Raw genomic sequence first — 904880 nt, 5'->3', positions numbered from 1 at the left:
GGGAGATCAAGCTCTGGTTCCCGGCTCTCTGAGCTCTGTCGGCAGCACCGTGAACTCCGTCCCGGACCCGGCCGCCGGCACGTCGTCGGTGACCGGGCCGCACCCGGTGCCGGACCCGGCCCCGGACATCGCACACGACCTGGGGTCGCTCTGGGTCGCGGTCACCGCGGCCGGCGGCGCCGTCGACTTCGTGGCCGGCGACCCGGAGGACGGGATCCGGGCCCTGGCCGCGACGACGGTCGCCGACGTCCGGGCCGGACGCGCCCGGATGCTGGCGCTCACCGACGACGCGGGCCTCGCGGGGACGGTGTTCCTCACGCCCGGCAGCGGGATCATGGCGCACCGGGCCGAGGTCGGACGGCTGATGGTCCGTCCCGACCTGCGGGGGCGCGGCTGGGGGACCGTCCTGCTGGACGCGGCCGTCGCCGAGGGCACGGCACTGGGCCTGGCGCAGCTGACGCTGGGCTGCCGCGGCGGGACGTCGTTGCCGGCGTTCTACGCCGCGCGCGGCTGGGAGGAGTACGGCGTGCTCACCGACGGCGTGCGCCTGTCCGCCGACGACGCCCGGTCCGTGCATCTGTTCCGGCGCCGCCTGTCCTGACGCACGTCTCTGAGCGGCCAAGATCGGATTCACCCCGTCCGCCGGATGGCCGATCGGGCCGCGGGGGGTCACCATTTCTCCATGACGGTGCTCACCCCGCGCCCCACCTCGCGCGATCTCGTCCGCAGCGTGGTGGTGGCGGTTCTCGCCGTCCTGCAGATCGTGGTCTCCGCCTTCGGGGGCCAGGACATCGGGACGGTCGCGCGGCAGTACGACACACCGCTCCTGGCGGCCGGATGGGCGTTCTCCATCTGGGGACTGATCTACCTGGGCTTCCTGGCCTACGCGATCTTCGCGCTGTTGCCGTCGCAGCGCGGGCGCGAGATCCACCGGCGCTGCGGCTGGTGGCTCGCCGTCTCCGCGGTGGCGAACCCGCTGTGGATCGTCGCGTTCGGCAACGACAACCCACTGGCGGCCCAGATCCTGCTGATCGCGCTGACGGTGGTGCTGGGCGTGGTGTTCGGGCGCCTGTCCCGCGAGCCCGCGCAGAACCGCCTGGAGCGGATCGTGTTCCGGCTGCCGGTGTCGATCTACACCGGCTGGGTGTCGGTCGCGGTCGTGCTGGGCACCCTGGCCACCGGCGTGTGGGCGGGCATCCCCGGTGACGGGGTGCTGGCGCAGGTCGCGGCCGTCGTCGTGCTCGCGGCGCTGATCGTCGTCGTGCTCTCGGTCGTCAGCTCGGCCACCGGCATCGCCGGGTTCGCCGGTGCCGTGGCCTGGGCGCTGGCCGGGATCGCGACGAACGACCGCCCGGTCGCGGTGACGCTCGTCGCCGTCATCGCGCTGCTCACCGTCCTGGTGACGGCCGTGCGCCGGATCACGCGTTCGGTGCAGCCGGGCCTGGTCGCGCTGGGCTGAGGCGCTCGGACGGGCGGGTGAGGGCCGCACGAGCCGTCGAATCCCGGTGGTGCGGCTTGCTACGGTCGCCGCACCAGCGGAAGGACGGAACATCACCATGATCACCGGAAGCATCGTCGCGATCGTCACCCCCATGCGCGAGGACGGCGAGGTCGACCACAAGGCGCTCGGTGAGCTGGTCGAACGGCAGGTCGCCGCGGGGACGTCGGCGATCGTCTCGGTCGGCACCACCGGCGAGTCGTCGACGCTGTCGGTGCTCGAGCACACCGAGGTCATGCGCCGCACCATCGAGGTCGCCTCCGGGCGGGTCCCGGTGATCGCCGGTACCGGCGCGAACTCCACCTCCGAGGCGATCCACCTGACCCGGGCCGCCCGCGCGGCCGGTGCGGACGGCGCCCTGCTGGTCACGCCGTACTACAACAAGCCCCCGCAGGAGGGCCTCTACCGGCACTTCCGCACGATCGCCGAGGCCGTGGACATCCCGCAGTACCTCTACAACGTCCCGGGCCGCACGGCCTGCGACATGCTGCCCTCCACCGTCGCCCGGCTCGCCGAGATCCCGAACATCGTCGGGCTCAAGGAGGCGAAGGGTGACCTGGACCGGGTCCGCGAGCTGGTCGCGCTCGAGCTGCCCGACTTCGCGCTCTACTCCGGCGACGACGGCACCGCCCGGGCCAGCATGCTCGCCGGGTTCCACGGCGACATCTCGGTGACCGCGAACGTCGCCCCGGAGACGATGGCGCGGATGTGCAAGGCCGCCGTCGCCGGGGACTCGGAGGACGCCTCCGCCCTCGACGCCGACCTGGCCGGGCTGCACAGTGCGCTGTTCGTCGAGCCGAACCCGATCCCGGTGAAGTGGGCCCTGGCCGAGATGGGCCTGATGCCCGGCGGGATCCGGCTCCCGCTGGTGCCGCTGGACGAGTGGCACCACGAGGACGTCCGCTCCGCCCTGCGCAGCGCCGGTCTGCTGAGCTGAGACGCACCGGGGCCTTCACCGCGGAGTGGGCCCGACGTCGTCCGCCGGCCACCCCGCGCGCCTAGCGTCGGTGGCCGTGCGCACCGCCTGGTTCCTCGTCGTCTGCCTGCTCGCCTCCGTGCTGCTCCCGGGCGTCGCGGCGGCCGGACCGGGCAGGCCGTTCGACCTGCAGGCCCACCGCGGCGGGATGGGCCTGTCGGTGGAGAGCTCACTGCTGTCCTTCGGGACGGCGCTCGACGTGGGTGTGCGCACGCTGGAGCTGGACGTGCAGATCACCCGCGACGGACGGGCGGTGGTCACCCACGACCGTCGCACCAACCCGCAGGTGTGCCGCGACACCGCGCCCGTCGCGGCGGGCGACCCGGCGTTCCCCTACGTCGGGAAGCTGGTCAAGGACCTGACCCTGGCGCAGGCCCGGACGCTGGACTGCGGCTCGGTCCGCCGTCCGGACATGCCCGCGCAGCGGCTCTCCCCGGGCGCCCGGATGCTCGAGCTGCACGAGGTGTTCGACCTCGCGAGGGCCCGCCGAGCCGACGACGTCCGGTTCAACGTCGAGACGAAGGTCGAGGCCGGGAGCCCGGACGAGACCGCGCCGCGCGAACAGTTCGTGCGGGTCGTGGCGTCCGAGGTGCGACGGGCCGGGGTCGGGCGCCGGACGTCGGTCCAGAGCTTCGACCTCGGTGCGTTGATCCGGATGCGTCAGGTCGCGCCGGAGCTGCCGACCGTGGCGCTGATGAACGAGAGCTTCCTGCAGCTCGGGAGGCCGGGAGCCTCACCGTGGCTGGGCGGGCTCGACGCCGACTCCTACGGGTCCGACCCGGCCACCGCGCTGGTCGGGGTGGCCCGGGCGGTCGGTGCGTCGGCCATCTCGCCGGTGCAGGGCACCCCGCAGTCCGGCGGGGTCACCCAGCCCGGCTTCGTCGCGTTCACCACGGCGGAGATGATCCGGCGCGCCCACGCCGCGGGGCTGCTCGTGATTCCGTGGACGGTCGACGACGTCCCCACCATGGCGGCGATGATCGACGCCGGGGCGGACGGGCTGATCACGAACCACCCGGACCGCCTCCGGTGGCTCCTGGCGCGCGAGGGACGCCCGCTGCCGGCGCCGCACCCCGCCGGGTGACGGGCGAGGGTCAGGACTCCGACGAGGTGTCGTCGGGATCCGCGTCCGCCGCCGGTTTCTCCCCGGGGGGTGGGGCACCGGGGGTCTTGACGTTGCGGGCGATGTCGCGGCCGAACGTCACGTCCAGTCGCTCGGACACGGCCAGCTCCAGCACCGCGAGCATGGCCTCGCCGGAGATCCGGCGGAGCGCCTCGATCGTCTCGTAGACCCGGGGCCACTGGTCCGAGGGACGTCCGGACGCGTCGAAGGGCTGCCAGATCTCGCCGAGGAACAGGTCGACGTAGGTCTTGGCGATCCCGTCGGCGTGCTTGCGCATCTGCTCGACGACGTCGAGGGACCGCTCGATCGGGATGCCGAGCCCGGTCAGGTCCGCCGCGGCGTTCATCAGACGCGGGCTGACCTCCTCGTACTGGTCGTCACCGAGCTCGCGCAGCAGGCCCATCTTCTGGCCGCGTTTGAGGATCGCGGTGTCGGTGGCCTGGAAGCGCTCGATCAGCTCGGCGAGGCTGACGATCTGGCGCTCCTCGGAGCCGAACAGACCGCGCACGGTGCGGATGAAGTGCACGACCTGCTCGGTCGACCCGCCCGTGGTGTCGAGCAGCTTCTTGATCGTGTCGAGCTTGACGCCCTCGTCCTGCAGGTCCTTGATCAGCTCCAGGCGGGCCTCGTGGCCGGGACCGTAGTAGCCGGTGCGGGCCTGGACCTGGGGCGGGGGGAGCAGGCCGCGTGCCTGGTAGGCGCGGATGTTGCGCACCGTGACGCCGCTGGCCCGGGCCAGCTCGTCGATCGTCCGCCATCCGTCATGCGCGAGCTCCTCCGACATGTGACACAGCTTAGCAAGAACCCATGTGACACACGATACCGGTGATCGTGACTTGCTATGTGACATCAATCTGTGCAGACTCGATGTCATGTTCAGAGTCGCTCCGCTGCGGCCGGGCCGCCGGTTGCTGGCCGCCGCCACCGCCATGACCACCCCGCTGCTGCCCGAGGACTTCCTCGGCCTGATCGACCCCCTGTGGTCGACGACCCAGCTGCGCGGCCGGGTCGTCGCCCGCCGCCGGGAGACCGACCGTGCCGTCTCGGTGACGATCGAACCGGGACGGGACTGGGACGGGCACCGCGCCGGGCAGTACGTCCGCGTCGGGATCGACGTCGACGGCGTCCGGCACTGGCGCTCGTACTCCCTGTCCGGACCGCAGGACGCCGACCACCTGACGATCACCGTGCAGGCCGTGCCGGACGGGATCGTCTCGCAGAAGCTCGTCCGTGACCTGCCGATCGGCACGATCGTGCAGCTCGAGCAGGCACAGGGCGACTTCGTCCTCCCGGACGCGCCCTCGCCGCTGCTGATGGTCACCGCGGGCAGCGGGATCACCCCGGTGATGGGCATGCTGCGCACCCTGGACGCGGCCGGCGCCGTGCCGGACGTCGTCGTCGTGCACAGCGCGCCGTCGGCCGAGGACTCGATCTTCGCCGCCGAGCTGGCCGCGATGGCCGAGCGCCGCAGCGGGCTGCGGGTGATCACCCGGCACACCGGCGAGCAGGGCCGTCTCGACCTGGCCGAGCTCGACGAGCTGGTCCCCGACTGGCGCGACCGCGACGCCTACGTCTGCGGGCCGTCCGAGCTCCTCGACGCGGCCGGGACGCACTGGGCCGCGACGCCGGACAGGCTGCGCGTGGAGCGGTTCACCGCCCCGGCCCGCAGCACCGGCGGGTCCGGTGGACGCGTCGAGTACGGCGACCGGGCCGTCGACGTCGAGCCCGGCACCAGCCTGCTGGAGGCCGGTGAGGCCGCGGGCGTGCTGATGCCCAGCGGCTGCCGGATGGGCATCTGCTTCGGCTGCGTGCTCCCGCTGCGCGACGGCCAGGTCCGCGACCTGCGCACCGGTGACGTGCACGGCGAGCCCGGCGACCTGGTCCAGACCTGCATCTCCGGGGCGAGCGGCACCGCTCGTCTCGACACCCCCTGATCACGCACCACTCACGCACAGCGCAGATGCTCGCTCCGCGAGCTCCGCTCGAGAACGAGGAGGAACCGCCATGACCGCGACCCTCGACCGTCCCGTCATCGACACCGCGACCGTGACCGACGACGTCGACCGGCACCCGGTCCGTCCGTCGCTGCAGCTCGTCCCCTCCTCCCGCCGCGAGGACGTCGAGGCGACGACGTCGCTGACGCCCGAGCAGATCGAGGAGCTGGGCCGGCGACTGGACGCGATCCGCGACCGGGTGCTCGCCGAGCGCGGCGAGTCCGACGCCGCCTACATCCGCAAGGTGATCAGCTCGCAGCGCGCCCTGGAGATCGGCGGGCGTGCCCTGCTGTTCGCCGGTGTGCTGCCGCCGGCCTGGATCGCCGGCACCGCCATGCTCTCCATCGCCAAGATCATGGAGAACATGGAGATCGGCCACAACGTCATGCACGGCCAGTGGGACTGGATGCGTGACCCGAAGATCCACTCCAGCACGTGGGAGTGGGACAACGTGAGCTTGTCGGCCGAGTGGAGGAACTCGCACAACTACATGCACCACACCTACACCAACGTCGTCGGCAAGGACCGCGACGTCGGGTACGGGATCCTGCGCCTGTCCGAGGAGCAGAAGTGGAACCCGTACTACCTGGGCAACCCGGTCTACAACTTCCTGCTCTCGCTGTTCTTCCAGTGGGGCGTCGCGCTGCACGACCTCGAGGTGGAGAAGGTCGTGCAGGGGCAGAAGCCGCTGTCGCGGGTGTGGGAGCAGGTGAAGTCGATCGGTCGCAAGGCCGCGAAGCAGTTCACCAAGGACTACGTGGTGTTCCCGGCGCTGGCCGGCCCGTTCTTCCTGCCGGTCCTGGCCGGCAACCTCACCGCGAACCTGGTGCGCAACGTCTGGTCGCACGCGGTGATCTTCTGCGGGCACTTCCCGACGGGCGCGGTGCAGTTCACCGAGGAGCAGCTCGAGGGCGAGACCCGCGGGCAGTGGTACGTCCGGCAGATGCTCGGCTCGGCGAACCTGGAGGGTGGGACGTTCTTCCACCTGATGACCGGGCAGCTCAGCTTCCAGATCGAGCACCACCTGTTCCCGGACCTGCCCAGCAACCGCTACGCCGAGGTCGCCCCCGAGGTGCGTGAGCTCTGCCGCGAGTACGGCCTGGAGTACACGACGGGCTCGCTCGGCAAGCAGTACCTGCAGGTCCTGCGCACGATCAACCGCCTGGCCCTGCCGGGCGGCAAGCGCTGACACCCCTCGTGCGCTGACGCGCCCGTGCGCGGATATCGCTGCTCCGGCGACGATGTCCGCGCACGAGGGTGTGCGGGCTCAGCTCGCGGCCGGGCCGAAGACGGTGTGCAGCACCCCGGTGCTCAGCGCCGACGAGCGCAGCAGCGTCAGCCCGACGCCGTCGGTGCCGTCCGGGAACAGCTTCGCGCCCTTGCCGACGACGAGCGGGTGCACCATCAGGTGCAGCTCGTCGAGCAGGCCGTGGGCCGGCAGCGCCCGGACGAGCGTGAGGCTGCCGGAGACGCCGATGTCCGGGCCGTCGGAGGCCTTGATGTCGCGCAGGCGCTGCACCCAGTCGCCGCCCAGCAGCGTCGAGTTCTGCCAGGCGTCGGCGGAGTCGAGCGTCGTGGACACGACGTACTTCGGGGTGTTGTTCATGCCGTCGGCCATCGGGTCGTCGGTCAGGGAGCCGAAGTGCTCCCCGAGGCCCACCCCGCCCGGCCCGCGGAACTCGTGAGTCACGACGTGCGCGTCGCGCTCGTCCTGGTTCACGAGTGGCGGCCCGGGTGGGGTGGGCCGGATCGGGGTCAGGCGGGGGAGCGGTCCAGGAAGCCGTGTACCTGTGTCAGGCGGCCGTCGGCGTCGGTGACGACGACATCGAAGCCGACCACGGGGGCTTCGGATCCGTTGCCGAGAGTGCCGGCGGGGCCGGCCTCCCAGCGGAAGCGGGCCTGGTCGTGGTGGGCGTCGACGGGGCCGAGCAGCCGGAACTCGAACCCGGCGAGCTGGGACTGGGCCGCGGCCACGAACCCGTCGATCCCGTCGTGCCCGGCGACGTCGGCGAGCGGGTCGGTGTAGGTGCCGCCGGTCGTCCACAGCGCGGCGACCTTCTCCTTGCGGGCGGCGGGGTCGGTCTCGTTCCAGACGTCGATGTAGCGGCGGGCGACGTCGTCGAAGTCGGTCATCTCGGGCTCCTTCTCGGTGTTCTTCGTGGTGACGTCGTCGAGACTGGCCGGGCCGGTGCGGCGTAGCGATTACCCGCGACGTAGGCGGATCCCGTTACCTGCGAGGTAGTCGTCGCGCCGTGCGCGGCTCGCTAGCGTGGCCATCGTGACCAGTGCGGACGCGCGCCGGAGCCGCCCCGGCGGGCCGGGGGAGATGCTGCGGTTCTGGCGGGCCCGGCGACGGGTGAGCCAGATGGACCTGGCGCTGGCCGCGGGTGTGTCGACGCGGCACCTGAGCTTCGTCGAGACCGGCCGGTCCGGGGCCAGCCGGGAGCTGCTCGGCGCGCTGGCCGAGGAGCTGGAGATCCCGCTGCGCGAACGCAACGCGCTGCTGCTCGCCGCCGGGTTCGCCCCGGCCTACACCGAGCGCCCGCTCGACGACGACGCCCACGCGCCCGTCCGCGGGGCCCTGGAACAGCTGATGGCCGCCCACGACCCGAACCCGGCACTCGTCGTCGACCGCTGGGGCGACGTGGTGCTCGCCGGCGCGGCGGTCGCGCCGTTGCTCGACGGCGTCGATCCGGACGTCCTGGGCCCGCCGACGAACGTCTACCGCCTGAGCCTGCACCCCCGCGGCCTCGCCCCGCGGATCCGGAACCTGGCGCAGTGGCGCGAGCACCTGCTGCACCGCCTGGAACGCCAGGTCCGGGTCACCGCCGACCCACGCCTGACCGCCCTGCTCACCGAGGTCCGCGCCTATCCGTCACCGGACGCGGCGAGCCTGCCCGTCCCCGGCGGTGACGTGCTCCTGCCGCTGCAGCTCGACCACCCCGCCGGCGCGCTGTCGTTCCACTCGACGATGACGACGTTCGGCGCCCCGCACGACGTCACCCTCGCCGAGCTGGCCGTCGAGACGTTCCTCCCCGCCGACGACGCCACACGTGAGGCCCTGCGCCACTTGGCCGCCTCCCGCTCCGGGCGGCCGTGAACCGCGACATCCGGCCCCACCGTCCCCGGCTCGCTCATGGAGCCTTCGTGCGGCGAGCCGGCACCGAAGCGCCACGAGTGCGACCCGCGGCCCGTCGGCCCGGCCGACCCGTGGGGTTTTCGTGCGGTGGGACGACACGGAAGCTCCATGAGTGCGGCAGTCAGCCGGCGGCAGGTCTCGTCGCCCGGTCGGCCGTGCGGTGGATGGCCTCGATGAGGTCCGGCCAGATGCGTTGCGGCAGGTCGTGGCCCATGCCGGGGACCTCGACCAGCTCCGCGGCGGGGATCGCGGCGGCGGTGGCGCGCCCGCCGGAGGGCTGGATGACACGGTCGGCGAGGCCGTGGAACACCAGCGCCGGGCAGGTCAGACGGCCCAGGTCGGCGGTGCGGTCGCGCTCGCCGACACAGGCCGCGAGCTGACGTCCGCCGCCCGTGCCGTCACCGGTCTCGCGGGCCGACGAGCGGCGCATCGTGACGCGCACGTCCTCGTCGTCGGCTGCGGTGCGTCCCTCGGAGCCGATCCGGCGGAACGAGGCGACCATGCTCTCCACCGGGTCCGACGAGGGCGGGCGCAGGAACTCCGGCACCATCCGCCAGGAGACCTTGCCGGTCCGCCCGTCCCCGGGCCGTCCCATGATCGAGGTCAGCGACAGCGTGAGCGACGGGTGCCGGATCGCGACCTCCTGGGCGACCATCGAGCCCAGCGATGCGCCGACCACGTGCGCCCCGCGCGGGTCGAGCGCGGCGATCAGCCCGCCGACGTCGTCGGCCATGTCCCCGAGGGTGTAGACCGGCGTCGCCCGCCGCGTCACGAAACCCCACGCGCTGATCCCCGGCCCGCGGACGTGGGTGGAGCGGCCGACGTCGCGGTTGTCGAACCGCACGACGTGGAACCCGCGCCCGGCCAGGGCACGGCAGAACCCCTCGCGCCACCAGTCCAGCGACAGGCCCAGGCCCATGACCAGCACGACCATCGGATCCTCGGGTGAGCCGAACGACTCGTGACAGATCCGGATGTCGCCGACGGTGGTGAAGTCCTCGCTCATCACCTTCTCGTTCGCGCCACGGCGGTCGCCCGGTTCGGCCCGAGCGGGAAGCAGGCGGGAAACGGACGGGCGGACTGTCGGGGGTGCCGGTTAGCGTTCTTCGGTGTGGGGGACGGACCGGTGTGGGCACGGGGTCTGCGCAAGCGCTTCGGCGAGTTCGAGGCGGTGCGCGGGATCGACGTCGACGTGGCGCCGGGGGAGGTGTTCGGCTTCCTCGGGCCCAACGGCGCGGGCAAGTCCTCGGCGATGCGGATGATCGCCTGCGTGTCGCCGCGCTCCGGCGGTGAGCTGTCCGTGCTGGGCATGGACCCCGACGTCGACGGCCCGCGGATCCGGGCGCGGATCGGCGTCGTCCCGCAGCTGGACAACCTCGACACCGAGCTGTCGGTCCGGCAGAACCTGCAGATGTACGGGCGCTACTTCGGCCTGTCCCGCTGCCAGGTCCGGGACAAGGCCACCGAGCTGCTGGAGTTCGCCCGTCTCACCGACCGCGCCGACGAGCCGGTCGAACCGCTCTCGGGCGGCATGAAACGGCGTCTGACGATCGCCCGGGCCCTGGTCAACGACCCGGAGCTGCTCCTGCTCGACGAGCCGACCACCGGTCTGGACCCGCAGGCCCGGCACCTGCTGTGGGAGCGCCTCTACCGGCTCAAGAGCGAGGGCGTCACCCAGATCATCACCACCCACTACATGGACGAGGCCGAGCAGCTCTGCGACCGCCTCGTCGTCATGGACGGCGGCGTCATCGTCGCCGAGGGCGCGCCGTCGGAGCTGATCGCGCGCTGGTCGACCCGGGAGGTGCTGGAGCTGCGTTTCGCCCCGGAGGACCGCCCCGCCGCGGGCGACTTCGACGGCGTCGTGGAGCGGGTGGAGGACCTGCCGGACCGGCTGCTGCTCTACACCGGCGACGGGGAACGGGCCCAGGCCGAGATCGTCCGGCGGGGGCACCGGCCGCTGTCCACACTGGTGCGCCGGTCCTCGCTGGAGGACGTGTTCCTGCGCCTGACCGGGCGGAGGCTGATCGAGTGAGCACGCTCGCGCCGCCCGGGTACGGGCGGGGGATCGCGCTGGTCGTCGAGCACTTCTGGACCTGGTACCGCCGCAACTGGCGGGCCAGCGTCGTGTCCTCGGTGCTGCAGCCGCTGCTGTTCCTGCTCGCGTTCGGGGTGGGCTTCGGGTCACTGGTCGACGCGCGCGCGGCCGGCGCCGTCGGCGGGGTGTCCTACCTCGTGTGGCTTGCCCCGGCACTGCTGGCGGTCTCGGCGGTGCAGAGTGCGGCGTTCGAGTCGACCTACCCGGTGCTCTCGGGGTTCAAGTGGCAGCGGATCTACCTCGCGATGACCGCCGGCCCGATCTCGCCGGGGCAGGTCGCGCTCGGGCACCTGGGCTGGGTGGCGGTCAAGCTCGCCGGCACCGGCGCGGTGTTCACCGTGGTCGTGGCGCTGCTGGGCGGGGCCGGTGGCCCGGGGATCGTCGTCGCGCTGCTGGTCGCGGTGCTGACCGGCTCGGCCGTGGCCGCGCTGATCACCGCGTTCGCGGCCACCGTGCAGACCGACGGCGGGGCGTTCAACGCGATCTTCCGCTTCGTGATCATCCCGATGACGCTGTTCTCCGGCACGTTCTTCCCCGTCGACCGGCTGCCCGGCTGGGTGCAGCCCCTGGCGTGGGTGTCGCCGCTGTGGCACGGCACCGAGCTGGCCCGCGCCGCGGCCGTCGGGGGCACGACGACCACCGTCGCGGTGGTGGGGCACCTGGCCTACCTGCTCGTGCTGCTCGTCGTCGGAACGGTGCTGGCGATGCGGCTGTTCACGCGGAGGCTGGCCCGGTGAGCCGGGCGGGCGTGCGCCGGGAGGCGCCGGCGATCTGGCGGCTGCTGCCGGCGGGAAGCTACGCCGGGCGGTCGAGCGCGCTGCTCCTGCGCTCGGCGACGGCGTCGAAGCGGGCCTGGCTGGCGTTCGCGTCCGGGTTCTTCGAGCCGGTGTTCTACCTGGTCGCCATGGGTCAAGGGCTGGGGTCGCTGGTCGGCGCGCTGCCCGGCCCGGACGGGACGCCGATCAGCTACGCGGCGTTCATCGCGCCGGGCCTGCTCGCGGCGTCGGCGATGAACGGTGCGGTGTTCGACTCGACCTTCAACGTGTTCTTCAAGCTGCGCTACGTCCGCCTCTACGACGCGATGCTGGCCACCCCGCTCGGTCCGGTCGACGTCGCGCTCGGCGAGATCGGATGGGCGCTGGTCCGCGGCGGGCTCTACGCGCTGGGGTTCCTCGCCGTGATGGCCGGGTTCGGGCTGCTCACCTCGCCGTGGGCACTGCTCGCGCTGCCGGCGGCGCTGATCGTGGCGTGCGCGTTCGCCGCGGTCGGGATGGCGGCGACGTCCTACATGCGCTCCTGGCAGGACTTCGACCTGGTCACGCTCGTGATCCTGCCGATGTTCCTGTTCTCGACGACGTTCTACCCGCTCTCGGTCTACCCGCGGTGGCTGCAGATCGTGGTGGAGGTGCTGCCGCTCTACCACGCCGTCGAGCTGATGCGCGGGCTCACGACGGGCGTGGTCGGGCCCGGCCTGCTGGGGCACCTGGCGTACTTCCTGGTGATGGGCGCCGTCGGGGTGGTGCTGGCCGCGCGACGCCTGGATGCACTGCTGCTGAGGTGATCACAGCCGGGCCGCACCGGCCCACGCCGACCGGACGAAAGGGGCAACCCCGGGGCGCCCGCGGGACAGGGCTACCCTGGGCCAGCGTGAGTGCCTCCGTGTTTCCCGCCCTGGAAGCCCTGCTGCCGCAGGTGTCCAAACCCGTGCAGTATGTCGGCGGTGAGGGGAACTCCCAGATCAAGGACTGGGACGCCGCGACCGTCCGGTGGGCCCTGCTCTACCCGGACGCCTACGAGGTCGGTCTGCCCAACCAGGGCGTCCAGATCCTCTACGAGGTCCTGAACGAGCGCGCCGACGCCCTGGCCGAGCGCTGCTACTCGGTGTGGCCGGACCTCGAGGCCAAGATGCGCGACGCGGGCGTCCCGGCGTTCACCGTCGACTCGCACCGTCCCGTCGGGGCCTTCGACGTCCTCGGCGTCTCCTTCTCCACCGAGCTCGGCTACACGAACCTGCTCACGACGCTGGACCTGGCCGGGACCCCGCTGCACGCCGCCGACCGCGACGAGACGCACCCGGTCGTCGTCGCCGGCGGGCACGCCGCGTTCAACCCGGAGCCGGTCTCGGACTTCGTCGACGTGGCCGCCCTCGGTGACGGCGAGGATGTCGTCGGCGACATCACCGACGTCGTCGCCGCGTGGAAGCGCGAGGGACGCCCCGGCGGGCGCCGCGAGCTGCTGCTGCGCCTGGCCGCGACGCCGGGCTGCTACGTGCCCGTCCTCTACGACGTCACCTACGGCGACGACGGCGCGATCACGGCCGTCACCCCCGTCGACGAGCGGGTGCCGGCGACGGTGCAGAAGCGCACCACGATCGAGCTCGACGAGTGGCCCTACCCGAAGGCGCCGCTGGTCCCGCTGGCCGAGACCGTGCACGAGCGGGCCAGCGTCGAGATCTTCCGTGGCTGCACCCGCGGCTGCCGGTTCTGCCAGGCCGGGATGATCACCCGTCCGGTCCGCGAACGGTCCCTGCAGGGGATCGGCGAGATGGTGGACAGCTCGGTGCGGGCCTCCGGCTTCGACGAGGTCGGCCTGCTGTCCCTGTCGAGCGCGGACCACTCCGAGATCGCCGAGATCACCAAGGGCCTCGCCGACCGCTACGAGGGCTCGAACACCTCGCTGAGCCTGCCCTCGACGCGGGTCGACGCGTTCAACATCGACCTGGCCAAGGAGATCTCGCGCAACGGCCGCCGCTCGGGGCTGACGTTCGCCCCCGAGGGCGGCTCCGAGCGGATCCGCCGGGTGATCAACAAGATGGTCTCCGAGGAGGACCTGATCCGGACCGTCTCCGAGGCGTTCGCGCAGGGATGGCGGCAGGTCAAGCTCTACTTCATGGTCGGCCTGCCGACCGAGGAGGACGAGGACGTCCTGGAGATCGCCGGGATGGCGCACCGGGTGATCAAGGCCGGTCGCGAGGCGTCCGGGCGCAATGACGTCCGGTGCACGATCTCCATCGGCGGGTTCGTGCCCAAGCCGCACACCCCGTTCCAGTGGGCCGCGCAGTGCCACCCCGACGTCGTCGACGATCGGCTGCGCAAGCTGCGCGCGGCCGTCAACACCGACCGCAAGATCGGCCGCAACATCGGCATGCGCTACCACGATGGGCAGCCCTCGCTGATCGAGGGACTGCTCGCTCGCGGCGACCGCCGGGTCGGCGCGGTCATCGAGCGGGTGTGGCGCGAGGGCGGCCGCTTCGACGGCTGGTCCGAGCACTTCTCCTACGAGCGCTGGTGCGGCGCCGCCGCGGCCGAGCTGGAGCCGAAGGGCGTCTCGCTGGCCTGGTTCACCACCCGCGACCGCGGGCGCGACGAGGTCCTGCCCTGGGACCACCTCGACTCCGGCCTGGAGCGCGACTGGCTCTGGGACGACTGGCAGGAGGCTCTCGAGGGCCGCGAGCAGGACGACTGCCGCTGGACCCCGTGCTTCGACTGCGGCGTGTGCCCGTCCACCGGCACCGACATCGAGGTGGGGCCGAGCGGCACCACGCTGATCCCGCTGAGCGTCGTGAACCCGACCGCCCAGGCGGACCTCCCCGCGCAGGGCTGAAGGTGGCGCAGAACTCCTCCTCCATCCCCGACCCGTCCACGGGCGGCGACCCGACGACCTGGGAGTCCGGCGGGCGCCGCCTGCGTGTCCGCGTGGCCGACGAACGCGACGTCGAAGGCCTGGCCGCGCTGCGCCGTCAGTGGCTCGAGGAGCGGGCCGGACGTCCCGTGCCCGACCCCGGGTTCGAGGAGGCGTTCGCGCAGTGGTGGCGGGTCGAGCAGCCGCGCCGCGCGTTCTGGGTCGCCGAGGTCGGCAGCGAACGGGCCGGGCACACCCCGGTCGGGTCGATCAACGTCGTGGAGACCGTGCACATGCCGCGCCCGGGCGGTCGCGCCGCCCGGGCCGGGCAGGTCGGCAACGCGTTCGTGCTCGCCTCCTTCGCCGAGGCAGGGGTCCCGCGGGCCCTGCTCACCGCCGTCATCACGCACGCCCGCGACCGTGCCTACCGCCGCCTGATCCTCGCCCCGACGGCCGGGAGCGCGGCCTTCTACCGGCGCGCCGGGTTCACCCCGGCCGGGGAGTCCCTGCTGGTGCTGGATCCACACGTGGTCCTGGGGGACTAGCGGCCCGCCGTGGTTCACGGCGATCTGTTCCACGACGTAACTCAAGCTTGACCGGAGTTGACGGGCCGGATCCGGACCCGTCGGTTAGCGTCCCCCGTCACGGGGGGCCGGGGGCTCGCGCACGTCTCCCACCAGGGGAAAACGGACATAATGGGGGAGCGGCGTGGCGAAGCCCGATGTGCCGACCGAGGTGCAGAACCACCAGCAGGACTTCTCCCACGAGGAGGAGGGCTACAGCAAGGGGCTCGGCAAGCGCCAGCTCCAGATGATCGCCATCGGGGGCGCGATCGGCACCGGTCTGTTCCTCGGTGCCGGTGGCCGGCTGGCGTCGGCGGGACCGGCGCTGGCCGTCGTCTACGCGATCTGCGGGTTCTTCGTCTTCCTGATCCTGCGGGCGCTCGGGGAGCTGGTGCTGCACCGGCCGTCGTCGGGGTCGTTCGTCTCCTACGCCCGGGAGTTCTTCGGCGAGAAGGCCGCGTTCGTCGCGGGCTGGCTCTACTTCCTGAACTGGGCGTTCACCTCGATCGTCGACACCACCGCGATCGCGCTCTACATGAAGTACTGGGGCACGTTCTCCTCGGTGCCGCAGTGGTCGATCGCGCTGGTCGCCCTCGTCGTGGTGCTCGGGGCGAACCTGGTCTCGGTGAAGCTGTTCGGTGAGCTGGAGTTCTGGTTCGCCATGGTCAAGGTGATCGCGCTGGTCGCGTTCCTGGTCGTCGGGACGATCTTCCTGGCCGCCCGGTTCCCGATCAACGGCCAGGAGACCGGCTTCTCGGTGATCACCGACAACGGTGGTTTCCTGCCGACCGGGCTGCTGCCGGTCGTCGTCATCACCCAGGGCGTCGTGTTCGCCTACGCCGCGACCGAGCTGGTCGGCACGGCGGCGGGGGAGACGCAGAACCCGGAGAAGGTGATGCCGCGGGCGGTGAACTCGGTGATCGCCCGGATCGCGCTGTTCTACGTCGGCTCGCTGGTCCTGCTCGCGCTGCTGCTCCCCTACACCGCCTACGAGGAGGGCACGAGCCCGTTCGTCACGTTCTTCGCCAGCATCGGGGTCCCCGGGGCCGGCACGCTGATGAACCTGGTCGTGCTCACCGCGGCGCTGTCCAGCCTCAACGCCGGGCTCTACTCGACCGGTCGGATCCTGCGGTCGATGGCGATGAACGGCTCCGCACCGAAGTTCACCGGGCGGATGAACGCCCAGGGCGTGCCCTACGGCGGCATCGCGCTCACCGCGATCATCACGCTGATCGGCGTCGGGCTGAACGCCGTCGTGCCCGACCAGGCGTTCGAGATCGTGCTGAACATCGCCTCGATCGGCATCCTGGCCAGCTGGGCGACGATCGTGCTCTGCCAGATGCGGTTCGTGAAGCTGACCCGGGCCGGGGTCCTGCAGCGGCCGAGCTTCCAGCTGCCGTTCTCGCCCTACACCGGCGGGGCGGTACTGGTGTTCCTGTTCGTCGTGCTGGTGCTGATGGGGTTCGACTACCCGGTGGGGACCTACACCGTCGCGGCGATCCCGCTGCTGGCGCTGATGCTCGTGGTCGGCTGGTACGCCGTCCGCGGGCGGGTCATGGCGGCGGCGAACGAGCGGATGGGCTTCACCGGGGAGTACCCGCTTAAGGCCAACCGACCCAACCGCGACGACCGTCGCGACGGCTGAGGCGACGGTTGGGGAAGGCACCGGCCGGGCGGGCCCGACGGGGTCCGTCCGGCCGCTCCCTAGACTGACCCCATGGCCAGAGTCCGTCCCGGCGCGGCAGCGAACCCGGCACCACCGACGGTGCAGCGGGTCCGACTGCGCTTCGCCAAGCGGGGACGGCTGCGCTTCCTGTCCCATCGCGACGTCGCCCGCAGCTTCGAACGGGCGGTGCGACGCGCCGGCATCCCGGTGTCGCACTCGCACGGCTTCAGCCCGCACCCGCGGCTGTCCTGGGTCGGGGCGGCGCCCACCGGCTCCGCGAGCGAGGCCGAGTACCTCGAGATCGGCCTGACCCGCGAGCTCGACCCCGAGACGGTCCGCGCGGCCCTGGACGCCGCGCTGCCCGACGGCCTCGACGTGCTCGAAGCCGTCGTCGCATCGCCCCCCGGCCTGCCGGAACGCATCGACGCGGGGCTCTGGCGCCTCGTCGTCGCCGGCCTGCCGGTCGCCGAGGTCACCGACGCCGTCGCACGCCTGATGGCGGAGGAGACGCTCGTCGTGGTCCGGATCACACCGTCGGGTCGGCGCGAGATCGACGTGCGCGCCGCGCTGGTCGCGCTGTCGGTCGAGGCCGGTGACGGCGCCACGCCGGACGGGGCGGCGCCTCGGACGGCGGGCGCGGCCGACGACTGTGCGATACTGACCGCGGTCGTTCGGCAGACGACACCGACCGTTCGACCCGATGACGTGCTGAGTGCGCTCACCGTTGTCGCAGGTCTGACCCCGCCGGTCCCGGTCAAGGCGACACGGCTGGCCCAGGGCCTGCTCGACGACGGGGGCAATCTCGCGGATCCGCTCGGTGCAGCTCCGGTGACCCGGGTCTGACCGACGATGTCCGGCTCACCGGCCGGCTGTCGGAGCACCCGCCACGGCGTCGGAGCACGACCCGGTGACACAAGGATTCAGCGACACCAGATGTGCCGCACCGCGCAACCGCGCGGCACGCGGAACGAGAACGCGCAAGGTCCCTGCGCGGCCGCCTTCCCCACGAGGGCGCCCGGGGGCGAAGGAGCTCAATGTCGATCAACGATGGGCCCGCCGGAAAAACCGGTGGGCAGTCCGGGGTGTCCGCGGCCGACCTCCCGGAGAGGCTGCGGGTGCACGCCCTGGCCAAGTTCGTCGGGCGGACCAGCAAGGAGGTCCTGTCCGCACTCGGTGACCTCGGCCAGGAGATCCGCAGCGCCCAGTCCAGCATCACCCGGGCCACCGCCGAGCAGGTGATCTCCGCCCTCGGTGGCGCCACCCAGACCCCGGCCGCCCCCGAGGCCCCGGCCGCTGCCGACGCGCCTGCCCCAGCCGACGTGCCCGGCGCGGCGGTGGTCGACGAGTCGGCGTCGGAGGCGCTCTCCACGGCCGCCGCCGACGCGCTCCTCCCGGTGTCCTCCGACACCTCCCCGGACGACGCCGCCGTCCCGGACCTGCAGATCACCGACCGTCCGGCCCGCAGGGCCGCGCCGGCCAGGGCCCCGCTGTTCGCCGCCCCGATGTTCCAGGCCCCGACCGCGCCCGCCGCCGCGGCGGCCGCTCCGGCCCCGGCGGCCGCCGAGCCCGCGGCCGCCTCCGAGGACGAGGACTCCGACGACACCTCCGGCGGCCGGGCGAAGCCGTCCGGGAAGTCCGGTCGGGGCCGTCGCGGCCGCAAGAAGGACGCCGAGTCCGAGGTCCCGGCGGACGAGCAGACCACCGAGGCCGAGACCTCCGGGTCGGAGCAGGAGTCGGCCGACGACTCCGACGACGGTGACGACTCCGACGGCGCGCGCCGCCGCCGTCGTCGTGGACGCCGTGGCCGTGGCCGCGGGCGTGGCGCCGACGGTGAGTACGACGGCGAGGACGGTGACGACTCCGACGAGTCCGACACCCCGGCCGGCGACTCGTCCTCCGAGGACTCCGCGTCCGGTGACGCGGGCTCCGACGACGACTCCGAGGACTCGTCCGAGTCCGACGACTCGTCCGACGACACCTCCGACTCCGCCGACGAGAGCGGTTCCGGCTCGCGCCGCCGTCGCCGTCGCCGCCGTCGCGGGGGCTCGGACGGCGGTGCCGAGGACCGCACCGAGGACGACCCGCCCAACACCGTCACCAAGGTCCGCCAGCCGCGTGAGCGGGAGCGGGACCGCGAGCGGGACTCCGGCCACGAGTCGTCCTCGGACGACCAGGTGCAGAGCGTCCGCGGCTCCACCCGCCTGGAGGCCAAGCGCCAGCGCCGTCGCGACGGCCGCGACGCCGGTCGCCGCCGCCCGCCGATCCTGTCCGAGTCGGAGTTCCTGGCCCGCCGCGAGTCCGTCGAGCGGACGATGGTGATCCGCCAGCTGTCCGACCGCAACGAGATCGGCGTGCTGGAGGACGACGTCCTGGTCGAGCACTTCATCACCGGCGGCCAGGCCGGCGGCAACTCGATGGTCGGCAACATCTACCTGGGCCGCGTGCAGAACGTGCTGCCCTCGATGGAGGCGGCGTTCGTCGACATCGGGCGCGGCCGCAACGCCGTGCTCTACGCCGGTGAGGTCAACTGGGACGCGGCCGGGCTCAACGGCAAGGCCCGCCGGATCGAGCAGGCCCTGTCCTCCGGCGACCCGGTGCTGGTCCAGGTCACGAAGGACCCGGTCGGCCACAAGGGCGCCCGCCTGACCACCCAGATCAGCCTGGCCGGGCGTTTCCTGGTCTACGTGCCCTCCGGCAGCGCCGCAGGGATCAGCCGCAAGCTGCCCGACAACGAGCGCAAGCGGCTCAAGGACATGCTCAAGGAGATCGTCCCGAGCGAGGCCGGGGTGATCATCCGCACCGCGTCCGAGGGCGTCAGCCACGAGGCGCTGGAGCGCGACGTCCGCCGGCTGCAGGCGCAGTGGGAGGTCGTGAAGGAGAAGTCGGAGAAGACCGGCCCGAAGGCGCCCAAGGCGCCGACCCTGCTCTACGAAGAGCCGGACATGCTGGTCAAGGTCGTGCGCGACCAGTTCAACGAGGACTTCTCGAAGCTCATCATCTCCGGCGACGACGCGTGGGACACGGTGTCGGACTACGTGGACCACGTCGCGCCGGAGCTCGGCGACCGGATGCACCGCCACGTCGGCCCGTCCGACGTGTTCACCGAGCACCGGATCGACGAGCAGCTGCTCAAGGCGCTCGACCGCAAGGTCTGGCTGCCCTCGGGCGGCACGCTGGTGATCGACCGCACCGAGGCGATGACCGTCGTCGACGTCAACACCGGCAAGTTCACCGGCTCCGGGGGCAACCTCGAGGAGACGGTCACCCGGAACAACCTCGAGGCCGCCGAGGAGGTCGTGCGCCAGCTGCGGCTGCGCGACATCGGCGGGATCATCGTCGTCGACTTCATCGACATGGTGCTCGAGGCCAACCGTGACCTGGTGCTGCGACGGCTCACCGAGTGCCTGGCCCGCGACCGCACGCGCCACCAGGTGGCCGAGGTGACGTCGCTGGGCCTGGTCCAGATGACCCGCAAGCGGGTCGGGGGCGGGCTGCTCGAGCACTTCTCCGTCCCGTGCGAGGCGTGCCGCGGACGCGGCGTGATCGTCTCGGCCGACGGGCCGGCGCCGGAGAGCAACGGCAACGGCCACCATCACGGCAACGGCTCGTCGAACGGGCAGCAGAACGGCCGCGGGAACAACGGCAACGGCAGCAACGGCAACGGGAACGGCGGCAACGGGGACGGCAACGGCTCCGAGGGCGGCAGCCGTCGCTCCCGCGGCCGGGGCGGTCGCCGGGGTGGCCAGGACAAGGCCGCCACCCCCGAGGTGGACACCAGCTCGGCCGCGGCCGGGGTGGCACTGGTCGGCGCCGCGACGCTGGGGTCCTCCGCCTCGGGCGCCGCGACGTCGGGGGCCGACTCCGAGGCCGCCCCGGACTCGACACCGACCTCGACCGTCACCGACGCGGGCCCCGCGCCCGAGCCGGGTCCCGGCGCCGGGCACGTCCCGGAGCTGGTGGCCGAGCCGGTCTCCGCGACAGCGCCGGTGACCACCTCACCGGACGAGGAGCAGGCCGCCACGGCGGCGTCCGACCCGGCTCCGGTGGAGGAGGCTCCTGCTCCCGGGCAGGCGCAGGCGCAGGCTCCGGTGGAGACACCGGCGTCGGTGCCGGCCGAGGAGGAGACCCCGGCCCCCGCGCCACGTCGCAAGCGTGGCCGGGTCAGCCGTTCGGCCGGAGCGCCGTCGACGTCGGCGGAGCCGGTCGTCATCACGACGACCGCCGCTCCCGAGGCGGCGTCGTCGCCGGCCGGGAGTCCGGCCGTCGAGACCCCTGCAGCGCAGGAGACGGCCCCGGTGATCCCGCCGGTGCCGCCGCAGCCCGAGCCGGTGGCCGTGACCACCCGGCCCCGCCGGACCAGGCGGGCCGCGTCGCGTCCGGCCGGCCCGCCGGTCGACGCCCCCGCCGACGGCGCGGGATCCGACGGCGGGACCCCGACCAGCACCGACACGGGGGACTGAGCCGGGGGCGACCCGGTTTGACCCTCCAGAAATCCGTTCCGTACCCTGGGACAACAGGAGCCACGCCTGCGAGTGAATTTCGGGTGATGGCGTGCGCGCTCTCACGAGTGCGCCAGTGTCCCCCGATATCCAGGAGTCGTGCGTCAGCGATGTACGCGATCGTCAAGACCGGTGGCAAGCAGTACAAGGTGGCCGTGGACGACACGGTCACCGTCGAGAAGATCGACGGTGAGCCGGGCGCCAAGATCGTCCTGCCCGCCGTCATGCTCGTCGACGGTGACCAGGTGTCCACGGACGTGTCCGGCCTCACCTCCGCGGTGGCCGCGACGATCGTCGAGCACACCAAGGGCCCCAAGATCCGCATTCACAAGTTCAAGAACAAGACCGGGTACCACAAGCGTCAGGGGCACCGTCAGCCCCTGACGACGGTCCAGGTCACGAGCATCGGCAAGTAGGGAGACGCATTCATGGCACACAAGAAGGGTGCGTCCAGCTCCCGTAACGGCCGCGACTCCAACGCCCAGTACCTGGGCGTCAAGCGCTTCGGCGGCCAGACCGTCAAGGCCGGTGAGATCATCATCCGCCAGCGTGGCACCGCGACCCACCCGGGCGTCGGCGTCGGCCGCGGCAAGGACGACACGCTGTACGCCCTGATCGAGGGCTCGGTGCAGTTCGGGCACAAGTCCGGTCGCAAGACCGTGAACATCGTGCCGGTCGAGGCCTGAGGGTTCTCGCCACCAGCTACGTACGCCGACGGCGGGTCACCCTTCGGGTGGCCCGCCGTTCGTCGTGTCAGACCAGTTCGTGTTCGACCCAGTTCGTCCAGATGAGGAGGTACCGCTGATGTCCCGGTTCGTCGATCGGGTCGTGCTGCACGCGACCGCGGGGGCCGGGGGCAACGGCTGTGCCTCGGTGCACAAGGAGAAGTTCAAGCCGCTCGGTGGCCCCGACGGCGGCAACGGCGGCCGGGGAGGGTCGATCATCCTGGTCGTCGACCCCGGCGTGCACACGCTGCTCGACTTCCACCACCGCCCGCACGCCAGCGCCCGCAACGGCACCCAGGGCCAGGGCTCGTTCAAGGCCGGGGCCAGCGCGCCGGACATGGAGATGCTCGTCCCCGACGGCACCGTGGTGTTCGACCAATTCGGCGAGATCGTCGCCGACCTGGTCGGCGCCGGGACCCGGTTCGTCGCCGCCCAGGGCGGCCGCGGTGGGCTCGGCAACGCCGCACTCGCCTCACCGGCCCGCAAGGCCCCCGGGTTCGCGCTGCTCGGAGAGCCCGGCGAGCAGGTCGAGCTGACCCTCGAGCTGCGGTCCCTCGCCGACGTCGGGCTCGTCGGGTTCCCGTCGGCCGGCAAGTCCTCGCTGGTCGCGGCGCTGTCCGCGGCCCGCCCGAAGATCGCCGACTACCCGTTCACCACCCTGGTGCCCCAGCTCGGCGTCGTCAGCGCCGGCGACGAGACCTACACCGTCGCCGACGTCCCCGGCCTGATCCCCGGTGCCTCCGACGGCCGCGGGCTGGGCCTGGAGTTCCTCCGCCACATCGAGCGCTGCTCGGTGCTGGTGCACGTCGTGGACTGCGCGACGTTCGAGACCGACCGCGACCCGGTCGCCGACGTCGTCGCGCTGGAGGAGGAGCTCGCCCGCTACACCCCGGCGCTGGGCGGCAGCCTCGACGAGCGACCGCGCCTGATCGCCCTGAACAAGGTCGACGTGCCGGACGCGGCCGACCTGGTCGACATCGTGCGCGCCGACCTGGCCGAACGCTTCGGCTGGCCGATCTACTCGATCTCCACCGCCACCCGTGCCGGGCTGCGCGAGCTGTCGTTCGCGATGGCCGAGCGGGTCGCCGCGGAGCGTGCCGCCACACCGGCGCCCGAGCCGACCCGGATCGTGCTCCGGCCCAAGGGCGTCGGCGACACCGGCTTCACGATCGAGACCGACCACGAGAACGAGGGCGGGTTCATCGTCCGCGGCGAGCGCCCGGAGCGCTGGATCCGCCAGACCTCGTTCGACAACGACGAGGCCGTCGGCTACCTCGGCGACCGGCTGGCCCGGCTCGGGGTGGAGGAGGCGCTGGCCAAGGCCGGTGCGGTCCCCGGCTGCCCGGTCACCATCGGCGAGGTGACGTTCGACTGGGAGCCCAGCACCCCGGCCGGCATGGCCGTGCTGATGTCCGGGCGCGGCACCGACCGTCGTCTCGACGACCCCGACCGCGTGGGCGCCGACGAGCGCAAGCGGGCCCGTGCGGCCCGCCGGGCGCACCTGTCCGACGCCGAGCTCGGGGCGGGAGCGCGCTACTCGTCCGATCACGATCTGGACGCACCGGAGCGATGACCGCCGCCGACCGCCCCGCCGCCGGCCCGGCTCCGACCGCATCGCAGCCGGGGGCACCGTCGTCCACGCGGGTGTCCCTGGGGACGGCCCGGCGGATCGTGGTGAAGGTCGGCTCGTCGTCGTTGACCAGCCTGGGCGGCGGGCTCGACCCGGCGCGGCTGGACTCCCTGGTGGACGCGCTGATGGCGCGCCGGGAGGCGGGGGCGCAGGTCGTGCTCGTCTCGTCCGGGGCGATCGCGGCCGGGCTCGCGCCGCTGTCGCTGCGTCGCCGTCCCCGGGACCTGGCCACCCAGCAGGCCGCGGCCGCGGTCGGGCAGCTGCTGCTCGCGCACGCCTACTCGGCGTCGTTCGCCCGGCACGGCCAGGGCATCGGGCAGGTCCTGCTCACCGCCGACGACATGATCCGCCGCGCGAACTACCGCAACGCGCAGCGGACGCTGGAACGCCTGCTCGGCCTCGGCTCGGTGCCGGTGGTCAACGAGAACGACACCGTGGCCACCGACGAGATCCGGGTCGGTGACAACGACCGGCTCGCCGCCCTCGTCGCCCACATCGTCGGCGCGGACGCGCTGGTGCTGCTCTCCGACGTCGACGGGCTCTACGACGGCGACCCGCGCGGCCCGGACGCGCGCCTGCTCTCCGAGGTCGCCGACCCCGCCGATCTGGGGGCGGTCGGCGTCGCCCGGCCCGGATCCGGCCTGGGCACCGGCGGGATGGCCACGAAGATCACGGCGGCGGCGATGGCGTCGGCGGCCGGGATCCCGGTGCTCCTCGCCGCGGCCGAGGACGCCGCCGCGGCGCTCGACGCGGGTCCGGACGGGCCGAAGGTAGGCACGGCGTTCCACTCGTCGGGGCGCCGGATGTCGGCGCGCCGGTTCTGGCTGCGCCACGCCGCCGACGTCCGCGGCGCACTGGACATCGACGCCGGCGCCGTCGAGGCCGTCCGCAAGCGCCGTCGCTCCCTGCTGGCCGCCGGGATCCACGGCGTGTCCGGGGACTTCGACGCCGGCGACGTCGTGGAGCTCCTCGGCCCGCACGGACGCCCGGTCGGCCGGGGAGTCGTCGGCTACGACGCGACCGAGCTCCCGGCCATGATCGGCCGCCGCACCCACGAGCTCCCGCCGGAGCAACGCCGCGAGATCGTCCACGCCGACGACCTGGTCCTGCTCTGATCTCGGTCCGCCGGGTTGTCGCGGGGGACCGGGTGCCGACATGATGCGCGCATGTCGCAGGCCGACCGGGCGCGTGCGCGGCTGGTCAGCGACCTGCTGCGCGACGGCCGGGTGCGCACGCCCGCGGTGCGCGACGCGCTCGCGTCGGTGCCGCGGCACCTGTTCCTGCCCGACCTGACGCCCGCCGAGGCCTACGCCGACGAGGCGGTCGCGATCAAGGTCGTCGACGGCGCGACGATCAGCTCGGTGTCCCAGCCGTCGATGGTGGCGATCATGCTTGAGCAGCTCGCCGCCGCGCCCGGTCACCGCGTGCTCGAGATCGGGGCCGGGGCGGGCTGGAACGCGGGGCTGCTCGCCCGGATCGTCGGCCCCTCCGGTGCGGTGACGACGGTCGACATCGACGACGACCTGGTCCGTGACACCGTCCGGAACCTGGACGCCGCCGGGGTGCCGGGCGTCCGGGCGGTGACCGCGGACGGCGCCGCCGGGCACCCACCGGACGCGCCCTACGACCGGATCGAGCTCACCGTCGGCAGCACCGACATCCGTCCGGAGTGGGTGGAGCAGCTCGTCCCCGGTGGACGGCTGCTGCTTCCGCTCGCGGTCCGTGGCAGCCAGCTGTCGGTCGCGTTCGAGCTGACCGCGCCGGGACGGCTGGACTCGGTGTCGGTCCGCAGCTGCGCGTTCATCCGGCTGCGCGGGGAGGGGGCGGACGCGGCCCCGGCCGCGGTGGCGCTGGCGGGCACCGGCTGGGCGGTGCAGGTCGCCGAGTGCGGGGGACCGGACCCGGCCGTGATCGGGCGGGCGCTGGCCGGCCCCGGTGCGACGGCCGACCCGTCCCCGGAGCCGGGGACGGTCACCGACGTCTGGGACGGGCTCGGCCTCTGGTGCGCGCTGGCCGACACCGCGGTGTTCCGGCTGCTGGCGATCGAGGAGCCGGCCACGGAGTCCGACACCGGGCGGGCGATGTTCGGGTCGGGGCCGAACCGGGTGGCGGTCGGCGTCGCCGCGGGGGACGGCGTCGCGGTGCTGATGGCGGAGCCGAGCGGGGGCATCGCGACGTTCGGCCCGGCCGGGGGCGTCGCCGCGGCCCGGCTCGTGGGGCTGGTCCGCGGCTGGGTCGCCGCGGGCCGACCGCACGCCGCCGACCTGCGGATCCGTGCCGAGATGCCAGCGCCGGGCCCGCGCCCTGACGACCGGCATGGGGACGACCGGCATGGGGACGACCGGCACGGGGACGACCGGCACGGGGACGACCGGCATGGGGACGGCGTCGTGGTGCGGACCGAGCACGCACGTCTCGTGCTGAGCTGGCCGCCGCACGCCGCTGAACAAACGGACGCGAGAGTCTGACGCGACCGGCGGGCGACCGCGGGCGCCGGCGGCGCGGACCGGTGTCAGGCCCGCGGTTCGAGGAGCACCAGCGGGATCTCCCGCTCGGTGCGGCGCTGGTAGCCGGCGTAGTTCTTGTAGCGGTCCGCGATCGTCGGCCACATCCGGGCGCGGGTCTCGGCGTCGGCGATCCGGGCCCGCATCGGCTGCCGGGGCCCGCCCTTGACCGCGACCTCGACGTCGGGCTCGTCGCGCAGGTTCAGGAACCACGCCGGGTGCGTGTCGTCCCCGCCGCGGGAGGCGACGACGACGTAGGCGTCACCCTCCTGCAGGGGCGCGGTGAGCATCACCGACCGGGCCTGACCGGTCTTGCGGCCGATCGTGGTCAGCTCCAGGACGGGCATGCCCATCGCGTCGTGACCGAGGCGCCCACCGGTCGCGGAGATCATCAGCCGATGGGCGGAGTTCATGGTCTTGAGCAGGAAGTCGGACGGCATGACCCGAGCCTATGCCTCAGCCGGCCACGGCCAGCGCCAGCGGCAGGACCTCCGGCGCCCCGGCCCGCCGCACGGCGCGGGCGGCGACCGTCATCGTCCAGCCGGAGTCGACGAGGTCGTCGACCAGCAGGACCGGACCGTCCAGGCCGGACAGGTCCGGCAGCGCCGAGGTGTCGAAGCCCTCCCACACCGCCGCGAGACGCTGGGCGGAGTTGGCCCGCTGTCCGGGGCGCTCACCGGCCGGGGGCAGTGTGCCGAGCAGCGGCAGCCGCCCGATCTCCGAGATCCTCCGGGCCAGGTGCTCCAGCTGGTGCGGGCGGGTGCGCGACCCGATCCCGACGACCCCGACCGGGCGGCGTTCCCAGCCCCACCCGGCCAGCACCGTCACCACGGCGTCGAGCACGTCCTTCGGTACCGGGACGTCCTCGGCGGGGGAGTCGGGCGAGCCGAGCAGCTCGCGCAGCCGGGTGCCCCAGCCGATGTCGGACAGGCGCCCGATGGCCCGCCCGGTGCCCGCCAGCTCGCCCGCCGCGATCCTGCCCGACGCCGGGACGTCGAGCTCCTTCATCCCGCTGGGCCACTGCTTGCGCGGCGCGACCTCGACGCCCGGCCGGGCCAGCCGCTCGGTCGCCGCGGCCTCGCTGTCCCCGGTGACCTCGTCGGACCACACGGTGCCGGTGCAGGTGTCGCAACGCCCGCACGGCGTCGGGTCGGGATCGTCGAGCTGGCGGCGCAGGAACACCAGGCGGCACTCGGTGGTGGCGATGTAGTCGAGCATCGCCTGCTGCTCCTCCTTGCGGGCGGCGGCGACCCGCTGGTGGCGGTCGGCGTCGTAGAACCACTCCTCGCCGGTCGCGACCCAGCCGCCCTTGACCCGCTTCGCGGCACCGTCGGAGTCGAGGACCTTGAGCAGCATCTCCAGCCGGGTCCGGGACAGGTCCACCCGCGTCTCGATCGACGCCGTCGACTGCGGCACCGGCGACAGCACGTCGAGGGTCTGGCGGACCACCGGCTCCGGCGGGAAGGCCAGCGAGGCGAAGTAGGCCCAGATGTCGCGGTCCTCCCGGCCGGGCAGCAGCACCACCTCGGCCCGGTCCAGCGCGCGGCCCGCACGGCCGATCTGCTGGTAGTAGGACACCGGCGAGCCGGGCGCGCCCAGGTGCACGACGAACCCGAGGTCCGGCTTGTCGAAGCCCATGCCCAGCGCGCTCGTCGCCACCAGGGCCTTGACCCGGTTGCCGAGCAGGTCCGACTCGGCGTCCAGGCGGGCCTGCTGGTCGGTCTTGCCGGAGTAGGAGCGCACCGCGAACCCGCGGTCGGTGAGGAACGCGGCCACCTCGTCGGTGGCCGCCACGGTGAGCGTGTAGATGATCCCGGCGCCGGGCAGCTCCTCCAGGCGCGAGGCGAGCCAGGCCAGGCGCCGGGCCGGCGTCGGCAGAGCGACGACCGACAGGCGCAGGCTCTCCCGGTCCAGCGAGCCGCGCAGGACGAGCGTGCCACCGTCGTCGGAGGACTCCCGGCCGATGCCGAGCTGCTCGGTGACGTCGCGGACCACCCGGTCGTTCGCCGTCGCCGTCGTGGCCAGCACGGGGATGCCCGACGGCAGGTCCGAGATCAGGGTGCGCAGACGGCGGTAGTCCGGGCGGAAGTCGTGGCCCCAGTCGGAGACACAGTGCGCCTCGTCGACCACGAGCATCCCGGCCGTCGCGGCGAGCTCGGGCAGCACGCGGTCGCGGAAGTCGGGGTTGTTCAGCCGCTCCGGGCTGACCAGCAGGACGTCGACGTCGCCGGCCTGGATCTCGGAGTAGACCGAGTCCCACTCGTCGCTGTTCGCCGAGTTCACGGTGACCGCGACGATCCCGGCCCGGATCGCGGCGTCGATCTGGTTCCGCATCAGCGCCAGCAGCGGCGAGACGATCACCGTCGGCCCGGCGCCCTGCTCGCGCAGCAGCGCCGTGGCCACGAAGTAGACCGCGGACTTGCCCCACCCGGTCCGCTGCACGACCAGCGCACGACGGTGCTGCGCGACCAGCGCCTCGATCGCGGTCCACTGGTCCTCACGCAGCCGGGCGTCGCCCCCGGCCAGGGTGCCGAGGATCTCCTCGGCCCGGGTGCGCAGATCCTGCTCGGTGGTCGTCACGGGAACCATGGTGGCCCCCACCCCCGACAATTCGCGCCCGCCCCCGTCGATCGGGAGCGGGGAACCGCGGTGGTGACCCGGGTCACCCGCGGGCGGCCACGGTGCGGCGGATCCGGGGGCCGCAGGGCAGGATGATCGGCGTGAGTGCTTTGCAGTCTCCGCAGTTCGGGTCGGTCGACGACGTCGTCGAGCGCTTGGGAGGCGTCGGCTACCTCGCGTCCACGGGCGTCGCCACGACCGTCTACCTGGCCGACAAGCTGGGCAAACCGCTGCTCGTGGAGGGTCCCGCCGGCGTCGGCAAGACCGAGCTGGCCAAGGCCGTGGCCGAGGCGACGGGCTCCGGCCTCGTCCGCCTGCAGTGCTACGAGGGCATCGACGAGGCCCGCGCGCTCTACGAGTGGAACCACGCCAAGCAGCTCCTGCGGATCACCGCCGGGCAGGGGACCGAGGGCTGGGACGCCACCCGCGACGACGTGTTCTCCGAGGAGTTCCTGCTCCCGCGCCCGCTGCTCACCGCGATCCGGCGCAGCGACCCGACCGTCCTGCTGATCGACGAGATCGACAAGGCCGACGTCGAGGTCGAGGGCCTGTTGCTCGAGGTGCTCTCGGACTACCAGGTCTCGATCCCGGAGATGGGCACGGTCACCGCGACCCGGCGCCCGTTCGCGCTGCTGACCTCGAACTCCACGCGCGAGCTGTCCGAGGCGCTCAAGCGTCGCTGCCTGTTCCTGCACCTGGACTTCCCGGACGCCGACCTGGAACGGCGCATCGTCGCCTCGCGCGTCCCGGAGCTCACCGAGAGCCTCACCGACGCCCTCGTCCGCACCGTCCGCGTGCTGCGCGCGATGGAGCTGCGCAAGGCCCCGAGCGTCGCCGAGACGATCGACTGGGGCCGCACGATCCTGGCGCTGGGCCTGGACACGCTCGACGACGACACGGTCCGCGCGACCCTCGGCGTCGTCCTCAAGCACCAGTCCGATGCGGAGAAGGCCGCCGCGGAGCTGCGGCTCAACTGAGGAGCCTGCGACGGGCCGGTCGGACCGGGTCGGCCGACGGTTCACTCGCGTTAGCCCGTACGGCCGTGTCTGTCGTCACAGACCGCTGGTAGTTGCACGGGTAACGATTGCCGGGGCAGTGGCGACCTCTGTCGCATGACGACCTTGGCGGTGCCGGAAAGGCCTTCTGAGCTGCAACGATCGCTCCGTGTGCGGTCGGTTGCGTTCCGTCGCGGTGATCACCGGCGGCGGCCGATGGTGTCACTCGGTGTGATTGTCGCTCTCGTGACCGTCGGCTCCGCGCAGGCCGTCGCCGCGATCCTGGCGGGCTCGCCCGAGCTGCTCGTCGCGCCGGTGCTCGCCCTCGTCGCGGCGGCGCTGCTCCTCCGGGAGCGCCCGTCCGGACCGGCGATCCACGACCGCGAGCTCGACCAGATCCTCGCCGCCGGCGCCGCGGTCGCCGCGGTCGCGTTGCTGATCGGACAGGTCGTCGAGCCGGCCCGTGCCCTCGGAGTGCTGGCGGCCGCACCCGCGGCGGTCGTGGTGCTGGCGCTCGGCGTCGGGGCGCGACGGCTCTGGCACGCCCGCGCCGTGCCGGCCCTGCTGGTGCTCGGCTGGCCGGCTCCCTGGCAGCTGCTGCCCGACACCCCCGCGGTGCACGCGACCGCCGTGGCCCTCGTCGCGGGTCCGGTGCTGGTCCTCCTCGCCCGCCGGCTGCGTCCCGGCGTCCGTCCGCTGCCCGCCGTCTGAGACCCGGAGGCCACCGTGCGCGCCCGTCCGGCCCTGCTGCCGATCCCGTCCGTGCCGCCCGCGGTCGCCGACGCCCGTTCCGGACCCGAGCTGTCCGCCCGGGTCCGGCTGGCCACCGACGGCCTGGCCGATCACGACCCGATGCTCTCCGCCCGCCCACGCCCGGAGCGTCCGGCCCGCGTGGTCGCGCTGGTGGTGGCCCTGCTGCTGGTGCTCGGGCTGGTGCTCGCCCCCCGGACGACCGGGGTGTGGCTGGCCGGGTTCTTCGTCGTGGTCTATGCCGCCGCGACCGTGCACCGGCTGCTGCTGATCCGGTGCGCCGTCGCCGACGACCCGACGATCGAGATCGACGATGCCGCCGCCCACGCGATCGCCGACGCCGACCTGCCCGTCTACACCGTGCTGGTGCCCGCCTACCGGGAGCCGGAGGTGATCCCGCGCCTCGTGGACGGTCTGCGCGGGCTGGACTACCCGGCCGACCGGCTCGAGGTCATGCTCCTGCTCGAGGAGGACGACGAGCCGACGATCGCGGCCGCGCACCGGGCCTGCCCGGGTACCCCGGTGCAGATCGTGCTGGTGCCGCCGTCGGAGCCGCGGACCAAACCGAAGGCCTGCAACTTCGGGCTCACCCGCGCGACCGGGGAGTTCGTCACGATCTACGACGCCGAGGACCGCCCGGAGCCGCTGCAGCTGCGCCGTGCCGTCGTCGCGTTCCGCCGCGCCGAGGCCGCGGCGGGACCGGGGCGTGGTTCCGATCTGGCCTGCCTGCAGGCACGGCTGAGCTACCACAACGCCGAGCAGAACCTGCTCACCCGCTGGTTCACCCTGGAGTACGACGTCTGGTTCCGCTGGTTCCTGCCCGGCCTGATGGCGACGCGCGCTCCGATCCCGCTGGGCGGCACGTCCAACCACATCCGCCGCGACGTGCTCGTCGGGATGGGGGCCTGGGACGCCTGGAACGTCACCGAGGACGCCGATCTCGGCATCCGGCTGGCGCGGCACGGCTGGCGCACGGCGATGCTGGGCAGCACCACGCTGGAGGAGGCCAACAGCGACGCGATCAACTGGGTCAAGCAGCGTTCCCGCTGGTACAAGGGTTACCTGCAGAGCGTCCTGGTGGCCCTGCGACGCCCGCGCGAGCTGCACCGCGCGATCGGCACCCGCGGTGTCGGTGGCCTGCTGCTGTTCGTCCTGGCGACGCCGGTCCTGGCGCTGCTCAACCCGGTCTTCTGGGGCCTGACGGCGTTGTGGTGGCTGGGGGAGCCCGCGTTCGTCGCGGCCCTGTTCCCGGCACCGACCTACTACCTCGGGACGGCGGCCTGGATGCTCGGCACGCTGGCCGCGGTCCACTCCGGTGTGGCCGTCGCCCGTGCCGCCGGCAAGCCGCAGCTCGCCCCGGCCGCGCTGGTGGTGCCCGCCTACTGGGTGCTGATGTCGCTGGCCGCGGCGAAGGCCGTGCTCCAGCTGGTCCGCCGGCCGTCCTACTGGGAGAAGACCACCCACGGCCTGGACGCGCCGGCCACCGTCTCCGGAGGTGTCTCGTGACCACCGTCCTTGACCGCTCGCGGGTGACGCCCGCGTCCGCGCCGCCCCGTCGTCCGACGCGCACCGGCGCCGTGTTCGCCGCCGCGCTGCTGGGCTACCTGCTGATCGGGACCGTGCTGGTGTTCGGCTTCGACTCGATCATGGAGGACGCCCTGGCGCGGGTCTCCGCGGCGAGCTCGGTGACCTCGGCGTCCGACCCCAAGCTGGCCGCGGTCGGGTTCGTGTGGACGCCGTTGCCGGCGCTGCTGATGGTGCCGTTCGCACCGCTGCGGGCCCTGTTCCCCGGCCTGGTGTCCACGGGATACCTGGCGGTGCTGCTCTCGGCGGTGTCGATGGCCGGTGCGGTGGCGGCGCTGCACGGGATCGTGTCCGATCTGCGCGTCCGGGCCGGTGCACGGGTGCTCGTCGTGGGGCTGTTCGCGCTGTCGCCGCTGGTGCTGATCTACGGCACGAACGGCATGACCGAGGCCCTGCTGATGCTGTTCCTGCTGCTCGCGGTGCGCGCGCTGCTGCGGTGGGTCCGTGACGGCGGGCGCACGAACGACCTCGTCGCCGCCGGGCTGTTCCTCGGTCTGGGCTACCTGGCCCGCTACGAGGCGATCGTGCCCGCCGCCGCGGTGACCGTCCTGGTCGCCGTCGTGACCGCGGTACGCACCCGGGACCGGCACGCCGTCCTGGTCGACGTGCTGCTGGCCGGGCTCCCGGCGGCCGCGGCGTTCGTGGTCTGGGCGGTGCTCAGCGCGGTGATCGTCGGATCGCCGTTCGAGCAGTTCACCTCGGCCTACGGCAATGCCGCGCTGGTCTCCGCGGCCGGCTCCGGCGGTCTCGCCGACGTCGCCCGCCAGCTCGCCGCGCTGGCCCCGCTCGGGCTCCCGGTGCTCCTCGCCGCCGGCTGGGTGACGTGGCGCCGGCGTGACGTCTCCGCGCCGGTCCCGGTGACCGTGCTCGGCTCGGTGCTCGCCCTGGAGTGGCTGTTGCGCGCGAGCGGGAACCTGTTCGGCTTCCTGCGCTACCAGATCATGGTGCTGCCGCTGCTCGCCGTGCTGGTGGCGGTCCTGCTGGCCGGGGCACCGCGACGGCGCGGGTGGCGCTCGGTGGGAGCGGCGGCGCTGGCCGTACTCGTGCTGGGCGGCTCCACGGTCACGTCGGCGGTGCTCGTGACGAACGCACCCGTCCTCGCGAGCCAGGAGTACCTGCGCGTCCGGCCGGTCGTCGACACCGCGCTGGGACGTGCCGTCACCGACACCGGGGCGAACGGCATGTGGGCCGACGACCGCGCGATCGCCGCCCGTCTCGACGCGATGGACCTGCCCGAGGGCGGCGTCCTGGCCGACTCCGGGGCGGCGTTCGCGGTCGTCGCCGCCTCCGCACACCCGGAGCGGTTCCTGATCACCTCCGACGACGGGTTCGCCGCGGCCCTGGCCGACCCCGCCGCGCACGGGATCCGCTACGTCCTGCGCAACGACCGCGGCGGTGTCGACGCCGTGCGCTCGACCCATCCGGACCCGGCCGCGACCGGCTGGGCACGGGAGGTGGCTCGGTGGCCGGGGAGCACACGGTGGTCCTACGGCTGGTCGCTGTGGCAGGTCACGTGACGGTGACGAGCTACGGCCTCGCTCCCGGCGGACACGAAAGCCGCACGCCCCCGAGGAGGTCACGGGCCCGGTCACGGCTCACGTTCGTGCTGCGCCACCCACCGGCCTCGGCGGGACCGAGACGGTCCGCGATCGGGGCCAGCACGCAGGACCGGATCGGCTCGGGGAGCGCGACCAGCGCCGGGACCGCGTCGGCGGAGAGCCCGGAGAGGTACCCGACGTCGATCTCCCCGGTGGCCGCGTAGCGGGCGACGTCCTGCTCGGCGACGAACCGTTCCGGGTTCAGCACGGCCAGCGCCAGCAGCGCCGCCGCTCCCGCCGCGGCCATCCCGCGCAGCGGCCGGTCCGGGCGCAGGCGCAGCACCGAGACGAGCATCAGCGCCAAGCACAGGGCCAGCCACAGCTCACAGAGAAGCACCAGCAGCCGCAGCACGGTGAACCCGTAGGCCTGCTGGTAGAGCCACATCCGGTGCAGCGCGGAGGCGACGATCACCAGCGTCAGCGCGCTCAGCCCGCCGAGCAGGAGTCGGGTGCGGAACCGGTCGGCGGGGGTGCGCAGCGGTGCGTGCCGGGCACCGGCGACGACCACCACCAGGGTCAGCACGGACACCGCCAGCAGCTGCCAGAACCCGCTGCGCGCGTACTCGGCGTAGGTCAGCCCGGTGGTGGCGCGGACGTGGTCGTCGGACCCGAACAGCGTCGTCAGCGACACGGCGACGAACAGGGCGAACAGCACGACGAGCATCGCCACCGGCAGCGTCCACTCGGCACTGCGCAGCCGCGACGGCCGGGCGGGGCCCATGTCCGGTACCGGGCGCCGAGCCAGCAGGAACGCCGAGCCGAGCACGGCGGCGGCCCCGCCCACGAACCGCACCACGCCACTGACGAGGGTGTCGCCGTCGACGGTCGGGACCAGGGCGTCGAGCACCCGGCCGAACACCGGGTCGGCCGAGCCGAGCAGGGGCGCGAACACCGCCAGCAGGCCGATCCCGACCAGCAGTGCGGCGAGCAGCCGGAACCCGCCACCGGTCCGGCGCAGCCCGGTGGCCGAGCGACCCAGCCAGGCCGGCGACCGCAGGGCCGCCACCGGGACGGCCGTCGCACCGCGCAGCACCGACCGGAACGCCCGCCCCGCCATGGCCAGCGACCCCGCCCCGACGGCGGCGAGCAGGCACAGCACGACGAGCCAGTCGGCGTCGCGCAGCAGCGGGACCGCGGCGAGGGCGACCGCGGCCGGCAGCCACAGCGACTCGGCGACCGCGACCCACTGCGGCAGCACGGCCCCGACCGCGCGGTGCGGCCGCCAGCCGACGACGACCACGGCGGCCGCGACCGCCAGGGCCGCGAGCAGGAAGCCCAGCCCGGGATCGTCATCGCCCCCGGGGAGCGTGACGGCGCCGGCCAGACCGGCCAGGGCGGTGGCCTGCAGGACCCGCGACGACGGGGGACCGCCGGGTGCGGGCCAGCTCGGCCACAGCGGTGGGCCGGGCTCGCGCATCGCGGCGGCCGGTCCCGGAGCGGGGGGCGCCGGGGCGCGTGCGGCGGGCCGTGACGGTGCCGGCGAGGGCCCGATCACGACCGGACCTCGCCCGCGTCGCGGACGGGGGACGGGTCCGCGGGCAGCGTCACGCGGATCCGGCACCCGGGGTCGGCGTCGGACCCGACGACGGCGATCCGGCCGCCGTGCAGCTCCACGGCCCACCGCGCGATGGACAGGCCCAGCCCGGTCCCGCCCCCGCGCGCCCGCTCACCCCGGGTGAAGCGGTGGAACACCGTGTCCCGGTCGGCGTCGGCGATCCCGTCGCCGTGGTCGGTCACCTCGATTTTCAGATCCCCCTCGGACGTGTGCGCGTGCAGGTGCACGTCGGTGTAGGGCGGCGCGTGCCGCGCGGCGTTGTCGAGGAGGTTGACCAGCACCTGGTGCAGCCGGGCTCGGTCCGCCGTCGCCGTCAGCTCCGGTGGCTCCACCTCGACCCGGAACCCGACCCGTCGTCCTGTCGCCTGGGCCGCGACGGCCGTCTCGGCGACCGCGGAGTCCAGCAGCGGGCGCACCGCGAGCTCCTCGACCTGCAGCGCGACCGCGCCGGCGTCGATCCGGGACAGGTCGAGCAGCTCGTCGACCAGGCGCCCGAGGCGTTCGGTCTGGGCCAGTGCGGTGTGCAGCGTCTCCGGGTCGGGCTCGGCGACGCCGTCGACGACGTTCTCCAGCACCGCCCGCAGCGCCGTGATCGGCGTGCGCAGCTCGTGCGAGACGTTCGCGACCAGCTCGCGGCGCTGCCGGTCGGCGGTCTCGAGGTCGGCGGCCATCCGGTTGAACGCCTCGGCCAGACGGCCCACCTCGTCCCGTGACGTCGCCCGGACCCGCCGGGAGTAGTCGCCGCGGGCCATCTCCTGGGCCGCCGAGGTCATCTCGCGCAGCGGCCGGGTCATGCCGTGCGCCAGCACCTGCGCGGTGACCAGCACGATCCCGACCGTGACGATGGTGATCGAGGCGGGCGGCACCCAGCGGTAGGCGTTCCACAGGTAGCCCACCCCGACGCCGCCGGAGACCAGCAGCAGCAGGCTCAGCTTGACCTTGATCGAGCGGATCGGGTCCAGCGGGCGCGGCAGCAGGTCGGTCAGCACCCCCGTACGGGGGACGGTCGCGGTCATCGGGGGACCTCCAGGGCGTAGCCGACACCGTGCACGGTGCGGATCAGGTCGGCGCCGAGCTTGCGTCGCAGAGCCTTGACGTGGCTGTCGACGGTCCGGGTGGTCGGGGCGTCCGGGCCCGACGCCCACCCCCACACCCGCTCCAGCAGCGCCTCGCGCGGGTGGACGTCGCGCGGACGCCCGGCCAGGTGGACGAGCAGGTCGAACTCGATCGGCGTCAGGTGCGCGGGCTCGCCGGCGCGCGAGACCCGTCGTTGTGCCGTGTCGATCTCCAGGTCGCCGAGCCGGATCGCCGGGTCGGGGACCTGCTGCGAGGCCCGGTCCACACGCCGCAGCAGTGCGTGCACCCGCGCGGCCAGCTCCCGCGGCGAGAACGGCTTGCGCAGGTAGTCGTCGGCGCCGACCCCGAGACCGACGAGCATGTCGTTCTCGTCGGTGCGGGCGGTGAGCATCAGGACCGGCACCGGACGCTCGGCCTGGATCCGCCGGCACGCCTCCAGACCATCGAACCCGGGGAGCATGACGTCGAGGACGACCAGGTCGGGACGTCCGTCCGCGGCGCGCGCGACGGCTTCCGGGCCGTCCCGGGCGATGTCGACGTCGAACCCCTCGGCGCGCAGCCGGTCGGCCACCGACTCCGCGATCGCCGGCTCGTCGTCGACGACCAGCACCCGCCGTCGGGCATCCGCGCTGTCCAGGGCCATGACGAGGACCCTAGGGCCGGGATGTGGAGAGACCGGGCGTCAACGGTGAAGGTTCTGTGCAGACGCGACCGGTGATCCTGCGCTGGCCGGTCGCCGGGGTCGTCGCGCATGATGGATCCATGACCAGCGCACCGTCCCAGCCCCTCTCCGGGCAGGGCAGGCCCCCGGAGCACGGGATCCCCGGGCACCTGGTCGACTTCGTCGCGGCCCTGCGCCGCAGCGGGGTCGCGGTCGGGCCGGGGGAGACGATCGACGCCGCGCAGGTGATCGGTGCGATCGACCTGCTGCGACGTGACCACCTGCGTGAGGGCCTCGCGGCGGCGCTGCTGCGCCGCTCCGGGCAGCGCGACACGTTCGACGCCCTGTTCGACCTGTGGTTCCCGGCCGTGATGGGCGCAGGGTCGAGCGAGGTCGACGTCCCCCGCATCGACGACGGCGAGGACGGCTCCGGCGACGGGCCGGTCGACGTCGACGCCCTGCGCGAGATCCTCGCCGACCTGCTGCGCGACGGCGACGAGGAGACCCTGCGCGACCTCGCCCGGGCCGCGGTCGAGGCGATGGGCACCTCCGGCGCGGCCGGTCAGGGCGTGCGCGGGCAGACGGCGAAGCCGAACTGGTCGGCCTACCAGGCGCTCAACGCGCTGAGCCCGGACACGCTGCTGGCCCAGATCCTGGACGGTCTGCGGCGCGACGACGACACCGACTTCGTCTCCGAGGTCCGCCGCCGCGAGATCCGGGACCGGATCGCCCGCTTCCGCCAGATGATCCGCGACGAGGTGCGCCGCCGGACCGCCGAGCAGCGCGGCCGCGAGCAGATCGCCAAGTCCTCGGTACCCAAGCAGACCGAGCAGATCGAGTTCCTCACCGCCTACGCCGAGCAGCTCTCCCAGCTCCGGCGCACCGTGCACCCGCTCGCGCGGCGGCTGGCGTCACGTCTCGCGGTCCGTCGCAAGCGGGCACGTCGCGGCACCCTGGACATGCGCCGCACGCTGCGCCGCTCGATGTCCACCGGCGGCGTCCCGATGGACCCGGCCTACCGCACCCGCCGTCCCGGACGTCCGGAGCTGGTGATCCTCTGCGACGTCTCCGGGTCCGTCGCGGGGTTCAGCCACTTCACGTTGCTGCTGGTCCAGGCGCTGCGCGAACAGTTCTCGAAGGTGCGGGTGTTCGCGTTCGTCGAGTGCACCGACGAGGTGACGCACCTGTTCACCCCCGGCGCGGAGCTGTCCGGGGTGATGCAGCGGGTGCTGCGCGAGGCGGAGCTGACCCAGTTCGACGGGCATTCCGACTACGGCAACGCCCTCGGCGGGTTCGCCGAGCACTGGGGCGAGTCGATCACGTCGAAGACGTCGTTGCTGATCCTCGGCGACGGGCGCACGAACTACCGCGACCCGAACCTGCGCATCCTCAAGCGGCTGGCCTCGCAGGCCCGGCACGCGCACTGGCTCAACCCGGAGCCACGCCGGCAGTGGGGCACCGGCGACTCCGCGGCGCTGCGCTACGCCGACGTCCTGCCGATGCACGAGTGCCGCACGGTCGGGCAGCTCACCGACGTCGTCGAGGGGCTCCTGCCGGTCTAGGCGCGGCCGTGCGCGTCCAGCGCGCGGCGCAGCTCGAGCACGTTGGTGTAGTCGGTGAACTCGGTGATCAGGCCGGCGCGCCAGCGCGCGACGTGGGCGAAGGGCAGGTCGACCCGGGTGGGTCCGATCCGGTAGCGCTCGACGCCCTCGACCAGCACCCGGTCGGTCCCGGCGGGCAGGATCCGCGCGAGGTCGATCGCGGCCTCGTCGACGGCGCCGGCGAGGGCGGCGAAGAACTCCCGCACCTGGTCCGTACCGCGGTGCTCCCCGCCCCAGGGCACGCCCTCGGGTGCCCGCCAGACGACGTCCGGGTCGAGCATCGCGAGCAGGGCCGGCACGTCGCCGCGGGCGAACGCGTCGTAGGCGTCGCGTGCCACCGAGATCGGTCCGGAGGAGATGTCGCTGCCCGTCGTGCTCATGGCGCTCCTCTCGGCCGGAGGAACGACGATAGAACGGACGGAGCCGCTCCGCATCGGGCGTTTCCCCAGACCCCTCCCCGCGCCGGGCCGATCGGTTGGGACGAGAAGGCGCCCGCACGGCCGGCGGCCTCCGACCTCAGCCGAACACGATCCGCTCCCGACGCCGGTGACCCGGACGCAGGACGGCGGCCAGGACGACCAGCCCGATCCCGGCCTCCGCGCGGATGACCGCCCACTCCTCGTCGGTGACGACGGCGGCGATGCGCGGCAGCACGAACCGCAGCCCGGGTCCGCCGTTGCGCACCCGCTTCTCCACCTCGTCCCACTCCGCGCGCGGCACGTAGCGCTCGATCACGGGGAACAGGCCCGCCTCCTCGGCGTCGAGGTGCTCGTCGATCTCGTCGCGGACCCGGCCCAGCCGTGCCGCGAGCTCCCCGGCGGGCACCGCGCGGACCTCGACGGGGGCCTGCGCGAACGCCGCCGCGGCGGAGCGGACCCGGTCGAGCAGCGGGTCGAGCGCGGCGTGGTCGTCGGTCAGGACGCTCAGGTCGACCGCGTGCCCGGCGTGCCGCGCGATCACCGGCCAGGCGATCTCGTCCTCGACGGTGTGGTGGTGGTGGATCTCGTCGCAGAGCGTGCCGACCCACCGGGTCAGGGCGGCGGCGCGACGGTCTCCGCAGGTGTCGCCGTCGGCGATCGCCTGTGCGGCGTCGGTGAGGCGGCGCAGGTCGGTGCGCATCATGCGGTGCGCCAGGGACATGCCGAGCAGGTCGGGGACGTCGGCGCTGCGGGCGGTGGTCATGGTGGGTTCCTCTCGTCGGGAACCACACCGTGCGCCGGGGGACTTGCGGTGCACTTGCGGTCGTCGTGAGGAGGTCGCCGCGGCGTCGACCAGCGGCACTCTCGTCGGAACCTTGTCGACGAGCGTGCCGCTCGTACCGCGCCCGGGGAGGGGGCGGCAGCGGCGTCGTCGTCACCCGTCGCGGAGAAATCGATGACGCGACGGGCATCGTCCTGTGCCGCACCGTGACGAGTCGCCGGATCGGTCATCGGACGGGCGAAACATGAGTCACACGATCGAGTGAGAGGTCGTCGCGCTGAGCAACCTCCCCTCGTTGGGGCGTCGAGGTCACTTTGCGATGACCTGTCGAATGCACGAGAAGGAGCTGTTCATGCGCAAGTCTCTCCGCGCCACCCTGCTCGGTGCGGCGGCCCTGCCGCTCGCCGTCGCCGCTCCGGGCGTCGCGCTGGCCGGCGACGCCGGCCACGACGGCGGTCACGAGGACTCCGGCAAGGGCGGGCACGACTGCCCCGACGACCACGGCAAGGGTCACCACCCCGACGGTCACGGGGGCGACTGGTCGCACGGCGGCGACTGGTCCCACGGCGACTGGTCCCACGGTGGCGACGACGGCCCCGGCCCGTCGCCGCTGCCGCCCCCGCTGGACACGGGCGGTGTGCTGCCCGAGCTGCCGGGCCTCCCTCCGGTGCCGGGTACCCCGTCGACGCCCGAGATCCCGATCGCGCCCGGAACCCCGGAGGCGCCGGACGCCGGCGCTCCTGAGGCGCCCGAGGCCGGGACCCCCGAGGTGCCCGGCACGGAGGCGCCCGACACGGAGGTGCCCGACACGGAGGCGCCCGACACGGAGGCGCCCGACGCCGGTGCTCCCGGCGACGTGATCCCCGACGACGAGACCCCGGTCGAGGACGTCCCGGACGGCGAGACTCCGGGCGACGTCGCGCCGGACGCCGGCGACACGGACGACGGGGATCCCGGCCTCGAGATCCCCGGTGCCGAGGCGCCCGAAGATGGGGCACCCGAGGCAGAGGCGCCGGGTGCCGACGTCCCGGACGAGTCGGCTCCGGAAGGCGTGGACCCGGGCGAGCAGTCCCCGATCGACGAGAGCGGGGGCGACGAGGCGACCGGCGACGAATCCACGGACGACCAGGCTCCCGTCGAGGAGATCGCCGACGAGACACCGGACGTCGGCGCTCCCGTCGATCAGGGACCGGCGGAGGAGGGAACGTCCGAGGAGGGCTCGGACGAGTCCCCGGCGGAGCCGGAGGCGACCGCTCCCGAGGTCGAGGCGCCGCAGGATGCTTCCGAGGCACCGGAGGCGGACGGCCCCGAGGCGGGTACCCCGGACGAGGACGCCCCCGACGAGGACACCGCCGACCCCGCTCCGGCGAGCTCGACCGGCGCCGTCCCGGCGATGGCGATGATGTCCGGCACCTGGACGCCGACGGTCTGACGGTGTCCGTCCCGCCGGTCCGGACACGCGGGGGTGGGTCCGGGCCGGCGGTTCCGGCCGGCGGAGGAGGGTCAGGGGAGGAAGGGCACCTCGCTGCCCTCGACCGAGGGCAGGGCCTCGGCGCGCTGGGCGTCGCGGTGCACGCGACGCACCGAACGGACCTGCCAGGCCAGCCCGATCAGGATCAGTAGGACCACCCCGGCGGTCGCCGGCCCCAGCCACGGGATCGGATGGTCGGTGTTCGGGGTGCCCGTCACGACCGGCCCGAGCAGCGCGAACGCCCCCGCGACCACGACCGGCACCCGTGCCCCCGCGGCCACCTCGACCGCGACCAGCCGTCGCTGCTCGGCGCCGAGCCGTCCGCCGGCGAGCAGCGTCCGCCGTGCCCGCCGCCGGTCGGACTCGGTGCCCGACGCCGGACCGGGGCGGGGCAGTATCCGCTTCGGTGCGCGCGAGGCGGCGAACCACAGTCCGACGACGCCGGCCAGGTGCACCAGCCCGCCGCCGACGATCGCGACCCACAGCCACACCGAGCGCGTCACGTCACCGAGGGCGAGCAGGACGATCGAGACGCCGTAGCCCAGCGCCAGCAACGCGAACAGCCGGCACGACACCACGAAGCGTCCCGACGCGCGGCGCACCACCGGCCAGGACGACGGGTCGACGGGCGGGGCGAGGTCGGTCTCGTCGGCGGAGTCCTCACCGGAGTCCGGGGCGTCGGTGTCCGCGGAGCGCATGACGTCGGACGCTACCCCGGGTGCTCGGGCTGCCGGACAGCGCCGGAAGACAGTGTGGACAGTCTTGACCGGGCGGCCAATCAAGAGTAGACCGGAGGTATCCCACAGGGAGCTCACAGAGAAGGTGTTCGAGATGGTCGAGAGGTCATGGCAGCGCTGGCAGGACTGGGCGGCGCTGGTGATCGGGGTTCTCACGGCTCTTTCGCCCCTCGTGACGACGACTGATGCCGCCGCCGCGTGGACGATGGTCGTACTCGGCGTGGTGCTCGCCGCCACGTCCCTCTGGTCGCTGGGCGCGCCGCGCTCGGTCTCCAGCGAGTACGTGCACGGAGTGCTCGGTGTCCTGCTGTTCATCGCACCCTGGGTGATGGGCTACAGCGCCCTCGCCGGGGCGTCGTGGACGTCCTGGATCGCCGGCGTGCTGACGGTGGTGGTCGCCGCGACGGCGATCCCGGCCGCGAACGCCGCCCACCGCGGGGCGGTGGCCGCCCACTGACCCACGACGAGACGGCCGCGAGGGCCGCGACCCGCACCGGGTCGCGGCCCTCGCCGCGTGGGAGGAACCTGACCGTCGTGGACACCCCCGTTCCCGAGGAGCCGACCGGCGAGCCCGCCCGCGAGCGGATCCTCGCCGCCGCCGAGTCGCTGTTCGCCGAGCACGGCTTCGACGCCACGCCGACCTCGAAGGTCGCCGAGCGCGCCGCCGTCCCCAAGGGCCTGGTGCACTACTACTTCCGGCGCAAGCCCGACCTGCTCGAGGCCCTGGTCGACCGGCTCCCGCACGACGTCGTCCGGTGCTCCGAGGTGATCGTCCCCGGCGACCTGACGGCCAGCCTGCGCCGGCTCGTCGCCGCCCTCGACACCGCTCTGGACGACTCCGCCGTGCTCTCGCACCTGCTCTGGCGCGAGGCCGACACGCTCCCGGTCGTCCGCGACGCGCTGCAGCGCCGGTTCGACGAGCTGGTGACGGCGGTCCAGGACGTGATCGTCGGCGCGACCGGGCTGGAGCTCTCGGACACCGTCCGCGGCGCCTCGCTCCTGCTGGCCTCCGCGATCGGGCACCGGCACGCGATGGCCCGCCACGCCGCCGACGACACCGGCGAGATGGAACGCGAGCTGGCGTTCGTGGTCGGTGCGCTCGATCCGGGCACGCGCAGGTCGCAGCCATGATCATGTGACCGCCATCACCCACATGGACGACTTCTCGTCTCCCCGACGTGCCCGGGTTCGTTGACCGGTCAGCCCCATCCCCCGGGGCATTCCAGGAGATGGAGAACCACATGCGGAAGACCACCCGGTTCGCGCTGATCGGCGCCACCGCCCTGCCCCTCGCCCTCTCGACCACCGGTCTCGCCTTCGCCGGCGACATGGGTTACACCGAGAAGGACTCGCACGACGACGGCCACAAGGTCCACCACGAGGACAAGGGCCACGACGACCACCACAAGAAGGGCCACGACGGCCACGACTGGAAGCACGACGACGGCAAGCACAAGGACAAGCACGAGGACAAGCACGAGGACAAGGGCGGCCTGCTGCCGTCGCTGCCCGAGCTGCCCATCGAGCTGCCGGGCATCCCCGCGCCGTGATGCGGTCGTAGAACGTGCGCGTCGGCGCCGGTCGGGTCACCCGGCCGGCGCCGTCGTGTGCCCGGGCCCGTGTCTAGACCGCGGCGGGCCGGTCGCGCAGCACGGTGTCGCCCTTGACGAACCAGGCGATCCCGAACGCCACGATCGCCGCGGCCTCCAGCCAGAACAGCACGTGCCACGCGGTGGCGATCTCGTCCGGCACGAACGCCGCGTTCACCGCGGCCAGCACGAGGCAGACGACGATCACGATCCCGCACGTCCGGTAGACCGCGTTGCGCATCGACTTCCGCGCGGTCGGCGCTCCGTCGTCGCGGGTGAACAGGACCAGGCAGAACCACGCGAGCGAGGCGAAGAACGCGACGGCGAACGCCAGGTGCAGCCATCCGACGACGGTCTGTGCCGTGCTGACCGTCCCCTCCGGGCGCGTCGGGAAGAGTGCGACGCCGATCGCCGCCACCCCGGCCAGGTTGCCCAGCCGGTCGTCGGGCTGCTCGTAGCGGTAGCAGAACAGGAACACCCCGACCGCGCACAGGCTGCCGACGAACACGTCGCGCATCCCGGTGTAGTAGTAGCTGCTGATCGACGACCGCAGCCCCTCGCCGGTGAGCAGCAGGTTCCCGATCGCGAGGACGAACGGCAGCGCGATCCCGATGATCCCGACGCTGCGGCGCAGGCCGATGTAGGACAGCACCGCGCCGCGTGCGCTGGTGCCGGACGGCGAGGTCATGCCGGGCTCCCTCTCGGGGTCGACGGGCGTACGTCGTGATCTTCGCACCGGTGGGACCGCGAGGCCCCACGGACGGAGTATCGAACTGGTGTTCGATGACGGGTAGCGTCGCCCGGGTGACGATGGACCTGAGCTGGCAATCCTCGCTGTTCGACGTCGCGCCGGACGACGGCGGCGGGCCCGGTGGGTTCGACGGGGTGTGCCGGCACGAGCTCGCACACGGCGCCTGGGTCGACGTCGTGCCCGGCTGGTGCCGCGGTGCCGACGAGCTGTTCGTCCGGCTGCTGGAGACGACGCCGTGGCGCGGGCACGAGCTGTGGATGTACGACCGGACGGTTCCCGAGCCGCGCGTCACGCACCGCTGGAGGACCGACGCCGACGACCCGGCCGAGCGTCCCGAGCCGCTGCTGACGGAGATGGCGGCGACGCTGGGGGAGCGCTACGACGTCGTGTTCACCCAGGTCGGGGCCAACCTCTACCGCGACGGCGACGACAGCGTCGCCTGGCACGGGGACCGGGTGGCCCGGGAGCTGGCGACGTCGACCGTCGCGCTGGTCTCGCTCGGCGCGACCCGTCCGTTGCGGCTGCGGCCCACCGGTGGCGGCGAGTCGCGGTCGTTCCCGCTCGCGTCCGGGGACCTGCTGGTGATGGGCGGGACGTGCCAGCGCACGTGGCAGCACAGCGTGCCGAAGGTCCGCGGGAGCGGACCGCGGATCAGCGTGCAGTTCCGGCACGCCTACCCGTCCGGGGTGGACGTGCGGCGGCGCCGGATCTGATCGGTCGGCTACACGTTCTCGACGAGCTGGCGGGTGTGCCGCGGCCGCGTTCCTCGTCGTCCGCGTGAGCCCGGGGACGCGGAGAGCTGTGATCGGCGGTTCGGTGGCGGTACGCGACAGTCGTGTCGCCGATCGCCGCCGAGGTGCCGATCATGGGCGGCCCGGGTGTGCTCGCGCTCGACCGGGTCACCACCTCCCGCGGCGCCGACTCGGGTGACGGTCAGCACCTGCGTCGTAGCGGCGCGACCGCATAGTCTGCGCCGATGCACCGCAAGATCGGCGTGATGGGCGGGACGTTCGATCCGATCCACCACGGCCACCTGGTCGCGGCCTCGGAGGTCGCCGACCGCTTCGCCCTGGACGAGGTCATCTTCGTACCGACCGGTCAGCCGTGGCAGAAGTCCTCGCGCGTGGTCAGTGCCGCGGAGGACCGGTACCTGATGACGGTCGTGGCGACGGCGTCGAACCCGCGCTTCTCCGTCAGCCGGGTCGACGTCGACCGCCACGGCCCGACCTACACGGCGGACACCCTCGCCGACCTGCACGCCGCGATGCCCGACGACCAGCTGTTCTTCATCACCGGCGCCGACGCCCTGCAGCAGATCCTGTCCTGGCGCAAGGTCGACGAGCTCTTCCGCTACGCGCACTTCGTCGGCGTCACCCGCCCCGGCTACGAACTCGGCGACGAGCACCTGCCGGACGGGTCGGTCACCCTCGTCGAGGTCCCGGCGCTGTCGATCTCCTCCAGTGACTGCCGCGAGCGCGTCACGTCCGGGCGTCCGGTCTGGTACCTCGTGCCCGACGGGGTGGTCCAGTACATCTCCAAGCGCAGCCTCTACGTCGATCCGGAGCCCTGAACTCCGGTTCCCCGACGACCGCCCTCAGAACGTCGCGATCGGGTTGACCGGGCTCCCGGACGTCCCGGCGAAGCGGACCGGCGCCACCGAGAGGTGGAAGTCCCACTGGCGCAGCTCGGCGGCCGTGGTCGCACACGCCTCCAGATCGCAGTTGTCGAGCAGCCACAGCCCCATCGCGACGAGACCCACGGCGTGCACCGGCATCAGCACGTCGTCGTAGCCCGACGGCTGCACGTCCTGCGGGGTGTCGGCACCGATGAGCGCGACACCCCGTTCCTGCAGCCACGGCAGGCAGGACGCGTGCCAGCCGGCCTGCGTGAACCCGCCGTCGTCGGCGGCCTGGTGCCGGGCGCGGCCGTGACCGGTCCGCAGGAGCACCGCGTCGCCGGGGCGGACCTGCACGCCCTGGCGACGTTCGGCCTCCTCCAGATCGTCGGGGAACACTCCCTGGCCCGGCTCCAGCCACGGCACGTCACGGACCGCTGCCACGTCCAGCAGGACGCCGCGCGTGATGATCCCGTCCGCCGCCGCCGTGACGGCCGCCCACGCCGATCCCGTCTCGGGGTCGACCAGCGAGTGCGACCGCCCGTTGTACATCCGGCCGTCCCAGAAGAGGTGGCAGGGCGAGTCGACGTGGGTGAGCGTGTTGCCGTGGAAGGTGAGGCCGAGCCGCTCGGAGGAGAAGCCCCAGCTCCGGTCGGCGTGGAACGCGGCCGGCATGTTCTCTGCACCCGGCATGTCGGCGGCGCACGGGCACGTCGTCGTCGAGCGCTCCGTGTCTCCCGGCACGGAGACCTCCCACGCACACGACACGCTTCGGCCGTGGCGCACGACCCGCGCCGCCGCCAGCCGGACGTCGTCGGTGATGTGGTTCAGCGTGCCGCGTTCGTCGTCGTCGCCCCAGCGTCCCCAGTTCGACAGCGTGTCGAAGTAGCCGAGCACATCGTCCTGCGTGGGCATCGGCCGATCTGTCGTCATCCGAGCATCGACTCCTCCGGTCACGCCGTCGCCGGAGTTCGGTCCGAACGCAGCCGGTGCGGCACTATTCGGCTTCGGTGTTCTCTCCCGATCGAGGCAGTAGATCGAGCAGTCCAGGGAGATCGACGGTGACGGTCGCCCACAGTACGTCCCGGTCGATGTCGAAATAGTGGTGGACGAGCCGATCGCGCATCCGCGCAGCCGCTGACCAGGGAACGTCAGGATGCGCATCCCTCCATTCCGGGCTGACGTGCTTCGCTGCCTCGCCCACGATCTCGACCAGTTTCGTCAAGGCGAGTCTCAGCAGCTCGTCTCGATCGAGATCGATGCGAGTCCGGTCTCTGCTGTAGCCCACGGCCTTCTCCGCCGCTTCACGAAGGTGGTGCAGGCGGACCCGATCCTCAGGCAGCATGAAGCGGCCGCGCACTGCGAACGACGTCGTCGCGGAACTGCCGGCTGAGATCGTCGTAGGTCCTCAGCTCGACCTGACGCCCGACGAGGTGCTCGAGCTCCAGCTCCATCGCGGCGATCTGGAGAAGCCCGGGAATGCGGTCGGGTTCGAACTCGACCAGTAGGTCGACGTCGCTGTCCGGGCCGAAGTCGTCGCGGAGGGCGGAGCCGAACAGCGACAGCCGCCGGATTCCGTTGCGAACGGCGAACTCCGCGAGCGCCTCGTCGTCGAGGTGCAGTCCGGGCCGCAGATCCATCGGCTCATCATGCCCCACTCGTGAGGTGGGGTGCATCGAGCCGGAAGCCACGCCACATGACGGGCGGCCCGGATGATCAACGGGACACCACGGTCGTCAGAGCATGATCGAACAGCACTGACGTCCCGTTGACCATGGTCGAGCCGCGTGGCCGTCGCCGGGCCCGTTCGGCCGGCGAGGTCGGGGTCAGGCCGGCGGGGCGTCGATCGCCGCGGTCACCCGTTCCAGGAACCCGGCGACGACGCGTCGTTCGTCCTCGGGGAGTGAGCGCCCGACCTCGTCGATGGCCAGGATCGAGGGCAGCCACAGGGCCAGGTTGGCCTCGCGGGCCGAGGGGCGGGTGGCGATCGTGACGCGACGGCGGTCGGTGTCGCTGCGGACGCGCTCGACGTGCCCGGCGGCCTCGAGACGGTCGACGAGCACCGTCGCCGAGGCCGACCGGATGCCGAGCCGGCGCGCGAGCTCGGCGGCGCCCATCGGACCGTGGATGTCGAGCAGGTCCAGGGCGGTCATGTCGGTGGCGTTCATCCCGGCCTCGCGCGACAGGCGCGCGGTGAGCTCGCGGGCGGCGTTCATCAGCGCCCGGATGCGCAGTGTGGTCCCGTCGAGATCGGGCACCTCGTCGGTCATGTGCACCACCTCGTCTCGTTCCGACTGGTCGCTAGAGAAACTAGCAGTTAGAGTGGCGAGAGTGTCCGCACCCACCATCCTGATCTCCGGAGCCAGCATCGCCGGCCCCGCCCTGGCCCACTGGCTCAACGTCCAGGGCTGGAGGACCACGATCGTCGAACGCTTCGACGAGCTCCGCGACGAGGGCCAGAACATCGACGTCCGCGGCGCCGGTCGCGAGGTCGCCCGCCGGATGGGCATCGAGGACGCCATCCGGGCCGCGACCACCGGTGAGACCGGCACCGAGTTCGTCGACGGGGACGGGAAGCGCGTCGCGTACTTCCCGGCGGGGGAGTCCGACTCCGGCGGCGCGACCGCGGAGCTGGAGATCCTGCGCGGGCAGCTGTCGCGGATCATCGTCGACCGCACCCGCCCCGACACCGAGTACGTCTTCGGCGACCAGATCACCGCTCTGGACGAGCGCGACGACGGCGTCACCGTCGCCTTCGCCCACGGCCCGGAGCGCACGTTCGACCTGGTCGTCGTGGCCGAGGGGCTGCGGTCGCGGACCCGGGCGCTCGCCCTGCCCGGTGTCGACGCGGTCCGCGAGCTCGGCTTCTACGTCGCCTACACGACCATTCCCCGGACCGCGGAGGACACCGATCTCTGGCGCTGGCAGAGCGCCGGCCGCGGCCGCAGCGTCACCCTGCGCCCGGACAACCGGGGCACCATCCGGGCCTCGCTGGGCTTCCTCGCCGACGTCCGCGGTCTCGACGAGCTCGGCCGCGACGACCAGATCACGATCCTGCGCCGCACGTTCGCCGACGTCGGCTGGGTCGCCCCGCGCGTGCTCGACGCCCTCGGCGACGCCCCGCTCTACTTCGACGCCGTCGGCCAGACCCGCCTGCCTGCCTGGAGCAACGGACGGACGGGCCTGGTCGGCGACGCGGCCTACTGCTCGTCGCCAATCAGCGGGATGAGCACGAGCCTGGCGCTGACCGGCGCCTACGTCCTGGCCGGCGAGCTCGCGACCAACCCCGACCACCGCACGGCGTTCGCCCGCTACGAGAGCGTCATGCGTCCCTACGTCGACAAGGCGCAGAAGCTCCCGCCGGGTGCGCCGCGCATCGCCAACCCGCGCAGCCGCGCCGGGCTCGCGGTCATGAACACCGTGCTGCGGTTCGCCGCGAGCCCGGTCGCCGAGCGTCTGGGCGCGCTGTCGTCCGGGCTGTTCTCGCCGCCGGCCGAGGCGATCGACCTGCCGACCTACCCGGTTCCGGGGGCCGCCGCGCTCCGTCCCTAGGGGTGGTCGTGCAGGTGCGCGCGCTCGCCGTCGGAGTCGAACATCGTCAGGATCTCCACCGGCCCGCCCTCGGCGGTGATCGCGTGCGGCACCATCGTCGAGAACTCGGCGGCCTCGCCGGGGCGCACGGTCAGCCGGCGTTCGCCCAGGTAGAGGCGGGCGACGCCGGACAGCACGGTGAACCACTCCCGGCCCGGGTGCACCGGGAGGTCGTCCGGGTCGACCGGTCGCTCCGGGGTGATCCGCATCTTGGCCACGACCGCGCCGTTCATCGCGCGGTCGCGGGAGAGCATCCACACCGTCATGCCCGGCTGGCGCGCGGGCTCGGGGCGGATCACGACGTCGCCGTCGTCGGCCGGCTCGACGAGTGCGTCGAGGGTGGTGCCCAGGGCCCGGGCGATCGGGACGAGCTGGTCGAGGGCCATGCGGCGGTGGCCGGTCTCGATCCGGCTGAGCGTGGACGGGCTGAGGTGACAGCGCGCGGCCAGCGAGTCCAGCGACCAGCCCCGGGACAGGCGCAGCCCACGGATCCGCTGCCGGACGACCGCGTCCACGGCGACTTCTTGCGTCATGGGCAAGAGTGTATGCGCAACACGCAGGTGGGGTCCTAGGCTCGTGGCATGACGACGAACCAGACCCACGGACACGGACACGCGCAGGGCCACGGGCACGGCCACTCCCACGACCCCTTCGCCGACGCGGCGCTGGCGGACCTGATCGACCTCGACGGCGACGTGGTCTCCGACTACCTCGACGAGCTCACCGCGTGGGTCGCCGGCTTCCCGACGGGCCCCGTCCGCTCGATCGTCGATCTCGGCGCCGGGACGGGGACCGGCACGTTCGCGCTGGCCCGCCGCTTCCCGGACGCCTCGGTCCTCGCCCTCGACGCGTCGGAGGCCATGCTCGGCCGGGTGCGCGCGAAGGCCCGCGAGCGCGGTCTCGACGGGCGGGTGCGCGCCGAGCCCGCCGACGTCGACGCACGATGGCCCGACGCCGGGACGCCCGACCTCCTGTGGACGGCCTCGACGCTGCACCACCTCGCCGACCCGGAACGGACGCTGCGCGACGCCTACTCGGCTCCGGCGCCGGGTGGGATCCTGGTCGCGGTCGAGATGGACGACCAGCCGCGCTTCCTCACCGACGACGCCGGGACCGCCCTCGAGGACCGGGCCCTGGCCGCGATGGCCGACGCCGGCTGGAACGCCCACTCCGACTACGGCCCGGTGCTGACGCGGGCCGGGTTCGAGGTCACGCAGCGGGTCTTCACCATCGACGTCGCCCCGCCGACCGACGACGTCCGGCGCTACGCCCACATGTTCCTGAGCCGTCTGCGCGGGGCGATGGCCGAGAGGCTGGGGCCCGACGACGTCGCGCTGCTCGACCGGCTCGTGGCCGACGACGGCCCGGACTCGGTGTGGGTCCGCGACGACCTCGCGGTCCAGGGCACCCGCACCGCGTGGGTCGGCCGGAAGGCCTGAGCCCTCAGCCGCGCCGGACGTCGTAGCTGCAGAACACGACGCCGCCGGCGAAGCGGCGCTCCTCGCGCAGCCGCAGGTCCAGGTGCACGTCGCCGGGCAGGTAGGGACTCCCGCCTCCGACGACGACCGGGCACAGGTAGACGTCGAGCACGTCGACCAGTCCGGCCCGCAGGGCGTGCGCGGCCAGGGTCGGGCCGCCGATCCCGACGTCACCGGCCGAGGACGCGACCACCTCCCGCACGGCGTCCTGGTCGAACCGCCGTTCCAGCCGGGTCCGCGCGGTGGTCACCGTGTCCAGGGTCGTCGAGTAGACGATCTTGTCGGCGGCCTGCCAGATCGCGGCGAAGTCGGCCGTCGGACCGGGGGTGTCGGTGAGCCGGGGGTCGGTCTCCCAGGCGGTCATCATCTCGTACATGCGACGCCCGTAGAGGTAGGTCGTCGCGGACTTCTCCCGGTCGTTGACGAATGAGTGCACCTCCTCGTCGGGCTCGGCCCAGGCGAAGCTGCCGTCGCGGTCGCTGTGGAAGCCGTCGAGGGACACGATCACGGGATAGACGAGGCGTGGCGTCACACCGTGTTGACCGCCGGCGGGTCGGAAAGTCATCGGTCAGGCCCGCCGGGCCCGCACCAGCCAGATCGCGGAGTCGAACAGCACGCCGCGGTCGGTCAGGTGCGCGGCCATGACGGCGTGCAGAGCCTCGACGGCGCGGGCCCGGGCGTCGTCGTCGAGGCCGTCGACCATCCCGCCGAACTGGCCCAGGATGAACCGCGTCGCGTCGTCGGCGTCCGGGCCGACGTACATCGGTTCGCGCACCCCGGTCAGCTCGACGTCGGCGAACCCGGCCCTGCCGAGCAGGTCCCGGACGTGCCCGGGCTCGTCGAGCGCGAGCGGCCCGGGTGCCCCGGACGGCGGGGGTGCGAGATCGCGCCCGGCCGAGAGGGCGGCGAAGTAGCTGCGCAGCCACTCCTGCTGCGCCAGCGGCTGCCAGGTCATCAGCACCAGTCGTCCGTCCGGGCGCAGCGCGCGGGCGATGTTGGCGAACGCGGCGGCGGGGTCGCCGAAGAACATCGCACCGGTCCGGCTGATCGCGACGTCGAACGAGTCCGGAGCGAACGGGTACGTCTGCGCGTCGGCCTGGCGGAACGTCGCGTTCGCCACGCCCTCCTGCTCGGCGAGGCGGCGGGCGACGTCGAGCATCCGCGACGACAGGTCCACCCCGAGCGCCGACCCGCCGGTCGCCGCGCGGGCCGCGTCGCGGGTGGTCTGCCCGGCGCCGCAGCCGATGTCGAGCACCGTGTCGGCCGGCCGGACGGCGGTGGCGGCGACGAAGTGCGGCCGGTACGCGGCGACGCCCTCGTCGTAGCGCGTCGCGTGCTCGGCCCAGTACGCGCCGCCGTCACCGTCCCAGCTCCGCAGTTGATCCCTGTTGGACGGGGCGATCGCATCGGTCATGCGAGCAGTCTGGACCCCGTCACTCTGCCCTGATCGAGTGGTCACGGCCGGTGAGAAGTGACAGTAGGTGATGAATCACTGCGCTGATCGGGCTACCGTGAGTCGTGCCCGAGTTCGTGACGCCGGCCTTCGCCGGCCTGCTCCTGCGGTCCGTGCCGCAGGTCGTGCGCCGGGACGCGCACGTCGCCATGGGTGCCCTCGCGCCCTGGGGGTTCGTCTCGCCCCAGCTCGTCCAGGACACCAACGGCGGCGTCGCCGACCACGAGCTGCACGTCGACGGGGAACTGGTCCAGATCCCGTACCGGGTCTCGTTCCCCTGGCCGTCGACGCCGTTCGCGGCGCGCCTGCACCCGCGCCGCAAGGCCGTGCTGTCGGCGTGGATGACCCGCAGCGACCGGGCCGGGACGCGGCAGCGCGCGCTGCGCGAGCTGGTGACCTGCCGGGAGCCGTGGATCGTGCCGTTCGTGGTGCAGCTGTGCGGTGAGTACGTGCACGAGATCGGCGCCGACGTGGCGCGCTTCGTCACCGTCGAGCTGCCGCGGCACACCGAGCTGCGCAACGCGTTCGCGCGGTTCGTCCGGGACAACCCGCGCTACCTCGCGACGACCCGGCACCGGGCCGTCGGCTTCCGGGACCTCGACCACCGCTGGACGTTCCGCGACGATCTCGACCGGCCGTATCCGCAGATCGCCGCCCTCGACGCGCTGGCCGTGCTCGCCTATGGCGGCGGGCACGCCTACCCGGGGGAGCCGCCGGCCCGTCGCCCGGAGTACTCCTCCGGCGTCGCGGGCGCCTGACGCCCGGTCCCGGCGCGCAGCTCCGACCGCACGACGGGGTGGGCGCCGGTTCGGCGCGCCACCGGCCGGGTAGAAGATCCACATGGGAAGCAGGATCACGACGGCTCTGGACGGCGCGCTCGCGCGGGGGCGGATCAACGCGCCGGCGGTGCTCCTGGCCGCGCTCGCGGCCGGGGTCGCCTGGCTGCTGGCGAGCTCGCTGCTGCACCAGCCGCAGACGTTCTTCGCCCCGATCGCGGCGATCGTGGTGCTGCTCGGTGGCGTCGGGGCGCGGGCGGGACGGGCGCTGCACGTCGTGCTCGGCGTCTCGGTGGGCGTCGTGGTCGGCGAGCTGGTGGCGCTGCTCGACTGGCCGGACCCGCTGAAGGTGCTGGTCGCGGCCGGTGTCGCGATGCTGGTGATGTCGCTGCTCTACACCGACGCGCTGCCGCTGATCCAGAGCGGCGTCGGGGCCGTGCTGGTGATCGTCATGCACCAGCCGGCGACGGCGGTCGGACGGCTGTCGGCGGCACTGCTCGGCGCGGCGGTGGCGCTGGTGTTCACCCTCGTGCTGTTCACCCCCAGCCCCTCGCGGCTGCTCGCCGACGCGATCGGCCGGGTCCTCGACGCGTGCGCGGCCGCGCTGCGAGCCGGTGCGGAGTCGCTGCGCGCACCCGAGGACGGCGGCCGCGACCACGACGGCGAGGCGGAGCGCACGGCCGTCGACGCGCTGTCCACGCTCGACTCCACCCGGGGCTCCGCGCGGTACCTCGGCCGCTGGTCGGTCCGGGGACGCCGCGAGACCGCGCGGCGCGAGGAGATGGACGCGCTCGCCGCCCGGCTGGTCACCTTCGCCGTCGACGTCACCGCGTTGAGCCGCGCTGCGAGCACCGGCCGTCTCGAACTCGGGGCCGCCGAGGTCCTGGACGGGCTCGCCGACGCCGTCACGCACTTCTCGTCCGATCCGCGTTCGCCGGACCGGGCCCGCGCCACCCGCAACGCGACCGACGGCGTGCTCGCCACCGACGCCACGGCCCGCTGCGGAGCGGGTGCCGACCAGATGCTCCTGGTGGCCGACGGGCTGCGCGCTCTCACCGGCGGCCGGGACCGCGTCGGCCGTCGCTAGCGGGGTCGTGCGCGGACAGCGTCGTCAGGGCGGTGGTGTCCGCGCACCGGTGTACTCGTCGCGCAGGGTGCGTTTGTAGAGCTTGCCGTTGTCGGCGCGGGGGAGTCGGTCGCGGAACTCGATCCGGCGGGGGCACTTCTGCCGGCTCAGGCGTTCGGTGCACCAGGCGAGGATCTCCGCCCCCGAGTCCGGCCCGACCGTCGCGCCCTCGACCGGTTCGACGACGGCGATCAGCACTTCGCCGAGGTCGTCGTCCGGGATCCCGAACGCGGCCACGTCGGAGACGAGCGGGTGTCCGATGAGGACGTTCTCGGCCTCCTGCGGGTAGATGTTCACCCCGCCGCTGATCACTGTGAAGGACTTGCGGTCGGACAGGTACAGGTAGCCGTCGCCGTCGAGACGCCCGATGTCGCCGAGGGTGCTCCAGCCGTTCGGGCCGTAGGCGCCGGCGGTCTTGGCGTCGTCACCGTGGTAGCGGAACGCCACGCCGCCGGAGAAGTAGACCGCGCCGGTCTCCCCGGTCGGGAGCTCCTCGCCGCTCGCCTCGTCGACGATGTGCACCGCACCCGAGACCGGTCGTCCGACCGAGCCCGGGTGGTCGAGCCACTGCTGCGAGTCGAGCAGCGTCATGCCCGCGCCCTCGGTGCCCGCGTAGTACTCGACGATCACCGGGCCCCACCAGTCGATCATCTCCCGCTTGACCGACGGCGGGCACGGCGCGGCCCCGTGTGCGGCCGTGACCAGCGACGACAGGTCGTAGCGCTCCTTGTCCGGCACGCGCAGCATCCGGACGAAGTGGGTCGGGACGAACAGCCCGTGCGTGGCCCGGTGGCGCTGCATCGACTCCAGGCACTGCTCGGCGTCGAACCGTCCGGAGATCAGGACGGTGCCGCCGAGGCGGTGCACGCCGAACCCGTAGCCCAGCGGCGCGGAGTGGTAGAGCGGCGCCGGGTTCATCAGCACCGTGTCCCGGTCGAAGCCCATGCCGAGCATCAGCGGGCGGATCAGGAACACCGATCCGGGCTCGCCGTCGGTCAGCGGGCGGGCGACGCCCTTCGGCGTCCCGGTGGTTCCCGAGGTGTAGAGCATCTTCTCGCCCTCCCCCTCGTGCGGGAGCGGGCCGGTGCCGGCACTCGCGAGCACCTCGTAGTCCTCGTGGCCGGGCCGCGGGCCACCGACCGCGATCCGGTGTGTCACACGGTCCACACCGGACTCCAGCGCGTCGGCCAGCTCCGGCAGCGAGGAGTCGACGAGCAGCGCGCGGGCCCCGCAGTCGTTCACCACGAACCGCGCCTCGTCGGGCGCGAGGTGGGTGTTGACCGCGGTGTAGTAGAGCCCGATCCGGTGCGCGGCCCAGCAGAACTCGTAGAACTCGATCCGGTTCGCCACCGCCAGCGCGACGTGGTCACCCGGGCGCAGGCCCCAGCCCCACAGCACGTGTGCGAGCGCCCGGGACCGCTCCTCGAGCCGGCCGTAGGTCAGCGTGGAGCCGTCCCGGACGTCGATCACCGCGGGATGGTCGGGCCGTTCCCGCGCGTGGGTCGTGGGGTACTCGACCACCGGCGTCGTCCTACTTGTTCCGCGACGCCTGGTCGGCGAACAGCGACGGCGGCAGCCCGTCGGCCTGCGGGCGGACGTTGCTCTCCATCTGCGACGCGAGGTCGTCGAACGACCACGGGCCGTCGCTCGTCGCCTCCCCGATCACCGTCGGGTTCTGGTAGACGCCGATCGTGAAGCCCATCGAGCCCAGCACCCGGCCGGAGAGCCAGTCCGAGCGCTCGCTGGCGATGTAGAGGACGAGCTCGGCGATGTTGTCCGGGCTGCGGCTCGGGTCGTCGTCGGCCGGGCGGTCCTGGATCGCTCGCTTGGACGGGTCCACGGTCGCGACCAGGCGCGTCGCGGCGGCGGGCGCGATCGCGTTAGCGGTGACGCCGTAGCGCGCCAGGCCCTGGGCCAGCGAGTACGTCAGGCCGACGATGCCCATCTTCGCCGCGGCGTAGTTGGCCTGGCCGGGCGAGCCCTCCAGCCCGGAGTGCGAGCCGAAGTTGATGATGCGGAAGTGGCCGTCGGGGTTGCGCTGGGCGCGGAAGTGCGCGGCCGCGGCGCGGCTGAGGACGAAGTGCCCGCGCAGGTGCACGCGGATCACGGTGTCCCACTCCTCGTCGGACATGTTGAAGATCATCCGGTCGCGGAGCACCCCGGCCGAGTTGACCAGGATGTCCAGGCCGCCGAACTCGGACACGGCCTTCTCCACCAGGGCGGCGCCGGTCGCGGAGTCGGCGACGTCGCTCCCGTCGGCGACGGCGCGCCCACCGGCGTCGCGGATCTCCTTCGCCAGCGTCTCGGCGGCCGAGGCGTCGCTGCCGCTGCCGTCGGGCGCGCCGCCCAGGTCGTTGACGACGACCGCCGCGCCCTCGGCGGCCAGGCGTCGCGACACCGACGCCCCGATGCCGCGCGCCCCACCGGTGACGATGGCGGTCTTCCCGTCGAGCAGTCCCACAGTCGTGCAGTCCTTCCGATCGTCCCCGGCGAGGGTTCAGGCCAGGGTGAGGGTGCCGCGGTCCAGCACGACGGCGTCGCCGCTGCTGGTGCGGAAGTAGGCGGTGCCGTCCTCGAGCCAGATCGCGACGGTCAGCTCGTCGCCGGGCAGGACGGGCTTGGTGAACCGGGCGTCCATCCCCAGCAGGCGGGCGGTGTCGCCGTCGCAGACGGTGTGCAGCAGGGCGCGGGCGGTGAAGCCGTAGGTGCACATGCCGTGCAGGATCGGGCGGTCGAAGCCGCCGCGGGCGGCGAACGCCGGGTCGGTGTGCAGCGGGTTGCGGTCCCCGGTGAGGCGGTAGAGCAGCGCCTGCTCCGGGCGGGTCCGGTAGGTGACCTCGTGGTCGGGGGCCCGGTCCGGGATCGGCGACGGCGTCGACTCCCCGCGGGGCCCGCCGAAGCCGCCCTCGCCGGAGATGAACACGGTCTGCGCGGTGGTGACCAGCGGCGCACCGGTCTCGGTGTCGACGGCCCGGGCCTCGGTGCGCACCAGCGCGCCCTTGCCCTTGTCGAACACGTCGGTGACGGTCGCGGTGACCCGGGCACGCCCCTCGACCGGGATCGGGCGGTGCACCAGGAACGACTGCTCGGCGTGCACGAGCTTGGCCTTGTCGTAGTCGCCGAGGTCGGGGCGCGCGCCCCGGGTGATGATGTTGGCGTAGGTCGGGAGCACCGCCGTCTTCACGCCCTCGGTGTTCTCCGTGGTAAGCGCCAGCTCGGCGGTCGGGTCCTCCTGACCGGCGCCGACCGACAGGGCGTAGAGCAGCACGTCGTCGCGGCCCCACGCGTAGCTCACCGGTTCGCTCTGCGTTCCGACCAGGTCGGGGGCCAGGGCCATCTCGATCTCCTTCGACCATCGTCGGCGTTGCCGGGAACCTATCCCGAGAGAAGCGATGCGCGCAGCAACGAGAGCGTGGCAGTGTGATCGACGTGGACGAGCTGGTCTTCGCACGCGAGTTCGAGCGGGTCGCGCGGTGGGCGGGCGACCGCACCGCGCTGACCGACCTCGGCACCGGGTTGCGCCGCACGTTCGCCGGGCACCGCGACGCCGTCGCGCGGCTGTCCGGGGCACTGCGCGACCGCCTGGACCTGACGCCCGGCGACCGCTACTCCGCGCTGCTCGACAACCGCGCCGTCTACGCCGAGCTCTGGCACGCCGGGCTGTGCGGGGCGGGTGTGTTCACCAGTCTCAACGCCCGGATCAACCGCGACGAGCTGCGCCACACCCTGCGCGACGCGGGCTCGTCGGTGCTGTTCACCTCGGCGCCGTTCGCGGAGATGGTCGACGAGGTGCGGGCCGACCTGCCGTCGCTGCGCTCCGTGGTCCTGGTGGGCGAGGGCGACGTGCCGCACGACCTCACCCTCGACGCGCTGCTCGACGGCGCCGAGGAGCGGATGCCCGAACCGCCCCGCGAGGACGACCCGGCGATGCTGCTCTACACCGGCGGCACGACCGGCCTGCCCCGCGGCGTCGTCCTCGACCAGCGCGCGGTGATGCTCAACCGGCACCGCTCGGTCGAGGTGATGGCCCCGACCCGGGACTGGACGTTCCTGCAGGTCGTGCCCATGTACCACGTCGCCGCCCTGATGCCGCTGGTCAAGGTGCACCTGGCCGGGGCGGGGGTGGTCGTGCAGCCGCGCTGGGACCCGGGCGCCGCCCTGGAGGTGATCGAGCGCGAGGAGATCGGCGCGCTGTCGATCGTCCCGACGATGGCGGTGCAGATGCTCGAGCACCCCGACTTCGCCCCGGAGCGCGTGGCATCGCTGCGCTTCCTCGGCTACGGCACCGCGCCGATGCCGCTGGGGCTGCTGAACCGGCTGATCGACGTCCTTCCGCGGGAGTGCCGGATCAACCAGTCCTACGGCATGACCGAGTCCTGCGGGACCGTCACGATGCTCGACGACGACGACCACCGCCACGGCGACCCGTCGCTGCTCAGCTCGGCCGGGCGGGCGTTGTCCGGGGTGGAGCTGAGCATCCGTGACGGGCTCGGGGACACACTGCCGGAGGGGGAGACCGGGGAGATCTGGCTGCGCTGCGGGAGCGTCCTGCGCGAGTACCGGGGCCAGCCGGAGGCGACGGCCGCGGTCCTCGACGGGGGCTGGTACCACTCCGGCGACGTCGGGCGGCTCGACGACCGCGGCTACCTGTGGGTCGTCGACCGGGTGAAGGACATGATCGTCTCCGGCGGCGAGAACGTGTACTCGGTCGAGGTGGAGAACGCGATCTCGACGCTCCCGGGGGTGGCGCGGGTCGCCGTCCTCGGCGTCCCGCACGAGCTGTGGGGCGAGGCCGTGCACGCCGTCGTCCAGCTCTCGGAGGGCTCGGCACTGACCGAGGACGACGTCCTCGCCCACGCCGCCGGGCGCCTGGCGCGCTACAAGATGCCCCGCAGCGTGGAACTGCGGCGTGAGGAGCTGCCGGTGTCGCCGGCCGGGAAGGTGCTCAAGCGGCAGCTGCGGGTCGAGTTCGACCGCGGCTAATCGAGAGAGGGCATTCATTCGGACCGGCTCGAACGATAGAGTCGCACGATGAATCAAGGCTGCTAGCATTCTGCAACATGCGCACGCTCTACCTGCGGAACGTTCCCGACGACGTCGTCGACCGACTGGAGCGTCTGGCAGCCCGGGAGGGATCCTCCGTGGGCGCCGTCGCGGTTCGAGAACTTGCCGAGGTCAGCCGGCGAGCCGATAATCCGGCGCTTCTCGGTGCCCTCCCCGACCTGGGGGTGAGCATGGCGTCCATCATCGAGGACCTCGACGCGGACCGGGGCGAACGGTGATCGTGGTCGATGCTTCCCTGGCTCTCTCCGCGTTGCTGTCCGACGGCCCGGCTCGTCGCGTACTGGCGACGGAACGACTTCATGCCCCGCATCTCGTCGACCACGAGGTCGCTAGTGGCTTACGCCGTAAGTCCCTGGCCGGGCAGATCGAGGACAGTTCCGCGGTGGCCGCTCTGAGAACCTGGCAGCGTATGGGCATCAACCGTTACCCGGGCTTTCCTCTGCTCGAACGAGTCTGGGAGCTTCGGCAGAACGTGTCCGCGTACGACGCTTCGTATGTCGCGTTGGCGGAGTTGCTCGACTGTGCGCTCGTCACGGGGGATGCGCGACTCGCGCGGGCACCAGGCATCAGGTGCGTCACCACCGTTGTACCGGGATGACCGGCCGCACGGGCCGATGACCTGGACTGAGACACTGACACCTGCGGGCGATCCGGTCCGCGTTCTTCTCGGATCAGCGGAAAGACGTGAGGCGTGTGACGGCGACACCGGAGGCGGTCGAGCTCGCGAAGGTGGCGGTGGCCGCGGCGGCCGACAAGAAGGCCGTGGACGTCGTCGTGCTCGACGTGTCCGAGCAGCTGGTGATCACCGACTGCTTCGTGCTCGCCTCGGCGCCCAACGAGCGCCAGGTGCAGTCGATCGTCGACGAGATCGAGGAGAAGCTGCGCGAGCACGGCGCCAAGCCGACGCGGCGCGAGGGCGCCCGCGAGGGACGCTGGGTGCTGCTCGACTTCACCGACGTCGTGGTGCACGTGCAGCACACCGAGGAGCGCAGCTTCTACGGCCTGGACCGGCTGTGGAAGGACTGCCCGCGGATCGACTTCCCCGAGGCCGCGCTCACCGCGTCGGCCGACGGACCCTCGCACCCCCTGCCGGAGGGGGACGGGTGACCCTGCGCAGGCTGCTGCTCCTGCGTCACGGACAGACCGAGTACAACCTCGCCGGACGGCTGCAGGGCCACCTCGACACCAAGCTCACCGAGCGGGGCCAGGAGCAGGCCGCGGCCGCCGCGAAGCGCCTCGGCGAGGACGCGTTCGACCGGATCATCTCCTCGGACCTGTCCCGCGCCCACGAGACGGCGCTGGCCGTCGCCGAGGTGGCCGGGATGCCGGTGACGGTCGACCCCCGCCTGCGCGAGACGCACCTGGGGGACTGGCAGGGCGCCTCCGTCGACGAGGTCGAGACCGACGACCCGGGCGCCATCGCCGCCTGGCGCGCGGACCCGACGTGGGCCCCGCCCGGCGGGGAGTCCCGCGTGCACGTGGTGGCCCGGTCGATGCCGGTCGTCGACGAGCTCGACGCCGAGTTCGCCGACGACCCGGACGAGCGCAACGTGCTGCTCGTGGCGCACGGCGGGCTGATCGCCGGGCTGGTGTGCGGGCTGCTGGACCTGCCGCAGTCGGCGTGGCCGGTGATCGGCGGGATGGGCAACACCAAGTGGGCCGTCGTCGCGCGACGCGACGACCACCCCCGCTGGCGGTTGTCCGGGTACAACATCGGGGTCTGAGAGCGTGCGGAACGACATGAGCACCGAGGGGCCGCTCCTCCTCGTGCTGGGGGACTCGCTCGCCTACCACGGCCCGGACCGGCCCGAACCCGCCGACGAACCGCGGCTGTGGCCCAACGTCGCCGCCGCGGCCCTCGGCGGCCGCGCCGAGCTCGTCGCGCGCAGCGGGTGGACGGCCCGGCACGCCTGGCAGGCGCTCGCCGACGACCCGCGGATCTGGGCGCTGCTCCCGCGGATCGACGCGCTGGTCCTCGGCACCGGCGGGATGGACTCGCTGCCCTCCCCGTTGCCGACCTCGGTGCGTGAGCTGCTCCCCGCCCTGCGCCCCGAGCCGCTGCGACGCGCCGTGCGCGGCGGCTACCTGCGCGCACAGCCCCGGCTGTCGCGGGCGTTCGCCGCGACCCTGCCCGGCGGTGGACCGGCCACCCTGCCGGCTCGCCTGACGGCCGCCTACCTGGAACGGTGCCGCGCCGCGGTGCACTCCCTGCGGCCCGGCCTGCCGGTGCTGACGTTGCTGCCCTCGGTGCACCGGGCCGGCGCCTACGGCGGCGTCCACCCGCATCGTGCGGCCGCCGAGCGCGCGACGAGGGAGTGGGCGACGGCGCACGGTGTCGGCCTGCTCGACGTCGCCGCGCTGGTCGCCGACCATGTCCTCGGCGGGCACGGCAACGTCGACGGGATGCACTGGGGCTGGGACGGTCACCGCCGCGTCGGGGAGGCCCTGGGTGCGGCGCTGGCGCCGATGCTGACGGTCTCGCGGTGACGCTGCTGGGCATCGACCTGGGCACCACGTCGGTGAAGGCCGCCGTGTACCGCGACGACGGCACGCGCGTGGCCGGTGCCGCGCGGGGGCACACCACCCGCCGTCCGGCGCCGGGGTGGGCGGAGCAGGACCCGTCGGACTGGTGGGGCGGGCTGTGCGGCGTCGTCGCCGAGCTCGACGCCGCCGGCGCGCTCGGTGGCCTGGACGGGATCGGGGTGTGCAGCCAGGTCAACACCCACGTCGTCACCGACGCCGGCGGTGCCGCGCTGCACCCCGCGATCACCTGGCAGGACCGGCGCTGCGCGGACGTCGCCGCGGGTCTGACCGCACGTCTCGACGACGCCACGCGGGCTGCCGTCCGCGGCGGGCTGGGCACCGTCGACCCCACGCACCCCGCGGCCCGCGCGGCCTGGCTCGCGGCGCACGCGCCCGGGGTGTGGGAACGGTCGCGCTGGGTGCTGGCGCCGAAGGATCAGCTGCTGCTGCGGCTGACCGGCGTCGCGGTCGCCGACCCGATCTCCTCGATCGGGCTGGTCGACGCCGGTGGCACCTATCCGGCCTGGCTCGACGCCGTCGTGCCGGGCCTGACCGGTCGTCTCGCGCCGCTCGGGGACCCCGCCGCGCTCGTCGGGGAGACGACCGGGGCGGGCGGGCTCCCGCCGGGCGTGCCGGTCGCGCACGGGACGATGGACGCCTGGTCGAGTCTGCTCGGCGGCGGGATCGCCGCTCCCGGCGACGCGATCGACGTGGCCGGGACCTCCGAGGTGCTGGCGATGGCGGCCGGGCCCGGTGGCGGTGCGCCCGGGATCGTCACGTTCCCGACGTGGCGGGGCCTGCACGTGCACGCCGGTCCGACGCAGGCCGGTGGCGACGCCCTGGCCTGGGCGTCGCGGATGCTCGGGCTCGACCTCCCTTCCGCCCTCACCACCGCGGCCGGCGCCGGACCCGGCTGCGGCGGCGTGCTGTTCCTGCCCCAGCTCTCCGGCGAGCGCGCCCCGCTGTGGGACCCGCACCTGCGGGCGCACTGGCTCGGCGCCACGTTCGACACCGGCCCCGCCGAGCTCGCCCGGGCCGGGATGGAGGGCGTCGCGCACGCCGCGCGGCACGTCCTCGAGGTACTGGAACAGGCCGCGGGGACGACGGCCGGGTCGCTCGCCGTCTGCGGCGGCGGGTCGGCCAGCGATCTCTGGTGCCAGATCAAGGCCGACGTCCTGGACCGCCCGCTGCGCCGCACCGCCGAACGCGACGCCGGTGTCCTGGGCGCCGCGGTGCTGGCCGGGCTGGCGGTCGGCGGCGGTTCCCTCGCCGACCTGACCGACCGCATGGTCGCGGTCGAGCGGGAGTTCACCCCCGACCCGTCGACGCGGGGTGTGTACGACGACGCCCACGGGCGCTACCGCGGCGCACAACGAGACCTCGCGGCGATGTTCGTGCCGTAATGTCCGGCGCCGTGCTCCCCTCCACCACCTCGCCGGACACCGATACGCCGGTGGCGGTGGTGACCGACTCGACCTCCGACCTGCCGCCCGGCGTCGCCGGGAACCGGGGGATCCACACCGTCCCGCTCGAGGTGCGCGTCGGCGACCGGATCGGCCGCGACGGGATCGACGTCGGCCCGGCCGAGCTCGTCGCGGCCCTGGCCGACCGCAACCTCGAGGTCCAGACGTCGCGGCCCAGCCCGGCCGCGTTCGCCCACACCTACCGCGAGCTGCTCGACGGCGGCGCCCGGGAGATCGTCTCGGTGCACCTGTCCCGCGAGCTGTCGGGTACCTGGGACGCCGCCGTCCTGGCCGCGGAGGAGGTCGACCCGGCGCGGGTGCGGGTCGTCGACTCGCGCGCGGTCGCGATGGGCCTGGGCTACGCCGTGCTCGCCGCCTGCGACGCCGCGCGCGCCGGGCTGCCCGGGGCGGCCGTCGAGGACGCCGCGGCCGGGGTCGCCGCGCGGTGCCGGGTGCTGTTCAGCGTGGAGAACCTGGAACGTCTGCGCCGAGGTGGCCGGATCGGGGCGGCCGCGGCTCTGTTCGGGACGGCGCTCTCGGTCAAGCCGCTGCTGCACCTGACCGAGGGCCGGATCACCGCACTGGAGAAGGTCCGCACGACCGGACGCGCCGTGCAGCGTCTGGTGGACCTGGCCGTCGAGGCGGCGGGGGAGGGAGCCCAGCTCGCGGTGCACCACCTCGGCGCCCCGGAGCGGGCCGAGGACCTCGCCGACCGCCTGCGCGAACGCCTTCCCGGAGCGGCCCGCCTGCTGGTCAGCGAGGTGGGCGCGGTGATCGGCGCGCACGCCGGGCCGGGGATGCTCGGCGTGGTCGTGGTGCCGCGGGAGGCGAACGATCCTGGCACCGCGTGAGCTACTGCCTGGTCCAGACGCAGTCTCCGGACAGATCCAGGAACTCCCCATCTTTCGCTGTGACCGAGCCCTGGCCCTTGTTGATGATTCCGTTCGCAATGATCGAGTCGAATTCGCCGGAGTCGTCCTTGTTCCGTGACCAGGTGCACGCGTCGATGATGTTGGTCCCCTGAGCACCACTCGTCTTGTACCGGCCGGCCGGTATGTCTTTGCCGACGAGATAGGAACCCTCGGTGAGGTTGTTGACATCGATGGCAGCCGCGGCCGGCTTCTCGACGGCCGGAGCCGTATACGTCGGCGCCGCTGCGGAGTAGGTCGGAGCGGACGCCTGTGATCGGCTGGCGCTGTCGGCCGCCGACGAGAACAGCGCGACCCACGCGAAGCACAACATGAGCCCGACCGCCGAGAGCACCACCCCGGCGATCGCCACCCCCTTATTGTCGGCCTCCCCCTTCTGTGCCCGAGTAACCCCGATGAGACCGAGCACAAGGCCGATGATCACCATCGGCCACGCGATCACACCAATGATCGGTAGCAGCGCAAAGATCGCCCCGAGGAGCCCCAGTACCAGCGACGCGGTTCCGAGACCGTTGTTCATCTGACGGGGAGCCGGCTGCTGCGGGTACCCCCACTGTTGCGGAGGGTAGTGCTGAGTCATGTCCGTCTCCAGGCGGTCGCTCCGACGATGATCGCTACATCGAGGTCGCCGATCCCGGCGTTACGGACATCGGTGCACGGTTATCCCCAACCTGTCGGGAGCATCCACAGATCTGAATCAGCGGGGCGAGTTGACCTCCGGCGGACCTAGCGTCCGATGGGTGTCCAGGACAGACGGGTGGGACCCGGCTCGGCGTCTGGCCGCGCTCGCCGCGCGGCCGCCGTCGCGCCCGTCGCGTGACGCCCGCCGGGATCCGGACACCGTTCCGCTGCCGATCCCCGGGCCCGGCGACCCGGCCGACGACGGTGAACAGGCCTCGTCCGTCGGGTGGGCCGGCCGGTCGACGGGCGCACCGAGGACCGTCGACCGGCCCGACCACCGAGACCACACCGCGCCCGGTGTTCCGTCCGCGCGGCCGACCGACCGTCCGTGGCCCGGACTCGCCTCGTGGAGCGACGTCGGTACCCGTGTGCCGGCTCCACGGAGCCGCTCCGGTGCCGGGACCGGGTCCGGTGGCGGGGCCGGGTCCGGTGGCGGGACCGGGATCGTCGGCGCGACCGGACGAGGCCGCACCCGGCATCTCGGACGCGCGGACCCGTGGACGGTCGAGCCCCGTCCCGACGGACCCGTGTCCGTGCCGGACGAACCCCCGCCGCGGGACGCGTTCACGGACGGCGGGACCGGTTGGGACGTCGACGACGAGGACGACCGTGGCCCGGCCGGCTCCGACGAGTCCGATCGGGCGGGCAGGGCCGGTCCGGCGGTCAGCGGTCGGGTGCGCCGGACGTTGCAGCGCTGGCTGCCCGCCTCCCTCGCGGACTCCCTGGTCGACCCGGGACGTCCGGGTGCGATCGCACTGGTCCTGGTCGTCGTGGCGGCCGCGGTGCTGGCCGGGTTCGGGGTGTGGTCGAGCCGTCCGCAGGCGCAGCCGATCGGGGACCTGCCCGCCGTCTCCGTCGGGCCCGGCTCGCCCGCATCGGGAGCGGCTCCCACGCCGGCGCCGGCGGCGCAGGCGGGACCGCTCGTGGTCAGCGTCGTCGGGAAGGTGGCGAAACCGGGGCTGGTGCGGGTGCCCGACGGATCGCGCGTCGCGGACGCGGTGGACGCGGCCGGTGGCGCACTGCCCGGCGTGGACCTGTCGGTGCTCAACCTCGCGCGTCGACTCGGTGACGGGGAGCAGGTCGCGATCGGGGTGAAGCCTGCTCCCGACGCGCAGTCCGGCGGTGGTGCTCCGGGAGGTGCCGCCGGCGGGGACGCCGCTCCCGGCGCAGCCTCGGGTGGCGGGGCCTCCGGTGGCGGGTCGTCGAGCGGCGGGGCGTCGGGCGGGGCGGCTGCGGGCGGGGCGGCTGCGAGTGGGGCGGCCGGGCCGAAGATCGACCTGAACCAGGCCACCGCCGAGCAGCTCGACGCACTGCCCGGCGTCGGTCCGGTGACGGCCAAGAAGATCCTCGACTGGCGCACGCAGAACGGGCGGTTCAGCCGCGTCGAGCAGCTGCGCGAGGTCGACGGCATCGGAGAACGCAAGTTCGCGCAGCTCCGCGAGGCGGTGACCGTATGAGCAGCGGGCGCCGCGGTCCCGATGCCGTCCTGGACGACACGGAGGCCGCCCCCGGGGCCCGGCCGGACCTGCGCCTCGTCCCGGCTGCGCTGGCGACGTGGGCCGCGCAGCTGGCCGGACTGCTCGGCGGACCGGCCGGAGGCATCGCCGCGGCCCTGCTCTCCGCGGTCGCCGTGCTGGTGGGACTGATCCGTTCCCGCCTCACCGGCCGTCCCACCCCGTCGAGGTACGGGCTCCTGGCCGCGGGCGGTTGCGCGTTCGCCGCCGCCGTCCTGATCACCGTGCACGCGACCGGGTTGCAGGCGAACCCGGTCCGCGCCGCGGCCGAACGCGGGGCTGCCGCCGAGGTCCGGGTCGTACTGACCGACGACCCGCGCCCGCTGCGCCAGGCCGGGTTCGGGGCCGAGCCCGGTGCGTCCCGGGTACTGGTGCCGGCCGAGCTGGTCTCGGCGACCGCGGGGGATGGGCGGTGGTCGCTCTCCGGTGACGTCCTGCTGCTCACCCCGGCCGAGGGATGGGACCGTCTCCTGCCCGGGCAGGAGGTCTCCGCGCAGGGGCTGCTCGCGCCGGCCCAGCGGTCCGACCTGACGGTGGCGGTCCTGCGGGTGCGCGGCTCCCCGGAGGCGGTCGCCCCGGCGCCGTGGTGGCAGACCGCCGCCGGGACGCTGCGCGACGGCCTGCGCGACGCGGCCGCGCGGGCACTGCCGACGGCCCCGGCCGGCCTGCTCCCGGGCCTCGCGGTGGGCGACGTCCGCAACCAGACCCCGGAGGTCGAGCAGGACTTCCGGACCGCAGGGCTGACCCACCTGACCGCCGTGTCCGGGTCGAATCTCGCGATCGTCGCCGGGGCGGTGCTGCTCCTGCTGCGGCTGTTCCGGGCCGACCCACGGATCGCCGCCGTCCTGGCGGCGCTGGCGATCGTCGGGTTCGTGATCCTGGCGCGGCCGTCACCGTCGGTGCTCCGAGCCGCCGTCATGGGCGGGGTGGTGCTGCTGGCGCTGGCTCTCGGCCGGGCCCGTTCCGCCGTGCCGGCGCTGTCGGCGGCCGTGCTGGTGCTGCTGCTCGTCGACCCCGCGCTCGCCCTCGACGCCGGGTTCGGGCTCTCCGTGCTGGCCACCGGTGCGCTGGTGCTGCTCGCACCGGTCTGGGCGGCGCGGCTGCGCGGACGGGGTGTACCGCCGGGTGCGGCGGAGGCGTTGGTCGTCCCGGCCGCGGCGGCGCTGGCGACGGCGCCGTTGATCGCCGGCCTGAGCGGGCAGGTCAGTCTCGTCTCGGTCGTGGCGAACCTGCTGGTCGTCCCGGCCGTCGCCCCGGCGACGGTGCTCGGCGTGCTGGGTGCGGTCGTCTCGCCGCTCAGCCCGGACGCGGCGCAGGCGTGCGCGTGGCTGGCCGGGCCCGCCGTGCGGTGGCTGGTGTTCGTCGCCGACCACGCGGCCGCCGTCCCGGGTGGCGCGCTGCCGTGGCCGGACGGGCTCGGTGGTGCGCTGCTGCTCACCGGGGTGCTGCTGGTCCTGCTCGCGCTGGGCCGGCGACCGCGGATCCGCGCGTTGCTGCTGGCGGTCCTGCTCGGCCTGCTGCTGGTGCTGGTCCCGACCCGGGTGGTCCCACCGGGGTGGCCACCGGCCGGGTGGAGCGCGGTCGCGTGCGACGTCGGTCAGGGCGACGCGCTGGTGCTCGCCACCGGGACGCCGGGCTGGGTCGTGATGGTCGACACCGGGCCGCAGGACGGTGCCACCGACGCTTGCCTGGACCGCCTCGGCGTGCAGGGGATCGCGCTGCTCGTGCTCAGCCACCTGCACGCCGACCACATCGGCGGCATCAACGGCGCCCTGCGCGACCGTCCGACCTCCGCCGTCGCCGTCGGGCCGGTCCGCGAGCCCCGCTGGGGCCTGCAGAAGGTGGCTGCAGCGGCGGCCACCGCCGGTGCGCCGCTGGTCGGGCTCGCGGCCGGGCGGTCACTGACCTGGCCGGCGCTGCGGATCGACGTACTCGGCCCGCTGCACCCCTCGGAGTACGTCGACCCCGACGACGGCACCGCGGTCAACGACGGCTCGCTGGTGCTGCGCGCGCAGACCCCGGCCGGGAGCGTGCTGCTCACCGGCGACGTGGAGCTGGAGTCGCAGGGCGACCTGCTGAACGCCGGCGTCCCGCTGCAGGCCGACGTTCTCAAGATGCCGCACCACGGCAGCCGCTACAGCTCCGTGCCGTTCCTCAACGCCGTGCGCCCGCGCGCTGCGCTGGTCAGCGTCGGTGCCGGCAACACCTACCGGCATCCGAACCCCGGGATGATGGACGCCCTGACCGGCGCCGGGGTCGTCGTCGCCCGCACCGACCAGTCCGGCGACGTCGCCGTCACCGCCGCGGAGGACTCCGACGGCGACGGCCGCCCGGAGATGGCCCTCGTCGCCCGCGGCGACCCGCAGCCCGCTCCCCGCCGGTCCGGTGGCAGATGACCGCCACCGGACGCGGGAGCGCCCGGCCGGAACGGGTCCGGCCGGGCGCTCCCGTGAGTCGTGCTCGGCGTGGCTCAGGCCAGGTGGGCCAGGGCCTCGCGGACGGCCTTGCTGGTCGACGGCACGGTCGCGGTCGGGCCGACCTCGCCGGACACGGCGTCGAGCGTCTTGAGTCCGTCACCGGTGATCAGCAGGACGGTCTCGGCGTCGGGGTCGATCTTCCCGGCCTCGATCAGCTTCTTCGCGGTCGCGACGGTGACCCCGCCCGCGGTCTCGGCGAACACGCCCTCGGTCTGCGCGAGCAGGCGGATGCCCTCGACCACCTCGGCGTCGGTCACGTGCCCGACCGAACCCCCGGTGCGGCGCACCGAGTCCAGCACGTACGGGCCGTCGGCCGGGTTGCCGATGGCCAGCGAGCGGGCGATCGTGTCCGGCTTGACCGGCTGGATCACGTCGTGACCGGCCTCGAACGCGGTCGCGACCGGCGAGCAGCCCGTGGCCTGTGCACCGAACACGGTGTAGGGGGTCGGCTCGACGAGCCCGAGCTTGCCGAACTCCTGGAAGCCCTTGTCGACCTTGGTCAGCTGCGACCCGGACGCCACCGGCACCACGATCTGCTGCGGCAGGCGCCAGCCGAGCTGCTCGGCGACCTCGTAGCCCAGCGTCTTGGAGCCCTCGGCGTAGTAGGGGCGGACGTTGACGTTGACGAACGCCCACTCCTCGTGCTCGGCCGCGAGCTCGGTGGCGAGGCGGTTGACGTCGTCGTAGTTGCCGTCGACGGCGAGCAGCGTGCCGCCGTACACGGCGGTCGTCGTGATCTTGGCCTGCTCCAGCGAGGACGGGATCAGCACGACCGAATCCCACCCGGCGCGGGCCGCGGCGGCGGCGACGGCGTTGGCCAGGTTCCCGGTCGAGGGGCAGCACAGGACCGTGAAGCCCAGCTCACGGGCAGCGGCCAGGGCGACGGCGACGACGCGGTCCTTGAACGAGTGCGTCGGGTTGCCGGTGTCGTCCTTGACCCAGAGCTTGCGCACGCCCAGCGCGGCGGCGAGCCGGTCGGCCTGGATCAGTCGGGTCAGGCCGGGCTCGGTGTTCGGGTGCTCGGCGACCGTGGTGGGCACCGGCAGCAGGTCCTTGTAGCGCCAGATCGACTTCGGGCCGGCCTCGATGGAGGCGCGGGTGACGTTCGGGAAGTCGTAGGCCACCTCGAGCGGGCCGAAACATCGCGGGCACGCGAACTCGGCGGCGAGGGGGACTTCGTGGCCGCATTCGCGGCAGCTGAGAGCACGAGCGGGGCCCAGGTCGTAGCTGGTGGCCGTCTCGTGGGCAGCAGTGAGTGTCACGTGATCTCCTCATCTGTCCCGCACTGTGCGGGCCGGAGTTGGCACCGTGTTCGTCGACGTCCGGTCACGTGGAGACGTGATCGGGCGGATCGTCGTGCGACGTCGGTTGCCGGGGCTTCAACGGGCCGTTCCCTCTGCCCCTCTGGATGAGCCATATGCAGTTGTGACCACCCGTGATCACACGGAGGCAGCTTGACACTACGACACCGCCGACGACGTTTTCCAGTCGAGAACACCGAACGGGATCCGGGTCACCCGATGTCGGTGTGGTGGGCCACCATGGTCACGTGAGCCCCGCGGCACGTGACGACGGCCCTCCCGCGCAGCTCCAGCTCGTCGTCGGCGAGGAGGAGCTGCTGGCCGAACGCGCCGTCGAGGACATCGTGCGGCGGTGCCGGACGCAGGACCCGGACGTCGAGCTGCGGCGGATCCGCACCTCCGACATCGCCCCGGGCGAGCTGGCCGGCCTGCTCAGCCCGTCGCTGTTCGCCGAGGCGCGGGTGATCGTGCTGATGGCCGCGCACGAGGCGAACAAGGACCTCACCGCGGCCATCGCCGCCTATGCGAAGGACCCCGCGCCGGGGATCGTGCTGGTCGCCCAGCACGCGGGCGGTGCGCGTGGCAAGGCCGTGGTCGACCTGATGCGCAAGGCCGGGGCGGAGACGACCGACTGCGCCCGGATCACCCGCCCCGAGCAGCGGGCGGACTTCGTGCGCGCGGAGGTGCGGAGGCACGGCGGCAGCATCACCCCGGACGCGGTCCCGGTGCTGGTCGAGGCCGTGGGGTCGGACCTGCGCGAGCTCGCCGCCGCGGCCGGTCAGCTGGTGGCCGACACCGGCGGACGGGTCGACGAGCACGGCGTGCGGCAGTACTACCGCGGGCGCGCCGAGTCGACCGGCTTCGCCGTCGCCGACGCCACGATCGCGGGGGACCGCCCGGGCGCGCTGGAGGCCCTGCGCTGGGCACTCGTGATCGGCACCCCGCACGTGCTGATCGCCGACGCCCTGGCCGACGCGGTCCGCACGCTGGCCAAGGTCGGCTCGGCCGGTCGCGGGGACCCGAACCGCCTCGCCGGGGAGCTGGGCATGCCGCCCTGGAAGATCCGCAAGGCCCAGGGCCAGGTCCGCGCCTGGCGTCCGGAGACCCTCGCGGTCGCCGTCGCCGCCACCGCGAGGGTCAACGCCGACGTGAAGGGCGCCTCCCCGGACCCCGCCTACGCCCTGGAACGCGCCGTCCTCGCCGTCCTGGACGCCCGCGCCACCCGCTGATCCGGGAGCTCGGCCCTCGCCTCCGGCGGACCGCCGGGTGCGCCTCGGTCGCGCATCCAGGATCGGCACCACGCCGTTCGCGCTCGGGCACCACGCCGCGCGCGCCCGTCATGCAGACGCGCGCCCGGCGTCGTCGAGCGATCGCGGCCGCGCCCGCGGAACGACGCGGAACGCGCAGTGGAAGACCCGGCGCGCGGCTGGGCAGGGGAACCGGCCGCATGTGCTGGGCAGGGGACCGTCCGCAGGTGGCGGCCCCGGAAACACGACGACGGCGCTGCCCCACGGGAGTGGGCAGCGCCGTCGTCGGGACGTGCGTGAGGGGTTACCTCAGGCGTCGACCTTGTTCAGCCGCTGGGCCATGGCCGACTTGCGGTTGGCGGCCTGGTTGCGGTGGATGACGCCCTTGCCGGCCGCCTTGTCCAGGGCCTTCGCGGCCTTGCGCTGCAGCTCCGGGGCGTTCTCGTCGCCCGAGGCGGCGGCCTCGCGGAAGCGGCGGATCGCGGTCTTGACCGACGACTTGACCGCCTTGTTGCGCTCGCGGCGCTTCTCGTTGGTCTTGACCCGCTTGATCTGGGACTTGATGTTGGCCACGCGTCTGCCTCTGGTCTTCCTGCCTGGTGAGTTCGGCTTTGCTCGAGTTCGTCGTCCGGCTCCGGCGAGGCCGAACGGACAACCGTTCCGGGCGAGCACGCCGAGCGCTCAGCGAGCAATGTTATCCCCCGCCACCGGGTCGTCTCGACCGGGGTGCGGCGGCACCGGGACGGAACCGTCGGGGGCCGTCCCTACGATCATCGCCATGACGGTGGTGTTCGTGCACGGCAACCCCGAGACCGCGGACGTCTGGGGTCCGCTCGTCGAACGTCTGGAGGGCCGCGACGTCGTCCTGCTCTCCCCACCCGGGTTCGGCGCGCCCGTCCCGGACGGCTTCTCCGCGACGATGGACGGCTACCGCGACTGGCTGGTCGCCGAGCTCGAGGAGCTGCGGGCGAGCAGCGGGGCGCCGGTGGACCTGGTCGGGCACGACTGGGGCGGCGGGCACGTCGTCAACGTCGCGATGGCCCGTCCGGACCTGCTGCGCAGCTGGGTCAGCGACATCGTCGGGGTGTTCGACGAGGACTACGTCTGGCACGACCTCGCGCAGGCCTGGCAGACCCCGGAGACCGGCGAGGCGGCGGTCGCGCAGATGGTCGGCGCGCCGGCGGCCGACGCGGCTGCGCGCCTGAGCAGCCGGGGCATGGAGGGCGGGGTGGCCGAGAAGGTCGCCGCCGGGATGAACGCCGCGATGGGGGAGTGCATCCTGACCCTCTACCGCTCGGCCGCGCAGCCCGCCGTCGCACGCCGCGGCGCGGAGCTGGAGAAGGCCGCCGCCCGGCCGGGCCTGTCGCTGCTGGCCACCGAGGACCACATGGTCGGCACCGACCCGCAGCGCCGCCGTGCGGCCGAGCGGGCAGGCGCCCGCACCGTGGTGCTGGAGGGCCTGGGCCACTGGTGGATGACCCAGGACCCGCAGCGTGGCGCGGACGTCCTCACCCGCTTCTGGGATGCGCTGTAGCGCTCAGAACACGCGGTAGGGCAGGAACTTCCCGTTGAGGGTGATCACGCAGCGGTCGCCCTTCGGGTCCTCGACGCGCTGGAGGTCCAGCTCGAAGTCGATCGCGGAGACGATGCCGTCGCCGAACTCCTCGCGGACCAGCTCGGAGATGGTGCCGCCGTAGACCTGCACCATCTCGGTGAGGCGGTAGACGAGCGGGTCGCTGGTGTCGACGGCGTCGGCGCCCCGCTGCGGGGGCAGGGTCAGGGCCTCCACGACGTCGGCGTCGAGGTCGAGCACGGACCCGGCGGACTCGGCCTGCTCCTGCGTGAGGGTCTGCTGCCCGAGCAGGGCCGAGGTCGTCCACTCGGTGGACTTCCCGACCGCTTCGGCGATCTTCTCCCAGCGCAGGCCGAGACGCTTCTTCGCCAGCAGGACGGTGCGGGCGGCCTGGGCGCGGTCGGGGGTCGGGAACGAGGCGACGGACACGGGAACCTCCGGAGGTGGACGCCGGCCGGGCCGGAACCGGGCCGGGCGCAAAGGGGTCGGGACGGGCTCGCGGCGACGCTGCCTCGACACCGACCGGCGGCACGTCCTCGACGTCCGGCCGGAGTCGTGGACCGATCGTGGCCCACCGGCGCGGACGCGACAACGGGAGCGGCCCGGCGACCTCCACACGGCCGGTGATCCCCGGTCCCACGGCTGACCCGGGCCCGTCCCGGCCGACGTGGGACGATGGGGTAGACCCCACGCGAATGGATTTCTGAGTGACGACGTACGCCGACCGCACGTTCACGCCGCCGGAGCGCATCCGGAACTTCTGCATCATCGCCCACATCGACCACGGCAAGTCGACGCTGGCCGACCGCATGTTGCAGGTGACCGGCGTGCTGGAGGCGCGCAACTACCGCGCTCAGTACCTCGACCGCATGGACATCGAGCGCGAGCGCGGCATCACGATCAAGGCGCAGAACGTCCGGCTGCCCTGGACGGTGAAGGACGAGAACGGCCGCGAGCAGGAGACCGTTCTGCACCTGATCGACACCCCCGGCCACGTCGACTTCACCTACGAGGTCTCGCGTGCGCTGGAGGCCTGCGAGGGCGCGATCCTGCTGGTCGACGCCGCGCAGGGGATCGAGGCGCAGACCCTGGCCAACCTCTACCTGGCCATGGAGAAGGACCTCACGATCATCCCGGTCCTGAACAAGATCGACCTGCCGGCCGCGGACCCGGACCGCTACGCGGCCGAGATCTCCCACATCATCGGGTGCGAGCCGACCGACGTCCTGCGCGTCAGCGCGAAGACCGGTGACGGCGTCGAGGCGCTGCTCGACGAGGTCGTCCGCCTGGTCCCGGCGCCGGTCGGCGACCCGGACGGCCCCGCTCGCGCGATGATCTTCGACTCGGTCTACGACACCTACCGCGGCGTCGTGACCTACGTCCGCGTCGTCGACGGCACCCTGAAGCCGCGCGAGCGGATCAAGATGATGTCCACCGGCGCGGTGCACGAGCTGCTCGAGATCGGCATCGTCTCCCCGGACCAGAAGCCCTCCGACGGCCTCGGCGTCGGCGAGGTGGGCTACCTGATCACCGGTGTGAAGGACGTCCGCCAGTCCAAGGTCGGCGACACGGTGACCTCGCAGCGCAACAGCGCCACGACGCCGCTCACCGGCTACCGCGAGCCCCGTCCGATGGTCTACTCCGGGCTGTTCCCGGTGGACGGCTCGCAGTACCCGGACCTGCGCGACGCGCTCGACAAGCTGCTGCTCAACGACGCCGCGCTCACCTACGAGCCGGAGACCTCGGCCGCGCTCGGGTTCGGCTTCCGCTGCGGCTTCCTGGGCCTGCTGCACATGGAGATCACCCGGGACCGCCTCGAGCGTGAGTACGACCTGGACCTGATCTCGACCGCGCCGAACGTCGTCTACCGGGTCGTCACCGACGACGGCAACGACCTGACCGTGACCAACCCGTCGGACTGGCCCGCGGGCAAGGTCGGCGAGGTCTACGAGCCGGTCGTCAAGATCACGATCTTGGCGCCGTCGGAGTTCGTCGGCACGATCATGGAGCTGTGCCAGAGCCGGCGCGGCGTGCTCGGCGGGATGGACTACCTGTCCGAGACCCGGGTCGAGCTGCGCTACACGATGCCGCTCGGTGAGATCATCTTCGACTTCTTCGACGCCCTGAAGTCGCGCACCCGCGGCTACGCCAGCCTCGACTACGAGGAGGCCGGCGACCAGGTGGCTGACCTGGTGAAGGTCGACATCCTGCTGCAGGGCGAGGCCGTGGACGCGTTCTCGGCGATCGTGCACAAGGACTTCGCCTACAACTACGGCACGACGATGGCCTCGAAGCTGCGTGAGCTGATCCCGCGTCAGAACTTCGAGGTGCCGATCCAGGCGGCGGTCGGTGCGCGGATCATCGCCCGGGAGACGATCCGGGCGATCCGCAAGGACGTGCTCGCCAAGTGCTACGGCGGCGACATCAGCCGGAAGCGCAAGCTGCTGGAGAAGCAGAAGGAGGGCAAGAAGCGGATGAAGACGATCGGGCGGGTCGACGTCCCGCAGGAGGCCTTCGTGGCCGCGCTGTCCACCGGTGGCGGACAGGCGAGCGAGAAGCCGAAGAAGTAGGGGAGGGGCGGGGGCCGGTCACGGCCGGTCCCCGCCGGGGTGTCAGCTGCGGTGCGAGCGCGGGCCGGGGATGCCCCCGCCGGGCACCGTGGAGACGTGCTCGGCCACCGGCCGGGTGCCGGTGCGCGGGCCGAGCATGCGCTGCACGCGGCCGCACACGGACTCGACGACGCCGCGGCCCTCGGCGGCGAGGTGCACCACCACCCGGCGTCGGTCCAGCGGGTCCGCGGACCGGTAGGCCAGCCGCAGGCTGACCAGGCGGTCGACGATCCGGGTGGCGGTCGGGGCGGGGAGCGCGGTGTGGCCGGCGATCTCGCCCATGCTGCGGCCGGTGCCGCGGGCGAGCATCAGCAGCACGCGCCAGCCGTCGCGGCTGACGTCCGCCGCGGCGGGGTTCGTGGACAGGGCGGTGGCCACAGCGTGGTCGACGCGATCCAGGAACTCGACGACACCTGCGGCTCCAGGCGCCGGCGCGGTCGAGACCGCACCCGGCGCCCGGCGACTGTAGGGCTCAGACACGATGACGGACTGTACTTGTCATCTGTCCGAAATCCGAAGGTGTCCTGCGGAAATCGTGCTGCAGCGCCGGACGGTCGTCACACTGCGCTGACGAACAGTGCGCCGACCAGCGATTTCGTGGACCGACACCGCCATCACGACTACATCACACCCCGATCTCGTAACGGATCAGTGCAGGTGCTCGATCCGCACGCTTCCTCTCAGCGGGTAAGGACGATCTTCCCGGCCGTCTTCCCGTCCAGCATCGCGGCGAAGGCGTCCTTGGCCTGGTCCATCGGCACCTCGGTCCCGATCTCCGGGGCGATCCCGGCGGTGGCGACGAACGACATCAGGTTGGCGAGCTCCTCGCGGGTGCCCATCGTCGACCCGACGACGCGCAGCTGCAGGAAGAACAGCCGCTGCAGGTCCGCACCGGGGTTCGGGCCGCTGGTGGAGCCGCAGATGACGATGATCCCGCCCGGCTTGAGGGCGCGCATCGAGTGCGACCAGGTGGCCTCGCCGACACTCTCGAACACCGCGTCGACCTTCTCGGGCAGCTTCTGGCCGGACTCGAACGTGGCGTGCGCGCCCAGCCGCTCGGCCAGCGCGCGCTTCTCCTCGTCGCGCCCGGTGACCCAGACCCGCATGCCGGCCGCGCGGCCGAGCTGGACCAGGGCGGTGGAGACGCCTCCGGAGGCGCCCTGCACGAGCATCGTCTGCCCGGGCGTCAGGCCGGACTTGGTGAACAGCATCCGGTAGGCGGTGAGCCACGCGGTGCCCAGCACGGCACCCTGGGCGGCCGTCATGCCCTCGGGTCGCGGGATCGCGTTGCGCTTCGGGACGACGACGGTGTCGGCCATCGCGCCCTGGTGGCGCTCGGTCAGCAGGGTGCGCTTCGGGTCGAGCGTCTCGTCACCCTTCCAGTCCGGGTCACCGATGATCGAGTGCAGGACGACGTCGGTGCCGTCGGCGGTCGTGCCGGCCCCGTCGCAGCCGAGGATCATCGGGAACTGGTCGGGCTTGATGCCGACGCCGCGCAGGGTCCAGAGGTCGTGCATGTTGAGGCTGGCGGCGTTGACGTTCACGCTGACCCAGCCCTCGGGGACCTCGGGTTCGGGGCGCTCGCCCACCACGAGGGAGTCGAGCGGGGCATCGGCGTTGGGCTCACTGGCATACACGGCGAACATGGGTCCGAACCTAGCCAATCCCGAGGATGGGTACCGTGTGGGACGTGCGCGGCATCGTCGACGGGTGGGACGCCTTCGAGCTGTGGGTCACCCAGCTCGCGTTCCCGTTCCAGGTGGTCCTGGTGATCGTCGTGCTGCTGCCGTTGTGCGCCGTCGTCGCGACGCTGGTGGACCGCGTCACCGAGAGGTTCGACACGTCCTCCGCGGAGCGTGCCCCCTCCACCCCGCCGCCGGGGGACGACATCTCCTAGGTCGTTCCGGCCAGGGCGCCCAGCACCTCCGACGTCCCGGCGTCGACCAGCACGGTGGCCAGCGGGTCACCGCGGGTCTCGCCCCGGTTCACGATGACGACCGGCACCCCGTGCTTGGCGGCGTGCTTGACGAACCGCAGCCCGGACATGACGGTCAGCGAGGAGCCGGCGACGAGCAGCGCGCCGTCGTCCGGGGCGAGCCCGTCGACGAGGGCGTAGGAGCGGGCGACCCGGTCGCGGGGCACGTTCTCGCCGAAGAACACGACGTGCGGCTTGAGCCGGCCGCCGCATCCGGAGCAGGGTGCGATCCGGAACCCGTCGGTGGCCTCCAGCGCGGCGTCGCCGTCGGGGGCGGACTCCACCTCGGCGCTGATCGACTCGGTGAAACCGGGGTTCAGGGCCGCGAGCCGGGTCTGCAGGTCGTCGCGATGACCGATGTCCCGGCAGTCGAGGCAGATCACCTCGTCGATCCGGCCGTGCAGGTCGATGACGTCGCGGTGCCCGGCCTCGGAGTGCAGGCCGTCGACGTTCTGGGTGATCAGCCCGTCCAGGACGCCCGCGCGTTCCAGGGCGGCGAGCGCGCGGTGCCCGGGGTTGGGCTCGGCCCGTCGCATCCGCGCCCAGCCGACGTGGCTGCGCGCCCAGTAGCGCCGCTGCGCCGCCTCGCCGGAGACGAACTCGGAGTAGGTCATCGGGCGCCGGGGCGGCGAGTCCGGGCCGCGGTAGTCGGGAATACCGGAGTCGGTGCTCAGCCCGGCCCCGGTGAGCGCGACGATCCGGCGGCCGGCGAGCAGGTCGAGCGCGCGCGTCCCTGCCGAGGTGTCGCCGAGGGTGGTCACGGCGTCCAGGGTAGGCGTGCCGGGCCGGTGTCGCGTTCCTTCAATATCCCGCGCGCGGGCGGCGGCAGGATCAGTGGCATGGATCACGACCAGCTTCTGTCCGACGGCGTCGACCTGGCCGTCTCGACCATCCGCGACACCCCGGTCGAGCGCTACGACGACCCGACCCCGTGCAGCGACTTCACCGTCGCGGACCTGATCAACCACCTCGTGTTCGGCCTGGTGCTCGCCCGGTGCAGCGGCACCCGAGAGCCGTGGGACCCGTCCTGGACCGCCGACTCCCCGGCCCCGGTGCTCGACGGCCTGCCGCGTTCGGAGTGGGCGCGGGCCGCGGCGCAGGAGGGCGCCCGCGTCGTCGAGGCCTGGCGGGGCCCGGCCGCATGGGCCGGTGACTCGCACATGGGCGGCGCGACCATGCCGGCCGCGGTCATCGGGTCGATGATGACCGGCGAGTTCGCCGTGCACGCCTGGGACCTGGCCACCGCCACCGGACGTCGGGCCGAGGTGACGCCCGGGCTGGGCGAGGTGGCGCTGGAGGCGATGACCGGGATGGCGTCGATGGGCCGCGAGGCGGGCTGGATCGGAGCCGAGGTCGCGGTGCCCGCCGACGCGCCGGCGTTCGACCGCGCGCTGGGCGTCGCCGGGCGGGACCCGGGCCGCTCCGCCTGAACGCGGTCCCGGTCGCGCCGGACCCCGATCCCGCCGGCGAGGGCCGGGCCCGGCGCGCCTCACCGGCCGGCGAACGGGTCCCCGGTCTGGACGGGGATGTGCAGGGCGGCCGCGGCCGTCGCGGTGAAGGTCGGGTACTCGGGGGTCCCGTCCCGCCGGTGTTCCGGCTCCGGGGCGGCGCGGGCCGCCGGCAGGTCCGCGGCGGCGCGGGCCGGGGGGACGTGGGCTGGGGGCAGGTGGGCCGGGGCGTGGTGCCGCCCGCGGACCGGTGCGGGCGGGACGGGCACGGGCAGTACCGGCACCGTTGGACCGGGCACGGACGGCCCGGGCACGGACGGGAACGGTCCGTCGGCGCCGGGCGCGCGGTGCCGGGCCCGGCGCCGCGGACCCACCGCCGGCAGGACGCGGGTGGGGGCGTCGTCGACGGCGGCCGTCGCGCCACCCGTCTCCCCGGTCCCGTCCGGCGCCGACCCGTCGCTCGCCTCGCTGCGGTGCAGGCGGTAGAGCTCGGCGTAGCCGGGGCTGTCGTGCAGCAGCTCGGTGTGCGTGCCGGCCGCGGCGATGCGGCCGTGCTCCATGTAGAGGATCTGGTCCGCGTCGGAGACCGTCAGCAGCTGGTGGGAGATGGTGACGGTCGTCCGCGAGTGGGACAGGCGCCGCAGCGGTGCCAGCACCCGCTCGGTCGAGGCGGCGTCCAGGCCGGTCGTCGGCTCGTCGAGGACGAGGACCGGGGCGTCGCGGATCATCGCCCGCGCGATGGCGAGGCGACGGCACTGCCCGCCGGAGAGCATCCGCCCGCGCTGCCCGACCCGCGTCCGGTAGCCGTCGGGGAACGCGACGACGGTGTCGTGCAGGTCCGCGGCACGGGCGGCGGCCTCGACCTGCTCGGCGCTCGCGTCCGGGTGGGCCCAGCGGATGTTCTCCGCGATCGTGCCGTCGAAGACCAGGACGTCCTGCAACACGGCGGTGACGTTGCGGCGCAGGTCGGCCAGCGGGAGCCGGCGCAGGTCGTGGCCGTCGAGGGTGATCCGGCCGCCGCCGGGGTCGTACTGGCGCAGCAGCAGCCGGGCCAGCGTGCTCTTCCCGGCCCCGCTCGCCCCGACGATCGCGACCCGCCCGCCCGGCGGGATCGCGAACGTCACCCCCTGCAGCGCGGGCCGCTCGGTGTCCGGGTAGCGGAAGTCCACCCCCTCGACGACGAGTGCGCCGGCCGCGCGCGGCAACGGCTGCGGGTCGTCGGGCTCGGTGACGTCCGGGCGGGTGTCGAGCACCTCGATGATGCGCTCCGCGCTGGCCCCGGCGGCGAACAGCGAGTTCGCCAGGGAACCGAACCCGGAGATCGGGCCGTAGAGCTGCGACAGGTAGGTCAGGAAGACGAGCAGCCCGCCGAGGGTGATCCGGCCGTCCGCGATCTGCGCGACCGCGACGCCGACGACGAGCAGCACCCCGATCGCCTGGACGAGGCTGCCGACGGGGGAGAAGAAGCTCTCCAGGCGGGTGGCGCGCATCTGCGCGCGGAAGCTCGCCTCGTTCTCGGAGCGGAAGCGCTCGGTCTCGGAGTCCTGGCGGTCGTAGGCCTGCACGAGTGCGGCGTTGCCGAGGCTCTCCTCCGCGACGGAGACGATCGATCCGGAGCGCCGTCGCTGCTCGCGGGCGGCCGCCGCGATGCGGCTGGTCAGGAACTTGCTGAGCAGCAGGAACGCCGGTGCGGCGACGAACGCGATGAGTGTGAGCTTCCAGTCCAGGATCGCCATGGCGGTCGCGTAGAACACGACCTGGAACGAGTAGGTGAGAAAGAGGTTCACCCCGGTGAGCACGAGCTGCTCGATCTCGGCGGTGTCGCCGCTGATCCGGGAGAGCACGTCGCCCAGCGGGCGCCGGTCCAGGTAGCCGGTGGACAGCCGGCCGAGGTGGTCGAAGAGCCGGACGCGCAGGCCGAGGACGAAGCGTTCGGCCGTCCAGGCGCTGAGGTACTCGTCGACGAAACCGACCAGGCCGATCAGGACGGTGAGCCCGAGGTAGGCCGCGGCGATGGTGGGGAACAGGCGGTAGTCGGCGGGGGTCAGCACGTCGTCGACGAGGACCTTGAACAGCCAGATGCTGACCGTCGTCAGCGCCGGCACCGCGCCGGTGAGGAGGAGACCGACGATCATCCGGCCGCGGAAGGGCCGGGTGTAGGGCCAGAACCGCCGGAAGATCGTGCGGATCGGGACCCGGGGCGCCTCGGCGGCCACCGGGCCACCCACGGCCTCACCGTCGGGTTCCGGGCCGTCGGGCTCCGGACCGTCCGGGGGCTCGTCGTCCGGCGCCGCCACATCCGTCCCGCGGAGCCCCGTCGTGTCGACGTCCGGGTCGGGATCGGATGTGGCGGGGATGGGGCGGGAGACGTCCGACGTGCTGCGGCCGGCACGGACGGAACCGTCCGTGGCGGTTGCTCCCCGCACGGCGACGGTGTCGCTGCCTGTCACGTCGGACGTCCCCCTTCCCCTGAACGTGGTCCCGCCCGCCCCCGGGGCGGAGACCACGTGTCAGCCGTTCACCATCAGTGGCAGTGGTGCTTGTGGTGCTTCTTCGGCTTCGGCGGCGGGCAGTCGTGCTTCTTCGGGGGCGGCGGCGGGCAGCCGTGCTTGCCCTTCGGCGGCTTCGGCGGGAACACGGGGATGATCTCGAACAGCATGAGGAGTTCCTCTCGTTGACGTACTCGGTCGCTTCGGTGACCGATACGGGATTCACGAGTGGGAACGTCGCAGGTGACGGGCTTTGTGAGAGTACAACCCGAACAGAGCATGACATCGCCCGACCGGAGCAGTCGTCGGCGGATCGGGACGTGCGTCCCGAATTCGTCCGGATTGCGATCTTAATTGGTTCAACGACCATTCGCGAGTCGTGATCGCGAATGATGCGTGTGCATTGTCCGGCAATGCATTCGAGCGCCACCGCTCGAACGACTAGATCAGCACCGGGGTGAGGCGACGGTCACACTCCGTGGCAGACGTGTGATCGACGGGACGGACCACTGGTCCGTACGGGTGACGACGAGGACGTCAGTCCTGCGGGACCCAGGAAGGCTTGCGCTTCTCGCCGAACGCGCGGATACCCTCCTGGCCCTCCTCGGAGGCGAAGAAGCCGGCCGAGAGCGTGTTCATCTCGGCGAAGTCCCGCTCCATCGACTCCGGGCGGGTGCGGCGCAGCATCTCCTTGGCCCCGGCCAGGGCGTTCGGGGCGCCGAGGGCGAGCATGCCGGTGTAGCGGGCGACCTCGGCGTCGAGTCCGTCGTCGGCGACGGCGCTGTTGACGAGCCCGATCTCCGCGGCGCGGGCGGCGTCGAACGTCTCGCCGGTGAGGAACAGCTCGTGCGCGGCGCGGGTGGACAGGCGCGGCAGCACCGTCACCGAGATGACGGCCGGGATCACCCCGATCCGGACCTCGGAGAACGCGAACGTCGCCGACTCCGCGGCCACCGCGATGTCGCAGGCGGCCACGATCCCGACGCCACCGGCGCGGGCCGGGCCGGACAGCCGCGCGACGATCGGCGTGGGGGAGTCCCAGATCGTGCTCAGGATCCGCGGGACCTCGGTGACGCCCTGCTGCTCGGCGCCCGCGCCGCGGGACTCCTTGAGGTCCATCCCGGCACAGAACACGGTCCCGGTGTGGGTCAGCACGATCACGCGCGCCGCGTCGTCGGCGATCGCGGTCTCCAGGTGCGCCAGCAGCTCCCGGCGCACCTGAGCCGACAGGGCGTTGCGGTTGGCCGGTGAGTCCAGCGTGATCGTGGCGATCCCGGGGGAGACGTCGAGGTGGACGAGTTCGGCGGCGTCGGTGCTCACGTGATCACCGTAACCCGGCCGGACCGGTGTACTCGTGCGTCACGAGGAGCGCGATACGCACCTCATGGCGCACGAGTGCCGCGGCGGGTGACTATCAGGCCTTGGTCCAGTTGCTGGTGACCTTCACACCGGCCTGGACGAACAGCTGGCTGACGGGGCAGCGACGCTCGGTCTCCTCGGCGAGCTTCGCGAGCTGCTCGTCGGTGGCGTCGGTGCGGATCTGCGCGTCGATCCGCAGGTTCTGGAACGTGGTCTCGCCCGGGCGGTCGGTGCCGGTCGTCATCGTGGTCGGGTTGAAGTCCGCCGCGACGTCGAACTTGACGTGCTCGATCGTGACGCCGAGCTCCTTGGCCACGATCGACGAGGTGACCTGGTTGCACGACGACAGCGAGGCCAGCGTGTAGGCCAGCGGGCTGGGGTGCTGGTCCTTGCCGCCGAACGCCTCGTAGGCGTCGGTCTCGATGGTGTAGTCGGCGCCGTCGACGGCGACGGTCTGCGCGACGCCGGTGCCCTGACCGCTGACGGCGAACGTGACGAGAGGCATGGATGTCTCCTGGTGATGCTCGGGCCCGGTGCGCGGGCGAGGTGAACCGGAGAGAGGAACGAGCACGCGTCCGGTGGCGCGGGAGAGCGGGATCTACCGGCCGGACGGACAGCAGGCGCTGCCGGTGCGGAGCAGGTCGACGTGCAGACGGCGCACGAGGACGGGGAAGATCACCGGACAAGTCAACCGCGTCCGGGTCAGCGGTGCCATCCGGGGCCGGGTGTGCCCGGTCTCAGCGGAGCGGTGACCCATTGTGCTGACGGGGCAGCGGGCGGCGCATGACGGCGATCTGCTGGGCCAGCTCGGCCGCGATCAGCTCGGCGTGGAGGGTGTCGTCCTCGCCCTCCCGGGCGGCCAGCGCGCGGTGCCGCCGGACGAGGTCGTCGAGGGAGTCGAGCATCCGCTGCACCGACGTCCGGCCGGTCGGTACCGGCTCGGGTCTGGTGAGTTCTGGTGTCATCGACGTTCTCCGTTGAACGTTGTCGGGGCCGGACTTGACGAGACCGTTGTACCCCCGAACAACGTCGCCCATACGCGGGAAAACACGCATGGGACGCAGGACACTGTGACCGGGCGCGGTCGGGCGCTGACCGGTCGTGGTCGGTGTTTCGTTGATGTTGCGCCTGCGACCAGCGGTCGAGTGGCCGGCGGTGTCCTACCGTCGCTCCGTGGAACCCGTCCGGATGGTGTTCGAGAAGTGGGATCGGCTCAGGGTGGGATCGGCCGTGAGGGTGGGATCGGCAGGGCCACGCTGAGCTGCGGCGACGGCCCCGGGGCGGCGATAGCGTCGACGACGACGCATTCATCGTCCGACGGGAGAGACCAGTGAAGATCGGACTGCACATCGCGGACTTCACCTACCCCAGCGGCCCGGCGGGCCTGGCCGACGACCTCAGCCGGATCGCCGCCGCCGCGGAGGAGGAGGGGTTCGCCCGCGTCAGTGTCATGGACCACGTCTGGCAGATCCGCCCGGTGGGGCCGATCGAAAACGACATGCTCGAGGCGTACACGACGCTGGGCTACCTCGCGGCCCGCACCGAGAAGGTCGACCTGCTGACCTGGGTCACCGGCGTCACCTACCGCGACCCGGGGATGCTGGCCAAGCTCGTCACCACCCTGGACGTCCTGTCCAAGGGTCGCGCATGGCTCGGTATCGGCGCCGCCTGGAACGACGAGGAGTCGGCCGGTCTGGGACTGTTCTTCCCGCCGACCGCGGAGCGTTTCGAGCGGCTGGAGGAGACGCTGCAGATCTGCCTGCAGATGTGGGGCGACGACGAGGGCCCGTACGAGGGGAAGCACTACACGCTGGGCCGGACCATGAACGTCCCGCAGTCGCTGACCCGGCCGCACCCGCCGATCCTGATCGGCGGCGGCGGGGAGAAGAAGACGCTGCGCCTGGTCGCGCAGTACGCGCAGGCCTGCAACCTGTTCGGCGGGCCGGACCTGGAGCGCAAGCTCGACGTCCTGCGCCGGCGCTGCGAGGAGGTCGGCCGCGACTACGGCGACGTCGAGAAGACGGTCATGGCCCCGCTCGACCCGAGCGACCCGAAGGCCCTGGTCGAGCAGCTGGCCGGCTACGCGAAGCTCGGCGTGCAGCACGTCCACGGCTGGGTGCCGGGCGTCTCGGAGATCGAGCCCCTGCGCGTCCTCGGCCGCGAGGTCATCCCCGCCGCCGCGCAGATGTGACCCGCACGCTCGTGGCGCTTTCGTGTCGTCGCAACGCACGAAAGCGCCACGAGTGCCGCGCGGAGTGGGGTCAGGCCGCGGCTGCGGCGGCGTCGCGACGGGCGACCTCCTGGCGGACCAGGGGGATCACCTCGCGTCCGAACTCCTTGGCGTCCTCGAGGAGGTCGTAGCCGCGGGCCGACAGGATCCGCACGCCGAGGTCGTAGTAGTCCAGCAGCGCCGCGGCCACGGTCTCCGGCGTCCCGACCAGGGCGGTGGAGTTGCCGGCGCCGCCGGTGGCCTCCGCGGTGACCGTCCAGAGTGCGCGGTCGTGCACCTCGCCCTTCTCGGCAACCGAGAGCAGGCGCTGCGAGCCGGCGTTCTCCGGGTTCGTGAGCTTGTGCCGGCGCGTCAGCTGCTGACCGTTCGCGGTGCGCTCGCGGATCGTGGCGACGGTGGCGTGCGCCTTCTCCCAGGCCTCGGACTCGGTGCGTCCGAGGATGGGCCGGAACGCGACCTGGAACGTCGGCGCCGGACGCCCGGCGGCGCGGGCCAACGAGGTGATCGTCTCGATCTGCTCGGCCGTCCCGGCCAGCGGCTCGCCCCACAGGGCGTAGATGTCGGCCTCCTGCGCGCCCACCTCGTAGGCCGCCGCGGAGGACCCGCCGAAGGAGATGCGCGGGCGCGGCTTCTGCGCCGGCTCGACGTCGAGGACGAAGTCGGAGAAGTCGTAGTGCTCGCCGTGGAAGTCGAACGGCTCCCGCTCCGTCCACGCCTTCTTGTAGATCTGGATCGCCTCACGGGTGCGGGCGTAGCGCTGGTCCTTGGACAGGGTGTCGCCCTCGCGCTGCTGCTCGTGGTCGTTGCCGCCGGTGATCACGTGCAGGGTCAGGCGCCCGCGGCTGATCTGGTCCAGCGTCGCGACGGTCTTCGCGGCGAACGTCGGGTACGAGACGTTCGGGCGGTGCGCGAGCAGGAGCTGCAGGTTCTCGGTGTGGTCGGCGATGTAGGCCGCGGCCTGCGCCGGGTCCGGGCTGCCGGAGCCGTAGGCGGTCAGGACGCGGTCCCAGCCGGTCTCCTCGTGGGCGCGGGCCAGGGCCAGGGTGTACTCGGGGTCGAACGCGGGGCCGGTGCGCGGCGTCGTCTCCGAGCCGTTGTGCGTGGCGCCGATGCCGAGGAACTCGACGGGCATGGGAATGGTCCTTCCGTGTGCGGTGGCGGGGGTCGGGGCGCTCAGGAACCCGGACACGCCGCGGACCACACCCGGCCCAGGTCGAGGTAGGCACGCCCCACCAGCGGGACCCGGACGGTCACACCGAGCACCGCGCGACGGCGGTGCGGTCGGTGGCCCATGCCCGGCACAACGCCGTGCCCGCACCCGTCCATTCCGCCGGGCGGGTCGGAGAACGGGGGATGACGGGTGGATGGCGAGTCGGTCGGAGTGCTGGAACCCGATCGGGTGAGGTGCCAGCGTGATCACGTGACCACCGACGTGTCCCGCGCTCCCGCCCGACGCACCGGCCTGAGGGTCCTGCTCGCGACCCTCGCCGCGCTGCTGCTCGCCGCCCTCCCGTCGACGGCGTTCGCGTCCACCCCGGCTCCCGCCGCGGCCGCCGCACCCGCCGCCGTCACCGCCCCGTCCGCGGTGCCGGGGGAGAGCTCCGGCCTCCCGGTCCGCGCGCTGAGCTCCCTGCCCGCCCAGGCCACCGACACCTACCGCCTGATCCAGCGCGGCGGCCCGTTCCCCTACTCCCGCGACGGCATCACGTTCCAGAACCGGGAGGGCATCCTCCCGGCGAGGTCGGGCGGCTACTACCGCGAGTACACGGTCCCGACGCCCGGTTCGAGTGACCGCGGCGCGCGGCGGATCGTCACCGGCTCGGCCGACGAGGTCTACTACACCGGTGACCACTACTCCAGCTTCGTCGTCGTGGACGTGAGCCGATGAGCGCGCTGACCCACGACTCCGGCACCGTCGACGAGATCGCCGCCCGCGCCCGCGGGCGCGCGACGACCGTCGGCGTCGTCGACGGGGCCCCCGACCGGTCCGCGCTGCTCACCGCGATCGGGCGGGAGCTGCGCTTCCCCGGCTACTACGGCCACAACCTCGACGCGCTCGACGAGTGCCTGGCCGACCTGTCGTGGCTGCCGGAGGGCCCGGTCGAGCTGGTCTGGGCGGACGCGGACCTGTTGGCCGCGGACCCGGCGACGCACGAGACGGTGCTCGCGATCCTGGAGACCGCGGTCGACGCCACGGCGTCCGGGCCGCGCCCGCTGCACGTCGTGCTGGCCGTCCATAGCTGAGTGACGCCGGACCGCATCGCTGGCCGGTGCGGTCCGGCGCGCTTACAGTCGGAGACATGGGAACCCGGCTCGTGCGACGCAGGCACGTGGACAACGGGCGCCTGCACGCGGATCTGTGAGGGGTCGACGCCACCCGTCCGCCCCCTCCGCGAGAGGTTTCGCCATGTCCCCCTCGACCACCCACCGCCGCACCGACGGTGCCACCGCGATCGCGATCGTCGGTGCCGGTCCACGCGGTGCCGGCATCCTGGAACGCCTGGTCGCGAGCGCTCCCGAGCTGCACGCCGACGCCCTCGCCGGACCGGGTCTCGACGTGCACCTGATCGACCCCTACCCGGCCGGTGCCGGGCGGATCTGGCGCCACGAGCAGTCGCCGCTGCTGGCGATGAACTCGATGGCCGCCGACGTCACGATGTACACCGACGACTCGGTCGTCTGCGACGGCCCGATCGTGCACGGCCCGTCGTTCTGGGACTGGGCACAGGACCTGCGCGACAACGGTGACCCCTCCGCCGAGCTCGGTGACGAGCTCGCGGCCGAGCTGCGCGAGGTCACCGCCGCGACGTTCCCGACCCGCCGCCTGCAGAGCCACTACCTCTGCCAGGTGCTGCGCGACGTGATCGCCCGCGCCCCGGACGGGATGCGGGTGCACCTGCACCGCACGAAGGCCACCGGCCTCGTCGACGACGGCGGGACGCAGGTCGTGACGCTGGCCGACGGTGCGCCGCTGCGCGTCGACTCGGTCGTGCTCGCCTCCGGCCACCTCGACGCCACCCCCACCGACGACGAGTGCGCGCTGCGGGATCGTGCGCACGACCTTGGCCTGCGCTACCTCGTCCCGGAGCAGACCACCGACTCGGACCTGTCGGTGATCGAGCCGGGGGAGACGGTGCTCGCCCGCGGTCTCGGGCTGGCGTTCGTCGACCTGCTGGTGCTGCTGTTCGAGGGCCGCGGCGGTCACTTCGAGCCGGCTCCGGACGAGCCGGGCGGGCTGCGCTACGAGCCGTCGGGCGCCGAGCCACGCCTGGTCGCCGGATCCCCGCGCGGCGCGACCTACCACTCCAAGACGCACTACCAGCTCCTCGCCGGGCGTCCGCCGCTGCCGCGGTTCCTGACCCCGGAGGTCACCGACGCCCTGATCGGCTCCGGCGAGCCGGTGGACATGGCGGGACAGGTCTGGCCGCTGATGGCCAAGGAGATCGGCTGGGGCTGGTACCACGAGCTCGTCAACGGCCATCCCGAGCAGGTCCGGCTGGGCTGGGAGGAGTTCTCGTCCCGCTACGCCGAGCTCGACTGGGACTCCTCGGAGATGCTGGCGTTGATCTCCGAGGCGGTCCCGGACCCGCTGGACCGGCTCGACCTCAACGCGCTCGACCGCCCGCTGGACGGCCTGAGCGCCCCGGACATGGAGACCCTGCAGCCGCTGGTGCGCGCCCGGATCGCCGAGGACCTGCGCCAGCACGTCGAGGAGCGCCACACCCCGCACCTGGGCGCGTTCGTCGCGATGCTGTCGGTGTACTCGGAGACGACGCGCCTCGCCGGATCGGGGACCCTGTCGGTCCGGTCCCGGGCGAAGGACATGGGCTGGTGGCAGAGCTTCTTCAACTCCGTCGCCTCCGGCCCGCCCGGCTTCCGGGTGCGGCAGATGCTCGCCCTGTCCCGCGCCGGGTTCGTGGAGTTCCTGGGCGCCGGGATGACGGTGGAGATCGAGGCCGACGGCCGGTTCCGGGCCACCAGCTCCACGCTCGGTCAGGCGGACACCGTGACCTCCACCGTGCTCGTCGACGCCCGGCTGCCCGACCCGAGCGCGTCGCGCAGCACGGACGCGCTCGTGTCGAGCCTGGTGGCGGCCGGCGACATCATCGAGGACGTGCTCGTCGACGACGACGGGACGGTCCTGCGCAACACCGGGCTGATCACCGTCCGGCCCGCCGACGGCGCCCTGGTGCAGTCCGACGGCACGGTGCACCCGCGCCGGTTCGCGGTCGGCCCGCACACCACCGTCAAGGTCGCGGGCGCCTTCACCCGTCCCGGGATGAACGCGCAGAGCCTGCGCTACAACGACGCCGTCGCCCGCGCCGTCCTGGAGTCGCTGCCCGCCACCGACGCGGCGCGGACCACCACCGCGGCCTGACGCCCGCACACGACGACGCCCACCTCCCGCGGGAGGTGGGCGTCGTCGTGCGTAGGGGATCTACTTGCCGATCGCCAGACCGCGGGCGCGCAGCACCCGGCGCTCGACCGGGCGGAACACCAGCAGCTCGATCGCGATCCCGACGAACAGGATCAGGAAGATCGCCGCGATCACCGTCGGCATGTCGTTGAGGTCGCTGCCCTGTTTGAGGTAGGCGCCCAGGCCGATCCCGAGCAGCGGCCCGGCGGCGATGATCTCCGCGGCCATCAGCGAGCGCCAGGAGAACGCCCAGCCCTGCTTGCACCCGGCGATGTAGCCGGGCAGCGCGGCCGGGAGCAGGATGTAGCGCGCGTTCGTCAGCCCGCGCGCGCCCAGCACCTGACCGACCCGGGGCAGGATCGGCGGGATCTGGTCGATGCCCGCGACGAGCCCGTTCGCGATCGACGGGACCGAGCCGAGGAGCACCACGAAGTAGATCGTGGCGTCGGTCAGCCCGAACCAGAGGATCGCGGCCGGCACCCAGGCCACCGACGGCAGGCTCTGCATCCCGGACAGCAGCGGCCCGATCGCGGCCCGCACGACCGGCACCTTCGCCACCAGCAGCCCGAGCGGGGTCGCGATCAGCAGGGCGACCAGGAAGCCGAGGAACGCGCGGCTGATCGAGGTCCAGAGGATCGAGAACACCGACCCGTCCACGACGACGGCGCCGAACGCGTCCCACACCGTCACCGGTGCCGGCACCTTGAACTCGTCGGTGATCGCCGAGGCCCAGACGAGCTGCCAGAGCGCGACGAACAGGATCAGCGCGACCAGCGGCGGGACCCCGACGGCGATCGCCCGGCGCCACCACGGCACCCGGCGCTCGGTCGGGGTGTCCAGGGCGTCCAGACCGGCCAGCGTGGAGGCGACGTCCTGATCGGGCGCCTCCGGCCGGGACCCGGTCGCGACGGGGCCCTGCTCAGGCATGGCTGGAGATGACGTGACGCAGCATCGCGGTGATCTCGTCGTGCAGCTGCTCGCCCTCGGCGGCGACGTCCCACTCGTCGACGATCGTGCCCGGACGCGACGACAACAGCACCACCCTCTGCCCGAGCCGCACCGCCTCGCGCACGTCGTGGGTGACGAACAGGATCGAGATCCCGGTCTCCTCCCAGACGCGGACGAGCTCGCCCTGCAGGACGTCACGGGTGATCGCGTCCAGGGCGGCGAACGGCTCGTCCATCAGCAGCAGTCCGGGGACGCCCTCGGCCTCGCCGGTCGCGGCGGCCAGGGCACGGGCCAGCGCGACCCGCTGGCGCATGCCGCCGGAGAGCTCGTGCGGACGCTTGTCCCCGAGACCGTCGAGACGGACCAGGCTCAGCAGCTCCTCGGCGCGGCGACGGCGGTCGCCCCGGGAGTACCCGGCGAGGCGCAGCGGCAGCTCGACGTTGCGCCCGGCCGTCAGCCAGGGCAGCAGCGCCGACTCCTGGAACATGAACGACGGCTGCCCGGTCGCGCGCTCGAGCGTGCCCGCGGTGGGCTCGTCGAGACCGGCGACGAGGTTGAGCAGCGTCGACTTCCCGCAGCCCGAGGCCCCGAGCAGGCAGACGAACTCGCCGGGCCGCACCTGCAGGTCGATCTCCCGCAGGGCGGTGACGGCGGACTCGCCGTGCCCGAACGTCTTACCGACGCCGGACAGCGTCACGGTCGGCGTCCCGGCCCGAGCCGTGCCGGACCGTTCCTGTGTCACGGTCATGGAAGCCGATCACCCCTGCTTCTTGTCGAGTCCGGCCGCGTCGACGGCCGGCTTCCCGTCCGCCTCGCGGACGGTGTTCAATGCGGTGACGTCGATGAATCCCTGCAGGTTCGCCTCGGTCTTGGACGCGCCCGCGGTGACGCTGTCCTTGGCCAGCTGCGGGAACGTGGCCGCGAGCGGGTCGTTGTCGAACTGCAGCTCGGAGAAGGCCCGGTCCAGCACGGCCGGGGCCAGGGCCGAGTTCGTCAGCTTCTTGATCGCGCCGTTGGCGACGGTCTTGGCCTCGTCGCGCCGGCTGTTCGCGAAGTCGATCGCCTTCTGCTCGCCGCGCAGCAGCGCCGCGACGGTGTCCGGGTGCTCCTGGAGGTACTGCGTGCGCACGATCAGCACCGTGGTGGGGAACTTGCCGTCGGGCCACAGGCTCTTCTCGTCGACGAGGACCTTCGCCCCGGCGTCGACCAGGCGCGAGCTCCACGGCTCGGGCAGCCACCCGCCGGCGACCTCGCCCTTCTTGAACAGATCGAGCGTGCGCGGGTTGTCGATGTTCTGGACGGTGACCTTGTCCGGTCCCTGCCCGATCTCGAGCTTCTGCTCGCCGAGCCACTTCTTCAGCGCGACGTCCTGGGTGTTGCCCAGCTGCGGGGTCGCGATGGTCTTGCCCTTGAGCTGCTGGGGCGAGGTGATGTCGGGCGAGGTGACGAGCTGCGCGCCGGCCGAGGTGGACCCGGCGATCAGGCGGACGGCCTCGCCGTTGGACTTGGCGAACGCGTTGATGGCCGGGCTGGAGCCGATGAACCCGGCGTCGAGCGACCCGCCGAGCAGCGCGTTGACCTCCTCCGGTCCGGCGTTGAACGTCTGGGTGGTGAGCTTGGTGCTGCCCAGCTCCTGGGCGAACAGGCCCTTGTCCACGCCGATCAGCGCGGGTGCGTGGGTGATGTTCGGGAAGTAGCCCAGGCGCAGCTCGGCGGCGGGGGAGGCGGACGCCGCGGGGGCCGATCCGCTCTCCTCGGCGCGCGAGCAGCCGGTGAGGACGGTCAGGGCGACCAGGGCGGTGGCGGTGGTGGCGGTGAGCAGACGGGAGAGGCGCATCGGCCCTGTCTTTCGGGGTGGGAACGGGTTCGGGGGAGGGTCAGGTCGTACGGACCCGGCGACAGAGGGCGCTGGAGAGGCGGCCGTGGTCACGGTCGCGCCGCCGGGTGAGCACCCGGCGTCGGTGCGGAGGGGTCGTCACGCCTTCTCGCCGGCGGCGACGGGGTCCCGGTCCTCGGGCAGAGCGGCACCCTCGGCCCTGCTGCGGCGCAGACGTGTCACCGCGACGGCGACGGCGGCCGCCCAGACCAGGGAGATCCCCACGTAGACGATCGTGGTGACGGTCGAGCTCGCGTCCAGGGCGCGCAGGATGGTCCGCGCGTTGGTGAACACGATGATGCCGCCGACGGCGGTGCCCAGCACCGGCGCCGGGACCTTCGTGACCAGCCACGCGGCCAGCGGCGCGGCGAGCACGCCGCCCAGGAGCAGGCCGCCGATCGTGTAGGGGTCGAGGACCTCCGAGCCCAGGCCGACCAGGAAGCCGATGCTCGCGGCGACCGCGACCATGAACTCCGATGTGTCGACCGACCCGATGACGGTCCGCGGCGCCGTCTTGCCCGCGGTCAGCAGCGCCGGGGTGGCGACCGGGCCCCACCCACCGCCGCCGGAGGCGTCGACGAAGCCGGCGACCAGGCCGAGCGGGGACAGGAACTTCGCGCGGTGCGGCGAGGTCCGGGCGGTGGAGACCTTCGGCGGGCGGAAGGAGAAGCGCAGGAGCACGTAGACGCCCAGCGCGAGCAGGATGCCGGACATGTAGGGCGCCGCGTCGTCGGTCGAGAGCGCCGACAGGGCCGTGGCCCCGAGGAACGCGCCGATCGCGCCGGGCACGCCCAGGCGCAGCACGAGCTTCCAGTCGACGTTGCCGAACCGCCAGTGCGACGCGCCCGCGGCGAGGGTGGTGCCGACCTCGGCGAGGTGCACCGAGGCACTGGCGGTCGCCGGGTTGACGCCGGCGATCAGCAGCAGCGACGTCGAGGTGACGCCGTAGGCCATGCCGAGGGCGCCGTCGACGAGCTGGGCGCCGAAACCCACGAGGGCGAAGACGATCAGGGTGCGCACGAGAGGTGTCTCCAGGTCGAACAGGATCGAGGCACACGGAACGGCCCGCGGGCTCGCGTCGGCGCGAGACGGGTCGGGGCGTGCGGGAAGAACGAGCGGGCTCGGGGAGCCGCGTGCTCAGGAGGCCGGGCGGGGCTCAGGAGGCCGGACAGAGCCCGTCGAAGTCATCGATCCGGCGCGAGGGCCAGAAGCACTCGAGGTGGGCGACCAGGTGCCAGGAGACCGACGGGTCCGCGGCACAGCGCGGCCCGGTACCGGTGTTCACGGACGTGGTCACCCGCTCATCCTCCGTCGAGTGACGCCGGAGGACAACCGGTCGTCCGAGGTGCGGGAGTGAGCCGAACCTGTCCGGACAACTCGACGGGCCGGGGCCCCGACCAGGGCCGGAACGGCGTCCGAACGGCGGTGTCCGGCCCACCTGGCGGACACGGGTGGCGGCGCTCACCGCCGACCACCCCGGCCTCCGGCGCGCGCGTCGCCGGGAAGCGCGCTCAGCGACGTGCGGCGGACGCGGCCGCGGTCGCGGAACGACCGGCGGCGCGCAGAGAGCCCGGAACGGAGTCGGACAGGGAGGCCGCGTAGCGGTCCAGCACCACACGCGCGACGGAGGGTTCGGCTCCCAGCGGCCCGGCCAGGACGGCGTCCGGGTCCGCGGCGCGGGCACCGTCGTACACCCGGTCCAGCAGCCGTCCCGGGGCCAGGAACCACGGCGCGACGGCGATCCGGTGAGCGCCACGGCGGCGCAGGTCCGCGATCGCGGCCGTGACGTCGGGCTCGGCGGCGGCCGCGAACGCCGCACCGGCCAGCGGCCAGCCCGCGGCGATCCGGTGCACGACGTCGTTGGCCCCGGGGCGTCCGGACCCGGCGGCGGCCAGCACGACCCCGAGGCCGGGGTCGTCGGGTGAGCAGCCCTGCTCGGCCAGCCGCCGGCGTGCCGCGCCGACGATCTGCGGGTCCGGGCCCAGGACGTCGGCCACGGTCACCCGCAGGTGGGGCAGGCGCCCGACGGCGGCGTCCACGGCGGCCGGGATGTCGACGCGCGCGTGGTAGGCCGACCCGAGCAGCAGCGGGACCACGACGACCGGCCCGGACCCGACCGAGGCGAGCACCTCGGGCAGCCGGGGCAGGTTGAGGTCCAGGAACGCCAGCCGGACGTCGAGGTCGGGCGCCAGGGCACGGGTGACGTCGACCAGGGCACTGACCGTCGCCGCGGACCGGAGGTCCCGGCTGCCGTGGGCGACGACGACCAGGACCGGCGCGCCGTCGGAGTGGGTCATCGCGGCGGTCAGCCCACCGCGGGGGTGAGCGCGAGGGGGTCGCCGACGAGCCCGGCGGCCAGCGTGTTGCCGGTCGGCGGGTCGATCAGCAGGAAGCCACCGGTCGTGCGGACGCGGGCGTACTCGTCGACCGGCAGCGGGTCGGCGGTGCGCAGCGAGACCCGGGCGATGTCATTGATCGCGAGCTTCTCCGGGGCGTCGACGTAGCTGACGGTGTCCGGGTCCAGCCGCGAGCCGAGCGCGCCGACGATCACCTGGGTGGTCCGGGTGCCGTGCTTGAGCAGCAGCCGCGCGCCCGGGACCAGCGGCTTCTCGGCCAGCCAGCACAGGGTCGCGTCGATCTCGTCGGTGACCTGCGGGGCGTCGCCCGCGGCGGCGATCATCGCGCCGCGCGGGGCGTCGATGTCGTCGGCGAGCAGCACGGTGACCGACAGGCCGGCGCCGGCGGAGGTCAGCGGCCCGTCCGCGGTGCGGACCTCGGCGACCGTGGTGCGGTGCCCCTCGGGCAGCACGACGACCTCGTCCCCGGCACGCACGGTGCCCGACGCGACCTGGCCGGCGTAGCCGCGGTAGTCGTGCAGCTCCTCGGTGCGGGGACGGATCACGTGCTGCACCGGCAGCCGGAACGGGGCCTCGGCGTCCGGGCCGACGACCGGCACCGACTCCAGGTGCTCGAGCAGTGTCGGGCCCTCGTACCAGGGGGTGTTCTCCCCGCGCTCGGCCACGTTGTCGCCGACCAGCGCGGAGACCGGGATGGTCTCCACGGTGTCGTCGGCGAAGCCCAGCGAGCGGGCCAGCTCGGCGAAGTCCTTGGCGATCGCGGTGATCGCGGACTCGTCGTAGCCCACGAGGTCGATCTTGTTGATGGCCAGCACCAGCCTCGGGACGCGCAGCAGCGCGAGCACCGCGGCGTGGCGGCGGGTCTGCTCGACGACGCCGTGCCGGGCGTCGACGAGCAGCACGGCCAGCTCCGCGGTCGACGCGCCGGTCACCGTGTTGCGGGTGTACTGCACGTGGCCGGGGGTGTCGGCGAGCACGAACTCGCGCGTCGGCGTGCCGAAGTAGCGGTAGGCGACGTCGATCGTGATGCCCTGCTCGCGCTCGGCGCGCAGGCCGTCGACGAGCAGCGACAGGTCCGGTGTGGTCAGGCCCTTGTCGACGGAGGCGCGCTGCACGGCCTCGATCTGGTCGGCCAGCACCGACTTGGTGTCGTAGAGCAGCCGTCCGACGAGGGTGGACTTGCCGTCGTCGACGGAGCCCGCCGTGGCGAAGCGCAGCAGGTCCCGGGGTCGGTCCGTGTCCACCATCAGAAGTAGCCCTCCTTCTTGCGGTCCTCCATGGCGGCCTCGGACATCCGGTCGTCGGCCCGGGTGGCGCCGCGCTCGGTGAGGCGGGACGCGGTCACCTCGGCGATGACCTCGTCCAGGGTCGTCGCGCTCGACTCGACGGCGCCGGTGCAGGAGCCGTCGCCGACGGTGCGGTAGCGGACCGTCTTCGACACCAGCTCCTCGCTGCCGCGGGGCCCGCCCCACGGGCCCTCGGCCAGCCACATGCCGTCGCGGGAGAAGACCTCGCGCTCGTGGGCGAAGTAGATGTCGGGCAGCTCGATGTTCTCGCGCTGGATGTAGCGCCAGACGTCGAGCTCGGTCCAGTTCGAGATCGGGAACACGCGCACGTGCTCGCCCGCGGCGTGCCGGCCGTTGTAGAGGTTCCACAGCTCCGGACGCTGCTTGCGCGGGTCCCAGCGGCCGAACGCGTCGCGGAGCGACATGATCCGCTCCTTGGCCCGGGCGCGTTCCTCGTCGCGGCGGCCGCCGCCGAACACGGCGTCGTGCCGGTTCTCGGTGATCGCGTCGAGCAGCGGCTGGGTCTGCAGCGGGTTGCGGGTGCCGTCGGCGCGCTCGACGAGACGGCCGTCGGCCAGGTAGTCCTCGACGTTCGCCACCTCGAGCCGCAGGCCCAGTCGCTCGACCAGGGAGTCCCGGAACGCGATGACCTCGGGGTAGTTGTGCCCGGTGTCGACGTGCAGCAGCGGGAACGGCACCGGCGCCGGCGCGAACGCCTTGACCGCCAGGTGCACCAGCAGCGTCGAGTCCTTGCCGCCGGAGAACAGGATCACCGGGCGGTCGAACTCGCCCGCGACCTCCCGGAAGATGTGGATGGCCTCGGACTCCAGCGCGTCGAGCGCGTCCAGGGCGGGCCGGGGTTCAACGGTGGTCATCGTGCGCCTTCCGCGCTGGTGGGGTGGATGCTCACGAGGCGTGCAGACCGCACTCGGTCTTGGCCCGCCCGGCCCAGCGCCCGGAGCGCGGGTCCTCGCCGGGGGCGGGCTTCACTGTGCACGGTGCGCAGCCGATGCTCGGGTAGCCGGCGTCGACGAGCGGGTTGACCAGGACCCCGTGGTCGCGGATGTAGGCGTCCATCTCCTCGTCGCTCCACGCCGCGATCGGGTTGATCTTCACCAGCCCGAACTTGTCGTCGTAGGTGACCAGCGGGGTGTTCGCCCGGGTCGGGGCCTCGACGCGGCGGACGCCGGTGACCCAGGCGTCGTAGCCGGCCAGGGTGCGCTGCAGGGGGACGACCTTGCGGAGCGCGCAACAGCGGTCGGGCTCGCGGGCGAACAGGTCCTTGCCCTCGATCGCGTCCTGCTCGGCGACGGTGTGGTCGGCCTCGGCGTTGACGATCCGGATCCCGTCGTAGACCGCGTCCACGGCGTCACGGGTGCCGATCGTCTCGGCGAAGTGGTAGCCGGTCTCCAGGAACAGGACGTCGACGTCCGGCTTGGCCTTCGTGGCCAGGTCCACCAGCACGGCGTCCTGCATGTTCGACGCGACGATCAGCCGGTCGCCGAACGTCTCGGCCGCCCACGCCAGCAGCTGTGCCGCCGTGGCGTCCGGGCCGAGCTGCGCCGCCCCGTGCTCGGCGACGGCCTTCAGGTCCTCGGTGACACTCACACTCACGGCTCAAGCTCCTGTTCTGTTCGACGTCCCCGTCGTGTCGGGAACCCCGAGTCCCACGAACGTCACGACGAACGTGCGCACGCATCCCGCACACCACCACGCCGCACCCGGCACCTTCTCGGAACGTTCGGCGGGGCGGAGATCTTCCTCGCCGCAGTACGGGCAGTAGAACGGGACGGCGCGCTCGCTCATGTCTCGATCACTCCGGGGGTCACTTCAGGTCGTTCTCGTCGGCGCGCTTGACCCACTGCGGGAAACGCTCGTCCTCGGTGCGCTGCTCGGCGAACCGGCGCACGACGCGCTCGACGTAGTCGCCCAGCTCGGCGCTGGTGACCTTGAGACCGCGGACCTTGCGACCGAACCCGGCGTCGAGGCCCAGCCCGCCGCCCAGGTGCACCTGGAAGCCCTCCGCCTGGTTGCCGGCGGCGTCGGTGACGATCTGGCCCTTGAGCCCGATGTCGGCGGTCTGGGTGCGGGCGCAGGCGTTCGGGCAGCCGTTGAGGTGGATCGACACCGGCGCGTCCGGGACGACGTCGGCCAGGCGCTTCTCCAGGTCCTCGACGAGGCGGATCGCGCGTTCCTTGGTCTCGACGATCGCGAGCTTGCAGTACTCGATGCCGGTGCACGCCATCGTGTTGCGGCGCCAGGTCGACGGCTCGGCCTGCAGCCCCAGCATGTTCAGGTCCGCGGTCAGGGTGTCGAGCTCCGCGTCGGCGACGTCGAGGACGACGATCTTCTGCTGGGCGGTGAAGCGGACCCGGGCGGACCCGGCGCGCTCGGCGGCGTCGGCGACCGCGACGAGCGTGGTGCCCGAGACCCGGCCGGACGCCGGCGCGACGCCGACGAAGTTGAGCCCGTCCTTCTGCCTGTGCACGCCGACGTGGTCGATCGCGCGCTCGACAGTGACCGGCGCCGGGCCGTCGATCAGCTTCCGGCCCAGGTACTCGTCCTCCATCACCTGGCGGAACTTCTCCGGGCCCCAGTCGGCGATCAGGAACTTGATCCGGGCGCGGTGACGCAGGCGGCGGTAGCCGTAGTCGCGGAACACCGACACGACGCCGGCCCAGACGTCGGGGACCTCGTCGAGCGGGATCCACGCGCCGAGGCGCTCGGCGATCCGCGGGTTGGTCGAGAGCCCGCCGCCGACCCACAGGTCGAAGCCCGGGCCGTGCTCGGGGTGGTTCACGCCGATGAACGAGATGTCGTTGATCTCGTGGCCGATGTCCTGCTGCCAGGAGATCGCCGACTTGAACTTGCGCGGCAGGTTGGAGAACTCGGTGCTGCCGATGTAGCGCTCGATGATGGTGTCGATCGCGGGGCGGGGGTCGATCTCCTCGTCCGCGGACACCCCGGCGACCGGCGAGCCCAGGATCACCCGGGGGCAGTCGCCGCACGCCTCGGTGGTGAGCACGCCGAGGCCTTCCAGCTTCTTCCAGATCGCCGGCATCGACTCGATCTCGATCCAGTGGTACTGGATGTTCTGCCGGTCGGTGACGTCGGCGGTGTCGCGGGCGTAGGTCTGCGAGACCTCGCCGATCGCGCGCAGCTGCTCGGTGGTGACAGCGCCGCCGTCGAGACGCACCCGCAACATGAAGTAGCGGTCGTCGAGCTCGTCGGGCTCCAGCGCGCCGGTGCGGCCGCCGTCGATCCCGGGGCGGCGCTGGGTGTAGAGCCCCCACCAGCGCATCCGCCCGCGCAGGTCGCTCGGGTCGATCGAGTCGAAGCCGCGCTTGGCGTAGATGTTCTCGATCCGGGTGCGGACGTTGAGCGCGTCGTCGTCGCGCTTGGCCCGCTCGTTCGGGTTCAGGGGCTCGCGGTGGCCGAGCTTCCACTGGCCCTGCCCTTTGACGCGGGCGGGTGCGGAGGAGGTGGGCGCCATGTGGTGGGTGCTCCCGGGTCGGGGATCGGCACAGCAAGGCCCCGGTTCAGATTCGGGGTGGGTGCGCCGGAAGGGCGTTCGAGTTCGCTTCTCGCGTCAGCGTAGACAGAGTGCGCTGTCGGTCCGCGCGAGGTCGACGTGGCGCCGGGCCACGAGACGCAGACGGAGAGCGGTCACGTTCTTACAGTGCCACGCTGTCCGGACCGTGGCCAACGGGTGCCCGCATGCTGGGAGGCGACTCACAGGCCACGATCGTGGCCCCGGGCCCCTGTGTGATCATCCTGGCTGCGGTCGGCGCCGGTGCCGGCCCGTGCCGGGAGGACCGAACAGTGCACTTCCATCGTCAGGGCTCCGGTGAGCCGCTCGTCCTGCTGCACGGCATCGGCCACCGCCACCAGGCGTGGCGCCCGGTCCAGGACCGGCTCGGCGACTTCGACACCATCGCGGTGGACTCGCCCGGGTTCGGCCGGTCCGCGCCACTGCCCGCCGGGGTGCGGCCGGACATCGCCGCCTACGCCGACGCCTTCGAGGCGTTCTTCCGGGCCCAGGGCCTGGACCGCCCGCACGTCGCCGGCAACTCCATGGGCGGGGCGATCGCACTGGAGCTGGCCCGCCGGGGCGCGGTCGCCTCGGCCACGGCCCTGGCGCCGGCCGGGTTCTGGACCCCGGGTGAGCGGCGGTACGCGTTGAGCGTGCTGTGGCCGCTGGCCCACATGCCGCGCCGCCTGCGGGGGCCGGTCGCACGCCTGGCGCGCACCGGAGGCGGTCGCGCCGCGTTGTTCGGCCTGCTCGTCGCCCGCCCGGCCGACGTTCCGGCCCAGGAGGCGGTGGACACGTTGCACGACGTGTTCGCCGCGCCCGCCTTCGCCGGGGCCCTGAGCACGTTCTCCGACTTCGCCTTCACCGCGGGGGAGGAGCTCGACTCCGCCCGGGTGACCGTGGCCTGGGGCGACAAGGACAAGCTGCTGTTGTTCCGCAAGCAGTCCGACCGGGCGCGCGCCGCCCTGCCGAAGGCCCGGCACCTGGTGCTCGACGCCGGACACCTGCCCTATACCGACGCACCGGACGCCACCGCCGACGCGATCCGCACCACGGCACGGGCGACGGTCTGACGGCGGCGCGTTCACCGGTGTGAAGAGGGCACCGGAAACCCCGTGCGGGATCGACGGCCGACCCGATCCTGTCCGGCATGACGCTTCCTCACACGCGGCCCTCGACGGAGGTCCGGCCGGCCCCTTCACTGCTCGCGACGGCGATCTATCCGGCTGTCGCCCTCGGCATCGGAGCGGTGTTCGTCTTCTACGGCGTGCGTACCCTCGTCGACGGGATACCGATGGAGTACGGGTCGATCGGGGCCATGGTCCTGCTCCTGGTGCTGACCGGGGCCGCGTTCGGCTACGCGCTGATCGCCGGGCACCGTCTGGCGCAGTTCCGGCAGTGCCGGGCGGTGGAGGCCGGGTCGTGGGGGATCGCGTTCACCCTGCCCGAACGCCCGGAACGTCCCGTCGTCGTCGCCGCGGCCGACGTCGTCGGCGTCCGGGTCCGGCGCGGCAACGGCTTCCGGCTGGGCTGGGCGCAGACGAACTCGCAGAACCGTCCGTGGCCGTTCACCCCGGCCCGCGTCCTCGACGTCCGGGTCCGCGACGACCGCGCCTACCTCCACGATCCGGCGATCGACCTCCTGCGCGACGACGCGGGGGAGCCCGGGGTGTGGTCCTACCCGCTGATCGGCTTCCGGCCCGCCGAGGTCGTGGAGCTGCTGGACCGGGTGGGTGCGCCGTCGTGGGGGTGAACGGCGGGTGGGTGCCGGGTGGGTCGGTGGAGCTCTCGCCCGCGTGGTGGCGGGCGGCGATCGCGTTGCTCGCCTGCGTGGCGTTCCTCGTGGGCGGCATCGCGCTGCTGGCGGTGGGCCTGACCGGCTGGCAGGTGATCGACGCCGGTGCGGCCGGTGACCTGCAGACCCGGGCCGTCTCCCTGGTCATCGGCGGGCTGTTCGCGTGCGGAGCCGCCATGATGGCAGCGAGGGCGGGTGGGGTGCGGCGACGCGCGCGGGTCGTCGTCTCCGGGGACGGCGTCGAGCTGGTGGCCCCGGGTGTGCCGGACCGTCCGGTGCGCATCCCCTGGCCGGCGATCGCGACGATCGGGGTCGAGGGGGACGGCGCCGGTGGCGGGGCGGCCCCGGTTCTTCCGGGCCGAGCACGACTGCTCATCACCCTGCGGTCCCGCCCCGCGTCGGACGCGGTGCTGGAGCTGCTGGAGTCCGAGCCGGGCCGGATCGTCTACCGTCTCGACGGCTTCGACATCCCGGCCGTGCGCCGGACCGTCAACGGCTTCGCCCTGCGCTGCCACGATCCGGTGACCTGACGCCCCTGTGATCCGACGCCGCGGGCGGACCGCCGGTTCGCGCCGGTGGCACACTCGGATGTCGTGCCACCTTCCATCGAGCCCCCGTTCGGCGTCTACGTCCACGTGCCGTTCTGCGCGAGCCGGTGCGGGTACTGCGACTTCAACACCTACACCGCCTCCGAGCTCGACGGCTCCGGCGCGTCCCCGGACGGCTGGCTCGAGGCCGTCCGGGCCGAGCTCGCCCTCGCCGCCCGGACGGTGGGACCGCGCCCGGTGGAGACGGTGTTCATCGGGGGCGGGACGCCGTCGCTGCTCGGAGCGGAGCGCCTCGGCCTGGTGATGGACGCGATCCGCGCCGAGTTCCCGCTCGCGCCCGGCGCCGAGGTGACGACGGAGTCGAACCCGGAGTCGACGTCGCCGGAGTTCTTCGCCGGGCTCGCCGCGGCCGGATTCACCCGCGTCTCGCTGGGTATGCAGTCCGCGGCGCAGCACGTGCTGGCCGTGCTGGACCGCCGGCACACCCCGGGTCGCGCCGTCGAGGCGGCGAAGGAGGCCCGGGCGGCCGGGATCGGCCACGTCAACCTGGACCTGATCTACGCCACCCCCGGCGAGACCGACGACGACCTGCACCGCTCCCTGGACGCCGTGCTCGACGGCGGGGTCGACCACGTCTCGGCCTACGCCCTGATCGTCGAGGACGGCACCGCGCTGGCCCGCCGGGTCCGCCGCGGCGAGCTGCCCGCCCCGGACGACGACGTCGCCGCCACCCGCTACGAGATCCTCGACTCCCGGCTGTCCGAGGCCGGTCTGCGCTGGTACGAGGTGTCCAACTGGGCCGTGCCCGACCGTGATGCCGCCTGCCGGCACAACCTCGGCTACTGGCGCGACGGCGACTGGTGGGGCGTCGGGCCCGGCGCGCACTCGCACGTCGACGGGGCGCGCTGGTGGAACGTCAAGCACCCGGCCCGCTACGCCGCCGCGCTGACGGCGGGACGGACCCCGGAGGCCGGGCGCGAGGAGCTGACCGACTCCGAGCGCTACACCGAGCGGGTCATGCTGCGCCTGCGCCTGGCCGAGGGACTGCCGCTGGACATGCTCGACGCCGCCGGGCGGGGCGCGGTGGCCGTCGCCGTCGACGACGGTCTGCTGGAGCCCGCCCCGTTCGACGCGGGCCGCGCCGTCCTGACCCCGCGCGGGCGTCTCCTGGCCGACCGCGTCATCACCGACGTCCTCACCGCCCCGGTGCCGAGGTGATCGGCTCGACCTCGCACAGGTTCGGGGGGCCTCGCACAGGTTCGAACCTGTGCGAGGACGCCATCCGGTGTGCGAAGTCGGAGGGGCGTCGTGCCGGGGGCCGGGGATGAGCCCGCGGCGGAAGCTGCTGCTGGGGCTGCTCGCGCTCGCCGTCGTGGCGGTGGTGGTGACGGTGCTGGTGCCGCTGGTCGGGTCGCGGGACTCCTCCGGCTCCGGGGCGGTCGCGCAGGACCGGCCCGGCACCGTGCTGCTGGTCCCGGGCTACGGCGGTAGCCGGGCCGGGTTGCTGCAGCTCGCGGGTCGGATCGAGTCCACCGGACGCCAGACGCAGGTGCTCACGCTGGAGGGCGACGGCACCGGGGACCTGAACCGCCAGGTCGACGTCCTCGACGCCGCCGTCGACACCGCGCTGCAGGGCGGCGCACCGTCGGTCGACGTCGTCGGCTACTCCGCCGGTGGTGTGGTCACCGGCCTGTGGGCGGCCCGCGACGACGGTGCGGCGAAGGCCCGCCGCGTCGTGACGCTCGGCTCGCCGCTGCACGGGACGACGCTGGCCACGCTCGGCTCGACGTTCGCCCCGGACGCCTGCCCGCAGGCCTGCCGCCAGCTCGCGCCGGGGTCGTCGCTGCTCGGCGAGCTCGACGCCGACCGCGTCGGGGCCGAGATCCCCTGGCTGTCGCTGTGGACGACCCGGGACGAGACCGTCACCCCACCGGACTCCGCCCGCCTCGACGGCGCCACGAACGTCGAGCTGCAGCAGCTGTGCGCCGGTGCGGAGGTCTCGCACTCCGGACTGCCCACCGACGAGGCCGTCACCGGCCTGGTGCTGCGGGCACTGTCCACGGCGCCGATCGGCCAGGCTCCCGCCGACTGCGGCACCCTGCGCGCCGCCGCCCGGGCCTGAGCCGCCCGGGCCGCGTGTGCCGCCCGACCTGCCGGGCCCGCGCCCGCTGCCGGACCGGACGGCTCAGCTCGTGACGTCCTTGGTGGCCAGGTTCGCCCAGGCCGCGCCGAACGCGACCACGATCCAGCCGAGCTGGACCAGGAGGCCCCGGTCGACGGCGTCGTAGAGGATCGGGTCCCGGAACAGGTCGATCCAGGCCAGCCAGTGGGCCGTCGGCAGGAACTGCTCGACCGCGCCGGCCGCCTCCAGGGGCTGCAGCGACGCGCTCGTCACCACCACGGCCAGCACGCCGAGCGCGGCGGCCAGCGGCGAGTCGGTGAGCGTGGAGAAGAACAGTCCGACCGCGCCGAGGGTGAGCATGCACAGCGCCAGGTAGCCGACCGTGAGCAGCGTGCGGGTGACGAGGTCGACCGGCTCGATCACCGCCCCGGACAGCGACGGCACCGCGCCGAACCCGGTCACCGCGGCCGTGCCGCCGGAGGTGGTGACGCCGCCGAACCCGAACGCGGCGATCCCCACGACGTAGGAGGTGACCGTCACGAACACGACCGCGAGCAGCACGAACGCCGCCACCGACACGAGCTTCGCGAACAGCATCCGCAGCCGTCCGACCGGGCGGACCAGCAGGTAGCGCAGCATCCCGGTCGCCGCCTCGCCCGCCACGGTGTCCCCGGCGACGACGGCGACGGTGATCGGCAGGAACACCGGCAGCACCAGGGCCAGCGCCGCGGCCGGGAAGATCTGGCCGTTCGTGGTGACCGCGGACAGGAACGCCGCGCCGCGACCGGGCGGCGGGGCCAGGCCCGTCGCGGACACCAGCACCGCGACCAGCGCCGGCAGCGCGCACAGCAGGGCCCAGCACATCCAGACGCGTCGCTTGCGCAGCATCAGGGCCAGCTCGACGCCGATCACCGGACGATCCTCTCGGTCGCGGGGCCGGCCAGGTCCCCGTCGTCGGAGCGGCGGGGGCCGGGGAGCCCGTTGCGGCGCGGGTCGAAGCGGTCGGCGCCGGAGCCGGAGCGTTGCAGCACCACCTGCTCCAGGGTCCGTCGTTCCACCTCGAGCCCCGTCACGGCGACGCCGTGCGCGACGAGGTGGGCGTTCAGGTCGGCCGGGTCGTCCGCCCGCACCTGCAGCGTCGTCGCGCCCGGCCGCTCCTCGACGGCGCGGCCGAGCAGCCGCGCGGCGCCGTCGGCGTCGGGGGTGCGCACGGTGATCCGTCCGGTCGGGGCGCGCAGCACGTCCATGTCCTCGGTGAGCACCAGCCGTCCGGCGTCCATCAGGCCGATCCGGGTGCACAGCGCCTCGACCTCGGAGAGCAGGTGGCTCGACAGCACGACGGTGGTGCCGCCGTCGTTCAGGGCGACCATCAGCGACCGGATCTCGCCGATGCCGCGCGGGTCCAGGCCGTTGGTCGGCTCGTCCAGGATCAGCAGCGGCGGGCGGCGCAGCAGGGCCGCGGCGATGCCCAGGCGCTGGCGCATGCCCAGCGAGTAGGCCTTCACCGGGCGCCGGTCGACCCCGGCCAGGCCGACCTGCTCCAGCGCCTCCTCGACGCGGCGGCGCCGGGCCCCCGGACGCACGACGAGTCCACCGCGGGACCCGGCGGCGTCGAGCATCCGCAGGTTCGACCGCCCGGACAGGGCCGGCCACGCGGCGGGGTTCTCGACCAGCGCACCGACCCGGGGCAGCACGCTCGCCGCGGCCCGGGGCATCGGCTCACCGAGCACGTGCGCGGTCCCGGACGTCGCGTGCACGAGGCCGAGCAGCATCCGGACCATCGTCGTCTTGCCGGAGCCGTTCGGTCCGAGCAGCCCGAAGCGGGACCCGGCCGGGACGTCCAGGTCGACCCGGTCGACGGCGGTGATCCGCCCGAAACGCTTGGTCAGGGCCTCGGTGTGGATCACCGGGCCGCCGTCGCCCGCGTCACGCGGGGCGTTCACGGCCGCACCGCCGGGACGAGCTCGGTCGCGGCCCGTTCGAGGACCTGCGGCGCCACGGTCCCGGCCAGCAGGAACCCGCCCCCGCGGCGGCGCACCACGACGAGGCTGAGCAGCGGCGTGGCCACCCGCACCGCGCGGTCGGGCGCGAGCCCGGCGACCGGCACCCCGCCCGCGGCGCTGCCCCCGCCGATGATCTGGCGGGCGACGTCGCGCCCGGTGGGGGCCAGCACGAACCGGCTCACCCCCGTCCCGTAGACGCCGACGCCGGGCAGGAAGCCTCCACCGGAGTCGGGCAGCTCCACCCGCGGCCGCCCGGCGAGGGTGTCCGGTGGCGGTGGCGCGTTCAGCCCGCGCAGCACGCCGGCCAGGTCGCCGGGCTGCGTGGCGACCGTCTCGGCCCCGGGCGGGGCGTCCGGGCGCAGCGCGAGCCCGGACGGCGGCGCCGTCTCGACGGAGGTGAACGCCGTCGTCAGCGCCGGTTCGGACGCGCCCTTCGCGGTGATCTCGACGGCCACCGGCAGCGCGGGCGTCCCCGACGGGCCGGGCAGCGCCCAGACGTCGACGGACGCGACCGTCCCGGCCGGGTCCGCCGGGGTCACGCGGAGCCCGGGGACGTCGTACCCGGCGACCCGGCGCGGCGCGACCGTGGACACCGGGTCGGCCGCGGTGAGCTGCAGCAGCCACCGCCCCAGGTCCGACGGCGAGAAGTCCGACGCGCGCGGCAGCCGCACCGGGGCGATCCCGCGGAGCGTGGTCAGCCGGTTGCCGCCGTAGTCCCACAGGTACTCGGTGCCCCCGAGCCGGTAGGTGTCGATCTCCCCGGCCGGGGTGAGCTGGTCGACCCGCCACCGGTCCTCGGCCGCGACCTGCACCCGGATCCGGGTCGTGGTGGACAGCAGCGCGGACGCGCTCTCCAGGCGGGGGATGTCGGGCAGGCCGAGCCGCCCGGTGCTCTCGGCGAGACCGGTGTGTGGCACGACACCGGACAGCACCGCGTCACGCAGCTGCGCCGGCGTCGGGCCCGCGGCGCCTGCGGCGGGGGAGACGGGGAGCCAGCCGTCGGCGGTCCCGGCCGCGACCAGCGCCGCGGCACCGGCACCGACCAGCAGCCAGCGGCGGCCGAAACGGCGCGGAGGAGGCACACGTCCCACCGTGCCACAGCCCGGGGCGGGTCTGTGGCGCTCCGGGACGGGCGTGCGCGGGCAGGACCATGACGCTCGACACGGCCTAGACTGGGGCCGGGTACGGGGGACGACCGGGGGAGGTGCCGCAGGGTGAACGCCGACGAGCGACGGTTCGCCGTCCTGCGCGCGATCGTCGCGGACTACGTCTCGACCCAGGAGCCGGTCGGGTCCCGGGCGATCGTGGACCGGCACAACCTGGGCGTGTCGAGCGCGACCGTGCGCAACGACATGGCCGTCCTGGAGGACGAAGGCCTGATCGCCCAGCCGCACACCAGCGCGGGCCGGATCCCCACCGACAAGGGCTACCGCCAGTTCGTGGACCGGATCGCCGCGGTCAAGCCGCTGTCGTCGGCCGAGCGGCGCGCGATCCAGACGTTCCTCGAGGGCGCGGTCGACCTCGACGACGTGCTGCGCCGCAGCGTCCGGCTCCTCGCCCAGCTCACCCGTCAGGTCGCCGTCGTGCAGTACCCGACGCTGACCCGCTCCACCGTGCGTCACCTCGAGGTCGTCGCGCTGACCCCGGCCCGGCTGATGCTGGTGCTGATCACCGACTCCGGACGCGTCGACCAGCGCGTCGTCGACCTCGGCGACGTCCTGTCCGACACCGACGTCGCCCGCCTGCGCGACCTGCTCAACGGTGCCCTGGCCGGTCAGCGACTCGGCGAGGCGTCGGCCGCGGTGGCCGACCTGGTCGAGGCCGGGCCGCCGGACCTGCAGGCCCCGCTCACCACGCTGGCCACGGTGCTGATCGAGACGCTCGTCGAGCACCCCGAGGAGCGACTGGTGCTGGGCGGGACGGGGAACCTGACCCGCAACCACGCCGACTTCCCGGGCTCGCTGCGCCAGGTCCTGGAGGCGCTCGAGGAGCAGGTCGTGGTGCTGCGGCTGCTCGCCTCGTCGCAGGACTCCGGCCTGGTCACGGTGCGGATCGGCGAGGAGAACGAGGCCGAGGACCTGCGCGGTGCCTCGGTCGTCACCGTCGGGTACGGCTCCGGGACGCCGCTGGGCGGAATGGGCGTCGTCGGACCGACGCGGATGGACTACCCCGGCACGATCTCGGCGGTGGATGCCGTCGCCCGATACGTGGGTGAGATCCTGACGGGACGCTAGGGGCGTTCCAGCCCGTCAAGGCCCGGCCGGGACTCCGCCGCGGCAGATCTACACGAAGGACCACGAGGGAACAGCCAGGTGGCACGCGACTACTACGGGATCCTGGGCGTCGACAGCGGCGCCGGGGCCGACGAGATCAAGCGGGCGTACCGGCGTCTGGCGCGGGAGCTGCACCCCGACGTCAACCCGGACCCGACGTCGCAGGAGCGCTTCCGGGAGGTCAGCACCGCCTACGAGGTGCTGTCCGACCCGGAGAAGCGCCGCGTCGTCGATCTCGGCGGCGACCCGATGGACCCCCGCGGCGGGGGCGGCGGAGGCGGCGACCCGTTCGGGGGTGGCTTCGGTGGCTTCGGCGACATCATGGACGCGTTCTTCGGCAACGCCGCCGGTGGCGGCCGTGGCCGGGGCCCGCGCAGCCGGGTCCAGCCCGGTGCGGACGCGCTGATCCGGATGGAGCTGAGCCTGCAGGAGTGCTCCACCGGCGTGCAGCGCGACCTGACCGTCGACACCGCCGTGCTGTGCACCGTGTGCACCGGCTCCGGCTGTGCCGAGGGCTCGAGCCCGACGATCTGCGACACCTGCGGCGGCAACGGCGAGATCCAGAGCGTGCAGCGCTCGTTCCTCGGCCAGGTCGTCACGTCGCGGCCGTGCCCGACCTGCCGCGGCTTCGGCGAGGTCATCCCCGACCCCTGCCGTCAGTGCGCCGGCGACGGACGGGTGCGCTCGCGTCGCTCGGTCGCCGTCCGGATCCCGGCCGGCGTGGCCGAGGGGATGCGGGTCCGGCTCGCCGGCCAGGGCGAGGTCGGCTCCGGCGGGGGACCGGCCGGGGACCTCTACGTCGAGGTCGAGGAGACCCCGCACGAGATCTTCACCCGCGACGGCGCGGACCTGCACTGCACGCTCCCGCTGCCGATGACCGCGGCCGCCCTGGGCGCGACGCTGCCGCTCAAGCTGCTCGACGACTCGATCGAGGAGCTGCGGATCGAGGGCGGCACCCAGTCCGGCACCGTCCGGACACTGCGCGGCAAGGGCATGCCCCGGCTGCGCTCCACCGGACGCGTGGACGGCGCGGGCGACCTGATGGTGCACGTCGAGGTCGCGGTGCCGACGAAGCTGGACAAGGAGCAGACCGAGCTCCTGCGCCAGCTGGCCAAGCTCCGCGGCGAGGAGCAGCCGGACCTGGTCGGCGGTGCCCGTAACGGCCACGGCCTGTTCTCCCGCCTGCGCGACACCTGGGGCCGCTGACCACCGTGAGCACGCTGCCGCTGTTCCTGGCCGAGGACCTGGGCTCGCTGCCCGCCGTCGGCGGGCCGCTGGAGCTGACCGGGCCCGAGGGCCGGCACGCGGCGACGGTCAAGCGGATCCGTCCCGGTGAGCACGTCTCGCTCTCCGACGGCCGCGGCGCCGTCGCCGAGGCCGTCGCGGGGGAGTCCGGGCGGGACTCGCTGATGGTCGACGTCGGCCCGGTGCGCCGGGTCGCCGTGCCCGCCGTGCGGGTCGCCGTGGCGCAGGCCCTCGTCAAGGGCGACCGCGGCGAGCTGGCCGTGGAGACGGCCACCGAGGCCGGTGCGGACGAGGTCCTTCCGTGGCGGGCCGCACGCTGCGTGGCCCGCTGGGAGTCCGGACCGCGCGGGGAGAAGGCCCTGGCCCGCTGGCGCACGACGGTCCGCGAGGCGGCCAAGCAGGCGCGGCGCCCCTGGATCCCGGACGTCGCCGAGCCGGTGGACACCGCGGCGCTCGCCCGGCGCATCGCGGACGCCGACCTGGCGCTGGTGCTGCACGAGTCCGCGGCCGAAGGGTTGCGCGACGTCGCGCTGCCCGCCGCCGGGACGGTCCTGCTCGTCGTCGGTCCGGAGGGCGGGATCGACGATCGGGAGCTCGACGCGCTAATCGCCGCCGGCGCCCGCACGGTGCGGATGGGACCGGAGGTGCTGCGCGCCTCCACCGCGGCCTGCGTCGCGCTCGGGGCGCTCGGCGTGCTGACCGGACGGTGGGCCCGCGACACCGAATCGGTCTCGACGACCCCCTCGACCGTTCCCGTCGTGCCATGATCCCGCCGTGCGTGACCTCGATCACCCGGCACCGGACGCGTCGACGACGACCGTGCGGAGCGCCCGCCCCGTCCCCGGGGAGCCCGCGATGAGCCGTCGCCGCTTCGGCGCGTCCCTGCTGTCGCTGGGTGCGCTCGCCGCCGTCCCGGTCCTGGCGTCCTGCGGCGGCTCCCCGCCGAGCGGCCGGCCGGGCACGTCGGCGACCGCCGAGCCCACCCCGGAGCGCCGGGCCTACGGCTCGGACGCCAGCCAGTTCGGCGAGTTCACCGCCCCGGCCGGGTCGGCCGCGGCGCGCGGCATCGTCGTGGTGATCCACGGCGGCTTCTGGCGCTCGGGCTACGACCTCTCGCTGGGCCGCCCGCTGGCCGCCGACCTGGCCCGGGCCGGCTGGGCGACCTGGAACATCGAGTACCGCCGGGTCGGCAGCGGCGGGGGCTGGACCTCGACCTTCGACGACGCCGCCCTCGCGGTCGACCACCTCACGACGCTCGGCAGCACCCGCCTGGACCTGAGCCGCGTCTACACGCTGGGGCATTCCGCGGGAGGGCACCTCGCGGCCTGGCTCGCGGCCCGGCCCGGTCTTCCGCCGGGCAGCCCCGGGGCGGCGCCGAAGGTCCGGGTGGCCGGCGTCGTGTCCCAGGCCGGCGTGCTGGACCTGATCGACGGCGCGACCCTCGGCGGCGGCGCGGTGGTGGACCTGATGGGCGGGCGGCCGTCCGACGTGCCCGACCGCTACGACGTCGGCTCCCCGGCCGAGCGGACGCCGCTGGGCGTCCCCTCGGTGTGCGTGCACGGCACCGCCGACGCGAACGTCCCGATCTCGCAGAGCGAACGCTTCGTGCAGCGCGCCGTCGCCGCCGGGGACCGGGCCGAGCTGGTCCGGATCGAGGGCGCGGACCACTTCGCCCCGATCGACGTCACGACGCCGGCGTGGAAGGCCTGCACCGCGGCCCTGGAGCGCGTCTCCGCGGGCTGAGCCGCGGGGAGGGCGTCACAGCCCCGAGAGATGCTCCAGCGACGCCCCGGTCTTGGTCCGCTGCCCGGCCCCGGGGTCGACACCCTGCTCGGTGAGGAAACGCCCGGCCGCCGCGGCGGTCGCGGCGACGCGGTCGACCCGGCAGCGCGCGGACACCTCGACCAGGCGGGCGCCGTCGGGGTAGGTCCAGTCCTCGACGACCAGCCCGGGTCCACCGTCGCGGGGCGCCGTGCGGCGGCGCACCACCTCGATCGGCCCGAGCCTGCTCAACCCGTCGAGGTCGATCCGGTGCTCGGCGTGGCCGCGGGCGAAGGCGCGCTGTTCGGCCGAGAACAGCGAGCTCAGCGGACGACGGCCACGCAGCGCCGCACGGATCGCGGCCGGGGCCAGCGAGCGCCCGAGCGCCGCGGACCACCAGGACATCCCGGGCAGCGCGTCCAGCTCCACCCGCAGGTTCGGCGAGCGCCGGATCCGTCCCGGCAGCGGGATCGGGCTCTCCCGGCGCAGCTTGACCACCGCGTCGTCGTCGCCGCGCTTGTTGCGCCGTGCGCGCAGGATCAACCCGCTGTCACGCAGCTCGAGGTCCGGGGTGTCGAAGAACCACACCTGCCGGGTGCGGACGTCACGGCGGGAGAGCTCGGGGGCCTTCAGGACGGCGTCGTGGCTCGACTCGGGTACGAGGAACTTGAGTTCCACGTGGCGGACGGTGCTCGCGCGCTTCTGCGCGTCGGCGAGGTCCGTCCACGGGTGACAGACGCCGGAACCCCCGGACGCGACGCTGCCCTTCTTCGACTTGTCCGACCCCATAGAGCTGTGCTGTTCCCCCTGTGTCGCCGACGAAACGCCGCGGTCACCGGGGGCCGGGGCGCTCGCGCGAGATGACCCGATCATAGGTCCCCGCCTACGATGACGCTCGTGCTCGTCGACGCGCCCGGTTCCCTGCTGCTGTTGGTCGACTTCCAGAAACGGCTGATGCCCGCGATCGCCGACGGCCCGGCCGTCGTCGCGAACGCCGTGCGCCTCGCCGAGGCCGCGGGGATGCTCGACGTGCCGGTCGCGGCCACCGAGCAGAACCCCGACGGGCTCGGCCCGACCGTCGACGAGCTGGCGGCCTACCCGCAGATGGTGCTGATGAAGACCGCGTTCGGGGCCACCTCCGAGCCCGGCTTCGAGACGGTGCTGCCGCCCAGCGGAGCCGAGCGGATCGTCGTGGCCGGCTGCGAGGCGCACGTCTGCGTGCTGCAGACCGTGATCGGGCTGCGTGAGCGCGGACACCGGGTCGTGCTGGTCGCCGACGCCGTCGGCTCCCGCACCCCGGCCAACCACCGGGCCGCGCTGGTCCGTGCCCGCGAGCACGGCGCCGAGGTCGTCACGACCGAGATGGTGCTGTTCGAGTGGCTCGCGAACTCGCACCACCCGCGTTTCCGCGACGTCCAGAAGCTGATCAAGTAGACGTCGCCGGGAGGACACCGGGGCCGGGGCCCGGGGAAAACGCGGGGGTGCGGTACCCCGTGGGATCGGTACCATCGCCGTCGTCCACCACGGGCGAGACCGAAGGCAGGCGATTGCACCCTTGACCGGAACCGAACCCGGCGGCCCCATCGACGCACGGGACGGCACGGTCCGGTCCCGCATGGTCGTGCCGGACGCCGCACTGCTCGCGCTCCTCGGTTCCAGTGACGAGAGCCTGCGCACCGCCGAGGACGCCCTGACCGCCGACGTGCACGTCCGCGGCAACGAGCTGACCCTCACCGGGCTGCCGGCCGACGTCGCGTTCGCCGAGCGCGTGTTCACCGAGCTGATCACCCTGGCCGAACGCGGTCAGCAGGTGACCGGCGACGCCGTGCGCCGGACCGTCGAGATGCTCTCCGACGAGGGCGCCGACGACCGCGAGCGCCTCGGCGAGTCCCCGGCGGAGGTGCTGAGCCTCGACATCCTGTCCCGGCGCGGCAAGACCATCCGCCCGAAGACGCTGAACCAGAAGCGCTATGTCGACTCCATCGACTCGAACACCATCGTGTTCGGTGTCGGCCCCGCCGGTACCGGCAAGACCTATCTCGCGATGGCCAAGGCCGTGCAGGCGCTGCAGGCCAAGACCGTGAACCGGATCATCCTGACCCGCCCCGCGGTCGAGGCCGGCGAGCGACTGGGCTACCTGCCCGGCACGCTCTACGAGAAGATCGACCCGTACCTGCGCCCGCTCTACGACGCCCTGCACGACATGCTGGACCCGGATTCCATTCCGAAACTCATGGCGGCCGGAACCATCGAGGTGGCGCCGCTCGCGTACATGCGGGGACGCGCACAGCCGGTCGATACCCCGGTGCTCACCCCGGACGGTTTCCGTCGGATCGGGAGCCTGCGTGTCGGCGACATGGTCACCGGCAGCGACGGGCGCCCGACGCCGGTGCTCGGGGTCCACCCCCAGGGGAACAAGGAGGTCTTCCGGCTGACGACCCAGGACGGGGCGTCGACACTCGCCTGTGGCGAGCACCTGTGGCACGTGAGGACCCCGGACGACCGCCGTCGGGGCAAGGACGGGCGTGTCCTGCAGACACGGGACATGCTCGGAAAGCTGCGTTGGTCGCACGCCCACCGGTACGAACTGCCGCTGGTCGGTGCCGTGCAGTCCCCCGAGCAGGACGTGCCGATGGACCCCTATGCACTGGGTCTGCTCCTGGGCGACGGGTGCCTCACGACGACCACTACGCCGGCGTTCGCCACGAAGGACCCCGAACTGGCCGAGGCCCTCGATGCGGCACTGCCCGACATCGAGCTCATCCGTAGGACCGAGGTCGACTACGTCCTGCGCCGCGTCGGTGGAGGGGGCCGCGGTGGTGTGATCACGGCCAACCCGGTGACGGCGATTCTGCGCGATCTCGGCCTGGCCGGGACGCGTTCGGACACGAAGTTCGTGCCCGCCGGCTATCTGAACAACAGCGCGGAGGTCCGGCTCGCCGTCCTGCAGGGACTGCTCGACAGCGACGGCGGACCGGTCCGGCAGCGTGGACGCACCTGCCGGATCCAGTACACCTCGTGCTCGGACCGCCTGCGTGACGACGTCATGTACCTCGTCCGCTCGCTCGGCGGGGTCGCCTACGCGAGGACCCGTACCGCCGAGGGCCGCAGGCCCGGACTCGCGAAGGGACGACCGGTGCACAACCGGTCCGACGCACACGTCCTCGACATCCGGCTGCCCGCAGGACTCGCCCCGTTCCGGTTGACACGCAAGGCCACGGCCTACGACGCCGACGGCGGCGGGCGGCCGATGCGGTTCGTCGAGTCGATCGAACCGGCGGGCGAGGCCGACTGTGTCTGTATCTCGGTCGCCGCAGCCGACTCGCTGTACGTGACCGAGGACTTCATCGTCACGCACAACACGCTCAACGACGCCTTCATCATTCTCGACGAGGCGCAGAACACCACTCCGGAACAGATGAAGATGTTCCTGACCCGCCTCGGGTTCGGGTCGCGGATCGTGGTCACCGGTGACGTCACCCAGATCGACCTGCCGGGCCACGCCAAGTCCGGCCTGCAGGTCGTGCGGGAGATCCTCGACGGCGTCGACGACGTGCACTTCGCGACGCTCGACAGCGCCGACGTGGTTCGCCACCGCCTGGTCGGCGACATCGTCGACGCCTACGCCCGGTGGGACGCGGCCGGTGAGCGCCGCGCCGCGATGTCGGCCGGCAACACCGCGCCGCGCAACGGCCCGCCGCAGACACGGCAGGCGGGCCGGCGACGGTGAGCGACACGGCGGCCGGTGGCGACGACGCCGCCGACCGCCCGGAACGGGTGCCGGCCGGGGTCGACATCACGGTGCCCAGCCCGGCGCGGATCTACGACTTCATGCTCGGCGGGTCGCACAACTTCGCGGTCGACCGCGAGGTGGCGGCCCGCGCGAGCGCGTCGAGCCCGGTCGCGGCCGAGATGGCCGTGGCCAACCGCGCCTTCCTCGCCCGCGCGGTACGGACGCTGCTCGACGCCGGGATCCGGCAGTTCCTCGACCTCGGCTCCGGCATCCCGACCGTCGGCAGCGTGCACGAGATCGCCCGGGCCGAGGACCCGGAGTCGCGGGTGGTCTACGTCGACCACGACCGGATCGCCGTCGCCCACGGCGAGCAGGTGCTGCGCGGTGACGACCGCGCCATCGCACTGCTCGCCGACGTCCGCGCCCCGGCGACGGTGCTGGCCAAGGCCGCCGCGACGGGCCTGCTCGACCTCGACCGGCCGCTAGGGCTGCTTCTGGTCACGACGCTGCACTACGTGGGCGACGACGCCGGGCCGGCGTCGATCATGCGTCGCTACCGCACGACCCTGGCGCCCGGCAGCCACCTGGTCCTGACGCACCTGACCGACGAGATCCGTGCGGACGAGGTGGCGCACACGGTCGAGCTGATGCGCCCGGGCCCGAGCCCGGTGTTCGCCCGGGACCGGGCCGCGATCACCGCGCTGTTCGGGGACTTCACGCTGCTCGGGCCCGGTCTGGTGCCCGCGACGCGGTGGCGCCCGGAGCCCGGGACCGACGTCGCGGACCCGCCGATCCTGGCCGGTGTCGCGGTGGCTCCGGGGACCTGAACGGGGAGCCGACCGGGCGGGTTCGTGCGGCGACTACGCTGGTGACGGGTCGTGTGTCCGTCCACGGCCCGTGTCCGGTCGTCGACAGCGGAAGTTCCAGGGGTCAGCCACCGTCGTGAGCATCGAGGTCGTCAACGAGTCCGGCGTCACGGTCGACGAGTCGCTGGTCGTCTCCGTCGCCCGTTTCACCCTGGACACCATGCGCGTCAACCCGGCCGCCGAGCTCGCGATCACCGCGGTCGGCCTGGACACCATGACCGAGCTGCACGAGCGGTGGATGGACGAGCCGGGTCCCACCGACGTGATGGCCTTCCCGATGGACTCCCTGGCCGACGACAGCCGCCGCCCGGACGCCCCGGACCTGGGCCCGGCGCTGCTCGGCGACGTCGTGCTGTGCCCGGCGTTCGCGAAGGACCAGGCCCGCAAGGCCGGTCACACCCTCGCCGACGAGCTGCACCTGCTGACCGTGCACGGCGTGCTGCACCTGCTCGGCTACGACCACCTGGAGCCGGCCGACGAGCGCGAGATGTTCGCGCTGCAGGACAAGCTGCTGGCGCAGTGGCGCGACGGCCGCGCCAAGGCGAAGGCGCAGCAGGCCCAGCGCCGCACCGACGACCGGCTGCTCGGCGCGGTCGGGCTCGAGGACGAGCAGCGACCGTGAACACCCTGACGCTGATCGTCATCGCAGTCATTCTGATCCCGCTGGCCGGGGTGTTCGCCGCGGCCGACGCCGCGCTGATGTCGATCTCGCGCGCCCGGGTGGACGCCGTCGTGCGGGCGAAGCGTTCCGGGGCGACGGCGCTGGCCGCCGTCGTCGCGGACCGTCCCCGCCACGTCAACCTGCTCCTGCTGCTGCGCCTGACCATGGAGACGGCGGCGACCGTCCTGCTGGCCTCGGCGCTCGCGCCGGAGTTCTCCTCGCCGTGGATCGGCGTGCTGCTCGCCGGCGTGATCATGGTGATCGTCAGCTACGTCCTGATCGGCGTCGGGCCGCGCACCCTGGGGCGCCAGCACCCGTACCGGATCGGGCTGCTGCTGGCCGGGCCGGTGCGCGCGCTGGGGGTGATCCTCTCGCCGCTGTCGAAGCTGCTGATCCTCATCGGCAACGCGATCACCCCGGGTCCCGGTTTCCGGGAGGGCCCGTTCTCCACCGAGGTCGAGCTGCGCGAGCTGGTCGACATGGCCAGCACCCGCGGCGTCGTCGACGAGGGCGAGCGCCGGATGATCCACTCGGTGTTCGAGCTGGGGGAGACCCCGGTCCGGGAGATCATGGTCCCGCGCCCGGACGTCGTGTGGGCCGAGCGCGACACGCCCGTCGACAAGGTCCTGCGGCTGGCCCTGAAGAGCGGCTACTCCCGGATCCCGGTGCTCGGCGAGAGCATCGACGACGTGATCGGGCTCGCCTACCTCAAGGACCTGGTCCGGGCCCGCGACGAGGCCGAGCGCGAGCAGCGCCCGCGCGCGTCGCTGGTCGAGATCATCCGCCCGGCGACGTTCGTCCCGGACTCCAAGCGCAGCGACGAGCTGATGCGCGAGATGCAGCGTCACCGCAACCACATGGCGATCGTCGTCGACGAGTACGGCGGCACCGCGGGCGTGGTGACGATCGAGGACATCCTCGAGGAGATCGTCGGTGAGATCGCCGACGAGTACGACGTCGAGGAGGTCCCCGACGTCGCCCCGGCCGAGGGCCGCACCCTGCGGGTGGCCGCCCGGCTGCCGGTGGAGGACCTGGAGGAGCTCTTCGCCTCCGAGTACACCGGCACCGCCCGGGAGGCCGAGCTGCGCGAGGCGCTGGAGGCCGCCGACGTCGACACCGTCGGCGGGCTGCTCGCCCAGCGCCTGGGCAAGGTTCCGTTGCCCGGCGCCGAGGCCGAGGTCGCCGGGCTGCACCTGCTCGGCGAGGGCGGCAAGGACGCACGTGGCCGCACCCGCATCACCTCGGTGCTCATCACCCCGATGGACCCCGAGGCCACCGGCACCGACGACGACACGAAGCGCCCGAGCCGCGTCTCCGACCGGCACGACACCGGGGAGCGCCTGCCCGAGACGGCGTCGAACGACGTGGCCTCGGTCGAGCCGGAGGCCCCCGGACCCGCCGTGAACGAACCCGCACCGGCCGGACCCGACGAGGTCCCCGCGCCGCAGGAAGGATCCGATGTCCGGCACTGAACGTCCCGACGCCCGGGGCCCCGCACTGCCCGCCACCCCGCGGTTCGACCTGGTCGTGATCGGCGGCGGGATCGTCGGTCTGGCCACCGCGCACGCCGCCGTCCGCACCGGCCGTTCGGTCGCGGTGATCGAGCGCGAGCCGCGCCTGGCCAACCACCAGACCGGCAACAACTCCAACGTCATCCACTCCGGGCTGTACTACGCCCCGGGCAGCTACAAGGCCCGCCTGGCCGTGGCCGGGTGCGCGGAGACCGTCGCGTTCTGCCGCGAGCACGACCTCCCGCACCGGGTGTCGGGCAAGCTCGTCGTGGCCACCGAGCCCGACGAGCTGCCGCGGATGGCCGAGCTGCAGCGCCGCGGCGACGCCAACGGCGTGGAGAACCACCGCCTCGACCCGGCCGGGATGCGCGAGCACGAGCCGAACGTCCGCGGCCTCGCCGCGCTGTGGGTGCCCTCGACCGGCATCTGCGACTACCGCTCGATCACCGAGAAGATCGGCGAGCTGGTCGAGAAGGGCGGCGGGGAGCTGCACCTGGGCCGCTCGGTCACCGGCATCGCCCGCCGGGTCGACGACGTCGTGGTGCGGACCGACCGCGGTGACGTGCTGGGCACCCAGGTCGTCGTGTGCGGCGGGCTGCGCTGCGACGAGCTCGCGACGATGGCCGGCGCCGACCCCGGCGTGCGGATCATCCCGTTCCGCGGCGAGTACACCGGCTTCTCCGAGCGGGCCGCGTCGCTGGTCAACGGCCTGATCTACCCGGTCCCGGACCCGGCGTTCCCGTTCCTCGGGGTGCACGCCACCCGCGGCGTCGACGGGCACGTGCACGCCGGCCCGAACGCGGTGCTGGCCCTGGCCCGCGAGGGCTACGACTGGCGCACGGTCAAGCCGAAGGAGCTCCTGGGCACGCTCACCTACCCGGGCATGATCAAGGTCGCCCGGAAGCACTGGCGCTACGGCGTCGGCGAGGTGCGGCGGTCGCTGTCGAAGTCGGCGATGGTGCGCCAGATCCAGCGGCTGCTCCCCGACGTCCGCGCCGAGGACCTCAGCCCGGCCGGCGCCGGCGTGCGTGCGCAGGCGGTGAAGGCCGACGGGACGCTCGTCGACGACTTCCTGTTCCTGGACCAGGGCAGCGGCGCGGGGTCCGTGCTGCACGTCCTCAACGCCCCGTCGCCGGCCGCGACCGCGGCGCTGCCGATCGGGCGCGAGATCCTCGAACGCCTCACCGGCGACACGCTCGGGCCCCTGACGAGCGCCGCGTGACCGGCGGGGGTTTCGCGGAGGTCCCCGAGGGCTTCCGGTCCGGGTTCGCCTGCTTCGTGGGACGGCCCAACGCCGGCAAGTCGACGCTGACGAACGCGCTGGTCGGCCAGAAGATCGCGATCACGTCCAGCCGCCCGCAGACCACCCGGCACGCGATCCGCGGCATCGTCCACCGCGACGACGCCCAGGTCGTGCTCGTCGACACCCCGGGCCTGCACAAGCCGCGCACGCTGCTCGGCTCGCGGCTCAACGACCTGGTCCGCACCACCTGGGCCGAGGTCGACGTGATCGGCTTCTGCGTCCCGGCGGACCAGCCGGTCGGGCGCGGTGACGAGTTCATCGTCAACGAGCTGCGCTCGGTCGCACAGCACACCCCGGTGTTCGGGATCGTCACCAAGACCGACCTGGTCGAGCCGCCGGTCGTGGCCGAGCGCCTGACCGAGGTCTCGAAGCTGATGGACTTCACCGAGGTCGTCCCGACGTCGTCGAAGTCGGGGTTCCAGGTCTCGCTGCTGTCGGACCTGCTGGTCGCCCGGCTGCCGGAGGGCCCGCCGCTCTACCCGGACGGCGACCTCACCGACGAGCCGGAGGAGACCCTCGTCGCGGAGCTGATCCGCGAGGCCGCGCTGGAGGGCGTGCGCGACGAGCTCCCGCACTCGATCGCCGTCGTGATCGAGGAGATGAACCAGCGGGAGAACGACAACCCGAAGGCCGCGCCGATGCTGGAGGTGCACGCGAACATCTACGTCGAGCGCTCCAGCCAGAAGGGCATCGTGATCGGCAAGAACGGCGCGCGCCTCAAGCACGTCGGCACCGAGTCGCGCCGCCAGATCGAGGCCCTGCTCGGCACCAAGATCTTCCTCGACCTGCACGTGAAGATCGCCGAGAACTGGCAGCAGGACCCCCGCCAGCTCCGCAAGCTGGGCTTCTGAGGCAGTCTTCCCGTCCCCGTCGTGGCGGCACGGCGGGCGACGGCACGCTGCGTAGGCTGGGGGCATGAGCCTGTACCGCGACACCGGAGTGGTGCTGCGCGTGCAGAAGCTCGGCGAGGCCGACCGGATCGTCACGCTCCTGACGCGGCGCTACGGCAAGGTCCGGGCCGTCGCGAAGGGCGTGCGACGCACCCGTTCCCGCTGGGGTGCACGGCTGGAGCCGTTCAACCACGTCGACGTGCAGTGCTACACCGGCCGCAGCCTGGACGTGATCACCCAGGCGCAGACGCTCGACGCGTTCGCCCCGCAGGTCGTCGCCGACTACGGCGCCTACAGCTGCGGCTGCGCGATCCTGGAGACCGCCGACCGGCTCGTCTCCGAGGAGGGTGAGCCGTCGCTGCGGGTCTACCTGCTCCTGGTCGGGGCGGTTCGGGCGCTGGCCGACCGGACGCGGGACTCCTCTCTGGTCCTCGACGCGTTCCTGCTGCGCGCGATGAGCCACGCCGGCTGGGCGCCGTCGCTGTCGGAGTGCGCCCGTTGTGCCGACCCCGGGCCGCACCGCGCGTTCAACGTCGCCGGCGGCGGGGCGATCTGCCCGCGCTGCCGTCCACCCGGGTCGGTGTACCCGGCGACGGAGACGTTCGGGCTGCTCGACGCGCTGCTGCACGGTGACTGGGACGTCGCGGACGCCGCGGTGCAGTCGGTCCGGCGGGAGGCCAGTGGCCTGGTCGCGGCGCACCTGCAGTGGCACCTGGAACGTCAGCTGCGGTCGCTGCCGCTGGTCGAGCGGCAGATGCGGGAGCAGCCCGTCCCGGACCCGGCTGTGCCCCTCCCGGACGGGGCCGGATAATCATCGGCGACGGATCTGACCGGGAGGCAGACGTGAACGCACGCGACGCTCGACCCGAACACGGTGACCGGCGCCCGGTCGCCGAGACCCAGCGGATCCCCGCCGCCCGCACGGAACGGCTGCCGATCCCGCCGACCGGAACGAGCAGCACCGAGCAGATGAGGTGTTCTCCCCGCCCCGCCGGCTCCGCCGTCGACCAACCCCCGGCCTCGCGCACCGAGAAGCTGCCCGAGACGCGCCCCGACAGCACCACGACGCCGATGCGCCAGGTCCGCCGACTCGCCGAGGACGGCCCGTGGCCGGCCATCCCGATGCTGCCGGTGATCAAGCCCGAGGACGTCCCGCTCTCCGAGGTCGACCGCGTCCGCGAGAACCGGGGTGTCGCGGCCCTGCAGCGCTACCTCGAGTGGGACCAGCGGCGCGGCCCCGACGAGCCGGCCTGGCCGGAACGCGACCACCCCGACGCCTGATCCCCCGGGTCACGCCGAGGGGAACTCGAAGAGCCGGTTGCGCGGGTCGCGCAGATCCGGCGTCGGCACGATGTGGTCGGCGGTCCGCACCCGCATGACCACCCCGAACGTCTCCGCCCCGGCCGCGCGGCGGCGCAGGTAGGCAGCGTTCTCGTCACCGAGGCCGCCGTCGGTCAGGCAGCGCACGGCCCCGTAGACGCCGCGGGTGTACGCGCCGCCGCAGACGGTCAGGGTCCGGGTGCTGAAGTACGGGTTCGACGTCCGGGCGAACAGCCCGAGGTCCTCGACCAGACGCTCCTCGGTGAACCGCGGGCGCAGCTGTGTCCCGGAGCCGTCGAGCAGCTCGAACACCTCGCCGTCGGGACCGCCGAGGCTGAGCTGGCGGACCGGGATGCTGTCCTGGTCGGCGACCAGCCCGGGCCCGCCGGTCTTGGTGGTGTTGCCGAGCAGGATGACGTGGGCCTGCAGGTCCTCGGCGTCGTACTGGTCGGCGCGCACGAACCGTACGTCCGAGGACGGGTTGCGCATCCGCAGGTGCCCGAACAGCTCGAACAGCGAGTCCAGGTCCGCGGTCGCGCCCAGCTCCACGTAGTCGGCGCTGGCGACGTCGGCCGAGGGGGAGCGGCGCTCCGGCTCCAGCACCCCGCAGATCACGCGGATCGGGCCGCCGTCCGGGAACGTCCAGAAGTCCCCGGCGAGCGACTCCTGCTCCTCGGCGCCGCTCGTCGCGGTCTCGTGCAGGGCGTAGAGCTCGCTGTAGAGGGCGGTCCGCAGCGTCGACTCGTCGTCGGTGAGCTCGTCGTCGTTCAGCAGCCGAGCGGTGGTCGCGACCGAGCGGCGGCTGGCGAAGAAGCGCGCGTACATGTCCAGGCGCGGCTCGGGTGGCAGCGTCGGCGCGTCGGTCTTCTCCCACGAGGAGATCGACGACGGGCTGACGTCGAACGCCGTGGCCAGCTCGATCTGGCGCACCAGCCGGTCCGGCCAGTGGCTGCGGCGCAACGCCCGCAGGCGTCCGGCCAGCTGGGACGAGGCGAGCGTGCCCGCATCCCCCGCGGCGATCCATCCCGTGACACTCATCGGCGACCCTCGTTCGACGATTCTTCCGTTCCGGACGAAACCCGCGTGTTCGAGTCTCCGGACGGGCACGGACAACGCTACGCCCCGGGCCACCGATGGTCACTGTGTTTCGCTGAATTTGACTAGAGTCCGCTGAAGTTCGCTGGTGGAGAGCCGGATCTTCAGCTGAATCCGGCTGAAGTCGGTGGTGACGGGCTGGCGCCGCATCGCGCCCGATGAATTCACATCGAATTCGCAAGACAATTCCCATTCGATGGCGACAGGGTGGCGAAAAGAATTCTTGACGGAGTCGTACCTCACCTATTCAATCAATTCATACACGAAATGCAGGGCATGCCCTCCGACGACGGGGTGCCCACCACGCCATCCGGCCGCGCGCCACCCGCCCCGGCCCGATCCCCCTGGAGTGCACCATGAACGGCACCCTCGTCCCGCTCGCCGCCGCCACCGCGACCGGTGACTCCTCCGCCCTGATCGGCGCGATCGCCGTGGTGGCCCTGCTCGTCGCCGGCGCCGCACTCCTGCGCTCGGTCGTGGCCATGGCCGCACTGGCGGCCACCGTCATCGCCGCCATGTTCGCCGGGGTACAGGCCCTGCTCGTGGTCGGCGCGGCCGCCGCGGCGATCGTCGCGCTGGTCTTCCAGGGTCCGGCGGAGACCGCCGGCCCGGCCGACACCTCCACCCCGTCGGTGGCGAGCTTCCTGCTGAACTCCGGGACGGACGACTGAGCGCGCAGCCTGCGGAGCCGCACCTCAGAACTGAGCTCACGGGCCGGGACGTAGGGTTCGATCCGTGCCCTTCCAGCCTCCCGCCCCGCACCCGTCGGGGGCGCGGCCCCCGGCCATCCCGCCGGAGCTGGTGCCCCGTCACGTGGCGCTGGTGATGGACGGCAACGGCCGCTGGGCCAACGCCCGCGGCCTGCCCCGCACGGAGGGCCACAAGCGCGGCGAGGCCTCGCTGATGGACGTCGCCCGCGGATGCATCGACGTCGGCGTCCGGTGGCTGTCGGCCTACGCGTTCTCCACCGAGAACTGGCGCCGCAGCCCCGACGAGGTCCGCTTCCTGATGGGCTTCAACCGCGACGTCATCCGGCGCCGGGTCGACGAGATGCACGAGATGGGCGTCCGGGTCCGCTGGGCCGGGCGCCGTCCGCGTCTGTGGCGGTCGGTGATCAAGGAGCTCGAGGTGGCGGAGGAGAAGACCCGCGCCAACGACGTCCTCACCCTCACCATGTGCGTGAACTACGGCGGCCGCGCGGAGATCGTCGACTCGGTCCGCGAGATCGCGAAGCTCGCGGCGGCCGGGAAGATCAAGCCGGACAAGATCGACGAGCGCACGATCCGCCGCTACCTCGACGAGCCGGACATGCCCGACGTGGACCTGTTCGTGCGCAGCTCCGGTGAGCAGCGGACGTCGAACTTCCTGCTCTGGCAGAGCGCCTACGCCGAGATGGTCTTCCTGGACACGCTGTTCCCGGACTTCGACCGTCGCCACATCTGGCAGGCGATCGAGATCTACGCGCGGCGGGACCGGCGCTTCGGTGGCGCCGTCGACGCGGCGGAGAAGGCGGCCGCGCGGGCCGCCGCCGAGGAAGGAACCGCATCGTGAACGACCCGGCGATCACCGGCATGCTCGACACCGCCCGTTCCGCACTGGAGCGGTTCCACGACGTCGAGGTCGACGACGACGGCGCCCTCACGTTCGCGCACGGCGGCGTGCTCTGCGTCGTGCAGGGCACCGAGCTGGAGGAGGGCCTGCCGGTCCTCAATCTCACCTGCGTCGTGGCCTGGGACCTGCCGTTCTCGTCCGACGTCCCGACCCACGTCGCGATGGGTGTGGGGGAGGGGCTGTTCGGCACCCCGCGGGTGATCCGCGGCGAGCACGGCTGGGACGTCACCCTGCGCTACGCGTTCCCCGCCGTCGGGCTGGACGAGCACCCGATGGGCACGCTGCTGATGCTGGTCGTGGCCAGCGCATCGAGCATGCGGGCGGAGCTGGTCGAGGCCCACCCGGCGTGAGCCCGCCGCCGGAGGGGCCCGCTCGCGTTCCCGTCCGCCGGATCCTCACCCTCGGCGGCCTGACGGCGTTCGGCCCGCTGTCGCTGGACCTGTACCTGCCGGCGCTGCCGCAGCTGACCGGCGCGCTGGACACGACGGAGTCGCTGGGCCAGGCGTCGATGTCGGTCTGCATGATCGGGCTCGCGGTCGGGCAGCTGTTGTTCGGCCCGCTGACCGACCGGCTGGGACGCCGGGTGCCGCTGCTGGTCGGGGTCGGCGTGTACGCGGTGACGGCCGGGCTGTGCGCCCTCGCGCCGTCGATCGAGGTCCTGCTGGTGCTACGGCTGCTCGGCGGGCTGGCCGGCGCCGTCGGCATCGTGACGGCGCGGGCGATCGTCCGCGACCTCTACTCCGGTGCCGAGGCGGCCCGGGTGTTCTCGTTGCTCATGCTCGTCAGCGGTGCGGCGCCGGTGATCGCGCCGGTACTGGGCAGCCAGCTGATGCGGGTCACCGACTGGCGGGGTCTGTTCGTCGCGCTGGCCGCGATCGGGCTCGTACTGTTCGGTGCGGCGCTGACCCAGCCGGAGACCCTGGCCCCGGATGCCCGGCGCGGCGGCGGGCTCGCGGCCACCCGCCGGGCGCTGGGCGGGGTGCTGGCCGACCGCTCGTTCCTCGGCCCGGTGCTCGTGCTGTCGCTGACGACGACCGGCATGTTCGTCTACATCGCGATGGGCAGCTACGTGCTGCAGGGAGGCTACGGGCTGGGCGCGCAGGCCTACGGGATCGTCTTCGCCGTCAACGCGCTCGGGATCGTCGCGGCCGGACGGGTCAACTCGGTGCTGGTGCCGCGGTTCGGTGCGTTGCGGCTGCTGCGCGCCGGGGTCGTGGTGGCGCTCGCCGGCGGGGTCGCACTCGTCGCCGGGGTGCTGCTCGGCGACTCGGTGTGGGCCGCGCTGGGGCCGCTGTTCTTCGTCGTGTCCGCGGTGGGGCTGCTGCTGCCCAACGGCACCGCGCTGGCCCTGGACTCCCAGGGCGCGGTCGCCGGGTCCGCGTCCGGGCTGCTGGGGCTGGCCCAGTTCTCGTTCGGCGCGATCATCCCGCCGCTGGTGTCGATCGGCGGGGTGACCGCGCTGTCGATGGCCGTGACGATCCTGGCCACCGGGGTCGCCGGAGCCCTGGCCGCGGTGCTGCTGCGACCAGGACATCCGGCGTGAGGCCTCAGCCCAGGGAGGGGGGCTCGGTCGGGCTGCCCTCCTCGCTCAGGTGCACCAGCGGCAGCTTCGCGAGCTCCGTCGCCGACATGCCCTGGGCCACGCCCAGCACGTCGTTCTGCGCCTTCGCCATCTTCGCGTCCACCAGAGCGGACAGGCCGTAGGCGACCCGGCCGAGCAGCCGCACCGTCGTCTCGTCGACGATCGGGCGCGGGGTGGACACGATCGCCACACCCTGCGGCGCGCCGTCGTTGGCCTGCGCCACGCCGATCGAGTACGACTCGCGCGGGTTGAGGTGCCGCGAGGCGTAGTGGTCACGCAGCTTCGTGACCATGTCGTGGAAGCCGCTGACGTCACCCTCGAGCTCGAGCGTGGCCAGGTCGTCGGTGGTCAGCGTCTTCGTGCGCCCGCTGAAGCAGCGCACGTAGCCGATCAGTGCGCCCGTCCACAGTGCCTCGACCAGCGCCGGGTCCGCGTCCACCCGCACCGGACCGGAGTCCGGCGTCCCGAGTGCGGTGACCAGGTGCTCGCAGCACCGCAGGACGTACTGCAGGTCCTCGAACACCGATGCCAGCTGGGCCAGCTCACCGGACTCGGGTACATCGATACTGCGGACCGAGGACGGCGCCGGGACCGGGGCCTCCTCGGTCGGGGTTCCTCCGCTGTCGGTCACGTGAAAGCCCGCCTCCTTGCGTATGCCGGCCCGGAGGTTAGCGCCGCTGCGCTGTGATCCCGATCTCGTTATGAGACGTCGCGCTCGGCGGCACAGCGACGGCACAGCCCGAAGATCTCGATCGTGTGGCTGAGCTCGACGAAACCGTGCTCGTCGGCGACCTTCTGCGCCCAGGCCTCGACGGCCTGGCCCTCGATCTCCTCGGCGGCTCCGCAGCGACGGCACACCAGGTGATGGTGGTGGTGCGCGGTGTCGCAGCGCCGGTAGACGGCCTCACCGCTGCCGGTACGCAGCATGTCGACCTCGCCGCCGTCGGCCAGGGTCTGCAGGGTGCGGTAGACCGTCGTCAGGCCGATGCCCTCGCCGACCCGCCGCAGCTCCTCGTGGATCTCCTGCGCGGACCGGAAGTCGTCGAGCCGGTCCAGCAGCGCCGACACCGCGGCGCGCTGCCGGGTCGCCCGCAACCCGCGAGGGCCCGCCGTGCTCTTCTCCACGGTGCTCGCCGGTTCGGTCACGCGTCCTCCTCGACGTGGGCGACGGCGTCGACGACGATGTGCGCGAGGTGGTCGTCGACCAGGGTGTAGAGCACCTCCCGGCCGCGCCGCTCGCCCTCGACGACGCCCGCCGCCTTGAGCACCCGCAGGTGCTGGCTGATCAGCGGCTGGGTCACCCCGAGGGCGTCGACCAGGTCGTGCACGCAACGCGCGTGCTCGAGCAGCTGCAGCACGATGGCGATCCGCACCGGCGCGGCGAGCGCCCGCAGCAGGTCACCCGCGGCGGCCAGGGTGCGCGGGGTGCGCACCGGCCCGGGCGCGGCGATGGGGCGTTCCTCGGGGTGCTCACCCTCCGAGTCGCGCCTGGTGTCCGGTGCGATCGACATCGTCGTTCCAGTCTCCGGGAGCGGCGGCCACGCCCCCGGCGGTTGTCTCGCCGAGCCGGCCGCGCCTCCATCGTAGGCGGGCGGCTATCGTCGCGTCCGTGCTGCTGGTCTGCCGGTTCTCCGTCGCGGCCGGCGAGGCGTCCCGTTTCACCTCCCGGGCGCACCGCGCACTCGACCTCCTGGGCTCCGCGACGGGCTTCCTCGACGGCCGGGTCGGCCGTTCGGTGGACGAGCCGGAGAGCTGGATCCTCACCGTCCGCTTCGCCTCGATCGACGCCTACCGCCGCGCGCTCTCCCCGTTCGAGGTCCGCGAGCACGTGATCCCCCTCCTCTCCGAGGCCGACACGGACGCCCCCAGCACCTACGAGACCCTCCTCTCCACGGAGAACGGCTCCACCACCCGTCACGAATCCCTCCTGGCCGACTGACCCCGCCGGCCCGCGCCACCCGCGGCCCCGCTCACCCGCCCGCCCGGGCCCCGCGCCACTCGCGCACCCGGCCCGTTGCCGCGCACTGCGGCCGTCGACGCGCGGTCCGTGTGGTGCGCGGCCGCCGGTCGAGTGCGCGGCGGCGGGCGGAATACGCGTGGGCGCGGTGCTCGAGAGGGTGGGTTGTCCACGTGGTGGGGGTGGGGCGGCTGTGGGTGGAGGGTTGTCCACAGCCGCTCGGAGCAGGGTGTTGTCGACGACGAGTGTGACGCCGAGCCTCGTGGCATGGACATCATCCCGGCACGGCCGATGTTGCGCGCCGACCTGCGTGCCCAGGGTGTCACCGGCGACGAGATCGACCGTGCGCGGCACGCCGGCCGGCTCACCAGCGTGCGACCGGGCGCCTATCTGCGATCGGACGACGAGCGGCTCGCCGATCCCGAAGCCCGCCACGCCCTCGCGGCCCGAGCTGCGGTGCGCCAGCACGGGGCGGTCGACGGGGCAGCCAGCCACACCTCCGCCGCGGCCCTGCACGGGCTGCCGTTGTGGCGCGTGCCGCTGGTGCGTAGCCACCTGACTCGGCCCGGTGACTCGGGCGGCCGCCGCACGACCTACCTGCATCTGCATCGGGCCGAGCTGGATGCGGACGAGATCGTGCTCGTCGACGGCGTCCGGGTGACCTCCCCGGCCCGCACCGTCGTCGACCTGGCCCGCACCCTTCCGTTCGAGCAGGCGGTCGCGATCGCGGACGCGGCACTGCACCAGAAGATCGTGACCACCGGTGAGCTCGAGCGCGCCGTGGCCCGAGCCGGCGGAGCCCGGGGCCTTCCTGCTGCCCGACGGGTGGTCGCGTTCGCCGACGGTGCCGCCGACGGGCCCGGCGAGTCGATCAGCCGGGTCCGCTTCGCCCGGGCCGGACTGCCCCGCCCCGAGCTACAGCACGTCGTACTCGACGCAGCGGGCCGGTTCATCGCTCAGGTGGACTTCTGGTGGCCGGGACGAGCCGTGGTCGGCGAGTTCGACGGGAAGGTCAAGTACGAACGCCTGCTCAAACCGGGCCAGAACGCCTCCGAGGTCGTCTACCGGGAGAAACGACGTGAGGACGCGGTCCGTGCCACGGGCTCACCGGTGATCCGCTGGGACTGGCGCGACCTCGACGACTTCGCCGACGTCGTCACCCGCCTCGCCGCCCTTCTGACGCCATGACGGACGGACGACGCCACGCCGAGCCGGCCCGACACCCCGGCCGACCCGCACTCCCGCGCACCAGACCTGTGTCCGCGCACCGAACCCGTGTCCGCGCACTCCGTGAGGCGCGCATCCGCAGGCTCGATGCGCGTCGACGTGCTCAGTGCGTCTCGACGTCGGGCGGAGCCGGGGCGCGGGGACGGGGGCGCGCGGATGGGGGCGCGGGCGGGCGGGCGGAAAGTCGCATGCGGGTGGCGGATAGTCTGGAGTGCCCATCCGGTCACCGCGGGTGGGGCCGATCCGCACCGCTTCAGGAGTACCTCCGTGGCCAGCAAGCCGACTTCCTCCACGATCGAGACCATCGTCGCGCTCACCAAGCGCCGGGGGTTCGTCTTCGCCTCGGGGGAGATCTACGGCGGTACCCGCTCCGCCTGGGACTACGGTCCCCTGGGCGTCGAGCTCAAGGACAACATCAAGCGTCAGTGGTGGCGCACGATGGTCACCGGCCGCGAGGACGTCGTGGGCCTGGACTCGTCGGTGATCCTGCCGCGGCAGGTCTGGACGGCGTCGGGTCACGTCGACGTGTTCACCGACCCGCTGGTCGAGTGCACGTCGTGCCACAAGCGCTTCCGGGCCGATCAGCTGGCCGAGGAGTTCGCCGAGCGCAAGGGCCGCGACCCCGAGGCCGCGGACCCGTCGCAGCTCGGCGAGGTGCCCTGCCCGAACTGCGGCACCCGCGGCCAGTACACCGAGCCGCGCGCGTTCTCCGGCCTGATGAAGACCTACCTCGGCCCGGTGGAGTCCGAGGAGGGCATGGCCTACCTGCGTCCGGAGACCGCGCAGGGCATCTTCGTCAACTTCCTCAACGTGCAGACGACCTCGCGCAAGAAGCCGCCGTTCGGCATCGGCCAGATCGGCAAGAGCTTCCGCAACGAGATCACGCCCGGCAACTTCATCTTCCGCACGCGCGAGTTCGAGCAGATGGAGATGGAGTACTTCGTCGAGCCGGGCAGCGACGAGGAGCTGCACCAGTACTGGATCGACGAGCGCACGCGCTGGTACACCGACCTGGGCATCGACCCGGAGAACCTGCGCCAGTACGAGCACCCGAAGGAGAAGCTCTCCCACTACTCGAAGCGCACCGTCGACATCGAGTACCGGTTCGGCTTCACCGGCCAGGAGTGGGGCGAGCTCGAGGGCATCGCCAACCGCACCGACTTCGACCTGACGACGCACTCGAACCACTCGGGCGTCGACCTGGCGTTCTACGACCAGGCCAACGACACGCGCTACAAGCCGTACGTGATCGAGCCGGCGGCCGGTGTCGGCCGGTCGATGATGGCGTTCCTGATCGAGGCCTACACCGAGGACGAGGCGCCGAACGCGAAGGGCGGCGTGGACAAGCGCGTCGTGCTCAAGCTCGACCGGCGCCTCGCCCCGGTCAAGGCCGCGGTGCTGCCGCTGAGCCGCAACTCCGACCTGTCGCCGAAGGCCCGCGACCTGGCCGCGACGCTGCGCAAGCACTGGAACATCGACTTCGACGACGCCGGCGCGATCGGGCGCCGCTACCGTCGTCAGGACGAGATCGGCACGCCGTTCTGCCTGACCGTCGACTTCGACACGCTCACCGACCAGGCCGTGACGGTCCGCGAGCGCGACAGCATGGCGCAGGAGCGCGTCGCCCTGGACCAGGTCGAGAGTTACCTCGCGGCACGCCTGATCGGCTCCTGAGCGGACGGCCCGGGCGGAGCGTCGACCGGCCGGGCTGCGGGGGAGCCGACCGCTGCGCCGCGCGGCGCGGGGTTCGGCAGGGTCGCTCCGGGGAACCGCTCGCCAACTCTCGGAGTCGGCGAGCGACTTCTCCGAGCGCCACCTCGGAGGGCGGCGTCAGGACCCGTAGGCCAGCAGCCGCACACCCAGCTCGCGCTCGGTGGCGCGCACGTCCTCGAGCTGCTCGGGCGTGAGCGTGGCGTAGGGCGACTCGGGCTCGTAGGCGACCAGCGGGCCGCCGAGACGTGCCTCCAGGTCGCGGATGCGGGACAGGGCCGACTCGTCCAGCTCGGCCGGACGCAGGGACGGGGCGCTCATGGTGACCTCCGTGGGTACTGGCGTGAGGCGAGCCAGAGTAGAACCGATCGGCAGGTCACGGCGCGTCGGAGCTCCGTCCCGACCCCCGATCGGGCGGGCCTCGTCGCCGACCGGCCCCGCGGCCTCGACCGGCGGTCGACGCGACCCGAGCGCTCCGGGCGGCTCCCGCGCGGCGTCGGCACGGCGTCGGCGCGACGGGGTGCCGGACGCACCGGGGCCCGGCCTGTGCGGCCGGGCCCCGGGACGATCCTGGACGAACGGTCCGGTCAGACCCCCGCCGGGAGCAGGCGGTCGACCAGGTCGGCGAGCGTGACCAGGCCGAGCTGCTGCCCGTCGGACTCGACCAGCGCGATGTGGCTGCGCCGTTCGCGCATCGCGGTCACCGCGGCGTAGGCCGGGGTGTCCGCGGGCAGGGTCAGGACCGGGCGCATGAGGTCGCGCGCGGTCGTCTCCGGCGGGCGGGTCAGGGTGTCGCGGACGTGCACGAACCCGACCGGCTTGCCGCCGTCGCGCACGATCAGGCGCAGGTGACCGGTCTCCCGGGCGACCCCGCGGATGCGCTCCACGACGTCGTCGGCGGCCACCCCACTGGGCTCGTGCATGAGCTCGCGCAGTGGCGTGCGCTCGAGCTCCAGGGCGGTGACGAGCTGGTCGCGCCGCTCCGGGTCGAGGTCACCGGTGCGCGCCGAGTGGTCGACGAGCTGGCGCAGATCGTCCGGGGTGCGCCCGGACGCCATCTCGTCCACCGGCTCGACGCCGACGGCGCGCAGGCAGCGGTTCGCGATCCCGTTCAGCGAGACCAGGATCGGCCGCGTCAGGACCATGAACCCGCGCATCGGCAGCGCCAGCAGCGTGGCCGACTTCTCCGGGTGCGAGATGGCCCAGGACTTCGGGGCCATCTCGCCGACGACCAGGTGCACGAACGTCACGACGATCAGCGAGAGCACGAACGAGAGCACCCCGGCGACCGTCGATCCCATGCCCCAGCCCTCGAACACCGGCGACAGCGCGGCGTCGACGGCGGGCTTGGCGACGGCACCGAGGCCGAGCGTGCACAGCGTGATGCCCAGCTGCGATCCGGCGAGCAGGAGCGAGAGGTCCTTCGCGCTGCGCAGCGCGGCACGGGCGGACGCGCTGTTCGGCGCGGCCTCCTCGAGCCGGTACTTCCGCGCGGCGACGAGGGCGAACTCCACGGCCACGAAGAACGCGCTCAGCGCGACCAGGCCGATGGACACGACGATCTCGACGGTACTCATGCCCGGGCCTCCTTCTCGTCGCTGCCGCCGGTGGTCGAGACGGGTTCGGCCCAGTCGAGCCGCACCGTCCCCGGAACCCGCCGGTCGATCTCCTGCACCGTGATCCGCAGCGTGCGGTCCGGCTCGTCCTCCTCGCCCGCGTCGGCCGGGACGGTCACCTCGACGGTGTCGCCGACCTCGGCCATCTTCTGCAGCTGCGCGATCACCAGGCCGCCGACGGTCTGGTACTCGCCCTCGGGCAGCTCGGCACCGATCAGGCGGCCGACCTCGTCGACGTGCCGGTCGCCGGGGACGACCCAGCCGCCGTCGGACTGCCGGGCCTGGTCCGAGCCCTCGGCGTCGTGCTCGTCGGTGATCTCGCCGACCAGCTCCTCGGCCACGTCCTCGACGGTGATCACGCCGGCCAGGCCGCCGTACTCGTCGAGCACGCAGGCCAGCTCCTCGCCGGCCTCGGTGAGCCGGTCGAGCACCGCGGGCAGCGGCAGCGACGACGGCACCAGCACGGCCTCGCGCATCAGCTCCGAGACCAGCAGCGAGCCCGGGGCACGACCACCGAGGTCGCGGTCCTCCAGCGCGAGCACGTCGCGCAGGCAGACGACGCCGACCAGGTCGTAGCCCGAGTCGCCGTCCTCGTCCGAGTCGGGCGCCGGGCCGAGCACCGGGTAGCGGGAGTGCTGCGAGGCCATCTTCGTGACCAGGGTGTCGACGGTGTCGTCGGCACGCACCCAGGACACCCGCGGCCGTGGGATCATCGCCGCGCGCGCCGTGCGGTCGGTGAAGTCCAGCACCCGGTCGAGCAGCGTCGACAGCTCGGGGCGCAGGTCACCGGAGTCCCGGGAGTCGTCGATGATCGCCTCCAGGTCGCGCGGCGTCGCCGAGTGCTCGACGTCGTGCACCGGCTCGATGCGCAGCGCCTTGAGCAGCAGGTTCGATGCGGCGTCGAAGATCCTGATCAGCCAGCCGAAGACCGAGAGGTAGATCCCGGTGGACAACGCCAGGCGCCGGGCGACCGGCTCCGGGCGGGCGATCGCGAGGTTCTTCGGGAACAGCTCGCCGAACACCATCTGCACGACGGTCGACAGCAGCAGCGCCAGCACGGTGCCGACCGCGATCCCGACGGCGGTGGGCACGCCCACGCCGCCGAGCAGGGTGCCGATGCCGTCACCGATCAGCGGCTCGGCCACGTACCCGACCAGCAGGCCGGTCACGGTGATGCCGAGCTGGGCGCCGGAGAGCATGAACGACGTGCGGTGGGTGATGCCGAGTGCGCGTTCGGCGCCGGCGTCACCTTCGGCCGCACGGGACTTGAGGCGGGCCCGGTCGACGGCCATGTAGCCGAATTCCTGGGCGACGAAGTAGCCGGTCAGTGCCGTGATCGCGACGACCACGACGATGCCGAGCAGGATGCCGAGCACGGTGGTGATCACGGGCGGCTCACCGCCGGCGTCTCAGCGGAGGGATGGTGCGGGGGAGAAGTGACACGCCGCCGGTGAAAGGCGGCGCCGGTACTGTCGGAAGGGTCCATGACTCCTGGCTCGTGGGCGGTTCCGGCGGATACACGATGAACGTGTGCCCGGATCGTACGGTTCCCGAGGGTCGTGGGTGGTTCCCGCGAGGGTGATCTCGGCGCCATCCGACGACCCCGGCGCGACCGGCGGACGTCCGGCGCGCCGCCGTTCGGGCGCAGCGCATCGGCCGGTCGGTGGGAGCCGTTCGCGGGGGCCGTCGTCCTGTCGGTGGTGATCGCTACCCTGGCGAACGTGACCACCCCCACCGCCCCGTCCGGGCCCGGCGCGACGCCGGGATCCGGCAGCGACCCCCGACGCGAGCTCGGCGCGGACCTGCGCCGATGGGCCGCCGGAGGTGACGGCGCCGTCGGGGCCGTCGGCATCGGTGTCGTGCGGGTGCTGGAACGGCACGGCTTCGGCTCGGTCGAGTCCGGCCAGCTGCTGGCCGGGACGTCCGGTGGGGACGTCAGCGGCCTGCTCTACCGGGGTGCGCTCGACGACACCGCACGCCCGCTCGTCACCTCCGTCGCCGGCGGCACGGCGCGCGTCGAGCAGGCGCACGTCGCCGAGACCCCGGCCGTCGCCGCCGGTCTGGCCTGCGCCGGCGGCGCGACCCTGCTGGGTCACACGCTGCCCGCCGACGCCGCGTCCGCCCTCGGCGAGGCGCTGGAGGCGGCCCGGCCGGTGGCCCTGCTCGCGACCGTCGACGGTGCGCACGCCCTGGTGCTGACCGGCCCGGAACTCGACGACGTCCACGGCTCGCTGGGCGACGCGACGACCCAGGACGAGGCCGTGACGGCGGCGCGCGGCCTGCTGCGCCGCGGCGCGACCGCCACCGAGCAGGTCACCGCGGCCGGCACGGACGTACTGGTGGACCTGTGGGTCCCGGTGCCGTCGGTGGTCGTGGTCGGTGAGGGCGCGCTCGGCGAGGCGCTGCACGGCCAGGCCCGGCTGCTGGGCTGGACCTCGCGGACCGTCACCGGCCTGGACGAGGCGCGCGCCGCGGTGCAGGCGTTCACCGACGCCGACGTCGTCGTGCTGCTCGACCACGACCCCGCGTTCGACGCGATGCTGCTCGACGGGCTGCGCCACGGACGCGGGTTCCTCGGCGCGCTCGGGTCGCGGCGCACCCAGTCCGCCCGCCGCGAGCGCCTGCTCGCCGCCGGTGTCACCGAGAGCGGGCTCGAGCAGATCCACGGCCCGGTCGGGCTGGACCTGGGCGCACGTACTCCGGCGGAGACGGCCGTGTCGATCGTCGCGCAGGTGATCGCCCTGCGGGCCGGTCGCTCCGCGTCGGCGCTGGCCGCCTCCGGCGGGCGGATCGGCGGATGAGTGCTCCCACCTCTCGTCGCCGTCCGTCGCCCGGCCGGGACACCCCGACCGAACCACTCGCCACACGCCGCCGTTCGGACCGCCGCCGGTCCGATCGCACGCCGCCGGCCGGTCCGGCCGTGCGGATGAACCGGATGAGCTGGCCCGCCCGGATCGTGATCGGCGCGGTGCTGATGGCCGTCGCCGTCGTCGGGACGACGGCGCTGCGGGTCTGGCAGGTCGCCCGGATCGACGACCAGCAGCCCGTCGACGCCGTCGTGGTGCTCGGGGCGGCGCAGTACAACGGCGAGCCCAGCTCGGTGCTGGCCGCGCGGCTGCGGCACGCCGCCCAGCTCTTCGACGACGGCGTGGCGCCGCGGATCGTCACCGTCGGCGGCAGCCAGAGCGGCGACCAGTTCACCGAGGCCGAGGCCAGCCGCAACTACCTGATCGGCCGCGGCGTCCCGGCGAGCTCGGTGATCGCGGTCAACGAGGGCGCCGACACCCTGCGCAGCGTGCAGGCCGTCGCGGCGAAGGCCTCCGAGCAGGGCTGGGAGTCCGCGCTGCTGGTCTCCGACCCCTGGCACAGCCTGCGGGCACGGACGATGGCACGTGACGCCGGCCTGGACGCGTGGACGTCGCCGACCCGCAGCGGGCCCATGGTGCAGACGCGCGAGGCGCAGTTCCGCTACATCTACCGGGAGACCGGGGCGCTGCTGTTCTACGAGCTGACCCACGCCCCGGTCGACACCGCGACCAGCGGTCTGGGCTGAGCGTCGTGTCCGCCGGAGCCGGATCGCTCGACGCCACGGGTACGCCCGGGTACTCGGGAGCGGACACCGAGCGGATGCTGCCCGAGGCCCCGAAGGGCTCCGGCCTGGGCGAGCGCGGACGCATCGAGCGGCGCAGCCCGTTCTCCCGGGACCGGGCCCGCGTGCTGCACTCCGCGGCCCTGCGACGGCTGGCGGGCAAGACGCAGGTCGTCGGGCCGGGGGAGGGCGCGGAGGTCAGCGGCATCCCGCGCACCCGGCTGACGCACTCGCTCGAGGTGGCCCAGATCGGGCGCGGGATGGCCGAGGAGCTCGGGTGCGACCCGGACGTCGTCGACGCCGCCGGCTTGGCCCACGACATCGGGCACCCGCCGTTCGGGCACAACGGCGAGCGGGCCCTCGACGAGGCGGGCGCGGCCTGCGGCGGGTTCGAGGGCAACGCCCAGACGCTGCGGATCCTGACCCGCCTGGAGCCGAAGTCGGAGTCGTCGGACGGGCGCAACGCGGGCGGGCTGAACCTGACCCGCGCCACCCTCGACGCGTCGGCGAAGTACCCGTGGGCCCGCCGGGGCGGGGAGCGCAAGTTCGGCGCCTACGCCGACGACGAGCCGACCCTGGCGTGGGTCCGGCTCGGCGCCCGGCCCGGCGAGCGCTGCATGGAGGCGCAGGTCATGGACTGGGCCGACGACGTCGCCTACTCCGTGCACGACGTCGAGGACGCGGTGCTGTCGGGCCGGATGGATCTCGCGGTGCTCTCGTCCCCCACCGAACGCGCCGAGCTGGCCCGGGCCGCGGCGCTGCAGTTCGGAGCCGACGCCGCCGCCTGCGAGGAGGCCGCCCGGGACCTGGACGCGCTCCCGGTGGTCCGGGCCGTGCGCGGCTTCGACGTCGCGGTGGCCGGCGGGGCCGACTACGCGGCGATGAAGCGGCTGACCAGCGAGCTGGTCGGGCGCTTCGCGCTGGCCGCCACCGACGCGACGCTGGACGCCCACGGCGACCGCCCGCTGCGCCGTCACGACGCCGACCTGCACGTCCCCGGCCCGGCCGCGGCGCAGGTCGTGCTGCTCAAGGCCCTGGCCACCCGTTACGTCATGAGCGACCGGCAGCGGCTGGCCATGCAGGCGAGCCAGCGCGAGCTGCTCGCCGAGCTGGTCGAGGCACTGCTCGACGGCGCCCCCGGGACACTCGACCCGGTGCGCGCCGAGGACTGGGCCGCCGCACCCGACGACCGGGCGCGGCTGCGCGTGGTGATCGACCAGGTCGCTCTGCTCACCGACCAGCAGGCGGTCGGCCGGCACGCCCGCCTCGTCCGGGGGCGCTGAGCGACACCGGTCAGCGGAAGGTGTTGGCGGGTGCGTTCGCGTCCGTCGGCAGGGCCTGGCCGGGGCAGGTGTCGAGGATCTTGCCGATCGCGTCGCGCTCGGCGGCGGTGACCCAGAGCTTGTAGCGGGCCTTCACCGCGACCTGCCGGGACACGTAGGCGCAGCGGTACTTCGTGTTCGGGACCAGCCACGTCGCGGCGTCGCCGTCACCCTTGCGGGCGTTCGTCGGACCGTCGACGGCGACGAGGTTCAGCGGGTCGTTGCCGATCCGCTGACGGGTGGCGGCGTCGAGCTGCTGGGCGCCCTTCTGCCACGCGTCGGACAGCGCGATGACGTGGTCGATCTGCACGTCGCTGCTGGAGTCGGCGCCGCGGGTGAAGGCGATCGTGCGCGCGGTGTAGGGGTCGCGCAGGGACCCGGTGAGCACGACGCAGTTCTTCGTCCCGGGCTTGAACGTCTCCTTGTCCATGTCCCGGGCCAGGACCTGGTTGCGCTGGTCGCAGCCGTCCTTGTCGATGTCGGCCCAGCGCTGGCCGAACTGCTCGCGGGTGTAGCCGGTCTTCGGCGCGCGGCCCTTGACCGGCAGCTTCGCGAGCGCGGCGGCGGCCGCCCCGGACCGTGCGGCGGCGGGCTCGACGGTGGGGTCGGAGCCCCCGGGCACGACGGTGTCGGCGCTGCTCGTGCCGACGGGTGTCGGCGGGTCGTACGGCACCCCGCACGCCGCCGCCGGCAGCAGAGCAGCAGAGACCGTCAGGGCCAGGAACGTCGAACGCCATCCGTGCACCTGTCGATGATCGGCGTCCGGGAACCGGGAACCGCGCCGGGACACGCCCTCTCGGCGATGACCGCCTCCTCGGGTGTGTCACAGGCACTTCGGCGTGTTGATGCGCGCTTCGCAGGCTGCGCTCAGGTATCCCACAGGTTGCCGACGCACGGTGGACTCATGAACCTCTCGGAGATCATGGCCCTCACCGGCGGATCCGCCGGGATCATCGTGCTGTTCGCGGTCGCGGTGGCTCCCTGGCTGGCCGCCCACGCCCAGACCGGTGCGCCCCGCCCGGCGCGCGCCACGCCGTTCGTCCCGTCCCCGCGCCGTCCCCTCCCGGTGGAGGACTCCGCGCGCACCGCCACGGTCTGACGGCTCTACGGCGCCATCGCCCCGTCGCGGACCGGCATCCCGGTCATCCGCAACCGGCTCACGAACACCACGCGACGGAAGTCGTCGGCGCTGTAGCTGCGGTGCCCGCTCGCGTCGCGCTCGACGGCGAGCAGCCGATCCGCTCGTAGTAGCGCAGCGTGTGGGCGGTGACGCCGGTCCGGGCGGCGACCTCGGCGATGTCGAGCCGTTCGCCCGGAGCCGGGGCGCCGGCGTCCTGCCGCTGCAGCCGCTCCCGCGCCGCGTCGACGGCGGTGCAGGTCACGGGCGTCTCGGCCGTCGTCGTCATGACGGTCACGCTCGGCCTTCGAGCGCACTCGAACTCGAGGCCCCGGCGCCGGTCCGGTCCCGGGAGACGTCGCTCACCAACGCCGTTCACCGTTGGCCTGGTGGTTAGCGATGCGATGAACTGTCCCGATGCGCAGCAGCCGGTGGACCGTCCCTCTGCTCAGCGTGCTGTTCGTCCCGTTGTGGGCGTCCGGGTTCATCGCGGGCAAGATCGCGACCCAGCACATGGAGGTCCCGACCGTCCTGCTGTGGCGGTTCGTGATCGCCGCCGTCGCGATGGGCGCGGTCGCGGCCGTCATGCGTCCCGCGCTGCCGCGCGGATCGGCCTGGATCCACCTCGCGGTGACGGCACTGCTGCTGCAGGTCGGGCAGTTCTCCGCCGTCTACACCGGTCTGGCGAACGGCGTCCCGGCCGGGCTGTCGAGCCTGATCCTGGGCATGGCGCCGCTGCTGGTCGGGCTGCTCACCCCGTTGCTGCTGTCGACGAAGCTGGGCCCGGCCCCGGTGTTCGGCCTAGTGATCGGCGCCGCCGGGGTCTACGTCGTGCTCTCCGACGAGCTCGGCGGCGGCATCAGCAGCGCGGTGGTCTTCCCGGTGCTCGGCATGCTGTCGCTGACCGCCGGGACGCTCTACCAGAAGAGGTTCAACGAGGACACGCCCGTCGTGACGAGCGTGATCGTGCAGATGCTGACCTCGCTCGTCGTCACCGCGGTCGCGATGCCGTTCCTCGGCGCGGCCTGGCTGCCCTCCGACGCCGGTGGCTGGGCGTCGGTGGTCTGGCTCGGGATCTTCAACTCCGCGGGCGCGTTCGCCCTGATGTTCCTGCTGCTGCGGTGGCGCTCGACGGTGCACGTCAGCGCCCTGCTCAACCTGGTCCCGGCGACCACGGCCCTGATCGCGGTCCCGGTGCTCGGCGAGGTCCTGACCGTCCAGGCGCTGCTCGGCCTCGGCATCGCGCTGGTCGGCATGTATGTCGGCCTGGGCATGGTGCGGCGCCGGAGGAAGAAGCCCGACCCGGAACCCGTCGCCACCGGCAGCTGACCCCCGTCACGTTCCGGCGCCCCGTCTCGTCCCCCGGGTGAGAACACGAACTCCAGGAGGACGAGATGGCACGAATCCCCGCCGTGGAACCCGCCGACGCCGGCGTCGGGGGACGGCTGGTCTACCGCATCGCCCGTCGCCGTTTCGGTTCGGTGCCCGAGCCGTTCGCGGTCGCCCGGCACCACCGCGGCATGTTCTGGGCCGGGCTGGTCTCCGAGCTGGCGTGGGAACGCGCGGTCGGCGTGCTGCCGGCGCGGGTGCGTGAGCTGGCGGTCTACCGGACGGCGACGGTCGTCGGCTGCTCGTGGTGCGTCGACTTCGGCACCATGCTGCAGCGCCTGGACGGCCTCGACGTCGAGCGCCTGCGCCACATCGACGACTACGCCACCGACCCGCTCTACCGCGACGACGAACGCCTCGCGATCGCCTACGCCGACGCCATGACGGCCCAGCCGATGACCGTCACCGACGCCCAGGTCGCCGCGCTGGAGGCCGAGTTCGGCCGGGCCGGGCTCGTGGAGCTGACCCAGATGATCGCGGTGGAGAACCTGCGCGCGCGGGCCAACCACGCCCTCGGCATCACCGACCAGGGTTTCGACGCGGCCTGCCGGGTCCGGCTCACGCCGGCAGCCGGGTCAGCTTCTCCGGGTTGAGCGTGGAGTAGACGCCGACGATCCGATCGTCGGCGAGCGCGAACACGGTGACCGAGGTGGAGACCGCGCCGGCTCCCGGCACGAGCCACCCCGGCTCGCCGTTGACCCGGACGGCGCGGCCGTCGAGCATCCCGTCGCCGTAGCGCGAGTGCAGGCCCAGCAGCAGGCGGGCGACCTTGTCCGCGCCGACGACGGGCCGGAGCGCGGCCTGCACCCGTCCGCCGCCGTCGTTGCGCAGGACGACGTCCGGATGCAGCAGCGCGACCAGCGCGGCGACGTCCCCGCGGCCGAGCGCGTCGGCGAACCGGCCCAGCACCGCCTGCTGGGCGGAGTCGGCGGCCCGCGGGGGCGGTGCGGCGTCGGCGAGGGCGCGTCGCGCCCGGCTCGCGTGCTGGCGCGCGGCGGCGGTCGAGCAGCCCAGCACCTCGGCGATCGAGTCGTAGGGTTCGGCGAGCGCCTCGTGCAGCACGAACGCGACGCGCTGGGCCGGGCTCAGCGCGTCGAGCACCACCATCGCGGCCATCCGCACGCCCTCGTCGCGGACGACGTGCGCCAGCGGCCCGTCGTCGTCGGAGGTGGTGACCAGCGGCTCCGGCAGCCACGGCCCGACGTAGCGCTCGCGCCGGGCGGCGGCCGAGCGCAGCCGGTCCAGGCACAGCCGCGCGACGACGGTGGTCAGCCATCCGCGCAGGTCACGGATCTGATCCGGGTCGTCGAGGGCGGCGAGCCGCAGCCAGGCCTCCTGGACGGCGTCCTCGGCGTCGGCGATGCTGCCGGTGATCCGGTAACCGACGCCCAGCAGGTGCGGGCGGTGGCTCTCGACGACGTCCCCGGACACGCTCCGCGACGCTACCGGCACCCGACCGCGGTGGAGTGCACCGGAATCCACGCCGCCCGGTCGCCGCGGGCCGGACGCGCCTAGAATCGGGTCCGTGGCAGGCCGGATCCGTGACTCAGACATCACCGAGGTCCGCGACCGCACCCGGATCGACGAGGTGATCGGCGAGTACATCAACCTCCGCAAGGCCGGTGCCGGTTCGCTCAAGGGCCTCTGCCCGTTCCACGACGAGAAGTCGCCGTCGTTCAACGTGCGTCCCTCGCACGGCACGTTCCACTGCTTCGGCTGTGGCGAGGGCGGCAGCGTCATCGACTTCGTCATGAAGATGGAGGTCATCGGCTTCCCGGAGGCGGTCGAGCGCCTCGCCGACCGGGTCGGGCTGCGACTGACCTACGAGGGCGGCGGCAGCTCCGTGCAGCGCGACCGGGGCACCCGCTCGCGGCTGCTGGAGGTCAACCGCAAGGCGGCCGAGTTCTACACAGCGCAGCTGCACACCCCGGCCGGCGCGCCCGCGATGCGGTTCCTCACCGAGCGCGGGTTCGACGCCGCGTCGGCCGAGAAGTTCGGCTGCGGCTACGCCCCGGCGGGCTGGGACACCGTCACCAAGCACCTGCTCGGACAGGGCTACACGCTCGACGAGCTGATCAAGTCCGGCGTGTCCAAGGAGGGCCGCCGCGGCGCGATCGACCGGTTCCACCGCCGCCTGCTCTGGCCGATCCGCGACCTCGGCGGCGACGTCGTCGGCTTCGGCGCGCGGCGGCTGTTCGACGACGACGGCATCGACGCCAAGTACCTCAACACCTCCGAGACGCCGGTCTACCGCAAGACCCACGTGCTGTTCGGCCTGGACCTGGCCAAGCGCGAGATCGCCAAGCGACGCCAGGTCGTCGTCGTCGAGGGCTACACCGACGTGATGGCGATGCACGAGGCCGGCGTGCACACCGCCGTCGCCTCCTGTGGCACGGCGTTCGGCTCCGAGCACGTCTCGGTGATCCGCCGCCTGATCGGTGACGACTCGTTCGACCTCGGCGAGGTCATCTACACCTTCGACGGCGACGCGGCGGGTCAGGCCGCCGCGATGAAGGCCTTCGACGGCGAGCAGAGCTTCGCCGCGCAGACGTTCGTCGCCGTCGCCCCGGACGGCCAGGACCCCTGCGACCTGCGCAACACCCACGGCGACACCGCCGTCCGCGACCTGGTGGCCCGCCGCGAGCCGCTGTTCGAGTTCGCGATCCGCTCGATGCTGCGCGAGCACGACCTGAACTCCGTCGAGGGCCGCGCCGCCGCTCTGCAGCGCACGGTGCCGCTGGTCGCGCGGATCAAGCGCGAGGACCTGCGTGACGAGTACGCGCGCCGCCTGGCCGGCTGGACCGGCTGGGAGGACATCGCCGTCGTCGTGCGCCGGGTGCGGGAGACGGCCGGGAGCCCGACGCCGCCCGGTCCGGGACAGGTCAAGGGCCGCAAGCCCGCCGACGGCGCGCGCGGCAACGGCCGCGAGGCACCGAAGGCCCCGCCGCGCGACGACCCCCGCCTGCACATCCAGCGCCAGGCGCTCAAGGCCGCGCTGCAGATCCCCGCGGTCGCCGGCCCCGGCTACGACGAGCTGCCCGAGGCCGCGTTCACCCACCCGGCCTTCGCCGCGGTGCACCGGGCGATCAGCGCCGCCGGCGGGGTCTGCGGCGGCATCGAGGGCGGCGCCTGGCTCGACGCGGTGAGCGCCGAGACCACGACCGACGAGATCCGCCACCTGGTCAGCGAGCTGGCCGTGGAGGCCCTGGAGCTGCCGCGGCGCAACACCGACGAGGGCCGCTACGTCTCCGGCCTGCTCGCCGGGGTGCGGATGTCGCTGGTCGACGCGCAGATCACCGAGATCAAGTCCCGGCTGCAGCGCACGAATTACGAGACCGACCCGGAGACCTACAACGAGCTCTTCGGCGACCTCGTCCCGCTGGAGCAGTACCGGATCGCGTTGCGCGAGCAGACCAGCGGGGTCGCGACATGAGCTTCTGGAAGCGGTTGCTCGGCCGGGAGAACGTGCCCGAGGGCGTCGCCGGGGGTCTGGCCGACGACGAGCACGTCGTCGCGCAGGCCGAGCTCGCCGGCGGTGGGCACCTCGTCGTCACGTCCTGGGGGCTGTGGCTGCCCGAGGAGCCGCCGCGTCGTCTGGGGTGGCACGAGATCGCGAAGGCGGCCTGGAACTCCGGCACGCTGGAGATCACGGCGTCGACGGCGCGCGAGGTGTCGGGTCCCGGGACGGTCGTGCTAACCGACGAGCGCCCGCGCCGCTACCGCCTCGACGAGCCGGGGAAGATCCCGCAGGCCGTGCACGAGCGAGTCACCGGCTCGATCCGCTCGCGCAGCCACCGCGACCTGCCCGGCGGGGGAGCGTGGGTGCTGCAGCGCAAGGTCCCCGGCCGCGACGGCCTGATCCTGCAGATCCGCCCCGACCCCGGCACCGACCCGGACGCGGTCGACCGCCTGGCGGAGGGGGTGGCGGCACGCATCGGCGGTAACGGTGGCGCCGCCCTCCCCGATGAGAGGCCATGATCACTTTCGGAGCCCGCGCCGGATGACCACGAGCTGGGACCCCGCGCTCTACCGGAACTTCGACGACCACCGCTCCCGCCCGTTCCACGACCTCGTCGCCCGCATCGGATCGCCGCCGACGGGTGACGGCGCCCCGCGGCGCGTCGTCGACGCCGGCTGCGGCCCCGGGCACCTGACGCCGGTGCTCGCCCGGCGCTGGCCGGAGGCGACGGTCGAGGCCTTCGACGCCTCACCGGACATGGTCGCGAGCGCGCGCGACAACGGCGTGGCGGCCGACCTCGTCGACGTCGCCGACTGGACCCCGGCGCCGGACACCGGCGTGGTCGTCTCGAACGCCATCCTGCAGTGGGTGCCCACGCACGCGGAGATCCTGACGCGCTGGGTGAAGGAGCTCGCGTCGGGCGCGTGGATCGCGGTGCAGGTCCCGGGCAACTTCGAGGCCCCGTCGCACGTGCTGACCCGCGAGGTCGCCACGCAGCCGCGCTGGCGGGACCGGATGTCGCTGCGCGGCGCAGTGACGGTTCTCGACCCGGCCGGTTACGCCGACCTGCTCACCGCCGCCGGCGCGGACGCCGACGTCTGGGAGACGACCTACCTGCAGCGCCTGACCGGTGACGACCCGGTGCTGCGCTGGATCAGCGGCACGGCCCTGCGCCCGGTCCGCGACGCGCTGGACGACGGCGAGTACGCCGCGTTCGTCGAGGAGCTCTCCGGGCACCTGCGGATGGCCTACCCGCCGTCCGCGGACGGGACGACGTGGTTCCCGTTCCGCCGGATCTTCGCCGTCGCGAGGGTGCGCTGACGGCTCACGTCACCGTGCTCGGGCGTCGGCCGCGCGAACACCTCGGCGAACCCGGCCTGGAACCCCTCGGGCACGAACCCGGGCGCCAGGTAGAGCCCCCTCAGCCGCAGCGACGCCGAGACGAGCTCGTCCCGGGCGCGCTCGACCTCGTCGGCCAGCGCGTCCCGGTCCGGCCCGCCGGCGACGGTGATCTCGAAGCCGTCGCCGAGCCGGCGGAGCCCGGGCACGACCGCGCCTAGTGGCTGCCGCCGTCGCGGCGCACGTTCGCCACCGCACCCTCGACTGTCGCGCGTGCGATCCCGGCCGCGCCCTGGACCGCGGGGTGATCGGCCGTGCGCTGGTAGGTCCGGACGAGCTGCTCGTACCGCTCCCGCCCGGCACGGGTCCCCAGCACGTATCCGACGCCGATCCCCAACAGGAACTTGAGCATGTCGTACCTCCTCGTCACCGGCGACCGTACCGCTTGCGCTGCAGAGATCTTCCCCAGGCCAGGGCTACCGTCCCGGGGCGTGGGGGCCCTCCGGTCGGGCACGGGGCGTGTGTTGTAGAGTTCTCAGCGTCGTCAGGTGATCGTGTGCCGACGATGCGAGACGGTCCTCCGTAGCTCAATGGCAGAGCACCCGACTGTTAATCGGGCGGTTATTGGTTCGAATCCAATCGGAGGAGCATTCACCGCAGGTCAGAGGGCATGTAAGGGATCAGCGTCAAGATCCCGTTTCGCACATACTCCGCACAAACCGCAGGCGGCTCTCAATCGTTGCTACCGCGCTCCGCATCCTCAAGGGCGCGTAGGGCTTCCGACGCTGGCGCGCGGCGGGCCATGTAGACGTCCTGGGTCATCGAGATCCGCGAGTGCCCGAGCTGGTCGGACACCACTCTGGTCGTCACGTTGGCCTGGTCCATCACCGTGGCGACGGTCTTGCGGAATACGTGCGAAGTGACCCAGTCGATCCCGGCCCGCTCCCGAGCTTCACGGATGCAGCGGGACGTGTTCGACGGATCCCGGTGCCCGCCCTTGGTGTTCGGGAACAAGGGTCCTTCCCCGTAGAGGACTAAGCGTTCCTCGACCATCGTCACCAACGAGTCGGTGAGCCCGATTGTGCGTACCGAGGACCGCGTCTTGACCGGGCCGCGGAGGAGCCCGCGGCCCTTCACGCGGGTGATGCCGTGGGAGATGGTCACTTCCCGCTCGAGCAGGTTCACGTCCTCGAACCGGATGGCCAGGCATTCGCCCATTCGCACGCCGGTCGACAGCATCCACCGCGTGAGGTCGGGGACGTCTTCGTCGATGGCCTTCTCATCCCGGTCGATGGCGAACAGCCACTCGCGTCGTTCCTTGGCGGTCATCGCGCGAGGCTCTCGTTTGGTGCCGCCGGAGATGCGGGACACCTCGCGCATCGGGTTGGCCGTCATCGCCCCGTGTCGCACCGCGTACCCGAGGATGCCGTTCAGGACCGTCCTGGCCGTCTTGGTGAGCGCAGGGCCTTGGTGGGTGCGCATGGAGACGATGAACGCGTCTAGGCGCGGCACGGTGGCCTCGTGGACCCGTAGCTGCCCGACGGCCTCTTTCACGTGGCTGTTCCAGATGGACGTGTAGAGCCGAGCCGTGTTGGGGGCCATGTCGCCGGCTTCGACTTGTCTCGCACAATGTTCAAGCCATGCCGTGGCGACGAGCTCTAGTTTTGCGTTGCGGTCGATGGCGGAGGTGGAGAACCCTGCGCGGTTCTCGAGCGCTGCCTGCAGCTTGAGGCCGGCCGCCGACTTAGACTTCGCTTCGCGTCGGATCTCGCGCCGCCGACCGTCCCCGTCGCGAACGTAGGTGGCTGCGACCCACGTCGTGCCGATCTTCTTCGTCCGGATGTTGCCGTGCGAGCCTGCGGGCAGTGGTGGCCGGCCCACCGGTCAGTCCCCGACCAGACGAAGGTGTGGCCCGCCGGGACCCTCGTCGAGGGCCATGTCGGGGGCTGCCTCCGGTCCGATCGCGCAGAGCCGCCAGCATTCGGTCAGAAAACAACATTGATCAGCGATGCAGCTGTCGACGTTGATGGTGACTGTACGAGCGTCCCCGTCCCAGATACCATGATCGTCTGGAAGCGACTCCCACAGGATCCGCGCGCCGAAATCGCAGATGAGCCGGCGTGCGGTCTCTGCCATCCCGTCGATCGCGTTGACCGGGTCTCTGGGGTCAAGAGTCGGGGCGCTCATCGGTCGACCTTCCCGAAGGATCGAGCCGACGGGGAGATCGGCTGTGCGGCATGGTTGGGCGCCCAGTGGCAGCTGGGTCTGGGCCGCAACCGGAGTCGATCAGCCTAACCACAATCTAGCCGGTCGTGTGAACTCCACTACACCGAGTGACCTGCTCACATGCTCTGTTCGCTGCCTGGTTCGTCCTGCTCACGGCCGTTATTGGCCCGCGCGGACGGACCCTTGCTCTTGGGGAATCTGTAACGGCCCGTAGGGACATCGGGTAGCCGACCGGTGTCCGGCCGTGGTGCACCCTCGATGCGCCGCGCGAGCTCGGCTAAGAGCTGTGCGTGCGATGCACTGCGTAACGGCGGGTCGTCCGGCACCCGGTGCACGGCTGCGGAGTCGTCGGATGCCAGCTCGCCGAAGATGTGGAGGAGCGCCGGAACGACCGACTGCGGGACGGCGTCTGCGGCTTCCCACCGACCGACGGTGCGCGGGTCGACTTCAAGTAGCTGCGCGAGTCTGCCTTGGGTCATGCGACGTGCACGCCGGGCGCGGCGTAGCTCTTCGCCCGGCAACGGCTCGTCTTCGGTCATGGCCCCAAAGAGTACGGGCATTTCCGGGCATGGCTGCCGTCGGGCACCCCTTATAACGGACACAGTTCTTCCCCGCTCCCCAGCAGTGTTGCCCTCATCAGATCATCGACAGGCCCCCAGTGCTACGTTCTGCCGCATCTTGTCCTTGACTGCCCGGACATTTAAGGGCATTATCGGACATATGAGAGGACGTCACGTAGATGGCAGGGCCATCCGGGCGCTTCGTGAGCGTCAGGGCATGCGCATCTCTGAGCTTGCGCGCCAAGCGAATATCTCTGTCCGGTACCTCCAGCACATCGAAGGACCGGTCAGTCGACCCCACGCCGACACACTGCAGCCGAGCGCGATCGTCGCCAACCGGATTGCCCGCGTTCTGAGGGTCGAACTCGAGGAGTTTTCGACTCCATCCGAGGATCCACACGAGGCCGCGGCATGAGCGCCCCGCCCCAGCGCCGCGGCAGAACACGCAGTGTCCGCGAGGCAGCAGAAGAGATCGGCGTTCCTCAGAAGAGGGTTCGCGCCTGGATCCACTCAGGAGAGCTTCCGGCCCGGTGGTGCGGCAACAAGTACCGCATGACCGACGTCGCCCTGCAGCACTTCATTGACTCGTTCGACCAGCAACCGCAGCACTAGCTCCACCCCAGACACGACGAAGCCCCTGCTTCCCGGCCAGGAACCACAGGGGCACGTCGAACCAATACAGCGGCTTCAGCTTACGGCCGCTCCCCACGGTTAGCGAGTATCGCCATGCCAGAAGTCCCGCACGTCACCCCTCCGCCGCCCGATGACGCCGCCGTCCCTGTCGCACCTGCGGTGTCCCGCGAGGCCGCGTACGGCGCCCTCGAGGACGTCTCCGGCTACCACCACCCGTTCACGGGCGCCCCGATGGATTTCGAGGTCGAGAAGGTCCGTGTGCGCGGCACGTGGATGAGCACGGTGCACGTGTCGCATCTGCGGCGCGCCCTGGACCAGGGCGTGGTGTCCCCGGACCGGGTGGTGCTGAAGCTGGCGCAGGCCCGCCTGCTGCTGCGTCCGGTGTCGTCGTGAGGGCGCGGTGTGGCCTGTCTGCCCGGCAGGCGGAGTGGGTGTGCCGGGACCGTGTCGCGTTCGACGTGGCCGGCTGGGAGCCGGTGAGCCGACTGCTGGACGTGCTGGATTCGGTCCGTGCGGGTTGGGCTGTGGACCGCGCCCGCCGCGCGGACCTCGAGGCCGAGAACGCCCGCCTGCGCGCTCAGCTCGCCGACGCCCTGTCCGCCCCTCCTGCGCTGTTCGTCTTCGAGTCGGGCGTGACGGATGCCCGCGTCGTGGCCGGCGCAGTGTCTGCGCCTTCCTGAATTGGCCGGGCTGGTGGTCGAGTCCCCGCCGCCGGCCCGGCATCCGTCTCTTCTCCCTAGACCTGATGGAGCAGTGGCTATGAGTGATCGATTCGTGTGGAACGGCCGGTACCAGAAGGGCGCGATGGCCGCGCGCAAGGAGCAGAAGCGCCAGGAGGCCGAGGACCGGCAGGCCCAGCCGATGTTGGACGACGGTTCGGGTCGCCGGATCCGGATCGGGCGGGTGTACCCGTGAGCGCCCCGGGTCGTCACCGCGCCGACCGTCAGCGTCCTGCCCTGACTCTCGTCCGCCCTCAGACGGATGTGGAGGCGACGATCCCGACCGGTATCCGCCGGCACCGTCACCGTTCCGCCCCGGTCCACGGCGCCGAGGTGGCCCGGTACGCGACTCCGGGGGAGCACACGCAGGCCCTGTGGTTTCTGCAGCCGGGTGGTGGTCGGCGATGACGACTCTCGCCGATCTGGCCCGCTGCCCGGAGTGCCAGCACAGCACGTTCGGTGACCCGTCGTGCGGCTGCCGGGAGTGCCCGTGCTGGACGTCGGCGCAGGATCCGTTCGACCTGCCGATCCCGGGTGTCTCGATCACCCCGGCCGTGGACCTCGACGCACTGCCCGAGGGTCAGTCATGACGGCCACGATCTCCCGCGCCTCCGACGTCCCCGCCCTTGCCCTGTCGTGGGGACTCACCGAGGTCGGCTCGTTCGGTAACACCGTCTGGATGGGCGACGGGGTGCAGCTCCTCGTCGACTCGACGGTGTGGGGCGGTGTCCGTCTCGTCGTGACCGCTCTGATGGCGGAGTGGGGCGACGGCCGCGACGAATGGACCGCCACTTTCACCAGTGATGTCCCGGTGACGACGGTCGCTGACGCGGTCGCCGATGCACGCCTCGGGTGGGTGCTGGGCAGGACCGCCGGCGAAGCAGACCGAGGCGGCCGGGCACGTCGGGCGTTGCGGCGGTGGGCCGCCGAGGGTCACGCGGGTGCTGAGGCCGCGGCCGTGGTGCTGGAAGAGGTCGCCGAGCTCGAAACCCGCCTCGCTCGTGTCGAGTCCGGTCGGGCGGTGGCGTGATGCGACACGAAGCGATCGTCGTGGAAGAGGCGGGTGTGACCACCCGCTGGGTCGTCCGGTGTCCGTGCGGCTTGTTCGAGGCATACGGGGACCAGGCCGACGCGCAGTCGGTAGCGGACGCCCACAACGCGGGGGTCGTCCCGTGACCGCCGAGATCACGCTGCTGGTCCGCGACGGCAGCAAGCACATGACCCGTTGGACGGCGACGACCAGTGACCCGTCGGGGTGGGTGTGCGACGACCCCGCCGCGCTGATCTTCAGCGTCCCCGTGGAGGGCTGGCGCCGCGTCCTGCTCATCGACCCGCTCGGGAGTGACGAGTGAAGACCGCACGAACCGTCGTCCTGGCCGCCCTGTGTGGCGCGCTCACCACGCTGGCTGCCGCGTACGTGGCGCTGGCGTGGGCCGCCGACGCGATGCTCGAAATCGAGGAGTCCCAGTGACGACCGCACTCGCACTCGCCTACGCGTGGCGAGTCACCGCCGCGCCGAGACGCGGGAAGACCCCGCTCGAGCACGCGGTGAGCTCCGACGGCTGGGCCTACTGCGGCCAGCCCGCGCCGAGTGGATGGGGAGTGACCCGCTGGCCTGCGCGCCGGTGCACTCGCTGCGAGGTGTCGGTCAGCACCGAGCGATTCACGCACGTCCAGATGGTCGACGCCTCCGGACTCACGTACCGGATGGCTGACCATTACGTGCGCGCTGGCTACCTGTCTCCTGACGTCCCTGCGATCGGGTCCGGCTCGCAGCGGGTGTTTTCCCGCGCGGAGGTCGAGGTCGCCTGCCGGCTGGCCCGTCTAGTCAGGGCTGGTGTTGCTCCTCGTGACGCGGCCCGTGTCGCCCGCGGTGGACCGCTCGGGCCGGGGATCTCCATCCGCTTCGACGACGAGGAAGGCACCCCGTGACCCCCGCTGACGTCCGCCGGTGCGCGAACGCCACCTGCAATGACCTTATCGAACGTCGGGACGGGGAGAAGCACGGTCGGTTCCTGTCCCGACGGTTCTGCTCCCGAACGTGTGCCAGCACCGTGAACTTGGCGCACCTCGAGCCGCCCGCCGGCGTGGTGGAGCTCGCCGAGTGGCGGCGCCCCGATTGGCACGATTCCGCGCCCTGCCGGTCCACCGATCCGGACGCGTGGTTCCCGCTGGTTGGCGACAACGACGCCGTCCTTATCGCGCAACGCATCTGCGGGGGCTGCCCGTACAAGGCGCCGTGCTTGTCGGAGGGCGTGCAGCTGGGGGAGCGGTACGGGATCCGCGGCGGGATATCGATGCGGTCTGTGAACCGGTCCCGGCTGGCGGTGGCGTCGTGAACACGTGCTTGCACTGCGACGACGAACCCCGGCCCGGTGAGGACCTGTGCCCGCGGCACTTGCAGCGGGAGATCGCCCGCCCATGCCTGCCGGTGGACCCCACACCCGCGAAGTGGCGGCCCGGGTACGTGAGGCCGCAGACCGAGGCGCTGAGAAGGAGGACAGCATGACCGCGCTCTGGTCACCCGACGGTTCCACGCTCGACGCGGCCCGGTCGTGGCTGCTCGACGACGAGCCCGTGGAGGAGCACCCGCTGTCGTGCGCGATCTGGCAGTTCGACGACGCGGATGTGTTGTGCGACTGCGATGAGGACGCGTCGTGAGCGGGTCCGGGTCGGGGATCGACGCAGCCAACGTGTCCCTCACCGGGGAACTCCCGCACGACGTGGAACGCCAAGCCGTGCTGGGGGCGCTGCACCGCATCGACCTGGGGTCGGACAGTCCCGCCCAGGTGTGGGAGGTGCTGCAGATGCTCGACCTCGACGGGCAGGCACGAGAGATGCAGGCCGAAAAGCAAGGGCGCCAGGAAGAGGGGGCGGCCTGATGTCACGAGGCTTCGTGCGCCCACTCGCTGTCCCAGTCGTCGTCGGAGATCCCGGAGCTGGGGTAGAGGGAGTCGGCGTCGCTACCGGAGTAGTGGTCGGTACTAGACCTCTCACTACTCGTCCTACTCCTAGCCTCTCCTGTCTCTGTCCTGTCCTTACTCGTAGCGGCGACGTCACGGAGACTGTCACGCCGGGGTCTATCGGACTCGCCCCTATCGCGGGCTCGCTTCCGGGCCTGCCGCTCCCGGTCCTGGAAGGTCTTCCGCTCGTAGGCGGCGAGCTGTGCGGCGCTGGTCTGCGTCGTTTGGAAGTCCGCGATGGTGTAGCCGGTGGTTCGCTCGGTCCACAGCTTCGCCCGCACGAGGACGTCGACGCTGTCCTGTCCTGCCGAGCAGGGGAGCAGGCGCAGGTGCTGCCGGTCGATCTCGCCGTCGGTGCGGTTGCTGGCGGACCAGGTCAGGGCGATGACGAACAGCCGGAACGCGTGGTGGGGGAGAGTCTGCACGCGCAGGTCGTGGAGCCAGCGGTCCGGGAATCTCGCGTCGGTCACGAGATCACCCACGTCTGGCAGGGCGCATACGGGCATGGGCTTGCTAGCCTTTTCACAGCGACTCCGTTGAAGTCGTCAGGGTCTCGGCGCGAACTGTCCAAGGAGCGCGCCGGGGCCCGTTTTATTGGGGGAGCGTACGGCCTCCATCCTACCGCTGATCCGGCTGTCGATCCACTAGATCCAGTCCCGGTTATCGCAGCTCAGGCGCAGTCCACTGCGATAGAATCGACGTATCGCGCTCACCTCCCCAAGCGCCTTTCGCTCAGGTCTCACTATCGGCCCCGACTGACAGTTCCACGGGCGTCTCGCCCGTTCGATCGGAGTGGTCTCTAATGACTGACGAGTTCAATCTGCGCGCACTGATCCGGGAAGTCGCAGAGAGCAGCACCACCCCTGACCCGGTCCAGTTGGCCGACGAGGTCGCTCGACGTATCGGTCCGAAGCAGCGCGCCGAAGCGTTGGCGCAGGCGCTCCCGATTGTCGTGCGGAACGTCGTGTCGCTGACCCGGTCCCCGATCACCCCGGACGGCCATACAAGAAGCGAGCGCCATGATCGTCCCGCCGCCCGGGGGTCCAGCAAGGTCGCGGGCATCCGCGACACGTGGCGGCGGATGCTGCGGGACCGGATCGCCGTCGGGCCGGATCAGTCCGACTGGAAGTTCCTCGGTGAGTGCACGGTGTCTGACCTGGAGTACGCGGCCACCATCCGCGAGGAGCACGCCCGGCAGAACGCAGCGCGTGCCGTCCAGTTCCGTGAGCTAGCGGAACGGATGCAGCGCAACGGCGTCGGAACGGTCGCCGATCTTCCCGCGCACGATCTTGACGACGCCCTCGGCAGGGCGGCATGACCTCCACCCAAGACTCTGCACCGACCATTGATCGCCCGGACCCCACCTCCTGGACGTCGGTGCAGCCCCACCTCCCCGCTGGCCAGTTTGATGTCGATACCCAACACATTTGCGCCAGCGGGGACCCCAACATCCACGGCAGCCAATCATTGAGCGGCGACCAGGCTTGCGCCGCTGCCGTGGAGCAGTCTTCTCACTCGACCAGAAAGCCACCGGCTGCCACGCATGCAGCGTCGAGTGAGGATCAAACTCCGCCAGCACCGGCCAGGACGGGCTTGGAGCCCAAACCGTTACCGCCGGTGCTGGCGGACCCCCTGTTAGCTCTCGCGGCCGACGTCCTGGACGACCTGGAGAGGGTCCGGATCGCGAACGAGAACCGGCTGCGCCAGCTCACTCGCGATGAGGCGGACGCGGACGGCGAAGAACGCGGGTTCGGTCTGACCTTGGACCACCCCGACGTGAAGCGGTTGGATGCTCTCGTGGCTGCGCTGGCGAAAGCAGAGCACGACGCCGAGCTAAACCTGAAGCGGCAGCTCCGGCAGCACCCACTCGGGCCGTGGGTGAAGCAGGCCCGCGGGGTCGGGGAGAAGCAGGCCGCCCGGCTGCTCGCGTCGATCGGCGACCCGTACTGGAACGACCTTCACCAGCGCCCGCGCACAGTCTCAGAGCTGTGGGCCTACGCGGGCTACCACGTTCTCTCCGCTCGCCCTACCACGTACGACGCCCAGGTTCGGAGCGCGAGCGGAGTCTCTACCGGCGGCGGCCCCAGTCAAGCTCCATCCGATCTCCAACGCAGCGACGCTGGGGTCGCCGCCTCCCGTGCTCGTGGCCAGCGAGCGAACTGGTCCGCCGACGCGAAGATGCGCGCCCACCTTGTCGCCGTCTCGATCGTCAAGGCGGGGGGCCCGTACCGCGAGGTCTACGACGAGGGCCGCGCCAAGTACGCAGACGCTGTTCACCAGGTCGAGTGCAAGCGGTGCGGACCGGCAGGCAAACCGGCGCTTCCCGGGAGCCTGATCTCTGCCGGGCACCAGCACGCCCGCGCTCTCCGGCTGGTCGCGAAGGCAGTCCTGAAGGACCTGTGGCGTGAGGCTCGCCGCCTGCACGGGGTGGAAGACGAAGAGGTCGTCCGCGATGACTCCTGACGAGCCTGGCTCAGCCCGCGAGGCAGCCGACCGGGGTCTATCCGTGTTCGGCCTCATTTTCGAGCGGGCTACGGCGGGCTTCTGATGGACCTATGGCGCGAGGCGAGACGCGTCCAGAAACTCCACGACGACCAGGTGATGTCCGGCGCCCATAACGCGCCCGTCGTCGTGGGCCTCCGTTCCCCCGGCGGCCAGGAACACCGCGAAACCCAAGCCATCCCCGCCGCCGGGGGAACGCCCCATTTTCGGGGTTCCTTCCTGACCGCTCTTTCCGCCCCTGGCCGCCTCCCCACGGCCCCAACGAAGGGACCCCCACCCTCATGGTCTTCGCTCCACCTGATCCACCGGTCGCCCCGACGACCGTTCTCGACCCGGCGTCGTTCCCCCACGAACCGGACCCCGCCTACGCCGTAACCGAGGCGAACTCGGGCGCCCCCGGTGTCCGGACGTCCAGGTGGACGGTGTGCGTGCACTGCCACCTCCGCTACCCGATCGCGCAGAACTGGTCGTGCAGCACCCGGGTCCGGAACGCCCGGGAGGTGGCGCGTGGCTGACAAGCCGACCATCGCCGCCGCTCTCGCCGCCGTCATGGAGGACGTCCGGGCGGTCAGGAAGGGCGACCGGAACACACAGCAGACCGCCAGCCAGCCTATGAGGTATGTGCGGGCCCCGTTCTGGTCCAAGGTCGGGACCGGCGACTCAGATGCCTGTTGGCCGTGGCTAGCAGGACGAGTTGGTTCGGGTTACGGCACGTGCGGCCCGGGGATCTACGCCCATCGGGTTGCCTACGAGATATCCGTCGGCCCCATTCCCGATGGCCTGACGATCGACCACCTCTGTTCTAACCGCATCTGCTGCAACCCTTCGCACCTAGAGCCAGTGACGCGCGAAGAGAACGCACGTCGAGGGGAGAAGAACCGGCGAACTCGATCTGGCGGCCGGTCGCTGGCTTCTCGGACAGAGTGCAAGAACGGTCATGCCTACGTCGAAGGCAGCTTCCGTTGGAGCGGCACCGCTCGAGTCTGTCGGCAATGCGCCCGTGATCGGCGCCGCACCTTTCGCGAGAGGACAGGGCGATGACGGACACGAAGCCCACTGTGGTTGAAGCCATGGCGGCGGTCATGGAAGACGTACGAGCCGTTGCAAAGAACGATCGCAACCAGCAGCAGCAGTACGCGTTTCGCGGCATCGACGCGGTCGTGAACGCTGTCGGCCCCATCTTTCGGAAGCACCAGGTGGTGCCGATGCCCGTGCTCGAGTCGGTGAACTACCGGGATGTGCAGACGTCCAATGGGAAACCGTCCCGCGAGTGCACGGTGACGGTGCGCTACCGGTTCTTCGGGCCCGCGGGGGACTCCATCGACGCGGTGACGCCCGGCGAGTCGATGGACTTCGGCGACAAGGGCGCGCCCAAGGCGATGAGTGTCGCTTACCGGATTGCTCTCCTCCAGGCGCTCTGTCTGCCGACTTCAGACACCGACCCCGACGCTGAGACCTACGAACGCGCGATCGGCAGCGGGCAGCCCCCGCCGCAGCGGGAGACGAAACAGCCGCCGGCGGACACGGTCGCTGCCGCCCGGGTGGTCCTGGCGAACCGAGCGAAGGCCGCGAAGATCCCCATCGAGACGGTCGCCGCCGAGTACTTGTCCCGCACGCAGACGGACATCACGAAGGAGACGGACCCGAAGCCGGTCCGGGCGTTCATCGCGGCGTGGGACAAGGGGCAGATCGAGTTCCCCGAACCGGCGGCCTCGTCATGACCGAGGTTCTCAACCCCGTCGACATCGAGCGGTCGATCAGGGACACCGCGAATGACATCGCCCGTGGAGTCCACGTGGTGTCGAACGCCGAGGCGAAAGCGCGGGAGGCGGTACGCGCCTACGACCGCGCGTTCGCTGCCGCCTATCTGGCCGCTGAGGGCCCACAGTACGAGAAGAAGTACCGGGCCGAGCTCGCCACGAAGACGGAGCGGGACGAGATGGACGTCGCCGAGCTCGCGTTCAAGCACGCGGAGCGCACCGCGAAGTCGTTGGAGGCGAAGCTGCGCGCGTTCCAGTCGGTGGGGGCGTCGGTGCGGTCCATGTACTCCGGGCAGCTGTCGGGGGTGGGCTCATGACCCGTGACCTGGAGGTCGGCGAGAACTTCGAGTCCTGGGAACACCGGATCGACCACCAGCTCGCGTTCGCGCACAGCCGGATCGACATCGTGAAGAAGCTGACCCACGGCAGCTACGCCAAGGCGGGTGCCCTGTCTGCACGATGCGACGACGGGGAGCGGCGCATCAAAGCGCTCGAGCATTCCGTCGCTCGCCTCCAGGCCGCTCTTTACCTGGTGCTCGTCGTAGCGCTGCTGGCCGCCTGTGTCGCCGTGTGGGCGGTGGTCGCGTGAGCCTGTCCCGCAAGCCGATGCCGCCGAGGAAGCAGCCTCTGCGGGCGAAGAAACGACTCGCCGGCACCAGCCTGTCCGAGGGCGCCCAGCCGCTGCGGAAGTCGCCGCTGAAGCGCACTGGGTTCGCACCCCAGCCGCCCGAGGTGAAGCTGGCCGCCAACCGTGTCCCGAAGCCACGACGAGCCCGCAGCATCCCCCCGCCGATCCGTGCCCTGGTCCTCGTCCGCGCTGACTACTGCTGCGACCTGTGCGGCTGCCCCATCGAGGACGGGTGCCGGTGGGAGTGCCACCACCGGAAGCTGCGCGCTCAGGGCGGCCTGGACGAGGTCGACAACCTGATCGCCCTGCACCACAAGTGTCATCGCCGCGTGCACGAGAACCGGGACGGCCGCTCCTACTCGGACGGGTTCCTGGTGCCCCGCGCGCAGGACCCCGCCGCGTGGCCGGTGCTGCGGTGGCGCGGAACCGGACGCCAGCAGTGGGTGTCCCCGGACCTGAACCGCTGGCTCCCGTCTGAGCCTTGCGCCCGCCAGATCGAGCTGGGCGCTACACCGATCGAAAGGAAGGCCGCATGAGCCTGCCGTCCATGTCCGGTACCGGGAACCTCGTCGAGGACCCCACGGTCCGGTTCACCGCCGCAGGGAAAGCGGTATGCGAGTTCCGGATCGCGTTCAACTCGCGGAAGTTCAACAAGAGCAGCCAGGAGTGGGAGGACGGAGCCAGCTGCTACCTGAAAGCCACCGCCTGGGACCAGCTCGCCGAGAACATCAGCGAGTCCCTCCGTAAGGGGGCCACGGTCAACGTGGTCGGCCGGCTGAAGACCGACGAGTGGGACGACAAGAACGGCGGCGGCAAGAGGTCGGCGACCGTCCTGGAGTTGGACTCGTGCGGGCCGGACCTCGGTAGGGCGACCGCCGCGGTGAACAAGGTGTCGCGGTCGACGTCCGGGGGCGGGTTCGGGACTCCACGGCCTACGGGGCCAGTGGTGGGAGCAGACGACGACCCGTGGGGGACCCCGCCTGCCGGAAAAGCAGGTCAGGACGACGAACCGCCGTTCTAGCCATGCGATCTACACGCGAACGCGACTTTCTGCACCCAGGCCAGAGACAACGGGGTGGCCTTGACGATCTGAGACTGCCGCACGCCCAGCTCAAGGGCCGCCTCGACCAAGGGCCGGTACTCGTCGGGCACCGGCCGGTTGCTGGGCTGATAGTTGCTGGTCGCCAACGCCAGTTCGGCCAGAGCGGCGGCCTTGCGCGCCGCATGGTCCGCCTTCCGCTGTGCCGACAGCAGCGATTCGGGGAGCTTCCAAAACGGGTTTGCGAGGTACGCCCGTTGCCGATCGTCAAGGACAAACTTTTCGTGCCGCCTGCCGGTCGCCTCGCAACGGCCGAGGCGGGTGTTGCAGTCGGAGTCCAGCAATCCTCGAACGCCGTGTTTGTCGTGATCGATATGCAGGCATGGCCATCGGGGATCCTCGACAGCAGGAGTCCGGCAGATTTCGCACGCGTCCCCGGCCCGCGCTCTGAGTCGCTCGAAGTCGTCACAGTCCAGCCCGTACGCCTCGTGGGTCTTGCACAGTCCGTGATCCACGAGGTCAGCCCTCGTGGTCGCTGGGGCGTGGCGGGAGTTGGGCGCCGGGCACGCCGACGTACCAGCGGACGAGTTGCCGGATCAGTGCCGACCTCTCCATCCCGACGTTCTGGGCGGCGATGCCCAAGTCCCGCCACACGTCGTCTTCCAGGCGAATTGTCCGTACGCCTCGCGCTCGCTCCCCAGCCACGTCTCCGCACGATACGGGGTGACCAGCGCTCCGACCCTTACCAACGCGCTCCACGCTTGCCGTCATGCTTCGATCGTAATACGATCGGTGGCGAAGCGCCAGTGAAACGAAGTGCGCAACGAGGCATTCGTTGCTTGGAGAACGGAGAGTCCCGATGAAGCGCTCGATCGTGCACCGCGAGGTGACGGTGCTACTGAACCTCGCCCCGGGGGAGATCCCGGACATGGTGAAGCGGTACGGCTCGACTGTGTTCTCCCCGGAGACGCTGACGATCACGTTCCAGTCGAGGGAGACCGTCCCGGAGTGGGTCGTGACGAGCGCGACGGCTACCGGCGGCCGCCGGCTGAAGTCCGGTGCGGTGTCGACCAGCGACGTTGGATTCGACTACCGGTGGACGACGGGCTCCGACTTCAAGAACGCTCCCGCCTGGGTGATGGACGCGATCCGCGCGAACACCCCCGCCCCTGTCGGTGACGACCTCCCGATCCAGCACGAGCACGTCGCCGACCTCCCCGGCGGTGCGTGATGAGCAAGAACTCGATCGGCACCGGCGCCAACTCGGCTGAACTGGCAATTCCGTCCGCTGCGCTCAACGCCCTCGACGCTGCCGTGGCGTTCCACGAGGACGAGGACGCGGACATGTTCGCTGACGCCCGCTCCATTGCGGCACCGGTCGTGGCCGCCGAACTGCGTCGCCTCGCTCGTCTGGCCGACGACCGCTACCGCCCGAGTGGCGTGGGCCGGTCCGTCGAGTCGAGTAGCGCCTACAAGCGGGAGGGCGTGGAGCTGGTCCTTCGAGACCTGTTCGCCCGCGCCGATGAGCTGGACGGCGGTGCCTGATGCCTTCCATGACTGTTTCCGAGTTCTGGACGGAGACGAACCGCGTGTGGCTGTCCCTCGACCGCTTCCGCTGGGGCCAGGCCGCGTCCCTGGTGCTGGCCCGTGTCCGCCCGGACCTGTCGGCTCCGCTGCGTGGCGGCCCGGCTGACCCGTTCTACGCGGTGGATTCCCGTGAGCCTCGTTCGGTGGCGTTCGCGGAGTACGTGAACCGGCGCTGGGAGGAGGCGTGATGACTGAGCTGGAGATCCCGCATGCCGCGCTGAACGTCCTGCACACGATCACTGACGTGGACGCCCGCGCAGACATGTCGGACGTAGACGTGCGTGTTGTGCGCGAGATCGCACTCCCGGTCGTGGCCGCCGAGCTCCGCCGTTTCGCCGCCGAGCTGATCCGGCCGTACGACGAGACCGGTGCGTGGTGGCCCGTCATCAAGGACGCGCACGACCGGATGCTGCGCCGAGCCGACGAGCTGGACGGCGGCGAGCAGTCGTGACCGCCATCCCCGCTCCGGTCGCCCGTGTCGTGGTGGACGTGAACGGTCACGACGTCAGCACCGACCCGCCGGCCGCGATGTCTTCGATGCGTCGCTGGACCTGCTCCCGCTGCTCCCGCGCCGTGCTGGTCCGCCCTAACGGCACCGCTTATGGCTCTGCCTACTCCGAGGTCTGCTCAGGAGGCGACCACTCATGACCGACACCGCCGGGCGCCTCGCGTTCCCCACCGGCGGCACTAACTCTGCCGCGATCACGACGAGCCCGTTCGACGCTCTCGGATCGAACCTGCGTTTCGGCCAGCTCTCCGACGAGACCCCGTTCGTCGTCGCCGAGGACTTCGGCCGCGCCATGGACTACAGCAGTGGGCGGGCAGCGACTCGACTCCTGGACGACGACGAGAAGGGCGTGCAGATCCTGCACACCCCTGGCGGGCCGCAGCCGATGACCGTCATCTACGAGGACGGCATCTGGGAGCTGATCTTCCGCTCGTCCAAGCCCGAGGCGAAGCTCCTGAAGAAGCGAGTCAAGGCGATCCTGGCCGAGATCCGTCGCACCGGCCGGTACGTCCCCGCCCAGCGTCAGCCGGAGGTCCCGTCCACGTTCGCTGAGGCTCTCCGCCTAGCCGCCGACAAGGCCGAGGAAGCGGAACGTCTCGCCGTCGAGAACGCCGCCCTGAAGCCCGCCGCCCACTCCTGGACCGAGCTGGCTTCCGCTGAGGGCGACTACTCGGTGGCGGACGCCGCGAAGATCCTGGACCGCGACCCCGTGATCCGAGGCGCCGGCGGGCTGGGCCGGAAGCGCCTGTTCGACCTCCTGGCCGAGCTGAAGTGGATCCACAAGGGCGGCGACAGGCGCTGGCACGCCTACCAGCGCCACGTCGACCTGGACCGCGTCGCCGAGCGCGCCCGCTACTTCACGGACCCGGACGGGGTGCGGCAGACCGCGACCCCGCAGATCCGGGTGACAGCTAAGGGGATTGCGGACCTGCATAGGCGGTTGGGCGGTTCCGAGCCTGTCGACTACGCGGCCGAGGACGCACCGGCCAGCCAACTCGAACTCACCGGAGGAACGCTGTGAAGGCACCGATCGGAGGGCTGGCCGCGACCGTCGTCGTGGTCGCCGCCTTCTTCCTGCTCGCCCCGTACTACAGCACCCAGCTGTGGTGGTTCTTCCGCCTCAACTGGTTCTGGTTCGTGCCCGTCGTCCTCGTCATCCTCATCGCCCTGGCCGCGATCTGGTGCATGGACGAAGGCAACGGACTCGGCGGCCCGCTCGCGCTCGTGGCGGTAGCCGGTCTGGTCGGGTGCGTGGGCTGGTTCTTCGCCTACAACTACATCCAGGCCAGCTACTACGCGCAGACCGTGGAGGTCACCGACGACCCGCTGCCGAAGCAGGCGGTCCGGCCACCGTTCACGGTCAGCCAGGCGCAGGTGCGGTCGAACCTCGGTGATGTACCCGGTGACACCCAGACCACCATGTACGTCCCCGAGGACGGCACGTTCTCCACGCTGGTCGAGCAGCGCGGCGTGTTCTCCGGCTACCAGACCCTGCTGGAACAGAAGTCCACGACCTCCGGGCGCTTGGACCCGTCGACGTGCGACTTCACCCCGGAGGCCGACCGGCGCCTCGACGGCGTGTTCGGGCACTCCCTGGAACGGGCCATCAACACCGAGCAGCGGTGGGTGAACTGGTCCTACGACGACGCCTACGGCTGGTGCGACCCCACCGGGACGCCTTACGTCGTGGTGCCGCTGGTGGAGCAGGACGGGTTCTGGGTTGTCACCGAGAAGCCCGCCGGCGTGGCGCTCTACAACGGCAAGACCGGGGAGCTGACCATCTCCGGTGACGGGCGGACCGCGGACGGGCGCGTCATCCCCGGCCCCACCTACCCGCTGTCGCTGGCCGCTGAGCAGCGAGCCAGCACCGAGGCGATGGGCTCCTACTTCGACTACGTGTTCGGCCGGGTCGGATGGGAGCTGCCCGACGAGGCCGACTCCATCAACTCGGCGGCGTCGTCGGAGTTCGTCCTGGGAGGACCGGACGGGCCGGACTTCGTGACGCCACTGTCGGGCCGGGGCTCAGCGACCGCCATCTCCGCGATCTCCTCTGTCGACGCCCACAACGTCGGCGCCCTGAACAAGGTCGTCATCCACAGGCTCGGCACCGACGCCCACCCTGTGTGGCAGTCCCCGACCGCGATCACCGACAACCTGCGGGCCACGTTCGGGGACGTGTTCGTCACGAACCCGGGCGCGGACCTGTCCGAGCTCGCCCCAACCGGATCGGACACGTTCGTCGCGACCCTCGGTCGGCCCCAGAACCTCGTCTACCGCATCACCGGCCGCGGGGACCTGTCAGAGCCGATGTGCCTCATCGGCCTGGACGGCGCCCAGATCCGCTGTGGCGGCACCGGAACGTCGGGGGTGTCCACCAGCCCCATCGCGGGCGGTCAGGGCGCGCAGGGCGTCTCACCGGCGCCGGCTAGCAGCGACCTGACGAAGCTGACCCCGCAGCAGTTGGCGGACCTGTCCCGCCGCGCCAATGAGGAACTGCTCCGCAAGTTGCAGACGGCGGGTGGCTGATGCGCACCCCCGCCGGAGCGATCGTCGGTCTCGCCGTGCTGATCCTCCTCGTCGCCTTGGTGTGGCTCGTGGTGGTCGCGGTTCAGAACCGTCCTGCCCGCCAGGCAGCGAAGCACGGTGAGTCCTGGTCCGACCGTCTGGTCACGTGGGTCGAGCGCAGGACCACCGAGCAGGCGGAGGCCGACAAACGGAAGGTCCGGGAGACGGCGCGCTGGCAGTCGTTCTCCCGGCAGAGCGACCGCGACCCGCAGCAGTGGGACGTCGGGATCGAGCTGGTCGCGGACGACGGCGTGACGGTCCTCGACTCCCGCGCCTTCAAGACGCTCTACGGCCGCGAGTTCATGTCTGACTTGCTGGACCTCGAGGGCCAGGCACAGGCGTGGGCCGAGCAACTGAACGCGCAGGTGCGGCGATGACCTCCGACCCCATCTGGGCTGTCCTCCGTGCCTCTGACGACCCGGCTGACGTTTTGGCCGGCGCCAACTTTGCGGGGGCTTGGTTCCCTCCGAACCCGCGCGACACCGACGAGCGAGGAGGAGTCGTGAGTAGCGACCCGCACTGCGAGCACTGCCAGCCTGAGAGCGACCGTGCGGCGTCCGCTCTGGACTGGATCCTGCGGTCTGTCCCGGAGCAGTACCGAGAGGACGCCGCCCAGGCTCTCCACGACGTCGGCGTCCCTATTGAGGACCTGCCCGCCGATCTGCGCGACGACGTCCGCGCGTTCACGTCGCACCACTACAGCAGGGGTCCGATGTGAGCGATACAGCGATGAAATCACTGTTGGCCATTGATGGAATCACTGATTCAACGCTGCGGGTCGGTTCCCGCGTCTGGTTCCGGTCCGGCCTATACGGCGACGGTCGCGACCGCACCATCTGGGGCCGCATCATCGCTGGCCCCCGCCGGAACCCGAACTCGGACATGGATTCGTGGCAGGTCGTCGGGGAGCGCTACCCGGGCTGCAGCTCGAGCTCGGCGCTATTCACAGACGGGGTGTGGATGGGGCGCGTCCACCCGTCCACCCTCCCGCCTCCTGCCCCGCGCGACACCGACGAGGACGAAGGAGACGACTCGTGACGGACACCGAGAACTGGGTCAAGCTCGACTCGATCGCAGAGGACAACGCTGATCTCGCTCGTGATGTCGCTGCCCGATGCTCGTTCCAGCTGCGCTACAGCCGCGCTGAGGAGGCCCGCCGGTTCACCCCGGAGGAGCTGACCGGAGAGCGCCTAGACGACGCGCAGACCCCGGGAGCGACTTTCACCGGCAACTGGTCGGCTGGCGACCACCCGGGGATGCAGTACATGACCTCCGAGATCCGTCGCCTGGACGAGCGCGACTGGTTGAACCACTACGCCCACCTTGCCGTTGGTGAGGCGATCCACGAGGCGTTGGAGTGGTTCCAGGTGGACGGCCAGCCGTGGCTAGACCCCCACGGGGACATGCAGTCCTACATCTACGACGAGGTCGAGCAGTTCGTGAAACGACTGGTAGGGGTGCGGGAACAGTGGGTCGCCGAGGAGGCGCAGCGGGCCTGCGACGTTTCCGGCGAGGTGTCTCAGTGAACGAGCGGGAGGTCGTGGAACCGGACCACGGCGGGATGGCCACTGCTGCTGTCGAGGACACCGACGTCGTCTGGATCGAGGCCGATGGCTGGTCCGTCGCTCACGCCATCGGTGGCGCGTACACGACTTGGATCAAGGCCCGGCGGACTCGCTGCGGGCGCCGTATCCCTCCAGGCCGTGACCCCGCGGGCGAGGTGCGGCACTGCCAGCGGTGCGAGACCGCCACACCGGCGTATCAGTCCTGACCTGTTCTTCCACCCCTTTTCCCCGATTGGAGGGTCTGCGATGGCCACGCTCCCCGGCACTAGGACAACGCGCCCAGCAAGTCAGGCGGTGCCGCCACACAGAGCGGCGCGGCCTCCCCGCTTCAAGTCAGGGGAGCTTGGCTGATGGCCCGCAGCATGCCCGCCGACTACCGCGAGTTCATCCGGCTCGCAGTCGACCTTCCGGACAACCCGAAGCTCGCCATGATCGACGACCCGGCCGCTAGTTGGGCCTATGTCGTGTCGCTCTGCTACTGCGGGCGGAACCTCACCGACGGCGCGTTCCCGTTGCCTCCGCTGCTCCGCCAGGCCGGCGTGAAGCGCGCCGTAGCGAAGCTCCTCATCGATGCTGGTTTGTGGCACGAACTGGGTCACGGCTGTGACCGCTGCCCGCAGCCGATGGCCGGGATGGCGGTGGTGCACGACTACCTCGAACACCAGCGTTCGGCTGGTGAGGCGAAGTCACTGCGGGATGCGCGACGTGAGGCAGGGCGACGCGGCGCGGCTAGCCGATGGTCTGGCAACAGTGATGTCAAAGGTGATGGCAACAGTCATAGCAAGTGCCATAGCAACGGTGAAGCAAGCGGCATGGCAACTGGTGTGGCCGACCTGTGGCACCCGGATGGCCGACCGATGCCAGAAGGAGAAGGAGAAGGAGAAGAAGAGAAAGAACAGAAGAAGACTCCGTCTTCTTCTGGGCGCAAGCGCCCCGAGATACGGCTCCCCGCGTCGTGGCAACCGACCGACAAGCACCGGGCCTACGCCGCCGAGCACAGCCTGGACCTCAACGCCCAACGCCAGCTGTTCACCGCCCACGCCGAAGAGAAGGACCGTCGCGCTGCGAGCTGGAACGGCGCCTTCTCCCGCTGGCTGATCAACGCCGTCGAGTACCGACGCCAACAGCCCCAGGCCCGCCCCGCGCTGCGTCTCGCCTCCGGCGGCTACCGGGCGTGGCAGAACCCGACCGACGACTCCGTCTACGACCAGGAGTTCTGATGACAACCGACCCGACGATCACCGGCGCATTCCTGGCCGCGACCGACGCCCCTGACCCGTTCCAGCGCGAGCAGTCGATCGACGCCGGCCGACGGTCCTGGGACCGGATCCCGGCTCACTACCGGGGCGCGGTGCTTGACCACCCAGACGCGCAAGAGTGGGTCCGGTCGCTGGTCGCGGCCGGTCTGTCCAGGGGAGCGATGGTGCCTCGGATCAGCCGCGGGCCGTCGTTGCTGCTGATCGGGAGCACAGGCACCGGGAAGACCCACACCGCCTACGGCGCCATCCGAGCTCTGACCTCGTCGGGGCTCTCGTGTTCATGGGAGGCGATCACCGCAGCAGACCTGTACGGGCGGCTCCGACCCCGACACCGGGTTGACTCTGAGGTCGAGTTCGAGCCGTTCCTCCGCTGCGGCGTGCTGGTCTTGGACGACCTAGGCGCCGCGAAGGGCTCGGAGTGGAACGAGGAGATCAACTATCGGCTGATCAACCACCGGTACGAGCACGAACAGCCCACCCTGATCACGTCCAACGTGCCGCCGAAAGACCTCGCGAGCGCTCTCGGAGAGCGCGTTTCCTCCCGACTTCGGGAGATGGCTCAGCGGGTCGTTCTCCGCGGTGGGGACCGGCGGAAGGCTGGTGCGGCATGAGCGCCGGCGACTCGATCGAGTTCTTGGCCGCGTGTAGCTACGCCGCTAAGCGGGACGTCATGGCTGTGGCGGAGGAATCGGCGCGCGTGCTGATCGAGGTCCGCGACCGCCTGCGGGTCCGTGAAGCGAACGGGCTGCCTCCGCTGGCCGCGTGGCAGGAGATCAACGACGCGGCGTTGGCCCGGAAGATTGTCGGCGCGTTGCTGGCCGCCGGGTGGTCGCCTCCGGACTCGGACGAGATCGCCGCGGCGGTCGCACGAGTTGAGCAGGATCGGGTCGAGACTGCGCGGCGGATGGACGCCCTGTCGGGCCCCGACCGAGCCGCCTTGATGGATTACTACAACGACCACGGCGAGATGCCGCCGTGGTGGCAGGACGAGTCGTGATCCGCCGGCGCCTGGCCCCCATTCCGCCGCTGCACGAGGCGTCGCCCCGGTCGGGTGCGGCGATGTGGGAGGCGTGCTGCGCGGGCCGTGAACCGGCGGAGTCGCTGCACTGGCGGGACCGCGAGGACCTGTTCGTGCGGCTCACCCAGGCGGGCTGGTCGGTGGAGGCGGTCGCCGAGCACACGCGAACAACGGTGTACACGGTGGATCGGATCTTGGACCGGCCGCGGATGGCGCTCGAGGACCGTGTCCGGGCGTCGTTCCGGGCTGGCCTGCCGGTGGAGCAGGTCGCCGTGTTGTTCGACGTCCCGGTGGGTGAGGTTCGGCGGCTGGTGCACGCGCCGTTGCGGGTGGCGTCGTGACGTGCCCGGTGTGCTGGCTGCCGTCGGTGGAGGACACCCACCCGGCGTGCCTGTTGGACCCGGCGGCCGGTGAGCGGTTCCGCCCGTCGGAGGGGTTGTGCATCAACTGCCGGGAGTTCCCGGCGCCGGAGAACTTCAAGACGTGCACGAGGTGCTTCTTCTTCCCGGAGAAGTTCCGCGCGGCCGAGGTGGAGCTCTCGTGACCGCCCTGGACGCCCGCCCCGCCATCTGGGTCGCCTGCGCGAGAGAACACCCCACCGACCCGGCCGAGCTTTGTCCCCGACCCCTGCACCACACCGGGGGATGCGGACGAGACGGGGACTGGACAGAGACCAACGACGAGGAGAGCGAACGATGAAGTACCGAGTGGAGCTGCGGGCGATCACCGAGAAGGTCGTCACGGTCGAAGCCGACAGCGAGGACACGGCCTGGGAGTTGGCGGCCGACGAGGCGTACGACTCGATCGACGAGGTGGACCGCGCCTCGTGGAAGGTCACGAAGGTCGCCCCGGTCGGTGCGAAGTGATGCCCGCCGCTGAGGCTGTTGCGGAGCTGATCCACGAGTGGTGCAACCGCCCCCACGAGTCGTGTGTATGCCAGTCCAACCCGAGGCGCGGCGGGAAAGTTCTGCCCGTGTCGGTGTCCGGGAGGGAACGGCAGCGGCTCATGGAGGCGGCACGGGTGATCCTGGGTCAGTCGGAGCGGACGGGGCGTGCGGCGTGACGGCCGGCGCGGGAGACGTCGTTCCCGGCCCCCAGGAAGGGCGAGGAGGGGACAGCGAGCCGGGAGTGGACGAAGGGGCGGGAGACGCGCACAGCGCCGCTCAGGGGCTCTCCCACCGATGTGTTCCGCCGACGAAGGACCCCGAGGACAGGTCGTCGTGGTCCGGCCGCCGCTGGGACTGCCCCGACTGTGGCACCCGATGGATCTACGTCCAGCGGATGATCAGCCGGAAGATCTACGGCGAGTGGCGTCCGATGCCCGGTCAGCCAACCGAGGTCGAACAACTGAGTCGGCGACTTCACGAAGCTGAGTCCCGGATCGCTGCCGTCGTGGCGTACCTGAACAGCGGCGAGGTGACGGAGTCCCGGCTCGATGAGGTCCCGTCGACCGTTCACTGGCTGCTCACTGGGAACTGGCCGAAATGACAACGACACCTGCGTCTGGGCGGGAGACGACCCACGCCCAACCCCTGACCCCAAATCTCGTAGGCGCGGGCACTCAGAGAGTCCAGGCGGTCCCGGACATCGGCGGTGTCGGCTGCGGTGGTGTCCACCCGAACCTCAGGGACAACAGCGTCTGGACGGGGAGTAGGCGCGGGGTCGGTCATGGCTGGTCCTCTTCAAGTCTCGTAGTTGTCGGCGGGGTAGCGGGGGTCGGGGAAGTCCACGAACTCGTCGTCAGTGGTGGTCCCGGTAGTTCTTCCTGTCCTAGCCGGTCCTTGCCTGTCCTTCACAGTCGCTCGGAATTCCGACGGAGCTTCCGGCGGAACGTCCGAACGGGTCGGCTTGGACTTGGCCTTCCGGAGACGGTCGGCGGCCAGCTTCTGCTCAGCGGCGGCGAGCTGCGCGGCCGTGGTCTGCACGTTGGCGAACCCGGCGATCACGTAGCCCCGCGTGTCCGCCTCCCACAGCCCGGTCTCGACCAGCAGGGAGCGGTCCGAGTCGTGCGCGGGGTCGGGCATCATCGACAGGTCGGTCAGGTCGATGCGCCCGTCGGTTCGGTTGGACACGGCCCATGCGTTGGCGATGACGAACAGCCGGAACGCGTCGGCGGGGAGTCCGAGGATCTGGCGGTTGGTGAGCCAGCGGTCGGGGAAGCGCGCGTCTGTCATGACGGCATCACCGTCGAGTCTGGGCAGCAGCGCAGGCATGGGTATAACCTCACAAACACGGCGACTCCGAGTCGTCGAGGGCTCCGGCGCACTTCCGCCAAGATCTGCGTCGGGGCCCGCTTAATGGGGGAGCGGTGCATCTCTGCACGCACCCAACATCTTACCGCTGATCCGGTCACAGATCCATTGCTTACAGGGCCGATCTGTGCTGCTCAGGCAACCTAATCGGCGCCCTTCCGCGGTAGAATCTGAGCTATGTCGAACGCACCCTGAAACTGACCGGAGAGTCGCGATGACAACCAGCATCGAATGGACCGAGGCGACGTGGAATCCGACCACCGGATGTGACCGTGTCTCGCCCGGCTGCGACAACTGCTACGCGATGACCATGGCTAAGCGACTCAAGGGCATGGGGAAGGCGAAGTATCAGAACGACGGCGACCCGAAGACCAGTGGTCCCGGTTTCGGAATCACCGAGCACCCGTCTGCACTGAACCTTCCGATGCGGTGGCGCAAGCCTCGCAAGGTGTTCGTGAACAGCATGTCGGACTTGTTCCACGCGGGTGTCTCGGATGAGTTCATCGCGCGGGTGTTCGCGACGATGGCTCTGGCCTCGCAGCACACGTATCAGATCCTTACGAAACGCCACGCTCGCATGCGCTCCCTCCTGTCGAGTCCGGCTTTTGAGGAGTCGGTCCGGCTGAAGGTGCGGCACTACGACGCGACCGAGGTCCATCACCGCGAGGTGGCGAATTGGCCGCTGCCGAATGTCTGGCTGGGCGTCTCCGTAGAGGACCAGAAGCGCGCTGATCTCCGGGTCCCCGCGCTGCTCAATACTCCGGCCGCCGTCCGCTTCCTGTCGTGTGAGCCGCTGCTCGGCTCCGTCGACTTAGCCGCCACGATGCGGCGGGTCGAGCCGGGTGAAGAGCATCCGTGGACTGGGGATCGGCTGCGTGTCGCTGATGTTCTTCATTGGGTGATCGTCGGCGGCGAGTCAGGGCCCGGGCATCGCCCGATGCACACCGCATGGGCCCGGCAGCTCCGCGACCAGTGCGTCGCGGCCGAGGTGCCGTTTCTGTTCAAGCAGTGGGGCGGCGCCACGCCTAAGGCGGACGGCCGCGAGTTGGACGGCCGCACTTGGGACGAGTACCCGACGGTCTCGTCGTGACTTCTTCTCCCTCTCCCGGAGGAACCTCTATGCCCTCTCCCACCGCCGTACCCGCCGCCACCGCCCGGCCGACGGTCGCCGACGCACTGACCTACTTCCGGCGGAACCCTGAATCGCTCGATGACATCGAGTACGGCGGGTCCGATGCAGGGCAACGCCAGCATGCCGCGACGTTGGTCCGCGCCGCCTTAGCAGCCGAACCCGCCCTGCCGCCTCACGGCCCGATCTCGTGCGAGCTCGTCGAGTCGTTCGGTGACGCCCTTGCGGTCTCGGCTGGTGCCGTCGTCGACCTTGTCCGGAAGTGGCACGACGGAGCGTTCGGCGAAGACGTGGCGGCAGCGGTCGACCAGCTTCGCCGAGACCTGCACAACTGGCGTTTCATCGGGACCCCCGTGACCCCGCTAGCTCAGGACGGCAACGACGTGGTGGCCTGCCATGCTCTCGGCAAGGTGTGTGAAGCCCTGAATCTCGCGATGGACACTCCGTCCGACGACATCGTGGCCGCGATCCGCGCCGTCTCGTCCCCTCCCGCAGGAGACGCCCGAACAGTCGCTCATCGCGCCCGCACCTGCCGCAACTGCGGGCTCCGAGTCACGTGCGAACTCTGCGGCACGGGCCGCGAGCACGATGGCCCGCACTGGATGCACATCGTCCAGGCTGGGCAGTCTCCGTGTCGTCGGCTGGTGCCGTGGTCGCACAACCCGGGCCCGATCCATCCCTCGAACCGGTTTCCGCCGGCAGGAGACACCACCACCGAGACGGTCCGAGAGCGCCGCGTCGCCGGGACCCACCCGGACGGGAACTCGCGCTTCCACGACGACGACCTGATCCGCCGGTTCGGTCTAGACATCTTTCTGGCGCACCTGTCGGCTGACGGCTACACCGATCTGCGCGTCGAGTCTCGCACTGTGTCGACCACCCGCACTGAGTCCCCGTGGGAGGAGGAGCAGTGAACGACGTCGAGTGGGAGCCCCTGCAGGTCCCGACGATGGATTCCATCCGCCGGCTCGTCTCCGCGCCTGGCGCCCCGCCGTGGCCGCCGAGAGGCGAGTGGGGTGCCAGCGAGGTGTTCCAGGTTGTGCAGACCCGATGGCGACGCGCGATCCGCGAGACCTGCACTCACCCGCACGGTTCCCGGGACAGCCTCGCGACGAATCTGTTCGGTGAGCCGCGCGTGGAGTGCCCGCGCTGCCACAAGCGCCCGGAGCACGTGGACGGTGACGAGTCGTGAGCGAAACGACGATATGCAAGGCAGGCGACCTGCGGGTCGGTGATCGGCTTGTGGCGGTCAACGGCCACCCGGCACCTGGGGGTTTACCGGTCGAGGTGCTGGATGTGGGCTGGAGTCTGGTCAACAACGTCCTGGACCTGACTCTTCTGCACGGCGCCGATACGGTTCACCAGCAGCTCCATGTCGAGGAGATGGTGGAGGCGCAGCGATGACCGCAGGAGACGAAACCGCACCGCCCGCCGACGACTTCATCCCCTGCCCTGAGTGCCGTCAGTCGGTCCGGCGGTGGGTCGTGGACCGCGCCGAGGCTTCCTTCGGTCAGTACCTGCCCGCTGACCCGGAGCACCCTGTCGTCGCGACTCTGATCGAGAACCAGGCGATGGGCGCGTGCCGCACGTGCGGATCTGTACCCGGCGCGGCTGCTGGTCCCCGGGCAGGGACAGCCGACGCCGAGCCGGTGTACGAGTTCGCGCGGTGGCTGGACAACCTGGACGCGCCGGACGCTCTCGAGACCCGTCGTTCGACCAGCCTCGACGACGTGATCCGGCGAGCCCGTCGCGCGTTGCTCGCAGCTACTGGTCCCCGGGCAGGAGGCACCGCACCGGACGACGAGACGGTGGGCTGGGATCAGCGCTGCTGCCGCTACGAAGGCCACGGGCAGGTGTGCGACGAACTTCTCGCTGGGGGCGGGGCAGACGCCTGCGGGTACCACCTGATGCAGGACATCGCCCGTCTCCGCTCCGAGGCTGCCGCGCTGCGGGCCGCCGGGGACGCGCTCGCAGACGGGATGACGCTGTGGCTGACACAGACCGATCCGTACTCGCCCCTCGGCCGCTCGACGCTGTGCCCGCTGGTCGACTTCTGGCGGTCCGCTGCCGGGCCACCCACCACCCAAGACCCGCCAGGCTATGTCGAGACGTCACCCGGGTTGTGCTCCGATTGCGGGCGCTACCGCGATCGGACTGGGCACCTCACAGGGTGGGACGCCGTCGATGGCAGCGCCCGGTTCTGGCCTCTGCCATCGGGACACGGGCCTCCGGGTTACACGGTGGACGCCTCTACCGGATGGGTGCCGCGCTACCGCCCGTGCGCTGCTGGGGCACCCACCACCGGCGGCGGTGACCTCTGATGTCGGAGTTCTACGGCGACCGCGAGTCCGCCCCTTCCACCGCGCCGGAGGACGACCCGATCGGCATTTGGCGGATGCAGCCACCCGATGACCAGCGCCGCCGCCTGGACCTGTCCACGCCCCGCGCAGTGAAGGTCGCCCCGAACTGCTGGGCGCCGACGAGCACCAAGCCGATCACCCCGGATCACGTGCGCGACTCGGACGTCGCCGACTGGCCGGTCGTGCACCCGGTGACGATCGGCGCCGCCCAGCTCCTGTCCCGTCCTGACGCTCGTCAGCGTTCCGCCGGCGGCCACGTCCGCGAGGTCGACGAGGACCAGCATCCGTTCAAGTCCCCGAAGGTGGAGAAGTCATGACGCCACGCATCAGCTCGTACTGCGCGGCGGGAGGCTGTGTCGCCGTCTCTGCGGACGGTCACGGGACGGGCGTGTACGTGCAGCACTCGGACCTGTCCCGCGGGCCCCGCCTGTGGTTCAGCCACGAGGAGTGGGCCGCTTTCCTCCTCGGTGCGGCCGAGGGCGAGTTCAGCCTGGACGCGCTCACCTCCGACCTCACCCCGACCGATCAGCTCCCCACCTGAACGGAGACCCGATTGACCACCACCGAGCACGTCCCCGAAAGCGCTGCTCCTGACTTCCTGGCCCGCCGTTTCCACGAGCTCTATGAGCGTCTGGCCCCGGACCACGGCTACGAGACCCGCCGTGACTCGGCCGTGCCGTGGAGCGAGGTGCCTGCTGCCAACAAGGCCCTGATGCAGGACGTCGCCCGGCACCTGCTGGCTGACTCTTCCGTGGCTTCCCTGTTCGGTCCTCGCGCGTGCCGGTGCAATCAGGGCGACCAGGCGCGTGAGCGCTCCCATGACCGTGGCGACGACGCTTTCTGCCGTGATGCGATTCAGCCGCGATCGGGAGAGGCACGATGACGGCAACGCAGGAACTAGCTGTCTCCTCTCAGCGTCCGCCGCAGGGTGGGCAAGAGAGGTGGCGGACCACAGTCCGGGACGACAAGTACGAGGTTTCGTCGCATGGTCGCGTCCGGAGCAAGACCCGTCTGATTGTTGACTACACCGGGCGTCGTCGCACTTTTAAAGGCGTCATCCTTAAGCCAAACTTCCACCCCCGAACTGGTTACAGCCACGTCAACATCTCCGGAGCCAGGACGGTGGCCGTTCACATCCTGGTACTGGAAGCGTTTGGCGGACCCCGGCCCGCTGGCTGCCAAGTTAGACACTATGATGGCGATCCAGGGAACAATCACGCAAGCAACTTGCTGTGGGGAACTCCTCTTGAGAATGCCGCAGACAGAATCCGTCATGGTCGGAACCGGCATGCGGACAAAGTCCGATGCTCGCGCGGACACTTATTAATTTTGCCGAATATCGACCGTTACAAGATGACCAAGTATGGGCATAGGCAGTGCCTCTCATGCAAGAACGCGGGGAGAACTCGTAGGAAGTCTCGGCACCCTGAGACTCTGCCGTCTTTACAAGAAGCTTCAGATCTAATCTACGACCGGATCATGGCGGGGGAGGTGGTCAAGTGACCGCGCTCGCTGAGCCTCTCCGTGGCGCTCTCCCCACCGAGCCGTGGTCCCGGCCGTGGCAGGACCCCAGCCCGGACCCACCGCCGATGGACCCGAACCCGCGCACCGCGGTCGTCGCGTCACCGGGGTCCCGGGACCCGCGACCGCTACGCCGCGCCCTGTGGGAGGTGTGGCGTGAGATCGGCCGGCCCATCACCGTCGTCCACGACCCGGCGTGCGTGTGGGCGTCGGAGTGGGTTCTTGAGCACAAGCCGTGCCAACTGAGGTCGGAGCCGGTCCGGTTGTGGTCCGGGACGGTGGTGGAGCGGGTGCGGGCAGTGCAGGCCATCGCACGGTCCCATCCGCCTCTCGTCGTGGCGTCCCTGGCCGGTCACGGGTTCTATGAGCGGCTGCTGGTGGACGAGTGCCGCCGTCACGGTGTCCCCGTCCGCGCGGTGGAGACGTCGTGAGTGAACAGATCGACCGGGACGAGATCCGCCGCGTCTCCGCAACCCTGACGTACCGGACCTACCAGCAGAAGTCCCTGGACCCGGCCAGGCTGATGCAGCTCGCCGAGCAGTGGCACACCCTGTCGTGCTCGGAGATGCCGGGCAGCCGGATCAAGTCGCTCAGCTACGACGGGGCGGAACTCACGGTGGTGTTCGAGCAGTGAGAGTCCTCGGAATCGACCTGTCCCTGACCCGTACCGGCGTCGGGATCATCGACCATGCCGAACCACAGTGCGTCGCCCGAGCGGAAATCGTTGAGTCCAGTGGCCGCCGCGCGGAGTCCCTGCTCGACCGGGATCGCCGCCTCTACCGCATCGCAGCCGGGGTCCTCGAGCACGCGACCGACGACACGACGCTGGTCGGGATCGAGATGGGCGTGACAGCGCGGGTCGCCGGCGGATCCCTGTGGGACCGTGCTGGCTGCTGGTGGCGGATCGTGCACGCCCTGCACCGTCGGAACGTGCGCGTGGTGAGCGTGAACCCGGCGACCCTGAAGAAGTGGGCGACCGGGCGGGGGAACGCCGACAAGTCCGACGTGTCGGTGGCGATGGCGCGGTTGTGGCCTGACGTCGACTCTCCGTCCAACGACGGCTGGGACGGGCTCGCTGCGGCCAGCATGTGCGCGCAGCACCTCGAGTGGCCTGTCCCGTCCCGAGCTCACCACGCGGAGTCCCTGGCGCGGGTGGACTGGCTGGACGGGAGGAAGGCGTCGTGAGCCGGAATCCCGTCGGTTCCGCCAAAGCAGTCCCAAAGCAACGACGTCGCGACCGAGCCGCTCACACCGCGACGGCGCCCTTGTCGAGCCACTTGTCCAGCGTCGGCCGGGAGCACCCCAGTTCACCGGCGAGAGCGATCTTCGTGGGCGCGTCGGCCGCGTCGAGCACCTGTCCCAGCCACGCTCCGCGTCGCGTGCGTAGGGCGGCTGCGGTCTGCTCTGCATAGTGGATCTCGGAGCGGTAGGCGTCGGCGCGGGCTGCCCGGTCGGGGATCATCGGGATCAGTTCCCACGGGCGGGCGGCCAGCGGGTGCCGCGCCACTGCCGGCCACGGGATGCCCCGGTTCACGGCCATGGCGACAAGGTCAGCGAGCGCTTTCCGGGTGCGGCTGTGCCCCCGTTCGAGGATGGCTTCTCCGTCGCGGATGGGGGCGTCCATGTCCAGGTTGCTCTGGGCTGCTACTCGGTGGACTACTTCGATCAGCTCTGCGTCTGCCAGTGCCCGGGCCGCACTGGTCTGGCCGTGGCGCAGCACGCTCTCCGTTGCCTGTTCGGCGGTGGTCACGCCTGCGCCTTGTGGGCGTCGATCTGCGCGGCCAGCGCGGCCTTGGCGTTGCGGGCGACCTCGGCCTGGGACTCGTACTGGTGCTCGGTGACGGTGCCGTCGCGGTGGAAAGCGAGGTGGGCGTTGCTGGGGGTCTGCTGGAACGAGGTCGCGGTCATACCGCGGGAATCGGTCCAGACGCGGACGGTGCGCTTGATCTGGCGGGCGATCTTGGCGTACTTCGCGGCCTCGGTGTCGGTCAGGGTGGGGAGGGTGTGCTTGTCGTTCATGGTGTTCTCCGTCCTCGTTGTGTAAACCCATAATTACACCTCCCGGGAGACACGTCAACACCTATTTACATGTGGTTCCTCTCGGACTCTCACCGACCGGGTCGCTAGTCCGATCAGGTGAGATACGGCGTAGCGAGCACGGATCAGGGGGTCGAGTGTCGTGGTGATAGTGAAAGCAAACCCGCCAAGAGGAGACGCGATGAACCAGCACCAGCAGCCCCGACTCATCACCCTCGCTGTGGACGATGACGACGTGGCCGACCTGATCCTGCGCTGGCTCCACGACGACCCGCGCATCGAGCTTCCGAACGGATCCGTGTACCGGCCCCGCCTCGCAGACGATGGGGATGTGTACCTGGCCGCGATGCACGGGCTAGACCTCAGAGACGTCACGAAGGTCGAGTGCTCCCGCCAAGAGGAACTGGTCGCCGACGAGAAGTAGACCGCCGGCTCACCCCGCGTCCTGCTCGCCCCACTCCTCACGGCGTTGACGCTCCTCCTCTTCCAACTCGGCGAAGTAAGGGCCGGTGATCTCGTCGGAGTCTGATCCGGAGTAGCGGTCGGGGGAGACAAGAGCAAGAGCGTCTGGACGAGGAGCCGGGTGGTCAGCCACGTCTGCTGGTCTGTCTCGTTCGTGTGTGTCTCCCGGTAGTACTTCCTCTCCTAGCCTCTCCTCGCCTTTCCTGTCCTGTGCTGTCCCCCGAAATGTCCCCGGGACTGTCCCCGGGACAGAGTGGTCAGCGTCGGTGGCGGCGGCCTTGGCTGCGCGCTGCCGGGACTTCTTATCCCGCTCGGCCTTCCGCATCCTGTCGAGCCGCCCCAGCTCGTCGCTTCCGGTCTGCGTGGTCTCGAAGTCGGCTATCAGCCACCTGTCCTTGCGCCTGGTCCACAGCCCGGCCTCGACCAGTTCGGGGATGGCCATGGTGTCGACGTACGGGATCATCGGCAGGCGCTTGTCCGTGATCTCGCCGTCGGTCCGGTTGCTCACGGACCACATCAGCGCGTTGCCGAACAGGCGGTATCCGGCGTCGGTGAGGGCCTGGACTCGGACGTCCATCAGCCACCGCTCGGGGAAGCGTGCGTCGGTCATCGGGCCACCCCCGTCCGGCTGTGGCGGGTCGGGGCATGGGTGTCTAGCCTGAACACAGCGACTCTCATTCAGTCGTCAGGGGTTCGGCGCCGATGCTGTCCAGGCGGGCGCCGGGCCCCGTTTTTCATGGGGAGCTAACGACTCCGATCTTACCGCTCATCCGGTCGCCGATCCATTGCTGCGACGCCTATTTTGTGCTGGTCAGCGCGGGATTCGGGCCGTTCGGCGCGGTAGAATCAGAGGCATGACGGAGACCGTCCGATCGCATCCGAACTGCTGGACCGGAGACGGTTACGCGCACAATTGCGCGACCCCTTCTGGAAAGTCTTGCATCGAGTGCGGAGAGCCAGCGGGGACGCCGTGGGGGCCGTACTTCTGCCCCGACTGTGACGTCATCCGGCTCGACCAGATCAGCGCGACAATGCACGAGATGCTGGACCGCTTTAAGGGACGGATCGCGTCGTGACCGGCCGGGACATCGCCTCTGGCTGGTGTGGCTGCCAGTACGACGCCAAAGGGGAAGTGTTTGTAGAGCACTGTGTATGTCCGTCCACGCGGGTCGTGACCTCAGGAGACGACACCGCACCGCCCGCTGCCCTCGCCCCGGATGGGGAACCGTACGACGATGAGCAGCCGCGAACCTGGGAAGAGCTGGCCGCGGAGTTCGACGGTCTGGCTGACGGCACCGACGCCGAGATGCGGCGCCGTCACACCGCGAACGAACGGCAGGATCTGTACGTTCTTGGTCGGGCCTGTGGCGAACGTACTGCTGCGGCCCGGATTCGTTACCTGCTTCCCCGCCTCACCAGTGCGTCTACGAGTCCCCGGTCAGGAGACACCGCGCCGGACGACCGGCGGACGGACGTGTTCCTGAGCTACCTCGACGTGATGGTCAACAACGACGCGCTCGACAACGACGTCTGCGCCACGCTCGACGAGGCGCAAGCGACCATCCGCCGTCTCCGCTCCGAGTCTGCCGCACTGCGGGCCGCCGGGGACGAGCTGGCCGCGGCGGCTGATCAAGTGACCGACGGTGTTCTGTCGTGGCCGCACGTCGAGGGGTCGCTCATCCGCGGCCGGGACGCCTGGCGGTCCGTTGCCAAGCCGCGATACCCGGAGGGACCGTGACCGATCTCCCGACCGGCGTCGTGAGCCCCATCTCCGCGCTCTCTGGGTACGCGACCACCTGCTACGACCGCCTGCGGACCCTGTCCCGGGTGAACTGGCCCGCGCCTCGGAGGGTCGAGCCTGCCCGCCGTCTCTCCGTCAAGAAGTTCCCCGGCCCTGACCCGTGGAAGGTCACCACCGTCTCCACTTTGACGGGTGCGGTGATGATCGTGTCCTCGTACGGCTCGCATCGGGACGCGTACCGGGCGGCGTGGCTGGCGACGCACCCGTGCCGAGCTCGTGCAGGGAGGGCGGCGTGACCGACGACCCCGCCGGCCGATCCCACGCCGTACTCGCCGAGGACGTCGCCGCGATCGCCGAGGCTCTCGTGATGCTGAGCGCGGACGAACCAGCCGCCACCCTCGTCGAAGCCGCCCGCCGTCTAGACGCCCTTCCCGCCTCCACGACACCACGCGGCCCGGAACACCTCGTCCTCGACGCAGAAAACCCGGAAGCGGTCGACGACCTCGTTCTGCGCGGCGTCGACATCCACCTGGAAGTCCTCGCGACCGGTTTGGCGCACCTCCGCATCACCCGAGGCTCGACGGCTTTAGCTCTGGACTTGGACGCGCACAACGGCCGCCTAGTGCTGCGTATCGCCGACGAGGAAGGCGGGGGATTCGTGGAGGCAGAGACGTGACGGACACCAGCCCCGGCATGCCCCCACTGCCCCGTATCGCCGCCGAACCGGAACCGCTGCCGGTGTGGAGGGCGGACCCGCACCGCTGGCGACGTCACCCCAACCGGGTGGTGGCCGCTCTTCTCGTCCTGGCGCTGTTGTTCGCCGTAACCTGGACCGTCGTCGACCTCGTCACCGCCACCATGCTCACCCTGTGCGCCGGCGTCCTGCTGTTCTTCCTGACGATCCCGTTCTGGACCGCCGACAACACCGAACGACTCGACGCGCAACGGCAGCAGCTCCGGGACTTGGAGGCGCGGGTGGCGATGAACGAATCCCAAGCCGGGGCCGACCACATGGCGTTGCAGGACCTGTCCCGGACAGTGCGGAACCAACGCTTGGACGAGGTAGCGGCGAAACGAGCACAGCGGCAGGGAGTGCCGGGGCAGAGGGCAGGGGAGGGGTCGTGACCGGTCAGCGTTTGCCGAGCCACGTCCGGATCGTCATGCGGTCGACTTTCCCGACAACTGCTAGTTCGTTCTCGCTGTAGCCGTCGTCAAGGGCGCGGAGGACGGCTTCTCGAAGCTCGGCGGTGTCGTCTACGACCTGCTGTTTGTGTCTATCTCGCCGTTTCCCGATGCGCTCGACTTCGGCCCTGGTGTGTTCGGCTCGCATGTAGAAAACACTACAGCATGAGGGCTTGCGAATGTGGTCCGACTAGCTGTAGAGTCATCTACAACAGAGACGGGCGAACCACCTCTGACCGCCCGCGACACCCTCTGACCGGAAGGAACTCCCGGCCATGACCACGACCGTCGACAACACGTTCCTCTACTCCGACTTGGACGCCGCTGGGCGGGTGTCCACCATCCGGCCCGGCCTGCGGGCGCCGTTCGAGACCGCCATCTTCGGCGGCCCCCTCGCCGGGCAGGCCGAGTACCACTTCACCGAGGACGAGGCCCGCGACGGGCACGCTCGGTGGGAGGAGAAGCTGCGCGAGGTCAAGCGGGGCCAGACCGAGTACGCCCGCTCTGTGCGGGCTGCCGCCGAGAAGCGGGAGGCGGTCCGCGCAGTCCGCGACGCCTACCGCAAGTTTGAGCTGCGGGAGGACGCGGAGACCCGGGACGCGCTGATCGCCGCCCTGACCAACGTTCCCGACTGACCCGGTGGTGCCGGCCCCCCCGACGCCCAGAAAGCGAGATCCAGATGCTTCTCCACGCCGGACACGCTGTGCTGCAGCGACTTCGCAACGGCGAGCAGCCTGACACACGAGGAGATTCCTTATGAGCGACCCGGCGAACGCCGACCAGCACGACGTGGAGGACGAGACCGACCCGGGCCAGTCCTGGGGCGAGATGAACGACAACGACGGCTGGTGACCCGGCCCAACCTGCACCGACCAGACACACGAGGAGAAGTCGTGAGAACTGCCGCTCAGATGTTCACCGTCGGAGACCGAGTCGTGGTCACCGCTGACTCGTCCTACTTCGTGCGCGGCGCCGTAGGGACGGTCACATACGTAGACCACGGCACGATGTTCAGGCCGGTCAAGGTCGAGTTCGGGGACGACCGGTTTGACTGGTTGAACCCCGGCGAGGTCCGAGTCCTGGACCGAAATCCCGATGAGACGCAGTGAGCACCAGCAAGCCGATGCTCGACGTCGACACCAGCGCCGCTGAACGGAAGGCTGCTGAGGTGAAGGAGCGTCTAGCCGAGATGGCCGCGGCACGTCCTCGCGCCGGGAAGTCGAACTGCCTGGACGATCACAGCGTCATGAAGCCGGTCCCGAATCGAGCTGACCGCCAGCGGATGAAGCGCACCAAGCCCTAACGGCGTCAGGACGGGGCTGTAGCGGCCCACACCGGGTCGTAAGCGGGATGGTGCGCGTTCATACAGTCACCTCGCTCGTTGGGTCGTGCACAGGGCAACCCGGTTCTGGAAAGTGATCGAGCCACCCCTCCAGGTCGGCTGCCTCCATCCAAGACGGGCAGATGCACCCGCGACCCCAGTCAAACAACTCAAGGGCGCAGGACTGGCAGTGCGACCCGTTCCAGCCGTCGACATGCTCCCACTGACCACACCGGGCGCACGGCCCTCGGAACTCGCGAAACCGCCATAACGCGAGAAAGAGCATCCCGCCGGGAAGTCGCACACCGAGATCGCGGCGACCCCACTCGTCCGACCCCCAAAGGAACAGACACCACGGGCTGTCCAGCTGATCTTGAGACCACCAGAACCAACGGGGCTCGCGCGGTGGCTCCGTCATGACGCCCTTCTCTCTCCGTCCGGACCGGACAGGCGAGGTCGCCCCACAGTGTCACCGCATGCGCCCAAAACGGTCCCCTGCGAACACCAGACGAAACCGGTCGCCCTCGTGGTGACCCCGCTCCATCAACGGCACCTCAGCAACACGGGCGTGCGGGACAGCCCACCGCGGACTCTCCCCGGCATCCAGCGCGTACAGCCGCATCCCCGTTGGGCCCGTGTCCGAGTTCGACCACCCAAGCGTCAAGTCCACGCCATCCCCGTCGCCGCAGTCGACCTGTCCGAACCCACGGCACCCAACGACCGTCCCGTCCATGTTCCGGACCTCGCGGGTCGGGAAAAGAAGGTCTCGACGGTCGGGCTGGTCCCGGGCCACGAGGAGCGGCACCACCAGCCACGTCCCTTCCTCCGGGTCGGGCAAGTTGTCGACCTGGCCGAAGCGGACGCGCCGAACAGGGGCAAGGTAGTTGGTGTTGTAGTCGTCCATCACGTCCCACGTGATCCCCACGTCCGACATCGCGAGACGGGCGGGAGCCTCCGTCGGGTCGATGCGGAACAGGAGACCTTCGTCAAGGTCGCGGATCCGGTCCGGGGTTTTCTCGTGGTAGACCCGAACAGGGTGAGGGGTCAGGTTCAACAGGCCCACGGTGCTGCCTCTCTTCTCGTCATGACGCCTTCCTCTGTGGCCATGTGCCGAGCCAGCCGTTGCGGTCGCCGGTACCTGCGGCCAGGACCCATGCCTGAGCCCGCTCGGACAGCTGGATGTTCGTCAGGGACTCGCACTTGTGGTCGAGCGTGAAGCCCATCGCGTCCTTGGCGTCCTCGCTGACTTCAAGACCGGCCGCTTCCATTGTCGCAACTGCGGCCCCGACGAGGTACTGCGACACCTTGCCTCGGTCCTCGCAGCGCTTCAACCAGTGCGGGATGAAGATCTTTCTATCCGTCGTTGAGCCTGCGAAATGACGGCCGCTCACAGCGTCGCTAGAAGTAACTTCGTCTGGATCTATACGTCTCGTTGCGTTCGTCTGGTTCTGGTCGTCCACAGCCGACAAGCCCTTGTCTCCTGCCGGGAACAAGCCTTGTGCGGTGGAGCGCACAAGGCCCCGATTCTGATTCCTGCGGAGGGCGTAGAAGTCGCCCAACGACCGGACGCCCGTGTAGTTCTCTTCCGGCGTCTCGTTGATCCGGTAGACGTTCCGGTTCCCGGTCGGCCCATCCTTCGTTCGCTGCACGGAGATCGCGCCGACCTCTTCAAGCTCCTGCACGTAGCGGTGCACGGACTGGTGTCGGCGGAACCCCATCATCCCGGCCAGAGTGCGGAGTCCCGGCCACGCGAGCCCGTCGCCCTCCTTGCGGTTCACGTGCGCCAGCAGGAGGGAGTAAAGCGTGACGGCCTGCGGGGTGAGCCCGCCGAGGAGGATCCACTCGGGCATGGGCACGAAGGTGTGTGACCGTCGCCCCCAACGGATGCTGTCGGGGGTATGGGTGTCCTGTGTATCGTGGGGCATATCGAGCCTGTCTCTCGATCGCGCCCCGGGCCTGTTGTCAGCAGGTAGTCCGGGGCACTTCTATGTGGGGGAGCGAGCCCGAAGGCTACGTCTCTGATCTTACCGCTCATCCGCCTGTCGATCCACCCGCTGAGGTGCCTATTCGGCCCACTCGCAGACGGTGCGGAATGGTATTCTTTAGGTGTGCAGACAGCCGCAGCGAACATCACCGATCTGTTCGGCGTGAATGACTTGGACGCCGCTATTGCGGCTGGTCACGTAAAGCGTCAGGAACACCCGACGCTGCCGCTGTCCATCTACAACTACACCGACACTTGCCAGTGGGATTCGGCGTGGACCCCCGTTACTCGCACATGCCGTGGACTGATCGTTGACGCACACGGCGGGATCGTCGCGCGACCGTTCCCGAAGGTGCACAACCACCACGAGCCGAACGCGCCCACCATCGACGGTCGCGAGGCAGTAGAGGTCACCGACAAGGTGGACGGGTCGCTCGGGATCCTGTACCCCGCCGACGGCGAGTACGGCATCGCGACCCGCGGCTCGTTCACTTCGGAGCAGGCTCAGCACGCGACCGCGCTGTGGGCACAGCGGTACACCCGCACGGTGTGCCCGATCCCGGGCGTCACGACGCTGTTCGAGATCGTCTATCCGGCCAACCGGATTGTCATCGACTACGCAGGGCAGGATGATCTGGTCTTGCTCGGAGGGGTTCGCGACCACGACGGGCAGCACGTACCTGCGTGGCGGCTCGCCAACGCAATCCAGTGGCCCGGCCCAGTCGTCGAAGCGTTCGCGTTCGGCAGCTACGCCGATGCCCTGGCCGCGGCTCCGCGGCCGGGCCGAGAGGGCTTCGTCGTCCGATCCATCGTGTCCGGCGCCGCGGTCAAGGTGAAGCAGGCCGACTACGTGGCCCTGCACCGCATCGTGACCGGCTTGAACGCCCGCACCGTGTGGGAGCGGCTCGGTGAGGGTGACGACATCGCGGACCTGATCTCCGGTCTCCCGGACGAGTTCCACGGCTGGGTGTCGATGGTCGCCCGCGACCTACAGCGCGACGCCGCAGCTATCGAGGACACGGCTGGCGAGGACCACACCGCGATCCTGAGGTTTCTCCCGGCGGGGTGGACGCGGAAGGACTACGCGATGGTCGCGAAGGACCGGCCGAACAAGGCGTACCTGTTCCGACTTCTCGACGGCCGGGGCGTGTCGGACCTGGCGTGGCGCGAGGTGAAGCCCTCCGCTGACCATCGCCCGTCGAACCTGCGATGCCAGACGGAGGACGCAGCATGACTGACCGCGTCTCCTCTCTCGCTGTAGTCCTCCTACGCAGCCCGGACGCCCGCCACTACAGCTACGACCTGTCGACGGAGACGGGCGTGGCCCAGCCGATCGTCTGCCGCGTCCTGACGCGTTTGATCACTGCAGGATGGCTGGTGGACGGCCACGAAACCGAGGAGGAGGCGGCTAACCCCGACTTCCCACGGCGCTACTACCGACTCACCCCGAAGGGCAAGGCGATGATGGCGGACCTCGCGGTGGTGTCGACGTGACCGCGCGAACCTGGGACGCGGACTTCCTGTCCGACCGCCCTGCTCTGGTCTGGACGCTGCTGGACGTCATGCAGACCCACGTCGGCGTCAGGTGGGGGATGCTGGCCGAGCACGTCGCCGACACGCTGCGCGCGGACCTGTCGATCCCCGGCGACGTGAAATCCGTCCACGACGGCACGGACGGCGATTGCGACGGCTGCTCTCCGAGCTGGGGCCGAACCCACCGTCCCGACGAGTGGAAGGGCTACAAGGACGGCGGGAAGTGCTACCTGAGCACCGCCGAGCTGTTACGCCGGTGGGGTCCGGTCACCGAGGTCCCGTCATGACCGAGTCCCGGGACCAAGTCGACCGTGCCCCCGACTGTCGACACTGCGGGGCCGTGGATCCACCGGTCCCGGTGGCTTGGTGCTGCCGCGAGCGGATGCTGGACGAGCAGCCGGCGAAACCAGTCGGGTTCCGCGTCGAGGCCGAGTGGTTCGTCGAGGACCAGGCCGAGGCTGAGCAGCTCGCCGAGTCTCTGATGCTGATGGGCGCGGAGACATCTAGCTCGTCCCCGGCCGAGGACTCGTGCGCGGGTCATGACTGCGACGAGATGCACACGTTCGTCCCGGGCCGGTGCGCCGCGGCGGTGACGACGTGAGCGCAGACGAACGTGCGGCGCTGAGGCAAGAGGTCCACGACGTAATCCGGACAACCACGATTGGCCGCGGCGCCGCCCTTGCCTCCACTCCGGACGAGATCGTGGAGATGACGGTCAAAGCTATCGCCGAGCGTCTGGACCGGTGGGTCGGCCAGGATCCCGCGTTCGAACACGGCTGGTACCCCAGGGCCTCGACCTTGGGCGTGGACATCTGCCGTCGATTGGATCAGACGACGTTGTCCCCGAAAGCGCTCGCTACTGCCAAGAAGGTCGTACGAGAGGTGGCGTCGTGACTGGACCCCACATGGAGATCAGCCCCAACCGTGTCGCGCTGGTTGACGGTGACGGCACGGTCATTCACACGATCGCAGAGGGCATGGCGGACAGGCCCCCGATGGGCGGCTCCTGCGAGTGCTGCGACCGCGCCGAGTCTCTGGCCGCCGAGAACTCCCGTCTCCGTTCCGACCTCGACACCTACCGCTCCACCCGCACTCTGGGTGGCCCTCCTCGCCCTGCTACTCCGGGTTGGCGGAATGCCGCGTCTCGGGGTCCCCGTCAGGCCGGCTGGGACGGAACCACCGAGGAGGAAACGTGACCGATCCGACGTACTGCTGCGACATGCTGCGGGAGAACGCGACGCTCTCCTGCGGCCAGCACACGACATCGCACACCTGCCCCGACGTGACCGTGGTCTGGTCCGACCAGCACCAGGAGTTCGGGCTGCCGGTTCGGGACGGCGGGTCGTCGTGGATCGCGATCGCGTTCTGCCCGTGGTGTTCTGCCGACCTTCCAGTCCTACCGTGTTCGTGCGGCGGGATCGGGTGGGTCGACGACAAGAACTGGTCTCCCGACTTTCGCGGCGACCGCCGACGTGTCGCTTCTGGCCGTGTCCCGTGCGGGTTCTGCAACGAGGGCGACTGGACGAAGCCGGACCCGATGACCGACCTGCCTGCTGCCTCTTCCTGACCGTTTTCCCCTGATAGGAGAACCATCCGATGGCCCGTGTAGCGACTGTCTCCCTCGTCGACGACTTGGACGGAGGGGAAGCAGCCGAGACCGTGACGTTCGGGCTGGACGGCCGGCAGCACGCGATCGACTTGTCCGAGTCGAACGCCGCCAAGCTCCGTGACCTCCTGGCCCCGTACATCGCTGCGGCACGGAAGACGGGCGGACCGGGACGCGGGAACCCGACGTCTCGCCGCTCGCCGACGGACCGTGCCGGGAACCGGGACCTGCGCGAGTGGGCTCGAGCCGCCGGGATCGAGATCGGCGACCGAGGCCGCATCCCGAATGACATCCAGGAGGCGTACCAGGCGGGCAATGCGTCGCTGGTCTCCCACCGTTTCCGTCGACCCGCCTTGGCCGGTTGATCCAGATCGAGTGCGGGTGCGAGGAGGAGGACGAGTGAGCGACGACATCGCATCGGGCGACCCGACCCCACGGCCTCTCCGCTACGTGATCGAGGTCTGGAACGCGCCCGGCCACAGCACCGCCGAGTCCGGCGTCGGGACCGTGGAGGAAGTCGCCGCGAAGCTTAGGGCGGAAGCAGACCTGCTGTGCCCGCCGCCTGCACAGCCCCTGTCCAGGCCCGACCTGAGCGCGACCGAATCGAAACTGGCGAACGACATCGCAACCGCCATCACGCGCTCCCGTCCTGATTCCCACGTCCTGTTCTCGACCCGCTTCCGCGCGGCCTACGCAGCGATCCAGTCACTCCGGGACCGTGATGCACGAGCGGCGGCGTACGACGCTCGTCAGGACGCGGGGCAGGAGCCGTGACTCGCTCCTGCTGCCCCTCTGGCGCCGGCTGCCGCCACCCACACCCAGCACGGGACATGACCGGCCCGGGGCTCAGGCGGGCTCTCAGGGGTACGGGGAAGGGGTAGGGAGCGATGAGCGAAGTACGACTGAGGTTCATCTTCTTGCACGGCGCTGAGGTCTGTACCCGCGTCGACGAGGACGTAGCAACGGGCATACAGGAGGCGGCGGCTGCGGTGTGGCGGGGTACCAAGGACGCCATGCCCAGCCAGATCATCAGGTCCACCGATGGCGGACCGACGGTGCACATCAACCTGCACGCGGTAGCGATGATCGAGTCTCGGGACCTGAGCGACTAATAAGGGCCAAGTGCAAGGGCGTCAGGACCGGCGCGCAGGCAGTGCCCGGCACCGGTCCCGACAGCGGCCCTAGCCCGTCACAACCCTCCGAGTGGGAGACTCCCAGCGTGGACCACATCAGCGACTACGAAGCATTCACCAGTGCCTACGGTCGTGCGTTCACCGACGCGCACATCTCCGCGGTCGGAGGCCAGCAGGACCAGCAAGAGCGGTCTGGACAGGAAGAGATCGTCTGGGGTGAGGTCCAGCCACGGACGAAGTCCACGGTTGCCGCGTGGGAGAAGGCGCGACGGGCTGTCTCCGACCCCGACAGCCTCCGTCACGACGCCTGATCTCTCGGTCCCCACGTCCGTTCCCAATCCTCGTCTTCCTCGTCGAGCCGGGACAGGTAGGGGGCGGACATGGGGTCTGCGTCTGAGCCCGAGTACCGCTCCTCGTGGAGGTTCATCAGTAGCTCCTCCTCTTCCTCTCGTCCAGACCAGTCCAGTCCCGTCCCTTTCGCCTAGCGGTTCGCTAACCGACTGGGTTTCTGGCTTCCTCAAGTCACGCACCTGTTCGCGTCCAGGCTTCCTAGGTCGGCCACCCTTCGCGCCGTTGCGGGCGTTCGCGGCCTGCTGCTTCACGACGTCGTCCCGGAGGCGTTGGTACTGGGCGTGGTGGTTGATCCGGTAGGTCCTGCCCGTGTCGGACCACCAGCCGACGTCGAGCAGCTCCGTCACCGCGGCCGTGTCCTTCGCGAACCGACGGAGGTCGTCCTTCGGGATGGCGAGGTCCAGCAACTTCCGGTTGGACCAGCACAGGCCCTCGACGTGGAGGCGGAACGCGGCGGCCGACAGGGTCCAGCAGTCGTCGCTGAAGTCGTCGGACAACTTGGTCCATGTCATCGGCCCCACCGCCCTGCTAGGCGGGTCCGGGTATGGCTGTCTAACCTGCACATGGCGACTCCTTGCAAGTCGTCAGGGGTTCGACGCCATCTGCTGTCCAGGCTGGGCGTCGGACCCCGTTTTCATGGGGGAGCGTGCACCTCGAATCTTACCGCTCATCCGCCTGTCGATCCATTGATCTGCGGGCAGTTTCGTGCTGGTCAGCGCACCAATGGGCACGCTTATCGCGGTAGTATGTAGGGCATGACGGAGACAGTCGGATCGCGCGATTCCGCACCATCATCCGGTGACTTCCGAAGTCGCATGAAGGCCGTACTCGCAGACGTCGACAACGACCCGAACCCGTCCCCGGCGCTCCTCTTTATGGCCGACGAACTGCGCGAAGCGATGATCGCGCTCGGCGCCGACAGTGAAGCTTTATCGGTCGTCCGCGAAGTCTGGGGTGGCGGACGTCCAGCGGGTCGCGGGTTCTTGCGATACCGCGACGGAAGTCGGTGGCCGAGACTCGCCGCTGCTCTAGACGTTCTTGCTGGCCTACCGCCAGAGCAGGTCGGACACGACGTCCTAGCGTTCCGTCAGTGGGAACTGGACACCGGGCATGACGACGATTCCGATCTCCCTCCCTCTCTCCGTTCCGTAGACGACGTACGGCAGGTGTGCGAGAGCGAAGGGCTGACCATCGCCGAAGACTTCGACGCCACGTGGGGCGGGCAAGGTCAGCCGTGGGTGTCCTGTAACCCCGACTTCGGCGGCGATGTGCTGGAGATCGTCTCGGTCGAGCGGGCTGACGACTCTGACGTAGCAACGATCTACGTCGGAGCCCTGTCGTCCCTACTCCTCGCTGCTATCCGTTCCGCCCGCGAGGAGACCCCGTGACCGCGACCCCAGACACGGCGCCCCAGCCGAGCGGTGACTGCGAGCTGACCTCCTACGCCGAGATCGTCGAGGTCATCACGAACCTGCGGTTCCTCGTACGGGAGAAGCGTCGCCGCGAGCGGCTGTCGATGCGGGCCGCGGCCGAGCAGATCGGGGTGGGCAACGCCTCCACGATCCATCGGTTCGAGCACGGGAACGACGTCTCGACGGAGAACCTCGTCGCGATGATCCGCTGGCTTGATCGGGGCGCGTCATGACCCAGCTCCGCATCCTCGTGACAGGTAGCCGTGAATGGCGCGACTACGCCACCATCCGCTCCGACCTCCTGGCGCTGTTGCAGTTGTCCACGACCGGCACACCCGTCCTGATTCAGGGCGGCCAGGTCTCCCGAGACAAGGGCACGGGGGAACGGTTCGGCGCCGACTACCTCGCGAAGAAGGCGTGGCAGGACATCTCCGACGAGTCCGGCTTTCAGTCGCTGCACGAGGAGGTGCGAGCGGACTGGACGGGCCCGTGCGACCTCACCTGCACCCGTAACCACCGCCGGCCATCCCGCGGCGGGGGAACGTACTGTCCGGCAGCAGGCCCCCGTAGGAACGCCCGGATGGTGACCGAGCACAAGCCGACGCACGCCCTCGCCTACCCACTCGGCGACAGCGCCGGAACCAACGACTGCCTCCGGCATCTGCGCGCTGCCGGTGTCCCCGTCAAGGTGTGGGAACCGTCCTCGCGTCCCACGCTGCGCCTAGTCCACGGAGGTGCGCTGTGACTGCACAGACGATTCCGGGCGTTGAGGCGCCGCAGAAGACCACCGCCTCGGATCTCCTGTCCGCCCTACGACGGCACTACATCCGCGACGAGACCGTCCCAGCAGGGATCTTCGCCGCCGAGATCGACGCGCCCGGGGGAGGCCGCCGAGCCGACCTCATCTGGCAGGGCGTCACTCGCGCGGCCGGCTCAGAACTGGTCGGCCACGAGATCAAGGTGTCTCGTGCAGACCTACAGGTCGAACTAGCCGACCTCACGAAGTCCGACCCGTGGCAGCGGTACTGCGACCGCTGGTGGCTCGTCGTTCCTTACGCCGCGCTCGTGGATGGGCTCGACTTGCCGCCGTCGTGGGGCGTCATGTGCCCGCCATCCCGCGCCCGGTCCCGCGCGATGACAGTGGTCCGTGAAGCCCCACAGCTGAAGCCCGATGAGCAGACGCCTGCTGTCCGTGCCTTGGCCGCGCGCCTGCACTGGACCGTGCGTGACGCCCAGGAGCAGGTGGCTCGCCTCGGTCGGGATGTGGAGCAGTGCCGGGACACGATCCGCGACCTGTCGAGCCAACTTCGCGAGCACGCCATGGACACCGCGAACGGTGTAGAGCGGGACATCGCCGCCCAGATAGTCCGCGAACTAGGCCCGACCTTCCACGACGCCAGCCGCATCGGCAACGGCGGCATCGGGTACGTCGACGTCGAGACCGTCATTGCCGCACTCCGCGACGTACAGGTTGCGAACAAGGCCGCTGATCTCGCGACCAAGCGTTCTCTTGACGCTGTCCGGTCGATCCAGAACGTGCACGCTGGTTTAGCGCGGTTCTTGGAGCAGCACGGAGGAGAGTCGTGATCGCCGCGTCGCGTCCCACGCTGCGTCTCGTACATGGGGGAGGGACATGACCGCCGATCTCAACGCGCTGGGGCCGCCTCCCTGCTACTGCCCGATGACCGCGGTCGAACCCGAGCTCATCTTCAAACCCGACATCGTCCCGCTGCCACACCCGGAGACCCCGCACTACGCGGAAGCCCTCGCCGCCGTTGACGCCGAGAACCAGTACCGGCAGCGACGCTGGGAACGGGAGTGTGAAGCGGACCGCCAGCGCGTGAAGGCCGAGGAAGCCAGCCGCCGCGAGATGCGACGGAACTGCCCAGCGTGCCGGGAGTGGTGGTCGTGAACGAGCCGTGCGAGAACTGCGGAACCCCGGTGATGGTCGACGACCTGATGGGCGCCATCCCGACTGGACCAACCACCGTGTCTCGCGTCGAGACGCCCTTGGGTTTGCTCACTTGCCGCACCACGCCGGTAGAGCCAAGCCCCCGCCTCTACGAGCGCGAGCCAGCCCACTTCACGGCCAGCGGCGGAGGCACTGTGGAGGGCGCGTTCCTCACCGAGCACACCCCTGACCGTTGCCAGTCCGCTCGACGACACCGACAGGAGACGCGATGACCGCCGGCGGTGATTCCGTATGCGTCAGGCCAGCAGACCTCCGGCTATGGAGGGACACGCTCCGGGGTGAGCGGTCAGCTGTAGCGGTCGGCGAGAAGCCGTTCCTGCACGACCCATGGCCCGGGACGCAAGTTTCGCTGGCCGACCGCATGATCGCCTCAATGGAGGCGTACATGATCTCCACTGGAACCGACTGGCCCGACGAACAGGACCGCGCATGACGACCAACGCTTGGATCCGTAGCCCAGTTGACGAAAGGCAAACGCACCGTCTGATCGGCTACGGCGTCCCTTACGACGACGCCGTGCTGATCGTGCCCTGCGGAGAGTGCAAGGCGGCCGAAGGTGTCGCGTGCGCGAAGCGAGGCGGAGGAACCCACGCCCGTCGCCGCGACCGGGCACGGCGGATGGTCCAAGGGGCGGCCTGGAAGCTGGCGATGAGGCACGAGAGGGAAGCGCTCCGCAAGAATCCAGACGGTCCGCTCTGGGCTGCGCAGTCGATTCCCCACCGTTGCGGAGCCAGCGGCCCGCATGTCATGACTGAGTGCACGGCATGACTGACCGTGACTCGACTGCCGCGCGGGTAGAACCCCGCGAGGAGAACGACCCGTTCTGCACCTGCCCGAGCTGCGGCCTGCTCGGCACCCACTACCTCCGCCACACCGAGTACCCGCCCAACGAGCGCGTCGAGGGCGGGTTCGTCGTCATGGTCATCGGCCGGCCCCCGGAAGGCACCCCAGCCGTCCAGCGCCAGTGCGTGTTCTGCGACCACCAATGGCTACGTAGGCGAGACGCCGAGGAGACCTCATGACCGACACCGACGGGCCGCGCTACACCCAGCCACTGCCACAGAGCGACCACGATGATCCCGTGCTCGACACCGCCTGGGACCTGACGCTGCCCTGGTGCAACACGCAGAGCGGCCAGAACCCGAGCGTGCCCACACCCCACGGCGCCGACGCCATCGTCATGACCGCTTTCGCTACCGCCTACCGGGACGCACAGAAAGCGGAGCAAGCCATCCGCAATCTGGAAAAGGACCTCGCGCACCAGCGGCAGGTGTTTGCCGCGAACCGTGAGTACCTGGAACGAGAGATCGAACGAGTCGGGCACATCCGCCGGTCCCTAGTGGACCGCGCCGAAGCGGGGGAGACGAGCTCCGCCTGAGCCCGACGACGCGGCCCCGCCCCTGTGCTGGGGAGCGAGAGGTGGAGCCGCGCCGATCTAACAGACGACCACGGGGACGAGACCGAGGCTGATCCGAGACTGTAGATCACGGAGGCCGCGCCATGTCAGACCCGTACGCCCTCACATGCCCTTGCCGTTGCCACGGGAGGGGCAGCATGGCCGACTGCGACCAGGACGGCGGCTGCGGCTCACTCCACGCCGAGCTCGACCGCCGAGGCAGCTCGAGTCGTGGCGCTGTGGCCGGCCAGATCGCCGCTGTCGCCAGAGCAGCATCCACCCGCACGGCCACAGCCAACGCGCTACACGCGCAGCCTGACACCACAGAGGACGAACCTCCGGAGATTGACCGCACCCGACGCTGCGCACGCGACCGACGCTGCGGAGACCGGCAACGAGTCCAAGGCCCCGACGGGCGCCCAATCAAAGCCAAGGGCCACCTCGTCTACGTCGGCGTCCCCATCAACACCGACCGCGGCCTGTGCACCATCTGCACCCAGACCGTCCGCAACGAAATCCCGCACCTCGCAGCCGACTGGCGCGAACTCGCCACCCTCATAGCCGCCGGCGGAGACACCACAGGCGAAGTCGTCTCCTCATCCCGAGACCTCCCCGTCCCCATCAGGCTATCCGTCGAAGCCCTCATGCGCGACATCGACGTCGAAACCACCCTCTGGGCCGAGCAGGTAGCCGAAGCACTAGGCCAGGACTGGGACATCGAAGCCGCCTGGACGTCCCGCGCCCGCATCCGAGTCGAACGAGCCGTGTCCGTCCTCACCAACACCACCGACACCCTTACCCAGCTCCCCGCCATCGACCGCGACGTCTACCGAGGCGGCGAACGAGTCCGCGTCTGGCGACCAGACCCCGAAGGCGGAGACGTCCTCAGCACCGGCGCCACCGGCTGGCACGAATACACCTACTGGGCGCAAGACGGCCTCGACGCAGCCCTACGGATGCTCGACCTCCACGACCGCACCCGCATCCTCGCCGGCCGCGGCGAGCTCGTGCACAAACTTCCCGCGCCCTGCCCCAACCCCAGATGCGGGCGCCTCACCCTTGTCCGACCCAACGGCAAAGACCACGTCGAATGCGAGACCTGCCACGAACGGTGGGCCGAAGAGGACTACAAGCGCCTCACCGACATCCTCGCCTCCGACGAGAACAGGCGGATCAAAGCATGCAACCAGTGCGACAAGATCGGACGGCTCCGAGACCGAACCGTGTGCGACCACTCGGCCCCCGTCCGGCGAGGAGCGGCATGACCTGGCCGTGGCCCGGAGACACCCGCACCGACCGGGCGCAACGCTGCGCGCGCTGGTACCGGGACCTTCTCGCCGAGTACGCACCAGAGGCCTGCGCCGAACTGGACGGGCAGCTCGTCGACCGCTACGGCCAGACGTGGCTCCGCCCAGTCCGCGGCGTCGAAGAACTCGACGACTGGGTGACCGTCGACATCGCAGCCGAACACACCGGGGTCTCAGTGCGAGCCGTTTACATGTGGGTCTACAGAGACAAGATCGACGGCGACGTCGGGAAAGATGGCCGTCTCCGGGTCGAGCTCCGAGCCGCGCTGGACTACAACGCCGAACTGCGCCGCACCCGCGCCCAACGTGCCAGTTAACGAGCGCGACTTGACCATGCGCCCGTTCTCAGAGAACATGGAACCCGGGCATTCTTATGTCCACTTCTTCCGAAGCCGCTCAGAGCGCGCGATCGTTCTTATCGGGCACGGACTGTCACGAGTCGTCGGTCTCAGCCCGGGGAATCCTGGCACCACCGCTACCGGGGGTGACGATGCCGCCACTCACGCGAGCTCAGCAGCAAGCCAGGGAAGCGGTCCTCGTCAGGTCGGCCCCGCACCGCGAGGCCTTCTCCTGTCCAGACATCCCTTCCGTGGATGAGCACCTTCGCGTCCTGTGTAAGCGACGCAAGGTCGACTCCCTCAGTCCCGCCGGTCGTACGCGCATCAACGACGATATCGAGGCGCTCTTGGACCGGCGCTTTTTCTTGTCCCGCACCACCTCCTGACCCACCTGCTCGGCCCCTAGGTCTCCGCTCCCCAGCGACATCTCGGGCCCTGCAGGTTCCGACAGTGGAGGCACCCGATGGCGAACGACTGGCTCCGAGCGGTGCACGAGCGCCTGGACGGCTGCGAGCCGCGCGAGCGTGTGCCAGCGACAGTGAAGCCGGGCGAGTGCGTGGTGCGCAGGTCGAGCCTGTACCCGCAGTTCCTGGACGCCGGGATCCCGCCTGTTGAAGACCACGAGGAAGATTGATGCCGCGGCCTCAGCCGGCCCACATCGAGATCCTCGAGTACACGCCAGCCCAGTCGGGTAGCGGTGCTACGGGCGTACTGAAAGCCAACGAGCTCCGCATCAACGGCACCCCGATCCTGTGCCCCAAAGGCGAGACCATCCGCGTCCACGCCATGGAGTTCAACCAGGCCGACGGATACCGCGACGACCAGGCTGACCTCGTCAAGGTCACCGTCACGATGTTCGCCCACCGCATCCTCATCGAGCAGCGCGGCAACCCTGAGGCACCGCCTGTCGAACCAATAGACCTGCAGCACCTCGACTTGCCCCAGGAGTAGCCATGCCAGCGAAGAAGACCAGCGGAGGCCGACCGAAGTCGCTCGGCAAGAAGAGCGGCGCCAAGGCTGGTACGCCGGAGGCTGCGCGGGGCAGCGCCGCAGGGGGCCGAAAGAGCCGTCGTAAGAAGTAGCGCAACCCGAAGTGCTGTCACCTCGGAGGTAAGACGCCATGGCTCGCAAGGGCAGCGGCAAGCGAGGCGGGAACCGCAAGGGCTACATCGCGCCCGGACGCAGGAATGTCTACGATGCCCTGCGCAGGCAAGGTGCTTCGAAGTCCAAGGCCGCGGCCATCGCGAACAGCGGAACCACGCACGCCAAGCGAAGTGCTAGCGCCCGCAAGGCAGCCAGGACCAGGGCAGCACGAGGGCGTAAGCGGTGACGCCGCGCGTTCCGGTTGAAGTGCTACCGGGCAGGATCCAGCACTTCCACCGTCCCCCTGCCGAAGTGCTACTCGCACAGCAGCCGAGCCACGATGCCTAGACCACGCATCCGTGTGTGCTCCACTCCAGGTTGCCCCGATCTCCATTCTCTCGGCGGTAAGTGCCCAGCCTGCAGGCGCACAGCGGACCAGGCCCGAGGCACGCCAGCCCAGCGAGGCTACGACCACGAGCACCGCACACGGTTCAGGCCAGGCGTCTTGGCCAAGCATCCGACATGCCAATGGCCTGAGGGTTGCATCGAGCCGAGCACAGTGGCCGACCATTGGCCATTGAGTAGACGTGACCTCGTTGCTCAAGGCCTTGATGCTAATGACCCTGATGCGGGTCGAGGCTTGTGCCATGTGCACCACGGCAAAGCGACAGCAGCCGAGCCGGCTCAGCGAGGCGGATGGAACGACCGCGAGCAGTACGCGTGACCCGAAGCGTGAGCCGAACCCGATGGCTTCGCGTCGATGGATGGCCTTTGTCGCACGTACGTGCCGGCCGCTGCGTAGTGGTTGAGCTCGCCGAGCGGGCTTGAGGCCAACCTCCGAATCGGCCGGCGGCCTCCGCTCTTGCCCGCCAGCCCGTCACTGCGAGTGACCGCAACCGGCACGCTTCTGACCTGCGGAAACGCAGCATGTGATCAACGATCAAGGGTCTGACCAGCGGTTCTTAGGGTACCCTGGCGGGGGACCCAAGGGGCGCCTGACCTGCCAGTCACCGGCGGGGAGAGCCGCCCTAGGCGCGCAGGGTTCACCCTTCGCGATCTTCCACCTGCCGCCACTTCCGGCCCGCAGGTAGACACACCCCTCCGCTGATCCCGGAGGGCTAGACAGGCCCGGAGTTCCCATGCTCCGGGCCTGTCGCATCTCATGGGAGCAGTGACAAATTGAAAACGCGCGTAGCACGTTGCGGTCACGAAGTGCCGAGCCATCCTGGCCGACAGCGGATGGCTTGCGAGTCCTGCTCTCCGGGGCAATCGTGGCCAAAGCAGGCTCGCCAGGCTCGGTGCGGCCACCTCGTGCCAGCACCGGCCGGAACGCCACCGCTGTATTGCGATAACTGCGACGCCCAGCGTTTATGCGTGCAATGCGGATCTAGCATCGCTGGCCGTCGTGGTAACACTAAGTTTTGCAGCCTGTTCTGCTCGCAAGTCCACGCCGGGGTGCGGTTCGCCGAACCGTTGCCAGACCGACCATGTGCACTAGGTACATGTAGCCTCCTGTTCCGCCCGCGCCGTCATACGCAACTGTGCTGCTGCGAGGATCACGGCAAGCGGTTCTGGCACGAGAATGCCAAAACGCGGGGGTACGTCGACCCGGGCTTGCGGGTCAAGCGGCAGTGCGAGGCCTGCGGCCAACTAGTTGAACGACGACGGCAGAGTCTTCGCGAAGGCGCTCGGGTTACCTGCCGCTCAGGACCGTGCCGAACACTCATATTCACGGGTCAGTGGCCGTCAAGTGCTGTTCCGGATGGACACCCAATCCGCAGCACCCCTGTGCCAGTCACCCATGAGTCACGTCGGCGGCACCGGGTTCGGTTCGTTGACAGTGAATGCCGTGAGTGCGGGGATCGATTCCTGTGGGACCGGACGATCCAGGGAGCGGATACGTGGTACTGCTCACGGCGGTGTAGTAGGCGCGCGGGCAACGGGCGCCGTCGGTTACGCAAACATCGCAGCGAGTGCGAACCGATCTGGCGGCGCAGGATCTACAAGAGAGACCAATACCGCTGCCATCTATGTCGAAGAAAAGTAGCAATCGACAAGGCGGTTCCGCATCCCCGTGCGCCGACACTGGATCACGTCATCCCGCTGGCCCGCGGCGGTAGTCATACCATGGCCAACTTGCGAACAGCGTGTTTCAGTTGCAACTGCCTCAAGTCCGATCGGGGCGGCGGTGAACAACTAAGCTTGATCGGCTAGACGGAGGTGAATCTATGGGAGGCGCGCGTAATAGATCCGGCCCGCAGCCCGACCCAACCTCCGGGCGCTCTGATCGCCGCGGCCTGTCTTTGACTGCTCTTCCCGCTGAAGGCTTCACAGGCGAGACTCCTGACTTCCCGCTGCCGGACCTCGCCGACCGCGAGCGTGAGGTGTGGGAGCAGGCGTGGCGGACTCCTCAGGCTGCCGCGTGGGCTGCCGAGCCGTGGCGTCAGCGCACCGTGGCGATGTGGGTTCGCTGGTCTGTTCGGATGGAAGCCAGCGACGCCTCGGCGGCTCTCGGCAACGTCGTGGTGCGTTTCGCCGACCAGATCGGCCTGACGCCGGCTGGGCTCAAGGAGAACGGCTGGAAGGTCGCGGCGGATGTGGTCAGCGAGAAGCGTGCGACCGCGAAGAAGCCCACTGCCACTGCTCGCCCCCGGTCGCGGTTCAAGGTCGTGAACGGTGACGACGCAGGCTGACGAGTACGTCGTCGACTTCCCGACACTGGGGCCGTTGGCGGAGCACTGGATCGAGCATCACTGTGTCGTCCCGGACGGTTTCCACAAGGGCGAGCCGTACGTCATGGCGGACTGGCAGGCGTGGTGCACCTACAACCACTACCGGGTACGTGAGGACGCCGTCTGGGTGCCAGAGAACCCGGTGCTGGCGCCCGCGTTCTTCTACCGCCGCTCTCAGATCGTGGCGCCCCAGAAAGCGTTGGCGCTCGATACGCTCATCGCTACCCCTACGGGGTGGACGACCATGGGCGACCTCGCCGTCGGCGACGCCGTGTTCGATCGCGATGGTGACCCCACGCGCGTCGTCTCGAAGTCGCCCGTTTGGGATGTGCAGACGTTCCGGGTCCTCTTCTCCGACGGCGCAGAGTTGATCGCTTGCGGCGATCACAGTTGGGTCGTGGACCGGCGGACCCCGTCAGGCACGTATGTAACCGAACGGGTCTCGACTCAGCAGATGCTCGACGCCGGCTTGGTCGACTCGCACGGCGCGCGACGGTTCCGAGTTCGGAATGCGTCGCCGCTTCAGCTTTCTAACGCGGACCTCCCGATTGACCCGTACGTACTTGGGGCATGGCTGGGGGATGGCCACAGCGGTGATGGCCGGATCACTGGCATCGACGACGGTGTCTTCGATGAGGTCGAGCTAGCTGGGTACGAGGTTCGCCGGACGAGGGTCGAGAAGCGACGTCAGACGATCGGGCTGTACGGCGATCTGCGTCAAGCGGGCCTTCTCGGCAACAAGCACATCCCGTCGAGCTACTTGCGAGCCTCGGAGAAGCAGCGCTGGTCGTTGCTGCAAGGGCTCATGGACACCGACGGGTACTGCGATGAGCGTGGCAGGTGCGAGTTCACGACGACGCTTCCGGCGTTACGTGACGGCGCTCTAGAGCTGATCAGGTCGCTCGGGATTCGTCCCGTCTGCTATGAGGGCGAAGCTAAGCTGGACGGCCGAGTGACCGGCCCGAAGTGGCGCATCGGTTTCGCAGCGCGGTCGGACATGCCGGTGTTTCGGCTCTCGCGTAAGCAGTCCCGGCTTAAGCCGCCGGGACGTAGTCACGCGCAGCACGAGCATCGACGAATCGTGTCGATTGATCCGATGCCTGCCGTCCCGACACAGTGCATCACCGTCGACTCAAGCTCGCACACGTTTCTCGCTGGCAAAGAGATGATCCCGACCGGCAACAGCGGTAAGGGGCCTTGGGCAGCGAGCGGTATCGCGCTCGAAGCTGCCGGCCCGGCGTTGTTCGCGGGGTGGGCCAAGTCGGGTGAGGCGTATGACTGCGCCGAGTTCGGCTGCGACTGCGGTTGGGGTTGGGATTACGAGCCGGGTGAGCCGAAGGGCATGCCGTGGCCGACTCCTCTGATCCAGTTGACGGCCTACAGCGACGAGCAGACCGCCAACACGTACCGCCCGCTGCAGTCGATGATCCGCAACGGTCGTCTGGGTGAGCTGTTGAAGATCCGCGAGAACTTCATCCGGCTCCCGAACGAGGGCAAGGTCGAAACGGTGACTTCGTCGGCGATGTCCCGGCTGGGTAACCCGATCTCGTACGCGGTGCAGGACGAGACGCAGCTCTACAACGACCGCAACAAGCTTCACTACGTCGCCCAGACGCAGCGGCGAGGCCTGGCTGGTATGGGTGGCCGCGCCCTGGAGACGACGAACTGCTGGAACCCGGCGGAGAACTCGACGGCGCAGAAGACGTTCGAGTCGCCGTCGCGGGACATCTTCCGCTTCTACCGGAAGCCGCCGGCGCACCTGTCGTACAAGAACAAGGCCGACCGCCGGCAGATCCACCGCTACGTCTACCAAGGTTCGTGGTGGGTGGACCTGGACGCGATCGAGGCCGAGGCGGCGGAGCTCATGGAGTCGGATCCGGCGCAGGCTGAGCGGTTTTACGGGAACCGTATCGTGCAGGGCTCTGGAGCCTGGCTTCCTGACGGCTTGTGGGACTCGGCTGAAGCGGGGTCGCGCGAGCTGGTCCCGGCGTGACTGTCGATGCGAGCACCCCGGTGTGCGCTGGGTTCGACGGCAGCGAGAACTCGGACTTCAGCGTCATCCGGCTCGAGACTCTGGCCGGTTTCCAGTTCACCCCGCGTTACGGCCCTGACCGTCTCCCGACGATCTGGGATCCCGCCGAGTGGGGCGGGCGCATCCCGCGCGATCAGGTGCTGGTGGCCTGGACGGAGATCGTCGACACGTTCACGCTCGAGCGGGCGTACTGCGACCCTGGCTTCCACGATGAGACGTCGTGGGAGACGGAGATCGAGCAGTGGGCCCGGATGTGGGGCGAGGAGCGGTTCTTGCCGTGGCCGACGAACCAGATCGGCCGCATGTACCCGGCTCTGACTCGGTTCGTGGCTGACTTGAAGACGGGCGAGCTTTCCCACGATGGGTGCCCGGTGACCGCGACGCATATGGGTAACGCGCGCAAGATCGCCAAGTCTGCGGACCGCTACATCCTCGGGAAACCAAGCCAGATGCAGAAGATCGACTGCGCGGTCACTTCCGTGATCTGCCACGAGGCCGCAGCTGATGCTCGCGCCGCCGGCTGGGGGAGAAAGCCTGTGGTCGCCTCAAAGATCTCCACTCGCATGTACGGCTTCAACTAGGACATTGGCTGGGGGTCTTGTGGACGAGGCCCAGGCGCGGGACCGGCTCGACATCGGGCTTGCCCGGATCAGCGCGAAGCAGCCCGGCTACGAGCGCCGCACCGCCTACTACAAGGGCAACCAGGACCTGCCGTACGCGCCCGAGGGCGTGAACGCGGAGTACTTGAAGCTGCGGGAGCAGGCGGTCGCTAACTGGCTCGCCTTGGCGATGGACACCCCCATCCAGCGGCTCCGCGCGGAGGGTTTCCGCACTGGCAGGGACGACGAGGCTGATGTTGCCACCTGGAACGAGGTGTGGCAGCCGAACAAGCTCGACAGCCGGCAGCGGATCCCGTACACGGACGCGTTCCTGCACGGGCGCGGCTTGATGAGCGTGTGGCCGAACCAGAAGGCGCGGAAGTCGCCGCTGATCCGGCCGGAGAACGGCAAGCGGGTACATCTCGAGCCGGACCCGGACGACCCGTGGACGACGTTGTGGTCTTGCAAGACGTACACGGTCGACGACCGGCCCCCGTCGCGGCTGATCCTGCCGGCCGGCGTGGACGGTCAGACGTCGCGGCAGGTGGGCGTGGTCTACGACGACGAGTCGTGGTTCCGGTTCGAGCGTGGCGGCATGTCCGGTTCGATCACCCCGGGCGCGTGGTCGCTGGTGAAGGCCGGGGCGAACCCGTTGGAGGACAACCCGTTCGTCGCGTTCGACAACCGTCAGGACGCGGACGGGGAACCGACGTCGGCGCTCGAGCAGCTGATGCCGCAGCAGGACGCGATCAACACGATCCGCTTCCAAACGCTGTTGGCGATGCAGTTCTCCGCCTACCGGCAGAGAGTGTTCACCGGCTACGACCCAGTCCTACGGGATGAGCACGGTGCGATTGTGCCGCAGCGCGCCGAGGACGGGACGGTGTTGCTGGACGCGAACGGGCAGCCGTTGCCGATCGTCACTTCCCCAGGGCGAGTCGGGGTAGACCGAGCGCTGGTGTTCCCGGGCGCGGACACCAAGGTGTTCGACATGCCCGAGAGCAACCTCAGCAACTACATCTCGGTGCTCACAGAGTTCCTCACGGACTTGTTCGCTACGGGGCAGGTGCCGCCGCAGTACTTGCTGAACCGGATGTCGAACCTGTCCAGCGACACCCTCACTGCGGCCGAGTCGACGTTGCAGTCCCTGATCTCGGACCTGAAGCGCTGGAACGGCGAGTCCGTGGAGCAGGTCATGCGCTTGGCGAACCGGGCCCGCGGCGAGCAGTTCGAGGATCTCGCGTCCGAGGTCATTTGGGCGGAGACGGAGACGAAGCAGTTTGCGGTCCTCGTCGACGGCATCGTCAAGCTGGTGTCGGGAGCGGAGTTCCCGGTGCAGGCCGGCTACGAGCTGCTGCCGGGCGCGACACCGCAGAAGGTGGAGCGGTGGTTGAAGCTCCGCGAGGACGAGCAGCGTAAGAAGCTCGAGGACGCGCAGGCGCAGGCCGCCACGGATCCGATCCTGCAGGCCGCCGATAGGTTCCGGGCGACACCGGAGCCTCCCGCAGCTACGGACTCGGTGACGCTTCCGCCGCAGGCGACCCAGACCCGCCCGACGACGGCGGCTTAGCCGGTGGCGACCGCAGAAGCAGTCGCGGAGACCGCCCGAGCGTTCTACGCGCTCTTGGCGACGTTGTCTCGCCGCGGGGAGCAGGAAGCCCGCAAGGTGTGGCGCGAGCTCGACCCCGCCGACCTCCGCGGGTCTTGGGATCGGATCGGCGCTTCAGATCGGCTCATGGCTGGCGTCGGCACCCTGCAGTTGGCGGCGATCGACCAGGCCGGCGAGTACGTCGACAGGGTTCTCCGCGCGCAGGGCGTCGACCCGTCGCCTCTGGGGGACCTGCTCCCGGACGCGCTGACTGGGATCGCCTCGGACGGGCGGGATCTCGACGACCTGATGTACGCCCCGATCTTCGCGACGTTGGCGGACATTGCGCGAGGTAAGCCAGCCGACGAGGCGATCGCGTCCGGTGAGGAGTCACTGGCGACGATCGTCAACACACAGATTTCCGACACCGGCCGGGCCGCAACCGACATCGAGATGGCGGTCGAACCGCAGGTCACAGGCTACGTCCGGATGCTAGTCCCTCCGTCGTGCGGTCGTTGCGCGATCCTCGCGGGACGGAGGTATCGGGTGTCGTCTGGTTTCCAGCGGCACCCGAGACAACCCCAAGTTGCGACTGCATCCACATCCCGGCCGCCGAAGACGCGGCCGACGACCTCGTCACGGACCCGCAGGCGTACTTCGAGTCTTTGACGGAGTCGGACCAGAACAAGTACTTCGGCAAGGCCACCGCTGAGGCGATCCGGCTGGGCGCCGACATGAACCAGGCCGTGAACGCCCGCCGCGGCGCCAAGGGCCTGTCCCGACCGGGGCGACTCACGAACGCGGAACAGCAGATGCTCCGCGGCGGTAAGTCCCGAGGGAAACTCGAACGGGTCGACGTGTACGGCCGCCAGCTGTACGTCACCGACGAGGGCACCACGCGGGGCGGTATCGCCGGCAAACGCTTGATCGCCCAGTACGGCTCCGAGAAGGGCCCGACCCGGTACAGCCGGGCGAAGGTGCCGCGGCTGATGCCGGAGAGCGTGCTTGAGATCGCTGACGGCGACCGGGACACGGCGGTCAAGCTGCTCCGGAAGTTCGGCTATATCACCGATTAGACCTGCGCTCTGCCCGGCGCTTAACGGGCGGAACACCTGCTCCTGGCGCGACGCCGGCACAGCAGGCATCAGTCATCTCGGCGCGACGCCCCGGTGACGTCCCAACACGGGCGCGACGCCCAAGAAGTGGACACCCCATGAAGAACAACAAGCGATTCTCCGCGCTGCTCCTGACCGCTCTCGCTGAGGGCGAGGGAGGCTCCGGCGGAGGCGCCGGAAACACTGCGGCAGCAACGACTAGTTCTGCCGAGCAGGCTGAGTCTGGCGACGAGAGCGGTGGCGGCTCCGAGACCGGCACCGCCGGTAAGCCCAGTGGGCCCGGTCAGAACCATGAGGGTCGGCGCGACGCCGACCCCGAAGGATCTGGCAAACCCGCCGAGCAGAAGCCTGGCGGCGACACCTCGAAGCTCGAGCGGACCCTCCAGAAGGAACGGGAAGACCGCAAGACAGCCGAGCAGGCGGTCAAGGACAAGCAGGCCGAGGTCGAACGTGCGGCGAAGGCCCACCAGGACCTGATGGACAACCTGGCTGTCGCACTCGGGGTCAAGAAGGGCGACGCTCCGCCCGACCCGGAGGCTCTGCAGCGGGCGGTGGCCGAGCGCGACGCCCGGCTCACAGAAGTCTCCGCGGAGAAGGACCGAGAGGTCCAGTCACGCGAGGACACGATCCGCCAGCAGCGGGTCGAGCTCGCCGCGTGGCGGATCGGTTCAGACCCGAAGCTCGGCGCGAACGTCGCCGCTGTCCTCGACTCCCGCCGCGTCGCCGACTCCATCAAGGACATGGACCCGGCCAGCGACAGCTTCGAGAAGGACCTGGCCGCGGTCATCAAGTCCGCGGTCGACGGCAACGAGGCGTACCGCTCCACCAAGACCGCGGCCCCCGCATCTGACGCGGGCATCGGCGCGACCGGAAACGGCACCCAGCCCGGCTCCGCGAACGCGACCCCGGGCGTCGGACGAATGGCCGCCGCCTTCTCGGAATCCAAGAAGTAGACCTACTCCCGGCTCGACACTCGACCGGGGCCATCCCCAAGGAGGGGAACCACTGTGGCAATGACCCTGGCCGAGGCTTCTCGGTACGCGCCCACGCCGCTGGCGCAGGGCATCATGGAGACGTTCGTAATCGAGTCTCCACTGCTCGACCGTCTCCCGCTGATGCCGATCGCCGGCAACGCCTACGCCTACAACATGGAACAGACCCTGCCCGGAGTGGCTTTCCGAGGGGTTAACGAGGCGTACATCGAGTCCACGGGCACCATCGTGCAGGCGACCGAGAAGCTGAGCATTCTCGGTGGCGACGCGGACGTGGACAAGTTCCTGGAGCAGACGACCCCGTCGGACCTGGGGAGCCTGCGGGCGAACCAGGCCCGCATGAAGGTGAAGTCGTCGTCCTACAAGTTCCAGGACACGTTCATCAACGGTGACGTGGCGGTCGACTCGAAGGCGTTCGACGGCCTGAAGAAGCGGATCGCCGGTTCGCAGGTCATCGACACGGCCACGAACGGTATGGGGCCGGTCGCGGGTGGGCACGACTTCTTCGACGCCCTCGACGCCCTCATGGCCGCTGTGGACGGTGGCGCTGACGCGCTCTACACGAACGCCGCGATCCGGGCCCGGATCCTGTCTGCCGGCCGCCGTCTGGGTGGCGCGGAGACGATCCGCGAGGACTCCACCGGTAAGCGGGTCGCGACCTGGCACGGCGTTCCGGTGCTGGACATCGGTACCCGCGCTGACGGCACCCCGATCATCCCGCAGACGGAGACGCAGGGCTCGAGCTCGGCCGCGTCGTCGATCTACGCGGTGAAGTTCGGCCAGGACGAGTCGGACGGCGGCACGACCGGTATCACCAACGGCGGCGTCCAGGTGTACGACCTCGGCGAGATCGACTCCAAGCCGGTCTACCGGACACGGATCGAGTTCTACGTGGGGCTGGCTTCGTTCGGTCCGAAGGCGAGCGCTCGTTTGCGCGGAGTTCTCAACAGCTGACCGTAGCCGCAACCCAGACCACCCCACACCCGCAGGAGATCATCATGGCCGCTACAGCAGCGGAGACCCCCGGACAGCAGCCGACCCGTCGGCGCCGGGAGCGTAAGCAGACCACGCTCGATCACCACATCGACCGGCCCAGCGTCGTCGAGCCGGGCGACGCCCCGCACGACACCACCGACCCGTACGAGCGGGCTACCTCGGTGGAGCCCGACAAGGCCGCAGCCGCGGCTGCCGGGTACCAGACGGTGAACGCCGTCATTCCGCTCCCGCAGCCGGAGGAGCCCGAGCACGACAAGGGCCCCGACCGGGTCGAGAAGTACCAGGTTCGTGGCCCTGACGGGAAGCTTGTGACCGTCACTCACAACCTGGACACCGGAGAGACCGAGACGGACTGACGGGGTAGGGGGCTGGTGTGGCGTTCGCCGACTTCAACGACGTCCTGATCTACGCCCCCGACCTGACTGTCGAGGACGACGCCGGCAAGGTGGCAACGCTCCTCGAGCAGGCCGAGGACCTGATCCTTGTTGAGTTCCCCGACCTGCAGGCCCGGGTCGGGGACGGCCGCACACCGGAGATCAGGGTGGTGCGGGTCGAGTCGGAGATGGTGGCGTCGGTGATGAACAATCCGCGGGCCCGCCAGTCCGAGTCTCAGACGGTGGGCGGGTTGTCGACGTCGCACACGATCAACGTCGCGGTCGCGTCTGGTCTGCTGCGTTTGACGGCGGACCAGCGGGCTCTGCTCAACGGCACCTCCACGGCAGTCGCCACCGGTAGTTCGACGGGACGCGGCTACAGCGTCTCCCTGTGGGGCTGACGTGGCGCGCAGCATCGGCGGCCAGACAGTCCGCGTGATCCGGCGTGAGCGCGTCGACGGGGCTCTGGTCGAGTCCGGGGTCGTGGACACGGTCGCCGGCTGCTTCGTCGAACCCCGCGGCACCACTGGCGGGGACGAGGCGACCGCCGGGAAGCCGGTTCGGGAGTTCCGCGTGTACGGCGGCGCGGTCCTCGGTCAGATCCGGACCCGGGACCTCGTCGAGGTGGACGGGTGGCTCGTCGGCGCGTCAGGCCGAACCCGCCTGGACGTTGCTGGGCAGCCTGCGGTGTGGCCGGACCTTCGCGGTCGGGTGGACCATGTCGAGCTCGACATCACCTATGCGGGAACCGGGTCGACCCTGGAGACGGTCATCGTGGTGCGGGCGGCGCGGGATAACGATGGCGACATCGTCGGGGCCCCCACCGAGCACGCCGTCACCGGCTGCACGGTCCGCCTCACGCCTGGTTCCGAGGATCTCACGACGGGGCAGCGGGTCACGACTAAAGCTGACCTGTACGTCGCGGACGCCTCAGCTGACATCCGTGCGACGGACCGGGTCCGACGGGCAAGCGACCCGGAACCGGCCGTTGGTTCGAGCTTGAAGGCGCTCGGCCCGTGGCGGGTCATCGGTTCACCCGAGACGTGGCCGTCAGCGAACTCGACGGGTGAACCAGGTCTGATCGTGCACCTCGAGCGGACTACCGGCTGACACGCCGAAACAACCGGGCCGCCACGTCGATACCGCGCGACAGCACCCACGCGAACACCGCTGCGAACCCGAACAGGCCGACGATGAACGCCACCATCGGCAAGTTGTTCGCAACAAGGTAGATCGGGCCGGCCACGAACAGGCCGAAAGCCACGAACAGGACAAACGCTGTCACGACACTGCGCAGCGACACGGTGACCACCATGCCCGCTATTCGTACACGGCCACCGTGATCGTTACCTGTGTCCGCCGCCGTCATCACAACTGTGGAGGTCGCGGTGGATGGTTTCCGGCCGAACCAGCGCAACGTTCGAGCTCTGCTGAAGTCCCGTCGCATCGAGCAGCAAGCCCTCCGGCCGGCTGCGGAGAAGTTCGCCCCGATCCTGGCCGGCTTCACCCCGAAGTCGAACAGGGCAGGCGGAGGCGGTACCGCACGATCGACTCGCGTGGAGGGCGGCCACAAGTCCGTCACCGGGGACCGGGTAGCCGTCCGTGTCGTGCAGGACTCCTACTCGGGGCGGAATCGTCCTCGCGGCGGTGCTGCTGTACCGCAGGACGTCGGCAACTCGGTCACCACCGAGCGGAACTACGTCGCGAAAGCACTCGGCGCGGCGAAGGCCACCTAGTGCCGGCCCCACTCGCCGTTACTGACCAGTTCCCTGACGTCGAAGCGCTCATCAAGGACATGGCTGCGGACGTCGAAGTCGCCGGGGAACGGTTGGGCCTCGAGCGGGTCGGCACACGGACCCCGGACGACCGGGACGAGCGCTACGTCCACGCCCAGCTCGCGCCCGGTGTCGGCGGGGTCAACGCGATCGGCGACCTCCTCGTCGGCGTCGTCTACGTCGCTTCGTGGGCGCCGTCCCGCGTCGAATCGCAGGAGATCACGCGCGAGCTCCGCCGGATTCTCCTGTCGTACCGCGACGGAGGATCACACAAGGGGATCGCGATTCACCGGATCACGGAGTCGTCAGCACCGGCACCGTTCCCGATCACCGATGAAGATGATCGGAGAACTGAGGGAGGCTACTTAATACGTCTCCGCCCTCACTGGGATAAGCCCACCGTCTACCCATAAAGTGGGTAGAATGAAAGGGCGTCGGAGGGTGCCTTCAACACCCCCCGACGCAGTGCAAGCACCTGGACTCTGATCTCCGGAGGTGCTCGCGTGAGCGAGCCTATATGTTCCACCCCCGATTGCGGTCGTCCCGTCCACGCCAAGGCCCTATGCCAGCGCCACTACGCACGGTCTCGCAGGATCGCGCGTGGGTCGACGACCCCTCCTCCACGCCCGACTAGCTGCCGAGTCCCTGGATGTGTCCAGGATCAGAAGCGTCTCTGTCGTGGGCTCTGCTACCCGCATTACAACCAGGCTCGACGATACGGCGTGGATCCAGTAGTGCCAGTTTTGTGCGGATCCTGCAAGGCGGCCCTTCCGGATTTGGTTCCGGGGACTACGCGGGTTGCTGAGCGTGGTGGTCGGACCAGATACTGCGCGGGTTGCGCTCGGCGACGAGATGACCGAGCGAAAGTGGAGCACGTCCGTCGTCTCCGCGCTTCAGTAAAGACGTCGACAGAACGGGCTGCCAAACGACGACGCAGGCTAGCTCCGTGTCTCGTTTGTGGCGCGACTGAGCAGGCCGACAACCGCAAGGGCGGTCTCACCGCGACGTGTTCGCTGGACTGTCACAAGCAGCGACTCCGCGACATCAAGGCTGTCTGGCGTAAGTCGAACCGAGAGTTCGTCGCTCAACTGCAGCACGCGAGGCGCGCGCGCCGTCACCAAGCGCCGTACGACGTGGTCGAGCGACGAGTTCTCATGGACCGCTTCGCAGGCCGCTGTGGTCTCTGTGACAGGGGGATCGATGAGGACCTGAAGCATCCCGACCCGATGTCGTTCTCGGTCGATCACATTATTCCACTTGCTCGCGGCGGTGAGCATACCTACGCGAATACGCAACCAGCACACTTGCGCTGCAATTTGTCTAAAGGCGTCAGGACGTCTGTAGACGTGGCGTAGCTAGGAAACCGGGCGCTCGACCACCCCGACCCGCACCGCGGTTCGGGGTGTTTGCCATGCACTGACCCGGCCGTACGACGGCCTGATCCCACAGGAAGGCCGCTCTATGAGCACCCCGGCTACCACCACGGCAAGCCTCGAGACCCACCTTGAGTTCGACGCCAAGAACATTAGGCGCGCGGTACTCGGTGGCGTGCTTCTCGCGCCCGAGTCCGCCCCCCTGATCACCACGCTGGTCGCAGCCAGCGGCCAGATCAAGATCCCGGACGTCTACGAGTCGGTCGGGCGCCTGAGCGATGAAGGCGTGTCCTTCACACTCGACCGCTCCATGCAGGAGGTCCGAGGGTGGGGCTCTTCCTCGGTGCTGCGTCGCGACGTCGAGTCGATCGATACGGATATGTCGTTCGGCATGCTGGAGACGAAGCGGAAGGCGTACGAGGTCTACCACGGTCTCGACCTGTCGGGCGTTCAGATGTCTGCGGCTGGCGAGTGGAAGTTCACCCAGCCGAGTCAGCCTGTCACAAAGTATTGGCGCGCTGTTGCTCTCGGCGCTGATGGCCAGGGCGCGTCCCGTTTCTACATGGCCCGCGTGTTCGGCCGAGTGAGCCTCTCGGAGAACGAGGACGAGCAATGGAATAATTCCGATGACGCTCCGAAGATGTTCGGAGTGACGCTCGCGGCTGACGAGGACGACGAGGCCGGCGGCCCTTACAGCGAGTACCTGTTCGGCCCCGGCGCTCTGGCCGCAGCCCAGCGCATGGGGATCACTGTGGCCTCCGCCTAGATCGTGGCGGGGTCGCGCCGTTTCCGCCCGGTTTCATCGCGGCCCCGTCACCCTGCGCGTGAAACCGGGACCCTCGCTCTACTCATCAGAGAGGCAGCTATGGCCGACGAACGTCTGGCGCTGACCCACAAGGAAACCGGTCAAGAGGTCGTGTTCGGCGACCGCGCAAGCTATCTCGCCGCCCTCTACGACGGGGGGCATGACATCGCCGAGGTTCCGCCGGAGCAGCCTCTCGCCGCTCCGCCGCCTCGTCCGGTGGTTTCCCCGACGTTGCGGCCGGAGCCACCAGCGCAGCAGTAACCCCAAGCAGCACCTTGAAACCGGGATGCAGGAGGCACCATGAAGCGCACGGCAGTGGACTTCCAGGATGAAGCCACGAAGGACGACCCGTACGAGTACACGATCAAGGGTCGGAAGACTCCTACTCGACCGAAAGCGTTCCGCCACTTCACGTTCGGCGAGAAGCAGCGACAGTTGAAGGCCGAGCTGTTGTGGAACAAGGCCCTGGACGCGATGGATGTGCAGGCGCTGATCGATACCCCGCCGATGGAGCAGCCGACCCTGGTGTCGCTGCAGATCCGGTTCGGTAAGGACTTCGATGCCTTCTGGACGACTGAGGGCGCTGAGATGGCCGATGACGCGCTCGCTGCGCTGATGCGGGACATCGATAAGTACTACGACCCCACGCCGGCGGACGACAAGGACGCCGACCCGGACAGTGATGCGGGAAAAGGGCGTCTGACCTCAGTTGGGTCGTAGACCGGTACGGGGACGCGCTTGAGGCCGACCTGCATGAGCGGTTCGGCCTGGACATCGTTGACTTCTGGCGGGGTCGGCACTCGTTCGCGAAGCTAGAGAATCTGGTCGCGATGCTGGACCGGAGGTCCGATTCGTATCTGCGGTGGGCAAAGCTGCGGGACGTCGAGGTGTACGAGGCCGCGGCCGAGGCTGGCCTGCTGCAGACGAAGCAACATCGCCCTGAGACGTTCGAGATGGGCGAGCAGACGCAGATCCTCGCGGCGCTGTTCCAGCTCTTGCAGCAGAACATCCATGTCACGTCTGGCAGTCGGAAGAAGTCCCGCGCGAAGCCGTGGCCGACTCCTGAGACTGCCGCTGACATTGTGAAGCGCCGCGCCGCACACCAGGCGTTTGACCAGCTCATGGAAGAACTGGTGTTCGTGCCTCAGGAAGAGTTCGACGCGCACATCGCGGAGCATGAATCAAAGCAAGCAATCATTCGTAACAACTTAGGGTCAATCGAAGTATCTCCGGGAGAATGAAAATCCCGACACTTCAATAGTAGTCGGGGGTGACATCGAATGCCCGATTACGAATTGGGGTCTGGATATGTCACGCTCTTACCGTCAGTTCGCGGCTTTTCTAAGAAAGCGGAATCTGAACTAAAGCGGATTGACCTCGAGAAGAGTGTCGATCTCGATGCGGATGCGTCGAAGGTCAAAGCGGCGATCGCCGAGGTCCAGCGTGAGCTGAAGGCGCTGGACAAGGAGAAGGCCAACCCTGGTGTCGAGTTCGACATCGCGGTTGCTGAGGCCCGCGCGAATGAGCTGATCGACAAGATCGATGAGCTCAACAAGAAGACCGCGTCGCCGAAGGTCAAGACTCAGATCGCTGAGGCGCAGCGTGACCTCAACAAGATCAATGGCGAGCTTGAACGGCTGAACGAGCGCAAGGCCAGCGTCAACGTCGACGCGATGATCGCCGAGGGCCAGGCGAAGCTCGAAAAGTTCAACGGGCTGTTGGACGAGATCGAGCGGAAGAAGACCGAGCCGAAGGTCACCGCTGACACGTCGCAGGCGATGGCGCGGCTGTCGGAGCTGGATAACCGGCTGGCTACCCTGTCTCAGCAGACGGCCACCCCCGAGGTTGAGCTGCAGATCGCGCGGGCGCAGCAGGAGGCGCTGCGGATCCGGGCGGAGCTTGAGCGCCTGGGCGCGATGAAGCCGTCCCCGCAGGTGGACGCGGATATCGCGGCGGCGTCGGCGAAGCTGGGTTTGGTCAACCAGCAGCTTGCGCAGGTTGATGCGGCGCGGGCGACGCCTGAGGTTGTCGCGGATGTTTCGCGCGCGCAGCTGCAGTTGTCGGCGTTGCAGTCGGAGCTGTCTCGCCTGGATCTGACTTCGGCGTCGCCGGATGTGCAGGTGAAGGCGGCGCAGGCGCAGCAGGAGATTCTGCGGCTGACCGCCGAGTTGACCCGTCTGGGGTCGTTGGCCCCGTCGGTTCAGGTGGACGCCGATATCGCGTCTGCGTCGGCGAAGATCGCCGCGCTGCGGGCTCAGGTCGCCGAACTGGGCGGTAAGCGCGTCAACGTCAATGTCGACGCGTCGGGGGCCGGTAACGCGGCGCTGATGCTGGGCGGCGTTGTCGCTGCCCTGGGGGCGATCGCTGCTGCCGCTCCGGCGGCTGCTGCTGCTTTGGCGGCTGTGGGTGGCGCCGCGGGTGCTCTCGGGCAGGGCGCTGCGGCCGGTATTGCTGGGTTCTCCGGTATCGGGGATGCGCTGAAGGCGCTCGAGGCGGATGAGAAGTCGGCGGCGACGTCGTCGGCTGCCGCGTCGGGGACTAGGTCTGCCGGCGCTAAGCAGGTCGCTTCGGCCCAGTCGGCTTTGGCGCAGGCTCAGACGCAGGCTGATCGGGCGGCGATCACGGGCGCCCAGCAGGTCGGATCCGCGATCGCCTCGCTGAATCAGTCGAGGACACAGCAGGCCCGGACCGCGATCACTGGCGCACAGCAGGTAGCGGCAGCGGTCCGAGCGGCCGGTCAGGCCGAGGTCGCAGCGTCCCGCCAAGCCATCCAGGCGGGCTGGCAGCGGGCGGCAGCGGCTCGTGCGGTCGCCGATGCTCAGGCCTCAGCGAACGCCCGCGTGGCCTCTGCTGAAGCCTCGTTGGCCAATAGTCAGCGGGCACGGCAGTACGCCCAAGAGGCGTTGACGCGTGCTACCCAAGATGCGGTCCGAGCGAACCGTGATCTGCAGCTCAGCGTTGCTGGGGCGGGTCTGTCTGAGGAGCGCGCGGCGCTTTCTCTGGCTCAGGCGCGTGACCGCCTGGCGAAGGCTGGTGCTGGGACCGATCCCCTCGCGATGGCTGATATGGCCTTGTCGGTTCGTGAGGCCGAGCAGAATCTGAAGGAGACTCAGGTCCGCTACGGGGACCTGACTCAGGAGCAGGCGAAGTGGGCGCGGACCGGGGTCCAGGGGTCTGACCAAGTCGTCGCGGCCACGCGCTCGCTGGAGGAAGCTCAGCGCGGAGTCGGCGCTGCCACGGCCGGGGTCACCGAGGCTCAGATTTCCGGAGCGAAAGCGGTTTCTGCAGCTCAAGAGGCGGCGGCCCAGCAGGCCATTCAGGCGAGTTGGCAGCAGTCGGATGCGGCAGCAGCCGTTAGCGATGCTTACGCCGGAATCGGCCGAGCGTCTCAGCAAGCGGCTTGGGCGAACGCCGATGCGGCCGACCAAGTCAGCGCTAGTCAAGCCGCTGTGGGACAGGCGATCCAGCAAGCGGCCTGGCAGCAGGAGGACTCGGCTCGCGCCGTCAGCGCAGCTCAGCGCCAGTTGGCTGAGGCCTACACGGCGGGCGGCGAAGCTGCGGCGGGTGGAGCGAAACAGGCCGAGTACGCCCTGTCGAAGCTGACCCCCGCTGGCCGATCCATGGTCAACTTCCTGCGTAACGAGTTCCAACCGGCGTGGAAGCGCGTCACTGGCGCGATCGCCGAGGAGATGCTGCCCGGCGTCGAGCGCGGCATGCGCAGTCTCCTGGCGGTGGAGCCGGTGCTGCGGCAGGGGCTTGCGGAGACCGGCAGCATCATCGGCGATCTGGCCGAGCGGGGCGGGAAGCTCGCGGCGTCTCCGCCGTTCCAGGCGTCTTTCGCTTCGATCATGTCGTCGAACAACAGGGCCCTGCAGTCGTACGGCGACGCGGGGCTGCACATGTTCGGCGCGCTCACCGACCTGACGGCTGCAGCTGGTCCGGTCACGGAGCGGTTCGCGAGGCTCGCCGAGAACTCGGCGCAGGCGTTCGAGTCGTGGGTGATCGGGGCCCGGCAGACGGGCGAGCTCACGAACTGGCTGCAGAAGGCCGGGGACACGCTCGAGTATCTGGGCGGGTGGCTGGCCGACGTCGGCTCCGACCTGGCGCAGTTCGCGGTGAGTTTGGCCCCCCTGGGTGGCGCGGTGCTCGAGGTGGTTCGCGGGATCACGGACTGGGTGTCGTGGCTGGCGCAGCTCAACCCTGGCCTGACTTCGGTCGTGGCAGGGGCGGGTCTCGCCGCGGCCGCGGCCTCCAAGCTGGGCACGGCGATGTCAGGGATGGCGATCGCGCAGAGCGTGGGTGGTCTGCGCGGGTTCGCAAATGTCTCGTCGACGCTCTTCAACCCGTCCGCGCTGGCGGCGACGACCGCGTTGACGAACATGCGGACGGGATTCGACCGAGCGGGCGCCGCCAGCGGCGGGTTTGTTCAGAAGATGACCGGCTCGGCCACCGCTGGCTATGCGGCCGGTCGCGGTATGCAGATGGCCGGTACGGCTGCGTCCGGCCTGGCTTCGGGGCTTCCGCTAGTCGGCGGCGCCGTACTGGCGCTGACTGCGATCGTCGATGCCAGCACGACAAGCACGAACGAACTTGCTGACGCTATGGAGAGGGGCGGCAAGTCCGCGCAGGAGGCGACGGCTGCCGTCGAGGCGCAGCGCTCTACAGGCGGCGTCATCGGGCCGAACTGGATCAGCGACCTCGACAACTGGATCAAATCCGAGATGGGCATCGCGACTTCCGTCGAGGAGGTCCGGGCCGAACTGGACAAGCGGCGCGCGTCCATGACGGACCTGCAGCGGGCCCAGTCAATCGCGACGGAGACCCAGGGCAACTACGAGAAGGCTGTCCGCGACTTCGGGGTGAACTCGCCTCAGGCAATCGAGGCACAGCGCCAGCTCGCGTCCTCCTCGGCGACTGTGGCTCGGGAGCAGGAGAACGCCCGGCGCGCCACGATGAACGCCACTCAGGCGCTCACGGACCAGCAGAACAAGATCTTGGGCAGCATCAACGCCCGCCTCGGTCTCGAGCAGTCGGTGCGGTCGACGAAGCAGGCCCAGGATGAGTACGCGGCTGCGGTCCGGAACTCGGGCGCGGGCTCGGATGAGGCGAAGGACGCCGAGCTCCGCTTGCAGCAGGCGCAGACCGCGCAGGCCGATGCTGCGATGCGTGCTGCGGCGGAGGAGGCGAAGAAGAAGGGCGTCGTCGACACGTCGGCGGCCTCGAACACCGCCTACGCGCAGTCGATCGGCGACATGGTCTCGAAGACCACCGGTCAGCTCACCCCTGCGTTGCAGCAGATGGTTCAGGGCCTCGACTATGCGGGCCTGTCGGCTGCAGGCGCGAAGGTGCAGATCGACAACGCGGGGAACGCTGTCGCGGTCTTCCCGAACGGTAAGACGGTCCAGCTTGACGCGAACGCTAGCCCCGTCTACCCGGCTCTCGCCGCTGTCAAGGCTGCTGTCGACTCGACCAAGGGCACTATCGGGGTCGACGCTGACCCCGGCCCGGCGACGGCGACAGTCGGCGGGTTCAAGCTCAACGTCGACGCCACCACCGGCACGGTCGGGATCAACGGCAACATCTCGCCCGCCGACCAGGCTCGCCTCGGCATCAAGGCCAAGACGGACGGCACGACGGGCACGATGTTCGTCGACGGCAACCCGGTCCCGTGCGACGGGAAGCTCAACGGCATGCGCGTCAAGGTCGACAAGACCACCGGCGTGATGACGGTCGACGGCAACCCGCAGCCCGCGAACAACAAGGTCGCCGGCGTTCAGGACAACGCGCGTAAGCCGCAGTCGTTCGACGTCGGCGCAAACGTCGGGCCCGCTGAGGAGGCATTCCGGCGGCTGATCGGGACGATGCTCGACGGGCTCGGCTCGATCCCGGTGATCGGCCCGCAGATCTCGGCGGCGCGCCGCCTTGTTGGGTGGGCGGAGGGCGGCTTGATTCCCGGCTACGCGGCCGGCGGCGCGATCTCGCACAAGCAGGTCATCCGCGGCTACGCGCAGGGTGCTCGCGGGTCGAAGCGGATCGCGAAGTCGGACACGGTCCCCGCGATGCTCACCCCGGGCGAGTTCGTGGTCCGGAAGCAGTCGGTGGAGGCTGTCGGCCTCAAGACGCTGACCGCGATCAATGGGATGGCGAAGGGTGGCCCGGTCGGGTTCGCCGCCGGCGGCGCCGCAAAGCCGATGCCTGCTGGCGGCGGCGCTTCCCCCTCTGCTGCCCCGAGTGCCGCGCCGGTCCCGGTGCCGACTGGTGACCCTGCCGCTACTACCGCAGCAGCCGGGGCGACGGGCGCCCTGTCGGCCCAGATGGCGTCGGCTACCGCTACGGCGGGGATGCTGGCTCCTGCCCTGGCCGCGGTGACGGCGGGGCAGCAGCAGATGACCACGGCCGGCGTGACCCCACTCGTGGGAGCCATGACCGGAGCTCTGTTCCCGGCGCTGTTGCAGTACGGGGTGCAGGTCGGGGTCCAGGCTCCCATGGCCAACGCGCAGCTGCAGGCGGCGCAGGTCGCTACTCAGGTGTCGACGGCCGCGACCGCGGCGAACACGGCTATCAACTCGGCGAGCATGGCCGCGACGACCACCGGTATGTCGCTGGCCGCGCAGGCTCAGCACGCCGGTCTCCGGGCCGGTCAGACGGCTACGCAGCTGTCGACGAACCTGACTGCGCAGAACGCGGCAGCGAACAACGCGAACGTCGCCGCCACTACCACCGGGATGAGCCTGCAGTCCCAGGCCCAGCACGCCGGGCTCCGCGCTGGCCAGGCCGCCACGCAGGTGAGCTCGAACATCACGGCCGCGAACTCGGCGGCCACGAACGCCGGCATGGCCGCGGCGACCACGGGCATGTCGCAGACGTCGCAGCTGCAGCACACCGGGCTCCGGCTGTCGCAGGGGCAGACGGTGATGGCGAACAACGCGCTCGCCCTGAACACGCAGGTCCAGACCGCGAACATGTCCGGTGCGACCACGAACATGTCGGGGGTTGTGCAGAACCACCTCGGGCAGGTGCGGGGCGCGCAAGGCGTCACGGCTGGTTCGACAACGGCGTTCGCGGATTCGTGGCGTGCCCAGTTGGCGCGGACGATGCCGGACTCGGGGAACCCACTGAAGTGGGTCATCAACTTCCCGATCCGGTCGATCACCGACGCCTGGAACCACCTCGACGGCCAGTTCTCGCTAGGCAAGCACGTCAACCCCTACATCCCGAACTTCGCGGCTGGTGGTCTCCTCCGCGGCCCGGGAACCGGCACCTCCGACTCCATTCTCGGGCTCGACTCGGGTGGGATGGCGACCGCGCGGGTGTCGAACGGCGAGTACGTGGTCCGGGAGAAGGTCGCGAAGCGGACCCTCCCGTTCCTCTCGGCTCTGAACTCGGGGGACGGCGAGGCGTTGCAGGCAGCCGGTGGGCTGCAGCGGGTCAGCCCGAAGAAATTCCACGGCCGGTCCGGGTTCGACCAGAACGTGCCCCGGCGGGCCGCCGGTGGCCCAGTAGACCAGCGGATCAACGCGGCCAAGCGGTACCTCTCGACAGAGGCGCGAGGGGCCCCCTACGTCTACGGTGGCGGCACTAACCCGCGCGCCGGCATGGACTGCAGCTCTCTCCAGAGCGCCATCACGCACATCCTTTCCGGTCGCCCGCCAAACTCCGGCCGAATTGGGACAACCGCGAGTATGCCCTGGGGCGGGTTCGCGCCAGGGCTTAAGAGTGCCTACGCAATCGGCAACAAGCCCAACGATCACATGGCGGCCACTCTTGGTGGGCAGAACGCGGAGCAGCACGGCCCGAATGGAACCCCGTTCTCTTTCCCGTCCCGCTGGGGCGCCGACAACGGCTATTTCACGCAGCAGTTCCACCTTCCGGTCGTCGGCGGGCAGTTCGTCTCGGGTGGGGCTGGCGGTGGTGGGTTCGACCCGACGCCGGCGGTGAACGAGGCGTTCGCGAAGGCGTACAAGGAGATCGGGGACGTCCCGAAGTTCTTCGGTCCGTCGGACCAGGTCGCTCGCGGCCAGGGCGTTGCGCGTTTCTCTGCTGACAAGGTGAAGGAGAAGGCGCTCACCCAGTTGATGGCGATGTTCGCGACCTCGGGTGGGGGCGTCGACATCTCGGGTATCTCCGGCGCTGTGGTCGAGCAGGTGAAGCAGGTCGCGGCCCGGTTCGGTGGGTGGGACAAGGGCCCGCAGTGGGACAACGGCATCTTCCCGCTGGTCGCGAAAGAGTCGTCGTGGGATCCGGGCGCGGCGAACCCGACCACATCGGCGCGCGGGCTGTTCCAGAAGATGACGTCGCTGTACGGCCCGGTCGAGCCGACGCCGGCCGGTCAGGCGAACTGGGGCCTCGGCTACATCCGGCAGCGCTACGGGGACCCGGTGAAGGCGTGGGCGTTCCACCGTGCCCGCGGGTTCTACGACAACGGCGGAATCATGGAGCCGGGTGAGGGCGGGTTCAACGGGACGAAGTACCCGGAGCGCGTCCTCAACAACGTCGAGACCCGCAGCTACGACACGCTGACGCAGCTGGTGGGGAAGAACGGCGTGAAGGTCGAGATGGCGCCGTACGAGCCGCTGCGGTCCGCGCCGGTTTTCGAGAACTTGAACGTGACCACCCCGCAGGGCGCCACGACGGCTGACGTCGCACGGGCGATCAACTTCGGGGTGAAGTCGGTGAAGCGGGGAGGGGTGCACGCCTGATGGCTGTGCTGCTCGACCGCCAGTGGGAGCTCGACGGGTCGTTGTTGATGGGTCGCGGCCAGTTCCGGGACGGCACGAAGTACATCGTCGGCACACCCGAGTTCGGTGAGGCCGATGTCCGGGACGACCCGACGAACGCACCCCGTGCTGATGGCCAGATCTGGGGTCGGGGCCATCGGGGGGGGCGGACGATCACCCTCGAGATCACGGTCGACTGTTACACGAAGGCTGAGGGTAGGGCCGCGGCGGCTGCGCTCGAGGCTGCTTGGGACGCGGAGTCTGTCCGCAGCGTCCCGGGCGCCGTCTCGGTTCTGCGCTGGAACTGGGCCGGCGAGCCGCGACGCGTCTACGGTCGCACGGGGAAGCTCGCTCCGACGTCGACGTTCGATCATCAGGGCCGGATCGACTACGTCGCCGAGTTCAACACGGTCGACAATCTCTACTACGGCGACAGCACTGCTCAGCTTGTGGTGCCGTTCGTGCCGGCCCAGTTGGGCGGGCTGATCGGCCCGCAGACCGGGGGATGGGCGGCTACCACTGCCGGGATCGCTTCGGGGCAGCTGAGTGTGTCCGGGTCGAAGCCTGCGTGGTTGTCGTGGACGGTGCGCGGCCCGATCCAGCAGCCCACGATCGAGCTCGTCGGCATGTGGTCGGCGACGTTGAACACGACGATCGCCTACGACCAGGCCATCACGGTCGAGCCGACGCCGTGGGCTCGAGGTGTTCGTCGGGTCAGTGACGGCGCGAACTTCGCCGGTGACTTCACTGCGACGTCGCAACGGCTCTCGCAGATGCGTGTCCCTCCGGGCACGGCCCAGGTCCTGCTCCGCGGGTTCGATCCGACTGGCACTTCTTCGGTGACGACGTCTGTCCGTCCCGCGCACTCCACGTACTAGCGCTCCTTTCGTTCTTGGCGCCTTCCGCCGTGCCGTGACCCGCTACTCCCAGGAGGTTCGGCGTGGCTTTGCCCAACCCGATCTACATCGGCCAGAACGCCCTGCACACTCCGGCGTCGATCCGGCTCCTCGCCTACGGGCTGACGACCGGGGTTCAGGGCGTTCTGGGGACCGCCGACTGCGCCATCAAGGCATTGGGTACGCCTGGGGCGGCGGTTCAGGCGATGCCTGGTGCATACATGGTCCGCGCGAAACACCTCGCCAGCAACTACGAGGGGTACGCGGGCAAGTTCGATGTGGCAGAGCAAGTGACGGTGTCCCCGACGACGTCGTCGGGCGGTCGGTCAGATCTCGTCATTCTCGTCATCAAAGACCCCTACGTGTCCGGGGCCGGGTCGTGGGCGACGCCCACGGGGCAGGCCGCCATCGACGGTCCGTACGCGTTCATCGAGGTCATTGAAGGGGTCGCCTCGACGACGTGGGACATCGCGCAGCGACCCACAGAGGGCGGCTGGTCGGCTATCACCCTGGCTCGGATCACTCGGCCAGCGAGCACCGGGATCGTGCAGCAGTCGCACATCACGGACCTGAGGTCTCTCGCAACGCTCGGCGGTACCCGCACAGTCATTATTGACAACCCGCCAGTGACCCCGCCCCCGATCGCGCAGTCGAGCTATGTGCAGTTCAAGCCGTCGGCGCGGGACGCGAACTATCCGTCGTCCGACACCGTTCACAACTACCTGAACGCGAACACCACGGCGACGCAGAGCTGGCCGGCCGCCGCCACGTGGGATGTGCCGATCCCGTCTTGGGCGACCAGCATGGACATCGACGCTGCGGTCTACGGCGCGCAGATCTTGAACGGCGACATCTTCGGCGAGATCTGGATGACGGTGAACGGGTCGGCGCAGGCTCCGCTGACGGTGGCGTTGGACTACGGGCAGGTCCCGGCCCGCCACACGATCCCCTATGGGGGCACGTTCGCTGTCCCCTCGAGCATCAGGGGGCGGGTCGTGACGTTCCGCCTGCAGATGCGGCACTACTACAACGGGCCGGGACGAATGGACGCGAAGGCCGGCACCACGTCTCGGCTGAATGTTTTCTTCCAGAGGTACCCGGACTAGCCGGTGCCGGAGTCGACGAGAGTCATCGCCCAGGACATCTTGACGAAGCGGTTCCTGCACTGGGACATCCGGGTCAGCGACTTGACTGTGCAGTGGAATCTGTCCGGGCCGACCGCGATCTCCGGAAACTTCCCGGCTGAGCTCCGCGACATCCGCGACATCGGGCTTGAGCCGTGGGCGACGTGGATTCACGTCGAGGAGGACGGGGTGATCCGGGCGTCGGGGATTTTGCAGCCCGCGCAGATCGACGCCGACGAGACGCTCACGTTGGATGCGGCCGGCCCGTCTGCGTACGCGAAGGGCATCCCCTACTTGGGGAAGTTCCTGCTTTCGGGTACGGACTCCGCGTCGGGGGAGACCGGTGTGGGGTTGGGCTTGGATCCGGCCGACATCGTCCGCGCTATCTGGGCTGAGTTGCAGTCCTACCCGGCGAGCAACCTCGGCGTCACCGTCGTCGGCGAGACCGATGCGCAGGTGGGGACACCGAAGAAGGAAGTTTCCTTCACCGCAAGCGCTGATGGCGCGACCACCGGAACCACTACGACCGACACGACGACGAGCCAGGTGGACTTCACCGCCGGCCCGTACTCGGCGCTGGACTGGTGGGAGCACAAGGACTGCCAGTCCGAGATCGAGTCGCTCGCGAAGGAGACCCCGTTCGATTTCGTGGAGCGGTGCGCCTGGAACGCGGCGAAGACCGACGTCATCCACTGGATCGAGTTGGGATACCCGCGGATCGGCACGACACCCACGGGTGTGCGGTTCGCGCAGGAGGAAAACATCATCGCCGCGATCGGGCCGGAAGAGCCCGACGACCGGTACGCCTCGCACGTCGTCGTCCTCGGTAAGGGCGAGGGGACGGCGCGGATCCGCGGTGAGGCGTCACGTCCGCTGAGGAACCGGCTGCGCCGTGTCGTGGTGGTCGAGGACAAGACGATCGACTCGATCCAGGCCGCGAACGCTATCGCCTTGGACGAGCTGAACCGTCGTCAGGCTTTGGCCGACGTCACTGAGGTGACCGTGCACGCGAGGCACCCGAACGCGTCGCTCGGCTCATACGACGTTGGGGATGACGTGCCGGTTGCGGCGGACATCCCGTGGCTGGGCTATCTGCAGTTGAAGCAGCGGGTCCTGTCGATCGTGTACACCCCGGCCTCCGAGTCGGTGAAGCTCGCGCTGCGGTCCAGTTCCACCTTCTAGACGCCCCCACTGCGACTCCCCCCGGCTGCGATGGATGCGAGGTGGCGGTGGTCGACGCGTCCCGAATCGCCGATCCGGCAACCCGGACCCTGGTCCGTGAACTCGCCGAGCTCCGCCGCGAGGTCGACACCCTCAAAGCAGGGCAGCGGGCCTCTCAGTTGGGGAACTCGAGCGTCGACAACGGAACGCTGTGGTTCACCGACAACGGTGTACAGCGGGTCGGTATCGGCGCTCAGGTCGATGGCAAGTTCGGCTGGTTCGCGGTCAACGGCACCGCCCCTCCTCGCCCGAACACCCCGCAGCTGACGGGCACGGTCAACGGTGTCGCGGTCACTTGGAACGGCGAGTTCGCCGGCCAGGCCCCGTCGGACTTCACGCACGTCAAGGTGTTCGTGTCTCCGGTCGGGCAGGCGTTCATCCCGTCGGACGGGAACGTCGTCGGCCACTTCCTGGGTGCGGCGACGATGCCGGTTGCGCCGTTGCCGGAGACGGACCACTGGTGCGTCCTGATCGCCTACAACACGTCGGGTGTGGCGTCGGAGCCGTCGTTTGTGGCCGGCCCTGCCCGTCCGCAGCCAGTGGTGGCGACGGAGATCCTGGACGGGCTTGTCACCGAGACGAAGCTAGCGGCGAATGCGGTCACGCAGGCGAAACTGGCCGCGGGGGCAGTCGGTACGGCGCAGCTCGGGAATCAGGTCGTGGACCTGTCGAAGCTGGCGAACGGCTCGGTGGACGCGACGAAGATCGTGGACGGGTCGATCACGCCGGCGAAAGTGACGTTCACGGCCGCGGACATCGGCTCGATCGCCACCTTCTACCAGGCTTCGGCGCCTACTGGGACGATTGCTCAGGGGTCTCTGTGGGCTGACTCCGACGACCAGAACAAGCTGTACCGCTACTCCGGGTCGGGTTGGGTCGCGGTCAACGACCAGGGCGTGGCTGCCGCTTTGGCGTCGGCTCAGCAGGCGCAGACGGATGCCGCGAACGCTCTGTCGGCGGCTGCGGGCGCTGAGGCCGCTGTCGACGGCAAGGTCACCGTCTACTACCAGGCGTCGTCACCGTCGGGTGCGAACACCGGCGATCTGTGGCTGGACACGGACGACGCGAACAAGTTGTACCGCTGGTCCGGGTCCACGTGGGTGCTGGTGTCGGACACTCGGATCGCGGCGGCGCTGGTCAACGCGCAGACGGCGCAGTCGACGGCGGACGGGAAGATCCAGGCGTTCTACCAGGCCGCCGCCCCTACGGGCGTGTCGGTGGGGGACTTGTGGTTCAACACGTCCGCCGGGAACGCGGTGTCCCGCTGGAACGGTTCGTCGTGGGTGTCGCTGCCGCTCGGGTCGGGGGCTATCGGGTCCGGGGCGATCGGGACGGCGCACATCCAGAACGGCGCTGTGACGGGAACGACGATCGCCGGTAGCGCGGTCGACACCAGCAAGCTCGCGTCTGGCGCGGTGGATGCCTCGAAGATCGCCGCGAACGCTGTCACGGCTCCGGCGATCCAGGATGGCGCTGTTGGGTCGGCGGAGTTGTCGGCGAACAGTGTGGTCGCAGGGAAGGTTGCGGCGAACGCCATCACTGCTGGGACGATCTCGGCGGGTGTGGTCGGGGCGACGGAGCTCGCCGCGAACTCGGTGGTGGCCGGGAAGATCGCAGCGAATGCGGTCACCGCCGGCACGGTCGCTGCGAACACGATCGGCGCGAACGAGATCATCTCGAACTCGATCGTTGCGGGGAAGCTCGCCGCGGATTCGGTGACGTCGACGAACATCGTCGCCGGCGGGGTGCAGGCCGCGAACCTGGCCGCTGGGTCGGTGTCGACGGAGAAGCTGGTCGCTGCGTCGGTGATCGCGGAGAAGATCGCGGCGCTGGCTGTGACGGCGGACAAGTTGGCCGCGAACTCGGTGACGGCGGGTGCGATCCAGGCCGGTTCGGTGACGGCGGACAAGCTCGAGGCCCTGCTGGTCTTGGTGAACACTCTGATTGCGGGCGACCCGAACGGGTGGCGCACGGAGATCGGCGACGCGGTCACGCCGCTGCTGTACTGGGACGGCGTCAACACAGGCTTCGCCCTGTCCCGGGATCCGGCGACGGGCCAGTCCAACGCGTACCTCTCTGGCCGGATCGAGTTCGGGAACGGCTCCCAGATCGAGTCCGACTACCTCGACCTGTGCGAGCAGCCCGCCACCGGTTTTCAGAAACCGACTCTGCGGCAGTCCCGTTCGTGGATCGACTCCGGGCCGGCGTCGGCGATCACCCCGAAGTGGACGTCGGCGACGAAGCCCGGGAACTTGCTCGTGATGTCGGTGTACGTGGTGGCGTCGTCGGGCGGGTCAGGCGCGCCGCAGGTCACCGTTCCATCGGGGTGGACTTATATCGACGGTGTCACATCGGGTACGTCGAAGCTGCTGCTCTACTACGTGTCGCCCGGGGCTGCTACCTCGAGATCGTCCGAGTCGTTTTCGGCGACCTTGTCCCCTCGGTGGGCTGTCGGCCTGTTCGAGTACTCGGGCATCGCGCCTGGCAGCACACTGGATGTTTCCGCGAACAACAGCGGCAGTGGGTCGACCGCGAACAGCGGCACCACGGGCACGACAGTCCAGGCGAACGAGCTACAGATCGCAGCGTGGGCGTCCCCGACGATCGGTTCAAGCGGGACGTGGAAGAACCCGACAAACGGGTTCATGATCGTTGCGTCCGGGAACGGCGCAGCGGGGCACGGTTACGCGGTCGCGTCGAAGGTAGCTACGGCGACTGGCGCTGTGTCGTCGGCGGTCACGATGTCGTCTGCGCAGGCGTGGCTGGGCACGGTGGCGACGTTCCGGACCGCTGTCGCCGACCCCATCCCGCGCACCCCGCCTACGGCTGTGTTGCGGAACTTCACGCTCCGCCGCGGCGGGAAGTCCACGCCGCACATCATCGACGACGCCGGCCAGGTCTACCCGATGGGCCGGGTTCCGTACTGCCGGATCCGGCTCAACGCCACGGTGTCTCTCACTGCTTCCACGGACGTCTACGCGCAGGGCGACTGGGTGGTCACCGCGGACATCTACGGGATGGCTGCGATCAGCACGAGCGCGGCGACGTTCACGAACATCACCATCCCGGTCAGCGGGAACTACCTGGTCGACTACAAGACGATCTTTCAAGCCTCGACGAACGCGACAGCGAACATCGTGGGGTTCGTGACGAAGAACGCGCGGACATCGGGATCGTCGGTGGCCCGCGACATCCGCCAGTTCAACGCCAACGGCACGGACGGATCCCCAACGCAGGCGAACCGGGTGGTCCCTCTTGTGGCCGGAGACATTCTCTATTTCGGCAATTGGAGTAACGCGTCCTGCACTTTCGCCCCCTCGGCGAACGGCATCCTCACCGAGATGTCGGTGCATTACCTCGGCCCGAACTTCTAGGAGGCGCACCGTGGCATCTTTGACGCTGGACGGCGCGGCCACGATCGCGCAGGACTCGACGTTCCAGCGGCGGGTGGCTCTGGCGTTCTACTTTGTAGCCCGCAAAGTCGTGACCGAGACGGGTACAACCGGCAAGGAACAGCGCGTCGCATTCGCCCGTTCGATCGTGCTACAGGGGCTGGACATGTTCACGCAGTACGCGGCGCTGGTTGTCACGGACCCCACGATCGTTGCCGCCGGCCCGACGGCGCAGGCCGGTATCACGGATGCGCAGATCATCGCGGCGGTCACGGGCATGTGGAACTCGTTGAGCAACGTGTGACCGTCACGGCGCGGGTTTGCGAGCGTTAGTCCCGTATGACCGTACGTGCCTACACGATCGCGATAGGTCTCTTCGGGGTTCTGTCCGCCGTCGCTCTGGCCATCCTGGCCGTAGCGCTGATCATGGCCCCGTCGGCGCTCGTCGCGGTGTTCGGCCTCGGTCCGTTCCTGTTCCTGGCCGGGATGACCGCCCTGGCGTGGCGTTGTCGTTCGGACCTCCTAGCAGAGCAGGAAGCCCGGGACCTCGAGGCAGCGAACGAGCGGGAAGACCACATCTCCCGGCAGTAGGAACGGCTGAAAGGTGACGGCGTGACGCTCTCTCTCGGCTACCAGCCTCAAGCGCTCACCGTCTACCTGAGCAAGGATTCGTGGTTCACGGCGTCGGTGGTGAACGACGACGACCTGTGGCCGCAGGGCTCGTCCGCGGAGCTGCGGCTGACGTCGTCTGGTAGTAACGCCCCGATCGTGTGGGCTGCCGCCGTGGATGGGGCGTCGTTCACGTGGTCGGTTTCCCCGTCGCAGGTGAACGCTGCGGTCGCTGCTGGCATGAAGCAGGCCCGCTTGTTCTACATCCGTGATGGCCGCCCGGAGCTGTGGGGGAAGGGCTCGGTTGTCTATGCGTGAGATGGGTTCTGGGTTGCCGCCGATCCACCTGGCTCCACCGTCCTCCACGTCGGTGACTGTGTCGTCTCCCGGCCCGCCCATGGCTGCGACTGCTGCCCCGGTCTTGGGTTCGGTTGCTGTGGTTCCCGTGGTGGGCGCTCCCGGCGTGTCGAGCACCCGCACCCTGAGCATGCAGGCCACCGCCGCTGTGGACTTGTCGGGGCATCGTGTGGTGACTCCGCTCCCGGACGGGTCGGTCCGCTACGCCGCGTCGAACCGGATGCTGGACCGGTGGGCGCCACTGTGGCTCACCGCTGGTGCTGCGTCGGCCGGCGGGCTGGTGGAGGTCGTGACCCGCGGCCCGATCGACGAGCCGTCGTGGTCGTGGACGGTCGGCCCCGTCTACCTCTCCGAGGAGGGGCGGCTGACTCAGGCGGCCCCGTCTCGTCCTCGGTTCATGTTCGTCGCGCAGGTCGGCACCGCTACGTCCCCGACGAGTGTGTTTGTGGACCGCTTCCAGTCCGTTGTTCTGGCGCCGTAAGGGAGATTCATCGTGCCCGACAAGTACATTCGCCTGGCCGCGTCCGGTGGTCTCGCCGAGACGGAGGCGATCGCATCGTCTGCTGGCTCGGGAGACGCGGGAAAGATCGTGGCTACGGACGGGTCTGGAAAGCTCGCCGCCAATCTGATGCCGACCGGTATCGGCGCGGACACGGCGCAGATCATCGCGTCGGAGGCTCTCGCGGCCGGGGACTTGGTGAACGTGTGGTCGTCGAGCGGTCAGTTCCGTGTCCGCAAGGCGGACGGGTCCACGGCAGGCAAGGAAGCGCACTGTTTCGTGCTGACGGCGGTGGCAGCCAACGCGACGGCCACCTGCTACTACGAAGGCAGCAACACCGCTGTCACCGGTCTCTCGCCGGGCGTCGCCTACCTTTCGCCGACGACTGCTGGCGGCAGCACTGCCACGGCCCCGACGGCGGCCGGTCAGCTCGTCCAGGTCGTCGGCCTCGCGGTCTCGGCGACCTGCCTGAACTTCAACTACGGCACCCCGGTTCTGCGGTCCTGACCAGTGGCTGCACGTAACCCGCTGGTGTTGATCGGCGGGCAGTTGCGGGAGATGCCGGTGGGGGACACGATCCCGGCCGACGACCTGCCGACGGGGGACGCCCCGGGCCTGACTCGGTACGTCGAGCTCGCGTCGCAGGCCGATGTGGTCGCGTCCACAACCCCGGTCAACGCGGCAGGGATGGCGTTCTCGGTGTCGGCCGGTGCGACGTATCTACTGGACGGCCTGATCCGCTACAACGGTCCGACGATCTCGGATGTGAAGATCGGGTTCACGGGCCCGGCGATGGCGTCGATCCTGTGGAGCGCCAACGGCATGGACGCTTCCGGTACGGCTATGACCACGGCCGGGTCTCTGCAGACCGTCGGTGTCACGGCGATCGGTGCGGGGAACACCATCGCGCTCGGGTGTTCGGGCGGCTTGGTGACCGTCGCCTGCCCGCGTGGCCTGTTCCGCCCGTCGGCTGCCGGAACGCTGCAGCTGGTGTGGGCGCAGAATTCGTCCAACATCCTCGCGTCGAGCCTGTATCCGCCGTCGTTCCTGACCTTGCAGAGGGTCGCGTAAACGAGCCAGGCCGTATCCGGTGACGACCGCTAGTCGTTAACCAACCAGAAGTGTGAACGACCGCAGTAGGCACGAGCACGAAGTACGGGGGTGAACGGTGAGGTTGCAGCGCACGGACATCACCCACCTGTGGCGGGGTTTCCCGGGTCTCGGCCGGGCCTATCTCGCCGCGACCGCTCTCGCCGCGGCCCTCGGCATCTCTCTGCTTCTCGGTGGGGACGCTCGGGCGTCGGCCGCGTCGTTCAGCACGATGCGCGAGGTCGGCGGGATCCGCTTGTGGGGCACCCTGCTGGTCCTCGGTGCCGTGGCTCTCCTCGTGTCAGCCGCGATCGGGCGGCGCACCGTGATGGTCGCCCTGTTCATCGGGGCTCTTATGCACGGCCTCGTGGCGCTGTGGTTCTTCCAGTCAGCCGAGGCCAACCCCGTCGCCTCCTACTGGGGTGCAGTCGTGTTCGCCGGTGTCGGCTTCTGGCACATCTCGCAGGCGCTCGAGTACGGATCGAAGTGACCCGGCCCGCGCTGGTCGTCCGGGACGGTAGGCACCCGTTCGAGGTCGCCGTCCTCATCGCGTGCGTCGTTATCGGGGTGTTCGGTCTCGTCGGCCCGCAGCTCCGGTCGGCGGCTATCGACCTGGCGTGGGGGAGTCTCGCGTCCGCGGCCTGGTATGCGCTGGTCGGCGGGTTCGCGCTGCTCGGGTTGTGGGCGGTGACGTGCCCGCGGCTTGGAGATTCCCGGCTGCGGCAGGTCGCGTTGCTGCGCGTCCACTTGTCCCCGCTGCTGCGCCCGATCTCGCTTCGCCGGTCGCTGCAGGTGGAGCGGGTCGCCATGTACGGCATGGGTTGGCCGCTGTGCGCGTTCCTCCCCGCCGCTCTCGCTTCGTCCGGTCCCGCTGGGGCGACGGCCGGCTCCGTGTTCCTGGGCCTGGCGATCGCCTCTGGTGTACGGATCCGTCAGATCCACGTCGATCTCCGAAAGTTGGACACCCTGGTCACGGTCGGCGTCGAGTCCACCCCGGTGATCTCTGACCCGGACGGGGAGTAGCCGTGTTCGCCGCCGTCATGGGCGTGGTGTCGCAGGTGATGGGCGTGGGTGGCGGGATTGTCGCGATCCTCGGCGGGATTCTGCTGTGGCGGAAGTTCCCGAACGAGAACAAGAAGCTCGCTGCGGAGGCCACGAAGACTGGGGCTGAGGCGGGGAAGACGGGCACGGAGGCGGCGATCGCCGTCGGTGGCCTGCACCTGCAGATGTCGCAGTCGGCGTTTGATCGGATGACGGCGGCGGAGAAGTCGGCGTCGGTGGCGAACGAGCGCGCGAACGCTGCGGACGAGAAGTTGCGGCAGGTGGTTGCTGACGCGGATCAGATCCGTCGTGACCGCGACAACGACCACGAGCTGATCCAGGACTTGCGCCGGGATTTCCAGCGGCTCCACGCCCTGATTTTGGGGTGCCCGACGGGCGGTAACTGCCCGGTGGTGACGGAGCTGCACCGGTTCCCTGACTTGTTGTCCGGCCATGACCCGGGAGGTTCTGCCGCCTGATGTCTTCGTACGCCACGCACTTCTCCCCGCCGTCTATGGGCCCGCTCCCTCCGCAGCCTGTGACGGCCGCGCAGGACCCGCCGACGGTTCTGGCCTACCACGACGCGATGCGGATCCGGGCCGCAGCGACGAGGGCGAAGACGGTGTTCCCGGACGTGGTGGGCGAGTACTTGCACGACGAGCTCGTGTTCTACGCCGAGGTGGGTTACCGGCTGGAACGGGGGAGCCGGATGGCTCGGCTGGTGGACCGCGTGATGACCGCCCCGATCCCGGGCTCGCCCTGAACCGTTTGCGCCGCCTGTTCGAGCGTCTCGTTCTACGACTGTCAGGAGGCGCCGTGATCCGTGCGCGTTGTGTCTGTGGGTGCGGTTGGGATGCGCACCAGCACCACCGCCGTGGCGAGGACTGCGGTGAACACGGCAGGTGGGTGTGCCCCAGGTATGTGCCGCTGGACCGTCGGGACAAGGCGGCTCTGACGCCGTCCCAGCGGGTCGCTCTCGCGGAGTCGGACGCGCACATGTGGCGGAACCTCGCCGCACTCGGGCCGTTCGCGTCGTCGACCCGGCCGAGGGCTCTGCCGGTCCCGAGGCAGCGGGGGAGTCTCATCCGCCGGCTGGACCTTCCGGCGCTGACCGAGGCGCACCGTGACCGTTTGAGGAAGGCGCGCCGATGAGCTGGCTCGACCGACTGTTCCTGCCCCGCCGTGTCCTCAGCGACGTGCAAGCCAAGACGTGGGCGACCCACGAGGTGGTCGTCGCGATTCGTAATCGACAGATGAAGATGGAGCAAGTCATGGCCGATTCGAGCCAGGTTCTGAACGATGTTGCGGCTGGCCTGCGGGACACTCTCGGCCCGAAGATCTCGGATCTTCTCGCGGAGAACTCGTCGCTGCGGTCGGAGAACGCGTCGCTGAAGGGCGAGGATGTCGCCGAGTCCGCTGCGGCTGTCGCGGTGAAGGACGCCTACGACGGTGTGGTGGGCCAGTTCGATCAGACCGATGAGGTGTCGACCCCGGACCCGCTGCCCGAGGTCCCGTCGGACCCGGCCCCGGTGGAGCCGGTCGCCGACCCCGCGCAGCCGGTGGAGACCCAGCCCGACGACGCAGCCTGATGCGCCGCAACCGGATCCTCTGCTCCCGAGTGAGCGAGGACGACTATGCGCGGATCGCTGAGGCCGCTGCACGTGAGGGGCTGAGCGTCTCCGCCTACGTGGCTTCCCGCGCCGCGACGGCTGCGTTCCGGGAGAACCCCAACACGGTGACGGTCGGAAACATCTCTGTGCAGATATCCAGTACCGAGGCGGTCGGTGAGGCTCAGCGGGCCGTCGCTCGCGCGATGACCCTTGGCGCCCGCTACGCCTAGGTCTGCCGTGCCCCTCCCGTGGCGGGGGTGAAGGTACGGCTCCGTCTCCCGGTCCCGGAGCTTCCCCGAAAAGACTGTCGGGACCGGGAAGACGGAGCGAGGGAGCGAGGGATCCAGCTAGACCTGGGATCTAGCAGTAGAGAGATCAAGGATCTCGACTCCCTTGGATCGCGGCGAGTAGTCGCAGTCCAGGCAGTGGACCGCGCAGGTCCCGTAGTCGTGACGGAATCCGTACGTGACGCGTTGGTGGTAGTGCCCGTGGAACCAGATGCGCGGTCGTAAAGCGCGGCCGATATCAGTCATCCGCTGCCTGTTGGCGGTGGAGTCCAGATCGGGCTTGAGCCCGCCCTCGGGAAAATCCGACGGGCCGTCGTGCGTGAATAGCACGTCTACCGTCCCAAACGCTTTGGCTTCGTCGACCTCCTCGGGGCTAAGGACCTCCTCGGGCCACCAGATGGCAGTCCGACGGGGACTCCTCCGCTGCTGCTGGACGCGCCACTCGCGGTCAATCGACACCGCGCCACCCACCGCGGCAAGACGGCGACCTTCCCAGACCCACGATGAGACACGTCCGGTGTAGGCGATCTGTGACCTGAGCACATAGTGCCCATCGTCATTCACTTTGGCGGTCTCAGTAAACCGCGCAAGTTTCGCGTGATCCTCGTGGTTGCCCGGCAGGAAGAGCAGCCGAAGACCTGCTCCATCTAGGAGACGGTTCAGCTTGCTCACCTGGTTCTCGTAGGCGCCCTGAGGCCAGACAAAGCCGAAATCGCCGACCTGCAAGATAAGGTCGCAGCCACTGTCGCGCGCGTACGGGATGACGTCGTTTCGTAACCACGTCATGTTTCCGTGCGTATCCCCGACGACGGCTATCTTCATCCTCTAAGTCTACCGCAACAATGTGCGCTCACCTGCGCGAATACCGCGCCAGACGGCTCGATCGGCAGCCGGATAAGCGGTAAGATCAAGGGGTCCGTTCCCCAAGAAAAAACGGGCCGAGGCGCAGACTTCTCACGGCATGCGCCCCGACCCTGACGACTAAGCGAGAGTCGCCATGACGAGGCTAGCAAGCCCATGCCCGAATGCCCTGCCGACGTGGCGGGTGGTCCGATGACCTGGACCCGCCTGGACGACGGCTGGACCGACCGACCCGTCTTCGATGACGTCCCCTACGACTGCCGCTGGCACTACCTGTGCCTCGTACAGTTCTGCTCCCGGACCTCCCGCTACGACGGCAAAATCCGCGCGGCTGATGCTCGACGGTGCTCCGATCTCCCCGACCCCGTGACCGCGATGAGCGTGCTCGCAGCAGCCGGGCTGATCGAGGTCGGCACAGATGGCGCCGTGACCCTGCCGAAGATCGAGGAGCACGTTCCACCGCCGTCGTTGCGCGACGAGGGCCGCAAGGAACGGCAGCGAGCCGAGAAGCGGCGGAGTCGCCTGCACATCCGGGGCGACCACACCGAGTGTCTACCGGAGAGGTGTCCGAAGGCAGTCAGTGAAGAGTCCGCTGAACCTTCTTCCCCGTCCAGACCCGTCCTGTCCCGTCTCCGTCCCGGTGTCAGTACTGACGTCAGCACTGACAGTCCGATGACTGAGTCGGAGTGGTGGGCCGACCAGTGGGACCGCGAGGACACCGTCTCCTCGGACAACTAGACCAGCGGCTCGCCCTCTCTCTTCGCGGATCGGGGGCGAGCCGTTGCCTATCCGCCGTTTCCCGGTCCCGGACCATCCCCGCTCCCAGATCGTGTGGGACGCCTCGACCGACCCGCCCACGCTCCCGCTTCCCACTGTCATCCCCCGTGATGTCCCGGACCCGATGACTCCTCTTCATGACGCTTTGTTCGCGGTGTTCGGGATGGGCGGGCGTCACGCTCTCAACCCCAGCAGGGAGGTCCCCGTGTCCCGGCACGCAGATTTCGACGGTGACGGCGTACTCGACCACCAGCAGGACCCGGCCCCCACCGAGTCCGCCGAGCCGCCGACCGACCACGGCTACGTCCACACCGACCCCGCCACCGACCCCCACTGGCCGCGCATCACCGACACCGACGACGCGCCCGACTGCTTCCCCGACGGGTGGGCGTCCGAACCCACCGAACGGGACCAGGCCGCGATCGACGCCGGGAACGCCTGATGGCCATCGACCTCACCGACTACTCCAAGACCGCGGCACAGCGAGGCTGGGGCGCCGGCTGGCCGTCCTGCAACGGCGCCAAGGCAGCCGGGACCGCCACCGTATCCGCCGACCTGTCCGGGGTCAGGGTGTCGGTCCACAAGCGCATCGCCCGCCTCGTCGACCTCCTCATGGACGCCACCGAGAAGCGCGGCTACCGGCTCAAGTCCGGGCATTGCGGCGGCTACAACTGCCGCGCCATCTCCGGCACGAACAGCCCGTCGAACCACTCGTGGGGCCTCGCCGTCGACCTGAACTGGCAGTCGAACCCCTACGTCCGGCCGCGCCGAACCGACATGCCCGTGTGGATGCCGCTGCTGTGGAACCGCTACGGCTTCGCGTGGGGCGGCAACTACGGCTCGAACGGGACCCGCGGCAAGGCCGACGCGATGCACTACGAATTCATGGGCTCCCCGGCTGATGCCGACGCGATGACCGCTCTCGCGCTCCGCGAACTCGCCGGGGGATCGGCCCCCGCCTCCGCCACTCCGCCTGTTTCCGCCCCCGCCATCCCGGAGGACATCGAAGTGCTCGACAACACGCCCCTCGCCGCGGGCCGCAACGACTTCCGGCTCATCGTCCCCACCGGCAGCGCATCCCAGCTCATCGCCCGCTCCTGGGTGTCGATCGTCGGGAACGGCGCCAACGTCACCGGCACCATCTACGCCCAGTCCGACACGGGCGGGCTGAAGAACTTCCCCGTGTCGGCGTCGTTCGCGAACGGGCACTCGCAGCGCTGGTGGACCGAGCTCCCGTCGGGCACCACGCAGATCGGGATCGTGCTCGACGCCCCTCGCGGCGGGACTCTCGCACTGGAAGCCAAGGCCAAGTAGTGGTCTGGTCGGCCGCCCTGTGGCTTCCCGCCCTCTGCGCCTGCCTCATCCCCACCGCTGTCGTCCTGGCCGTCCGTGACGCCGTGAACAAGCGCCGAACCGAACAGGCCCGGGTCCGGGAGCTGTAACCCGTGATCACCCTGCCCCTCGTCGTGACCGTCCTGGCCATCTTCGCCGCCGGGATCGCGGCCGGCGCCATGACCGGTGCCCTCATCCGATTCTGGCGGAACGTCTTCGCCTACCTCGTCCGGCGGGCGACTGCCGGGAACCACTCGAAAGGAACCCGCAGTGAAGCTGTTCGGCCGTGAACCCGCCCTCTGGTCTGCCCTGGCTGCCGCCGTCATCCAGGTCCTGTCGCTGTTCGTCTTCCCTCTCACCGTCGACCAGCAGGGCGTGCTCAACGCGTGCGTCGTCGCCGTGCTCGGCCTGGTGACTGCTGCGGTGCTCCGGTCGGACGGCATCTCCGCCGCCGCCCTCGGGCTGGTCAAGGCAGCAGTCGCGGTCGGGATCTCCTTCGGCCTGGGCTGGACCCCGGAACAGCAGGTTGTGGCGATCACTCTGGCCGCCGCTGTGTCGGCGATGTTCGTCCGGACGCAGGAGGTCCCGCCGGTGCAGGTTTCCTACCGCCCGACCGCCTCGGAGCCCAGCACCACCGTCACCACGGTCTAGGCCCGCCCTCTCCTGACCCGCTTTTTCCTCAAGCCCCCGCCACATCCCCGGCGGGGGCTTCCTCATGCCCGGAGGTAGCACGTTGCCGGATCCGATCTGGCCGGTGGAGTTCGTCGACGACACCGGCGCCACTCATCTCGCCCACGACATGGCCGGCGCGTGGGGGCTGGTGTACGGCGGCTGCCTTCTGAAGCGCGCCGTCCCAGAGCTGCCGTTCAAGGCTGCTGCCCCGTCCCGCGCCGAGTTCCCGCGCGAGGTGTCGACCCGCCGCGGCGAACCGGCCCCGAAACCGGCCGCTGAGGCGGCTGAGACGGCCGTGGAGCCCCCAGCGGACCCAACCCCGCCCGAGACGCCTGCCCGTCCCCGACGCACCATCAGGAAGGGCTGACCCGTGGTTCTGCCTGCCAACTGGTCCCGCTGCCGCGTCGTCGGTTACCTCACCGACGACGACAACGACCCGCTCCCCGTCGGCTACAAACTCCGCTTCATCTCCACCTCGTCCCGGCTGCAGGACTCGGTGTCACACCGACTCGTCCTCCCCGAAGTCGACGAAGTCATCCCCAACGTGACCGACGGCTACTTCTACGTCGACCGCCTCTCCGACACCGACACCGACTTCACGTCCGGCGGAACACAGCGGCAGACGAAAGTGACTCTCCTCAACGGGGCCACCGAGATCCAGTCGTGGTGGGTGACCGTCGACCACACCACGGCCGCGTCCATGAACTTCAACGTGGACGGCACCATCGCCTCGTCGGGTGGGTCGGCGATGCCCGCGCTGTGGCTGACGCAGCTCGAGGACTTCTCCGCTGCGCCGGTGCAGGGGTCGCCGACGATCGCCGCGCACGTCGCCCAGCCGGACCCGCACCCGCAGTACGTCCTCACCGACGAGCTCGCCAAGTACGCGGCCCGTGAGCCGCTGCGGATGGCGACCGGCTCCATCACCCGCAACGGCGCCGGAGCCGCCACCACCGCTCCTGTGGTGTGGCCGGACGGGACTGCGGGCGTCTACACGCTCGTCGCCGCCGACACCACCACCCCTTCAGCGGAGAACGCCTGGACGGTCACCTACGCGGCCAGCTCCGGGACGAAGACCTACACCCAGCCGGCGATGACCCGTGACTCCTCGGGCCGGATCACCGCACGCCCCGCGATCGGAGTCAGCTGACATGGCATATCCGGCGAACTGGTCGATCTGTCGCCTCGTGGCGTTCATGGTAGACGACGACGGCAACCCCGCCACTGGCTACACGTTGACCGTCCAGTCCTCCCAGTCCCGGCTGCAGGACAACACCTCGCGTCGGGTCATCTTCCCCGAACCGGACGTGCTAACCCCGTCGATCACGGACGGCTACGTGTGGGTGGACGTCGTCTCAGACACCGACACCGACCTGAGCCCCACCGGCCGGCAGCACAAGATTACGCTGAAGAAGGGCGCCACAGTCGTCCAGACGTGGTTCGTGTCCGTCGACCACGCCCAGGCCACCCAGCTGCGGTTCGACAACGTCACCCAGGCGATCGTCGGCTCGGGCGGGACGCAGCGCGACGCCGTCTACCTCACGTCGCTGCAGGACTTCTCCGACGCCCCCAACGTGTCCGGCGGCGGCACCGTCAACCTGACGAACTACTTCACCAAGACAGAGACCACCTCGGGGATCAGCGCGGCGGTCACCGCGCTGAAGGCAGAGTCCGACCCGTTCACCCAGTACGCCACCAACGACGAACTGACCGCCGCCGCGACCCCGGACGCCACGACGAGCGTGAAGGGTCGATCCCGGATCCTCGGTGGTACGGCTGACGCGCCGACGGTGCCGTGGGGGTCGGTGACGTCGAAGCCGACCATCCCGACGGGGAAGCTCGCCGACGCGACCGACCTTGATCAGACCGGCGCCGCCACAGGCCGGGATCATGCGGTACGGCTGGTCAGCGCGGGCCAGTACGCCCTGGTCTCCCTCGGCTCGCTGAACGTCAAGTCGTTCGGCGCGAAAGGCGACGACACCACCGACGACACAGCCGCGATCCAGGCCGCTTTCGCCGCCGTCCCCGCCGCTGGCGGGCAGGTGTTCTTCCCGGCCGGCACCTACCGGGTCACCTCCGGGCTGACGTGCGCGAACCAGGTGAAGCTGGTCGGTGTCGGCCACGGCTCCATGTACGGCCTGGGCGGATCCCGGATCAACTTCACCCCCACCACCGGCGTGGCACTGACCCTGTCCGGCGTCGGCTCCGTCGTCCAGGACCTCGCCGTCGAGCACGCCGCCTGGCAGACCTCCCGCGCGACCGCCGGCGCCGGGATCCGGCTCGCTGCGGTCACCCACTGCGCCCTGGACCGGGTCATGGTCATCGGGTTCTGGAACAACGTCGAGTGCCTCGAAGGCGAGTACTACACGATCACCGATTGCAAGATCCTGGAGTTCGCCCACTACGGACTGCTGCTGGCGCACGACAGCAGCAACGACCACGGCGACCAGGCGATCTACGGCAACCACATCGGGAAGTTCCGCGACACCACCCCGGGCGGGACGGCCGTGTACTGGCGGTCCGGCGGCGGGGTCCGCTTCCAGAACAACAAGATCAACGCGTTCGGGCAGACCGGGGAGCCGAACACCGCCCGCCTGGCCAAGGGCATCCACCTCGACATCGCCGACTTCACCAGCACCTCGGTGTTCCCGATCGTCGGCAACAGCATCGAGAACTTCACCGAGCACGGCATCCTCATCAGCGGCAACGCCGGGAACATCGACAAGGTCACGATCACCGCGAACGAGCTGGCCAGCTTCGTGCCCGGGTCCGTCGGCATCGAGACCGCGCAGAGCAGTTTCATCTACAGCTTCAACTGCTCAGCGAACACGATCAACGACGTGGGCACCGCGATCCGGCTCAAGCGGGTCCGCGAAGGCGCCGTGATCGGCAACTCCGGCACCAGCGTCTACGACTACGGCATCCGCTGCGGCGAGGCCGTCATCAAGATGGACTTCGGCCGGAACAAGTGGCCGTCGGAGACGACCTACCCGTGGTTCTTCGACAACTCCGGCTACCCGCCGCTGTCGGACAACACGTTCGAGACCACCCTGTTCATCAACTCGACCACCACCCCCATCGACTTGTTCGAGATCGGGTTCACCCAGTACGGCCGCGGGTTCGTCGAGGTCGAGATCACCGGTGGCGTCGACAGCGTCAGCGCGAACGCCTACCTGTTCAAGCGGCTCATCGAGGCCAACGCGAACGGGCAGGATCCCGGGCAGGTCACCATCGGCACCGACGTCGCGTCCGGCGGGAACATGACCGCCGCGATCGTCACGGCGGGGCAAGCCGATCCGAAGTGCGTCCTGCGAATCACCCGCTCCGGCGGCACGAACATCAACCTGACGGTGAAGGTCCGCGCCTACGGCCAGGGCCTCAAGCACGTGAAGCAGCTGGTCGCCTGATGTGGACGCCCTACTACCTGAACGGGTTCGGCGGGCAGGCGTTCCTGTCCGCGAACAACACCGCGTTGGGGAAGCTCCGCGCCGGGCTCGCCGCCCGCCGCGTGACACCCTGCCGAGTCGTGTTCGTCGGCTCCTCCACCACCGAGGGCTACCTGATCACGAACCCCGGCGCCCGCTACGTCAACCAGCTCGCCGCCCGCCTCCAGGCCGGCTACCAGTCCGGAATCCTCGCCGAGCCCGCCGTGCTCACCGTGAACGAGGCGTACGCCGCCCCATCCCCGGCGCCCGGGGTGCACGGCTACAACGCGGGCGCCTCCGGGACGGACTCATCGACCTACCTCGGCCAGACTGCGCGGGAACGGATCGGGTCGCTGAACCCGCGCGCCGTCATTCACATGATCGGGTCCAACGACTACGCCAACGGGATGGCGCTCGGTACGTACAAGGCGAACGTCGCGGCCCAGATCACCTCACTCAAGGGACTGATCACGGGGCCGTGCGTGCACGTGCTGGTCCACTCCTACAACCGGGGCGACGTCGCCTCACCGGCGAACCCGTGGGACCTGTACGGACAGGCGCTCTACGAGCTCGCCGCCGCCGACCCCGACAACGTCGCGTTCATCGACCTGTCCCGGACCATGCGCGCCGCCGGTACTCCCGCCGCGGACCCGCTGGACCTGTTCGCGTCCGACCTGGTGCACATGGAGGAAGCCGGGCACGCGTTCATGGCCGACACCATGATGACCGCGCTCGGGCTGCCTGGTGCAGCGCACCCGCGCCCGCAGGTCAGCGACTCGTTCAACCGCCCCGACAGCACCACCACCATGGGTGCCACCGAGGCCGGCGCCGCTACCTGGACCACCTCCAGCACGTGGGGTATCACCGGGAAGAAGGCAGCGCCGGTGTCGGGTGCGTCGGGAAACGTGTTCGTCGAGACCGGACTGGCCGACCTCGACGCCACCTGCGTCATCACCTACAACGGCACCGCAGGGCTGCTGTTCCGGGCCTCCGACGACTCGAACCGGCTGGGCGTGTTCCTCGACGCTGGCGGGGCCGCGATTGCCCTCTACAAGACCGACGGCGGCGCCACCTCCACCCTGACCAGCACGCCGTTCACCTTCACCAACGGGCAGGACTACGTGGTGCGGGTCGTCGCCCGCGGCAACCTGATCCTGGTCTACATCAACGGAGTGCTGCGGCTGACGCACACTCTGTCGGCCGGGGACCAGACCAAGTACGGCGCGCTCACGAAATGCGGATTCCGCAACACCGCGACGAACACCACGAACCGGTGGGACGGGTTCTCCGTCGCGGCGGCATAAGTTGTGTTATGCCGGGACCCGCAGGTACAGCGTGAACAACAGACGAGCCCCCACCGCCCATGTCGGGTGGTGGGGGCTCGTTTTCTATGCGCGCCCGCAGGTGCGTGACAACCTCGCGCGGGCGCACAGCCCGAGGCCAGAACGCAGGCTCAGCGGGTCTGCGTCCACACCGTGTTCGCGGGCGAGTAGATGACCCGGTACTCCCCGGACGCGGGTGCGCCGGTGAAGCACACCGTGCCCTCCGTGGTGCCGCCCGGGACGAGGGAACCGGAGTTGAGGGCGTCGCCGGAGCCGCCGATCCCCGGGGTGGCGGTGGCGCCGGTGGGGCCGAGGAGCTGCCAGTCGAACATGTTGAACGTTTTCGGTGAGCTGCTGGTGTTGTTGTAGGACACCGCGGTGCACAGCGATTCGGTGCCGTACGAGTCCTCCACCGTCAACGGTTCGGCGGTGAGCTGCAAACCGTCGGCGTCCTGCATCTGCCCGGCCGGTGCGACAGCGGCGGGCGCGGTGTTGGTGGGGGCGCCGAGGTCGGTGGCGAGCTGGTTGAGGCCCTGGAACAGGATCACCGCACCCCAGATACCCATCGCCACCGACAGCACGGACAGGACGACACCAGCAATGCTGGTCTTCTTGTTCGTGGCGACGCCCTTGCGGGTGCGGGAGAATCCGACCAGCCCGAGGATCAGGCCGATGACGCCGGCGATGAGCGCGAACCAGAAGAAGAACGGGATCAGCCCGGACAGGAACCCGCAGATGCCGAGAACGAGGGCGGCGATACCGAGCCCGTTGCGTGGGGCGGGCGCGTAGTGGGGCTGCTGGTAGTTGGGTGGCGGGCCCCACTGCTGGGGCGGCGGCTGGTTGTGGGGGTGGCCCGGGGGCGGCGAGGTCGTCACACCATGTGTGTCGTGTGCGCCGCCCAGTCGTTGCGGTGCCGGGTGTTGAATCATCAGAAGTGTGGAGGCGGTCGGTCCGCCGGTGTGGGAATGGCCCCGCTCTCGCCCTGACATGGGTGGGGGCGGGGCCGTTTTCTGTGTGTCTACGCTTCCCGCGTGACGATCATCGAACGCCTGACCGGGTCGATCGGCCTGTCCGACGAGCGCGCGCGCCAGCACCTCAAAGGCGGCTACGTGCGCGTCGACGGGGAAGTGGTGCGCGACCCCGGCCACGAGACCGCCGACGGGGCGAGGATCGTGCTGCAGCCCGAAGGGGTCACCGAACAGACCTAGTGCCCGTCCCCGCGGGTGATCGGGTCCACGTCGCCGCGTTTCGGGCCGTCGTCCAATAGCCGGCGCACAGCGTGCAGGACGTCCCGGTACATCTGGTCGGGGAGCTCCGACAGGCTCGTACCGGCCGAGTCGAGGACGGCGGCCAAATAGAGGAGGTCGTCGCCGTCCGAGTCCGGGAGGCTGCGGTAGCGGCCCTGCGCGATGCGGTGACGGAACCGTTGCGCTGCCTCCCGGCACCTGTCGCGGTCCTCCCGGAGTTGGCGGGAACGGCGCTGCTGGGGACTCTCGTTGGCCACCGAGGGAGCGTAGGCGGGGTGGTGGGCAAGGGCGTCAGGAGGAAGACGAGCGGCGCCACGACGGCTCAACGGCCTTATCGGTCGCCATGAACTCGTGTGCCCAGTGCTGCGTGTAGGGACACCACGGGCACCGCCACTCGGCGAACGCGAGCAGGGACGGGGACCCGTCGCAATGCGGGCACGTGAACGGGTGCATCACCCCGGCAAGCTGGTAGCGGTTCAGGGCGGCCTGCTGCTCGGGCGTGAACGGAGCGTGGACCGGTGGCGGCACCGTCCGGCCCTTTCGGCTGTACGTCGGGGCGTCGCTGTCGGTCACTGCTCCTCCTGGCATCTCTACTGCGGTTCGCGGTCCATGCTCGGGACAGACGGGGACGCGCTCATCGACCGGGAGGATGCAGACCCGTCTGAAGTCGCGGCGGGCCCAGTGCAGGTACTCCAACACCTTCTGCCCGCACAGGACCGCGCGCTCCACGGACGGTGTGGGGCCGACGACCATCACTGTCCCGTCGTCGCTCGGGTCGAGTCGCCTCGCGGTGCCGTTCACGTTTCGTCCTCCCCTGCCAGCCACCGCAACCCCCGGATCTCCCGCCACGCATCCCGGCGGCACACACACGCGGTACCGGACTCCACCTCGCGTCGAAGAACGTCCTCGGTGGGGGAGAGGGACGCCAGTACAGCGGAGACACGGGAGTCGACGTCAGCGGGGGAGAGGTGGCCTAGGTGGGCCTTCACGAGTTGGCCTCGGGCTCTGGTGTGCCGTCCACGATCATGCCGTCGCTGTCCTTGGTGAGGTAGCCGGACGCGGTCCATTGATCCTCGTCTGTGATCACGTCATTCAAGTAGTACCTCTGGGCTGAGATGCCGTTGAGAGGCGGGATCTCCTGCGTCTGCCAGACGCGCCATGCATGGACCTCGTCTCGGACCTTCCAGCCGTCGCCGTGAGGCTCGGTCCATCCGGTGTCGCTCATCGCTTGCTCCGTTCTTGGCCGCAGGGGCAGGTGGAGTTGTCCAGGATCACCGGTCGGTCCTCGCTAGCCAGGCCCGCCATAGAGCGGTCACGACGAACCAGTGACGATGACTGTCCCCGTCATGATCCCGCCACGCTCACGGGCCGCAGAGGTGACGGACGAGAGCATCGCGAGACCGGCCGGAGTCGGCCAGCACGTGCCGGCCGAAGTGCCCCGCTCCACAAAACCTCGCTCTGCTGCCCGCTCGACCGCCTCAGCGACCGCGCTGCGCGGTACGCCAGCGCGTTCAGCTAGCCACAGGTCCACGAGCAGGTCCGGGCTGGCTCGCCGCTTGTCTGCGGCGTAGACGACCATGCTGTCGCTAATCTCGGATGCGCTCATCGGATCCCGGTCTCCTGGCGTCGGTTCAGTTCCTGAGTGGCGAGGGCTTCGGCATCGGAGGCTGTTGCGACTGTCGGATCGTCAATGACCATGACCAGTTGGAGTCGGTCGCAATTGGTGAGTCTAGCCTCCGCTCGGACCCGTTCTGGCCCGTGCCCGGAGCCAAGTACGACGATTGTCGTGGGCCGCTCATCCATGCCCCGATTCTACCATCGAATGGTGCGCCGACCTGCGCGTTTGCCTTGCTGAACGGTTCGATCTCCGGGCGGTTAAGCGGTAGTATCCGGGGTAGCGGCAACGGTGCTGCGCTCCCCAATAAGAGATGCCCCGGACTACCTGTTGGTAGCAGGCCCGGGGCGCGGTCGAGTCGAGGTCGACAAGTGGATTCTAGCAATGCCCCCGTCGTAGAGCATCCGTCAGGAGGGGTGGCGTTCGGCATGGTCGAGACCGCCGTCTTCCGCGACCCGACGCTCCACCCCCACGTCAAGCTGGTCTACGTCGCCCTCACGACGTACGCCAGCAAGACCCGTTCCGTCTGGCCATCCCGCGCCACGCTGGCCCGCGACACCGGCCTCTCCGTCCGCACCGTCGCGTCCGCGATCAAGGCGGGGGCCGACGCGGGAGTCTGGAAGATCGAGCATCAGCGCGACGAGGAGTCGAACCGGCAGACGTCGAACCTTTATCACCTGCGCGACATGGGTCGTGGCTACGAACCAGCAAGAGTGCAGGAGGTGCACGGGGGGACCGTGCATGACATGCATGGGGACGGTGCAGGTGATGCACACGAACAAGACCAGCGAACGAGACCATCTTCTATCAAGACCAGTACTTCTAGTAACGCTGTGAGCGGCCGTCATTTCGCAGGCTCAACGACGGATAGAAAGATCTTCGTACCGCGATGGCTACCGGAGTCGGACGACCGAGGCGCCGTAGTGCAGTACCTCGTCTCGGCCGCTGTTGCCACTATGGAAGCCGCAGGTCTCGAAGTGGGCGACAAGGCTAAGGACGCGATGGGCTACACCCTCGGTCACAGGTGCGACAACCTGACTCCGCGCCAACTAGCCGACCGGGCACAGAAGTGGGTCCGAGAGGCTGGCACCGACCACCCCAACGGCTGGCTCGGGACACGAGCAGAGAGAAGGGCGTCTTGACGAAGACGGGGACACTAGGTAGCGCCGATGCCATCGCTCGGTTGAAGCACGTCCGCCGCATCCGCGGCCTATCGGCCGATGACCTGGCACGCCTCTGCGGTATGTCCCGGTCGGTCATTGCCAACATGGAAAGCGGTCGACGTGGCTACCTGACTGTGGACGATCTCAACGTCATGTGTGAAGCGCTGGGAGTGGACCCCATCGCAGTGTTGTCCGATGAGCCTCTGCCGGTGGTGGCGACCGCGTGATCGTCCACACCGCTGTCGCTCGTGACCATCTGTTCGCGTCGTGACCCGATGGACGTTGCTCCCCTGGCGGAGTAAGCTGGGTGGGTGCCAGACAAAGAGCCAGTCATGACCCGGGAAGAGGTCGCCGAACATCTCGGCATCCAGCCCGAGTCCGTCCGATCCACACTCCGTCGCTACGGAATCACCGAACGACGGGGCTACCTCCGGTCCGAGGTGGAGAACCTGCGGCGGCCGGGACAAGGCTGGCGTCGTGCGACCCCTACCGAGGAGACATCATGAACCTGCCTGAGGGTTCTGCCCTGACGTACTTCCTGCCCCAAGAGGCCTGGCACGCAAGCGTCACGCACAACGGCCAGGATGACTCCGTGATGGTCTCTGCCTCCTACGACGGCGGCGGAGCGGTCTGGGAGTTCAGCGTTGTGTGTCGTCGTTTCGATGGCGGGTCATCGGCTCTGCAGCTCCGCATCTTCGGAGACTCATGGGACGTCCTGAACCAGATGCCCGAGTTCTTCGACGCGTTGCGCCAGGAGAAGCCCCGCAGCATCTCCGAGGTGTGCGCAATCTTGGACCGAGCCGGTGCCGTCGATGAAACCGAACGCGTCAGCCCGCACGGCGGTCGGACGATGGACCAGGAGCGGGCTCTGGCACTTCGACGAGAGGCGGAGAATCTGCGTCGGCAGGCTGACGCGCTGGACCCGCCAGTGCCGGCCGAGCCGTGATGACGGCCGCCCACCGCCCGCCCTCCATCCCGGCCGGGAAAGCGCCATAACGCGACCGCTGGCCCGATCAGCGATGCATCGTCCCCATCTGGTCGTCTCTGGCGGAGAATCGTCAACGCAGCTCTCGCACAGGAAAGGGCAGCGGCATGACGTGCCGGAAGCAGCGCTTCGACTCGGAGCGCGCCGCCCTGGGCAGGGCGTACAAGGTCGGGAGGACTGTGCGGTCCTCGGCTCGCCCTCCGGTCGCTTACCGCTGCCAGGACGGCTGCAAGAAGGACAACGGCCAGCGGGCGTGGCATTGGGCGAACTTCCGCCCCCGGGTGAGGAGAGCGTCGTGACAGAGACCGGGAACAAGGCCGCCAAGGGGTGGCTGACAGCCTTCGCCGCCATGGCTGCCCTGTTCGCTCTGCCAGTGTTCCTGATCGGCTACCCAGTCCTGGCCAACCAAGAGCACCTGATGTGGATGCTCTATGTCGGGCTCCTGCTGTGCGCGCCCGCCATGCTCGGCTACTTGTGGTTCTGCATCGGGCCTCGCCGCAAGCAACGACCCGCAGCTGCGGCAACGCCCAAACTCGATCCACAAGCCGAAACGGTCGCTTACCTCGAACGTCAGGGCATGCGGGTCAACCATCTGAACCGTGACGGCTCCGAGTCTTACGGTCTACGCGGATCGCATGGAGCGATTCTGATGGTCGACAGCTACACCGCAGTCAGGAAACTGGTCTTGCCTGATGGCTGGATCCGCCCCGTATGGCCCGACGAGCGCGGAAACGTGGACTGGACGCAGGACGCCGGCGAGACGGGGAGGAGATGAGGATGACGGAGCACGCCAGAGGGCGATCTCAGAAGCACCCTCAGCGCCGTCTCGTCGCCCTCCCACATCCTGACGTCATTCCCGGGTTGTGGCGCCCTGACTCTGGCCGCACTGACCCGTTGATGCTGTCGGAGGTGGTGGACTTGCTGTGCCGTCACCTCGGGCCGAACTCGGTAGGGAAGGCGCCATGACCGGATACATCTGGCCGACGTGGGCTGATCTGCTCCCCTTGGCGTGGATGGCCGCTGCCGCGCTCGTGTTCGTGGTCGTCTACGCCGTCGTGGCTGAGATCGTCTGCAACGTCCAGTTCCGCCGCTACCGCCGTGAGCGGGCGGAGCCTCTGATGCGGATGCTGGACGCCCTGGTCGAGCAGGCGCGGGAACAGGAGGCGTCATGACCTCCCGCACCGCACTCGTCCTGACGATCGCCCTCGGTGTCCTCGTCATGGCCGTCTTCACGGTCCTCCTCTACGACGGTCAGAACGTCGCAGCCGTCCTCGTCTACGCGGTCGGTATGGCAGCGTTCACCGCTGGGCCGGTGAAGTGGGGTTCGCTCTGCGCCGATGAGCGGATGCGCGAGAGGTGGTCGCGAGAGCAGTTCGGCCCCCACCAGTGAGCCTGTGGCTCAAGGCAGGGGCCGACCGGAACCAACGGGGGTTCCTCACTGGCGGCTAGCGGTGCCCCGCAGAAACCCCTTGGGTCTCTTTCGCTACCAGCGTCCTCCGGGGGCGGACCGATTCAACGGAGACGGTGGCAGCACCGACGCGCGTACCCGGCAGGCACAACGATTCTACCGCCCACTCCTGCCGTCTAGACGCCGTTATCCCCGCTACCGCACACTCGACGCATGGACACCCGAGCCCACTCCATCCCCACGTGGGTTTCCCCCGACCACCAGCAGGTCCGGGACCTCCTCACCATCACCAAGCACCACCGCGACGACTACACCCGCGGGGTGTGGGACGGCGCTGATTGGGCGTGCGGCTGGCCCGTGTCCCGGGAAGCGGCCGGCGACGAAATGACCGACGCCCTCCCGGAGCGCAACACCGACCGGGAGAAGGCGGGCCGTGCGGATGTTCTGGCGTGGCTGATGGGCTTCGCCGCAGCGCCCATCGAGATCCCGCGCCGCAACTCCGACGGCACCGTGGTCACCGCCGAGCAGCTGTACGCGGAGATGGTCGACGACCACCCGCTCCCGCCCATCGCGGAAGAACGCCGGGACATGCAGGACAAGGCACGACGACAGGCCGCCCGCTGGGCCGCCCTCGCCGACCTCTCCTAGTCCCACACGTCCACCAAGTCCTGCTCGTCGACGTCCGGCTCGTACTCCACCGCGTCCGGCTCGTAGTCGGACTCGTCCAGGCTCTCCCGCTGCCGGATCTCGTCCAAAGCGTCCTGCGCCCGAGCTACCGCTTCCCGGGTCCGTTCCATCCCGGCCACGGTGTCGTCGTCGACGTCCTCGGACGGGTGCCGCTCCGACGTGTCCCGCACATCCGGGACCGCCGTCTCCACGATCGGCTGCGACTCGTCCAGCGGCACAACCTCGGTGACGTCGTCCTCGGCGAGACGGTCGATCGGCTTCCCCCGCTCGTCCGCCTCCTGCGCTTCCCGGTGCGCGTCCAGCCACTCCCGCGCCGTCACCTTCCCCGACTCGTCGTACACATCCACACCACGAGCCTTCAACTCGGCGGCAGCCCGCAGCGCGTGCTCCCGCGTCTCCGCGACGTGCTCAAACCACGCCTGCCGGGCACGATCCGCCTCATCCAGGCCCTTCGCCGACTCGGCCAGCACCAGAGACTCCGCCGCCGCATCCACCGCCGTGTCATCGCCGTGCGCCTCCCGCAGAACCCCGTCCACGTGACGATCCGCCGCAGCCCGCGACGTAGCCGCCAGAGCCTCCCGCACAACCGCCGGCGCCCAGTTCTGCTCCCGCTCGAACGCCGCCACCCGCTGCCGCAACAACCCGTCCGACAGCAGCCCCTCCTCCGGGCCCCGATCGGTCAGCCCAAGATGCTGGTGCGCGGTCCGCCAGATCGTGTGCTTCTCCGCCAACCCCGCAGGGGGAGCAGGACCCAACGGGTCGGTCTCCGAGTCATACCCGGAGATCTCCCGGGACGCGCCGGCCCACCCCGCCTTCGCCTCCCAACCCGCCCTCTCCAGCGGATCCTCCGGGACAGGCCCCAGCGCCTCCAACGCCCACACCGGCGGATCCTGGGCGATCTCAGCGCCGAGCTCGTGCCGCCGAACATCCGCGGCCTCCGCCCGATCCTCCAACCACGCCCGGTGATGGTCCTGCACCTGCCGAGGGATCAGGTCCCGGAACGAGCCGATCGTCGAATCCAACTGCAGGTCACGATGCAGGCGGTGGTGAAGCACCTGCCCCGGTGAACGCGCCCCCGCCAACGACCGACCGGCGAGAGCATCCGCCAGCAGATCCTGCCGGTCGTGCCCCGCCACCTCAGCGGACCGCAGCAGCCGCTCCACCGCGCCCATAGCGTCGTCCTGCGCCAAGTCCCGACGCTGTTCTTCCGTGATCGCGCCAGACGCCGTCAGGTGGTCCAGGAGCGTCGAAGTCTGGCCCGCCGTGGACCGGGACACCCCGTCGATCAACTGGCCGACGACCGTGAACTCTGACCGCGCCTCAGCCTCCAGCGAGTCCCGCTCCGCCAACGCCGACCGCTGAACCGAGTCCCGCTCCAAGATCTCCGCCAGGACGGCGCGAGCGGGCCGGTCGTGAACCTCCTGCGCCTGACCGGCAGGGGAATCCGTCGGGGTCGGGCGGGTCACCACCCAAGCGGTATTACTTTCCCGGCCGCGCGTCATCCCCACATACGTCAGCGCGGTCGACCACGCCTGCGACACCACCGAATGCGTCGAATGCACCGTCCGGCCCTGCGATGAATGCACCGTCGCCGCGTAGCCGAGACTCACGTGCTGGTTCACGTAGTCGGCCGGCAACTTCACCGGGTCCCCGAGCTTGTCGCCCAGCACCGGCGACACCACCAGCGATCCGTCCTCCTCCACTTCCTGCACGCGGTAGGTGGCCCGGTTGATCGGCACCCCCGACGACGACGCCAGATGCCACCCGTTCCGGCGGGCCTGCACCAGATCCCCCACCCCGCACGTGTTCCCGTCCCGGCCCAGCCGCACCCCTTCCTCCGGGAGCTTGCCGAGCCGCACCAGCTCCGCGCGGGCGGCACCCGCCATACGCTCCGATGCCTCGTTCGACCCGGCCATCAGCAGCGACTGCTTCCCCTCCAGCGTGTCCGCCAGCCACGCCCGGATCGCCGACGCCTCCGCCTGATCCTGCGTCCCCGACCCCCTGATCCGGCCGTGCCGGTCGTACTCGTCCAGACACGCCGCCGACCCGTCACGCAGCCCGAGCGACGCGTGCCGCTCCCACGGCTGCGAGAACCGCCGCACCTCCGCGAGCTCGTAGGTCTTCGCACGCTCCGTCATGTCCTGCAGCGCCCCACCCGGGCCGACGGCGCCCAACTGCTGCGGGTCACCGACGAGCAGCATCTTCGCCCCCGCCTCACGGCACCGCTCCCGAACCGCCACCAGATGCTGGGTCGACGCCATCCCCGCCTCGTCCACCACCACGACATCCCCGTGCCGAAGACCGGCATCCGCCGAGTGAAGCCACCGGTCGATGTTCACCGCCGGCACACCCTCGTCGGCCATCACGTCCGCGGCCACCTGACTCGGCGCCAAACCCAGGACCGCCCGGCCGTGCTCCGCCCACACCTGCGCGAGCGCCCCCGTCACCACAGTCTTACCGGCCCCCGCCGGTGCATTGATCGCCTCCACCATCGCGCCCGATGTCAACACGCCACGCAGCGCCGCCTCCTGGTCTGCGCCTAGGTCTACGCCGTGGTCGCGGTACCGCTGGATCAGCGCGTCCGCCTCCGCCGTCGACACGGCCATCGCGCCCCGTTCAACCGCCGCCTCTCTCAGCAGCTCCTCCGCCGGGATCTGCCCAGGGGCCGAGAACTTCGCGCTCCCCGGCCGCGCGTACACGTCACCACCATCCGCGAGGAGGTGCTCCGCCGGCCGCAGAGACAGGTCCGGGGTCGGGGTCAGACGCTGAGTCTCCGCCAGGGCGATATCGGTCAGTTCCTCGAGCAGCGGGCGCACCTCCGATGGGTCCAGCCCCAGATGCCCCGGCAACGAGTCCGACACTGCCCGCATCAGATCCGAACGCGTCCATGCCGCGTTCCCGACCGCGACCTTCGCGATCGCCCGCTGGACCACATCCTCCGACGACCACGTCGCGACCGGCCCAGCGTCCTGCCGTGCGGACAACACCGCGTCCGCCACACCCGCCAGCCCCGTCGACAACCGGTGCTGCGTCATCTGCTCCCACCGATCCAGCCGCTGCGCCAACGACTCGCCGTCATGCGATTTGGCCCGTCGGGTCGCCAACGTCGCCTGCTGCGACAAGTGCGTCCGCTGCAGGGGGCTCGGTTCAGTCCCGTAACGTTCACGGAACGCCTTCACGAGCTCGTCCACCTTCGGCCCGATCGCGCGGCGGCGGCTGGAGAACATCTCCATCACATCCTGGTCGATGCCCACGATCTCCCGGGCCTTCCCGTCCGGACGGGTTTCGAACCGGATCCCCAACGTCTGCGCAAGCATCGACTCGATGACCCGCTCCGAGATGGCGGACGCCCCGGCCCGGTGGAGCTTGATCGCCATGTTGTCCAGGCCCCGCCACTGGCCGTCCGCGCACAACTGCCGGTTCAGGATCGCGGCGTGCACATGGAGGTGCGGGTCGTGGTCACGGGTGTCGTGCTGCAGCCACAGGGACGCCACCCACTGGTGGGAGTCCTGCCAACGATCCGCCCCCGCCCCGTGCTTCCCCACCCGCCCGTAGCCGGCGACCTCCTCGAGGTAGTCGATCGCTGCGCGAGAGCCAGCAAGCACTGCCTCCTCCACCGCCTTGTGCTGGACCCTCCACCCCGCGGCCTCCTCCTCCCTGCCGCCGCGTTCCGCCTCCACCGCCGCACGTTCAAGCGCCACCCCCAACACGGAGATCGACTTCGGGCAGTTCAGGGTCACGTCCGTGAACGCCACCGCCTGCTTCGCCTGCCCCTCCGCCTGCAGCAGCAGCTCCTGCCGGCGCTCCGGGGTGACCGCCCCCTCCGCCTCCAACAGCTGTCGGTGGATCTCCACCGGGGTGCGGTAGTGCTTGTGCGCCGCCCCCAACGTGTTTTTCGGGTTTCGCGGGTCCTGGAGGCGGTGGTAGACGGCCTCCACCGCCTCGGTGCTGGCTTCACCGGTGAGCCCCAGAAGCGCGGCCCCAGAGCCGTACCACTGACCGGGCGGTTCACCACCGGCCTCGGTCGCTCCCGTGTAGTAAGACTCGCGACCCGTCGTGACGCTGGCAGTGAGGTAGTGGACGTCGTGGCCGAACCCCACACTCAGCATCTGCGTGATCCGATCTGAGTGGTCTCAATAGCTGTCACGGTGTGTGCCTCCCGGCCGCTGCCGCACAGCGGCACGCAGTACCTAGGGATCGGGATGCGAAGGTGTGTATCGGTCGTACTTGCAGTGCACTACAGGTAGTCAGCAGTCACACAGGGTGAGATACAGGGGTAGGAGGGCTCGGCGGCACGTCGGACTCGGGCCAGCGGCCAGCAACTGCGTCAACGTCAGACAGGCCAGGGACGGGCGGGTGCCTAGCCGGGTCAAGGTCGCCGCCAGGCTGGTGCTCGGTGATCTCGCAGGACGACGCGTACTTCCGGATCCGCTCAACAGCGGCCGGCCGCCAGGTCGCGTGCCACGTCTCCATCTGCTGGTACGAGCCGCCCTTCCGGAAACAGCCCCGGTGGACGTTCATCAGCACCCACAGCTCTTCGACGATGCCCGGGTGGTACAGCCAGCACGGCTGCAGCCGGCGCGCGTCGTCGTACTGGAACCACACTTTCTCGACCCACGCGCACAGGTCGGCCAGCATGAACCCGGCCGTCTCCTCGTCGTCCACGTACAGCCACGACCGCACCGCGGACGGGTCGTCCCGGGACTCGAGCTCCCCCACCTTGCGGGCGAGCGCCACCACCATCCCGGCGAGGCGCTCCACCTCCGCGTGAAGATCGGGCCCCTCCACCTCGGCTGGCGACTCAGACATCCGCCACCACCTCCTCCACCGGAACACGGCGAGAACGAGGAGGGGAGGAACGACGCCACACCCTCGGCACCTCCACCACGGGGGACTCCACCTCCTCCACGGAGGGGGGAGGGGGAGAGGCGACCGAAGGGTCCCGCTCCCACAGCGGCGTCGTCCGCCCCAGCGCGGGACGCATCTCGCCGTGGAACAACACCACTTCCATTCGTGCCTGGGAGGCGAGCTGGGAGGCGGGGAGGACCGGCACCGACCGCATCGCGGCAGCCGTCACCTTCCCCTGCGCGTCCGTGGTGGTGGTGCGGTCATCGCGGTCGCCGGCGAGGTCCCGCCACACGGCGAGGTCGTCGGGGTCTTTCGTCCCGCCGCCCAGCATGATCGGCCCGGCGTTGTTGAGGATGATCGCGGCGCCTTCCTTCCCCCACGCCCCGACCATCTGCGCGTACGACTGGAAGCAGGCGGCGATCGTGATGCCGGACCCGCCCATGTCCCGCGTCCAGTCCGGCAGCGGTGGGCGGAGGTCCCCGGCCTCGTCGAGCAGCAGACCCAGCGGGGGGTCGCAGCGACCGGACGGCATCCCCGCCGCCTGCTCCCGCGCAGCGCGGGCGACGTAGCCGGTGAGCGCCGACATAAGCGGGTAGGTGTGCCCAGCCCGCCGGCCCAGCACGTACAAGGTGGAGACCGACGTCAGGAGAGAAGCCGAGTCGAGAGGACGCGCCTGTGCTCCGTCCAGCCCCGCCGCGAGACGCGCCGTCTTGGACTGCAACCACCGCAGCGCCGGCATCACCGACGTCGTGATGGAGCTCCGGGTCTTGTCGTTGCACTCAAAGAACTGCCGGGCATCCTCCATCACCCCACCCGAGGTGGAGCGGCGGAGGATCCGGATCACCTCGTCCTGGTGCTCACCGGGCGCCGCCACCCACCGCTGCACCGTGTCCATGTCCCGGCCGTCCAAAGCCGCCGCATGCATCAGGGAGGACAGGGCGCCGCGGGCGAGGGACTGCCACCGCTCCTCCTCCCCGGTGGACTCTGGGATCATGTCCTCCGCTCGCTGCGTCGCGGTCTCCGCTTCCTCGCACCCCGTCAGCGGGTTGAAGGTGACCGCTACCTCGTCCACCCCGGGGAAGCCGCCGGCGTTGAACACCTGCACCCGTCCTCGAGCAGCACGGGCACGGTGGGTGGCGGTGAACACGTCGATCCGGGTGGAGGTGGTGACGACACTCCCCGGGTAGTCCACGACCCGGCAGTTCAGATATCCAGTTTTCCCGCGGCGAGGTCCGGCGAAGTACAGCACCACCTGCTCGATGGACGACCACACCTTCCGTTTCCCCACGGTGCACAGCTCGAGCGCCACCTCCTCCACCTTCACGTCCGATCGGTGGGCGAGGGAGGGACGGACGATGGGGGCGAGCGCAAGAACAGCGGCCTCCCCGCCGTGCTCCCGGATCTCGGCATCCGAGGCCAAGCCGTGCTGCCGCAGCGTCGTCTCCGACCGGTCCAGCACCGTCTGCGCGGAATGGGCCTGGGGCCGGAGGAAGTCCCGGAACTGATCCCACCGCGGGTGCGGCTGCCTGCGCAGCCAGCGACGCAACACCGCCGCCGCCAGCCCCGCCACAGCGAGACCGACCAGCGCCGTGAGCCAGCTCCGGTACTGAGACCACGCCACCACCGCGGTCGTCACGCCGACCACGATCGTCATGACCAGGTAGTGAGTCGTCCTCATCGCGTATCCACATCCCCGTCGGCTTGGTCGAACCACCGGAACGGGATCGGCGGCGAGTCAGGGGCGACCTCCACGCAGCACGGCCCCGTCCACTCGCCGGGCTCTGTGGGGCCGAAGAACCGCTCCCACCACGTCTCGTCGCTCACAGCACATCCACCTCGTCATCGGCGGACACCGAGTGGGCGGCCCACCAGTCCACCGGTGTCGGCGACGGGCCGACGTACTCGATCCGCTCCGCCCGGCCGTACGGGTTGCCGCTGATCCAGTTCCACTCCGCGTTCTCGAGCGCGTGGTCGCGGTCCGAACCGCGGATCCCGTCCTCACTCTTGGACCCGTCCGGCCACACCACCTCGACGTCGTGCCACGGCGCGGTCACTGGACGTCCACGTCCACGTCGGCGTCGACGTGGCCCATCGAGTCCAGCCACTCCTGGTGGGCGGCGTCTGTGCCGCTCGAGAACCAGTCATCGCTGTCGCGGGCCATGAGATAGAGATCCCACATCGCCTTGCTGTTCGCGGTCTCGGTCATGTCTGCACCTGCTCCTGTACGTGTTCGTCGGCAGCGGCGCGCTGCCCTGGCATGTCGAAGTCGTCGAAGTCCGGTGAGCCGGCGTAGTGGTCCTCCCGCGGCTCCACCGCCTGCTGCTCGAGCCACGCGTCGCGGTGGAGGTCGTCGTCCAAGGCGAGGCCGTAGCGCTCGGAGAAGTAGTGGCGCCACGATTCGTTCGCCGCATCCGCGAGCTCCCTGCCCCGCCCCGGGTAGTCGACGTCTCGCGGTCTACCAGCGGTCGCGATCTCCTGCCGCCGCTGCTCGCTGAGCGGGACGACCTGGCGCGGCTGCCAGTGAGGCCGTCGGGGCATGGCAGCAGAGATCGCCTGGGACGACTCCACGTGGTCCCGTTTCCCCAGCGCATCGGAAGCGAGACGGTCCGACACGTGCCGGCCCTGAACCCGCATCACGTCCGCAGCGCTCGGATCCAACCGGGCCAGAACCTCCCGTGCCCGACGCTCAATGTCAGCGGTGGACGGCTGGACCATGGGTCCGCCTGGGTTGTCCCAGGTCCGGCCCTGGGTGAACGACCCGCCCTTGTCGGACCAGTCCCGGCTCGGATGCGCGGTCACGACTTGCCACCCGCCAGCACCCGCCGTCTACGCCCAGACCCCCCGCAGCGCCCGCACCGGCGGTACGCCTTCGGCACGAACGGGGAGTAGCTGAGCTTCCCCTTCCGGCAAAACGGGTTCCAGCAGCCCTCGATATCGGGCCACATGTTCGCTTCTAGCCACCAGGCGGCCAGGCCAACGAGGAGTCCTGCGATGCCGCCAACCACGCCGTGTTCCGCCAGCGCGGCCCATACGAACAGGCCCGCGATTAGCCCGGCCTTCACGACCGCCCCTCCCCGTCGACGACGGTGTGGGTCCGCACCCCGGGCAGGCTCCGCTCAGACCACGGCTCGTAGGCGCCAGGAAGCGGGACCGGCGTTTGGTCGATCCGCAGCGTTGTCCGTCGTCGCCTCTCGTCACGGCGGTCGAGCCACCACGTCAGCCCGAACATGCACGGAAGTGCCGACATCCACCCGAGGACGTAGCCGGTAATCATGTGCCCACCAACCTCGGACGGGCCTCACGCTCGTGTGTCGCCTTCGCCGCTCGAGCTGCACGCCCGGCCGGCCCCTCGGTCAGCCCCGTCTGCGTCCGGACCTTCTTCCAGCCGACCGGACCATTGCCGGCGCGGAGCTCGCCCAACGCCCAGTCGGTCGCTGCCTCTACGGTCCACTCGTGGAACTGCTCCTGCGGCGGGGTCGCGTCCTCCGCCGCAGGAGCAGGATCGGGGGGCGCGGGAGGCGGCTGCTCTTGCCACGGAGTCGCGGGTTCGGTCACGCGCTCGCTGGCGAGCTCAGCGACCGTCCTTGGCGTCTCGACGTCCTGCGGTACCGACACCCCGCCCGGCCGCGCGGCCATCCCGCCGGCCACGTCGTAGCCCCACGCCAGGAACAGCGGATACAGGGCGCCGGTCAGGACAACCGTCCAGATGGACACCTCGACGGCCTGGAAATCCACCGCGTGCATCGCACCGTTCCCGACCGCCGACAAACCGGCAGATGCCCACGCGAACCGGGTCGCCTTACGCCGGCACGACTCGTCCCGCGGGTGCTTCGCCACCACGATCCCCAGCAGCGCCGACGCGTCAGCCAGTACCGGCAGCGTCCACGCCAACCCGACCGGGATCCGGTTCGCCAACCCCCACCGGGTCAGGTACCAGGCAGACACCGCGGCGAGGAGGACGACCAGGACGACGCGGAGAGCGTCACGAAGCAGCCACGGGCCGGACGGGCGCAGCGCGAGGAGCCGGGCTTTCATGTCGATCCCGCCCGTCGATCCTTCTCCTGTGTGACGTGACGGGCGTGATCCAGGGCGAACGTCTGCGCACCGGACACCGTCAGCGGGTGCGGGCGGGCCTTCGCGCAGCCAGGGCAGACGGTGGCGCATGCCGGCCCGAACTTCGTTTCGCGGACCACAACGGTCAGGCCGTCCCGGCTGCCGCACGCCTCGCAGTGAAGGCTTGGACCGTGGCATCCCGGCAGAACGCTCAGGTCGGGTGTTGAGCTCACAGGCGAGGCTCCTCGGGGTTTGACAAGGCGACGCTTGCTTGCAGAACTGCAAGGCGGCTAGTCTGGCCTGACTCTTGCAGAAATGCAAGGCGGGTTGATGGCCTAAGATCCCCGCCCGTGACGGGCCGTAAGTACGAGGTGACACATGCTCTGGTGCGGCTCATGACCGGAGAGATCGAAGTCGGCGACATGACCGAAGCTGAACTGGCTGATTCGTTCAGGGCGTTGAGCGAACGGAAAGCCATCGAGGGGCGGACAGCAGCCGAGTTGTACCGCCGCGGGTGGACCTGGCCGCGGATCGCGGCGCTTCGGAAGGTCGACCAGTCAACAGTGCACCGTTGGGCTCAGCCGTACCTGCGAGACGGGGAAACCTGATGCTGCTCGAAGGTGACCCCGCTACGCGGCTCGAGAGGTTCAAGTACCTGGTTGAGGTTGGCGAGTATCCGGACGTTGGGTCGGTCGTCGCAGCCCTGTCCGATCGGCAACTGGGCCCGTCGCGACGAGCCCAGGCCATCAAGGACTACCGCGCGGCTCAGGCCGACAGGGCCGTGCGAGCGAAGAGAGAGGCTCGAAGGATCCCCGCTGCAGTTCGTAGAGACGTCCTAGCGTCGGGTAATTGCGCTTACTGCGGTGACGAAGCGACTTGTGTCGATCACATCGTCCCGGTCAGCCAGGGAGGAACTCGCCGGCGCCGTAATCTTGCTCCTGCATGTAGGTCCTGCAATGAGAACAAGCTCGACTTCACGGTGGATGAGTGGATTCGGTACCGCGCCGAGAAGAACCTTCCCTGGCCTCCGCTGCCACGGACCGTGATGTTGCTGGAGGACACGCTCCGTAGGTACCGCGAGGATCCGGAGTTCGCCGCGTGGGTGGACGCGAAGTACGCGGCCTGCGCGGCTCCTCAGGTGGGGAGCAACGAGCCTCGCACTTACCGCGCATTTACTCCGGGAAACTAAGGGACGGCCCTGGACTGTCGCGGACAGCCAACGACGCGTCACGGCAGCTCAGAGGACGTTCCGGGCCACTCCGGGCGTGTCCGGGAAAGTCGGAGCGGTTTGTCGGGCGGTTATTGGTTCGAATCCAATCGGAGGAGCATTTCTCCAGGTCAGACCCCATCTCCCGGGTCGTGACCAAGATCGGCTCCCAGAGAACCCCCAGGAATGGATTCGGGCGACGGGTCATTGCCGAACACCTCCAAGACGTCCCGGGCGCCGGTCGAGGCGACCTTTCGGCCGAAGTAGAAGTCCTGCGTCATCGAGATCTTCGAGTGTCCGAGCTGGTCGGCCGCCTGACGGGCCGAGAGCCCCGCGTTGTCCATCAGGCCTACCGCGAGCAGCTGGGGCGGGGAAGCGGGTAGGACGAAGCCCACCGGCAGCGCCGCGTAGAGATCCAGAGCGAGGAAAGGTGTGAGCGCAACGTCGATGCCGGCTGCTGGATCGCCGAAGCCACCTGCCATGCCGCCATCACGCCACATCCCGCCACTTCACCATCGACGAACTCCGGTGGGGAGTGCTCGCCACCGACGGAGCGCAACGCGGCATCGACCATCGGCGCCTGTCCTGGCCGGGCATCGCGGGAAAATGCGACGACGAGCTCCTGGCCCTCTTTCACGATGTGCAGCGCGGGGAGCCCCTCAGGGCCCCGAGGGGTAAGGACTCCCGCGGACCAAGCGGCATCACGAGAAGACCGTCGCTACTTGGGTCGCTGACCAAGGCTGAAGACTCGTCCGGTCGACCGAGCGCCCGCTGTGTCTAGATCTTCCATTCAGTATCAAGCGGCGCCTACGGCGCCGGGTAGGCAGAGCTGCGCCCTCCGGGCGGTCTCTGCCTACCGTGTCACCCAACGCCTAGCGGCTCATCTCCGAGTTGAAGGAAAGACGTCGCTTCGGACGTCGTGGGAAGTTCGCCCACCTACCTTGAAAAGCCGAATCGTGAACATGTGCGAACCTCATTGGCTCTGGGGCATCGCGAAGTCTGGCCGATCGCACCATGATCTGATCTCCCGATCGTGTCGGGAATAGCGAAAGATCAAGCTGCGATGGCCGCTGCAAGCTGATCTCTACGCCGTCAGGGCTACGTAACTTGGTCCTCTCTCGACCCACATCATCCACGTCTGAGTTCACGAATCGGAAGATCGCTGGATAGAGACCTGAGGCTGCCAGTACCCCCAGGCGCGCGTCAATCTCGTTCAGGGCTTTCTGAATCTCCTCATTCCCAGGAAAGGCTTCCGAGTCATGCAAAAGGGCGTTTCTAACATTCAGTACCTTCTCTGTATGGAACCCGCTTGCGACTTTAGTCAGGGCATCGGTGATGTTCAGCTGCGAGGCAGAGTCGAAATCCAAGAAAGGGAGCGTGTGTCGAAACGGGAAAGAGAACGGGCTACCCCAGTCCCTGACGGCTCGTGGCATGTCAGAGGACGAGCGTTCGAACTCGACACCACGTCTCATCAGGTCACGAAGATGTTTACTGAGAATCCCAAAGCAAGACACCAAATCGGCCAGAGCCATCTCAGATGTACGACTTTTCTCCAAGTTTGAAGAGTACGGCTGAATCCAATCGTCGAAGAATGCTTCAGCGGCCGAGTCAGTAAATTCTAGAGTGCGCCCCAAGGCGTAGTGGTCCCTCAGCGCAGTCCACGCGACGAAGCGAACTACTCTTTTAAGTGCCGCCTCGACCGCTGGGAAGAGCTTTCCGGCAACACCTCGCACATCGTTCATCTGGTGACGATCTAACCCGTCAATGGGAAGCGCCTGGACTAGAGTACGAAGTTCATGGAGCATAGATCGGGCAGAGGTCAATTCTATCGACTGTTCATCGATTGAGAATCCAACGTGCCACGCGATGAGCTTTGCGAGGAACTCGTCCGATTTTTCATCGAACCGTCCGCTTGGTAATCCCAGGTGCTCAAGAGATGCTCTATATGCCCTCTCGTCAGATATAAGAAGCTTCTCAACAATGCGCACAGGGCTTTCGCTGGCGAGCGCTGACGTAAGCCTCTCGCGACCTGTTTCGCCGTCATGGCCCCTAAGGAGCCAGGATAGGCGAGCGTCATGCTCATCATTTTCCGGAGGAAACACTCCCCCAATCAAATCTCTGAGTCGAAGTTGCAAGAACACCGCTGGCGGATGGAAGCGGACACCGAGGTTCGATGCCTCCACTCGCATGCGAAACGGCCCAGTGCCGTGCGCCATAATCATGGCAGCACGCGTTTCGCCGTCTGGAATCTCGATATCACTGGACCATACGAGCTGATTCAGTGCCGTATGCAACTCCTCATCTGAAGCCAGTAGAGTCAATTGCATTATCTCGGCCTCAGATCTATTTTCAACCCATTCCTTCGCTGAGCGAACCTCATCGTCTGGAACGGCGGTCACGCAAGCTGAACGCATTCGATTACTAGTTTCGTCTAATAGGCGCACGAGCAGCATTCTCCGCTCTTCTAAGGAAAAGCAGTCCGCCAGAAAGAATGGAACGGTGTCCATGTTGTTCCAACGGTAGGGGGCCTGCTTCCTCACCTCAACGCGGTCCACAGCCTCAACTAGGCGATTACCAGATCGACGAGTCTTCTCATTGCGATCACGAATCGCATCCTGCGCCTTGGCTACCCCTGTCCTAAAAGAAGACAGATGGACGGAATGCACCGAATGACAGTCTGGCTCTTCACAGTGAAGAGCAGGCGCGGCCGTACGGGCTGGGATATAGCGCCATGCCGTAGATTCGAGGAGTCCGAGCGGCCCCGTCACATAGGGGCCGTGCTGGAATACGCCATGCGGGGCATCCTTCAGAAGATTCTCAGTCTCATCGGGTGTTGGAAACGGGTCCTCATTCAGGCCCGAGTCCGCAACCGCATCGTATAGACTTCTTCCATAGATCCACGGGTGGCGGATCTTTGTCCGCTTGATTTCACTAGAGACCGCGTCGTGGATCGGAACAAGATCGATTGCCTCGACGTCGACCAATAGAATGTCGCCTAGTGCAACTTCAATAAATACCGCAAGCTGCGCTTCGCGGAGGTCGACTCCGTCACCCTTGATCTGATTCGCCAACCGCGACCCTCGCGGGGTGAATTTCATCGCAGCAGTAAGCGGGAGCGCGGGCTTGTAGTCCTTCGCGACGATACTGTTTCCTAACAGCTCCGATAGGTGCATACATCGGGCCAAAGTCTCGCGATTCTCTTCAGACAGTTGGTCCCACTCACTACTGCTTGCACGTGACATGCGTTCTGCCCCCGGAACAGCGCCGATGCGAAGTTTCTGTACGCGGAACGTCGTCTCGCCGACGCGATGCGTTACCTGCGCGTCCTCGCCGGGCGGGCAAGTCTCCGGGAGGGAGGGCGTGCCATCCTGCCGATCTCCCTCCGGGCTACCACACGGACGACCGTGGGCGGAGCTTGACGAGATCGGCCGGCGGTTGCGTAGAGGGCCGCCCAAGGCCGCCCGCGCGGTCGGCTTGCAGCAGGTCGACGGGATGACACCCGGCAAGCACAGGGGAGCGGCTGGCGCCGGAGCACATCCAGGGGCACATCCGCCCCCGAATCGGCCCGGTACCCGTTGACACGACGTGGCAGCGGGTGGGCTGGTGAACGAGGGCGCCGAGCGAGACGTGTAGACAGGCAGCGAGCCTGGTTCGCGCTAGGAGAGCGGATCTCGGTCAGTGATCTTCGAAGGCAGGGTGAGTGTCGAGCTGAGTGACAACCAGCCGACGACATTCCGGACGCTTGTGGATCGCCTCGGACTGTTGACCAGTGCAGAGGCTGGCGCGAGCGCTCGTTGGGGGCGGCGTGCCAGTGCCTGGCAGTCAAAGAGTCAAACGACATTCCCTCGCCGGGCGGGCTGTCTCTGAGCTGGCCGGGGGTGTGGCATCCCGTCGACCTTCCCGGTGGGCTACCACACGACGGCCCGAGGGCGGAGCTCGCGCGGTTGGCCGGCGGTTGAGTCGAGGGCCGACCCGGGCCGTCGCGCTGCCGGGCGTTGCCAGGTCGATGGGATGCGACACGACCACCGGGTGTGGGCAGCAACGCGGCTAGGCCGTCACGGAGCTACCTCAGTTGGCATCGTCGAGACCGTCGATGTGCTGATCCTGGGTCAGGAGCCAGGCTGCTGGGCGGTGAGTTGCCTGTGATGTTGTCCTGGAGAATCGCACCGCCCACCGGCGTTGGTCAGCTCAGCGCCGTGGCGGGTACTCGGGCAGGAGCTCGGCGCGGTCAAAGGCCTGCGGTGTGTTGAACGTGGGACGGGTCTCCTTGGACTGCAAGTACGCAACAGCGGGCCCGCGACCACCTGAAGTACGACGCGACGCGACCTCCGAGAAGTTCCTCGATGAGGCCGACTACCTGATGGGCAAGCTGCGGCAGCTGGCGATCGTGTTCGCGTTCGGCGGCAAAGAGAACAAGTACAACCAGACGACGTTGCCCGAACCGCTGGCCGCCGACGTCCGCAACTACATGCCGGCAGCGCGGTCGCACTCGACAAGCACTTCGCCGCCGACAAGCAGGACGCGCAGGACCACGCCGACGACGTCATCAGCATGACCAGTGATGGTGCCGGAGGTCAGCGCGCCGGCGGCGAGCAGCTCCCTGACTTCGCGGCTGCACCGGGTCGCCGAGGAAGTCGAACGCGTGGCTGAACCGCTGATACCAGCCACGACTCGTATAAGTCAAGACTGGTGTCATGTCTTTGCTGGGCGGGGACTGTTTCTCTCGGCTCCTTCCCGTGTCACACCGTGGGGCTCATTCGGTCGCACCACGTGCGGCGGCGACGAATCTGATGATCTCGCGGTGGTCCTTCACTCCCGGCGACGACTCGACCCCGCTCGAGACGTCCACGCCCCACGGTCGTACCGCGCGGATCGACGCCGCCACGTTGTCCGGGTCCAGGCCGCCGGCCAGCAACCACGGCCCCGACGGTCGCTGTTCAGGGGGCAGGGAACCGAGGTCCCACGTCTCTCCCGACCCGGCGAGCGGGGAGTCGAGGAGCAGTACCTCCTCACCGAAGGCGCCGATGCGCAGGTCCGGCTCGAACGCCAGCGACGTCGCTCGCCACAGCCGCACTCCCGACGCGACCACCGCGGCGAAGTCAGGTCGTTCGGTGCCCTCGTGCAGCTGCAGGACGTCGGTGCCGACCTCCCGGGCCAGCGCGGTCGCTTCGGCAGCGCTGTAGTCGCGCGTGACCAGGACCGACGTCATCGAGTCGGGAACGTGTGCCGCGAGCGATCGTGCGCGGGCCGGGTCGAGGTGGCGCGAGCTGCTGGGGCTGACCACCAGCCCGATCGCGTCGACGCCGGCGTCGGCCGCCACCTCGATGTCGTCGAACGACGACAGTCCGCAGACCTTCACCACGACATCGCTCACCTGGTCAGGGTAGACACGCGCCGATCCGAACCGGCTCGGCGTACCGGCGTCGTGGGTGCGTCAGCGAGAGGTGGCCCGGGGTCACCGCAAGGTCAGGAGGAAGACCCTGGCGCCGGCGGCCCAGGCCGCCCGCAGGTCGTCCGGATTCGGTGTGCCGTCCTCGTCCCGGCCGATCTTGTTGATCTTCGCGAAGCCGGGGTTGTTCCGGGCGATCACCGCGTAGTGCTCGGTCACCGCCGCCTCGTCGGTGAGGACGCGGACGTCGGTGACGCGTCGTCGTCCCTTGTAGCGAACCTCCAGCGGCTCCCCGGTCCGCAGGTTCTTCCCCCAGGCGAACCCCGAACCCAGGAGCAGGACGCCCTCGTACGGGAGATACGCCATCGGGATGGTGTAGCGCTTCCCGGACTTGCGACCCACCACGTACAACGTGATCAGACCTCGTCCGACCAGCTGGGACAGGAGGGGTGCCCGCAGGAGTCCGCGAACGACGCGGTTCAGCACCTTTTGGATGGCGAAGGGCTTCACCCGATCACCGGGAGACGATCGGCCGGAAGGAACCTCCGGATGGGACGGCTCACTCGCCATGCACGGAGTCCTTCTGATCGTCGATCGCGGCCTTCTGCGCATTCTCCGATGTCATTTTCTCACGGCTCGCGGTGCACGGCCGCCTGTCGACCGGTCAGGTGAAGGGCGGTGATACCGGCGAGGACGAGGTCGATCCCGGCGAGGAACTGTTCGCGGTCGTCGTGGTCGCGCATCTGCCCTACGACGGCCCGGGTGAACGGGTAGTCGCCGGGGTCGAGCTCCGCCCACTCCGCCGCCATGGCGCCGAGGAGCTCGGCGCGGTTCGCGTCGGGCCCTACGTGGCGGGCGTTCGCGGCATTCTGGGCGGCGGCGCCGAGGATGTACTGCATCAGCACCGTGGTCGTGATGAACCAGTCGTCCTCGGGCACGCCGAGCGCGCCGACCTGTCGTCCGATGCTCTCGAGGATCCGCGGTGTCGTCGCCTGCCAGCCGCTGTCGGACAGTTGCGTCGCCACCCACGGGTGCGCGTCGATCGCGTCGAACAGGCCCAGTGCCACAGCGCGGATCCGATCCTGTGGAGAGGACGCCAGAGGCTCGACGGCCAGGGCTGCGGCGACGATCTCGTCGGTCGCGACCGTGAGCAGCTCGCCCTTGTTCGCCACGTGGTGGTAGATCGCCCCGGGGCCGGTGGCCAGGCGCTCGGTCAGGACGCGGAACGTCAGCCCACTCTCGCCGGTCGTGTCGAGCAGCTCGACGGCGGCCTCGACGATGCGCTCGCGGGAGAGCGCCTCCGTGCGTCGCGGGGATCGCTGTGTCCGGGTTGCCACGGCGCCATCTTGACACATCTGGAACGTCGTTCCAATATTGCTGTGGAACGACGTTCCAACATGACTGGAAGGAGCCACCATGACCACCACCGTCACGATCATCGGCGCAGGACTGGGCGGCCTCGTGCTGGCTCGCGTCCTGCACGTCAACGGCATCCCCGCCACGGTCTACGAGGCGGAGTCCTCACCGACCGCACGCACCCAGGGCGGGATGCTCGACATCCACGAGGACAACGGTCAGCCCGCCATCGAGGCCGCGGGACTGACCGACGAGTTCCGCGACCTCGTCCTGGAGGGCCGCCAGGCGATGCGGATCCTCGACCGGGACGGGACCGTCCTGGTCGACGAGCCCGACGACGGCACCGGCGGACGTCCCGAGGTGCAGCGCGGCGAGCTGCGGCAGCTCCTGCTCGACTCGCTCCCGGCCGGCACCGTCCGGTGGGGGCACAAGGTCAGTGGGGTCCGGGCCCTCGGCGGGGGCCGTCACGAGGTGTCCTTCGCCGACGGGACCACCGCCGTCACGGACCTGCTGGTCGGTGCGGACGGCGCGTGGTCGCGGGTCCGCCCGCTGCTCTCCGACGCGACGCCCGAGTACATCGGCAGCTCCTACGTCGAGACCTACCTCCTCGACAGCGACACCCGCCACCCCGCGACCGCGAAGGTCGTCGGCGGCGGTTCGCTGATGGCGCTCGCGCCGGGCCGGGGGATCCTGGCCCACCGGGAGAAGGGCGACACCGTGCACACCTACGTGGCGCTCGACGCGTCGCGGGAGTGGTTCGCCGCGCTCGACCTCACCGACCCCGGCGCAGTCGCCACGCGGGTCGCGCAGGAGTTCGACGGCTGGGCGCCCGACCTCATCGCCCTGATCACCGACAGCGACACCGCACCGATCCACCGGCCTCTCTTCGCTCTGCCGGTCGAGCTCCGCTGGGACCGGGTGCCGGGGGTGACCCTCGTCGGCGACGCCGCGCACCTCGCACCCCCGAACGGTGAGGGCGCCAACCTCGCGATGTACGACGGCGCCGAGCTCGGCCGGGCCATCGCCGCGCATCCCGGCGACGTGGAGGCCGCCCTCGGCGAGTACGAGCAGGCGATGTTCCCGCGCAGTGCCGAGGCCGCATCCGACGGCGGCCGGCTCCACGATCTCCTCTTCGGCGAAGACACCCCGCACGGTCTGATCGCCGCATTCGCCGAGGACCGGATGCCCTGAGCCCGGCTAGGGTCGCCGATCGTGCCTTCCCAGCGTGCGATCCGGACACTCGCCATGGCCGTCGTCCTCCGCGGTGCCGACATCCTGGTCTCCCAGGGCCGGGACCCTGTCAAGGGGGAGACGTTTCACCGGCTGCTCGGCGGTGGGATCGAGTTCGGGGAGCCCGCCGAGGAGGCCCTGCGCCGTGAGATGCGGGAGGAGATCGCGGTCGAGCTGACCGGGGTCGAGCGACTCGGCGTCGTCGAGAACATCTTCGTCTACGACGGCGAGCCGGGCCACGAGATCGTGTTCCTGTACTCGGCGACGGTCGCGGACCCGGCCTTCTACGACCGCGACGACCTCGGCACGGTCCTCGACGAGGGCAGCCCGGTCCTGTGGCTCCCGCTCCAGGACGTCGTGGACGGCCGGGCGATCCTCTACCCGACGGGCGTCATCGATCTGGTGCGGCCGGGGTGACGGGCTGGAACCGAACCGCGCAGGTCGGTGGCGACCACGGTGGCCTGCTCGACGAGAACGGGCGCGACGCGATGCCACATCAGGTGGGTCTTCGGGATGCCGTGCAGCAGGAGCACGGGAGGTCCGGTGTCTCCTGTGCGTCCATGGATCGCACCCTCCGCCGTGGTGATGGCGAACTCGGTGAGCCCCTCGAACATCGGACCGTCTCCTCCTTCGATCGGGTCACCATTCGTTCCCGTCGACGACGCGGCTGATCCGCGCTCGCAAGATGCGCTGCAGCAGTACCGGGTACAGGTGGAACACGACGACCGCGCCGCCGAACCACACTGCCGCGGGCACGTCGCGGCACAGCAGCGCGACCACGACGGCGACGGTCCCCGCCGAGCCCACGAGAAGATGGCAGAGCTCGGAGCTGCGGGTGTGCCGGTCGAGGGAGCGCAGCCCGGACCGCGTCGCGTCAAAGCCGCGACGGCGGGTCACCATCCGCTCCCAGCCGATCACGCGCAGAGCGGTCCCGAACACGCCCACCCCGAGCCGTCGCCACAGAGCGGGCTCCCAGGTGCGCACGGTGAACCACCGGGAGCCGAAGGCCGGCGAGTACGCGTCCACGGCCGCGCCGACCCAGAGCGTCACCAGCAGGTTCGCCACGAGGGCGAAGACCGGCCCCGACGGCACGGCGAGTACCGCCACCAGCGACAACGCGGTCACCACGCCGAGACCGCTCGCCGCCAGGACGGCGACCCGCGCCGCGACGGGTGCGTCGACGACGGGCCGGGTCACGACGTCGACAATGGAGGAGCACGATCACGACGACAAGGAGCCGACATGGCCATCTCCCTGGTGAACCCCGACGGACTGCCGGTGGGCGACCTGTACGCGCAGGTGTCGGTCGCGTCCGGGTCGAAGCTGGTGTTCGTCGCCGGGCAGGTCGCCCGTGACGCCGACGGCGGCAAGGTCGGCGACGGCGATCTCGCCGCCCAGGTCGAGCAGTGCTATCTCAACCTCGGCACCGCGCTGGCCGCGGCCGGCGCGACCTTCGACGACGTCGCGAAGCTGACCGCCTACTTCGTCGACTGGACGCCGGACAAGGCTCCGCAGCTGTTCGAAGGGATCGCCCGGGCGAAGGCGAAACTGGGCACCACCGCCAACCCGCCGTTGACCGGGATCGGGGTCGCGGTGCTGGCCGAGCCCGACCTCCTGGTGGAGGTCGAGGCCACCGCGGTCATCGAGTGAGGCGGGTGTGAACGGGGAGCGGGCCCGGCTCGTCGTGTTCGCGGGCCTGCCGGGGGTCGGGAAGTCGACGCTCGCGCGGGAGGTCGCGACGGCGTTGCGCGCGACGTTCCTGCGGATCGACACCGTCGAGGCCGCGATCGCGTCCACGCTGACGGCGTTCGACGACAGCCCGGTCGGCTACGTCGTCGGGGCGCGGGTGGCCGCCGACCAGCTCCGCGCGGGCCGGCCGGTCGTCGTCGACGCGGTCAACGCCGTCCAGGTCGCCCGGCAGGGGTGGGTCGACCTCGCCCGGGAGCACGCCGCGGCGCTGGACTTCGTCGAGGTGACCTGCGGCGACCCGGCCGAGCACCGCCGTCGGGTGGAGGGCCGCGTCGCCGAGATGCCCGGTCAGCACGTCCCGATGTGGGCCGAGGTGCAGCGACGGCGGTGGGAGCCCTTCACCGTCGACCGCATCGTGATCGACAACCGCGGCGACACGGCAGCGAGCGTCCGGCGCGTCCTGGACGGGTTGACCGGGTAGCGACGTCAGGCGTCCACTCCGTACACCTCAGGGCTGAGGGCGCGGGGGACGCCCGGGCTGCCCAGCGTGACGTCCCAGGTCCAGAACTCGACGACGTGCCCGTCCGGGTCGGCGACGTAGGCGGACCAGGCGTTTCCCGGTCCGAACTCCACCTCGTCGACGGTCGCGCCGCGGTCCCGCCGAGCACCCGGGCGGCTTCACGGCCTGCCCACTCCGGTCCCTCCCATCGGCCGATCACGGGAAATCCCAGGACCTGGGTGTAGAACCGCTCGGACGCTTCCAGGTCGGCGGTCTCGAGCACCAGCTCGTTCACCCCGGCCGCCGGTATCGCTGTCGTCATGTGGCGAGTCTCGGACCTGCGGTCGGCTCGAGGTCAAGCGCGCGTCGCCGTCCTCGCCGGGTGTGTGCGCCCCCGTTGACGGTGACGACCTACCGGTGAACTGGAGCGCTCCGGCTCCGGCCGGGAATCTCGCGGCGGCGATGTCGTCCGAGCGCCGGCCCGTTCGGTGAAGGACGCGTCGTCGAGCGCGCTCGGCGTTCGCGTCGGATGCCGGGGACGGCTCGGATCCCTGAGGCAAGGCGGGTAGCGCGACAGCGGACAGGTCGTTCTGTCGTGGAGCGCGTCGCGCCCGCTGGTTCCGTGGCAAGGCCTCGGGCGAGCGTCATCGCGGCATCCGTGAACCGCTTGAAACCTCTGGATCCAGGCTGATGGATGCGGTATTATCGAACGCATGTTCGCAGTCGTCGAGGATCTCCTCCCGGTCGAGGATCCGTGCCCGCACGGCATCCCCGCCTGGCTCTGCGGCGACCTGTGCCCCGAGTCCGGGGCCCTCGACGACGACCCCGCCACCGCGGTGGTCGACCTCGAACAGGCACCGGGGGCGCGGCTGGCGCTGCAGTGCCAGTCCGCCGGATCCCTGCCCGAGCTCCTCTCCGACGGCGAAGTCCTCGACGTCGTGCAGGGCACCGAAGCCATCCTGCGATGGGCAGCCGGACTCCGGACGCGAATGCTCGCCACCTACGCCGACCGCCACCCCGCCGGCACCACGGCCGCTCCACCCGGAGCGGACCCCGTCCTCGGTCTCGCCCCGGTGCAGCGGTGGCTACCCGACGAGGTCGGACTCACCCTCGGCATCCCGCGCCTGGAGGCATCGGGCGAGATCGCCCGCGCCCGCCGGTTCGCCCACGTGCTGCCCGACACCCTCGCCGCCCTCGAACAGGGCCGCATCGACGAACGCCGGGCGGATGCGATCGCCCGCGCCACCGCCGTCCTGCCCGACGAGAAAGCCCGCGAGATCGAAGCCGCGGTCCTGCCCAAGGCCTCCGATGCGACCCTGCGCCAACTCCGCGACCGGATCCGCCGCGCCATCGCGAAGATCGATCCCGACGGGGAGTACCGCCGCCACAAGACCGCGAACACCGAACGGCGGGTCTCCATCCGCTCCCTCGACGACGGCATGGCCTCACTCTGGTTCTACGGCTCCGCCGACGAGATCGAAGCCGCCTGGCAGATGGCCGACCGCCTCGCCCGCGCTCTGGGCCCCGAGGATCCGCGCACCCTGGACCAGCGCCGTTTCGACCTGGCCATGCAGGTCCTGCAGGGCCGGCTCACCGTCACCGACCTGCCCGACGTCGACACGGTCGTCACCGACATCCTCGCCACTGACAACGGCACCGGCACCGACAGCCGCACCGACGAGGGCACCGACACCGGCAGTCGCACCGCGGATGGCGACCACTCGGAGAACGCCAGCGGTATCGACACCGGCCACTCGTGCGGCGCCAGTGGTTCCGGCAGTGGTTCCGGCAGTGGTTCCGGCGGCGGTTTCAGCGGCACCGACACCGGCCCCGCACCGGACATCGACCCGGCCGAACCGCCTGCGCCGGATTCTCGACACGACCCACCCACCGAGCGGCCGAACGATCCACCGCCGGCCAGGGCACAGATCGACCCCGGCACACTCGCCGACGCCGTCGCCCACGCACTCAGCCGGCGCCCGGACCTCCACGCCACCGTGCGCAAACCGTTGATCCACGTCGTCGTCGGCCTCGGCACCCTGTTCATGGGCGATGACCGGCCCGCCGAGCTCGTCGGTCACGGCCCGATCGACGCAGACACCGCGCGGGCACTGGCCGCGGACGGACTCTGGAAACGCCTCGTCACCGACCCGCTCTCGGGAACCCTGCTCGATCTGGGCCGTACCACCTACACCCCGTCGGCCGGACTACGCGACCACGTCCTGGCCCGCGACCAGATCTGCCGCGGCCCTCACTGCGGGCGCAAGATCCGCGACCTCGACCACCACCAGGAATGGACCGCCCAACACGGCCCCACCGCCGAACACAACCTCCACGGCTACTGCCAACACCACCACCAACTCAAAGACGCACCGGGCTGGCAGGTCATCGCCCACCCCGACCGGACCCTGACCTGGATCAGCCCCACCGGACGCCGACACACCACCGAGCCCTACGACTACCGGCCCTTCACCGACCCACCGGTAGCCGCGAACCTCCCGGACCGGACCACCGCCGACCCGTCCGACGCCGGCTCGCGGGACACCGAGGACGACCCGCCGCCGTTCTGAGCGTCGAATCCCCGGCAGGGCTCAGCCGGGTTCGACGGTGACCTGAGGCGGTCAGCGAACCGGCTGCTATCTCGGCGACCATTTCATAGGACCGTCGCCGGTCGGCGTGGCCATGGATCGGCGCTTGGATCGCCAGCTCGTCGGCTCCGGTGGCGTCCAGGAGCGTCCGCAGTCCTGTCTCCACGGTGTCCTGCGAACCGATGACGTAGTGGGCGAACCTCTCGTCGACCATCATCCGTTCCTCGTCGGTCCAGTCCGAGGTCGCCGCGTCCTCGGGCGACGGAAGGAGGATCGAGGTACCGCGACTCCGGCTGACGACCTTCGCCTTGATCGGACCGGCCAGCCGTTCGGCCCGCCCGTCGGTGTCAGCGGCGATCACCGGGACGGCGACCATGACCCGCGGGCGGTCGCGGTCCCGTGACGGCCGGAAGCCCGACCGGTAGACATCCAGGGCCGCCACGGTGCCGGCCGGGTTGATGTGGTGCCCGAAGGAGTAGGGGAGCCCGAGCGACGCGGCCAGCCGGGCGCTGACCTCCGACGACCCGAGCAGCCAGATCGGAGGCCGGTTCCCGATCGCAGGAACGGCACGGATCGGGTCGTCCACGGCCTCGGGTTCGAAGTAGCGCATCAGCTCGGCCAGCTGCTCGGCGAACGGCGCCGGCGACGTGCCGCCCCGCACCCGCTCCACCGCGCCCGGACCCCCGCCGGACGCGCGGCCCAGTCCCAGATCGATGCGACCCGGGTGGAACGCCTCCAGCGTCCCGAACTGCTCGGCCAGCACGACCGCTGCGTGGTTGGAGAGCAGCGCCGCGCCCGAACCCACACGGATCCGGCTGGTCGCCGACGCGATCCGCTCCATCACCACCGCGGTGGCGCAGCTCGCGACGCCTTTCATACCGTGGTGTTCGGCCACCCAATGACGGTGGTAGCCCGACGACTCGGCGAACCGCGCCAGGTCGACCGTGCGGTTCAGGGCCTCGCGGGCATCCGACCCGGCGACGATCGGGGACGTGTCGAACACTGTGAGTCGCGGTGCGGCCGCAGGTCGGGGCACGTCCTCATGGCGGGTCATCGCGGCCAGCCTGCCAAGCGGCGGGATCCACGTCTCGGGGACGCCCACGGCAGCGATCATCGGTCGTCGCGACAGACCGCCGGCCACCGGAGTCCCTGGGCGTCGAGGGTCAGGGACTCCTGGCAGGGATCGGCGGCGGCGCGCTGAGCGCCGCGCCGACCCGCGCTCAGCGCTCCGCGACCGCGACCCCGGCACCCCAGGGCTCGGGGGCGAGCGCGGTGTCGCCCAGGATCATGTCCGCGGCGCGCTCGGCGATCATCATGACCGGGGCGTAGGTGTTCGCGTTCGTGATCGAGGGCATCACCGACGCGTCGACGACCCGCAGCCCGTCGACCCCGTGCACGCGCATGTCGCGGGGGTCGACGACGGCCCGGTCGTCGAGTCCCATCCGTGCGCTGCACGCCGGGTGCAGACCGGTCTGGGCGGTGCGCCGCACCCAGTCCATGATCTGGTCGTCGGTCTCCACCCCGGGCCCGGGCAGGACCTCACCGGCGTCGTAGGGCGCGAACGCGGGCTGGGCGCAGAGCTCCCGCGCGCCGTGCACGGCCGCGAGCCAGCGACGGCGGTCGTCCGGCGCGGACAGGTAGTTCAGGCGGATGGCGGGGTAGCGGCGCGGGTCGGTCGAGCCGATCGTGACCGACCCCCGGGCCGCGGAGCGCATCACGCCGACGTGGAGCTGGTAGCCGTGGTCGCGCTTGCCCAGCGCGTTCTCCTCGCTGGCCATCGCGATCGGGGCGAACATGAACATCAGGTCCGGCGACGGCTCGTCGGCCCGGCTGCGGGCGAACCCGCCGGCCTGCAACGGGTTGTGCGCACCCGGGCCGCTGCCGAGCAGCAGCGACTGGGAGACGATCTTCGGCCAGTTCCGCCTGCTCTTCGCCGGGGCCTCGGAGACGGGGACGGCGCAGGCGTGCTGCATGTGGACGGCCAGGTGGTCCTGCAGCTCCTGCCCGACGCCCGGCAGGTGCGTGGTGACCCGGATCCCCAGCGACTCCAGCAGTGCGGCGTCGCCGATGCCGGAGAGCTGCAGGACCTGTGGGGTGTTGATCGCGCCGCCGCACAGGACGACCTCGCGGGAGCGCACCCGGACCGGCGTCCCGTCGTGGTCGAGGTAGCGGACGCCGTCGACCCGCGTCCCGGTCGTCGTCAGGCCGGTGACGAGCGTGCGGCACCGCACCTCGAGGTTCGTGCGCCGCCGGACCGGGCGCAGGTAGGCGTCGGCGGCCGAGACCCGGCGGCCGTGGTGCACCGCCTGGTCGAGACGCGCGAAGCCCTCCTGCGGGACGTCGTTGACGTCCGGGACCACCGGGTGACCGGCCTGGCGGGCGGCCTGGAAGAACGCGGCGAACAGGGGACCGTTGGCCGGGGTGCGCTCCAGGCGGTGCGGGCCGCTGCGGCCGCGGGTCGTCCCGCCCGGCTCGTCGCGGCAGTTCTCCAGCTTGCGGAAGTAGGGCAGGCAGTGCGCGGCGTCCCAGCCGGACATGCCCTCGGCGGCGGCCCAGCGGTCGAAGTCGTCCGGGTTGCCGCGCTGGTAGACCATCCCGTTGATGCTGCTGGAGCCGCCGAGGACCTTGCCGCGCGGCTGTCGCAGGCGGCGGTCGTGCATGTGCGGTTCCGGCTCGGTCTCGTAGCACCAGTCGTGCGACGGGCTGCCGACCGGGAAGCCCATCGCGATCGGCAGGTGGACGGCGAGGTCCCACCAGTAGTCGGGGCGTCCGGCCTCGAGCACCAGGACACGCGTGCGGGGGTCCGCGCTGAGCCGGTTGGCCAGGACACTGCCGGCCGAACCGCCTCCGACGATGATGAAGTCGTACTCTGCGTCCGTCATGTCTCGCCTGTCCGTTTCCCCAGCGTACGGGTACCGCAATAGCTATTGCGGTGAACACTCTAGACGATGACCTCACCCGGTCGTGCAGGGTGTGGAGGGTGACCCCACCGGGCCTGGACCCGACGCGACGACGAGGAGCTGCCGTGCCCGACGACCCCGTCACCGACGATCTCCCGCCCTCCGGGTCCGGTGACCCCGGCGAGGACGACGTGGTGCGTGCGCTCGTCGACCTGCGGACCGAGCTCGAGCACACCGTCGCCGAGCTGACCGCGGCGGCGGAGCGGGCCGACGAGCTGATCGCGCTCCGCCGGGGCGGGCACCCCTGGCGCGAGATCGTCCCCGCCGAGGAGCCCCCGTTGATCATCGAACGGATCAGCCGGGCGCTCGACACCCTGGGCGGGGCGGGGAGCCGCTTCCGTCGCGAGGAGGCCCGGGCGCTGCAACGGGAGGGCGTCAGCATCACCGCGATCGGGAAGCTGTTCGGGGTCACCCGGCAACGGGCGTCGATGCTCGTCCAGGACCGTCCGGAACGGGATCAGGGGCCCGGCGACTGACCGCCTCGGCTCGTGGGCGGCGGGGCTGATCGGCGAGAGTCGACGTCGGACGGGGCGGGACGGGCGTACGCGGATCGCGTGCCCCGAGGCGTCGGGAGTCACGATCCGGTCATGTGCCCGACCATCTCGTGACGGCCGACGCTCACGCCTTCGGTGGGGGCCGATCGAGCGTCATGATGTGGTCGGCCCGGCCGCCGTTCCGTGACGCTCGCGCTCACGACGTGTCGGGATCGACCTCGCCCGGGATGGCAGCTCGCCGAGGCCGAGCGGGACCGGCTGATGCGTCCGGAGGACGAGCTGCGCGAGCGCGTCGTCGGGGGAGGACGCCGCGGTCGGTTCGGTTCGGTTCGGTTCGGTCACGGCGACGGGCGCGCCGGCTGGGCCGTGTCGTGAACGGCCGGACGCCGGGCCGGGTGCGCGGGCTCCGGTCGTCGGCGACGTGGTGGGGCCGGGTCCCGATCCGGATACCCTCCGGCCTTCGACGGTCGATCGGCGTCCATGATCGATCTGTGTGGAACGATAAGTGCCACCGATGGCACCGATCGTGACCCAGACATCGATCATGACCCAGACATCGATCATGACCGGCCGATCCTGCGAGCGCGGCGCCCGATCCGTCCCGCCGCGCCCCGCCCGCCCCGGAGAGGCGGCACCCGCCCGATCGGCGAGCGGGCGACGGGCGGCGGCGGTGATCAGCGGACGGTGCGTCCGGCCGGGGCGGGATCGGTGCTCAGGGCGGTGACGGTGACGTCGAGGTGGCGCACCTGCAGGCCGGTCGCCTGCGCGATCCGTGCCGCCGCTCGGGAGCGGGCCCGCCCGACGACGTCGGCGATCGGGGCCGGGTGGTGCACGCTCGCGCGGACGGCCAGGTCGACGTCCGTGCCGTGCACCGTGGCCGTGACGTGCGGCCGGTGGTCGGGGTCCTCGGACCCGACCGCGACCCCGAGGACGCGCGGGACCGGACCGCCGATCTCGGAGATCTCGCCGATGGCGGCCGCGGCGATCTTCTGCACGACGCGGTCCGCGATCTCGGTGGTGCCCCGGGACTCCGCGGCGCCGGCGGAGGCGGGCCCGGCCCCTGTGCAACCGTCGGCGGGGCGAGGCCGGGGCGCCGGCTCGCTGCCGGCCGTGGGCTCCGCGGCCCGCGGCGCCGGAACCGGGGCGTCCGAGGTCCTCGAGTCCGAGGCGGGCCCGGACGACCCGGACAGCCCGGACGACGGAGCGGATTCGGACGACGGAGCGGACCCGGACGGCGGAGCGGACGGGGAGGCCGGTGCGGACTGCTGCTCCGGAACCGCGTTCCGGCCGTGACGGTGGCGGCCGGTCGTCCAGGGTCGCGTCGCCGGGGACGGCCGCCCGTTCGGGTCACGGTCGGTGGTGGGCATCGTGCACGCTCCGGAGGCGGGGGATCGGGCCGGTCGTTCGGTGCCGATCGGGTATCACCCGATGGTGGGCGTGCACACCGTACGACGTGCGCGGGCGCGCCGTCGGTCTCGACGCGCGCGGGGCGGGTGGTGCCGGAGTGGTCCAGCTCGCGACCGCGCACCACGGGGCCCCGATCGGAGTAGTGTCGGGGGAGTCGAGCACCCTGCACACGGGCAGTCGCCCGGTCGTCCTCGATGACAGTCCACACCGGACGTCTCGTCGGCGTCCGGGGACGGAACGCCCTCCATGACGTCGTCGCTCGCCGAGGCATCGGCCCCTTCCACCGCCGGTCGCCGGCTCACGTTCAAGCCCGACTCCTCGACCGACACCGGGTACGTCGACGGTGCGTGGTGGCCGCGCTCGCGCGACCTCGCCGTCGAGCTGGAGGCGCTCGCGGCCGAACCGGGCGCCGGGCACGTCGACCGGGTCAGCTACTCCTTCCCCGACTGGGACGACACCCCGCGCCGGGCGCTCGTCGACGGCACCGTCGTCAAGCTCGGCGGGTACCGGACGCTGCCGGCGCACACGATGAACGTCCTCGACGGCAGCCGCTGGCGGACCCTGCTCGTCGTCCCGCCCGGCACCTCGGCGGCCGACGCGGAGCACGCGCTCGCCGCCGCCGGGTCGGCCGGCAACCTCGACTCGGTCGCCGACCTGCTCGCGCCCCGGAGCCCGTGACGCCGCAGAACCCGGTGCCGCCCCAGAACCCCGTGCCGACCCAGAACCCGGTGCCGACCCAGAACCCCGTGCCGACCCCGGACCCCGCGCCGGTCACGGACACCGTCCCGACCACAGACAAGGACGTCCGATGACGACCGTCGCCACCGCCCCCACGTACGTGACCCCCTACGAGCTGCGCCTCTCCCTCGTCGTCGCCGAACTCCGGCAGAGCGCCGACGTCCCCGAGGCCGCCGCGGCCACGCTCGCCGAGAAGATCCTGCGCGCGCTGGACCACATCCCGGAGAAGGTCCGCTGACCCGTCCTTCGATGAGGGAGATTCTGCGGAAGTTCTTGCAGGTGAATCGGTCCGGAGTGAGTAGTGTCGCACCGGTACGACATCGGCAGAACGCTCGAGGAGACACCCGGATGCCACAGGGAACGGTCAAGTGGTTCAACGCGGAGAAGGGCTACGGCTTCATCACGCCGGAGGGAGGCGGCCAGGACCTGTTCGTGCACTTCAGCGCGATCCAGTCCTCCGGCTACCGCTCTCTCGACGAAGGACAGGCCGTGACCTTCGAGGTCACGCAGGGTCAGAAGGGCCCGCAGGCGGACCAGGTCGTCCCGGGCTGACCGAGGTCATGCCCTGATCAGTGGTCCGATCGACGTGCCGCGGTCCGCTCCGGCGGGCCGCGGCACCGTCGTGTCCGGGCCCTGCCACTCCCCGGGTCCCGGTCACTCCTCGGGATCGGAGTCGAGCATGTACCAGGGCACCATGTGGATCGCGCCGTTCAGCCCCGGCATCGGGACGCCCTGCGCGGTGAGGTCCCGTGCCTCGTCGCGGGCCACGACCATCCAGCGCCCGGCGGTGTCGACGCTCATCTCGAGCTCGACGGTCTGGTCCTCACCGTCGGCCCGCCCCCGGTAGATCCGGCAGCGCTTCGCGATCTCCCAGATCTGCGCGTCTCCCAGCTGGGGGACCTTCTCCAGGATGTCCAGGACGTCGACGTCGTCGTTCGGCATGGAACCGGACCGTAGCGGCCGGGCCGCGGGCGTGGGGTCTCGATCTGAGAGCGCCCGCATGGCCGCTCCGTCGGGGGAACCGGTCAGGAACCGGACGTCGGACCGGCCGCCGTGGCCCGGTCGAGCCGCGCCTCCAGGCCCGCGATCAGGAGCTCCACCTTGCGCAGCGTCCACCGGCGCGGCGGATCGTCGACGACGCCGAGGCTCGCCGCCCGGACCGCGGGATCGAGCGGCTCGGCGGTGGAACCGATCTGCGACTCCCGCTCCTGGGCGTTCACACCCCCTTCGGAGGTGGTGAGCCACGGCATCATGACCACCTCGAGGATCGTGGTCGCACCGAGCACCGCCTCGTCCGCGTCGAACCCCGCTGCGACGAGACACTCGGTGAGGCGGCGGTAGGCCTCGAGCGTCCGCTCGGGGAGGGCGGGCAGCCGCAGCACGGTCAGGGCCAGGCCCGGGTGCTTCGCCAGCATCTCGGAGAGTGCGTCGGCCATCGCGACCACGTGGTCCTGCCACCGGTCGTGCTGCTCGGGGAACTCGGCCTCGGAGTAGATCTCGTCGACGACGGCCGTCAGCAGCGCCTCGAGGCTGGCGAAGTGCCGGTAGAACGTGGAGTACTTGACCCCCACCCGAGAGGTGACCGCGCCGACGGTGAGCGACGCGAGGCCGATCTCGCGGGCGGCGGTCAGCAGGGTCGCCCGGTCGGTCAGCGGCGGTCTGCCGGTCCGCCGGGCGGGCTTGCTCTCGGTCACGAATGGTCCTTCGGTCCGGGATCGTCACAGCCTTACGCATAGTCGCCCTGGCGGCGACGACTAGAGCCTAGCCCGGACAGCGTGTCCGCTCGTCGTCCTGTCCGTGCGGGTCGGCCCCGCAGCGGCGACAGCCGGTGTGACCTGGTCGACGACCGGTCCTCAGCCGGTCGGCGGGCGGCCCACGGAGATCCGTCCGAGCGCCTCCCAGGACCGCGATCCCTGGTCCCAGTATCGGCTGTGGGTCCCCGCGGACTCGTTCCCCGGTGTCGACGGGTCGTCCGGCCGGGGCAGCAGGGTCCCGGGGTCGGAGGCGAACACGCGGGCCCCGAACGCCGGGTGGGTCGGGTCGAGGCCGTGCGCGAGCGTCGCCCGCTGCGCGAAGGGCGCCGAGGTGCCCATCAGGTCGGTCCGCGCGAACTGGCGGATCGGGTCGTTCGCCGCCGTGGTCGCCCACACGTGCTCCGGGTCGGTGTTGAGGTCGGCGACCCCGCGCCGCGTGCCCGCCCCGGGGCTCGCGACCAGGACGAGGTCCTCGGCGACCGGGCCGTCGCGGCGCGCGGCGTACCCGGCGACGGTCGAGCCGTAGCTGTGGCCGACCAGCGTCCGGTGCACCGGCGCCCCCTGGTGGGACGCGCGCAGCCCCTCCTGGAAGCGGGCCAGCGGCTCGGCGGCGCGTTCGGCGTACCCGGTGGCCGCGGCACGGGCGATGTCGGGCGGCGCGTCGTAGCCGAGCCAGGTGACGGCGGCGGTGCCCGCCCGCGGGTCCGCGGCGCGGGCGGCGGAGACGGTCGCGTCGGCGCGGTGCAGGTCGGTCTCGATCGCCGCGAGACGGGCGGTCGTCCCGGGGACGTAGGTGACGACGTGCTCGGCGGTGTCCGGATTCCCCATCGCGACGATCGCGTGCCCGGGACCGTCGATGTCGAACCCCAGCAGCAGCGCCGGGGGCTCGCCCGCCCGCAGCCGGCGTCCGACGGCGTCGACGCCGCGCAGCAGCTCGTCGATCTGCCCGGCGGCCGCGGTGTCGCCCCGTTCCACCAGACGCGCGCGACGGCGCAGCAGCTGGTCGCGTCCGGCGTCGAGCCGCAGACGGTTGGCCGCGTCCCGGGCCACGGCCGGGACCCCGTCGAGCGCGCCCACCCGGTCCGGCTGCTCGGCGATCGCCCGGTCCCGCGCGGCCGGGGTGAGGGAGTCCCACCAGCCCCGGACGCCGGCCGGCGAGGTGCCCGGCCCCGGGGCCACGGTCGCCGGTGCGGGTCCCGCCGTCCCGGCGGGGACCAGCGCGGTCAGCGCCGCGGTCGTCTCCCGGTCCGAGCGCGCGGCGTCCTCCAGCGCGGCGGAGATCTCGCGGGTGATCCGGGCCAGGTCGGTCACGAACGACGTCAGCCCGAACGCCGGCGACGTGAACGGCGGCAGGATCATCCATTCGGCCGGGAGGACCGTGCCGTCCGCGCCGACGCGGGTGGTGGCGGGGTTGGCGCCGAGCACGGCGTCGGTCATCCGCTTCTGGGCCGCCAGCACCGCGCCGGCGTGGCGTCCGAGGATCTCCGACGCCGTCGCGCTGCGGTCGGCGGCCGCGGTCAGCTCGGCGCGCAGGCGGTCCCGGTCCGCGTGCGCGGCCCGGGCGTCCCCGCCGGTCCAGGTGCCGACCAGCGGCGCGAACGCGGCGTCGAGACCGTCGGCCTGCGCGGTGAGGTCGTGGCCCAGCCGCTCCCAGCCGCGCGCCTGGTGCAGCCACTGTGTCGGGTCGATCTCGGCGAGCTCGGCGAAGGTCGGCATCAGCCGGCCCGCAGCGAACGGGCCACGGCGTCGTCGGAGGCGGCCCACGCGGCCGCGCAGCCGTGCAGGGCCGCGGCGCAGACGTCGAGGTCGGAGCCGAGGCGACGGACCGCATCCAGGCCCGCGTCCGCGAGCGCGGCGCACGCGGCGACCGAGTCGAACCCCGGTGACCAGGCCGGCTGGGGGGTGATCGCCGGACCGCAGTGCCGCGCCGCGGCGGCGACGTCCGCGCCGACCCGTTCCAGCGCGGTCCCCGCCGCGTCCACCTCGCCCGGGTCCACCCGGACGTCGGGCTGCGCCATGCCCTCTCCCCACCGTCGACGTCGTCTCGCGGAGGTGAGGTTCCCAGCCGGTGCACGGCGCCGTGGGCGAACGCGGAGAACGGTCACGATCACGTACTCACTCCTGCTCGGCGCGAGGCGGGCATGAGATCATCTGGCCGGTCGCGCTCCTGCGCGTCATCATGTGTGCGGTCCGGTGACACCGGGGCCGACCGAGGGCCGGACGATCCGGCCGAGAGGAGCGCCGGTGGTCAGCGTGCAGCGCGTGATGTCGGTGTCGACGCCCGTCGAGACCGTCATCGGCTACCTCGCCGACTTCGGCCACTCCGAGGTCTGGGACCCGGGGACCAAGTCCTGCACCCGTTCCGACGACGGCGGGCCGGTCGACATCGGCAGCACCTGGCACAACGTGTCGGTGTTCAACGGCCGCGAGACCGAGCTGAACTACCGCCTCGTCAGCCGCACCCCGTCCCGCCTGACGTTCGTCGGCGAGAACTCGACGGTCACCGCGACCGACGACATCCGCGTCGAGCCCTCCGACGAGGGCGGCACGACCGTCACCTACCACGCGAACCTGCGGTTCAAGGGCCTGCTGAAGCTGGCCGCCCCGTTCCTGCGGCGCGAGTTCGAGCGTCTCGGCGACGAGGTGGAGCGGCTGCTCCCGCCGGTGCTCGAGAAGCTCTAGACCCCGCGCTGTTGCGCAGGGTGCGCGATCATCGCACGGCGGATCAGCGCACCCAGTGCCCCATCCGGCGGCTGATCTCGGCGGCCCCGGCGACGACGGCCGGCGTGATCGCCTCGATCCGGTCCGGCGGGAGCCGGTAGGCCGGCCCGGACACCGACAGCGCGGCGACGACCGAGCCCGAGTGGTCGCGGATCGGCGCGGCCACGGCGTTGAGCCCGACCTCGTACTCCTCCAGTGCCCAGGCGTAGCCCTGGGTCCGGACGTCGTCGAGCTCGGCGGTGAGCCTGGCCGGGGTGACGAGCGTGCGCGGGGTGGTGCGCTCGAGGTCGGTCAGCAACCGGTCCCGGTCCGCCGGCTCCGCCGCGGCCAGCAGGATCTTGCCGCTCGACGTGCTGTGCAGCGGTGTGATGCGCCCGAGCCAGTTGTAGGTGGTCACGGTCGACGGGCCGCGCGCCTGGTCCACGTTCACCGCGACGCCCTGGTCCAGGATCGCGATGTTCACGGTCTCGCCGAGCTCGGAGGCGAGCTCCTCGCACATCGACCGGCCCTGCTGGGTGACCTCGAGGCGCTCGGACACGCGGCCGGCCAGCGGGATCAGGCCGAAGCCGAGCCGGTACTTGCCGCGGTCGCCGATCTGCTCGGCCAGGCCACGCCCCTCCAGTGCCCCGAGGAGGCGGAACGCCGTGGACTTGTGCACCTCGAGCTCGGTGGCGAGCTCGCTCACCCCGGCCTCGCCGCGGCGCGCGAGGATCTCCAGCACGCTGATCGCCCGGTCCACCGACTGGACCCCGCTCTCCCGTGTGCGCTCCGGGTTGCTCATGGCGCAACCATAACGTGACGTCACCGTGTCGACCCGATGACGCCGCAGAGCCCCGGGTCCCGGTGACGTGTCCGGATCGGACACACCTCGGTGGCCGTCGCCACCCGACCCCGCACGTGCCTTGCGCTGCATCGTTGCCGGGTGGAGAGTTCCGGCGTGCCGAGTCTCTACATCGACGGATCCTGGACCACCGGGTCGGGCGGAACCGCGCCCGTCATCAACCCCTTCGACGCGAGCGTCGTGACCGACGTCGACCAGGCGGGCCCCGACGACGTCGAGCGCGCCGTCGCCGCGGCCCGCGCCGCGTTCGACTCCGGGCCGTGGCGTTCCACCTCGACCGGTGAGCGCGGCGCGATCCTGGGCCGGATCGCCGAGCTCCTGGTGCGCGACAAGGAGGAGATCGCGCGACTGGAGACCCTCGACACCGGCAAGACGCTGGCCGAGAGCCGGATCGACGTCGACGACGTCACCTCGGTGTTCCGCTACTACGCGGGCCTCGCCGACAAGGACGCCGGGCGGATCGTCGACACCGGGCAGCCGACCGTGGTCTCCCGGATCGTGCACGAGCCGGTCGGGGTGTGCGCCCTGATCACGCCGTGGAACTACCCGCTGCTGCAGCTGTCCTGGAAGGTCGCGCCCGCGGTCGCCGCCGGCAACACCATGGTGATCAAGCCCAGCGAGGTCACCCCGCTGACGTCGATCCACCTGGTGAAGCTCTGCGAGGAGGCCGGGATCCCGGCCGGCGTCGTGAACATCGTGCTCGGCGACGGCCCGACCGTCGGCGCCCCGCTGACCGAGCACACCGACGTCGACATGGTCAGCTTCACCGGCGGACTGACCACCGGGCAGGCGATCATCCGGGCCTCGGCCGAGACGGTGAAGCGCACCGCGGTCGAGCTCGGCGGCAAGAACCCCAACATCATCTTCGCCGACACCGACTTCGAGCTGGCCGTGGACTACGCGATGCTCGCGGTGTTCCTGCACTCCGGGCAGGTCTGCTCGGCCGGCGCGCGGCTGATCGTCGAGGACTCGCTGCACGACCGTCTCGTCGACGAGGTCGTGAGGCGCGCGGACCGGATCCGCCTGGGCAACGGCCTCGACGACGGCGTGGAGGTCGGCCCGCTGGTCTCCGCCGCGCACCTGGCGAAGATCGAGAACTTCGTGGAGTCGGCGCGCAGCGAGGGCGCCACCGTGCGCTGCGGCGGGCGCCGCCCGGACGACCCGGCCCTGCGAGACGGCTACTTCTACCGCCCGACCGTGCTCACCGGCGTCACCCGGGACATGCGCGTCATCCGCGAGGAGACGTTCGGCCCGATCATGACCGTGGAGCGCTTCACGACCGTCGACGAGGCCATCGCGCTCGGCAACGACACCGACTACGGCCTGGCCGGCGGGGTGTTCACCCGGGACATGACCGTCGCCCAGCGGGTGGCGTCCGGGCTGCGGCACGGCACCGTCTGGATCAACGACTTCCACCCCTACGTGCCCGGCGCGGAGTGGGGCGGCATGGGTCGCTCCGGCAACGGCCGCGAGCTCGGGCCGACCGGGCTGGCGGAGTACCAGGAGATCAAGCACGTCTGGACGAACACCGCGCCGGAGCCCCAGCGCTGGTTCACCGGACGCAGCTAGCGGAGTGAGATTCAGCGCATGTTGATCACGGGAGGTCTGTGATGAGCAGTACCGAGGCACCACCGCCGGATTCGAAGCAGAGCCCGGACGACGGGCTCGCCGACTTCGGCTACAGCCAGACGCTGGACCGCAGCATCGGCAAGTTCGCCAGCTTCGCGGCCGGGATCAGCTACATCTCGATCCTGACCGGCACGTTCCAGCTATTCTACTTCGGTTTCGGCACCGGCGGCGCGGCCTACTGGTGGTCGTGGCCGATGGTGTTCCTCGGCCAGTTCATGGTCGCGCTGTCCTTCGCCGAGCTGGCCGGGCGCTACCCGGTCGCGGGCTCGGTCTACAACTGGTCCAAGCGCCTGGCCGGGCCGACGGTGTCGTGGATGGCCGGCTGGATGATGTTCACCGCCTCGGTGGTCTCGCTGGCCGCGGTCGCGCTGGCCGCGCAGCTGACGTTCCCGCAGATCTGGTCGGGCTTCCAGCTGATCGGCGACGCCTCGGACGCGAACGACGCCGCCGTCAACGGCGTGCTGCTCGGCGCGATCCTGATCGTGTTCACCACGGTGATCAACGCGATCGGCGTCAAGCTGATGGCCCGGATCAACTCGACCGGCGTGTTCATCGAGCTCATCGCGGCCGTGGCGATCGTCGTCGCGCTGGCGTTCAACATCGTCAACCCGCCGTCGGTGCTGTTCGACACCCAGGGCCTGGGCGAGGGCGCGCCGGGCGGCTACTTCGGCATCTTCCTCGTCGCCGCGCTCGCCTCGGCCTACGTGATGTACGGCTTCGACACCGCGTCCTCGCTCGGCGAGGAGACGGTCGACCCGCGCCGCACGGCGCCGTCGGCGATCCTGCGCGCGGTCGTCGCGTCGTTCGTGATCGGCGGGCTGATCCTGCTGCTGATCATCCTGGCCGCCCCGAACCTGGCCGACCCGGCGCTGGGGGAGAAGAACGGCGGCGGGCAGATGGTGCTGCTGCAGGTGCTCGGCGGCACCGTCGGGCGGCTGTTCCTGATCACGATCAGCATCGCCGTCATCGTCTGCCTGCTCGCGGTACACACCGCCGCCATCCGGCTGATGTTCGCGATGGCCCGGGACAACGCGCTCCCGGCCGGCTCGACGCTGGCGCGGATCGACCCGGTCCGCAAGACGCCGGTGATCCCGGCGGTGATCGTCGGCATCGTCGCGATCCTCATCCTGGTCGCCAACATCGGCGTCCCCGAGGTGTTCACGGCCGTCACCAGCGTCGCGATCATCATGATCTACATCGCCTACCTGCTGGTCACCATCCCGATGCTTCTCAAGCGCCTGCGCGGGGAGTGGCCGGACCCGGACGGGACGGGCGTGAAGTACTTCTCGATGGGCCGGATCGGGCTGCCCGTGAACATACTGGCGGTGCTCTGGGGCGCCGGGATGGCGATCAACCTGGCGTGGCCCCGGGAGGACGTCTACGGCTCGGGCTGGCTGTCCTACATCGCGTTCATCTTCATCGGGATCATCGCGCTGGCCGGGCTGAGCTGGTTCCTGCTGCGCGGGCGTCACCACCTGGGCTGCCTGCCCGAGCACAAGGCGAAGGAGATGGAGCAGGGAATGGGAGGGACCGTATGACCCCGGATCCGGCGGCGCAGCGCTTCGACTACGTGATCGTCGGCGGCGGGTCCGGCGGCTGCGCGCTGGCCGCGCGGCTGTCCGAGGACCCGTCCGTGTCGGTGCTGCTGCTGGAGGCGGGGCCGTCCGATGTCGGTGACCCCGCCATCCTGCAGCTCTCGGACTGGATGAACCTGCTCGACTCCGGCTACGACTGGGACTATCCGATCGAGCCGCAGGAGCGCGGGAACTCCCACATGCGCCACGCCCGGGCCAAGGTGCTCGGCGGGTGCTCGTCGCACAACTCGTGCATCGCGTTCTGGACCCCGCGCGAGGACCTCGACGAGTGGGCGGCCTCCGGTCTGACCGGGTGGAGCGCCGACGAGTGCTGGCCGCTGATCGCGCGGCTGGAGACCAACGACGGGGAGTGGGAGGGCCACGGCCGCTCCGGCCCGGTCAACCTCATGCAGATCCCGCCGAACGACCCGTGCGGCGTCGCGCTGCTCGAGGCGGCGGCCGGGGCGGGCCTGCCGACGGTGCGGTTCAACGAGGGCACGACCGTCACCGAGGGCGCCGGGTTCTTCCAGGTCAACCGATTCCCGGACGGGACGCGCGCGTCGTCGTCGCACGCCTACCTGCACCCGGTCATGGACTCGCGTCCGAACCTGGAGGTCCGCACCGACTGCTGGGCCTCCCAGGTGCTGTTCGAGGGCACGAAGGCCACCGGTGTGGAGTACCAGCGGGGGATCGGGCCGGGCCGGGAGACCGTGACGGCCGACCGCGAGGTGATCCTCGCCGCGGGCGCGATCGACACCCCGAAGCTGCTGATGCTCTCGGGCATCGGGCCGGCGTCGCACCTGCGCGAGTTCGGGATCGACGTCCGGGTGGACTCCCCGGGCGTCGGGTCCAACCTCGACGACCACGTCGAGGGCCTGGTGATGTGGGACGCGGCGAAGCCGATGGTCACCGAGTCCACACAGTGGTGGGAGATCGGGCTGTTCCACCGCACCGACCCGTCACTGGACCGGCCGGACCTGATGATGCACTACGGCTCGGTGCCGTTCGACCTGAACACGGTCCGCCACGGCTACCCGACCACCGACAACGGGTTCTGTCTGACGCCGAACGTCACCCGTGGGCGCTCCCGCGGCACGGTCCGGCTGCGCACGCGGGACTTCCGTGACCGGGCCCGGGTCGACCCGCGGTACTTCACCGACCCCGAGGGCCACGACATGGCCGTCATGATCGAAGGGGTGCGCCTGGCCCGGCGGATCGCCGAGCAGCCCGCGCTCAAGGAGTGGATCGCCTCCGAGCTGGCCCCGGGTCCGGACGCCGTCACCGACGACGACCTGGCCGACTACCTGATGAAGACCCACAACACCGTCTACCACCCGGCCTGCACGGCCAAGATGGGCACCGACGACGACCCGACGGCCGTCCTGGACCCGCAGCTGCGCGTGCGTGGGGTGCAGAACCTGCGCGTCGCCGACGGGTCGGCCCTGCCGTTCCTGCCGGCGATCAACCCGAACATCACGACCATGATGATCGGGGAGAAGGCCTCCGACCTGCTGAAGGCCGCGCACTCCGGCTGATCCTCCCGTGGCACTCGTGAACCACGACGGGCGTACGACGCTCGTCGTGGTTCGCGAGTGGCCCGGTCGTCGGGCCGGGGCCGGGATCACCGGCCGCGGCGGGTGGTGAAGGTCAGCAGGGCGGCGAGCCCGCTCGTGGTGCGGTAGCGGGCGCAGTCGCAGGTCGCGCACTCACTGCCGGCGCGGAAGTGCTCGTGCGCGTCGGCGTCGTGCCCGCAGCGGCAGTAGTGCACGCCGGTGGCCGGAGCCCCGTCCGACGGGTCGTCGGTCCGCGGCGGGGCCGGGCTCCGCGGCGGGGCCGAGCGCTGTTCCGGGATTGTGACGGCCGGGATCGGCCGCGTGTCGTCTGCCGTGCCGGCACCCGTCGTCCGGGTGTCCGTGGTTCGGCCGAAGCTGTTGCCCATCGTGGTTCCCCGATCGTTTGCGTTGTCCGACAACAGTTGTGTCGGCGATCGGGGTCGAAATATGTCAGCTCGACACTATCTTCACCTGATCCGGTGACGTGTCGTTTCCGGCAGTCGCTCAGCGTCCTTCGAACACGGAGTGGCCTGGGCCGATCGTGAGGAAGGTCTGCACGGCGTTGCGCAGGTCCTCGGTGGCGAAGAGCTCTCCGGCGAGGGCGGGGACGTCGGCGTCGGCCTTGGCGACACCGCCGTCGAGATAGGAACGCAGGACGTTCTTGGTCACGGCGTGCGCGACCGTCGGGCCGGAGGAGAGCCGGTGTGCCAGGGCGCGGGCCTCGCCGTCGAACCCGTCGACCGGCAGCACGCGGTTGACCACGCCCCAGGAGTGCATCGTCGCGGCGTCGTAGAGGTCACCGGTCATCACGAACTCGCGCGCCCGTCCGGTGCCGGCGCGTTCGGCGAGGCGCTGGGTGCCGCCCATCGCGGGGGACAGCCCGACGGTGGCCTCGACGAGCCCGAACTTCGCCTTGTCCGTGGCCAGGATCAGGTCGCACGCCAGCGCCAGCTCGAAGCCCCAGGTCAGGGTCGTGCCGTGGGCGGCGAACACGGTGGGACAGGGCAGCGCGGCGACCCGCTGGGAGATCGTCACGAGTGCGGTGAACAGGCCGGTGGCCCCCGCCGCGTCGAGCGGCTCGAACACCCGCACGTCCACCCCGCCGGTGACCGTCTTCCCCTCGAACCGGAACAGCACCGCCCGCGGTGCGCTCCTCTCCAGCTCGTCGATCGCGGCGACGAGGCCGGTGCCCATCGGCCCGTCGAACAGGTTCAACGGCGGTGCGTCGACGGTGACGACGGCGAGCCCGTCGGTCCGCTCGACGGTGACGGGTGAGTCGGTGGCCATGGACGTCCTCCGGAGGATCGGCGCGGGCCCCGAGCCTGTCACGCGGCCCCGCGGCTCCGCCCACCCGTGGCACCCGTGGCGCCCGTGCGCCCCGGTACCGGGGGTCGTGCGCGGATATCGCTGCCAGGGCAGCGATATCCGCGCACGGGGGGCGTCAACCGCAGAGGATCTCGGCGGTGAGCGGGGTGTCGGCGACGGAGAAGCCGACGTGCAGCGTGAACGTGCCCGGTTCGGTGGCCCAGCCGACCGGGCTCCAGTGCTGGAAGGCGCGTGCTGAGATCGGCACGGTGACGGTCGTCGCGCCCGGCCCGGCGTCGACGACCGTCCAGCCGGCGAGCCACCGGGCGGGCCGGTCGACGTCACCGCCGTCACGGGAGAGGTAGGCCTGCACGACCTGACGTCCGGTGCGGGTGCCGGTGTTCGTCAGCGTGACCTCGGCGCTGACGCCGCCGTCGGACGTGGGCGCTCCGGCGGTCGCGGCGTCGAGGGTCCAGGTGGTGTAGCCCAGGCCGTGACCGAACGGGTAGGCCGGGGTCTCGCCGGTGCGCAGCCAGTTGCGGTGCCCGACGTGGACGCCCTCCTCGTAGCGCAGCGTCCCGTCGGCGGGGACCCCGGAGAGGACGGCCTTCTCGGTGCCGGTCGCCGGCCAGGTCGTGGGCAACCGGCCGCCGGGCTCGACGGCGCCGAGCAGCACGTCCGCGACGGCCTCGCCGAAGCGCTCCCCGCCGAACCAGCCCAGCAGCACCGCGGCGACATCGTCGCGCCACGGCAGCAGCACCGGCGAGCCGGAGTTGACCAGCACGACCGTTCGCGGGTTCGCCGCGGCGACGGCCCGGACCAGCGCGTCCTGGTGCCCGGGCAGGGCCAGCGACGTCCGGTCGAAGCCCTCGCTCTCGATGCGGTCGTTCGTGCCGACGACGACCAGCGCGACGTCGGACTCCGCGGCCAGCGCCGCCGCGGCGGCGATCTCGGCGTCCGGGTCGTGGACGACGAGCTCCTCGCCGAGGGTCACCGCGACGATCGCGAGCGTGCCGCCGCCGCGCGGGCGGAAGCGCAGCACCAGCTCGGCCGGCTCGCCGCCGACGGTCACCGGCGCGCTGACCGAGGGCGCCTCGAAGATCTCCGCGCCGGGGCCCTCGTCGCCGGTCAGGACGGCCTCGGTGTCGAGCACGGTCGCGCCGTCGACGTCGAGGGCCACGCCGCCGACCGCGGCCGCGCCGAGCCGGTGCGTCCCGGGCGTGGCGACCCAGCGCGCGTGCAGCTCGACGTGGTCGGTGCCGGCCGGGATCTCCGGGCCCATCCAGATCAGCGACGCCGCCGTCCGGTCCTCGGTGCGCAGCTCGGCGCCGCCGGCGTCGCGGAACACCGCGCGCAGACCGGGCTCGCCGGTGGCCGGGTTCGTGATCGACGCGGGGGCGAGGGGCTGCACGCCTTCGGCGACCTGCGCACCGAGCCGGTACCGCACGACGTCGTCACCGAGCGCGGCGCGCAACCCCTCCAGCGGGGAGACGATCGCGGCCGGCCGGACGGTGGCGCTCCCGCCGCCCTGCACCCGCGCCAGCGACGCGTTGTGCCCGATCACCGCGACCGAGCCGAGCCGGCCGGCGCCCCAGGGGAGCTCCCCTGCGCCGTGACGACCGTTGCGGACCATCACCATGCCCGCCGCCGACAGCGACCGGGCCAGCGCGCGCCCGTCCTCGGCGGGCGGGGCCTGGGCCACCGCGGGCTCGACGCCCTCGAGCGCGCCGACCCGCGCGGCCAGGCGCAGCAGGCGTCGCAGCTTCTCGTCGACGACGTCGGTCGGCACCCGACCGGCCCGGACGGCCTCGGCCAGCGCCGGGCCCCAGGTGCTCCGCGGTCCGGGCATGACCAGGTGCTGCGCGGCGTTCGCCGAGGCCTCGGTGGTCCGGACCGCGCCCCAGTCGGACATGACCAGCCCGTCGAAGCCCCACTCGTCGTGCAGAGGCGAGGTCAGCAACGGGTTCTCGCTCATCGTCGTGCCGTTGACGGAGTTGTAGGCCGACATCAGCGCCCAGGCGTGGGCGCGGGTGACCGCCGGCTCGAACGCGGCCAGGTAGAGCTCGCGCAGGGAACGCTCGTCGACCCGGTTGTCGACGGTGAACCGCTCCGACTCGGCGTCGTTGGCGACGTAGTGCTTCGGCGTGGCCGCGACGCCGTGGGCCTGCATCCCCTCGACGTAGCCCGCCGCGAGCTCCGCGGTGAGCAGCGGGTCCTCGGAGAACGACTCGAAGTGCCGCCCGCCGAACGGCGTGCGGTGCAGGTTGATCGTCGGGCCGAGGACGACGTCGGCGTGCTGGCGCCGCGCCTCGGCGCCCAGCGCGGAGCCGTAGCGCCGGGCCAGCTGCGGGTCCCAGGTCGCACCCAGCGCGGTCGACGACGGCAGCGACAGCGACGGGTCGCGCTCGTCGAAGCTGGTCCCGCGGACGCCCGCCGGGCCGTCGGAGAGCACCATCGCGCGCAGCCCGATCGCGGGCTCGGCGGCGGTCGACCAGAAGTCGGCGCCGGTCAGCAGCGCGACCTTGCGGTCCAGGTCGAGCCGGCCGATCAGGTCGGTCAGCAGGTTCTCGTCGACGGTGTGCGCGGGGGTGGCGGGCACGGTGTCCTCCTCGGGTGCGGTTGCCGCCACCGTACGAGCGTGACGCCACGCGTCGTCGTTCACGAGTTCCCGGGGATGACCGGGCTCAGACTCGGAGTGCGTCCGGGAGGGTGCGTGCGGCCTCGACGAGGCTCGGCCCGTACCAGGTCAGGAGACGTCCGCTGACCAGCGCCGACGGGGCGTCGAAGACCTCCGGGCCGTCGTCGGCGGTGAACAGGTAGGGCTCGTCGGGCAGGACCACCAGGTCGTGCTCGGGCAGGTCCGACGGGTCGAACCTCGGGTAGCGCTCCGGGCTGTCGCCGAGCACGTTGTCGATGCCGAGACGGTCGAGGACCGCGCCGGTGAACGTGTCCGAGCCGACCGCCATCCAGGGCTTGCGCCAGATCGGGACCACGGCGCGCCGGCGCGGCTGGGCGGGCGTGACGGCGGCCCAGAGGTCGCGGGCCTCGCGCAGCCACTCCGGCTCGTCGAGGCGGCAGGCGGCGAGCATCCGGGCCAGGGAGCCGAACGAGCCGTCGACGTCGCGGATGTCGGTGACGTAGACGGCCTGGCCGGCGTCGCGCAGGGCGTCGAGGTCGGGGAGGCGGTTCTCCTCCTGGTTCGCCAGGACGATGTCCGGCTCCAGCGCGACGATCGCGTCGACGTCCGGGTTCTTGGTGCCGCGGATCCGGGTGACGTGCAGGTCGCCGGGGTGGGTGCACCAGTCGGTCGCGCCGACGAGGAGCCCCGGCGCCGTCGCGGCGACCGCCTCGGTCAGTGAGGGGACCAGCGAGACCACCCGCCGGACCTCGGTCAGGACCGGAACCTCGCGCTTCTCGTCGTCGATCACCGGAGACATGCGCCCGACCGTATCCGGACCTACCGGTGCGGGGCGAGCAGGTGCGGGGCGTGGGCGGTGACGAACGCGCGCAGCTCGCGCACCGGCGGGGTCGGGCGGTCGTCGCGCGGGTGCACCATGCCCAGCGTGCGGACCGTCCGCGGCGTCCGGACCGGGAGCTGCACCACCCCGGGGACGTCCGGGGCCAGTGGCAGCAGCGCGACGCCCAGGCCCGCGCCGACCAGCCCGCGCAGGGTGGCCGCGTCGCCGCCCTCGAACGCGATGCGCGGACCGAACCCGGCCTGGCGGCACCACGCGTCGACGGTCCCGCGCAGCCCGTAGCCGGGGGCGAAGCCGATGAACGGCTCGTCGGCGGCCTCGGCCAGGTCGACGTCCGGCGTGCCCGCCCGCCGGTCGAGGCGGTGACCGGACGGGACGGCCAGGCGCAGCTCCTCCTCGGCCAGCGCGACCGCGGTCAGGCCCGGCTCGTCCGGCAGCGGTGAGGTGAGGACGAGGTCGGCCCCGCCCTCGCGGACCCGGTCGAGCAGCATCTCGTGCCGGCCCTGCAGCAACCCGATCCGGATGCCGGGATGGGCGTCGCGGAACCCGCGCAGCAGCCGCGGCACGGCCTCGGTCCCCAGCGTCGACAGGAAGCCGAGCGTGGCCCGGCCGTGCGTCCGGTCGGCGTCGCCGGCCAGCTCGTCGGCCGCGGCGGAGAGCTCGGCCAGCGCGGCCTCGGCGCGGCGCAGCAGGGTGCGCCCGGCCGGGGTGAGGCGCAGCGTCCGTCCGGTGCGGGTGAACAGCGCGACGCCGAGGTCGGCCTCCAGGCGCGCCATCGCCCGGCTCAGCGTGGGCTGCGGGACGCCGATCCGTTCCGCGGCCCGGGTCATGTGCTCGGTCCGCGCGACGGCGACGAACTGGGTCATCCGCGGCGCGAGCACGTCATGCATGACTGCATCGTAAACGGATCGAACATGCATTGGACGCATGAGCGATGGGCGTCGTACGGTCTTGTGCAATGACAACGACCGAGCGCCCCGCCGCCACCCCTGCCGCCCCTGCGGCGTCCGGCGCCCCGCACGAGCGCGGGACGCCGGGCTTCCGCCGTCTCGGCGCGGCGCTGTGGTGCTCGGGACTGGCGACGTTCGTGCTGGTCTACAGCGTGCAGGGGCTCCTGCCGACGCTGTCGCAGCAGTTCGGCGTCTCCTCCTCGGTGGCCAGCCTCGTGCTCTCGGCGACGACCGGGACGCTCGCGCTCGCGGTGCTGCCGCTCTCCGCGCTGCTCGAGTCCTGGGGGCGGGCGCGGGTGATGACGTGGGCGCTCGGCATCTCCGCGGTACTGGCGCTGATCGCCCCGCTCGCCCCGACGTTCGGGGTGCTGGTCGCGATCCGGGCGCTGCAGGGGATCACCCTCGCGGCGCTGCCGGCCCTGTCGATGGCGCACCTGACGAAGGAGGTCGCGCCGCGTCACCTCGGCGGTGCGGTCGGCCTGATGATCGCCGGCAACACGCTCGGCGGGCTCTCCGGGCGGCTCGTCGCGACCGTCGTCGCCGACGTCGGCGGCTGGCGCGCGGGCCTGGCCGCGGTCGGTGTGGTCTCGGTGGTCGCGGCGGTGGCGTTCCGCTGGCTGCTCCCGGCCGCGACGGCACCGGACCCGTCGCCGACCCGGCTGCGCGACCTGGGCGGCCCACTGCGCCTGCACCTGCGCGACCCCGGCCTGCTGTGCCTGTTCGGGATCGCGTTCCTGATCATGGGCGCGTTCGTGACGGTCTACAACTACCTCGGCTTCCGCCTGCTCGCGCCGCCGTTCTCGCTGCCCGCCGCGTTGACCGGGCTGATCTTCCTCGGCTACCTGGCCGGCGGCTGGGCCTCCACCGGCGCCGGACGCCTCGGCGACCGGTTCGGCCGCCGCCCGGTGCTGTGGATCTCCGCGACGCTCGCACTCGCCGGGATCTGGCTGACGCAACCGGACTCGCTGGTCGCGATCCTGGCCGGGTTGCTGCTGGTCACGGTCGGGTTCTTCGGTGCGCACTCGGTGGCCAGCAGCTGGGTCGGCCGCCGGTCGTCGATGTTGCAGGGTGGCGTCCCGGCGCAGGCGTCGTCGCTCTACCTGTTCGCCTACTACGCCGGCAGCAGCGCGGGTGGCGCGGCGGGCGGGATCGCCTTCGACCACCTCGGCTGGTTCGGCCTGGTCGGCTACGTCTCGGTGCTTCTGGTCGGAGCCCTGGCGCTGGCCCTGGTCCTGCGCCGCATCCCGGCCCCGGCCCCGGCCCCGGCACCCGCCACCGCATGACCGTTCGCCACGAGCGTGACGGTCGTAGCGCCTGACGCCATGAGGGTCCCGCTCGGTCGGGCCAGGAGTGTGTCGGTAGTGCGCCGGAGGCTGCGAACGGCGGGAACGGGACGAACGGGGCTCTCGCGCGGCAGGTGGCGGCCGCTGAGCGCACGATCACAGGGATCCGGTGGAACGGGCTACGCCGTCCGGACGTCCACTGATCACACCCGCTCCGGGAGGAGGACCCGTGACGACGCTCGACGCCTGCTCGTCGACGGGATGGTCCGCCGCCGTCAGCCGTTCCTACGGCGGCGGCGCCGTCCTCCGGCCGGCGGGGCAGGGTCGGGTACCGGTGCACTACGTGCGCACCGGCCCCACGGGCGGCGCGGCCCCGCCGATAGTGCTGGTCCCGGGCGGTCCGGGGATCGCCTCGGTGCTGCCCTACCGCGGTGTCCGCCGCCGGGCCGCCGCGCGCGGGCTGGACGTCGTGATGATGGAGCACCGCGGGGTCGGGCTCTCCCGCCGTGACGACACCGGGACCGATCTCGCGGTCGAGCAGGTCACCGTCGAGGCCACGGCCGACGACCTCGCCGCCGTCCTCGACGACGCCGGGATCGCGAAGGCGGTCGTCCTCGGTTCCTCCTACGGCACCTACCTGGCGCAGGCGTTCGGCGTCCGGCACCCGGACCGGGTCGCGGGGATGGTCCTGGACTCGCCGATCCTGTCCGTCGCCGACGACCTCCCGATGGTCCGCGCACACGCCCGCCGGCTGCTGTGGGACGGCGACGATCCGGCCACCGCGCGGTGCGCCGAGCTGCTGCGCGGCCTGGTCGCCGAGGGCACCGTGACCGTCGCCGAGACCGGGCGCGTCGTGCCGGTGGTCTACGAGTTCGGCGGCCCCGAGGTGCTGGAACGCCTGCTCTCGGCGCTGTCGCGGGGGCAGGGCCTGCGCTCGTGGCGGCTGATCGCGGGGCTCGGGGTCGAGGAGGTCGGCCCGGGTACGCCGTACGTCTACGAGCCCGATCTGGTCAGCGGGATCGCGTTCGGTGCCCTCGGCTACGGGCTCCCGCCGGACGGGCTCCCTCTCGACCCGCAGTCCGCGTTCACCGAGGCCGCGCGACACGCCCCGGCGTACGCGGGGGAGCCGTTCCACCTGCCCTCCGAGATCACCCGGTTCCGGTGGCCGACCGCCGTCGTGTCCGGGGACCGGGACCTGCGGACCCCGTCGCCGATCGCCGAGCGGGTCGCCTCACTGATCCCGGACTCCTGCGTCGTCGCGATCCCGGGCATGGGCCACAGCGCGCTCGACACCCACCCGATCGCCGCGCTGAACATCGTCGACCTGGTCGCCCGCGGCCACCACCGCGACCTGCCCGCGCTCGCCCCGCGCATCGCCGCGCTCCCGCGCAGGGGCGCGTCCCGGCTGATCGGCCCGGTGATCAGCGGCCTGCTGTCGCTGGACGTGCTGCTCCCGGGCTGACCGGCGGCACGACGGCCCGGGGTCAGCCGAGGAACAGGACCGCGAGCACGGCCAGGACCACGAGCACCAGCGCGATGCCGATCAGCGTGAACCCGATCCCGCGACGCCTCTCGCCCGACCGCCCCTGCTCGCTCTCGACGTCGGCCAGCGTGCTGTCCAGCGCCGTCGTGTGCTCGTCCGGCGGCCGGCCTCCCGACGCCGTCGCGGGAGCGTCTTGCGACGGGGCCGGCGACATGCCGTGCCGGGGCGTGACCGAACGCCGGGGTGCCGCGGCGTCCCGGGCGCCGGAGTCCGACCCGGCGGCCGTCGTCCGGCGCGTCACGGGCTCGGAGTCCGGGCCCGGCGCGGGGTCCCCGCCGGCGGAGCGGGGGAGCGGCTTGACCCACGGCGGGTCCGACGATCCCGTCTCGCCCGGGTTCGGCAGCTCGAGCGTGTGCCCGCGCGGCGTCGCGTCGCGGGCCCCGATCGACTCCCCGAGCGCGACGGCCATCGCCGCGGCGTCGGGATAGCGGCGGTTCGGGTCCTTGGACAGCACCCGCAGGATGACGGCCTCCAGCGCCTCCGGGATGTCGGCGCGCAGCCGCCGTGGCCGCGGCGGGTCGGAACGCATGTGGGCGAGCACTACGGCGAACGAGTCGTCGTCCTCGAACGGCGGGCGGCCGATCAGGGCGGTGAACAGGCAGCAGCCCAGCGCGTAGAGATCGGCGCGCCCGTCCAGGTCGCCGCCGTGGCCCTGCTCGGGGGCCAGATAGGACGGTGTCCCGACGATGTAGCCGGTGCGGGTGCGCCCCGCGCCCGGGCCCATCCGCGCGATCCCGAAGTCGGTGACGGTCACCGAACCGTCGCGGCCGAGCATGATGTTGCCCGGGGTGACGTCGCGGTGCACGACGCCGGCGCGGTGCGCGGCCTCCAGCGCGTCGCACACCGCCTGCCCGACGACGACGGCGTCGGCCGGGTCGAGCGTCCCGGAGCGTTTGAGGCGGTCGGCCAGCGACTCGCCGTCCACGTAGGCCATGACCACGAACAGGCCGTCGCGCGTGGTGCCGATGTCGTGCACCGTGACCACACCGGGATGGCTGATCGACGCCGCGGCGCGGGCCTCGTCGCGCAGCCGCTCGAGGTCCTCCGCGTCACGGTCGCCGCCGGTCGGGAGGATCTTCACCGCGACGTCGCGGCCCAGCTCGCGGTCGTGCGCGAGGTGGACCTGGGACATGCCGCCCTCGCCGAGGAGCCGGACGAGCTCGTAGCGTCCGGACAGCACGGTCGGGCCGGTGACCACCTCGGTCGTCTCCTCGCGGGGCCTGCCGTCGCTCACGGTGCCTGCATGCCCCGCTGCGTCCGCTCCGGGTGCCCGGCGCCGATCAGCTCGTCGAACAGGTAGCGGTAGTCCACCATGGCCTTGCGGAGCTGCTCGGTGTCCGCGTGGTCCTGGGTGTCGGCGACGGCCGTGCGGTGCGCCGCGCGGTAGTGCCCGACCAGGTCCGGGTGGTCGACCGAGACCATCTCCTCGCGCTCGGTGAAGTGCTCCACCGGGTACCCGCGGTCACGCATCACCTGCATCACGAGCAGGTCGGCGTCGCGCAGCCCGCTGCGCGGGGTCTCGACGAAGGAGTTCTGCGCCTGGTCCCACGCTGAGGAGAACCGCTCGCGCTCGTCGGCGTCGAGGTCGCGAACGTTGATCTCCCGGCGGTGGTTCAGCCGCCGCTGCAGCACGGACTCGCCCTCCGAGCGCCCTCCCGACTGCTCGATCACGTGGTCGTACTCCGGTCCGAAGTGACGGCGCAGCGCCGCGCTCCGGCGCCGTCCCCGGACCCGCCCGGCGATGATCAGTCCTATCCCGATCGCCACCAGCACCACGGCCGCGACCACGACCCAGATCAACACGTTCGTCGACACGACATCCCCACCCTCGTCGGCTTACCCCCGGAAGCATCGCCCTCCCGACCGGCCCATGCCCGAGGGCGCGCCCGAGTACATCCCAACGGACGTGTCCGATCGCGTGATCGACCTCATCACTGCTCCGATCAGCCCTTCGATCGCTAGGCCGATCACCGCCGATTGCTCCGAACAGGTGGACGCCTCCCGGACACCATCCGGCAACTTGCCCGATTCGTCACCTCAACGGCGCAGCAACCCCGTGCACGCGCGCGGCGGGCGTCTGAGAACGTGGAACGGCCCCCAGCAGCACGACACAGGAGGAATCCCGTGAAGAACTTCGGTCGCGCCGTCGCGAAAGCCGCCGAGTCGGTCGTCGAGGCCCTGAGCATCCTCGGCGGCTGGAACCGCGGGAAGCGCAAGCCCGCCCGGCGCTAGCCCGCCCGTCCCAGGCGGAGCTCGCTGACCTTCCGCCCGTCGAACGTGGCCCGTGCCTCGCACGGCGCGTCGACGCCGGGCGCGTGGACGGCCCAGGTCACGCTGTCGCCGGAGACCTGCCGGTGTGCCAGGTCCGGCCGCACGTCGCGTCCCAGGACCGCGTGCACCCCGACCTGTCCGGACCCGGAGAACGGGTCGTCGGTGACCAGCGAGGCCCCGGGCGTGCTGAGTCCGCGCACCGCGTCGGCGTCGCCGTCGGCCCAGGCGCGCTCGAAGGCCAGGGCGCCGAGGAACTTCTCCGCCTGCTCCCGGCCGGAGTCGATCAGGCGCTGCAGGAACGCCGGGCTGCGGTCGGCCTTCGACGCCGCGCCGAGGGCCCGCGGCAGGATCTCGCGCGGGAGCTCGATCACCCGGATCACCGTGCGGCCGATCTCTCCGCCGGGCTGCAGCCGGCCGTCGTCGATCAGGCGGTTGAGCGTCTCGACGAACGCCAGCTCCTGGTAGAGCGAGAGGTTCCCGGACAGCTCGCCGCGCCGGTCGACGATCTCGGTCAGCGTGCGCGGGAGCCGGTCGATCGCCGACGGCGTGATCTGGACGACCCACAGCTCGTCCGGCAGCGCGGCCAGCAGGTCGCGGACCGGCGGGTTCTGCGAGAACAGGCCGTCCCAGAACGTGCCGCCCGCGGTCTCGACGGCGCGGAACAGGTTCGGGATCGCGGCCGAGGCGGCGACGCTGTCGACGGTGATCCGCTCGCGGTAGCTGGAGAACGCGCGGAAGTCGCCCGACAGCACGTCGACGGCCCCGAGCGCCAGCAACGGGTCGAGGCGGTCCGGGTCGGCGGTGATGGCGTCGAAGTCGACGTGGCGCTCGAGCAGCGACCGGAACTGCGCGGCCGCGATCTCCGGGACCAGGTACGGGCTGACGCCTGGCAGCGCGTCGAGGTTCTGCAGGATCGACGCCCCGACGACGGTCGCGTTGAGCAGGGCCTGGAGCGGCCCGCTCGCGGCGTTGTCGGCCCAGAACGCATCGAGACGGTCCTTCGCCGAGGCCCGGTCGCCGTCGCGCAGGGCCGTCCAGGCCAGGAGCGCGTTGATCGCGCCCCCGGACGTCCCGGACAGCCCGGTGACCCGGTAGCCCTGCAGCTCGGGGGCCGCCAGCAGCGTGCCCAGCACGCCCGCGCCGAACGCGGAGTGGCTACCCCCGCCCTGGGAGGCGATGACGATGTTCGGGCCGGCGGGCTCGGGGGTGCTCACCCTGCCTGTGTACCCGGTCGTGCGCGCCCGTCGCCGCCAGGGCGGCGACGAGCGCGCACGGGTCGGTCACATGTTGCGACGGTACTGGCCGCCGACCTCGAAGAAGGCCGTCGTGAGCTGGCCCAGCGAGCAGACGCGGGCGGCCTTCATCAGCTCGTCGAAGACGTTGCCCTCACCGGTGGCGACGTCCTGCAGCCGGCGCAGGGCCTGCTCGGCCTCGGTCCGGTTGCGGGACTGGAAGTCCTCCAGGCGGTCGAGCTGGGACTTCTTCTCGTCCTCGGTCGCGCGCATCAGCTCGATCGTCACCGGCTCGGAGTCGTCGTCCTCCGGCTTGACGAACGTGTTGACGCCGATGATCGGCAGCGTGCCCTCGTGCTTGCGGTGCTCGTAGAGCATCGACTCGTCCTGGATCTTGCCGCGCTGGTAGCCGGTCTCCATCGCGCCCAGCACGCCGCCACGCTCGGCGATCGAGTCGAACTCGCGGAGGACGGCCTCCTCGACCAGGTCGGTGAGCTCGTCGATGACGTAGGAACCCTGGAGCGGGTTCTCGTTCATCGAGAGGCCCCACTCCTTGTTGATGATCATCTGGATGGCCATCGCGCGGCGCACCGAGCCCTCGGTCGGGGTCGTCACGGCCTCGTCGAAGGCGTTCGTGTGCAGCGAGTTCGCGTTGTCGTAGAGCGCGCACAGCGCCTGCAGCGTGGTGCGGATGTCGTTGAAGTTCATCTCCTGCGCGTGCAGCGACCGGCCGGAGGTCTGCACGTGGTACTTCAGCTTCTGCGCGCGCTCGTTGGCGCCGTAGCGCTCGCGCATGGCCACCGCCCAGATCCGGCGGGCGACCCGGCCGATCACCGAGTACTCGGCGTCCATGCCGTTGGAGAAGAAGAACGACAGGTTCGGCGCGAACTCGTTCACGTCCATCCCGCGCGCCAGGTAGCTCTCGACGAACGTGAAGCCGTTGGCGAGGGTGAACGCCAGCTGCGAGATGGGGTTCGCCCCGGCCTCGGCGATGTGGTAGCCGGAGATCGAGACGGAGTAGAAGTTGCGCACCTTGTGCGCGATGAACCACTCCTGGATGTCGGCCATCATCCGCAGCGAGAACTCGGTGGAGAAGATGCAGGTGTTCTGCCCCTGGTCCTCCTTGAGGATGTCGGCCTGCACCGTGCCCCGGACGTTGGCCAGGGCGTAGGCGGTCAGCTCCTCGTGCTCGGAGGCGTCGGGCTCACGGCCGTGCTCGTCGCGGAACCCGTCGACCTGCTGGTCGATCGCGGTGTTGAGGAAGTAGGCGAGGATCGTCGGCGCCGGGCCGTTGATCGTCATCGACACCGAGGTCGTCGGCGAGCAGAGGTCGAACCCGTCGTAGAGGGCCTTGAGGTCCTCCAGCGTCGCGATCGAGACACCCGAGGTGCCGACCTTGCCGTAGATGTCGGGACGGGTGTCCGGGTCGTGCCCGTAGAGCGTCACCGAGTCGAACGCCGTCGAGAGGCGCTTGGCCTCGGAGTCGGCCGAGAGCAGCTTGAACCGGCGGTTGGTGCGGAACGGGTCGCCCTCGCCGGCGAACATCCGGGCCGGGTCCTCGCCCTCGCGCTTGAACGGGAAGACGCCCGCGGTGAACGGGAAGTACCCGGGCAGGTTCTCCTTGCGCAGGAACCGGACGATCTCGGCGTCCTCGGTGACCTTGGGCAGCGACACCCGGCGCACCGGGTTGCCGGACAGCGTCTCCTTGGTCAGCTTCGTGCGGATCTCCTTGTCCCGGACGGTGAAGACCAGCTCGTCGCCGGAGTAGTCCTCGATCGTCCGGGGCCACTGCTCGAGCATCTCCGCGGTCTCGCCCGGCAGCGCCTTCTCGGCCTTGGCCAGCGCCTCGTCCACCGAGTCCCCGACCAGCTCGCGCGCGGTCCGCAGGTGCGCGCGGGTGCGCGCGGCGTCGGCCGCGGCGTCGGTGTCGGAGTGGTAGGAGCGCAGCGTCTCGGCGATGTCGGCGAGGTAGCGCGCCCGCTCCGGCGGGATCACCGCGGCGTACTCGGTGGAGGTCTTGCGGTCGGTGCGGGCCAGCCGGCCCTCGCCGGTGACCAGGCCGTTCTCGCCGAGGATGTCGCGCAGGTGGTGGTAGAGCGCGGTGACGCCGTCGTCGTTGAACGTCGCGGCCGAGGTGCCGTAGACCGGCATGTCCTCCCAGCTCGCGCCGAACTCCTCGCGGTTGCGCACCAGCTGGCGGCCGACGTCGCGGCGGGCGTCCTCGGCGCCGCGGCGCTCGAACTTGTTGATCGCGACGACGTCGGCGAAGTCCAGCATGTCGATCTTCTCGAGCTGCGACGCGGCGCCGAACTCCGGCGTCATCACGTACAGCGAGTTGTCGACGAAGGGCACGATGCCGGCGTCGCCCTGCCCGATGCCGGGGGTCTCGACGATCACCAGGTCGAACGACGCGGCCTTGAGCACGGCGATCGTGTCGCCGAGGCGCTCCGGCAGGCTGCCCTCGGTGCCGCGGGTGGCGAGCGAGCGGAAGAAGACGCGGTCACCGGAGAGGGAGTTCATCCGGATCCGGTCGCCGAGCAGCGCGCCGCCGCCCTTGCGACGGGTCGGGTCCACGGCGAGGACGGCGATCCGGAGCTTGTCCTCCTGGTCCAGGCGGAAGCGGCGGACGAGCTCGTCGGTCAGCGAGGACTTGCCGGAGCCGCCGGTGCCGGTGATGCCCAGGACGGGCACCGCCCGATCGGCGCTCTCGACCCGCGAGTGGACCTCGTCGGGGAGCTTGCCGGCCTCGGCCATGGTCAGCGCGCGGGCGAGGGTCGCGGGCTCGCCGGAGAACACCCCGTCGTAGGACGACGGCGGCTCGGCGGACAGGTCCACGTCGCACTCGCGGATCATCAGGTTGATCATCCCGGGCAGGCCGAGACGCTGGCCGTCCTCGGGGGAGAAGATCCGGGAGACGCCGCGCGAGTGCAGCAGCTCGATCTCCTCGGCCACGATCACGCCGCCGCCACCGCCGTAGACCTTGACGTGCCCGGCGCCGCGCTCGCGCAGCAGCTCCACCAGGTAGGAGAAGTACTCGACGTGCCCGCCCTGGTACGAGCTGATGGCGATGCCCTGCGCGTCCTCCTGGATCGCGGCGGTCACCACCTCGTCGACCGAGCGGTTGTGCCCGAGGTGGATGACCTCGGCTCCCTGGCGCTGCAGGATCCGGCGCATGATGTTGATGGCCGCGTCGTGCCCGTCGAACAGGCTGGCCGCGGTCACGAACCGGACCGGGTTCACCGGGACGTGCAGTCCCTGGTCGCGACCGGTGCTGACAGCGTTCGAGTCCGCCATGACCCGCTCCTCCCGCCGGGCCGAATGGGAGACGCCCGACGGATTTAGTTTGACATCCTAGTATCGGACATACAAGCAACGGCGCAGCGCGTCACAGGGACGCCGGTCGTGCGGCGGGCGGGTCGGTCTCAGGCCGCGCGGACGTCCGGCCCGTCGTCGTCGGGCTCGTCGGGCTCGTCGGGCTCGTCGGTCGAGATCGTGTCCGACGACGGCTTCTCGTCCTGGGCGGCTTCGGTCAGCGGAGTGGTCGACCCGTCGGCGACGGCACGGGGGATCGCCCCGACCGTGCGGCCGGCCTGCCGGAGCTTGCGGGCGCGCCACTGGCGGCCCAGCGCTCCGCCCACCAGCCCGACGACGACCAGGAACACGCCCGAGCCGACCATGGCCGGAACCGCGATGGCGGGGAACGCCGCCACCAGCAGGAAGGCCGTGAACGGCCACCACAGCAGGGCACGCCCCACTCCACGTCGCGTCCAATCGCGATGAGGCGGCATGTCGTGTTCCTACCCCGGGTCCATGATCGACATGCGGGGACTCGCGGATTCGCGTCGAGACGTTAGATTTCGTTCATGTCCGCGCCCGGATCCGTCGCCGCGTCCCTGACCGTCGAGAACGATCGGCTGGCGTCCGCCGTGGCCGCCGCCGAGGCGTCCACACCGGTCCCGACCTGTCCCGGTTGGGATCTCCGCTCGGTGCTCAAGCACGTCGGGCGCGGGGACCGGTGGGCCGCGCAGATGGTCGCCGGCCGGGCGACCGAGGTGCTGTCCCCGCGCGACGTCGTCGGCGGCCGTCCGCCGGAGGGTGGCCCGGACGCCGAGGCGGACTGGCTGCGCGGCGGGGTCCGCGAGCTGCTCGAGGCCGTGGAGTCGGTCGGCCCGGACACCCCGATCTGGACGTTCACCGGTCCGAAGCCCGCCGCGTGGTGGATCCGCCGGCGCCTGCACGAGGCCACGGTGCACCGCGCCGACGTGGTCCTGGCCCTCGGCGAGACGTTCGAGATCGCGCCCGACCTGGCTGCGGACGGCGTCTCGGAGTGGCTCGACCTCGTCGCCTCCCGCCCCGCCTCGGACGACGGGCCGCTGCCCGCGGGCGCGACCCTGCACCTGCACGCCACCGACGACGAGCTCGGCGCGGCAGGGGAGTGGCTGCTGCGCGGCGAGGCCGCCGACGGTGGGTCCGCCGTGGTCTGGGAGCACGGGCACGGCAAGGGCGACGCCGCCGTCCGCGGCACCGCGGCCGACCTCCTCCTGGGTGTGACCCGCCGGATCTCCTCGGACGCCGCGTCCCTGCAGGTGCTCGGCGACGCCGCCGTGTGGACGCGGTGGCTGGAGCGCACCGGTTTCTGACCCGCGTGCGCGGATGCCGTCGCTCCGGCAGCGGTATCCGCGCACGACCGTCGCCCGGCTACGGGATCACGGTGATCCGCCGTTCACCTCTGGCGTGCGGGCCGCCGGCGTCGCATGCTGGGGCCGAAAGTGGTTCGCGTCGCAAAGGAGCGCCCGTTGAGTCGTCCCAGTTCCCCCGACGTCGTCGTGGTCGGCGCCGGGTTCGCCGGTCTCTACCAGCTGCACCGCCTGCGTGGCCTGGGCCTGAGCGCCCGGGTGTTCGAGGCCGGGAGCGGCATCGGCGGCACCTGGTACTGGAACCGGTACCCCGGAGCACGCTGTGACGTCGAGAGCCTGGAGTACTCCTACTCGTTCTCCCCGGAGCTCGAGCAGGAGTGGGAGTGGACCGAGCGCTACCCGGCCCAGCCGGAGATCCTGCGCTACGCCGAGCACGTCGCCGAGCGCTTCGACCTGCGCCGCGACATCGAGCTCGACACCCGCGTCACCGCGGCGGTCTGGGACGAGGAGTCCGCGCGCTGGGCGGTCACGACGGAGCACGGCGAGACCGTCACGGCGCGGTTCTGCATCTTCGCGACCGGCTGCCTGTCCAAGCCCAAGGACCTGGAGATCCCCGGTCTGGACTCCTTCGCCGGGCCGGTCTACTCGACCGCCCGCTGGCCGCACGCCGGTGTCGACTTCACCGGGCGCCGCGTCGCCGTCATCGGCACCGGGTCCTCGGGCATCCAGTCGATCCCGGTGATCGCGTCGCAGGCCGCCGAGATGACCGTCTACCAGCGCACGGCGAACTACAGCATGCCCGCGCACAACGGTCCGCTCACCGCGCAGGCCCAGCGCGAGCGCAAGGCGAACTACGCCGCGTTCCGGGACGCGGCGCGGCACTCACCGGCCGGGCTCGTCGGGAAGCTGCCCACCGAGAACGCCCTGGACGTCACCGAGCAGGAGCGGCGGCGCGCCTTCTACAAGGCGTGGTCGGCCGGCAACCTCGGCGCGATGCGGCGCTCGTACGCCGACATCGGCGTCGACATCCGCGCCAACGACATGGCGGCGGACTTCATCCGGGACCGGATCCGGGACAAGGTCACCGACCCCGCCACCGCGGAGGCGCTGCTGCCGTCCGACCACCCGTTCGGCACCAAGCGGCCCTGCCTCGACACCGGCTACTACGAGACGTTCAACTCGCCGCACGTGCACCTGGTCGACCTGAAGAAGACACCGATCGAGGCGATCACCGCCACCGGCGTGGCCACCGCCGACGGAGAGGTCGAGGTCGACGACATCGTGCTCGCCACCGGCTTCGACGCGATGACCGGCGCGCTGCTCTCGATCGACATCCGCGGACGGGACGGGCGAACGCTCGCCGACGCCTGGGCCGACGGCCCGGTCACCTATCTGGGTCTGGGCGTGGCCGGGTTCCCGAACCTGTTCACGATCACCGGCCCGGGCAGCCCGTCGGTGCTGTCGAACATGCTGGTCTCGATCGAGCAGCACGTCGACTGGATCTCCGACTGCCTGGCCCGCCTGGAGCGCGACGGCGTCACCACGATCGAGCCGAACGCCGACGCGCAGGCCGGGTGGGTCGAGCACGTGGCCGAGGTCGGGCAGGCGACGCTCTACCCGCTGGCGAAGTCCTGGTACCTGGGCGCGAACGTGCCGGGCAAGCCCCGGGTGTTCATGCCTTACATCGGCGGGGTCGGGGCCTACCGCGAGATCTGCGACGACGTCGCGGCCGAGGACTACCGCGGCTTCGACCTGGAGAAGGCCTCCGCCTCGATGTCCTGACCGGCCGCGGTGCGCCGTCCCCTCCGGCGAGGGGCCGGGGGGTCAGCGCCCGGCGGGCGCGGCGGGGACCGGCTCGTCGACGGGCGGGGCCAGCGGGGTGAGGGCGACGTTGGCGACGTCGTCGAGGGTCGATGCGGACCGCGGGCGCTCGAACCGGACGCGGGCGGCCCGGCCGTTGAGCTCCAGGGTCGCGATCAGGTTCCCGAACAGCGGCCCGGCGCTCTTCTCCCAGGCCACGCCGGCGCGCTCGGCGCCGGTGTCGCGGGCCCACCGGGTGCTGGCCCGGGCGATCAGCCGCGACCACGTGATGGTGAACAGCACACGCATGAACCCCGGGACGACGTTGTGCACCGGGGAGCAGGTCAGCTGGTAGACCCCCGTCGCGCCGGGCTCGTGACCGTGGACGAACGCGCGGGCGGCGTAGCTGTGGTGGACGTCGCCGGAGAGCACGGTCGCCGTCGCCGGGGCGACCCGGCCGGAGTGCGCGCGCCCGATGTCGCGCAGCAGGTCGGCGAGGCGGTTGAACGAGTGCCCGAAGGCCGGCCAGTGCTCCATGTCCGCCTCCTGGCGCAGCCACTCCGCGGCGCGCGCGAGCCGTCCCCCGGAGTTGCCGGCCTTCTCGGTGGCGGCCTGCAGGTCGGAGATCACCTGCGGCAGCAGCCACGGGATCGACGTGCCGATCATGACGTGGTCGACGTCGCCCGGGGCCAGCGCACGGTCGGTGATCCAGTCGAACTCGGCGTCGGAGACGAGCTTGCGGGGCAGGGACTCCACGATCCGGCCGTTGCGGGAGTCGATGACGATCAGCCGGCTGCGCCCGAGCTCCCAGCAGAAGCTGAACCGGACGTCCTTGTGCGCGTCGTCGCCGGTGCCGACCTCGGCGTCGGCGTGGTCGGCCATGTCGACGAGCAGCGGCCAGACGTCGCCGTCGGCCGCCCGCACGGCCTGCCACGTGGTGTCGGCGGCCAGCTCGGCGGGGGAGAGGTTGCCCAGGTGCTGGTGCACCCAGTAGGCCGCCAGCCCGGACCGGATGCGGTCGCGCCACCAGGGTGTCTTCGCCATCTCCCGGCGCCACTCGCCGGAGGTGTTCCAGTCGTCGCGCACGTCGTGGTCGTCGAAGATCATCGCGGTGGGGACGGTGGAGAGCATCCACCGCACCTCCGGGTCCGACCAGGTGTCGCGGTAGAGGCCGGAGTACTCGTCGAAGCCGACGATCTCGTCGTCGGGCCACTCGGCGGGCCGCTCGGCACGTCCCGCGATCCGGCGGCGGCTCTGCGGGGTCAGCTCGTCGGCGTAGACCTGGTCGCCGAGCAGCAGCAGGACGCTCGGCCACAGCGACGGGTCGAGCTGGGTCATCCGCGTGGCGTAGGCGTCGAGCGCGTCGAGGCCGTACTGGCGGGCGAGCTTCGGGTCGGCGAGCTTGACGTAGCGGCACGACCCGAACACGACGCGCTGGTGACCCTCGGTCGCCGGGCCGCGGGTGGCGATGACGCTGCCCGGGAACGGCGAGTTCGGCAGCGGCCAGACCTGCTCGCCGTCGACGTGCACCTCGTACGGTGTGCGGCTGTCCGGCGCCAGGCCGGTGACCTCGACGATCGCGTAGTGCAGCCCGCTGACCTCGAACGTCTCCGCGCTGCAGCCCAGCACCTCGACCCGCGCCCTCCTGTCCACCTGCACCCAGACCAGGGCGGAGGTCTCGTCGACGTGGCGCAGCAGCGGGCCGAGCAGAAGGGTCACCGGCCCCACTCTATGGGGTGGACCTTTCCTCCCGCCGCCAGTGCTTCCCGGCGTCCTCCAGTGCGAGCAGCGCGGCACCGATCTTGCCCGCGTCGCCGCGGTAGGTGGCCGGGACGATCGGCGGGATCGGACGGGCCGTCGGAGCGTAGGCGAACTCGCGCGCGGCGCGGCGCGTCGGCTCCAGCAGCAGCTCGCCGGCGTCGACCAGACCGCCGCCGATGACGACCGCCTCCAGCTCGAAGATGGCGTTCATCGACGCGATGCCGATGCCCAGGGAACGGCCGAGCCGCGCGAACAGCGACGCCGCGGTGCGGTCCCCGGCCATCGCCGCCATCGTCACGATCTGGCCGGTGACCTCCGCGCCGGACTCCGCGGCGAGCGTGGCGATCATCCCGTCCGGGTCGCCCGCGGCGGCGCTGCGGCCCATCCGCGTCAGCGCGGTTCCCGAGGCCAGGGCCTCGAGGCAGCCGTAGTTGCCGCAGCCGCACTGCGGCCCGTCCGGGGTGACGTTCATGTGCCCGATCTCGGCGCCGAGCCCGTGCGGGCCGCGGTAGATGCGGCCGCCGAGCACGATCCCGGTGCCGATCCCGGTGCCCACGGTCACCAGGATCATCTCGTCGTAGCGGGTGGTGCCGAGCCGCGCCTCGGCCAGCCCGGCCACGTTCGCGTCGTTGTCGACGACGGCCGGCAGCCCGGTCGCCCGCTCCAGCTCGGCGCGGACGTTCCAGTCCCGGTACTCGTTGTTCGGCGCCCACCGGATCCGCCCCGTCGGCCACTCCACGGTGCCCGCCGCGCCGACCCCGATCGCGGCCACGCCGTCGTCGCCTTTGCGCAGCTCGTCGACCATCTCGAGGAGCAGCGCGGTCATGGTCGCGGAGTCCGAGGTTTCCGGGGTCCGGCGGAGTGTCTCCGCCGTCACTGTGCCATCCTCGGCGACGATCGCCCCCGCAACTTTCGTACCCCCAATGTCGAGCCCGATCGCCCGCCGTCCGTTCGTCACCCGCGCACTATTGCGACCTCACCGCCGCGATGCCAACTGCCGTGGGGGTTTGCGGTTCGGCGAATCGGGGAAAGGTGATCCATGCCAGTCTTGCGCCGAGTCGCCCGACCCATGCTTGCCGCCATCTTCATCACCGGCGGCATCAACGCACTGCGGTCACCCGGTGACCACGCCCAGGCCGCCAAGCCGCTGCTGGACCAGGCCGCTCCCGCGGTCGACCGCATCGTCGAGGCCGCCCCGATCGACCGTCGCCCGGACGACGAGACGCTGATCAAGATCGACGCCGGGGTGAAGATCGCCGCCGGTTCGCTGCTCGCCATCGGCAAGGCCCCGCGCCTGGCCTCGACCGCGCTGGCCGCCTCCCTGATCCCGACCACCCTGGCCGGGCACCGTTTCTGGGAGGAGACCGACCCGGAGGCCCGGGCCGCGCAGCAGATCCACTTCTTCAAGAACCTCAGCCTCCTGGGCGGTCTCCTGATCGCCGCCGCCGACACGCACGGCAAGCCTTCGGCCGCCTGGCGGACCCGCAAGGCCGCCGAGCAGGCGCAGAAGAAGCTCTCCGGTGCCTCCAACTCCGACACCGCCGAGCGCGTCGCCGCCGGTCTGGCCGGGGCCGGCACCTCGATCGCCGCCGTGGCCTCCACCGCGGGGACGGCGCTGGGCGAGCGTGCCCACGAGGCGTCGGGGAAGGTCAACGAGGCCATCGCCGAGCACGGCCCCGCGGTCCGCGAGCGGGCCGTCGAGCTGGGCGGTCTCGCCTCCGAGCGGGCGGCGACGCTGGGCACCGCGGTGTCCGAGCGGGCCTCCGTGCTCTCCGGCGAGCTCTCCACCCGCGCCGAGGCGGCCGCCAAGCAGGCGCAGAAGAACGCCAAGCTGGCCGAGAAGCGCGGCGCCAAGCTGCAGAAGACCGTGGACCGTCGCGGCGCGCAGTGGCAGAAGGCCGCCGGGCGCAACGGCGAGAAGTGGGTCAAGGCCGCCGAGAAGCGTCGCGCCGCCTGGGAGAAGCAGGCCCAGAAGGCGGCCCGCCGGGCCGAGAAGAAGGCTCCGGAGTACGCGGACCGCTTCACCACGCTGGCCACCCAGGCCCAGGCGCAGGCCGCGAAGTTCGGCTCGGACGTCGCGAGCCGGGCCTCCGACGTCGGTGCCGAGGCGGCCAAGGCCGCCAAGGGCGCCGCCAAGGACGCGAAGAAGCGCGCCAAGGCCGTCGGCTGAGCCGACACCGCACCCTCTGACACAGCACGGTTCGACACTGCCCGGCCCCGCCACCGGTGGGAGCCGGGCAGTGTCGTGTCCAGGGGTCGTGTCCAGGGGTCGTGTCCGGGGCCGTGACCCGGCGGGTCAGGGGGCCGGGCGGAGGACCTGCAGGTCGCCGGAGGCGCGGGTCTGGATCTCCACGTCGTAGGCGGCCTGGCCCGGGACCGGGGTCAGGGCCGTCGCCATCCTGGTGAACAGGGCCTGGGTGCGGGCGTTGTCGGCGGCCTGGTCGGCGATCAGGTTCGGCAGCATGGCGCCGGAGCGCTTGCGCACGGTCAGCGGGACGACCGAGAGCCGCGCGAGGAGCTTGCGCAGCCGCACGACGTCCGCCACACGGGCGGCCACGTCCGCCTCGACGAGCGGGCGCAGCGCCGTCAACGACCGCTCCGGCGACCGCAGGTGCTGCTCGGCGGCGACGACCAGCAGCCGACGGGCGTCGAGCACCAGCCCCTGGTAGGCGGCGTGCACGGCGCCGGGGAACCCGGTCCAGCCCAGCCGTCCGACCTCGCCCAACGCCTCGCGGACGGCGGTGCCGTGCGCCCCGGACGGGTCGAGCCCCTCGACCACCCGCTCCCACCCGGCGAGGTGCGCGACGGTCTGGTGACGCAGCACCGACAGGTTGGCCGACGCGGTGCCCAGCGCGACGTCGGTGGGGACCGCGCCGCTGGTGAGCAGCGCGGTCTGGGCGGTGCGCAGCGTCTCCTCGGCGGCGCGCAGGCGGGCGTCGAGACGGGTCGGGGCGGACGGCGCGAGGTCGTGCACCGCGGCCGTCAGGTCGGTGAGCACCCGGTTCTGGACGTCGGTGGTGGCGATCTCGACGAGCAGCGTCTGCGCCATCAGCCCGAGCGGTGCGCCGGGCACCGGCGAGGTCTGGCGCAGCCCGGACAGCGGGACCAGCACACCGCGGCCGGGCGGGTCGGTGCGTCGCGGCGAGCCGTCGGCAAGGTGTAACAGCTGTTCGGCACCGAACGCCTCGGACAGCGAGAGCCGGAACGTCAGGCCGCCGTCGAGGGTGGGGCGCTCCTGCGTCCTGCGGGCGGCGACCCGTCCCAGGTGGTGGGCGAGCTCGCTGCCCGCGGGCAGGACGTCGCCCCAGAAGCGGGCGGACGCGGCCGGCTCGGCCCACCATCCGACGACCATCACCGGGCCCCGCGTCGCGGCCCCGTTCGTCGGCGCCCCGTTCGTCGGCGCATGGTGCTCCCCGGATCGGGCGTCCATGGGGAGGACGACGCCGCTGGTGTGGTCCGGATGGCGCAGCATGACTACTCAACGACGTGATCATGAAAGAGGTCACTGCTCCGTGTGAGTGCGGTGCCCGGAGCGGACTGATCCCGGATCGGTGCCTGCTCCCTCTCGTCCCGCCCGGCGATCTGCGCTACAAAGCCCTGGTGGGCACCGCGTACGTGATCGGCACGCACGACACCAAGTCCGACGAGCTCGGCTACGTCGCCGATCTCATCGCGGCGGCCGGGGCGGCGGTGCGCCGCGTGGACGTCTCGACCGCCGGCGACGCGGCCGGCACCGGGGCCGACGTCCGGGCCGCGGAGGTCGCGGCGCACCACCCGGACGGCGCCGACGCCGTGTTCACCGGTGACCGGGGCAGCGGGGTCGGGGCGATGGCCGTCGCCCTGGAGCGGTACCTGCTCTCCCGCGACGACCTCGACGGCGTCATCGGGCTCGGCGGCTCCGGCGGGACGGCGATCGTCACCCCTGCCCTGCAGGCCCTGCCGGTCGGTGTGCCGAAGGTGATGGTCTCGACGGTGGCCTCGGGCGACACCGCTCCGTACGTCGGGGCGTCGGACATCGCGATGCTCTACTCGGTCACCGACGTGGCCGGGCTGAACCGGATCTCGCGGGTCGTCCTGGGCAACGCCGCGCACATGCTGGCCGGCGCCGTCGCCGCAACGGTCCCTGTGGCCGACGACCGTCCCGCGGCCGGGCTGACCATGTTCGGCGTCACCACCCCGTGCGTCACCGCCGTGCGCGAACGCCTCGGCGACGACGTCGACCCGCTCGTCTTCCACGCCACCGGCACCGGCGGCCGGGCGATGGAGAAGCTCGTCGACGACGGCCTCATCACCTCCGTGCTGGACCTGACCACGACCGAGATCGCGGACCTCGTCGTCGGCGGGATCATGGCCGCGGGGCCGGACCGTCTCGACGCGATCGCCCGGACCCGGGTGCCCTACGTCGGCTCCTGCGGCGCGCTCGACATGGTCAACTTCGGGTCGCGGGACTCGGTGCCCGAGCGCTTCGCCGGCCGCCTTCTCTACGAGCACAACGCCCAGGTCACGCTCATGCGCACGACGCCGGAGGAGAACGCGGAGATCGGCCGGTTCGTCGCCGGCAAGATCGACGCCTGCACCGGACCGCTGATGTTCCTGCTGCCCACCGGCGGGGTGTCCCTGCTGGACGCGCCGGACCAGCCGTTCTGGGACCCCGACGCCGACGAGGCACTGTTCACCGCGATCGAGCAGCACGTCCTGCGTCCTGAGCGGATCATGCGGGTACCGCACAACATCAACGACCCCGAGTTCGCCGACGCGGCCGTCGCCGCGTGGCGGGAGGTGCTTGCCCAGTGAGTTCGACACAGTGAGGTTCCGGCGCGCGGAACTGGTGGAACGTTTCACCGACATGGCTCGGCGCGGTGAGCCGATCGTCGGCGGTGGTGCCGGCACCGGGCTCTCGGCCAAGTGCGAGGAGGCCGGCGGGATCGACCTCATCGTCATCTACAACTCCGGCCGCTACCGGATGGCCGGGCGGGGGTCGCTGGCCGGGCTGCTGGCGTACGGCAACGCGAACGAGATCGTCGTCGAGATGGCGTCGGAGGTGCTGCCCGTCGTCGAGCGCACGCCGGTGCTGGCCGGCGTGAACGGCACCGACCCGTTCATGATCACCGACCGTTTCCTGCGGCAGCTCGACGACCTCGGCTTCGCCGGCATCCAGAACTTCCCCACCGTGGGCCTGTTCGACGGGACGTTCCGGGCGAACCTGGAGGAGACCGGGATGGGCTTCGCGCTGGAGGTCGACCTGGTCGCCGCGGCCCGCGCCCAGGACCTGTTCACCACGCCCTACGTGTTCTCCGCCGACGACGCCCGCGCGATGGCCGGGGCCGGCGCGGACGTCATCGTCTGCCACATGGGCCTGACCACCGGTGGCTCGATCGGCGCGGAGACGTCGAAGACCCTCGACGACTGCGTCGCGCTCGTCGACGAGTGGGCGGCGGCCGCGCTGGACGTGCGCGACGACGTCCTCGTGCTCTGCCACGGCGGCCCGATCGCGATGCCCGACGACGCCGCGCACGTGCTGTCGAAGGCGAAGCACTGCCACGGGTTCTACGGCGCGTCCTCGATGGAGCGCCTGCCCACCGAGAAGGCTCTCACCGAGCAGACCCGCCTGTTCAAGACCAGCCTGTCCCAGGCCCGCCTGTCCCCGATCGATCAGTCCCAGACCCCGCCGCCCGGCTCGTAGAAGGAGCTCCCGCAATGCCGCGTCCGTACTCCAGTGCCGTCATCCCCGCCCCGCTCGAGCAGGTGTGGCCGTCGATCCGCGACTTCGGCGGGCTCGATCGCTGGCACCCGGCGATCGAGGGATCCGAGCTGATCCGCGGCGCCACCGGTTTCGAGATCGGTGCGCAGCGACGCCTCACCCTCGGCGACGGGGGCGTCGTCGTCGAGCAGCTGCTCGCCCTCGACGACCGCTTCCACTCGCTGACCTACGAGATCCTCGAGTCGCCGTTCCCGGTCCGTCGCTACATCTCCACCGTGCGCCTGTCGCCGATCACCGCGACCGGGCAGACGTTCGGGGAGTGGTGGGTCGACTTCGACGCCGAGGCCGCCGACGAGGGATCGCTGGTGGACCTGTTCGCGAACGGGGTGTTCGGAGCGGGTCTCGCGGCATTGGGGGAGAAGTTCGGGAGCTGACCGGGGTTAGTCCCCCCGGGGTCCCTCACATGCGTGCCGGGAGCGCCGGGGCGGCACCGGTTCGGAGCTGTCCGAACCGGTAGGGCACATGCAGACTCGGTGGCAGGCGTCACATCGGGGTGACGCCCCGACGACGGAGTCAGCGCATCCATGACCGATACACGGAACGACGCCCCTGACCTCGACGCCCTGATCGTGGGGGCCGGCTTCTCCGGCCTCTACATGCTGCACCGGCTCCGGGACACGCTCGGGATGCGCGTGCAGGCGATCGAGTCCGCGGACGACGTCGGCGGCACCTGGTACTACAACCGGTATCCGGGTGCGCGCTGCGACTCGGAGAGCTACTTCTACAGCTTCTCCGACCGGCTCTCGGAGGAGCTGCTGCAGGAGTGGACCTGGAGCGAGCGGTTCGCCGGGCAGCCGGAGATCCTGAGCTATCTGCAGCACGTCGCGCAGCGCTACGACCTGCGGCGCGACATCCGGTTCTCCACCACCGTCACGTCGGCGACGTGGGACGAGGACGGGAACCGCTGGGTCGTCGAGACCGACGACGGCACCCGGACGAGCGCGCGGCACCTGATCACGGCGGTGGGCTGCCTGTCGACGACGAACCTGCCCGACTTCCCCGGCCGCGACGGGTTCCGGGGCGAGAGCTACCACACAGGGCGGTGGCCGCACGAGGGCGTGGACTTCACCGGCAAGCGGGTCGCGGTGATCGGCACCGGGGCGACGTCGGTGCAGGCCGTACCGGAGATCGCCGAGCAGGCCGAGCACCTCTACGTCCTGCAGCGGACGCCGAACTACGACATCTCCGGCGGCAACCGGCCGATGACCGAGGACGACGCCAAGGAGATCAAGGAGAACTACACCGACATCTGGGCGCGCACCCGGCAGACCGGTTTCGGCTTCCCCTACGACATCGCCGACCGCCCCGCGCTGTCGGTGAGCGAGGAGGAGCGGCAGGAGATCTTCGAGGAGGCCTGGGCGAAGGGCGGCTTCCGGCTGGGCACCACGTTCAACGACCTGCTGCTCGACGGCGCCGCCAACGAGACGGCCGCGGAGTTCCTGCGCGGCAAGATCCGGGAGAAGGTGCGCGACCCCGAGGTCGCGGAGAAGCTCAGCCCGCGCAACCACCCGTTCTTCACCAAGCGGCCGCCCCTGGAGAACGGCTACTACGACACGTTCAACCGGGACAACGTCACGCTGATCGGCGTGGCCGAGACGCCGATCGAGGGGATCACCGAGAACGGCGTGCGGGTGGACGGCACCGAGTACGAGGTGGACGCGATCGTCTACGCCACCGGCTTCGACGCCATGACCGGCACGCTGTTCCGCCTGGGCATCACCGGCCGCGACGGCGTCGGGCTGAAGGACAAGTGGGCCGAGGGCCCGAGCACGTACCTGGGCCTGACCACGCGCGGCTTCCCGAACCTGTTCATGCTCACCGGACCGCAGAGCCCGTCGGTCATGAGCAACATGCCGGTCTCGATCGAGCAGCACGTCGACTGGGTGACCGACTGCCTGCGCTGGATGTCCGAGCGGGGGCTGGACCGGATCGAGCCGACCGCCGAGGCCGAGGACGGCTGGGTCTCCCACCACACCGAGGTCGGCAACATGACCCTGCTGCCGCAGGCCGAGTCGTGGTGGATGGGCGCGAACATCCCCGGCAAGCAGCGCAGCGTCTACCCGTACATGGGCGGGGTCGGGGTGTACCGCGGGCTGTGCGACGACGTCGCGGCGAAGGGCTACGAGGGCTTCGAGACGGCGACGACGGGGGCGGCGTCGATGGCGTGACCCCTCGTCGGTGCGGCGGCGGGGCACCGCCGTCGCACCGGCTCACCACCCGCGCAGGTCCACGGCCCAGGTGTCGAGCACCTCGGCGTCCGGGCCGGTGCCGCGGACAAGGTGCATCCGCTCGTGCAGCGCGACGGTCGGGTCGACGTGCGCGGGCAGCACGGTGACGCGGTCACCGACCGCGACCGGTACCTCCGGGCCGAACGTCGTGTGCTCGTCGGAGCAGAACCACACCTGCCCGCCGACGACGGTCGGGTTCCCGTGGTCCATGCCGAGCGACTTGAGGCCGACGTCGGCGACGGCGAAGGCGGGCATGTCCGCGGTGGCGTCGGTGGCCGAGACGACGGTCGCGAGCACCGTCAGCGCCTGCCGGAACGGCAGCCCGGCTGCGGAGTAGGCGGTGTCCATCAGGGCGTAGGAGCCGGCCTGCAGCTCGGTGACCCAGGTGTTCATGTCCCACGTCCCGCTGCCGCCGCCGGAGACCACGTCCCCGCCGACGTCGGCGTGCGCGGCCAGTAGCCGCTCCATGCACTCCCGTGTCAGCCGGGCCCGCTCCGCCACGTCGGGCAGCATCATCAGGTGGCCCTCGTAGCCCATCACACCGCGCACCGTCAGCCCCGCGGCCCGCGCCCGGTCGGCCAGCCACCCGGTCCGCTCCGGTGCGATCCCGCAACGCGGCAGACCGACGTTGACGTCGACGAGCACCTCGCGCACCCCGCCGTCGACGGCGGCGCGCAGCGTGGGCTCGGAGTCGATCGCCACCGTCACCCGGGCGGAGCCGTCGCGCACGAGCCGTCCGAGGCGCCGGGTGTCGAGCACCTCGTTGGCCAGCAGCAGGTCCTCACCCAGCCCGGCGGCGGCCATGCCCTCCACCTCACGCACGGTCGCGCAGGTGAACCCGGGATGCCCGACGTCGGCCTGGCGCGCGGCGAGCGCGGTCGTCTTGTGCGCCTTGACGTGCGGGCGCATCCGCGGCCCGGGCAGTGCCGCGGCCATGTCGGCGAGGTTCGCGTCCACCGCATCGACGTCGACGAGCAGGGCGGGCGTGGGCAGGTCGGCGACGCGCATCCGGCCGGCACCTCCAGGATCGGTTCCGGGTGGGTGGTGCGGGCCGACGCTCCGGGGTGCGTCGGACGCACACACACGATCACACGTCGTCCCCCCGAAGGTCAGGGCCTGTCCGGGCGTGAGTCCTTCAGCGACACATCTCCTCGAGGAACTCCTGCGTCTCCGGGTCGGTGGAGAACATCGCCGTCCCCTTCATCCCGCGGGTGAGGAGCACCTTGTAGGTGTTGCGCACCAGAGCCGGGAACTCGTCCTCCGCCGCCCGCTTCACCAGGCCGTCGAAGGACCGCTCCCGGTTCGCGACCCACCCGCCCCCTCGGCGGACGAAGTCCTCGCCGACGATCACCCCGGACCAGTCGTACTCGAAGCCCTGCGCGGTGTAGATGCAGCCGACCTGGCCGAATCCGCGCTCGTCGCTGGCCCAGAAGTGCGAGGCGGGCACGCCGGGTACCGACTTGTCGGGCTTGGCGTTCCACGGCCGTCGCCAGCCGCCGATCTCGATGTCGTCGACGAGTCGGCGGGTGCCCTCGTCGTCGACGGGGTCGCTCCATCGCCAGCAGTAACCGGCCGCGATCCGGGCGGTGTCCGACGTCCCCGTGCTCTGCCCGGCGAGCCATCCCTCGAGCGCGGTCGGGCTCGGCAGCGCGGCGACGCGATACGTCTCGTCCGGGCCCTCGACGAGCTCGGACCAGGGGATCGGCGGCCGCGGGTCCAGTCCGAGCAGCCGTAACACCCACTGCTCGTAGAACTCCGAGCCACCGCACCGGTACTGACCGTGCAGCCGCACGACCTCGACGTGACAGCCGACCGACTCGGCGGCGTGGCGGATCTCGGCCTCGGTCCCCATCTCCCCGGGGCGCACCACCTGGTGCTCGTCGAGCAGGAACACCGGAGTCCGCGCGATGTCGATCAGCTCGTGGACCTGGCGCTTCGCCTTCGCTCGCTTGTCGGCCTTGGTGAAGCGGTTGACGCTCGTCTCCCGGATGCGGTGCGCCTCATCGCAGACGACGACGTCGAGCGAGTTCGGGGGCTCGCCGATGAAGCTGTTGAAGTAGGCGAACAGGTTCTGTGCCCGCGCCGACCGGGACCCGACGACGACCTTGCGCAGGGTCTGGGTGAACGAGCTCGACCCCGTCGCGTGCATGACCGTCTTCCCGCGGCGGGAGAGGCTCCCGATCAAGCTCAGCGCCAGCACGCTCTTGCCGGACCCGGGTCCGCCGAGCACGACGACGGCCGTCTTCGTGTTCGCCCGGTCCGCCTGGTCCACGGCGTGTTCGACGAGCTTGTAGGCGATCCGCTGCTCGTCGAGCAGGACGAACCGCTCCCGCTGCTTGATCTCCTCCGCGGCCACGGTGAGCAGCGGCCTCGACGGCCGGACCGCGGAGTTGAGCAGGTCCTCGGCGACCCGGCGGTTGTCCGGCGCCGACATCGGGTCGGGATCCAGGAGGCGGCGGAGCTCGTCGATCAGCTCGGCCCGCTGGTCGCGGACGAACAGCTGCCCGTGCTCGTCGACGGTGTAGCGGCTGAGCTTCCACCCCGCGGCCTCGGCGTTGTGCAGGTAGGCGATCCCGTACACGCCGGCCGAGTCGACCGAGAGGGACGGGACGAAGTCGACGAGGTAGTCGCAGTAGCCGCGGACCTGCTCGACGGGGTGCAGCACCGGGCGTCCGTACTGCGGGACGTCGATCAGCCCGTCCGGCCGCTGGGTCACCGTCGTCCACTGTTTGAGCTCGACGACGACGTAGCTCGCGCGCCGCGTCCGCGGGTGGACCCCGCAGAGGATGACGTCGACGCGCTTCGGTGAGAAGGGCAGCTTGTGCTCCAGGAGGACCTCGACGTGGTCCAGACCGGCGTCGCGCAGGTCGCCCAGCAACGCCGGGAGACTGTTCTGCCACGAGCGGATCTCCCCGACACCGACGCCGGCGTCGAAGAGCACCCGCGCCTGCTGCACCAGCAGATCGTGCAGCTCGCCGGCGTCCGCCTTCTTCAGCAGGGCGGACGCACTGTCCCGGACCAGAGCCACCAGAGAACCCCCACAAGGCACGCGTCATCGGCGTGCGGGTGTGGAGGTAGCAACGGGCCGGGGCCCGGTACCTGGCGGTCCGCGGGGGCGACCTTACGCAGACGCGGTGATCCGGAGGACAACCACCTGCCGGGGCCGCTCCGGGGATCCGTGGTGACCTCCATCGTCACCGGTTGCGTCGGAGTCCCACCTCTGTTGCTGTCGTCGGATGGGTGCGAGCGAGCTGACGCGTCGTCGCTGGCTCGATCTCGGACGACTGTCCTCACAGTCCTGTCACCGGTGACCACTCCCCGGTCCTGAGCCCGGTTCCCTCCCCGTCCACGGACGGCGTCCCGACCTGCCCGAAAGGCCTCATCCGTGTCCTCTGACAGTCCCCTGACCATGCACTGGTTCCTCCCGACGATGGGCGACAGCCGTCAGCTCGTCGGCGGTGGGCACGGTGTCGGCACCGGGTCGGCCGGTGCGATCCGCCCGGCGGACATCGGCTACCTGACCCAGGTCGCGCGTGCCGCCGAGCAGGTCGGTTTCACCGGCGCACTGACCCCGACCGGGGCCTGGTGCGAGGACGCCTGGCTGACGACGGCGATGCTCGTCGCGCACACCGAACGGCTGAAGTTCCTCGTCGCGTTCCGGCCGGGGTCGGTCTCGCCGACGCTGGCCGCACAGATGGCGGCGACCTACCAGCGCCACTCCGGGGGACGGCTGCTGGTCAACGTCGTCACCGGCGGCGAGAGCAGCGAGCAGCGCGCCTACGGCGACTTCCTCGACAAGGACGCCCGCTACACCCGGACCGGGGAGTTCCTGAAGGTCGTCCGCGCGATCTGGCGGGGCGAGACGATCGACCTCGACGGCGAGCACGTCCACGTCGAGAACGCGTTCCTCGACCGCCTGCCCGACCCGGTACCCGACGTCTACTTCGGCGGCTCCTCGCCGGCCGCGGGCGACATCGCCGCCGAGCACGCCGACGTCTACCTGACCTGGGGCGAGCCGCCCGCGGCCGTCGCGGAGAAGATCGCCTGGATCCGCAAGCTCGCCGACGAGCAGGGCCGCACCGTCCGGTTCGGCATCCGGCTGCACGTGATCACCCGCGACACCGCCGACGCGGCCTGGGCGCAGGCGCAGTCGCTGCTCGACGCGCTGGACCCCTCGACCATTGACAGCGTCCAGTCGGGGCTGTCGGCGAGCGAGTCGGAGGGGCAGCGGAGGATGCGCGCGCTGCACAACGGCTCCACCGACGACCTGGAGATCTCGCCGAACCTGTGGGCCGGCGTCGGGCTCGTCCGCGGCGGGGCGGGGACGGCCCTGGTCGGCAGCCACACCGAGGTCGCCGACCGGATCGCCGAGTACCACGAGCTCGGCATCGACGAGTTCGTGCTCTCGGGCTACCCGCATCTCGAGGAGGCCTGGCAGGTGGGCGAGGGCGTCTTCCCGATCCTGCGCGAGCGCGGCCTGTGGTCCCCGCCGGAGGGTGGCGGCATCGACCCGGACGCGGGCGTGTCGGTGCCGTTCGCGGCGATGCGGGGCGGGAAGTGAGCACCGGCGTCGACGAGCGGTCCACCGGAGCGGCACCGGCCGGACCGCGGACGGTGCTGGCGGCGAGCCTGATCGGCACGACCGTCGAGTGGTACGACTTCTTCCTCTACGCCACCGCCGCGGGCCTCGTCTTCCCGGCGCTGTTCTTCCCGGCCGGCGGCGACGAGGTCATCGGCACGCTCCTGGCCTTCGGCACGTTCGCGGTGGGCTTCGTCGCCCGGCCGGTCGGCGGGGTGATCTTCGGGCACATCGGGGACAGGCTCGGGCGCAAGCGCACGCTCGTCGCGACGATGGTGATGATGGGCGTGGCCACCGCGCTGATCGGGCTGCTGCCCTCCTACGCCGCGATCGGCGTCGCGGCGCCGTTGCTGCTGGTGCTGCTGCGCGTGCTGCAGGGCATCGCGGTCGGCGGTGAGTGGGGCGGAGCGGTGCTGCTCGCCGTGGAGAACGCGCCGCCCGGGCGTCGTGGGCTCTACGGCAGCGTCCCGCAGATCGGGCTCGGGCTCGGCCTGGCCCTGGGGACTGGTGTGTTCGCGCTGCTCGGGCAGGTGCTCGACCCGGAGACGTTCCTGAGCATCGGCTGGCGGATCGCGTTCCTGATCAGCGTCGTGCTCGTCGGGGTCGGGCTGGTCGTGCGGCTCAAGGTCCTCGAGACCTCGGAGTTCCGGGAGCTGCACGCCTCCGGCGCGACGGCGTCGGTGCCGGTCGTCGAGGTGTTCCGTACCCGCGCGCACCGGCGCGGCGTCGGCACCGGGATGCTCGCCCGCTGGGCGGAGGGCGCCGCGTTCAACACGTGGGGCGTCTTCGTCATCACCTACGCCACCGCGACGGTGCGGATGGACAAGACCACGATCCTGCTCGCCGTCACCGGCGGCGCCCTGCTGATGGCGGCGCTGACGCCGTTCGCGGGACGGCTCGCCGACCGCTACGGACGGCGGAGGATCTTCGGGATCGGGGCGGCCGGGTTCGGGCTGACGGTCGTCCCGTCGTTCCTGGCCGTGCAGTCGGGGATCCCGTGGCTGGCCGCGTCGGCGATCGTCGCGCAGCTCGGGGTCTTCTACGCCGCGATGACGGGCACCGAGTCCGCGCTGTTCGCGGAGCTGTTCGACACCGGCGTCCGCTACACCGGGATGTCGCTGGTCTACCAGGGCTCCGGCATCTGGGCCTCGGGCCTGACGCCGGTGTTCCTCACCGCGCTGCTCGCCTTCGGCGGGGGAGACCCGTGGTGGGCGGCGGGCTACCTGGTCCTCACCGCGGTGATCAGCCTCGTCGCCGTCGCCGTCATGCCGCGCTACATCGGGTGGCGGCCGGAGTGGGCACGGACCGATCCCTGGTAGCTACAACGTCGTGGCGCCCAGGTCGGCCGGGATCTGGGCGCCGGTGACGGTCCGGCCCAGGTCGCTGACCAGCCACATCACGGCGTTGGTGATGTCGTCGGTGTGCGCGGCGCGTTCGGGCAGCAGGGACGCGAAGCTGCGTGCGTACTGCGGGTGCGCCTCGATCTGCGGTTCGAAGCTCCGGTCGCGGCCCATTTCCGTGCGCACCGCCCACGGGTGGATCGAGTTGACCCGGATGTCGAACTCGGCCAGCTCGATCGCCGCGGTCTTCGTCAGCCCCACCACCCCGTGCTTGGACGCCGCGTAGTGCGCCTGCGCGGGCAGCGACTTGAGTCCCGCGACGGAGCTGGTGACGACGATCGATCCGCCGTTGCCCGCGGCAATCATCCGCGGCGCGGCGGCCTTCATGGTCCGCCAGACACCGGTCAGGTTGACGTCCACGACGGTCTGCCACTGCTCGTCGGAGATCTCCCAGAACCGGTTCCAGTTCGAGACGCCCGCGTTCGCGACGACGATGTCGAGCCGCGCCCCGAGTTCGGACGCCGCCTCGTCGAGTGCTGCGTCCAGGGCGGCGGAGTCGCGTACGTCGGCGACCCGCGCCACGATCCGGCGGTCCTGTTCCTCGACCAGCCGGGCCGTCTCGTCCAGGTCCTCGGGGACGGCCGCCGGGTAGCCGTTGTCGGCCGCGACCGGCGCCACGACGTCGACGGCGACGATGTCCGCGCCCTCGGCGGCCATCCGCACCGCGTGCGTGCGGCCCTGCCCGCGCGCCGCCCCGGTCACGAACGCCACCTTGCCGTCCAGAAGTCCCATGATCGTTGTCTACCAGCCGAATCCGGTGGCGGCCGGGCGGCCGTCCCCGCCAGGATCGGCCCTGTGGACGACGGTGGGATGACGGCGGCCGAGGTCGTCCGCGTGCTCGATGCCCTGGACGCGGCGGGGTGCCGGTACTGGGTGGAGGGCGGCTGGGGCGTCGACGCGCTCGTCGGCGCGCAGACCCGTCCGCACCGCGACCTGGACGTCGACGTCGACTCCCGGCACGAGGACCGCGTCCTCACCACGCTCGCGGAGCTGGGCTACGCGATCGAGACGGACTGGCGCCCGACCCGCGTCGAGCTCGCCGCGCCGGGCCGCGGGTGGGTGGACGTGCACCCCCTGCAGATCGCCGACGACGGCAGTGCGCGGCAGGCCGACCTCGACGGCGGGTTCTGGGAGTTCCCGGCCCGCTACTACACGACGGGGACGATCGCCGGACGTTCCGTTCCGTGCGTGTCGGTCGAGGCCCAGCTGTCCTTCCACGAGGGCTACGAGTTGCGCGGCGTCGATCACGTCGACCTCGCCCGTCTCCGCCGACTGTCCGGATGACGCGCGGTCCGGGTGGCCGGAGGGCGTCGCCCGCGCTGTGGTGGCCGCTACTATCTGGCCCCGCGGTGCCGTGACGACGATGATCGTCGCCGGCACCGTCTGGACGTCGGCCGACCACTACTCCGCCGTTCAGGGGGCGGTAGCTCAGCTGGTCAGAGCAGCGGACTCATAACCCGTCAGGTCGTCGGTTCGAACCCGACCCGCCCCACGTTGTCGCAGTTCAATGCCTTGTGCTCGCCGCTGCGGACCCCGTACGGTGATCGGATCCAACGGAAACCCAACGGAAACTCCGCGGGGTCGATCTAGCAACGAGGCGGGCGGATGGCGCGACCACCGCTACCGATGGGCACCCACGGCAGCATCCGCATCACCCAGCGGCTCAGCGCGGGCGGCAGCTACGTCGCCAAGTGCCGGTTCCGCGACTACGACGGCGTGACGCGGCTGCTGGAGCGCAGCGGCGCCTCGAAGGCGGCCGCGTCCCGTGCGCTCCAGGACGAGCTCCGGGCGCGCATTGGCACCACCATGGCGCCGCTCCGCCCGGAGCATACGTTCGAGCGGGCGGCGGAGATCTGGCTGAACAAGCTGGAGACGCAGGTGCGTGACGGCGCCCGCGCCGTGACGACGGCCGACACATACCGGCAGCGTCTGCGGGCCGTGATCCTCCCGGCCGTGGGGCAGTGGCGGCTGTACGAGTGCACTGTTCCCCGGTTCGACGGTTTCTTCAACACGCTGCCTGCGCGCCACAGCCCGGAGTCCCGGAAGACGATCCGGACCGTCGTGTCGCTCGTGCTCAGGGTCGCAGTCCAGCACGAGGCGTTGGCGGACAACCCGATCCGCCACCTCGACCCGATCGAGCGGGGACCGCGCAGGCCACGCGCCCTGACCACTGTGGAGAGACGACACTTCCTCGGCTGGATGGCCGGGACGTCTGACGACGAGGAGGAAGCACGCGCCCAGGTGCGTGCCCGTCGGCGCGACCTTCCGGACATCGTGACGTTCATGCTCGGCACGGGAGTTCGTATGGGCGAGGCGCTCGGCGTCCGCTGGTGTGATGTGGACCTGGAAGGGGTCCCCGTCGTCGAGCGTGACGAGATACGAGCCGTCCCGATCGTCGCGATTACCGGCAACGTCGTCCGGCATCGAGGGCGGGGACTCCATCGCCACGACGGAAAGACGGAAACGTCATTGCGGATCGTCCCGCTTCCGCAGTTTGTGGTGACAATGCTCCGTGCGCGTACGGTTCACGGACCGGAGATTCCAGTCTTTCCGGCGTCCTCGATGAAGGGCGGATTCAACTGGAAGGATCCGAACAACATCGTCGGCTACGTTCGCGAGGCAAGGAAATCGGCCGGGATGGACTGGCCGGTCACGAGCCACACCTTCCGCAAGACGGCCGCAACGATCTGGCACGACTCCGGAGTTCTCACCGATCGGCAGAAAGCGGATCTCACCGGTCACGCCAAGATCAGCACGCTCACCGACATCTACGTCGCGCGTGGCGAGCTGCATCCGGCCGGCGCCGCTGTCATGGACGCCGCGTGGATGGATTCGTGATGCCCGGACATCCGATTGTGCGAGGGTCGTTTCCGGGCGCCGGCGGCCGGTAGCCTGAGACCGTGCGTGGGGCTGGTGACGAGATGCAGATCGGTGAGCGGATCGCCTTCTACCGGCAGCGCCGTGGCTACACGCAGAGCCAGCTCGCCGGTCTCGTCGGCCGCAGTACCGACTGGCTCAGCAAGATCGAGCGCGGCGAGCGCCAGCTCCGGCGCGTCGACGTGCTGACCGAGCTGGCCGGGGCCCTGCGCGTCTCACTCGGCGACCTCATGGGCCAGCCCGTGCTCATGGAGGAGGACGACGAGCGGGACAACATCCCGGCGATCCGTGACGCGCTGATGGCTCCCGGCCGCCTGTCCCGCGTCCTGTTCGCGTCCGATGCGGCTGCGCCGCCGGACCTGCGCCAGGCCGAGCAGCTGGTCGAGTTCCTGTGGGCCGACTACCAGCGCGGGCGGATCGGCGAGGTCGTCGAGCGACTCCCGCGCCTGATCCACAGCGCCCAGCAGATCGAGGATGCGGCGACCGGGCAGGCGCCGGACGTGCGCCGACGATCCTGGGCGATGTCGGCGCGCACGCACCATCTGGCCGCGACGACGTTGAGCAAGGTCGGCGAGGCCGACCTGTCGTGGATCGCCGCCGAACGTGCGATGAAGGCGGCCGACGAGGCCGACGACCCGCTCGTGCTCGCCTCGGCGGCGCGGGCGGCGACCCACGCTCTGCTAGCAGTCGGTCGCTACGACGATGCACTGAGTCTCGGCGAGACCGCCGCGCGCTGGCTCGGCCCGCAGGTCGCGGCCGGCGACCCGGAGGCGCTGAGCCTGCTCGGCATGCTGCACCTGCGAACCGCGGTCGCGGCCGCCCGCCGGCAGGACCGCGCCGGCGCCGACGAGCTGCTCGGCCAGGCCGAGCGCTCGGCCGTACGGCTCGGTGAGGACGGAAACTACTGGCAGACGGGGTTCGGGCCGACGAACGTCGAGCTGCACCGACTGTCGGCCGGGCTCGACCTCGGAGACATGTCGTGGGTCGCGAAGCGCGGTGAGGACGTGGACGTCGCGCACCTCCCGGTGGAACGGCAGGTGACGCACATGATCGACCTCGCGCGAGCGCTCTCCTTCCTGGCCCGGGACGATGACGCCGTGGATCTGGTTGAACGCATCATCAGTAGTAGCTAGATTCTTGTAATCAGCCGCGATCTCTGAGGGACCCGGACAGTTTGTCCGGGTCCCTCGTGCATTCCGGGGTTCTCCTGTGATGGCGCCCACCCACGGGCGCGGATCACAGGAGGAGGCTCGATGTCTGTTCACGATCGCGAACGTTCTGACACGTCCGCGTCAACCGGCGGCGACCACACAGAGGGCGCCCTACGGACGGCTTTGCTCCTCACGGTTGAGGAGGTCGCCGAACTGTGGTTCGGCGAGGTGGGGTCTGGCGGCTCGGCCAGCTCGAACTGTCAGAAGATTCGCCGCCTGATTCCCCACGTTCTTCCTGCGCGGAGGAGCGGGAATCGGTGGTACATCAGCCGGGCGACCGCCGAAGAGTGGACGGTCGGCTCGGATCCGGCCTCCGTCATGGCGCACCCGGATACTCGGGAGATCGCCGAGCCCCGGTTGTCGGTCGCTCGTCGCGGGAGCGCCGACTGATGGGCAGCGTCGGGTTGTTGATTCTGTTCGCGATCGTGGGTGCCGCGATCTGCGCGAAGGCGCGGTCGGCGTTGGGCGCGATCCTGTTCGCGCTGCTGGCGCTGGTGTTCTTCGTGGCCACGCCGGTCGGCGACGGGCTGCCGGGTGCGGTGTCGACGTTCATGTCCTCATTCGACAACGCGGCGACGCCGGCGTTGAACGGGCAGCAGCAGCCGCAGCGGGCCGGGTCGTCCGGGAGTGGCTCGTGAGCCCGGCCGGCGGCAAGTCGGAGCGCGTGTTTGCCCTCAAGGCCGGGCGGGCCGACGACTCGGATGGTCCCGCCTGCGGCGGGGCGGTGCGGGCCGGTCGGCCCGAGTTCAGCACGACATCACTCACTGTCAAGGGTCGCTCCGCGATCGCCTCCGGCGACGGCCCAAGGGCCGCCCTTGACAGCGAGCCTCGGATGCCGTGCGCGCCTTTCGGCGCGGTGGCGGGGCAGGCGCCGCCACCCGGGGGCCGGGCCGACCGGCCCACACCGAGCATGCAGGAGGCCACGATGACCCTCAGTCACGTACAGGACGTGCCGGACCGGCTGGTGGACCCGGATGCGCTGGTCTGTCCCGGCTGCGCGGAGCCGGCGGTCGGGATGCCCCCGCTCGGCTGGCCCGCTGCCGCGGGGCGGGCTCCGGAGTTCTCGCACCGGGACGGCTCGGTTCTGTGCCCGGATCAGGCGGGCCGCATCGGTGAGCCGGTCGAGGCCGGCGGGCTGCGGTTCGCGCTGACCGACGCCGGAGCGGACGCGCTCGCCACGGACGCGGGCGCGATCGCCGACTGGTCGGCGGTGTGGTCGTGAACCGGCGGTGGGACGGCCGGGCGCGGGTGCGGCGGGCGGCGATTGAGTGGGACGTGCCTGTCGAGACCGCGCGGGCCGAGGACCTCGATGAGCGGCTGCGGTCCGGGCGCTGTGGGCGCACCGGCTGGATGCAGGTGCTGATCGACCACGACACCCCGGTAGGCCGGTGCCCGAGCTGCGGGTGGGCCACGACCAGCGAGCGACGCGACTGCCCGTCGCGGGTGATCGCCAAGTGCCTGTTGGAGCGGGCGCCATTGCCGGCGTGGCTGGCGCACCTGGCCGACCTGGTGCCGGGGGCCCGGCTGCGCTCCGGTCCGGAGTCGCGGGACCAGCAGCGGGCCGCACTCGACGATCTGCCGGGGCTGTTCGCGGCGCCGGCGCGGCAGCCGGAGCGTCGGCGATGACCGCCGCAGCGGTTGACACGGCCGTGTCACCACAGCACGCCGGGCCGGTTGTGTCCGGGGTGGACGGTTTGGCGATCAGTGCGCCGATGGTGGCAGCCCTGGAGGCCGCGTGGGCGGCGATCCGGGCCCGGAACCCGGAACTGCCGCCCGTGGTGATCGTGCTCGGCGCCGGGTCTGGCGACCGCGGCGGGCTGCGGCTGGGCCATTTCGCCGCGATGCGCTGGACCGCCACCGACAACGACGACCACCGGCACGAAGACGAGCGTGACGAGGACGGGCGGCGTCTGGCGGAGGTGTTCGTGGGCGGGGAGGGCCTCGCCCGCGGCCCGGTCGACGTGTTCGGCACGTTGTTGCATGAGGCGGCGCACGCCCTGGCCCACGTGCGCGGGGTGCAGGACACCTCGCGGCAGGGCCGCTGGCACAACGCCCGATTCAAGGCCTTCGCCGAGGAGATCGGGGTGGCGGTCGAGAAGGACCCGAAGCTGGGGTGGTCGCCGACGACCGTCCCGGATGCCACCCGCGCCGTGTACGCCGCGGCGATCGGCGAGCTCGGGCGGGCACTGCGGATGCGCCGGGCCAGCGAGACCACCGGCGGGGCGGAGAAGCCGAAGAAGCCGGGCCCGCCGGCGTGCGTGTGCGCCTGCGGGCGCCGGATCCGGGTGGCCGTGTCGGTGCGCGAGGCCGGCCCGATCCTCTGCGGGATCTGCGAGGCCGAGTTCCTGCCCGAGGACCTCGACGGCGGCCCGGATGACGGCAGCCCGGAGGACGGGGCGGACGCCGGATGAGCGCAGACCGGCCCGCCGCGTCCGGGACGACGCGGACGGCCATGCAGGACAACAGATCGAGTGGGGGGACGGCCCGGCGACGGGTTCTTGGCCGGACACAGCCGCCGGGCCGCTCTCTCCGCACCACTGAAGAGGACAGGAGAGGCAACGATGTTACGACGCGAGCACGACCGCGCGACCACGGCGCGGGATAACGCCGGTGACACGGCCGGTTCGGCGGGGCGGGACTGGCGGCGCCAGGCGGCGTGCCGGGACGACGGGGTGGATGCGGAGGTGTTCTTCCCGGTCGCGGAGCGCGGCCCGGAGTTGCGGGCGCAGGAGGCGCGGGCGAAGGCGGTGTGCGCCGGCTGCCCGGTGATCGACGCATGCCGGGCGTGGGCGCTCGACGCGCTCCCGGAGGGTGTGGCCGGTGGCCTCACGGCCGCCGAGCGGCGCCGCGTGCGGGTCGGATCCGCGCGGCCCATGACGCGACAGACGGCGCGGCACCCAGGGCCTGCCCGACGCAGCCGGGGCAGTTGGACGAGCCCGCAGCAGCGGGCTGCCGCGGTCGGGCAGGTCGAGGCGGGCCGCTCCTGCGCGGCGGTGGCGGCCGAGTTCGAGGTCAGCGACCGCACCGTGGCTCGCTGGCGCGCCGCCCACACGGCCGCACAGAGCGCGGCGACATCCGGGGGTGCGCGGTGAGTGTGTTCGGGGAACCGACCGAGGAGCAGGCGCGCCGCGAGCGGCTGGCCGCCCAGGTGCGCCAGATGGTGCGCCGCCTGGCCGTGGAGGGGTTCGACACCGAGCCGGTCGAGGTGGCGATCCCGGGGTTCGACCGGATCACCCGCCCTGGCCTGGCCGACCCCCTCGCCGGGGTGCGGGCCGGGGTGCTGGTTCGCGGCGTGGCCGAGCGGGAGATCCGCGAGTCGACGACCGACGCGCGCGGGCTGGGCCGGTCGTAGGACGAGGTCGCCGAGGCGCTCGGCCTGACCGACGCCGAGGACGAGCCGTCGGGCACGCGGGCGGAGCGGGCCTTCGAGCAGGTCGCCGGCCGCTCGGATCCGTACTGGGCCGCGTCGGGCGCTGGACGTGCGCGGCATGCGGGCAGCGGGTCACCGACCGGGGCCCGTTCGAGTCGCACCCGCACGACCGGGAGGACGGACACGCCGCCCACTGCGCCCGCCAGCTCGCCGCGCTCGCGGCGTGGCGGGCCGATACCGGGTGGGAGGACGACGAGTGATGGACCCGATTCTGATCGGATTCCTGCTGGTCACCGTCGCGACTATGGGGGTAGCGGTGGTCGCCTGGTGGTCGGGGCGGCCGTGGACGGCCGCCGCCATCGCGGTGGTGGCGCTGCTCGCGGCGACGCCGCTGACCCGGCTCCTGTCGGACCCGGTGATCGTGGCCGCCCTGGTGGTCCTGACCGGCCTGGCGGGCTGGGCGGCATGGCCGCACACCAGGACCGGGGCCACTCCGCGTGCCCGCCGCGGCGGGGCGCGACCCGGTCGTGGGGGTGCGCCGTGAGCGCCCGAATGGCGTTGGTCGGGTTGCTGGCAGTGGTCGCCGCCGCGGCAGCGGTGTTGTCGTTCGCCGCGCTGCGGGATCTGGCCCGCACGTGCGGGTTCGGCGCCGGATTGGCGTGGCTGCTGCCGGTGGTCGTGGATGCCGGGGCGGCGGCCGGGTCGCTGGTATGGCTCGGCGAGCGGGCCGCGCCGGCGGCGCGCCGATTCGCCCGCGCCCTGGCCCTGGCGCTGCTGGGGCTGTCGGTGGCGGCGAACGCGCTCGGGCACGGTCTGGCCGCGTTCGCGCTCGCCCCGCCGTGGTGGGTGGTGGTCGTCGTGTCGGCGATCGCACCGGCGGTACTGGGCGCGGTGGTGCACCTGTCCGTCCTGGTCGGACGACCGGACCCGGCCAGCGCCACGACACCGCGCTCTGCAGCGACCGTTCCCGCGGCCGCGGCGACCGACGCGGACGGGCCTGCGAGGACGGACGAGTCCGCCCGGGCCGCGGAGTTGATCGCGGCTGGGGCGGGCCGGCGGCGCCTGTCCCGCGAGCTGGAGATCACCGAACACGAGGCCCGACGGCTGCTCACCCGAGCCCGCCAGGACGCGAACCCCGGCGGCGAGATCGCCGCCGGTCGGGAACTGGCGTCGACCAACGGGCACGGAGGTGCGCGATGAACCTGGCAGCGCTGGGATTCCTGGCCGCGCTGGTCGGTGCCGCGGTGGTGGCGTGGCGACGGCGGGCGTGGGCGATCGCGGTCGGCTGCGCGGTGGCGGCGCTGCTGCCCGCGCTCACGTTGTGGCGCACCACCCACCCGCTGATCCTGACCGGCGCCGCGCTGGTGCTGGCCGGGGTGGGCTGGCAGCGGTGGGGCCGCTCGATGGCCACGGTGACACGGTGGGGCGCCCGGGTACGCCGCAAGGCCGGCGTCGCGTCCGGGATCGACATCGCCCGTTGCGCGTCGCCGTCGGCGATGCGCCGCCGTACCCGCCAAGTCCGGCCCACGCTGTCCGCGGCCGCGACGTCGCGGACGGGGCGGGTGTGGCGGCGAGTGGCGCTGCCGGTCGCCGAGGTCGGGGTGAAGCTGTGCCGCTGCGGCGCCCAACAGGTGTGGGCGACGATCGAGTGGGTCGTGATCGTGGTCGGCGGCCCCCGGGTCGGCAAGACCCAGTGGCTGGCCGGACGCGTGCTCGACGCCCCGGGCGCCGCGCTGGTCACCTCCACCCGCACGGATCTGTTGATGCAGACCGGGCCGCTGCGCGCCCAGGTCGGGCCGGTCCTGGTGTTCAACCCGGTCGGGCTCGGCGGGATCCGGTCGACGATCACGTTCGACCCGCTGACCGGCTGCTGCGATCCGGTGACCGCGAACGAGCGGGCCGCGGACATGCTCGGCACCGACACCGACACCGACACCGAGGCCGGCGCGGAGGCCGGGAGCGGGGACCGCGGGTGGTGGGAGGCCCAGACCCGCCGCAACCTCGCGGCGCTGCTGCACGCGGCCGCGCTGGGCGGTCTGACGATGTTGGAGGTTCAGGACTGGGTCGCGAACCTGGACCGCTCGCAGGCCGAGATCACCAACCTCCTTCGTAACCACAGCCCGGAGCCGGGGTTCGTCGCAGCGATCACCGCGTTCATCGAGACCAACACCCGCACGCGGACCTCGATCACGCAGTCGATCGTGCCCGCGCTGGAGTGGCTGACCCACGGGCCGGCGCGGGCGGCTGCGCGGCCGATCTCCCAGGGCGGGCGCCCGTTCGACGTGGAACGGCTGCTGGAGGCGCGCGCGACCGTCTACATGCTCGGCGGGGAAGAGGCCCAGGTCGCCCCTCTCGTCGCCGCGCTGACCGGGCACATCGCCCGGCAGGCGCGCCGGATCGCCGTCCGCCGCCCGGGCGGACGCCTGGACCCGCCACTTAGCTTGCGCCTGGACGAGGCGGCGCTGATCTGCCCGGTGCCGCTGCACCGCTGGACCGCAGACATGGGCGGACGCGGGGTGTCCATCGTGGCGTGCTTCCAGTCCTACGCCCAGATCGTCGAGCGCTACGGCCGTCACCGGGCTGCGGTGATCATGAACAACTCCGGGGCGAGGCTGCTGTTCGGCGGGACCGCCGACCGCGACGACCTCGCCTACTGGTCCTCCCTCGCGGGCGAGCGCGACGAGCCCACCGTCACCACCGACATGCACGGCCGACTCGCCTCCCGCACCACCCGGCGGGTGCCGGTGCTGACCCCGGCCCAGCTGGCGACGCTCCCGGCGCGGCGGGTGGTGGTGTTCCGGGCGGACATGGCGCCCGTGCTCGGCACCGTCGAGCAGGCCTACCGCCGCCGCGACGTCCGCGCCTACCACCAGCCCGGCGCCCTGACCGTCCGCGCCCGACGGTGGGCGCGGAGCGGGTGTCACGCCGCCGCACGGTGGGCGGTCGCCGTGGCCCGGCCGACCGCCCGGTGGGCGCGGGCGGGACACCGGGCGTGCTCGCGGTGGGTGCGGGTGGCGTACCGGGCGTGCACGGGTCGGGTCGCCGGCTTGCTGGGTGCCCTGCGGCTGCGGGTCACCGGCGTCGGCCCGGACACGCGCACCCCGCGCGTCGTGCCCGGCCAGGTCGTCGCCACCCGACCGACCCACCCGATGGCCGGCAGCACCCGGGGCGAGCCGATCACCCAGCCGATCCCGGTGGCGCCGGACGACGCCGGACCCCGGCCGAGGCCAGACCACCACGACCACGGCCCCGACGGCGATGGGCAGGCGTACGACGAACGAGACGAGCGTCCGGAGAGACCTGATCAGCGATGACCGACAACACCAACGACGACGGCGACCGGCTCGGCGGACGGCACTGGACCTACGGCCCCGGCGTCTCGGCGGGCGCGGACCGGCCCGGGCGGTGGCCCGAACGCAACGACGCCGACGGCTGGTACTCCAGCGGCGCCGACGGGGCCCACCAGCGCCACCTGGACGAGCTCGCCCACACCGAGGACGACGACCGCGCCGACCATGATGACGCGACGGGCGTCGACGACGCGGCCGAGGACGACGGGTGGCTGATCGTCGACCTTGCCGCGCCCGACGGAGTTCGGCCGCTCACCGCGGTCGAGTACGACGAGCTCCGTGACCACCCGCGAGCCGGGCTGGAACCGGCCGATGCGGGCGGGCCGGCCCGGCGGGTGAAGGAGGACACGGCGGCCGCGATCGAGCGCGCCCACCAGGCGGTGCGCGAGGCCACCGATGCCCCGGTGCGGCGGTCGCAACAGCTCGACAACGCGCGACGCGCCGACCTCGCCAGCACCGATTCCTACGCCTGTTGCCGCGAGATCGGGCGTGACGACGACGAGCAGACCGCGGAGTCCGATACCGCCGAGTTGGGGGAGGCCCGATGACCGACGCACCGGACCAGACCCGCAGGCACGACGACCCAGCGTGCAGCGAGCCGGCAGCCGGGCCGGAGGGCGACGGTGTGCGCGCGCTGGCTCGGGTGCTGGACCGGACCGGCCGCAAGGTGACCGCGCTGGGGAGCCACGTCCGACGGCTCGCCACCGACGTCGCCCGCCTCGCCTCGCTGACCGCCGGCAGCACGACGACCACATGCACCGACAGCCCGGGCAGTGCGCGCGGCGCAGCGGCCGACGGGGCCAGTGCGGGGGTGCGGTGCTGGCTTCTGGCCGGTGACCCGGACCAGGCGGTCGCCGATCTGGCGGATCTGGTCGAGTGGCTGGACCGGGTGTTCCTGCGCTACCCGGACGCCGTGCTCGGGTCGTGCTGGCTCTGGCACCCGCACGTGATCGAGGAACTGTGGTGGTGCCGCCAGGCGCACGCCGACGCCTACCACTCAGAGACCGGGTCGTGGCTGCGCGTGGGGGACTGGCACGAACGCCAGCGCCCCGGCGTCGCCCGCCGGGTCGGGTCGGTGCTGGCCAAGTGCGACCTGACCCTGCACGCCCCTGGCCGTCCGCAGGCGAGCCCACAGATGGTGGCGCCGCTGGCCGCGCACGTCGGCCAGATCGCCCACTACTGGGCCGCTGGCCAAGGCGCCCGCCCGGAGCCGTCCCCGGCCCAATACGCCGAGGCGGAGGCCTACCAGCGTTCGTTGCACCGGAGCCACCGATGACCACCAGCCCGGATCGGACCGAGTTGACGCTGCGGCGTCAACGCGCGGACCGCGGCGGACGCGGCTGCTCGGTCGTCGGGTGCCCGCGACCACACCGGGGACGCGGCTACTGCGGGCGCCACTACGGGCGCCTGCGCCGTCATGGCGACCCGCTCGGCGGCGGCCCGGCCCGGGCGCGCTCGGCGGTCGGCTACGCGGCCGCGCACCGGCGGGTCCGGGCCCAACGCGGCCCGGCCGCCGGTCGCGCGTGCGCAGCCTGCACAGGCCCGGCGACGCTGTGGTCCTACGACGGCACCGACCCCGACGAGCAGACCGAGACGGGACGCGGGCGCCGCTACAGCACTGACCCGGCCCGATACCGGCCCTTGTGCCGCTCCTGTCACCGCCGCGCCACCGTCCGCGGCGCTGAGGCCGGCGGCCTGGACCTCGAGCGCGCGGTGCGCCTGTACCGGGGCGGCGCGAGCGCGCGCGGCATCGCCGTGCTGCTCGACGTCAGCCCCGGGACCGTCCTGGCCGCACTACGGGCCCACGGCGTCGCGATCCGGCCCCGAGGCCGCGCACCGTCCACCGGGCGACCGGCCGTACCCGAGCGGCGGCCGTGCGAACAGCCGAGCGACGAAGCGCCGTGATCTCTCCGCGAGCCTCGACCACCGACCACCGAGCCGCACCCACGCGATCTTCCAGCGCCACGAGAACCGACGGCACCGACCCGAACAGCAGCACCAGTGAGAGCAACAGCAACGGCCAGAGCCAGATCAAGAGCCAGATCAAGAGAAACGACGCGAAACCCCCAACTGACAAAGCACACCCCTGCATCACGCGATCCGACGGGGTGGTGCGGGCCCTGCGGGCCCGCACCGGAGATCAACACCCGGCGATGTCCATGATCGTCTGCAAGATCGTTTCAGGAGGCTTCTGATGGTCGTGAGTCTGCAGACCGGCCACGACACCGACTACCTGACCGACGCCGTGGCGAAGGGCCGGGAGGGCTACTACACCGGCGCCGTGGTCGCCGGTGAACCGCCGGGCATCTGGTACGGCGCCGGCGCCGCCGAGCTCGGCCTTGACGGCGAGGTGGACGCCGACGTGATGAAGGCGCTCTACACCCACGGCCTGGACCCACGCGACCTGAACACCGCCTCGCGGGCGACGTGGGGGGAGGCCGGGCGGATCGGCAACGCCCCGCGCAACTACCGCAAGGCCGAGGACATCTACGCCGGTTTGCTCGACGCGCACCCGGACGCCGGGCCCGAGCAGCGCGCCGAGCTACGCGCTCAGGCCGCGCAGTCGGCGCGGCAGTCGGTGGCGTTCTACGACACGACCTTTTCGGCGCCGAAGTCGCTGACGGTGATGTGGGTGGCGTTCGAGCGCGCGGCGAACGAGGTCCGGGCCGCGGGCGACCACGACGCCGCCGAGCAGTGGGCGCGCAAGGCCGCGGTCGTGGAGGAGGCGGTGATGGTCGGGCACCGGGCGCTGTTGGACTTCTACGCAGACAAGGCCGGCTACGCCCGCGCCGGGCACCACGGCGGCGGCGCCGGGCAGTGGGTGGACGCCCATGGCCTGGTGGCGGCGTCGTTTCTGCAGCACGACTCCCGCGACGGGGACCCGCAGCTGCACGCGCACGGCACGATCCTGAACAAGGCCAAGTGCGCGGATGGGAAGTGGCGGGCGCTGGACGGGTCGTTGTTGTTCCAGTGGCAGGCCGCCGGCGGCGCGCACGCCGACCGCAGCGCGGAGGCGTGGTGCTGGCAGCAGCTCGGCGCGGTGTGGGAGTTCCGCCCGGACGGCAAGGCCCGCGAGCTCGCCGCGGTCGACCCGGCGTCCCGGGAGCTGTTCAGCCAGCGCCGTGCCGCGATCGAACCCGCGGCGGAGAAGTTGATCGCGGCGTTCACCGAGGCGAACGGCCGGGCGCCGTCCGGGCACGAGCGGGCCGCACTGATGGAACAGGCCACCCTGGCCACCCGGCGGGGCAAGTCCTACGAGGGTCTGCCCCGCAACGAGCAGCTTACCGAGTGGGCCGACCGGCACGCCGAGAAGCTCGGCCAAGATCTCGCCGAGGTCGCCCGGGCGGTCACCGAGCACACCGCGGGGCAGCCGGCGATGTGGTCGGAGCGCGACGTGATCACCCGCGCGTTGGAGCAGGTGAAGAACGCCAAGCAATCCTGGACCCGCTCGGATCTGACCCGCGCGATCTCCGATGCCCTCCCGGGCCACTTGGGGATCGGCCCGGAGCAGGTCGGGCCGCTCCTGGAAGGGCTCACGGACAAGGCCGTGGGCCAGGCGCGGATGGTGACCGATCCGGTGGGGCCGGCGGGGCTCGAGGAGCGCTACTACCGCGCCGACGGGACGAGCGTGTTCGTCAAACCCGGGACGCAACGCTTCGCCACGGACGACCAACTGCTGGGCGAGCAGTACCTGCGCGACGCCGCGATCCGGCGCGGCGCCCCCGCCTGGAGCTCCGAGCAGGCCGACGCCGTGCTGGCTCGCTTCGCCGACGCTGGCTGGGAGCTGGGCGCCGACCAGGCCGCGGCGCTGCGCGGGATCCTCACCTCCGGCGCCGCGGTGGAGGTGCTCGCCGCGCCGGCCGGGACCGGGAAGTCGTTCCTGGTCGGCACCGTGGCCGAGACCTGGCCCCAGACCGGCCAGGCCGCGGCGACCACGGCCGATGGCGGCAGCCCGGGTGACGGCCCGAGGGTGTTCGGGGTCGCCTACGGGCAGCGCCAAGCCGAGGTGCTCGCCGAGGAGGGGGTCACCGCCCGCAACATCCGCGCCTGGCTCGACGCCCAAAACCGCCTCGATGCCGGCACCGCCCGCCCCGGCGACGAGGCGCTGCGCCTGCGAGCGGGGGACATGCTGGTGGTCGACGAGGCGGGCGCGGCCGCCACCCCGGACCCTGGCGGCGATCACCCGCCGCTGCGAACAGGCCGGGGTGAAGCTGTTGCTGGTCGGGGACTCCCGCCAACTCGCCGCCGTCGGCGCCGGTGGCGCCCTGGCCGACGTCGCCGCCCGGGCCGGGAGCTACGAGCTGGCCGAGGTCCGCCGGTTCACCCACGAATGGGAGGGGCCGGCGTCGCTGCGGCTGCGCGACGGCGACCCCACGGTGATCCCCGAGTACGTGAAGAACGGGCGCCTGGTGCCGGGCGGCACGAGGGAGCAGGCCGAAACCGAGGCCGCCCGGCTGTGGCTGGACTCCACCCTGCGCGGCCGCGACGCGCTGTTGGTGGTCGGGTCGAACGCGGCCGCGGCGCGGACATCGCAGGCGCTACGCGCCGAGCTGGTCCGCCTCGGCCGCGTCACCGAGACCGGCGTCCCACTCGGGCGCGACGGCTGGGAGGGCACGGTGGCCGGGGTAGGCGACCTGGTGCAGGCCCGCAACAACGGCTGGCACCTCGACGGCTGGGAAGGCAACCACACGGTCCCGATCAACCGGTTCACCTACCGAGTCACCGGCATCCGCCCGGACGGGCACGGCCTGGTCGTCGCCCGCATCACCGGCCGCGACGACGCGGGCGACGAGATCCTGGACCAGCCGATCCAGCTCCCGGGCTTGTACGTGGCGCAGAACATCACGCTCGCGTACGCCTCCACAGTGCACGCTGCGCACGGGCGCACCGTCGATGCCGGGATCAGCGTCCTCGGCGCGGGCACCGACCGCGCCACCGCGTACACCCAGATGACCCGTGGCCGCGACACGAACCATGCCGTGGTGATCACCCGCCAGGTGGCCGAGGGCGCGGACACCGGCGAGACCTTCACCGTCGCGCCTCGCGACCCGGCCGCGGTCCTGGCCGACGTGATCCGCCCACCCGAGCAGGACCCAAACACCACCGCACTGGCCCAAGCCGAGGCCGCCGCCGACCACGACCGGCACATCGCCACCCATGTCGACCCGATGCTCGCGGTGATCGCCGACGCCACCGCGGGGCGGACCGGGCGCTGGCTCGACCAGCTCACCGCCGACGGCACCCTGCCCGAACAGCACCGGGTCGCGCTGGCCGCCGACCAGGCTCGCTCCAGCCTCGATCAACTCCTGCGCATCGCCGAGCTGGCCGGCCACGACCCCGCCCATGTGCTGCGCGACGCCATCACCGCCCGCCCGTTGGACGGGTCGACGTCGGTGGCGCAGGTGGTGCACTTCCGGATCCGCACCGCGCTGGACGGACACCTTGACCCGCACGTGTCCACGTTCGCCGACCTGCTCCCGTGTGATCTACCGGAGGCCTCCCTCGCCGGGCTGCAGGCGCTCGCCGACGCCGCCGACACCCGCCGCATTGAGCTTGGTGCCCAGCTTGCCGCGCAGCCGCCGCAGTGGGCGCGCGAAGCGCTTGGCCCGGTGCCCGACGACCCGGCCGGGCGGGCCGTGTGGCAGGACCAGGCCGGTCGGGCGGCCGCGTATCGGGAGTGGGTCGGCCACGACGACCCGGCGGACCCGCTCAGCCCGGCACCGGCGGCTGGACTGGTGGAAAAGCACGCGCTCTACCGGGACGCGCACGCCGCGCTCGACCTCCCGGACGCCGGCGCGGACGAGGAACAAGCCAGCGAGGGCCTGCTGCGCGCCCGGGTAGCGGCGTGGGAGCGCGAACAGCGGTGGGCGCCCCGCTACGTCGCCGACGAACTCGACGCCACCCACGAAGCCCTACGCCAGCGCCAAACCGACGCCACCCTCTACGGCGCGCACGCCGACGCCGCCACCGATTCTCAGGAAGCCGACCAGCTCCGGGCGGCGGCCGCCGCCGCCCGCGCCGAGGCCGACCAGCTGGCCGAGCTGATCCCGAAACTCGAACAGGCCGACGCCGCCCGAGCAGCATGGACCGCCGAAACCGCGGTCACCCGCGACAAGGCCGAACGCGGACGGGCCGCGCTCGGGCTGTGCGGCATCGACCTCGACGCCCCCTACGAGAAGGTCACCGCCCAAGAATGGATCGACGCCGAGCGCGCCGAGCGGCTCGCCGACGACGCGCACCGGCCCATCACCGAGCACGACCTCCGCGACCACGCCCACGACGAGCTCGACCACACGCGACCCGCGCCCGCGGACGAGACACACCTCGACGAGCCCACCGCTGACCACTCGCCCGAACCACCCGAGCGTCAGGACCGGCGACGCGACCACGACTTGGTCGCCGAACCGGCGCCCGACGACATCCGGGAGGCCTCCACCCCTGATCCAGGTGAGCGCGCCGATCCCGAGGAGCGGCGTCGGGTGCCGCTACCCGACGAGACAGACACCACGCTCGACCGCGCCTACATCGCGGTCGACGAGATCGAAGCCCGCTACCGTGCCGAGGCGGCACACGCCCGCGACGAGGACACCGCCGCCGAACCCGAAGACGACATCCGCCTCGACGAACTTCACCGTTGGGCCGGCCACGACGTCACCACCGTCAGCAGCGACGACCACGCCGACGCTGTCGAGGACGATGACCCCGTCCTCGATCGGGGCCTCCCCGGTGAGTAGGCGCCGCCGGCTACTGCCATCAGGTGACGGTGGCCCGCGACGACTTCGGAACTGTCAGACCTCGCGCGCATACTCGCCACCGTGGCGCAGGGTGTCGAGGTACTGGCGACGATCCCCGACTGGGTCGTGCCGACACACGAGCAGGTCGTCGCCATGCTGCGCTCCGACAGCCGCCGGACCAGCGGCGATCACGCATTCGGCCACCAGCAGGCCGCCAGCTGGGCCACCGACATCATCTCGGCGACTCCGATCAGCCGTCGATCCAGCGACCAACCCGTCAGCTGGAACGAAGCCCGGGCGGAGTGCTGGATGGCAGTCTGCGCTGCCGCCGAACAACCGCCCCCGACCGCACACGAGTTCGCGCTGCTCGGCGCGCCGGCCCGCCCCTCGGCAGCGACCGATCCGGACTACGCGCATGGCGTCTGGCAGGTACTGGCGTGGCTACTCGGAGAACGCTCCACGCCGCCCGACCCCGGTGTGGTGCTCGACCTCCGCCTCGCGCACCGCGAGTATCTGGAGCTGGAGCGCCTATCCCGGCAACGCGTCGAAGCAAGGCAGCGCTGCGAACAGGTACGCCAGCGCATCGCGGCTCGGTAGCCCACTATCGCCGCATCGTCGAACGGCTTGTCCATGCCGGTCAATCCGTGGGTCCGGCCGCGCTGGGGCGCGGCACGTCACGAGGCACGGGGCCCGTCCGTGCTGGCCGCTCTCGGTTCACGAACAACCGCTGATGCCCTCGCCGGTGGCAGTCCGCCCGCTCGGCCGGGTACGCGAGCACCAGCGGCGGCTCGACCGACAGCGAGCAGAACGAGGTCGCGGTGAACCCCCACCACCGGCCCTCGGAGTCGGCGGGAGCCACGATCGTCACGCCGCTCGGGAACGAGGCCCTGGCCTCCCGGAACCGCAGTGGCGCGGAGGCGCCCCGGGCGCTCATCCGACCTCCTGCGCCTGGAAGACCGACAACGCCGGGGCGGCGGGGGTCGCGACCGCCCTGCCGAGGTCGTGGTCCATCCGGGTGTGCTTGGCGGTCAGGTAGCGCACGTTCTCGGTCGTCACGGCGACGACCAGGGGCTCACGTCCCGAGATCGCGACGCCGTAGTCGGCCAGGCCAGCCTGCTTCGCCGGGTTGTTGGTCATCAGCCGGAGCGAGCCGACGCCCAGGTCGCGCAGGATGTGCGAGCCGACGGCGTAGTCGCGTGCGTCCACCGGCAGCCCGAGCGCGGTGTTGGCCTCGACCGTGTCCAGCCCCTCGTCCTGCAGCTTGTAGGCTCGCAGCTTGTGGCTCAGCCCGATGCCACGACCCTCGTGACCGCGCAGGTAGACGATCGCGCCGCAGCCCGCCGCGCTGATCTGCGCCAGCGCGGCGTCAAGCTGGTCGCCGCAGTCGCAGCGCAGCGATCCGAACACGTCTCCGGTCAGGCACTCCGAGTGCACCCGGACCAGCGGGTCCGGCCGGGCCGTGACCGGGCCCCGCACCAGCGCCATGTGCTCGACGCCGTCGATGACGGAGCGGTACGCGACGGCGTCGAACTCGCCGTGGCGGGTGGGCACCCGGCCGACCGCCTCGCGCACGACCAGCGCCTCGGTGCGCAGACGGTGCCGGACGAGGTCGGCGACGGTGATCGAGACCAGGCCGTGCCGCTGCGCGAACCGCTCCAGGTCGGGCCGGCGGGCCATCGTTCCGTCGTCGTTGGCGACCTCGGCGAGGACCCCGGCCGGCGCAAGACCGGCCAGTCGGCACAGGTCCACGGCGCTCTCGGTGTGCCCGGTGCGCTGCAGTACGCCGCCGTCGCGGGCACGCAGCGGGAACACGTGCCCGGGGCGGGACAAGTCCTCCGGCCGGGTGCTGGGGTCGGCGAGCGCGCGGATGGTCCGGGCGCGGTCCGCGGCGGAGATGCCCGTCGTGGTGCCCTCCTTGAGGTCGACCGAGACGGTGAACGCGGTTTCACGGGGGTCGTCACCGCGGGCCACCATCGGCGGCAGCGCCAGCTCGTCCACCCGCGCGCCGTCGATGCCGACATAGAGGACACCGCTGGTGTGCCGGATCATGAATGCGAGCGCGTCCGACGTCGCGTGCTCGGCCGCCATGACGAGGTCGCCCTCGTTCTCGCGATCCTCGTCGTCGACGACCAGCACCATGCCTCCGCGGCACAGCTCCTCGAGGGCCCGGTCGACCAGAACGGTCGACGGGTCATGGTCCGTCTCAGGCATGCGATCACCGTATGGCGCCGTGGGGCGCTCGCGTGTCCTGTTTCGCTACGCGCTGCGGGCAACGCTTGCCCGCGTACGTCCCGCGCCACCTCCCGGGCCCACCGGGACAGCCGCGCACGACCGGCTCATCTCGGACACCGGTCACCGGGCAGGCCCCGTCGCGCCCAAGCCACCGACGAGGACGGAGGACCAGCGTGAAGGTCACGTCGTTCAACTTCATGCCCTACCGCAACCTGCCCGACGACTTTGACACGAGATACCCCTCCGGTTGGGTGGACGCGCCGTGGTGGGAGCTGGGCGACTCGGAGCAGGCCGGCGAGTACGACAACCAGTCCATCGACGAGTTGATGTACGCCGCGAAGATGGGCTTCGACGGCCTCGGCACGAACGAGCACCACCAGAACGTCTACGGATTCATGTGCAACCCGAACCTGTTCGGCGCGATCCTGGCCAAGATGACAAAGGACGCAGGCTACGGCCACACCGCGCTCGTCCAGCTCGGCGCCACGGTGGCCTCGACCTCAACCTCGCGTCCGAGCCGGTCCGGGAGTTCCTCACGCTGCCGAGCGACCCGCAGGAGCTGGCCGTCGCGATGGCCGACTGCGTCTGGGCGCTGGGGCACGACCGGGAAGTTCGTCCGGCCGATTCCAGATCGTGGGGGTGCGGAGGACAAGCTGATCTCACCGGTGTGCGCGCCGGACTTCGCGGCCGCGATCCAGGCCGATACCCGCGTCGAGATCGTCCAGGGCGCCGGGCACGTCCCGCAGTGGGAGCAGCTGGACCTCGTCCGGCCACTGGTCCTCGACCACCTCAAGGGCTGAGCATGCCGACGCCCGCCCGACCGTCGAGCTCGACGGTCGGGCGGGCGTCCGCTGCGGCGGCGTCAGCCGGCCGTGCGCGTGGCTCCGACCAGCACGTAGACCATCGTGCAAGCCCGGTTACTGCGATTGTGCCAGGCGTGGCGGGTGCCCCGCTGCACGACGCAGGTACCGGGGGTCACGTGCACCTCGTCGCCGTCGTCGAGCTCGAGGTAGATCTCACCGTCGACGCAGACCCCGTAGTCGATGCTGTCCGTGGTGTGCATACCCGGCGTGTCCGGCTCGAACACCCCGGTCAGGCCGGGCTGCCGGCGCTCCGCGTCGGCCACGGCCTCCTCCGGGTCGCCGGCGGACGGCTCCGCCGACTCGGGCGGGAAGCGCACGACGATGAACCGCGTTCCGCCTGGTCCGGGAAAGAACGGGAACGGGACGGTCGCGGGGTTGTCCCCGGCCCCGACGACGGGTGTGCCGTCGTCGGTCCCCCAGATGTTGTGGATCTCCAGACCGAGCGCCGTGTCCGGCTCGGTCGCCTTCTCCGGGCCGAACACGGACCGGCCGTCGGCCGCTCGGTCCGTGACAACCTTCCTGACGTCGAATGTCATCGCTCCTCCTCGTCTGCGTCGACTAGGACAGCGGCGTCCAGCGCCGCCCGTTCGCCTGCACGATGCGGCCGAAAGCCGACCCGCTGAAGTGCCCCTCGCCCACGACGGCGCGGGGGTCGCCCTCGAGCTCGGCGGCGATCTTGTTCCGGGTCTCGCCCGCGGTCTCCGGGTCGACGTCGAAGATGATCTGCAGATCCCCGTCGGCCAGCTGGAGCGGGCAGTGGACGACGTCCCCGAGGATGATCGCGCGATCGGTTCCGGACGAGACCACCAGCGAGCAGTGGCCGGGGGTGTGCCCCGGACTCGCGAGGACGTTCACCCCGCTGGCGATCAGCGCGCCGTCTGAGGCCGACTCCGCGCGGCCCTGCAACGGCGCCTGCACCGCGTCCGGGTGCGGCCCAACCGCGAGCAGGCCCTCGTCGGTGACGCCCTGCCAGAACTCGAACTCTCCGTCCCCGATCAGGTGCCGGGCGTTCGGGAAGGTCAGCGAGCCGTTCTGCGAGGTCCACCCCACGTGGTCCAGGTGCAGGTGGGTGTAGAACACGAGGTCGACGTCGGCCGGCTGCACCCCGGCCCTGCGCAGGCTCGACAGCAGCTCCCCACCGCGGAACTCCCCGCCGACCGGCGCGAACGGCACGGTCATGTCCCCGAACCCGAGGTCGACGACGATCTTCTGGCCGCGGGTCTCGATGAGGAAGCCACCGAGGGTGAGCAGCAGCAGGCCATCGGCGTCGAACAGCTCGCGGTGGGCCGCCCACAGCTCCCTGCCGGCGGCCGGGAACACCGCCTCGGCCGAGACGGAGGCGTCACCGTCAGGCAGGTAGGTGATCCGGATGTCACCGACGGCGATCGACTCGAGCGGCGCCGGCCGTGCTGGCGCACTCATGCCAGCGCTCCGAGCACCGGCTTGAAGGGGTAGATCTGGGTGTTGACGACCACGCCTTGCGCCACGTACGGGTCACCCTCGAGTACGGACTTCAGCTGGGTCTGGTCGGCAACCTCGGCGACCAGGATCCCTCCGGTGCCGTCCTCGAACGGGCCAGCGACGCGGATGACGCCGTTCGCCACCTGCTCCTTCAGGTACGCGCCGTGCGGGCCGCGTTCCCGGTCGATCAGCTCCGTGTCCTCGGTGTAGCGCCAGACCACGGTGTAGAACGCCATGTCATGTCTCCTTCGGAGGTTGGGGTAAGTGCCATTCGCAGTGGGCCTGGATGCCGACCCGGTCGTCGGTCAGCCAGCCCTTGCTTCCCGCGTACGCGAGCATCGCGTCGAAGTCCGCGGGCCAGTCCTCACCGACCCGGCCCTTGGCCATCCGTCGCACGGCTTCGACCAGCGGACCTGCTTGAGCATCTGCTGCCATTTTTCGGTCCGGTGACCGATGGGACGCAGGGCTTCCCTCTCGCTTTCTGATGCCGGAAGCGCCGGAAGCATGAAATAGACGAACTTCACGTGCGGACTCCTCCACCTGCTCCTGTGCCGTGGGGCCCATTCCCGGACCTTCTTTCCACGGCTGTCCGGAAATCTTCGTGGCACACACGCTAGTCGGGCCGGCCGTAGCGGGGCTGTCCGAACTTGCAACACTCCGGGTGCAGTGTGACGCAGCCGGCGCCCGCTCGAACCACTCCCGACCTGTGCTTATGGGAGCAGAGGCGCGCGGTGCCCGTGGCGTGGCGGGCGCCTAGCTCGCATCATCATGCGCAGCTATTATGGGCGGGCCGTCCGGGCGGTCCCTCGTGCCACCGTCCCGACACGCCAGCGGGAGGTGCGCCGAGATGAGTACCGATGTGTGGGGAAAGAACCGGCGGAACCCGAAGATGTCCGAGGTGATCGCCCGCGAATTGGCGAACCACATCGTGAATGCGAAGCTCGCCGAGGGCAGCGTGCTGCCCACCGAGAAGGAGATGATCGAGAGTTTCGACGTCGGCCGGTCCACGATCCGGGAGGCGCTGCGGCTGCTCGAGGTGCGTAACGTCATCACGCTGCGGCCGGGGCCCGGGGGTGGCCCGGTGGTGCGCCGTCCCCTTCCGGAGGACCTCGGCGAGGCCCTCACGCTGATCCTGCAGTTCGAGGACGCCTCGCTGGAGGACGTGATGGAGGCCCGCCGCGCCCTCGAGCCCACGATCGCCCGGTTGGCGGCGACCCGGATCTCCGACGCCGACCTCGACGCGATGGAGGCGAGCATCGGCATCATCCTGGAGGACCCGAAACCCGAGGTCTTCCAGGAGCAGAATCAGGTCTTTCACTCCACCCTGTCCAAGGCGGCGCACAGCGTCGTGCTGCAGGTCTTCCTGTCCAGCCTGGGTAGCATCGCTGACGGGATCGCCGGCGGGGTCACCTACTCGTCGCGGCGCTACGTTGCGGCGGCGCACGCGCACGCCCGGATCGTCGAGGCGCTGCGCGTCGGGGACGGCTCGCTCGCCGAGCGGATGATGCGCGAGCATCTCGACGAGGCGTACCGCTACTGGCACAAGAAGCACCGCTACCTCGTCAGCCGGCCCGTGGTCTGGCGCCGCTGAGCATCTGCGGAGCATGCTCCACCTCGGCCCGTCGGATCAGGTCGGGCGGCACGTCGGCGCCGCCGCAGCCGAACATCCGCATCGAGCCCAGGTCGACCCACCACGGTGCCCCGCGGCGATCACCGGCAGCCGGCGCAGGAACTCGAACTCCGGCACCGCGCTACCGCGCGTCGAACGGGGCGGTGTTCAGCAGCCGGCGGCGCACGCAGGAGTTCAGGGGGCCGTCCCGCTCGCTCTCGGCCTTCACCCGCTGCCATTCGGGGTCGGCGAACATCCGTGCCCAGCCCTCCTGCATCTGCTGGTAGGACTCCCAGCGCACGGCGTACACGACCTCGCCGATGCTGTTCTCACCGAACTCGGTGTGCGAGATGAACTCCACCTCGATGCCGTGCTTCTCGAAGAGCCCGAGCGTGTGGTCGGTGAAGCGGGCGATCAGCGCCGGCAGCTTGCCCGGCACGACCGTGTACTCCCTGAGTTCGTACAGCACGTCGCTCCCCTCCTCAGCCGCTCAGCGAGCGGCTGTCGACGCCCAGGATTCTGATCTTGCGATAGAGCGTGGACCGCGCGATGCCGAGCTGCTCGGCCGCCGCTTGCTTGTTGCCGCGGCAGTCGTCCAGTGCGTTCAGGACGGCCTCGCGCTCGGCGCGCTGCAACGAGGTCAGCCGGTGCCGGATCGGCGCGGTGCGGTACTCGGGCGGGAGGTGTTTGATCGCGACGTCGCGCCCACGCGAGCGGATCAGCGCGCTGCCCAGGACGGCCCGCAGCTCGCGCACGTTGCCCGGCCACAGCTGGCCCATCAGGGTCTGCTGGGTGGCCGGTTCCAGCCGCGGTGCCGGCGTGCGGTCGGTGAGGTCACCGACCAGCGCCCGGGCGACGTCGGCGATGTCCTCGATCCGCCGGCGCAGCGGCGGCACGTGCAGCCGCGCGGCGAAGCAGTCCCGCAGCCGGGCGGCCGCCCCGGCCGCGATCGGCCCGGCCACCGCGTCGCCCTCGATCAGGCGCGCGGTGGCGATCACCCGCGCGGCCTGCTCGTCGGCCTGCTCGACCATGCTGACCGCACGCGCGGCCAGCTCGGGTGGCAGCGCGTCGATGTGTCGGAGCACGAGCGTTCCCGGGCCGGCGAGACCGGTGCGCAGGGCCTCGAACCACGTCCGCGGGTCGTCCGGACACTGCCCGGTGTCGAGCACCGTCAGGGGCCCGTCCCGGCCGTCGTGCTGGTGCAGGTGCCGGGCCAGGAACGACTTGCCGGTGCCGGTCTCACCGGAGATCAGTACCGGCCGCCGGGTCTCGGCCACGGACGCGAGCTCGCGACGGATCCGCTCCGCCGCCGCACCCCGGCCGGCGACGGCTCCGCCGGTGCCGCAGGCCCCGCGGGCCGGCGCGGATCCGGCTGGCGGGGCCGGCGCGACCGGCGCGACGGCGACCAGGCGCGCCGACATCTCGATCACGATCCCCGCCTCGCGCTCGTCGTCGCGCACCTGCGTGCACCGCGCCCGTACGACCGTGCCGTCGGCCAGCCGGAGCTCGCCGCAGTACTCGTCACGCCCGGCGAGCACCCGCGCGGCCCAGTCCCAGAGCACCGGTTGGTCGGCCGGCCCGACGAGCGGGCACGCCAGGGTGTTGCTCAGCAGCAGGTCCCGGTTCAGGCACACCACCGCCGTCGTGGTCCGCCGGGTGACCTGGACGAAGCGCTCCAACAGCAGCCTCTCCCGGCGGGTGGAGTCGTCGACGAGCTGGGCCTCGATCCGGGCCGCCGCCGCCTCGACCAGCGGCAGCAGCAGGACGCTGTCGTCCTCGGTCCGGCAGGCGAGCGTGAGTGCGCCCTTGAGCACGCCGGTGACCGGCTGTCGGATCGGCACCGCCCGCGCGCTCAGCCGCCACAGGTTGTCCCGATAGTGCTCCGCGCCGACCACCGCGAACGAGCGGCGCTCCTGCACCGCGCACCCGATGGCGTTCGTCCCGATCGCCTCCTCGGACAGCAGGGCACCGGGGACGATGCGCAGGCCGTCGAGCCAGTCCGCCACGTCCACGCGCCCCACGCGGCGGGCGAGGACGCGCGCCTCGGCGTCCGCGACGACGATCGCCAGCGGCTCCCCGTCCAGCCGGCCGGCGAGTCGGTCCACGACCGCCGCGGCGGCCCGGAGCAACCGGCAGGATCGTTCGTGCCCCTGCCCGCAGCCGTGCGGCACCTCGACGCCGTCGCGGTGCACACCGCTGCGTGCCGACCGCTGCCAGGACAGTGCGATCTCCGGTCGGAGGGGTCGGTGGGACGGGGAGCTCTCCGGGCGGCGCGGTATCCCGGTCGTGTCGGGTCGGGGTTGGTGGAGGTCCGGGTCTGGTTGGAAGGCCACTGTCACCTTCGGCACCTCGCTGCGACGACGGGACTTACTCGGACTCGACAACTCCTGACATGCTTGCATGTCAGCAAATGATGTGCAGCAATGTGCAGGAGGCCGTCGTGGCTGTCAAGAACCGTTCACGCCTGTGGAACGCGGCGACCCGGGAGCGGAGGCCCGTGCGCGCCGGGAGCGCTGCCTCGCGACCTGGACGGTGACGTTGACACCGCACACGACGAGCGCTCATATAATGCGCATCATTAGCAGGCTTGCCTGCTGCGGAACGAAGGGCCCGCCGATGACGACAACGACCGAAGCGACCCTCACCACGCTCCGCGCGGACGTGCGCCGCTTCCTGGCCGACTAGCTCGACGCGGGTACGTTCGCACCGTCCTGCGACTCCTGGATCCAGGGACACTCGGCGGAGTTCAGCCGCAGGCTGGGCGACCGCGGCTGGCTCGGGATGACCTGGCCGCGGCGCTACGGCGGGGCCGGCCGCTCGCCACGGGAGCGGTTCACGGTCGTCGAGGAGCTGCTCGCCGCCGGTGCGCCGATCGCCGCACACTGGATCGCCGACCGGCAGACGGGTCCGCTGCTGCTGCGGGTCGGGACCGAACGCCAGAAGCGGGCGTTCCTGCCGGAGATCGCCCGCGGACGGCTGTTCGTCGCTGCGGGGCTGAGCGAGGCGGACAGCGGCTCCGACCTCGCGTCGGTTCGGACCCGGGCCACCCCGACCGCGACCGGCTGGCGGGTGAGTCGGCGCAAGGTCTGGACCAGCCACGCGCATCGCAGCCACTACCTGCTCGCACTCGTGCGCACCGCGCCCCGGGAGGGCGACCGGCACACCGGCCTCTCCCAGCTGCTGATCCGACTCGACGCCCCCGGCGTGCACGTCCGTCCGATCGAGGTGATGACCGGCGAGGCGCACTTCACCGAGGTCACCCTGGACGACGTCGACGTGCCCGCCGACATGGTCGTCGGGACGGTGGGCGATGGGTGGCGTGGCGTGCTCGCGGAGCTCGCGTTCGAGCGCAGCGGCCCCGAGCGCTACCTGAGCACGTTCCCGCTGCTCGCCGAGTTGACGTCCGGGCAGGTCGGGCAGGACACAGCCGCGCTGGTCGACATCGGATCGGCGACGGCTCGGCTGTGGGCGCTGCGGATGCTCTCGCTGCGGGTGCAGGACCTCCTTGAGTGGGGGAAACCGACCGACACCGCGGCGGCGCTGGTGAAGGACGTCGGCACCCGGCTCGAGGGCGAGATCGTCGACATCGCCCGGCGGGCGGGCGGCCCGGCCGCGAGCGGCGCGCTGGCCGGGTTGCTCCGCGACGCCCAGCTGGCCGCACCGTCGTTCACGCTCCGTGGTGGAACGAACGAGATCCTGCGCGGCCTCGTCGCCCGCGGGCTGGAGGTTTGAGGTGGCAGAGCTGCTGCGGGACACGGTGTCCGCGCTACTGGCCGACGACGCCGATGACACGCGCGACGAGGCGGCCCGGTACGGCTGGAGCCCTGGTCTGTGGGACCGGCTCGCGGCGGCCGGCCTCACCCTGGTCGCGGTCCCGGACGCGGCCGGCGGCAGCGGCGGGACCCTGCGCGACCTGGCCGTCCTCCTGCACGCCTGCGGCTACCACGCCGCTCCGGTGCCGCTGCTGGAGAACGCGCTGGCCGCCGGGGCACTGGCGGCGGCCGGGCGACCCGTCCCGCCCGGCCCGCTCGTCGTGGTCCCGCGGGCCGCGGCGGCGGTGGCGATCGACGGCTCGGGACGGCGGGCGACCGGCCGGCTCCCCGACGTCGCGTGGGCCCGGGCCGGCCGGCAGGTCGTGCTGCTCACCGCGATGCCGGAGCCGCCGGGCCACCCGGTGCTCGCCATGATCGATCCGGGTGATTGCGTCGTCGAGCCCGGGACGAACATCGCCGGCGAGCCCCGCGACGCGCTCCTCCTGCCCGACGACGGGGTGGCGTGCACGCCGCTGACGACAGGTGACGGGCCGGAGGATCTCACCCTGCGCGGCACGCTCGGCCGCGCCCTGCTGATGAACGGATCGCTGCGACGAGTTCTCGACCTGACCGTGCGGTACGCCGGCGAGCGCGAACAGTTCGGCCGGCCGATCGGCCGGTTCCAGGCGGTGCAGCAGCAGCTCGCCGCGCTGGCCGGCACCGTCGAGCAGGCCGGCGCGATCGCCGACCTCGCCGTGTCCGCGGTCGAGCGGGACGAGCGCGCCGCCGAGGCGGTGATGGCGGCCAAGATCTGCGCGGGTCACGCGGCCGCCGTCGCGATCGCCGTCGGACACCAGGTGCACGGCGCGATCGGGTTCACCGTCGAGCACGAGCTGCACCGGCACACCCGCAGGCTGATGGCCTGGCGGGACGAGGACGGTTCGGAGTCGCAGCGGGCGGCGGAGCTGGGTGCGCGGGTCACCGGGGCCGGCCCCGGCGGCCTGTGGGAGCTGCTGACCGGCCGGCCCGCCGCGGGCGCCGCCCGATGACCGGGTCGGCCGCGGGCGACGAGCTCGTCCGGCGGCTGCGGCGCGCGATCCGCGCCCGACAGGGCGACGACGGACACGGTCCGCAGTCCCGCGCCGGCGCTCGGCGCGCACGCCACGAGGTGCTGGCCGACCTGGCCGAGGGGAGGGAGCCGTGGAGCCGGTGACCAAGGAGGGTCCGCTCACCGGAGTCCGGGTCGTGGATCTCACCACCACGTTCATGGGTCCGTACTGCACCCTGCTGCTCGCGCAGATGGGCGCCGACGTGATCAAGGTCGAGACGCCGGTCGGGGACGTGGTGCGGTACATCGCCGACGACCGCGGCACCGGAATGGGACCGGTGTTCCTCACGACGAACCAGGGCAAGCGCAGCATCGTCCTCGACCTGAAGGCCCCGGCCGGGCGCGCCGCGCTGCTCTGCCTGGTCGGCACGGCCGACGTGTTCGTGCACAACATACGGCCGGACGCCGTGCAACGCCTCGGCATCGGGTACGAGGCGGTCGCCACCACCAACCCGCGCACCGTCTACTGCGCGGTCCGCGGGTTCGGCACCGACGGGCCCTATCGCGACAAGGCCGCCTACGACGACGTGATCCAGGCGGGGTGTGGGATGGCCGCCGTACAGGGCGGACCGGTGAGCCCACCTACGTCCGGTCCCCGGTCGCCGACAAGACCACCGGGCTGATGGCGGTCGGCGCCATCACCGCCGCGCTCTACCAGCGGGAACGGACCGGTCGTGGCCAGGAGATCGAGGTGCCGATGCTCGAGACCATGGCCTCGTTCACGTTGCTCGACCAGCAGGGCGGCTACGTGTTCTCCCCGCCCCGGGGTCCGGCCGGGTACGCGCGGACGAACTCGCCCTACCGCAAGCCGTACCGCACCGCCGACGGCTACCTCAGCGTCACCGTCTACACCGACGCGCAGTGGCGCTCGTTCTTCGAGCTCGTCGGGCGCGCCGACCTGGCCGCCGACCCGAAATACCGCAGCATCACCGAGCGCACGCTGCACATCGACGAGCTGTACCGGCTCGTCGAGACGAGCTGCTGCGCCGCCCGACCGCGGACTGGCTGGGCGTGCTGGACGAGCGCGGCATCCCGGCGATGCCGGTCCGAACCGTGCCCGAGGTGCTCGACGACGAGCACGTGCGGGCCACCGGCATGTTCCAGGACCTGGAGCATCCCACCGAGGGGGCGCTGCGCCTGGCCCGGTTCCCGGTCGCGTTCTCCGAGGCCGCACCGCCCCGGGCCCGCCCGGCGCCGCGGCTCGGTGAGCATGGCGCCGAGGTGCTGGCCGAGCTGGGCTACCGGCCCGCGGAGATCCGCAAGCTCGCCGGGGAGGAGGCGTAGTGGACGAGGTCTGGCTGGAGATCGCGGACGGGATCGCGGTGGTCACCCTGCAGGCGCCGGAGCGGCGGAACGCGCTGACCGTGCCCATGGCCGACGAGCTGATGGCCGCGTTCGACGAGATCGACGCCCGGAAGGACGTCGGGGCGGCGGTGCTGCGCGGCTCGGGGGGTCGTTCTGCGCGGGGGCACATCGCGGCGTGCTGGGCGAGGCCGCCCAGGACCCGCTCGACGACGGCGCGCAACGCCGCATCGACGCCCTCTACGGATCGTTCGTGCGGGTGGGACGGTGCCGGGTGGCGACCGTCGCCGCCGTGCGCGGCGCAGCCGTCGGCGCCGGTCTCAACCTCGTGCTCGCCACCGACCTGCGCGTGGTGGCGCGGGACGCCCGGCTGATCCCGGGGTTCCTGCGGCTCGGGGTGCACCCCGGCGGCGGGCACTTCACCCTCCTCGGCCGGGCCGCGGGGCGGGACGCCGCTGCCGCGGTCGGGCTGTTCGACCGTGAGATCGACGGCGCGCGGGCGGCCGGGCTCGGCCTCGCCTGGGACGCCGTCGGCGACGCCGAGGTCGAGGACCTGGCACTGCGGATTGCCGCCCCGCTGGCGGCGGACCCGGCACTGGCCCGGCGGATGACGGCGTCCTTCCGCCGGGAGGCCGGCCCGCCCGCCACGTCCTGGGAGCTCGGGCTCGAGGTCGAGCGGGGCCCGCAGATGTGGTCGTTCCGCCGGCTCGGCGCGGGGTGAGGGCATGCCGGGCCTGGCCCCGATCGACTGCGACGTGCACCCGGCCGTGCCGGAGCTGTCCGCGTTGTTCCCGTTCCTGCCCGACCGGTGGGTGGACCAGTGCGTGGAGACCGGCGTCGAGGGTTTCGACCCCGCGTTCTACCCGCCGGGCGCCCCGCTGTCCGCCTCGCCGGAGTCCCGGCAGGGTGCCGCCCCGCCCGGTACCGACCCCGATCTCGTCCGGGCCCACGTGCTGGACCGTCCCGGCGCCGGCCACGCCGTCCTGAACTGCCTGTACGCGGTGCAGGCACTGCACGACCCGGAGTGGTCGACCGCGATGGCCGCCGCGCTCAACGACTGGCTGGCCGCGCGCTGGCTGGCCGCGGATCCGCGCTTCCGCGGGTCCATCGTGGTCGCGCTCCGGGACCCGGCCGCCGCGGCCGGGGAGATCGCCCGGCTGGCCGGCGACCCACGCTTCGTCCAGGTCCTGCTTCCGGCCGCCGCGCCGCCCTGCTGGGACAGCGCGCGTTCTGGCCGATCTACGCCGCGGCCGTGGCCGCGGGCCGGCCGGTGGCGATCCACCCCGGCGTGGGTGGCGCCGACCCGCTCTCGCCGGTCGGCTGGCCGTCGCACCACATCGAGGACTACGCGGGCGCGGCGCTCACCCTGCAGTCGCAGCTCACCAGCATGATCGCCGAGGGCGTGTTCGCCACGCACCCCGGGCTGCGGGTGGTGCTGCTGGAGAGTGGGGTCACCTGGCTGCCCTCGCTGCTGTGGCGGTTCGACAAGAACTGGAAGGCGCTGCGCCGCGAGGTGCCCTGGGTGGACCGGCCGCCGTCCCGGCTGATCCGGGAGCACGTGCTGCTGTCCGTGGCGCCGTTCGACGCCCCGCCCGGCGCCGACCGGGACTGGGTCGACCGCTTCCTTTCCCAGCTCGGCTCGGCGGGGATGCTCCTGCACGCCAGCGACTACCCGCACTGGCATCACGCGGACGGGCCGGGCACGCTGCTGGGTCAGCTGTCCCCGACCGAGCGGGCACAGGTACTGCACGGCAACGCCGCCGAGCTGTACGGCCTGCCGGAGGAGGTCGCATGATCGACTGCGACGTGCACAACGCCGTGGCGTCCGACTCGGCGCTGCTGCCCTACCTGTCGGCGCGGTGGCGACGGCACCTCGAACAGGTGGGCTCGCGGACGTTCTCCCCGTTCACGCGGGGCCACGCCTACCCGAAGGCAGCGCGATTCGCGAGCAGGCACGACGCCTGGCCGCCGTCTGGCGGGCTGCCGGGCTCGGACCTGGAGTTCATGCGCGCGCAGCTGCTCGACGCCTACGACGTCGAGTACGCGGTCCTGAACTGCCTGTACCGGGCACCCGAACAGCGCAACGCCGACTTCGGCGCCGCGCTCGCCGCCGCGGTCAACGACTGGCAGGTCGAGCACTGGTTGGGTCGCGACGCCAGGCTGCGGGCCTCGCTGACGGTCCCGTTCGAGTTCCCGGACCTGGCCGCGGCGGAGATCGAGCGAGCCGCGGCGCACCCCGGTTTCGTCCAGGTTCTGCTGTACCCGCGGACGTCGGCCCCGCTGGGCAGGCGGCACTACCGGCCGATCTTCGAGGCGGCCTGCCGGGCCGGGTTGCCGGTCGGGATCCACGCGGCGTCCACCACGCCCGGACCGATCACCGCGTCGGGCTGGCCGTCCTACTACATCGAGGACCACACCGGGCTCGCGGTCGCGTTTCAGGCCCAGCTGATCAGCCTGATCTTCGAGGGCGTGTTCGACCGGTTTCCCGACCTGCGTGTCGTGCTGATGGAGGGCGGGTTCGCCTGGGTGCCCGCGCTGATGGCCCGGCTCGACGCGCTGCAGGAACGGCTGGGAGACGAGGTCCCCGACCTGGCGCACCCGCCGTCGTACTACCTGCGCCACCACGTCCGGATCACCACACAGCCGATGGAGGAACCGGAGCGCCCCGGCGACCTGGTTCCGCTCCTGCGCGAGATCGGGCAGGAGGTGCTCATGTTCTCCAGCGACTACCCGCACTGGGACTTCGAGAACCCGCACCGTGCGTTCCGGACCCGGGTACCGGCGGACCTGCACCAGCGGATCATGGTCGACAACGCCCGGGCGCAGTACCGGTTCACGTCGTGAGTGGGCCACCGGGGTCGCGCGGGGTCGTCGTCGCCGCGGCGGACGAGATCCCGGTCGGGGGTCGCAAGATCGTCGAGGTCGACGGGCGGTCGATCGGCGTGTTCCACCTTCCGGACGGCTACGTCGCGCTGCGCACCACCTGCCCGCACGAGAGTGCGCCGCTGTGCGAGGGCATCCTGACCGGCGCGATCACCTCACCTGGCCCGGGCCGGTACCACTACGACCGGCGCGGGGAGATCCTGCGCTGCCCGTGGCACCGGTGGGAGTTCGATGTCCGCAACGGGCGGTCGTGGACCGACCCCGACCGCGTGCGAGTACGCAGCTATCCGGTGACCACCGACGGCGGGCCGGTCGTCGTCCACGTGTGAGTCCGCCGCCCGGCACGTCGGGCCCGGGTCGGAGGACGACCCGGGTCAGCGAACTGCGGCCGAGGCTCCCCGTGTGGCGCTCCGTTACGGCGATACACCGAGGATGTCGTCGGCCAGGCGCGCGAGCTCCGGCTGGAGACGCCGTTCGTTCTGCAGGTGTGGGATCCGGACGATTCCGTCGATGGTCGTTCGCGCGGCGTGCACCAGCGCGGCCACCTCGGGATCGGACAGGTCTGGGCGCGTCAGCCTCAGCCAGCGTGACCATTCGCCCGCGTGGTCGCCGGCCAGCCGGTCGTGGCGCTCTCCGACGTCCGCGGGCAAGTACAGCGGCTCGGTGACGGAGACGGAGGCCACGTCGGTCTCCTGGGCGTTGAGCCGGACGTAGCCGTCGACGAGTTCGTGGATGACCCGGCCGTCGGGGACGGGCCGGCGGAGCGCTCGGGCGGTCTCGAGCGCCAGCCACTCGTCGAACCGGGTGACGACGGCGACCAGGAGGTCCGCCTTCGTGTCGAAGTAGCGGTAGAGCGCGGGCCCGACCACGCCGGCCTCGCGCCCGATCTCGTCGATGCCCACGCCGCCGTAGCCGTGCCTGCGGAACGCGTGGGCCGCGGACCGGATGAGCAGCTCCCGACGCGCGGTCGGTGCGCGATCGACCGGCGGTTGCCGGTCGTGGCGCGGGCCCTCCACCGGTGTGCCTGCGACGATGCGCAGGCCCGCCTGGAGCAGGAGCTCCGCCAGGCGGGTGCGCGACAGGCTGGTGTCGAAGTGGCCCGGGCTGGTCACCAGGCCGACGACCGCCCAGCTACGCAGCTCGGACAGGAACGGGTCGAGGTCGGGCCTGGCCGGGGCGATGATGATGGCAGCGACCCGGTCCGCGATCCACCGGGTCCGCGCCCGCACCGCGACGTAGTCGTCGGTGCCGAGATGGCGGGCCTCACGCTGCCACAGCAACGAGAGGCGCCGGCTCTGCAGGGCGGCGTCGATCAGTGCTCGGAGTCCCGCCTCGGGATCGGGTGGCGGGTTCTCCCCGAGCAGGGTCAGGACGTCGACGAGGCGGGCCTGGTCGGAGTGCACGACGTGGGCCAGCAGCGCCTGCTTGTTCGTGTAGTGGCGGTACAGCGCCCGCGCCGTGATGCCGCTGGCCCGGGCGATGTCGTCCATCCGGACCGAGTGGAAGCCGCGGGCGGCGAACAGGTCGCTGGCGGCCTCGCCGATGTCGGCCCGTCGGGACTTGGGCCGCCTGGCACGCCCGTCACCCGCCGGGCGTGCGGTTGCGGTACTCATCGCTTCCCTCCCTGCGGCGGACCGGCCCATCGTAGGAGGTGGCGGTGGTCGGGGCGGGCCGCCGGGCCGACCCGACGGCCCCGGCCCCCGGAGTCAGCCCGCGCCCGCCGGCGTGACGCCGGTGCGGCCCACGGACGCCGTCGCGACCGATCCGGTCGACCGGCCCTCGTGGAAGTCCTCGAGGGTCGTCGTGTTGCACATCAGGTACAGGACGTCGAGCCCGGGACCTCCGAACGCGCAGGCGACCGCCCAGGTGCCCGGCGTGCTCACGCAGTCGGTGACGTCGCCGCCCTCGACCACGCGGTAGAAGCCGCTGTCGTCGCCCAGGGTGAGCGCGTTCCCGAACCAGACGCCGCCGTCGCCGTCCAGCGCGATGCCGTCCGGGTGGTAGGTGTCCGGCAGCTGAGCCCAGGTCCGCAGATTCGACAGCGACCCGTCCGCGGCGACGTCGAACGCGCTGATGCGGTGCGTGAACGTCTCGGCCAGCAGCAGCGTCCGCCCGTCCGCGGTCAGCGCGGCGCCGTTGGGGAACAGCACCTCGCCGGGGACCCGCTGCACACGGCCGGAGGGGTCGATGTGGGCCAGGTTGGTCGTCCTCGGATCCTCGGAGCCGAGGGCGAAGCCGAAGTTGCCGGCGTAGGCGTGGCCGGACGGCGACACGAGCATGTCGTTGCCGAGACCGGTCGCGATGTCACTGAAGTCCGCGTACTCGGTGGTCGTGCCGTCGGGCGCGATCCGCAGGACCGTGGCGGCCGCCTGCGCGACGACCAGCACCGAGCCGTCGGGGAGGAAGCCCAGTCCGGATGGAGACCCCTCGATCTTGGCGATCGACCGGTGCGAACCGTCCTCGTCGAACCGGACGACGTGCTGGGCGAAGAAGTCGCTGCCCCACAGGTGGCCGTCGTGCCAGCGCGGGGCTTCCAGAAACTGGTGTCCGGTCGAGAACGGACTGCTCGAGTGGATCTTCATCGTTCCTCCTGAGGCGAGACGGGACGGCGGGTGGGGACGGTTCGGGGCTACCGGTTCGGGGCGACGGCGACCCCCGAGCGGCGGAGCCGGTCGCGCAGCTTGAACTTCTGGACCTTCCCGCTGGCGGTGCGCGGCAGCTCGTCCACCAGTTCCAGGCGTTCCGGAAGCTTCTGCACGGCGATGCGGTGGCGCTCGACGAGCCAGGCCGTGAGCTCTCCGAGCTCCACCTCGGCACCCGGTCGCGGGACGACGACGGCGCAGGCCCGCTCCACGAGCACCGGGTCGGCCACCGCCACCACGGCGACGTCGGCCACCTTGGGGTGCTCGAACAGGTGATCCTCGATCTCCTTGGCGCTGATGTTCTCGCCGCCGCGGACGATGATGTCCTTCTGCCGACCGGTGATCTCGAGGTAGCCGTCGTCGTCGACGACGGCGCGGTCCCCGGTGCGGAACCAGCCGTCCGGGGTGAACGACTCCGCATCGAGCGACTCGTCCAGGTAGCCGACGAACAACTCCGGGCCCCGCACGAGCAGGTGACCCGGCTCCCCTGGCGGAACCGGGCGGTCCCGGTCGTCGACCACCGACACCTGCGCCGCGCCGATCACTCGCCCGTCGGTGCGGGCGCGCTTGACCGGCGGGTCGGACAGGTTGGTGCTGGTCGCGGTCGGGAACTCGGTGGACCCGTAGACGCGGCTGACGAGGCAGCCGAGGTCCTCGGCCGCCCGTCGGACGAGTTCGGGCGGCACGTCGGCACCCCCGCAGGCGAACGTTCGCAGCGTGCGCGTCGCCTCGGGCGTGCGGGACGGATGGTGGACCAGTCCGTGCAGGAACGGCGTGGCCGCCACCACGAACGTGCATCCGTGGCGCTCGATCAGCTCCAGGCCGACGCCGGGTTCCCAGACGTCCAGGAGGACCACCGCGCCACCGAGCATGAAGGGGAGCTGCAGGCCGTAGAGGACACCGGTGATGTGGGCGACCGGGGACGGCATGAACACCACGTCGGAGCTCGACAGACCGAAGAACTCGATCATGCTGCGGTTCTCGTAGTCGAGCGTGTCGTGGGTGTGCAGCGCACCCTTCGGGGCCGACGTCGTCCCCGAGGTGTACAGCAGCAGTGCTATCGCGTCGGCATCGGACGGCGGGTCACCCGCCCGCGGGTCGGCCTCGGTCGTGGCGAGGAATTCATCGACGCTGAGGGTCCCGTCCGGTGCCCGGCCACCCACGACGACGACCGTGGCGAGGTCCGGGAGCTCGGAACGGATGTCACCGACCATGGCCGGAAAGTCGAAGCCACGGAACGTCGCGGGCACGACGAGGATCTCCGAACGGGCCTGGCGCAGGATGAAGGCGACCTCGGAATGCCGGTAGATCGGGATGATCGGGTTGCTGACGGCGCCGAGCCGCAGCGTCGCCTGGTGCAGCACCACTGCCTCCCACCGGTTCGGCAGCTGCCAGGAGACGACATCGCCGGGCCCGACACCGTGCCGGAGCAGGGCGGCGGCCCATCGGTCCACCTCGCGGTCCAGGGCGCCGTAGGTCCACTCGCCGGCACGGTCGACGAGCGCCCGCCGGTCCGGGTGCCGTCGTGCCGCCGTACGCAGGTGGCTGTCGACGCGGGTGCCCTCCCACAGGCCGGTCGCGTCGTACGCGGCGGCGCGGTCGGGGTGGGGGCGGCGACGACCGAGGGCGCCGGTGCTCACGACACGTTCCGGGACTCGTGTACGTGTGACCCGGTGAGCAGGGCGTCGCCGATCCGGTGCGCGAGCTCCTCGTGGTCGCCGTACCAGGCCCGCAGCGCGAGGGCCCGCTTGTAGTAGAGATGCAGGTCGGTCTCGGTGGTGAACCCGGCGCCCCCGTGCATCTGGACCGCGCTCTCACAGACCTCGAGGGCGGCGTCCGCGGCGAAGGCCTTGGCGACGGCCGCGAGCATGGAGAGGTCGTCGGGGCAGGCCGAGACGGCATCGGCCAGCACGCTGTCGCACACGTTGCGCAACGAGCAGGCCAGCGCGTGCATGTCGGCGAGGACGTGTTTCACCGCCTGGAACGAGCCGATCGGGCGACCGAACTGCTCCCGGACCTGCACGAACGCCGTGGTGGTTTCGAGGAGCGCGGTGGCGATGCCGGAGAGCTCGCACGCCGCCAGGATCCGGGCCCACGCGCGCATCTCGGTCAGGAAACGCTCGGCCGCCCGACCGGCGAGCACCGGCTCGGCCGGCGCTCCGGCCTGCGGGACGAACGTGACCGTGGCGAGGCTCGCGGTGGGGTCAGCGCTCGCCGCTGGTTGGACGGTGACCGCGGCGCTGCGGGACCCGAGAAGGTGCACCTGCGGCCCGTCGGGCGAGTCGGCGACGGCCACCAGGAGATCGGCCTCCCGGCCGAACCGGACCGCCGTCAGGTCGCCGCTGAGATGCCCGTCCCGCACCCGCACCCGGTCGCCGTCCCGCGACCAGCTCCCGTGGGCTTCCGGGTCGACGAGCGCGACGACGGCACCGGCGAGCTCGGCGCGGCGCGCGTCACCCTCGTCGATGTGGCGCAGCAGCAGCGCGGGGAGGACGAGCTGCTCGATCATCGGACCCGGCACGAGATGCCGGCCGAGCGGCAGCATCGCCGCGCCCGCGGCGGACAGGGGCATCCCCAGGCCACCGGCACTCTCGGGAACGGCCAGCGCGAACCAGCCGAGGGCCTGCACTTCGTCGAGGAAGGTCGGGTCCCAGGCGCGCGCGTCGACGAGTGCGAGCCTGCGCTGCGCATCGAAGGACCGCGTCAGGTAGGCGTCGACCGTCTGCTCGACCTCGGTCGTCACGGAGTCAGTCACGAGGAAGCCCCAGTAGCCGTTCGGCGATGATGTTGCGCTGGATCTGCGAGGTTCCGCCGTAGATCGACGCTGCTCGCGAGTACAGGCGGTCGTGCGCCCAGCGGGTCGCATCGAGGCCGAGCGGACGGCTGTCCGGCGCGGCCCGCAGGGGCCCGAGCAGCTCGGCGATCGAGCCGTAGACCTGCTGCTCGACGTGGTTGAGCAGCAGTTTGTCGACCGAGTCGTCGGCCACCGGCCCGGTTCCCGCCGCCAGCCTGTCGACGGTCTTGCGGGTCTGTGCTCGCAGAACGCTCAGCGCCACGTGCGAGCGACCGACGGCGGCCCGGACCCGGTATGCCCGGGCGGGGTCGGCGTCGCGGGTCCGGCACGCGCCCAGCTCGTGGATCGCGTCCTGCAACGCGACCTCGTACTCCACACGGCGGCGCAGCGTGTAGGCGGCGCGCTCGGTTCCGAGCGTGTGCCGCGCGATCGCCCATCCGCCGTTCTGCTCACCGACCAGGTTCGCGCGCGGCACCCGCACCCGGTCAAGGAACACCTCACAGAACTCCTGGTCCCCGGTCATCTGGGTCAGCGGCCGGGTCGTGATGCCGGGGGAGGACATGTCGACCAGCAGGTAGCTGATGCCCCGGCTCTTCGGTGCGGTGGGGTCGGTGCGCACGAGCATGGCGCACCAGGAGGCCAGGTGACCCCAACTGGTCCACACCTTCTGCCCCGACACCACGAAGTCGTCGCCGTCGACCTCCGCGCGTGTGCGCAGCGACGCCAGATCCGATCCGGCGTCCGGCTCGGAGAAGCCCTGGCACCAGATGTCCTCCCCGGACAGCAACCGGGGGAGTAGCTCGGAGCGCTGGCTCGGGGTGCCGAACCGGTCGATGGACGGTCCCACCACCTCGAGCCCGATGAGCCCGATGGGCTGGGGCGCGCGTGCTCTCGCGAGTTCCTCGGCGAACACGAGCTGGTGCAGGTGGGACAGCCCCTGCCCGCCGGCGTCCGCGGACCAGGCGATGCCCAGCCAACCGGCGGCGTGGAGCGTGCGCTGCCACTCGCGCAGGACCCGGAAGCGCTCGGCGAGTGGCAACGGCGCCCGGGGGATGGACGTCCGGGCGAGCCAGGAGCGGCACCGATCGCGGTACTCCTCCAGCTCGGTGGCCGAAGCCGGCGCGGCGATCGCGGTCATCTCACCGCCCCGTGTACACGGGCGCGCGCCGCTCGACGAGCGCGTTGACGGCCTCCTTGGCGTCAGCGTACGCGGAGAGCTCGCCGGTCAGCCCCTGCTCGAGCTCGTACCCCTCCTTGAGGGGCAGGTACTCGATAGCGTTGAGGCTGCGCTTGGCGAACCGCAGCACGGCGGGGCTGTGCCGGGCGATCGACCGCGCGAGGTCGCGTGCCGCCCCGTCGAGCTGATCCTCGGGAACGATCTCGCAGATGCCTCCGTAGGGTTGCAGCTCCGCGGCCGGAACCGGATCGCCCTGCAGGTGGAGGCGGCGCACCACACCCTGCGGAACCAGCCGCGACAGGTGCTTGGCGCCGCCCATCACGCCGACGTTCACCTCGGGAAGCCCGAACCGGGCGCCCTCGGCGGCGACCACCAGGTCGCAGGACGCCGCGATGGCGAGACCCGTGCCGAGCGCGGCTCCGTGCACTGCGGCGATCACCGGGACGGGACAGTCGTAGATGGCCCAGAACGCCTCGCGTACCAGGCGCATCCGTTCCGCCGCGTTCCCCGGTGTCATCGTCTGGAACTCGGCGAGATCGTTCCCGCCGCAGAAGTGCCGTCCCCGGCCACGCAGAACGATCACCCGTGCCTGTGGGAGATGCGTCTCGACGTCGGAGAAGAACCGCTTGATCTCGAGGTACATCGCACCGTTCACGGCGTTGACCGGCGGTCTGTCCATCCAGACCTGACCGATCGTGTCCTCGACCGCGAAGTCGATGTGTTCCCAGTCCTGCACAACGCCACCCATCACCAGAGAGATCGACCGATCACCGATCGCGCCACGAGCGGGCGCGACGGTTCAGGACAGGACGAAACCCGCGTAGCCGTGGTCCGAGGACTCCCTGCACTTCTCCAGGTAGAGCGGCAGTCCGCCGGGATAGGCCAGCAGCTCGGTCTTCTTGCCGGGCACGTTGGCGTTCATGTACCAGGAGTTGGCCAGAGGGAAGGTCGTCGCCGCGGCCAGCGCCCCGAGGTGGTCGTTCCACTCCTGCTCGGCCTCCGGCGTGGCCTCGATCCGGGTCAGACCGTTGTCGCGCAGGTGCACCAGGCAGTCGACGACCCAGTCGCCTTCGAGCTCGGCGCAGGTGGGGCCGTTGCAGAACGCGGACGGGCTCTGCGGTCCGTAGACGTAGAGGATGTTCGGGAATCCGGCCGTCGCCCGGCCGAGAGCGGTCCGCGTGCCCTCGCGGAACGCGTCGCCGAACGACTCGCCCCCCGTGCCGCGGACGTCGATGTCGGTCAGGCCGCCGGTGAACGAGTCGAAGCCGGTGGCGAGAACGATCACGTCGAACTCGTGCTCCCGTCCGTCCGCGGTGCGGATCCCGTTCCGGGTGACCTCCTGGATGGGGGCCTCGTGAAGGTCGACGAGCTCGACGTTGTCCTGGTTGAACGCGTCGTAGTAGGTCCACTCCAGCGGGCAGCGCTTCGTCCCGAACGGGTAGGGCGGGACCGAAGGCACGAGCTTCTCCGCGAGAGCCGGGTCCTTGATCCGCGGGAGCGTCTTCTCGCGCCAGAACGCGTAGATCCGGTCGCCGACATCGGAGTTGAAGAACATGTCGGCGTAGCCGCCGAGCCAGATGTGCAGGCCGCCCTTCGACCAGAGGTCCTCGAGCGTCGCGGTGAACTCCTCGTCGGACACCTCCGCCGTCGGCGTGAAGATCACGTTGTACTCGAGTCCGGCGAACGTCGTCTCGCGGTACTCGAACAGGTGTGGATACCGCTGACGCAGCTCGTCGTTCGCCGCGGCGTCGAGCTTGCGGGAGTACATCGGGATGGCGGTGGCCGGCGTGCGCTGGAAGACGGTCAGGTGCGCCACGTCCGGCGCGATCGTCTGCACGACCTGGACGCCGCTGGCGCCGGTCCCGATGACGGCGACCCGCTTGCCCGTCATGTCGTAGTTCTTGGGCCACCGGGAGGTGTGGAACGAGTCGCCCTGGAAGTCCGCGAGCCCGGGGAAGTCCGGGTAGAGCGCCTTGGAGCCCGTGCCCAGCATCGGGAGGAGGAAGCGCGCCCGCGAGAGGAACGTCTCGCCGGTCCGTTCGTCGCGCGTTTCGACGGTCCACCGGTCGGTCTCCTCGTCGAACCGGGCCGCGATGACCCGGCTGCTGAACCGGATGTCGCCGGCGAGGTCGAGCCGGTCGATCACGAACCTGAAGTAGGCCTGCAGCTCCTCCTGACCGGGGTACATCTCGGACCAGTTCCACTCCCGCCAGATCCGCTCGTCGGAGAACTGGTAGAGCGTGGCCTCCGTGTCGACCCGGGCCCCCGGGTACTGGTTCCAGTGCCATACGCCGCCCGCGTCGGAGCCAGCCTCGTAGACCTTGACGGCGAAGCCCAGCGACCGGAGTCGCTCGAGCTGGTAGATGCCCGAGAATCCGCCTCCGACGACCAGGACGTCGAGGTCGTCCGTCACCGCGCGCCGGTCGGCCAGCAGGTTCGTCATGTCCATCTTCCCTCACGGTTGAGTGCTGAGAGTCGATCCGCGACCCGGATTGCGCGCCCACATCGCACATATGCGTCGGTCTACAAAGTCCACGTAAGACGCCATCAGGCGTTCAGTCTGTGTCGCGGATCACACTGGTGAGTATGCGTACGGAGCGCGTCGATGTCAACCATCGCTAATTCCAAGCGGCCTTAGCCGGGCACCGACCGCCCGCCTTCGGAGACAGTGCGGTCGACCCGGCGGGTGTCGTCGGCCTGGCGGCGGCGGGCCGGACCGGCGGCTGCGGGTTGCGGGCGCGGTGGCGCGGACACCCGCGCATCACGTCCACTAGGGACGGTTGTCAAGGGAACCCGCATCTAAGGGCGCACTCTCGGCCGCTCCCGACAACTGAACCCATAGGTCAGCGACTCTTGATCTTCGTGACGATCCACTCGTGAGCCAAGTCAGGTCGCATGGTCTCAGCTTCGCTCTCGGTGGTCGGCTGACCACCGGGTGAGCGGTCGGGCCTGGTCAGTGGTGGGCGCGGGACTCGACGGTGGTGAGCCCGAACCCGGCGATGAGTTCGCGGATCGGCCGGTAGTAGCTGTGCCGGACCTCGTAGGGGCCGGCGGCGGCGAGCGCGGCGTAGGCGGCGATCCAGGTGCGGACCTCGTGCGAGGAGTTCCCGGCGATCCGGGTCATCTCCTCCGGAGTCCACGCGTCCAGTGGCGACAGGTCCCCGGAGGCGAGGATCGCCATGAGCTCGCGGTCCCACTCGGGGGCCAGGTCCTGGATGGTCGCGGTCCCGGCGGCGAACTCCTTCGCGGTGTCGATGACCCGCTGCTGGCGCGCCTGGCGGGCCTCCGGGGTTATCGGGCCGCCCTGGCCGAGCAGCATCGTGCGCTGCTGAGCGGTGGCGGTGTCCAGGCGCGGCACCGGCGGGTCGTGCGAGAGCCCACCAGAAGCGATCAGCAGCACCTTGCGGTCCTGGCCGGCCAGGTACCGGCCGACGGCCTCGCCGAGCCGGCGCACCCGCGCGAGCGGGGTGAAGGGTGGCGCGACCGAGTTGACGAACACCGGCACGACCGGCTTGGCGCGGATGTCGCCGAACAGGATCTCCATCGGCTGCACCGCGCCGTGGTCGACCTGCATGTCCAGCGACACCGCGAGGTCGACCCCGTCACCGATGACCGCCTCGGCCAGTCCCTTGGCCAGGTCCTCGGGGACGTCGAGGCGGCCGGCCTGGCTGCCGTAGTCGCCGATGCTCTCGGCGCCGTAGCCCACGCAGAACGCCGGCATCAGGTTGTAGAAGAACCCGTTGTAGTGGTCCGGGCCGAAGCTGACCACGACGTCCGGGTCGAAGTCGGCCGCGAACCGGCGGGCCTGCTCGAAGGTCGCCTCGAGCTCGGCGCTGACCTCGGGGTCGAGGTCGGCGTGTGCGAGCAGCGGGCTGTGGCTGGTCGCCACCAGAGCGAGTGGCATCAGCGCTCGCCGCCGCGGCCGAGCAGGAAGTCCAGGTGGATCCGGTTGAACGTCGGGGTGTCCTCGTACTGCGGCCAGTGCCCGCACTCGTCCATCACCGCGAGGCGCCCGTTCGGGATCAGCGACGCGATCCGCTCGCCCTCGTCGACCGGGCCGGACGGGTCCTTCGTCGTCCAGATCACCAGCGCCTCGGCCTGGATTGCGCGCAGGTCGTCGTCGCTGATCATGTTCCGCTTGCGGGTCTCGAGGTCTTGGAGGGCCATGTTCGACTCGCACGCCTTGAGCCAGTCGGGCTGCTGGAAGATCGCCTGCCGGGTGCGGATCAGGTCGTCGGTGACCATGGTCGGGTCGGCCATCAGCCACTCCAGGCGGGCCTTGACCCGCTCCCAGGACGGGTCCTTGGCCGCCTCCATCGACAGCGTGTAGAGGCGCTCCATGACCTTCGGGTTGGCCATGGTGCCGCCCATCGTGTTCAGCACGATCTTCTCGACGCGCGCGGGGTGCTGCTGGGCAAACCGCGCGGTGACCCAGCCGCCGAGCGACTCCCCGGAGAAGTTCGCCTTCTGCACGCCGAGGGTGTCCAGGACATGGTTGAGCTGGTCGATGTAGTGCGGGATCTCCAGCGGGTGGTCGGGCTTGCTGGAGTAGCCGTGCCCGATGAAGTCGATCGCCCACACCGAGAAGTGCTCGGCGTGCGCGGCGAGGTTGCGGACGTAGGCCTCGGCGTGGCCGGTGATGCCGTGCAGGAACAGCAGCACCGGCTTCGACGTGTCACCGGCGTGCAGGTAGCGGGTGCGGTAGGGGCCGGCCTGCAGGAAGCCCTGGCTGAACTCGACCTGGTTGAGGTCGTTCCAGACACTGGTATACGGGCGGGTGCTCATCGCGCGGTCTCTCCCATCGTGGCGTCGTCCCGGTCGGTCGGGCTGGCCTGCGGCACAGTGATCGGCACCGGCCGAGTGCTGTAGGCGGGTCGGCGGGCTGCGGTCTCGATGAGGCTGCGCACCGGCGCGGCGAGTACCGCCTCGAGCGCGGCCTCGAGCGCGTCGAGGGCTTCGGCGTCGTCCCAGACGGCGGTCCTGTGTCGCCAGGCGACGTAGCCGTCCGGGCGGACCAGCAGCGCGCCGGCCTCGTCGATCTCGCGGATCCGGTGCCAGTTGCCGTACGGGTCGATCGTCCCGGGCTCACCGACGACCACCGGGCGCAGCAGCGGCAGGTCGAGCTTCTGTGCGGCGCGTTTCCACGCCTGCCCACCGATACCGGTGAGCAGCGTCAGCGCGCCCTTGCCGACGACGTCGAGAGTGGACACGCGGGTGCCGTCCGGCCCGACCAGCCAGGCGTGCGGCAGCTTCGCGCCCGGGCGGGTGGTGGCCTGCAGGTACACCTCCCGGTCGCGGAGCCACTGCTCCGGTTCGGCGCCGGGCTCGTCGACGACGGCGCCGGAGGCGTAGCGCTGGTTGAGCTCGACGCCGTGGGCGTTGAACTCGGTGTTCTTCAACTCGAGGGCCTCGTAGAGGCGTTCGCGCAGGGCGACGCCCTCGGGGCTTGCCTCCTTGAGTTTGACCAGGCCGTCGCGGACGGGGTCGTCGCTGCCGGTGGCGAACCACTCGCGCAGCCCGGCGTAGTCCTTGCGGGACTGGTTGGCGCGGGCGACGATCTGCTCGCCGACCGGAGCCCGCTCCGGGGTGTAGGAGTCGAGCAGGCCGGTGCCGGCGTGGCCCTTCACGACGAACGCGGTCTTCCAGGCGAGGTTGAACGCGTCCTGGATGGAGGTGTTCGAGCCGAGCCCGGACGACGGCGGGTGCCGGTGCACGGCGTCGCCTCCGCAGAACACCCGCCCGGACTGGTAGTTCAGTGCGTGCTGCTGGTTGACGTACCAGCAGGACTTGCTCAGCAGCTCGACCTCGAGGTCCGGGTCGCCGACCAGGGTGCGGATCTGCGCGAGGACGACGTCGTCGGACAGGTCGGGCTCACCGTTCGCCATGTCGAAGCCCCACCCGGCGATCCACTGCGTCCACGGCTTGATCGCGCGCAGCAGCCCCATGCCGATTTCGCCGAAGCCGGCCTTCGAGTTGAAGATCCAGTGCAGGATGCTCGGGCGGTGAGCGACGTAGCGCGACAGGTCGGCGTTGAACAGGATGTAGGCGGTGCCGGCGCGGGCGAGCTCGCCGTCGAACGGCAGCCCGACGTCCTCGGCGATCTTCGACTTGGCGCCGTCGAAGCCGAGCAGGTAGCGGGTGCGTTGGCTGAACACGTGCCCGGTGCGGGTGTCGCGGAAGCGGACGGTGACGCCGTCGTCGTCCTGGACGTGGTCGAGGTATTCGGTGTTGTAGCTGATGATCGCGCCGCGCTCGGTCGCGTTCTTGAGCAGGATGGGTTCCATCAGCGGCTGTGGGAGGTCGAGCATCCCGCATGGGCTGCCGTTGAGGTAGTCGCCGTAGCGGCGGTCACCGGTCCCCCAGGTCTGCAGGCGGATGATCTCCTCACCGGCCAGGCTGGTGGTGAACAGCGTGTCGCCCATCTGGTCCCACGGGGTGGCGTACTTGCGGGCCTCGGTCTCGATGCCGAGGTCGCGCAGGACCTCGACGGCGCGCTGGTTGGTGATGTGCGCGCGCGGCGAGTTCGCGACTCCCGGGAACATCGTGACCCCGTGCACCCGCACGCCGTAGGTCGCCAGGGCCAGCGCCGCGGTACCGCCGGCCGGGCCGAGACCGACGACGATCACATCCGTGTCGAAGCCCCCGCGCGGGGTGAACGGGGTGAACGCCGGTGGCGGAAGCGTCGTTGAGTCCATGGCACCTTCTCGAGGCGGGCCGGACGGAACCGGCACGACTGTCGTGTCACCCGCCCGTCAGCGAGCGAGCTGAGGCTGGTCAGTCAGGTCGAACAGGGGAAGTCGCGAGGCCGCGAGGCGCGGCCGGGCCGTGCCGGCGTCCGCGCGGCGGACACCAGCACGGCGGATCCCGGCGGTGCTCAGACACCGGCGCCGGCGGGCTGGGACAGCCCGGCCAGCACCTCGTCGGTGGTGGTGATCTCGGCGAGCAGGCCCAGCGACTCCAGCGAGGCGGTGTGCGGCCTCGGAGCCGGCCGAGCAGGCGTCGGCGACGACCACGGTGCGGTAGCCGAGGTCCGAAGCGTGCCGGGCGGTGCCCTCGACTCAGGCATTCGTGGCGACCCCGCAGAACACGACGGTGTCCACCCCGGCGGCCTTCAGGGTGGCGTCGAGGCCGCTGTCAGAGGACCCGCCGACCCGCTTGTGCGTGACGACCTGGTCGCTGTCGCGGGGGATGACCTCGTCGGTGATCGCGGCGCCGGTGCTGCCGTTCTGCAGGCACTGGGTCTGGGCGACCATCCCGAGCAGCGGGGAGTTCGCGTTCCGGTCGGCGTAGCCGGGCTTCCAGGCGACGGGGGTGTAGAGGACGGTGGCTCCGGCCGTGCGGGCGCCGCCGAGCAGCCGGGCAGCGGAGTCGATGACGCCGGTGCGCTCGACCTCGGCGCGGAAGAACCCGGCGAACGCGCCGTCCGGGCCGACGATGTCGTTCTGGAAGTGCACCGCGACCACCGCGGTACGGGAGGAGTCGAAACTCATGACGATCTCCCTTGAAGAGGGGAAGCTCAGTGACGGGGCCGCGGTGTGGGCGGCCGGTGGCCCGGTCTGGGCCGGGTCGCCGGTCAGGCGCGGGCGAGGATCGACGAGCCGATGTCGGCGATGTCGCGCTCGGTGGTGAACGGGTTGGACAGGAACACCGAGCACATGTCCACGCCGGACTCGCGCATCAGCTAGGTCTCGTCCAGCAGCTCGTCCGGGGTACCGTAGAGTCACCAGTAGTCGACGAGTTCCTTGGTGATCAGCGGGCGGTGCACCGGGTCCAGGCCGCGCAGGTACTTCGCCCCCACCTTGAGGTAGTGCGGCGCGTTCGGGTTGCTCGGGTCGCCGAGGTAGGCCATCGCGGCGTCGGTGGAGGCCTTCGCGATGCCCTCGCCGAGCTCGTCGACGTGCTCGTTCACCCAGGTACGAGCTTGATGCTGCTGGTCTGCTGTGAGGCCAGCGCCAGGTACTGATACGGGTCGCTGAACAACAGCGGCCCCTCCCCGACACCGAAGTGGCTGGCTCCGAGGTCCTCGGCCCGTCTCGCCAGACCGACCGAGTCGATCTTCGCGCAGGTCCCGACGCAGAACTCCATGACTGCTCCCTTGCGGATGGGTTCGTGCCGATCACGCGGTCCCCGCGGGCCCAGGGCGACCACCCTCGGCCGCCCACCTCCCCCGGCGCCACGTCGAGCCCGCCAACTTCTCGCCCAGATCGATCTGACTACGTTGAGTAGCTGACATGCTAGCGTGCTGGCAGCACAGTAGAGCTAGGGCTGGCAACACCACAAGGGGAGAACCTGATGAGTTCCGCGACCGCCCGCGCCGGCGACGATCCCGGCTACCCTCGGCGCGTGAGCCGCCCGCAGACCGTCCGCCTCGACCGGGGCGCGAGCCGTCTCAGCCACGCGGTCTACGACCAGCTCAAGGAGCGGCTGCTCGACGGCCGCTACGCCGCGGGCGAGCAACTCTCCGCGGCGGAGTTGCGGACCGAGTTCGACGTGAGCAAGCAGCCGATCATGGAGGCCCTGCGGCGACTGTCCGGCGACGGGTTGATCGACATCATTCCGCAGGTCGGGACCCGGGTGGCGACGTATCAGCCGCACGAGGTCGGCGACTTCTTCGTCATGTTCGGCGGGTTCGAGGGCAGCATCGCGGGGATCGCCGCGACGCGCCGGACCGCCGAGCAGCTCGCCGACCTGGACGCGATCAGCCGCCAGATCGACGAGCTGCGCTCCGAGACCGACGTCGCCACGCGCTCCCGGGGCTATCGGCTGTGGAACCGGCGCTTTCACGAGGCCATCCACCTGATGGCGCACTCCCGGGTCATGGCCGAGACCAGCCGCCGGATGTGGGACCTGTCCGACTTCCTGATCAACACCACCGGGTCGCCGAACCCGCTGAGCCCGGCCCTCGACGAGCGCCACGAGGACCACGAACGCATCCGCGCCGCCCTGCACGCCGGTGATCAGCAGACCGCGCGCGCAGAGATGGAATCCCATATCGTGCGCACCTTCGATGTCATTCAGGAAGCCGAAGATGCGCGCGGGGCGAGCTGAGGCGCCGGGACCCGACCAGGTCAAGTCGGCGAACGACCGGCGCACTCTCTTGCGGCTCTTCCGGATTTGGAGTGCGAGCGCGCCGCAGTGGAGTAGGGAGCGGATGCGGTAGTTGATCAGGTTGCGGAAGCCGAGGGCGTTGCGGCGAAGGGCCTCGAGCGGCCGTTGATGGCCTCGGTGGGCCCATTGGATGCGCGGTGGGAGAAGTAGGCCAGGACGTCGTCGCGGTGCCGGTGCAGGGGTGGGCGTAGGCGGCCCTGCGGACCAGGCTGGCGCTGCTCACCGACCGCCAGCGGTCGAGGTGACCTGGTGGGCCTACCCGCCGGCGGGCACGAGCGCGTCGAATCCGTGCTCGGTCTTGAGGGCGACCGCGTCCTCAAGCGTTTTGGGATCGCAATACAGGAAGCGAGGCGGCTTCATTGCCTGTCCCATCGTCGTGTCGAAAAGCGGCCGAATGGGACCCGACCGCCCGTGGTGGTGATGGCGCGCCGGCGCACCGGCTTGTCGGCACGCTACTGCCGCGACGAGGCCCTCGTACTGTCCGAGTACACAACAGTAATGCTGCAACGCAGTGGGTGTTCCCAGTACGGTGCCGTCGCCGGGTCTGATCGGGAGTCGGGCGAGGAGCGGGACTGTGCGGACTCAGAACGACCACGACATCCGTCATGGCTTGCCGGGGTCGGAAAGATCGCAGCTGCGGTAAATGCCAGCACTAGGCTTCCGCACCTGCTGGATCTGATTGCACGGACGGCTTGTGATCTGACCGGCTACGAGGGGAGCGGCGTCCTCCTCTCCGACGACGACCGGCGCAAGCTGGTGATCTCCGGAGTCCACGGGCTGTCGCCGGACTACGTCGCGGCGGTCAACGATCGCCACACCATTGCCCTGGGTTCCGGGCCGCCCGCCGACGGTCCGTCCAGCCGGGCGTTCGTGACTCAACAGCCGGTGCCGATCTCCGACATCCAGTCCGACCCGTCGTTCGAGCCCTGGGCTCACGAGGCGACACGGCACGGATACCGCGCGATCGTCGCCATTCCGATGCTCGTCCGGGGCGAGGCGGTCGGCACCCTCAATTGCTATCGGCGGGTCGTGCACGAGTTCGGCTCGGACGAGCTCGCGCTCTTGGCGACCCTCGCCAACCAGGCTGCCAGCGCGTTGCAGAGCACCCGGTTGATCGCGTCGCTGACCGAGCAGCGGCGGCTGCTCGAACAGGCTGAGGAGATCCACCGCGAGCTGACGGCCCTTGCGCTCCGGGCCGGTGGCGTTCAGGGGGTCGCGGACGCGCTGGCGCGGTTGCTGTCCCGTCCGGTCGCGGTCGCAGACCGCAACGGTGCCGTGGTGGCCCGGGCGGCGGTCGGCGATGCCGGGGTGGGCGACCCCCTCCCGGTCGAGGCGGACCTCGGTTCGACCGGGATCGCCGACGTGCCGGGCGCGGGTCTGCTGTCCGCGCCGGTGATGCTGGGGGAGGAGGTGATCGCGCGAGGGCTGCCTGGGGATGACGACGGGCTGAGCGAGCTGGACCGGCGGGCGGTGGAGCACGCGGCGATCGTCTGCGCCCTGGAATTCCTGCGCCGCAGGACCGCGACGGACGTCGAGTGGAGGCTGCGTGGCGACCCGCTGACCGATCTGCTGGCCGGCATCGACGCCGAGTCGGTCGCGGCGCGGGCCGTCCCTCTCGGCCACGACCTGACGTCACCGCACACGGTCGTCGTGGCGGCACCGGACGACGACCCGGACGCAGTCCGACACGTCCTCGGTGTCGCGCAGACGGTCGCCGACCGGTGTGACCCACGACCGCTGGTCACCACCTCGGGCGGCCACGTCGTGCTCCTCTGGCCGGATCCCGGTCGGGGACCGGCCGCACACGACGCTGCGGACCTGATTCGGACGAGCGCGCGCCGGGTGCTCGACGGCCGAACCGTGACGGCCGTTGTCGGTCATCGCCGGGATCGCGTCGACCAGTTGCGTCCGGCCGTCCGCACCGCTCGGGGCGCCCTCGATCTCGGACGCCTTCGCAGTCGCGACCGCACCATCGCGCTGCCGGAGCTCGGGGTCTACGGCCTGCTCCTGCAGCTCGACGACCCGCACGAGCTGCGCCGGTTCACCGAGCTCACGCTCGACCCGTTGCGCGAGCACGACGACCGGCGCAACGCGGAGCTCGTTCGGACCGTCCGCACCTATCTCGACAACGGCATGAACGTCGCCCGCACCGCGACCGAGCTGTACGTCCACCCGAACACCGTCGGCCTGCGACTCAAGCGCGTCGAGGAGCTGACCGGGCTGTCGATGCAGAACGCCGAGGCGCTCCTCCAGCTGACCGTCGCGTTGATGGCGGACGACGTTCTCGGCTCGACCGACACGTCCTGACTGTCGGAAAGCACCGCCCGCTGCGCGATCGCTGTGGCTCCCCACAGTGTCCTGGAGTCGTCCCCCGCTCACGATGGGCCTCTCACACCACGTCAGAGAGGACTGGCCCGTGATTCAGCACACCGGATCGCGCGCCATCGTGGTCGGCGGCTCGATCGGCGGCCTGACCACGGCGTTGTTGCTGCGACGGCACGGCTTCTCGGTCGACGTGTTCGAGCGCAACCCGGAGCAGCTCGACAACCGGGGCGGAGGCATCGTCCTCCAGCCGATCACGATGAAGTGGTTCGACGGGCACAGCGCCCGCCGCATCGACGAGCTCAGCACCAGCAGCCACCACCTGCGCTACCTCGGTCCGGGCAACGAGATCGTGCACGAGTCTCCCGCCGAGTGGCGCTACACCTCGTGGGGATCGGTCTACCGCGCGCTGCTCGGGGACTTCGACCGGGACCGCTACCACCTCGGCGAGTGCTTCTGCGGCTTCAGCCAGGACGCGGACAAGGTCGAGCTGCAGTTCGTGTCCGGCCGCCGCGAGATGGCTGACCTCGTGGTGTTCGCCGACGGCATCAGCTCGGCCGGCCGGCGTCGCTTGTTCCCCGACCTGGAGCGGGAGTACTCCGGCTACGTCGGCTGGCGAGGAACCGTCCGCGAGGACCAGGTCAGCCCGGAAACACACGCGCTACTCGACGACGCGCTGAACTACAGCATCGGCGACCGAACGCACGTCGTGCTCTACACGATCCCCGGCATGGACGGAGAGCTCGAGCCGGGCAGACGGTTGCTGAACTACGTCTGGTACCGCAATGTCGAGGCCGGAGCGCCGCTGCAGGAACTGACGACGGACATGCGCGGCTTTGAGTGCCCGGTCTCCGTCCCGGCGGGACAGGTGCAACCCCGGGTCATCGAGGAGCTCAAGGCCTCGGCCCCAGCCGAGCTCGCGCCCGCGGCGGCCGAGGTTATGACGCAGACCGAGAACCCATACGTGCAGGTCGTGTTCGACACGCGGATCCCCGGCATGGTCGACGGGCGCGTTGCGATCCTCGGTGACGCCGCGTTCGCCGCCCGCCCACACGCGGCTGCCGGCACCGCGAAGGCCGCCCACGACGCGTGGACCCTGCACGACCATCTCGCCGAGACCACCGACATCACCGAGGCGCTCAAGCGCTGGGAACCGGGCCAGCTCGAGGTCGGCAACCAGCTGATCGATCGCGTCTCGGCGATGGGACGTCGCTCGCAGCAGACCAACACCTGGACAACGGGCGATCCTGACCTGCAGTTCGGGCTTCTCGGTCCCGGCGCCTGACCACCCTGCCGCTGACAAGGCCGAACGAAGGAGTTCACGATCCGTGACCACCCGATGCCGGAGTTGCGCGCGGACACCGACATCGTCATGCGGATCTCGTAGTCGACGATCTGTGGCACCGACGCGCACATCGTCGAAGCCGGCGCCTTGAAATGCAAAGGGGCCGACTCGGCAGCCGGCGGCGGTGTCGTCCGTCGTCCGGATGATCGTCTCCAACGACTCCAACGAGAATGCCAACGCTTACGTTCGCCGTTGGCGGATCACACGAGATCGCCGCTCGACATCAACTTGGATGCTGACCAGCACTGATGCCGTCGGATGATCACAAGTCACTACCGCCGTCGAGCGAACTTGAGACCCGTCAGGTCGTCGGTTCGAACCCGACCCGCCCCACTTTGTGCAGATCGGCGCGTCGGGGCGCGATCATGAGACTCATAACCCCTTCAATGATCGCGCGGTGTCATCGGCCCTGTTCGGTGGTCCACCGTTGATCAGCACGCGATCGACGCGCGGGCGGGGTCGAACGGACGTGACCGCGACTCGGCCGCGATAAAGTGCACTGTATGAGCGCCGACCGGGACGAGTTGCGCGAGCTCGTCGAGCAACTTCCGGAAGACCAAGTTCCGACGGCCCTCGCCGACGTACGCCGGCATCTGGCCGAGGCGCGCGGCCGTTCCTGGCCGCCCGCGTTCTTCAGGGCCGGCCGCTCCGGTCGCGGCGACGTCGCCGCCCGCGCTGAAGAGATCTTGGACGAAGGTTTCGGCCGTCCGGCGTGATCGTCTGCGACACGGGACCGCTCGTCTCCGCAGCCCTGGCGGACGACGACCACCAGCACACCTGTGTTGAGTTGTTCACCGGGCTGCACCTCGCCGGGCGAGAGCTTCTCGTCCCGTCGACGGTCGTGGCGGAGGTCGGCTACCTACTTGCGCGGGAGGCCGGCGCCGAGGTCGAGGCGATGTTCCTCGGCTCGATCGCGGACGGCGACTTCCGCTCGGTCGATCTGATTCCGGAAGACTTCCGGCGTGCGGCCGACCTGGTACGCCGGCCTTCCGCTCGGCACGACCGACGCGACGGTGATCGCGCTGACCGAGAGACTCGGACTGACTGAGGTCGCCACGCTCGATCGTCGGCACTTCTCTGTCGTCCGCCCGCGGCACGTCGATGCGTTCGTTCTACTTCCCTGACTCGGACGACCAGGACCGCAGCGGCGGCGTCGGCACGTCCGGACCCACGAGCCTGTTCTGTCGGCTACTCCCTCGAACCGCCCGGCGCGCCGCTGTCCGGGGTGTGGTGGTGGGTCATCGTCCCGTCAGGCGGGCGACCACTGGGGCGAAGTCGTCGATGAAGGCCTCGTTGATGCTGATGTAGGAGACGCCGAGTCGATCGCGGCGGCGTTGCAGCTCGTCGACCATGTCGTCGACGCTGCCGCGGATCATGCTCAGCGAGTCGTGCTCGATGAGGGTCTGCGCGTCGGCGCCGATGAAGCCTTCCATCCATGGTGGGACGTGCTCGCCGACCACGAAGATGTTCATCGCCAGCTCGATGTCGCGGCCGTCGGCGGCGGAGCGGACGTCCTCGATGTGGCCGGCGAACTCGTCTCGGGTGATCAGGACGCTGCCGGTGAAGGTCACGATGTCGGCCTTCGCCCCCGCGAGACGTCGGGCCTTCGGGCCGCCGACGGCGAGCATCACGGGTGTGTGGGTGTCGCCGTCGAGGTGTCGTACGTGGTCGAGCGTCGCGGAGATGGAGTCGAGCCGGTCCTGGCCGGTGCCGTAGGGCAGGCCGAGCTCGTCGGCCTGCTGGCGCATCGAGGGCAACCCGGTGCCGAGACCGAGCTCGAACCGTCCGTCGGTCAGGGTGGTGAGGCTGTGGGCCTCCCACGCCGCCGCTCGTGCAGTGCGGAGTGGGACGGCGTAGACGTAGGTGCCGACGCGCAGCCGGGTGGTGACGGCGGCGGCCATGGCGAGTCCGGCGGTCGGGGTCGGCATGTTCAGGTTGTCCGGGGACAGCAGCGTCGAGTAGCCGAGCTCTTCGGCGCGGCGGGCGGTGTCCCGCCATGACGCGCCGTCCTGAGCTGCGGCCGCCACGCCGAACCGGAACGCCTTCATCAGGTCTACCTCTCTCGTCGTGGCCCGTGCCGGCCGCCGGGCCGACCGGTTCTCCGGCCGAGAGCGGCGACGTCGTACTCGATGCTGGCATCCGGGGATGGCACGCGCGCGCCGTCGATGTCGTCGTACTGCACCGGCGAGGTCCTCGCGGTGCTGGACTCCCCGAGTCCGACGGACGGCCGAGCGCAGGTCCTTCCGGTCGGTCCAGGGGAGGTCCCATCCCGTGGGCCGTGTCGATTGTCGGTGTGCCCCAGGCCGGATCCCGGGTTGAAGCCGATGTCGGTGTCGCCTACCGTCCCTGGTCCCGGTTGAGATGACAGCCGCCCCCCGAACGGCGCGACGAAGCGCGTTCGGCACGCGATCTGATGCGAGGTGGGCTGTGCTCCGGGTATGCCATGCCGTTCGGCCGTCGTCGGGTTCCTCGGGGGACCGCGTCGTCCATCGCCACCCCACGCCGGACCGGCGTGCACCGAGCGGGCCTTCGCCCGACGGCGGCCCTCCGGACCGGCCGCGGTGGTCGCCGTCGTCAGCGGGACCGGCGCCGTGCCGGGGAGGCGGGCATGCCTGAGAACCGGTTCCGGATGGCGGTCGAGGCACCGGACGACCACGTGCGAATGATCCGGGTCGCCGGGAACCTCGACCGTGCCGCGGCGGCGGGCCTGCTGCGGCTGATCGACGCGCAGGTGCGGCTGCACCGCTCGGGGCACCGCCGCCTCACCCACCTGCTCGTCGATCTCGAGGCCGTCCACAGCTTCGAACCCGGTGGTCTGCAGGTGCTCCGCCACGCCCGGCACAGCACCGCCGGACACGGTGTGGGGCTCCACATGGCCGGCTGTTCGGGACGTCTGCATCTGCTGCCGTTGCGGGCGCGGCAGGTACTCGGCGAGTTCAGTACCTTCCCCACCGTCGAGATCGCACTCACGGAGCTGACCGGGGTACCGCGGTCGTCCGACTCCGGTGATCTTCCCGCACCACGCCGCTCTCCCGAGCAGAGACCCGCCACGGGTGCACGACGGGGACCGGGCGACCTGCTGTCGTCAGGACGGGGGCCTCATGACCCGGCAGGTCGTGCACCGTTGACCGAGGAGCTGATGTAGGCGTCGACGGCGTCGCGGGACACGCGCAGGGACTTGCCGAACCGGTTGCTGCCCAGGGTGCCGTCGTGCAGGAGCCGGTAGACCGAGGCCCGGGAGATCCGCAGCTCGACGGCGACCTCGCTGACCGTCAGGAACCGGCGGGGGTCCTGGCTCGGGAGGTCGTGCTGGGTCATGGGCTCTCCGGTCGTGGATGGGAGGACCGTCCGGCGGGAGGGGTGCGTCAGGCCGGACCGGGTTCGTCGAGCTCGATCTCCTCGTGGCTGACGCGGTCGTGCAGGGTCTGCTCGGTCGTGACGACCCGGGTGACCATCCGGACCCGTTCGACCGGCACGACCTCGGTGACGAGGCGGACGCGCTCCTCGTACCGCACGACCTCGTGGACGTCGGGGGCCGGCCCGGTGGTGCTGGGCGGCTGCCGGTCGAGGGGGAAGGGGTCGTACTCGAGGTGGACCACCTGGCGGCGCACGGGGACCGTGAACGTGACGTTCTCGGTGATGACCGAGGTCACCATCCTGGCCCGTCCGGTCTCGACGAAGGCCCGGTCGATCCACAGCCGTTCCTCGGAGCGGACGAGGACGCCGTCGTCGTCCGGAGAGGGCTCGACCGGGGGAGCGGCCGGGCGGACGCCGTAGTGGCGCGTGAGCTCGGCGGCCTCGGCGGGGGCGATCGTCGTCCCCGGTGCGTGCGGGGGAGCGTCGCGGAGGTGGTCGGCCCCGTAGGGCAGGTGCAGGGTGGTGCCGTCGAAGGTGGATCCGTCGAGGGGGACGACGGCGGTGCCGCGCGCCCCGTCGACCCCGGCCCAGACCGGACGCCCGGTCCCGGCCTCGGTGTAGACCGTGGCCACGGCGCCCAGCGGCTCCCCGTGGGCTCCGGCGACCGGCGTGCCGATCGGGACCGTCGCGGTCATGGGTCGTCCTCGTCCCTGTCGGCCCGCACGGGGTGCGGCGCGTGTCGTGGCGTGGGGGCCGGTGGTCCGGGCGGGCGTACCGCCCGGACCACCGATCGGATCAGCGCCGGTCGCCGCCCGCGTCCCGGTCGGTACGGCCGGTCGTCGTGCGGTCGCCGGTCACGTCGACACCCTCGGTGCCCTCGACCTCGATCTGCTCCTTGCGCAGGGTCTCGTCGACCTGCTGCTGCTCGGTGACGGTCTCGGTGCCCAGCTTGACCCGCTCCACCGGAACGGTCTCCTTGCCGGCCACGGCGCGCTCGGCGGTCAGGGTGACCTCGTGGGTCTCCTCCGAGAGGTCCTTGCCGGCCAGCGCGTCGGCGCGGTTGGTCTCGGTGATCGGTTCACGCTCGAGGGTGACCTCCTCGTGCGAGACCGGGACCGTGGTCGAGACGTTCTCGGTGACGATGTGCTTGCGCAGCCGGGCCTTGCCCACCTCGCGCCGTTCGGTGCTCACGCGGAGCTGCTCCTCGGAGCGGGTCATCGCGTCGTCGGTCGTCGGGCCCGAGGTGTCGCGACCCTGGATCCCGGCGTCGCCGGAACGGTCGCGACGGTCGTCTACGGCGGACCGGTCACCGACGGCGGACTCGCCACGGCCGGTCGCCGAGGTCGTGCCGGCGTCCATCCCGTAGTGCCGGTAGAGGTCAGCCTCGTCGGTCTCGCTGATCGCGGTGTCCGGGTCGTGGTGCGGCGCGTTCTTGATGGCGGCCTTGTCGAACGGCACGGTCAGCGCGCGACCGTCCCAGCTGCCCTGCTGCAGCGGCACCAGGCTCACGTGGCTGCCGAACAGGCCGCTCGTGACCGCGACCCACTCCGGCTTGTCGGTGGCGTTGTCGAAGTAGACGGAGTCGACCTTGCCGAGGTCGCCGTCGGTGCCGTGGACCTGGGCCCCGGTCAGTACGTTCGGGTCGTCGATGCCGGCGATCGTCATGTGTGTCCGTCCCTGTCCGCCGGGGACGCGTCCCCGGCCGACGGTGTTGCGGTGTCCGCTCCCCGGTCGGGGAGGCGGGCGGTGTGCGCCACGGGCAGGAGAGCCGCGTGGCACGCTGCACCGGACGGCAGGGTCACTGCGCGCCCGGGAGATCAGGAGCGGTGCGTCCCGGTCGAGCTGCCGCGGCCGTCGGTGCCGTCGCGACCGATGCCGGAGGTGGCGAGGTCCTGGGTCTTCGCCTGGGCCAGGCGGGCCTGCTCGGCGACCGCGGGCGCGTTCGCGACCTGGTCGGCGACCCGGGGCTTCTCCTGGTCGTACGCGGCGAGGGTCTTCTCCCAGCGGCCACGCATCGGTGCGATGCCGCCACCACCGACGGCGACGATCGCGATACCCACCACGGCGGCCAGGAAGGCATAGAGAACGGCGTTGACGACGTTCGTCGCGATGCCGAGCTGGTCGAGGGCGGCGATCACGCCGAGGCCCAGGATGAGCCCGGACACGATGTTGGCCAGGAGGCGGCCGTAGGACAGGCCACCGAGGCTGTTCTGGATCAGGTTCTTGGCGGCAGCGGCCACGGCGGCGGCGATGACCACGATCAGGATCGCGACGAACACCAGCGGCAGGTAGGAGATGATCGCGGCCAGGTAGTTGCTGATCGGGTTGGGGCCGAACACGCCGAACGCCGTGGAGAGCACGAACAGCATCACGGCGTAGAACACGATCCGCGCCAGGATGTCGGAGGCGTCGTACTGGCTCTTGTCCAGCGCCTTCTTCACCCCGCCGCGCTCGACGAGGCGGTCGAAGCCGACCTTCGTCAGGATCTTGGAGAGGATCTTCTGCAGGAGCCGGGCCACGAAGTAGCCGATGATCAGGATCAGCAGGAAACCGACCAGCTGCGGCAGGAACGACAGAAAACTCGACAAAGCATTGTTCAGGGCTTGCATGAGACGCGCTCCACCTTTTCGTGGCAGGCCGAGGAGATCTGAGGCGGATGTCGCAGACCGTTGTCGACGTACAGGTCGTCGACCTGCACGTTCATGAGGGGGAAACGGCCGTCGAGCCTGCTCGTTGAACCTCGGCGGAGGACCGTCGCAGGTCCGAGTGTCGATCGTCGCAGCTCAGTGGTGTCGTCTGCGGGGTAGCGCGTCTCCATGAGCGCAGCTACGGAAGGCGTGGAGATCCATCGTCGGGATCAGATGTTGTGTGACGGCGACGCGATGGTCACATGATCTTCACCAGGCCGGACCGCACATCGAAGAGCGTTTTCCGGACCCACCGAGAACGGTAGGTGCACCTGCTCCACAACGCAACTCGTGAGACGCCTGAAACAGGATCGGCCCGCGGACTGGGCCGAATGCTGGAAATGCGCGGGAATCGTTCGCGAACGGCCGGGGCCGTCGTCGGCCCGGCCCGTTCCGGCGGGGCACGGTCAGCACCGGGGAACGGACGCGCCTCCGGGCGTCGTCGGGGCGGCGAACGCGCCGTAGACCCAGCCGGTGTACTCGTCCTGCGGTGTCGAGCTGAGGAAGTCCTTGCCGGGCTCGGGGCTAGGCCACCGGACCCGGTACCAGTTCGAGCCCTGCCCGGTGTCGGGGCGGGGGTCGAAGTCGGTGACGGCGCGGCACTCCGCCCAGAGGGTCTGCCCCTCTGCCGCGCTGCCGATCTGTTCCCCGTCACGCATCCCGGACGACCGCACGATCAGTCCCAGCGGACCGGCCCGTGTCACCACCAGGGGCTCGACGTCACCGCCGGTGGACCGCCGTGCATCGTCCCGGCCCCAGTCGGGGAGAAAGGCGATCGCGGCCGCGGCGAGAAGGGCGAGCACGGCGCCACCCGTGACCAGAACGGTGCGCCGGCTCGGTCCGTTCCCGGTCGGTCGTGAAGGGGAGACGGGCACGGATTCCGTCGGTGCCGGGCTCTTGTCCCTGTTCTTCGCATCGCGTTCCGCGCGGGCGGCCGTGAGAAGTGCCCGCCATTCCTCGTCGAAGGTTCCGCCGAGAGCTGTGACGATGCGATCCGCGGTGTCGTTGCTCGAGACCGCGGTGCCGCTGAAGGTGTTCGACACCGCCCCCATGGAACGGCCGGAGTGACGGGCGATCGCCTCGACGGTCGGTCGGCCCGCCTGCTCCCGGAGCTGCTCCAGACGTGCGATCAGGGTGCGCCCCTCGGTCGTGCCGCCAGGCCGTTCACCGTCGTCGACCCGGTCCTGTTCATGGTTCTTCACAGGGAGCTGCTCGCCTTCTTCACAGCTGAAGATCACCTCAGGGGCCGGACCTCCTGGTCGGGCAAGATCACCCTACCGCTGCCGTCGGCGGTGAAGGGGTGAAGCCGTGAAGCCCCTTGTCGGGCCGTGACAACCGCCTAGATTCGTCGTCGTCACAACGGATCGACGTGGGGTTCTCGCCCCGATCACGTCGCACAGGATCCGTTCCCGTCCTGGCCGCTCCGATCGCCTTCTGCGGCCTTTTCGATAAGGAGTGGAATGTGAAGAATCTGTTCAAGCGGGTTGCCGTCACGGTGGCCGCCGCCGGAATCCTGACGTCCGGAATGGCCGTCGTCGCCGCTTCGGAAGCGATGGCGGCGACGCCTCCCTGCGGACTCGACTATCAGGTGGGCGAGCTTCCCGGAGGTCCTCTGAAGATCGTGTACTACACCATTCGGAACTGCAACAACAGCACGGTCAAGCGCAAGCTCGACATCGCCGGCACCACGGACGGCGAGTGCGTCACCGTCGGGCCCGGCAAGACGGTGTCGAAGGAACGCGTCATCACGGGCTGGGCGAGCGTCAGGGGCATGAAGTCCTGCTGACGATCGGCCCCTCCGAACCGCGGTCCACCACCGGTGACCGCGGCTCGACCCCGGTAGAGGAACGGCGGTGGGCGGCTCCCGAGGGTGCCGCCCACCCCGCGCCGGACCCGCCCGGTCAGCCGGTCAGGCCCGAGGCGCGGCCGGGGTCGTCCGGGCCCCACAGGGTGGTCGTGATCTCCCGCCTCACCAGGGGCACGACCTCCTCGGCGAAGCGGGCGAGGACCTCCTGCTGCTGCGGGTAGGGCAGTACCGGGTTGATCGAGATCGACTGGACGTCGTGGCGATAGCTCTTGTGGTAGTCGATGATCTTCGCCGCGACCCGTTCCGGCGTCCCGACCAGCGCGGGGCCGTGTGCGACGGCCTCCTCGATCGTCGTGAACGCCATCGTCTTGCCCTTGCGGGTGTCCCCGGCGTGGGCGGCGGCGAGCTTGGCCGCCGTCGCCTCGTAGATCGGGCGGTACTGGGCGACCGCGTCGTCGTCGGTGTCGGCGAGGAACAGCCCGCCGGAACCGGACCCGACGTAGCCGACCGACGGGTCGTGGCCGTGCTCGGCGAGCTTCTCCCGGTAGCGGTCGATCAGCACCTGGTAGGCCTCGCGCGGCTGCAGGGCGTTCGCCGAGAACAGCGGGTCGCCCCACTTCGCGGCGAGGTCGACGGCCTGTGTCGACGTCGCGGAGCCGTGCCAGATCCGGAACGGTCCGTCGAACGGGCGGGGGAACGTGGTGACGCCGTGCAGGTCGGTGTGGTGGATGCCGTCCCAGTCCACCGAGGTCTCGCGCAGCAGTCGTCGGAGCAGCTCGTAGTTCTCGGTGAGGTACTCGTACTGCTTCGCCAGCTCCAGGCCGAACATCGGGAAGTGCTTGTCCTCGTTGCCCTTGCCGATGACGATCTCCAGCCGTCCGCCGGAGAGCTGGTCGACGGTCGCGTAGTCCTCGGCGACCCGGACCGGGTCGAGCAGCGAGAGCACGGTGACGCCGGTGGAGAGCAGGATCGTCTCGGTCGCCCGGGCGAGCGCGCCGAGCAGCACGGTCGGCGCGGAGGAGACGAACTCGCCCTGGTGGCGCTCACCGACGGCGTAGGAGTCGAAGCCCAGCTTCTCCGCGCGCACCGCCGTGTCCACGACGCGTGTCAGGCGCTCGTGCACCGAGACGATCTCGCCCGTGACCGGGTGCGGGGTGTGCGGGACGATGTCGAGTACCTGGAACCTCACGGCGAGACCTCCGTCGGGTCGGTGGTGGTCGGTGACGGCTTGAGGCCGAGGTGCTCCCGCAGCGTCGTGCCCTCGTAGTCGGCGCGGAACGAACCGCGCTCCTGCAGCAGCGGCACGACGGTGTCGGCGAACTCGTCGAGACCGCCGGGCGTGATGTGCGGGACCAGGACGAAGCCGTCGCTCGCGTCGGTCTGCACGGACTCGTCGATCGCCGCGGCGACGGTCGACGCCGACCCGACGAACGTGTGCCGCGCGGTCACCTCGACGATGACCTCGCGCAGCGAGAGTCCCTTGGCCTCGGCGACGGCGCGCCACTCGTTCGCGGTGGCGATCGGGTCCCGGTACATCCGGACGCTGGCCCGGCCCTTGGACACCGTGTTCTCCCCGACGATCGGGTCCTCGGCCGGCAGCGGGCCGTCGGGGTCGCGGTCGGAGAGGTCGCGGTTCCACAGCTGCTCCGCGAACTTGATCGCGGTCTGGCCGCTGACCTGCTGGTAGCGCACGACGTCGGCCTTCTCGGCGGCCTCGGCGTCGGTGTCACCGAGGACGAACGTCGCGGCCGGGAGGATCTTCAGGTCGGAGTGCTCGCGGCCGTAGCGGGCCAGGCGGCCCTTCACGTCGGCGTAGAACGCGCGGCCGGCCTCGAGCTCGGCGTGCCGGCTGAAGATCGCGTCCGAGGACGAGGCCGCGAACTCGCGTCCCTCCTCGGAGTCCCCGGCCTGCAGGATCACCGGGCGGCCCTGCGGGCTGCGCGGGACGGCGAACCGCCCGGTGACGTCGAACTGGTCGGAGCGGATCGCGAACCGCCCGGGGTCGCCGTCACGCAGGAACTCGCCCGAGTCCTTGTCGGCGACGATCTCGTCGCCGTCCCAGGAGTCCCAGAGCGTCCCGGTCGCGGACAGGAACTCCTTGGCCCGGGAGTAGCGCTTCTCCTGGGGCAGGAAGCCGCCGCGACGGAAGTTCTCCCCGGTGAACTCGTCCCAGCTGGTGACGACGTTCCACGCGGCGCGCCCGGCCGAGAGGTGGTCCAGCGACGCGAACTGCCGTGCCACCTCGTAGGGCTCGTTGAACGTCGAGTTGATCGTGCCGGCCAGGCCGAGGCGGTCGGTGACGGCGGCGACGGCGGCGAGGATCGCGAACGTGTCCGGGCGCCCGACGACGTCGAGGTCGTAGATCCGCCCGTTCTGCTCGCGCAGCCGCAGTCCCTCGGCGAGGAACAAGAAGTCGAACTTCGCGCGCTCGGCGGTGCGGGCGAAGTGGGCGAACGAGGAGAACTCGATGTGGCTCCCGGCGGCCGGGTCGCTCCAGACGGTCGTGTTGTTCACGCCCGGGAAGTGCGCGGCGAGATGGATCTGTTTGCGCGGCACGGTGAATCTCCCCTTTATCGAGCGGTCGCGTAGCGGTTGGCCGGTCGGGCGAGGCCGAGGTTCCCGCGCAGCGTGTCCGACGTGTAGGCGGTGCGGTAGGCGCCGCGGCGTTGCAGCTCCGGGACCAGGTCGCGGGTGATGCGTTCCAGGTCGTAGGGCAGCGCGCCCGGCCGCAGTCGGACACCGGAGAGCCCGGCCGCCCGCCAGCTGAGGATCAGATCGGCCAGCTCGCCCGGCGTCCCGACGAACACGTGCGCGTCGCTGATCAGCTCCCGGCCCAGCAGCCCGTCCAGGCGTGCCTTGCGCTCGCGCGCCGCGGACGCGTCGGAGTCGAGGAACACGACCACGTCGCCGAGGACGTGCACCGGCTCGGCGCCGCGCCCGGCCCGGTCCTGTTCGTCGCGGACCTCACCGAGGATCCCGGCGGCGTCGGCGTCGTCGCGCGGGGTCACGAACACCAGGTCGGCCGCCCGTCCGGCGAGGCGGTAGGCGACCGTGCGGTGGGCCAGGACGGCGATCGGCGGCTGTCCCTGCGGCGGGCGCGGGGTGATCGAGGGGCCGCGCACCGAGAACGAGGCGCCGTCGAAGTCGATGTAGTGCAGCTTGCCGATGTCGACGAACCGGCCGGTCGCGACGTCCCGGATCTCGGCGTCGTCCTCCCAGGAGTCCCACAGCCGTCGCAGGACCTCGGCGTAGTCCGCGGCCTCGTCGAACAGGTCGGCCAGCGGGCCGGTGTCGTCGGCGCCGGGGGCGTCGCGGTCGAACGCCGGGATCTCGCGGCGGCCGAACAGTGCGGCGTCCTCGGGGCGGGCGGAGGTCCGCAGCTGCACCCCGGCGCGGCCGGTGCTGACGTAGTCCAGCGTCGCGATCGCCTTGGACGCGTGGAACGGCTCGGTGTGGGTGACGATCTGGCTCGGCACGATCCCGATGTTGCGGGTCACCGGGCCCACCCGGTTCGCGATCAGCACCGCGTCGAGGCGGCCGCGCACCTGGTCGGTGCGCGAGTCCGGGCGGAACGGCGACGACGACTGCAGGCCGAGCGTGTCGTCGACGGTGACGAGGTCGGCCAGGCCGCGCTCGGCCTCGGAGACCAGGTCGGCCCAGTACCCGCCGGTCAGCAGGTCGTGCGGGCGCGCGCCGGGCTCCCGCCACGCGGCGGGGTGCCAGCCGCAGTCGGCGAGTGCGACGGCGAGATGCAGGTCCGGCGAGCCGGACGTGGGCCCGATGGCCATCGGGAGTCCTTCCGATGAGCGGGGACGACTGAGCGGTACGTCGAACAGCCTGGGAGAACGCGCCGGGAGAGGTCCCGGCGCCGGGGCGCGGACGCGCCGGGCGTCGTCAGCGACAGCCCTGGGCCGTGACCCGGTGCAGATCCACGTGACGGCGACGCGTCAGGGGGCAGCGGCAGGACACACCACCGAGAGTTCGCCGCTGCGGCCACGGTGTCAACACACCCGTGACCCGGTCCCTGTGGCGCGTGCCACGCCGGCCCATCCGCGCCGAGGCGTCACGGCGAGTGAGCGATCGCGCTCTTGACAACTCGATCGGACGACATGTTCAGTGCGTTCGAACCATCGGTGAGCGGTCGAGAGTCCCGGCTCGTCGACACCGCAGCAACCCACGCCACCGTGGCGAGGTGGGTGCTACCGCCGGGTTCGATGGGAGTCGGTCATGTCGAGCGGAGAGCGGCTCCTCGCCGTGCGCTGGACACGGCGGCGCCACGTCGACCTGTGCCGGACCGACGCCGCGCTCTGTCGGTAGAGCCCCCGCGCGGCCGGTAGAGCCGCCGCCGCGCGCCGTCCGTCCCCCTCTGTCGTGGTGCCGTCCACCGTGGACCCGAGCTGTCCCCGGGGTCGCTGCTGCACGTCCCCGTGGAGTACCCCCATGTCCGCCGTCCCGCTCGAGATCCGGAGCGTCGACTACAGCGACCCGCTGGTCGTGCCCATGCTCGTCGAGCTCGACCACGAGTACCGGCAGCGCTACGGGCACACCCTCGGCGACCTCGACGAGGAGATGGCCCGGGAGCGCGAGCGGTTCGCCCCGCCCGACGGCGGCCTGCTGCTGATCCTCGACGACGGGGTGCCGGTGGCCGGCGGTGCGTTCCGCCGCTGGGACCCCGGGACGGCCGAGCTCAAGCGCATCTGGACGGACTCGGCGCACCGCCGCCGCGGCCTGGCCCGGCGGGTGCTGGCCGAGCTCGAGGCGCAGATCGCGCAGCGGGGCTACCGGCGGATCTACCTGACGACCGGGCCGCGGCAGCCCGAGGCGCAGGGCCTCTACCTGAGCACCGGCTACACGCCGCTCTACGACAGGCGTCTCGACCCCGAGGAGGTCGGGAAGCATCCCTTCGAGAAGCACCTGCACGGGGGCACCCCATGACCGCGTCGTCCACCGACACCCGCACCACCTCGTCCGACCCGCCGTCGCCGGGCGACCCGGACGCCGCGCTGACGATCGTGCCCGCCCGGCACCCGTGGCGGTGGGCGTCGGCGGTCGTCGTGGCCGTCCTGGTCGCGATGGCGGTCAACGCGCTGGTGACCAACCCCGCCTGGGACTGGGGGACGGTCGGGCAGTACCTGTTCGCGCCGTCGATCGTGCGCGCGGTGCTGCTCACGCTGCAGCTGACGGTGCTCGGCATCGTGATCGGGTTCGTCCTGGGGACGGTGCTCGCGGTGATGCGCCTGTCGCCCAACCCCCTGCTGCGCTCGGTCAGCTGGACCTACATCTGGATCTTCCGTTCGGTCCCGCTGATCCTGCAGCTGCTGTTCTGGTACAACCTCGCGCTGCTCTACCGCTCGATCTCCTTCGGCATCCCGTTCGGGCCGGCGTTCTTCGAGATCGGCACGATGGACCTGGTCAGCCCGGTGACCGCGGCCGTGCTCGGTCTCGCCCTGCACCAGGCCGCCTACGCCGCCGAGGTCGTGCGGTCGGGGTTCATCGGCATCGACCCCGGACAGCTCGAGGCCGCCGCGGCGCTCGGCGTCCCGCGGTGGCGCCAGTTCCGTCGCATCCAGCTGCCGCAGGCGATGCGCACCATCGTCCCGACGGCCGCGAACGAGCTGATCGGCCTGGTCAAGGGCACGTCGGTGGTCTACATCATGGCGCTCTCGGAGCTCTTCTACCAGGTACAGGTGATCTACACCCGGACCGGACGGGTCATCCCGATGCTGCTGGTCGCGGCCGTCTGGTACCTCGTGCTGACCACCCTGCTCTCGGTCGGCCAGTTCTACGTCGAGCGCCACTACGCCAAGGGTGCCGCGCGGACGTTGCCGCCGACGCCGATCCAGAAGGTCCGGGCCGCGCTGCGACGGCGGCCCGTCCGTCCCGCGGGCGACCGGGAGGTGACGGCATGACCGCCACACAGCCGCAGACCGTGACGCCGATGGTCGACCTGCGCGGGGTGCGCAAGAGCTTCGGGGCACTGGAGGTCCTGCGCGGCATCGACCTCACCGTCGCCCCCGGGGAGGTGACGGTCCTGCTCGGGCCGTCCGGCTCGGGCAAGTCGACGCTGCTGCGCACGATCAACCACCTGGAGAAGGTCGACCGCGGTTTCGTCGGCGTCGACGGCGAGCTGATCGGCTACCGGCGCTCCGGCGACCGGCTGCACGAGCTGGCCGAACGCCACATCCTGCGCCAGCGTACCCACATCGGGTTCGTGTTCCAGAACTTCAACCTGTTCCCGCACCTCACGGCGCTGGACAACGTCGCCGAGGCGCCGATCTCCGCGCAGGGCCGGCCCCGGGCCGAGGCGCTGTCCGAGGCACGCGAGCTGCTGGGCCGGGTCGGGCTCGCGGACTTCGCCGAGCAGTACCCGCGGCGCCTGTCCGGCGGGCAGCAGCAGCGCGTCGCGATCGCCCGGGCGCTGGCCCTGCGGCCCAAGCTGCTGCTGTTCGACGAGCCGACCTCGGCGCTGGACCCCGAGCTCGTCGGCGAGGTCCTCGACGTCATGCGCGACCTCGCCCGCAGCGGCACGACGATGGTCGTCGTCACGCACGAGATCGGCTTCGCCCGCGAGGCCGCCGACACCGTCGTCTTCCTCGACGAGGGACGCATCGTCGAGCAGGGGCCACCGGACCAGGTGCTCGACGCCCCGAGGGAGGGCCGCACGGCGGCGTTCCTCGGCAAGGTCCTGCACTGACCCCCTGGCCCCGACCCCTGGCCCTGACCCACCGCCCCACCCGTCCACCGAAGAGAGGTTCCACCGTGTCCCGAATCCCCCGGCCGTTGCGCCACCTGCGGCTCGCCGCGGTCGTCGTCGCGGTCCCGCTCCTGGCCACCCTGGCCTGCGCGGGACCCGACCCCGACCAGGCGGCACAGCCCGCCTCCGGTGCGACCGTCAACACCAGCCCCGAGCAGAACCGCGTGCGTGCCGAGAAGGACGACGCGATCGCCGCGAAGGTCCCGCAGGCCGTCCGGGACAAGGGCACGCTCGTCGTCGGGACCACCGGCTCGGGCAGCCCGCCCCTGTCGTTCCGCGCCGACGACGACCGGACGGTGATCGGCACCGAGCCGGACATCGCCCAGCTCGTCGCGGACAAGCTCGGCCTGCGCCTGGACCTGCAGCCGACGTCCTGGGAGAACCTCTTCCTCTCCGTCGAGTCCGGGCAGTACGACGCCGCGCTGTCCAACGTGACGGTCACCGAGGAGCGCAAGGACAAGTACGACTTCGCGACCTACCGCGTCGACACCGTCTCGTTCGAGGGCCCCACCGCCGGCAAGGTCCAGAGGATCGAGAAGCCGGCCGACATCGCCGGTCTGGCGATCGGGGTGGGCTCGGGCACGAACCAGGAGCAGATCCTCCTCGACTGGGACGCGCAGAACAAGGCGGCCGGGCTGGCCCCGGCGAAGATCCAGTACTACCAGAACCAGGGCGACTACTACCTCGCCCTCGACTCCGGACGTCTCGACGCCTACTTCGGGCCCAACCCCGGCGTCGCCTACCACGTCGCGACCGGCGGGAAGACGAAGATCCTCGGGTCGGTCAACGGTGGCGGGGGATCGGTCCAGGCCGACATCGCCGTCATGACGAAGAAGGGCAACGGCCTCGTCGGGCCGGTTCACGAGGCGCTGAACTCGCTGATCGAGGACGGCAGGTACGGCGAGGTGCTCGAGCGCTGGAAGCTGACCAACGAGGCCGTGACGACCTCGGTGATCAACCCGCCGGGGCTTCCCCGCAAGGCCGCGTCGTGACCGTGCGCTGACCGGGGGAACTCCCCGGCCCGTCCCGACGACCCGGTGAGGGACACGGCGGGTCGGGGAGTCCACGGAACGGAGCTCGGCATGAACCACATCGGGATCGTCCTGTTCGACGACGTCGAGGAGCTCGACGCGATCGGCCCCTGGGAGGTGCTCGCGTTCTGGGCCGCGCGCCACCCGCAGGACGGCTGGGCCGTCTCCTGCCTGTCGCGCTCGGGGGAGCCGGTGCGGTGCGCGAAGGGACTCACCGTCTCGGCGCACCACTCGTTCGACGATGCGCCGCCGCTGCAGGTCCTGCTCCACCCCGGTGGCGCCGGCACCCGTCCCCAGCTCGACGACGCCGCACACCTCGACCGGGTGCGCGCCTGGCGGGCCGAGGTCCCGCTGATGACCAGCGTATGCACCGGCTCGCTGGTGTTCGCGGCCGCGGGACTGCTCGCGGGCCGCCCGGCGACCACGCACTGGGCCTCGCTGGAGCGGCTCGGGACGCTCGACCCGTCGATCGAGGTCCGGGCGGAGGACCGGTTCGTCGACGACGGCGACGTGATCACCTCCGCGGGGGTCTCCGCGGGGATCGACATGGCGCTGCACCTGGTGGCCCGGCTCGCCGGGACCGAGCGCGCCCGGGAGGTGCGGCGCGGGATCCAGTACGACCCGATGCCGCCCGTGTGACCTGCAGGACGGCCTGTCCGGACAGGTGAGTGGGCCGTCCCGTGTCGCGGACGGCCGCTTGTCCCGATCGGCCGGTCGGCTCACGATGGGTCGATGACCTCGCCCCGCCCGCCGTACCCCGCGGGTCCGGCGATGGCCCGGCGCCTGGTCACCCATCTCGAGGAGTTCTGGCCGTCACGGCGGTCGCACGCGTTCGACGAGCTCTGTCGCTGACCGCGGCCGTCCGGCCGCCCGACGACCACCGCCCGCCCCGGGACGGCCGTGCGCCCGCCGGCGTCCCGACGCGCCCTCGAAGGAACTCCCGTGTCATCTCGCACGACCACCGCCGCCCCCACGGCGGGAGCCCGGCGATGAGCCGTCCCGCCGACTCCGACCCGGGACCCGATGCCGTCCCGGCCCAGCGCCGTCTCGCGCTGAACGAGGACTGGGCGGCGACCGTCGTCGGTCTCGTCCTGCTGGCCCTGGTCCTGGCCGGCGTCTGGCCCGGGTGGCTGGTCCCGTGACCGACCAGCGGACCGCGCAGCGGAACACGACCGTCTGGGCGATCGGCGGCGTCGCCGTCGTCGTCGCGATCGGCGCGCTCGTCCGGTTCCTCGAACAGACCGTCCCCGACGCCGCCGAGGGCAGCGCGTTCGAGGGACTGGCCGGGGCCATCGAGTACCCGATCTACGCGATCGCGCTCGGCCTGCTCGGCAACGTCGTGCTCACCCTGCTCGGGGTGCGCGAGCGGCTCGCCGCCGGGTTCCGGACCGAGTTCTTCATCAAGACCGGCCTGGTGCTGCTCGGTGCGTCGATCAACTTCTCGGTGATCGTCGGCGCGGCCGGGCCGGCGGTGCTGCAGGCCCTCGTGCTGATCACCGTGGTGTTCGGCTTCACCTGGTGGCTGGCCGGGCGCCTGGGCGTCGACGACAAGCTCCGCGCGCTGCTGGCGTCGGCGGTGTCGATCTGTGGCGTCAGTGCCGCGATCGCCGCCGCCGGTGCGGTCCAGGCGAAGAAGGAACAGCTCGCCTACACCGCGAGCCTGGTGATCATCTTCGCGATCCCGTCGATCTTCTTCCTGCCCGCGGCCGTCGGCTGGCTGGGGCTCCCGGCTCCGGTGGCCGGGGCCTGGATCGGCGGCAACATCGACACCACCGCCGCCGTCAGCGCGGCCGGGGCGATCGTCGGCGAGGAGGCGCTGCAGATCGCCACCATCGTCAAGACCACCCAGAACGCGCTGCTCGGCGTCGTCGCGGTGGCGTTGACGGCGTACTTCGCGCTGAAGGTCGAGCGCTCCGGCTCGGCCGCCCGGCCCGGGCTGCGCGAGTTCTGGGAGCGGTTCCCGAAGTTCGTGCTCGGCTTCCTCGCCGCCTCGATCATCGCGACGATCTACGGCAGCGTCCTCGGCTCGGCCGCGGCGAAGCCGGCGATCGAGATCGTGAACGACTTCCGGACGATGTTCCTGATCCTGGCGTTCGTCTCGATCGGGCTGGAGTTCCGGGTGGCGCCGCTGCGCGAGGCCGGCTGGCGTCCGATCGCGGTGTTCGCCTCGGCGACCGTGGTCAACCTCGGCGTCGGGCTCGGGCTGGCGGTGCTGCTGTTCTCCGGAGTCACCGTCTGATCCCGCAGACCCGCCACGACCGTCCCCGCTGACGACCCGGAGGACCGCCGATGTCCGACACCACCATGTTCCATCCCGCCCCGTCCGCGCCCGTCACCCAGCGCGGCGCGACCGTCTGGCTGACCGGGCTCCCGAGCGCCGGGAAGTCGACGATCGCGCACGGCTGCGAGTCCGTCCTGCGCGCCGGCGGGCTGCGGGTCGAGGTGCTCGACGGGGACGCGGTACGCCCGCACCTCGCCGCCGCCCGCGGCTACTCCCGCGACGACCGGGCGATCAACATCCGGCGGATCGGGTGGGTGGCGGAGCTGCTGGCCCGCAACGGCGTCCTGGTGCTGGTGTCGGCGATCGCGCCGTTCCGCGACGTCCGCGACGAGGTCCGCGCCACGCACGCCGCCGGGGGCACCGTCTACCAGGAGGTGCACGTCTCCACCCCGGTGGACGTGGCCTCCGAGCGCGACGTCAAGGGCCTCTACGCCCGTCAGCGGGTCGGCGAGATCAGCGGGCTGACCGGCGTCGACGACCCCTACGAGATCCCGCTCGCCCCCGAGCTGGTGATCCCCGCCCACGAGCAGGCCGTCGACGAGTCGGTCTCGCTGCTGGTCACGCACCTGCGCCGGGCCGGGCTCGCCGGTCCGGCCGCACCCGAGGAGTCCTGACGTGAGCACACCGTCCCTGCTGCCGATCCCGCGCTGGACCGACGCCGCGGTGGCCGTCGAGCCCCCCGGTGCCGGCGCCGGCAACTGGGTCGGCGCCCCCACCGTCGTCCTCGCCGACGGCGGCTACGTCCTGGCCTACCGCACGCGTGCACCGCTCGGGGAGGGGCGCGGGCTCGCCACCGTCGTCGCCCGCTCCACCGACGGGATCCGGTTCACCGACGTCACGCGGGTGACCAAGCACCGCTTCGGCGCGGAGTCGCTGGAGCGCCCGGCGCTCGTCCGCACGCCGGAGGGCCGGTGGCGCCTCTACGTCAGCTGTGCCACCCCGGGCACCAAGCACTGGTGGGTCGACGTGCTCGAGGCCGACACCCCCGAGCAGCTCGCCGACGCGACGGCGCGGACCGTGCTGCCCGGCGACGACCTGCACGCGGTCAAGGACCCGGTGATCCTCCTGGAGGACGGCGTCTGGCACCTGTGGGCGTCGGTCCACCCGCTCGACGTCCCCGAGCACGAGGACCGGATGACCACCGAGCACTACACCAGCGACGACGGGCTCGCGTGGCGTCACGAGGGCACCGCCCTGTCCCCGCGCGCCGGGCAGTGGGACTCCCGCGGGGTCCGGGTCAGCGCGGTCTTCCCGGTCGACGGCCGGTGGGCCGCCACCTACGACGGCCGCGCCACCGCGGCGGAGAACTGGGAGGAGCGCACCGGCCTGGCCTACGCCGACGACATCGGCGGCGTGTTCACCGCGCAGGGGTCCGAGCCCGTCGCGCAGTCCCCGCACGGCGCGCACGGGCTGCGCTACCTGAGCGTGCTGCCCCTGGACGACGACGGCTACCGCCTCTACTACGAGGGCACCCGCGCCGACGGCGCCCACGAGCTGCGGACCGAGCTGCTGCTCCCGCCGGTGCGCTCGGCGGGCCGGCGGCCGACGGCGACGGTATGACGCCGCGCCCGCCCGACTTCCTGCTGCTCGGCGCGCCCAAGTGCGGCACCTCGGCGCTGCACAACGCGCTGAGCACGCACCCGGGCCTGTTCCTGTCCACACCGAAGGAGCCGAAGTTCTTCCTCACCGACGGCCCGCCGCCGAGCTCCGGGGGCGGACCGGGTGACGTCCCGACCTGGGGTGAGCACATCTGGCGCCGCGAGGACTACGAGGCGCTCTTCGACGCCGCCGCCCCGGACGCGCTCTGCGGCGAGTCGACGGTGTTCTACCTCTACGACCGCGACGCGCAGCGCAGGATCCGTGACCTCCTGCCCGCGGCCCGGCTGGTCGCGGTCCTGCGGGACCCGGTCGAGCGCGCGCACTCCAACTGGGCCCACCTGCGCGGTGCCGGCCTGGAACCGGAGGGGGACTTCGTCGCGGCACTGGAGCGGGAGAAGCAGCGGATCGCCGACGGCTGGGCGCACTTCTGGCACTACACCGCGCAGGGCCGCTACGGCGAGCAGCTCGAGCACCTGTTCTCGCTGTTCCCCCGCGAGCAGGTGCTGCTGCTGCGCTACCGCGAGCTGCGCGACGCCCCGGCCGGCACCGCGGACCGGGTGTGCGCGTTCCTCGGCGTCGGGACGGGCGTGGTGACCGGGGTGCCGCGGCACAACGTCCGCCCGGACGTGTCGGGCCGGACGTCGGGCCCGACGCCGTCCGAACGCGACGCGGCGCTGCCGTACTTCGCCGACGACGTGGCCCGGGTCGAGGCGCTCACCTCGTGGGACCTGGACGACTGGCGGCACCGAGGTGCTCCCTAGAATCGGCGGGTGCCACCGGTGATCGCGGGGGCGCGGTGACGGAGTGGAGTGTGGGAATGGCCCGAGTGGAGTCCGTGCAGCTGGTCGACGACCTCGACGGGGGAGTGGCCGACGAGACGGTGTCGTTCTCGCTCGAGGGCTCGACGTTCGAGATCGACCTGACGGCCGCGCACGCGGCGGAGCTGCGTGACGCCCTGGCCCCGTTCGTCGGCGCGGCCCGGCGCCCCACGGGCGGAGCCGTGACCGCTGCGAGCGCACCCCGGTCCGCCCCGGTCCGCTCGTCGGCGACGACGCGGCGCCAGACCGCCGAGATCCGGCAGTGGGCACTGGCCAACGGGTTCGAGCTCTCCGAGCGTGGACGGATCCCGAACGCCGTGGTGGAGGCCTACGACAACCGGGCCGACGACGGCGCACCGGCGGCCGAGCAGGACGGGAGTCCCGCTCCCGAGCCGGTGCGGACCACCGCCGGCCCGGTCGACGTGAGCGGCATGTTCAAGGAGGCCTCGGCGGGCTGACCGCCCTCGTCCGTCCGGGGCGGACGGCCGGGCCACGCCCGACCGCCCGGCGACGGCCGTGCCCGACCGGTCTCCGACCCGGTACGGTTGTGCGCAAGCGGTCCGGTCCCTCGCCGCTCGTCGGACACGGACCGGCGGTCGCCCCCGTGCGTCTCCGCCGGTCCCGTTCTCTCGCGAGGAATCGGGGCCACATCCATGCACGCCCACCAGCGGGATGACATCGTCACCGCTCTGCGTCACGCGGCACACGGCCTCATCGCCCGGCGGAGCATCGACGATCTCGACCACACGGTGACCCAGATCGTGGTCGCCGCCGTGCAGACGGTGCCCGGGGCGGACGCGGGCGGCATCTCACTGACCTACGGCAGCGGCCGGATCGACTCGCGCAGCCCGTCCGGTGACGACGTCCTCCGTCTGGACCGGCTCCAGACCGAGCTCCACGAAGGCCCGTGCATCACCGCGATCGACCAGCCCCCGGAGAACGGGGTCGTCGTCGCCCGGGACCTGGCCGCCGACCCCGACGCGTCGCGCTGGCCGGCCTTCGCGCCCCACGCCGTGGAGTACGGCTACCGGGCGATGATGTCGGTCGAGCTCTCGGTGAAGGGGATCACCCGGGCCGCGCTCAACCTCTACTCGTGCACCCCGGACGTCTTCGACGACTCCGCGCGGTTCCTGGCCGAGCTGTTCGGTGCCCAGGCCGCGCTGCTGCTCTACGGGGCCGGGCACGCCGCGAACCTCACCGACGCCCTGGAGACCCGCGACGTGATCGGGCAGGCGAAGGGGATCCTGATGGAGCGTTTCGGGGTCGACGAGGACCAGGCCTTCCGGATGCTCGTCAGCTCGTCGCAGGACACGAACGTCAAACTGATCTCCGTCGCCCGCTGGCTGGTCTCCGAGAGCAGGACCGGTACGCGTGCGGAACCGGCCGAGCGGACCGTCGGCGGGCGGACCGGGGCCCCGTCCCCGGCGGGGGTCGCTCCGCAGAACTCCCGCCGGTAGGAGTTGCGGGGCAGGTGTCGCGGGCGGGGAGTGCGCACCACGTGACGCGATGCGGCGGGCGAGCGAGACTGCCCACCCCGGTAACCACCGTGGTCGAACAAGCGGCCATGTGTCCCCTTCCGAGCCCCCACCCGCGAGGGGCCGACACATGGACCCTCACATGACACAGGACCGTTCCTGCCTGATCGTCCGTACCACCCGTCTGCGCCCCCACATCCGGCTGGTCACCGTGGGCGGTGAGATCGACCTGGCCACGACGCCGGACCTGGCCGCGGCACTGACCGGCGTGGCCGACCCCGTCACCCCCGGTGAGGCCGTGATCGACCTCGGCGCGGTGACATTCCTCGGCGCGTGCGGCGTGGGCGTCCTGGCCGAGGCCCGGGGCCGCGCCTCGGCGGCCGGGACGCCGGTGTGGATCGCGGCGGAACGGGGGACCGTCGCCGCGCGGTCCCTGGCGTGCTGCGGGTGGGCCGACGACGGGCCGGGGCGTGGTGTCGTGTCCGCGGCCGACGGGCCCGGGTGGGCGTTCGCGGAGGAGATGCGGCAGGAACGCGCCCGGGTGACGGCGTCGCTGGACCATCTCACCCTCGGTCCCCATCGCCGGTGCGGCGTGTGCGCCGTCCGGACGGCGGGTCGCCGGCTGCGGATCTCAGCGCCGGCGGTCCGCTGCCACGACCACCTCGTCAGCCCCGCATGAGGCTCGGGAGGTGCTCGGCCCAGTCGCCACCGTCGTCGTCGCCGGCACCGTCGTGGTCGATACCGCCGGCGCCGGTGTCCTCGGCCAGGCCGGTCGCCGAGAGGTCGACGACCTCGGGCCGATCGGTCCCGGACAGCTCGGACAGGGGCGTGCGCTGGTAGGAGCGTCGCAGGATGGTCTCCCGCTCGCGGGCGGTGAGGCCACCCCACACGCCGTAGGGCTCGTGCACGTCGAGCGCATGGCTGCGGCACTCCTCGAGAACGGGGCAGCCGGAGCACACGACCTTCGCCGCACGGTCTCGCGCGTTCGCGGCGGGGCCACGCTCGTTCGACGGGTGGAAGAACAGCTCGCTGTCGAGGTCGCGGCACGCCGCGCGCATCTGCCAGTCCCAGATCTGGGTCACGGGTAGGGGAAGTCGTCGGACGTCGGCCATGTCGGGCCCTCCATCGTCACGGTGTCGCGTCGTCCGGCGCGACACCGGTCTCGTGTTCCTCTGCCGCCGGGTCCGGGACGTCGACGACCGGGTGGGCGGACGGAACCACCGCACCGAATCCGGGCCCTGGGCGCTCGCGGTGCACCGCACCGCCCGCGTCCCGACCCGATCCATACCGTTGCACAAGCGGTGCACGGCGGCAACGTGGCGGCCGCGTGACCCCGGTCCCCTGATCACCGGCCGTACCCAAATCGCTTGTGACGGGCCGCGATGAGCGACACTTGTCTCCATGACGACGACCGCCGGCGAGACCGAGCAACCGGGGCCCCTGTGGTCGACCGCTGCGGTGGCGCGCCGGATGGGGGTGTCGCCGGCGACGCTGCGCAGCTGGAGCCGCCGCTACGGGATCGGTCCCGCCGGGCACGACCCGGGCCGGCACCGCCGCTACACCGCGACCGACGTCGCCGAGCTCGACGCGATACGCAGCCTGGTCGACAGCGGGGTCGTGCTGACCGCCGCCGCCGAGCTGGTCCGCAGCCAGCGCCGCACCGGACCTCCCGCCGCCGCGGTCGTACGGCCCGCCGCCGCGGCCTCACCGGTCGCGGCGCTGGTGGCGGCCGCGGTCCGGCTCGACTCCGTCGCCGCCACCGAGATCGTGACGGCCGGCCTGGACGAGCGCGGGGTGCTCGCCACCTGGGAGCAGCTCGGCCTCCCGGCCCTAGACGGTCTCGACCCGCTCGTCGCCGACGACGGCGGCTGCGCCGACTCGCAGCTGCTGCTGAGCTGGGTGCTGGCCACCTGTCTGCGCCGCCTCGGCGCCCCGCCGGACGCCCCGGGGGACCGTCCGGTCCTGCTCGCCTGCGCGGCCGACGAGCACCACACGCTCGGGTTCGACGTGTTGCACGCGGCGCTGGCCGAGCGCCGGGTCCCGGTCCGGATGCTCGGGGCGACAGTGCCGGACACGGCGTTGTTGCACGCCGCGGCCCGGCTGCGCCCCTCGGCGGTCGCGGTGTGGTCGCAACGGCCCGACACGGCCCGGTCCGAGCAGGTGTCCGGGCTGACCGAGCACACCGACGTCGTGCTCGCCGCCGGTCCGGGATGGAGCGCGGTGACCCTGCCGGGGACCGTCACCCGGGTCGACGACCTGCGCGCGGCACTGGCCCTGGTCAGCGCCGTCACCACCCCCGTCCCGGCCTGAGCGGGCGGATCCCGCCGGGCCCGTGGACGTCACGGCGCGATCCACTCTCGGCGGACCCGCTGCCGGTTTCAGACCGTCTTCTCGTGTTACTCGTGCTCTGTAGCCCGGATGAGTGCGCGCCTTGAGATGACAGGGCTGCCGCACGCGCACGGGCCGTCCCACCGCGCCGCTCCCCGCGGCGCACCTTGTCCGCCACGTCCGCAGCCTCCGCCGCGGACGACGCGATCACCCACCCCGGCCGTGCCGCTCCGCGGCGTCGGCCGTGAAGGGAACGCACATGTTCTTCCACGTACAGCGCATGATCAACGAGATCGTCGCCGACGAGCCGGACCCCGCCGCGGCGAACGCGCTCCAGGAGGGTCTGGGGGGTCAGTTCGGCGAGATGCGCACGATGATGCAGTACCTGTTCCAGAGCTTCAACTTCCGCGGACCCACCGGCAAGCCCTTCCGCGACCTGCTCTACGGCATCGGCACCGAGGAGATCGGGCACGTCGAGCTGATTGCCACCACGATCGCCCGCCTGGTCGACGGCTCGCCGCGCTACCAGGGCTCGGCGACCGACCCGCTGGACACCCCCGGCGCCGGCGGCGCGAACCCGTTGGAGATGGCGCTGAGCACCGGCAACATCCACCACTACCTGGTCGGCGCCCAGGGCGCACTGCCGGTGGACGCGGTGGGCAACCCGTGGTCGGGCTCCTACGTCTACAACAGCGGGAACCTGCCGCTGGACCTGCTCTACAACCTGATGCTGGAGTCCACCGGGCGCCTGCAGAAGTGCCGCATCTACGAGATGACGCAGAACAAGACCGCGCGCTCGACGGTCGCCTACCTGATCGTGCGCGACCAGGCCCACGAGAACGCCTACGCCAAGGCGCTCGAGGCGCTGGGCGTGGACTGGGGCAAGCTGCTCCCGATCCCGAAGACGAACGCCGAGAAGTTCCCCGAGGTCAAGACGCTGCTCGACCAGGGTCTGCAGTCCAAGCAGTACACGTTCAGCCTCGACCAGCTCTCCGAGGCCGGCCGGATCTTCCAGGGCGACTCGCCCTCGAAGGACGGCACCGAGCTGACCACCGAGCAGGCCCCGGTCGGCGTGCCCTACGACATCGCTGCCGAGCGTCCCGAGGAGTTCGGCCCCGGTCTCGACGCCGACCTGCTCGCGCTCGTGCAGGCCACCGCGGAGATGGAGATGGCCACCGCGCCCGGCGCGTGGGGCCCCGTCTCGTCCTGACGGCGTAGTCCAGATATCCGCACACGGCCCGCGCCGCGATCCGGCGCGGGCCCGCACACCTTCACGAGGAGAACCTTCATGGCAGGCAACAACACGGTCGTCCGCAGCTTGCACGACGTCGGGATGGGGGCCTGGTTCGGCGGCTCCCTGATGGGTGCGATCGGCGTGAACGGCGCCGCCGACGACGTCAAGACCCCGACCGAGCGGCTCCGGGTCGCGAACGCGGGCTGGGCACGCTGGACGCCGGTGAACGCGGCCGCGATCGGCATGCACCTCATCGGTGCGGTCGGGATGCTGCGCGCCAACCAGGACCGCGTGCGCGCCCAGCAGGGCGTCGCCACGGCCAGCATCGTCAAGACCGCGCTGACCGGCGCCGCCCTCGCGGCGACCGCCTACGCGGGCGTCCTCGGTCGCCAGACGGCGTCCGGTGTCGGTGAGCCGGCCGAGGGCGGCGTCACGCCCGGGCCCGGCACCCCGCCGGCCGCGGCCGCCGCGCAGCGGCGCCTCAAGGTCGTCCAGTGGGTCATCCCGGCCCTGACCGGCGCCCTGACGATCATCAGCGCCCAGCAGGGCGAGGCCCAGCGCCCGGCCAGCCAGCTCGGTGGGCTCGCCCGCCGTCTCGACGACTCGTTCGGCAAGCTCTCGCCGGCTGCGTGAGTCAGGGGTGAGATCGCGCGCGGCGGCGCCGGGAACGGTGTCCGCCCGCGCGATCACCTGCACGGCAACACGTCGACCCCATCCCGGGTGTGTGAACCCGCCGAGGGCGGGCATACGACGGTGGGCGGCGACGAGGCCGCCCGGTACCTCCAGGAGGCGCACGTGGTGCGACCCCACGACCGGACGGCCCTGTCCGTCCGGTCCCCGGACGACTCGCTGCGGCTGATCCGGGTCACCGGCCGGCTGGACGTCGGCGGCGCGGCGACCGTCCTGCGCATGGTGAGTGCCCAGCTGGAGCTCGTGGCCGCCGGCCACCGGTCGGTCACCGACCTGGTCCTCGACCTCACCGGTGTGACCGGCTTCGAGACCGCCGGCGTGACGTCGTTGCGACACGCCCGTTTCGCCGCCGGGCAACGGGGCGTCACGGTGCACCTGTGCGGGTTCGACGCCCGCCGTCACCTGCTCCCGGCGGCGGCCTACCGGGTGCTGCTGGACTTCCGCAGCTTCCCGTCCGCCGAGGTCGCGATCGAGACCCTGCTCGACGTGCCACCGATCGCCGTCCCGGCGCAGACCTTCATCCCGGTCGTGACCGCGGTCCCGCCGCCCGTCCCGCCCGCCCCGGTCCCGCGACCCGTCGCGGTCCCGCCTGCTCCGGACCCGGCGCCCACCCCCACCGTGACCCCGGCCTGACGGCCGGTCGTCCGGTCACGGACGCCGTGCGAACCAGCCGGCGAGGTCCCCGGCGTCGCCGGCCGCATCCACCGTCAGGTCGGTGTGCCCGAACGCGGCCCGCCCGACCGATCCCGGCGGCCATCCGGACCACCGGCGCGACCGACCGGCGGCGCGCGTGGACGTCGCGACGGCGGCCACCGAGCCGTCCCCGGTCACCGCGCGCACCGTGTCGAGGTCCCGGGTGACGAGGGCGTCGAGCATCCGCGCGACGACGTCCGGTGCGATCGGGCGGTGGACCGTCACGCGGGCCCGGGCCCGCCGGAGCTGGTCGGGCGTCCACGGGTCGTGCCGCACCACGCCGGCGTAGAGCTCGTCGACGGCGTCGCAGCGGGCGTCGACCCGGACCACGAGGTCGCGGTGGGACTGGCGCAGGACCGAGTGCACCGTGCGGGCGGTGGCCACCGGGTCCACCCCCGTGCCGGGGGCGCCGAGGTCGACCAGCACGTCGGGGACGGCGCCGGGCAGGGCCGCCCCGCGGGTGTGCGGCTCCGGGACCAGCGCGGCGACCCGCATCGCCTCCAGGTCCCGTCCGCGGTGGTCGGACTCGCGCCCGGCCCAGTCCGGGCCGTCGTGCCAGGCGACCGCGTCCGGCTCGTGGACCAGCACCGCCCCAGCGTTCCAGGCGCGGTAGGCCAGGTCCCAGTCCTCGCCGCCGTAGCCGACGAAACGCTCGTCGAAGCCGTCGAGGTCGGTGAACAGCGACGTCCGGCAGGCCATCACGGCGCTGATCACGAAGCGGAAGCTGCGCCCGTCGGCATCGAGGAGGTCGCGGCTGCCGGTGTAGCCGTCGCGCAGCCAGGCAGGCTCGGGCAGCCGCGGGGCCGTCGACGGGTCGGTGCCGGGCGGCAGTCCGGCCAGGTCGGCGTGGCGCCGGTGTCCGACGGCCAGGACGTCCGGGCAGAGCGCGACGCGGCGCGTCAGGCTCTCGACGAACCCCGGCTCCGGGACGACGTCGGCGTCGAGGAACACGAGCACCTCACCGAGCGCGTCACGGGCACCGGCGTTGCGGGCGGCCGCGGCGCGGAAGCCGAGGTCGGCCTGCCGCACCACCCGCACCGGGCAGCCGCCGGAGGGGAGCGCAGCCGGGACCGCCGGGGGCGTCGGTGACCCGTCGTCGGCCACGACGACCTCGACCGGTGCGAGGGTCTGCGCGCGCAGGGCGGGCCACATCCGGGTGAGCGCGCCGGGCTGGTCGTAGTGGCAGACGACGACGGTGACCCGCGGGCGGGGGACCGGGTAGGGCGCGAGCAGGTCCCAGCGGTTGTGCGGGACGAGGACGTCGGTCAGCACCGGGCGCGCTCCCGATCGGGGGACCGGTCGAGCACGTCGGCGTAGATCCGGGCGTGTGCCGCGCCCGCGTCCGGCCAGGGAGGGAGTGCCCCGGTGCGGGTCGTGCCCGGGGTGGCGAGGGCGTCGGTGATCGCCGCGTCGAGCTCGGCGTCGCCGGAGTGCAGGCGCAGCAGGCCCGGGTGCCGGGCGTCGATCTCGCGGGCGTAGACGCCGTCGGCGGCCAGCGGCCGTCGCCGGCACGCGACCCAGGCCAGCAGTGATCCGCTGGCGCTGACCCCGCTGTTCGGTGCGAGCGGCACCGTGACGGCCGCGGCGGCGTCGGCCAGTCCGGCGTCGGTGAGGTGCCCGGTGGCGGCCAGGTCCACGTGCAGCTCCCGGGCGCGCTCGACGAGCGACGACCACACCTCGTCGTGCCCGGGGCTCACCGCGCCGAGGGCGAGCACCCGGGGCGGGTCGGCGCGGCGCCCCGCGGCCTCGACCGCCTCCGCGTGGCCCTTGCCGGGGTAGACGAAGCCGAGCACGCCCAGCGTGGGTGGGCCCCCGCCCGGGACCACGCCCGGCTCGGGCAGATCGGGCAGCGGCAGCTCGACGACGTGCGCGCGACGCCCGGACCACGCCAGGACCTTCGCCGCCTCGTGCTCGGCGGCCACGACCACGGCGTCGGCGTGCCCGGTGACCACGCGGTAGGCCTCGATGCGCCGGGCGTCCCGGGCCGGGTCGGGGTCGGCCCCCGGGACGTCGTGCAGCGTGACGACCAGCGGCGACGGCGACGTCCCCGCCCACGCGCGGAAGCTCTCCGCGGCGTCGCCGGCCGTCCCGGCGTGCAGGGAGTCGGAGAAGTGTGCGTGCCGGACGTCGGGGTCGTCCGGCGTGCCGGGGACCCGCCGCACGCCGTGCGCGGCGGCGAGCCGGGCGACGAGGTCGGCGTGCCGGACGACGCCGTGCCCGGCCGGCGCGTCGGGGTGCACCGAGACCCTCATGCCGGGACCCTCACACCGGCCGCCCCGCCGTGGTGGCGGCGGCGCGCACCCGGGCGTAGAGCGCCGCGTGGGCCGCGGCGACGGCGCGGCGCTGGGCGATCCGCGCGGCCGGGTCGGCCCGCCACCGTGGACGGTCGGCGTGGGCGGTGCGCACCGCGGCGTGCAGCGACGCGGCGTCCAGCCCGGACTCGTCGTGGCCGTAGCTCAGGCACGGCGCCTGCTCGGCGTAGAAGCCGCAGGTCGGTGCCGCGACGGCGGTACCCAGGTCGTGGCAGGCCTCCAGCCAGCCCGAGTGGGTCCCGAACCGGTAGGGCAGGACCGAGAGGTCGAGGCCGGAGAGGTAGTCCCACAGCTCGTCGTCGGAGAACGGCGGGTGCACCCGGACGTCGATCCCGCCGATCCGTTCCGCCTCCGCCGCGGCGCCCCGGCCCGCGCCGTCGTCGTGGGCGTCGAACCGGACGGTCGCCAAGGGCAGGTCCGCGACGGCTCCGGCCAGTACCCGGGCGACGGCCACCGGGTCGGAGTTGGTGCGCACGCTCTTCGCGTGCACCCCGGCCACGAAACCCTCGTGGGCGGGGCGGGGCGATCGGAGCACCCGCTCCGGGACGACGTGCGGATGCGGGACCACCTGCGCCCGCCGTCCCCATCGGGCCGCGACCACCTCCGCCGCCCCCGGCGTGAGGGTGACGAGACCGTCCGCGGCCGGGACGAGGACGTCCAGGGCGGCGGCGTGCGGCGCCGGGTCGGCGTGGTGCGGGTTGCGCAGGTCGTGCACCGTCAGCACCAGCGGGCGCGACTCCGCACGCAGCGCGTCCACCAGCGCCCGCAGCTGCTCCGGCGTGCGGGCGTCGTAGCCGAAGTGCAGGTGGTAGACGTCGAACCCGCCCGCGTTCGCGTGGACCCAGTCCGGTTCCAGCATCGGCGGCGGCCACCACTGCGACGCCGGCGCCCCGGGCACGCGCGGGTCGGGCAGGCGTGTGACGCCGTCGGCGCCGTCCGGATCGGACAGGTGCCGGACGTAGTCGTGTCCGGCGGGGACCGACGCCACGCGCACGACTCCCGGGGTGGTGGACATCCCGGTCGTGTGCCCGTTCTGCGGCCGTTCAACCACGAAACGGCTGCCGGGCAGGACACACCGCCTTCGGGTTGTAGGGGCCCCCCGGGGGGCCCATGGTGGACGGACCCGGGTGCAGCCCCCGCCCGTCTCCTTCCTGACCCGGTCGCGTCCCCGCGTCGTGTTCCGGGGTGCCGACCGAACGAGAGGGGCTGACATGGATACGGCCGTCCGCGCCCGACCCCGCCCCGTGCTCGTCCCGCCGGGACCGGCCCGTGTCCCCGGCGTCGAGCCGCAGCCCGGACGCGCCGCGGTCCGGCGTCACGTCGCCCTGATCGCCTCGGCCCACCATCCGATCCGCGAGCCGTTCGCGGGTGGCCTGGAGGCCCACACCTGGGAGCTGACCCACCGGCTGCGCGAGCGCGGGCACCGCGTCGACGCCTACGCCGCCGCCGGGTCGGACCCGGGCCTGGACGTCCACGCGATGACGCCGGTGCCGATCGCGCGCTCCGGCGGGAGCGCGCCGGCGGGCTGGTTCATGGCCGAGCACCACGCCCACCTCGCGGTGATGCGCGAGCTCGCCGCGACCGGGTCGGGGATCGACCTGGTGCACAACAACTCGTTGCACTACCTGCCGCTGTCGTTGGCGGACACCCTGGCCGTGCCGGTGCTGACGACGCTGCACACACCCCCGATCCCGTGGCTGGAGACGGTGATCCGGGCCCGGCGCCCGGGACGCCGCACGTTCGCGGCGGTCAGCGAGTACACCGCCGCGCAGTGGCGGGCCTGCGGCGCCGAGGTCCGGGTGGTGCGCAACGGCGTGGACACCGCGAGGTGGACGCCGGGACCGGGCGGGGGGTCACCGGTCTGGTCGGGGCGGATCGTCCCGGAGAAGGGCCCGGTGGAGGCGATCCGCGCCGCCCGCCTGGCCGGGACCGGCCTGCGGTTGGCCGGGCCGGTGTCGGACCCGCGTTTCTTCGACGACGCCGTCGCGCCGTTGCTCGGTGACGGCGTGTCCTACGTCGGTCATCTCGGGCACCAGGAACTCGCCCGGCTCGTCGGGTCGGCGTCGGTCGCCGTCGTGTCGCCGTGCTGGGACGAGCCCTACGGCCTGGTCGTGGCCGAGGCACTGGCCTGCGGGACACCCGTCGCGGGCTTCGCACGCGGGGCGCTGCCGGAGATCGTCGACCGCCGCAGCGGCGTGCTCGCCGCGCCCGGCGACGTCGACGCGCTGGCCGTGGCGATCCGCCGTGCCGAGGAGCTGGACCGTGCCGACGCCCGGGACCGGGCCGTGACGAGCTGCTCGGCCGCGGCGATGATCGCCGGCTACGAGGCGCTCTACGCGGAGATGTGCGCGTGAGCATCGCCTTCTACGTCCACCACCACGGCAGCGGGCACTCCCACCGCGCCGCGGCCGTCGCCTCCCACCTGCGCAGCGACGCCGTCGGCCTGTCCTCGCGGGCCGCCCCGGCCGGCTGGGCCGGCCGCTGGGTGCACCTGCCCGACGACGCCGACGGTGACACCGAGCCCGTCGACGCCACGGCGGGTGGGGTCCTGCACTGGGCCCCGGAGCACCACCCCGGCCTGCGGGAACGCACCGCCGCGATCTCCGCCGAGCTCGCCGGCGGCGACGTCGCGCTCGTCGTCACCGACGTCTCGGCCGAGGTCTCCCTGCTCGCCCGCCTGCACGGCGTCCCGGTCGTGGTGATGGCTCAGCCCGGGGACCGCACCGACCGCACCCACCGGCTCGCCTTCGACCTGGCGACGCGCCTGCTCGCACCCTGGCCGGAGACGGTCGGGCCGCCGGCGGGCTGGCCGGACGCCTGGCACGCCAAGACGACGTACCTGACCTCGGTGTCCCGCTTCGACGGGCGCCCGCCCCCCGGCACCGGCCCCTGCACCGGCACGGAGGCGACCGGGGGACGGCGTGTCCTGGTGCTGTGGGGCTCCGGCGGCATCGACGTCTCCGCCACGCAGCTGCGCGGCGCCGCCGCGGCCGCACCGGGGTGGACGTGGGAGGTCGCCGGGCCGCCCGCGCCGTCCGGCGGCGACCCGCCGAACCTGACCTGGTGCGGCTGGACCGACGACGTCTGGGCGGCACTGCACCGCGCCGACGTCGTCGTGACCCACGCCGGGCAGAACGCCGTCGCCGAGGTCGCCGCCGCGCGCCGGCCCGCCGTCGTCGTCCCGCAGGACCGCCCGCACGACGAGCAGCGGGCGACCGGGCGGGCGCTCACGGGCCTGGCGACGGTGGTCACGTCCTGGCCGGAGCCCGCGTGCTGGCCGCGGCTGCTCGACGACGCCGCGCGCCGCGGTGGCGCGGGCTGGAGTGCCTGGTCCAGCGGGACCGGTGCGCGCCGCGCCGCCGCCGTACTCGACGCGCTGGTGGGCGCGTGACCCCGCGCACCGCGGTCGTCACCGTGACCCGCGGCCGCGACGAGCACCTCGCCCGGCAACGCCGCGGGCTGACCGGGTGCCTGCCGGGGGAGCACGTCGTGGTCGGGATGGGGGAGGAGCCGCGGATCGGCGACGGCCCGCCGGCGACCGTCGTCCGGGTGCCCGTCGGCGACGGCGGGCTCCCGCTGGCCGAGGCCCGCAACGCGGGGGCGGCGACGGCGATCGACGGCGGCGCGGAGCTGCTGGTGTTCCTCGACGTCGACTGCATCCCCGAGCCGGTGCTGCTCGACCGCTACGCCGCCGCGTCCGCCCGGGTGGACGGCCCGGCGCTGCTGTGCGGCCCCGTGCACTACCTGCCACCGCCCCCGCCCGGCGGGTACCCGGACACCGGGCTGGCGCGGCTCGCCGGCCCGCACCCGGCGCGTCCCGCGCCCCCGGACGGCGAGCTGTGGCCCGAGACCCGGTGGGAGCTGTTCTGGTCGCTGTCGTTCGCGGTCACGGTCCCGACGTGGCGCACGCTCGGCGGGTTCTGCACCGGCTACGCCGGCTACGGCGGCGAGGACACCGACCTCGCGCAGGTCGCGGCGTCGCACGGGGCGGGCCTGTACTGGGTAGGGGGAGCGGTGGCCCACCATCAGCACCACCCGCCGTCGGTGGCCGACCCGGCCCGTCTCGGCGAGATCGTCCGCAACGCGAACCTGTTCCACCGCCGCTGGGGCTGGTGGCCGATGGGCGGGTGGCTCGACGAGCTCGCCGCCCAGGACAAGGTCGCGTTCGACCGCGGCCGCGCGACATTGGAGGTGCTCACATGACGGACGACCCGAACACCGGTCCCGGGTACGGGGCCCGGGCCCTGCAGGACCGCTTCACCGACCTCTACGCCGACGGCGACCCCTGGCGGGCGGACTCGTTCTACGAGCGCCGCAAGCGCGCCGTCGTCCTGGCGTCGCTGCCGCAGGAGCACTACGGGACCGTGTTCGAGCCCGGCTGCGGGGCCGGGGAGCTGACCCTCGACCTCTCCGCCCGGGCGGAGGTCGTGCTGGCCTCGGACCCCGTCGCCGTGGCCGTGGACCGCGCCGTCGAGGCGACCCGGGACCTGCCCGGGGTGACCGTGACGGTGGGCGCCCTGCCCGACGCCGTCCCGGACGTGCGGCTCGACCTCGCGATGTTCAGCGAGGTGCTCTACTACCTCGACGACGCCACGGTGACGGCCACTCTGGACGCGACCCTCGCCGTCACCCCGTCGGGCGCCGACGTGGTCCTCGTGCACTGGCGGGGTGACGCCCCCGAGGCGCCCCGCGACGCCGAGGCGACCTACGCCATGGTCGCGGCCCGGCCGGAGCTGGAGACGATCGTCGCCCACGTCGACGAGCACTTCCTGCTGCACGTGCTGCGGCGCGCCTGACCCCCCCCCGTACGACCGGCCCGGCTCCTCACCCGTCGCCGAGCAGGTGTCCCGTCCCGGCCCACCGCAGGGTCCGCCGGACCGTGCCGCTGCACCCGACGAGCCGCAACGACGAGTCGCGGGTTCCGGCGACCTGTGCGGCGTGCACCAGCCGCCCGATGCCGGAGGCGTCGAGGAAGGTCACGCCGGACATGTCGACGACCACGGTGCCGCCGCCGGCGATCGTCTCGGCCAGGGCGTCGGTGAGTACGTCGACGGTGGCGAGGTCGATCTCGCCGGACACCTGGAGGTTCGGCTCCCCGGGCGTGGAACGGTGACGGATCGACAGCGTGGTCCCGGGGGATCCACCGGGGGGCCTGTCCGCGGGCATGAACGTCCCTGGTGCGCGGCCGGCGTGCGCTGTGGTCTCAGGCGGTGCCGGGCGTGGACGAGGTTACCGGTCGCGCCTGGGCGGCGCAGGTCACGGGGTGGGCGGTTCGCCCCGTCGCCCGTCAGGACTCCGCGGTCACCGCAGCCGGGTCGAGGTCGCGGGTCACGACCCGGCGCGCGACGTCGCTCAGCTTGAGGTTGCCGCGGCGCGCGTAGCCGCGCAGCCGCTCGAACGCGACCTCCAGCGCCAGCCCGGAGGACTGGGCCAGCACGCCCTTGGCCTGCTCGATCACGACCCGGCTGTTCAGCGCCGCCTGCAGCTGCTCGCTGAGCACCTCGCCGCGGCGGATGGCCCTCTCCTGCAGGATGCCGATCGTCGCGACGTCGGCCATCGCCTGCGCGAGGTCCAGGTCGTCCTCGGCCAGCGGTCCGGGTTCACGGTGGAACAGATTCAGGGCCCCGATGGCGTTCCCGCGCAGGCGCAGCGGCAACGCGTGCACCGACCGGAACCGGCCGTCGCGCTCCACCGCGGCGACGAACTCCGGCCACCGCTGCGCCTGCTCGGACAGGTCCGCGATGCTGACCCTGGCCCCGGTCTGGAAGCAGTCCAGGCAGGGGCCCTGGTCGTTCTGCAGCTGCAGGAGCTCCATCGACCGTGCCGCCTCGCTGGAGGAGGCGACGGCGCGCAGGTCGCGGCGGGCGTCGCCGAGGACGATCGCGGCGTCGTCGGCTCCCAGGAGCCCGACGCAGAAGGCGACCAGGCGGTCCAGCAGGTCGATGGTGTCGTAGTCGTCGACGAGGGTGTCGGCCAGCGTGACGAACGCGTTGGTCAACCCGGCCTCTCGCTCGGTCCTCTGCGGGCTCATCGGTTGCCTCTCGGTGGAACGGACCATCGCCTAGCGCGTTCCCTCGGTGAACACCAGCCTGCGGCTGATCACGTCCCGGGCGACCTCGATGAGCAGCCGGCCGTGCACGAACGCGTGTCCCCGCATCCGTGCCAGCGCCTCCGGGGCGTCGACCCCCAGCTGCACGAGCACCATACCGGTCGCCTGGTGGATCTCCGACCGGTTGCCGACGGCGGGGTCGAGCCAGCCGCGGCCGTCGCCGTCACCGGGGTCGGTGAGGTGGCCGAGCATCATCAGCGCCGCCGTGTCGGCCGAGCTCAGCGCCTCGCGCATCTGTTCCGGAGGCAGGACACCGGGCGCCAGCCGGTAGAGGTCGAGCACGCCGAGGTTGACCGCCCCCCACTGCAACGGCAGGGCGAACAGCGCGCGGACGTCGCTGCGCGCGGCGACCTCGGCGGCGAACACCGGCCAGCGCTGCACCTCGATGCTCTCCCGGACGTCGGCGACGATCACCGGCGCGCCGGTCGTGGCGGCCTCGACGCAGGCGCCCTCGTTCAGGGTGAACTGCAGCTCCTCGAGCAGGTCCGCCGTCGGGTCGGTCGAGGCCAGCGTCCGGCGGGTCGGGTGGGCGGTCAGCAGGGAGATGGCCGCCCCGTCGACGTCGAGCCCGTCGACGCAGGCCCGGCAGATCCGCAGGGCCAGCTCGTGGTCGGCGAACCCGTCCCGGGCGATCGCGAGCAGCGCCCGGACCACGTCGCCCCGGTCATTCACGAGGGCTCGTCGACCGGAGGACGACGAGGGTCGGGCACATGCTCACAAGAGGGTCCCGTCGCCGTCGGCCGGAGCGCGACGGTTGGGAGGTCCCGTGCACCGAGTACACCGGTGACCCTACCGCCCGCGGCTGTTCCGCTCAGGTCACGGGGGCCGTCGACCGGCCGGCCCTCCACGCCGCGATTGCTATGGCGCGCAACGCCGTCTCGACGTCGAGGTGTCCCTCGTCGAGGTCGTCGAGCGCCACCGTGACGAGGGCGTCGATCACGACGCCGGGCTCGTCACCCCCGGCGAGATCGGGGGCCGGGAGCATGGTCGTCGTCCTGGGTGGATCGGGGCACCGAGCGACGGTACCGACGCCGGCGGGCCGCCGCGTCCGCAATGATGGGGATATCCGCGAGATCGCGGCCGGGCTCACCAGGCGTCGGCCCGGGACTCGAACAGCATGGCGACGGCCTCGATCTGCGATCCCGCCCCGAGCACGGTCATCATCGACCGGACCTCGGCCCGGAGCGTGGCCGGTGGGGTCCCGAACAGGCCCGCGATCTCCGACGAGCGTCGCCCGGCCGCGAGAAGCCGGAGGATCTCCTGCTCGCGGGGTCGCAGACGCGCGAGCCGGTCGGCGACCCGGGACCGGCGCACGCTGCGTTCGTGGTGGCGGCTGAGCCAGAGGCCGTGCTCGGGGGCGCTCATCACCGGCAGCCCGGCCCCGGCCCGCACCACCGCGTTGACCAGGTCCGGCAGCGGGAGGTCCTTCGACAGCACGCCGACGGCCCCGGCCGCGACCGCGCCGGCCGCGGAGCTCTCGTCGCCGTGCCCGCTCACGGCCAGCACCGGGTTCCCGTTCGCGGTCAGCGCGGCGACGAACGGGCCGGTGCGGATCCGGCCCCCCACCTTCTCGGAGGCCGGAGCGAGCTCGAACAACACCACCCCGGTGCCGAGACCGGCGACCGCGGTGAGCATCACCTGCTCGTCGTCGAAACCGACCTCGTGGACGTCCATGCCCTCCTCGTGCAGGGCGGGCCCGAGCATCCGGCGGAACATGGGGTGCACGTCGAGGATCAGCACGCACCCGGTGCCGTTGCCACGTCCGGGACGACGTGCCCGCCCGTCGTACGCCCGGTCACGATGCAGGCGCGACACGCTCGCGTGGGTGCTCACGACGTACCCGGCGGGGGCGGCGGAACCACGGTCCTGCCCGGTGGGTACGGATGTCCGTCGCGTCGACTGTGCCCCATGTGCGACCTTCCCCGTGCACGCCCGGCTGGAGGGCGGACCACCGGGGGCTGGGGCGGTTCCGTGAGATGTGAAACCTACTCCCGCACCGGATCGCGGTCGAGTCGACAGCACATGGTGATGAGGTATCGCTTTCTCGGTCACCGGCCCCGGGGTCACAGGACGGTGAGCAGCCCCGCCCCGGCGAGGCCCCCGGCGACGACCAGCGCCGTGGTGGCCGCGGTCGCCCGCCAGCCCAGGGCTCGGCCGACCATGACGATCCCCGGGATGCTGACCGCGGGCAGCGTCACCAGCAGCGCCCCGACCGGCCCGGCGGCGGCGCCGGCGAGGGCGAGCCCCTGCAGGATCGGGATCTCCCCGGCCGTCGGGATCACCAGCAGGGTGCCGACCACGGCCGCCACCAGGACCGCGACGATCCCGGCGCTCAGCGCGCCGACCGGCAGCAGCCACCCGCGGAACGCCCCGAGCAGCAGCACGACCACCAGGTACTCGGGCACCAGGACGATCGACAGGCGCAGCAGCGCACGCAGGAAACGGCGGGGCGCTCCCGCGAGCCCACCGTCGTCGGGTCCCGGTGCGACCTCGGGCCCGGGGAGCTCCGGGCGGTCGGTCAGCCGCGCGACCAGCGCCGCCCCACCGACGACGACCAGGAGCGCGACGACGAGCCGCGTCACCGTCCACTCCCAGGGGGCGACGAGCGCGAGGAAGACCAGGACGGCCGGGTTGAGCAGCGGGTTGCCCAGCCAGTAGGCGACGACCGCGGACGTGGGGACGCCCTGGCGGCGCAGGGTCACCGCGACCGGTGCGGTGCAGCAGGTGCACATCATCGACGGCGTGCTGACGAGCCCGCCCGCCGCGGCCGAGCGCAGCCGTCCCGGCCGGTCCAGCACGCGCAGCAGCCAGGTACGGGGCACCAGCGCCTGGATCGCGGCACTGATCAGCAGGGCGGCGAGCAGCGCCTGCCACACCGCGGAGAGGTAGGCCCCGGTGAACGACGTCGCGGCGCGCAGGCTGGGCGGGTCCCCGGGACGCACCCCGCCGGCGCCGAGCACGTCGGTCCCGGTCCAGGTGCCGGTCCCGGACAGGGTCACGATCCGCTGCGCGTACGGGAACCACTTCGCCCAGGACAGCACGACCAGCGCGATCGCGACGGCGACGGCGACCCCGATCAGGGCCGATCGGCGGGACACGGGACCGGGGCCGGGCAGCACGGACGCCATCGGGGCAGGCTAGTCACGCCGTGGCCGGACCGCCCGTCCGTCGGCTCACCCCGGTCCGTCGGCCCACGCCCGTCCGTCGGCGCGGGCGCAGAATGGACGCGGGTTCGGACGGGGGTGGACACACATGGACGCGGTGGGGACGGCGTGGGCGCGATGGTCGCCCGGGGTGTCGCTGGTGTGCGCGGTGGCCGCGCCGTTCGTGGTGCTGGCCGGGGCCGGGTACGCCGCGTCCGTGCAGCCGCCCGGCTACGACCCGGTGCGCCAGACGTTCAGCGCGCTGGCCAACGCCGGTGCGACCGACGGCTGGATCATGGGCGCGACCCTGCTCGTCCTCGGGCTGGGGTACCTGCTCACCGCGGCGGGACTGCCCGGGATCGGGCGGCGCGCCCGGGTGGTGCTGGCCGTCGGCGGGGCCGGTGTCGCGATGGCGGCGCTGTGCCCGCAGCCGGCGTCCGGCACCAACCCCTGGCACATGGGCTCGGCCGCGGTCGGGTGGCTGGCGTTCACCGCGTGGCCGCTGGCGGTGTCACGGGCCCGGCCCTCGCCGGAGGTGACAGCGGACGACGGTGACGACCGCGGGGGCACGCCCGCCGTGCTCCGGCGCGGCCCGGCGTGGGCGGCGACCGCGGTGCTGGTGGGCCTGATGGCCTGGTTCGGGCTGGAGCTGCTGCTCGGGGGTGATCGGCTGGGGCTCGCCCAGCGGGTGCTGGTGGTGGCGCAGACGCTGTGGCCGATGGCCGTGGCGCTCGCAGCGTCCCGGCACCGGTGGGGGACCGCGTGGCCCCCGGACCTGCGGCGGGCGGGGACCGCGGTGTTCTGGGTGGTGGTCCTGGCCCCCGCGGTGATCCCGGTCGGGTCGACCGTGGCCGCCGCCGCCCAGCCGCCGGGCTACGACCCGTTGCGGCAGTCGCTGAGCACGCTCGCGCGGATCGGCGCCACCGACCGCTGGATCATGACCGGCACCCTGGTGCTGCTGGGCCTGGGCTACGTCGCCGGTGCGCTCGTGCTGACCCGGATCCCGTGGCCCGGGCGGATCGCCGTGGGCCTCGGCGGCGCCGGGACGCTGTTCGCCGGGCTGCTCCCGCAGCCGGAGACGGGCAGCTCCCCGTGGCACATGGGCGCCGCGACCGTCGGGTGGATCGCGTTCGTCGGCTTCCCGCTGGCGGTGAGCCGGCACCCGTCGGCGTCGCCGCTGCTCGGGCGGCGCGCCGCGTGGGTCGTGACCGGAACACTGCTCGCGCTGCTCGGCTGGTTCTTCGTGCAGCTGCAGACGGGCGGGCCGTACATCGGCCTGTCCGAGCGGGTGCTGATCATCGCGCAGACCCTGTGGCCTGCCGTCGTCGTGGCGGTCCTGCGCCGTGATCATCCGGGCGGGGATCACCTACGCGGGGGTCAGCGCCGGTCGACGAACGGCAGCTCCGGGGACGCGGTGTCCAGCGGCACGGCCTCGGGACGGACCAGCCCGAGCTGGACCCGCTGACGCGGCAGGACCTTCTCCAGCAGCCACTCCGCCCCGGTGCGGACGCGGTTCCCGGGCATCGCGGCGAGGTGGTAGCCGCTGGTCACGAGCCGGGCCAGGGGGCGCGGCAGCACGATCCCGAGCGGGTTCGCCGCGGCGTCGCGCCCACCGAGGTCGACCACGAACCCCATGTCCTTGTGCTGGTAGGGGGCCGGGGTGCCGTGCCCGAGCGACGCCGCGACGTTGCGGGCCACGGCCTTGCCGTGCCGCTGCGCGTGCTGGGCGGTCATCGCGGTGGGGAGGCCGGGGTTGGCCGGGTCCGGGACGGCGGCCGCGTCGCCGACGGCGAAGACGTCCGGGTGGTCGCGGACGGCCATCTCGGCGTCGACCACGATCCGGCCGCGTTCCACCGGCAGGCCCAGGTCCTGCACCAGCGGGTCCGGGCGGACGCCGACGCACCAGATCAGCGAGCGCGTCGGCAGGTACTCCCCGGTGCTGAGCTTCACGCCGTCGGCCGTCGCCTCGGTCACCGCGGTCCCGGTCCGGACCTCGACGCCGCGCTTGCGCAGCACCTTGTCCGCGGTGACCGAGAGCTTGCGGTCGAGCTCGGGCAGCACCCGGTCCTTGATGTCGAGCAGCAGCCAGCGGATCGGCTGGCCGGTCAGCTCCGGGCGGTCCTTCGCCAGGGCGGCGGCGAGCATCGCGCCCTGCGCGGCGACCTCGGTCCCGGTGTAACCGGCGCCGACGACGACGAACGTGCACCGCGCGGCCCGTTCCACCGGGTCGTCGGTGTCGGTGACCATCTCCAGCTCGGCCAGGATGTGGTCGCGCAGGTAGAGCGCCTCGGGCATGCCGCGGAAGCCGTGCGCGTGCTCGGCCACCCCGGGGATCGGCAGCAGCTTGTTGACGCTGCCGATCGCGACGACGAGCCGGTCGTAGCCGACGTCGTGCCCGCCGCCCTCGGGATCGGTGTAGTGCACGGTGCGCGACTCCAGGTCCACACCGCGGACCTCGCCGAGACGCACCCGCACCCCGGGCAGCGACGCCGCCAGCGGCACGGTGATCCGCCGGGCGTCGAGCACACCGGAGGTCACCTGCGGGAGCAGCGGGAGGTAGAGGAAGTAGTCGGTGGAGTTGATCAGCACGATCTCGGCGTCGCCGCGCAGGGTGCGGACGAGGTTCTTCGCGGCGTTGAAGCCGGAGAAGCCGCCGCCGAGAACGACGACGCGGGGAATGCGGTTCGCCACGGTGGTGAACCTCCGATCTGTCCCCGGTGGGCTACCCCGACGACGGCGTCCGACCCCTCGGACGGTGTACCGGTCGTGGACCGCGGGTAGAACGGTGCCATGAAGGCAGCCGGCTACACCAGGATCGGGACCGCCCGCGACGTCCTCACCGTCGGTGAGCAGGAGCGCCCGGAGCCCGGCCCCGGTCAGGTCCGCGTCCGGGTGCGGACCTCCGCGGTGAACCCCACCGACGTCAAGACCCGCGACGGCACCACGGACCGTCCGTTCGACGGCGTCCGGATCCCGCACCAGGACGGCGTCGGGGAGATCGACGCCGTCGGCGACGGGGTCGACGAGGCCCGGGTCGGGCAGCGGGTCTGGATCTGGCTGGCCTCGCCCGGCGGCGCCGGTGGTGACGCGCTCGCCGAGTGGGGGACGTGCGCGCAGTGGACCGTGGTGCCCGAGCACCAGGCCACGCCGCTGCCCGACGCCGCGTCCGACGACCTGGGCGCCTGCCTCGGCGTCCCGGCCATGACCGCCTACCACTGCCTGTTCGCCGACGGCTCCCCGACGGACCTCAACGTGCTGGTCTCCGGCGGTGCCGGCGCGGTCGGGCACTACGGGATCGAGCTGGCCCGGTGGGCCGGCGCGACCGTCGTGTCCACCGTCAGCGGCCCGGAGAAGGCCGAGCTGGCCCGCGCCGCCGGCGCCGACCACGTCCTGAACTACCGCGACGACGACATCGCCGAGCAGATCCGGGCCGCCGTGCCGCAGGTGGACCGGGTCGTCGAGGTGTCACTGGCGCAGAACCTGGCCCTCGACCTCGCCGTGGTCGGACGCGGGGCCTCGATCGTGAGCTACGCCGCGACCGCGACGGACCCGACGGTCCCGGTGCGGGCGTGCATGGGCGCGAACGTGAACCTGCGGTTCGTGCTGCTCTACGGCGTGCCCGCGGACGCGTTGCGCACCGCCGCGCAGGAGGTCACCGCCGCCGCGGCGGCCGGGAGCCTGAGCGCGCTGCCGATCCACCGCTTCTCCCTCGACGACGTCGCCGCCGCGCACGAGGCCGTCGAGTCCGGGGTGACGGGCAAGGTCGTCGTCGACATCGACTGACACGGCCGGCTCCGGCCGGTCAGGCTCCGGCGACCGGCCGGTCGGTGTCCGGCCGCTTGGTCTCGGGCAGGTCGGTCTCGGGCGGGTCGGTGTCGGGCAGGTCGTCGTCCGGCGCCGGTAGCGGGACCCCGGCCGCCCGCTCGCCGTCGGCGACGCCGGTCAGCGTCAGCTCGGACTCGACGCCGCAGATCCGCAGCACGCGGTGGAACGCGGGGTCCAGGCCGACGACGAGGAGCCGGGTCGTGACCGCGCGGGCGGCGCGGGCGCCGTCGAGCAGGGCGTGGATGCCGCCGGCGTCGAGGAACGTCACCCGGCGCATGTCCAGCACCAGGCACTCGCAGCATCCGACGAGCTCACGGACCCGGTCGGCGACGGCCGGTGCCCCGACGGAGTCCATCTCGCCCACCGGCGCCACGACGGCGACGTCCGGGCGGGGGTGGAGATGGGTGACCCGCAACCGGACGCCCCGGCCGGACGGGCGGCCGGGATCGGGCAGGCGGCTGGACTCGGGCACGAACCCTCCGGGCGGGGTGCGGGCACACGGATGCCCGGGACCGATGACGGACGGCGCGCTGGTGGCTCAACGTGCGGTGCACGTACTCTGCCGCACTCTCCGTGACCGGACAACTCATCCGGTGACCGTGCCGCGGCGGCTACCCGTCGGCGTCGTCGACCATCCGCCCGCGCAGCTCGGCGAGGGTCCGGGTGAGCAGCCGGGACACGTGCATCTGCGACACCCCGACGCGTTCGGCGATCTGGCTCTGGGTGTGCTCGCCGTAGAAGCGCAGGAGCAGGATGGTGCGCTCGCGCTCGGGCAGCTCGGAGACGAGCCGTCGCAGGTCACCGCGGTGGTCGATGACGTCGAGCGCCGGGTCGTCGTTGCCGAGCCGGTCGGCCGGGCCGAACCCGCTGTCCGGGTCGGTCTCGTCGAGCGAGGACGCCCGGTGCGAGTCCATCGCCCCGAGGGTGTCCACGATCTCGGAGACGCCGACGCCCAGCTCGGCGGCCAGCTCGCTCGGCCGGGGCGCGCGGCCCAGGCGCTGGGTGAGCGTCACCGTCGCCCGGTTGACGCCCACGCTGAGCTCCTTGAGGGCGCGCGGTACCCGCAGCGCCCAGGTGTGGTCGCGCAGGTGGCGCAGGATCTCCCCGCGCACGCTGGGCACGAGGTAGGCCAGCGGCCCGCCGGTGCTCGCGTCCGGGTCGTAGCGGTCGATCGCCTTGATCAGGCCGATCACGCCGGACTGTTCGAGGTCCTCGGCCGGGACCCGCCCGGCGTAGCGGTGCGACAGGTTGCGCACCAGCGGCAGGAACTCGGTGATGAGGCGGTCGCGCCGCACCTCGCGGCCCGGGTCGCCCGGCTCGCTCTCGGCGTGCCGGCGCAGGTCCGGTTCGAGGTCGTCGTAGGCGTCGGGGCCGTCGCGACGGCGGTCGATCTGGTCCACCACGGTCAACGGCCTCCTGAGCTCACGGTGCGCGGGTCGCAGGGGCTACCCGTGGGCGGACCGCCGAACCGTGCCCGGGGCGAACCGCCTCTGATCGGACCAGTGGCTCGCATTCGTGGCGCTCAGCTCCCGGTGCCCGCGGAGACGGCCGGGTCCGCGCGGTCGCCGCGGAGGACGGCCTGCCCGCCGCTCTCGTAGTCGTCGTCGGCGTCGTGGGTGGCCACGCCCACCAGCACGCCGTCGGTGGAGTACCAGACGGTGAACGCGCCGTCGCCGTGGTCGACGAGCTCGGCCCGGTCGTACCCGTCGCCCCAGGCCGCGTACTTGAGCGTGTGGTCGCCGATCACGGTCCAGAAGCCGGGAGGGGAGTCCCAGGACGCGTCGCCGCCGGCCGCGGTGGTGCCGGCGATCGTGCCCATCGCCTCGGCCTCGCCCCAGTGCTCGACGGCCAGGTGCCGTCCGGCGCCGGTGTTGTAGGCCATCGCGACGTCCCCGGCGGCGAACACCCGGGGCACCTCGGAGGCCATGTGCTCGTCGACGAGCACCCGTCCCTGCTCGGCCGGGATCCCGGCGGCGACGGCGAGGGTGGACCGCGGGGTCGCCCCGGCCGCGACGAGCACCAGGTCGGCCTCGAGCGGGCCGCCCTCGTCGAGCTCCACCCGGCGGCCGTCGGTGATCGCGGTGACCTCGACACCTCCGAGGAGCCGGACGCCCTCCTCGCGCAGCCAGCCGGCGATCCGCTCCCCGGCGTCGGTGCCGAGGCGTTGCGCCTGCGGGATCTCCTCGGTGCTGCACACGGTCACCTCGAGCCCGCGCCGGGCGAGCGTCACGGCGGCCTCGCAGCCGATGAACCCCGACCCGACGACGACCGCCGACCGGGCCGTCCCGGCCTCCTCGCGCAGGCGTCGTGCCTGCTCCAGCGAGCGCAGGTAGGCCACCCGCGGATCGTCGGCGCCGGGCACCGGCAGCGTCACCGGGGCGTTCCCGGTCGCGATGACGCACCGGTCGAAGGCGATCTGCGTGCCGTCGGAGAGGCGGGCGCGGCCCTCGTCGGCGGAGATCGCGGTGACCATCGTGTCCAGGCGCAGCGTGATCGACTTCTCCGCGTAGTCCGACTCCGGCGCGAGTGCCAGGTCGGGCTCCGCGGTCTCGCCCTGCAGGTAGTCCTTGGACAGCGGTGGACGCAGATAGGGGGCCGTGTCGTCGTCGGAGACCAGCACGACCTCGCCCTGCCCGCCGTGGTCGCGGTACGCGGTGGCCGCGGCGAGACCGGCGGGTCCGCCGCCGATGACGAGCAACGCGGCCCGGGTGGAGTCGTCGGTCGGGGAGGGGCCGGTGGTGTCCTGCGCTGCGTTCACCCTCCCCGCCTACCCGCCGTCCGCGGCGGGAACCTCGACGGCGGTCACCGGGCGCTCGGCGGCGCGCTCCCGCAACAGGTCCGCGAGCCCGCCCGCCGCTCGGCCCTGCGTGCGTGCGCTGGTCCGGACGACGATGTCGGCGCCGGTGACGAGCCGGTGCCCGGCCCGGCGCAGGAGGTCGAGCAGGGCGTGCTCCTCCCCGGACACGACGGCCGGGAAGCCCCCGACCTCGCCGAACGGGGCCGCCCGCACCCCGAGGTTCGCCGCGTAGAGGTCCGGCACCGGCGGGCGGGCGCAGCCGGACGGGTCGGGGTCGGCCCCGAGCCGGCCGGGGCCGTCCAGCTCGATACCGCCCGCGACGGCGTCGACGCCGGCGTCGGCCAGGTGCAGGTGCCGCACCGCCCAGTCCGGGCCGACCGTGGAGTCGGCGTCGGTGCTGAGCAGCCACGTCCGCTCCGGCGCGACCGGGTGCAGGCGGCGCAGCAGGGTCCGTGCGCCGAGGTTGCGTACCTCCCCGATGCGCAGCGGCGCCGCGTTGGCGATCACGTCGACGGTGGTGCGGGTGTGGCCGTGCGCGGCCACCGCGCGCCGGGCGACGGCGCCGGTGCCGTCACCGGAGCGGTCCACGACCAGGCACAACGCCGTGACGATCTCCGGGGGCAGGCGGGCCAGCGCGGTCAGCGCGGCGTCCAGGCAGGCCTCGACGTGGTCGCGTTCGTCGCGGGCCGGGACGAGCACCCCGACGGCGCGGACCGGCCCGTGCGCCGGTACCGGGGCGGGCCCGTCGGCACCGGTGACACGTCCCGGGGTGTGGTCGGCGGTCACCGGCGGTGCCGCGGCGCGCGGCCGGCCCCGGGCGAGCGGAAGAACAGCTCACCGTCGCCGCGGAAGTGCTCGAGGACCTCGGGCGGCAGCACCGCACGCCCACCGGTCGCCAGGGGGGTGGTCTGCGAGACGAAGGCGTCGATCGCGTGCCGCTTCGCCGCCCGGTCGCCGTCGTCGAGCACGTGCCGGTCGGCCTGCGGCCAGGGGATCGACGGGTGGTCCGGTTCGACCGCGGTGCACGCCCAGATCGGGTAGCCCCAGCCCCGGACGCCCTCCGGCGCGGCCGCGGCGGCGGCCCGCCCGGCGGCGGCGTGGTCGGGGTGCGGGTCGTGCTCCCACGGCGCGAGGCAGGCGTCGGCGTCGCGCAGGAACGGCCGCAGCGCTGCGGTCAGGTCGTCGGCGTCGAGGGCCGAGTCGGGCATGCCCAGCCAGGTCACCGGGGTGGTGCCCAGCCCGAGCCGGTCCAGGGCGGTGTGCAGCTCGGCGCGGCGGGTGCGGCCCAGCTCGGCGCGGTCCAGGCCGGTGACCTCGGGCAGCGCGGCCTCCCCGTCGGTGGCGACGACGAGCTCGACCCGGGCCCCGGCCGCGTGCGCGGCGCGCAGCAGCCCGGCTGCGGCCAGCGTCTCGTCGTCCGGGTGCGCGGCGACGACGACGAGGTGCCCGAGCGCGGACACCTCGACCGCCCCGGCCGCCCGTTCCCGGGCCGTGTCGCGCCATCGCTGCGGCGTGGGCGTCACCGGTCGCCGTCCAGCACGGCGCGGCCGAGCTCGGCGAGGTCACGGTCGCCGTGGTGCTGCCGCGAGTAGACCTGCAGGTCGGCGAGACGTGCGGCGAAGCGGTCGTCGCGGGTCAGGGTCGCGGCCCCGGCGATCCGCGGCGCGGCGTCGAGCACGGTGCGGCACAGGTGCTCCGCCGCGGCGCGGGCCGTCCACACGTCGTCGCGGTGCGGGGAGCCGGGGTCGGCGTCGATCCGCCGCGCGGTCCGCGCCAGCAGCGCGTCGGCCGTGGCCACCGCGGTGTGCACGGCCCCGAGCCCGGCGAGCTGGTGCGCGTCGGGCCGGCCGGCGCGCAGTGCCGCCGTCACGTCGTCGCACACCCCGGCGGCGCCGCCGAGCCAGACCGCGGCCACCCCGCCGCCGCCCCACCAGAACCCGGGCCGGTCGGTGTAGAAGCCGGGCGCGCCCAGCAGCTGGTCGTCGGTGACGGCTACGCCGTCGAGCTCGACGTCGGCGCTGTCGCTGCCGGCCATGCCGTGCGAGCGCCAGGTGCCGGGCACCGGACGGACCCGGGGGTCGTCCAGGGCGACGTCGACGATCCGGCTCCCGCCGGGCCCGGCGGCCACGACGAGCGCCCGGTCCAGCAGGTGGGCGCCGGAGCAGAAGCGGACGGTGCCGAACAGGCGCCGGCCGTGCCGCGGCCCGTCGCCGAGGTCGGCGCCGGTCCCGCCGGAGCGGGCGGCCCACACCCCGTACCGGGCTCCGGGCCGGGCGACGGCACCGCCCTCGTCGAGGATCGCCAGCGCGTCGGTGTGTCCCTCGGCCAGCCGGGCGAACGCGAGGTCGGAGCGACCCCAGCGGGCGAGCGTGGCCCAGCGACGCGGGGTGGCACCCCGTCCGGGGGAGGGCAGATCCAGCTCACCGCACCGTGCGGCCCGGGTGAAGCGGCTCGCCACGGGGTCGGGGCCGGGATCCGGTGCCGCCGTGTCGTACCGGGGGGCGTGCCCGGAGTCGTACGGGGAGCCGGGCGGGGAGCCGAGCAGGGAGTCGTCTCGATCCGCCGGCGACCGGGTCGAGGGGGACGGCGACCCGGGGGTGCGCACGTCGTCGCGCATGTGGTCCTTCCGTGGCGGGTGCGCCGGACGAGCCGCCCGGCGCCACGGCTGTACCTCCCGGGGGGCCCGGTAAACCCGGTTCGCCGAGACGGGCGTGTGACGGCCGCGGCGAACGGGTATCCCGTCACCGAGAGACGTGTAGAGCCACCTGCGCGTGCCCGCTTTGGCGTGCAGCCCGGAGGTTTCATGCGTATCGATCTCGTGTCCGTGCAGGTCAGTCCGTTCGCCGAGCCCGGTGACCCGGGATGGTCGGCGCAGGCGGTGCAGGTCGGGGAGCTGGCCGACGCACTGGCCGGCGCCGGTCACGAGGTGACCGTCCTCGCACGGCGTGACGATCCCTCCCGTCCGTCGACGGTCTCGCCCCGGCCCGGCCTGACGGTGCGTCACCTCGACGCGGGCCCGCCGTCGCCGCTGCCCGGGGAACGCCTGGTCGCCGCCGTCCCCGAGCTGGCACGGCAGCTCGACGAGCACTGGCGGGCGGACCGGCCGGACGTCGTGCACGCCCACCACTGGACGTCCGGTCTGGCCGCGGGCGCGGCGGCGCACGCCATCCCCCGGGTCCAGACGTTCCACGGTCTGTCCCGGCCCGGCTCCGGGCCGGCCGGCCGGGCCCCGGCCGAGCAGGCCGTCGCGCGGTCCGCGGACCGGGTCGTGGCGCTCAGCGAGGACGAGCTGTCGGCGCTGCTGCAGCGCGGCGCGCCGCGGGCGCGGCTGCGGGTCGTACCGGCCGGGATCGACACCGAGATCTGGCGCCCGGACGGCCCGTCGCTGCGCCGCGCCGACCGCCCCCGGATCGTCTCGCTGGGCTCGGTGGCCCCCGGCGGCGGGACGGACGAGGTGATCCAGGCGCTGCGCGCGGTCCCGGACGCCGAGCTGTTCGTCGCCGGCGGCCCGGCTCCGGAGCGGGCCGCGGACGACCCGGACCTCGCGCGGCTGCACGCGGCCGCGGCCCGCAACGGTGTCGCCAAGCGGGTGCGGTTCCTCGGGGCGGTCTCGCGCGCCGACGTCCCCCGGCTCCTGCGCTCCGCGGACGTGCTGGCCAGCACGCCCCCGAGGGAGTCGTCGGGGACGGCGGCGCTGGAGGCGATGGCCTGCGGGCGCGCCGTCGTCGCGACGGCGGTCGGCGGGCTGCGCGACACCGTCGTGGACCAGGTCACGGGCGTGCACGTGCTGCCCGGACGCCCGTCCGAGCTCGCGGCGGCACTGCGCGAGGTGATCGGCGACGCGGGCACCGTGACCGCCTTCGGGATCGCCGGACGCGACCGCGCGTCGTCGCGGTACGCGCGGTCGCGGATCGTGGAGGCGATGACGGAGGTGTACCGCGAGGCGATCTCCACCACGGTCGTCTCGACCACGCCGGTCTCCACCGCGGTGGTCGACGACGGGGAGGACACCGTCGCGGCGTCCGTCTGAGTCCGGCCGGCGCCCGGTCGGCCCACCGGGACCGGCTCCGGGAACCGCTCAGCGGATCCGGGAGGCGGCGGCGGGGTCGTCGTCCGGGGCGAGGGTGTCGTCGACCAGGGAGCCGAGATCGGCGAGGGCCAGCATGGCCCGTGCGACCGAGCCCTCCGGTGCCCGCACCGCGGGGGAGGGGTCGGCGAAACCGGCGAACTCGTGCAGGACCCGGACCGCCTCGGCACCGAGCTCGGTGACCTCCGCCAGGTCCAGCGTGATCGCGCGGGTGCCGCCCGCCGTCGTGTAGAGCAGGGCCGACCGCAGGTCCTCGGCGGCGGCGGGGCCGATCGGGCCGTGCACCCGCAGCCGGGTCGGTGGCTCCCCGCTGGTGAGCATGCCGAACCCGGGACCGGCGACGCGCAGGTGCGGCGCGTCGCCGTGGCGGACGACGACCGGCCGGGTCAGCCCGAACCGGGCGCGCACGGTCGTCCCGCGGGGCCCGGAGTCGATGTCGAGGGCGTCGGCGAGGTTCCGCGCCACGGCGAGCCCGAACCCGCGGCGCGGCTCCTGCTCGACCGGCGTCGGTGGGCCCCAGCTGCCGTCGTCGGAGACCGTGAGGACCAGGGCCGAGGGGCTCTCGTGGGCGGCGCGCACCCGGACCGGCCCGTCCACGCCGGGTGGGTAGGCGTGCTGCACGGCGTTGGTGACGAGCTCGGACGCGACGATCGGCACCGACGCCAGCACCTCGGACGGGACGCCGGTCTCGCGCAGCCAGGTCTCGAGCCGCTCCCGGACGCCGACGATCCGCCGCGGGTCGGCGGTGATCCGGGTGGCCATCGCCCGCGCTGTGCCGGCCGGGACCGTCGCCGCCATCAGCACGCCCTCGCAGCCGGCGGGCAGCGCGTCGAGCACCTGGGCGCAGAGCGCGTCCGCGGCGGCGGGGGCGTCGGTCGGGCGCCAGCTCCGGCGCAGCGCGGCGGCCAGCTCGTCGACGCCCGCGGTGACCGGACGGCCCGGGCGTTCGACGAGGTCGTTGGAGCACAGCACCAGGGCCGAACCGGGGGCCAGGGGCTCGACGTGCGGCACGGTCACGGGCGCACCGACGCCGAGCGGCCCGGACGAGGGGCCGGCGAGCGGGCGGACCACGCCGGGTCCCCGGGCGGAACCGAGGCACAGCAACGGCGGGCAGTGCCCGCAGGACACGTGCTCGACGGTTCCGGACCGCGGGTCGAGCACGGCCGCGGTCAGCGTGGCGCCGTGCCCGGCCGGCAGGCGAGCGGCCGCGGCGTCCGCGCGTCGCACCGCCTCGGTCAGCGGCTCGCCCGCGCGCAGCGCCTCGGAGAGCACCGCGCGCAGACCCCCGATGACGACGGGGGCACGGTCGCCGCCATCGCCGGGGTCCGGGGCGGGGTCCGGTACCCCACCGACCATGAGAACGAGGCGGCCGTCCTGCAGCGCGACGGCGCCGAACCAGTCGCCGGTGGCCTCGTCCGTCCCGGCCGCGGCGAGGCGGTGCACGGCCAGCCGGAAGGCACCCGGCACCGGCACCCGGGAGGGGTTGTGGGCGGGGGAGTCGTCGCCGTCCGGCCCGTTCGGACCGGTCTGCGGATCGGGCGAGGGACCGTCCCCTCCCGCCGGGACCAGGTGCACCGGCGCCGGGTCCGGGATCACCCGTGCCTGGGCGAGCACACCGCGGACCCGGCCGTCGTCGTCGAGGACCCGGACGAGGTCGACGGCGTGGTGCACTCCCGACAAGGTCCAGTCCAGCCCGCGGCGGGCGTGCCCGGAACGCAGCGTCGCGCGCAACGCGGTGAACGCCCCGGCCCGCGAGTCCGGCGCGATCGGGAGCTGCTCGACCCGGTCGCCGACCGCGATCCCGGTCGCGCGGGCGGCCGCGTTGGCCGCGCGCACCACGAGATCGTCCGCGCCGATCTCCCACGCAGGGTCGGGGAGGTCGTCGAACGCGTCGGCCGCGGAGTCGGTCCCGCCCATCGCGCGCACCTCCCGGTTGTGCTTGTGCCACAGGCCTACCCGATCGGTCCGCCGCTATTCACCCCATCGGCTGCCGGTCCGCGCTCCGGCGAGCCGCCCCCTCCACCCGCTCGTAGCTTCACGCGCATGCCGCCGACCTTCCGCCACGACCCGGCCGACCCCGACCTGACGCTGCACCTCGGCCACCGCGAGGTGGTGATCCGGGACCGCTACGAGACCGCGAGCATCATCAACGACGCGCTGATCGCGATCGAGTTCTTCATCGGCAGCTTCTACTTCTTCGCCCAGGACCACGACCCCGGCGTCTGGCTGTTCGTCGTCGGCAGCGCCCAGCTCGCCATCCGCCCGGCGATCCGGCTCTCCCGCCGGGTCACCCTGCGCCGCCTGGAGTCCGAGCGCGCCGGCGTGGGGAGCCGCCGCACGCACGAGGACCCCGAGGACTTCTGAGACGCGGCGCGGGAGAGCCGCCGGGGCTCACGACGTCCCGGTCGCGTCGGCCTCCCGGGCCCGCATCCGCTCGCGCTGCGGGACGACGATGTAGGCGGGGTCGCGGGCGGAGACCATCCCGGCCTCGAACACCCCGTACCGGGTGGCCGCCGACGCCCCGTTGAGCAGCAGAGCCGACGCGATGCCCAGCAGCCGCCCGCGGCGCCCGCGGACGAACCCGGACGCCGCCGCGACGATGCCGCCGGTGATCGTCGCGGCCCGCGCCGCGCGCAGGACCGTCCCGGCGCGGCCGGTGGTGTAGGCGCGCGCGGAGTAGCCGATCCGTCGTTCCATCACCGTGATCGCGGCGACCTCCAGCGCGGCCCCGGCCACGGCGACCCGGCGTGCCGGAGCGGCGTCGCGCCCGGTCAGCAGGCAGACCGAGCCGCCGGCGGCCATGGCGCTGCCGGCGAAGACGAACGGCAGCTCCTCGTAGGCGTCGTGCCAGGCCGGGACGGCGGTGTCGGAGAACAGCACCGCGGTGTAGGTGATCATCGCCGGGCCGAACACCCCGGCGGCGATCCCGGAGAGCCGTCCGAGCCGGGGGAACCAGCCGGTCAGCTCCAGGGCCGCGGTCGCTCCGGAGAACGTGCTGAACGTGGCCAGGATCCAGGACCCCATCGACAGCGGCGACGTCGGCTTGAACACCCGCATCATGTGCAGGAACCGCGCCGGGCGACCGAGGTCGTGGACGAGGAACACGACGCTGCTCACCGCCGCGCCGGCCGAGGTCAGCCGGCCGACCCGGCGCAGCGACGTCCGTCCGGTCAGGTCGCCGAGCGCGGCCAGCGACGACGAGACGCCGGCGACCCCGCCCAGGTAGAGGTAGGCGGGGACGTCCGGCTTCTTCCACACCGGCGGCTTGATGATCGGCCGGTCGTAGTACGAGCGGAACTCCGCGTCGGGCACCATCAGCTGCTCGCCGCGGCCGCCCTTGCGCCGGCGCCGTCCACCACCACCGCGGCCTCCGGCGTCGTCGGGCAGACGATCGCCGCGGGCGACGGTGTCGCGGGCACCGGCGTCCTGCGGCGCGGGCGCGACGTGCGGCGCCTCGAGCGGGGTGCTCGTCGTCGACGCGGTGTCGGTCGCCGGCGCCTGGGCACGGGTGGCCGGCCCGCCCATGCCCAGTACCCCGGCGGCGGTCCGCAGGCGTTCCCGGACGGTCATGACTCCGCCTCCGCGGGAGATAGCACGTCGGCGGTCACGACGCCACCTCCGCGGGAGAGAGTACGTCGGTGAGTGTCATCGGCGGGCCCCCAGGAACGCGAGCGCGACGGCCCCGGCCGCGGTCAGCGCGGCCGCTCCGGCGTGGCGCCACATCGACGGCAGGTCCTTGGTGGTGACGACCGGGTCCGGCGGCAGGCCGTAGACCTCCGGCTCGTCGAGGAGCAGGAAGAACGCCCCGTCGCCACCGACGCCGTCGTTCGGGTCGTGGCCGTAGAGCCGCGCCTCCGGCACGTTCTGCCCGTGCAGGGTCGCGAGACGGGCGTCGGCGCGCTCGCGCAGCTCGTCGAGGTTGCCGAACATGATCGACTCGGTCGGGCAGGCCGTCGCACACGCCGGCATCAGGCCGTCGCCGAGACGGTCCTGGCACATCGTGCACTTGAACGCGCCGCCGTCCCCCTTGCGCTGGTCGATCACGCCGTAGGGGCACGCGGGGATGCAGTAGCCGCAGCCGTTGCAGATGTCGTCCTGCACCAGCACGGTGCCGTGCTCGGTGCGGATCAGCGCCCCGGTCGGGCAGACGTCCAGGCAGGCGGCGTGCGTGCAGTGCTTGCAGACGTCGGAGGCCATCAGCCAGCGGACCTCGGTCGCGTCACCCTCCCGGTCCTCGCCGGGGTTCACCGCGCCGGGCAGCTGCGAGAGCGGCATGCCCAGCTCGACCGGCACCGACGTCTTCGCCGGCACCCGCTGTTCGACGAACGCGACGTGCCGGTAGGTCGAGGCGCCCAGCCCGCCGGAGTTGTCGTAGCTCATCCCGGTCAGGCCGAGCACGTCACCTTCGGCGCCGTGGTCGCCGACGCCGTCGGCGGGCAGCGCGTTCCACTCCTTGCACGCGACCTCGCAGGCCTTGCAGCCGATGCAGACGCTGGTGTCGGTGAAGAACCCGACCCGCGGCGGGTGGTCGGCGGCGTAGCCGGCGTTCGCGGTCGGGTCCGGGAGCGGGCCGGACAGCGAGTTGGTGGTCGGAGCGTTCACCATCGGTCAGTCCTTCAATCCGGCGCGGTGCCGGTAGTCGGAGAGGAACGTGACGAGGTCCGGTCCGCGCGGGCGTCGCCCGGGCCGGATGTCGCACGTCGCGGCCTTGGTCTCCATGATGTGGACGTTCGGGTCGAGCGCGACGGAGAGCAGCTCGTTCGCCGCGTCCCCGGTGGACAGGCCGTTCGGGCCCCAGTGCCAGGGCACACCGATCTGGTGGATCACGGTGTCCCCGTCGAGCCCGGAGCCGATTCTCAGAGGCTTGGCCCGCTCGGTCACCAGGACACGGCCCTCAATCGCCGAGCGCGCGGTGATCACGTGCGCCCAGCCGGTGTGGGTCAGTCCGCGCTCGCGGGCCAGCTCCGGGGAGATCTCCAGGAACATCTCCGGCATCAGCTCGTTGAGATGCGGCGTCCACCGGCTCATCCCGCCCGCGGTGTGGTGCTCGGTGACGCGGAACGTGGTGAACACGTACGGGAACACCGCCGCGCCGGGGGATCCCGGCTCGGGGTGGTAGCGGTTGTCGTGGCGGTCGATCTGCTCGCGCGCCGGGTTGGCCCGCTGCGACGGGTAGAGCGCGTTGCCGACCGGGGACTCCTGCGGCTCGTAGTGCGCCGGCATCGGTGCGTCGAGCAGCCCGGACGGCGCGTGCAGCCACGCCCGCCCGTCGGCCTGCATGACGAACGGCTCCGCCCCGCCGATGGCCTCGGCGGCCCGGGCCCCCTCCGGCGGGACGTAGCCCGGCGCCGTGGTGGCGGGGAAGTCCGGCACGTCGTCGCCGGTCCAGCGCTCGCCGTCCCACCACACGAGCTTCTTGCGCTCGCTCCACGGCTTGCCGTCCGGGTCGGCGGAGGCGCGGTTGTAGAGGACGCGGCGGTTCGCCGGCCATGCCCAGCCCCACTCCGGAGCGACGAGCGTCTGCTCGGAGCCGGGCTTGCGGCGCATGGACTGGTTGACCTCGTCGGCGTAGACGCCGGAGTAGATCCAGCACCCCGACGACGTCGACCCGTCGGCCTTGAGCTCGGTGTAGCCCGACAGCGCGTTGCCGTCGGCGTCGAGACCGCTGATCTCGCGCAGGATCGCGTCGGCGTCCGGGTCGCCGTTGTCCTCCAGCGGGTAGTCCCAGGTCAGGTCCAGCAACGGCCGGTCGCGCGGGTCGGTCGAGCCCGCCAGCTTCTCCCGCATCCGACGGCCGAGCTCGTAGTAGAACCACAGGTCGCTGCGGCAGTCACCCTTCGGTTCGACGGCCTTGTGGTGCCACTGCAGCAGGCGCTGGGTGTTGGTGAACGTGCCGCCCTTCTCGGTGTGCGAGGCGGCGGGCAGGAAGAACACCTCGGTGCCGATGTCGGAGGTGACCATCTCCCCGGTCTCGATCTCCGGGCCGTCCTTCCAGAACGTGGCCGTCTCGATCATGTTCAGGTCGCGGACCACCAGCCAGTCGAGCTTCGCCAGCCCCTTGCGCTGCATCCGCGAGTTCGCGGTGCCCACGGCCGGGTTCTCGCCGATCACGAAGTAGCCGGGGACCTTCCCGCGTGCCTGGTCGGCGACGGTCACGAAGCTGGAGTGGTCGCCGTCGAGGCGGGGGAGGTGACCGAAGTAGAAGTCGTTCTCCGGTGTCGCGGCGTCGCCGAACCACGCCTTGAGCAGGCTGACCATGTAGGCGTCCATCTCGCCCCAGTAGCCCTTGTCGCCGGAGTTGTTCTCGATGAACCCGGCCAGGTCCTGCTCGCGGTGCGCGTGCGGCATCGGGATGTAGCCCGGCAGCATGTCGAACAGCGTCGGGATGTCGGTGGAGCCCTGGATGCTGGCGTGCCCGCGCAGCGCGAGGATGCCGCCGCCGGGACGTCCGATGTTGCCCAGCAGCGACTGCAGGATCGACGCGGCGCGGATGTACTGCACGCCGACGGTGTGGTGGGTCCAGCCCACGGCGTAGCAGAACGCGCTGGTGCGCTCCGGCGTCGAGTTCCGCGTCAGGGCGTCGGCCAGGGCGAGGAAGGTCTCCTCCGGGATGCCGCAGACCTCGTGCACCATCGCCGGTGTGTAGCGGGCGTAGTGCCGGCGCAGGACCTGCAGCACGCACCGCGGGTCCTGCATGGTGTCGTCGCGGGTCGGGGTGCCGGAGAACACCGCGCTGCCCGCGCCGGACATGCCGGTGCGGTCCTCCCCGCGCAACGCCTGCTCCTCGTCACGCTGCCCCGCGGCCGCCTCGACGTCGGCGCCCTCGTACTGCCAGCTGCGGACGTCGTAGGTGCCCGACTCGGGGTCCCAGCCGGAGAACAGCCCGTCGGCGTCCTCGGTGTCGACGAAGTCCTCGCGCAGGATCATCGGCGCGTTCGTGTAGGCCCGGACGTACTCGGTGAAGTAGGCCTCGTTCTCGAGCACGTGGTGGATCAGCCCGCCGAGCAGCGCGATGTCGGTGCCGGCCCGGATCGGGACGTGCAGGTCAGCCACCGCGGAGGTGCGGGTGAACCGCGGGTCGACGTGGATCACCGTCGCGCCGCGCTTCTTGGCCTCCATCACCCACTGGAACCCGACCGGGTGCGCCTCGGCCATGTTCGAGCCCTGGATCACGATGCAGTCGGAGTTGATCAGGTCCTGCTGGTAGTTCGTGGCGCCGCCACGACCGAACGAGGTCCCCAGACCGGGGACGGTGGAGCTGTGTCAAATACGGGCCTGGTTCTCCACCTGGACCGCGCCCATCGCGGTGTAGAGCTTCTTCATGAGGTAGTTCTCCTCGTTGTCGAGGGTCGCTCCTCCGAGGCTCGCGATGCCCATGGTGCGGCGCAGGTGCCGCCCCTGGTCGTCGGTGTCCTGCCAGGTGTCCTTGCGGGTCTTCAGCACGCGGTCGACGATCATGTCGACGGCCGTGTCGAGGTCGAGGTCCTCCCACTCGGTGCCGTGCGGGCGGCGGTAGCGCACCGTCGTCACCCGGCTCGGTGCCGTCACGAGCGACAGCGACGACGAGCCCTTGGGGCAGAGCCGTCCGCGGCTGATCGGGGAGTCGGGGTCGCCCTCGATCTGGATGATCTCGCCGTCGCGGGTGTAAACGTCCTGCCCGCAGCCGACCGCGCAGAACGGGCAGATCGACTTGGTGACGGTGTCGGCGTCCCGGGTCCGGGCGTACCAGTTCTCCGTACCCTCCGCCCGCGACGCCGTGCCGCGCCCCAGAGGGTCGTCACCGGTCAGCTGGCGGTACACCGGCCACGACTCGATCCACTCACGTACTCCCACGAAAGCTGCTGTTCCCCGACCGGCGAGCGGCAAACCCTTCTCCCGGCACGGCCGGGGGGACCGGCCCGGGCGCACGGGGACGACCGGTGGGCCCGCGGGCGGCGGGGGAGGGTTTCGGCCGGTCGCGTTCGGGCACCCCATGGCGTTCCCGGCACGCGTCGAGCCCGAGCGCGTACCGATGCCCGCACCGCCACGTCACCACGGCGGTCACCACCACCGAGGAGGACTCGTGACGACTGCTTCGCAGCGCAACGTGACCACCACCGACTCCGGAAGCCCGGTCGAGAGTGACGAGCACTCCCTCACCGTCGGCCCCGGCGGACCGATCCTTCTGCAGGACAGCTACCTGATCGAGCAGATGGCGCAGTTCAACCGGGAGCGCATCCCGGAGCGCCAGCCGCACGCCAAGGGCAGCGGCGCGTTCGGCACCTTCGAGGTCACGAACGACGTCAGCGCCTACACCAAGGCCACGCTGTTCCAGCCCGGCGCGACGACCGACGTCGCCGCCCGGTTCTCCACCGTGGCCGGCGAGCGCGGCAGCCCCGACACCTGGCGTGACCCGCGCGGATTCTCGCTGAAGTTCTACACGCCCGAGGGCAACTACGATATGGTCGGGAACAACACCCCGGTCTTCTTCATCAAGGACCCGATGAAGTTCCAGCACTTCATCCGGTCCCAGAAGCGCCGCGCGGACAACAACCTGCGCGACCACGACATGCAGTGGGACTTCTGGACGCTCTCGCCGGAGTCGGCGCACCAGGTCACCTGGCTGATGGGCGACCGCGGCATCCCGCGCACCTGGCGCCACATGAACGGCTACACGTCGCACACCTACATGTGGATCAACGCCGAGGGGAAGGAGTCCTGGGTCAAGTACCACTTCAAGACCGACCAGGGCATCGAGACCTTCACCCAGCACGAGGCCGACCAGCTCGCCTCGGCCGACACCGACTACCACGTGCGGGACCTGTTCGAGCACATCGCCGACGGCGAGTACCCGAGCTGGACGCTGTACGTGCAGGTCATGCCGTACGAGGACGCGAAGGACTACCGGTTCAACCCGTTCGACCTGACCAAGGTGTGGCCGCACAGCGACTACCCGCTGATCGAGGTCGGCAAGCTGACGCTGAACCGCAACGCCACCGACAACCACGCCGAGATCGAGCAGCTGGCGTTCCAGCCGAACAACTTCGTGCCGGGCATCGGCCCGAGCCCGGACCGGATGCTGCTCGGACGGCTGTTCTCCTACGCCGACGCGCACCGCTACCGGATCGGCGCGAACTACCAGCAGCTCCCGGTGAACGCCCCGATCAACGAGGTGCACACCTACTCCAAGGACGGGGCGATGGCGTTCCGCAAGACGTCGGACCCCGTCTACGCGCCGAACTCCAAGGGCGCCGCGCACGCGGACACGTCGCAGAAGGTCCCGAGCTGGCAGGCCGACGGCGACATCACCCGCGCCGCCTACGTCTCGCACGCCGAGGACGACGACTGGGGCCAGGCCGGCACGCTGGTCCGCGACGTCTACGACGACGAGCAGCGTGAGCGCCTCGTCGACAACGTCGTCGGGCACCTGCTCAACGGCGTGACCGAGCCGATCCTCGAGCGCGCCTTCGAGTACTGGCGCAACATCGACAAGGGGATCGGCGACCGGATCGCCGCCGGCGTCGAGGAGAAGAAGAACGAGAAGGACCCGAAGGCCGGCCCGCAGGGCAACCCGGCCCGGGAGAGCATGCAGCGCAAGGCCTGATCACCCCCAGAGCCTGCGCGTGAGCGGCGGCGGCCCACCTCGGTGGACGCCGCCGCTCACCTGTGTTCCGGGGGCGGACGCCGATCCGGTGGCGTCCGCGGGCATGGTCGCGACCGCGCCGGGTAGCCCCGCTCCATGGGCGACTACGCGCACACCACCACGATCAACCAGGACCCCGACAAGGTCTTCACCTACCTCTCCGACGTCGCGAACCTGCCGGAGTACTTCGAGGCCATGCAGTCGGCCGAACAGGCCGAGGGCGAGGCCGTGTACGTCGTGGCGCTCGTCGAGGGCGTCGCGCGCAAGGGCGAGGCGTGGTTCCGCGTCGACGCCGGCTCCCGCTCGCTGGCCTGGGGCGCCGAGGGCTCCAACAACTACAACGGCGAGCTCTCGGTGGAGCCCGCCGACGACGGGTCCTCGGTCACCGTCACCCTGCACACCGAGAACGTCGACGGGCCGGGCATCACCGCCGGCCTGACCGGGACGCTGGCGAACATCAAGCGCATCCTGGACGGCAGCTCGACCGGGTCGGCCGCCTGATGGGGGACCTGGACGGAAAGACGATCCTGTTCATGGTGGCCTCCGAGGGCACCGAGCAGGTCGAGCTCACCGAGCCGTGGGACGCCGTGAAGCAGGCCGGCGGGACGCCGGTGCTGGCATCGGAGCACCTGGGGCAGATCCAGGCGTTCCACCACCTCGACCGCGGCGACACCTTCGAGGTCGACCAGATGCTCGGGGCGGCCCAGGCCGAGCAGTACGACGGCCTCGTGCTCCCCGGCGGCGTCGCCAACCCCGACTTCCTGCGCACCATCCCGAACGCGGTCCGCCTCGTCGGGGAGTTCATGGCGCTCGGCAAGCCGGTCGCGGCGATCTGCCACGCCCCCTGGCTGCTGGTCGAGGCCGGCGTCCTGACCGGGCGTCGCGTCACGTCCTACCCGAGCCTGGCCACCGACCTGCGCAACGCGGGCGCGGAGTGGGTGGACGAGGAGGTCGTCGTCGACCACGGTCTGGTCACCAGCCGTCGCCCCGGTGACCTGCCGGCGTTCAACGCCGCGCTCGTCGCCGAGTTCGCCAAGGGCCGGCAGGAGGATCAGGCCACCTCGGCCTGACCACTCCCGTCCCACCGTGGGTAGGCGGTCCGGGCGTTCGGTGCGCCCGTGTCCGGATCGCCTGGACCATGCGGGTGATCTTCGTCGGCGTGTCGTTAGCCTACCTAAGAACACGGGTAATCGTGGACATGCGACGCGACGACGACCAGTGGGACATCACGACGAGCGTGGGGGCCACGGCCCTCGCGGTGGCGGCCGGGCGGGCCGTGGAGACGAAGCGCTCCGACGGCCTGGTGAACGACCCGTACGCGCAGGCGTTCGTGGACGCGACCGGCAAAGACATGCCCGACCGTCCCTTCGACGACGAGGCCTGGGCCGCGCAGGCGACCTACCTGGGCGTGCGGTCGCGGTTCTTCGACGACTGCCTCTCCGGTGCCGCGCAGGCCGGCGCCGAGCAGGTCGTCATCCTCGCCGCGGGGCTCGACACCCGTGCGTTCCGCCTGAGCTGGCCGGCCGGGGTGACGGTCTACGAGATCGACCAGTCGGCCGTGCTCGACTTCAAGGACCGGATCCTCGACCAGGAGGGCGCGGACACCGCCGCGGGCCGGATCGTCGTCCCGGTCGACCTGCGCCACGACTGGCCCGCCGCCCTGACCGGCGCCGGGTTCGACCCGTCGCGACGCACCGTGTGGCTGGCCGAGGGACTGCTGCCCTACCTCCCCGCCGCCGCCGAGCACCTGTTGTTCGAGCGGGTGCAGGAGCTGTCGGCGCCGGGGAGCCGCATCGCCGTCGAGCACTTCGGCGGCAGCATCGACAAGATCACGTCGAGTCCCGAGTTCCAGACCATGTCGCAGCAGGTGATCGGGGCTGACGTCCGCACCCTGTTCTTCTCCGAGGATCGCGACGCCGCGCCCGACGTCTGGTTGTCCGGGCACGGGTGGACGGTCACCTCGTCCCTGGCCGGTGACCTCGCGCAGGAGTACGGCCGCCCGCTCCCGCCCGGGGTGGCGGAGGTGATGGGCGGCATCGAGCTGATGCGCGCCGACCTGACCGGCTGAGCGGTCCCGGTGGCCCGCACCGGCGTCGGTCCCGCACCGCCGCCGGTGTGTCGCCCGGTCCCCTGCCCGCGCCGAGCGCCCGGGCGTGGCACGGTTCCCCCATGCACGTCGACGAGACCTGTCCGCACTGCGGTTCGGCGTCCGTCGCTGCCGTCGGCCCCGCGCGGCCGTACGCCCCACCGCCCGGGCTCCCGGCCGAGGGACTGCGGGTCGACCGTCCCGACGACGAGCCCGACCGGCGGTGCCTGAGCTGCGCCTTCGCATGGCCCGTCTCCGACCCGTACCCGCGCTGGCCGCTCACAGCCGACCTCGCGTGGCTCACCCCGGACGACCGCCGCCGCGCGACCGCGCTGATCGACGAGCGGTTCCGGGTCACCACCGGTGTCTGCGACGCCGTGCGCGCCTCGTCCGCCGACGCCGAGGAGCCCCTCGCCGCCTACGCGGACCTGGGGGACTGGCTCTCCCAGCGCTACGCCGACGTCCTGGGCGACCCGGTCGGCGCCGGCATGGACCGGCTCGTAGTCCCCGCCGACCGGAGCGACGCCGTCCGCCTCCTGGAGTCGGCGAACCGGGTGTGCCGGGCGCTCGAGCTGGTGCGCTCGGCGTCGGTCGTGGAGTACGACCGCGACGTCAGGGAGGTCGGGTACCGGCTCGTCGAGTTCGACCGGCTCGAACGTGAGCTGGACCTTCCCTCCTCGCTCGGTCGCGACCTGCCGTCCGCCGTGGATCCGGTCCCGGACGACCCGGACTCCGACGAGGGCACGCTCGCCGCACTGCTCCGTGCCGGTGCGCCGGAGGCGGCCGCCGGTGTCGACGAGTCGTGGGAGTCGGTGGTGGACATGGCCACCGCGGTCTTCGCCCGGCACGGCTCGGCCCTGGCCTGGGCCCGCGAGGCGTGGCAGGTGCTGGGCGGCGCCGGGCTGACGTCGTTCGACACCCACGTCGACCGGGCCCGCGTCGCCTGCCGCCTGCTCTGCCTCGACGTCCTGCGCCAGGAGTTCGACGTCCGGATGTTCGACGGCGGCGCCCCCGGCTACTGGACCCTCGACGTCGACGCCCTCCTCGACACCGTCGACGGCGTCGACCCGGTGGTGCTGGGCATGCTGGCCGAGCGCGACGACCTCGGCCTCGACACGGAGGCCGACGCCGACCCCGAGGACGGCTGGTGCCGCGCCGTCGTCGACGAGGTGGTGCGGCAGGAGTGCTCGGAGGTCGTGTGGGCGTTGCGCGCGCACCAGCGCGACGCCGTCGTCTTCGCCTCGCTGTGGGCCGCCGCCCGCGACGACGTCGCCTATCCGCTCTCGGACGAGGCGGTGGCGTGGATCGTCGACTCGGACCTCTCGGCGGACAAGATGGTCGCCTACGAGTGGGTCGGCGACGGGATGCCGATCGACTGAGAGCGGCGCGTGGGACGCTCGTCCGCTCCCGGACCGGACGCGCCGGCCCGACACCTGTGGAGCGCGAGGAGCGTGCCGTGTCCCCGACCGAGACGTGTCCGCGCTGTGCCGCGGGGCCCGTCGTCCCGATCGAGTACGGCATGCCGGACGACGATCTGATGGAGGCCGCCGAGCGGGGAGAGGCGGTGATCGGTGGGTGCATCGTGAGACCGGGCCGGGACGACCGCTGCTGCCTCGGGTGCGGGCGGCGATGGTCGACGGTCCTCCTCGCCCTGCCACGCTGGCCGCGCACGGTGCCGCCGGAGAATCTGCCGGACGGCCTGCATCCCGCGGCGGTCGAGACGCTCCTGGAGCGTCACGACGTGACGAGCCGTGTCTGCCGGGCGCTGGAGGCGACCAACGGCCGGTACGACACCCCCGGCCCGCGTGCTGCCTACGCCGAGCTCCTGCAGTGGATCGGGCTCCGGTTCGAGATCGATCCGGTCTCTCCGCACCGTTCCGGGATCGATGAGCTCGTCGTTCCCGCCGACAGGGTGTGGCCCGCTCGGCTCCTCCTCGCTGCGACGGACGTCTGTGACGCGTTGACGATGCTGTGGTCGGCGTCGATCCGTGAGTACGACCAGGACCTGGACCGCATCACGCGGGCGGTGGAGCGGCACCAGCGGCTGGAGGCGCTGGTTCGGCTGTCGCCCGATGCCCCTCCGACGACGAGATCCGGAGAATGGCGCTCGTGCTGGGGCTGTCCGACGACGACCTCGGTGCGGCCGACGGGACCGTGTAGATCGCCCGACCGATGTCGGAATCCCGTGCGGTGAGTGGCCTCTGAGCTGCGCCGACAGGCCTTGATGCGAACATGCGTTCGAGTACGATGGAGGCATGTCCACCGGCCGGGTCGCCGCAGCGCACGACCGCCTCATCGAGGCCGTCGAAGACCTGCGCGCCGCCACCCTGGGCGCGAGTGACACCGAACAGATCACCGTCCTGATCGCCTGCGAGGCCGCCCGACGGCGCCTCGACCACCTCTCCGTCGACGTCCTCGCCACCGCCGAACGGCGCGACGTGTTCACCTCCCGCGGCTACAAGAACAGTGCCGCCGCCCTCGCCGACCTCCTCGGCTGGGAGCGGTTCGAGGCCCGCCGGCATGCGATGGCCGCCGAGAACGTGGTCGGCAAGACCGCCCTCGACGGCACTGCGTTGCCGCCGCGCCTGCCTGCTACCGCGGAGGTGTTCGACGCCGGCCGGACCAGCCTGCGCCATGTCGAGGTCGTGGCGAAGGTTCTCGGGACCCGCGCCGCGGAGCGGCTCTCTCCCGAGGTGTGGGCGGCCGCCGAAGCCGAGATCGGCGCCAAGACGTGTGAGTACACGCCGAACGAGCTGCAGGTGTGGGGCACGGCGCTGGTCGACAAGCTCGACCAGGACGGTCCCGAGCCCGACGACGACCGGCCCGAACCCGAGGTCAATGAGCTGCGGATCGTGCGGCACCGCAACCGGCCGGGCGGGAAGATCACCGGGCGTTTCGACGACGCGGCCATGTTCGACACCATCGCCACCGTGATCGACGCCAAGTCCAAGCCCACCTCCTCGGACGAGACGCGGGAACCGGCGCAGCGCCAGGCCGAGGCCCTCGCCGAGGTGTGCGCGTTCGCGCTGTCGCACGGTCCGACTGGCCTGGTTCCTGAGACAGGTGGGCGTCGCCCGCAGATCTCCATGATCATCTCCCTCGAAGACCTGGAGAAGCGCGCCAGCACCGGGATGCTCGACTTCGGCGGACGCACCTCACCCGAGACCCTGCGAATGATGGCCTGCGACTCGGCTGTCATCCCCATCGTGTTCGACGGCAAGGGCCAGCCCCTCGACGTCGGACGAGCCACCCGCACCATCCCCGACGGTCTGCGCCGCGCTGTCATTGCCAGAGACCGCGGGTGCGCGCATCCCGGCTGTGACCGGCCGCCGTCGTGGTGCGAGGTCCACCACGTCATCCCGTGGGAAGAACACGGCGAAACAAAGATCGACAACCTGGTCATGCTCTGCCGGCAACACCATCGGCTGATCCACCATCCCGGGTGGGACGTCCGGATCCGTGACGGGTTGCCGGAGTTCCTGCCTCCGGCCTGGATCGACCCGACGCGGGCTCCACGTCGGCGGCCGTCCGTGATCGACGTCCCGGACCAGCGGCGCAACACACCACCGGCAGAGGTGACCCGATCCGGTGTACGCATCGCCAACCTCGACGGCCTGTTCGGCGCGCCTGTCTCCTGAGCTCGCTCGGGAGCGGCGGGCGACGAACAGGTTCGGTGGACCCCGCGACGATGGGGGGTCCACCGGCACCAGCCCGCTGGGGTCCGCACCTCTCCGTGGCAAGGGCCCCGATGTCCTCCGCAGCAGATACGACGGGTGGTCCTTCGCGCATCGGGGCACGGCGCCGCAGCGGCACGGCACCGGAGCGGTGGGTACCGGAGCAGAGGGGACGGAGCGGTGGGGGCGAAGGGCCGGACAGCTGTCATCGAGAGCCGTTCCCCCTGGGGTCTCAGCCCTCGCTCAGGAACTCAGGCCAGTCTGGGAGGGTGCGCCCGGAACGTCGTGGGTCGTACCGGAGAGAACGGGGGAATCCATGACCTGGTTGGACATACTCGTCGTGGTGATCGTGATCGCCGCCGCGATCGGAGGGTTCCGCACCCTGGGAGGTGCGGCCCGCGGGGGACGGTTGCTCGGGCTGCTGGTCGGGGCGGGGATCGGGGCCGCGTTCAGCGGGCGCCTGTCCCAGTACGGCTCGACCGTGGGGTCGGTCTACGTACTGGTGCTGATCGGAGCGCTGATCGGGCTGCTGCTCGGTGTCCTGGTCGGCGGGTTCCTGGGCGGGCTGGTGTCGCGGGTGCTGGTCAAGGCCCGGTTGTCGTTCCTGGACCGGCTGGTCGGGGCCGTCACCGGCGCGGCGTCCGCGCTGCTGCTGATCTGGCTGGTGTCCTGGCTCGTGCCGGCCGTGGTGGGGCCCGGCCCGCTGGCCCCGGTCACCTCGATCGGGGACGCGCTGGGCGGGACGAGCGTGATCGTCGACTCGGTCGAGCAGGTGCTCCCCGACACGACCGAGACGGTGCGTGTGCTGGTCGGTGAGGTGGCGCCGCCGGCTCGGTGACCGAGTCGTGACCGGGTCGTCGTCGTACGGTCACCCGGCTTGTGCCGCAGCGCAGGAACGAAGTTGTTCTTGAGCGGCACGGCTACCGTGTGATGTGCGAAAGTGCCCATCGCGACGTCTCGGCGGCGTCGCGGCGGATCGGGGGCGGGATGACGGCAGACGGCAAGGACGCCGCGCAGGCGGTCGTGCTCACCCAGGCGCGCTCGGCCACCGAGCGGTCGTTGCTGGAGAAATGGGCGGCCGAGGAGTACCCGGGCGCTCCGGTCGTCGGCTACGGCGACGCCCCGGCGGCACCGCCCGGGCTGGAGACCCGGCTCGACTCCGACGACACGCTCGTCGTCCCGGTCCGGATCGCCTGGATCCCGCCGGAGCGCGACTCCGGAGCGGTCAACCGGGTCACCGAGCTGGCCTCCACGCTGGCGATGCGCCGGGCGCCGTGGCGGCTGCACGGGCAGATGGCCCGGCGCGTCCCCGAGTCCGCACGGGTGGTGGCCGGGGAGCCCGCGACCGTCGGCGACCTCGTCTCGCGGTTCGCCGCGCAGGAGGGCGGCCGGCCGTCCGACGGCGGCGGGCGTTCCGGCGCGTTCGCCCGGTTCGTCGTGCGGCAGGCGACGCTGGCGTGCGACCGCGGCGAGCGCCGTCTTCTCGGCGACCGCTACAAGGTGCCGCGCCGGATGGTCGAGCAGATCACCGCGTCCGCACGGTTCCGGGCGCTGGCTGAGCGCCTGAGCGGCGAGGTCGGCAAGCCGAGCGCCGAGGTCGCGCACGACCTGGAGTCCTGCCTGCACGAGATGGCCGCGGTGCAGAGTCCGCCGGCGATCGACACGTTCCGCACCCTGATGGGCCCGCTGCACACCAAGGCCTGGGACGTCAAGGTCGACGAGGCCGGGCTGGAGCGCCTGCGCGAGCTCAACAAGGAGCACGCGCTCGTCTTCCTGCCCTCGCACCGCTCCTACTCCGACCCGCTGCTGTTCGCCGAGGTCCTGCACGACCGCGACTTCCCCCGCAACCACGTCCTCGGCGGCAACAACCTGTCGTTCTGGCCGATGGGCGCGCTGGGCCGCCGGGCCGGGATCGTGTTCATCCGCCGCACGTTCGGCGGCGACACGATCTACAAAGCGGCGATCCAGGAGTACCTGGGCCACCTGATGTCCAAGCGGTTCAACCTCGAGTGGTACATCGAGGGCGGCCGCAGCCGCACCGGCAAGCTCCGCCGCCCGCGCTACGGGCTGCTGCGCTACCTGGCGGCCGCGCTGGAGGACCGACCCGAGCTCGACGCGATCCTGGTGCCGGTCTCGATCGTCTACGACCAGCTGCACGAGGTCGGCGCGATGGCCGCCGAGCAGCGCGGCGGGTCGAAGAAGGCCGAGGGACTGGGCTGGCTGGCCGGCTACTTCCGCGACCAGCGCCGTCACATCGGCACCGCGCAGGTGCGCTTCGCCGAGCCGTTCTCGCTGCGCGAGTCGCTCGCGGAGTCCGAGCAGGGATCGGCGCAGCTGGAGAAGGTCGCGTTCCGGGTGTGTGCCGGGATCAACCGCGTCAGCCCGGCGACGGCGACGTCGCTGGTCACGTTCGCGCTGCTCACCGCACGCGACCGGGCACTGACGTTGCAGCAGCTGCGTGACGTCGTCGCTCCGCTGGCCGACTACCTGGAGACGCGCGGGGTCCCCGTCCCGGTCGCGGAGCTGCGCACCCGGCACGGACTGCGGATGACGCTGGACAGCCTGGCCGAGGCGCACGTCGTCACGATCTACGAGGGCGGCACCGAGCCGGTCTTCTCGATCCGCTCCGGGCGTCACCACGTGGCCGCGTTCTACCGCAACGGCGCGCTGCACCACCTGCTCAACCGCGCGCTGACCGAGGTGGCGCTGCTGCGCGCCGGCGACGCGGGCGACGGCGCCGACCTGCTCGAGCTGGGCTGGCGGGAGCTCACGCGTCTGCGCGACCTTCTCAAGTTCGAGTTCTTCTTCTCCGACAAGCGCGAGTTCGCCGCCGAGGTCCGCAACGAGCTGACGATCCTGGACTCCCAGTGGCGTCTGAGCCGGGCCCGCCCGACCGACGCCCGCGCCGCACTGCGGCAGGCGTCGTTGCTGGTGGCGCCGGGCGTGCTGCGCTCGTTCCTGGACGCGCAGCTGGTGGTCGCCGAGCAGCTCGTCGCCCTCGACGCCGCCCCGCCGGCCGACCGGGACGAGTTCCTGGAGGTCTGCCTGGGCGTGGGCAGGCAGATGCTGCTGCAGCACCGGCTCGACCGCGCGGACTCGGTGTCGCGCGAGCTCTACGCCACGGCCCTGCGGCTGGCCGACAACCGCGACCTGGTGGAGCCGTCCGGGGGTGACGGGGCCCTGCCGGTGGAGGAGCGGCGCCGCGCCTGGCGCGACGAGCTCGCCGCACTGATCGACGATCTGACACGCATCGGGCGCCTGGAGCGGGCGCGACTGGAGGTGGTCCTGGGTGGCCGCGCCGAGGACAGAGGATCGAGCATCGGTGGCGAGAGGCAGGCCCCCGGCTCGGACGGGGAACGGGGCACGACCCCGGCCGGGAGCACCGGTGTCGCAAGCTGACCGCCTCCGCGCGATCCGCGCGGTCCCGCCGGGCCCGGACACCGTGGCCTACTTCGACTACGACGGCACGATCATCGAGGGCTACTCCGCCGGGGCGTTCTACCGCCGGCGGCTGTGGGAGTTCGACGTCGGTGCCGTCGAGCTGCTGCGCACGATCGCGTCCGGCCTGCGCGGCATCCGCACCAACGACGACTTCCGCGAGTTCCTCGCACTGACCCTGGCCACCTGGGAGGGGCGCACCGAGGAGGAGCTGTTCGCCCTGGGCCGGGAGCTGTTCGTCAACGAGATCGCCGGGCAGCTGCACCAGGAGGCGTGGGAGCTGGTCGCCACGCACAAGGAGTGCGGACACACCGTCGTCATGGCGTCCTCGGCCACCCGGTTCCAGGTGCAGCCGATGGCCGACGAGCTGGGCGCGGACAAGGTGCTGTGCACCGAGCTGGAGGTGCGCGACGGCGTGCTCACCGGCCGTCCGGAGGGGACGCCGCTGTGGGGGCCGGGCAAGGCGGCGGCCGTGGTCGCCGACGCGCAGGAGCGCGGCGTCGACCTCGAGGGCTGTTTCGCCTACGCCAACGGCACCGAGGACGTCGACTTCCTCTCCTCCGTCGGGCATCCGGTCGCGGTCTCGCCCACCGACTCCCTGCGCGCCGTGGCCACCGAGAACGGCTGGCCGATCCTGGACTGCGCGCCGCGCGGCGGGCTGCTCCCCGACGTCGCCGACGTGGCCCGCACCGCGATCTTCTACGGCGGCATGATCGGCGGGTTCGGTGCGGCGATGGGTGCCGGGCTGCTGCACGGGTCGCGCCGCAAGTTCATCGACCTGGCCTGCGGGGTCGGCGCCGACATCGGCTTCGGGATGGCCGGGATCGACGTCGAGGTGACCGGCGCCGAGCACCTGGTCTCCGCGCGTCCGTGCGTCTTCCTGTTCAACCACCAGTCGAAGTTCGACGTGCCGATCCTGATGAAGCTGCTGCGCGGCGGGTTCACCGGCGTCGCGAAGAAGGAGGCGGCGGCGATCCCGTTGTGGGGCCAGCTCTTCCAGGTCGCCGACGTCGCGTTCATCGACCGCAGCAACACCACCAAGGCCAAGGAGGCCCTCGAGCCCGCCGTGCGCACGCTGCGCGAGGACGGGATCTCGCTGGCCATGGCCCCGGAGGGGACGCGGTCGCCGACGCCGAAGCTCGGACCGTTCAAGAAGGGCGCGTTCCACATCGCCATGCAGGCCGGTGTCCCCGTCGTCCCGATCGTGATCCGCAACGCCGGCGAGATCATGTGGCGGGGCGCGCAGACGCTGCGCCCGGGCACCGTGGAGGTGGCCGTGCTGGAGCCGATCGACACCTCGGACTGGAAGCGCGAGACCGTCGCGCAGCACACCGACGACGTACGGGAGCGGTTCATGGAGACGCTGGCGCACTGGCCGGGGGACCGCTGATGGCGTCACGACTGGGGTGGGGCACAGCCCGGGAGATGTCGCCGTTCGAGGTCATGATGTGGCGCGCGGAGTCCGACCCGAGGCTGCGGGCGCCGGTGATGGCCCTGGAGATCCTGGACACCACGCCGGACTGGGACCGGATGCTCGACGCGCACGACTGGGCGTCGCGGATGGTGCCGCGGTTCCGGGAGCGGGTGCGCGACGCGCTCGGCGGGCTGGGCACGCCGTACTGGATCCAGGACAGTGCTTTCGACCTGCACTACCACCTGCGCCGGGTGCGCCTGCCCGGCGACGGCACCTGGGACGACCTGGCCGCGATCGCCGAGCGGGAGATGATGACCCCGTTCGACCGTGAGCGTCCGCCGTGGGAGGCGACGCTGGTCGAGGGCCTGTCCGGGGGACGGGCGGCCTACCTGCTGAAGATGCACCACGTGCTCACCGACGGGCTCGGCGCGATCCAGCTGCTGAGCCAGCTGCACTCGCGCCGCCGCGAGCACGACCCGGACAAGCCGCAGCCCAAGGCGCCCGAGCCGGAGCCGGTCGACCACTTCGGCGAGGTGGACCGGCTCGTCCGCCGCGAGATGGGGATCGTCCCGGCGGCGGCCCGCGCGACGCGCGACGTGCTGGGCGCGCTGACCCGGCCGATCAGCGCCGTCACCGAGTCCGTGCGCTACCTCGACTCGGCCGTGCGGGTGCTCTCGCCGCCGCCGGGGGACAGCTCGCACCTGCTGCGCCCGAGGGGGCTGTCCTGGCGTTTCGCCGCCATGGACGTCGACTTCGCCGACCTGCGCGCGGCCGGGAAGTCGGTGGGCGGGTCGTTCAACGACACCTACCTCGCCGCGCTGCTCGGTGCGTTCCGGCTCTACCACGTCGAGAACGGGCACGCGGTCGCCCCGGACGAGACGCTGCGGGTGTCGGTGCCGGTCTCGGTCCGCCGCTCCGGTGACGGCGACGGCGGGAACCGCTTCGCCCCGGCCCGGGTCGCCGGTCCGATGGGCATCGTCGACCCCGCCGAGCGGATCGGCGCGGTCTCCGCCCAGATGCGCGCCGCCCGGGCGGAACCGGCCCTGGAGAGCACCGACGTGGTCGCGCCGCTGCTGGCGCGTCTGCCCGGGCCACTGCTCACCCTCGTCGGCGGCCGGTCGACGATGGGCAACGACCTGCAGGCCAGCAACGTGCCCGGCCTGCCGTTCGACGCCTACCTGTGCGGGGCCCGGATCGAACGGGTCTACCCGTACGCCCCGCTGCCGGGCTGCGCCGCGATGATCACACTCGTCACGCACGGGGACGTCTGCTGCGTCGGGGCGAACCTGGACGCGACGGCGATCACCGACCGGGCGCTGTTCACCGACTGCCTGGTGCGGGGGTTCCAGGAGGTCCTCGCGTTGAACCCGGGGTCGGCCGACCCGGTGCTCCCGACATGAGCCCGACCGCGGCCACGCCGCCGTCGTACCACCGCGGCGGCGTGGGGACCCCGTTGGTGCTGCTGCACGGCATGACGTCGTCGTGGCGGGCGTGGCGCCCCATCCTGCCGATGCTCGAACGCCACCACGAGACCTACGCGGTCACCATGCCCGGGCATTTCGGCGGGCGTCCGATGCCCGAGGGCGAGCCGGTCACGATCGACGCCATCGTCGACGAGCTGTGCGTGACGCTCGACGAGCTCGGTCTCGACGCCCCGCACGTCGCCGGCAACTCGCTCGGCGGCTGGGTGGCCCTGGAGCTGGCCCGTCGCGGGCGGGCGTCGTCGGTGGTCGCGCTGTCGCCGGCCGGGGCGTGGGCGATGCCGCTGGACATGTACCGGCTGCTCTCGCTGTTCCGGGTGGGTGCCGTCGTCGCCGGCTGGGGGCCGATGCAACGCTTGGCCGCGACGGTGCCGTTCCTGCGCCGGATCCTGATGCGGTCGATCTCCGAGCACGGCGACCGCTACTCCGGCGACGAGGTCGAGATCCTCTTCGACGACATGGCCGGCTGCACGGTGCTCGGCCCCCTGCTGTCACGGGCCACGGTCGACGGGCCGATCCGGAACTTCGAGGCGGTGCCCTGCCCGGTCCGGATCGCGTGGGCCGGCTCGGACCGGACGATCCCGTTCCGCAGCTACGGCCGCCCGATGCTCGACGCCGTCCCGGACGCGGACTTCGTCGTGCTCCCGGGCGTCGGGCACGTGCCGATGGTGGACAACCCCGAGCTCGTCGCGTGGACGATCCTGCAGCACACGCGGTACGTGGCCGAGCACGCGTCCGGGTCCTCCTAGTCCGGAGACCGGGTGGCTCAGCCGCCGGTCAGCGGGGCGTCCGGGTCGATCACGATCTCCCGGGCGCGGAACCCGGCGTCGAGCGCCGCCCACACCCAGCGCGCGAGCTCTTCGGCGAGCTCGTCGAGCGGGAGCGGGTCGGCCGAGGACAGCCAGCGCCCGGTCGCGGCGTCGACCAGCCCGACCGCGCCGGCGGCCAGCGGCTCGGCGACCGCCGCCGGTAGCCCGCCACCGGGGATGTCCTCGCCGAGCAGGCCCACCATCCGGTCGGCGATGCGCTGGCGGACGTCGGTGATCGCGTCGGTCACCCGGGACGCCCGCAGGATGTAGCGGTAGAGGTCGGTGTGCCCGGCCAGCCACTGCACGTGCGCCGCGATCGCGGCGACGAGCATCTCCCGCGGCGTGCCGCGCGGCTTCCACACCGGCGCGAGCGCCTCCACGTAGAGCGTCAGGGCGTGTTCGGCGATCGCGCCCTGCAGGTCGTCCAGGCCGTCGAAGTGGCGGTAGAGGGCCGGCCGCGGGACGCCCGCGGCGGCCGCGATCTGCTCGGTCGTCGCCTCCGGGCCGTGCTCGGCGATGGCCGTGATCGCGGCGTGGACCACCTCGGCGCGCCGTCCGGCCCGCTGCCCGGCCCAGCGACGGGCGCGCCCGTCGGTCGGGGCCGCGACCCCCGCGGCGTCCGATCCGGTGCTGTTCACCCGCCCATCATCCCGGTCGGCGTTGACACCGGCACCGCGGCGCGGTCATGCTCCTGATCTAAGGGGTACGTGCTGTACGGGATACTCTGTGTTCACTTACCGCGGCCCCGCGACCGTGCCCGTTCCGCCGGCGCTGCTCTCGACGACCGAGGAGACCACCCGTGACCGACACCGCTCCCCGCCCCCGCCGCCTGCAGGGCGCCGACGTCGGCATCCCGCCGCGGCAGCTGGACTTCCGGCTCCCCGACGCGCTCGCGCCCTGGGCCTACGCCGACAACGCGACCGCGACGCTGTTCCTGGCCATGCTCTCGGCGATCTTCCCGCCGGGGGAGGACTTCTTCGTGCGCTCGGTCGTGGCGTTCCGGGACCGGGTCACCGACGAGGAGCTGCGCGCCAAGGTCGCCGGGTTCACCGCGCAGGAGGTGATCCACAGCCGCGAGCACGACCGGCTCAACGCCGCGTTCCGTGACCGCGGGTTCCCCGTCGGCGTGCCGGAGAAGGCCGTGGCCACCGCGCTGAAGATCCTGGAGCGCACGTCACCGCGCCAGCAGCTGGCCTGCACCGCGCTGATGGAGCACTTCACCGCCGTCCTGGCCGAGGACATCCTGGGTTCCGACGAGTTCGGCCGTCGCGTGCACGGCGACATCGCCGAGCTGTGGCTCTGGCACGCCCTCGAGGAGCTCGAGCACAAGTCGGTCACCTACGACGTCTACGAGGTGATCGGGACCGACCAGGCCGAGCGGGACCGTGCGGTGCCGCTGGTGCTGGCGACGGTGGGGGTCGCGGCGCTGTTCGGCTGGGGCTACCTGCTCGTCCAGCAGGGGATCTGGCGGCGACCGTCCGACCTGCGGGAGGGCTGGCGCCTGATGTTCGGGCCGGGGCAGTTCATGCGGCGCGTGCTGACCCGGATGCCGGTGTTCAACCACCCGCGCTTCCATCCCGACAAGCACGACACCCGGGCGTTGGAGCAGCAGTGGCGCGAGATCCTCTTCGGCGAGGACGGATCGCTCACCGAGCAGCTGCGGCGTCCGGCCCGCCGGGGATCGGCGTAGAGCACCGCACGGCCGTCACGACGCCGGGCGGGCGACGAGGACGGTCCACCGTCCGGGACCGGCCGGGGCGACGACGACCAGCGCGCCCGGCGTCTCGCCGGCCTCCGCCGTCGTTGTGACGGTGGAGGTGCGCACGGTCCAGCGTGTCGTGCGGCCGTCGGCGAGGGTGAGGGTGACCGTCGATCCCGGTGCGACGGTGGTGGGATCGGTCAGGCGGACGATCCGCCGGTCCTCGCCGGTCCACGCCCCGGGACGGGCGGGGAGGCCTGCCTCGTCGCGGGGGACGGCGACGAGCGCGACCGTGCGTCCACCGAGGGTGATCGAGCGTGTCGCCGCGGGTGTGGGCCGTGCGGGTGGGGCCGGAGTCGTCGAAGTGGGCGCCGGCGTGGTGGGCGCCGTCCTCGTGGGGGCGGGGGTGGTCGTCCTCGGGGGCGTGGTCGGCTTCGGCGTCGTCGGGGTGGGTCTCGACGACGGTGCGACGGGTGTGCTCGGGACGGGAACCACGGGCTGCGGCCGCGTGACCGGGGTCGGTGACGTGGGTCGGACCGCCGGGGTCGGCGACGCGGGCGAGACCGCCGGGGACAGCACCGTACTCGGGGGCGCGCCCTGCGCGGGCTTCGTCGGCGGGAGCTTGGGAGCGGCGGCGACCGGCGGGCCGGCCGGTGTGGTCCCGCCCGGGGTGGCGACCGATGCGGACGGAGTCGCCTGTGGCGCGGATGCGGACGGAGCCGTCTGCGGCGTGGGTGCGCCCGGGCCGGACGATCGCGGTGCGGCCGCGGACGGGGTCGTGACTGCGCGGCTGGACGGTGGCGGGGCGGTCGTGGCCCGGGCGGAGGGTGCGGCGGCCGGGCGTGGGGCGGGTACCTTCCCGGCGGCGATGTCGGCGTCGGAACCGGCGACGCTGGCCGCGGCCGAGTCGGGCTCCTCCGGCTGCGGCGCGACCGGGTCGGGCACGGCGGCCGGCCGGGGCGCGGCGGGAGCGTCGAAGAGCGGTGGGGCGTCTGGGACGTCGGGGTCCGGGGTCTCCGGGACCGCGGGCAGGGGCTCGGTCGCGTCGGGGGAGGACGCGGGGCGGGTGGCGCCGATGTAGTCGTCGCCGTTCCACCGGTAGTAGGCGGTCTGCACGGGCTCGCCGAACGTCGGCGCGTTCACCATCCGGCCGTCGCCGAGGTACATTCCGACGTGGTGGACCTTCGCCCACGTCCCGTAGAAGACCAGGTCACCGGGCTGCAGCGGCGCTGCGGCGGGGACGCGCGGGCCGGCGCGGAACTGGGTGTGGGCGGTGCGGGGCAGGTCGATCCCGGCCTCGCCGTAGGCGAACGTGGTCAGGCCGGAGCAGTCGAAGCCGGCGTCGCCCTCGGTGGGGCCGTCGCCGCCCCAGATGTAGGGCAGTCCGATCTGGTCCATCGCGACGCGGATCGCGGTGCGGGCGCGGGCGTCGGGGAGGGCGGTGGCGAGTGCGGCCGGCTCGACGGTCAGCGGCTCCGCGCCCGTCGAGACCGGGAGGGCCGGGTCCGGGAGCGGTGACGCCCCGGGAGCGCCGGTTCCCGCGATGGCCGTACCCGGTGCCGGGCCCGACGGCGTCGTGGATCCCGGCAGGGGCCCGGACTGCAGGTCGGCGAGGGGAGCCGCGTGGAACCCGGTCGCCCGGTCGCCGGTCGTCCCGGCGCCGACGGGTGCGTCGGCGGCCGCGACGCCGGTCAGGACGAGCAGGCTCGCCACCACCGCTCCGGCGGCCCACGGCCCCCGCGAACGCAGGGCCATCTCCGCACGGATGACGTCGGCCCTCGGCCGGTGGCGGACGGGCATCGCCGGTCGCTCCGCCCGGGTGGCCTCCCCGACGCTCGCCGTTCTGCCGGTCCCTGGCGTGTCCCCGGTCGCCGGCGTGTCCCCGGTTCCTGGCGTGCCGCCGGCCTCTGGCTTGTCCCCGGTTCCTGGCGCGTTCTTGGCCCCTGTCGCGTCCCCGGCGCCCGCCGTCTCGGTCGCCGTCGCGTGCCGGACGGGGTGCTTCTCCGCCGGCCCCTGTGTGTCGCCGACCGCCCCGTCCGGACCGGCGGCGCCGCGCCGTCGACGTCCGGTCGGCCAGGGTTCGGTCATCGTGCGGCCTCGTCCGTAGCGGGAAGTGGGGGCCGCCTGATCGTCTCACTCGTTCGAGTGGTAATGCACGGCGAATCGGAGCGGTTCGGTCACAGCTGGTCGGTCGTCGTCCCGGTCCGCGTCCCGGTCGATCAGGGGTGCTGGGCCATGTGGTGACGGCTGCGCCGGACGCGGGTGACGGGCCTCCCCGCCCGGCGCACCGGTCCGGGACCGGCGGGACCGGAGCCGTCGTCGTACGGTTCCGGGTGATCGACACGAGACGAGGAGCCGCCCGTTGACCGCGCCCGATCCCGCCCCCGGACCCCTGGACGACGTCCCGGGCTCGGCCGACGGCGTCCCCGGCCCGCTGGACGGCGTCCTCGTCGTCGCCGTCGAGCAGGCGGTGGCGGCGCCGTTCGCCACCCGCCAGCTCGCCGACCTCGGCGCCCGGGTGATCAAGGTGGAACGTCCCGGCGAGGGCGACTTCGCCCGCGGCTACGACACCACCGTGCTCGGCCAGTCCAGCCACTTCGTCTGGCTCAACCGCGGCAAGGAGTCGATCGCGCTCGACCTCAAGTCCGACGACGGCCGCGAGACCCTGGAGCGGCTGCTCGCCCGCGCCGACGTCCTCGTGCAGAACCTCGCCCCGGGCGCGGCCGGGCGACTCGGGATCCGCTCGGCACAGGCCGTGGAGCGCCATCCCCGGCTGGTGGCGTGCGAGATCTCCGGCTACGGCGAGGGCGGACCCTACTCCGACCGCAAGGCCTACGACCTGCTCATCCAGTGCGAGGCCGGCTTCGTCTCGGTCACCGGCACCCCGGAGCAGCCGGTCAAGGCGGGCATCTCGGTGGCCGACATCGCGGCCGGGATGTACGCCTACTCCGGCGTCCTCTCCGCGCTGCACCAGCGCCACCGCACCGGCGAGGGGCAGGCGCTGGAGGTGTCGATGCTGGAGGCGCTGGGGGAGTGGATGGGCTTTCCGTACCTCTACACGCGCTACGGCGGCACCGCCCCGGTGCGCGCCGGCGCCAGCCACGCGACGATCACGCCGTACGGCCCGGTCACCACCGCGACCGGTGAGGTGGTGAACCTCGCCGTGCAGAACGAACGCGAGTGGGTGCTGTTCTGCGAGATCGTCCTCGAGCAGCCGGAGCTGGCCACCGACCCGCGCTTCGCCGGTGGGTCCGCGCGGCAGGCCCACCGCGCCGAGCTCGACGTCATCGTCTCCGACGTGTTCGCCGGCCTCGACGTCGACACCGCACAGCGCCGCCTGGACGACGCCGGCATCGCCAACGCCCGCCAGCGCACGATGGACGGGTTCGCCGAACACCCGCAGCTCGCCGCCCGCGACCGCTGGCGTGACACCGACACCCCCGCGGGCCCGGTGCGGATGCCGCTCCCGCCGGTGACCGCCGGTTGGGCCGAGCCGACCGGCGCCGTACCCGCCGCGGGCGCGGACACCGGGTCGATCCTGCGCTGGCTCGACGAGTCCCCGCCGCACACCACGTCCTGACCGGGAGGTCGTCGAAGATGAGCATGCTCACCGAGGCACTGGACGGCTGGGCCCCCGGCCCGGTCACCGACACCGACGCGGTGCGCGCGTGGCAGGTCGCCGCGGTCTCCGGGATGTTCGACCTGCCCGGGCCGGTGGCCGGCGAGGGCGAGCCGATACCGGCGTTGTGGCACTGGTTCGCGTTCCTGGAGCACCCGGCGCAGGTCGAGCTGGGCGACGACGGCCACCCCGCCGACGGCCACTTCCTGCCGCCGATCCCGGACCGCCGCCGGATGTTCGCCGGGGGACGTCTGCGGATCGACGAGCCCGTACGCGTCGGCGAGCAGGTCCGGCGCAGCACCGCGCTCGGCGGGGTGCGGGTGAAGTCCGGGCGCAGCGGCGAGATGGCGTTCGTGACGTTGCGCCAGGAGTTCCACCGCGTCGCCGACGAGACGCTGCTGATGACCGAGGAGCAGGACTTCGTCTACCGGTCCCAGCCCGCCGGGACCGGCCGCGGCATGTCCGCACCCGAACCGGCCGACCCGCCGTCGCACGAGCACTCGTTCACCACCCCGACCGGCCCGGAGCTGCTGTTCCGGTTCAGCGCGCTGACCTACAACTCGCACCGCATCCACTACGACCACCCCTACGTCACCGGCGTCGAGGGCTACCCGGGCCTGGTCGTCCACGGCCCGTTGCTGGCGATGCTCGCGCTGGAGATCCCGCGCCGGCACCGCCCCGACGTGCGCGTGACGTCGTTCGACTACCGGCTCACCAGCCCCGCGTTCGCCGGGGCCGACCTGTGGGCGGGCGGCAGCGCGGCGGAGACCGGTTCCGGGATGGACATCGCCTGCGGGTCGGTGGGGGCGCCGGAGTCGGTGCGCGGTACGGTCGAGCTCGGGTAGCGGGTCCCGATCCCGTCCGCGTGTCGCCCGGGACGTGACGAGCTACTACATCGAGGCGAACGGCGGCTACGCGAACACCCGGCCCTGCTGACGACCTCCTACTCGTGCTCCGGGAGCAGCGGCACCGACAGGCCCTGGTCACGCCCGAGCTGGGTCGCCCGGTTCACCGAGGCCGCGCCGAACCGGCTGCGCACCGCGTCCAGCGCGACGTCGAGCGCCGGGCCGGAGTGCGCGTCGAGCGGGAGCTCGAGCTGGACGGCGTCGTCACCGTCGAGGTTGGCGAGCGAGAGCCCCAGCAGCGTCACGCCCTTCTCCTCGATCAGCGGCAGCGCCGTGGTGAGCAGCGTCCGTGCGGCGCCGAGCAGGGTCGGGGTGTGCGCCGTCGCGACCGGCAGTGTGTGCGAGCGCGTGGCCCGGGTGAAGTCGCCGAACCGCAGCCGCAGCACCACGGTCCGGCAGACCCGGCCGCGTCCGTCCTCCCGGCTGCTCCCGCGCAGCCGGCGGCCGAGCCGGTCCACCGTCCCGGCCAGGATCGTGTCCAGCTCCTCGGGGCTGCGGTAGCGACGGCCGAGTGCGCGCTGCGAGCCGATCGAGCGCCGGTGCGTCCCGGTCTGCACCGGCCGCGGGTCCAGCCCGTGCGCCAGTGCGTGCAGGTGCCGCCCGGCGGCCGGGCCGAGGAACGACACCAGCGGCGCCTCGCCCAGCCCGGCCACCTCACCGACGGTCCGCACCCCGAGCGCGTGCAGCTTCCCGGCCGTCACGGCACCGACGCCCCACAGCCGCTCGACCCGCAGCGGGTGCAGGAACGCCAGCTCGCGGTCCGGCGGGACCACGAGCAGACCGTCCGGCTTGCCCACCCCCGACGCGACCTTGGCCAGGAACTTCGTGCGCGCCACCCCGACGGTGATCGGCAGCCCGACGTCGGCGGCCACCTGGCGGCGCAGCGTCTCCGCGATCTCCGGGGGTGAGCCCGCGATCTTCTGCAGTCCGCCGACCTCGAGGAACGCCTCGTCGATGGAGATCGGCTCGACCAGCGGCGTGGTGTCCCGGAAGACGGCGAACACCGCCTTGCTCGCCTCGGAGTAGGCCTCCATCCGCGGCGGGACCACGCGCGCGGACGGGCACAGCGCCAGCGCCTGACGCCCGTTCATCGCCGTCCGGACCCCGCACGCCTTGGCCTCGTAGCTGCAGGCCAGCACCACCCCGCCGCCGACGATCACCGGACACCCGCGCAGACGCACGTCGTCACGCTGCTCGACGGACGCGTAGAACGCGTCCAGGTCGGCATGCAAAATGGTCGCCTCGCCTCGCACGAACAGATGTTCGCATCCACCCCCGACAGAAGCGAGCCCGACGGCTCGTCCGGGACGCGTCCTGGGCCCGACGATCCGCGCCTTCCCACCGGTGCCGTGACCCGCCGGTCACCTCCCGGTCGACTGCGGCGACGAGACGACGACGCTGACCGCCATCGGCGCCGGGACCAGCGGCCGGACCGCGTTCCGGACGGCCGTCACCACCTGCTCGGGCGGGATCCCGGGACGTGGGACGACGCCGACGATCAGGCACCGGCCCTGGACCAGGAGGCCGACGACCCGTCCGGTCGCCGTCGTACTCGCGATCCGCCCGGTCGGACCGGGATAGAGCGCCAGGATCTCCGGGCAGTCCCGCACCGCACGCGCCAGGCGCGCGAGGTGCTCGAGCTGATGGCGGGTGGGCGTCGTCACGCGGCGTCCTCCTTCTCCCCGGTGGTGGTGAACTTGTCGAAGAAGATGTTGTGCTCGGACACCCCGAGCCCGGTCAGCGTCGCGATCGCCGCGTCGACCATCGGTGGCGGGCCGCAGACATAGGCGTCGCGGCCGGTCAGGCTCGGCTCCCGGCGGTGCAGGACCTCGGTGATCAGCCCGGTCTCGCCCTGCCAGTCGTCGTCCGCGGATGCCTCCGACAGCGCCGGGACGAAGGTGAAGCCGGGAAGGTCGACCTCCAGCTGTGCGAGCTCCTTCTCGAAGCACAGGTCCTTCGCGGTGCGTGCGCCGTAGTAGAACGTGGCCCTGCGCTCGACGCCGCGCTCGGCCATCGACCGCAGGAGCCCCAGGATCGACGACAGGCCGGCGCCGCCGCCGACGAAGACCAGATCCGACGTGCGGTTCTCGCGCAGGGTGAACGTCCCGAACGGTGCCTCCACCTCGATCCGGTCGCCGACCGCCGCCTCCTGCGACAGCCAGGTGCCGAACCGGCCGTCCGGGTAGACCTTGATCACGAACTCGAACCGCCCGTCGCGGTTCGGCGTGGTGGCCATGGAGAACGAGCGCCACTCGTCGGACCCGGGGATCCGGAGGTCCATGTACTGGCCCGGGAAGAACTTGATCTCGGTCGGCTCGACGAGCCTGACCACCAGGTGCCGCATATCGTGCGTGACGGCCTCGTTGGAGACGATCTCGACCGTGCCCGGCCGCAGGGGCAGGCCGGACCGGATGACCTCCTCGTCGTAGTTCAGGAGCTCGATCGTGAGGTCCTCGTAGGCGTGTGCCCGGCAGAGCAGGGTCGAGCCCTCCTCCTTCTCGTAGTCGGGCAGGGCGAACGTCGAGTAGGAGTCGTACTCGATGTCCTCGCCCTCGAGAACGAAGGACTTGCACGCCGCGCACTGACCTTCCTTGCAGCCGTGCATGAGCTGCACGCCCTGTTCGGCCGCGGCCCGGAGGATGTTCTGGTCCTCGTCGACCTCGATCTCGATGCCGACCGGCTCGAACCGGACGGTGTGCTTCTCACCCACTGGACCTCTCCCTGCCTCCGTGTGCCGGCGCCGTGACCGGCCGACAGCGCGAATGACAGCGCACCGACGGCCCGTCGGGGGCCGACGTCTCATCCTGAGAACAAGTCGGCGAGACGCCGGTCATAGCCTGGATCGCATCGGCTCCGTCGCCGGTGGGCTCCGGCCGTGCGCTGTCGACGGCCGCACCGGTCGAGGGGAGCGCGCATGCGGGAGACGGGCGATTCCACCGGACGCCGCCGGCCCGCCGCGCTGTCCGGGTGCGACCCGTCGGGGCCCCAGGTGGCCCGTGCGCGGTCGGCGTTCTTCGTCGACGACGACGTCACCGACGGTCAGGTGCGCGCGCCGATCGCGGCGTCATGGCGGCGCGCCCGGGACTGGAACGTCGACGCCGAACGGATCGAGCTGTCCCGGCCGTCCGAGACCGAGGCCGACTCGCCGCTGCTGCGGGCCGCCCGCCCGATCCTGGACGAGATGTCGGACCACTTCACCAACGAGCCGGCGAGCCTGATCCTCTGCGACGCGCAGGGGGTGGTCCTGGACCGCCGCTCGGGGGACGCGGTCCTGAACCGGCGGATGGACGCGGTGTGCCTCGCGCCCGGGCACAGCTACGCCGAGCGCGCTGCCGGGACGAACGGGATCGGGACCGCCCTGGCCGAGAACCGTCCGGTACAGGTGTTCGGGCACGAGCACTACGCGGAGGACCTCGTGAGCCTCGCGTGCGCCGGCTCCCCGATCCGTCACCCGGTGCACGGGGGCCTGCTCGGAGTCCTCGACCTGACGTGCTGGCACCGGGACGCGAACCCGCTGATGGGTACCGTCGCCCTCACCCTGGGCCGGCGGATCGAGGACGCCCTGCTCAGCCAGGTCGGCCGGCGGGAGATGAGTCTCGTCGACGAGTTCCTGGCGGCCTGCGAACAGACCCGCAGCGCGATCTTCGCCGTCGACGACGACCTGCTGATGATGAACCGTCTGGCCCGTGAGCTGCTCGGCCCCGATGACCAGGCGGCGCTGCTCGCCGGGACGGCGGCGGTACTGGACTCGGCACCGGGCCCGGGCCGGGACCGCGAGTTCCTGGTCGACCTGCCCACCGGTGCCACCGCGCGGGTCCGGCGCCTGCCCGGCCCCGAGGGCGAGAGCCGGGGCCGGGGCGTCCTCAGGGTCCGGCTCGCCACCGACGCCCGCTCGCGGAGGCCGCGGCGGGGGACCGCCTCCTATCGGACGTTCGGCGTCGTCGGTTCCGCTCCGCTGTGGCGCCGGTGCGTCGAGTCGGTGGATCGGCATCTGGCCGAGCGCAACTGGATGATCCTGGACGGAGAGCCCGGCGTCGGGAAGACCGTACTGGCGGTCGCCGCGCACCGACTGCGCAAGCCCGCGTCGCATCTGTTCGTGGCCGATCTCGCGGAGCCTTCCGGCACCTGGTCGCACGAGGTGGCCGAGGCGTTGCAGGAGGACGGCGCGACCGTCGTACTGCGCCACCTCGAGGCGGTCGACCCGGTCGACGCGGCCGTTCTCGCCGACCTGATCGAGCCGTACTGGGAGCTCCCCGGACCGGACCGGCCCACGGTGGTCGCGACGTACACCGACCGGGACGTCCGGACGACCGATCTCGCGGCGCTGACCGGCATGCTGGCCGTCAGCGTGACGGTGCCTCCCCTGCGCCACCACGCCGACGACATCGAGGACCTGCTCGCGGTCCTCGTCGCGAGGCTGGGGCGAGGCGCGACCCCGAGCTTCAGCCCCGCTGCGATCCGGCACCTGCGGGGCAACCCGTGGCCGGGCAACGTCGCTCAGCTCCGCCACGTGGCCAGCAAGGTCCTCGCCCGGCGGCGGGCCGGAACGGTCGACGTCGACGACCTTCCGATCGAATGCCGCGCGACCGTCCGCCGCGTGCTCACCCCGCTCGAGTCCATCGAGTGCGACGCGATCGCCGGAGCACTCGTGGACGCCGGGGGCGACAAGGCCCGCGCCGCACGGCAGCTCGGGATGTCCCGCGCCACGATCTACCGGAAGATCCGCGAGTTCGGGATCACCCCGGCGTAGCGGCCGGGGGCGGCTCAGGGGACGCAGCCGGGCCGGGAACGGATCTCCAGGCTACGAAACTGCATCTGCGGTCACAGTTCGTCGAACTCCTCTCATCTGCGTCGAATCTGTGCTTATCATCCGGCCGTGCTCCGGGTGAGCGCGCTTGACGGCTGCTCGGTGGAGGACGGTGACCATGGGGTCGATGCAGGTTCGCGTCGCGCTCGCGACGGTGGGGGCGCTGACCGCGGCGCTGGTGGCCGGATGCGGGGCCACGCCCGACGCACAGGCCCCGGTCGCCGCGACCCGCGTCGTCACCGACGTCACTGGCGCGCAGGTCGCGGTGCCCACGACGATCACCCGCATCGCCGACGCCTGGCCCGCGCACAACGAGGTCGTCCAGATGCTCGGCGCCGGGGACGAGATCGCGGCCACGGTGCTCACCGAGAAGACCGCGCCCTGGCTCTACGTGGTCAACCCGGCGTTCCGGGACGCGCCGACGGTGTTCACCAACTCCACGGTCAGCACCGAGCGCCTCGCCCGGACCCGCCCGGACGTGCTGTTCACCGACAAGAGCACCCAGATCGCGGCCAAGACGACCGAGCTGGGCATCCCGACCGTGCAGCTGGGGTTCCAGAACTACCCCGACCTGAAGGAGATGGTCGCCACCACCGCGGAGGTCCTCGGGCCGGAGGCGCAGCAGCAGGCGGTCGCCTACAACGCCTACCTCGACGAGACGCTGGCGCAGGTCCGGGGCCGCACGTCGCCGCTGCCCGCGGAGAAGCGCCCGAGCGTCCTGCACGTCTACTCGCTCAACCCGCTGGTGGTCGACGGCACCGGCAGCATCATCGACGAATGGATCACCGCCGCGGGCGGGCGCAACGCCGCGCAGGTCACGGGCAACGTCCGGCCGGTGTCCACCGAGCAGGTCGCGCAGTGGAACCCGGACGTGGTGATCCTGGCCGGCAGCGCGTTCGTCGCCACCGACACCGGCGCGCAGACGCTGGACAAGTTGCGTGCCGACCCGTTCTGGAGCCGGCTCCCCGCGGTCCACGACGACCGGGCGGTGATCAACCCGACCGGCGGCTGGCACTGGGACCGCTACGGCGTCGAGACGGCGCTGCAGCTGCGCTGGGCCGGGAAGACCCTGCACCCGGAGCTGTTCGGCGACGTCGACATGGTCGCCGAGACCCGCTCGTTCTACGACCGCTTCCTGCACCACCCGCTGACCGAGGCGGAGGCCCGGACGATGCTGGCCGCCCAGGACCCGCAGTGATCCGGTGAGCGGTGTTCCGGTGAGCGCCGGGACCGAGCGGGAGACGCCCGCCGCGGCCGGCGTGGCCGCGGACCCGTGGCGTCGCAGCCGATGGCCGGTGGTCACGATCCTGTCGGTGGCGCTGGTGGTGGCCGTCGCGGTGTCGTTCGCGGTGGGCGTCACGTCGTACCCGCCGGCCACGATCGTCGAGGTGCTCGTCGCGCACCTGACCGGCCGTCCGAGCACCGTGCCCCGCGTCGACGACGTCACGATCTGGCTGGTGCGGATGCCGCGGATCGTCGCGGCGGTGCTGGTCGGGGGAGCGCTGGCCGCGGCGGGCGCGGCCTACCAGGCGCTGTTCCGCAACCCGATGGTCTCCCCGGATCTGCTCGGCGCCTCCGGGGGCGCCGGCGTCGGTGCGGCGCTGGGCATCCTGCTGTCCTGGAGCAGCGCCGGGGTGCAGCTCTCGGCGTTCGTGCTCGGCCTGGGCGCGGTGCTGGTGACCTACGCCGTGGGCACCGTGGTGGGCCGCGGCCACGAGTCCACGCTGACGCTGGTGCTCACCGGCATCGTCGTGTCGAGCCTGTGCTCGGCGCTGATCTCGCTCACCAAGTACGTCGCCGACCCGGACGACAAGCTGCCGCAGATCACGTTCTGGCTGCTGGGCGGCCTGGACACGGTGACCGTCCGCGGGCTGGTGCCGGTGCTCGTCCCGGTCCTGATCGGTCTCGTGCCGTTGATGGTGCTGCGCTGGCGGCTCAACGTGCTCGCCTTCGGCGACGAGGAGGCGGCCTCGCTCGGGGTGAACCCACGGGTGGTGAAGGGGTTCGTGATCGTCGGGGCGACGCTGATGACGGCGGCGTCGGTCTCGGCGGCCGGGATGGTCGGCTGGGTCGGCCTGGTGATCCCGCACGCCGCGCGGATGCTGGTCGGGCCGGACGCCCGGCGCGCGCTGCCCGTCTCCGCGCTGCTGGGCGCGATCTTCCTGCTCGTGGTCGACGACCTGGTCCGCACGCTGCTCACGACCGAGGTGCCGCTGGGAATCCTCACCGCGCTCGTCGGGGCACCGTTCTTCCTCCTGCTGCTGGCCAGGGGGCGGCGCGCGTGGACGTAGTTCTCGATGTCCAGGACCTGCGGTGCGGCTACGGCGACGTCGACGTGCTGGAGGAGCTCTCGTTCACCGTCGCGGCCTCGGAGGTGCTGTGCGTGCTCGGGCGCAACGGCGCCGGGAAGACGACCCTGTTCAAGTCGGTGCTCGGGTTCCTCCCGGCGCGCGGCGGGCGGGTGCTGGTCGACGGGCGCGCGCTGTCCGGGTGGGGGCGCCGGGAGCTGGCCCGCACCGTCGCCTACGTCCCGCAGGCGCACGCCGCGCCGTTCCCGTTCACGGTCGGCGAGGTGGTGCTGATGGGACGCACCCCGCACCTGGGCGTCGCCGGAGCGCCGGGACGGGCCGACCGGGCCGTGGCGGAGGAGAGCATGGACCGCCTCGGTGTCGGGCACCTGGCCACCCGCCCGTTCACCGAGATCAGCGGCGGCGAGCGGCAGCTGGCGCTGATCGCCCGGGCGCTCACCCAGCAGCCCCGCCTGCTGATGATGGACGAACCGACCTCGAACCTGGACCTGGGCAACCAGGCCCGGGTGCTGCACGAGATCCGCGACCTGGCCGCCGGCGGCCTGGCCATCGTGATGATCTCCCACACCCCCGACCACGCGTTCGCCGTCGCGAGCACCGCCGCGCTGCTGCGTCCCGACCGGACGCTGCGGGTCGGGACGCCGGAGCAGGTCCTCACCGAGGGGGCGCTGGGGGAGGCGTTCGGGCGTCCGGTGCGCGTCCTGACCGGGGTCGGCGAGGACGGCGCGACGGTCCGTGCCTGCCTCCCCGTGCCGTAGCCGGACCTCCGGCCGGGTGGGCCTGTGGCGCAGGGCACGGCCGTAGGCTGCGGGGCATGCGCCCCGGGCACGACCGTCCCTCCACCGCGGTCGAGGACTACCTGAAGGCCGTCTACGTGCTGGGCGAGCACGGGGGCGGCGAGGTCGGGACGTCGCTGGTCGCCGAGCGGATGGGGGTCCAGGCCTCGTCGGTGTCGGGCATGGTGCGCAAGCTGCGCGAGCTGGACCTGGTCGAGCACGCGCGGTACGGGACGATCGCGCTCACCGCCGAGGGCAGGCGCCTCGCGCTGGCCGTCGTCCGCCGGCACCGCCTGATCGAGCAGCTGTTGGTCACCGAGTTCGGCTACGGCTGGGACGAGGTGCACGCCGAGGCCGAGGCCCTCGAGCACGTCGTGTCCGACCGGCTGGTCGACGCCATCGCCGACCGTCTGGGCAACCCGGCGACCGACCCGCACGGCGACCCGATCCCGGACCGCGCCGGCGAGGTGGCGCGGTGGGACGCCCGCCGTCTGTCGGAGATGACGCCGGGCGCCGAGGGCGACCTCGTGCGCGTCGACGACGACACCGCCGTCCTGCAGCACCTGACCGCCCACGAGGTCGGGCTCGGTGACCGGATCGGCCTGATCCGCCGGGAGCCCTTCGGCGGGCCGTTCGTGGTGCGGGTGGGCGAGCGCGAGCTGCAGTTCGGCCCTGAGCTCGTCGACGCACTGTGGGTGCGCGTGTAGGTCGCCCGAATCGAGGTCTCTTGTCCGATTCATCGCACGCGTTCTAAAGTTCGGCATGACCAACTCTCGATGGCGAGTGTGGCGAAGTACAACGCTGTTCACGTCGACACTCGGCGTCGTGCTGCTCATCGCGGGGTGCGGAACGGGCGGCACGGGCGCCGCGGACGGGCCGCCGAAGGTCCTCACCACGTTCACCGTGATCGCCGACATGGCGCAGCGGGTGGCGGGCGATCGGCTCGTCGTCGAGTCGATCACCAAGCCCGGCTCGGAGATCCACGAGTACGAGCCGACGCCGGACGACCTGATCCGCGCCCAGGACGCCGACCTCGTCCTGGACAACGGTCTGGGCCTCGAGCGGTGGTTCGAGCGGTTCGTCGACCGGACCGGCGCGAGGACTGCGACGCTCAGCGACGGCGTAGCCCCGATCCCGATCGCCGTGGGCAACTACCAGGGCCAGCCCAACCCGCACGCGTGGATGTCGCCGCAGGCCGGGGAGATCTACGTCCGCAACATCGCCACCGCGCTGAGCGACCTGGACCCGCCGAACGCCGGCGTCTACCGGGCCAACGCCGACGCCTATGCCGCCGAGCTGCGCGGTGTCGGCGAGCAGCTCCGCCGCGAGCTCGCGGCCCTGCCCGCCGACCAGCGCGCGCTGGTGACCTGCGAGGGCGCGTTCTCCTACCTGGCCCGCGACGCGGGGCTGGCCGAGGGCTACCTGTGGCCGGTCAACGCCGACGCCGAGGGCACGCCGCAGCAGATCGCGGCGACCGTCGGGTTCGTCCGGGAGCGCGGCGTGCCGGCCGTGTTCTGCGAGTCGACGGTGAACGACGGCGCCCAGCGGCAGGTCGCCCGCGAGACCGGCGTCCGGATGGGCCCGCAGCTCTACGTCGACTCCCTGTCGCAGGCCGACGGCCCGGTGCCCACCTATCTCGACCTGCTGACCCACGACGCCCGGGCGATCGTCACCGGGCTGACCGGCCGGAGCCCGGCGTGAGCGCGCAGGCGGTCACCGTGCGCGGCCTGACCGTCCGCTACGGCGAGGTCCTCGCGCTCGACGACGTCGACCTCGACGTGGCGCCGGGGCGGGTCTGCGGGCTGCTCGGCGTGAACGGCTCGGGCAAGTCGTCGCTGTTCAAGGCCCTGATCGGCACCCTGCGACCGGACCGCGGCGAGATCACCCTGCTCGGCCGCACCCCGTCCGCGGCACGGAAGGACGGGTCGGTGTCCTACGTCCCGCAGGCCGACGCGGTCGACTGGGCGTTCCCGGTCGGCGTCACGGACGTGGTGATGATGGGCCGCTACGGGCGGATGGGCCCGATGCGCCGCCCGAGGCCCGACGACCGGACGGCGGTGGCCGAGGCGATCGAGCGGGTCGGGCTCACCTGCCTTGCCGGACGCCAGATCGGCGCCCTGTCCGGCGGGCAGCGCAAGCGGGCGTTCCTCGCCCGGGCGATCGCCCAGGACGCGTCGCTGCTGCTGCTCGACGAGCCGTTCTCCGGCGTCGACAAGGGTTCCGAGGCCACGATCGTCGATCTGCTGCACGCGCTGCGCGACGAGGGCCGCACCGTCCTGGTCTCCACCCACGACCTGGCGAGCGTCCCGGCACTCTGCGACGAGGCCGTGCTGCTGCAGCGACGCGTCGTCGCCCACGGGACCCCGGAGCACGTCCTGACCCCGGACGTCCTGGCCGGCGCGTTCGGCGCGCCCCCGCCACCGGACGGCACGTCCTCGGCACCGCACCGGGCCGCGTGATGGGCTTCGTCGAGTGGATCCTCGCGCCGCTGCAGTTCGACTTCATGCTCCGCGCGCTGCTGGTCGCGGTCGTGTCCGGCGGGATCTGCGCGATCCTGTCCTGCTGGCTGACGCTGATCGGCTGGTCGCTGCTGGGCGACGCGGTCTCGCACGCGGTGCTTCCCGGGGTGGTGCTGTCCTACATCATCGGGATCCCGTTCGCGGTCGGCGCGTTCGTGTTCGGCGTCGGCGCGGTGGGGCTGATCGGCGTCGTGCGGCGGACGTCGCGGGTCAAGGAGGACGCCGCGATCGGGGTGGTGTTCACCGGGCTGTTCGCGCTCGGGATCGTGCTGATCTCACGCACCCCGAGCGACACCGACCTGACCCACATCCTGTTCGGCAACCTGCTCGGCGTCTCCGACTCCGACATCGTGCAGGTACTCGTGATGAGCGCGGTGACGCTGGCGATCGTGCTCGTCAAGCGCCGTGACCTGACGCTGTTCGCGTTCGACCCGACGCACGCGCACGCCATCGGGCTGAGCCCCCGGCGGCTGGAGGCGCTGCTGCTCGGACTGCTCGCGCTGACCGTGGTGATCGCGCTGCAGGCGGTCGGGATCGTGCTGGTCGTCGCGATGCTGATCATCCCGGGTGCGACGGCGTACCTGCTCACCGACCGGTTCGGGTCGATGCTGGCGGTCGCGGCGGCGGTGTCGATCGGCTCCTCGGTCGTCGGCACCTACCTGAGCTTCCACGCCGACCTGTCCACCGGCGGCACGATCGTCGTCGCGCAGGCGAGCGCGTTCACGCTGGCTTATCTGTTCTCCCCGAGCCACGGCGTCCTCGGCCGTCTGATCACCCGGCGCACGGTGCGCGCCACGGAGGAACAGCCGATGTGACGACGGCGCGCTGCGCTGCCTCACAGCCCCTCAGCGGGCAGACTCGACGGGGACATGACGATCCTCGCCCTGCTCTTCGCCGTCGCCGCGATGGTGGGCAACACCGTCGCCGCCCTCTGGGAGGCCAAGGGCAGCCGGCTCGCCCGCTACGGGCGCGCGGTGTGGCTGCAGCCCTGGTTCCTCGCCGGTCTGTTCGCCGACATCGTGGCCTGGGTGTTCACCGTCGTCGCGCTGCGGTTCCTGCCGGTGTTCGCGGTGCAGGCGATCCTGGCCGGCGCGATCGCGTTCACCACCCTGGCCGACAACGGCTGGAGCGTCTGGAACCTCGTCCGCCGCGAGCGGATCGGGGTCGTGGCGGTGCTCGCGGGCCTGGTCCTGGTCGCCGGCAGCGCCGCACCGGAGCGGCCCGCGGAGCTGCCGGCCGTGGCGACGCCGATCCTGCTGGTCTCGTTCGTCCTGATCCTGGCCGCGGCGCCGTTCGTCTGGCGCGCCGGACGGCCGATGCTGCTCGCCTTCCTGGCCGGGCTGGGCTTCGGCGGGGTGGCGCTGGCCGTGCGGGCGATCCAGCCCGGCCCGCTCGGCTGGACCTCGGTCGGTGACCTGCTCCGCGACCCGCTGGTCTACGCCGTCGTCGTGATGGGGGTGCTCGGCGTGCTGGCGTTCGCCGCGGCCCTGCGCGACGGGGCGGTCGGCACGGCGACGGCGGTGCTCTCGGTCACCGAGGTCGTGGTGCCCGGACTGGTCGGCCTGTTCCTGCTCGGCGACCGGATCCGGTCGGGCTGGGAGCCGGCCGCGGTCCTCGGGCTGGCGCTGGCCCTGGCCGGGGTCGTCATGCTGACCCGCTCCGACCCGGACACCGAGAAGGCCGCCCGCGTCCACTGACGCCGCCCCGTAGCCCGGAAGGTCTCATCCCTGCGGTGGAGGCGGGCCGCCCGGAAATCGGTCTCCGGGCCGATCCGGGCGGGGCGGGCGCAGCAGAGGATCATGTCCATGACGACCTGCGCGGCAGCGGCACCCGAGCTCACCGAGGCCTACCGGCGGTACCGGCCCCGGCTGCTGCGTCTCGCGCTCGGGCTGGTCGACGACCCGGCCACCGCCGAGGACGTCGTGCAGGACGTGTTCGCCGGGCTGCACCGCCGTGGCGACGGCCTGCGCGACCCGGACGCGCTGCCCGGCTACCTGCGCACCGCGACGCTCAACCGGGCCCGCTCGGTGCTGCGGCGCCGCAGGACCGAGCGCGCCTACGTGCCCCCGCACGTCCCCGACGCCGGGTCCGCCGAGTCGATGGCGCTCACGGCGGGGGAGCGCCGCGGCGTGGCCGCCGCCCTGCACGCGCTGCCCCCGCGCCAGCGTCAGGTGCTGTTCCTGCGCTACTACGGCGACCTGTCCGAGGCCCAGATCGCCGAGACGACCGGGATCAGCCGGGGCAGCGTGAAGTCCGCGGCCAGCCGTGGCCTGCGCTCGGTGTCGACCATGCTCGCCTGAGGGATCCGACCTAGGGTCGATCCCGACGACGAGAGAGGCCCCACCGATGGACGAGCACGACGAGAAGAACCCGGCCCCGGGAGTCGACGCCGCGACCGGCTGGGAGGTCGACCAGCTGCTCTCCCGCTACGTGCACGCGATCGACAACGGCGCCTGGGACGAGCTGGACGCGCTGTTCACCCCGGACGCCGAGTTCGTCGCGCTGCGGGGGACCCTGCACGGGATCGGCGAGATCCGCGACTACCTGCGCACGGTGGAGCACCTGCCGTCGCACCACATCGTCAACACCGTGCTGCGTCCCGGCCCCGACGGCTCCGTGCACGCCTGGAGCCGGCTGATCACCGTCGGGTTCGACGCGGGCGCGGGCACCGGCGACTACACCGACCTGCTCGTCCCCACCGCCGACGGCCTGCGCATCGCCCGCCGTCGGGTGCGGCTGCGCAACCGCGCCGACACCGCACCGGACGGCTCGCCGTGGCCGACGGCGACGTTCGCGGTGTGGGAGTCCGACCGCGCCGCATTCGAGGGACGACGCGATGCCTGAGCTGGCCCCGGTCGGTGTCGAGGACGGCCGCGCGATCCTCGACGTCCTCGCCCGCTACGCCCAGGTGATCGACAACGGCGACTTCGACGAGCTCGGCTCCGTGTTCACCCCGGACGTCGTGTTCGGCGGGGTGCAGGGCTTCGACGCGATCGCCGAGCGGATCGGCGCGGTGACGCCGTACCACCCGCACCACACCACGAACAGCCTGCTCGGCCTCGCACCGGACGGCACCGTCCGGGCCTGGAGCAAGTACGTCATCGTCCGGACCGACGGCACCGCCGGCAGCGGCGACTACCTCGACACGCTCGTCCGGACGCCGCAGGGCTGGCGGATCTCCCGGCGCGACGTGCACCGCGGGAACCGGCGCGACGACGACCCGGGCGGCGCGTCCGTGCGCACCTGGACGTTCGACGACTGGCGGAAGGTCCCGGGAGCCGGCGGCGTTGCACCGGGGGAGTAACGCGGAACACGACGAGAGGCAGCACATGACGACCGTCGAGAGCACCGACCTGGCCACCGCCTGGCAGCAGTGGCACGACGAGCGCGAGCAGATGCTCACCGAACCGCACGGCTGGCTCAGCATCACCGCGCTGCACTGGCTCGACGAGCACCCGGCGCAGTACCCGGACCTGCCCGGTACGTGGCGGGTCCGCGACGCCGACACCGTCGAGATCACCGCCGCGGCCGCCGACGCCGTCGACGTCCCCGGGCACGGCGCGCTCGACGGCACGGCCACGATCGCCCCGGTCGACGGCGCCCCCGGCGTGATGGTCACCGTCGGTGGGCTCGTGGTCGAGATTGCCCGGCGCACCGACGGCTACGCGCTGCGCGTCCGCGACCCGCAGGCCGTCACCCTTACCGAGTTCTCCGGCGTGCCCGCGTTCCCGGTGCAGGAGCGCTGGGTCGTCGACGGCACGTTCACCGCCTACCCGCAGGCGCGCCGGATCACCGTCGACGCCGTCGTCGAGGGCCTGCAGCACTTCCCGACCGCGGTCGGCGAGGTGACGTTCGACGTCGACGGCGCGGCCCAGACACTCGTCGCGCTGGCGGGCAAGGAGTCCGGCCTGTCCCTGCACTTCCGGGACGCGACGTCGGGAGAGACCACCTACGGCGGCGGCCGCATCCTGCGCACCGCCGACCCGGCCGACGACGGCCGCGTGACGCTCGACCTGAACCGCACCGTCAACCTGCCGTGCGCGTTCATCGAGCACGCCACCTGCCCGCTCCCGCCGGCCGGCAACACCCTGGCCGTCGCCGTCGAGGCCGGCGAGCGCTCTCCGCTGCGCCCCGACCTGGGCTGAGCCGCCCCGAGCGGCACACCACGGCTGTCCGATCATGCGACGACAGCCGTGGTGTGCCGCTGGGTGCTCACCGGAGGTACGGCAGGCCGAGCATCGGCCACACGAGAAGGCTGAACGCCAGGACCAGCGCGGCCGACACCGGCGCCAGGACCGTGGACAGCCGGAGCAGGTCGCGCGGGGTGTAGGTGTCGGTGCCGGTGACGTTCGCGAACAACGCCACCGGCTTCGCCGACGAGGGCAGCGTGTGGCAGAACCCGGCCGCCGCCGTCGACGCCATGGCGGCGGCGACCGGGTCCACCCCGACCGCGGGTGACAGTGCCACCACGATCGGGACCAGCACCGAGGACCGGGCCGACCGCGACTGGACCAGCAGGTGCATCGCCGTCGAGGCCACGACGACGACGGCGAGGAACGCGACCGCCGCCCCGTCGCCGGAGAAGCCCCCGAACAGCCCTCCGGCGAACCACGCGGCCGCGCCGGAGGACGTGAGCGCGGTGCCCAGCGCCAGCGTGGCCGCGAGGAACAGCAGCAACGACCACGGTGCCGACCTCAGCGCGGCCGGCAGCGACACCGACCCGTACCGCGGCGACGTCGCCACCAGCGCCCCCACGAGCGCGACGATCGCCGGGTCGATCCCGTGCAGCGGCTCCGAGCACCACAGCACCACGACCGCCCCCAGCAGCAGCGCGGCACGCGACTCGGCCACCGACAGCGGGCCGGTCACCGGGGTCGGGGACTCGGCGGCGAAGTCGGCCGGGCCCACGCGCAGCGGTCGCCGGCGCTCGGCGCGCGAGCTGAACAGCAGCAGCACCACCTCGGCGGCGACGTGCGCGGACACCACCGCCAGCGGGAGCCCGAGCAGGAGCCAGCGCACGAAGCCGACGCCCTCGCCGGTCGCGGCGACCAGTACCTCGCTGGTGACCAGATGCGCTCCGGCCCCGAGCAGCGACCCGACCGCGGAGAGCAGGATGACGGTGGGGAACAGCAGGGCCAGCGTGCGCACCAGCGCGGGCCGGTCGGCGAACACCCGGGCCAGGCAGAGGAAGATCGGCAACGCCAGCGCCGCCCGCCCGGACGTCGACGGGATGGCGAACGTGGTGACGACCAGGGCGCCGGTCAGCAGGTGTGCCAGCGAGCGCGGGGTCCGGGCCGCGGACACGACATAGGCCGTGGCCCGGGTGGCCAGCCCGGAGCTCGTGACGCCGGCGGCGATCACGAACGCCGAGAGCAGCAGCCAGATCGTGTCGTCACCGAGGGCCTCGAACAGCCCGTCGGTCCCGAGCACCCCGGTCAGCACGAGAGCGACCGCCGCGCCGAGCGCGACGTAGGTGTCGTCGACCCGGGTGAACACCCACGCCGACACCGCGACGGTGAACACGACGACGGTGACCCGGCCGTCGTCGCTCAGCCCGGGACCGCCCGGGCCGGGGACGCGGTCGGCGGCCAGGCCGAGCCCGCCGACGAGCGCGGCCAGGGCGACGACGGCGACGACTCCCCGGCGCAGGGCGGGGGAGCGCAGCAGCGCCCGGCCGGTCGGCACCACCGGCGCGCTCTCCCGCGCCACCCGGCCCGGCGGGCGCGTCTCGAACCGCTCCGGTCGTGTCCCGGACGGGCCCGGCGCGGTCATCGGGCGGCCCGGGCCGGAACGGGCGCCGTCGTCGCGTCGCCGGCGGGGACCACCCGGCGCAGCGGTACGCGGAGTCCGAACAGGGCCCCGGCTCCGGGCGCCGTCTCCACCCAGGCGGAGCCCTCGTGGGCGTCGGCGACGGCCCGCACGACGGCGAGCCCGAGACCTCCGACCACGCCGCCGGCGTGGTCGGAGGTCTGGTCCTGGTAGCGGTTCAGCACCCGGGCGGCCTGCGCCGCGGTGAGGCCGGGGCCGTCGTCGGCGACCCAGATCTCCAGGTCGTCGCCGGTGGTCCGGGTGCCCAGGCGCAGGTCGGCGACGCCGGAGCAGTTCTCCAGGGCGTTGCGGGCCAGACGCGCGACGGCGTCGCGGAGCCGGTCCGGGTCGACGTCGGCGGTGCCGTGCGCGACGTCGGTGACAACCCAGCCGGGTCCGCCGAGGGCGCGTGCGTCCTCGGCGAAGGAGCCGGTGAGCCGGGTCAGGTCGGTCGGTCGCGGGTCGACGAAGTCCGGGGTCTGTCCGGCGGCCAGCACGTCGAGGTCGTCGAGGATCTGCCCGGCGCGACGGCCGGCCGCCCGCCGCTCCGGGGCCGGGCGGGTGTCGTCGCCCATCACGGCGACGGCGTCGCGCAGCCGGATGCCGGCGGCGGTGGAGAAGCCGCGCTGGACCCGGGACGCCTCCTGCAGCCGGTCCAGCATCGCGTTGAAGGTCAGGGCGAGGGCGGCGACGTCGTCGCGCCCGCGGACCTCGATCCGGGACCCGAGACGGGTCCGGGTGATCCGGCTCGCGGCCCGGGCCACCGTGCGGACCGGGGCCAGGATCCGGCCGGCCACGACGAACGCGATCGCCACGGTCAGGACGAGCCCGCCCAGGCACACGACGACCACGAGCTCGACGACCTCGGCGACCGCCTCGCGGCCGGGCTCGAGGAACACCGCCACGAGGAACGCGCCGCCGCCGGAGCCCGGCCCGCCGTCCACGTCGGTCCGGCCCCAGCGGAACTCCCGGCCGTCCACGGAGGCGGTACCGGAGCGCTCCGGGCCGTCGACGAGGCCGCGCACCAGGCCCTGGTCCTCGCGCAGCCCGAACCGGTCGTCGACGGTCTGGGCGAGCAGCGGGGACGTTCCGGTCCGCGCGGCGTCGCGGTCCCAGCCGAGGAGGACCTCGCCGCCGCTGGGGAACTGGCGTTCCAGGTAGAGCGGGAGCAGCCGGCCGGCCGAGCCGAACGGGGCTCCGGTGTCCGGGTCGACGCCGCGCTCGGCGAACGTCGCGAACTCGTCGATCTCCTGGACGATGTTCTCGTTGGCCTGGTTCTCGACGTCGGTGAGCAGGGCGCTGCGCACGGTGAGGACGACGGCGAGCAGCCCCAGGGCCACGGTCAGCATGATCCAGGCGACGATCCGGAGCCGGGCGGGGAACGCCGAGCCCGTCGGCGCGGTGGGCTCAGTCATCGTCGGGCCCCTCGGGTGCGTCGTCGCGCTGGTCCTCGGGGTCGTCGGTGTCGTCCTCACGCTCGACGCCGGGGGCGACGAGGCGGGGAGCGGCCGGTGCCGCACCGCGCCCGGTGGTGGGGCCCGGAGCGGTGGGACCCGGACCGGTGGCGTCCGGCGCGGTGCGGCCCGGGGCGGTCGTGCCCGGGGCGGTCGCCGGTGGCGCCGTCGCCGGGGTCCGGCCGGCCGCCGGGGCCGGGGTGGGGACGGGCCCCGGCAGGCTCACCGGGACGGTCGGCACCGCGGGTGCGTCCGGCCGGGCGGCCAGACCCTGGCTCGCCAGCGCCAGCGCCAGCGGGACCGCCAGGACGACGAGCAGCGCCGCGACCCGGCTCGCGAGCATCACGACCGGCTCCGGTGCTGCGGGTCCGACTCCTGCCAGGCGAGCCGGCGTCCGACGAGCAGCATCCGCATCGTCTGCTCGGCCGAGGAGACCAGCAGGTCGCGCGCGCCGTGCAGGGCCTCGTCGAGGCTGCCGGGACGGGTCAGGATGGAGGAGTACGCGTCGAGGCCGACGTCGAGGGCGGCCTGCACCCCCTCGCCGACGGTGCCGGTCAGGGCGATCACCGGCAGGTCCCGGGCGGCGGCCAGACGGGCGACCTCGGCCGGGACCTTCCCCCGGGACGTCTGCCGGTCGATCGCGCCCTCGGCCGTGATCACCAGGTCGGTGTCGGCGAGCAGGTGGTCGAAGGCGAGGTAGCGGGTGATGACGTCGAACCGGGAGTGCAGGGTGGCGCCCAGCAGCGCGGACAGGCCTGCACCGAGCCCGCCGGACGCGCCCGACCCGGGGGCGCTGCGCACGTCGACCCCCACGTCGCGGGCGATCACCTCGGCGTAGCGCTCGAGCCCGGCCTCCAGCCGTTCCACGGTCCCGGCGGACGCGCCCTTCTGGGGGCCGTAGATCCGGGCCACCCCGGCCGGGCCGGTGAGCACGTTCGTCCAGTTGCAGGCGACGTCGATCCTGGTCGTGCGCACCCGCGGGTCCAGCCCGGACAGGTCGATCGAGGCCAGGTCCGTCAGTGCCCCGCCTCCCTCGCCGATCCCGGCGCCGTGCTCGTCGAACAGCCGGACCCCGAGCGCGGCCGCCATGCCGGCGCCCCCGTCGTTGGTACCGGAGTCGCCGCAGCCGACCAGGAGACGGGTGGCGCCGGCGTCCAGCGCCGCCGCGATCAGCTCGCCGACGCCGCGGGTGGTGGTGGCGAGCGGGTCCCTCCGGCCGGCGGGGACGTGACGCAGCCCGGCGGCGGCCGCCATCTCCAGGACCGCCGTCGGCGCGTCCTCGCCGGCGAGCATGCCGAAGTGCGCCCGGACCGGGTCGCCGACCGGCCCGGTCACGGTCACCTCGTGCAACGACCCGCCGACCGCTCCGACGAGCGCGCGGGCGAAGCCCTCGCCGCCGTCGGCCAGCGGGGCCTTGCGCAGGTAGGCGTCCGGGACCGCGCGGCGCACGCCGCTGGCGATGCAGTCGGCGACCTCGTCGGCGCCGAGACTCTCCTTGAACCCCGAGGGGGCGATCAACACACGCAGTCTCACGGGGTGCTCCAACTGATGAACCGGGGGCGGTTGGCGAGCACACCGTGACACGGGACGAACCGGACGAACGGTTCGTTAACGGGCCTTATCCCTCACTTACGGGAACGTTAGAGAGTCGATCTCCGTCAGCGGTTCCGCCACCGCGGACGGCGCTTCTGCGCGAACGCGGTGACGCCCTCGATCGCGTCCGCCGAGAGCATCAGCTCGTCCAGGGCGGTGCTCGGGTGGTTCACCGCGTCCACCGTGTCGGCGATCCCGTCGGTCTCGTCCATGATCTGCAGCGACGTGCGGACCGACGTCGGCGAGCCGTCCAGGATCTCCGCGGCCAGCGCGCGGGCCCCGTCCAGGGCGGTGCCCGCGGGCACGACGCGGTTCACCAGCCCGGCGTCGAGGGCCTCGGCCGCGGAGAGCCGGCGTCCGGTCAGGATCATCTCGGTGGCCAGCGCCGGGCCGACGAGCCGCGGGAGCCGGACGAGCCCACCGGCGGCCGCGACCAGGCCGACCTTCACCTCGGACAGGGCGAACCGCGCGGTCTCGTCGGCGACGACGAGGTGGCACGCCATCGCGATCTCGCAGCCGCCGCCCATCGCGAACCCGTTCACCGCGGCGATCACCGGCTTGGTCATGCCGGCCCGGCCGGTCAGCCCGGCGAACCCGTTCTTCGGCACCCACATCGGCTTGCCCGACGCCGTCCAGCGCAGGTCGTTGCCCGCCGAGAACGCCTGTTCACCGGCACCGGTGAGGATCGCGACCCACAGCTCGGGGTCGGCGAAGAACGCGTCGAACACCTCGTCGAGCTCGTCGTTGGCGGGCGGGGTGAGCGCGTTGCGCGCGTCGGGACGGTCGATGGTCACCTCGAGCAGGTGCCCGTCGCGGTGCACGCGGACGTGCTCGTAGGACCCGCGCAGCCCCGGTGCCCGGCGCGGTGCGAGCTCGTCCATCCGTGACCGGGTGGTGGTGACCCGGTTCCCGACGCCGAACGAGCGCGCGTACACGGCCGCTCCCGCGGGCTCACCGGCGAGCAGGTCGAGCGTCTCGTCGTCGCCGTCGACGGTGCGGGCGAGGAACCGGCGGCCGCCGGCGTCGCGGCCGACGACGATCCCGGTCCGGTCACCGCCCTTCCCGTGCACGACCGTCCACGTCTCGACCGTGGCCGGGCCGTCGGCGTGCACGATCCGGTCCGGCACTCCGACGGCGTCGAGCCCGGCCTGGATCTCGGTGCTGCGGTCGGCCCGCCACCCGGTGGGCGTGGTCGAGTAGATCCCCACCGAGTACTTGCTCAGGACGCCGCCGTTCGCCCCGACCAGCCCGTAGCTGCCCGGCGTCGCGCGGGCGCGCGCCACGGTCTCGGCGATCGCGTGCAGCGAGTAGTCGTTGCCGGCGCCGCCGAAGAACGGCAGGCCGCCGGTGAGCGTCAGCCCGCGAGGGTCGTCCGGGGCGATCCCGAGCTGGTCGCAGACGTGCGAGACGGCGACCGGGAAGCAGCTGTAGAGGTCCAGCGTGGCCAGGTCGTCCAGGCCGATCCCGGCCACCTCCAGGGCGTGCCGCACGGCCGCGCCGGACGCGGGTCCGACGCCCAGGTCGGGGCGGTCGAGCAGGTCGCGTTCGCGCAGGTCGGCGTGCCCGTGCAGGTACACCCACCTCTCCTGCGGCACGCCGAGCCGCCGGGCCACCGCAACCGACGTCAGCACGGCGGCCGCGCCCTGGTTCACCTGGTCGCGGGAGACGAGGTAGCGCGGGTAGGGGTCGGCGATGGGGCGGTTGCGGTCGCCGGGTGTCACCAGCTCGTCGGCGGTGCGCGCGGTCGGCGCGGCGGCGTGCGGGTTCGCGGCCGCGACCCGGGTGAACGGGGCGAACAGCTCACCCATCTCCGTCGCGTACGTGCCGCGGTCCCGGCCCAGGCGGGCGCGGCGAGCGTTCTCGACCAGCGCGTACTGCGGCGGCATGCCGACCAGGCCGTGTGCGAGCTGCGCCCGTGTGGCCAGGCCCTCGAGACCGAACCCGCGGTCCTCGAGCTGCCCGTCGACGGTCTCGGTGAAGTCCGGGGCGTCGTCGGTGCCGGCCAGGTGCCGGGCGGTGGAGATCGCCTCGGCCCCGACGACGAGCGCCGCGTCGACCGTCCCCCCGGCGATCGCGGCGGCGAGCTCGGTGACCAGGTGCTGCGGCGACTGCCCGCCGGTCACGTCCAGGACGGCGCGGCCCGGGTCGGCGCCGACCCGGGCGGCGACCGAGCGCGGGAAGTTGGTGGAACGGCCCAGCGGGGCGTGCGACATCGGCGTCGAGATCTCGAACTGGCGCACCCCGGCGACCGTGTCGAGCGCCGCGGCCACCGCCGCGGGGTCGGCACCGGTGTCGTCCAGCGCCGCCCGGGCCGCCTCCGCGCCGAGCCCGACCGCCGACAGCCGCCGGTACCCGGGGGCGTCGATCGGGTCCGAGGCCTGCCCGACCCCGATCAGGACGGGGGTGCGGTCGGTCATGGGAGTACCTCCGGGTTTCTAGACGCAGACCGTCCGGAATGCGGCCCGACCGTATCCGGCGCCCGCAGGGGTCGTCGAGCGGACGGGTCAGGACGTGGTCAGCACCGCACGCATCAGGAAGTCGACGAGCCGCTCGGCGTAGTCGTCGAGGTCGGCGGCCAGGCGCTCCTGCAGGTGCGCCGGCGTCGAGGACACGTGCATGACGACCCCGCCGCACAGCGTGTCGAGCAGCAGGGTCACCGACGTGCCGGCCGGGATCTCGCCGCGCCGGATACCGCGGCGGACGATCGCCCGCGCCGCCAGGGCCTGCGACTCGCGCAGCGCGTCCCAGCGCTGGGCGACCTCGGGGATCGTCGGCGCCTCGGCCGCCATCCGCAGCGCGGCCTGGCGGCTCGGGCCCATGTAGAGGGCGAGCAGCTGGTGGGCCAGCTCGACCAGGTCGCCGCGCAGGGTGCCGCTGTCGGTGTCGGCGACGTCGAGCAGCCCGCTGCCGAGCGCCTCGGCGAGCAGCAGCTCCTTGGTCCGCCAGCGCAGGTAGATCGAGGCCTTGCCGACACCGGCCGCCCGTGCCACGGCCTCCAGGTTGAACCCCGCCCACCCGGCCCTCCCGAACAGCGCCACAGCGGCCTCGGTGATGCGCCGGTCGACCTCCGGGTCGCGCGGACGGCCGGATGCGCCGGTGATCGTCATCGCAGGGCTCCGGAGGAGGGCGGTCTTGCCGGGACGGGGGCGGTCAGCATAACGTCGCCCGCACTTACGGACGGTCTGCGTTCAGGATATCCCCTGCTGCCGGGAGGCGGCGCGGCCCGTCCCCACCGGGAGGACATCGGATGCGCACGGCCCTCACCGACCTGCTCGGCATCGATGCCCCGCTGGTCGGGTTCAACCGCTCACCCGGCGTCGTGGCGGAGGTGAGCCGGGCCGGTGGCCTGGGTGTGCTCGCCGCGACGATGTACTCACCGGAGGAGCTCGACGCCCAGCTGACCTGGATCGAGGAGCGCCTCGACGGCCGGCCCTACGGCGTGGACCTGCTGGTACCCGGGCACACCGCGCCCGCGGACCCGGCCGATCTGCTGGCCAGCCTGCAGTCCCAGATCCCGCCCGGGCACGTCCGCTTCGTCGAGGAGCTGCTCGAGCGCTACGACATCCCGAAGCCGTCCACACCGCGCGAGCAGAATCCGGAGATCCTGGCCAACCTCGACCCGAGCGGCGTGCCCGCACTGCTCGACGTCGTGTTCGCACACCCGATCGCGCTGGTCGCCAACGCGCTGGGTGCCCCGCCGCCGACACTGGTCGACCGAGCGAAGGACGCCGGCGTGGTGGTCGCGTCGCTGGTGGGCAAGCCCGAGCACGCCGCCCGCCAGCTCGACGCCGGCGTCGACGTCCTGGTCGCGCAGGGCACCGAGGCGGGCGGGCACACCGGCACGATCGCCACCACGGTGCTCACCCCGGAGATCGTCGAACGGGCCGGGGGACGGCCGGTGCTCGCCGCCGGCGGAATCGCGACCGGCGCGCAGATGGCCGCGGCACTCGCGCTCGGCGCGTCCGGCGTGTGGTGCGGATCGGTCTGGCTCTCCAGCCACGAGGACATCACCCCGGAGCCGGTGAAGCGCAAGTTCCTGGCCGCGTCCAGCTCGGACACGCTCCGCTCGCGGACCCGCACCGGCAAGCCCGCCCGCCAGCTGCGCAGCGCCTGGCACGACGAGTGGGAGGGCGAGGGTTCTCCGGGCGCCCTGCCGATGCCGTTGCAGCCGCTGCTCACCGCGGAGGCGTGGTCGCGGATCGACGACGCCGCCGAGGCCGGGCACACCGGCGCGACCGCCCTGGAGTCGTACTACATCGGGCAGGTCGTGGGCGGCTTCACCGCGCTGCGCCCGGCCGCGGAGATCACCCGCGAGATCGTCGACGACTGCACCGCGCGCCTGCGCGAGCTCGCGGGTCTGGTGGGGGATCCGTCGCGGACCCGACCTCAGACCGTCGAGTAGCCGGAGAAGTCGACCGGGCGCTTCTCGGCGAACGCGGCGGCGCCCTCCCGGCCCTCCTCGGACTCGACGAACAGGGCCAGTCCGCTGCCGGCCATCGCGCCGATCCCGGCCTGGTGCTCGGTGTCGGTGTTGAACGACTGCTTGAGGAACTTGATCGCGGTCGGGCTCATCTTCGCGATGTCGGCGGCCCAGCTCAGGGCCTCGGTCATCAGGTCGTCCGGCGCGACGACGGCGTTGACCAGGCCCCAGCGCTCGGCGGTCGCGGCGTCGTACTGGCGGCAGAGGTACCAGATCTCCCGGGCGCGCTTCTCGCCCACGACGCGGGCGAGGAAGTTCGTGCCGAACCCGGCGTCGAACGAGCCCACCCGCGGTCCGGCCTGGCCGAACTTCGCCGTCTCCGACGCGATCGTCAGGTCGCAGATCACGTGCAGGACGTGCCCGCCGCCGATCGCCAGGCCGTTGACGGCCGCGATCACCGGCTTCGGGATGTCGCGGATCATCCGGTGCAGGAGCTCGATCTCGAACAGACCGCTCTCGGTGGGGCCGTAGTCGCCGGTCTCGGCGCGCTGCTTGACGTCGCCGCCGGTGCAGAACGCCTTCTGCCCGGCCCCGGTCAGCACGACCACCCGCACGGAACGGTCGGCCCAGGCGCGCCGCAGCGCGTCGTTGAGCTCGTCGACGGTCCGCCCGCGGAACGCGTTGTAGCGCTCCGGCCGGTTCATCGTCAGCACCGCGGTGGTGCCCTCGACGGAGTAGGTGATGTCGGTGTAGTCCACGCTGACTTCTCCTCGGGAGTGATCGCTTACTCGGGGTCGGTTACTCGGGGACGGGTTCGAGCAGGTGCCGGTAGGCGGCGTGCCGCTCCGGGGCCAGGACCGAGCGCAGCATCGCGGCGGTCTGGGCGGCGACGTAGCGGTGCACGTCGACGTCGTCGCCGAAGTGCCAGTGCTTCAACGCCCAGCCGTGGGCGAGGATCATCATGTCGAAGACCAGCAGGTCCAGGTCCGCTCCGCGGACGAGCAGCCCGGCGGCCTCGGCGGCACCGGCGGCCTCGCGCAGCGGGACGAGCGTGGTCAGCTCGCCGGCCTTGAGCCGGTTGCGGGCGTCGGGGCCCAGCTCACCGGACTGGCGGTAGGTGAGCAGGCCGGCGTGCCGGTGGGTGTCGAGCACGCGGGCGTAGGCGCCGAAACCGGCGGCGAGACGCTCCACCGGGTCGTCACCGACGGTGTCCATCGCGGTCGTGGCGAGCGAGTTCAGCTCCTCGATCACGTCCAGGACGACGGCGACGACGACGTCCTCCTTGCCGCCGAAGTAGCTGTAGATCAGCCCGACGCTGACGCCGGCCTCCTTGGCCAGCGCCTGCATCGACACCGCCTCGAAGCTGCCGCCGTTCATCAGCCGGACCGCGGCGTCGAGCACCTGGCGGGTGCGCCACCGGGACCGGACGTCGCGGATCTCGCGCTGCAGCTCCTCCGGGACGGAACCGTCCTCGGCCGACGACGCCACCGCACCTCCCGAGGACCCTCGCCCGATCCGGATGAACCGTCGTTCTCTTGACACTGAAGCTACGTTCATTCCGGGCCGGCCGTCAACGGTGCCGGCCGCCCGACCGGTCTGGGGGAGTGGCGCGATGCAGGTGTCGGACGCGGGGTTCGGCGTGATGCTGCCGAGCTTCGACCCGTTCCGGAACGGGCCGCCGCCCCTGCTCGCCGGCGCGGCGCTGGCCGAGGAGCTGGGCTTCGACTCCGGCTGGGTCGGCGACCACCTGAGCTTCCACCCGCCGGTGCTTGACGCGATCGGTGCACTGTCCGGCGCGGCGGGAGCGACGACGAGACTGCTGCTCGGCACCGGCGTGCTGCTGCTGCCGATGCGGCACCCGGTCTGGACGGCCAAGCAGCTGGCCACCGTCGACGCGCTCGCCCCCGGTCGGCTCTGCGTCGGTGTCGGGGTCGGCGGGGAGAACCCGCAGGAGTGGGAGGCCGCCGGGGTACCGGTCGCCGGTCGCGGCAGGCGCCTCGACGAGTCGCTGGAGATCCTGCTCCCGCTGCTGCGCGGTGACTCCGTCGACCACCCCGGCCCGCTGCTCCCGACCCGCTCGCCGGTGCTCGAACCGGTCCCGGCGACCCCGCCGCCGCTCGTGGTCGGCGGGCGGTCCGACGCCGCCCTGCGCCGCGCCGCCCGGGTGGGCGACGGCTGGATGGGCGTCTGGATGTCGGCCGACCGCGCGGCCCGCGTCCGCGAACGCCTCGGCGAGCTCGCCGCGGAGCACGGTCGCCCGGTGCCGACGATGCTGATGATGGTGTTCGTGCACGTCACCGAGCCCGGAGGCGATGCCGGAGCGGCGCGCGACGAGGCCGCCGCGTTCGTCCGCGGCCAGTACGGCCTGCCCTACGAGGCGCTGGAGCGGTGGGCCCTCGTCGGCGGCGAGGAGCAGGTCGCCGAGGGACTCGACGCGCTGGCCGCGTCCGGCGTCGAGGGGTTCGTCCTCGTCCCGGCCGCCGCCGACCCGCTGGAGCAGTACCGGCGCCTGGCCGGGGTCCACGAGAAGGTCCGTCCGCGCGAACGTCCCGCGGCCGGTGGCAACCAGAAGGAGAACGTCAGATGAGCGACCGCATCGCCGTGGTGACCGGGGCCGGATCCGGGATCGGGCGGGCCATCGCGCTCGCGCTGGCCGCGGACGGCGACCGGGTGGTGGCCGCCGACCTCTCCGCCGAGGGCGCCGCCGCGACCGTCGCGCAGAACCCGGACCGGATCTCCGCGCACGAGGTCGACGTGGCCGACCCGGACTCGGTCGCGCACCTCGCCGCCGAGGTCGCCGAGAAGGTCGGCCCGGTGTCGGTGCTGGTCAACTGCGCCGGCTGGGACCGCACCGACGCGTTCCTGAACTCCACCCCCGAGTTCGCGGACAAGGTCGTCGCGATCAACTACCTCGGCCAGGTGCACGTGTGCCGGGCGTTCCTGCCCGCGATGGTCGAGGCCGGCGACGGCGGGAAGATCGTCAACATCGCCAGCGACGCCGGCCGGGTCGGCAGCTCCGGCGAGACGATCTACGCCGGAGCCAAGGGCGGCGTCATCGCGTTCTCGAAGTCGCTGGCCCGCGAGATGGCCCGCAACCAGATCAACGTCAACGTCGTGTGCCCTGGCCCGACCGACACGCCGCTGTTCACCACGCAGGTCGACGAGAAGCTGCAGCAGTCGCTGATCCGGGCCATCCCGTTCCGGCGCCTCGCGCAGCCCGAGGACGTCGCCGCCGCCGTCCGGTTCTTCGCCTCCGACGCCGCGTCCTACGTCACCGGCCAGGTCCTCAGCGTCAGCGGCGGGCTGACGATGGCCGGCTGACCCGGTGGGACCGGCGCGGTGCCGCCGGTCCCAGCGGAGCAGGTCAGCGGAAGAGCTTCTCCTGCTCGTCGCGGAGCTGGTCGATCAGCCGGCCCGGGGGCAGGGTGACGTCGCCGTAGGTGAGGACCTGGTCCTTGGCGACGTCGTGGTTGACGACGCAGCCCTCGGCGACGCCCATCGGGAGCAGGCGTTCGTCGCGGGTGACCGGGCTGGATTCGGCGACGCCGTAGGTGTCGTAGCCGCCGAGGCCGTCGAGGGTATGCCCGGCGGTGATGTCGTGCTTGGCGGTGGCCACGACGTCGACCCGCTGACCGGCGGGCGGGGTGAGTGCGGCGTCGGCGAAGTCCACGGCGCGGGCGATGGTGTTCGGGACCTCGAAGTGGCACAGGTGGTAGGGGGTGTAGAAGCTGTAGAGCGGGCCCTCACCGAGCTTGTAGAGGTTGAGGTAGTGGCGTTGCTTCGGGTTGTCGTGGGTGCCGAGCACGTAGACGCCGGGGCCGGGCTTGGCGCCGACGACGTAGTCGACGACCCCGCCGAGTGCCCGTAGCTCCTCGACGTCGTAGACGCCGGTGAGCTCGTCGACGTGGCCGTGGTGGTCGCGCCCGTACATGCCGCGCTCACCGACGGTGAGCCCGAACGCGTTGGCCACGATCGCCTGCTCGAACGACACCTTCGTGCCGTCGGCGAAGCTGGTGACCATGTAGGGGTCCTGGCCCCACTTCTCCGCGAACGCCGCCTGGGTGGTCGGGGTGCGGTACTCGTCCTGCAGGCCCTTGATGTTGCCCGCGACCAGCGGGGTGAGGCCGATGCCCTGCACGAACCGCAGCAGGTTGGCCTGCACGCCGGGCTGGTCGCCGTCGGCGCCGGTGAGCACGACGCCGGCGGCGCGGGCGCGGTGGGCCAGCAGCGGGCCGACGGTGCCGTCGAGCTCGGCGTTCATCGTCACCACCGGCAGCCCGCGTTCGATCGCGGCCAGGGTGACGTGCGCGCCGAACTCCACCGCGCCGGTCACGTCGACGACACAGTCCAGATGGGTGGCCTTGAGCAGCTCGAACGCATCCCCGAGCACGGCCGGCTCACCGGCGGCGATCGCGGTGTCCAGCGCGGTGGCCGAGTCGACCTCGCGCGGTGCGAGACCGGCCTCGGTGTAGGCGCGGCGGGCGTGGGAGACGGTGCGGTTGGCGATCGCGACCAGGTCCATGCCCGGCACCGAGTTGACGATCTGGTTGGCCAGCCCGCGTCCCATGAACCCGGCGCCGATCATGCCGACCCGGATCGGCTCCCCGCGCTGCGCGCGGGCCTTGAGGGCGTTGTCGACGATCAACATGTCAGCGACCACCCGTCGCGGCCGGGGCGGGCACGGTGAAGTCGGGGTTGTCGGCGAGCAGCGGCCACGAGGCGTCCTTGTCCGAGATCGTGGTGACCGCGACCGGCCACTCGATGCCCAGGGCGGGGTCGTCGTGGCGCAGGCCGCGCTCGGCGCCGGGGGTGTAGGGGGTGGAGACCTGGTACATCGTCTCCGCGTCGTCGGTCAGCGTCAGGTAGGCGTGGGCGAAGTTGCGCGGCACGTACATCGCCCGGCGGTTGTCCTGGGTCAGCTCCGCGCCGAAGTGCTGCAGGTAGGTCGGCGAGTCCGGGCGCAGGTCCACGATCACGTCGTAGATCGCGCCGCGCAGACAGCGGATGACCTTGACCTCGGCGTTCGGCTCGAGCTGGTAGTGGAACCCGCGCAACGTCCCGGCGACGTGGTTGAACGACATGTTGCACTGCGCGATCGCCGGGTCCAGACCGGCCTCGGTGAACTCCTGCTCGCAGAACGACCGGGCGAAGAACCCGCGGTCGTCGGTCAGGAGCTTGAGATCGATCAGGGCCGACCCGGGGAGCGGGGTCGTGTGGATCTGCATGGAGCACCAATCGGCTGGGGGCATGGCGTGTGGTCGACCCGGCCGTCCGCGGCACGAGCGACACTGCCCAGGGAGCTCCGCTCAGCACCGGCGACCGCCGATGGTATCCGCTCGTCCGGGCCCCGCCGGTGAGTCACCGGTCACGGCCCGGCGACCGCGGCGGCGCCCGATTAGGGTCGGTCGGCATGCGAGCGATCGGTGTGCGTGTCCTCGGAGGTCCCGACGCCCTGGAGGTCCTCGACCTCCCGGAGCCCCACGCCGGGCCCGGTGAGCTGCGGATACGGGTGCAGGCCGCGGCGGTGAACCCGACCGACACGCTGCAGCGTTCGACGCGACGCCAGGACGTCGACCCGCCGTGGGTGCCGGGGATGGACATCGCCGGTGTCGTCGACGAGGTGGGGGAGGGTGGCGGGGATCTGCTCGGTGTCGGTGACCCCGCGATGGCGATCGTGGTGCCGGCCGGGACGCACGGCGCCTACGCCGAGTACGTCGTCGTCCCGAAGGGCTCTGCGGTCGCCCTGCCCGACGGTGCCGACGCGGTCGCCGCGGCGACGCTGCCGATGAACGGTCTCACCGCCCGTCTCGCCCTGGACGAGCTGGCCGTCCCCGCCGGCGGGACGCTCGCCGTCACCGGGGCGGCCGGGGCGTTCGGCGGGTACGTCGTGCAGCTCGCGGTCGCGGCCGGGATCCGTGTCGTCGCCGACGCCTCCGACGCCGACCGTGACCTGGTCCGGGGACTGGGTGCCGACGTCGTCCTGGCCCGCGGCGACGGGTTCCCCGCGGCCGTCCGTGAGGTCGTCCCGGACGGCGTCGACGGGCTCGCCGACGGCTCCGTGCAGGGCGACGCGCTGCTGCCCGCGGTGCGCGACGGCGGCCGGATCGCGACCGTGCGGGGCTACCGCGGACCCTCCGGTGACGAGACGGCCGAACGCGGCATCACCTGGCACCCGGTGTGGGTGCGCACCATCGCCGAGCACCGCGACAAGCTCGACGAGCTGCGCGCTCTCGCCTCCTCCGGCGCGGTGACGCTGCGGGTCGCCGGCACCTACCCGGCCGAGCGCGCGCCGGACGCGCACCGCGCGCTGGAGGCCGGTGGGCAGCGTGGACGGGCCGTCCTGACCTTCTGAGGGGGCACCGGCGGTGCGGACCACGACGTCGGGTTGCAACCTTGCTCCAACGTGTGTGCCGGGCCACTCTGATCGTGTCTACTCCACGATGCACGCCCCGATGACCGCGGCACTCAGGGTGGTGAGCCCGTCGTGGTCGTCTCGATCCGCTCACCGCAGGAGGTAAGTCCGTGAGCCAGACGCTGCAACGGTCCGAGGCCAGGACCACCGCGGAGACCTGGGTCTCCGCGTTCGCCGACGCCCTGTCCGCCCGCGACGTCGACCGCGTCGTCGCGCTGTTCGCCGAGGACAGCTACTGGCGCGACCTCGTCTCGTTCACCTGGAACATCAAGACCGTCGAGGGCCGCGAGCAGATCGCGGACCTGCTGAACGCGACGCTGGAGCGGACCGCCCCGTCGAACTGGGAGATCACCGCCGAGCCCGCGACGGCCGACGGCGTCACCGAGGCCTGGCTGTCGTTCGAGACCGCCACCGGCCGCGGGACCGGGCACGTGCGTGTCGTCGACGGACGGGCGTGGACGCTGCTGACCACCCTCGACGAGCTCAAGGGACACGAGGAGCCCTCCGGCGACCGCCGTCCCAAGGGCGCCGAGCACGGGGCCAACCCGGACCGGGTGACCTGGCAGGAGAGCCGCGAGGCCGAGGCGAAGGAGCTGGGCTACACGCGCCAGCCCGAGGTCGTCGTCATCGGCGGCGGGCAGGGCGGCATCGCGCTCGGTGCGCGGCTGCGCCAGCTCGGTGTCCCGACGATCATCGTCGAGCGCAACGAGAAGGCCGGGGACTCGTGGCGGCGGCGCTACAAGAGCCTCGCCCTGCACGACCCGGTCTGGTACGACCACCTGCCCTACATCAAGTTCCCGGAGAACTGGCCGGTCTTCGCGCCGAAGGACAAGATCGGCGACTGGCTCGAGATGTACACGAAGGTCATGGAGCTCAACTACTGGGGCTCGACGACGGCGAAGTCCGCCACGTTCGACGAGGCCGCCGGGAAGTGGAAGGTCGTCGTCGACCGTGCCGGCAGCGAGGTCACGCTCGAGCCGACCCACCTGGTGATCGCGCTCGGCGTGTCCGGCAAGCCGAACGTGCCGTCGTTCCCGGGCGCGGAGACGTTCCAGGGGGAGCAGCAGCACTCCTCCGAGCACCCCGGACCGGACGCCTACGTGGGCAAGAAGGTCGTGGTCATCGGGTCGAACAACTCGGCGTTCGACATCTGCGGCTCGCTCTGGGAGGCCGGCGCCGACGTCACCATGGTGCAGCGGTCCTCGACCCACGTGATCCGCTCCGAGATGCTGATGGAGCACGGTCTCAAGCCGCTGTACTCCGAGGAGGCGGTGGCCAACGGCGTCGACACCCGCACCGCGGACCTGATCTTCGCGTCGCTCCCGTACAAGATCATGAACCAGTTCCAGAAGCCGACCTACGACACCGTCCGCGAGGTCGACGCCGACTACTACGACCGGCTGGAGAAGGCCGGGTTCGACCTGGACTTCGGCGACGACGACTCCGGCCTGTTCATGAAGTACCTGCGCCGCGGCTCGGGCTACTACATCGACGTCGGCGCCGGTGAGCTGATCGCGGACGGCAGCGTGAAGCTGGTGCGCGGCCAGGTGCAGGAGCTCGCCGAGAAGGAGGTCGTGCTGTCCGACGGCACCCGTCTCGAGGCCGACCTCGTCGTCTACGCCACCGGCTACCGGTCGATGAACGGCCTCGCCGCCGACATCGTCGGCCAGGAGGTCGCGGACAAGGTCGGCAAGGTGTGGGGCCTGGGCTCGGACACGACCAAGGACCCCGGTCCGTGGGAGGGCGAGCAGCGCAACATGTGGAAGCCCACGCAGCAGCAGAACCTGTGGTTCCACGGCGGCAACCTGCACCAGTCGCGGCACTACTCGCTCTACCTGGCGCTGCAGCTCAAGGCACGCCAGGAGGGCATCGACACCCCGGTCTACGCGTTGCAGGAGTCGCACCACCGGGCGTGAGCCTCTCCGGCGGAACGAACCCGCGCCGGTGGTGACACCCGTGAGCGGATATCGCTGCCAGGGCAGCGATATCCGCTCACGACTCAGGTGAGCAGCCGGGACCGGACGTCGGTCTTGAGGACCTTGCCGACCGTCGAACGGGGCAGGTCGGGCCAGAACTCGACCTGCTTCGGCGTCTTCACGCTGCCGATGCGCTCCTTGACGAACGCCGTCAGCTCCGCGGCGTCGACGTCGGCGCCCGGCTGCAGCTGCACGACGGCCGTGACGCGCTCGCCCCACTTGTCGTCGGGCAGCCCGACCACGGCGCAGTCGCGCACCGCGTCGTGGGCCATCAGCGCCTGCTCCACCTCGGCGGAGTACACGTTGAAGCCACCGGTGATCACCATGTCCTTGGCGCGGTCGACGATGAACAGGAAGTTCTCCGCGTCGAGGTAGCCGATGTCGCCGGTGTGGTGCCAGCCGTGCGCGGACACCTCGGCCGTGGCGCCCGGGTTCTTGTAGTAGCCCGCCATCACCAGCGAGGAGCGCACGACGATCTCACCCCGCTCGCCGGTGGGCAGCAGGTTCCCCTCGCCGTCCATGATCGCGACGGTGACCAGCGGCGACGGGCGCCCGGCCGAGGACAGCCGTTCCACCGCGGGCGACCCGTCGGGACGCAGGTGGTCGGCCGGCGACATCGTCGAGACCATCATCGGCGCCTCGGACTGCCCGAACAGCTGCGCCATCGGCCCGATCCGGGCCAGCGCCTCCTGCAGCCGGGTCGCCGACATCGGCGCCGCGCCGTACCAGAAGCACTGCAGCGCGGACAGGTCCGTGGCGTCGAGCGACTCGTGCCCGAGCACCATGTAGATCAGCGTCGGCGGCAGGAACGTGTGCGTGACGCCGTGGCGCTGCGCCAGCGCCAGGAACTCCGCGACGTCCGGCTTCGCCATCACCACGACCTCGCCGCCGAGCGCCATCACCGGGAAGCACAGCACCCCGGCCGCGTGCGTCAGCGGCGCCAGCGCCAGGTAGACGGGCCGCCCGTCGAACGGGTAGCTCATCAGCGTGATCGCCGACATCGTCTCGAGGTTGCGGTCGGTGAGCACGACGCCCTTGGGGCGCCCGGTCGTCCCGCCGGTGCCGACCAGCGCCACGATCTCCTCCGGCGGCGCCGCCTCGGCCGGCGGGTCGTCCGCGGCCGCGGCGAGCCAGGCGTCGAACGCCGCCGAGCCGGCCGGGGCGTCGGAGCCGTCGGGACCGAGCCGCACCAGAGTGCGCAGCTCCGGCAGCGACGGCGCGATCTCGGCGACGAGGTCGTCGAACGCCGGTTGGAAGATCAGCGCGGCGCAGTCGAAGAGCTCCAGCAGCTCCCGGTTCTCCGCCGCGCCGTTGCGCGGGTTGATCGGGCACCACACCGCGCCGGCGCGGGCGATGCCGAACACGCAGGAGAACGCCGTCGGGTCGTTCGCCGAGAGGATGCCGACCTTGTCACCGGGCGCGACGCCCGAGCGCCGCAGCGCCCGGGCGACCGCGTGGCTGGAGTCGACGACGTCGCCGTAGGACAGCGACGCCCCGTCGAGGGTCAGACAGGGTGCGTCGCGCCCGAGCGACGCACCCTTGTCCAGATAGGAGGTCAGCGCCACGGCCGGACCGCCCTCACATGCCCATCCCGCCGTCGACCGGCAGGCCGACCCCGTTGACGAACCGCGCGGCGTCCGACGCCAGGAAGACCGCGGCGTCGGCGATGTCGGAGACCTCGCCGAGGCGACCCGACGGCGTCAGCTCCACCACGGCGCCGACGGCGGCCTCCGGGCTCTCGAACAGCCCCAGCCCGGACGTCTCGACGGCGAGCTTCACGCCCATGTCGGTGGCCACCAGGCCGGGGTAGATGCAGTTCACCCGCACCCCGTAGCCGAGCTTGCCGGACTCCATCGCCGCCACCCGGGTCAGCCGGTCGACCGCGGACTTCGTGCCGGAGTACCCGGCGATGGCCGGGAACGCGATCGTCGCGGCGACCGAGGAGATGTTGATGACGGCGCCGCCGGACCCGGCCGCTCCACCCGGGCGCATCGCGCGGAACGCGTGCTTGATGCCGAGCATCGTGCCCAGGACGTTGACCCGCAGCATCGCGGTGATCTCGTCCGGGTCGGTGTCGACGAGCAGCTGGGTGACCTCGATGCCGGCGTTGTTGACGACCACGTCGAGGCCGCCGAGCTCGGCGACGGTGTGCGCGACGGCGGTCTCCCACTGCGCGTCGTCGGTGACGTCGAGCTCGACGAAACCGGCGCTGCCGCCGCCGTTCGCGGTGATCGTCGCGGCGGTCTGCTCTCCGATGTCCTTCGTGACGTCGGCGAGCATCACCGACGCGCCCGCGGCGGCCATCGCCGTCGCCATCCCGGCTCCGAGGCCGCGGGCTCCACCGGTGACGAGCACCTTCCGCCCCGAGAGTTCGAACGAGCTCATGAACTGTCCTTCCGTGACACGTCGATGTGGCCGGCAAACGCTCATCCAGTGAGGTGGGACACAACCTGCCATGATGTCTGGACACTCGTCAAGATTTCTCTGGACTACTGTCCAGGACGTGCCGACGGGTTATGGTGACCCGGCCGCACGCCGCGTGACGAGGACGGAGGACGCGCCCGTGACCAGCACGAACGAGCGATCCGACCGTATCTCGCGCCGCCAGGTCGACAAGTTCGAGGAGCGTCGCCACCAGCTCGCCGACGCCGCGCTGCAGACGTTGTCCGAGCTCGGTTACGCCCGCACCAGCCTGCGGGAGATCGCGCTGAACTCGGACTTCTCGCACGGGGTGCTGCACTACTACTTCCGCGACAAGGTCGAGCTGATCACCTACTGCGTCCGGCAGTACAAGGCGACGTGCGTGCTGCGCTACGACGCGATCGCGGCCACCGCGTCCGAGCCCGGCGCGCTCGCCGCGGAGTTCGGGGACGGCCTGGCCGCGACGCTCGACGAGGACACGCTGATGCACCGCCTCTGGTACGACCTGCGGTCGCAGTCGTTGTTCGAGGCCTCGTTCCGCGACGACGTCGCCGACATCGACGACAGCCTGGAGCGGATGATCTGGCGCGTGGTCACCGCGTACTCCGGACTCCTCGGCACGCCGCCGTCGTGCACGCCGGCGTTCGCCTACGCCGCGTTCGACGGTCTGTTCCAGCACGCGCTGCTGCGTCACCTCGCGGGCTCGGAGACCGCGCTCGACGATCTCCGCGAGGGCGCCCGCCACCTCCTCCCACGGCTCGTCTGACGTGGCCGCCGTCGAGTTCGGCCTGGCCGTGCACGAGCAGGTGCTGGCGCTGGGGCCGAAGGCCCGCCGCGGACTGCTGGCCCGGATCGCCGACGCCGGCATCGAGCGGGTGTGCCTGGGTGACCACGTGAGCTTCCACGGCGGCACCGGCTTCGACGGGCTCGTCGCGGCCACCGCGGCGCTGGCCACCGAGGACCGGCTCGGCGCACTGGTCGGGATCTACCAGGCGGCGCTGCGGCACCCGATGACGACCGCCCGCCAGCTCTCGTCCCTGGCGGAGATGGCGCCCGGGCGGGTCGTGCTCGGCGTCGGTGCGGGCGGTGAGGACCGGGCGGAGGTCGCGAACTGCGGCGTCGACCCGTCCACCCGCGGAGCCCGCCTGGACGAGACGCTGCAGGTCCTGCGCGCGCTCGGCACCGGCGAGCAGGTCGACCACGACGGCCGGTTCTTCACCCTCGACGCCGCGCGGATCCTGCCCGCGCCGACGCCCGCGGTGCCGCTGGTGGTCGGCGGGGCCTCGGACGCCGCGATCCGCCGCGCCGCCCGTCACGGCGACGGCTGGCTCGGCATCTTCTGCTCCGCCCGCCGGTTCGCCGCGACCGTGCAGGACGTCCGCGCGCAGGCCGCCGACCTCGGACGCGACGTCGGCTGGTTCGGCCTGCAGCTCTGGTGCGGCCTCGACGACGACCCCGCCGTCGCCCGCGACCTGCTGGCGCCCCGGATGGAGAGCCTCTACCGGCTGCCCTACGAGAAGTTCTCCCGCGTCGCGCCGGCCGGGACCCCGGAGCAGGTGGCGGCGTTCCTGGCCCCGTTCGTCGAGGCCGGCGCCGGGCACGTCTCGCTGATCCCCACCGCTCGCAGTCCCGAGGCCGCGGTCGACCACGCCGCCGCGGTGCGGGAGCTGCTGCTCCGTTCGTGAGGAGTTCAGTGGTCCAGCGACGGCGGGTCGACCGGGCCCCACTGGTTGACCGTCGCCGCGTCGACCTCCCACGTGCGCGGGTACATCGGGAACGTCTCGTGCCAGGGCCGCGGCTCCCAGTGGCCCTTGGCCTCGTCGTGCACGACGTCGATCTGGGTGAACAGCTCGACGACGTTGCCGTCCGGGTCCCGGTGGTAGGTGAACAGGTTGTGCCCCGGCCCGTGCCGTCCCGGGCCCCAGTGCAGCCGGTGGTCGTGTTTCGCGAGGTGGTCGAGCATCGAGATCAGGTGCGACGGGTCGCGCATCTCGTACGCGACGTGGTGCATGCCGTCGTACTTGGTGCTGGCCATGAAGTTCGCGGCGTGGTGGTCGGCGTTGCAGCGCAGGAACACGAAGAAGTCGCCCACGGTGTCGGACCAGCGGAAACCGAGGAGGTCCTGGTAGAAGTCCTGCAGCAGGCCCAGGTCGGCGGTGTAGGCGGCGACGTGCCCGAGCTTGGTCGGGCGCAGCGGCGGGTAGCCCGACACCCCGCTCGGGTCCTGGGCGGTGATCAGGTGCAGCGGGACGCCGGTGCCCGGCTCGGCCAGCACCAGGACGTCCGGGGTGCCGGGGCCGACGTCGGAGCGCCGCTGCGTCACGTAGCCCGCCTCGCCCAGCCGGCGTGCGGCGTCGTCGAGATCCTCGTGGATCTCGTAGCCGACGCTCGTGCGGGCGCGGCCCTCACCGCGGGTGATCGTCACGCAGTGGTGGTCGACGCCGGTGGTCAGGAACGCGCCGTCGGGCGAGGACTCGACGAGCTCGAAGTCCAGGACTCGGGTGTAGTACTCCACCAGCCGGTCGACGTCGGGGGTGGTGAACCCGACGTAGCCCAGCTTGGACACGCGGACGGCCGGTTGCTGATGATCCACGGATCCCGTGTCTACACCGCAGGGCTCAATGCCCGCCGCCGAGGTGCCCGGCCAGGGCGTCGTGGCGGGCGCGGCTGTTCGCGTTCATGCCGACGATCGTCACCTCGACCCCGCGGGCGGCGTAGCGCGCGGTGACGGCGTCGAGCGCGGCCACCGTCGAGGCGTCCCAGACGTGCGCGGAGCACAGGTCGATCACGACCGGACCGGTGTCGGTGAGGTCGAAGCGGAACTCCAGGTCGTTGCTGGAGGCGAAGAACAGCTGCCCGGTGACCCGGTAGACGGTCGTGTCGCCGTCGGCCTCGCGCGTCACGTCGACCAGGTGTGCGACCCGTCGTGCGAACAGCACCATCGCCACCAGCACGCCGACCCCGACGCCGTAGGCGAGGTTGTCGGTGGCCACGGTGACCGCGACGGTCGCCAGCATCACGACGGTCTCGCTGCGCGGCATCCGCCGCAGCGTCGAGGGCCGGATGCTGTGCCAGTCGAACGTACCGACCGCGACCATCACCATCACCCCGGCCAGCACCGCCATCGGGATCCGCCCGACGACCGGCCCCAGCACGACGACCAGGATCAGCAGGAACACCCCGGCCAGGAACGTGGACAGCCGGGTGCGGGCGCCGGCCCGGACGTTGATCATCGTCTGGCCGATCATGGCGCAGCCGCCCATGCCGCCGAACAGGCCGGTCACGATGTTCGCGACGCCCTGGCCCCACGACTCGCGGGTCTTGTCCGAGCGGGTGTCGGTGATGCCGTCGACGAGCTTGGCCGTCATCAACGACTCGATCAGCCCGACGGTCGCGATCGCCAGCGACGTCGGGCCGATGATCGCCAGCGTCGCCCAGGTGAGCGGCACCACGGGGAGCCCGAGCGACGGCAGCGTCTCCGGCAGGGCGCCCTGGTCGGCGACCGTGGGGACCGCGATCCCGGCCGCCACGGTGACGGCGGTGAGCACGACGATCGCCACCAGCGGCGCCGGGACGACGCTCGTCAGCCGGGGGAGGCCGACCATGATCGCCAGCGCGACGGCGAGCAGCGGGTACACCGGCCACGGGACGTCGACGAAGTACGGGATCTGGGCCGAGAAGATCAGGATCGCCAGCGCGTTGACGAACCCGACCATCACCATCCGCGGCAGGAACCGCATCAGCTTCGCGACCCCGGCGAGGGCGAGGACGATCTGCAGCGCCCCGCCGAGCAGGACCGCGGCGATCAGGTACTCCAGACCGTGCGACGCCACGAGCGGCGCGACCACGAGCGCGACGGCACCGGTCGCCGCCGAGATCATCGCCTTACGCCCGCCCGTGATCGCGATCGTGACGGCCATCGTGAACGACGCGAACAGCCCGACCCGCGGGTCCACCCCGGCGATGATCGAGAACGAGATCGCCTCGGGGATCAGGGCGAGCGCGACGACGAGGCCGGCGAGGACCTCGGTGCGCAGGACCTTCGGGGTCCAGCGGGCGGTGAAGGACGAGCGACGTGACGGGGAGGCGGGGGAGGTCATCGCTGCTTTCGCGAGAGGGGCGGGCCGGCCCGTTCGCGATGTGGCGCACCGCCCGGGCGGACCGAGACTACGGCCGCCGGGACGCCCGTCCGGCGTGTCGCGGCGGCGATGTCGGGGGCCTCACACCCGTCGCCGTCGTCCCTCCACCGGCCGCTGCGCCGGGTCCGTGCGCCGGCCCGGGGCGGACACACGGATAGCGGTGGGGGCGGACCGGTCCGCCCCCACCGCGGGATCCGTCGTCAGACGGGTGTCACTTCTTCTTCTTGCCCTTCTTGTCCTTCTTCTTCTTGCCCATGCTGTCACCTCCCCGATACCGTTCCGTGCCCATCGTCAATCGGTCATTGACTAGTGTCAACGTATCATTGACCAACGTGGTGTCAAGATAGGATTGACCGATGGCGGCACGGGGATCGATCAAGCGGGTGACGCAGGCGGTCGCCGACGTCGAGGCGGCGGACAACCCGGTCGCCGCGCTGGAGGCGGTACGACGTCTGCGGGAGGCGGCGGAGGATCTCGAGTTCGCCACCGTCGAGGAGTCCCGCCAGGCCGGGACGACCTGGACGCGCATCGGCGAGCTGTACGGCACGACCAAACAGGGTGTGCAGCAACGATTCGGCGGCGCGGCCCGTCGTCGGCGGTTCGCCGAGGTCACGGCCGAGTAGGCGCTCCCGGCGGGGTCGGGGAGCGGTCGGTGACCGTGCCGTCACCCGCGACACGGATGCCGTCCACCGACCCGCTCCCACATCGCACGCCGGAGTGTGGTTGGCTGATCGTGGTCGTTCGGTTTCGGTGTTCGTGTTCTTGCACGCCGCGGGGACAGCTCGGTGGTGTTGTGGACGAGGGCACAGAGTGCTTGTCCATCCCTCCGGGTTCGGCCGGCGGCCCGCACAGTGCGGGGCGCCACCACCTGCGAGGAGCAGAGAAGACATGACTCAGGGCACTGTGAAGTGGTTCAACGGCGAGAAGGGCTTCGGCTTCATCGCTCCCGACGACGGCTCCGCGGACGTTTTCGTCCACTACTCGGAGATCGACGCGTCGGGCTTCCGTAGCCTGGACGAGGGCCAGAAGGTCGAGTTCGAGGTGGGTCAGGGCCAGAAGGGCCCGCAGGCCCAGGGCGTTCGCGTCATCTGAGCTGACTAGCTCGCAGAGCCCGTCCTCCCTCCGGGGAGGGCGGGCTCTGTGCTGTTCGGGGTACCCCACCCGACCGGTCGCGGGTGGGTTCTCCTGTGCAACTCTGACCCGGTGAGCCGTCCCGCGATGCGCACCGCGACCACGATCGAGGCCTCCGGCGCCGACTGGCGGGAGACCGTCGACTTCGTCCGCGAGGCCGAGGCGATCGGCCTGGACGTCTGCTGGGTCGCCGAGGCGTGGGGCTCCGACGCCCCGTCCGCGCTGGGGTACCTCGCCGCGCGGACCGAGCGGATCCTGCTCGGGTCCGGGGTGATCCAGGTCGGCACCCGCAGCCCGGTCGCGGTCGCGCAGGCCGCGCTCACGCTGGCCGACATGTCCCAGGGCCGGTTCCTGCTCGGCCTCGGGCCGTCCGGCCCGCAGGTGATCGAGGGCCTGCACGGGGTGCCGTTCTCGAAGCCGTTGACCCGCACCCGGGAGACGGTCGAGGTGATCCGGTCGGCGATGGCGGGGGAGAAGATCTCCTACGACGGGGACACGGTCGCGATCCCGCTGCCCGGCGGCGCCGGCCGTCCGATGCGCCTGTCGTCCGCGCCGAACCCGGACGTCCCGATCTACCTGGCCACGATGTCGCCGAGGATGCTGGCCCTGACGGGCCGGGTCGCCGACGGCTGGCTGGGCACCAGCTTCGTGCCCGAGGGGTCCGACGCCTACTTCTCCCACCTCGACGCGGGACTGGCCGACGCCGGGCGCACCCGCGCGGACCTCGACGTCTGCCAGGGCGCGGAGGTCGCGTTCGCCGCCGACGACGACGAGCTCGCCGCGATGGTCGCGGAGCGGAGGAAGGGCCTCGCGTTCAGCCTCGGCGGCATGGGCACGGCGAGCACGAACTTCTACCACGACGCCTACTCCCGCCAGGGCTGGTCGGAGGTGGCCGACGCGGTCCGGGAGCGCTGGCAGGCCGGTGACCGCGACGGCGCCGCGTCGCTCGTCACCGACGAGATGGTGCTCGGGACGACGCTGATCGGCACCGAGGAGAGGGTCGCCGCGCGGCTGCGGACCTGGCGCGACGCCGGCGTCGACACCGTCCGCCTCTACCCGGCCGGCGACACCCTCGACGCCCGGCTGGAGACCCTCGCCCGGGCCGTCGACCTGGTCCGCGCGGTGCACTGACACCCAGGTCAGGCACCCAGGTCAGGCATGCCTTGGCGAGTGCGTGACCGGTCACGTCGGGGTGTGGAACGGGCCCCACCGGGAATGTCTGTGGGGCCATCGGACGCTGTACACGGTGTGCCGCGCCGCAGATCCGGTGCGCACCGAACGACGCTAGGAAGGAGCCACTCACCATGGCTGCACCCATCACGAGCCCGCTCGACGACGGAGCCCGCGACATCACCGGTCGCGCGCTGCAGGACACCGTCGTGGACCTGATCGACCTCTCCCTGGTCGCCAAGCAGGCGCACTGGAACCTGGTCGGCCGTCAGTTCCGCGACGTGCACCTGCACCTCGACGAGCTGGTCACCACCGCCCGCACCTACACCGACAGCGCGGCCGAGCGTGCCGCCGCGATCGGTGTCTCCCCGGACGGTCGCTCCACCACGGTCGCCAAGACCACCGGCATCCCGGAGTTCCCGCAGGGCTGGGTCTCCGACCGCGACACCGTCGTGACGATCTTCGAGGCCGTCGACGCCGCCGTGCAGCGCCTGCGCCCGCGAATCGACGAGACCGACAAGACCGACCCGGTCACGCAGGACCTCTTCATCGAGATCGCCCGCGTGCTGGAGCAGGACCGCTGGATGTGGCAGGCCCAGGCCTCGGGCTACGACGAGACCGCCTGACCATGATCACGCCCGTCACGGGCTGATCTCCCACGCGCACGGCCCCGGACCACGACCTGGTCCGGGGCCGTTCCGCGTTGTGATCACCGGCGCGGGCGCTGTACCCGTGACGGCGTGGCGGCGCATGATGCGCGGGGAGGGGGCCCGACGGTGGGCGCCCGGCGTCGGAAGGAGCCGCACGGTGCCGCTGCACCCGCAGGCCGAAGCGTTGCTCAAGCAGATGGCCGAGCAGGCGATGCCCGCTCCGGAGAGCATGACCGTCGCGCAGAACCGCGCCCTGATCGGCGACCTGGGTGAGCTGGGCGGCCCGCCCGAGGAGGTCGCGCGGGTGGAGAACACCACCGCGCCCGGGCCCGCCGGGGACATCCCGGTCCGGGTCTACGTGCCCGTGGGTGACGGTCCCTTCCCCGTGCTGGTGTTCTTCCACGGCGGGGGATGGGTGATCGGCGACCTGGACAGCCACGACGGCGTCTGCCGCTCGCTGGCCCGCCGCGCCGGTGCCGTCGTCGCGTCGGTGGACTACCGGCTCGCGCCGGAGCACAGGTTCCCGGCCGCGGTCGACGACGCCTACGCCGCGGTCGTCTGGGCCGCTGCGACGATCTCCGGGTACGGCGGGGACCCGGCGCGCCTGGCCGTCGGAGGGGACAGCGCCGGGGGGAACCTGGCCGCCGTCGTCTCGCAGATCGCCCGGGACTCTGGCGGGCCCGCGATCGGGTTCCAGCTGCTGCTCTACCCGGCCACCGACCGGCACGACGACAGCCCGTCGATGAAGCAGAACGCCAAGGGCCCGATGCTCTCGCGCGCCTGGATGGAGTGGTTCACCGGCTTCTACCAGTCCGGGCCCGACGACGGCATGGACCCGCGGATGTCGCCGCTGCGGGCGAAGGACCTCTCCGGCCTGCCGCCGGCGCTGGTCGTCACCGCCGAGTTCGACCCGCTGCGCGACCAGGGCGCCGCCTACGCCGCGAAGCTGGCCGAGGCCGGCGTCGCCGCCGAGCACCTGCCCGTCGACGGCCTGTTCCACGGCTTCATCCAGATGGCCGGGGTGCTCGACCCCGCCCGCGAGGTGCTCGACCACTCGGCGAAGGCCCTGCGCGCCGCGCTGGGGTGAGGCCCGTCGCCGGGGCGCGGGGGCTCAGCCGCGCCCGGCGAGCAGGCGCTCGACCAGGCCGCGGGCCCAGTCGGGCTCGCCGGGGCGCGAGGTGAACACCGCGCGGTAGTAGAGCGGGCCGAGCAGCGCGTCCGCGGTCTCCTCGGTGCTCGGGGTGCCGGTGCCGCCGCGGGCGCGCTCGCGGTCCAGCATCGCGGTGAGCTGGGCGTGCCGGTCGGCGACGCAGGCGTCGCCGCCGTCCGGTCCGGCCGCTCCGACGGCCGCGCGCATCAGTGCGAGGACGTCCGGGTCGGCGAGGTCGGTGGCGACGTCGGTGACCCACCGCTCCAGGTCCCCCCGCAGTGACCCGCTGTCGGGTACCACGATGTCGCCGCTGAACCGGCTGGCCGCGACGTCGGCGAGCAGCTCGGCCAGGGACGGCCAGCGGCGGTAGACCGTCGTCGGGTGCACCCCGGCGCGGGCCGCGACGACCGGGATCGTCAGCGCCTCGGCCGGGCCCTCGGTCAGCAGCTCGCCCACGGCGCGGTGTACCGACGCGCGGACCCGTGCCGACCGCCCGCCCGGGCGTTGCCGCGGACCGTGGGTCTCCTGCGTCGTCACACCGTGCTCCTCTCGCTCCTCGGGGAATAGCTCCGCTAACGCAGTGATTGTTGCGAAGAGGGTGCTACCGTGCCCTTAACGCAATGATACGTGCATCAAGGAGCTCCGATGTCCGCCCCAGCCCGGCTCTCCCGCCCGGTCGCGTTCGTCGCGGTGGCCGCGACGTTCGTGTGGTTCTTGGCCGCGTCCAGCGCGCCGTCCCCGCTCTACGTCGTCTACCAGGAGCGGTTCGCGTTCACCGAGTTCACGCTGACGCTCGTCTTCGCCGTGTACGTGCTCGCGCTCATCGCGGCACTGCTGGTCGTCGGGGCGCTCTCGGACCATGTCGGACGGCGCCCGGTGATCCTCGGCGCGATCGCGCTGGAGATCGTGGCGCTGCTGCTGTTCCTGCTCGCCGACGGCGTCGGGATGCTGCTGGTGGCCCGGATCGTGCAGGGCGTCGCGACCGGTGCGGCGACGGCGACGCTGCCCGCCACCCTCGTCGACCTCGACCCGCCGCACGCGCGCGGACGGGCCGGCCTGATCAACGGCGTCGCGCCGCTGGGCGGCCTCGGACTCGGTGCGCTGGGCTGCGGTGCGCTCGTGGAGCTCGCCCCGGCCCCGACGCAGCTGGTGTGGGCGATCCTGCTGGCCGGGATGGTGCTGGCCGGGCTGGTCGCGGCGCTCATGCCGGAGACGATCACGCGACGGCCGGGCGCGCTGGCGTCGCTGCGGCCGCGGGTCGGCGTGCCGGTGCGGATTCGCGCCGAGTTCCTCGCGATCGTGCCGGTACTGCTGGCCAGCTGGGCGCTCGGTGGGCTGTACCTCTCGCTCGGGCCGTCGGTGGCGGCCGGGCTGTTCGACCTGCGCAACCACCTCGTCGGTGGCCTCGTCGTGACGATGCTCTGCGGCACCGGTGCGCTGACCGCGTTCCTGCTACGGGGCCGTGAGCCGGGTCGGGTGCTGCCCGCCGCCGCGGCCGGGCTGGCGCTCGGGACGGCCGTCACCCTGGTCGGGATCGCGCTCGCGGGGCCGGGCTCCGGTGCCGCGGCGACGATCGTGGCCGGCGCCGGGACGCTCGTGGCCGGCGTCGGGTTCGGTGCGGCGGCCTTCGGGACGTTCGGCACGCTCGCCCGGATCGCCGCGCCGCACGAGCGCGGAGAGCTGTTCGCGGCCACCTACACGCTGGCCTACCTGGCGTTCAGTATCCCGGCCGTGATCGCGGGGGTGTCCGCGACGGCGGTCGGGCTGCGGATCACCGCGGAGGTCTACGGCCTGGTCGTGGTGCTGCTCGCCCTGTCCGCGCTGGTCCTGGGCCGGGTCGTCCCCAGCCGGACGGAGCGCCGGATCGAATCCGGGGCCGCAACCGGAGCGGCGACCCGTTCGTCGAGCTGAAGATCGCCCGCGACGGATGGTCACCCGGAACGGTGACGACGGCGCCACCGCCGTTCGGCCGAGCACCGTGCGGTAAGCGTTAGCCCGTTCGCCGCCGATCGCGGGCAAGTGACCACTCAGCGCGACTCTCCGGCAGTGGAGCAACACGACTTGTCACCGACGATCTCGGAATGGTTACGGTGCTCCGCGTCGTCGAACCGCTCCCCCTCGGGCTCGGCGAGAACTGCTCCCCTGACACGTTGGAGATCTCCTCATGGCTGGACGTCACCGCAAGCCCACGAACACCGGCCGCCGCGTCGCCCGCGCCGGTGCGCTGACCGCGATCGCCGCCGCACCGCTGGGTGTCGCCGGCACCGCGATGGCGGCGCCGTCCGCACCGGCCGCGCCGTCGGTCGAGAAGACGTCGACCTGGGACAAGCTCGCGCACTGCGAGAGCACCGGGAACTGGGACGCCGACACCGGCAACGGCTTCAAGGGCGGCCTGCAGTTCACCCCGTCCACCTGGAAGGAGTTCGGCGGCAAGGAGCATGCACCGTCGGCCGACCAGGCCACCCGCGCCGAGCAGATCGAGGTCGCGAAGAAGGTGCAGGACCAGCAGGGCTGGAAGGCCTGGCCGGCGTGCACCAAGAAGCTGGGCTGGCGCTGATCTCCTGTCCCGTGAGTGCCACACTCGCGGTGTGAGCACCGACCTCGACCCGGTCCGTCGCATCGTCCCCGCCGAGCACGGCCTGTGCTCGGTGAGCGTCGTGCGGGCCGACGGCACCCCGCACTCGTCCCTGGTCAACGCCGGGGTGCTGGAGCATCCGACCACCGGTGAGCCGGTCGTCGGATACGTGACCTACGGGCCGGTCAAGCTGCGCACACTCCGCGCGCGACCGGCCACGTCGATCCTCTTCCGCGCCGGATGGCGCTGGGTCGGCGTCGACGGCATCAGCGAGCTGATCGGCCCCGACGACCCCCACGACGGCATCGACGCCGAGGGCCTCCGGGTGCTCCTGCGCGACGTGTTCACCTCCGCCGGTGGCACGCATGACGACTGGGACGCCTACGACGCCGCCATGCGCGCCGAGGGCCGCGTCGCCGTCCTCGTCCGTCCGACGAAGGTCTACGGCAACCACTGAGCGCAGAGCGGAGCGGAGTCGCGCATCGGGGCTGAGCGCGGAGCGGAGCGGAGCCGCGCATCGGGACTGAGCGCGGAGCGGAGCAAAGCCGCGCATCGGGGCCGAACCGGCTTTCCCGGCGCACCGATGTTGCGTCGTGCAACGAACTGGTGTTTCCTGCTTCCTAGTTGATTAGCGTCAGTCAACTAGTGGAGGGGGAGTCGTGGCCGTCATCGACCGTGTCGCCGGCCCGTCGGAGCAGAGCTCCGGACCGGGCCCGAACTACAAGTGGATCGCGCTGTCGAACACCACGCTCGGCATGCTCATGGCCACGATCAACTCCTCGATCGTGCTGATCGCCCTGCCGGACATCTTCCGCGGCATCGGCATCAACCCCCTCGAGCCCGGCAACACCAGCTACCTGCTGTGGATGATCATGGGCTTCCTGGTCGTCACCGCGGTGCTGGTGGTGGGGTTCGGCCGCCTCGGCGACATGTACGGCCGGGTCAGGATGTACAACCTGGGCTTCGCGGTCTTCACCGTCGCGTCGATCTTCCTGTGGCTCACCTGGCAGCAGGGTGACGCGGCCGCGCTGTGGCTGATCGGCTGGCGGATCGTGCAGGGCATCGGCGGCGCGTTCCTGATGGCGAACTCCTCGGCGATCCTGACGGATGCGTTCCCCCAGCGTCAGCGCGGTCTGGCACTGGGCATCAACGGCGTCGCCGCGATCGCCGGCTCGTTCTTCGGCCTCGTCATCGGCGGCCTGCTCGGACCGATCGACTGGAAGCTCGTCTTCCTGGTCTCGGTGCCGTTCGGCCTGTTCGGGACCGTGTGGGCCTACCTCAAGCTCCGCGACACCGGCGAGCGCCGCCCGGCGAAGATGGACTGGTGGGGCAACATCACCTTCGCGGTGGGCCTGATCGCCGTGCTGGTGGGCATCACCTACGGCATCCAGCCCTACGGCACGTCGGTCATGGGCTGGGGGAGCCCGACCGTGCTGACCTGCCTGATCGGCGGCGTGATCGTGCTCGGCGCGTTCGTGCTGATCGAGCGCAGGGTCGCCAACCCGCTGTTCACGCTCTCGCTGTTCGCGAACCGCCGGTTCACCCTCGGCAACGTGGCCAACCTGCTGGCCTCGCTGGGACGCGGTGGCCTGCAGTTCGTCCTGATCATCTGGCTGCAGGGGATCTGGCTGCCCCAGCACGGCTACTCGTTCCAGGAGACCCCGCTCTGGGCCGGCATCTACATGCTGCCGCTGACGGTCGGGTTCCTCGTCGCGGCGCCGATCTCCGGCGTGCTGTGCGACCGCTACGGCGCCCGCTGGTTCGCCACCGGCGGCATGCTGATCTCCGCGGTCAGCTTCCTGCTGCTGGAGATCCTGCCGATCAATTTCGGCTACGTCCCGTTCGCCGCGATCCTGCTGGTCAACGGCCTGGGCATGGGCCTGTTCTCCTCACCCAACCGCGCCGACATCATGAACTCGCTCCCCGGTGACGCCCGCGGCGCGGGTGCCGGCATGACGGCCACGTTCCAGAACGCGGCGATGGTCCTGTCGATCGGTTTCTTCTTCAGCCTGATGATCGCCGGGCTGTCGCAGAACCTGCCGTCGGTGATGAAGCAGGGGCTGCTCGCCCACGCCGTCCCGGCCGCCGACGCGTCCCGGATCGCGAACCTGCCCCCGGTCGGCGTGCTGTTCGCGGCGTTCCTGGGCTACAACCCGATCCAGGAGCTGCTCGGCTCGACCGTGGGCACGCTGCCCCCGGACCAGGCCGCGATCCTGACCGGGCACAGCTTCTTCCCGGAGCTGATCTCCGGGCCCTTCGCCGACGGCCTGGCGGCCGCGTTCTGGTTCGCCGTGATCGCGTGCGTGGTCGCCGCCGTCGCGTCGTGGTTCGCCGGCGGTCGATCGGCGCCGTCCGGAGAGCACGAGTCGGTCGGTGGGGAGCTCGCCGCCGTCTCCGGTGAGGTCACCGGGATGTCCGAGGTCGTGACGGACGACGAGGTCCCGGACCGGTCGTCCTCCCGCGCCTCCGCCGCCGCGGTTCCCGTGGCCGGCCTCGCGGATGCCGCCGCGGTGCCCCGGGCCGGTCACCACGCCGCCGAGCCCGCCGGTCAGAACGCCGCGGCCGACGACGACCGCCGCCACGCCGAGGCCGGTGAGCTGCTCGGGCGGTTGCAGGCGGGCTCCGGCGCCGTGGGCGTCGACGGCGTCGTGACCGTGACCGACCGCAACGGCCGTCAGGTCGCGCGGACCTCGGCCGTCGGCGGCGAGTACGCCCTGCACGGCCTCCCGCCGGGTACCTACACCGCGGTGGCCAGCGCGCCCGGCTTCCGCCCGGCCGTCACCGCGGTGACGCTCAACGGCGTCGGCGTGGTCCGCGACTTCGCCCTCGACGGCAACGGACTGGTCACCGGCACGGTCACCGCCTCCGACGGCGGCGTCCCGATCCCGGAGGCGCTGGTGATCGCCACCGACGCGCGGGGCCAGGTCGTCGGACGCGTGCAGGCGGGCACCGACGGGACGTTCCGCCTCGCCGGCCTGCCGTCGGGCGCGACGACCGTCGCCGCGAGCGCCACCGACCACGAGCCGTCCGCGCTCACGCTGTCCGTGCAGCCGGGCGCGACGTCGGTCGCCGATCTGGTGCTGTCGTCGACGTCGGGTCTGCTGGCCGGGATCGTGACCGGTCCGGACGGTGCCGGGCTCGCCGGGGCGACGGTGACCGCGCTGAGCCCTGTCGGTGAGGTCGTCGGCACGGTGATGACCGACGGGGCGGGGAAGTACTCGTTCCTCGGGATCCCGGCGGGGGACTACACGGTCGTGGCGAGCACGTTCGCGCCGGTCACGACGTCGGTGGAGGTGCCGGCGGGGGAGGCGGCGCAACTCGATCTGCAGATGGGACGGCCGTCGGTGTCGCAGGCTTGACCTCCTGGTGGACTGCCAGCCCGGGCCTGCCCATCGGCAGACTCGGGTTTCAGCAGGAAGTCAGTGCACGTAGCTCGGTGAGGTGGGGTTCGCAGCGGTCGGTGACAGCGGGATCGAGGTCGTTGACGAGACGGCGCAGCTGAGCGAGCGTGGATGCGATGTCTGCGGTCGGTGTCCGTGTGCCGGCGGGGACGGCCCATTCGGAGTCGAAGATCAGCTGCTCGACGGTGTCGATGCGCTCGTCGAGTTGGTCGGCCCAGCATTGGAGAAGGTCGACATAGCGCTCGTAGTCTTTCGGACGCCAGCTGTCGATCTTCGGCGAGAACGGGGTGTGCTGGGAGAGCCAGTCGGCCACCACGCTGTCCAGAACCGGTGCGATGGCGCGATCGTCGCCGGACGCGAGACTGCAGAAATACAGAAACTTCGTCCCGAACGCGACGCCCAGATGCTTCAGCGGGGAGTTCGCTGCTTGCCGGAAGGCTCGCATGCGGTCACCTTCAACTGCCGGCTCGGCGATCTTCAGTAGACGTTCAGTAGCCTGCTCGTTCTCCTCGAGGATGCGCGCAGTGCGGTAGGGGCCGTAGCCGACAGGGCCGTAGCCCCAGACCATCGCCGCGACGAACGCCTCGCCGGCGCGGTGTGCGTTGTCGATGCCGACAGCCCACTCGGCCGCGTCGCTACGACAAACCTGGGAGGGAAGCTGATCGAGCACGGATCGGTAATCGACCAGCCGGTCACGCCAGGATCGCGGGTACCACCGCATGGCTATTTGCTCTTTCCGGCCGTCCGCAATCCATCGATCATGCGCCTCACGGAGGACGAGGGGTATGGCGATCTCAGGCATGAGCGCACCGTAGGGCGGACCGCGCCCGCACTATGGCGATGTCACCGGATCGGGTGGGCATTCTGATTAGCGGTGTACTGGCGTCCGTCCGAGACACGTCGCAGTTGATCAGTGGCCGGTCGGTCACTCGATCGGGTCTCCCATGACACGATCACGTCGCACGGTCGGCACGATGTGTGGCGGTCCACCGTCGGCGAGCGCGTAACGCAGCTTGATCGACTCTCGATGTGCGGTGAGGTATGGCCGCAAGGGGGAAATGAGACGAAGCTGGGCACGATCCTGGACCAGATCGACGCGGGATCGATGCTCCTGCCGGAGTTCCAGCGTGGGTACGTGTGGAACCGCGATCAGGTGCGCGGCCTGATGCGATCGCTCTACCACGGCTATCCCGTCGGGGCGTTGCTCGTGTAGGAGACCGAGGGAGTCGGTCAGGCCGTCCGCGGTAGCGCGTCCACCGCCGGGCAGAAGCAGCTCCTCCTGGACGGTCAGCAGCGCGTCACGACGCTCTACGGGATCATGCGTGGACGGGCGCCGTCCTTCTTCGAGGGCGACCCGGAGGCGTTCTCAGGCCTTCGTTTCAACGTCGAGACCGAGGCGTTCCAGTTCTACGCCCCGATGAAGATGAAGGACGACCCGCTCTGGATCGACGTCACGAAGCTGTACGCCGGTGGCTTCTCGGCGTCGTTCGGGCAGCTACGGGACCTGACCTGGGCCGCGGATCGCCTCGACCTCTACGTGGACCGGCTCCAGCAGCTGCGCAACATCGGGGACCGCGAGTTCCACATCGAGCAGATCACCGGTGCGGACAAGACCGTCGACGTGGTCGTCGACATCTTCAACCGGGTCAACTCCGGCGGAACGAAGCTGTCGAAGGGTGACCTGGCGCTGGCTCGGATCTGCTCCGAGTGGGGCGACGCGCGCCCGACGATGCGCCGCAACCTCGACCGCTGGGCCGAGCGGGACCTGAGCTTCACCCCGGACTGGCTGCTGCGCAACGTCAACGCCGTCGCGACCGGCCGCGCACCGTTCTCCGCCCTGGAGGACGTCTCGGCGTCCGATTTCGAGGACGCGCTCTACAAGACGCTGCACAACATCGACTACGTGCTCGGTCTGCTGTCCGGGCGGCTCGGGCTCGACCACGATCGCGTCCTGATGGGGCGGTACGCGGTCCCGGTGCTGTCGCGGCTCATGCACCGCACCGGCGGACGCTTCGCCGACAACGCCGAGACCGACCGCGCCCTGTACTGGTACGTCCACGCGGCCCTGCGCGGGCGGTTCGCCGGCTCGACTGAGACGTTCCTGGCCAAGGACCTGGAGACCGTCGAGGCGAGCGGGATCGACGGCGTGATCGCGAGCCTGAGCCGCACACGCAAGAACAACATGTCGATCGACGCCGAGGACTTCGAGGGCGTCGGGAAGGGCTCGCGCTCCTACCCGCTGCTTTACATGATCACCAGAGTCCGGGACGGGCGGGACCTCCTCACCGGCCGATCGCTGGGCCATGAGTCCGCCTCGGTCGAGGTGCACGAGATCTTCCCGAAGGCCGCGCTGGCCAAGCACGGCTACACACGGGCCGAGGTCAACGCGATCGCGAACTTCGCGTTCGTGAGCCCGTCGTCGGCGGTCGGGCTGTCCGGCGCGGATCCGGCGGCCTACCTGACCGGGCTTCAGCCACAGGTCCTGACCTCGCAGTGGATCCCGCAGGACCCGCGCCTCTGGGAGATCGAGAACTACCGGGAGTTCCTCACCGCACGGCGTGAGCTGCTTGCGGCTGCGACCGGGGAGTTTCTCGACGACCTGCTGGCCGGGCGACACCCGTGGGACCGCGAGCTGCAGGTGGTCCAGGTGTCTGAGGAGCCGGCCGAGTCCGATGTGCGCGTCGCGCAGATCTCGGCTCTGGTGGAGGAGTTCGCCGAGCTCGGGTTCTCTTCGGCGGCGCGGGACGCCGAGATCGCCGACCCCGAGACGGGACGGGTCCTGGCCGTGGCCGAGCTGTTCTGGTCCGACGGGTTGCAGGCCGGTCAGGGCAAGCCGGTCGTCCTGGAGCTCGACCCGGACGAGGCCGACCTGCCGCGGCTGATGGAGCTCGGCTACGAGGTCTTCTCCTCGGTGGACACCTTGCGGGGCTTCGTCCAGCGTCGTAGCGCCGTGGTCTCGGGGGACGAGGAGGACCAGGGCGTCGGTGCCCCGGTCGAGCCCGTCGTCGACATCCCCGAGGTGGAGGACGGTGCCTTCGACCGAGTCATGTTCGGGGTGATCGAGACCTGTCGCACCGAGCTTGGCTACAACCCGCAGTACCTGCGGGAGATGGTGCTGCAGCACGGGGCCGTCGGGGCGACCCGGCGGCTCCTCGCCTCGCCGACGGTCAGCGACGGGTTCGTGCGGCTCTGGGACGCCGGCCGACTCGATCTGACGGTCGAGGCGCTGGTCGTCGACCCGCGCTTCGTGTCGCTCTTCGGTGATCGCGAGCGCGCGGTCGCACAGGACCGTCTGGACCGTTCGCGTCAGGGTGTCGACCGGACGGCGTGAGCGCTTGATCGATCTGCCCGTTCGATAGGGTCGCATGACCCGTGCGCGTCACGAAGCAATCTCGAGGAGTGACAAGTGGGTCAGGGAACCGAGCCTCTCGCCAGTCAGGTGAACGCACTGCTGGACGGCAAGTTGGTGATTCCGTCCATCCAGCGCGGCTACGTCTGGCGGCGGCCGCAGGTGCCGTTCCTGCTGGACTCGCTCTACCGCGGCTACCCCGTGGGGGCCCTCCTCATCTGGAAGACGACCCTCGAGGTCCCGTTGCGTACGGCGGCGGTCCTGCAGGACACCCCGACCTACGACCACCCGGCGATGTTGCTCGACGGGCAGCAGCGTCTGACGTCGCTGGCGAAGATCATCCGTCCGGACGCGGTCAAGGTCGGACCCGCGCTCGACGTCCGGTTCGACCTTCGTGACGAGACGTTCGTGAATCCGAGTGCGGTCCAACGCAAGGATGCACTGCTCATCCCGGTCACCGATGTCCTGCAGGAGGCGCCCCAGTTCGCCACGCTCCTCCGCCAATCAGGTGTCGATCCGGATCATCCGGACTTCGACACGTACTACAGCCGGCTCAAGCGCGTGCACGACATCCGCAGGTACCCGACACCGATCCTGACCGTGGAGTCCGACGACTACGAAGAGGTCGCCGAGATCTTCGCCCGGGTCAACCAGGGCGGTCGACGGCTATCGAAGGGCGACCTCGTGTTCAGCGCCATCGCCGCGCGCTGGCCGGAGGGCCTCGACACCATCGACCAGTTCACCGACGAGCTCGACCGCGAGAACTTCGCTCTGGACCGGGAGGCGGTCCTCCGGCTCACCGGGCTGCTCGCCGGCGTCGGCGCGCACGCGATCAAGCTGATCGGCCCGCGGATCAGCGGCGACGACCTGAAGCGTGCCTGGGCCGAGACGGAGAGCGCTCTGCGATCGGCCGTCGACTTCCTCCGGAGCGAGTGCGGGATCCCGCGCTCCGCGGCGCTCACGTCCCCGAACGTCGTGGTGGTCCCGGCCTACCTGCTGCACCGCCGCAAGACTCGGCTCACGCCCGAGGAGGTGTCGGGTCTGCGGCGCTGGGTCTACACGGCGATGGCGTTCAGCCACTATTCCAGCCAGGTCGAGAGCAAGCTCGACGCCGAGGCACGGCTCATCAACTCCGAGGAGGGGCAGCGCCTGGTCGACGAGCTGATCCGGCGCGCGTCCGGACCGCGGTCGATGGACAGCCCGCTCTCGCCGGCCGATCTGGAGCGGCGTGGCGTCACCTCGTCGTTCTTCACCCTCCTCTACATCGCGGCACTCGGGGCAGGGGTGAAGGACTGGCACAGCCACATCGCGATGAGCGCCCAGCCGATGACGTCCACCAGCAAGATCGAGTACCACCATGTCTTCCCGAAGGCGAGGGTGTCCCGCCGCTACGGCAACGAGCTGACGAACAGCCTCGCCAACCTCGCGTTCATCTCGGGCAAGACGAACCGCGAGATCGGCGCGAAGGATCCCGCCGGATACCTGCCGAAGATCCATGCCGAGCGTCTGACCGAGCAGTGGATCCCGGGGGAGGAGACCTGGCACGTCGATCGCTTCGAGCAGTTCCTCGCCGCTCGGCGCGAGGCTCTGGCGGCGGTGCTGAACGACATGCTCGGCCTTCCGCCCTACACGCCGGGTGCTGCGCGGAGCCAGCTCGATGAGATGCCCGAAGACGACGAGCAGATTTCCGTCGAGGAGGTCTGAGGCGTGCCTGCACCCGTTCCGGGACCACCGCCGAGCTCGGTCCGCCGCTGGTTCCAGGAGCGTCCGTCCGACTACTCCTGGGAGCAGGACGGACTCGACCACGTCAAGCGCCTGCTCCCCGCCGCGGAACCCTTCCGCGCGTGGGCGACGTTCTCCTTCACCGCCCAGTCCGGCCGCATCCACGAGTGCGACCTGTTCATCGCCGTCCCCGGCGGTCTCTACCTGGTCGAGCTGAAGGCCCATCCGGGCACGGTCGGCAACCAGGGTGACGACTGGGTGTTCCACGAGCAGGGCCGCGACTGGCCCCGCACCCTGCGCAACCCCCTGCACTTCACCGACCTGAAGTCCAAGGAGCTGAAGGGGCGCCTGGAATGGGCGGCGAAGCGCAAGGGCATGCGCAACCTGCGCATCCCGCGCGTCGAGCCGGCCGTGTTCCTGACCCACCCCGGCCTGGTGTCGAAGCTCGACGACGTCCAGAGCACCCGGGTCTACGGACGCGACGAGGCATCCGAGGGACTGCCCTGGATCTGGCGTGACCTGCTGTCCCAGCCTCCACAGAGTGAGGGACGGAGGATCAATCCGGCGTTCTCCCGCGACATCCTGCCGACCCTGATGTCCGAGATCGGGATCCGTGCCGCCACGGCGCACCTGCGATTCGGCGACGACTGGCAGCTCGCTCCGTCGGTCCTCGACGCCGGCCCGGCGTGGGAGGACCGGCTCGCGCAGCGCTCCGGGATCGTCTCCGAGTCCGGGCGGGTCCGCATCTACCTCACCGAGGAGCAGGCCGGCGAGGAGCGCAAGGCGCAGGTCGAGCGGGCGGCGAGGCGCGAGTACCAGGTGCTGCAGGGCATCACGCACCGCGGGATCGCCCAACCGGTGCAGATCCGCGAGCATCAGGGTCGTCCGGCGATCCTGTTCCGGCACGACTCCGCCGACCTACGGCTGGACTCCTACCTCGGCCTGTTCGCGGCCCGGCTCACCCCGGAGTCACGGCTCGAGCTGGTCCGCCAGCTCGGCGAGGCCGTCCGCTACGCGCACAGCCGCTCGCTCTACCACCGCGCCCTGGCCGCCCGGTCGGTCTATGTCTCGGCCCGCCCGGACGGCCGCGAGCCCACGCTGCGGGTGATCGACTGGCAGACGGCGGCGCGGGACTTCGACCCGGGCGTCAACTCGTCGATCGGGGTGTCCTCGCTGGGGGACGACGTCGTCGCCGACTCCGCAGGCCCGTACCTCGCACCGGAGTTCGACTCGCCGTTCCCCGACCCGGTCGAGCTCGACCTGTTCGGGCTCGGGGCGATCGCCTACCTGATCCTCACCGGTCGTGCGCCCGCGGCGAACCGGGCCGAGATGATCGAGCGCGTCCGCAACGACGGCGGCCTGCACCCGCACGGCGTCGACGGCACCCTGCCCCAGGCGATCGACGAGCTGGTGTTCGCTGCGACCCGCTCGGCGGTCGACCATCGGCTGGAGTCGGCCGAGATGTTCCTGCTCGGACTCGACCGGACCGAGCGGGACTCGGCCCAGCCGGCCCAGCCCCAGGTGGACCCGCTGACCGCGACCGCGGGCCAGCGCGTCGACGGCGAGTGGACCGTCGAGCGCGTCCTGGGGACCGGCTCCACGTCGCGAGCGCTGCTCGTGCAGCGCATCCGCGAGTCCGACGACGGCGAGGAGCAGGCCGAGTACCGCGTCCTCAAGGTGGCGCTCGACGAGCAGAAGGCCGCGAGCCTGCGCACCGAGGCCGAGGTCCTGGAGCGGGTCGGCGGCGCGCAGATCGTGCGCAAGCTCGGTGGACCGCGCACGCTGGCCGAGCGCACCGTGATCGACCTGCAGTACGCCGGGGGCAGCGACCTCGACGGCGGGACACTCGGCTCGTTGCTTCGCGCCGAGGGGCGGCTCAGCTACCACGACCTGGAACGTTTCGGCCGGGACCTGTTCAACGCGCTCGACGTCCTCGCCGGCGAGGGTGTGTGGCACCGCGACATCAAGCCGGACAATCTCGCGATCTTCCGCCGCGCCGACCGGTCCCGGCAGCTGATGCTGCTCGACTTCTCGCTGGCCGGGTCGACCGAGAAGGACATCGGCGTCGGCACCCGCGGCTACCTGGACCCGTTGCTCGACTCGCCCCGGCGCCCGGTCTACGACGACCACGCCGAGCGCTACGCGGTCGCGGTGACGCTGCACGAGATGGCGTCGAAGCAGCGACCGCAGTGGGGCGACGGGCTCACCGACCCGCGCACCACCTCCGACGAGGTGCCGGAACTGGCGTCCGACCAGTTCGACCCGGCGCTGAAGGATGGGTTGATCACGTTCTTCCGACGGGCGCTTCACCGCGACGTCGGGCGGCGGTTCGACACGCTCAAGCAGATGGACGACGCGTGGCGCGCCGTCTTCACCGCCGCCGACCGCCGGCTCCCGGTCGAGACCGACGCGGAGGAAGAGCCGGAGGCGGTCCGCGACACCCTCGCGGCCTCGGCGTCGCCGGAGACGACCCTCGACCACGCCGGCCTCAGCCCGCGTGCCGTGTCCGTCGCCGCCGGCTTCGGAGCGGCCACGGTCGGTGAGCTGCTCAAGGTCCGAACCACCGAGATCGCCCGCGCCCGGGGCGCCGGCGCCGCGGTGCGCAAGGAACTGATCCGCCGGCACAAGCAGTGGGCGCCGCTGCTGCGCGCTCCGGAGCCGGACGTGACCGAACCGGCCGCCGACGCCCGGGTCACCGTCGAGGAGCTCGTCACGCTGCTCGCCAGGCCGTTCGCCACACAGCGGCGCTCGAAACAGGGCGACGTGGCACGGGCGACGCTGGGCCTCGACGTGAACCTGCCGCGATGGCCGAGCCAGACCGCGATCGCCAAGGCGGTCGGGACGACACAACCGACGGTGTCGAAGAACCAGCAGACGTTGTTCGAGAACTGGGCGGAGTCGCCGCAGCTGGCCGACGTCCGCGAGATCCTCGTCGACGTCCTCGGCGGCGCAGGGCGCGTCATGACCGCCCTGGAGCTCGCCACCGTCGTGCGTGCCCGGCTCGGTTCCTCCTCCGACGACGGTGCGACCGCAGCGCTCGCGGTGGTCCGCGCGGCCGTCGAGGCCGAGCTGTGGGCGGGGGAGCAGGCCGAGGACGGCGACGGCCCGCGGCTGGCGGTGTCGCGGCGCGGCGATGACGTCCTGGTCGCGCTCGAGTCGCTGCCCGGTACCGACGACCCCACGCCGTCGGAGCTGGCCGAGCTCGCCGGTGCGCTGGGAACCGCGGCCGACGAGCTCGCCGTGGAGGACCCCCTCCCCGGCCGTGCGGCCGTGCTCCGGCGCCTGCGGGAGATCCCGGTGCCGGAGGGTATGCCTGCGCTGCAGGACACCCGGTTGCTCGCGCTTGCTTCCGCGGCCTCGAAGGACGCTCTCGTCTCGCCGAGTGGTGAGTTGTACCCCCGAGGGCTCGACCTCGTCGCCGCGCTGCGGATCTCGCAGGCGGCGGCCGGCGTGCGCCGCAAGGACCCGAGCGCCCGGTTCCCGACCGGCATCACCGTCGACGCCCTGCTCGACCGGGTCCGTGCCCGGTTCCCGGAGATCCGGCTTGACGCCAGTCCCACCCACGTCCGCATCTCGGAGGCACTCGACGCCGCCGGGTTCGCACTGCGCTACGACACCCGCGACCAGCGCTTCTACCCGGAGGCCCCGCCTGCGCCGCTGGCGTCGTCGACCTCGCTGCCCGCGCGACCGTTCGAGCACTCGGGTCGGGATGGTGTGCGACGACAGCTCGACCGGGCCGTCGACCGCGGCGGTTTCGTCGCGCTCACCCTGCGCGGCAAGGACCTTCCCGGTACGGCCGAGATGGTGGCCGAGACGTGGCAGGTGCGCCCGCTCGACGTCGGCGCAGTGTTCCTCAACGAGTTGCGGGGTATTGCGTCCGAACGTGGCCGTGACTGGTCCGCGATTGTGAGGAGCGACCTGAAGTTCACCGAGACCGAGCAGATGTCGCGCGGCCTCGACTCCTGGGTGCGGCTGGCGTGGGAGCGGACCGGGAAGCGGATCGACGCCGAGTCCGACCCGGAGACCGTCGTGTTCCTGCACGACGCCGGACTGCTCGCGCGCTACGCCGAGTCCGGTGGCCGGGAGCTGCTCGTCCGGCTGCAGGCTGCGGCACGCAGCCCACACCGGGCGCCGCACGGGCTCTGGCTGTTGTGCCCGGCGGAGTCGGCGGTCGGGGCGGCGCAGCTGGACGGGATGGTCGTCGAGGTGGTGGACGGGTCCGAGCGGATCGTGCTGGACCGGGACTCGCTGGGGGAGCTACGGACGGTCGACGTTGTGGCGTGATTCAACGATGAATAAATGATCAACGACGATTGCATCGTTGACGACCATCGACGCAATCAGTGAATCAATGGTGGCGCCACGTCCGGTGGGGGCGTCGGGCGAGCGACAAGTACGAGAGCGGACGATGACGAGCACCGAGTCGACGGCGACGATCAACGCGCTGGTCAAGGACCTGCGCAAGCTGGCGCTTGACCTGGAGAAGGATCTTAAGGTCCGCGCACGGGACGACGAGGAGATCGCCACCCGGCTCGGGAAGGAGTACGAGGCGGCGCGATCCGCGGAACGCACCGCCGCGGGTTACACCGAGTGGCTCGGCGGCCGGGTCACGCAGGCCGCTGCGGCCTGGGTGCTGAGCACGGTGTTCGTACGGTACTGCGAGGACAACGGCCTGATCGACCGGCGGTTCCTGGCTGGGCCGGGGGAGCACCTGGCCGAGGCCGAGGACTACCAGAATGCGTTCATCACCGCGAACCCGACGCTGAACAACCGCAACTGGCTGGAGGCGTCGTTCCAGCACATCGCCGACGCGCACCCAACCGCGGCGGGACTGTTCGACCCAACGCACAACCCGCTGTGGGACATCACGATCTCGTACGAGTCCGCGAACGACCTCATCGCCTTCTGGCGGCGGCGCGACCACAGCGGAACCGCGATCCGGTACGACTTCACCGGGTGGGACACGCGATTTCTCGGCGACATCTATCAGGATCTGTCGGAGGCTGCTCGGAAGACCTACGCTCTATTGCAAACGCCGGAGTTCGTCGAGGAGTTCATCCTCGACCTGACTCTCGATCCGGCCATCGACGAGTTCGGGTTGGATGGACTTCGAACGATCGACCCGGCGTGTGGGTCCGGGCACTTCCTGTTGGGGATCTTCCGGCGGATCCTCACGAGGCTGCGTGCCGAGGAGTCGGGGTCCGACGACTGGTCCGCGATCCGACGAGCGCTCGAGTCCGTGCACGGCTGCGACAAGAACCCGTTCGCGGTGTCGATCGCGCGGTTCCGCCTGCTTGTGGCAGCCGTCATCGAGGGCGATGTGACTCGGCTCGATCGGGCTGGAGTGTTTCCGATCAACGTGGCAGTCGGTGACTCGCTTCTACATGGACGGGGAGTCACCGGGCGTCAGGGTGAGTTGGGTGACCCGACCGATTCGTACGTCTACTCGACCGAGGATATCAACCAGTTTATTCGACAGTGCGACCTTCTTGGTAGATCGAGCTATCAGGTGGTTGTCGGGAACCCACCCTACATCACGGTAAAGGATCGTCGAGACAGTCGAGCATACCGTGACCGGTATACTTCCTGCTCTGGAAAGTACGCGCTCTCAGCTCCCTTTACCGAGCGGCTATTTCAACTCGCGATCCGTGGCGGCAGCGCAAAACCAGCTGGCTTTGTCGGCCAAATTACGTCAAATTCCTTTATGAAACGCGAGTTCGGCGAGAAGCTCGTCCGAGATGTACTGCCGCAGGTTGACCTGACGCACATCGTAGACTGCTCTGGCGCGTATATCCCGAATCACGGAACGCCCACCGTAATTCTTGTCGGTCGCAATGCCGCTTTCCGGAAGGATGCCCCTGTCCGGATACTCCGACGAGTTGAGGGTGAGCCGGCGCCGCCGACGGACCCTGCCTTCGGGTTAGTATGGTCGAGTATTCGAAAGTCGGTAAACGCCCCTGGGTACAAGGATCGGTAGATCACCTCAGCGGATTTAGACCGAGAGCGCTACGTCCTTCGCTACCCGTGGATACTTGCTGACGGCGCCCTAGAGCTTGTCGAGGACATCGAGAACAACGCGAGTTCAAATCCTCTGGCAAGTATAGCGTTCAGGTTGGGATTTTTTGGCGTCATCGGGTCGGACGAGGTCATGGTCGCACCCCCATCGCATTTTGCGAGACTAGGACTTGTGGACGATTTCACGAGCGGTCTAGTCGTTGGCGACGGAGTACGTGACTGGTCGATCGCTGTGTCGGATTCCGTGTACTTCCCTTACGATTCGGACCGTAGTCTAATTGCAGTCGGTCGACTCCAGGGTCACTATAAGCGCCTATGGCCGTTTCGCTCTGTTCTCGAGGGGCGTGCCACTTTTGGAGGTGCGACATATCGCGAAGAGGGCCGACCGTGGTTCGAGTGGCATCAAATTCCGAAGGACGTCGGCTCCAGTAATCTGACCCTCGCCCTGGCTGAAGTGGCTACGCACAACCACTTCGTGCTCGATGATGCAGGGTTAACGTTCAAGCAGACTGCGCCAGTAGTAAAGCTTCGCGCTGGAGCCGTCGAGGACGATGCATTGCATCTATTAGCTGTACTGAATTCGTCAGTGGCTTGCTTCTGGCTTAAGCAGATGTGCCACAACAAGGGAAGTGCAGTAGATGATGAGGGCGCTCGTCAATCTGTAGTGCCGTGGGACGATTTCTATCAGTTCAACAGTCGGAAGCTGGCACACTTTCCAGTAGTGACCAGTTCCGTCCGGGGTCGGTTGATTAGGTACTCGCGTACCCTCCGTGATCTTGCACAGGAACGATTGAGTTGCGATCCCAAATCTGTGCTCGCTGATGGAATAGTTGATCGGCCCGGTCTGGATGCTGCTCGGGCACGGCAGGCTCGTCTTTGTCAGCGATCTGTCACGATGCAAGAAGAACTAGATTGGCTAACTTATGCTGAGTATGGCCTGATTTCTGAAGCCGAGGCCTTGACGCTGACGTCCGCAGCGCCTGAGCCGTTGGCGCTCGGTGAGCGGGCGTTCGAGATCGTGCTTGCGCGGAAGGTTCGGTCTGGAGACGCAGAGGTCGTGTGGTTCGATCGGCATCGATCCTCCCCCATCACCGAGCTTCCGAGGCACTGGAGCGACGCGTATCGGCGCGTGGTCGAAGCCAGGATCGGGGTCATCGAATCTCGTCCCGACATCGCACTTCTGGAAGGGCCGGAGTTCAAGCGTCGCTGGATGGAGGATCCCTGGGAGCGGAGAGAGAGCGAGTCGCTTCGTATCCAAATCCTCGACGTCGTCGACGGACCGGATACATGGTTTGTGATGCGCGACGGCTTCAAGCAGCCGCAACCGTTGACGATCAGTCAACTCTCCGATCGGTTTTCTCCAGACTCCGACGTCCACCGCCTCGCCATGCTCTACGCCGACGATCACCTGGGTCGGCGGGACATGACTTTGGCCCAGGTGTTCGAGGAGGTCGTTGGCGACGCGCACATTCCGTATCTTGCCGCTATGCGCTATCAGGAACCCGGCCTGGCGAAGCGGGAAGAGTGGGAGCGCATGTGGGCTGAACAGCGTGCAGAGGACAGCGGCGGTCGGCTCACAACCTTATCGCCCCCGGAATACAAGCGCGCCGACTTTCGGAAGAACAGCTACTGGTCGCACCGCGGCAAGCTCGACGTCCCCAAGGAGCGGTTCATCTCCTACCCCGAAGCGAGCCCGGACGCCGACCCGACGCTGCTGCTCGGCTGGGCCGGGTGGGATCACAAGGACCAGGCCCAGGCGCTGGTCAACCTCGTCAATGACCGCGCCGCTCAGGCCGGGTGGCCGACCGAGCGGGTCGTGCCGCTGCTCGCCGGGCTGGCCGAGGTCATGCCGTGGGTGCACCAGTGGCACGGTGAGTACGACCCGGAGTGGGACGGGAACCCGGCCGAGGAGTATCAGACCTTCCTCGACCAGCAGCGCGCCGAACGGCAGCTGACCGAGCAGATGTTGCGGGACTGGCGTCCCGCCGCCCCGACCCGCGGACGCCGACCGAGGAGCACCTCGTGACCGACACCTTCCTGCGCGACGTCCTGGACCTGCCGGACTCCGTGCACGCCGGCGATTACAAGATCGAGCTGACCGGCGGCTTCACCGAGGAGCAGACCGCCGCCCGCGTCCGCGAGTACGTCGTCACCCCGCAGCTCGCGACCGCGTTCGACGACGCGCTCGGCCTCGTCAGCGCCGGGGCCCGCAGCGGCAACTCCCATGCCGCCTACCTGCACGGGTCATTCGGTTCGGGCAAGAGCCACTTCCTGACCGTGCTGCACGCGATTCTGAACAACGACGAGGTCGCCCGGGGCAAGCCGAGCCTGCAACCGACCATCGCCAAGCACGACGACTGGTTGCGCGGCAAGCGGTTCCTGATGGTGCCCTATCACCTCATCGGTGCCGCCGACCTCGACTCCGCGCTGCTCGGCGGCTATGTCGCCACCGTCGCCGACCTGCACCCCGATGCACCGCCGCCGGCGGTCTACCGCTCCGACGCGATGCTCGACGACGCCCGCCGCATGCGGGCCACCCTCGGCGAGGACGGGTTCATCCGCCTGCTCGGGGACACCGCCGCGACCGACGACGAGGACGACGACCTCGACGTCATCGGCGAGGCCGAGGGCGGCGGCTGGACCTCGAGCGCCCTCGATGCCGCGTTCGCGGCGCCGCCCGGGGACCTGCGGCGCCGGGCCCTGGAGTCCGCCCTGCTCGGCGGCCCGCTCACCGCCTACGCACGCGGTGTCCGCGGCGACGCGGCTGCATTCCTCCCGCTGGAGGACGGCCTCGCGGTCATGACCGACCACGCGAAGAAGCTCGGTTACCAGGGTGTCGTCCTGTTCCTCGACGAGCTCATCCTCTGGCTGCAGGCGCACATGACGAACCGCGAGTTCGTCGACACCCAGGTCTCGAAGCTGGTCAAGCTGATCGAGTCCGGCGTCGCCGGGCGGTCGATCCCGATCGTCTCCTTCATCTCGCGGCAGCGGGACCTGTCCCAGCTCGTCGGCGAGGACGTCACCGGCGCCGACGTGAAGAACCTGGAAGCGCAGGTCGGTTACCTGGCGGAACGGTTCAGCGTCGTCTCGCTGGAGGACTCCAACCTGCCCGCGATCGTCCGCGAGCGCGTCCTCAAGCCGCGGCCGGGCAAGGAGCACCTGCTCGACGAGGCGTTCGCTGGCATCGAGTCCACCCGGGCCGGTGACCGGGACGTCCTGCTCGACGCCACCGGCGTCACCGAGGCGAGCTGGGACGACTTCAAACGCGTCTACCCGCTGTCCCCGGCGCTGCTCAACGTGCTCGTCGTCCTCGCCGGAGCGCTGCAGCGCGAGCGCACCGGGCTGAAGCTGCTCCAGGAGATGCTGCACCGGCGTCGCGACGACATGCGGGTCGGCCAGCTCATCCCGATCGGTGACCTATGGGACGTGCTCACCGACGGCGCCGGCGCCGCATTCAGCTCCACCCTGCGCAAGGAGGCCGACGCGGGAAAGCGGTTCCACGACCGCGTCCGCGCCCACCTGCTCGGGCTCTACAAGTCCGAGGACGACCCGCGCTACGTCGCCGCCGACCGGTTCGTGAAGACGATGCTGCTCGCGTCGCTGGCCCGTGAGGTCCCGGCGCTCAACCGGCTGACCGGTGCCCGGCTCGCGGCGCTCAACCTGGGGTCGATCAAATCACGCACCGTCGAGCCGGGGCAGGTCGTGGTCAACCGGCTCCGCGAGCTACAGGCCGAGTTCGGGGAGCTGCGCAGCGAGGGCGACAAGGACCCGGTCTTCGCGCTGCACCTGTCCGACCTCGACGTCGAGCCGATCCTGGACGCCGTCGGAGAGATCGACAACGTCGGCGCCCGCCGGATCTGGATCAAGGACCGGCTGTGGTCGGCGCTGGGTGTGCCCGACCAGCAGTCATTCGTCTCCGAGCGCGAGCACGTGTGGCGCGGCACCCGGCGCACGGTCGAGTTCGTCTTCGGGAACGTGCGGGATGCCGTCGACATGCCGGAGGCGCAGTTTCGCCCGAGCGTCGACGGCCGGGTCCGGTTCGCCTTCGACTACCCGTTCGACGAGCACGACTTCTACCCGTCCAGCGACATCCAGCGGGTCGATGCGCTGCGCCGGACCGGCGTCGAGGGCGCCACGCTCGTCTGGATCCCGCACTTCCTCACCGACCAGCGCTCCGCCCAGCTCGGACGCCTCATCAAGATCAATTTTCTGCTGGACAAGAACCGTCTCGACGAGTACGCGGCGCACCTGTCCAGCGACGACCGGATCCGGGTGCGCGTCCAGCTCCAGGCCCAGCGCGACAACCTGACCTCGCAGCTCAGCGCGGCCCTCGACCAGGCGTACGGGATCGCGAAGGCCGACACCACCAGCGTCCGGACCGACCTCGACGACGGGGTGGTCAGCACACTCACGCTGCTGCCCGGCCATCAGGCGCGGCTGGCAGGCGGGGCGTCGATGCTGCAGAACGTGGAGACGCTCGCCGACGGCCTGTTCGCCACCCTCTACCCGCAGCACCCCGACTTCGACACGGCGGGCAAGCGCAAGCCCATCACGACCGGTGAGTTGCGCACCGTGCTCCGGTGGATCACCGAGGCCATGTCGACCGGGGACCGACGGACCGAGGTCGCGAGCAAGGACCTGCAGCTCGTGCGCCGGGTCGTGCACGGTCTCAAGCTCGGCGAGGTCACCGACGGCCCGCTGTACCTGCACGTCGACTGGAAGCAGCGGATCGAGCAGCACGCAGCTGCGAAGGGCGTCACCGGCGACTTCGCCGTCGACGAGATGCGCGGGTGGATCGCCGAGCTGGCGGGCCCCGGGCTCGACCGGCCGGTGGCGAACCTGGTCGTCGCCACCTACGCGCTGCTCGCCGACCGTGCGTGGGTCCACCACGGCACGCCGACATCGGAAGCCCCCGACCTCGACCGGATGGGCGCCGGAGATGCACTGCGCGCCCAGGAGCTGCCGGACGCCGAGGAGTTCGCACGGGCTCGGAACCGGGCCGCGGACCTGTTCGGTGTCACTGTGCCCGAGCCGCTGTTCGCGCGGAACGTGCAGCAGCTCGCCGTGAAGGTGCGGGCGAGGATCGTGGAGCTGGAGGGCGACGTTGTCGCCGTGTGGCAGATCCTCGGCAAGCACACCGCCGATCTCGGGATCGACGCCGACGCGCGGCGCGTGACGAGTGCCCGTGCCGCCGCCGATCTGTTGGCGGCCCTGTCGGGGAACAAGGATGCGACGGCGTTCGTCCGCGCCCTCGCTACAATTGACGGTGACGGACCGTCCGATCCCGTGCTCGGTGCCGCGATCGTGTCGTCGCCGTCGGTGAAGCGGGCCCTGGACGGGATGCAGTGGCAGCTGCTGCGCTCGGCGCTCAACCTCCGAAATCACGCAAAGGTCGGGGAACGGGCTCAGCGACTGGCCGATCGGCTGGCAAGCGTCACCGCTGTCGACCAGTTCGAGGTGGATCTCGCCGCAGTCCTCGACGGTTCCGAGGCCGAGGTCATCGAGATCGTGTCCGGTGCGACGGACGATCCGCCGCCTCCGCCTCCGCTCCCGGACCCGCCGAACCCCCCGCCTCCTGGACCCGATCCGGACACCGGCGGTGGAGGGCCGCCGTTGCGCAGTGGCCACAAACAAGCGGTCGCCGCCGAGATCGGAACTTTCCTCGACGAGCTCCGCGATGAGATCCGGCAGCACCCTGGTGCCCGATACGAGGTGACCTGGCGGGTCGTCGACGAGGGGACGCAGTGACGCCACCCGAGCTTGACGACCGCACGGTCGGGCAGCTCCTGCGCAGTTATCTGCCGCTGGAACCCGGACGCCGGCTCGTCCTCGTGCACGGCCGGTACGCGTCGGCTGCTCGGGCGACGTTCACCGTCGAGATCGATGGCACCGCCCGCGCGGTGACCGTGCAGGACCAGCAGTCGGTGCTCGGGGTGCTCGGGGCCTGGCAGGAGCACCGGGAGTCGGGTGCCGAGGGCTCCCTGCTCGTCGTCACCACGGGCGTGCCCGACCGCAAACTCGGTTGGGACCTGCGCGGGCACGCGCTACGCCGCGGCACTCTCACCGTCGACCGGGCCGAGATCGTCGCGCAGCGTTTCGGCGCCGCCGAGGTCGAGCCGCGAGTGCGGCGCGAGCCGTGGCTGCTCGACGCCCTGCTCGCAGCAGAGCCACCGCAGGGATGGGCGAGGAGCGGCCCGGTCCTGACCTACGTGGCAGCCGTCCGCGCGCTCGTCGCGACCCGCTTCGGCCTGGCCGAGGCCGTCCCCGACGCCGGTGCGCTCCTCGAGTGGTCGCAGACCTCCGGGCCTGACCGGTTTGTCGCGCTCCCCGACGCCGAACAGGAAGGTCTCGGGGAATGGCTGACCGAGACCGTCGGGCCGTTCGCGGCGCTGTTCACCGGGCTCGTCCGGGCCGGCCGCGCAGCGGATGTCCTGCCGCTCGGGGTACTGGTGTCCCTCATCGACGAACCGGGTGTGCCCGCCCAGACCACGATGGCCGTCGGCAGTCTGCTGAGTGACGTGCGTAGCGACGCGCGCACCCGCGGTGCGTTCGTCACCGCCGTGTTGGGAACGCTGGAGCGGTGGATCAGCCACGCCGAGTCCGGCGGTGCCGGCGGAGGTGAGGCCCGTGACCGGGTGCTGGAGGTACTGAACCGTGCGGATGCGATCGCGGCCGACCGGGGCATCGAGGCCGGTGATCACCCCTTCCTGCCGTCGGGGTTCCGTAGGCGGCTGGACGCTGTCGCCACCGCCCTCACCCCAGAGCCCGACGACACCACCGTGTCCGTTGCGCTCGGCGCGCTCGACCGCCTGCGGGAGCACCGGGTCGCGCGGCTGCACCCCGAGCGGGTCGCGGCCGCCACGATGTCGGTCCGGCTCCTGCGCTGGCTTGCCATTCCGGACTCTCCGCAGGACTCCGTCGGCCACGCAGTGACCGCGCAGCTGCGGATCGGCGGCTGGGTCGACCGGGCCCTCACCGTCGTCTGGGCGGGGGAGAACTCGGCGACAGCCTCGGTCGGCCACGCGTTCGGACGCATCCACGACGCGGCCCGAGCCCGCCGTGACGATCTCGACGAGCGCTTCGCGGCACGTCTCCGGACCTGGACCGAGCACGCCGCCGCCACCGCGCCCGGTGGGGCAATGGTGGTCGAGAACGCCCTCGACGCCGTGGCCGCTCCGCTGCTCACCGGCGACACCGCACCGCTGATCATCGTCGTCGACGGGATGAGCGCCGCTGTCGCCACCGAGCTCGGCGAGCAGATCCTCGACCGCGGATGGACCGAGGTCAGCCGCGACGGCGCCGGGCGTGAGGCGGCCGTCGCCGTCGTCCCGTCGGTGACCCGGGCCTCGCGCACGAGCCTGCTCACCGGGAAGGCGGCGACCGGCGACCAGACGACCGAGCGCGACGGCTTCACCGCGCTGTGGAAGCGACACGGTCGCGGTGCGGACCTGCTGCACAAGGCCGATATCGCCGGCGCCGCGGGACGGCGGCTCTCCGAGCGCCTGGTCGGAGGGCTCGCCGACCCGTCGACCGTCGTCGGGGTCGTGCTGAACACCGTCGACGACGCCCTCGACCACGGCAGGGAAGGCGACCGCACCGGCTGGCGGCTGCACGACATCACGTATCTCCCCGACCTGCTCGACGCGGCACGCAGCTACGGGCGTCCGGTCATGGTCGTCTCCGACCACGGTCATGTGCTCGAACGGTCCACCGAGTCGGAGAAGTCCGCCAAACAGGCACCGTCGGCGCGGTGGCGCACCGGTACACCGGGGGAGGGCGAGGTCGAGCTGGTAGGGCCCCGGGTGCTGGAAGGCGACGGTCGCGTCGTCGTCCCCTGGAAGGAAGGCATCCGGTACGCCAACCGCCGTGCGGGCTACCACGGTGGCGCGTCTCTGGCCGAGATGACGGTGCCCGTCCTCGTCTTCGTCCCGGCGGGCGAGCACGTCCCTATGGGCTTCTCCGTTCTGGCGTCCGAGGCGACCCGCCCGGCGTGGTGGAACGGCCGTGGCGCGCCGATCGTCTCGTCCGTTTCCGTGGACAAGCCGTCCACGCCGTCGCGTCGACGTCCGAAGAAGCAGCTGGACGACGCACAACCGATGTTCGAGGACATGCCCGTCGTCGTACCGGCGAAGCCTGCTGTGGCCGCGGCGGTCACCCTCGGAGCCCGGGTGGTCAAGACGGCGACGTTCAAGGCGCAACATGCCACGGTCCGGCGCGCACACGAGCCCGCGAAGGTCGCGGCCCTACTCGACGCGCTCAACGACGCGGGCGGCGAGCTCACTGCGACCGCCGCCGTCGCCGAGCTGGGCCGCGCCGGACGTGAACCCGGGCCGGTGCTGGCGCACCTGCAGCGCCTGCTCAACCTGGAGGGTTACCCGGTGATCGCGTTCGACGGACGGACCGTCCGGCTCGACGTCGATGTCCTCAGCATCCAGTTCGGGCTGGACCGCACATGACCGGCCCGGTTAGCGAGGCCCGACGCCGCGACGTCATCGACGCATTGCGGCGCGGCACCGTCCCCGCCTCCGGACTCGACCTGCTCGCGGTCGGGCTGGACCGGTTCGCCGACGCACTGGACGACGACATCCGCACGGCGGCCCGCGGCGGTGCCGCGTTCCACGCCGTCCGCGGCGACTACGGATCCGGCAAGACCTTCTTCGCCCGCTGGCTCGCCGAACGAGCCAAGAGAGCCGGGCTGGCGACCTCGGAGATCCAGATCTCCGAGACCGAGACCCCGCTGCACAGGCTCGAGACCGTCTACCGGCGGCTCACCGAGCAGCTCACCACCAGCACGCACCCGCCGTCCGCGCTGCGAGCGGTGATCGACTCGTGGCTCTACACCCTGGAGGAGGAGATACTCGACGCCGGTGACGTCGACCCCGGCGACGCGGACGGTCTGGCCAGGGCCGTCGACGGGTTGATGGAGCAGCGGCTCGCGGACGTCGCCCGCACCACGCCGGCGTTCGCCGCCGCGATCCGCGGTTACCGGCGTGCTCAGCAGGCCGGCGACGTCGCCACTGCCGAGGGGCTGGTGGCCTGGCTCGGCGGCCAGAAGTCCGTCGCCGCGTCCGCCCGCCGCGCCGCCGGGGTCCGCGGCGACCTCGACCACTTCGGTGCGCTCGGGTTCCTGCAGGGGTTGCTCAGCGTTCTGCGCGACTCCGGGCATCCTGGCCTGCTCGTCGTGCTCGACGAGATCGAGACCCTCCAGCGCGTGCGGGGCGACGTCCGGGAGAAGGGCCTCAACGCGCTGCGCCAGCTGCTCGACGAGATCGACTCCGGACGGTTCCCCGGCCTCTTCCTCGTCATCACCGGGACACCGGCGTTCTTCGACGGGCAGCAGGGGGTGCAGCGACTCCCGCCGCTGGCCCAGCGTCTGGCTACCGACCTGTCGACCGATCCTCGGTTCGACTCGCCGCGGGCGGTGCAGCTGCGGCTCGTCGGCTTCGATCTCGAGCGACTGGGTTCGCTGGGACGGGCCGTGCGTGACCTCTATGCAGGCGCTGCCCGCAACCCGGACCGCGTCCGGTCGACCGTTGACGACGCCTACCTCGACGACCTCGCCCGTGCCCTAACCGGCGAGCTCGGCGGCAAGGTCGGGATCGCGCCGCGCCTCTACCTGCGCAAACTCGTGCAAGACGTGCTGGACCGCGTCGACGAACACGCCGACTTCGACCCGCGCAGCCACTACGCGCTCACCCTGTCCTCGAACGAGATGACCGACGTGGAACGCAACGCCGCCGCGCCGGGCAGTGCCGGGGACGTCTCGCTGGACCTACCGTGAGCGCAGCATGACCATCGACCGGCTCGCTCCGGGGCTCGCGCACCACATCGTGAACACGCTCGGCTGGCGGAGCCTGCGTCCGCTCCAGACTGACGCGATCGAGCCGCTGCTCCGCGGCGACGACGCGGTGCTGCTGGCACCCACCGCGGGCGGCAAGACCGAGGCCGCGATGTTCCCGCTGCTCTCGGCGATGGAGGAGCAGCGCTGGACCGGAGTATCAGTGCTCTACATCTGCCCGCTGAAGGCGTTGCTGAACAACCTGCTGCCACGGCTGCAGTCCTACGGGGCGTGGCTGGGCCGCCGGGTCGAGCTGTGGCACGGCGACGTCACGCCGTCGGCCCGGTCGCAGATCCTCCTCGACCGCCCCGACGTCCTGCTGACCACCCCCGAATCATTGGAGGCGATGCTGGTCGGCAACCGCGTCGACCACGACCGGTTCTTCGCCGGCCTGCGGACCGTCGTCGTCGACGAGGTGCACGCCTTCGCCGGGGACGACCGGGGCTGGCATCTCCTCGCGGTGCTGGAGCGTCTGTCGCGGGTGTGCGGGCGTCCGCTGCAGCGGGTCGGGCTGTCCGCCACGGTCGGGAACCCGGCGGAGCTGCTCGAGTGGCTGAAGGGCTCCGGTCGCGGGCATCGTCCCGGAACGGTTGTCGCGCCTCCGGCCGGCGGCGCGAGCGAAGCCGACATCGAGCTGGACTACGTCGGCTCCGTCGACAACGCGGCCACCGTGCTCTCCTCGCTGCACCGCGGGGAGAAACGGTTGGTCTTCTGCGACAGCCGGGCCCTGGTGGAGAAACTCGGATCGGCGCTGCGCGAACGAGGGGTCACCACGTTCCTGTCCCACGCGTCGCTGTCGGTGGACGAGCGGCGCCAGGCCGAGGCCGTGTTCGCCGAGGCCCGCGACTGCGTGATCGTCTCGACGTCCACGCTGGAGCTCGGGATCGACGTCGGCGACCTCGACCGGGTCGTCCAGATCAACGCGCCACACTCCGTCGCCTCGTTCCTGCAGCGTCTCGGACGGACGGGACGTCGTCCGGGGAGCGTCCGGAACTGCCTGTTCCTCGCGCTCGACCAGAACTCCCTGCTCTGGGCGGCGGGACTGCTACGCCTCTGGGGGACCGGGTACGTCGAACCCGTCACCGCGCCGCCCGAACCACGGCACATCGTCGCGCAGCAGCTCCTCGCCCTGTGCCTGCAGGAGGGCTCGGTCGGCACCCGGCTCGCCCTCGACGCCTGGAACGGTCTGCATCCCTTCGACCGCGGCGCCGAGCCGATCCTGACCCACCTGCTCGATGAGGGCTTCATCGACCGGGACGGCGAGCTGATGGGCATCGGGCCGCTCGCGGAACAGCGCTACGGTCGACGGCACTTCATGGGGATGACGGCGGTGTTCACCGCGCCCCCGCAGTTCCGGGTGTTCGAGGGACGACGCGAGATCGGGCTGCTCGACCCGTCGCTGCTCACCGACCAGATCGAGGGACCGCGCCTGATCCTGCTCGCCGGCCGGAGCTGGCGGGTGAGCTGGGTCGACTGGACACGTCAGCGGTGCTTCGTCGAGGCCGACGACCGTGGCGGCCGAGCACGGTGGAGCACCGGTGGTCTGGGGGGCGCGGGTTTCGCCCTGACCCGGTCCGTGCGGCAGGTCCTGCTCGGTGAGGACCCCCCGGTGCGGGTGACCGAGCGGGCGGAGAAGGTCCTGGCGGAGCAACGCGACACCGAGCGGCACACCGTGCACCCCGGCGGGACCATGGTGGTCCGTGAGGGATCCGACCTGCGGTGGTGGACGTGGGCCGGGTTCCGGACCAACGCGACGCTGGCCTCGACACTGTCCGACCTCGTCGACGGGACGCAGCGCGTGAACGACGTGTCGATCCGGATCCGCGGAGATGTCACCCGGGAGGTCTGGTCCTCGGCGACCGCGGATGCGGTCGACCGACTGTGTCTCCCGGCGATCGATGACCGGGCCCTCGACGGGCTGAAGTTTTCCGATGCGCTGCCGCGCCGGTTGGCGGTCGCGACGCTGGCGGCCCGGCTGGCTGATCTGGATGGGGCGGCCGCTGTCCTGGGGGAGCGGGTGCGCTTCGGGAACGTTACGAGCTGACGGTCCAGTCACGACAATCGGCCGGCCGGAGCACCTGCGACGTCATCTGTCCCCTCGGATCGAGACGTTAGGCTTCGGCTATGCCCTCCATCACAGCCGTGACCGGGGACCTCGCTGATCAGAACATCGATGTGATCGTCAACGCCGCGGACCGGGGCGTGCGGGGCGGGAGCGGCGTGGTCGACGCAGCCCTCCACCGCCGTGGCGGCCCCACGATCTTGGACGATTGCATCGCCCGTTTCCCCGGAGGTCTGCAGACCGGCGACGCCGGAGTGACGACGGCCGGCGACCTTCGCGCCCGATGGATCGTGCACGCGGTGGGGCCGGATCACACTGCTGCAGCGGACGGCCGGGCGTTCCTGGCGTCATGTTATCGACGAGCATTGCCTCTGGCAGACGGTCTCGACGCTGCCAGCGTCGCCTTTCCGCTGATCGGGTCCGGCGCTCGGGGCTGGCCACACGAGGTTGCCGCCGCGGTGGCCGTCGAGACGATCGCCGACACTGCAACCCACGTCGACGACGTACACATAGTGACAACCGACGGGTCGTCGGCCTACAGCGTTGAGGCCGCCTTGATGCAGGCGGTCCCGAGACGGATCCTGCAGGGAATCGGGGAATTGCACCGTCGAGGTTTCCACCAGGTACGCGTACTTCCGGGCATGAGCCCGTCCGGAGGCCATTGGCGGCTCCTCGTTACCGCCGGGGGTCGACCTCGTCACCCTGGACGACCATCCGGGTCAGGACGAGACCTGCATCGTCTACTCGTCGGGAGGCCTGAACGACTTCGCCGGTGGACACGTCGATGCGACCACCCGCCCGCGCCGGGTCGCGGATCTCGTTCTTTCTGCACTCCCTTCGCTCACGGCTCGGTCGGACGATCCGGCCTATGCTGCCTGGTTCGCCGGTCTCCTCGAGATCGTGGAGGAGACCGGGCAGGCGCCCGTCGCGTACGCCGACTATTTCGACGACGCCACCGGCTGGGAGATCGGCTGGGGTGGCAACAACCGATATCCAGGTCCGCCACGGCGCTCGGGGCCCAGCTAGCCGGGGATATCCGCATGGACGACAACGGCAGAAGATTGTCGGTGCTCTGAGGCATGCTCCGGTTGCCGGGTACACGGCATGAGTCGCCGGTCGGTCGAACGGATGTCATCAAAATTGATCATCTGTCGCCGTGCCGGAGTAATCGGTTCCGCCGCCTGTCACATACCGGATGTTCCGTGCGATAGCCCTGTGACGCAACGGGGAGCGCCGACCGAGAGGGAGCAGATGAACCCGGAGAACGATCCGACGATCCGTGACAAGGTCACCCGGCTCATGGGCGTGCTCCGGCAGCTCGCCGCGGCCAAGTTCTCCCCGGTCCGGCACACCGACAACTATTACTCAACCCTCTGGCTGCAGGACGCCCAGGAGCACTGCAGCATCGGCGCCCCGTCCGGCCCAGGCGAAGAGCTGCTGCGGATGTCACGCGTGCTGCTCGAGCCGGAGCCACCGCGTCCGTCCGAGCTCAAGCACTGGCTCCAGCCCCGGCGCGACGACCTCGGTGAGCCCCGTCTGCGGCCGGTCGGCTCGGTGGACGGCGTCGACACCCCCGTCGGCGATGCGACCGACGTCCTGCTCGCGTTCGACCGGTGGATGGAGGCTTGGCGTCGCTGGGCCCGGGAGGAGCGGGTCCGGCGGGAGCGCAAGCGGATCTACGACGCGCTGTTCGACGTCCACCGGCTGGCCTCCGAGCAGCCTGAGTCGGTCGAGCTGGTGCTGGCCTCCGGGCTGGTGCAGGTACCCGACGTCGGCCCCCGCGGCCTGCGGATCCACGTCGTCTCCCAGGCGCTCGAGGTCGAGCAGGACCTGGAGACCGGCGACATGGTCTGCTCGCTCGCCGCCGAGTCCGCCGTACGGCTGGAGGACGACGAGATCCTCTCCGGGCTGGACCGGTTCGACCTCTCGGCCAGCGCGATCCTGCGTGAGCGGCTGCTCGAGCGTGCCGAGAGCCCCGTCGACCCCGAGCTGCCGGAGTTCCTGAAGGAGTGGGCCGGCCGCGTCCTGCAGATGTCGCATTCGTGCAGCGACACCTGGGCGTCCGACGGCGCGACGACCCCGACGGTGACGTCGAGCCCGGCGATCGTGGCCCGGCGCCGGGGTGCGTATGCGATCCGCGCCTACTACGATGCGATCGCCCGGTCCCTGGCCGATCCGGGCCAGCCGGTCCCGCTCGGCCTGGCCCAGCTCGTGGAGGCGATCGAGCCGGATGACCGGGTCGCCTGGCTCGAGCGCAGTGGGGCGACGCCGCCCGGGAAGCTGACCGAGCAGCCGCTGTTCCCGTTGCCGGCCAACGAGGAGCAGGCGCAGATCTTCGACCGCCTCGGTCACGACAGCGGCGTCGTCGTGGAGGGCCCGCCCGGAACGGGCAAGACCCACACCATCGCCAACCTCGTCAGCGCGCTGCTGGCCCAGGGGCAGCGGGTGCTGGTGACCAGCGAGAAGTCCCAGGCGCTGCGCGTGCTGCGCGACAAGCTGCCGGAAGGGATGCAGGAGCTGTGTGTGTCGCTGACCGACGCCTCCGCCAAGGGCAACTCGGATCTGGCCCGCAGCGTTGCGACACTCGCCGGCCGTAAGTCGGACTTCATCGCGTCCCGTACGCAGCGCGAGATCGCCAATCTGAGCTACCAACGCGACAAGGTGGGCCGACGTCGCGCCAAGTTGCTGGAGGACATTCGCGCGGTCCGGGAGGCCGAGACCTACCGGCACCCGGAGGTCGCGCCGGGGTTCGCCGGGACCCTGGCGCAGATCGCCCAGCGGCTCAACGAGACGGCGGCCGAGGACGGCTGGCTCGGCACCGGCATTGACGGTGAGCTCCCGCTGACGGCCCAGCAGCTCGACGAGCTCCTCGAACTGCTACGCACCGAGACCGACGAGCGGATCGCACGTCGCACGCAGCGACTCCCGAAAACCGGTCTTGTCATGCCGGTCGAGCGCTTCGCGGAGCTGACGGCGGCAATCCGGCTCGGTGACAGCGCCCGCGCCGGTGAGCGGGGCGGGCTGGTCGGAGCTCTGGAGACACTGCCGGCCGACCGGCTCGCCGAACTGGACTCGGTCTGCCGCGACATCACCGAGGGCGGCGTTCACGCGCGCAACCTGCCGCAGAACCGGCAGTGGGCGCTGCACGTCGTCGACCGACTTCTGGGACAGGGTGAGCTGCACACCTGGCAGCGTGCGCTGGAGGAGCTGCCGCTCGTCGACGAGGTGGTCCACCATGACCACGCAGCCGGCTACGCCTCGGTCGTCCTCACGGGGCCGATCGAGATCGCGGGCGCTGCCTCCGCCCTCGGGGCCTGGGCGGGCCACCTGGAACAGGGCGGCACCGCGAAGAAGCTGTTCAAGAGCGCCGAGCAGAAGGCGGCCGAGCCCTACTTCGACGTCGTCCAGGTCGATGGGCGTCCGGCGAACACCGCTGCCGCCGCTCGAGCAGCCGAACACCACCTCCGGGCGGGGCTTCTCGCACAGCGGCTGCAGGCCGCGTTCGCGCCAGTGGACTACCAGCTCCAGCTCGACGCGCCGCGCGGTGCGATCGTCGAGCAGCTACTGGGACTTCGGCGGACCTGCGCCGCGATAGGCGATGTCCTGCGTGTCGTGGAGCGGGCGCGTGAGGTGGTTGCCGCGCTGCCACCGGCGAGCCGGCCGTGGATCACCTCGCTCGGTCAGGCCGAGGAGCTGGCAGCCCTCGCACTCGGGGTGGCGCACGCCCGCGCGGCTGCGCTGGCCCGCGTCGAGCTCGACACCACTCTGGAACGTCTGCGTGCGGCGGTTCCACCGGCGGAGCGCGCCCCGGAGATGGGGCGCCTGTTCGACGCGATCCGGGACGCCGACGACCACGAGTATGCCGAGGCCCTCCTCGCGTTGAACCGTGCCGCGACCCAACTCGTCGAACGGGCTCGCTGCGACGAGCTGTACGGACGCGCCCATCGGGCGTCGGCGTCGCTGGCGGTGGAGCTGCGGCGCGACGCCGCCGACGAGGCGTGGGCGGCGCGGCTGCGGCGCTGGCCGCAGGCCTGGGCGCGCTCGGTCGCGGATACCTGGTTCAGGCAGCAGGTCGCGCCCGGACGCGAGCAGCAGCTCGAGGCCGAGCTCGCGGTGGCGGTCGCCGACCTCTCGCAGCTGACGGCGTCGCTCGCCGCATCGAAGGCGTGGCTGGCGTGCCTGACCCGGATGAACGCCTCCCAGGTTCAGGCCCTGCAGGCCTACCGGAACAGTATGGCCAACGTCGGGAAGGGCACCGGCAAGTTCGCCGAGCGCTACCGGCAGGCGGCGCGCGAGGCGATGCACCACGCGCAGGACGCCGTGCCGGCGTGGGTGATGCCCATCCAGCAAGTCCTGGCCTCGATCCCGCCGTCGCCGAACGCGTTCGACGTCGTGATCGTCGACGAGGCGAGCCAGGCCGAGTTGACGAGTGCGTTCCTGCTGTGGCTCGCGCCCCGCGTGATCGTGGTCGGGGACGACAAGCAGTGCACGCCGTCCGAGATCTCCGGTGGCGCTCTCCAGCCGGTGTTCGACCGGATCGACTCCGAGCTGCACGACTTCTCGTCCTACCTGCGGAACTCCTTCACCCCGAAGGACAGCGTGTTCTCGGTCCTGCGCAGCCGGTTCGGGCAGGTCGTCCGGCTGCGAGAGCACTTCCGTTGCATGCCGGAGATCATCAATTGGTGCTCGCACATGTTCTACCGCGACGCCCCGCTGGTGCCGTTGCGGCAGTTCGGCGCCGACCGGCTCCCTCCTCTGCGCACGACCTACGTCAGCGGCGCCGTCGCCGAGGGCAAGAGCAGCGGGATGGCGAACCGCGCCGAGGCCGAGGCCATCGCCGCCTCGGTCGCGGCGTGCCTGGACGATCCCGACTACCGAGGCAAGACGTTCGGCGTCGTCGTTCTGCAGGGGCAGGCGCAGACCGACATCATCCGCACCGCGCTGATGAAGCACCCGGCGGTGGCCGAGCAGTGGGACGAGCGGCGCATCCGGGTCGGCACGCCCCCGGACTTCCAGGGCGACGAGCGCCACGTCGTCTGGCTGTCCCTGGTCTCGGCCCCGAACTCGCCGTTGACCGCGTTGACACGGCGTGAGTTCGAGCAGCGCTTCAATGTCGCGGTGTCGCGGGCCCAGGACCAGCTGTGGCTGTTCCACTCGGTGACGCTCGACCTGCTCCGCCCGGCCGACCTGCGCCGGGAGCTGCTCGACTACATGACCTCGACCGGTTCCGGTGTGCTGCCGCCGGTCCTCGGCGACGTGACACGGGACCGCCGGCACGAGAAGTTCGACTCCCTGTTCGAGCAGCGGGTATTCCTCGACCTCACCGCACGTGGGTTCCACGTGACCCCGCAGGTGGAGAGCAACGGCCGTCGTATCGACCTGGTCGTGACGGGCGCGGCCGGGACCCTCGCCGTCGAGTGTGACGGGGACGCATTCCACACCACCCCTGAACAGCAGATGGCCGACCTGCACCGCGAGCAGGAGCTCAAGAGATGCGGCTGGACCTTCGAGCGCATCCGTGGTTCGGAGTACACGCTGAACCCGCAGCACGCCCTCACCCCGGTCTGGGAGACTCTCGACCGGCTGGGGATCGGACCGTTGGGCGAGTACAACGACGGCTCGTGGACGCCTTTGCGGGCGACCGAGGACACCTCCGCCGAGACGGTGGACGCCGAGGCCTTCGTGACGATGACCATGCCGGCGGAGCCCACGTACGACGACGAGGCCTCACCGGTCGACGAGCAGCCCGCCGAGACGTCGGTGTACGAAGTGGCTGCACTGGCCACGGCCCCCGCGGTGACGATTCACGAACGGGTCGGGCCACCGGCCCCCGGGCCTGGGTCGGGCCACGGCTCCGGCCGCGATGACGAGTTCCTGCTCCGAGCCGCCCGGCAGCAGCCGCTGAGTTCGGTGTGGGTCGCCGAGCAGATGGCGATCGATGTCATCGAGGCACGGGCTGTCCTGCAGGGCCTCGTCGCCCGTGGACTGCTGGTCAAGGTGGGACAGACGCGAGGGACGCGATACGTCCTCCCGGACAGACCGCAGACGGCACCGTCGGAGGCGTCCGTACGACCGTCGGGATCAGCGCGTCAGCGAGACGGGTTCGTGCTGGATGCCGCGGCGCGGCAGGCCCTGCTCGATCTCGCCGGGCGGGACCGTCTGACGAACGGGATCGTCCGGGAGCAGCTCGGAGTCGACGCACGGATCGCTGAGGAGATCCTGGTCGGCCTTGTCGCCGAGAACGCACTGGTCAAGCGCGGAAGGACACGCGGAACCCACTACACCCTCCCGGGGGAGTGAGTTTTCGACCCCGTCACGCACCTCCTGCCGATTCGTTGGTCAATCCAGACGGTCGGAAGGAACTCCATGCCCAAGATGCCCGCATCGCTCTCGACTCTCGACACCACTCGGCTCAACGAACTCGGTCAACGGCTCGCCGACCAGGTGCTCGAGGTCGGTATCAACGGGAAGGGTCCGATCAAGGGCGCAACCCAGGTTGCCGACGAGCATCTCGCCGCCGCGGGCGGTGACGCGGACAAGGCGATCCGGAAACTGATCGCCACCCATGTCCGCCTCGCCGCCGTGTCCGGCTTCGTGACCGGTGCAGGTGGGCTGGTAACGCTCCCGATCGCGGTTCCCGCTGCCTTGACGGGCCTGTACGTGACGGCGACCCGCATGGTCGCGGGCATCGCACACCTGCGTGGACACGATCTTCACAGCGAGGAGGTGCGGAGCGCGGTTCTTGTCTGTCTGCTGGGCAGCAGTGCCTCGACGGCGCTGGGTAAGGCCGGGGTCGAGATCGGGCAGAAGTCTGCCCTGGCCGCCCTGCAGAAGGTGCCGGGGCGGGTTCTCATCGACATCAACAAGCGGATCGGGTTCCGACTCGTCACCAAGGCGGGGGAGAAGGGCGTCATCAACCTGACCAAGCTGGTCCCGCTGGTCGGTGCGCCCATCGGTGCCACGGTCGACGGAGTCGGGTGCAAGGCGATCTCGACCTATGCCCTGCGGACCTTCGAACCGGTGGGCGAGCGGGGCATCGTGATCGTCGACGCTGAGATCGTGCCGGAGTAGCTGCCTCTGTGGCATCTCGTTCGCCCTCGTGAACGGCGTCCGCGGTTGTCGGCGCCGAACCGGCCGTTCCGCCATCGGAACGCGATCGCGTCGAGCACGCTCGCGCGCATGACCACCTACGCACACCACTGGTCCGCCACCTCGATCGTCGGCACCTGGCCCACCGGGGCCGGCTCCGTCGCCCACCGCGTCACGCGCGTCCCCTCCACCTGCGACGGTGCGCGGGCCCGCCACCTCGCCCAGGCTTTGGATCGGCTCTCCGAACATCTTTGGTACGCCTACACCACGCCCGGCACCGACGACCCGGACGCCGCACGGCTCGTCTCGATCCTGCGCGCCCCGAACATGCCGGTCGGCGACATGCTGCGGATCGCCGAGGACCGGCGGGACGAGGCTGCGCACACGGTGGGCCGGCTGCTCGCCGAGATCGACGACCGTGGCTGCCGGGAAGCCGTCGTCCGCGAGGTCGAGGCCGAATGCCTCGCGATCCGGTCCGCGATCGCCGGCGACCTGACTGGCCGCGCGCAACAGGCGGTCACACGGCTCCGCCACGACGTGCTCGCCTGCCAGTCCGCCACGGCCCACGCGTTGCTGCACGCCGTCCCGATGGGCAGTGAGTCCCTGTTCACCGACGTCGAACCGCTGGCGGCGTCGGTCGCCGCGCTGGAGTGGCTCGGCGCCGCCGTTCTCCTCACCGCGCAGTTCGACCGAGACGCCTCGGCCGTCGACCTTCTCAACCATGCCCAGCTCGTGACCGAGCGGGACCTGAGGATCGCCATCGCGCTACTCGATCACCCGGTGGCGAACGCCGAAGGGGCAGTACGAGACCTCCTGCAGGAGGCCCTGCTCGCCGCGGCACGGTACTTCGTCGGGAGCGCGGACGAGCACCTCGACGAGGAGGGGGAGACCGACGGATACGGGAGCCGGCACGACCGGGAGATCTCGACGGTCCTCGACCCGCTGGAGCCCGGCCGGTCGTTGCTGGAAGGGATCATCACGGGGATCCAGAGCCTGTTCGAGGTCTACCTCGACGAGATCACCGTACGGGAGCGCCCGGACCCGGACCCGCGGCTCACCGGGCCGCACTGGGCCGAAGAGGTGCGACAGCGGTTCGACGCCGAGCTCCGCGACATCGTGCAGACGGCCCGGCTGTGAACGCGCCCTCGGGGTCCGGCCGGTCCCGGTCGGAGACGCCGGTTGCCCTGGATCGGTGACGTGTCGGCTTGCTCCGGATCTCGGAAAATGTCGGGGGTCGATGTCAGCCTCCGGCCATGACACTCGACGAGTTCCGCTGGACCGGTCCCACCGCATCCGGATATCGATCCCCCTGGGAGATCGACGACGGCCCCGACCTCTACGACGAAAGGTTCAACGACGACGAGGAGGAGTTTCCGCCCCCGGACGTCGGTCTCGATGCCGGGCGGCGCCGGGAGCTGGCCGCGCACATCGAGGCCACGATGGCCGGACAGGGCTGCGACGGCACACTGCGAGCGGCACAGCGATGGGCGACGACGGCCGGTGTGCCGTGGGTCGAGCTGAAGGGGAGGCTCCAGCAGAACGGGGGCTTCTGCGACTGCGAGGTGCTGTTCAACGTCCCCGGACTCGCCGACGGTGGCCCGGACTGAACGAGCACGTCAGGCGCGCTCGGCCTGCTTCTTCCGCTTCGGGATCACGTGCATGACCGCCACGATGATCGCGCCCACGACCAGCCCGACGATCGCCGATCCGACGGTGTTCGTGAGCCATCCGAGGAACCCGCCGAGCGCGCCGGTGGCGTCGGCGACGAGCACCTCGAGGTGGTGCACGAACGCGTACGGCGGGTGGAAGCCGAGCTCGTCGACGCCCACGAGAAGGATGTGCCCGCCGACCCACACCATCGCCGCGATCCCGACGGTCGAGAGCACCGACAGCACGATCGGCATCGCCCGCACGAGCCCGCGGCCGAACGCGCTCACCGCGCCCGAGTTCCGCTTCGCCAGCGCCAGACCGGCGTCGTCCATCTTCACGATCAGCGCGACCACGCCGTAGACGAGCGCGGTGATCGCGACGGCGACGACGGCCAGGATGATCGCGCGGGAGACGAGACCCTCGGAGGCGACCTCGTTGAGCGCGATGACCATGATCTCGGCGGAGAGGATGAAGTCGGTCCGGACCGCGCCCGAGACGACGGTCTTCTCGTGCTCGGCGGGGTCGGTGGCGGCCGCATCCTCGCGCTCGGAGGGGTCGGCCTCGTGCCCGGCGAGCTTCTCCCAGATCTTCTCCGCGCCCTCGTAGCAGAGGTACGCCCCACCGATCATCAGGATCGGCGTGAGCAGCCACGGCACGAACTGGCTCAGCAGCAGGATGACCGGGAGGATGATCAGCAGCTTGTTGCGCAGCGAGCCCTTGGTGATCCGCCAGATGATCGACAGCTCGCGCTCGGGCTTGAGCCCCTGCACGTAGCGGGGCGTGACCGCGGCGTCGTCGACGACCACTCCGGCCGCCTTCGCCCCGGCGCGCCCGGCCGCGCCGGCGACGTCGTCCAGGGACGACGTGGTCAGCCGCACCAGCGCCGCGACGTCGTCGAGCAACGCGAAGAGTCCGCTCACCGGGTCACCGTCCGCCACACGTCCTTCTGCACGGGCGAAGCGTACGGCGTGAGAGTTTCGTGTGGATACGGTCCGTTCATCCGGATCGGGATCCGGAGCGGCTCTCCGACACGCCGGCCCGCCGGCGGTGATCCGGCGACGCCGGGAATTGTCGGTGGTCCGCGGGATGCTTCACCTGTCCGAGATCAGCAGCCGAACGGGGACCCGTGTCCGAACCGCTCCGCGCCGGTGCCCACGAGAGCCTGCGCACCACCGGGCTCGACGCCGCGCTCGCCCGTGTCGCCGCCGACCTGACCCCGCGCTGGGACGGCGTCGCCGACGCGACGGCGCCGCGCGTGCTGGCCCGCCACGTCGCCGCCGTCGTCGAGCGGGCATTGGCCGAGCAGGACCCGGAGCAGCGGGTCGAGCTGGTCAACCGCCTGATCGACGTCGTCGACGGCGCCCGGGACGAACGCCTGCACGACGAGCTGCAGCAACTCATCGCCCTCACCCGCCAGATCGCGCCGGGCGTGCACGAGGTGCACCGCCCGCTCACCCCGCTCTCCGACGCCGCACTGCTCACCAACACCCGCGGCGAGCCGACCCTGCACGCGGAGCTGCGCTCCGAGCTGACCTCCGCGGACCGCGTCGACCTGCTGTGCGCGTTCATCCGCTGGCACGGCATCCGGCTGCTGGAGGCGGAGCTGGAGGTGCTGCACGAGCGGGAGGTCCCGTTCCGGGTGATCACCACGACCTACATGGGCGCCACCGAACAACGTGCGGTCGACGAGCTGGTGCGACGCCACGGCGCCGAGATGAAGATTAGCTACGCCAGCGCGACGACCCGGCTGCACGCCAAGGCGTGGCTGTTCCGGCGCGAGACCGGGTTCGACACCGCCTTCGTCGGCAGCTCGAACCTGTCGAGGTCCGCGTTGGTCGACGGCCTCGAGTGGAACGTGCGGCTGTCCTCGGTCGCGACGCCGGACCTGATCCGCAAGTTCACCTCGACGTTCGACACCTACTGGTCCGCGCCCGAGTTCACGCCCTACGCCCCGGACGTCCCCGCCGACTCCGAGCGGCTCGCCGATGCTCTGGGCGCCAACCGGGCGGACAAGGCCAGCACGACGCTGAGCGGCCTGGAGGTCCGCCCCTACCCGCACCAGGCCCAGATCCTGGAGGCCCTCGACGCGGAGCGGGTCGTGCACGACCGGCACCGCAACCTCGTCGTCGCCGCGACCGGTACCGGCAAGACGGTGGTCGCGGCACTGGACTACGCGCAGCTCGCGCGGACGCTCCCGCGGGCGCGGCTGCTGTTCGTCGCGCACCGCAAGGAGATCCTGGAGCAGTCCCGGCGCACGTACCGCGCCGTCCTCGCCGACGGCGCGTTCGGCGAGACCTACGTCGCCGGCGAACGGCCGCAGCGCTGGAACCACGTGTTCGCCAGCGTCCAGTCGCTCGCCGCGTACGGGGTCGAGAACATCCCGGCCGACCACTTCGACGTGGTCGTCGTCGACGAGTTCCACCACGCCGAGGCCGCGACCTACCAGCGTTTGCTCGCGCACCTGCGCCCCGTCGAGCTGCTGGGCCTGACCGCCACGCCCGAACGCGCCGACGGCGCCGACGTCCGCGACCGCTTCGACGGCCGCAGCGCGTTCGAGCTGCGCCTCTGGGACGCGCTCTCGGCGGACCTGCTGGTGCCGTTCCACTACTTCGGCATCGCCGACGACGTCGACCTGCGCGGCGTCGAGTGGAAGGCCGGCCGGTACGACGAGCAGGCCCTCGACGGCCTCTACACCGGCAACGACGCCCGCGCCGCGAAGATCGTCCGAGAGACCCGGGACAAGGTCACCGACGTGACGGGGATGCGGGCGCTGGGCTTCTGCGTCTCGGTCGCGCACGCCGAGTACATGGCGGAGGTGTTCACCCGCGCCGGGATCCCGAGCCTGGCGGTGTCCGGGCGGACCCCACAGGTCGAGCGCGACGAGGCCCTGCGGCGGTTGCGCGACGGCGAGCTGAACTGCCTGTTCGCCGTCGACGTGTTCAACGAGGGCCTCGACGTCCCGCAGGTCGACACGGTGTTGATGCTGCGCCCGACGCAGAGCGCGACGGTGTTCCTGCAGCAGCTCGGCCGCGGTCTGCGGCGCGCGCCGGGCAAGGCCGTGCTGACGGCGCTGGACTTCATCGGCCAGCACCGGCGCGAGTTCCGGTTCGACGTCCGCTACCGCGCCCTGACCGGGAGCACCCGCAAGGGCCTCGAACGCGACGTCGAGCAGGGGTTCCCGTTCCTGCCGTCCGGTTCGGCGATGGTGCTCGACGCGGTCGCGCAGCGGACCGTGCTCGACAGCGTCCGGTCCCAGCTGCGGTTCACCCGCCGCGACCTCGTCGCCGACGTCCGATCGCACGGTGACCTGACCCTCGCCGGGTACCTGCGCGAGTCCGGTACCGAGCTCGCCGACCTCTACAAGGGCAAGGGCTCGTGGACCGGGCTGCGCCGCGAGGCCGGGCTGCCCACGGCGCCGGTCGGGCCGAACGAGGTCGACCTGCTCAAGCGGGTCGCCTCCTTCACCCACGTCGACGACCCGGAGCGCGCCGAGGTCTACGGCCGCCTGGCCGACCCGGCCGGACCGGCCTACGGGGATCTCACTGAACGCGACCAGCGGCTGGCCCGGATGCTGTTCTTCACGCTCTGGCCCGACCGCGGTGGCTTCGACTCCTACGACGACGGCCTGTCCCGGCTGCGACGCCACCCGGCCGTCTGCGCGGAGCTGCGCGAACTCGTCGCCTACTCGCTCGACCGGGCCCGGCACCTGCCGAAACCGCTCGGTGAGGGCATGCAGCACGTCCCGCTGCGCAGCCACGCCCACTACCGTCGCGAGGAGATCCTGGCGGCACTGGACTGGGCGTCGATGACCCGCAAGGCCTACGGCCACGCGACTGGGGTGGCGTGGGCGCCGGAGACCGCGACGGACGCACTGCTGGTCAACCTCCGCAAGACCGAGCGGGACTTCTCGCCGACCACGATGTACCGCGACTTCGCGCTGCGCCCGGACCTGTTCCACTGGGAGTCGCAGAACGCGACGTCGATCGCGTCGGAGACCGGACGTCGCTACCTCGGCCACCGCGAGCGCGGATCGCACGTCACGCTGTTCGTGCGCGAGTCGCCGAAGGACGACGTCGGGGAGGGCGCGCCGTTCCTCTGTCTCGGGTTGTGCGACTACGACTCCCACCAGGGCGAACGGCCGATCGCGATCACCTGGAAGCTACGCCGGGACATGCCGGGGGAGACGTTCCGGTCAGCGAGCGTGGTGGCCTCATGACGCCGGCGAGCAGCGTGCGTCCGACCGTCCGGACAGCAGCAGCGTCGAGCCGACCAGCGGCAGGGCCAGCAGTACGAGCAGCGCACCCGCGGTCCCGATCACGCTCGCCAGACCGCCAACGACCGCCGTACCGATGCCTGCACCGGTGAGGAAGGCCAGGGTGGCGACTCCGATCGCGCCGCCACGACGGTCCGGAGCGACCGCTCCGCTCACCGCCGCGATCATCGCCGGCTGCCCGGTCACGAACGCGGCCGTCACGAGCAGAACCGCGCCGCCGAGCAGCCAGGCCGAGCCGAGAGCCGCCCCTCCGGCGGCCACGGCCAGTCCGGTCGCCGCGGCGGCGCAGGCGCCCAGCAGCGTGCGGCGGGGCCCGGCCCGGCTCATCAGGGCCGCGGACAGGTAGGGGGAGAACAGGCCCAGTGCGGCGGCCGGAAGCAGGACGAGCCCGGTCGTCAACGGGGTCCAGCCGAGCGCGGCCAGGGTCAGCGGGATGCCGAGCAGCAGGGCGAACCAGCTGGCCGGCAGCGCGGAGGCGCACAGCGCGCTCCGGATCACGATCCCGTTGCCGATCACCGCGAGCGGGAGGAAGCCCTCCGGGCGGACCCGGGTCCACGCCACCACCGCGGGCACACCGAGCACCAGCAGGATCGCGCCGGCGACCGCGGCGGCGACGCCGGTGGCGGGGGACTGGATGAGCAGGACCAGGCCGCTGGCCGCGACCGCGACGAACAGCGCGCCGAGCACGTCGACCCGTGCGCCGTCACCGGCGACGACCGAGCGTCGCCACAGGTAGGGCAGCGCCAGCAGGGCGAGGGCGGGGAGTGCGACCGCGGCGTGCCAGCCGCCGACGGCCTCGAGACCGCCCCCGATCAGCGGGCCGAGGGCGGACAGGACGGCGGCGGTCCCGGCGAGGCGGCCGAGCGCGGCCTGCCGGCGGTCGCCGTCCAGCCGGGCGGACAGCAGGGCCGAGGCCAGTACCGGGATCGCGGCCGCCCCGAGACCCTGGGCGACCCGGGCGACGAGCAGCACGGTCAGGTTCGGCGACACCGCCGAGGCGATCGCACCTGCCGCCATCAGCGTGGCGCCGCCGCAGAGCGGGATGCGGATCCCGACCGCGTCGGCCAGCCGGCCGTGCACCGGCGTCGCCACCGCCAGGGCCACGGCGTAGCTGGAGATCACCCAGGTCGCGGCACCCGTGCTGACCTCGAGATCGCCGGCGAGCTGCGGGAGCGCGACCGTCACCCCCGACGTGCTCGTGCCGGCCAGGCCGAACAGCAGGCCCAGCACGATCGCCAGCGCACCGATCCGCGGCGTCGCGGCCGGGTCGGCGGTACTGCTTCCGGCACTCACGCCGCGACTCGTCACCGCCCGAGCATCCCCGATCGGGTGGCGGTGTGCGTGGGTGATTTCCGTCGTGGGCGACCTCTACGGTGGGTTCGTGCTGATCCGCCCGGCCACCCGCGACGACGGGGCGGCGTGCGCCGCGATCTACGCGCCCTACGTCACCGACACCGTCATCTCGTTCGAGACCGAGCCGCCGACGGGCGCCGGGATGGCCGACAGGATCGAGCGGGCGAACCGCCGTCACGCGTGGCTCGTCGCCGTCGACGACGGCGGGGGTGCTCGGCTACGCCTACGGCGGCGAGTGGAAGCCCCGCGCGGCCTACCGGTGGACCTGCGAGGTGAGCGTCTACCTGCGCCCGGGCGTGCGCCGGACCGGCGCCGGGCGTGCGCTCTACGAGGCCCTGTTCGCACGGCTGGTCGAGCGCGGCTACCTGGTGGCCGTGGCCGGGATGACGCAGCCGAACGAGGCGAGCGGGGGCCTGCACCGCGCGCTGGGCTTCGAGGTCGTCGGGACATACCGGCGGGTCGGGTGGAAGTTCGGCGGCTGGCACGACGTCACATGGGTGCAGAGAACCCTCGCCTCCGGGACCGTCCCGCCGGTGGAGCCTGCGTAGGAACACCGTCCCGGGCTCCGGGCGCGGCCACTATCCTCGCGACGCCCGGGCCAACCGGGTGACGGTGCGGAGGTGCGGCGGTGCGGGTCTACTACGCGGTGGCGGCGGTTCTGGGGCTGTTGCACGGTCTGGCCTGCGCGCTCGGTGCCATGGGGATGGGTGCGACCGCCGACCAGGCCGATCCGATGACCACCGACGAGGCCCTCGGCGTCGCCGGGGTGGTCTTCGCCGTCGGGGTCGCGACGATCGTCGGCGCGGCACTGCTCCTGGTGGGCAAGAAGCCGACGACGATGGCGATCGGCCTGTCCGCCTCGCTCGTCGTGTCGGGCTACGTGGCCCTGCGCTGGATGGGCGAGATCGGCGGCTACCAGCTGCCCGCGATCTACGCCGTGCTCCCGGTCGTGGCCCTCGCAGCGGTCGCCGTCGGTGCCCGGACGTCGGTGACGGCCGCCCCGCCCGTCACCTCGTCGACGTGATCAGGCCTTCTCCAGCTCGCTGTGCAGCTTGAGCACGGTCTGCCCGTCGGACTGCTCCAGCACGTAGGCGGGGTTGTCCTCGGTGCCGTTGCGGCTCTGCTTCGTGCCCTTGATGGTGCGTTCGATCCGGTCGGTGGCGTGGTCGACGACCTTTGCCTCCGGACGGCCGTTGCCCCAGTTCCAGGCGACCCAGCTGCCCTTCGCGAACTTCTGCACCATGACGACGCTCCTCACCCTCGGTTGCCCGGACGAGCCGGGGTACCCGTCGCGGACGCGTTCACTCCTGTGAACTGTCAGGGGTGCCGGTCATCGTGTCCCCCATGAGCATCGACGACGTCCGCCGCCCCACCCCGTTCTCGGTCGACCACTGGCGCGCGGTCCTGCACGACGCGGTCGACCAGGTCCTCGACGAGATCCTCGACGCGGCCGAGAACGAGTGGTCCGACCGCCTCGACGACGACCACGGTCTCGGGAACGGCGTCGAGGGCGACGATCTCGACGACGACCTGTTCGACGACGACCCGCCGGGCGACCCGCCGTCCGCCGCGGAGATCACCGCGGCCGGTGCCTCCCTGCAGGAGAGCCTGGCGACCGCGATCGTGGACGGGACCCGGGTGTGGGGCTGCGACGGGACGTTGCGCTGCACGGGGGAGTGGGCAGAGCGGTACCGGCTGCCCGCGGACCGCGTCCTCGGCGAGTACCGCCGCGCCGGGATCACCTGCGACTGCGCGGTCCTGCACACCGTCCTCGGACGGACCGAGGTGTCCCTCCGATGCCGGCTCCGCGCGCCGACGTCGTCGCCGGCCGAACCGCGTCGGCCCGAGGACGGCGGCGACGGACACGCACCTCCGACCCGGCCGTGAACCGCGTCATCGCGGTCCTGGCCGGGACGGGGTCACCAGATACGGACGCGCTTGCCCGGCTCGGTGAACAGGGCGTCGGTCTCCTCCACGCCGAACGCCTCGTGGAACGAGTCCAGGTTCGTCACCACGGCGTTGCAGCGCAGGTCCGGCGGCGAGTGCGGGTCGGTCGTGAGCCGTCGGATCGCCTCGGCGTCACGGGTGGCCGCCCGCCAGACCTGGGCCCAGCCGAACAGCACCCGCTGCAGGCCGGTCAGACCGTCGATCACCGGAGGCTCGGTGTCGCCGCAGGCGATCCGATAGGCCCGCAGGGCGATCGTCAGACCGCCCAGGTCGCCGATGTTCTCGCCGACGGTCAGGTCGCCGTTGACCTTGTGGTCGGGCAGCCCGGCCGGCGACAGCGCGCTGTACTGGTCGATCAGCGCCTGGGCGCGGGTCTCGAACTCCTTGCGGTCTCCCGCCTCCCACCAGTCGGTGAGGTTGCCGTCGCCGTCGTAGCGCGAGCCCTGGTCGTCGAAGCCGTGCCCGATCTCGTGCCCGATCACGGCACCGATCCCGCCGTAGTTCGCGGCGTCGTCGGCGTCGGCGTCGAAGAACGGCGGCTGCAGGATCGCGGCCGGGAACACGATCTCGTTCATGCGGGGGTGGTAGTAGGCGTTGACCGTCTGAGGGGTCATCAGCCACTCGTCGTGGTCGACCGGTCCGCCGAGCTTGGCGTACTCGAAGTCGTTGCGCCACACACCGGCACGGGCGACGTTGCCGAGCAGGTCGTCGGGCCGGACCTCGAGCGTCGAGTAGTCCTTCCACTTGTCCGGGTAGCCGATCTTCGGCGTGAACCGGCCGAGCTTGTCCAGCGCCCGCTCCCGGGTCGCCGGGCTCATCCAGTCCAGCGTCGAGATCGACTGCCGGTAGGCCTCGACCAGGTTCGCGACCAGCTCGACCATCCGCTCCTTGGCCGCAGCCGGGAAGTGCCGCTCGACGTAGAGCTTGCCGACCGACTCGCCCAGCGCGCCCTCGACGATCGAGACGCCGCGCTTCCAGCGCTCCCGCAGCGTCGGGGTGCCGGACAGGGTGCGGCCGTAGAAGGCGAAGTCCTGCTCGACGATCTCGCCGTTGAGGTAGTCCGCGCAGGCGAACGCGACGTGGATCGCCAGCCACGCCTGCCACTGCTCCAGCGGTCGCTCGGCCCAGAGCCGGGCCGCGGCGGCGACGAAGCCGGGCTGGCGGACCACGACCTCGTCGAACGCACCGGCCGGGACGGCGAGCGCGTCGAGCCAGGCGTCCCAGTCGAACTCCGGGGCATGGGCGCGCAGCTCGGCGCCGGTCATCAGGGTGTAGGTCTTCTCCGCGTCGCGGTTGGTGACCCGGTCCCAGGACTCGGCGGCCAGTGCCGTCTCCAGCTCCATGACCTGCTCGGCGACCCGGACCGGCTCGGCCAGGCCGACCAGCTCGGCCATCGTCTGCAGGTGCTCGACGTAGGCGGCGCGGATCTCGGCCGAGCCCTCGTCGCGGTAGTACGACTCGTCGGGCAGCCCGAGGCCGGACTGGCTCAGGTGCACGATGTAGCGCGAGGAGTCCTTGGCGTCGGTGGAGATGAAGTCCCCGAAGAGCGACGCGCGCCCCTCACGCTGGCGACGGCCGAGCACCGCGGCCAGCGCGGCGCGGTCAGTTGCGGCATAGACCTCGTCGAGCAGCGGGCGCAGCGGCGCGGTCCCGAGCTCCTCGGCGCGATCGGTGTCCATGAACGAGGCGTACAGGTCGCCGATCTTCTGGGCGTCGGAGCCGGGCTCGGCGGACGAGCGGGCCGACTCCTCGATGATCTCGCGGACGTGGTCCTCGGAGCGGTCGCGCAGGACCCGGAAGGCCCCGTCCTGCGACCGGTCCTCGGGTATCTCGTGGGTGCTCAGCCACCGGCCGTTGACGTGGGCGAACAGGTCGTCCTGCGGTCGGACGTCCGGGTCGACCCAGTTGAGGTCCAGGCCGGAGGGTTTCGGCTCGGTGGTCGTCATCCCCCCATCCTGACACCGTCACGCCGTGTCTTCGAGGTACCGGCGGAACTGCTAGGCCGGACGAACCAGTTGGAGGTCGCCGTTGGGCCGTGCGTCGACGGTGATCGTGGAGGTGGTCGGGCTCACCGGCGCCTGGGCGGTCAAGGTCCAGTGCAACGTCGCGAACAGGGCTTGGGCGCGGGCGTTCTCGACCGCGCCGTCGGTCACCAGGTGCGGCAGTACCCCGCCACCCCAGGTCGAGATCGTGAGTGGGGTCCTGGACAGCCGCTCCAGCAACGTGCGGAGTCGGTCCAATTCGCGAGCCCGGGCCGCGAGATCCTCCTCCACCGCGGCGCGGAAGCTTGTCAACGACGAGCCGGGGTTGCGCAGTTGGGCCTCGGCGGCGGACAGCATGATCCGTCTGCTGTCCAACGCCAGCGAGTGGTACGCCGTCCGGACCGCAGCAGGAAAGGCCTCCCACCCCAGATCGCCGACCTGACCCAGCGCGGCACGCAGCGCGACGCCGGGTGTCTCTCCGTGGGGTAGGGCGGCCACGACCCGCTCCCATCCCACGAGCAGCGCCTCGGAGCGGTTGCGGATGACCTGCAGGTTGGTCATCGCCGACCCGAGCCCCACGCTCTCGGGAATCGACGCGCCGTCGAGCAGCGCTGCGTGTGCAGCGCGGATGGTCTGTTCGGCGGTACGCAGCCGGGCGTCGTCCTCCATGTCGAACCGGGTGTTCAGACGGTCGACACCACGCTCGATCGCGGCCAGGGTCCGGGCCTGCTCATCACCGCCGGCCATCTCACCGGCGATGGTGAGGGCGAGCAGGCCGAGGCCGATTGGGCTCACCCCCTTCACCAGATCCATGGGCTTGATCGGGATGAGCTTGGCCTGTCCGGCGAATCTGCCGTCGGGACGGGCGACTGCCGTACGCAGTCCGCCGCCCACGGCACGGAGGAGGTCGTCCTCCCCGTAGCCCTTCGGCATCTGAAGCTTGTATCGAGCCCCTCCGGGGCCTATCACATCTGCGCCGCGTCCTGCCATCTCCGCGAGGTGCTTCCCCAGTGCGCTGGTAGACCGCAACGTCGGTCCCCACGCACCCGTCCCGACGCTTCCGGCGGGCTCGCGTGTCAGCACGGCTCCCTCGCCTCGGGCCAGGAGCTCCCAAGGATCTGTGGCACCGCTGTCCCCCAGAGGGACGACGACGGCTTCGTCAGGCTCGGCGCTGTCCATAAGAGGTCAACGCGTCGGGGTTCGCGTGGAAACGGAGACTGCCTCGCTTACCCCGGATGGACCAGGCAGAAGAAGGAACGTGCAGGATCGACGCGACGGACCCAGGCTGCCGGGTAGCCGTTTCGCGACGTCGACCATCTAGGAGCACCGATGACCGACCCCTGGGCCGATGCTCTCGACGGGCCCGATCCGGACGAGGAGTTCGGCGATCTCGTCGAGGTCGTCCGGTCGGTGTTCGACGTCCGTCGCGACGGTTCCGAGGTCGAGTGGGCCGCGTGGGCGTGGCGGGTGCTCGGCGGGTCGAGGCTGACGGCGGCGGGGACCGAGATCGAGCGCGGCGTGGTGGTCCTGCGCCTGCTCGCGCTCAACGCCTTCTACCGGGAGTTCTGCGCGCTGGCGTTCGACGAGGGTGAGTCGGGGGAGTGGGCGGTCGACCCGGACCGGGCCGTCGGCGACTACCCGCGCCTGCACCCGGTGCTGGTCGGGGTGCTGGCCGAGCGCCGGAGCGTCGTCCTGGACGAGGAGCTGGGCCTGGACTTCGACCACGCGGTGACGGCGGCGGCGGTCGACGGGCTGGTGCGGACCGAGTACCGGACGGTCGTGGGGGCGCTGCGTGCCGACTCCGGCGGGCCGGCCGGGCTGTTCGCCTCGCTGGTGGCCACGCGCGAGTCCGACGTGCGCTACCCGCTGGACGACGCTACGGCCGCGGAGGTCCTCGGCGGCGAGCTCACGTTCGGGATGAACGCCGCCTGGCAGTGGCTGGGCAAGGGCGCTCCGCTCGTGTGACGGGAGGCCCCGGGGGCCCGGACGGTCCGGGACAAGGCCTGCCGAGGGTCCGCTGTGGTCGCCGGGGTGGACGGTCGCCCGCGAAAATCGACCCGAGTTCGAGTTGCCGAACCCCACCGAGCACCGATACTGGAAATAGAGCGGCGCGAGGAGGTTGTCGCTCAACGGTGCTGTCGGCGCCGGTTTTCGTCGACGGCACGCAGTGATCACGCACGGCGTCGCGACGCCGTGCACCGTCATTCCCGCGACATCGTCGACAGTTGTCCCGACACCGACCCCTCCGATTCCCGCGCACCATCGTTTTCCTACGCCACTCCCGTCCAGCCACGGGCGGAGGTGTCGTCAGACAACGCAGAACATCTCAGCCCGGACGCGTGAACGCGGACGCGGGCGGTTTTCTTGTGCCCATTTCATCTCTCCTGTTCGAGGAAGGGCCTCACCATGTCAGCCATTCTGTTCGGCTCCATCAGCACGATCGCCGACACGTCGGAGCTCCAGCGCACGGCGTTCAACCGCGCGTTCGCCGCGCACGGTCTCGACTGGAACTGGGACCGCGACACCTACCTGGGCATGCTCGAGTCGAGCGGTGGCGCCAAGCGCATCGCCGAGTACGCCGAGTCGGTCGGCGCGACCGTCGACGCCAAGGCGGTCCACGAGTCCAAGTCGGAGTTCTTCCGCGAGAGCCTCGCCGGGTCCGGGGTCCGGCCCCGGTCGGGCGTCATCGACACGATGAAGGCCGCGAAGGACAAGGGGTCGAAGGTCGCCCTGGTCACCACGACCTCGCCGGACAACGTCGGGGCGCTCGTCGCCGCGCTGGGCCCGGACATCACGGTCGGCGACTTCGACCTGATCGTCGACTCCTCCACCGTGGACCAGCCCAAGCCGGACCGCGCGGCCTACTCCTACGCGATCCGCACCCTCGACGAGACCGCCGAGTCGTGCGTCGCGATCGAGGACAACCTCAACGGTGTCGACGCCGCCGTCGCGTCCGGACTGTCGTGTGTGGCGTTCCCGAACGAGAACACCGCGGGCCACGACTTCGCCAAGGCGGCGCAGCGCGTCGACCGTCTGGACTTCGAGGAACTGCAGAAGGTCACCCGCACCGCATAGCCCGACACGCGGGACGCCCCCGGACCCTCCGGGCGTCCCGCTGTCCGCCGAAGGGCACACCCGACAGCCCTCACCAAATCACATCAACAGCCGGGAATCTGCGCCCTGCGCAGGAACGGAGAGAGCAGTTCATGAGCAACCCTCGCGCAGCGCTGACGGCCACGGAGACGGCGTTCCACGTCGAGAGCTGGGAGAAGATCGATTTCAGCCTGCTCTACGTCCACGGTGTCTTCTCGACGGAGAACACGGAGATCGCGGACAGCTACCGGCCCTTCGGCCGCTGCCTGATGGTGCTGGACGAGACCGTCCACGGCCTCTACGGCGAACAGATCCGCTCCTACTTCGCCCATCACGAGATCGATCTGACGGTGTTCCCGCTCCGGATCACCGAGACGGCCAAGAGCCTGGAGACGCTGGAGACGATCGTCGACGCGTTCGCCGATTTCGGGCTGCTGCGCACCGAGCCGGTGCTGGTCGTCGGCGGCGGCCTGACAACCGACGTCGCCGGGTTCGCCTGCGCGACCTACCGTCGCGGCGCGCCCTACATCCGGATCCCCACCACGCTGATCGGCCTGATCGACGCCAGTGTCGCGATGAAGGTGGCCGTCAACCACGGCAAGTACAAGAACCGGCTCGGCGCCTTCCACGCGTCGGAGAAGGTCCTGCTGGACTTCTCGTTCCTGGCGACCCTGCCGAAGGCGCAGGTCCGCAACGGCATGGCCGAGCTGATCAAGATCTCGGTGGTCGCCAACAGCGGGCTGTTCGACCTGCTGGAGAAGTACGGCGAGGACCTCCTCGACACCCGCTTCGGACACCTCGACGGGTCCCCGGAGCTGCGCGAGCTGGCCCACGGCGGCACCTACGACGCGATCAACACGATGCTGACGCTCGAGGTCCCGAACCTGCACGAGCTCGACCTCGACCGCGTCATCGCCTACGGCCACACCTGGAGCCCGACGCTGGAGCTGGCCCCGGACGTCCCGATGCTGCACGGGCACGCGATCAGCGTCGACATGGCGTACTCGGCCACGATCGCCGAGCGGCGCGGCTACATCTCCGCCGGTGACCGCGACCGCATCCTGCGGCTGTTCAGCGGTCTCGGGCTGGCCATCGACAGCCCGTACCTCACGCCCGAGCTGCTGGCCCGCGCGACCGACTCCATCGTGCAGACCCGCGGCGGGCTGCTGCGCGCGGCCGTCCCGCACCCGATCGGCACCTGCATCTTCGTCAACGACCTGACGACCGAGGAGCTGAACAGCGCGCTCGTCGCCCACAAGCAGATCGCCCGCGGCTTCGCGACGGCCGACGAGGGCGAGGAGATGTGGTCGGTACCGGGCCCGGTCGCCCTGAGCGTGGAAACGGCCGCCGCGTCGTGACGGCGACCGCCCGTTCCGTGGGATCGCCGCGGCCGGTGACGCCGGCGAGCATCCTCGCGGCGTTGCTCGAGGACATGGTTCGCCGCGTGGAGGCCACCGAGGGCATCGACGAGGAGCTGCGCTCGGACCTGCGCCGGGCCGGCGAGCTCGCGGGTGGGCTCGACCCCTACCTCGACGCCTGCACCACCCCGGAGTCCCCGGAGCTGGCCGAGCTCGTCCGCCGGACGCAGGCCGAGGACTGGGACCGCCGGGCCGCGCCCGGGACGTACCTGGAGCAGGAGATGCTCTCCGGGCACGTCGAGGGGCAGTTCCTGAAGTTCCTCGTGCACGCGACGCGGGCCAGGCGCGTCCTCGACATCGGGATGTTCACCGGGTACTCCGCGTTGGCGATGGCCGAGGCGCTACCGCCGGACGGCGACGTGGTGGCCTGCGAGGTCGACGGCTACGTCGCGGAGTTCGCGCAGTCGTGCTTCCGCTCCTCGCCCAGCGGGCACCGGATCACGGTCCGGGTGGGCCCGGCGATCGCGACGCTCGGGCACCTCGCCGACGCCGGCGACCGGTTCGACCTGGTGTTCATCGACGCCGACAAGGCCGGCTACGCCGCCTACCTGGACGCGGTGCTGGAGTCGGACCTGCTGGCGCCGCACGGCGTCGTCTGCGTCGACAACACGCTGATGCAGGGCCTGCCGTGGTCGTCGGGACCGTCGACGGTCAACGGCGACGCGATCACCGCGTTCAACCGGGCCGTCGTCGACGACCCGCGGGTCGAGCAGGTCCTGGTCCCCCTGCGGGACGGCCTGACCCTGATCCGGCGCGCGCCCACCGGCGGCGACGTCCGATGACCTCGGTCCCGAAGACGGCGGCGACGCTGGCCCTTCTGGGACTGGCGTTGCCGCTCAACGTGGCGGTCACGGCGGTGGGCCTGCTCCGGGGCCTGGTCACGGCGCCGGTGCCGGAGGTCGCCGCCGAACCCCGCACGATCATGATCAGCGGCGGCAAGATGACCAAGGCTCTGGCGCTGGCGCGGTCGTTCCACCGGGCGGGGCACCGGGTCGTGCTGGTCGAGTCGGCGAAGTACCGGCTGACCGGGCACCGGTTCTCCCGCGCGGTCGACCGCTTCCACGTCGTGCCGACGCCGGAGTCCGACGGCTACGTCGACGCGCTCGTCGCCGTCGCGCGTGCCGAGGACGTGGACGTCTTCGTCCCGGTCAGCAGCCCCGTGGCCAGCTACCACGACGCGCTGGCCAAGAAGGAGCTCTCGGCGCTCTGCGACGTCGTCCACCTCGACGCCGACATGGTCGAGACCCTCGACGACAAGTACCGGTTCACGACGCTGGCCGCGTCGATGGGGCTGGGCGTCCCGGACCGTCACCGGATCACCGACCCGCAGCAGGTGATCGACTTCGACTGGGCGGGCCACGGGACAGGTACCGGGCGGACCTACATCCTCAAGAGCCTCGCCTACGACCCCGTCCGGCGGATGGACCTCACCGAGCTCCCGCGCCCGACCCCGGCCGAGACGGCGGCCTTCGTGCGGTCCCTGCCGATCTCGCCGGACAACCCCTGGATCCTGCAGGAGTTCGTGCGTGGGCAGGAGTACTGCACGCACGCCACGGTGCGCGACGGCGTCGTCCGGCTGCACTGCTGCTGCCCGTCGTCGGGGTTCCAGATCAACTATCGGATGGTCGACGACCCGGAGATCGAGGCGTGGGTCCGGACGTTCGTCGGCGAGCTGCGGCTCACCGGGCAGGTGTCGTTCGACTTCATCCGTTCCGACGACGGCCGCCTGATGGCGATCGAATGCAACCCGCGCACGCACTCGGCGATCACGATGTTCTACGACCACCCCGGCGTCGCGCGGGCCTACCTCGACGCCGCCGACCCGGACGACGACAGCCCGACCGTCTACCCGACGCCGCAGAGCCGGCCGACCTACTGGCTCTACCACGAGATCTGGCGGATCCTGCGGCGTCCGTCGAGCATCGCGGAGCGGCTGGGGGTGCTGGCACGCGGCAAGGATGCGATCTTCGACCTGACCGATCCGCTGCCGTTCCTGCTGGTCCACCACCTGCAGATCCCGGCGCTGTTGCTCGACACGGTGCGTCGCGGCACGGAGTGGGTCCGGATCGACTTCAACATCGGCAAGCTGATCGAGCCGGCGGGGGACTGAGCGATGAAGCAGGTGCTGTTCCTCGTCGGGTCGGCGGTGGACGAGTTCCACGCGGAGCTCTCCCGGCTCTACGCCCGCGACGCGCTGACGGCGACGGCCGACCCCGGGAGGTACGCGTTCCACATCGCGTACGTCACCCCGGACGGGCGGTGGCGGTTCCCGGACGACCTCGGCCCCGAGGCGATCGGGGCGGCGGAGTCGATGCCGCTGTCCGAGGCCGTGCAGGTCCTGACCGGGCTGCGGATCGACGTGATGGTGCCGCAGATGTTCTGCGTCCCCGGGATGACGCACTACCGGGCGCTGTTCGACCTGCTCGGCATCCCCTACGTCGGGAACCGGCCGGACGTCATGGCACTCGGCGCCGACAAGGCGAAGGCCCGCGCCGTCGTGGCCGCGGCCGGGGTCGGCGTGCCCGCGGGGGAGCAGCTGCGCCCCGGAGACCTGCCCTCGATCAGCCCGCCGGTGGTGATCAAGCCGGTGGACACCGACAACTCCGTCGGCGTCACCCTCGTGCGCGACGACGGCGACCACGACGTGGCCCTGAAGAACGCCTTCACACACTCCGGCAGCGCCCTGGTCGAGGAGTTCGTCGAGCTGGGCCGCGAAGTGCGCTGCGGGGTGGTCGAACGCGACGGCGAGCTGGTCTGCCTGCCGCTCGAGGAGTACGACGTCGACGCCGACGCGAAACCGATCCGGCTGGCCGAGGACAAGCTCGCCCGCAACGCCGACGGCGAGCTGAACCTCATGGCGAAGACCGACGACCGGGCGTGGATCCTCGATCCGTCCGACCCCGTCACCGAGGCGGTCTGGGACGCGGCGAAGAAGTGCCACGTGGCGCTGGGCTGCCGTCACTACAGCCTGTTCGACTTCCGGATCGACCCGACCGGGACGCCCTGGTTCCTGGAGGCGGGGCTCTACTGCTCGTTCGCGCGGACGAGCGTCGTCGCCGTCATGGCCGACGCCGCGGGAACGCAGGTGCGCGACCTCTTCCGGGACCTCGTCGAGGACGCGACGGGCTGACCCGCGCTCAGGCGGCCACCGTCGCCGGACCGGCGACCATGCCACGGTGCATCACCCGGTCCCCGACGACGCCGTCGTGGTCGGCGCGGTGCAGCACGCACGCGTTGTCCCAGATGACGACGTCGCCGGGAGACCACGCGTGGCGCAGGACGTTGTCCTCGCGGGTCGAGTGCTCGAACAGGTAGCGGACCATCTCCTGCGACGCGGCGTCGGACATGCCGCTGATCGACACGCAGCGTGCCGGCGTCGACAGGTAGAGCGTCGTGCGCCCGGAGACCGGATGCCGGCGGAACACCGGGTGCTCCGCCTCGGTCTCGGCGTCGTCACCGAGGTCCAGGCCGGTGACGACATGGCGGATCGTCCGGCCCTCGAGGTCGGCACGGACGTCGGCGGGCAGCGTGTCGAAGGCCCGGTACTGGTTCGTGAACTGCGTGGCGCCGCCCTGGAGCGGAATCGTCACGGCGCGCAGTGCGGTGAAAGCGGGCGGCCGGGCCACGTAGCTGGTGTCGGTGTGGAAGGTGCTCTTCGGGGGAGTGGTGCGCCCGACGTTGCTGATCACGTTCAGGTCGTCGAACTCCGGAACGGGTGTCTCGCCGACGGTGAACGTCAGTTCCCCGAAACGTTCGAGAAAGCTCACGAACGTCGCGTCGCCGATGTTCTGGCCGGGCAGGATCAGAACCCCGTGTTCGGCGAGCAGGGCCGTCAGATCGGTGACGGTGGCGGCGTCGATGTCCTCCAGCGACACACCGTTCACCTCGGCACCGACGGGCTGCAGAACGGTGTGATCCATTCTTCGTATTTTATCCGCGACGGGGAGCGCCCGCTGCGCGAGAAACGGTCAGGACGCGGTGCGCCGCCACTTCCGTCGCGGGGTCTCGGGCTCCGGCTCCTCGATCGGCGTCGCGATCGCGAGCTGCGTCGCCTGCCGGCCGAGGACCTCCAGGTGTGCGCGGACGTCGTTGTGCGTCGGGTCGAGCGCGACCTGCTCGGCGATCTCCGCGGCCTGGCTCACGGCGTCGGTGAACGCGGCCTTCGCGGCGTCGAGACGGTCGGCGATCCGCTTGGCCGGGCCCTGCCGGACGCGGAACCGCGCCGGCTCGATCGAGTCGCCGACCGTGGCCAGTCGGCGGACGGCCTCCAGCTCGGCGTCGAGACGCTTGCCGATCTCGCCGAGCCACGTCTGCACCTGGCCGGTCGGCAGCGCGCCGGTGATCCGGTGGAACCGCGTCACCATCGACGCGCACTCGCCCACGTAGCCGTTCCAGTACCGCGACAGCGGTGCGGGAGGCGGGTCGGCGGCCGGACGCAGACGGGGCATGACCCCAGGGTGCCGGATCGCCCGCACGGTCGGCGCAACGGGGCGCAGACGGAGCAGCGGGAGGTTCGGCGAGCGCCCGTTCCTCACCTTCGACGGCGAGCGGGTCACCTACGCGCAGGCGGGTCGTGATCGGTGGTTCGGAGGCGATCGGCGACACCTCCGTCGCGCATCGCCCCCCGGACGCCGATCATGCGCCGGCTCTGGGCGGTGTCGGTGTCGGTGTCGGTGTCGGTGTCGGTGTCGCAGGATGAGCCGCCCCCGTCGCGGGATCTGAGCCACCATGGTGATGCAGCTCACACGTCGAGGAGGACGTCGAGATGGCCGACCTGGCACGCGGGACCATGGACGCCAACGGGATCACCTTCACCTACCTGGAGGCCGGGGAGGGGCCGCTCGCACTGTGCATGCACGGCTTCCCGGACTCGCCGTTCACCTACCGGCACCTGCTCCCGGCCCTGGCCGAGGCCGGGTTCCACGCGATGGCGCCGTTCGCCCGCAGCTTCGCGCCGACGACGCTGCCCGCCGACCCGACGCACGTGCACACCTCGACGATGGTGGCCGACCAGATCGCCCTGGCCCGGGCCCTGGGCGGTGCCGGTTCCGACGCACTGCTGATCGCTCACGACTGGGGCGCGGTCGGCGCGTGGGGCGCCGGCAGCCGGGCCCCGGAGCTGTTCGGGCGCTGCGTCATCCTCAACATCCCGCCGTTCGAGATCTTCGGCGCCAACCTGGTGACCTACGAACAGATCAAGAAGTCGTTCTACTTCTGGTACTTCCAGATGCAGCAGGTCATCGAGGACCGGATCCGCGAGGACGACTTCGCCTTCATCCGCGACATCTGGGGCGACTGGTCACCGGGGCACGACGCGACCGAGGACCTCGGACACCTGCGCGACGCACTGCGCGACCCGGCGCACCTGCGGGCGGCGCTGGGCTACTACTGGGGCCAATTCGACCCGACGCGCTTCGGATCCGAGGCCTGGGCGGCCGGGCAGGCCGCGGCGTGGGGCGGCGACATCCCGCAGCCGACGCTCTACCTGCACGGCACCAACGACGGCTGCCACGGCATGGACGCCGCCCAGGTCGCCACCGTCCCGAACCACGCCGGTCCGGGCTCGGAGGCCGAGCTGATCGAGGGCGTCGGGCACTTCATGCTGGTCGAACGCCCGGACGAGATCAACGAACGGATCCTCGGCTGGCTGGGGCGCACCGCCTGACCCGCGCCGGCACTCATGACGCGACCGTGTCGCGATGCCGGACAGGAGCGGCACGAGTGCGGCCTCCGGCGTGGGTGCGGGGCCGGGGCGACATGATGGCCCCCTCAACATTCGCCGGAGGTCGTCGTGCGCAGACTGTCCACACTCGTCGCGGTGGTGGTGATCGCGCTGCTGTCCGCGGCGGGGCCCGCGACGGCCGAGCCTCCGTCGCGCCTGGCCGACCGGGTCACCGACCGCGCGGGCGCGCTCGACCCGGCCGGGCGGGCCGCGGTCAGCGCCGCGATCGACGAGCTGCGGGCGTCGGAGAACATCGACCTGTTCGTGGTCTACGTGCGTTCCTTCGACGACCTCGACGGCCGCACGTGGGCCGACCGGGCCGCGCAGCGCTCGCAGCTCGGTGACGCCGACGCCCTGCTGGCGGTGGCGACCGAGGACCGGGCGTACGGGACGTCGTTCTCCCAGAACTTCTCGGTCTCGGAGTCGCGGACCGACGCGATCGAGCGCGACGACGTCGAGCCGCGCCTGGCCGCGAACGACTTCTCCGGCGCCGCCGTCGCCCTGGCGGACGGGCTACGGGGCGGCGGTGGCGGCGGTGCGATCGGGACCGGGGTCGCGGTCGTCGGCGGGATCGTCGTCCTCGGCGGCGGGGCCTACCTGATCAGCCGGCGTCGCAGGGACCGAGCGGCGGCGCCCACTCCGGATGCGCCACCGGCCGGGCCCGGGCCGGACGACGAGTTCACCGGCGTCTCGACCGAGGACCTCGGCTTCCGCGCCAGCCAGGCCCTGCTCGAGATCGACGACGCGGTCCGCACCTCCGACCAGGAGCTCGCCGCCGCCCGCGCGCACTTCGGCGACGAGGCGGTGGCCGGGTTCGCCGGCGCGATGGAGCTCTCCCGGGCCGAGATGCTGCGCGGCTTCACCCTGCAGCAGGAGCTCGACGACGAGATCCCGGAGGACGAGCCCACGAGGCGCACGATGCTCGCCGAGATCATCCACGCCTGCCGGACCGCCGACGCGCGCCTCGACGCCCAGGTCGCCGAGTTCGACGCCCTGCGCGACCTCGAGGCCGGGGCGCCGGAGTACCTCGCCGGTCTCGGGACGAGCCTCGACACCGCGAACACGAGGCTCCCGCAGGTCGACGCGGCCCTCGGCGCGCTGCGCACCCGCTACGCCGCCGCGGCCCTGGAGCCCGTGTCCGGCAACGTCGGGCAGGCCCGCGAGCTGCTCGCCGTCGCCGCGGAGGAGCTGAAGGCCGCCCGGATGGAGCTGGCCTCGGCGGAGACGGACGCGGGACCGGCGCCGGCATCGGCAGCCGGGAGCACGACGGCACCGGGATCGACCGGGCCCGCGACCGGACGCAGTGCCGCGGTCGTGTCCGGCCGCGCCGCGGAGGAGGCGATCACCCAGGCCGGGACGCTGCTCGACGGCGTCGGGCGGCTGGAGTCCGACCTCGCCGCGGCCGGGGAGAGGATCGCCGCGGCCCGCGCCGAGACCGAGCAGGACCTGGCCGAGGCCCGCGCGATCCTGGCCGCCGGTGACCCGGGAGGGCTCGCGGCCCTCGTCGCCCGCGCCGAGGCCGCGCTCGCCTCCGCCGACACCGCGCAGCGCGCGACGCCGCCCGACCCGCTCGCCGCGCTGCGCCTGATCGACGACGCCGACACCGCGCTCGACCAGGGACTCGCGCAGGCGAAGGACGCGCAGGAGCGGAACCGGCGGGTCACCGCGACGCTGGAGCAGACGCTGCTCACCGCGCGCTCGGCCGTCGGCGCGGCGGAGGACTTCGTCACGACCCGGCGCGGCGCCGTCGGTACCGACGCCCGCACCCGCCTCGCCGAGGCCAGGCGGCACCTGCAGCAGGCCGAGGCCGGCGGCGACCCGTCGGCCGCACTCGCCGAGGCGCAGGCCGCCGACACCATGGCCCGCACCGCGTTGCAGCTGGCGCAGTCCGACGTCTCGCGCTGGTCGGGGCCGTCCTCGGGCGGATACGGCGGTGGCCGGGGTGGTGTCGCCGCCGACCTGGGCAGCCTCGTGCTCGGTGGCATCCTCTCCGGTGCGCTGGGCGGCGGCGGCTACTCCGGCGGCGGTGGTTTCGGCGGCGGAGGCCGTTCGCCCGGCAGCTTCGGTGGTTCGGCCACGCGCGGACGGCGCGGGGGTGGCGGGCGGTTCTGACCGGCCCCGACGGTCGGTCCCGGTGGTCGGCCTCGATGATCGTCGTGGCGGCAGCGATCGGCGTCAGAACCGGTGCTGTTCGCTGCCGGGACGCCGATCATGGACCGGGGTCCGGCACACTCGGGTCATGACGCACCGAACCGGTACGAACCAGGACGAGGCGGACGCCTGATGCTCGTGATCTTCGGGCTGTCCCGCAAGGAGTGGCCGCTCGGGCTCGTCGCCCTCGCCTGCATGGTCTGCGGGCACCCCGGTCCGCAGTCCCTCGTCCGACGCCGGACGCGGTTCACGCTGTTCTTCGTCCCGGTCCTGCCGCTGCGCAACCGCTTCGAGACGCGCTGCCCCGTGTGCGGGACGGGGCGGCAGGTCGCCCGCGACGAGGCCCGGCGCCTCGGGGCCGCGGCCTGAGCGGTCCTACCCGCCGATGCCGATCGTCGTGCCTGGGCCCATCGGCGTCCCGGTGAAGAAGAACAACGCCAGGATGCCGACCCACAGCACCGTCACCGGCACCACGAACAGGGCCATCCGGGAGAACAGCATGCCCAGGGTGAACCGGCTGTCGTAGCGCTGGGTCGTGGACAGCAGCACGTAGAGGTAGGGGTTCAGCGGCGAGATCGGGTTGGTGATCGAGTCACCGATCCGGTAGGTCGCCTGGATGACGGCCGGGTGCAGTCCGAGCCCGACGAACACCGGGATCAGCACCGGCGCCAGCACCGCCCACAGCGAGGCGCCGGAGAAGATCAGCATCGCCAGAACCGAGCACAGCACGAGCGCGATCATCAGGGCCGGGAACCCGTCCAGGCCCGCCGACCGCAACCCGGCCGAGCCCTCCACCGCGAGCCACGTCCCGACCCGGCTCCAGGAGAACATCTCGATGAACTGCCCGGCCGAGAACGCGATCACGACGAACCCCAGCATCGGGGTCAGCGCCTGCGCCATCAGGCCCGGCACGTCGGCGGCCCGGGTGATCACGCCGGTGAGCGCGCCGTAGGTGATGCCCACGACCAGGAAGCTCATCATGATCAGCGGGACGAGGGCGTCGAAGAACGGGGAGTCGATCAGCGCGCCGTCGTCGCCCTGCAGCGGCCCGTCGGGGACCAGCCATCCGGCCAGCACGACGAGGACGAACCCGGTCGTCGCCAGCAGGGCGATCCGCAGGGCCCGGCGCTGCATGGGGGTGACGGTGGCGTCGGGTTCGTCGTCCGGGGAGCCGGAATCGTCTTCCGGTCGGTACGGCGCCAGACCGGGCTCGACGAAGCGGACGAGTATCCAGCCGACGACGGCCGGGAGGATCAGCGCCGCGACGACCTGGATGTAGTAGTTCATCAGCACCGAGGTCTCCACCCCGGGCGGCGTCCCCGGCGGGAGCACCCGCTCCGACAGGGCGGCGAGGTTCGCGTCCAGCGCGCCCACGATCAGCCCGGAGCCGTAGCCGACCGCCGTCGCCGCGAACGCGCCGATCGCCCCGGCCACCGGGTGCCGCCCGACCGAGCGGAACGCCAGCGCGGCCAGCGGCGGCAGGATGACCATCGCCGCGTCGCCCATGAAGTGGCCCTGCCCGGCGACGTAGACGACGGCGAACGGCATCAGCCGGGCCGGCACCCGCGCCAGGGTCGCGGCGACGACCGCGCGCAGGAACCCGGTCCGCTCGGCCACACCGACGCCGAGCAGCACCGTCAGGACGACACCCAGCGGTGGGAACCCGATGAAGTTGTCGACCATCGTCGTGAGCAGGTGCTGCAGCCCGCTCACGGACAGGATGTTGCGCACCGGCTCGGCGGTGGGGGCGCCGGGCAGCTGTGCGGTGGCGCCGGTCGCGGTGAGCACCGCGCTCGCTGCGCCGACGACGATCAGCAGGTACCAGAACAGGTAGAACGGATGTGGGACGCGGTTGCCGACGCGTTCGATCAGCCCGATCACACCGCCGGGCCGTTCGCCCTGCTCCGGGGCGCTCACGCGTCGTCCCCGCCCGGGATCCGGCCGTCGACCGGCAGTGTCGGGACGTCCACGGCGACGGTGTCCGGGTAGATCAGACCGGTGCCGGTGTTGAGCACGACGACGTCCTCCGACCCGTCGAGCCAGCCCGACTCCCGCAGCTGCCCGACCGCGGCCACGCACGCCCCGCCCTCCGGGCAGATCCACGTGCCCTCGTCGCGGGCCAGGGTGTGCTGGGCGGCGAGCAGCTCGTCGTCGGAGACCGCGATCGCGGTGCCGCCGGTGTCGCGGACGGCGTCGAGCACCAGGAAGTCGCCCAGCGCCTTCGGGACGGTGATCCCGAACGCGATCGTGTGCGCGTCGGCGGGCGCGGTGGACTCCGACAGCCCGGCGTCGAACGCGTCGACGATCGGGGCGCAGCCGTCGGCCTGCACCGCGACCAGGCGCGGCATCGGCCCAGTCAGCCAGCCCAGCTCCCGCATCTCCTGCAGCGCCTTGTGGATCGCGATGATCCCGACCCCGCCGCCGGTCGGGTAGAGGATGACGTCCGGGGCGCGCCAGCCGAGCTGCTCGACGATCTCGTAGCCCATCGTCTTCTTGCCCTCGATGCGGTACGGCTCGCGCAGCGTCGAGGTGTCCTGATAGCCGGTGCGGCGGCGCACGGCGTCCGCGACGAGCTTCCCGGCGTCGCCGATCAGGCCGTCGACCAGGTAGAGCTCGGCGCCGGCGACGACGCACTCGCGGCGGGTGATCTCCGGTGCGTCGACCGGCATCGCGATCAGCGACCCCATGCCGGCCCGCGCCGCGTAGGACGCCCAGGCGGCGCCGGCGTTGCCGTTGGTGGGCATCGCGACCGCGCGTACCCCGAGCTCGGCGGCCCGGGAGATCCCGACGGCGGCGCCGCGGGCCTTGAACGCGCCGGTCGGGACGAGGCCCTCGTCCTTCATCCGCAGACCGGGGACGCCGAGGCGGGCGCCGGCGCGGGGGAGGTCGAGCAACGGGGTCATGCCCTCGCCGAGCGTCACGACGTGCGCGGGGTCCCGGACCGGCAGCAGCTCGTGGTAGCGCCAGAGGTCGGGTGCCCGGGTCGCGATGTCGGCGGGGGAGACGGTCGCGGCGGCACGTTCGAGGTCGTAGCGGGCCAGCAGCGGGGCACCGGCCGGTGAGGTGCCCTGGACGACGTCGGCGTCGTGCCGGGAGCCGTCGCGGGAGCACTCGAGGTGCGACAGCGTCGAGTACGTGGTCGGGAGCGCGGAGGGAGCAGCCACGCGTGGAAGGCAAACGCGCGGGGCGCGGATCGGCAACTCGGGCGGTGTGACCGGATCGCCGGACGCCGAGATCGTCCGGTTCGGGTGGTTCCTCTACCCTGGACCCGGACGGATGAAGGTTCAACCACCTCGGAGGCCCACCCGATGCGCTCGCTTCGCTCCCCCCTGTCCGACATCGCCCTGGTGATCGCCCGCGTCGTGCTCGGCGTGGTGCTGATCGCGCACGGCGTGCAGAAGCTCGGACGCGGGGTGGGGCCGGTCGCCGAGGGCTTCGCCGGCATGGGCATCCCGCTGCCCGGTGTCGCGGCGGTGTTCACGATGGCCGTCGAGCTGCTCGGCGGGGTGGCGCTGATCGTCGGCGCGTTCACACCGGTCGCGGCGCTGCTGGTGGTCGCCACGATGATCGGTGCCGGGGTGTTCGCCCACCTCGGGCAGGGGATCTTCGTCGACGAGGGTGGCTGGGAGCTCGTCGGCGTCATCGCGATCGGCGCACTGGCGCTGGCGGCGTCGGGTGCCGGACGGTTCTCGGTGGACCACGTGATCGCCACCCGTCGCGACGGCACGACCACCGACCGCACCCCGGTGAGTGCGGGCAGCCACCGGGCCTGATCCGGCGCGCGGATCCCGGCGGGCTCCCGCACTCTGATCGGATGCCCGAAGGCCACACCGTGCACCGTATGGCCCGCCTGCAGCGGAAGCGCTACGCCGGACGTCCGGTGGAGGTCTCCAGCCCGCAGCGGCGCTTCACCACCGGCGCCGAGATCGTCGACGGCCGGGTCCTCGAACGCGTCGAGGCGCACGGCAAGCACCTGTTCCAGGTCTACGGCCCGGACCTCGTCGTGCACGTGCACCTGGGGCTGTGGGGCCGGTTCGGCAACCGGAGGCTCCCGCTCGACCCGCCGCGTGGCGCCGTCCGGATGCGGATCGTCGGCGAGACGCACTACGCGGACCTGCGCGGGCCGAGTGCCTGCGAGCTGTTCGACGACGTCGAGGTGAAGGCGCTGCGGGCCCGTCTCGGCGAGGACCCGCTGCGCGACGACGCCGACCCCGACCGCGTGTGGGCGAGGATCTCGAGGTCCCGCTCACCGCTGGCGACGCTGCTGATGGACCAGTCCGTGATCGCCGGGCTGGGCAACGTCTTCCGCGCCGAGACCCTGTTCCGGACCGGGCTGGACCCGATGCTGCCCGGCCGCGAGCTGGGCCGGGAACGCTTCGACGCGCTGTGGGCGGACCTGTCGGAGATGCTCCGCGAGGGCGAGCGGGCCGGGAAGATCGAGACGCTGCGCCCGGAGCACGACCCGGCGCTGCTCGAGCCGCCCGACGCCGGCGGGGTGTGCGCGAGCGTCGTCTACGCCTACCGGCGCACCGGGCAGCCGTGCCTGGTCTGCGGCACGCCGATCGCGCGTTCGGAGCACCGGGCCCGCAACCTGTTCTGGTGCCCGGGGTGCCAGTCCCGCTGAGCCCGATCGTGTGGTCTCGGTCTCGCTGGTGTTGATCTGCCCGAGGCGTGGGTAATCGCTTTCTAAGCATTGCTCACGATCTTCGGAGGTTCGGTGTCCGACCGCATCAGCGACATCTGGGGGACGCGCACCCCCGTCGGCCGTGACATGCCGTGGCCGGTCCGCGTCGACTCGCGGCTCGACGACGGCGTCACCGAGGCCGACGTCGACCACTGGGTGCAGTCGGCGTGCCTGTTGTGCAGCAACGGGTGCGGGGCCGACATCGCCGTCGCCGACGGGAGGATGGTCGGGGTGCGGGGCCGCGCGGCCGACGTAGTCAACCACGGACGTCTCGGCCCGAAGGGGCTCTACGGCTCGTGCCGGGCGTCGACCTCGGCCGACCGTCTGACCCGCCCGCTCGTCCGGGGGAACGGTGAGCTGGTCGAGACCGACTGGGACACCGCGATGGGCCGGATCGTGGACCGCTCGCGCCGGCTGCTCGCCGAGCGCGGCCCGACATCGCACGGCTTCTACGGCAGCGGCCAGATGTTCCTCGAGGAGTACTACACGCTCGGCGTGATCGGGAAGGCCGGCATCGGTACGCCGCACATGGACGGCAACACCCGGATGTGCACCGCGACCGCCGCGGCGGCGATGAAGGAGTCCTTCGGCTCCGACGGCCAGCCCGGCACCTACACCGACATCGAGTCCTGCGACGCGGTCTTCCTGTTCGGGCACAACATGGCCGAGACGCAGACCGTGCTGTGGAGCCGGATCCTGGACCGGATCGAGGGGCCGCAGCCACCCGTCGTCGTCGCCGTCGACCCGCGCACGACGCCGGTCACCGAGGCCGCCGAGCGCACCGGGGGAGTGCATCTGGCCCCGCTGCCGGGCACGAACCTCCCGCTGGTCAACGGCATGGTCCGCGAGCTCGTCGCGCAGGGGTGGATCGACCGCGCCTACGTCGACGCGCACACCCTGGGCTTCGACGACCTCGTCGCCACCGTCGAGCCCTACACCCCGGAGCGGGTCGCGCAGCTCTGCCGGGTCCCGGCCGACGACCTGCGCCGCGCCGTCCGGATCTTCGGCACGTCCGAGAGGGTGCTGTCCACGGTGCTGCAGGGCTTCTACCAGTCCCACCAGGCCACCGCGTCGGCGTGCGCGGTGAACAACCTGCACCTGCTGCGCGGCATGCTCGGACGCCCCGGCGCCGGGGTGCTGCAGATGAACGGCCAGCCCACCGCGCAGAACGCCCGCGAGGCCGGCACGAACGGCGACCTGCCGGGCTTCCGGAACTGGGACAACCCCGACCACATCGACCAGCTCGCCGCCCTGTGGAACGTCGACGCCTCGTTCATCCCGCACGACGGGCCGCCGACGCACGCGATGGAAATCTTCCGCCTGGCCGAGGCCGGGGACATCGCCTTCCTCTGGATCGCCGCGACGAACCCGGCCGTGTCGTTGCCCGAGCTGCCGCGGATCCGCGAGATCCTCGCCCGCGAGGACCTGTTCGTGATCGTGCAGGACGGGTTCCTGACCGAGACCGCGCAGTTCGCCGACGTCGTCCTGCCGGCCGCGATGTGGGGCGAGAAGCAGGGCACGTTCACCAACGTCAACCGGGTCGTGCACCTGTCGGAGAAGGCCGTCGAGCCACCCGGTGAGGCGCGCAGCGACCTCGACATCTTTCTCGACTACGGCACCCGGATGGACTTCCGCGACCGCGACGGCGCCCCGCTGATCGGCTGGTCCACGCCGGAGGGCGCGTTCGACGCCTGGCGCGAGTGCAGCCGCGGGCGGCTCTGCGACTACTCGGGGCTGTCCTACGACGCGCTGCGCGGCGGCAGCGGGATCCCGTGGCCGTGCACCGACGAGCAGCCGGCGGGGGTGAACCGGCTCTACGCCGACGGGGTGTTCGCCACCGACCCCGACGTCTGCGAGACCTACGGCCACGACCTGGTCACCGGCGAGGCCGTGTCGCGGCAGGACTACCTCGCCTCGCCGCCGCACGGCCGGGCCTTCCTGCGGGCGTGCGAGCACGTCGCGCCGCCCGAGTCACCGGACCCGGACTTCCCGTTCGCGCTCACCACCGGCCGGACCGCCTACCAGTTCCACACCCGCACCAAGACCGGACGCTCGCCGCAGCTCAACCGCGCGGCACCGGACGGCTGGGCGGAGCTCTCGGTCGCCGACGCCGCACTGCTCGGCGTCGGTGAGGGCGACCGGGTGCGGGTCCAGACGCGCCGCGGCGCCGTCGAGGTCCCGGCCCGGGTCGGGCGCGGCCGCGACGGGGTGGTGTTCCTCCCGTTCCACTACGGCTGGTGGGACGACGGCGACGGGCGCACCCCGACCGGGCACGCGGCCAACGAGACGACGCTCTCGGCGTGGGACCCGGTCTCGAAGCAGCCGCTGTTCAAGATCGGCTCGGCGCGGGTGACCCGGATCGACGTCGCCGACGGGCCGTCGCCGGCACCGACCACGACGGCCTCGGCCCCGGCCGACCGTCGCGGCGTCCCGGCGACCCGGGGCGGGACCGACAGCGCGACCCGGGAGCAGATCCGCGTCGCGGAACCGCCGCCCGCGCCGCCGACCCCGGAGCACACCCCCAACACCGGCCCGCGCCCCGCGCTGCGCTGAACACCCCGGCGCGACCGGACGTGACAGGGGGCACACGTCCGGTTGCGCCGCGGCCGGATGGCCCTACAGTCGGCCGTGCCGACGGTTCGCGTCGCGGCCCTGCGGGCCACGGCGCGAGGCAAGAGGGAACCCGGTGTGACTCCGGGACTGCCCCGCAGCGGTGAGTGGGAACGACCGCCGTCACGAGCACTGGGAACTCCCTGGGAAGCGACGGCCGGTAGGAACGAGCACGACGCCCACGAGTCCGAAGACCTGCCGCCGGTGCGTGCACCGCCGGTGCGCGCGGATCCGTGGCCTCGCGGGTGGGCCGTGCGGAACCCGGGCCGCGCCGTGCCCGCCGGAGACCCCTCCGGTGACGGCCGCCGGGTGTCGGACGTGCCTCCTCGTGCACGACCGCGGGTCCTCCACCGCGCTCGCGAGGAGAGAGCCGTGACCTCAGCACCATCCACCCGCGCCCGGACCGACCTGGGCAGCACCGTGATCGGATACCCCCGGATCGGACCGGACCGGGAGCTCAAGCGCGCCACCGAGGGCTACTGGGCCGGGACGATCGACCGCGACACCCTGCGCGGGACCGCCGCCGGGCTGCGCCGCGACACCTGGACGGGCCTGCGCGACGCGGGTCTGGGCTCGGTGCCGTCGAACACGTTCTCCTACTACGACCAGATGCTCGACACGGCGCTGGCCGTCGGTGCGGTCCCGGAGCGGTTCGCCGGCATCGCCGGGTCCGAGGACCGCCTCGACCTGCTGTTCGCGATGGCCCGCGGCCGGGAGGGGATCCCGGCGTGCGAGATGACCAAGTGGTTCGACACGAACTACCACTACCTGGTCCCCGAGCTGGGCCCGAGGACGCGGCTCGCCCCCACCGACCGCAAGGCGGTCGAGGAGTTCCGCGAGGCCGCGGACGCCGGTGTGCGGACCCGTCCGGTGCTGATCGGGCCGCTGACGTTCCTGCTGCTGGCCAAGCCCGCGGAGGAGGCCCCGGAGGGCTTCCGGCCGCTCGACCTGGTCGGGCCGCTGGTGGAGGTCTACGTCGACCTGCTCGCCGAGCTGGCCGCGGCCGGAGCGGAGTGGGTGCAGCTCGACGAGCCCGCGTTCGCCGCCGACCGGACGCCGGAGGAGATCGCGCTGCTGGGGAAGGTCTACGACCGGCTCTCCGCGGCACCGTCGCGCCCGCGGCTGCTCGTCGCGAGCTACTTCGGTGAGCTCGGCCCGGCCCTGCCGGTGCTGGCCCGCACCGCGGTGGACGCGATCGGTCTCGACCTGGTGGCCGGGGCCGCCGACCTGGAGTCGGTGTCCGGGATCCCCGCGCTGCTCGGCAAGACGGTGCTGGCCGGGGTCGTCGACGGGCGCAACGTCTGGCGCACCGACCTCGACGCCGCGCTCGGCAAGGCGACCGTGCTGCAGGGCGCGGTGGGCCGGGTGGAGATCAGCACCTCCTGCTCGCTGCTGCACGTCCCCTACGACGTCGAGGCCGAGACCGGGCTCACCGCGGACGTCGTCGACCGGCTCGCGTTCGCGAACCAGAAGGTCGACGAGGTCGTCCTGCTCGCCCGTGCCCTGCACGAGGGCCCGGGCGCGGTCCGCTCCGAGCTCGAGGCCGCCCGCGCCGTCCGGGCCGGTGTCGCTGCGGCGAGCGGCCGGGACGCCGACGTCCGGCGGCGTCTCGTCGAGCTCGGCGAGGACCACTACCGGCGCGGCGACGCCGGGGCCCGCGCCGCGGCCCAGCGGGCGGCCCTGGGACTGCCCGAGATCCCGACGACGACGATCGGCTCGTTCCCGCAGACCGGTGCGATCCGCGCCGACCGGGCGGCGCACCGGGCCGGGCGACTCGACGACGCCGCCTACACCGAGCGGATGCGCGCGGAGATCGAACGCGTCGTCGCGCTGCAGGAGAAGATCGGCCTCGACGTGCTGGTGCACGGCGAGCCCGAGCGCAACGACATGGTCCAGTACTTCGCCGAGAACCTGGACGGCTTCGCCACCACCGAGCACGGCTGGGTGCAGTCCTACGGGTCGCGCTGCGTGCGCCCGCCGATCCTCCACTCCGACGTCTCCCGGCCGGAGCCGATCACGGTGGAGTGGGCGAGGTACGCACAGTCGCTGTCGGACAAGCCGGTCAAGGGCATGCTCACCGGCCCGGTGACGATCCTGGCCTGGTCGTTCGTGCGCGACGACCAGCCGCTCGGCGACACCGCGCGGCAGGTCGGGCTGGCGCTGCGCGACGAGGTGACCGACCTGGAGGCCGCGGGGCTGGCGATCATCCAGGTCGACGAGCCCGCGCTGCGCGAGCTGCTGCCGCTGCACGAGCTCGACCGCGAGGACTATCTGGCCTGGGCGGTGGACGCGTTCCGGATGGTCACCGGTGCGGTCGCCGACGCCACCCAGATCCACACCCACCTGTGCTACTCCGAGTTCGGCGAGGTGGTCGGCGCGATCGACGGCCTGGACGCGGACGTGACGACGGTCGAGGCGGCCCGGTCGCGGATGGAGGTGCTCGCCGAGCTCGGCCCGGGCGTGCCGCGTGCGCTCGGCCCGGGGATCTACGACGTGCACTCCCCGGAGGTGCCGAGCGAGGACGAGCTCGCCGGACAGCTCACGGCGGCGCGACAACACATCGGGGCGGACCGTCTGTGGGCCAACCCGGACTGCGGCCTGAAGACCCGCGGCGAGCCGGAGGTCGTCGCGGCCCTGACGAACCTGGTCGCCGCTGTGCACCGGGTCCGCGCCACGACCGCCTGACCGGTCCGCGGACCGTGCCCGGCCCCGGGTGCGACCGCACACACCGCCAGGTCACGGCACACACCGCCGGCGGTGTGTGCCGTGACCTCCGGGTGTGTGCGGTCTGGTGCGAGCTCGGGCTGCGCGCTCAGGCGGCCGGCGGCTTCATGGTGCGGGCGGCGCGGCGTGCGGTGCGCAGGCCGAAGAAGGCCGCGATCGCCGGGCCGACCAGGAACGCGGCCACGAGCAACCACGGGCCGGGCAGGAGCAGCGCCAGCAGGCCGAGCACCACCACGATCTGGATGATCCGGTCCCGGCCGAGCCCGCCGGCGGGACCGGTGGTGGTGCCGGCGGTCGCGTCGGTGGCGGGCGCGGGCGGGGCGTTGAGCCGGGCGACGAAGACCGGGTCCGAGCCGTTCTCGAAGCCGGCGATGCGGTCGAGGATCTCCCGGTCGCGGTCGGTCAGCGGCGCGGCGACCGGGCGCGGCGTCGCATCGCGCCGGTCGTCGCGGTCGGGTCGTCCTTCGGGCTCCGGGGCGTGCGTGGCGCTCATGATGGGTTCCTCGCCGTCGTCGTCGTCACCCGTCAGTGAACGGGACGAACCCGACATACCGCTGAGCTGCGCCTGAGGATCGCCTGTGAACCCGTCAGGTTCAGGAGAGGTTCTCCCGGGTGTCGAGCGCGGCGAGGCGCTCGACGGCCTCGCCGTACTCGGACTGCAGCCGGAACATGACGTCGCCGACCGAGGACTCCCCGGTCACCGCGCCGACCGACTGCCCGGCCGGGAACGACCACAGGTCGCCCCGGCGGGCGCGGACCACCCGCGCGTGCGCCTCGTTGTAGAGCACGCCCTGCAGCGGCGTCGGCAGGTAACCGGGGGAGCCTGGGCGCTCCCACGCCTCGGACAGCTCGCTGCGGGTCATCCGCACCGTCTTGCCGGTGCGGGCGCGGCGGCGCGCGGTGCCCTCGGTGGGGGTCGCGTACAGCGCGGTGCGCTCGAAGTCGTCGAGCTCGGACTCGCGGGTGCCGAGCCAGATCGTGCCGCACCAGACGCCCTGCGCGCCCATCGCGAGCGACGCCGCGATCTGGCTTCCGTGGCTGATCCCGCCCGCCGCCAGCACCGCGGCCCGGTCCCCGACGACCGCCACCACCTCCGGCACCAGCACGAGCGTCGAGATCTCCCCGGTGTGCCCACCGGCCTCGGTGCCCTGCGCGACGACGACCTGGACCCCGGCCTCGATCTGGCGTCGCGCGTGGGATGCCTTGCCGCACAACGCCCCGACGACGACGTCGTGCGCCTTCAGGTCCTCGACGACGTCCGGCGGCGGGGCTCCGAGGGCGCTGACCACCATGCGCACGTTCCGGTGCGCGAGCGCGACCGCCACCAGCCGTCGTGCGCCGTCCGGGGTCATCCCGCCGCGGCCGGCGGCCAGCTCCGCGCGCAGCCGGGCGCGCTCGTCGGCGGGCAGCTCGGCCACCCCGGCCTCGGCCAGCAGGCGGTCCTGGAACGCCCGGTGCTCCTCCGGGATCATCGCCTCCAGCTCGGCCGGCGGGACCTCGGCGCGCTCGTCGTAGGTGCTGGGGACGATCACGTCGACGCCGTAGGGACGCCCACCGGTGTGCTCATCGAGCCAGGCCAGCTCGACCTCCAGCTGCTCCGGCGAGCCGGTCGAGGCACCCAGCACGCCGAACCCGCCCGCGCGGGTCACCGCGGCGACGACGTCACGGCAGTGCGAGAACGCGAAGATCGGCACCTCGCAGCCGAGCAGGTCGCAGATCGGGGTGCGCACCCCTACTTCCCGCTCCAGTTCGCGGCCCGCTTCTCGGTGAACGCCGCGGAGCCCTCCTTCGCGTCCGCGGAGCGCAGGACCGGCCGGGTGATCTCCTCCTGCCGGGCCCACATCTCCTCGGTGCTCCAGTCCTGCGACTCGACGATCACGCGCTTGGACGCGGCCACCGACAGCGGCGCGTTCGCGATGATCCGCCGGGCCAGGGCCGTCGCCGCGGCCAGCGCACCACCGGTCTCGACGAGCTCGTTGACCAGCCCGTAGGCGAGCATCCGCTCGGCCGGGACCATGTCGCCGGTCAGCGCCATCTCCATCGCGATGCGCTGCGGGATCATCCGGGGCAGCCGCAGCAGACCACCCGCCGCGGCGGCCAGACCGCGCTTGGCCTCGGGCAGCCCGAACGACGCGCCCGCGCCCGCGACCACCAGGTCGCACGCCAGCATCGCCTCGAACCCGCCGGCCAGCGCGTACCCCTCGACGGCGGCGATCAGCGGCTTCGTCGGCGGCGTGCGCGCGATGCCGAGCAGCCCACGTCCCGGTACCCGGGTGGTCTCGCCGCGCACGAACGCGGCCAGGTCCATCCCGGAGCAGAACGTGCCGCCCGCGCCGGTGAGGATGCCGACGCGCAGGTCGTCGCGGGCGTCGAGCTCGTCGACCGCGGCGCACACCCCCTCCGACACGGCGCCGTTGATGGCGTTGCGCTTCTCCGGACGGTTGATCGTGATGATGGCCAGGCCGTCGTCGTGGGTCACCAGGACCGCGTCGGACACGGTGTCGCCCCTCTCGGTCGTGGGTGATCGATCAGTGGGAGACGATCGGTGCCACCGATGGCACCGATCCGACCACACCGATCGATCATGGTCGGGGGCCCGTCAGGCAGGGCGGGCCAGCGGGACCGGGACCCCGCCCGCGCCGGGGGCGAAGCCGATGGTCACGGGCCGGCCGATCTGCAGGCCGGCGGTGTCGGGCTCCAGGCGGGCCAGGACGCGCGGTCCCTCCTCGACGTCGACCGTGACCAGCGTGTACGGCAGATCGTCGGCGAACGCCGGGTCGAACGCGTGGTGGGCGACCGTCCAGCTGTGCACCGTCCCGCGCCCGCACGCCTCGAGCGGTTCGACGCCGTCGGAGTGGCAGACCGGGCACAGCAACGTCGGGTAGTGCCGCACGTGCCCGCACGCGGTGCAGCGCTGCAGCACCAGCGCGCCGCGGCGGGCGCCGTCCCAGTAGCCGGTCGAGAGGTCGTCGCTCATCGTGCCCCCCGGGTCAGGACGGCGAGACCGCCGTCGCCCATGTCGCCGTAGCCGGTCGCGATCGCGACCTGCGCGCCGTCCACCTGTGCCCGGCCCGCGTTCCCGCGCAGCTGCCGGACGGCCTCCACGATGTGGTTCATGCCCAGCATGTGGCCCTGCGAGAGCAGCCCGCCGTGGGTGTTCGTCGGCAGCGCGCCGCCCAGGCGCAGCCGTCCGCCCTCGACGAACGGCCCGCCCTCGCCCTTGGCGCAGAAGCCCATGTCCTCGAGCTGGCAGAGCACGACGTAGGTGAAGCAGTCGTAGATCTCGGCGACGTCGACGTCGCCGGGTCCGAGCCCGGCCACGCCCCAGGCGATCGGGGCGGCCTTCGCGATCCCGACCTTCGTCAGGTCCGGGCGCTGGGTGATCGAGCTGGGCGAGTCCGGGTGGCCCATCGCGATCCCGGCCAGGCTCACCACCGGTTGCGCCAGGTCGCGTGCCCGCTCCGGCGACGACACCACGAACGCGGCACCGCCGTCGGACTCCAGGCTGCAGTCCAGCAGCCGGAACGGGTCGGCGATCAGGCGCGACGACTGGTGGTCGTCGATCGTGATCGGCTTCGTCATCACCGCGTTGCCGTGCAGCGCGGCGTGCTCCCGCGTGGACACCGCGATCTCGCCGAACTGGCGCGACGTCGTGCCGTAGAGCTCCATGTGTCGACGTGCCATCGGGGCGTAGAGCTGGGCCGGTGCGATCGCCCCGGCGGGCTTCTCGAACTCGGTGACCAGCCGGAACTGCGGCATCTGATGGATGCGCACACCGGCCTTGTCGCCGGAGGACACGTTGCGCCCCGCCGGGACCAGCACGTGCTTCGCGATCCCGGCGCTGACGGCGGCGGCCGCGGCCTGCAACGCGCCGATCCCGCTGGCACCGCCGTGCGGGACGACGGCGGAGAACCGCAGGTCGGTCAGCCCGAAGTTGGCGATGTACTCCTCGGCCGGGGCGCCGGTGATGCCGACCGGGATGATCCCGTCGATGTCGCCGGGCTCCAGGCCCGCGTCGCGGATCGCGGTCAGCGAGGCCTGCAGCTGCAGGGCGAGCGCGCTGTCCTTCGACCCGCGCAGGTACGAGGTCTCGCCGACGCCGACGACGGCGGCCCGGTCGTGCAGGGTCCCTCCGGTCACGATGCCTGCACCCCCTGCCGGCCGTTGCCGGTCGCGGCCTCGTGGTGCGGGCCCGGGGTCGCGGGCGCGGCGGGCGGGTCGTCGGCCGGGCGGCGACCGGTCGCCTGCGGTGCGAGGGTGCCGGCGGCGGCGGCCGCGGCGCCGCCCGCCGTGCGCTCGATCTCCTTCGCGATCCGCTTCCTGTACCGGGCCGGCTCCAGCTCCAGGCCGTAGCGCGGCGAGCCGGGGAATCGACGCCGGTTGCGGGCCCGCTCGCGGCGGACGTCGGCCCGCATCCGCGACGGCGTCGGCAGCGACGAGCGCCCGCCGACCAGCGCGGCCACCCACGCCGACTGGGTGTCCATCATGGAGATGTTGGCCCCTCCGCTGACGTTGAAGAACCCGACGAAGTAGAGGCCGGGCCGGTCCGGGTGCACGACCCGCTGGTAGGCGTCGAGGCGCCGCTCGTTCACCGGGGACACCGCGTCGGACAGGAACGGGAGGTCGATCTCGTAGCCGGTCGCGGCGATGATCGTGTCCACCTCCTCCGCGCTGCCGTCGTCGAAACGCACCGTCGTGCCGTCGACGCCCGCGACGCCCGGCTTCATCGTGATCCGCCGGTAGGACACGTGCGCCATGAACGTCGCGTTGCTCGCCGGGTGCGTGCGCGTGACCGGGGTGCGCATGCCCCACTGCTCCATCGTCCCGTGGAAGACGCGGCTGATCACCCGCATGATCGTGCGCTGCACCGGCCACGGCATCCACGGCTTGCTCAGCGCTCCGAGCACCCGCGCGGTCGGCACTCCCAGCACCATCCGCGGCATGATCAGCACCGGCGACCGGGCCGCCACGAGCGTCTGCCCGGCGTCCGGGGCGACGTCGGCGGCCACGTCGAGGCCGCTGTTGCCGACCCCGACGACGAGCACCCGCTCCCCGCGGAACGGCTCCGGCTCGCGGTAGTCGTGCGAGTGCAGGTAGCGGCCGGTGAAGTCCTTCGCCCAGCCCGGGTGCGACGGCACGCCCTGGTGCCCGCTCGCGACGACGACGGCGTCGTAGAGCTGCCGCTCGGCGGTCGCCGTGTCGCCAACGTCTTCGTGCTCCACCCACCACCGGCCGCTGCCGCCCGCCTCCGGCTCGACGGAGGTGACGCGCGTGCGGAACCGGATCCGGCGCCGGATGTCGTAGGTGTCGGCGAACGAGCCCAGGTACTCGGCGACGTCGGAGTGCGACGGGAACAGGCCGACCCGCTCCGGGAACGGGAAGCCCCGGTAGGCGGTGACGCGCGGCTCGGAGTTGATGTGCAGGGAGCGGTAGGCGGCGGCGAGCCCGTTGTCGTTGTCGTAGACCCAGAGGCCACCGATGTGCGAGCCGAGCTCGAACACCGTCACCTCGTGGCCCTCCTCGAGCAGGTGCCGGGCGGCGGACAGCCCGCCCGCGCCGGCGCCGATCACGGCGACGTGCCGCCGGGAGGGAGGGGACATCAGCGGGCCTTCCGTTCGGGTGTGCGGCCGCGGAACAGCGCACGGCCGATGAGGTGCTTCATCACCTCGGCGGACCCTCCGCCGACCCGGGTCATGCGGGCGTCGACGTAGGCGCGGGCGATCGGGTACTCGGTCATGTAGCCCCAGCCGCCGAAGAGCTGCAGGCACTCGTCCATCACCCGGCCCTGCAGCTGTGTGGTGGTCAGCTTGACCGCGGCGGCGTCGAGCGCGTCCAGCTCGCCCGCGACGTGCAGGCTCATCGCGCGGTCGACGAACTCCCGCTGGGCCATCGTGTCCGCGTGCAGCTGCGCGAGCACGAAACGGGTGTTCTGCATGTCGGCCAGCGTGCCGCCGTACATGTCCCGGTCGGCGCAGTACTCGACGGTCCATCGCAGCGCGGCCTCCGCGGAGGACACCGCCCGGACGGCCTGGACCAGGCGTTCCTGGGCGAGCTCGCCCATCAGCACGCCGAACCCGCGGCCGGACTCACCGAGCAGGTTCGACGCGGGCACGCGCAGGTCGTCGAAGAACAGCTCGGAGGTGTCCTGGGCCTTGCACCCGATCTTGTCCAGGGTGCGGCCGCGGTGGTAGCCGGGACGGTCGGTCTCGACCAGCAGCAGGCTCACGCCCTTCGCGCCCGGCGCCTCCCCGGTGCGCACGGCCAGGACCAGCAGGTCCGCGGTGTGCCCGCCGGTGATGAACACCTTCTGGCCGTTGACGACGTACTCGTCGCCCTCCAGGCGGGCGGTCGTGCGCAGGTTGGCCAGGTCGCTGCCGCCCGAGGGCTCGGACATGCCGACCGCGGCGACGATCTCACCGGAGGCCATCCCGGGCAGGAACCGCTGCTTCTGCTCCGTCGTGCCGTGGTGCACCAGGTAGGGGGCGACGATGTCGTTCTGCAGGTAGAACGTCGGCGCGACGGCCCCGACCCGGGCCATCTCCTCGGTGACGACGGCACCGTGCAGGAAGTCCCCGCCGGGCCCGCCGTCGGACTCCGGGACCATCGGGCAGAGCAGCCCGATCCTGCCGGCCGCGCGCCACACGTCGCGGGGCACCTCGCCGGCGTGTTCCCACTCCGCGTAGTGCGGCACCACATGGTCGGCGACGAACCGGCGCACCGTGTCGCGGAACAGGTCGTGTTCCGGCGAGAAGATCGTCCTGGGGATCATCGCGCCTCCTCGGAGCGTCTCGTCGGCCGCCGATGCTGACAAGGACGCGGGCGCCGTCGACCTGCTCGTCAGCCTAGGTACTCCGCGGTCGCCTGCGGCAGTGCGTTCCGGGATGGCGAAGGACCGGACGGTCCCCTCCGGGCGGAGGCAGGATGGGCCGCGACGCCGACCGAGGAGGCACGGGATGGGACCGCTGACGGGGGTACGGGTCGTCGAGTTCGCCGGGCTGGGACCGGGTCCGTTCTGCGGGATGGTGCTCAGCGACCTCGGGGCCGACGTCGTGCGCCTGGACCGGATCCCCGACCCCGGCGCCACACCCACCGACATGGACGGGCTGAGCTCGGGCATCCTCGCCCGCGGCCGTCGCTCGGTCGGGGTGGACCTCAAGCACCCGGACGGTCGGGCCGTCGCCGAGCAGCTCGTCGACGGCGCGGACGCGCTGATCGAGGGCTTCCGCCCGGGCGTCATGGAGCGCCTCGGCTTCGGCTCCGACGAGTGCCTCGCGCGCAACCCCCGCCTCGTCTACGGGCGGGTCACCGGCTGGGGCCAGGACGGCCCGTACGCCCGGGCGGCAGGGCACGACCTCAACTACATCGCCCTCGCCGGTGCCCTGGCCCCGATCGGCCGCCGGGGCGAGCGCCCGGTACCGCCGCTGAACGTGCTCGGCGACTTCGCCGGCGGCGGGATGCTGCTGGCGACCGGGATCCTGGCCGCGCTGGTGGAGACCGGACGGTCCGGGCGGGGCCAGGTCGTCGACGCGGCCATGGTCGACGGTTCCGCGTACCTGATGACGATGATGTACGAGATGCTCGGCCGCGGCGGCTGGACCGAGGAGCGCGGGTCGAACCCGAACGACGGCGCCGCGCACTTCTACGACGTCTACGAGACCGCCGACGGCGAGCACGTCTCGATCGCGGCGATGGAGCCGAAGTTCTACGCCGAGCTGCTGGAGCGCCTGGGCCCCGACGTTGCGCGTGACCTGCCCGGGCAGTGGGACCGCGACCGCTGGCCGGAGGCGACCGAGAAACTCGCGGCCGTGTTCCGGACCCGCACCCGCGACGAGTGGTGCGCGCTGCTGGAGGGCACCGACGCCTGTTTCGCCCCGGTCCTGCGGATGAGCGAGGCGCCGCAGCATCCGCACAACCGGCACCGCGGCACGTTCGTCGAGGTCGGCGGCGTGACCCAACCGGCGCCCGCGCCCCGCTTCGACCGCACCCCCGCCTCGGTCGCCCGTCCCGCCGCCGCGCCCGGTGAGCACACCGACCAGGTCCTGGCCGAGGCCGGGCTGTCCGGCGACCGCATCGCCGCGCTCCGCGAGGCCGGCGCCGTCGGCTGACGACGGTCTCCACCCACGGGCCGGCGCGGTGCGGTCAGGCCGGGTCGAGGTCCGTCCCGCCCTCGGCGGCGAGGCGGGCGATCGCCGCGTCGTCGAGTCCGATCTCGGTGAGGATCTCGCGGGTGTGCTCACCCAGGCGGGGTGGGAGGCGGTGGACGCCGGCGGGGGACTCGGACAGTCCCAGGGAGCTGGTCGGCAGGCGCAGGGTGCCCTCGACCGGGTCCTCGTGCAGCTGCCAGAAGCCGGTGCCGACCAGGTGCGGGTCCTCGGTGAGCTGGTCGAGGGAGTTGACCACGGCGAACGGGATGTCCTCGTGGCCGAGCAGGTCCGTCCACTCCGCGTTGGTGCGCATCGTGAGCTGGTGGCCGATCTCGCCCCAGACCAGGGCGACGTTCTGCTGGCGCGCGGCGAACGTGGCGAAGCGCGGGTCCTCCATCACGTCGTCGCGGCCGATCAGGGAGAAGAAGCGCTTCCACTGGACGTCGGAGTAGGGCAGGAACGACAGGTAGCCGTCACGGGTGGCGAACGGCCGGCGGCTGGCCGTGCTGACCGGCTCGTAGCCCATCGGGCCCAGCGGCGGCTCGAACGTCGCGCCCCACAGGTGCTCGACGGTGTTGAACCCGGCCATCGTCTCGAGCATCGGCACGTCGACCTTCTGCCCGAGGCCGGTGCGCTCCCGGTGCAGCAGCGCCGCCGTCACCGCGTAGGCGGCGTGCACGGCCGTCACCTTGTCGGCGAGGATCGACGGCATGTAGCGGGGCTCGCCGGTGACGACGGTCTGCAGCATCGCCAGGCCCGACAGCGACTGGACGACGTCGTCGTAGGCGGGCTTGCCGCCGTAGGGGCCGTCGTCGGCGAAGCCCTTGACGTGGCAGTAGACCAGCCGCGGGTTGCGGGCGGCGAGCGTCGCGTGGTCCAGACCCAGGCGGGCCGCGGCGGCGCCCCGGACCGAGTGCAGGAAGACGTCGGCACGGTCGACGAGGCGGTCCAGCGTCGCGCGTCCGGCGGGGTTCTTCAGGTCCAGCACCACGCTGCGCTTGTTGCGGTTGTTGGTCAGGAACAGCGAACCCATGGTGGGGGAGCGGCGGGGGCCGATGTGCCGGGTCAGGTCGCCCGTCGCGGGCTCCACCTTGAGCACGTCCGCGCCGAGGTCGCCGAGGTACTGCGCGGTGAGCGGGCCCAGGACGATCGACGCGCACTCGATCACGGTCATGCCGCTCAGTGGGCCGGGCGCCGCCGGACCAGCCGCGCCCGGACCCGCCGCGCCCGGACCCGCGGCGCTCGGACCCGCGGCTCCGGAGCCCGCCGCACCCGTCGCGGTCACCGGACGAGCAGCCCGGCGTCGACGGGCAGGGTGGCGCCGGTGACGTAGCGGGCGTCGTCGGAGGCCAGGAAGAGCAGCGCGTTGCTGATGTCGGCCGACTCGACCCACGGGATGCCGAGCAGGTTCGTGGTGGCCGAGGCGTTCCCGAAGTCCTCGCTGGTCGGGTGGGCCAGGTCCGGGCGGTAGCGCCGGTAGGTGGCCTCGTTCTGCACCATCGGGGTGTCGACCTGCATCGGGTGGATGCTGTTCACCCGGATCCCGTGCGGCCCGAGCTCCTGGGCCATCGTGCGCATGAGGCCGACGACGCCGTGCTTGGCCGCGACGTAGTGTCCGATGAACTGCGCACCGCGCAGCCCGGCGATCGAGCTGATCAGCACGATCGCCCCGCCGTTGCCGGCCTCGATCATGTGCGGGATCGCGGCCTTGGTCGTGTGCCAGACCCCGGTCAGGTTGACGTCGATCATGTCCTGCCAGGTGCTCTCCGGGATCTCCCAGCTCTGCCCGACCGACAGGATCCCGGCGTTGGCCACGACCACGTCGAGGCGCCCGAACTGCGCGACGCCCTCGGCGACGGCGGCCGAGAGCGCGTCCTGGTCGCGGACGTCGGCCCGGGTGGCGATGATCCGCCGGTCCAGCTCCTCGACCTGACGGACGGTCTCGTCGAGCTCCTCCGGCGTCGCCATCGGGTACGGCGCGGACTCCATCGGCGCGCAGGCGTCGACGGCGATGACGTCGGCGCCCTCCCTCGCCAGCGCCACCGCGTGGCTGCGGCCCTGCCCGCGCGCCGCGCCCGTCACGAAGGCCACCTTGTTCTCGAAACGAGGGCCGTCGAACCGTCCCATGATTGATCCCTCCCGTCAGAGCACGGCGACCGGGTTGACCGGCCCGCCGGTGGATCCGGCCAGCGGCAGCGGGGCCACCACCAGCAGGAACGTCGTGCGCCCGCTCTCCGTCAGCGCCTCACCCAGGGCGCGCAGGTCGAGGTTCTCCAGCAGCGGGACGCCGTGGCGGTGCATCAGCGTCAGGTGCACCGGGAACGTCGAGCCCGGCGCCGAGGGCGCCACCTCGACCGCGTAGTTGTCCGCCCCGACCAGCGCCACGTCGCGCTCGGCGAGCCAGTCCGCGGCGCCCGCGTCCAGGCCCGGCTCCAGGTCGAAGTACTCCGGCGACCCGGCGTGGCGCTCCCACCACCCGGTGCGCAGCAGCACCGCGTCCCCGGTCCGGGGCTCGATGCCGCCGTCGGCGTAGGCGCGCGCCAGGTCGTCGGCACCGACCGGCGTCGACGGCTCCAGCGGTCCGCCCCGTGCCGCGACCAGGTCGACGAGCACCCCGCGGGTGAGCACCGGGACCAGCTTGTCCGCACCGCAGCGCTGGGCGCCGCGGGTGGAGCGGGTGTTGGTGGCGGCGTGGCCGTTGTAGAGCTCGTCGCCGGTCCAGGCGTGCGACAGGGCGTCGAGGTGGGTGCCCGAGTGCGTACCGAACACGACGGTGTCCTCGGCGAAGCAGAACCCGTCCGGGCTGCGCGCGCCCGCCGCGTAGTCGCCGGCGTCGCGGTCCATGAACCGCTGCGGTGCGCGGCGGTGCGGCGGCACCCCGGCGGACGGGCCGATCGGCTGGGCCAGCGACAGCACCCGCCCCTCCGTGGCCAGCGCCAGCCCGCCGAGCACGGCCGCCGGGTCGACGAGGTTGAGCGCGCCCACCTCGTCGTCGTCGCCCCAACGGCCCCAGTTGCTCATGTCGCTCCCACCCGTTGCGCGGCCACCTCGACGAGCGTGCGCCGGGTCAGCTTCCCGGTCGGGGTGCGTGGCAGCTCGTCGGTCACCACGACCTCCCAGGGCACCTTGAACCCGGCGATGCCCTCCTTGCAGTACGCGCGCAACGCCTCGCCGTCGGCCGAGGCTCCGTCGCGCAGCACCACGAACGCCATCACGACCTCGCCGCGGACGCGGTGCGGCGCCCCGACGACGGCGACCTCGACCACGTCCGGGTGCCCGGCCAGGTAGCTCTCCACCTCGGCCGGGGCGACGTTGATCCCGGACGTCTTGATCATGTCGGTGAGGCGGGCACCGAACTCGACGGCACCGTCCGGGCGGACGCGCAGCTGGTCGCCGGTGCGGTACCAGCCGTCATCGGTGAAGGCCTTCGCGTTGGCGTCGTCGTCGCCGAGGTAGCCGGGGGTGACCCGGCCGCGGACCTGCAGCTCGCCCAGCTCCCCGACGCCGAGGACCGTGCCCTCGACGTCGACCACCCGCACCTCGACACCCGGCAGGGGCGGGCCCTGGGTCGTCAGCCGTACGTCGAGCTCGGTGTCGTGGTGGGTGACGCAGCAGTTGCCGTAGGTCTCGGTGGCGCCGTAGATGTTGCAGATCCCGGCCACGTCCAGCTCGTCGACGGCGCGCGCGACCTCCTCCGGGCGCCCGATCGTCAGCCCGGTGCGCAGGCTCGGCACCGCACGCACCTGTGCACCGAACGCGGCCAGGGCGTCGATGATCCCGGGCAGCAGGTAGGCCGCGGTGACCTCCTCGCGGGCGATCAGCTCCGCGCTCTCGGCCGGCACGAACTGTTCGGGCAGCACCAGGCACGCACCGTGCGTCCAGGTCGCGGGCAGGGCGTTCGCGCCGCCGAAGCTCCAGAACAGCGGCGACCCCAGCCAGACGCGGTCGGCCGTGCCCAGGCCCATCCGCTCGCCGATGTGGAACCCGTTGACCAGCAGGTCGCGCTGGCACAGCGGCACCGCCTTGGGCCGGCTCGTCGAGCCGGAGGTGTACATGACGTAGGCGGGCTGCTCGGGACGCGCCGCGTCGGTGCCGGGCGCGGCCGGCGTCGCAGCGGCGAGCAGGTCGTCGAAGCGGAGCGCGCCCTGCGGCAGCTCCGGGTGCCCACCGAGCACGACCACGTGGCGCAGCGCCGGGAACCGCTCCGACGTCCACGCCCCGGGCCCGGCCGAGCGCAGCTCGGGGACGAGCTCGCGGACGACGGCGAGCATGTCGGCACCGCGGACCTGCCCGGCCACGACGAGCACGTCGGCGGCCGAGCTCTCCAGCAGGTGCTCCAGGTCCCAAGCCTTCACCCAGGTGTTGAACGCGTCCACCCGGGCCCCGGCCCACATCGCTCCGACGGCGGCGGCGAGCCAGGACGCGGTGTTCGTGGCCAGCAGGGCGACCCGGGAGCCGGTCCCGACGCCGAGCCCGGTCAACGCTCCGGCGGCGCGGCGCACGGCGTCGTCGAGGTCGGCGTAGGTCCAGCGGACGGCGCCGGCGACGAGCGCGGGCGCCTCCGGTGTGGTCTCGGCCCATGCGTGCACCAGGTGCGGCAGCGTCGGGCTGGGCGGCGGCTCGGCGGGGGAGCGCTGCTCGGGGATGCGGGCGGTGCCGGTTCGCGCCTCGGCGCTCACGGGATCACCACCGATCGCCCGATGACGGTGCGGGCGTCCAGCTCGGCGTGGGCGTCGGCGACCTCCGACAGCGGCCGGCGACGCGCCGGGACAGGGGTGATCGCCCCGTCGGCGACGAGCTCGACCACCTCGGTCAGGTCGTCGCGGTCGGCATGGGCGGATCCGGACACACGCAGCTCCTTCACGATCGTCAGGCCGGGGTCCAGCGGCAACGGCCCCGGCACGGTGTTGCCGACGAGCACCAGCCGTCCGCGCGGGGCCAGTGCCCGCAGCGCGGTGGAGAACGTCGGCGCTCCCGTCGTCTCGATCACGACGTGCGCCCCGCGACGACTGCCGAGCGCCCGGACGGCGTCCCGGAGGTCGTGCGCGGATATCGCTGCCCCGGCAGTGATATCCGCGCACGGGTGGACGGAGTCCGCACCCGCGGCGCGGACGGCGTCGGCCTTGGCGGGGCTGCCGACGACGCCGACCACCCGGGCACCGAGATGCCGGGCCAGGGCGACGGTGTGCAGACCGACCCCACCACCGGCGCCGGTCACGATCACGACCTGCCCGGGCCCCACCTCGGCCGAGCGCAGCGCGCGCAGACCGGTGCCGACCGCGCAGGACAGGATCGCCCCGGTGGCGTCGTCGATCTCGTCGGGCAGCTCCACCGCGTTCAAGGGGCTCGCCCGGACGTACTCGGCGTAGCCGCCGTCGAGGTCCTCGCCGTAGAAGCCGGGGCCGGAGCGGCAGTGCGTCGTCGCACCGTCGGTGCAGTCGTCGCAGCGCCCGCAGGGGATGCGCTGCACGAGCGCGACCCGCTTCCCGAGCCACCCACCCGGCACGTCCGTGCCGAGCGCGACGACCCGTCCGGCGATCTCGTGACCGAGCACCGCCCCGGCGCACGCGGCCAGGGCGCCCCGGCGGGCCAGCGCGTCGTGACCGCAGACCCCGCACGCCCCGACCCGGACGAGGAGCTCGCCCGGGCCCGGACGTGGCGTCGGGCGGGTGCCCGGCACCAGGACGCCCGGGTCCCCGGTGCCGTCCAGCTCGACCACCCGCATCGTCGCGGGCGGTGGCCCGCCGCTTCCGTGCGCGGGATCGGTGGCGGTCACGGCGGTGCTCACGTCAGTTCGAACCCGCGGCGGGCTCGAACCAGTAGTCGGCCGCGGTACCGGTGGGGTCGTCGCTGAACCTCACGACGACCGGGGTGCCGACCGCGAGCGCCGCGACCGCGGTCCTCTGATCCGACAGGTCCAGGCCCCGCACGTACCCGACGAGCGCGGTGTCCGCGCCCTCGAGCGTCGCGTAGGCCAGCGCATACGGCGGCGCGGGCAGGTTCTTGAACGGCTCGTAGACCACGGTGAACATCTCGATCACCCCGGTCGTGCCGACCTCGACCCAGTCGGTGGTCGCGCAGTGGTCGCGGTCGCAGAACGAGCGCGCCGGGACGAGCACCCGCTCGCACTCCGGGCAGCGCCGGCCGAGGATCTTGCCCTCGGTGAGCGCCCCCAGGAACCTCGACGTGGTCTCGCCGAGCGCGTGCTTGTAGCTCAGGTCCCAGGTCTGTTCGTAGAACTGCGGACCGGCGTTGGTCGTGGGGGTGCTCATGCGATGTCCTCCAGGTCACTGCTCAGGACGAGGGTCGAGTAGAACTGGTGGTCGCCGCCGATGGCGCTGGCCACCGCGACGCGGGCGTCGGGCACCTGGTGGGCGCCCGCCCGGCCCTTCACCTGCAGCACCGACTCGGCGAGGCGTGCGACGCCGGTGACGGCGATGGGGTTGGAGCACAGGACCCCGCCCGAGGGGTTGACGACGGTGCCGGCCGACCCGAGGGCGAAGTCGCCCTGGGCGAGGCGCTTGGGCGACTCACCGAGCCCGCACAGCCCGGCCGCCTCGATCACGTGCAGCTCGACGCTCGAGAACGGCGCGTAGATCTCGGCGACGTCGATCTGGGTGGTCGGGTCGGTCAGCCCGGCCTGGGCGTAGGCGCGCTGGAAGGCCGTGGCGAGCGCGTCGGCGTCGCCGTGGTCCTGCAGGGCCTTCGGGCCGACCCGGTCGTTCATCCAGAACGTCTCGGTGTTCTGCCCGACCCCGCGGATCCACGCCGGGTCCAGGCCGTGCGCCCTCGCGTAGCGCTCGGAGACCAGCACCGCGCCGGCCGCCCCGGTCGAGGACGGGCAGGCGTCGCCGAGCTTGATCGGCCACGCCAGCGTGCGGCTGGCCAGGACGTCGTCGACCGTCACCTCCTCGCGCAGGTGCGCGACCGGGTTCAACGCGGCGTGGCGGCGGTTCTTCACCGTCACCCGGGCGAAGTCCGTCTCGTCGCAGCCGTAGAGGTGCATGTAGCGCACCGCGGACAGCGCCAGCATGGTGATCGTGTTCAGCGGGATGGGGCGCTCGTAGCCGACGTCCCACATCTTGTTCAGCACCGACTGCGCCGAGCCGGATTCCGAGACCCGCTCCGCCCCGGCGACGAGCACGACGTCGAACTCGCCGGACGCGACGTGCGTCCAGGCCGCGATGATCGCGCTCATGCCGGTCGCGCCGCCGTTGTTGACGCGCATGAACGGCTTGCCGGCCGCACCGAGTGCCTCGATGCACCAGCGCTCCCCGTTGCCGGTGCCGGTCAGCGCGTCCGGTGCCAGCGGGAACACCACGGCGTCGACGTCGTCGATCGTGACGCCGGCGTCGGCCAAGGCCAGCTGCGCGCCCTCCCGGACCAGCTCCGGGAACGTGACGTCGGTGCGCCGGTTCACGTACGGCGTCTGCCCGACGCCGAGTACTCCCACGTTCGGCACGCTCATGATGCCCCTTCCTCGATGCCGGGTGCGCCGAAGACCATGACGGTCGCGCCCTGACCGGCGAAGCCGTTGAACCCGACCCCGGCGGCCGTGCCGGTACCCGGCCCCACCGCGCCGGCCGCGGCGAGCAGCCGGTCCAGCCCGGCGATGTGGGCGGGTGCGAGCCGGTCGTGCAGCGACCCGGCGGCGTTGACGCTCGCGTGGGCGGGCAACCCGAGCTTGGCCACGGCACGGGTGGCGGCGGGCTCGCTCGGCGCGGCGATCTCGACCGCGTCCCAGTCCGACGGGGGCGGGACGGAGCCGTCGGCGCCCCGGGCCAGGTGCGCGAGCGCCTGGTCCAGCGCGGTCTGGGCGCCGACGTCACGGGCGCCGAGCTCGTAGTTCTCGGTCGACCAACCGGCGCCGCGGATCCAGGCCACCTCCGTGCCGGGGGTGAACCTGCCCTCGACCGCGAGCACCGCGGCGACGACGGCGTCGCCGCGCCGGGGGAGGTCGTCGGCGGTCAGGGGCCAGCTCACCGTCGCCGTACCGCCGGCCGACGCCGGGTCGGCCCAGCGCGAGGCCTGCAGCGCCGCGGCGATGGTGTCGTTCATGCCGACCGCGCGCAGGACGTAGGGCTCGGCGCTGACCAGCTCGGCATAATCGGGGTTGACACCCTCGCTGGGCTTGCCCCATCCGATGACGAGCACGGTGTCGCCCTGCCCGGAGCGCAGCCGCAGCCAGCCGTAGGCCAGCGCGTGCTCACCGGAGGAGGCGATCATCGTGACGTCCTTGTCGACGCCCCCGGCCGGTCCGGCCGAGGTCATGCAGGAGATCACCCGGCCGTCGCTCTGGTCGTTGCCCGACAGCACGATCCCGTCGACGGTGGCCTGCGACAGACCGGCGTCGGCCAGCGTCTCGTGCGCCACCTCAAAGATCATCTCCTCGAGGCTGCGGTTCTCCTCGCGAGCCGTGGCCTCGCGGCGGATCGCCAGGACCGCGATCCGCGGCCGCGGGGCGGGTGGGTCGGTGCCGGGTGGCATCTTCTGCTCCCTCTGTCGTGGGCTGTGGGTGGGAGGGTCGTCAGGCGACGGCGGGGTCGGCGATCTCGTTCTCGATGGCGAGCGAGGCCTCGTGCATCGCCGCGACCACCGCGCCCGTCTCCTTCGACGGCAGCGAGTTGCGCAGCGCGGAGACGTGCACGGCGGCGATCAGCGAGCCGTCCGGCGCGCGGACCGGGGTGGCCAGGCCGATCACGCCGCGCAGGCTCTCGCCGCGGCTGACGCTGACCCCGCGGGCGCGGATGGCGGCCAGGTCGCGGTCGAGCTGCACCTGGGTGGTGCGGGTCTGCGGGGTCAGCTGCGGGCGCTCGCGCTCGAACATGGCCCGGTAGACGTCCGGGCGGTGCGCGGCGAACAGCTTCCCCACCGCGGTCGAGTGCAGCAGCAGGCTGCGCCCCAGCGGGATGTCGAGGTTGACCCGCTGACGGCCGGCGTGCCGCGAGACGTAGACGACGCGGGTCCCGGTGGCCATCGCCAGGTAGACGTCGAAGCCGATCTTCTGCACCAGCAGGTCCAGGTGGTGCTCGGCGACCCGGGGGAGCGCGACGGCGTCCATCACGTTGAGCGCGGCCCGCACCGCGCGCGGGCCGAGCCCGTACGTCCGGCCCGAGCAGTGCAGCGCCCGCGCCTCGACCATGGCCTTGACCAGGTCGTGGGTGCTGCTCAACGGCAGCTTCAGCCGGGAGCTGAGCTCGGTCACCGTCTGCGGGCCGTGCTCGGCGAGCTGGTCGATGACGTCGAAGATGCGGGTGAGCCGCTGTCCGTCCATCCCGGTCCTCCTCAGATGCCTGTCGTGGTCGTCGCCGGCCGCGCCGGCCGGGTGTCCTGGGTGGCGTCGGTGTCGGCCAGCAGGTTCCGTCCGGCCGTCTCCGGGAGCAGGGCGAACAGCACCAGGCCGCAGACCAGCGCGACCCCGGCCAGGAAGAAGCCCGGTGAGTAGTCCAGCCCGGTCCCGACCACGAGCGCCGCCGCGACGAGCGGGCCGAACCCGGACGGTGGCCCGACGCCGAGGTTGAACCCGAGCGACCCGCTGGTCAGCCGTGTCGCGGCGGGGAAGAGCTCGATCAGGATGAGCGAGGTGTTCGCGTTGATCGGGGCCTGCACGATCCCGAACAGCAGCAGCGCGACGACGATCGCGACCGCGTTGCCGGTGGCCATCAGCATGAACATCGGGATGCCGAGCACGGCGTGCCCGATGCACCCGAACAGCACGGTGCGGCGGCGCCCGAAACGGTCCGAGGCCCGCCCGGCCAGTGGGCACAGTCCCGCGTAGACGGCGAGCGCGAGCCCGGTCAGCAGCACCGCCTGGACGCGCGGCAGCTCGACGGTCGAGGCCAGGAAGTTCACGACGTAGGAGCCCAGGTAGTAGAGGCCGACGCCGCAGATCCAGGAGAACGAGAACGTGACCAGCAGGGCCTTGGCGTGGTCGCGGCGGACCGCGTCGCGGAACCGGGCCCTCGGCACGTCGGCCTGCTCGGCCGCGCGGCGGCGCTCGATCTCGGCGAACACCGGCGTGTCCTCGAGGCGGCGCCGGATCCAGAGCCCGAGCAGCGCGAGCGGCGCCGCGATCAGGAACGGGACGCGCCAGCCCCAGGTGGTCAGCGCCTCCGGCGTCAGCAGCAGGCCGAACACCAGCGCGAGCAGGCTGCCGGCGAGCAGGCCGAGTGCGGCGGCCATCGACGGGTAGCTGCCGCGGACCCCGCGACGTCCGGGCGGGGCGGTCTCGATCAGGTAGGCCGAGCTCGCGCCCCACTCGCCGCCGACCGACAGGCCCTGCACGCAGCGCAGGAGCACCAGCAGCAGCGGGGCCGCGATCCCGATCGTCGCGTAGCCGGGCAGCAGCCCGATCAGGGCGGTCGCGGCGCCCATCACGCCGATGCTGATCGACAGCGACGCCCGGCGCCCGGCCCGGTCGCCGATCACGCCGAAGACCAGCCCGCCGAGCGGGCGCATCACGTAGGCGACGCCGAACACGGCCAGCGACTGCAGCAGCTGTGTGCTCGCGCTGCCGCCGGGGAAGAACGTGGCGCCGATCGCGGCGGCGAAGAAGCCGTAGATCGCGAAGTCGAAGTACTCGACGAAGTTACCGATGACGCATGCGGCGGCGACCCGGCGTTGCTCGGCCGGACCGGCCACGTGCCCCGGCTCCAGGGTCCCCGACTGCGTGTTCCCCGTGGCGGGGACGCCCACGACGGGGCTCGGATCGTGCGTCATGTCCGTCTGCTCCCGGCGTCGTCGACGGGTGGTCATCCGAGATCCCGGATCTCAGATCCGGTCCTGCGAATGCATCGGACGCTATGCGTGGGCTCGCCACGTCGACAAGGACGCTTCGTGGATACGGAGCAGCGCGACGCGGACCCGGAGCGCGGGTCTCCGGGCCGGGCGGGCGGGCCGGGCCGTGGGGTCGGGCTGCGGGGCCGAGCTGCGGGGCCGGCCGGAGTTCAGCCGCCGAGGGCGCCCCGGGCCAGCTCGCGCAGGTCGTCGTCGGTGACGTCGCCCGCGGTCTCCGTCGGGATACGGATGGTGCCCTTCGCCCCGACGAGGTCCGGGTGACGTCCGGCGAAACCGCCGATGCGCTCGGCGTCCCAGCCGTAGAGGGACAGCCCGTGCTTCCACACCGCGACGTGCAGGCTGTACCCGCCGGAGCGGTAGGTGGGCATCTTGTAGGCCATGACGACGTCGGCGTCCGGACGCACCTCGAGGATGAGGCGGTGCATCCGGTCGAACAGCGGCCGGCGGGCGGGCGCGATCGCCTCGACGTAGGCGTGCACGGCGTCGTCCATCACGCAGAGTTCCTCGCGCGCAGCGGCACGACGTTACCGACGGCTGTCCGATCCGTCCGGATCATCCCGGGCTGGAGTAGCGTTCCGGGCATGCTGCCCGACGGCTCGCGCTCCCGCGTCGCGGCGAAGCGACCGCTGATCGCCTGGGACGTCGCGATCTCCGTCGTGGCCCTGACGATCACCGGCATGACCGTCGCGCTCGGCGTGTTCGGCGCGGTGTTCCTGATCGCGTTCCTCGACTACTGCCCGCCGCAGAACTGCAGCACCTCCGGGGCGCTGGTCTCGGTCGGCGGGTCCGTGGTGGTGGCGTTCGCGGCCGGGCTGGGCGGACTCGTGGTCTCGGTCCTGCGGATCCTGGACCGGCGGACGAGCTGGCCGTTCTCGGTCGTCACGCTGCTGGTGTGTGCGACCGCGATCGGCGTCGGGATGATCCGCTACCTCGACGCCGTCGGCTACTGACGCTCAGCTGCGGTACTTGCTCCTGTTGTTCCAGACGGTGCGCATGTCGGCCCGCGCGCGCCGGGTCTCCGCCCGCCACCGGCCGATGTACCAGCCGAGGAACACCCCGACCGCCAGCATCAACCACAGAACCTCCATGAACGGCCTCCTCGCCACGTAGCCGGGCGCGGCCTCGTGACCGGACCCCCTGTCGAAAACGCTACGTCGACCTCCGGTGACCGAGGCCGGAGATCGTCGCAATTGACTACGCAACGATCATCGCCATTGACGAGTGACAGACGGCCCCTCATCAGCGCGGAGAGGCTCCGTACGCCGGGTCTCAGCCGCTGGGCGCGATCCGCCAGCTCCCGGCGACCTGCTGGGCCCGGACGGTCTGCGGCGGAAGCGGCTTGCCCTTGAGCAGGCCGGTGTAGGAGAGGGTGGCGGTGGTGCCGTCGACCGTCACCCCGGTCACCTCGACGGTCCGGTTCGACTCGTCGAGTGTCTTGGCGGCGTCGGTGGCGTAGAGCGCCGCGTAGGCCTGGTCGCAGGTCTGTGCGGGGATGTTCTTGGAGTTCAGATCCGTGACGAGTGCTTTCGCGGCCTCGTCGGTCAGCCGGGCGCAGGCGCCGGGGAAGTCGCGGGTGAGCAGCGCCTGGGCGTAACCGGTGAAGGTCGACCGCACGGCCTCCTGCGCCTGCGCCGCGGGGTCCGGGCCGGCGGGGGCGTCGGACGCGGCACCGGAGCAGGAGGTCAGCAGCGCCACGAGTACGGCCGCGGTCCCGGCGGCTCCGGCGAGACGTGCCCCGGGGAGACGGTTGAGCATGATCGGACCGTACTGCGGCCGCCGCGCCTCACCTCCGGCGGCGGGTCCGGTTCGCGCAGCCGATGCAGGTCGTGGTGGCGGGCAGAGCCTCCAGCCGTTCGTCCGCGATCGGTCCGCCGCAGTGCGCGCACCGGCCGTAGGTGCCCTCGGCCAGACGCGCGGAGGCGCGGTCGAGGTCCTCGACGTCGCGGCGGGCGGCGGCGAGCATCCCCTGGATCTGGGCCCGCTGGACCGCGATCGTCACACCCTCCGGGTCGTGCTCGTCGTCGTGGCTCGTCAACGACTGCTCCTCGGCGAGGGACTCCAGCTCCCGCGCCAGCGACGTCGCGCGGGAGGCCGCCACCGCACGGTGCTCGGCCAGCTCGGAGGGGTCCACGACGTCGTCAACGACGTCCGGCCGCCGGGCCTTCCCGTTCCGGCTGGGCGGCCCCCGCCCGCGTCGCACCCCGGAAGCGCAGGGCGATCAGCCCGGACATCACCATCATCGCCGCGACGACCCACAGTCCGGCCTTGGCGTTGCCGGTGAGGTCCTGCAGCCATCCGGTGACGAACGGCCCGACGAACCCGGAGAGGTTCCCGAACGAGTTGATCAGCCCGATCCCGGCCGCGGCGCCGACGCCGGAGAGGAACGCGTTGGGCAGCGACCAGAACGGCGGGATGGCCGCGAACACGCCGACCGCGCAGATCGTCACGCACACCATGACCAGCAGCGGCGAGCTCATGTAGAGCGCCACCGCGATCCCCACCGCGCCGACGAACGCGGGCAGCGCGACGTGCAGCGCCCGTTCCCCGGTGCGGTCGGAGTGTCGTGCCCACAGGACCATCGTGATCGAGGCGATGGCGTACGGGATCGCCGTGACGAGCCCGGTCTGGACCAGCGAGAACGACGTGCCGAACTGCTGCTGGAAGCCCTTGATGATCGTCGGCAGGAAGAACGCGAGCACGTAGAGCCCGAACACCACGCCGAAGTACACGACGCTCAGGGCGATCACCTTCGGGTTCGCCAGGGCCTGCCGGACGCCGACCTCGCCGGGCACCTCGGCCGCGTCCTCGGCGGCGATCGTGTCCTCCAGCGCGGAGGCCTGCTCGCGGGAGAGCCACTTGGCGCGGTGCGGGCGGTCGGGCATCAGGAACAGCACCGCGATGCCGAGCAGGATCGTTGGGATGCCCTCGACGAAGAACATCAGCCGCCAGCCGGCGTCGAAGCCCAGCACCCCGTCGCCGTTCTGGATCAGCAGGGTCGAGACCGGACCGCCGATCACCGACGACAGCGGTACGGCCAGGAAGAACAGCGCCACGATCCGGGCCCGGTCGACGCGGGGGAACCAGTACGTCAGGTACAGGATGATGCCGGGGAAGAAGCCGGCCTCGGCGATGCCGAGCAGCACCCGCACGACGTAGAAGCTGATCTCGCCCTGGACGAACGCGGTGGCCGAGGCGACGATGCCCCAGCTCACCATGATCCGCGCGATCCAGATCCGGGCGCCGACCTTGTGCAGGATGATGTTCGACGGCACCTCGAAGAAGAAGTAGCCGATGAAGAACAGCCCGGCGCCGAGACCGTAGGCCGCGGCGGAGAGCCCGATGTCGGCGTTCATCGTCAGCGCGGCGAACCCGACGTTGACGCGGTCGATGTAGTTGAGCAGGTAGGCCAGCCCGAGCAACGGCAGCAGCCTCAGCGTCGCGGCGCGCACGGCCGCCCGTGTCAGGACCGGGTCCCCGCTCGGCCGGACCACGTCTCCACTGCCCACCGCCATGTCGCTCCCCCTCGAGCCGCGTAGTCCGGGCCCGTCGTCCGGGCGCCCGAGGACGGAGTGTCTGTCACGTGCCCGCCCGGTGTCGACACGTCCGGGGGATCCGTCACGGCGCGGTGTGCGGGTCGGGGGAGCGGTACCCGGCGCCGCGGGTACCGTCCCGGCATCGTGGCCTCCCGATCTTCCCGACCGCGGCGTTCGCGCGCCGCCCGCTGGCCGCGCCCGGGTGTGCGGGCCGCGCCGGCCCTGCTGCTGGTGGTCGCCGTCGCGGCGTGCGGCTCGGTCGGGCAGCCGGTCCGGTCGTCGACCGCCGCACCCCTCGCGCCGCCCACGGCCACCGTGCAGTCTGCTGCGGTGACGCCCCCGTGCGACCCGGTCCCGGGCTGGAGCTGCGAGCAGTCCGCACGCTTCGCCGCCGTCGAGAAGAAGATCGACGGCCTGCCCGGCCCGGACGGGCACCTCGCGGTCTCCTTCACCGACCGCACGACCGGCAGGACCTGGACCGCCGGCGACGTCACCCACCCCGGCTGGACCGCGTCGACGATCAAGCTCGCGATCGCGACCGACCTGCTCGAGGGCGACCGCACCGGCCGTTCCGCCCTGTCCGGTGCCGACCGCGACGACATGGCCGCGATGCTGCACTCGTCGGACAACGAGGCCACCGACCGGCTCTGGAAACGCCACGGCGGTGACGACATGCTCGCGCGCTTCCGGGACCGCTATGGGATGGGCGGGGTCGCGTTCCAGCCCGGTTTCACCACGAGCACCTACTGGGGCTTCGTGAAGTGCACGACCGCCGACCTCGCGTCACTGGGCCGCCACATCCTCGACCGCACCGACCCGGCCGACCGTGCCCACCTCGTGACGGCGATGCGCGGCGTCGCGGAGAACCAGCGGTGGGGCGTGTGGGCGGCCGGTGCCGGGAACCGGCCTGGCGACAAGAACGGCTGGTCGCAGGAGAAGGACGCCTACGGCGAGCACTGGGTCACCGACACCGTCGGCTTCGCCGGTCCGGACGAGCGCTACGTCGTCGCGATCATGTACCAGGTTCCGCCGCAGGGCTCCCTCGACGACGGGGTGCACGCCGTCAGCGACGTCACGGCCCTGCTGTTCGGAGCCCCGACCCCCGCCGACGTGACCGTCCCCGAGCCCGACGGCTGAGCCCCGCCGCCCCGGCCGAGCTCCCATCGCACCAGCCCCGGCTGAGCGAGAGCTGCTCCCGTCCAGCCGGGTCGTACGGGAGCAGCTCTCGCTCACCGGGGGCAGCGCGTGGGCACCGCGGCGCGGATGCACGAGCGGAGCGTTCGTCCACCCCGGGTGGACGAGCGGAGCTCTCGTCCACCCTCGGCCTCGGGCCCGGCGCCCGTCCGCGGGCGGGCGCCGGGCCCGAGTCAGGTGTCAGGAGACCTCGTTGAGCTTTCCGGTCGCGACGTCGAAGACGAAGCCGCGGATGGAGTCCTTGTTCGGGACGAACGGGTTGGCCTTGATCCGGGCGATCGACTGGCGGACGTCGGTGTCGAGGTCACCGAACGCCTCGGCCGACCACTGCGGCTTGATGCCGGTGTCGTCCTGGATGGACTTCTTGAAGTCGTCGTCGGTGAAGGTGAGCATCCCGCAGTCGGTGTGGTGGATCAGGATGATCTCGGTGGTGCCGAGCAGCCGCTGGCTGATCGCGAGCGAGCGGATCTCGTCGTCGGTGATGACGCCGCCGGCGTTGCGGATGACGTGCGCCTCGCCCTCCTGGAGACCGAGCACGCCGTAGACGTTGATGCGGGCGTCCATGCAGGCGACGACCGCGACGCCCTTGGCCGGCGGCAGGGGGAGGGGGCCGTTGAAGTTCGCGGCGTAGTCGGCGTTGTTGGCGAGCAGATCGTCCGTGACGGACATGGGTGACTCCCGTTTCAGGGGTGGAGGAGCCATCGCAGGCACGTGCCCACGACGGAGGGTGGGACGTGATCGGCCGCGCGGCGGCCCTGGGTACCTGCTGACGGAGCAGGGCCGCGCTACGCGGCCGGGCGACAGAACTCGTCGAACGCCACGATGCGACGGCTGGGCCAGAACGGCTCGAGCCAGGTGCGCATCACCGCATGAGTAGACCGTGATCCGGTGTCGCCGGCAAGTCGCTCGGTCAGGCGCCCAGCCACGTGTGCGCGGTGCGCCGGGACACGCCCAGCGCGCGGGCCATCGCGCTGATCTCCAGACCCTGCTCGCGTCCGGTCGCGAGCAGCTCCTTCTGCTGCTCGCGCGACGGCGGGTCCTGCGCCGCGACCTCACGCATCCGGGCCAGCAACGCCTCGGCCTCCCCGCCCGCACCCGCCCGGCTGCGCCCGGCCCCGGGACGGGGGAACGCCCGCACCTCGTCGGCGTCCCACCGCTTGCGACGACCGTCGATGCCGGCGAGCGGGGCGGGGGCCTGGCCACGACTGACGTAGCCGAGCCACGTCGTCGTCTTCACGCCCCAGTGCTCCGCGCACTCGTCACTGGTCCAGGTCTCGGCGATGACGTCCACCTCATGCGGTCGGTCCCGGGCGGACGGTGTCCGTCCGCCCGGGACAGGGTAGAAGGGCCGTCCGGCTACTCGGTCAGCACGGCTTCCACGTCTTGCCGCCGGGGGCGTAGCACCGCGGGCCGGTGTACTTGCCGGAACCGGAGCCGCCGGAGCTCGACCCGCCGCTACCGGCCCCGGATCCACCGGACGGCTTGGGCTTGGGCTTCGGCTTGGGTGTCGCCTTCGGAGCCGTGCCACGCGGCTTCGGCGGCGTCGCCGAGCCGCCCGAGGACGAGCTCGGACCGGTGGGCTTCGGCTTCGGCCGGGGCGCGGGGCTCGCGGCCGGCGGGTCGTCGCGGTCGTCCGGCCGTGGAGCCCGGGCGGCGTCGGTCGCAGCGGCGGACGAGGTGCGCATGGTCGTGGCCTTGCCGTCCGCGCTCCGCCACGTCGTGACGACTCGGGCCCGCATCCCGTTGCCGAGGATGTGGTCGGCCTTGTTCGCCGCCCAGATCAGGCCGCGGGGTGACGGGAGGTCGAACTTGGCCTGCAGCGCCAGGGCGGCCGCCGCGACGGCGGTCGCCTGTCCGGCCGCGGTGTCGTACTCGGCCGGAGCCGCACCGGCCGCCGGCGACGTCGTGGCCGCGAGCGCGGTCTCGACGGCCTGGACCTGACCGGGCACCGTGCAGCCGATCGCCGGGTCGTAGAACCCGCGACGGGCGGCGATCGCGTCGTCCTGGGCCTGCTGCACCTGCGGGAGGAACAGATCGTTGCCGCCGACGACCATGGACGTGGCCAGACCGGCGCGGGCCATCTCGGCGTTCACCAGGCGTCCGTCCAGCAGGAACACCCCGGCCAGCACACGGCCGTACCCGTCGACCCGTTCCTCGTCGTACCCGAGCTTGATTGGCGTACCGGGTGGGAGCAGCTCCTCGAGGTACGCCGAGGCCTCCGGGCCGAGGCACTCGACGTCGGAGTCCGGATCCTTCGTCTCCGGCGTGTCGATGTTCAGCAGGCGGACCCGCTGCGTCTCGCCGTCGACGACGGCGTCGATCGTGTCGCCGTCGACGACCCGCCCGACCGTCGCCGACACACCTCCCGGCGCGCATCCGCTGAGCCCGCCCGCGAGCACCCCGGCGGCCAGCACCCCCGCCAGCAACCGTCCGACCTGGACCACGACACCCTCCTGTCGAGAACGCCCCGCCCCGTGCGGTGCGCCGTCAACCGGCCTGTCGATCTTCCGCGGACGTCCCGTTATCCGTTCTGTCCGGGTTCCCCAGAGTTGATGATCTCCGCGTCGGCGATCTCGGTGAACTCGGCGCGGACCCCGAGGAGACGGACCGGGCGGTCCGGGGCCATCGCGGTCAACACGTCGAGGGCGACGGAGGCGATGGCGTCGCCGTCGCGGCCCGGGGCGGTGATCGCGGCGCTGCGGGTGCGGGTCAGGAACGGCGCGAGGCGCACCTTCACCCCGACCCGGGCGACGTCGCGGTCCTCCTCGGCGACGTCCGCCGCGACCCGGTGCGCCAGGGCGGCGACCTCCGCGCGCAGACGTTCGGGGTCCTCGACGTTGCTCGGGAACGTGGTCTCGCGGCTGCGCGAGCGCGGGACGTAGCGGCCGGTCTCCAGCTCGGTGCGGCCCATCCCGCGCCCGAGCGAGACGTAGTAGGGGCCCATCCGCGGGCCGAGCCTCGCCGCGACGTCGCCGGGACGGGCCTCGGCCAGCGCGGTGACGGTGGTCAGGCCCAGCTCGGCGAGCTTGCGAGCCGTCTTGCGGCCGATCCCGGGCAACGCCTCCGGGTCGCGCCCGCCCATCGTGGCGAACCAGTTCCGCGCCGTCAGCTCGAACACCCCGCCCGGCTTCGCGGGTCCAGTATATGACACAATTCTTCCCGTGGGCAACCCTGCGCGTCGAGTCGCTATCTACGTCCGGATCAGCCGTGACCGCACCGGCGCCAACGTAGGGGTTGAACGCCAGGAACGCGAGTGTCGTGAGGTGGCCGAACGGACCGGCTGGAGTGAGATCGTCGAGGTGTACGTCGACAACGATCTATCCGCGTACTCCGGCAAGCCACGACCGGCGTACCGACGCATGGTGGCCGATGTCGCGGCCGATCGGATCGACACCGTGCTCTGCTGGCACACGGATCGGCTCCACCGCTCTCCAATTGAGCTGGAGGAGTGGATCTCCGTATGCGAGCCACGGAACGTCGACGTGCACACCGTCAAGGCCGGACCGATCGACCTGGCCACACCGGCTGGCCGCATGGTGGCCCGCCAGCTCGGGGCGGTAGCCCGTTACGAGTCCGAGCACCGGTCAGAACGAGTGACAGCAGGCATGCTCGAAGTGGCCCAGAAAGGCTGGTTCCGGGGAGGAGCGCGACCGTTCGGTTTCGAGGCAGACGGGATGACAATCCGCACCTCGGAAGCCTCTCTTATAAAGTCCGGTTCTCGCGCAATTCTTGACGGGAAGTCGCTCCGGTCCGTGGTGATGGCGTGGAACAAAGCCGGTGCTGTCACCGCAGTAGCCGGCCAGCTCTGGAGCATTAAGACGACGTCGGATGTACTGACTCGGGCCAGGAACGCCGGACTCATCGAACGGCGCGGAGTCGTGATCGGACCCGCAGCGTGGCCAGCGATCGTGAACGAGACCGAGTGGCGAGGAGTAGTGGCGATCTTGCGTGACCCGGGCCGGCGGACTAACTACAGCAGCACTAAGGCGCGGTGGCTCGGATCGAACCTGTACCGGTGCGGCGTCTGCGGGGGCCGGCTGACGGTCAGTACGGCCGGATCTGCCGGTGGGAAGTCCTACAGATGCAAAGACGCCGCCAGCGCGGCCGGTGGTCGGCACGTGTCGCGAGACGCTCCGCAGCTGGACCAATTCGTCGAGGAAGTCCTGATCACGAAGCTCTCTCTCCCGGACGCCATCGAGGTGTTCCAACCGGAGAAACCCGTCATCAACGCCCAGGAGATCACCGACAAGCTAGCCACGATCTCGGCCGAGCGGGACGAGTTGGGCAAGAAGCTTGGCCGCGGAGAAATCACGCTGACGATGCTCAATGCCGCGAATGACGGCTACGCCAAGCGCGAACGTGAATTGCAGGACGCACTGACCAAGGCGGCAACAATTAACCCCGTTCACGAGATCATCGGTGCCCAGGACGTTCGCTCCCACTGGGAGGGTCTAGATCTCCACCGCCGGAGGGCGATTCTCGAAACAGTCCTGATCGTGACGGTCATGCCCGCACCACGCGGACAACTGCGAGGTGGAACCTACTTCGACCCCGACAGCATCAGAATCGAACCTGCCCCGGCGTAACAATCAGAAACCGGGAGTAAGCGCGACCCCGGATCTGTACTCACCGGACGCCAGCGTCGCCTGCCCGGACCGATAGTGCAGGACGCAGAGTCCTCGGCCGTTACCGCGCCGGCCACACGTGACGCAGTACGAACCAGAACGGTCGAACCCGGGCACGAGCTCGTCGAGCCAGTCGACGCCGTCCAAGCCGCTCACCACGACGGGTACGCCGTAGTAGGCCGTGATCCGGTGCTCATCCGATCGTCGAGGTCCAGGGAGCCAGACACCGGCGAGCTGCAACGCTCGGCTCTGATCAAACTCGACCTCATCGGCGCCCAGGTGGGGGCCGATCGCCGTGACCGAGCACCAGGCCATCTGGTCCAGCCAGGAAGCATCCTGTCCGAGCGCGCCAGCCTGATCGTAGGCGTCGGTCATGAACGGCTCCATCGCCAGCGAGTAGATCGCCAGTGCCTCTGGGCTCTCCGTTGACGTCAGCCCGCAGCCGCAATCGACGTCGGGGACCGGGTGGCCGCGTCGATCGCCACAGCGCGCCGCCAGGAGGCCGGAATCAGGCACCGCGGCAGGCTCGAAAGGTGAGCAGAGGGGAGTCTCGCCGCGTCGGTGGTCGGGACGCACCCGGAACAGGCGAAGTGCCGGGTGCGTCTCAAACTGGCTCATGCGGCCGGCGGGTAGTCCGGGACCGGATCAACGACGTGCATCCCGCACTCACGGCGAGTCGGTCGCATCCCGCCAGCGTCCAAGTTCTCCTGCACGTCGAGCGGGAGCGCATCAACTGCCGTGCAGTGCAGGATCATCACGTGCTCACCGCGCGGGTAATCGGCGCTCTCGGTGACCTCTCCGCGAACGATGTGTCGTGTCATCTGTCAACCTCTCGAAGGTGTGGCGGAAGCCCACCGGGGGACCCCGGGAGCCCGGAACGTCTCAGTACCGGTCGGAATAGCCGCTGCCGACGTGTACGCGTTTTCGATTCACGGCTCAGGTACTCGGGAGCACTGGCACGGGCTATGCCCACCGGTCTCCAGACCTTCCCCGGGGGCCGGGGTCACCCCGTGGGTAACACGGAGCGACCCCGGCTCGACAATCTGTGCATGCACGTTCGTGATCTCGCCGGTGCCCACCTCGGCCGAAACGTCGAGGTGTGGAGTGAGACCGGATCCGAGCCGCAGTGGCGTATCAGCGGCAAGCTCGTCGGCGTTTCCCACCAGCGCCTGTCCGAAGACGGGGAGGTGTCGAGCGAACTGCATTTCCTGACGATGGCCGATGAGGATCCATCGTTCGTCACCCTGCCGCCGAGCGGGCACGCGAGGGTGTTCGACCTCTAGCTCGTCTTCACCAGCTTGACGATGCCGAGCGTGTGCGGGAACGCGAACCCCATGCGGCCCGTGGCACGAATGCCGAGGCGGTCGCTGGAGAAGTAGGCGTCGGTGCTCGTCTCGAGCGTGACGTCCTTCCGACGAGCAACGATCACGCGGTCGGACGGCAGGCCCCAGATCGTGCCTGACTTGACGGCCGGGGAGATCAGCACGGGCTTGCCCTCGATGATCCGTCGGCTCGGCTGTGTCGGGTCGGTCGCGAGCAGTGGAACCCTGCTGTCCGTGCTGGCCTTGATCGTGGCCAGGGTGAGCGCGTCCACCGGGTTGGCAACCCAGCAGGAGAGCGTGACCCCGATCTGGCCGGCCACGCTGTCCGCCAGGGCGAAGTTGTCGGTGGAGTCCCACGCGGTCACGTTGAGCTTGGTGATCTGGTTGTCGGGCAGGGAGCCCAGGCCAGCAGGAGCGGGAGAAGCCGGGGCGGGCTCGGAGAAGAACGCGGCGTCGATCTTCTTGGCGATTGACCGGGCGATTCCTGCCCCGATCAGTTCCAGCGCGGACGGGCTGGTGTCGTCGGCCAGCTCTCGGCTGATGATGGAGAGCGCCGCGATCTTGCGGGTGGTCACCGTGATCTCGGAGAACTCGGCATCGTCCGGGCTGATCTCGGCGCCCTCCGCAACCCAGTTGGCCGCGACGTCGTCGGTGACCTTCGGGATGTGGGCGAGCTGCCCGTTGACGGTGATCGTGGTCGAGACCGCGGGGTTCATCGCGACCGACTCGGCGGCGACCGGTTCGACGACCAGGCGGTCGATCCACTCCTCGGGGATCAGACCCGGGCGGACGCCGGTGGTGGAGGTGTACGTGGCCATGAGGGGCTCCAAGCGGAAGTGCGCTTTCCGCTGGGCCACAGGCCTCTCGCGGTCGCTCCGCTGGAGCCGTCGTGCTCGACGCGGTGGCCACGGACCGGAGCCGCATCGAGCACATCCAGACTACCGGACTCAACGCTGAGGAGTCCCTAAATCGACGACACCGGCCCAAGACGGCGGCGCGGCCGGTCGACCCTCTCCACCGTGCCCTTGGGACGGGTCACCTCGGGGGGTCCGCCGGAGATCAGCCCGCAGGTAGGGCTTGCTGCTCGTCGCGTCGTCGATGGCCTGGGAGACGGCGGATGCGTTCACGCTGCCGTCCTCTCCGATCAGCGAGTCGCGGTCGATGCCCAGACGGTCCAGGTCGTCCGCGTCATGCAGCCGAGGGCCGTCGCCGCTCGTGGCGATCCGGTCCACCTCGGCTCGGCGCATGGCCGCGATCTGATCCACGAGTCCGTCACGTTCCTGCTCGACCTCGCGGAGACGGCGGCGATACTTGGCGGCCTCCCCGGATTTCTCAGCCTGCGCCGGCTCTTGCTCGTTCTGCTCGGCGACGTAGTCAGCCGCAAGCTTCTTCTCCTCGTCGCTCACCGACACCTCGTCATTGCTGTGTCCCATCGCGGTTCTCCTTCCGTTTTCAGCCGTCGTACTCGGACGAGGGGCGCTGTTGCGCCGAAGCTGGGTAGTCCTCGTTCCGGTAGTACGTCGTGCCAGTGCTCTTGGTCGGTACTTCTGTCTTACGTCCAGACGCCGTTCCGTTCCGATCCGTACCGACCCGAACCGGGTAACGCGTTACGTCACGCGTTACCTCACGCGTGACCTCTGGGCATCTGTCGGTGCACATGGAATGGTCGGCCGCGTCATGTCGGCGCTTGCGCTCCTGCCGGTTAGCGTTCTGCTGGCGCCGGTGTTCGACCACATCAGCGCTGAGCTGCCATTCAGGTCGGTAGCACCCGACGTAGTACGACGATCCGCGGTCCTCCCACCAGCCTTCACCGACGAGCTGATCCACGACGGTGGGATCCTGTGTGTGCGCGAACTTGACGAACTTCCGTTTCGGAATGTCCAGGTCAAGCCCTGCTCGGTTCGAGTACAACAGCGCCTGAATGTGCAACCAAGCCGCCTCCGCAGGAAGCTCCTCGAAAGCGTCGAGTAGCTCGCTTCCTAGCTTGGTCCACATCAGGTTGAACCCCGCCAAACACGCGTCAGGGCGCCGGCCACGGTCGGCCGTCGAGACGGCTCAGCGCCGACGGCAACGATGATTCCCTCCCGAGCGGCCCTGGCCAGTAATGGACCCCATCGCGCCGGGTGGTCAGGTTCCGGAACGCCATGGACCTCCACCACGTCGAATGCCTGAAACCGTCGGCCGGACTGCGCCAGAGCCCGGACGGCCTGCATCGCAGCAGACGTCCACCAATCGTCGGCGTTACGCTCAGCACGTGCTCTGCCTGGTCGGGATTGCTGCTCGGGGACCGGAGGTGCGAGCAGGTCTAGCTGTCCCGTAGGCGGCTGCTCAGCGCTATGCTCGACACGTCCTGCAAATTTGAGAAGGTGCGGGGTCTTCGGGAGATGGTCCGGCCCGGTAGGTGTCCCTCTACCGGGCCGGGGCCGGGGATCGCCGATCATGCGACGCGGCCACCTCCGGACCCAGAGTCCTCGCGGAGAACGCCTCGGATGTCATCCCTCTGCGCGGGAGTCAACTCCGGTAGAGCACGCGCAATTTTCTGCGCTGCTTCCTTAAGGCGCTCGGCTCTGAAGTCGCGGCGGGTGGCCGCCAGTTCTGGACTGTCAGGCGTGTGACGGCTCTGCGCGGCGATTGTCGCGCGCCACTTGCGCTGCTCTGGTGTCACGCCACATCACCGCCGAGCGCGGTGGAGCACGAGATCAGTGGTGTTCGATTCAGCAACCCGGACACAGGTCGACCCTTCGGTCTAGTCCGGGGGCACGAACCGAGGGTTCGCCGATGGCACTTGCTTCGGCGGGATGACGCAAGGCGACCAGCGCTCGCGACGTCCTCTGCACTCACGTTAGCAGCCCAGAGCGGACGACGACTACATCCCATCACCTGCGGTCGGGAGGGAAGAACCACCGTGCCCCCCGATCAGTCAGCCATGATTGAGCACCGGCTAAGCCGTTGGCCTCGGTCGCAGCGAGAAGTCCTGTGACGCTCGCTCGAACAGATGGCCAGGACTCAGGGTCGATGAACAGAACTGTTTCCCCGCCCGTGTCCGACTCTGCGATCTCCTCATCGCTCCGGTGAGCGCCGATTCCGGCCCAGTCTCGCAAGCCGCGTGACCAGGTGAATTGTTTCCGGCCTCGGCTCACCTGCTCGTAGTCGAACCATCGTTCCAAGTCGTCGGCGTTGCCTGTCTGGAGTCCGTCGCGGAGTACCTGGAACAGGGTTCGGTTTCCGCATCGCCCTTCCTTTGTGGACTGTCCGACGACCTCGGCGGCGATCTTGTTGAAGTACCTGGCGATCTCGTCGGCGCTGCCTTCGTGCATCTGCACTGGCCTGACGTCGAGTCCGCCCCGGTCGGCTACGGCGGTGAACGCCTTTCGGTTGAGCGCGCGTTCCCAGCGTGTCCACCAGCGGCCGGCCAGCTCGTCCAACATCTCTGGCGACGTCGGCGAATCCAGGATCACCAAGGCGTGCAGGTGGACGTGCCATCCGGACGTCTCGCCGTAGGTCACTTCGACGCATCGAGCCCAGCCAACGATGCCGAACTGTCCCTGCTCGGCCACGTAGTGCTTTCCGCTAGTGACCTTGGACCAGGCGTAGGAGAGGGCATCCCAGCAGGCGCGGAGGGAGTGAGATCGGTTGTGCCGCAATGTCATCGTGATCATTGCTGCGGCGCCGTTGTGCTCGGCTGCGGCCTTGACGACCTGGCGCAGATCCTCGGCGCGCTCACCGGCGATCTTCCGCGCACAGACCGGGCAACTCCACGTCGAGCCACACGACTGCAGCCCCGACAGTCCAGCTCGTCGGCTCGCACCATCTCCACTCAGGCGCAGGCCCGGAGCACCGACACCCGCGTGTGTGTACCGACCGCAGTGCCGAACCCGCGTCAGCGTGCTCAGCTCCCACAACCTGCTCCGAAGCTGATACGCGACGTCTCGCCGCTCCCGTCGTCTGGCCGCCTGACCTGCGGGGGAAGGAAGAGGCGCCTTCGTTACCAAGGGCGCTGCGGCGCCTTCGGCGCCGCGCGCCACCATCCTCTTATCTTCGCCCCGGCTGGTGGCGCGGGCCTCGTCTCGCATCTCCATGGTCACTGGCGATCTCCCTGCCCGCCGGTGATGGCCTGGACGTAGGCGGCGTAGTCGAGGTACGGGCTGCGGAACCGGGTGAGTGGCTGGCCCGGGCAGGTCAGCAGTGCGACGCCGGCCACCGCTGTGGCGTGGTCCGTGGTGGCGTCCGAGGCGTCCGGGTGGAGCATCCGGAGGCCCTCGGTGGAGTCGATGCGCCAGGACACGCGGTGCGAGGCCTGGGCTCTGGTGTAGCCGTCGACGAGTGCGACGTCGGCGCGCTGGACCATGATCAGCAGCCGGATTCCGGCTTTCCTGCCCTCCGACGCCAGCCGGGAAAGGAGAGAGCGGGCCGTCTCCTTCGCCTTCTTGTCGTGGTGCTCGAGCAGACGCAGCGTCCCGGCCCATTCCTCGAGCACGACGAGCACGAGCGGTGTGGCCGGATCGGTCAGGTCGACCGAGTCGCGACCGAGCGGGAGATGCGCGATCCGGTAGTCCATGACGTCGACCAGGTCGGCCAAGACGGTCACGTGGGCCTGGTGGTCTGCGGTGCCGAGTGCCGGCGGTGGGACAGGCGGTCCGGTGTCGCCCGGTGGTTCCTCGGCCCACTCAGGGGGAGGGGGCAGGCGGTCCGGCTCGACGGTCCAGGGACCGAGGAGGAGGCCGGTGGGGTCGCTGCCGGTCACGATGACGTCGGCCGCGGTGCGCAGCTGGGCCAGGAGCGCGTAACCGGCCATGCTCTTGCCGCTGCCGGAGCTGCCCTGCCAGACGACGTGTGCGCCGCGCGCCAGGTCCAGAAGGACGACGTCACCGGACTCGGACAACCCGAGGGCTGGGGGAGTGTCGACGACGGAGCGGATCGGCCGGAACGGTGCAACGAGCTCGGCGAGCGGGTCCTCCCGTAGGAGGGTCACGACCACGTGGTGGTGGCCGCGTTGCTCGACGCGGATCGCTGCGGCGCCCATGCCCTCGGCGAGCCGGCGCGCCACGGCCGTGACATCCATGCGGAGCTGGCCAGGGAGGAGTTTCACGACCAGGACGCTGGGAGGCCCGAGGGTGACGTCGACGATCTGCGGTGTGGTGATCGTCGGGCCGGTCACGGTGTCGATGCGCTGGATGAGGTCACTGCCTTCACAGACGCGGCGCCAACGCTCGACGAGTTGGTCCACCTCGGCCGCGCCGGCCATCTCCTCGGCATGGTCGGCGCGGCCCTGAGCGGTGAGGCGGTTCATCACGCCGCCGGGTTCTGCTGGTGCTGCTTCCCGGACTCGATGCCGTCTGCCTTCATCGACAGCGCGACCCGGCCGGTGCCCTGCATGACGTAGGGCGTGGCGACGAGGTTGACGAAGCGGACCGGCTTCCATTTTTCCGTGTGCGGCTCGTCGCGGGTGGAGATCTTGACGGCCACGACCTCGGCCCGCTCGGACTCGTCGTCGTCGACCAAGACGTCCACGACCCAGACCGGGACGCCGTTCTCGTCCTTGGCCTGCTCGCCGGAGCGCTTCCGGGAGCCGTCAGACAGCTCGACGTACTCGGCGCGGGCAGCGGCCTTTCCGGTGCCGATGAAGTTGACCTTGCTGGTGTCAACGGGGATGGAGCGCATGGGTGTGCCTTTCGAGACAGCAGTCCACGGCGCCGGTTGGCGGCGTGGTGTTGCGGTTCTGCTGTCCCGACCCCGGCCGACGGTTCTAGCCGAGCTGCGTCAGGTAAAGGACGCCCGTTCGGGCGCCGCTGCGCGGTCGCTGCGCGATCCTTGACCTGCCACACCACGGCCAGAGATCGGCCAGTGTCGAAACAGCGGGGAGGTGCGCGGCCAACGAAGGGCCTGTGTGCACCTCGCGCTCAGTGCCGCAGGTCAGCGGCGAGCGATCAGAAAGTCGGTGCGTGCCATTCCGGCGCGGTCAACCGACGTGAAGAGGTGTAGCACGCCCGCACTGACATTCCGGGTGCTGGCGCTGGTGTTCACTCGGGCCGAGGGCACGCCGGCCGACGCGGGGTGACGGCTGGACACGATCGGCGCAGGGGTCCCGATCATCTGGCGCTGGCCATTGCCTCGACCATGACGTCGATCCATCGGACCAGGGCGTCGTGGAGCTGGTGCACGTCGCGGCCGGTGTGACCAAGCATGGACGTGATCAGCGTGGCGGCCCGGTCGATCGGGTCCGCTGCGGCGCCAGCGGCGAGGTCCGCGTGATTGATCAGGACCTGCGCGAGCTGCCGGGCCTCGATGATCGTCAGATCCAGGCCGTCCGTCTTGTGAGCGCGCAACCACACTTGAGGTGTAGGCGTCGACTCGATGACCGTACTGGTGCCGCCGAGTCCGAAGAACTGGTGCGTCGAGACATCTACCTGTTGGACCGGAGCGTCGTTGTTGCTCACAATCACCGACGAAGTCACCGACTGGTGCATCACTGACTCCTGATCGGAGTGGCACTCACCGTCCATGAAGCACCATTCACGGTGGTGCATGTGCTCTGGGGATTCCGCGACGGCGGCGGTCTCACTACGCTGGCTCACGGGCCACGACCTCTCACTAGGTCTTCGGTCAAGTCCCCCGCTGGTGCTCCAACACCAGACGTGGGGGCGTCACCAAACAGGTGTGTCACCTCAGCTGTCTGGCTTGCCGAAGCCGGTGGCGGTCTTCGCTCGCAGCGTGTTGTCGCCGATCCCGACCGCGCAGGACAGGCGCGTCGTCTCGGCGACGTCGTGGCGGATGCGGTTGGCGAGGGCGTGCGGGTCGGCGTCGGTGCCGACGAACGCCTCGTCCCAGCCGATCACCTCGACCGGCTTTCCGGTGGCCCGCAGCACGTCCATGACCTCGTCCGAGGCGACCTCGTAGGCCTCCTTGTCCGACGGCAGGAACACCGCGTCCGGGATCCGGCGCCGGGCCAGGCGCATCGGCGTCCCGGACCCGACGCCGAGCTCACGGGCCTCGTAGGACGCCGTCGCGACGACGGCCCGCTCGTCCGGCGCGCCGGTCCCGCCGACGACGACCGGTCGCCCGGCGAGCTCGGGGCGGCGCAGGATCTCGACCGCGGCGATGAACTGGTCGAGGTCGACGTGCAGGATCCAGCGCGGCACGAGAGCAGCGTAAGCGGAACGAGCATCCGCGCGAGGAGCGTAGGCGGAACGAGCATCCGCGCCGAGGAGCGCAGGCGGAACGAGCAGCAGTGCCGGGTGGCTACGGGCCGGCCGGGGGCCCGCTGCGCAGGACGGCGGCGACCCAGCGCGTCGACGAGCGGTCGGTGCAGCTGGCCAGCAGCTCCGCCTGCTCACGGGCGGCGCCGTCGTCGCGGCGGTTCTCGAACTCGGCGCGCAGCGCGTCCGGGTCGGTGACCTGCTCGCCGGGCAGCACCGTCGCCGGGCCGGCCAGCGCGAGCTGGGCGACGAGCAGCCGGAAGGCGCGGAACCCGAGCACCCGCATGCCGGGGGAGAGGACCTGCCAGGCCGCGTCCGGGTCGTGCGGGCCGACCGCCAGCGACGCGACCGAGATGACGCCGCCGTCGAGCAGCGCCCAGGCGTCGACGGCCGGCAGGTGCGGATCCCGGGTCGACGCGCAGGGGAGGTCGTGACCGGCCAGCCAGCGGCGCAGGCGCGGCCGGACGTCCCACCGGACGTCGAAGATGCCGGCCCCGAGGTTCGAGACGGTCAGGACGTCGTTCCAGGCGGGCCCGTCGCGCAGCCCTCCGACGTCGCCGATGTCGGTCTGGATCGCCATGAGGGCCCCCCGGAGCCACGCGGATCTCGTCCGATCCGGACGGAACGCCGAACACGGGTTGACATCCGTGTGGGGATCGGAGTCCCAGGATACGGCGTTGCGGGGCCCCGGACAGTGCGGAGAGCTGTCATGTACCCGGCCGGATGACGTCGTGATCGTGAACGGTCCCGCCGAGTGGTCGGTTCCCTGCGCCGACCTGCAGTTATTCACTCTCCGTGGTCTCGATCATCATTAGTGAGGGAGTACGTGACACGATCGTGCTACTCCGCCGGGAGCGGTAACGAGGCAGGATGTCCCCAGCGATCCACAGATGACGACAGCGTGGAGGCGACATGGACAGCCAGTACGACACCGCACCGGCCGCGAACCCCGGGATGATCCCGGCTGCGCGGACACCGGTGCAGGGCCTGGAGTCGCTGCCCGGTGGTCGCGGGATCGCCGACGCCGAGCGTGGCCGTGTACTGGTCCGCTACGCGCGGCTGATGCGCAGCGGCCGCCCGGAGGTCTGCCGTCCCGGCCGGCGCGAGCTGGAGGGCGACCCGCGGATCCAGGCCGTCGGCAGCGACGGCAAGGTCATCTACCCGGACCGGGACGCGGCCGAGTCCTCGGCGCGCGAGCTGGAGCACCTCGGGAGCCGTCCGCAGCGGGCGTACCTGTGCCGCCGCTCGAAGCGCGGGCACTTCCACCTGACCACCGACCTCGTCGTCGAGCGTCGTCGCGAGTCCCTCGGGAGCGTCATCCCGCAGCAGCGCTCGGCGGGCTGAGCACTTCTCGGACCCCCGCGCGCATGAACGTGATGCGCGACACAAAATGATCGTCTACGGTGGTTGTGGCGGCCGTCACTACGGCTGCGCGCAGATCGTCGTCCCGGCTCCGTCCGGGCGGCCCCGTCCCACCACCTGCGAGGTCATGCCGTGAACCCCCACCTTCTCCAGGAACGCGTCGCGTCGGTGTCCGAGACCGTCGAGGGGACCGCGCTGTCCCGCCTCGCCGCGCACAAGGCCACCGCGGACGCCTGCCGCGAGCGGGCGCGCGAACGCCGCGGTGAGCTCGACCGCGCGCTCGCCGGCGCCGAGGACACGCGCAGTGCGCTGGACCTGATGCTGGAGCTGGACGCCCTGGAGCGCGTGCAGGACAAGATCGACCACCGGCTGGCCGACCTCTGCGACTCGCTCAGCGAGCCGCGCACCCAGCGCTACGGGGACGCCCTGCCTGCGTGAGGACGCCGGGGCGGTGACGGGCACGGCCCCACCCGCACACGGCCCCGCCGCGTGATTCGATGGCCGCCACGCCATCGAAGGGAGCGCACGTGCGCGCTGTGCAGGTCGTCGAGCTGGAAGGACCGTCCTCGGTCCGGGTCAACGACATCGAGCCCCCGACGCGGGAGGACGGTCACGTCCTCATCGACGTCGCCGCGGCCGGCGTCAACTTCCCGGACCTGTTGCTGACCAAGGGTCTCTACCAGTACAAGCCGGACCCGCCGTTCACCCTCGGTTCCGAGTGCGCGGGCACCGTGCGTGAGGTCGGCGAGGGCAGCCGGTACTCGGTCGGGGACCGGGTCGTCGCGTTCACGATGTCCGGGGTGTTCGCCGAGACGGTGTCGGTGCCGGAGTGGGCGGTGCTGCCGCTGCCCGACGAGGTGGAGTTCGCGGCCGGTGCCTGCCTGCCGATGAACTACCTGACCGCGCACTTCACGCTGGTCACCCGGGGTGAGCTCAAGGAGGGCCAGACCGTCCTGGTGCACGGCGCGGCCGGCGGCGTGGGCACCGCGGTGGTCCAGCTCGCCGCCGCGCTCGGGGCGCGGGTGATCGGGGTCGTCTCGACCGAGGCCAAGGCCGAGGCCGCCCGGCGCGCCGGAGCGCACGAGACCGTGCTCGCCGAGGGGTTCAAGGACGCGGTCAAGGAGCTCACCGGCGGTGCCGGCGTCGACGCCGTCGTCGACCCGGTCGGCGGCGACCGGTTCACCGACTCGCTGCGCAGCCTCGCCCCGCTGGGCAAGCTCCTGGTCGTCGGGTTCACCGCGGGCGACATCCCGACCGTCAAGGTCAACCGGCTGCTGCTCAACAACATCGACGTCCGCGGCGTCGGGTGGGGCGCGTTCGCGCTGCCCCGCGAGGGCTTCGTCGCCCACGAGTGGGACGAGCTGACCCCGCACATCGTCTCCGGCGCGCTGGACCCGCTGATCAGCGAGCGCTTCCCGCTGGAGAAGGCCTCCGACGCGCTGTCGCGGATCGACGACCGGGTCGTCACCGGCAAGGTCGTCCTGGAGGTCTAGGCCGACCCCGGGTCTCTCCGGCGCGACCTCAGCCGGTCGGTTCGAGGTCGCGCCGCAGGGCCGGACGGGGGAGTGGTGTCGCCGGAGCGGACCCGTCCGACCCGGCCTGCGGCGAGCTCGACGAGGTCCGCTGGACGGGTGCCTGCCCCTCGGTTCCTCTGTCGGCAGCGCCACGGCGGTTGCGGTGCGCCACCGCCCGTCCGGGCTGTCCCGTCTGGGCAAGAGCGTGCAGTGCCATGCCGCGGTGGCTCGCGACGTCGCAGCGGCGCAGGAAGCGATCCAGCTCGTGCGCGGCGTCGGCCGGGCGGCGGGACTCGGCCCACGCCGTCAGCTCGGCCTCGGCGACCTCGGTGCGGACGCCGGACAGGCGCACGCAGACGTACTCGATGTCCTCGTCGGCGAGCTCGCCCGGGGCGGGCACGTGCATGCCCTGCTCGACGAGGTGCTGGTGCACCGCCCAGAGGCCCATCGGGGTCAGCGTGACCACCGTCGGGTCCGGGTCCTCGCGCTGGGCCAGCTCGACCAGGCCGTCGAGCTCGTCGGAGTCCAGGGTCTCGCCCAGCTCGATCGCGCCGAGCAGCTCCATCGCGTCCAGCAGCGCGGTGACGTCGCGGCGCCAGAGCCGCTGCTCGACGTCCCCGGCGAGGTCGTCGACGACGCAGCCGCAGTCGGCGTTGACGGTGTCGCGCACGAGCCGGTGGAAGCGCTCCAGCGGGATCGGGCCGCCGCCGGCGGCGTAGAGGCTGACCCACAGCATGGGGAACGCCTGCGCCAGCGACATCCCGAACAGTGACGGGGCGCCGAAGACGTCGGTGCCGCCGAGATTGTCGCCGAGGCGCCCGACGGACTCGAACACCCGCTGCCACAGCTCGATCGGCCGGTTCAGCACCGGAGCGGCGCTCTTCACCGGCAGCAGCCGCCCGCGGACCGGGCGCACCAGCCGGGCCGCGCGGGCCCAGCGCAGCAGCAACGAGACCTCGGGCAGGTCGTCGCTGGTGCGGGCCTTCTCGCGGTAGATGTGGTCCAGCTCGAGGTGCCGGGCCAGGTCGAGCGCGTCGGCCCGGTTCAGGCGCCCGTCCGAGGTGAGGCGGCGACCGGCCCGGACCCAGCGCGTCAGCTTGCGCAGCTGGTCCAGCGCGACGCTCTGCTCGGCGGCGCGGACCAGCGTGGCCGCACCGGGCAGCAGCACCGGCGGAAGCTCGGGGGTCGGGTCGGTGCGCGCGGGGGCGTCGGCGTCGCGGCGCATGATCTCGGCCAGGGCGTGCCGGTCGACGTCGGCCTCGCCGGAGCCGGCCCGGTTCAGGAAGCGCTGGACCGCCGACGGGTCGGCCGGGTCCACGCCGTGGCGGTGCAGCTGCACGCCCCAGAACTTGCCGAGGTCGTAGTTGCGCTCGTCGGCGATGCCGTCGTGCAGGGCGGGAGTGGAGTGGCGCACCTGCTCGTGCAGCGCGTCGGGGGAGTCCGACTGCGGGTCGAGCCAGTCGTGCGCGGCCAGGAAGTCGATCAGGGCGTGGAACGCGGGCGGGACGTCGTCGGGCTCGAGCACGGTGACCTTGCGCGGGAACCACATGCCCAGCGCGTCGGCGACGTGCGAGCGGGCCCAGCGGCCCAGGCGACGGTCGCGGGCGTACTTGTAGTCGACGGCCGCCGCGACCAGGGCGATGTCGACCTCGACCCGGTGGCGCCGGGCCCAGACGTGGAACTGCTCGAGTAGTCCGTTCCGGGCCTCGGCGTACCCCTGGTCGTCCCCGGGGGTGAACACGAGACGCATTCGGCCCACTGTGTCAGGTCCCTCCGTGATCTCGGGTCCGAGGGGGCCGATCCTCACGCCACGCCGTGCGTGCGATCATCACCGACCCTCTCGCGGGGTGCTGCCCGGTGTCGTGTCCCGGGGCTCCTCTCCTCAACGACCGTGACCGCCGCGGGTCACACCTGTCACCTCCACCGGATCGGTGGATCCTGTCCCGCCGTTACGCCCCGGTGGGACGAGAACGGCCGGGCGTGGTCTCCCCGCGCCCGGCCGTCGTCGGTCGTGAGACCGGGACTCAGTCCCCGGCCACCGGAGCCCGTCCGGGCTTGTCCGGGGCCTCCCCCTCGGCCTTGGCCGCCTTCTCGTCGGTGGTCTCCGCGGGCGGAGCCTCCTCGGCGAAGGCGTCGCCGGGCTCGGTCATGGTGTAGCCGGGGCCGGTGCCCGGGCCGTTCCCCGGACCGTTGCCGTTGCCGTTCCCGTTGCCGCCGGACGACTCCCGGGCGTCCTCCGGGAAGGCGCGCACCCGGAGGTAGAAGTCGTGGCCGTGGCGCTCGGTGGCGTAGTCGACGGCCTGCTCGATGACCTCGGCGCCCTTCTCGTCGCGCAGCATCATCGGGTCCCGCCGCAGGTCCTTCGCCAGGGCGAAGCACAGCAGGACCATGATCACGACGAACGGTGCGGCGATCAGGATCGTCAGGTTCTGGATGCCCGACAGGGCGTCCTCACCCCCGGTGACCAGCATCAGCACGGCCACCGCGCCCATCACCGAGCCCCAAAAGATGACGATCCACTTGCTGGGCTCGATGGTGCCGCGCTGCGACAGCGTGCCCATGACGATCGACGCCGCGTCCGCACCGGAGACGAAGAAGATGCCGACCAGCGCCATCACCAGCAGGCCGGTGAACGTGGCGAGCGGGTACTGCTGCAGCACCTGGAACAGCTGCACGTTGGAGTCCTCGGAGAACTGCGCACCACCCTGGGCCTGCGTGATCGCGGTGCCGCCGAAGATGCAGAACCAGACGAGGCTGACCAGGCTCGGCGCGAGGATCACGCCGCCGACGAACTCGCGGATCGTGCGGCCCCGGCTGATCCGGGCCAGGAACATGCCGACGAACGGGGTCCAGGAGATCCACCACGCCCAGTAGAAGATCGTCCAGGAGCTGAGCCAGTCGAGCATCGGCGCGCCGCCGGTGGCCTCGGTGCGGCCGACCATCTCGAAGAAGTCGGAGAAGTACGCGCCGATCGAGGTCGGGATCAGGTCGAGGATGATCACCGTCGGGCCGACGACGAACACGAACAGCGCCAGCAGCCCGGCCAGCACCATGTTGATGTTCGACAGCCACTGGATGCCCTTGGCCACGCCGGACACCGCGGAGAGGATGAACGCCGCGGTGAGCACCACGATGATGATCGCCAGGACGGCCGGTCCCGGCTGCGAGTCGGTGATCCCGGTGGTCTGCATGCCGCCGGCGATCTGGAACGCACCCAGGCCCAGCGAGGCGGCCGAGCCGAACAGGGTGGCGAAGATGGCCAGGATGTCGATCGCCTTGCCGATCGCGCCCTCGGCGGCCCGCTTACCGATGAGCGGGATGAACGCCTGGCTGATCAGCTGACGACGGCCCTTGCGGAACGTCGAGTAGGCGATGGCCAGGCCGACGACGGCGTAGATCGCCCACGGGTGCAGCGTCCAGTGGAACAGCGAGGTCGCCATCGCGACCTGCATGGCCTCGGTGGAACCGGGCTGCGCCGCACCCGGCGGGACGGACGTGGTGAAGAACGACAGCGGCTCGTTCACGCCGAAGAACATCAGGCCGATGCCCATGCCGGCCGAGAACATCATCGCGATCCAGGACACCGTCCGGAACTCGGGCTGCTCGGCGTCGGTGCCCAGGCGGATCTTGCCGAAGCGGCTGAACGCGAGCCAGAGCGCGAAGACCACGAACCCGGTCGCGGCCAGGATGAAGCCCCATCCGCCGCCGCGGATCAGGCCCTCGAGCAGGACGCTGACCGTCGACGACAGCGACTCGCTGCCGAACAGGCCCCAGAGCAGGAAGACGAGGACGAGTGCGGCACCGACCCCGAAGATCGTCCAGTCGGTGCGTGAGCGGCCGCTCCCACCGTCCGGTGCGGGCTCCGCGGCCCTGTGGTGTGGCTCAGTCTGTGTCATGGCTGGATACGCCCCATCGGGCGTTCCCCCCTCCCCGGTCACTGTTCACAAAGAAAGCGCGCATTGTCCGAAGAGTGTAGGTAAATTTCTTCGCCTTGTCGCCGTGATGGGCGGATCGTCCGATTATTCGTGCAGGTCAGGGGCCTGTCGACAAAGGTGACGATTCGGTCTCGACCGCCTCGTCAGTGATCTTGCCAACCGTTCGGGTCCACGCCGCCCGGGACCGGCGCCGCCGGGTCGTAGGGGGTCCGCGTGAAGACGAAGGTCGCCAGGTTCAGCGAGGTGTCGCTGAGGCGCAACGTCTCTCCCGCGAAGTAGCCGTCGAGCCCGACCCACGTCCCGTCCGGCCCGGGCCGGAACCGTGAGGACCGTCCGGGCCGCCCCAGACCGCCCAGGTGCAGCATCCCGCCGGGCACCGCGCGCAGGACGTACGGCGACGGGCCCCAGAACCACGGACCGAGGAGCTCGGCCGGAACCGGCGACGCCTCGGGGCGCCAGGGCTCGACGATCCGGGGCTCGGCCGCGCGCACGTCGGCCAGCATCGCCGCCGGCAGCCCACCGTCCAGGCCGGAGGTCGTGTTGCCCATGGCCAGCGCGCCGGTCCGCTCCTCGCGGTCGACCCAGAGCCCGGCCAGGAACCCGGGCATCGACCCGCCGTGCCCGACCAGCGTGACCCCCTCGGAGGGACGCATGACCTGCACCCCGAGCCCGTAGGCCATCCAGCCGGGGTTCGAGGAGTCGACCCCGGCGGGCAGCGTCATCTCCTCGACCGTCGCCTCCGCGAGCACGTCGCCGGTGTCGCCGAGCAGGAACGCGCCGAGCCGGGCCAGATCGGTCGCGGTCGCCCAGAGCTGCCCGGCGGGGGCCATCACCCCGGCGTCGTGCTCGGGCTCGACGAGCACCGTCTCGGCCCACGGGTGCACGGCGTACCCCTGCGCCGCCGACCCCTCCGGACGCGGCGTCGTGCGGGTCATGCCGAGGAGGAGGAGCACCTCGTCGCGGGCGACCTCGGCCCAGGCGCGTCCGCGGGAGCGGGCGACGAGCTCGCCGAGCAGGCCGAACCCGAGGTTGGAGTAGTGGAAGCGCCGCGCCGCGGGCAGCACCCGGTCGGCCTCGGTGAGGCCGAGCTCCTCGAGCGTCCCGCCGGGGGTGCGCTCCCACCAGCCGCCGGGGCTCTCCGACCCGGCGCCGCCCAGGTGCGCGAGCAGCTGGCCGATCGTGCGGTCGCCGACCGGGGTGCCGGGCAGGTGCCGGTCCAGGGCGTCGTCGAGGTCGAGCAGGCCCTCGTCGCGCAGCCGCAGCACCGTCACCGCGGTGATGGTCTTGCTGATCGACCCCAGGCGGTACTGGACGTCGGTGTGCGGCTCGGTCAGGTCACCGCGCCCGGTGGACCAGGCGAGGCCACCGTCCCGGATCAGTCCCGCGACCAGCGACGGGACGCGCCCGTCGCGCTGGGCGCGGGCGACGCGGGCGAGCAGGGTGCGGGCGGTGGAGGGGAGCGGTTCGGCCACGGGAGCCCACGCTAGTACCCGATCACTCCGGGGCCGGGCGCAGGACGATGTCGGCGTAGGAGGTGAGGCGGCGGTCCCCGGTCCCGGCCGGGGTGGGTGCGGCGAGTGCGTCGGCGGCGACGAGCGGGCCCAGCTCCAGTCCGGTCAGCTCGCCGATCCGGGCCACCGGGACCTGGAAGGTCCGGTAGGGCCCGAGCGGTGGCGGGTCGCCCTCGGCCCGCCCGGTGACGTCGCCGACCTGGGCGGTCTGGTCGAGCAGGTACCCCGTCGTGCCGAGCACCCCGCCGGTGACGAACGCGCCGATCTTCCAGAACCGCAGCGGGATCGCCAGCCCGCGGTAGACGGGGTCGGCGTCGTCGAGGACCGGGCCGGTGAACACGACGAGCCTGCGGTCGTTGTCGCCGGCGTTGTCGAGCAGGTAGTCCTCCAGGCCCGCCCACAGCTCCTTGTCCTGGTTGAAGTCCGCGGCCTGCGGGGCGGCGTTGGTGAAGCAGAACGTGTCGGTGTTGGCCTGCTCCGCCTCGGCCGGGGTCCCCCAGACGGGGTCGTTGCGGCGGACCAGGTGACCCCGGTCGAGGTCGTTGTCGGCGTAGATCTCCTCGCCGGCCTGTTGGTCGGCGGGGATCCGTTCGTCGAGACGCCAGTCGTCCTCGCGTTCCACGCTGCGCAGCGTGGCCCCGTCGATCCCGACGGCGGTCGCGGCGGCCAGGCGCCGGTCGGGGCGGTGCAGCGTGGAGAAGTGGGTGTAGGTCAGCGGGACCGTCGTGGTGCCGGGCAGTGTGGGCATCGGCGTCGTGACGCCGAGGAAGTCCGGGTTGAAGCCGGCGGGTGCGGGGGAGCTCACCCGACGACCGTAGGACGTCGGGGGTGAACACCCGGCGTCGTCACGGCGACGTCTCGTCGGCCCCCGCCAGCCGGTGCAGCAGCGGCGCCGTCCGGAACCCGACGAGCGAGCGCATGACCAGCGACGTCGTCGTGCGCTCGACGCCGTCGGTGGCCAGGAGCTGCCCGGCGATCCGGTAGAGGTCGTCGGTGTCGGTGGCCACGACATGCACCAGCAGGTCCTCCTCGCCGGACATGCCGTGCACCTCCAGCACCTCCGGGACCCGGTCCAGCGCCGCCGCGACCGAGGCCAGCTCGCGCTGCACGACCCGCACCGTCACGAACGCGGTCAATGGGTAGCCCAGCGCGGCGGGGTCGATGCGCCGCTCGAACGTGCCCAGCACGCCGCGCTGCTCGAGCCGGGCCAGGCGGGCCTGGACGGTGTTGCGGGAGAGGCCGATCCGGTCGGCGAGGGCGAGGACGGTGGCGCGTGGGTGCTCGGTGAGCGCGAGCAGCAGCTGCGCGTCGTGGGCGTCGAGATCGGTGTGCACTCTGCGCGCTCCCGTCGTGGTCGGAGCGGGGTGGACCGGGCAGTCTGCACGGTCGCGGCGGCTCCGCTTGTGCACCGATCTTCGTGATGGTGTGCTGATCGGGCAACCTGCGTACGTCGCCGCGTACGTCGCCGAGACGGAGGAGTCACGACGATGAGCACCGCCGCCACCACGACCGAGCTCGACGTCCTGCGCGAGGTCGAGCGGCGGGTGCTGTGGCTCTCGACGGCGATCATCGACCACGCGAACCGCAACCGGAAGGACCCGAGCGGGCTCAAGATCGGCGGGCACCAGGCGTCGAGCGCGTCGCTGGCCACGATCATGACGGCGCTGTGGTTCTCCCACCTGGGCTCCGGCGACCGGGTCTCGGTCAAGCCGCACGCCTCGCCGGTGCTGCACGCCATCAACTACCTGCTCGGCGAGCTGGACGAGAAGTACCTGACGACGCTGCGCGAGTTCGGCGGGCTGCAGAGCTACCCGTCGCGGTCGAAGGACCCGGACCCGGTCGACTACTCCACCGGCTCGGTGGGGATCGGGGCGACCGCGCCGATCTGGGGTGCGCTGGCCCGGCGCTACGTGTCGTCGCGGTTCGGTGGCGTGAGCGCGGGGCGGCAGTACTCGCTGGTCGGGGACGCGGAGCTGGACGAGGGCGCGGTCTGGGAGGCGATCCTGGACCCGATGGTCTCCGAGCTGGGCGAGGTCGTCTGGATCGTCGACCTGAACCGGCAGAGCCTCGACCGGGTCGTGCCGAACATCGGCGCCCCGCGGATCGAGGGGATGTTCGCCGCCGCGGGCTGGCAGGTGCTGACGGTCAAGTACGGGCACCTGCTGCACGAGCTGTTCGACCGGCCCGGCGGTGACGCGCTGCGCACCCGGATCGACGGCATGCAGAACCCGGAGTACCAGCGGCTGCTGCGCTGCGACGCCGCGGAGGTGCGCGACCGCCTGCCGGGCACCGAGAGCAGCGACAGCGGAACGAGCATCGGCAGAGACGAGAAGCTCGCCGAGCTCGTGTCGGGGCTGGACGACGAGACGCTGCTCGCCGCCGTCCGGAACCTGGGCGGGCACGACATCGCCGCGCTCGGCGACGCTTTCGGCGAGATCGACGACACCCGGCCCACGGTGATCCTGGCCTACACGGTGAAGGGCTACGGCCTGGCCACGGCCGGGCACCCGCAGAACCACGGCTCGCTGCTCACCGAGCCGCAGATGCAGCAGCTCTCCGCCGACGTCGGCGTGTCCCTCGACGACCCGTGGCAGCGCTTCGCCCCGGACTCCGACGCCGGGCGGCTGTGCGCCGACACCGCGCAGCGGCTGACCCGCCCGCCGAACGGCACCGGAGAGGTCGCGGCGCTGCCGACCGACATCGGGCGCACCCCGAGCGGGCGCGCCACCACCCAGGCCGCGCTCGGCCGGGCCCTGCTCGACCTGACGCGAGAGGCCCCGGAGGCGTCGTCGCGGGTGGTGACGCTGTGCCCGGACGTGTCGTCGTCGACGAACCTCGGCGGCTGGGTGAACAAGGTCGGCGTCTGGTCGACCGCCGAGCGCAAGGACTGGTTCGACGACGATCCGGAGACGATCCTGCACTGGCGTGAGCGCCCCACCGGCCAGCACCTGGAGCTGGGTATCGCCGAGGGCAACCTGGTCGGTGCGCTCGGCGAGCTCGGCGCCACGTGGTCGCGCTGGGGCCAGCCGCTGCTGCCGATCGGGGTGCTCTACGACCCGTTCGTCGAGCGGGCGCTGGAGCCGTGGTCGTTCGGGATCTACGCCGGTGGGCAGTCGATCCTGGTCGGCACGCCGTCCGGGGTGTCGCTGGCCGCGGAGGGCGGGGCGCACCAGTCGATCACCACGCCCTCGGTGGGGCTGGAGCAGCCGGGCTGCGTGACCTACGAGCCGGCGTTCGCGATCGACGTCGAGTGGACGCTGCTGGCCTCGCTGGCCCGGCTCGGGCGCCCGGACGGGACGTCGGCCTACCTGCGCCTGTCCACCCGGCCGGTGGAGCAGGCCCTCGCCGCGATCCCGTCGGATCCCGCCGCGCGGGAGCGCCGCCGCAAGCAGGTCGTGGCCGGGGCGTACCCGATCCGCCGTGCGTCCGGCGAGCGTCCGGACCTGACGATCGCGGTGATGGGCGCGATGGTCACCGAGGCGCTCACCGCCGCGGACCGCCTGGCCGAGCAGGGGACGTCGGCCGACGTCGTCGTCGTGACCAGCCCGGGCCTGCTCTTCGACGCCGTGCAGGCCCGCGCCGGGCGCCCGGTGCCCGGACCGGCGCAGGAGTGGGTGCTCGACGCCGCGTTCCCGGCGCGGCGGGCGTCGCCGCTGGTCACGCTGCTCGACGGGCACCCGCACACGCTCGCGTTCCTGGGCGGGGTCAACCAGGTCCGGGCCACGCACCTGGGCGTGACGCGGTTCGGGCAGTCCGGCGACCTCGCCTCGGTCTACCGCCACCACGGCATCGACGCCGACGCCGTCGTCTCGGCGGCGCTTGATCTGCTGTAGGACGCCTGCCCGGCCTCAGGTCGTGCGCGGATATCGCTGCCAGGGCAGTGATATCCGCGCACGGGCCGGAGGCCCTATGCCGGGGGCTCGTGCGGCGGGTCGTCGGTCTCGGGCTTGCCCTGCGCGGAGTCGGACAGGAACTTCTCGAACTCCGCGGCCAGCTCGTCGCCGCTGGGCAGCTCGCCGCCCAGGCCCTGGCCGAGCCCGCCGTCCTCGCGGGCGGCGATCACCTGGTCGTACTGCTCCTCCAGCGCCGAGACGATCTGCCCGACCTCCTCGGACTCGCCGACCTGCTCGGCGATCTCCTTCTCCGCCTGCTCGGCGGCCTTCGAGAGCTCCTCGGTCGGGAGGTAGAGCCCGGCCGCGAGACCGGCGTGGTCGAGCAGGATCCGTGCGGCCTGCGGGTAGGCCGAGCGCGCCAGGTAGTGCGGCACGTGCACGGCGAAGCCCATCGCGTCCTGCCCGGCCTGGCCGAGCCGGTACTCCAGCAGCGCCGACGCGCTGCCCGGCACCTCCGCGGTGGTGAACCACGGCGTGTGGTCGGAGACGAGCTCGGTGCGGGTGGCGTGCGCGGTCACCCCGATCGGACGGGTGTGCGGCGCCGCCATCGGGATGCCGCCGAGGGTGATCACCAGACGGATCCCGAACTCCTCGACCAGCAGGCCGACGGCGGCGACGAACCGCTCCCACTGGGTGTCCGGCTCCGGGCCGGACAGCAGCAGGTAACCGGTGTCGCCGGTGTCGGTGAGCGCGACGACGTCGAGCGCGGGCGGGGTGTAGCCGGCCCAGTGGTCGGTCTCGAAGCGCAGCGGCGGGCGGCGTGAGCGGTAGTCCACGAGCTGGTCGATGTCGAAGCGGGCGACCGGGACGGCCTCGCGGCCCTCCTTGAGCGCCTCCACGGCGAGCGCGCCCGCGTTGCCCGCGTCGACGAACCCGTCGAGCACCACCACCAGGACCGGCTCGGGCAGGTGCGGGGCGTCCGGGTCCACCTCGTAGAGCTGAGCGGGGTCGAGCACCACGTACCTCCGTGCGTTGCGGACGCGGGAGGGCTGCTCCCGCCCGCCGTGATTGTGGTCGTCTCGCGAGCCACGGCGTCACCCGACCCTAGGCCCTGGCGAGAGTCTCCGATGGACATCACAGAGTGAGGCGCCCCGCAGAATCCCCGTGACCGGCGCCGGCCGGGCGATGATGAGGCCCCTATGCCGCCGTCACGTCGCGCTTATCTCGTCTGGTCCGCCGGTCTGCTCGCCTACCTCGTGGGCGTCATGCAACGCAGCTCGTTCGGCGTCGCCGGCCTCGACGCCGCCGACCGCTTCGGTGCCGCCCCGGCGGTGCTCTCCGGGTTCATCGTGCTGCAGCTGCTGGTCTACGCCGCGCTGCAGGTTCCGGTCGGACTGCTGCTCGACCGCTTCGGCGCGCGCCGGCTCGTGCTCGTCGGGGCGCTGACGATGGCGATCGCCCAGGTCATGCTCGCGCTGGCGACGTCGTTGCCGCTGGCGATCGCGGCGCGGGTGCTGGTCGGCGTCGGGGACGCGCTGACGTTCATCAGCGTGCTCTCGGTCGTCTCGGCCTGGTTCCCGGCGCGGCGGGTGCCGCTGATGACGCAGCTGACGGCGCTGCTCGGTCAGCTCGGGCAGGTGCTCTCGGCGATCCCGCTGGCCACGGTGCTGCACGGCGCCGGGTGGACGCCGGCGTTCCTGTCCGCGGCCGCGCTCGGCGTCGTCGCCGCGGTGGCGGTCACCGCGGTGTTCGCCGACCGCCCGCCGGGTGCCCCGGCCCCGGGACCGGCCGCCGGCCCGCGCGAGGTGATCGACGGGCTGAAGGCCTCCTGGCGCGAACCCGGCACCCGCCTGGGCCTGTGGACCCACGCCGGGACCCAGTTCTCCGGGATGGTGTTCTCCCTGCTCTGGGGCGTGCCGTACCTCGTGGCCGGGCAGGGGATGTCCCCGACGGCGGCGAGCGTCCTGCTGACCGTGCTGGTCGGGGCCGGAGCGGTGGCCGGGCCGCTGTTCGGGGAGTTCACCGCGCGGCACCCGCTGCGCCGGTCCTGGCTGGTGCTCGGCGTGATCGCGGTGACGGCCGGAGCCTGGACGGCGGTGCTGCTGCTCCCGCCGCCGGCGCCGCTGTGGCTGCTGGTGCTGCTCGTGATCGTCCTGGCCTGCAACGGGCCGTGCTCGGCGGTCGGGTTCGACTACGCACGCACGTTCAACCCCGGGCACCGGCGGGGGACCGCGGTCGGGATCGTGAACGTCGGAGGGTTCACCGCGTCGCTGCTGGTCACGCTCGGGGTCGGCGCGGTGCTGGGCCTGCTCGGCGGTTTCACCCCGGAGGCGTTCCGGGCGGCCTGGACGGTGCAGTACCCGATCTGGGCGCTGGCCACGGTCGGCGTTCTCGTCGCCCGGGTGCGGGCGCGGCGGTCGCTGGCCGCCGAGGGCGTGGTCGTGCCGCCGCTGCGCGAGGCCCTGTCCCGGGAGCGCCGCCGGAAGGTCGCCGGCCGCTGATCCGCCGGTGGTCCCTTCGACGATCGCCCGGGCGATCCCCCGGATGGATCACTCGATAGTGAGAACGGATACCGTTACCGTCGTAGTCGAACAGTGACGGAGGGCAAGCGGTGCGGATCGCGTTCGTGGGCAAGGGCGGCAGCGGGAAGACGACGACGGCGGCGATGTTCGCCCGGCACGTCGCCGGTACCGGGGCGCCCGTGCTCGGCATCGACGCGGACATCAACCAGCACCTCGGCGTCGCGCTGGGGGCCGACCCGGACGTCACGCCCCCGCCGTCGCTGGCCGGGGACATGGCCTGGCTCAAGGACCACGTGCGCGGCGACAACCCGCGGATCGGCTCCGCCGCCGAGATGATCAAGACGACGCCGCCCGGGCCGGGCTCGCGGATGCTGGGCCTCGCCCCGGACGACGCGGTGCTGCAGCGCCTCTCGCGCGTCGAGGGCGACGTCCGCTACCTGGTGACCGGCGAGTTCACCGAGTCCGACATCGGCGTCGCCTGCTACCACTCCAAGACCGGTGCGGTGGAGCTCTACCTCAACCACCTCGTCGACGGGCCCGGCGAGTACGTCGTGGTCGACATGACCGCCGGTGCCGACGCGTTCGCCTCCGGACTGTTCACCCGCTTCGACCTGACGGTGCTGGTCTGCGAGCCGACCCGGCGCGGCGTCGGGGTGTACCAGCAGTACGCCGAGCACGCGGCCGCGCACGACGTCGCGCTGCGTGTGCTCGGCAACAAGATCGCTCCGGGAGCGGAGGGCGTCGAGGACGTCGAGTACCTGCGCTCCGAGGTCGGCGACGCGATGGTCGGGTGGCTCGGGCAGTCGTCCTGGGTGCGTGCCGCCGAGCGCGGCCGGGCCCGCCCGGTCTCCGAGCTGGAGCCGGAGAACGCCGCCACCTGCGACGTCCTGCTCGCCGACCTCGACGCCCGCACCCGCGACTGGGCCGCCTACCACCGCGACACGGTCGCGTTCCACCTGCGCAACGCGCACTCCTGGGCCAACCGCGCCACCGGCGTCGACCTCGCCGAACAGGTCGACCCGGACTTCGTCCCGGGGCTCGTCGAGTCCCGCGCCTGAGCCGCCCCACCGACCAGGAGGTCCACCATGTCCCTCGACGTCCCCACCGCGGTCATCGACGCCGCACAGCGCCGCGAGATGGACGACGAGCAGTTCGTCGCCGTCGTCCGTGACTCCCTGCCGTACGCCTGGACGGTCGTCTCGGCCGCGGCCGCCGACCGGACCGACCGCCCGGACGCGGCGTTCGGCGAGCACGAGGTCCCGCCGCCGTCCGAGGCCGAGCGCGGGCAGCTGCTGCGCGCCCTGGCCAGCAACGCGATCCGCGGGGCCCTGGAGCGGCACTTCGGCGTCGTGCTGGCGTTCCAGAACTGCCACCGCGTCGCGGCGTTCGCGCCGGCCGCGGTGGACTCGGAGATCTACCGCGAGTTCATCTCGCCGCGCGGTCAGGTGCTCAACCAGACCCCGGAGCTGCGCGACTGCTGACCCCGTACCGACGACGACGGCCCGGTCTCACCCAGGGGGACCGGGCCGTCGTCGTTCGTGCGTGACTACTCGGCGAGCAGCCGGTAGATCGACTTGCGGGCCTCGGTGATCGAGGCCGTCGCCGTCGCGATCTGCTCGGGCGTGCCGGCGGACATCACCTGCTGGGCCGCGGCGTGCAGCTGGCCGAGCTCCTGCCAGAGCAGCACGGCCGGGTCGTCGTCGGTCTCGGCGTCGAAGGACGCCCACACGGCGTCGAGCTCCTCGCGGTGCTCGGCGACGTAGGCGGTGCCGGAGTCGGTCAGGTGCACGACGCGTCGGCCCTCGGTCTTCTCGACCCGGACCAGTCCCTCGTCCTCGAGCTGCGACAGCGTCGGGTAGACCGAGCCGGGGCTCGGCTTCCACTGACCGCCGGAGCGCTCGGTGATCTCCTGGATGATCTCATAGCCGTGCCGGGGGTTCTCGGCGACGACGGCGAGGACGGCCGCGCGGACGTCACCGCGGTTCGTGCGCCGCCCGCCGCGCCGGCCGAAGCCGCGCGGGGGACCGGGCGGGAAACCGGGGCCGAAGGGGCCGGGCGGGATGCCCGGGCCGAAGCCTCCGGGGCCACCGCGGCCACGGCCGTGCGGGCCGCCCCTACGGTGACCACGACCACGGGGACCGCGCCGGTTGTCGTCGTCGGGACCCTCGCTCATCGCTTCTCCTGCCGTCATCCCCGCCGTCATCCCCGCCGCCATCGCAGCCTCGCCGAGCGCTGCTGCCATCGCCGCGAACGGCGGACGGCCCCTGCGGCCTCCGCGACCGCGTCCGTACTGGTGGGGTCCGTGCTGGTGGGGGCCGTGCGGTCCCCGTGCGGGACCGTCTTCCCATGGTGTGTTCATGGAGTTCATGAACGTACTCCTCTCGTGGTGAGCCTCCCTCGTCGATCGGCTCGCGTGACATCACGATATATCGCGACTGCTCACGATGCAACCACGACTTTTCGTGGGGAAACCGTCCGTCTCCCGTGCCGGGGGTACGGATCCGGCGTTCAATGGACGGTGGGTGGGACGGCGCCGGTGCCGGCCCCGGGTACGGGGAGGTGCGCGGTGGCCGGTCGGCACAGCGAGGAGGACGTGGTCGTCGAGGACGGTCACCACGTCATCGACGTCACGGACCTGTCGCCGGGGGAGATCCGGGCGCGGGTGGAGGACCTCCAGGACGACCACGTCGTGCAGGTCGAGCAGGCGCGCGACGACCTGTCGGAGAGCATCGACCGGTTCGTCGAGGGACTGGCGGCGCTGCGCGCCCGGCTGGTGGCGAAGGCGCGCGCCGCCGCCCCGTACGCGGCCGGCGCGGCCGGCGTCGGCGTGACGACCCTGCTGGTCGTGGACGCGCGCCGGAGCCGTACCCGCCGGCGACAGCGGCGTGCGGAGCGCGCGAGACGCCGTTGACGTCCGGGGCGTGCCGCGCTGAGGTGGGTCCGTGGTGACGACCCCGGCCGACCCCGCTCCCGACGGCGCGACCGCGCGCAGGCTCTGGGAGATCTACGAGCCCCTGCACGACGTCGTCTACTTCACCCCGGAGTGCCGCGCGGCCGCCGACGACCTGGGCCTGCGCGGGTTCTGGATGGGCTACTTCGCGTTGCGGGCGGCCCCGCTCGGAGCGGTCGGCCCGGGAGCGGTGACGGCGGCGTTCCACGGGTTCCATCGCGACCGGGTGGCACGCGCGCTGCCCGACGCCTGGACGTTCACGACTCCGGAGCGCGCCGTCGCCGCCCGGGAGCGGGGTTCCGTCGCAGCGTTGCAGCGCCTCGCGGGGCAGGCCGCTGCGGCCGTCGACCTCGGGCGGGCCGCGGACCTCGCGTGGGATGCCGTCGCCGGGGCCGACTGTGCAGGACGGGTACTCGCCGGGGCGAACCTCGACCTTCCCCGCTCCTCCGACCCGCTGACCGCGGTGTGGCAGGCCTGCACGACGCTGCGCGAGCACCGGGGCGACGGGCACGTCGCGGTGCTCCTCGCCCGCGGGATCGGCCCGCTCGAGGCACACCTGGTCAAGACCGCGTCCGGGGAGAGCGATCCCGACCGGATGCGGCTGGCGCGGCGGTGGCCCGACGAGGAGTGGTCCGCCGCCGTCGCGTCCCTGCAGCGGCGCGGATGGCTCGACGACGCCGGATCGCTCACCGACGCCGGTTCGGGCGAGCACGCGGAGGTCGAACGTCTCACCGACGCCGCCGCGACCGGCCCGTGGGAGGCGCTCGGCGCCGAGGGGACCGAGGAGCTCGCGGCGTTGCTCGGTCCGCTCACCGGGGCGGTGGTGCGCAGCGGCGAGATCCCGGCCGGCAACCCGGTCGGGCTCACGCTCGGGCCGTGAGCCCGTCCCGGACCGTCATCAGCGCGAAGCCGAGCAGGTTCTCCCCGTCCCAGCGTCGCGGGTCGACCGCGGCCGGGTCGTCGACGGCGCGGCCGACGCCCCACACCCGGTCGACCGGGGAGGCCTCGACGATCACCGCGTCGCCGGTCGAGCGCAGGTAGCCGGCCAGCACCTCGTCCTGGCCGAACTTGGCCTCGTTGCCGCGCACGACGATCCCGGACCGGTGCTCGCGCCAGACGCCGGAGTCGAAGCCGCGGACCTCGCGCCCGAGCTGCTTGGCCTCGGCGGGGGAGCCGGCGGCGAGGACCCGGGCGCCGGTCTCGGCGTCGCCGAACAGGTCGGCCTTGCGTTCCATCATCCAGTGCTCGGCGGTGGGGTAGGTCCGGCCGTCGACGGTGAACGCGGCCGGCCACCACTGGCTGAGCACCCACGGCCCGGCGGGCACGCCGGGTTCGGCGGTCTGGCCGTAGAAGGGCAGGTAGGAGAAGGCCCTGCCGGTCTCGATCGCGGTCAGGAGCTCGGTCCGGTCGCGGGGCAGCACGAGGACCAGGGTAGGCGTTCGCCGGTGGACGTACGGTCCGCACGACCGGGACCCGGCGTTCGCGGTCCATCGGCCCGAGTCACTCCTCGCTCCAGCGCGGGGACGTCGTACGCGGCGGGAGCAGGCGCGCGCCGACGCGGACCAGGTGCGGTGCGCCGGAGGCGAGAGCGTCGGACAGTGCGGTGGCGAGCTCGAGCCCGATCGTCGCGACGTCGGTGGTCGCCATCCCGAACGCGACGGCCACCGCGAGCAGGTCGGGGGTGTGCAGGTCGACCCCGGCGTGCGGGTGACCGGCCCGGTCCTGGTCGTAGCGCAGCATCCCGTAGCCGGCGTCGTCGACGACGAGGACCGTCGCCGGTAGCCGTTCCTGTACGAGGGTGGCCAGCTCCCCGAGACCCATCGCGAGACCGCCGTCGCCGACCACGGCCAGCGTGGGGACACCGGTCGCGGCCACGCCGACCGCGGCGGGGAGACCGAATCCGAGCGTGCCCCAGCCGACCGGGTAGGCCAGCCCGCGCGGACCGGCGACGCGCGCGTAACCACCCGCCCAGTACCCGGCGACGGCCATGTCGCAGACGAGCGCCGCACCGGTCGCCGTCGCCGTCTCTACGGCCTCGACCAGCGCGAACGCCTCCGCCGAGGCCGGGTCGTCGCGCAGGCGGGTGCGGACGCGCGCGGTGACGTCGGCGGGCCACCACGGTTCGCGGGACGGGACCGCCGCCCGCAGGTCGTCCAGGAGCGCGGCGACGGGTCCGGTGAGCGCCGCGTCGGCCGTCCACTCCGGAGGGTCGGCGGGCTCGGCCGCGTCGACGGTGAGCAGCACCGGCGGGCGGGGCATCGTCCAGTTGCGGGTGTTCATCCCGTCCAGGTCGCCGCCGACGGCGAGCAGGACGTCGGCCGAGCCGATCATCGCGGCGACCTCCGGCTCGTGCGGCGGGACGCCGACCGCGCCGGGCAGGCCACGGGCGTGGAAGGACGGGACGAGCGGTGCTCCCAGGTGCGCGGCGAGGGCCGCGATCCCGGTCGGGGCGTCGAGTGCCCCCGCCCCGGCCCACACGACGACGGAGCGGTCGCGCAACAGGTCGGCCGCCGCGGAGCGCGACGACGGGTCGGGCGTGCCGTGCACCTGCGCACCCGGACCGGACGTCGTCGCCGCCGGGGACGGGGCGCCGGGCGGTGGAGGCGTCGGGGTGTGCAGAGCAAAGGCGTCCACGGGCAGCACGTCGGCGGGGACGTCGAGGTACACCGGACCGCGGGGTGCGGCCAGGGCGAGGGCCGTGGCGAGACGGATGTCGCGCGCGGTCTCCTCCGGGGTGCGCGGGGAGAACACCGCCTTGGCCAGGGGCGCGAACAGCGCGGCCTGGTCGCGCGACTCGTGCAGCACCCCGCGCAGCCGACCGTCGCGGCGCAGGCGCTGCGGGATCTCGGACGCGACGAGCACGACCGGTGACCCGGCCGCGGCGGCCTCGCCGAACCCGGTCAGCGCGTTCGTCGCGCCCGGCCCGGTGGTGACGACGGCGGCGCCGAGCGCACCGGTGCGCCGCGCCCATCCGTCGGCGGCGTAGGTCGCGGCCTGCTCGTGCCGGACCACCACCGGCGACCCCGGACCGGTCGAGAAGAACGCCAGGTTGTGCACGCCGGGCAGGCCGAACACCGTCGTCGCGCCCGCGGTGCGCAGGACGTCCAGCACGTCGTCGGCGACGGTCCGCGTCTGATCCACGGGAACGACCGTAGGGCGTGGCGGGCCGGCGCGGTCGATCCCGGCGACGTGGTGCGGCACCGCCTGGCCGAGATGCGGACCGAGACCGGCGTCCTGCGCGACATCTACCTGGCCAGCCACTAGAACGCGCGTGTCCCGGGCCGATCCGCGACCGACCGCCCGGGTTCCGCTCACCGGAACGCCGCAGTACCGGAGATGCGGTGCCGGCGGCATCCTCGTGGCCATGAGCGAGAAGGTCACGGCCGCGATCGTCGGGCCCGGCAACATCGGCACCGACCTGCTGGCCAAGCTGCAGCGCAGCAGTGTCATCGACGTCGGCTACATGGTCGGCGTCGTCGAGTCCGACGGTCTGGCCCGGGCCCGCGACGCCGGGGTCGCGGCCAGCGCGGAGGGCGTGGACTGGCTGCTGCGCCAGGACCCGCTGCCGCAGATCGTGTTCGAGGCGACGTCGGCCGGCGCGCACGCGGCGAACGCGCCGCGCTACGCCGAGGCCGGTATCCAGGCCGTCGACCTCACCCCGGCGCACCTCGGCCCGATGGTCTGCCCGCCGGTGAACCTGCGCGACCACATCGACGCCCCGAACGTCTCGATGATCACCTGTGGCGGGCAGGCGACGATCCCGATGGTGCACGCGGTGTCGAGGGTGACGCCGGTGCCCTACGCCGAGATCGTCGCCTCGGTCTCCTCGCGCTCGGCCGGGCCCGGCACGCGGGCGAACATCGACGAGTTCACCCACACCACCTCCGGCGCGGTCGCCGAGGTCGGCGGAGCGGAGACCGGCAAGGCGATCATCATCCTGAACCCGGTCGAGCCACCGATGATCATGCGCGACACGGTGTTCGCCATGATCGGACCCGACGCCGACCACGCCGCGATCACCCGCTCGGTGCACGACATGGTCGCCGAGGTGCAGGAGTACGTGCCCGGCTACACGCTGCGCGCCGAACCGCAGTTCGACGACCCACGGGACAGCTGGCGCGGCAACGGACGGGTCGCGGTGTTCCTCGAGGTCAAGGGCAACGGCGACTACCTGCCGGAGTACGCCGGCAACCTCGACATCATGACGGCCGCGGCCGCCCGCGTCGGCGAGCTGATGGCCGAGGCGAAGCTGGGAGCGACCGCATGAGCCGCCCGGAGCTGCTCCACGACGTCCGGATCGTCGACACCACCCTGCGCGACGGCAGCCACGCGATGGCGCACCGGTTCACCGAGACCCAGGTCCGCGACACCGTGCGCGCGCTCGACCGGGCGGGTGTCGAGGTCATCGAGGTGACCCACGGCGACGGCCTCGGCGGCTCGTCGTTCAACTACGGCTTCTCGGGAACCGACGAGATGACGCTCATCGCCGCCGCCCGCGACGAGGCACGCCAGGCCAAGATCGCGGTGCTGCTCGTGCCCGGCATCGGGACCGTCGACGACCTGAAGCGGGCCCGCGACGCCGGGGCCGACATGGTGCGCGTCGCCACCCACTGCACCGAGGCCGACGTGTCCCCGCAACACTTCGCGGCCGCGCGCGACCTGGGCATGGAGACGGCCGGGTTCCTGATGATGGCCCACCGCACGCCGCCCGACGACCTGGCGAGACAGGCCCGGATCATGGTCGACGCCGGCTGCCAGGCCCCGTACTGCACCGACTCCGCGGGCGCGCTGCTGATGCACGAGGCACGGGCGCGGTTCGAGGCGCTGCTCGCCGAGGTCGGCGACGAGGCCTGGGTCGGCTATCACGGCCACCAGAACATGAGCTTCGGTGTCGCGAACTCGGTGATCGCCCAGGAGGTCGGCGTCCGCTACATCGACGGGTCGCTGTGCGCGCTCGGGGCGGGCTCGGGCAACTCGCCGACGGAGGTGCTCGCCGCGGTGTTCGACCGGCTCGGCGTCGACACCGGGCTCGACGTGATGGGGCTGCTGAACGCCGCGGAGGACGTCGTCCGCCCGTACCTGAACCGCTGGCCGAAGATGGACCGCAACGCCGTCGTGCAGGGCTGGGCCGGCGTCTACTCCTCGTTCCTGCTGCATGCCGAGGCCGCGGCCGAGCGCTACAAGGTGCCCACGCACGAGATCCTGCGCCGCTGCGGCGAGCTCGGGCTCGTGGGCGGGCAGGAGGACATGATCATCGACGTGGCGATCACGCTCGCCGCCGGGCGGGAGCAGGGCTGAGCTCTCGACGGGGGTCCGTGGCCGGGGAGCCGTCCGCGGGTGCGGACGTGGAACGAACCGGACTCCGCGGGCGTTGCACGGGACATGAAGGCTGCCACGGCTCTGACCGCGCCACGCCGGATCGCCGCGTTCCGGGCGCTCTGGCGCGCCCTGTCCCGCAAGGCACGCCCGGGTGAGCCGGGGACCTCCGAGCGGCTGCAGGCGCTGCCGAGGATGGTGGGCGACGCCGCGGCCGGGCGGTACCCGCACCTGGGCAAGGGCCGTCTCGCGCTGTTCGCGATGGCGGTGCTCTACCTGGTCTCGCCGGTGGACCTGGTGCCCGAGGCGTTCCTGACGGTGTTCGGGCTCGGTGACGACGCCGTGATGGCGATGTGGCTCGGCGGCGCGCTGCTGGTCGAGGCGGACCGCTACCTGGGCTGGCAGCGGCACCGTCCGACGATCATCGACGAGCTGCCCCGCTGAGCGGGCCGTTCAGCAGGTGGCGCGCACATGGTCGTTGATGCGGTCCGACGCCTCGTTGTAGGCGGGGTCGTTGGCCTCGCGGGTGACGTCCGGGTCGCGGGCCAGGGCGAACGTGTCGCCGCCGTTGGCCTCGAGGATCCGCAGCTGGCGCTCGATCAGCCCGTTCACGCGCTCGAAGTCGGCACGCAGCTCCTGCGGCGCCAGGGCCGTCACCTGTTGGTTGGCGGCGCGGACCTCGTCGGCGACGGCGGTGATGTCGTCGACCCGCCGTCCGGGGGTGGAGACCGGCCGCGCGGCTGCGCTGCTCCGGTCGACGGCCTCGCAGAACGGGCTGACCGCGCGGGCCTGCGTCGTCGTCACCGTGCGGGAGCTGCCGCGGTCGGCGACGGAGCTTCCGCACCCGGACAGCACGAGGACCGCGACCAGCAGGGCCGGGAGGGCGAGGCAGTACCGCCGAGACGAACGCATCAGGCCGCGATCGTATCGGGACGGTGATCCACTCCGCGCGACCGGCACGGCGTTCGGAGGGGGCGAACTCGGTGGTGACGGCGCCGGTGGTCCGGCCCTAGAGTCCCCGGGTGTGCCGATCGTGACGGTTCACCTCCTGGAGGGCCGGCATCCCGCCGGACAGGTCTCGACACTGCTCGCCGGGCTGACGCAGCGTTACGCGGCGGTGCTCGAGTCGCCGGTGGAACGGGTGCGCGCGTTCGCGCAGCTGCACCCGCCACAGCTGTGGTCCACCGGCGGAGAGCCCGGCGTCGAGGCGCCCTACTTCACCGCGCTGGTGCTTGCCGGACGTCCGGTAGCGCAGCGGCACCGGCTGCTCGCCGACTTCACCGACCTGATCGTCGACGTGCTCGGCGTCCCGCGGTCCTCGGTCCGCGGCCGGATCGTCCCGGTCGACCCGGACGACTGGGGGATCGGCGGCGTCCCGGCCGGCGCCGCCCGCCGTCAGGAGATCGACGCCCGGGCGGCCGCCGACTCCTGACCGGGTCCGTTCCCGGCTCACCGGGCGGCGAGGATCTCCGGCGGGTCGAACGCGGTGACCGGGGGCGGGTCCGGGCAGAGCTCCACCTGCACCGTGCAGGTCTGCGCGGCCGGGCACTGGCCCAGCTCCGACGTGCCGCGGTCCGAGGTCACGACGTTCGGGTTGCCGTGCTTGTCCAGGCTCCCGGCGACGCCCGGCTGCGCCGGGTCGTACCAGGCGCCGGTGGCCATCCGGGCCACTCCGCGCAGCACCGTGCCCGGCTCGGCGACGGCGACCCCGGCCAGGAACGCGCCCCGGTCGTTGAACACCCGCACCACGTCGCCTGCGGACAGGCCGCGCTCGGCGGCGTCGTCGGGGTGCAGTGTGATCGGCTCCCGCCCGGCGACCTTCGACGCCCGGCTGCCCGCGGTGTTGTCGAGCTGGCTGTGCAGCCGGTGCGCGGGCTGCCCGCTCAGCAGGTGCAACGGGTGGGCGCCGACGTCGCCGCCGAGCCATTCCGAGGGCTCGAGCCAGGACGGGTGCGGCGGGCAGTCGGGCAGCGCGTAGCCGCGGATCGTGTCGCTGACCAGCTCGATCCGCCCCGACGGGGTACCGAGCGGGTGCCCGGCGGGATCGGCGCGGAAGTCCGAGAGCAGCGGAGCGCGCTCCTCGTCGGGCATGGCGAACTCGTGGTGCCCGGCCGCCCAGAACTTCTCGAAGTCCGGCGGGGAGTCGAAGCCGCGCTCGACCGCCGTCGCCCGCGCGCGGTCGTAGAGGTGACGCAGCCAGGCCGCCTGGTCGCGTCCGCCGTGGTAGTCGTGGCCGAAGCCGAGGCGGTCGGCGAGCTCGGAGAACACGTCGAGGTCGTGGCGGGAGTGCGCGTACGGGGCGATGACCTGCTTCATCGCGACCCAGTACCGGCTGTGCTCGGTGGCGGCGACGTCGTCGCGCTCCATCGTCGTGGTCGAGGGCAGGACGATGTCGGCGAAGCGCGCGGGCGGGCTCCACCACGGCTCGTGCACGATCACCGTGCCGGGTCGCTGCCAGGCGCGCACGAACCGGTTGAGGTTCAGGTTGTGGTGGAACGGGTTGCCGCCCGCGGAGTGCACGACCTCGATCTCCGGCAGGCGGATCGTGCCGCCGTCGTGCGGCAGGTCGGTGCCGGGGTTGAGCAGCATCTCGTACACCCGCCCGACCGGGACCGCCGTGGTCACCGGGTTCGTGCCGAGGTCCAGCGTCGGGCGGGGGATGCCGTCCGGGCGGGGCAGCGAGTTGCCCGACACCGCGCCGATCCCGAGCGCGAAGCCGCCGCCGGGCAGCCCGATCTGGCCGAGCACCGCGGCCAGCGCCACCGTCGCCCAGATCGGCTGCTCGCCGTGGTCGGCGCGCTGCACCGACCAGCTCGTGTTGACCAGCGTGCGGGTGCCGGCCATCCGCCGGGCCAGGCCCTCGATCGTCGCGGCTCCGACGCCGCAGATCGCCGAGGCCCACGCCGCGTCCTTGGGGCGGCCGTCGTCGGCGCCTGTGAGGTAGCGCTCGAACTCGGGGTACCCGACGCACGCCGACTCCAGGAACGCGCGGTCGGCGCGGCCGTCGGCGACGAGGGTGTGCGCCAGCGCGAGCATCATCGCGACGTCGGTGCCCGGCCGGATCGGGATCCAGTCGGCGCCCTGCGCGCCGTCCGGGACGTCGTCGCGGGACGGGCTGATGCAGACGACCTCCATCCCGGCGGCCCGGGCGTCGGCGAACCGGTCGGGCGTCTCGTGGCCGATCGCGCCGCCCGCGTCGTTCTGGCCGTTCTTCGACGCCGCGCCGCCGAACAGCACGAGCAGCCGGGTGTGGGCGACGAGCTCGGGCCAGCGCACGACGAGATTGCCGATGTCGTTGCGTCCGAGCACGTACGGCGCGATGGCCAGGGCCGCGCCGAAGCTGTGGTTGCCGATCTTGTCGACGTAGCCGCCGAACATCCCGAGGAAGCGCTTGAGCGCGCTGGGCGCGTGGTGCAGACGGCCGGCGCTGGCCCACCCGTAGGACCCGCCGTAGATCGAGGAGTTGCCCAGCCGCTCCTTCGCGTCGGTCAACGCGTCGGTGACCAGGTCCAGCGCGGTGTCCCAGTCGACCGGGACGAACGGCTCGCTCCCGCGGTCCGCGCGGGACGCGCCGCGGTGGCGCAGCCAGCCCTCGCGGACGTGCGGCCGGTCGATCCGGGACCGGTCGCGCACCGCTTCGGGCAGGCCGTGCCGCAACGGCGAGGAGTGCGGGTCCAGCGGGGAGGCGTCCGCGCTGAGCAGGCCCGTCCCCGGGTCGGTCCGCACGTGGTAGACGCCCCAGTGCGAGGCCGTCTGGGTCGAGTCGCTCGGCATGGGGGTCCTCTCCTCGCCGCGGCCGTGCCCCTACCGACTTGGCCGCGGAACGAGTGTCGCCCCCCGGCGCCGGAATCGGCACACCGGTTCCAGGCAGTGGGCCCAAGTGATCGGCACGACCGGCACGGAGGCGTCAGAACTGTCGCGTTCTCGCCGGTTGCGCCGATCTTCCGGCGCTGGTCAGAAGATCCCCCGCCGCGCGCCGACGTCGAGGGACAGGGTGGAGCCGGCCAGCGCCCCGGCCTGCGGGTCGAGCAGTGTCGTCACCGCCCAGGCCACCTCGTCCGGGGTGACCAGGCGTCCGAGCGGGGACTCGGCGGCGCGTTCGGCGAGGACCTCCTCGACGGTGACCCCGCGCGCGGCGGCGGCGTCCGCGGACAGGCCGCGCAGCCGCGGGGTGTCCGCCGGTCCGGGGGCGACGAGGTGTGCGGTGATTCCGCGCGGGCCGAGCGCGGTCGAGAGCTGGCGGACGAGGTTGGCCAGCCCGGCGTTCGTCACCCCGGCCGCGCACGCGTACGGCGCCGGTTCGACGCCGAAGTGCCCGCCGAGCGCGACCACCCGCGAGCCCTCGGCGAGGCGGTCGTCGACGGCGCGGACCAGCCGCAGCAGCCCGCCGCACTTGAGCGCGACGGCCCGTCCCAGCGCGTCCGGCTCGATCCTCTCCAGCGGCCCGGCGGGCGGCAGGCCGGTGGCCTGCACGACCATCCGGACCGGCCCCGGCGTGCCCGCGACGGCGGCGGCGATCGCGGCCGTCGCGTCGTCGGTGCCGATGTCGGCGGCGCAACCGGTGACGCCGTCGGAGTCCTCCGGCGCGGTGCGGGCCACGGCGACGACGTGCAGTCCCCGCCCGCGCAGCCCGGCGGTGATCGCCGACCCCAGCGCCCCCGACGCCCCGACGACGACGGCCGTCCCCCGCTCGGTCATCTCGTGCTCCTGTCCAGTCCCAGCTCCACCGCGGCCCGGCCGAACACCTCGCCCGGGTTCCGCAGGTCCAGCTCCAGGGCGATCATGCCCGCGCGCCGGGCGCCGGCGATGTTCCAGGGCATGTCGTCGACGAACACGATCTCCGACGCCGGGAGGCCGAGAGCGTCGACCGCGATCGCGTACGCCCGCGGGTCCGGTTTGAGGACGCCGGTGTCCGAGCCGTCGACCAGCACGTCGAACGTGGCGATCAGCGGGTGCGTGCTCATCGCGCCGTCGCCGTGGAACGCGCGCAGGTCGTTGGTCAGGGCGCCGACCGGGTGGCCGGCGGCGCGTGCCGCGTCGACCAGGGCGGCGGCCTCCGGGCGGACCAGGTCGTCGGACAGGCCCCAGAGCGTGTGCATGAACTCCTGGATCGGCCAGTCCCGCCCGAGCGCTGCGCCGACCTCGTCGCTGCGGCGGGCCCAGTAGTCCCGTTCGGTGATCTCCTCGGCGATCATCGCGTCCCACAGCGCGTCGTGCTCCGGTCCCAGCGGCCCGCGCCGCGCCGTCACCGCGCGGGTGGCGGGGCAGGCCTCGCCGAGGTCGGCCATCAGCTCGGCGCCGGAGCGGAACACGGTGCCGCCCAGGTCCAGCAGGAGTGCGCGCTTCGCCACCTCAGTGCTCCGGTTCGTGGGAGATCAACGCCGCGGGCAGCACGACGGTGGACAGCAGGGAACACGACGCGCACCAGCAGAGGAAGTGCCGGTCGTCGGCGACCCAGAACTCCTGGACCAGGCCGGCGTCGCCGAGCGGGGTCCCGCAGCCCGGGCAGAACCCGACCGGCGCGGTCACACCCAACTCGGTTCCGGGTCGCCGAACAACGCGTGGATCTCGTCGCGGATCGGGGAGTAGCGGATCGAGCTCTCCCGCGTCCAGAGCTGGCGGAACTCCACCGCGGAGCCGAACTTGTCGCGCTCCATCGGCAGGTCGATCACCTCGTGCGGCTCGCGGACCGTGCACAGCGGGTCCTCGCCGGCGGCGACGCGCTCCATCTGCTCGGTGTAGAGCTTGCGCAGCAGGATCACGCCCAGGTCGGACTTGCCCAGGTGCTCCTTGGTCCGGTCCGAGATCCGGCCCTGGGTGATCCAGGCGACGATGTCCTGGCCGTCGACGTAGTCGCGCAGCCACTCGCCCTTCTCGTCGGTCAGTGGGACCTCGTAGGTCGGGACCACCGGCTGCGGCGGCGCGCCGCCCTCGGGACGGTAGGTCTGGTACCAGACGTGCCAGGTCGTCTCGTCGTCGATCGGGACCCGGATCTGGAACGTCGCCAGACCCGCCGCACCGACCCGGAGCATGTGCGGGAAGACGAGCGGGTGCCCGACCTTCCAGTCCTCGTCCTCCTCGGTGTGGCCCTCCAGGACCCGGCGCTTGAGGATGCCGTGCTCGAACACCTCGAAGGCCACCTTGACGTGCTTCTTCGTGACGACCGGAAGGGGTTGTCCGTGACCGCCCAGCTCGCGCAGGAAGTTGCCGTACCGGCCATGCAGCCACTCCACGTGGTACGGATCGACGGAGTTCTCCATGATCTGCAGGAAGTTGCAGGGCAGCTCCGCGTGCCCGATGTCGCGCCAGGCGTCGTCCCAGACGAACAGGTCGTAGCGCGGCAGCTCCGGCGCCGGCGACGGCCCGAGGTAGGCGAACACCAGCCCGCCCAGCTCCTGCACCGGGTACGCGGTGGCCCGGATGCGGTTCCGGAACGTCGAGTCGGCGGGCTCCCCGGGCTGCTCCAGGCACTGACCGGTCTCGTCGAATCGCCAGCCGTGGTAGCCGCAGCGCAGCCCCTCGTCCTCGGTGCAGCCCAGCCACAACGCGGCCCGCCGGTGCGGGCACTGCTCGGCGAGGAGCCCGACGGTGCCCGACCCGTCGCGGTAGAGCACGAGGTCCTCACCGAGCAGGCGCCGCTTGACCGGGACGCGGGTCGCCATGTCGTGCGTGGCGATCGGCCACCAGTAGCGGCGCAGCAGGTCGCCCATCGGCGTGCCCGGCCCGACCCGGGTGAGGCGGCGGTTCTTCTCCTCGCTGAGCATGTCCCGGGACGGTAGGGACGGCCCCGCGGGCCCGGAAGGGTCGCGTTGCCGGGCGCGGAACGCAGCCGGCCCGGGTTCGCCGACGTGCATGTTTCGCAGCGCGGAACGGCTTGCTTGCCCCTCGGTGTGGCCGCTGTCACGGTCCGTCGGACGGAGCTGACGCCCGACCCGCGCCGCGTGCGGGTACCGAACGAGGAGATCGCATGGCCAACGTCGTCGGAGTCGACGAGTTCACCGGTGAGTGGTACCCGGGCTTCAGGCCCGAGTTCCTCGAAGGTCCCTACATCGTCGACGGGACGGGCCCGTTCAAGAAGTCCGACGAGGACCAGTTCTGGTTCCTCGACTTCCACTGGTCGCGCGGGCTCACCCCGCTGGCCGCGTTCACCTGGGGCCACGACGGCTACTGCTGGGGCACCCAGCACGCGGCGGAGTCGCTCCCGCTGCCGCCCGGGCGCGGCGTCACCTCCCGCTTCGCCGGCACCCACCTCTACGGCTCGGCGATCCCCGAGACCGACCCGCGCGAGATCGGCGCCCGCGCCAACCGGCTCGGCACGAACCTGCCGCACTTCCTTCAGAACTACCGCCCCTACTGGGAGTCCGGGCGCGACGAGCTGGAGGCGACCTGGGACTACTTCCAGGGCATCGACCTGACCCAGGCGAAGACGGCGGACCTGCCCGGCCTCATCCGACAGGCCCGCCGCTACCACCAGCGCTCCATGGAGATCCACTTCGGCGTGATGTACCCGCTGCTGGTGAACTTCCTCGGCTTCTACGGCGCCTGCGCCGAGATGGGCATCGACACCAACCAGGTCGGCAAGTTCCTCCAGGGCGAGGACACCAAGATCATGGAGACCGACCGCGGCCTGGCCGACCTCGCGGTCAAGGCCAAGCGCGCCGGGCTGCGCGAGGTGTTCGAGGGCCACGACGGGTCGACCCTGCGCGGCGCCCTGTCGCAGCACGGCGGGTCGGCCTCGCAGTGGCTGACCGACTTCGACGACTTCCTGCAGGTCTACGGCCACCGGCAGGAGGCGACGTGCGACGTCGGCGTCCCGTCCTGGCTGGAGGACAACCAGATCCCGCTGGACATGATCCGCAGCTTCGTCCTGAAGGACGACGACCACGACTTCGAGGCCGCGGCCCGCAACGCCGTGCAGGAACGGGAGGAGGCGATCGACGCCGCCCGCTCCGGGCTGACCAAGGAGGAGCAGGCCGTCTTCGACTCCGGCCTGGCGACCAACCGGGCCGCGAACTTCCCGTGGTGGCAGGACGACCACAACTACTACATCGACCTCAAGGTCATGATCCCGCTGCGCAGGATCTGCCAGGAGCTCTCCGACCGGGTCGGCGGGAGCCACAAGGACGACATGCTCTACCTGTTCTGGCCGGAGCTGATGGACGTCGCCGCGGGCAAGCCCTACTCCGGCGAGCTGAAGTCCCTGGTGGAGAACCGCCGCCAGTACTTCGACCACTGGGGCGCGAAGCGCGGCGAGATGCCCAAGGTGCTCGGCACCGTCCCGGACTCCGTCGAGGACCCGGTGCTGATCGAGATCTTCGGCCTGAACCCGGCGGCGATCCGCGCGGTGCAGAACCCGAACGCGGCCGAGGAGACCGTGCTCTCCGGCCTGGCGGCGGCGAAGGGCCAGGCGACCGGCGTCGCCCGGGTGCTGCAGTCCAGCGACGACATGCACCGCCTCGAGCCGGGCTCGATCCTGGTCTGCGAGTCCACGTCGCCGTCCTGGACGCCGGCGTTCGGCAAGATCGCCGGCGCGGTCTGCGACGGCGGCGGGATGCTCAGCCACGCCGCGATCGTCGGCCGCGAGTACGGCGTCCCGACGGTCACCGCGTGTGGCATCGCGACGTTCGCGATCAAGGACGGGGACACGGTCCAGGTCGACGGCTCGGCCGGCACCGTGACCGTCCTCAAGCGGGCGGCCGACACCGCCGACGCCGCCACCGCGGAGGCGGGTTCGGCGTGACGGGCGGGGGAGGCGCGTCGGTCGTCTGGGTCGACGGGGTCGACGCGGACACCGCGGTGGCGGTGGCCGGGTCGAAGATGGGCCGGCTCACCGACCTGCACCACTCCGGGGTCGAGGTCCCGGACGGGTTCGCGGTGACCGTCGAGGCCTACCGGCGCCACTGCGCCGAGACCGGTCTCGACGGGCGGATCTCCGAGGTGATCGCCGGCCTCGGCGACGCGCCGTCGGACGCGGAGGTGGAGACGGCATCGGCCCGGATCCGGGAGCTGTTCGGCTCCACCCCGATGTCGGAGCGGCTCGCCGCCGAGCTGACCGAGGCCTACGAGGAGCTGTGCCTGCGCCGCACCGAGGTCAACGTGCCGACCGCGGTGCGCTCGTCGGCCACCGGTGAGGACGCCGCGGACGCCAGCTTCGCCGGGATCTTCGACACCTACCTGGGGGTCTCCGGGCCGGAGCGGGTGATCGACGCCGTCCGCGCGTGCTGGGGATCGCTGTTCACCGCCCGGGCACTGGCCTACCGGCTGCGCAAGGGGATCAGCCATCACGACATGCCGATCGCGGTCGGTGTGATCGAGCTGATCCACGCCCGCGCGTCCGGGGTGGCGTTCTCGGTGCACCCGGTGACGGGCAAGCCGGACCGGGTCGTGATCGAGACGAACTGGGGGTGGGGCGAGGCGGTCGTGCAGGGAGTCGTCGACCCCGACCACATCGAGGTCGGCAAGACCGACGGCCGGCTGCTCAAGTACACCGTCGCGCACAAGCGGATCGTCTCGGCGTTCGACTACGCCCTGGGGCAGGTCACCGAGATCGACATGCCGGAGAAGCTGGCCGACCGCCAGGTCCTCGATGAAGAACAGGTGTCGGCGATCGTCGCGGCGGTGCTGCGGATCGAGGAGCACTACGGCTACCCGGTCGACGTCGAGTGGGTGATCTCGCGGCACCGCCGCGCCGGGGACCCGGTCTGCATCGTCCAGTCGCGTCCGGTCACGGTCGTCCAGTCCGCGGCCGAGGCCGCGGCGCCGGCGGCCTACGACCCGGTCGCGCTCGCCCAGAAGTACGTGTTCAGCGGGAAGGCCGTCCCCGGCCGGTGATCCCGGCCCGCCGTGCGGCGACGGACGAGCGGAGCTCTCGTACGACCCTGTCGTGCGAGCGCTCCGCTCGTCCATACCGGGTGAGGCTCCTCCTCACACCTGCGACCAGCACGGGTCGACGATCAGCGCGGCCGCCGCGGTGAGGTCGTCGGCGAGCGGGCGGTCGTCGGTGCGCCGGTCGAGGACGGCGTCGGCGCGGCGGAACGCGGGCGCCAGCGGCAGGTGCGACGGGTCGTCGCCGCGCATCCGCATCGCCCGGACCGCGGCGACGAGCTCGCATGCCAGCACCCGGGTGTAGGCGTCGGCGACGTCGGAGGTGGCGCGGGCGGCCTGGGTGGAGAAGCTCGCGTGGTCCTCCAGCCCCCGCGACACGACGGCGGTGCCGAGCGTCGCCGGCAGCGCGGCCTGGCGCAGCGCGGCGAGGGCGTCGTGCGAGACGTACTCCAGGATCATCACCCCGGAGCTGCCGGTGGGGCCGTCGGCGAGGAACGCGCGCAGCCCGCTCTGGTCCGGCTCGACGAGGTCCCCGAGCCGGGCCGCGGACAGCTCCGCGACCTGGTGCACCCCCGCGCGGGTCTGGTCCAGCGCCGTCGCCACGTAGGCGGTGTGGAAGTGCGCGTGGTGGTAGGCGTCGCCGTGCTCGACCGAGATCAGCGGGTTCTCCGACCCGGCGTTCATCTCGATGTCCAGCACCCGGTGCAGGTAGTCCAGGGCGTCCATCGCGGGGCCGTTGACCTGCGGGAACGCGCGCAGGCCGAACGGGTCCTGGATCCGGCGGCCCTTCGCCGGGGTGTCGCGCATGCCGAGCAGGTCCCGCATCCGCTCGGCGCAGCGGACCTGCCCGGGGTGCGGGCGGGCGCGGTGCACCGGCTCGGCGTAGGCCTCCGGGCTGCCCTGCAGCGCCAGGTAGGACAGGGCCGCGACGACGTGGCTGGCGGCGAGGATGACGTCGAGACGGTTCGCGGCGATCGCGGCGTCGGCGAGGGTCGCGGCGTTGCTGGACAGGAACGCGAGCGCGTCACCGCCGTCGACGGGGACCGGGCGGGGCGCCGGCCCCTCCCACGCGCCCTCGCCGGCCAGGGCCAGCGCGATCTGGGCGAGCGGGGCGAGGTCGCCGGTGCCGATCGCGCCCAGCCGGTGCACGACGGGCAGCGCACCGGCCCGCAGCGCCTCGGCGAGGGCGTCGGCGACGACCGGCGACACCCCGGAGTGCCCGGTGAGCAGCTGGTTCAGCCGCACCAGCATGGTGGCGCGGACGTGCGCGGTGTCGAGCCGGTTCCCGGTGCCCCCGGCGTGGCTGCGCAGCAGGCGCAGGCCGTGCCCGGTGAGGTCGTCGGCGGGTTCGACGCGGTTGGCCCCGACGCCGGTGGTGCGCCCGTAGACGACACGCCGCGTGCTCAGGTCCGCGGCGAGTGCGGAGGCGAGCCCGACGCGGCGGCGGGCGGCGTCGTCGATCACGAGGTCCGGGGGACCGGCGGCGCGGGCGACGTCGCCGACCGTGCGCGTGTCCAGCGACGTGCCGTCCAGGACCAGGGGAGCGGGACCCCAGCGGGCGGGCGCGGTGTCGGGGGCGGTGGTCAGGGTGCTCATCGTGGGTCTCGCAACGGGTCGAGGGTGGGACGGCCGGCGCTCCAGACGGCCCACGTCAGGGGTACGCCCGGACGGTAGGCGAGGTACGCGGCCGAGGGGGCGTCGAGGACCTGCACGTCCGCGCGGGCCCCGACGGCGAGCGTGCCGACGTCGGTGCGGCGCAGCGCCCGCGCCCCGCCCAGGGTCGCGGCGCGGACGGCCTCGTCGACCGACAGGCCGCCCTGCAGCACGGCGAGCGCGACGCACAGCGGCATCGACGTCGTGTACGAGCTGCCGGGGTTGGCGTTGCTGGCCAGGGCCAGCGTCGCGCCGGCGTCGGCGAGCCGCCGCGCGGGGGCGGGGGGCTGGCGGGTGGACAGGTCGCACGCCGGCAGCAGCGTGGCGACGGTGTCCGAGCCGGCGAGCGCATCGACGTCGTCGACGGTCAGGTGCGTGCAGTGGTCGACGCTCGCCGCGCCGTGGGCGACGGCCAGCCGCACGCCCGGGCCGGGGCCGAGCTGGTTGCCGTGCACCCGCAGGCCCAGGCCGCGGGCGGCGCCGGCGCGCAGCACCCGGGCCGAGGACGTCTCGTCGAACGCGCCGTCCTCACAGAACACGTCCACCCACCCGACGTGCGCGGCGACGGCGTCGAGCATCGGGCCGCACACCTCGTCGAGGTAGGCGTCCGGGTCGGCGCCGGCCGGGACGACGTGCGCGCCGAGGAACGTGACCTCGTCGACGACGGCGGCGGCGATCCGGGCGGCGCGGGTCTCGTCGGCGACGGTGAGGCCGTACCCGGTCTTGGTCTCCAGACAGGTGGTGCCCTGGCGCGCGGCCTCGTCGGCGTGGCGGCGCAGGCCGGCGGCGAGGGCGTCGTCGGTCGCGGCGCGGGTGGCGTCGACGGTGGTCCGGATCCCGGACGCCGCGTAGGGCTCCCCGGCCATCCGGGCCGCGAACTCCGGCCCGCGGTCCCCGGCGAACACCAGGTGCGTGTGGCTGTCCACCCAGCCGGGCAGCACGGCGCGGCCGCCGACGTCGACGCGCTCGTCGGCGGGCAGGGCGTCGGCGGCGAGCCCGGTCCAGGCGACGCGGGCGCCGTCGAGGACGAGGGCGAACGGCCCGGGCCCGCCGGGGCCTTCCGGGTCGTGCGTGGTCAGCTCGGCGATGCCGGTGATCAGGGTCGACATCAGGCCTCCCGCAGCGCGGTGATCTCGGCGGCGAGCGCCGCGGCGGGACGGTCGACGCCCTGGTGGACGCGCCCGCGCACGACCCACCGGCCCCCGACCATCACGTCGGTGACGTCGGCGGCACCGGCCGCGTGCAGCACCCCCACCGGCGCGATGCCCGCGGTGCGGACGGAGTCGAGCGCGACGGTGACGAGATCGGCGGGGGCACCGGCCGTCAGCGACGCCCCGTCGGCGGCGGCGTCCAGGAGCTGCGCGGGGGAGAACCGCTGCCGCACGCGGTGGGCGAGCCGCTCGTGCATCTCCATGCCGCGCGCCTCCTCGAAGGGGTCGACGACGGCCTGGCTGTCGCTGCCCAGCAGCAGCCCGACCCCGGCGTCGTGCAGCTGCGACGCCGGCCCGATCCCGTCGCCCAGATCGCGTTCGGTGGTGGGGCACAGGCACACCCGGGTCCCGGATGCGGCGAGGCGGTCGATGTCGTCGGTGGTGAGGTGGGTGGCGTGCACGGCGACGGTGTCCGGCCCGAGCACGCCCGCGTAGTCGAGCAGGGCGGTCGGGGTGCGGCCGTAGGCGGCCAGGCACGCCTCGTTCTCGGCCGGTTGCTCGGACAGGTGGACGTGCAGCGGCCACCCGGCCGCCCATTCCACGACGCCGGACATCTCCGGCTCGGGGACGGCGCGCACCGAGTGCACGGCCGCGCCGAGGCGGACCCGGTCCCCGTCGTCGAGCTTGAGGAGCGGTTCGACGCGTTCGATCCAGGCGTCGGAGTGGGCGTCGGCGAAGCGGCGCTGCACTGCCGAGAGCGGCTCGTCGATACCGCCGGCGAGGTAACAGGTGTCGAGCAGGGTGAGGCGGATCCCGGCCGCCGCCGCGGCGTCGACGAGCGCGTGGCCCATCGCGTTCGGGTCGTCGTAGGGGCGCCCGCCCGGCCCGTGGTGGAGGTAGTGGAACTCGGTGACGGACGTGTACCCGGCGAGTGCCATCTCCGTGTAGACGGCGGTGGCCAGGCGGCGGTAGGAATCCGGGTCGAGCGCCTCGGCGACGCGGTACATGTCGTCGCGCCAGCTCCAGAACGAGCGGGCGTCCGGGGACGGGTGCCCGCGCAGGGCGCGGTGGAACGCGTGCGAGTGGGCGTTGGCGAAGCCGGGCAGGGTGACGCCGGGCAGGACCGTCCCCGTCCGCGGAGCGCCGGGTCGGAGGGAGGTGATCCGGCCGTCGGCGACCTCGATCGCGACGGCGTCCGCGGGCCCGTCGGGCAGCCAGGCGTGTTCGCACCAGAGGGTCGTCATCGCGCCGGCTCCGCGAGCACGTCGGCCAGCGCGCGGACGCCTCGTTCCACGTCGTCGTCCTCGGCGTGCTCGTCCGGGGCGTGGCTGACGCCGGTCGGGTTGCGGACGTGCAGCATCCCGGCCGGTACGTGCGCGGCGAGCACCCCGGCGTCGTGCCCGGCCGCGGTGGGCAGCAGCGGAGCGCCGGGGACGGCCGCGGCCATCCGTGCGGCGAGGGCGTCGTCGAAGGCGACGGCACCGGAGAGCGACTCCCGGACGAGCTCGACGGTGCAGCCCTCGGCGGCCGCGGCCTCGCGTGCGGCGGCCAGCACGTCCTCGACGACCGGACCGGGCTCGCCGGACGGGGTCCGGACGTCGAGCCACAGGTCGACCGAGGACGCGATGACGTTCGTGCCGCCCGGGGTCGGCACCAAGCGCCCGACGGTGGCGCGGGCGTCCGCGGCGCGGGCGGCGGCCCGGCGCGCGGCCAGGACGGTGGCCGCGGCCGGGATCATCGGGTCGCGGCGGTCGGTGAGCGCGGTGGTGCCGGCGTGGTTGCCCTGGCCGGTGAAGGACAGCCTCCAGCGTCCGTGCGCGACGATCGTCGACCCGATCCCGACGGGCACGTCCAGGGCGCGGCCCTGCTCCACGTGCAGCTCCACGAACCGTCCCACCCGGGCGAGCCGTTCCGGGTCCGGGCCGAGCGCGGACGGGTCGCCGCCCCGGGCGGTCAGCGCCTCGGCGAGGGTGACCCCGTCGGCGTCGCGCAGCCCGCGGGCGCGGTCGGCGTCCAGCGATCCGGTGAGCAGCCGCGAGCCCAGGCAGGGCACGCCGAAGCGTCCGCCCTCCTCTTCGGCGAACACCACGACCGCCAGCGGGCGGGCCGGCGCGAACCCGCGTGCGAGGAGATCGTCGACGGCGGCCAGCGCGCTCGCGACGCCCAGCGGGCCGTCGAACGCGCCGCCACCGGGGACGGAGTCGAGGTGGCTGCCGGTGACGACGGCGTCGTCACCGGGGGCGCCCCACCACGCCCACACGTTGCCGTTGCGGTCGGTCTCGACGTCCAGGCCCCGGCGCGCGGCCTGCTCGGTGAACCAGTCGCGCAGGTCGGACTCGGCGGCGGTCGCGAGGTGGCGGGAGTACCCGCCGCGCGCCCGGTCCCGCCCGACGTCGGCGATCTGGCGCAGGAGACCCACCGCGCTCATCGCTGCTCCCGCATCGGGATCCGGACCCCGCGCTCGTCGGCGACCTCGACCGCACGGGCGTACCCGGCGTCGACGTGGCGGATCACGCCGGTGCCCGGGTCGTTCGTCAGCACCCGCGCGATCTTCTGACCGGCCAGATCGGTGCCGTCGGCGACACACACCTGCCCGGCGTGGATCGACCGGCCCATCCCGACGCCGCCGCCGTGGTGCAGCGACACCCAGCTCGCGCCGGACGCGGTGTTGAGCAGGGCGTTGAGCAGCGGCCAGTCCGCGATCGCGTCCGAACCGTCGGCCATCGCCTCGGTCTCCCGGTAGGGCGAGGCCACGCTGCCGGAGTCGAGGTGGTCGCGCCCGATGACGACCGGCGCCGACAGCTCCCCGGAGGCGACCATGTCGTTGAACCGTTCCCCGGCCCGCGCCCGCTCGCCGTAGCCGAGCCAGCAGATCCGCGCCGGTAGCCCCTGGTGCCTCACCCGCGAGCCGGCCAGGCGCATCCAGCGGGCCAGCGGCTCGTCGTCGCCGAAGAGGTCCAGCACAGCGCGGTCGGTGGCGGCGATGTCGGCCGGGTCGCCCGACAGTGCCACCCACCGGAACGGGCCCTTGCCCTCGCAGAACAGCGGGCGGATGTAGGCCGGGACGAACCCGGGGATCTCGAACGCGCGTGAGCACCCGGCGAGCAGCGCCTCGCCGCGGATCGAGTTGCCGTAGTCGAACACCTCGGCGCCGTCGTCGCGGAACGCGAGCATGGCCGACACGTGCGCGGCCATCGACTCCCGCGCCCGGTCGGTGAACTCCTCGGGCTTGTTCCGCGCGAACGCCGGCCACTCCTCCGCCGAGACGCCGACCGGCAGGTAGGACAGCGGGTCGTGCGCCGACGTCTGGTCGGTGACGACGTCCATCTCGGCCCCGCGGCGGTGGATCTCTCCGAACACCTCCGCGGCGTTCCCGATCACCGCGACCGATACCGCCTCGCGGGCCGAGCGTGCCCCCGCGACGCGGGCGAGCGCGGCGTCGAGGTCGGGGGCGATCTCGTCGAGGTACCCGGTCTCGACGCGGCGCCGCGCCCGCGCCGGGTCGCACTCGACGACCAGCGCGACGCCGCCGTTCATGGTGACGGCCAGCGGCTGCGCGCCGCCCATGCCGCCCAGTCCCGCGGTCAGCGTGCACGTACCGGCCAGCGAGCCGCCGAAGCGGGCGCGGGCGACGGCGGCGAACGTCTCGTAGGTGCCCTGCAGGATCCCCTGGCTGCCGATGTAGATCCACGATCCGGCCGTCATCTGCCCGTACATGGTCAGGCCGAGCTGCTCCAGGCGGCGGAACTCCGGCCAGGTCGCCCAGTCGCCGACGAGGTTGGAGTTCGCCAGCAGCACGCGCGGGGCCCACTCGTGGGTGCGGAACACCCCGACCGGACGCCCGGACTGCACGAGCAGTGTCTCGTCGGACTGCAGGTCGACCAGGCAGCGCCGGATGGCGGCGAGGCTGGCGTGGTCGCGGGCGGCCTTGCCGGTGCCGCCGTAGACGACGAGGTCCTCGGGCCGCTCGGCCACCTCGGGGTCGAGGTTGTTGTCCAGCATCCGCAGGGCCCCCTCGGTGGCCCAGCTCCGTGCCGTCCTCGTCGTGCCCCGCGCCGCTCCTGCGCCCATCACTGCGACCTTCCTGACGTCCCGGCGTCCCGCTCCGGGATCCGCACGCTCCAGTGCACCGCTCCGGCGCGTCCCGGGCGAGAGGGTGCAGACTGCCGGTGTCTCGTATCCCAGACAGCCACGCGAGGTGGACCGTGTCCGGAGTGCCGGCGCTGCGCCGCGGGCTGGCCGTGCTGCGGCTGCTCGCCGCACACTCCGGGCCGATGCCCGCGGCGACGCTGGCGTCGTTGCTGGGGCTGCCCCGCTCGACGATGTACCACCTGCTCACCGAGCTGGAGGCGGCCGGATTCGTGGTGCACCTGCCCGAGCAGCAGCGCTACGGCCTGGGCCTGGCTGCGTTCGAGGTGGGGTCGGCCTACCTGCGCCACGACCCGCTCGACCGGCTCGCCGCCCCGATCCTGCGACGCCTCGTCGAGCGCGTCGGGCACGACGCGCACCTCGGCGTCCTGCACGGCCGGGAGCTGCTCTACCTGCTGCGCGAGCGCCCGGCCCGGCCGGAGGGGCTGGTCACCGCGGTCGGTGTGCGGCTGCCGGCGCACCTGACGGCGTCCGGACGGGCCGTCCTCGCGGGGACGGGCCGGGCCCAGCTCCGGGCGCTGCTCTCGACCGGCGCCCCGCTGCAGCGGCGCACCGACCGCGGGCCGGCGTCGCTGCGTGCCCTGCACTCGGCGCTCGCCGCCGAGCGACGACGGGGGTGGTCCTGCGAGGACGGCGAGGTCAGCCCGGGTTTCGCCTCGGTGGCCTGCCCGGTCCTCGGACCGGACGGGCACGCCGTGGCGTCGGTGAGCGTCACGTTCCGGCACCTGTGCGACCCGGCCTGCGGGCGGACGTGGCCGGAGCTGGCCGGGCACGTGCACCGCACCGCCCACGAGATCACCCGGCGTCTCGGCGGCGCGGCCGCCGGTGGCTCAGGAGTGCGACAGCCCGATCCGGCGTGAGACCACCGCCGCCGACTCGATCACCGAGGCGCGGATCCGGCGCAGCGCCGCCGGCCCGGCGCGGTCGGTGGGGGCGGCGACCGACAGCGCGGCGACGACGCCGCCGTGCGCGTCGTGCACCGGCGCGCCCACCGACACCACCCCGACCCGGGACTCCTCACGGTTCTCCGCCCAGCCACGCACCGCGACCTCGTCCAGTCGGGTGCGCAGCGTCCCGGGGTCGACGATCGTGTGCGGGGTGACCCGCTGCGGGGTCCAGGCGCGCAGGCGTTCGTCGAGCTCGGCGCGGGGGAGCGCGGCGAGCAGGACCTTCCCGGTGCTGGTCGTCGTCGCGGGCAGCCGGGTACCGACCCGGGAGAAGATCCGGACGGTGTGCGGGCTCTCCAGACGGTCGATGTAGACCGACTCCAGCCCGTCGAGGACCGCGAGCTGCACCGTCTCCCCGGTGGACGCGCGCAGCGTCGCCATCACCGGCATCGCGGCCTCGTGCAGGTCCAGGTGCGGCGCGACGCTCGCGCCCAGGTCGAACAGCGCCAGACCGAGCCGGTAGCCGCCCGGGGTGCGGTCGAGCAGACGCTCGTCGGTGAGCGTGGCCAGCAGCCGGTGCACCGTCGAGGTGGCCAGGCCGAGGCGCCGTGAGAGCTCCGAGACGCCGAGCTCGCGGTCGGTGCGGGAGAACTCCTTGAGCAGGCGCGCCGCGTTGGCCACCGAGTCCAGGCGCCAGGACGGCCGGGGGCTCTCGACGGCGTCGTCGCGCATGGATCGAGGTTAGACTCCCGACCGTGTCGGACACCGCCGTGGACGTGCCGCGCGACGGCCTCGTCGCGGTCGTGAAACGGGACTGCCCGACGTGCGTCCTGGTCGAACCGGTGCTCGCGGGACTGCCCGGGCTCACCGTCTACACCCAGGACGACCCGTCGTTCCCGGAGTCGGTGACCGCCCGCGACGACACCGCACTGGAGGTCAGCCTCGCCCTCGACGTGCGGACGGTGCCGACGCTGCTCCGCTTCGACGGCGGCACCGAGACCGCGCGCACCGAGGGCTGGTCCCGCCCGGACTGGGAGACCCTCACCGGGGTCGGCGGACTGGGGCCCGACCTGCCCGAGCACCGGCCCGGCTGCGGCTCGCGCACCGGCGACCCGGAGTTCGCCGACGAGCTGCTCGTCCGCACCCACGGCTCCTCGCTGCACGCACGGCGGATCGAGGTCACCGCGCTGGAGGACGAGGCCGAGGCCCTGTTCGACCGCGGCTGGTCCGACGGGCTCCCCGTCGTCGCGCCCACCCCGGCCCGGGTCCTGCGGATGCTGCAGGGCACCACCCGCGATCCGGGCGAGGTCGTCGCCGTCGTGCCGCCGGACCTGGTCGAGGTCACCGTGGAGAAGGTCGCGGTGAACGCGGTGCTGGCCGGATGCCGCCCGGAGTACCTGCCGGTCGTGCTGGCCGCGGTCGAGGCCGCGTGCACCGACGAGTTCAACGCCCACGGCCTGCTCGCCACCACCTGGGGCGCGGGGCCCGCGATCGTGGTCAACGGCCCGGTCGCCGGTGAGATCGGGATGAACTCCCGCGGCAACGCGCTCGGTCAGGGCAACCGGGCCAACTCCACGATCGGCCGCGCGCTGCAGCTGGTGATCCGCAACGTCGGCGGCGGGCGTCCCGGCGGGGTCGACCGGGCGGCGCTGGGCCACCCCGGCAAGATCGGGTTCAGCTTCGCCGAGGACGAGGCGGGCTCGCCCTGGGAGCCGCTGTCGGTCTCCCGCGGCGTCGCGCCCGGGGTCTCCGCCGTGACCGTGTTCGCCGCCGAGGGACCGCGCGGGCTGACCGACCAGATCTCGCGCACCCCGGAGTCGCTGGCCCGGTCGCTGGCGCTGGGACTGCTCGGCGTCTCGCACCCGAAGTCGCCGCGGGCGTTCGACGCGACGCTGGTCGTCTGCCCCGAGCACGCGCGGGTGTTCGCCGACGCAGGCTGGTCGCGGGCGGACCTGGAGGCGGCGCTGGCGCAGGCGCTGCTGCTGGACCCGGCCGACGTCGTCCGCGGGGCCGGCGGCATCGAGGAGGGTGTGCCCGAGGGCAAGCTGTCCGGGCCGGTCCCCAAGTTCCGGCCCGGCGGACTGATGATCGTGCACGCCGGCGGCGGCGCCGGCATGTTCTCGTCGGTGATCGGCGGCTGGGTCGGCGGACCCGGCGGGAGCACACCCGTCACGAGAGAGGTACGGCCATGATCGTCCTGGACCCGACCGGTGAGCGGTCGCCGGCGCACCGCACCGCGCGGGAGCGCCCTGCGGACCTGACCGGGCTGCGCGTCGGCCTGCTCGACATCTCCAAGCCGCGCGGGCCGGAGTTCCTCGACCGGCTCGAGGCCCTGCTGTCCGAGCGCGGCATCGCGGTGCGCCGCTACGCCAAGCCGACGTTCACCAAGCCGATGCCCCCGGACCTGCGTCGCGAGATCGGCACCCAGTGCGACGTGGTGATCGAGGCCCTCGCCGATTGAGGCTCCTGCACGTCGTGCAGTGTGCACGACTTCGTCGCCCTGGAGGCCCAGGGTGTGGTGGCCGCGTTCGTGGCGTCGTCGGAGTTCGTCGACGCCGCCGCCACCCAGGCCCGCGCGCTCGGCTACGCCGCGGTACCCGCCGTGTTCGTCCCGCACCCCATCCAGGACCGCACCGACACGGAGATGGGTGAGCTGGCCGAGAAGGCGCTCGCCGACATCCTGGCGGCGGTGACATCGACCGGCTGACCGGCGGGCCGACCCGGGCGTTTCCCTCTCCGCGGGAAAAAACGCTTGTCCGGCGGTGACGACGCTCCCTACCGTCCCTGGAACCCGAACCACCACCTCCAGGGGAGTCGCCAGCGATGCTGACCGCCGAGCAGAACGACGAGCTGACCCAGGTCGAGCCGGGCACCCGGATGGGGCAGGTGCTCCGCCGCTACTGGTACCCGGTGGCGTTCACCCGCGAGCTGGAGGAGTTCCCGGTCAAGCGGGTCGAGCTCCTCGGCGAGTTCTTCGCGCTGTGGCGGTCCCCGCGCGGGCGGTACGGGATCATCCCGGAGCCGTGCCCGCACCGGAAGGCGTCGATGGCCTACGGCGTCGTCGAGGACGACGGCCTGCGCTGCCCGTACCACGGCTGGAAGTTCGACACCGACGGCGCGTGCACCGAGCAGCCCGCCGAGAAGGAGAACACCAACTTCCAGAACCGCGTCCGTGCCGACGCCGGGCGCGTCGAGGAGATGGGCGGCCTCGTGTGGGCCTACGTCGGGCCCGATCCGGCGCCGGAGCTGCCGCGTTTCGACACCTACGTGATGGACGGGTTCCGCGACATCGGCTGGGCCGACCTGCCGTGCAACTACGTGCAGATCATGGAGAACGCGGTCGACCCGCACCACGTGGAGTTCCTGCACGGGCGATACTTCGAGTTCATCGGCCGCCACGAGGGCTTCACCGCGCCCGCGTCGTTCGGCAAGCAGCACCAGCGGATCGGCTTCGACGCCTTCGAGTGGGGCATCATCAAGCGACGCATCCTGGCCGGGGCCAGCGAGGAGAACGACGACTGGAAGGTCGGCCACCCGCTGGTGTTCCCCTACAACATGCGGGTCGGTGGCGGCGGCATCCACCAGATGCAGATCCGGGTCCCGATCAACCGGACCACCACCCGGTTCATGCTCTACACGGTGCACGCGCCGGAGGGCTACGAGCCTCATGCGCAGCCCACGGTCCCGGACTACGAGATCCCCGTGTTCGACGACCGGGGCCGGCACGTCGTCAACTACGTCGAGGGCCAGGACATCATGGCCTGGTGCACGCAGGGGCACATCACCGACCGCACCACCGAGCACCTGGGCCGCAGCGACATCGGCGTGGCGATGCTGCGCAAGATGTTCCGCGAGCAGATGGACCGCGTCGAGCGTGGCGAGGACCCGCTGGGCACGATCCGCGAGTCCCACGAGCGGATCGACCTGCCGTGCGAGAAGGACAAGTTCCACGCCGGTGGCGCGCAGTTCGCGCTGGACTTCTGCGACATGGGCTCGACCCGGTTCTCGCCGATGCTCGACGCCATCAAGAAGATCCACATCAGCGCGGCCGAGCAGGTGGGCAAGGACAAGGCCGCCGGGCGCGAGCCGTTCCAGCCGGTCGGCGGGATCGGAGAGGCGACCCTGGAGCCGGGGACACAGGCGCAGGTCGACTCCGGTCCGAAGGCATGAGCGCGGGCCCGGCGCCGTGGGAACCCGACGTCGTCGACCGCCGGTTCACCGCCGACGCCGAGGCGCACCGTCGCGACGCCCCGCGGTTCTGCTCGCGCTGCGCCGCGGAGCTGGGCCTGGCCACCGAGTTCTGGGAGGGCGACGACCGCCGCTTCTACTGCTGGTGCGCCGGCTGCGGCTGGACGGGTGAGGTCACGACGACCGGCGGCACCGCGATCGGCCACGAGCCGGAGCACTGAGCCCCACCCCGCGCCTGCGGGCTCCGAGGGCCCGAACGAGCGGGGCATCCGTTGCGTCCGGCGCGACGGATGCCACGCTCATCACCCCGGATCTACCGGTGAGCCGGGCGTGGACCAGGAGGTTCTCCGACGCGGAGAGGTGCCCGTAGAGCGCCGGGCCGTCGATGCTCGCGCCCACGTGGGCCAGAGCGTCACGACACCAGGGCTCCCCGAACAGGCGCACCTGCCCGGAGTCCGGCCTGCGCAGCCCCAGGAGCAGCGAGAACGTCGTGCTCTTACCGGCACCGTTGCGCCCGAGCAGGGCGTAGACGCGTCCCGGGCGGACCGTCAGGTTCAGGCCGTCGAGAACGGGTCGTGCGCCGAGGGCGACCCGGACGTCACGGCACTCGACGACGGTGCGGTCCGGATACCTGCTGGGTTCGTCCATGGGGCGCAGTGTGGAACGCGCCGCGCATGCCCCACCTCCGTCCGTGGACGGGTCCCGTCAGGCACGCTCCGACCGCGGGTGGATCAGGTGCGGGGTGCCGCGGACTGCAGGGCGGGCAGGTAGCCGCGGGCGTAGCCGACCGAGGTCGGGTGGTAGTTGCCGGACGCCGTGGGCGCGGTCGGTCCGTTGATCCACGGTTCGGCGCTGCACACGCCGTGGCCGGCGAACGCGCGCGAGACGTCGGCGTAGCGGGCGCCGAAGCGAGTCGCGGTGCTGCGCAGCGAAGCGTTCAGCGTGTCGGCGCCGCGGTTCAGGGCGGCGCGCCGGGCCGCGTTCGGCACCAGCGGGACGTCGCAGGCCGCGCCCGGGGCGAACAGCCGCGGGTAGCCCAGCACGACGATCCTCGCCTTCGGCGCCTGCAGCTTCGCCGCCCCGATGATGGCCGTCAGCCCGACCGGCACCAGGTACCTCGCGGCACGCTCGCCCCCGCGGACGGCGCGGTCACACGCCGCGTCGTCCTTCGCCGTGCTGCAGATGCCCAGGACCGGGGCGAAGCCGGTGTCGTTGCCGCCCACGGTGATCGTGACGAGGTCGGTCTGCCGGGAGACGGTGCGGACCTGCTTGATCAGCACCTGCCCGGTGGTCGCACCACTGCACGCGACGGAGACGAACGTGGCCGGGTCGTTCCGTGCGGCCCACCGCGCGGGGTAACCCTGCTCGCTGCGCCGGCAGTCCCCGCTGCGCCCGTCCGGTGCCGCGCCGACGCCGGCGGCGTAGGAGTCGCCGAGCGCCACGTAGTCGACGGGTGCGGCCGCGGCGGCCGGTTTCGCCGCCGAGGCCGCCGGGGCCAGACCTGTCAGGAGCAGCACGCAGACCAGCAGGGGGACGAGGAGTCGGCGCACCCGTCCATCACACGCCCGGGCCGGGGGAGCGGCAACCGCCGAGGGGGTCGGCTCCGGTAGCGCAGGACGTGCGCGGTGTGGGCCGAACGGGTCGTCGTCCGCGGCTCCGCGTTCCGGCTCGATGATCATGGGCCGGAACGGGCCGGAACTGTCAGCATGCTTCCTCATTGCATCACGCACGGCGTACGTAGTAACCCCGATGATCCATCCGGACGACGCGGCGAGGGTGGGGAGACCGCGACCGGAGGAGGACCCGTGACCGACGACCATCTGCTGCACGGCACCCGACGCCTCGTCGGGACCGGGCTGCTCGCCCTCGCGACTGCGGCGAGCTGGTGGGTCTGGACCGCCTGGGACCTGCGGCGCGACGTCGATCCGGTCACCGGGACCTCGACCGGGCCGTGGGAGGCCTGGCAGGTGGCGGGCGTCGTGCTGTGCCTGCTCGCCGTCGTGGTCGCCGCGGCCCGGCGGCTGCCGGCGTGGCTGGTCGTCGCGGTCGTGCCGGTGACGTTCACCGTCGCCTGGTCGCTGACCGCCGCGTCGCAGGACGACAGCGGTCTGTGGGCCGTCGGCGCCGTGCTGGTCCTGCTCGGGACGTCGGCCGGCACCGCGGTCGTCGCTGCGGTGACGGCGGCGTTCCGGCGGGCCCGGGCGGCGCCGGTGGGCTGAGGCCGGTCAGCCGTCGCCGCGGGCGTGCGCGCGCAGCCGTTCCGACCAGGACAGCGGCGCCGGCGGCCCGCCGACGTCGGCGTGCGGGACGCCGTCGACGTCGACCACCGGGTGGACGCCCAGGACGTGCTGCGGCGACGTGTCGCACTCCCCGGTGTCGAGGTCGAACCGGTACCAGTGCCACGGGCAGACCACGGTCGATCCGTCCCGCAACCAGCCCTGGTCGAGGGGACCCTTGTTGTGCGGGCACAGCGCGTCGGTGACGCGGTAGCCGTCGTCGACCTCGAACACGGCGAACGCCCGCCCGTCGTCGCTCCGCACGACGCCGGGCCCGGCGATCGGCAGGAGCACTAGCGCTCCCCGGACGCCCTGAGGTCGGCGAGGGTCTCCCCGCCGACGAACCAGTGGTCGGGCTCGCACTCGGTCAGGACGACGCGGACCGACTCCCGCTTGGCGCCGATCGAGGACTCCGCGGCGGCGGTCAGCGCCTCGCCGAGGGCCTTGAGCTGCTCGGGTGTGCGGCCCTTGGAGAGGGTCACCTGGATCAGGGGCATCTGCGTCTCCTCATCAGCGGACGGCCAGCTCGAGGGTCCCGAGCCGGTCGACGGAGGCGACGACGACGTCGCCTGCGGTCACCGGGGTGGCGGCGGTCAGCCCGCCGGACAGCACGACCTCGCCGGCGCGCAGGCCCTCGCCGTCGGCGGCGAGCTGGCGGACCAGCCACGCCACGGCCGCGGCCGGGTGCCCCAGTGACGCGGCACCGGACGCCGTCGCGACGAGCTCGCCGTTCTTCTCCAGCACCACACCGACCAGGCGCAGGTCGATCCCGGTGAGCGGGACCGGCGTGCCGACGACGAACCGTCCGGCGCTCGTGTTGTCCGCGACGACGTCGGCCATCGTGAACCTGTAGTCCGCGAACCGGGAGTCGAGCACCTCGATGCCGACGGCGACACCGGACGTCGCGGCGAGCACGTCGGTCGCGGTGACGTGCGGGCCGGACAGGTCGCGTCCCAGCACGAAGACGATCTCCGGCTCGCAGCGCGGTTGGATGAGCTTCGAGGTGTCCAGCGGCTCGCCGAGGTCGACGGCGTTCGCTCCGGCGAGGAACCCGAACACCGGGTCGCTGACGCCGACCTGCGCCTGCTTGGCCCGCGACGTCACGCCCAGCTTCCAGCCCGCCAGCGGACCGGCGGCGTCGCGCAGCTCGCGCTGCACCCGGTAGGCCGTGGGCAGGTCCAGGTCGGGGGTGTCGGCGCTGAGCTGCTCGATCGCCGTCCGGTCGGCGACGGCCTTGGTGAGGCGCGCGGCGAGCTCGGAAGTGTTCACTGGGTGTCTCCGACGCGGATCGTGACCGGCCCCAGCCGGTCGAACTCGGCCCGGAACACGTCGCCCGGGGTCATCGGGACGGCCGCGTGCAGCGCCCCGGTCATGATCAGATGCCCGGGTTCGAGTGCCACGCCGACCTCGCCGAGGGTGTTCGCCAGCCACGCGACGACGGCCACCGGGTCGCCGAGGGCGGCCGCCCCGGCGCCGGAGTCGATCAGCTCGCCGTTGCGGGTGAGCGTCATCCCGACCAGGCGCGGGTCCCAGCCGCCGAGCGGGACGACGTTGCTCGACGTCGCCATCGCCCCGTTCGAGGCCAGGTCGGCGACGGTGTCGGCGAGCTTGATCCGCCAGTCCGCGATCCGCGAGTCGACGATCTCCATCCCGGCCACCGCACCGGCGATCGCGGCACGGGCCTGCAGCAGGGTCACCCCGGGCCCGACGAGGCGCTCCCCGAGCACGAACACGATCTCGGCCTCGATCTTCGGGGCGATGAACGAGTCCAGGTCGATCGTGTCGCCGTCGCGGTAGATCGTGGAGGCGAGGACCGGGCCGTGGTCGGGGGAGTCGACGCCGACCATCGTCTGCATGGCCTTCGACGTCAGCCCGACCTTGTGCCCGACGATCGTGTCGCCGTCGGCGAGCAGGAGCTGGATCAGCTCGCGCTGCACGGCGTAGCCGTCGGCCATCCCCAGCGATGGGTCGTCGTCGGTGAACGGGGGGATCGGCACCCGTGTCCGGCGGGCGTCGTAGAGCGCCCTGGCCTTGCCGGGGGCGTCCGTCACGGGCATCGCTGCGGTCTCCTGATCGTCGGGGGTCTCGGGGGTGTCGGTCTCGGAGTTGCGGGTCGGGTTCTCGCGGAGGGCGTCGGGCCGAGGCCCTCGGTTCGGCAGGGGTCGGTGGCAGCGGGGTCAGTCGCGGCGGGCCGAGCCCACCGGTGTGGGGCCGATCCTCGCCTCGGCGGCAGGCGTCGTCACCGCGGTCGTTCCGGTCGGTGGAACGGAGGACCCGCCGGTGGGGGAGCCGGGTACGCCGAGGTGCTCGGGGGCGAAGCCGAGCCGCCGGGAGATCGCCTCGCCCGCCTCGGCGACGGCCCGGGACACGCGCCGTCGCTGCGGGGCGCCGAACCGGGCGACCGGTGCCCCGACCGACAGCGCCGCGACGACGTCGCCGCGGGCGTCGCGGACGGGCGCGGCCACCGACGCGACCCCGATCTCGCGCTCGTTGACGGCCTCGGCCCAGCCGTCGCCGCGCACCCGGGCCAGCTCCGCGGCGAGGACGTCCGGGTCGGTGACCGAGTGCGGTGTGAACCGGGCCAGCGGGCGGCGCAGGTACGCGGCCAGCGCCGGCGCGTCGAGGTGGGCCAGGAGGACCTTCCCCGAGCTCGTGCAGTGTGCCGGCACCCGTCGTCCGGTCTCGGTGAACAGGCGCAACGAATGCGCGCTCTCCAGACGGTCGACGTAGACGACCTCGTCGCCGTCGAGTACCCCGACCTGCGCGGACTCCCCGGTCTGCTCCCGCAGCTGGGCCAGCACCGGCGCGGCGGCGGCGTGCAGGTCCAGGTGCACCTTCACGGCCTCGCCGAGCTCGAACATCACGATGCCCAGCCGGTAGCCGCCGGTGCGCGGGTCCTGTTCGACGAGTCCCTCCGCGGCCAGGGTGGTCAGTAGCCGGTGCACCGCGGACTTGCCGAGCCCGAGGCGTCGCGCCATCTCGGAGACACCGATCGACTCCTCGCGGGTCAGGAACGCCTTGAGCACCCGGGCGGCGTTGCGCACGGTCGACAGCGGGGCGTCGGTCATCCGCGCCGTCCCCGACCGATGCATGATCGGAGGTCCGGTACCGATCGGCGCCACAGGTGGCCTCGATCGGTACCCGGCCGCCGATCACCGAGGGAGCCCCCTCCGGTAGCCACCCGCCGCGCGCCGGCATGATCGCCGGTTCGGTACCGATCCGGGCCACCGGTGGCCACGATCGGTACCCGTCCGCCGATCATCGCGACGATGCCGGTCACGGCGTCGCACCGGTCACGGGGCCCGTGCCGTCGGCGGTGGGTCCGGCGGGGGAGAAGTCCCGGCGCCCACCGACGGCGTCGAGCAGCGTTTTGCGGACCTCCTCCGGGTCCGGGGCCGGGGTGTCGGCCAGCGCCCCGACGGCCGCGTCGTGCGGGGAGATCGCCCGGGCCAGCAGAGCCTGGGCGCGGGGGAGACCGGCGGTGTAGGCGCCCACCAGCTCGTCGACGAGCGACTCGCGGCCGCGGACCCGGCTGCGGATCGTGTCGAAGTCGCGCACGGCGGCGGAGTGGCTGCTGGCCAGCCCGGACCCGACGTGCCCCGCATGGTGCGGCGTCAGGCCGGAGCCGGGCTGGGCGACCACGTGGTAGACGACGGCCTGCAGCCCCAGCGCCGTGCGGACCTCGCCCTGGCGCGGGCCGTCGGACTCGTCGATCAGGCCGAGACCGGGGATGACGACCGGGTCGTAGAAGCGCAGCGTCCAGTCGAGCCCCGGCAACGCCCCGGCGATCTCGACCTCCTGCCCGCGCAGCGGCCCGAGCGACTCCCGGGTGGCCAGCAGGTGCAGGTGCCGTACCCCGACGGCGGCGACGTGCAGCGTCCCCGGGGCGGAGATCAGCGGCATCGCACCGCGCGCGGCCGGCGCGAACGTGTCGGCCTGGGCGAGGTAGGCGCGGTGCAGCGACTCCACGTACACACCGACGGCCTCGCGCATCCTCTCGGGGCCGGGCGGCGCGGGGCTCTCGGGCACGACGCCCTCCGATCACGACGAGATCCGTTCCGATATGCGGAATGGCAGGTCTGGTTTCTGGAACGCTAGGCCGCCTACTGTCGAACCGTCAAGCGATCCCGGATCGGGAGCAGGTATCTGACGTGGGCATTCTCCGACTCGCGCACATCGACGTCCGGACGCCGGATCTCGATCTCGCCGCCGCCTACTACTCCGAGGTGATGGGCCTGCAGACCGTGCAGCGCTCCGCCGACACGGTGTACTTCAAGTGCTGGGACGAGGAGGACCACCACTCCCTGCGGATGCGCTACCACCCGCGGGCGGGGATGGACTCGTTCACGTTCCGGGTCGAGGCCGAGGACGACCTGCACGAGTTCGAGCGCAAGGTCGAGGCCTACGGCTGCCCGACCACCCGCGTCTCCCGCGGCGAGGCCGTCGGGCAGGGCGAGTCGATCCGGTTCGAGGTGCCCTCGGGCCAGATCATGGAGCTGGTCTGGGACATCGAGAAGACCGGCAACATCCTGGGCAAGCACAACCCGCGCCCGACGCCGCCGCCGGACCTGCCCGGCATCGCCCCGCCGCGGATGGACCACATGCTGGTCAACGCCGAGGAGGTCGCGGAGTCCGCGTCGTTCTTCCAGGAGGTCCTGGGGATGCGGATGACCGAGCAGGTGCTCGACGGCAACGGCCACCAGCTCGGCGTCTGGCTCGCCGGGCGCACGAACTCGCCGCACGACATCGCGATCGTCAACGGCCCGAACGGCGCCCTGCACCACTGGGCCTACTGGCTCGACGACTGGGACCACATCCGCAAGGCGGCCGACACGCTCGCCTACAACGGCGTCCAGATCGACCAGGGCCCGACGCGGCACGGCGTCACCCGCGGCAACACCATCTACTTCTTCGACCCGCTGGGCATCCGGAACGAGGTGTTCACCGGCGGCTACTGGGTGGACCCCGACACCGAGATCATCACCTGGACCGAGGACAACTTCGGCAAGGGCCTCTTCTACTACGAGAACGTCGTCAGCCAGCGCTTCCTGCGCATGCACACGTGAGGGTCTGCCATGTCTGATCGCATCCTTCGGCTCCAGCACGTCGAGATCCGCGTCCCCGACCTCGAGCTGTGCACCGCCTACTACACCGAGGTCCTCGGCCTGATCGAGACCGACCGCGACACCCGTGACGGCGTCGAGCGCGTGTTCCTCAAGTGCTGGGACGAGCGCGAGCACCACTCGCTGATCCTGCGCGAGGCGCCCACGCACGGACTCGACCACATGTCGTTCAAGCTCACCGACGCCTCCGACGTGAACTACTTCCAGCAGAAGCTCGAGGCCGCCGGCGTCGCGGTGAAGCGCTACGCCGCCCGCGAGCTGGGCCCGGGCTGGGGCGAGGCGATCCGGTTCGACTCGCCGTCCGGGCACCTCGTCGAGCTGACCCACGGCACCGAGCGCGTCGGGAACATGCTGCCGATGACCAACCCGCCGCCGCGGCCGCAGGACCTGGTCGGGATCGCGCCGCCGCGCCTGGACCACGTGTTCGTGATGGCCGAGGACGTCGAGGCGTTCACGCGGTTCTTCACCGAGATGCTGGAATTCCGGCTCACCGAGCAGATCCTGGCCAACGACGGCCACCAGCTCGCGACGTTCCTGGAGCACTCGCACACCCCGCACGACATCGCGGTGATCACCGGCCCGAACGGCGCGCTGCACCACTTCGCGTTCTGGATGGACGACTGGAACGGCATCCGCGACGCCGCGGACACCCTCGCCTACCACGGCGTCACGATCGACGTGGCGCCCACGCGGCACGGCGTGACCCGCGGCTACACGACCTACTTCTTCGATCCCGTCGGCAACCGCAACGAGCTGTTCACCGGCGGCTACTGGGTGGACCCGGACTTCGAGCCGATCACCTGGACCGAGGAGGAGATGGGCCGGGCGATCTTCTACTACCACCGCCAGGTCAACGAGCGCTTCTTCACGGTGCACTCGTGAGCACCACCGAGAGGCCGGACGCCCGCCGCATCGACCGGTACGAGGCGCCGAACTACCTGGCGACGTACCGGGACCGCAAGAACCGCGAGGATGCCGGCGCGCCGCCGGCGGGCCGGTTCGCCGCCGACGTCGACGCGGGGGCGTTGGAGACGGCCGACGTCCCGCCTGCCGGAGCTCCGCCCGTCGACGACGCGTCCACCCCGCTCTACCTGCGCCGCTTCCGTCAGCGCGGGGCGGCGGTGCCGGCGCAGCCGCGCGTCGAGTTCGACGGCGCGGAGTTCACCCCGGCCCTGGCCGAGGCGAGCCGGGGCAAGGAGGTCGCGGCGCCGACCAGCCGCAAGGCGAGCGAGAAGATCGTCTGCGAGATCTCGATCCTGCGCCACGGCATCACCCAGGGCTACTCCACCGACGCCGGCCTGACGCCGATGGGCGGCTGGCAGGCGCACCGCCGCGGGCACGAGCTGGCACGGCGCTGGAACCCCGGTGACCGGGTCCGGCTGGTCTGCGCGGACACCAACCGCGCCCGCCAGACCGCGCACCAGGTCTACCGCGGCGCGACCGACGGCATGGCGCTGTGGGGCGTCGACGCGCACATCACCGACCCCGAACCGATCCCGGAGCTGCGCAACTTCGGCGTCTGGACCCCGGACGGGCTGCGCGACGTCACCTCCGCCTTCCGCCAGTACCAGTCCACGATGGAGAAGCTGGAACGGATGGCGGTCGGGGACCGGCCGCGCTGGCTCGTCGAGATCGATCGGTTCTACCGGACGCAGCTGGGCGGGTCGGACCCGATCCAGGAGTGGCTGACCATCCCGATGATGTACTTCGAGCCGCCCGCGCTGTGCGTGCGCCGGTTCTGGCGGGGCTTCCACCGGCTCGTCTCCGAGATCGGTGACGACGAGCTCGCCACCGGCCGTCACCGGATCGTCGCGGCCACCCACTCCGGCCCGATGCGCGCGTTCGCGACCTGGGCGCACGGCTACGACCCGGGTGAACCCTTGAACACCGAGGAGATCCGGGTGAAGCTGCGGGAGGACCGTCGCACCGCGTTCGTGTCCTACCGCAACCGGGTGACCGAAGTGCTCGTGCCTCCACCGGACGAGTTCCCGCAGTGGGAGTCCTGAGCGGCGAGCGGTATCGGCACGGCTCCAACGGCGGAGCCGACGACAGGGACGAGGTCCACGATGACCCTCACCGGCGACGTCGACGCGGAGGTTCTGGATCCCGCACGCCTGGATGTGGAGCTGCCCGCGCTGGTCCCGCAGCCGGCTCCCGACGAGGAGGACTCGGGCGGCGGTGACGGGACGCTGCGGTCGGTCTCGATCGCGATGGCGGTGCTGGACTGCTTCGCCTCCGAGCCCGAGCTGGGTCCGACCCGGGTCGCGCAACGGCTCGGCGTCGCGAAGAGCACCGCCTGCCGGATGCTGGCCGCGCTGGCGTCGGGCGGGATGCTCGAACGCAGCCGGTCCGGGCGCTACCGCCTCGGCCTGCGGATGTTCGAGATGGGCCAGATGGCCGTGGACCGGCTGATGCTGCGCGACGTGGCGCTGCCGGTGCTCGGCGACCTGCGCGAGGTGCTGCGTGAAACCGCGCAGCTCGCCGTCCCGGTCGGGGCGGACGTGCTCTACGTCGACCGTCTCGAGTCCACCGGGGCGGGCACGATGTTCCACACCGAGATGTACCGACGCGGCGCCGGTCACTCGTCCAGCGCGGGCAAGGCGATGGCCGCGGTGAACCCGCAGATGGCGCGGGCGATCGCCGAGCGCGGGTTCGAGCGGCGGACGCCGTTCACGATCGTCGACCCGGGCCGCTACGCCCAGGTGCTGCGCCAGGTCCGTGCCGACGGCTACGCCGCCTCCCGCGACGAGCACACGATGGGGATGTCCTCGATCGCCGCACCGGTGGTGCTCACCCGCGGCGAGCAGCGGGTCGCGGTCGCGGCGATCTCCGTCGTCGGCCCGACGCCGCGGGTGCTGGGTCCGCGCAAGGTCGCGGTCGTGCAGGCCGTGCGCCGTGCCGCGGCGTCGGTCTCGGCCACCCTGGAACGCAGCCGGCAGCCCTGACCCACCAGCCCGACAGCTGTACCCCGGACGGCCGCGACGGCGGCACCACCACCGGTCGCGACGGCGGCCGAGACGCCAGGGGAGTGCCTCCTCCATGACGATCGACGACCGCACCACCGCACCCGGCGCCGACCCCGGTGCCACCGCACCGGTCGACTTCGACCTCGGTGACCGCTACCGCCCCCACGCCGGTCCGGTGCTGCTCACCGGCGTGCAGGCGATCGCGCGGATGCTGGTCGAGCAGCACGCCGCCGACGCCGCCGCCGGTCTGCGGACGGCGTCGTTCGTCTCCGGCTACCAGGGCAGCCCGCTCGGCGGGCTGGACAAGACCCTCGCCGCGGCACCGGAGCTGCGCTCCTCCGCCGGGCTGGAGTTCGTGCCCGGCGTCAACGAGGAGCTGGCCGCGACGGCGGTGTGGGGCAGCCAGGTCGAGGTCCCCGGGCACCCGCGGACCGTCGACGGCGCGGTGGGGGTCTGGTACGGCAAGGCGCCCGGGGTGGACCGGGCCGGGGACCCGATGCGGCACGGCAACATCTGCGGCGCCCACCCGAAGGGCGGCGTCATCGTCCTGGCCGGGGACGACCCGAGCTGCAAGTCCTCGACGATCCCCTGCATCTCCGAGCGGACGCTGTACGGCTACGGCCTGCCGGTGCTCTACCCGGGCAGTGCCGCCGAGATCGTCCGGCTCGGCCGCTACGGCGTCGAGCTGTCCCGCGCGTCCGGCATGTGGGTCGGCATGAAGATCACCGCCGACGTCGCGGACGGCGTCGGGTCGCTGCCCGCCGACGCCGGGGACGTCCACGTCACGGTGCCGGAGATCGAGTGGGACGGGCGGCCCTGGGTCCGCGAGCAGGTCCCGATGCTCGCGCCGCCGGCGTCGCTGCGGGCCGAGGAGGCGCTCTACGGTCCACGCACCGCGATGCTGCACGCGTTCCTGGCCGCGAACCCGATCAACACCGTCGAGGTGGAGGCACCCGGGGCGTGGCTGGGCATCGTGGCCGGTGGGAAGGCGTTCACCGACGTCCGTCAGGCGCTGCGCGACCTCGGGCTGGGTGACGACGAGCTGTCGGCGGCCGGGATCGCGCTGCTGCGCCTGGGCATGATCTCGCCGATCCAGAAGGACCTGGTGCGTGAGTTCGCGGCCGGCTGCGAGACGGTGCTGGTGGTCGAGGAGAAGACTCCGTTCGTCGAGACCGGGATCCGGGACGCGCTCTACGGCCTCGCCGACGCCCCCGCGGTGATCGGCTCGGCCGACGCCGACGGACGACCGCTCGTCCCGACGGCGGGGGAGCTGACGGCCGGGGCGCTGGCCGGGCCGTTGCGCCGGGTGCTGCGCGGGCGCGTCGAGCTCGCCTCGGAGAGGCGGACCCCGCCCGCGCTGGAGCTGTTGCCGGTGGCCCGCACCCCCTACTTCTGCTCGGGCTGCCCGCACAACCGCTCCACCGTCGTCCCGGAGGGCTCGGTGGCCGGCGGCGGGATCGGCTGCCACGCGATGGTCGCGCTGACCGGGCGGCCGGAGTCGCTGGTCACCTCGATCACGCAGATGGGCGGCGAGGGCGCGCAGTGGATCGGGCAGGCCCCGTTCACCGGCGCCACCCACATGTTCCAGAACATGGGCGACGGCACGTTCGCCCACTCCGGGCAGCTCGCCGTGCAGTCCTGCGTCGCGGCCGGGGTGAACATCACCTACAAGCTGCTCTACAACCGGGCCGTCGCGATGACCGGCGGGCAGGACGCCGAGGGCGGGCTCGAGGTCCCCGCGATGGCGGCCAAGCTGCTGGCCGAGGGCATCGCCAAGATCATCGTCTGCGCCGACGAGCCGGAGCGGTACAGGGCTCTCGACCGGCTGCCGCGCGGGGTGGACCTGTGGCACCGCGACCGTCTCGACGAGGCGCAGGCGCGGCTGGCGGCGACCCCGGGCGTCACCGTGCTCGTCTACGACCAGCGCTGCGCGGCGGAGTCGCGGCGGCTGCGCAAGCGCGGCGAGATCCCGGTCCGCCCCACCCGCGTCGTGATCAACGAGGCGGTCTGCGAGGGCTGCGGGGACTGCGGCGCGAAGTCCAACTGCCTGTCCGTGCAGCCGGTGGACACCGAGTTCGGCCGCAAGACCCGGATCGACCAGTCCTCGTGCAACACCGACTACTCCTGCCTCGACGGCGACTGCCCGTCGTTCGTGACGGTGCAGGCGCCCGCCGGGCGTCCCGCCTCCGCGCCGCCGCAGCGCCCCGACCCGCCCGCGGTCCCCGACGTCGAGCACCCGGTGGCCGGGGACGTGTTCCTGGCCGGGATCGGCGGCACCGGGATCGTCACCGTGAACCAGGTGCTCGGCACGGCCGCGATCCGCGACGGGCGCGCCGTGCACGGCGTCGACCAGACGGGCCTGTCGCAGAAGGCCGGCCCGGTCGTGTCGCACCTGCGCGTCGCCGCCTCCGACGCCGAGCTCGGCCCGGCCAACCGGGTCGGGCAGGTCGGTTGCTACCTGGCCTTCGACGTGCTCGTCGGCGCCGACTCCCGCTACCTTGCCCACTCCTCGCCCGAGGCGACCACCGCCGTCGTCTCGACGAGCGCGGTGCCGACCGGGTCGATGGTGCGCGACGCGACGGTGTCCGCCCCCGGCACCGACTCGCTGCTGGAGCGGATCGCGTCGTCGACGTCCGCCGTCGTCACGATGGACGCCGCGGCGGCGGCGTTGCGGCTGTTCGGCGACACGATGCCGGCGAACCTGATGCTCGTCGGCGCCGCGTACCAGTCCGGGGTGCTGCCGCTGTCGGCCTCGGCCGTGGAGTGGGCCATCGAGCTCAACGGCGTCGCGGTCGCGGCCAACACCGCGGCGTTCCGGTGGGGGAGGGTCGCGGTCGCCGACCCGGCCGCGTTCGCGGCGGCCACCGCCGCACCGCAGGCCACCTCCGTCGCGCCGGTCCTGCCGCCCGGGGTCGACCTCGGGGACCTCGACGGCGAGGTCGCGCGCATGGTGCGCCGCCGGGCCGCCGACCTGGCCGCGTTCCAGGACGCCCGCACCGCCCGTCGCTACGTCGACGACGTCCGCGCGGTGTGGGACGCCGAGCGCGCGCTGACCGACCGCACCGAGCTGTCCGAGGCCGTGGCGTCCGGGCTGTTCAAGCTCACCGCCTACAAGGACGAGTACGAGGTCGCCCGGCTGCTCACCGATCCGGCGTTCGAGGATCGTCTGCGCGCCGAGGTGCCCGGCGGGACCCGGATGCGCTACCGGCTGCACCCGCCCGTGCTGCGCTCGATGGGCCGGACGAAGAAGATCGCGTTCGGGCCGTGGATGCGCCCGGTGCTGCGCACGCTGGCCCGCGGCAAGGTGCTGCGTGGGACGCCACTGGACCCGTTCGGCCGGACCGAGGTCCGCCGCACCGAGCGGGAGCTGCGCGAGCAGTACCGGCGGATGGTGCTCACCCTGGCGCGCGAGCTGCGTGACGCCCCCGGCCACGACGACGGGGCCTACGACGACGGGGCCTACGACACCGCGGCCGCCGCGGCCCGGGCCGCCGAGGAGGTCCGCGGTTACGAGGACGTCAAGGCGGCGGGCATCGTGCGCTACCGCGAACGGCTGGCGCAGCTGGGTGTCGACGAGTCGGGTCACCTCCGGCGCTGAGCCGCTCGCCCACCGTCACGGCAGATCGGCCCGGTCACGCGCGTCGGGCCGCTCGCCCGCCCCTGCCGTTCGTCGACGTCGCAGGTCGACGGGGGTACGGGGGCTCGCCGGAGACTCCGAACACGCGATGAACGGCGAATGGCGCGCCCTCCGGTGCGCCCGGATCCACTCGTCGCCGGAAGCCCTCCGGTGGTCTCCGAATCCACCCGATCGTGTTCAACCCCCAGGCGTGTCGGGTTAACGTGGCTTCCAGATCACGAACTGGTCACGAAACGGACGCGGCTCGACCCCCGATCGAGTCCCCCGCTCCCCACGGGTCCGGCCAGCGCGTGCTCCGGAAGGAAGATCGTGGCACGGCATCGCTCCCCCCAGAGCCGTCACGCGAGCCTCGGGCTCCTGTCACCGCAGTTCGCGGTGGCAGGAGCCGGGGGAGCCGGCGGCTTCCGTACCGGTGGTCCCTACGTCCGGCACTCCCGGTCGTCGACCTCCCTGCTCGGCACCCCGGCCGGTCGCGTCACGGCGGCGGTCCTCGCCGTCGCCGGTATCGCCGGCACCGCCCACCTCTCCACGCAGGGCACGCTGCTGCCCGACACCGACGAGGTCTCCGGCTGGTTCACCACCGGCTCCGGCTCCGCCGACGTGGCCGTCCCCGCCCCGCGCGAGCCCGCCGACGACGCGCCGATCGCCGACGCCGCGACCATCGCCGCGCTGAGCACGACGCCCGCCGTCACACAGTCCGCCGGCGCGGTCCCCGCACGGTCCGTGGCCGCCACGGCCCTGACCGGCGCGGGCGTCCGCGACGTCGCCGGCCGCGCGGCCTCGGCGACGCAGCAGGCCCGCGAGACGGCCAGGTCGGTCCGGGCGAAGCAGGCCGCCGCCGCGTCGGCCGCGGCCTCCTCGGCTGCGCCGGCCGCGTCGACCGGCTCCGCGTCGGCCGGCACCGCAGGGAAGAAGGCGTCGGCCTCGGCCGCGGGCGGGGCCGTCCGGATCGTGTCCGGGCGCGTCACCTCCGGTTTCGGCTCCCGCTGGGGGACCGCCCACCAGGGACTGGACATCGCCGCCCCGATCGGTACCCCGATCAACGTCCCGCTGGCCGGCACGGTGATCAGCTCCGGCCCGGCGAGCGGATTCGGGATGTGGGTCCGGGTCCGCCACGCCGACGGCACCGTCACCGTCTACGGCCACATCAACCGCTCGCTGGTGAAGGTCGGCCAGAAGGTCGCCGCCGGGCAGCAGATCGCCGAGGTCGGCAACCGTGGCCAGTCCACCGGCCCGCACCTGCACATCGAGGTCGTCACCCCGGGCGGGACGAAGGTCAACCCGAAGCCGTGGCTCGACCAGCACGGTTTCCGGTACGGCGCCTGACGGCGCCCGTGCGCGGATGCCGCTGCTCGGACAGCGGCATCCGCGCACGACAGCGTTCAGCTGCTGCCCGAGGTCTGCTTCCCGCGCGAGCGCGGTGCCGCCTTGGACGCACCGTTCGTGCTCGGCGACTCCGCGTCCTTCGAACCGATGCCGGTCGGGACCGAGCCGGTCGCCCCGGACTCCTTCGCCTCGTCCTTCGTGGCGTTCGACGGGTTCGCCCGGACCGCCTCCTCCCGCTTCTCGAAGGCCTCCAGCGCCCGGATCTTGTTGCTCACGTCGAGCGCGGCGACCTTGTAGGCCTCGGACAGCGTCGGGTAGTTCAGGACCGTGTCGACGAGGTAGTCCACGGTCCCGCCACAACCCATGATCGCCTGGCCGATGTGCACCAGGTCGGTCGCGTTGGTGCCGAACACGTGCACGCCGAGCAGCGTCCGGTCCTCGGTGGAGACGATGAGCTTGAGCATCCCGTAGGAGTCGCCGATGATCGCGCCGCGGGCGAGCTCCCGGTACCGGGACAGACCGATCTCGTACGGGATCGAGGCCTCGGTCAGCTCGGCCTCGGTCTTCCCGCAGAACGAGATCTCGGGGATCGTGTAGATGCCGATCGGCTGCAGCTCACGCAGCTCACGGGCCGGCTCGTCGAACGCGTGGTAGGCCGCGAGGCGGCCCTGGTCCATGCTCGTCGAGGCCAGCGCCGGGAAGCCGATCACGTCGCCGACGGCGTAGATGTGCTCGACCGACGAGCGGTAGTGGGAGTCGACCTCGATCCGCCCGCGCTCGTCGGCCGAGAGGCCGGCCTTGTCCAGGTGCAGGTCCTCGGTCAGGCCCTGCCGGCCGGCGGAGTACATCACCATGTCGGCCGGGATCCGCTTGCCGCTGGCCAGGTTCGTGATCGTCCCCATGTCGGTGACCTGCACCGACGAGACCTCCTCGGAGAACCGGAACGTCACCGCCGAGTCGCGCAGGTGGAACTTGAGCGACTCCACGACCTCCGGGTCGCAGAAGTCCAGGATCGCCGGGCGCTTCTCCACGACCGTGACCTTCGTGCCGAGCGCGGCGAACATCGACGCGTACTCGATGCCGATCACCCCGGCGCCGACGACGACCATCGAGTTCGGGACCCGGCCCAGCTGCAGCACCTGGTCGGAGTCGACGACGTGCTCGCCGTCGAACTCCACCTCCGGCGGACGCGCCGGCCGGGTGCCGGTCGCGATCACGAACTTCTCGGCCGTGACCTGGTTGTGGTCGCCGCGGCCGGGGCCCTCGACGACGACCGTGTGCGGGTCGGTGAACACCGCCGTGCCGGTCAGGATGTCGACGTGGTTGCGCATCAGCTGGTTGCGCACCACCTCGACCTCACGGCCGATCACGTGCTGGGTGCGCGCCAGCAGGTCTCCTATGGTGATCTCGGACTTGACCCGGTAGCTGGCCCCGTACATCTCCCGCTGGGCGAACCCGGTCAGGTAGAGGACGGCCTCCCGCAGGGTCTTGGACGGGATCGTGCCGGTGTTGACGCAGACGCCGCCCATCATGTGGCCCCGGTCGGCCACCGCCACCCGCTTGCCGAGCTTGGCCGCCGCGATCGCGGCCTTCTGCCCGCCCGGCCCGGAGCCGATCACCACCAGGTCGTAGTCGTACACCCGTGCCCCCGCAGACCTCGTTCCGCCGGCGGCCGGTCTCCGCCGCCGGTGTGCTCGCCCGTCAGCGTGGTCGTCGGGGACGGACGGGGCAAGCACGACCGTGTGAACAGCGCGTCACGGCGGATCACCGTCGCTCCCGGTACGGGGGGAGGTCTCGTGCAGGAAGATCCGCCCGTACCAGTATCGTTTCCATCCCGTCGACGAGAACTTCCGTCGAGGCCCGAGGGAGGGCGGTCATGGCCACCATCACCGACGTGGCGGCGCTTGCGGGCGTGTCCACGGCAACCGTCTCCCGAGCCTTCAACGGCAAGTCGACGGTCGACCCGCTCCTGGCCGAGCGCGTGTTCGCGGCCGCGGGAGAGTTGGACTACCGGCCCAACGGCCTGGCTCGCAACCTGCGCAAACAGGTCACCACGGTGCTGGCGCTGATCGTCTCCGACGTGGAGAACCCGTTCTTCACCTCCGTCGCGCGGGGGATGGAGGACACCGCGCAGACCGCCGGCTACTCCGTCGTGCTGTGCAACTCCGACGACAGTGCGGACAAGGAACGCCGCTACCTCGAGGTCGCCCTGCAGGAGCGGATGGCCGGCGTCGTGATCTCCCCGACCGGGCCGGTGGACGGCGTCCGGATGCTGCGCGAACGCCGCGTCCCGGTCGTCGCGGTGGACCGGCCGGTGCCCGGTGACGTCGGCGGCACCGTCGACGAGGTGCTGGTCGACAGCCGCAGCGCGGCCCGGGAGGCCACCGAGCACCTGATCGCGCAGGGCTACGAGCGGATCGGCTGCGTCACCGGGCCGGCCGGCGTCGCGACGGCCGACGAGCGCCTCGACGGGTACCGCGACGCGCTCACCGCGGCCGGGCGTCCGGCGGCACCGCAGCACGAGTGGCACGCCGACTACCGGCCCGCCGGCGCCCGGGACACGACGCGGGTGCTCCTCGACGGACCCGACCGCCCGGACGCGCTGCTGGTCGCGAACAGCGCGATGGCGATCGGTGTCCTGGAGGCGATGAACGAGCGCGGTCTCAGACCCGGGCGCGACCTCGGGCTGATCGCGTTCGACGACGCGCCGTGGACCCGTGCGGTGGACCCGCCGCTGTCCGTCGTCGCGCAGCCGGCCTACGACATCGGGAGCGAGGCCGCGCGCCTGCTCCTGACCCGGATCGCTGCGCCGGACGGCCCGGCCGCCTCCACGCTGTTCGAGGCCCACCTGGTGACGCGGGGGAGTTCGCAGCGCGGCTGATGCCCCGTTCCGTCCGGTTTCGGTGCTGGTCAGAGCCCTCGACGGCGTTCCCCTCCCGGTCCGGTGGTGGCACGCTTGCCCCATGACGGAGGGGGGTGCGGTGGCGGCGGGCGGGTCCGGACCGGTACCGCGGAGCGGGAGTCCGCCGCGCGGGCACTGAACGAGCACCTCGACAAGGGACGGCTGGGGGTGGAGGAGTACGCCGACCGCTCGGCCCGGGCCGCGAACGCCGGTGTCGTGCACGAGCTGACCGACCTGTTCACCGACCTGCTGGCACGGCACCCGGTCCTGCCCGGTGCGGCCCCGCTCCCTGTTGCGGGCACGGCCGCCGGGGTCGACCGAGCGCGTCCGAGCGCGCTGGACACGGGGGGGCCGACGGCGGCCGCGGGCACCGGGGGACGCGACGACCGCCACGCCGACCGCGACGAGCGCCGGGCGCTGCGCGAGGAGCACCGGGACCGCCGCGACGACACCCGATAGCGGGCGTTCGGCGCGCGGGTGGCGGTGGTGCGCACCAGACTCGACGCGTGCTGCTCCCGACTCCCGAACCCGGACCCGACGCCGCCCGCGACTGGGTGCGCACGCACCTGGGTGACCTCTGCCGCGACGAGCCCGAGCCCTCACCGGCGTTCCGCGGCGGTCAGACCGCGGCCGACGCCGCCCTGGCCGGGCTGGACGTCACCGGGTACGCCGCCCGCCGCAACGAGGTCGCACCGCGCGAGCGCCGCGGCGCGACCCGGCTGTCGCCGTGGATCCGGTACGGCCTGATCGACCTGCCGACCGCGTGGGCCGCGGCGGCGGACGCGCCGCCGCGGGACCGGACGAAGTTCCGCGACGAGCTGGCCTGGCAGGAGTACGCCCGCCACCTCTACGCCCGGGTCGGGACCCGGATGTCGGCGGCGTTGCGCGACGCCCCGGCCCGCGAGACCCGGGCCTGGGACGAGCCGTGGCCCTCCGACATGGCCTGCATCAAGGCGTGCACCACCGAGCTGCACACCGACGGCTGGCTGGTGAACCAGACGCGGATGTGGATGTCGTCGCAGTGGACGGTGCGCGCCGGCGCCGAGTGGACGGCCGGCGAGGACGAGTTCTTCGTCCACCTGCTCGACGGGTCGCGGGCGGCGAACCGGCTCGGCTGGCAGGGCACGATCGGCTCCGGGACCGGCAAGGCCTACGGGTTCTCCCGCTGGCAGGTCCGCAAGCGCGCACCCGGGATCTGCGGGACCTGCGCGTTGTCGCACGACTGCCCGATCGAGCAGTGGCCCGCCGCCTCCGACGCCCCGCGGCCCGACCCGCGTCCGGAACGCGAGCCGCTGCTGCGCACCGACCCCGACCCCGAGCGGACCGCCGGGCCGTCCGAGCCGGTGCTCGACGGCGACCCGTCCGCGGTGTGGCTCACCGCGGAGTCGCTCGGCGACGCCGACCCGGCCCTGGCCGCGCACCCGGGCCTGCCCGCGGTGTTCGTGTTCGACGAGCCGCTGCTGCGGCGGCTGAACCTGTCCGGCAAGCGGCTGGTGTTCCTCGCCGAGACCCTGGCCGACCTGGCGACACGCCGCGAGGTGCGCGTGCACCGGGGCGTGGTCCGGGCCGAGCTGGGGCAGGAGCCGGTCGCCGTCACGTTCGCCCCGGTCCCGGGGTTCCGGCGACTGCACACCGACGTCCGGTGTGCCGAGGTGCACCCGTGGCGGTGGCTGTACCGCCCGCACACCGGGCCGGTGTCGTCGTTCTCGGCGTGGCGCAAGGGTCTGCCACGGGTGCGCAGCGGCCGCTGAGCCGTCCATTCCCAGGGCCCGGACCTCCCGCCCGGAACCTCCCGCCCGGAGTCTGCCACCGGGCACCGACGATCCGGTGCCGCGCTGGGCCGGTCGCCGGGCGTCGGTCCACAACACGGCCGCACGGCCCGGTTCCGGGCACCCCCGTGCACAACCGTCCGGATCAACGGGGCCCGGTCGTCGGGGGCGGTCCGCACCATCGACCGCCATGACCACCGATCCGCGCACCCCCCGACCTCCCGACGACCCCGCGCCCGGCCCGCCGCCCGATCCGCCGGCCCCGTCCGATCTCCCTGCCCCGCCCGATCTCCCCGCCCTGCCCGATCTTCCTGCCCCGGCCGATTCCCCGGCACCGCCCGATCTCCTCACCCCCGACGACCGCGCCGACCTCGACCGGCTCGACGGGCTCCGTGGCCCGACCGACCTCGCCGAGCTCGTCGGCGCCGAGGCGGCCCTCGGTGCGGTGGTGCGTGTCAGCGGCACCGGGGACCTCGTCGCGTCCCTGCCGGTCCTGATCGGGTTCCACCCGCGGGACTCGTTGCTGCTGGTCTCCTTCGGCGGGGCGAACGGGCGGCGGGTCGGGCTCACCGTCCGGGTCGACCTCCCGAGACCGGACGACGTCGGGCACGTCTGCGCCGATGCCGTCGGTGCGCTGGCCACCGACAACCCGTCCGGTGCCGCCGTCGTCGTGGTGCAGGCCGGTGTGGCCGGATCCCCGGGGCCCTACCGCAGCGACGTGGCCGCCGCCGTGCAGACGATGCTCGTCGAGGCGGGGATCGAGCCGCAGGTCCTCGTGTGGGCGGCCGGCACCGGGCATGGGGACCGGTGGGCCTGCTTCGACCTGCCGGGGCAGCGCTGCGGCTGCACCGGGGTGCTGCCCGACCCGGCCGCCACGTCGGCGGCCGCCGCCGCGGTCCGGCGCGGATCGGTCGTGCTGCCGGACCGGGCCGCACTGGCCGATGTGCTCGCCGCCGACGGCGAGACCGCACTGCGACGGCGGGCCGGGCTGCGCGCCGCCGAGCTCGACCGGGCCGGTACCCGGGCCGCGGCGGGCGGTGACCCGGGCCCCGACCGCACCGCCGAGCACCTGGCGCTGCTGGCGCACTGCATCGACGAGGCCGCCCGGTGCCGGCTGGTCGTGGACGACCGGACCGTGCTGGGCTTCTGCGCGGCGTTCGACGTGCCCGCGGTCCGCGACGCCGCCGTGCGGCTCTGCCTCGGCCCGGACGCACCGCACGCCGAGCAGCTGTGGGCGGCGCTGTCCCGGTCGATGCCCGCCCCGGAGTGCGCCGAACCGGCCGCGCTGTTCGCGGTCTGCGCGCTGCTGCGCGGCGACGGTGCCCTGGCCGCGATCGCCGTGGAACGGGCCCTGGAGGCGTTCGGAGCACACCGGCTGGCCCGGATCGTGGACCTGATGCTGCGCCAGGTCACCGGACCGGGCCCGCTGCGAAGGCTGCTGGAACAGGCCTACGGAGCGCCGCCCCGATGACGGGCTCCGGGTCGGTGCCGCCGTCAGGCCCGCTTGTGGGCGAACGCCCAGGCGTCGCCGACGATGCGCTCCAGGTCGGTCCGGCTGGGCTTCCACCCGAGGCGCTCCGCGGCCCGGTCACCGGCGGCGACGAGCACGGCCGGGTCGCCGGCGCGACGGGGTGCGGTCACGGCCGGGATCGGGTGCCCGGTCACCGCGCGGCACGCCTCGATGACCTCACGCACCGAGAAGCCCTGCCCGCTGCCGAGGTTGTAGATCGAGTGCTCACCCGCCACGGCGTACTGCAGGGCGAGCAGGTGCGCGTCGGCCAGGTCGTCGACGTGGATGTAGTCCCGCACGCAGGTGCCGTCCGGGGTCGGCCAGTCGTCGCCGAACACCGAGATCGACTCCCGGGTGCCCAGCGCGACCTGCAGGACCAGCGGGATCAGGTGGGTCTCCACGGCGTGCCGCTCGCCGAACGCCTCGTGCGCGCCGGCCACGTTGAAGTAGCGCAGGCTCGTCGCGGCCAGGGCGTGCGCCGCGGTGTACGAGCTGATCATGTGGTCGATCGCGAGCTTGCTGGCCCCGTAGGGGTTGGTGGGGCGGGTCGGAGCGGTCTCCGGGATCGGGACCTGCTCCGGCTCGCCGTAGGTGGCCGCGGTGGAGGAGAAGACCAGCCGCGGGGTGGAGTGCGCGCGGATCGCCTCCAGCAGCCGGAACGAGGCGACGACGTTGCCGTGCCAGTACAGCTCCGGGCGCTGCACCGACTCGCCGACCAGCGAGCGCGCGGCGAAGTGCAGGACTCCGTCGAAGCCCTCGGCGAGTACGTCGCCCGCCGCGGCGCCCAGCTCGCCCTCGACGAACCGGGCACCCGGCGGCACGGCGTCGCGGTGCCCGGTCGACAGGTCGTCGAGCACCACGACCTCGTGGCCGGTCTCGACGAGGTGCGCGGCGCAGACGCTCCCGACGTACCCCGCCCCGCCGGTGACGAGCAGCTTCACGTACTCCTCCTACTGCGCCCGGACCAGCACCGCGTGTGCGACGAGCGGGGCCACCGAGGCCGGTTCGCCCTCCGCGTGCACCGGTACGGCGTCGCCGAAGCGCGGGATCGGCTGCACGTCCACGGAGTGACCGGGGACGATCCCGGCCAGCTTCAGCTCGCCCATCAGGTCGGGGTCGACCTGGACGTGCTCGGCGATCCGCCGGATCTCGACCTTCCCGCCGCCGCGGCGGGCGAACTCGTCGAGACGCTGCAGCCCGACCTCGAGGGTGGGCGGCACCGACGCCGAGGTCGAGACCTCGTTCTCGGCCAGGTCGAGGTCCTCCAGCCCGGGAATCGGGTTGCCGTACGGGGAGACGGTCGGCTTGTCGAGCAGCCGGACGAGCTTGCGCTCCACGTCCTCGCTCATGACGTGCTCCCAGCGGCACGCCTCGGCGTGCACCAGCTCCCACTCGAGGCCGATGACGTCGATCAGCAGGCGCTCGGCGAGGCGATGCTTGCGCATCACCGCGACGGCGCGCCCGCGCCCGTCCTCGGTCAGCTCGAGGTGCCGGTCGCCGGCCACGACGACCAGCCCGTCACGCTCCATTCGGGCCACCGTCTGGCTCACGGTGGGTCCGCTCTGCCCGAGGCGTTCGGCGATCCGCGCACGCAGCGGGACGACGCCTTCCTCCTCGAGTTCGTAGATGGTCCGCAGATACATCTCTGTGGTGTCGATGAGCTCGTTCAACTCGGGCCCCTTCGGTCGTTCCCCAGTCTAGACGTGCAACGTCACGGGCACGCCGCGACCTTCCGGGGCAGGATGAGATCTGTGTCCGATCTGATCACGCCCGTACTTCTGGCCCGCGAGCTGGGGATCCTCGCGAACACCAGCGGAACCCCCGCGAGTACCAGCGGGTCCGTCGCGAACACCAGCGGCACCGCCGGGTCCGGGGCCCCGCACCCCGTCGTGCTCGACGTCCGGTGGCGCCTCATGGGCCCTCCCGCCGGGCCCGACCACGCTGCGGCGCGCATCCCCGGCGCGGTGTTCGTCGACCTGGGCGCCCAGCTCGCCTCCCCCGCCGCCACCACCGGTGGGCCCGGCGGCGGCGGCCGGCACCCGTTGCCGGACCCGGCGGCGCTGCAGGAGGTCTTGCGCCGGGCCGGGGTGGGGGATGACTCCGCCGTGGTGGCCTACGACGACGCGGACGGCTCCGCCGCGGCCCGGGCCTGGTGGCTGCTGCGCTGGTCAGGGCTGCGGGCCGACCGGGTGCGGGTGCTCGACGGCGGGTTCGCCGCCTGGACCGCCGAGGGGCTGCCGCTCGCCGGGGAGGCCGTGGCCGAGGCCGATCGGGCCCCCGAACCCGCCGTGGTCCCCGGCGACGTCGTCGTGCGCCCGGGCGCCATGCCGGTCCTCGACGCCGACGGCGCCGCGGCGCTGGCCCGTCGCGGCGTGCTGCTCGACGCCCGCGCCGGGGCCCGCTACCGCGGCGAGACCGAACCGGTCGACCCGCGGGCCGGGCACATCCCCGGGGCGCGCAACGTGCCCTTCGCCGGCAACGTCGGCGCGGACGGCCGGTGGCTGTCCCCGTCCGATCTCGCCGACCGGTTCCGGTCCGCGGGTGTGACGGATCCGACGGCCGTCGGCGTCTACTGCGGGTCCGGCGTCACCGCCAGTTCGCTGGTCCTGGCCCTGGAGGAGGCGGGCGTCACCTCCCCGGACGCACCCGCCGCGCTCTACCCGGGGTCCTGGTCGGAGTGGAGCTCGGACCCCGCGCGCCCGGCCGCCACCGGCCCGGAGCCGGACGGGCCCACGTCCGCGGGGAACGCGCCGTGAGCGGGGACGATGGCCGGGAGAGGCCTTCCTCGCCTACGGTCCGGCCCATGAATCCGCGCACGTCGGTCGTGTGGACCCCGGAGTTCCTGACCTACCAGCTCTCCGACGACCACCCCCTGAACCCGGTCCGGCTCGACCTGACGATGGAGCTGTCGCGTCAGCTCGGCGTCCTCGACGACGTCGACCTGATCGCCCCGGAGCCCGCCACCGAGGCCGAGCTGACCCGGGTGCACACGCCCGGCTACCAGACCGCGGTGCGGTCTGCCCCGGAGGCGCCGTTCGGCGTCGGGCACGGCCTCGGGACCGCCGACAACCCGATCTTCTTCGGGATGCACGAGGCGGCGAACCTGATCGCCGGCGGCTCGGTGCGTGCCGCCCGCGAGATCCACGAGGGCCGCGCGGACCGCGCGGTCAACCTGGCCGGCGGGCTGCACCACGCGATGCCCGACCGGGCCGCGGGTTTCTGCGTCTACAACGACTGCTCGGTCGCCATCGCCTGGCTGCTCGAGCAGGGCTACGAGCGGATCGCCTACGTCGACGTCGACGTCCACCACGGCGACGGTGTCCAGGCCTCGTTCTACGACGACCCGCGGGTGATGACGATCTCGCTGCACCAGCACCCGCTGACGCTGTGGCCCGGCACCGGGTGGGCCGGCGAGATCGGCCGCGGCGACGGCGAGGGGTACGCGGTGAATCTCGCGATCCCGCCCGGCACCGGCGACGCCGGCTGGCTGCGCGCGTTCCACGGCGTCGTGCCGTCGCTGCTGGAGAAGTTCCAGCCCCAGGTGCTGGTCACCGAGTGCGGGGCCGACACCCACTCCGAGGACCCGCTGGCCAACATGGAGCTCTCGGTCGACGGGCACCGGGCGATCTACCACTCCCTGCGCGACCTGGCCGAGCGTACGGCCGCCGGCAAGTGGCTGGTGCTCGGCGGTGGCGGGTACGCGCTGTTCCGCGTCGTGCCCCGGTCCTGGACGCACCTGCTCGCCGTCGTGCTCGACCGCGACATCGACCCGGACCGCCCGCTGCCCGCGGACTGGATCGCCCGCGCCGCGACGCACACCCGGGCCCCGCTGCCGGTGGCGATGACCGACAACGCCGACCCGGCGTTCACCCCGTGGGGCGGTGACGGCGCCGACCGCGTCGACCCCACGATCCTGGAGACCCGCCGCGCGGTGTTCCCGCTGCACGGCCTCGACCCCGACGACCCCCGGGACTGACACCCATGCCCGCCGACGGACCTCCCGACCCCGGCCGCCCTCCCGGCCCCGACCCGACCCCGGCCATGCCGCCGCTGGGGAAGCTCGCCCTGGACGGCACCCGGCCGGAGAAGACGCCCGAGTCCTACCCGCGGCACTGGGAGGCCGACGTCGTCGCCTCCGACGGCGGGATCGTGCACCTGCGCCCGATCACCGCCGACGACGCCGAGGACCTGCTCGTCTTCCACTCCAAGCTCTCCGACCGGACCCGCTACCTGCGCTACTTCGGCCCCTACCCACGGATCTCGGAGCGGGACCTGAAGCGGTTCACCGAGGTCGACCACCGCAAGCGGGTCGCGTTCCTGGCCCTGCTCGGCGGGGAGATCGTCGCGGTGGGCCGCTACGAGGGACTCGGCAAGCCCGACGAGCCCGTCGTCTCGGCCGAGGTGGCGTTCGTGGTGCGCGACGACCACCAGGCCCGCGGGCTCGGCTCGATCCTGCTCGAGCACCTGGCCGCGGCGGCGCGGGAGAACGGGCTGAGCCGGTTCGAGGCCGAGGTGCTGGTGGAGAACCACGCCATGGTGCGGGTGTTCCGGGAGGCCGGGTACGGCGTCACCCGGGCGTTCGCCGAGGGTGTGCTGCACCTGGAGTTCGACATCGACCCGACGGAGCGCTCGATCGCGGTCCGCGACTCCCGCGAGCAGGCGGCCGAGGCCCGCAGCGTGGCCAACCTGCTCCACCCCGGCTCGGTCGCGGTGATCGGCGCGTCGGCCGACGAGTCGAAGATCGGGCACGCGGTCCTGACCAACCTGCTCTCCACCGGGTTCACGGGCCCGGTCTACCCGGTGAACCCGGACGCCCGGTCGGTGCGCGGCGTGCGCGCCTACCCGTCGGTGATCGACATCCCGGACGAGGTCGACCTCGCCGTGGTCGCGGTGCCCGCGGCCGGCATCGACGACGTCATGGACTCCTGCCTGGCCAAGGGCGTGAAGGTGCTGGTGGTGATCAGCTCCGGGTTCGCCGACGCCGGGGGCGGCGGCACCGTCGCCGAGCGCCGCCTCGTCACCGAGGCCCGCTCGCACGGCATGCGGGTGGTCGGGCCGAACGCGCTCGGGGTGGCCAACCCCAGCCCGGCGGTGCGCCTGAACGCCACGCTGGCCCCCAAGCTGCCCGGGCACGGGCGGACCGGGTTCTTCTGCCAGTCCGGCGCGCTCGGCACCGCGATCCTGGCCAGCGCCCGGTCCCGCGGGCTGGGCCTGTCGTCGTTCGTCTCGGCCGGCAACCGCGCCGACGTCTCCGGCAACGACCTGCTGCAGTACTGGCAGACCGACCCGGACACCGACGTCGTGCTGCTCTACCTGGAGACGTTCGGCAACCCGCGCAAGTTCGCCCGGGTCGCCCGCCGTCTGGCCCGGACGAAGCCGGTGGTCGCGGTCAAGAGCGGCCGGCACACGGCGCCGGTGCCGTCGCTGGCCGCGATCTCCCCGCCGATCGACGAGGCCAGCGTCGAGGCGCTGTTCGAGCAGTCCGGCGTGATCCGGGTCGAGACCCTGCCGCAGCTGTTCGACACCGCCCTGCTGCTGGCCTACCAGCCCTTGCCCGCCGGGCGTCGCGTCGCCGTCGTCGGCAACTCGACGGCGCTGAACCTGCTGGTCACCGACGGTCTGCTGGACGAGGGGCTGGAGCTGGCCGGGGACCCGGTGGACGTCGGCACGGCTGCGTCGCCGGAGCAGTTCGCGGCCGGGGTGGAGGGCGCGCTGCGCGGGCCGGACGCCCCGGACGCGCTGATCGCGGTGTTCGTGCCGCCGGTCGCGATGCCGGGCGCGGACTACGCCCACGCCCTGCGCGACGTCGCCGACGGCGCCGGCATCCCGGTCAGCGCCGTGTTCCTGGCCGTCGAGGGCATCCCGCACGAGCTCTCCGTCCCGGGGCCGGACGGGTCACCCGGGCGCGGCTCGGTGCCCAGCTACGCCAGCCCCGAGCGGGCGGCGGCCGCACTGGGCCGCGTCACCCGCTACGCCGAGTGGCGCGAGACGCCGGTCGGGGAGTTCGTGGTGCCCGAGGGCATCGACACCGCACGGGCCCGCACCCTGGTCACGTCCCTGGGCGGCGAGCGCGAGCACACCCTGACCGACGACGAGGCTGTCGAGCTGCTGGGCTGCTACGGCATCGACGTCACCGCGTTCCGCACCGTGCACGGGGCCGACGCGGCCGTCGAGGCGGCCGGCGAGCTGGGGTTCCCGGTGGTGCTGAAGGCCGTCGGGCAGCGCTGGCGGCACCGCAGCGACTTCGTCGGCGTCCGGCTCGACCTCGGCTCGGCCGAGGCCGTCCGCACCGCGCACGCGGAGCTGGCCCTGCTCACCGGCTCGGACGAGGTCTACGTGCAGGCGATGGCGCCCAAGGGCACGTCGTGCATGCTCGAGGTGGTCGACGACCCCTCGTTCGGCTCTCTGCTGTCGTTCGGGCTCTCCGGGCTGGCCACGGAGCTGCTCGACGACCACGCCTACCGGGTGCTGCCGGTGTCCACCGACGACGCGGCCCGCCTGGTCCGGGCCCCGCGGGCGGCGCCGCTGCTCACCGGGTACCGGGGCACCGAGCCGGTCCGGATGGACGCGCTGGAGGACCTGGTGCTGCGCGTCGGGCAGCTCACCGAGGACATCCCACAGGTGCGGTCGCTGGCCCTGGACCCGATCCTGGCCTCGCCGCAGGGCGCGTTCGTCACCGGTGCCCGTCTGACCCTGGGCCCGCCTCCGAGCCGCGACGACGCGGGCCCCCGTCGCCTGCGCTGAGCCCACCACCGTCGCCGCGTGGGCCGAGGCCCGCGACGGAGGCGGACGAGAGCCCCGCTCGCGCGACGGGGTTGGACGGGGGCTCCGTTCGCGCGACGGGGTTGGACGAGAGCTCCGCTCGCGCGACCGGGCGGGACGAGAGCTCCTCTCGTGCAGCCCGGTGGCGCGGGAACGGGGCGGTCAGGTCCGGAAGGAGACCTGCAGGGTCGGGGCGGAGGTGTCGGCGAAGAAGTCGTTGCCCTTGTCGTCCATGACGACGAACGCCGGGAAGTCCTCGACCTCGATCTTCCAGACGGCCTCCATCCCCAGCTCTGGGTACTCCAGGACGTCGACCTTGCGGATGCAGTCCTGGGCCAGGCGCGCGGCCGGGCCCCCGATCGAGCCCAGGTAGAACCCGCCGTTCGCGGCGCAGGAGTCCACGACCTGCTTCGAGCGGTTGCCCTTGGCCAGCATCACCAGTGATCCGCCGGCCTCCTGGAACTGCTTCACGTAGGAGTCCATCCGCCCGGCTGTGGTCGGCCCGAACGATCCGGATGCGTAACCCTCCGGGGTCTTGGCCGGTCCGGCGTAGTAGACCGCGTGGTCGCGCAGGTACTGCGGCATCTCCTCGCCGGCGTCGAGACGCTCGGCGATCTTCGCGTGCGCGATGTCGCGCGCCACGACCAGCGGCCCGGTCAGCGACAGCCGGGTCTTCACCGGCAGCGACGAGAGCTGGGCGCGGATCTCGTCCATCGGGCGGTTCAGGTCGACCCGCACGACGTCGTCGGAGAGCTGCTCGTTCTCGGTGTCGGGCAGATAGCGAGCCGGGTCGCGCTCGAGCTGCTCCAGGAACACCCCGGCCGGCGTGATCTTGGCCTTGGCCTGGCGGTCGGCCGAGCAGGACACCGCGATGCCCACCGGCAGCGAGGCGCCGTGGCGCGGCAGCCGGATCACGCGGACGTCGTGGCAGAAGTACTTGCCGCCGAACTGGGCGCCGATGCCGAAGTTGCGGGTCAGCTCCAGGACCTGCTGTTCCAGGTCGGGATCGCGGATCGCGTGTCCCAGCGGGGACCCTTCGGTGGGCAGCCCGTCGAGGTAGCGGGCCGAGGCGAGCTTGGCGACCTTGAGGTTGTACTCCGCCGACATGCCCCCGACGACGACGGCCAGGTGGTACGGCGGGCAGGCGGCCGTGCCCAGGCTGCGCAGCTTCTCGTCGAGGAACGCGGCGAGGCGCTTGGGGTTCAGCAGCGCCTTCGTCTCCTGGTAGAGGAACGTCTTGTTGGCCGAGCCGCCGCCCTTGGCCAGCACCAGGAACTCGTAGTACGGGTCCCGGCCGGGCTTGGTGTAGAGCTCGACCTGCGCGGGCAGGTTGGTGCCGGTGTTCTTCTCGTCCCAGAACGTCGTCGGCGCCATCTGCGAGTAGCGCAGGTTCAGCTCCTGGTAGGCCTCGAAGATCCCGCGCGAGACCGAGGCCTCGTCGTCCCCGCCGGTCAGGACGGTCTCGGTCCGCTTCCCGACGACGATCGCGGTGCCGGTGTCCTGGCACATCGGCAGCACGCCACCGGCCGAGACGCAGGCGTTGCGCAGCAGGTCGGTCGCGACGAAACGGTCGTTCCCGGAGGCCTCCGGGTCGTCGATGATGGAGCGGAGCTGGGCCAGGTGCGACGGCCGAAGCAGGTGCTGGATGTCGGTCACGGCGGCACGGACGAGGCCGGTCACGGTCGCGGGCGGGACCTCGAGGAAGGTCCGGCCTCCGGCGGAGAAGGTCTCCCCGGCCGGAAGGTCGAGCTCGCGGTACTCGGTCTCGTCGGCCCCGAGCGGGAGCACGTCGGTGTGGTGGAACTCGGGCATGGCCCGGGACGCTACCCGGACCTCCGGCCCGGCGACGGACCTGGCGACCGCCGCTAAACGAAGGGTCCTCCGTTTGCGCGCGACAGTGTCGGGGCCGGGCGCTAACGTGGGTCTCATGCCTGGCTCGATCCTGGGAACATCCGTCCGACGCGTCGAGGACCACGACCTCATCACCGGCGCCACCACCTACGTCGGCAACCTGCGGGTGACCGGCCTCGCGCACGTCGCGTTCGTCCGCTCACCCCTGGCGCACGGGGTGATCACCGGCATCGACACGGCCGGGGCGAAGGCCGCACCGGGGGTGCTGGCCGTCTATACGGCCGCCGACCTGGAGCTGCCGTCCCACCACGGTCTGATGGTGCTCAACGAGGCGATGCCGCGCCCGCCGCTGGCCACCGACCGCGTGCGGTTCGTCGGCGAGGCGGTGGCGATGGTCGTCGCCGAGTCGAAGGCCGCCGCCGTCGACGCCACCGAGCTCGTCGAGGTCGACTACGACCCGCTGCCCGCGGTCACCGACCCGGAGGCCGCGCTGGCCGCGGGTGCCGAGCTGCAGTTCCCGGACTCGGGCAGCAACGTCGCGGCCGGGCTGCGCTCCCCGGAGCCGGACCCGCTCGCCGGCGCCGACGTCGTCGTGCGCGCCCGGATGGTGAACCAGCGGGTCGCCGCGCTGCCGCTGGAGGGCAACGCGATCGTCGCGGACCCGACCGACGAGGCCTACGAGCTCGTCGTGCACGTGTCCACGCAGATGCCGCACGGGTTCCGCAACCAGCTGTGCGGGGTGTTCGGCCTCGAGTCCGACGACGTCCGCGTGATCGCCCCGCACGTCGGCGGCGGTTTCGGCGCCAAGGCCGGGATGCTGGCCGAGCACACCGCCGTGATCGGTGCCGCCCGCGCGCTGGGCCGCCCGCTGTCCTGGGTCGAGACCCGGACCGAGAACCTGGTCTCGATGCCGCACGGCCGCGGCCAGGTCGCCTACTACGAGCTGGCGCTGACCCGCGAGGGGAAGATGACCGGGCTGCGGGCCCGCGTCGTCGGCGACTCGGGGGCCTACGCGGGGTTCGGCGGTGCGCTTCCGCTGCACATGACCTACCTGATGGCGCCGGGCGTCTACGACATCCCGGACGTCCGCTACGACGCCGCCTCGGCGCTGACCAACACCACGCCGATGGGGGCGTTCCGCGGGGCCGGGCGCCCGGAGGCGGCGGCGCACCTGGAGCGGCTGGTCGACATCGCCGCCCTCGAGCTGGACATGGACCCGGCGCAGCTGCGCCGCAAGAACTTCCTGGACCCGTCGTCGTTCCCGCTGACCACCCCGGTCGGCGCCGCCTACGACGTCGGCGACTACGACCTGCCGTTGCGCGAGGCGCTGCGGGTGGCCGGGTACGACGAGCTGCGCGAGGAGCAGGCCCGCCGGCGCAAGGACGACGACCCGGTACAGCTGGGAATCGGCATCTGCGCCTACGTCGAGGTCACCGCCGGTGGCGGCGGCAGCGAGTACGGCTCGGTGACGGTCAACGGCGACGGCACCGCGACCGTCTCGGCCGGCACGTCGGCGCACGGGCAGGGGCACGCGACGTCGTTCGCGATGCTCGTCTCGGACCGCCTCGGCATACCGATGGACAAGATCACCTACCTGCAGTCCGACACGAAGACGGTGCCGCGCGGCGGCGGGACCGGCGGGTCCCGGTCGCTGCAGATGGGCGGCACCGCGGTCGCCGAGGCCGCCGAGGACGTCCTGGAGCAGGCCCGCAAGCGCGCGGCGACGATCCTGGAGGCCGCGGAAGCCGATGTCACGCTGAACGACTCCGGCGAGTTCGGCGTCGCCGGCGTGCCGACGTCGGCGACGGTGACGTGGTCGCAGCTCGCCGAGCACGCGTCCGCCGCGGGGGAGACCCTGGCCGCCGCGCTCGACTCGAAGCAGGCCGGGGCCACATTCCCGTTCGGTGCGCACGTCTCGGTCGTCGAGGTCGACACCGAGACCGGGCGGGTCACCCCGCTGCGCCACATCGCGGTCGACGACTGCGGCCGGATCGTGAACCCGCTGCTCGTCGAGGGCCAGCAGCACGGTGGTCTCGCCCAGGGCATCGCGCAGGCGTTGTTCGAGGAGGTCCTCTTCGATGAGGAGGGCCAGCCGACGACGGCGAGCCTGGCCGACTACCGGATCCCGACCGCGGCGGACCTGTTCCCGTTCGAGGCCTCGAACACCGAGACCCCGACGCACATGAACTCGCTCGGGGCCAAGGGCATCGGCGAGTCCGCGACGATCGGGTCCACCCCGGCCGTGCAGAACGCCGTCGTCGACGCCCTGTCCGGGCTCGGTGTGCGCCACGTCGACCTGCCGTGCAGCCCGCAGCGGGTGTGGCGGGCGATCGAGGCCGTGCGCTCCGGTGGCCGGCAGGAGATCTGGAGCGAGCCGCCGAACGTCTTCGACGACCTGCCGGTCCGTGGCGGGGGATCGGCCGACGCGGACGAGACCGGCGCCATCTGAGCCACCCCGCAACGTGCGGCCGCACCCGTGGGGCTCCCGTGTCGTACCGCGACACGTAAGCCCCACGGGTGGTCGTCCGGTGTGCGTTTCCGCCGGTGGGTGATCGGCCCGGTCCGGTCGCGGAAATCCGATCCGAGATCCGTGCCCCCCGGGGCTGTTTTCGTCGGCGCGGTGGCGCAGACTCTCCGGCGTGAGTACGGAGTACACGCGATGAAGCTGGCCACGATCCGCACCGCAGCCGGGAACCGGGCCGTGCGGGTGGACGACGACACGGCCGTGGAGACCGGCGACGCCGACGTCCGCGCGCTGCTCGAGCGCCCGGACTGGGCCGCGCACGCCGCTGCGGCGGCCGGGCCGGTGCACGCCGTCGGCGGGCTCGACTACGCCCCGCTCGTCCCCGCGCCGGAGAAGATCATCTGCGTCGGGCTGAACTACCGCGACCACGTGCTGGAGATGGGCAACGAGCTGCCCGCCTACCCGACCGTGTTCGCCAAGTTCGCGCCCGCGCTGGTCGGCGCGCACGACGACATCGAGCTGCCCGCGATCTCGGACAAGGTCGACTACGAGGCCGAGCTGGTCGTCGTGATCGGCCGCCCCGTCCGGCACGCCGACGCCGAGACCGCCCGCGCCGCCATCGCCGGCTACACGGTCCTCAACGACGTGAGCGTGCGCGACTTCCAGAACCGCACCAAGCAGTTCCTGCAGGGCAAGACGTTCGAGCACTCCACGCCGCTGGGCCCGGTGCTGGTGACCCCGGACGAGCTGCCCGAGGGCGGCTGGGCGATCTCCAGCAGCATCGACGGCGAGGTCATGCAGGACTCGACCACCGACCAGCTGGTGTTCGGCGCCGTCGAGCTGATCGAGTACCTGTCCGCGATCGTCACCCTGAACCCGGGCGACGTCATCGCGACCGGGACCCCGGGCGGCGTCGGGCACGCCCGTACGCCCCCGCGCTACCTGACCGACGGGGTCGAGCTCGTCACCTCGATCGCCGGGGTCGGCGAGTGCCGCAACACCTGCCGGAAGGCGCCGTGAGCCCGACGGGCCCGAACCCGACAGGCACCGCCACGCCGCCGTCCATGGAGGACTCGCTGGACTGGGCCGGCGACGGAGCGGCGCACCTGCGCGGGCTGATGACGCGCATGGGGGAGGAGGCGTTCACCCGGCCGTCGCTGCTCCCGGGCTGGACGCGGGCGCACGTGCTGACCCACATCGCCCGCAACGCCGACGCGATGGTCAACCTGCTGAAGTGGGCGAAGACGGGCACCGAGACGCCCGCCTACGTCAGCCGCGAACAGCGCGACGCCGACATCGAGGCGGGGTCGCACCGCACCCCGGACGAGATCCGCGCCGACGTCATCGCCTCCTCGGACCGTCTCGCCGACGCGGTGCGGGCGATGCCCAAGGACAAGTGGAAGGCGCTGGTGCGCGGCCCCCAGGGGACCGAGCTGCCGGTCTACGGGGTGATCTGGGGGCGCGCCCGCGAGGTCTGGATCCACGCCGTCGACCTCGACGTCGGCGCGTCGTTCGAGGACATGCCGGTCCCCATGCTGGCCGTGCTCATCGACGACGTCGGCGCCCGGCTGGGCACGCTGCCCGGCTGCCCGGAGATGACCCTGGAGGACTCCGACAGCGGGCGCTCGGTGCACGTCGGCCCCGGCCCGGACGGCCCGGACGGGCCCGCGCGCGACCTCGGCACGGTCCGCGGACGCGGCCACGAGCTCGCCGCCTGGCTGCTCGGCCGGTCGAAGGGCAAGGCGCTGCGGACCTCGGACGGCGCACGTCCGGGCCCGTTGCCGAGCTGGTTGTAGCGAGACCTCAGGCGTCGTCGTCGCGGCCGGCTTCCAGGACGTCGATCCGCTCCTGCATCTCGTCCAGGCGGGCCTGCAACAGGGCGACCTCGGCGGAGAGCACCGCGACCACCCCGGCCTCGGACGTGGTCGGGTCACCGGCGCTCCCGGACCGCCACGCGGGCGGGTGACCGGTCCCCAGCGCCATGAGCGGGGCCACCGGACCGGCCGGCACCTCGTCGGCACCGAGCTCGACACCGCCGGCGAGCCGGGCGAACTCCGACGGGTCCAGCACCGGACGGTTCCCGGCGCACGAGCCGCACACCGGGTCCAGCCGCCGCCAGCCCGTCGACCCGGACCCGGTATCGGCCAGGGCGCTCACCGCGCCACCGCAGGCACACCGGCGCAACCGCACCGTCCGGACCCGCTGACGGGAGTAGCGCAGTCCCAGCTCGTAGCGCCGGTAGCGCCCGGAGACCACGACCTCGAGCAGGACCGCGCCCTGGTGCTCGGGCGCGCACGCCAGCTCGCGGGCGGCCGCGGGGTCGCTGAAGCAGTAGAAACCGCAGTCGCACCAGCGCGACGGGCACTCGTGCCGGCAGCCGTGGGCGCAGACGGCGTCGTCGACCCAGCGGTAGACGTGCGCACGCCCGAGCGTGACCCCGCTGAACCCGGCCGTCCCGCCGTCCACCGACAGCATCGGGTAGGCGAGCTTCCAGCCGGTCAGGGGCTCCGCGGGCTGTTCCCGCGGGGTGCGGGCGAACAGCGGTCGCACGGCGCGTCAGTCCGCGGCGCGCGGTCCCGAACGTGCGGGGACGGGGAGTTCGGTGGCGAGGACCTCCGGGACGTCGGCGAGCGGCGTGGCCGGTTCGGCCTCCGGCTCGTGCCGCCCGGTCCAGGCCCGGTCGGCCTCGTGGTCCACGGCGAATCCCTCGGCGAGCTTGCGACCCAGTCTCATGACGTCTCCCGTGCCGGCCTGACGTGTCCCGAACCACAAGGCTGACCCCCGGAACCGACCTTGTCCAGAGCGGAACGGGTGGTGTCGGGACCGTGTTGTCTGAGGTTAGGCTCACCGACTGTGCAGGGCCCGGTACCGGGAGTGCGACGACAGGGGGTGGGCATGCGGGGCGCCGCGCGCTACGGGATCGAGCACGAGGTGGCGTTGCTGCGCGACGACGGCACGCTCGCCGACTTCACCTCGCTGCGGTACTCCGAGGTCGCGGCGATCGTCGACGAGCTGCCCGAGGATCCGGCCGACCGCCGTGACCTGCGGATCGGCGACGCCGGGATCCGGCGCAAGCGCTGGTACGCCGAGGGCTTCGAGCGCTTCGACGACGACGGCCGGCTGGTCCGGTTCGACCCCAAGGGCATCGAGATCCGGACCCGGATCCACGACGACGTCGACGCGGTGACCGGGGCGCTGGAGCGGGACCTGTCGTCACTGACCGGGGTCGCCGCCCGGCACGGCCTGCACCCGCTGGCGATCGGGTTCAACCCGCTGCGATCGGCCTACCGGCTCGAGCCGCCGGCGAACGCGTTCGAGCTCGCCGCGCAGGCCGGGTCGCCGGAGGAGCGCACCGCCCACCTGCACATGGTCACCTACGGGCCGGACCTGAACCTGTCGTTCCCGGACTCCCCGTCCGACCCCGCGACGATGGCCGACGCCGGCGCCAAGCTGACCCACCTGAGCCCCTACCTGGTCCCGCTGTCGTTCTCCTCCCCGTTCCGCGACGGCGGCGCGTGGGGCGGGCTGTCCGCCCGCACCGCCGTCCGCACCGGGCCCCGGCCGGCCGTGCTGGTCTACCTCGACCCGTCCGATCCGCTGCAGGTCAGCGACCCGTCCCTGACCCGGCACGCGGGGATCCCGGCCGAGGTGGGGCGGATCGAGTTCAAGGCGTTCGACGCCTGCCCGGACCCGGCCCTCTACGCCGAGCTGCTGAGCCTGCTCACCGGCCTGCTGCGCGACACCACGCTGCCCGGACGCCGGACGACGCCGGACGCCGCGCTGCACCGCCGCGCCGCCGTGGACGGCCTGCACGACGCGGGCATCCGGGCGGGGGCGTGCGCCGCCCTGGACGCGGCGGCGGACGCCCTGCGCGGCGAGCCGGAGCACCTCGACCGGCTGCGGAGCCTGCGCGGACGTATCGAACGCCGGGAGTGCCCCGCGCAGGACCTGCTGGCCCGGCGCCGCCGCGGCGGGCCCGTGGCCGGTCTGCCCGCACGGACGCCGGCCATCCGCTGACCCCGCGGGCCTCCGTGCCGGGCGGCGACACGGAGACCCCGCGAGCGGCCTAGTGGTAGGAGTGCTCCGGGCCGGGGTACTCGCCGTCGCGGACGTCGGCGGCGAAGGCGGCCGCGGCGTCGTGCAGGACCCCTCCGACGTCGGCGTAGCGCTTGACGAATCGGGGCACCTTGCCGCGGTTCATCCCGGCCATGTCCGACCAGACCAGGACCTGGGCGTCGCAGTCGGTCCCGGCACCGATCCCGATCGTGGGGATCGTGAGCTCGGCGGTGACCCGCTTCGCGACGTCGGACGGGACCATCTCCAGCACGACCCCGAACGCGCCCGCCTCCTGCAGCGCCAGCGCGTCGGCGACGAGCCGGTCCGCGCCGTCGCCGCGGCCCTGGATCCGGAACCCGCCCAGGGCGTGCTCGCTCTGCGGGGTGAAGCCCAGGTGCGCCATCACCGGCACGCCGGACCCGGCCAGGGCCTCGACCTGCGGCGCGAACCGGGCGCCGCCCTCGAGCTTCACCGCGTGCGCGCCGCCCTCCTTCATGAACCGGAACGCCGTCTCCAGGGCCTGGGCGGGGGAGATCTGGTAGCTCCCGTACGGCAGGTCGGCCACCACCAGGGCGTTCGTCGCGCCGCGGACGACGGCGCGGGTCAGCGGCAGCAGCTCGTCGACGGTGACCGGGATGGTGTTGTCGTGGCCGAAGACGTTGTTGCCGGCCGAGTCGCCGACGAGGAGCACCGGGATCCCGGCGTCGTCGAAGATCTCGGCGGAGTAGACGTCGTAGGCGGTGAGCATCGGCCAGCGACGGCCCTCGCGCTTCCACTCCAGGAGATGGTGCACGCGGGTGCGCTTCGGGACCGACGGGCCGCGGTACGGGGCCTGCTCGACCGTGGTGGAGGAACTGTCGGGGGTGTGCGAACTCGTCATCGAATCCGTCCTTTCCTCGAGGCCCGCGATGTCGCGGGTCCCCGGGATCGCCGGGTGGTGATGGACGCCAGCGTGACAGCGCGCGCCGACCGCGGAACGCGGTTGTGGGGACGCTCACCCGGACGGGACCCGGGCCGGGCACGGGTCCGACGCCCCCGCCGGATCGGAGAGTGTCGGAGGTGACTGGCATGCTCGGATCATGTTCGTCCGCGCGCGCTGCCGCCGTTCCTCCGGACGCCCCGCACGGACCACGGCGATTCTCGCCGCCGTGGTCGCGTCGGTCGCGTTGCTCGGCGCGTGCGCCGACACCAGCACCGAGTCCGAGGGCGCTCCCGCGCCGACCCCGCCGGAGCTGGCCGCGTTCTACGACCAGCAGCTCTCCTGGGGGCCGTGCTCCGGCTTCGCGGGGAGCTCCGCCGACACCGCGGCGTTCGCCGACCCGAAGTTCGACTGCACCCGGGTCGAGGTCCCGCTGGACTACGCGAAGCCGGACGGGGAGAAGGCGCAGGTCGCCCTGCTGCGGCAGAAGGCGAGCGGCGGGCCGAAGATCGGGTCGCTGTTCTTCGACCCGGGCGGCCCCGGCGCGTCCGGCACCAGCTACCTGGCCAACGCGTCGGCGTCGCTGGCGCCGACCCTGGGTCAGCGCTTCGACCTGATCGGCTTCGACCCGCGGGGCACCGGCGCCAGCCTCCCGAAGATCGACTGCCTGAACGACCGGGAGAACGACCAGGAGCGCGCGAAGGTCTTCACCGACCCCTCGCCGGCCGGTGTCGCCGCCGCCGAGGCGGACTCGAAGGCCTACGCCGACCGCTGCGCCCAGCGGGTCGGCACCGACGTGCTGGCCAACATGGGGACCCGGGACGCGTCGAAGGACATGGACGTCCTGCGCGCCGCCGTCGGGGACCAGAAGATGAACTACGTCGGCTACTCCTACGGCACCGAGCTGGGCACCGCCTACGCCGAGGCGTTCCCGCAGAACGTCCGGGCGCTCGTGCTGGACGGCGCGATCGACCCGACGCAGACGACCGTCGACTCCTCGGTCAAGCAGGCCGCCGGCTTCCAGCTCGCGTTCGAGAACTACGCGAAGTGGTGCGCCACCCAGAACCAGCAGCAGTCCCCGTGCCCGCTGGGCACCGACCCCGCGCAGGCGACCCGGGCGTTCAACACCATCGCCCAGCGGCTGATCGACAACCCGGTCCCGGTCGGTGACGGCCGTGACCTGAGCTTCGACGACGCCATCACCGGTGTGACGCAGGCGCTCTACGTCTCCGAGTACTGGCCGGTCCTGAGCCGCGGCATCTCCGAGGTCGCGAACGGGCAGGGCCGGATCCTGCAGATCCTGGCCGACTCCTACTACGAGCGCGACGAGCAGGGCCGCTACACGAACATGCTCGAGGCGTTCCAGTCGATCTCGTGCGTGAACCAGAAGCCGGTCACCGATCCGGCCGAGGTGCGCGAGCTCAACGAGAAGGCCAATGAGGCCGCCCCGTTCCGCGCCACCGGGCGCGGCGTGGTCGCGGCGAAGGACGCGTGCGCGTTCTGGCCCGTCCCGCCGACCAGCGAGCCGCACACGCCGAACGTGCAGGGCCTGCCCCCGGTGGTCGTCGTGTCGGTGACCGGTGACCCGGCGACGCCGTACCAGGCCGGTGTGGACCTGGCGGCGCAGCTCAAGGGCAGCCTGATCAAGGTCAACGGCGAGCAGCACACGGCGTCGTTGCGGGGCAACGCCTGCCTCGACGACCAGGTCGTGGCCTACCTGGTCGACCTGAAGACCCCCGGCGCCGGTGCGGAGTGCACGCTCGACCCGGCCTGAACGCGGTGGGACGGTCCCCGGCGTGTGACACACGTCCGGGCCGTCCCGACCAGCCAGGAAACATCCCTGTAACGCGAGGTTCGTAGGGTCGCCGCCATGGATCGCCAGCAGGAGTTCGTGCTCCGCACGCTCGAGGAACGCGACATCCGCTTCGTCCGTCTGTGGTTCACCGACGTGCTCGGGTTCCTCAAGTCGGTGGCGGTCGCCCCGGCCGAGCTGGAGGGGGCCTTCGCCGAGGGGATCGGCTTCGACGGATCGGCGATCGAGGGCTTCGCCCGGGTCTACGAGTCGGACATGGTCGCCCGCCCCGACCCGTCGACGTTCCAGGTGCTGCCGTGGGAGACCGCGGCCGGTGAGCACTACTCGGCGCGGATGTTCTGCGACATCGCGATGCCCGACGGATCGCCGTCCTGGGCCGACCCGCGGCACGTGCTGACCCGCGCCCTGAACAAGGCCGGCGAGGCCGGGTTCACCTGCTACGTGCACCCGGAGATCGAGTTCTACCTGCTGCGCGGCCTGCCCGACGACGGCACCCCGCCCATCCCGGCCGACTCCGGCGGCTACTTCGACCAGGCCAGCCACGACGTCGCCCCGCACTTCCGGCGCAACACCATCGAGACGCTCGAGTCGATGGGCATCTCGGTCGAGTTCTCCCACCACGAGGGCGGGCCGGGCCAGCAGGAGATCGACCTCCGCTACGCCGACGCTCTGACCATGGCCGACAACCTGATGACGTTCCGCTACGTCGTCAAGGAGGTCGCGCTGACCCAGGGGGTGCGGGCGTCGTTCATGCCCAAGCCGTTCACGCAGCACCCTGGCTCGGCCATGCACACGCACTTCTCGCTGTTCGAGGGCGACAACAACGCCTTCCACGACCCGGACGACCCCTACGAGCTCTCGGCCACCGGCAAGGCGTTCGTGGCCGGGGTGCTCAAGCACGCCCGCGAGATCGCCGCCGTCACCAACCAGTGGGTGAACTCCTACAAGCGCCTCGTCGTCGGCGGGGAGGCCCCGACCGCGGTCTCGTGGGGCCACGCGAACCGCTCCGCGCTGGTCCGGGTGCCGATGTACTCGCCCGGCAAGTCCTCCAGCCGCCGCATCGAGGTGCGCACGCTCGACAGTGCCTGCAACCCCTACCTGGCCTACGCGTTGATCCTCGGCGCCGGCCTGACCGGGATCCAGAAGGGCTACGAGCTCGGGCCCGCCACCGAGGACGACGTGTGGGCCCTGACCGACACCGAGCGCAAGGCCATGGGCTACGAGCTGCTGCCGCAGAACCTCACCGAGGCCCTCGACGTGATGGAGCGTTCCGAGCTGGTCGCCGAGGTGCTCGGCGAGCACGTGTTCGACTTCTTCCTGCGCAACAAGCGCGCGGAGTGGGACGCCTACCGCCGCAACGTCACCCCGCACGAGCTGTCGACCTACCTGCCGGTCCTGTAGGAGGCACCGTGTTCGACGACGAGATCGTGCTCGGCCCGCTGCCCAAGGGCATCACCCGGGCCGGCGAGGGTCAGCTCAGGCGGGTCTGGAACGTGCTCGGGCACACCTACTCGATGAAGGCCGCGAGCGGGTCCAGCTTCGCGTTCGAGACGGTCGACCCGCCCGGCACCGGCGTCCCGCCGCACGTGCACCCCACCCAGGACGAGCACATCTACGTCCTCGGCGGCGTGTTCACCCTCTACCTCGACGGGCAGTGGGAGAAGGCGGGCCCGGGCGACACCGTGCTCATGCCGAAGGGCCTGCCGCACGCCTACTACAACCGGGAGCAGGGCGACGCCCGCGCGCTGTTCTGGGTCAGCCCGGCCGGGCGGCTCGCGCAGCTGTTCGACAAGCTTCACGACCTCACCGACCCGGCCGAGGTCGTCCGGCAGTCGGCACTGCACGACGTGGAGTTCCTCCCGCCCGGGTCGGTGCCGGGCGCGGACTGAGCCGATCGGACGACGGCGGCCCCGATGACCGCGCAGGACGCCGCGGGCGAGATCGTCGCGGTGCTCGGCGGGCTCGCCGACCCGGCGCGCGCCGGGCAGGAAGCTCGCTACCTGAGGAGCACGCGCGAACACCTCGGCGTGCGCGTCCCCGAGGTGCGACGTGCTCGACCGATGGGCCCGCGACCCCGATCTCTGGCTGCGCCGGTCGGCGCTGCTCGCACTGCTCGGGCCGCTGAAGGAGGGTGGCGGCGACTTCGCGCGGTTCAGCCGCTACGCCGACCCGATGCTGGACGAGACCGAGTTCTTCGTCCGCAAGGCGATCGGGTGGGTGCTGCGGGAGACCGGCAAGCGCAGGCCGGAGATGGTGTCGGAGTGGCTCCGGGCCCGCGACGACCGGGTCCCCGGCCTCGTCCGGCGTGAGGCGACGAAGTACCTCCGGTGGTGACCCGACGTCCCGCGGTCGGCGAGGGTCGCAGGACACGGGTCGCGGACTAGGCTCGCGGGTGTGATGGATCGGCGCACGGGGACATCGCTGGCCCGGCTGGGCATCACCGGCCCGGGGGCGGGCGACACGCTGGCGAAGCTGGGCTGGTGGGCCGGTGACCGGCCGGTGCCGGGCACCGAGGAGATCATGTGGGCCCTGGCCCGCAGCCCTGATCAGGAGCTCGCGCTGCGCGCCGTCGAACGGTTGTCGCAGACGGGTCCGTGGGCCGAGATCGACCGGACGCTGCGGACCGACTCGGGCCTGCGCGGGCGGTTGTTCGCCACGCTCGGCGCCTCGACCGCGCTGGGCGACCACCTGATCGCCCACCCGGAGAGATGGACGCTGCTGGCCGACACCCCGGACCGGCGCAACCCGCCACCGGACCTGTCCCGGCGCACGGCGACGCTGCTGCGCGCCGTCGGGGCCGACCCGCTCGCGCCGCCGCCGGGCTCGTCGGGCGGGGGACGCGCCACCCTGACCGGCGCCGAGGCCGTCACGGCCCTGCGCAACGCCTACCGCGACGAGCTGCTCGGGCTGGCCTCGGCCGACCTGGCCGCGGTGGGGGACCCGTCGCTGCCGGTGATGGAGGTCGACGACGTCGCCGCGCAGCTGGCCGACCTGGCCGAGGCCGCGGTCTCGGCCTCGCTGGCCGTCGCCATGGCCGAGCAGGACCCGCCCGACGAGCTGCGCCTGGCCGTCATCGGCATGGGCAAGTGCGGCGGGCGGGAGCTGAACTACGTCTCCGACGTCGACGTGATCTTCGTGGCCGAGCCCGGAGGGGACCTCACCCAGGCCGCGACGAAGGTGGCCAGCCGCGTGATGCGGGTGGCCGGCGAGGCCTGCTTCGAGGTGGACGCGAACCTGCGTCCCGAGGGCAAGCAGGGCGCGCTGGTCCGGACCCTCGACGGGCACGTCACCTACTACAAGCGCTGGGCCAAGACGTGGGAGTTCCAGGCCCTGCTCAAGGCCCGCCCGATCGCGGGCGACCCGGCGCTGGGCCGCTTCTACGTCGACGCCGTCGCCCCGATGGTCTGGCACGCCGCCGACCGCGACGACTTCGTCACCGACGTCCAGGCCATGCGCCGGCGCGTGATCGAGCACATCCCCTCCGACCAGCGCGAACGCGAGCTCAAGCTGGGACGCGGCGGGCTGCGCGACGTCGAGTTCGCGGTGCAGCTGCTGCAGCTGGTGCACGGGCGCACCGACGACGCGCTGCACTCGCCGTCGACGCTGGAGGCGCTCGCCGCGCTGTCCGACGGCGGCTACGTCGGACGCGACGACGGCGCGAACCTGGGCGCGTCCTACCGCTTCCTGCGCCTGCTCGAGCACCGCCTGCAGCTGCAACGCCTGCGCCGGACCCACCTGCTGCCCGCGGCCGACGACACCGACGCCCTGCGCTGGCTGGCCCGGGCCGCCCGGATCCGCCCGGACGGGCGCCGCGACGTCGTCGGCGTGCTGGTCTCGGAGTGGCAGCGCAACTCCCGGCGCGTCAGCCGGCTGCACGAGAAGCTGTTCTACCGGCCGCTGCTGTCGTCGGTGTCGCGGCTGTCCGCGGACGAGGCGCAGCTGTCCACCGAGGCCGCGAAGGCGCGGCTCGCCGCGTTGGGGTGGGCGTCGCCGGAGGGCGCCCTCGGGCACCTGCGCGCCCTGACCGGAGGGGTGTCGCGGGCGGCGTCGATCCAGCGCACGCTGCTGCCGGTGCTGCTCGACGAGCTGTCGTCGAGCCCCGACCCCGACCGCGGGCTGCTGGCCTACCGGCGGGTGTCCGAGGCGCTGGCGTCGACGCCCTGGTACCTGCGGCTGCTGCGCGACGAGGGCGCGGTCGCCCAGCGCCTGATGATGCTGCTCGGGACGTCCGCGCTGGTCCCGGACCTGCTCTCGCGTGCTCCGGAGGTGCTGCGGATGCTCGCCACCTCCAGCACCGGCGGCAGCCCCGAGCTGACCCGGGACCCCGGCGAGGTGGCGGTCGCCCTGCGGACGACCGTGGCCCGGCAGACGACGCCGGAGTCGGCGGTGGCCGCGGCGCGGTCCTACCGGCGTCACGAGATGCTGCGGATCGCCTGCGCGGACGTGCTCGGCCTGCTCGACGTCGAACAGGTCTGCACGGCGCTGACGTCGGTCTCCGAGGCCGTCGTCGCGGCGACCCTGGACGCGGTCCTGGCCGCGCAGGTCGGCGAACGCCCGGCGCGGATCGCGGTGATCGGCATGGGCCGTCTCGGGGGCGGTGAGCTGAGCTACGGCAGCGACGCCGACGTGCTGTTCGTCTGTGCCCCGCTCGGCGAGTCCACCGACCACCAGGCCGCGCGCTGGGCGACCGGCGTCGTGGAGAAGGTGCGCCGCCTCCTCGGGACGTCGAGCCCCGACCCCGAGCTGGCCATCGACGCCGACCTGCGCCCGGAGGGCCGCTCCGGCCCGATGGTCCGCACGCTCGACTCCTACCGGCAGTACTACGCCCGCTGGGGCGAGGTCTGGGAGGCCCAGGCGCTGCTGCGGGCCCGCCCGATCGCCGGCGACCCGGCCCTGTGTCGGGAGTTCACCGAGCTGATCGACCCGATCCGCTACCCGGCCGACGGGATCGCCGACGCCTCGGTCACCGAGATCCGCCGGATCAAGGCCCGGGTCGACGCCGAACGCCTGCCCCGCGGCGCCGACCGCACGACGCACACCAAGCTCGGCCTCGGCGGGCTCGCCGACGTCGAGTGGACGGTGCAGCTGCTGCAGCTCTGCCACGCCGGCGACGTCCCGGAGCTGCGCACCACCTCGACCCTGGACGGTCTGCGCGAGGCCGCCGAGGCCGGTCTGATCACCGACGAGGACGTGACCGAGCTCGGCGCCGGCTGGCGGATGGCCACCCGCGCCCGCAACGCGATCATGCTGGTCAAGGGCAAGCCCGGCGACCAGCTCCCGCGGTCCGGACGCGAGCTGGCGGCCGTCGCCTCGGCGCTGGGCTACCCGCACGGCGGCGATCCCGGGGTGTTCCTCGACGACTACCGCCGCGCCACCCGCCGCTCCCGCGCCGTCGTCGAGCGGGTGTTCTACGGCTGGTCGGAGACCAGCGGCTGACGCCGCCCGTGCGTGGATATCGCCGCCAGGGCAGCGATATCCGCGCACGACGCCGAGGGGCGACCCCGCGATGCGCCACGCCACCGGCGGAGTGATCATGGTGGACGTGCGCATCGGATTCTGTGTCCCGCAGTTCGGGACGGCGGCCGCCCACGTCGACGACACGATGCGGTTCGCCGCCGGTGCCGAGGAACGCGGCGCGGCGAGCCTGTGGACCGGCGACCGGCTGCTCGCCGCCGTCGACCCGCGGGTGGGCTACGGCGGGGGACCGGGCATCCCGCCCGAGTTCGACGCCGCGCACGACCCGCTGGCGCTGCTCACCGCGGCCGCCGCCGTCACGACGCGGGTGCAGCTGGGCACGAGCACGCTCAACGCGCCCTGGTACCCGGCCGCGCTGCTGGCACGGCACGCGCTGACCCTCGACCGGATCAGTGGCGGGCGGCTGCTGCTCGGGCTGGGGACCGGGTGGTCGCCGGAGGAGTACGACGCGGTCGGGGTGCCGATGCACGAGCGCGGCGCGCGGCTCGACGAGTTCCTCGACGTCGCGTCGGCGTGGTGGCACGACGAGCCGGTGCAGGTCGACGGGAGGTTCGCGACCATCGCGCCCGCGCACGTCAGGGTCAAGCCGCACGGCATCCCGGTCTATCTGGCCGGGTTCGCCGAGAGGGCCCGGCGGCGGATCGCCGAGCGCGCCGACGGGTTCCTGCCGGTCGTGCAGCCCGGGGTCGCGGACCTGGACGCCGCGGTGAACACCCCGTGGCAGGGCCTGCGCGACGCCGCCGCGGAGGCGGGACGCGACCCGTCGTCGATCGGGGCGGCGCTGCGGGTGAACCCCCGGTCGACCGACTCGACCGACGCGATCGGGGAGACCCTGCGCCGGGTGGCCGAGCAGACCGACGTCGAGCACGCCTTCGTCGACCTGCTGTACCTGGCCGGGGACGCGGACACCTCGCTGGACCTGGTCTCGGCCGTGCTGGACGCGGCCGGCTGAACCACCCGCCGTCGTCGGGGGCGCCGCTGCCAGACTGGTCGTCGTGTCCGCCTCAGCCCCCGACGCCACCGAACTCGTCTCGCAGGTCTACGAGCTCGTCGCCGCCCGGCCGGCCTCACTGGTCGCGGCGCTGGCGGCGTTCGTCGTGGTCGCGTGGCTGCCGAGCTGGCGCGCCACCCGGGTCGCGGTGACGATCGCCCACGAGGGCGGGCACGCCCTGGTCGCGGTACTGGCCGGGCGCGGGCTGGCCGGTATCCGGCTGCACGCCGACACCTCCGGGGTCACCTACTCCACCGGCGCGGGTCGTGGCCCCGGTGTGGTCGTGATGTTCCTGGCCGGCTACGTCGCGCCGCCGCTGCTGGGCCTGGGCGGCGCGGTGCTGGTGGCCGCCGATGCGGACCAGGTATGGCTCTGGATCGGCATCGTCGCGCTGGTGGCGACGCTGTTCCAGATCCGGAACCTGTTCGGTGCGCTCGCGGTGCTCGTCAGCGGCGCGATCCTGGTCGTCGTCACGGTCTGGGCGGAGCCCGACCTGCGGACGGGCTTCGCCGCCGCGCTGTGCTGGTTCCTGCTCTTCGGCGGGGTCCGGGCGTGCGCGGAGCTGCGCCGCGGCCGTCGGCGGGGGCGCCTGCGGCACTCCGACGCGGACCGTCTCGCCGAGCTCACCCCGGTCTCCGGCGCGGTGTGGGCGTCGCTGTTCCTGCTGGTCTCGGTGCTGGCGACGCTCGCCGCGACGTGGGTGGTGTTCGCCCCGGCCGGGGCGCGCGCCTGAGGGCCGTACCCGGTGGGCGGCACCGCGGCGGGCGCGGGAAGATCGGCTCCATGAGCAACCCATTCGAAGAGATGAACAACCGGGTCATCAGCGAGTTCCGTGAGAACGACGGCAAGGTCGGCCCGCCCTTCGAGGGCGCGACCATGATCCTGGTGCACCACCTCGGTGCGAAGAGCGGCACCGAGCGGATCACCCCGCTGGTCTGGTTCCCGGACGGCGACCGCTTCGTGATCGTGGCGTCCAAGGCCGGTGCCCCGGACAACCCCGCCTGGTACCACAACCTCGTCGCGCACCCGGACATCACGGTCGAGGTCGGCCACGGCCCGGAGGGACGCACCGAGACCCTGGACGTGCACGCGGAGGAGCTGACCGGCTCCGAGCGCGAGCGCATCTGGTCGTGGATCACGGAGAACAACGAGGGGTTCGCCGACTACCAGAAGAAGGTCGAGGGGGTCCGCACGATCCCGCTGTTCGCCCTCGGCAGGCGCTGAGCCGCGTCCGGCGTCGTGCCCGGGGCCGGGTCGTCGGGCCCCTGCCCGGCGGCCCGGCCCACGGTCTGCAAGGCTCGATCGCATGACGATCACGCTCGAGAAGGCCCAGACCATCGCCACCGCCGCGCTGGCGCACGGCACGGAGAAGGGCTTCAACCCGCTGACCGTGGCCGTGCTCGACCCGGGCGGCGCCATCGTCGTCCTGGCCCGCCAGGACGGCTCCGGCTACCTGCGTCCCGACCTCGCCGTCGGCAAGGCCAACGGCGTCCTCGCCCTCGGGATGACGAACCGGGCGATCGCCGCCCGCGCCGCGGACTCGCCGGAGTTCTTCACCTCGGTCGCGAACCTGGCCGGTGGGAAGATCTTCTCCGTGCCCGGCGGGGTGTTCGTGAAGGACGCCGACGGCACGTTGCTCGGCGCGGTCGGTGTCACCGGGGACGCCTCGGCCAATGACGAGGCCGCGGCCCTGGCCGGGATCGAGGCCGCCGGCCTGGTCGGTGTCACCGGGGCCGAGTGAGCTGACGGGTGCGAGCCGCACCCCCGGGCGACATGGTCAGCCCGGGGGCGCGGAGGTGGCACGCACGGGCGCGCGCGAGGCGAGCCCGGATCGTGCACGTGGTGGGACGATGTCCTTCCCGGGGCGGGTGTCAGCCCGGTTCGTGTGGTCCGTCCGGGGGCTACCTGACGTGTTGGTCAGGTTCCCCGGGCGTGTGACGTGGAGCACCGTGGAGTAGAGCTAACCAGTCTGGTATGCGGGCTGTCAACGCGTAGTCGTTCGCTGATGCGGAACCGTCCCCGTGCGGAGCAGCGTCCTCCCGGACGTGTCATCCGTGGGTGGGTGCCACCAGGTCCGGATGGTGGCGCCGGGCCACCTCCGGATGCGACCGCAGCCATCCCTTGAGCGCGTTGTCACCGAACCGGGGGAGCAGCGCGTTCTGCGCGGTCTCGGTCACGCCCGGGGCGCGCGCGGCCAGCTCGGGTGTCAGCGGCACCCGGTCCAGCGTCGCGTCCAGGCGCGGGGACCAGAAGAAGCCGACCGACTCCCGGGTCGTGCCCGGGGAGCACGGCAGGACGCGGTGCGGGGTGGCGGCGAGGTAGCCGTGCGTGGCCACCTCCAGCATCTCGCCGACGTTGACCACCAGCGCGCCGGGGACCGGCGGCACGTCGACCCACTCCGTCGAGCCCGGCGGCCGGGCCTGCAGCCCGCCGACGTCGTCCTGCAGCAGCAGGGTCAGGAACCCCCAGTCCGCGTGCGGGCCGACCCCCTGGGCGTCCGGCCCGGCGTCGTCGGGACCGACGTAGCGGATCAGCTTGCCGAACCAGTGCGGGGTGCCGGCGAACGCGTCGTCGAAGTGGTCCTCGGGCAGCCCCATGCCGGCGGCGAGGGCCCGGGTCAGCTCGGTGCCGACGGCACTCAGCAGGTCGGTCCACGCCCCGACGAGCGTCCGCAGCTCGGGCACGGTCGCGTCCGGCCAGCGGTTGGGGCCCTCGAGCAGGCGGTAGGGCTCGTCCCACTCGGGACGCGGGCGCGGCGGAAGCTCGGGGCCGAAGTCGATCTGCTCGCGCGCGTCCGGGCGTCCGGCGGTGATCTCGTGACCGAGCCGGGTGTAGCCGCGGAAGTGCGGGGACTCGCGGTTGTCCAGGGCGAGCCGGTCGGGCAGCGGCAGCTCGAAGAAGCGGGTGACGGCGGCGGTCAGCTCCGCGACCTGGCCGGGCGCGGCGCCGTAGTGGGTGAGCTGCAGGAACCCGACCTCGTGCAGCGCGGTCCGCAACGCGGCGGTGAACGCGGGGTCGAGCGCGCCGCCGGCGGTCCGGGCGCTGTCGAGACGGAGTACGGGGATCGTGTCGCTGCCCATGGACCCATGGTGGCCGCCGGTCCCGGTATCGGCATCGGCGGAAGGGGTGGTCCGCCGGTCACCGTCCTCCGGACGGACGTGGGGCGCGCGTCACCCGGCCGGTGCGCCGCGCGCGTTCGCGCATGCCACGGCCCGAAAGCGGGGATACTGTAGGGAAGACAGGGGTCGCGAGTGGACATGTCACTCGCATGATCGTTCCGTTGTCCGGATCCGGCCACGAGCCGGCTACGTAGGGGAGAGAAACATGATCGGAACGATTATCGGATGGATCGTCCTCGGGCTGGTCGCCGGCTTCATCGCCCGCGCCGTCGTGCCCGGTAAGGACAACATCGGCATCCTGCGCACGATCCTGCTGGGCATCCTCGGCTCCGTCGTCGGCGGGTTCCTGCTCGGCCTGGTCACCGGCGGCCTCCGTGGCTTCAGCCCGGTCGGCTGGATCGGTTCGATCATCGGCGCGATCATCGTGCTGGTGATCTACAACAAGGTGACCGGCCGCAAGCAGGTCGGCCGCTAGCAGAACCTCACCTCGGCGCCGTCCCGGTCTCGATCGGGGCGGCGCCGACGTGTGTCCGCGGCCCCTACTGACTCGCCCAGTAGCCGTAGGCGGTGTAGGCCGGATACGGCCCGAGGAACTCCTGCAACGGCCCGGTCGAGACGGTGATCCGCGGTGACGTCACGAGCTCGGCCGGGATCACGAACGACGACTGGACCCAGGTCGCGTCGCCCGGCCCGGTGAGGTCCCACTGCCCGGCGGGACGCCCGTCGACGCCCACCCGGACCGCCCGGGCCTCGGGGTCGAGCCGTTCCGGGTCCGGACCGACCCGGCTCGTCAGCGTCACCGGCCGTCCCGGGGTGAGGCCGTCGAGGGTGAACATCTCCCCGCCGACGACGCGGCGCCCGCTGTCGGCGACCGTCCGCCCCGGCGCGACGACGGTGCGGGCCACGCTGCTGACCGGCTGCAGTCCCTGGACCGGCGGGTGCGGGGTCCAGTCGTGGCGTGCCTCGTCGTCGAGGTCGCCGACGTTGAGCTGGTCGTGGACGGTGCCGGGCACCGGGCGGTCGGGCGTCCCGCCGGTGCCGGCCAGGCTCCAGTCGGCCCTCCACACGCTGACCTTGTCGCAGGTCCGGTCGATCTGGCAGGTCTGCGGGGCCGTCGCCGAGATCGGCCGCGGCGGCGACGTGAGCTGGAACGTGATCACCGGCTCGGGTCCGAGCACCCCGGCGAGCCCGAGGTCGGCGAACGGGATCCCGCCCCACCGGTCGAAGATCGCGAAGTGGTCCGGCCGCTGTCCGGGCGGCATGTGGCGCAGTGCCTCGTACAGGGTCCCGGGTCCGTTGAGCGACGGGCGTGTCATGTCGTTCGTGGTGAGCCCGACCAGGTCGACGGTGCGGTGCCCGCCGAACCAGGCCGCCGCGCCGACGTCGTTGACCGCGACCGAGGCCCCCGGCGGCACGTTCCCGGCCAGCCAGTTCCCGATCGTCACCGGGCCCTCGCGCATCGCCGTCGCCTGCTGGGCCAGGCGCAGCGCCCAGGTGGGGGTGGCCAGGACCGAGAACAGCAGCGCCACCGTCAGCAGTCCGTGGAGCACGACGGCCCGGCCACGCCCGTCGTCCGTCCCAGCGCCGCCGAGGCGGGCCAGGGCATCGACGCCGATCACGGCCAGGAGCAGGAGCAACGGGACGAACGGCTGCACGTAGCGCAGGTCCTGCCACTGCGCGGTGATCAGCGTCGACAGGCTGACGAGCACGACGCCGAGACCGAACGCGAGCACGGCGGCGAGCGTCCGCCACCCCGTCCGGGGGCCGAGGCCGAGCGCGGCCAGGCCCAGCACCGCGAACACCAGGGCGGCGGGCGGCAGGAAGTCCTGCCCGGAGAGCCCGGTCAACGACGCGGCCATCTGCCGCAGGTTGGCGAGCGTGTGGTCGGCGACCTCCAGGGGCTGGATCAGCTCGCCCTGGTAGAGCCAGGACTTGGCCCGGACGCCGTTGGCCTGCGCGGACCCGGTCGCGAGGCGGTAGAACACGAGCTGGGCCAGCGCGGCCAGGACCGGTAGTGACGCCAGGGCCGCCGTCCCGAAGGTCGGGCGCCGCCGTCGTCCGAGTGCCCAGGCCATGCCCGCGACCAGCCCGACCGCGACGATCACGCCCTCCGGCCGCGAGAGGGCCAGCAGCGCGGCGACGACCGGCGTCACCCGGAACCGCCCGCCCGGCTGCTCACACGCGAACGCGTACACCGCGCCCGTGGTCAGGGCCGCGACCAGCCCGACCTCCATGCCGCTGACCGCACCCCACTGCAGCGGGCCCGACACCACGACCAGCACGCCGGCCCACGTCCCGACCGTCCGCCCGGCGACCCGGCGTCCGAGCAGATAGGTCAGGGCCGTCGCGGCGGCCGCGCACAGCGCGCCGAACCCGACCGCGAAGGCGAGCAGGGACGTCCCCTCGAAGCCGAGGAACCACGCCGCGCCGAGGAGCAGTGCGTAGAGCAGGCTCGACGCGCCGGTCGTGACCGGGTCGCCGGTGTTGTACCGGAACCCCTCACCCAGACCGAGCTGCCGGCCGTACTGCAAATGGATGTAGACGTCGTCGAGCGGTGGGATCAGCCGGCCCTGGTTGTAGGCGAGGCTGACGGCGACGAACCCGGCGCTGAGCAGCAACGACGCCACCGTCAGCACGACCGCCCGTCTGTCGACCCGGGACGACGTCTGCCTCTGATCGGTCATCACGAGGTCCAACGAGCCGTCCTCGCGTCCCGATACGCTCCCGCGACGCCGCAGACGACGAGGGCCCGGCACCTGGTGAGAGGTGCCGGGCCCGGGTCCGTTCACGCCGCGGTGCGGCGGGGGCGGATCACACGTCGTAGTACAGGGCGAACTCGTACGGGTGCGGACGCAGACGCAGCGGGGCGATCTCGTTCTCCCGCTTGTAGGCGATCCAGGTCTCGATCAGGTCCGGCGTGAACACGCCGCCGTCGAGCAGGTAGTCGTGGTCGGACTCGAGACGGTCGATGACCGCTTCGAGGCTCGTCGGCACCTGCGCGATGTCCTTGAGCTCCTCGGGCGGAAGCTCGTAGAGGTCCTTGTCGACCGGGGCGGCCGGCTCGATCTTGTTCTTGATGCCGTCGAGGCCGGCCATCATCATCGCGGCGAACGCCAGGTACGGGTTGCCGGACGAGTCGGGGCAGCGGAACTCGAGGCGCTTGGCCTTCGGGTTGTCGCCCGAGAGCGGGATCCGGATGCAGGCCGAGCGGTTCCGGGCCGAGTAGACCAGGTTGACCGGGGCCTCGAAGCCGGGGACCAGGCGGTGGAACGAGTTCACCGTCGGGTTCGTGAACGCCAGCAGCGACGGCGCGTGGTGCAGGATGCCGCCGATGTAGAAGCGCGCGGTCTCCGACAGCCCACCGTAGCCGGACTCGTCGTGGAAGAGCGGCTGCCCGTCCTTCCACAGCGACTGGTGCGCGTGCATGCCCGACCCGTTGTCGCCGAAGAGCGGCTTCGGCATGAACGTGACGGTCTTGCCCTCGTGCCAGGCGGTGTTCTTGACGATGTACTTGAACAGCATCACGTCGTCGGCGGCGTGCAGCAGGGTGTTGAACTTGTAGTTGATCTCACCCTGGCCGGCGGTGCCGACCTCGTGGTGGCCGCGCTCGAGCACGAACCCGCTGTTGGTCAGGTTCGTGGCCATGTCGTCGCGCAGGTCGGCGTAGTGGTCGACCGGCGGGACCGGGAAGTACCCGCCCTTGTAGGGGACCTTGTAGCCGAGGTTGCCGCCCTCCTCGTGACGGCCGGTGTTCCACCAGCCCTCGGAGGAGTCGATGTGGTGGTACTGCTCGTGCGGCTCGGACCCGAAGCGCACCGAGTCGAAGATGTAGAACTCGGCCTCGGCACCGAAGAAGCAGGTGTCGGCGATGCCGGACGCGGCCAGGTACTCCTCCGCCTTGCGGGCGACGTTCCGCGGGTCACGGGAGTAGGGCTCGCCCGTGATCGGGTCGTGCACGAAGAAGTTCATGTTGAGCGTCTTGTGCTTGCGGAACGGGTCCAGGCGCGCGGTGGCCGGGTCCGGGAACAGGGCCATGTCGGACTCGTTGATGGCCTGGAAACCACGCACCGAGGAGCCGTCGAAGGCGACCCCGCTGTCGATGAAGTCCTGGTCGACGGTGCTGGCGGGGACGGTGAGGTGCTGCATGACGCCGGGCAGGTCGCAGAACCTGATGTCGACGTACTCGACCTTCTCGTCCGAGATGTACTTGAGTACCTCTTCGGCGTTGCTGAACACGCTCTTGGGCTCCTTCACTCGACAATAGGAGGTTGGCGGCGACGCTAAGGTCGTCGTGTTGCCCACCAGTCACCCGACTGTTTCACGGACGTTAACTGGCCCTCGGCGCGACCGGTGTCACATACGCCGTCGGACTCGTCCGTTCGTGTCGTTCCTCCACGTGCAGAGTCGATCACCGGGTGTGGTGTCGCGACGGCAGGGGATCGCCGCCGCGGCGGTGGTGCTGGGTCGGCGCCTACGCTAGAGCGCATGGCCCGTTGGATCGAGTCCTGGCTCCCCGGATCACCCGCCGGGTCACCCGCGAACGTCGGACATCCGGGCGAGAAGTTCGGTCTGCCCGCGTCCGGGGTGAACGCGACCGCCCCGCTCGGACGTCGCTTCGTCGCGATCTTCGTCGACTGGATGATCGCCTACTTCCTGACGCTGGCCTTCCTCGGCGTCGACGCCCTCGGTGCGCCGAACACCAGCTGGACGATCCTCGGCGTCTGGTATCTGCTGACCGTCCTGCCGACCGCGATCTTCGGCATGACCGCCGGGATGGTCGCCCTGGGCCTGCGGGTCGCCCGGACCGACATGGCCCGCTTCGTCGGCGTGCCGCGAGCACTCCTGCGGACGTTCCTCATCGCCCTGGTCGTCCCGCCCCTGGCCCGCGACCACGACGGCCGCGGCTGGCACGACCGCGCCACCACCACCATCGTCATCCGCACCCGCTGACCCACCCGCCCGCCGCCGGCCCAGCGCCGCACCCGGCCGGCCCACCGCACCCGGTCGTACCACCGCACCCGGTCGTACCACCGCACCCGGTCGCACCACCTCGCCCGGCCACGCCCCCACCGGACCGCACTCACGGTGCATTCGTGCGCTCCTGCGACACGAAAGCTCCGGGAGCGCACCGTTCCCCGCGCACCGGCCACCGGACTCGTGGCGCTTTCGTGCTGCGTTGCGACACGAAAGCGCCACGACGGCGAGGCTGACGGCAGTGCGGCACGTTGTACACATCCTGGTTCGGGCGTCCACAGATGCAGGATTCGTCGCTGCGCCGGCGCGGTCGGGGTGCACGGTCGGTGCATGACGCGTTCCGTGGCCCGATCGTCGTACCTCGCCGCACAGTTCCCGGACGGTGTCGCGTCCCGGGCCCAGCTGCTCGCACTCGGGATCTCGTCGTCGACGATCGCGCAGCGCTGCCGGTCGGGTGGGCCGTGGAAGAACCTGCTGCTCGGACAGGTGCAGCTCGACGGGCGGCGCACAGGTCCGCGCCAGTACCGGCGTGCGGCGCTGCTGCACGCGGGCCCGGGCGCAATTCTCACCGGCGTCGGCGGTGCCGGACTGCACGGGGTGACGGCGCTGCCCCGGAACGGCACGGTCCACGTCCTGGTGCCCGGAGACCGTCGCGTCACCAGCAGGGACTTCGTGGTCGTGACACGGACGTCCCGGATGCCCGAGCCGGTCGAGCTGGCCGGCTTCCCGGTCGCACCGATGGCTCGATGCCTGGTCGACGCCGCAGCGCGCACCGACGACGCCGACACCGTACGGGCGATGCTCGCCGACGCCGTCCAGAAGGGCTTGCTGCGGCTCGACGACCTGACCGACGAGCTGAGCGAGCCACGGCGACCGCGCACCGCGCTCGTCCGTGGGGTGACGGCCGAGATACTCGACGGGGTCCGCTCGGCGGCCGAGGCCTGGGTCCGCGACCTGGTGCTGCGATCCGGGCTGCCCTCACCCGCATGGAACGTCGCGCTGCACGCCCGGGACGGTCGACGTCTCGGTGTGGTCGACGCCTACTGGGAGGACGTCGGGCTGGCCTGGGAGATCCAGTCCCTGGCGTTCCACCTGGGGCCTCGGGAGCTGGCACGCGATGTCGAGAAAGTCGGGATGCTGGCGTCGGCGGGAGTCCTCGTCCTGCCGACGATGGCGTCCCGACTGTGGTCCGATCGTCCTGCGGCGATGGCGGAACTGGTCGACGCCCACGCCCGGGCCGGTGCGATGCCGGCGCCGGCCGTCACCGCCGGGCTCTGGCGCCCGTGACCGCGCTGAACCGGCCGCCGCGCAGAACCACTCACGGCGCCACCGTGCTGCTGGAGCCGCCCCGGGATGTCGTACTTGCGGCGCATTCGTGCGGCCCGGCCGAACGAAAGCTCCATGAGTGCGGTTGGACCGGCGCGGTCACCGGCCGGTGGCGAGAGAGGTCAGCGGCGGCGGACGGTGCGTTGCACGCTGCGCATCTTCGCGCCTGCGGGCATGGGGCCCTTGGGCAGGGCCGCGCTGCGGTTGCCCAGGGACGTCAGCTTGGACTCCAGGGTGTCCATCTCCGCGGCGGTGATGTTGCGGGGGAGCTTCATCAGGTGCTTCTGGAGGTTCTTGAGCGGGATCTGGCCCTCTTCGTGGCCGACGGTGACGTCGTAGATCGGGGTCTTGCCGGCGACGCGGGCGGTGCGCTTCTTCTCCTGCGCGAGGAGCTGCTTGACCCGGTGCGGGGCGCCCTCGGCGACGAAGATGATCCCGGGGCGGCCGATCACCCGGTGCACGGCGTCGAGGTGCGTGGTGCCGGCGATGCCCTGGGCGACCCGCCACTGGCCGCGCAGGTTGTCCAGCGCCCATCCGGCGGCGCCGGGCTGGCCGTCGGCCTTGGTGTAGACCGAGCGCTGCACGCGTCGTCCGAAGATCGCGATGGCGGCCATGATGCCGATCGCCACGCCGAGGACGGCGAGCGTCCACGCGGTGACGGAGGCGAAGAAGAGGAAGCCGATCAGGCTCAGGATCACGATCGGCGCGAGGAACACCCCGAGCATGATCGGGATGAGGAGCTTGTCCTCTCGCCGCTGCATCTGGAACGCCTGCCAGATCTGCGCACGACGCTGCTTCGACGCGGCGCGCTTCTGCGCCTTCGCCGCCTTCTTCTCTTCCGCGGTGGGCTTGCCGGCCATGTGTCCAGCCTACGTGTCCGCTGTGATCATCGGTGCCCCAGGTCAGAGGCCCGGGGCACCGATCGGGCGACGATTCAGCTGCGGGGGAGCAACGAGCTCGCCTCCTGCGAGGCGGGACCGGACTCGGCCAGGTGCGCCAGCGAGGGGGAGAGCTCCTCGCCGCGGTGCGCGACGGTCTGGGCGTAGAGCCGTCCGGCCCGGTAGGAGGAGCGGACCAGCGGCCCGGCCATCACCCCGGCGAAGCCGATCTCCTCGGCCGCCTTCGAGTGTTCGACGAACTCCTCGGGCTTGACCCAGCGCTCCACCGGGTGGTGGCGCTTGGTCGGGCGCAGGTACTGGGTGATCGTGATGATCTCGCAGCCGGCGTCGTGCAGGTCCTGCAGCGCGTCGGTGACCTCGTCGGGGGTCTCGCCCATGCCCAGGATCAGGTTGGACTTCGTCACCAGGCCCTGCGCGCGGGCCTTCGTGATGACCTCGAGCGAGCGCTCGTAGCGGAACGCCGGCCGGATCCGCTTGAAGATTCGCGGGACCGTCTCCAGGTTGTGCGCGAGCACCTCGGGGCGGGTGTCGAAGACCTCGTCCAGCTGTGCGTCGATCGAGTTGAAGTCCGGGATCAGCAGCTCGACGCCGGTCCCGGGGTTGAGGGCGTGGATCTGCCGGACGGTCTCGGCGTAGAGCCAGGCGCCGCCGTCGTCGAGGTCGTCGCGGGCGACGCCGGTGACGGTGGAGTAGCGCAGGCCCATCTGCTGCACCGACTCGGCGACGCGGCGGGGCTCGTCGCGGTCGAGGTCGGCGGGCTTGCCGGTGTCGATCTGGCAGAAGTCACAACGGCGGGTGCACTGCTCACCGCCGATGAGGAACGTCGCCTCCCGGTCCTCCCAGCACTCGTAGATGTTGGGGCAGCCGGCCTCCTCGCACACCGTGTGCAGACCGCCGGAGCGGACCAGGCTCTTGAGCTCGGTGTACTGCGGGCCGGTGCGCGCCTTCGTGCGGATCCACGGCGGCTTGCGTTCGATCGGGGTCTCGCTGTTGCGGACCTCGAGACGCAGGAGCTTGCGACCTTCGGGTGCGATAGTCACGCCCCACACGGTACGCCCGGCCGCTACTCCGGATCGGGTCGGACGCCGGTGACGTGGGCGGTCACACGCCACAGCCGGGCCGCGAGATCCGGATCCTGCGCCGGCTTGCTGCGACGCGCCGGGCCGGGCGGGCCGTGGATCTCCCCGACGCCGGTCGGACCGAGGTAGTCGCCGCCGTGCACCGGGGACGCCAGCGCCGCCAGCTGCGGTGCGACGCCGTCCTCCACGGGCTGGGTGAGCAGCCGGTCCAGCGGCCGGGACAGCTGCGCAGCCAGGCTTCCTCCGCGCTGCAGCCCGTTGCCCAGCAGCTGGGACTCGGTCATGCCGGGATGCGCCGCGACCGAGACGACCGGGTCACCGGACAGGCGCAGCCGCCGGTCCAGCTCGGCGGCGAAGAGCAGGTTCGCCAATTTCGACGCGCCGTAGGCCGCCGTCGGCCGGTAGCGCCGGTGCTCCCAGCCCAGGTCGTCGACGTCGAGGGCGGCGCTGCGGTGCCCGAGGCTCGACGTCGTCACCACCCGCGACGGCCGGTCGGGCGCGCCCGCGCCGCGCAGCGCCGGCATCAGCTGCCAGGTCAGCGCGGCCGGGCCGAGGTGGTTGGTGCCGATCTGCAGCTCGAACCCGTCGGTCGTGTGCAGCAGCGGGCCCATCGCCACGCCGGCGTTGTTGAGCAGCGCATCGAGGCGGTCGCCGGTGCGTTCACGGACGTCGGCGGCGGCGAAGCGCACCGACGTCAGGTCGGCGAGGTCGAGCGTCACGAGCTCGGCGGTGCCGGGCCCGCCGGGGAGGGTGTCGATCGCGGCCCGCCCGCGCTCCGGGTCGCGCACCGCCATCAGCACCCGCGCCCCGGCCCGGACCAGCGCCGCCGACGCGGCCAGGCCGAGCCCGGAGTTCGCGCCGGTCACCAGCACGGATCGTCCGGACAGCTCGTCCAGGGCGGAGGGGTGCCATCTGCTCACCCGCCGAACCCTAGGGGCGCGCACCGCGCCGCCGGGCAGCGCACCCGCTAGCGTTCGCGGACGTGGACTTCCGGATCTTCACCGAGCCCCAGCAGGGCGCCACCTACGACGACCTGCTCCGCGTCGCGCGCACGACCGAGGACGCCGGGTTCGACGCGTTCTTCCGCTCCGACCACTTCCTCGCGATGGGCGACGGCAGCGGCGAGCCCGGCCCCACCGACGCGTGGCTGACCCTGGCCGCACTGGCCCGCGAGACCAGCCGGATCCGTCTGGGCACGCTCGTCACCTCGGCGACGTTCCGGCTCCCCGGACCGCTGGCGGTGGCCGTCGCGCAGGTCGACCAGATGTCCGGTGGACGTGTCGAGCTGGGCCTGGGCTCGGGCTGGTTCGACGCCGAGCACGCCGCGTACGGCATCCCGTTCCCGCCGCTGGGGGAGCGTTTCGAGCGCTACACCGAGCAGCTGGAGATCATCACCGGGCTGTGGGCGACGGCGCCGGGGGAGACGTTCGACTACTCCGGGGACCACTACACGATCTCCGGGTCGCCGGCCCTGCCGCGCCCGGTGCAGTCACCGCGCCCGCCGATCGTGCTCGGCGGTATGGGCCCGAAGCGGACCCCCGGCCTGGCCGCGCGGTTCGCCGACGAGTTCAACGTCCCGTTCGCGCCGATCGACCGTGCGGTCGAGCAGTTCGAGCGGGTCGACCGGGCGTGTGAGGACGCCGGCCGGGACCCGGGCAGCATCGTCCGCTCGACGGCGCAGATGCTCTGCCTGGGCCGCGACGAGGCCGAGGTCAAGAGCCGGGCCGCCGCGGTCGGCCGGGGCGTCGACGTCGTCCGGAACTCCGCCCTCGGAGGCACCCCTGGCGAGCTCGTCGACCTGCTCGGCCAGTGGCGCGACGACGCCCGCATCGACCGCGTCTACCTGCAGATCCTCGACCTGTCCGACCTCGCGCACATCGAGGCGTTCGCCTCCGACGTGCTGCCGCAGCTGGCGTAGGCCCACCGCGGCCTGCTGTCGGGTCAGCCCGCCCCGAGCTGGCCCGCGATATCAGCGGCGGCGGTGAGCAGGACCAGCGCCGGGACGACGGTGCGCGGCGCGATCCGGTAGCTGCCGCGCCCGTCCTGCTCGACCAGGCCGCAGTGGGTCAGGGCGCGCAGGTGGTGGTAGAGCTGCCCGGTCGAGGCCAGCTCCGCAGCCTCGCCGAGCTCGGCGGTCCCGCGCGGGCCGCGCAACAGGCTGCGCACGATCCGCACCCGCACCGGGTGCCCGAGTGCGCTGAGCACGGACGTGCGCGGGTCGTCGTCGAGGTCCAAGGTGGCGCCGGCGTCGTAGGTGCACTGCCAGGAGATGTCGCCGTACAGGTGCACGTCGCCGCCGTAGTGCACGGTCCCGGGGTCGCCCTCCGCACGGACGGGGCCGGGATCCGGGGCACCGCCCCCGAGAGCACGCTCGACGTCGCGCAGCCGGCGTTCCAGCTCCTCGAGCCGGGAGTCGGTCGCGGGGTCCGTCGAGGGGGCGTGCTCGACCACGGTCGCTTCCTCCCTCCGACGTTCTCCGGAATTCCGGAATCACGTACGAGGCTAGGCGCGTGGTGGAGCCGGGTCAAACGATCACCGCAGGGACGGGTGCAGCTGCAGGTTCAGGCCCGCGGCGGCGGGCGTCTCCGGACGTGCGACCTCGTGCGGGCGCACCGGCAGGCGTCCCTCGAGGGCGTCGAGCACCGCCGTCGTGACGGTCCCGGTCACCTCGTCGACGGTGACGTCGCGGCCCAGCTCGGCCGACAGGGAGCTGACCCCGGCGTCGGCGATCCCGCAGGGCACGATCCGGCCGAAGTCGCCGAGGTCGGGGTCGCAGTTGATCGCGAAGCCGTGCTGGGTGACCCCACCGGCGATGCGGACGCCGATCGCGGCGACCTTGCGCTCCGGACGGCCGCCGGCTGCGGGGAGCCAGACGCCGCTGCGCCCGTCCACGCGGCCGGCGCCGGGGACCCCGAGACCGTCGACGACGGCGATCAGCGCCTCCTCCAGGCGTCGCACGTAGTCGACGACGTCCATCGGCTCGGACAGCTGCACGATCGGGTACCCGACGAGCTGGCCCGGCCCGTGCCAGGTGATCCGCCCGCCGCGGTCGACGTCGATCACCGGCGTGCCGTCGACCGGCCGGTCCTCGGGCTGCGTGCGCCGCCCCGCGGTGTAGACCGCCGGGTGCTCGAGCAGCATCAGCACGTCCGGCCCGGAGCCGTCGCGCCGCGCGGCCGCGTTCGCCTTCTGCGTGTCCCAGGCCCGCTGGTACTCCACCCGTCCGAGACGGTCCACCCGGACCGGGTCGGAGCTGCGGCGACAGGACGAGTGTGCGTCGGGCATGACCCCAAACTACCCCCGTGCGCGCCCTACCTCCCGAGGGAGGAGAGCACCGCCTGCGCGGCACGGCGGCCGCTGACCAGCGCACCCTGCGTCGACGGGGTGTCGCGGTGGTCGCCGGCGACGAACAGGCCGTCGCCGAGCTCGACGTCGCGGCGGACCGGGCGTCCGGCGGGGAACAGCGGCAGCGCCTCGGGGATCTCCGCGGTGTGCACGTGCTCCCAGTCGTCGGTCGGCACGCCGTAGATCCGGGCCAGCTCGCGCCGCACCCCGGCCTCGCCGATCCCGTCCGGTCCCGGCACCCCGACCACCGACGACGCCACCAGCGGGCGCCCGCTGGCGGAGTAGCCCGGCGCTGCGGCCGTCATGACCATGGTGTTGACGACCGGACCGCCGGTGCCGTCGAGGTGCAGCAGCGCCTCCCCGGTCGGCGCGACCGGCGGTGTGTGGAACCAGGTGGTCAGCGCGTTCATCGTGGGCTCGGCGACCCCGGGCAGCAGCGACGCCGCGGTGCGCGGGTCGGCGGCGACGAGCACCGCGCGGGCGCTGTGCGCGCCGTGGTCGGTGCGCACCGACGGCCGCGATCCGCCCGTCACCTCGTGCACGCGCACCCCGAACTCGACCGTGCCGTCGGGCAGGCCGGCGGCGAGGCGCCGGGGCAGGGCCTCCATGCCGTCGTCCGGGACGACGATCGTGCCGAGGGCGAAGCTGCGCCACACCAGCCGCACGAACGCCGACGACGTCTGCAGCGCGGTCTCACCGAGCACCCCGGACAGGAACGGGCGCAGGAACCGGTCGGTGACCGGCCCGCCGAGCCCGGCCGCGGCCAGGTCGTCGGCGCCGGAGTCGCGGATGCGGGCCGCGGTCCGCGACGGCGGGGACGCCAGCACGCGCGCGGTCCAGGCGACGAGACGGGCCTTGTCCAGCGGGCCGAACAGGTCGTCCAGCGCCGTGGCGGGCGCGCCGCCGGGACGGCGCAGCGGGTTGACGAACGTGTGCAGCTCCCCGTCGCCGGCGCGGATCGCCGCACCCGGCTCGAACGGGCGCACCCCGAGGGAGTCCAGCCCGTGCGGGGCCAGGGCGGCGTGCAGCGCGGGGTAGGAGGTGTTGAGGACCTGAAACCCGCGGTCGCAGCGGAACCCGTCGACGACGTCGGTCGCCATCCGGCCGCCGACCCGGTCCGAGGCCTCCAGGATTTTCACCGACAGCCCGGCCCGGTGCAGCACCCGTGCGGCGCGCAGCCCGGCCAGACCGGCACCGACGATCAGGACGTCCGGGGTGCCGTCCCCGGCGGGGGCCGCTCCCGAGCTCGTCGCGCCGGCGCTCACGTGCCGACCGCGGCCGACAGCGCGTCGCCGATGGTGTGGTGGCGGAACTGGAACCCGGCGTCGTGGAGCGCCTTCGGTACCGCCCGCTGGCCCATGAGCAGCGTCTCGCGGCCCAGCTCGCCCAGTCCCGCGGTGATGACGAACGCCGGCACGGCCATCGGCGTGGGACGGCCGACGGCGTGCCCGAGCTCGGTGGTGAACTCGGCGTTGGTCACCGGGACCGGGCCGGTCAGGTTGACCGGGCCGCGCAGCGCGTCGTTCTCCACGGCGAAGCGGATCGCGGAGATCTCGTCGTCGAGGGAGATCCAGGGCATGTACTGGCGCCCGGAGCCGAGACGGGCGCCGAGGAAGCCCTTGAACAGCGGGCGGACCTTGGCCAGCAGCCCGCCGGAGGGGGAGAGCACCAGTCCGGTGCGGATCAGCACGACCCGCGCGCCGGCGTCCGCGGCGGGGGCGGCGGCTGCCTCCCAGTCGCGGCAGACGTCGGCGAGGAACCCGCTGCCCGAGGGGCCGGACTCGTCGGTCTCCCGGTCGCCGGTGTCGCCGTAGTAGCCCACCGCCGAGCCGCTGATCATCGTCGGGACCCCGTGCCGTGCCACCGCGGTGGCGAGCACGTCGGTGGGCACGTTGCGGGAGTCGCGCACCGCCTGCTTGCGGGCACCGCTCCACGGCCGGTCGGCGATGCCGACCCCGCCCAGGTTCACCACGGCGTCCGCACCGTCCAGCGCGCCCTCGTCCAGACGCCCCGACGGCGGGTCCCAGCCCCGCTCGTCGGGGGCGGCGGGGGTGCGCCGTACCAGGCGCAGCACCTCGTGCCCCGCGCCCCGCAGGTGGGCGACCAGGGCCGTTCCGATCAGACCGGACGAACCGGCCACCACGACTCGCACGGCGTCGATCCTTCCGGAGGCGGGGGGAACGCGCGCGCCGGGGGTGCCCCCGAACGCGAACGAGCGTGACGTCCGTGGCGATCCACGCCACGAACGTCACGCTCGTTGCACCGGTCAGGGGACTCCCGCGCCGGCAGGGAGGTGCGTCAGAGACCCAGCTCGGCCTCGAACGCGCCCTCCTCCAGGCGGGCCCGGATCGCGGAGAGGAAGCGGCCCGCGTCCGCGCCGTCGACCAGGCGGTGGTCGTAGGTCAGCGGCAGGAAGCACACCGAGCGGACGGCGATGACGTCGTCGCCCTCGGCCGAGGTGATGACCTTCGGCTCCTTGCTGATCGCCCCGGTGCCCAGGATGCCGACCTGGGGCTGGTTGATGATCGGGGTGTCGAACAGCGCGCCCGCGGACCCGATGTTCGTGATCGTGAAGGTGCCGCCCGACAGCTCGTCCGGGCCGATCTTGTTGTCCCGGGTGCGGGCCGCCACGTCGGCGATGTTCTTCGCCAGCCCGGCGAGACTCAGGTCGTCGGCGTTCTTGATCACCGGGACCAGGAGGCCGCGCGGGGTGTCCACGGCGATGCCCAGGTGGACCGCACCGTGGTAGGTGACCTGCTTGCCGTCCTCGCTGATCGAGGCGTTGACGGCCGGGAAGGCCTTGAGCGCCTCGACGGTGGCCTTGGCGATGAACCCGAGGAAGGTCAGGTTCGCGCCCTCGCGACGGCGGAACTCGTCCTTGACCCGGGCGCGCAGCTTCGTGATCCGGGTGAGGTCGACCTCCTGGACCGTCGTGAGCTGCGCCGACGTCGACAGCGACTCGGTCATCCGCTGCGCGATCACCTGGCGAAGGCGCGGCAGCTTGACGGTGCTGCCCGGCTCCGGGGCGTTGTCCGGACGGGTCGGGACGGCCTGCGGGGTCTTCGGGGCGGACGAGCCGCCGCCCGAGGGCGCGGACACCGCCGGTGCCGACTCCGCGGGAGCCGGGGACGCGACCGGGGCCTTCTTCTCCTCGGCCGCGGCCAGCACGTCCTGCTTGCGGATCCGGCCGCCGACACCGCTGCCGGTGACCGACGACAGGTCGATGTCGTTCTCCTGGGCCAGCTTGCGGACGAGGGGAGTGACGTAGGGACGGTCGCCGGACGAGCCGTTGTCACCGGCGCCGCTGCCACCGCCGGAGCCGCTGCCGCCACCGGAGGCCGGCGCGGAGCTCTGCCGGGTCGAGTCCTCCTGGGCGGGGGCCTTCTCCTCGGTCTGGGTCGCGCGGTCCTTCGCGTCCGGGGCGTCGTCCTTCGGCGGGGCGCTGCCCTCGGACTTGGGCGAGGCCTTCTGCCGGGCGACCTCCGGCTCGGCCTTCTCCTCGGGCTCGGCCTTCTTCTCCGGCTCGGGCTCGGAGGAACCGCCGCCGTCGGAGGAAGCGGCGGACGCGTCCCCGATGACGGCGAGCTGCCCGCCGACCTCGACCGTGTCGTCCTCGTTCGCCGAGTGCTCGAGCAGCGTGCCCGCGACCGGCGAGGGGATCTCGGTGTCGACCTTGTCGGTGGACACCTCGAGCAGCGGCTCGTCGACCGCGACCTCGTCACCGACCTGCTTGAGCCAGCGCGTGACCGTGCCCTCGGTGACGCTCTCGCCCAGCTCGGGCATGGTCACCGGGGTCCCGGAACCGCCGCCGGACGAACCGCCCGAGGACCCGCCCGACGCGGCGGCCGGCTCCGGCTCGCTCTCCTCCTGCGCCGGGGCCTCCTCCTGGGCGGGCTCCTGCGCCGGGGCCTCGTCGGCCTCCTCGGCCTTCTCCTCCCCACCGGAGGACTCGCCGCCTCCGCCGGAGCCGTCGCCGATCACGGCGAGGTCGCCGCCGACCTCGACGGTGTCGTCCTCGGCGGCGACGATGCGCTCGAGGGTGCCCGCGGCGGGCGAGGGGATCTCGGTGTCCACCTTGTCCGTGGAGACCTCGAGCAACGGCTCGTCGACCTCGACGGTGTCACCCTCGGCCTTGAGCCAACGGGTGACGGTGCCCTCGGTGACACTCTCGCCCAGGGCGGGCATCTGAACGGTGAAGGCCATATCGGGTCGAGCTCCTCTTTCCGCGTGGGTGTTCGGGGTCGTGGCCGGCCCCGCTGTGGGTGGGCGGGTCAGCCGTGCGTGTGCAGGGGTTTGCCGGCGAGCGCGAGATGGGCCTCGCCCAGCGCCTCGTTCTGGGTGGGGTGGGCGTGGATCAACGACGCGACGTCGGCGGGGAGCGCCTCCCAGTTGTAGACGAGCTGGGCCTCACCGACCAGTTCGCCGACCCGGGAGCCGACCATGTGCACGCCGACGACCGGTCCGTCGGTGCCCTCCGCTCCCGCCTTGATCAGTTTGACGGCCCCGGCGGTCTGCAGGATCTGCGACTTGCCGTTGCCGGACAGGTCGTAGGTCACGGTCTGCACGTCGCCGTGCACGTCGCGGGCCTGCTCCTCGGTCAGGCCGACCGAGGCGATCTCGGGGTCGCAGTAGGTGACCCGCGGGATGCCGGCCTCGGCGATCGGCTCGGGGGCGAGCCCGGCGACGTCCTCGGCGACGAAGATCCCGTGCGCGAAGCCCCGGTGGGCCAGCTGCAGGCCCCGGGTGATGTCACCGACGGCACGGACGCCGTCGAGGTTGGTGCGCAGGCGCTCGTCGACGGTGACGAAGCCGCCGTCCATCGCCAGGCCGGCGTCGGAGTAGCCGTGCCCGGTGGTGTTCGGGCCCCGTCCGACGGCGACCAGCAGCAGGTCCGCCTCGATCTCCTCGCCGGACTCCAGGGTGACGGTGACGGCGTCGCCGGTCCGGGTGGCGCCGGTGAACCGCACGCCGGTCTTGAATTTGATCTTGCGACGGCGGAACGCGCGTTCCAGCAGCTTCGAGGCGAACTCGTCCTCGGCCGGGACGAGCCGGGGCAGGGCCTCGACGATCGTGACCTCGGCCCCGAACGAGCGCCACACGCTCGCGAACTCGACCCCGATGACGCCGCCGCCGAGCACCACGACCCGCTCCGGCACGTCGTCGAGGGAGATCGCACCGTCCGAGGTGACGACCCGGCCGCCCAGCTCGAGGCCGGGCAGGCTCCGCGCGTAGGAGCCGGTGGCGAGGACCACGTCGGTGCCGGTGTAGCGATCATCACCCACCCGGACCGTCCGCGGTCCGACGAACGTCCCGGCGCCCTCGACGAGGGTGATCCCGCGGGAGGACACCAGCCCCTGCAGGCCCTTGTACAGCTTGGTGACGACGCCGTCCTTGTAGGAGTTCACGCCGGTCATGTCGATGCCGTCGAGCGTCGAACGGACCCCGACCCTGGCTCCGTCGCGGGCGTGGTCGGCGACCTCGGCGGCGTGCAGCAGGGCCTTGGTGGGGATGCAGCCGCGGTGCAGGCAGGTGCCGCCGAGCTTGTCCTTCTCCACCAGCACGACCGACAGACCGAGCTCGGCGGCGCGCAGCGCGCAGGCGTACCCGCCCGATCCACCACCCAGGATCACCAGGTCGGCAGTGTGCTCGGCCACCGCGCTCGCTCCCTCCCGGTCACCGCCATCGAAGCCCGTGACCTCACGCGACGCCCATCTTGTCACTCCGGCCCGACAACGCCAGGTGGGGCGTCGGGAGCGAATCGGACCTCCCGCACGTTGCAGGGGGAGATCACGCACGCCACGGGGTGGCGTCGCGGGGAGAGCGGAGGTGGGTGGCATGGGTCTGCTGGACAGGTTCCGGCCCGGGCGGGCCGGGAAGTCGGCCGGGGCGGCCGGGACGAGTCCCGAGGCGCACCTGCGGGACTGGGAGCGCACGCGGGTCGGCGTGGAGGCGTTCGTCGAGCCCTCGACGCTGATGACGGAGACGACGGTCGTGCTCGTCGCGCACGACGGCGAGTGGACGCGGCGGCGCGTCGGGAGCCCGAACAAGGCGAAGAAGCTCGCCCGTTCGATGAAGATCCCGATCTACGACGTGCAGCTCGTGGGCTACCCGCAGCGCATGCGCGACCACGACTCGCGGGAACGGATCCTGCGCAAGCGCTCCCGGGAGCAGGACATGCGTCGCCGCCTGGCCGACGAGAGCTGACCCCGGGCCGACCCCACCCGTGCGCGGAGACCGTCGCCCCGGCAGCGTTTTCCGCGCACGACCTCGTCAGCGCAGGGACCTGGCGCGGCGGGCGCCGATGGCGCGCATCGCCGGCTCCAGGCGCAGCACCGGGCCGGGGGCCAGCGCGGTCAGGCGCATGATCGCCCCGCGCCAGCCGGGGATCGTCCGGTAGACCCGCGACGTGCCGAACATCCCGACCAGGCCCTGGGCGACCTGCTCCGGTGTGACGAGCATCCCGGAGCGGATCAGGGCCTGGGCCTGCCCACCGGGCTTCATCGAGCGCAGCAGCTCGGTGTTGACCCCGTCCGGGCAGATCGCGTGCACTCGGACCCCCTCGGCGCGGACCTCCGAGGCCAGCCCGGACACCATCGACAGCGCACCCGCCTTGGACGCCGCGTAGACCGAGAGCCCCGGCACCGGCCCGAGCGCGGACAGCGACACGGTCACCCCGATCTCGCCGCCGCGCGCCGTCCCCGCCCCGGCCTGCTCCCGGAACGCGGCCAGGGCGGCCCGGCAGCCCCAGATCGGGCCCATCGTGTTGATCTCGACGAGCGCACGGGCGTGGGCCTCGCTCAGCTCGGTCACCGTGCCGTCGAACCCGACGCCGGCGTTGCTCACCCACGCACCCAGCGGGGCGATCTCGCGGGCCCGCTTCGCGACGTCGTGGGCGGCGGCGGGGTCGGTGACGTCGTAGGCGCACCCGCCCGCGGCACCGATCCGGTCCGCGGTCGCCTGCGCCGCCGCCGCGTCGAGGTCGGTCACCAGCACCCGGTAGCCGCGCCCGACGAGCTCGGTGGCGATGGCCTCGCCGATACCCCGCGCGGCGCCGGTGACCACGGCGGAACGGGGTGTGTGCGAGGGGACGGAGTGTGCGCTGCGACCGATCATGGAGCGCAGTATGCCGCGACCGGTTACCGATCGGTAGCCGACGACCGGTGCTCGTCCGAGCAGGCGAAACGTCGTAGCCCGATGCGATCGTGTCACCGCGACAGCCATGACGGTGCGGCCGAGGTGTGGCCGGTGGACCCGCCGGCCACTCGGCGGGACTCGGCGAGCTCAGGGCAGGTCGACGACATTGAGTTCCGGACTTCCCGGTCCGACGAGGTAGGCGGACCGGCCATCCGGCGCCAGGGCCATCTCGGTCGCCGTGGTGTCGCCGGCGAGCCGTTCGGACGGGGCGCGATTGGTGGCCGTGTCGAGCGTCGCCACACCGCCGGAGGGGTTCGTCACGTAGACGGCCTTCCCGTCCGGCCGTCGTACGAGCTCGGTGGGTGCCCCGCCGATCTCGACGTCGGTCACGACCGCCGAGTTGGTCAGATCGACGACCGAGACGGTCCCGGAGTCGGAGTTCGCGACGTACCCCTGTTTTCCGTCGGCGCTGATCGCGACACCGCGCGGCTCATCGCCGACCTCGATCTCCCGCTGGACCCGCCCCTCGCGGACGTCGATCACGGCGACGGTGTCGGAACCCAGGTCCGTGTCGACCGTGGCGAGCAGACGCGTGCCGTCCTGGGACAACGCGAGCCCGTGTACCTCCGTCGTCCACAAGAACCCGATCCCGATCGTGTCCACGACCGCGTTCGTCCGCGTGTCGACGACGACGACGTCCGCCGACCCCTCATTGCCGACGAAGATGCGTGACCCGTCGTTCTGCAGGATCGCCGACGTCGGGGAGTCGCCGACCCGGATCGTCGCGGCGATCTTCCGGCCCGGCACGTCGATCACCGAGAGGGTGCCCGAGCCGGCGTTGGTCACGTAGGCGCGACGTCCGGAACGGTCGAGAACCACGGCCCTGGGGTCGGCTCCCACCTGGATCTGGTCGACCACCGCTCGGGTTTTCAGGTCCGCGACGTTGACGGTCCCGCGCTCGGAGTCCGGAACGACGAGCGTACGGCCGTCGGGTGTCACCGCGACCGAGCCCGGGGACCGGGCGACCTGGATCGCGGGCAGTTGAGCGGCAGCATCCTGGTCTCCGGACGGGCCGGTGGTAAACCAGACGACCGCGGCGGTCAGGCTCACCACGAGGGCGCCGGCGAACAATTTCGAAGCCGTACCCGAGCGGGGTGAAGCGGTAGCCGCGCGCGGCCGGTCGATCTTGGTTCCGCCGGGGCCGTGACCGGCGCTCGCGGATCCGCCGCCGGGTGCCCTCGGCGAGGTCGGGCGGTCGCGCCGTTTGCCCTTCAGCGCCTTGCGCGCGGCGTGGGCGAACTCACCCGCCGAGCCGTGGCGTCGCTCGGGATCCCGATCCATACCGCGCCGGACGACCGCGGAGAGCGCCTTCGGGATGTCGGACCGGAGCGCAGACGGATCCGGGCGTTCGTCGTCGTTCACGTCGCCGTCGGGGAACGCACGTGAGCCGGCCAACAGCTCGAACAGCACGCAGGCCAGCGAGTACACGTCGCCACGCGGCCCGTCCGGGACGCCGGCCATGCGCTCCGGCGCGATGTAGCCAGGGGTTCCCCACACGTGGCCCGGCCGGGTGAGCGACAGGCCGTCGCCCTGGTTGACCCCGCGACCGAGGCCGAAATCGATCAGGTAGGTGTGGCCGTTCGGCGTCAGCATGATGTTCGCAGGCTTGACGTCGCGGTGGACCAGACCCGCGGCGTGTGCTGCGTCGAGCGCCCCCGCGACGTCGGCGACGATCTCCACTGCGGCCTTGGGAGTTGGGTGAGCGGTGAGCATCCTGGCCTTGAGCGTCGCGCCCTCGATCCAGCGCATGTCGATGTACAGCTGCCCGTCGATCTCGCCGACGGAGTGCACCGGAACGACGTGGACCTCGCTCAGCTTCGCCGCGATGTTGCCCTCGAGCTGGAAACGGCGCCGGAACTCCGCCTGGTCGGCGAGGTCCGGGAGAAGTCTCTTGAGCGCCACCCAGCGGTCGTCCATCCGGGTGTCCTGTGCCTTCCAGACCTCACCCATGCCGCCGTGGCCGACCTGTTCGATCAGCCGGTAACTCCCGAACGTCTCCACCCGGCCCCCCTCCCAAGGGTCGGAATGATCTCACGAACGGGCGGGGAGGGTGAGGTCTGGCGACACCGTCTCGCCTGCACGCCGCACCGGGTCAGCCGTTGGCGGCGATGTCCTCCAGGACGGCGTGGATCGTGCGGACCGGGACGCCGGTGCCGCCCTTGGTCGTGTAGCCGCGCGCCCCGCCGGTGTTGAAGGCCGGGCCGGCGACGTCGATGTGCGCCCACGGCACCCCGGCCGGGACGAACTCGCGCAGGAACAGCCCCGCCGCGAGCATCCCGCCGAAGCGGTTCCCGGTGACGTTGGCGATGTCGGCGACACGCGAGTCCAGGTCGGCGCGGAGGTACTCGGGCAGCGGCATCGCCCAGCCGTCCTCACCGGTGGCGATGGCGTGCGCGGTGACCCGGTCCCGGAACTCCGCGGCCCCCATGATCCCGGCGGTGCGGCCGCCGAGCGCGACCAGCTGGGCACCGGTCAGCGTCGAGGTCTCGATCAGGTAGTCGGGGGAGTCCTCGCCGGCGCGGACCATCGCGTCGCCGAGCACGAGCCGTCCCTCGGCGTCGGTGTTGAGCACCTCGACGGTCTTGCCGCCGTACATGGTGAGCACGTCACCGGGCCGGTAGGCGGTGTCCGACGGCATGTTCTCGGCCATCGGCACGGTCGCGGTGACGGCGACCGGCAGCTCCAGGCGCGCGGCCAGGACGGTCGCGGCGATCACCGCCGCGGCACCGCCCATGTCCGAGGTCATGTGGTCCATGTTCGCGGCGGGCTTGATCGAGATACCGCCGGTGTCGAACGTGATGCCCTTGCCGACGAGAGCGACCTTCGCCCGCGGCGACGCACCGCCGGTCCAGCTGAGCCGGACCAGCCGCGGCCCGCGCGAGGAGCCCTGCCCGACGCCGGTGATCCCGCCGTAGCCGCCCTCGCGGAGCTCGGTGTCGTCGAGCACCTCGACCGTCAGGCCGGCGTCCTCGCCGAGCGCGACGGCACGCGCCGCGAACGTCTCCGGGTACAGCGCCGACGGCGGGGTGTTGACCAGGTCCCGCGCCGTGCGGACGGCGTCGGCGACGAGCCCGGCGCGGCGCACCGTCTCCTCGTCGGTCCCGGTCACCTCGAGCAGCGCGGCGGGCGCGGACGAGGAGTCGGCCCGGGAGCGGAACTCGTCGAACACGTAGCCGCCGAGCACGGCGCCCTGCACCGCGGCCCCGGCGTCGACGGCACCGAGCGTGCTGACGACGTGTGCGCTGCCGGCCAGCGCGCGGGCCGCGGACCCGGCCGCGCGGCGCACGACGTCGTCGTTCGCCTCGGCCGCCTTACCGAGCCCCACGGCGAGGAGCAGCGGCGCGGACACCGCACCGCGGGTCGGGAGCTTCACGACCTGCTCGGCCTTGCCGGTGGCCCCGACCGTCGCCAGCAGCGCCGCGAGCTCGCCGCCGAACGCCGCGTCGACGTCGTCGGCACCGGGGGCGAGGACGGGTGCGGGCTTGGGCGCGCCCTCCTTCGCCGCCTCGTCGGCCCCGTTCTCCCCGGCGTACAGGCCGACCACGAGCGCGTCGGCCTCCGCGGTGGCCGCGGAGCCGGAGAGGGCGCGCAGCTGCGGCGCGGGGGTGGCCGGGCCGGGGGTGGCCTGCGGGGAGGACGGCTGCGAAGGCACGGGCGGCTCCTGTGACGGTCGTGGGGAGGGGTCCGGGAAGGAGGTCACTGTCTCCCGGAGTGCACGTCGCGGCACGCCGAGACCGGACCGAAATGCTAATGACACCCCCGCGGCGCCCCTTGACACAGGGTCGGATGGCATGGTGGCGCGGTGCCCGGACCTCTGCACCGAGTGAGTACCGCGACGGCCGTCGTCGTGGCGCTCGCCGCGATGCTCGGTACCGGCCTGTACGCGGCGTTCGCGCCCGCCGCGGCCGCCGCGGGGCCCTGGTTGCCGCTGGCCGTCCTCCTCGCCCTGGTCGTGGCGCTGTGCAACGTCTCCGCGATCGCCGACCTGACCGCCGCCCGTCCGGGTGGGGGTGGGCTGGTGCCGACGGACCTGCCGCCCGCGGCCGGACGCCTGGCCGGCGTCGCCCGCCTGGTCGCCCGCGGGGCCGCCGCGGCCGCCGCGGCGGGGGTGTTCGGCGCCTACGTACTGCCGTCGCAGCCGGTGCCGGTGGCGATCCTCGCGGTGCTGGTGGTGATCGGGCTGAACGCGGCCGGGGTGCGGATCTCGGTGAGCGCCTGCCGCGGGCTGGTCGCCGGGGCGGCGGTCGTCCTGCTGATGGTCACGATCGTCGGCGCGTTCCCGTCCGGGCCGTCGGGTCCGTCGGCCGCGCTGGAGTCGGCGGCCGCGGCCGGGACGTCGGCGGAGCTGCCGGTGGCGACCCTGCAGGCCGCCGTACCGGGGAGCGCGTTCGGGGTGCTGACCGCCGCCGCGTTCGTGTTCTTCGCCTTCGCCGGGACGTCGCGGGTCGCCGAGCTCGGGGGCAGCCTGCGGGACCCGCTGCGCACCGTCCGGCGGGCGTCGACGATCGCCGTGGTGATCGCGGGCGTGATCTTCCTCGCCGTGTCCGGGGCCCTGCTGAACGGTCTCGGCGTCGACCGCCTCTCGACCTCGCCGACCCCGCTGGCGTCTCTGATCGACACCGGCGGCAGCCCCGCGCTGGGCGTGCTCGTCCGGGTCGGGGCGGCGGTGGCCACCGGGTCGGCGCTGCTGGCCGTGCTGTCGCGGGGCTCGCAGAACGCCGCCCGGATGGCGCGTGACGGCGAGCTGCCCCGGTTCCTGGCCCGGACCGGGTCACGGGGCACGCCGTGGGTCTCCGACCTCCTCGGCGGGCTGCTCGTCGTGCTGGTCACGGTGCTGGTCGGGCCGGTCACCGCGCTGGCGGTCTCGGCGTGCGCGGTGCTGGTGCACTACGCGCTGCTGCACGGCGCCGCGCTGCGGCTGCCCGGGCGGTCGGTGCGGACGCTGGTCGTCGGCGTCGTCGGCGGGGTGCTGTGCCTCGTGCTGGCGGTGAGCCTGCCGACCTGGGCACCGGCCTCGACCGCGGTGCTGCTCGTCGCGGGCTGGTTGCTCAGCACGCTCGTGGCCCGCACGTCCCGTGCGAGCGGCGACGACGAGCTGCCCCGTCCCGGCGAGACCGGGGAACGGGCGGCATAGCCGGGTACGGTCTGACCCCGTGACGGACCTCGACCTGATCTCCAGCCCGCTGCACGACCGGCACACCGCCCTCGACGCCACGATGGGGGAGTTCGGAGGGTGGTCGATGCCGATCTCCTACCCGGCCGGCACGGTCGCCGAGCACACGTCGGTCCGGGAGAGCGCCGGGCTGTTCGACGTCAGCCACCTGGGCACCGTCCCGGTGTCCGGTCCCGGCGCGGCGGCGCACGTCAACGCCTGCCTCACCGCCGACCTGGAGAAGATCGGCCCGGGCAGGGCGCAGTACACGCTGGCCTGCAACGCCGACGGCGGCGTCATCGACGACATGATCGCCTACCTCGCCGGCCCGGACGAGGTCCTGCTCGTCCCGAACGCCGCCAACTCGACCCGGATCGTGGAGATGCTGCTCGACGGCGCCCCGGACGGCGTCACCGTCACCGACCGGCACCGCGAGCTGGCCGTGCTCGCCGTGCAGGGACCGCGGGCCGGTGAGGCGCTGGCCGCCGCGCTGGGCGACGCCGCTGGGGAGATCGACGGCCTGGACTACATGGCGTTCCGCGACCTCGAGGGCGGCGCCGTCCGCGTCTGCCGCTCCGGCTACACCGGTGAGCTGGGATACGAGATCGTCCTCGACGCCGCGGCCGCCCCGGCGATGTGGGACGCGCTGCTGGACGGGGTGCGGGCCGTCGGCGGCGGCCCCTGTGGCCTGGCCGCGCGGGACACGCTGCGCACCGAGATGGGCTACCCGCTGCACGGCCACGAGCTCTCCGAGGAGATCAGCCCGTTGCAGGCCGGCAGCGGCTGGGCCGTCGGATGGGACAAGCCCGCGTTCTGGGGCCGCGAGGCGCTGACGGCGGAGAGGGAGCGCGGCCCGGCACGACGCCTGCGGGCGTTGCGCGCGACCGGCCGCGGGGTGCCGCGCGCCGGGATGTCGGTGCTGCCGGCCGGGGGCGGCGAGCCAATCGGTGTCGTCACCTCCGGCACGTTCTCCCCGACGCTGAGGACGGGCATCGCGCTCGCCCTCGTCGACACCGAGGCGGGCGTGAAGCCGGACGACGCGGTGCAGATCGAGGTGCGCGGCCGGGCCCTGGCCGCCGATGTGGTGAAGCCGCCGTTCGTGACCTCGCACGTGCGCTGACACCTCGGACGGGTATCCGACTACTGCTCCGCGGGCGCGCGGGATACCGTCGGGGGATGAGCGCGCCGTCCTTCGCCGTCACCATGAATCCCGCGCCCGCGTCGCCGGAGCGGCGCGCCGAGATTCTCGCCGATCCCGGGTTCGGCCGGTACATGACCGACCACATGGCCACGATCCGCTGGACCGAGGGCCAGGGCTGGCACGACCCCGAGATCGTGCCCTACGGCCCGCTCGTGCTGGACCCGTCGTCGATGGTGCTGCACTACGGCCAGGAGATCTTCGAGGGCCTCAAGGCCTACCGTCAGCCCGACGGGTCGATCGCCTCGTTCCGCCCGGACGCCAACGCGCGCCGCTTCCAGGGCTCGGCCGCCCGCCTGGCCATGCCGGAGCTCCCCGAGGAGCTGTTCCTGGCCTCGCTGTCCGAGCTGCTCGCGGTGGACGGCGAGTGGGTGCCCGCCGCCGGCGGTGAGGACTCGCTCTACCTGCGCCCGTTCATGATCGCGACCGAGGTCGGCCTGGGCGTGCGGCCGTCGTCGGAGTACCTCTACGCCGTGATCGCCTCGCCGGCCGGGCCGTACTTCTCCGGCGGCGTCAAGCCGATGGACGTCTGGCTCGAGACCGAGTACACCCGCGCCGCGCTGGGCGGCACCGGCACCGCGAAGTGCGGCGGGAACTACGCCGCGTCGCTGCTGCCGCAGTCCATCGGCGCCGAGCACGGCTGCTCCCAGGTCGCCTACCTCGACGCCGAGGAGCGCACCTGGATCGACGAGATGGGCTCGAACAACCTGTTCTTCGTCTTCAGCTCCGAGGGCGAGACCGAGCTGGTCACCCCGGAGCTGCGCGGCAGCGTGCTGGCGGGGATCACCCGCGACTCGTTGATGACGCTGGCCGAGGACATGGGCATCACGGTCATCTCGCGGCGGATCGCCGGGCAGGAGTGGCTGGGCGGCGCGGCCAACGGGCTGCTCACCGAGGTGTTCGGCTGCGGCACCGCGGCGGTGATCACGCCCATCGGCACCGTCCGGCACCACGGCGGCGAGGTCCAGATCGGCGGCGGTGAGCCCGGCCCGGTCACGCTGCGGCTGCGCGAGGGACTGACCGCCATCCAGCGCGGCGCGGCACCGGACAAGCACGGGTGGATGTACCCGCTGGTGAAGGCCCCCGCCTCCGTCTGAGTCCCGGCGCGGGCCCACCGTCCGCGCCGCTCGTGGAGCTTTCGCTCGGCGTCACGACACGAAAGCTCCATGAGTGCGCTCGGCGTGGGACGGCTCAGCGCGCGGCGGCGAGGACCACCAGGACGGCGGTGCACCCGAGCTCGCACGCCGCTCCCAGGACGTCGCCGCTCATGCCGCCGAACCGGCGGCGGGTGTGCGCGGCCAGCCCGACGACCAGCACCGCCGCGAGCGCGACGCCGACCGACGCGGAGAACGCCGTCGTGACGTGGTGGGTCGACCCGCCGGTGATCGGCGCGGTCAGCAGCGGTGCGGCGGCCACCGCGAGCACGACACCCCACAGCGGCGCGACCCACGCCGGTTGCGAGCCGGCGACCGTCGCACCCAGGCCACCCGGGCGGGCCGCGGCCACCCCGCGCCGGGCGACCCAGCAGAACCCGGCACGCCCGGTCGCGGCGGCGAGCGCGCACCCGGCCAGCACCGGCACCGGACCGGCGGCGGCGAGCTGGGCGAGCGCGCCCGCCTGCACTCCCAGCACCACGATCAGCGTGACGACGGCGAACGGCCCGGCCCCGCCGTCGGCCATGATCCGCAGCGCCCGCTCGGGCGGCCCGTAGCTGCCGAGCCCGTCCGCGGTGTCGGCCAGGCCGTCGATGTGCATGCCGCGGGTGGCCAGGGCCCAGAATCCGACGACCAGCAGGCCGGCCACGACCGGGGACACGCCCAGTGCGGTGAGCCCCAGCAGGAGCCCGCCGCCGGCCAGCCCGAGCCCGATGCCGACGACCGGTGCCCAGCGCAGGGCGGACGCCGCCGCGCCCACCGGCAGCGACCCGTCGGGGCCGGTGCGGACGCGCGCCGGGACGACGGTCAGCCAGCTCACCGCCAGCAGCGGCCCGGCCGTGAACGACCGTGCCGGTGCGGTCGCGCCCGACCCCGGCCCGGGCTCGGGTGGGAGTCGGTCCGGGTCCGGGTCGGCGGGACCCACTCAGGCGGTCCCGAGACGGACGATCCCGGTGTCGGCGGCGGTCCCGGTCTCGGCGATCAGGCGGGCGGCGGTGACCAGCAGCGGCAGCACCGCGACACCGGCGGTGCCGTCGTCGGTGCGCAGGCCCAGGCCCAGCACCGGGGTCAGGCTCAGGTGCTCGAGGACGAGTGTCATCGCCGGCTCCGTCGAGCCCTGCGCCGCGACCCACCACTCGCGCGCACCGGGGGCGAGCTCCTCGGCCAGCAGCGCCGCGGCCCCGACGACCAGGCCGTCGAGCACGACCGGGACGCCCCGGTCGGCGGCCCGGGCGAGGAACCCGGCCAGGACGACGATGTCGCTCCCGCCGACCGTGCGCAGCAGCGCCAGCGGGTCGCGCAGGTGCTCGCGGGCGCGACGGAGCGCGTCGCGCACGGCGGCGGCCTTGCGCATCCAGGTGTTGTCGTCGATCCCGCTGCCGCGCCCGATCACGGCCACCGGCTCGGCCCCGGTCAGGGCCGCGACCAGCACCGACGCCGGGGTGGTCGCGGCGACGGCGAGCGAGGCCGGGACGAGCACGTCGGCTCCGGCGTCGATCTCCTCGTCGGCCAGGCGCTGGCCGGTGCGATAGGCGCGCTCGGTCTGTTCCGACGTCAGCGCGTCCGCCCGGTCGATGCGCCCGGACCCGCGGGCGATCACGTGCTCGCCGGCGTCGCCGTCGGTGACCGGGACCGACAGCCCGACGTCGACGGTGCGGACGGCGGCGCCCGCGGTACGTGCGGCGATGGTGACCGGGAGCGTCCCGGCCAGTGCGGCGGCCGCACGGGCCCGCCCGGCCTCGGCCGGGTAGGCCGAGACGCCGGCCTCGGCGATCCCGTGGTCGTCGGCGACGAGGAGCACCCGCGCCTGCACCGGCGGCCGCGGCGGGCACTCGCCCTGGCAGGCGGCCAGCCACGCGCCCAGCTCACCGAGCTCACCGAGCCCGCCGACCGGCACCGCCAGCGAGGCGATCCGGGCCACGGCCTCGCGACGTGCGGCGACGTCCGGCCGTCCGACCGGCTGCGGGCTCAGCGGTTCGAAGTCGGCCGGGGCGACGACGGCGGGCTCGGACCCGCCGGCCGGGGTGGAGACGGGGGCGGTGGACGGCGGGGTCGCCGTCGAGGAGGCCACGGCGGCGCCGGCCGCGCCACCGACGGCCGCCGCGCCACCGGCCGTCGCCCCGCTGTACGCACCGGACGCCGCGGAACCGGACGCCGCCGCGCCGGAGGTCCCGGAGCCGGTCGTCGCCGACCCGGTCGTCGCGGGAGCCGGCATGACCGGACGCGCGCCGACGGGCCGGCTCGGGGTCGCCGTACCCGCACCGTTCGCGGCCGGGGAGGCTGTCTGGTCCGGGGGCGGGGTCGCGGCGGAGGCCACCGCGGCGGCCACGGGAGCGGGGGCGCCGGCCGGATCTCCGGCCAGGGACGACAGCGGCACCGCGAGCCCGGCGACCACGAGCACCGTCTCGTCGCAGACGGCGGCCAGCGCGGAGTTCAGGATCCCGAGCTGGTCGCGGAACACCCGGCCGGCGCGGGTCTCCGGCACGACACCCAGCCCGACCTCGGCCGAGACGAGCACGACCCGTCCGCGGGTCCGGCGCACGGCGTCGACGAGGGTCTCGACGCGACGCGTCACCGCGGGCGGCAGGGTGTCCTCGGTCCAGGCCGAGGCGTCGTCGAGGACGTTCGTGAGCCACGTGGCGAGGTCGTCGACCAGGACCGGGCCCGGGCCGGACAGCTCGCCGACCAGGTCCGGGGACTCGATCGTCTGCCAGGACGCGGAACGCCGTTCGCGGTGCGCGGCGATCCGGGCGTCCCACTCGTCGTCGCCCGGGACGCGGCGGGCGGTGGCGGCGTAGCGGACGGCGGTGTCGGCGGCCAGCAGGCCCTCGGCGTAGGCGGACTTGCCGGAGCGGGTGCCGCCCAGGACGAGCGTGCGCCGCGGTGCAGGGGAGCTCACACGACCATCGTCGCGGATCCGTTCCCCGGGCTCGCACCCGGACCAGTGATCGTCACTCCGGACGCGCCACCCGCCGGGCCGGAGGCGTTCGCGCGCAGGGGAGGGCACTACCGTCGACAGAGTGCTGGACCACCTCGTACTGGCCACCCCGGACCTGGCGTCCTCGGTCGCCGCGCTGACCGCCGACGGCATCGCGCTCGTCGAGGGCGGGCCGCACGTCGGCGTGGGCACCCGCAACCACCTGGCCGGGCTCGGCGACGGGCGCTACCTGGAGGTCGTCGGCCCCGACCCGGAGCAGCCCGAGCCGGACTCGCCGCGGCCGTTCCGGATCGACACCCTGGCCGCGCCGCGCCTGCTGACCTGGGCGGTGCGCGTCCCGGACCTCGACGCCGCCCTGGCCGCGGCCCGCGACGCCGGGCACGACCCCGGTCCGGGCCGGGCGATGTCGCGCCGGCGCCCGGACGGCGAGCTGCTGGCCTGGACGCTGGCGTTCCCGCCGGACGACCTCGGCGGCGTCGTCCCGTTCGTCATCGACTGGGGCTCCACCCCGCACCCGACCGCGTCCCTGGACGACGGCGCCCGGCTCGCCGGGTTGACGATCGGGCACCCGGAACCGGACCGCGTGCGGTCGATCCTGCGGGCGCTCGGCGCGGACACCGCCGACGTCGTCGTCGGGGAGTCGGCGGAACCGGTGCTCACCGCCCGGATCGTGCTCGCGGACGGGACGGAGAAGGTCCTGGTCTGAGCCGCCTCAGACCTGCGCGCCGCGCTCGACCCTCGGCTTGGGCACGCGCATCCGGCGGGGCTGGGTCGCCCGGGAGAACGAGTACCACCCGGTGCCGAACGGGCTGATCGTCTCGTCCGGGAACTTCGCGCGCGCCTTGCGGGTCACCGACATCCCGAGCAGCGTGCCCTCGACCAGCATCACCGCGAGCATCAGGAACGTGAACAGCGTGACGTACTGCTGCACCGCCGGGACCTGCACCAGCGCGGCGATCACGACGAGCGCGGCCAGCGGCAGGAACAACCCGATGACGTGCGGCCGGGAGTCGACGACGTCGCGCACGTAGGCCCGCACCGGCCCGCGGTCGCGGGGGAGCAGCACCCGGTCGTCGCCGGCGTCCATCCGCCTGCGGCGCTCCGCGGCGGCCTTGCGCCGGTCCTCCTTCGGGGGCCGGTTCGCCTTGGCCAGCCGGGACGCCTCGCGCTGGGTCCGCGGCGGGGGCGGGGCCGGGCCACGACGGCGTCCGGGGGCCTCGGCCTCACGCCGCTTGGGGGTCGCGCGGCCCTTGCCGGGCGTGGTGTGCGTGCGCGAGCGGACCTCCGCCTCGGACTCCGAGACGGCGGTGCCCCCGGCGCTGTCGCCCGTGGTGGTCGTCGACGTGCCGGACTCGGCGTCGGTGCTCTCGGAGCGGCGCAGGAACCTCACGCGTCCCAGAGTACGGGCGCGGCTAGCCTGCGCGTCATGCGCGTGGTCGTGGCTCCGGACTCCTTCGGCGGGACGCTCAGTGCCCGCGACGCCGCGGAGGCGATCGCGACCGGCTGGCGGCGTGCCGCCCCCGCCGACGACGTGCGCGTCGTCCCCCTCGCCGACGGCGGCACCGGCTTCGCCGAGGTGCTCCAGGCCGCGCTCGGCGGCACGCTGCACGAGCTGCCGGTGACCGGCCCGCTGGGCGGCACCGTGACGGGGTCCTGGCTGCGGGTCGGCGACACCGCCTACCTCGAGGCCGCCGCCGCGTGCGGGCTGCACCACGTGCCGCGCGAGCGGCGGACCCCGGACGTCGCCCGCTCGGCGACCAGCCGCGGCGTCGGGGAGCTCCTGGCCGCCGCCCGCGACGCCGGGGCCCGGCGGATCGTCGTCGGGCTCGGGGGCTCGGCCACGACCGACGGCGGCGCCGGGATGCTGGCCGCGCTCGGCGCCGTCCCCCTCGGCGAGGACGGGACCCCGCTGCCCGACGGCGGCGCCCCGCTGGCCCGCTGCGCCGCGCTCGGACCGGTCCCGCACCTGGACGGGATCGAGCTGGTCACCGCCGCCGACGTCGACAACCCGCTGCTCGGCACGCACGGCGCCGCCGCGGTGTTCGGCCCGCAGAAGGGCGCCGACGCCACCGCCGTCGCCGAGCTGGACGCCGCGCTCGCGGTGTTCGCCGGCGTCCTGGACGCCGCGACCGGCACCGATGTGCGCGACGAGCCCGCCGCCGGGGCCGCGGGCGGTCTCGGGGCGGCGCTGCTGGCGCTCGGGGCCCGGCGCGAGTCCGGCGCCGGCCTGGTGCGGACGCTGACCGGCCTGGACGCCGAGCTGGACGCCGCGGCCGCGTCCGGCGGGCTCGCGGTCACCGGCGAGGGCAGCTTCGACTGGCAGTCGCTGCGCGGGAAGCTCGTCACCGCGGTCGCCCGGGGTGCCGCGGACCGCGGGATGCCGTGCCTGGTCCTGGCCGGTCAGGTGTCGGTCGGGCGGCGTGAGGCCGGTGCCGCGGGGGTGGACGCCACCTACGCCGTCGCCGACGAGTCCGGTCTGGAGGCCTCGCTCGCCGACCCGGCCGGGACGCTCGCGTCGCTGGCCGCGCAGGTCGCCCGGCGCTGGAGCCGCTGACGTCGGCGGTCCCGCGCGGGCCCGCCGGGGGAGCGGTGAGCGACGTCACCGGGCCGTGGAGACGGATGGGATGGCCCTCGCCTCCCCCCGCAGGGGCCGGAAGGGCATACCATGGTCACAGGACGTCAGGGCCGAGAACCGGACGGAATCCGATCGACGAGACCGGCGTCCGCCGGGAACAAGTTCCGTTCCGCACGTTGTTGGGAGAGTCATGACCGTAGACAACACGGTGGACACCACCACCGAGACGCACGGCGTCGAACTCAGTGATGCGGCCGCCGTCAAGGCGCGGGCCCTGCTCGAGCAGGAGGGCCGCGACGACATGCACCTGCGGATCGCGGTGCAGCCGGGCGGCTGTGCCGGTCTGCGGTACCAGCTGTTCTTCGACGACCGCTCGCTCGACGGCGACCTGTTCAAGGACTTCCACGGCCTCAAGGTCGGGGTGGACCGGATGAGCGCGCCGTACCTGCAGGGCGCACAGATCGACTTCGTCGACACGATCGAGAAGCAGGGCTTCACGATCGACAACCCGAACGCGGGCGGCTCGTGCGCCTGCGGTGACTCGTTCAACTGATCCGAGTCCGCCGGTTGTCGTAGTCCTCACAGGTCCGGAAGGACCTGGTCAGGGACCCGAACGGGCCCCGTCATGATCTCTTCGATCCTGACGGGGCCCGTTCTCTGTCGTAGGGTGCCTTACGTGCCTATTGCCGTAACGGGATCCATCGCGTCCGACCACCTCATGCACTTCCCCGGGAAGTTCTCCGAGCAGCTGCTCGCCGATCAGCTCGACCGCATCTCGGTCAGCTTCCTGGTCGACGAGCTGGTGGTCCGGCGGGGCGGCGTGGCCGGCAACATCGCGTTCGCCCTCGGCGTGCTGGGCCAGGCCCCGGTGCTCGTCGGTGCGGTGGGGCCGGACTTCGCCGACTACAAGAAGCTCCTCGACGACGTCGGGGTCGACACCTCGGGCGTCTCCACCTTCGACGACGTGCACACCGCACGTTTCACCTGCACCACCGACGACGACATGCGCCAGATCGCATCCTTCTACACCGGCGCCATGGCGAAGTCCCGCGAGATCGAGCTCGCCCCGATCGCCGAGCGCGTCGGCGGGTTCGACCTGGTGCTAATCGGCGCCAGCGACCCGGACGCCATGGTCCGCCACACCGACGAGTGCCGCGAGAAGGGCTACCCCTTCCTCGCCGACCCGTCGCAGCAGCTGGCCCGCATGGAGGGCCCCGAGGTCCGGCGACTGATCGAGGGCGCCAAGTACCTGGTCACCAACGACTACGAGTACGAGCTGCTGCTCAAGAAGACCGGCTGGACCGCCGAGGAGATCGCGAGCAAGGTCGACACCCGGATCACCACCTACGGCGAGAAGGGCGTGGTGATCGTCGAGCGCGACGGCACCGAGACCCGCGTCGACGTCGTCCCGCCGACCGAGCTCGTCGACCCGACCGGTGTCGGCGACGCCTGGCGCGCCGGCTTCCTGACTGCTCTCAACGGTGGCCTGTCCCTGGAGCGCTCGGCCCAGCTCGGCGCGCTCATCGCGACCTACGTGCTGGAGTCCGACGGCCCGCAGGAGTGGACCTGGGACCGCGAGGCCGCTCTGACCCGCCTGCGCGACACCTACGGCGACGCCGCCGCCGACGAGATCCAGGCCGTCCTGCCCGCCTGACCCCGCCCGGAACACACGAACGGCCGGTGACCCGCGAGGGTCACCGGCCGTTCGTCGTCGGTGGAGGTCCTAGATCTTGACCGGGTAGTGCGGCGTCGGGATCTCGGGGGTGATCCGGCGCTCGACGAAGATGCCGTGCCAGAGCAGGAAGACCAGCATCGTCCAGATCCGGCGGCTGTGGTCGACCGGGCCGGACCGATGCGCGTCGAGCATGCGGTGCACGGCCTGCAGGTCGATCAGGTGACCGGCGCCGGACTCCTGAATGATGTCGCGCGCCCAGGCGTACATCTCGTCACGCAGCCAGTGCCGGATCGGCACCGGGAAGCCCAGCTTGGGCCGGTTCAGCACGTGCGAGGGGATGATCCCCTCCAGCGAACGGCGCAGCGCGTACTTGGTGGTGCCGTTCGCGCCGTGGGTGATCTTCTGGGCCTGCGGCAGCGACGACGCGACGTCGAAGACCTCCGGGTCCAGGAACGGCACGCGCAGCTCCAGCGAGTGCGCCATCGTCATCTTGTCGGCCTTGACCAGGATGTCGCCGCGCAGCCAGGTGAACAGGTCCACGTGCTGCATCCGCGCGACGTCGTCCCAGTCGCGCGAGGCGAAGTAGTGCGGGGCGGTGACGTCGACGTGACTGACGCGAGGGTCGTAGCCGCGCAGCACCTCGTGCAGCTGGTCGTCGCGGAAGATCCGGGCGTTGCCGTAGTAGCGCTGCTCCAGCGAGAGCGAGCCGCGGCGCAGCAGGTCCTTGCCCCGCATGCCCTCGGGCATCTTGCGCGACGCGCGGCGCATCAGCGGCCGCAGCGTTCCCGGGACCTTCTCGAACGGGGCCAGCGACAGCGGCTCCCGGTAGATCGAGTAGCCGCCGAAGAGCTCGTCCGCGCCCTCACCGGAGAGCACGACCTTGACGTGCTCGCGGGCCTCGCGGGCGATGAACCACAGCGGGACGAGCGCGGGGTCGGCCACCGGGTCGTCGAGGTACCAGACGATGAGGGGCAGGGCCTCCATCATCTCGTCCGGCTTGACCGTGCGGACCACGTGCCGGACGCCGATCGCGGCGGCGGACTCCGCGGCCACGTCGACCTCGGAGTAGCCCTCACGCTCGAACCCGGTGGTGAAGGTGATCAGGTTCGGGTTGTGCTCCTTGGCCAGCGCCGCGATCGCGGTGGAGTCGATGCCGCCGGAGAGGAAGGCACCCACCGTCACGTCGGCGCGCATGTGCTTGGCCACCGAGTCGCGCAGGACGTCGGCGATCTCGCCGTGCACGATCGCCTCGGCCTCGGCGCTGGCCGGGGCGTGCGAGGGCAGGGACAGGAACTTCGGCTGGAAGTAGCGCTGGTGCACCGGCTCCTCGGCGGGGCTGACCGTGACGTGCGTGCCGGACTCGACGCGGGAGATCATCCGGTGCAGCGACCACGGCTCCGGGACGTACTGCAGCGTCAGGTACTGCTGCAGCGCCGCCGGCTCCAGGTCCAGGCCGATGCCCATGTTCTGGGCCAGCGCCAGGATCGACTTCTTCTCGCTGGCGAAGACCGTGCCGGCCGGCGTGGTGGCCAGGAACAGGGGCTTGATGCCGAACGGGTCGCGGGCCACGAACAGCTCGCGCTCGACCACGTCCCAGATCGCGAACGCGAACATGCCGCGCAGGCGCTGCACCGCGTCGGGGCCCCAGTAGTGGAACGCCGCGACGATGACCTCGCCGTCGCCCTCGGTCGCGAAGGCCGCGTCGAAGGTCTCGATCAGCTCCTCGCGCAGCTCGAGGTAGTTGTAGATCTCGCCGTTGAAGACGATCGTGTAGCGCGTGTCCTCACCGGGCACCGGTCCCCAGTGCAGGGGTTGGTGCGAATGGTCGACGTCGATGATCGACAGTCGGTTGAACCCGAGGACCAGGTCGTGGTCGTTCCACGTCCCGCTCTCGTCCGGTCCCCGATGACGAGCGCACCGCAGCGCGTCGGCGATCGGCTCCACCCGGGTGGCGGCATCCGCCCCGGCGGTCAGCAGTCCCAGCAGTCCGCACACACGAATCAGTATGCAGAGTCGCCTGAACGGGTCGTGAACGCCCCGGGTGTGGCACCCCGGGGAGCGCGTGGTGGGCCTCGTTCGTCTAGTCTCTACGCGAGGTCGAAAGTCGCGCAGTGCGTGATCTTGTCGCCCCCACCGTACAAGCAGTGCACGCAGCAACGATGCGTGAACGGCGCAGTGAGAACAGACGTCAGGAAGGCGGCGCGCAGTGGGCCGAGCAGAACGCGCGACGGGGTCCACCCGCTCCCGTTTCGTCCGGGTGGCGAAGCTGGGTGTGGTGGCCGCGCTGGCGGTGCCCGCGCTCACCGGATGCTCCGTGGAGGAGGTCATCCGGTTCGGCTGGCCGGTCGGGGTGACCCCCGAGGCCGAGTCGATGCGGAACCTGTGGACCTATTCGGCGATCGCCGCGCTGATCGTCGGCGTGATCACCTGGGCCGCGATGTTCTGGGCGATCATCCTGCACCGCAAGAAGAAGGACGACGACGGCTCGCTGCCGCGCCAGACGCAGTACAACCTGCCGGTCGAGCTGGTGTTCACCGCGATCCCGACGGTCATCGTCGCGGTCCTGTTCGGGTTCACCGTCAACGTCCAGAACTACGTGGACAAGACGGACCCGTCGAACGGGCGCCCCGCCGACGTGCAGGTCGCGATCACCGGGTTCCAGTGGAACTGGCGGTTCGACTACCCGAACCAGCTGGCCTCCGACGGACGCCCGGTCGAGACGCTGGGCACGAGCAGCACGATCCCGATCCTGGTGCTGCCGACCGACCGCAGCATCCAGTTCACGCAGGCCTCGAACGACGTCATCCACTCGTTCTACGTGCCGGAGTTCCTGTTCAAGCGCGACGTCTTCCCGATGCCGGAGAAGAACGAGCAGGACAACACCTACGTGATCGACAACATCGAGCGCGAGGGTGCCTTCGTCGGCCGGTGCGCCGAGCTCTGCGGCTCCTACCACGCGCAGATGAACTTCGAGGTCCGGGCGATCTCGCCGGAGCTGTTCGACCGCTACATCGCCCTGCGCAAGCAGGACAATCCGCAGACCCGGCTCCCCTACACCGCAGGTGAGGCGCTGGCCGCGCTGAACTGCGGTCAGTGGTGCGCCCCCGAGGCCGTCACCACCTACCCGTTCACCACCGAGCGCGGGCAGCTGGCCGCGCAGGCCAACGGCTGAGAGGGGTCGACAGATGAAGATCGAGTCCCGCATCTTCGAACTCTGCACCGGGTTCTTCTTCCTGTGCGCGATCGTCTACACGATCCTGGCCGGTGAGGCTGTCGGCGTGTCCGCGCTGTTCCTGACCGGCGGCCTGTCGCTGATCGTCGGCACGTACTTCCGGTTCGTCTCCCGCCGTCTCGAGGAGCGCCCGGAGGACAACGCCGAGGCCGAGGTCTCCGACGGCGCCGGCGAGGTCGGCTTCTTCTCCCCGGGCAGCTACTGGCCGGTGATGATGGCCGGTGCGGCCGCCCTGGTCGGGATCGGTCTGGCGTTCTTCTACGTGTGGCTGATCGTGATCGCCGGCATCCTGTTGCTCGGTGCGATCGGTGGGCTGGTGTTCGAGTACCACATCCGGCCCGCGGACCACTGAGCCGCACGCACCCCGCACCTCACGACGCCCCCTCGGTCCGCCGAGGGGGCGTCGTCGTGTGCAGGCCCGCCCCTGCACCCGCCGCGACCCGCCCGCGCCGCCGCGCCCCTCCCCGCCGCGCCCCGCGCCCGGACCCCGGGCGTCCCGAGGGGAACCCCAGGGACCCGGTGGTGAGCGAGGGGACCCCATGGGACACCGTGGCGACCCGGAGCCTCCGGCCTCGTGCGCCCCGGAGGAGTCGGCGAGGCCCCAGGGGGAGCCCTGGGGACGTCCCGGTGAGTGAGGGGACCCCGTGGGACGCCGATCGCGACCCGGAGGCCGCGGCCCTCGGGACTCCCAACGGAGGCAGCCGCGTCCCGAGGGGATCCTCGGAGACTCCGTGGTGAGCGAGGGGGCCCCTCAGGACATGGGGGAGCCGGCCTCGGGCTCCGACCCCGTCGCTCGGCGCGGGTCAGCCGGAGCCCGAGGGGAACCTCGGGGACGTCGTGGCGAGCGAGGGGATCCTCCGGGACCTGTGATGGGAGGCCTGTCCACAACCTGGTCGGCGCGTCCACAGCGGCGAGATCGTGGGGTCGGTCCACCCTGGCCGGGGTGAGGCTGTCGGCATGGTCGATGTACGTAGTACGCGCGGACGTCGTGGTCCACGGATCGACGATCTGCCGGCTCTGTGCGGTGGTTACGTGGTCACCGTCGCGATGCTGGAAGCGCTCGGGTTGCACCGGCGCACGGTGTCGCGGCGGTGCCGTCCGGGTGGGCCGTGGAGCAGCCTGGCGCTGGGCATCGTCAAGCTCGGCAACGGGCCGCCGACGCGCGACGACCACCGGCACGCGTCGCTGCTCCACGCCGGTCCCGGCGCGGTCTTGACCGGGCTGGACGCCCTGGCGCTGCACGGTCTCCGCAACGCCCCGGCGCCCTTCGGCCCGATCCACGTCCTGGTCCCGCACGCCCGACGACGGGCCGGTGCAGGCGTCGCGCTGCTGGAACGGACGCATCGGCTGCCCGACCCGGAGCCGGGCCGGTGGCCGCTGGCTCCGATCCCACGGGCGGTGTGCGACTTCGCCCGACGGTCCCGCGATCGCAACGCGGTCCGGACCGTCGTCGCCGAGGTCGTCCAGCGCGGGCGGTGCACCGTGTCCGAGCTCGTCGAGGAGCTGGAACGGGGGAGCAGCCGGGGGACCGCCATCGTGCGTGACGTGCTCCGGGAGATCTCCGACGGGGTCCGGTCGGTCGCCGAGGCCGAGGCCCGGGCGCTCGTCCTGCGCAGCGGACTGACCGCGCCGCTGTGGAACCCGCGCCTGGAGGACGACGAGGGGCATCTGATCGCCTTCCCCGACGCGTGGTTCGACGACGTCGGACTCGCCTGGGAGATCGACTCCGTGGAGTACCACCTGAGCCCCGCCGACTACGCACGAACGGTCCGGCGGCGGTCCTCGATGATGGCGAAGGGCGTCGTGGTGATGCAGACACTTCCGAGCGACCTCCGCACCCGTCCGCGCGACGTCCTGGCCGAGCTGCACCGGTGCCACGAGCAGGCCGCGCTGCTCCCCACACCAGCCCTCACAGCAGTCCCCGCCGAACCATGATCGCGTCACGAGGGGAGCCTGCAGGACCCCTCGGTGAGCGAGGGGACCCTTACGGACACGGGAGTCGTTGTCGGGCGCGGCCGGCTGTCCCGGCGGGCCGACGGTTTGACGGGGTCTGGGGGAGCCTTCGGGACGCTGTGGTGAGCGAGTGGACCCCTTGGGACGTGGTCCGGCGTCGGGTGCGCCGACGGGCCGGCGGCGGCGCACCTGCCGAGGTCTCGAGGGGAGTCTTCGGGACCCCTCGGTGAGCGAGGGGACCCTTCCGGACACGGGAGACGACGTCGGGCGCGGCCGCGCCGACGGGCGGCGAGGCCCCGAGGGGAGCTGTCGGGGCCTCGCGGTGAGCGAGGGGACCCCTCTGGGCGCGGGACGCCGCGAGGGGACCCCTCGGGGCGCCGCGTGCCGGGTGCCGGGTGCGTTGGGCGTCGCGGACACCCGGCGCCGTTGGTGGGACGTCAGGCGCGGGCCGCCTTTCCGAGGGCGTCGCGGGCGATGATGACCTGCTGGATCTGGCTGGTGCCCTCGTAGATCCGGAACAGGCGGGCGTCGCGGAAGAAGCGCTCGACGGTCACCCCGCGCATGTAGCCGGCACCGCCGTGCACCTGCACCGCGCGGTCGGCGACGCGCCCGACCATCTCGGAGCAGAAGTACTTGGCCGTGGCCGGACCGGAGACCCGGTCGGTGCCGGCGTCGAACCCCCGGGCCGCGTCGAGGACCAGGCCGCGGCCGGCGCGGTGGTCGGTCACCGAGTCCGCGATCAGGCCCTGGACCAGCTGGAACCGGGCGATCGGCTTGCCGCCCTGCTCGCGGGTCTTCGCGAACTCGACCGACTCGTGCACGAGCCGGTCGGCCATCCCGACGCAGACGGCGGCGATGTGCAGCCGTCCGTGCGCGAGGCACTTGGCGGCGGTGACGAACCCGGTGTCGACCCCGTCCGGGCCGCCGACGAGCGCGGAGGCCGGGACGCGGACGTCGTCGAGGTACACGTCGGCGGTCCAGGCACCGAACTGGCCCATCTTGTGGTCCTTCGGACCGATCGAGAGCCCGGGGGTGCCCTTCGGGACCAGGAACGTGGAGATCCCGCGGTTGCCGGCGACGTCCGGGTTCGTCTTCGCGAAGACCATGATCACATCGGCGACGGGGGAGTTGGTGATGTAGCGCTTGGAGCCGTTGAGGACCCACTCGTCACCGTCGCGGACGGCCCGGGTGGCCAGCGACGACGGGTCGGACCCGGCGTCGGCCTCGGTCAGCCCGAACGACGCCGTCACCTCGCCGCTGGCGAGCTTGGGCAGCCACTCGGCCTTCTGCTCCTCGGTGCCGCCCTCCATCAGCACGTGCCCGGCGATGCCGTTGTTCGTTCCGAACAGTGAGCGCAGCGCGGGGGTGGTCCAGCCGAGCTCGAACGCCAGTCGCACCTCCTCGCTCACGGTCAGGCCGAGGCCGCCGTACTGCTCGGGGATGGTGAAGCCGTAGAGGCCCATCGACCTGCACTGGGCGACGATCCGCTCCGGGACGGCGTCGTCGGCCTCGATCTGCTCCTCGGCCGGCACCACCTCGGTGCGGATGAAGTCGCGCACCGAGTCCAGCACGTCCTGCAGGTCGGAGGGATCCACGGTGGTCCTCGCTCTCGTTCACGTCGCGGCGGAGTCGCCGCCGTCGCCACTACTCGTCGGTAGCCCACCATGCCCGCGCCCGCGACGCGAGTCTCCGCGGGGTGGATCACTGCCGGGAGTTCGGCCTACGGTGCGGCCCATGACCTCTGAGACCCCCGACCGGTACGCACCCTTCACCGCCCTGCGCGTCGAACGCCCGGAGGAGGGGATCCTGCGGATCGTCCTGGACGGGCCGAACCTCAACGCCGTCGGCGCCGACGCCCACCAGCAGCTCGCCGACATCTGGCCGGTGATCGACCGCGACCCGACCGTCCGCGCGGTGCTGGTCCGCGGCGAGGGACGGGCGTTCTCCGCGGGCGGGGCGTTCGACATGATCGAGGAGATGGTCGCCGACCCCGTCGTCCGCACCCGGGTGCTGCGCGAGGCCCGCGACATGGTCTACAACGTGATCAACTGCTCGAAGCCGGTGGTCTCGGCGATCCACGGCCCGGCGGTCGGGGCGGGGCTGGCGATCGGCCTGCTCGCCGACGTCTCGGTGGCCGCACGCACCGCGAAGATCGTCGACGGGCACACCCGTCTCGGCGTCGCCGCGGGCGACCACGCCGCGATCTGCTGGCCGCTGCTGTGCGGCATGGCCAAGGCCAAGTACTACCTGCTGACCTGCAAGCCGATCACCGGCGAGGAGGCGGAGCGGATCGGGTTGGTCTCGCTGTGCGTCGACGACGAGGAGGTACAGGAGACCGCGCTGGAGGTCGCGCGCAGCCTCACCGCCGGTGCGCCGAGCGCGATCAGCTGGACCAAGCAGGCGCTCAACAGCTGGTACCGGGTGGCCGGGCCGTCGTTCGACGCGTCGCTCGCGCTGGAGTTCTACGGCTTCGGGCTGCCCGACGTCGCCGAGGGGGTGGCCGCGCACCGGGAGAAGCGCACGCCGAACTTCAGCGGGCCCCAGGCGTAGCGGCCCCGGCGTCGACTCAGCCGTTGTCCAGGGCGGTGCGGGCGACCGTCGTGGCGGTCTCGCGGGAACGGGACGGGTCGGTCAGTCCCTGCACCGTGACGTCGACGGTCATGTCGTCGCCCCGGACCACCAGCGTGCCCAGTCCGGTGGGCAGCTGCGTGGTGCTGAAGTAGAACCGGGCGGCCTCGCCCACGTCGGCGATGTCCGCGGCCGGGACCCCGGACGAGCGCTGGGTGCTCTCGGCCTTGTCGGCGAACCGGTCGGCGGTCTCGACGCCGACGGTCAGGCCCGGGCCCGCGCCGGATGCGGCGTAGGTGCAGGTCGAGCGGGCGTCGTCCCCGCCGGGCGTGCCGTCCCCGACGCCGATCCCGGTGCCGGCCTGGATCTCCTCGGCCGGCACGAGGGCGCAGGCCTGGGCGGGGGCGCCCGCGGTGTCGATCGCGCCGCCCGGCTGGTTCGGCGACGCGGAGTCGGTGCCGGCACACCCGGCGAGCACGCCCACCAGCAACGGGCCCGCGACCAGCAGCGTCGTCAGCCGGACGGGACGTCGGGTGCGCGCGTTCATCGGCGCAGCCTAGTGATCGACAAACACGCTCGGTCACCAGGGGTGGCGAACAGTAACCGAACCGTTGTCACCGGTGGACGACCGCGGAGGTGGGGTCAGGCCTCGAAGCGGGCCGTGCGGCGTTCGCGGAAGGCGGCGACGCCCTCGGCGAAGTCGGCGCCGGACATCAGCTCCAGCTGGTGGCGGGTCTCCTCCTCGAGCACCCGGCGCAGCCCGGTCAAGTCGGCGGCGCCCAGCGTCGCCTTGTTCGCGGCGAGACCGGGACGCGACTTCGTGGTCAGCAGCGCGGCCCGCTCCAGCGCCGCGTCTCGGGCGCTCCCGCTCGGCACGACGCGTTCGACCAGCCCGATCCGCTCCGCGCGTGCGGCGTCGACGACCTCCCCGAACAGGACCATCTCGGCCGCCCGCCCCTGTCCGACGCGGCGCGGCAGCGACCAGCTCAGACCGCCGTCCGTCCCGAGCCCGAGCGCGCCGAACGACGAGCACAGCCGGGCGTCGTCGGCGACGACGACGTGGTCGCAGTGCGTCATCAGCGACAGGCCCGCGCCGTACGCCCCGCCCTCGACGGCCGCGATCACCGGCTTGGGCAGGGTCACCAGCGCCTCGACGACGCGTCCGAGCAGGTGCAGACGGTAGACCCCGGTCGGGCGGTCGTCGTTCATGCTGGAGATGTCGCCGCCGGCACAGAAGAACCCGCCGGCGCCGGTGAGGACGACCGCGCGCACGGCGTCGTCGTCGCGGGCGTCGCCCAGCACGGTGAGCAGCTCCTCGCGCATCCGGGACGAGAGCGGGTTGCGCCGCTTCGGGTCGTTGAGCGTGATGATCAGTACCGACCCGGTCCGGTCGACGTCGACGAACTCCATCGGGCCAGCCAATCACCGACACCGGGGGCCGCGCAGCCCCGGGGCCGGCTCCCGAAGCGTCTGTGGTGATCGGTACACCCGGCGGACCGCCGATGGCCCTACCCTCGCCAGGGAGGCTCCCGCCGCGGAGGGGCCCGACTCGGACGAAGGTGGTCGCGTGCCGGAGGAGACCGGGGACGGCGGGGAGACCCGCCGCGTGCGGTCGCGCACCGGCATCGCCGACGACGGGTACGGAGCCGCCCGGATCGGTGGTGAGCAGCTCGACGACGGCCGGTTCGGCGGTGGCCGTCCCGGCGAGGCCCCGCACGACCTGGGCCCGGGCGAGACCCATCTGGTCCGGTCGGCCGGCGGCTGGCACCCCTACGGCGCGCTGCGCGACGGGATCATGCGCGAGGGCGTGCTGCACGTCCCGGCCAACGCGCTCGGGTCGATGACCTGGCCGGCCACCTGGCCCGGCCGGACACGTCTCGGCGCGCAGATGGCGTACCTGATGGCGGGTCTGCCGCTGGCGATCGTGACGTTCGTGGTGGTGCTGGTCGGGCTGGTGCTCGGCGCCGGGACGGCGGTGGCCTGGATCGGTCTGCCGATCACGGTCGGCACGCTCGCCGCCGCCCGGGGCTTCGCCGGGCTGGAGCGGCGCGCCACCGAGGCCGCGACCGGCCGGCCGCTCCCGCCGCACCACTACCGCCCGACCCGGGGCAAGGGCATGGTCCGGCTGCTGCGCGGGCTCGCCGACCCGCAGTCGTGGCGCGACCTCGCCCACGCCGTGGCCGGGTTCCCGATGCGGCTGGTGACGGCGCTGATCGCGCTGGTCTGGGCCGTGGTCGGGCTGGGCGGTCTGTTCTACGTGTTCTGGCAGTGGTCGCTGCCGAAGGGGGAGGACGGCTGGACGCTGTTCGGCTCCATCACCGGCGTCGAGTCCCGGCTCGGTGACGTCGCGCTCAACACCGGGCTCGGCGTCCTGCTGCTGGCCACGCTGCCGATCGTGGTGCGCTGGCTGACCGACGTCCGCGCGCTGCTGGCCCGCGGTCTGCTCACCAACCAGACCGCAGCGCTGCGGGCGCGGGCCCAGCAGCTCGCGGCCGGCCGCCGCGCCGCCGTCGCGGCCGAGGCTCAGACGCTGCGACGGCTCGAGCGCGACATCCACGACGGCCCGCAGCAACGCCTGGTACGTCTCGGGATGGACATCGAGGCCGCCGTCCGGCGCCTGGACGACGACCCCGAGCGTGTCCGCCCGCTGCTCGCCGAGGCGCTGGCTCAGAGCCACGAGGCGCTGACCGAGCTGCGGGCGCTGTCGCGGGGGATCGCCCCGCCGATCCTGGCCGACCGCGGGCTCGGCCCCGCCCTGGCCGCGGCGGCCGCGCGCTGCCCGGTGCAGGTCTCGCTCGACGTCGCCCTGGCCGACGGCACCCGCCTGCCCGCGCTCGTGGAGAACACCGCCTACTTCGTGGTCAGCGAGGCCCTGACGAACGTCGCCAAGCACGCGCAGGCGAGCCTGTGCACGGTCACGGTGACCTCCGGCGACGACATCCTGCTGGTCACCGTGACCGACGACGGCGTCGGCGGCGCGCACCTGGGCAAGGGCCACGGCCTGGCCGGGCTGGCCGACCGCCTGGAGATCGTCGAAGGCTCGCTGGAGGTGTCCAGCCCCACCGGCGGTCCGACCGCGCTGACCGCGGAGATCCCGCTGGCCGGGCTGGGCGAGAGCTGACCGGCGGCGTCGGCGAGGATGGGGCCATGGCGATGAGGGTGGTGCTGGCCGAGGACTCGCTGCTGCTGCGCGAGGGGCTGGTCCGGCTGCTCGACGAGGCCGGCGCGACGGTCGTCGCCGCGGTCGGAGACGGCGAGGCACTGGTCGAGGCGGTGAACACCCACCGGCCGGAGGTCGCCGTCGTCGACGTCCGGATGCCGCCGACGTTCACCGACGAGGGCCTGCGCGCCGCCCTGCAGATCCGCCGGACGCTGCCCGAGACGAAGATCCTGGTGCTGAGCCAGTACGTCGAGGAGTCCTACGCGACCGACCTGCTGGAAGCCGGCGGCGGGATCGGCTACCTGCTCAAGGACCGCGTCTCCCGGCTGGCCGACCTCTCCGACGCCCTGACCCGGGTCGCCGACGGCGGCACCGTCCTGGACCCGGAGGTCGTCTCCGCGCTGCTGTCCAAGCGCCGCCGCAAGGACCCGATCGCCGAGCTGTCCCCGCGCGAGCGCGAGGTGCTCGGCCTGATGGCCGAGGGCCGGACGAACACCGCGATCGGACGTCTGATGGTGATCACCCAGGGGGCGGTCGAGAAGCACATCTCCTCGATCTTCACCAAGCTCGGCCTGCCGCCGTCCTCGGACGACCACCGGCGCGTCATGGCCGTCCTGGCCTGGCTCGGGCCCTGAGCCCGCACCGCCGGAACACCCCGCAGCGCAGGGACACGGACGCTCAGACGGCGCGCAGGTCGAGGTCCAGGACGGCGTCGGCGCCCGGGGCCAGGCGGACCGGGATGCCCCAGTCCTGCTGGTAGCGGTGGCAGGCGGCGAACGTGCCGCCGTCATCGTCGCAGGACGCCGCGGCGACGCTGACCTGCAGGACCCCGTCGGTGACGCCGGGGGACAGGTGCAGTGTGCGGGTCAGGCCGGTCGCGGTGCCGGCGCCCTCGACGAGCAGCTCCGGCGGGGACGCGGCGACCGTCAGCGACGTCGGGTCGCCGAAGCGGTCGTCGAGGTGCTGACCGGCCGGAGGGGCGAACGCGATCCTCAGCTCGACGGCGCCGGGGGAGAGATCGGTCGGGGCCCGCCGGACCGTGTGCGCGGCGCCGTCGACCTGGGCGCCGGCCGGGATCGGCAGCCGCACCAGACGGTGCGCCGCGCTCTCGACGACGATCAGCTCGTCGCCGTCGACCAGCAGGTCCGACGGCTCGGCGAGACCCTCGGCGAGGGTGGAGACGGTCGTGGTCGACGGGTCGAAGCGCCGTACCGCGCCGTTGTAGGTGTCGGCCACGGCCACCGACCCGTCCGGCAGCACGGCCACGCCGAGCGGGTGCTGCAGCAGCGCCTCGGCGGCCGGCCCGTCGCGGTGCCCGAACTCGAACAGGCCCTGCCCGACGGCGGTGCCCACCTCCGCCCCGACGGCCGGTGCGCGCTGCACCCGTCGCAGCGCCGAGGTCTCGGAGTCGGCCACCCAGAGCGTGTTCTCGTCGTCGACGGCGAGCCCGCTGGGCTGGGCGAAGAACGCCTCGTCCGGCGGCCCGTCGCGCAGGCCCTCGTTCGTCGTCCCGGCCAGCACGGTGGTCTCGCCCGACGCCGGGTCGAACGACCACAGCTGGTGCGGCCCGGCCATCGCGACGACGACCCGCCCGTCCCACCACACGAGGTCCCACGGGGAGGAGAGCTCGGCCGACGCTGCGCCGGGCAGGACGCGTTCGCGCAGCTGGGAGCCGGTCCCGGCGACGGTCGCGACGGCGCCGGTCGTCAGGTCGACCGCGCGCAGGGCGTGGTTGACGGTGTCGGCGACGAGCACCTCCGTACCGCCGGGCAGCACGAGCAGGCCCTGCGGCTCGCTGAACCGCGCGGTGTCCGCGGGCCCGTCGACGAAGCCCCGCGAGCCCGCGCCGAACCGGCGCCGTTCGGTCACCAGGTCCGCCTCCAGCTCGACGACCTGGTGGTGCGCGGTGTCGGAGACCAGGAACGTCCCGCCGGGCAGCGCGACGACCTTGCCCGGGAACCGGAGCGCGGTCTCCGGGGCCGGCGGCGCGACGTAGGGACCGTCGCCGCGGCGCAGCGTGCCCGCGGCCTCGTGCTCGGCGACGAGCTCCCGGACCAGCGACGCCAGCCCCGGGCCGTGCCCCTCGCCGGCCATCCGCGCCACGACCTGCCCGGCCGGGTCGATCACGGCCAGGGTCGGCCAGGCCCGCGCGGCGTAGGCGTCCCAGGTGACGAGCTCGGGGTCGTCGAGCACCGGGTGCGCGACGCCGTAGCGCTCCACCGCGGCCTCGACGGCGGCCGGGTCGGCCTCGTGCACGAACTTCGGCGAGTGCACCCCGATGATCACCAGGACGTCGCCGAACTCTTCCTCCACCGGGCGCAGCTCGTCGAGGGCGTGCAGGCAGTTGACGCAGCAGAACGTCCAGAAGTCCAGCACGACGATCCTGCCGCGCAGCCCGGCCAGCGAGAGCGACGCGCCCCCGGTGTTCAGCCACCGCCGCCCGCGCAGCTCCGGTGCCCGTACCCGCATCCGTTCGGTGCTCACGTCCGACGTCAACGATGACCGCCGTGTGAGTGTTCCGGACCCGCGTCGGCGCCCGCACGGTCCCCGAGGCCGCGCACCAGGTGCGTCATCCGGTCCGGTACGGGTCTGTCCGGCAGTTCCGTGCACCCGAGCCACCGCTCGATGTCGTGCTGGCCTCCGCCGTCCACGACGACCGGCATACGAACGCGCGAGCGCACCGGATCTTCGGCAGACTCCGTGACGTGCCGGAGCTGCCCGAGGTGGAGAACGCGCGTCAGGTGCTGGTCGAGGCCGTCGGCCGGCGGATCACCGACATCGACGACCGGGACGAGTGGGTCTGCCGCCCGCACCGTCCCGGCGACATCGCGACCGCGCTCGAGGGCGGGAAGCTCACCGCGGCGAACCGGTGCGGCAAGACGATGTGGTGCGACACCGTCACCGCCGACGGCACCGAGGGCCCCTCGCTGGGCGTGCACCTGGGGATGGGTGGCCGGATCGTCGTCACCAACTCCTCCGGCGAGCGGATCGGCGGCGGCCCGGAGCGACCGGACCGCCAGCCCCGCAAGGCCGAATGGGACCGCTTCACGATGAACTTCGCCGACGGCGGCCAGTTCCGGCTCTTCGACAAGCGCCGCCTCGGACGCGTCCGCCTGGACCCGGACCTGTCCGGCCTCGGCCCGGACGCCGAGGGCATCACCGCCGCGGACTTCCGGACCCGGATCACCCGTGGCCGGTCCGCGGTCAAGGCCCGGCTGCTGGACCAGTCGGTGCTGGCCGGGGTCGGCAACCTGCTGGCCGACGAGACGCTCTGGCAGGCGAAGATCGACCCGGCCGCGCGCGCCGACGAGCTGGAGCGCAAGGACGTCGACCGCCTTTACCGCAACCTGGAGAAGGCGCTGGCCGCGGCGATCGCGAACGGCGGTGTGCACACCGGCACGGTCATCGAGCACCGTCACGCCGACGGGCACTGCCCGCGCTGCGGCGCCGAGATGGTCCACGGCACGGTCGGCGGCCGCTCCACGTGGTGGTGCAGCAAGGAACAGGTCTCCTAGACGCATCCCCCGCGTCGATCCGCACCCGCTGCGGGAGGTGCGGGCCGCTGGACGGGGTGCGGATCGGGACGGCGGACCGGGACGGGCGGAGGCGTCGGCTGGGCGGGGCGATCCGCCCGGTCAGGGCGCGGCGACCGGATCGGGTGCCGGACGGGTCCGGGCTCGCCACCGGAACAGGACGGCGGCGCCGAGGAACGCCCAGCCCAGGCCCAGCGTCCATCCGGCGAGGACGTCGCTGAACCAGTGCACGCCCAGGTAGATCCGGGTCGCACCGATCGCGGCCGGCCACAGGACGGCGACCGCGGTGAGCACCGTCCGGCCCAGGGCGGCCAGCTGCGGCCAGAACACGATCACGATCGACGCGAGCACGACCGCCGACATCGTCGCGTGCCCGGACGGCAACGACTCGTTGGAGGCTTCGATCACCCGCAGGTCGGCGGGCGGGCGCGGCCGGTCCAGGATGCGCTTGATGATCGTGAACACCAGGCTGGCCGTCGCCATCGTCGCGATCAGGTAGACGGCATCGGCACGGCGGCCACGCCACCACAGCACCCCGCCGACGACGACCGCGAGCACCGCCGACGCCGCCGTGTTGCCGATCTCGGTCAGCACGACGACGGCGGAGTTCAGGGCGCCGGTGCGCACCTCTGTGGCGCCGGTCAGGGCGGACGTGTCCTCACCGGTGAGCCCCCCGGTGTAGGCGACCCCGATCAGCACCCCTGCCGCGACGAGCAGGAGGACGGCCACGACCGCGGTGCGGCGCCACCGGCGCACAGGATGATCCACCGGATCATTCTGCCGTCCCGGCCCCGTGCTCCGCCCACCCCGGGCGACGAACGGCACTCTCGTCGCAACCTTTCCGACGAGAGTCCCTCCCGCCGAGGCCGGGCCGGAGAAGGGTCAGCGGCCGCGCAGGGACCGGTAACGGGAGATCAGCGCGGCCGTCGAGGCGTCCAGACCGGCCTCCTTCGCGTCCGGCGGGTCCGCCGCGTAGAGAGCGGGGCCGAACTGCTTGGCCATCACCTTGCCGAGCTCGACGCCCCACTGGTCGAAGGAGTCGATGCCCCAGATCGTCCCCTCGACGAACGTGACGTGCTCGTAGAACGCGATCAGCTGCCCGAGCACCGCCGGCGTCAGCTTCGCCGCCAGGATCGTCGACGTCGGGCGGTTGCCCGGCATCACCTTGTGCGGGACGACGTCGGCCGCGGTGCCCTCGTCCGCGATCTCCTCGGCCGTCTTGCCGAACGCCAGCGCCGCGGTCTGGGCGAACAGGTTGGCCATGAACAGGTCGTGCATGTCGGCCTCGCCCTCGCCCGGCAGCGCGTGGTTCGGCTCGCCGAACCCGATGAAGTCGGCCGGCACGATCCGGGTGCCCTGGTGCAGCAGCTGGTAGAAGGCGTGCTGCCCGTTCGTGCCCGGCTCGCCCCAGAAGATCTCGCCGGTCACCGTCGACACCGGCGTGCCGTCGCCGCGCACGGACTTGCCGTTGGACTCCATCGTCAGCTGCTGCAGGTAGGCCGGCAGACGGTGCAGGTACTGGCTGTAGGGCAGCACGGCGCGGGTCTCGGTGCCGAAGAAGTTGGTGTACCAGATGCCGAGCAGCCCGGCGACGACCGGCAGGTTCTCCTCCAGCGGCGTCCGGCGGAAGTGGGAGTCCATCGCGTGCATCCCGGCCAGGAACTCGCCGAAGCGGTCCGCGCCGATCGCACACATCAGCGACAGCCCGATCGCGGAGTCGACGGAGTAGCGGCCGCCGACCCAGTCCCAGAAGCCGAACATGTTGTCGGTGGAGATGCCGAACTCCGACACCTTCTCCGCGTTCGTGGACACGGCGACGAAGTGCTGCGCGATCGCTCCGGTGTCACCGTCACCCTTGCCCAGCTTCTCCAACAGCCACGACCGGGCGTTGCGGGCGTTGGTCAGCGTCTCCTGCGTGCCGAACGTCTTCGACGACACGATGAACAGTGTCGTGGCCGGGTCCAGGTCGCGGACGGTCTCGGTCAGGTCGGTCGGGTCGATGTTGGAGACGAACCGGCACTCGAGGTCACGCAGGCCGTAGTCCTTGAGCGCCTCGTAGGCCATCACCGGGCCGAGGTCCGAGCCGCCGATCCCGATGTTGACGATCGTGCGGATCCGCTGCTCGGTGCTGCCGGTCCACTCGCCGGACCGCACCTTGTCGGTGAACGCCCGCATCCGGTCCAGCACCTCGTGCACGTCGGCGACGACGTCCTGCCCGTCGACGGTCAGCGACGCGTCCCGGGGCAGGCGCAGCGCGGTGTGCAGGACGGCGCGGTCCTCGCTGGTGTTGATGTGCTCGCCGGTGAACATCGCCTCGATCCGCTCCGGCAGTCCCGCGGTGCGGGCGAGTGCGGTGAGCAGTCCGAGGGTGTCGCGGGTGATGCGGTGCTTGGAGAAGTCGACGACGAGGTCGGCCCCGGACAGCGTCATCGCCTCGACGCGTCCCGGGTCCTCGTCGAACAGCGCCCGCAGGTGCCGGGGCTCGACGGCCGCGTGGTGCTCGGTCAGGGCCGTCCACTCGGGGGTGGCGGTGATGTCGATCGAGGAAGACACGGCCGCCATCATGCTCTCCCGCGCCGGGCACGTCGCGCCGAACACGCGTACCGCCGGACACGGCCGGTAACGCACCGACTGCGCGCGGCGAGTCCTCTCCGGACCGTCGAACGGCGCTGGTGACGCACCCCGCGGCCGTCGGCCCGCGCCCCGTCCGACGACGAGCGGTCAGTTCGCGACGACGGGCTGCAATGTCCACTGGCGCACCGTGATCCGTGACCGGCATCTCGGGGACGCGCTCGGGCAACGGGGTGATGCGAAGCGGACGCGGATGACGCTTCGTGAGGGTGACGAACGTCGCTTTCGGCGGTGCACAACCCGTCTACCGGTCGTGGACGGAAATCCTCCGGTCGCGGCGCCGACCGATCGGGTGTCGCTCGGGCAGGCCATCGGGTGGCGATCTTGTCGCACCATGCGGTCACTTCGTCGCGACGTGTCACTGAACCGGGTGGCCTAGTGGAAGTTCGGCCATAGGGTTCTTGCATTACGTGGTGAAGACATCACCGAACGTAGCGAGGAGGAACCGTGTATCGCTCCCTGTCCGGAACCCCGCGGGACGTCGCCCTGCTGATCGCCCGGGTCGTGCTCGTGGTCGTGATGGTGGCCCACGCATGGCAGAAGCTCGCTCAGGGTCTGTCCGACACCGCCGTCGTCTTCTCGAAGTTCGGCATCCCGCTGGCCATCGCCGCGGCCGCGTTCACCATCGTCGTCGAGTTCGTGGCCTCGGCGGCGATCCTGCTGGGCCTGAAGATGACGGTCCCGGCGTCGTTCCTCGTCTTCGTCATGGCCGGCGCGATCTTCTTCGTGCACGGGCAGAACGGCATCTTCGTCGCGAACAAGGGCTGGGAGCTGGTCGGCGTGATCATCGTCGGCACACTGGCCCTGATGTCGTCCGGGCCGGGCCGGTTCAGCCTCGACCACGTCCTGGAGACCGCACGGGAGCGGCGGATGGCTCAGACCATGGTCATCCGTCAGCCGATCACCGTCTGAGCCGCTCGACACCGATCTCCCGGCCCGCCCGGCGGCCCCGATCCCCGGGCGGGCCGGTGAACCCCTCGCCGCACGGCCCGCACCCGCGACACCGGGTGCGGGCCGTGCCGCTGTGCGGGGCCCGGGCCTGTCGGTCCCCGCGGGTACCGTGCGACCACGAACGAGGGGACGGGGGATCACAGCGTGCTGCGCCAGGTCAGAGCCACCCGCTACGTGACGCCGCTGCGCGAGGGCGGCTCGCTGCCCGGCCTGATGGAGGCCGACGACCAGGGCACCTATGCGGTGAAGTTCCGCGGCGCCGGGCAGGGGCGGGCGGTGCTCGTCGCCGAGGTCGTCTCCGGTGAGCTGGCCCGCGCGCTGGGCCTGCCGGTGCCCGAGCTGTGCACCGTCGTCGTCGACCCGGAGCTGGGGCGCAGCGAGCCCGACCAGGAGGTCCAGGAGCTGCTGCGCAACTCGCCGGGGCTCAACCTGGCCACCGACTTCCTGCCCGGCGCCCTGGACTTCGACCCGCTGGCCTTCGACCCGGGGCCGCTGCTCGCCGGACGGGTGCTCTGGTTCGACGCGCTGGTCGGCAACGTCGACCGGTCCTGGCGGAACTCGAACATGCTGCTCTGGCACCGCAGCCCGTTCCTGATCGACCACGGCGCCACGCTGACGTTCGCGCACTCCTGGGCCGCCGCCGAACGGTTCCCGCAGCGCCCCTACGACGCGGGCGACCATGTCCTGCTCGGCTGCCGGCCCGACCTCGACGCCGCCGATGCCGCGCTCGCCCCGCTGGTCACCGCCGCGACCCTGGACGCGGTGACGGCCGCGGTGCCCGACGAGTGGCTCGACGACGAGCCCGGATTCGGCTCGGCGCAGGAGGTCCGCGACGCCTACGCGGCGACGATCGCGGCCCGCTGTGCGCAGCGCGGCACCTGGCTGCCGGGTGTCGCGGAGACGGTCGCGCGCGGGAGACCGAGCCCGGTGACACGGGCGCCGAACCCGCCGGCGTGGCTCCGGAGCCGGCTCGGGAAGGTGAACCCGTGAACGACCACGCCGTGTTCGAGTACGCGGTGCTGCGGGTGGTGCCGCGGGTGGACCGCGGGGAGTCGATGAACGCCGGGGTCGTCCTGCACTGCCGGGCGCGGGACTTCCTGGCCACCCGCGTGCACCTGGACCGGGAGCGCCTGCGGGCACTGGACCCGCACGCCGACGCCGACGCCGTCGAGTCGCTGCTGGCGACGCTGGCCGAGGTCACGGCCGTGCCCGAGCCCCCGCGCTCGGACCGCCGCAGCACCGGCGCGCTCGCCGCGACCGGGCCCGGGGCGGGGGAGGACATCGGCCGCCGCTTCCGGCGGCTGACGACGGCGCGCAGCACGATCGTCCAGCCGGGACCGGTCCACACCGGACTGACCACCGACCCCGCGGCGGAGACCGATCGCCTGCTGGCGTGCCTCGTCCTGCCCCTGGACGCCGGGCACCCGTAGACGACGAACGGCCGCCGCCCGGAAACCGGGCGACGGCCGTCGTGGTGTGCGGTGCTACTTCGCGGCGCGAGCAGCGTTGTCGATCGAGTCGGACAGCTGCTGCTCGGTGAGCATCGGGAAGAAGCCCTTGAAGCCCTCGTCGGTGACGGCGGACCAGTCGTAGACCTGGGTGACCTTGGTGCCCGAGCCCTCCGGCTCCAGCTCCCAGGTGTAGGAGTGGCCCTTGACCTGGACGTCGCCCAGCTTGTCCTTGTACCCGTCGATCGGGTGGATCTGGGGCGCCCAGCCGATCTTGCGGTTCTCCTCGTAGGAGGTGACCGTGTTCTTCATCTGGTAGTCGCCCAGCGCGTCGTTGTTCATGTTCATCACGAACTGGTCGCCGACGCCGGTGACCTTCTCGGCGCCCTCGACACCGCGGAGCATGCCCGCGCCGTCGATCTCCTGGTGCCGCGACGGCGTGGACAGCAGCGCGAACAGCTGCTCCGGGGTGGCGTCGACGCTCTTGCTCACGGTGATGCTGGTGTCGCTCATGACGTGTCCCTTCTGCTCCGTCGGACCTTCGAGTCCGTTGATCTTCTCGTCACCGGGCGTCGTCCGCAGCCTGGCGGGGGTAATGCCTGGTCAGGACGGATTACGTCGCGGCCCGGCCGGCCCGCTCGATCGTCTCGACGAGCTGCTCCTCGGAGACCCGCGGGAAGAGGCCGCGGAAGCCCTCGTCGGTGACCTTGCTCCAGTCGTAGGTCTGGGTCACCCTGGTGCCGGAGCCGCTGGGCTCGAGCTCCCAGGTGTAGGTGTGGCCCTTCGGCTCGATGTCGCCGATCTTGTCCTTGAGCGCGTCGAGCGGGTACAGCTCCGGCGCCCAGCCGATCGCCCGGTTCTCCTCGTAGACCGTGACGGTGTTGCGCATCCGGTACTCGCCGAGGCCCTCCTGGTCCATGTTCATGAAGAACTGGTCGCCGACCCCGGTGACGGACCCGCCGCCGCCCTCGACGCCGCGCAGCATGCCCGCGCCGTCGATCTCGGTGTGACGTGCCGGGTCGGCCAGCAGCGCGAACAGCTGCTCGGGGCCGGCGTCCACGGTCCGGGTGACCTTGATCTGATCGCTCACGGTGGGTCCTCTCTGACTCCTCCGGCTGTGACGCGGGAGATCCTCCCGCGATCGGAACCGGTTGCGCACTACCCGATCGTCCTTACCCATGGGTAGGCACCTGGTGTCCGTCCGATGTTTGGATGGTGGACATGAGCGAGACCGACGACGGCGTCGACGCCGCAGCGCTGACCGCGTGGCTGTCCGCGGAGGTGCCGCGCCTGCGGACCGGCGACGGGCCGGTGCGGGTGTCGCGCATCTCCGGCGGCCACTCGAACCTGACGTTCCGGATCGTCGACGACTCCGGCGCGTCCTTCGCGCTGCGCCGGCCGCCGATCGGCGGGGTGCTGGCCACCGCGCACGACATGAGCCGGGAGTGGCGGTTCATCTCCACACTGCACCCGACGCCGGTGCCGGTGCCCGAGGCCGTCGCCTACTGCGCCGACGCCGACGTGATCGGTGCCGAGTTCTACGTGATGGGGTTCGTCGACGGCGTCGTGCCCGGCGACCCGGAGTCGGGGGAGGCGATCCCGCAGGAGCTGCGCCGCTCCTGCGGCCTCGACGTCGCCGACGTCCTCGCCGCCCTGCACGCCGTCGACCCGGACGAGGTCGGCCTCGGCGACCTGCACCGTCCCGGCAGCTACCTGGAACGGCAGCTGCGGCGCTGGCACCGGCAGGTGCACCACAGTGCGATCCCGGACCTCGACGCCGTCGACGCCGCGCACGCCCTGCTGGTGGACCGGATGCCGGAGCCCACCGAGCCCCGGATCGCGCACGGCGACTACCGGCTCGGGAACCTGTCGTTCGGCGCGGACGGGCGGATCGCGGCGATCTTCGACTGGGAGCTGGCCACACTCGGCGAGCCGCTCGCGGATCTCGGCTGGGTGCTGGCGTCCTGGGAGCGGCCCGGCGACACCCGCCCCGCGATCACGGCCGGGCCGACCGCGGCCCCCGGCTGGCCCGAGCGCGACGAGGTCGCCGCCCGCTACGCCGAGCTCTCCGGTCGCTCGCTGGAGGACCTGCCCTACTTCCTGGCCTTCGCGCGCTGGCGCTCGGCGTGCATCGGCGCCGGCGTCTACACCCGCTACAAGGAGGGCAACATGGGCTCCGGCGCCGAGCAGGGCGCGGTGCTCGAGGAGCGGGCGCGCCGGGTCGTCGCCGAGTCCGAGGCCGCGATCGCGGCGCTGCAGGGCTGATCATCTGCGCTGCTCCCCCTTTCGGAGCAGCAAGCTGGTTCCGACGGGGGAGTGCTCGTCGGATCTTGATCGGCGTCGCTGTAGCCTCCCGCGCACACGGGTGCCACCATTTCCCCACACGGGACGGGTGCGTCCGTGCGCCGGAACGGCGGGTGCGACGGCTACGGCGTCCGCGCGCGAGACAGCAGGTGAGGGAGCCGAGATGGCCGAGGGCTGGGACGACCAGACGCGCGAGATGGGTCGCGACGAGGGGCGGAGCCGCACGAGGCGCACCCCGGCGGTGAACGCCGGGAAGCTGTGGGCCGGGGGAGTCGCGACGGCCGTCGTCGCCGCCCTGATCGCCCTGGTCGGGCTGCTGATCATCCGGGTGCTGCTGCAGATCCCGTACCTGGCACCGCTCGACTCGGGCGCCCTCGGCGACGCCAACACGACGACGCTCTGCGTGTTCGCCGCAGTCGCCGCACTGGCCGCGACCGGCCTGGCGCACCTGCTGCTGATCTCCACGCCCAGCCCGATGGCCTACTTCGGCTGGATCGCCGGGCTGATCACCGCCGTCGCCGCGGTCCTGCCGCTGACCTGGGCCGACCCGCTCCCGGTCCGGATCGCCACCGGCGTGATCCACCTCGTGATCGGCTGCGCGATCATCAGCCTGGTCACCACCACGGCGTCCACGGCCTCCACCCGCGCCTGACCCGGCCGCCGACGAGGCGCTCACGTTCGGCCACGCGTGACACGGGCCGCACGAGTGCCGTCCGGGTCAGGCCTGGGCGGCCACCGGGGACGGGTCGCCGACCGGCGTCGGGTCCAGGCGGACCGGGAGCGAGCTGTAGCCGCGCAGGACGCGCGTGCCGCGGAGCTTGCCCGGGCCGTCGGCGCGCATCCCGGGGAACCGGTCGAACAGCGCCCGCAGACCGACCTCGCCCTCCATCTTCGCCAGCGCCGCACCCAGGCAGTAGTGGATGCCGCTGGAGAACGACACGTGCCGGTCCGCCCCGGCACGCCCGACGTCGAACGTGTGCGGGTCGTCGAACACGGCCGGGTCGCGGTTCGCCCCGCCCAGGTGAGCGATGATCAGCGAGCCGCGGCGGACCGGGATCCCTGCGACCTCGGTGTCGCGCGAGGCGACCCGGCCGGTGCGCTGCACCGGTGACTCGAACCGCAGGATCTCGTCGACGGCGTTGGGCCAGAGCTCCGGCTCGGCCTGCAGGCGGGCGAGCTGGTCGGGGTGCTCGAGCAGCGCCTTCGTGCCGTTGCCGATCAGGTTGACCGTCGTCTCGAACCCGGCTGCGAGCAGCAGCATCGCGATGCTGAGCAGCTCGTCGTCGGACAGGCGGCCCTCGTCGGAGTCGTGGGCCTGCACCAGGTCGGAGAGGATGTTCTGACCCGGGTTGCGGCGCAGCTCCTCGAAATGGCCCAGCATCCATTCCGAGAGCGCGTCGATGTCGCGCTCGGAGCGCCGGAAGTTGCGGAACGTCAGGCCCATGTCCAGCGAGTAGGCCCCGCCCGCGCCCCACTCCAGGAACTTCTCGCGCATGTCCAGCGGGGCGCCCAGCATCTCGGCGATCACGGTGGCCGGCAGCAGCGCGGCGTACTCGGCGATGACGTCGGCCCGCGGCCGTGCACCCGAGTGGGCGGTCATCTCGTCGAGCAGCTCGGTGGCGATCTCCTCGGTGCGCCCGCGCAGTGACGCGATGGCCTTGGCGCTGAACGCCCGGGTGACCAGCTTGCGCATCCGGGTGTGGTCCGGCGGGTCGGTGGAGAGCAGCGACGGCGGCTCGGCCGGCCCCAGCGGCCAGCTCCCGCCCACCTTGAGCAGGAACTGCAGCAGGCTCGGGGCGTTCTCCGGCATCCGCATGCCGACGCAGAAGTCGGGGCTGCGCAGCATGGTCTGGGTGATCTCGTGGTCGACCGTGGTCAGCGTCAGGGCCGAGCGCACGATCCGGCCCTGGGAGCGGATCTCGTCGTAGCTCGGGTACGGGTCGCGGACGACGTCCCGGTCGACGATCATCTTCGCGCCCAGGTCACCGCGCTGGGCCTGGCGGGCGACCGTCCGCCGTACCGCGCCGTGGCGCAGCAGCCACCGGACCCACCGTCGTGCTCCGCGTGATCCCGCCATCGTCATCCTCCTCCTCGACGTACTCCGAGTATGCTACTACCGGTAAGTTGGTGTCGACCCCGGTTTCGGGTGGCGTCGAACGGCAGGTCTACTGGACGCGTGCCGCTCCCCGGATCGCCGACTCCGCCCCCCGGTCCCCGCCTGCTGGCGGTCAGCGACCTGCACGTCCGGCACGACGAGAACCGCGCCATCGCCGCCGGGATCGCCCCCGGCCACCCCGGCGACTGGCTGATCGTCGCCGGTGACGTCGACGAGCGGGTGGAGAGCGTGACCGCCACCCTGCGGGACCTGCGGTCGCGGTTCGCCGAGGTGATCTGGGTGCCGGGCAACCACGAGCTCTGGTCGCGGGCCAAGAACGCCCGCGCCGAGGACGTCGAGCAGCTGCGCGGGGTCGCCCGCTACGACGAGCTGGTGCGCCGCTGCCGCGAGATCGGCGTGCACACCCCGGAGGACCCGTTCCCGGTCTGGCGCGGTCCGGGTGGCCCGGTCACGGTGGCGCCGCTGTTCGTGCTCTACGACTACTCGTTCCTCCCGGCCGGCACGCACACCGCCGCCGACGGTCTCGCCGCCGCCTACGACGCCGGCGTCGTCTGCACCGACGAGTACCTGCTGCACCCGGACCCCTACGACACACGCGAGGCCTGGAGCGCGGCCCGGGTCACCGAGACCGCCCGCCGCCTGGACGCGCTCGACCCCGCGCTGCCGACGGTGCTGGTCAACCACTGGCCGCTGACACGCACGCCGTGCGACCCGCTCTGGTACCCGGAGTTCGCGCTCTGGTGCGGGACGACGGCGACGGCGGACTGGCACGTCCGGTACCGGGCGAGCGTGGTCGTCCACGGTCACCTGCACATCCCGCGCACGATCGACGAGGACGGCGTCCCGTTCGTCGAGGCCTCGCTGGGCTACCCGCGGGAGTGGCGGCGGCACTCCGAGCGTCTCGGCACGCACTTCCCGGACCTGCTGCCGCGCCAGATCCTGCCGATGCCCCCGCGGTGATCGCCGGTTCGGCTGCGATCCGCGTCAGAGCTGTCGCGGATCGCCGCCGGAGTGCCGATCACCTGCCGGTCCGGGCAGCTCCCGCCGTCGCGGCGGCGGGACCGGGCTGCGCCGTCCGGTTCCCCGCCGCGGCATGACCAGCCACCACAGGATCCAGATCCCGGGGCCGCTGGCCAGCAGGATCCCGGTCGCGAGGTAGCCGTGCCGCCACAGCGAGCCGGCCACGATCCATCCGATGATCCAGACGACCATCATCACCAGCCGGGTCCGGATCTGGCGCCGGTGCACCGCGATCAGCGGCTCGTGCAGGTCGGTGACGACGACCGGGTCCGGCCTGCGAGCGCGCACGTGGACCTCCTCGTCGCCGGGACTCCGACGACGCTACCTCCCGGTCAGCCCTTCTGACGCGACCCGTAACGGCGGCGGAACTTCTCCACCTGACCGGCCGAGTCCAGGACCCGGGCGTTGCCGGTCCAGAACGGGTGCGAGGCCGAGGTCATGTCGACCTTCACCAGGGGATAGGTCTTCCCGTCCGACCACTCGATCGTCTCCCGCGACCGCTGTGCCGACCCGGCGAGGGTCGAGCGGGTCAGGAACGCGTCGCCGGTGGACATGTCCTGGTAGACGACGGGGCCGTACTCGGGGTGGATGCCGGGCTTCATGGGACTCCTCCTGCGATCTCGACTGCTACGCTCACTCTAAACGATAATGATTCCTGTTTTCTTCCAGGTGAGCGTAGGAGGCGTCGTGCAGGACCGAGGACCGGCCGGGTTCACCGTCGTGCGGTGCGGCGGGTGTGCTGACTTCCCGGACGGGTTCACCGAGGGTGCGGCGGAGCTGCCGGGTGTGGACGAGGTGCTGGTGGAGGGCCTGCGTGCGCTCGTGCGCGACAGTCGGCACGGTGTCCTGGTGACGGCGGCGTGCCCGTTCGGGATGCACCTGTGTGCCGAGCGCGAGATCGGCATGATGCTGCTCGTCCAGCCCTGTGACGAGCGCCGCGACCCGTCGTCGCCCGTCCTGCCGGTGGGCCCGATCCGCAGCACGTCGGACGTGCAGGAGGTGACGCGCTGGCTGGTCGGGCGCTCGTTCGACCCGTACCTGCTCCCGATGCACCTGCGCGGCCCGGGGCGTCGTACCACCTCGCCGGGCCGTGGGCGTCATCCCGGATCGGCGGCGTGACCGGGTCTCAGTGCTTGCGCACCACCCGCTCCGTCCCGCCGGCCTTCCAGATCGTGATGTCGAGGTGCCCGTCGCCGACCTCGACCGACGACCCGCCGTGGATGTCCGCGGCGTAGAACGGGTCGAACCGCTGGCCGCGCAGGTCGAACCCCGACTCCTCGAACAGGGCCTGGGCGAACCGCTCGTGCTGGGCGAGGTCCTGCCGGTTCTGCACGACACCCCACACCTTCGCGTCGCCGTCGGAGACCTGCGTGTCGACGGTGGCGGTGTGCAGGGTGAACCGCCCGTCGCGTCCGAGGTCGGTGAACTTCAGCGTGTCGGGCATGCCGACGATCCACAGCTCGCCCTCGAACATCCGCGGCTCCACCGGGCTGATCCGAGGGAAGCCGTCGGAGCGCAGCGTGCCGAGCATGCACAGGTTGCCGGTGGCGGCGTGCCGTCGTCGGAAGATCTCGGAGATCCGCGGAGCGCCGGTGGTGAACTCGTCCCAGGTGGCCATGACCGGAACGGTAGAAACGATCCCTGACAGAACCTGTCAACGTCGGCGAATCCGCTGGACCGTGATCGCCCCACCCCGGTAGACCCTGGCGACATGGAACGGACGACGGGATCACTGCGCCGCGACCCCTTCCCCCTGCGGGGCAGGACCGCCCTGGTCACCGGGGCGAGCCGGCGCGACGGGATCGGGCACGCGATCGCCTGCCGCATGGCCGCCTACGGCGCGAGCGTCTACCTGCAGCACTACGCACCGCACGACCATGACCAGGACTGGGGCGCCGACGACGTCGACGCGGTCGCGGCGAGCGTCCGCACCCACCTCGACGACGGGGCCCGGCTCGCCCACGGCCACGCCGACCTCGCCGCGCCCGGCGCCCCGGAGCAGCTCGTGGCGGACGCGACATCCGAGCTGGGCCACGTGGACGTGCTGGTCTGCAACCAGGCGCAGTCCGGGCACGACGGCCCGCTGGGCGCCCTGACCGCCGAGATGCTGGACCGGCACTGGGCGGTGAACACCCGGGCGTCGATCCTGCTCGCCCAGGCCTTCGCCGGCGCCCACGACGGCCGTCCGGGTGGCTCCGTCACGTTCCTGACGTCCGGTCAGGGGCGTGGCCCGATGCCGGGCGAGATCGCCTACGCCGCCGCCAAGGCCGCGCTCGCCGGCGTCACCGAGACGATCGCCGACCAGCTCGCCGACCGCGGCCTGCGCGTCAACACGGTGAACCCCGGCCCGGTCGACACCGGCTACCTCGGCGACGACGCGTGGGCGGCGATGGCGCCGATGTTCCCGTTCGGCCGCTTCGGCGAGCCCGACGACCCGGCCCGCCTGATCGCCTGGCTCGCGACCGACGAGGCGCGCTGGATCACCGGGCAGGTGATCGAGAGCGAGGGCGGGTTCAGCCGCTCCCGTTCCTGATCAGCGTCCGGCGTCGCCGACCGCGTCCAGCGAGACGTCCCACAGGCGCGCGGCGCTTGCCGGGTCCAGGGCCCAGCGGCGCACGCCGTTCGACGTCGGGTCGACCTCGACGTCGTCGTCGATGACCTCGGCCTCGGTGCCGTCCTCCACGTACCGGCCCCCGATTCCCTCGAACTCGGGGGAGATCGCGGCGACGAGGCTGGTCGACGCACCCTGCTGCGGCGTCTTGAGCGAGGGCACCTCGGCCGACCGCGCGCGGGTCTCGGCGGGGATGTGGCGCTGCAGGTTCGTCATGATCCCGCCGGGCATCAGCGAGTTGGCGACGATCCCGTCGTCGGCCCACCGCCGGGTCGCCTCGACGATGTGCCGGGCCCGTAGCGAGGGCGCGCTGAACACCACCGACGAGACGCCGAGCGCCCCCGGGTTGGCCTCGACGAACGCGTCGACGGCGCCGACCACGGCCTGCCGGGCCGTCTCCTCCGGCGGACGGGCCTCGAGCGCGTCGCGCAGCATGGCGCCGTACTCCAGCTGTTCGCGGACGGCCAGGCGTGAACGTTCCCGCAGGTTCGCCGTTCGCTCATGTCCCGAGGCTGGTCCCGCGGCTGGAGAGAGTGGATCCGGTCGCCGGCCGAGGAGGAACGGTTGCGGTCCGTGTCTCGACATAGACGAACGCCCTGGCCGTTGGACTCTGTCCGAGTCCCTGACCAGGGCGTTGATGGTGCGCGATACTGGGATTGAACCAGTGACCCCTACCGTGTCAAGGTAGTGCTCTCCCGCTGAGCTAATCGCGCGAGGCGGAGGCGGGAATCGAACCCGCGTACAGGGCTTTGCAGGCCCTTGCCTAAGCCACTCGGCCACTCCGCCGGAAACTCGCCCGTGGGCGAGAGACCAGATCGGGAGGCCCGGCTCGGGGACCGATCATCATCGGACTTTCAGCCTCCGAGCGGAAGACGGGATTCGAACCCGCGACCCTCACCTTGGCAAGGTGATGCGCTACCACTGCGCCACTTCCGCGTGTGCACCGGATGTTGTTCTCGATGTCCCCGGTGCGTTGAGAGAACATTAGCGCAGTCGCCCCAGGGGGCTGCAACCGGCCCCCCTTAACCGCCGTCGGATGCTCTCTCACCTGCGAAGATCGACATCTTCGCCCGACGGCGGTCCTGCGGTCAGTCGTGAGCGGTGGTGTCGAGAAGGTCCGACAGCGCCGCGTCGAAGTCGAGCCAGGAGTACTCGCTCGTCGGCGGGACGGCCTCGAAGGTCCGGTCCAGGAAGTCGGACAGCGTCGCGGCCGACGTGGTGAACAGGGCGTGCCCGGACGGGGAGGTCAGCTCGAGCTCGATCCGGCTCGGGTCCTCCGACATCGGCTGGACCCGGACGTCGCCGTTGCCGGCGGAGTCGACCAGGCCGTCGGCGAGGAGGTCACGGGCGAAGACCCAGTCGACGGTCGTGTCGTGTCCGGTGCGGAACGACGCCTGGACGGCGTAGGGGTCCCGGCTGGAGTACGACAGCTCGACCTTGACGGGCACGACCGGAGCGTCCGGAGCGATGAGCTCGAACATCGCCGTCGCACGAATGGACTTGGTCTCGTCGCGCATCGGTCATCCTCTTTCTCAGTGCAGTGGGGCGTCGATCGGAAAAACGAGCGGGGGGCCCGGGCGTGACGGGTCGGAGACGCATCAACCTGGATCACGGTTGTGTGACACCCGTCCGAGTCACACCGGTGTAACTCACAGCGCTGGGCCAGGCGGCCGAACGAGGCGGCTGACGTCCGCAAGTGTGAGCAGCGACGGCCGGGACGACTACTCTGAACCGATCGGTCCCCGCCGACGAAGACGAGATGTGAGGATTCCACTGGTGGCTGGCACTGCCGACCCGCCGGACCTGCCCGAGCCCGGGCAGAGCCGTGACGGTGTCGTGCGCCGGTCGACTGCCCGCCGGGACGACAGCGGTGACGCGCGTCTGGCGCAACGCATCGTCGACGGCGACTCGACCGCTCTGGGTGAGTTGTACGACAGGTTCGGCCGTCCGGCCTACTCCCTGGCGCGGCGCATCTGCGCCGACGACGGTCTGGCCGAGGACGTCGTCCAGGAGGCCTTCCTCGCGTTCTGGCGCGATCCGAGCAAGTTCGACCCCGCCAAGGGCAAGTTCGGCACCTGGCTCCTGACCCTGGTGCACCACAAGTCGGTGGACGCGGTGCGGCGCGAGAGCGCCATCCGCCGCCGCACGGTCCCGGCCTCGGACGACGGCGAGGAGTGGTCGGCCCCGCCCGGCCCCGGTGCCGACGAGGACGCGATCGGCTCACTGGTCGCCGGGCAGGTCCGCGACGCGCTCGGGCGGCTGCCCGCCGAGCAGCGTCACGTTCTCGCGCTGGCGTACTACGGGGGATACACACAGCGGGAGGTCGCAGCACTGACCGGCGTCCCGCTGGGCACGGTGAAGTCACGCATGTTCACCGGGGTCGCACGGCTGCGGAACCTTCTCGGTCCACTGGTCGGGGACTTCGCCGGCGATCTCGCGGGGGGAATGTCATGAGCGAGGAGATGGAGAGGGGGTCCTGTGCGATGAGCGAACAGGTCGTGGGCTGGGCCCTGCACTCGCTGGAGCCCGACGAGGAGATGGCCGCCGTCGAGCACTTGGGCTCGTGCGCGGACTGCCGTCAGATCGCGGCCGACGTCGCCGAGGTGACCACCGGTCTCGCCACGGCGGTCGAGCAGCGTGACCCGCCGCCGCGGCTGCGCGCGTCGATCGTGGAGCTCGCGGCGCAGACGCCGCAGGAGCACACCGTCGTCCCCCGCGCCGAGCCGTCCCGGGTGCAGGCGCAGGGTTCGGACGGTCCGCGTCACCGCGCCCCGCAGCCGCAGCGAGGACCCGTGTCCGACCGCCCGGCGGGACGGCCCGCGCGGCCGGGGGTGTCCCGTCGTCGCGGACGGTTGCTCGTCGCCGCCGTGGCCGTGGTCGCGGTGCTGGCCGGTGGGGGAGCCGTGATCGAATACGCCCAGCAGATGCGTTCGGAGCGCGACGCGAGCCTGGCCCAGGCACAGAACATCTTCGAGACGGTCGCGCAGATGGACCGTCCGGGCACGACGCACGCGTTCCTGTCGCCGGACGTCCCGAACGCACAGCCGGTCGCGGCCGTCATGGTGCACGACGGACAGCGCAGCGTGATCAGCGTCGGGCTGTCGCCGAACTCGGTCGACGACCAGACCTACGTGCTCTGGGGCCTGAACGGAAGCGGTGCGCCGCAGCCGATCGGGACGTTCGACGTGCAGCCGACCCCGGGTAGCCCGATTTCGGTACCCTCACCCTCGGGTGGCTCGTTCGGCACGTACGCGATCTCTCTCGAGCCGGGCCGTCAGGCGCCGACCACCCCGACCGACATCAAGGCCCTGGGACAAGTGGAGACCTGAGCATGAGCGACACGAAGGTGCGCAGGGCAGGTGGCGGCCTGCGCGGCTTCCGCTCCCGGATCGACGCCAACCCGACCATGCGGCTCACCTACCGCATCGTCATCGGCGTCATCGGGACGATCGTCCTCATCGCCGGGATCATCGCGATCCCATACCCGGGGCCCGGCTGGCTGATCGTGTTCGCCGGCCTCGGGATCCTGGCCACCGAGTTCGCCTGGGCCCGCCGGACGCTCACCTACGCCCGCGGGAAGTACAACGCCTGGACGGCCTGGCTCGGCCGTCAGAGCACGTTCGTACGCCCGCTCGTGCTCGGCATGACCGGCCTGATCGTCCTGGCGACGCTCTACCTCCTCGGCGCGTTCTACCTCGTCGCCGGCTGGGTCGGGCTGGAGCAGCTGACCTGGCTGAAGAGCCCGATCTTCGGGTGACGACCGGCTCGTCCTCGAGATCACCCGAAGGAAGATCGTCTACCCCACGGTGCGGGCCTGCCGGTGCATCCGCGGGAACCGAGGGTGAGGACGAAGCCGTGCGCCCCGGCGGTCTCTCGGCCGGTCTCGACACGGGTCGCGGTGTCCGGGCTGGGGTCGGCAATCGCGGTGGTCGTCGGTCGGATCCCGGGACGGCCGACCTGGGTGCAACGGCGATCTTGGGATGATGTAGTCTTCTGACACCGCTGAGGGCGATTAGCTCAGGGGGAGAGCGCTTCGTTCACACCGAAGAGGTCACTGGTTCGATCCCAGTATCGCCCACCAGCACAAACGCCCTTCCTCGATCTTTGAGGAAGGGCGTTTTGTCTGTTTCCGACACAGCGTCGACAACAACGGTGACCGCTTCGGCTCTCCGAAAGTGTCGCCGGAGTACCTGCACGTCAGGCCGTTGCGCGTCGGTCGATTGACCACAACGTAGGCAGGCGACCCGAAGCGGTCGGCAGGACGGGACCTCTCGGCTGAACCCTCAAGCCGGTGTCTGGGGTTCGTGGCCAAGATTGCCCGTCCTCGGACGACCGCCGCCCGGGATCCGGATAGCAAGGATTGACGCCGGCGGCACCAGGCGGCCGGAAGCTACCTATGCCGGCCTGCGGCCTGGGGTCGGCGAGGAGTTCGACCGTCCCAGCTGGAGGTGGCCATCGGACGTACCAAATTGTGAGGACCTGTCCGGTCCAGCGGAACGCGGCCGTTCGGATCAGCGATGTCCGATGCATGGCGCGAGACGAGGGTGGGCGACGGATGCGTATGGCATAAGTCGGAGCGGTGCGGCTTGCCGCGGGAAATCGGCTCAGACTCGTGGAACTCGAGCGTCGGCACGCCGAGCTGAACCTGCGGATCGCGCAGGAGGAGATCGCGCAGGACGCGTGCCGCCGCGACGTCGTCGGTACCGCGCTCGGCCCGTTCTGTGACTGCTTCGGGCGGCTCAAGAACGTCTACCTCGCGCCTGTCGAATCGGTCGATCTTCCGCGTGCCCAGGAGCTCCCTGGTCGAGTGGACCGAAGGCCGCCGCTGCCTCGGCCTCGAGCTGCGCACCCGCGCCCGGGCCGCCATCACCACCGTCGAAACCCATGAGGAGGCCAGCACTGACACCATCGCGGCGCTCAGCGTCTGACCGACCACGGGACCACGCGGACAACGCACTACACCACTTGTCCTGCCTCGTGGCCTGGTCGATCCGGTGTCCGGTGTCGTCGGGGAGGCCGGCAGCACCCTTGAGGTCGTCGACGACCGGGCCTGCGGGGCATGTGTATCGGGGCTCCGGGGCGGGTAGCCTGGGGCGAGGGCGTCGACGGACGGCCGACGGTGTCCACCGGAGCGTTGCGCCACGGGCGCATGCCCGCCCGTACGCCGGCGCCACCCGCGTAGACACTCGGGTTTCCCCCGAGACGACCCGACACGACGAACAGGAGCGACCATGCCTTCCGTGCTGATCGTCATCACCGGTGCCGACCACTGGACACTTTCCGACGGGACCCGGCACCCGACCGGCTTCTGGGCCGAGGAACTGCTGACCCCGCTGTCCCTCTTCCGCAAGGCCGGCGTCCAGCTGACCTTCGCGACCCCCGGTGGGGTGCGCCCGACCGTCGACGAGGGAAGCCTGTCGCCCGCGATGACCGGCGGCGACGACGAGTCCGCGCGTCAACGCGCCGAGCTCGACGCCCTGTTCTCCGGTGAGCTGGCCGCGCCGTTGCGGCTCGAGGATGTCGAAGCCACCGACTACGACGCGGTGTACATCCCCGGCGGGCACGGCCCGATGGAAGACCTCGCGGTGTCGGCGCCGATGGGTGCGTTGCTGACGAGCATGCTCGACTCCGGCAAGATCGTCTCGTCGGTGTGCCACGGTCCTGCCGCCCTGCTGTCGGCGACCAGGGCGACCGGGGAGTGGGCCTTCGCGGGTCGCACCCTGTCCGGCTTCCTCAACGAGGAGGAGCGCCAGGCCGGGCTCGCCGAGCAGGCTCCGTGGCTGCTGGAGGACCGGTTGCGCGCCGGTGGCGCGCAGGTGGTGATGGGCGACGCCTGGGCACCGTTCTCCGTGGTCGACGGCACCGTCGTCACCGGCCAGAACCCCGCCTCCAGTGGTGAGGTGGCGGAGAAGGTCCTGGCTGCGCTCGACGCCTGAACATGTCGGTTCCCGACGCCGTCGTCGCCCTCGACTGCGCCGACCTGGCCACGACGGCCAGGTCGGTGACCTGCTGGACCCGGGCTCCCTGGGTCGGTCCGCTGTTCTCGGTTGTGACCGGCCGCCGGCGGGGTGTCCGATTCGTGGGCATCGGGCTACCATCCTCTATGGTGTGAAACGGATGGTATGAGGTGATCTGTGGAGCTGCATCAACTGCGCTACTTCGTGGCCGTCGCGCACGAGGGCAGCTTCACGGCCGCGGCCGCCCGGCTCTATCTGTCCCAGCCGTCGCTGTCGGTGCAGATCCGCAAGCTGGAGCGCGATGTCGGGGCGCGGCTGTTCGAGCGCACCGGCCGGCAGGTCGTGCTCACCGCGGCCGGGTCCGCGCTGCTCGAGCACGCCCAGGTCGCTCTCGATCAGCTTGAACGCGGTCGGCAACGGGTGGCCGAAGTCAGCGGTGTGCGCGAGGGTGAGGTGCGGGTGGGCGTGCTGCCCAGCATCGGCGCCCGGATGCTGCCCGAGGTGCTGGCCGAGTTCCGGCGCGCGCACCCACGGGTCGAGGTGCGGATCGTGGAGCACGACGTCTCCCGGGAGTTCGAGCAGCTCGTGCGTTCCGGGGAGCTGGACCTGGCGATCACCCGGATGCCGCTGACCCTGAGCGGGCTGTGTACGGACGTGCTGGTCCGCGAGCCGGTGCTGTTGCTGGTCCCCGCCGGGCACCGGCTGGCCGGGGTCGAGCAGGCCGCACTCCTCGATCTGGCCGGCGAGGAGATCGTCGGGATGCGCACCGGGTACGGGCTGCGCGACCTTGCCGACCAGCTGCTGGCCGAGGCCGGCGTCGCACCGCGGGTGGTGTTGGAGACCGGGCAGCTGGCGATCGTGCACGGCATGGTGGCGGCGGGCATGGGGGTCGCGCTGCTGCCGAGGCTCGCCGCCGGCGACGGGCTCACGGTCCCTCTCGCCGACCCCTGCGCGGTCCGTGAGCTGGGTGTGGTCTCGCGGTCCAGCGCGCACGTGTCGCCGCCGGTGCAGGCGTTCCGCCGGTCGCTGCTGCGCACCGCTCGGGGTTGAGCGCGGTGGGCGCCCTGCACCGGCGCGACCGGGCCTACAACCGGTGCACGACGGCGTCGTCGTCGGCCCCGCGCTCACCGGTCCAGCGGGTGACCGCCTCGGTGTCCACGTCGAGCAGGTCGAGGGCCCGGCCGGTGGTGTGCTCGATGATGTCGGCGACGCTGCGTGGGCGCGCGTAGAACGCCGGCACCGGCGGCATGACGACCGCGCCGGAGGCGGTGACCTCGGACATCAGCCGCAGGTGGCCGGCGTGCAACGGGGTCTCGCGCAGCAGCAGCACCAGGCGTCGGCGTTCCTTGAGCACGACGTCGGCGGCCCGTACCACGAGCGACTCGTCGTAGCTGGAGGCGATCCCGGACAGTGTCTTCACGCTGCACGGGGCCACCAGCATCCCGGCCGTCCGGAACGAGCCGGAGGAGATCGGTGCGCCCAGGTCGCCGTCGGAGTGCACGACGTCGGCGAGGGCGCGGACGTCGGCGACGCTGCGGTCGGTCTCGTAGCCGATGGTCGCCCGCGCCGCCTTCGTCAGCACCAGGTGCGTCTCGACGTCGGGCACCTCGCGCAGCAGCTCCAGCGCACGGATCCCGTACATCGCCCCGGACGCCCCGGTGAGGGCGACGACGATGCGTCTCATCGGAGGTCCCCCAGCTCCGCGAGGTGGCGCTCGAGTGCCGAGGGGTCGGCCGGGAGAACCTCCATCTGCCGGTAGCGGTCGCGGTCGGCGGCCGGGACGGTGGCGTCGAGGCCCAGCTTCGCGGTGAGCCCGTGCTCGGCCGAGGGGTCCAGGCTGCTGCCCTTCGCGTTCGGCACCACCAGCAGGTCCCGGTCGGGTTGGGTCCGGGTGGCCACCGCCCAGGCGACCTGCTCGTCGTCGGCGATGTCGACGTCGTCGTCGACGACGGTGACCTGCTTGATCGTGGACGCGGTGAGGAACAGCGTCATCATCGCCGTGGTCGGCGCCCCGGGAGCGGGATCGCGCAGCGCGACGACGGCGGTGAGCCGGCAGGACCCGGACTCGGGCAGCCGCAGCGCCGCCACGTCGAGTCCGGCCCGGCGCAGGGCCCGCAGGCAGGCCGCCTCGCGCGGGATGCCGCCGGCGTAGAAGTGCTCGCGGCCGCCGGAGAGGATCGTCTGGAACACCGGGGCGTCGCGGTGCCAGCCCTCCAGCAGCTCGATCACCGGGGCGGGGCCGCCGGGACCGTAGGTGCGCGGGTACTCCCCGAACGGCCCCTCGGCCTCGCGGCGCCCGGCCCGGAAGCGACCCTCCAGCACGAACTCCGCGCGTGCCGGCACCAGCGCGTCCACCGTCGGGGCGGCGACCAGGTCGACCGGCGCGGCCAGTGCGTTGGCCACGGCGTAGTCGTCGAGCTCGCGGTCGGCGGGGGACTGGCTGGCCAGCACGAGGGCCGGATGCACCCCGATGACCAGCGCGACGTCCAGGTCGCGCCCGGCCGCCTCGGCCTCGGCGAAGATCCTCCGCAGCCGCCCGGGCAACAGCAGCGCGCGCAGCTCCCGCTCGCCCGCGGCCAGCAGCCGGTTGATCGACAGGTTCATCCGGCCGCCGGCCGGGTCGCGCACGGCCAGCAGCGCCGAGGTCAGGTACCTGCCACCGTCCTCGGAGTGCTGACGGGTCAGCGGCAGCGCCGAGAGCATCCGGTCGCCGTGCATGCGGTTGGCCAGCACCGGAGCCCCGGCGGCCGCCACCTCCGGGCAGCGCACCGGGGCGTCCAGGGCGGCGGCGAACCGGTCGGCGACCCCGGCCGGCTCGCAGCCCAGGACCAGGCCGAGGTGCGTCCGGCTCGGCACGGTGTTGCCCACCAGCGGGAACTCCGCGCCCACGACATGGTCGAAGTGCACGGCGCGCCGCCCGTCGGCACGTGTCAGTACCGCGGCGACATCCTGGTCCGGGTCGATCGGGGAGCTCAGCCGGGCGAGCTCGCCGCGGCCATCGAGCACCGTGAGCCAGGAACGCAGGTCGGAGCTCACGTGAACACCCCACCGCCGTCGACCACGACGGTCTGGCCGGTGACGAACCCGGCCGACGGCGAGGCCAGCCACATGACGGCGCCGACCAGGTCGTCCGGGGTCATCTCGCGGCCCAGCGCCCGGCCCTTCGCCGCCGCGGCGATGTAGTCACCGGTGTTCAGAGTGCGGCTGGCGTCGTCGCTGACCAGGCCGGGCGCGACGCCGTTGACAGTGATCGCGTCCGCTCCGAGCTCGCGGGCCGCGGCCCGGGTGAGCCCGTCCACGGCCGCCTTGGACGCCACGTAGTGCGCGAACCCGGGCGCGCCCATCCGCGCCACGGTGGAGGAGATGTTGACGATCCGTCCGCCGCCCCGGGCCCGCATCGCCGGGGTCACCGCCTTGATCGCCTGCCAGGTGCCGCGCACGTTGACCGTCAGCACCCGGTCCCAGGCCTCGTTGGTGAGCTCGGTCAGGTGCGACTTGGTGCCCAGCCCCTGGTAGATCGCGGCGTTGTTGACCAGCGCGTCGATCCCGCCGAACTCGGCGTCCGCGGTCGCGACGACGGTCTGCCAGTCGGCGTCGGAGGTGACGTCGGCCGTCACGAACACGACCCGCCCCGCGCCGGCGGAGCTCACCTTGTCGGCCAGGGCGGTACCCGCGTCGGCGGCCCCGGCGACGTCGGTGGCCACGACGTTCGCGCCCGCCGCGGCGAACGCGGCGACGTAGTCGCCGCCGATTCCGCCGCCGGCGCCGGTGACGACGACGGTGCGGCCCGCGTGCTCGCCGCTCTGCTCGTTCGTGCTCATCGTGATCCTTCCGGGAGGGCCTCCGGCCGGTCGGCCGGTGCGGTGGGTGCCGGTGCCGGGACGGCGTCGCGCGGGTCTTCGCGGTCGAGTGCGCCGCGGGTCTCCGGGACGAACGCGGCACCGGCCAGGAACAGCGCGACGACCACGGCCAGGAACAGCGCCAGCCGGCCGGGGATGTCGGGCACGGTCGGGCTGGCCAGGCTGACGAACGTGGTGGTCAGCCCGCCGAGGGCGAACCCGCCGTTCCAGATCAGGGCGGTCGCGGTGGCGCGCAACCGGGTCGGGAACAGCTCGTTGAGGAAGATCGGCACCGCGGCGATGGGGGCGTTGGCCAGCATCGTGAGCAGCAGGCCGTAGCCGAGCAGTGCCCCGGTGTCGTCCGGGCCCAGCCCACCCATGGCCAGCGCGAGCAGCGGCAGTGCCACCAGGTTCACCGCGCCGGTGGCCAGGAACACCGGGCGGCGGCCGAACCGTTCGGAGGCGTGCCCGGCCAGCAACGCGATCGGCAGGATGGCCAGGCTCGTCCAGACCAGCAGCAGCCCACGCGCGCCCGTCGGCAGCTGGTTGATCTTGTCCAGGAACGTGGGCAGGTAGCCCGAGGTGAGGTAGTACTGCGCGCCCGCGCCGATCACCAGCGCGGCGGCCGCGACCAACGTTCGCGGACTCACCGCGGCCCGCAGGTCCCGGGCCCGGGCCGGCGGCTCCGGCGCCGCACCGGCCGCCCGCGCCCGCGCGGCGGCCCACACCGGGGACTCCTCGAGCAGCCGGAAGAACGCAAGGCTCGCCAGCGAGGCCAGCAGCCCGGTGAAGAACATGATCCGCCAGCCCCACGCGTCGAACGCGGGTCCGGGGAACATCGCGGACACGGCCAGGAACACCAGCGACGCGATCACGGCGCCGAGCCCGGGCCCGCCGCCAGCGACCAGCCCGGAGACCAGCCCGCGCCAACGCTGGGGCACCGTCTCGGTGCCCAGGGTGTGGGTCGAGGCGACGACACCGCCGACGAACAGGCCCTGCACCAGGCGCAGCGCGACGAACACCAGCGGTGCGGCGACACCGATCGTGGCGTGGGTCGGCAGCGCGCCCATCACGGCGGTGGCCAGACCGACGCCGCCCACGGTGACCAGCATGGTCTGCTTGCGGCCGTGCCGGTCGGCGTAGCGGCCGAACACCGCCCCACCCAGCGGGCGCATCACCAGGCTCACCCCGAACGAGGCGAACGTGGCCGCGAGCGTGAGCGTGGGGCTGTCGGTGGGGAAGAACAGCGGGCCCACCGTGGAGGCCACGTAGAGCAGGATGAACAGGTCGAACAGGTCGAACGCGAAGCCCACCGTGGACGCGGTGCCCGCGGTGACCATCTGGCGGGTCGTCGGTGCGGGGGTCGGGCCGGGCACGGCGGCGCTCACCAGGTCACCGGCAGCCGCCGGACGCCGAGGTGGCGCCCTCCGCCCTCGAGCGGGTCGGTCCGCTCGACGTCGCCGTCCACCCGGAACCCGGGGATGCGCTCCAGCACGGCCTGGACCGCCGCGCGGATCTCGAGCTTGGCCAGGGCCATCCCGGGGCACGTGTGGATCCCGGCGCCGAACGCGAGGTGCCGGTTCGGCCGCCGGTCGATGACGACCTCGTCGGCGCGGTCGAACACCTCCGGATCGCGGTTGGCCGAGGCGAACAGGAGCAGCACCCGCTCACCCGCCTTCATCCGCTGACCGTGCAGGCAGGTGTCGGCGGTGAGCTGCCGCGGGAACCAGTGCAGCGGGGTCTCGTAGCGCAGGATCTCGTCGATCATGGACGGGACCAGCTTGGGCTCGTCGATCAGGCGTTGCTGCACGTCCGGGTGCTCCGCCAGGTACAGCAGGGTGTTGCTCAGCCCGAGCGCCGTGGAGTCGTGCCCGGCGTAGGTCAGGATGAACATCATGTTGGCGAGCTCGTCGTCGGTCGCCCCGAGCTCGCGGTTGGCCTCGACCAGCCCGGTGAGGAAGTCCCCGCGCGGGTTGTCGCGGCGGTCGGCGAACAGCGCGACCCAGTAGCGGCACACCCGCTCGATGATCTCCCGGCCGCGCGGGCCGGACGCGTGGGCCAGGAACTCCTCGGAGTAGCCGCGGATCTGCTCGGTGTGCTCCGGGCCCAGGTCGTAGAGCCGGGTGATGACGTCCAACGGGAGAGGCGTGGCGAGCTCGGAGACGAGCTCGGCACGACCCCGTCCGGCGAGCCCGTCGACGAGGCGGTCGGCGATGGCGCGTACCTCGGGCTCCATCGCCTTCGCCGCGGCGCCGCTGGTCAGCGGCGCGATCAGTTCGCGGAACCCGGCGTGCTCAGGCGGGTCGTGGTCGATCGGGGGGAATCGGCTGTCGGACACCGGCGGCACGTACACGCCGCCGGTCGAGGAGTAGGTCGCGTGGTCCGTGGCGACGTCGCGGACGTCGGCGTACCGGGAGATCGACCAGTAGCCGCCGTGGCGCTCGCCGTGGGCGACCGGGCACCGCTCGCGCAGCTCCGCGTAGGTCGCGTAGGCACGCTCGGGGGACAGGCCGGGATCGTGCGGATCGAACTGCGGGAGGGTCTCGCTCAGTCTGCTCTCGGGCACCGTTGCCTCTTCTCGACGCTCGTTGCTCCGCCCGCCGGCGGAATGCTCCGAGTCTGCGAGGCGGACCGCCGCCCGACGATGCGCAGCTGGCTATGCCAGCGATAGCCGCTCACGCACGGACGACGGACGGGCCCTCACCCGGGCCGGACGTCGCCGATGTACCGCGCGGCGCGCAGGCCGTCCAGGTCGTCCTCGGCCAGCGCCTGCCAGAACCGCAGCGCCGCGTACTCCATCTCCAGCCCCAGCTCCACGGTGATCATCCGGGGGCCGGCCTCCGGCCGTTCGCCGAACCGCTCGACCATCTGTTCGTAGTCGGCTATCCGGGTCCGGTGCTGGGCGATCTGCTCCTCGGCGAGTCGGTACACGTCGTCGGAGTCGCCGACCTCGTTGAAGAACAGCTTCAGCTCGGCGATGTCGCGCATCTGGAAGTGCTCGTCGGTGGGGGAGGCCAGCCAGTCGCGCAGGGCGTCGTGACCGAGCGCGGTCAGTGAGTAGGTCTTGCGCCGGCGCCCACCCTCCTCGCTGGCGCGCTCGAGGAGCCCGGCCGCGGCGAGTCGGTCCGGCTCGGAGTAGAGCTGGGCGTGCGGGAAGTGCCAGAAGTAGCCGACCGAGTGCCCGACGGCTCGCTTGAGGTCGTAGGGGGTCGACGGCCCGCGCAGGGCGATCATGCCGAGCACGACGTAGGACGTCGTCGAGAGTCGGACCGACATGGCGGAAAGCCTAACGTTCGCCGCCGGGCTTGCCAGACCGCCGGTCCCGCGCGTAGGGTCCGTTTCAGATCGTACGAAGGAGACGGATGGATCTCGCGACGACGCTGAGGTGGACCGCCGAGCGGCACCCGGACCGGACCGCGGTGTCCGGTACCGGCCGGCACCTGACCTACCGCGCCTGGGAGGCCCGGGTGAACCGGCTGGCCGGGGCGCTGCGGGCGTCCGGCGTCGGGCCGGGGGACCGGGTGGCGCTGAGCCTCACCGGGGGTGAGCCGCTGGCCTCGCTGCACTTGGCCGCGCAGGTTCTCGGGGCCGTCTCGGTCCCGCTGTCCACCCGGTTCGCCACCGACGAGCTGGCCTACTGCCTCGACGACGCGCGGGCCTCGCTGGTCGTCACCGACGACGCCCAGGCCGAGCGCACCGCCGCCGCGGCCGGCGCCGTACCGGTGCGGACGGCGGCCGAGCTCGACGCCGCCGCGGAGCGCGAGCCGGACACGGCGGCGTGGCCCGGGCCGTCGGAGGACGACCTGAGCGTCCTGCTCTACACCTCCGGCACGACGGGCAAGCCCAAGGGTGTGCCGCGTACCCACCGGGCCGAGCGCACCGCCGCCGTCGCGCACGCGGTGCAGACCCGGCAGCGCCAGGGTGAACGGGTGCTGGGCGTGATGCCGATGTTCCACACGATGGGCCTGCGCACGCTGCTGTGCTCGATCGTGGTCGGCGGCACCTGGGTCGCCCAGCCCGCGTTCGCCGCGGACGAGGCCATCTCGCTGGTCGTGGACGAGGGGGTCTCCTCGCTCTACCTGGTGCCGACGATGTTCTGGTCGCTGCTGCGTGCCGGCGGGCTGGAGCGGGCGCGTGGCCTGGACCGGCTCGCCTACGCCGGCGCGGCGATGACCCCGGCGCTGGCCGAGGAGCTCACCACCGCGGTCGCGCCGTCGGCGTTCGTGAACCACTTCGGCTCCACCGAGATCTACACGTTCACGATCGGGCCGGACGCGGCGGCCAAGCCCGGTTGCGCCGGGCGGGCCGGGATCTTCTCCCGGGTCCGGCTGGTCGCGCCCGAGGTCGGCGCCGCGCCGGACGCCGTGGTCGCACCCGGCGAGCAGGGCCAGGTGATCGTCTCGCTGGACAGCCCGGAGGCCTTCGCCGGGTACTGGCAGCGCCCGGACGCCGACGCCAAGGCCATCCGGGACGGCTGGTACTACACCGGCGACCTCGCGGTCACCGACGACGAGGGCGACCTGTGGGTCTCCGGCCGGGTCGACGACATGATCAACTCGGGCGGGGAGAACATCTATCCGGACGAGATCGAGGCCGTGCTGGCGCGATGCCCGGAGATCGACGACGTGTGCGTGGTCGGTCTGGCCGACGACCGGTGGGGGCACGCGGTCACCGCGTTCGTCGTCCCGGTCCGCGGCGCCGACCCGCTGGGCGCCGCGGACAAGGCGCTGGCGTTCGCCCGTGCCGCGCTGCCCTCGCTCAAGCGCCCGAAAAGGGTGATCGCGGTCGAGGCCATCCCGCGCTCCGGGGTGGGCAAGACGCTGCGCCGCACGCTGACCGCGGGCGACTACGAGGCGAGGGGAGAGGCCCGTGCCTGACACCGACCGCCCTGACACCGACCGTTGGGCTCCGGCCCGGGTCGAGGACGCCCCGCTGGTCTCCGGGCTGGGCCGCTTCCTCGACGACATGGACCCGCTGCCCGGCACGCTCGTCGCGGCCGTGGTGCGCGCGACCCAGCCGCACGCCCGGCTGGTGTCGGTGGACCTGTCCCGCGCCCGGGCCCACCCCGGCGTGGCCGCGGTGATCGGACCGGACGAGGTCCGGGAGGCGCTGCGCCCGTTCCCGCTCTCCACCGGCGCCGCGATGCCCTACCTGCCGACCGGGGTGGACAAGGTGCGCTTCGTCGGGGAGCCGATCGCCGTCGTCGTGGCGAGCGACCGCTACACCGCCGAGGACGCCGCCGAGCTGGTCGCGGTGGACTACGAGCCGCTCGACGCCGTCGTCGGGGCCCGCGCCGCACTGGCGCCGGACGCCCCGCTGCTGCACGAGGACGCCGCGTCCAACGTGGCCACCGACCGCACGTTCTCCTTCGGCGGCGTGGACGAGGTGTTCGCCGACGCCGTGCACGTCGTCGAGGGGGAGTACGAGTTCCCGCGCTACTCCTCGGTGCCGATGGAGTGCTTCTCGGTGATCGCGCAGTGGAACGAGGAGTCCGACGGGCCCGGCGTCGAGGCGTGGGCGAACTTCCACGGCCCGTTCACGATGGTGCCGGTGATGGCCGGGGCGTTGGGCGTCCCGACGTCGAAGGTGCGCCTGCACGTGCCGGCCGACATCGGCGGCAGCTTCGGGATCAAGGCCGGCATCTACCCCTACGTGGTGCTGATGGCGCTGGCGTCGAAGCACTCCGGCACGCCGGTGCGCTGGAGCGAGGACCGCGTCGAGCACCTGCTGGCCAGCTCCTCGGGCGCGGACCGGGTGATGCGCTTCGCCGCCGCCGTCGACGCCGACGGCACGGTGAACGGGCTCAAGGTCGACCTGGTGGACAACGTCGGGGCGTACCTGCGCCCGCCGGAGCCCTCCACGCTCTACCGCTGCTTCGGCAACATCACCGGCCCGTACACGATCGGCGCCGTCGAGATCCGGGCCCGGGCCGTGGTCACGAACGAGATGCCGACCGGTCTCAACCGCGGCTTCGGCGGCCAGCAGCTCTACTTCGGGCTCGAGCGGCTGATGGACGCCGTCGCCGCCGCGACCGGGCTCGACGTCCTGGAGGTGCGGCGACGCAACCTGATCCGGGGCTTCCCCCACGAGACGCCCACCGGCGGCGTCTACGACTCCGGCGACTACCCGGCGGCGCTGGAGCTCGCCGAGAAGAACGCCGACATGGACGAGCTCCGGCAGCGCCGGTCCGACGCTCGCGCCGAGGGTGCCCACTACGGGATCGGCGTCGCTCTGGTCACCGACCCGTCCGGCACCAACATCGGCTACGTCGGGCTGGCGACCCCCGCGCAGGACCGCAAGCCGGGCCGGGACAAGTCCGGCTCCACCGAGCACGTGCGGATCTCGGTCGACCTGCAGGGCAGGGTCACGGTGATGCTGGGCAGCGTCCCGCAGGGCCAGGGACACGCGACCGTCGCCCGCCAGGTCGCCGCGGACCGGCTCGGTCTCCCCGTCTCCCACGTCCGCGTGGTGATCGACATGGACACCGCGACGACACCGTGGACGGTCACGTCCGGCAGCTACTCCTCGCGCTTCGCGCCGCTGGTGACCAGCGCCGTCGTGCAGGCCGCGGACCGGATCGCCGAGACGGTCCGGGCGGCGGCGTCGACCATGCTGGGCGTCGATGCGGCCGAGCTGGAGCTCGTCGACGGCACCGTGCGTGCGCGGTCGGGCGGGTCGGTGGAGTTCCGGCACGCCGCGGGCGTCGTGCATTGGGACCCGGGCGCCCTGCCGGAGGGCACCTCGGCGCGGCTCTACGAGGAGGCCGCGTTCACCCCGCGCGAGGTCCGTGCGGCCACCATGGACGACAGGATCAACTCGTCGCTCTGCTACGGGTTCGTGGCCGAGATCGTGGCCGTGCGGATCGACCCGGACACCCTGGAGATCACAGTGGACCGGGTGTCGTCCGTGCACGACGCGGGCACGGTGCTCAACCAGCAGCTGCTCGACGGCCAGGTGCACGGCGCCCTGGCCCACGCCCTCGGTGGGGCGATGTACGAGGAGTTCACCTACGCCGGGTCCGGGCAGCCGACGTCCGCGACGTTCCTGGACTACCTGTGCCCGACCAGCGCGGAGACCGGCTACGACCTGCGCACCGACCACGTCGTGTCGCCGTCGCCGCTGACCCCGCTGGGGGCCAAGGGCTGCGGTGAGGGGTCGTCGATGAGCTTCCCGGTGGCGTTCGCCAACGCCGTCGCCGACGCCCTGTCCCCGCACGGCATCGCGATCGACCGCATCCCGCTGCACGGCGAGGTGCTGCACCAGCTGTTCGAGAGCAAGGAGACCTTCTGACATGGCACTCACCGGTGGCGACGTCCTCCTGGACCGCAGCGAGGACGGCCGCATCGCCTACCTGACCCTGTCGCACGGCAAGTACACCGTGGTGACCTGGGAGATGCGGCAGCTCGTCGCGGACCGCTTCGCCGAGATCGACGCCGACCCCGAGGTCCGGGTCGTGGTGGTGCGCTCGGACGGCGAGCACTTCACCTCCGGCGGGGACATCGCCGGGTTCATGGAGGTCGACCCGATCGACTTCACCGACCTCGGCCACAACGTCACCGCCCCGGCCCGGAGCGCGAAGCCGGTGATCGCCGCGATCGACGGCTACTGCTTCGGGGTGGGCTGCGAGATGGTGCTGTCCTGCGACATCCGGCTCGGCACCCCGCGCACCCAGCTCGCCCTGCCCGAGATGAACCTCGGCATGATCCCCGGCTCCGGCGGGACCCAGCGCCTGTCCCGGCTGATCGGCCTGTCCCGGGCGAAGTACCACATCATGACCGCCACCCGGATCGACGCCGAGCAGGCGCACGACTGGGGCGTGCTCGCCGAGATCCACCCCGACCGCGACGCCCTCTACGCCGCGGTGGAGAAGCTCGCCGTGAAGATGGCCGGCTTCTCCCCGGCCGCCCAGCGCACGGCCAAGGAGGTGCTGGACAAGGGCATCGACGGCCCGCTCCACACCGGCATCGACCTGGAGCGGAAGGCCTACGCCATGCTGCGTTCCACGAACGACTTCGCCGAGGGCGTGAAGGCGTTCGGGGACAAGCGCAAGGCCGAGTTCACGGGCCGGTGATCGTGTGAAGGCCGCGCCGTTCGCCTACGTCCGCCCGTCCGGTCTCGACGACGTGCTCGCCGAGCTCGCCGGCGGCGACGGCAAGGTACTCGCCGGCGGGCAGTCCCTGGTGCCCGTGCTGGCCATGCGGCTCGGGCGGCCCGGCACGCTCGTCGACATCAACGCCGTCGACGAGCTGGGCGGGTTCGCCCGCTCCGGCGACACGCTCGAGATCGGTGCGGCGGTGCGCCAGCGCACCGTCGAGCACGCCCGGCTGAGCCGGGACGTCCCGCTGCTCGGGATGGCGATGCCCTTCGTCGGGCACCGGGAGCTGCGCAGCCGCGGCACCGTCTGCGGCAGCCTCGCCCACGCCGACCCGGCCGCCGAGCTGCCCGCCGTCGCCTCCTGCCTGGGTGCGACGGTCGGGGTGGCCGGCCCGTCCGGACGCCGCAGGGTGCCGGCCGACGAGTTCCTGGTCGGGGCGATGACCACGCTCGTCGCCCCGGAGGAGGTCGTGACCGGGGTGGAGCTGCCGGTGGCCCGGCCGGGACAGGGCTTCGGCTTCGCCGAGATCGCTCGCCGGCACGGTGACTTCGCCCTGGCCGGCGTCGTCACGGTCGTCGACACTGGCGACGACGGGTCGCTGCGCCACGCCCGGCTGACCGGCTTCGGCATCTCCGACCGGCCGGTCACCGAGGACGTCACCGACCTGCTGCGCTCGGCGCTGCCCGGCGACGGCCGCGACGACCTCGGCCGCCGGCTGCGGCCGGGCACCACCGAGCTCGCCGCACGGATCGTCGACACCGGGGGAGACGCGCACGGCTCCACCGGCTACCGGCGACGGCTGTTCTCGGTGCTGGCCGCCCGCGAGCTGGCCGCGGCCTGGACGAAGGCCGGGCACCGGCCGTCCTGACCGGGCATCGAACCGACCGGCCCGCCCCGGCAACGACACCGCGAGACACACACCTCGCCGAGGAGACCCCGTGACCGCGACCCAGCCCCGTTCCCCGCAGACCGCCGCTCCCGAGCGCGCGGCGACACCCGACCGGGACACGTCCGGGACGCCCGCGCAACGCCGCCCGCCGCCCGCCGCGAAGGTGGCCGCCGGCGACCTCGTCGACGTCGCGATGACCGTCAACGGCACCGACGTCATGGTCTCCGTACCGGCCCGGATGCACCTGGCCGACGTCCTGCGCGAGCACCTCGGGCTCACCGGCACCCACCTGGGCTGCGAGCACGGCGTCTGCGGCATGTGCACCGTCCTCGTCGACGGTGACGCCGCCCGCGCGTGCCTGCTGTTCGCGGTGCAGTGCGAGGGCGCCGAGGTGACGACGGTCGAGGGCCTCGGCACCGCCGACGACCAGCACCCCCTGCAGCAGGCGTTCTCCGCCCACCACGGCCTGCAGTGCGGCTTCTGCACCCCCGGCATGCTGATGAGCGGCTACGACCTGCTCACGAACGGGCCCGAGGGGACCGCCGTCGCGCCGGAGGAGCTGCCCGAGCAGATGTCCGGCGTGATCTGCCGGTGCACCGGCTACCGCGGCATCCTCGCCGCGGTCGCCGACGTGGCCGCCGAGCACCCCGACGGGCTCCCCGGCCCGCGCAACTGCGCCCCCCGGACCCTGGTCGGCCGCGGCGGTGCCCGCACCGCGGACACGGGCCCGGCGCCGGGGGAGACCGACGCCGGGTCGGCCGTCCCGGACGAGGTGCGGATCCCCGCCGGGGCGCCGTCGGCGACGGTGTCGGTGCGCAGCGAGCTGAGCTCCGACGTCGCGTCGGTCTGGGACGTCATCGACGACTTCGACCTGCTGGCCCGCTGCCTGCCCGGCGCCGAGCTCGTCGAGATCCTCGACGAGAGCCGCTACCGCGGCCGGGCGACGATCGCCCTGGGGCCGGTGAAGCTGAGGTTCGAGGGGCTCGCCCAGGTCGTCGAGCGGGAGCCGGCCGAGCACCGGCTGAACGTCCTGGCGCAGGGCGCCGACGCCGGCGGCAGCGCGACGCGTGCGGTCATCAGGCTGCGGGTCGAGCCCGGCGAGGGCGGCGGGAGTGTCCTGGCCGCCGACGCCGACCTGCACCTGTCCGGGCGGATCGCGCAGTTCGGGCGGGCGCTCGCCGGTGACGTCAGCAAGCGTCTGTTCGAGCAGTTCGGCCGCTCCGTGGACGAGGCCGCCCGCACCGGACGGGCGCCGGAGGCGTCGTCGGCCGGCCCGCTGCGGATGGCGGCCGGTGCGGCGCTGGACACCCTGCGTTCGACGGTGCGCCGGGTCCGTGCCCGGGTACGGACCCGGGCCGGCGCCCGACGTACGGGCGGCGAGGGGCGAGCTCACGGGAGGTTCCCGGCACGTCGTGAACGGCGCGACCGGCGGCCGCGGCCCCGTGGTCTCAGCTGACGTCGGCCGGCGGGTCGTGCGGCACCGTGAGGATCGCGGCGATCCCGGGGTCGGCCACGGCGACGATCTCCCGGGCCGCCGAGCCGAGCGCGCGGAGCTGCTCGTCGGTCAGGGCGTCGATCACGAGGCGGCGCACCTCGCGCACATGGCCGGGTGCGCTGTCGCGGAGCTTCGCCCACCCGGCGTCGGTCAGGCGTGCCTCGGTCCGTCGCCCCGCCCCTCCGCACGCCCGTCGCTCGACCCAGCCGGCGGCCTCGAGGCGTGAGACGGCGTGCGACAACCGCGACAGCGAGCCCCGGGTGTGGGTGGCGAGGTTGCTCATGATGCGACTGTTCTCGGGCGCCTCGGCCAGCTCGACCAGGACGTGGTATTCGAAGGTGTTGATCCCCGCGTCCTTCTTGAGCTGGGAGTCGAGGCCGATGGGCAGGGTCATCACGAGCGCCATCACCGCCTGCCAGTCCTTCTGCTGTTCGTAGGAGAGCCAGGGCTCGTCCTGCGTCTCCGGGGTGTCCGCCACCGGGTCAGCCTAGTCGCCGGACACCGAACTTGAACATTCAAGCGACCGGGTCTAGGGTTCGAGTTGAACATTCAAGTTGACGCCCCGTCACCGACCGTCCAGGAGAACGCCATGACCCTCCTCCGCATCGACGCCAGCATCCTGGGGCCGCGGTCCGCGAGCAGCGAGCTCGCCGACATCGCCCTCGCCGAGTTCACCGCCTCCCGTCCCGACGAGCCCGTCGTCACCCGTCACCTCGGAGAGGCGCCGCTGCCCGCCGACGCCTGGGCGCTGGCCGTCGGTGCCGCGTTCGTCCCCGAGGCCGACCGCACGCCCCGGCAGGCCAACGCGCTGGCGCTGGCCGGGACCGTCGCCGCCGAGCTGCGCGACGCCGACGCCGTGGTGCTCGCCTTCCCGCTCTACAACTTCGGCGTCTCGCAGCACGTGAAGACCTGGATCGACGTCGCGATCGCCGGCGCGGAGCAGGGCGCCCGGCTCCTCGAGGACACCCCGGTCGTGCTGGTCACCACCCGGGGCGGTTCCTACGGCCCGGGCACCCCGCGGGAGGGGTGGGACCACAGCACCGACTTCCTGCGACGCGTCCTCGCCGACGTGTGGGGCGCCGACCTCACCGTCGTCGAGCGCGAGTTCACCCTCGTCGGCGTCAACCCCGCCCTCGACGCCTTCACCCAGGAGGCCGGGCGGATGAAGGACGAGGCCCGGGAGGCGGCGGCCCGGGCGGGCAAGGCGCTCGGCGCCCGGTAGCGCCCGGCCGCGGTTCGGGAGCCGGCCGGCCCTCGTGATGACACCGTCGAACCCGGACGGGAGACTCGCCGGGACTCGGTCTCTCGCAGACCGCGCGTGACCGGTTCGCCTCGGGGCGACGACGGGGGGATGACGACCGTGCTCAGGAACCGCACGACCCTCAGGACCGACCTCGGGGTGATGCAGCGCGAGGCCGGCATGGCGATGGCCACCATCGCGAGCCTCACCGACACCGAGCTCGCCAGGCCGAGCGGGTGCGACGGGTGGACCCGGGCGCACGTGATCGCCCACCTGACCCGCGACGCCGACGCCATGACCCGTCTCGCCACGTGGGCCGTCACCGGGGAGGAGACGCCGGACCACGCGTCGCCGGAGGAGCGCGACGCCGGGATCCGGGAGACCGCCGAGCTGCCCGCCGCGCAACTGGCCGCCGGGCTGGAACGGGCCGACGCGAGGCTGTTCACGGCGTTGCGGGCGCTCGGGAACGGGGTGCGGCTGGAGACGGTGCCGACCCTGGTCGCGGGCGAGATCGACGTGTTCTCACTGCCGGCCCGGCGCACGACGGAGCTGATCGTCCACCACGGCGACCTCGGCACCACCTGGAAGCTGCACGAGGCCGGCCCGGACGCGATGGTGGACGGGATCGAGGTCTGCGTGGACCGGTTGCGGGCTCATCCCGACGCCCCCGGCCTGCAGGTCGTCGCCCGCGAGGGCGAGGAGTGGACGGTCGGCGACGGCGGGTACCGGATCGAGGGGTTCTACGAGACGCTGTTGCCGTTCCTGGCGCGCGGACGGGCCGACGACGGCCTGCGTCACGAGGGGGAGCTGCCGCGCCTGCCCGCGTGGTGACGCCGGGGTGCCGGCCGGGGTGCCGGCCGGGGTGGCGGCGTGGGTGACCGCCTACCGCCAGGCCCGCAACGACGGCAGTAGCGCCCGGCGGGCGCGGGCCAGGCGTCCCCGGACCGTCGACTCCGGCACGTCGAGGACGGCGGCGGCCTCGGAGTAGGTGAGGCCGTCGAACTCGCAGAGCCGCAGCACGGCCTGCAGCGCCGGGCCGAGCGCGGCGACCGCCCCGAGGACGGCGGCGGAGCGCTGGCGCGACAGGACGAGCACGTCGGCGCCGGAGACCGACGTCGCGTTCTCGTACCGGGCCGGGTCGAACCGGCGGCGGCGGTGGATCTGCCGGAGGCAGTGGTTGGCCACCACGCGGTGCAGCCACGTCGTGAACGAGCTGGTGCCCTGGAAGCTGCGCATCGACACCGGCAGCCGGGCCATGACCTCCTGGGTGGCGTCCTCGGCGTCGCAGGGGTCCTCGAGCATGCGCAGGGCGAGGCGGTGGATCCGCTTCTGGTGGCGCCGCAGCAGCGCCTCGTGGGCGCCGCGGTCGCCGGACAGGGTGAGCCCGACCAGGACGTCGTCGGTGAGGCCGTCGAGGACCACCGGGGCGGCCCGGCCCCTGGACCGGGTCCGGAGGGTGGGGGCACCGCACGTCGGGGCCCGGCCGTCGTCCACGGCGGCAAGCGTCTGCGTCATCCGGGTTCGTACTCCTGTGCTCGAGTTCGTGCCCGGACGGACACAGGAGGACGCGCCGGGGTCACGGGCCCGTCCTGTGGCGGTGCGGTGGACGAGGTGATCTCCCCGTCCCTGTCCACCACCGTAGGGCGCTTCGGTTCGATGTTCAAACTGTATGCTGATAAAGTAGTAGCGGTAACAACAAGAGGGGGTCGGTCATCGCAGGCAGGCGTTCGACGGCGGATCCCGATGGCGTGCACGACGTCCGGGCCGGTCTGAGCGAGCTCGTGGCGGCCGTCGACGGCTACCGCAACGCCCTGTCCGTCCGGTACCGGCTCGGCGTCGCCGACATGACCGCGATCGGGCTCCTGCTGGACGAGGAGCCCCTGCGTGCGGCCCGGATCGCCCGCCGCTGCGGGCTCACCGCGGGCAGCGGGACCGCCCTGCTCGACCGGCTCGAGGCGCGCGGCTACCTCTCCCGTACCCGCCCCGCGGACAACCGCCGGGTCATCGAGGTGACCCTCACCGAGGCCGGCCGGGCGCTGGGGCACGCGCTGCGCGACCCGGTCGTCCCGGGGCTGACCCGCATCGCCGAGCAGGGACCCGGCGCGGACCAGGTGGCCGGCGTCCTGCGTGCCGTCGCCGGGTGCCTGGAGCTGCTCACCCGGGAGACCGAGGCCGGCGCCGCCGACGGGGACCCGTCCGCCTAGGTGAGGAGCTGCGAGCGGGCGAGCTCGGCGTAGAGCGGGCTGCGCTCGAGCAGCTCGTCGTGGGTCCCGGTGGCCGCGACCCGGCCCTGGTCGAGCACGACGATCTGGTCGCAGTCCACGACCGTGGAGAGCCGGTGGGCGACGATCAGCAGCGTGCGGTCCTGCGCGCCCGCGACGTCGATCGCGTTCTTGAGGGCCTGCTCGTTGCGGGCGTCGAGGCTGGCCGTCGGCTCGTCGAGCAGCATCAGCGACGGGGCGGCGAGCAGCGTGCGGGCGATCGCCAGCCGCTGACGTTCCCCGCCGGAGAGCAGGACGCCGCCCTCGCCGACGGGGGTGTCGAGCCCGAGCGGGCTGCGCTCGACCAGGCCGGTCAGGTTGACCGCGTCCAGGACGGCGAGCTGCTCGTCCCCGGTCGCCTCCGGTGCGGCGAGCACGAGGTTCTCCCGCAGCGTGCCGGCCAGCGCCGGCGAGTCCTGCTCGACGTAGCCGAGACGGGCGCGCAGCTCCCGGCGCGGCCGGGCCCGCACGTCGACCCCGTCGACCAGCACGGCGCCGGAGGTGACGTCGTAGAACCGTTCGACCAGCCCGAACACGGTCGACTTGCCGGCACCCGAGGGCCCGACCAGGGCGGTCCGGGACCCGCGGGGGACGGTGAACCCGACCCCGTGCAGCACCGTCGTGCCGTCGGCGTAGCGGAAGTCGACGTCGCGCAGCTCCAGCGCGGGAGCGCCGGGCCCCGGCGCGGCGACGGTGACGGCGTCGTCGTCGGACTCCCCGCGCAGCGCGACGATCTCCTCGATCCGGGCGAGCGCGCCCAGGCCGGTCTGCAGCTGCGTCCACGACTGCGCGAGACGGGCGAGCGGGAGCACGAGCAGGAACAGGTAGAGCACGAACGACACCAGCTCGCCGACCGTCAGCCGTCCGGCCGCGACCCGGGCACCGCCGATCCCGAGCACCGCGATGAACGAGCCCTGGGTGGCGACGGTCAGCGCGGGGGAGACCAGCGCCGCGAGGCGCGCACTGCGCACCCCCACCGAGTAGGCGGCGCCGGCGGCGGTGGACACCCCGGCGATCTCGCGGTCGGTGGCGCCGCTCGCGCGGATGGTCCGGACCGCGGACAGCGCGCGCTCCACGGCGGCCGTCATCTCGCCGACCCGAACCTGGGTGAGCTGCGACAGCGCCCGGACCCGGCGCGACACCACCCCGATCACCACGGCCCCGGCCGCGACGGCGAGCAGCGTGACCCCGAGCAGCACCAGGTCGACCAGGGCCATCGCGACGGCGGCACCCACCACGACCAGCACCGAGCTGGCGATCTCGAACAGCCCCGACGTGACGACGGCGCGCAGCAGGGTCGTGTCGGCGCCGATGCGGGACATGAGGTCACCGGTCCGGCGCGCGTCGTACTCGGCGACGGGCAGGCCCAGCAACCGCTGCGCCAGGGTCCGGCGGGTGGAGAGCACCACACCCTCGGCGGTGCGCTGAAGCAGGAACGACTGCCCCGCGCCGACGAGGGCACCACCCACCAGGATCGCGACGAGCGTCGCTGCGACCGGCAGCACCGGGGCCGACGTCTGCACGGCGGAGATCACCCGCCCCACCAGCAGCGGCTGGGCCAACGAGGTCGCGGCGGTGACCGCCGAGAGCACCGCGACCAGGACGAGGGCGCCCCGGTGCTCGCGCAGGTAGGGCCAGAGCCTGCGGAGGCCGACGTCGGTGGACGGTGGGACTCGGCGTCGGAACACGCCCCGACAGTAGGCGCGTCCGCTCCGCACGGGGTGGGACGAGGGCGGGGCCACCCGGCGCGGGCCCGGTGGGTGCCGCGCCGGTCCGGTCAGCGGCGGCGTTCGGCCTCGCGGGCGGCGACGCCGTCGTCGGAGCAGAAGCCCCGCCCGGAGCGCTTGCGGCACAGAAGCCCGGTCAGGCGGCCGCCGTCGACGACGGCCATGCGGCGGCGGCCGCGCTCGGCCATCTCCCGCGTGACGCCGGCCAGGTCGTCGCCCTCACCGACCACCCGGCCGGTCAACCGGCCGAGCGGCCACGCCGGGTCCCCGTCGGGAGCCCCGGGCAGGTCGTCGCGCTCGACCACGGCGACGAGCAGCCCGTCCTCGACGATCAGCAGCGCGTGCACGTGGTCGTCGAGGAGGTAGGAGCGTGCCTGCCCGACGGTGGTGCCCGTCCCGCAGATCTTCGGGAAACGGATCATGGCATCGGCCACCACCGGTCCGGCCGGGGACGTCCCCGGCCGGACCGGTACGGCGATCTCATGTGACACGGGCTAGACGACCTCGACCTCGACCCGGGTGTCGGAGAACGTCGGCGCGTTCCCCAGGTCGGCGAACGCGAACGGGTTGACGGCGGCAACCGTGCTGTTGTCCTTCGAATTCTTCGGCCAGGTTCCCATGGGACAGACCACGACGCCCGGTGCGACCGCGTCACTGATCTTCGCCAGCGCGACGAACCGGCCGCGGTCGTTGTGCACCGAGACGTACTGCCCGTCGCTGATGCCGCGCGACTCGGCGTCCTGCGGGTGGATCGTCACGGCCTGCTCGCCCTGGACCCGCTTCTGCATCGCCTGGTCACCGGCGCTCGAGTTGATGAAGGCGTGCGACTTGGGGGAGAGCAGGTTGAGCGGGTAGACCTCGGCGGTCTCGCGCGGGCCGATGTAGTACGGCAGCGGGTCGACGGTGCCACCGGGCTGGTGGTCGTCGGAGAGCTGGCGGAACAGGCTGACGACGAAGTTGCCCATCGCCTCCAGCGCCCCGGACCGGAACTCCGTCTTGCCCGTCGGCGTCGGGAAGTTGCCCTCGGCGTGCGGGGCGTACTCGTCCTTCGACGGCAGGTTCAGCCGCGCCCAGCCGGTCTCGCGCAGCGACTCCAGCGTGATGCCCTCCATCGCCGGGTCCGACCAGTCGTAGGAGTCGCGCAGCAGCTCCTCGTCCGTGCGGAGCAGCGCCGCGTCGTCGAAGCCCATGGCCTTCGACAGCCGCCGGAACAGCTCGGTGTTGGAGACCGCCTCACCCTCCGGCTCGACGGCCGGATTGTTCAGCGTGACGTAGAAGTGACCCCAGCTGAACATGATGTCGTGCTGCTCGAGCGCCGTGGTGGCCGGCAGCACGATGTCGGCGTACTTGGCGGTATCGGTGAGGAAGTGGTCGCTGACCACGGTGAACAGGTCCTCGCGCTCCAGCCCGCGGCGGAGCTTGTCCTGCTCGGGAGAGACGACCATCGGGTTCGAGTTGTAGACCATGAGCGCGGTGATCGGCGGGTCGAGCTCCATCTCGCCGGTCAGGGCCTGGCCGAGCAGGAACTGGTTGACCACGCGGGTGCCGGGGGTGCGCAGCTCCGGGAGCATGAACGCCGGCCAGTTCACCGGGTGCGCCCACAGCGGCAGCTGCAGCAGCCCGCCGCCGACGTGGCGCCACGCACCGACCAGCGCGGGCAGGCACGCGATCGAGCGGACGGTCTGGCCGCCGCCGGCGTGCCGCTCCACCGCGACGCCGATCCGGATCATCGCCGGGTCGGACGTCGCGTACTCGCGGGCCAGCGTGCGGATGTCCTCGACCGGGATGCCGGTCTCCTGCGAGGCCCACTCCGGGGTGTACTGCGCGACCCGCTCGACGAGCTCGTCGTAGCCGTGGGTGTAGTTGGCGACGTAGTCGGCGTCGGTCAGGCCCTCGGTGATGATCACGTTCATCATCGCCAGGGCGAGGGCGCCGTCGGTGCCGGGGCGGATCGGGATGTGCCAGTCCGAGCGCTGCGCGGTCTTGTGCCGCATCGGGTCGATGCAGACGACCTTCGCGCCGTTGCGCTGCGCCTCGGCGATGATCGGCCACAGGTGCAGGTTCGTCGAGATCGTGTTCGTCGCCCACAGGATGATGTACTTCGAGTGGACGAGGCTCTCCGGGTCGACGCCGGCCGTGGCGCCGATCGTCGAGGCGTAGGCGGTGCACGCGCCGGAGTCGCAGTAGGTGCGCTCGGTGACCGTGGCGCCCAGCCGGTGGAAGAAGCCGTCACCGACGGACAGCCCGTTCAGGACGCCCTGGTTGCCCAGGTAGCTGACCGGCATCACCGTCGTCGGGCCGTGCTCGGCGATCCTGGCCTTGAACTGCCCGGCGATCGTCTCGAGCGCCTCGTCCCAGGTGATCTCCTCGAACCGGCCGCTGCCCTTCGGGCCGCTGCGGCGCAGCGGGTGGAGCAGCCGGTCGGGGGCGTAGGTCTTGTCCGGGTAGTTGTTGACCTTGACGCACAGACCGCCGCGGGTCACCGGGTGGTCCGGGTCGCCGGTCACGTTCGTCGCCTTGCCGTCCTCGACGGTCACGAGCATGGCGCACGTGTCCGGACAGTCGTGGGGGCAGGCGGCCCGGACCGTGGTGGTGGTCGGGGTCAGGGTCAGTTCTTCGAGTGTCGTCACGTCAGCTCCTGGTGTTCGGGACCAGCGGGCCGGTGGCGTGCTCGGGTCCCGGCTCACCACCGGTGCCGTGGACCACATCCTCGCCACGTCGCGACGCGGACGTCTTGGCCGTGCGCGCCAGGGACTTGTCGGGACGCGCCAGGGCCGGGCGGCGATCGCGGGGGCTCCCGTGCCACGACGGACGGAGCCCGGCCCCCGTCCGTGGCGGACGGGGGCCGGGCGGACGCCGACTAGGCGATCGAGCGCACGTTCGACATGTCGCCGGCCGGCTCGGTCTCGGGCACCGTGATGATGGCGCGGAGCAGCAGGCCACCCTGCAGCTTCACCAGCCGGGACGCCAGCGTGGACCAGTACCGGTAGCCGGCACGGGGATCCACGATCGTGCGCGGTGTGACCGCCAGCGCGGCGTGGACGACGTTGCGCACGAGGTCGTGCGGGCTGGGCTGGTGCAGTAGCGCCGGTCCGGCGCTCCCTCGCGGGCCCTGGACGCCGGGCAGGCCCGCCGGTCCGGGACGACCGGCCGCGCCCTGCTCGCCCTGGGGTCCCTGCGGGCCGTCGATGCCGGCTGCGCCCTCCTCGCCCAGGATGCCCTGGATTCCCTGGGTGCCGCGGGTGCCCTGCTCACCGGGCTCGCCGATCACGCCGCGCGGGCCCGGCCCGCCGGGCAGGCCGGTCGCCCCGGTCTCGCCCTGGTCGCCGGTCTCGCCCCGCACGCCGTGCGCGCCGACGAGTCCGCGCTCGCCCTGCAGGCCCTGCTCGCCGATCGGGCCGTGGATCCCGCGCTCACCCGCGAGCCCCTGCGGGCCCGCCTCGCCGAGCGGGCCGACGGGCCCGGTGCTGCCCTGGTCGCCCTGCTCGCCGGGTCGTCCGGTCGAGCCCGGGATGCCCTTGTCGCCCTGCTCGCCGGTCAGGCCCTCGGTGCCCTGCCGGCCGACGGGGCCCCGGTCGCCCGTTGCGCCGTCGGCGCCCCGGTCACCGGGCTCACCGACCGCGCCGGTGGCCCCCGTGTCGCCTCGGTCGCCCGCCTCGCCGGCGATACCGACAGGGCCCTTCGAGCCCTTGTCCCCGGGCTCGCCGGCGGGTCCGTCGGGACCTCGGGCGCCCTTGTCCCCCGGCTCACCCGCCGGTCCGGCCGGGCCGGCCGGGCCCTTGGAGCCCGTGTCGCCCCGCTCGCCGAGCGTGCCGTCCGGCCCTCGGACGCCCGTGGCGCCCGTGGCGCCCGTCTCTCCGGCGGGGCCGGAGGTCCCTTCGGTGGCTCGTTCCCGCGAGGGCTCCACCTCGCCACGTCGGTCACGGCCGGCGGACGCGCCGTTCCCGGTGCCCTGCTCGTTCGGGTGCTCGCTCTGGACGGCGACGGTCACCGCGACGGCGTCGATCCCGCCGTCGTCCGTGGTCGCGGTCGCGACCTCGGCGGTGTCACCGTCGGCGGTCGACGTGCGGGCGGCCTTCTTGCCGGATCCTGTGCGGTTGGGCTTAGCCATTCAGGGGAGCACCTCTCCATTCGATCTCGACATCGGTCGGTCGACCGATTCGGATAATGTGTGAATACCCCGCGCTGCCGGGCACAAACCGGCCGGAGCATGATTTCGAACGGTTCCACAGGGGATGATCGTCCGTTTGAATGCGTTACCCTGTTCGCCGATAAGATCTCTCTGCTCCATTCGCTGGATCCCATTCGCGAATGCCGCATCCCGGTTCCGGGACGGCTGTCGACACGGTCACGGGAGCGGAACACGGGCGGGATGGCGGCGGGAGTCGTGGAGATCGGTCTCGACCGGAATCCCGTTGCGCTGCCGCAATTCCATCCCCGTCCTGGTCGTTGCCGCCGCTCGTCCCCGGGGCTCGGCCGTGGGCGGTCCCGGGCGTCGGACGAACGGATGTGCACGAGGATCGAGACGTACGGGAGGGGCGGTCCGAAACAATTCGACAGTAGGTCGTATCGGGCCGTCCGAGGGGAGGACCCGGTGGGTGATCGGCTGCCGACGAAATGGGGAGGTGTCGGATTCGGTGCCGGTGGGGGCCGATGGTCACGGCCGTTTCCGTCGTCACCGTCGACTCAGGTGTCACGAGAATGCGGCGGACGGGCACCGGCGTCGCCGGGGGAGGGCTGCGGCCCTCGGAGCCTCGACCTGCCTGTTTGTCCACCGTGCGTCCGGGTAGGCCCCCGGAGGTCTGTCGTCCGGGCGGATGGCCCGGACGTGCAGGTGTGAAGGTGGTTCTCGATGGTGTCAGCGGCGAGCGGAAGCGACGACGCGGACCGGCCCGACGAGGTCGACCGTCGAGGGCCCGCCACGCGTCCCGATCCGGGGCCGGAGTGGTCACCGGGGCCGGGACACGTGGTGGGGGACCGCTACGAGCTGGGTCCCGTCGTGGGCCGGGGCGGCTCCTCGACGGTCTTCGAGGCCTACGACCGCGACGGCGACCGTTCGGTGGCGGTGAAGATGTTCGCGGCGGGCGTCGACGGTTCCGGTGTGTACCGTCAGGACCAGGAGATCGCCACACTGGCCCGGTTGAGTCACCCGGGCCTCGTGGCGTTGTTCGACGCCGGACGGGACCGGGGGCGGTCGTACCTGGTGATCGCGCTGGTCCGGGGCCCGTCGCTGGACGAGCAGATGCGCGGGGGTGCGTTGCCGGCCGGCCGGGTCGTGATGCTGGGGGCGCAGCTGGGCGAGGCGCTGAGCTACGTCCACGGCCGGGGTGTCACCCACCGCGACCTCAAACCCGCCAACGTGCTGCTCGACGGGGACCGGCCGCTCCTGGCCGACTTCGGGATCGCGCTGCTGGTCGACGAGACCCGGGTGACCGCGGTCGACGCGCTGATCGGGACCGCCGCGTACATGGCCCCGGAGCAGCTGCGCGGCGACCCCATCGGTCCTCCCGCGGACGTCTACGCCCTCGGGCTGGTCCTCATCGAGGCGGTCAGCGGGCAGCGGGCGTTCCCGGGTACCAGCGCGGAGGCGGTCGTCGGCCGTCTGCACCACGGCCCGGCGATCCCTCCGGGCCTGCCGGCCGGGCTGGCCTCGCTGCTGTCGGCCATGACCGACGACCGTCCCGCCCGGCGACCCGCCGCCGCCGGGGTCGCCACGGCACTCGAGGCCCTCGGCGGCGGGACCGACGGGCCCGACACGGCGCCCGGGGTCGTCGCCCCGGACGTGACGGCACCGTCAGTGATGACGGCCCACGCGCGGAGGCGGTCGCGGCTCATCGCGGCCGGGGTCGCGGGGACCGCCCTCGTGGGAGGGCTCGTCGGGGCACTGATGATCGGCGGTGTCGCCACGCCCGCCGGCGGGGTCGCCGGCCCGCCGCTCGCCGCGGCCGCCGTGCCGCCGCCCGCGATGATCCGCGCACCGGCGGTGGCCGTGGCGCCGACCGTCCCGGCACCGCGCACGGCGGAGGCGGACTCCGCCCCCTCCGGGGCCGGTGTCACGAGTCCGTCCGGCCGGTCGACGTCGGTCTCCACACCCACCGGCGCCGCGACCGGCGCGCCGCCGATGCGGGCACCGGACCCGTCGGCGCCGCGGACCGCGCCTCCGGCCCGCACCGCCGGGGCGGCGGCGCCGGAGCAGGACTCCGGCGGGAACGGGCGGGCGGACGACCGCGGCGAGAGGGGGCGACGCTCCGCGGGAGGGGACCCCGGAGCGTCCGGCCCCCGCGACGGGGACGACGCCCGTGGCGACGCCGGCCGCGGTTCCGCTGGTCAGGATGGGGGCGACCGTGGCCGGGACGGCGAGGACACCCGCGACCGGAACGGCGGTGACGAGGGCGACCGCGGCGACGACGGCAACGACGGTCGTGGCGACAAGGCCGGTGGCGACGGGGCCGGTGGCGACAGGGGCAGCGGTGAGAGCGGCCGGGGTGGGAGCGACGGCGATACCGGCGGGAGCGGCGGCGACGGTGACTCCGGCGGGAGCGGTGGCGGGCGCGGTCGCTGACCGGGCACCCGGCCCGGAGCCCGCGGGTTCGCCGACCTCGACCACCCCCGCTAGAGTTTCCGGCGTTGCTCCAGACCCCCGGTGACGACCGCATGTCGTCTCACGGGGAACGGGTTGTTGGCGATGTCTGACGTCCATGGGCTGCCCGACCAGGTCGGGAACCGCCGTCCGCGAGACGTCCGGGAGGCCCGGACGATCGCGGCGTTCGTCGCGCTGGCCGATTCGCTGGCCGAGAGGTTCGACGTCGTCGACCAGCTCGACCGTCTCGCCGGACACTGTGCCGAGCTGCTCGACGTCGACGCGGTCGGGGTCGTGCTGCTCGACGGCCACGACCATCTGCGGGTCGCGGCGTCGACCGACGAGCAGACCGACTGGATGGGGCTGTTCCAGGTCGAGGTCGGGGAGGGCCCGGCCGTGGACTGCGTCCGGTCCGGTACGGCGGTCGGTGTCCCCGACCCCGCCGCCGGTGCGGCCCGCTGGCCGGGGTTCGTCGAGGCGCTGTCGCGGGGCGGGGTCCTCGGTGCGGTACACGCACTGCCGCTGCGCCTGCGCGGCGAGACGATCGGGGCGGTGAGCCTGTTCCGTCGCCGTCCGGGCGGCCTGTCGGAGGCCGACCTGGGCCTGGGGCAGGCGCTGGCGGACGTGGCGACCATCGGTGTCCTCGCCGAGCGGACCGCGCACCGCGGTCAGGTGCTGGCCGAGCAGCTCAAGACGGCGCTGAACAGCCGCGTCGCGATCGAACAGGCCAAGGGCGTGCTGGCCCAGCGCGGTGGCCTGACCCTCGACGCGGCCTTCGACCGCCTGCGCCGCTACGCGCGCAGCCACGACCGGCGCCTCGCCGAGATCGCCACCGAGGTCGTCGGGACGGATCTGGTCGCCGACGACGTCCTGGGGCCGGTGACGGTCGCCGACCGCGAACGGTGACGGTCCGCCGGGAAGGGGTGCACCGGCCGCGGGACGTGACGTCCCGGTGGACGGGTCAGGCGGGGTCCGAGGTGGTGGTCCGCGGTGCGGCCAGCACCTGGGCGAGCACCGCCTCGGCGGTGGGGACGAGCCGGACCAGGCGGTCCGAGGCGAGCCGGCCGAGCTGCCGGCGACCGGTGCCCGTCGCGTTCGCCGACGGGCGGACGAGGTAGAGCTGCGTGCCGCGGCTGGTGGCCGCGCGGTGCAGGCCGAGCAGGGCCCGAACGCCGCCGCGGGTCAGGACGGTGATCTCGGTGAGGTCGACCACCACGTGGACCGACCGGCCGAACAGGACCCCGAGCCGCCTGCCGAGCTGCTTGGCCGTGGACTCCTCGAGGATCCCGCCGACGTGGGCGACGGTGAGCTGCAGGATCGGTGACCGGAGCCGGATCGTCAGGGGGCCGCAGGGAGGGGGGACCGGGGCGTCGCGCGCGGCCTCGGGGAGGGTCCAGCGTTGCCCGTCGGCCTCGTCCCGGTCCGGCGGCGTGTCGGCCGGGAGGTCCGGTCGGGGTTCGACGGCCGGGGACGGGCTCCGGCCCCGTTCGACCGTCTGCGGGCCGGCCACCACGCCGCCGCACAGACACCTCTGGTCGTCGATCGTGACGTCACCGCATCGTTCGCACACGTACACCGGCACAGCGCTGCTCCAGACCCGACACCGGTCCCGGTGGCCGGCCGTGCCCGCCGTCCCGCGGCCGCGGCGCGACGGCGACGTCACCGCGTCGGCGCTGCGTGCTCCGCATCGGGAGGAGAGGTGGTCGGCGTTCCGGGTCCGGCTCGCTCGATTACACGGCCACCGGGTTCCGGAGCGACTCGACACGTGAGACCGTCTCACAGGGTCGCGGCTCCCGTCGCATCCGGACGGGCGTGCCCGGGGGCGGGGGTCCGGTCAGCCGGGTCCGGAGTCCCCGGTGGCGCGGTCCCACCTGCGCCTGACCACGACGAGGGCGACGTCGGGCAGGGGCATGCGTGCCCTCTCCGCGCTGCGCCGCAGGCCGGCGTAGGCGGCCGTGCAGTCGACCTGCAGCTGCTGCGACAGGGTCAGCGCCGCGGCCTGGACCACCTCCGGCTCACGCAGGAGGTCCAGCTCGATCGGAGCGAGATGCTCGTCGGGGGTGTTCACATCCGTCTCCCGGGGGACGGACCGCTTCGCCCGGGGGGACCGGGCCCGTCGCGTCCCCGCGCCGGGTGACGCTCACGAGCGCCGCGACCGCGCCGACGGCGGTGATCGACAGAGCCATCAGGGCGGCCGCCAGCGGTCCGTGCGGCGCGACCGCGATACTCACCACGGCCAGGACGACGACCGGGGCCGTCACCGCCGCGAGACCGAGGCCGCGCCGCACGCTCGACCCCGGCCTCGCGCCCGGTCCCGGCCTGCGGCCCCCGGGCGGGCGTGCACCCGTGTCCCCGGCGGGACCGTCATGGACGGACATCGGCCGCCGTCGCCGGGCCGGTGCCCGCCCGCCCGCGGGAGGCGTTGCGGTGCAGCAGCATCCCGAGCGCGACCATGACCACGCCCAGGACGAGGTGCAGGTAGTTGTCGGCGGTGTTCAGGGGCACGAAGTTCGCCGCGCTGTCGAAGTCGACGACCAGCCCGTACACCCAGAGCACCAGGTAGACGATCCCCCCGCCGAGCAGGAACCCGCGGGCCGCCGCGGGAGTGCGGGACAGGGCGAGCCCGGCGACCCCGAACAGCAGGTGTACGACGTTGTGCAGGACCGAGACGTCGAAGACGCCCAGGAGCGCGGCACCGGACATGTGCCCGGCGAAGGTGAGCTGGTCGTAGCCGGTCGTCACCCCGGGGACGAAACCGAGGACGCCGACGAGGACGAAGACGATCCCGAGACCGGCGGCGGCGAGCTGGATCGGGGTCCGGGACCCGGGTCGGGTGGTGGACGGCGGAGCCATGGAGGACCTCCAGTGGGTGGGGCGGGGCGGGGTGGCTATCCGGTCGGGCTCTGCGGCGTCGGGTCGGGCCGGGTGCCTGCCCGGCGGGCCCTGTGCCGGTCGTACAGGAATACGGCTTCGCGTTCTCCGGTCGTCATTCCGCCCCAGACGCCGTAGGGCTCCTGAACGGCCATCGCGTGCGCGAGGCATTCCTCGATCACGGGACAGACCGCGCATATCCGCTTGGCCGCGTCGTCACGGGCGACGGCATCCGGGCCCCGCTCCAGGGCGGGGTGGAAGAACAGTTCGTCGCCGGCGCCGCGGCAGGCGGCGCGCATCTGCCAGTCCCAGGTCGAGGTGACCGGGACGGGGAGTCGGCGTACGTCGGCCACCGGTCATCGCCACCCGTCGGTGCCGTCGTGCCCACTGTCGCGCGCACGCGGTCGGGCGGTGTTCGTGCTGCTCATCGGGTTTCCCTCTGTTCGGTGGACCGGCGACGGGCGCGACCACCGTGTCGTCGACGACGACCCGGGGCACGCAACAGGAAGGTCGCGGTCGGTGTCCGGGAGGTCCTCGTCGCCGGCGCACTCCGTCGTGTGCAGGTACCGCCGGGGACCGAAGCGGGAGACCGTGAGAACGGGCGAGTGCCGTTCCCGTGAATGTCGAGGCGATTCGGGCCGTGCGGCACGAATACGATTCGAGTCCGCTCACCGTCGCATAGGCGTCGGGCGGCGGCAATACGACGCTATGCGGCCCGGATACCGGCCAGTGCGTGGGAGAGGCTGGGGTAGCGGGTGGGCGCGGAGGCGTCCCAGAGGCATCGGGCCAACCGGTCCATGACCGGCGACAGCCCGCTCACCGCGCAGGTGGTGCCCCCGGCGGCCCCACACGGCGCGCCGGCGAGGACGGTCAGCGCACGGGCTCCGCAGAATTGGACGTCCGACAGGTCCAGCACCAGATGCCGGGGCGCCGCGGCCAGGCCGCCGCGCAGCGCCACGCGTAACCCGTCCTGGCTCGACAGGTCGATGTCACCGGCCACGTGCACCACGACGATCACCCCGTCGTCGCCGGGAACGGCCGGCACCGCGCGCAGGACGCACCGCAGCCCGGAGGTCTCGCACACGGCGGCTTCCGGAGCAGGCAGTACCGGGCCCGCGGGCTCCGGGACGTGGATTCGTTGCAGCATCAGAGGGTGACTCCGCTCGGACCGAGATGGTGGGCGGGTCGCCGGGCTGTTCGAGCGACGCGGTGGGGAATGGCTGATCACGGCTCGGAAGCGCGTGACGCTCTGTGTCCAACGCTAGGTCGGCCGTCCCGGATCGGCAACACGAACACCGGCCACGGTCACGGAACGGCGGTCACCGCGCCGTCCGGGTCCAGGGCGGGCCTGCCCACCGTGCCGAGCCGGAGAGGCCCGGCGACGAGCACGTCCTCGGTCAGCCGGATCCGGTGCCCGGCCACGCCCGCGAGCAGGTCCACCAGCTCGGTGTAGGTCGGCCAGTCGCCGGGGCGGAACCCCGCGTCGTCGGGTCGGTCCCGGAAGACCGAGGCGTCGTCGACGAGGATCACCGAGTCCGCCGCGTGCGCCCACCCGGCGATCGCCGTCAGCTCGTCGCGCACCGGGCACTGGGGTTCGCAGCCCACCGGCATCCAGGGCGACCAGTGCGCGTCGAGCCAGAACAGGGCGGGCTCGTCGATCCGCTCGAGCATCCCGGCGAGGCACTCGGCCGACCCGCCCTGCACCAGCCGCACGCGCTCGGCGCACCCGGCCGCCCGCAGGGTCGCGGCGGCCAGGGCCAGACACCGGGGATCGGCCTCGCACGAGACGACGGTCGGGAACGCCCGGGCGAGGACGACGGTGCTCGCCCCGCGGAACGTTCCCGTCTCCACCGCGACCCGGATCCCGGTGCTCGCCCGAACGTGGTCGACGAGCCCGCCGGGCACCCCGAAGTGCACCTGTCCCATGTCGCGTCTCCTTCCCTGTGGTCCCGGTGTCGGGCCCACGGTCGGCCCAGCGTCGCCGCCGGGGTTGAAGGGCGGCTGAAGCACGGCGTCGGACGACGGTCCACCGGCCGGGCACAGTCCCGCTCCAGGACGCCGTGCCACGTTCTCGCCGACGACGACGTGAGGTGATCTGGTGTCGATACCTTCCCGGAGCAGGCGGTCCACCGTCTCGACTCCGCCCGGCCCGCCCGGCCCGACAACCGACCGCGGAGCATCCGGTGGTCCCCGACCCGATCTGGACGGGATCGAGACGGCGCTCGCCGAGCATCCCGACGTCGAGCGCGCCGCCGTCACCGCCGAGGTCCGCGACGGGTGGGTCCACGTCACGGCCCGCGTCGTGTCCACGGCACCGGACGGCCCTGGCGCGACGGTGTCACCGGTCTCCCGATGCCCGTGACGGACATGCACGAGTGGCGCGATACGACGGTCGCACGGATCCGGGCCCTCGAACCGCGCCGGCTCCTGGAGATCGGAGCCGGGACCGGGCTGTTGCTGCGCGACCTGGCGCCGCACTGCCGCGGCTACCACGCCACCGATCTGTCCGAGGTCGCCGTGCGGCGGCTACGGGAACAGACCGCCGCGGACCCGGTCCCGGCCTCCCACCGTGAGCCCCTCTCGTCTCAGGCGGCGGGGTCCTGCGCCTCCACCCGGACGCTGACGGTGGCCCCCGGTTCGAGCGCGACCACCGTCGCCCGCACCTCGTCGACGACGCGCACGGAGTTCACCCCGGGCCGTCCGATCACGCCGACCAGGATGGTCCCGCGCTCCCGGCGGACCCCGATGATCCGGTCCCGGCCGGCGCCGGTGGAGATGGTGCCGAACCGCCCGGCGTGCAGGCCGCTGACGAGCTCGCAGTCCTCCACGGCGGCGGCGATCGGCATCTCGAGACAGGTCATGAGCACTCCCGACGTCGGGGCCGGCGAGGGAGGTCGCCGCCTGCCCGTATCAACGACCGTTGGGCCCGAACGTCATGGCGGGCAGCGGAACCGGGCGACGGGCGGTCGCCGTGACGACCCTGGAGGCAGTGCCGGACCGAGGGGTCACGCGCCGGCGGGGTAGCTGCGCGCCAGGAGCGCGAGCCCGGCGTCGAGGCTGACCCGCGGTGTCCAGGCCAGTGCCTCGCGGGTGGCGCGCTGGTCGAACCAGTGCGCGGTGGAGAGCTGCTCGGCCAGGAAGCGCGTCATCGGGGGCTCGCCCAGCGAGGGCACCGACGCCCAGAGCGCCTCGGCGACCGCTCCGCCGGCCCGGGCCACCCCCACCGGGACGGCCCGGCGGGGTGGGGGCGCACCGGCGGCGATGCAGATCGCGCGCAGCAGCTCGGCGACCGGGCGTGGCTCGCCGTTGGTCACCACCAGCGCCCTCCCGTCGAGCGCCTGGCAGTGGTCCAGGGCCGCGACGAGCGCGTCGGCGGCGTTGTCGAGGTAGGTGGTGTCGATCAGCGCCGCCCCGGACCCGACCCCGAACAGCCGGCCCGCCCGCGCACGGGCGACGATCCGGCCGACGAGCTGGGTGTCGCCCGGCCCCCAGACCAGGTGCGGGCGCACCGCGACCACCGCTGGCCGGCTCCGCGGGTCGTCGGCTCCACCGAGCGCGACCAGCTCGGCCGCGGCCTTGCTGCGGGCGTAGTGCCCGCGCGCCCGGACGGGGTCGGCCGCCCCGGCTCCGGCGCCGACCAGCGCGGACCCGGCGTGTGCGACCGAGGGCGACGACACGTGGACGAGCCGCGGCACCCCGGCCGCGCGGCAGGCCTCGACGACGTTCCGGGTCCCGGTGACGTTGACCCGTTCGAACTCCGGCCGGCGGCCGGTGATGCCGACCTTGGCCGCGAGGTGGACGACGGCGTCGTGCCCCGACACCGCCGCGGCGACGGCGCCCGCGTCGCCGATGTCGGCGAGCACCTCGGCGTGCGGTGTCCCGGACGGCCGGCGCTGCAGGACCGTCACGGCGTCGCCGCGGGCCGCCAGCGTGCCGGCCACGGCCGCGCCGAGCATCCCGCTCGCCCCGGTGACCAGGACCTTCACGGCCGCCGTCCGGCCGACCCGCCGGCCAGGACGAGCTCGGCCCAGCGGGCGACCCGCGTCCGGTCGATCTTGGCGGCGTGCCGGACGTCGAGCGGTAGCCGGTCGGTGGTCAGCACGGCCGACACCCGGTGGTCCGCGGCCTGGCGGACCGACGTGGCGAGCGACGCCGGCGCCAGGCCGGAACGCTCGGGCGGGCTGTCGGGGGACAGGACGACGACGACCAGCTGGGCCCCGGCCGGGCCGACACCGACGGCCGTCGCGAGCCCACCGGTGACCACCTGGACCCGCTGCTCGATCCCGACCGGGCTCACCGGTCCCTCCGGCGTCGAGATGACGTGGCCGAGCCGGCCCTCGATCCACACCCGGCCGAGGGCGTCGAGGTGCGCGACGTCGCCGCTGCGGTGCCACCCCGGGTTCCGGGAGCTGTCCCGCTCGGTGGCCCAGAGACGGTCGTAGCGCTCCTTGACGTGCTCGGCGCGGATGCAGAGCTCGCCGGTGACCCCCGGGATCTCGGTGAGCGGCCCGGTCGCGTCACCGGCGTCGGTCAGCGGGCTCACCCGGACCTCGACGCCGGTGAGCGGGAGGCCCACGCACACGCCGTCGCCCGGGCCCGCGGCGTCGATGCCGGCGAGGGTGATGTCGGTGACGGGCAGCGCCTCGGTCATGCCGTAGGGGGTGTGCAGCTCGGCGTGCGGGACGACCGCGGACAGCTCGTGCAGCAGCGCCGCGGGCACCGGCGCCCCCGCGGACACGACGAGCCGGACCCGGTCGAGCGCGGCGCGGTGCCGGTCGGTGACCGCACCGCCCGCGGTGGTGACGACGGTCCGCAGTGCGGCGGGGGAGGCGAAGACGACGGTGGCCTCCACGGCCGCGGCGGCCTCGGCCAGCGCGGCGGCGGAGAGCTGTCCGGGGACCGGCGCGTCGGGCACGGCCGAGGCGATCCCCAGCGCGGGGCCGTAGAGGGCGAACGGCGGGAACGCGGCGACGAGCCGGTCGTCGCCGGTGATGCCGAACGCCTCGCGCAGCGCCGCGACCTGGGCTCCCGCCTGGCGGTGCCGGTAGACGACGCCCTTCGCCGGGCCGGTGGAGCCGGAGGTGAACAGGACCGCGCACTCCGCGTCGGGGGACGGCTCCGCGGGCGGGTCCTGCCCGCGGCCGGCCCGGGCGAGCCCGGCGAGGTCGTGGGTGACGCCGAGGAGCCGGCGGGTCACCGGGGACAGCGCGCCGGCGGCGATCCGGCGCCCGGGGATCCCCAGGCCGCGCGCGAGCGCGAGCCCGCGTGCCGCGCCGATGACGTGGTCGGGGCCCGCGCCGCGCAGCGCCCGGGCCAGGCCGAGCGGGCCGAGGCCGGGGTCGGCGACCACGATCACGGCGCCGGCCCGCCAGCACGCGTAGACCGCGGCGGTGAGGTCCGCCCCGGCCGGGACCAGCAGCGCGACCCGGTCGCCCGGGCGGACGCCCTCCGCGGCGAGCCCGGCCGCGATCTCCCGCACCCGCCGGGCCAGGAGCGCGAAGGAGACGGTCCGTTTCCGGCCCGCGAGCTCGACGACCGCGGGCGACGGGTCGCCGGCGCGCTCGTCGAGGGCCGCCCACAGTGGTGGGCGGGCGGGGAGCGGTGGCGCCGGGGCCTGCGCGTGCGCGCCGCCCGTGAAACCGGCGATCCACTCCCAGGCGTGCCGCGCGGTCTGCGGCGCGTCCTCGGTGACCAGGTGCGACGCGGTCTCGTAGCGGTGCACCTGCGCGTGCGGCACCCGGCCGAGCAGGTCGCGCAGGTAGCGGTCGGAGAACACCGGGTCACGGGGTCCCCACAGCGCCAGCACCGGGACGTCTCCGAGATCGGCCAGCCCCGCCTTGACGCCGTCGAGGGTCGGGGTGCTGCGGTGGCCGGGCTCGAGCGGGATGTCGGCGACGAAGTCGCCGACGGCGCGACGGCGGGCGGCGCTGCGGTAGGGCGCGGCGAGGGCGTCGCGCACGCCGTCGTCGAGCGGGGGCCGCGACAGCGCGCTCGTCGCGCGCACGAAGATCGGCGTCGTCGTGCACACGGCGCCGCGCAGCAGCGGTGTCCGCGCCAGGCGGATCAGCGTCGGGGCCGCGGAGTCGGCGGGCTGGTGCACGCCGGTGTTGGCCAGGACGACCGCGCGCAGCTGCGGCCGGTGGGCCAGTGCCCAGCCCAGCGAGATCGGCCCGCCCCAGTCGTGCCCGACCGAGACCACCGGCCCGCTCACACCGAGCGCGTCGGTCACCACACCGACGTCGTCGACGCGCTGGGCGAAGGTGCGCGGCTCCGCGGTGCGGTCGGAGTAGCCCATGCCGAGCTGGTCCACCGCGATCACCCGCCACCCGTCCGGGGCCTCGTCGAGGAAGCGGCGCCACAGGTAGGACCACGTCGGGTTCCCGTGCACGCAGACCATCGTCCCGACGCGGGGCTCGGCGCCGTTGTCGAGGACGTGCCAGGTGCGCGGGACGCCGTCGGCGTCGTCCGCGGTGACGAGCCGGGACCAGGCCGGGTCGAGCCCGGGGAGTGCGGGAGGGCGCGACGCGGCCACAGGCGCGGTCGTCCGGCTCACCAGATGACCTCGGCGAAGCACGCGTTGAGACCCGACCCCACGCCGACCAGCAGGACGCGGTCGCCCGAGCGGAGCACGTCGGCCTGCATGGCCAGGGTGTAGGGCACCGCGGCCGGGCCCATGTTGCCCCGGGTCGGGAACGTCAGCGGGACGCGGGCGATGTCGATGCCGAGCGCCTGGGCCATGGCCCGGGTGTGGACCTGCGACACCTGGTGCGCGCAGTACCAGTCGATGCCGTCCCATCCGAACGGCTCCTTCGCATCCGCCCACAGGGCGCCGCCGAGCGCGACGCCGGCCTCGAGCAGGCCCCGCGCGTCGGTGCGCATGCGGTCGAGGTCGCCGATGCACAGCTCGTGGTGCTCGGTGGCGGCGCGGATCGCCCCGCCGCGGAACCGGTGCCCGTCGGGGTGGGCGTCGGCGCGTCCGAGCACCATCGCGGCGGCGCCCGAGCCCAGGGTGAGGGTGGCGAACTGCGACAGCACGTCCTCACGGGTCGAGTCGGGCGAGGCCAGACGATCGAGCGTGACCTCCTGCGTGTGCCGCGCGCCCTCCCCGTCGACGATCAGCGCGTGGTCGATCCGACCGGCGTCGATCATCGAGGCGGCCAGCTGCATGGCGTTGAGGAACCCGAGGCAGGCGTTGCCCAGGTCGAAGTTGATGCACGAGGTCGGCAGCCCCAGAGCGGAGTGCACCGAGACCGCCGACGACGGTTCGAGGTGCGCGCGGGCCACCGAGGTGTCGATCAGCAGTCCGATGTCGCCCGGCTCGACGCCGGACTCGGCCAGGGCCTTCGCCCCGGCCATCGCCGCCGCGTCGGTGAAGGCGACGTCGGGGTCCCACCACCGCCGCTCGGTGATGCCGGCGAGGCCCTCCAGCAGGCCGGGGCGCAGCTCGAGCCGCTCGTAGGTGTCACTCAGCCGGTCGTCGATCTCGGCCGAGGTCACGACGGTCGGCGCGTCGATCCCGCAGACCGACACGATCACGGTGTTGTCGTGGTGGAAGAGGGCGGTCCCGGTCACGAGGCGGTCGCCTGCGCGCGGGCGCGGGAGGGACCGGGGGTCCGTGGAACACGTTCAGACATGGCAGAGCCTTCCGGCGGAGGAGCAGATCCGCCGGGTCCGGGGCCGATATCTGGCCCATGACCGTCGCTCAGCCGTCGGGCGTTGTCAATTCAGGCGCCGGGGCGGACCCGATGGAGAAGGCGCGTGGCCGGGACGGGGTGACCGGATACCGTCCCGGCACGGGGCGCGGCGCTGTGATCGCCGGGGTCGACGACGACGCCGGGGGACCCGCCGGGAAACGAACAGGAGCAGGGCATGGTCGAGCCGTACAACGCCGTCGGGTTGATCCCGACGTTCTGGGGGATCCGCACCCGGGCCGACATCGAGCACAACCTCGAACACCTGGAGAGCCTGACGAAGGCGGCGTTCTGGCTGTCGAGCCTGGACATCCCGGTCCGGATGCTCGCGATCCCGGAGGGGGCGCTGCAGGGGTTCAACGACGAGATCCTCGACGTCGACCACACCGAGTTCGCCCACACGTGCGCGATCGACGTCCCGGGACCCGAGACCGACCGGCTCGGCCGCCTGGCCCGGCAGTGGGGCGTCTACGTCATGGCCCAGGCCAAGGCGCGGCATCCGGACTGGCCGGACCTGTTCTTCAACGTGGGGCTCGTGATCTCCCCCGAGGAGGAGATCGTCCTGGTGCACTACAAGCTCAACGCGTTGCTCCCGGTCGAGCGGTCGGTGTCGCCGCACGACCTGTTCGACTGGTGGGTCGAGCGCTACGGCCGGACGCTGGACGCGTTCTGGCCGGTGGCCGACACCCCGATCGGCCGGCTCGGGGTCATGATGGCGATGGAGGGCAGCTACCCGGAGAACGGGCGGGGGCTGGCCTTGAACGGGGCCGAGGTCGTCTACCGGGCCTCGCTGCCGGTGCCGTTCACCGAGAACGACGTCTTCGAGATCTCCAACCGGGCCCGGGCGATGGAGAACAACTTCTACGTCGTCGCCCCGAACATCGGCGGCTACCACCTGTACCCGGAGAGCCCGCAGCCGATCGACGCCGGCGGGGGCCGCTCGATGATCGTCAACCACCGTGGTCAGATCGTCGGCAAGCAGTTCGACACCAGCGGGTCGACGTTCGTCAGCGGGCCCGTCGACATCGAGGCGCTGCGGCACCACCGGGCCACCGCGCAGATCAGCAACTGGGCCAAGGACATCCGCTCCGAGCTGGCGCAGATCATCTACGAGCGCCCGATCTATCCCAAGAACCTCTACCTGGACCGGACGCCCCCACGGCACGAGGAGTACCGGCGGGAGGTCATCGACCGGCAGGTGGAGCTGCTCCACGACCTCGACGTCTGGCGGCGCCCGACCCACCGGGATCCCTCCCGGTAGGGGCGGCGGCGGACAGGCGCGTCCGGATGAGTGACGGGCAGGGCCGAGTGTGGCAATCGGATCCGGTTTCGATACCGGTCCGTAACCGACTGTCGGCCGATTCGTTGAATCGGCAACAGAGGGGGTCGCCGTGCCAGGACCGAGATGGGATCCGGACGGGCGTCTGTGGGTGCTCGACGACGAGCCGACGCCACGACGCAACCGGCGTCGGTCGGTCGATGTGATCGATCGACCGGATGCCGGCCCGGAGTACGACGACCCCGACGACGGGGAAGCGGAAGCCGCCTACGGCGCACCTTCCCGGCCGGATCACGGCGGCCGTCGGCGTGAGCCGGAGCGGGCTGCACCTGTACGGGGCGACGACGGACGGGGCGACGACGATCGCGGCGCGACCGGCCGGCGTCGTCGGCCGGCGGACCCGACCCCGACCCCGACCCCGACCCCGACCCGCCGACCGGTCGCGACCTCCGGGCCGGGGGCACCGGAGCGGTGGGACCGCGGGCCGTCGGAACGGCCGGGCGCGGCCCGCGACCGGTGGCACGATCCCGCCGGCGGGACGCCGTCCCGACGGCCGTCGAGCGACCTCGCCGACCGCTACGGATCCGGTCGCCACGCCGGGGACGACCCGGGCGCGGACGACCTGGGCGCGGACCGTCACGGCACCGACCGTCACGGTGCTCGCCGGGCCGCGGACCCGGTCGGCTTCGACGGCCGGCCGCCGCGTCGCCGCGCGCCCCAACCGTTTGAGCCGGACGAGATCCCCGCCGACGACGGGTACCGGCGCGCCCGCCGCGCGGCGGACGTCGCTCCGTCCGCCCACGACCGGCCCCGGCGCGGTCGCCACGGCTCGGGCGGGTACGTCGACCGCATCGACGCGGGCGGCCATGCCGCCGACCGCCACGGCGCGGACCGGCACGCGGCCCCCGACCATGGCATCCGCCACGGCACGGGCGACGTCGACGACCGGTACGAGGCCGACGCCGGGGGCCGTGTGCCCGCGGCCCGCCACGGCGCGCCCCGCTACGACGACACCCGCTACGACGAAGCCCCGTACGACGACACCCCGTACGACGACGTCCGCTACGAGGACGCGCGGTACGACGACCGCGCCGGGCACGGCCCGGACCGCACCGTCGGGCCGGAGCCGGGCCGCCACGGCCCCCGATACCGGGCGAACGGCCACGCCCGGCCCACGGCGGACGCCGCCGGGCGCCTCGACCGCGGCCGGCCCGGGTACGCGCCCGGCGAGTTCGCACCGGACGCGTACGACGACCGCGATCCCGGCGACGGCTTCCCGCAGGGGTTCGCGCCGGACGAGCGCGACGCGTACGAGCCCGGTACCCACGGGCCCGGCACGTTCGAGCGCGACGCGGACGTCCGGACGGCTCTGCTCCCCGTCGGCGGAGGCGGTCCGGGCCGTCGCCGTGCACCCGACGTCGACGATCTCGACGCCCCCGTCGAGGAGGAGCCCATGGCCGGGGCGGCCGTCCTCGCCGCGGAGGAACCGGGCGAGGAGGCGCCACGCCGTCTCGCACCGAGCGGGGAGGACGACGAGCCGGCCCGGCGGCGCCGGTGGCCGTGGGTCGTCGGCGGCGTCGCGGCGGCCGCAGTCGCCGTGACCGTCGGGCTCATCGTCCTCGGCGGGACCGAGGAGCAACGCGCCCCCGCGCTCGCCGACAACGTCGTCGGGCTCGACGCGTCCTCCGGCAACGGGCAGCCCGGGGCCGCGCCGGCCGCGTCCAGCGCCGCCCCGCAACCGGCGGCGGCCCAGGTCACCTACGAGGTGACCGGGTCCGGGTCGGCGGACACGATCACGTTCGGCCGGGGGTCGTCCGTGGCCCAGGTCTCCGACGCGGAGCTGCCCTGGACGCGGACCGCCCCCGCGGTCGAGGGGACCGCCGAGTACACGGTCACCGCTGCCGGCGGCTCCGGCGAGATCTCGTGCAAGATCCTCGTCGACGGCGCCGTCCTCGCCGAGGAGAAGGCCGACGGCGACTTCGCCGCGGTCTCCTGCAGCGCTCGACGCTGAGGGGTCGCCGCTGACGGGTCGTCGCTGGGCGCGCCGCTGCGGGGACGCCGGGCCCGGGTCGGTCAGGCGGCCCGGGTGAGGGCTCCGTGGTCGGGCAGGGCGATGGCGTCGGCCGGCGGGGTGCGGTCCAGGGCGGGGATCCTGCCGAGGGCGTCGCCGACGGGGCCCGCGGCGATGCGGAGCCCGGCGCGGAGCAGGGACTGCTGCCACCGGGCTCGCGGGTGGGCGTGGCGGGGGAGGACACGGGCCTGGGCGCGGTCGGCCAGCGGCCGGATGGTGCTCTCGTACCGGGCGAAGGCGGCGGGGACGTCGTCCGGGGTGGCGCCGAGCTCGCCGGCCAGCACGTAGGCGCCGGCGAGCGCGGTCGTGGTGCCGGTGCCGAACGGGCCGGCGCACCACGCGGCGTCGCCGAGCAGGGCCACCCGCCCGCGGTGCCAGGTGGGCAGGCGGACGCGGGCGATCTGGTCGACGTAGAGCGGGGCGTCGTCGAGCGCGGCGAGGATGCGCGGGGTCTCCCACCCGAGGTCGCCGTAGGTCTCGCGGAGCACGGTCACGACGTCGGCACGGTCGAGCCGGTCGAGTCCGCGCACGTCGGACTGCAGGCTGAGCATCGCGCGGGTCGACCCGACGTTGTCGGGGCGCACGTGCACGAGGCGTCCGCGGCCGCCCCAGAACACCCGCCACTGCCGGTCGTCGCCGGGGGTCCGCGGGATCGTGGCGTAGACGGCCAGCAGTCCGAGCTCGTCGATGTCGGTGTCGGGGAAGACGAGTGTGCGGGTGCGGGATCGCGAGCCCTCGGCGATCACGACGGCGTCGAACCGCCGCGCGGGGGAGTGGGCGAACTCCACGTCGACGCCGCGGCCGTCGTCGTGCAGGGCGGTGATCCGGTCGCCGAACAAGTACTCGGCCGACCCGGCGGAGTGGTCGTAGACGATGCGGGAGAGCTGTCCGCGCAGGATCTCCAGCTCCGCGGTCACGCCACCGACGTCGTCGGTACCGGCGGGGAACGTGGCGTAGGGGTGTCCGTCGGCGTCGACGCAGGCCACGCCGGTCTCGCTGGTGTGGTGGGCGCGGACGGCGTCCTCGAGGCCCATCCGGCGCAGGACCTCGCGGCCGTTCCCACGGACGTCGACGTTCTGGCCCTCGTCGCGCAGATGGTCGAACCGCTCGACGACGGTGACGTCCCACCCGGCCGCGGCCATCCACGACGCGGCGGTGGGGCCGGCGATGCTCGCGCCGGAGATCAGGACGGTGGGTCTGCTCATGGGGGATGTCCTCTCAAGGTGGTGCCTGCACCCGGTCACCCGGTACTTAAGTTGCTTAAGCTTAAACAGCTTAAGTGATTCCGTGTGATTGGATGCGGCCCCATGACCGAGATGCCCGCGCGCGGGGAGGCCACTCGCGGGGAGTCGCTGCAGCAGGTGGCGGACCGGTGGGATCCTGAGCTGGGCCCGCTGGACGCCGCCACGCTCGCGGTGAGCACGCTGATGGGGGCTTCGCAGGACCTCACGGTGCGCCTGGCGCGGGCGATGCAGATGAACGTCACCGACATGAACGCGATCATGTTGCTGACCGAGCACGGGCCCATGGGAGCCACCGCGCTCGCCGGCCGTCTCGGCGTCACCCTGGCCGCGACGACCATCCTCGTCGACCGGCTGGAGCGGGCCGGGCACGTCGAACGGGTCCGCGACAGCACCGACCGGCGCCGGGTCACCCTCACCGAGACCGCCGCCGCGCGCACCACGGCGCTGACGGCGTGGCGGCCCACCATCGAGGACATCGACGAGGTCTGCCGCACCCTCACCGAGAGCGAACGGGAGCTGGTGCTCGACCTGCTGGCCCGGCTGACCGAGGTCGTCCGGCGAGGCGGGCGGTCATGAGCCCGTGCGGGGCCGATCCGTGCGTGGCCGATGACGCGGCCGGTGTCTCAGTCCCGGAGGTCGGGCACCGAGAAGATCGGCGTGGACGACGAGGTGGTCTCGCCCGGGGTCGGGTCGACGACGTCGAACAGCTCCAGGGTCCCGGTGACCTGCAGGGCGCGCCGCGCGGAGCGGGAGTCGCCGCAGGCCAGCTGGAATCCGACGCCGGCCGCGGCGGCCTCGTCGCGGGCGGAGATCAGGGCGGCCAGCCCGGCCGAGGCCAGGAAGCTGACACCACCCAGGTCCAGCAGCAGTCCCGACGCCCCGGCGAGCGTGGACGCGATCTGCTCGGCCAGGAAGGGTGCGGTCGCGGTGTCGATCTCGCCGCGAGCGTGCAGGACGACCGTGCCGGCCGGGTGCGGCCGCGCGGTCACGCTCAACGCCCCGAACGTCATCGGGACACCGGCGGTCACGCCGACGGCCCGGTCGTCGTCGGTCGTACGATCCTCGGATCCACTCATGACGGCGCCGTTCCCCTCTCAGGCGGCCCCGTGCGGGCCCGCCTGCATCGATCATCGCAGCCGGTGGCGCCGCGCGTGCGGTTTGGACGCCGTCGGGCCGTCGGCACAGGAACGGTCAGGCGGGCTCCCGGGCGGAGGCGGGCCGCTCCGGGGTCAGGACGTGGTCGACCGCCGCGTACAGGGTGTCGTTCTCGTGCTGCAGGATCGAGTCCTCGGCCGGTAGCGCCCGCTCCATGCCGAGCCCGTTCAGGACGGTGAGCAGGAACCTCGCCCGCCGGGTGTTGTCCCCTTCGGGGAGGGCGCCCTCGTTCGCGAGGACCGTCAGCCAGTACTCGACACGGCGACGCATCTCGCGCTCGATGGCGAGGTAGGCCGTGCGCAGCTCCTCGGTCGGCTCCGGGGCGATGAACTGCTCGACCATCGTCAGTGTGGCCACCCGTGCCTGTGACCCGACCCCGGCTCCCGCGAGCACCTGGCGCAGACAGTCGACCAGCCGGTCCCGGGCCGGCGCGGAGCCGTCGTGGATCCGGTCGTCGGGGGCCACGAGATCGTAGATGCGCGTGAGCACCTCGTCCTGCAGCTCGCGCTGGGTCGGGAAGTGGTAGCGCAGCGAGCCCGTGCTCACCCCCGCCCGTGACGCGACCGCCCGCACACTCAGCGTGCTCCCCGGGCCCTCGCCGAACAGTTCCATCGCCGCCAGCAGGACCTTGTCCCGGCTGCTGAGCCTCTGCCTCTTCCGCTCGTCCACACGCACCTCCCCTCGCATCGTACTAACACACCGTGCTAGCTTCTCGAGCAGGCGACTAACACAGTGTGTTACACGGAGGGGGAGACATGTTGACCGAATGGAAGCGGCGTCGGGCGGTGCAGCGGGTGAAGCCCGGCGACGGGCGGGAGCTGAAGCGTTTCCGCTGGTGGCAGATGTTCGCCGGACGCGCGCTGCTGCACCTCGACCTGCCCGGCCGCGACGGCCGCGGTGTCCGGTACTCCGTCGACGTGCGCTACATGGGCAGCGGCGAGAACGGCGAGGTCGTGGCGCAGCTCTACCGCGACGGACGGCACCACGCGTCGTCGCGGACGCCCGCCGTCCTCCCGGTCGAGGGTGGCGCGATCGAGGTCGCGACCAGTGCCTTCGGGGTCAGACGCTGCCACTACGTCGCCGACGACGGCGGGGAGCGCCGGCTCGTCCCGGACCCGGCCTCGGGCGAGGGGCGCCGGGCCCGCCTCGAACGCGAGCGTCCCGCGCTGAGCCGGGCGATCGGCGCCGTCTCCGTCGTCATGCTGGTCGTCGGGGTGGGCCTGAACCTCGTGCAGATCCTGGCCGCGCTCTCCCGGATCCCACCGATCGCCGAGAACATCGGCGTCCTCGTGTCCCCGATCCACCTGCCGATCTGGCTCAACATCGCGCTCGGCCTCGCCGCCGCACTCGCGAGCACCGAACGCGCGCTCCGGATGCGCCATCACTGGCTGCTCGACGCGGTCGGGAACTGACCCGATGACCGACGGAGGACGGGGAACGATGCGACGACGACGTACCGCGGTCCGCGCGACCGCGCTGGCCGCGCTGGTCGGCCTGGCCGGTGCGGCGATGGCGGCACCGGCGGCGGCACAGGAGCGCGAGCGGGGTCCTGTGCCGTCCGCCGCGGGACCGGCGTGGGGACCGTGCCCGGCGGACGTGGTGGCGCCGCTGGTCGACCTGCGGTGCGCGCCGGTCACGGTGCCGCTGGACCACCGCGAGCCCGGCGGTGAGCAGATCCAGATCATGGTGTCCCGCGCGGCGAGCCCGAAACCGGAGAAGCGGCGCGGCGTGCTGATGCTCAACCAGGGAGGACCGGGCGGCTCCGGGCTGGCTTTCGTGAACGACCTGGTGAAACGCGGCCTGCCGGCGAACGTCCAGGAGAGCTACGACATCATCGGCTTCGACACCCGCGGCGTCGGGCACTCGGCCCCGGTGAGCTGCGGTTTCACCACCGACCAGGACTACACCGGCAACATCCCGCCCTACGCCGCCGACGACGCCGCGGTGTCGGAACAGGCCGCGATCGCGAAGGACGTGGCGCAGCGGTGTGCCGCCCACGACCGGAACGGGCACCTGCGCCACGTGTCGACGGCCAACGTCGCCCGCGACATGGACCGGATCCGTGCCGCGCTCGGCGAGGAGAAGATCAGCTTCCTCGGGTTCTCCTACGGCTCGGCGCTGGGGGCGGCCTACGCGTCGCTGTTCCCCGGCCGGACCGACCGCGTCGTGCTCGACAGCAACGTGGGCGACACCCACCTCGACCAGGGCGGGATCCGGCGCTACGGCCTCGGTGCGGAGGAGACGTTCGGCGACTTCGCACGCTGGGCCGCCGACCGGCACGGGACCTACGGGCTGGGCGCCACCCCGGAGGCGGTGCGGGCCACCTACTTCTCCCTCGCCGCCCGCCTCGACGAGACGCCGTCGGCCGGGATCGACGGACGCGTGTTCCGGCTGGCCACCTTCGCCGGCCTGTACGGGCCGACCCTCTACGGGGTGACGGCGGCGACCTGGCAGTCGCTGCTGACCGGTGGCACCGCCCCGGCGCCCGTCCCGCCCCCGGGACCGTCGCCGTCGGACACCATGTTCTCGGCGTTCATCGCGACGACCTGCAACGACGTCGCGTGGCCGCGCGACGTGGAGAGCTACCGCCGGGCCGTGGCGCAGGACCGCGAGCGGTACCCGGTGTTCGGCGCGGCGGCCGCGAACGTCCTGCCCTGCGCGTTCTGGCCGCACCCGCCGGCCGAGCCGCCCGTCGCGGTGTCCGGCGAGGGCCCGGCGAACGTCCTGATCGTGCAGAACCGGCACGACCCGGTCACCCCGCTGCGCGGCGGGCAGCTGCTCGACGAGAAGTTCGGCGACCGCTCCCGGCTGCTGGTCGAGAACGGCAGCGGGCACGGGGTGTACGTCGGCGTCGGCGACAGCGCGTGCGCCCTGGACACGACGACGGCCTTCCTGGTAGGCGGGCCGCTCCCGCCCGGCGACGTCACCTGCGGCTGACCGACCGGTCCGTCGGCGCGACGGACCACGGGCTGCTGCTCGACCTCCTCGCCGGGCTCGGGGTCCGGACGGCGGCCCGGTCCTGTGACCTCGCCCGGTGTGGGGCCGGCAGGGACGGCGGGGCCGGGGCGCCCCGCCTAGGGTCGGACACCGTGATCCCCGACGTCCCGCTCCCCGTCGCCGCGGCCTGAGGCCCGGTGCTCCGACCTCGATCCCGCCCGCTGGCCTTCGCGACGGCGTCGGTCTCCTTCGTCCTCGTCTCCGTCGCGGCCGGGGTCCCGGCACCGCTCTACGTCGTCTACCAGCGGTCCTACGGCATCTCGACGGTCGCGCTCACCGGGGCGTTCGCCGTCTACATCCTTCCGCTGCTGGTTGCGCTGCTGTGCTGCGGCAGCCTGTCGGACCACCTCGGCCGGCGCCGGGTGGCCGTCCCCGCGCTGGTCGTGGGTGCCCTCGCGTGCCTGGTCCTGACGACCGTGGACTCGACGGCGCCGCTGATCGCCGGGCGGGCGCTGCAGGGGGCGGCGGTGGGGCTCTCGCTGGGCGCGCTCGGCGCGTTCGTCGTCGACCTGGCCCCTCCGTCACGGCCGGGGCCGGCGGGGGCGATCACCAGCGGTGCGCCCCCGGCCGGTATCGCCATCGGGGCACTGGCCTCGGGTGCCGCCGTGCAGGTCGCACCGGTCGGCGCGCCCGTCTGGTCCTTCGTGGTCGTCGCCGCGCTCCTGGTCGTCGCCGCGGTGGCGCTCGCGCTCCTGCCGGAGACGGCGGTCCGGCGTCCCGGTGCGCTGCGGTCGTTGCGGCCGGTGGTCCGGGTGCCCGACGCGGCGAAGCCGGTTTTCGCGATGGTGTGCCTCGTCGTCGCCGCGACCTACGTCCTCGGTGGTTTCACCCAGGCGCTGGCCCCGTCGCTGGCGGCCTTCGTCCTGGGCCGCGACGACCTGTTCAGCGGCGCCCTGGCGGTCGCGGTCTACCACCTCGCGGGGCCGGTGGCCGGTCTCCTGGCCGGACGGCTGCCCGCCGGTCGGGCGCTGACCGGCGGGGCGGCCGTGCTGGCGGCCGGCGCCGTCGGGTTCGTCGCCGCGATCGCCGCCGGGAGCTTCGCCGCCTACATGGCCGCCGCGGTCGTGGCCGGGGCCGGGTTCGGTGTCGCGTTCGCCGGCGCCATGCGGGTCCTGCTGGCCCGGAGCCCGGAGGGCGCGCACGCCGGCACGCTCGCGGCGGTCTACCTCTACTGCTACCTCTCGGCCGCGGTGGCGAGCCTGGTGGCCGGTGCGGCGGTGGAGGTGTGGGGACTGGCGCCGGTGGCGTCGGTCCTGTGCGGGGTGGTCGTGGTGATGCTCGCCGCGGGCGCCACCGGGTCCGTGCTCCGGATGCGCACCGGCGGACGCGGGGGAGTCGCCGACTAGCGGATGTGCCAGTCGTCACACCCGGGTGTTTCCGTTTCACTGGACGGGTCCTGCGCCTTCTCGGCGCGTGTCACGGCCACCCACCCGAGGAGCCCTCATGACGGACCGTCTCCGCTTCGGCGTCTTCCACGCACCGTTCCACCTGCCGATGGGCCAGAACCCGCACCTCGCGCTCAAGCGCGACATCGAGTTCGTGCAGCACCTGGACCGCTTCGGGTTCGACGAGGCCTGGATCGGTGAGCACCACTCGTGCGGCGCCGAGCTGATCGCGGACCCGATGACGTTCATCGCGAACGTCGCGCCGAAGACCACGTCGATCAAGCTGGGCACCGGCGTCGTCTCGCTGCCCTATCACAACCCGCTCTGGATCGCGGACCAGTTCGTCCTGCTCGACCACCTCACCGAGGGCCGGGCCATGCTCGGCCTCGGCCCGGGCGCGCTCACCACGGACGCCCGCATGATCGGCCTGGACCCGCTGGGCCTGCGTGACGCGCTGGAGGAGGACGTCGACGTCCTCATGCGGCTGCTGCACGGCGAGAAGGTCACCATCACGACCGACCGCTACACCCTGCAGGACGCGATGTGCGAGGTCCTGCCCTACAGCGACTTCGAGTGGGCGGTCGCCGCGATCGCCTCGCCGACCGGCCCGCGCATCGCCGGCAAGTGGGGCGGCGGCCTGCTCTCGGTCGGCGCGACGCTGTCCGCGCTGGCGCCCGACGGCGTCGACACCCTCGCCCTGCACTGGAACGTGATGGAGGAGGTCAGCGCGCAGAACGGCCACGTCGCCGACCGCAAGGACTGGCGCCTGGTCGGGCCGATGCACGTCGCGGAGACCCGGGAGAAGGCCCGCGAACAGGTCAAGCACGGAATCGACGCCTGGTTCGACTACATCCAGGACGTCCAGGCTGCCGCGCACTTCGCGGTCGCCGGCCGGACCACCGAGGAGCGGACCGACTTCATCATCAACTCCGGCGTCGGCGTCATCGGCACCCCGGACGACGCGATCGAGCAGATCTCCAAGCTGCAGGCGCAGTCCGCGGGCGGGTTCGGCGCCTACCTGCTCATGACGCACGAGTGGGCGAACTGGCACGACACCATCCGCTCGCACGAGCTGATGGCCGAGCAGGTGTTCCCGGCGTTCCAGGGCTCCACCGAGGCGCTCCGGTACAGCGCGCAGTGGGCGATGGACTCGCGTGCCGGGCTGGCCGAGGCGCAGCTCAAGAGCGTCCAGAACGCCGTGGACAAGCACGCCGCGGAGCAGAAGGCGCGGGCCTGACCGCTCGGCCCGGGCCGGACCCCGCCGGGGCCCGGCCCGGGCCGGCGCCGGTCAGACGACCCCGCGTTCCCGCAGCTCGGCGAGGCGCTCGGGGGTGATCCCGGCTCCACCCAGCACGTCGTCGGTGTGCTGCCCCAGCTCGGCGCCGAGCGAGCGCACGGAGCCGGGGGTCCGGGAGAGCCGGAACAGCACGTCCGGCATGCGGACCGGTCCCAGCTGCGGGTGCTCGTACGTGCCGATCGAGCCGATCGCCTCGTACTGGGGGTCGGCGAGGATGTCGGCCGCCGAGTGGACCGGGGCGACGGGGACGCCGGCGGCGCGGCAGGCCACGGTCGCCTCACTAGCGGTGCGGGCGGCGAACCACGGCACGATGACGGCGTCGATGTCGTCGGTGTGCGCGTGGCGCCCGTTGGCGTGGGCGAACCACGGCTGCGTCGCGAGCTCCGGGGCACCCATCAGTGTCACGACGCTGGTCGCGGTCGAGGCGGTGCTGGCCGACAGCGCGACCCACGCGTCGTCGCTCGTGCGGTACATCCCGCGCGGGGCGTTCATCTCCGCGGAGTTGCCGGTGCGCTGCAGGGTGCGGCCGAGCTGGTCCTGGGTGATGACCTGCGGTTCGAGGATCGTGAGCAGCGGCTCGATGATCGACAGGTCGACCTCCTGCCCGACACCGCTCGACGCCCTCTCGTAGAGCGCGGTCATGATCCCGAGCGCGGTGGAGATCCCGGTGACGCCGTCGGCCAGCCCGAACGGGGGCAGGGTCGGCTCGGCGGCCGGGTCGCCGTTGCGGAACGCGAACCCGGACATGGTCTCGCCCATGGTGCCGAAACCGGGCTCGTTCGCCAGCGGGCCGGTGCGGCCGAAGCCGCTCACGTGGGCCAGGATCAGGCCGGGGTTGGCGGCCGAGAGCTCGTCGTAGCCCAGGCCCCAGCGTTCCAGGGTGCCCGGCCGGAAGTTCTCGACGACGACGTCGGCGTCCGCGGCGAGGGTCCGGAAGATCTCCTGGCCCTCCTCGCTGCCCAGGTAGAGCGTCACGCTCTTCTTGTTGCGCCCCAGCATCAGCCACCACAGCGGTACGCCGTCGCGGTCGTAGCCGTGGTGCCGGGCCGGGTCCCCGTGCTCGGGATGCTCGATCTTGATCACCTCGGCGCCGAGGTCGCCGAGGATCATCGCGGCCAGCGGCGCGGCGATGACCGTCGAGACGTCCAGGACGCGCACGCCCTGCAGCGGCAACCGGGGTTCGGGGGCGGTCACCGTCCGAACTCCGGGGCGCGCTTCTCGACCAGGGCACGGACGCCCTCGCCGTAGTCGGGATGGGCCATCAGCTCGCTGATCAGCTCCTTGCTGCGGTCGACCGACGCGGCCGGGTTCGACGCGAGCAGGTCGTCGTAGAGCTGGCGCTTGGTCACCGTCGTCGCGGTGGGGGAGAGGCGCGCGAGCATGCGCGCGTACCCGGTGACGGCGTCGTGGAACTCGTCGGGACCGAGGACCTCGTTGAAGAAGCCCATCCCGCCGAGCTCCTGGGCGCGCAGGATGCGCCCGGAGAGCAGCACGTCGGCGGCGTGGGTGAGCCCGATGATCCGCGGCAGGATCCAGGACAGGCCGTACTCGACGGGCATGGCCAGCTTCGCGGTGGCGGTGGTGATCTTGGCGTCGACCATGCCGAACCGGATGTCGGCGTACGCCGCCATGGCCAGGGCCACCCCGGCACACGCCCCGTTGACGGCGCAGATCAGCGGGAAGCGCAGGCCCAGCTGCCAGCTGACGTCGGCGTCGAACTCCGGCCGGACGCCGTAGCCGGGATTGGCCACCTCCTCGCGCAGCCCGCCGTCGTAGCCGCCCCCGCCGACGTAGGACGAGAGCGCCTTGGTGTCCGCACCGACGCAGAACGCCCGTCCGGCGCCGGTCAGGACGGCGACGCGCACACGCTCGTCGCGCTCCAGCTCGGCCATGATCCAGCGGTACTCGGCGTGCATCCGCCCGGTCCAGGAGTTGCCGCGGTCGGGCCGGTTCAGCGTGACGGTGGCGACGCCGTGGTCGTCGACCTCGACCCGGGTGACCTTCAGCTCCACGTCGTGCTCCCTGCTCGTCGGATGACGCCGTCCTCGGCCAGCCGCACCAGGTCGGCCTCGCCGTACCCGAGCCCGGTGAGCACGGCGTCGGTGTCGGCGCCGAGCACCGGTGACGCACCGCCGGTCCCGGCCCGTCTCCCGTCGACGATCAGCGGGGACGCCAGGTTGCGGACCGGCCCCACCGCCGGGTGGACGGAGTCGTAGGCCAGGCCTCGGCCGCGCACGAGCGGCGAGTCGAGCGCCGCGGCGAGGGAGTGGACCGGCGCCGCCGGGACCCCGGCCGCGGTGAGGTCGCGGACCCAGGCGGCGACGTCGCCGCCCGCCAGACGGTCTCCGATCAGCGCGTCGAGCTCGGACTCGTTCGCCTTGCGCCGGTGCCCGTCGGCGAAGCGGTCGTCGTCGGCGATCCCGAGCACGGCGGCCGCCGCGCGCCACTGCTCGTCGCGGACGGCGGAGAGCACCAGCCAGCCGTCCCGCGCCCGGTAGCGGCCGCGGGGCGCGCGGTCGCGGTCCCGGCTCCCGGTCCGGGTGACGTCCTCGTCGCCGTTGAAACGGCGCTGGGCGACGTCGGAGAGCAGCGCGATCAGGACGTCGTGCAGGGCGAGGTCGACCCAGCACCCGTGCCCGGTGCGCTCCCGGCCGCGCAGTCCGGCGAGGACGGCCAGGGACAGGTAGAGCCCTCCGGCCATGTCCCCGATCGGCACCCCGATCCGTACCGGGCGGTCGTCCGGGTCCCCGGTCAGCTCGATCATGCCGGCCATGGCCTGGTTCACCAGGTCGAACGAGATCTTCTCCCGGAGCGGCCCGGTCGCGCCGAACCCGGACAGGGAGCAGTACACGAGGCCGGGGCGGCGCTGCGCGAGCGCGTCCGGTCCCAGGCCGAGGCGCTCCATCACACCGGGCCGGAAGTTCTCCACCAGGACGTCCGACTCGTCGATCAACGCGAGCAGGACCTCGCGGCCGGCCCCGGACTTCAGGTCGAGGGTGACGCTGCGCTTGCCGCGGTTGAGCGACATGAAGTACGCGCTCTCCTCGCCCCAGAGCGGCAGGTTGCGGCGCGTCGGGTCGCCGATCCGCGGCTCCTCGACCTTGACGACATCCGCGCCGAGGTCGGCGAGGACCTCGGTCGCGCAGGGGCCGGCGAACATCCGGGTCAGGTCCAGCACCCGGATCCCGGCCAGCGCGGCACCCTCCCGTGTCCCGGTCCGGGGATGCGGGGGACCCGGCTCGCCGAGCGCGGCGACGACGTCCTCGGTGTCGGCGCCCGGACGGGGTACCGGGCCCGGATCGGGCCGGAACGTCGCGCCGCCGGGGTGGCGGACGTGGAAGGGGGAGCCGACCGTCCGCGTCGCCGCGCCGTCGGGCCCGGTCACCTCGGGCACCATCCCGCGGGCCAGGGTGTGCTCGAGCGAGACGGCGGAGTCCAGGGACAGCACCGGGCCCGCCGGGACGTCGGCCGCGGCGAACACCGCGACCCACTCGTCGACGGTCCGCCGCCGCAGGATCGGGGAGAACTCGGCGAGCAGCTCGTCCTTGGCCCGCAGCCGCCGTCCGAAGCTGCGGTACTCCTCGGCCGTGGCCAGGTCGTCACGGCCGGCGGCGGTGGCGAAGTTGCGCCAGAACTGTGAGGTGAACGGGGCCACGACGACCTCGCCGTCGGCGGCCTCGAACGAGTTGTAGGGAAAGATCGTCGAGTGGCCGGTGCCGACCCGGGTCGGCACCTCGCCGTCGGCGAAGTAGCCGACCGCCATGTAGCTGAGCAGCGCGACGGAGACGTCGGTCTTGGCGACCTCGACGCGGCGCGGCCCGCGTGCGACCACCCCGGCGAGGACCCCGATCGCGGCGAAGATCCCCGCCCCGAGGTCGGCCACCGGGATCCCGGCCTCACACGGCGGGCCGCCGGCGAACCCGGTGAGGTCCATGTTGCCGGACAGCGCCTGGACCAGCAGGTCCTCCGCGTCCGGATCGGGGGCCGGCCGGGCGTCGGCCGGTGCGTCGCCGAACGCGGAGACCGAGCAGTGCACCACCTCGTCGAGTCGCGCCGGTGGCGAGCCGCCCCGCCACGACGCGTCCTCCTCGACGACGACGTCCGCCCACCCGAGCAGACGCTGCGCGAGGTCCCCCGATCCCCGGCCGGCCACGACCGACCGCTTCCCGCGGTCGAACGCCACCCGCGCCGCCGAGCCACCGTCGGACCCGCCGGTCTCGACCTTGACGACGTCCGCACCGAGGTCGGCGAGCAGCGCGCCCGCGAACGCCCCGGCCCGGTGGGTGCCGACCTCGAGGACACGTAGCCCGTGCAGCGGGGCCGACTCGTTCCGGGACACCCGACTCCCCTCGCTGGGACTGGATCTGGGTCGCCACCCGAGCGGTCGCTCACCCGGGATACCCGATCGGAGGTTCGCATCGCCTCTTCGTGCCTGTCAAGGACGGCGAGACCCGGTCCGGACGGTGGCAGACTGTTCGTTTCAGCCGAACACACCGGTACGGTGATCGCATGCCCACAGAGGTCGGCAGGCCGGACGTGGGGCGCCACGTCCGCGACGCGCGGGAGGCGACCGGTCTGAGCCTGCGCGCACTCGCCCGGACCCTGGACGTCAGCCCCGCGACCCTGAGCGAGCTCGAGACGGGCAAGACCCGGATGACCGTGGAGCGGCTGCACCGGATCGCCGCGACCCTGGGCCGCTCGGTCGAGGACCTGCTCTCGGCCGACCGGCCCGCGCCGGCCGTCGGACGCACGGCGCCGGAGGGGGACTGGCGCGGGTACGGGCCGTTGCACCTCGACGCCGTCCTCGATGCCGCCCTGACCGTCTTCCTGCGCACCGGCTACCACGGGGCGTCGGTGCGCGACGTGGCCGCCGGGTCGGGCCTGTCGGTGGCGGGGATCTACCACCACCACGCGAGCAAGCAGGTGATGCTGCAACGCATCCTCGACCGCGGGATGGACGATCTCCTGTGGCGTTGCCGGGCGGCGGTCGGGCACGGGGGCGACGAGGTCGAACGGTTCCGTCTCCTGGTCGAGACGATGGCCCTGTTCCACACCCACCGCCGGGAGATCGGGTTCCTCGCCGCCAGCGAGATGCGCAGCCTCGACCCGGAGGCGCGCGCCGACATGACGGCCCGGCGGACGGTGCAGCAACGACTCGTCGACGCCGAGGTGCTCGCCGGGGTGGACAGCGGCCGGATGGGCACGCCGCACGCCCGCGAGGCCTCCCGGGCCGTCGTGACCATGTGCAAGTCCATCGCCGAGTGGTACCGCCCGGACGGTCCGTTCACCCCCGAGGACGTCGCCGAGCGCTACGTGCGGTTCGCGTCCGGCATCGTCGGGATCATCGATCCCTAGAGCCTCGTCAGGGGCCGGTCAGTCCCACTCCAGGCCGCCGCGACTCCACTCGTAGGCGTACGCGAACCCGATCGTGGCGATGAAGATCGTGATCGCGGCGAACCCGAACAGGCCGAGCTGGTCGGAGACGACCGCGTACGGGTAGAGGAAGATCATCTCGATGTCGAAGATGATGAACAACAGGGCGAACCGGTAGAACGCGACCGGTATCCGGCCACCACCGGCGGCCGGTGCGGGCGAGGGCTCGATACCGCACTCGTAGGCGTCGAGCTTCGCCGCGTTGTACCGACGGGGCCCGATGAGCGGCGCGGCGGCCGCCGACCCCAGCGCGAACAGCGCCGCCAGGGTGAACAGCAGCACGAGCGGGAGGTAGGAGTCCAGCATCTGCGCGCCTCGCTCCTTCCGCACCGACGTCGACGACCCGACGACCCGAACGTACCAAAACGGACAAACCTCGCCAATCGTCGGGCACGCCCCGGGGGAGGGACCGCTCAGAGCCCGGCGGCCCGCGGGTCGACGGCCGCGGCGCCGTTGGCGAGCGTGGACAGCACCACGGTGCCCAGCAGCCCGGTCCGGTCGAACAGGCTCGTGTGGGCGACCGCGATCCCGTCGCCCTGGTTCCGGCCCTCGGCGATGATGCCGATCCCGCCGTCGTCGGGCGGGAGACGGGTGACGGTGAGCGTGAGGTCGGCGTTGATGAACTCGACGCCGTGGCTGCCCCAGCTCCCGGCGAGGTTCGAGGAGTCCGCGACCGTCGCGATCCGCTGGAACGGGGTGGGCGTCTCGCCGTCGACGAGCGCCTCCGGGAGGTGCCAGACCGCCTTGCGGGTGGCGTTGCGGTGGGGCGCGGCGCCGCCGGTCCACCCGAGTTCCTCGCTGAAGTAGAGGGCCTGCTCCTTCGTCTCGGGCTCGATGTCCGGGACGGGTGGGAGGGCGGCGGCCGGGTCGTCGCGCGCGGGGTCCCCGGACCAGACCTCGCCGGCGACCGGGGCGCCGTCGGTGGCGAGCAGCAGGGCGCTGGCGCGGGCGACCACCTTCCCGTCCTGCAGGAGGTGGGCGTCGACCAGGCGCAGCCGCCGTCCCTGCCGGACGACCGTCGCGCTCGTGCTCACGGGCGCCATCGCCGCCGGTCGGAAGAGGTCCACGGTCCACCGGACGGGCCGGAAGCGCGCCACGTCGTCCCACTCCGAGACGGCCCGCTCGGCGGCACGGCCCAGTGCGCCGCTGACGGCGGTTCCCCGGATCTGCCCCGGACCACTCCACCCGCTCCGGGCCCGCGGTTCGGGGACCAGGACCTCCGCACCGTTCTGGATCTCCGACCGGAAGAACGCCACGACCTGCCCTCCGTCACCGCCCGGATCGTCGCCGGGTCGCGTCCGCGCGGTGCACCACCGGCGGACGGTGATCATAGAGGGACGGGTCGAGCGGCCCGTCCCTCTCCGACCGAAGGAGGAGAGCCGGTGGCCGTCAGGAGGAGGAACCGGCGCCCCACCCGCCCTAGGCTCGGGTCGATGAACGCGGTTGCCGAGTCGGGACGACGGTCGTGGCACCCACGCGCGACCGACGCCCTGCTGGTCGTGGTCCCGGCCGTGGTCGGGGGCCTGGGCCTGCTGATCCGTCTGAACCTCCCGGACGCGGTGCCGTCCTGGGTCGCGGCCCTCGATCTGGCCGCCGGGCTCCTGGGCTGTCTCGCGCTGTGGTGGCGGCGCCGGTTCACGCTGCCCGTGGCCGGGATCGTCGTCGCGCTCTCCGCCGTCGCCGAGTCGGCGTCGGTGGCGGCTCTCGTCGCCCTGTTCACCGTGGCCGTGCACCGCCCGACCCGGGAGACGGCGGCGACGGCCGGGGCGGTCCTGGCGGCGATCGGGGTCTTCTACGTCCTGCACCCGGTACCCGCCGCTCCGGCGTGGCTGCTGATCCCGTTCGTGCTCTCCGGGCCGGTCGTCGCGGTGGCGTGGGGCCTGCTCGTCCGCAGCCGGCGCCAGCTCATCGCCTCGCTGCGGGAACGTGCGTCGATGGCCGAGGTGGAGGCCGGGCTGCGCGCCGAGCGCACCCAGCACGAGGCGCGCGAGACGCTCGCCCGCGAGATGCACGACGTCCTCGGCCACCGGTTGTCGCTGCTCAGCGTCCACGCGGGCGCGCTGGCGTTCCACCGGGACGCGACGGCGGAGGAGACCACACGGGCGGCGGAGGTGATCCGGGAGAACGCGCACCGCGCCCTGCAGGACCTGCGCGAGGTGATCGGGGTGCTCCGCGCCCCGGTCGGGGAGCTGCCGCTGCCGGGTGTCGCGGACGTCGCCGAGCTGATCGACGAGACGAGACGGGCCGGGACACCGGTCGACCTGGACGATCGCCCCGGGGTGACGACAGGTGACCATCCGGTCGGCGAGACCGTGGGGCGCACCGTCTACCGGTTCGTGCAGGAGAGCCTGACCAACGCCCGCAAGCACGCTCCCGGCGCGCCGATCGTCGTGCGCATCTCCGGGGATCCCGGCGACGACCTCGTCACCGAGGTCGAGAACCGGACGCCGGCCGGGTCCGCGGAGGTCGTCGAGAGCCCGGCGGGGTCGGGGGAGGGGCTGCGCGGGCTGTCCGAGCGGGCGCGGATCGTCGGCGGCCGGCTCGACCACGGCCCGACCCCGTCCGGCGGGTGGCGGGTCGCGATGCGGCTACCGTGGCCGTCGTGAGCGAACCGACGGTCGACGTGCTGGTCGCCGACGACGACGCGGTCGTCCGCTTCGGTCTCACCATGATGCTGCGCGGTGCCCCCGACCTGCGGGTGGTGGCCGAGGCCGGTGACGGGGCCGAGGCCCTGGTGCTCGCCGAGCGGCACGCGCCGGACGTGGTCCTGATGGACATCCGGATGCCCGGGATGGACGGGCTCACCGCGACCGAGACGCTGCGGCGCCGCCCGCAGGCACCCCAGGTCGTCGTGCTCACCACGTTCGACGCCGACGAGCACGTCCTGCGCGCCCTGCGCGCCGGGGCGGCCGGGTTCCTGCTCAAGGACACCCCGCCCGAGGAGCTCGTCCTCGCCGTCCGGCACGCGGCCCAGGGGCGTCCGGTGCTCTCGCCGGAGGTGACCCGGCGGCTCATCGACCGCGTCACCGGGCCGGGGAAGGAGACCGGCCGGGAGGCGGCGCGCCGCCGGCTCGGGCTGCTCGCCGCGCGGGAGCACACCATCGCGCTCGAGCTCGGCGCCGGCCGGTCGAACGCCGAGATCGCCGCGCGGCACCACCTCAGCGTCGCCACGATCAAGACCCACGTCTCGGCGATCCTCACCAAGCTCGACCTCAACAACCGGGTGCAGGTGGCGCTGCTCGTCCACGACGCGGACCTCGACCCGCCGGGCTGACCGTCCCGCGGCGGGACCGGAGCGAACCGCGGCGACGTTCGGCGAGCAGGGTGCGCAGCACGCGGGCGCCGTCGGCGAACGTGCGCAGGTTCGTGTCGCCGAACATCCGCCGTCGTTCGACCGAGGGCACCTCGGTGGCCGACAGGCCGGCCGCGGCGATCCGGCAGTGCAGCATCGTCTCGATCTCGAAGCCGTCACCCCGGAGCATGCCGCCGGGCGGCGCCGGTGCGTCGACCGCGGGCAGCTCCAACGCCGGGAGCACGTCGGCCCGGAAGGCGTTGTAGCCGTAGCAGAGGTCGGTGAAGGACGTGCCGAACAGCGCGTTCGCGACGCCGTTGAGACCGGCGTTGCCGGCCCGGCGCAGGAACGTGATGTCGTCGCTGCCGCCGCCGTCGGTGAACCGGCTCCCCTTGGCGACGTCGGCGCCCGCGACGAGCGCGGCGACGAAGGCGGGGATCTCGTCCGGGTCAGCCGAGCCGTCGGCGTCGAACATGACCACCACGTCACCGGTCACCGCGGCGAACCCGCAGGCCACGGCGTTGCCCTTGCCCGTGCGGGTCTGGGTGAGCGTGCGGACCGAGGGCAGCACCCGGCGGGCGACGTCGAGCGATCCGTCGGTGGAGTGGCCGTCGACGACGATGATCTCGTGCACCGCCGGCCGCACGGCGGCGATCGCGGGCAGGACGATCTCGAGGTTCCTCGCCTCGTTGCGCGTGGGGACCACGACGCTGACGGCCGGATGCAGGCCGGGCCGTGTCCGGGCCGGGGCCGGGAGGCGCCGGTCGAGGACCTCCGGATCGGCGCTCGGCCTCGGTCGGGTCGCGTGCCGGATCCCGTCTGTCATGGTCGTGTCCGTCCTGCTCGGGGCTGTGTGTGTCCAGTAGGGGCCGTGCCGCAGCGGCACACTCAAGGCCGTGTGGCGCCGGACACCCACGGGGTGGTCCGGCCGGGCGTCTATCCCTGCAGCAGCAGGGGGACCAGGTACCTCAGCGAGAACGCCTCGTAGACCGCGCCGAACACGAGCAGCGCGAACGCGGGTACGGCCACCCACCCGGCCTGCCGCAGCCCGCGGACGTAGCCCTGGCGGCGGGTCGCGACCCCGACGGTCGCCGGCCGCAGCCAGGCCCGCCCGAGGAGGTAGGCGCCCAGCACGAGAAGGACGTAGGCCTGGAACTCGACGACGACCGTCAGCGAGTGCGGGATCAGGATGAGCCAGCCGTTCTCGTCGACCGGGGCGAGCGTGGTGCCGATCGTGAACGCCCGGTAGGCGAACACGGCGACGCCGGCGAAGGGCACGACCATCGACGGCAGCAGGATCGACGCCACCCCGACCGTGAGCGTGTTGACCCCCAGGATGACCAGCGCGAACAACCAGACCTTGTCGAACAGCCACCCGACCAGGTCCGCCGTCCCGTCGGCCTGGAGCGCCTCCACCCGCGCGGCGGTCAGCTCGGGGAACACCAGTGCCGCGGCGAAGCCGGCGAGGAAGAGCCCGTAGACCACCACGTTCAGGACGAGGTAGGCGCCGAGGTCGGTGCGGATGACCTGGATGGGCCTGCGCAGGATCTGCATGTCGTCGCTCCGTGCCGGGTTCGTGTAGGGGGTGTCGTCGGTGCTCACGACGCTAGGCAGGGCTGTGGGTCACCACCTCCGTCCGATGGCGGGAGTCCGTGCGACTTCGGTCGACCGTCGTCGGCACGGGCGGCTCCTGAGCCGGATCCGCCGAGCCGGGAGACACTGGCGGGGATGCATCCCACACCGAGCGTGCTCAGCACCGCGGGGGACGGGCCGCCCTGCGGCGCGGACCCCCGACGACGTGAGAGCGGGTGAGCGGGCCGGCCGGCGATCCCGCCCCGCCGCCCGCCCCGTCGTCCGCCTCGTCGTCCGGTCCACCGCCCGGGGAGGACCGGCCCGGCCGTGCCACCCGGTGGTGGCGACCCGCGCTGCTCCTGGCGATCCTGGTGGCGACGGCCGTCGTCGCGGTGTCGGTGGGCGTCCCGCCGGTGGACGAGGTCCGCGCCTGGATCGCCGGCGCCGGATGGGCCGGGCCGCTGCTGTGGGCCGTCCTCTACGCCGGGCTGTCGCTGACCCCGGTCCCGGTCAGCCTCCTGGCGGTGGCCGGCGGCGTCCTGTTCGGCCTCGGCCCGGGTCTGCCGGCGACGCTCGCCGGGAAGCTCGTCGGGGCCGCGGTCGGGTTCGCGCTGGCCCGGCGCCTGGGACGCGGGTCGGTCGTCCGCTCGCTGGACGGTCGGACCGGTCGTGGCGCGGCGCGCCTGGCGGCACTGGACGACCTGGTGCGACGGCGCGGCGTGATCGCCGTGATCGGCGTGCGGCTCGCCCCGGTGCTGCCCTTCTCGCTGATGAACATGGCGTGGGGGCTGACCGCGGTGCGCCAGCGCGACTACATGGTCGGCACGATCGTCGGCGCGTTCCCCGGGACGGCGGCGCTGGTCGCCGTCGGCGCCTACGGGGCCGACCCGGGCTCGTTGCCGTTCCTGCTCTCGCTGGGCGGCCTCGGGGTGCTGGGCCTGATCGGCGTCGTCCTGGCCCGCAGGCGTCTGCGGACCGAACCGTCGCTCGCCGGCGGGACGGCGACACCCGCACCGACCGCCACGTCACCCGGCACCTCGACCGGGCGGGGGAGCCCCGATGACGGTTGACCCCGGCCGCCGGCGTGCCCGGACGCCGGATGCCTCGGGGCCCGGCAGGAGGCGTGCCCGCGACCTCGCGACGAGGGTCGGCCGGACCTTCCCCGGCACCGACCTGGCGTTGTGGGCGGCGGGCGCCACCTACTTCGGCCTGATCGGCCTGGTCCCGCTCGCCATGGTGTCGTTGTGGGCGGTCGGTGCGCTGGTCGGGCCGGAGGCCGTGACCGCGGCGATGGAGAGTGCCGTCGGCGGGCTGCCCGACGGGCACGGCACGCCGACCGCGTTGCGCACCCTGGCGTCGGTCTCCCTGTCTCTGTCGTGGTGGCAGGCGCTGGTGGCGCTGTTCCCGGCGAGCCTCTACGGCGAGGGTCTGCGCCGGGCGTTCGTGCAGATGTCGGCGGTCCCGGACAAGCTCACCGGCTGGCGCGGGCGCGCCGGGCTGCTCGGCGTCGCCGCCGTCGCCCCGCTCCTGGTGCTGGCGGTGCTGGCCGCGGCGCCGTACGTCGGGCCGCTCTACGCCGGGGGCGGCTGGTCGCTGGTGTGGGGCATCGTGGTCGCCTTCCACGTCGTCTGGATCACCCTGTCGACGGCGTTGCTGGCAGTGTTCGGGCTCGTCGGCCCGGGACACCTGAACCGGCGCGCGCTGCTGGTCGGCGCGTTCGGCTCGGGGTCGGTGATCGCCGGGTTCCTGCAGGGCTTCGTGCTGTTCCTGGCCATCCCGGTCGAGTGGTCCGCCCCGTTCGGCGGGATGCCGATCATCGGGGCGGTGTCGGCCCTGGCGCTGTGGCTCTACATCCTGCACATCCTGGTGCTGTGCGGGTTCCGGGCGACGGTGGTGCTCGACGAGCTGTTCTCCCCGGCGGGCCGGGGCTAGAGGGTAGGGGGTAGGGCCGGGCTCAGGCGACGCCGTCGTGTTCCTGGACGACCCGGGTCCCGAGCAGCGGGCCGACCACGCCGGCACCGGCGGGATGGCCGAAGAACCAGCCCTGGCCGACGTCGCAGCCCAGCCTGCGGAGCCGGTCCGCCTGCTCCCCGGTCTCGACCGACTCGGCGACGACGGTGAGGCCGAGGGTGTGGGCGAGCTCGACCAGGGCGGCGAGGACGACGGGGCTGTCGACACCGCGTCCGGGCGGCGCGCCCGTCCGTGCCCCGTCGCCCGCGACGAAGTCCCCGGCCAGCTTGATCACGTGCACCGGCAGCCGGTGCAGGTAGGCGAGGTTCGAGTAGCCGGTACCGAAGTCGTCGATGGCGATCCGGACCCCCATCTCGGCCAGGGCGTAGAGGGCGTTGCGCGGGCCCCCGCCCGCCGACATCAGGTCGCTCTCGGTCAGCTCGAGCTGCAACGACCCGGCGGGCCACCCGGTGTCGTGCAGCACCCGTGCGACCTGCTCGACGATGTCGGGCTCGCGCAACTGACGGCCGGCGATGTTCACGCTGAGGTGGAAGCCGGCGTCCGGGGCGCGGTCGAGCCAGGCCCGGGCCTGGGTGCACGCCTCCCGCAGGACGTGCCGGCCCAGCGCCACGATCAGGCCGGTCTGCTCGGCGAGCGGGATGAACGTGTCCGGACCGAGCCGTCGCCCTCCGGGTTGCCGCCACCGGACGAGGGCCTCGACCCCGACGACCCGGTCGTCGGAGAACCGGACCAGCGGCTGGTAGTCCAGCTCGAACTCGCCGCGGGCCAGGGCCCCGGGCATCTGGGCCGACAGCTCGAACCCGCGGACGTCGCGGCGGTGGCGCTGCGGGTCGAAGATCGCGAACCGGTTGCCGCCGTCGTCCTTGGCCCAGTACATCGTGGTGTCCGCGGCCTTCATCAGCTCCGCGCCGCAGCGGCACCGGCCCTCCGGCCCGGTGCAGGGTGTGCGGCTCCCGGTCACGAGGCCCGCGCTCGCCGAGACGGCGATCTCCCGCCCGTTGAGACGGACCGGGGCCCGCAGCGCCTCCAGTGCTCGCCGCGCGGCCGGCACCAGGTCGTCGACGGAGCCGCAGTGCTCGACCAGGACGACGAACTCGTCGCCACCCATTCTCGCGACGACGTGGCCGTCCGCCCCGACGGCGGCGCGCAGGCGGTTCGAGACGGTCTGCAGGAGTTGGTCGCCGGTGTCGTGGCCGAGGGTGTCGTTGATCCGCTTGAAGCCGTCGAGGTCGAGGTAGCACACCCCCACCCGATCGCCGGCCCCGTCGGGTACCGCCGTGTCGGAGTGCAGCGCCCGGGTGAGCCGGCGGAAGAACAGCGTCCGGTTGGGCAGTCCGGTCAGCGGGTCGTGCTCGGCCTGGTGCTGCAGGCGCGACTGCAGCTCGTGCCGCTGCGTCACGTCCTCGACCATGGCGACGAGGTAGCGCGGCGTCCCGTCCGGGGCACGGATCAGCGACACCACCAGCTCGGTCCAGATCTGGCTGCGGTCCTTGCGGTAGTAGGCCTTCTCCAGCCGGATGTGGTCGACGGCGCCGGTCATCATCTCGCCGACGCGGCTCCAGGTGTCGGGGGTGTCCTCGGGGTGGATGAACGTGTGGATCGACCGCCCGGTGAGCTCGCTCGGTGTGTAGCCGAGCATCCGGCACAGGGCGAGGTTCACTTCCAGGATGTTCCCGTCGACGTCGGAGACGCTGATCCCGATCACGGCGTGGGCGAACACCGCCCCGTACCGGGCCTCCGACGCCCAGCGGGCCGCCTCGGCCACGGCACGGGCGGAGAACGCCGCGGCGCTGATCCGTTCCTGCTCGATCCGGGTCCGGTCCTGCAGCGCACGGGCGTAACCGGTGGACAGTGCCCCGATCACGGCGAGCTCGCGTCCGGGCGCCCCGTCGGCCCGCGGCCGGGCGGCGATGTGGTCGCCGATCACGTCGATCGAGCGCCGCAGGGCGACCGGGTCGGTCAGGTGGGCGGCGACCAGCACCTCTCCGACGGACTGCGCGTCCGAGGGGTCGACGCGCCCGGCCAGCGCGTCGACGATCCGCCGCGCCGCGTCGGCGAGGACCGCGAGGAGGTCGACGCGGCTGGTCGAGACGTGGTTGCCGGCCTCGATCGCGTCGGTCCAGGCCTCCGCCAGCCGGTCGACGGCCGCCCCGTCGTCGCCGGTGACCATCACGTCGGCCGGATCCGGCCGTACCCGCCCGGCACGATCACCGGTACGCGACCCCGGCGAGGCCGGGATAGCTCTCCGCCGCCGCTCCGGGCCCGGCGGGCGAGTCGGGCCGCCACGACGGGATGCGCACGACCCCGGGGTCGACGAGGGTCAGGTCGCCGAACAGGGCGGTCACCTCGTCCTGCGACCGCATCCGCATGGGGTTGGGGGAGCGCTGCTGGTTGTAGACGGCCTCGGCGTCCGCGGCACCGTCGTTCCCGGCGATGCTGGCGTGGCTGAGGACGAGGTGGCTGCCGGGCGCGGTGGCGCCCATGTACGTGGAGACCACCTCGGCCGGGCGCCGGTCGTCGTCGACGAAGTGCAGCACCGACACCAGCAGCACCGCCACCGGCTTCGACAGGTCGAGGTGCTCGGCCACGGCGGGGGAGCCGAGGACGCCCCGCGGGTCGGTCAGGTCGCCGGCCATCACCTCGGCGCCCTCGACGTCGTCGAGCAGGGCGCGGCTGTGCATGACCGCGACCGGGTCGTGGTCGACGTAGAGCACCCGCGCACCCGGCGACACCCCGGCGGCGATCTCGTGGACGTTGCCGGCGGTGGGGATGCCGGAGCCGAGGTCGAGGAACTGGTCGATCCCCTGCTCGCAGAGGTGCCGCACCGCGCGGCGCAGGAACGCCCGGTTCTGCTGCGCGATCGCGGCCATCTCCGGCAGGACCTCGAGCACCCGCCCGGCGAACCGCCGGTCGGAGTCGAAGTTGTGCGAGCCCCCGAGGTAGTAGTCGTACACCCGGGCCACGCTCGGACGGGCCATGTCGACCTCGTCCGGTGCCCACGCCGGTCTCTCCATCCAACCCCCCGAGTCACTGCCGAGGTACTCGGCGTGATCGAGCCTATCCGCCCGCGGCCCGCGGGCGCTCGGTCCGGGTCCGGCCGGGGCCGCGGGACGACCCCGGTCGGGGAGACCGGGTACGCGTTGTCGTGCAGGCGGTGTCGTGGCGGGAGCCGGTCACCCCTTGAGCCGGCCGGCGACGTCGACGACGCGGTTCGCGAGGTGGCCCAGCGCCGCGATGTCGGAGTCGACGAGCGGAGCGTCGTTGTCCGCCCCGGTGACGTGCGAGGCGCCGTAGGGGTTGCCGTCGACGAACTTGAGCGGGTCGGTGTAGCCGGGGGCGACGACGATGCCGCCGAAGTGGTGGATCGTGTTGTAGAGCGCGAGCAGGGTGCTCTCCTGGCCGCCGTGGGCGGTCTGGCTGGCGGTGAACCCGGCGTAGACCTTGTCCGCGAGCTGCCCCTGGCCCCACTGCGGGCCGAGCGAGTCGAGGAAGATCTTCAGCTGGCCCGCGACGTTGCCGAACCGGGTCGGGGTGCCGAACAGGACGGCGTCGGCCCAGAGGACGTCGTCGGCGGTCGCGGCGGGGCCGGTGGCGGTGTCCTCGGCGGAGGAGGCCTGCGCGTCGGTGGCCTCGCGCTCGCCGGTGGTGGTCGCGCGGCCGACCGGGCGGAGGCGGACCTGGGCGCCGGACTTCTCGGCGGCGTCGGCGGCGTGCCGGGCCATCGCGTGGACCGTGCCGGTGGCCGAGTAGTAGACGATCGCGAGGTTGACGTCGCTCATGCGGTGCTCCTGGATGTGGGTGGAGACGACGCAGAGCCGGGGACCGGGGTTCGGCGGGGGACCTGCGGACGGTGGGAATCGGCCGGCACGGGAGGCCGGGGCCGTCGTCGTCGCGCAGTGCCGCCAGACTACCGGCGGCGCCACGGGCCGCCCGTCGAGGACGCCGGGACGTGCGTGGGGTCACCGGCTCCCGGCGTCGTCGCGTCGCTGCTGGCGGGCCAGGAAGTGCGCGATGTCGGCCGTGCCGGTGTAGAGCGAGCGGTAGTGCCGGTGGTACTCCGCGTAGGTCGCCGCCGCGGCCGGGTCCGGCTCGATGGTGTGCTCGACCGGGTTCCAGACCCGGATGTCGGGGCGCGCGCCGGTGGCGATGGCGGCGAGGAACGCATCGCCCAGCGACGCGCCGACGGTCTGGCGGGGGACGTGCTGGGGAAGTCCGGTCACGTCGGTGACGATCCGCGTCCACAGTCCGCCCTGCGTACCGCCGCCGACGGCGACGAGACGGTCGGCGGTGCCGCCGGCGTCGCGCATCACCTCCAGGTTGTGACGTACCCCGTGGGCGATGCCCTCCAGCACCGCGCGGTACATCTCGGCGCGCCCGTGCCCGGTCGTCAGCCCGGCGAGGACGCCGCGGGCGTCCGGGTCGAACAGCGGCGTGCGCTCCCCGGCGAAGTAGGGCAGCAGGAGCAGGCCGCCGCTCCCGGGTGCGACGTCGGCCGCGGCGGCGACGAGCTCGGTGTGGTCGCCGCCGACGAGGTCGCGCAGCCAGTTCGTGACCGCGCCGGAGGTCGCCATGCCCGCCGCGAGCGAGTAGGTGCCGGGGAACGCCCCGCGGGTGGTCCACATCGCCGGGTGCGGGACGGGCGAACCGAGGATCTCGATCAGGAACATCGTGGTCCCGTACATGACCATGACCTCGCCGGGGTCGGTCACCCCGACGCTCACCGCCTCCGCCCAGGCGTCGACGGTCCCCGCCGTGACGGGGAGTCCCTCGGGGAGCCCGGTCTGGGCGGCCGCCCGTGCGGTGACGGTCCCGGCGATCTCGGTCGGCCACAGCAGGCGGGGCAGCCGCAGGCCGGGTGCGGTGCGCTCGGCCCAGTCGTGGGCCCAGTCCGCGGCGTGCAGGTCGTACATCGGGTCGCACTGGCTCGCCGAGTGGTGGTCGAGCACGTACTCGCCGGTCAGCCGGTGCACCAGGTAGGAGCTGCACATCAGGAACAGCTCGGTCCGCTCCATCACCTCCGGCTCGTGCCGGGCCAGCCACCGCCACTTCGGGCCGACGGCCTGCGACGACAGCGCGGTGCCCGCGCGTCGCAGGACGGCCTCGGCACCGAGCTCCGCGGTGAGCTCGTCGATCTCGGTCGCGGCACGGGTGTCGACGCCGTAGAGGATCGCCGGGCGCAGCGGCGTCCCGTCGGCGTCGGCGGGCAGCAGGGTCGGCCCGATGCCGCTGACCCCGAGCGCGGTCGGGGCGCGCCCGCCCGCGGCGGCGAGCAGCCGGCGCGCCAGTGTCGTGAAGTCCGACCACCACACGGTCTCCGCGTCGTGCTCGACCCGGCCCGGCTGCGGACGGGAGGTCTCGTGCGCGACGTCCTCGCGGGCGAGCAGCGTCCCGTCGCCGTCGATGAGGACGCCCTTCGAGCCCGACGTGCCGATGTCGATGCCCATGTACATCCGATCCCCCATGCACGGAGTCTCGCGCACGGCGGGACCTCCGTCGGGGACGATCGGCTACTCGCCTGATCCAGGGGCGATCAGGTCCAGTACAGCGTGCGCGCGGCCGGTAGACGCTCGGCGAGTGCGTCGTCGAACCACGCCCGCATCTCGCGCATCACCGCGACCGGGTAGACGTACTTCACCGAGCCGTAGCGGCCGTGCTTGCGGGTGCGCTCGTCCGGGTCCATCTCCAGGCGGGTGCGGGGGTACCAGCTCTCCAGCACCTGCTTGCTGCCGGGAGTGAAGCGGTGGGTGATGCACTCGGCGGTGAGGTCGAGGTCCGGCACGCCGGCCAGCTCGGCCGCGGCGGCGTCGAGCAGGGCGCCGTACTCGGCGCGCCAGTCGTCCAGCGGCATGATCGGGGCGATCGTCAGGCCCACCGGGTAGCCGGCCCGGGCCAGGCTGCCGAGCGCATGCAGCCGGGCGGCGACCCGGTCGGTGCCGCCCTCGAAGCGGCGTGACACCGCGGCCGAGTTGACCGACACCCGGATCCGGGTGCGCCCGCCGTGCGGCAGGTCGAGCAGCGGCCCGACGCCGGCGAACTTCGTCGTGGCGCGCAGCTGCACCGGCCCGGCGAAGGAGTGCGTCCCGATGTGCGAGATCGCCTCGGACAGGCTGCCGGTCAGGTGCTCGATGCCCAGCGGGTCGGTGTAGCAGGAGGCCTCGAACGTCGTGCCCTCGTGACCGCGCTCGTCGGTGCCCGAGGTGACCGCACCGGCACCGACGTAGCCGTCCATCCCGGCCAGGATCTCGGGCAGGTTCGCGAACACCCGCGTCACCGGCGGCCCGCCGAGGGAACCGGCGAGGTAGCAGTACTGGCAGTGCGCCGGGCACCCCTCCGCCAGGTCGAGGCGCCAGTCGGCGCTGGGCGGGATCGGCACCAGCCTGCGCTTCGACGGCGGGCTGACCACGACCGCCAGCGTCGCCTTGGCCCGGGCGTACGTCTCGCGTTCGTCCCCGCCGCGCAGACCGGTCAGCCGGTCGCCGGAGAGGACCTCGATGTCGTCGATCCCCGCGGCCTCGCACCGGGCGATGATCCGCTGTCCGTGCGGCAGCTCGGACGCCGAACGGGTCACCTGGACGTGCCGCGGCACCCAGAGGCGGGTCCGGGGCAGTGCCGCGCGCCCGATGTCGGTGTCGGTGACCGGGTCGGGAGCGGTCGGCAGAAGGGTCATGCAGCTCCGTCGGGAGTCGAGGTGGGGTACCTGGAGAACGCCGGCGCCGGGTGTCACATTCCGTGCGCGGCAGGGGATCGGGGCCGTCGATCCGCGCACCGCCGAGTCGGGTTGAGCCGGCACGTCGCGGGTATGCGACCGGGCGGAACGACGTCTATGGAGGAGTACCTGTGAAGGCAGTGACCTGGCACGGCAAGAACGACGTCCGGGTGGACACCGTCCCGGACCCGACGATCCAGGAGCCGACCGACGCCGTCATCCGGGTCACCACGACCAACATCTGCGGCTCGGACCTGCACCTCTACGAGACGCTCGGCCCGTTCATGGGCCAGGGCGACATCCTCGGCCACGAGCCGATGGGCATCGTCGAGGAGGTCGGCTCCGCGGTGACCAACCTGAACGTCGGCGACCGGGTCGTGATCCCGTTCCAGATCGCCTGCGGGTCCTGCTGGATGTGCGAGCGCGGCCTGCAGACCCAGTGCGAGGTGACCCAGGTCCGTGACCAGGGCATGGGCGCGGCGCTGTTCGGGTTCTCCAAGCTCTACGGCGAGGTCGCGGGCGGGCAGGCCGAGTACCTGCGGGTGCCGCAGGCCCAGTACGGCCCGATCGTCGTCCCGCACGAGCACTCCGACGACCGGTTCGTCTATCTCTCCGACGTGCTGCCCACCGCGTGGCAGTCGGTCGCCTACGCCGACATCCCGAAGGACGGCTCGGTCTGCGTGATCGGCCTCGGGCCGATCGGGGAGATGGCGACCCGGATCGCGCAGCACCAGGGCGCCGGGCAGGTGATCGCCGTGGACCTCGTACCCGAGCGGATCGCCCGCGCCCGCGCGCACGGCGTCGAGGTCGTCGACCTGAACGTCACGAAGGACCCGGGCGCGGCGATCCGCGACATGACCGACGGCCGCGGCGCCGACGCCGTGATCGAGGCCGTCGGGATGGAGGCGCACGGCTCGCCCGTGGCCTGGGGCATCCAGCAGGTGGCCGGCGTGCTGCCGAAGGCCGTCTCGGCCCCGCTGCTGAAGACGGCCGGGGTGGACCGCCTCTCGGCGCTCTACTCCGCGATCGACATCGTCCGCCGCGGCGGCACGATCAGCGTGATCGGCGTCTACGGCGGCGCGGCCGACCCGATGCCGATGATCACGTTGTTCGACAAGCAGATCCAGCTGCGGATGGGCCAGGCCAACGTCAAGCACTGGGTGCCCGACATCCTGCCGCTGCTCACCGGCGCCGACGACCCGCTGGGCGTCGACTCCTTCGCCACCCACCGCCTGCCGCTGTCCGAGGCCGCGCACGGCTACGACATCTTCCAGAAGAAGCAGGACGGCGCGATGAAGGTCGTGCTGACGCCCTGACCCGCACCGTCTCCCGCACGTTCGCAGCCTGCACGCTCCCCGCACTACCGATCGGACGTCCGTGGACCTGTTCGACCTGACCTACGGCCTGATCGGGGTGGGGGCCCTGCTGGCAGGCCTGCTCCCGCGCCTGCTGGCCGGGCGACCGCTGTCGCTGCCGATCGTGTTCCTGGGGCTGGGCATGGCGGCCTTCGCCGCGGTGCCCGGCCTCCCGGACCCGGACCCGATCGCCCACCCGGACCTGGCCGTGCACCTGACCGAGATCGGCGTGATCGTCGCGTTGATGGGGGCCGGGCTGAAGCTGGACCGACCGGTCGGGCGCAAGGCCTGGGCGTCGACGTGGCGGCTGCTGGCCGTGGCGATGCCGTTGACGATCGCCGCGATGGCGTTCCTGGGCTGGTGGTGGGCCGGTCTCGTCCCGGCCGCCGCGCTGCTGCTGGGCTCCGCGCTCTCTCCGACGGACCCGGTGCTGGCCTCCGACGTGCAGGTGGGGGAGCCCAGCGGGGACCCCGACGAGGAGGAGGACGAGGTCCGCTTCGCCCTCACCTCCGAGGCCGGGCTGAACGACGCGCTGGCGTTCCCGTTCGTGATGGCGGCGATCGCCATGGCCACTCTCGGCGCCGCCCCGTCGGGGTGGGTCGGCGGTTGGCTGTTCGATGACGTCCTGCTCAAGATCGTGGTCGGGGCGGCCGCCGGCCTGCTGGTCGGCCGGCTGCTGGGCCTGATGTTCTTCCGCACCCGGAGCACGACGATGAACATCGCCTCGCACGCCGAGGGGTTCATCGCCCTCGCCGCGACGTTCCTCGCCTACGGCGTCACCGAGGTCGCCGGTGGCTACGGGTTCCTGGCCGTGTTCCTGTGCGCTCGCTCGATCCGCGCCAGCGAGCGTTCCCACGAGTACCACCAGGTCCTGCACAACTTCGTGGAGCAGATCGAGCGTCTGCTCACGGTGCTGCTCGGCGGGGCCGTGGTCCGGGGCCTGCTCGCGCCGCTGACGTGGGAGGCCGCGGCCGTCGCGGTGGCGCTCGTCCTGGTGGTCCGGCCGCTGGTGGCGCGGCTGTCGCTGTGGGGTGGGCCCGGGACCGGCGGGCAGAAGACCGCGATCGCGATCTTCGGGATCCGCGGGATCGGCTCGTTCTACTACCTGGCCTACGCCACCACGCACGCCCCGTTCACCGGTGTCGACCTGTTGTGGGCGACGACCGGGCTCGTCGTGGTCGTCTCGGTGCTGGTGCACGGCGTCGCCGCCTCGCCGATCATGAACCGTCTGGACCGGGCCCGGGCCCGGGCCCGGTCACAGGTCTCCGCCGCGGAGTCGCGCTCGGGCTGACCCGTCAGCGCAGCGGGGTCGCGTCCCGCGAGGCGACCCACTCCGGCCGCGGCCGCCCCGCCGCGTACGGCTCGTCGAGCGGGTTCTCGACGCTGTTGAACACGAGGAAGATGTTCGAGCGCGGGTGCGGGGTGATGTTGTTGCCCGACCCGTGCACGAGGTTGGAGTCGAACATCAGGGCCGACCCCGCCGGTCCGGTGAACTGGTCGATCCCGTGGCGGTGGGTCAGGGCCCGCAGGGTGTCCCGGTCGGGCGTGCCGACCTGCTGCGAGCGCAACGACTCCTCGTGGTGGCCGTCGGGCGTCTCTCCCGCGCAGGACGCGAACACGCGGTGCGACGACGGCAGGACCATCAGCCCGCCGTTGTAGGCGTGGTTGTCGGTCAGCGCGATGGAGATGCTCACCGCCCGCGGGGTGGGCATGCCGTCCTCGGCGTGCCAGGTCTCGAAGTCGGAATGCCAGTAGAAGCCCTTGCCGTCGAAGCCCGGCATGTAGTTGATCCGGCTCTGGTGCAGGTAGACCTCGGAGCCGAGGACCTGCCGCGCCCGCCCGGCGACGCGGGGGTCACGGGCCAGCTCGGCGACGGCGTCGCTGAGCCGGTGCACCTCGAAGATCGACCGGACGTCCTCCGAGCCGGGCTCGACGATCGTCCGCTCGTCGGCGCGGACACGCGGGTCGGTGCACAGCCGACCGAGCTCGTCCCAGTGGTCGGCGACCTCGCCGGCGGTGAGCAGGTCGGGAAGTTTCAGGTAGCCGTTGCAGTCGTGCATGACCAGGTCACCGTCGGACGCGGGCCCGGTGTACGCGCTGGGCCAGACGGTGGGGTGCTCGCGCGGGATCAGGGTGGCGGCGGCGCCGGCGCCACGGGTGGGATAGAGGTCTGACGTGCCACTTCGGGTCATCGGTTCTCCTGTACGACGGGTCGACGGGCGGCCCGCGCTGCGCCGGGGGCGGCAGGGCGGGCGCGCGGTCGTGCGGGTCGCGTCGTCACGGGCCGGGAGTCCCGGCCCGGGGTCGCCGGCACGGCTTCGAGCGGTGTCGCGAGCGGTGCGCGGTCGGCACGACGACGTCGGTACTCCGGCGGGTGCTCCGCCGGATCGCGGTCGGCCCGCGCGTCTGGAGGACTCAACCGAGCGGGCATCGGGCGCGGAGCGGTCCGTGACCGCTCCGGGTGTCCCGTGTGTACCCGGTGCGGGCGGTCCCATGCAACAGCTCGTGGCCCGTCTCCGGTGACGCGGACGGGGGACGGGACGCGGGCGCGGCGGCTCCCGGATCCGGTGGCCCACAAGGCAGCATGGGACCCATGACCACCACCGAGCCGAAGCGCTCCGGACTCGACCTCACCTGGGTCGACCCCGACGTCCGCCCCCAGGACGACCTGTTCGCCCACGTCAACGGCCGGTGGCTGGACACCCACGAGATCCCCGAGGACCGCTCGCAGGACGGCGTGTTCCGGATGCTGAGCGACCGCGCCGAGGCCCACGTCCGCGAGATCGTCGAGGAGTGCGCGTCCGCCTCGGCGGAGCCCGGCACCGAGGCCCGCAAGATCGGCGACCTCTACAACTCCTTCATGGACGTCGAGCGGGCCGAGCGGCTCGGCGTGGAACCGCTGCGCCCGCTGCTCGACGAGATCGCCGCGGTGACCGACCGCGCGCAGCTCGCGACCCTGCTGGGCCGCCGTCAGCGCGACGGCCGGGCGGCGCTGTTCGGCGAGTTCATCGCGACCGACCTGGAGGACTCGACCCGCTACCTGGTCAACCTCGACCAGGGCGGGCTCGGGCTCCCCGACGAGTCCTACTACCGCGAGGACGAGTCGGCGCCGATCCGGGAGGCCTACGTCGAGCACCTGGAGCAGCTCGCCGGACTGGTCGGCCTGACCGACCCGGCCGGGGTCGCCGAGCAGGTCATGGACCTGGAGACGGCGCTGGCGGCGGTGTCCTGGGACCAGGTCGCGAACCGCGACGCGGAGAAGACCTACACGCTCATGACGCGCGACGAGCTGCGCGCCGCCGCCCCCGGGTTCGACTGGGCGGAGTGGGAGGCCGGCCTGGCCGTGGGCCCGCACGCCTACGACGAGGTGATCGTCCGGCAGCCGAGCTTCGTCACCGCCGCGGGGGAGCTGTGGGCGCAGCGTCCGCTGGAGCAGTGGAAGGCGTGGCTGTCGATGCGGGTGGCCTCGTCGTGCTCGGAGCACCTGTCCGCCGAGCTGGTCGAGGCCGACTTCGCCTTCTACGGCCGCACCCTGTCCGGCACCCCGGAGCTGGGGGAGCGCTGGAAGCGGGGCGTGTCGCTGGTGGAGGCGTCGATCGGCGAGGCGATCGGGAAGATCTACGTCGAACGGCACTTCCCGCCGACGGCCAAGGAGCGGATCTCCGAGCTGGTCGACAACGTCGTCGAGGCCTACCGGCAGTCGATCTCCACGCTGGACTGGATGAGCCCGGCCACCCGCGAGCGTGCGCTGGACAAGCTGGAGAGGTTCACCCCGAAGGTCGGCTACCCGGAGCGGTGGAAGGACTACTCCGCCCTGGAGATCGACCCGGCGGACCTGCTGGGCAACGTGGGCCGGGCCGCGGCGTGGCGCCACGACCACGAGTACTCCAAGCTCGGCGGCCCGGTGGACCGCCTCGAGTGGCTGCTGACCCCGCAGACGGTCAACGCCTACTACCACCCGCGGCTCAACGAGGTCGTGTTCCCGGCCGCGATCCTGCAGCCGCCGTTCTTCGACGCCGAGGCCGACCCCGCCGTCAACTACGGCGGCATCGGCTCGACGATCGGCCACGAGATCAGCCACGGCTTCGACGACCAGGGCTCGCGCTACGACGGCGACGGCACCCTCACCGACTGGTGGGAGACCGCCGACCGGTCCGAGTTCGAGTCCCGCGCGCAGAAGCTGATCGAGCAGTACGACGCGCTCACGCCCCGGGGCCTGCCCGGCCACACCGTCAACGGCGCGCTGACCGTCGGCGAGAACCTCGGCGACCTCGGTGGGCTGACGATCTCGCTGCAGGCCTACCGCATCGCGAACGGCGACACCGAGCCGCCCGAGATCGACGGCCTGACCGGCGAGCAGCGCGTGCTGTTCGGGTGGGCGCAGATCTGGCGGGCGGTGACCCGGGACGAGGAGGCGGTCCGCCGGCTCGCGACCGACCCGCACTCCCCGCCGGACCTGCGGTGCAACGCAGTGGTGACCAACCTGGACGCGTTCCACGCCGCGTTCGACGTCACCGAGGACGACGCCATGTTCACGGCCCCGGACGACCGCGTACGGATCTGGTGACCTCCCCGGGCGGGGAGGCGGGGGCTCACCCGGTGTCGAGGTCGGCGGCGGCCTCGCGGGCCTGCTCCGCCTCCCGCTCGGTGGGGTAGCTCTCGAACAGGGAACAGCCGCAGTCGCAACGCAGGACGTAACCGTCCACGACGTCTCCATAGGGGACGGTGTAGGGCGCGTGTGTGCTCACGGTCACACCTTGGCAGTCGACCGCGATCGGGCGAAGCCGACACGCGGTGACGCCGGAGGCGCTGCGCGACAGGCGGTACGGCGCTCAGCTCGTCGCGGCGCGGATCGCCAGGACGATCGCGATGACGAGCAGCGCGACGACGAGCAGCAGGGCCAGGACGATCAGCAGCACCGGGGAGAGCGCGAGCCCGACGATCACCAGCGTCTTCGCGAGGGTGCCCAGGGCGGCGAACCCGGCCTTGACCGCACCCCAGACCGGGTTGGTGCCGGCGAGGACCGCCTTGCCCGCCCCGAGCGCGGCGGCCAGGCCGACACCACCGTTGGCGGTGACGTCCTCCAGCGAGCTCGCCAGGTCGTCGACCTTGCGCAGCGCCACGCCGGAGACCTTGTCGATCAGGGCGACGAGCAGTCCCTGAAAACTGTTCTTGAGGCGCTCACCGTTGTCGACCGGTGGATTCGGCGACGATTCCGGACCGGCGGCCGCGGTCGTCGTCTCGTCTCGCTCGCGTACCGCCACGGCCTGGGTCATGTCGCCCTCGTCTCTCGAATGTGCCGTCACCACGGAATCGTTCGCCGGTGACGGAGGGAATCGTTCGTGCATGCGTCGGATCGGTGGGTGACCACCGGCGGGAACGGCCCGCACCGTGGGTCCGTCGAGGACTCCGGCCGAGGCCCGGTCCGGTGTCCGCTGCTGCGGCAGCGCGTCCGATCCGCCCCCTCGGCCGGTCCGTGTGCCGTACTCCAGATCGCTGAAACGGACGGTGTCGTCGCAGTTCAGAGGCTGTGCGCCCCTGTTCCAGCCCCGGGCCCGCCCCGTGAGCGTAGGCGATGACGCGGCCCCGTCACCACGGCGACGCGGCCGTTGCCGGGCGGCGACCGTCCGGGTGCGCGCCGAACAGAGCAGCGTCGGAACGCACTCGTACGAACAATGCCTCCCGGGTCGACGCGCCGGGGCGAAGCGCTTTACCTGGGGCCGCCGGGACCGTTCCATGAGCCCGGTCCGAAACGTCGACGGCGATCAGGAGAACACACGTGCCGAAGAGTGAGAAAGCCAAGAAGAAACCCCAGGAGATCAAGGGGAAAGCCGAGCAGGTCGCCGGAAAGGTGACCGGCAACAAGAAGCTCATGGCCAAGGGGAAGGCCGACGAGACCGAGGCGAAGGCCTCGGGATCGCTCAAGCAGGGAGCCAAGAAGGTCAAGGGCGGGAACGGGCCACGATGAGCACCCAGGGAGCCGTCGTCACCTCGCCGAACGGCCACGGACCGGCGCCGTCCGGCGACGCGACACCGGCCGACCGGATCACCGAGATCGTCTCGCGCGTCCTGGAGGCGGTCGCGGCGAGGCTCGCCGACTCCGTCGAGGCGGTGGCCGACCGGATCTCCGGACCCGACGGGCGGCCCCGGTCCGAGGATGATGACGGAGCGGGTGCGCTCGCCCGGCTCGGTGCCGGCTTCGGCGTCATCGCCGCCCGGCTCGCCGAGATCCTCGGGTGGATCGTCGAGCAGGGCACCCGCCTGGTCTCGGCCGCGACCGGTCTCCTCCCGCGGGGCCGGGGCACCACCGGGGACGACGACGCCCCGGGCGACGAGGTCGCCGACCGGCGGGCCGCCGCCGTGTGAGCCGACGGCCCCGTACGGGGCCGGAACCGTGCGGGTGAGGGCTCTCCACGGCAGCAGGACGAATGACCCTGTCCGTCGTGGAGGGCCCTTCGTCGTGTGTGCGGCCGATTGCGCAGGGGGAGGCGGGAAATGGAATTCCCGGGCGGGATGATGATCGCAGGAAATGCATTTCCCGCAGCGCACCAGGATGTGATCGGACGGATCGATCCCGGACATTGATCCACTCTGGGCGACATGCGCAACGATGGTGGTCCGAGCCCCGCCGGAAATGGATCGTGTATCGGCACGGGTACCGATCCGGGGTCGATCGGGGTGCCGTCGCCGTTCACTCGCCATCCGGACCGGCGGCGGGCCGTCCGGACGCCCGCCCCCCGACCGTCCGGTGGCTGTCGCACCCGCGTCGTCGACGGTGCCGGCCGGGTCCCTGATTGTCGGGTTCCCAGAGCCGCGAAATCCCGTCGACCCGGTCGTGCGGGCTCGCAACCTGCAGTGGGACAACGGAACCAGCACAGGTTGCGCCGGTCGCCGTGCCCGGATGCGCCGACCGCGAGCCGACGAGCAAGATCGACATCGATGGCGACCGAACCGGTCGGCGCCGGGGTCCGAACGTCCTGGTGCCGTCGCACGGTGGGTGCCGCATCGATTCCGGAAACGTGCTGCGAACAGCCCATGCCGATGCTCCGTCCGGCCGTCACGTCGTATTTGCGTCAGGCCATTGAGTCGAATGTTCCGGACTGTTTGTCCCGCATTCAAGTTGGTCGTAACAGTGGTGATCGGCCCGGCTCACACCGCTGTAATGTCGCCGCCACTTGGTGAACGGCGCGTGACGTCTTTTCGGGTACTTCGGGGGATGAGTGGCTGCATTTCATGATCGCCACCGCTTTGCGGATCCGGCCGTCATTCGGACGTGTCGTTCGTCCAGCGAGCCACGGGTCAACCCCTGAAAGGATGAACGCTGTATGAGCGCTACGTCGAAGATCGGTCTCGCCGTGGTGGGGGGGTACGTCCTGGGACGCACGAAGAAGATGAAGCTGGCGATCATGCTGGGCGGCGCCCTCGCCGGACGGAAGCTGAACCTCTCACCCACCGAGCTCATGAGCCAGGGCGCGAAGCTGGCCTCGGCCTCCCCGGAGCTCGGCCGTCTGCAGAACGCCGTGCGCGGCCGTCTGCTCGAGGCCGGCAAGGACGCGGCGATGGCCGCGGCGAGCAACCGCATGGAGTCGCTCACCGACTCGCTGATCTCACGGGTGGAGAACCTCGGCAAGCCCGTCGAGCAGGTCGCCGGTGCGACCGGTGACGCCGCGGGCGCCACCGTGGAGACCGCGGGCGACACGGCGGGCGCGGCCGCGGAGACGGCGGGCAAGGCTCTCGACTCCGGCGGCCGGGCCGTCGGGACCGTCGCACGGGGTGGCCGCCGCGCTGCGGACGAGAACGACGACGAGGGCGAGGTCGCCGAGCTCGACGACGCCGAGGAGGCCGAGGACGCCGACGGGTCCGAGGACGACGTGGTCGACGAGGCGGAGGAGACCGAGGCGGAGGAGACCGAGGCGGAGGAGACCGAGGCGGAGGAGACGGGGGAGGAGTCGGGCGAGGAGCCCGAGCAGTCCTCGAACGGAACGGTCCGGGAGATGGCCGCGACGCGGCCGAGCCGCGGTGGCTCCGCGGAGGGCAAGAAGTCCGCGGGCACCCCCGCGCGCCGCCGTACCGCGGCGGCGTCCAGCCGTTCGACGGAGAGCAAGGCCAGCACGTCGTCGGCCCGTTCGCGGTCCGGCGAGCCGGCGAAGAAGGCGCGTTCGACCTCGTCGACCACCACGCGCCGCAGCACCGGCACCCGTCGTTCCTCCGGCAAGTCGGGAGGCCGCAACGATGGCTGACTCCGACGGGGGGAACGCCTCGCTGCTGGACAACCTGCCGACCGACCGTCTCCGGGAGGCCGCGCAGTCGCTGCTCAAGACGCTGACGGACAAGGCGGTCAGCGCCGCGCTCGACCAGGTCGACGGCCTCACCGGGCGGCTGACCGACGTCGCGGAGAACGGCGGCGTCGGCCTGCAGTCGGCGCTGAGCGGAGGCAAGGAGGCCGCCGAAGGAGGTAACCCGGTGACCGGTGCGATCAAGGGCGGCCTGTCCGCGGTGAAGGACAAGGCGATGAGCGCCGTCGGCCTCGGCGGTGGTGACGACGACGGTGACGGCGACGGCGACGGGGGGAGTGGCGGGGGCTCCGGCGGCGGTGGCCGCGGCAAGTTCAAGTTCATGAACATCGTCGAGGAGCTCGACATCGGCGTGCCCGTCCGCGTCGCCTACGACCAGTGGACCCAGTACGCCGACTTCCCGACGTTCATGAAGAAGGTCCACAGCGTCGAGCAGGAGTCGGACGAGAAGACCAACTGGAAGGCCCAGGTGTTCTGGTCGAAGCGCACCTGGAGCGCGACGACCATCGAGCAGATCCCCGACACCCACATCATCTGGCGCTCGCAGGGTGCCAAGGGCTACGTCAACGGCATCGTCTCCTTCCACGAGCTCGCGCCCAGCCTGACCAAGGTCCTGCTGGTGATGGAGTACTACCCGGTCGGGCTGTTCGAGAAGACCGGCAACATCTGGCGCGCCGTCGGCCGTCGTGCCCGCCTCGAGTTCAAGCACTACCGCCGCCACGTGATGGTGGAGACGCTGGTCAACCAGGAGGAGCTCGAGGGCTGGCGCGGCGAGATCCGGGACAGCGAGGTCGTCAAGACCCACGAGGAGGCCATCGCCGAGGAACAGGCGGAGGCCGACGGCGAGTACGAGGAGTACGACGACGAGGAGCCCGAGGACGGCTACGACGTCGAGGACGAGGCGGACGCCGACGAGGACTCCGACGACGAGGCCGACGAGGACTACGACGTCGACGACGAGGCGGACGAGTCCGACGAGGAGCTCGACGACGACGCCGAGCACGAGGCGCCCGAGGGTGCCGTCGCCGAGGACGACGCCGACGAGGAGCCCGCCGACGAGGCCGTTTCCGACGAGTCCGGGGACGACGAGCCCGAGGACGAGGGACGTCCGGTGGGCAGGCGCGCCCAGCGCCGTTCGCGGCAGCCCGCCCGCGCCTGAGCCGACGCGGCAGACGAGGAGGACCCGGCCGGGGCCCGAGCTCCCCAGGTGCCCCGGCCGGGCACCCGGTACGAAAGGAATGGTGACGGGTGACCGTCAGTCAGCGTCAAGGCGGAAGCAGGGTCGATCGGGCACCCCAGGGCGACCTGGCCCAGGTGATCGACCTGATCCTGGACAAGGGCCTGGTCATCGACATCTTCGTGAAGGTGTCGCTGGTCGGGATCGAGCTGGTCACGATCGACGCGCGGATCGTCATCGCGAGCGTCGACACCTATCTGCGGTTCGCGGAGGCGACGAACCGGCTCGACCTGCACCAGAAGGGTGGCAAGTCCCTGACCGAGGCGATCGGGGGGATGACCGAGAGCGCCACCCACGGTGGGGCCAAGGGCACGACGAAGGGCGTGATCGAGGCGGGCAAGGAGAAGTTCGACGACTACCGGGAAGAGCGCAAGCAGGAGAAGCGTCGGTCATGAGCAAGGGCACGAAGACGAGGACCGCGACGTACGTCTACGCCGTCGTCGCGGCCGATGTGGACATTCCCGAAGGGCTCGAGCCGGTCGGTGAGGAGCCCGGTGAGCTGGAGGTCCTCGACCACCGCCGTCTCGCCGCGGTGGTCAGTGACGTCCCGGTCGACAAGCCGCTGGGCCGTCGCCGGGACCTGATGGCCCACGAGCGCGTCGTCAACGCCATCGCCGAGGAGATGACGGTGCTGCCGATGCGGTTCGGCGGGGTCGTCGAGAACGACCAGGCCGTCATCGACGAGCTGCTGGAGGAGAACCACGACTACTTCGTCTGGGCGCTCGAACAGCTCGAGGGCTGCGTGCAGTTCGTCCTGCACGGCCGCTACGACCAGGACCAGCTGCTCGGCGCGATGCTGCAGGGCGACGCGGAGATGGCGCAGCTGAGCGAGTCGATCCGCGGGCAGGACCCCGACGCCACCTACTACGACCGGATCAAGCTGGGCGAGCGGATCGCCTCCGAGCTGGAACGCCTGCGCGGGGTCGACGCGGACGCGGCGCAGGACCGGATCTCGCCGTTCGCGGTCGCGGTCGTGGTGAAGGAGGCCGGCGGCGAGGACGGCGCGGTGAACCTGTCGGCACTCGTGCGTCGCGACCACCGGTCGGAGTTCGAGCAGGCGGTCGACGCGCTGGGCGACGAGTGGGGTGACCGGGTCGCGCTGCGGCTGATCGGCCCGGTCGCGCCGTTCGACTTCCTCCCGGAGCCGGTGGACGAGGACGGTTCCTGAGCGTGGGGCTGTTCAGTGGCCTGCTCGGACTTCCGCTGGCGCCGCTGAAGGGTGTCGTCTGGATCGCCGAGAAGCTGGGGTCGGAGGCGGACCGCCAGATGAACGACCCGGCGGTGCTCCGGGCGAAGATCGACGAGGTGGAGCGGGCGTTCGAGCGCGGCGAGATCGGCGAGGCCGAACGCGACGAGCAGCAGGAGGAGCTGCTCGGGCGCCTGGTCGGACGCCGAGGAGGAGACGGGGATGGCTGAGGGCCCGCCCCGTCGGCGTCCGGCCCGGCGCCGGCCCGCCGCCGACGACGACGGGCGCCCCCGTCGTCGCGGCGGGCCGGCGGACGACGCCTCGGCGGCACCCGAGCGTGGCGGCGAGGCTCCTCGCCGCCGCCCGGCGGCAACGAGCGCGAGCAACGGTGAGGCCCCTCGCCGGCGTCCGGCCGGGGACGGCGCTCCGGTGCGCCGGCGCGCGTCCCGCGACGGGGAGGAGCCGGCGCCGCGGCCACGCCGTCGGCGTCCGGCTGAGCCCGAGGCCGAGCCGCCGGCGCCGGAGCCGGTCGAGGAGGAGCCGGTCGAGGACTCCTTCGACGAGGAGGAGGCCGACGACGCCGACGACGCGGACCTCGCCGAGGACGACGAGCCGGACGACGAGCCCGACGACGGGGAGGACGTCGAACCGGAGCCGGAGGTCGAGGAGGAACCACCACCGCGGCCGAAGCGGATGGGTGCCCGCGCGGTGGCGCGGGCGGCCGTCGAGCAGATCGTCGAGATGACCGGCAAGACGCCCGAGGGCGTGACCTCGGTATCGCGCAACGACGACGGATGGCTGGTGGGCGTCGAGGTGGTGGAGACCGAGCGCATCCCGAACTCCGCCGACGTCCTGGCCATCTACGACGCCGAGCTCGACGACGAGGGCGAGCTCATGTCCTACCGCCGCGTCCGGCGCTACACCCGCGGGCGCGGGGACGACGAATGACCGCCACGCGACCGGAGGAGCACACATGAGCGACACGGTCCGCTGGACGTCCGGGCAGGCGACGCGTCAGGAACCCAAGGCCGTCGACGGCGCCAACCTGGCCGACATCCTGGAACGGGTCCTCGACAAGGGGATCGTGATCGCCGGCGACATCCAGGTGAACCTGCTCGACATCGAGCTGCTCACGATCAAGATCCGGCTCGTGGTCGCCTCGGTGGACCGGGCCAAGGAGATGGGCATCGACTGGTGGGAGCGCGATCCCACGCTGTCCGCCGGACGTCAGGAGCTCGAGGACGAGAACGACGAGCTGCGCTCGCGCATCGCCGCCCTGGAGGCGGCGATGGCCCGGGCCCCGGCCCTCGCGGAGCCCGGGGACGCCGACAAGGTCGACCCGCCCGCCGACGACGCACTCGACGAGGATCCGCCGGACGAGGACCCGGACGATCTCGCGGAGGCGGAGATCGAGGACGAGGAGCTCGGCGAGGGCGAGGACGAGGACGGGTTCGGGGACGAACCCGTCGCCGACGAGGACGACGCCGAGCCGGAGCCCCGCGCCGCACCGGTGACAGCGGAGTCGCCGGGGGCGGACCGGCCACGCCGCCGGTCGGACGACGGTGCACCCCGTCGCCGGGGCGCTGCGGCGTCCGGGCGTGCCAAGGCCCCGGCCGAACGCCCGCCGTCGCGCCGTCGGAAGAGCCGGGAGGGATGAGCGCCGTGCCCGATCACGCCGGGCCGGACCCGGTCGTCTACGTCTACGCCGTGGGCCGGGACCTGCCGGACCGCGCGCCGGCCGGTCTGACCGGCGTCGGCGGCCGTGTCGTGCGCACGGTGGCCGGCGCGGGTCTGCAGGCCCTCGTCGGCGACGTCCCCCGTGAGGAGTTCTCCGACGAGCGGCTGGAGGCGAGCCTGCAGGACCTGACCTGGCTCGCCGCGACCGCCCGCGCCCACCACCACGTGGTGGACACCGTCGGGCAGGTCGCGGCGCTCGTCCCGCTGGCACTCGCGACCGTGTTCTACGACGAGGACCGGGTGCGGGCCGTCCTCGCCGAGCGGGGCCCGGAGTTCGGACGGGTCCTCGACGACCTCGACGGCCGGGCCGAGTTCGGCGTCAAGGTGTACCTGCCCACCACCCCGCCCCGAGCCGAGACCGGCGACCGGCCGACGTCGGGGGCGGAGTACCTGCGCCGCCGGCGGGCGGCGGTCGGGGACGCGGAGCGGGTGGTGCAGACCGCCCGCGAGTCCGCACTCGCCCTGCACGACACGGCGGCCGAGGCGTCGGTGCGCTCGCGGCGGCACCGCGTGCACGACGCCGCCCTGACCGGGCGGACCGAGCAGATGGTGCTCAACGGTGCCTACCTGGTGGACCGGGCCCGCTCGGGCGAGTGGCGGGCCGCGGTCGAGCGGGCGACCCCCGGCGACGTGACGGTGGAGGTCACCGGCCCCTGGATCCCGTACTCGTTCGTCGACGCCGGGGACGGTCCGGACACCGTCGACGGCGCTCCGCGGGAGGACGCATGACCGGGCCGTCGTCCGGGGTGTTCGGCGACCAGGAGGTGGCCCTGGTCGACCTGCTCGACCGGCTGCTGGCCGGTGGCGTCGTCCTCACCGGTGACCTGACGATCTCGCTGGCCGGGGTGGACCTGGTCCGGCTGTCGCTGCGGGCGCTGCTCGTCTCGATCGGCGCCGACGAGAGCCGGCCCCCGCCTCCCGGCGGGCCGGGCGAGCCCGGCCCCGCGGCGCTCGGAGCGGGTCCCGTCGTGCCCGAGGTCCCCGGGTGAGCCCCCGCGAGCCGGACGTGCCCGGAGGGTCCCGTTTCGAGATCGACCGGGACTCGGTCGAACGCGATCTCATGAAACTCGTCCTGACGATCGTGGAACTGCTGCGTCAGCTGATGGAGAAACAGGTTCTGCGGCGCGTCGACCACGGTGATCTGTCCGACGACCAGATCGAGGATCTCGGCACCGCACTCATGCATCTGGAATCGACGATGAACGAGCTGACCGAACGGTTCGGACTCACCGCCGGTGACCTGAACATCGAACTCGGACCCCTGGGTCCGTTGTTACCGAGGAATCGATGATCCGCCACCGGAGAACGGCACGAAACCCTTCCGTCCGCGACCGGAACGGACCGTGTCGATCCGGCCCGTGTCGATCAGGCCCGTGCCGATCAGGGCCGTGCCGATCAGGTCCGGCGCACCGGGCGCCGGGCGTCGGGACTCTGCCGCGCGGCCGGCACCGAGGCGGTCCGCCCGGGCTCCGGCCGGGCGTCCATGACCATCGCGACGTGGATCCGGAACGACCCGTCGACCCGGCGCAGCAGGTAGCGGTAGCTGTCGTCCGGGCCGGCCGCCTGCCCCCGGTGACACCACCGCACCGTGACCTCGACCAGGTCGCCGCTCAGCAGCGTCTCGGGCCCCATCTCGTACCCGACCGAGGTCAGGCCGGACGTCCGGTACTGCGAGCGGGCGGAGGTGAAGCCGTCGACGATCTCGGTGCGGGTCGCGAAGACCACGGTCCGGGCGTTCGTCACGACGTAGGCGGGGGCGGTGTAGCAGTCGGCGATGCGGTCGACGTTCCCGGCGGCGAAGGCCGCGGCGAAGCTGTCGAACAGCTCGGTGGGGGTGCGGTACTCGGGCGCGGCCGGAGGCCGGGGCGCCGGCGCCGGGGCGATCGGCCCGGACGGCATGACGGGCACCGACGGCGGCGTCACCGGGCTGGTGCGTGCACGCGGTCCGGACCAGGAGCGGCGCGGCCCGGGCGTCCAGCGGGAGCCCGGCGTCATCGCCCGGCCACCGCGCGGCCGCGACGTGCCGGGGTCGTGCAGTGCATGCCGTCCACGTCGCCCCCTCGATTCGTTGTCCGCCTGAACAATCTACATGTTTGTAGAAGATCATGGGGCCGGGTGGGGCCACGAATCGGTGTTCCCCGTCTCCGGAGGCCCGGACCAGGCCCGTTGATCCGGCAAGGACTGGCACACTCGCTCCCGACGACGTCGGGAGGGCGAATGGCGGACAGGACGGGTGGTGGTGCGCCGCCGCCGCGCCGTCGTCGGGGGCAGCTCGGCGACGAGGTGTGGACGGTCCTGCAGGAGGCCGGGGAGCCGCTCACCGCCGGCGAGGTCCGCGACCGCCTGGACCAGCAGCTCGCCTACACCACCGTCGTCACGACGCTGGCTCGGCTCTACGCGAAGGGCGTCCTGGTCCGGACGCGGGAGGGGCGGGCCCACCGCTACGCACCGAGCACGACCGAGGCCGGCCTGGCGGCGCGCCGCATGCAGCACGCCCTGGACGACCACGAGGACCGCCGTGCGGTGCTGACCCACTTCGTCTCCGCCCTGAACGGCGAGGACGAGGTCCTGCTGAAGAACCTGCTCGGCGAGGACGACCCCCCGGTGTCTCGGCGCGGCGGACGCCGACCCCGGGACGACGGACGATGATCTACGCCGTCTACCTGCCGTTCGTCGTCTCGCTGCTCGCCGCCGGGTGCGCCCCGCTCATCGCCGCCCGGTTCCCGGCCCGTATCGCGACCTGGACCCTGACCGCGTTCGCGGTGGTCGCGGCCGTGTGCGGCACGGTGAGCCTGGCGCTGCTCGCGGCCAGCCACGGTGCGTCCGGCGCGTCCCCGAACCCGGTACCGGTGGTCGTGGCGGTGGCCGCGACGGTGCTGCTGCCGCTCTCGCTGCTGTCCGGGGCCGTCATGCTCGTCCGGAGACGGCGTGCGCTGCGGTCGGTCCGGCGGGCCTACCTCGGGTCCGACGCCGCGGTGATCCCGGAGGGCGACGATCCGGTCGTCGAGGTGGACACCGCACGCCCGCTGGCCTTCTCGTTGCCGGGCGATCGCCGTCGTCCCGGGCGCGTGGTGGTGTCGCGCGGGATGGTGGAGGGTCTCGACGCGGCCGAGCGCGTGGTGCTGCGGGCACACGAGTGGTCCCACCTGCGCCGCGGACACCACCGGCTGGTGACGGCGGTCCGGCTGGCCGCCGCGGTGAACCCGCTGCTGCGCCCGGTCGCAGCAGCGGCGACGTTCGCGGTGGAGCGGTGGGCCGACGAGGACGCCGCCGCGGTGTCGCAGGACCGCAGACTCACCGCCTCCGCGGTCGGGAAGGCCGCCCTGCTCGCCTCGGCCTACCGGACCGGGGGGCACGACGAGGAGGTCGACACCCTCGGCGTGGACGGCGCGGTGCGGGTCGCGGGGGTGCTCCGGGTGTCCGGTGCGCTGGGCGTGTCCGGCGCGATCACCGGGCTGCGTCGGCCGGGCGTCGTCCCGCGCCGGGTCGCGGCGCTGCTCGCGCCGCCGCTGCCGTCCCGGCCCTGGTGGACGGCGGTCTGCGTGCTGGTGATGCTCGCCGTGGTCGCCGCCGCCGCGGAGGGTGCCTACGACCTCGGCGGACTGCTCGGGTTCTGGACGGTGGGCTGACTCCCGCGGGGGCCGGGCCTCCCCGGCGTCAGCGGTCGCGCTGCCCGTCCCCGGGGAACAGCACCCGGTCGACGCCGCGGGAGAACGCCTCCCAGTCCCGGACGCGGGCGGCCAGGATGCGCTCCCCGAGCGAGGTGAGGACGAAGCGTCCGGCTCCGCCGCGGCCGGTGTCGCGGATCAGCCGGTCGTTCCGCAGCCGGTGCAGCTGGTGGTAGACGCTGCGCTCGGTCAGCTCGAACGCCCCGGCGCTGCGCTCGCGGACCAGGTCGATGAACTCCCTGCCGCTCGCCACGCCCTCGCTCGCGACGGCGAGCAGCAGCAGGTCGACGTCCTTGCGGTCGCGGACCCTCGCCGGGCGGGCGCGGCGGCGGGGGACCCGGGCCGGGGCGGCGCCCGGTGACTCCGGGGGCCGGGCGGTCTCCGCCGGCCGGGTGGGGCGGGTGCCGGATCGCGCCACGGTGTCCTCTTCCTGGATGGGTTCGCCGGTGGTGTGGGCAGTGCGGGCGTCGGGCGGGTTCCCCTCCGGCGAGGGGACGTCCTCGACGGCGCGGACCGTGGACCGCCGCGGTGCCAGCAGCCCGTGCAGTGGCCCGGGCACGGCGGTCTCGTCGGGCTCCTCGGGCAGCGGACGGGGCGCCGTCGCGGGGCTCACGCCGGCCCCGCGGCGCCGCGCCGGTCGTCGTCGCGCTCGTTCTCCTCCGCCGACTGCAGGGCGGTGAGCACCTCGACGCCGAGGGCGCGGTAGTCCCCGGCCACCCCGGCAGCGGTGGGGGAGAGCCGCGGCGCGGTGATGTCCATCCGCAGGGCCTCCCACCAGGCCGGTTGGGCCGCCGCGGCGATCTCGAGCTCGTGCGCGAGCTTGCCGAGCCGGCGCGCGTCCTGCGCCGAGCGCTCGGCGTGGCGGATGGTCGTCTCGAACCACGGGGAGTTCCCGCCGAAGGCCTTCTCCACGGCCGAGCGCACCTCGCCGTGCACGGCGGTCGACCGGGTCCCGGTGCCGAACAGGACCACGCCGAGCAGTCGCAGCCGCGCGTTGATCTCCCGGGCCAGCGCGAACCGGTCGGCGACCAGCGTCATCCCGACCAGGCCGCCGACGTCGGACCGCGTCGGCATCAGCACCCACCGCGCCGCCGCCAGCGCGAGGTCGGTGAGGATCGTGGACTCCGGCGGGCAGTCGACGAACACGAGCTCGTAGTCCACCGCGACCGGGGCCAGCACGTCGCCGAGCACCCGGAACGCCTCGCGCCCGTGGTGCTGCAGCCGGGACACCATCACCGGCGTCAGATCCTCGAGCCGGGCGCCCCCGCAGACGACGTCGAGCCCGGGACGGACGTCGACCGCCGGGGTCAGCGGGGTGCCCGCGATGACGCTGCCGAGCAGTCCCGCCCCGCGGTCGTCGACGTCGGAGCCGCGGAAGCCCAGGTCGTCGGCGAGGTTCGCCTGCCGGTTGAGGTCGATCAGCAGGCAGCGGTACCCGGCCCCGGCGAACTGGCCGGCGAGGTTCGCCGCCACCGACGTCTTCCCGACCCCGCCCTTGTCGTTGACGACCGCGATGACGCGCGTCAACGCGTCGTCGCGCCGCCGGTTCCTCGACCGTTTCGACACAGAACCTCCGCCACCGATCATCCGTGAATTCGCCCCCTCCGTCCCGCGCAGGGTGACCCGTGGAATACCTCCGGACAAGGACCTTCACACGTGTCCGGAAATGTACGTGCGAACGGCGTAGACGAATCCGTCCGATGCGATGGGTAATGGGATCGGACAGCGCATCGCATTACCCCCACGGACCCCTCGGGTCGCGAGCGGAAAATGCCGGCGAGTACGTTCGGCCCGCATGAGTCCTTCGAGCGCAGCATCTCCGTCCGGCGGCAACGTGCCCGAGGTCGGGGCCTCGGACTACCTGCGTTCCGTGCTCGCCCCGGTCCACCAGGACGAGGGCGGCTCGGTCGCGATCACCGTGGCGATCCCGGCCGGGGTCGTGTCCGGGCACGCCGTGCACCCCGCGGTCTGGCTGCGGCGGATGGCGGCCGAGGTGCGGTCGCGGCCCGGCCCGGAACAGGGCAAGGACGCCGTCGCCCGGATCTTCGAGACGCACGCGTCGCGGCGCGACGACCACACCCTGTCGGTCAACGCCCTGATGGACTCGATCAACCACGTCTACCTGGCCGACGCGACCCTGACCTCGGGCAGCGCACCGGTGACCCCGGGACGGGGCACCCTCTGGCAGGTGGCGCTCGCCGACGTCTCGGCGTGGACGGTCGGGGAGCCGGGCCCGTCCTGACCCCGCGGGCGGGGGTTAGGGTGCCCGGCCGTGGCCACCCCATCCCCTGTCCAGCAGCGTGTCGGCACGACCGTCGTCGGGCTCGTCGCCGATCCCGGCCTGCCCACCGAACTCGCCCACCGGCTGGCCGTTGAGCTGCCCGCCCTGCTGTCCCGCCACGCCGGCGGGGAGTGGGAGGTCCGGGTCGACGACGCCGAGATCGCGCTGGACGACAACGGCGCGTTGCCGATGATCGAGATCGGGAGACAGGTCCGCGACCGCGAGGGGTTCGACGCGGTCGTGCTGCTCTCCGACCTGCCCCGCCGCGCCGGGGCACAGCCGGTCGTCGCGGACGCGGGCACGGCGCACGCCGTCGGGATGGTGTCGCTACCGGCGCTGGGCGCGCTGGCCCAGCAACGTCGCGCCCGCGACACCGTGCTGCGACTGCTCACCGGTCATCTGCTGCCGGGCACCGGAGAGCCGGAGGCGCAGAACCGCTCCGGCGCGGCGGGGGCCCTGGACCGGATCGACCCCGAGCGGGGCGAGGAGTCCGACACCGGATCGGCCGGCGCCGAGGACGACGTCGACGTCCGCCTCGCCCTCACCGGGGCCCGCGGACGGCTGCGGCTGCTCACCGGCATGGTCCGGGCGAACCGGCCGTGGCGGCTCGTGCCGAGCCTGTCGCCGGCGATCGCCGCGGCCGCGGCCGGCGCCGCGTTCGGGATCTTCTACTCCAACATCTGGTCGCTGGCCGTCGCGCTCGGCATCCCGCGGCTGATCGTCGTCACGCTGATGTCGATGGTCGCGATGGTCACGTGGCTGATCCTCGACCACCAGCTCTGGGAGCGGCGTCACGACCGGTCGCTGCGCGAGGAGGCGCTGCTCTCGAACATCTCGACGGTGCTGACGGTCGCCACCGGGGTGCTGGTGATGTTCGGGCTGTTGTTCGCGATCGCGCTGGTCGCCTCCGCCATCGTGATCCCGCCGGACTACCTGGGCTCGACCCTGATGCGTGAGGCCGGCGTGGCCGACTACGTGATCATCGCCTGGCTGTCGTGCGCGATGGGGACCGTCGCGGGGGCGCTGGGCTCCGGGTTCGCCGACGACGGCGCCGTCCGCCAGGCCGCCTACAGCCGCCGGGAACAGGAGCGCCGGGCCCGGCTCGACCGCCAGGACGACCGAGATGACGGCAGGGACGACGGCGGGGACGACGACAGGGACGACGACAGGGACGACGACAGGGACGACGGCGCGCGCCGATGAAGCGCGTGTCACATGAGGACTGGACCGCCGTCCGGCGGGTAGACGGCCGGGGCAAGTCCCGTGTCTACCCCCTGGAATGGTGCCTCGTGCCCGATACCACCGCGATCGTCTCCCAGCTCCGCACCCTGGAGCAGCTCACCCGTACCGAGAACCAGGTCGCCCGTATCCGGGTCGCCCAGGCCCGTACCGACGGCGTCCGCCGCGAGCTGGAGACCAACGCGAGCAACGCCGAGCGCCGGATCGGCCGGATCCGGGACGCGCTGCGCGAGATGCGCGCCGTCCCGGACGTGGTCGGACCGGTCGTCGGGTCGCTCGCCGCCCTGGTGAAGAGCGCGGGCGAGCAGGCCCAGCGCTTCGACGAGGCGCTGCTCGGTGACCTCGCCCTGGAGCGTCAGCTGCTCGACCGCGCGCGCTACCTCGTCGCTCTGACCACCACCGACGGCCCGGTCACGGTGAACCGGCTGGCCCAGGAGCTGGTCGAGGCGCACACCGAGACCGTCGACTGGCTCTCCACCGTGCTCGCCGAGGAGGCCCTCGGCGGTCCGGCCGCTCTGCGTGCGACGCCGCTGCAGGTCGTCCGCGGCGGCGTCACCCAGGTCGTGCGCCTGCCCGCCCGCGTCACCGCGGACGGTCTCAACCGCGCGGGCGACACCATCGCCCGCGCCGGCATCCGGGCCCGGGACCGCATGCAGGCGCTGGCCGAGAACGCCGACCGCCTCGCCCGCGACACCCGTGAGGTCCTCGAGGTCGGCTTCGACGCCGCACTCGACCGCGCCGAGGCCGTCACCCGCCGCGAGGGGGCCGACGACACGGCCGCCGCGCTGCACGAGACCCGCCGCGACCGCGGCCTGCTCACCGCTGGTGAGCTGCCGGTCTCCGGCTACGACGCGCTGTCGGGCAAGGACGCCGTCACGGCCGTCCGCGCGCTGGGGTCGGTCGAGGACGTCCAGGCCGTCGCCCGGTACGAGGAGAAGCACAAGAACCGGACCGGCGTGGTGACCGCGGCTCGCAACCGCCACGCCGAGATGGCCAAGGCCACTGTGGCGTCCTGACATGACGCCGCTGCTGAGCCCACCCGGGGTGTACCGCCCCCAGTCCGACACCGCGGTACTGATCGGGGCTCTCCAGCGCGACGATCTCGCCCGCGGGCGGGACGTCCTGGATCTCGGCACCGGGACCGGGGCGGTCGCGCTGGCCGCCTGCGGGGCCGGGGCCGCCTCGGTCACCGCCGTCGACCTCTCGCGCCGCGCGGTGATGGTGACCCGGATGAACTGCCGGCTGCGACGGGCCCGGATCGCGGTGCACCGGGGCGACCTGTTCGCCCCGGTCCGCGACCGGCGGTTCGACCTGATCGTGGCGAACCCGCCGTACGTCCCGGCCGAGACCGAGGCGCTGCCGCGCTACGGCATCGCCCGCTGCTGGGACGCCGGCATCGACGGGCGCGCCGTCCTGGACCGGATCTGCGACGGCGCCACCGACCGCCTGTCCGAGGACGGGGTGGTGCTGCTGGTGCACTCGGCGGCCTGCAACGCCGACGCGACCGTGGCCCGCCTGGCGCGGGCCGGGCTCGTCGCCGAGGTCGTCGACCGGGTGCACGTCCCGCTCGGGCCGGTGATGCGGGCACGGCGGGCCATGCACGAGACGCGCGGCCTCGTCGAACCCGGCGCACGGTCCGAGGAGCTCGTGGTGGTCAGGGCGCACCGTGCCGCGTGAGCCCGGTGACCGTCACCGGGTCACACTGACCGGAGAGGGTCCGGTGCTCGTCGAGGGCCCGGTGGAGGTCGTGCTGCCCGACGGCGGGACGGTCCGTTCGGACCGCCCGGTCGTCGCGTTGTGCGCCTGCCGGCGCAGCCGCCGCTACCCGTTCTGCGACACCAGCCATCGTGCCCGGGTCCGCCCGGAGCACCAGGAGGACCATTCGTGACCAGCACGACCGAGATACCGCGTCCCACGACCGCCGGCCTGCCCGCCCCGCGCGGCCCGCTCTCCGAGGCCGTGATCGCCCTGTTGTGCGCCGAGCACGACGACGGTCTCGCGACGGCGGTGGCGGTCGCGCGGAGCGTCGTCGGCGACGCCGACCCCTACGGCGACGACCTGCAGCTCGCCCTGCACTGCTGCTACGAGCTGCACTACCGCGGATACCCCGGCGTCGACGACGACCGCGAGTGGGACCCGCTCGTGCTCGGCGTGCGCCGCGAGCTGGAGCGGGCGTTCCTGGCCGCGCTGCGCCGGGACGTGGACGCCGGTGACGACGTCGCGGGCGAGGTCGCGGCCCTGCTCGTCGAGCCGGTCGGGCCGGGCGCGGAGACCGGGGTCTCGCACCACCTGCGCCGCGACGGCGAGCTGTGGCAGCTGCGCGAGTACGTCGCGCACCGCTCGATCTACCACCTCATGGAGGCCGACCCGCAGGCCTGGGTGATCCCGCGCCTGCACGGGGCGGCCAAGGCCGGCCTGGTCTCGGTCGAGCACGACGAGTACGGCGGGGGAGACCCGGCCCGGATGCACTCGCAGCTCTTCGCCGACATGATGGCCGAGCTGGACCTGTCCACGGTGCCCGGGCACTACGTCGACGCGGTGCCCGCGGCGACGCTGGCCGAGGTCAACCTGATGTCGCTGTGCGGGCTGCACCGCAGCCTGCGCGGGGCCCTGGTCGGGCAGTTCGCGGTCGTCGAGCTGACGTCCTCGCCGGGGTCGGACCGGCTCGTGCGGGCGATGCGGCGGCTGGGCTGCGGCCCGGCGTCGATCCGTTTCTACGACGAGCACGTCGAGGCCGACGCGGTGCACGAGCAGATCGTCCGCCGTGGCGTCCTGGACCCGCTGCTGGCCGCCGAGCCCGAGCTCGCCGCCGACGTCGTGTTCGGGATGCGTGCCTCGGCCCTGCTGGGCGACCGGCTCTCCGCGCTCGTGCTCGACGCCTGGTCGCAGGGCCGTTCCAGCCTGCGCCGCCCGCTGGCGGAGGTGTCGCGATGACCGACACGACGGTCCGCATCGTCGGCGTCGACCACGACGCCGCGTTCTGGGACGACACCGCGGAGCTGCGTGCCTGCCTGACCGAGCCGGTGCCGCGGATCCCGCCGTGGTTCGGCTACGACGAGCGCGGCTCCGCGCTGTTCGAGCAGATCACCGAGCTGCCGACGTACTACCTCACCCGGACCGAGTGGTCGCTTCTGCGCCGCTACGGGCCCGACATCGCCGCGCGCCTGGGCTGCGGGCGGATCGCGGAGCTCGGCAGCGGGAGCGCGAAGAAGACACGTCTGCTGCTGCGCGCCGCCGTGGCCCGCCGTCCCACCACCTACCTGCCGGTCGACGTCAGCCGCGAGATGCTGACCTCCAGCGCCGAGGCGCTGCGGACCTCGATCCCGTCGCTGGACGTCGTCGGGCTCTGGGGGCGCTACGAGGCCGGGCTCGACCATCTGCGCGCCGACGACGACGGCGAGCCGCTGGCCGTCATGTTCCTCGGCGGCAACCTGGGCAACACCACCCCCGACGAGCGCCACGCGCTGCTGGCCCGGTGTGCGGCGAGCCTGCGCCCGGGCGACGCGTTCCTCGTCTCGGCGGACCTGGTCAAGCCGGCCGCGGTGTTCGAGGAGTGCTACAACGACCCGCCCGAGCACACCGCGTTCGCCGACTTCCGGCTCAACCACCTGGTCCACCTGATCAACCGGTTCGGCTGCGACGCGGACCCGGCCTCGTTCCGCCCGCACGCCCGCTACGACACCGCGACCGGGGAGGTCGTCGGGCACCTGTGGTCCGAGCGCGACCAGCACGTGTCGATCCCCGGCCTCGACCTCGAGCTCGACCTGCGCAGCGGGGACGGGATCAACGTCGGCTTCTCGGCGAAGTTCGACCGGGAACGGTTCGTCGCCGACGTCGCGGCGCACGGCCTGGCCCCGGAGGCGCAGTGGGTGGACCCGGAACGGCAGTACGGCATCTTCCTGTTCCGGCGCTGAGACGCGACCGCCGGGCGGGTTCGCCCGGCGGAGCGGGCTCGGGCGGTGCACCGTGGTACGGGTGAGCGGGATCGCGGAGTGGTCGAGGATGCACGGCGGTGTGCTGCCCGGGTCGGCCGCACAGGGCTGGCTGCGCGGGGTGCAGCGCCTGGCGCAGTGGGGCCCGGTGGCCCGCACCTCGCCCGACGCCCTGTCCGCGGCCGGCGTGGTGACGACCGCCGGCGCCCTCGCCGCGGCCTGGCCCGGCGGCCGGTGGGCGCTGCTCGCGGCACTGCTGGTCGTGCTCGCCGGGGTCCTCGACGGGCTCGACGGCGCCGTCGCGCTGGCCACCGGCCGGACCCGGCCCCTCGGTGCCGTGGTCGACGCGGCCGCCGACCGGGTCGGTGACCTGCTGCTGGTGGCGATCCTGCTGGTGCTCGGCGCGCCCGCGGGGTGGTGCGTCGCGGTGGCCGTCCTGGTGACCCTGCACGAGTACCTCCGTGCCCGCGCCCAGGCCGCGGGCATGCCCGGGATGGGCGCGGTGACCGCCGCCGAACGGCCGACGCGGGTGATCGTGGTCGCCGTCGCCTGCCTGGGGACCGGTGTCCTGCCCGGCGGCACCCCGTTCACGGGATGGAACTGGGCCGCTGTGTGCGCGATCGGGTTCACGGTGGTCGCGGTGGCCGGCTTGGTCCACCTGGTGCTGGGGATCCGGCGGACGATCCCGGCCGCCTGAGACGGCCCTGCTGACGGGCGGGGACGGGTCAGGTCCGCGTCACGACCAGCCAGGCCAGGTACGTCACGTAGACCAGCACCAGCGCCCCGCCCTCGACGCGGGTCAGCTTCGCGCCCGTCCGCATCGCGAGCCCGGCCCCGAGGGTGGCGACGGCGAGCAGCACCAGGTCGGCGTCGACGACGTCGCCCGGCACCGCGACGGTCGCCGCCGGCGCGGCGAGCACGGTCACTCCGAGGACCAGCGCGATGTTGTAGACGCTCGACCCGACGATGTTACCCACGGCCAGCCCGGTCCGCCCGCGGGCGATGGCGACCAGCATCGTCACCAGCTCCGGTGCCGACGTCCCGATGGCCACGACCGTCAGGCCGATGACGGCCTCGTCCACCCCGAACGCGCGGGCGCCCTGCACGGCGCCGTCGACCAGCAGCTCCGCGCCGACGACGACCAGGGCCACGGACGCGACGAGGACCAGCAGCTGGAGGGCGGCGCCGCCCCGCGGTCCGTCCCCCTCCTGGTGGGCCCCCTCCTCGTCGACCCCGGCCTCGGCGGCCATGTCCTCCCGCCGGTTCGTCCGGAAGATCAGCACCGTGTAGGCGACGGCGACGAGGAGCAGCAACGCGCCGTCGAACGGGCCCAGGTTCCCGTCCCGGGTGAGGACGAAGAACAGCAGCGTCACCACGACCATGACCGGCAGGTCGACGCGCAGGGTCCGGCGGTCGAACAGCACCGGGCGCAGCAGCGCGCCCAGGCCCAGGACGAACAGCAGGTTGACCAGGTTCGTCCCGACGATGTTGCCGGTCGCCAGCCCGGGGCTGCTGGACCGCGCGGCGTCGATCCCGATCGCGAGCTCGGGCAGGCTGGTGCCGATCGAGACGACGGTCAGGCCGATGACCATGGGGGACAGGCCGAGCCGGGTGGCGAGCCGGCTCCCGGACCGGACGAGGAGCTCGGCGCCGACGAGCAGCAGCGCCAGTCCGCCGATGCCGAGGAGCACCGCCTGCACCGCGGCGCTACCGGGGGAGTCGATCGTGCGCGGTCATGGGAACGATCATTCCAGCCCGGCGGCCGGTCGCCCTAGAGGACCCGGCCCTTCCAGGTCAGCGTGCCGCGGCGGTGCCCGGCCACGGAGGCGGCGAGGAGCCCGATCGTGCCCGCCACCGACAGCGGGTGGGCCAGCGCGTCCGGCCACACCCGGCCACCCGTGCGTCGCGCGGCCAGGGCCCGCCCGGCGACGGCCGCGGCGTAGCCCGCCAGCCCGGCCCGCGACCCACCCAGAGCGGCCAGCGGCGGCACGAGGTAGACCAGCGCCAGGGCCGCCGCCACCGCGGCGGCTCGCGGCGTGGTGCCGAACGCCGACCACAGGGACTTGCGGTAGCCCGCGCTCAGGTCGGTCCATCCCTCGTACATCCGGCAGGACGCGACCGTCGAGCCGTCGGCGACCCCGGCGTGGCCACCGGAGGCCATCACGGCCCGGGCGAGCCCGATGTCGTCGAGCACCTCGCCCGCGACGGCTCCGAACCCCCCGGCCCGGGCCAGCGCCGCCGCGTCGACGAGCAGGAACTGCCCGTTCGCCGCGGCGAAGCTCGGCCGGTGCGACCGTTCGGCCCGGCGCAGCGGCAGCAGCGAGGTCCAGGACCAGACCTGCAACGGCTGCAGCAGCCGCGGGGCGACACCGTCGGCGAGCTGCCGCGGCCACGGGCAGAGCAGGTCGAGCGGCCGGTCCGGGGCGCGCAGCAGGGCCACCGCCGCTGCGACGGCGTGCGGGGCGAGCACGACGTCGGCGTCGACGAGCACCAGCACCCGGCCCCGGGCGAGGGCGGCGAGCTGCGCGCAGGCGTGCGGCTTGCCCAGCCACCCGCCCGGCGGCGGTGTCCCGGTGTGGACCCGCACCCGGTCGTCGTCGCCGGTGGCCGCGCGCACGACGTCGGCCGTGCCGTCGGTGGAGCCGTCGTCGAGCACCAGGATCTCCAGGTCGGCGACGCCGACCTGGGCGAGCAGCGACCGGACGGTCGGGCCGATGCGGTGGGCCTCGTCGCGGGCCGGGACCAGCACCGACACCGGCTCACCGACGTCCGGCGGCCGCGGCGACGGCGTGCGCAGCGCCCGCAGGTTGACGACCTGGTGCGCCGTGGCGGCCACCGCGAGGACCGCTCCCGCGTCGACGGCGGCGGACCACGCCCGTCCGGCAGCTCTCGACGTGACCATGTCCGCTCAGCCTAGGCGCCGGGCACCCCGCCCGTGCGACGCGGCGCCGGCCCGCCGCGTGGACCGGCCGAGGGCGAGCGCCCGCTCGATGGCCGGGCGGGCGTGCGGCCCGGTCAGCATGTCCGGGTGCGAGGGTCCCGACCGTCTCGTCGCCGCGGATACCCGGGCCGCGCGCGGTGACACCGGCCCGGCCGCGCTCAGGCCAGGGTCCTCTTGAGCAGGACGGCGATCTCGGTGGTGTGCCCGGACCCCATGCTCGGGACGATCGTGCTGACGACCTCCCAGCCCTCGGCGCCGAGGTCGACGAGGTCGCGCTCGATCGCGCCGTAGTCGAACCCCTTCCACTTCTGGTCGTACTTCATGAGCTTGTGCTCGAACGTGGTGGCCATCGGAGACGTCCTCTCGTCACGGGGTCGGTGGGGCCACCCCACACCGTGCCGCTGCGGCATGGTCAAGAGCCGGGCCGGGGGACGACCGGATCGGGTCGGTAGCGTCGCGTCCGTGGCTCCGCTCGACGAGGTCCTGGTGCAGCCGTACCGCGTCGACGAGTCGGCCTGGTACTGGTCGCTGCCCCCGGTGGCCCGGATGCGGGCCGAGGGTCTGCGGTTCACCACCCCGGTGACGGTGCTGGTGGGCGAGAACGGGGCGGGCAAGTCCACGCTGGTCGAGGCGATCGCCACGGCGTGGGAGAACTCGCTGAGCGGCGCGCAGGGCAGGCACTGGTCGGCCGGGGTGTGGCTGCTCGACGAGCCGGAGGCGGCTCTGTCGTTCTCCTCCACGGGTTCCGCGCGATGGAGTGGGAGGAGCTGGAGGTCGTCCGGCACTGGCGGTCGTTCCTCGACGGACCGGACCGCTACCTGCGGCACCTGCGGGACTGAATGGCCCGGGCGTGCCGTGCGTGGCACCTCACGGCGTTGCCCGGCGATGATCGTTCCTGCCAGGGTCGGTCCCGCGACGACCGCACCGAAGGACGTGGAGCCGATGACCGAGACCCTGCTGGACGCGCTGCGCCACACCGTCGCCGAGCGCGGTGACGCCCTCGCCGTGCGCACCCGGGACGACGCGGTCCGCTGGACCTGGAGCGAGCTGGACGGCCTGGCCCGCCGGGCCGCGGGCGGGCTCGCCGGCCTCGGCGTCGGCCACGGCTCGGTGGTGGCGCTGCTGCTGGACAACCGCCCGGAGTTCCACGTCGCCGACCTGGGCGCGGTGCTGCTCGGCGCGGCCACGGTGTCGATCTACAACACGTCCTCGCCGGAGCAGATCGACTACGTGCTGCGCGACTCCGGCGCGTCGGTGCTGATCACGCAGCAGAGCTACCTGCCCGCGGTGGAGGCCGCCGCCGCGGCCGGGAACGACGTGCGGGTGGTCGTGCTCGACGGGCCCGCCGCCGACCCGACGCCTGGCTGGGACGACCTGCTGGCCGCCGACCCGGTCGAGCGGGCCGCGGACGTCACCGCCGAGGACCTGCTGACGATCATCTACACGTCCGGGACGACCGGCCCGCCCAAGGGTGTCGAGCTGACCCACCGCAACCTTCTCAGCGCGAACCGGTCGATCGGGGAGCACGTCGGTCTCGGCGCGGGGGACCGGGTGATCTGCTGGCTCCCGCTGGCGCACATCGCCGAACGCGACGCGTCCTACTACCTCGCGGTGCTCTACGGCCTGGAGGTCACCACCTGCGCCGACCCGCGCCAGGTCGGCGCAGCACTGCGCGAGGTCCGGCCGCACTTCTTCTTCGCGGTGCCCCGGATCTGGGAGAAGCTCAAGGCCGGCGCCGAGGCCTCGATCGCCGGTCGCGCCGACGCCGAGCGCACGGTGATCGAGTCGGCGGTCGCGGACGCGACCGAGGCCGCCCGGCTCGGGCAGGCCGGCGACCCGGTGCCCGACGACCTCGCCGGACGGGTGGCGGCGGCCGCGCCGGTGCTGGCGTCGCTGCGGGCCGCGCTCGGGCTCGACGAGGCCCGCGCCGCGAACATCGGCGCCGCGCCCAGCTCGCCGGACCTGGCCCTGTTCTTCCTGGCGCTGGGCATCCCGCTCGCCGAGATCTACGGCATGTCGGAGAACTGCGCGGCCTGCACGTGCAACCCGGCCGGGGCGATCCGCGTCGGGACGGCGGGCCCGCCGCTGCCGGGGGTGGAGCTGCGGATCGCCGACGACGGCGAGGTCCTGATGCGCTCGGACGCGGTGATGCGCGGCTACCGCGGCAAGCCCGAGGAGACCGCCACCGTGCTCGGTGCCGACGGGTTCCTGCGGACCGGGGACATCGGCGTCGTCGAGGACGGCTACCTGCGGATCGTCGACCGCAAGAAGGAACTGATCATCAACGCGGCGGGCAAGAACATCTCCCCGTCCGCGGTGGAGGCGGCGGTCAAGTCCCGGTCGCCGCTGATCGGGCAGGCCTGCGTGATCGGCGACGGCCGCAGCTACAACGTCGCGTTGCTCGTCCTCGACCCGGAGGTCGCGGCCGGGCGCGATGCCGACGACCCGTCCGTCACCGACGAGATCGCCCGCGCGGTGGGGGAGGGCAACCGTCGCCTCGCCCGGGTCGAGCAGGTGCGCCGCTACGCGATCGTCACCGACCCCTGGGTGCCCGGCGGGGACGAGCTGACGCCGACGATGAAGCTCAAGCGACGTCCGATCACCGAGAAGTACGCCGAGACCATCGAGTCGCTCTACGCCGGGGGAGGCGTCGAGGCGGGCTGAACCCGATACCGCCGCCCGAACTCGTAGATACAAGTTGTTGCCCCCGGTCGCCCGGCCGTGCAAGCGTAGGGATCATGACCGTCCTCGACGCCACGAACCAGGTCTCCGTCGACGTGCGCTACGCCTGCTGGGACGGGGTCGGGCTCCCGTTCCGGCTCGTCGAGGCGTCGATGCCGGCCGAGCCCGGACCGGGTGAGGTGCTGGTCCGGGTCGACATGGCGACGGTGTGCGGCAGCGACGTGCACACCGTGCTCGGCCACCGGACGTCGCCGGCGCCGGGCGTCCTGGGGCACGAGCAGGTCGGCCGCGTGGTCGCGGTCGGGCCCGGCGCCGCCCCGGCCCGCGTCGACGGGGCCCCGGTGCGGGTGGGGGACCGGGTCGTGTGGTCGGTCGCGGCGTCCTGCGGGGCGTGCCGGCGCTGCCGGAGCGGAATCCCGCAGAAGTGCCTCGAGCTGCGGAAGTTCGGCCACGAGCGGCTCGATCCGCAGCGTCCGCCCACCGGGGGCTTCGCCACCCACTGCCTGCTGCCCGCGGGAACCTCCGTCGTCCGGGTGCCCGACGAGGTGCCGGACGTCGTGGCGGCCCCGGCGGGGTGCGCGACGGCGACGGTGGCCGCGGTGCTGGACGCGGCGGGCCCGGTCGGCGAGGGCACCCGGGTGCTCGTGACCGGCGCCGGGATGCTGGGCGTCACGGCGGCGGCGATGGCGGCGAGCCGGGGTGCCGAGGTGGTGGTCTCGGACCCGGACCCGGCGCGCCGTGAGCTCGCCCTGCGGTTCGGTGCGGCAGCCGTCACGAGCACGCCGGCGCGCGCGGCCCACGACGTGGCGCTGGAGCTCTCCGGCGCTCCCGCGGCGGTCGCGGCCTGTGTCGACGGGCTCGACGTCGGCGGGGTCGCGGTGCTCGCCGGGTCCGTCTCGCCCGGGCCGGGCCTGCAGATCGACCCGGAACGGGTGGTGCGCGGGCTGCTGACGGTCGTCGGCGTCCACAACTACGCGCCCCACCACCTGCGGACGGCCGTCGAGTTCCTGGCCGCGCGGCACGGTGGGTTCCCGTTCCACGAGCTGGTCGACGGCGCCCACCCGCTCGACGCGATGGCCGAGGCCTTCGCCGCCGCCGGTGCTCGCGGCGCGGCGCCGCGTCAGGCCGTCGTGCCCGGCGCGGCGCTCCGGGCCTGACGGCGTCTCAGGACGGGGTGACCGGGCCCCACCCGGTACGGGTGTTGGTGACGGTCACGGTCGCGACGTCCGGGCGGTAGCGGTCCTCGGACCATTCCAGGGCCTCGCCCGCCGAGCTCCAGGTCAGACGGCGCTCGCGCAGCAGCGGGTGCCCGACCGCGACGCCGAGCTGCTCGGCGTCGAGCCGGTCGGCGGCGACGGCGTCGAACGTGTGCCGGGCGGCGTGCAGGTCCGTGCCCAGCTCGGTGAGCAGGGCGTAGATCGACCCGGCGTTGAGGTCGGCGTCGAGCAGCGGGCGGCCGACCTTCTCGGTGTAGGTCATCCGCTCCAGCATCGCCGGGCGGTCGTCGAGCAGGCGGAGCCGGACGAGCTGCACGGCGTAGTCGTCCGGGCCCAGGTCGAGCGCGGCCGCCACCGCCGGTTCGGGGCGGCGCAGCGCGATCTCGTGCAGCCGTTGCCCCGGGACGTGCCCGGTCAGCTCGGCGCGCCGGGTGAACGACAGGAACGACTCGAAGGGCTGCGCCGGCACGGCGTCGAGGACCACCGGCCGCCGTCCCTGACCACCCCCGATCAGGCCCTCGTCCCGCAACGCGGCGAGTGCCTGGCGGACCGGGCCGCGCGACGTCGCGAACTCCCGGCACAGCGAGGCCTCGGACGGCAGCGAGTCGCCGACGCCGATCGCACCGCTGCGGATCCGGCCCCGCAGCTCGTCGGCCAGCGTCCGGTGCAGAGGCGTTCCCACCCGTCTGACTCTACAAGTCGCGGGCCGTCCCGGCGCCGTCGTAGGAAGACGGCAGGTGAACGGCAGACGACTTGTCACTACAAGTTCTTGCCGGGTGCCCGCCGGGACTGCGACCGTTCCGGACCGTGACCCGGACGAGTGACCTCGTGATCGTCGGGGCCGGCATCGTCGGCCTCGCCCACGCCGTCGAGGCGGTGGCCCGCGGACTGACCGTGACCGTGCTCGAGCGTGACGAGCGCGCGGTCGGTGCCTCGGTCCGCAACTTCGGCCACGGCTGCGTGACGGCCCAGACCGGCGACGCCCTGGTCTACGCCGGGCGGGCGCGGGAGGAGTGGCTGCGGCTGGGCGAGGAGGCGGGGTTCGGCGTCGCCGAGTGCGGCACCGTCGTCGTCGCCCGGTCGGCCGAGGAGCGCGCCGCGCTGGAGGAGCTGGCCGCCGAGCGTGACGGCGAGGTCGAGCTGCTCGACCCCGCCGCCGTCGTCTCCCGGGTGCCGGTGCGGGCGGACGGCCTCCACGGCGGCGCGTTCCTGCGCCGCGACCTGCGCGTCGAGCAGCGCCGTGCGGTCGGCGCGATCGCCACCTGGCTCGCCGGACAGCCCGCCGCCGACGTCCGCTTCTCCACCCCGGTCCTCGGCGTCGACGCGGGTTCCGACGGGTGCGTCGTCCGGACCGGACGCGGGGACGTCCGGGCCCGGCACGCGATCGTCTGCGCCGGTCACGACCTGGACCGCCTGCTCCCGGACGTCGCCGACGACGCCGGCCTGCGCCGGTGCGTGCTGCAGATGCTCCAGGTCCGCACGGGCACACCGGTCACGGTCGGCCCCGCCGTCCTCACCGGCAGCTCGATGCTGCGCTACCCGGCCCTGGCCGGCACCGCCGGCGCGGCGGCCCTGCGCGAGCGGTGGGGCACCGAACGCCCGGATCTGCTCGACGCCGTCGTCAACCACATGCTCACCCAGCTGCCCGGCGGCGACCTCGTCGTCGGCGACACCCACCACTACGCCCGCACCCCGGACCCGTGGTCGTCCGACGGGCTCGACGAGCTCCTCCTCGCCGAGACCCGTGCGCTGCTCGACGCCGGTGACCTCACGGTCGTCCGCCGCTGGCGGGGCGTCTACGCCGATGCCCCCGGCGAGTTCCTCGTCCGCCCGGCCGGGCCCGCCGCGACGGCCGTCGCCGTCACCTCCGGGATCGGCATGACCACCGCACTCGGCCTCGCCCCGGCCGTCCTCGACACCGTCCCGCTCTGAGACCTTCCGCCCTCTCCCAGGAGTTCCTGATGCGACCCCGCCTGTTGCCGGCGCTGATGCTCGCCGGCCTGCTCACCCTCACCGCCTGCGGTGGCCCCTCCGGCTCCGGGGCCGCCGCCTCGCCGACCTGCCCCGACGGGAGGATCCGGATGGGTGTCGAACCGTTCGAGGACCCGGCGAAGCTGCTGCCGGCGGCTCGCGTCCTCGGCGAGGCCCTGCAGCGGCGGTTGAACTGCCCGGTCGACATCCAGGTCACCGAGGACTACTCCGCCGAGGTCCTGGCCATGCGCAACGACAAGCTGGAGCTCGGCCTGTTCGGCCCGCTCGGCTACGTCTTCGCCGAGCAGCGCGCCGGGGCCGAGGCGGTCGCCTCGTTCGGCACCGCCGACGGGACGCTCTCCAGCTACACCGCCGCGATCTGGGTCCCGAAGGACTCGCCGATCACCTCCGTGGCGCAGCTGCGCGACCGCAGCCTGGCCCTCGGCTCGGTCGGGTCCACCTCGGGTGACGCCCTGCCGCGCCAGGCCCTGCTCGACGCCGGCCTGCAGCAGGCCGACGTGCGGATCGACTACGCCGGGGGACACCCCGAGGCGCTGCTCGCCCTGGTCAACGGCAAGGTCGACGCCGCCGAGATCAACTCCCAGCAGCAGGCCGCGGCCACGGCGTCCGGGACGTTCGACGCGTCGCGGTTCCGGAAGGTCTGGACGTCGGCGCCGATCCCGAACGACCCGGTCACCGTCCGCGGCAACCTCGACCCCGCGTTCAAGGCGGCCCTGCGCGACGCTCTGTTGAACCTGGACCCGCAGGCCGTCGGCGAGGTCGGTGCGCTGCTCGACGTCAGCCCGCCCGGCAAGCTCGTCCCCGTCGACAAGGCGACCTACGCCCCGCTGTTCGAGCTGGCCGCCAAGCTGGGCCTGACCGAGAAGGACGTGGAGTGATGGAGCAGGCGGCGCCGATGCTGTCCGTCACCGGTGCCCGGGTCCGCTTCGGTGACCGCGAGGTGCTCCACGGCGTCGACGTCACCGTCGCGGCGGGGGAGCTGCTCGCGGTGCTCGGCGCGAACGGATCCGGCAAGTCCACGCTCCTGCGCGCCGCCGCCGGGCTCGTGGACGCCGAGGGCACCGTGCGCGTCGACGGGCACGAGCGCGGACGCCTCGACGTCGCGCTGGTGTTCCAGAAGATCCACCTCGTGCAGCGGCGCACCGTCCTCGACAACGTGTGTGCGGGTGCGCTGGGCCGGCTGCCGCTGCGGTCGTCGCTGGTCCCGGGGCTGTTCCCGCGCGACGTCCGGGAGGAGGCGATGGGCTGCCTGGACCGGGTCGGGCTGGCCGACCGGGCCCGCGACCGGGCCGGGGCGCTGTCGGGTGGTCAGCAGCAGCGGGTCGCGATCGCCCGGGCGCTGTGCCAGCGCTCCCGGGTGCTGCTGGCCGACGAGCCGGTGTCCGCGCTCGATCCGGCCGCGGCCGAGCAGGTCCTCGGCCTGCTCGCCGAGCTCGCCCACACCGAACGTCTCGCCGTCCTCGCGGTCCTGCACCAGCCGTCGCTGGCCCGCCGGCACGCCGACCGGATCGTCGGCCTGCGTGACGGCACCGTCGTCCTCGACGGCCGCCCCGACCAGCCGGTCGAGAGCCTCTACCCGCACGCCGAGCCCGCACTGGAGGCCGTGTCGTGACACTGACGACCCCCGAGATCCGCCGCCTGCCGGTCCCGCCGCGGCCCCCGCGCCGTCCCCGGACCCTGCTGCTCGGCGGTGCGATCGCGGCCGCGCTGCTCGCGGTGCACGTCATCGCCTGGGACGCCACCGAGATCTCGGTGGCCTCGCTGGTCGACGGCGCCGGCGGGATGGCGACGTTCCTGTCCGAGGCGATCCCGCCCGACCTGTCCGCCGACGTGCTCGGGCCCAGTCTCGAGGGAGCGCTGACCACGTTGTGGATCGGCCTGCTCGGCACCACCCTGTCGATCGCCGCCGCGCTGCTGCTGGCCCTGCTCGCCGCGCGCGGCACCGCGCCCGGACCGGTCGTCTACCAGGCGGCCCGCGGGCTGCTGTCGTTCCTGCGGGCCGTCCCCGACGTCGTCTTCGCGCTGATCTTCGTGACCGCCGTCGGGCTCGGGCCGTTCCCCGGCGTGCTGGCGCTGGTGTTCCACAACGTCGGCGTCATGGGCAAGCTCTGGGCCGAGACGATCGAGGACGCCGACCCCGGCCCGCCGTCGGCACTGCGCAGTGCCGGTGCGGGGCGTCTGCAGATCGCCACGCACGCCCTGCTGCCCTCGGTCACGCCCCAGATGGTCGGGCTGCTGCTCTACCGCTTCGACGTCAACGTCCGGTCCTCGCTCGTGCTCGGCCTCGTCGGCGCGGGCGGCATCGGGTTCCAGATCAACCAGTCCATCCAGCTGTTCCGCTTCGACGAGATGGCGACCCACATCCTCGTGGTGCTCGTGCTGATCGTCGTCGTCGACCAGGTCTCGGCGCTCGTGCGCCGCCGTCTCGGGAGCGAGTCATGACGCCGTCCGATGTGATCCCGCCACTCCTCGCCGCGCTCGACATCGCCGGCACCACCGTCGACGAGGGTGGCGCGGTCTACCGCGTGCTCGCCGACACCGTGGCCGCGCACGGCCGGCCCGCCGCCGAGGCCGACATCCGCCGCTGGATGGGGGCCGACAAGCGGGAGGCCCTCGCCGCCCTCACCGGTTTGCGCGAGGTCGAGGAGCTGCACGACGAGTTCGTCGCGCGCCTGGCCGACGCCTACGCCGCGGCGCCGCCGCGCCCGCTGGCCGGGGTGCCCGGCGCGCTGGCCGCGCTGCGGGCCGCCGGGTGCGCGGTCGTGCTCACCACCGGGTTCGGCCGGCAGGTCACCGACCCGCTGCTCGCCTCGCTCGACGCCGCGTTCACCCGCGAGCTCGACGGCGTCGTGTGCGCGGCCGACGTGGGCGCCGGCCGACCGGACCCGGCGATGATCCACCGGGCGATGGCCCTGACCGGGGTCGACGACGCCTCCCGCGTGCTCGTGGCCGGCGACACGGTCCTCGACGTGGAGGCCGGCCGCAACGCCGGTGCCGGCTGGGTCGTCGGCGTGCTGAGCGGGGCGCAGGGCCGCGCCGAGCTCACCGGGGCCGATCCCACCCATGTCCTCGACGGCGTCGCCGACGTCCCGGCGTTGTTCGCCCTCGACGCGGCCACGGCACGGCGCTGACGAGGCGGTCACATGAAGTTGCGCGTGTGCAGCGCCGAGAGCTCGGCGGCCTCGTCCGGCGGGAACCCGAGCCGGGCCAGGCGCCGGCGGCGGCCGTCGTCCATCGCGTGGTGCAGCTCCTGCACCGCGTCGTGGCCTCGGGCGACGGCCTCGGGTGTCCAGGCACCGGCGGCGAGCACGACGAGGGAGTCGAACACGTCGGCGTTGAGACCGGCGGTGTCGGCGAGGACGTCGTGACGCCGTTCGATCGCGGCGCGCAGCCTGCCGCGCAACGACGGGTCGAGCGTGCTCTGGTGCTCGAGGTGGGCCACGCCGAACGCGACGTGACGCGCCTCGTCGACCCGGGCCAGGTGCGTGATCCGTGCGGTCACGGGGTCGGGCGCGTGCCGCTCCAGGAACGACAGCAGCGACAGGAAGCTGCCCTCGCCGAGCACCGAGAGCAGGAAGGTCGCGAGCGAGAAGTCCGGTTCGGCGAGCAGCGTCGCCAGCGACGAGCGCCCGCCCGCCGACGACGTGCCCATCTCGCCGCCGTGCAGCAGCGCGCGGCGGGTGAAGACCTCCATGTGGCGGGCCTCGTCGGCGGTCTGCACGGCGAGCAGCTGCTGGACCTCCCGGAAGTGCGGGTGCACGCGGGCGAGCAGGGCGGCCGGGACGACGAGCGCGGCCTGCTCGTTCTCCACGAGGTAGGTCATCACCTGCACGACTGCCGCCTCGACGTCGGCGGGCACGTCGGAGGGTGCGTCCCAGTCGACGGCGGTGGCCGGGTCCCACTGCGCCGCGGCGGCGTGGGCGTAGAGCCGCGGCGCGAGGTCGGCCCAGACGACGTCGCGGTCGTCGAGGTCGAACCGGCCGGGCGGCCCGCCGGCCTCGACGAGCGCGCCGCGGGCGGCGAGTCCCCAGTGGCCCGGGGGCCGGGCGACGATGCCGTCCGGCCCGGGACCGCCGGCGCGTTCCGCGCCGGCCCACCGGTCGGTCTCCGCGGAGCCGCGGACGAGCTCGAACTCCGCGGTGCGGCCGGGCACCGTCGCGAAGCCGTGGCCCTCCCGGCGGGCCCAGGCGCGCAGGTGCACCCCGAGGGCCGGGTCGCCGCCGGTGACCGTGACCCGCCCGCCGACCGGAACCGCCCGCAGCGAGCGCCGGACGAGCAGGTGGGCGCCCCGCTCGAGCCGCAGGAACCCGAGGTCGAGCGGGGCGCCCGGGTGCGTCACGGCCGGTACTCCCGCGCGGTGACGGTGCCGGCGGCGTCGTAGAACCCGGTCTCGTCGACGGCCCGGGCGAGCGGGCCGAAGCCACTGGTGCGGCCCGGCACCCACTGCTTGAGCCCCTCCAGGTCGAGCAGCGGCCGGACCTCCGGGTCGGCGTAGGACATCGACTCCAGCAGGCGCACGAACTCGGTGGCCTCGTCCGCCGGTGCTGTGTCGACGACCGCCATCGTGCAGTGGTCGTAGACGTCGGTCTGGGCGAGGATCCGGGTCGCCCCGGACGGCAGCGTGCCCTCCTGCCCGAACAGCAGGTGGTTGCCGTCGATCATGCAGGCGGCGTCGACCTCGCCCGCGACGAGCGCGCGGGCGGCGTCGCGTTCGCCGCCGATGTGGTCGCCGTGCAGGCCGACCCCGACGTCGAAACGGCGGACCGTGGCGTCCCCGGCACCGGCGTGGCGCAGGAACGACAGCGGGATCAACGTCGACTGCGGCGAGTCGACCGCCCCCACGCCGACGGTGCCGCCCGCGAGGTCGGCGATCGACGTCGCGGGGGAGTCGGCGCGTAAGACGACGACCGACGTGAGGTCCTGGTCGGTGTCGCGCATGACCGCCGAGCGCACCGTGCGTCCCCGAGCGGTGGCGAGCCGCTCGGAGCGCAGCCAGGCCAGCGGCGAGTTCCAGGCGGCGTGGATCCGGCCCTCGATCAGCTCTTCCACCTGCCGCTCGTAGTGGGAGTACAGGACGTAGTCGAAGTCTAGGCCCTGCCCGCGCAGCCACTGCCGGAACCCGTCCCAGATGGTGACGACCTTGGGGTCGTAGGCGACCCCGCCCATGACCAGTGTCATCACGCACTCCCGAACAGCGGCAGACCGAGGGTGGCGCGGCCGACGAAGTCGTGCAGCGACTCGGTGGTGGGGGCCATCACCCGGGCGGCGAGGGCGTCGCGGAAACGGCGTTCGATGCCCAGCTCCTTGCGGAACGCGGCGCCGCCGCACAGCCGCATCACCCCGTCCGCGACGTCCGCCGCGGCCTCGGCGGAGACGGTCTTGACCTGCAGGACGCGCAGGGTCGCGTCCTCGCGGCCGCCGCCCAGGGCGGCGAGGGTGTCGGCCAGGAACGCCCGGGTGACGTCGACCCGGGTGCGCAGGGCCGCGAACACCAGACGGCTGGTGGGCTGCTCGGCCAGGGTCTGGCCGAGGTGCTCGAGCCGGGTGGACGTCAGGTGACCGGCGGCCTCGGCGACGAGAGCCTCCATCAGGCCCAGCGACACCGCGGCGTTGCCGACCAGGAACGTCGGCAGCGCCGTGGCGAGCGCGATGTCGAGTCCGGCGCCGTCGTCGCCGAGCCGGGCGGACGCCTCGAGAAGGGCACCGTCGGCGGCCATCGGGCGGGAGGCGTTGCCGCGGAGCCCGAACCCGTCGAACTCCCCGGCGACGTCGACGCCCGGCGTGCCCGCGGGGACGAGCCACAACGTCATCGGGCCCTCCGCGCTGACCGGCAGGCTGGACCAGACGTAGCTGTCGGCCTCGCCGGCGGAGGTCACCCAGCTCTTCGCCGCGTCCAGGCGGATCCGCCCGCCGGTCTCGGCCGCGGTGCTGCCCGGCGCCCAGAAGTGGCTGCGCGAGCCGCGCTCGGAGAACGCCAGCGTGGACAGGTGCTCCCCGGCCGCGACCGAGCGCCGGACGTCGTCGGGGCCGTGGGCCTCGATCACCGACACGGCGGAGTAGTGCATCAGCAGGACCATCGCGGCCGAGGCGTCGGCGCGGGCGACCCGCTCGACGGTCTCGGCCACGTCGGCGAGTGACCCGCCGGAACCACCGACGTCGGTGGCGCTGAGCAGGCCGAGGGCGCCGGCGCCGGCGAGGGCCTCGACGTCGGCGCGGGGGAAGGCGCCGGTGCGGTCGACCTCGGCGGCCGACGGCGCGATGGTGCGGTCGACGGCGTCGGCCAGCGTGGACGGGGGTGGTGTGACGGCAGTGGACAACACGAGCTCCTCGATGAACCGCAGGGGCGGTCACGACGGAGCGGAGAGCTCAGCTCGATCCGGGTGCGCCGTCGTGACCGTGAAGGGACCGCCCGACCGGGCGGGGGGAGGCGACGACTCAAAGGCGGTGCAGCACGGTCCCCTCCCTCCCTCGGGAGCGTGGACCCGGGCGATCGCGACGGGCCGACCCCATCGTCGGGGGGCGGAGGGCGCGGGGCAACCCCGTGGCGTCTGTTCCGCGGGGCCGGCGGTCACTAGCGTTCCGCCGCATGGCCCTCTGTCCCCGGGTGCGGCGCGGCTACGCGCTGGGCAGCGTCGCGACCGGCACGTTCGGCACCGTGCCGGGGCTCCTGTTGCTGCCCTACCTGACCGACACACTCGGGGTCGCCGCCGTCGTGGCCGGGTTGATCGTGTTCGTGCCGAAGGCGTGGGACGTGGTGCTGAACCCGATCGCGGGGCGGATCAGCGACCGGAGCACCTCACCGATCGGGCGGCGCAGGCCGTTCCTGCTGCGCGCCGGCCTCGTGCTGGCCGTCACGTTCGCGCTGATCTTCGCCGGCCCGTCGGGGCCGCCGTCGCTCGCCGCGGTCTGGGTGCTGCTCGCGTTCCTGCTGTGCGCCACGGCGTACGCGTTCTTCCAGGTGCCGTTCAACGCGATGCCCGCCGAGATCACCTCCGACGCGGGTGAGCGCACCCGGATGATGACGTGGCGGGTCGCGGTGATCGCGGTGGCGATCCTGCTGTCCGGGGCGACGGCGCCGCTGATCGTCTCCTCGTACGGCCACGCCGCGATGGGCGTCTACGTCGGGGTGCTGCTGCTCCTCGGCACCGTCGGGGCCTACCTCGCGACGGCCGGTGTCGTCGAGGAGCCGGTCGCGACGGCGGAGGGCCCGCTGCGCGAGCAGCTGCGGGTGGTCCTCGCCGAGCCGGACTTCCGGCGGCTGATGCTGGCGTTCGTCGTGCAGTCGCTCGGGGTCGGGGCGCTGCTCGCCGGGGTCGCCTACGTCGCCCGGTACCTGCTCTCCGACCCGGCCGCGTCGTCGGTGCTGTTCGTGGCGTTCGTCGGGCCGGCGCTGCTGGTCAGCCCGCTGTGGGAGCGGTGGGCGGCGCGGCGCGGGAAGAGGGAGGGCTACCTGGCCGCGACGGTCGTGCTCGTCGTCGGCACGCTGGCGCTGTGGACGGTCACCGGTGACGTCGCGTGGCCCGCCTACGTCGCCGCGGGGATCGCCGGCGTCGGGTATGCGGGCACCCAGGTGTTCCCGCTCGCGATGCTGCCCGACGTCGCGGCGGCCTCGACGCGGGCGTCCGGCGTCAACCGCGTCGGGGTCTTCACCGGCCTCTGGACGGCGGGGGAGACGCTCGGGCTCGCGCTGGGTCCCGGCCTGTACGCGCTGGTCCTGGCCGTCGGCGGGTACGCGGCGTCGACCGGCGGGACGGCGCAGCCGCCGTCGGCGCTGACCGCGATCGCCGTCGGGTTCACCCTGGTCCCGGCCGTGCTGATCGCGGTGAGCCTTCTACCGCTGCGCCGCTACTCGCTCGACGAGAGGGTTCCCCATGTCTGACGTCCTGGCCCGGCTGGAGGCGCTGCGCGGCGACGACCTGCCCACCCACGGCGGCCGCACGCTGGCCTACGTCTACGACTCGGGCCTCGCCGACGCCGACGCGATCGGCCGGACCGCGCTCGCGAGCTTCGGCGCCACGAACGGCCTCGACCCGACCGCGTTCCCCAGCCTGACGGCGATGGAACGCGACCTCGTGGCGTTCGCGCGGCCGCTGTTCCACGCGCCGGAGGCGTCGGTCGGCACCGTGACCTCGGGCGGGACCGAGTCGGTGCTTCTCGCCGTGCAGACCGCGCGGGACGCGCACCCGGAGATCGGACGTCCGGCGATGGTCGTGCCGACGAGCGCGCACGGCGCGTTCCACAAGGCGGCGCACTACTTCGGCGTCGAGCCGGTGGCCGTCGACGTCGACCCGGTGACGATGCGCGCCGTGCCGGAGGCGATGACGGCGGCGATGGACGCCCACGCCGGACGGGTGGTGCTGGTGGCGGCGTCGACGCCGTCGTACGCGCACGGGGTGATCGACCCCGTGGGCCCGATCGCCGCGGCCGCCGCGGAGCGGGGCGTGCGCTGCCACGTCGACGCGTGCATCGGTGGGTGGGTGCTGCCGTGGAGCGACGTCGCGCAGCCGTGGGACTTCGCCGTCCCCGGCGTGACCAGCCTGTCCGCCGACCTGCACAAGTACGCCTACACACCCAAGGGCGTCTCGCTGCTGCTGCACCGCGACGCGGCCCTGCGCAGGCCGCAGTTCTTCGCCAGCGCCGACTGGCCCGGCTACACGATGCTCAACGCGACGATGCAGTCGACGCGCTCGGGCGGCCCGCTCGCCGCGGCCTGGGCGGTCACCCAGCACATCGGTGCCGAGGGCTACCGCACGCTCGTCGCCACGACCCTCGACGCCACCCGGGCCCTCGCCGAGGCCGTCCGCTCCACCGAGCACCTGCGCCTGGCCGCCGAACCGGACGCGTCGCTGCTCGCCGTGGCCTGCGACGACGCCCTCGACGTGTTCACCCTCAGCGACGAGATGGGCGAGCGCGGCTGGTTCGTGCAGCCGCAGATGGCGTTCCGCGGGCTGCCCGCCACGCTGCACCTGACGGTCTGCGCGGCGACCGCGGGCGGCGTCGACGACTTCGTGGTCGCGCTGCGCGACTCGGTCGCCGCGGCGGTGGCCGCCGGCCCGGTGCAGGTCGCGCCGGAGCTCCGCGCCGCCGCCGCACAGCTCGACCCCGCGACCCTCGACGACGCCGCGTTCGACGGCCTGCTGCAGCTCGCGGGCCTCGGTGGTGAGGGAGGCGCGGTCGCGGTCCCGAAGCGCATGGCGCCGGTCAACGCACTCCTCGACGCCGCCCCACCCCGCCTGCGCGAGGCCCTGTTGATCGCGTTCCTGGACCGCCTCACCCGTTGACGCCTCGCCTCAGGAAGCACCCGCACCACCGCGCGAAAGCTGCTTCCGTCCAGTCCAGCGGTGCGAACGGAGCCGTCGTCCACCTGCGGCGCGCGTGGCTCTCACCCACCCCGGCGTCAGGACGTACCGGACGACAGCGCCTCCGTCAGCAGCGCGACGAGGGCCTGGAGCTGCACGTCGGCCGACGAGCCGACCTCCTCCTCGGAGCCGTCGAGGGCCGCCGCGGCGAGACCCGCCTTGCCGTCGATCAGCTCGGCGATCCGGGCGTCGATCGTCTGTGCGGCGATGATGCGCCACGCGGTGACCGGCTCGGTCTGGCCGATGCGGTGGCTCCGGTCGATGGCCTGGGTCTGCTCCGCGGCGGTCCAGGACAGCTCGGCGAGCACGATGTTCGACGCGACCTGCAGGTTGATGCCCACCCCGGCCGCGGTCAGCGAGCACACCGCGACGCCGACACCCGCGTCGTTGACGAAGGCGTCGATGTTGCGCTGGCGCGCGGCCGCGGTCTGGTCGCCGCGGATCGAGGAGAACCGGACGCCCTGCTTGGCGAACACCTCCTCGGCCACGTCCATCACGTCGACGTGCTTGGCGAAAAAGACGACCTTCCCTGCGCTGCGCGCGAGCTGGGCGGCGTAGTCGGCGGCCAGGGCGGCCTTGGCCTGGCCGATCCGGCGCATCATGGAGAAGACGTTGTCGCCGTTGCTCGCCGACGCCGCGTCCTTCTGCTCCCACTTCGCCACCTGGCGCACCAGGTCGTGGTCGATGCCGTCGGCGTCACCGGCGCCGGAACGCCGGGTGGACAGCGCGTCGGTGTAGCGGGAGACCATCCGGCGGGCGAGGTCGCGCTCGGCGGCGCGGATCGACCGGCCGGCCGGGCCGTCCAGCTCGACGGGGAGGTCGGCGATGCGGCGCGCGGGAATGTCCGCGGCGACGTCGACCTTGCGGCGCCGGACGATGCCGCGGTCCACCACGCACTGGCGGGCGGCGGGGTAGAAGCCCGGGTCGGCCGGCGTCAGGCCGGTCTCGGCCAGGGCGTCCATCAGGTCGGCCAGCGGCTTGGCCTCGTCGACCCAGCCCAGGAACTGCCAGATCGCGAGGAAGTCCTCGATGTCGTTGATCAGCGGGGTACCGGTGAGGGCCATCAGCAGCGGGCGCGCCGTGAACGACCGGATGCGCGCCGAGAGTTCCAGGACGTGCTGGGAGCGCTGCGAGGTCTTGTTCTTGATGAAGTGCGCCTCGTCGACGACCATCCCGCGGAACCCGAAGTCGCCGAGCCAGCCGACGTGGCGGTCGAGCACCTCGTAGTTGACGACGACGATGTCGGCGAAGCCGTCGATCGAGTCGCCGTTGCCGTGGATCACGGTCGCCTTGCGGCGCGGTGCCCACAGCCCGGCCTCGCGCACCCAGTTCGTCTTGACGACGTTCGGGACGACGACGAGCAGCGGGTAGGCGTTCGCCGCCTCGGCGGCGCGCAGCGCCTGGGCGGTCTTGCCCAGGCCCGGCTCGTCGGCCAGCAGGAACGTCCGGTGCCCGGCCGCGGCCGCGGCGACGAGGCGGGCCTGGTGCGGCATCAGCTCCAGGCCGTCGCGGGGGCGCGTCGGGGACGGCGCCGGGAGGGTCATGCAGGCCGGGGCTCCGCCGCCGGCGCGCTCGAACGAGCGGAGCAGCGGGCCGAGCAGCTCCCAGCCGGCCAGGCGGGTCGGCCGGGGGCCGGTCGGGCGGGCGGCCGAGAAGTCCGGGGCGAGGAAGGGGTTGGCCATCTGCCGCGAGACGACCGACTGCGGCACGATCCGCGGCGCGGCGGGGGCGGCGGGGGCCTCCTCGACGGGCGGGGCCTCGGGCTCGGCGGCCTCGATCCCGGCGTTGCGCAGCACGTCGCGGGTCAGCGAGCGGGCCTCGTCGGAGACGACGGCGTTCTCGTCGAGCAGGGCCAGCAGCGCCTGGTCGCGGACGGCGGTCATCGCCAGGGTCTTCGCGATCTCGTCGAGACGCTTGAGCTTCTCGGTCTGCTGCCGCTCACCGATGCCGGTGTCCGCCTTGACCCGGGCGCGCTCCTCGCGCAGCAGCAGCGCGACCGCCTGGAACTTCGTGCGGGTCACCGACGTCACCCGGTCACCGCGGATCGCGGCCTGGACCTCCCGGACCGAGCGGGCGAGCACCGACAGGACGTCGCCGTTGGCGGTGCCGTTGCCGCCGCTCCCGTTGCCGCCGCGGTCGTTGCCGCGTCGTCGGTCCCGCGGGGCGCCACGGCGAGCCCTGGTCTGGGGCTGGCCTCGTCGAGCCACGTACTCCTCCTCCGGAATGCGTGACCGGGCCGCCGGAGGCGGCCCCGCCGCGCACGGTGCTGCGGTCGGGTGGTGGGCGCCGCATGGAGAGGCCGAGACGGCTCCTCCGAGATGCGACCCGACCCACGGGTCCCGGGAGACCACCGCCGTGGGGCCGAACGGCCCGCACCGGAGGGATCGCCTCGGTCGATGATCCCGACACCGGCTGCACCGGCCGGACGTTTCCGACGTCCGGTGCACAGCAGGATCGGATCTCCCGCGCAGCATACCTTCCGCCGTGCGTTCCGCAGGTGGTGACGCGCCCGGATCCGCCGGGAGATCCGGCGGGACGGGGCCGCCGGCGACCGTCGCCGGCGGCGGTCCGCCTCCGGACGCTCCTATGATGGCCCCGGGTGCGACCCATTGAGCCGTGGTCGCGCCGTGGTCCGTCGGGCGAGAACCCCCGCGAGGACGAGGAGGGGAAGACGTGACGGACGGAGCACCGAGGAGCGTCGACTGCCTCCGCCCCGAGATCGCGTCGTCCTGGCGCCGGTCGCAGATGAGCGGGATGGGGCCCGAGTCCGGGGGCCGGTTCTCCGTCGCCGACGTCGACCGGGCGAGCCGGCTCGCCGTCGCGGCCGCGCCGGTGCTCGATGGCCTGGCCGAACAGCTCGACGAGCAGTCGCTGTGCCTGATGCTCGCCGACCGGGACTGCCGCGTCGTCGTCCAGACCAGCGGGGACCGGCGGCTCCGGTCGGCACTGGAGTCCGGCGGGGTGATGGTCGGCTCCGGCGTGGGGGAGGAGTCGGCCGGGACCAACGGTCTGGGAACCGCCTACGAGCTCGGCCGCGGGGTGTGGATCAACGGCGACGAGCACTACCTGGACGCGCTGAAGCCGTTCAGCTGCTTCGGCCATCCGATCCGGCACCCGCTCACCCGCCGCATCGAGGGTGTGCTCGACATCACCGCGGCCGGCGGGACGGCCAACCCGCTGTTCGGCGCCCTGATCGTCCGGGCGGCCCAGGACATCGAGGCGCGGCTGCTCGACGGTGCCCGGGAGGTCGAGCGACGGCTGTTCCTCGCCTTCCAGCACGCGACGCGGCAGCGCTCGTCGCCGATCGCGGTGCTGGGCGGGGACACGGTCCTGACGAACCGGAGCTGCCTGGAACGCCTCGGGACGGCGGACCCGTCGGTGCTGAACAGGCTCGCGTCCGAGGTCCTGCGGGCGGGCACGGCCTCCGGTGACCTGGACCTGGGGGCGGCGGGGGTCGTGCCGGCCCGGGCCGAACGGATCGCGGGCACCCCGGACGGGGTACTGCTGCACCTCGGGCCCCGTCGCCCTCCCACCCCCGCCCGGACCGCGACGGCGTGGGTGCCCACCGACCGGAACGTGCTCGTCGCGGGTGAGCCGGGTACCGGGCGGTCCACCGAGGCGGTCCGGCTCGCCGGGGAGGGCCCGGTGGTCCACCTCGACGCCGCGGATGCTCTGACCGGCTCGGACCGGGCGTGGTCGGCATCGCTGCTCGATCTCACCCGGGCCGGCACCGAGGTCGTCGTCGTCGACGACGTCGACCTGCTCGACGCCGGCCTGTGCACCGTCGTGGGCCGCGCGATGGCCCGGGCGACGCGCACCCGCTTCGTCCTGACCTCCGGCCCGACGGCCGACCTGGCCCCGCACGTCGGCCGGCTCGTCGCCCGGTGCTCGCAGCAGGTCGAGCTGGCCCCGCTGCGGGACCGGCGCCACGACCTGTACGGGCTCGTCCGGGAGTTGGTGTCGCGCACCGGTACCGGGCGGGAGCTGATCCTCACCCCGGGTGCGTTGCAGGCTCTCGGGGCCCAGCCGTGGCCGGGCAACCTGGTCGAGCTCGCGAACGTCGTCCGGGAGCTGACCGACCTGCCCACGACCCGGCGGATCGACGTCGGCGACCTGCCCGAGCGCTACCGCTCCAGCGGCCGCCGGCCCGGTCGTGGGGGCCGGGAGCGCGCCGAGCGGGTCGTGGGGGCCGGGAGCGCGCCGAGCGGGTCGCCATCCTGCACGCGCTCACGGCCTCCGGGGGCAACAAGCTCCGGGCCGCCGAGGAGCTCGGCATCAGCCGCACGACCCTCTACCGGCGGATGAGGGCGCTGGCGGTGCCCGACGACCTCGCCGCGGAGGGACGATCCGCGCAGGCGTGAGCGGCTGTCCCGTTCTGGAACAGTCCGCGCCGCCGCGGTGCGGCAAGGTCGGGACGTATCGCCGACGGTGCATGTGCCGCGCGGCGTCCCTCCCGATGACGTGAAGGAGCTTCCATGAAGACCAAGGCCGCGGTCGTCTACGAGACGAACAAGCCGATCGAGATCGTCGAGCTCGACCTGGACGGCCCGAAGGCCGGTGAGGTGCTGATCCGCTACACCCACGGCGGGCTGTGCCACTCCGACGTGCACATCGCGCACGGCGACCTCGAGGCCCGGCTGCCGATGGTCCTGGGTCACGAGGGCGCGGGGATCATCGAGGAGGTCGGCGAGGGCGTCACCCGCGTCAAGCCCGGTGACCACGTCGTCTGCTCGTTCATCCCGAACTGCGGCACCTGTCGCTGGTGCTCCACCGGCCAGCAGGCCATCTGCGACATGGGTGCGACGATCCTCGAGGGCTACCTGCCCGGCGAGCGGTTCCCGTTCAGCGGCCCGAAGGGCCAGTACGGCGCGATGTGCATGCTCGGCACGTTCAGCCAGTACTCCACGATCCACCAGAACTCGTGCGTCAAGGTCGACGACGACCTGCCGCTGGACAAGGCCGTGCTGGTCGGCTGCGGCGTGCCCACCGGCTGGGGCTCGGCGGTCAACGCCGCGGACGTCTCCCCGGGTGAGACCGTCATCGTCACCGGCGTCGGCGGCATCGGTATCAACGCCGTGCAGGGTGCCCGCTACGCCGGCGCGAAGAACCTGATCGCGATCGACCCGCTGCAGAACAAGCGCGAGAAGGCGATGGAGCTCGGCGCGACCCACGCCGTCGCGACCGCCCAGGAGGCCGGTGACCTGGCCCGGGCCATGACCAACGGCAACGGCGCGGACAAGACCATCGTCACCGCCGGCATCGTCACCGAGGAGATCGTGACGGGTGCGTTCGAGAACACCGGCAAGGGCGGCACGGTCGTCCTGACCGGGCTGAACAAGCTCTCGACGACGAACGTGCAGCTTCCCGGCTCGATCCTGACCCTGTTCAAGAAGACGGTGAAGGGGTCCCTGTTCGGCGACTGCAACCCGACCGTCGACATCCCGAAGATCCTGGGTCTGTACCAGAGCGGTGACCTCAAGCTCGACGAGATCATCACGAAGTACTACACCCTCGAGCAGGTCAACGAGGGCTACGACGACCTGCTGAGCGGCAAGAACGTCCGCGGCGTGATCGTGCACGAGCACTGAGGACGACCGCCCAGATGACTACCGCACTGCCGCCCGCCGGCCCGGACGATCTCGTGTCCGGGCCGGCGGGCTCGTCGTCCGTCGTCGGACGGTCCCGCGAGGTCGAGCTCCTCGTCGCGGCTCTCGACGCCGGCGCGCACGTCGTGCTCGAGGGCCCTCCGGGCACCGGCAAGACCACCCTGCTCCGCGCCGTCGCCGCCGAGGCCGACGCACCGTTCGTCTTCGTCGAGGGCAACGCCGAGCTCACCCCGGCCCGCCTGGTCGGGCACTTCGACCCGGCCCAGGTGCTCGAACGTGGCTACGACCCGGACGCGTTCGTCGACGGGCCGCTGCTCGAGGCGCTGCGCACCGGGGCCCTGCTCTACGTGGAGGAGGTCAACCGGATCCCGGAGGAGACCCTCAACGTCCTGATCACCGTGATGAGCGAGGGTGAGCTGCACGTCCCGCGCGTCGGCCGGGTGCCCGCCGCCGAAGGGTTCCGCCTGGTCGCGGTCATGAACCCGTTCGACGCCATCGGCACCGCGCGGATCTCCTCGGCGATCTACGACCGGGTCTGCCGGATCACCATGGGCTACCAGGAGGCCGTCGACGAGTCCGCGATCGTCGAGCTGCGGGCGCCGAAGGTCGACGCCGCGTGGCGCGGCAAGGTCGTCGAGCTCGTCCGCCGGACCCGGTCGCATTCCGACATCCGGGTCGGGTCGTCGGTGCGCGGCGCCATCGACACGGTCCGGATCGTGGACTCCCTGGCCCGGCGCCGCGGCGTCGAGCCGACGGTGTGGCGGGTGGGGCTCGACGCCGCGCTGGTCGCGCTGTCCGGCCGGATCCGGCTGACCGAGTCGTGCGAGCGCTCCCCGGAGGACATCGTTCGCGAGCTCTACGAGGCCGAGTTCGGTGCCGAACCCGGCCCCACCGACGACCAGGACCCGTCCGGCGGTGATGCGTCGGGGGGAGCCTGAGCCCGCCGACCCCGGCGGGCGCTCCCGATCCGGCGGCACGACCGCAGCGGCCCCGCGCCCGGCCGGGGGACCGGACCACCCCGAGGGCCGAGCTCGCCCGGCAGCGCAGCTTCGCCGAGATCTCCCCCGAGGTCGGCGTGCTCGATGCCGAGGCGTTCGACGCGGCGCTGAAGGAGTCGCCGGACACGACGCTCGCGTTGATGGCCGACATGGCGCGGGCGACGGATGAGAAGCTGCGCGCCGCGGCGCGCCGGCTGGCCGGGCGGATCATGCTCGACACGGCGCGGTCCGGCCCGCCGCGCGAGCGCGGGATCGGGCGCCTGCGGCCGGTCCCGGCCGACCGCGGCGGCGATCTGGACCTCGACGCCTCGCTGGGCACGGTCGCCGAGGCACGCGCCGCCGGCCGGGTCCCGGCGCTGGACGAGCTGACCGCCCGGGCGTGGGCTCGCCCCGGTCTGGCCGTGTGCCTGCTCGTCGACGCGTCCGGGTCGATGGGCGGGACACGTCTCGCCGCCGCCGCGCTGGCCGCGGCGGCGTGCGCGTGGCGGGCACCGGGGGAGCACGCGGTGCTGTCCTTCGCCAAGGAGGTCACGGTGCTCCGCTCGCTGCACTCCACCCGTGCGCCGGCCGCCGTCGTCGACGACGTCCTCGGCCTGCGCGGGCACGGTGTGACGGGGCTGGCCGGGGCCCTGCGGGCGGCCGGTGAGCAGCTCTCCCGCACCCGCGCCGCGCGCAAGGTCGTGGTGCTGCTCTCGGACTGCCGGGCCACCGACGACCAAGACCCGCTCCCGGCCGCCGCCCGGCTGCCGGAGCTGCTCGTCCTGGCCCCGGCGGAGGACACCGAGCAGGCGGAGGACCTGACCCGACGGACCGGGGGCCGGTGGGCACCGATCGCCGGGGCCGCCGACGCGGCGTCCGCTCTGACCGAGCTCCTGGCCCGCTGACACCACCACCGGGGACGGAGGGCCGTCCCCGGTGGTGGTGTCAGTGCCGTGCGGCCGGGAGCCGGCCGGTCCCCAGCACGCGGTCGAGGAGCCGGAAGCGGAACACGACCGAGAGCAGGACGAACCAGCCGACCAGCGACGGCAGCACCACGGCGAACACCGGCGGCGCGGCACCGGTGAGGCCGAAGTAGTTCGACAGCACGGGGGTGAACACGACCCCGGCGAACGCCGCGGTGAGCAGCACGACCAGGACCGCGGGCCGCTTGTCGGCGACCGTCGCCGTCCAGGACGCGAAGATCCGGTGCGGGGGCAGCAGGAACAGGATCAGTACGAACGACGCCAGGGCGACGAACGTCGACAGGGCGGTCTGAGCGCCGATCGTGGCCGCGGCGGCGGCGAAGTCGGTGTCGCGCCCGTAGACGAGGCCGGTGTAGCCCTGGAACTCGGTGATCACCTCGGCCGGGGTGCGCCCGCTCGTGAAGCCCTGCAGCACCGAGGTGTACATCAGGGTGTAGATGAACGTGCCGACGCCGGCGGTGACCAGCGCGGCGGGGATCACGAAGCGGCCGAGGTTCGCGAGCAGGTTCTCGTCGGGTTCGCCGGGCGTGGCCCAGACGGTGAGGAAGAACGTCGGGATGCCGACGGTCAGGAGCGTCAGGCCGACCTGGGTGGGGGAGTAGGGGAAGCCCAGGCCCAGCATCGCCACGGTGAGGATGACCAGGCCCTGGGTGGCGACCCGGGCGAGGAACACGTACATCGACACGGCGAGGCCGGAGATGATGCGGCGGCCCTCGTCGCGGGCGGGAAGCAGCGCGGCGAACGAGTCGTCGGTGAGCACGATGTCGGCGACGTCCTGGGTGACGGTGCTGCCGCTGCGCATGGCGACACCGACGTGGGCGCTCTTGAGGGCGCGGGCGTCGTTGACGCCGTCGCCGAGCATCGCGACGTAGGCGCCGCGGCGGCGCAGGGCGCCGACGATGCGTTCCTTCTGCTCGGGGGCGACGCGGCCGAACACGGTGGTGCGGGCGACGAGGGAGTCGAGGGCGGTGTCGTCGAGGTCGTCGAGGGACGGCCCGGCGACGGGCTCGCCGGCGTCGAGGCCGGCTTGTGTGGCCAGGGCAGCGACGGTGCGCGGGTCGTCGCCGGAGAGCACCTTGATCGCCACGCCGCTCTCCCGGAAGCGGGTGATGGACTCGACGACCTCGGGACGTAGCTCGTCGGAGAGGGCGACCAGTGCGACCGGTTCCAGCCGGGGCAGCGAGGCGCGGCCGTCGTCGTCGCGCAGGCCCGCGCCGGCGTCGGTGGGGCGGGCGAGCAGCAGGACCCGCAGGCCGAGCGCGGTGCGGTCGGTGACGCTCGTTCCCGGGACCGGCGTGTCCAGGTACGGGGCGAGCGCGTCCGGCGCACCGAGCACCCAGGTCCCGTCGGACCCGGTAACCAGGCCCGACCAGCGCAGCGACGACGCGAACGGGATCTCGTCGCGCAGCTCCCAGGCCCGCCCAGGCAGCGCGGCGGCCAGGGCGACGGAGGTCAGGTTCGGGTCGGTGACCGAGGCGGCGAACCGGCCGAGCACGGTGCTGGTGTCGACGCCGTCGTCGTCCGGGGGCCCCAGCTTCTCGATGTCGGACAGCCCCAGGCGGCCGGTGGTCAGGGTGCCGGTCTTGTCGGTGCAGACGACGTCGACGTGGGTGACCGACTCGACGGCGTTGACCTGCTGCACCAGCGCGCCCTGTTTCGCGATCCTCGCCGCGCCGCGGGTATAGGCGACCGCGATCAGGAAGAACAGGCCGTAGGGGACCAGACCGGAGAGCACCGCGGTGATCTGCACGACGCGGAGCAGGGTGAAGCCCTCGAGCAGGGCCTGGGCCAGGATCGCGCCACTCATCAGCACGACCAGCGCCATCGTCAGCCGGACCACGAAGTCGATCCGCAGCTGCAGCGGGGTCTTGTCGGTGGTGACCCGGCGCGCCTCGAGCGTCAGACGCCCGGCGTAGCTGTCGGCGCCGACGGCCTCGGCGCGCTGCCAGCCCTGCCCGGCGACGCAGAAGCTCCCCGAGCGCAGCGTGTCCCCGACCTGTTTGACGACCGGGTCGGACTCGCCGGTCAGCAGCGACTCGTCGGCCTCCACCCGCCCGGCCACGACCGGCCCGTCGACGACGATCTGGACCCCGGCCCGGACCTCGACCAGGTCCCCGCGCACGACGTCGACGGCCGGCACGCCGGTGCGGGCGCCGTCGCGGGCGACGGTGACGTCGGTCCGGTCGAGCAGCTGAAGGTTGTCGAGCTTGCGCTTGGCGCCGATCTCCTGGACCGCGCCGACGACGGCGTTGACCAGGCCGAGCCCGACGCTGGTGAACGCGTCGTTGTAGCGGCCGAGCACGAGCAGCACGACGCCGATCGCGAACAGGATCGTGTTGTAGAAGGAGAAGACGTTGGTGCGCAGGATCGTCGCGTAGGTGCGTGAGGTTCCCTTGACCGGTGCGTTGACCGCTCCGGCTCGCCGTTGCTCCGCGACCTGCGCGCTGGTCAGGCCGCCCTCGGGCGGTGCGGCCGCGACGTCGACGGTCGTGGTCCCCATCCGGTCTCCTCCTCCGTCGTGCCGTCCGCCCGGCGCAGCATGGCAGGTGGACATCGGCCACCCGGGGGCTCGGGCCATGATCGGGTCATCCGCGATTGATCGCGTCCGGGAATCGTGGCGGCACAACCTGTGGCGGGGCTGAAGGCGGTATCCGGCCCCGCTGTGAACGCCGTGAGCGGCACAGAGGGCGACCGTGGCATGCGTCCGACAGGTTGGTCCCGCCGGTTTCGCCTGGCCGGGAGGCCCGTCGGGGCGCACGCTCTGAGGGGAGCACCGTCGAGACCCGGGGAGTGCACATGGGCGACAGCGCAGACGACCGGAACGACGACGGCCCGTCGCAGGCCGAGGCCGAGCTCGGGGCCGCGGTGGACGAGGCCCTGGCCGAGGAGGTGAAGCGGCAGAAGGCCCGGTTCGTGCAGGAGATCATGGGCCTCGACCGCATGGAGGGCGTCGGCCGCAGCCAGGCCGAGCTGGAGGACCGGCAGGAACGGGCCCGGCGCGCGTACGAGGCGGACCGGGACACGGGCAGCGACACGGGCAGGGGCACAGGCAGGGACACGGGCCGGGACGACTCGGCGGACTGACCGTCACCGCACGGCGACCTCCAGCCGGGCGGGCCCGCGCAGGTTGATCCGGCCGTTCCACCCCAGGTCCTCGACCGTCACCGACGGGAACCGCGCGGCGAACCGGCCCAGGGCCGCCCGGGCCTCGAGCCGTGCGAGCCCGGCGCCGAGGCAGTGGTGCACCCCGGCCCCGAACGAGAGGTTGCGGTGCGCGTCCGGGCGGTCCATCCGGAACTCCTCGGCGTCGGGGCCGAACGCGTCCGGGTCCCGGTTGGCCGCGGCCAGGGCGGCCAGGACGAAGCTGCCCGCCGGGATCTCCTCGTCGCGCACGAGGAGCGGCTCGACGGTGATCCGCCGCATCAGCTGCACCGGCGGGTCGTGCCGCAGCACCTCCTCGACCGTGGGCGCGGCCAGGCCGGGGTCGGAGTGCAGCCTCCGCAGCTGCTCCGGGTGGCGGGCCAGTGCGAGGACGCCGTTGGCGACGAGGTTGACCGTCGTCTCGTGGCCGGCCACGTAGAGCAGCATGATCTGGGCGACCAGCTCGTCCTCGCCGAGGACGTCGCCGTCGTCGTCCGCGATGAGCAGCGCGGTGAGCAGGTCGTCCCCGGGGTGGCTGCGCTTCCACACGACGATCTCGCGCAGCATCTGCGTCAGCTCGTGGTTGGCGGCCCGGATCTGCGCGTGCAGCTCCGCGCCGACCAGCGGTTCGAGCGCGCGCACCAGCGTCCCGCTGAGCTCCCGGACCCGGGCCTGCTCGACGACCGGGATCCCCAGCATCAGCGAGACGACGGTGAACGGCAGCGGGAACGCCAGCTCGGCGACGACGTCACCGCCCCCGGCGTCGGCGATCCGGTCGAGCGCGTCGTCGACGAGGGCCTCGATCCGCGGACCCCACGCCTCGACCGCGCGGCGGGTGAACGTCGCGGCCACGAGTCGTCGCAGGCGGGTGTGCTCCGGCGGGTCCCGGTCCAGCATCGACAGCCCGAGCATCGGCCGGTTCGCCTTGCCGGGGCCGGCCGGGTCGTTCTTCCAGGCCGGGCGGTGTACGAGGTTCTTCTCGTCGACGGAGTGCGGTGCCCGCTGCAGCGCGGCGACGTCGTCGTACCCGGACAGGATCCAGAAGCCGAGCGGGTGCCGGTGGACCGGCGACCCGGCGCGCAGGCGGGCGTAGTGCGGGTGCGGGTCGTCGGCGAACCCGGGGGCGAACGGGTCGAACACGGCCGGCGCGCTCACTTGAGACCCGACCGGACGAAGCCGCTGACGATCTGGCGCTGCAGCACCAGGTAGAGCAGCAGCACCGGCAGGCACGCCATCCCGGCGGTGGCCATCAGCGGGCCCCAGTCGTTGCCCTCGGTGCCCATGAAGCTGCGGACGCCCAGCTGCAGGACCGCGTTCGAGCGCTGCATCACCAGGGCCGGCCAGAAGTACTCGTTCCAGGCGTTGACGAACAGCAGGATCCCGAGCGCGGCCAGCGCCGGGCGCAGGTTCGGTACGACGACGGTCCAGAGCGTCGCCCACGAGCCCCGGCCGTCCAGGCGCGCGGCCTCGAGCAGCTCGGTGGGGAAGCCCTGCATGTGCTGGCGCAGCAGGATCACCCCGAGCGCCGAGCACAGCGACGGCAGCACGACCCCGGCGACGGTGTTGAGCACCCCCAGCTGGGAGAGCAGCACGTAGTTGGGCAGCATCGTGACCTGGAACGGCACCAGCCAGGTGGCCACGAACACCAGGTAGAGCACCTGCTTGCCGCGGAAGTCCCAGGCCGCGAACGCGTACCCGGCGAGCAGCCCGGTGAGCAGCTGTCCGAGCGCGATCGCCAGCGCCATCACCGTCGTGTTGAGCAGCAGCCCGCCGATGTCGAGGACGGCGAACGCGTCGGTGTAGCTCTGCCCCGACAGCGGCCACGGGAACGGCGTCGGCCGCCGCGACGCCGTGCTCGCGCACCAGCGCCGCCCGGACCGCGGCGAGGATCTCGCCGGGGTCGCCGGTGTGCCGGTGGTCGCGGTCGATCTCCTGCACGACGACGACGCGTTCGCCGTCCGGGCCGGGCACCCCGAACGCCGCCCCCCACCCGGGTCTGAGCGCCGGGTGCGCGGAGGCGACGGTGTGCTCCAGGTCGTGCGGGTGCAGGTTCCGGCCGCGGACGATCACCAGGTCCTTGGTCCGGCCCACGACGTACAGCTCGCCGTCGACGAACATCCCGAGGTCACCGGTGCGCAGAGTGCGGTGTCCGTCCCCGTCGAGGGTGCCGAAGGCGATGGCGTCCGGCCGGCCCCGGTAGCCCCGCGCGACGTGCGGCCCGGTCACCCGGATCTCGCCGACCTCCCCGTCCGGCAGCGTCGCTCCGGTGTCCGGGTGGGCGATCCGCACGTCCGCACCGGGCAGCACCTGGCCGGACCCGGCGAGCGTCCGGCCGTGGCCCGGTGCCGCGGCCCGGTAGCGACCGCGGTCGAGCTCGTCCGGGTCCGCCTCGACGGTGCGCGGGCCGCGGCCCGGGCCGGTTCCGGTGACGATCAGCGTCGCCTCCGCCAGGCCGTAGCAGGGGTGCAGTGCCTCCGGGGCGAACCCGTACGGGGCGAACGTCTCGGCGAAGCGGCGCAGCGTGTCCGGACGGACGGGTTCGGCCCCGTTGAACGCGACCCGCCAGCTGCTCAGGTCCAGGTCCGCGGGGACGCCGCGGGCCGCGGCGGCGACACAGGCGTCGAAGGCGAAGTTCGGCCCGCCGCTGGTGTGCGCCCGGTGGTCCGAGATCGTGCTCAGCCACAGCATCGGACGCCGGACGAACGTCATCGGCGACATCAGGACCGCCGTCGCGCCGACGTGCAGCGGCTGCAGGACGTTGCCGATCAGGCCCTGGTCGTGGAAGAACGGCGCCCAGCCGACGACCGTGGAGTCGCGGTCGTGGCCGAAGTCGCGGCGGATCATCTCCTGGTTCGCGGTGAGGTTGCCGTGCGTCACCTGCACGCCCTTCGGGTCGGCGGTCGAGCCGGAGGTGTACTGCAGGAACGCGACGTCTTCCGTCGAGCACCGCCGAGGATCCGCGCGCGCTCCGTGACGGGCCGCCGACCCGTCGACGGCCAGCCAGGCCAGGTCCCCGCAGAGCGGCTGCACCGCCGCCCGGACCGACTCGGCGACGGCCGTCACGGTCAGCGCCGCCGACGGCTCGCAGTCCAGCAGGACGGCCCGGGTCGCGTCCGGCATCCGGTGCCGTCGCGGCGGGTTGACCGGCACCGCGACGACGCCCGCGTACAGGCACCCGAGGTAGGCGACGACGAAGTCCAGGCACTGGGGCAGGAGCAGCACCGCGCGATCCCCGGGACCGCAGTGCTCACCCAGCCACCCGGCCACCCCCAGCGCCCGGGTGTGCAGCTCGCCGTAGGTCACCGACTCCGCCTCGGCGCCGTGCTCGGTCAGGAACACGTACGCCGTCCGGTCCGGCTCGACGGCGGCGCGGTGGGCCAGGATCTCCGGGATCAGCGGTCCGTGCGGGCGGCTCACCCGGCGTCCCCCGCGGTCCCCGTCGACGGCCCGGTCGTCGGCTCGGAGAGGTCGACCGGCAGGTGGGCGGGGCCGCGCACGATCCCGCTGTGCTGCTGCCACGTGATCTCGGCGCCGGACGGCCGCAGACGGGCACCGGTCCGGTACAGGGCCCCCACCGCGACCTCGGCCACCAGCGTGGCCAGGGCTGCGCCGAGGCAGCCGTGCATCCCGTGCCCGAAACCGACGTGGCCCGGCGCGGTACGGGTGATGTCGAACTCGTCGGGACGGTCGAACGCGGCCGGGTCGCGGTTGGCCGCGCCCAGGCACAGCAGGACCTGCTCACCGGCGGCGATCGGCACCCCGCCGATCTCGACGTCCCGGGTCGGGACCCGCTTGGTGAGCTGCAGCGGGCTGTCGTACCGCAGGGCCTCGTCGACGGCGCCGCGCACCAGCCCGGGACGGCGGCGCAGCAGCGCGTCCTGCTCCGGGTTCCGGAGCAGGGCGAGCAGGAGGTTGCCGACCAGAGCCGTCGTCGTCTCGTTGCCGGCGACGAAGCACATGATCGCGACGAAGACGATCTCCTCGTGGTCGAGCGCGTCGCCGGCGCCGGTCCGTGCGGCCAGCAGCCGGCTGAGCAGGTCCTCGCCGGGGTGCGCCCGGCGGTGCGCCAGCACCCCGGTCAGTGCGCCGGAGAACTCCTCGACGACGTCGCGGACGCGCACCAGGTCGGCGGGTGTCATGAGCCCCGGCTCGAGCAGGAACCGGACGTCGTGGGTCCAGGCCCCGACCCGGTCGGAGACCTCGGCCGGGAGGTCCATCGCCGCACACAGCACCCGCACCGGCAACGGCCCGGCGAAGCCCGCGACGGCGTCCATGGCGCCGTCGGCGCGGGCCCGGGCGACCAGGTCACCGGCGACGTCCTCGACGACCGGGCGCAGGGCCTGCACGGCCCGCGGCGTGAACACCCGGTTCACCAACCCGCGCAGCCGCGCGTGGTCGGGGTTGTCGGTGAACACCAGCGACTTGCGGCCCAGCCGCGCGATCCGGTAGTAGCTCCCCGGGTCGTCCTGGCGGTCGATCCGGCGCGCCACCAGGTCGGGGATCAGCCCGGCGCTGAACGTCCGGTCGGCCAGCACCGTCCGCACGTCGGCGTGCCGGGTGAGGACCCACATGCCCAGCGAGCGGTGCACCGCATCGGTCTCGCGCAGCCGCCGGTAGAGGGGATAGGGGTCGCGGCGGACGTCGGGGTCGAAGGGGTTGAAGCGGACCCGTGCCGCGTTCATCGTGCGGCCGTCATCGCGCCGACGACGTCGTGCCGGGGGACCCGAAGAAGGCGTCGCGCTGCGGTGTCGCGACGATCCGGAGCAGGCAGATCTTGCCCATCCGGAACCCCAGCGCGGACATCCGCAGGTAGCGCTCGTAGCGGGCGACGACGTCGGGGCCGACGAGGTCGACCGCCTCGCCGCGGCGCGCCCGCAGCCGCCCGGCCCACTGCTCGCAGGTCCAGGCGTAGTCGAGCCGGTCGTTGCGCACCGACCGGATCTCGAACAGCCCGTCCGCGGCGGCGGTGATCTCGGCCAGGGTCGGCAGGTCCGCGTCGCGGAAGATCTCCTGCTGCATGAACCCGCTGGCGTGCGCGCGGTCCATGTTCGCGTAGGCGATCGTCTGCAGCGACAGCGTGCCGCCACCGGCGAGCCAGCCGTGGCAGCGGGCGAAGAACCGCCGGTAGATCCTGATCTTCTCCTCCGGCGGGTCCGCGGGGGAGGCGAAGTGCTCGAACGCCCCGACCGAGACGACGCCGTCGTAACGCGCCGCGGGGTCGTGGTCGGTCCAGCTCTCGCGGCGCACCTCGACGCCGGGACACCCCAGGTCCCCGACGAGGTCGGCCTGCTCGTCGCTCAGCGTCAGCCCCACCGACCGCGACACCCCGCGCGCGGAGGCACGGGCGAGCACCGCGCCCCAGCCGCAGCCGACGTCGAGGATGCTCTCCGCGTCGCCGGCACCGACGGCGTCGAGGTGGAACGCGAGCTTGCGCTCCTGCGCGGCGCCGAGGGTGTCGGACGGGCCCGACGGCATCGCGCAGGAGTAGGACAGCGAGTCGTCGAGCCAGAGGGCGTAGAACGCGTTGCCGACGTCGTAGTGGTGGCGGATCGCCGCCGCCGCGTCCACGGCGTCCGTCACGGGCTGCGCCGCGACGCTGCTCCCCGTCACGCGACCGGCTGCCGCAGCCGGGCGTGCAGCATGTCGACGACGGCGTCGAGGCGCGGGCTCTCGAACAGCGACTCGGGGGAGAGGTCGACGCCGTAGCGGTCCTCGATGTCGATCAGCAGCGACACGGCGAGCGCGGAGTCGACGCCGAGCCGGTCGAAGTCCGCGTCCGGCGCGACGGCGTCGACGGGCACCTCGAGCAGGTCCGCGAGGTACTCCCGGCACCACGTGCTGATGGCGTCGCGGCTGGTGTCCACGTGCTCGCTCCTCATGCTGCGGCGTCGGCGGGCGCCGACGCGGTTCCGGTGATGCGCTTCGACGCGATCCGCGCCGCGGTGGGCACCTTCAGGTCGTGCGCGAGACCGCACGCCGCCAGGGTCCGGATCAGCCAGTAGCCGGGGTCGAACCGGTACCAGTCGAGGCCGAACGACGGCGACTCGGGAAACGCGTGGTGGTTGTTGTGCCAGGACTCGCCGAGGGTGAGCAGCGAGAAGATCCCGCCGTTGCGGCTGTTCTCCCGGGACGCGTACGGCCGGGTGCCGAACATGTGCAGGAAGGAGTTGATCGCCCAGACGATGTGCTCGAGCACGAACATCCGGACGAGGCCACCCCAGAGCAGCCCGGTCAGCGCGGCGGCCCAGCTCTGCCCGACCACGCCGCCGACCACCGCGGGGAAGACCAGGCCCAGCGCGACCCACGAGTGGTAGTGCCGCGCGACGCGCACAAGGGCGCGGTTGCGGAGCAGGTCGGGTGCGTAGTGGTCGATGTTCGGGTAGTCGTGGCGGCGCATCCACAGGAAGTGCGAGTGCGCCAGCCCGCGCAGCCGTCCCCGCAGCCCGCTCCCGGCGAGGTTGGGCGAGTGCGGGTCGCCCTCGCGGTCGCTGTACTCGTGGTGCTTGCGGTGCAGGGCCACCCACGACACCACCCCGCCCTGCCCGGCCATCGAGCCGAGGACGGCCAGCGTCGAGGTGACCCGCGGCCCGGTCCGGAACGTGCGATGGGTGAACAGCCGGTGGTAGCCGATGGTGATGCCCATCCCGGTGAGCAGCCACAACGACAGCAGCAGCACGACGTCGAGGGTCCGGAGCGGCCACACCCACAGCAGCGCGACCGCGGCCACCGTCCCGATGATCGGCGCGACGTCGAAAAGCAGGAAGTGGCGGCGTTGCAGGCGGTGGATGTAGGGGCTGCTGACGGCCTTGCGCCGGGGCTCACTTTCCCGCCGGGACGATCCGGCGTCGGCCGGACGGTCGGTGGCCGGGCTGTCGGTGGCCGGACGGGCGGTGGCCGGGCTGTCGATGTCATGGTCTGCGCGCACGCGAACGCCTCACCTCGTGGAATCGTCCGGTCCCACCGGACGGACGTCAGCGACGCTAACGAGGCGCAGGAGCGGTCAGAGGCTCCATTGGATCTGCCGATCAAAGGATTGGCGGACGGCGCCGATCCTCAGGCGGGCACGTGCCCGGTGACGCCGGAGAGCACGGCGGCGAGCCGGGCGTCGGAGGCGGCGAGGGCGTCGAGGTCGAACGTCGACGACGTGACCAGCAGCTCGTCGGCGCCGGTGCGCTCGACGAGGGCGTCGAGGCGTTCCGCGACGGTGTCCTCGTCCCCGGCGGTCGTCCGCGCCAGGGCCCGGTCGACGTCGCGGCGCTGCCGGTCGGTCATCCGGCGGTCCGGGTCCGGTGGTTCCAGGGGCGGGAACTCCCCGGAGCTGCGGGCGACGGCCATCGCCCACGTCTCGGACAGCGCGAGACCGGGGTCGCCGATCAGGACGTCGGCGGAGACGACGAGGTACGCGTCCTCCCCGGCCCGGCGCCGGTAGTCCTCGAGCGCCGCCCGGTCGTCGAGCACCGGCCCGCCGACCACGACGGGGAGCCCGCGGTCCCCGGCCACGGCGAGCCCGGCGCCGGTGGCCAGCAGGAACACCGGCACCGGCTGCTCGATCCGCGGCCGCACGGTGACGGAGGCGGTGCCGTCGAGATAGGCGCGCAGCTCGTCGAGGTCGGCACCGAAGTGCCCGTCGTCGGCGCCGTCCGAGCGCAACGCCCGCCGGACCGGCTCGGTGAAGCCGGGTGTGCGGCCGACGCCGGCGTCGATCCGGCCCGGGTGCAGTGCGGCGAGCATCGCGAGCTGCTCGGCGACGACCAGCGGCTGATGGTTCGGCAGCATGATCCCGCCGGAGCCGACCCTGATCCGTTCGGTGGCCGCGGCGACGGCCGCCATCAGCACCGGCGGGCTGCCGCTGGCGATCCCGGGGACGGCGTGGTGCTCGGCCACCCAGAACCGGTGGTAGCCGAGCTGCTCGGCCCGCTGCGCCCGTTCCAGGGTGTGGCGCAGGGCGGCGGACTCGGGCTCCCCGGAACGGGTCCGCGATCGGTCCAGCAACGACAGGCGCACACCGGGTGCAACGACCCGGACGGTCGCATTATTCGCCGCGGCCGACCCCGGACCCGGTGGGCCGGACCACCGCGCGGGAACGGGCCCGGCGGCAGGCAGTTCACCAGCGGGAACCGCCTGTGGCCCGCACACTGGCGCCCATGCGGGTCGCGACGGTCAACCTCGCGTCCGGACGGGACGTCACGGGGGAGTCGCTGTCGGCTCCGGAGCTCGCCGCGGCGGTGGCCGAGCTCGGCGCCGACGTCGTCTCGGTGCAGGAGGTGGACGTCGGGCAGCCACGCTCGTACGGCGTCGACCAGCCCCTGGCCGTCGCCGAGGGGCTGGGCGCGACCGACTGGCGCTTCGCCGCGACCGTCGCCGGGACGCCGGAGCCCGACTCGGTCCGGTCGTGGACACCGGTCGACCCGGTGGGGCTGCGCGGCCCCGGCGACGAGGTGCTCGGCCCGCGCTACGGCGTGGCGCTGTTCTCCCGGGTGCCGGTGCGGCGCTGGCACGTCCTGGGCCTGACCGCGGGACGGGCCAAGCTGCCGCTGCGCGCACCGGACCCCGGCACCGGCCAGGTCCGCACCTGGTGGTTCCCGGACGAACCGCGGATCGCGGTCGCCGCGGAGCTGGACGGGCTCACCGTCGTCGGCACGCACCTGTCGTTCGCCCCGCACACCGCCACCCGGCAGCTGCACCGCATCCGCACCTGGTGTTCCGGGCTGCCGGGACCGGTCCTGGTGGCGGGCGATCTCAACCTCGTCGGTCCGCTGCCGGCGTTCGTCACCGGAGGGGACCGGCTGGTCCACGGGCCCACGTTCCCCGCGGCCGAGCCGCGCCTGCAGCTCGACCACCTGCTCTCCCTCGGCGGTCTGACCGGCACCGACACCGACGTCCGCTGGCTCGAGGTCGGGGACCACCGGGCGGTGTCGGCGGCAGTAACGTCCTCGGCGTGCTGAGCCTGGACCGCATCCTGGAGACCGCGATCGCGCTCGGGCTCGGCTCGTTCAGCGTGGCCGGGGTCGCGCGGTCGCTCGAGGTCACCGACATGGCGATCTACCGCTACGTCCGCAACCGCGAGGACCTCTACACCCGGGCCGCGGCCCGCGCCCACGCGTCCTTCCCGCCCGCGCCCGACCCGGAGCGGGGGTGGAAGGCTCACCTCCTCGACGTGGCCGACAACGCCTGGCGGCTCGCGCACCGCCACCCCGGGATCGAGCGCTACCTGCTCGACGGGCCGTACCACCCCGACACCCTCGCGGTGTTCGACACGAGCATCGCCCGCTTCCTTGCCGTCGCCCCGGAGTTCGGTCCGGAGCAGGCGTACGTGCTGCTCAGCCGGGTCACCTCGGTGGCGCTGGCGGCCGCGGACAACGCGCTGAGCCGGCGTTACCAGGACGACCCCGACCGGCCGGGCGAGCTGTTCGGCTGGACCGTGCGCGCCCTCGTCGACGGCATGGAGGGGCTGCTCGCCCGCGGTGACCTCCCGGCGAACCGGGCGGCGATGTCGCTCGGGCCGGAGAACGTGATCAGCCCGTAGCCGTCCGCAGCGAGGGCACGACCCGGTCGACGCCGTACGGGATGGACAGCACCGACGGTGCCGAGAGCGCGAGGTCGGGCAGCACGACGGCCCGGTTCGCGCGCACGGCCGGCAGGGTCGCCAGCCCGGGGGTGTCGCGCAGGACCCGCTCGCCGTTCCCGTCGAGCGGGTAGACGAGCACGGCGTCGGCGTCGACCCGCGGCAGCAGCTCGGGCGAGAGCTTCGACTGCACCTCCTCCGGCGGCAGGCCCTGCACGTACGGGGTGTCGCGGAAGCCGAGCTCGCGCATCGTCGTGACGACGGTGGTCTCCCGGCCCCCGACGAACACCTCGCCCCCGGCCACGTCGAGGTAGGTCAGTGTCTTCCCGGCGAATCCCGGGTTCTCGGCGGCGACCCGGCGCAGATAGCCCTCGGTGTCGGTGACCAGCCGGTCGCCCTGCTCCGGCCGGCCCAGCGCCTGCGCGATCAGCCGGGTCGCGTCCTGCCATCTCGGTGCGTAGGGCTCGGCGCCCTTCGGCAGGGCGACCGTCGGCGCGATCCGGGACAGCGTGTCCTGCTCCTCCTTCTCGCCGCCGGACCCGACGTTGACGATCAGGTCCGGGCGCAGGGCCGCGACCGTCTCGTAGTCGACCTGGCGGCCGCTGGTGACGGCCGGGGCCGCGGTACCGAGGGCGGCCACCGCCCAGGGGCCCACACCCCGGTCGAACCCGTACCGGCTGTGGATCCCGACCGGCACCACGCCCAGGGCGAGCGTGACGTCCGCGTCCGAGGGCCCGAGGGTGACGACGCGGGCCGGCTCCCGCTCGATCGTGGTCGTCCCGAGCGAGTGCTCGACCGTGACCGGGAACGACCCCGACGACGCCGGGCCGGTACCGGGCCCGGCAGCCGGCTGCGTGCTCGACGACGAGCAGCCGGACAGGGCCATCACGAGGACCACCGCACCCGCGGCGAGACGCTTCATGAGGGCAGCCTAACCACAAGTATGATGCCCAAACAAGATCGGCGCGCAGGAGGTCCGGTGCGACCGAGTACGGGTCGGGAATGCTTCAGGAGTGCGTCAGGACGTCGAAGCCGGTCGTGACGAGGCGGCCGACGAGGCCCTGCTGCAGGTGCGGCGCGGAGACCTCGATCGACGTCCCGGCCGGGTCGGCCGCCTGCCGGGACAGCAGCGCGTCGCCGGCCACGGACAGGACCTCCCAGGTGCGCAGCGCCGAGGACCGGGCGGTCGGGCCGAGCACGGACAGGCACACGCGCTGCCGGACGGCGCCGTCGCCCAGCGGGTGGGCCGGGCCCCAGCGCAGCACCAGGACGTCGGTGTCGCCGACGACCGGCGACGGGTCGTCGACGCGGGTCGCGACGATGTTCGCGTAACCGAAGCCGAGCGAGGCGAGGCCGTCGTGTCCGGCGAGCAGGAGGAACGTCTCGTCGCGGGCCTCCTCGGCCCGGTCGGTCCCGATCACCGTCGTACGATCGGCGGAGCGGCGGAGACGGCGGTGCGGCTTCCCTCGGCAGGGGCGAGTACGAGGAAGGACGTCTCGCCCGTCCGCCGGACCTGCACCGGCCCGCCGGCGCGGTGGGCCTGCGCGAGCGCGGTCCCGACCCGCTCCAGGACGACGGCCCGCGTTCCCGCGGTGACACCGGTCGGCTCGACGGTCAGGGTGCCGGCCATGCCCGACGCGGCGAGCCACCAGTCGCCGGACCAGCTGACCCGCAGACCGGGGCGGCCCTGCGGCGGCTCGGCGCCGATCGTCCGGTGGTCGAAGCCCAGCGCGGCCAGCACCGGGTCGTCGACGAGCGTGCCGACGATCCGCTGGTGCGGTGTCACCGGCCCGCTCCGGCAGGTACCGGGGGATGCGGTCATCGCGTGCCCTCCGTCGTCGCGGCCGGATGCGGACGGCACCGGCGTGCTTGTCCTCACGACGGTAGGGAGTCGATCTCCAGCGGAGCTGTAGCCGAAGGTTAGGAGACGGTAAAAACACCGTCGTACCGGCGAACTCTCAGCGCGTCCGGTCCAGCTCCGGGGGAGCGGCGGCGTCGCGGGCGGGTCCGGGGGCGCCCGCCGCGTCGTGGGGCCCGAGGGGGAGCAGCAGCGTCACGACCGAGGGCGACTGCCGCGCGGTGAGCCGCCCGCCCTCGGCCTCGGCCAGGCGCCGGGCCAGCGGCAGCCCCATGCCCTGCGAGCCGTTCTCGCCCAGCAGCGCCGAGGCGGGGATCCCGGGGCCGTCGTCGGCGACATCGACCGCGATCGCGCTCTCGCCGGCCTCCCGGGCCGAGATCGACACCGCGCCGGCGCCGTGCAGGCACGCGTTGTCTAGCAGCACCCCGAGGATCTGGCGGACCGCGGCGGCCGAGGCGTCCGGGTCCGGCAGGTCGGACGGGCGGGCGGTGGTGATGGAGCGCCCCTCGTGGGCGAGCCGGTCGCTCCACTCGTGCTCGGCCTCGGCCAGCAGCGCGGCGAGGTCGGCGGGGGCGGAGCGCACCTGCCGCTCGCGCGCGAGGACGAGCAGCTCGTCGATGGTGCGCTCGAGGCGGTCGATCGAGGCCAGGCCGTCCTCGACGGTCTCGCGGGTCAGCCGTTCCGGGTGGTCGACGACCGACTCCAGTCGCAGCCGCAGACCCGCGAGCGGGGTGCGCAGCTGGTGCGAGGCCTCGGCGGAGAACGCCCGTTCCCGGGCCAGGAGGTCGTCCAGACGACGTGCGGTGCGGCCCAGCGCGTCGCTGGCCCGGTCCATCTCGACGATCCCGGCCGGCCGGGGCCGGATCCCGAAGTCCCCGTCGCCGAGCCGGTCCGCGTCGGCGGCGATGCGCTCCAGCGGCCCGGACAGCCGCAGGGCCAGGCGTCGGGCGAGTAGCCACGCCGCCACCAGGACGATCCCGGCCAGCGCGGCCATCCCCAGCCAGACCGGCAGGAGGCCGCCGTAGACCGCCGAGGTCGGCGTGCTGACGCGGACGGCCCCGATGATGTCTTCCCCGTCGCGGACCGGGGTGGTGACGGTCAGGTCGCCGTCGTCGGGCCGCGACGTCGACCGGTCGCTGAGGATGTACTCGACCGACGCGTCACCGCGCCGGGGGCCGTCGCCGAGGACCAGGTCGTTGTCCCCGTCGTAGACGGCGATGTCGGTGTCGTCCGGACCGTCGGGAAGAGCCGACGGGGTGCGGTCGTGCGACATGTCGTCCTGCACGGAGCGGGCGGTGAACCCGGCCAGGCGCTGCATCGAGGCCTGTTCCTCGGTCACCGCGAGGTGGGCGAGCCCGATCGCCAGCGGGATCCCGAACAGCGCCACCGCGAACGCGACGGCGGTGAGCGCCAGCCCGACGATCCGGGACCTCACGTCTCCGTCCCCGGCAGCTCGAGACGGAACCCGTAGCCGCGCAGCGTGGTGATCACCGGGACCCGCCGGCCGGGGAAGCCGGACAGGCGTTTGCGCACGGCGGCGACGTGCACGTCGAGGGTCTTGGTGGGGCCGTGCCAGTGCTCGTCCCAGACGTCGGCCATGAGCACGTCCCGGCTCACGGCGGCGTCCGGCTCGCGGGCCAGCCGGGCGAGCAGGTCGAACTCCTTGGTCCGCAGCGCGACCTCGGTGCCGGCGACGGTGACCCGGCGGCTTCCGACGTCGATGCCGAGGTCCCCGATCTCCAGGCTCGGCGCCCCGCCCGTCTGGCCGGAGCGGCGCAGGTGGGCGCGGACCCGGGCGAGGAGCTCGGCGATGCGCACCGGCTTGGTGAGGTAGTCGTCGGCCCCGGCCTCCAGCCCGAGGACGACGTCCATCTCCGAGGTCCGCGCGGTGAGGATGACGATGATCGCCTCCGGGCGCATCGCCCGGACACGGCGGCAGACGTCGACGCCGTCGAGGTCGGGGAGCCCGAGGTCGAGCAGGGCGAGGTCGACGGGGCCCGACCCGGCCGCGTCGAGTGCCCCGGACCCGCTGGTCTCCCACCGCACGTCGTAGCCGCTCTCGGACAGGGTGGAGCGCAGGACGTCACCGATCGTGCGGTCGTCCTCCACCAGCAGCACCCGGGTCGCACCCTCCATCCCGGTCAGTGTGGCCGCGCCGACCGCCCACGTCACCACCGGTGCGGCGTGATCACCGACTCCGCCGCGGCCGGGCGGTCCTCCGGACACCGTGCCGAGGTCAGAACACCGTCCCGACGTCGCGGGCGACGACGTCATCCATGTTGTGCTCGGCGAGCGCGGCGATCGTCAGTGACGGGTTGCACGCCCCGGTGCTGCCGGGGATCAGGGCGCCGTCGTTGACGTAGAGGCCGCGCTGGCCCAGCACCCGGCCGTGGGCGTCGCACACCGATCCGATGGTCGCGCCGCCGAGCGGGTGGTAGGTCGTGGTCTCGACCGTGCTGGTGTCGAACGTGATGTCGGCCAGCCCCTGCACCAGCTTCCCGCCGCCGAGGATGCGCCGGATCCGCTTCGTGGTGGCGGCGGTCTGCTCCGCGTCGTAGATCTGGCTCCAGTGCAGCCGGGCGTCGTCGGAGACCGGGTCGTAGCGGAACACGCCCCGGGGTTCGACGATCGAGAAGCCGATGACGCTGGTGGTCCCCAGATCGGTCGGGAACGGGACGCCGCCGTTGACGATGGTGATCGGGCCGGCGGGGTTGTCCCAGTCCCGCACCCCGACGCAGGCCGGCCCGCCCTGCAGCGCCCCGGGCGAGTCCCCGACCGGCGTCCAGCTGAAGATCCGGTCGCCGTTGTTGCCCCAGTTCGCGCCGACCTCCTCGGGCAGGTCCGGGATCAGGTTCTTGGCCCGCGCCTTGACCAGCAGGCGGCTCGTCCCGGCCGACCCGGCGCCGAGGAACAGGGCGTCGGTGGTGATCCGGATGCGCTCGGCGACGTCGCCGTCGGTGGTGATGCGCTCGACGTGCACGACCCACTTCCCGGCGCCGTCGCGCTCGATGTCGGCGACGCGGTGCAGCGTGGCGACCTCGACCCGGCCGGTGGCCTCGGCCTCGGCGAGCCAGGTGAGGTCGACGGTGTTCTTGCCGCCGTTGTTCGCCCCGTACAGCACGTCGCCGGTGGTGTAGGAGGGCTTGATCTCCCCGCGCAGCTCGCGCCGGGCCACGTCCCAGTCGATCGGGATCGGTACCCGGTAGGGCTCCAGGCCGGCCTCGGCCACGCGGTCGAGGAACATCCGCGAGGACTTGTACGACGGCGCGGCGAGCACGTCGTCCGGGATCGGAGCGGGCTTCAGGACCGCCTCGGCGCGGCGGTAGTAGTCGCGGTCGAACGCGTCGTAGTCCAGCACCGACGGCATCGACGCCGCGAAGTGGTCGGCCCGGGGCTGGATCGTCATCCCGTGGTAGACCAGCGACCCGCCGCCGACACCGGCGCCGCAGAACACGTCCATCCCGACGCCGCGGACCCTCTCCAGCACCCCGGTGTAGGGCTTCCAGAACGCGGGCGGCGACCCGGTGAGCACCGTCGACGGGCTCAGCCACGCCGCGCGGCGGTCCGGGGAGAACATGTGCGGGAACGTCTCGGAGCCCGGCGCGACCGGCCACCGGATCCCGCGTTCGAGCACCAGCGTCGGCACCCCGGCGCGGCCCAGCCGCAGCGCGGTGACGGCGCCGCCGAAGCCCGTCCCGACGACGACGGCCCGGCGCCGCTGCTCGGTCACCGCCGGGGCCCGGGACGCCCGGGTCGACGTGGCGGCGGACGCCGTCACGGCGCCGGCGGCGAGCGCGAGGCCCGCTCCGGCGCCCACTCCGGCGCCCATGAGGAGCGTGCGACGGGACAGCCTGGACTCGCCCATGCGTGGGGCCTTTCGACGGGGGAGCGTCGGGATCTCGTGATCCCGGGAGATGTCTACCCCATCAGTGGAACGAACCCTCACTGAGGTGTGATGTCAGCTGTCGCCGGTCGTCCCGCGGCTCCGGCGGACGAACAGGTACGTGACGACGTAGGCCGCCGCGGCCACGACGACCAGTGCCGCGAGGACCGGGTGCATGTCCTTCGACAGGCTCGGGGCGCGATCGAGCCCGATCGCCCACAGGGTCAGCGGGACGGCGTAGGCCGCGGTGAGTGCCGCCGCCCACCAGCGCAGCGCCCGCAGCCGGGCGTCGCGGAGCGTGCCGGCGAGCACCAGTGCCACCGGCACGACGGCCAGCATCGCGAACTGGCCGACGACCAGGAGCGGTACGGCCGCGGCCGAGACGACCGCGGTCCGGGAGGGGCGGCGGCGGGTGCGGGGGAGTGTTGCGGTCATGGCGGGCTCCGATCGATCCGAGTTGATGCTCTGAAACGCGAGCACTGCTCTGAGAGTGGCACAGCCGCCGGCCAGAAACAAGAGCACTGCTCTCTAGGCGCTGCCTCGGATGTCCGGGTAGCCGACGGGGCCCGGGGAGTGGGCGCTACGGTCGTCGCGTGCGGCTCGGTTACCTCACCCACGTCGCCGGAGGCAATCCGGCAAACGTGTATCGCGAGACGATCGAGCTCGCCGTCCTCGCCGAGGAGCTCGGCTTCTCCTCGTTCTGGGTCGCCCAGCACCACGCGGGGCACCTGGGCGGGACGCTGCCGTCACCGCTGGTCCTGCTGGCCGCGGTCGCGGCGCGGACGCGGGAGATCCGGCTCGGCACCGGCGTCGTCGCGGCCCCGCTGGAGGACCCTCTGCGCCTGGCCGAGGACGCCGCCGTGCTCGACGAGATCAGCGGCGGACGGGTCGAGCTCGGTGTCGGCGCCGGCGCGGACCCGGTCGCGTCCGCCCGCTCCGGGCGCGACCACGAGCGCCGTCACGCCGACTGCCGCTCCGTGGTCGACCGGCTGTGCGAGCGGCTCGGCGAGCCCGACCTGGTCCCGGCCCGGCCGTCGCTGCGCGAGCACCTCTGGTGGGCGACCGGCTCGTCCGCGAGCGTCGACGACGCGGCCGCGCGCGGGATGGGCGTGATCTCCGGGCGTCCGGCGAGGAACCCGGACGGCACCGACGCCGGGGTCGCCGCCGACCTGGCGCGCTACTGGACCTACGCGGCGGGCCGGCCACGGGTGCTGCTGTCCCGGCTGGTCCACCCCGGCCGGACGCCGGACGAGATCGCCGCCGACTGGGCCGACGACCCGGCCGTGCCGTGGGCGGACGAGATCGTCGTGCAGGCCCAGCCCTCCGACGCCCCGGTCGCCGTGCACCGGGCGACGATGCAGATGGCCGCCGCGCACCTCGTCCCGCTGGCGGGCGACTCCGACGTCAGGCGCGCAGGGGTGCGATGACCTGCTCGGCGAAGCGCAGCACCGGCTCCGTCGACCGCGGGTTCCCGAAGTCCATGACCACGTGGCCGACGCCGCGCCCGCGGTGGGCGTCGAGCTCCTCGACGAGCTTCTCGGAGTCCTGGTCGGTCTCCGGCAACGGGCGTTCCAGGGTCACCGAGACCTCGATCGACGCCGGGTCGCGCCCGGCCCGCCCGGCCGCGTCGTGGACGATCCCGAGCTTGCGGTTCCAGTCCTCGACCGTGCCGCGTGACGGGGCGTTCCACATGTCGGCGATCCGGCCGACCAGCGGCAGCCCGATCTTCTCCCCGCCGGCGCCGATGCAGACCGGAGGGACGACGTCGGGCAGCGGCGGGGCGGCGGCGCCGTCGATGCTGAAGTGGGTCCCGGAGAACGACGGGTTCTCCTGCGTCCACATCAGGCGGCAGATCGCGACGACCTCCTCGAGCTGGGCGAAGCGCACCGAGGGCTTCGGGAAGTCGTAGCCGTAGGCGCGGTACTCGTCCTCACGCCATCCGGCCCCGATGCCCAGGACGAAGCGTCCGCCGGAGAGGACCTGCAGCGTGGCGGCCATCTTCGCGGTGAGCGCCGGCGGGCGGTAGCCGTGGCCGAGGACGTGGTGGCAGAGCTGGACGTTGTCGTGGCGGGCGGCCAGCCACGTCAGCGTCGTCCACGCCTCGAGGAACGGGTCGGTCTTGGCGTCGAACCCGTAGAAGTGGTCGGCCAGCCACAGCGAGTCGAAGTGCGGGAGCGCGACCGGGAGGATGTCGCGGTCCTGGTACTGGGCGATCGGCCGGTAGTCGCTGTCGCGATTGCCGATCACCGGGGAGAGCCAGCCGAACTTCAGAGCCGTGGACATGACGGCCATCGTGGCACGCTGTCCGGACCGGCGCGGGAGCGCTCGACGGGGGGACATTCCCGGGTGATGTCGGCCGCAGAACCGACTAGCTGCGCGAATCGGACACCGACGTCGGTATCGTTGTCGCGGAGATGCCGCAGCGCGGCCCGTCCGTACGTTCGAAGGAGTCCGCGTGACCGTCCCGTTCTGGGTCTGGGCCGCGACGGTCGGCGGCATCGTCGTCCTCGTCGCCATCGACATCTGGCATGCCCGATCACCCCACGAGGTGTCGTTCAAGGAAGCGACCCTCTGGTCCGTCATCTACATCGTCGTCGCCGTCGTCTTCGGCATCGGGCTGACGATCTTCGGCGGGACACAGTCGGGGACCGAGTACTTCGCGGGTTATCTGGTCGAGAAGAGTCTCTCGGTCGACAACCTGTTCATCTTCGCGGTGATCCTCGGGCAGTTCGCCGTCCCGAAACGCCACCAGCAGAAGGTGCTGCTCTGGGGCGTCATCGGCGCCCTGGTGATGCGCGCGATCTTCATCGCGATCGGTGCCGCGGTGATCGCCGCGTTCGCGTTCGTCTTCGTGATCTTCGGTCTGTTCCTCATCTACACCGCCGTGCAGCTGCTGCGCACGCACGGCGAGGAGCCGAAGGACATGCACGACAACCGCGTGGTCAAGCTCGTCAAGCGGGTGGTGACGGTCCACGAGGAGGACAACCACGCCGGCGACAAGCACGACGGTCAGCTGACGCGGAAGGTCAACGGCAAGTTCGGCGTCACGCCGCTGTTCATCACCGTGATGGTGATCCTCTCGGTCGACCTCGTGTTCGCGCTCGACTCGATCCCGGCGATCTTCGGTATCACGCAGAACGCCTACATCGTGTTCACCGCGAACGCGTTCGCCCTGCTCGGCCTGCGGGCCCTGTACTTCCTGCTGGTCGGGCTGCTCGACCGCCTGGTGCACCTGAGCTACGGCCTCGCGTTCATCCTCGCCTTCATCGGCGTGAAGCTGATCCTGCTGTTCTTCCACGAGGAGTTCCCGGAGACGGTCCCCGAGGTCCCGACCTGGCTGTCGCTGGTCGTCATCGTCGCGACGCTCACGGTGGTCACGATCACGAGCCTGCGGGCCACCCGCGGGAAGATGCCCGCCAAGGGCGCCGTGACCGGTGCCTCGAACGACGACCACGACGACGACCGGGACGGCAACGGCCCGGACGGCGGCTCCACGGGCGGCAACGCCCCGGTCGGACGCGACGGTGGCGGAGCCCCGGCGCGCGGCGAGGACTCGACCAGGTCCTGATCCGTCGACCGCCGGGCCGGATCCACGGCCCGGCGGTCGGGGGTCAGACGGCCCGCAGGTGGCGCGGGCCGGGATCGGGGTCGGACGGCGTCGGCGGCTCCTCGGAGCCGAGCGGGTGGCCCAGGGCGAGCCCGACCACGAAGTCGGCGACCTCGTGCGACGCGGGGAACAGCACCGTCGACAGGTAGCGGCGTGCCGAGTGCGCGTCGAGGCGTAGCCCGACGCACCATCCGTGGTCCTCGTCCCACGTCGCGACGACGGGTGTGAGCCGCCCGGGGTGCGGGGCGCAGGCGGGAGAGGTGCCGCCACCCGGGACGTCACCACCTGGGATCCCGCCGCCGTCGCCCGTCCCGTCGTCGACCAGCGGCGCGGTGCAGTCGAGCACGATCGAGCCGAACAGCCGCCGGGCGGGATCGGAGCGCCGTGGCGGACAGGCGAGGACCCCGCGCGAACGCAGCTCGCGGGCGACCGCCTCCAGATACTCGTCGAGGTGCCGGCACAGGGAGCTCGGGTGCCGGGCCATCGCGGCATGGTGGCCGTCGCCGGCCGTCGGGACGGTCGCGGGCACCGCGGTCAGGCGCGGACCGCCGGGCCCGGCGGCGGGATTGGTGGTCACGCTCGGTGCCGCGGTTCGAAGGCGGTGGTGAGGACGTGCGGTGCCGTTCGGGTGCGCATGGGTGGCGCCGTTCCCGCCGGTCGGCGCGAAGCGTCGTGCGACCGGCGCATCGATGGATCGACGGCCGCCGGGGACCGGGGCGGATGTCCCCTCATCATGCCGTCAGTGGCGCCGCTCACGCCGCGTGCCCCGGCAGGTGGTCGCCGAACGGTCCGGTCACGGAGCGGGTCCGCCGCGGGTGGCCGCGACGGTCGGGTGGATCGCGAGCTCGTGGCCGGCGGCGGTGACCTGCAGGGGCCGGAGGACGGCGCGCTGGTCGGCCACCACGGCGAGCGGGATGCCGAGGGCGAGCGCGTCGGCACGGATCGTCAGGAGCACCGTGATGCCGCAGGCGCCCATGAACCGCACCTCGCTCAGGTCCACCACCAGCGTCCGGCCCGCCGCGACGTGCAGGGCGTCGATCAGCCGGGCCAGGAGCTCCGAGGTGGTGCAGCCGTCGATCTCGCCGTCGACCGTGACCACGATCTCGCCGGTGGGATCGGACGGCGACGGGCCGGCCGGGAGCGGATCGTCCGGAATGTGGCGGGCGGGGACCGGGGTGGCCGGGATCGGCTCGGTCCGGGGTTCGGCGGGGAACATCGTGACCCTCTCCAGCGTGCATCGCAGGCTCCGTGGGTGCCGCCACGAGGACCGGAGCCGGATGCGTGCCGCAGTGCGTCAGGAACCGCCGGGTTGCGAGTCGTACGGAGAGTTACTGCCGCCACCACACGTCACGGCTTTCTCCATCACGACTGCGCCAACCGTTGCACGATCGCCGCACGAGCGCCACCGCCTCGGGTCCCGCCGGTGGGCGCCGACGGGCGGTCATGGGCACCGCCGTCGCCACGCTCGACCCCGCCGGCAGGGGATGGTGTGGGGGTGCGGATCCATCTCGTCTGTCATGCCTCCACCGATGCCGTACGTGCCGCGCGGTTCGCCGCCGACGAGCCGCTCGACGAGATCGGCGCCCGGCAGGCGGCCGAGGCGGGGCCGGACGTCCCGCGACACGACGTGGCGTTCTGCGCGCCGTCGGTGCGGTGCCGGAGCAGCGCCGAGGCGCTGGGGCTGACCCCGGTCGTCGACCCGCGTCTCACCGGCTGTGACTACGGCGCCTGGGCCGGTCGGTCGCTCGACGAGGTCGCCGCAACGGATCCGGAGGGTCTGGGGGAGTGGCTGGCGGAACCGTCCCGCGCCCCGCACGGGGGCGAGTCGCTGACGGACCTGGTGTCCCGGGTCGGCGCGTGGATCGACGGGCCGCCGGGCGAGGGCGACGGTCCGGCGCCCCGAGCGGTGGTCGCCGTGGTCGACGCGGTGGTCGTCCGCGCCGCGGTCGCGCACGCTCTCGGTGCCGGCCCGCGCGCGGTCTGGCGGATCGACGTCGACCCGCTGTCCACGACGCTCCTCGTGGGGGAGCCGGGCCGGTGGAGCCTGCGCGCGCTGCAGCCCGGCCGCGGCTGATCGCGGCGGCCCGGTCGGGTGGGGATCCCCGGCGCCGGTGAAAGTCCGGTGACAGCTGCGGACGGCCGATTGACAGGCGGGCGCCCAGGTCTCAGGATCTTCACCTGATCACGTATTCATATGTCTGACCCGCCCCGGGTCAGGACCGGAGGCCCCCATGGCTACTGCGTTCCCCGTCCCCGCCGCGCCGGCCGTCCCGGTCGTGTCGCTGCGGGCGCTGGCCCCGTACGCCGTCTTCGCCGGCGTCATCCTGCTGGCGCTGCTGTACCTGGTCGGCATGGACCAGGGCGCGACCTCGATGTTCTCCGGAACGATGATCCACGAGTTCGTCCACGACGGCCGTCACCTCCTCGGTTTCCCCTGCCACTAGTCCGGCGAGCCGGAGAGGAGTCGAGCGACGATGGTGAGGACGCTGCTGGTCCGCGGCATGCTCGCGGGTCTGGCCGCCGCCGTGCTGGCCTGGGTGTTCGCCTACCTGGTCGGTGAGCCCGCGCTGGACGGGGGCATCGCCTACGAGGACATGGTCTCGGCCGCCGCGGGCGAGGCCGCGGAGGCGCCGGAGGTCTCCCGGGGCATCCAGAGCACGATCGGCCTCGGGGTCGGCGTGCTGCTCTACGGCGTGGCGATCGGCGGGATCTTCGCGCTCGTCTACGCGGCGGTGTACGGGCGGATCGGGCGGCTGACGCCGCGGGCCACGTCGGCCGTGCTGGCCGTCGTCGGGTTCGTCGTCGTGGTGCTGGTGCCGTTCCTGAAGTACCCCTCCAACCCGCCCGCCTCCAGCGACGACGGCACGATCGGCCTGCGCACCGGCACGTTCGTGCTGATGGTGCTGCTCTCGGTCGCGGTGGCGCTCGTCGCGGTCTACGTCGGGCGTCTGCTCGTCGCCCGGCTCGGCACCTGGAACGGCATCACCCTGGCCGTCCTCGGTTACGTCGTGGTGATCGGCGTGATCGGGGCCCTGCTGCCGACGGTCGCCGAGACGCCGCAGGACTTCCCGGCCGCCGTTCTCTACGACTTCCGCCTGTCCACCCTGGGCATCCAGGTGGTGCTCTGGGCCGTGATCGGCCTGGTCTTCGGCGCCCTGGTCGACGGCAGCGTCCGCCGGGCGGGGTCGCGGCCGGTGGAAGCCGGAACGGTCTGAGCGTCCGACCGGCGAGGCGACCCCGCGTGGGCTCATTCCCGGCAGCTGAGACCGGACCATGACCAGATCTCTGCGGGCGCTGCTGGTGCTCGTCCTCGGCCTCGTCGTCCTGCCACTCGCCGCGGGGACCGCCTCGGCGCACAGCGGGGGCCTGGAGTCCGAGGACTTCCTGCCGCGCGTCGTCGCCCTGGACCCGCCCGTCCCCGGGCTCGTGGTCACCGTCGTGGAGGGCGGAGCGCGGCTCGGGATCGTCAACGGGACGCCGGAGCGCGTCGACGTCGTCGCTCCGGACGGGCTCGCCCGCGCCGAGGAGCCCGTGGTGGAGCCGGGCGGTCGCGGCCACTGGGCCGACCGGCGCATCGCGGCCGCGTCGGCGACCCGGCCCGCCGACGGTGGCCCGGTCGCCTGGACGGTGCCGCTGCGCGTCGGGGCCGGCACCGTCGTCGTCCGCGGGGAGACGGTCTGGCCGCCACCGCCCGCCGCCGGAGCGTGGTGGGCCGCCGCCGCGGTGCTCGCCGTGGCGACGACCGCGCTCGGCGCGCTCGCGGTGCGCCGCCCCCGGTTCGCCCTGGTCGTCGCCGCGCTGACGGTGACCGCCGTCGGGGCGCACCTGGTGCACGTGCTCGGGTCGGCGCTGGTGCCGGTCGACCTGGGGTTCTGGCCGGCCGTGTTCGGCACCGCCGGCATCGGTCTCGGAGCCTGGGCGCTCGGCCTGGCCGGGGCCGCGCTGACGGTGTCCGGACGACGGTGGGGCCTGCTGCTCTGCTCGATCGGCGGTGCCGTCCTGGCCCTGGTCACCGCGTTCGACACCACGAGCTTCACCGCGGCAGTCCTGCCCTACGGCTGGGACCCGACGCTGGACCGCGCCTCGACCGTCGCGACGGTCGGGATCGGGTTCGGGTTGTTCCTCACCGGCTTCGCCGTGCTCCGCGCCATGACCCCCGACGACGAGCTCGACGGCGTCCCCGAGTACACGTCCCACCCCTCCCGCACGACCGAGGATTCCCGATGACCCGTCCGTTCGTCACGGCCCGACCCGCCGCCCGGACCCTGCGGATCGCAGGTCTGCTCGGGCCGGTCCTGGCCGTCCTCCTCGTCGCCGGGTGTGCCGAGGCCCCGCGGCAGGCGGCGGACACGCCGCCACCCGCGGGTGCCGCGGCGGCCCCGTCCCCCGCTGCTCCCGCCGCCCCGGCCGTCCGCACCGTGCGGGTCTCCTACGCCGGAGGGACGGTCACCGGCGACACCGGCACCGTCGCGATCACCCGCGGCGAGGCCGTGCAGATCGTCGTGACCAGCGACGTCGCCGACGAGGCCCACCTGCACGGCTACGACCGGGAGGCCCCGCTGACCGCGGGCCGTCCGGCCACGATCGCGTTCACCGCTAACATCCCCGGCGAGTTCGAGCTGGAGCTGCACGGGTCCGGCGCGCAGCTGGCGACCCTCCAGGTGTCGTGACCGTCCTCGCCCACGGGGTCGGTACCCGAGGGGACCTGCCGGTCCCGGTGGAGCTGGCCGCGATCGCGGCGGGCGTGGTGCTCGTCGGCACGTTCGCCCTGCTCGGCGTCCTCTGGCGCACTCCTCGCCTGCACGGCGCCGACGGTGGACGCCCGCTCCCGCGGGGGCTCGCCGCGGTCCTGGACGCCCCCTCGTCGCGGTTCGCCCTGTGCTCGCTCGTCACACTGCTCGCCCTGTTCGTCGTCGTGGTCGGGCTCGCCGGGCCACCGGAGACGCCGGACAACCTCGCGCCGTGGACGTTCTACGTGACGTTCTGGGTCGGCCTGGTCCCGGCGTCGTTGCTGCTCGGGCCGGTGTGGCGGGTGCTGAACCCGCTGCGGCTCCTGCACGCCGGGATCGCCGCGGTGCTGCGCCTCGACCCGGAGCGCGGTGTGCGCGACTTGCCGCACCGGGTCGGCCTGTGGCCCGCCGCGGTGTCGCTGGCCGCGTTCGGCTGGCTGGAGCTGGCCCATCCCGAGCCCGCCGACCCGCGGGTGGTGGCCGCGTTCCTGACCGGGTACGCCGTCGTCCACCTCGCCGCGGCGGCGGTGTTCGGCCGGCGCTGGTTCGCCCGCGGTGACGGGTTCGAGGTCTTCTCGACGCTGCTCGGCTCGCTCGCTCCGATCGGGCGCCGCGCCGACGGCCGGCTCGTGCTGCGCAACCCCCTCGACGGCCTCGAGGCGCTGCGTCCGCAGCCGGGGCTGGTCGCCGTGGTGCTGGTGTTGGTCGGCACGACCGCGTTCGACGGGCTGTCCCGTTCCTCGCTGTGGTCGGAGTCGGTGCCCCGCGGCCCGCTGTGGGCGAGCGCCGGGCTCGCCGGGGTCACCGCCGTCGTCGTGGCGCTGTACCTGCTCGGCACCTGGCGGTCCGAGCCGGCGCGGCGGACCGACCGCGCGCCGATCCCGGTCGCGTTCGCCCACACCATCGTGCCGATCGCGGCCGGGTACGCGGTCGCGCACTACTTCTCGCTGTTCGTCTTCGACGGCCAGCTCCCGTTCGTGCTGGCCAGTGACCCGTTCGGGACCGGTGCGGACCTCTTCGGCACCGCGGGCCTCGCCGTCGACTACACCGTCGTCGGCGTGGGCGCGATCGCCGCCGTGCAGCTCGCCTCGATCGTGCTTGGGCACGTCGCCGCCGCGGTGGCCGCCCACGAGCGCGCGGTGCGGCTGTTCCCGCCGCGGACGGCGCTGCGCGTGCAGTACCCGATGCTCGCGTCGATGGTGGTGCTCACCTGCGGGGCGGTCGCGCTCGTGCTCGCGCCCTGACCGGCCGGCGTTCCCGACCGCCGGCGTCCCGACGGGCCAGGGGTGCTCGACGGGCTAGGGGTGCTCGACCACGATGCCGTCCTCGTCGCTGTGCAGGACGTCGCCAGGGGCGAAGCTGGCGGTCCCGAACGTGACCGGCACGTCGCGGCGCCCGGCGCCGGTCTTCGTCGACTTGCGCGGGTTCGAGCCGAGCGCCTTGATCCCGATGTCGAGGTCGCGCAGGGCCGCGACGTCGCGGACCGCGCCATGCACGACGACCCCCGCCCACCCGTTGCCCACGGCGAGCCCGGCGATCACGTCGCCGATCAGCGCCCGGTGCAGCGACCCGCCGCCGTCGACCACGAGCACCCGGCCCTCGCCGGGCTCGGACAGGACCGACTTGAGCAGCGCGTTGTCCTCGAAGCAGTGCACGGTGACGACGGGGCCGTGGAACCGCGTGCGGCCGCCGAACTGGCGGAACTGGACGTCGCAGGAGTCCAGGGCCTCGCCGAGGTCGTCGTAGAGGTCGGCGGTGGGGGTCCCGGCCGTGGTCATGGGGGCTCCTCGGGTGGGCGGTGCGGCGACGGGCCGGGGTGATCACCCGTCGCCCGTCGTTCTACCGCAGCGACGGCCGGCCGAGCGGGCACCGTGACGGCGACCTCCGCGACCCTCCCTGCGAAGGTGGTCACCCCCGACCGGACGGAGCACCCGTGGCACACGGCACCTGGAACGGCACCGAACAGGGCGCGGCCGAGCTGCTCTCGACCCTCGTGCGGCAGCGCAGCGTCTCCGGTGGCCCGGACGGGCAGGTCGCGGTGATCGAGACGGTCCTGGCGGCCGTGCGGGCGATCGCCCCCGACGTCCGGTGCGAGAGCGAGCTCGACGGCGACCACCCCTGGGCGCTGCTGGGCACCGGCGGCACCGCGCCCGTGCTGTTCGCCTGCCACGTCGACACGGTGCCCGTCGGCTCGACCGCCGACTGGAGCGTCGACCCGTTCGGCGGTGAGATCGCCGACGGCCTGGTCCACGGCCGCGGGGCGTCGGACATGAAGGCCGGGGTGGTCGCCTCGGCGGCCGGGCTCGTCGAGGCGGCCCGCCGCGGGACACCCGCCGCACTTCTGCTGACCAGCGACGAGGAGGTCGGCTGCCTGGGCGCGGCGCAGGCACGCGACGCCGTGCGCGCCCTGTCCCCGTCCGCCGTGGTGATCCCGGAGGCGACCCACAACCGCGTCCACCTCGGGCACCGCGGGGCACTCTGGCTCCGGGTCGTCTCACGTGGGCGGGCGGCCCACGGCAGCACGCCCGACCTGGGTGTGAACGCGATCGCGCGCCTGGCCGACCTGACCGTCCGGGCGCGCACCGAGCTGCCGCTGGGCGCCGACCCGTACCTGGGCCCGGAGACGCTCAACCTGGGGACGCTGTCCGGCGGCACCGCGACCAACATCGTCCCCGACCGCGCCGAGGCCCGTCTCGACCACCGGATCGTCGGAGACGGCGCCGACCT

At 72.4% G+C, this 904880-nt stretch carries 904 protein-coding genes, 6 tRNA genes, 18 pseudogenes and 2 riboswitches (2 of these 930 cut by a window edge); of the genes and pseudogenes, 544 read left to right on the top strand and 384 right to left on the bottom strand.

Features of this window, described 5'->3' with window-relative positions; genetic code table 11:
* The 5 genes from ndk to EV383_RS22850 all read left to right on the top strand — a co-directional run.
* Positions 1–32, top strand: the final stretch of a protein-coding gene (ndk, locus tag EV383_RS22870) for a nucleoside-diphosphate kinase (protein WP_130291833.1). 379 nt of this gene lie to the left of the window's left edge; only the last 32 of its 411 coding nucleotides appear in the window; its start codon lies off the left edge, out of view; it ends in the stop codon at positions 30–32.
* 17 nt (positions 33–49) lie between these two features.
* The gene (locus EV383_RS22865) at positions 50–601 is read left to right on the top strand and encodes a GNAT family N-acetyltransferase (protein WP_130291832.1); all 552 of its coding nucleotides are present in this window, start codon (positions 50–52) and stop codon (positions 599–601) included.
* An 81-nt stretch (positions 602–682) separates the two neighbouring features.
* A complete protein-coding gene (locus tag EV383_RS22860) occupies positions 683–1459 on the top strand; it encodes a hypothetical protein (RefSeq protein WP_130291831.1) in 777 nt (258 codons plus the stop codon).
* 97 nt (positions 1460–1556) lie between these two features.
* Positions 1557–2435: a 4-hydroxy-tetrahydrodipicolinate synthase gene (dapA, locus tag EV383_RS22855; RefSeq protein ID WP_130291830.1), complete on the top strand. Its 879-nt coding sequence runs from the start codon at positions 1557–1559 to the stop codon at positions 2433–2435.
* A gap of 70 nt (positions 2436–2505) precedes the next feature.
* The gene (locus tag EV383_RS22850; RefSeq protein WP_423213658.1) at positions 2506–3558 is read left to right on the top strand and encodes a glycerophosphodiester phosphodiesterase family protein; all 1053 of its coding nucleotides are present in this window, start codon (positions 2506–2508) and stop codon (positions 3556–3558) included.
* 10 nt (positions 3559–3568) lie between these two features.
* Here the strand turns inward: EV383_RS22850 and EV383_RS22845 are convergent, their stop codons facing one another.
* Positions 3569–4381: a MerR family transcriptional regulator gene (locus EV383_RS22845; RefSeq protein WP_165438465.1), complete on the bottom strand. Its 813-nt coding sequence runs from the start codon at positions 4379–4381 to the stop codon at positions 3569–3571.
* Between the two features lie 88 nt (positions 4382–4469).
* Between EV383_RS22845 and EV383_RS22840 the strand changes: the two genes are divergently transcribed.
* Both EV383_RS22840 and EV383_RS22835 read left to right on the top strand, forming a co-directional pair.
* Positions 4470–5531: a ferredoxin reductase gene (locus tag EV383_RS22840; RefSeq protein WP_130291827.1), complete on the top strand. Its 1062-nt coding sequence runs from the start codon at positions 4470–4472 to the stop codon at positions 5529–5531.
* A 70-nt stretch (positions 5532–5601) separates the two neighbouring features.
* Positions 5602–6780: a fatty acid desaturase family protein gene (locus EV383_RS22835; RefSeq protein WP_130291826.1), complete on the top strand. Its 1179-nt coding sequence runs from the start codon at positions 5602–5604 to the stop codon at positions 6778–6780.
* A gap of 78 nt (positions 6781–6858) precedes the next feature.
* Here the strand turns inward: EV383_RS22835 and EV383_RS22830 are convergent, their stop codons facing one another.
* Complete coding sequence (locus EV383_RS22830) at positions 6859–7311, bottom strand: dihydrofolate reductase family protein (RefSeq protein ID WP_242623253.1); 453 nt, start codon at positions 7309–7311, stop codon at positions 6859–6861.
* A gap of 35 nt (positions 7312–7346) precedes the next feature.
* Complete coding sequence (locus EV383_RS22825) at positions 7347–7724, bottom strand: nuclear transport factor 2 family protein (protein ID WP_130291825.1); 378 nt, start codon at positions 7722–7724, stop codon at positions 7347–7349.
* A 145-nt stretch (positions 7725–7869) separates the two neighbouring features.
* Here EV383_RS22825 and EV383_RS22820 point away from each other — a divergent pair, with 145 nt between their 5' ends.
* Complete coding sequence (locus tag EV383_RS22820; protein WP_479725235.1) at positions 7870–8691, top strand: helix-turn-helix domain-containing protein; 822 nt, start codon at positions 7870–7872, stop codon at positions 8689–8691.
* Between the two features lie 160 nt (positions 8692–8851).
* Here the strand turns inward: EV383_RS22820 and EV383_RS22815 are convergent, their stop codons facing one another.
* Positions 8852–9736, bottom strand: a complete 885-nt coding sequence (locus EV383_RS22815) for an alpha/beta fold hydrolase (protein WP_130291824.1) — start codon at positions 9734–9736, stop codon at positions 8852–8854.
* A 105-nt stretch (positions 9737–9841) separates the two neighbouring features.
* Here EV383_RS22815 and EV383_RS22810 point away from each other — a divergent pair, with 105 nt between their 5' ends.
* The 13 genes from EV383_RS22810 (at position 9842) to EV383_RS22750 (ending at position 26000) form a co-directional block, all read left to right on the top strand.
* The gene (locus EV383_RS22810) at positions 9842–10765 is read left to right on the top strand and encodes an ABC transporter ATP-binding protein (RefSeq protein ID WP_130291823.1); all 924 of its coding nucleotides are present in this window, start codon (positions 9842–9844) and stop codon (positions 10763–10765) included.
* A complete protein-coding gene (locus EV383_RS22805) occupies positions 10762–11565 on the top strand; it encodes an ABC transporter permease (RefSeq protein WP_130291822.1) in 804 nt (267 codons plus the stop codon). Before EV383_RS22810 ends, EV383_RS22805 begins: the two co-directional genes overlap by 4 nt.
* Entirely contained in the window at positions 11562–12389 is an 828-nt protein-coding gene (locus tag EV383_RS22800; protein WP_130291821.1) for an ABC transporter permease, read from the top strand. The genes EV383_RS22805 and EV383_RS22800 overlap by 4 nt, the downstream gene beginning before the upstream one ends.
* A gap of 86 nt (positions 12390–12475) precedes the next feature.
* Positions 12476–14431, top strand: a complete 1956-nt coding sequence (locus EV383_RS22795; RefSeq protein ID WP_242623252.1) for a TIGR03960 family B12-binding radical SAM protein — start codon at positions 12476–12478, stop codon at positions 14429–14431.
* 2 nt (positions 14432–14433) lie between these two features.
* On the top strand, positions 14434–14994 hold the full coding sequence (locus tag EV383_RS22790; RefSeq protein WP_130291820.1) for a GNAT family N-acetyltransferase: 561 nt from the start codon (positions 14434–14436) through the stop codon (positions 14992–14994).
* A 163-nt stretch (positions 14995–15157) separates the two neighbouring features.
* On the top strand, positions 15158–16657 hold the full coding sequence (locus EV383_RS22785; protein WP_242623251.1) for an amino acid permease: 1500 nt from the start codon (positions 15158–15160) through the stop codon (positions 16655–16657).
* A 72-nt stretch (positions 16658–16729) separates the two neighbouring features.
* Positions 16730–17521 (top strand): TIGR03936 family radical SAM-associated protein, encoded by a 792-nt coding sequence (locus tag EV383_RS22780; RefSeq protein WP_130291819.1) that lies wholly within the window; start codon positions 16730–16732, stop codon positions 17519–17521.
* Positions 17522–17712: 191 nt separating this feature from the next.
* The gene (locus EV383_RS22775) at positions 17713–21138 is read left to right on the top strand and encodes a translation initiation factor IF-2 N-terminal domain-containing protein (RefSeq protein ID WP_130291818.1); all 3426 of its coding nucleotides are present in this window, start codon (positions 17713–17715) and stop codon (positions 21136–21138) included.
* Between the two features lie 149 nt (positions 21139–21287).
* Positions 21288–21593 (top strand): 50S ribosomal protein L21, encoded by a 306-nt coding sequence (gene rplU, locus EV383_RS22770; RefSeq protein WP_130291817.1) that lies wholly within the window; start codon positions 21288–21290, stop codon positions 21591–21593.
* 12 nt (positions 21594–21605) lie between these two features.
* The gene (gene rpmA / locus EV383_RS22765; RefSeq protein WP_130291816.1) at positions 21606–21863 is read left to right on the top strand and encodes a 50S ribosomal protein L27; all 258 of its coding nucleotides are present in this window, start codon (positions 21606–21608) and stop codon (positions 21861–21863) included.
* Between the two features lie 118 nt (positions 21864–21981).
* A complete protein-coding gene (gene obgE, locus EV383_RS22760) occupies positions 21982–23475 on the top strand; it encodes a GTPase ObgE (protein ID WP_130291815.1) in 1494 nt (497 codons plus the stop codon).
* Entirely contained in the window at positions 23472–24647 is a 1176-nt protein-coding gene (gene proB / locus EV383_RS22755; RefSeq protein ID WP_130291814.1) for a glutamate 5-kinase, read from the top strand. The genes obgE and proB overlap by 4 nt, the downstream gene beginning before the upstream one ends.
* A 51-nt stretch (positions 24648–24698) precedes the next feature.
* Positions 24699–26000 carry a methyltransferase domain-containing protein gene (locus tag EV383_RS22750; protein WP_130291813.1) on the top strand — a complete coding sequence of 434 codons (1302 nt, stop codon included), beginning with the start codon at positions 24699–24701 and terminating at the stop codon, positions 25998–26000.
* Positions 26001–26044: 44 nt separating this feature from the next.
* Here the strand turns inward: EV383_RS22750 and EV383_RS22745 are convergent, their stop codons facing one another.
* Together EV383_RS22745 and EV383_RS22740 are read right to left on the bottom strand one after the other, a co-directional pair.
* A complete protein-coding gene (locus EV383_RS22745) occupies positions 26045–26476 on the bottom strand; it encodes a nitroreductase/quinone reductase family protein (RefSeq protein WP_130291812.1) in 432 nt (143 codons plus the stop codon).
* A gap of 16 nt (positions 26477–26492) precedes the next feature.
* The gene (locus tag EV383_RS22740) at positions 26493–28625 is read right to left on the bottom strand and encodes a RecQ family ATP-dependent DNA helicase (RefSeq protein WP_130291811.1); all 2133 of its coding nucleotides are present in this window, start codon (positions 28623–28625) and stop codon (positions 26493–26495) included.
* Positions 28626–28747: 122 nt separating this feature from the next.
* Here EV383_RS22740 and EV383_RS22735 point away from each other — a divergent pair, with 122 nt between their 5' ends.
* From EV383_RS22735 to EV383_RS22720, 4 genes are all read left to right on the top strand, one after another.
* Positions 28748–29632, top strand: coding sequence for an AAA family ATPase (locus EV383_RS22735; RefSeq protein ID WP_130291810.1), 885 nt, complete (start codon positions 28748–28750; stop codon positions 29630–29632).
* A 264-nt stretch (positions 29633–29896) separates the two neighbouring features.
* Positions 29897–30361, top strand: a complete 465-nt coding sequence (locus EV383_RS22730; RefSeq protein ID WP_130291809.1) for a hypothetical protein — start codon at positions 29897–29899, stop codon at positions 30359–30361.
* A 15-nt stretch (positions 30362–30376) separates the two neighbouring features.
* On the top strand, positions 30377–31906 hold the full coding sequence (locus tag EV383_RS22725; protein WP_242623250.1) for a glycosyltransferase: 1530 nt from the start codon (positions 30377–30379) through the stop codon (positions 31904–31906).
* Positions 31903–33501, top strand: coding sequence for a glycosyltransferase family 39 protein (locus EV383_RS22720; protein ID WP_130291808.1), 1599 nt, complete (start codon positions 31903–31905; stop codon positions 33499–33501). Before EV383_RS22725 ends, EV383_RS22720 begins: the two co-directional genes overlap by 4 nt.
* 10 nt (positions 33502–33511) lie before the next feature.
* Here the strand turns inward: EV383_RS22720 and EV383_RS22715 are convergent, their stop codons facing one another.
* The 3 genes from EV383_RS22715 to EV383_RS22705 are packed head-to-tail and all read right to left on the bottom strand — an operon-like array spanning position 33512 to position 36857.
* Positions 33512–35077 (bottom strand): DUF4153 domain-containing protein, encoded by a 1566-nt coding sequence (locus EV383_RS22715; RefSeq protein WP_207223628.1) that lies wholly within the window; start codon positions 35075–35077, stop codon positions 33512–33514.
* Positions 35074–36153, bottom strand: a complete 1080-nt coding sequence (locus EV383_RS22710) for a HAMP domain-containing sensor histidine kinase (RefSeq protein ID WP_130291807.1) — start codon at positions 36151–36153, stop codon at positions 35074–35076. The genes EV383_RS22715 and EV383_RS22710 overlap by 4 nt, the downstream gene beginning before the upstream one ends.
* A complete protein-coding gene (locus EV383_RS22705) occupies positions 36150–36857 on the bottom strand; it encodes a response regulator transcription factor (protein WP_207223627.1) in 708 nt (235 codons plus the stop codon). Before EV383_RS22705 ends, EV383_RS22710 begins: the two co-directional genes overlap by 4 nt.
* Before the next feature lie 119 nt (positions 36858–36976).
* Here EV383_RS22705 and EV383_RS22700 point away from each other — a divergent pair, with 119 nt between their 5' ends.
* Complete coding sequence (locus EV383_RS22700; protein ID WP_130291806.1) at positions 36977–38437, top strand: vWA domain-containing protein; 1461 nt, start codon at positions 36977–36979, stop codon at positions 38435–38437.
* Here EV383_RS22700 and EV383_RS22695 read toward each other — a convergent pair.
* Entirely contained in the window at positions 38434–38856 is a 423-nt protein-coding gene (locus EV383_RS22695) for a nuclear transport factor 2 family protein (protein WP_165438464.1), read from the bottom strand. The genes EV383_RS22700 and EV383_RS22695 overlap by 4 nt on opposite strands.
* A gap of 136 nt (positions 38857–38992) precedes the next feature.
* Positions 38993–39658, bottom strand: a complete 666-nt coding sequence (locus EV383_RS22690) for a hemerythrin domain-containing protein (RefSeq protein WP_130291804.1) — start codon at positions 39656–39658, stop codon at positions 38993–38995.
* Positions 39659–40028: 370 nt separating this feature from the next.
* Between EV383_RS22690 and EV383_RS22685 the strand changes: the two genes are divergently transcribed.
* Complete coding sequence (locus tag EV383_RS22685; protein ID WP_130291803.1) at positions 40029–41108, top strand: hypothetical protein; 1080 nt, start codon at positions 40029–40031, stop codon at positions 41106–41108.
* A 71-nt stretch (positions 41109–41179) separates the two neighbouring features.
* Here EV383_RS22685 and EV383_RS22680 read toward each other — a convergent pair whose 3' ends face one another.
* Complete coding sequence (locus EV383_RS22680) at positions 41180–41845, bottom strand: hypothetical protein (protein ID WP_130291802.1); 666 nt, start codon at positions 41843–41845, stop codon at positions 41180–41182.
* Between the two features lie 133 nt (positions 41846–41978).
* On the opposite strand from EV383_RS22680, the gene EV383_RS22675 reads away from it, so the two are divergent.
* The 3 genes from EV383_RS22675 (at position 41979) to EV383_RS31385 (ending at position 43434) form a co-directional block, all read left to right on the top strand.
* Entirely contained in the window at positions 41979–42341 is a 363-nt protein-coding gene (locus EV383_RS22675) for an SPW repeat domain-containing protein (RefSeq protein ID WP_207223626.1), read from the top strand.
* A gap of 77 nt (positions 42342–42418) precedes the next feature.
* A complete protein-coding gene (locus tag EV383_RS22670; RefSeq protein WP_130291800.1) occupies positions 42419–43015 on the top strand; it encodes a TetR/AcrR family transcriptional regulator in 597 nt (198 codons plus the stop codon).
* A 110-nt stretch (positions 43016–43125) separates the two neighbouring features.
* Positions 43126–43434 carry a hypothetical protein gene (locus EV383_RS31385; RefSeq protein WP_165438463.1) on the top strand — a complete coding sequence of 103 codons (309 nt, stop codon included), beginning with the start codon at positions 43126–43128 and terminating at the stop codon, positions 43432–43434.
* Between the two features lie 73 nt (positions 43435–43507).
* Here EV383_RS31385 and EV383_RS22660 read toward each other — a convergent pair whose 3' ends face one another.
* Positions 43508–44161: a DUF998 domain-containing protein gene (locus tag EV383_RS22660; protein WP_130291798.1), complete on the bottom strand. Its 654-nt coding sequence runs from the start codon at positions 44159–44161 to the stop codon at positions 43508–43510.
* A 122-nt stretch (positions 44162–44283) separates the two neighbouring features.
* Here EV383_RS22660 and EV383_RS22655 point away from each other — a divergent pair, with 122 nt between their 5' ends.
* The 3 genes from EV383_RS22655 (at position 44284) to nadD (ending at position 45794) form a co-directional block, all read left to right on the top strand.
* Positions 44284–44937, top strand: coding sequence for an alpha-ketoglutarate-dependent dioxygenase AlkB (locus EV383_RS22655; protein WP_130294848.1), 654 nt, complete (start codon positions 44284–44286; stop codon positions 44935–44937).
* A 122-nt stretch (positions 44938–45059) separates the two neighbouring features.
* The gene (locus EV383_RS32760) at positions 45060–45191 is read left to right on the top strand and encodes a hypothetical protein (protein WP_278044844.1); all 132 of its coding nucleotides are present in this window, start codon (positions 45060–45062) and stop codon (positions 45189–45191) included.
* A gap of 9 nt (positions 45192–45200) precedes the next feature.
* Positions 45201–45794 (top strand): nicotinate-nucleotide adenylyltransferase, encoded by a 594-nt coding sequence (gene nadD / locus EV383_RS22650; RefSeq protein WP_130291797.1) that lies wholly within the window; start codon positions 45201–45203, stop codon positions 45792–45794.
* Between the two features lie 24 nt (positions 45795–45818).
* Here nadD and EV383_RS22645 read toward each other — a convergent pair whose 3' ends face one another.
* The 4 genes from EV383_RS22645 to EV383_RS22630 form a co-directional block, all read right to left on the bottom strand.
* Positions 45819–46754, bottom strand: a complete 936-nt coding sequence (locus EV383_RS22645) for a cyclase family protein (protein ID WP_130291796.1) — start codon at positions 46752–46754, stop codon at positions 45819–45821.
* 82 nt (positions 46755–46836) lie between these two features.
* The gene (locus tag EV383_RS22640; RefSeq protein ID WP_207223625.1) at positions 46837–47199 is read right to left on the bottom strand and encodes a HepT-like ribonuclease domain-containing protein; all 363 of its coding nucleotides are present in this window, start codon (positions 47197–47199) and stop codon (positions 46837–46839) included.
* Positions 47174–47479: a nucleotidyltransferase family protein gene (locus tag EV383_RS22635; RefSeq protein WP_130291795.1), complete on the bottom strand. Its 306-nt coding sequence runs from the start codon at positions 47477–47479 to the stop codon at positions 47174–47176. The genes EV383_RS22640 and EV383_RS22635 overlap by 26 nt, the downstream gene beginning before the upstream one ends.
* A 186-nt stretch (positions 47480–47665) precedes the next feature.
* A complete protein-coding gene (locus tag EV383_RS22630; protein ID WP_130291794.1) occupies positions 47666–48109 on the bottom strand; it encodes a MarR family winged helix-turn-helix transcriptional regulator in 444 nt (147 codons plus the stop codon).
* Between the two features lie 61 nt (positions 48110–48170).
* Here EV383_RS22630 and EV383_RS22625 point away from each other — a divergent pair, with 61 nt between their 5' ends.
* Positions 48171–49391 carry an FAD-dependent monooxygenase gene (locus EV383_RS22625; RefSeq protein WP_130291793.1) on the top strand — a complete coding sequence of 407 codons (1221 nt, stop codon included), beginning with the start codon at positions 48171–48173 and terminating at the stop codon, positions 49389–49391.
* Here the strand turns inward: EV383_RS22625 and EV383_RS22620 are convergent.
* Positions 49388–49963 carry a helix-turn-helix domain-containing protein gene (locus tag EV383_RS22620; protein ID WP_130291792.1) on the bottom strand — a complete coding sequence of 192 codons (576 nt, stop codon included), beginning with the start codon at positions 49961–49963 and terminating at the stop codon, positions 49388–49390. The two genes, EV383_RS22625 and EV383_RS22620, sit on opposite strands and share 4 nt — an antisense overlap.
* A 48-nt stretch (positions 49964–50011) precedes the next feature.
* Between EV383_RS22620 and EV383_RS22615 the strand changes: the two genes are divergently transcribed.
* Entirely contained in the window at positions 50012–50869 is an 858-nt protein-coding gene (locus EV383_RS22615) for a class I SAM-dependent methyltransferase (RefSeq protein WP_130291791.1), read from the top strand.
* A 4-nt stretch (positions 50870–50873) separates the two neighbouring features.
* Here the strand turns inward: EV383_RS22615 and EV383_RS22610 are convergent, their stop codons facing one another.
* Together EV383_RS22610 and EV383_RS22605 are read right to left on the bottom strand one after the other, a co-directional pair.
* Positions 50874–51416 (bottom strand): dihydrofolate reductase family protein, encoded by a 543-nt coding sequence (locus EV383_RS22610; RefSeq protein WP_242623249.1) that lies wholly within the window; start codon positions 51414–51416, stop codon positions 50874–50876.
* A gap of 60 nt (positions 51417–51476) precedes the next feature.
* Positions 51477–52322 carry a class I SAM-dependent methyltransferase gene (locus EV383_RS22605; RefSeq protein WP_130291789.1) on the bottom strand — a complete coding sequence of 282 codons (846 nt, stop codon included), beginning with the start codon at positions 52320–52322 and terminating at the stop codon, positions 51477–51479.
* Positions 52323–52426: 104 nt separating this feature from the next.
* On the opposite strand from EV383_RS22605, the gene EV383_RS22600 reads away from it, so the two are divergent.
* Positions 52427–53119, top strand: coding sequence for a hypothetical protein (locus EV383_RS22600; RefSeq protein WP_130291788.1), 693 nt, complete (start codon positions 52427–52429; stop codon positions 53117–53119).
* Between the two features lie 82 nt (positions 53120–53201).
* The gene (locus tag EV383_RS22595) at positions 53202–54224 is read left to right on the top strand and encodes an FUSC family protein (protein WP_130291787.1); all 1023 of its coding nucleotides are present in this window, start codon (positions 53202–53204) and stop codon (positions 54222–54224) included.
* A gap of 24 nt (positions 54225–54248) precedes the next feature.
* Here the strand turns inward: EV383_RS22595 and EV383_RS22590 are convergent, their stop codons facing one another.
* The 3 genes from EV383_RS22590 to EV383_RS22580 are packed head-to-tail and all read right to left on the bottom strand — an operon-like array spanning position 54249 to position 57600.
* The gene (locus EV383_RS22590; protein WP_130291786.1) at positions 54249–55784 is read right to left on the bottom strand and encodes an AMP-binding protein; all 1536 of its coding nucleotides are present in this window, start codon (positions 55782–55784) and stop codon (positions 54249–54251) included.
* Positions 55785–55794: 10 nt separating this feature from the next.
* Entirely contained in the window at positions 55795–56724 is a 930-nt protein-coding gene (locus EV383_RS22585; protein WP_130291785.1) for an SDR family NAD(P)-dependent oxidoreductase, read from the bottom strand.
* Between the two features lie 36 nt (positions 56725–56760).
* Positions 56761–57600, bottom strand: a complete 840-nt coding sequence (locus EV383_RS22580; RefSeq protein ID WP_130291784.1) for a MaoC family dehydratase — start codon at positions 57598–57600, stop codon at positions 56761–56763.
* Positions 57601–57683: 83 nt separating this feature from the next.
* On the opposite strand from EV383_RS22580, the gene EV383_RS22575 reads away from it, so the two are divergent.
* The 8 genes from EV383_RS22575 to EV383_RS22540 all read left to right on the top strand — a co-directional run bounded on the left by EV383_RS22575 (position 57684) and on the right by EV383_RS22540 (position 64164).
* Complete coding sequence (locus EV383_RS22575) at positions 57684–59246, top strand: AMP-binding protein (RefSeq protein WP_130291783.1); 1563 nt, start codon at positions 57684–57686, stop codon at positions 59244–59246.
* A 77-nt stretch (positions 59247–59323) separates the two neighbouring features.
* The gene (locus EV383_RS22570) at positions 59324–59545 is read left to right on the top strand and encodes an antitoxin (RefSeq protein WP_130291782.1); all 222 of its coding nucleotides are present in this window, start codon (positions 59324–59326) and stop codon (positions 59543–59545) included.
* On the top strand, positions 59542–59925 hold the full coding sequence (locus EV383_RS33175; RefSeq protein ID WP_130291781.1) for a type II toxin-antitoxin system VapC family toxin: 384 nt from the start codon (positions 59542–59544) through the stop codon (positions 59923–59925). The genes EV383_RS22570 and EV383_RS33175 overlap by 4 nt, the downstream gene beginning before the upstream one ends.
* Before the next feature lie 95 nt (positions 59926–60020).
* Positions 60021–60434 carry a ribosome silencing factor gene (rsfS, locus tag EV383_RS22560; RefSeq protein ID WP_130291780.1) on the top strand — a complete coding sequence of 138 codons (414 nt, stop codon included), beginning with the start codon at positions 60021–60023 and terminating at the stop codon, positions 60432–60434.
* The gene (locus tag EV383_RS22555; protein WP_130291779.1) at positions 60431–61051 is read left to right on the top strand and encodes a histidine phosphatase family protein; all 621 of its coding nucleotides are present in this window, start codon (positions 60431–60433) and stop codon (positions 61049–61051) included. Before rsfS ends, EV383_RS22555 begins: the two co-directional genes overlap by 4 nt.
* A gap of 16 nt (positions 61052–61067) precedes the next feature.
* Positions 61068–61814, top strand: a complete 747-nt coding sequence (octT, locus tag EV383_RS22550) for a diglucosylglycerate octanoyltransferase (protein ID WP_130291778.1) — start codon at positions 61068–61070, stop codon at positions 61812–61814.
* On the top strand, positions 61811–63253 hold the full coding sequence (locus EV383_RS22545) for a xylulokinase (protein ID WP_165438461.1): 1443 nt from the start codon (positions 61811–61813) through the stop codon (positions 63251–63253). The genes octT and EV383_RS22545 overlap by 4 nt, the downstream gene beginning before the upstream one ends.
* Positions 63254–63264: 11 nt before the next feature.
* Positions 63265–64164, top strand: a complete 900-nt coding sequence (locus tag EV383_RS22540) for a DegV family protein (RefSeq protein ID WP_242623248.1) — start codon at positions 63265–63267, stop codon at positions 64162–64164.
* Position 64165: 1 nt separating this feature from the next.
* Here the strand turns inward: EV383_RS22540 and EV383_RS22535 are convergent, their stop codons facing one another.
* The gene (locus tag EV383_RS22535) at positions 64166–64822 is read right to left on the bottom strand and encodes a DUF4190 domain-containing protein (protein ID WP_130291775.1); all 657 of its coding nucleotides are present in this window, start codon (positions 64820–64822) and stop codon (positions 64166–64168) included.
* Positions 64823–65456: 634 nt separating this feature from the next.
* Here EV383_RS22535 and EV383_RS22530 point away from each other — a divergent pair.
* Positions 65457–66380, top strand: a complete 924-nt coding sequence (locus tag EV383_RS22530; protein WP_341273743.1) for a ComEA family DNA-binding protein — start codon at positions 65457–65459, stop codon at positions 66378–66380.
* On the top strand, positions 66377–68833 hold the full coding sequence (locus EV383_RS22525; protein WP_130291774.1) for a DNA internalization-related competence protein ComEC/Rec2: 2457 nt from the start codon (positions 66377–66379) through the stop codon (positions 68831–68833). Before EV383_RS22530 ends, EV383_RS22525 begins: the two co-directional genes overlap by 4 nt.
* Positions 68834–68907: 74 nt before the next feature.
* Here the strand turns inward: EV383_RS22525 and thrC are convergent, their stop codons facing one another.
* Positions 68908–70176, bottom strand: coding sequence for a threonine synthase (gene thrC, locus EV383_RS22520; RefSeq protein WP_130291773.1), 1269 nt, complete (start codon positions 70174–70176; stop codon positions 68908–68910).
* A 6-nt stretch (positions 70177–70182) separates the two neighbouring features.
* A riboswitch (SAM riboswitch) is annotated at positions 70183–70329 on the bottom strand.
* Positions 70330–70463: 134 nt separating this feature from the next.
* Here thrC and holA point away from each other — a divergent pair.
* Complete coding sequence (holA, locus tag EV383_RS22515; protein ID WP_130291772.1) at positions 70464–71444, top strand: DNA polymerase III subunit delta; 981 nt, start codon at positions 70464–70466, stop codon at positions 71442–71444.
* Between the two features lie 327 nt (positions 71445–71771).
* Here the strand turns inward: holA and rpsT are convergent, their stop codons facing one another.
* Entirely contained in the window at positions 71772–72035 is a 264-nt protein-coding gene (rpsT, locus tag EV383_RS22510) for a 30S ribosomal protein S20 (RefSeq protein ID WP_130291771.1), read from the bottom strand.
* Between the two features lie 205 nt (positions 72036–72240).
* On the opposite strand from rpsT, the gene EV383_RS22505 reads away from it, so the two are divergent.
* Positions 72241–72996: an alpha/beta fold hydrolase gene (locus EV383_RS22505; RefSeq protein WP_130291770.1), complete on the top strand. Its 756-nt coding sequence runs from the start codon at positions 72241–72243 to the stop codon at positions 72994–72996.
* Between the two features lie 3 nt (positions 72997–72999).
* On the opposite strand, the gene cynS is transcribed toward EV383_RS22505, so the two are convergent.
* Positions 73000–73464: a cyanase gene (cynS, locus tag EV383_RS22500; protein ID WP_130291769.1), complete on the bottom strand. Its 465-nt coding sequence runs from the start codon at positions 73462–73464 to the stop codon at positions 73000–73002.
* A 278-nt stretch (positions 73465–73742) separates the two neighbouring features.
* Between cynS and lepA the strand changes: the two genes are divergently transcribed.
* Positions 73743–75605: a translation elongation factor 4 gene (gene lepA, locus EV383_RS22495; protein ID WP_130291768.1), complete on the top strand. Its 1863-nt coding sequence runs from the start codon at positions 73743–73745 to the stop codon at positions 75603–75605.
* Between the two features lie 42 nt (positions 75606–75647).
* Here the strand turns inward: lepA and EV383_RS31800 are convergent, their stop codons facing one another.
* The gene (locus EV383_RS31800; RefSeq protein WP_207223624.1) at positions 75648–76124 is read right to left on the bottom strand and encodes a MarR family winged helix-turn-helix transcriptional regulator; all 477 of its coding nucleotides are present in this window, start codon (positions 76122–76124) and stop codon (positions 75648–75650) included.
* A 200-nt stretch (positions 76125–76324) separates the two neighbouring features.
* Positions 76325–77290 carry a quinone oxidoreductase family protein gene (locus EV383_RS22485; protein WP_130291767.1) on the bottom strand — a complete coding sequence of 322 codons (966 nt, stop codon included), beginning with the start codon at positions 77288–77290 and terminating at the stop codon, positions 76325–76327.
* A gap of 26 nt (positions 77291–77316) precedes the next feature.
* Here EV383_RS22485 and EV383_RS22480 point away from each other — a divergent pair, with 26 nt between their 5' ends.
* On the top strand, positions 77317–77541 hold the full coding sequence (locus EV383_RS22480; protein ID WP_130291766.1) for a hypothetical protein: 225 nt from the start codon (positions 77317–77319) through the stop codon (positions 77539–77541).
* Here the strand turns inward: EV383_RS22480 and EV383_RS22475 are convergent.
* Positions 77538–78380, bottom strand: coding sequence for an NAD-dependent protein deacetylase (locus EV383_RS22475; RefSeq protein ID WP_207223623.1), 843 nt, complete (start codon positions 78378–78380; stop codon positions 77538–77540). The genes EV383_RS22480 and EV383_RS22475 overlap by 4 nt on opposite strands.
* 78 nt (positions 78381–78458) lie before the next feature.
* Here EV383_RS22475 and EV383_RS22470 point away from each other — a divergent pair, with 78 nt between their 5' ends.
* A complete protein-coding gene (locus tag EV383_RS22470) occupies positions 78459–79049 on the top strand; it encodes a TIGR03086 family metal-binding protein (protein WP_130291765.1) in 591 nt (196 codons plus the stop codon).
* Positions 79050–79108: 59 nt separating this feature from the next.
* Here the strand turns inward: EV383_RS22470 and EV383_RS22465 are convergent, their stop codons facing one another.
* The 5 genes from EV383_RS22465 to EV383_RS22450 all read right to left on the bottom strand — a co-directional run bounded on the left by EV383_RS22465 (position 79109) and on the right by EV383_RS22450 (position 83880).
* Positions 79109–81364 (bottom strand): ABC transporter ATP-binding protein, encoded by a 2256-nt coding sequence (locus EV383_RS22465; protein WP_130291764.1) that lies wholly within the window; start codon positions 81362–81364, stop codon positions 79109–79111.
* A 227-nt stretch (positions 81365–81591) separates the two neighbouring features.
* On the bottom strand, positions 81592–81726 hold the full coding sequence (locus EV383_RS32755; protein WP_278044843.1) for a hypothetical protein: 135 nt from the start codon (positions 81724–81726) through the stop codon (positions 81592–81594).
* Positions 81727–82093: 367 nt separating this feature from the next.
* Positions 82094–82876, bottom strand: a complete 783-nt coding sequence (locus EV383_RS22460; protein ID WP_130291763.1) for an enoyl-CoA hydratase-related protein — start codon at positions 82874–82876, stop codon at positions 82094–82096.
* A gap of 94 nt (positions 82877–82970) precedes the next feature.
* Positions 82971–83420: an OsmC family protein gene (locus tag EV383_RS22455; protein WP_130291762.1), complete on the bottom strand. Its 450-nt coding sequence runs from the start codon at positions 83418–83420 to the stop codon at positions 82971–82973.
* Positions 83421–83652: 232 nt separating this feature from the next.
* A complete protein-coding gene (locus EV383_RS22450) occupies positions 83653–83880 on the bottom strand; it encodes a hypothetical protein (protein ID WP_130291761.1) in 228 nt (75 codons plus the stop codon).
* A 365-nt stretch (positions 83881–84245) separates the two neighbouring features.
* On the opposite strand from EV383_RS22450, the gene EV383_RS22445 reads away from it, so the two are divergent.
* Positions 84246–85106: an LLM class F420-dependent oxidoreductase gene (locus EV383_RS22445; protein ID WP_130291760.1), complete on the top strand. Its 861-nt coding sequence runs from the start codon at positions 84246–84248 to the stop codon at positions 85104–85106.
* 70 nt (positions 85107–85176) lie between these two features.
* On the opposite strand, the gene EV383_RS22440 is transcribed toward EV383_RS22445, so the two are convergent.
* Positions 85177–86277: an LLM class flavin-dependent oxidoreductase gene (locus tag EV383_RS22440; protein ID WP_130291759.1), complete on the bottom strand. Its 1101-nt coding sequence runs from the start codon at positions 86275–86277 to the stop codon at positions 85177–85179.
* 339 nt (positions 86278–86616) lie between these two features.
* Between EV383_RS22440 and EV383_RS22435 the strand changes: the two genes are divergently transcribed.
* The 3 genes from EV383_RS22435 to EV383_RS22425 all read left to right on the top strand — a co-directional run bounded on the left by EV383_RS22435 (position 86617) and on the right by EV383_RS22425 (position 89523).
* Positions 86617–87033: a guanyl-specific ribonuclease gene (locus tag EV383_RS22435; protein ID WP_423213698.1), complete on the top strand. Its 417-nt coding sequence runs from the start codon at positions 86617–86619 to the stop codon at positions 87031–87033.
* On the top strand, positions 87030–87389 hold the full coding sequence (locus EV383_RS22430; RefSeq protein WP_130291758.1) for a barstar family protein: 360 nt from the start codon (positions 87030–87032) through the stop codon (positions 87387–87389). Before EV383_RS22435 ends, EV383_RS22430 begins: the two co-directional genes overlap by 4 nt.
* Before the next feature lie 163 nt (positions 87390–87552).
* The gene (locus tag EV383_RS22425) at positions 87553–89523 is read left to right on the top strand and encodes an FAD/NAD(P)-binding protein (RefSeq protein ID WP_130291757.1); all 1971 of its coding nucleotides are present in this window, start codon (positions 87553–87555) and stop codon (positions 89521–89523) included.
* A gap of 60 nt (positions 89524–89583) precedes the next feature.
* Here the strand turns inward: EV383_RS22425 and EV383_RS22420 are convergent, their stop codons facing one another.
* The 10 genes from EV383_RS22420 to EV383_RS22375 form a co-directional block, all read right to left on the bottom strand.
* The gene (locus EV383_RS22420) at positions 89584–90489 is read right to left on the bottom strand and encodes an ABC transporter permease (RefSeq protein WP_130291756.1); all 906 of its coding nucleotides are present in this window, start codon (positions 90487–90489) and stop codon (positions 89584–89586) included.
* A complete protein-coding gene (locus EV383_RS22415) occupies positions 90482–91258 on the bottom strand; it encodes an ABC transporter ATP-binding protein (RefSeq protein WP_130291755.1) in 777 nt (258 codons plus the stop codon). The genes EV383_RS22420 and EV383_RS22415 overlap by 8 nt, the downstream gene beginning before the upstream one ends.
* A gap of 9 nt (positions 91259–91267) precedes the next feature.
* Positions 91268–92347, bottom strand: coding sequence for an ABC transporter substrate-binding protein (locus tag EV383_RS22410; protein ID WP_130291754.1), 1080 nt, complete (start codon positions 92345–92347; stop codon positions 91268–91270).
* A 138-nt stretch (positions 92348–92485) separates the two neighbouring features.
* Positions 92486–93406: a sulfite exporter TauE/SafE family protein gene (locus EV383_RS22405; RefSeq protein ID WP_130291753.1), complete on the bottom strand. Its 921-nt coding sequence runs from the start codon at positions 93404–93406 to the stop codon at positions 92486–92488.
* A 136-nt stretch (positions 93407–93542) separates the two neighbouring features.
* On the bottom strand, positions 93543–93683 hold the full coding sequence (locus EV383_RS31380) for a hypothetical protein (RefSeq protein ID WP_165438459.1): 141 nt from the start codon (positions 93681–93683) through the stop codon (positions 93543–93545).
* Between the two features lie 214 nt (positions 93684–93897).
* On the bottom strand, positions 93898–94683 hold the full coding sequence (locus EV383_RS22400) for a sirohydrochlorin chelatase (RefSeq protein ID WP_130291752.1): 786 nt from the start codon (positions 94681–94683) through the stop codon (positions 93898–93900).
* An 8-nt stretch (positions 94684–94691) separates the two neighbouring features.
* Positions 94692–95990 (bottom strand): sulfate adenylyltransferase subunit 1, encoded by a 1299-nt coding sequence (locus EV383_RS22395; RefSeq protein ID WP_130291751.1) that lies wholly within the window; start codon positions 95988–95990, stop codon positions 94692–94694.
* Positions 95990–96904 (bottom strand): sulfate adenylyltransferase subunit CysD, encoded by a 915-nt coding sequence (cysD, locus tag EV383_RS22390; RefSeq protein ID WP_130291750.1) that lies wholly within the window; start codon positions 96902–96904, stop codon positions 95990–95992. The genes EV383_RS22395 and cysD overlap by 1 nt, the downstream gene beginning before the upstream one ends.
* Positions 96905–96935: 31 nt before the next feature.
* Positions 96936–97643, bottom strand: coding sequence for a phosphoadenylyl-sulfate reductase (locus EV383_RS22385; protein ID WP_130291749.1), 708 nt, complete (start codon positions 97641–97643; stop codon positions 96936–96938).
* A 211-nt stretch (positions 97644–97854) separates the two neighbouring features.
* A complete protein-coding gene (locus EV383_RS22375; RefSeq protein WP_130291747.1) occupies positions 97855–99522 on the bottom strand; it encodes a nitrite/sulfite reductase in 1668 nt (555 codons plus the stop codon).
* 224 nt (positions 99523–99746) lie between these two features.
* Between EV383_RS22375 and EV383_RS22370 the strand changes: the two genes are divergently transcribed.
* The 5 genes from EV383_RS22370 to EV383_RS22350 all read left to right on the top strand — a co-directional run bounded on the left by EV383_RS22370 (position 99747) and on the right by EV383_RS22350 (position 104026).
* The gene (locus EV383_RS22370; protein WP_130291746.1) at positions 99747–100634 is read left to right on the top strand and encodes an alpha/beta fold hydrolase; all 888 of its coding nucleotides are present in this window, start codon (positions 99747–99749) and stop codon (positions 100632–100634) included.
* 77 nt (positions 100635–100711) lie between these two features.
* Positions 100712–101314 carry a hypothetical protein gene (locus EV383_RS22365; protein WP_130291745.1) on the top strand — a complete coding sequence of 201 codons (603 nt, stop codon included), beginning with the start codon at positions 100712–100714 and terminating at the stop codon, positions 101312–101314.
* A 26-nt stretch (positions 101315–101340) separates the two neighbouring features.
* Positions 101341–101886, top strand: a complete 546-nt coding sequence (locus tag EV383_RS22360) for a hypothetical protein (protein WP_130291744.1) — start codon at positions 101341–101343, stop codon at positions 101884–101886.
* Between the two features lie 63 nt (positions 101887–101949).
* A complete protein-coding gene (gene hemW, locus EV383_RS22355; protein ID WP_242623247.1) occupies positions 101950–103122 on the top strand; it encodes a radical SAM family heme chaperone HemW in 1173 nt (390 codons plus the stop codon).
* 106 nt (positions 103123–103228) lie between these two features.
* The gene (locus EV383_RS22350) at positions 103229–104026 is read left to right on the top strand and encodes an esterase/lipase family protein (protein WP_130291742.1); all 798 of its coding nucleotides are present in this window, start codon (positions 103229–103231) and stop codon (positions 104024–104026) included.
* Positions 104027–104089: 63 nt separating this feature from the next.
* Here the strand turns inward: EV383_RS22350 and EV383_RS22345 are convergent, their stop codons facing one another.
* The 3 genes from EV383_RS22345 to EV383_RS22335 are packed head-to-tail and all read right to left on the bottom strand — an operon-like array spanning position 104090 to position 107111.
* The gene (locus EV383_RS22345) at positions 104090–104938 is read right to left on the bottom strand and encodes an ABC transporter permease (RefSeq protein WP_130291741.1); all 849 of its coding nucleotides are present in this window, start codon (positions 104936–104938) and stop codon (positions 104090–104092) included.
* A complete protein-coding gene (locus EV383_RS22340; RefSeq protein WP_130294836.1) occupies positions 104935–105933 on the bottom strand; it encodes an ABC transporter ATP-binding protein in 999 nt (332 codons plus the stop codon). Before EV383_RS22340 ends, EV383_RS22345 begins: the two co-directional genes overlap by 4 nt.
* A gap of 32 nt (positions 105934–105965) precedes the next feature.
* Entirely contained in the window at positions 105966–107111 is a 1146-nt protein-coding gene (locus EV383_RS22335) for a hypothetical protein (protein ID WP_130291740.1), read from the bottom strand.
* A 132-nt stretch (positions 107112–107243) separates the two neighbouring features.
* Between EV383_RS22335 and hrcA the strand changes: the two genes are divergently transcribed.
* The 4 genes from hrcA (at position 107244) to EV383_RS22315 (ending at position 111290) form a co-directional block, all read left to right on the top strand.
* Positions 107244–108263 (top strand): heat-inducible transcriptional repressor HrcA, encoded by a 1020-nt coding sequence (hrcA, locus tag EV383_RS22330; protein ID WP_130291739.1) that lies wholly within the window; start codon positions 107244–107246, stop codon positions 108261–108263.
* 78 nt (positions 108264–108341) lie between these two features.
* Positions 108342–109508, top strand: coding sequence for a molecular chaperone DnaJ (dnaJ, locus tag EV383_RS22325; RefSeq protein ID WP_130291738.1), 1167 nt, complete (start codon positions 108342–108344; stop codon positions 109506–109508).
* Between the two features lie 5 nt (positions 109509–109513).
* Entirely contained in the window at positions 109514–110314 is an 801-nt protein-coding gene (locus EV383_RS22320; RefSeq protein WP_130291737.1) for a 16S rRNA (uracil(1498)-N(3))-methyltransferase, read from the top strand.
* Positions 110315–110321: 7 nt separating this feature from the next.
* On the top strand, positions 110322–111290 hold the full coding sequence (locus EV383_RS22315) for an alpha/beta hydrolase family protein (protein ID WP_242623245.1): 969 nt from the start codon (positions 110322–110324) through the stop codon (positions 111288–111290).
* Positions 111291–111305: 15 nt separating this feature from the next.
* On the opposite strand, the gene EV383_RS22310 is transcribed toward EV383_RS22315, so the two are convergent.
* A complete protein-coding gene (locus EV383_RS22310; RefSeq protein WP_130291736.1) occupies positions 111306–112097 on the bottom strand; it encodes a CYTH domain-containing protein in 792 nt (263 codons plus the stop codon).
* Positions 112098–112196: 99 nt separating this feature from the next.
* On the opposite strand from EV383_RS22310, the gene EV383_RS22305 reads away from it, so the two are divergent.
* The 11 genes and pseudogenes from EV383_RS22305 (at position 112197) to EV383_RS22265 (ending at position 121553) form a co-directional block, all read left to right on the top strand.
* Positions 112197–112742 carry an isochorismatase family protein gene (locus tag EV383_RS22305; protein ID WP_130291735.1) on the top strand — a complete coding sequence of 182 codons (546 nt, stop codon included), beginning with the start codon at positions 112197–112199 and terminating at the stop codon, positions 112740–112742.
* Between the two features lie 121 nt (positions 112743–112863).
* Positions 112864–113592, top strand: a pseudogene (locus EV383_RS32395) (PhoH family protein); the annotation flags it as partial.
* Positions 113581–114408, top strand: a pseudogene (locus EV383_RS32960) (LAGLIDADG family homing endonuclease); the annotation flags it as partial. The pseudogenes EV383_RS32395 and EV383_RS32960, both read left to right, overlap by 12 nt.
* Positions 114409–114669: 261 nt before the next feature.
* A pseudogene (locus EV383_RS32385) lies at positions 114670–115038 on the top strand (PhoH family protein); the annotation flags it as partial.
* Positions 115035–115868 (top strand): SAM-dependent methyltransferase, encoded by an 834-nt coding sequence (locus EV383_RS22295; RefSeq protein WP_130291733.1) that lies wholly within the window; start codon positions 115035–115037, stop codon positions 115866–115868. The pseudogene EV383_RS32385 and the gene EV383_RS22295, both read left to right, overlap by 4 nt.
* A 115-nt stretch (positions 115869–115983) precedes the next feature.
* Positions 115984–116529, top strand: a complete 546-nt coding sequence (gene ybeY / locus EV383_RS22290; RefSeq protein WP_130291732.1) for an rRNA maturation RNase YbeY — start codon at positions 115984–115986, stop codon at positions 116527–116529.
* Positions 116526–118040, top strand: a complete 1515-nt coding sequence (locus EV383_RS22285; protein WP_130291731.1) for a hemolysin family protein — start codon at positions 116526–116528, stop codon at positions 118038–118040. The genes ybeY and EV383_RS22285 overlap by 4 nt, the downstream gene beginning before the upstream one ends.
* The gene (gene lhgO / locus EV383_RS22280; protein ID WP_130291730.1) at positions 118027–119301 is read left to right on the top strand and encodes an L-2-hydroxyglutarate oxidase; all 1275 of its coding nucleotides are present in this window, start codon (positions 118027–118029) and stop codon (positions 119299–119301) included. The genes EV383_RS22285 and lhgO overlap by 14 nt, the downstream gene beginning before the upstream one ends.
* Entirely contained in the window at positions 119298–120233 is a 936-nt protein-coding gene (gene era / locus EV383_RS22275; protein ID WP_130291729.1) for a GTPase Era, read from the top strand. The genes lhgO and era overlap by 4 nt, the downstream gene beginning before the upstream one ends.
* Before the next feature lie 64 nt (positions 120234–120297).
* A complete protein-coding gene (gene recO, locus EV383_RS22270) occupies positions 120298–121083 on the top strand; it encodes a DNA repair protein RecO (RefSeq protein ID WP_130291728.1) in 786 nt (261 codons plus the stop codon).
* A 32-nt stretch (positions 121084–121115) separates the two neighbouring features.
* Positions 121116–121553 (top strand): hypothetical protein, encoded by a 438-nt coding sequence (locus tag EV383_RS22265; protein WP_130291727.1) that lies wholly within the window; start codon positions 121116–121118, stop codon positions 121551–121553.
* A gap of 9 nt (positions 121554–121562) precedes the next feature.
* On the opposite strand, the gene EV383_RS22260 is transcribed toward EV383_RS22265, so the two are convergent.
* Positions 121563–122630: an XRE family transcriptional regulator gene (locus tag EV383_RS22260; RefSeq protein WP_130291726.1), complete on the bottom strand. Its 1068-nt coding sequence runs from the start codon at positions 122628–122630 to the stop codon at positions 121563–121565.
* Positions 122631–123043: 413 nt separating this feature from the next.
* Here EV383_RS22260 and EV383_RS22255 point away from each other — a divergent pair, with 413 nt between their 5' ends.
* The 4 genes from EV383_RS22255 to EV383_RS22240 all read left to right on the top strand — a co-directional run bounded on the left by EV383_RS22255 (position 123044) and on the right by EV383_RS22240 (position 125841).
* Positions 123044–123358 (top strand): hypothetical protein, encoded by a 315-nt coding sequence (locus tag EV383_RS22255; protein WP_130291725.1) that lies wholly within the window; start codon positions 123044–123046, stop codon positions 123356–123358.
* Between the two features lie 64 nt (positions 123359–123422).
* Positions 123423–124238: an isoprenyl transferase gene (locus EV383_RS22250; protein ID WP_130291724.1), complete on the top strand. Its 816-nt coding sequence runs from the start codon at positions 123423–123425 to the stop codon at positions 124236–124238.
* A gap of 20 nt (positions 124239–124258) precedes the next feature.
* Complete coding sequence (locus EV383_RS22245; protein WP_130294832.1) at positions 124259–124648, top strand: hypothetical protein; 390 nt, start codon at positions 124259–124261, stop codon at positions 124646–124648.
* Positions 124645–125841: a multidrug effflux MFS transporter gene (locus EV383_RS22240; RefSeq protein ID WP_130291723.1), complete on the top strand. Its 1197-nt coding sequence runs from the start codon at positions 124645–124647 to the stop codon at positions 125839–125841. The genes EV383_RS22245 and EV383_RS22240 overlap by 4 nt, the downstream gene beginning before the upstream one ends.
* A 4-nt stretch (positions 125842–125845) precedes the next feature.
* Here EV383_RS22240 and EV383_RS22235 read toward each other — a convergent pair whose 3' ends face one another.
* The 3 genes from EV383_RS22235 to EV383_RS22225 all read right to left on the bottom strand — a co-directional run bounded on the left by EV383_RS22235 (position 125846) and on the right by EV383_RS22225 (position 127391).
* Positions 125846–126511, bottom strand: coding sequence for a hypothetical protein (locus tag EV383_RS22235; protein ID WP_130291722.1), 666 nt, complete (start codon positions 126509–126511; stop codon positions 125846–125848).
* 68 nt (positions 126512–126579) lie between these two features.
* Complete coding sequence (locus EV383_RS22230) at positions 126580–127026, bottom strand: Fur family transcriptional regulator (protein ID WP_130291721.1); 447 nt, start codon at positions 127024–127026, stop codon at positions 126580–126582.
* Complete coding sequence (locus EV383_RS22225) at positions 127023–127391, bottom strand: ArsR/SmtB family transcription factor (protein WP_130291720.1); 369 nt, start codon at positions 127389–127391, stop codon at positions 127023–127025. Before EV383_RS22225 ends, EV383_RS22230 begins: the two co-directional genes overlap by 4 nt.
* A 98-nt stretch (positions 127392–127489) precedes the next feature.
* Between EV383_RS22225 and EV383_RS22220 the strand changes: the two genes are divergently transcribed.
* The 3 genes from EV383_RS22220 to EV383_RS22210 all read left to right on the top strand — a co-directional run bounded on the left by EV383_RS22220 (position 127490) and on the right by EV383_RS22210 (position 130738).
* Positions 127490–127819: an antibiotic biosynthesis monooxygenase family protein gene (locus EV383_RS22220; protein WP_130291719.1), complete on the top strand. Its 330-nt coding sequence runs from the start codon at positions 127490–127492 to the stop codon at positions 127817–127819.
* Positions 127820–128104: 285 nt separating this feature from the next.
* Positions 128105–129025: an RNA-binding protein gene (locus EV383_RS22215; protein WP_130291718.1), complete on the top strand. Its 921-nt coding sequence runs from the start codon at positions 128105–128107 to the stop codon at positions 129023–129025.
* 306 nt (positions 129026–129331) lie between these two features.
* Entirely contained in the window at positions 129332–130738 is a 1407-nt protein-coding gene (locus tag EV383_RS22210; RefSeq protein WP_165438458.1) for a glycine--tRNA ligase, read from the top strand.
* Between the two features lie 156 nt (positions 130739–130894).
* Here the strand turns inward: EV383_RS22210 and EV383_RS22205 are convergent, their stop codons facing one another.
* From EV383_RS22205 to EV383_RS22195, 3 genes are all read right to left on the bottom strand, one after another.
* The gene (locus tag EV383_RS22205) at positions 130895–131095 is read right to left on the bottom strand and encodes a hypothetical protein (protein WP_130291717.1); all 201 of its coding nucleotides are present in this window, start codon (positions 131093–131095) and stop codon (positions 130895–130897) included.
* 266 nt (positions 131096–131361) lie between these two features.
* Positions 131362–132351 carry a hemolysin family protein gene (locus EV383_RS22200; protein ID WP_130291716.1) on the bottom strand — a complete coding sequence of 330 codons (990 nt, stop codon included), beginning with the start codon at positions 132349–132351 and terminating at the stop codon, positions 131362–131364.
* On the bottom strand, positions 132348–133778 hold the full coding sequence (locus EV383_RS22195; protein ID WP_207223622.1) for a hemolysin family protein: 1431 nt from the start codon (positions 133776–133778) through the stop codon (positions 132348–132350). Before EV383_RS22195 ends, EV383_RS22200 begins: the two co-directional genes overlap by 4 nt.
* A gap of 333 nt (positions 133779–134111) precedes the next feature.
* On the opposite strand from EV383_RS22195, the gene EV383_RS22190 reads away from it, so the two are divergent.
* The 3 genes from EV383_RS22190 to EV383_RS22180 all read left to right on the top strand — a co-directional run bounded on the left by EV383_RS22190 (position 134112) and on the right by EV383_RS22180 (position 137262).
* Complete coding sequence (locus EV383_RS22190) at positions 134112–135191, top strand: XdhC family protein (protein ID WP_242623244.1); 1080 nt, start codon at positions 134112–134114, stop codon at positions 135189–135191.
* A gap of 134 nt (positions 135192–135325) precedes the next feature.
* The gene (locus EV383_RS22185; RefSeq protein ID WP_130291715.1) at positions 135326–135943 is read left to right on the top strand and encodes a YdcF family protein; all 618 of its coding nucleotides are present in this window, start codon (positions 135326–135328) and stop codon (positions 135941–135943) included.
* Between the two features lie 5 nt (positions 135944–135948).
* Positions 135949–137262: a deoxyguanosinetriphosphate triphosphohydrolase gene (locus EV383_RS22180; protein ID WP_278044842.1), complete on the top strand. Its 1314-nt coding sequence runs from the start codon at positions 135949–135951 to the stop codon at positions 137260–137262.
* A 10-nt stretch (positions 137263–137272) separates the two neighbouring features.
* Here EV383_RS22180 and EV383_RS22175 read toward each other — a convergent pair whose 3' ends face one another.
* The gene (locus tag EV383_RS22175; protein WP_130291714.1) at positions 137273–138046 is read right to left on the bottom strand and encodes an HNH endonuclease family protein; all 774 of its coding nucleotides are present in this window, start codon (positions 138044–138046) and stop codon (positions 137273–137275) included.
* Between the two features lie 159 nt (positions 138047–138205).
* Here EV383_RS22175 and EV383_RS22170 point away from each other — a divergent pair, with 159 nt between their 5' ends.
* Entirely contained in the window at positions 138206–138400 is a 195-nt protein-coding gene (locus EV383_RS22170) for a hypothetical protein (RefSeq protein ID WP_130291713.1), read from the top strand.
* 58 nt (positions 138401–138458) lie between these two features.
* On the opposite strand, the gene EV383_RS22165 is transcribed toward EV383_RS22170, so the two are convergent.
* Positions 138459–138707 (bottom strand): MerR family DNA-binding transcriptional regulator, encoded by a 249-nt coding sequence (locus EV383_RS22165; RefSeq protein ID WP_207223621.1) that lies wholly within the window; start codon positions 138705–138707, stop codon positions 138459–138461.
* A gap of 128 nt (positions 138708–138835) precedes the next feature.
* Between EV383_RS22165 and EV383_RS22160 the strand changes: the two genes are divergently transcribed.
* Complete coding sequence (locus EV383_RS22160; protein WP_130291712.1) at positions 138836–139747, top strand: DMT family transporter; 912 nt, start codon at positions 138836–138838, stop codon at positions 139745–139747.
* A 65-nt stretch (positions 139748–139812) separates the two neighbouring features.
* The gene (locus EV383_RS22155) at positions 139813–140400 is read left to right on the top strand and encodes a carboxymuconolactone decarboxylase family protein (RefSeq protein ID WP_130291711.1); all 588 of its coding nucleotides are present in this window, start codon (positions 139813–139815) and stop codon (positions 140398–140400) included.
* Here EV383_RS22155 and sigJ read toward each other — a convergent pair.
* Complete coding sequence (sigJ, locus tag EV383_RS22150; protein WP_242623243.1) at positions 140366–141238, bottom strand: RNA polymerase sigma factor SigJ; 873 nt, start codon at positions 141236–141238, stop codon at positions 140366–140368. The two genes, EV383_RS22155 and sigJ, sit on opposite strands and share 35 nt — an antisense overlap.
* Positions 141239–141332: 94 nt before the next feature.
* Between sigJ and dnaG the strand changes: the two genes are divergently transcribed.
* Genes dnaG through EV383_RS22135 form a run of 3 tightly spaced genes read left to right on the top strand, consistent with a single transcriptional unit; the run spans position 141333 to position 144587 of the window.
* Positions 141333–143240, top strand: coding sequence for a DNA primase (gene dnaG / locus EV383_RS22145; protein WP_130291709.1), 1908 nt, complete (start codon positions 141333–141335; stop codon positions 143238–143240).
* Positions 143237–143785, top strand: coding sequence for a hypothetical protein (locus tag EV383_RS22140; protein WP_130291708.1), 549 nt, complete (start codon positions 143237–143239; stop codon positions 143783–143785). The genes dnaG and EV383_RS22140 overlap by 4 nt, the downstream gene beginning before the upstream one ends.
* A gap of 22 nt (positions 143786–143807) precedes the next feature.
* Positions 143808–144587, top strand: a complete 780-nt coding sequence (locus EV383_RS22135; RefSeq protein ID WP_130291707.1) for a trans-aconitate 2-methyltransferase — start codon at positions 143808–143810, stop codon at positions 144585–144587.
* On the opposite strand, the gene EV383_RS22130 is transcribed toward EV383_RS22135, so the two are convergent.
* Entirely contained in the window at positions 144515–144814 is a 300-nt protein-coding gene (locus EV383_RS22130) for a hypothetical protein (protein ID WP_130291706.1), read from the bottom strand. The genes EV383_RS22135 and EV383_RS22130 overlap by 73 nt on opposite strands.
* A gap of 8 nt (positions 144815–144822) precedes the next feature.
* On the bottom strand, positions 144823–145017 hold the full coding sequence (locus EV383_RS22125) for a hypothetical protein (protein WP_130291705.1): 195 nt from the start codon (positions 145015–145017) through the stop codon (positions 144823–144825).
* 164 nt (positions 145018–145181) lie between these two features.
* Between EV383_RS22125 and EV383_RS22120 the strand changes: the two genes are divergently transcribed.
* Positions 145182–145253: transfer RNA gene (locus tag EV383_RS22120), tRNA-Asn, on the top strand.
* 84 nt (positions 145254–145337) lie between these two features.
* On the opposite strand, the gene EV383_RS22115 is transcribed toward EV383_RS22120, so the two are convergent.
* From EV383_RS22115 to EV383_RS22105, 3 genes are all read right to left on the bottom strand, one after another.
* Positions 145338–146486 (bottom strand): tyrosine-type recombinase/integrase, encoded by a 1149-nt coding sequence (locus tag EV383_RS22115; RefSeq protein ID WP_130291704.1) that lies wholly within the window; start codon positions 146484–146486, stop codon positions 145338–145340.
* 3 nt (positions 146487–146489) lie between these two features.
* Positions 146490–146792: a hypothetical protein gene (locus EV383_RS22110; protein WP_130291703.1), complete on the bottom strand. Its 303-nt coding sequence runs from the start codon at positions 146790–146792 to the stop codon at positions 146490–146492.
* Positions 146793–146947: 155 nt separating this feature from the next.
* On the bottom strand, positions 146948–147370 hold the full coding sequence (locus EV383_RS22105; protein ID WP_165438457.1) for a helix-turn-helix domain-containing protein: 423 nt from the start codon (positions 147368–147370) through the stop codon (positions 146948–146950).
* On the opposite strand from EV383_RS22105, the gene EV383_RS33170 reads away from it, so the two are divergent.
* The 13 genes from EV383_RS33170 (at position 147309) to EV383_RS22055 (ending at position 151625) form a co-directional block, all read left to right on the top strand.
* The gene (locus EV383_RS33170; RefSeq protein WP_130291701.1) at positions 147309–147806 is read left to right on the top strand and encodes a helix-turn-helix domain-containing protein; all 498 of its coding nucleotides are present in this window, start codon (positions 147309–147311) and stop codon (positions 147804–147806) included. The genes EV383_RS22105 and EV383_RS33170 overlap by 62 nt on opposite strands.
* Entirely contained in the window at positions 147803–148003 is a 201-nt protein-coding gene (locus EV383_RS33165; RefSeq protein WP_130291700.1) for a helix-turn-helix domain-containing protein, read from the top strand. The genes EV383_RS33170 and EV383_RS33165 overlap by 4 nt, the downstream gene beginning before the upstream one ends.
* Before the next feature lie 114 nt (positions 148004–148117).
* On the top strand, positions 148118–148417 hold the full coding sequence (locus EV383_RS22090; RefSeq protein ID WP_130291699.1) for a hypothetical protein: 300 nt from the start codon (positions 148118–148120) through the stop codon (positions 148415–148417).
* 83 nt (positions 148418–148500) lie between these two features.
* On the top strand, positions 148501–148704 hold the full coding sequence (locus tag EV383_RS22085; protein WP_130291698.1) for a hypothetical protein: 204 nt from the start codon (positions 148501–148503) through the stop codon (positions 148702–148704).
* A 79-nt stretch (positions 148705–148783) separates the two neighbouring features.
* Positions 148784–148939, top strand: coding sequence for a hypothetical protein (locus EV383_RS31370; RefSeq protein ID WP_165438455.1), 156 nt, complete (start codon positions 148784–148786; stop codon positions 148937–148939).
* A 208-nt stretch (positions 148940–149147) separates the two neighbouring features.
* Positions 149148–149333: a hypothetical protein gene (locus EV383_RS22080; protein ID WP_130291697.1), complete on the top strand. Its 186-nt coding sequence runs from the start codon at positions 149148–149150 to the stop codon at positions 149331–149333.
* On the top strand, positions 149330–149773 hold the full coding sequence (locus EV383_RS22075) for a hypothetical protein (protein WP_130291696.1): 444 nt from the start codon (positions 149330–149332) through the stop codon (positions 149771–149773). Before EV383_RS22080 ends, EV383_RS22075 begins: the two co-directional genes overlap by 4 nt.
* A gap of 142 nt (positions 149774–149915) precedes the next feature.
* The gene (locus EV383_RS22070) at positions 149916–150095 is read left to right on the top strand and encodes a hypothetical protein (protein WP_130291695.1); all 180 of its coding nucleotides are present in this window, start codon (positions 149916–149918) and stop codon (positions 150093–150095) included.
* A complete protein-coding gene (locus EV383_RS32750; RefSeq protein ID WP_278044841.1) occupies positions 150092–150214 on the top strand; it encodes a hypothetical protein in 123 nt (40 codons plus the stop codon). The genes EV383_RS22070 and EV383_RS32750 overlap by 4 nt, the downstream gene beginning before the upstream one ends.
* Complete coding sequence (locus EV383_RS22065; RefSeq protein WP_130291694.1) at positions 150211–150675, top strand: hypothetical protein; 465 nt, start codon at positions 150211–150213, stop codon at positions 150673–150675. The genes EV383_RS32750 and EV383_RS22065 overlap by 4 nt, the downstream gene beginning before the upstream one ends.
* Positions 150672–151082 (top strand): WhiB family transcriptional regulator, encoded by a 411-nt coding sequence (locus tag EV383_RS33160; RefSeq protein WP_130291693.1) that lies wholly within the window; start codon positions 150672–150674, stop codon positions 151080–151082. Before EV383_RS22065 ends, EV383_RS33160 begins: the two co-directional genes overlap by 4 nt.
* 166 nt (positions 151083–151248) lie before the next feature.
* A complete protein-coding gene (locus tag EV383_RS31365) occupies positions 151249–151404 on the top strand; it encodes a hypothetical protein (RefSeq protein WP_165438453.1) in 156 nt (51 codons plus the stop codon).
* The gene (locus EV383_RS22055) at positions 151401–151625 is read left to right on the top strand and encodes a hypothetical protein (RefSeq protein ID WP_130291692.1); all 225 of its coding nucleotides are present in this window, start codon (positions 151401–151403) and stop codon (positions 151623–151625) included. Before EV383_RS31365 ends, EV383_RS22055 begins: the two co-directional genes overlap by 4 nt.
* Positions 151626–151627: 2 nt before the next feature.
* Here EV383_RS22055 and EV383_RS22050 read toward each other — a convergent pair whose 3' ends face one another.
* Positions 151628–152188, bottom strand: coding sequence for a hypothetical protein (locus tag EV383_RS22050; RefSeq protein WP_130291691.1), 561 nt, complete (start codon positions 152186–152188; stop codon positions 151628–151630).
* 320 nt (positions 152189–152508) lie between these two features.
* On the opposite strand from EV383_RS22050, the gene EV383_RS22045 reads away from it, so the two are divergent.
* From EV383_RS22045 to ssb, 8 genes are all read left to right on the top strand, one after another.
* Entirely contained in the window at positions 152509–153024 is a 516-nt protein-coding gene (locus EV383_RS22045) for a hypothetical protein (protein ID WP_130291690.1), read from the top strand.
* A gap of 299 nt (positions 153025–153323) precedes the next feature.
* The gene (tas, locus tag EV383_RS22040; protein WP_130291689.1) at positions 153324–154169 is read left to right on the top strand and encodes a TIGR-Tas system RNA-guided endonuclease; all 846 of its coding nucleotides are present in this window, start codon (positions 153324–153326) and stop codon (positions 154167–154169) included.
* Positions 154170–154757: 588 nt separating this feature from the next.
* Positions 154758–155249 (top strand): HNH endonuclease signature motif containing protein, encoded by a 492-nt coding sequence (locus tag EV383_RS33155; RefSeq protein WP_130294822.1) that lies wholly within the window; start codon positions 154758–154760, stop codon positions 155247–155249.
* Complete coding sequence (locus tag EV383_RS22030; protein ID WP_130291688.1) at positions 155246–155929, top strand: ERF family protein; 684 nt, start codon at positions 155246–155248, stop codon at positions 155927–155929. Before EV383_RS33155 ends, EV383_RS22030 begins: the two co-directional genes overlap by 4 nt.
* Positions 155926–156285, top strand: a complete 360-nt coding sequence (locus EV383_RS22025) for a hypothetical protein (RefSeq protein WP_130291687.1) — start codon at positions 155926–155928, stop codon at positions 156283–156285. Before EV383_RS22030 ends, EV383_RS22025 begins: the two co-directional genes overlap by 4 nt.
* Entirely contained in the window at positions 156282–156557 is a 276-nt protein-coding gene (locus tag EV383_RS31360; RefSeq protein WP_165438452.1) for a hypothetical protein, read from the top strand. Before EV383_RS22025 ends, EV383_RS31360 begins: the two co-directional genes overlap by 4 nt.
* Positions 156554–157132, top strand: coding sequence for an HNH endonuclease (locus EV383_RS22020; RefSeq protein ID WP_165438451.1), 579 nt, complete (start codon positions 156554–156556; stop codon positions 157130–157132). The genes EV383_RS31360 and EV383_RS22020 overlap by 4 nt, the downstream gene beginning before the upstream one ends.
* Positions 157129–157617: a single-stranded DNA-binding protein gene (ssb, locus tag EV383_RS22015; protein ID WP_130291685.1), complete on the top strand. Its 489-nt coding sequence runs from the start codon at positions 157129–157131 to the stop codon at positions 157615–157617. Before EV383_RS22020 ends, ssb begins: the two co-directional genes overlap by 4 nt.
* On the opposite strand, the gene EV383_RS22010 is transcribed toward ssb, so the two are convergent.
* A complete protein-coding gene (locus EV383_RS22010; RefSeq protein ID WP_130291684.1) occupies positions 157614–158150 on the bottom strand; it encodes an endonuclease domain-containing protein in 537 nt (178 codons plus the stop codon). The two genes, ssb and EV383_RS22010, sit on opposite strands and share 4 nt — an antisense overlap.
* 4 nt (positions 158151–158154) lie before the next feature.
* Positions 158155–158289 carry a hypothetical protein gene (locus EV383_RS32745; protein WP_278044840.1) on the bottom strand — a complete coding sequence of 45 codons (135 nt, stop codon included), beginning with the start codon at positions 158287–158289 and terminating at the stop codon, positions 158155–158157.
* Between the two features lie 205 nt (positions 158290–158494).
* Here EV383_RS32745 and EV383_RS22005 point away from each other — a divergent pair, with 205 nt between their 5' ends.
* The 15 genes from EV383_RS22005 (at position 158495) to EV383_RS31355 (ending at position 167003) form a co-directional block, all read left to right on the top strand.
* Positions 158495–158866, top strand: coding sequence for a hypothetical protein (locus EV383_RS22005; RefSeq protein ID WP_130291683.1), 372 nt, complete (start codon positions 158495–158497; stop codon positions 158864–158866).
* On the top strand, positions 158866–159180 hold the full coding sequence (locus tag EV383_RS22000; RefSeq protein ID WP_130291682.1) for a hypothetical protein: 315 nt from the start codon (positions 158866–158868) through the stop codon (positions 159178–159180). Before EV383_RS22005 ends, EV383_RS22000 begins: the two co-directional genes overlap by 1 nt.
* An 8-nt stretch (positions 159181–159188) precedes the next feature.
* Positions 159189–159410 (top strand): hypothetical protein, encoded by a 222-nt coding sequence (locus tag EV383_RS21995; protein ID WP_130291681.1) that lies wholly within the window; start codon positions 159189–159191, stop codon positions 159408–159410.
* Entirely contained in the window at positions 159410–159673 is a 264-nt protein-coding gene (locus tag EV383_RS21990) for a hypothetical protein (RefSeq protein WP_130291680.1), read from the top strand. Before EV383_RS21995 ends, EV383_RS21990 begins: the two co-directional genes overlap by 1 nt.
* A 193-nt stretch (positions 159674–159866) precedes the next feature.
* Positions 159867–160751 (top strand): phage antirepressor KilAC domain-containing protein, encoded by an 885-nt coding sequence (locus tag EV383_RS21985; RefSeq protein ID WP_130291679.1) that lies wholly within the window; start codon positions 159867–159869, stop codon positions 160749–160751.
* Complete coding sequence (locus EV383_RS21980) at positions 160748–162256, top strand: hypothetical protein (RefSeq protein ID WP_130291678.1); 1509 nt, start codon at positions 160748–160750, stop codon at positions 162254–162256. Before EV383_RS21985 ends, EV383_RS21980 begins: the two co-directional genes overlap by 4 nt.
* Positions 162256–162672, top strand: coding sequence for a hypothetical protein (locus EV383_RS21975; protein ID WP_130291677.1), 417 nt, complete (start codon positions 162256–162258; stop codon positions 162670–162672). The genes EV383_RS21980 and EV383_RS21975 overlap by 1 nt, the downstream gene beginning before the upstream one ends.
* A 125-nt stretch (positions 162673–162797) precedes the next feature.
* The gene (locus EV383_RS21970; RefSeq protein ID WP_130291676.1) at positions 162798–163013 is read left to right on the top strand and encodes a hypothetical protein; all 216 of its coding nucleotides are present in this window, start codon (positions 162798–162800) and stop codon (positions 163011–163013) included.
* Positions 163014–163329: 316 nt separating this feature from the next.
* The gene (locus tag EV383_RS21965; protein ID WP_130291675.1) at positions 163330–163821 is read left to right on the top strand and encodes a hypothetical protein; all 492 of its coding nucleotides are present in this window, start codon (positions 163330–163332) and stop codon (positions 163819–163821) included.
* Between the two features lie 389 nt (positions 163822–164210).
* Positions 164211–165080 carry a hypothetical protein gene (locus EV383_RS21960; RefSeq protein WP_130291674.1) on the top strand — a complete coding sequence of 290 codons (870 nt, stop codon included), beginning with the start codon at positions 164211–164213 and terminating at the stop codon, positions 165078–165080.
* The gene (locus EV383_RS21955) at positions 165080–165730 is read left to right on the top strand and encodes an ATP-binding protein (RefSeq protein WP_130291673.1); all 651 of its coding nucleotides are present in this window, start codon (positions 165080–165082) and stop codon (positions 165728–165730) included. The genes EV383_RS21960 and EV383_RS21955 overlap by 1 nt, the downstream gene beginning before the upstream one ends.
* A complete protein-coding gene (locus tag EV383_RS21950; protein ID WP_130291672.1) occupies positions 165727–166116 on the top strand; it encodes a hypothetical protein in 390 nt (129 codons plus the stop codon). Before EV383_RS21955 ends, EV383_RS21950 begins: the two co-directional genes overlap by 4 nt.
* Complete coding sequence (locus tag EV383_RS21945) at positions 166113–166478, top strand: hypothetical protein (RefSeq protein WP_130291671.1); 366 nt, start codon at positions 166113–166115, stop codon at positions 166476–166478. Before EV383_RS21950 ends, EV383_RS21945 begins: the two co-directional genes overlap by 4 nt.
* Positions 166475–166681, top strand: a complete 207-nt coding sequence (locus EV383_RS21940) for a hypothetical protein (protein WP_130291670.1) — start codon at positions 166475–166477, stop codon at positions 166679–166681. Before EV383_RS21945 ends, EV383_RS21940 begins: the two co-directional genes overlap by 4 nt.
* A gap of 151 nt (positions 166682–166832) precedes the next feature.
* Positions 166833–167003, top strand: a complete 171-nt coding sequence (locus EV383_RS31355; RefSeq protein WP_165438449.1) for a hypothetical protein — start codon at positions 166833–166835, stop codon at positions 167001–167003.
* An 816-nt stretch (positions 167004–167819) separates the two neighbouring features.
* On the opposite strand, the gene EV383_RS21935 is transcribed toward EV383_RS31355, so the two are convergent.
* Entirely contained in the window at positions 167820–168350 is a 531-nt protein-coding gene (locus EV383_RS21935; RefSeq protein WP_130291669.1) for a hypothetical protein, read from the bottom strand.
* A 253-nt stretch (positions 168351–168603) separates the two neighbouring features.
* On the opposite strand from EV383_RS21935, the gene EV383_RS21930 reads away from it, so the two are divergent.
* The 12 genes from EV383_RS21930 to EV383_RS21880 are packed head-to-tail and all read left to right on the top strand — an operon-like array spanning position 168604 to position 174584.
* On the top strand, positions 168604–169479 hold the full coding sequence (locus EV383_RS21930; RefSeq protein ID WP_130291668.1) for a DUF5131 family protein: 876 nt from the start codon (positions 168604–168606) through the stop codon (positions 169477–169479).
* 29 nt (positions 169480–169508) lie between these two features.
* Entirely contained in the window at positions 169509–170432 is a 924-nt protein-coding gene (locus EV383_RS21925; protein ID WP_130291667.1) for a hypothetical protein, read from the top strand.
* On the top strand, positions 170429–170710 hold the full coding sequence (locus tag EV383_RS21920) for a hypothetical protein (protein ID WP_130291666.1): 282 nt from the start codon (positions 170429–170431) through the stop codon (positions 170708–170710). The genes EV383_RS21925 and EV383_RS21920 overlap by 4 nt, the downstream gene beginning before the upstream one ends.
* The gene (locus EV383_RS21915) at positions 170707–170922 is read left to right on the top strand and encodes a PDZ domain-containing protein (RefSeq protein ID WP_130291665.1); all 216 of its coding nucleotides are present in this window, start codon (positions 170707–170709) and stop codon (positions 170920–170922) included. The genes EV383_RS21920 and EV383_RS21915 overlap by 4 nt, the downstream gene beginning before the upstream one ends.
* The gene (locus EV383_RS21910) at positions 170919–171839 is read left to right on the top strand and encodes a hypothetical protein (RefSeq protein ID WP_130291664.1); all 921 of its coding nucleotides are present in this window, start codon (positions 170919–170921) and stop codon (positions 171837–171839) included. Before EV383_RS21915 ends, EV383_RS21910 begins: the two co-directional genes overlap by 4 nt.
* The gene (locus EV383_RS21905) at positions 171839–172195 is read left to right on the top strand and encodes a hypothetical protein (protein WP_130291663.1); all 357 of its coding nucleotides are present in this window, start codon (positions 171839–171841) and stop codon (positions 172193–172195) included. Before EV383_RS21910 ends, EV383_RS21905 begins: the two co-directional genes overlap by 1 nt.
* A complete protein-coding gene (locus EV383_RS21900) occupies positions 172192–172419 on the top strand; it encodes a DUF397 domain-containing protein (protein WP_130291662.1) in 228 nt (75 codons plus the stop codon). The genes EV383_RS21905 and EV383_RS21900 overlap by 4 nt, the downstream gene beginning before the upstream one ends.
* Before the next feature lie 12 nt (positions 172420–172431).
* Positions 172432–172761, top strand: coding sequence for a hypothetical protein (locus tag EV383_RS21895; RefSeq protein WP_130291661.1), 330 nt, complete (start codon positions 172432–172434; stop codon positions 172759–172761).
* Positions 172758–173381, top strand: coding sequence for an NUMOD4 motif-containing HNH endonuclease (locus EV383_RS33150; RefSeq protein ID WP_130291660.1), 624 nt, complete (start codon positions 172758–172760; stop codon positions 173379–173381). The genes EV383_RS21895 and EV383_RS33150 overlap by 4 nt, the downstream gene beginning before the upstream one ends.
* Entirely contained in the window at positions 173378–173830 is a 453-nt protein-coding gene (locus EV383_RS21885; RefSeq protein WP_130291659.1) for a hypothetical protein, read from the top strand. The genes EV383_RS33150 and EV383_RS21885 overlap by 4 nt, the downstream gene beginning before the upstream one ends.
* Complete coding sequence (locus tag EV383_RS31350; protein ID WP_165438448.1) at positions 173827–174033, top strand: hypothetical protein; 207 nt, start codon at positions 173827–173829, stop codon at positions 174031–174033. Before EV383_RS21885 ends, EV383_RS31350 begins: the two co-directional genes overlap by 4 nt.
* Positions 174030–174584, top strand: a complete 555-nt coding sequence (locus EV383_RS21880; protein WP_165438447.1) for a crossover junction endodeoxyribonuclease RuvC — start codon at positions 174030–174032, stop codon at positions 174582–174584. The genes EV383_RS31350 and EV383_RS21880 overlap by 4 nt, the downstream gene beginning before the upstream one ends.
* A 61-nt stretch (positions 174585–174645) precedes the next feature.
* Here EV383_RS21880 and EV383_RS21875 read toward each other — a convergent pair whose 3' ends face one another.
* Both EV383_RS21875 and EV383_RS21870 read right to left on the bottom strand, forming a co-directional pair.
* Complete coding sequence (locus tag EV383_RS21875) at positions 174646–175149, bottom strand: hypothetical protein (RefSeq protein ID WP_130291657.1); 504 nt, start codon at positions 175147–175149, stop codon at positions 174646–174648.
* Positions 175146–175418, bottom strand: coding sequence for a hypothetical protein (locus EV383_RS21870; RefSeq protein WP_130291656.1), 273 nt, complete (start codon positions 175416–175418; stop codon positions 175146–175148). Before EV383_RS21870 ends, EV383_RS21875 begins: the two co-directional genes overlap by 4 nt.
* A gap of 199 nt (positions 175419–175617) precedes the next feature.
* On the opposite strand from EV383_RS21870, the gene EV383_RS21865 reads away from it, so the two are divergent.
* Complete coding sequence (locus tag EV383_RS21865) at positions 175618–175860, top strand: hypothetical protein (protein WP_130291655.1); 243 nt, start codon at positions 175618–175620, stop codon at positions 175858–175860.
* 9 nt (positions 175861–175869) lie between these two features.
* On the opposite strand, the gene EV383_RS21860 is transcribed toward EV383_RS21865, so the two are convergent.
* Entirely contained in the window at positions 175870–176508 is a 639-nt protein-coding gene (locus tag EV383_RS21860; protein WP_130291654.1) for a hypothetical protein, read from the bottom strand.
* A gap of 462 nt (positions 176509–176970) precedes the next feature.
* Between EV383_RS21860 and EV383_RS21855 the strand changes: the two genes are divergently transcribed.
* The 3 genes from EV383_RS21855 to EV383_RS21845 all read left to right on the top strand — a co-directional run bounded on the left by EV383_RS21855 (position 176971) and on the right by EV383_RS21845 (position 178764).
* Complete coding sequence (locus tag EV383_RS21855; RefSeq protein WP_130291653.1) at positions 176971–177636, top strand: hypothetical protein; 666 nt, start codon at positions 176971–176973, stop codon at positions 177634–177636.
* A gap of 295 nt (positions 177637–177931) precedes the next feature.
* Complete coding sequence (locus tag EV383_RS21850) at positions 177932–178315, top strand: hypothetical protein (protein WP_130291652.1); 384 nt, start codon at positions 177932–177934, stop codon at positions 178313–178315.
* A complete protein-coding gene (locus EV383_RS21845; RefSeq protein WP_130291651.1) occupies positions 178312–178764 on the top strand; it encodes a hypothetical protein in 453 nt (150 codons plus the stop codon). The genes EV383_RS21850 and EV383_RS21845 overlap by 4 nt, the downstream gene beginning before the upstream one ends.
* A 4-nt stretch (positions 178765–178768) precedes the next feature.
* Here the strand turns inward: EV383_RS21845 and EV383_RS21840 are convergent, their stop codons facing one another.
* The gene (locus EV383_RS21840) at positions 178769–178969 is read right to left on the bottom strand and encodes a hypothetical protein (protein WP_130291650.1); all 201 of its coding nucleotides are present in this window, start codon (positions 178967–178969) and stop codon (positions 178769–178771) included.
* Between the two features lie 127 nt (positions 178970–179096).
* Between EV383_RS21840 and EV383_RS21835 the strand changes: the two genes are divergently transcribed.
* From EV383_RS21835 to EV383_RS21825, 3 genes are all read left to right on the top strand, one after another.
* Positions 179097–179456 (top strand): hypothetical protein, encoded by a 360-nt coding sequence (locus EV383_RS21835; protein ID WP_130291649.1) that lies wholly within the window; start codon positions 179097–179099, stop codon positions 179454–179456.
* Between the two features lie 258 nt (positions 179457–179714).
* Positions 179715–179930, top strand: a complete 216-nt coding sequence (locus tag EV383_RS21830) for an MreC domain-containing protein (RefSeq protein ID WP_130291648.1) — start codon at positions 179715–179717, stop codon at positions 179928–179930.
* Positions 179927–180124 (top strand): hypothetical protein, encoded by a 198-nt coding sequence (locus EV383_RS21825; protein WP_130291647.1) that lies wholly within the window; start codon positions 179927–179929, stop codon positions 180122–180124. The genes EV383_RS21830 and EV383_RS21825 overlap by 4 nt, the downstream gene beginning before the upstream one ends.
* Positions 180125–180611: 487 nt before the next feature.
* Here the strand turns inward: EV383_RS21825 and EV383_RS31795 are convergent, their stop codons facing one another.
* Together EV383_RS31795 and EV383_RS21815 are read right to left on the bottom strand one after the other, a co-directional pair.
* Positions 180612–181196, bottom strand: a complete 585-nt coding sequence (locus EV383_RS31795) for a hypothetical protein (protein WP_207223618.1) — start codon at positions 181194–181196, stop codon at positions 180612–180614.
* Between the two features lie 28 nt (positions 181197–181224).
* The gene (locus EV383_RS21815) at positions 181225–181992 is read right to left on the bottom strand and encodes a helix-turn-helix domain-containing protein (protein ID WP_130291646.1); all 768 of its coding nucleotides are present in this window, start codon (positions 181990–181992) and stop codon (positions 181225–181227) included.
* Positions 181993–182250: 258 nt separating this feature from the next.
* Between EV383_RS21815 and EV383_RS21810 the strand changes: the two genes are divergently transcribed.
* The 33 genes from EV383_RS21810 to EV383_RS21650 all read left to right on the top strand — a co-directional run bounded on the left by EV383_RS21810 (position 182251) and on the right by EV383_RS21650 (position 205795).
* Complete coding sequence (locus EV383_RS21810; RefSeq protein ID WP_207223617.1) at positions 182251–183360, top strand: RNA ligase; 1110 nt, start codon at positions 182251–182253, stop codon at positions 183358–183360.
* Positions 183357–183620, top strand: coding sequence for a MarR family winged helix-turn-helix transcriptional regulator (locus EV383_RS21805; RefSeq protein ID WP_130291645.1), 264 nt, complete (start codon positions 183357–183359; stop codon positions 183618–183620). Before EV383_RS21810 ends, EV383_RS21805 begins: the two co-directional genes overlap by 4 nt.
* On the top strand, positions 183617–183946 hold the full coding sequence (locus EV383_RS21800) for a hypothetical protein (protein ID WP_130291644.1): 330 nt from the start codon (positions 183617–183619) through the stop codon (positions 183944–183946). Before EV383_RS21805 ends, EV383_RS21800 begins: the two co-directional genes overlap by 4 nt.
* Before the next feature lie 53 nt (positions 183947–183999).
* Positions 184000–184260, top strand: a complete 261-nt coding sequence (locus EV383_RS21795; RefSeq protein WP_130291643.1) for a hypothetical protein — start codon at positions 184000–184002, stop codon at positions 184258–184260.
* Positions 184257–184553, top strand: a complete 297-nt coding sequence (locus EV383_RS21790) for a hypothetical protein (RefSeq protein ID WP_130291642.1) — start codon at positions 184257–184259, stop codon at positions 184551–184553. Before EV383_RS21795 ends, EV383_RS21790 begins: the two co-directional genes overlap by 4 nt.
* A gap of 298 nt (positions 184554–184851) precedes the next feature.
* A complete protein-coding gene (locus EV383_RS21785) occupies positions 184852–185226 on the top strand; it encodes a DUF6980 family protein (protein WP_130291641.1) in 375 nt (124 codons plus the stop codon).
* Between the two features lie 29 nt (positions 185227–185255).
* Complete coding sequence (locus tag EV383_RS21780) at positions 185256–185630, top strand: histone-like nucleoid-structuring protein Lsr2 (protein ID WP_130291640.1); 375 nt, start codon at positions 185256–185258, stop codon at positions 185628–185630.
* Between the two features lie 34 nt (positions 185631–185664).
* Positions 185665–186039 (top strand): hypothetical protein, encoded by a 375-nt coding sequence (locus EV383_RS21775; protein ID WP_130291639.1) that lies wholly within the window; start codon positions 185665–185667, stop codon positions 186037–186039.
* Between the two features lie 445 nt (positions 186040–186484).
* On the top strand, positions 186485–186709 hold the full coding sequence (locus tag EV383_RS21770) for a hypothetical protein (protein ID WP_130291638.1): 225 nt from the start codon (positions 186485–186487) through the stop codon (positions 186707–186709).
* Between the two features lie 795 nt (positions 186710–187504).
* Complete coding sequence (locus EV383_RS21765; protein WP_130291637.1) at positions 187505–188137, top strand: hypothetical protein; 633 nt, start codon at positions 187505–187507, stop codon at positions 188135–188137.
* Positions 188134–188394, top strand: a complete 261-nt coding sequence (locus EV383_RS21760; protein ID WP_130291636.1) for a helix-turn-helix domain-containing protein — start codon at positions 188134–188136, stop codon at positions 188392–188394. Before EV383_RS21765 ends, EV383_RS21760 begins: the two co-directional genes overlap by 4 nt.
* Positions 188391–188906, top strand: a complete 516-nt coding sequence (locus tag EV383_RS21755; protein WP_130291635.1) for a hypothetical protein — start codon at positions 188391–188393, stop codon at positions 188904–188906. Before EV383_RS21760 ends, EV383_RS21755 begins: the two co-directional genes overlap by 4 nt.
* Positions 188903–189748 (top strand): hypothetical protein, encoded by an 846-nt coding sequence (locus tag EV383_RS21750; RefSeq protein ID WP_130291634.1) that lies wholly within the window; start codon positions 188903–188905, stop codon positions 189746–189748. The genes EV383_RS21755 and EV383_RS21750 overlap by 4 nt, the downstream gene beginning before the upstream one ends.
* A 46-nt stretch (positions 189749–189794) precedes the next feature.
* A complete protein-coding gene (locus EV383_RS21745) occupies positions 189795–190073 on the top strand; it encodes a hypothetical protein (RefSeq protein WP_130291633.1) in 279 nt (92 codons plus the stop codon).
* Between the two features lie 824 nt (positions 190074–190897).
* Positions 190898–191155, top strand: coding sequence for a hypothetical protein (locus tag EV383_RS21740; RefSeq protein WP_130291632.1), 258 nt, complete (start codon positions 190898–190900; stop codon positions 191153–191155).
* Complete coding sequence (locus EV383_RS21735) at positions 191152–191511, top strand: hypothetical protein (protein WP_130291631.1); 360 nt, start codon at positions 191152–191154, stop codon at positions 191509–191511. The genes EV383_RS21740 and EV383_RS21735 overlap by 4 nt, the downstream gene beginning before the upstream one ends.
* Positions 191512–191687: 176 nt before the next feature.
* Entirely contained in the window at positions 191688–192794 is a 1107-nt protein-coding gene (locus tag EV383_RS21730; protein ID WP_130291630.1) for a hypothetical protein, read from the top strand.
* Complete coding sequence (locus tag EV383_RS21725) at positions 192791–193153, top strand: hypothetical protein (protein WP_130291629.1); 363 nt, start codon at positions 192791–192793, stop codon at positions 193151–193153. The genes EV383_RS21730 and EV383_RS21725 overlap by 4 nt, the downstream gene beginning before the upstream one ends.
* Positions 193154–193637: 484 nt before the next feature.
* Positions 193638–193808 carry a hypothetical protein gene (locus tag EV383_RS31345; RefSeq protein WP_165438446.1) on the top strand — a complete coding sequence of 57 codons (171 nt, stop codon included), beginning with the start codon at positions 193638–193640 and terminating at the stop codon, positions 193806–193808.
* Positions 193808–194125 (top strand): hypothetical protein, encoded by a 318-nt coding sequence (locus tag EV383_RS21720; RefSeq protein ID WP_130291628.1) that lies wholly within the window; start codon positions 193808–193810, stop codon positions 194123–194125. The genes EV383_RS31345 and EV383_RS21720 overlap by 1 nt, the downstream gene beginning before the upstream one ends.
* Before the next feature lie 169 nt (positions 194126–194294).
* On the top strand, positions 194295–194504 hold the full coding sequence (locus EV383_RS33145) for a DUF7218 family protein (protein WP_423213657.1): 210 nt from the start codon (positions 194295–194297) through the stop codon (positions 194502–194504).
* A 992-nt stretch (positions 194505–195496) separates the two neighbouring features.
* On the top strand, positions 195497–196471 hold the full coding sequence (locus tag EV383_RS33140) for an HNH endonuclease (RefSeq protein ID WP_130291627.1): 975 nt from the start codon (positions 195497–195499) through the stop codon (positions 196469–196471).
* A 14-nt stretch (positions 196472–196485) separates the two neighbouring features.
* Complete coding sequence (locus EV383_RS21700) at positions 196486–196950, top strand: hypothetical protein (protein ID WP_130291626.1); 465 nt, start codon at positions 196486–196488, stop codon at positions 196948–196950.
* Positions 196934–198982, top strand: coding sequence for a hypothetical protein (locus tag EV383_RS21695; RefSeq protein ID WP_130291625.1), 2049 nt, complete (start codon positions 196934–196936; stop codon positions 198980–198982). Before EV383_RS21700 ends, EV383_RS21695 begins: the two co-directional genes overlap by 17 nt.
* Positions 198979–199602: a terminase gene (locus EV383_RS21690; RefSeq protein ID WP_130291624.1), complete on the top strand. Its 624-nt coding sequence runs from the start codon at positions 198979–198981 to the stop codon at positions 199600–199602. Before EV383_RS21695 ends, EV383_RS21690 begins: the two co-directional genes overlap by 4 nt.
* 19 nt (positions 199603–199621) lie before the next feature.
* Entirely contained in the window at positions 199622–201190 is a 1569-nt protein-coding gene (locus EV383_RS21685) for a phage portal protein (protein ID WP_165438444.1), read from the top strand.
* A gap of 3 nt (positions 201191–201193) precedes the next feature.
* The gene (locus tag EV383_RS21680) at positions 201194–201877 is read left to right on the top strand and encodes a hypothetical protein (RefSeq protein WP_130291622.1); all 684 of its coding nucleotides are present in this window, start codon (positions 201194–201196) and stop codon (positions 201875–201877) included.
* Positions 201874–202284 (top strand): hypothetical protein, encoded by a 411-nt coding sequence (locus EV383_RS21675; RefSeq protein WP_130291621.1) that lies wholly within the window; start codon positions 201874–201876, stop codon positions 202282–202284. The genes EV383_RS21680 and EV383_RS21675 overlap by 4 nt, the downstream gene beginning before the upstream one ends.
* Before the next feature lie 137 nt (positions 202285–202421).
* Positions 202422–203276, top strand: coding sequence for a hypothetical protein (locus tag EV383_RS21670; RefSeq protein ID WP_130291620.1), 855 nt, complete (start codon positions 202422–202424; stop codon positions 203274–203276).
* A 60-nt stretch (positions 203277–203336) separates the two neighbouring features.
* On the top strand, positions 203337–204269 hold the full coding sequence (locus EV383_RS21665; RefSeq protein ID WP_341273755.1) for a major capsid protein: 933 nt from the start codon (positions 203337–203339) through the stop codon (positions 204267–204269).
* A gap of 44 nt (positions 204270–204313) precedes the next feature.
* Positions 204314–204667, top strand: coding sequence for a hypothetical protein (locus EV383_RS21660; RefSeq protein WP_130291618.1), 354 nt, complete (start codon positions 204314–204316; stop codon positions 204665–204667).
* 17 nt (positions 204668–204684) lie between these two features.
* The gene (locus EV383_RS21655; protein ID WP_130291617.1) at positions 204685–205086 is read left to right on the top strand and encodes a hypothetical protein; all 402 of its coding nucleotides are present in this window, start codon (positions 204685–204687) and stop codon (positions 205084–205086) included.
* A 1-nt stretch (position 205087) separates the two neighbouring features.
* A complete protein-coding gene (locus EV383_RS21650; protein WP_130291616.1) occupies positions 205088–205795 on the top strand; it encodes a hypothetical protein in 708 nt (235 codons plus the stop codon).
* Here the strand turns inward: EV383_RS21650 and EV383_RS21645 are convergent.
* Positions 205785–206000, bottom strand: coding sequence for a hypothetical protein (locus tag EV383_RS21645; protein WP_130291615.1), 216 nt, complete (start codon positions 205998–206000; stop codon positions 205785–205787). The two genes, EV383_RS21650 and EV383_RS21645, sit on opposite strands and share 11 nt — an antisense overlap.
* 37 nt (positions 206001–206037) lie before the next feature.
* On the opposite strand from EV383_RS21645, the gene EV383_RS21640 reads away from it, so the two are divergent.
* The 24 genes from EV383_RS21640 (at position 206038) to EV383_RS21525 (ending at position 229423) form a co-directional block, all read left to right on the top strand.
* Positions 206038–206421 (top strand): hypothetical protein, encoded by a 384-nt coding sequence (locus tag EV383_RS21640; protein ID WP_130291614.1) that lies wholly within the window; start codon positions 206038–206040, stop codon positions 206419–206421.
* 59 nt (positions 206422–206480) lie between these two features.
* The gene (locus EV383_RS21635; RefSeq protein ID WP_130291613.1) at positions 206481–206873 is read left to right on the top strand and encodes a hypothetical protein; all 393 of its coding nucleotides are present in this window, start codon (positions 206481–206483) and stop codon (positions 206871–206873) included.
* A 741-nt stretch (positions 206874–207614) separates the two neighbouring features.
* The gene (locus EV383_RS32740; RefSeq protein WP_130291612.1) at positions 207615–207815 is read left to right on the top strand and encodes an HNH endonuclease; all 201 of its coding nucleotides are present in this window, start codon (positions 207615–207617) and stop codon (positions 207813–207815) included.
* Positions 207816–207921: 106 nt separating this feature from the next.
* Positions 207922–208599 (top strand): phage tail tube protein, encoded by a 678-nt coding sequence (locus EV383_RS21625; RefSeq protein WP_130291611.1) that lies wholly within the window; start codon positions 207922–207924, stop codon positions 208597–208599.
* Positions 208600–208698: 99 nt separating this feature from the next.
* Positions 208699–208899 carry a hypothetical protein gene (locus tag EV383_RS21620; protein ID WP_130291610.1) on the top strand — a complete coding sequence of 67 codons (201 nt, stop codon included), beginning with the start codon at positions 208699–208701 and terminating at the stop codon, positions 208897–208899.
* Between the two features lie 39 nt (positions 208900–208938).
* Complete coding sequence (locus tag EV383_RS21615) at positions 208939–209358, top strand: hypothetical protein (protein ID WP_130291609.1); 420 nt, start codon at positions 208939–208941, stop codon at positions 209356–209358.
* Positions 209359–209468: 110 nt separating this feature from the next.
* A complete protein-coding gene (locus EV383_RS21610) occupies positions 209469–209879 on the top strand; it encodes a hypothetical protein (RefSeq protein ID WP_130291608.1) in 411 nt (136 codons plus the stop codon).
* A 39-nt stretch (positions 209880–209918) separates the two neighbouring features.
* Complete coding sequence (locus tag EV383_RS21605; protein WP_130291607.1) at positions 209919–217337, top strand: aggregation-promoting factor C-terminal-like domain-containing protein; 7419 nt, start codon at positions 209919–209921, stop codon at positions 217335–217337.
* A complete protein-coding gene (locus EV383_RS21600; protein ID WP_130291606.1) occupies positions 217337–218233 on the top strand; it encodes a hypothetical protein in 897 nt (298 codons plus the stop codon). Before EV383_RS21605 ends, EV383_RS21600 begins: the two co-directional genes overlap by 1 nt.
* A gap of 62 nt (positions 218234–218295) precedes the next feature.
* Positions 218296–219357: a hypothetical protein gene (locus EV383_RS21595; protein ID WP_130291605.1), complete on the top strand. Its 1062-nt coding sequence runs from the start codon at positions 218296–218298 to the stop codon at positions 219355–219357.
* 3 nt (positions 219358–219360) lie between these two features.
* Positions 219361–220557: a hypothetical protein gene (locus EV383_RS21590; protein ID WP_130291604.1), complete on the top strand. Its 1197-nt coding sequence runs from the start codon at positions 219361–219363 to the stop codon at positions 220555–220557.
* Between the two features lie 41 nt (positions 220558–220598).
* Entirely contained in the window at positions 220599–223970 is a 3372-nt protein-coding gene (locus EV383_RS21585; protein WP_130291603.1) for a hypothetical protein, read from the top strand.
* A gap of 10 nt (positions 223971–223980) precedes the next feature.
* A complete protein-coding gene (locus tag EV383_RS21580; protein WP_130291602.1) occupies positions 223981–224292 on the top strand; it encodes a hypothetical protein in 312 nt (103 codons plus the stop codon).
* Positions 224293–224327: 35 nt separating this feature from the next.
* Positions 224328–224579, top strand: coding sequence for a hypothetical protein (locus EV383_RS21575; RefSeq protein WP_130291601.1), 252 nt, complete (start codon positions 224328–224330; stop codon positions 224577–224579).
* Between the two features lie 21 nt (positions 224580–224600).
* Complete coding sequence (locus EV383_RS21570; protein ID WP_130291600.1) at positions 224601–224915, top strand: LtfC-like domain-containing protein; 315 nt, start codon at positions 224601–224603, stop codon at positions 224913–224915.
* Positions 224916–225084: 169 nt separating this feature from the next.
* Positions 225085–225435, top strand: a complete 351-nt coding sequence (locus EV383_RS21565) for a hypothetical protein (protein WP_130291599.1) — start codon at positions 225085–225087, stop codon at positions 225433–225435.
* Positions 225436–225447: 12 nt separating this feature from the next.
* Positions 225448–225960: a hypothetical protein gene (locus EV383_RS21560; protein WP_130291598.1), complete on the top strand. Its 513-nt coding sequence runs from the start codon at positions 225448–225450 to the stop codon at positions 225958–225960.
* A 57-nt stretch (positions 225961–226017) separates the two neighbouring features.
* Positions 226018–226524 carry a hypothetical protein gene (locus tag EV383_RS21555; RefSeq protein WP_130291597.1) on the top strand — a complete coding sequence of 169 codons (507 nt, stop codon included), beginning with the start codon at positions 226018–226020 and terminating at the stop codon, positions 226522–226524.
* A gap of 103 nt (positions 226525–226627) precedes the next feature.
* Positions 226628–227032 (top strand): hypothetical protein, encoded by a 405-nt coding sequence (locus EV383_RS21550; RefSeq protein ID WP_130291596.1) that lies wholly within the window; start codon positions 226628–226630, stop codon positions 227030–227032.
* Entirely contained in the window at positions 227029–227565 is a 537-nt protein-coding gene (locus EV383_RS21545; RefSeq protein WP_130291595.1) for a hypothetical protein, read from the top strand. Before EV383_RS21550 ends, EV383_RS21545 begins: the two co-directional genes overlap by 4 nt.
* A 2-nt stretch (positions 227566–227567) precedes the next feature.
* Positions 227568–228062, top strand: coding sequence for a hypothetical protein (locus EV383_RS21540; protein ID WP_130291594.1), 495 nt, complete (start codon positions 227568–227570; stop codon positions 228060–228062).
* Positions 228062–228346, top strand: a complete 285-nt coding sequence (locus EV383_RS21535; protein ID WP_130291593.1) for a hypothetical protein — start codon at positions 228062–228064, stop codon at positions 228344–228346. Before EV383_RS21540 ends, EV383_RS21535 begins: the two co-directional genes overlap by 1 nt.
* A 385-nt stretch (positions 228347–228731) precedes the next feature.
* Positions 228732–229172 (top strand): hypothetical protein, encoded by a 441-nt coding sequence (locus EV383_RS21530; RefSeq protein ID WP_130291592.1) that lies wholly within the window; start codon positions 228732–228734, stop codon positions 229170–229172.
* On the top strand, positions 229172–229423 hold the full coding sequence (locus tag EV383_RS21525; RefSeq protein WP_423213656.1) for a plasmid mobilization protein: 252 nt from the start codon (positions 229172–229174) through the stop codon (positions 229421–229423). Before EV383_RS21530 ends, EV383_RS21525 begins: the two co-directional genes overlap by 1 nt.
* 117 nt (positions 229424–229540) lie before the next feature.
* On the opposite strand, the gene EV383_RS21520 is transcribed toward EV383_RS21525, so the two are convergent.
* On the bottom strand, positions 229541–230302 hold the full coding sequence (locus EV383_RS21520) for a metallophosphoesterase family protein (RefSeq protein WP_130291590.1): 762 nt from the start codon (positions 230300–230302) through the stop codon (positions 229541–229543).
* Positions 230303–230533: 231 nt separating this feature from the next.
* Between EV383_RS21520 and EV383_RS21515 the strand changes: the two genes are divergently transcribed.
* From EV383_RS21515 to EV383_RS21480, 9 genes are all read left to right on the top strand, one after another.
* Complete coding sequence (locus tag EV383_RS21515) at positions 230534–231079, top strand: hypothetical protein (protein WP_130291589.1); 546 nt, start codon at positions 230534–230536, stop codon at positions 231077–231079.
* A 244-nt stretch (positions 231080–231323) separates the two neighbouring features.
* On the top strand, positions 231324–231560 hold the full coding sequence (locus EV383_RS21510) for a hypothetical protein (RefSeq protein ID WP_130291588.1): 237 nt from the start codon (positions 231324–231326) through the stop codon (positions 231558–231560).
* Positions 231560–232432 (top strand): M15 family metallopeptidase, encoded by an 873-nt coding sequence (locus EV383_RS21505; protein WP_130291587.1) that lies wholly within the window; start codon positions 231560–231562, stop codon positions 232430–232432. Before EV383_RS21510 ends, EV383_RS21505 begins: the two co-directional genes overlap by 1 nt.
* 131 nt (positions 232433–232563) lie before the next feature.
* Entirely contained in the window at positions 232564–232740 is a 177-nt protein-coding gene (locus EV383_RS31335; protein ID WP_165438443.1) for a hypothetical protein, read from the top strand.
* Positions 232721–233101 (top strand): hypothetical protein, encoded by a 381-nt coding sequence (locus tag EV383_RS21500; RefSeq protein ID WP_130291586.1) that lies wholly within the window; start codon positions 232721–232723, stop codon positions 233099–233101. Before EV383_RS31335 ends, EV383_RS21500 begins: the two co-directional genes overlap by 20 nt.
* A gap of 103 nt (positions 233102–233204) precedes the next feature.
* Positions 233205–233489, top strand: coding sequence for a hypothetical protein (locus tag EV383_RS21495; protein WP_130291585.1), 285 nt, complete (start codon positions 233205–233207; stop codon positions 233487–233489).
* Between the two features lie 3 nt (positions 233490–233492).
* Positions 233493–234269, top strand: coding sequence for a hypothetical protein (locus EV383_RS21490; RefSeq protein WP_130291584.1), 777 nt, complete (start codon positions 233493–233495; stop codon positions 234267–234269).
* Between the two features lie 46 nt (positions 234270–234315).
* A complete protein-coding gene (locus EV383_RS21485; protein WP_130291583.1) occupies positions 234316–236526 on the top strand; it encodes a glycosyl hydrolase family 28-related protein in 2211 nt (736 codons plus the stop codon).
* Positions 236526–237848 carry an SGNH/GDSL hydrolase family protein gene (locus EV383_RS21480; RefSeq protein ID WP_130291582.1) on the top strand — a complete coding sequence of 441 codons (1323 nt, stop codon included), beginning with the start codon at positions 236526–236528 and terminating at the stop codon, positions 237846–237848. The genes EV383_RS21485 and EV383_RS21480 overlap by 1 nt, the downstream gene beginning before the upstream one ends.
* Positions 237849–237997: 149 nt before the next feature.
* Here EV383_RS21480 and EV383_RS21475 read toward each other — a convergent pair whose 3' ends face one another.
* Positions 237998–238741, bottom strand: a complete 744-nt coding sequence (locus EV383_RS21475; RefSeq protein WP_130291581.1) for a DUF4190 domain-containing protein — start codon at positions 238739–238741, stop codon at positions 237998–238000.
* 156 nt (positions 238742–238897) lie between these two features.
* On the opposite strand from EV383_RS21475, the gene EV383_RS31330 reads away from it, so the two are divergent.
* Complete coding sequence (locus EV383_RS31330; protein WP_165438442.1) at positions 238898–239074, top strand: Hsp15 family protein; 177 nt, start codon at positions 238898–238900, stop codon at positions 239072–239074.
* Here EV383_RS31330 and EV383_RS21470 read toward each other — a convergent pair.
* From EV383_RS21470 to EV383_RS21455, 4 genes are all read right to left on the bottom strand, one after another.
* Positions 239071–239370 (bottom strand): hypothetical protein, encoded by a 300-nt coding sequence (locus tag EV383_RS21470; protein WP_130291580.1) that lies wholly within the window; start codon positions 239368–239370, stop codon positions 239071–239073. The two genes, EV383_RS31330 and EV383_RS21470, sit on opposite strands and share 4 nt — an antisense overlap.
* A gap of 34 nt (positions 239371–239404) precedes the next feature.
* Complete coding sequence (locus EV383_RS21465) at positions 239405–239914, bottom strand: hypothetical protein (protein ID WP_130291579.1); 510 nt, start codon at positions 239912–239914, stop codon at positions 239405–239407.
* A gap of 184 nt (positions 239915–240098) precedes the next feature.
* Entirely contained in the window at positions 240099–240338 is a 240-nt protein-coding gene (locus EV383_RS21460; protein ID WP_130291578.1) for a hypothetical protein, read from the bottom strand.
* An 87-nt stretch (positions 240339–240425) separates the two neighbouring features.
* Positions 240426–240719, bottom strand: a complete 294-nt coding sequence (locus tag EV383_RS21455) for a hypothetical protein (protein WP_130291577.1) — start codon at positions 240717–240719, stop codon at positions 240426–240428.
* Between the two features lie 437 nt (positions 240720–241156).
* Here EV383_RS21455 and EV383_RS31325 point away from each other — a divergent pair, with 437 nt between their 5' ends.
* From EV383_RS31325 to EV383_RS21420, 7 genes are all read left to right on the top strand, one after another.
* Positions 241157–241870 carry a helix-turn-helix domain-containing protein gene (locus tag EV383_RS31325; RefSeq protein WP_165438441.1) on the top strand — a complete coding sequence of 238 codons (714 nt, stop codon included), beginning with the start codon at positions 241157–241159 and terminating at the stop codon, positions 241868–241870.
* Positions 241867–242118, top strand: a complete 252-nt coding sequence (locus EV383_RS21445; RefSeq protein ID WP_207223616.1) for a helix-turn-helix domain-containing protein — start codon at positions 241867–241869, stop codon at positions 242116–242118. Before EV383_RS31325 ends, EV383_RS21445 begins: the two co-directional genes overlap by 4 nt.
* Before the next feature lie 275 nt (positions 242119–242393).
* Complete coding sequence (locus EV383_RS21440; protein WP_130291575.1) at positions 242394–242837, top strand: hypothetical protein; 444 nt, start codon at positions 242394–242396, stop codon at positions 242835–242837.
* 334 nt (positions 242838–243171) lie between these two features.
* A complete protein-coding gene (locus tag EV383_RS21435) occupies positions 243172–243651 on the top strand; it encodes a hypothetical protein (protein WP_130291574.1) in 480 nt (159 codons plus the stop codon).
* 187 nt (positions 243652–243838) lie between these two features.
* Positions 243839–244048 carry a hypothetical protein gene (locus EV383_RS21430; protein WP_130291573.1) on the top strand — a complete coding sequence of 70 codons (210 nt, stop codon included), beginning with the start codon at positions 243839–243841 and terminating at the stop codon, positions 244046–244048.
* Positions 244045–244266 carry a hypothetical protein gene (locus tag EV383_RS21425; RefSeq protein WP_130291572.1) on the top strand — a complete coding sequence of 74 codons (222 nt, stop codon included), beginning with the start codon at positions 244045–244047 and terminating at the stop codon, positions 244264–244266. Before EV383_RS21430 ends, EV383_RS21425 begins: the two co-directional genes overlap by 4 nt.
* A 231-nt stretch (positions 244267–244497) precedes the next feature.
* Positions 244498–244932, top strand: coding sequence for a hypothetical protein (locus EV383_RS21420; RefSeq protein WP_130291571.1), 435 nt, complete (start codon positions 244498–244500; stop codon positions 244930–244932).
* On the opposite strand, the gene mobF (EV383_RS21415) is transcribed toward EV383_RS21420, so the two are convergent.
* From mobF (EV383_RS21415) to EV383_RS21390, 7 genes are all read right to left on the bottom strand, one after another.
* Positions 244929–249080: a MobF family relaxase gene (gene mobF / locus EV383_RS21415; protein WP_130291570.1), complete on the bottom strand. Its 4152-nt coding sequence runs from the start codon at positions 249078–249080 to the stop codon at positions 244929–244931. The two genes, EV383_RS21420 and mobF (EV383_RS21415), sit on opposite strands and share 4 nt — an antisense overlap.
* A 145-nt stretch (positions 249081–249225) precedes the next feature.
* On the bottom strand, positions 249226–249780 hold the full coding sequence (locus EV383_RS21410) for a hypothetical protein (protein WP_130291569.1): 555 nt from the start codon (positions 249778–249780) through the stop codon (positions 249226–249228).
* Positions 249773–251455 carry a type IV secretory system conjugative DNA transfer family protein gene (locus EV383_RS21405; protein WP_207223615.1) on the bottom strand — a complete coding sequence of 561 codons (1683 nt, stop codon included), beginning with the start codon at positions 251453–251455 and terminating at the stop codon, positions 249773–249775. The genes EV383_RS21410 and EV383_RS21405 overlap by 8 nt, the downstream gene beginning before the upstream one ends.
* Before the next feature lie 184 nt (positions 251456–251639).
* On the bottom strand, positions 251640–251873 hold the full coding sequence (locus EV383_RS21400) for a hypothetical protein (protein ID WP_130291567.1): 234 nt from the start codon (positions 251871–251873) through the stop codon (positions 251640–251642).
* Positions 251870–252025, bottom strand: a complete 156-nt coding sequence (locus EV383_RS31320; protein ID WP_165438439.1) for a hypothetical protein — start codon at positions 252023–252025, stop codon at positions 251870–251872. Before EV383_RS31320 ends, EV383_RS21400 begins: the two co-directional genes overlap by 4 nt.
* Positions 252022–252618 carry a hypothetical protein gene (locus tag EV383_RS21395; RefSeq protein WP_130291566.1) on the bottom strand — a complete coding sequence of 199 codons (597 nt, stop codon included), beginning with the start codon at positions 252616–252618 and terminating at the stop codon, positions 252022–252024. Before EV383_RS21395 ends, EV383_RS31320 begins: the two co-directional genes overlap by 4 nt.
* A gap of 471 nt (positions 252619–253089) precedes the next feature.
* On the bottom strand, positions 253090–253854 hold the full coding sequence (locus EV383_RS21390) for a hypothetical protein (protein ID WP_130291565.1): 765 nt from the start codon (positions 253852–253854) through the stop codon (positions 253090–253092).
* A 368-nt stretch (positions 253855–254222) separates the two neighbouring features.
* Between EV383_RS21390 and EV383_RS21385 the strand changes: the two genes are divergently transcribed.
* Together EV383_RS21385 and EV383_RS33135 are read left to right on the top strand one after the other, a co-directional pair.
* Positions 254223–254480 carry a terminase gpP N-terminus-related DNA-binding protein gene (locus tag EV383_RS21385; RefSeq protein WP_130291564.1) on the top strand — a complete coding sequence of 86 codons (258 nt, stop codon included), beginning with the start codon at positions 254223–254225 and terminating at the stop codon, positions 254478–254480.
* On the top strand, positions 254480–255061 hold the full coding sequence (locus EV383_RS33135) for an HNH endonuclease (RefSeq protein WP_130291563.1): 582 nt from the start codon (positions 254480–254482) through the stop codon (positions 255059–255061). The genes EV383_RS21385 and EV383_RS33135 overlap by 1 nt, the downstream gene beginning before the upstream one ends.
* A 149-nt stretch (positions 255062–255210) precedes the next feature.
* Here EV383_RS33135 and EV383_RS32955 read toward each other — a convergent pair whose 3' ends face one another.
* Together EV383_RS32955 and EV383_RS21370 are read right to left on the bottom strand one after the other, a co-directional pair.
* Positions 255211–255561: a hypothetical protein gene (locus EV383_RS32955; RefSeq protein ID WP_341273742.1), complete on the bottom strand. Its 351-nt coding sequence runs from the start codon at positions 255559–255561 to the stop codon at positions 255211–255213.
* Positions 255562–255951: 390 nt separating this feature from the next.
* Positions 255952–258150 (bottom strand): hypothetical protein, encoded by a 2199-nt coding sequence (locus tag EV383_RS21370; protein WP_130291562.1) that lies wholly within the window; start codon positions 258148–258150, stop codon positions 255952–255954.
* A gap of 1181 nt (positions 258151–259331) precedes the next feature.
* Here EV383_RS21370 and EV383_RS21365 point away from each other — a divergent pair.
* Positions 259332–259634 carry a hypothetical protein gene (locus EV383_RS21365; RefSeq protein WP_130291561.1) on the top strand — a complete coding sequence of 101 codons (303 nt, stop codon included), beginning with the start codon at positions 259332–259334 and terminating at the stop codon, positions 259632–259634.
* A gap of 198 nt (positions 259635–259832) precedes the next feature.
* On the opposite strand, the gene EV383_RS21360 is transcribed toward EV383_RS21365, so the two are convergent.
* From EV383_RS21360 to EV383_RS21350, 3 genes are all read right to left on the bottom strand, one after another.
* A complete protein-coding gene (locus EV383_RS21360; protein ID WP_130291560.1) occupies positions 259833–260453 on the bottom strand; it encodes a phosphoribosylanthranilate isomerase in 621 nt (206 codons plus the stop codon).
* 81 nt (positions 260454–260534) lie between these two features.
* Positions 260535–260870 (bottom strand): PNPOx family protein, encoded by a 336-nt coding sequence (locus tag EV383_RS21355; protein ID WP_207223614.1) that lies wholly within the window; start codon positions 260868–260870, stop codon positions 260535–260537.
* A gap of 227 nt (positions 260871–261097) precedes the next feature.
* Positions 261098–261805 (bottom strand): TetR/AcrR family transcriptional regulator, encoded by a 708-nt coding sequence (locus EV383_RS21350; RefSeq protein ID WP_130291559.1) that lies wholly within the window; start codon positions 261803–261805, stop codon positions 261098–261100.
* Positions 261806–261884: 79 nt separating this feature from the next.
* On the opposite strand from EV383_RS21350, the gene EV383_RS21345 reads away from it, so the two are divergent.
* Entirely contained in the window at positions 261885–263015 is a 1131-nt protein-coding gene (locus tag EV383_RS21345; protein ID WP_130291558.1) for an FAD-dependent oxidoreductase, read from the top strand.
* Between the two features lie 21 nt (positions 263016–263036).
* Positions 263037–263471: an NUDIX hydrolase gene (locus EV383_RS21340; protein ID WP_242623242.1), complete on the top strand. Its 435-nt coding sequence runs from the start codon at positions 263037–263039 to the stop codon at positions 263469–263471.
* Here the strand turns inward: EV383_RS21340 and EV383_RS32950 are convergent.
* Both EV383_RS32950 and EV383_RS21330 read right to left on the bottom strand, forming a co-directional pair.
* Positions 263432–263551, bottom strand: a complete 120-nt coding sequence (locus EV383_RS32950; protein ID WP_341273754.1) for a hypothetical protein — start codon at positions 263549–263551, stop codon at positions 263432–263434. The genes EV383_RS21340 and EV383_RS32950 overlap by 40 nt on opposite strands.
* A gap of 142 nt (positions 263552–263693) precedes the next feature.
* Positions 263694–264251 (bottom strand): glycosyl-4,4'-diaponeurosporenoate acyltransferase CrtO family protein, encoded by a 558-nt coding sequence (locus EV383_RS21330; protein WP_130291557.1) that lies wholly within the window; start codon positions 264249–264251, stop codon positions 263694–263696.
* 45 nt (positions 264252–264296) lie between these two features.
* Here EV383_RS21330 and EV383_RS21325 point away from each other — a divergent pair, with 45 nt between their 5' ends.
* Together EV383_RS21325 and EV383_RS21320 are read left to right on the top strand one after the other, a co-directional pair.
* A complete protein-coding gene (locus EV383_RS21325; RefSeq protein ID WP_130291556.1) occupies positions 264297–264704 on the top strand; it encodes a RidA family protein in 408 nt (135 codons plus the stop codon).
* A gap of 7 nt (positions 264705–264711) precedes the next feature.
* Positions 264712–265224, top strand: coding sequence for a P-loop nucleotide/nucleoside kinase family protein (locus tag EV383_RS21320; RefSeq protein ID WP_130291555.1), 513 nt, complete (start codon positions 264712–264714; stop codon positions 265222–265224).
* A gap of 5 nt (positions 265225–265229) precedes the next feature.
* Here EV383_RS21320 and EV383_RS32370 read toward each other — a convergent pair whose 3' ends face one another.
* Together EV383_RS32370 and EV383_RS32365 are read right to left on the bottom strand one after the other, a co-directional pair.
* Positions 265230–265376, bottom strand: coding sequence for a VOC family protein (locus EV383_RS32370; protein ID WP_242623540.1), 147 nt, complete (start codon positions 265374–265376; stop codon positions 265230–265232).
* 95 nt (positions 265377–265471) lie between these two features.
* Positions 265472–265564, bottom strand: a pseudogene (locus EV383_RS32365) (VOC family protein); the annotation flags it as partial.
* Positions 265565–265955: 391 nt separating this feature from the next.
* Between EV383_RS32365 and EV383_RS21310 the strand changes: the two are divergent.
* The gene (locus EV383_RS21310) at positions 265956–267812 is read left to right on the top strand and encodes an HNH endonuclease signature motif containing protein (protein WP_130291554.1); all 1857 of its coding nucleotides are present in this window, start codon (positions 265956–265958) and stop codon (positions 267810–267812) included.
* Here the strand turns inward: EV383_RS21310 and EV383_RS21305 are convergent.
* Positions 267712–268884, bottom strand: a complete 1173-nt coding sequence (locus tag EV383_RS21305; RefSeq protein WP_130291553.1) for an MsnO8 family LLM class oxidoreductase — start codon at positions 268882–268884, stop codon at positions 267712–267714. The two genes, EV383_RS21310 and EV383_RS21305, sit on opposite strands and share 101 nt — an antisense overlap.
* 166 nt (positions 268885–269050) lie before the next feature.
* On the bottom strand, positions 269051–270712 hold the full coding sequence (locus EV383_RS21300; RefSeq protein WP_130291552.1) for a choline dehydrogenase: 1662 nt from the start codon (positions 270710–270712) through the stop codon (positions 269051–269053).
* A gap of 143 nt (positions 270713–270855) precedes the next feature.
* Here EV383_RS21300 and EV383_RS21295 point away from each other — a divergent pair, with 143 nt between their 5' ends.
* Positions 270856–271266 (top strand): helix-turn-helix domain-containing protein, encoded by a 411-nt coding sequence (locus tag EV383_RS21295; protein ID WP_207223613.1) that lies wholly within the window; start codon positions 270856–270858, stop codon positions 271264–271266.
* A 692-nt stretch (positions 271267–271958) separates the two neighbouring features.
* Here EV383_RS21295 and EV383_RS32945 read toward each other — a convergent pair.
* The gene (locus tag EV383_RS32945) at positions 271959–272279 is read right to left on the bottom strand and encodes an Asp23/Gls24 family envelope stress response protein (protein ID WP_165438438.1); all 321 of its coding nucleotides are present in this window, start codon (positions 272277–272279) and stop codon (positions 271959–271961) included.
* A 658-nt stretch (positions 272280–272937) separates the two neighbouring features.
* Here EV383_RS32945 and EV383_RS21285 point away from each other — a divergent pair.
* The 3 genes from EV383_RS21285 (at position 272938) to EV383_RS21280 (ending at position 273981) form a co-directional block, all read left to right on the top strand.
* A complete protein-coding gene (locus tag EV383_RS21285; RefSeq protein WP_130291550.1) occupies positions 272938–273369 on the top strand; it encodes a DUF5994 family protein in 432 nt (143 codons plus the stop codon).
* Positions 273370–273499: 130 nt separating this feature from the next.
* Positions 273500–273667: a DUF6307 family protein gene (locus EV383_RS31310; RefSeq protein ID WP_165438437.1), complete on the top strand. Its 168-nt coding sequence runs from the start codon at positions 273500–273502 to the stop codon at positions 273665–273667.
* Between the two features lie 110 nt (positions 273668–273777).
* Positions 273778–273981, top strand: coding sequence for a cold-shock protein (locus tag EV383_RS21280; RefSeq protein WP_130291549.1), 204 nt, complete (start codon positions 273778–273780; stop codon positions 273979–273981).
* Between the two features lie 102 nt (positions 273982–274083).
* Here the strand turns inward: EV383_RS21280 and EV383_RS21275 are convergent, their stop codons facing one another.
* The 4 genes from EV383_RS21275 to EV383_RS21260 all read right to left on the bottom strand — a co-directional run bounded on the left by EV383_RS21275 (position 274084) and on the right by EV383_RS21260 (position 277201).
* Positions 274084–274371: a hypothetical protein gene (locus tag EV383_RS21275; protein ID WP_130291548.1), complete on the bottom strand. Its 288-nt coding sequence runs from the start codon at positions 274369–274371 to the stop codon at positions 274084–274086.
* An 83-nt stretch (positions 274372–274454) separates the two neighbouring features.
* Positions 274455–275123 carry a TetR/AcrR family transcriptional regulator gene (locus EV383_RS21270; protein WP_130291547.1) on the bottom strand — a complete coding sequence of 223 codons (669 nt, stop codon included), beginning with the start codon at positions 275121–275123 and terminating at the stop codon, positions 274455–274457.
* A gap of 159 nt (positions 275124–275282) precedes the next feature.
* On the bottom strand, positions 275283–276899 hold the full coding sequence (locus EV383_RS21265; protein ID WP_130291546.1) for an alpha/beta hydrolase: 1617 nt from the start codon (positions 276897–276899) through the stop codon (positions 275283–275285).
* Positions 276899–277201 carry a hypothetical protein gene (locus tag EV383_RS21260; RefSeq protein ID WP_130291545.1) on the bottom strand — a complete coding sequence of 101 codons (303 nt, stop codon included), beginning with the start codon at positions 277199–277201 and terminating at the stop codon, positions 276899–276901. Before EV383_RS21260 ends, EV383_RS21265 begins: the two co-directional genes overlap by 1 nt.
* A gap of 226 nt (positions 277202–277427) precedes the next feature.
* Between EV383_RS21260 and EV383_RS21255 the strand changes: the two genes are divergently transcribed.
* Positions 277428–277865, top strand: a complete 438-nt coding sequence (locus EV383_RS21255; protein ID WP_130291544.1) for an SRPBCC family protein — start codon at positions 277428–277430, stop codon at positions 277863–277865.
* A gap of 43 nt (positions 277866–277908) precedes the next feature.
* Here EV383_RS21255 and EV383_RS21250 read toward each other — a convergent pair whose 3' ends face one another.
* The gene (locus tag EV383_RS21250) at positions 277909–278685 is read right to left on the bottom strand and encodes an IclR family transcriptional regulator (protein ID WP_130291543.1); all 777 of its coding nucleotides are present in this window, start codon (positions 278683–278685) and stop codon (positions 277909–277911) included.
* Between the two features lie 156 nt (positions 278686–278841).
* Between EV383_RS21250 and EV383_RS21245 the strand changes: the two genes are divergently transcribed.
* The 3 genes from EV383_RS21245 to EV383_RS21235 are packed head-to-tail and all read left to right on the top strand — an operon-like array spanning position 278842 to position 283483.
* Positions 278842–280314, top strand: coding sequence for an aldehyde dehydrogenase family protein (locus EV383_RS21245; protein ID WP_130291542.1), 1473 nt, complete (start codon positions 278842–278844; stop codon positions 280312–280314).
* A gap of 41 nt (positions 280315–280355) precedes the next feature.
* On the top strand, positions 280356–281912 hold the full coding sequence (locus tag EV383_RS21240) for an APC family permease (RefSeq protein ID WP_130291541.1): 1557 nt from the start codon (positions 280356–280358) through the stop codon (positions 281910–281912).
* A complete protein-coding gene (locus EV383_RS21235) occupies positions 281909–283483 on the top strand; it encodes a GMC family oxidoreductase (RefSeq protein ID WP_130291540.1) in 1575 nt (524 codons plus the stop codon). The genes EV383_RS21240 and EV383_RS21235 overlap by 4 nt, the downstream gene beginning before the upstream one ends.
* An 86-nt stretch (positions 283484–283569) precedes the next feature.
* On the opposite strand, the gene EV383_RS21230 is transcribed toward EV383_RS21235, so the two are convergent.
* The 5 genes from EV383_RS21230 to EV383_RS21210 form a co-directional block, all read right to left on the bottom strand.
* A complete protein-coding gene (locus EV383_RS21230; protein ID WP_130291539.1) occupies positions 283570–283887 on the bottom strand; it encodes a hypothetical protein in 318 nt (105 codons plus the stop codon).
* A 118-nt stretch (positions 283888–284005) separates the two neighbouring features.
* Positions 284006–284788, bottom strand: coding sequence for an enoyl-CoA hydratase/isomerase family protein (locus EV383_RS21225; protein WP_130291538.1), 783 nt, complete (start codon positions 284786–284788; stop codon positions 284006–284008).
* Between the two features lie 154 nt (positions 284789–284942).
* Positions 284943–287435, bottom strand: a complete 2493-nt coding sequence (locus EV383_RS21220) for a glycoside hydrolase family 3 C-terminal domain-containing protein (RefSeq protein ID WP_242623241.1) — start codon at positions 287433–287435, stop codon at positions 284943–284945.
* 55 nt (positions 287436–287490) lie between these two features.
* Complete coding sequence (locus EV383_RS21215) at positions 287491–288243, bottom strand: helical backbone metal receptor (RefSeq protein ID WP_130291536.1); 753 nt, start codon at positions 288241–288243, stop codon at positions 287491–287493.
* 20 nt (positions 288244–288263) lie between these two features.
* Positions 288264–289172, bottom strand: coding sequence for a LysR family transcriptional regulator (locus tag EV383_RS21210; RefSeq protein WP_130291535.1), 909 nt, complete (start codon positions 289170–289172; stop codon positions 288264–288266).
* A gap of 68 nt (positions 289173–289240) precedes the next feature.
* On the opposite strand from EV383_RS21210, the gene EV383_RS21205 reads away from it, so the two are divergent.
* Positions 289241–290515, top strand: a complete 1275-nt coding sequence (locus tag EV383_RS21205; RefSeq protein WP_130291534.1) for an MFS transporter — start codon at positions 289241–289243, stop codon at positions 290513–290515.
* Positions 290516–290744: 229 nt separating this feature from the next.
* A complete protein-coding gene (locus tag EV383_RS21200; protein ID WP_242623240.1) occupies positions 290745–291977 on the top strand; it encodes an alpha/beta fold hydrolase in 1233 nt (410 codons plus the stop codon).
* A gap of 22 nt (positions 291978–291999) precedes the next feature.
* Here the strand turns inward: EV383_RS21200 and EV383_RS21195 are convergent, their stop codons facing one another.
* The 5 genes from EV383_RS21195 to EV383_RS21175 form a co-directional block, all read right to left on the bottom strand.
* On the bottom strand, positions 292000–293292 hold the full coding sequence (locus tag EV383_RS21195) for a serine/threonine-protein kinase (RefSeq protein ID WP_130291533.1): 1293 nt from the start codon (positions 293290–293292) through the stop codon (positions 292000–292002).
* The gene (locus EV383_RS21190; RefSeq protein WP_130291532.1) at positions 293289–293873 is read right to left on the bottom strand and encodes a hypothetical protein; all 585 of its coding nucleotides are present in this window, start codon (positions 293871–293873) and stop codon (positions 293289–293291) included. The genes EV383_RS21195 and EV383_RS21190 overlap by 4 nt, the downstream gene beginning before the upstream one ends.
* Positions 293874–294286: 413 nt before the next feature.
* Positions 294287–295543, bottom strand: coding sequence for a patatin-like phospholipase family protein (locus EV383_RS21185; RefSeq protein WP_207223612.1), 1257 nt, complete (start codon positions 295541–295543; stop codon positions 294287–294289).
* A 66-nt stretch (positions 295544–295609) separates the two neighbouring features.
* Positions 295610–298855, bottom strand: coding sequence for a fused isobutyryl-CoA mutase/GTPase IcmF (icmF, locus tag EV383_RS21180; RefSeq protein WP_130291531.1), 3246 nt, complete (start codon positions 298853–298855; stop codon positions 295610–295612).
* 128 nt (positions 298856–298983) lie between these two features.
* Positions 298984–299316, bottom strand: a complete 333-nt coding sequence (locus tag EV383_RS21175; protein WP_130291530.1) for a hypothetical protein — start codon at positions 299314–299316, stop codon at positions 298984–298986.
* 108 nt (positions 299317–299424) lie between these two features.
* On the opposite strand from EV383_RS21175, the gene EV383_RS21170 reads away from it, so the two are divergent.
* Both EV383_RS21170 and EV383_RS21165 read left to right on the top strand, forming a co-directional pair.
* Positions 299425–300201 carry a maleylpyruvate isomerase family mycothiol-dependent enzyme gene (locus EV383_RS21170; RefSeq protein ID WP_130291529.1) on the top strand — a complete coding sequence of 259 codons (777 nt, stop codon included), beginning with the start codon at positions 299425–299427 and terminating at the stop codon, positions 300199–300201.
* Between the two features lie 156 nt (positions 300202–300357).
* Positions 300358–301980, top strand: coding sequence for a flavin-containing monooxygenase (locus EV383_RS21165; protein ID WP_242623239.1), 1623 nt, complete (start codon positions 300358–300360; stop codon positions 301978–301980).
* A 42-nt stretch (positions 301981–302022) separates the two neighbouring features.
* On the opposite strand, the gene EV383_RS21160 is transcribed toward EV383_RS21165, so the two are convergent.
* Positions 302023–303717 (bottom strand): alkaline phosphatase D family protein, encoded by a 1695-nt coding sequence (locus EV383_RS21160; protein ID WP_130291527.1) that lies wholly within the window; start codon positions 303715–303717, stop codon positions 302023–302025.
* A gap of 10 nt (positions 303718–303727) precedes the next feature.
* Positions 303728–304717 (bottom strand): ROK family protein, encoded by a 990-nt coding sequence (locus EV383_RS21155; protein ID WP_130291526.1) that lies wholly within the window; start codon positions 304715–304717, stop codon positions 303728–303730.
* 111 nt (positions 304718–304828) lie between these two features.
* On the opposite strand from EV383_RS21155, the pseudogene EV383_RS33130 reads away from it, so the two are divergent.
* A pseudogene (locus tag EV383_RS33130) lies at positions 304829–305252 on the top strand (DoxX family protein); the annotation flags it as partial.
* Positions 305253–306055: 803 nt separating this feature from the next.
* Here EV383_RS33130 and EV383_RS21145 read toward each other — a convergent pair.
* A complete protein-coding gene (locus EV383_RS21145; protein WP_130291524.1) occupies positions 306056–307231 on the bottom strand; it encodes a hypothetical protein in 1176 nt (391 codons plus the stop codon).
* A 128-nt stretch (positions 307232–307359) separates the two neighbouring features.
* On the opposite strand from EV383_RS21145, the gene EV383_RS21140 reads away from it, so the two are divergent.
* The 4 genes from EV383_RS21140 (at position 307360) to EV383_RS21125 (ending at position 311688) form a co-directional block, all read left to right on the top strand.
* Positions 307360–308553: a Tm-1-like ATP-binding domain-containing protein gene (locus EV383_RS21140; RefSeq protein WP_130291523.1), complete on the top strand. Its 1194-nt coding sequence runs from the start codon at positions 307360–307362 to the stop codon at positions 308551–308553.
* 10 nt (positions 308554–308563) lie between these two features.
* A complete protein-coding gene (locus EV383_RS21135) occupies positions 308564–309442 on the top strand; it encodes a phosphoenolpyruvate hydrolase family protein (RefSeq protein ID WP_278044880.1) in 879 nt (292 codons plus the stop codon).
* A 14-nt stretch (positions 309443–309456) separates the two neighbouring features.
* Positions 309457–309894 (top strand): SRPBCC family protein, encoded by a 438-nt coding sequence (locus EV383_RS21130; RefSeq protein WP_130291521.1) that lies wholly within the window; start codon positions 309457–309459, stop codon positions 309892–309894.
* A gap of 150 nt (positions 309895–310044) precedes the next feature.
* Positions 310045–311688, top strand: coding sequence for a flavin-containing monooxygenase (locus EV383_RS21125; protein ID WP_130291520.1), 1644 nt, complete (start codon positions 310045–310047; stop codon positions 311686–311688).
* A gap of 42 nt (positions 311689–311730) precedes the next feature.
* Here EV383_RS21125 and EV383_RS21120 read toward each other — a convergent pair whose 3' ends face one another.
* Positions 311731–312756, bottom strand: a complete 1026-nt coding sequence (locus tag EV383_RS21120; RefSeq protein ID WP_130291519.1) for an alanine racemase — start codon at positions 312754–312756, stop codon at positions 311731–311733.
* 127 nt (positions 312757–312883) lie between these two features.
* Positions 312884–314776, bottom strand: coding sequence for a DUF2075 domain-containing protein (locus EV383_RS21115; RefSeq protein ID WP_130291518.1), 1893 nt, complete (start codon positions 314774–314776; stop codon positions 312884–312886).
* Between the two features lie 381 nt (positions 314777–315157).
* Between EV383_RS21115 and EV383_RS21110 the strand changes: the two genes are divergently transcribed.
* Together EV383_RS21110 and EV383_RS21105 are read left to right on the top strand one after the other, a co-directional pair.
* Entirely contained in the window at positions 315158–316309 is a 1152-nt protein-coding gene (locus EV383_RS21110; RefSeq protein WP_130294805.1) for an LLM class flavin-dependent oxidoreductase, read from the top strand.
* On the top strand, positions 316306–317646 hold the full coding sequence (locus EV383_RS21105; RefSeq protein WP_130291517.1) for an MFS transporter: 1341 nt from the start codon (positions 316306–316308) through the stop codon (positions 317644–317646). The genes EV383_RS21110 and EV383_RS21105 overlap by 4 nt, the downstream gene beginning before the upstream one ends.
* Here EV383_RS21105 and EV383_RS21100 read toward each other — a convergent pair whose 3' ends face one another.
* Positions 317647–318459, bottom strand: coding sequence for a mycofactocin-coupled SDR family oxidoreductase (locus tag EV383_RS21100; RefSeq protein ID WP_130291516.1), 813 nt, complete (start codon positions 318457–318459; stop codon positions 317647–317649).
* A gap of 63 nt (positions 318460–318522) precedes the next feature.
* On the opposite strand from EV383_RS21100, the gene EV383_RS21095 reads away from it, so the two are divergent.
* The 19 genes and pseudogenes from EV383_RS21095 (at position 318523) to EV383_RS21000 (ending at position 335866) form a co-directional block, all read left to right on the top strand.
* Positions 318523–319011, top strand: coding sequence for a nucleotidyltransferase domain-containing protein (locus EV383_RS21095; protein WP_130291515.1), 489 nt, complete (start codon positions 318523–318525; stop codon positions 319009–319011).
* Between the two features lie 133 nt (positions 319012–319144).
* Positions 319145–319219, top strand: a tRNA-Ile gene (locus tag EV383_RS21090).
* 134 nt (positions 319220–319353) lie between these two features.
* On the top strand, positions 319354–320565 hold the full coding sequence (locus EV383_RS21085) for a tyrosine-type recombinase/integrase (RefSeq protein ID WP_165438434.1): 1212 nt from the start codon (positions 319354–319356) through the stop codon (positions 320563–320565).
* 62 nt (positions 320566–320627) lie between these two features.
* Positions 320628–321737, top strand: coding sequence for a helix-turn-helix domain-containing protein (locus EV383_RS21080; RefSeq protein WP_130291513.1), 1110 nt, complete (start codon positions 320628–320630; stop codon positions 321735–321737).
* 467 nt (positions 321738–322204) lie between these two features.
* A complete protein-coding gene (locus EV383_RS21075) occupies positions 322205–322453 on the top strand; it encodes a hypothetical protein (RefSeq protein WP_130291512.1) in 249 nt (82 codons plus the stop codon).
* Between the two features lie 287 nt (positions 322454–322740).
* Positions 322741–323037, top strand: a complete 297-nt coding sequence (locus tag EV383_RS21065; RefSeq protein WP_130291510.1) for a hypothetical protein — start codon at positions 322741–322743, stop codon at positions 323035–323037.
* 53 nt (positions 323038–323090) lie between these two features.
* Entirely contained in the window at positions 323091–323441 is a 351-nt protein-coding gene (locus EV383_RS21060; protein WP_130291509.1) for a hypothetical protein, read from the top strand.
* Positions 323442–323509: 68 nt separating this feature from the next.
* Positions 323510–324226 (top strand): SprT family zinc-dependent metalloprotease, encoded by a 717-nt coding sequence (locus EV383_RS21055; RefSeq protein WP_207223611.1) that lies wholly within the window; start codon positions 323510–323512, stop codon positions 324224–324226.
* 150 nt (positions 324227–324376) lie between these two features.
* Entirely contained in the window at positions 324377–324907 is a 531-nt protein-coding gene (locus EV383_RS33125) for a WhiB family transcriptional regulator (protein ID WP_130291508.1), read from the top strand.
* Entirely contained in the window at positions 324904–325167 is a 264-nt protein-coding gene (locus tag EV383_RS21045; RefSeq protein WP_130291507.1) for a hypothetical protein, read from the top strand. The genes EV383_RS33125 and EV383_RS21045 overlap by 4 nt, the downstream gene beginning before the upstream one ends.
* Positions 325168–325444: 277 nt before the next feature.
* Positions 325445–325729 (top strand): hypothetical protein, encoded by a 285-nt coding sequence (locus EV383_RS21040; protein WP_130291506.1) that lies wholly within the window; start codon positions 325445–325447, stop codon positions 325727–325729.
* Complete coding sequence (locus tag EV383_RS21035; protein ID WP_165438433.1) at positions 325726–326385, top strand: DUF2637 domain-containing protein; 660 nt, start codon at positions 325726–325728, stop codon at positions 326383–326385. Before EV383_RS21040 ends, EV383_RS21035 begins: the two co-directional genes overlap by 4 nt.
* On the top strand, positions 326382–328499 hold the full coding sequence (locus EV383_RS21030) for a type IV secretory system conjugative DNA transfer family protein (protein ID WP_130291504.1): 2118 nt from the start codon (positions 326382–326384) through the stop codon (positions 328497–328499). The genes EV383_RS21035 and EV383_RS21030 overlap by 4 nt, the downstream gene beginning before the upstream one ends.
* Positions 328496–329083, top strand: a complete 588-nt coding sequence (locus tag EV383_RS21025) for a hypothetical protein (protein ID WP_130291503.1) — start codon at positions 328496–328498, stop codon at positions 329081–329083. Before EV383_RS21030 ends, EV383_RS21025 begins: the two co-directional genes overlap by 4 nt.
* A complete protein-coding gene (locus EV383_RS21020) occupies positions 329080–329811 on the top strand; it encodes a hypothetical protein (protein WP_130291502.1) in 732 nt (243 codons plus the stop codon). Before EV383_RS21025 ends, EV383_RS21020 begins: the two co-directional genes overlap by 4 nt.
* Entirely contained in the window at positions 329808–330440 is a 633-nt protein-coding gene (locus EV383_RS21015) for a hypothetical protein (RefSeq protein ID WP_130291501.1), read from the top strand. Before EV383_RS21020 ends, EV383_RS21015 begins: the two co-directional genes overlap by 4 nt.
* Before the next feature lie 289 nt (positions 330441–330729).
* Positions 330730–332640, top strand: a pseudogene (gene mobF / locus EV383_RS33120) (MobF family relaxase); the annotation flags it as partial.
* 100 nt (positions 332641–332740) lie between these two features.
* Positions 332741–335269 (top strand): AAA family ATPase, encoded by a 2529-nt coding sequence (locus EV383_RS21005; protein ID WP_165438432.1) that lies wholly within the window; start codon positions 332741–332743, stop codon positions 335267–335269.
* 81 nt (positions 335270–335350) lie between these two features.
* On the top strand, positions 335351–335866 hold the full coding sequence (locus EV383_RS21000) for a hypothetical protein (RefSeq protein WP_130291499.1): 516 nt from the start codon (positions 335351–335353) through the stop codon (positions 335864–335866).
* A gap of 40 nt (positions 335867–335906) precedes the next feature.
* Here the strand turns inward: EV383_RS21000 and EV383_RS20995 are convergent, their stop codons facing one another.
* Both EV383_RS20995 and EV383_RS20990 read right to left on the bottom strand, forming a co-directional pair.
* Positions 335907–336203: a flavin reductase family protein gene (locus EV383_RS20995; protein WP_130291498.1), complete on the bottom strand. Its 297-nt coding sequence runs from the start codon at positions 336201–336203 to the stop codon at positions 335907–335909.
* A complete protein-coding gene (locus EV383_RS20990; protein WP_130291497.1) occupies positions 336200–337480 on the bottom strand; it encodes a bifunctional 3,4-dihydroxy-2-butanone-4-phosphate synthase/GTP cyclohydrolase II in 1281 nt (426 codons plus the stop codon). The genes EV383_RS20995 and EV383_RS20990 overlap by 4 nt, the downstream gene beginning before the upstream one ends.
* Before the next feature lie 194 nt (positions 337481–337674).
* On the opposite strand from EV383_RS20990, the gene EV383_RS20985 reads away from it, so the two are divergent.
* A complete protein-coding gene (locus EV383_RS20985) occupies positions 337675–338301 on the top strand; it encodes an alpha/beta fold hydrolase (RefSeq protein WP_130291496.1) in 627 nt (208 codons plus the stop codon).
* 62 nt (positions 338302–338363) lie between these two features.
* Here EV383_RS20985 and EV383_RS20980 read toward each other — a convergent pair whose 3' ends face one another.
* From EV383_RS20980 to EV383_RS20965, 4 genes are read right to left on the bottom strand one after another with little or no spacing between them, the layout of a single operon-like run.
* Entirely contained in the window at positions 338364–338900 is a 537-nt protein-coding gene (locus EV383_RS20980; RefSeq protein ID WP_130291495.1) for a cupin domain-containing protein, read from the bottom strand.
* A gap of 22 nt (positions 338901–338922) precedes the next feature.
* Positions 338923–339786, bottom strand: a complete 864-nt coding sequence (locus tag EV383_RS20975) for an MBL fold metallo-hydrolase (protein ID WP_130291494.1) — start codon at positions 339784–339786, stop codon at positions 338923–338925.
* Entirely contained in the window at positions 339783–340061 is a 279-nt protein-coding gene (locus EV383_RS20970) for a YciI family protein (protein ID WP_130291493.1), read from the bottom strand. Before EV383_RS20970 ends, EV383_RS20975 begins: the two co-directional genes overlap by 4 nt.
* 1 nt (position 340062) lies before the next feature.
* A complete protein-coding gene (locus EV383_RS20965) occupies positions 340063–340260 on the bottom strand; it encodes a hypothetical protein (protein ID WP_130291492.1) in 198 nt (65 codons plus the stop codon).
* Positions 340261–340672: 412 nt separating this feature from the next.
* Here EV383_RS20965 and EV383_RS20960 point away from each other — a divergent pair, with 412 nt between their 5' ends.
* Positions 340673–341416, top strand: coding sequence for a FadR/GntR family transcriptional regulator (locus tag EV383_RS20960; protein ID WP_165438431.1), 744 nt, complete (start codon positions 340673–340675; stop codon positions 341414–341416).
* A gap of 160 nt (positions 341417–341576) precedes the next feature.
* Here the strand turns inward: EV383_RS20960 and EV383_RS20955 are convergent, their stop codons facing one another.
* A complete protein-coding gene (locus EV383_RS20955) occupies positions 341577–341903 on the bottom strand; it encodes an NIPSNAP family protein (protein ID WP_130291490.1) in 327 nt (108 codons plus the stop codon).
* Positions 341904–341916: 13 nt separating this feature from the next.
* On the bottom strand, positions 341917–343563 hold the full coding sequence (locus tag EV383_RS20950; RefSeq protein ID WP_130291489.1) for a sigma-54-dependent Fis family transcriptional regulator: 1647 nt from the start codon (positions 343561–343563) through the stop codon (positions 341917–341919).
* A gap of 595 nt (positions 343564–344158) precedes the next feature.
* On the opposite strand from EV383_RS20950, the gene EV383_RS32940 reads away from it, so the two are divergent.
* The 8 genes and pseudogenes from EV383_RS32940 to EV383_RS20910 all read left to right on the top strand — a co-directional run bounded on the left by EV383_RS32940 (position 344159) and on the right by EV383_RS20910 (position 350808).
* Complete coding sequence (locus EV383_RS32940) at positions 344159–345166, top strand: acyl-CoA dehydrogenase family protein (RefSeq protein ID WP_341273753.1); 1008 nt, start codon at positions 344159–344161, stop codon at positions 345164–345166.
* 1 nt (position 345167) lies between these two features.
* Entirely contained in the window at positions 345168–346235 is a 1068-nt protein-coding gene (locus EV383_RS20940; protein ID WP_165438430.1) for an acyl-CoA dehydrogenase family protein, read from the top strand.
* Positions 346232–346399, top strand: a complete 168-nt coding sequence (locus tag EV383_RS31305; RefSeq protein ID WP_165438429.1) for a hypothetical protein — start codon at positions 346232–346234, stop codon at positions 346397–346399. The genes EV383_RS20940 and EV383_RS31305 overlap by 4 nt, the downstream gene beginning before the upstream one ends.
* Positions 346400–346452: 53 nt before the next feature.
* A pseudogene (locus tag EV383_RS33115) lies at positions 346453–347578 on the top strand (CaiB/BaiF CoA transferase family protein).
* Positions 347578–348317: pseudogene (locus EV383_RS32335) on the top strand (enoyl-CoA hydratase-related protein). The pseudogenes EV383_RS33115 and EV383_RS32335 overlap by 1 nt, the downstream one beginning before the upstream one ends.
* A gap of 4 nt (positions 348318–348321) precedes the next feature.
* A pseudogene (locus tag EV383_RS32935) lies at positions 348322–349391 on the top strand (amidohydrolase family protein).
* Entirely contained in the window at positions 349388–350440 is a 1053-nt protein-coding gene (locus EV383_RS20915; protein WP_130291486.1) for an amidohydrolase family protein, read from the top strand. The pseudogene EV383_RS32935 and the gene EV383_RS20915 overlap by 4 nt, the downstream one beginning before the upstream one ends.
* A complete protein-coding gene (locus EV383_RS20910) occupies positions 350437–350808 on the top strand; it encodes a Rieske (2Fe-2S) protein (protein ID WP_130291485.1) in 372 nt (123 codons plus the stop codon). Before EV383_RS20915 ends, EV383_RS20910 begins: the two co-directional genes overlap by 4 nt.
* 84 nt (positions 350809–350892) lie before the next feature.
* Here EV383_RS20910 and EV383_RS20905 read toward each other — a convergent pair whose 3' ends face one another.
* From EV383_RS20905 to EV383_RS31765, 14 genes are all read right to left on the bottom strand, one after another.
* The gene (locus EV383_RS20905) at positions 350893–352092 is read right to left on the bottom strand and encodes a TetR/AcrR family transcriptional regulator (RefSeq protein ID WP_165438427.1); all 1200 of its coding nucleotides are present in this window, start codon (positions 352090–352092) and stop codon (positions 350893–350895) included.
* A 93-nt stretch (positions 352093–352185) separates the two neighbouring features.
* Positions 352186–353061, bottom strand: coding sequence for an SMP-30/gluconolactonase/LRE family protein (locus EV383_RS20900; protein ID WP_130291483.1), 876 nt, complete (start codon positions 353059–353061; stop codon positions 352186–352188).
* A gap of 47 nt (positions 353062–353108) precedes the next feature.
* Positions 353109–354761 carry an AMP-binding protein gene (locus EV383_RS20895; RefSeq protein ID WP_207223608.1) on the bottom strand — a complete coding sequence of 551 codons (1653 nt, stop codon included), beginning with the start codon at positions 354759–354761 and terminating at the stop codon, positions 353109–353111.
* Positions 354758–355876 carry an acyl-CoA dehydrogenase family protein gene (locus EV383_RS20890; RefSeq protein WP_165438426.1) on the bottom strand — a complete coding sequence of 373 codons (1119 nt, stop codon included), beginning with the start codon at positions 355874–355876 and terminating at the stop codon, positions 354758–354760. The genes EV383_RS20895 and EV383_RS20890 overlap by 4 nt, the downstream gene beginning before the upstream one ends.
* The gene (locus EV383_RS20885) at positions 355869–357053 is read right to left on the bottom strand and encodes an acyl-CoA dehydrogenase family protein (protein WP_130291481.1); all 1185 of its coding nucleotides are present in this window, start codon (positions 357051–357053) and stop codon (positions 355869–355871) included. Before EV383_RS20885 ends, EV383_RS20890 begins: the two co-directional genes overlap by 8 nt.
* Position 357054: 1 nt before the next feature.
* Positions 357055–357840 carry an enoyl-CoA hydratase-related protein gene (locus EV383_RS20880; RefSeq protein WP_207223607.1) on the bottom strand — a complete coding sequence of 262 codons (786 nt, stop codon included), beginning with the start codon at positions 357838–357840 and terminating at the stop codon, positions 357055–357057.
* Positions 357841–357891: 51 nt separating this feature from the next.
* Positions 357892–359535 carry a flavin-containing monooxygenase gene (locus tag EV383_RS20875; RefSeq protein ID WP_130291479.1) on the bottom strand — a complete coding sequence of 548 codons (1644 nt, stop codon included), beginning with the start codon at positions 359533–359535 and terminating at the stop codon, positions 357892–357894.
* A 510-nt stretch (positions 359536–360045) separates the two neighbouring features.
* Positions 360046–360996: a 3-carboxyethylcatechol 2,3-dioxygenase gene (locus EV383_RS20870; RefSeq protein ID WP_130291478.1), complete on the bottom strand. Its 951-nt coding sequence runs from the start codon at positions 360994–360996 to the stop codon at positions 360046–360048.
* Complete coding sequence (locus EV383_RS20865; RefSeq protein ID WP_130291477.1) at positions 360996–361877, bottom strand: alpha/beta fold hydrolase; 882 nt, start codon at positions 361875–361877, stop codon at positions 360996–360998. Before EV383_RS20865 ends, EV383_RS20870 begins: the two co-directional genes overlap by 1 nt.
* Positions 361874–363787, bottom strand: coding sequence for an FAD-dependent monooxygenase (locus EV383_RS20860; RefSeq protein ID WP_130291476.1), 1914 nt, complete (start codon positions 363785–363787; stop codon positions 361874–361876). The genes EV383_RS20865 and EV383_RS20860 overlap by 4 nt, the downstream gene beginning before the upstream one ends.
* A 179-nt stretch (positions 363788–363966) precedes the next feature.
* Positions 363967–364158, bottom strand: coding sequence for a hypothetical protein (locus EV383_RS33270; RefSeq protein WP_341273741.1), 192 nt, complete (start codon positions 364156–364158; stop codon positions 363967–363969).
* On the bottom strand, positions 364151–364582 hold the full coding sequence (locus EV383_RS33265) for an isochorismatase family protein (RefSeq protein ID WP_207223606.1): 432 nt from the start codon (positions 364580–364582) through the stop codon (positions 364151–364153). Before EV383_RS33265 ends, EV383_RS33270 begins: the two co-directional genes overlap by 8 nt.
* Positions 364583–364812: 230 nt before the next feature.
* Positions 364813–365001: a hypothetical protein gene (locus tag EV383_RS31770; protein WP_207223605.1), complete on the bottom strand. Its 189-nt coding sequence runs from the start codon at positions 364999–365001 to the stop codon at positions 364813–364815.
* Positions 364998–365177, bottom strand: a complete 180-nt coding sequence (locus EV383_RS31765; protein ID WP_207223604.1) for a hypothetical protein — start codon at positions 365175–365177, stop codon at positions 364998–365000. The genes EV383_RS31770 and EV383_RS31765 overlap by 4 nt, the downstream gene beginning before the upstream one ends.
* Positions 365178–365384: 207 nt before the next feature.
* Between EV383_RS31765 and EV383_RS20845 the strand changes: the two genes are divergently transcribed.
* Complete coding sequence (locus EV383_RS20845; RefSeq protein WP_130291475.1) at positions 365385–366140, top strand: GntR family transcriptional regulator; 756 nt, start codon at positions 365385–365387, stop codon at positions 366138–366140.
* 81 nt (positions 366141–366221) lie between these two features.
* Here the strand turns inward: EV383_RS20845 and EV383_RS32320 are convergent.
* Positions 366222–366373: pseudogene (locus EV383_RS32320) on the bottom strand (transposase); the annotation flags it as partial.
* Positions 366374–366449: 76 nt separating this feature from the next.
* Between EV383_RS32320 and EV383_RS20835 the strand changes: the two are divergent.
* The 4 genes from EV383_RS20835 (at position 366450) to EV383_RS20820 (ending at position 370915) form a co-directional block, all read left to right on the top strand.
* A complete protein-coding gene (locus EV383_RS20835) occupies positions 366450–368507 on the top strand; it encodes a helix-turn-helix domain-containing protein (protein WP_242623233.1) in 2058 nt (685 codons plus the stop codon).
* 109 nt (positions 368508–368616) lie between these two features.
* Positions 368617–369807 carry an FAD binding domain-containing protein gene (locus tag EV383_RS20830; protein ID WP_130291474.1) on the top strand — a complete coding sequence of 397 codons (1191 nt, stop codon included), beginning with the start codon at positions 368617–368619 and terminating at the stop codon, positions 369805–369807.
* 563 nt (positions 369808–370370) lie between these two features.
* Positions 370371–370583, top strand: coding sequence for a hypothetical protein (locus EV383_RS20825; RefSeq protein ID WP_130291473.1), 213 nt, complete (start codon positions 370371–370373; stop codon positions 370581–370583).
* Positions 370580–370915, top strand: coding sequence for a type II toxin-antitoxin system VapC family toxin (locus EV383_RS20820; protein ID WP_242623232.1), 336 nt, complete (start codon positions 370580–370582; stop codon positions 370913–370915). Before EV383_RS20825 ends, EV383_RS20820 begins: the two co-directional genes overlap by 4 nt.
* Before the next feature lie 190 nt (positions 370916–371105).
* On the opposite strand, the gene EV383_RS20815 is transcribed toward EV383_RS20820, so the two are convergent.
* Complete coding sequence (locus tag EV383_RS20815; RefSeq protein ID WP_130291472.1) at positions 371106–371915, bottom strand: LLM class flavin-dependent oxidoreductase; 810 nt, start codon at positions 371913–371915, stop codon at positions 371106–371108.
* A gap of 560 nt (positions 371916–372475) precedes the next feature.
* On the opposite strand from EV383_RS20815, the gene EV383_RS20810 reads away from it, so the two are divergent.
* Entirely contained in the window at positions 372476–373012 is a 537-nt protein-coding gene (locus tag EV383_RS20810; protein WP_165438425.1) for an STAS domain-containing protein, read from the top strand.
* Here EV383_RS20810 and EV383_RS20805 read toward each other — a convergent pair.
* The 5 genes from EV383_RS20805 to EV383_RS20785 all read right to left on the bottom strand — a co-directional run bounded on the left by EV383_RS20805 (position 372967) and on the right by EV383_RS20785 (position 376714).
* Positions 372967–373185: an excisionase family DNA-binding protein gene (locus EV383_RS20805; protein ID WP_130291470.1), complete on the bottom strand. Its 219-nt coding sequence runs from the start codon at positions 373183–373185 to the stop codon at positions 372967–372969. The two genes, EV383_RS20810 and EV383_RS20805, sit on opposite strands and share 46 nt — an antisense overlap.
* A gap of 47 nt (positions 373186–373232) precedes the next feature.
* Positions 373233–373919, bottom strand: a complete 687-nt coding sequence (locus EV383_RS20800; protein WP_130291469.1) for a YsnF/AvaK domain-containing protein — start codon at positions 373917–373919, stop codon at positions 373233–373235.
* Between the two features lie 100 nt (positions 373920–374019).
* Positions 374020–374889 carry a YsnF/AvaK domain-containing protein gene (locus tag EV383_RS20795; RefSeq protein ID WP_130291468.1) on the bottom strand — a complete coding sequence of 290 codons (870 nt, stop codon included), beginning with the start codon at positions 374887–374889 and terminating at the stop codon, positions 374020–374022.
* A gap of 152 nt (positions 374890–375041) precedes the next feature.
* Positions 375042–375833, bottom strand: coding sequence for a mechanosensitive ion channel family protein (locus tag EV383_RS20790; protein ID WP_130291467.1), 792 nt, complete (start codon positions 375831–375833; stop codon positions 375042–375044).
* Between the two features lie 485 nt (positions 375834–376318).
* Entirely contained in the window at positions 376319–376714 is a 396-nt protein-coding gene (locus EV383_RS20785; protein WP_130291466.1) for a hypothetical protein, read from the bottom strand.
* Between the two features lie 10 nt (positions 376715–376724).
* Here EV383_RS20785 and EV383_RS20780 point away from each other — a divergent pair, with 10 nt between their 5' ends.
* Both EV383_RS20780 and EV383_RS20775 read left to right on the top strand, forming a co-directional pair.
* Positions 376725–376979 (top strand): hypothetical protein, encoded by a 255-nt coding sequence (locus EV383_RS20780; RefSeq protein WP_130291465.1) that lies wholly within the window; start codon positions 376725–376727, stop codon positions 376977–376979.
* 394 nt (positions 376980–377373) lie between these two features.
* Positions 377374–377697, top strand: a complete 324-nt coding sequence (locus EV383_RS20775; RefSeq protein ID WP_130291464.1) for a hypothetical protein — start codon at positions 377374–377376, stop codon at positions 377695–377697.
* Between the two features lie 115 nt (positions 377698–377812).
* On the opposite strand, the gene EV383_RS20770 is transcribed toward EV383_RS20775, so the two are convergent.
* From EV383_RS20770 to EV383_RS20760, 3 genes are read right to left on the bottom strand one after another with little or no spacing between them, the layout of a single operon-like run.
* Positions 377813–378907, bottom strand: coding sequence for an LLM class flavin-dependent oxidoreductase (locus tag EV383_RS20770; protein ID WP_130291463.1), 1095 nt, complete (start codon positions 378905–378907; stop codon positions 377813–377815).
* On the bottom strand, positions 378904–380274 hold the full coding sequence (locus EV383_RS20765) for an NtaA/DmoA family FMN-dependent monooxygenase (protein WP_130291462.1): 1371 nt from the start codon (positions 380272–380274) through the stop codon (positions 378904–378906). Before EV383_RS20765 ends, EV383_RS20770 begins: the two co-directional genes overlap by 4 nt.
* A gap of 14 nt (positions 380275–380288) precedes the next feature.
* The gene (locus EV383_RS20760; protein WP_130291461.1) at positions 380289–381506 is read right to left on the bottom strand and encodes an LLM class flavin-dependent oxidoreductase; all 1218 of its coding nucleotides are present in this window, start codon (positions 381504–381506) and stop codon (positions 380289–380291) included.
* Positions 381507–382158: 652 nt separating this feature from the next.
* On the opposite strand from EV383_RS20760, the gene EV383_RS20755 reads away from it, so the two are divergent.
* The 13 genes from EV383_RS20755 to EV383_RS20700 all read left to right on the top strand — a co-directional run bounded on the left by EV383_RS20755 (position 382159) and on the right by EV383_RS20700 (position 392355).
* Complete coding sequence (locus EV383_RS20755) at positions 382159–382653, top strand: GNAT family N-acetyltransferase (protein ID WP_130291460.1); 495 nt, start codon at positions 382159–382161, stop codon at positions 382651–382653.
* On the top strand, positions 382650–383627 hold the full coding sequence (locus EV383_RS20750) for an amino acid ABC transporter permease (protein ID WP_130291459.1): 978 nt from the start codon (positions 382650–382652) through the stop codon (positions 383625–383627). Before EV383_RS20755 ends, EV383_RS20750 begins: the two co-directional genes overlap by 4 nt.
* Positions 383624–384412 carry an amino acid ABC transporter ATP-binding protein gene (locus EV383_RS20745; protein ID WP_130291458.1) on the top strand — a complete coding sequence of 263 codons (789 nt, stop codon included), beginning with the start codon at positions 383624–383626 and terminating at the stop codon, positions 384410–384412. Before EV383_RS20750 ends, EV383_RS20745 begins: the two co-directional genes overlap by 4 nt.
* A 65-nt stretch (positions 384413–384477) precedes the next feature.
* Positions 384478–385464 carry an ABC transporter substrate-binding protein gene (locus EV383_RS20740; protein ID WP_242623231.1) on the top strand — a complete coding sequence of 329 codons (987 nt, stop codon included), beginning with the start codon at positions 384478–384480 and terminating at the stop codon, positions 385462–385464.
* A gap of 90 nt (positions 385465–385554) precedes the next feature.
* Positions 385555–386142 (top strand): DJ-1/PfpI family protein, encoded by a 588-nt coding sequence (locus EV383_RS20735; RefSeq protein ID WP_130291457.1) that lies wholly within the window; start codon positions 385555–385557, stop codon positions 386140–386142.
* Positions 386143–386492: 350 nt separating this feature from the next.
* Positions 386493–386645: a hypothetical protein gene (locus EV383_RS31300; RefSeq protein ID WP_165438424.1), complete on the top strand. Its 153-nt coding sequence runs from the start codon at positions 386493–386495 to the stop codon at positions 386643–386645.
* Positions 386642–387742 carry a YeiH family protein gene (locus EV383_RS20730; RefSeq protein WP_242623230.1) on the top strand — a complete coding sequence of 367 codons (1101 nt, stop codon included), beginning with the start codon at positions 386642–386644 and terminating at the stop codon, positions 387740–387742. The genes EV383_RS31300 and EV383_RS20730 overlap by 4 nt, the downstream gene beginning before the upstream one ends.
* A gap of 50 nt (positions 387743–387792) precedes the next feature.
* Entirely contained in the window at positions 387793–388398 is a 606-nt protein-coding gene (gene cysC, locus EV383_RS20725) for an adenylyl-sulfate kinase (protein ID WP_242623229.1), read from the top strand.
* Position 388399: 1 nt separating this feature from the next.
* Positions 388400–389344 (top strand): glycoside hydrolase family protein, encoded by a 945-nt coding sequence (locus EV383_RS20720; protein WP_130291455.1) that lies wholly within the window; start codon positions 388400–388402, stop codon positions 389342–389344.
* Entirely contained in the window at positions 389341–390144 is an 804-nt protein-coding gene (locus EV383_RS20715) for a sulfotransferase family protein (RefSeq protein ID WP_130291454.1), read from the top strand. Before EV383_RS20720 ends, EV383_RS20715 begins: the two co-directional genes overlap by 4 nt.
* A 56-nt stretch (positions 390145–390200) precedes the next feature.
* A complete protein-coding gene (locus EV383_RS20710; protein WP_130291453.1) occupies positions 390201–390659 on the top strand; it encodes a histone-like nucleoid-structuring protein Lsr2 in 459 nt (152 codons plus the stop codon).
* Positions 390660–390854: 195 nt separating this feature from the next.
* Positions 390855–391658, top strand: a complete 804-nt coding sequence (locus EV383_RS20705) for a GAF and ANTAR domain-containing protein (protein ID WP_130291452.1) — start codon at positions 390855–390857, stop codon at positions 391656–391658.
* 160 nt (positions 391659–391818) lie between these two features.
* The gene (locus EV383_RS20700; RefSeq protein WP_165438423.1) at positions 391819–392355 is read left to right on the top strand and encodes an STAS domain-containing protein; all 537 of its coding nucleotides are present in this window, start codon (positions 391819–391821) and stop codon (positions 392353–392355) included.
* Here the strand turns inward: EV383_RS20700 and EV383_RS33105 are convergent.
* Positions 392342–392758 carry a WhiB family transcriptional regulator gene (locus EV383_RS33105; protein WP_423213655.1) on the bottom strand — a complete coding sequence of 139 codons (417 nt, stop codon included), beginning with the start codon at positions 392756–392758 and terminating at the stop codon, positions 392342–392344. The genes EV383_RS20700 and EV383_RS33105 overlap by 14 nt on opposite strands.
* Before the next feature lie 319 nt (positions 392759–393077).
* Here EV383_RS33105 and EV383_RS20690 point away from each other — a divergent pair, with 319 nt between their 5' ends.
* The 4 genes from EV383_RS20690 to EV383_RS20675 all read left to right on the top strand — a co-directional run bounded on the left by EV383_RS20690 (position 393078) and on the right by EV383_RS20675 (position 396561).
* Entirely contained in the window at positions 393078–393986 is a 909-nt protein-coding gene (locus EV383_RS20690; RefSeq protein WP_130291449.1) for a MerR family transcriptional regulator, read from the top strand.
* A 277-nt stretch (positions 393987–394263) separates the two neighbouring features.
* Complete coding sequence (locus tag EV383_RS20685) at positions 394264–395214, top strand: manganese catalase family protein (protein WP_130291448.1); 951 nt, start codon at positions 394264–394266, stop codon at positions 395212–395214.
* 78 nt (positions 395215–395292) lie between these two features.
* Positions 395293–395871, top strand: a complete 579-nt coding sequence (locus EV383_RS20680) for a hypothetical protein (RefSeq protein ID WP_130291447.1) — start codon at positions 395293–395295, stop codon at positions 395869–395871.
* 162 nt (positions 395872–396033) lie between these two features.
* A complete protein-coding gene (locus tag EV383_RS20675; protein WP_130291446.1) occupies positions 396034–396561 on the top strand; it encodes an STAS domain-containing protein in 528 nt (175 codons plus the stop codon).
* 15 nt (positions 396562–396576) lie between these two features.
* Here the strand turns inward: EV383_RS20675 and EV383_RS31295 are convergent, their stop codons facing one another.
* The 3 genes from EV383_RS31295 to EV383_RS20665 are packed head-to-tail and all read right to left on the bottom strand — an operon-like array spanning position 396577 to position 399948.
* Entirely contained in the window at positions 396577–397893 is a 1317-nt protein-coding gene (locus tag EV383_RS31295) for a glycosyltransferase (protein ID WP_165438422.1), read from the bottom strand.
* Positions 397887–398873 (bottom strand): glycosyltransferase, encoded by a 987-nt coding sequence (locus tag EV383_RS31290; RefSeq protein ID WP_165438421.1) that lies wholly within the window; start codon positions 398871–398873, stop codon positions 397887–397889. Before EV383_RS31290 ends, EV383_RS31295 begins: the two co-directional genes overlap by 7 nt.
* Positions 398874–398883: 10 nt before the next feature.
* Positions 398884–399948 carry a glycosyltransferase family 1 protein gene (locus EV383_RS20665; RefSeq protein ID WP_130291445.1) on the bottom strand — a complete coding sequence of 355 codons (1065 nt, stop codon included), beginning with the start codon at positions 399946–399948 and terminating at the stop codon, positions 398884–398886.
* Between the two features lie 196 nt (positions 399949–400144).
* Here EV383_RS20665 and EV383_RS20660 point away from each other — a divergent pair, with 196 nt between their 5' ends.
* Genes EV383_RS20660 through EV383_RS20645 form a run of 4 tightly spaced genes read left to right on the top strand, consistent with a single transcriptional unit; the run spans position 400145 to position 403729 of the window.
* Entirely contained in the window at positions 400145–401287 is a 1143-nt protein-coding gene (locus EV383_RS20660; protein WP_130291444.1) for a glycosyltransferase, read from the top strand.
* Positions 401284–402324, top strand: coding sequence for a glycosyltransferase (locus EV383_RS20655; RefSeq protein WP_207223601.1), 1041 nt, complete (start codon positions 401284–401286; stop codon positions 402322–402324). The genes EV383_RS20660 and EV383_RS20655 overlap by 4 nt, the downstream gene beginning before the upstream one ends.
* Complete coding sequence (locus tag EV383_RS20650) at positions 402321–403136, top strand: glycosyltransferase family 2 protein (protein ID WP_130291442.1); 816 nt, start codon at positions 402321–402323, stop codon at positions 403134–403136. Before EV383_RS20655 ends, EV383_RS20650 begins: the two co-directional genes overlap by 4 nt.
* Complete coding sequence (locus EV383_RS20645) at positions 403133–403729, top strand: SAM-dependent methyltransferase (RefSeq protein WP_130291441.1); 597 nt, start codon at positions 403133–403135, stop codon at positions 403727–403729. Before EV383_RS20650 ends, EV383_RS20645 begins: the two co-directional genes overlap by 4 nt.
* A gap of 28 nt (positions 403730–403757) precedes the next feature.
* On the opposite strand, the gene EV383_RS20640 is transcribed toward EV383_RS20645, so the two are convergent.
* The 6 genes from EV383_RS20640 to EV383_RS20620 form a co-directional block, all read right to left on the bottom strand.
* Positions 403758–404099 (bottom strand): STAS domain-containing protein, encoded by a 342-nt coding sequence (locus EV383_RS20640; RefSeq protein WP_130291440.1) that lies wholly within the window; start codon positions 404097–404099, stop codon positions 403758–403760.
* A gap of 121 nt (positions 404100–404220) precedes the next feature.
* Positions 404221–404964: a GAF and ANTAR domain-containing protein gene (locus tag EV383_RS20635; protein ID WP_130291439.1), complete on the bottom strand. Its 744-nt coding sequence runs from the start codon at positions 404962–404964 to the stop codon at positions 404221–404223.
* Positions 404965–404994: 30 nt separating this feature from the next.
* Positions 404995–405714, bottom strand: a complete 720-nt coding sequence (locus EV383_RS20630; protein ID WP_130291438.1) for a GAF and ANTAR domain-containing protein — start codon at positions 405712–405714, stop codon at positions 404995–404997.
* A gap of 139 nt (positions 405715–405853) precedes the next feature.
* Complete coding sequence (locus EV383_RS31285) at positions 405854–406027, bottom strand: hypothetical protein (RefSeq protein WP_165438420.1); 174 nt, start codon at positions 406025–406027, stop codon at positions 405854–405856.
* Positions 406028–406128: 101 nt separating this feature from the next.
* The gene (locus EV383_RS20625) at positions 406129–406857 is read right to left on the bottom strand and encodes a LuxR C-terminal-related transcriptional regulator (RefSeq protein WP_130291437.1); all 729 of its coding nucleotides are present in this window, start codon (positions 406855–406857) and stop codon (positions 406129–406131) included.
* 248 nt (positions 406858–407105) lie between these two features.
* Complete coding sequence (locus EV383_RS20620) at positions 407106–408170, bottom strand: permease (RefSeq protein ID WP_130291436.1); 1065 nt, start codon at positions 408168–408170, stop codon at positions 407106–407108.
* A 124-nt stretch (positions 408171–408294) separates the two neighbouring features.
* Between EV383_RS20620 and EV383_RS20615 the strand changes: the two genes are divergently transcribed.
* On the top strand, positions 408295–409650 hold the full coding sequence (locus tag EV383_RS20615; protein ID WP_130291435.1) for a DUF998 domain-containing protein: 1356 nt from the start codon (positions 408295–408297) through the stop codon (positions 409648–409650).
* On the opposite strand, the gene EV383_RS20610 is transcribed toward EV383_RS20615, so the two are convergent.
* Positions 409563–410876, bottom strand: a complete 1314-nt coding sequence (locus EV383_RS20610; protein WP_130291434.1) for an NAD(P)/FAD-dependent oxidoreductase — start codon at positions 410874–410876, stop codon at positions 409563–409565. The two genes, EV383_RS20615 and EV383_RS20610, sit on opposite strands and share 88 nt — an antisense overlap.
* A 99-nt stretch (positions 410877–410975) precedes the next feature.
* On the opposite strand from EV383_RS20610, the gene EV383_RS20605 reads away from it, so the two are divergent.
* Positions 410976–411968 (top strand): NADPH:quinone reductase, encoded by a 993-nt coding sequence (locus EV383_RS20605; protein WP_130291433.1) that lies wholly within the window; start codon positions 410976–410978, stop codon positions 411966–411968.
* A gap of 19 nt (positions 411969–411987) precedes the next feature.
* On the opposite strand, the gene EV383_RS20600 is transcribed toward EV383_RS20605, so the two are convergent.
* The 6 genes from EV383_RS20600 to EV383_RS20575 all read right to left on the bottom strand — a co-directional run bounded on the left by EV383_RS20600 (position 411988) and on the right by EV383_RS20575 (position 417424).
* Positions 411988–412482 carry an STAS domain-containing protein gene (locus tag EV383_RS20600; RefSeq protein ID WP_130291432.1) on the bottom strand — a complete coding sequence of 165 codons (495 nt, stop codon included), beginning with the start codon at positions 412480–412482 and terminating at the stop codon, positions 411988–411990.
* 139 nt (positions 412483–412621) lie between these two features.
* Positions 412622–413413 (bottom strand): sigma-70 family RNA polymerase sigma factor, encoded by a 792-nt coding sequence (locus EV383_RS20595; protein WP_242623227.1) that lies wholly within the window; start codon positions 413411–413413, stop codon positions 412622–412624.
* A 119-nt stretch (positions 413414–413532) separates the two neighbouring features.
* Positions 413533–414768, bottom strand: a complete 1236-nt coding sequence (locus tag EV383_RS20590; RefSeq protein ID WP_207223600.1) for an NAD(P)/FAD-dependent oxidoreductase — start codon at positions 414766–414768, stop codon at positions 413533–413535.
* A 9-nt stretch (positions 414769–414777) separates the two neighbouring features.
* Positions 414778–415593, bottom strand: coding sequence for a glycosyltransferase family 2 protein (locus EV383_RS20585; RefSeq protein WP_130291430.1), 816 nt, complete (start codon positions 415591–415593; stop codon positions 414778–414780).
* A complete protein-coding gene (locus EV383_RS20580; protein WP_130291429.1) occupies positions 415590–416330 on the bottom strand; it encodes a PIG-L deacetylase family protein in 741 nt (246 codons plus the stop codon). The genes EV383_RS20585 and EV383_RS20580 overlap by 4 nt, the downstream gene beginning before the upstream one ends.
* Entirely contained in the window at positions 416327–417424 is a 1098-nt protein-coding gene (locus EV383_RS20575) for an acyl-CoA dehydrogenase family protein (RefSeq protein WP_130291428.1), read from the bottom strand. Before EV383_RS20575 ends, EV383_RS20580 begins: the two co-directional genes overlap by 4 nt.
* A gap of 186 nt (positions 417425–417610) precedes the next feature.
* Here EV383_RS20575 and EV383_RS20570 point away from each other — a divergent pair, with 186 nt between their 5' ends.
* On the top strand, positions 417611–418837 hold the full coding sequence (locus EV383_RS20570; RefSeq protein WP_130291427.1) for a glycosyltransferase: 1227 nt from the start codon (positions 417611–417613) through the stop codon (positions 418835–418837).
* Positions 418838–418885: 48 nt separating this feature from the next.
* Here EV383_RS20570 and EV383_RS20565 read toward each other — a convergent pair whose 3' ends face one another.
* Positions 418886–420811, bottom strand: coding sequence for an ATP-binding protein (locus tag EV383_RS20565; RefSeq protein WP_130291426.1), 1926 nt, complete (start codon positions 420809–420811; stop codon positions 418886–418888).
* A gap of 126 nt (positions 420812–420937) precedes the next feature.
* On the opposite strand from EV383_RS20565, the gene EV383_RS20560 reads away from it, so the two are divergent.
* Positions 420938–421258 (top strand): YrhK family protein, encoded by a 321-nt coding sequence (locus tag EV383_RS20560; RefSeq protein WP_130291425.1) that lies wholly within the window; start codon positions 420938–420940, stop codon positions 421256–421258.
* 27 nt (positions 421259–421285) lie between these two features.
* Here EV383_RS20560 and nrfD read toward each other — a convergent pair whose 3' ends face one another.
* The 3 genes from nrfD to fdh all read right to left on the bottom strand — a co-directional run bounded on the left by nrfD (position 421286) and on the right by fdh (position 426727).
* Positions 421286–422464 (bottom strand): NrfD/PsrC family molybdoenzyme membrane anchor subunit, encoded by a 1179-nt coding sequence (gene nrfD, locus EV383_RS20555; RefSeq protein WP_341273740.1) that lies wholly within the window; start codon positions 422462–422464, stop codon positions 421286–421288.
* 75 nt (positions 422465–422539) lie between these two features.
* Positions 422540–423499 carry a 4Fe-4S dicluster domain-containing protein gene (locus tag EV383_RS20550; protein WP_130291424.1) on the bottom strand — a complete coding sequence of 320 codons (960 nt, stop codon included), beginning with the start codon at positions 423497–423499 and terminating at the stop codon, positions 422540–422542.
* 3 nt (positions 423500–423502) lie between these two features.
* Positions 423503–426727, bottom strand: a complete 3225-nt coding sequence (fdh, locus tag EV383_RS20545) for a formate dehydrogenase (protein WP_242623226.1) — start codon at positions 426725–426727, stop codon at positions 423503–423505.
* A gap of 229 nt (positions 426728–426956) precedes the next feature.
* On the opposite strand from fdh, the gene EV383_RS20535 reads away from it, so the two are divergent.
* The 12 genes from EV383_RS20535 to EV383_RS20480 all read left to right on the top strand — a co-directional run bounded on the left by EV383_RS20535 (position 426957) and on the right by EV383_RS20480 (position 441358).
* The gene (locus tag EV383_RS20535) at positions 426957–428477 is read left to right on the top strand and encodes a catalase (protein ID WP_242623225.1); all 1521 of its coding nucleotides are present in this window, start codon (positions 426957–426959) and stop codon (positions 428475–428477) included.
* Positions 428478–428612: 135 nt separating this feature from the next.
* The gene (locus EV383_RS20530) at positions 428613–429017 is read left to right on the top strand and encodes an SRPBCC family protein (protein WP_130291420.1); all 405 of its coding nucleotides are present in this window, start codon (positions 428613–428615) and stop codon (positions 429015–429017) included.
* The gene (locus EV383_RS20525; RefSeq protein WP_130291419.1) at positions 429017–429586 is read left to right on the top strand and encodes a type 1 glutamine amidotransferase domain-containing protein; all 570 of its coding nucleotides are present in this window, start codon (positions 429017–429019) and stop codon (positions 429584–429586) included. Before EV383_RS20530 ends, EV383_RS20525 begins: the two co-directional genes overlap by 1 nt.
* 128 nt (positions 429587–429714) lie before the next feature.
* A complete protein-coding gene (locus EV383_RS20520) occupies positions 429715–430584 on the top strand; it encodes a class I SAM-dependent methyltransferase (protein ID WP_130291418.1) in 870 nt (289 codons plus the stop codon).
* A gap of 101 nt (positions 430585–430685) precedes the next feature.
* Positions 430686–431981 (top strand): hypothetical protein, encoded by a 1296-nt coding sequence (locus EV383_RS20515; protein WP_130291417.1) that lies wholly within the window; start codon positions 430686–430688, stop codon positions 431979–431981.
* Positions 431982–432139: 158 nt separating this feature from the next.
* Complete coding sequence (locus EV383_RS20510; RefSeq protein ID WP_130291416.1) at positions 432140–432796, top strand: hypothetical protein; 657 nt, start codon at positions 432140–432142, stop codon at positions 432794–432796.
* Positions 432797–432857: 61 nt separating this feature from the next.
* On the top strand, positions 432858–434240 hold the full coding sequence (locus EV383_RS20505) for an HNH endonuclease signature motif containing protein (RefSeq protein ID WP_130291415.1): 1383 nt from the start codon (positions 432858–432860) through the stop codon (positions 434238–434240).
* A gap of 352 nt (positions 434241–434592) precedes the next feature.
* Entirely contained in the window at positions 434593–435114 is a 522-nt protein-coding gene (locus EV383_RS20500; RefSeq protein WP_130291414.1) for a CvpA family protein, read from the top strand.
* A gap of 149 nt (positions 435115–435263) precedes the next feature.
* On the top strand, positions 435264–437675 hold the full coding sequence (locus EV383_RS20495) for a glycerol-3-phosphate 1-O-acyltransferase (RefSeq protein WP_165438419.1): 2412 nt from the start codon (positions 435264–435266) through the stop codon (positions 437673–437675).
* Positions 437662–439104: an HAD-IB family hydrolase gene (locus tag EV383_RS20490; RefSeq protein ID WP_130291412.1), complete on the top strand. Its 1443-nt coding sequence runs from the start codon at positions 437662–437664 to the stop codon at positions 439102–439104. The genes EV383_RS20495 and EV383_RS20490 overlap by 14 nt, the downstream gene beginning before the upstream one ends.
* Positions 439104–440528 carry a wax ester/triacylglycerol synthase family O-acyltransferase gene (locus EV383_RS20485; RefSeq protein WP_207223599.1) on the top strand — a complete coding sequence of 475 codons (1425 nt, stop codon included), beginning with the start codon at positions 439104–439106 and terminating at the stop codon, positions 440526–440528. Before EV383_RS20490 ends, EV383_RS20485 begins: the two co-directional genes overlap by 1 nt.
* The gene (locus EV383_RS20480; RefSeq protein WP_130291411.1) at positions 440525–441358 is read left to right on the top strand and encodes an alpha/beta fold hydrolase; all 834 of its coding nucleotides are present in this window, start codon (positions 440525–440527) and stop codon (positions 441356–441358) included. The genes EV383_RS20485 and EV383_RS20480 overlap by 4 nt, the downstream gene beginning before the upstream one ends.
* Before the next feature lie 17 nt (positions 441359–441375).
* Here EV383_RS20480 and EV383_RS20475 read toward each other — a convergent pair whose 3' ends face one another.
* Positions 441376–442056 (bottom strand): TetR/AcrR family transcriptional regulator, encoded by a 681-nt coding sequence (locus EV383_RS20475; protein ID WP_130291410.1) that lies wholly within the window; start codon positions 442054–442056, stop codon positions 441376–441378.
* Between the two features lie 161 nt (positions 442057–442217).
* Here EV383_RS20475 and EV383_RS20470 point away from each other — a divergent pair, with 161 nt between their 5' ends.
* Entirely contained in the window at positions 442218–443108 is an 891-nt protein-coding gene (locus EV383_RS20470) for a metal-dependent hydrolase (RefSeq protein ID WP_165438418.1), read from the top strand.
* 1062 nt (positions 443109–444170) lie between these two features.
* Here the strand turns inward: EV383_RS20470 and EV383_RS32310 are convergent.
* Positions 444171–444548: pseudogene (locus EV383_RS32310) on the bottom strand (C40 family peptidase); the annotation flags it as partial.
* A gap of 961 nt (positions 444549–445509) precedes the next feature.
* Between EV383_RS32310 and EV383_RS20460 the strand changes: the two are divergent.
* Both EV383_RS20460 and EV383_RS20455 read left to right on the top strand, forming a co-directional pair.
* Positions 445510–446697 carry a CaiB/BaiF CoA transferase family protein gene (locus EV383_RS20460; protein ID WP_130294789.1) on the top strand — a complete coding sequence of 396 codons (1188 nt, stop codon included), beginning with the start codon at positions 445510–445512 and terminating at the stop codon, positions 446695–446697.
* A 17-nt stretch (positions 446698–446714) separates the two neighbouring features.
* Positions 446715–447581, top strand: a complete 867-nt coding sequence (locus tag EV383_RS20455; protein ID WP_130291407.1) for an HTD2 family dehydratase — start codon at positions 446715–446717, stop codon at positions 447579–447581.
* 98 nt (positions 447582–447679) lie between these two features.
* On the opposite strand, the gene dinB is transcribed toward EV383_RS20455, so the two are convergent.
* The 3 genes from dinB to EV383_RS20440 all read right to left on the bottom strand — a co-directional run bounded on the left by dinB (position 447680) and on the right by EV383_RS20440 (position 450351).
* Entirely contained in the window at positions 447680–448900 is a 1221-nt protein-coding gene (gene dinB, locus EV383_RS20450) for a DNA polymerase IV (RefSeq protein WP_130291406.1), read from the bottom strand.
* A gap of 102 nt (positions 448901–449002) precedes the next feature.
* Positions 449003–449305 carry a hypothetical protein gene (locus EV383_RS20445; protein WP_130291405.1) on the bottom strand — a complete coding sequence of 101 codons (303 nt, stop codon included), beginning with the start codon at positions 449303–449305 and terminating at the stop codon, positions 449003–449005.
* Positions 449302–450351, bottom strand: coding sequence for an FAD-binding oxidoreductase (locus EV383_RS20440; RefSeq protein WP_130291404.1), 1050 nt, complete (start codon positions 450349–450351; stop codon positions 449302–449304). Before EV383_RS20440 ends, EV383_RS20445 begins: the two co-directional genes overlap by 4 nt.
* Before the next feature lie 204 nt (positions 450352–450555).
* On the opposite strand from EV383_RS20440, the gene EV383_RS20435 reads away from it, so the two are divergent.
* The 13 genes from EV383_RS20435 to EV383_RS20380 all read left to right on the top strand — a co-directional run bounded on the left by EV383_RS20435 (position 450556) and on the right by EV383_RS20380 (position 462197).
* Positions 450556–452391 carry a sigma-54-dependent Fis family transcriptional regulator gene (locus EV383_RS20435; protein ID WP_130291403.1) on the top strand — a complete coding sequence of 612 codons (1836 nt, stop codon included), beginning with the start codon at positions 450556–450558 and terminating at the stop codon, positions 452389–452391.
* A gap of 184 nt (positions 452392–452575) precedes the next feature.
* Positions 452576–453646 carry an ABC transporter substrate-binding protein gene (locus EV383_RS20430; protein WP_165438417.1) on the top strand — a complete coding sequence of 357 codons (1071 nt, stop codon included), beginning with the start codon at positions 452576–452578 and terminating at the stop codon, positions 453644–453646.
* 19 nt (positions 453647–453665) lie between these two features.
* Positions 453666–454739, top strand: coding sequence for a FecCD family ABC transporter permease (locus EV383_RS31755; protein WP_242623224.1), 1074 nt, complete (start codon positions 453666–453668; stop codon positions 454737–454739).
* Positions 454730–455515, top strand: a complete 786-nt coding sequence (locus EV383_RS31750) for an ABC transporter ATP-binding protein (protein WP_207223598.1) — start codon at positions 454730–454732, stop codon at positions 455513–455515. The genes EV383_RS31755 and EV383_RS31750 overlap by 10 nt, the downstream gene beginning before the upstream one ends.
* Positions 455516–455571: 56 nt before the next feature.
* Complete coding sequence (locus EV383_RS20420) at positions 455572–456240, top strand: metal-dependent transcriptional regulator (RefSeq protein ID WP_130291401.1); 669 nt, start codon at positions 455572–455574, stop codon at positions 456238–456240.
* 118 nt (positions 456241–456358) lie between these two features.
* Complete coding sequence (locus EV383_RS20415; protein ID WP_242623223.1) at positions 456359–457234, top strand: metal ABC transporter substrate-binding protein; 876 nt, start codon at positions 456359–456361, stop codon at positions 457232–457234.
* The gene (locus EV383_RS20410; protein ID WP_130291399.1) at positions 457231–457992 is read left to right on the top strand and encodes a metal ABC transporter ATP-binding protein; all 762 of its coding nucleotides are present in this window, start codon (positions 457231–457233) and stop codon (positions 457990–457992) included. Before EV383_RS20415 ends, EV383_RS20410 begins: the two co-directional genes overlap by 4 nt.
* Positions 457992–458867 (top strand): metal ABC transporter permease, encoded by an 876-nt coding sequence (locus EV383_RS20405; RefSeq protein WP_130291398.1) that lies wholly within the window; start codon positions 457992–457994, stop codon positions 458865–458867. Before EV383_RS20410 ends, EV383_RS20405 begins: the two co-directional genes overlap by 1 nt.
* 54 nt (positions 458868–458921) lie before the next feature.
* Positions 458922–459749, top strand: a complete 828-nt coding sequence (locus tag EV383_RS20400) for a hypothetical protein (protein ID WP_130291397.1) — start codon at positions 458922–458924, stop codon at positions 459747–459749.
* Between the two features lie 108 nt (positions 459750–459857).
* Positions 459858–460352 (top strand): SigE family RNA polymerase sigma factor, encoded by a 495-nt coding sequence (locus EV383_RS20395; RefSeq protein WP_242623222.1) that lies wholly within the window; start codon positions 459858–459860, stop codon positions 460350–460352.
* Between the two features lie 46 nt (positions 460353–460398).
* Positions 460399–460896: a nuclear transport factor 2 family protein gene (locus EV383_RS20390; protein WP_130291395.1), complete on the top strand. Its 498-nt coding sequence runs from the start codon at positions 460399–460401 to the stop codon at positions 460894–460896.
* Positions 460889–461356, top strand: a complete 468-nt coding sequence (locus EV383_RS20385) for a nuclear transport factor 2 family protein (protein WP_130291394.1) — start codon at positions 460889–460891, stop codon at positions 461354–461356. The genes EV383_RS20390 and EV383_RS20385 overlap by 8 nt, the downstream gene beginning before the upstream one ends.
* 25 nt (positions 461357–461381) lie before the next feature.
* Positions 461382–462197: a DUF1684 domain-containing protein gene (locus tag EV383_RS20380; RefSeq protein WP_130291393.1), complete on the top strand. Its 816-nt coding sequence runs from the start codon at positions 461382–461384 to the stop codon at positions 462195–462197.
* 67 nt (positions 462198–462264) lie between these two features.
* On the opposite strand, the gene EV383_RS20375 is transcribed toward EV383_RS20380, so the two are convergent.
* The 6 genes from EV383_RS20375 to EV383_RS20350 all read right to left on the bottom strand — a co-directional run bounded on the left by EV383_RS20375 (position 462265) and on the right by EV383_RS20350 (position 470014).
* Positions 462265–463824, bottom strand: coding sequence for an SLC13 family permease (locus EV383_RS20375; protein WP_130291392.1), 1560 nt, complete (start codon positions 463822–463824; stop codon positions 462265–462267).
* Positions 463821–465275 carry a sensor histidine kinase gene (locus EV383_RS20370; RefSeq protein ID WP_130291391.1) on the bottom strand — a complete coding sequence of 485 codons (1455 nt, stop codon included), beginning with the start codon at positions 465273–465275 and terminating at the stop codon, positions 463821–463823. The genes EV383_RS20375 and EV383_RS20370 overlap by 4 nt, the downstream gene beginning before the upstream one ends.
* Positions 465268–465660, bottom strand: a complete 393-nt coding sequence (locus tag EV383_RS20365; protein WP_130291390.1) for a hypothetical protein — start codon at positions 465658–465660, stop codon at positions 465268–465270. Before EV383_RS20365 ends, EV383_RS20370 begins: the two co-directional genes overlap by 8 nt.
* Positions 465657–466847 (bottom strand): glycerate kinase family protein, encoded by a 1191-nt coding sequence (locus tag EV383_RS20360; protein ID WP_130291389.1) that lies wholly within the window; start codon positions 466845–466847, stop codon positions 465657–465659. Before EV383_RS20360 ends, EV383_RS20365 begins: the two co-directional genes overlap by 4 nt.
* A gap of 125 nt (positions 466848–466972) precedes the next feature.
* A complete protein-coding gene (locus EV383_RS20355; RefSeq protein WP_130291388.1) occupies positions 466973–469324 on the bottom strand; it encodes an acetyl-CoA acetyltransferase in 2352 nt (783 codons plus the stop codon).
* 87 nt (positions 469325–469411) lie between these two features.
* Complete coding sequence (locus tag EV383_RS20350; protein WP_130291387.1) at positions 469412–470014, bottom strand: TetR/AcrR family transcriptional regulator; 603 nt, start codon at positions 470012–470014, stop codon at positions 469412–469414.
* Between the two features lie 140 nt (positions 470015–470154).
* Between EV383_RS20350 and EV383_RS20345 the strand changes: the two genes are divergently transcribed.
* Complete coding sequence (locus tag EV383_RS20345; protein ID WP_130291386.1) at positions 470155–471309, top strand: NAD(P)H-dependent flavin oxidoreductase; 1155 nt, start codon at positions 470155–470157, stop codon at positions 471307–471309.
* On the opposite strand, the gene EV383_RS20340 is transcribed toward EV383_RS20345, so the two are convergent.
* Together EV383_RS20340 and EV383_RS20335 are read right to left on the bottom strand one after the other, a co-directional pair.
* Positions 471294–472085, bottom strand: a complete 792-nt coding sequence (locus EV383_RS20340; RefSeq protein ID WP_207223597.1) for an enoyl-CoA hydratase-related protein — start codon at positions 472083–472085, stop codon at positions 471294–471296. The genes EV383_RS20345 and EV383_RS20340 overlap by 16 nt on opposite strands.
* Before the next feature lie 40 nt (positions 472086–472125).
* Positions 472126–472815: a TetR/AcrR family transcriptional regulator gene (locus EV383_RS20335; RefSeq protein ID WP_207223596.1), complete on the bottom strand. Its 690-nt coding sequence runs from the start codon at positions 472813–472815 to the stop codon at positions 472126–472128.
* A 124-nt stretch (positions 472816–472939) separates the two neighbouring features.
* Here EV383_RS20335 and EV383_RS20330 point away from each other — a divergent pair, with 124 nt between their 5' ends.
* Positions 472940–473914 (top strand): LLM class flavin-dependent oxidoreductase, encoded by a 975-nt coding sequence (locus tag EV383_RS20330; RefSeq protein WP_165438416.1) that lies wholly within the window; start codon positions 472940–472942, stop codon positions 473912–473914.
* Positions 473911–474648: an SDR family NAD(P)-dependent oxidoreductase gene (locus EV383_RS20325; RefSeq protein ID WP_130291383.1), complete on the top strand. Its 738-nt coding sequence runs from the start codon at positions 473911–473913 to the stop codon at positions 474646–474648. The genes EV383_RS20330 and EV383_RS20325 overlap by 4 nt, the downstream gene beginning before the upstream one ends.
* Positions 474649–474691: 43 nt before the next feature.
* On the opposite strand, the gene EV383_RS20320 is transcribed toward EV383_RS20325, so the two are convergent.
* Positions 474692–475975, bottom strand: coding sequence for an NAD(P)H-dependent oxidoreductase (locus tag EV383_RS20320; protein WP_130291382.1), 1284 nt, complete (start codon positions 475973–475975; stop codon positions 474692–474694).
* Between the two features lies 1 nt (position 475976).
* Positions 475977–476552, bottom strand: coding sequence for a dTDP-4-dehydrorhamnose 3,5-epimerase (rfbC, locus tag EV383_RS20315; protein WP_130291381.1), 576 nt, complete (start codon positions 476550–476552; stop codon positions 475977–475979).
* A 185-nt stretch (positions 476553–476737) separates the two neighbouring features.
* Between rfbC and EV383_RS20310 the strand changes: the two genes are divergently transcribed.
* Together EV383_RS20310 and EV383_RS20305 are read left to right on the top strand one after the other, a co-directional pair.
* The gene (locus EV383_RS20310; protein ID WP_130291380.1) at positions 476738–477679 is read left to right on the top strand and encodes a quinone oxidoreductase family protein; all 942 of its coding nucleotides are present in this window, start codon (positions 476738–476740) and stop codon (positions 477677–477679) included.
* A gap of 170 nt (positions 477680–477849) precedes the next feature.
* The gene (locus EV383_RS20305) at positions 477850–479655 is read left to right on the top strand and encodes an NAD(P)/FAD-dependent oxidoreductase (RefSeq protein WP_130291379.1); all 1806 of its coding nucleotides are present in this window, start codon (positions 477850–477852) and stop codon (positions 479653–479655) included.
* Positions 479656–479738: 83 nt separating this feature from the next.
* Here EV383_RS20305 and EV383_RS20300 read toward each other — a convergent pair whose 3' ends face one another.
* A complete protein-coding gene (locus EV383_RS20300; protein ID WP_130291378.1) occupies positions 479739–481280 on the bottom strand; it encodes an acyl-CoA synthetase in 1542 nt (513 codons plus the stop codon).
* Between the two features lie 13 nt (positions 481281–481293).
* The gene (locus EV383_RS20295; protein ID WP_130291377.1) at positions 481294–482100 is read right to left on the bottom strand and encodes an SDR family NAD(P)-dependent oxidoreductase; all 807 of its coding nucleotides are present in this window, start codon (positions 482098–482100) and stop codon (positions 481294–481296) included.
* A gap of 178 nt (positions 482101–482278) precedes the next feature.
* Here EV383_RS20295 and EV383_RS20290 point away from each other — a divergent pair, with 178 nt between their 5' ends.
* Positions 482279–482902, top strand: coding sequence for a TetR/AcrR family transcriptional regulator (locus tag EV383_RS20290; RefSeq protein WP_242623221.1), 624 nt, complete (start codon positions 482279–482281; stop codon positions 482900–482902).
* 1 nt (position 482903) lies between these two features.
* Positions 482904–483821 (top strand): LLM class flavin-dependent oxidoreductase, encoded by a 918-nt coding sequence (locus EV383_RS20285; protein WP_130291375.1) that lies wholly within the window; start codon positions 482904–482906, stop codon positions 483819–483821.
* A 5-nt stretch (positions 483822–483826) separates the two neighbouring features.
* On the opposite strand, the gene EV383_RS20280 is transcribed toward EV383_RS20285, so the two are convergent.
* Positions 483827–484729, bottom strand: a complete 903-nt coding sequence (locus EV383_RS20280) for a VOC family protein (RefSeq protein WP_207223594.1) — start codon at positions 484727–484729, stop codon at positions 483827–483829.
* Positions 484730–484754: 25 nt separating this feature from the next.
* Complete coding sequence (locus EV383_RS20275) at positions 484755–486236, bottom strand: SulP family inorganic anion transporter (RefSeq protein WP_130291374.1); 1482 nt, start codon at positions 486234–486236, stop codon at positions 484755–484757.
* A gap of 395 nt (positions 486237–486631) precedes the next feature.
* Here EV383_RS20275 and EV383_RS20270 point away from each other — a divergent pair, with 395 nt between their 5' ends.
* From EV383_RS20270 to EV383_RS20250, 5 genes are all read left to right on the top strand, one after another.
* Positions 486632–486898, top strand: a complete 267-nt coding sequence (locus tag EV383_RS20270; protein ID WP_130291373.1) for a hypothetical protein — start codon at positions 486632–486634, stop codon at positions 486896–486898.
* A 265-nt stretch (positions 486899–487163) separates the two neighbouring features.
* Positions 487164–487367 carry a cold-shock protein gene (locus EV383_RS20265; protein WP_130291372.1) on the top strand — a complete coding sequence of 68 codons (204 nt, stop codon included), beginning with the start codon at positions 487164–487166 and terminating at the stop codon, positions 487365–487367.
* 126 nt (positions 487368–487493) lie between these two features.
* The gene (locus EV383_RS20260; protein WP_130294781.1) at positions 487494–488537 is read left to right on the top strand and encodes an LLM class flavin-dependent oxidoreductase; all 1044 of its coding nucleotides are present in this window, start codon (positions 487494–487496) and stop codon (positions 488535–488537) included.
* A gap of 173 nt (positions 488538–488710) precedes the next feature.
* Positions 488711–489202 carry a Dps family protein gene (locus tag EV383_RS20255; protein WP_130291371.1) on the top strand — a complete coding sequence of 164 codons (492 nt, stop codon included), beginning with the start codon at positions 488711–488713 and terminating at the stop codon, positions 489200–489202.
* A gap of 181 nt (positions 489203–489383) precedes the next feature.
* Positions 489384–490313: an alpha/beta hydrolase gene (locus EV383_RS20250; RefSeq protein ID WP_130291370.1), complete on the top strand. Its 930-nt coding sequence runs from the start codon at positions 489384–489386 to the stop codon at positions 490311–490313.
* Between the two features lie 24 nt (positions 490314–490337).
* Here the strand turns inward: EV383_RS20250 and EV383_RS20245 are convergent, their stop codons facing one another.
* Positions 490338–490913, bottom strand: a complete 576-nt coding sequence (locus EV383_RS20245) for a TetR/AcrR family transcriptional regulator (protein ID WP_130291369.1) — start codon at positions 490911–490913, stop codon at positions 490338–490340.
* A 108-nt stretch (positions 490914–491021) separates the two neighbouring features.
* Here EV383_RS20245 and EV383_RS20240 point away from each other — a divergent pair, with 108 nt between their 5' ends.
* From EV383_RS20240 to EV383_RS20225, 4 genes are all read left to right on the top strand, one after another.
* The gene (locus EV383_RS20240) at positions 491022–492287 is read left to right on the top strand and encodes an MFS transporter (protein ID WP_130291368.1); all 1266 of its coding nucleotides are present in this window, start codon (positions 491022–491024) and stop codon (positions 492285–492287) included.
* A gap of 253 nt (positions 492288–492540) precedes the next feature.
* Positions 492541–492933, top strand: a complete 393-nt coding sequence (locus EV383_RS20235) for a transglycosylase family protein (RefSeq protein ID WP_130291367.1) — start codon at positions 492541–492543, stop codon at positions 492931–492933.
* A gap of 31 nt (positions 492934–492964) precedes the next feature.
* Positions 492965–493408, top strand: a complete 444-nt coding sequence (locus EV383_RS20230) for a TIGR03618 family F420-dependent PPOX class oxidoreductase (protein WP_130291366.1) — start codon at positions 492965–492967, stop codon at positions 493406–493408.
* A gap of 298 nt (positions 493409–493706) precedes the next feature.
* A complete protein-coding gene (locus tag EV383_RS20225) occupies positions 493707–496310 on the top strand; it encodes an MFS transporter (RefSeq protein WP_130294779.1) in 2604 nt (867 codons plus the stop codon).
* A 49-nt stretch (positions 496311–496359) separates the two neighbouring features.
* On the opposite strand, the gene EV383_RS20220 is transcribed toward EV383_RS20225, so the two are convergent.
* A complete protein-coding gene (locus tag EV383_RS20220) occupies positions 496360–497154 on the bottom strand; it encodes an 8-oxoguanine DNA glycosylase OGG fold protein (protein WP_130291365.1) in 795 nt (264 codons plus the stop codon).
* Between the two features lie 225 nt (positions 497155–497379).
* Between EV383_RS20220 and EV383_RS20215 the strand changes: the two are divergent.
* The 13 genes and pseudogenes from EV383_RS20215 to EV383_RS20155 all read left to right on the top strand — a co-directional run bounded on the left by EV383_RS20215 (position 497380) and on the right by EV383_RS20155 (position 528034).
* Positions 497380–499683 (top strand): annotated as a pseudogene (locus tag EV383_RS20215) (GmrSD restriction endonuclease domain-containing protein).
* 75 nt (positions 499684–499758) lie between these two features.
* On the top strand, positions 499759–501405 hold the full coding sequence (locus EV383_RS20210) for a GmrSD restriction endonuclease domain-containing protein (protein ID WP_130291364.1): 1647 nt from the start codon (positions 499759–499761) through the stop codon (positions 501403–501405).
* 3 nt (positions 501406–501408) lie between these two features.
* On the top strand, positions 501409–505707 hold the full coding sequence (pglW, locus tag EV383_RS20205; RefSeq protein ID WP_130291363.1) for a BREX system serine/threonine kinase PglW: 4299 nt from the start codon (positions 501409–501411) through the stop codon (positions 505705–505707).
* Positions 505708–505774: 67 nt separating this feature from the next.
* Positions 505775–509464: pseudogene (gene pglX, locus EV383_RS20200) on the top strand (BREX-2 system adenine-specific DNA-methyltransferase PglX).
* Positions 509461–513186, top strand: coding sequence for a BREX-2 system ATPase PglY family protein (locus EV383_RS20195; RefSeq protein ID WP_130291362.1), 3726 nt, complete (start codon positions 509461–509463; stop codon positions 513184–513186). Before pglX ends, EV383_RS20195 begins: the two are co-directional and overlap by 4 nt.
* Complete coding sequence (pglZ, locus tag EV383_RS20190) at positions 513183–515894, top strand: BREX-2 system phosphatase PglZ (protein WP_130291361.1); 2712 nt, start codon at positions 513183–513185, stop codon at positions 515892–515894. Before EV383_RS20195 ends, pglZ begins: the two co-directional genes overlap by 4 nt.
* Positions 515891–517219, top strand: coding sequence for a BREX system ATP-binding protein BrxD (gene brxD, locus EV383_RS20185; protein ID WP_130291360.1), 1329 nt, complete (start codon positions 515891–515893; stop codon positions 517217–517219). The genes pglZ and brxD overlap by 4 nt, the downstream gene beginning before the upstream one ends.
* Before the next feature lie 7 nt (positions 517220–517226).
* Positions 517227–519320 carry a DEAD/DEAH box helicase gene (locus tag EV383_RS20180; RefSeq protein WP_130291359.1) on the top strand — a complete coding sequence of 698 codons (2094 nt, stop codon included), beginning with the start codon at positions 517227–517229 and terminating at the stop codon, positions 519318–519320.
* 80 nt (positions 519321–519400) lie between these two features.
* Positions 519401–520414 carry a macro domain-containing protein gene (locus tag EV383_RS33100; RefSeq protein ID WP_130291358.1) on the top strand — a complete coding sequence of 338 codons (1014 nt, stop codon included), beginning with the start codon at positions 519401–519403 and terminating at the stop codon, positions 520412–520414.
* Positions 520415–520589: 175 nt separating this feature from the next.
* Positions 520590–525638 carry an AAA domain-containing protein gene (locus tag EV383_RS20170; RefSeq protein ID WP_165438415.1) on the top strand — a complete coding sequence of 1683 codons (5049 nt, stop codon included), beginning with the start codon at positions 520590–520592 and terminating at the stop codon, positions 525636–525638.
* 66 nt (positions 525639–525704) lie between these two features.
* Entirely contained in the window at positions 525705–526409 is a 705-nt protein-coding gene (locus EV383_RS20165) for an EcsC family protein (protein ID WP_130291356.1), read from the top strand.
* Between the two features lie 108 nt (positions 526410–526517).
* Positions 526518–527564 carry a hypothetical protein gene (locus tag EV383_RS20160; protein ID WP_130291355.1) on the top strand — a complete coding sequence of 349 codons (1047 nt, stop codon included), beginning with the start codon at positions 526518–526520 and terminating at the stop codon, positions 527562–527564.
* Positions 527565–527680: 116 nt separating this feature from the next.
* Positions 527681–528034 carry a DUF2695 domain-containing protein gene (locus EV383_RS20155; protein WP_130291354.1) on the top strand — a complete coding sequence of 118 codons (354 nt, stop codon included), beginning with the start codon at positions 527681–527683 and terminating at the stop codon, positions 528032–528034.
* 9 nt (positions 528035–528043) lie between these two features.
* Here the strand turns inward: EV383_RS20155 and EV383_RS20150 are convergent, their stop codons facing one another.
* Positions 528044–528997, bottom strand: coding sequence for a DUF808 domain-containing protein (locus tag EV383_RS20150; RefSeq protein ID WP_130291353.1), 954 nt, complete (start codon positions 528995–528997; stop codon positions 528044–528046).
* Between the two features lie 206 nt (positions 528998–529203).
* Here EV383_RS20150 and EV383_RS20145 point away from each other — a divergent pair, with 206 nt between their 5' ends.
* Positions 529204–532293 carry a DEAD/DEAH box helicase gene (locus EV383_RS20145; protein WP_130291352.1) on the top strand — a complete coding sequence of 1030 codons (3090 nt, stop codon included), beginning with the start codon at positions 529204–529206 and terminating at the stop codon, positions 532291–532293.
* Here the strand turns inward: EV383_RS20145 and EV383_RS20140 are convergent.
* Complete coding sequence (locus EV383_RS20140) at positions 532288–533643, bottom strand: MFS transporter (RefSeq protein WP_165438414.1); 1356 nt, start codon at positions 533641–533643, stop codon at positions 532288–532290. The genes EV383_RS20145 and EV383_RS20140 overlap by 6 nt on opposite strands.
* Positions 533644–533734: 91 nt before the next feature.
* On the opposite strand from EV383_RS20140, the pseudogene EV383_RS20135 reads away from it, so the two are divergent.
* Positions 533735–534251, top strand: a pseudogene (locus EV383_RS20135) (N-acetyltransferase family protein).
* Positions 534252–534331: 80 nt separating this feature from the next.
* Positions 534332–534727, top strand: a complete 396-nt coding sequence (locus EV383_RS20130; protein ID WP_130291350.1) for a hypothetical protein — start codon at positions 534332–534334, stop codon at positions 534725–534727.
* On the opposite strand, the gene EV383_RS20125 is transcribed toward EV383_RS20130, so the two are convergent.
* A complete protein-coding gene (locus EV383_RS20125) occupies positions 534728–534946 on the bottom strand; it encodes a hypervirulence associated TUDOR domain-containing protein (protein ID WP_130291349.1) in 219 nt (72 codons plus the stop codon).
* A gap of 101 nt (positions 534947–535047) precedes the next feature.
* On the opposite strand from EV383_RS20125, the gene EV383_RS20120 reads away from it, so the two are divergent.
* Positions 535048–535590: a DUF2695 domain-containing protein gene (locus EV383_RS20120; protein WP_130291348.1), complete on the top strand. Its 543-nt coding sequence runs from the start codon at positions 535048–535050 to the stop codon at positions 535588–535590.
* A gap of 32 nt (positions 535591–535622) precedes the next feature.
* Here EV383_RS20120 and EV383_RS20115 read toward each other — a convergent pair whose 3' ends face one another.
* Both EV383_RS20115 and EV383_RS20110 read right to left on the bottom strand, forming a co-directional pair.
* Positions 535623–537596 (bottom strand): M13 family metallopeptidase, encoded by a 1974-nt coding sequence (locus tag EV383_RS20115; protein ID WP_130291347.1) that lies wholly within the window; start codon positions 537594–537596, stop codon positions 535623–535625.
* 51 nt (positions 537597–537647) lie between these two features.
* Positions 537648–538565: a hypothetical protein gene (locus EV383_RS20110; RefSeq protein WP_130291346.1), complete on the bottom strand. Its 918-nt coding sequence runs from the start codon at positions 538563–538565 to the stop codon at positions 537648–537650.
* A 396-nt stretch (positions 538566–538961) separates the two neighbouring features.
* Between EV383_RS20110 and EV383_RS20105 the strand changes: the two genes are divergently transcribed.
* From EV383_RS20105 to EV383_RS20080, 6 genes are all read left to right on the top strand, one after another.
* Positions 538962–539597 carry a hypothetical protein gene (locus EV383_RS20105; protein ID WP_130291345.1) on the top strand — a complete coding sequence of 212 codons (636 nt, stop codon included), beginning with the start codon at positions 538962–538964 and terminating at the stop codon, positions 539595–539597.
* Between the two features lie 441 nt (positions 539598–540038).
* Positions 540039–540707, top strand: coding sequence for an HAD-IA family hydrolase (locus EV383_RS20100; protein WP_130291344.1), 669 nt, complete (start codon positions 540039–540041; stop codon positions 540705–540707).
* Between the two features lie 131 nt (positions 540708–540838).
* Positions 540839–542083, top strand: coding sequence for a sedoheptulose 7-phosphate cyclase (locus EV383_RS20095; RefSeq protein ID WP_130291343.1), 1245 nt, complete (start codon positions 540839–540841; stop codon positions 542081–542083).
* A 17-nt stretch (positions 542084–542100) separates the two neighbouring features.
* Complete coding sequence (locus tag EV383_RS20090) at positions 542101–542925, top strand: O-methyltransferase (protein WP_242623217.1); 825 nt, start codon at positions 542101–542103, stop codon at positions 542923–542925.
* A complete protein-coding gene (locus tag EV383_RS20085; protein WP_130291341.1) occupies positions 542922–544253 on the top strand; it encodes an ATP-grasp domain-containing protein in 1332 nt (443 codons plus the stop codon). Before EV383_RS20090 ends, EV383_RS20085 begins: the two co-directional genes overlap by 4 nt.
* Positions 544254–544256: 3 nt before the next feature.
* Positions 544257–545273 (top strand): D-alanine--D-alanine ligase family protein, encoded by a 1017-nt coding sequence (locus EV383_RS20080; protein WP_130291340.1) that lies wholly within the window; start codon positions 544257–544259, stop codon positions 545271–545273.
* A gap of 7 nt (positions 545274–545280) precedes the next feature.
* Here the strand turns inward: EV383_RS20080 and EV383_RS20075 are convergent, their stop codons facing one another.
* Positions 545281–546063 carry a TauD/TfdA dioxygenase family protein gene (locus tag EV383_RS20075; RefSeq protein ID WP_130291339.1) on the bottom strand — a complete coding sequence of 261 codons (783 nt, stop codon included), beginning with the start codon at positions 546061–546063 and terminating at the stop codon, positions 545281–545283.
* 48 nt (positions 546064–546111) lie between these two features.
* On the bottom strand, positions 546112–546591 hold the full coding sequence (locus EV383_RS20070) for a hypothetical protein (protein WP_130291338.1): 480 nt from the start codon (positions 546589–546591) through the stop codon (positions 546112–546114).
* A 317-nt stretch (positions 546592–546908) separates the two neighbouring features.
* Here EV383_RS20070 and EV383_RS20065 point away from each other — a divergent pair, with 317 nt between their 5' ends.
* From EV383_RS20065 to EV383_RS20055, 3 genes are all read left to right on the top strand, one after another.
* On the top strand, positions 546909–547808 hold the full coding sequence (locus EV383_RS20065) for an alpha/beta fold hydrolase (protein ID WP_130291337.1): 900 nt from the start codon (positions 546909–546911) through the stop codon (positions 547806–547808).
* Between the two features lie 126 nt (positions 547809–547934).
* Positions 547935–549977, top strand: coding sequence for a TPM domain-containing protein (locus EV383_RS20060; RefSeq protein WP_130291336.1), 2043 nt, complete (start codon positions 547935–547937; stop codon positions 549975–549977).
* 171 nt (positions 549978–550148) lie between these two features.
* Positions 550149–550385 (top strand): zinc ribbon domain-containing protein, encoded by a 237-nt coding sequence (locus tag EV383_RS20055; protein ID WP_130291335.1) that lies wholly within the window; start codon positions 550149–550151, stop codon positions 550383–550385.
* Between the two features lie 6 nt (positions 550386–550391).
* Here EV383_RS20055 and EV383_RS20050 read toward each other — a convergent pair whose 3' ends face one another.
* Positions 550392–551933, bottom strand: coding sequence for an AbgT family transporter (locus EV383_RS20050; RefSeq protein WP_165438413.1), 1542 nt, complete (start codon positions 551931–551933; stop codon positions 550392–550394).
* Entirely contained in the window at positions 551930–553180 is a 1251-nt protein-coding gene (locus tag EV383_RS20045) for a threonine synthase (RefSeq protein WP_130291333.1), read from the bottom strand. Before EV383_RS20045 ends, EV383_RS20050 begins: the two co-directional genes overlap by 4 nt.
* Positions 553181–553324: 144 nt before the next feature.
* Here EV383_RS20045 and EV383_RS20040 point away from each other — a divergent pair, with 144 nt between their 5' ends.
* The 4 genes from EV383_RS20040 to metE all read left to right on the top strand — a co-directional run bounded on the left by EV383_RS20040 (position 553325) and on the right by metE (position 559995).
* Positions 553325–553789 (top strand): DoxX family protein, encoded by a 465-nt coding sequence (locus EV383_RS20040; protein WP_130291332.1) that lies wholly within the window; start codon positions 553325–553327, stop codon positions 553787–553789.
* A gap of 41 nt (positions 553790–553830) precedes the next feature.
* On the top strand, positions 553831–554640 hold the full coding sequence (locus EV383_RS20035) for an Fpg/Nei family DNA glycosylase (RefSeq protein WP_130291331.1): 810 nt from the start codon (positions 553831–553833) through the stop codon (positions 554638–554640).
* A gap of 93 nt (positions 554641–554733) precedes the next feature.
* Entirely contained in the window at positions 554734–557253 is a 2520-nt protein-coding gene (locus EV383_RS20030; protein ID WP_130291330.1) for a molybdopterin oxidoreductase family protein, read from the top strand.
* Positions 557254–557318: 65 nt separating this feature from the next.
* Positions 557319–557527, top strand: a riboswitch (cobalamin riboswitch).
* Between the two features lie 155 nt (positions 557528–557682).
* Complete coding sequence (metE, locus tag EV383_RS20025; protein WP_130291329.1) at positions 557683–559995, top strand: 5-methyltetrahydropteroyltriglutamate--homocysteine S-methyltransferase; 2313 nt, start codon at positions 557683–557685, stop codon at positions 559993–559995.
* A gap of 127 nt (positions 559996–560122) precedes the next feature.
* Here metE and EV383_RS20020 read toward each other — a convergent pair whose 3' ends face one another.
* The 7 genes from EV383_RS20020 to EV383_RS19990 form a co-directional block, all read right to left on the bottom strand.
* Positions 560123–560527, bottom strand: a complete 405-nt coding sequence (locus tag EV383_RS20020) for a hypothetical protein (RefSeq protein WP_130291328.1) — start codon at positions 560525–560527, stop codon at positions 560123–560125.
* Positions 560528–560627: 100 nt separating this feature from the next.
* Positions 560628–561764 carry a nitronate monooxygenase gene (locus tag EV383_RS20015; protein ID WP_130291327.1) on the bottom strand — a complete coding sequence of 379 codons (1137 nt, stop codon included), beginning with the start codon at positions 561762–561764 and terminating at the stop codon, positions 560628–560630.
* A 2-nt stretch (positions 561765–561766) separates the two neighbouring features.
* Positions 561767–562531 (bottom strand): crotonase/enoyl-CoA hydratase family protein, encoded by a 765-nt coding sequence (locus tag EV383_RS20010; protein WP_130291326.1) that lies wholly within the window; start codon positions 562529–562531, stop codon positions 561767–561769.
* Between the two features lie 102 nt (positions 562532–562633).
* Complete coding sequence (locus EV383_RS20005) at positions 562634–563011, bottom strand: Zn-ribbon domain-containing OB-fold protein (protein WP_130291325.1); 378 nt, start codon at positions 563009–563011, stop codon at positions 562634–562636.
* Positions 563008–564174, bottom strand: a complete 1167-nt coding sequence (locus EV383_RS20000; RefSeq protein WP_207223593.1) for a thiolase C-terminal domain-containing protein — start codon at positions 564172–564174, stop codon at positions 563008–563010. Before EV383_RS20000 ends, EV383_RS20005 begins: the two co-directional genes overlap by 4 nt.
* The gene (locus EV383_RS19995) at positions 564171–565634 is read right to left on the bottom strand and encodes a flavin-containing monooxygenase (RefSeq protein WP_130291324.1); all 1464 of its coding nucleotides are present in this window, start codon (positions 565632–565634) and stop codon (positions 564171–564173) included. The genes EV383_RS20000 and EV383_RS19995 overlap by 4 nt, the downstream gene beginning before the upstream one ends.
* Positions 565634–566803 (bottom strand): acyl-CoA dehydrogenase family protein, encoded by a 1170-nt coding sequence (locus tag EV383_RS19990; RefSeq protein ID WP_130291323.1) that lies wholly within the window; start codon positions 566801–566803, stop codon positions 565634–565636. The genes EV383_RS19995 and EV383_RS19990 overlap by 1 nt, the downstream gene beginning before the upstream one ends.
* A gap of 184 nt (positions 566804–566987) precedes the next feature.
* On the opposite strand from EV383_RS19990, the gene EV383_RS19985 reads away from it, so the two are divergent.
* Positions 566988–568139, top strand: a complete 1152-nt coding sequence (locus EV383_RS19985; RefSeq protein ID WP_130291322.1) for a CaiB/BaiF CoA transferase family protein — start codon at positions 566988–566990, stop codon at positions 568137–568139.
* Positions 568140–568173: 34 nt separating this feature from the next.
* On the opposite strand, the gene EV383_RS19980 is transcribed toward EV383_RS19985, so the two are convergent.
* The 11 genes from EV383_RS19980 to EV383_RS19930 form a co-directional block, all read right to left on the bottom strand.
* Positions 568174–569352, bottom strand: coding sequence for a CaiB/BaiF CoA transferase family protein (locus EV383_RS19980; protein ID WP_130291321.1), 1179 nt, complete (start codon positions 569350–569352; stop codon positions 568174–568176).
* A 107-nt stretch (positions 569353–569459) separates the two neighbouring features.
* Positions 569460–570305: a mycofactocin-coupled SDR family oxidoreductase gene (locus EV383_RS19975; protein WP_130291320.1), complete on the bottom strand. Its 846-nt coding sequence runs from the start codon at positions 570303–570305 to the stop codon at positions 569460–569462.
* 15 nt (positions 570306–570320) lie between these two features.
* Positions 570321–571199 carry a cyclase family protein gene (locus EV383_RS19970; RefSeq protein WP_130291319.1) on the bottom strand — a complete coding sequence of 293 codons (879 nt, stop codon included), beginning with the start codon at positions 571197–571199 and terminating at the stop codon, positions 570321–570323.
* Complete coding sequence (locus EV383_RS19965; RefSeq protein WP_242623216.1) at positions 571196–572857, bottom strand: class I adenylate-forming enzyme family protein; 1662 nt, start codon at positions 572855–572857, stop codon at positions 571196–571198. The genes EV383_RS19970 and EV383_RS19965 overlap by 4 nt, the downstream gene beginning before the upstream one ends.
* A complete protein-coding gene (locus EV383_RS19960) occupies positions 572854–573966 on the bottom strand; it encodes an alcohol dehydrogenase catalytic domain-containing protein (RefSeq protein WP_242623215.1) in 1113 nt (370 codons plus the stop codon). Before EV383_RS19960 ends, EV383_RS19965 begins: the two co-directional genes overlap by 4 nt.
* A 1-nt stretch (position 573967) precedes the next feature.
* On the bottom strand, positions 573968–574450 hold the full coding sequence (locus tag EV383_RS19955; RefSeq protein ID WP_130291318.1) for a Zn-ribbon domain-containing OB-fold protein: 483 nt from the start codon (positions 574448–574450) through the stop codon (positions 573968–573970).
* Positions 574447–575646, bottom strand: coding sequence for a thiolase family protein (locus tag EV383_RS19950; protein ID WP_130291317.1), 1200 nt, complete (start codon positions 575644–575646; stop codon positions 574447–574449). The genes EV383_RS19955 and EV383_RS19950 overlap by 4 nt, the downstream gene beginning before the upstream one ends.
* Positions 575643–576665: a hypothetical protein gene (locus EV383_RS19945; RefSeq protein WP_130291316.1), complete on the bottom strand. Its 1023-nt coding sequence runs from the start codon at positions 576663–576665 to the stop codon at positions 575643–575645. The genes EV383_RS19950 and EV383_RS19945 overlap by 4 nt, the downstream gene beginning before the upstream one ends.
* Before the next feature lie 40 nt (positions 576666–576705).
* A complete protein-coding gene (locus tag EV383_RS19940) occupies positions 576706–577452 on the bottom strand; it encodes an IclR family transcriptional regulator (RefSeq protein ID WP_130291315.1) in 747 nt (248 codons plus the stop codon).
* Between the two features lie 11 nt (positions 577453–577463).
* Positions 577464–578897, bottom strand: a complete 1434-nt coding sequence (locus tag EV383_RS19935) for an MFS transporter (protein WP_165438412.1) — start codon at positions 578895–578897, stop codon at positions 577464–577466.
* Positions 578898–579124: 227 nt separating this feature from the next.
* Entirely contained in the window at positions 579125–579466 is a 342-nt protein-coding gene (locus tag EV383_RS19930; RefSeq protein ID WP_130291313.1) for an iron chaperone, read from the bottom strand.
* A 90-nt stretch (positions 579467–579556) separates the two neighbouring features.
* Between EV383_RS19930 and EV383_RS19925 the strand changes: the two genes are divergently transcribed.
* Entirely contained in the window at positions 579557–579925 is a 369-nt protein-coding gene (locus EV383_RS19925) for a hypothetical protein (RefSeq protein WP_130291312.1), read from the top strand.
* Positions 579926–579928: 3 nt separating this feature from the next.
* Here the strand turns inward: EV383_RS19925 and EV383_RS32705 are convergent, their stop codons facing one another.
* The 4 genes from EV383_RS32705 to EV383_RS19910 all read right to left on the bottom strand — a co-directional run bounded on the left by EV383_RS32705 (position 579929) and on the right by EV383_RS19910 (position 582481).
* Positions 579929–580063, bottom strand: coding sequence for a hypothetical protein (locus EV383_RS32705; RefSeq protein WP_278044838.1), 135 nt, complete (start codon positions 580061–580063; stop codon positions 579929–579931).
* 181 nt (positions 580064–580244) lie between these two features.
* Positions 580245–580730, bottom strand: a complete 486-nt coding sequence (locus EV383_RS19920; protein WP_130291311.1) for a hypothetical protein — start codon at positions 580728–580730, stop codon at positions 580245–580247.
* A gap of 28 nt (positions 580731–580758) precedes the next feature.
* Positions 580759–581106 (bottom strand): TraR/DksA family transcriptional regulator, encoded by a 348-nt coding sequence (locus EV383_RS31745; protein WP_207223592.1) that lies wholly within the window; start codon positions 581104–581106, stop codon positions 580759–580761.
* Between the two features lie 7 nt (positions 581107–581113).
* Positions 581114–582481 carry an MFS transporter gene (locus tag EV383_RS19910; protein WP_242623214.1) on the bottom strand — a complete coding sequence of 456 codons (1368 nt, stop codon included), beginning with the start codon at positions 582479–582481 and terminating at the stop codon, positions 581114–581116.
* Positions 582482–582652: 171 nt separating this feature from the next.
* Here EV383_RS19910 and EV383_RS19905 point away from each other — a divergent pair, with 171 nt between their 5' ends.
* The gene (locus tag EV383_RS19905; RefSeq protein ID WP_130291309.1) at positions 582653–583645 is read left to right on the top strand and encodes a serine hydrolase; all 993 of its coding nucleotides are present in this window, start codon (positions 582653–582655) and stop codon (positions 583643–583645) included.
* 237 nt (positions 583646–583882) lie between these two features.
* On the opposite strand, the gene EV383_RS19900 is transcribed toward EV383_RS19905, so the two are convergent.
* The 4 genes from EV383_RS19900 to EV383_RS19885 form a co-directional block, all read right to left on the bottom strand.
* Positions 583883–584371: a beta-class carbonic anhydrase gene (locus EV383_RS19900; RefSeq protein ID WP_130291308.1), complete on the bottom strand. Its 489-nt coding sequence runs from the start codon at positions 584369–584371 to the stop codon at positions 583883–583885.
* Between the two features lie 241 nt (positions 584372–584612).
* Positions 584613–584993: a hypothetical protein gene (locus EV383_RS19895; RefSeq protein ID WP_130291307.1), complete on the bottom strand. Its 381-nt coding sequence runs from the start codon at positions 584991–584993 to the stop codon at positions 584613–584615.
* A gap of 73 nt (positions 584994–585066) precedes the next feature.
* Positions 585067–586146, bottom strand: coding sequence for a thermonuclease family protein (locus EV383_RS32700; protein ID WP_165438411.1), 1080 nt, complete (start codon positions 586144–586146; stop codon positions 585067–585069).
* A 77-nt stretch (positions 586147–586223) separates the two neighbouring features.
* The gene (locus tag EV383_RS19885; RefSeq protein ID WP_242623213.1) at positions 586224–586820 is read right to left on the bottom strand and encodes a DinB/UmuC family translesion DNA polymerase; all 597 of its coding nucleotides are present in this window, start codon (positions 586818–586820) and stop codon (positions 586224–586226) included.
* A gap of 43 nt (positions 586821–586863) precedes the next feature.
* Between EV383_RS19885 and EV383_RS19880 the strand changes: the two genes are divergently transcribed.
* Complete coding sequence (locus EV383_RS19880; protein ID WP_165438410.1) at positions 586864–588288, top strand: recombinase family protein; 1425 nt, start codon at positions 586864–586866, stop codon at positions 588286–588288.
* Positions 588289–588291: 3 nt separating this feature from the next.
* Here EV383_RS19880 and EV383_RS19875 read toward each other — a convergent pair whose 3' ends face one another.
* Entirely contained in the window at positions 588292–588945 is a 654-nt protein-coding gene (locus EV383_RS19875) for a hypothetical protein (RefSeq protein ID WP_130291303.1), read from the bottom strand.
* Between the two features lie 431 nt (positions 588946–589376).
* Between EV383_RS19875 and EV383_RS19870 the strand changes: the two genes are divergently transcribed.
* Positions 589377–589610 carry a hypothetical protein gene (locus tag EV383_RS19870; RefSeq protein WP_130291302.1) on the top strand — a complete coding sequence of 78 codons (234 nt, stop codon included), beginning with the start codon at positions 589377–589379 and terminating at the stop codon, positions 589608–589610.
* On the opposite strand, the gene EV383_RS19865 is transcribed toward EV383_RS19870, so the two are convergent.
* The 9 genes and pseudogenes from EV383_RS19865 to EV383_RS19825 form a co-directional block, all read right to left on the bottom strand.
* The gene (locus tag EV383_RS19865) at positions 589607–590467 is read right to left on the bottom strand and encodes a phage major capsid protein (RefSeq protein WP_130291301.1); all 861 of its coding nucleotides are present in this window, start codon (positions 590465–590467) and stop codon (positions 589607–589609) included. The genes EV383_RS19870 and EV383_RS19865 overlap by 4 nt on opposite strands.
* A 129-nt stretch (positions 590468–590596) precedes the next feature.
* The gene (locus tag EV383_RS19860; RefSeq protein WP_130291300.1) at positions 590597–591082 is read right to left on the bottom strand and encodes a hypothetical protein; all 486 of its coding nucleotides are present in this window, start codon (positions 591080–591082) and stop codon (positions 590597–590599) included.
* 19 nt (positions 591083–591101) lie between these two features.
* On the bottom strand, positions 591102–591644 hold the full coding sequence (locus EV383_RS19855; RefSeq protein WP_130291299.1) for a hypothetical protein: 543 nt from the start codon (positions 591642–591644) through the stop codon (positions 591102–591104).
* A gap of 881 nt (positions 591645–592525) precedes the next feature.
* Entirely contained in the window at positions 592526–593728 is a 1203-nt protein-coding gene (locus EV383_RS19850; RefSeq protein WP_242623492.1) for a protein rep, read from the bottom strand.
* 2 nt (positions 593729–593730) lie between these two features.
* The gene (locus tag EV383_RS19845; protein ID WP_130291297.1) at positions 593731–594939 is read right to left on the bottom strand and encodes a hypothetical protein; all 1209 of its coding nucleotides are present in this window, start codon (positions 594937–594939) and stop codon (positions 593731–593733) included.
* On the bottom strand, positions 594939–595310 hold the full coding sequence (locus EV383_RS19840; protein WP_130291296.1) for a hypothetical protein: 372 nt from the start codon (positions 595308–595310) through the stop codon (positions 594939–594941). The genes EV383_RS19845 and EV383_RS19840 overlap by 1 nt, the downstream gene beginning before the upstream one ends.
* Before the next feature lie 428 nt (positions 595311–595738).
* On the bottom strand, positions 595739–596224 hold the full coding sequence (locus EV383_RS19835) for a hypothetical protein (RefSeq protein ID WP_130291295.1): 486 nt from the start codon (positions 596222–596224) through the stop codon (positions 595739–595741).
* A 99-nt stretch (positions 596225–596323) separates the two neighbouring features.
* A pseudogene (locus EV383_RS19830) lies at positions 596324–596788 on the bottom strand (Y-family DNA polymerase); the annotation flags it as partial.
* A gap of 100 nt (positions 596789–596888) precedes the next feature.
* Complete coding sequence (locus EV383_RS19825) at positions 596889–597425, bottom strand: hypothetical protein (protein ID WP_130291293.1); 537 nt, start codon at positions 597423–597425, stop codon at positions 596889–596891.
* A gap of 332 nt (positions 597426–597757) precedes the next feature.
* Between EV383_RS19825 and EV383_RS19820 the strand changes: the two genes are divergently transcribed.
* The 3 genes from EV383_RS19820 (at position 597758) to EV383_RS19810 (ending at position 599700) form a co-directional block, all read left to right on the top strand.
* Positions 597758–598189: a hypothetical protein gene (locus EV383_RS19820; RefSeq protein ID WP_130291292.1), complete on the top strand. Its 432-nt coding sequence runs from the start codon at positions 597758–597760 to the stop codon at positions 598187–598189.
* Between the two features lie 150 nt (positions 598190–598339).
* Positions 598340–598645 carry a hypothetical protein gene (locus tag EV383_RS19815; protein WP_130291291.1) on the top strand — a complete coding sequence of 102 codons (306 nt, stop codon included), beginning with the start codon at positions 598340–598342 and terminating at the stop codon, positions 598643–598645.
* Between the two features lie 89 nt (positions 598646–598734).
* Entirely contained in the window at positions 598735–599700 is a 966-nt protein-coding gene (locus EV383_RS19810; RefSeq protein WP_165438409.1) for an NADPH:quinone oxidoreductase family protein, read from the top strand.
* 28 nt (positions 599701–599728) lie between these two features.
* Here the strand turns inward: EV383_RS19810 and EV383_RS19805 are convergent, their stop codons facing one another.
* The 5 genes from EV383_RS19805 to EV383_RS19785 all read right to left on the bottom strand — a co-directional run bounded on the left by EV383_RS19805 (position 599729) and on the right by EV383_RS19785 (position 606501).
* Positions 599729–601471, bottom strand: coding sequence for a hypothetical protein (locus tag EV383_RS19805; RefSeq protein ID WP_130291289.1), 1743 nt, complete (start codon positions 601469–601471; stop codon positions 599729–599731).
* A gap of 274 nt (positions 601472–601745) precedes the next feature.
* The gene (locus EV383_RS19800) at positions 601746–603617 is read right to left on the bottom strand and encodes a BCCT family transporter (protein ID WP_130291288.1); all 1872 of its coding nucleotides are present in this window, start codon (positions 603615–603617) and stop codon (positions 601746–601748) included.
* A 182-nt stretch (positions 603618–603799) separates the two neighbouring features.
* Complete coding sequence (locus EV383_RS19795) at positions 603800–605128, bottom strand: serine hydrolase domain-containing protein (protein WP_130291287.1); 1329 nt, start codon at positions 605126–605128, stop codon at positions 603800–603802.
* 22 nt (positions 605129–605150) lie between these two features.
* Positions 605151–605972 carry a DNA/RNA non-specific endonuclease gene (locus tag EV383_RS19790; protein WP_207223591.1) on the bottom strand — a complete coding sequence of 274 codons (822 nt, stop codon included), beginning with the start codon at positions 605970–605972 and terminating at the stop codon, positions 605151–605153.
* 40 nt (positions 605973–606012) lie between these two features.
* Positions 606013–606501, bottom strand: coding sequence for an Lrp/AsnC family transcriptional regulator (locus EV383_RS19785; RefSeq protein ID WP_130291286.1), 489 nt, complete (start codon positions 606499–606501; stop codon positions 606013–606015).
* 153 nt (positions 606502–606654) lie between these two features.
* On the opposite strand from EV383_RS19785, the gene EV383_RS19780 reads away from it, so the two are divergent.
* Positions 606655–609000, top strand: a complete 2346-nt coding sequence (locus EV383_RS19780; protein WP_130291285.1) for a transketolase-like TK C-terminal-containing protein — start codon at positions 606655–606657, stop codon at positions 608998–609000.
* A gap of 74 nt (positions 609001–609074) precedes the next feature.
* Here EV383_RS19780 and EV383_RS19775 read toward each other — a convergent pair whose 3' ends face one another.
* Positions 609075–610019, bottom strand: coding sequence for a proteasome assembly chaperone family protein (locus EV383_RS19775; RefSeq protein ID WP_207223590.1), 945 nt, complete (start codon positions 610017–610019; stop codon positions 609075–609077).
* Between the two features lie 180 nt (positions 610020–610199).
* Here EV383_RS19775 and EV383_RS19770 point away from each other — a divergent pair, with 180 nt between their 5' ends.
* The 3 genes from EV383_RS19770 to EV383_RS19760 all read left to right on the top strand — a co-directional run bounded on the left by EV383_RS19770 (position 610200) and on the right by EV383_RS19760 (position 613003).
* Complete coding sequence (locus tag EV383_RS19770; RefSeq protein ID WP_130291283.1) at positions 610200–611501, top strand: MFS transporter; 1302 nt, start codon at positions 610200–610202, stop codon at positions 611499–611501.
* Between the two features lie 110 nt (positions 611502–611611).
* Complete coding sequence (locus EV383_RS19765; RefSeq protein WP_130291282.1) at positions 611612–612580, top strand: ATP-binding protein; 969 nt, start codon at positions 611612–611614, stop codon at positions 612578–612580.
* A gap of 27 nt (positions 612581–612607) precedes the next feature.
* Complete coding sequence (locus EV383_RS19760) at positions 612608–613003, top strand: SCO5389 family protein (RefSeq protein WP_130291281.1); 396 nt, start codon at positions 612608–612610, stop codon at positions 613001–613003.
* A 65-nt stretch (positions 613004–613068) separates the two neighbouring features.
* On the opposite strand, the gene EV383_RS19755 is transcribed toward EV383_RS19760, so the two are convergent.
* Positions 613069–613695, bottom strand: coding sequence for a PadR family transcriptional regulator (locus tag EV383_RS19755; RefSeq protein WP_207223589.1), 627 nt, complete (start codon positions 613693–613695; stop codon positions 613069–613071).
* Positions 613696–614088: 393 nt separating this feature from the next.
* On the opposite strand from EV383_RS19755, the gene EV383_RS19750 reads away from it, so the two are divergent.
* Both EV383_RS19750 and EV383_RS19745 read left to right on the top strand, forming a co-directional pair.
* A complete protein-coding gene (locus EV383_RS19750) occupies positions 614089–614433 on the top strand; it encodes a hypothetical protein (RefSeq protein WP_130291280.1) in 345 nt (114 codons plus the stop codon).
* 31 nt (positions 614434–614464) lie between these two features.
* Positions 614465–615352: an SCO6745 family protein gene (locus EV383_RS19745; RefSeq protein WP_242623212.1), complete on the top strand. Its 888-nt coding sequence runs from the start codon at positions 614465–614467 to the stop codon at positions 615350–615352.
* Here EV383_RS19745 and EV383_RS19740 read toward each other — a convergent pair.
* Positions 615336–615893, bottom strand: coding sequence for an NADAR family protein (locus tag EV383_RS19740; protein WP_130291279.1), 558 nt, complete (start codon positions 615891–615893; stop codon positions 615336–615338). The two genes, EV383_RS19745 and EV383_RS19740, sit on opposite strands and share 17 nt — an antisense overlap.
* 79 nt (positions 615894–615972) lie before the next feature.
* Positions 615973–617613, bottom strand: coding sequence for a thiamine pyrophosphate-binding protein (locus EV383_RS19735; protein WP_207223588.1), 1641 nt, complete (start codon positions 617611–617613; stop codon positions 615973–615975).
* Between the two features lie 223 nt (positions 617614–617836).
* On the opposite strand from EV383_RS19735, the gene EV383_RS19725 reads away from it, so the two are divergent.
* From EV383_RS19725 to EV383_RS19715, 3 genes are all read left to right on the top strand, one after another.
* On the top strand, positions 617837–618739 hold the full coding sequence (locus EV383_RS19725) for an acetaldehyde dehydrogenase (acetylating) (protein ID WP_130291278.1): 903 nt from the start codon (positions 617837–617839) through the stop codon (positions 618737–618739).
* Positions 618736–619770, top strand: a complete 1035-nt coding sequence (gene dmpG, locus EV383_RS19720) for a 4-hydroxy-2-oxovalerate aldolase (RefSeq protein ID WP_130291277.1) — start codon at positions 618736–618738, stop codon at positions 619768–619770. Before EV383_RS19725 ends, dmpG begins: the two co-directional genes overlap by 4 nt.
* Before the next feature lie 84 nt (positions 619771–619854).
* Positions 619855–620232, top strand: a complete 378-nt coding sequence (locus EV383_RS19715; RefSeq protein ID WP_130291276.1) for a YkvA family protein — start codon at positions 619855–619857, stop codon at positions 620230–620232.
* Between the two features lie 9 nt (positions 620233–620241).
* On the opposite strand, the gene EV383_RS19710 is transcribed toward EV383_RS19715, so the two are convergent.
* Positions 620242–620700, bottom strand: coding sequence for a hypothetical protein (locus tag EV383_RS19710; RefSeq protein ID WP_130291275.1), 459 nt, complete (start codon positions 620698–620700; stop codon positions 620242–620244).
* A gap of 121 nt (positions 620701–620821) precedes the next feature.
* Between EV383_RS19710 and EV383_RS19705 the strand changes: the two genes are divergently transcribed.
* Entirely contained in the window at positions 620822–621220 is a 399-nt protein-coding gene (locus EV383_RS19705) for a tautomerase family protein (protein WP_242623211.1), read from the top strand.
* 17 nt (positions 621221–621237) lie between these two features.
* On the opposite strand, the gene EV383_RS19700 is transcribed toward EV383_RS19705, so the two are convergent.
* The 5 genes from EV383_RS19700 to EV383_RS19685 form a co-directional block, all read right to left on the bottom strand.
* Positions 621238–623562 (bottom strand): molybdopterin-dependent oxidoreductase, encoded by a 2325-nt coding sequence (locus EV383_RS19700; protein WP_130291273.1) that lies wholly within the window; start codon positions 623560–623562, stop codon positions 621238–621240.
* A 180-nt stretch (positions 623563–623742) separates the two neighbouring features.
* Positions 623743–624486: an SDR family oxidoreductase gene (locus EV383_RS19695; protein WP_130291272.1), complete on the bottom strand. Its 744-nt coding sequence runs from the start codon at positions 624484–624486 to the stop codon at positions 623743–623745.
* Positions 624483–625139, bottom strand: a complete 657-nt coding sequence (locus EV383_RS19690) for an HAD family hydrolase (protein ID WP_130291271.1) — start codon at positions 625137–625139, stop codon at positions 624483–624485. The genes EV383_RS19695 and EV383_RS19690 overlap by 4 nt, the downstream gene beginning before the upstream one ends.
* A 1-nt stretch (position 625140) precedes the next feature.
* Positions 625141–625317, bottom strand: a complete 177-nt coding sequence (locus EV383_RS31280; RefSeq protein ID WP_165438408.1) for a hypothetical protein — start codon at positions 625315–625317, stop codon at positions 625141–625143.
* Positions 625314–626552 (bottom strand): aromatic ring-hydroxylating oxygenase subunit alpha, encoded by a 1239-nt coding sequence (locus EV383_RS19685; protein WP_130291270.1) that lies wholly within the window; start codon positions 626550–626552, stop codon positions 625314–625316. The genes EV383_RS31280 and EV383_RS19685 overlap by 4 nt, the downstream gene beginning before the upstream one ends.
* Positions 626553–626755: 203 nt before the next feature.
* Here EV383_RS19685 and EV383_RS19680 point away from each other — a divergent pair, with 203 nt between their 5' ends.
* Together EV383_RS19680 and EV383_RS19675 are read left to right on the top strand one after the other, a co-directional pair.
* Positions 626756–628528 (top strand): PEP-utilizing enzyme, encoded by a 1773-nt coding sequence (locus EV383_RS19680; protein WP_130291269.1) that lies wholly within the window; start codon positions 626756–626758, stop codon positions 628526–628528.
* Positions 628525–629619, top strand: coding sequence for a PEP/pyruvate-binding domain-containing protein (locus EV383_RS19675; protein ID WP_242623210.1), 1095 nt, complete (start codon positions 628525–628527; stop codon positions 629617–629619). Before EV383_RS19680 ends, EV383_RS19675 begins: the two co-directional genes overlap by 4 nt.
* Positions 629620–629712: 93 nt before the next feature.
* Here EV383_RS19675 and EV383_RS19670 read toward each other — a convergent pair whose 3' ends face one another.
* Genes EV383_RS19670 through hutU form a run of 5 tightly spaced genes read right to left on the bottom strand, consistent with a single transcriptional unit; the run spans position 629713 to position 636488 of the window.
* Positions 629713–631209 (bottom strand): aromatic amino acid ammonia-lyase, encoded by a 1497-nt coding sequence (locus EV383_RS19670; RefSeq protein WP_130291268.1) that lies wholly within the window; start codon positions 631207–631209, stop codon positions 629713–629715.
* Positions 631206–632375 (bottom strand): imidazolonepropionase, encoded by a 1170-nt coding sequence (gene hutI, locus EV383_RS19665; protein WP_130291267.1) that lies wholly within the window; start codon positions 632373–632375, stop codon positions 631206–631208. The genes EV383_RS19670 and hutI overlap by 4 nt, the downstream gene beginning before the upstream one ends.
* Positions 632375–633661: a formimidoylglutamate deiminase gene (locus tag EV383_RS19660; protein ID WP_130291266.1), complete on the bottom strand. Its 1287-nt coding sequence runs from the start codon at positions 633659–633661 to the stop codon at positions 632375–632377. Before EV383_RS19660 ends, hutI begins: the two co-directional genes overlap by 1 nt.
* Positions 633658–634845 carry an allantoate amidohydrolase gene (locus tag EV383_RS19655; RefSeq protein ID WP_130291265.1) on the bottom strand — a complete coding sequence of 396 codons (1188 nt, stop codon included), beginning with the start codon at positions 634843–634845 and terminating at the stop codon, positions 633658–633660. Before EV383_RS19655 ends, EV383_RS19660 begins: the two co-directional genes overlap by 4 nt.
* On the bottom strand, positions 634842–636488 hold the full coding sequence (hutU, locus tag EV383_RS19650) for a urocanate hydratase (RefSeq protein WP_130291264.1): 1647 nt from the start codon (positions 636486–636488) through the stop codon (positions 634842–634844). The genes EV383_RS19655 and hutU overlap by 4 nt, the downstream gene beginning before the upstream one ends.
* Before the next feature lie 134 nt (positions 636489–636622).
* Here hutU and EV383_RS19645 point away from each other — a divergent pair, with 134 nt between their 5' ends.
* Positions 636623–637426, top strand: a complete 804-nt coding sequence (locus EV383_RS19645; protein WP_278044837.1) for an IclR family transcriptional regulator — start codon at positions 636623–636625, stop codon at positions 637424–637426.
* On the opposite strand, the gene EV383_RS19640 is transcribed toward EV383_RS19645, so the two are convergent.
* On the bottom strand, positions 637397–638185 hold the full coding sequence (locus tag EV383_RS19640) for an IclR family transcriptional regulator (protein WP_130291263.1): 789 nt from the start codon (positions 638183–638185) through the stop codon (positions 637397–637399). The genes EV383_RS19645 and EV383_RS19640 overlap by 30 nt on opposite strands.
* Positions 638186–638208: 23 nt before the next feature.
* Here EV383_RS19640 and EV383_RS19635 point away from each other — a divergent pair, with 23 nt between their 5' ends.
* The 4 genes from EV383_RS19635 (at position 638209) to EV383_RS19615 (ending at position 641862) form a co-directional block, all read left to right on the top strand.
* Positions 638209–639645 carry a thioredoxin family protein gene (locus EV383_RS19635; protein ID WP_207223587.1) on the top strand — a complete coding sequence of 479 codons (1437 nt, stop codon included), beginning with the start codon at positions 638209–638211 and terminating at the stop codon, positions 639643–639645.
* The gene (locus EV383_RS32695; protein ID WP_273701365.1) at positions 639642–640160 is read left to right on the top strand and encodes a UGSC family (seleno)protein; all 519 of its coding nucleotides are present in this window, start codon (positions 639642–639644) and stop codon (positions 640158–640160) included. Before EV383_RS19635 ends, EV383_RS32695 begins: the two co-directional genes overlap by 4 nt.
* A 116-nt stretch (positions 640161–640276) precedes the next feature.
* Complete coding sequence (locus EV383_RS19620) at positions 640277–641623, top strand: Rieske 2Fe-2S domain-containing protein (RefSeq protein WP_130291260.1); 1347 nt, start codon at positions 640277–640279, stop codon at positions 641621–641623.
* On the top strand, positions 641620–641862 hold the full coding sequence (locus EV383_RS19615; protein ID WP_130291259.1) for a hypothetical protein: 243 nt from the start codon (positions 641620–641622) through the stop codon (positions 641860–641862). The genes EV383_RS19620 and EV383_RS19615 overlap by 4 nt, the downstream gene beginning before the upstream one ends.
* Here the strand turns inward: EV383_RS19615 and EV383_RS32690 are convergent.
* On the bottom strand, positions 641816–642289 hold the full coding sequence (locus tag EV383_RS32690) for an ATP-binding cassette domain-containing protein (protein ID WP_130291258.1): 474 nt from the start codon (positions 642287–642289) through the stop codon (positions 641816–641818). The two genes, EV383_RS19615 and EV383_RS32690, sit on opposite strands and share 47 nt — an antisense overlap.
* Before the next feature lie 83 nt (positions 642290–642372).
* Complete coding sequence (locus EV383_RS19605; protein WP_165438407.1) at positions 642373–643191, bottom strand: SGNH/GDSL hydrolase family protein; 819 nt, start codon at positions 643189–643191, stop codon at positions 642373–642375.
* Between the two features lie 255 nt (positions 643192–643446).
* On the opposite strand from EV383_RS19605, the gene EV383_RS19600 reads away from it, so the two are divergent.
* Positions 643447–643860, top strand: coding sequence for a hypothetical protein (locus EV383_RS19600; RefSeq protein WP_207223586.1), 414 nt, complete (start codon positions 643447–643449; stop codon positions 643858–643860).
* Positions 643861–643866: 6 nt separating this feature from the next.
* Here the strand turns inward: EV383_RS19600 and EV383_RS19595 are convergent, their stop codons facing one another.
* From EV383_RS19595 to EV383_RS19570, 6 genes are all read right to left on the bottom strand, one after another.
* Complete coding sequence (locus EV383_RS19595; protein ID WP_130291256.1) at positions 643867–644211, bottom strand: Rieske (2Fe-2S) protein; 345 nt, start codon at positions 644209–644211, stop codon at positions 643867–643869.
* On the bottom strand, positions 644211–644414 hold the full coding sequence (locus tag EV383_RS19590; protein WP_130291255.1) for a 2-hydroxymuconate tautomerase: 204 nt from the start codon (positions 644412–644414) through the stop codon (positions 644211–644213). The genes EV383_RS19595 and EV383_RS19590 overlap by 1 nt, the downstream gene beginning before the upstream one ends.
* Positions 644415–644427: 13 nt before the next feature.
* Entirely contained in the window at positions 644428–645186 is a 759-nt protein-coding gene (locus EV383_RS19585; RefSeq protein WP_130291254.1) for a 2-keto-4-pentenoate hydratase, read from the bottom strand.
* On the bottom strand, positions 645183–645974 hold the full coding sequence (locus tag EV383_RS19580) for a 2-keto-4-pentenoate hydratase (protein ID WP_130291253.1): 792 nt from the start codon (positions 645972–645974) through the stop codon (positions 645183–645185). The genes EV383_RS19585 and EV383_RS19580 overlap by 4 nt, the downstream gene beginning before the upstream one ends.
* Before the next feature lie 120 nt (positions 645975–646094).
* Positions 646095–646985: an IclR family transcriptional regulator gene (locus EV383_RS19575; protein ID WP_130291252.1), complete on the bottom strand. Its 891-nt coding sequence runs from the start codon at positions 646983–646985 to the stop codon at positions 646095–646097.
* A gap of 208 nt (positions 646986–647193) precedes the next feature.
* Positions 647194–647946: a hypothetical protein gene (locus tag EV383_RS19570; RefSeq protein WP_242623209.1), complete on the bottom strand. Its 753-nt coding sequence runs from the start codon at positions 647944–647946 to the stop codon at positions 647194–647196.
* 122 nt (positions 647947–648068) lie between these two features.
* On the opposite strand from EV383_RS19570, the gene EV383_RS19565 reads away from it, so the two are divergent.
* From EV383_RS19565 to EV383_RS19540, 6 genes are all read left to right on the top strand, one after another.
* Positions 648069–648983 (top strand): catechol 2,3-dioxygenase, encoded by a 915-nt coding sequence (locus tag EV383_RS19565; RefSeq protein WP_130291251.1) that lies wholly within the window; start codon positions 648069–648071, stop codon positions 648981–648983.
* 9 nt (positions 648984–648992) lie between these two features.
* Complete coding sequence (locus EV383_RS19560) at positions 648993–649922, top strand: catechol 2,3-dioxygenase (protein WP_130291250.1); 930 nt, start codon at positions 648993–648995, stop codon at positions 649920–649922.
* On the top strand, positions 649919–651046 hold the full coding sequence (locus EV383_RS19555) for a histidine phosphatase family protein (RefSeq protein ID WP_130291249.1): 1128 nt from the start codon (positions 649919–649921) through the stop codon (positions 651044–651046). Before EV383_RS19560 ends, EV383_RS19555 begins: the two co-directional genes overlap by 4 nt.
* Before the next feature lie 60 nt (positions 651047–651106).
* Entirely contained in the window at positions 651107–651985 is an 879-nt protein-coding gene (locus EV383_RS19550) for an IclR family transcriptional regulator (protein ID WP_130291248.1), read from the top strand.
* 94 nt (positions 651986–652079) lie between these two features.
* A complete protein-coding gene (locus EV383_RS19545) occupies positions 652080–655604 on the top strand; it encodes an indolepyruvate ferredoxin oxidoreductase family protein (RefSeq protein WP_130291247.1) in 3525 nt (1174 codons plus the stop codon).
* A 348-nt stretch (positions 655605–655952) separates the two neighbouring features.
* A complete protein-coding gene (locus EV383_RS19540; RefSeq protein ID WP_242623208.1) occupies positions 655953–656969 on the top strand; it encodes a M23 family metallopeptidase in 1017 nt (338 codons plus the stop codon).
* A 56-nt stretch (positions 656970–657025) separates the two neighbouring features.
* Here the strand turns inward: EV383_RS19540 and sthA are convergent, their stop codons facing one another.
* The gene (gene sthA, locus EV383_RS19535) at positions 657026–658609 is read right to left on the bottom strand and encodes a Si-specific NAD(P)(+) transhydrogenase (protein WP_130291245.1); all 1584 of its coding nucleotides are present in this window, start codon (positions 658607–658609) and stop codon (positions 657026–657028) included.
* A gap of 236 nt (positions 658610–658845) precedes the next feature.
* Between sthA and EV383_RS19530 the strand changes: the two genes are divergently transcribed.
* The 4 genes from EV383_RS19530 (at position 658846) to EV383_RS19515 (ending at position 663111) form a co-directional block, all read left to right on the top strand.
* Entirely contained in the window at positions 658846–659850 is a 1005-nt protein-coding gene (locus EV383_RS19530) for a LacI family DNA-binding transcriptional regulator (RefSeq protein ID WP_130291244.1), read from the top strand.
* 75 nt (positions 659851–659925) lie between these two features.
* On the top strand, positions 659926–660330 hold the full coding sequence (locus EV383_RS19525; protein WP_165438406.1) for a DUF1707 SHOCT-like domain-containing protein: 405 nt from the start codon (positions 659926–659928) through the stop codon (positions 660328–660330).
* A gap of 47 nt (positions 660331–660377) precedes the next feature.
* Complete coding sequence (locus tag EV383_RS19520; RefSeq protein WP_130291242.1) at positions 660378–661622, top strand: FAD-binding domain-containing protein; 1245 nt, start codon at positions 660378–660380, stop codon at positions 661620–661622.
* 208 nt (positions 661623–661830) lie between these two features.
* Positions 661831–663111: a DUF4192 domain-containing protein gene (locus EV383_RS19515; RefSeq protein ID WP_130291241.1), complete on the top strand. Its 1281-nt coding sequence runs from the start codon at positions 661831–661833 to the stop codon at positions 663109–663111.
* A 23-nt stretch (positions 663112–663134) separates the two neighbouring features.
* On the opposite strand, the gene galE is transcribed toward EV383_RS19515, so the two are convergent.
* Positions 663135–664091, bottom strand: a complete 957-nt coding sequence (gene galE / locus EV383_RS19510; protein ID WP_130291240.1) for a UDP-glucose 4-epimerase GalE — start codon at positions 664089–664091, stop codon at positions 663135–663137.
* A 9-nt stretch (positions 664092–664100) separates the two neighbouring features.
* Entirely contained in the window at positions 664101–664820 is a 720-nt protein-coding gene (locus tag EV383_RS19505) for an iron-dependent transcriptional repressor DtxR (RefSeq protein ID WP_130291239.1), read from the bottom strand.
* A gap of 219 nt (positions 664821–665039) precedes the next feature.
* Here EV383_RS19505 and EV383_RS19500 point away from each other — a divergent pair, with 219 nt between their 5' ends.
* The 3 genes from EV383_RS19500 (at position 665040) to EV383_RS19490 (ending at position 669894) form a co-directional block, all read left to right on the top strand.
* Positions 665040–665906 (top strand): sulfurtransferase, encoded by an 867-nt coding sequence (locus EV383_RS19500; protein ID WP_278044877.1) that lies wholly within the window; start codon positions 665040–665042, stop codon positions 665904–665906.
* Between the two features lie 47 nt (positions 665907–665953).
* The gene (locus EV383_RS19495) at positions 665954–667126 is read left to right on the top strand and encodes an acetoin utilization protein AcuC (protein ID WP_130291237.1); all 1173 of its coding nucleotides are present in this window, start codon (positions 665954–665956) and stop codon (positions 667124–667126) included.
* 65 nt (positions 667127–667191) lie between these two features.
* Entirely contained in the window at positions 667192–669894 is a 2703-nt protein-coding gene (locus EV383_RS19490) for a bifunctional acetate--CoA ligase family protein/GNAT family N-acetyltransferase (RefSeq protein WP_130294751.1), read from the top strand.
* Between the two features lie 180 nt (positions 669895–670074).
* Here the strand turns inward: EV383_RS19490 and EV383_RS19485 are convergent, their stop codons facing one another.
* Complete coding sequence (locus EV383_RS19485) at positions 670075–671724, bottom strand: fumarate hydratase (RefSeq protein ID WP_130291236.1); 1650 nt, start codon at positions 671722–671724, stop codon at positions 670075–670077.
* 115 nt (positions 671725–671839) lie between these two features.
* Here EV383_RS19485 and EV383_RS19480 point away from each other — a divergent pair, with 115 nt between their 5' ends.
* The 3 genes from EV383_RS19480 (at position 671840) to EV383_RS19470 (ending at position 676023) form a co-directional block, all read left to right on the top strand.
* On the top strand, positions 671840–674212 hold the full coding sequence (locus tag EV383_RS19480) for a xanthine dehydrogenase family protein molybdopterin-binding subunit (protein WP_130291235.1): 2373 nt from the start codon (positions 671840–671842) through the stop codon (positions 674210–674212).
* A gap of 210 nt (positions 674213–674422) precedes the next feature.
* The gene (locus tag EV383_RS19475; protein ID WP_130291234.1) at positions 674423–675247 is read left to right on the top strand and encodes a fumarylacetoacetate hydrolase family protein; all 825 of its coding nucleotides are present in this window, start codon (positions 674423–674425) and stop codon (positions 675245–675247) included.
* Between the two features lie 44 nt (positions 675248–675291).
* On the top strand, positions 675292–676023 hold the full coding sequence (locus EV383_RS19470; RefSeq protein WP_130291233.1) for a maleylpyruvate isomerase family mycothiol-dependent enzyme: 732 nt from the start codon (positions 675292–675294) through the stop codon (positions 676021–676023).
* Positions 676024–676030: 7 nt separating this feature from the next.
* On the opposite strand, the gene EV383_RS19465 is transcribed toward EV383_RS19470, so the two are convergent.
* Positions 676031–676777: a hypothetical protein gene (locus EV383_RS19465; protein ID WP_207223585.1), complete on the bottom strand. Its 747-nt coding sequence runs from the start codon at positions 676775–676777 to the stop codon at positions 676031–676033.
* Positions 676778–676783: 6 nt separating this feature from the next.
* Entirely contained in the window at positions 676784–676960 is a 177-nt protein-coding gene (locus EV383_RS31275; RefSeq protein ID WP_165438405.1) for a hypothetical protein, read from the bottom strand.
* Positions 676961–677122: 162 nt separating this feature from the next.
* On the opposite strand from EV383_RS31275, the gene EV383_RS19460 reads away from it, so the two are divergent.
* A complete protein-coding gene (locus EV383_RS19460; RefSeq protein ID WP_130291232.1) occupies positions 677123–678244 on the top strand; it encodes a glutamate-cysteine ligase family protein in 1122 nt (373 codons plus the stop codon).
* 49 nt (positions 678245–678293) lie between these two features.
* Here EV383_RS19460 and panB read toward each other — a convergent pair whose 3' ends face one another.
* A complete protein-coding gene (gene panB / locus EV383_RS19455) occupies positions 678294–679163 on the bottom strand; it encodes a 3-methyl-2-oxobutanoate hydroxymethyltransferase (RefSeq protein WP_130291231.1) in 870 nt (289 codons plus the stop codon).
* Positions 679164–679362: 199 nt separating this feature from the next.
* Between panB and EV383_RS19450 the strand changes: the two genes are divergently transcribed.
* The 9 genes from EV383_RS19450 to EV383_RS19410 all read left to right on the top strand — a co-directional run bounded on the left by EV383_RS19450 (position 679363) and on the right by EV383_RS19410 (position 689222).
* Positions 679363–680976, top strand: a complete 1614-nt coding sequence (locus EV383_RS19450; protein WP_130291230.1) for an alpha/beta hydrolase — start codon at positions 679363–679365, stop codon at positions 680974–680976.
* A 96-nt stretch (positions 680977–681072) separates the two neighbouring features.
* Positions 681073–682416: a type I glutamate--ammonia ligase gene (glnA, locus tag EV383_RS19445; protein ID WP_130291229.1), complete on the top strand. Its 1344-nt coding sequence runs from the start codon at positions 681073–681075 to the stop codon at positions 682414–682416.
* Between the two features lie 8 nt (positions 682417–682424).
* Positions 682425–682904 (top strand): cupin domain-containing protein, encoded by a 480-nt coding sequence (locus EV383_RS19440; RefSeq protein WP_130291228.1) that lies wholly within the window; start codon positions 682425–682427, stop codon positions 682902–682904.
* A 160-nt stretch (positions 682905–683064) separates the two neighbouring features.
* Positions 683065–683349 carry a DNA alkylation repair protein gene (locus EV383_RS19435; RefSeq protein WP_130291227.1) on the top strand — a complete coding sequence of 95 codons (285 nt, stop codon included), beginning with the start codon at positions 683065–683067 and terminating at the stop codon, positions 683347–683349.
* Positions 683350–683412: 63 nt separating this feature from the next.
* Positions 683413–686451 (top strand): bifunctional [glutamine synthetase] adenylyltransferase/[glutamine synthetase]-adenylyl-L-tyrosine phosphorylase, encoded by a 3039-nt coding sequence (locus EV383_RS19430; protein WP_423213654.1) that lies wholly within the window; start codon positions 683413–683415, stop codon positions 686449–686451.
* A 106-nt stretch (positions 686452–686557) separates the two neighbouring features.
* Positions 686558–687442: a TIGR03619 family F420-dependent LLM class oxidoreductase gene (locus EV383_RS19425; RefSeq protein WP_130294746.1), complete on the top strand. Its 885-nt coding sequence runs from the start codon at positions 686558–686560 to the stop codon at positions 687440–687442.
* Positions 687443–687485: 43 nt separating this feature from the next.
* Positions 687486–688214 carry a M50 family metallopeptidase gene (locus EV383_RS19420; RefSeq protein WP_130291225.1) on the top strand — a complete coding sequence of 243 codons (729 nt, stop codon included), beginning with the start codon at positions 687486–687488 and terminating at the stop codon, positions 688212–688214.
* 50 nt (positions 688215–688264) lie between these two features.
* Positions 688265–688705 (top strand): nitroreductase family deazaflavin-dependent oxidoreductase, encoded by a 441-nt coding sequence (locus EV383_RS19415; protein ID WP_130291224.1) that lies wholly within the window; start codon positions 688265–688267, stop codon positions 688703–688705.
* 82 nt (positions 688706–688787) lie between these two features.
* Positions 688788–689222 (top strand): GlcG/HbpS family heme-binding protein, encoded by a 435-nt coding sequence (locus EV383_RS19410; protein ID WP_130291223.1) that lies wholly within the window; start codon positions 688788–688790, stop codon positions 689220–689222.
* 307 nt (positions 689223–689529) lie between these two features.
* Here EV383_RS19410 and EV383_RS19405 read toward each other — a convergent pair whose 3' ends face one another.
* Positions 689530–690561, bottom strand: a complete 1032-nt coding sequence (locus EV383_RS19405; protein ID WP_130291222.1) for an isopenicillin N synthase family dioxygenase — start codon at positions 690559–690561, stop codon at positions 689530–689532.
* 244 nt (positions 690562–690805) lie between these two features.
* Between EV383_RS19405 and EV383_RS19400 the strand changes: the two genes are divergently transcribed.
* Positions 690806–691075: a GlsB/YeaQ/YmgE family stress response membrane protein gene (locus tag EV383_RS19400; protein WP_130291221.1), complete on the top strand. Its 270-nt coding sequence runs from the start codon at positions 690806–690808 to the stop codon at positions 691073–691075.
* 64 nt (positions 691076–691139) lie between these two features.
* Here EV383_RS19400 and EV383_RS19395 read toward each other — a convergent pair whose 3' ends face one another.
* A complete protein-coding gene (locus EV383_RS19395) occupies positions 691140–693284 on the bottom strand; it encodes a hypothetical protein (protein WP_130291220.1) in 2145 nt (714 codons plus the stop codon).
* A 127-nt stretch (positions 693285–693411) separates the two neighbouring features.
* Positions 693412–694836 carry a type I glutamate--ammonia ligase gene (gene glnA, locus EV383_RS19390; RefSeq protein WP_130294744.1) on the bottom strand — a complete coding sequence of 475 codons (1425 nt, stop codon included), beginning with the start codon at positions 694834–694836 and terminating at the stop codon, positions 693412–693414.
* A 249-nt stretch (positions 694837–695085) separates the two neighbouring features.
* Between glnA (EV383_RS19390) and EV383_RS19385 the strand changes: the two genes are divergently transcribed.
* The gene (locus EV383_RS19385; RefSeq protein WP_130291219.1) at positions 695086–695550 is read left to right on the top strand and encodes an RDD family protein; all 465 of its coding nucleotides are present in this window, start codon (positions 695086–695088) and stop codon (positions 695548–695550) included.
* Between the two features lie 354 nt (positions 695551–695904).
* Positions 695905–696861, top strand: a complete 957-nt coding sequence (locus EV383_RS19380; protein WP_130291218.1) for a hypothetical protein — start codon at positions 695905–695907, stop codon at positions 696859–696861.
* 161 nt (positions 696862–697022) lie between these two features.
* Here EV383_RS19380 and EV383_RS19375 read toward each other — a convergent pair whose 3' ends face one another.
* The 3 genes from EV383_RS19375 to EV383_RS19365 form a co-directional block, all read right to left on the bottom strand.
* Entirely contained in the window at positions 697023–697760 is a 738-nt protein-coding gene (locus EV383_RS19375) for a DUF4191 domain-containing protein (RefSeq protein ID WP_130291217.1), read from the bottom strand.
* 74 nt (positions 697761–697834) lie between these two features.
* Entirely contained in the window at positions 697835–698839 is a 1005-nt protein-coding gene (gene lipA, locus EV383_RS19370) for a lipoyl synthase (RefSeq protein WP_130291216.1), read from the bottom strand.
* A 23-nt stretch (positions 698840–698862) separates the two neighbouring features.
* Positions 698863–699798, bottom strand: a complete 936-nt coding sequence (locus EV383_RS19365; protein WP_130291215.1) for an oxidoreductase — start codon at positions 699796–699798, stop codon at positions 698863–698865.
* Positions 699799–699860: 62 nt separating this feature from the next.
* Between EV383_RS19365 and EV383_RS19360 the strand changes: the two genes are divergently transcribed.
* On the top strand, positions 699861–700796 hold the full coding sequence (locus EV383_RS19360; protein WP_130291214.1) for an LLM class F420-dependent oxidoreductase: 936 nt from the start codon (positions 699861–699863) through the stop codon (positions 700794–700796).
* A 23-nt stretch (positions 700797–700819) separates the two neighbouring features.
* On the opposite strand, the gene EV383_RS19355 is transcribed toward EV383_RS19360, so the two are convergent.
* The 6 genes from EV383_RS19355 to lpdA all read right to left on the bottom strand — a co-directional run bounded on the left by EV383_RS19355 (position 700820) and on the right by lpdA (position 707877).
* Entirely contained in the window at positions 700820–701329 is a 510-nt protein-coding gene (locus tag EV383_RS19355; protein ID WP_130291213.1) for an ArsR/SmtB family transcription factor, read from the bottom strand.
* Between the two features lie 81 nt (positions 701330–701410).
* Positions 701411–702163 (bottom strand): lipoyl(octanoyl) transferase LipB, encoded by a 753-nt coding sequence (lipB, locus tag EV383_RS19350; protein ID WP_130291212.1) that lies wholly within the window; start codon positions 702161–702163, stop codon positions 701411–701413.
* Positions 702164–702189: 26 nt separating this feature from the next.
* A complete protein-coding gene (locus tag EV383_RS19345) occupies positions 702190–703488 on the bottom strand; it encodes an NAD(P)/FAD-dependent oxidoreductase (protein WP_130291211.1) in 1299 nt (432 codons plus the stop codon).
* Entirely contained in the window at positions 703485–704375 is an 891-nt protein-coding gene (locus EV383_RS19340) for a TIGR01777 family oxidoreductase (RefSeq protein WP_207223583.1), read from the bottom strand. Before EV383_RS19340 ends, EV383_RS19345 begins: the two co-directional genes overlap by 4 nt.
* Before the next feature lie 146 nt (positions 704376–704521).
* Complete coding sequence (gene sucB, locus EV383_RS19335) at positions 704522–706426, bottom strand: 2-oxoglutarate dehydrogenase, E2 component, dihydrolipoamide succinyltransferase (protein WP_130291209.1); 1905 nt, start codon at positions 706424–706426, stop codon at positions 704522–704524.
* Between the two features lie 68 nt (positions 706427–706494).
* Entirely contained in the window at positions 706495–707877 is a 1383-nt protein-coding gene (gene lpdA, locus EV383_RS19330; protein WP_130291208.1) for a dihydrolipoyl dehydrogenase, read from the bottom strand.
* A gap of 181 nt (positions 707878–708058) precedes the next feature.
* Here lpdA and EV383_RS19325 point away from each other — a divergent pair, with 181 nt between their 5' ends.
* Positions 708059–708427 carry an oxidoreductase gene (locus EV383_RS19325; protein WP_130291207.1) on the top strand — a complete coding sequence of 123 codons (369 nt, stop codon included), beginning with the start codon at positions 708059–708061 and terminating at the stop codon, positions 708425–708427.
* Positions 708428–708493: 66 nt separating this feature from the next.
* On the opposite strand, the gene EV383_RS19320 is transcribed toward EV383_RS19325, so the two are convergent.
* From EV383_RS19320 to EV383_RS19310, 3 genes are all read right to left on the bottom strand, one after another.
* A complete protein-coding gene (locus EV383_RS19320; RefSeq protein WP_130291206.1) occupies positions 708494–709336 on the bottom strand; it encodes an SDR family NAD(P)-dependent oxidoreductase in 843 nt (280 codons plus the stop codon).
* Between the two features lie 168 nt (positions 709337–709504).
* Positions 709505–711418 (bottom strand): serine/threonine-protein kinase, encoded by a 1914-nt coding sequence (locus EV383_RS19315; protein ID WP_130291205.1) that lies wholly within the window; start codon positions 711416–711418, stop codon positions 709505–709507.
* A gap of 91 nt (positions 711419–711509) precedes the next feature.
* Positions 711510–713009, bottom strand: a complete 1500-nt coding sequence (locus EV383_RS19310) for a leucyl aminopeptidase (RefSeq protein WP_242623490.1) — start codon at positions 713007–713009, stop codon at positions 711510–711512.
* Positions 713010–713240: 231 nt separating this feature from the next.
* On the opposite strand from EV383_RS19310, the gene EV383_RS19305 reads away from it, so the two are divergent.
* Genes EV383_RS19305 through EV383_RS19295 form a run of 3 tightly spaced genes read left to right on the top strand, consistent with a single transcriptional unit; the run spans position 713241 to position 716864 of the window.
* Positions 713241–714551 (top strand): APC family permease, encoded by a 1311-nt coding sequence (locus EV383_RS19305; RefSeq protein WP_130291203.1) that lies wholly within the window; start codon positions 713241–713243, stop codon positions 714549–714551.
* Positions 714552–714570: 19 nt separating this feature from the next.
* Entirely contained in the window at positions 714571–715689 is a 1119-nt protein-coding gene (gcvT, locus tag EV383_RS19300) for a glycine cleavage system aminomethyltransferase GcvT (RefSeq protein WP_130291202.1), read from the top strand.
* Between the two features lie 56 nt (positions 715690–715745).
* Positions 715746–716864 carry a branched-chain amino acid aminotransferase gene (locus tag EV383_RS19295; protein WP_130291201.1) on the top strand — a complete coding sequence of 373 codons (1119 nt, stop codon included), beginning with the start codon at positions 715746–715748 and terminating at the stop codon, positions 716862–716864.
* 94 nt (positions 716865–716958) lie between these two features.
* Here EV383_RS19295 and EV383_RS19290 read toward each other — a convergent pair whose 3' ends face one another.
* Together EV383_RS19290 and EV383_RS19285 are read right to left on the bottom strand one after the other, a co-directional pair.
* Positions 716959–717846: an adenosylcobinamide-GDP ribazoletransferase gene (locus EV383_RS19290; RefSeq protein ID WP_242623207.1), complete on the bottom strand. Its 888-nt coding sequence runs from the start codon at positions 717844–717846 to the stop codon at positions 716959–716961.
* On the bottom strand, positions 717847–719820 hold the full coding sequence (locus tag EV383_RS19285) for a bifunctional adenosylcobinamide kinase/adenosylcobinamide-phosphate guanylyltransferase (RefSeq protein WP_165438404.1): 1974 nt from the start codon (positions 719818–719820) through the stop codon (positions 717847–717849). It abuts the gene before it with no gap.
* Between the two features lie 121 nt (positions 719821–719941).
* Between EV383_RS19285 and EV383_RS19280 the strand changes: the two genes are divergently transcribed.
* A complete protein-coding gene (locus tag EV383_RS19280) occupies positions 719942–720565 on the top strand; it encodes a VOC family protein (protein WP_130291199.1) in 624 nt (207 codons plus the stop codon).
* A 6-nt stretch (positions 720566–720571) separates the two neighbouring features.
* Here EV383_RS19280 and EV383_RS19275 read toward each other — a convergent pair whose 3' ends face one another.
* Positions 720572–721249 carry a DUF3043 domain-containing protein gene (locus EV383_RS19275; protein WP_130291198.1) on the bottom strand — a complete coding sequence of 226 codons (678 nt, stop codon included), beginning with the start codon at positions 721247–721249 and terminating at the stop codon, positions 720572–720574.
* A 36-nt stretch (positions 721250–721285) separates the two neighbouring features.
* Here EV383_RS19275 and EV383_RS19270 point away from each other — a divergent pair, with 36 nt between their 5' ends.
* From EV383_RS19270 to EV383_RS19260, 3 genes are all read left to right on the top strand, one after another.
* Positions 721286–722413 (top strand): glycerate kinase family protein, encoded by a 1128-nt coding sequence (locus tag EV383_RS19270; protein WP_130291197.1) that lies wholly within the window; start codon positions 721286–721288, stop codon positions 722411–722413.
* 211 nt (positions 722414–722624) lie between these two features.
* On the top strand, positions 722625–722987 hold the full coding sequence (locus EV383_RS19265; protein WP_130291196.1) for a HesB/IscA family protein: 363 nt from the start codon (positions 722625–722627) through the stop codon (positions 722985–722987).
* A 165-nt stretch (positions 722988–723152) separates the two neighbouring features.
* Positions 723153–724088, top strand: a complete 936-nt coding sequence (locus EV383_RS19260; RefSeq protein ID WP_130294740.1) for a carbohydrate kinase family protein — start codon at positions 723153–723155, stop codon at positions 724086–724088.
* A 69-nt stretch (positions 724089–724157) separates the two neighbouring features.
* Here EV383_RS19260 and asnB read toward each other — a convergent pair whose 3' ends face one another.
* Positions 724158–726104 (bottom strand): asparagine synthase (glutamine-hydrolyzing), encoded by a 1947-nt coding sequence (asnB, locus tag EV383_RS19255; RefSeq protein ID WP_130291195.1) that lies wholly within the window; start codon positions 726102–726104, stop codon positions 724158–724160.
* A 211-nt stretch (positions 726105–726315) separates the two neighbouring features.
* Here asnB and ctaC point away from each other — a divergent pair, with 211 nt between their 5' ends.
* The 3 genes from ctaC to EV383_RS19240 all read left to right on the top strand — a co-directional run bounded on the left by ctaC (position 726316) and on the right by EV383_RS19240 (position 729276).
* Positions 726316–727281 carry an aa3-type cytochrome oxidase subunit II gene (gene ctaC, locus EV383_RS19250; RefSeq protein ID WP_130291194.1) on the top strand — a complete coding sequence of 322 codons (966 nt, stop codon included), beginning with the start codon at positions 726316–726318 and terminating at the stop codon, positions 727279–727281.
* A gap of 13 nt (positions 727282–727294) precedes the next feature.
* A complete protein-coding gene (locus tag EV383_RS19245; RefSeq protein ID WP_130291193.1) occupies positions 727295–727693 on the top strand; it encodes a cytochrome c oxidase subunit 4 in 399 nt (132 codons plus the stop codon).
* 680 nt (positions 727694–728373) lie between these two features.
* Entirely contained in the window at positions 728374–729276 is a 903-nt protein-coding gene (locus EV383_RS19240) for a hypothetical protein (protein WP_242623205.1), read from the top strand.
* 455 nt (positions 729277–729731) lie between these two features.
* On the opposite strand, the gene EV383_RS19235 is transcribed toward EV383_RS19240, so the two are convergent.
* Positions 729732–730889 (bottom strand): acyl-CoA dehydrogenase family protein, encoded by a 1158-nt coding sequence (locus tag EV383_RS19235; RefSeq protein WP_130291192.1) that lies wholly within the window; start codon positions 730887–730889, stop codon positions 729732–729734.
* A gap of 139 nt (positions 730890–731028) precedes the next feature.
* Here EV383_RS19235 and EV383_RS19230 point away from each other — a divergent pair, with 139 nt between their 5' ends.
* Entirely contained in the window at positions 731029–731844 is an 816-nt protein-coding gene (locus EV383_RS19230) for an enoyl-CoA hydratase/isomerase family protein (protein ID WP_130291191.1), read from the top strand.
* A gap of 16 nt (positions 731845–731860) precedes the next feature.
* Here the strand turns inward: EV383_RS19230 and EV383_RS19225 are convergent, their stop codons facing one another.
* Both EV383_RS19225 and EV383_RS19220 read right to left on the bottom strand, forming a co-directional pair.
* Positions 731861–732409, bottom strand: a complete 549-nt coding sequence (locus tag EV383_RS19225) for a hypothetical protein (RefSeq protein ID WP_130291190.1) — start codon at positions 732407–732409, stop codon at positions 731861–731863.
* Positions 732410–732504: 95 nt separating this feature from the next.
* Positions 732505–733272 (bottom strand): enoyl-CoA hydratase/isomerase family protein, encoded by a 768-nt coding sequence (locus EV383_RS19220; RefSeq protein WP_130291189.1) that lies wholly within the window; start codon positions 733270–733272, stop codon positions 732505–732507.
* Between the two features lie 157 nt (positions 733273–733429).
* On the opposite strand from EV383_RS19220, the gene EV383_RS19215 reads away from it, so the two are divergent.
* The gene (locus EV383_RS19215; RefSeq protein ID WP_242623204.1) at positions 733430–734983 is read left to right on the top strand and encodes a sensor histidine kinase; all 1554 of its coding nucleotides are present in this window, start codon (positions 733430–733432) and stop codon (positions 734981–734983) included.
* Positions 734984–735015: 32 nt separating this feature from the next.
* Positions 735016–735657 carry a response regulator transcription factor gene (locus EV383_RS19210; protein WP_130294734.1) on the top strand — a complete coding sequence of 214 codons (642 nt, stop codon included), beginning with the start codon at positions 735016–735018 and terminating at the stop codon, positions 735655–735657.
* 43 nt (positions 735658–735700) lie between these two features.
* On the opposite strand, the gene EV383_RS19205 is transcribed toward EV383_RS19210, so the two are convergent.
* Complete coding sequence (locus EV383_RS19205; RefSeq protein ID WP_130294732.1) at positions 735701–737491, bottom strand: NHL domain-containing thioredoxin family protein; 1791 nt, start codon at positions 737489–737491, stop codon at positions 735701–735703.
* Between the two features lie 236 nt (positions 737492–737727).
* Between EV383_RS19205 and EV383_RS19200 the strand changes: the two genes are divergently transcribed.
* Positions 737728–738537 carry an Fpg/Nei family DNA glycosylase gene (locus EV383_RS19200; RefSeq protein WP_130291188.1) on the top strand — a complete coding sequence of 270 codons (810 nt, stop codon included), beginning with the start codon at positions 737728–737730 and terminating at the stop codon, positions 738535–738537.
* A 120-nt stretch (positions 738538–738657) separates the two neighbouring features.
* Here the strand turns inward: EV383_RS19200 and EV383_RS19195 are convergent, their stop codons facing one another.
* Complete coding sequence (locus EV383_RS19195) at positions 738658–739323, bottom strand: phosphatase PAP2 family protein (RefSeq protein ID WP_165438402.1); 666 nt, start codon at positions 739321–739323, stop codon at positions 738658–738660.
* A gap of 114 nt (positions 739324–739437) precedes the next feature.
* Positions 739438–741108 (bottom strand): glucose-6-phosphate isomerase, encoded by a 1671-nt coding sequence (gene pgi, locus EV383_RS19190; RefSeq protein WP_423213653.1) that lies wholly within the window; start codon positions 741106–741108, stop codon positions 739438–739440.
* Between the two features lie 525 nt (positions 741109–741633).
* Between pgi and EV383_RS19185 the strand changes: the two genes are divergently transcribed.
* The 3 genes from EV383_RS19185 (at position 741634) to EV383_RS19175 (ending at position 743567) form a co-directional block, all read left to right on the top strand.
* Positions 741634–742098, top strand: a complete 465-nt coding sequence (locus EV383_RS19185) for a DoxX family protein (protein WP_207223581.1) — start codon at positions 741634–741636, stop codon at positions 742096–742098.
* Between the two features lie 183 nt (positions 742099–742281).
* On the top strand, positions 742282–743127 hold the full coding sequence (locus EV383_RS19180; protein ID WP_130291185.1) for a HipA family kinase: 846 nt from the start codon (positions 742282–742284) through the stop codon (positions 743125–743127).
* On the top strand, positions 743124–743567 hold the full coding sequence (locus EV383_RS19175; RefSeq protein ID WP_130291184.1) for a DUF3037 domain-containing protein: 444 nt from the start codon (positions 743124–743126) through the stop codon (positions 743565–743567). The genes EV383_RS19180 and EV383_RS19175 overlap by 4 nt, the downstream gene beginning before the upstream one ends.
* Before the next feature lie 54 nt (positions 743568–743621).
* On the opposite strand, the gene EV383_RS19170 is transcribed toward EV383_RS19175, so the two are convergent.
* Positions 743622–744098, bottom strand: a complete 477-nt coding sequence (locus tag EV383_RS19170; protein ID WP_130291183.1) for an SRPBCC family protein — start codon at positions 744096–744098, stop codon at positions 743622–743624.
* Positions 744099–744198: 100 nt separating this feature from the next.
* Complete coding sequence (locus EV383_RS19165; RefSeq protein ID WP_207223580.1) at positions 744199–744675, bottom strand: SRPBCC family protein; 477 nt, start codon at positions 744673–744675, stop codon at positions 744199–744201.
* Positions 744676–744806: 131 nt separating this feature from the next.
* Between EV383_RS19165 and EV383_RS19160 the strand changes: the two genes are divergently transcribed.
* On the top strand, positions 744807–745850 hold the full coding sequence (locus EV383_RS19160) for a phosphotransferase family protein (RefSeq protein ID WP_130291181.1): 1044 nt from the start codon (positions 744807–744809) through the stop codon (positions 745848–745850).
* Positions 745851–746052: 202 nt separating this feature from the next.
* Positions 746053–746541, top strand: coding sequence for a DUF6069 family protein (locus EV383_RS19155; protein ID WP_130291180.1), 489 nt, complete (start codon positions 746053–746055; stop codon positions 746539–746541).
* Between the two features lie 66 nt (positions 746542–746607).
* On the opposite strand, the gene EV383_RS19150 is transcribed toward EV383_RS19155, so the two are convergent.
* Positions 746608–747966: a cytochrome P450 gene (locus EV383_RS19150; RefSeq protein WP_130291179.1), complete on the bottom strand. Its 1359-nt coding sequence runs from the start codon at positions 747964–747966 to the stop codon at positions 746608–746610.
* Positions 747967–748065: 99 nt separating this feature from the next.
* Here EV383_RS19150 and EV383_RS19145 point away from each other — a divergent pair, with 99 nt between their 5' ends.
* Positions 748066–748965: a metallophosphoesterase family protein gene (locus tag EV383_RS19145; protein ID WP_242623203.1), complete on the top strand. Its 900-nt coding sequence runs from the start codon at positions 748066–748068 to the stop codon at positions 748963–748965.
* A 24-nt stretch (positions 748966–748989) separates the two neighbouring features.
* On the opposite strand, the gene EV383_RS19140 is transcribed toward EV383_RS19145, so the two are convergent.
* Both EV383_RS19140 and EV383_RS19135 read right to left on the bottom strand, forming a co-directional pair.
* The gene (locus EV383_RS19140) at positions 748990–749313 is read right to left on the bottom strand and encodes a hypothetical protein (RefSeq protein WP_130291177.1); all 324 of its coding nucleotides are present in this window, start codon (positions 749311–749313) and stop codon (positions 748990–748992) included.
* 44 nt (positions 749314–749357) lie between these two features.
* Positions 749358–749627, bottom strand: a complete 270-nt coding sequence (locus tag EV383_RS19135) for a type B 50S ribosomal protein L31 (protein WP_130291176.1) — start codon at positions 749625–749627, stop codon at positions 749358–749360.
* Positions 749628–749712: 85 nt separating this feature from the next.
* Between EV383_RS19135 and EV383_RS19130 the strand changes: the two genes are divergently transcribed.
* Positions 749713–750144 (top strand): hypothetical protein, encoded by a 432-nt coding sequence (locus EV383_RS19130; RefSeq protein WP_130291175.1) that lies wholly within the window; start codon positions 749713–749715, stop codon positions 750142–750144.
* A gap of 7 nt (positions 750145–750151) precedes the next feature.
* Here EV383_RS19130 and EV383_RS19125 read toward each other — a convergent pair whose 3' ends face one another.
* Positions 750152–750643 (bottom strand): pyridoxamine 5'-phosphate oxidase family protein, encoded by a 492-nt coding sequence (locus tag EV383_RS19125; RefSeq protein WP_130291174.1) that lies wholly within the window; start codon positions 750641–750643, stop codon positions 750152–750154.
* Positions 750644–750736: 93 nt separating this feature from the next.
* On the opposite strand from EV383_RS19125, the gene EV383_RS19120 reads away from it, so the two are divergent.
* A complete protein-coding gene (locus tag EV383_RS19120) occupies positions 750737–751558 on the top strand; it encodes an SDR family oxidoreductase (RefSeq protein WP_130291173.1) in 822 nt (273 codons plus the stop codon).
* Here EV383_RS19120 and EV383_RS19115 read toward each other — a convergent pair whose 3' ends face one another.
* The 5 genes from EV383_RS19115 to EV383_RS19095 form a co-directional block, all read right to left on the bottom strand.
* Complete coding sequence (locus EV383_RS19115) at positions 751559–752071, bottom strand: SDR family NAD(P)-dependent oxidoreductase (RefSeq protein ID WP_130291172.1); 513 nt, start codon at positions 752069–752071, stop codon at positions 751559–751561.
* 203 nt (positions 752072–752274) lie between these two features.
* Positions 752275–752349, bottom strand: a tRNA-Val gene (locus tag EV383_RS19110).
* A 1-nt stretch (position 752350) separates the two neighbouring features.
* Positions 752351–752422 (bottom strand) — tRNA-Cys (locus tag EV383_RS19105).
* 78 nt (positions 752423–752500) lie between these two features.
* Positions 752501–752572 (bottom strand) — tRNA-Gly (locus EV383_RS19100).
* Between the two features lie 152 nt (positions 752573–752724).
* Positions 752725–753153, bottom strand: a complete 429-nt coding sequence (locus EV383_RS19095) for an SsgA family sporulation/cell division regulator (protein ID WP_130291171.1) — start codon at positions 753151–753153, stop codon at positions 752725–752727.
* A 259-nt stretch (positions 753154–753412) separates the two neighbouring features.
* On the opposite strand from EV383_RS19095, the gene EV383_RS19090 reads away from it, so the two are divergent.
* The 7 genes from EV383_RS19090 (at position 753413) to EV383_RS19065 (ending at position 758643) form a co-directional block, all read left to right on the top strand.
* Positions 753413–754090 (top strand): RNA polymerase sigma factor, encoded by a 678-nt coding sequence (locus EV383_RS19090; protein ID WP_130291170.1) that lies wholly within the window; start codon positions 753413–753415, stop codon positions 754088–754090.
* A gap of 29 nt (positions 754091–754119) precedes the next feature.
* Entirely contained in the window at positions 754120–754965 is an 846-nt protein-coding gene (locus tag EV383_RS19085; RefSeq protein WP_165438401.1) for an anti-sigma factor, read from the top strand.
* Positions 754966–754967: 2 nt separating this feature from the next.
* On the top strand, positions 754968–755393 hold the full coding sequence (locus EV383_RS19080) for a TIGR02611 family protein (RefSeq protein WP_130291168.1): 426 nt from the start codon (positions 754968–754970) through the stop codon (positions 755391–755393).
* A 249-nt stretch (positions 755394–755642) separates the two neighbouring features.
* A tRNA-Val gene (locus EV383_RS19075) sits at positions 755643–755717 on the top strand.
* A 703-nt stretch (positions 755718–756420) separates the two neighbouring features.
* Positions 756421–756564 (top strand): hypothetical protein, encoded by a 144-nt coding sequence (locus EV383_RS31270; protein WP_165438400.1) that lies wholly within the window; start codon positions 756421–756423, stop codon positions 756562–756564.
* 303 nt (positions 756565–756867) lie between these two features.
* Positions 756868–757572 (top strand): type 1 glutamine amidotransferase domain-containing protein, encoded by a 705-nt coding sequence (locus EV383_RS19070; protein ID WP_130291167.1) that lies wholly within the window; start codon positions 756868–756870, stop codon positions 757570–757572.
* A gap of 198 nt (positions 757573–757770) precedes the next feature.
* Positions 757771–758643, top strand: coding sequence for a LysR family transcriptional regulator (locus EV383_RS19065; protein WP_130291166.1), 873 nt, complete (start codon positions 757771–757773; stop codon positions 758641–758643).
* A 34-nt stretch (positions 758644–758677) separates the two neighbouring features.
* Here EV383_RS19065 and EV383_RS19060 read toward each other — a convergent pair whose 3' ends face one another.
* From EV383_RS19060 to EV383_RS19035, 6 genes are all read right to left on the bottom strand, one after another.
* Positions 758678–759277 carry a UbiX family flavin prenyltransferase gene (locus tag EV383_RS19060; RefSeq protein ID WP_130291165.1) on the bottom strand — a complete coding sequence of 200 codons (600 nt, stop codon included), beginning with the start codon at positions 759275–759277 and terminating at the stop codon, positions 758678–758680.
* Positions 759274–760629, bottom strand: coding sequence for a UbiD family decarboxylase (locus EV383_RS19055; RefSeq protein ID WP_165438399.1), 1356 nt, complete (start codon positions 760627–760629; stop codon positions 759274–759276). Before EV383_RS19055 ends, EV383_RS19060 begins: the two co-directional genes overlap by 4 nt.
* Complete coding sequence (locus EV383_RS19050) at positions 760626–761414, bottom strand: SDR family NAD(P)-dependent oxidoreductase (RefSeq protein WP_130291163.1); 789 nt, start codon at positions 761412–761414, stop codon at positions 760626–760628. The genes EV383_RS19055 and EV383_RS19050 overlap by 4 nt, the downstream gene beginning before the upstream one ends.
* Positions 761411–762820: an MFS transporter gene (locus tag EV383_RS19045; RefSeq protein WP_242623202.1), complete on the bottom strand. Its 1410-nt coding sequence runs from the start codon at positions 762818–762820 to the stop codon at positions 761411–761413. The genes EV383_RS19050 and EV383_RS19045 overlap by 4 nt, the downstream gene beginning before the upstream one ends.
* Positions 762817–763998, bottom strand: a complete 1182-nt coding sequence (locus EV383_RS19040; protein WP_242623201.1) for a cytochrome P450 — start codon at positions 763996–763998, stop codon at positions 762817–762819. The genes EV383_RS19045 and EV383_RS19040 overlap by 4 nt, the downstream gene beginning before the upstream one ends.
* Positions 763999–764132: 134 nt before the next feature.
* Positions 764133–764708, bottom strand: coding sequence for a PadR family transcriptional regulator (locus tag EV383_RS19035; protein ID WP_130291162.1), 576 nt, complete (start codon positions 764706–764708; stop codon positions 764133–764135).
* Between the two features lie 86 nt (positions 764709–764794).
* Between EV383_RS19035 and EV383_RS19030 the strand changes: the two genes are divergently transcribed.
* From EV383_RS19030 to EV383_RS19010, 5 genes are all read left to right on the top strand, one after another.
* On the top strand, positions 764795–766309 hold the full coding sequence (locus tag EV383_RS19030) for a class I adenylate-forming enzyme family protein (protein ID WP_130291161.1): 1515 nt from the start codon (positions 764795–764797) through the stop codon (positions 766307–766309).
* The gene (locus EV383_RS19025) at positions 766302–768722 is read left to right on the top strand and encodes a xanthine dehydrogenase family protein molybdopterin-binding subunit (RefSeq protein ID WP_130291160.1); all 2421 of its coding nucleotides are present in this window, start codon (positions 766302–766304) and stop codon (positions 768720–768722) included. The genes EV383_RS19030 and EV383_RS19025 overlap by 8 nt, the downstream gene beginning before the upstream one ends.
* A 1-nt stretch (position 768723) precedes the next feature.
* The gene (locus tag EV383_RS19020; protein WP_130291159.1) at positions 768724–769503 is read left to right on the top strand and encodes an enoyl-CoA hydratase/isomerase family protein; all 780 of its coding nucleotides are present in this window, start codon (positions 768724–768726) and stop codon (positions 769501–769503) included.
* Between the two features lie 4 nt (positions 769504–769507).
* Positions 769508–770395: an FAD binding domain-containing protein gene (locus EV383_RS19015; protein ID WP_130291158.1), complete on the top strand. Its 888-nt coding sequence runs from the start codon at positions 769508–769510 to the stop codon at positions 770393–770395.
* Positions 770396–770465: 70 nt separating this feature from the next.
* The gene (locus tag EV383_RS19010) at positions 770466–771872 is read left to right on the top strand and encodes a xanthine dehydrogenase family Fe-S subunit (protein ID WP_242623200.1); all 1407 of its coding nucleotides are present in this window, start codon (positions 770466–770468) and stop codon (positions 771870–771872) included.
* Here the strand turns inward: EV383_RS19010 and EV383_RS19005 are convergent.
* A complete protein-coding gene (locus tag EV383_RS19005) occupies positions 771865–772389 on the bottom strand; it encodes a MarR family winged helix-turn-helix transcriptional regulator (RefSeq protein ID WP_207223579.1) in 525 nt (174 codons plus the stop codon). The two genes, EV383_RS19010 and EV383_RS19005, sit on opposite strands and share 8 nt — an antisense overlap.
* Positions 772390–772500: 111 nt before the next feature.
* On the opposite strand from EV383_RS19005, the gene EV383_RS19000 reads away from it, so the two are divergent.
* Entirely contained in the window at positions 772501–773133 is a 633-nt protein-coding gene (locus EV383_RS19000; RefSeq protein WP_130291157.1) for an FMN-dependent NADH-azoreductase, read from the top strand.
* A gap of 129 nt (positions 773134–773262) precedes the next feature.
* On the top strand, positions 773263–773982 hold the full coding sequence (locus EV383_RS18995) for a maleylpyruvate isomerase family mycothiol-dependent enzyme (protein ID WP_130291156.1): 720 nt from the start codon (positions 773263–773265) through the stop codon (positions 773980–773982).
* Positions 773983–774033: 51 nt separating this feature from the next.
* Here the strand turns inward: EV383_RS18995 and EV383_RS18990 are convergent, their stop codons facing one another.
* The gene (locus EV383_RS18990; protein WP_130291155.1) at positions 774034–774666 is read right to left on the bottom strand and encodes an RNA polymerase sigma factor; all 633 of its coding nucleotides are present in this window, start codon (positions 774664–774666) and stop codon (positions 774034–774036) included.
* 233 nt (positions 774667–774899) lie between these two features.
* On the opposite strand from EV383_RS18990, the gene EV383_RS18985 reads away from it, so the two are divergent.
* Positions 774900–775355 carry a MarR family winged helix-turn-helix transcriptional regulator gene (locus EV383_RS18985; protein WP_130291154.1) on the top strand — a complete coding sequence of 152 codons (456 nt, stop codon included), beginning with the start codon at positions 774900–774902 and terminating at the stop codon, positions 775353–775355.
* Here the strand turns inward: EV383_RS18985 and EV383_RS18980 are convergent.
* The 4 genes from EV383_RS18980 to EV383_RS18965 form a co-directional block, all read right to left on the bottom strand.
* Positions 775352–777100 (bottom strand): ABC transporter ATP-binding protein, encoded by a 1749-nt coding sequence (locus EV383_RS18980; RefSeq protein WP_130291153.1) that lies wholly within the window; start codon positions 777098–777100, stop codon positions 775352–775354. The two genes, EV383_RS18985 and EV383_RS18980, sit on opposite strands and share 4 nt — an antisense overlap.
* Positions 777101–777189: 89 nt before the next feature.
* Entirely contained in the window at positions 777190–777561 is a 372-nt protein-coding gene (locus EV383_RS18975; RefSeq protein WP_130291152.1) for a CBS domain-containing protein, read from the bottom strand.
* Between the two features lie 72 nt (positions 777562–777633).
* Positions 777634–779769, bottom strand: a complete 2136-nt coding sequence (locus EV383_RS18970) for a molybdopterin-containing oxidoreductase family protein (protein ID WP_207223578.1) — start codon at positions 779767–779769, stop codon at positions 777634–777636.
* Between the two features lie 230 nt (positions 779770–779999).
* A complete protein-coding gene (locus EV383_RS18965) occupies positions 780000–781250 on the bottom strand; it encodes a collagen-like domain-containing protein (protein WP_130291150.1) in 1251 nt (416 codons plus the stop codon).
* An 858-nt stretch (positions 781251–782108) separates the two neighbouring features.
* On the opposite strand from EV383_RS18965, the gene EV383_RS18960 reads away from it, so the two are divergent.
* Positions 782109–783701, top strand: a complete 1593-nt coding sequence (locus EV383_RS18960) for a serine/threonine protein kinase (protein WP_165438398.1) — start codon at positions 782109–782111, stop codon at positions 783699–783701.
* Between the two features lie 123 nt (positions 783702–783824).
* Positions 783825–784625, top strand: coding sequence for a GAF and ANTAR domain-containing protein (locus tag EV383_RS18955; protein ID WP_130291148.1), 801 nt, complete (start codon positions 783825–783827; stop codon positions 784623–784625).
* A 55-nt stretch (positions 784626–784680) separates the two neighbouring features.
* Here the strand turns inward: EV383_RS18955 and EV383_RS18950 are convergent, their stop codons facing one another.
* From EV383_RS18950 to EV383_RS18905, 10 genes are all read right to left on the bottom strand, one after another.
* Entirely contained in the window at positions 784681–785232 is a 552-nt protein-coding gene (locus tag EV383_RS18950) for an STAS domain-containing protein (protein ID WP_130291147.1), read from the bottom strand.
* A gap of 321 nt (positions 785233–785553) precedes the next feature.
* A complete protein-coding gene (locus tag EV383_RS18945) occupies positions 785554–785787 on the bottom strand; it encodes a hypothetical protein (protein WP_130291146.1) in 234 nt (77 codons plus the stop codon).
* Positions 785788–786083: 296 nt separating this feature from the next.
* Positions 786084–786572, bottom strand: a complete 489-nt coding sequence (locus EV383_RS18940; protein WP_130291145.1) for a DUF4383 domain-containing protein — start codon at positions 786570–786572, stop codon at positions 786084–786086.
* A 35-nt stretch (positions 786573–786607) separates the two neighbouring features.
* Positions 786608–786943, bottom strand: a complete 336-nt coding sequence (locus EV383_RS18935; RefSeq protein ID WP_130291144.1) for a WhiB family transcriptional regulator — start codon at positions 786941–786943, stop codon at positions 786608–786610.
* 353 nt (positions 786944–787296) lie between these two features.
* Positions 787297–787737, bottom strand: a complete 441-nt coding sequence (locus EV383_RS18930; RefSeq protein WP_130291143.1) for an STAS domain-containing protein — start codon at positions 787735–787737, stop codon at positions 787297–787299.
* A 158-nt stretch (positions 787738–787895) separates the two neighbouring features.
* Positions 787896–788516 carry a class I SAM-dependent methyltransferase gene (locus EV383_RS18925; protein WP_130291142.1) on the bottom strand — a complete coding sequence of 207 codons (621 nt, stop codon included), beginning with the start codon at positions 788514–788516 and terminating at the stop codon, positions 787896–787898.
* A 659-nt stretch (positions 788517–789175) separates the two neighbouring features.
* Complete coding sequence (locus EV383_RS18920) at positions 789176–789451, bottom strand: hypothetical protein (RefSeq protein ID WP_130291141.1); 276 nt, start codon at positions 789449–789451, stop codon at positions 789176–789178.
* Between the two features lie 144 nt (positions 789452–789595).
* Entirely contained in the window at positions 789596–790576 is a 981-nt protein-coding gene (locus EV383_RS18915) for an NAD-dependent epimerase/dehydratase family protein (protein ID WP_130291140.1), read from the bottom strand.
* Positions 790573–793143: an alpha/beta fold hydrolase gene (locus EV383_RS18910; protein WP_207223577.1), complete on the bottom strand. Its 2571-nt coding sequence runs from the start codon at positions 793141–793143 to the stop codon at positions 790573–790575. The genes EV383_RS18915 and EV383_RS18910 overlap by 4 nt, the downstream gene beginning before the upstream one ends.
* Complete coding sequence (locus EV383_RS18905) at positions 793140–794162, bottom strand: 3-oxoacyl-ACP synthase III (RefSeq protein ID WP_130291139.1); 1023 nt, start codon at positions 794160–794162, stop codon at positions 793140–793142. The genes EV383_RS18910 and EV383_RS18905 overlap by 4 nt, the downstream gene beginning before the upstream one ends.
* Positions 794163–794459: 297 nt before the next feature.
* On the opposite strand from EV383_RS18905, the gene EV383_RS18900 reads away from it, so the two are divergent.
* Positions 794460–795542 carry a nitrilase-related carbon-nitrogen hydrolase gene (locus EV383_RS18900; protein ID WP_130291138.1) on the top strand — a complete coding sequence of 361 codons (1083 nt, stop codon included), beginning with the start codon at positions 794460–794462 and terminating at the stop codon, positions 795540–795542.
* Between the two features lie 220 nt (positions 795543–795762).
* Positions 795763–797571, top strand: a complete 1809-nt coding sequence (locus EV383_RS18895; RefSeq protein WP_130291137.1) for an MmpS family transport accessory protein — start codon at positions 795763–795765, stop codon at positions 797569–797571.
* A gap of 62 nt (positions 797572–797633) precedes the next feature.
* Here the strand turns inward: EV383_RS18895 and EV383_RS18890 are convergent, their stop codons facing one another.
* The gene (locus EV383_RS18890; RefSeq protein ID WP_130291136.1) at positions 797634–798836 is read right to left on the bottom strand and encodes an FAD-dependent monooxygenase; all 1203 of its coding nucleotides are present in this window, start codon (positions 798834–798836) and stop codon (positions 797634–797636) included.
* A 102-nt stretch (positions 798837–798938) separates the two neighbouring features.
* Between EV383_RS18890 and EV383_RS18885 the strand changes: the two genes are divergently transcribed.
* Positions 798939–799451, top strand: a complete 513-nt coding sequence (locus EV383_RS18885; protein WP_130291135.1) for a MarR family winged helix-turn-helix transcriptional regulator — start codon at positions 798939–798941, stop codon at positions 799449–799451.
* A 47-nt stretch (positions 799452–799498) separates the two neighbouring features.
* Here the strand turns inward: EV383_RS18885 and EV383_RS18880 are convergent, their stop codons facing one another.
* A complete protein-coding gene (locus tag EV383_RS18880) occupies positions 799499–799951 on the bottom strand; it encodes an STAS domain-containing protein (protein ID WP_130291134.1) in 453 nt (150 codons plus the stop codon).
* 115 nt (positions 799952–800066) lie between these two features.
* The gene (locus EV383_RS18875) at positions 800067–800699 is read right to left on the bottom strand and encodes a TetR/AcrR family transcriptional regulator (RefSeq protein WP_242623199.1); all 633 of its coding nucleotides are present in this window, start codon (positions 800697–800699) and stop codon (positions 800067–800069) included.
* An 86-nt stretch (positions 800700–800785) separates the two neighbouring features.
* Here EV383_RS18875 and EV383_RS18870 point away from each other — a divergent pair, with 86 nt between their 5' ends.
* The 4 genes from EV383_RS18870 to EV383_RS18855 all read left to right on the top strand — a co-directional run bounded on the left by EV383_RS18870 (position 800786) and on the right by EV383_RS18855 (position 805649).
* Positions 800786–801442 (top strand): hypothetical protein, encoded by a 657-nt coding sequence (locus EV383_RS18870; RefSeq protein WP_130291132.1) that lies wholly within the window; start codon positions 800786–800788, stop codon positions 801440–801442.
* Positions 801443–801470: 28 nt separating this feature from the next.
* Complete coding sequence (locus tag EV383_RS18865; RefSeq protein ID WP_207223576.1) at positions 801471–802967, top strand: alpha/beta hydrolase; 1497 nt, start codon at positions 801471–801473, stop codon at positions 802965–802967.
* A 197-nt stretch (positions 802968–803164) separates the two neighbouring features.
* A complete protein-coding gene (locus tag EV383_RS18860; RefSeq protein WP_130291130.1) occupies positions 803165–804373 on the top strand; it encodes an MFS transporter in 1209 nt (402 codons plus the stop codon).
* Positions 804374–804470: 97 nt separating this feature from the next.
* On the top strand, positions 804471–805649 hold the full coding sequence (locus tag EV383_RS18855) for an LLM class flavin-dependent oxidoreductase (protein ID WP_130291129.1): 1179 nt from the start codon (positions 804471–804473) through the stop codon (positions 805647–805649).
* Positions 805650–805700: 51 nt separating this feature from the next.
* Here the strand turns inward: EV383_RS18855 and EV383_RS18850 are convergent, their stop codons facing one another.
* Genes EV383_RS18850 through EV383_RS18840 form a run of 3 tightly spaced genes read right to left on the bottom strand, consistent with a single transcriptional unit; the run spans position 805701 to position 810048 of the window.
* On the bottom strand, positions 805701–806903 hold the full coding sequence (locus EV383_RS18850) for a CaiB/BaiF CoA transferase family protein (protein WP_130291128.1): 1203 nt from the start codon (positions 806901–806903) through the stop codon (positions 805701–805703).
* Positions 806900–807721: an enoyl-CoA hydratase-related protein gene (locus tag EV383_RS18845; protein WP_130291127.1), complete on the bottom strand. Its 822-nt coding sequence runs from the start codon at positions 807719–807721 to the stop codon at positions 806900–806902. Before EV383_RS18845 ends, EV383_RS18850 begins: the two co-directional genes overlap by 4 nt.
* Entirely contained in the window at positions 807712–810048 is a 2337-nt protein-coding gene (locus tag EV383_RS18840) for a CaiB/BaiF CoA transferase family protein (RefSeq protein WP_130291126.1), read from the bottom strand. The genes EV383_RS18845 and EV383_RS18840 overlap by 10 nt, the downstream gene beginning before the upstream one ends.
* Before the next feature lie 170 nt (positions 810049–810218).
* Between EV383_RS18840 and EV383_RS18835 the strand changes: the two genes are divergently transcribed.
* Entirely contained in the window at positions 810219–811064 is an 846-nt protein-coding gene (locus EV383_RS18835) for a TetR-type transcription factor C-terminal domain-containing protein (protein WP_130291125.1), read from the top strand.
* A gap of 18 nt (positions 811065–811082) precedes the next feature.
* Here EV383_RS18835 and EV383_RS18830 read toward each other — a convergent pair whose 3' ends face one another.
* Positions 811083–811448, bottom strand: coding sequence for an NADH-quinone oxidoreductase subunit A (locus EV383_RS18830; protein WP_130291124.1), 366 nt, complete (start codon positions 811446–811448; stop codon positions 811083–811085).
* Positions 811449–811555: 107 nt separating this feature from the next.
* Positions 811556–812398, bottom strand: coding sequence for a thioesterase family protein (locus tag EV383_RS18825; protein ID WP_165438397.1), 843 nt, complete (start codon positions 812396–812398; stop codon positions 811556–811558).
* Between the two features lie 177 nt (positions 812399–812575).
* On the opposite strand from EV383_RS18825, the gene EV383_RS32685 reads away from it, so the two are divergent.
* Together EV383_RS32685 and EV383_RS18815 are read left to right on the top strand one after the other, a co-directional pair.
* Positions 812576–813748, top strand: a complete 1173-nt coding sequence (locus EV383_RS32685; protein WP_130291122.1) for a sensor histidine kinase — start codon at positions 812576–812578, stop codon at positions 813746–813748.
* Complete coding sequence (locus EV383_RS18815) at positions 813736–814416, top strand: response regulator (protein WP_130291121.1); 681 nt, start codon at positions 813736–813738, stop codon at positions 814414–814416. The genes EV383_RS32685 and EV383_RS18815 overlap by 13 nt, the downstream gene beginning before the upstream one ends.
* Here EV383_RS18815 and EV383_RS18810 read toward each other — a convergent pair.
* Together EV383_RS18810 and EV383_RS18805 are read right to left on the bottom strand one after the other, a co-directional pair.
* Positions 814355–815260, bottom strand: coding sequence for a glycosyltransferase family 2 protein (locus tag EV383_RS18810; RefSeq protein ID WP_130291120.1), 906 nt, complete (start codon positions 815258–815260; stop codon positions 814355–814357). The two genes, EV383_RS18815 and EV383_RS18810, sit on opposite strands and share 62 nt — an antisense overlap.
* A 110-nt stretch (positions 815261–815370) precedes the next feature.
* Positions 815371–816036: a stage II sporulation protein M gene (locus EV383_RS18805; RefSeq protein ID WP_242623198.1), complete on the bottom strand. Its 666-nt coding sequence runs from the start codon at positions 816034–816036 to the stop codon at positions 815371–815373.
* A 206-nt stretch (positions 816037–816242) separates the two neighbouring features.
* Here EV383_RS18805 and EV383_RS18800 point away from each other — a divergent pair, with 206 nt between their 5' ends.
* Together EV383_RS18800 and EV383_RS18795 are read left to right on the top strand one after the other, a co-directional pair.
* Positions 816243–817076 (top strand): TVP38/TMEM64 family protein, encoded by an 834-nt coding sequence (locus EV383_RS18800; RefSeq protein ID WP_130291119.1) that lies wholly within the window; start codon positions 816243–816245, stop codon positions 817074–817076.
* Positions 817066–817938, top strand: a complete 873-nt coding sequence (locus EV383_RS18795; protein WP_130291118.1) for a YihY/virulence factor BrkB family protein — start codon at positions 817066–817068, stop codon at positions 817936–817938. The genes EV383_RS18800 and EV383_RS18795 overlap by 11 nt, the downstream gene beginning before the upstream one ends.
* A gap of 22 nt (positions 817939–817960) precedes the next feature.
* Here the strand turns inward: EV383_RS18795 and EV383_RS18790 are convergent, their stop codons facing one another.
* The 5 genes from EV383_RS18790 to EV383_RS18770 all read right to left on the bottom strand — a co-directional run bounded on the left by EV383_RS18790 (position 817961) and on the right by EV383_RS18770 (position 824644).
* Complete coding sequence (locus EV383_RS18790) at positions 817961–820147, bottom strand: putative bifunctional diguanylate cyclase/phosphodiesterase (protein WP_130291117.1); 2187 nt, start codon at positions 820145–820147, stop codon at positions 817961–817963.
* Between the two features lie 37 nt (positions 820148–820184).
* Positions 820185–820991, bottom strand: coding sequence for an SAM-dependent methyltransferase (locus tag EV383_RS18785; RefSeq protein ID WP_130291116.1), 807 nt, complete (start codon positions 820989–820991; stop codon positions 820185–820187).
* Positions 820992–821150: 159 nt separating this feature from the next.
* A complete protein-coding gene (locus EV383_RS18780) occupies positions 821151–821756 on the bottom strand; it encodes an NAD(P)H-dependent oxidoreductase (protein WP_130291115.1) in 606 nt (201 codons plus the stop codon).
* 180 nt (positions 821757–821936) lie between these two features.
* Complete coding sequence (locus EV383_RS18775; protein ID WP_130291114.1) at positions 821937–823439, bottom strand: FGGY-family carbohydrate kinase; 1503 nt, start codon at positions 823437–823439, stop codon at positions 821937–821939.
* 68 nt (positions 823440–823507) lie between these two features.
* Positions 823508–824644, bottom strand: coding sequence for a spore photoproduct lyase family protein (locus EV383_RS18770; RefSeq protein ID WP_130291113.1), 1137 nt, complete (start codon positions 824642–824644; stop codon positions 823508–823510).
* A 170-nt stretch (positions 824645–824814) separates the two neighbouring features.
* On the opposite strand from EV383_RS18770, the gene EV383_RS18765 reads away from it, so the two are divergent.
* Together EV383_RS18765 and EV383_RS18760 are read left to right on the top strand one after the other, a co-directional pair.
* The gene (locus EV383_RS18765; protein ID WP_130291112.1) at positions 824815–825999 is read left to right on the top strand and encodes a zinc-dependent alcohol dehydrogenase; all 1185 of its coding nucleotides are present in this window, start codon (positions 824815–824817) and stop codon (positions 825997–825999) included.
* Between the two features lie 61 nt (positions 826000–826060).
* Positions 826061–827329: a cation:proton antiporter gene (locus tag EV383_RS18760; RefSeq protein WP_130291111.1), complete on the top strand. Its 1269-nt coding sequence runs from the start codon at positions 826061–826063 to the stop codon at positions 827327–827329.
* Positions 827330–827333: 4 nt separating this feature from the next.
* On the opposite strand, the gene thpD is transcribed toward EV383_RS18760, so the two are convergent.
* Complete coding sequence (gene thpD, locus EV383_RS18755; protein WP_130291110.1) at positions 827334–828230, bottom strand: ectoine hydroxylase; 897 nt, start codon at positions 828228–828230, stop codon at positions 827334–827336.
* A 401-nt stretch (positions 828231–828631) separates the two neighbouring features.
* On the opposite strand from thpD, the gene EV383_RS18750 reads away from it, so the two are divergent.
* The gene (locus EV383_RS18750; RefSeq protein WP_130291109.1) at positions 828632–830605 is read left to right on the top strand and encodes a M13 family metallopeptidase; all 1974 of its coding nucleotides are present in this window, start codon (positions 828632–828634) and stop codon (positions 830603–830605) included.
* 25 nt (positions 830606–830630) lie between these two features.
* Here the strand turns inward: EV383_RS18750 and EV383_RS31265 are convergent, their stop codons facing one another.
* Both EV383_RS31265 and EV383_RS18745 read right to left on the bottom strand, forming a co-directional pair.
* Positions 830631–830786 carry a hypothetical protein gene (locus tag EV383_RS31265; protein ID WP_165438396.1) on the bottom strand — a complete coding sequence of 52 codons (156 nt, stop codon included), beginning with the start codon at positions 830784–830786 and terminating at the stop codon, positions 830631–830633.
* An 84-nt stretch (positions 830787–830870) separates the two neighbouring features.
* Positions 830871–831314 (bottom strand): hypothetical protein, encoded by a 444-nt coding sequence (locus EV383_RS18745; RefSeq protein WP_130291108.1) that lies wholly within the window; start codon positions 831312–831314, stop codon positions 830871–830873.
* Positions 831315–831817: 503 nt separating this feature from the next.
* Between EV383_RS18745 and EV383_RS18740 the strand changes: the two genes are divergently transcribed.
* The 12 genes and pseudogenes from EV383_RS18740 (at position 831818) to EV383_RS18685 (ending at position 839783) form a co-directional block, all read left to right on the top strand.
* Positions 831818–832006: a CsbD family protein gene (locus EV383_RS18740; protein ID WP_130291107.1), complete on the top strand. Its 189-nt coding sequence runs from the start codon at positions 831818–831820 to the stop codon at positions 832004–832006.
* Entirely contained in the window at positions 832003–832404 is a 402-nt protein-coding gene (locus tag EV383_RS18735; RefSeq protein WP_130291106.1) for a hypothetical protein, read from the top strand. The genes EV383_RS18740 and EV383_RS18735 overlap by 4 nt, the downstream gene beginning before the upstream one ends.
* A 959-nt stretch (positions 832405–833363) precedes the next feature.
* Entirely contained in the window at positions 833364–834278 is a 915-nt protein-coding gene (locus EV383_RS31260; RefSeq protein WP_165438395.1) for a hypothetical protein, read from the top strand.
* Positions 834271–835491 carry an SRPBCC family protein gene (locus EV383_RS18725; protein WP_130291105.1) on the top strand — a complete coding sequence of 407 codons (1221 nt, stop codon included), beginning with the start codon at positions 834271–834273 and terminating at the stop codon, positions 835489–835491. The genes EV383_RS31260 and EV383_RS18725 overlap by 8 nt, the downstream gene beginning before the upstream one ends.
* An 89-nt stretch (positions 835492–835580) precedes the next feature.
* Entirely contained in the window at positions 835581–835964 is a 384-nt protein-coding gene (gvpJ, locus tag EV383_RS18720; RefSeq protein ID WP_130291104.1) for a gas vesicle protein GvpJ, read from the top strand.
* On the top strand, positions 835961–836737 hold the full coding sequence (locus EV383_RS18715) for a GvpL/GvpF family gas vesicle protein (RefSeq protein WP_130291103.1): 777 nt from the start codon (positions 835961–835963) through the stop codon (positions 836735–836737). Before gvpJ ends, EV383_RS18715 begins: the two co-directional genes overlap by 4 nt.
* A gap of 2 nt (positions 836738–836739) precedes the next feature.
* A complete protein-coding gene (locus EV383_RS18710; RefSeq protein ID WP_130291102.1) occupies positions 836740–836985 on the top strand; it encodes a gas vesicle protein GvpG in 246 nt (81 codons plus the stop codon).
* The gene (gvpO, locus tag EV383_RS32275; protein ID WP_130291101.1) at positions 836978–837703 is read left to right on the top strand and encodes a gas vesicle protein GvpO; all 726 of its coding nucleotides are present in this window, start codon (positions 836978–836980) and stop codon (positions 837701–837703) included. The genes EV383_RS18710 and gvpO overlap by 8 nt, the downstream gene beginning before the upstream one ends.
* Before the next feature lie 25 nt (positions 837704–837728).
* Positions 837729–837978: pseudogene (locus EV383_RS18700) on the top strand (gas vesicle protein); the annotation flags it as partial.
* Between the two features lie 439 nt (positions 837979–838417).
* Entirely contained in the window at positions 838418–839221 is an 804-nt protein-coding gene (locus EV383_RS18695) for a GvpL/GvpF family gas vesicle protein (RefSeq protein WP_242623196.1), read from the top strand.
* Positions 839218–839481, top strand: a complete 264-nt coding sequence (locus tag EV383_RS18690) for a gas vesicle protein (RefSeq protein ID WP_130291099.1) — start codon at positions 839218–839220, stop codon at positions 839479–839481. Before EV383_RS18695 ends, EV383_RS18690 begins: the two co-directional genes overlap by 4 nt.
* Positions 839478–839783 carry a gas vesicle protein K gene (locus EV383_RS18685; RefSeq protein WP_130291098.1) on the top strand — a complete coding sequence of 102 codons (306 nt, stop codon included), beginning with the start codon at positions 839478–839480 and terminating at the stop codon, positions 839781–839783. Before EV383_RS18690 ends, EV383_RS18685 begins: the two co-directional genes overlap by 4 nt.
* Before the next feature lie 104 nt (positions 839784–839887).
* Here the strand turns inward: EV383_RS18685 and EV383_RS18680 are convergent, their stop codons facing one another.
* Positions 839888–840487: a DUF4440 domain-containing protein gene (locus tag EV383_RS18680; protein WP_130291097.1), complete on the bottom strand. Its 600-nt coding sequence runs from the start codon at positions 840485–840487 to the stop codon at positions 839888–839890.
* A gap of 222 nt (positions 840488–840709) precedes the next feature.
* Here EV383_RS18680 and EV383_RS18675 point away from each other — a divergent pair, with 222 nt between their 5' ends.
* Positions 840710–841141 carry a BlaI/MecI/CopY family transcriptional regulator gene (locus EV383_RS18675; protein ID WP_130291096.1) on the top strand — a complete coding sequence of 144 codons (432 nt, stop codon included), beginning with the start codon at positions 840710–840712 and terminating at the stop codon, positions 841139–841141.
* The gene (locus EV383_RS18670; protein WP_130291095.1) at positions 841138–842121 is read left to right on the top strand and encodes a M56 family metallopeptidase; all 984 of its coding nucleotides are present in this window, start codon (positions 841138–841140) and stop codon (positions 842119–842121) included. Before EV383_RS18675 ends, EV383_RS18670 begins: the two co-directional genes overlap by 4 nt.
* Before the next feature lie 28 nt (positions 842122–842149).
* Here EV383_RS18670 and EV383_RS18665 read toward each other — a convergent pair whose 3' ends face one another.
* On the bottom strand, positions 842150–842773 hold the full coding sequence (locus tag EV383_RS18665; protein WP_130291094.1) for a PadR family transcriptional regulator: 624 nt from the start codon (positions 842771–842773) through the stop codon (positions 842150–842152).
* The gene (locus tag EV383_RS18660; protein WP_242623195.1) at positions 842770–843726 is read right to left on the bottom strand and encodes a ParA family protein; all 957 of its coding nucleotides are present in this window, start codon (positions 843724–843726) and stop codon (positions 842770–842772) included. The genes EV383_RS18665 and EV383_RS18660 overlap by 4 nt, the downstream gene beginning before the upstream one ends.
* A 229-nt stretch (positions 843727–843955) precedes the next feature.
* On the opposite strand from EV383_RS18660, the gene EV383_RS18655 reads away from it, so the two are divergent.
* The 8 genes from EV383_RS18655 to EV383_RS18620 all read left to right on the top strand — a co-directional run bounded on the left by EV383_RS18655 (position 843956) and on the right by EV383_RS18620 (position 850309).
* Positions 843956–844402 (top strand): hypothetical protein, encoded by a 447-nt coding sequence (locus EV383_RS18655; protein ID WP_130291092.1) that lies wholly within the window; start codon positions 843956–843958, stop codon positions 844400–844402.
* A 30-nt stretch (positions 844403–844432) separates the two neighbouring features.
* Positions 844433–845644, top strand: coding sequence for a hypothetical protein (locus EV383_RS18650; protein WP_130291091.1), 1212 nt, complete (start codon positions 844433–844435; stop codon positions 845642–845644).
* Between the two features lie 86 nt (positions 845645–845730).
* Entirely contained in the window at positions 845731–846696 is a 966-nt protein-coding gene (locus tag EV383_RS18645) for a DUF8129 domain-containing protein (protein WP_130291090.1), read from the top strand.
* A gap of 1 nt (position 846697) precedes the next feature.
* Entirely contained in the window at positions 846698–847357 is a 660-nt protein-coding gene (locus EV383_RS18640) for a HemK2/MTQ2 family protein methyltransferase (RefSeq protein ID WP_130291089.1), read from the top strand.
* Positions 847347–847568: a CDGSH iron-sulfur domain-containing protein gene (locus EV383_RS18635; RefSeq protein WP_130291088.1), complete on the top strand. Its 222-nt coding sequence runs from the start codon at positions 847347–847349 to the stop codon at positions 847566–847568. Before EV383_RS18640 ends, EV383_RS18635 begins: the two co-directional genes overlap by 11 nt.
* A complete protein-coding gene (locus EV383_RS18630; RefSeq protein WP_130291087.1) occupies positions 847565–848614 on the top strand; it encodes an iron-containing redox enzyme family protein in 1050 nt (349 codons plus the stop codon). The genes EV383_RS18635 and EV383_RS18630 overlap by 4 nt, the downstream gene beginning before the upstream one ends.
* A complete protein-coding gene (locus EV383_RS18625) occupies positions 848611–849594 on the top strand; it encodes an L-histidine N(alpha)-methyltransferase (RefSeq protein ID WP_130291086.1) in 984 nt (327 codons plus the stop codon). The genes EV383_RS18630 and EV383_RS18625 overlap by 4 nt, the downstream gene beginning before the upstream one ends.
* Before the next feature lie 61 nt (positions 849595–849655).
* Positions 849656–850309 carry a CDP-alcohol phosphatidyltransferase family protein gene (locus tag EV383_RS18620; RefSeq protein WP_242623194.1) on the top strand — a complete coding sequence of 218 codons (654 nt, stop codon included), beginning with the start codon at positions 849656–849658 and terminating at the stop codon, positions 850307–850309.
* 28 nt (positions 850310–850337) lie between these two features.
* On the opposite strand, the gene EV383_RS18615 is transcribed toward EV383_RS18620, so the two are convergent.
* From EV383_RS18615 to EV383_RS18605, 3 genes are all read right to left on the bottom strand, one after another.
* Entirely contained in the window at positions 850338–851303 is a 966-nt protein-coding gene (locus EV383_RS18615) for a calcium/sodium antiporter (RefSeq protein ID WP_207223575.1), read from the bottom strand.
* An 80-nt stretch (positions 851304–851383) separates the two neighbouring features.
* The gene (locus tag EV383_RS18610) at positions 851384–852514 is read right to left on the bottom strand and encodes a glycosyltransferase family 2 protein (protein WP_130291084.1); all 1131 of its coding nucleotides are present in this window, start codon (positions 852512–852514) and stop codon (positions 851384–851386) included.
* Positions 852515–852711: 197 nt separating this feature from the next.
* Complete coding sequence (locus EV383_RS18605; RefSeq protein ID WP_130291083.1) at positions 852712–852903, bottom strand: DUF4177 domain-containing protein; 192 nt, start codon at positions 852901–852903, stop codon at positions 852712–852714.
* Positions 852904–853015: 112 nt separating this feature from the next.
* Here EV383_RS18605 and EV383_RS18595 point away from each other — a divergent pair, with 112 nt between their 5' ends.
* Both EV383_RS18595 and EV383_RS18590 read left to right on the top strand, forming a co-directional pair.
* Positions 853016–855217, top strand: coding sequence for an AMP-binding protein (locus tag EV383_RS18595; RefSeq protein ID WP_242623193.1), 2202 nt, complete (start codon positions 853016–853018; stop codon positions 855215–855217).
* Positions 855218–855291: 74 nt separating this feature from the next.
* Positions 855292–856392 carry a zinc-binding dehydrogenase gene (locus tag EV383_RS18590; RefSeq protein WP_130291081.1) on the top strand — a complete coding sequence of 367 codons (1101 nt, stop codon included), beginning with the start codon at positions 855292–855294 and terminating at the stop codon, positions 856390–856392.
* A gap of 7 nt (positions 856393–856399) precedes the next feature.
* On the opposite strand, the gene EV383_RS18585 is transcribed toward EV383_RS18590, so the two are convergent.
* The gene (locus EV383_RS18585; protein ID WP_207223574.1) at positions 856400–857134 is read right to left on the bottom strand and encodes a GntR family transcriptional regulator; all 735 of its coding nucleotides are present in this window, start codon (positions 857132–857134) and stop codon (positions 856400–856402) included.
* A gap of 125 nt (positions 857135–857259) precedes the next feature.
* Here EV383_RS18585 and EV383_RS18580 point away from each other — a divergent pair, with 125 nt between their 5' ends.
* From EV383_RS18580 to EV383_RS18560, 5 genes are read left to right on the top strand one after another with little or no spacing between them, the layout of a single operon-like run.
* The gene (locus tag EV383_RS18580; RefSeq protein WP_242623192.1) at positions 857260–858384 is read left to right on the top strand and encodes a TIGR03364 family FAD-dependent oxidoreductase; all 1125 of its coding nucleotides are present in this window, start codon (positions 857260–857262) and stop codon (positions 858382–858384) included.
* A 29-nt stretch (positions 858385–858413) separates the two neighbouring features.
* Complete coding sequence (locus EV383_RS18575; RefSeq protein ID WP_130291080.1) at positions 858414–859322, top strand: phosphate/phosphite/phosphonate ABC transporter substrate-binding protein; 909 nt, start codon at positions 858414–858416, stop codon at positions 859320–859322.
* Positions 859322–860056 (top strand): phosphonate ABC transporter ATP-binding protein, encoded by a 735-nt coding sequence (locus tag EV383_RS18570; RefSeq protein WP_207223573.1) that lies wholly within the window; start codon positions 859322–859324, stop codon positions 860054–860056. Before EV383_RS18575 ends, EV383_RS18570 begins: the two co-directional genes overlap by 1 nt.
* Entirely contained in the window at positions 860053–860886 is an 834-nt protein-coding gene (gene phnE, locus EV383_RS18565; RefSeq protein WP_130291079.1) for a phosphonate ABC transporter, permease protein PhnE, read from the top strand. The genes EV383_RS18570 and phnE overlap by 4 nt, the downstream gene beginning before the upstream one ends.
* A complete protein-coding gene (locus EV383_RS18560) occupies positions 860883–861575 on the top strand; it encodes a phosphonatase-like hydrolase (protein ID WP_130291078.1) in 693 nt (230 codons plus the stop codon). Before phnE ends, EV383_RS18560 begins: the two co-directional genes overlap by 4 nt.
* An 8-nt stretch (positions 861576–861583) precedes the next feature.
* On the opposite strand, the gene EV383_RS18555 is transcribed toward EV383_RS18560, so the two are convergent.
* From EV383_RS18555 to EV383_RS18545, 3 genes are read right to left on the bottom strand one after another with little or no spacing between them, the layout of a single operon-like run.
* Positions 861584–862783 carry a ferritin-like domain-containing protein gene (locus EV383_RS18555; protein ID WP_130291077.1) on the bottom strand — a complete coding sequence of 400 codons (1200 nt, stop codon included), beginning with the start codon at positions 862781–862783 and terminating at the stop codon, positions 861584–861586.
* A complete protein-coding gene (locus EV383_RS18550; protein WP_207223572.1) occupies positions 862780–863622 on the bottom strand; it encodes a phosphate/phosphite/phosphonate ABC transporter substrate-binding protein in 843 nt (280 codons plus the stop codon). The genes EV383_RS18555 and EV383_RS18550 overlap by 4 nt, the downstream gene beginning before the upstream one ends.
* Entirely contained in the window at positions 863622–864761 is a 1140-nt protein-coding gene (locus EV383_RS18545) for an acyl-CoA dehydrogenase family protein (protein ID WP_242623191.1), read from the bottom strand. Before EV383_RS18545 ends, EV383_RS18550 begins: the two co-directional genes overlap by 1 nt.
* A gap of 269 nt (positions 864762–865030) precedes the next feature.
* On the opposite strand from EV383_RS18545, the gene EV383_RS18540 reads away from it, so the two are divergent.
* A complete protein-coding gene (locus tag EV383_RS18540; protein ID WP_130291076.1) occupies positions 865031–866323 on the top strand; it encodes an MFS transporter in 1293 nt (430 codons plus the stop codon).
* Complete coding sequence (locus tag EV383_RS18535) at positions 866316–867725, top strand: pyridoxal phosphate-dependent decarboxylase family protein (RefSeq protein ID WP_130291075.1); 1410 nt, start codon at positions 866316–866318, stop codon at positions 867723–867725. Before EV383_RS18540 ends, EV383_RS18535 begins: the two co-directional genes overlap by 8 nt.
* Before the next feature lie 116 nt (positions 867726–867841).
* Here EV383_RS18535 and EV383_RS18530 read toward each other — a convergent pair whose 3' ends face one another.
* A complete protein-coding gene (locus EV383_RS18530; protein ID WP_130291074.1) occupies positions 867842–870010 on the bottom strand; it encodes a DEAD/DEAH box helicase in 2169 nt (722 codons plus the stop codon).
* A gap of 538 nt (positions 870011–870548) precedes the next feature.
* Here EV383_RS18530 and EV383_RS33260 point away from each other — a divergent pair.
* The 5 genes and pseudogenes from EV383_RS33260 to EV383_RS18510 form a co-directional block, all read left to right on the top strand.
* Positions 870549–871934: pseudogene (locus tag EV383_RS33260) on the top strand (AAA-type ATPase lid domain-containing protein); the annotation flags it as partial.
* Positions 871832–872164 (top strand): helix-turn-helix domain-containing protein, encoded by a 333-nt coding sequence (locus tag EV383_RS33255; protein ID WP_278044876.1) that lies wholly within the window; start codon positions 871832–871834, stop codon positions 872162–872164. The pseudogene EV383_RS33260 and the gene EV383_RS33255, both read left to right, overlap by 103 nt.
* Before the next feature lie 114 nt (positions 872165–872278).
* The gene (locus EV383_RS18520) at positions 872279–873391 is read left to right on the top strand and encodes an NDMA-dependent alcohol dehydrogenase (protein WP_130291073.1); all 1113 of its coding nucleotides are present in this window, start codon (positions 872279–872281) and stop codon (positions 873389–873391) included.
* A gap of 14 nt (positions 873392–873405) precedes the next feature.
* Positions 873406–874347 carry an AAA family ATPase gene (locus tag EV383_RS18515; protein ID WP_130291072.1) on the top strand — a complete coding sequence of 314 codons (942 nt, stop codon included), beginning with the start codon at positions 873406–873408 and terminating at the stop codon, positions 874345–874347.
* A 137-nt stretch (positions 874348–874484) separates the two neighbouring features.
* Positions 874485–875291 carry a vWA domain-containing protein gene (locus EV383_RS18510; RefSeq protein ID WP_242623190.1) on the top strand — a complete coding sequence of 269 codons (807 nt, stop codon included), beginning with the start codon at positions 874485–874487 and terminating at the stop codon, positions 875289–875291.
* Positions 875292–875331: 40 nt separating this feature from the next.
* Here the strand turns inward: EV383_RS18510 and EV383_RS18505 are convergent, their stop codons facing one another.
* Complete coding sequence (locus EV383_RS18505; RefSeq protein WP_130291071.1) at positions 875332–877869, bottom strand: HAD-IC family P-type ATPase; 2538 nt, start codon at positions 877867–877869, stop codon at positions 875332–875334.
* Positions 877870–878165: 296 nt separating this feature from the next.
* On the opposite strand from EV383_RS18505, the gene EV383_RS31255 reads away from it, so the two are divergent.
* Positions 878166–878453 carry a hypothetical protein gene (locus tag EV383_RS31255; RefSeq protein WP_165438394.1) on the top strand — a complete coding sequence of 96 codons (288 nt, stop codon included), beginning with the start codon at positions 878166–878168 and terminating at the stop codon, positions 878451–878453.
* 3 nt (positions 878454–878456) lie between these two features.
* Here the strand turns inward: EV383_RS31255 and EV383_RS18495 are convergent, their stop codons facing one another.
* The 8 genes and pseudogenes from EV383_RS18495 to EV383_RS18460 form a co-directional block, all read right to left on the bottom strand.
* Positions 878457–879665, bottom strand: a complete 1209-nt coding sequence (locus EV383_RS18495) for a cytochrome P450 (RefSeq protein WP_130294696.1) — start codon at positions 879663–879665, stop codon at positions 878457–878459.
* A complete protein-coding gene (locus tag EV383_RS18490; RefSeq protein WP_130294694.1) occupies positions 879662–880255 on the bottom strand; it encodes a carbohydrate ABC transporter permease in 594 nt (197 codons plus the stop codon). Before EV383_RS18490 ends, EV383_RS18495 begins: the two co-directional genes overlap by 4 nt.
* Positions 880256–880718: 463 nt before the next feature.
* Positions 880719–881927: pseudogene (locus EV383_RS18485) on the bottom strand (AMP-binding protein); the annotation flags it as partial.
* Positions 881924–883192 carry a cytochrome P450 gene (locus tag EV383_RS18480; protein ID WP_130291070.1) on the bottom strand — a complete coding sequence of 423 codons (1269 nt, stop codon included), beginning with the start codon at positions 883190–883192 and terminating at the stop codon, positions 881924–881926. The pseudogene EV383_RS18485 and the gene EV383_RS18480, both read right to left, overlap by 4 nt.
* Positions 883193–883202: 10 nt before the next feature.
* On the bottom strand, positions 883203–884090 hold the full coding sequence (locus tag EV383_RS18475) for a class I SAM-dependent methyltransferase (RefSeq protein ID WP_242623189.1): 888 nt from the start codon (positions 884088–884090) through the stop codon (positions 883203–883205).
* 26 nt (positions 884091–884116) lie between these two features.
* Positions 884117–884374 carry an acyl carrier protein gene (locus EV383_RS18470; protein ID WP_242623188.1) on the bottom strand — a complete coding sequence of 86 codons (258 nt, stop codon included), beginning with the start codon at positions 884372–884374 and terminating at the stop codon, positions 884117–884119.
* Positions 884375–884385: 11 nt separating this feature from the next.
* Positions 884386–885435 (bottom strand): acyl-CoA desaturase, encoded by a 1050-nt coding sequence (locus EV383_RS18465; protein WP_242623187.1) that lies wholly within the window; start codon positions 885433–885435, stop codon positions 884386–884388.
* A 128-nt stretch (positions 885436–885563) separates the two neighbouring features.
* Positions 885564–886502: an MsnO8 family LLM class oxidoreductase gene (locus EV383_RS18460; RefSeq protein WP_242623186.1), complete on the bottom strand. Its 939-nt coding sequence runs from the start codon at positions 886500–886502 to the stop codon at positions 885564–885566.
* A gap of 152 nt (positions 886503–886654) precedes the next feature.
* Here EV383_RS18460 and EV383_RS18455 point away from each other — a divergent pair, with 152 nt between their 5' ends.
* Complete coding sequence (locus EV383_RS18455; protein WP_130291066.1) at positions 886655–887455, top strand: endonuclease/exonuclease/phosphatase family protein; 801 nt, start codon at positions 886655–886657, stop codon at positions 887453–887455.
* Entirely contained in the window at positions 887449–888036 is a 588-nt protein-coding gene (locus tag EV383_RS18450; protein WP_130291065.1) for a TetR/AcrR family transcriptional regulator, read from the top strand. Before EV383_RS18455 ends, EV383_RS18450 begins: the two co-directional genes overlap by 7 nt.
* Here the strand turns inward: EV383_RS18450 and EV383_RS18445 are convergent.
* The 7 genes from EV383_RS18445 to EV383_RS18415 all read right to left on the bottom strand — a co-directional run bounded on the left by EV383_RS18445 (position 888026) and on the right by EV383_RS18415 (position 894251).
* Positions 888026–888997 carry an iron-siderophore ABC transporter substrate-binding protein gene (locus EV383_RS18445; protein ID WP_130291064.1) on the bottom strand — a complete coding sequence of 324 codons (972 nt, stop codon included), beginning with the start codon at positions 888995–888997 and terminating at the stop codon, positions 888026–888028. The two genes, EV383_RS18450 and EV383_RS18445, sit on opposite strands and share 11 nt — an antisense overlap.
* 85 nt (positions 888998–889082) lie before the next feature.
* On the bottom strand, positions 889083–889496 hold the full coding sequence (locus EV383_RS18440; protein WP_130291063.1) for a hypothetical protein: 414 nt from the start codon (positions 889494–889496) through the stop codon (positions 889083–889085).
* Positions 889493–889897 (bottom strand): hypothetical protein, encoded by a 405-nt coding sequence (locus EV383_RS18435; protein ID WP_130291062.1) that lies wholly within the window; start codon positions 889895–889897, stop codon positions 889493–889495. The genes EV383_RS18440 and EV383_RS18435 overlap by 4 nt, the downstream gene beginning before the upstream one ends.
* Positions 889898–890033: 136 nt before the next feature.
* Positions 890034–891368: a sensor histidine kinase gene (locus EV383_RS18430; protein WP_130291061.1), complete on the bottom strand. Its 1335-nt coding sequence runs from the start codon at positions 891366–891368 to the stop codon at positions 890034–890036.
* Positions 891365–892069 (bottom strand): response regulator transcription factor, encoded by a 705-nt coding sequence (locus EV383_RS18425; RefSeq protein WP_130291060.1) that lies wholly within the window; start codon positions 892067–892069, stop codon positions 891365–891367. Before EV383_RS18425 ends, EV383_RS18430 begins: the two co-directional genes overlap by 4 nt.
* A gap of 100 nt (positions 892070–892169) precedes the next feature.
* The gene (locus tag EV383_RS18420) at positions 892170–893798 is read right to left on the bottom strand and encodes a GMC oxidoreductase (RefSeq protein ID WP_130291059.1); all 1629 of its coding nucleotides are present in this window, start codon (positions 893796–893798) and stop codon (positions 892170–892172) included.
* A gap of 93 nt (positions 893799–893891) precedes the next feature.
* Positions 893892–894251 (bottom strand): hypothetical protein, encoded by a 360-nt coding sequence (locus EV383_RS18415; RefSeq protein WP_130291058.1) that lies wholly within the window; start codon positions 894249–894251, stop codon positions 893892–893894.
* 158 nt (positions 894252–894409) lie between these two features.
* Here EV383_RS18415 and EV383_RS18410 point away from each other — a divergent pair, with 158 nt between their 5' ends.
* Positions 894410–895243, top strand: coding sequence for an LLM class flavin-dependent oxidoreductase (locus tag EV383_RS18410; RefSeq protein ID WP_130291057.1), 834 nt, complete (start codon positions 894410–894412; stop codon positions 895241–895243).
* Here EV383_RS18410 and EV383_RS18405 read toward each other — a convergent pair.
* Positions 895221–896099 carry an LLM class flavin-dependent oxidoreductase gene (locus EV383_RS18405; protein ID WP_130291056.1) on the bottom strand — a complete coding sequence of 293 codons (879 nt, stop codon included), beginning with the start codon at positions 896097–896099 and terminating at the stop codon, positions 895221–895223. The two genes, EV383_RS18410 and EV383_RS18405, sit on opposite strands and share 23 nt — an antisense overlap.
* A gap of 172 nt (positions 896100–896271) precedes the next feature.
* Between EV383_RS18405 and EV383_RS18400 the strand changes: the two genes are divergently transcribed.
* Positions 896272–897384 carry a TerC/Alx family metal homeostasis membrane protein gene (locus tag EV383_RS18400; RefSeq protein ID WP_130291055.1) on the top strand — a complete coding sequence of 371 codons (1113 nt, stop codon included), beginning with the start codon at positions 896272–896274 and terminating at the stop codon, positions 897382–897384.
* A gap of 43 nt (positions 897385–897427) precedes the next feature.
* Here the strand turns inward: EV383_RS18400 and EV383_RS18395 are convergent, their stop codons facing one another.
* Both EV383_RS18395 and EV383_RS18390 read right to left on the bottom strand, forming a co-directional pair.
* The gene (locus EV383_RS18395) at positions 897428–898000 is read right to left on the bottom strand and encodes a hypothetical protein (RefSeq protein ID WP_130291054.1); all 573 of its coding nucleotides are present in this window, start codon (positions 897998–898000) and stop codon (positions 897428–897430) included.
* Positions 898001–898216: 216 nt separating this feature from the next.
* A complete protein-coding gene (locus EV383_RS18390) occupies positions 898217–898639 on the bottom strand; it encodes an STAS domain-containing protein (RefSeq protein ID WP_130291053.1) in 423 nt (140 codons plus the stop codon).
* Positions 898640–898918: 279 nt separating this feature from the next.
* Between EV383_RS18390 and EV383_RS18385 the strand changes: the two genes are divergently transcribed.
* The 6 genes from EV383_RS18385 to EV383_RS18360 all read left to right on the top strand — a co-directional run bounded on the left by EV383_RS18385 (position 898919) and on the right by EV383_RS18360 (position 903397).
* Positions 898919–899497, top strand: coding sequence for a histidine phosphatase family protein (locus EV383_RS18385; protein ID WP_242623185.1), 579 nt, complete (start codon positions 898919–898921; stop codon positions 899495–899497).
* Positions 899498–899654: 157 nt separating this feature from the next.
* Positions 899655–899867 carry a CbtB domain-containing protein gene (locus EV383_RS18380; RefSeq protein ID WP_130291051.1) on the top strand — a complete coding sequence of 71 codons (213 nt, stop codon included), beginning with the start codon at positions 899655–899657 and terminating at the stop codon, positions 899865–899867.
* Positions 899868–899897: 30 nt separating this feature from the next.
* A complete protein-coding gene (locus tag EV383_RS18375) occupies positions 899898–900638 on the top strand; it encodes a CbtA family protein (protein WP_130291050.1) in 741 nt (246 codons plus the stop codon).
* 58 nt (positions 900639–900696) lie between these two features.
* Positions 900697–901650 carry a hypothetical protein gene (locus tag EV383_RS18370; protein WP_130291049.1) on the top strand — a complete coding sequence of 318 codons (954 nt, stop codon included), beginning with the start codon at positions 900697–900699 and terminating at the stop codon, positions 901648–901650.
* Positions 901647–902093: a hypothetical protein gene (locus EV383_RS18365; protein ID WP_130291048.1), complete on the top strand. Its 447-nt coding sequence runs from the start codon at positions 901647–901649 to the stop codon at positions 902091–902093. Before EV383_RS18370 ends, EV383_RS18365 begins: the two co-directional genes overlap by 4 nt.
* Positions 902090–903397 carry a hypothetical protein gene (locus EV383_RS18360; protein WP_130291047.1) on the top strand — a complete coding sequence of 436 codons (1308 nt, stop codon included), beginning with the start codon at positions 902090–902092 and terminating at the stop codon, positions 903395–903397. The genes EV383_RS18365 and EV383_RS18360 overlap by 4 nt, the downstream gene beginning before the upstream one ends.
* A gap of 54 nt (positions 903398–903451) precedes the next feature.
* On the opposite strand, the gene rraA is transcribed toward EV383_RS18360, so the two are convergent.
* A complete protein-coding gene (rraA, locus tag EV383_RS18355; RefSeq protein WP_130291046.1) occupies positions 903452–903931 on the bottom strand; it encodes a ribonuclease E activity regulator RraA in 480 nt (159 codons plus the stop codon).
* Positions 903932–904086: 155 nt separating this feature from the next.
* Between rraA and EV383_RS18350 the strand changes: the two genes are divergently transcribed.
* Positions 904087–904880, top strand: partial view of a M20 family metallopeptidase gene (locus EV383_RS18350; RefSeq protein WP_130291045.1) — the 5' portion only. The gene runs 286 nt beyond the window's last position; only the first 794 of its 1080 coding nucleotides appear in the window; it begins with the start codon at positions 904087–904089; the stop codon falls past the right edge of the window.

The sequence above is a fragment of the Pseudonocardia sediminis genome (assembly GCF_004217185.1).
In the GTDB taxonomy this organism is placed as follows: Bacteria; Actinomycetota; Actinomycetes; order Mycobacteriales; family Pseudonocardiaceae; genus Pseudonocardia; species Pseudonocardia sediminis.
Note: the sequence above shows the minus strand (reverse complement) of the source record. Positions and strands in the feature narration are given on the sequence as shown.

Excerpts from the sequence above, each read along its gene's own strand:
- EV383_RS22860 (WP_130291831.1), top strand. The coding sequence starts at position 683 with ATGACGGTGCTCACCCCGCGCCCCACCTCGCGCGATCTCGTCCGCAGC.
- dapA (WP_130291830.1), top strand. The coding sequence starts at position 1,557 with ATGATCACCGGAAGCATCGTCGCGATCGTCACCCCCATGCGCGAGGAC.
- EV383_RS22845 (WP_165438465.1), bottom strand. The coding sequence starts at position 4,381 with ATGTCGGAGGAGCTCGCGCATGACGGATGGCGGACGATCGACGAGCTG.
- EV383_RS22840 (WP_130291827.1), top strand. The coding sequence starts at position 4,470 with ATGTTCAGAGTCGCTCCGCTGCGGCCGGGCCGCCGGTTGCTGGCCGCC.
- EV383_RS22835 (WP_130291826.1), top strand. The coding sequence starts at position 5,602 with ATGACCGCGACCCTCGACCGTCCCGTCATCGACACCGCGACCGTGACC.
- EV383_RS22825 (WP_130291825.1), bottom strand. The coding sequence starts at position 7,724 with ATGACCGACTTCGACGACGTCGCCCGCCGCTACATCGACGTCTGGAAC.
- EV383_RS22815 (WP_130291824.1), bottom strand. The coding sequence starts at position 9,736 with ATGAGCGAGGACTTCACCACCGTCGGCGACATCCGGATCTGTCACGAG.
- EV383_RS22780 (WP_130291819.1), top strand. The coding sequence starts at position 16,730 with ATGGCCAGAGTCCGTCCCGGCGCGGCAGCGAACCCGGCACCACCGACG.
- EV383_RS22775 (WP_130291818.1), top strand. The coding sequence starts at position 17,713 with ATGTCGATCAACGATGGGCCCGCCGGAAAAACCGGTGGGCAGTCCGGG.
- rplU (WP_130291817.1), top strand. The coding sequence starts at position 21,288 with ATGTACGCGATCGTCAAGACCGGTGGCAAGCAGTACAAGGTGGCCGTG.
- rpmA (WP_130291816.1), top strand. The coding sequence starts at position 21,606 with ATGGCACACAAGAAGGGTGCGTCCAGCTCCCGTAACGGCCGCGACTCC.
- obgE (WP_130291815.1), top strand. The coding sequence starts at position 21,982 with ATGTCCCGGTTCGTCGATCGGGTCGTGCTGCACGCGACCGCGGGGGCC.
- proB (WP_130291814.1), top strand. The coding sequence starts at position 23,472 with ATGACCGCCGCCGACCGCCCCGCCGCCGGCCCGGCTCCGACCGCATCG.
- EV383_RS22750 (WP_130291813.1), top strand. The coding sequence starts at position 24,699 with ATGTCGCAGGCCGACCGGGCGCGTGCGCGGCTGGTCAGCGACCTGCTG.
- EV383_RS22745 (WP_130291812.1), bottom strand. The coding sequence starts at position 26,476 with ATGCCGTCCGACTTCCTGCTCAAGACCATGAACTCCGCCCATCGGCTG.
- EV383_RS22740 (WP_130291811.1), bottom strand. The coding sequence starts at position 28,625 with ATGGTTCCCGTGACGACCACCGAGCAGGATCTGCGCACCCGGGCCGAG.
- EV383_RS22735 (WP_130291810.1), top strand. The coding sequence starts at position 28,748 with ATGATCGGCGTGAGTGCTTTGCAGTCTCCGCAGTTCGGGTCGGTCGAC.
- EV383_RS22710 (WP_130291807.1), bottom strand. The coding sequence starts at position 36,153 with ATGACCGCGACCGTCCCCCGTACGGGGGTGCTGACCGACCTGCTGCCG.
- EV383_RS22705 (WP_207223627.1), bottom strand. The coding sequence starts at position 36,857 with ATGGCCCTGGACAGCGCGGATGCCCGACGGCGGGTGCTGGTCGTCGAC.
- EV383_RS22700 (WP_130291806.1), top strand. The coding sequence starts at position 36,977 with ATGACCAGCGCACCGTCCCAGCCCCTCTCCGGGCAGGGCAGGCCCCCG.
- EV383_RS22695 (WP_165438464.1), bottom strand. The coding sequence starts at position 38,856 with ATGAGCACGACGGGCAGCGACATCTCCTCCGGACCGATCTCGGTGGCA.
- EV383_RS22690 (WP_130291804.1), bottom strand. The coding sequence starts at position 39,658 with ATGACCACCGCCCGCAGCGCCGACGTCCCCGACCTGCTCGGCATGTCC.
- EV383_RS22685 (WP_130291803.1), top strand. The coding sequence starts at position 40,029 with ATGCGCAAGTCTCTCCGCGCCACCCTGCTCGGTGCGGCGGCCCTGCCG.
- EV383_RS22680 (WP_130291802.1), bottom strand. The coding sequence starts at position 41,845 with ATGCGCTCCGCGGACACCGACGCCCCGGACTCCGGTGAGGACTCCGCC.
- EV383_RS22675 (WP_207223626.1), top strand. The coding sequence starts at position 41,979 with ATGGTCGAGAGGTCATGGCAGCGCTGGCAGGACTGGGCGGCGCTGGTG.
- EV383_RS31385 (WP_165438463.1), top strand. The coding sequence starts at position 43,126 with ATGCGGAAGACCACCCGGTTCGCGCTGATCGGCGCCACCGCCCTGCCC.
- EV383_RS22660 (WP_130291798.1), bottom strand. The coding sequence starts at position 44,161 with ATGACCTCGCCGTCCGGCACCAGCGCACGCGGCGCGGTGCTGTCCTAC.
- EV383_RS22655 (WP_130294848.1), top strand. The coding sequence starts at position 44,284 with ATGGACCTGAGCTGGCAATCCTCGCTGTTCGACGTCGCGCCGGACGAC.
- nadD (WP_130291797.1), top strand. The coding sequence starts at position 45,201 with ATGCACCGCAAGATCGGCGTGATGGGCGGGACGTTCGATCCGATCCAC.
- EV383_RS22645 (WP_130291796.1), bottom strand. The coding sequence starts at position 46,754 with ATGCCCACGCAGGACGATGTGCTCGGCTACTTCGACACGCTGTCGAAC.
- EV383_RS22635 (WP_130291795.1), bottom strand. The coding sequence starts at position 47,479 with ATGGATCTGCGGCCCGGACTGCACCTCGACGACGAGGCGCTCGCGGAG.
- EV383_RS22630 (WP_130291794.1), bottom strand. The coding sequence starts at position 48,109 with ATGACCGACGAGGTGCCCGATCTCGACGGGACCACACTGCGCATCCGG.
- EV383_RS22620 (WP_130291792.1), bottom strand. The coding sequence starts at position 49,963 with ATGACGCAAGAAGTCGCCGTGGACGCGGTCGTCCGGCAGCGGATCCGT.
- EV383_RS22615 (WP_130291791.1), top strand. The coding sequence starts at position 50,012 with ATGACGACGAACCAGACCCACGGACACGGACACGCGCAGGGCCACGGG.
- EV383_RS22605 (WP_130291789.1), bottom strand. The coding sequence starts at position 52,322 with ATGACCGATGCGATCGCCCCGTCCAACAGGGATCAACTGCGGAGCTGG.
- EV383_RS22595 (WP_130291787.1), top strand. The coding sequence starts at position 53,202 with ATGGGAAGCAGGATCACGACGGCTCTGGACGGCGCGCTCGCGCGGGGG.
- EV383_RS22580 (WP_130291784.1), bottom strand. The coding sequence starts at position 57,600 with ATGGCCCTGGCCCCCGACCTGGTCGGAACGCAGAGCGAACCGGTGAGC.
- EV383_RS22570 (WP_130291782.1), top strand. The coding sequence starts at position 59,324 with ATGCGCACGCTCTACCTGCGGAACGTTCCCGACGACGTCGTCGACCGA.
- octT (WP_130291778.1), top strand. The coding sequence starts at position 61,068 with ATGAGCACCGAGGGGCCGCTCCTCCTCGTGCTGGGGGACTCGCTCGCC.
- EV383_RS22535 (WP_130291775.1), bottom strand. The coding sequence starts at position 64,822 with ATGACTCAGCACTACCCTCCGCAACAGTGGGGGTACCCGCAGCAGCCG.
- EV383_RS22525 (WP_130291774.1), top strand. The coding sequence starts at position 66,377 with ATGAGCAGCGGGCGCCGCGGTCCCGATGCCGTCCTGGACGACACGGAG.
- EV383_RS22505 (WP_130291770.1), top strand. The coding sequence starts at position 72,241 with ATGACGGTGGTGTTCGTGCACGGCAACCCCGAGACCGCGGACGTCTGG.
- EV383_RS22485 (WP_130291767.1), bottom strand. The coding sequence starts at position 77,290 with ATGTTCGCCGTGTATGCCAGTGAGCCCAACGCCGATGCCCCGCTCGAC.
- EV383_RS22480 (WP_130291766.1), top strand. The coding sequence starts at position 77,317 with ATGGGTACCGTGTGGGACGTGCGCGGCATCGTCGACGGGTGGGACGCC.
- EV383_RS22470 (WP_130291765.1), top strand. The coding sequence starts at position 78,459 with ATGGATCACGACCAGCTTCTGTCCGACGGCGTCGACCTGGCCGTCTCG.
- EV383_RS32755 (WP_278044843.1), bottom strand. The coding sequence starts at position 81,726 with ATGCTGTTCGAGATCATCCCCGTGTTCCCGCCGAAGCCGCCGAAGGGC.
- EV383_RS22455 (WP_130291762.1), bottom strand. The coding sequence starts at position 83,420 with ATGCCTCTCGTCACGTTCGCCGTCAGCGGTCAGGGCACCGGCGTCGCG.
- EV383_RS22450 (WP_130291761.1), bottom strand. The coding sequence starts at position 83,880 with ATGACACCAGAACTCACCAGACCCGAGCCGGTACCGACCGGCCGGACG.
- EV383_RS22440 (WP_130291759.1), bottom strand. The coding sequence starts at position 86,277 with ATGCCCGTCGAGTTCCTCGGCATCGGCGCCACGCACAACGGCTCGGAG.
- EV383_RS22430 (WP_130291758.1), top strand. The coding sequence starts at position 87,030 with ATGAGCGCGCTGACCCACGACTCCGGCACCGTCGACGAGATCGCCGCC.
- EV383_RS22425 (WP_130291757.1), top strand. The coding sequence starts at position 87,553 with ATGTCCCCCTCGACCACCCACCGCCGCACCGACGGTGCCACCGCGATC.
- EV383_RS22420 (WP_130291756.1), bottom strand. The coding sequence starts at position 90,489 with ATGCCTGAGCAGGGCCCCGTCGCGACCGGGTCCCGGCCGGAGGCGCCC.
- EV383_RS22415 (WP_130291755.1), bottom strand. The coding sequence starts at position 91,258 with ATGACCGTGACACAGGAACGGTCCGGCACGGCTCGGGCCGGGACGCCG.
- EV383_RS22410 (WP_130291754.1), bottom strand. The coding sequence starts at position 92,347 with ATGCGCCTCTCCCGTCTGCTCACCGCCACCACCGCCACCGCCCTGGTC.
- EV383_RS22400 (WP_130291752.1), bottom strand. The coding sequence starts at position 94,683 with ATGACCCACTCCGACGGCGCGCCGGTCCTGGTCGTCGTCGCCCACGGC.
- EV383_RS22395 (WP_130291751.1), bottom strand. The coding sequence starts at position 95,990 with ATGGTGGACACGGACCGACCCCGGGACCTGCTGCGCTTCGCCACGGCG.
- cysD (WP_130291750.1), bottom strand. The coding sequence starts at position 96,904 with ATGACCACCGTTGAACCCCGGCCCGCCCTGGACGCGCTCGACGCGCTG.
- EV383_RS22375 (WP_130291747.1), bottom strand. The coding sequence starts at position 99,522 with ATGGCGCCCACCTCCTCCGCACCCGCCCGCGTCAAAGGGCAGGGCCAG.
- EV383_RS22370 (WP_130291746.1), top strand. The coding sequence starts at position 99,747 with ATGCTGGGAGGCGACTCACAGGCCACGATCGTGGCCCCGGGCCCCTGT.
- EV383_RS22365 (WP_130291745.1), top strand. The coding sequence starts at position 100,712 with ATGACGCTTCCTCACACGCGGCCCTCGACGGAGGTCCGGCCGGCCCCT.
- EV383_RS22350 (WP_130291742.1), top strand. The coding sequence starts at position 103,229 with ATGAGCCCGCGGCGGAAGCTGCTGCTGGGGCTGCTCGCGCTCGCCGTC.
- EV383_RS22310 (WP_130291736.1), bottom strand. The coding sequence starts at position 112,097 with ATGGGGTCGGACAAGTCGAAGAAGGGCAGCGTCGCGTCCGGGGGTTCC.
- EV383_RS22305 (WP_130291735.1), top strand. The coding sequence starts at position 112,197 with ATGACGCTCGTGCTCGTCGACGCGCCCGGTTCCCTGCTGCTGTTGGTC.
- lhgO (WP_130291730.1), top strand. The coding sequence starts at position 118,027 with ATGTCCGGCACTGAACGTCCCGACGCCCGGGGCCCCGCACTGCCCGCC.
- recO (WP_130291728.1), top strand. The coding sequence starts at position 120,298 with ATGAGCCTGTACCGCGACACCGGAGTGGTGCTGCGCGTGCAGAAGCTC.
- EV383_RS22260 (WP_130291726.1), bottom strand. The coding sequence starts at position 122,630 with ATGAGTGTCACGGGATGGATCGCCGCGGGGGATGCGGGCACGCTCGCC.
- EV383_RS22255 (WP_130291725.1), top strand. The coding sequence starts at position 123,044 with ATGAACGGCACCCTCGTCCCGCTCGCCGCCGCCACCGCGACCGGTGAC.
- EV383_RS22245 (WP_130294832.1), top strand. The coding sequence starts at position 124,259 with ATGCTCGACACCGCCCGTTCCGCACTGGAGCGGTTCCACGACGTCGAG.
- EV383_RS22225 (WP_130291720.1), bottom strand. The coding sequence starts at position 127,391 with ATGTCGATCGCACCGGACACCAGGCGCGACTCGGAGGGTGAGCACCCC.
- EV383_RS22215 (WP_130291718.1), top strand. The coding sequence starts at position 128,105 with ATGGACATCATCCCGGCACGGCCGATGTTGCGCGCCGACCTGCGTGCC.
- EV383_RS22205 (WP_130291717.1), bottom strand. The coding sequence starts at position 131,095 with ATGAGCGCCCCGTCCCTGCGTCCGGCCGAGCTGGACGAGTCGGCCCTG.
- EV383_RS22200 (WP_130291716.1), bottom strand. The coding sequence starts at position 132,351 with ATGAGTACCGTCGAGATCGTCGTGTCCATCGGCCTGGTCGCGCTGAGC.
- EV383_RS22185 (WP_130291715.1), top strand. The coding sequence starts at position 135,326 with ATGAGCTGGCCCGCCCGGATCGTGATCGGCGCGGTGCTGATGGCCGTC.
- EV383_RS22170 (WP_130291713.1), top strand. The coding sequence starts at position 138,206 with ATGAACCTCTCGGAGATCATGGCCCTCACCGGCGGATCCGCCGGGATC.
- EV383_RS22165 (WP_207223621.1), bottom strand. The coding sequence starts at position 138,707 with ATGACGACGACGGCCGAGACGCCCGTGACCTGCACCGCCGTCGACGCG.
- EV383_RS22160 (WP_130291712.1), top strand. The coding sequence starts at position 138,836 with ATGCGCAGCAGCCGGTGGACCGTCCCTCTGCTCAGCGTGCTGTTCGTC.
- EV383_RS22155 (WP_130291711.1), top strand. The coding sequence starts at position 139,813 with ATGGCACGAATCCCCGCCGTGGAACCCGCCGACGCCGGCGTCGGGGGA.
- EV383_RS22140 (WP_130291708.1), top strand. The coding sequence starts at position 143,237 with ATGAGCTTCTGGAAGCGGTTGCTCGGCCGGGAGAACGTGCCCGAGGGC.
- EV383_RS22135 (WP_130291707.1), top strand. The coding sequence starts at position 143,808 with ATGACCACGAGCTGGGACCCCGCGCTCTACCGGAACTTCGACGACCAC.
- EV383_RS22125 (WP_130291705.1), bottom strand. The coding sequence starts at position 145,017 with ATGCTCAAGTTCCTGTTGGGGATCGGCGTCGGATACGTGCTGGGGACC.
- EV383_RS22110 (WP_130291703.1), bottom strand. The coding sequence starts at position 146,792 with ATGAGCGCCCCGACTCTTGACCCCAGAGACCCGGTCAACGCGATCGAC.
- EV383_RS33170 (WP_130291701.1), top strand. The coding sequence starts at position 147,309 with ATGCGACGTGCACGCCGGGCGCGGCGTAGCTCTTCGCCCGGCAACGGC.
- EV383_RS22105 (WP_165438457.1), bottom strand. The coding sequence starts at position 147,370 with ATGACCGAAGACGAGCCGTTGCCGGGCGAAGAGCTACGCCGCGCCCGG.
- EV383_RS33165 (WP_130291700.1), top strand. The coding sequence starts at position 147,803 with ATGAGCGCCCCGCCCCAGCGCCGCGGCAGAACACGCAGTGTCCGCGAG.
- EV383_RS22090 (WP_130291699.1), top strand. The coding sequence starts at position 148,118 with ATGCCAGAAGTCCCGCACGTCACCCCTCCGCCGCCCGATGACGCCGCC.
- EV383_RS31370 (WP_165438455.1), top strand. The coding sequence starts at position 148,784 with ATGAGTGATCGATTCGTGTGGAACGGCCGGTACCAGAAGGGCGCGATG.
- EV383_RS22080 (WP_130291697.1), top strand. The coding sequence starts at position 149,148 with ATGACGACTCTCGCCGATCTGGCCCGCTGCCCGGAGTGCCAGCACAGC.
- EV383_RS22075 (WP_130291696.1), top strand. The coding sequence starts at position 149,330 with ATGACGGCCACGATCTCCCGCGCCTCCGACGTCCCCGCCCTTGCCCTG.
- EV383_RS31365 (WP_165438453.1), top strand. The coding sequence starts at position 151,249 with ATGACCGCGCTCTGGTCACCCGACGGTTCCACGCTCGACGCGGCCCGG.
- EV383_RS22045 (WP_130291690.1), top strand. The coding sequence starts at position 152,509 with ATGACTGACGAGTTCAATCTGCGCGCACTGATCCGGGAAGTCGCAGAG.
- EV383_RS33155 (WP_130294822.1), top strand. The coding sequence starts at position 154,758 with ATGGAGGACGTCCGGGCGGTCAGGAAGGGCGACCGGAACACACAGCAG.
- EV383_RS22030 (WP_130291688.1), top strand. The coding sequence starts at position 155,246 with ATGACGGACACGAAGCCCACTGTGGTTGAAGCCATGGCGGCGGTCATG.
- EV383_RS22025 (WP_130291687.1), top strand. The coding sequence starts at position 155,926 with ATGACCGAGGTTCTCAACCCCGTCGACATCGAGCGGTCGATCAGGGAC.
- EV383_RS31360 (WP_165438452.1), top strand. The coding sequence starts at position 156,282 with ATGACCCGTGACCTGGAGGTCGGCGAGAACTTCGAGTCCTGGGAACAC.
- ssb (WP_130291685.1), top strand. The coding sequence starts at position 157,129 with ATGAGCCTGCCGTCCATGTCCGGTACCGGGAACCTCGTCGAGGACCCC.
- EV383_RS22005 (WP_130291683.1), top strand. The coding sequence starts at position 158,495 with ATGAAGCGCTCGATCGTGCACCGCGAGGTGACGGTGCTACTGAACCTC.
- EV383_RS22000 (WP_130291682.1), top strand. The coding sequence starts at position 158,866 with ATGAGCAAGAACTCGATCGGCACCGGCGCCAACTCGGCTGAACTGGCA.
- EV383_RS21995 (WP_130291681.1), top strand. The coding sequence starts at position 159,189 with ATGACTGTTTCCGAGTTCTGGACGGAGACGAACCGCGTGTGGCTGTCC.
- EV383_RS21990 (WP_130291680.1), top strand. The coding sequence starts at position 159,410 with ATGACTGAGCTGGAGATCCCGCATGCCGCGCTGAACGTCCTGCACACG.
- EV383_RS21985 (WP_130291679.1), top strand. The coding sequence starts at position 159,867 with ATGACCGACACCGCCGGGCGCCTCGCGTTCCCCACCGGCGGCACTAAC.
- EV383_RS21975 (WP_130291677.1), top strand. The coding sequence starts at position 162,256 with ATGCGCACCCCCGCCGGAGCGATCGTCGGTCTCGCCGTGCTGATCCTC.
- EV383_RS21960 (WP_130291674.1), top strand. The coding sequence starts at position 164,211 with ATGGCCCGCAGCATGCCCGCCGACTACCGCGAGTTCATCCGGCTCGCA.
- EV383_RS21955 (WP_130291673.1), top strand. The coding sequence starts at position 165,080 with ATGACAACCGACCCGACGATCACCGGCGCATTCCTGGCCGCGACCGAC.
- EV383_RS21950 (WP_130291672.1), top strand. The coding sequence starts at position 165,727 with ATGAGCGCCGGCGACTCGATCGAGTTCTTGGCCGCGTGTAGCTACGCC.
- EV383_RS31355 (WP_165438449.1), top strand. The coding sequence starts at position 166,833 with ATGAAGTACCGAGTGGAGCTGCGGGCGATCACCGAGAAGGTCGTCACG.
- EV383_RS21935 (WP_130291669.1), bottom strand. The coding sequence starts at position 168,350 with ATGCCTGCGCTGCTGCCCAGACTCGACGGTGATGCCGTCATGACAGAC.
- EV383_RS21930 (WP_130291668.1), top strand. The coding sequence starts at position 168,604 with ATGACAACCAGCATCGAATGGACCGAGGCGACGTGGAATCCGACCACC.
- EV383_RS21925 (WP_130291667.1), top strand. The coding sequence starts at position 169,509 with ATGCCCTCTCCCACCGCCGTACCCGCCGCCACCGCCCGGCCGACGGTC.
- EV383_RS21910 (WP_130291664.1), top strand. The coding sequence starts at position 170,919 with ATGACCGCAGGAGACGAAACCGCACCGCCCGCCGACGACTTCATCCCC.
- EV383_RS21905 (WP_130291663.1), top strand. The coding sequence starts at position 171,839 with ATGTCGGAGTTCTACGGCGACCGCGAGTCCGCCCCTTCCACCGCGCCG.
- EV383_RS21900 (WP_130291662.1), top strand. The coding sequence starts at position 172,192 with ATGACGCCACGCATCAGCTCGTACTGCGCGGCGGGAGGCTGTGTCGCC.
- EV383_RS33150 (WP_130291660.1), top strand. The coding sequence starts at position 172,758 with ATGACGGCAACGCAGGAACTAGCTGTCTCCTCTCAGCGTCCGCCGCAG.
- EV383_RS21870 (WP_130291656.1), bottom strand. The coding sequence starts at position 175,418 with ATGAACGACAAGCACACCCTCCCCACCCTGACCGACACCGAGGCCGCG.
- EV383_RS21865 (WP_130291655.1), top strand. The coding sequence starts at position 175,618 with ATGAACCAGCACCAGCAGCCCCGACTCATCACCCTCGCTGTGGACGAT.
- EV383_RS21860 (WP_130291654.1), bottom strand. The coding sequence starts at position 176,508 with ATGACCGACGCACGCTTCCCCGAGCGGTGGCTGATGGACGTCCGAGTC.
- EV383_RS21840 (WP_130291650.1), bottom strand. The coding sequence starts at position 178,969 with ATGCGAGCCGAACACACCAGGGCCGAAGTCGAGCGCATCGGGAAACGG.
- EV383_RS21835 (WP_130291649.1), top strand. The coding sequence starts at position 179,097 with ATGACCACGACCGTCGACAACACGTTCCTCTACTCCGACTTGGACGCC.
- EV383_RS21815 (WP_130291646.1), bottom strand. The coding sequence starts at position 181,992 with ATGCCCGAGTGGATCCTCCTCGGCGGGCTCACCCCGCAGGCCGTCACG.
- EV383_RS21805 (WP_130291645.1), top strand. The coding sequence starts at position 183,357 with ATGACTGACCGCGTCTCCTCTCTCGCTGTAGTCCTCCTACGCAGCCCG.
- EV383_RS21780 (WP_130291640.1), top strand. The coding sequence starts at position 185,256 with ATGGCCCGTGTAGCGACTGTCTCCCTCGTCGACGACTTGGACGGAGGG.
- EV383_RS21765 (WP_130291637.1), top strand. The coding sequence starts at position 187,505 with ATGACGGAGACAGTCGGATCGCGCGATTCCGCACCATCATCCGGTGAC.
- EV383_RS21755 (WP_130291635.1), top strand. The coding sequence starts at position 188,391 with ATGACCCAGCTCCGCATCCTCGTGACAGGTAGCCGTGAATGGCGCGAC.
- EV383_RS21745 (WP_130291633.1), top strand. The coding sequence starts at position 189,795 with ATGACCGCCGATCTCAACGCGCTGGGGCCGCCTCCCTGCTACTGCCCG.
- EV383_RS21740 (WP_130291632.1), top strand. The coding sequence starts at position 190,898 with ATGACTGACCGTGACTCGACTGCCGCGCGGGTAGAACCCCGCGAGGAG.
- EV383_RS21735 (WP_130291631.1), top strand. The coding sequence starts at position 191,152 with ATGACCGACACCGACGGGCCGCGCTACACCCAGCCACTGCCACAGAGC.
- EV383_RS21730 (WP_130291630.1), top strand. The coding sequence starts at position 191,688 with ATGGCCGACTGCGACCAGGACGGCGGCTGCGGCTCACTCCACGCCGAG.
- EV383_RS21725 (WP_130291629.1), top strand. The coding sequence starts at position 192,791 with ATGACCTGGCCGTGGCCCGGAGACACCCGCACCGACCGGGCGCAACGC.
- EV383_RS31345 (WP_165438446.1), top strand. The coding sequence starts at position 193,638 with ATGGCGAACGACTGGCTCCGAGCGGTGCACGAGCGCCTGGACGGCTGC.
- EV383_RS21720 (WP_130291628.1), top strand. The coding sequence starts at position 193,808 with ATGCCGCGGCCTCAGCCGGCCCACATCGAGATCCTCGAGTACACGCCA.
- EV383_RS33145 (WP_423213657.1), top strand. The coding sequence starts at position 194,295 with ATGGCTCGCAAGGGCAGCGGCAAGCGAGGCGGGAACCGCAAGGGCTAC.
- EV383_RS33140 (WP_130291627.1), top strand. The coding sequence starts at position 195,497 with ATGGCTTGCGAGTCCTGCTCTCCGGGGCAATCGTGGCCAAAGCAGGCT.
- EV383_RS21700 (WP_130291626.1), top strand. The coding sequence starts at position 196,486 with ATGGGAGGCGCGCGTAATAGATCCGGCCCGCAGCCCGACCCAACCTCC.
- EV383_RS21670 (WP_130291620.1), top strand. The coding sequence starts at position 202,422 with ATGAAGAACAACAAGCGATTCTCCGCGCTGCTCCTGACCGCTCTCGCT.
- EV383_RS21665 (WP_341273755.1), top strand. The coding sequence starts at position 203,337 with ATGACCCTGGCCGAGGCTTCTCGGTACGCGCCCACGCCGCTGGCGCAG.
- EV383_RS21660 (WP_130291618.1), top strand. The coding sequence starts at position 204,314 with ATGGCCGCTACAGCAGCGGAGACCCCCGGACAGCAGCCGACCCGTCGG.
- EV383_RS21645 (WP_130291615.1), bottom strand. The coding sequence starts at position 206,000 with ATGGTGGTCACCGTGTCGCTGCGCAGTGTCGTGACAGCGTTTGTCCTG.
- EV383_RS21635 (WP_130291613.1), top strand. The coding sequence starts at position 206,481 with ATGGCTGCGGACGTCGAAGTCGCCGGGGAACGGTTGGGCCTCGAGCGG.
- EV383_RS32740 (WP_130291612.1), top strand. The coding sequence starts at position 207,615 with ATGGACCGCTTCGCAGGCCGCTGTGGTCTCTGTGACAGGGGGATCGAT.
- EV383_RS21625 (WP_130291611.1), top strand. The coding sequence starts at position 207,922 with ATGAGCACCCCGGCTACCACCACGGCAAGCCTCGAGACCCACCTTGAG.
- EV383_RS21620 (WP_130291610.1), top strand. The coding sequence starts at position 208,699 with ATGGCCGACGAACGTCTGGCGCTGACCCACAAGGAAACCGGTCAAGAG.
- EV383_RS21615 (WP_130291609.1), top strand. The coding sequence starts at position 208,939 with ATGAAGCGCACGGCAGTGGACTTCCAGGATGAAGCCACGAAGGACGAC.
- EV383_RS21610 (WP_130291608.1), top strand. The coding sequence starts at position 209,469 with ATGCTGGACCGGAGGTCCGATTCGTATCTGCGGTGGGCAAAGCTGCGG.
- EV383_RS21605 (WP_130291607.1), top strand. The coding sequence starts at position 209,919 with ATGCCCGATTACGAATTGGGGTCTGGATATGTCACGCTCTTACCGTCA.
- EV383_RS21600 (WP_130291606.1), top strand. The coding sequence starts at position 217,337 with ATGGCTGTGCTGCTCGACCGCCAGTGGGAGCTCGACGGGTCGTTGTTG.
- EV383_RS21575 (WP_130291601.1), top strand. The coding sequence starts at position 224,328 with ATGACCGTACGTGCCTACACGATCGCGATAGGTCTCTTCGGGGTTCTG.
- EV383_RS21565 (WP_130291599.1), top strand. The coding sequence starts at position 225,085 with ATGCAGGCCACCGCCGCTGTGGACTTGTCGGGGCATCGTGTGGTGACT.
- EV383_RS21535 (WP_130291593.1), top strand. The coding sequence starts at position 228,062 with ATGTCTTCGTACGCCACGCACTTCTCCCCGCCGTCTATGGGCCCGCTC.
- EV383_RS21530 (WP_130291592.1), top strand. The coding sequence starts at position 228,732 with ATGAGCTGGCTCGACCGACTGTTCCTGCCCCGCCGTGTCCTCAGCGAC.
- EV383_RS21525 (WP_423213656.1), top strand. The coding sequence starts at position 229,172 with ATGCGCCGCAACCGGATCCTCTGCTCCCGAGTGAGCGAGGACGACTAT.
- EV383_RS21520 (WP_130291590.1), bottom strand. The coding sequence starts at position 230,302 with ATGAAGATAGCCGTCGTCGGGGATACGCACGGAAACATGACGTGGTTA.
- EV383_RS21515 (WP_130291589.1), top strand. The coding sequence starts at position 230,534 with ATGACCTGGACCCGCCTGGACGACGGCTGGACCGACCGACCCGTCTTC.
- EV383_RS21505 (WP_130291587.1), top strand. The coding sequence starts at position 231,560 with ATGGCCATCGACCTCACCGACTACTCCAAGACCGCGGCACAGCGAGGC.
- EV383_RS21485 (WP_130291583.1), top strand. The coding sequence starts at position 234,316 with ATGGTAGACGACGACGGCAACCCCGCCACTGGCTACACGTTGACCGTC.
- EV383_RS21480 (WP_130291582.1), top strand. The coding sequence starts at position 236,526 with ATGTGGACGCCCTACTACCTGAACGGGTTCGGCGGGCAGGCGTTCCTG.
- EV383_RS21460 (WP_130291578.1), bottom strand. The coding sequence starts at position 240,338 with ATGAGCGACACCGGATGGACCGAGCCTCACGGCGACGGCTGGAAGGTC.
- EV383_RS21455 (WP_130291577.1), bottom strand. The coding sequence starts at position 240,719 with ATGAGCGCATCCGAGATTAGCGACAGCATGGTCGTCTACGCCGCAGAC.
- EV383_RS31325 (WP_165438441.1), top strand. The coding sequence starts at position 241,157 with ATGGTCGAGACCGCCGTCTTCCGCGACCCGACGCTCCACCCCCACGTC.
- EV383_RS21440 (WP_130291575.1), top strand. The coding sequence starts at position 242,394 with ATGAACCTGCCTGAGGGTTCTGCCCTGACGTACTTCCTGCCCCAAGAG.
- EV383_RS21430 (WP_130291573.1), top strand. The coding sequence starts at position 243,839 with ATGACCGGATACATCTGGCCGACGTGGGCTGATCTGCTCCCCTTGGCG.
- EV383_RS21425 (WP_130291572.1), top strand. The coding sequence starts at position 244,045 with ATGACCTCCCGCACCGCACTCGTCCTGACGATCGCCCTCGGTGTCCTC.
- EV383_RS21420 (WP_130291571.1), top strand. The coding sequence starts at position 244,498 with ATGGACACCCGAGCCCACTCCATCCCCACGTGGGTTTCCCCCGACCAC.
- mobF (WP_130291570.1), bottom strand. The coding sequence starts at position 249,080 with ATGCTGAGTGTGGGGTTCGGCCACGACGTCCACTACCTCACTGCCAGC.
- EV383_RS21410 (WP_130291569.1), bottom strand. The coding sequence starts at position 249,780 with ATGTCTGAGTCGCCAGCCGAGGTGGAGGGGCCCGATCTTCACGCGGAG.
- EV383_RS31320 (WP_165438439.1), bottom strand. The coding sequence starts at position 252,025 with ATGACCGAGACCGCGAACAGCAAGGCGATGTGGGATCTCTATCTCATG.
- EV383_RS21390 (WP_130291565.1), bottom strand. The coding sequence starts at position 253,854 with ATGAAAGCCCGGCTCCTCGCGCTGCGCCCGTCCGGCCCGTGGCTGCTT.
- EV383_RS33135 (WP_130291563.1), top strand. The coding sequence starts at position 254,480 with ATGCTGCTCGAAGGTGACCCCGCTACGCGGCTCGAGAGGTTCAAGTAC.
- EV383_RS32955 (WP_341273742.1), bottom strand. The coding sequence starts at position 255,561 with ATGGCAGGTGGCTTCGGCGATCCAGCAGCCGGCATCGACGTTGCGCTC.
- EV383_RS21345 (WP_130291558.1), top strand. The coding sequence starts at position 261,885 with ATGACCACCACCGTCACGATCATCGGCGCAGGACTGGGCGGCCTCGTG.
- EV383_RS32950 (WP_341273754.1), bottom strand. The coding sequence starts at position 263,551 with ATGTGGCATCGCGTCGCGCCCGTTCTCGTCGAGCAGGCCACCGTGGTC.
- EV383_RS21325 (WP_130291556.1), top strand. The coding sequence starts at position 264,297 with ATGGCCATCTCCCTGGTGAACCCCGACGGACTGCCGGTGGGCGACCTG.
- EV383_RS21310 (WP_130291554.1), top strand. The coding sequence starts at position 265,956 with ATGTTCGCAGTCGTCGAGGATCTCCTCCCGGTCGAGGATCCGTGCCCG.
- EV383_RS21305 (WP_130291553.1), bottom strand. The coding sequence starts at position 268,884 with ATGACCCGCCATGAGGACGTGCCCCGACCTGCGGCCGCACCGCGACTC.
- EV383_RS21300 (WP_130291552.1), bottom strand. The coding sequence starts at position 270,712 with ATGACGGACGCAGAGTACGACTTCATCATCGTCGGAGGCGGTTCGGCC.
- EV383_RS21285 (WP_130291550.1), top strand. The coding sequence starts at position 272,938 with ATGACGTCGTCGCTCGCCGAGGCATCGGCCCCTTCCACCGCCGGTCGC.
- EV383_RS31310 (WP_165438437.1), top strand. The coding sequence starts at position 273,500 with ATGACGACCGTCGCCACCGCCCCCACGTACGTGACCCCCTACGAGCTG.
- EV383_RS21280 (WP_130291549.1), top strand. The coding sequence starts at position 273,778 with ATGCCACAGGGAACGGTCAAGTGGTTCAACGCGGAGAAGGGCTACGGC.
- EV383_RS21275 (WP_130291548.1), bottom strand. The coding sequence starts at position 274,371 with ATGCCGAACGACGACGTCGACGTCCTGGACATCCTGGAGAAGGTCCCC.
- EV383_RS21265 (WP_130291546.1), bottom strand. The coding sequence starts at position 276,899 with ATGCCGACCTTCGCCGAGCTCGCCGAGATCGACCCGACACAGTGGCTG.
- EV383_RS21260 (WP_130291545.1), bottom strand. The coding sequence starts at position 277,201 with ATGGCGCAGCCCGACGTCCGGGTGGACCCGGGCGAGGTGGACGCGGCG.
- EV383_RS21250 (WP_130291543.1), bottom strand. The coding sequence starts at position 278,685 with ATGAGCAACCCGGAGCGCACACGGGAGAGCGGGGTCCAGTCGGTGGAC.
- EV383_RS21240 (WP_130291541.1), top strand. The coding sequence starts at position 280,356 with ATGAGCAGTACCGAGGCACCACCGCCGGATTCGAAGCAGAGCCCGGAC.
- EV383_RS21235 (WP_130291540.1), top strand. The coding sequence starts at position 281,909 with ATGACCCCGGATCCGGCGGCGCAGCGCTTCGACTACGTGATCGTCGGC.
- EV383_RS21230 (WP_130291539.1), bottom strand. The coding sequence starts at position 283,887 with ATGGGCAACAGCTTCGGCCGAACCACGGACACCCGGACGACGGGTGCC.
- EV383_RS21225 (WP_130291538.1), bottom strand. The coding sequence starts at position 284,788 with ATGGCCACCGACTCACCCGTCACCGTCGAGCGGACCGACGGGCTCGCC.
- EV383_RS21215 (WP_130291536.1), bottom strand. The coding sequence starts at position 288,243 with ATGTCTCCGGTGATCGACGACGAGAAGCGCGAGGTTCCGGTCCTGACC.
- EV383_RS21210 (WP_130291535.1), bottom strand. The coding sequence starts at position 289,172 with ATGCATGACGTGCTCGCGCCGCGGATGACCCAGTTCGTCGCCGTCGCG.
- EV383_RS21205 (WP_130291534.1), top strand. The coding sequence starts at position 289,241 with ATGACAACGACCGAGCGCCCCGCCGCCACCCCTGCCGCCCCTGCGGCG.
- icmF (WP_130291531.1), bottom strand. The coding sequence starts at position 298,855 with ATGGCGGACTCGAACGCTGTCAGCACCGGTCGCGACCAGGGACTGCAC.
- EV383_RS21170 (WP_130291529.1), top strand. The coding sequence starts at position 299,425 with ATGTCCGCGCCCGGATCCGTCGCCGCGTCCCTGACCGTCGAGAACGAT.
- EV383_RS21145 (WP_130291524.1), bottom strand. The coding sequence starts at position 307,231 with ATGCTGCGCCATCCGGACCACACCAGCGGCGTCGTCCTCCCCATGGAC.
- EV383_RS21130 (WP_130291521.1), top strand. The coding sequence starts at position 309,457 with ATGCCGCGTCCGTACTCCAGTGCCGTCATCCCCGCCCCGCTCGAGCAG.
- EV383_RS21125 (WP_130291520.1), top strand. The coding sequence starts at position 310,045 with ATGACCGATACACGGAACGACGCCCCTGACCTCGACGCCCTGATCGTG.
- EV383_RS21120 (WP_130291519.1), bottom strand. The coding sequence starts at position 312,756 with ATGCGCGTCGCCGACCTGCCCACGCCCGCCCTGCTCGTCGACGTCGAT.
- EV383_RS21110 (WP_130294805.1), top strand. The coding sequence starts at position 315,158 with ATGCACTGGTTCCTCCCGACGATGGGCGACAGCCGTCAGCTCGTCGGC.
- EV383_RS21100 (WP_130291516.1), bottom strand. The coding sequence starts at position 318,459 with ATGGGACTTCTGGACGGCAAGGTGGCGTTCGTGACCGGGGCGGCGCGC.
- EV383_RS21085 (WP_165438434.1), top strand. The coding sequence starts at position 319,354 with ATGGGCACCCACGGCAGCATCCGCATCACCCAGCGGCTCAGCGCGGGC.
- EV383_RS21075 (WP_130291512.1), top strand. The coding sequence starts at position 322,205 with ATGGGCAGCGTCGGGTTGTTGATTCTGTTCGCGATCGTGGGTGCCGCG.
- EV383_RS21065 (WP_130291510.1), top strand. The coding sequence starts at position 322,741 with ATGACCCTCAGTCACGTACAGGACGTGCCGGACCGGCTGGTGGACCCG.
- EV383_RS33125 (WP_130291508.1), top strand. The coding sequence starts at position 324,377 with ATGTTACGACGCGAGCACGACCGCGCGACCACGGCGCGGGATAACGCC.
- EV383_RS21040 (WP_130291506.1), top strand. The coding sequence starts at position 325,445 with ATGGACCCGATTCTGATCGGATTCCTGCTGGTCACCGTCGCGACTATG.
- EV383_RS21030 (WP_130291504.1), top strand. The coding sequence starts at position 326,382 with ATGAACCTGGCAGCGCTGGGATTCCTGGCCGCGCTGGTCGGTGCCGCG.
- EV383_RS21025 (WP_130291503.1), top strand. The coding sequence starts at position 328,496 with ATGACCGACAACACCAACGACGACGGCGACCGGCTCGGCGGACGGCAC.
- EV383_RS21020 (WP_130291502.1), top strand. The coding sequence starts at position 329,080 with ATGACCGACGCACCGGACCAGACCCGCAGGCACGACGACCCAGCGTGC.
- EV383_RS21015 (WP_130291501.1), top strand. The coding sequence starts at position 329,808 with ATGACCACCAGCCCGGATCGGACCGAGTTGACGCTGCGGCGTCAACGC.
- EV383_RS20995 (WP_130291498.1), bottom strand. The coding sequence starts at position 336,203 with ATGAGCGCCCGGGGCGCCTCCGCGCCACTGCGGTTCCGGGAGGCCAGG.
- EV383_RS20990 (WP_130291497.1), bottom strand. The coding sequence starts at position 337,480 with ATGCCTGAGACGGACCATGACCCGTCGACCGTTCTGGTCGACCGGGCC.
- EV383_RS20980 (WP_130291495.1), bottom strand. The coding sequence starts at position 338,900 with ATGACATTCGACGTCAGGAAGGTTGTCACGGACCGAGCGGCCGACGGC.
- EV383_RS20975 (WP_130291494.1), bottom strand. The coding sequence starts at position 339,786 with ATGAGTGCGCCAGCACGGCCGGCGCCGCTCGAGTCGATCGCCGTCGGT.
- EV383_RS20970 (WP_130291493.1), bottom strand. The coding sequence starts at position 340,061 with ATGGCGTTCTACACCGTGGTCTGGCGCTACACCGAGGACACGGAGCTG.
- EV383_RS20965 (WP_130291492.1), bottom strand. The coding sequence starts at position 340,260 with ATGGCAGCAGATGCTCAAGCAGGTCCGCTGGTCGAAGCCGTGCGACGG.
- EV383_RS20960 (WP_165438431.1), top strand. The coding sequence starts at position 340,673 with ATGAGTACCGATGTGTGGGGAAAGAACCGGCGGAACCCGAAGATGTCC.
- EV383_RS31305 (WP_165438429.1), top strand. The coding sequence starts at position 346,232 with ATGACCGGGTCGGCCGCGGGCGACGAGCTCGTCCGGCGGCTGCGGCGC.
- EV383_RS20915 (WP_130291486.1), top strand. The coding sequence starts at position 349,388 with ATGATCGACTGCGACGTGCACAACGCCGTGGCGTCCGACTCGGCGCTG.
- EV383_RS20905 (WP_165438427.1), bottom strand. The coding sequence starts at position 352,092 with ATGAGTACCGCAACCGCACGCCCGGCGGGTGACGGGCGTGCCAGGCGG.
- EV383_RS20900 (WP_130291483.1), bottom strand. The coding sequence starts at position 353,061 with ATGAAGATCCACTCGAGCAGTCCGTTCTCGACCGGACACCAGTTTCTG.
- EV383_RS20885 (WP_130291481.1), bottom strand. The coding sequence starts at position 357,053 with ATGACCGCGATCGCCGCGCCGGCTTCGGCCACCGAGCTGGAGGAGTAC.
- EV383_RS20880 (WP_207223607.1), bottom strand. The coding sequence starts at position 357,840 with ATGGGTGGCGTTGTGCAGGACTGGGAACACATCGACTTCGCGGTCGAG.
- EV383_RS20875 (WP_130291479.1), bottom strand. The coding sequence starts at position 359,535 with ATGACGAACCTGCTGGCCGACCGGCGCGCGGTGACGGACGACCTCGAC.
- EV383_RS20870 (WP_130291478.1), bottom strand. The coding sequence starts at position 360,996 with ATGCCACTCGCTCTGGTGGCGACCAGCCACAGCCCGCTGCTCGCACAC.
- EV383_RS20865 (WP_130291477.1), bottom strand. The coding sequence starts at position 361,877 with ATGAGCACCCGCCCGTATACCAGTGTCTGGAACGACCTCAACCAGGTC.
- EV383_RS20860 (WP_130291476.1), bottom strand. The coding sequence starts at position 363,787 with ATGGACTCAACGACGCTTCCGCCACCGGCGTTCACCCCGTTCACCCCG.
- EV383_RS33270 (WP_341273741.1), bottom strand. The coding sequence starts at position 364,158 with ATGCCTGAGTCGAGGGCACCGCCCGGCACGCTTCGGACCTCGGCTACC.
- EV383_RS33265 (WP_207223606.1), bottom strand. The coding sequence starts at position 364,582 with ATGAGTTTCGACTCCTCCCGTACCGCGGTGGTCGCGGTGCACTTCCAG.
- EV383_RS31765 (WP_207223604.1), bottom strand. The coding sequence starts at position 365,177 with ATGGAGTTCTGCGTCGGGACCTGCGCGAAGATCGACTCGGTCGGTCTG.
- EV383_RS20845 (WP_130291475.1), top strand. The coding sequence starts at position 365,385 with ATGAGTTCCGCGACCGCCCGCGCCGGCGACGATCCCGGCTACCCTCGG.
- EV383_RS20825 (WP_130291473.1), top strand. The coding sequence starts at position 370,371 with ATGAGCGCCGACCGGGACGAGTTGCGCGAGCTCGTCGAGCAACTTCCG.
- EV383_RS20815 (WP_130291472.1), bottom strand. The coding sequence starts at position 371,915 with ATGAAGGCGTTCCGGTTCGGCGTGGCGGCCGCAGCTCAGGACGGCGCG.
- EV383_RS20810 (WP_165438425.1), top strand. The coding sequence starts at position 372,476 with ATGCCTGAGAACCGGTTCCGGATGGCGGTCGAGGCACCGGACGACCAC.
- EV383_RS20805 (WP_130291470.1), bottom strand. The coding sequence starts at position 373,185 with ATGACCCAGCACGACCTCCCGAGCCAGGACCCCCGCCGGTTCCTGACG.
- EV383_RS20800 (WP_130291469.1), bottom strand. The coding sequence starts at position 373,919 with ATGACCGCGACGGTCCCGATCGGCACGCCGGTCGCCGGAGCCCACGGG.
- EV383_RS20795 (WP_130291468.1), bottom strand. The coding sequence starts at position 374,889 with ATGACGATCGCCGGCATCGACGACCCGAACGTACTGACCGGGGCCCAG.
- EV383_RS20790 (WP_130291467.1), bottom strand. The coding sequence starts at position 375,833 with ATGCAAGCCCTGAACAATGCTTTGTCGAGTTTTCTGTCGTTCCTGCCG.
- EV383_RS20760 (WP_130291461.1), bottom strand. The coding sequence starts at position 381,506 with ATGGCCATCGGGCCCACGTCCGGCTCGCCGGACCTGCATCTCGCCGTC.
- EV383_RS20755 (WP_130291460.1), top strand. The coding sequence starts at position 382,159 with ATGTCCGCCGTCCCGCTCGAGATCCGGAGCGTCGACTACAGCGACCCG.
- EV383_RS20750 (WP_130291459.1), top strand. The coding sequence starts at position 382,650 with ATGACCGCGTCGTCCACCGACACCCGCACCACCTCGTCCGACCCGCCG.
- EV383_RS20745 (WP_130291458.1), top strand. The coding sequence starts at position 383,624 with ATGACCGCCACACAGCCGCAGACCGTGACGCCGATGGTCGACCTGCGC.
- EV383_RS20735 (WP_130291457.1), top strand. The coding sequence starts at position 385,555 with ATGAACCACATCGGGATCGTCCTGTTCGACGACGTCGAGGAGCTCGAC.
- EV383_RS31300 (WP_165438424.1), top strand. The coding sequence starts at position 386,493 with ATGAGCCGTCCCGCCGACTCCGACCCGGGACCCGATGCCGTCCCGGCC.
- cysC (WP_242623229.1), top strand. The coding sequence starts at position 387,793 with ATGTCCGACACCACCATGTTCCATCCCGCCCCGTCCGCGCCCGTCACC.
- EV383_RS20715 (WP_130291454.1), top strand. The coding sequence starts at position 389,341 with ATGACGCCGCGCCCGCCCGACTTCCTGCTGCTCGGCGCGCCCAAGTGC.
- EV383_RS20710 (WP_130291453.1), top strand. The coding sequence starts at position 390,201 with ATGGCCCGAGTGGAGTCCGTGCAGCTGGTCGACGACCTCGACGGGGGA.
- EV383_RS20705 (WP_130291452.1), top strand. The coding sequence starts at position 390,855 with ATGCACGCCCACCAGCGGGATGACATCGTCACCGCTCTGCGTCACGCG.
- EV383_RS20700 (WP_165438423.1), top strand. The coding sequence starts at position 391,819 with ATGACACAGGACCGTTCCTGCCTGATCGTCCGTACCACCCGTCTGCGC.
- EV383_RS20690 (WP_130291449.1), top strand. The coding sequence starts at position 393,078 with ATGACGACGACCGCCGGCGAGACCGAGCAACCGGGGCCCCTGTGGTCG.
- EV383_RS20685 (WP_130291448.1), top strand. The coding sequence starts at position 394,264 with ATGTTCTTCCACGTACAGCGCATGATCAACGAGATCGTCGCCGACGAG.
- EV383_RS20680 (WP_130291447.1), top strand. The coding sequence starts at position 395,293 with ATGGCAGGCAACAACACGGTCGTCCGCAGCTTGCACGACGTCGGGATG.
- EV383_RS31290 (WP_165438421.1), bottom strand. The coding sequence starts at position 398,873 with ATGAGGGTCTCGGTGCACCCCGACGCGCCGGCCGGGCACGGCGTCGTC.
- EV383_RS20665 (WP_130291445.1), bottom strand. The coding sequence starts at position 399,948 with ATGTCCACCACCCCGGGAGTCGTGCGCGTGGCGTCGGTCCCCGCCGGA.
- EV383_RS20660 (WP_130291444.1), top strand. The coding sequence starts at position 400,145 with ATGGATACGGCCGTCCGCGCCCGACCCCGCCCCGTGCTCGTCCCGCCG.
- EV383_RS20645 (WP_130291441.1), top strand. The coding sequence starts at position 403,133 with ATGACGGACGACCCGAACACCGGTCCCGGGTACGGGGCCCGGGCCCTG.
- EV383_RS20640 (WP_130291440.1), bottom strand. The coding sequence starts at position 404,099 with ATGCCCGCGGACAGGCCCCCCGGTGGATCCCCCGGGACCACGCTGTCG.
- EV383_RS20635 (WP_130291439.1), bottom strand. The coding sequence starts at position 404,964 with ATGAGCCCGCAGAGGACCGAGCGAGAGGCCGGGTTGACCAACGCGTTC.
- EV383_RS31285 (WP_165438420.1), bottom strand. The coding sequence starts at position 406,027 with ATGCTCCCGGCCCCCGATCTCGCCGGGGGTGACGAGCCCGGCGTCGTG.
- EV383_RS20620 (WP_130291436.1), bottom strand. The coding sequence starts at position 408,170 with ATGGCGTCCGTGCTGCCCGGCCCCGGTCCCGTGTCCCGCCGATCGGCC.
- EV383_RS20615 (WP_130291435.1), top strand. The coding sequence starts at position 408,295 with ATGGACGCGGTGGGGACGGCGTGGGCGCGATGGTCGCCCGGGGTGTCG.
- EV383_RS20605 (WP_130291433.1), top strand. The coding sequence starts at position 410,976 with ATGAAGGCAGCCGGCTACACCAGGATCGGGACCGCCCGCGACGTCCTC.
- EV383_RS20575 (WP_130291428.1), bottom strand. The coding sequence starts at position 417,424 with ATGCGCGACGACGTGCGCACCCCCGGGTCGCCGTCCCCCTCGACCCGG.
- EV383_RS20570 (WP_130291427.1), top strand. The coding sequence starts at position 417,611 with ATGCGTATCGATCTCGTGTCCGTGCAGGTCAGTCCGTTCGCCGAGCCC.
- EV383_RS20565 (WP_130291426.1), bottom strand. The coding sequence starts at position 420,811 with ATGGGCGGGACCGACTCCGCGGCCGACGCGTTCGACGACCTCCCCGAC.
- EV383_RS20560 (WP_130291425.1), top strand. The coding sequence starts at position 420,938 with ATGCCGCCGACCTTCCGCCACGACCCGGCCGACCCCGACCTGACGCTG.
- nrfD (WP_341273740.1), bottom strand. The coding sequence starts at position 422,464 with ATGACCGTCCGGGAACGCCTGCGGACCGCCGCCGGGGTACTGGGCATG.
- EV383_RS20550 (WP_130291424.1), bottom strand. The coding sequence starts at position 423,499 with ATGGTGAACGCTCCGACCACCAACTCGCTGTCCGGCCCGCTCCCGGAC.
- EV383_RS20530 (WP_130291420.1), top strand. The coding sequence starts at position 428,613 with ATGGGCGACTACGCGCACACCACCACGATCAACCAGGACCCCGACAAG.
- EV383_RS20525 (WP_130291419.1), top strand. The coding sequence starts at position 429,017 with ATGGGGGACCTGGACGGAAAGACGATCCTGTTCATGGTGGCCTCCGAG.
- EV383_RS20520 (WP_130291418.1), top strand. The coding sequence starts at position 429,715 with ATGCGACGCGACGACGACCAGTGGGACATCACGACGAGCGTGGGGGCC.
- EV383_RS20515 (WP_130291417.1), top strand. The coding sequence starts at position 430,686 with ATGCACGTCGACGAGACCTGTCCGCACTGCGGTTCGGCGTCCGTCGCT.
- EV383_RS20510 (WP_130291416.1), top strand. The coding sequence starts at position 432,140 with ATGGAGGCCGCCGAGCGGGGAGAGGCGGTGATCGGTGGGTGCATCGTG.
- EV383_RS20505 (WP_130291415.1), top strand. The coding sequence starts at position 432,858 with ATGTCCACCGGCCGGGTCGCCGCAGCGCACGACCGCCTCATCGAGGCC.
- EV383_RS20500 (WP_130291414.1), top strand. The coding sequence starts at position 434,593 with ATGACCTGGTTGGACATACTCGTCGTGGTGATCGTGATCGCCGCCGCG.
- EV383_RS20495 (WP_165438419.1), top strand. The coding sequence starts at position 435,264 with ATGACGGCAGACGGCAAGGACGCCGCGCAGGCGGTCGTGCTCACCCAG.
- EV383_RS20485 (WP_207223599.1), top strand. The coding sequence starts at position 439,104 with ATGGCGTCACGACTGGGGTGGGGCACAGCCCGGGAGATGTCGCCGTTC.
- EV383_RS20480 (WP_130291411.1), top strand. The coding sequence starts at position 440,525 with ATGAGCCCGACCGCGGCCACGCCGCCGTCGTACCACCGCGGCGGCGTG.
- EV383_RS20455 (WP_130291407.1), top strand. The coding sequence starts at position 446,715 with ATGAGCATGCTCACCGAGGCACTGGACGGCTGGGCCCCCGGCCCGGTC.
- EV383_RS20435 (WP_130291403.1), top strand. The coding sequence starts at position 450,556 with ATGCGGGAGACGGGCGATTCCACCGGACGCCGCCGGCCCGCCGCGCTG.
- EV383_RS20430 (WP_165438417.1), top strand. The coding sequence starts at position 452,576 with ATGCAGGTTCGCGTCGCGCTCGCGACGGTGGGGGCGCTGACCGCGGCG.
- EV383_RS20420 (WP_130291401.1), top strand. The coding sequence starts at position 455,572 with ATGCGCCCCGGGCACGACCGTCCCTCCACCGCGGTCGAGGACTACCTG.
- EV383_RS20405 (WP_130291398.1), top strand. The coding sequence starts at position 457,992 with ATGGGCTTCGTCGAGTGGATCCTCGCGCCGCTGCAGTTCGACTTCATG.
- EV383_RS20400 (WP_130291397.1), top strand. The coding sequence starts at position 458,922 with ATGACGATCCTCGCCCTGCTCTTCGCCGTCGCCGCGATGGTGGGCAAC.
- EV383_RS20395 (WP_242623222.1), top strand. The coding sequence starts at position 459,858 with ATGACGACCTGCGCGGCAGCGGCACCCGAGCTCACCGAGGCCTACCGG.
- EV383_RS20390 (WP_130291395.1), top strand. The coding sequence starts at position 460,399 with ATGGACGAGCACGACGAGAAGAACCCGGCCCCGGGAGTCGACGCCGCG.
- EV383_RS20385 (WP_130291394.1), top strand. The coding sequence starts at position 460,889 with ATGCCTGAGCTGGCCCCGGTCGGTGTCGAGGACGGCCGCGCGATCCTC.
- EV383_RS20380 (WP_130291393.1), top strand. The coding sequence starts at position 461,382 with ATGACGACCGTCGAGAGCACCGACCTGGCCACCGCCTGGCAGCAGTGG.
- EV383_RS20375 (WP_130291392.1), bottom strand. The coding sequence starts at position 463,824 with ATGACCGCGCCGGGCCCGTCCGGGACACGACCGGAGCGGTTCGAGACG.
- EV383_RS20370 (WP_130291391.1), bottom strand. The coding sequence starts at position 465,275 with ATGACTGAGCCCACCGCGCCGACGGGCTCGGCGTTCCCCGCCCGGCTC.
- EV383_RS20355 (WP_130291388.1), bottom strand. The coding sequence starts at position 469,324 with ATGACCGACCGCACCCCCGTCCTGATCGGGGTCGGGCAGGCCTCGGAC.
- EV383_RS20350 (WP_130291387.1), bottom strand. The coding sequence starts at position 470,014 with ATGACGATCACCGGCGCATCCGGCCGTCCGCGCGACCCGGAGGTCGAC.
- EV383_RS20345 (WP_130291386.1), top strand. The coding sequence starts at position 470,155 with ATGCGCACGGCCCTCACCGACCTGCTCGGCATCGATGCCCCGCTGGTC.
- EV383_RS20330 (WP_165438416.1), top strand. The coding sequence starts at position 472,940 with ATGCAGGTGTCGGACGCGGGGTTCGGCGTGATGCTGCCGAGCTTCGAC.
- EV383_RS20325 (WP_130291383.1), top strand. The coding sequence starts at position 473,911 with ATGAGCGACCGCATCGCCGTGGTGACCGGGGCCGGATCCGGGATCGGG.
- EV383_RS20320 (WP_130291382.1), bottom strand. The coding sequence starts at position 475,975 with ATGTTGATCGTCGACAACGCCCTCAAGGCCCGCGCGCAGCGCGGGGAG.
- rfbC (WP_130291381.1), bottom strand. The coding sequence starts at position 476,552 with ATGCAGATCCACACGACCCCGCTCCCCGGGTCGGCCCTGATCGATCTC.
- EV383_RS20310 (WP_130291380.1), top strand. The coding sequence starts at position 476,738 with ATGCGAGCGATCGGTGTGCGTGTCCTCGGAGGTCCCGACGCCCTGGAG.
- EV383_RS20295 (WP_130291377.1), bottom strand. The coding sequence starts at position 482,100 with ATGAGCTCGTTCGAACTCTCGGGGCGGAAGGTGCTCGTCACCGGTGGA.
- EV383_RS20275 (WP_130291374.1), bottom strand. The coding sequence starts at position 486,236 with ATGACCTCCCCCGCCTCCCCGTCACGTCGCTCGTCCTTCACCGCCCGC.
- EV383_RS20270 (WP_130291373.1), top strand. The coding sequence starts at position 486,632 with ATGGCGGCACGGGGATCGATCAAGCGGGTGACGCAGGCGGTCGCCGAC.
- EV383_RS20265 (WP_130291372.1), top strand. The coding sequence starts at position 487,164 with ATGACTCAGGGCACTGTGAAGTGGTTCAACGGCGAGAAGGGCTTCGGC.
- EV383_RS20260 (WP_130294781.1), top strand. The coding sequence starts at position 487,494 with ATGCGCACCGCGACCACGATCGAGGCCTCCGGCGCCGACTGGCGGGAG.
- EV383_RS20255 (WP_130291371.1), top strand. The coding sequence starts at position 488,711 with ATGGCTGCACCCATCACGAGCCCGCTCGACGACGGAGCCCGCGACATC.
- EV383_RS20240 (WP_130291368.1), top strand. The coding sequence starts at position 491,022 with ATGTCCGCCCCAGCCCGGCTCTCCCGCCCGGTCGCGTTCGTCGCGGTG.
- EV383_RS20235 (WP_130291367.1), top strand. The coding sequence starts at position 492,541 with ATGGCTGGACGTCACCGCAAGCCCACGAACACCGGCCGCCGCGTCGCC.
- EV383_RS20225 (WP_130294779.1), top strand. The coding sequence starts at position 493,707 with ATGCTCATGGCCACGATCAACTCCTCGATCGTGCTGATCGCCCTGCCG.
- EV383_RS20220 (WP_130291365.1), bottom strand. The coding sequence starts at position 497,154 with ATGCCTGAGATCGCCATACCCCTCGTCCTCCGTGAGGCGCATGATCGA.
- brxD (WP_130291360.1), top strand. The coding sequence starts at position 515,891 with ATGACCGGCCCGGTTAGCGAGGCCCGACGCCGCGACGTCATCGACGCA.
- EV383_RS20180 (WP_130291359.1), top strand. The coding sequence starts at position 517,227 with ATGACCATCGACCGGCTCGCTCCGGGGCTCGCGCACCACATCGTGAAC.
- EV383_RS33100 (WP_130291358.1), top strand. The coding sequence starts at position 519,401 with ATGCCCTCCATCACAGCCGTGACCGGGGACCTCGCTGATCAGAACATC.
- EV383_RS20170 (WP_165438415.1), top strand. The coding sequence starts at position 520,590 with ATGAACCCGGAGAACGATCCGACGATCCGTGACAAGGTCACCCGGCTC.
- EV383_RS20165 (WP_130291356.1), top strand. The coding sequence starts at position 525,705 with ATGCCCAAGATGCCCGCATCGCTCTCGACTCTCGACACCACTCGGCTC.
- EV383_RS20160 (WP_130291355.1), top strand. The coding sequence starts at position 526,518 with ATGACCACCTACGCACACCACTGGTCCGCCACCTCGATCGTCGGCACC.
- EV383_RS20155 (WP_130291354.1), top strand. The coding sequence starts at position 527,681 with ATGACACTCGACGAGTTCCGCTGGACCGGTCCCACCGCATCCGGATAT.
- EV383_RS20125 (WP_130291349.1), bottom strand. The coding sequence starts at position 534,946 with ATGGTGCAGAAGTTCGCGAAGGGCAGCTGGGTCGCCTGGAACTGGGGC.
- EV383_RS20120 (WP_130291348.1), top strand. The coding sequence starts at position 535,048 with ATGAGCATCGACGACGTCCGCCGCCCCACCCCGTTCTCGGTCGACCAC.
- EV383_RS20115 (WP_130291347.1), bottom strand. The coding sequence starts at position 537,596 with ATGACGACCACCGAGCCGAAACCCTCCGGCCTGGACCTCAACTGGGTC.
- EV383_RS20110 (WP_130291346.1), bottom strand. The coding sequence starts at position 538,565 with ATGCCGAAGGGCTACGGGGAGGACGACCTCCTCCGTGCCGTGGGCGGC.
- EV383_RS20105 (WP_130291345.1), top strand. The coding sequence starts at position 538,962 with ATGACCGACCCCTGGGCCGATGCTCTCGACGGGCCCGATCCGGACGAG.
- EV383_RS20100 (WP_130291344.1), top strand. The coding sequence starts at position 540,039 with ATGTCAGCCATTCTGTTCGGCTCCATCAGCACGATCGCCGACACGTCG.
- EV383_RS20095 (WP_130291343.1), top strand. The coding sequence starts at position 540,839 with ATGAGCAACCCTCGCGCAGCGCTGACGGCCACGGAGACGGCGTTCCAC.
- EV383_RS20085 (WP_130291341.1), top strand. The coding sequence starts at position 542,922 with ATGACCTCGGTCCCGAAGACGGCGGCGACGCTGGCCCTTCTGGGACTG.
- EV383_RS20080 (WP_130291340.1), top strand. The coding sequence starts at position 544,257 with ATGAAGCAGGTGCTGTTCCTCGTCGGGTCGGCGGTGGACGAGTTCCAC.
- EV383_RS20075 (WP_130291339.1), bottom strand. The coding sequence starts at position 546,063 with ATGGATCACACCGTTCTGCAGCCCGTCGGTGCCGAGGTGAACGGTGTG.
- EV383_RS20070 (WP_130291338.1), bottom strand. The coding sequence starts at position 546,591 with ATGCCCCGTCTGCGTCCGGCCGCCGACCCGCCTCCCGCACCGCTGTCG.
- EV383_RS20065 (WP_130291337.1), top strand. The coding sequence starts at position 546,909 with ATGGCCGACCTGGCACGCGGGACCATGGACGCCAACGGGATCACCTTC.
- EV383_RS20055 (WP_130291335.1), top strand. The coding sequence starts at position 550,149 with ATGCTCGTGATCTTCGGGCTGTCCCGCAAGGAGTGGCCGCTCGGGCTC.
- EV383_RS20040 (WP_130291332.1), top strand. The coding sequence starts at position 553,325 with ATGCGCTCGCTTCGCTCCCCCCTGTCCGACATCGCCCTGGTGATCGCC.
- EV383_RS20035 (WP_130291331.1), top strand. The coding sequence starts at position 553,831 with ATGCCCGAAGGCCACACCGTGCACCGTATGGCCCGCCTGCAGCGGAAG.
- EV383_RS20020 (WP_130291328.1), bottom strand. The coding sequence starts at position 560,527 with ATGAGCGCCACGCACGCCCCGGAGCCCGAAGGACGACCCGACCGCGAC.
- EV383_RS20005 (WP_130291325.1), bottom strand. The coding sequence starts at position 563,011 with ATGAGCGACGACCTCTCGACCGGCTACTGGGACGGCGCCCGCCGCGGC.
- EV383_RS19995 (WP_130291324.1), bottom strand. The coding sequence starts at position 565,634 with ATGTCCCCTCCCTCCCGGCGGCACGTCGCCGTGATCGGCGCCGGCGCG.
- EV383_RS19990 (WP_130291323.1), bottom strand. The coding sequence starts at position 566,803 with ATGATCCCCAGGACGATCTTCTCGCCGGAACACGACCTGTTCCGCGAC.
- EV383_RS19985 (WP_130291322.1), top strand. The coding sequence starts at position 566,988 with ATGGGACCGCTGACGGGGGTACGGGTCGTCGAGTTCGCCGGGCTGGGA.
- EV383_RS19980 (WP_130291321.1), bottom strand. The coding sequence starts at position 569,352 with ATGACCGTGATCGAGTGCGCGTCGATCGTCCTGGGCCCGCTCACCGCG.
- EV383_RS19975 (WP_130291320.1), bottom strand. The coding sequence starts at position 570,305 with ATGGGACGGTTCGACGGCCCTCGTTTCGAGAACAAGGTGGCCTTCGTG.
- EV383_RS19970 (WP_130291319.1), bottom strand. The coding sequence starts at position 571,199 with ATGAGCAACTGGGGCCGTTGGGGCGACGACGACGAGGTGGGCGCGCTC.
- EV383_RS19955 (WP_130291318.1), bottom strand. The coding sequence starts at position 574,450 with ATGAGCACCCCCACGACCAACGCCGGTCCGCAGTTCTACGAACAGACC.
- EV383_RS19950 (WP_130291317.1), bottom strand. The coding sequence starts at position 575,646 with ATGAGCGTGCCGAACGTGGGAGTACTCGGCGTCGGGCAGACGCCGTAC.
- EV383_RS19945 (WP_130291316.1), bottom strand. The coding sequence starts at position 576,665 with ATGCCACCCGGCACCGACCCACCCGCCCCGCGGCCGCGGATCGCGGTC.
- EV383_RS19940 (WP_130291315.1), bottom strand. The coding sequence starts at position 577,452 with ATGGACGGACAGCGGCTCACCCGCATCTTCGACGTCATCGACCAGCTC.
- EV383_RS19935 (WP_165438412.1), bottom strand. The coding sequence starts at position 578,897 with ATGACGCACGATCCGAGCCCCGTCGTGGGCGTCCCCGCCACGGGGAAC.
- EV383_RS19930 (WP_130291313.1), bottom strand. The coding sequence starts at position 579,466 with ATGGACGACGCCGTGCACGCCTACGTCGAGGCGATCGCGCCCGCCCGC.
- EV383_RS19925 (WP_130291312.1), top strand. The coding sequence starts at position 579,557 with ATGCTGCCCGACGGCTCGCGCTCCCGCGTCGCGGCGAAGCGACCGCTG.
- EV383_RS32705 (WP_278044838.1), bottom strand. The coding sequence starts at position 580,063 with ATGGAGGTTCTGTGGTTGATGCTGGCGGTCGGGGTGTTCCTCGGCTGG.
- EV383_RS19920 (WP_130291311.1), bottom strand. The coding sequence starts at position 580,730 with ATGCTCAACCGTCTCCCCGGGGCACGTCTCGCCGGAGCCGCCGGGACC.
- EV383_RS19900 (WP_130291308.1), bottom strand. The coding sequence starts at position 584,371 with ATGTCCGTCACGGACGATCTGCTCGCCAACAACGCCGACTACGCCGCG.
- EV383_RS19875 (WP_130291303.1), bottom strand. The coding sequence starts at position 588,945 with ATGAGCCAGTTTGAGACGCACCCGGCACTTCGCCTGTTCCGGGTGCGT.
- EV383_RS19870 (WP_130291302.1), top strand. The coding sequence starts at position 589,377 with ATGCACGTTCGTGATCTCGCCGGTGCCCACCTCGGCCGAAACGTCGAG.
- EV383_RS19865 (WP_130291301.1), bottom strand. The coding sequence starts at position 590,467 with ATGGCCACGTACACCTCCACCACCGGCGTCCGCCCGGGTCTGATCCCC.
- EV383_RS19860 (WP_130291300.1), bottom strand. The coding sequence starts at position 591,082 with ATGGGACACAGCAATGACGAGGTGTCGGTGAGCGACGAGGAGAAGAAG.
- EV383_RS19855 (WP_130291299.1), bottom strand. The coding sequence starts at position 591,644 with ATGTGGACCAAGCTAGGAAGCGAGCTACTCGACGCTTTCGAGGAGCTT.
- EV383_RS19850 (WP_242623492.1), bottom strand. The coding sequence starts at position 593,728 with ATGGAGATGCGAGACGAGGCCCGCGCCACCAGCCGGGGCGAAGATAAG.
- EV383_RS19845 (WP_130291297.1), bottom strand. The coding sequence starts at position 594,939 with ATGAACCGCCTCACCGCTCAGGGCCGCGCCGACCATGCCGAGGAGATG.
- EV383_RS19840 (WP_130291296.1), bottom strand. The coding sequence starts at position 595,310 with ATGCGCTCCATCCCCGTTGACACCAGCAAGGTCAACTTCATCGGCACC.
- EV383_RS19825 (WP_130291293.1), bottom strand. The coding sequence starts at position 597,425 with ATGGCGATCCAGACCGACATCGGCGACGTCGGAGGGCTGCGCGACGGG.
- EV383_RS19820 (WP_130291292.1), top strand. The coding sequence starts at position 597,758 with ATGGACAGCCAGTACGACACCGCACCGGCCGCGAACCCCGGGATGATC.
- EV383_RS19805 (WP_130291289.1), bottom strand. The coding sequence starts at position 601,471 with ATGCGTCTCGTGTTCACCCCCGGGGACGACCAGGGGTACGCCGAGGCC.
- EV383_RS19800 (WP_130291288.1), bottom strand. The coding sequence starts at position 603,617 with ATGACACAGACTGAGCCACACCACAGGGCCGCGGAGCCCGCACCGGAC.
- EV383_RS19780 (WP_130291285.1), top strand. The coding sequence starts at position 606,655 with ATGAGCACCGCCGCCACCACGACCGAGCTCGACGTCCTGCGCGAGGTC.
- EV383_RS19770 (WP_130291283.1), top strand. The coding sequence starts at position 610,200 with ATGCCGCCGTCACGTCGCGCTTATCTCGTCTGGTCCGCCGGTCTGCTC.
- EV383_RS19760 (WP_130291281.1), top strand. The coding sequence starts at position 612,608 with ATGTCCCTCGACGTCCCCACCGCGGTCATCGACGCCGCACAGCGCCGC.
- EV383_RS19755 (WP_207223589.1), bottom strand. The coding sequence starts at position 613,695 with ATGAGCGAGGGTCCCGACGACGACAACCGGCGCGGTCCCCGTGGTCGT.
- EV383_RS19725 (WP_130291278.1), top strand. The coding sequence starts at position 617,837 with ATGAGCGAGAAGGTCACGGCCGCGATCGTCGGGCCCGGCAACATCGGC.
- dmpG (WP_130291277.1), top strand. The coding sequence starts at position 618,736 with ATGAGCCGCCCGGAGCTGCTCCACGACGTCCGGATCGTCGACACCACC.
- EV383_RS19715 (WP_130291276.1), top strand. The coding sequence starts at position 619,855 with ATGAAGGCTGCCACGGCTCTGACCGCGCCACGCCGGATCGCCGCGTTC.
- EV383_RS19710 (WP_130291275.1), bottom strand. The coding sequence starts at position 620,700 with ATGCGTTCGTCTCGGCGGTACTGCCTCGCCCTCCCGGCCCTGCTGGTC.
- EV383_RS19700 (WP_130291273.1), bottom strand. The coding sequence starts at position 623,562 with ATGCCGAGCGACTCGACCCAGACGGCCTCGCACTGGGGCGTCTACCAC.
- EV383_RS19695 (WP_130291272.1), bottom strand. The coding sequence starts at position 624,486 with ATGACCGAGCGGGGGACGGCCGTCGTCGTCGGGGCGTCGGGGGCGCTG.
- EV383_RS19685 (WP_130291270.1), bottom strand. The coding sequence starts at position 626,552 with ATGCTCAGCGAGGAGAAGAACCGCCGCCTCACCCGGGTCGGGCCGGGC.
- EV383_RS19680 (WP_130291269.1), top strand. The coding sequence starts at position 626,756 with ATGGCCAACGTCGTCGGAGTCGACGAGTTCACCGGTGAGTGGTACCCG.
- EV383_RS19670 (WP_130291268.1), bottom strand. The coding sequence starts at position 631,209 with ATGAGCACCCTGACCACCGCCCCCGACACCGCGCCCGCCCGCTGGGGT.
- hutI (WP_130291267.1), bottom strand. The coding sequence starts at position 632,375 with ATGTCGACCCTGATCACCGGCATCGCCGAGCTGACCACGCACGACCCG.
- EV383_RS19660 (WP_130291266.1), bottom strand. The coding sequence starts at position 633,661 with ATGACGACCCTCTGGTGCGAACACGCCTGGCTGCCCGACGGGCCCGCG.
- EV383_RS19655 (WP_130291265.1), bottom strand. The coding sequence starts at position 634,845 with ATGAGCGCGGTGGGTCTCCTGCGCCAGATCGCCGACGTCGGGCGGGAC.
- hutU (WP_130291264.1), bottom strand. The coding sequence starts at position 636,488 with ATGGGCGCAGGAGCGGCGCGGGGCACGACGAGGACGGCACGGAGCTGG.
- EV383_RS19640 (WP_130291263.1), bottom strand. The coding sequence starts at position 638,185 with ATGCGCGACGACGCCGTCGAGAGCCCCCGGCCGTCCTGGCGCCTGGAC.
- EV383_RS19620 (WP_130291260.1), top strand. The coding sequence starts at position 640,277 with ATGCTGACCGCCGAGCAGAACGACGAGCTGACCCAGGTCGAGCCGGGC.
- EV383_RS19615 (WP_130291259.1), top strand. The coding sequence starts at position 641,620 with ATGAGCGCGGGCCCGGCGCCGTGGGAACCCGACGTCGTCGACCGCCGG.
- EV383_RS32690 (WP_130291258.1), bottom strand. The coding sequence starts at position 642,289 with ATGGACGAACCCAGCAGGTATCCGGACCGCACCGTCGTCGAGTGCCGT.
- EV383_RS19590 (WP_130291255.1), bottom strand. The coding sequence starts at position 644,414 with ATGCCCCTGATCCAGGTGACCCTCTCCAAGGGCCGCACACCCGAGCAG.
- EV383_RS19580 (WP_130291253.1), bottom strand. The coding sequence starts at position 645,974 with ATGCCCGTGACGGACGCCCCCGGCAAGGCCAGGGCGCTCTACGACGCC.
- EV383_RS19575 (WP_130291252.1), bottom strand. The coding sequence starts at position 646,985 with ATGACCGACGCCCCGCTGTCGACCGTGCGCAACGCCGCCCGGGTGCTC.
- EV383_RS19560 (WP_130291250.1), top strand. The coding sequence starts at position 648,993 with ATGTCTGATCGCATCCTTCGGCTCCAGCACGTCGAGATCCGCGTCCCC.
- EV383_RS19550 (WP_130291248.1), top strand. The coding sequence starts at position 651,107 with ATGACCCTCACCGGCGACGTCGACGCGGAGGTTCTGGATCCCGCACGC.
- EV383_RS19545 (WP_130291247.1), top strand. The coding sequence starts at position 652,080 with ATGACGATCGACGACCGCACCACCGCACCCGGCGCCGACCCCGGTGCC.
- EV383_RS19530 (WP_130291244.1), top strand. The coding sequence starts at position 658,846 with ATGGCCACCATCACCGACGTGGCGGCGCTTGCGGGCGTGTCCACGGCA.
- EV383_RS19515 (WP_130291241.1), top strand. The coding sequence starts at position 661,831 with ATGACCACCGATCCGCGCACCCCCCGACCTCCCGACGACCCCGCGCCC.
- EV383_RS19495 (WP_130291237.1), top strand. The coding sequence starts at position 665,954 with ATGAATCCGCGCACGTCGGTCGTGTGGACCCCGGAGTTCCTGACCTAC.
- EV383_RS19490 (WP_130294751.1), top strand. The coding sequence starts at position 667,192 with ATGCCGCCGCTGGGGAAGCTCGCCCTGGACGGCACCCGGCCGGAGAAG.
- EV383_RS19485 (WP_130291236.1), bottom strand. The coding sequence starts at position 671,724 with ATGCCCGAGTTCCACCACACCGACGTGCTCCCGCTCGGGGCCGACGAG.
- EV383_RS19480 (WP_130291235.1), top strand. The coding sequence starts at position 671,840 with ATGCCTGGCTCGATCCTGGGAACATCCGTCCGACGCGTCGAGGACCAC.
- EV383_RS19475 (WP_130291234.1), top strand. The coding sequence starts at position 674,423 with ATGAAGCTGGCCACGATCCGCACCGCAGCCGGGAACCGGGCCGTGCGG.
- EV383_RS19470 (WP_130291233.1), top strand. The coding sequence starts at position 675,292 with ATGGAGGACTCGCTGGACTGGGCCGGCGACGGAGCGGCGCACCTGCGC.
- EV383_RS31275 (WP_165438405.1), bottom strand. The coding sequence starts at position 676,960 with ATGAGACTGGGTCGCAAGCTCGCCGAGGGATTCGCCGTGGACCACGAG.
- EV383_RS19460 (WP_130291232.1), top strand. The coding sequence starts at position 677,123 with ATGCGGGGCGCCGCGCGCTACGGGATCGAGCACGAGGTGGCGTTGCTG.
- panB (WP_130291231.1), bottom strand. The coding sequence starts at position 679,163 with ATGACGAGTTCGCACACCCCCGACAGTTCCTCCACCACGGTCGAGCAG.
- EV383_RS19450 (WP_130291230.1), top strand. The coding sequence starts at position 679,363 with ATGTTCGTCCGCGCGCGCTGCCGCCGTTCCTCCGGACGCCCCGCACGG.
- glnA (WP_130291229.1), top strand. The coding sequence starts at position 681,073 with ATGGATCGCCAGCAGGAGTTCGTGCTCCGCACGCTCGAGGAACGCGAC.
- EV383_RS19430 (WP_423213654.1), top strand. The coding sequence starts at position 683,413 with ATGGATCGGCGCACGGGGACATCGCTGGCCCGGCTGGGCATCACCGGC.
- EV383_RS19415 (WP_130291224.1), top strand. The coding sequence starts at position 688,265 with ATGAGCAACCCATTCGAAGAGATGAACAACCGGGTCATCAGCGAGTTC.
- EV383_RS19410 (WP_130291223.1), top strand. The coding sequence starts at position 688,788 with ATGACGATCACGCTCGAGAAGGCCCAGACCATCGCCACCGCCGCGCTG.
- EV383_RS19405 (WP_130291222.1), bottom strand. The coding sequence starts at position 690,561 with ATGGGCAGCGACACGATCCCCGTACTCCGTCTCGACAGCGCCCGGACC.
- EV383_RS19400 (WP_130291221.1), top strand. The coding sequence starts at position 690,806 with ATGATCGGAACGATTATCGGATGGATCGTCCTCGGGCTGGTCGCCGGC.
- EV383_RS19395 (WP_130291220.1), bottom strand. The coding sequence starts at position 693,284 with ATGACCGATCAGAGGCAGACGTCGTCCCGGGTCGACAGACGGGCGGTC.
- EV383_RS19385 (WP_130291219.1), top strand. The coding sequence starts at position 695,086 with ATGGCCCGTTGGATCGAGTCCTGGCTCCCCGGATCACCCGCCGGGTCA.
- EV383_RS19380 (WP_130291218.1), top strand. The coding sequence starts at position 695,905 with ATGACGCGTTCCGTGGCCCGATCGTCGTACCTCGCCGCACAGTTCCCG.
- EV383_RS19375 (WP_130291217.1), bottom strand. The coding sequence starts at position 697,760 with ATGGCCGGCAAGCCCACCGCGGAAGAGAAGAAGGCGGCGAAGGCGCAG.
- lipB (WP_130291212.1), bottom strand. The coding sequence starts at position 702,163 with ATGCCCGACGCACACTCGTCCTGTCGCCGCAGCTCCGACCCGGTCCGG.
- sucB (WP_130291209.1), bottom strand. The coding sequence starts at position 706,426 with ATGGCCTTCACCGTTCAGATGCCCGCCCTGGGCGAGAGTGTCACCGAG.
- EV383_RS19325 (WP_130291207.1), top strand. The coding sequence starts at position 708,059 with ATGGGTCTGCTGGACAGGTTCCGGCCCGGGCGGGCCGGGAAGTCGGCC.
- EV383_RS19320 (WP_130291206.1), bottom strand. The coding sequence starts at position 709,336 with ATGATCGGTCGCAGCGCACACTCCGTCCCCTCGCACACACCCCGTTCC.
- EV383_RS19295 (WP_130291201.1), top strand. The coding sequence starts at position 715,746 with ATGAGCGCGCCGTCCTTCGCCGTCACCATGAATCCCGCGCCCGCGTCG.
- EV383_RS19270 (WP_130291197.1), top strand. The coding sequence starts at position 721,286 with ATGCGCGTGGTCGTGGCTCCGGACTCCTTCGGCGGGACGCTCAGTGCC.
- EV383_RS19265 (WP_130291196.1), top strand. The coding sequence starts at position 722,625 with ATGACCGTAGACAACACGGTGGACACCACCACCGAGACGCACGGCGTC.
- EV383_RS19260 (WP_130294740.1), top strand. The coding sequence starts at position 723,153 with ATGCACTTCCCCGGGAAGTTCTCCGAGCAGCTGCTCGCCGATCAGCTC.
- EV383_RS19245 (WP_130291193.1), top strand. The coding sequence starts at position 727,295 with ATGAAGATCGAGTCCCGCATCTTCGAACTCTGCACCGGGTTCTTCTTC.
- EV383_RS19230 (WP_130291191.1), top strand. The coding sequence starts at position 731,029 with ATGACCTCTGAGACCCCCGACCGGTACGCACCCTTCACCGCCCTGCGC.
- EV383_RS19225 (WP_130291190.1), bottom strand. The coding sequence starts at position 732,409 with ATGAACGCGCGCACCCGACGTCCCGTCCGGCTGACGACGCTGCTGGTC.
- EV383_RS19220 (WP_130291189.1), bottom strand. The coding sequence starts at position 733,272 with ATGGAGTTCGTCGACGTCGACCGGACCGGGTCGGTACTGATCATCACG.
- EV383_RS19210 (WP_130294734.1), top strand. The coding sequence starts at position 735,016 with ATGAGGGTGGTGCTGGCCGAGGACTCGCTGCTGCTGCGCGAGGGGCTG.
- EV383_RS19205 (WP_130294732.1), bottom strand. The coding sequence starts at position 737,491 with ATGCGGGTACGGGCACCGGAGCTGCGCGGGCGGCGGTGGCTGAACACC.
- EV383_RS19170 (WP_130291183.1), bottom strand. The coding sequence starts at position 744,098 with ATGAGCGACACCAGCATCACCGTGAGCAAGAGCGTCGACGCCACCCCG.
- EV383_RS19160 (WP_130291181.1), top strand. The coding sequence starts at position 744,807 with ATGAGCGAGACCGACGACGGCGTCGACGCCGCAGCGCTGACCGCGTGG.
- EV383_RS19155 (WP_130291180.1), top strand. The coding sequence starts at position 746,053 with ATGGCCGAGGGCTGGGACGACCAGACGCGCGAGATGGGTCGCGACGAG.
- EV383_RS19150 (WP_130291179.1), bottom strand. The coding sequence starts at position 747,966 with ATGGCGGGATCACGCGGAGCACGACGGTGGGTCCGGTGGCTGCTGCGC.
- EV383_RS19135 (WP_130291176.1), bottom strand. The coding sequence starts at position 749,627 with ATGAAGCCCGGCATCCACCCCGAGTACGGCCCCGTCGTCTACCAGGAC.
- EV383_RS19125 (WP_130291174.1), bottom strand. The coding sequence starts at position 750,643 with ATGGCCACCTGGGACGAGTTCACCACCGGCGCTCCGCGGATCTCCGAG.
- EV383_RS19120 (WP_130291173.1), top strand. The coding sequence starts at position 750,737 with ATGGAACGGACGACGGGATCACTGCGCCGCGACCCCTTCCCCCTGCGG.
- EV383_RS19115 (WP_130291172.1), bottom strand. The coding sequence starts at position 752,071 with ATGCTGCGCGACGCGCTCGAGGCCCGTCCGCCGGAGGAGACGGCCCGG.
- EV383_RS19095 (WP_130291171.1), bottom strand. The coding sequence starts at position 753,153 with ATGCGCGACGAGACCAAGTCCATTCGTGCGACGGCGATGTTCGAGCTC.
- EV383_RS19085 (WP_165438401.1), top strand. The coding sequence starts at position 754,120 with ATGAGCGAACAGGTCGTGGGCTGGGCCCTGCACTCGCTGGAGCCCGAC.
- EV383_RS19080 (WP_130291168.1), top strand. The coding sequence starts at position 754,968 with ATGAGCGACACGAAGGTGCGCAGGGCAGGTGGCGGCCTGCGCGGCTTC.
- EV383_RS19070 (WP_130291167.1), top strand. The coding sequence starts at position 756,868 with ATGCCTTCCGTGCTGATCGTCATCACCGGTGCCGACCACTGGACACTT.
- EV383_RS19060 (WP_130291165.1), bottom strand. The coding sequence starts at position 759,277 with ATGAGACGCATCGTCGTCGCCCTCACCGGGGCGTCCGGGGCGATGTAC.
- EV383_RS19050 (WP_130291163.1), bottom strand. The coding sequence starts at position 761,414 with ATGAGCACGAACGAGCAGAGCGGCGAGCACGCGGGCCGCACCGTCGTC.
- EV383_RS19035 (WP_130291162.1), bottom strand. The coding sequence starts at position 764,708 with ATGTCGGTCCGACTCTCGACGACGTCCTACGTCGTGCTCGGCATGATC.
- EV383_RS19030 (WP_130291161.1), top strand. The coding sequence starts at position 764,795 with ATGGATCTCGCGACGACGCTGAGGTGGACCGCCGAGCGGCACCCGGAC.
- EV383_RS19020 (WP_130291159.1), top strand. The coding sequence starts at position 768,724 with ATGGCACTCACCGGTGGCGACGTCCTCCTGGACCGCAGCGAGGACGGC.
- EV383_RS19000 (WP_130291157.1), top strand. The coding sequence starts at position 772,501 with ATGACCCTCCTCCGCATCGACGCCAGCATCCTGGGGCCGCGGTCCGCG.
- EV383_RS18995 (WP_130291156.1), top strand. The coding sequence starts at position 773,263 with ATGACGACCGTGCTCAGGAACCGCACGACCCTCAGGACCGACCTCGGG.
- EV383_RS18990 (WP_130291155.1), bottom strand. The coding sequence starts at position 774,666 with ATGACGCAGACGCTTGCCGCCGTGGACGACGGCCGGGCCCCGACGTGC.
- EV383_RS18975 (WP_130291152.1), bottom strand. The coding sequence starts at position 777,561 with ATGATCCGTTTCCCGAAGATCTGCGGGACGGGCACCACCGTCGGGCAG.
- EV383_RS18965 (WP_130291150.1), bottom strand. The coding sequence starts at position 781,250 with ATGGCTAAGCCCAACCGCACAGGATCCGGCAAGAAGGCCGCCCGCACG.
- EV383_RS18955 (WP_130291148.1), top strand. The coding sequence starts at position 783,825 with ATGTCTGACGTCCATGGGCTGCCCGACCAGGTCGGGAACCGCCGTCCG.
- EV383_RS18940 (WP_130291145.1), bottom strand. The coding sequence starts at position 786,572 with ATGGCTCCGCCGTCCACCACCCGACCCGGGTCCCGGACCCCGATCCAG.
- EV383_RS18930 (WP_130291143.1), bottom strand. The coding sequence starts at position 787,737 with ATGCTGCAACGAATCCACGTCCCGGAGCCCGCGGGCCCGGTACTGCCT.
- EV383_RS18925 (WP_130291142.1), bottom strand. The coding sequence starts at position 788,516 with ATGGGACAGGTGCACTTCGGGGTGCCCGGCGGGCTCGTCGACCACGTT.
- EV383_RS18920 (WP_130291141.1), bottom strand. The coding sequence starts at position 789,451 with ATGACCTGTCTCGAGATGCCGATCGCCGCCGCCGTGGAGGACTGCGAG.
- EV383_RS18900 (WP_130291138.1), top strand. The coding sequence starts at position 794,460 with ATGGTCGAGCCGTACAACGCCGTCGGGTTGATCCCGACGTTCTGGGGG.
- EV383_RS18890 (WP_130291136.1), bottom strand. The coding sequence starts at position 798,836 with ATGAGCAGACCCACCGTCCTGATCTCCGGCGCGAGCATCGCCGGCCCC.
- EV383_RS18885 (WP_130291135.1), top strand. The coding sequence starts at position 798,939 with ATGACCGAGATGCCCGCGCGCGGGGAGGCCACTCGCGGGGAGTCGCTG.
- EV383_RS18880 (WP_130291134.1), bottom strand. The coding sequence starts at position 799,951 with ATGAGTGGATCCGAGGATCGTACGACCGACGACGACCGGGCCGTCGGC.
- EV383_RS18870 (WP_130291132.1), top strand. The coding sequence starts at position 800,786 with ATGTTGACCGAATGGAAGCGGCGTCGGGCGGTGCAGCGGGTGAAGCCC.
- EV383_RS18865 (WP_207223576.1), top strand. The coding sequence starts at position 801,471 with ATGCGACGACGACGTACCGCGGTCCGCGCGACCGCGCTGGCCGCGCTG.
- EV383_RS18855 (WP_130291129.1), top strand. The coding sequence starts at position 804,471 with ATGACGGACCGTCTCCGCTTCGGCGTCTTCCACGCACCGTTCCACCTG.
- EV383_RS18835 (WP_130291125.1), top strand. The coding sequence starts at position 810,219 with ATGCCCACAGAGGTCGGCAGGCCGGACGTGGGGCGCCACGTCCGCGAC.
- EV383_RS18830 (WP_130291124.1), bottom strand. The coding sequence starts at position 811,448 with ATGCTGGACTCCTACCTCCCGCTCGTGCTGCTGTTCACCCTGGCGGCG.
- EV383_RS32685 (WP_130291122.1), top strand. The coding sequence starts at position 812,576 with ATGAACGCGGTTGCCGAGTCGGGACGACGGTCGTGGCACCCACGCGCG.
- EV383_RS18810 (WP_130291120.1), bottom strand. The coding sequence starts at position 815,260 with ATGACAGACGGGATCCGGCACGCGACCCGACCGAGGCCGAGCGCCGAT.
- EV383_RS18795 (WP_130291118.1), top strand. The coding sequence starts at position 817,066 with ATGACGGTTGACCCCGGCCGCCGGCGTGCCCGGACGCCGGATGCCTCG.
- EV383_RS18790 (WP_130291117.1), bottom strand. The coding sequence starts at position 820,147 with ATGGTCACCGGCGACGACGGGGCGGCCGTCGACCGGCTGGCGGAGGCC.
- EV383_RS18785 (WP_130291116.1), bottom strand. The coding sequence starts at position 820,991 with ATGGAGAGACCGGCGTGGGCACCGGACGAGGTCGACATGGCCCGTCCG.
- EV383_RS18780 (WP_130291115.1), bottom strand. The coding sequence starts at position 821,756 with ATGAGCGACGTCAACCTCGCGATCGTCTACTACTCGGCCACCGGCACG.
- EV383_RS18775 (WP_130291114.1), bottom strand. The coding sequence starts at position 823,439 with ATGGGGGATCGGATGTACATGGGCATCGACATCGGCACGTCGGGCTCG.
- EV383_RS18770 (WP_130291113.1), bottom strand. The coding sequence starts at position 824,644 with ATGACCCTTCTGCCGACCGCTCCCGACCCGGTCACCGACACCGACATC.
- thpD (WP_130291110.1), bottom strand. The coding sequence starts at position 828,230 with ATGACCCGAAGTGGCACGTCAGACCTCTATCCCACCCGTGGCGCCGGC.
- EV383_RS18750 (WP_130291109.1), top strand. The coding sequence starts at position 828,632 with ATGACCACCACCGAGCCGAAGCGCTCCGGACTCGACCTCACCTGGGTC.
- EV383_RS18745 (WP_130291108.1), bottom strand. The coding sequence starts at position 831,314 with ATGACCCAGGCCGTGGCGGTACGCGAGCGAGACGAGACGACGACCGCG.
- EV383_RS18735 (WP_130291106.1), top strand. The coding sequence starts at position 832,003 with ATGAGCACCCAGGGAGCCGTCGTCACCTCGCCGAACGGCCACGGACCG.
- EV383_RS31260 (WP_165438395.1), top strand. The coding sequence starts at position 833,364 with ATGAGCGCTACGTCGAAGATCGGTCTCGCCGTGGTGGGGGGGTACGTC.
- EV383_RS18725 (WP_130291105.1), top strand. The coding sequence starts at position 834,271 with ATGGCTGACTCCGACGGGGGGAACGCCTCGCTGCTGGACAACCTGCCG.
- EV383_RS18715 (WP_130291103.1), top strand. The coding sequence starts at position 835,961 with ATGAGCAAGGGCACGAAGACGAGGACCGCGACGTACGTCTACGCCGTC.
- gvpO (WP_130291101.1), top strand. The coding sequence starts at position 836,978 with ATGGCTGAGGGCCCGCCCCGTCGGCGTCCGGCCCGGCGCCGGCCCGCC.
- EV383_RS18690 (WP_130291099.1), top strand. The coding sequence starts at position 839,218 with ATGACCGGGCCGTCGTCCGGGGTGTTCGGCGACCAGGAGGTGGCCCTG.
- EV383_RS18680 (WP_130291097.1), bottom strand. The coding sequence starts at position 840,487 with ATGACGCCGGGCTCCCGCTGGACGCCCGGGCCGCGCCGCTCCTGGTCC.
- EV383_RS18675 (WP_130291096.1), top strand. The coding sequence starts at position 840,710 with ATGGCGGACAGGACGGGTGGTGGTGCGCCGCCGCCGCGCCGTCGTCGG.
- EV383_RS18670 (WP_130291095.1), top strand. The coding sequence starts at position 841,138 with ATGATCTACGCCGTCTACCTGCCGTTCGTCGTCTCGCTGCTCGCCGCC.
- EV383_RS18655 (WP_130291092.1), top strand. The coding sequence starts at position 843,956 with ATGAGTCCTTCGAGCGCAGCATCTCCGTCCGGCGGCAACGTGCCCGAG.
- EV383_RS18640 (WP_130291089.1), top strand. The coding sequence starts at position 846,698 with ATGACGCCGCTGCTGAGCCCACCCGGGGTGTACCGCCCCCAGTCCGAC.
- EV383_RS18625 (WP_130291086.1), top strand. The coding sequence starts at position 848,611 with ATGACCGACACGACGGTCCGCATCGTCGGCGTCGACCACGACGCCGCG.
- EV383_RS18610 (WP_130291084.1), bottom strand. The coding sequence starts at position 852,514 with ATGGTCACGTCGAGAGCTGCCGGACGGGCGTGGTCCGCCGCCGTCGAC.
- EV383_RS18605 (WP_130291083.1), bottom strand. The coding sequence starts at position 852,903 with ATGGCCACCACGTTCGAGCACAAGCTCATGAAGTACGACCAGAAGTGG.
- EV383_RS18590 (WP_130291081.1), top strand. The coding sequence starts at position 855,292 with ATGACCGTCCTCGACGCCACGAACCAGGTCTCCGTCGACGTGCGCTAC.
- EV383_RS18575 (WP_130291080.1), top strand. The coding sequence starts at position 858,414 with ATGCGACCCCGCCTGTTGCCGGCGCTGATGCTCGCCGGCCTGCTCACC.
- EV383_RS18570 (WP_207223573.1), top strand. The coding sequence starts at position 859,322 with ATGGAGCAGGCGGCGCCGATGCTGTCCGTCACCGGTGCCCGGGTCCGC.
- EV383_RS18560 (WP_130291078.1), top strand. The coding sequence starts at position 860,883 with ATGACGCCGTCCGATGTGATCCCGCCACTCCTCGCCGCGCTCGACATC.
- EV383_RS18550 (WP_207223572.1), bottom strand. The coding sequence starts at position 863,622 with ATGACACTGGTCATGGGCGGGGTCGCCTACGACCCCAAGGTCGTCACC.
- EV383_RS18540 (WP_130291076.1), top strand. The coding sequence starts at position 865,031 with ATGGCCCTCTGTCCCCGGGTGCGGCGCGGCTACGCGCTGGGCAGCGTC.
- EV383_RS18535 (WP_130291075.1), top strand. The coding sequence starts at position 866,316 with ATGTCTGACGTCCTGGCCCGGCTGGAGGCGCTGCGCGGCGACGACCTG.
- EV383_RS18520 (WP_130291073.1), top strand. The coding sequence starts at position 872,279 with ATGAAGACCAAGGCCGCGGTCGTCTACGAGACGAACAAGCCGATCGAG.
- EV383_RS18515 (WP_130291072.1), top strand. The coding sequence starts at position 873,406 with ATGACTACCGCACTGCCGCCCGCCGGCCCGGACGATCTCGTGTCCGGG.
- EV383_RS18505 (WP_130291071.1), bottom strand. The coding sequence starts at position 877,869 with ATGGGGACCACGACCGTCGACGTCGCGGCCGCACCGCCCGAGGGCGGC.
- EV383_RS31255 (WP_165438394.1), top strand. The coding sequence starts at position 878,166 with ATGGGCGACAGCGCAGACGACCGGAACGACGACGGCCCGTCGCAGGCC.
- EV383_RS18490 (WP_130294694.1), bottom strand. The coding sequence starts at position 880,255 with ATGGCGCTGGCGATCGCGCTCGGACAGCTGCTCACCGGGCTGCTCGCC.
- EV383_RS18480 (WP_130291070.1), bottom strand. The coding sequence starts at position 883,192 with ATGAACGCGGCACGGGTCCGCTTCAACCCCTTCGACCCCGACGTCCGC.
- EV383_RS18455 (WP_130291066.1), top strand. The coding sequence starts at position 886,655 with ATGCGGGTCGCGACGGTCAACCTCGCGTCCGGACGGGACGTCACGGGG.
- EV383_RS18445 (WP_130291064.1), bottom strand. The coding sequence starts at position 888,997 with ATGAAGCGTCTCGCCGCGGGTGCGGTGGTCCTCGTGATGGCCCTGTCC.
- EV383_RS18435 (WP_130291062.1), bottom strand. The coding sequence starts at position 889,897 with ATGACCGCATCCCCCGGTACCTGCCGGAGCGGGCCGGTGACACCGCAC.
- EV383_RS18425 (WP_130291060.1), bottom strand. The coding sequence starts at position 892,069 with ATGGAGGGTGCGACCCGGGTGCTGCTGGTGGAGGACGACCGCACGATC.
- EV383_RS18420 (WP_130291059.1), bottom strand. The coding sequence starts at position 893,798 with ATGGGCGAGTCCAGGCTGTCCCGTCGCACGCTCCTCATGGGCGCCGGA.
- EV383_RS18415 (WP_130291058.1), bottom strand. The coding sequence starts at position 894,251 with ATGACCGCAACACTCCCCCGCACCCGCCGCCGCCCCTCCCGGACCGCG.
- EV383_RS18405 (WP_130291056.1), bottom strand. The coding sequence starts at position 896,099 with ATGTCCACGGCTCTGAAGTTCGGCTGGCTCTCCCCGGTGATCGGCAAT.
- EV383_RS18390 (WP_130291053.1), bottom strand. The coding sequence starts at position 898,639 with ATGTTCCCCGCCGAACCCCGGACCGAGCCGATCCCGGCCACCCCGGTC.
- EV383_RS18380 (WP_130291051.1), top strand. The coding sequence starts at position 899,655 with ATGGCTACTGCGTTCCCCGTCCCCGCCGCGCCGGCCGTCCCGGTCGTG.
- EV383_RS18375 (WP_130291050.1), top strand. The coding sequence starts at position 899,898 with ATGGTGAGGACGCTGCTGGTCCGCGGCATGCTCGCGGGTCTGGCCGCC.
- EV383_RS18370 (WP_130291049.1), top strand. The coding sequence starts at position 900,697 with ATGACCAGATCTCTGCGGGCGCTGCTGGTGCTCGTCCTCGGCCTCGTC.
- EV383_RS18365 (WP_130291048.1), top strand. The coding sequence starts at position 901,647 with ATGACCCGTCCGTTCGTCACGGCCCGACCCGCCGCCCGGACCCTGCGG.
- rraA (WP_130291046.1), bottom strand. The coding sequence starts at position 903,931 with ATGACCACGGCCGGGACCCCCACCGCCGACCTCTACGACGACCTCGGC.